Here is a 902,270-nt window from a genome sequence, read left to right on the forward strand (position 1 = left end):
CTTTATGCGCGGCATTGCTCTCGTTATGATGGTGGTGGCGCATACGGAAGTGATGTCGATATTTAATATTTTCAGCTGGGAGCGTTTTGGTTTGACCACTGGCGCCGAGGGTTTTGTGATCCTGTCGGGCTTTATGTTAGGGATGCTAAATCGTGTCAGATTACAAAAAGCTGTATTACTGACGGTGGGCTGGGGACTTTATCTGCGCGCATGGAAAATATATCAGGTTAATATTATTATTATTGTCTCTTTTCTTTTGCTGAGATATTTTCCGTTTATTAATGCCTTTGAAGTCACTCACTTTACCGATCGTTTTTCCGGGACCAGCTGGTCGCTCTATCCACTCACCCCGCAAATAAAAGAGACGTGGTTTAACATTATCCTCTATCTGCAGATTGGCCCACACCAAACGCAGATCCTCGGTCTCTATATTTTTCTGTTGTTACTCAGCCCGTTGTTTCTGGGAATGCTGCAAAAGGGTCACGTCTACCCCTTACTGGGCGTCTCGCTGCTGATCTACGGCTGCTGGCAACGCTGGCCGGTACGGGTGACGCCCTGCGAATTTGAATTCGCCTTTCCCCTGCTGGCCTGGCAATTTATCTTTGTGCTGGGAATGTGCTGCGGCTGGTACAAAGCGGAACTGATCTCTTTCGCCCGCACGCCACCCGGCAAAGTCGCCGTCGCGGCGCTGGTGTTCATCGCGCTTATCCTTGCGTTTGTCGCCCAGAACCATACCAATCCTTTTATGCCGCCCGCGCTGCTGATGCACGTGATCCCTCCGGCGGAGTTTAACGCCTTTTATCATACCTGGGCGGCGAAAAACGGCCTCGGGCCGGTACGGATCCTCAATGATATCAGTCTGATGGTCACTATTTATCTGTTATTGACCTGGTGTTGGCGTCCCCTGAACTGGCTGGCTGGCTGGTTCCTGATCCCGCTCGGGCAGCGTTCGCTCTACACCTTCATTTTGCATGTTTATATCGTGCTCGCCGTAAGCCAGTTGGTCACCTTCGATCTGTGGCACCAGGCGTGGATAGTGAACACCTTGATCCATGCCGCCGCGCTGGGCGTACTGTGGCTGATGGCCAAATACCGCGTCGCCGCACGCTGGATACCTAACTAAGGAAGGGCAAATGCGGGAGAAGTATATGCTGGCCTGCGCGCTATGGTGCGCCATCGCAGGTGCGGAAGGCGCAGAGAAGAACGACGCACAACCGCTGCGTGATAAAAATGGTGAACCGGTGCAGGCCGGCGTGTTTACCAGCCGCTGGGGACGGCTTTTTTCCGGGAATGATAAGGTTTTTTCGGGCGCGCTGAGCTTTAGTTCCGGCCTGAAAGAGCAGTGGATGACGATTCCTAACAGCTCCGACAGCGCTGAGAAGAAGAAAAAATATAATCAGACATTAAATCTTAGCCTGCAATATTCGCCCTACAGCTTCTGGTTCGCCAACGTGACATCCCGTTTACCGGTGACTGACACCAGCCGCTATACCGCCGATTTTCGCTATAGTTTTGGCTACGACGACTGGCATGCCAATACCGTCAGCCTGGTTTACAGTAACTATGGCGATAACCACTTCTGGACCTCAGGCAGCAAGCGTCACACCTATTTTGAGCAGGGAGCCATCACTCTGGCATATAAATTTTCCCTGCCGAAGCCCATGGAGAATACGCTGCTGATCAACAAAGGCGACGCCATCATGTGCCAGGTGGGCTACAGTTGGGTGCCGCGTTATTACGATCTGGAGAGTGACGATATACGCAAAAACAAAAACGTACTGCTCGGGGGGTGCGGATATACCTTTAAGCAACATTTCTTTATCCGTGCGACGGCGTTCTGGTACCCCGACAGCAGCCAGCAGCAACCGTGGAATGGCGACTACAGCTACAGCTTCGGTTACGCGGGCTATACGCCAGGATCGTTCTCTGTGCAGTATGCCAACTATGCCGGTACCCGCTATCCGGGGCACGACAGCGGCAGCGGCAAGTTTCGTGAAGGCACGATCAGCCTTATCTGGTTCTTGCCGATTTAGGAGGCGCGATGTCGGCACAGCACGTCCTGATTGTTGAAGATTCGCTGGTTTATCGTCGGCTCTTGAGCCGAATGTTGACGCAGTGGGGCTATATCGTCAGTGAGGCGGAAAACGGCGTCGCCGCGCTGGCGATCCTCGAAAACCAGCCCGTCAGCCTGGTGATTAGCGACTGGGAAATGCCGGAGATGAATGGCCTGACGCTGTGCCGGGAAGTTCGCCGTCGCCAGTTTGGTCACTACGTTTATCTGATATTGCTCACCGCTCGCGAAGATCCGGGCGATTTAACGCAAGGGTTTGCGGCAGGGGCCGATGATTTTCTCAGTAAGCCAGTTGAGCAGAGTGAACTGCGGGCGCGACTGCACGCCGGGGCGCGGATCCTCTCCCTTGAAGCCGACCTCGCCGCGCGCAATACGCGGCTAAGTGAAGCGCTGCGGCAGATTGAACAGGATCTGGAGCTGGCGGCGCGCATTCAGCAGTCGGTTCTCCCGGCTCATCAGCTGTGCTATCAGGGTTTTTTCTCCGACTGGATTTTCCTGCCGTCGGCCTGGGTATCGGGGGATATTTTTAATGTTTTCCCGCTGGGGGAGCATCTCGGATTTTACTGCGTGGATGTCTCCGGGCACGGCGTGGGGGCGGCGATGATGTCGCTTGCCGTCGCCCGCCAGTTTCTACATGGCAGGGCGGTTGAGCGTTTTCTTTTCTCTGCTGATAACCAGCCGGCATCACCTGCCGAGGTAGTGCAGATCCTGAATGGTCGTTTTTGTAGCGACGAGGCAGAGATTGTCAGCTATTTCACCCTGATCTATGGCGTCATCGACCTCACAACCGGTGAGGGGAAACTGTGTCAGGCCGGGCATCCCACGCCGTTTATCGTCACCGTTGATGGAAGTGTGCGCTCGGCCGGTAGCGGTGGGGCGCCGGTGGGGTTGATAAACCATCTCTCATGGGCAGATGTCAGTTTCTCGCTGGCGCCAGGAGAGCGGCTTTGCCTGTTCAGCGACGGTATCACCGAATGTGAAAACCGGAGCGGTGAACAGTTTGGCGAAGCGCGTTTACAAGCGTGGCTGCAGGACAGTGTGACGCAGCCGCTGCCCGCGCTGCTGCCGCGGTTTGCCCGGCACTTGATCCACTGGCGCAATGGCGACGCGCAGGAGACCCAGGCGATGGCCGATGATGTTTCACTCTTGATTATTGAACGTACAGGGGACAGTGATGAAAATTGAAACCGAACGGCAGGCCTCGGTGACGATCCTGACGCCGGCGGTGCGTCGGCTGGATGCTTCCGTCGCAGTAGCCTTTAAATCGGCAATCGCCCAGGAGATAGGCGAAGCGCCCGGCGATCTGATTGTTGATTTCAGCGAAATTGATTTTATCGACAGTAGCGGTCTGGGAACCCTGGTTTCTCTGATGAAGATGATGAACGGGAAAGGGGAGATGACGCTGTGCGCGCTGAATCCTGGCATCCGCAATATGTTCACGCTGACCCGTATGGATCGTATTTTCCGCATTTGCGAGGATCGCACCTCGGCACTTGCGCAGTTAAATGAGTGACGTGCCCGTGAACAACATCATGATGTTTCCTGCCGAACTCACCTCGCTTTCACCGCTGGCGGAGTGGCTTGCCCAGCAAATGGCTTCGCTGCCTGTTGCGGACGAGTGGCGTTTTGCGCTCGATCTCGCCGCCTGTGAAACGGCAACGAATATTATTCGCTATGCGCTGCATGAGGATCGGGAAAGTCGTTTTGGTGTGGAATTTAGGGTCGCGGACCGACGGGTGACGCTGCGCTTTACCGACGCGGGGGAAACCTTTCCCGCCGAGCGCCTGGCGCTGGCGCGTGGTGATGAGCATTTCGATGTCGATCCGTTAGCGGAAAGCGGTAGAGGCTTGCGGCTTATTCTGCGTGCGGTGGACTTTTTTGACGTTGAAATGAATGCAGGGAAAAATATTACCACCCTGATAAAAGCGTTGCCTGATCCCCCTGTTAATTATTCAACCGACAAAAACGGCGGTTGAGAAAAAGACGTCATCCGCCTGGCGGATAACAGGCATGCTTTACCCGCGCATACTTATTGTTGTGCCTGCGCAGTAGACTGCGCGCCCAGATGACGAGGGCGGATAGCATCAAATGTCATCATCGCCGATTTGCAGAAAATGCATTTCGCACCAAAGGGATTTTTTTCCGTCACATCAAACTGGGACGTTCTGTACTGGGAGCCATGGCAGCATGGGCATCTAAAATGGATATGTTCAATCATAATGTAAACCTTGTATGGGTAATGTTCTGTTGAAAGACAAAGGTCGTTTTCAGGAAAATTAACGCGGCTATTTTTTGTTAGTGGTAAGCCGGGTTTTGGGTCAGATGGCGGCTTATTTCGTGAGCCGATAGGGGATCTGACAGGGCCTGTTTACAGAAAAAGCAAAATACTAACGGGACTGCTCAAAGGAAGGTGGTATCAGGGATAACGCCTGGAGATGAGAACGCGTACTCAGATAATAACTTTTCGTCTGGTAAATCGACACGACGATTAACGCACGTGCCGCGAATAATAGCAAATATTATTTTAGCCTTCCGGATGCCTGCTGTGTCAGGGGAGCCTTCATCAGCGCCGTCACCCAGTCGATAAATACCTGTACCCGGGCAGAGAGCTGCCGGCTGCTGGGATAGAGCAGGGAGAGCGGGAGCGGCGCAGGGCGAAAATCGGCCAGCACTTCCGTTAACGCGCCCGACGCCAGATCGGCCTCAAGGCGGGGCAAGGGGGCCTGATACAGGCCAAAGCCAAGCCTTGCCGCTTCGGCGCCGACGTCGGCATCGGAGGTCAGCAGCCGACAGGGCAAACTGACCTCGCTCTGGCGGCCATCCTGGGTAAAGCTCAGCGGCAAGGTACGTTGCGTGCGCGATGAAACAAACCCGATCATCACGTGGCCCGTCAGTCCTTCAATCGTATGCGGGGTACCGTACCGGACGAGGTAGGCCGGACTGGCGCAGGTGATTTCCTGCAGCCTCGCGAGCGGCCGGCAAATCATCTCGCTGTCGGGGAGATGGCCGCCGCGAATGACGCAGTCGACCCCTTCGCGAACCAGATCGACGTCGCGCTCGCTTTCGCCGATCTGCAGCGTAATGGCAGGATAGCGGGCGAGAAACTGTGGCAGCGCGGGCAGCAGCAGGGTTCGCGCCAGATTGCCCGCCACGTCCACGCGGATAATACCGGCAATGCTCCCCCCGGCGCTGCGGTTGGCCTCCTCAAGGGCCGCCAGAATAGCCACGCAGCGCTGATAATACAGCGAGCCCTCCGCCGACGGTCGTACGTGCCGGGTGGTGCGCTGCAGCAGCCGCGCCCCGAGACTGGCCTCCAGCGCCTTTATGGCCGCGGTCGCCACCGGCCGGGAAAAACCCAGATCCGCGGCGGCGGCGCTGAACGAACCTCGTTCGACGATGCGCACGAACAGGGTCAGGGTATCCAGTTTATCCATGGCATTGTTCCAGCTGGCAAAACAATCCTGTCGCGCAACGCGGTCTTATCGTCGGCATGCAGAAGCCTATAATCTGCTCATGTTTTCAGCAGAGTAAAAAGGGGGAGACATGAACAATAGCGCAAAAATTGGCCTGGTGACAGGCGGCAGCCGCGGCCTGGGGCGCGCGACCGTTGAAGCGCTGGCTCAGCGCGGCGTGAACGTGGTATTGACCTACAACGCGCATTTTGTCGAGGCGAACGAGGTGGTCGCGCGGGTTGAAGCTCAGGGCTCGCGGGCGATTGCGTTGCCCTTCAGCGCCGGCGAAACCGACACCTTTGACGGATTTGTCAGCGCCTTTCAGGAGGCGCTGGCGGAGCTGGGGGCCGATCGGTTTCATTGCCTGGTCAATAATGCCGGCAATGCCAGCGGCATGGGTTTTCTTAACGCCACGGAAGCGGAATTCGATGCGCTGTATCGTATCCACGTGAAGGGCGTTTTTTTCCTCAGCCAAAAACTATTGCCGCTGCTGGCCGATGGCGGACGGATAGTGAATGTCTCGTCCGGGCTAACTCGTATCGTGATGGCGAACCGGGCGCCCTATGCGATCATGAAGTCCGCGGTGGAAACCCTGACCCGCTATATGGCGTTTGAGCTGGGCAGTCGCGGAATTACGGTGAACTGCGTGGCGCCCGGCGCCATCGCCACCGATTTCAGCGGCGGGGTGGTGCGGGATAACCCGCAGGTCGCTCAGGCGGTGGCGAACATGACGGCGCTGGGTCGACCGGGGGTGCCAGAGGATATCGGGCCGATGATCGCCTCGCTGTTATCCGATGATCATCGCTGGGTGAATGCCCAGCGCATTGAGGTTTCCGGGGGAATGCGCATCTGAAGCGAGGGGACTATCCGGCCAACGTTTTGCTGAGTTGAGTCAGGTTAAGCTGCTGCGGGAACGGCTAATCAAACACCGCCGTGCCGGTGGGAAGGAGAGCACCAGCGCGGCGATGGCCAATTCCCTTCGCCAGAGACAACGCTTTCTCTACAGGCCGTTATTCCGCCAGCAGGGCGGCGAATTTCGCCAGCCACTGCGGGTGAGCCGGCCAGGCAGGGGCGGTAACAAGGTTACCGTCCACATGCGCCTGGTCGATACCAATATCCGCATAGTGCCCACCGCTCAGGCGCACTTCCGGGGCACAGGCGGGATAAGCGCTGCAAGTGCGGCCCTGGAGAATACCAGCGGCGGCCAGCAGCTGTGGGCCATGGCAGACGGCGGCGATAGGTTTACGCGCGGCGTCGAATGCCTGTACCAGTTTAATAACCTCCTCGTTCAGGCGCAGATACTCCGGCGCCCGGCCACCGGGGATCACTAGCGCGTCATAGTCCTCGGCCTTCACCGCGGCAAAATTGGCGTTCAGGGTGAAGCGGTGCCCCGGCTTTTCGCTATAAGTCTGGGCGCCGTCAAAGTCATGGATCGCGGTCATGACATAGTCGCCAGCGGCTTTATCCGGGCAGACGGCATCGACCTGGTGGCCAATCATCTGCAGTGCCTGAAAAGGGACCATCGTTTCGTAATCTTCGGCATAATCGCCGACCAGCATCAGGATCTTCTTGCTCATCATTTTTACTCGTTGTGGGAGAAAGGTGTCTTAGATATAGCCTGGCGATCCGCAGAATGCGACCCCCTCAGGATGCCGAAGACGGTAGCGTGTGCATCTTGCTATCGGGGTCATGTTTTTTCTGGTAACGACAACTTTTGCCGACATCGCCGTGTGGTCAGTCACCCGGGGAAATAGCCTTTTTCAGCTACTGACGGCTGTCTGTGGTGGAAAATATCGCGGGTTCCGCAGGCCTGTGTGCCAGGGCTGTTGACGGTTCAGCGTGAACGAAAACAGGAGAAGTGGCTTAAATGCGTGCTTGATCTGCTAACGATAATATCAATTATCTCATGGCAATATTATTCACGGGAATTGTCGCTATCATATTCATTTAATCTATTTTTTTTATCGCCTTGATGATATGTGATGTGAACATTCATGTGTTCAATGTTAATTGAAGGTGTTGGCTTTGAACTTTATATTTGGCTGTAAATGATTCATTGTCGTTACTAATAAAATAATTTTGTTTGCCTTGTGAATGCATTAAAGAAATATTCTTGTTAAGTTGATCGATAATCTGTTTTTGCTCTATTATCATCCGGTTTTTATCGTCAACTCTTCAATAATTATTCCTTAAGGAAAGGAACTGCTATGGCTGATACGTTCCAGAATGAAGTCCCCAGGGCGCGCATTAATCTCAAATTATCTCTTCATACCGGCGGCGCGCAGAAGAAGGTCGAACTGCCGCTGAAGCTGCTTACCATTGGCGATTTTAGTCATGGTAAGGAAAACCGGCCTTTATCGGAAAGAGAAAAAATCAACGTCAATAAAAATAACTTTAACAGCGTACTTTCGGAATTTAGCCCGGAAGTTAACCTCTCGGTGCCGAATACGCTGGCCGGTAATGGTGAAGAGGAGAATGTCAGACTGCGTTTTACCGACATCAAAGATTTTGAACCGGAGCAGGTTGCCCGGCAAATACCGCAACTCCGCGCCATGCTGGCGATGCGTAATTTATTACGCGATCTCAAATCCAATCTGCTTGATAACGCCACTTTCAGAAAAGAGCTTGAGGCAATCCTGAAAGATCCGGCGCTGTCCCAGGAATTACGCGACGAAATGAGTGCGCTTGCCCCGAAATAATGGCGGGGCAAGTCTGTTAATGGATTAACCGGGAAAATGCTAATGTCTGTTACCACAGAAAACGCCCCTGTTCAGGGGCAAACCACGCTGCAGGAAAATAGGGCGGGCGAGGGCGTTTACGCCTCGCTGTTTGAAAAAATTAATCTCGCCCCGGCGTCTCACCTCGGGGATATCAACGACTTTCTGGACGATGCCGCGCTCTCCGAAGCGCCGGCGGCGGAGCGTCTCACCGCGGCGATGCAGGTGTTTATGGATCGCATCCGTCAGTCCGGTCAGCGGGTGGAAAAGCTCGACAAAACGCTGATTGACCACCATATCGCCGAACTGGATTTCCAGATAAGCCGTCAGCTGGACGCGGTGATGCACCATCAGGAGTTTCAGCAGGTCGAATCCCTGTGGCGCGGCCTCAAACAGCTGGTGGACAACACCGACTATCGGCAGAACGTCAAAACGGAGATCCTGGACGTCGCCAAAGACGATCTGCGCCAGGACTTTGAGGACGCGCCGGAGCTTATCCAGAGCGGACTCTACTGGCACACCTATACCGCGGAGTATGACACCCCCGGCGGCGAGCCGATCGGCTCGGTGATCTCGGCCTATGAGTTCGACGCCAGCCCGCAGGATGTGGCGCTCCTGCGCAATATCTCCCGCGTCTCTGCGGCCGCCCATATGCCGTTTATCGGCGCCGTCGGCCCGGCCTTCTTCCTGAAAGAGACCATGGAAGAGGTGGCTGCTATTAAGGATATCGGCAACTACTTCGATCGCGCGGAATATATCCGCTGGAAATCATTTCGTGAAACCGACGATGCCCGCTACATCGGTCTGGTGATGCCGCGCGTGCTGGGTCGTCTGCCGTACGGTCCGGACACCGTGCCGGTGCGCAGCTTCAACTATGTCGAGCAGGTGAAAGGTCCGGACCACGAAAAGTATCTGTGGACCAGCGCAGCGTTCTCCTTCGCTTCCAATATGGTGAAGAGCTTTGTCAATAACGGCTGGTGCGTGCAGATCCGCGGTCCGCAGGCCGGCGGCGCGGTGAAAGATCTGCCCATCCACCTGTACGATCTGGGCACCGGCAACCAGGTGAAAATTCCTTCCGAGGTGATGATCCCGGAAACGCGGGAGTTTGAGTTCGCCAGCCTGGGCTTTATCCCGCTGTCGTACTACAAAAATCGCGATTACGCCTGCTTCTTCTCGGCCAACTCCGCGCAGAAACCGGCGCTGTACGATACCGCCGACGCCACCGCCAACAGCCGCATCAACGCGCGTCTGCCTTACATCTTCCTGCTGTCGCGCATCGCGCACTACCTGAAGATGATCCAGCGCGAGAATATCGGCACCACCAAGGACCGGCGGCTGCTGGAGCTGGAGCTGAACACCTGGGTGCGGAGCCTGGTGACTGAAATGACCGACCCCGGCGACGAGCTGCAGGCCTCCCATCCGCTGCGCGATGCCAGCGTGGTGGTGGAAGATATTGAGGATAACCCAGGCTTCTTCCGCGTGAAGCTTTACGCGGTGCCGCACTTCCAGGTCGAGGGGATGGACGTCAATCTGTCGCTGGTTAGCCAGATGCCAAAGGCGAAGGCGTAGGTTCGGACGATGATGAAAACGGAACGTCCGTTGTGGGGCCGGGGCATTATGGTGTCGCCCCAGCATTTTCAACAGCAGGCTGCGTATGCAGCCTGGACTGCGGAAGTGATTGCCCGGATAGGTCTTAACCATCCATGGGGAGTGGTTGAGGCGACCTTCGAACCAGAGATGCTTAAACTGGGCCGCCTGCAGGCTCACAGGCTGCAGGTCCGGTTCCAGGATGGCACGATGATTGATACGGACAATGCCGATGCGCTGCCGTCCGCGCTGTCACTGGACGGCGCGGACGGCGAGGCGGTGATCGTGCTGGCGCTGCCCCTGATGCAGGCGAATGGCGGCAACTGCCTGAAGCCGGAGGAGGTGGCCGAAAGGCCGGTGCGCTTCCGGCAGCACTGGCGCGATGTCCGCAACCAGTTCGGGGAAGATACCCGACAGATTGCCGTCATGCAGCCGGAGCTGACCCTCCGTTTCGCCCATCAGGACAACAGCGATTACCTGACCTGTCCGCTTGTTCGCCTGCAGCGGGACTCGCAGGGGGCCTGGCTTATCGACGAGACGTTTCTCCCGCCGCTGCTGCAGATCCAGGGCAGCCGCTGGCTGGCGACGCAGCTTGAACAGCTGCTTACTCAGCTTCGGGCTCGTCTGACGCGCCTGATGGCCATGCGTCGCGAGAGCAATGAACGGATGGCTGATTTTGCCGTGGCCGATGTCTCTCTGTTCTGGTTGCTGAACGCGCTGAACAGCGCCGAGCCGGTGCTGGGGTACTTTCTGCGTTACCAACTGAGCCCGCCGGAACGCCTCTATCCGGAGCTGGCGCGCCTGGCTGGCAGCCTGCTGACCTTTTCGCTCACCCATCAGGCGAATGCCGTCCCGATTTATCAGCATGACCAGCTGAACGCGGTTTTTCCGCCGCTGTTTGATTTACTGAGCGACCTGCTGGAGGCGAGCCTGCCGTCGCGGGTGGTGGCGATTGCCCTGGAGCATGATGCCCGGCTGCACTTCTGGCAGGCGCGCCTGCACGATGCCCGGCTGCGGGAAGGGGCTGATTACTATCTGTCGGTTCGTTCGTCGGTACCGGTCGCCCGATTGCAGGAGCAGTTCCCGCGACAGTGCAAAGTGGGCAGTCCGGATCATGTCAAAGCCATCGTCAACTCCTCGCGGACAGGGGTGCCCCTCACGCCATTGCGTCATGTGCCGGCGGCGATCCCGCTGCGTCTGGAAAATCAGTATTTCAGCCTCGATGTGTCCCACCCTCTGGCGACGGAAATGCTGCAGAGCGGCACCTGTATGTTTTACGTCCCGGGGATGCTCGGTGAGCCTGAACTTGAACTTTTTGCGGTACTACGAACGTGAATGAGCCTAAACGCGGTAACGCCGCGTCCATTGATATTGATGCGCTGCTGCAGAACACCTGGCTACAGGTTATCAGCCTGCGCCACGGCCCGCAGTTCCGCGATGAGGAAGGGTACACGCTATGGCAGCGCTGTATTGCTGATGTCGAGCGCGTGCAACATGAGCTGAAGGCGAGCGGGCTTGATGACGCCAGCTGTCAGCATATTCTCACCGCCCAGTGCGCGCTGCTCGATGAAGCCGTGAAAGGGCGCGGCGTGGAGGATGAGGCCTGCCTGCAGTGGTATGACATTCCGCTGCAGGGGCACTTCCTCGGCACCATGGACGCCGGCGACACCCTGTGCGAGCGGATGCGCGATGTGCTGCGTGAACCGGCGCCCGACCTGGCCGTGGTCACCTGTTTTCAGCGGGTGATGCTGCTGGGTTTTGTTGGCAGCTTTCGCTCCCTCAACGATCCCGAGCGCCTGAAGCTGATCAACGCGCTCAGTGAGCATGTCCCACCTTTTCAATGCCCGTCAACCGCTCCCGTACTGGTAGAGAATCGCGCCGGACTGGGGATAAGCGGCTGGCTGGCCTCCTGGCCCGTGCGAATTGGCCTGAGCGTGATGGTGGTACTCGTCCTGTGGTGGGGGCTGAACCACTGGCTCGATCACCTGCTGCTGACCCTGTTACCGGGGACGGTGAAATGAGCCCCGCGCAGCAGCGTGGGCTGGCGCTGTGGACCAGCCTGCTGAGTGCGCTGGTGTGCCTGCTATTTTTGCCGGTTCCCCGCTGGGGGGCGTGGCTCATTCTGCTGGTCACGCTGGCCCTGATCATCGGGATCTGGCGCATCGCCAGTCGTCGTACCGGGCGTAACGTCGCGTCAATCCTGGACCCTCTCCCGGAGGGCGCTTATCGCCAGCCGGTGGTCCTCGTTTGCGGCGATCTGCCGTTTGTCTGGCCGCAAGCGTCACCGGTGCGGGTCGTCAAACAGGGCTGCTGGATCCGCGTGGAAAAGACGGAGGAACTGCAGCAGGTCGCGCGCCAGGTATTGAGCCAGCGGCCGGAATGGGGGCTTCAGCTGTCGGTGCTGCTCTGCGTCTGCCCGCAGCGGCACGCACAAAGCGATGCGCTGACCAGCGCTCTGCTGGCCCTGCGCTGGCAACTCAGCCAGCTGCGCCAGCAGACGGGGTATGCCGTACCGCTGGCGCTGCAGGGGCAGGTGGGCAGCACGATGAGCCCCATCCTGCTCTGGCAGGCGGCGATGCCGGGTAAAGCGGTGAAAGTCTGGCAGCCCTCCTGCGCCCCCTGTTCCGTACCGGCCTGGGTAAGCGCCGGCGGGGCGGCCGCGCTGGAGCAGCAGGTGCTGATGAACAGCCTGATGGGCTGGTTTGAACAGCACGTCCATGCCGTGTTGACGGAAGAGAATACCGACCTGCCGCCTCTGACCCCAGCGGCCGTGCTGTGGGGCCTCGGGCCCTCGCTGCCTGGAAGTCTGGCGTCGTCGGCCTGGACGACGTGGTTATCCCGACATAGCGGCCTGTCGCGGGTAGCTGGCTGGCAGCCTGGCGAGAGCGACACCGGGGACGCTTCAGCCTTACCGGAATTCATCCTGCCGCAGTTACCGGCGGGACGGGGACTCACGCCACGAGGCAGGGCCTGGCGCGCGGCGCTCGCGATTTTCACCCTCGCGGCTGTCGCCGCGCTGCTCAGCAGTGGCTGGAACAATCGACAACTGCTGCAGCGCGTGGGCGTCGATATTGCCCGTTATGAGCGGATTGCGATGGATGATTATCGGCCAAAAGCCAGCGCTGTCAGGGTGCTGCGTGAAGATGCCGCGCTGCTCGATAGCTGGGCGCGTAACGGCGTCCCGCTGCGCCTGAGTCTGGGCTTGTATCGCGGGGAGCAGATTCGCCTGCCGTTGCTGGAGGCTATTCGCGGTTACGTGCCGCCTCCACCGCCGCCCAGGCCGGTGCAGCGCGTCTCGCCGAACGTCATCCGCCTTGACAGCATGTCGCTATTCGATACCGGGAAATGGGTACTGAAGCCCGGTTCGACAAAGCGGCTGGTCAACTCGCTGATGGACATTAAGGCCAGGCCCGGGTGGCTGATCGTGGTGGCGGGCCACACCGACAGCGTCGGTGAGGAAAAAGCCAACCAGCTATTGTCGCTGAAACGTGCGGAATCGGTCCGCGACTGGATGCGCGATACCGGCGACGTGCCGGACAGCTGCTTTGCCGTTCAGGGCTATGGCGAAAGCCGACCAATTGCAACAAACGATACGCCGGAGGGCCGTGCGCTGAACCGTCGTGTCGAAATCAGTCTGGTGCCGCAGGTAGACGCCTGCCGGTTACCGGACCAACCCTCTGCGTCATCCCAGGATGATGGCGCTTCACTACACAATGGAGAGTAATTCCATGGCAATTCCTGTTTATCTTTGGCTGAAAGACGATGGCGGCGCGGACATTAAAGGGTCTGTCGACGTTCAGGATCGTGAAGGCAGTATCGAAGTGGTGGCCCAGGAGCACAACCTGTACATCCCGACCGATAACAACACCGGCAAACTGACCGGCACGCGTATCCATACGCCGTTCCTGTTCACCAAGGAGATCGACTCCTCCAGCCCCTACCTGTACAAGGCAGTGACCACCGGCCAGACCCTGAAATCCGCTGAGTTCAAGTGGTACAGAATCAACGATGCCGGCCAGGAAGTGGAGTATTTCAATACCAAACTTGAGAACGTCAAGGTGGTGAAAGTGAATCCCCTGATGCACGACATCAAAGACCCCGCCTACGAGAAGCACAACCATCTGGAACAGATTGAGCTGCGCTACGAGAAGATCACCTGGACCTATAAAGACGGCAACATCATTCACTCCGATAGCTGGAACGAACGCGCCACCGCGTAATTGCCCGTCATATTTCGCGCCGCTGGCGCGCAGGCGACGTTCGCTCACTCCGGCCGCATCGTTATCGCTGCGACCGGGGTTTATTGCGGACTATCGCCTGATGCGGGCAGCGTTTCTCTGCCCGCCGTTTTTTGCTGAGTGCCTGAGATGCGGGTTCTCAGCAAAGAAAAACACAATCTGTCTGCCTGACCTTGTGCGCTGTGGGTTCCTGTTCGGGAACAGCGACGGGCGGTAGCGTGTCCGGAACCAATAAGAGAGGATCTCATGGAAAATCCAGCCAGCCTGTTACGCCGTCTTAATCCCTGCTGTGCCCGCGCGATGGAGGGGGCGGCCTCCCTGTGTCAGACCCGGGCGCATGCCGAGATCCTGCCCGAGCACTGGCTGCTTAAGCTGCTGGAACAGGGGGAAGGCGATCTGACGGTGCTGGCGCGGCGCTATGAATGGGATATGGATGCGCTGTGGCAGGATCTGCTGAGCTGGCTGGATAAACAGCCGCGCTCGGTACGTCATCGTCCCCAGCTCTCTGATCCTATCCAGATGTTGATGCAGGAGGCCTGGCTGATTGCCTCGCTCAGCGGCGAAGCGCAGATCCGCAGTGTTCACCTGCTGATGGCGCTGGTTGAAAAACAGAATCTGATCCAGTGCGATGGCCTGTGGCCTCTGTTAACGCTGGGCCAGAGCCAGCTGGATCGCCTGCGCCCCTTGCTGGATGCCCAGTCTGACGAACGTCCGCCAGCGCAGCAGGAAGCGGCGCTGGCGCAGCGCCATGGCGGGGACGTGGAATTTGTGGGGCGTCCTGCGAGCGGTGAACTGAATGCGGATGGGCTCAACCCGGCCCTGCAGAACGCGCTGGACAAATTCACTCTCGACGTCACCGCCAAAGCCAGAGATGGCCAGATTGACCCGGTGTTCGGACGCGACACGGAAATCCGCCAGATGGTGGATATTCTCTCCCGTCGGCGTAAAAACAACCCGATCCTCGTCGGTGAGCCGGGCGTGGGCAAGACCGCGCTGGTGGAAGGCCTGGCGCTGCGCATTGCCGAAGGCAACGTCCCCGACGCGCTGAAGCCGGTGTCGGTGCGCACCCTCGACCTCGGTCTGCTGCAGGCCGGCGCCGGGGTCAAAGGCGAGTTCGAGCAGCGGCTGAAAAATATCATTGAGGCGGTACAGCAGTCGCCTTCGCCGGTGCTGCTGTTTATCGACGAGGCGCACACGATCATCGGCGCGGGTAATCAGGCGGGCGGCGCGGATGCCGCCAACCTGCTGAAGCCGGCGCTGGCCCGGGGCGAGCTGCGGACCATCGCCGCCACCACCTGGTCTGAATACAAGCAGTACTTCGAGCGCGACGCCGCGCTGGAGCGCCGCTTTCAGATGGTCAAGGTGGATGAGCCGGACGACGACACCGCCTGCCTGATGCTGCGCGGCCTGAAGTCCCGCTATGCCGACCACCACGGCGTGCATATCACGGATGATGCGGTGCGCGCCGCCGTGACGCTGTCACGACGCTATCTCACCGGCCGCCAGCTGCCGGACAAGGCAGTGGATTTACTCGACACCGCTTCCGCCCGCCTGCGTATGAGTCTCGATACCGTGCCTGAGCCGCTGACCCGCATGAAGGCACAGCTCACCGCGCTGGCGATGGAGAAACAGGCGCTGCTGGAAGATATTGCGCTGGGCAACAGCGCCCGCGGCGAACGGCTGGCGGCCATTGAGCAGGAGGAGATCCGCCTTATTCTGGCGCTGGATACCCTTGAAACTCAGTATGGTCAGGAGCTGCAGCTGACGGAGGCGCTGCTGGCCTGTCGCCGCGATATCTCCCGCCAGGCGGAAATTAACGACCTGCAAAACGCGCTTATTGCCGTCCAGCAGGGCAATCCGCTGCTCGGGCTGGACGTCGACGTCCGCACCGTGGCGACGGTGATTGCCGACTGGACCGGCGTGCCGCTCTCCTCGCTAATGAAAGATGAGCAGACGGAGCTGCTGAGTCTGGAAGAGAGTCTCGGCAAACGGGTGGTTGGCCAGGAGGCGGCCCTGAGCGCTATTGCCCGGCGCCTGCGCGCCGCGAAAACCGGCCTGACGCCGGAGAACGGTCCGCAGGGGGTGTTCCTGCTGGTCGGGCCGAGCGGCACCGGCAAAACGGAAACGGCGCTCGCCCTGGCCGAGGCGCTGTTCGGCGGCGAGAAAGCGCTGATCACCATCAATCTCTCCGAGTACCAGGAGCCGCACACCGTCAGCCAGCTGAAGGGTTCTCCGCCGGGCTACGTCGGCTACGGCCAGGGCGGGATCCTGACCGAGGCGGTGCGCAAACGCCCCTACAGCGTGGTGCTGCTCGATGAGGTGGAGAAGGCCCATCGCGATGTGATGAACCTGTTCTACCAGGTCTTCGACCGGGGGGTAATGCGCGACGGCGAGGGGCGTGAAATCGACTTTCGCAACACCGTGATCCTGATGACCGCCAACCTCGGAAGCGACCTCCTGATGCAGTTGCTGGATGAACAGCCGGAGGCCAGTGAATCAGACCTGCACGAGCTGCTGCGCCCGGTGCTGCGCGGCCACTTCCAGCCGGCGCTGCTGGCCCGCTTCCAGACGGTGATTTACCGTCCGCTGCCGGCGGTTGCGCTGCGCGCCATTGTCGGGATCAAGCTCGGTCAGGTGAGTCAGCGTCTGGCTTGCCATTACGGAATCACCACCACCCTCAGCGAGAGCCTGTTCGACGTGCTGACCGAGGCCTGCCTGCTACCGGACACCGGCGCCCGCAACGTCGACAGTCTGCTGAATCAGCAGATCCTGCCGGCGCTGAGTCAGCAGCTATTGAGCCATATGGCGGCGGGGCAGAAACCGCGCCAGGTGACGCTGGGGTATCACGAAGAGGAAGGCGTCGTGATGGCGTTTGACGAGGGGACAATATCCGATGAGTAGCGTGAAATCGTTGTTGTTCAGCCACAACCACCACCTGCTTTCGGTGAAGGGATGTGAAGCCGGGCTTGATGTGCTGGCGTTTGAGGGCGATGAAGCCCTGAGCCAGCCGTTCCGCTACCGTATCGAATTCACCAGCGCAGACCATGCCATCAGCAAAGAGATGATGCTGATGAAGGCAGCCTCCCTGACGCTGCAGGCGCCGGTGGCTCAGGGCTTCGGCATCAATGTTCAGCAACCCGTGCGGGTGATCCAGGGCGTGGTGACGGGGTTTGAACGGCTCAGTACCTCCAGGGATGAAACGCACTACGCGCTGACGCTCCAGCCGCGCCTGGCGCTGCTTAACCGCTCGCACCAGAACGCCATTTACCAGGACCAGTCCGTTCCGCAGATTGTGGAAAAAATCCTCCGCGAGCGCCACGGCCTGCGCGGTCAGGATTTTCTGTTCTCGCTGACAAAAACGTATCCGCGCCGCGAGCAGGTGATGCAGTACGGCGAGGATGACCTGCGCTTTATCACCCGGCTGCTGGGTGAGGTGGGGATCTGGTTTCGCTTTTCCGCCGACACGCGGCTGCACATCGACGTCGTTGAGTTCTGCGACAGTCAGCAGGGCTATGAGAAGGGACTGACGTTGCCTTCGGTCCCGCCGTCAGGGCAGCAGTCGGCCGGGGTGGACGCGGTGTGGGAGATGGCATGCCGCCACCGCGTCGTGGAGCAGCAGGTCAGTACCCGCGACTACAACTACCGCGAGGCGACGGCGGACATGAACGCGCAGGTGGATGTCACCCGCGGGGAGACCACCACCTTTGGTGAGGCTTACCACTGGGGAGATAACTACCTGACGGCGGGGAATGCCCATGACCGGCATCCGGCGCCGGAGTCCGGGGCGTTTTACGCCCGGCTTCGGCATGAGCGTTATCTGAACGGCCAGACCCGGATGCAGGCCACCACCAGCTGCCCGACGCTCTGCCCGGGGCAGGTGCTGAAGGTCACCGGCGGAGAGGAGGTGGCCGGGGAGTTTGCTGATGGCGTGCTCGTCACGGCGATGCACAGCCACGCCCGGCGCGATGCCGACTTTGCGGTGGAGTTTGCCGGCATACCGGACAGCCCGGACGTCGGCTACCGGCCTGAGCCCGGCGCGCGTCCGGTGATGGCCGGGACGCTGCCGGCCCGCGTGACCAGCACCCGGGAAAACGACACCTACGGGCATATCGACAAACACGGACGCTACCGGGTGAATATGCTGTTTGACCGGGCGCGCTGGGAAACCGGGTTCGAGAGTCTGTGGGTCCGTCAGTCGCGACCGTATGCCGGAGACACTTACGGCCTGCACCTGCCGCTGCTGGCGGGGACGGAGGTGGCGATTGGCTTTGAGGATGGTAACCCCGACCGGCCGTATATCGCGGGCGTCCTCCACGACTCGGCGCACGGCGACCATGTCACCATCCGCAATGACAAACGTAACGTCCTGCGCACCCCGGCCAACAACAAAATCCGCCTCGACGACGAGCGCGGGAAAGAGCATATCAAGGTGTCGACGGAGTATGGCGGCAAGAGCCAGCTGAACCTCGGCCATCTCGTGGATGCTGAAAAGCAGCCGCGCGGGGACGGTTTTGAGCTCAGAACCGACAGCTGGGGCGCTATCCGGGCACAGAAGGGTATTTTTATCAGCGCGGACGGACAGGCGCAGGCCCGGGGGCAGGTGCTGGCGATGGAGCCGGCCCTTGCCCGGCTTTCAGCGGCATTACTGGAGATGGAATCCCTTGCCGCCAGCGCACTTCAGGCTCAGGCCCTGGCTGCTGATGTCAGTCGTCAGCAAAAACTCCTGAAGCAGAAAATTGAACAACTGCATGGGGAGGTGATCCTTGGCAGTGCGCCGAAAGGAATTGCCCTGGTGAGCGGTGAAGATATGCAGTTTTCGGCCAGCGATAATCTGACTCTTACTGCAGGTAAACAACTCGATATTGGTGCACATAAGGACTTTACCATGGCGGTAGGTAAGCAACTGAGTCTGTATAGTCGTGGAGGTGTCAAACTATTCAGCTCGCAAAATGATATTGATATTCAGGCTCAGGGAGGGAATATCACTACTTGGTCGACGGAGGATACGCATATTTCAAGTGGCAGAAAAATGGTCATTACAGCACAGGATGAACTGACGCTGATATGCGGTGGCGGCTATATCAAAATCACTGGTGGGAGTGTTGAAATTGGCGGATCGGGCAAACTGCTGATTAAAAATTCGGGGATAAAGAAAGCAGGCGCTGGCAGTATGCAGGGTGTTATGAGGTCGTTTGAACCCTCAACATTTGATGAAAAATTTATAATCAGAAATGCGCTGACTAAAGAACCACTGCCAGGGAGAGCGTACAAAATTACCATGCCAGATGGTTCAGTTGTTTCTGGTGTAACAGATGATTCTGGAGCAACGTCACTCAATTCATCTGATGTTATCGACAATATGAACATAAGCTTGGTTAAGGCGAAATAAGATGAGATGGAGTCAATCAGACCGGAAAGTACTTACAATTATAGCTATTGTCGGTTTGCTACTGTATGTCATTTATAAAGGCTTACAGTTCCTGTCAGGGGTCAGTATGGGGGCCAGTTTTGGCGTAGGGCTGGGAGGTATGAGCGGTTCTCAGAAGGTGGAGGAATCACGAAAAGTTGAAACTGATGCTCCGCCTCAGGTTCTTTATCGCATAGATAAATATCGATACCTGACACTGGAGAACTACATATCTTGTGATAAGGGGGGGCAGGTTTATTACAATGATACTCAGAGGGAAATAAAAACTCAATTGGGATGGGAACACGAATTTTATGATTTCTCGTATCGCCGTGGTAATTATTTTGCGGCTTATAAAGGAACTGTTATTAATGGCGCGAATAATGGTTATCTGGCGTTCCCTGGTGCATCAACTAGACAGTATTGCGGTAGCGGAAGATCAGCGCAAGGGTGTCCGGTTTTTTTCTTTTTTTCAGCGGATTATGGTAGAACCTTTATATATAAAATTGTAGCGGCGGAATACAGCACACCTGAACGCTTTAGTAAGCTCAAAGTGGTAGTGGCTAATGATGGGGTTTATTTAAGAGATGAGTCTCAAAAAGAGAGTGTGTATTCTCACCCTATAGGTCTTCGCGATCTTTATTCAGTCAATAAATTAAGGTTTTCTGATGGGGCTTTAATAAGTATTTATGATGACTGGCAAAATGAAATTGCCGAGTTAGTGAAGGAGGAGTTGATAAGAAAAAAAATACCTTACGCAAATGAGTATGGGCCAGATTTTCGCATACTTGACTATATTAGAACCTTAACGCCACCGAAAACACGTCATGAAAGTAATTTAATGGTAGATAAATTATCAGAAATTCGAATGGAAATTGAAGATAAAATCTATGGTAGTAGAGTTAAATTCCCTGAAATTTCAACACAAAGTATTGATTCTAAATATACATGTAATAGAAATGTTGGGGCTAAAACCATCACGTATACGTTTGTCACAAGTGGAAAAAAGGAAGTGGTAAAAAATGAGCAATAAAACTGAGCCTATCCGTGAACTTGAATGTAAGTTTGATGATAATGGGAGTCCGTCCTGGGACTCCTTTCCTTCTCATAAAAACTGCCAGGTCAGAGGTGGGTGTGACTTACCACCTCATTTGCCTGGTATTATTATACTTGTACACGGTGTTAACTCGACAGGAGAGTGGTTTTCAGTTGCGGAGAAAAAACTTTGTGAAGGTCTGAATAAAAGACTTGGGTTAACCGGAACATCACATGAACTGGAAACCAATAAATATCTTTTTGACGATAAAATAGATGCTATGCCTCTAATGTCCAGGGATTTACCTGATGTTAATATAAATAAATCTCCCGTAATTCGTTTTTACTGGGGGTATGCTTCGTCTAAAGGTAATGAAGATAGATACATCATACCTTTAGCTAATGAGAAAGGTGTTGATTATCATCAACTAAAAAGGGAAAATATACCCTATGCCAATATTATGGCACAGGGTCCATTTTTCTGGGGCGGCGGGCCATTCCAGAACGGTACAAACAATTTGCATTCTTTATGGAGTGAAAAAGGGTTCAAAGAGAGAGTCGGTGGAGTCAAAGTTCAGTGGCTTAATGAGGATAAGGATCGCCTGTTAACCAATGCGCCACCGCGAAAATACTATGCCCATGCAGCCAAACGCCTTGCAGACATGGTTGACAGTATCCGTAATAAATATCCTAAAGATACAGTCACTATTATTTCTCACAGCCAGGGTACAATGATTGCAATGGCAGCGGTAGCGATAGCTAAGAACGCACCTGATGCATTATTTTTACTTAACTCACCCTACGCATTGGATCACAACGACCTTAATGGCGCGTCACTTCCGGTAGATGAGTGTATTTCGCCAGAAGGCCGGCAGAATACGCTATCTGCCATCATTGACAAGGTGGCCTGCAGAAGAAATCATTTGTCATCTCTTGGCTATGAAGGGCTTTGTGTCGGACAGACGGCAGATAAAAAGAACTGGCGACCTGATGTTGCACTTGTTGGGGAAAATGGAGATGGTCTTGCTGAGCGAGATAATCACGGGCGCACTTACATCTACTTCTGCCCTCATGATCGTGTTATGGGGTCACGCCCGCTACGCTCAATTGGCTGGCAGGGATTACCTAATGATTCACAGGGGCAGCCCCATCCACTGCTGAAAAAGCATCAGGGATATTTATTTCAGCGTATGCTGGCGCGCAGTACTCCATGTGGCGAAACTCCTAATCCCGTTACACCGTTTGCAAAATTGCCGGATGGAAAACCATTCTGGGACGACAAAGGCGATAAATATCAAAGCAGTAGTTTCACCTATCCCGACCCTCCGGAATGGCAAACAGTTTTTATTAATGCGGAAATGGTGCCTGAACCTATAGAGGCTGCAAAATTAGCTGATTTTGACGAATCACGCGTTGGAGCGGAGCATGACGATAGAGAGATAGATGGCTGGGGTGAAATTAACCCGGACAAAAAAAGTAAAAACGACAATACCTATGACAACTATATCAATCTTTACCCCAATCAGGATATTGTGACTGGTTTTAAAAATACGGGTACTGAATCCGAACCAAGAATGGTTCCCGTAACACGTAAGGAGACATTTGAAGAAAAGGATCTTCGCCTGAGGACCTATGTTTCTCAGCCCACGGATCACAGCACTCTGCCAATGCGTGCTGATTTTATGTCTAAGGTGGTCGCATATGACTTACCCATTGGATACTGTGATGCAACCTGGGATAAAGAATTTATGGCTGATTTACGGCGAAAAGCTGACTGGACGCAGGGGGAGGATCCGTATCTCTTCACTGGAATACCTGACAATGTGCCTGAGCCTGATATAATTAGTCGTGAAACTGTTACTGATAAATTTAATAAGGAGAAATATAAATTACCCATGTACAGGTCTGTCAATAAGGCATAAATAAGTGTTAATAAACCATTCGGTTTAATATACGTGATGAATATCAAAATATATATTCAAGGTCTTAATTTTAACCAAAGGAATGGCAAGTGGGTAAATATATCGTTGTAATAGGGGATGCTACTTCACATGATGGTAGAGTAACTTCAGCCTCGTCCAGTTTTGAAATATCGGGAAAAAATGTCGCCCTCCTGAACGATACTGTATCCTGCCCGTATCATGGTACAAATAACATCATTGAGTGTGATTTTTCTGCCTATGAAGAAAACGGCCGTGGAGTTGTTATCCATCATTGTAAAACACAGTGCGGAGCTGTGGTTATTGCCAGTTTACAGGATATGGAGATCGGATAATGGGATGGTCTCTACCGGTTATTCCAAAGAAAAACAGCGCCCAACAGTGGTCGCCTTGGTTATGCCTCTTGATTGTTTTATTAGGTTTTGTTCTGTCGCTAATTATTGCAGTGTTGGACTCTCCGGAAAATAGATTTCTTTCTTTTAGTAGCGGTTATTGGCTGCCAATGATACTACAAACTACTATCGGATGTTTTACTGTAGTCACCTTCTACACGTTCTGGTGGGAGGTTCAAGCTTTTGCTGTATGGCGTTGGAATTCCTGGAGACATAATACGAATCTTCTGTGGTTCAGAAGAGCACACAAGCACCACTTTGTAAGCTTCCATTGTATAATACCAGCCAACTCTCAATTGCTCCCTAAAATCGCTGGTGTATCGTCGGAAAGCATTGATGAAAAACCGCCGCTGACACTGCTTCCTGGCGAGCCACTAACGCCGGGTATTTCGCGTTTTGAACAACTATGTCGATTACTGTTTGTCAGTATGCCACAGAGGCTTCTTGATAAGCATTCGGGTAATTTAACGGTGATGTTACTTACCTCCTCTAGCGAAAAAGAAGCGGAACAGCGGGCATTTCGACGACTCTGGGATAGCGAAAAACTCTCTGGTTTACCTTATACATTGGTGCTCCCGAAAGAGTTCGCCTTTAAAGACTGGAACCAGTGTGTATCTACTACATGCGGCAACATTCTGGTGCTGGCGATGCATTATCGGCAGCCTAATGAGTCATTACCAGAGTTTGCAAGCGTTTTACTGCTTAAACCATCATCTTTAGTTAAGCAAGGTGAATATAATTTTATCCCCAAAATTTTCCATGCAATGCCCCTTCGTGGTGATGCCATGGAGAATGAATTAATTGAGTGGCGTGATATGGGGCAACAACCATCAGATCAAAGATATTTAGTCTGGCATAGTGGATTAAACATTACGGTCCGACAAGAATTGGGTAGAGTTTTAAATACACTACCATTACCACTGATTGATAATATCGGAGTTGGGGGAGTAATTGATTTTGACAAGGAATTTGGCGTTTATAAAAGGCTTGCTGGATGGTTGATGATTGCGTCAGCTTGCGAAATGACACGTTATGGCCCAGCAACACATTTACTTTTGTGCGAAAATGAAAATGAGGGTTGGGCTGTGACAATAGGAAAGAGTTGTCCGGTGATTTCTCCCCAATTAAGAGAATTTTATTTATCCCCATTTCCTGCTGGAACAGTTATGATGGCGTTGTTGTTTAGTGTTAGTATTTTCGGTTTGATAGCAAATTGCTCACCCTCGATTGCATTTTCCTGGTCTGGCATGGTGATATTTTCATTTCTTCTTGTAGTATCTTTTTCTTTTATAGTCATTCTTACGCGCAATGTAATTTCAAAACTGCTGTATCCTCGTTTTGTTAAGGCTGTCAGAGAGCCCAAAAAGGAAAGGTTGGAATGAGAAAAAATATACGATTGGTAGGTTTTGGTCTCCTGATTTTGGTTATCTTACTCCTGATTGTTTTATTAATTTCTCAGATAAATAAAATCCCTGCCATTATTGAGGGATATTCCACCTGGTTAAAGATAGGCGCGATTATAGGAATATCTTGCATTTCCTGCGTAACAGCTCAGTTCGTCTTATTTGAGAGGCATATTGAAACACCATTTACCCCTGATGATGAGAACTATGTCAACGAGATGTATTATGCGACGGCAGAGAACAACAATGAATTAAAAAAATATCTTCAGCACCGCTATAGTTTCTTTTGGCGCCGCAAAGTCCGCCTGATTTTAGTCACCGGGGACGATACAGCAATCGAACAACTGGTGCCTGGTCTGCGTCAGCAGCGCTGGCTGGAGGGCCAGCGTACCGTTCTGATTTACGGCGGCAGTCTGCTCTGCGAACCCGATCGCCAACAATACGCCGCGCTGCGCAAGCTGCGCCGCGGCCGTCCTCTGGACGGGATTGTGCGGGTAATGCCGTCGTCTCTCACCCTGACGCCGCAGATAAGCGAGAGCGACCTGCGCGGGCTGGAAAAAATCAGCGAACTGCTGCGCTATGCCGCCCCGGTCTGGCTGTGGAAACTGTGCGATAGTGAGTGGCCGCAGGCTGACCGCGCGGTGCAGGCGGTAGGGGTTAGCTTCCCGTTACGCGCTACCGAGGACGATGTCGCCCGTCAGCTTGCGCAGATGCTGCCCATGCTGCGGGAGCAGGGGATGCACCAGATCTCAGCAGATACCCGCCACGACTTCCTGCTGCGTCTGGGGCAGCAGCTTATCGACGGGGAGATCGCGCAATGGCGCTGGCAGCTGGCGCCGTGGCTGACCGCCTCGCGGCAGCGGTTTGCACTGCGTGGCCTGATGTTTAGCCTGCCAGAGCCTCGCGCCAAGGACCCTTATCAGGAGGCTGATACCTCGCCTGCGGGCCAGCCTCATCTCCTGACTTTGCCCGCGACCTGGCAGGGGATCGTCGATGACTGCCGCCGTTTACGCGGGCATCACGTGGGAATGGCATGGGAGCGGGGCCTGGCGTGCGGTCTGCTGGCCATCCTCGGCCTGTGGGCGGCGGGACTGCTGCTCTCCTTTGCCCTCAATTACAGTCAGATTGCTTCGGTAGCGGGAAAAGCCCGCGACCTGGTGGCCCACCCCTCCGTTTCTGACTATCAACTGACGGCCCTTCATGCCCTGCGCAACGAAGCCGGCCGTCTCGTGCACGATGGGCAGAAGGGAGCTCCCTGGTATCGGCGCTTTGGTCTGGACCATCATCAGCAACTATTAGACGCCGTCCTGCCCTGGTACGGTGTGGCAAATCATCGCCTGATACGTGACCCGGCCAATGCCGCGTTGCAGCAGGCGCTCAGCGCGCTGGTCAACTCCGCCCCCAATAGCGACCAACGAGCCCAGCTGGCGAAACCAGGCTATGACCAGCTGAAAGCCTGGCTGATGATGGCTCGTCCGGATAAAGCCGATGGCGCATTTTTCGCGCAGACCATGAAAACGGTCCAGCCGACGCGAATGGGGATCTCGAGCGGGCTGTGGCAAAGTCTGGCGCCGGATTTGTGGGCCTTTTATCTCTCCCTGCTGCCCGAGCGGCCAGAGTGGAAGATAACTCCGGATGCGCAACGGGTGAGTCAGAGCCGTCAGGTTCTGTTGCAGCAGCTAGGTCGCCGCAATGCCGAAAGCACCTTATATGAAAACATGCTTAAATCCGTGCGTCGTAATTTTGCCGATGTGTCGCTGGAAGACATGACCAGTGGCACCGACGCGCGCCGCCTGTTTACCACCGATGAAGTGGTCCCGGGGATGTTTACCCGCCAGGCATGGGAAGGCGGCATTCAGCAGGCCATTGATAAGGCAGCCAGCTCGCGCCGGGAGGAAATCGACTGGGTGCTGAGCGATTCGCGCAAAACGGTGTCGACAGACCTGTCGCCGGAGGCGCTGAAAGCGCGTCTGACCCGACGCTACTTCACCGATTTCGCCGGCAGCTGGCTGAATTTTCTCAACAGTCTGCGACTTAATCCGGCGACCAATATCGCCGATGTTACCGACCAGCTCACGCTGATTAGCGATGTCCGCCAGTCGCCGCTGATTGCCCTGATGAATACCCTTGCCTGGCAGGGGCAGGCGGGGCAACAAAGGGAGGGGCTGTCGGACAGCCTTATTAAATCGGCCAAAGATCTGGTGGGCGGGAAAGACAAGCTGGTCATCGACCAGTCGGCAGCCGGCCCGCAGGGGCCTCTGGATGACACGTTCGGCCCACTGCTCCAGCTAATGGGGAAAAACACGGGTAGCAACGTCATGTCGGCCGATAGCACCCTGAGCCTGCAAACCTATTTGACCCGTATCACCCGCGTGCGCCTGCGCCTGCAGCAGGTTGCGAATGCCTCCGATCCGCAGGAGATGATGCAGACCCTGGCGCAGACCGTCTTCCAGGGGAAAAGCGTCGACCTGACCGACACGCAACAATATGGCAGCCTGATTTCGGCAAGCCTTGGCGAAGAGTGGAGTGGCTTCGGTAACACTCTGTTTGTGCAGCCGCTAACTCAGGCCTGGGAAACCGTGCTTCTGCCGTCGGCGGCCAGTCTGAATGACAAATGGCGCCGATCGGTGGTCGCCAACTGGCACACCGCCTTTGACGGACGCTTTCCGTTTGCCGCCAGCAAAAGCGATGCCTCCCTGCCGATGCTGGCTGAGTTTGTGCGCAAAGACAGCGGGCGGATCGAACGTTTTCTCACGACGGAGCTGAACGGTGTCTTGCATAAAGAAGGCAGTCAATGGGTGCCGGATAAGGTCAACAGCCACGGCCTGGTCTTTAATCCGGCCTTTCTGCGCGCCATCAACCAGCTAAGCCAGCTGTCTGACATTCTTTTCACCGACGGAAGCCAGGGGATCAGCTTTGAGTTACAGGCCAGGCCTGCCCCGGAGGTTGTCGAGACACAGTTGACGATAGACGGCCAAAAGCTGCGCTATTTCAATCAGATGGCCGACTGGCAGACTTTCCGCTGGCCGGGGGAGACGTATAAACCCGGCACTCTGCTGACCTGGACCAGCGTCAATGCGGGCACGCGCCTGTTCGGTGACTACAGCGGTACCTGGGGCTTTATTCGCTGGCTGGAGCAGGGTAAACGCCAGCAACTCGAACGCAGCCAGTGGATGATGAGCTTCACCGCTCCGGATGGCCGCACCCTGCAGTGGGTATTGCGCTCCCAGCTTGGGAGCGGCCCGCTGGTGCTTCTGGCGCTGCGCGGATTGACCCTGCCGGATCAGATTTTCACTGTCGATGCGGCTGAGAGCGCACAGGCCCTGACGACGGGGGTAGGGAATAGTGACATGGATGAGATGGAATTATGAGTATTTTACAAAATCTGGTTGCCGCCAGTCAGTTGGATGAAAGCGTACTGCGCCAGCAGGCCCGGTCACGCCAGGCGCAGTGGCAGTCCTGGCTTGCGCCAATCAGTGATAGCCAGCCCACCGGGAGCGATCCGGGCTATGACGATGATTTTCAGCGTATCCGCGAGGAGGTCAATAAGATCTCCGGTGTCGATACCGAACTGATTTGCCAGCTGGCAGAAAAACTGCTGACTCAGACCTGCAAGGATCTGCGCGTGATCACCTTTTACGTGTGGGCGCGTCTGCAGCGGGATGGCGAAACCGGTCTGGCGGAGGGCGTTACGCTGCTGGCGGCAATGCTTGAGCGGTTTGGGGCTATGCTCCATCCCCAGCGTGAACGTAGCTGTAAATCGGCGCTGGAATGGCTTGGCAGTCGCCGGATGTCGGACAGTCTGTCTCTTTATCCGGAAGTCGACATGACCACTATGCAGGTCATTATCGGGGCGTTATTGCTGGCGGAAGCCACTTTTTCCGGCTTGGCTGAAGCATCTCGCCCCGATCTTTCCGGGCTATATCAGATACTGGAGAACCGCCTGGTGCAAAGCGGCGGAGCCCACAGTCTGGTGCCGCAGACCAGCCGCGAAGAACACGATCTGCTACCCCAACATGCAGACACCGCGCCGGTAATGCATACCGTCACGTCAGGTCGTGATTTGCTCGATCAGGCTAAGGTGTTGGCGAAATATCTGCGTGAGTGTCCCGGCGGATGGCTGGCAGGTCATCATCTGATGAAGAGTGTGCGTTGGGATACGTTAACGGAGTTACCGCCGCTGGATGCCACGGGCCGGACCCGGCTATTGCCTCCCAAGCCTGAGAGTAAAGCCCATCTTAAGCGGTTGTATTTACAGAAAAGCTGGTCGGAACTGCTGGAGCATACGGACACGCTGTTGGCGCAAGGCGTCAACCATCTGTGGCTGGATGTGCAGTGGTACGCCTGGCAGGCGCTGCTGAAACTGGATGCTGACAGTGTACGGGCCGATATCCTGTGCCGGGATATGAAAGGGCTACTGGCTCGTCTGCCGGGGCTGGAAACCCTGGCGTTTAACGATGGTACGCCATTCGCCGATGAAGTAACGCTCAACTGGCTTAACGAGCGTGTTCTGGATGAGATGGCCGGATGGCAAGATGAGCCGGTAATGGCGGCGACCAGCGCTGATGAGGTGCTGTCGCTGGAGCCAGAAGTGCTCACCCGCGCGGACGATGAAGGTATTGAGTCGGCGCTGAACTGGTTACAGGCGCAGCCGGGCTATACCACCAGCCGCAATCGGTGGCTGATGCGCTTACTGATGGCGCGGGTCAGCGAGCAGTACGGAAAAAATGAAATGGCGCTACATCTGCTGGCGGAACTCGACAGCCATGCCCGGGAAATGACGCTCGAACAATGGAAGCCGGAGCTTATCTTTGAGGTCAAAGCCCGCCGACTCCGGCTGCTCAGAGGCAAGGCCGGGCGCAGTGAGGCAGAAAAAAATCGCTTGCTGCCAGAAATGGAGTCATTGCTTGCCGGGCTCATCGCTCTGGATCCCGCTCGCGCTGCGGTGCTGTGCGCATAATTCACGCATCATTCACATTGCACTCCCTGCACTTGCTGTTCTCTGCATATCTGAAAGCTATTACTCATTCTGGTGATTTATGGACGATTTAACCCTGCGTTATTACGACGCTGAAATGCGCTACTTGCTGGAAGCGGGTGAAGAGTTTGCCCGTGCTCATCCTGAGCAGGCGGCAATGCTCAATCTCGACAAAGCGGGCGCCCGCGACCCCTTTGTCGAGCGCCTGTTTGAAGGTTTTGCCTTCCTGATGGGCCGCATGCGCGAGAAACTCGATGACGATCGTGGAGTTCACCCCCGACTGGCCGGAAATGAAAGAGCCGATGACGATGGCCAAAGGCTTTGAAGTGCTTTCCCGGCCGATCGGTGAAAAGGGCACGCGCTGCCGGTACACCACCACCAAAGCGATCGCTCTGCAGCCGTTATCTCTTGAGCACGCCCGGCTGGCCACCGATACGGATGGCCGGTCGGTGATCACGCTGCGCTTTAACTGCAGCCAGCTGACGGACTGGAGCCGGGTCGATCTCAGTCATATCCCGCTCTACTGCAACGCCGATGCGCCGCTGGCCTGCGCCATGCACGAGGCCTTTACCCTCAATGTGGCCCGGATGTGGCTGCGCATGTCCGATGAGGTGGACAGAAGGCCGCTGGACGGGTATTTCAGCGCGCTGGGATTTGGCGAGGAGGACAGCCTCTGGCCTGAAGATGGCCGCAGTTTTCGCGGTTACCAGCTGCTGCTGGAGTATTTTACCTTCCGCGAAAAGTTCATGTTCATCGATCTGCGCGGGCTGGAGACGGTGGCTTTTCCGGCCGGACTGGCGTGGTTTGAAATCGACGTCGTGCTGGCGGAACGCTGGGAACATGACTTCCGCTTCAGCGAAAAGCAGCTGCGCCTGCACTGCGTGCCAGTGATCAACCTGTTTCCGCTGGAGTCCGATCCGCTGACCATCAATTCCCTGCAGACCGAATACCCGCTGCGCCCGATGCGCGTGCAGGACGGCCACACCGAAATTTACACCGTCGATTCCGTGATCTCCTCGCACCAGCAGGTTTACGCGCCGTTCTCAAGTTTTCGCCACAAAGGCGGCATGATGCGTCATGACGCGGCGGACTATTACTATCATACCCGGGTGCGCCGTGGCCCCTCCGGGCTGTACAACACCTGGCTTATCGTCGGCGGAGAAGCCTTTGATAATCATACCGTACCGGAAGACGAAAGCCTGTCGCTGACCCTCACCGGAACTAACGGCCAGCTGCCGCGTCGCGCGCTGCAGAGCACCGTGCTTGATACGGTGATGAAAACCACTTCCGCCAGCGTCGCAGTGCGTAACCTCTGCGCACCAACGCTGCCGTGCTATCCCCCCGCCCAGGACCGTTTTCACTGGCGGGTGCTGAGCCATCTGGGCAGCAGTTTTCTTTCCCTGATGGACAACGCTGAAGTCCTGCGCGGCACCCTGGCGCTGTATGAATGGACCGACAGCGAGATGAATCGTCGGCGTCTGGAAGCCATCCTCGACGTGAAGCACTGCGCAACAGAGCGCTTTGCGCAGGGCCATCTGGTGCGCGGCGTGCAGATCGAAGTCACCCTCGACAGTCACGGCTTTGCCGGACGAGGCGACATATGCCTGTTTGGCGAGATGCTTAGCCGCTTCTTTGCGCTCTACACCGACATCTACTTGTTCAACCGCCTGATTATCATTCTGCAACCAACCGGAGAACGACTGGAATGGGAAGAGAAGCACAGCCGACGCATTCCCGGCTGAACCCACGGCTGGAAGCCGACCTGCCGCGGATCAATTTTTACCGCTTCTGCCAGCTTCTGGAAAAGCGGCGTCCCGGCCAACCGCAGATGGGAGAGACCAGCCATTCGGCAGACGATCCGGTGCGTTTTTACCCGCATCCGGGGATGGGATTTCCCGCCAGCGAACTGAAAGCCGTGGAATACGATGAGGCTGATGAAAGCAGGCCGCCGGTCATTCGCACCACCTTTATGGGGTTGTACGGTGTCGATTCGCCGCTCCCGACGGCATATCTCGATGATATCGCCCAGCGCAGGGAAGGGCATGAAGCGCTGCAGGGCTTACTGGATATCTTCAGCCACCGGATCATGACGCAGTTTTACCGCATCTGGCGGAAATACTCCTGGCCCGCCACCTTTGAGCCCGGCGGCACCGATCGTCTCTCGCAGTCGCTGCTGGGCCTGGCGGGGCTGGGCATCCCCGGCACGACGCAGCATATCGCCTCGCCGGCGTCGCGCTTTCTGGCGCTAACTGGCGTGCTGCGTCAGCCGGGCAAAACCCAGCAGGGGATCCAGGCGCTGGTCACCCTGCTGGCCCCGGAGACCACCGTCAGGGTGAGCCCGTACAGCCTGCGTCCGGTGGCGATCAGCCAGCCGCTGGGGTTTTACGGCGATGACGACTTCTTCCTGGACGGCAATATGCCGCTGGGTGACGAAGCGATGGATGCCAGCAGCCAGCTCCTCGTCGCCCTCGCCACTGATAACCCCGTGGAGGCGCAGGGCTGGAAGCCTGACGGCCCGCTGTTTCGGGACTTTCTCATCCTGCTGCGGGTATACCTCGGCTGGCGATTCCGGGCCAACATCACCCTGACCGCGCCGACCCGACTGCTGGCTGTCCCGCCGCTGGGGGACGAGCCGTTCTGGCTCGGTATGAATGGCGTGCTGGGTGTGGGGGAGGGCGAGTGTCAGGACGATATTCCTCAGACCTTTACCACCGAGCTGGGTACCTATACGGGCCTGCAGCCTGCCACCTTTCTACAAGGAAACCGACGTGTTACGTACAAGTTTGACTAAAACCGCCTGCCTGCTGCCCCTGCTTGCGCTTTGTCTGAGCGGGTGCGGGCTCACCCAGCGTGTCTCGGAGGGGACCAAAACCGCCTTCAACGCCGTTTTTTATAAGCAAATTAATACGCTGCATCTGGACTTTACCGCGCGCGAAGCGCTCAACACCGATGCCAGAGAGAATCACTCGCTCTCTGAACCGGTTGTGGTGCGCATCTATCAGCTTAAAGATCGCCAGACCTTTGACCGGCTGGTTTACCAGCAACTGCTGGAGGAGGGGGATATTCTGCTCGCCGCCGATCTCCTCGCCAGTCGCGATGTGGTGATCAGTCCCGGAGGGGATGCCAGTCTGAATATGCCGCTGGAAGCAGAGGCGACGTTCGTGGCGGTTGTCGGCCTGTTCCGCCATCCGGACACCGAAAGAAATACCTGGAAGCAGGTGCTGGGGCGTGAGGAATTGGACCCGGACAAGCCGCGCATTTTCACCGCCGAACGCAACCAGTTACGGCTCAGGCCTGAAGCGGCGAAGTAACGTCGAAAACAAACATTTGTGGCGGGGCTATCGCGCCAGTTCGCCCTCAATCTTCGTAACCAGCGAACGGGCGATAACCATCTTCATCCAGCCCACCGGCTTCATCACAGCACAGGGAGATAACGTGACAGCGAGGGAACGTTTTTTTAAGAAACTGCAGCAACAGCAAAATCCGCAGCGGACAGCGGCCCTCGACGGCTCGGCCGCCGCGGATATCGCCAGGTTTCGTCAGCAGATGGCGGCGCTGGCTCAGCAGATAAGTCAGTGGTTTGATGGAACCGGTATTGAGGTGGTGATTTCGACCCGCCACCTCCACGATCTGAGTACCCTTGGCTACAGCCTCAACAGCGGCATCTGCCGCTACGATATCCCGGCCATTCGTCTGCAAAACGGCGAGCGCAGCGTCAATATCGTGCCGCAGCAGCTGTTGGATGGCGTGGAAAAGGGGATCGTGACGCTGAGTCTCGAGACACCCGGCGGTACGGGCTCCCGGGAGGTGTTTTATCTTAGCCTGGCCCCGGAGGATGGCTGGATGATCCGCAAGGCGCACCAGTCCCCGCAAGCGCGGCTTATGCTTACCGAAGATCGCTTTTTTATGGCGGTCGACAGCCTGGCCTGACAATCCCTGACAGGCGATGACGTTCCCGCGGCGGCGGTGCAAAGCGCGCATCGCCGCCCGGGGATATCAGGCGCCAAACGCGCCGTCGATGGTGTGCATGGCGCCCGTGACAAATGACGCCTCCGGACCGGCCAGCCACGCCACCATTCCCGCCACCTCTTCCGGGCGGCCATGGCGCTTAATGGCCATAAAGCTGTGCATCAGCTCTTTCATCGGACCGTTCTCCGGGTTGGCGTCGGTATCAACAGGGCCGGGCTGGACGACGTTGACCGTGATGCCGCGCGGGCCAAAATCCCGCGCCAGGCCACGCGCCAGCCCCTGCAGGGCCGATTTGCTGACCGCATAGGCCGCCATTCCCGGCACCGGCATGCGATCGCCATTGACTGAACCGATGACAATAATGCGCCCGCCTTCCGGCATGCGGCGCGCCGCTTCCACGGAGGCATGGTAGGGGGCATGAATATTGATGCGGAACAGGCGATCGATGGCATCGCTGTCCTGCTCGAGGGCATCGCCGAAAATGGCGATCCCGGCATTGACCACTAACACGTCCAGCGGGCCGCTGTCGCGGACCAGGCTTATCACCGCATCACGATCGGCGCTATCCGCCTGCACCGCCGTGCTGCCGGTCTCCGCCGCCAGCCGCTCGGCCGCTTCCGGCGAACCGGAATAGCTAAACACCACCGATGCGCCATCGGCGACAAAACGCCTGACAATCGCCGCGCCAATTCCCCGACTCCCGCCTAAAACCAGCACTGATTTGTTGTGAAATGCTGTCATATCCCGTACCTCATGATATTGTAGTGACGATTACAATATGCTGCGGCAAAACAGGCTGTCAAGGATTAATATAGTGACCACTACAAAATCAGGGCGTACTCCGGGACGTCCTCGCCAGTTTGATGCGGAACAGGCCATTGAAACGGCGCAACGCCTCTTTCACGCGCGAGGCTATGACGCGGTGAGCGTGGCCGATCTGACCCAGGCTTTCGGTATCAATCCCCCGAGTTTTTATGCCGCTTTCGGCAGCAAGCTCGGGCTGTATACCCGCGTCCTGCAGCGCTACAGCCAGACCGGGGCCATTCCCATCGACGCCCTGCTGCGAGACGACCAGCCGGTGGCGGCGTCGCTCATCGCCGTGCTGCAGGAGGCGGCTCGCCGCTATGTGGCCGATCCGGCCGCCGCCGGCTGTCTGGTGCTGGAGGGGGTACATTGCCAGGATGCCGACGCCCGAGGGGCGGCTGGCGAATGGCATGCTGCGGCGAGGGCCAAAATCCAGCAGTATATCGCCCGCCATCGCCCGCAGGACGCGCTGCGGGTGACTGACTATATGGATACGCTGATGCTTGGCCTGTCGGCGAAAGCGCGGGAGGGGGATAGCCTGCCGCGTCTTCTGGAGACCGTGCGGCTGGCAGGCCTGGCGCTGGAGCACATCCTGCCAGCCTGAGTCGTCAGATGGTTTGTCCGCCCGACACCTCGATCCGCTGGGCGGTCACCCAGCGGTTATCGTCGCGCAGCAGGCTGGCGATCATTGGCCCAATATCCTCAGGAACGCCCACCCGTCCCAGCGCCGTCATGGCGGCAAACTGCGCGTTAACCCCCGCGTCGTCCCGCACCAGCCCGCCGCCAAAATCGGTGGCGATAGCCCCGGGGGCGATGGTATTGACGGTGATGCCGCGTCCGCCCAGCTCGCGGGCCATGTACACGCTCAGCATCTCCACGGCCGCTTTGGCCGCAGCGTAAGCGGAGAAGCCAGGATAGGAGACGCGGGTCAGCCCGGAGGAGAAGTTAACGATCCGTCCGCCGTCTGCCAGCAGCGGCAGCAGGGTTTGTACGAGGAAAAATACCCCCTTAACGTGGACGTTAAACAGCCCGTCGAACTGCGCTTCGCGCGTTTCGGCCAGCGGGGTGAATTCGCCGTGCCCTGCGTTATTGATCAGGTGGTCGAAAGTGGCCCGCCCCCAGACGCTGGCCAGCGCGCTGCCGAGGCTGTCGGCGAAGGCCGGGAAGCTGGCGGTTTGCGCCATATCCAGTGGCAGGGCGATGGCCTTGCGCCCCAGGGCGCGGATGTCGGCGACCACCTCTTCCGCCTGTTCGAGATTGCCGCGGCAGGTGACGATGACATCCCCACCCTGGCGGGCGATATCCAGTGCAGTCTGACGGCCAAGGCCGCGGTTGGCGCCGGTAATAAGTGCAATCTTAGTCATGTTCGGTCCTCTCTGGTATGTTGAGGCTCTACAATAGGGGCCGCGCGTCAGGCCGGGTTGCCCAATCCTTGTTATTTTTTGCCCATTTCTCTCCGTTCACTCCCTTTTCCCGGGAAATAGCGCATACTCAGGCTTTAAAACTTGCCTGAAAGGATCTTATGCGCGACGCCCTGTTCGATCTCTGCCGCCGGTTTGCCGATGCTCATGTCGATAGCAGTGGGGTGGCGGTTACCCCGGTTCCCGGCATCACCCTGGTGCGGGCCCTGCATCCTGGCGACCTGCAGGCGGCCATCGCCAGGCCGCTGGTGGCCATGCTGCTCCAGGGGCGCAAGAGCGTGACCACCGGCCTGGCGAGCTTTGACTATGGCCCGGGCGAGGCGATGGTGATTGCCGCGGATGTCCCCACCACCAGCCAGATCACCGAGGCCAGTCAGCGTTTTCCCTATTACGCGCTGGTGCTGGAGCTGGACCTGGCTATCCTGCGCGAGCTGCAGGAGGCCGGGCCGTCAGGGCCGGATGAGGCGCCCCGCGTCGGTATCGAACCGATGAATGCCGATGTGACGGACGCCGCTTACCGGCTGGCAAGACTGTTTGATCAACCGGGGGCGCTGGCGGTGCTGGGGGAAGGTCTGCGGCGGGAGCTGCATTACTGGCTGTTGCAGAGTGTCCACGGGCCGGCCATTCGGGCGCTGGGCGCCGTAGACAGCCATTCGGCGCGGATCCGCCGGGCGGTGGCGATGCTGCGCCGGGATTTTATGCAGCCAGTCAGCGTCGACGCCCTGGCCGACGCCGCCGGGATGAGCGTCTCTGTCTTTCACCGTCATTTCCGCGCCATGACCACGCTGTCGCCGCTGCAATTTCAGAAGCAGTTACGCCTGATCCACGCCCGCCGCCTGATGTTGGCGGAAGGGATGAGCATTGCCCAGGCTGCCGGGGAGGTGGGCTATATCAGCGTGTCGCAGTTCACCCGGGAATACGCTCGCCTGTACGGCGCGCCGCCGGGCCGCGATCGTCGACGGGAAAAAATGAGCGCCTGACCTGGCGCGCGGGCAGGCGGCAGCTCATCCCTGAGCCTGACGCCGGTGGTTTAGTCCGCGATTTTCGCCGTGATATGCACTTTGTTGCCCATCCGCGCTTCAGTGATGCGATAGGTAGTCGCGCCCTCGCGGGCGGCCTGCTGGCGGATTTTGCTCTCCGCATGGTCCAGGGTATCGCCGGTGGCGGTGATGGTTCTGGCATTTGCCGCCAGGGGCAGCAGACAACTCAATACGATCAGTGGAATCAACTTGTTCATCGTCATTCTGTCCTGTGAGAGAAAATCAGCGCGCGGTCTGCAGCCAGCCGGCAATGTCCTGGGTCGGCAGCTGGTGGCGGGCATTCCAGGTGTCGCCCATCGGCCACCACACGCCATCCCCCCGGGCGAAGGCGGCGCGATAGCGCAGCATGGCGTCATCCGGGTCTGTCCGCAGCTGCTCCAGCAGGGCGGGCAGGGTGTGGACGGCTTTGCTGAACGTCTGCTGCGTTACGCGCTCCACGGTATCTGCCAGCTGCCGGTAAGAGGTCGTTTCGCCGGCAACAAACACCACCTCGTTGACGATCCGCGGCTGATGCAGATAAATCGCCGTGGTCAGGCGGCCAATATCCGCCGGTGAGGTGACGGTCACCTGGGTATCCCAGCTGCCAAGGGCGTGAAGGGTTCGGTTGGATAAATTCACTACATCGAAGTCTGATTCGAAGAGAAAGCTGGTAAACATCCCGGTGGAGACAATGACCCACTCCGTGGCCCGCTGCGCGCGCAGCAGGGTCCGGACATCGTACTGCTCGTCCCAGACCGGCTGACCGCTGCCTTTGCCGACCACATCGTAATTGACGCCAAACTGCCAGGGAAAATAGCGGGGTACCCCGGCCGCCAGCACCGCGCGGGTAATTTTCAGCTGTGTCCCCGGACCGGCGACAAACCCCATGCAGTTAATCACGGTGGTGAATCCGCGAAACTGATCGGCCAGCGTCTCCATGGCGCTACCGGCGATGTCGACGGCGAGGAAGGTGGCTCCGGCGTCGGCCAGCGCCTGATGGTTTGCCGACCGCAGCTGGCCGGCTTCATCCCTGGCCGCCGGCGAGACGATAACCGAGACCGTGCCCTGGCGCTGGATCACCGCAGGCACCAACGCATCGAGAACGGCGGCGCCCAGTTGTCCTGCTCCCAGCACCAATACCTTTTCCTCATGATTAAGATTATCAGTTTTCATTTTGACTCCTTGCTCAGTTAAGCCTTGTACTGACTGGCTACAGGCTCAGTGTAGGGGGGCGGGCATCATTCGATAAGAACAGGATTTCGGGTTAGACTGTTCGTGATAATGGGATAATAATTGCCGGGGGAGTACGAAATGGACAGACTGGATGCCATGCAGTTGTATGTTGCGGTTGTGGATGCCCACAGCTTCGCCCGTGCGGCGGAGGTGCTCGGGCAGCCGCGCTCCACGGTATCGCGGGTGGTGAAGGAGCTGGAAGCCTGGCTCGGGGCGCAGCTTCTCCAGCGCACCACCCGCAAGCTCAGCGTGACGGCGGAGGGTCGCCGGTATTATGAGGAGTGTAAAAGGCTGCTGGCCGAGATGGCGGCGATGGAAGCCTCCTTTCCCGGGCGCTCGGCTCAGCCCGCCGGGCGATTCAAAGTGGGGATGCCGCAATCCCTTGCCCGCCACTGCATTCTGCCGAGGATCGGCGAGTTTTTGCAGCAGTATCCCGACCTGGAGCTGATCCTCTGCTCAAGCGACAACGTGGAAGATATTATCCAGGAGGGGTATGACTGCGTGATCCGTACCGGGCGGATCGAAGATTCCACCACCCTGGTGGCGCGTCCTCTGGCTCGCTACCGCTGGATGGTCCTCGCCTCGCCGGCCTGGCTCGCGGCCCACGGCCGGCCGCAGAGCATCGACGATCTGCACCACCACCGGGCGGTGGGCTACCTGAACCACCGTACCGGGCGGACCATCGACTGGCTTTTCTCCCTCGATGACGGCGGCTGCGCGATCCGTATGCAGGAGACGCTGGTGGTCGACGATACCGATGCCTACATTCAGGCGGGCATTCAGGGGCTGGGCCTGATCCGCGTCGCCAGCTATCTGGCGCAACCTTATCTGCAGAGCGGGGCGCTGGTCGCCTGTCTGGAGCAGGCCGCTTCTGATCTTCCCTTGTCGCTGGTCTATCCGCAAAACCGCTATCTGCCGCCGGCGGTGCGCGCGTTTTATGACTGGAGCAGGCGCGTTCTGCAACCCCCGCTCAGCGAGGCCTGATCCCGGGGCATCGGCCCGGTTATTGACCGCGCATGGCCTGTTTTAACTTCGCCACCAGCCAGTTCAGCGCCGGATCCTGCACCCGGCGTTTGTGCCGCAAAATGCACAGCGTAAATTCCGGATACGCTACCGGCGGAGCGTCCGCGCGCAGCGCGTACTGCGCCTGCCAGCGCTGCGCCAGCCCCTGCGGGACGGTGGCGAACAGCGGCAGGGTGGTCAGCAGCAGGGGAAAGGTGGAGAAATTCTGCGTGGCAAAGCGCACGCGCCGCGCGAGTCCCTGGCTGGCGAGCTGGCGGTCAATTTCACCGTGGCCGGTTTCGCGATAGGCCACCATCACATGTTCCCAGGCGACAAAGTCGCTCACCGACAGCGGCCCGCGACAGGGGATCTGCTGCGGCGACCACAGGGTGGTGACTCCCATGGTCATCACTGGCTCGCTGACCACCTCCCCGCGGCTCTGTTTGTTGACAGACACCGCGACATCAATGCGCTCCTCCTCCAGCAGCTGGCGAACCTGGAAGGGGTCGGCGGCTATCGACTGCAGTGAGACCCCGGGCGCCTCCTGCATCAGCCCGGGTAACAGCTGGGGCATCAGCCAGTGTTCGCTCCAGTCGCTGAGGCCGATGCGAAAAAGCTGCTGTGCGCGCGCCGGGACGAACTCCCCGGCGCCAAACATCGCTGAATGCAGGTTTTCCATCAGCGGCTGCAGGTCGGTCATCAGCGCTTGCGCCCGCGGCGTCGGCAGCATGCCTCTGGCGCTGCGCACGAACAGCGGGTCGTCAAACATCTCGCGCAGGCGTTTCAGCGCCCCGCTGATAGCCGGCTGGCCAAGATGCAACACCTCTGCGGTGCGGGTGACGCTCGCTTCGCGGTACAGCACCATCAAGACCGTCAACAGATTCAGATCGATACGACTAAAATCATTTTCAATGATTTTCTTCATTATGATAATCAATTTGAATGTGGGTTATCCCGGCAGCATAGTGAATCTCACCCCGATAAATCAACCAGCGCAATGCGCGCGGAGGGTGTGATGCAAACTTACCAGACAGGCGATAGCCTGATTTTCAAAGTGCCGGAGCGCGAGATTACCCTGCAGCCGGCGGCGCTCTATCCACAGGCGTTCCCGGTAGCGGAGGCGGACAACGTTATTCAGTCGATTGCGCTGTCGATCCACAGCTGGGTGGTGCAGACCCCCCACGATCTGATTGTTATCGATACCGCCACCGGCAACGGTCGGGAGCGCGGCGGCAATCCGCTCTATCATCAACTTAACACGCCGTATCTGGAGAATCTCCGCGCCGCGGGAGTGAACCCGGAGGACGTGACCCTGGTGCTACTGACCCACCTGCATACCGACCATGTCGGATGGAATACCGTCTGGCAGGACGATCGCTGGGTGCCGCTGTTCCCCAACGCCCGCTACCTGTGCTCGGCAAAAGAGCTGACGCGGGTGAAAAACAGCGAACGCTACCGGGCGCTGTGGCTCGACAGCCTGCTGCCGGTGATCGAGGCCGGCCAGCTGGAAACCGTCGATGTGGCGGCCCGGCCGCGGGTCGGCGGGCGGATCGACTTTATCCCCACCCCCGGCCACAGTCCGGACCATGCCGCGCTGATCCTCGCCGCTGGAGATGACTACGCCTGTTTCTCCGGCGATCTCCTTCATTCCCCGCTCCAGTTTGCCCATCCGCAGTGGAACTCAGCGTTCTGCGGCGATCCCCGGCAGGCGGAAGCCTCGCGACGGGAGATGATGGCGTGGGGAGCCAGCCATCATGCTCAATGGTTCACCGGGCATTTTGCCGGGTCTTCCTGCGGCTGGCTGGAGGAGGATAAGCAAGGTGACTATCGCTGGCGAGAGGCCGGGCAACAAGCTGCAGATAAGGGGAACAGTGATGAATAATGCGCAAAGCGTGTTGATTTTTGGCGCCACCGGTCAGCAGGGCGGCTCGGTGGCGCGGGCGCTGCTGCACCGCGGCTGGCGGGTTCGGGCGCTGGTCAGGGATCCTTTCTCCGCCGGGGCCGCTGCGCTGGCGGCGCGGGGAGCCGAGCTGGTCGTGGGAACCTTTGAAGACCGGGCGGCAATGCGGTCGGCAATGGCCGGGGTCGACGGCGTCTTCAGCGTCCAGCCCAGTTCGCCGGGAGGGACGGTGACCGATGAGCAGGAGGTACGCTACGGGATAACCATCGCCGATCTCGCCGTCGAGTGCGGGGTGAAGCATCTGGTGTACAGCTCCGGCAGCGCGGCGGGGGAGACGCCCACCGGCGTAGCGCATTATGACACCAAAGCGGAAATTGAACGGCATATCCGCCGCCTGCCGCTGGCGGCGACCATCGTGCGTCCCGCCACCTTTATGGAGCTGTTGGTGATGCCCGGTTTTGGTCTTGATGAAGGTCATTTTCACTTTTTTATGCTGCCGGAGGGGAGGATGCAGGTGCTGGCGGTGGAGGATATCGGCCATCTTGTCGCGGCGGTTTTTGCCGCGCCAGCGCGGTTTGCCGGCAAGACGTTTGAGATCGCCAGCGACAGCGTGACCGGCCGTCAACTGGAGGCGTTATTCTCCGCGGCGGCGGGACGGCCGATCCCCTATTCGCGATTTTCCGATGAGGTGCTGGCCGCCAGCCCTTTTCTGCACAAGCTGACCGGGCTGGTGGACGACGGGCGGCTGGCCGGGCACGCCGACCTCGACGCCATGCGCCAGCTGCACCCGCAGCTGCACACCTTCGCCGGCTGGCTGTCCGGCCCTGGCCGTCCCGCCTTCGAGCGGGCGCTGACCAGCGGGGCCAACTGGGCGTTTAATCGTTAAAGGCGGGCGTACCGGTCACTCTCGAGGCGTGCTGTCTCGTCGGTGGCTGGCCGCCGCTAGGCGGCAGTCAGGATCGCGTCGGCCAGCACCGCTAAAATCCGCTCTGCGCGCGGGGCATGGGAGGGCTGCTCCCGTAGCCAGGCAAGCGCGGCAATCAGATCGAACAGTTCGTCTCCGCTGAGATCTGGCCGTGCCTGCCCGGCCTGCTGCGCGCGGGTCAGCAGCGACGTACCGGCGGCGCGCAGGGCAACGCAGGCGCTGTGCAGGGCGGACTCAGGATCGTCGATGGCGCTCATCAGCGGGGCGATGATCCCGCGATGCTGATGGGTAAACGCCACGCTCTCGGCCAGCCACTCCAGCAGCGCCGCGGCAGGATCGGCGGCGAGCAGAAGCGACTCAGCCCGGGCGGTTAGCGCCGCAAAGCGGCTGCGGAGCAGGGCTTCCAGCAGGCTGTCGCGGTTGGGAAAGTGGCGGTAGAGGGTTCCCATTCCGACGCCCGCCCGGCGGGCGATATCGCGCAGCGAGGCCTCGGCGCCTTGCTCCACAAACACTTCCCGGGCCACGTCGATCAACAGATCATAATTTTTTCTGGCATCAGCTCTCATTGGCGTTCCTTGACAATCGGAGCACTGCTCCATATATTCGGAACAGTGCTCCGTTAAATATAACGCATTTCCATATGAGGAGAAAGCGATGTCGACGCAGATGATGAAGGCCGTTCAACAGCACGCCTTTGGCGGGCCGGAAGTCCTGAGCTATGAGGATGCGCCACTGCCGGTGTTGCAGGCTGGCGAGGTGCTGGTGCAGGTGCACGCGGTGGGCGTGAACCCACCGGACAGCTATCTGCGCGATGGCTATCAACAGCTGCCCCCGGAGTGGCGGCCCGAGGTCCGCTTTCCCTTGATCCTCGGGACCGATCTCTCCGGGGTGGTGGTGGCGCGGGCGGATGACGTCCGGGAGGTGGCGGTCGGCGACGAAGTGTATGCCATGGCGCGATTTCCTGAAGGGGCGGCAGGGGGCAGCCGCGCTTACGCCGAGTACGTTAGCGTACCGGTCAGCGACCTGGCCCGCAAACCCCTAACCCTGAGCCATCAGCAGGCCGCCGCGGTGCCGATGTCGCTCCTCACCGCCTGGCAGTTCATGATCGATCCCGGGCATGAGGTGGCGAATCCGCTGCAGCCGGGGCCGCATCGGCCGGTGCCGCTGGCGGGTAAACGCGTCCTGGTCAACGGCGCGGCGGGCGGCGTTGGTCATTTCGCCGTACAGCTGGCGAAGTGGCAGGGCGCCGAGGTGATTGCCGTCGCCGCGGGCCGCCATGAAGCCTTTTTGCGTCAGCTCGGCGCCGATGCTTTTATCGACTATACGACCACTGCGGTTGAGGAGGCGGTGCGTGACCTGGATCTGGTCATCGATGCCCCGGGCGGGCCGGCCAGCGGCCGTTTTCTGCGTACCCTGCGGCGCGGCGGCGCGCTGTACCCGGTCTTTCCGCTCGGTTTTGCCGGGGCGGAAGAGGCGCGACAGCGCGGAGTGACGGTCTCGACCACCCAGGTACGCTCCAGCGGCGCGCAGCTCGCCCGGCTTGCCGACCTGCTGGACGCCGGGGTCATCCGGGTGGCGATTGACAGCGTTTTCCCCCTTGCGCAGGCGCAGATGGCGCACGAGCGAGCGGTGCAAGGTCGTCTGCAGGGCAAAATTGTGCTGTCGGTGATGGACTCCTCAGCGGAGTAACCCCCGGCGGCCTGGGTTACGTGTTTTCACTTCCCCCGGCGGCGGACTAAAACAGCGCCAGCCGGGCGAGACGGTCCAGCGCGTTGCTCAGCGCGTCGTCGCCTGCCGTGAGGCTGATGCGAATAAACCCTTCACCCCCTTCGCCAAAACCAGTGCCTGGCGCCACCAGAATATGCGCTTCCTGCAGCAGCAGGCGGGCAAACTCCTGCGAACGGTAGCCGGGCGGCACGCCGAGCCAGAGGAAGAAAGTGCCTTGTGCGGCACGCGCCGGCCAGCGCAGCGCAGCCAGTCGACGCAGAACCCACTCCCGACGTTGATGATAGACCGCCGTCAGCTGCGCAATCCGTTCGGCCGGCAGGTTGAGCGCGGCGATCGCCGCATCCTGAATCGCGCCAAACACCGTGCTGTAGCTATGGGTGTGCAGCTTTTTAAACGCCTGGATAATCGAGGCGTTGCCGACCGCGAAGCCGAAGCGCCAGCCGGCCATATTAAAGGTCTTGGAAAAAGTATAGGTTTCCACTCCCCATGCTTTCGCGTTGGGCTGGGAGAAGAGGCTCAGCGGCGCATCGCTGGCCGCGCTGCCGATGGCCGCATAGGCAAAATCATGGAGGATCGGCACCTGGTGACGACGGGCAAATTGCAGAGCGCTGGCGAACAGCGCCGGCGTGGCGAGGGCGCCGGTTGGATTATGCGGGTAGTTAAGCACCACCAGCCCGGCCTTGTCAGCCACCTCCCGGGGGAGGTCGTTAAAATCCGGCAGGAAATGGTTCTCCGCCCTGAGCGGCAGGCCATAAAACGTTGCCTGGGACTGCAGCGCCGCTGAGCGGTAAATCGGATAGCAGGGATCGGTGGAGATCAGATATTGACCGGGGCTGAGCAGCGCCCGCGGGATGCCGCCAATGCCGATATGCGAACCCTGAAACACGGCGACTTCGCTGTGCGGATCGAGTTCCACATCATACTGCCGGCGATAGAACTGGGCGATCGCCTCGCGTACCTGTGGTTTGCCCCAGAACGACGGGTAGCCATGGTTTTCACGACGATGAATGGCGCTCTGCAGCGAGTCAATCACTTCCGGCGGAGTGGGTTGATCCGGACTGCCGCTGGAAAGATCGATCAGCGGTAGCGCTTCGGTGTTGACCTCCGCGGCCAGTTTTTCCAGCAAGCTGAACAGATTCTCTTCCAGCGCGTCCACCAGCGGCGAAGCAGTAAAATCAGGCATAACATTCCCGGTGTAAGTCACGAATAATTAGCCATCTTTAAGGGATTTATTGCGCCTGGCTAAATAACAAAAAACGCTAAGGATTCTTGTTTTTAGGATATGTCGATATAGCAAAAGTTAATGAGGAATTAGCAAAAGGAAATCCGGCGTTCTGGCTTACAACCCACAGTCGGCTGTGATTTAATCGCTCAATATCGCCAACCTTCCAGGAAAATACCTTATGAACAAGTCAGTTGCGCTCGGGATGACTCTCGCCCTGTTGTCGGCCACCTCTTTTTATGCCGCCGCCGACGAACATCTTATTCGCGTCGGCTTTAACCCCGGGCCGTATAAAGAGCAATTTGAGAAAGGCGTCGCGCCCTATTTATTGAGTAAAGGGTATAAAATCGAATATAAGGATTTCAGCGACGGTATTCAGGTGAATGACGCGGTAGCCCGCGGGGATATCGAAGCGAATATTATGCAGCATCCGGTATATCTGAAAGCAATTAATGAGCGGCTGGGGATCGATAACGTGGGCATTGTGCAGGTCCCCACGCCGCCGATGGGGCTGTACGGCGGTAAACTGACCACCCTGGGGACGCCGGCGGCAGGGACCGTCGTGTCGGTACCGAACCAGCCGTCGAACGAATATCGCGCGGTGCTGGTGTTACAGAGTCTGGGCTGGGTGAAGGTCAAACCGGACAGCGACCCCGCCACTTTTTCGCAGCGCAATATCGTTGACAATCCGTACAAAATTGTCCTTAAAGAGATGGATAATGCCCAGCAGGTTCGCGCTCTGCCGGATGTCGACTATGGCCTGATTCAGGGCAATTTCGCCGTCTCCAGCGGTATGTCCCTGACCTCGGCATTAAAGCTGGAGGCAGCCACCAGCCATTTTATTAATGTCGTGACCGTCGCCGGTAAAAATCAGAAGGCGCAGTTTGCCAAAGATATTATCGATGGCTACCACTCTGCCGATTTCAAAAAATATATTCTCAGCCATCCGCAGTATGATGGTTACCTGCTCCCTGATTATTTAAAATGAATAACGCGATGATAGAATTTCGCCACGTCAGTAAAAGCTTTTCCAGGAAAGGACATCCGGTTCTGGCCCTGCAGGATATTAATCTCAGCATTGAGCGAGGCGATATTTTCGGCATTATTGGCTACAGCGGGGCAGGAAAAAGCACCTTATTACGGCTGATTAATCGTCTGGAAACGCCTGGCGAGGGCGAGGTGCTGTTAAACGGCGAGCTGCTACAGGCCTGCAGCGGCCAGCGCCTGCAGGCCATCAAAAAAGATATCGGCATGATCTTTCAGAATTTTAATCTGCTGAATTCGAAAACCGTTTTCCATAACATCGCCATCCCGCTGATTTTACAAGGCCGCGACAAGGCCTTTATCCAGGCGCGGGTGGCGGAACTGCTGGCGTTCGTCGATCTGAGCGACAAAATCCACAGCTACCCTAATGAGCTGTCGGGTGGACAAAAGCAGCGGGTCGGTATTGCCCGGGCGCTGGCCACCAACCCGTCGGTGCTGCTGTGCGATGAAGCCACCTCGGCGCTCGATCCCCACACCACGGTGCAGATCTTACTGCTCTTGCAGGAGATTAATCGCCGCTATGGCATCACCATCGTACTGATCACCCATGAGATGTCGGTGATCCAGAAAATCTGTCACAAGGTGGCGGTGATGCAGGCGGGCCGTATCGTTGAGCAGGGGACGGTTTTCGACCTCTTTGCCCAGCCGCAGCATCCGGTAACGGCCAGTTTCGTGCAGTCGGTGGTGCACGATCGTCTGCCGCAGCGGGTGGCGTCGCTCCTGCAGCGCGATAACGGCGCCCGGGCTATACGCCTCGAATTTATCGGCGCGACGGCGCAGCAGCCGATCATTAACCACCTGATCCGCGAGTATGCTGTCGAGGTGAATATCCTGTTTGCCAGCATGTCTGAAGTTCAGGGCCGGATTCTGGGATTTATGATTGTGCAACTCCTCGGCGAGCCTGACGAAACCGACCGCGCCATCACCCATCTGGCCGATGCAGGAGTGAAAATCACCCATGTTTGATCTTATTGATACCGCCATTACCGGCGATCAGTTTCTGCTGGCGCTGCATGACACGCTGATTATGGTCGCCGTCTCGCTGGGCTTTGGCGCGCTGATCGGCGTACCGTTAGGGATTGTGCTGGTGGTTTGCCGTCCCGGCGGCATCGTGGCCAACCCGGTGGTGCATCAGGCGCTGAATCCGCTGATTAACGTGCTGCGTTCGCTGCCGTTTATCATTTTGCTGATTGTGATCCTGCCCTTTACCCGACTGCTGGTGGGCACCACTATCGGCACCGCGGGGGCCATCGTGCCGCTGATCGTTTTTGTCGCCCCCTACATTGCCCGGCTGGTGGAGAGCTCACTGCTGGAGGTGGATGAGGGGATCCTCGAAGCCGCGGATGCGATGGGCGCGACCCCCCTGCAGACGGTCTGGCATTTTATGCTGCCGGAGGCGGCAGCGTCGCTGATTCTGGCCCTTACCACGGCGACCATCGGCCTGCTTGGTGCGACCGCCATGGCAGGAACGGTGGGCGGCGGCGGAATTGGCGACCTGGCGATCACCTATGGCTATCAGCGCTTCGACGCCTTTGCCACCCTCACCACCGCCCTGGTGCTGATTGTGATTGTCCAGCTCATTCAGACGCTGGGCACCCGCCTGGCTCGCCGACTGCGTCGCGAATAACCGTCGTCCCGCCGCGGGGTAACCGCGGTTCGCGGGACAGCGGCTTAGCGCGTGGAGACCGCGGCAAAGGCATGGGCGACTCGCGCAATATTACCGTGGTTGAGCCCGGCCACGCAGACCCGACCGCTGGCGATCAGGTAAATGCCGTACTCTTCACGCAGGATGTCCACCTGCCGGGTGCTAAAGCCGGTATAACTGAACATGCCGCGCTGGGTCAGCAGATAGGAAAAATCACCCTCCGGCTGGGCGGCCTGCAGGGCCGTCACCAGCGCGACGCGCATGGCGCTGATGCGGGTGCGCATGGCTTCCACTTCTTCCTGCCACAAGGCGTTCAGCGCGGGAGCGTTGAGCACCTGCGATACCACCTGGGCGCCAAACCCCGGCGGGCTGGAGTAGTTGCGCCGCACGGTGGCTTTCAGCTGGCCCAGCACGCGCCCGGCGATATCGGCATTGTCGCAGACCACTGACAGGCCGCCAACCCGCTCGCCATACAGCGAAAATATCTTGGAAAACGAGTTGCTGACCAGCGCCGTCAGCCCGGCGCTGGCGATGGCGCGAATGGCATAGGCATCCTCGTCCAGTCCGCGGCCGAAGCCCTGGTAGGCGATATCAAGGAATGGGATCAGCTCCCTGCCGATCAGCACCTCAATCACGCGATCCCACTGCTCGCGGGTGAGATCGGCCCCCGTCGGGTTATGGCAGCAAGGGTGAAGCAGCACAATGCTGCGCGGCGGCAGTTGCTGGAGGGCGGCGAGCATAGCGGGGAAATTCACCCCGCGGGTGGCGCTGTCGAACCAGGGATAGGTATGTACCTCAAAGCCGGCGCCGGCAAAGATGGCAACGTGGTTCTCCCAGGTTGGATCGCTGACCCAGACCGCGGAGTCGGGGAAGTAGCGCTTGAGGAAATCAGCGCCCACCTTCAGCGCGCCGGAGCCCCCCAGCGTCTGGATGGTGGCGATGCGTCCGGCACGCAACGCCGGATGATTGTCGCCAAACAGCAGGGTCTGGACCGCACGGCGATAGGGCGCCAGCCCCTCCATCGGCAGATAAAGGCTGGCCTTTTGCTGCTGACTCTGCAGCCGGTCAGCGGCCTGACGGACCGCCTCCAGCTGGGGAATAATGGCCTGCTCGTTATAGTACAGCCCGATGCTGAGGTTAACTTTGTCTGCCCGGGGATCCTGTTGAAAGGCTTCCATCAGCGACAGGATAGGATCGCCCGTATAGGCGTCAACGTTCTGGAACACAGTGGTTACTCCTGAAATGACCGTCAAAGGTGAAGCCATTACACCGCGTAGCGTCCGGGACGGTGGTTCATGGCGATAATCGAATTCAAAACTACGGCGCCGAGGATAGAGACCAGCAGCATCGGCAGGCTTACTACCCATAGCGAGGCGGTGACGATGCAGGCGTCAACCACCATCTGGAATTTACCGGCGCGAATGCCGCTTTTGTCCTGCAGATAGAGGGCCAGAATATTAACGCCGCCGAGGCTCGCTTTATGGCGAAACAGCACCACAAAGCCGATGCCGACCATGATGTTGCCGAAGAGGGTGGCGTAATAGGGGTTCAGGCGATCGACATGAATAAAGTAACCGTGCAGGTCAGAGAACAGGGACACCAGTCCGACCGCGCAGAAGGTTTTCAGCGTGAAGGCGGCGCCCATCCGCCGGACGGAGAGCCAATAGAAAGGCAGGTTAATGACGAAGAAGACCACGCCAAACGGCAGGTGGGTGGCATAGTGGATCAGAAAGGCCATACCTGCCGTTCCGCCGGTCAGGGCGCCGGCCTGGCGAAATAAAATAATGCCAAAGGAGATCATCAGCGTGCCGAACAGCAGCGCCAGGGTATCCTCCAGCCAGGTGTGGGTCAGTTTTTCGGGGGAAAGGATATTATCCATAAATAAGCACTATCTTTTCGTTAACAAGGATAAGTCCTTGTTTGCAAAAATCGCACCAGAGGAGGGGGCCGGGCGATCGTTTGCGGAAAAAACAGGCGCTATTCAGCCTAACGTATTGTTATGCCAAAAAGAGAAAATTGCACGACTCATGCGATTTTCTGCGTTACATTGCGCAAACCGTGCAAATTATCACGCTGTGATGCATTGACTAACCCTGCGTTTGCACCAGCGCAGGGCATCATGCCCTGATTCAGCGCAGCGGATCCGGGCCCGGCATCAGCTGGCCATTCTCTTTAAGGCGGTTGAGTATCACCGCGGTTTTCAGGTGGGCGACCCCTTTGTTTTGCGCCAGAATATGGCTGATCAAATGGCTCAGACCGGGCAGGTCCGGGACCGTCACCCGCAGCAGATAATCGGCGTCGCCGGTGGTTTTCCAGGCATCCAGAATGGCGTCCACTTCACTGAGCATCTGGTGAAAGCTCTCCACGCATTGTGGGGTGTGATTCAGCAAGCGCACTTCTATCAGGCCCAGCATTTCCTGCCCGGCAGCATCCGGCGCCAGCCGCGCATGATAGCCGAGGATAAGCTGCGCCTGTTCAAGGGCGATGCGGCGCCGTGAACACTGGGAGGCGGACAGGCCGATGAGATCGCTCAGTTCCTGATTGGTCAAACGGCCATTGGCCTGCAGCAGGGTGAGAATTTTCAAATCATAGTCGTCGATGTTGTACATGGTGGCCACTAATGGAGCGTCAGAGTGATTAACAGCCTAACAGCTTTTTGCCCGCCGTGAAGTCTGACGACAGGGCGGCGACGCCGGCGCACCAAAACGGGTCAGCTTTATGCATGAGGAGGCTATTTTTCTCATGAACTGTGCGATTTCAGGCGGTTTATTGCGCGTTATGTTTGGCCTGGCGGCGCATGGCTTACGCCACAGAGCAGACGGATAAATAATATTTTAATAAAATTCAATATATTGCTCTTGCTCTTATGGCGGGATGCTGCGCCCTGGCCTGAAAGTTGCTATCGCCGAAGGTGACTTTTTTACAGACAGGGGCAGGTCAGAGATGACAACGCAGCAAGAGCATCAGTTAAAACGTGGGTTAAAAAACCGCCACATCCAGTTGATCGCCCTCGGGGGCGCGGTCGGCACCGGACTGTTTTTAGGTATCGCGCAGACGATCCGTATGGCAGGCCCCTCGGTCCTGCTGGGCTACGCCATCGCCGGAGCGATCGCCTTCTTCATCATGCGACAACTTGGCGAGATGGTGGTAGAGGAGCCGGTGGCGGGGTCGTTCAGCCATTTCGCCAACCGCTACTGGGGGCCTTTCGCCGGGTTTATGTCCGGCTGGAATTACTGGGTGTTGTATGTGCTGGTGAGCATGGCGGAGCTGACGGCGGTGGGGATCTATATTCAGTACTGGTGGCCGGAAGTACCCGCCTGGCTGTCGGCGGCGATCTTCTTCGTGGCGATCAACGCCATCAACCTGACGAATGTCAAAGTGTATGGCGAGCTGGAGTTTTGGTTCTCGATTGTCAAAGTGGCCGCCATCATCAGCATGATCGCCTTTGGCAGCTATCTGTTATTTAGCGGCCACGGCGGCCCGGCGGCGACGGTGGCCAACCTGTGGCAGGACGGGGGATTTTTCCCTAACGGTATCACGGGCTTAGTAATGGCGATGGCGGTAATCATGTTCTCCTTCGGCGGGCTTGAGCTGGTGGGGATCACCGCGGCGGAAGCCGACGAACCGCATAAAACCATTCCTAAAGCCACCAACCAGGTGATCTATCGCATTCTGCTGTTTTATGTGGGGTCGCTGGCGGTCCTGCTGTCACTCTATCCCTGGCGTAACGTCGTGGAGGGGGGTAGCCCCTTTGTGCTGATCTTTCATGCCATTGACAGCAATATTGTGGCCAACGCTCTCAATCTGGTGGTGCTCACCGCCGCGCTGTCGGTCTACAACAGCTGTGTGTACTGCAACAGCCGGATGCTGTTCGGCCTGGCTCAGCAGGGCAATGCTCCGCGGGCGCTGCTGCGGGTTAACCGCCGGGGGATCCCGTTGACCGCGCTGGCGGTATCTGCCGTCGCCACGGCGCTTTGCGTGGTGATTAACTATGTGATGCCTGGTAAAGCGTTTGGCCTGCTGATGGCGCTGGTGGTGGCGGCCCTGGTGATTAACTGGGCGATGATCTGCATCACCCATCTCAAGTTTCGTCGCGCTATGCAGCGGGCCGGGAAGGTAACGGCCTTCCAAAGCCTCGGCTATCCCCTGACTAACTGGCTGTGCCTGCTGTTTCTCGCCGGGATCCTCGTGGTGATGTATCTGACTCCCGACATCCGCATCTCCGTCTGCCTGATCCCGGTATGGCTGCTGATCCTCGCCGCAGGCTATCTGCTGCGGAAGAAAAGCGCCCCGGCGCTGGTGGTGATGAAAGAAGGTTAATCGCCAACACCCTGCCGGGCGGCAGGGTGATATTCTCATCGTGAAAATAACGTCAATACTTCTAGTGGATTTTATAATTCCTATAAATGATAACCGGACATGTTAATCTGGGAATAGATGACATGAACATGCTTTTTATTGATCTTGCGTGGCGCTTTGATAATATCCCGACGGCATTCAGGTTTATTTTATAATGCCACCGAATGGAATAGTAAAATACATAATGGAGTATGGGATGAAGCATGTTCATAAACTGGTCTGGATAGGCCTGTTCGTCAATATTATTATCTGTTTTGTCGCGCGAAATTTATTACTCGATGAAGGACAGCTGAACTTTCATCATCGGGCGGACAGCATGTGGTCCTGGCTGGTGCTCGCTCTGTTTATCGCCGTGGTGGTTCAGGCCGTCAGTATTATGTTGTCGGGCCGCTATCCTTATCTGGCCATCGTGCTGGCATTTATTGGCGGTATCGTGATGGTGCCCGCCAGCATGATCTTTCTGGTTGGCTGTATGTTCAGCTTTCAAACGCGGATTAACGCCGGTTTTACCCCGTGGCGGTCAACAACCGGGGCGATGGGCCGCGACGATAATCACCAGCTATTAACCTTTAATGCATCCGGTTTTTATCCGCAGGGGGCGTTGGCGCTCATCGCCGGCATTATTATCTTAATGATTGGCATGGGTATTGGCGGGGTATTTATTGCCGCCGGCATTGTTGCGCTGTGCAATGGCTATCGTCTGCAGAATCGGGTGGTGATTGGCGTGAGCGGCGAGTCGATGATATTTACACCGGGGCTCTATGCCGATACCTACGTTATTCCGTTAGGTGACGTTGTGCTGGCTGAGCGCGGGAATAATGATGCAAAAGTTCGGCTACGGATCCGTTCCAGCGGCAGAAGCTTCACGTTGCGTAAAAAACTGCTCGCCGGCGATAACGTTAATGATGCCTTCGCCGCCATTCTGGCCAAACTGTCCACGGTTTAAGGCCGACGGGGAAGGGAAGCCGCCAGGAGAGAAACACCTGGCGGCGAAAGCGTGGGTTAGCATGCGCGTTCATCGCGCCAGCCTGCACCCACGCCCTACAACACCAGGTTGCATGTTAATCCACGTTGGTAAAATAATCGCGCGCGGCGGTCTCGACGCGTTTCGCATCCAGCCCGGTCTTCTCAGTGATCTGTTCGATAAACGGTTTAAATTTCTCGTCCATCACGTTACCCCCGTCCCAGTGGGCGACGTAAAATTTGCACTGATAGCGATAAAAATGGAGAGTGGTATCTCCTAACGTGTAGTACATGAGCTTCTCCTGTCCATTAATGCGGTCGCCGCGTCCACAGCGTCAGCAACCCTTTTCTCATCACGATCGATCTGCTCTCTATCCTCCTCCCAATTGGCTGAAATTTCCAGCGGTGCTTTGCGCTATAAAGCAGGATAAAAGAGGGTTAGATTGCGGACGAGTAGTGATTTTTTCTGAAATGGAACGGAGGAACCGGTTACCTGCGGGATGCGCAGATAACCGGAGAGCAGGCAGGATTAGCGCAGCGCGTTGCGCTCGTCGTCGGTCAGGTCCAGGGTCTGCACCATGCCGCTTTCTGCAGCGCGCACCGCCGCTTCCAGAACGGCCATTACCGCCAGCGCTTCAACCGGCGGCACCGGATTGGCGATCTGACCGTTCAGCGCGTCGCGGATCTGCATATAGTACTGGCGCTGATCGCCCTGCGGAGTGGCCTGAGAGTGGGTCTGCAGCGAGGCGTCATAGATCACCAGCTTGTCATCATCCTGACCCCAGCCGGCACTTCCCGGCTCCACGCCCGCCAGCAACTGGCTCTCCTGCTGGTCGGCCCGCGCTTTGATCACGCTGCCTTTATCGCCGTGCACGGTGAAGCGCGAGGAGCCGCCCGCGACCAGCATGCTGCAGTGCAGGATCGCTTTATGCGCCGGGTAGTTTAATACCACATGCGCCCAGTCGTTGATCTCCGCGCCGTCGCGCAGGGTGGCGATATTGCCTTGTACCGACTGCGGCAAACCAAACAGCTGCAGCGCCTGGTCGATCAGGTGGGGCCCCAGATCGAACCATAAACCACTGCCCGGGACGTTCTGCTCACGCCAGCGGACGCGGACTTCCGGACGGAAGCGGTCAAAATGCGACTCGAAGTGTTTCACCGTGCCAATGGCGCCCTGCTCAATGACCTGACGGATCCCCAGGTAGTCGCTGTCCCACCGGCGGTTATGGAAGACGGAGAGCAGGCGCTGTCTCTCCTCAGCCAGGGCGATCAGCTCCCGGGCTTCCTGCATATCGAGGGTAAAAGGTTTGTCCACCACCACATGCTTGCCGGCGTTCAGCGCCAGGCGGGCCAGCGGCGCGTGGGTGGCGTTGGGGGAGGCGATGACCACCAGATCGACATCCGGATGCTGAACCGCTGCCTCCGGGAAAGCGATGACCGTGACATCCGGCAGGTCGCGTTTGACTTTCTCTTCATCGCGCGAGGCGACGAACGCCAGATTCAGACCCGGCACTGAACGGATAAGCGGCGCGTGGAAGGTCTTACCGACGAAGCCATAGCCAATCAGGGCGATATTTATTGTGTTGTTACTCATCAGGTTCTCCACGCGGTTAAGCGTCAGCAATGTGTACAGAGAGGGCGGGGTCATCCCCCAGCTCAGCCCAGGGACGATCAAGAAAAAGATGGTGAATATCGCTGAGCCCGGCCACCAGCCACGGCTCGCAATGGTTGACTTTGGTATGGTCTGCCACCAGCCAGTGCTCTGCGCTGGCGGCCAGCATGGCGCGCTTCACGTCAGCATCGGCCTCCTGGCTGGCGCTCAGCCCCAGCCCGGCATGAAGCGCGCAGGCGCCGAGAATGGCGATGTCGGCCCGGTAGCGGGCGACCAGCGACAGCGTAGCGCTGCCGGCGAACAGCCGCTGTTCACTGTCCCACTGGCCGCCAAGCAGGATCAGCTGGATATCGGTACGGTCGCTAAACAGCTGGGCGATATCCAGCGAAGGCGTGATCACGGTCATCGGCCCTTTAAGCTGAGCGGCGACCGCCAGCACCGTGCTTCCGGCGTCGAGAAACAGCGTCGAGCCGAGGGGGATGCGCGCGGCGACCTGGTGACCCAGGCGCTGCTTGGTCTGGGGGAGCAGGGCGTTTCGACCCTGGCGGGTCATCGCCGGGACGTTAAGAGCGATGGCGCCGCCGTGGCTTTTCTGCAGGACACCCTGTTTTTCCAGCTCGCTCAGATCCCGGCGAATGGTATCGGCGGAGACCTGTAGCCCTTCGACCAGTTCGCTGATGCTTAGCTGGCCGTTTTCACTCAGCCTGTCGAGGATGTGTTTTTGTCTGGCGAGCTTATGCATGGCAAGCGACTCCGCAAATTAACGCAATAAACAGCATAATACAGCAATGAGTGGCAAAATAAACCGCAAAAAGACGCATTGAGATCGGCAAAACGGGAAGAACTTGATTTCACTACGCTTTAACGTTAAATGAGGAGTGCAGCGCGACCCGGGGCGAAAGCGCTTTTTAATGAAGCTATTAGCCCTACTTACCGGGCAATAAAAAGCGAAAAAGCGCGCTTTCGCGTACCTTATAGAGAGTGCGCGCAATGTGACAGGTATGGATTAACGGAGGTTGAGTGGACGCGATTAAAGGCTCGGAGTTGCAAATACCGGACGCGATCTTCGCGTGGGTGCTCGACGGGCAGGGGGGCGTGAAGCCGCTCACCGATAACGATATTATCGACAAAGACAAGCCCTGCTGGCTGCATCTGAATTATACCCACAGCGACAGCGCCGACTGGCTGGCGGCCACCCCGTTGCTGCCCAACAACGTGCGTGACGCCCTGGCGGGGGAGAGCACCCGGCCACGGGTGACGCGGATCGGCGACGGGGCGCTGATCACCCTGCGCTGCATTAACGGCAGTACCGATGAGCGTCCCGACCAGCTGGTGGCGATGCGTCTGTATATGGACGAGCGGCTGATCGTCTCCACCCGTCAGCGCAAGGTGCTGGCGCTGGACGATGTGCTGGGTGACCTGAAGGAGGGCAATGGCCCGACGGACGGCGGCAGCTGGCTGGTGGAAGTCTGCGATGCGCTGACCGATCATGCCAGCGAGTTTATCGAACAGCTGCACGACCGCATTATCGACCTGGAAGATGACCTGCTTGACCAACAGGTGCCACCGCGGGGTTTTCTCGCGCTGCTGCGTAAGCAACTGATTGTGATGCGCCGCTATATGGCGCCGCAGCGCGACGTTTACGCCCGACTGGCCAGCGAGCGGCTGCCGTGGATGAGTGACGATCAGCGGCGGCGGATGCAGGATATCGCTGAGCGGCTGGGGCGCGGTCTGGATGAGATCGACAGCTGTATCGCCCGGACGGCGATCATGAGCGACGAGATCGCCCAGATTATGCAGGAGTCGCTGGCGCGGCGGACCTACACGATGTCGTTGATGGCGATGGTGTTTCTGCCCAGCACCTTTTTAACCGGCCTGTTCGGCGTCAACCTTGGCGGGATCCCGGGAAACAGCTGGCATCTGGGGTTTAGCCTCTTCTGCCTGATGTTAGTTGTTGTCATCGGTGGTGTTGCGTGGTGGTTACATCGCAGTAAATGGTTGTAAAGAATCGCCTTTTAGCGGCCGCATTGCCGGGAAAACCCGGCAATGTTTGAGCGAAATCAATAAACCACCTACCCATTCAGGGCAATATCTCTCTCGCAGGTGAATGCAACGTCAAGCGATGGGCGTTGCGCTCCATATTGTCTTACTTCCTTTTTTGAATTACTGCATAGCACAATTGATTCGTACGACGCCGACTTTGTTGAGTCGGCTTTTTTTTTGCGCTCTCCGGACCAGCTTCTACGCTTACTAAGACACCCGACGGTCTTCAGGCCGTTAAGCCTGCGGGTACGCCCGTATTACTCTCCGGGAGGCCTCTATGCATTACGCTTCAGGGCTGACAGCCCAGTCTATCCCCATCTCACCCGAGCCGAACGATCCGGCTCCTTTACCCGACCCACGACCGCGTCCGCAGCCGCAGCCCGATCCGCCGCCTGACGAAGAGCCGATTAAATTGTCGCATCAGGCGCGGAGATCTGCGAGGATACGCGCCTGCAGATTGTCCGTCCTTTAATACGAGAATACATTGTGACCGCTTTTTCTACCCTGACTGTTTTACCTGCCGCCCAATTAGCCAACCTTAATGAGCTGGGTTATCTGTCGATGACCCCGGTTCAGGCCGCCGCCCTGCCGGCGATCCTTGCGGGGAAAGATGTGCGCGTGCAGGCAAAAACCGGCAGCGGAAAAACGGCCGCATTTGGGCTGGGTCTGCTGCAGCATATCGATCCGGCGCGCTTTGAGACCCAGTCGCTGGTGTTGTGTCCGACCCGCGAGCTGGCCGATCAGGTTGCCGGTGAGCTGCGTCGCCTGGCGCGCTGCCTGCCGAACATCAAGATTCTGATGCTCTGCGGCGGGCAGCCCTTTGGCGCCCAGCGAGATTCACTCCAGCACGCCCCGCATATCATCGTCGCCACCCCGGGCCGTCTGCTCGATCATCTGCAGAAGGGGACGGTCTCCCTTGACGCGTTGCAGACCCTGGTGATGGATGAAGCGGACCGCATGCTCGATATGGGCTTCAGCGACGCCATCGACGAGGTGATCCGCTTCGCGCCGGCTGACCGGCAGACCCTGCTGTTTTCCGCCACCTGGCCCGCGGCAATCGCGGCGATCAGCGGCCGGGTACAGCGCAATCCGCAGACAATTGAGATCGACACTGTCGATGCGCTCCCGGCGATTGAGCAGCAGTTCTTTGAAGTTTCCCGCCACGGTAAGATTGCCCTGCTGCAGCGCCTGCTCAGCCAGCATCAACCCGCATCCTGTGTGGTGTTCTGCAACACCAAACGCGATTGCCAGGCGGTCTGCGATGCGCTCAACGCCGCCGGGCAGAGCGCCTTGTCGCTGCACGGTGATCTCGAGCAGCGCGACCGCGATCAGACGCTGGTGCGCTTCGCCAACGGCAGCGTCCGGGTTCTGGTGGCGACCGACGTCGCCGCCCGCGGCCTCGACATCAAATCCCTCGCGCTGGTGGTGAACTTCGAGCTGGCCTGGGATCCGGAGGTGCATGTTCACCGCATCGGCCGTACCGCCCGCGCCGGCGAACAAGGGCTGGCCATCAGCTTCTGTGCGCCGGAAGAGGTGCAGCGCGCCACGATCCTGGCCGACATGCTGCAGCTCTCCCTGAACTGGCTGCCGGCGCCGACGGGCAACACCATCGCACCGCTGACGGCGGAGATGGCCACGCTGTGTATTGACGGCGGTAAAAAGGCGAAAATGCGCCCGGGAGATGTGCTGGGAGCCCTGACCGGGGATATGGGTTTTGACGGTGCCGATATCGGCAAAATTACCGTCCATCCGGCTCATGTCTATGTGGCGATCCGCCAGAATATGGCGCAGAAGGCGTATAAGCAGTTACAAAATGGCAAGATTAAGGGCAAAGCCTGCCGCGTTCGACTGCTGAAGTAAGGGCAGGTTAGTGCGTCTCAGGCGGCTGCCTGAGACGCGTGAGGGTTACTTCACTTCCACCACGTTCAGACGCAGTTCATCGAGACGGGCGTCTTCTTCTTCGGGCTGCCAGCCGGCAGGCTGCAGGGGAATCTCTTCCCGGTCAAACGCCAGATCGCCACCGTCCACCACCTCGGAGCCGTGGGTGATACCTTTAAAGTCAAATAGATTGACATCGCTCAGATGCGAAGGCACCACGTTCTGCATCGCGCTGAACATGGTTTCAATGCGCCCAGGATAACGCTTATCCCAGTCGCGGAGCATATCGGCGATCACCTGACGCTGCAGATTTGGCTGCGAACCGCACAGGTTGCACGGAATAATCGGGAAGCCTTTGGCCTGGGAGAAGCGCTCGATGTCCTTTTCGCGGCAGTACGCCAGCGGGCGGATGACGATGTGTTTGCCGTCGTCGCTCATTAGCTTCGGCGGCATCCCTTTCATTTTGCCGCCGTAGAACATATTCAGGAACAGCGTTTGCAGGATGTCATCGCGATGATGGCCGAGGGCGATCTTGGTCGCCCCGAGCTCGGTGGCGGTACGGTAGAGGATGCCGCGACGCAGGCGAGAGCACAGCGAGCAGGTGGTTTTCCCTTCCGGGATCTTCTCTTTGACGATGCCGTAGGTATTCTCTTCGACAATCTTGTATTCCACGCCCAGCTGCTCAAGATACGCCGGCAGAATATGCTCCGGGAACCCAGGCTGTTTCTGATCGAGGTTCACCGCCACCAGCGAGAAGGAGATGGGCGCGCTTTTCTGCAGATTACGCAGGATCTCCAACATGGTATAGCTGTCCTTGCCGCCAGAAAGACAAACCATAATGCGGTCGCCCTCTTCAATCATATTGAAGTCGGCAATCGCCTCACCGACGTTGCGGCGCAGACGTTTCTGCAGCTTATCGATGTTGTATTTCTCTTTCTTTGTAAGTTCTTGATTTTCTTGCATTGTTAACATTCTCAAAATCTAAAAGGGGCATATAGGGGGCAAAACGTGTTAAAGCCCAAGCCGGGAATTCAACATAGAAACCTGGTCGCCGTTCATTTCTTCTATCCATGTACTATAAACGTCGTACACCATTTGCGCGTTTTCATGCCCCATCTGATTGGCTATAAAAGACGGGTTTGCGCCAGCCGTCAGGAGCCAGCAGGCAAAAGTATGCCGCGTATGGTACGGATTCCTGCGGCGAATGCCAGCGCGTTTTACTGCAGCTTCCCATCTGCTGCCTATGCTGCTGTGCGAGTAGCAGGGTTTTTGCTCGCCTTTCCGTCTCCGTGGCATGAAAACAAATCGCAAATTCTGTTCCTCGCTTGAGCCGTATTCCCTGTGGTGAAACGTGATAGTGGATACCGGATGTCCAGCTGTCAGTTCATGCTGCGCTTTCAGCGCGTCCAGGGCAGGGCCGAGCAATTGTATCGTCCGGTTTCCTGCCGCTGTTTTTGGTGGGCCGAACATGCCGTTTGCTGTCAGATTCCGGCAAACGTGTATCACGCCCTTATCCAGATCGACATCTTCCCATGCCAGAGCCGCCAGCTCACCATGCCGCACACCAGAATAGACGGCGAATTTCCACATGTTCTGGCTTTGGCCTCGTTCGCTTGCCATGAGGGCTGCAAATTCCTCTCTTGTAAGTGGGTCAGGCTTAACCCTTGTTTTACGCAGGCTTTTTACGCTCTCAAATGGTTTATGTTGGATAAAACCCGACATGTACGCAAAATTAAGAATTGAGCACAGTAAAGAAACATAATTGTTGACAGTCGAAACTGTTCTGCCTTTTTTATTTTTACGCTTGTTTTTTGAATAGAAGGTTTCTCCTGTTAGCAATTCGTTTCTACAATTAAGAACGTCACTATATCCAATAGCAGTGAGCATAGTGTTTCCGTTCATGATTTTTATTATTGTATCAACCTGGGATTTTGTTTTCTTTAGAGTATTGGCGCTGATTTCAGTTTCTTTAATTTTAAGCCACAGTTCACACAGTTCATGAAATGTGCTCACCTGTAACGTGGTGTTAATCGCTACTGCCTTTTTGGATGAGGGGAATCGACGCCCGTAATCAAATTCCCCCATGTTTATTTCGCTGGTAATTACCGCTCTTAAGTTACCAGCTTTTTTTATGTTTGCGGGGCTTACAATCCACCCCTTTAACACTTCGCGGCAGCGCTTACCTTTATACATAAACCAGACGCATATTCTGTTACCACGAATCTCCACGCCTGTAGGTAGTGTTGCCATTTACGAATCCCGGATAAATTTATTAATTTCCGGATAGTTGTACCAGGTAGTTCCGCGCAAAGTTTTTTCGCCAGAAGGGGAAACTCTTTTGAAGTGAACGCCTTCTATCCAGGCTCCTTGTCGGTAACTTTCAATCTGCCGGGCTCCAAGGCCAGTTCGTGCCATCAGAGCCTTTTCAACCATCCACTCTTCATTAAAAATGATCTGCGCCATATGAACCTCTCTGGCGACATGCCGAGTATAAGCATGCGCGCCGTAGTGGATTGATAATTCGTTATCAGGCGACTTGCCCGGGGAGGGCTCTCAACCGGCGCATGCCGGTCATAGCCGTGGCCACGTAACTCGCTTTACGGTTCACCACCTCCACCCAGACCTTTACTCCTTCAATCTGCACCGTATACGTCTCTTTCATCTGGCTGCGTCCGTAATCGCCGTAACGTTCTACGTGCTTAGCCAGCGCCGCATCGCACGCCTGGCGGCCCAGCGGTGATTGTTTGCTTCGGTTAATCAGTCGCATATTCACCTCACACAAAAACATCGAACGGATCGCCCGCTGCGCGCGCGTTGTCGTTCGCTTCACGGCGGAGGCCGAGAACATAGCCAACGGGATCCCAACTGGACAGAATTGCGTTGAGCTCCTTCTGGCTGTGCCAGGTTTTCATGCGCTTTTTAAGCGCGGTGGCGCAGGCGCGTACGTTCGCTCGTGTGGGGCCGGCCATCTTCATGCACAAGCACAAAGTCAGTAGCAGATCCGAATATTCGTCGGCGGCCGCGCGTAATGCCGCAGGGTCGATGCTGGCTTCCAGCTCGGGTAATTGATGTTTAAGACTCATGCTGTCAGCTCCTCAATTCGTTTGAACTCAATAACCCAAACCCACGGATTGGAATTCCAGGATTCGTCGCCGTAGATTGACGCCCACAGGCGCGCGAACACATCAGCTACACAGTCGCCACTCTTCATGTCGGCGGTACTGCACCCTTCGCGTATCGCATCGCCGTCACAGATGCTCTTCAGTCGTTCAACCCGCACGTTGGTGATTTCCAGAAGAATGCGGCTGGCCCAGCGCGGCATGTGGATAGATGGTCGCCAGCAGCAATGCAGTTCATCATCTGCATCGTAAAACTCTGGCGCTGGCACTCCATCAGCCTTGTAAACGCAGAATTCGTGCTTCTCAAACGGAGTGGGGTCTTTGCAATAGCTATCCATTAGGTCGTAGTCGAACAGTGGCCCCTGAAACGTCTCTCGCACCCAGATGCGATCACCGACGACACCGAACGGACAATGGATTGCGATGTCTTCAATTTTCGGCAACAACAGTCCGTTAAGAGGTCTGCTTAACCACTTACCGGATAAACTTCCGCTTAATGTTGCCTCTGGCTGCGGCTTGATGATTCGCCGGGTCTGCGTCTTCCTGCCGCTCAGCAGCGCCCGCACCATCTCAGCGTTAAAAATCATTCCGCGTTCAGTAATTTTCGTCATATCGTTACCGGGAGGGCGAGCCCTCCCGCCTCCCTTAGCCCACGTATTCCGGTTTCATGTCGTCCAGGGTGATGCGGAACTGGTCATACAGCTCATCACCAAGATGGCGTTTGGCGGCGGTGAGGGTGCCTTCTGCTTTCGCAAACAGCTCGGAAGCTTCCGGTTCGCCAGGGTTAGGCAGTGAATTAATCGCGGCCTCAATCTTGTTTCGTGCATCAACGAGGTAATAGCGCTTAACTGCCTTGTTTTTCAGTTCGGTATACAGAGCAGTACCCAGCAGCGCTTTCTGTGATTCGATATCTACGCGGATGGCTTTAGCCTGATCAACAGAACTTGCTGAATCAATCCGCTCGCGCAGTTCGTCCGCAACAGAGTCAACCTTGACTGCAGAGCTTTGCGCGCTGGAGGAAACGCCCACGGAGCTTGTAATCTCATCCAGCGTGACTTTTTCTGTCTGCGCCGGGTTGATAACTCTTTCTTCGCGTTCGTCAATTTCATCGGCGGTATATACCCCAAGGATCACATCCGGGCAGTAAAGTCGCGCCCATCGTTTAACCGCGAGATAGGCCAGTTGCTGGCGGGGGTCGCTCGCCCACAGTGTAGAGTTGCGGACTTGTGCCTGCGAAAGCATAAGCACAAGCTCGCGAGGTTCTGATTCTCCTTTGAGCGTTGCCCAGGCGCGGACGCCCACGCCAGCTTCATCATGCAAATCCCAGCCCGGCGCGATGTAGTCGTTACCTTTGCCGCTGGTTTTTTTAATGAAGCGGCCAACGATATTTTCCCATGCACCAAACCATTCAAAATGGATCCGGTCTTTGGTTGGAGCCATGGTGTTAATTACCGCATTCACCAGTTGTGCCTCATAGCCAAGCACACCTGAATTACCAACGATGAAAGTCTTTTGTGCTACAGCGAAAGGATCCATACCCCAGCGTGCTGCCTGCATCACTACAGCCATGCACGCATCTGGTTTCCCACGATAATGCTCAGGCACGAAGTTTCCACTATTGGCCATTACTTCCGAGAGCGTGCGCAGGCGGTTGAACAATTCACCGTTCGTCAGGATAGAAACGTTGTCGATCTTCTGGGTCTGGTTTTCAGTAGTTGCGACTAAATTGGACATTGTTGTTCCCCCTTATGCCTGTACGCGCAGCACTTCGAGACGGCGCACATCAAAATCGTTAAGTTCTTCGGTGTAGTCTTCGGTAATCGGCGCCGGCCATTCGCCAGTGTCGAAACCGTTCGCGATGGCACGCATTGCTTTGCGATATTCCAGCATGCCCAGTTCCAGCAGTTCTTCGGATGCCTCGATAATGGCAATCCAGTGGTAGTTCTCGTCTTTGTTGACGAATATCCAGAAGAACTGTTCAAGGGCTGCGGTTTCGCAGTACATAGCCGCGCTCAGGTGGTAATCGCGCTCGATGATTTCCCGGTGCAGTTTCGCGCGTAGTCCTTCCTGCTTGATGTTCCACATGCTGATGGTTTTCAGGTCCGCACCGATGCGCAGGCCGCACATGTCTATCTCAAGGTCAGGGCGCACGCGAACTTCCAGCCCGGTTTCCTCATCAATGCCGAAATAGCTCACCTCGACGGCACGGCTCGGGTGCGTCAACAACTTGCCAGCGGTCGGGTGATTCAACAGTGCTTTCTGAATGGCCAGTGCCGTAGCCAGCTGCTGGCGGGTAACCAGCACTTTTCCTTCCGGGTTCTCGCGCCATGCATCCAGCAGCTCGTCGGCAAACACGGCATCCGGTTTTACCGATTTCACTGCCTGAATCAGATCCGCCTTAGTACCTGATACTTTCAGCGGCTGCGCCTTCTGTGCTTCCTGAGCAACCATGTCAGGATTAATAAGCGCCAGCTGTTCCAGTAAGGCATCGCGGCTGCCGCTGGTTTTCACCTGGGCGGGCAGGGTAGCGTTGTATTCTTTGATGCAGGCCTTCATTTTGGCTGCGGTAACTTTCTGGCCTTCTTCGACGCGCTGAAATTCAGCAGGTAAGGCCATGTAGTTTTCACCTGTTTGGGTAACGTCATCACCCATCGGAACCGGCTGCGGCTGTATGGCGTTGTGCGCTTCAAGCAGCGCCTTGATATCGTCAGCACTCAACAGCGGCGGAAGCCCTGCGTTGTATTCGTCGATAAACGCGCGGATCGTCGCAGTCGTGGTGAAGGCATCTTCCGGGATTTCCGGCTCGATGCTGAATTCTTTTTCCAGCTGCTCAGGCTGCAGCGCCAGTGCATGCACCAGATTTCCCATATCCAGAACAGGGGAGCGTACCTTCTGGATGGTTTTAGATACGTGGCGCGCCTCGAAATACATCAGCGATACCCGTGCATCTTTAACCATCGTGGAGCTGATACCGTTAGCGGCGTGGTAGATCTCATTTGGCACGCCTTCATATCGACCAGGCTCGAAATACTCCGGCCATGCTGGCGCTGCTTGTTCAGCCTCTTCCTCTTCATCGCTGTGAGCACTCCCGGAAACCTGGCTATTGAGCACTTCGGCGGTAAGATCCGGGCAGCGTTCAGCCAGTATTTTGCTCATGTTCACGGCAGTTGTTTGCGCAGGAGGCTCATCAGCGCCTTCGCCTGCTGATACCGCATTATCATTTTCGTCTTCGACCGGCTGAGCCGTTTCCATCTGCACATTGCTGGTGGTTTCCCCGGAATTAGCTGGATGTAATTTTTCTTCTGCAGCGCGCTGGCGCGCCTGGTCCACGATAGAAAGTGCTGGTGCTGGTGCTGGTGCTGGTGCTGGTGATGTCTGGCTATCCATCAGCCCATCAATCGAAAAAACACCATTGCCCATGTTTGAAACTTCAGGCTGTTTGGGCTTGGTCAGGTCTTCGGTTATCCACTTCGGATCCGTGGGGTCACTGATACCTTCGACATATTCGCCACGTTCGGCGGCCAGAACCTGATTAGCGTCAGGTCGTTTCTTTTGAGCTTCTTTCACAAGTTCGGTGCCAATTACCTGAAAGTCAGTTGGGAGAGTTTCCAGGTCAGGCACAACTTCATCTCCATCGATAGCCTTTTTCACAGCGTCCAGAGTGACGGCGGCAGAAGAAACATGACCAGCTTTTTCAAGCGTCTCAGCAGAAGGGGCGTCATGCTTATGCTCGGTCAGGTTCGCATTGATATAGGTCTGCAGACTTACCGGGAAATGATGAATATCACTGGTGGCGCCACGAATAAGGGCAAAAATGGCTGCGCGGGAATAATCCAGGATGCCAGCGACCTTGCGCAGCGCTGCCGACCATTCCTTGAACGGACTTTCTTTCTTCTGAACGATCTCTTTGGCCCGGCGGTGAATTGATGCCGGGAAATTGTAGATATCGAAATCCATTGGCATTGTGGCCAGGGCTATTTCTACATCGAGCGTATCAAGGGTATGGGTGTAGTCGGGATTGCGATCGGTTTTATTACCGCCGCCAGCATTAGTTCCTGCATCAGTTTTCATAACTGAAGAAATACAGTTACCGGCAGCCCATTCCCTGGTGAGAATGCCGCGGTCAATCGCGTTCGTGGCGAACCACAGCTTTGCAAACTGGATACGCTTGCCGAGCTCATGCCGCTTCCCTTCCGGGAAGACTTTTTTATTGGCACTGGTGAATTTCCAGAGCGCCGGCATATCGTATTTTTTGATTTCAGGGATGTTCTCGGCGGCCAGAATCAGATCCTGGACGGCTGCGTTATCAGTGTCCATTTCAAGAACTGACAGCTCCTGCCGGTGAGGCATGCTGATATGATAAACGTGACGTTCTTCGGCCATGTACTGCGCCAGCAGCTGAGCGCGAAAGGGGAGTTCTGCCACGTTAAAAAGCGCGCTCGAATCGTCCTGGTATTCATCGCTACCGAAAGTTTCCACGGTCTCACCTTGTGCCGCATCGCCAGTAGTATTGGCATCAACCAGCACGCCACTAACGGGCTCAGCGGATTCTCCGGCATCATCGCCGTGATGAACATCAGCAGGCGCCTGTCCTGGCTTCAAAGTCCAGGTGCGGCCATCGTCGCCGAGCTGGTAGCGTTCGCACCATGAGTAATCGAGAACACCCTCTGCCGGCAGGTCGTTGAATACCGGGAAATCGGTGCGAATAGGTTTTTGATAGTCTTTGCCGCGGCCTGTTTCGATCCCAGCGTCTTCCAGATCGACGTCGAGCTGGAGTAGAGCGCGAGCTTCTGATTTATTAGTGCGCCAGATTACGGCATCAGCTTTACCCGATTTTTGAGTCGCTTTTATCAGATAAAAATATTCCATGTGATAGCCTCTATTTTGGATGTAGAATCCCCCGGGCCATTGGTAGCGCCCATTCAGGGTGGTCATTGGTTTTGGTAATTTCCGGTGTAACTTTGGTCGGTGGCACCGGACGTACAGCCCGCTTCGGCGGGTTTACGTTAGCCCTCGTGAGCCATCTGGTCGTGAGAAGCGCAACGTTCTGAGCAATACTCTTTTTCTTTCCGTGCGAGCTGGTTCCCCTGGAGGTACAACAGGGTGCTAACCACTGGTTTTCCATCGATTGCTTTACGGCAGTAACCGCATTTCTTCTGCATTTTTCCCCCTACATTTGCACCGTGAACCCGGCCGGATGCTCGTCCAGTACACCTTTCAGCGGATAACATTCAACTTTCACGTGTTGCTCTTCTGCGGCTGCCTTGCAGTCATTCTCAGTGTCGTAAACGCCGAGCAGGACATCCTGATTACCGCCCGTCAGCATGCTGACGGTGAGAACCAGGGCAAACATCGTGCTCATGAAGGGTCTCCTTTTTGCGCGAGCATGTAGCACACCCGGCGGATGAAAGCTGACAGCGGACTTAAACGAACAGCCTGCTGACGAGCGGGTTTGCGTGCGAAATCAATCATGTAAATAACTCCCTCAGTGCGCAGAAAAGCGCGATCCAGATGAAGAGCCCAATTACTGCCGAAATGACCATGGCTCTGATGCCTTGCTTACTCATTTCAACCTCAGCCATTACGTGGCCAGCGGAACGTTTACCACCTGACAACAATGCGGTTGTTGTCGATGTGAATAACGTTACAAGGTAAATTTGCTTTTTACAAGGAGAAATACAAGAAAATGTTGTTATTGAGGGCGTGCGAAAACGGCTATCCGATATGGATAGCTGCTAATCATATGAATTTAATCGTTAATATCCTTGATGATGCTGAGAACGTCATCCTTTAGGAGGTCGAGTTCTTTTAAAGTAGCTTTTGCGTGGACTATAAGCCTGTTCTTCTCGGCTTCTGGCATCTGGTTAAAGAGAGCTAAAAGGGCTTTCTCTTTGTCATCTAGTTCGTTCCGGCCAGGCGCTACAGGTTCTGTCTGTAATGAATCATTCTCACCATCTTCGTCTGGCGGCATGAAAAACCAATGCTCAGGTTTACCAGTTACAGCTGCAAGTCTTTTAAGGCGCTCACCGCGTGGAGTTGTCTCACCTTTGGCCCATTGTTGAACAGCCTGAGGAGAAACAGTAACTCTCCTGGCAATCTCAGATAGGTTCCAGCCAGTTTGATCCTGGATGAGCTGGAGCCTGCGGACAAAGTTTTCATGCTGTTCTGTTTTCATATTTATCATTTTACAAGCCTTACTTGTAGAAGACATTGCAAGATTGACACAAGAAAAACTTGTTATATCTAATTTCGTGATGTAATGTTTTCTTGTATTTCCAAGGAGGCTTTATGAATACGAATCTAAAAACCATTATCTGCTCAATCATGAGCCAGACCGAGCTGGCTAAACGACTCGGCACAACCCCTCAAACAGTTAGCCTTTGGCTGAATAGCGAGACCCCCGCTCATCGCGTAATTCCAGTTTGTGAGGCTCTCGGATGGAAGGTTACCCCTCATCAGATGCGGGGTGACATTTACCCAAACCCAACTGACGGCCTGCCGAAACAGGAAGGCTGAACATGCAAACATTTCCCTTTCAACAAAATACCGGATTCAACACCGGCGCTCTGATAAAGCGTAATCAACTGAGAGAGGCAGATCACGACGCAATTCGCTCTGCCGTTCGTGCCTGGGCAGCAGCTGAAGGGCAGGACGTTGTGTCGGCCCACATCATCGATGAGTGGCGACAGCAGGGCGGCGAGGAGATCGCGTTTCCTGACGACATCAGCCGTGCCCGTCAGAAGCTTTTTCGCTACCTGGACAACCCTGCCGAGTCTGAGCGCTATCGCGAGTACGTTCGCCTTCTTACCCCGGCAATCATGGCCGTTCTTCCGTTGGAATTCCGCCATCGCCTGATGCCTCAGGACGATATTTTGTCGCGCCTGTCTTCGGCCATGAAGGAATGCGCTGAAGCAAAGCAGGCAGTGATGCTGAACGCGCCGGAGCACCAGAAACTGAAAGAGGTAAGCGAGGGAATAGCTTCGCTATTCAGGCTGATGCCTGAGCAGACAGGAACGCTGATGACACTCGTTAGCTCGATGCTGTGCACGCTGTAGGAGGTGGTATGGGGTGGGGTGATTACGTTCGTAACCAGGTTGAAAAAATACTTCTGAGCGAGGGGTTTTCTGTTCCGGTGGCTCAGGGGGGGGGCAAGGCATGCGGAGGACTTATACAACCGAATGTCACAGGCAACTAAAAAAGGGGCGATTTTCGATGATGCTCTCAGGCATGGCCGCTTATGGGCGGAGAAGCAGACCAGCGCGACTGAACGCCGTGCAGCTAAACGTGCGGTGCGAAAAGGTAGCAAACAGGCTGGGTTGTTCTGAAAGGGTGAAAGCCGCGGTGCAGCAACACCAACGGCTTTCGGGTGAATTAATTGGGTCAATTCACGGGATGAAGTATGTCAAATACCGCTGAAGTTATCAATTTTCCAATCAAAACTGAACTAACGGGAGGTCGCATGGCCGACCTGTCCAACGGCTACACCAGAATCGCCAATGAGATACAGAAACTCAAGCCGCGGCTGCGTATGTCCGGGCGCGAGTGGCAGTGTCTTGAGGCTGTTATCTGGCTTACCTACGGATGGAACAAAAAACAGGATCGGGTGACAAATACCGTCATTTCTGAGTTAACCGGGTTGAGTGATTCTCATGTTTCAGATGCGATAAAGCTACTCGCAGCACGGGGAATTATTTTTAGTCACAAGCATGGTGTGATGAAAACTGTCGGTATAAATACTGAGCTATCTGCCTGGATTTTGGACAAACCGAAAGCGGGAAAACTCTTCCCGAAAACGGGAATTTCCTTCCCGGAATCGGGAAAAACCTTCCCGGAAACGGTAGACACCCAAGACTATAACAAAAACAATATTAAAAGATCTTCGTCTCGGAATTCTGAAGAATCCCGAAACAAGAAAACTCATGAGTTTCTCTCTCGCCATCCTGAGGCTGCTGACGGGATTTACACCCCATCTGGTAAATCCTGGGGAACAGCTGACGACCTCAAAGCCGCGCGATGGATTTTCGATAAAGCCCTCACCGTGAACGCCTCCCTCTCAGAGCCAAACTGGGTTGAATGGGCGAACACCATCCGCCTGATGCGTCTGCAGGACAAGCGCACTCACTATGAAATCTGCGAACTGTTCAAGTGGGCGAATGAGGACGGTTTCTGGCAGGGAAACATCCTCTGCCCCTCAAAACTACGTAAGAAGTGGGACCAACTCACAACTCAACGCCTGCGCAGCCATGGCCCATCAAAAACCACATCAGGCGCCAGTGCGCTGGACAATACCGACTGGATCGACGGGGTACTCGAATGAAATCTATCGCAGAAAGCATGCATAACTTCGATCGGAATAACTTTCAACGTATCGCCGCCGACATGCCTGAAATCCAGGATGCACAGAGCTTTGCACATCAGGCGACAAAGACTGCTGAAGTATTCAACGAACTGTTTCGCCAGCTGCTCGCCGTATTCCCGGCGCTGGCCAACAAATCAGCGGAAGATCTCAACGAGATGCGTCGCCAGTGGCTCCTGGCGTTCAAGGAAAACGGGATCACAGCGATGGAGCAGATTAACGCCGGAATGCGTGTTGCCCGCAAACAGGAAAAACCATTCATGCCATCGCCGGGACAGTTCGTAGCCTGGTGTCGTTCTGAGGAAGTGGTTGCGGCTGGTCTTCCTGATGTTAACGAGCTGATGGAGATGATTTATCGCTACTGCCGAACCCGAGGACTTTACCCTGATGCTGAATCCTATCCGTGGGAACGTAATGAGCATTACTGGCTGGTTACGGGGCTGTATACCGACATGCGCGCAAATGCACTGAGCGATTCCGAACTGCGCCGTAAAGCTTCTGATGAGCTGCTGCGTATGGTTCGTCGCATGAATGCCGGGGAAGTGATTCCCGAGCCGGTTAAACAGATCCCAAAGCTTGGCGGACGTCCGCTGAGCAACGAACAGGGCTTAAACAAAATCGCGGAAATCCGCGCGAAATTCGGTTTAGGCAGAGGGCGGAATCATGGCTAGAGCATTGTCAGCAGTTGAGCGCAGAGAGTACGTCCGCGCAGTGATTCGGATCACCAGGCATCAGGGGCGACTCACGACCGCCGAGGCAATGAAAAAACTGGGGCTGAGCCGCGCTACTGTCCAGCGGTATTTTTCCGAAGCAGAAGCGACTGGAGAGGTTGTCCGGCATGGTCGTTTGGGGCTTTTCCGCGATCAGCGGGCCGTCATCGACTTTGACATGAAGCGTTTTGGCCTGGTGCCGAAAGTTGCTGTTGGGATGAATTTCAGCCTGCTTGGCAGCCCCGTTTTTCAGCGAGTTTTAGATGTTCAGGAGGCTATTCATGGGTAACGAAATCGAGCAAATTGCGCAGCAAAACGAGATGAGCATTGAGTTTGTTACCTGGTTCTTTAACGAGAAGAAAGTGGGGTGCGGGAATGTCTGGTTCATGATGATGGCTGCAATGTGGGAGGGCTGGAAAGGTCGTAGCATCGAAATGGATAAGCTGGCGGCGGAGAATGTGGCGCTGAAGTTGAAAGGTCGCGAATTACTCAACGAAGCATCCAAGGTTTACCAAAAATACAATGCCACTATCGATTTTTATTCCGGCGATTTCATGGATGGGCAAACGCTTCATGAATTTCAGTTTGTGCTTGACGCAGAAACCTCCGCCACCGACGCCTACCTGGCCGGGATTAAGGCTGATGCGATTACCGCTTCTTTGGATGCCTGCTCTGACTATCTTGAAACTGACTGTGCTATGGACAGGCTTGATATCAGCTACGAAGAAGCTGAAAAACGTACGTCAGGAGCGATGGAGTTTCATGATTCGATCGTCGCTATTGCCCAGCAGCTGCGCGAGGGGGCCAAATGATCCCCGACATTAGTTCGTTAATCACTGCTGGCGCGCTGTTTGTCGCCAACCATTCTGGCGGCAAAGACAGCCAGGCGATGCTCATCAATCTGCTTGAGGTCATCCCGCCAAAGCAGCTTGTCGTCGTGCATGCATCGCTTGGCGCGATGGAATGGCCAGGAGCGCTGGAGCTGGCCCAGAAGCAGGCAGAGGCCGCAGGCATACAGTTCATCGTCGCCCGTGCACATAAGACCCTGCTGGAGATGGTAGAGCGTCGATTCGTGAACCGCCCAGAGGTTCCGAGCTGGCCTTCTGCCAGTACCCGGCAGTGCACCAGTGACCTGAAGCGCGGACCTATCCAGCGCGAGGTTAGAGCCTATGCGAAGGCCAACGGGTTCAAGGTCATCGTTAACTGCCTGGGCCTGAGGGCTCAGGAGTCCCCTGGCCGCGCAAAGCGGCAGGCGTTCCGGAAGAACAAGACGGACTCCAACTCAGTTCTGACCTGGTATGAGTGGCTGCCGGTTCATGAGATGAAGGCCGACGAAGTGTTCGCCACCATCCGCGAGACTGGTCAGGAACCGCATTACGCTTACGCGCTGGGCAATGATCGTCTGAGCTGCGTGTTCTGCATCATGGCAAGCCGCAACGATCTGAAGAACGGCGCAACGCATCACCCTGACTTGCTGGAGCAGTATGCGGCACTGGAGGCCCGTACTGGCTACACCATGCACATGAATCGGATCCCGATTAAGGAGCTTGCAGCATGACCAATATCACCGAACTGGCGCAGAGCCTGAAACGTCGAGCAACATCCGCAAATGAGTTTGGCGAAAGCCTGTACGTAAAAGGCGCTGACGTCATCGCGCTGGTAGAGGCGCTGGAGCGTAAGGAAGAGCAGCGCGCTAACTGGTCCCAGATGGCGCAGAAATTGGGGGAAGACTTGGATGCGGCAGAGAAGCGCCTCGCCGAACTTGAAGCGCAAAACGAATATATCCGTAAGCGCTATCAGCAATTGGATCTGCTGATCGGGAAAAATATCCTGGTTATGCAAGCCGCAATCATCGAATGGCAGGCCACTGGCGATGCTAAAAACGGGCTGGCATGGATTTATAACACGCTCTTTGGGCCTGGCGAATTGCCTGATGAAGCTGAGAAAGACGCACAGGCATATTTTGACCGCAAATATGCTCCGCTCGATGAAGAGCTTATGGCGCTTCACAAGTGGTTTTGGGAACAAAGCGAGGCTGAACGAGCCGCCGCTGGCATCAAGGTGGAGGATGAGTGATGGTCATCTCACCAATTTCGCTGAAAGCGGCGCAGGCATTTATCGCACAACACCATCGGCACAATAAACCGCCACGCGGCCACAAATTCAGTATCGGACTGAAAAACGCCGCAGGCGAACTGATTGGCGTTGCGACAGCCGGTCGCCCGGTGGCTCGCCACTTTGACGACGGCCTAACTCTGGAGGTAAATCGCACCTGCACCACCGGCCAGCGTAACGCTAACAGCGCTCTGTATGGCGCAATCTGGCGCGCTGCACGGGCAATGGGATATCACCGCTGCATCACATACACCCAGGCTGACGAATCCGGCGCATCACTGCGTGCTGCTGGTTTCGTGCGCGTCAAAGAGTTACCGGCTCGGCCTGGCTGGGCTGCCTCAAGTGTGTCATTGAAAGGCAAGCGCGACCCGGTTGGTAATGGTGGTGTGCCTCGTGTTCTGTGGGAAATCAGGAGAATGAAATGAATCACACACTGAGCGATTCACAGTTGGAAGAAATGATTAAATCGGCTGTTAATTCATCCGCCCCGCTACCGCCAGACGAAAAATTCTCGCAACTGATTTCAGCGTTGCGAGAGCTACAGGAACGCCGCAAGGCCGACAGCGAGCCGGTGGCAGAAGTGGTTTCAATTTATGGCGACCCCGAAGCCTTTGGGGAGCGAGAGATTAGACCGCTTGTCGGCATTCAGCAAATGCCATACGGGACGAAGCTCTATCGCCACGTGCAGCCAGCGCCGGTAGTGCCGGAAGAAGCCACTCCGGACAGTATCGAGATTCTTGCCAGTGCCAGGCGTCGTGACCACGCTGTATTCCAGTGGAATGAAGACCAACGAAATGCGGCCGCTGATTCCTGGAACGCCTGCCGCGCCGCCATGCTCCAGACAAAGTCGCTAATCAGCATCAATCCCGCGCCAGCTATGGTTTCCTTGCCGAAAAACGCCGAGTCGATGACTGGCAACTCTCCGGTTAACGATGTCACTGCTGGTAAACCTTTTACCATCTTACTACCAGATATCAGTTCAAAAGCATTTTGGAGTGGCGCGGGGAAAAATGAAAATTTTCATCCCGAGACTTACCGCCGCTGGGTGAAGGAAGTAATAGAGCGATACTGCGCCATCGCTCGGATCAATGTGGAGGTGAAATAGTGGACTCTTCACTGGAATATGCCTGCAAACGCCTGCAGGAACTGGAAAGCCTGCTGCTGGTGGATGTGCCTAAAACAGTATGGCCAGCGGAAGTCAGCATGGTCTTCGCTCAGATTGAAAAAGCCGGGACACTCCCGGCGCACCACCAGCGCCGACTGCAGCACCATATCAACCGTATGTGGCTGGAAAAAATGCCGGTACCGTCAATTATCGCCGCGGCAGGTTCGCTGGCCAGCGCTATGGAGAAATACGCGTGAGAGAAATCATCGTAGATAACTTTGCTGGTGGCGGCGGCGCATCGACGGGCATCGAGCTGGCGATTGGGCGTAGTGTGGACATCGCGATAAACCACGACCCGAACGCGGTTGCTATGCATACCACCAATCATCCGGACACGCTGCACTATTGCGAATCGGTTTACGAAGTCAGGCCAAAGGTCGCGACCGCTGGCCGCCCGGTAGCGCTGGCGTGGTTTTCACCAGATTGCCGTCACTTTTCAAAAGCGAAAGGAGCTAAGCCAGTCGAGAAAGCGATCCGTGGACTGGCCTGGGTGGTACTGCGCTGGGGGCTGGATGTTAAACCCCGAGTGATGAAGCTGGAGAACGTTGAAGAATTTAAAACGTGGGGGCCGCTGCTCGCTGGTGAAATGCGTCCAGATCCTGCCCGTGCTGGCGAAACTTTTGAGGCATTCATAGGCATGCTTACCACAGGCATTTCAGCGGATCATCCGGCGCTGGCCGAATGCTGCGAATTTCTGAATATTTCGCTTGATAGTGAGGATGCAGCACGGCTGGTAAAAGGTTTGGGTTACACCGTTGAGTATCGCGAGATGCGCGCATGTGATTATGGTGCGCCGACCATCCGTAAGCGATTCTTCATGGTGATGCGTTGCGATGGGAAGCCGATTGTATGGCCGGAAGCCACTCATGGAGATCCGAAATCACCGGCGGTACTGGCCGGAAAACTGGCGCCGTGGCGCACAGCTGCAGAATGCATCGACTGGTCCATCCCAGCCCCGTCGATTTTTGGCCGCAAAAAGCCGCTGGCGGAAAACACGCTCCGGCGCATTGCCCGGGGAATCCAGCGCTTTGTTATCGAAAGCGCTTCGCCGTTCATCGTGAAGTGCAATCACACAACGACACGCGGGAAATATGACTGTTTCCGGGGGCAGGAACTGGACGAACCGCTGCAGACGATTACGAAAACCCACGGTTTCGCGGTTGCCGTGCCACATCTGACGAAATTCCGCACCGGCGCCACCGGGCAGCCAGTTACCGAGCCGGTACCGACAGTGACCGCCGGCACGTCCAGGCGTCCGGGTGGGAATGGTCATGCGCTGGGGATTGTTGAGGCGGGCCTTGTCCCATTCCTCGCTGGCAACGGTGGCAGCGAATACCAGGCTAAACCGCGCCCGCTTGATAAACCTGCTCACACCATCCTGAAAGAGTCGCGCGCCTGCGTCGTCGCTCCAGTTATCGCCAGGCAGTTCGGCGCCAGTGTCGGGCATAGGGCTGATGAGCCAAGCGCGACGATCACAGCTGGCGGCGGCGGTAAATCGCAACTGGTTGTGCCGACGCTCATTCAAATGGGATACGGAGAGCGGCCCGGTCAGGCGCCTCGCGTCCCCGGACTGGATAAGCCTCTGGGAACCGTTGTTGCTGGTGGCGGGAAACATGCTGTAGTTGGTGCATTCCTGGCAAAACACTACGGAGGGAATTATCAGGGCGCCGGCGTGGGGCTGGATGAGCCCGCGCATTCAGTAACGACTGTCGATCACCACGCCTTAGTTGCTTCTCATCTGGTTAAACTGCGCGGTACTTGCCGTGATGGCCAGGCAACTGACGAGCCGATGCCAACTATCACTGCCGGCGGGCAGCACGTAGGGGAGGTTAAAACGACTCTGGCGGTCGAGGACTATGACGAAGAGCGCGCGCAGCAGGTGCTGGCGTTCCTGCAGCAATACTGCGGGGAGGATAGCACCGGGCTGGTGGATATCGGCGGAGTGACTTACCGCATTGTCGACATCGGCATGCGCATGCTGCAGCCGCATGAACTCTACCGCGCGCAGGGCTTCCCTGAATGGTACATCATCGATCGGGACTATCGCGGCGTGAAGTATTCGAAGGACAAGCAGGTTGCGCGCTGCGGAAACGCCGTGCCGCCGCCGTTCGCTGAGGCGCTGGTCAGGGTCAATTTGCCAGAAATTTGCTCGATTGAAAAAAATGTAGCTTGAAATAAGATGGCTTTATATTCCATAGCATTTGGAGAAGATGTATGAGTTTTACGAGTAAAGAAACCGAAGAGTATGAACATTATGAGTCTTATTACTTTTGTAATATTATCAGAAACGTACTTAACAACCAGAGTGCTTACATGAGAGGTCTTAACGATTACCATGGGGATGGTCGTTCTATTATATTTGAAAAGCCCTTCCCAAAATGGTCTCATTTCCATGATTTCATTGAGTTCATAGTGGATAGTGTGTACGCAGAAAAATTAACTCATGACAACCTTGATGAACAATTAAATGCATTTAAACAATATTCCACTCATTTTTCTGAACCAGTCGATGCAGCAATAGTTTCCTTTGTGAGTTTGAGACGGTATTTTCTTGTATATTTAAGTGATAATGATAAAAATTTGAAGGAAAGTTGCATTTCTGATCTCGAAGATTTCTTATGTTTATTTTATGAAGGGGAATTGTTTGCGAAATATCTGGAGCAAACAATCAAGGAGATCTTTTATATATTGTTTGGGGATCGCTCTGTGCTTAGGTTATACAATGAAATGATCGCTGAGTCACGTGGGCTTGATTTCAATCCAGATGATTTCAATGTTAAAACAACCACTAAGAATGGATACCTCAAAAGATTAACGATTCCTAAATGGGTACAGAAGGCAGTTTACCATAGAGACAAAGGCCGATGTGTTATATGTAAAAAAGACCTTACGGGGTTGGTTAATATATATAATAAATCTAATTACGATCATATTGTACCATTGGCGCGGTTTGGAATTAACGATGTGTCCAATATTCAATTACTTTGTGATACATGTAATCAACAGAAAAAAGCGAATAACAATAATTCTTCTAAGGATTATTTTCCTTGGTACCCGATTTAATGTTTTATTATTAAGGGCAATTGATTTACGGTAACCAATTGCCCATAATACACCTGCCAGCCTGAGCAACTGACATTAATGACCGGCGCCAACTGTGGACACATGGCGCACAAAGTTAAGAACGCTCGGATTAAAGTCTTGTATGCAATAACACTGCTGATTTTAATAATTGTGCAAGTTGTTGTAGTGAACGCGGTATTTATCTGTGTGGGGCTTGGGTTTCTTGAGCTATCCGATGAGGTCCTAAAGATTTTCGCTGGATGCTCGATGCCCCATATCTGTGGTCTTGTCTACTGCGTCGTCAATTCTGTTTTCCGAGCAAAAAAATGAAAAGCCTTCTCTTCGGAGAGGGCTTTTTTATTGCTGATGAAAGTAAAAATCTACGCGGCTCAGGGGGCTCTCGCAGCGGTACATAATCGGACCTGTTTCCCGCGCAGTGTTATGCTCGCTAAAGGCAAGTGGCTTTCACGCTATACAAACCCCGTCCCGCCGCCGTTCGCAGAGACATCAGTGAGGGCAAACTTGCCGGCGACATGTCGGACGCGAGCAGTTGCTTAAACTATAATCCCCCCATACCCTAGGGGGCGGTGCCTAAGCGGAACACACCTACGGTGTTGCATGCAAAATGCGCATTAGTGAATTTTGGACGCAAGGAAAACAGAGTTGGTATCGTTTATGAAAAAATTATTACTTCTGGTTAGTGCTGCTCTTATATCAAACGTGGTGTTTGCTATTGATAATAAAAAAGAAATATCACCTGTGCGTATAAGTTGTCCTGCGCCAGTGATGCCAGTGAAGGCTCAGGCATTGAGAACTGAAGGGAGTGTCGATTATGCGGCGTGGGTTAATGATAAAGGCGAAGTGTACTCAGTAGACATAACGGGCGATGAGGTTTTCTTCAGGGAAACTGAGGTTGCTATTAAAAATTGTAAGTTTGTGCCAGGCCATCCAGGGGTGTATCGGGATACAATAAAATTCAGTCTGGTAAAACCTTGAAGAGTGCGTTTAACGTCAAATCTCCACCATGTGGGTAACTACGCTGCATGCTAAAGGGCTGGTGAGAGCTAACTTACCGGAGATGTGCCTGAAAAAAGACATTGCAGCATGATAAAGCCCGCTTCGGCGGGTTTTATCTTTTATGGCGAAAAATTAATCCAACAGGAGAATGGGGGGGGGCGAAAAGTGAACTTAAGCCCACAAAAGGACAAATCGGAAAAATTATTTGTAATACAATTATACACTCATTAGTTATGAGGTTTTTGTATGAAGATTTACCAGGCTCAACCACATGATGTGGATACTATCCTTCCCCTGTATCTCGGGTACCGTCGTTTCTACGAGGTCGAAGAAAATGCCTCGCAGGCCAGAGATTTTATTCTCAAGCGCCTTCAGCTTAATGAGTCCGTGATTTTTTACGCCGAGGTTGATGGGAAAGCGGTAGGCTTTACGCAGCTCTATCCTTTATTTTGCTCTCTTGAGATGAAACGTATTTGGTTGCTTTATGACCTTTTCGTTGATGAGTCAGCTCGGAAGCATGGTGTTGCACACAAACTAATCTCCCGTGCTGAGCAACTGGCGAAGGAGAGCGATTCGGCATTTATTATGCTCAGTACCGCTACAGATAACATCCGTGCACAGGCGTTGTATGAGCGTAATGGATTTGTGCGAGATACTGAGTTCTTCGTGTATAACAAGTTTCTGAAATAAATGTTAGATGTAGCCATAATAAAGTGGTTAGTTAATGCTTGGCGGGTTAGCTTACTACTTGAGTATGGCGTCAATGCCACTTACTCAGTGGTAGTCGTCTCATCTAAACTGCCAGACTACGCAACTGGAGAGCCTTCTACTTTCTATTTTGCCAACGTTGACAGAGAGAAATGGTAAGGCAGCATGAGAAAACCCGCTTCGGCGGGTTTTTTATTGTGGAAAAACCTCAATCTAAACATAAGCATGGTACTGGCAAAAAGTGCTGCAGAGGGGTTGAACATTTCATGCAACCGGTATACTGTTTATTTATACAGTATATCGAGTGGGGTGATAACATGAAAATCGAAGTAACCATCGACAAAACTAAAAAACTACCTGATGGCGCTATTCCGGCTCTTGAAGTTGAGCTATTGCGTCGACTGAATCAGAACTATGAAGATTGCAAGCTAACCATTCGCCGTGCCGGTTCAGACGGATTGAGCGTTTCCGGGGGTATCGACGACGATAAGGAAATCATTGAGGAGATACTCCGCGAGACCTGGGAAAGCGCAGACGACTGGTTTTATTAGTTTGATTTTGATGGTGGCGGCTCTTATCCCAGAGCATCGCATTCGCGTTACCCTTGATGCTGCTACCCGTTTTCTATGAGTGCGTCTGTATGTCGCTCAGGGGGTAATGTGACAGATGGTATTGAGCCAAATCAGCAGGGGAATGTGTGGGCCACCATTACGGACGGATCCGGACATGTTTTGTGCTCATTTCGATTAGCTTTGAATGACCGAATCCTTTTGACGAATATCGATAACGAAGTATCAGTTAGAAAAATTGCAAAAGATGAACACCTCTGGACAAGAAAATCGTTAGTGGAAGTTATCAAGGAAATGAGCTCTAAAAATTGACTCTTAACAGCTAGCTACATCATACTTGCAGTGCTGGCCTGAACAACCAGCCACCTGACAGTGATGCGCCACCGGAGAACGAGATGGCGCAGCTTCACTTAATAAAACAATCTCAAGGTATCCTGATCCCCGCCACGCAGGAGACCAGAGTTTTCTTGCAATCAAAATGCAAGCTCGGCGCCGTTCTGGAGGCCGACTTTAAGCTTGTCCGCAATCCGGCGTTTCACCGCCGTTACTTTGCTTTACTCAATCTCGGTTTTGAATATTGGGAACCTACCGGCGGGACGATTTCGTCTAATGAGCGCAGGCTTATCACCGGTTACGCCAAATACCTTGCTGCATATGGCGGTAACGAATCAGCCCTGCTTGATGCCGCCGAGCAATACCTCGACCGTATAGCCGAAAAGCGCGCCGGCAGCATCAGCATCTGCAAATCTTTCGACGCCTACCGGGCGTGGGTCATTGTCGAAGCTGGCCACTATGACGCCATACAGCTGCCGGACGGCACGCTGAAAAAACACCCTCGCAGCATTTCTTTCGCCAGCATGGACGAATGCGAATTCCAGGAACTGTACAAAGCCTCGCTGGATGTTCTCTGGCGGTTGATCCTCTCTCGCTCGTTCAACAGCCTGCAGGAAGCTGAGAACGCCGCCAACCAGCTTTTAAGCTTCGCGGGGTGATGCCGATGAAACGCTCATGGTTTCACCATCTCGAATGCACAACGCAGCAGGCCGAAGAATTGGTAGCGAGATATCGTCAGCGGGGCGTAAAGGTCGAACGAAGCTTAAACCCTGACTTTATGACATGGACCGTCAGCGCGCAGTTGGTGGAGGACAAAAATCCGCCGCGGCCAGACTCCCGCTGGCGCAACAGGATGTGGGAGTGATTATGGCGAACCTACGCAAAGAGGCGCGTGGCCGCGAATGTACCGTGCGGATCCCCGGGCACTGCAACGGCAACCCGGAAACCAGTGTTCTGGCGCATTACCGCCTGGCGGGTACCTGCGGAACTGGATGCAAGCCCGATGATACCCAGGCGGCGATCGCCTGCAGTAACTGCCACGACCTGATCGACGGACGGAAGAAAACAACCGATTACACCTATGACGAACTGCGCCTGATGCATGCAGAAGGTGTGCTCAGAACGCTGGCCATATGGAAAAAAGAAGGGCTGGTAAAAGCATGAACATGAAGACAACTGAATGTATCCGCCAGCGCTGGTTACGGTTGAACATCGTCCGCTATCGCGGGTCGTTCCCGGTGGCATATCGCATCCTCAGAAACCAAATCCGCAATCAGAAAGCAGGGGCATAATTGTGAAACTTGAAGCATTACCAAAATTTTTCTCACCAAAATCGATGATGCCCGGTGCAGTACCATGCGGAATAACGTCTGAGACCCTGACGATTACCGATGTCATGGCCGCGTTAGGCCTGGCAGCATCAAAATCAGCGATAGGTATCGAGCTTTACCTTGCAAAAGCCGGTGTTCTGGAACCTGACAACATAATTGCCTTCATTGGCGAACTCGCCATTCAACGCGCCGGCAGGAACCGCCCCCTGCAGGCTATGGAGGAACAGCAGCGCACGGAGTTCTTGCGTGTAATGGCTGGTTACGTGTTCCGGGATTATTCGCTTAGCGCTGCCAGTCTGGTCACATGTAGCAGTTGCGCTGGATCTGGTTTTATTGACGCCGAGGTGTTCACCAACAAAGTGACTTATCCGGACGGAAAGCCCCCGAAATGGGTAAAAGTAACTAAGGGGATCTCGCCATCGGACTGGGAAGAAGTTAAGGCCGTTCGTGAGCAGGTTAGGGTAATCTGCAAAGCATGTAATGGAAAAGGGCAACTCAAAAACGAATGTCGGTGCCGGGGCCGCGGCGAGGTACTGGATAAGAAAAAATCAGAGCTTCAGGGGCTTCCGGTTTTTAAGCAATGCCCTCGCTGTACTGGCCGCGGCTATCCCAGATTAAAAGACACGGAAGTATTCAAGGCTCTTGGAGTGACCGAAACTACCTGGCGAAGAAACTTTAAATTGTTCTTTGATCGTCTGGTGGAGTATTGCCACGTCGAGGAATCCTTCGCAGAAAAGATGCTTGAGAAGGTAACGAGATGACTTTGCAGCAGGCTATTGCAATCGTGGCGGAAATTGGCTAATCTCTTTCCAACGATGGGTTATTACGCCCGTGACGTTACAGACATTCAGACCTCGCCTCGGCGGGGTTTTTGCTTTTCTTGGGGGTGGCTGCAGCTATTGGTAAATCCATGAGGTATTTTTTTTAAATTAACGGCGATCTTACGGAGGTTGGGTTACTCTTTAAGTGGTAGTAACTCTTAGTTACTACATACGGCATAATTTATCTCTGGAGGCTTACAAATGATAACCCCGGATACAGTTCAAGAACCCTCTGACGAAGAAATTGAAGAAGCGACAAAATTGCTCAATGATTTTTTTGAAGAGGCTCAAGAGGCCCAGATACAAGGTAGTTTTGCTGATGCTTGTGCGGTGTTCAGCAAGTATAAGGAAAAACTTGAGGCTGCAGCTAAAATTGCTGCCTTCTTCGGACCTAAAGGTAGGCTTGCTAGTGCAGCGATCCTTGCGTTCATAGGGGTTTGTAGCAGCGTCTGTTCGCTTGCTGGCAAACAGTTACAGGAGGATAGTCCTGCTAAATATTAATTTCCCTAACAGCAATAATTATCTTTTTTATGGTTGTTGTGATTGTTCGTCATTTCAATCGTTAAGGGAATTAGGGCTCGCGATTGCGAGCCCTTTAGACGTTGTTAACTGATTTGTATGGCATTACCTATTTGCTAATTCACTTTTAAATCAGGCATGCCGATAAATGACGAAAGGAGGGGCTGCATTTCTGTATGCCTGCCCCGGATACATTGTTCTCTGAATAAAATCACTAACCCAGTTTTCACCATCATATATGCAGACATGACCATAGGGATGGTTTGGTATAGGCTGGATTACCGCAATGTCTCCAATATCAATACTAACAATTGCGTATTTAAATCCGGCTGCGAATAGAGTACTCCCCATATCTTTAGCATATGGAGTTCTGGGGATGTTGAGACCACCATAGTGAATTGCATTGGTGACATATCTAGCACATAACCCAATACTATGATCCCCAGCTTTGTTTCTGGCATATTGTGCTGCTAAGTGTTTATTCCAAGGCATTTTTTATCCTCATTTATCTCTAAATAAAAAAACCTCATCGAGGGCCGGGAAATCTAAACGCCAATATAATTATTAATGCTTTTTGACGAATGGCTGAGAATATTTATCAGAACCATCTCATGACATGGCTTAATGAGGGCAAGGCTGCTTACTTTCTGCAATCCGGTCAGGGCTCTTGGGTAGAGACGTGCTGCACGACACGTCAAAGCCCGCCGGCAAGAGACCTGAACCAGATTGAAGTTACTCAGCAATATGAAAATTGCATGTCATCATTTGCTTACATCTTATTGACCAGAAAATTAACATGTTGTTAATCTATTCGTGTGGTGAATCCCCCTGTGCGGAGGGGCGACCAGTCACTTACAGTGATCTGTAAATGCAGCGCGGGCCATGTCGGCTGGGACATGCCCACCGGGAGGCACCCGGCACCATATGCAATGCTACTAAGCTATTTGGTAGTGGGGTTGCCGTTTCGGCTTCTCCAGCTATGTTTAAAAGGCAGTAACGGAATAATGATCACTCTCCTGGTAAATCGGTAGCTCGGACTATTAGGTGCGTATCGAACCGTTACAAAATCAGAATGCCTACCTTTCTGCCCGCCCGTTAGAGCGGGCTTTTTTTCGCCTGATCAAGGCACTTCAACTATTCAAAAACATTTAAGGGCTGTGCTATTGCGCGGCCTTTTTCATTTCAGGCTCACGGGTGGCTCCGTTTAAGGCTTTTCGCTAAATCAGCCCGATGGGCCTGAACCTTTTCAAACACACAGCGCCATCCGTCATTAACGGAGGTGAGGCTTATGCGAATGCCCTACAAACAAGATTTCATCGCCGCTCTGCTGGCAGCTAAGGAGCAGGGTATCGGCGCAATACTGGCTTTCATCATGGCGTATTTGCGTGGCCGCTATAACGGTGGCGCCATGGCGAAGACGCTGATCGATGCTGTCATGTGCGCGATGATCGCCTGGTTCGTCCGTGACCTTCTCGACTTCATTGGCCTGAGCAGCAATCTCGCCTACATCGCCAGTGTCTTCATTGGCTATATCGGTACTGACTCGATCGGGAGCTTGATTAAAAAAATCGCAGCCAGAAAGGCAGGAGTTGATGATGCTGGAGATCAATAAACAACGTAAAGCGTTTCTGGACATGCTCGCTTGGTCTGAAGGTACAGACAAAGCGGGGCAGCCGACAAAGAACCGAGGCTATGACGTCATTGTTGGTGGTTCACTCTTTACTGACTACAGCGATCATCCACGCAAGTTGGTTAACCTGCCAAAGCTGGGTATTAAATCCACCGCAGCGGGCCGCTATCAGCTGCTGGCCAAGTGGTGGGATGCATACCGTAAGCAGTTGGGACTGAAAGACTTCTCACCGGCGTCGCAGGACCAGGTGGCCCTGCAGCAAATTAAAGAGCGTGGAGCTTTGCCGCTCATTGACAACGGGCAGCTTCTTCAGGCCATCTACCGTTGCAGCAATATCTGGGCGTCTCTCCCCGGCGCGGGCTACGGCCAGTTTGAGCATAAGGCCAGTAACATCTTCGCAAAATTCAAAGCCGCTGGCGGCGTCGTAGCGGAAGTTAAACAATAAAGCTGAAGGTAACTTATGAACTATCTCATTAATCGGCTGAAAGAGCCGTCAACCTGGCGCGGCATCATCCTGGTCATTGCTGGCGTATTTGGTTATCAGATGCCTCCGGGCATTCAAGAAACGGTCATCGCTGGCGGCGTAGCGCTGGCTGGCGTTGTTGGCGCGGTGATGCCGGACAGCGTTAAGAAGTAAGCAGGCTAGCAACCGGCAGGGCTACAGAAACCCGCTTTCCTTCAGTTTCTTAACCAATAAGTAATTGGTGATTACTCCAAGAGAAACCCCAACAATCCACGGCACAGCTGAATCAAGCATTAGTGAGTTGTTCACGTTAATGCTGGCGGTGATGCAGGCATAGGTATTTGTAAAAGCAAACCATGTAAAAAGTATCTGTTTCATTTGGTTATCTCCACGCTTTCCCTCCCAACAATATCCACCTACGAGCCGGTAAAAGCAAATCAGATACAACCGAAAGGGCTACGAAATGAGTGAAGCAAAACCGCAGGACGGCAGCACTGTAAAAGGCTACCGCACATTAACCGCTAGCGACATTGAGCGGATGAACCGCCTCAAAGGTGTCAGCCGGCATTTTTGCAGTCTGCTCGATACAGAGCGAGAGGTTGCAACGGCTGAAGTTGTCGAGCGTGGTAGTCAGGCCGAAACCGATAGAGCAGAGGCTTTGCGCTGCATGGCTATCGCGCGTACCAAAATGCAGGAAGCCTGTATGTGGGCATGTCGTGCAATAGCAAGGCCTGATAGCGATTGTTGATGCTGTGACATGTCACAACAAGCCCACCGATACGTTGGCTTTTTTTGTCATCCTATTTGATATCATCACCAATAATAACAATCAGGGTGAGATGACAATGAAACAGAAAATTACAGATGCATTTGTTAATTTTACGCATAGCTGGAACGACTTGCTTCACGCTTCCATTGAAAGGAAAATCTCAGACGGTTACGACCTGGCATATCCTAATAAGAATGATTTTGAACACCGCGAGTCCACTACAAAAGCCATGCGAGAGTTTTACTACCAGCGGATGATGAATACGGCCTCGTTGCTGCTCACTGGTGTGTCACTACTGGTGGCATTGTTTGCACTGATCGTTGCGATAGTGGCCATTAAATATTCTTAGGCCCATGGGTCGTACTCGCTGATCACGTTGGGCTGCTTACCGCGGGCAGTAGGAAAGTCTGAGCGTTTCGTCACCCGATATGCGAACGCCAAACGCGTACTGGTTATTAGTGGCGATGATGTGACAGGAACTCAAGGGCACGGGCGCAGAGCACTGCGAGAGTGTGGTTGTGTAATCAGGTCATGGATCTTGCGTATAGACGTTCTCTGCGACACTAGGGTGACTTAGGCCTTCTTACGGGAAGGCGGTAGTTAGTAAGCAGGGATAGTGCCGGTTGACTACCCCTTTTGTGCAGAATTGGGTAAAAGTTAATACTTTTTTTAAAAGTATTTTTATATTTCCTCGTTTCTCGCAAGTATGAAACCAGTGAACCCACTGCAACTAAAAGAAGAACTACAGCTAACGCTATCATCAGTATGGTTGTCATGTGAGTTAACCCTCCTAAGGACCATGGATATTATGGTTCGCATGAGGGGTAGCGTGGGATTTAAGTGAGAGAATTCCTAACTGGAATTTTTTCTTAATTTGAAACCTGATATGAAACTTTATTGTTGGTTTTGTAATAATTCAATATGAAATGATTAATTTTTGTCTGCCAAGATATACAGTTTTCCGAAAGAGGTGTTTTTACTGGTTACATCGGATTGACTATGCACTTATCGCATAGCTAATGTAGATGCGTGGTGAATCCCCCTGTGCGGTGGGGCGACCAGCCAGGTTTTCTCTTTGAGCACACACGCAGGTCTGTTGGCTGGGGCAGACTTACCGGGAGGCACCCGGCACCACAACATACTGCATAACCCCATAAAGGCCTTCAATTACGGTAGGCCTTTTCTCTTCTGGTTGTATCTAATACTGTGGGCAGGTCAGCTGGCTTATGCAGGACAGATTATTTTTTCTTGTTGAATGCCGCTTCTGGTGTGCTTATTTTCTACCTAAAAATGGGTAGGTGTGTTGTGATTAGAAAATGCTATGCAAGAATGTCTGAACCAGCTTCGAATGACAAGCTGACACTGGAAATGCTTGTATCTGACGGCGGGCGTAAGATTTTTATCTGGGATTTTGATAAAGGCGTGGCAATTTTCTCTGAGGGTATAACAGGTAAGCAGTCTAAATACATAGTGCAAGGTGAAAAGCATGCAGGGCATATCAATCTTATCAGAGATAATACGATTGAGCGCACTATTTATGGGGTTAAGGAGCTCACCTGTGGAAATGGTGATTCCGGTAAATCCTCTCCTGTGTTTTGCTCATTGTGCGAGGGGCAGATACTCATAATCGAATGCCAAAAGGCTTTTATAAGAAAACCATTAAGGCTTGATGAACTCACCTTTGAATAGAACTACTTACGATACATTCCTCATATGTTCGAAGGATATAACATCTCTCAGGTATCCTGCTTCTGGATGCAGGGAATGTGTACCGCTGGTGGGCTGGATTCTTGGAGCCTTTGCCCAGCAGTTTCAGGTGATAAAAAACCCCGTGGAGTAAATCCGACAAATTGACGGGGCGCTGCAGAGGCAGCCAATGTCGGAGTTTAGTCAGATTTCGAGGTGTTTTTCTACTGGTTTTGAGAAAAAATGGATGGTCTGACACTACAGGAAGTGGCTCATCCCTGAGCTCACGGGTAGAACAGTAGACTTTGTCATGGCAGAGCAAAGTCATAAATAAGTGTAGAATGTGTTTCTGATTTAACAAGCTTAGCGAGTGTATGCTTCCTAGATTGTACGTCTGTAACTTTCGTAATATTTCTGCCATTTCAAAATTAAGACATTAGGTAAAACCTGAGGAAATTTAGAGGGTAAGAGAAGCTGTAAACAAAAAAATCTCCTCGCGAAGGAAGGTTTTTCACTTTAACGAAATATATTGTTTGCAATGTGGTTTTTTTAGTTCATCATGCATGCTACATTGAGTTCTTATAAAATGAGCTGCTAATTATGACTGAGTGCAAACTTCCACAACTTCCAGAGTATTATCGATATGGTGCTGAACAAATTAACAAGTTGCCTGGGAGTGGGGATGTTTTTCCTCCTACAGGTAGTATAATAAAGTCAGTAAGTTTAAATGAAGGTGTATTTATTTGTGTTCCGGTGCAGCGTTATATACACGGGTTGAATATTTGGGTTGTAGTTGAATCTTCTTGGTAATGATTTTTGTTTGGTAAGAGTGATTTTTCGTTAGTTTGGTGGTTTCTATTTATTATAAATTCGCTGTTGGAATTTAAAATTGGCATCATTGCAATGCTTTCAAACACCGTAGAAGGATTATGATGCTAGTGCAAAATAATATTTATAATAATTCGGAGTCATATGCTATTCTTTTGTTTAGTATATGGCCTGTCCTTATTGTACTTCTTGTCGTGATATCTTGCGCCTTTTACGGTGTATTGATGCATAAAACTGCAATTTGTTGTTTTCTGTCAGCCATGTTCCTTGGTGTCGCAGGCTGGTTTTATGGATGATCACCAATAGCTCTAATATGAGTCGCTTTTTAGTATAAAGTCAGGGTGTCATTACTTTACCTGGCTTGTAGCGTTGGTTCCCTAAAGTTTGACGATAAAAGGCCCTGTTAATACAGGGCCTTTCTGTATGTATTATTTATCAAAGAGGTAAGACATGTCAGAGATCACCGCATCCGAGCAAATCCGCCTGGATATCATCAAGAAAGTGAATTACGACACCGCAGCGGCCAAGCTGGCCATTGACTGGGTAGGCGACAGCTTTCTGAAATCTGAGCTTTTCGCAGACTCCTTTGATCGTGTTTTCACGGAAAGCGAGATTGTGTCGAAGACCCGTAAAGCGATTCAGGAAGCGACCGAAGCGCTGGCGCTGTTTGATACCGGCGCTGAGCAGGTCAGCTAAGGTATTACAGCAGGCATTCATAGAGTGCCTGCGATAATGCCCATCAGACAAATCGTCTGAGCTGACAGTTCAATCAATCACCAATTTCCAGTTATACGGGGTAACTGACATCATTGTCTGTTTATCCCGGTGAATTTTGAAATACTCACTACTCTCATAACGTCTCTGCCTGCCAACACCAGAACGGCAGAGGTCAGTTAGCCGTATAGATGAACCTCTCCCGGGTGGCTCCTGAGAGATTCTTTATACGCTAGCTGGTAGTAACTAAAGGCCGCATATTTTTGCGGCCTTTTTCATCATTTTTGTAAAATGAAAGCCCTCAGGCGATTAACGATGCTCAGGACCATGGAAGTGATCTCCACCATGTCCGCCTCCATGGGGACCAGGGGGAAGGATACATCCTGAAAGTGACAGCGCACCACAGATCACTAAAACAGCAAGCATAATTCTTTTCATAATAACTCCTGAACTAAAGAGCCTTAATTCCAAAACATAAAAGTGAATATTTTATGGAGAATCAGTAATTCCTTTTTCTCCCTCACGTTAAATAGGAATAATCCATGGCAAAACCGGACTGGGGCGAGCTTCAGCAACGGTTCCTGTCCGATCATGCCGCAACCGGCGTATCACCGAAGGATTGGTGTGAAGCGCAGGGACTGAATTACGCTACTGCCCGCCGATACATCAAGAAACCCACTGCGCAAAAACCTGCGCAGAAGAAATTGCGCACTGCGCAAAAGGAAAAGTGCGCAGAAGAGCTGGTGGATGATAGTGGCCTCACCGATCAGCAACGTTTATTTGTCGCAGAATACCTGAAGGACAACAACGCCACGCAGGCCGCCATTCGCGCTGGGTATAGCAAGAAGACTGCTGAACAAATTGGCTATCAGCTGCTTCAGAAAACTTCAGTTGCGCAGGCCATTGCGCAGCAGCAGAAAGCATCCATTGTGCGCACGCTCGGCAGCGCCGATGAAGTGCTTGAGCAGATGTGGCGCCTGGCCACCTTCGACGCCAACCAGCTATCACAGTATCGCCGCGGGAGTTGCCGCTATTGCTGGGGCTTTGGTCATCAGTATCAATGGCGTGATGCTGTTGAGTACGAAGAGAAGCGACTCGAAGCGCTTGAGCGAAAACGTCGCGAGCCCGTTGATGTTGGTGGCTACGGTTACGACCACACCAGCGCACCTAACCCGGAATGCCCTCGCTGTAATGGAGATGGCATCGGCCAGCCTTTCTTCGCCGATACGCGAAAACTGGCGCCTGATGCTGCGCTTGCCTATTCCGGTGTGAAGCTTGGGAAGAATGGCGTGGAGATTACCGCTATTAGCCGCGAGCGAATGTACGAGGCGGTGATGAAACGTCTCGGCCTGACTGATAGCGAGTTCGCCCAGCGTCTGCAGCAGATTGAAATTGAGCGCCGGCAGCTGGAGATCGAAAAATTACGCAAAGAGCTGGCTGCTGATCCGGAGGATGACGAACCAACGCCAGTTGCAATCAATATCAACGTAGTCGATGCGCGAGTGAGGGAAGAGGATGGCGATAGCACCGACGCTTAACATCCCTCAGGCCAAATTCCTTGCGATGCAGTACAAATTTAAGGCCTATGTCGCCGGCTTCGGTTCTGGCAAGACTTGGGTCGGCTGCGGTGGTATCTGCAAAGGGATGTGGGAACACCCCAAAATCAACCAGGGTTACTTTGCGCCAACGTATCCGCAGATCCGTGACATCTTTTATCCCACTGTTGAGGAGGTGGCCCACGACTGGGGGCTGAATGTCAAAATCAACGAGGGAAACAAAGAGGTTCACTTCTACGCCGGGCGCCAGTACCGAGGAACGACGATTTGCCGCTCGATGGAGAAACCGCAAACCATCGTTGGTTTTAAAATCGGTAATGCGCTGATTGATGAGCTGGACGTAATGCCCGCCAAAAAGGCGCAGTTAGCCTGGCGAAAAATCATTGCTCGTATGCGTTACAACGTGGCCGGTCTTCGTAACGGGATCGACGTCACCACGACGCCGGAAGGGTTTAAATTCGTTTATCAGCAGTTCGCAAAGGCTGTACGAGATAAGCCTTCGCTCTCAACGCTCTACGGCCTGGTGCAGGCCTCGACGTTCGACAACGAAAAGAATCTGCCGCCGGACTATATCCCGTCGCTGATGGAGTCATACCCGCCGGAGCTGATCAAGGCTTATCTCCGTGGCCAGTTCACCAACCTGACCAGCGGGACGATTTACCATCAGTTTGACCGTAAGCTAAATAACTGCAGGGAAGAAGAGCAACCCGGTGAGCCGCTGTATATCGGTATGGATTTCAACGTCGGGAAGATGGCCGGGGTTGTTCATGTGTTACGTCTGGGGCTTCCGTTTGCGGTGAATGAAATTGTGAAGGCTTACGACACCCCTGACATGATCCGCATCATCAAAGAACGGTTCTGGCTGTATGACGGCAACGATTATCGCAAGGTGCGGGAAATCTATATTTACCCGGACGCTTCCGGCGATTCCCGCAAATCCAGCAATGCCAGCGCCACGGATATCGCTCAGCTTAAGCAGGCCGGCTTCAATGTGGTTGTTAATGCATCAAACCCGCCAGTGAAAGACCGCATCAACGCGATGAATGCCATGTTCTGCAATGGTAACGGTGAACGTCGCTACAAAGTGAATGTAAAGCGGTGCCCGGTGTACACAGAATCGCTTGAGCAACAGGTTTGGGGCGAAAACGGTGAGCCGGATAAAACGGCGGATAACGATCACCCCAATGATGCCGGTGGGTATTTCATTGTGAAGCAATTCCCGATTATCAAACCGACTGGAAAAGTCACCCAACTGCGGATGTAAAACCATGCCTGATATTTCAACGCCCAACCTCGACTATAACGACATGGTTGAGGCATGGGATATTAATGATGCGCTGATGGGCGGCACGCTGGAAATGCGCCGGCAGGGTAAGAAGTATCTCCCGAAATGGCCGAACGAAGATCCTGAAAGTTATAAGGAGCGTTTGGCTTCGGCAACGTTACTACCTGCCTATGAAGAGGCCATTAAACAAAACATCGGGCGAGTGTTTGCTGAGCCGACGGTATTGAGTGAGGACTCTCCTGAACAAATACGGGAACTATCGCCAGATATTGATATGGAAGGAAACCGGCTCGATGTCTGGGCACAACAATTTTTCAGCATCGGATTTCAGTATGGTCTGGTACATGCGCTGGTGGATTTCCCGAAAATTGACCCGGAGGCAGTAAAAACTAAAGCCGACGAAAAAGCCGCGGGATCCCGCCCGTATGCCACGATGTTAAATCCTCGCCAGGTCATCGGCTGGAAATCGAAAGTGGTTAAAGGGAAAGTGATGCTGACCGATCTGCGTATCAGAGAGGTCATCATTATTGATGGCGACGATTACGGGCAAACGAAAGTTGAGCAAATACGCCATATCATGCCGGGCAAGGTTGAAATTTATCGCCGAAATAAAGGTGATAACGGCGAAAGCCAGTGGCAGATTCACGACGAGTGGGAAACCAGTCGCGATGATATTCCCCTGGTGACGCTTTACACGAAACGCACAGGCTTTATGCGCGGTTCACCGCCACTGCTTAATCTCGCCTTACTGAATATCAAGCACTGGCAGAGTCAGAGTGAACAGGACAACATTCTTCATGTCGCTCGCGTGCCGTTGCTGGTGGCTTACGGTCTGGCTGATGGCGAAACGTTGACGATAGGTTCTTCCTCTGCGACTCGTTTCGATGACCGACAGCGGCAGGGACTGGAATATGTCGAGCATACCGGGGCTGCGATTGAAGCCGGTAAGATTTCCCTTGAGGATCTGGAAAACCAGATGCGTCAGGCCGGCGCAAAACTGCTGCGCGCGGAAAACACATCGACTAAATCCTTAGACCAGACTCACGAAGAGCGGATGCAGGAGAATTCACCTCTCTACACCATGGCAAGCTCGCTTGAGGATGCGCTCGATAATATCCTGCAGATTATGGCGGAATGGCTGGGCGAGAAAGAAGGCGGCAATGTCGATGTACGCACCGAACTGGATGTTTCAGCCCAGACGTTTGATGCCGCAGCTGCAACAGCTGTTCAGTCGCTCCGCCAGGGTGGTGATATACGTCAGGTCGATGCTGTTCGCGTTTTGCAGGCCCTAAAATTTATCGATCCGGATGCGAAGCCCGAAGAGGTAATCGACGAGCTGCGAAATCAGCAGGTCACGCTGGCCGGCGGACTGAGTAACCCGGGTGGTGCAAATGGCAACGGCGAATGACAAGCTTCAGGATGAATCGATAGCGCATGCGATATGGATAGCGCGGTACAGCACCAGTGTTGCACACAGGATGATAAAAATCCTGAATGACAGCGATGCGGAACTGACAGCCAGATTGCTGGTAGCGATGGATAGCCTGGATGCTGACAGCTTTACCGTGTCGCGACTGGAAGCGCTGCTCGTTAGTGTCAGAGCTCTCAATCGCGAGGCTGTGCAGTCAATGTACGCGGGACTATCTGATGAGCTGCAGCAACTCGCTCAGCACGAAGCAGGCTTTCAGCTGAGCCTGTTCCAGTTTGCGATCCCCGATGATGTGCTATCGCTTCACCCGCTGGTGGGCATTTCACCGGATGCCGTTTACGCAACTGCGATGGCACAGCCGTTTCAGGGGCGCCTGCTTTCGGAGTGGGCAGATAACCTTGAAGCTGACAGGATGGCAAGAATTTCCAATACAGTGCGGCAGGGTTTTCTCCTGGGCGATACGCATGAGCAAATCGCCAGAAAGGTCCGTGGTCATGCTAACCGTGGCTATCAGGATGGCGCGCTGCAGATGAGCCGAACCAATGCCGGCAGTATTGCAAAAACGGCTGTGGGGCATCTTGCTTCTACAGCCAGGAAAAGCTTTGCAGATGCGAACGATGACATTTTGAAGGGTAAGCAGTGGTTATCCACTTTGGATAACCGTACATCAAAAGACTGTCGGATTCGCGACCGCCTCAAGTACACACTGGATAACAAGCCGATCGGCCATAAGGTGCCGTATCTGCAGGGACCCGGGAAAATCCATTTCTGCTGTCGCAGCGTCGAAACCTACATCCTGAAATCGTCTGATGAGCTGGGTATTGCTGTTGGGCAAATATCAGATAGCTCACGTGCCAGCATGGACGGGCAGGTGCCTTCGGATACCGATTATCAGGGCTGGTTCTCGCGCCAGTCGTTCACGCGACAGTCCCAGATCGTTGGCGTAACCCGGGCCCGGCTTATTCGTGACGGCGGCATGTCGCCCGATGACTTCTACAACGACAAGGGCGAATGGCTGACTCTGGAGCAACTTCGTAACCTGGATGCTCAGGCGTTCAGTAACGCCAGACTTTAAAGCTTTTTAAGTCTTCAATCAGGCTGCCTCCGGGCGGCCTTTTTTATTGCCGTGATCCGGATGGTGAGCGGTGCAACGGTCGGATGACCACCGAAAAGGTAACCACATGAAACTGAAAACAGTCGAAGTTAACGGCAAAAGCTATGCAGAAGTCGATTCCAGCGGTTTACCCGTCTACGTCCACGATGACGGCCAGGAAGTTGGTTTTGATGCTGTGCAGGCCGTTGGGAAAATCTCTTCTCTGAATGGCGAGGCGAAATCTCATCGTGAAGCCAAAGAAGCCGCTGAAGCCGGTCTGGCTAAGTTTGCCAAAATCGGCGATCCGGCAAAGGCGCTCGAAGCGCTGGAGATGATGACTAAAATCGACCAGAAAAAACTGATCGACGCTGGCGCCGTTGATCAGGTTAAAGCGGATATCACCAAATCATTCCAGGCCCAGCTTGATGAAGCTACTCAGCGTGCGACGACCCTTGAAGGCCAGCTTTATCAGGAAATGATCGGCGGCCGGTTCTCTGGCTCGAAATTCATCGCAGATAAAGTGGCAATCCCGGCAGATATGCTTCAGGCGCGGTTCGGTCAGTCCTTCAAAGTTGAGGACGGCAAAGTCGTTGCCTATGACGGCTCCGGCAACAAAATTTATTCCCGCTCGAAGCCGGGCGAACTGGCGGCATTTGATGAGGCGCTGGAGTTCCTGGTGGAGCAGTACCCACAGAAAGACCACATTCTGAAGGCCAGCGGCAACCAGGGAGGCGGCTCTCGCCAGTCTCAGCATTCACTCGGGCAGAAAACGATGAAACGCGATGCGTTTACCAGGTTGAGCCCGACAGATCAGCAATCAACTCTCAAAGACGGTATCACCATCGTCGATTAATTCTTTGCCAGCCGCCGGATGGCTGCTGGTGCCGGAGCTGGATAGCTCAACCAACCCTATATTTTAATCTCCAAGGAATCTATACACATGGCTAATACGCTTACCGGGTTGATCCCGACTATCTTCACGGCTCTGGATACCGTATCTCGCGAACAGGTCGGTTTTATCCCGGCTGTATCGCGTAATGCTAAAGCTGATGCGGCGGCGAAGGACCAGACTGTTACTGCGCCGGTTGCGCCACCGGCAACCACTGTTGATATTACCCCGGGGGCTACTGCGCCAAATGACGGCGACCAGACGATCGGCACCGTTGATGTCAAAATCACCAAATCCAAAATGGCCCCGGTCAAATGGAACGGTGAGGAACAACTGGCGCTGGGGCCCGCAGGGACATACAACACCATCCTTGCTGATCAGTTTAAGCAGGCTTTTCGCGCGCTGGCTAATGAGATGGATGCAGATCTCGCAGCTCTGTATTTCGCATCCTCCCGTGCTGTTGGTACGGCCGGCACCGCTCCTTTCGGTATTGCAGGCGATTTGTCGGATGCGGCCAATGCGCGCCAGGTTCTCTCTGACAACGGTTCGCCGACAACTGATCTGCAGATGGTTCTCGGTTCTTCGGCTATCGCAAACCTCCGTGGTAAACAGTCTGTTCTGTTCAAAGTAAACGAGTCCGGTACTGATGCGCTTCTGCGCGAAGGTATCGTGGGGCGACTGGAAGGATTCAACATCCACGAATCCGCGCATGTTAAGAAACGCGCTGCATCTCCGGCTGCCGGATACCTGGTGAATGGAGCAAAAGCTGAAGGCGATATTCTGATTGCCATTGATACCGGCACAGGTGCTTTTGCAGCAGGTGACATCGTGACGTTTGACGGGGACAGTAATAAATACCTTGTTGCTGCTGCGACGGCCACAGCAATCACCCTGGCTGCTCCTGGCTTACGTCAGTCACTGGCCGACAACACCGCTATTACCGCTGGTGGCGCCTACACCGCAAACATGGCGTTTGATCGCAATGCATTCCTGCTTGCATCCCGAACCCCGGCAATGCCGCAGGGCGGCGATACTGCGGATGATGTGATGAACGTTACTGACCCGGTATCTGGCATCACTTACCAGGTAGCACTGTACCGCCAGTATCGCCAGGTGCGTTACGAAGTCGGTTTGTCCTGGGGCGTAGCGGCAGTTAAGTCGGCGCACTCAGCGTTGTTGCTGGGCTGATAAACAGGGGCTTCGGCCCCCTTTTTTAGTGGAGGGCTTATGGCCGGATTGACCAAAGAGCAGCGTGCTGAACGTGCTGCAGCAAAACTTGCGGCCACGCAGGTTGATGCCAATGCTCCTGAACAGCAGGAACAGCAGGAACAGCAGGAACAGCAGGAACAGCAGGAACAGCAGGAACAGCAGGAACAGCAGCTGGTGGCGATGATTACCGATTTCCCGGCATTCCCCGGCGGCCCCAATACCGCCAACGTTCACCCTGATGAAGTGGAGAACTGGAAGGCGCACGGCTGGAAAGAAATGGAGTGATGCATGATCACTTACATCACCGTTGAAGATGTCAATTCGATTCTCGGTGCCACCTGGACAGATGAAAGCAAAAAAGCCAAATCTGTGCTGATGGCTAATACCTTGATGAATGGACTTAACCTGAAAATGCCGTGCAATAAGGCAACTCACGAAATCATCATTCCTGACGATGTGAAACAAGCTGGCGCCTATGCGGCGCTAGCGGCCTCGAATGGTGGCCTTTATCAGCAGAAAACCGATTCTGGTGTGTTGCTGAGTAAGACGGTAGATGCCGATGATGTCAGCGTTTCAAAGACCTTCGCGGAACTTGCTACCAACAGCTCGGCATTGCTTGATTCCGATCTGCAGCTGGCGCTTGCAATGCTAAAGCCCTATGGCGTTAGTCAGTCTCAGGTACGGCTGGTAAGGGGGTGATATGCAAAACACTGATGTGCATTATGCCGGTGACGGGCTCGGCCCTCGCGATGTGTTTGTGAATGGAAACCCGATCAATTATGTCGTTTACGCAAACCCGACAAAGGGCGTTGTTGAGTTTGCTCCGCTTCCGCTGAGGGTTAAACGCAACGGCGAAATCTATACCAGGAAACTGCGTGGTAACGTCCTGGTCCTTTTTACTGGCGGATATGTTTCTAACAATATCCCGCTTCAGCGTTTTGGTGAAAAAGGCATAGAGGAGGTAGACCGTGGGTATCCGCGACGAACTCCAAACTGAAGTCGCCGCAGCCTTCGATACAGACCTGCAGGATGCGGTTAACGAATTCGCCGGAAGCTACACCGTTCGAGGTGCCTGGGATCCGGTGACGGAAACCGGCATTGAAACGCAGGTGACTTACTCGGGGCGCGGAGTGCTGGCGCGCTATAAACTGCGCCGTATCGATGGCGTTAACATTCTGCATGGTGATGTGAAGCTAACCTCCCTGGTTAACGAGGTGACTGATACGCCGGCCGTCGGGCATATCATCACCGCACCGGATCCGATTACGGGTGAGCTTCAGCGTTACGAGGTCATCACCGCTTCTGCCGACTCTGCTGGCGCTGCGTACTCCATTCAACTGCGGAGGGTGTGATATGGCTAAGGGCTGGAACATTGACCCGGCGGCATTCGCCGGGCTGGTGGCCGAAGATGTCAAACTACGCCAGCGGACAATCGCCATTCAACTGCTTAATGAAATTGTTCAACGGTCGCCAGTAGGAAACCCGGAGCTGTGGGCCATCAACGCGACCGCGGTTCAGTACAACAAAGCTGTTGGGGAATGGAACGAATCTCTTTATGCCGATCCTGCTAACCTGACCAAAACCGGAAGGCTCAGGAAGAAAGTCCGTGTTAATGACAGCATGGATATCAGGCGACCGGCTGAGTATCGCGCAGGAACCTTCAGGGCTTCGCATTTTGTCAGCATTGGCGAACCCGATCACTCCGTCCCGACCGAACCGGATCCGCGCGGGACAATGACGTTTCTTAATGGCAAAAATATTATTGACCAGGCGCCAGCCTACTCGGTGATATACATCCAGTCGAACCTGTCGTACTCCGTGTCTCTGGAGAATGGTCACTCAACGCAGGCGCCGACAGGCGTCTATGCCGTCTCGTTTAATGGTGTGATTCAGGCCTACAAATGACCCTTACAGAAATCAGAAACGCTGTCATTTCCCGAATGGCGGCACAGACCGCTATTGCCTCTGATGCGGTGGATTATCCAAATGGTCCGGTATTTGACCCCAGCAACCGCGATATCTGGGCCCGCCTCACCAACATTGCAGGACAGGCTGGCGCAACCGAGATCGGGGATGGGCCGGTCGTCCACAGGACGGGCTTACTCATCATTCAGCTGTTTGTTCCGGTCGGCTCCGGGACGTTGCTTATCTCCCGAACGGCCGATCAGCTAACGGAGCTATTTGAGTTCAGGGACGATGGAAAGCTGAGTTATTTCGCTGTTTCTGCTGTGCCGGCTGGTGAGACCGATGGCTGGTTACAGCTCAATCTTCAAATTCCTTATCGCGCTCTGTAGCGCACAAAAAACAGGAGGCTCCTGTGAGCTCAGGTGCAAAAGTAGTAGCCGCGTTTATTCGCGAGACAACGCCAGGAATCACGCCTACAGCAGGGGCGTGGAACCTGCTGCGTCGTTCTTCATTTGGTCTGAAACCAACGCAGAACACCAACGACAATGACGAAATCGCTGGTGACCGCATGGCGCAGGGCGTTTCACGTGGCACAGTGGATGTCGGCGGCGATGTCGGCACACGGTTTCGCTGGAATCAGCATGACGATTTTCTTGCCAGCTGTTTCGGTACTGAATGGGTAAATAACATGCTGACGATGGGTAATGGTCGCATTACGTTCTCCGTGGCGACTTTTGCCAGTGATGTGGGGATTGCCCATATTGCCCGCGGTTGCCAGGTTGGCACCTTCCAGATGGAAATCCCGGCCGATGGTGATATCACTGCAACCATTACGTTTGCAGGGCTGGACTGGGAGACGAAAGGGGACGATACCAGCTATTTCACCACTCCGGTGGATTTAGCGGGGGCGCTGCGTTACTCCTTCAAAGAGGTCACGAACATCCGGCTGAATGGTGTTGATGGCGGGACAGGTTTCTGCGTCGACACTTTTAACATCCAGTTCAACAACAATATGCAGACCCAGCGCTGCATCGGTACCGGTTCGGCATTCGCCGGCGCAAACATTCCGACAACCTTTACCCCGTCAGGTCAAATCACACTGTCATGGTCAAAGGCTGCCTGGGAGGTTTACAAAAAAACGTTCACCGGCGAAACGGTGCCGTTTAGCTTCACGCTGGAGAATGATGAAGGCGCATATACCTTCGATTTCCCGGAAGTGCAGATCTCCGGCGACTGGCCGGATGCGGGGAGCACTGACATTGTTCAGGTTCAGCTGGATATCACCGCGGCCAATACTCCGCCAACTATTACCCGCGTTTATGCCACTACTGGCGGTGATGATTAACATTGGCCCTCTTTGGAGGTTTTTTTATGGAGTTTTTATGCTGATTGTTACCCCGAAAATTGATTTAAATGGCGAGCGCTGGTTTTATCCTTACAAAAAGCCAGAAGGCAGCAAAAAGGAATTCTCGCCGGAAGAAGAGTCGCTGTTCAAACTTCGCCTGCTGGTGGCCAGCAGCGAGAATCCGCAATATCGCTCACGTAACGCGCTGGTGCGCCGCCACATCGATAAGATGGACGCAGGTTATAAGGTGGGGACGACGGATTTTAATCTCGCCAGCGTGGACGATATCGACTCTGTTGATGACCTGCTGATCGATAACGCCGCTCGGTTCCTGCTGAAAGGCTGGGAGGGAGTAGGTCAGTTAGTCGACGGCATAGAGGTTGTTCTCGACTACACCCCAGAACTTGGGGCCGCCATGCTGAAACAGCACCCGGCGCTATACTGGCTGATACTGGCTGAGGCGGCAAACATTGCTCAGGGTAAGGAGCAGCAGACTCAGGAAACCGTAAAAAAGCCATAGAGGCCCAAAAGTGGCTAAAGGATTTCGCCGGCGAGCAGGGCGAGAAAGCAAAGTGGCGCAGGGAGAAGCTAAATCTCCCACCCATTCCAGAGCCTGAAATCGATGCGGTCACTGGGGAGATCCTCAACGCTTACGCTATGATATCGCGCGGCAGGAAGTATGCCGGCATGGCCGGAGTGCCGCTCCCTCTATCCCTGAACGATATTGAGCTTTACCTGGCATCGCGCACCATCCTGATCGACCGCATTGAGTTTGACGCAGTGATACTGGCCCTCGATGATGCATGGAGGGCTGAGTGGGCGAAGGAACAGAAAAGAAACAGCAAGAAGAAATAAGCCTTGGTACAGTCCGGGGCTTTTTTATAACCGCAACAAATCGCATGTCCTGATGTGAGGGCTGCGAAAGTCGCCAGATAGAAAACTTGATGCGAATCTGATTTTCATAATGGCACGGTGAGTTAACGACTATAACAGTGATATAGTGATTTTTTATTCGGCAAAGGGTGCTTGCAAAATATGTCATTAAAATTACTAATATTAACCTCTATTCTTGGCTTAACTGCTTGTGGTTCAAACAAGGCCATAGAAACTTTCAAGGGTACTCCGGGTACTGCAGGGATGGCATATTGCGTACGTGCATTATGGCAGGATGATGCTATTGAGAATAACCATCCGACTGGCACTATACGTATTGTGGAAAACCGTGGAGGTACTGGTAGTTTTTACGTGTTTGATGATAAAGGTGAAGAGTTGGTATCTGCTACAGGAACTTATGGTTTTTGGCCTGGAGAAAAACCTAAAGATATCGACATTACTTTTTATATTCCTAAAGATAAATCGTTAACGGCATTGGGTAAACGCAGACTGGGGTTGAGTAAAAAGTGTGCTGCACTACCTACTAAAGAGCGTGATGACACATTCCTTCCTACTGTGTTATGTACAGATCAGACTGCTTGCAGTTTCAGGAAAAATCTTCCTGAAAATAGTCAAACAACACAATAAATCACTAGTGGGTTTGTATCTGTTTAGTCTGTTATAGATTCCGGTTTTGGAAAAGAAAAAGTTATTTATCACTTAAAACCCGCTTTATCGGCGGGTTTTTTATTGCCCGGAGAAAGGTAAATGGCAGAACAAGAATCACGGCTAGCGATCGTTCTAGATAGCTCCGGGGCAGAGAAGCAGGCTGATAGTCTAACAGTTGCGCTTGATAAAATGACTCAGTCCGGGGATAAGGCTGTGGCCACTATCACCAAAGTTTCCCGCGCTACCGATGAGGAAAAAGAAGCCCTCAATAAATTGCGTGCAGCCATTGATCCGGTTGGTGCTGCAATTGATACCGTGGGACGTCGCTATAGTGAGCTGAAAAAATACTTTGATAAAGGGCTAATTGACGAGGAAGAGTTTCGTTCGCTGTCTAAGATGCTGAATGACACCACTGAGGAACTAAGTGGTGTTGCACAAGCTCAACGAGAAGCAGAGAAGGCCAGCAAACTGGCTGCTGTGCAGCAGGAGGCGCAGGCTGATGCACTCCAGAGAATGCTCGATAAAATCGACCCTCTGGCAGCTGCGCTTCGCAATCTCGAACAACAACAAAGTGAACTGAATACTGCCTTTAAATCGGGTGCAATTAATACTTCCCAATATGATGCATACAGTAAAAAACTGCAGGAGACTCGTCGGGAAGTAACCGGCGAAGCACAAGCCGAGCGCGAAGCTGTAAAAGCACATGATGAGCAGGTAGCTGCCCTGCGTCGTCTTGAAGCCCAAATAGATCCCGTAGGTGAAGCATTCCGCCGCCTGAACGAGCAGCAGCGCCAGCTGGATACAGCTAAAATATCCGGAATGCTGTCGCCTCTGGCTTACGATCGCCTCAACAGCAAACTTGCAGAATCCCGCGATGCCCTGGAGAAAACACAGGCGCAATTGGGTAAAACAAGCCAATCTGCAGCTCAGACTGCCAATGCTATGCGTATGATCCCTGCTCAGATGACCGATATCATTGTCGGTCTTTCTACCGGGCAGTCACCGTTTATGGTTCTCATGCAGCAGGGCGGTCAGCTCAAAGATATGTTCGGCGGCATAGGGCCAGCGATCAAGGGTGTTGGCACATATGTCATGGGGCTGGTTAATCCCTATAGCGTGGCAGCTGCTTCAGTTGGGTTGCTAACTTATGCCGTCTATCAGAACCGACAGGAAATTGATGCTGCGACAAAAATAGCCACAACGTCCCTTGGTGCTAGCGGAGATGCCGCTGAGCGACTTGCACTTAACATGGTTGCTATATCTGATAAGACGGGTCAGACGATCGATGAAGTCGGTAGTATGTTTATAACAACTAATGACGGTGCGAGCGAAGCAATAAATAAGCTAATCGACGTTGGTTTTAGTTATGACGAGGCAAGGACGAAGGTAGCCCAATACAAGGATTCTGCTAATTTCACCGCCTTGAATGCTGATATTGATCAGCATCGACGGGAGATCCTGAAAATAGGTGATTCCTGGACAGCTGCAGCTATTGAGGTCAAAAATTATTACACAGCAGCGGATAAGGGTAGGCAAAACGTAGCGCTTGGTGGCGCAATTGACCCTACGATGAGGTTTATCGGTCAGGCATTAGATCTGCAAACCACGATGAACACACTTACCATTGAAGGTAATAAGGCGGTAAAAAATTCCGTAGACTGGATTGATAAGGAGTATCTGGCGGCAGACAGGGTTGCCGGTGCAGAAGCTCGGTTAAAGGAGGCAAGAGCACAGTCCAGAAAAATTGCTTTCTCAGGAAACAAAGAAGCAATAGATCAGGCCAATGCGCTAATTGCTGTAAGAGAAAAGGAACTTGAGCAGGCTAAGAAAAGCCAAGAGCCTAAGAAGAAAAAGGAAAAAGCCGACACCGAAGATGCTGCCACCCGGCTGCTTGATCAGATAAACCAGCAGACTGCTGCCATGCATTCCCAGTTGGATGCCAGTGACAAGCTTAACAGCGCAACCCAGGTACGGGTTAAGTTCGAACAGCAAATTGCTGACCTCAAGTCTAAAACGCAGCTCACCGCTGACCAGAAGTCGATCCTTTCCCGTTCAGATGAAATCCTCCAGGCATATAAGCAGCAGGAGGCACTGCAAAATTCCGTAAAAACCCTGGACGATTACCGGAAAATGCAGGAACAGGTAAAGACGAAGGATGAGCGGACCAACGATCTGCTTAAAACCCGTCTTGAACTGCTGGAGAAAGCCAAAACAATCGGGCAACTAAAACCCGGTGAATATGAAAAAACACGGGCAGATATTTATCAAAACACCGATATGCAACTGCCCTCGACCGTTCGTAATGTTGTAGGAAACCTGACACCCACAGGAGGGCGACTCTCTGGAACTTTTGAGGGGATGCAGGGGCAAATCAACGAATATGACCAGGCTCAGCAAGAGCTCCAGCGCTGGCTGGCAGCTCAGGAGGAAGCTTATGCGAAGGCTGGCGAAATAACTGCCGAGGGTGAGGCCAGAATGACCTCGATTCGTCAGAGTGCAGCGGATGCAAATCAGGTCATAGAGGCTCAGAAAAACACCATCATATCTGCGGCCACGCAGTCCTTGTTTGATAGTACCGCCGAAATCATGCGAACGGGTTTTGGTGAGCAATCGGCAATCTACAAGGTTGCTTTTGCTGCGAGTAAGGCATTCGCTATCGCGGACTCTATGGTGAAAATCCAGCAGGCTATCGCAAGCGGTGCAGTAAGCGCGCCTTATCCGGCCAACATCATCGCTATGGCCTCAATCGCTGCGCAGACCGCCAGTATCGTCTCAAATATCCAGGCAGTTTCAGGAGTTGGCTTCGCCTCCGGCGGTTACACCGGCCCCGGTGGTAAGTATCAGCCCGCGGGTATTGTTCACAAAGGTGAGTACGTCTTCGACCAGGCGTCAACGAACCGGATCGGCGTTTCTCAGCTTGAGGCACTTCGAAATGGCCAACCGCTTGATGCAACTCTTGGGCGCACAGGGTTTGGTACTGGTGTTCAGAACGTTAACAGCGATAATCGTAGGCAAACAACTGTACACGCGCCGATTAATCAGGAGTTTCATCTCCAGGGTATTACTCCGGAGCAGTTGAGCGCTACACTCAATCAGAACAATCGACAGCTTTCCAGGCAGTTAAAAGGTGAACTCACAAAGGAGGTTACCATGCCACAAGGGGCTTTTGGCAACGCTCTAAAAGGAAACTATACACGACACGGTCCTAGGTAAGCTAAACTGCATTAGCTGAGACTTGATTAGGTAGGTAAGTCTAACAATCTGAGTAGGTGCAAGAAAACACAAGGATCTTATTAATGGAAGCGTTGTTAACATTTACATTTAAAGACTTCATAGCTTTTATGATTCCTCTTTTTATTGGTGGGCTTATCTTCAATAGGAGACGTAAACGTAAGGAGGTCCGAGTGAAGTTTTCATTTCTTTGGCTTGTTTTGATAGTCGGTGGAATTCTTGAAATATGCGATGACATCTACACAACTTATTCCTATAGGCATAATCACTTATATAATAATGATACGCTTACAACCGTGTTTAACTATGATTTTGCAAAAATTGTTTTTTGTGGGGTTTTGATATTTGTTTCGATTGCGCTTCTTCTTCAGGAGTTGTTTTTAAACAAGCAGTCACATTGATGTATATTTCCTGTCGGCACATTGCCTTTTATTATTTTGGTATGGGGCTGTGCCGAAGAAATTTAAGCTCATATTAAAGTTAATAAAATTAATATATTGATAATGCAGCTTTTTTTTGATTTCTTTTGGCTCTTGAAACGAGTTGAGAAATATATCGCCTTGTGTGCTTGAGTCGATTTAATAAGATTTTATCTTCGTTAATATGAACTAAAAAATCAGAGATTTCTTCGATTCCATCGTGCTTTATTCTGAAATGAATACCCTCCTGAGGTTAATGGTGAAATTTTATTCGAGATACTTTACCGGGAGACTGCATGACTGATATCTACTACCCACATGACAGCCTCCCTATGCCATTACAGGAAGGATACGGATTTCAGCTTGTAAGCCCGTTAAAACGAACCCAGTTAACCACCGGTCGCGCGAGGCAAAGGCGAGCTTTTACGTCCACGCCGACGCAGGCCAGCATCACCTGGTTTATGGAAACCGATGCGCAGGGCCTGGCGTTTGAGTCCTGGTTCCGGGATGCATTATCTGACGGGGCTGCATGGTTCATGATGAAGCTGCAGACGCCGGCGGGCATTAAGTTTTACAAATGCCGCTTCACAGATATTTATCAGGGGCCGGTGCTGGTGGCCCCGATTTACTGGAAGTACACGGCAACGCTTGAATTATGGGAACGCCCCCTTGCTCCTGCCCCATGGGGTAATTACCCGGAATGGATCGTCGGCAGCTCACTGCTGGATATTGCGCTGAATAAGGAGTGGCCGAAGCATGACGCAGATTAAACGCCTCTACGCCAGCAGCGGCCCGGAGGTGATCATTGAAACGCTGCAGATCACCGTTGGCTCAGATATTCACTACCTGTGTCAGGGCTACGAGGATATTACGGCGACGACGGAGAACGGCGATACCGTAACGTTTTCAGCCTGTGCGATAGACATTGCGCTGCCGGCGCGCAATCCAGACGGCACGCAGGACCTCAAATTTGCCCTGTGCAATATCGATGGTGTTGTGTCCACGGCGATCCGCAATGCGCTGGTGAACCGCCTTTCGGCATCGCTGACTTACCGGAGTTATATCTCCACTGATTTAGCAGCGCCTGCGGCAGTGCCGTATACGCTGAAAATCAAGTCGGGCTCCTGGACAGCGACAGAGGTGCAGATCACCGCGGGCTATATGAATGTCCTCGATATGGCCTGGCCGCGTTACCGCTACACGCTCCCTGTATTCCCCGGACTGCGTTATATCAGCTAAGGAATCTCAATGTTCAACCCTGATAAATACCGTTCTGTTAAATGGCAGAAGGGCGGTAGAGCCTACCCGCTACTCGACTGTTTCGGCATTGTGAACGAGATACGCCGCGATCTGAATTTACCCGTCTGGCCCGATTTTGCAGGGGTAACCAAAGACGACGGCGGCCTCGACCGGGAAGCGCGCCGGATGATGCTTACCCTTGAGCGCTGCGAACCCTGCGAAGGGGCCGGGGTGGCCTGTTATTCCGGGTCGACTGTCACCCACGTAGGGATCGTGGTCAGTATCGATGGTCTGTTGCATGTGGCGGAATGCAATCCGGGTACGAACGTCACCTTTCTGCCGTTGCCGCGGTTTAAACGCCGATTTGTCAAAGTGGAGTTCTGGCAATGACCATTCGTTTTTACCCGTCCCGGCTTCCCGGTGAACCACTCGAAACGCATGAGCATGGTGTAATCAGTATTCGCAAGTGGCTGGTGGCAAATGTCGAAAACTATACCGACCGGGATGTCCCACCGCTGACCGTTGAGGTTGAGGGGCAGTCAATTTCTCCAGGCGAGTGGACCACCTGTGTGATCCGCCCTGATAGTGATGTCCGCATGTACCCTGTGCCGTTCGGGCTGGAGGCCGCCACCATCGCGTGGATCGGCGTCGGTATCTCCGTTGCCGCTGCAGCCTATTCGCTGTTTATGATGAGCAACATCGATACGGGCGGCTATACCTCATCCACAGGGCGGAGTCTCGACCTGAACCCGGCGCGGGCCAACACCGCAAAACTCGGTGATGCCATTCGTGAGGTGTTTGGCCGGGTGCGGATCTACCCGGATTATGTGGTGCAGCCGGTTACCCGGTTTGATGCCGCCGATCCTACGAAAATGCGCGTCCAGATGCTGCTGTGTCTTGGTGTCGGTGAACTGATTTATACCACTGGCGATATCAGGGTAGGCAGTACGCCAGCTTCAACGCTGCCGGGTTTCAGCAGCACCCATTATCCGCCAGGCGCGGATGTTTCCGGTGATGAGCGCAGTGAAAACTGGGTCAACAGTACGGAGGTCGGAGGGACATCATCCGGCACCGGGCTGGATATGGCCCAGACGTCGCCGGACGCAGACGACATTATCGCAGACAGCATGACCGTATCCGGTTCGAGCGTAACGTTTACCGGGCTGGACACGGATGATGATGACGATAATGACGAGAACGACAACGCGCTGCCGCCCAGATGGGTCACTGGCGCCATGGTCGAACTGAAAGCCCCGGCGAACTACCAGATCACTTCGGCGGCCGGATACAGCGTTATCGCAAGCCCGCTGCTGGCGGAGATCGCGCCGGTAGTAGGTATGCCGGTCACGCTGGGGTTTAACTCTGTCGATTACGATCTGTTTATCGCGTCATATACCCCCGGTCACGCTGCAGTGCCCGGCACCGGGGGGAGTGCGGCAAAAGTCCAGGCCAGTGCGGCCCCGACCACCTACGATTTTTCGACCAGCTCCAGCACGTTCACGATCACCTGGCAGGGGGTTACCTACCCGGTGTCGCTGGTGGCTAACTACGTCTCGATGTCGGGACTGCTGGCGGCCATCACCGAGGGACTCACTGGCTCCGGCCTGGTTGCGCAGGACAACGGCGGCACCGTACTGATAACCGAGTCGGCCAGTCCGTTCGCGGGTGGGGCGATCACGTCCTCTTCGCTGCCTGCAGCTGTTTTCGGTGATGCCCCGGTTTACACCTCCGGCACGGCATCAACCGGCGGCAGCCCGGCGGTAACGGCGAATGTGACGCTTGCCTATAACAGCGCCACGGGAACAGCCTTTTCCGGCATGCCGGAGGGTGTGCAACGGCTTTCACTTGCTCACCGCGGGAATGAGTACCGCATTGTCTCGACCGACGGCACAACGGCGACGGTGGCGCGCCTGGTTAATGGTGCCGTTGATGAGTCATGGCCGGGATTCACCGCCCGGACGATGATCGACTATGAGGCCACTGGTCTTAACGACACGTTGAGCTGGCTGGGGCCGTTCCTGGTTTGCCCTGAAAATGAGACCGTCGATATGTTCGAAGTGAATTTCTCCTTCCCGAACGGCATCTGTGGCTTTGACAGCAAGGGGAAAAAGCGGCTTCGGCATGTTGAGTGGGAGATTCAGTATCGCGTCTACGGTTCCGGATCGGGGTGGGTGAGTCACCAGGGGGAGTACGCGCTGAAAAACGTCAACGGGCTGGGATTCACTGAGCGTATTGCTCTCAGCTCTCCGGGGCTGGTGGAAGTTCGCTGCCGTCGGCGCAATGAGCAGGGCTCAAACAACGCACGAGACAGTATGTACTGGCAGGCACTGCGCGGGCGACTGCTGACGCGCCCTTCATCCTATCCCGGCGTGTCGCTGATGGCGGTGACCGTCGAGACGGGCGGGAAGCTGGCGGCGCAGTCAGACCGTCGCGTTAACGTTGTGGCCACGCGCGCCTATGACTCAGGAACGGCCAGAACCATTTCGGGGGCGCTGCTGCATGTCGGGAACTCGCTGGGGCTGGAAATGGATGTCGACACCATCAATGCGCTGGAGTCTGCGTACTGGACGCCACGGGGAGAGTATTTCGATTTCGCTACCGGCGACAGTATCTCGGCACTGGAAATGCTGCAGAAGATTACCACAGCGGGGAAATCGTATTTTCTGCTGAGTGATGGGCTCGCATCCGTAGGCAGGGAAGGGGTTAAGAACTGGTCGGGGATCATCAGCCCGCATGAAATGACCGAAGAACTGCAGACTAGTTTTACGGCACCGTCTGCTGATGATTACGATGGCGTTGATGTGACATATATCAACGGCATCACCTGGGCAGAGGAGACTGTGAAATGCCGAACACCCGACAATCTCACGCCGGTGAAAATCGAGAACTACAAACTCGATGGGGTACTCAATCAGGACCACGCTTACCAGATAGGTATGCGGCGTCTGATGAAATATTTGCATCAGCGGCTGGGTCATAATACGACGACTGAGCTGGATGCACTGGTATATGAGTACGGTGATCGCATCCTGCTGACAGATGATATTCCGGGTAATAAAACCGTGAGTTGTCTGGTCGTGGATATGGCCACAACGGGTATCGAAACGGTATTTACCGTTTCCGAACAGCTGGACTGGACCTTTGAAAACCCGCGCGCGATTTTGCGCTACCAGGATGGCTCTGCCTCGGGGCTGCTGGAGGCCACTTTCGTCGGGGATTATCAGTTGTCTGTTCCATGGCAAGCCGCTTTCGATGAAATCATGCTGAACGATCCGAGCATTGAACCGCCGCGACTGGTGTTCTGTAGCTCAACGCGGGGTATCTATGACGCCATATTTGAGGAGATAGCGCCGCAGGCAGACGGAACCTGCCAGGTGACTGCAAGACAGTACAGCGACATTTACTACCAGTACGACGACGCCACATACCCCGGCGACGTCGCGTAATACCAAAAAATCCCTTTCAACTTTTCTTTCGCTCAAACCCTCGTTTGGGCGAAGCCTCTTTTTGGAGCAAAAACATGGCCTTTGATCCGCCTCTTGGGAGCAGTTCGCCTGCGGTGCTGCTCGATAACGCCACTCGCCTGGATAATCTGCTGAATAGCCTGGCGCTGGTCTTCCCTGACCGCGCAGGCGAATTGCTTTACACCTGGCGTGGCATCCATCAAAATCTGATCCCGCTCAGCAAGCAATACATGACGTTAGCAGCTGCGCAGGCAGATATCGTGAATATCCCTGAGGGGAGCACCACGTATTACCGCAGCCCGGATGATAGTGCTCTTGCCGTCGAAGTGATCAATAACGGTGGTACACTTGAGGAAACTGGAAGGAAAATGCCTTCAGGTGCGGGGGTTGATGCAAAAGTAAGTGCTTTATATGAATACATAAATGATAAAATTGGCACAATTAATGTTTTGATTAGCGAAATCTCATCACTTCCGCTAACTAAGTTTACCAGTATCACAATACCTGGTGACACTGTAGTCAATGTCGGGAAAGAATCTGTTTTACGCATTAACTCCCTGTCAGCTGCTGAAACTTCTGACGCCCGCAACCAGAAAAACACACTAAAAGTAACCAATCTGCAAAGCGATGTCACAACAGTAATTGCAGAACTACTTCCGGCTGAATACTTTGCTGATAATGTACTTAACTCTCCCTATCACTCTGTCCAGCTGGCAAAATTAAAACCGTCAACAGTTTTGTATGATGCCACTAACTCAGTAGCCAGAGCAATATTTGACAACATTCCACTTGTCAATACTTTTAAGTCAATTACTGCCTACGCTGTGATTGACAAGTCAGGCGGTTTTATTTCCGGTAACACCGGTGCGTATGGCTCAGATGGTAAATATTGCACGCTTTACTCTAACCCTGACGGCTCAACCTCAATCCAGCTAACATTCCCTTATTCTGATATTACGGGGGCAGGGTTTAGCATTACTGATGATGGCATTAAAAATTATTTCTATGCCTCATTTGATGATGTGCATCTTTATTACAGAAGTACCGATGTATCGGTATATAAAACGGCTTACCTTGCCAAATTAAGCGCCGAACCTGCGACAATTTCTGTAAACGATTATCTGACCATTGACGCAGATATTCTTTTTTACAACGGAATTTCCAGGCAGAACACTGACAATAACCCTTTTACCCGTTTTGTTGCTGATGTAGTAAATGACATGGCTACCAACTACAGTGGTCCTGTCGAGTTAAAAGTGAGTTTCCCTGCAGGAATGGTGTTTGGTCACAACTGCATTAAGGTATCTGACGCTGAAGGAAACGTGTTTGATGCGCAATTTTCTGCAGATGATTTCGTTAACCTTCGCTTTCAGTCAACTGAAGGTTATCACCCTGATGGCTCATTCAAAACGGGGGCCGTGTGGATCGTCGATTCCGTATCGGCGGGACAAAAGAAATATTATAACGTGGATGTTTTTGGTTATCGCTATGATGATACGATCTATTCCGAAGGCCTGGAGTACTACGCGCCTTCTGATGCCCTGAAGCGTTATAACATTAAAGTGGGTGATTTGTATTACCGCTTTGGTTTTGCCGGTGGAGCCTATGGCCTCACATCCATTGATGCTGCTAAAAATGATGATATCAACCGTATCAGATGCACGCTGAGCCCGCAGCATCGCTACGTGACTGCAGGTGCTCAGGTTATCGAGTATTTCACCTACAACGTTACGCTGAAGGTCATCAATACCGGCCCGCTTTTTACCGAGATTGAGCGTACAGGCTACAATGCCGCCAGTGCCGTTTATTCGGCAGGCATTATTAAGGCCACCACTCGCTTCCGCATTTTTAAAAACGGAATTGTCGTTGTGAAAAATATGGTGACTGCCCTGGAGGAGATTCCTGTTGGTAAGATGTGTGGGGCAACTATTAGCTCTAATATTATTTATAAAAGCGGGACGACTCCAGCCTATTCCGGTACCGCTGCTGCAGCAATCACAACCGGAAATACAGCCGGTAACGGCAGGTTTTCCTGTGTGCCGACCATTGTAAACGGGGATATTCACAGGGATGGAACCTCTGCGGGCCCAACCAGACCGACAGGCATCACGATGACGAATGCCGCGTCAGAGTTTACGCTGGGCGTAACCACAGGCTGGCAATATTCATCCCTATCGGATTATTCCTTTCTTAACTGGCCGGTTGAGAAAAACTGGACATGGACCATCGAAGCCTGGCTTAATGCCAGTGAAACTGAAACAGACCCGTTAACGCTTGCGAAGAAAGTCTACAATCGGCCTGTAGGTTTTGCGCGTGGCGGGAGGCTTCCTAACTTTGCAGTAAAAGAAGCTGAGAATAAGCTGAGAGTATTGCTTGATGGGGTTGCTGACTTCTGGATGAATGGAGACTCAGCTGGAATAGGCGGTATGGATTCGAATGCCGGGCCGTATGATATTAATACCCCGTGGGGATACCTTGCATATCGTGAACTGCAAAAGCCCTCACCTAATATAGCGGCAGTATGGGCCAGGTTTAAACGGTGCTGGGATGATAACTGGCGAAGCACTAATATCGGAACCCGCTATCTGGAGGGAGTTATTAATGTTGCTGATTTGGTCACTCCGGTACTCAAGCCATGTGTTTCTATATATCGTGCGGCTGAGTTTTTGGGTGACACTGCAAAAATGGCAGCAATGCAGCCTTATATTAAGTCCTGGGCTGACGCGATGGTAACAGCAGTCGCAGCAAAAGGAGGTGTGCCGAACACCTATACGTCATCTTCAGTCAGTGCCGCCGTGAATATTAATATCTACGGCATGCTGCTTGTCGCGCTGGCAATCCACGCCGGGATGGATACTGGCGGAGCTTACCAGTCCTGCTATAACACGGTGATGACGAATCTGACCAATAGTAGCACCGTGGGGCGATATCTTCCCAGTATGCTGGATTCGATGCCAGTCAGCACCTCCCTGGCAAGGAGCCGGTGGTACAACTACGATATGGACCTGGCGCCTGAATACCTCATGATGACTGAGTTACTCGGCGCAACGCCCCTGTTTAGCAACGTCAACTATGGACTTCAGGGGTTGTGCGGTGATGGCAGGCTGCGGGGGATTGATTTCATTATTTCCGAAAGCCGGAGGGGTATCATTTCAACGCCAGTTAGTGTGGCATTGACGATGATGCTGGTCCGACGGGTATCAACCGGAAATGCTCTGCTGGCTTGTGTTCAGGCCTACGAAAAAGATTATCTTACCAATCCGTATTCGTCCGGACGTTTCTATGGTTTCTCCCCACGCCTGGCGTCTGGCATACCAACGACTATCTCAAGTCATAACAAAGTGATGATTGAGATGTTGTCATCTTATTTTGTACACCAGATTGCAAAAGGCAGGGTGTCAGGCGCGTAACTCAAATTGCCCTGAATCCTGAAGCCAAAGAATGCAACACAGACTCATATACAAGCGGAATTAAAGTTATTAATTAGTTTCCCCCGGCCTTATCCGGGGGATTTTATTTTGTACTAACAAGATGCTTTTATGCGAGCAAATCAAACTGAGCAATCATATCCGCGTCACTCAGCGCCGAATCGAACAGTACGGCCTTCTGCAGCCAGCCACCCCAGAAGCCAGAGTTTGACACTGTAGAGCCAGAAACCGAGCTGTTTCTGCCCAGCATGACGTAATCAAATGCCGGACATCCGGTCAGCAGAGTTTCCGGGTTATCAGTCATTCCGGAATAGACCTTGAGAACGCCGTTGTTCAGGGTGATCATCAGCGCATATTCACCGTACTGAGAGAACATTTTTCCGGTGAACGGAATGCCCGCCAGCGTGCTGCCGGCGTTAATGTTATGCGCAGCCAGGGACTGGAACGCATTGGAACTGTCAGCCGCGCCCAGACCGAAACCAACGTATTTCAGCGCCGTGTTATTCAGCAGAGAGAACAGGATATTGCCGCCGGCATTGCCGAGTGCCGCCGGGGTCATTATCCCCTTCATAAACACCGAGAAGTTTGATTTCACGCCCGCAGGAATATCCAGCAGATGGGCGGCGTCTGCCTGACGGTTCGCACTGGCAGTGCCACCGACCGCGCCATCAGGAAAGAACGCGGAGCTGGCGTGATAGGTGTTCTTCTCGATCTGCATCAGGCTGACCTGCATGGTCCGCCCGGTTCCGACGTAGGCGACATCCGGCTCTGCCAGCGGATCGTTAATCAGGCTGTATTTAACCGAGCCGACAGTATTCCCGCTTCCTTTCACACACAACACACACCGGGCGCTGTCATTGAACCCCTGGAAGATGTTGGCCCTGACGGCAAGACGGCCCATTTTGGTTACCTTCTGATTGCGTACGTCAAAGTTAGCGAACGCCTGAGCCCCGGCGCCTAAAACCTGAATCTGCAGGTACTGTGCTGACCCGGCTTTAGCAAACAGGGACACCACGTTATACAGGGTCGGATCAATCGTGCTCTGGTTATCCATGAGCACATGCGCCTCATTCATGGTGCTTTCGGTCAGGGTACTCCACCCGGCAGCTGGCGCGGATACCGTCAGGCCCGACGGCACATAGTTCGCGGCGGTCTGATCGAGCGCACTCAGTGCATAGTTCGTCGCCGAGTTCTCCACCCGCATACCCAGAATCTTTCTGGTCGCCGGATGGCGATCAATACGTGGTGTATTGATGGCAGCATATTCGAGATTCCCGGCGGGACTGATGAAGGATGCCAGCGTGGTACGGGTGAAAGAGAGGGCTGTGGCGTAATTGCGGTTCTTCGAGAAATTCGAATCCGGCTTGCTGACAAAGAGGTTGTTCACCAGGTCGGCATAGTAAACGCCCCCTCGCGGCATTGGAGCCGTCAGCGGCGGCAGGTCAGCGATATCACCCTGATAAATCATATTGGATACGGTTTTTAACGACATAATTACTCCAGTCCTGGGTTGCGGCCGTAGGTGACGTTAGTCAGTGTGCCGGTGAGATTGATGGGGTTGCTGTTGGTATCGGTGTACTGGTTTTCGGCGATGTCGAAATGGCTGATAGTCCCTGAGCCGGTAATCGCTGCAGCGCCATTCTGCGAACGCAGCTTACAGCCATGAATCGAGCCCCGCGTGATATTGCCGTCCAGCTTAAACGCGGTATCGCCGCCATTTCGCAGCATGCGAAGATTCGTGAAGTCGAGGTCGGTAAAGGTGCCGCTGGCAACATTCACCGGATAACGTCCGTTATTTTTGATGTCCATATTGTCAAAGCGAACATCCGCCAGGGTGTTAGCGCCAGCCTCGATTAAAATCGCATCCTGGGCGTTATCGTTGATGTGCATGTCGGAGAATGAATAGCCGCCATCGGCCTGAATTTTGGTCGAGTCATAATGGAGCCCGGTCACCCCGTTACGCTCAGCCTGACAGTTCAGCATCAGCCCGTTCTTACCCGGGCGGGGAGCGATACCGTTGTTAGCCAGCGTCCCTGCGTCAATGCTGATTCCGGTTTTGAGGTTGTCATTGAACTGGCCGTTGACCACCACCAGTCCGGATGCGCCACAGTCGCCGAACCCGTGGCCATTTCCAGTGCTCACAACGTCGGAAACGATTATCTGTCGCGCGACGTATGGCTGACCAGGCCCTGAAAGCCTTTGCTGCTCAAAGAACATCCCAAAATTCTTGCAGTTTTTGGTGATGGCGCGAGAAACAATCAGTGCCTCGTCCTGGATCGCCCCAAGACCGATGCCAATTCCGGAAGCGCCACCGCTGCCGTCAGGGGCGAGCCGGCCACAGTTATCCGCATAGCAGTCCAAAATGAAAGACCGGTCAGGATAATCATTACCGATACCAGTGGCCCCGGTGTCGTGGACGTTACAGCGCAGGAACATACACTGCCGGAAATACTGCAGATACGTACCTTTCGCCCCCACGTCATAAGACGGTGAGTGCTGTTCTGCCCCGTCAATCTCGACATCAATCAGGTTAAAGTTTTCGAGGTAAATTTCCTGCGGCGAACGGTAATAAAACGCCGCATTCGCCAGCATCGGCATAAATACCGCGCCTGGAACGCAGCGGATCGTCACGTTCGGTCTCGCAATCAAATAGGTATGTTGGCGATACACACCAGGGCGAAGAACTATTTCGCCACCATATGGCAACTTGCTCACATAGTTGACAGCGGTCTGCAACTGCAGAGAAATGGATTCACGACCGTTCCAGTCAATACCAAAATCCAGCCAGGCATCAAAAATCGCTTTCGCCTTATATAGCGTGTTAACGCGCTTTTTAAGCGAGTTAAAATGTTTCTCCAGAGATTTTCCACCAAACCCCTTCAGATAATAACTTCCATCCTCATCAGTAAATTCAAGCGCCCGGTTCTGCGCATCCGTCAGGCGGCGAATATGCGGCGCACGGTCGCGCTGGTAGTTCTCCCTGATCCCCTTTATCGACTCCTGAATTGATTTATCAAGACCGGGGATAAACACCTCCCCAAAAGCATCCTGAAAGGAAATCAGACGCCCGTTGAAATCGTACTGGTGCGTTATGTCATGTTCATCGTTATTAACAATTGAAGATTCGATGGCCCTGATTTTTTGTGCAACAGAAAAGGGGCCCAGGCCAGCGATATACAAATCACCCAGTTCATCAATAAAAGCGGGTACGTTTGCATTTTTGTCCGGAAACTCATGCAGGTTAGCAGCGCGGTCTTTATGAATTAGCGCATCCAGCTTTCTGAACTTTTCCTGAACTGAAACCGGACCGAGGCTCGCAATAAAAAGCTCACCAAACTCATCGAGAAGAAGGTAAACATTGCCGTCTTCGTCATATGAGGTTTTGAGGATCTGAACTGTATCGTAGTTAATCTGCCCCCTGATCTGGTCTACCGCCTGCTGAGAAGGCATTTTTCGCCCGGTAGGCTGCAGCGTCCCGCCAACGTTCATGACTTCGATCGCGAGGGCGCTGTCGTCCGGGCTGCGGTAGTACGTGGTCGAGCCCACAGGAATATTCGCGATATCCGCCTGGGCCGCTGCCAGCGTCGCATACTGCTTGCTGAGCGGAATGATGTTCTGCCGTATCTCATTATTTTTCGCCATCATCTGGCGCCAGGTATCGAGCGGTTCGCCTGCGCGGTCGTTAACCGTTCCTGCCGGACCGTTAACCAGTTCGTCAGCGCGCTTGACGTTATCCAGGAATATTTCAGGCGTCGTCGTTCCCAAAGGCGGGTTAAGTTCGGCCATGTTTTTTGCTCCAAAAAGAGGCTTCGCCCAAACGAGGGTTTGAGCGAATGGCCGCGGCTTTTTACAATCAGCTATTTCAAGGAGTTAGATAGTGCTGATTGGCTATGCGAGGGTATCAACCGGGGATCAAAACCTCGATTTACAGAAAAACGCGCTGATACGCGCAGAATGTGAGCTTGTTTTTGAGGATATGGCCAGCGGGAAAAATGCCAGACGGCCGGGATTGAGGCGCGCCTTACGCAGGCTTAAGCCCGGCGACGTGCTAGTGGTCTGGAAACTGGACCGGCTGGGCCGCAGCGTGCGTGATCTGATTACGCTCGTGTCGGAGCTGCAGGCGCGCGGGGTGAATTTCCGTAGTCTTACTGACAGCATCGACACTTCGACACCTGCGGGACGTTTTTTCTTCCATGTCATGAGCGCCCTGGCGGAGATGGAAAGAGAGCTGATTGTCGAGCGTACACGAGCGGGTTTAGCCGCAGCGAGGGAGCAGGGTAGAGTCGGCGGCCGCCGCCGGGTAATGACTGAAGTAGTGGTGGAGCGGTGCCGCAGAATGCTGGAGAACGGCGCTACCCGGCAACAGATCGCAGATGTGATAGGGGTGGGGGTGAAGACGATCTACAAATACTTTCCTGCTGCCGTCCGCGATCAAGGATTCCTGCCCTTCCCGTGATATGTAACATTTGAGATAATAAGTACTTTCAGTTTTGAAAACAGTTTGGTTTGTTCGTGAACGGTAAGAAAACAATAAGTTTTGAACAATTTTTAACTATTAACAGCAATCTTGTTTCCATCTCAGATACATGGGCAGACTTGTGGGCGTTAATTTTTCACACAGGTTTAAGCGCTGGAAGGCTGCTGAGTATTCGATATGATGATATTGATGATGGCTTGATACTGATACGAAAACAGGGTCACCTGAAGGAGCTACGTGTTGAATCAACCCCTCCAGTGGAGGGGATCATTGCTCGTAGAAGAGAACGCTATCCAGAAGATGTTTTTTTATTTCAGAGCCATTCTAACCGTGTGAAGTACCAACGCCGGCCGGTCACTATAATTGCTTTCAACGCCGCTTTACGTCGCGCCGCTAGATCATTACCAGACGTTAACGTAAGCAGTAGTAGCGCGAGAAACATACCGGACTAACCGCCTGTCCAGTCGCGTGTGGCCGATGTGACAGGCGTGGGGGTGAAGACTATTTACAAATATTTGCCGGTACAATACGGCGATAAAAAATCCCCCTGAGCAGGCACACTCAAGGGGAAAATACTACATAACATCATTGCTGTGTGCGTCTTTGCGCTCGTCTATCTTCCAGGAATATGCCTAAAGCTTCCAGATATTTCTGGTCCGAGCTGTTACATCATGGAGTAGGTGCCGATGTGATAGGTTAAGAGCGAAGATGATCTGTAAGTACCTTCCGACGTCGAGGAGCAAGGACCATGAATTTGGGTCTATACCATCCCAATTCATACATTCTTTCTAAGTCTATGAAATATTGAGCAGAGTATTCTGTTTGAAATGAACCATATGGAATAGCCAAAGGCTAAAATGCCCAGCGTAAAAACAACAATCAGCAAGTCCGTCTGTGACATCTTATATCCATTTTGCAGTAGCAGGTTTTGAGAAAAGATAGTTCATAGCTGGCACATAGACAACATAATCACTAAGTGAAACCAATATCAGGGGCTCAAAGGTGACTGGTTTCCCCCTTCTGTGCTCCTGATTGATAGTTGAAACCTCTATTGATCAGATTAGTGAATGAAACTACTGTATATAAAAACAGTATTTTGTGAGCGAGTCTATTATGCAGTTCTACACGCCCGTTGAGTTACGCCAGATCATGCTGCTCCCGTTGTACAGTGACCTTGTGCAGTGCGGCTTTCCTAGTCCAGCGCAGGATTATGTTGAGCAGCGTATCGACCTGAACGAGCTGCTGGTTAACCACCCCAGCGCGACGTATTTTGTCAAAGCTGCCGGTGATAGCATGAAAGATGCGGGCATTGGTGAGGGGGATCTTCTGGTCGTGGATAGTTCAAGGACCGCAGTCCATGGTGATATTGTCATTGCCGCTGTAGATGGGGAATTCACGGTTAAGAAGCTGCAGTTGCAACCGCGGGTTCAGCTTAACCCAATGAATAGCGCGTATTCCCCAATAGTCGTCGGTAGTGAGGATACTCTCGATGTGTTCGGCGTCGTAACTTACATCATCAAATCGGCTGGCTAAGATGTTTGCGCTTTGCGATGTGAACTCCTTTTACGCATCGTGTGAGACGGTGTTTCGTCCTGACCTGAAAGGGCGGCCAGTAGTCGTCCTTTCCAATAACGACGGGTGTGTGATTGCTCGTTCCGCTGAGGCGAAGCCCTTCGTCAAAATGGGGGAGCCGTACTTCAAACAAAAGGACATGTTTCGCCGGCACGGCATTATCGCGTTTAGTAGCAACTATGAGCTCTATGCCGATATGTCCAATCGTGTGATGACCACGCTGGAAGAGCTCTCTCCGCGCTGCGAAATTTACAGTATCGATGAGGCATTTTGCGATCTGACTGGAGTTCGTAACTGTCGCGACCTTACCGACTTCGGCAGGGAAATTCGCGAGACGGTTCTGCGCAGGACGCACCTCACGGTCGGCGTCGGCATAGCCCAGACTAAAACCCTGGCAAAGCTGGCCAATCACGCTGCGAAACAGTGGCAGCGACAGACCGGAGGAGTGGTGGACCTGTCTAATCTGGAAAGGCAGAGGAAGTTGATGGCTTTGCTTCCGGTGGATGAAGTCTGGGGCGTCGGACGCCGCATCAGTAAAAAACTGGAGGCCATGGGGATTAAAACGGTACTGCAACTGGCGGATACCGATATCCGTTTTATCCGGAAGCATTTTAATGTAGTTCTGGAGCGAACCGTGCGGGAGCTGCGCGGAGAGCCATGTCTCGGTCTTGAGGAGTTCGCGCCGGTAAAACAGGAAATCGTCTGCAGCCGCTCGTTTGGCGGCCGTATCACTGAATACCATGAGATGAGACAGGCGATCTGCAGCTACGCCTCACGTGCAGCGGAGAAACTCCGTGGCGAGTATCAATATTGTCGGTTCATCTCAGCGTTCGTTAAAACCAGCCCCTTTGCGCTTAACGAGCCATACTACGGTAACAGCGCATCGGTAAAGCTGTTAACCCCAACGCAAGACAGCAGGGACATAATCACCGCGGCGACAAAATGTCTCGATGTAATCTGGCGAGACGGGCATCGCTACCAGAAAGCAGGAGTAATGCTGGGAGATTTCTACAGCCAGGGCGTAGCGCAACTCAACCTCTTCGACGACAACGCACCGCGGCAGAACAGCGAAAAGTTAATGGAAGTCCTCGACCATCTTAACGCAAAGGATGGCAGGGGGACGCTCTATTTTGCGGGGCAGGGAATCCAGACTGCCTGGCAGATGAAGCGGGAAATGCTTTCGCCACGGTACACGACTAGGTACAGCGATTTAATGCATGTCAGGTGAAATTTATTTTCTTATGCATAGCACTCACTTAATCCCATTGTTAAAATTTTAAATCAGAGGAAACATTACGCTATGGTAGGACATTATATGATTAAATTATATTCTTGCATTAGTTCATCTTATCCTGACAGCCTAGGATATTATTTAACCTGATACTACTTAGAAGGGGGCTGGAACGAGAGAGTCGATAATCTTTATTGGCAAGTTAAGCTGTTTACAGTACACTTTCAGTGAAATTATATCATGTCAACGGCTAATTTGGCGGTATTTATGAATGAAGTATTATCAGACCTCATAGTAGAACTTGAAAGTATAATATCAAAACTAGGCACGATCATTCCTACTAATGATCCATTTAGTATAGTTCATGCTAATTGGACATTTCCTGGCTTAACTAAAAATGATCTAATCAATAAAGCTCGAAATTTAATTTCACTAATTGAATGTATAGAAGATGATATACCTGATGAAAAAATAAGTATCCTCATGGACTACAAAAAAAGGCTCAGGTTTATCTCCGATTCAACTATTCCTAATTTATGGGGGAATGTGGCGGCAGGTGTCCCTCCCTATTTGATGACATTAGATGAGCTTAAGGAAGAACTCAACAAGTTATTTGATAAAAATCATAATGCAGATCTACAAAGAGCAGTGAGAGGGCTTAGAGCTCTTGAGGCAAGATTAAAACAAGTTGAACCAAGAACTGCATCGTTATCTTCTATGGTTGAAAGGATAGAGCAAGCATTCAATACAGCAGAACAACTTCCAGCCGACCTTGAATTACTAACTGAGTCTCGCGAAAAAATTAAAGAGACAATCTCTAAAAGCGACATGAGTGCTAGTAAGATTGAGCTCTTAAAAGAAGAGGGAAATGATATTTTAAATGAGCTCATATTAATGAAAGTTAATGCTGAGGACATTCTAAAGCGTTGCGAAACCGCATATGCTGCGTCAACTAGTGTGGGTCTGGCCGCTGCTTTTAGTGAGCGTTCAGCAGCTCTCAACAAGTCAATGACGTTTTGGATAGGGGGGCTAATTGTAGCTCTTATAACTGCGGCGATTTTCGGAACAATAAACGTTCATGGTCTATTGGTTGCGACTGGCAGTCCTCAACCATCTTCATCTGTTATAACAATACGATTGTTTTTATCTATATTATCTATAGGGGGGCCTGTCTGGTTTGCGTGGTTGGCTACAAAACAGATAGGGCAACGGTTTCGTCTTTCAGAGGACTATGCGTTCAAAGCCTCAATATCCCGTGCATACGAAGGATTTAGAAGTGAAGCTTCTCGTATAGATAAAAATTTAGAGGTTAAACTTTTAGCATCAGCACTTTCGAGATTAGATGAACTACCTCTACGCTTAGTGGAAACTGAAACACATGGAAGCCCATATCATGAATTATTGACGTCAGATACTTTTAAGGAAGCTTTAAAAGTAGTTCCAGGGTTTTCAGATAGAATTAAAAAAATTGCTGAGCAAGCACTAAATGCTGCAAATGATGTTTCAAAAGGAGTATTAAATACTAGCGAAAAAATCGCATCTAATGAAAAAAATGATTCGCCAACGAATACTTAGTGAAGTTATTTAGATATCTCAGTAAATATAAAGTGAACAGTGTGAAGCTGTTCACTTTTAAATGTTATCAAATTATCTATGATAACTCTTATCTTTGAAAAGAATATTGAGTAGAACAACCGTATCAAGTATCGCATGACACTGTGTAGCCAGTGTCCTCTAGGTACGCTGCCGATCGCCGCCATAAAAATGGACTTGCCGTCTTTTCTGTGGATGAAGTAAGGCTCTTTCTTGTCGCCTTCCTTTTTCCATTCAAACCAGTCGTCTGCAAAACAAATTGCTCTCCCGTGTTGCCATAGAGGCTTGAACATTCTGCTTGTCGCCGCGGTTTCTACGCGAGAGTTAATGAGCGCTGGCTTATCCCACCACCCTGGTGCGTAACCCCAGTGAACGGGATCGAGATGCAGTTGCTCCTCACGTTCGCACAGGAGCAAAACTTTAGTCCCAGGTGCCACGTTGTAACGCCCAATTGGCTCAGGATCGTATGCAATGTCGCGCTCGGCCTCTTCAGCCAAATAAGCCAGGTACTCTTCACGGGTTTGGGCTTGTGCAAAACGTCCACACATAGAAACCTCCAGTCAGTAAGGCTAAAAGTATAGACGTTGCGAGTGATGGCCAACTGATGGGTTTTCCTAGGGAAGGCCGTTATCATGAAAGAGTGGTGCGCACCGAAAATTACATGATTAACGCAGGAGATGATGTCATGGGAGGATATTGTCGTAAACATGCACTTTTTCTTTCTGGAAAGCTGCTCGCAAAAGAGGGGCATAGAAGGGGCATCGGATAAGAAAAAGGGGCAAAAAAGGGCATTAAATTCGTAGGCTGGCGTCGGTTGGCGTTGTTCGTATGGGGTAATAACTGACTGTATTAGATGATAAAATTAATAAATTCAGGGGGTTGAAATTATTTGGGAAACTTATCGATGTTGTACTTTTCTTTTTTACTGATTTCTTGGTTTTGCAGCATGTAATAGTGGCTCAATTCATAGTGTGGCATCAGAAGAGCACGCGTTCTGCCAGCCTGGACAACGTGGCGCTGGCGCGTAGCAATTAATGAGGTCTGACAGACAACCGTGGCGTGTATGGTACGGATTCAGGCGCGGAATGTCAGCATCTTTCCGGCACTTTCCGCTGCGGGCAGGCAGGCGGAGGCGGTGTAAGCGGAAATAAAAAGCCCGCCGGGCGGCGGGCTGTGGCGTTAACGCACCACCAGGACTGAGCACTCGGCGTGGCGGACCACCGCGGCGGCGTTGGAGCCCAGCAGATAGGTGGTGATATCTGGCCGGTGCGACGCGATGATCACCAGGTCGGCGGGTAGCGACTTGGCCAGCGCGAGGATCTTATCTTTTGGCGACCCTTCGGCGACGTGAAAATGCATCCGATCTTCCGGGATGGAAAATTGTTTGGCGATCTCTTTAAGCTGCGTTTCCGTTCCTTCGCGCAGCTCATCCATACCCGGCAGTTCGGCGGTGTAAGCCATTCCCAGTGAGGCATAATAGGGCAGGGAAGGGATCACGGAGAGGAAATGGACCTCGGCGTCGTCAATCCGTGCTTCCGATTCAACGTGACTGATAATGCGTTCAGTAAATTCTTTATCAGAGATATCGATAGGGACAAGAATCATTCTGCTCATAAAAACCTCCTGTTTAAGTATCCCCTCACATTGTACGGCATTAGAGCACGTTTTGTATCATGACCGTGGTCACACTTTGACATTAACGTGGCTTGCGTTCGGGGAATTTCCCTTTGATCACGCCGTCATAAAATCGGCCTTTTGACACCACCTGTAAAAAATCGCGGAAAATGCGCGGTGGCACGCCGGTATATTGCAACGGCGGCTGGTGATAAAAATAGATTTCCAGTGTGGCGGAGGCGTCATCGTAGGCGACAGAGATAATTCGGGATGATTTTACCGGGTGATGATGCATGGTGGACGTCCTCGGACAAGCACTGACTGAGCACGACTATATCACTAAATGGACAGCTATTTTAACCAGCGGGATATATTGTTTTGTTTTATCTACTGTACGGCGGGAGGAAGAAGCCCGCCGGAACCGGCGGGCTGGCGCATCAGAACTGGTAAACCAGGCCCAGGGCGACGATGTTGTCGGTAGAGATACCGTTGTCTTTGTAGAAGCTGTCGTTGTCATCCAGCAGGTTGATTTTGTAATCAACGTAGGTAGACATATTACGGTTGAAGTAATAGGTGGCGCCAACGTCCATATATTTGACCAGATCTTTATCGGCGTAGCGGCCGTTATTATAGAGATCTTTGCCTTTGGACTGCAGGTAGGAGATGGCCGGACGCAGGCCGAAGTCGAACTGATACTGCGCGGTGACTTCGAAGTTTTGCGTTTTATTGGCCACGCCGTCATTGCCGTACGGGGTCATATTGCGGGTTTCTGAGTACATGGTCGCCAGGTAGATATCGTTGGCGTCGTACTTCAGGCCGGCGGTCCAGGCTTCGGCTTTATCGCCGCGGGCGTTGGTCTGGGTCATCTGATCGTTGGTACGGTCAGAAGAGGTGTAGGCCGCTGCCGCGCTGATGCCCATGCCGAAGTCATAAGAGGTGGAGAGACCGAAGCCATCGCCATTGTCGAAGCGAACATCGCTGTCGCTGCTGCGGTTATTGGTGCCGACGTTGATATCCTGCGCGTTCTGACCTTCGTTTTTACCCTGATACTGCAGGGCAAAGTTCAGACCCTCCACCAGGCCAAAGAAATCGCTGTTGCGGTAGGTCGCGACGCCGTTGGCGCGGCCTGCCATAAAGTTATCCGCATAGGTGTAGGAGTCGCCGCCGAACTCCGGCAGCATATCGGTCCAGCCTTCGACGTCGTACAGCACGCCGTAGTTACGACCGTAGTCGAAGGAGCCGTAATCGCCGACTTTGATACCCGCGAATGCCAGACGGGTCCACGCCTGATCGCTGGAGCTCTCGGTGTTGTTGGCCTGAACGTTATATTCCCACTGACCATAGCCGGTAAGCATATCGTTGATCTGGGTTTCGCCTTTAAAGCCGAAACGCAAATAAGTTTGATCGCCGTCTTTTTTCGAGTCGCTGGAGAAATAGTGCAGACCGTCTACCTTGCCATAGAGATCTAATTTATTTCCGTCTTTATTATAAATTTCCGCCGCATGGACGGCACCGGCGGCTAATAAAGCCGGAATAACGAGGGCCAGTACTTTTCTTTTCATGAAGAAATTCCTTTAACTGTTTTTATGTTTTAGCTTCCGGGAAGGAAGTGAACTCATGCTAAAGGAGCGGTCTGAGATATGGTAAGACTCAATTGTTACGATATAAGTAAAATCTAAAATAAATAATACCAAAGAAATGGTGATAATTATGCTGAATATATCAGTGGATAATATACAAAATAAAAATTATACATGCCCAGGGTAATCACGTATTATTCGCACGTTATATGCCTTTATTGTCATGCCAATTATTTATTGTTGCCGTCTCATTCTGCGGAATGATTTTGTTTATCGGTAAAACGACAAGCCCGAACAACATGTTCGGGCTTTTTTTATGGCTGCAGGATGGAAAATAACCTTAGCCTTCGCTCGGTGATTTCTCCGCTTTGCCGGCCAGCTGGGCGAGGAAGTCATACCGTTTCTGCAGATCGGCGGCGGCGTCTTTCCACAACTGCTCCGCCACCTCCGGCTGCTGGGCGTTCAGGCGACGGAAGCGTTGCTCGTTGAGCAGCGTCTCGGCCAGCGCGTCGGACGGCGGACGAGAATCCAGCGCCAGCGGCAGTTTGCCTTCGTCAGCGCGACGCGGGTCGAAGCGGTAGAGCGGCCAGAATCCAGTGGCGGTCAGCTGACGCATCTGATCGTGGCTGAGCGCCAGATCGTAGCCGTGCTCTTCGCAAGGACTGTAGGCGATGATCAGCGACGGTCCCGGATAGGCTTCCGCTTCCTGAATCGCTTTCACCGTCTGGTTCAGCTGCGCGCCCAGCGAAATCTGCGCCACATACACATGACCGTACATCATCATGCTGACGCCAAGATCTTTGCGCGCCTTGCGTTTACCGTGTTCGCCAAACTTGGTGACTGCCCCCAGCGGGGTGGCTTTTGACGCCTGGCCGCCGGTGTTGGAGTAACACTGGGTATCCAGCACCAGAATGTTGACGTTTTCCGTCAGGCTCAGCACATGATCCAGACCGCCGAAGCCAATATCGTAGGCCCAGCCGTCGCCACCGATCAGCCAGACGGATTTCTCCACCAGCGCGTCAGCATCGGTCAGCAGCTCTTCAGCGCCGTCCACGCCGGCCAGCGCCTGGCGCAGGGCCGCCACCTGTTCGCGGCGTACTTCCGGCGTCGCCTCGGCATGTAACGCCGCGTTCAACTCTGCCGGCAGTTTGTCGGCAAATTCGCTCAGCAGGCGCATCACGCGCTTACGGTGCTGGTCGACGGTTAAGCGGAAGCCGAGCCCGAATTCAGCGTTATCCTCAAACAGCGAGTTGGCCCATGCCGGGCCGCGGCCGTTGGCGTCGGTCGTATACGGCGTCGAGGGCAGGTTGCCGCCGTAAATGGAGGAGCAGCCGGTAGCATTGGCAATCAACATCCGATCGCCATACAGCTGGGTCAGCAGTTTGATATACGGCGTTTCGCCACAGCCGGAGCAGGCGCCGGAGTATTCAAACAGCGGGCTGATCAGCTGCGAGGTGCGAATATCAATCCGCTCCAGTTTTGTGCGGTCGATTTCCGGCAAGTTGAGGAAGTAATCGTAATTGACCTTCTCCTCTTCCACATGCTCCAGGCGCGACATCATATTGATGGCCTTGATCTCCGGGTTCTGGCGATCTTTCGCCGGGCACACTTCAACGCACAGGTTGCAGCCAGTGCAGTCTTCCGGGGCGACCTGCAGAACGTATTTTTGTCCGCGCATATCGCGGGATTTGACGTCCAGCGAGTGCAGACTGGCAGGGGCGTTCTCCATCTCTTCCGGCGCGACCACTTTGGCGCGGATCGCCGAGTGCGGGCAGGCGGCGACGCAGTGGTTGCACTGCGTACACAGCGCTTCCTTCCAGATGGGGATCTCTTCGGCGATATTGCGTTTCTCCCAGCGCGTGGTGCCCATGGGCCAGGTGCCGTCCGGCGGCAGGGCGGAGACCGGCAGCGCATCGCCGAGGCCGGCCAGCATCGCGGCGGTGACTGTTTTGACGAAATCCGGCGCGGCGTCGGAGACGACCGGCGGGCGGTTCGGACTGCTGGCGTTCACTGGCTGGAGCGGCACTTCCGCCAGCGATTCCCGGGCCAGGGCCAGCGCCTGCCAGTTGCGTTCCACCAGCTCCTGGCCTTTGCTGCTGTAGCTTTTGGCGATCGCCGCCTGCAGTTCCGCCAGCGCGCTGTCGCCCGGCAGGATGCGGGTGAGATGGAAGAACGCCATCTGCATCACGGTATTAATGCGCGCGCCGAGGCTGCACTCGCGGGCGATTTTCGCCGCGTTGACCACGTAAAAACGCGCTTTTTTCTGATTCAGAGTGGCCTGGACTTCCTGCGGCAAGCGAGACCAGACCTCATCGGCGCCGTAAGGCGTGTTAAGCAGGAAAATACCGCCGGGCTTCAGCCGCTCGGCCATCTGGTATTTATCGATAAACTGTAGCTGGTGGCAGCCGACGAAATCAGCCTGCGAAATCAGATACGAAGAACGAATCGGTTTTTCGCTGACGCGCAGATGCGAGACGGTGAGGCCGCCCGCTTTCTTCGAGTCATAGACAAAATAGCCCTGTGAGAACCACGGGGTCGAGTTGCCGATGATTTTGATGTTGTTTTTGGTGGCTGACACGCTGCCATCGCTGCCGAGACCGTAGAACAGGGCCTCGAGCTTGGCCTCTGCTGGCAGGGTATTTTCTCCCAGCGGCAGCGACAGATTGGTCACGTCATCATAGATACCGACGGTAAAGCGTGGCTTCGGCTGAGCGGACTGCAGTTCACTAAATACCGCCAGCACGCATTCCGGGCCGAACTCCTTGGAGGAGAGGCCATAGCGGCCGCCGATGGTGCGCGGCAGCGTCTCGCGCTCGCCGCGGTTAAAGGCTTCCGCCAGGGCGGTCATCACATCGAGATACAGCGGCTCGGCAAGCGCGCCAGGCTCTTTGGTGCGATCGAGCACCGCTACCGCCCGGGCGCTTTCCGGCAGCGCTGCCAGCAGGTGGGCGGCGGAGAATGGGCGATAGAGGCGCACTTTCAGCACGCCGACTTTCTCGCCGCGGCTCAGCAGTTCATCAACCACCTCTTCGCAGGTACCGATGGCCGAACCCATAATGACGATCACGCGCTCTGCCTGCGGGTGGCCGTAAAACTCAAACGGTTTGTACTGACGGCCGGTGGCGGCGGCGAAGTCGTTCATCGCCGTCTCAACATGGTCATAGACCGCGTCGTACCACGGATTGGTGGCCTCCCGGGACTGGAAGTAAGTGTCGGGGTTGGCCGAGGTTCCGCGGATCACCGGGTGTTCCGGATTGAGCGCGCGCTGGCGATGCTCGGCGATTTTATCCTGCGGTAGCAGGGCGCGAATGGTGTCATCCGCCAGCGGGGCGATTTTGTTGATTTCGTGCGAGGTGCGGAAACCATCAAAGAAATGAATAAACGGCACCCGGCTTTGCAGGGTGGCGATATGCGAGATCAGCGCAAAATCCTGCGCCTCCTGGACGCTGCTGGCGCACAGCATGGCGCAACCGGTCTGACGCACGGCCATGACGTCGGAATGATCGCCGAAGATCGATAGCGCGTGGGTGGCGACGGTGCGGGCGGCGACGTGCAGCACAAACGGCATCAGCTGGCCGGCCAGTTTGTACAGCGTGGGGATCATCAGCAGCAGACCCTGCGATGAGGTAAAGGAGGTGGAGAGGGCGCCGGTCTGCAGCGCGCCATGTACGGCGCCAATGGCGCCTGCCTCCGACTGCATTTCGACCACGCGGGGAACATCGCCCCAGACGTTTTTCAGCCCATTGCCGGCCCAGGCGTCGGCCTGTTCCGCCATCGTTGAACTGGGCGTGATCGGGTAGATGGCGATAACTTCACTGGTGCGAAACGCGACGGAAGCGACCGCGCCATTACCATCAATCGTAATCATATGAAGACACCCTTACATTGCGCAAAAGAATGGACACGTGAAACCGCGACGCGCCCTGTAATTATATAAGGGGTAGTTTAGCAAACCGTTGGCGCGGCCATTTTTGCATTTGTGTCCTCAATGCGCCGGCCACCCGTGACCAGATCAATATTTTGCATGGTTCGCGGAGAAAATGGCTTCCTGCCGAGTGTCGAGTCACGTGCGCCCGGCGACCAGGCCGGAGCAGATCAAGCTTTCGGCGAAAATTTGCTAGAAAATGTTAATGAGGCGCATAAATACGTACTTCCCCCCTCGACGCCGCCCGCCACGCTGCCTATTATTCTGGGGTTTGCTTTTTTAAGACGTTTCCGAGGGGAGAGAGAATGCGAGCTGCGATATTAGTTGGTTGTGCGGCGCTGTTGCTGTCGGCGTGCAGTAGTGAACCCGTTCAGCAGGCCACGGCGGCGCACGTCACGCCAGGCATGCGGGCGGCGATGAGCGACGCCGGTCAGGCCAACTGCGCCATGATAGGCGGCTCGTTATCGGTGGCTCGTCAGCTCGATGGTTCGGCGATTGGCATGTGCGCGCTGCCGAACGGCAAACGCTGCAGCGAGCAGGCGCTGGCGGGCGGCAGCTGCGGCTACTAACGGCGGCCCCATCGCGGGGCAGCGTCAGCGGCACCTCAAGGCCGGCTAATGCATCAGGTCGGCGAGCTTATAGACCAGCGTCTGGTCGGCGGTCGCCAGCGTCAACTGGTTTTCCGTCAGATCGACCTGCGCGCCTTCGCGCAACATCTTGCCGATCGTCGCGTCAAGGGTATTAAGCTGGGCATCGTGGCACAGCATCCGGGTCATCGCCAGCGACTTCACCTTCAGCTCGCCGTCCGACACCTTGCCTTCCCCGCTAAAACCGTTGCACATATTGCCCGAAACATACATCTTGCCCGTAATAGCCATCTTCTCGCCGAAGCTCAGCTCCAGCGGCCGGTCGCCGGCGTTGACCGCCTGGCCGTTGACGCTGGTCAGCACGAAGCGATGATGCTGCAGCTGTTCCGCGCCGGTGGACACCTTACTGTTATAGACACAGCCGGACAACAGCATACCTGCCGCCAGTAGCGCCGCCAATTTGTTCATTTTCACTCCAAAACATTCACATTACTAATAAAACCAAGCCAGTGTAACGGTATCGCAGCGGGGATCTGTGGGGATTATCTGAATGTGCTCCCCCCGGGAGAGGAGCACAAAAGGGAAAGGAATCAGACGATGGCGTTCGGGCAGGTTTCGCCGTTTGCGACCTGCTGCAGGTTGCCCAGGGTGGTCTCCGAAATGCTGATCAGCGCCTCAGCGGTGAGGAACGCCTGGTGGCCGGTGAACAGCACGTTGTGGCAGGCGGAGAGGCGGCGGAAAACGTCGTCCTGGATCACATCGTTGGATTTGTCTTCAAAGAACAGATCGCGTTCGTTCTCATAAACATCCAGCCCCAGCGCGCCAATTTTCTGGTGCTTCAGGGCGTCGATGGCCGCCTGGGAGTCGATCAGCGCGCCGCGGCTGGTGTTAATCACCATCACCCCGTCCTTCATCTGGTCAAACGCCTCGCGATTGAGCAGATGGTAGTTTTCGTCGGTCAGCGGGCAGTGCAGGGAGATCACGTCCGACTCCTTGTACAGTGTAGCGAGGTCGACATATTCCACCCCCAGCTCCAGCGCGGCGGCGCTTGGGTACGGGTCGAACGCCAGCAGGCGCATGCCGAAACCTTTGAGGATCCGCAGCATCGCCACGCCAATTTTCCCGGTGCCGATCACCCCGGCGGTTTTACCGTACATGGTGAAACCGGTGAGGCCTTCGAGGGAGAAGTTGGCATCACGGGTACGCTGATAGGCGCGGTGGATGCGACGGTTGAGCGACATCATCATACCGATCGCATGCTCAGCGACGGCTTCCGGCGAGTACGCCGGGACGCGGACCACGCGCAGGCCAAGCTCCTTTGCCGCCTCGAGGTCGACGTTGTTAAATCCGGCGCAGCGCAGAGCGATATACTTCACGCCGTGGGCCTTCAGCTCTTCCAGCACCGGGCGGCTGCCGTCGTCATTGACGAAGATACACACCGCTTCGCAACCGTTGGCGGTTTTGGCGGTCTTCGCTGTCAGCAGGAAGTCGAAGAATTCCAGTTCAAAGCCGTAGGTATCATTCACGTGCTGCAGGTACTTTTTATCGTACTGCTTCGTACTGTAAACCGCGATTTTCATAAGACTTTTCTCCAGTGATTATAACGTCACGGTAGCATATTTAAAATAATCGTACAATTATTAAAAAATAGTTTAAGTGTCAGGTGCTTATGCTAATTCTAGAGCATATCGCGGATTTGCGGAATCTCTTTGAAAGACAAAGTTTTTTCACCACAAACTGAGGCTTAAAGCGCCGGGGGAGAGCAGCAGAAACGGCCACAGCAGACCGGAGCTGACGTTAGCTAGCTGAAACGACCACAGCGGCAGGCCGCTGGCGCCGCTGACCAGGGGCAGGGTGGCGCGCAGGGGAGAGAGGAAGCGACTGAAAAAGACCGCCCACAGCCCGCGGCGCTGAAAAAAGAGTCGGCTGCGGGCCAGCCGCTCGGCGGTGAGCCAGCGTAACTGTGTGAGGCGGTGACGATAGCGAACGCCTAACCACCACGAGAGCCAGAATCCGCCGATGGCGCCGAGGCTGGCGCTGGACCACATTAACAGGAAATGACCGAGACTGGCGGAAGCGAATGTCCCCAACAGCAGCAGGCCGGAGGTGCCCGGGATCGCCAGCGACACCAGCGCGCAGGATTTAGTGAAGGTGAGCAGGAAAACCATTAGTAATACCAATGGATAGTGGCCCTGTGCGCTCTCAAAGAGCGAGATAATTAACGACACGGTCTCTCCCGCAAGCCATTTCTGTCTGGCTGGAGTGTGGCAGGCGCTGCTTAAACAAAAGCTAAATGATGACGGCCGATCGCCGTGCCGCGATACCGGCTGGCAACTATGCTTTAACAGGTCGCAAACTTTCACTCACTGGTCGAACGTGTCACAATGGGCGCCATTCGGCTTTTACTTATGTTGAATCAGGATATTAACTGCCCATGAAGGGTAAATATAAAGCCGCCATCGCGCTGGTGTTAGTGCTGGTGTTATTGCCGCTAACGCTGCTGTTGACGCTGACCCACTGGGTGCCGACGCTGGCGGGCATCTGGCTGCCTGTGGGCACTCGTATCTCGTTGCAGGAGAGCCCGCGTCTGACGCGGTCGGCTCTGCTGATCCCCGACCTGCGCTATCTGGTGGGCGACTGTGAACTCGCCCGGGTGACCGATACCCGCCTTTCGCGTCCCAGCCGCTGGCGGCTGCATATTGGCCAGCTGGACATCAACAGCGCTTGTCTGAGCAAACTGCCGGCCAGCGAGCCCACGCCGGGATCGCCGCGCACCCTCGCCGAATGGCAATCGATGTTGCCCTACAGTTGGTTAACGATTGATAACCTGCGGCTGTCGCCGTGGGAGAAATGGCAGGGGCGGCTGGTGATGTCGTTGACGCCAGCGCAGCAGGACATCGGCTTTGCCGGTAAGGAACTGAGTCTGCAGGCGCGCCTGCGCGGCCAGGCCCTCACCGTCAGCCAGTTCAGCGCCCGGCTGACTGACGATCAGCCGCCGGTGAAGCTGGTGGGAACCTTCCACCTGCCGCTGGTACCGGATGGTCTGCCGGTTGACGGCCAGATGCAGGGCACCTTTGAATTTCCACAAACCGCGGAATGGATCGATGCCGAGCTCGAGTGGCAGCACAATCGCGGCCAGCTGCTGGTGACGCCGCGCGGCGAGGTAGAGCCGATCCTGGACCTGCCGTGGGAGATCACCCCGGAGCGGATCACCATCAGCGACGGCCGCTGGCGCACCCGCTACCAGAACTACCCGCTCAGCGGGCGCCTCGCACTGTCGGTGGGCAACTGGCAGCAGGGGACCGAGCAGATGACCGTCAGCGGTCGCTTAAATGTCCTCACCGAGGGGCATGCCGGCAAAGGCAACGCGGTGCTGAATATCGGTCCGGGCAAGCTAAGCATGGATAACAGCGACATGCCGCTGCGGCTCACCGGCGAGGCCAAGCTGGGGGAGATGATCTTCTACGCGGCGCTGCCGGCGCAGCTCAGCGGGTCGCTGGTCAGCCCGCAGCTGGCGTTTCATCCCGGGGCGCTGCTGCGTTCGCGCGGACGAGTGATCGATGCGCTGAATATTGATGAAATTCGCTGGCCGCTGGCTGGGGTGAAAGTGACCCAGCAGGGCGTCGATGGCCGCCTGCAGGCGATCCTCCGCGCCCATGAGCAGCAGATGGGCGACTTTACGCTGCATCTGGACGGTCAGGCGAGCGATTTTCTGCCTGACAGCGGCCGCTGGCAATGGCGCTACTGGGGTGAGGGACACTTCACCCCGATGCAGGCGCGCTGGGATGTGAAGGGCAGCGGGGAGTGGCGCGACAATGCTATTACCCTGAGCAGCCTCTCCACCGGCTTCGATAAGCTCGAGTACGGCACGATGCGGGTCAGTACGCCGCGTCTGACGCTCGAGCAGCCGATCCGCTGGCTGCGTGATGCCCAGCACCCGCGGTTGACCGGCGCGCTGTCGCTGGACGCGGCCAAAACCACCTTCTCCGGCGGCAGCTATCTCCCGGCGTCAACGCTGAAATTTGCCCTCGACGGCCGGGACCCGACGTGGTTCCAGTTCACCGGCGCCCTGCACGCCGATACCATTGGCCCGGTGCGGCTGACCGGGCGCTGGGATGGCGAACGGCTGCGCGGCCAGGCGTGGTGGCCAAAACAGTCGCTGACGGTGTTCCAGCCGCTGGTGCCACCGGACTGGAAGATGAATCTGCGGGAAGGCAGTCTCTATGCGCAGGTGGCCTTTTCGGCAGCAGCCGGGCAGGGATTTGAGGCGGGCGGCCACGGCGTGCTGAAGGGCGGCAGCGCCTGGATGCCGGACAATCAGATTAACGGCGTCGACTTCGTGCTGCCATTCCGTTTCAGCGACGGCCACTGGCAGCTGGGCACCCGCCGTCCGGTCTCCCTGCGTATTGGCGAAATCGTCAACCAGGTTACCGCGCGCAATCTGACGGCGGACCTGCAGGGCACCTGGCCGTGGAGTGAGGCCAATCCGCTGCAGCTCAGCGACGTCAGCGTCGATCTGTTAGGCGGAAAACTGACCCTGCTGCAGCTGCGCATGCCGCAGCGCGACCCGGCGCTGATCCGTCTGCAACATATCTCCAGCAGCGAACTCACCAGCGCCGTCAAGGTGAAGCAGTTCGCTATGTCCGGGGCGGTGAGCGGCGCGCTGCCGCTGTGGCTGGAAAACAACCAATGGATCATCCACGACGGCTGGCTGCGTAATGACGGGCCGATGACCCTGCGGCTGGATAAAGACACTGCCGATGCGCTGGTGGCGGACAATGTCTCCGCCGGGGCGGCGATTAACTGGCTGCGCTATATGGAGATCTCCCGCTCGTGGACGCGGATTAACCTCGACAATCTGGGCGTATTGACGCTTAAGGCCACCATCAACGGTACCAGCCGGGTGGACGGGAAAAGCAGTACCGTGCATTTAAACTACGCTCATGAAGAGAATATTTTCGACCTGTGGCGCAGTTTACGCTTCGGCGACAATTTACAGGCGTGGCTCGAACAGAATGCCATGCTGCCCGTGCGGCACTGTACGGACGGTAAGACATGTAAGGAACCTAAATGAAGAAGTTGCTAGTGGCCATGGTGGCGCCGATGCTGCTCGCCGGCTGTACGCCGCGTATCGAAATTGCGGCATCGAAAGAGCCCATCACTATTAATATGAATGTCAAAATTGAGCATGAGATCCATATCAAGGTCGATAAGGATGTGGAAAATCTGCTGAAATCCCGCAGCGATCTGTTCTGAGGCGACGATGAGAAAACGACTGTTAAGCGCAGCGCTGGCGCTGACCTTACTCAGCGCGCCCGCGCTGGCGTTGACCCTGAGCGAAGCGCGGCAGCAGGGGCGGGTGGGGGAAACGCTGAACGGCTATCTGGCGCCGCTGCGCCAGGATAAAGAGACCTTAGCGCTGGTGAAGCAGATCAACGCCGCGCGCAGCGAAAGCTACCAGCAGCTGGCGGATGACAACAATCTGCCGGTAGATGAAGTGGCGAAAATGGCCGGGCAGAAGCTGGTGGCCCGCGCTCAGCCCGGGGAGTACGTCCAGGGGCTGAACGGCCAGTGGCGGCGTAAATGATCAGCGGCAGCGCTTGCGGTATTCGCCCGGCGAGACGCCAAAGCGCTGCTTAAAGGCGGTGGAGAAATGGCTGTGGTCGCTGAAGCCCCAGCGGTAGCCGATCCCCGCCAGCTTTTCGTCGTCATGGGCGTTCTGTAGCGCCCGGGCGCACAGATCCAACCGCCGGTTCTTAATATACTGCGCCACCACCAGCCCTTTGTCGGCAAACAGCCGGTACAGGCTGCGTACCGACATCCCCGTCTCGCTGGCCAGCCACTCCGGGCGCAAATGCTCCGACTGAATGGACGCATCGATTAAGGCAATAATCTTTTGAAACTGCTTTTCCCGCCGGGAAGGGGCAGGCTCGCGCTGATGCAGCACCGGGCGCAACAGGCAGGCGATCGCCTCCAGCGCCGCTTCACTCTCGCTGGCGGAGAGCGCCGTGCCGCCCATGCTTTCCAGCAGCAGTCGCTGGCTGAGCTGCACCATTGGCAGGGATTTGTCCAGCCGGCAGGCGGTGGCGATGTCGCCTGTGGGCGCCACCCGCTGGCGCGGCAGCAGCAGGGAGGCCTGACGCGAGGTCTGCTGCCAGACAATCGAGCAGGGGCGGGCGGCGTCGATTAACGTGATATCGCCTGCCGCCAGCGTCACCTGGCGATCGTCCTGTTCGATGATGGCTTCGCCGGCAAGCTGAAATACGGTGTAGAACCAGGCGTCGTTATCGCGTTTTATCTCATTGTGTGTGCGGTAGAGATTAACGCCGGCGGCGGTGACCGTGCTGACCTTGAGGCTGCCGGCGTAGCGGGCGTCAATCTCGCCGTGGAAGCGCCCCTCCAGCGGCCGGGCGGCGAAATGGCCGCAGACCTGATTGATCGTCGCCAGCCAGCGCTGGTACGCCAGCCCTCCCTCTGCCGTGGTCATCATTCGCCCTTCTCCTGTAATAACAATGTTTCCGCATTGTTGCATTTATGCCGCCTCAGGCAAGGCCGCGATGGCGGGTATATGAAAGAACTATTACCTGCGGCACATTTCTGCCAGGGTAAGCCGCGGATTTGCGGCGACTGTCACAGCGGCGCAAACGAATGTCACAGAGAAAAAAGCGCCAGCCGCCAACCGGACATAGACTGAAAGCACTATCCGCGAAGAATAAGGAAAGGGTATGTCCACCTCTCAGATAGCGCTGCTTGCCAGCGTCCAGCAGTTTTTAGACCGTCAGCATGGCCTGTATATCGACGGCGCTCCCTGCGCCGCGCAGAGCGAAAACCGGTTAACCGTCTGGGATCCGGCCACCGGGCAGGCGATTGCCACCACCGCCGACGCCAGCCCGGCGGATGTTGACCGGGCGGTAATGTCCGCCTGGCGCGCTTTTGTCGATCGCCGCTGGGCCGGGCGCACCCCGGCCGACCGTGAACGCATCCTGCTGCGTTTTGCCGACCTGGTGGAGCAGCACGGCGAAGAGCTGGCGCAACTGGAAACCCTTGAGCAGGGCAAATCCATTGCGATCTCTCGCGCCTTTGAGGTCGGCTGCACCCTGAACTGGATGCGCTACACCGCGGGGCTGACCACCAAGATCAGCGGCCGGACGCTGGACGTGTCGATCCCGTTCCCGCAAGGGGCGCGTTACCAGGCGTGGACCAAAAAAGAGCCGGTCGGGGTGGTGGCGGGCATCGTCCCGTGGAATTTCCCGCTGATGATCGGCATGTGGAAGGTCATGCCGGCCCTGGCGGCAGGCTGTTCGATCGTCATCAAACCTTCTGAAACCACCCCGCTGACCCTGCTGCGGGTGGCGGAGCTGGCGACCCTGGCGGGCATACCTGACGGGGTATTCAACGTGGTCACCGGCAGCGGCGCCGGCTGCGGCGCGGCGCTGACCGCCCATCCGCAGGTAGCGAAGGTCAGCTTTACCGGCTCGACGGCGACCGGGAAACAGATCGCCCGCGTGGCCGCCGACCGCCTGACTCGCGTGACGCTGGAGCTGGGCGGCAAGAACCCGGCGATTGTGCTCAAAGATGCCGATCCCCAGTGGGTTATTGAGGGGCTGATGACCGGTAGCTTCCTCAATCAGGGGCAGGTCTGCGCCGCCAGCTCGCGGATCTACATCGAAGCGCCGCTGTTTGACACCCTGGTCAGCGGTTTCGAGCAGGCGGTAAAATCGCTGCAGGTGGGGCCGGGGATGCAGGAGACGGCGCAGATCAACCCGGTGGTCTCCCGGGCCCACTGCGACAAGGTGGCGGCCTACCTCGAAGAGGCTCGCCAGCAGAAGGCAGAGCTCATCAGCGGCAGCGCCGGACCGGATGCGGGGGGGTATTATATTCCGCCGACGCTGGTGGTTAACCCCGACGCCGGGCTGCGCCTCACCCGTGAGGAGGTGTTTGGCCCGGTGGTGAACCTGGTGCGGGTGGCCGACGGCGAGGAGGCGCTGCGTCTGGCCAACGACAGCGATTTTGGCCTGACCGCCAGCGTCTGGACCCGCGATCTAACCCAGGCCCTGAACTACACCGACCGTCTGCAGGCGGGAACGGTATGGGTCAACAGCCATACCCTGATTGACGCCAACCTGCCTTTCGGCGGCATGAAGCAGTCTGGTACCGGCCGCGATTTCGGCCCTGACTGGCTCGACGGCTGGTGCGAAACCAAATCCGTCTGCGTGCGTTACTAGACCGCTGTCGGGGAAAGCGAATGGCTTTTCCCGACGCGCCGCTTGCCGACCTCCGGTCTTTCTCGCTACTGTGGAGGGCAATCTTTGCCCAACCAGGGCGGTGAATCATCAGGAGGTCTTCGGCATGACAGCATTTCCTAAGGTTGCACTTATTGGTCCCGGCGCCATCGGCACGACTATCGCCGCCGCCTTGTTTGAGGTGGGGAGGGCGCCGATGGTCTGCGGGCGTACCGCCCATTCGGCGCTGGTGCTGCGCACTGACGAGGGCGAGATCGTGGTGCCCGGCCCGGTGTACACCGACCCAACGGCGATAGCCGCCCCCTTCGACCTGGTCTTTGTCGCGGTGAAAACCACCCAGACGGAGGCCATCGCCCCCTGGCTGACGGCCCTGTGTTCCGCGGACACCGTGGTGTGCGTGCTGCAAAACGGCGTTGAACAGCGCCAGCAGTTTGCCCCCCTGACCGGCGGCGCGACGGTGTTGCCCTCGGTGGTCTGGTTTCCGGCGCAGCGCGATGCCGATGCCTCTGTCTGGCTGCGCGCCACGCCGCGCCTGACCCTCCCGGATCTGCCGGGGGCAGAGCGAGTGCAGCAGGCGCTGGCGGGGACCCGCTGCGCGGTGGACCTGGCGGCGGATTTTACCACCGTGGCCTGGCGTAAACTGTTGCAGAACGCCGTCGCCGGACTGATGGTGCTGACCGGACGCCGCGCCGGGATGTTTGCCCGGGAAGACATTACTGCCCTCGGACTGGCTTATTTGCGCGAATGTCTGCAGGTGGCGCGGGCGGAAGGGGCCGCCCTGGGCGACAGCGTGCCGGAGGAGATTATCGCCGGCTTTCACCGGGCGCCTGCCGACTTAAGCACCTCTATTCTGATCGATCGTCTGAATGGCCGACCGCTGGAGTGGGATATTCGTAACGGCGTGGTGCAGCGTCGCGGACGTCAGCACGGCATTCCGACACCGCTCAGCGATATCATCGTGCCGCTGCTGGCGGCAGCCAGCGACGGCCCGGGCTGACCCGGGCAGGCGCGGGGGTTAGTCCACCAGGGAGGGATCGAGGTCGATCATTAACTGCTTCATTTCGGCAAAATGCTGCCGCGAGAAATCGGCAATCTTCTCCCAGTCCTGGGCCGTTTTTTCCGCTACCGCGTCTGACAGAACCTTCAGCGGATGGCCGGTGGACCAGGCGGTGATCAGGATCTGACAGGCGCGCTCCAGGGTCCAGATATCATCGAACGCCTCGCCGATGGTCGGGGCGGTCACCAGCACCCCGTGATTCCCCATCAGCAGGCGGCGTTTGTCCGCCAGCAGGCCCGCCAGCCGGGCGCCTTCTGCCGCGTTGTCCGCCATCCCGCCGTACAGCGTATCGACGGCGACCCGGTTAAAATAGCGGGCCGTGTTCTGGTCGATGGGCAGGATCTGCGGCGTCGCCAGACAGGCGAGGCTGGTGGTGTACACCGGGTGCAGATGCAGCACCACCCGCACGTCCGGGAGCCGCTGATGGATCTGCCCGTGAATAGCCCACGCGGTGGCATCGACGTCAGGGCGCGCGGCGCAACGTTCATCATCGGCGTTCAGCACCAGCAGATCGCTGGCGCGGATGCGCGAAAAGTGTTTCCACTTCGGGTTGAGTAAAAACGTTTTCCCGTCAGCGGAGAGCGCGGCGCTGAAATGGTTGGCCACCGCCTCATGCATGCCGAGATGGGCAATGATGCGAAAGGTGGCCGCCAGGTCGATGCGGATCTGCTCTTCATCGGAATCGCGCATGGGCATTACTCCGCTTTCGGCATCAGGGTCTGCAGATCGTCCGCCGTCGGCGCCTGGAAGTGATATTTCTTCAGCAGGGCGGCATATTCCGGCGTCGCGCTGTATTTTTTCAGCGCCTCTTCGAGGGCGGTTTTCACCTCAGTATTGCCTTTTTTAACGCCAAAGCCGTTCAGCACCGGATAGATCAGCGTGTCAGAGGAGATAACCACCCGGTCACCCAGTTTTTCCACCACCCCGCGCGCCACGGCGGCGTCGGTGATCTGCGCATCCACCGCGCGCGACAACAGCGCCTGGGTGGTCTGCGGGTCGGTGGTATAAACGCTCAGCGCAATCGGCTTCAACCCCTTCTTCACGCAGTAGTCGGCGGAAAGCTTCTGCAATTGCGCCAGCCACGAGGTGGCGCCCATCGAGCCGATTTTATGCCCGCAGAAGTCCTCCGGGGTCTTAGGCTGGTAGTCGCCGCCTTTGCGGGCGAGGATCGCTTCCCCACTTTTCAGGTACGGCACCATATCGATCACCTTCAGGCGTTCGGCGGTAATGTACATCGACGAGTTGGTGATATCGAAGCGCCCACCCTGCAGCCCGGGGATCAGGTTGGGGAAGCGGGTATCGATATTCACTGCTTCACGGCCCATAGTCTTCGCCAGACCATCGAGCAGCTCGATGTCAAAACCGGCTGGCTTATTGTTTTCCATGTACTCGTAAGGAAAAAAGGTCATGTCCGAACCGGCGGTGATCTTACCGCTTTGCTGAAAGGCCAGTGCGCTAAAGGATGTCAGAGCAGCCGCTGCGCAGAGCAGCAGGGTCAGCGGGCGTGGTGCGAAAATGCGTGTCATAAAACCTCCGGAGTGTGGGCAAATTACATGCTGGCGCGATCGGCGCCGGCCTGCTGAACAAAAAACGAAGCGCCGCGCGGCTTCTGCGGCAGACGAAGCTGGTTATTGGTGCTGCGCACCAGACCGCTCTCTTCTCCTGCGACCAGTTGGCCGGCATGGCGGCTCGGCAGCGGGTTTTCGCCGTAGGGTAGCGCATCCTCCGCGGCGTAGACGCTGATGAACAGGGTGCGCGGCAGGGCGGTCTCGTTGGGGCTGGAGGCGTGCAGCAGGCGGGTATGCATAAAGCAGACTGAGCCCGCCGGGCCAAAACAGGCCTGCGGCTGCTGGCAGTGCGTCGCCACCACCTCATCATCCACCGCCCCCGTGAAGCGCCCCTCCTGCCAGTGGGACCACAGCGGCCCCTGATGACTGCCCGGCACCACGTTGAGCGGGCCATTCTCTGGGGTCACCTCGCTGACCATCAGCAGGGCGGTGATGATGTCGTCATTGCTGTGTGGGGTGAAAAGGAAATCCTGATGCCATTTCACCTCGGTGGCGGTGTGCGGCAGCTTGGAGTTAATTTTGCTGTGATGAAAGCGGGTGCCGCTGCCGCCGATCAATTGCGCGGCGATGGTCGCCATCCGCGAGTTAAGCGCAGTATGGCGATAGGCCTCGGAGATCTCCGTCGGGGAGGCGACCCGGCGCAGCGACGGATGGTCAGGAGCATGATCGCGCTCGATATCGAAGCGTGGCCGCCCGTCGAGGGTTTCTCCCCACACCGTCGCGTGACCGCGGCTCTCCTCGACCCAGCCGTCGAAATCGCTCTGCAGGGCGGCGATGTCGGCGCTGGAAAGCACCTCTTCGACCACCAGAAAACCCTGCTGATGAAACTGATCAATTTGCCACTGCGCAATCATAGTTTTTCCTCTTCACGTTCCGATAGTTAAGCCAGAGAAACATCTTTGAGAAAGGCCTCGACCCGCGGGTGTTGCCCGCTACGCATCGCCTGCGGCGTGTCATCGCACACCACCCGGCCTTTCTCCATAAACACGATCCGGTCGGACACTTTGAAGGCGAAGTTCATCTCGTGGGTGACGATGACCATGGTGATGCCTTCGTGGGCCAGGGATTCGATAACCTGCAGCACTTCATTCACTTTTTCCGGATCCAGCGCCGAGGTGGGCTCATCGAACAGCATGATCTGCGGACGCATCATCAGGGCGCGGGCGATCGCCACCCGCTGCTGCTGTCCGCCGGAGAGCTGGTGTGGATACTTCCAGGCGTGCTCCAGCATGCCCACTTTGTGCAGCAGTTCGCAGGCGTGCTGGCGGAGCTCCGCGTCACTTGCCAGATGGTGATAGCGCGGGGCCAGCAGCAGATTGCCGAACACGGTCAGATGCGGGAACAGGTTAAAGCTCTGGAACACCATGCCGATGTTCAGGCGATGTTCGGCATTCTCCATAAAGCGCGGCTTCTGCTGCCCCTGACGGTCGAGGTGAATAAAGGGTTGGCCGTTAATCTGAATTTCGCCGTTATCGATCTGCTCAAGACCGTTCAGCAGGCGAATGAGGGTGGTTTTCCCCGAGCCTGACGGACCGATGACCGAGACCACCTCGCCGGGCTGGATCTGCAGGCTCACCGCCCCCAGCACTTCGACGTTGTTGTAGGCCTTATGCAGCTTAGAGGCCTGCAGCGCCGGCTCATGACTCTGGGCGACGCTGCGCGCCATCGCCGGGCGGCGGGCGCTGGCCAGCCGCTGCATCTCGGCATCTACCGGACGAGCGGTATTGCGCTGGGTTACGTCAAGGTAGTTCTCCAGCCGTTTCAGCAGAAAATCGAACACCGTGACGATAAAGATGTAATAAAACGCCACGGCCGTCATCGTCTCCATGACCAGAAAGTTCTGCGAGTAGAGCTGCTGGCCGACCATTAATATTTCGGTCAGGGAGATCACCGACACCAGCGAACTGAGCTTCACGATGGCGATATATTCATTGGCCAGCGCCGGCAGGGCGACGCGCAGCGCCTGGGGGATGATCACCCGCCACTGGATCCCGGCGTAGCGCAACCCCAGGGCCCGCGCGGCTTCGCTCTGCCCGCGAGGGATGGAGAGCAATCCGCCGCGGTGGATCTCGGCGATATAAGCCGCTTCGCTGAGGACCATTGCCAGCAGGCCGGCCCAGAAGGGATCGTTCAGCACCGGGGCGAAGGAGGGCAGCGCCTGCGGCATGTTGTAGACAAAAATCAGCAGGACCAGCAGCGGCATACTGCGAAATAACCAGATATACAGCCGGGCTGGGGTGGATAACCAGCCGCGCGGCGACTGTTTGGCCAGCGCCAGAATAAATCCGAGCACAATACTGCAGCCCCAGGTCAGCAGACTTAATTTAATGACGGTCCAGGTGGCCCACCAAAAATCGGCATCGCTGAGCAGGCTTAACATGTAGTTCCAGTTAAACGTCATGGGCTATTTCACTCGTCATAATTATCAAAAATGAAAGTGGCTCGGCTGTGCCGTAATGGAGCGCCACCGGTATTCATCGTGCGAATACACTATGCTGGCAGGATGCTTTCAGAGGCAATTAGTAAATTTTTGGCCTTTAAGTTTAAAAAAACTATACAGCGATATTAACGATATGGAATTTAAAGTGATTGTTAAGATACTTTGCGTAAACAATTTAAAAACAATGACTGTAATTCAATAACGCTATTTTGCGCAGACAGGTTATTTTGCGCGAAACTGGGGCAGACGCTGCCAGTCTGGCGTGCAGCGTGGCGCATGATGGTGCAATGGTGGAAATAAACCACGCGGGCGTAGAGCAATAATAAATATTGTCGCCCCTTGTCGGGCAATGCGCCGCGCTTTTCCGGGGGTGGCACGCGGATTGCTTGGGACTTAGAGGAAAACTATTCCCCGTGTGCGCCGGACCATATTTTATCAATGGTGATGCTATGAACCGATTTACCCTGAAGCAGCTCAAATATTTCGTCACCGTGGTGGAGACGGAGAGTATCGCCGAGGCCTCCCGCCAGCTGCACATTGCGCAGCCGTCGATTTCGATTGCCATCAAGAATCTGGAGAGCACTTTCGACCAGCAGCTGTTTATTCGCCACCATGCGCAGGGCGTTTCGCTCACCTCCAGCGGTCGGCGGATCTACGATAAAGCGAAAGAGCTGCTGCGCCTGTCCTGGGAGTTCGAACAGAATTCGCGAGCGGATAAAGAGCTGGTTTCTGGCATGATCTCCATCGGTTGCTTCGAATCGGTGGCTCCGCTGTATATGCCGAAGCTGGTGGCCGGGTTTAAGAAATGCTATCCGGAAATCACCCTGCATCTGTACGACGGCGAACAGCATGAGCTGATGCATGGCCTGCACCGCGGCCGCTTCGACCTGGCGCTGGTTTACGATCTGGAGCTCGGCCATTCGATCAATAAAGAGCGGCTCAATGCCCCGCATAAACCCTACGCGCTGCTGCCCGCCGCGCATCCGCTGGCGCAGAAGGCGCAGGTGACGCTGCAGGAGCTGAGCCGCGAGCCGATGATCCTCCTCGATGCGGTCCCCAGTAAAAATTATTTTATCTCCATCTTTAAGGAAAAGGGTTATCACCCGGAAGTGGCTTACAGTTCCCCCTCCATTGAAATGGTGCGCTGTATGGTGGGTCAGGGGTTGGGTTTTTCGGTGCTGGTCACCCGGCCCTGCTGCGATATGACCTACGATGGCGAAAGAGTGGTGCAGCGGGATATTGCCGACGAGATGCCCGCCTCGACCTTAATTATGGCGCATCTCGCGAATAATGAGCCCACGCGGCCGACGCAACTGTTTATGGATTATTGTCGCAGCATCGAATTAACCCCAACTCACGCCTGAAATAACGCCTGTCGATCCGGCAGGCATTATTTTTTGTCGTCACTCAGCCTCGTAAAATTCTATTCAGTCGATCGTTTTATAATATTTTACCAATTCGTCACAGTTAAATAACCTGAAAGCCGTCAATTCCGGCGACGTCGTCGGCAACTGTGCTTGAAGGATAGCGAAATGACTGAACAGATTACCGAGATCGATACCCTGGTGGTGGGCGCGGGGCAGGCGGGCGTCGCCATGAGCGAGCATCTGACCCGGCTGGATATCCCCCACCTGGTGCTGGAAAAGCAGGGTATTGCCCAGGCCTGGCGCAGCGGACGCTGGGATTCGCTGGTCGCCAACGGCCCGGCCTGGCACGATCGGTTCCCGGGCATGGTGTTCCCGGACTGCCCGGCAGACAGCTTTGTCGGCAAAGAGCAGGTGGCAGACTATTTTGCCGCCTATGCCCGCAGCTTCAATGCGCCGATCCGTACCGGGGTGGAGGTTTTCAGCGCCGAACGCCTCGTCGGACGGCCGGGCTTTCGTATCGACACCTCGCAGGGGGTGATTGAAGCGCAGCGGATCGTGGCGGCCACCGGGCCGTTTCAGCGGCCAGTGATCCCGGCCATCGCCCCACAGAGTCAGGCTATTCAGCAGCTCCACTCCGCGCACTATTTTAACCCGCAGCAGCTGCCGGAGGGCGGTGTGCTGGTGATTGGCGCAGGCTCCTCCGGCGTGCAGATTGCCGATGAGCTACAGCGAGCCGGACGCGCGGTGTGGCTGTCGGTGGGAGCGCACGACCGCCCGCCGCGTCGCTATCGTCAGCGCGATTTTTGCTGGTGGCTCGGGGTGCTGGGAATGTGGGATGCCGCGGCCAATGCGCCGGGTAAAGAGCATGTCACTATCGCGGTGAGCGGCGCGCGCGGCGGCCATACCGTCGATTTTCGCCAGCTGGCGCATCAGGGGGTCACGTTAGTGGGGCAGACCCGTGGCTTTGACGGTGACAAAGCACTGTTTCACCACGACCTGGCGGAGAATATCCGCCGCGGCGATGCCTCCTACCTTGCGCTGCTCGACGCCGCGGACGCGTGGGTGGCCCGCAACGGTATGGACCTGCCCGAAGAGCCCTCCGCCCGCGAATTTCTGCCCGATCCGGCCTGCGTTACCGACCCGCTGCTCAGTCTCAATCTGGCTGAGGCCGGGATCGGCACCATCATCTGGGCGACGGGCTACACCACCGACTATCGCTGGCTGAAGGTCAACGCCTTCGATGACGCACAGCGGCCACAGCATCACCGCGGCGTATCGACGGAGCCGGGCGTCTATTTCCTCGGCCTGCCTTGGCTCTCGCGGCGCGGGTCCACCTTTATCTGGGGCGTCTGGCACGATGCCAAATATATTGCCGATCAGATCGCCATTCAGCGCCAGTACCAGCGTTACCAGCCGTCCTGTTAACCGTTTTCCTTAAGGAGTGCTTTGATGCCAACTCATACCCGTATTCGCATGTTTAACACCAAAGAGACCTACCCGAACCAGGCGCTGAACAACGATCTGTGCCAGGCGGTGCGGGCCGGCAATACCGTCTACGTTCGCGGCCAGGTTGGCACCGATTTCGCCGGCAATCTGATTGGCCTCGGCGACCCGCGGGCGCAGGCGGAGCAGGCGATGAAGAATGTTGAACAGTTGCTGAAAGAGGCGGGAAGCGACCTCTCGCATATCGTCAAGACCACCACTTATCTGATCGATCCCCGCTATCGCGAGCCGGTCTATCAGGAGGTGGGCAAATGGTTAAAAGGCGTCTTTCCCATCTCCACCGGGGTGGTGGTGTCGGCCCTCGCGCAGCCGCAGTGGCTGATGGAGATTGACGTTACGGCGGTGATCCCTGACGACTGGCAGGGGGAGGCAGCAGAATGACTCTCTCTATTAGCGCCCGCTGCCCGGAATCAGGTCAGTTGGGCATTGCCATTAGTTCGTCGAGCATGGCCGTGGGATCGCGCTGTCCGTGGCTATTGCCCGGCGTTGGCGCAGTCGCCAGTCAGAACATAACCTTACCGTCGCTGGGGCCGCATATTCTTGGTGCGCTTGAGGCGGGGGCCTCCGTTGAGCAGGCTCTGAACCTGGCCCTGGCGGAGGACCGCTTCCGCGAATATCGCCAGGTCGCGGCGATTGATGCCAACGGTGAAGTGGCGGCGTTCAGCGGAGAACATACTCTCGGGATCGGTGGCACCCTGGCGGGAGATAACTGCGTGGCGGCGGGCAACATGCTGGCCAGTCACGAGGTGATCGCCGCGATGGTGGCCGCCTTCGAGACGGCGAGCGGTGAACTGGCCAGCCGGCTGCTGGCCGGGCTGCGCGCGGGGATTGCCGCCGGGGGCGAGGCCGGCCCGGTCCACTCGGCGGCGGTGAAGGTGGTGGACGATTACCCGTGGCCGGTGGTCGATCTGCGTATTGACTGGGCGGAGACGGATCCGCTGGCGGCCCTTGAGCAACTGTGGCTGGCCTGGGAGCCGCAAATGGACGCCTATATTACCCGGGCGCTCGACCCTCGCGATGCGCCCGCCTATGGCGTCCCCGGCGATGAATAACATCCTCGCCGCGCTGCTGGCTTTTGACACCACCAGCCGCCATTCGAACCTGGCGATGATCGACTGGATCGCCGATTTTCTCGCTGCCCGCGGCGTGGCGTCCCGCCGCTTTTATGACCCGTCGGGCGGTAAGGCCAATCTCTACGCCCGGCTGGGGCCGTCCGGCGGCGGTGGGGTGATGCTCTCGGGCCACACCGACGTGGTCCCGGTGGACGGCCAGGCCTGGAGCGTTCCGCCTTTCAGCCTCACCGAGCGCGATGGCCGCTACTATGGCCGCGGCAGCGCCGATATGAAGGGGTTTCTCGCCTGCGTGCTGGCGGCAGTGGATGACTTTCTGGCGGCGCCGCTGCGCATGCCACTGCATCTAGCCTTCTCCTATGACGAAGAGGTCGGCTGTCTCGGTGTGCGCAGCCTGGTGGATTTTCTGCAGGCCTCGCCGGAGAAACCGGCGCTGTGCCTCATCGGCGAGCCGACAGAGATGCAGCCGGTGTTCGGTCATAAAGGCAAACTGGCCATGCGCTGCTGCATCGAGGGGCAGGCCTGCCATTCGGCCTATGCCCCGCAGGGGGTGAACGCCATCCGCTACGCGGCCAGGCTGATCAACCACCTGGATCGGCTGGGCGTGCGTCTGGCCCGGCAGCAGGACAGCCGCTTTTCGCCGCCCTTCAGCACGCTGCAGGTGGGCACTATTCAGGGTGGGGCCGCGCTGAATATTGTTCCGCAGTCCTGCCGCTTTGATTTTGAGATCCGCTACCTGCCGGGGATGCGTCCCGAAGCGGTCACCGAGGCGCTGGCGGCCTACGCCCGTCGCCAGCTGCTGCCGGAGATGCGCCGGGTAGGCAGCGGGAGCGACATCCAGTTCCAGCTGTTAAGCCACTATCCGCCGCTGCTCAGCGATCCGCAGTCCGACTTCGCCCGCTGGCTGGCGCAGTGGTGCGGCAGCGACCGCTTCTCCACCGTGGCGTTCGGCACCGAAGGAGGGCTGTTCGATGAGATGGGCGTCGCGACCCTGGTCTGCGGACCGGGCAGCATGGCCCAGGGCCATAAGGCCGATGAGTACATCAGCATCGCGCAGACCGAGCGCTGTATGACGATGCTGAGACAGCTTTGCGCGTGGATGCGTGCCGAACCGGCGGAACCGCTCACCTGATCCCTCAACACAGGAACCCAAGCGATGCACAATCAACACTCTCCCCACATCGATCAAGCGACCATCGACCGCTGGCAGGCGGATGGCGCGGTGTTATTAAAAGGCGTCTTTACCCCCTGGGTCGATCGCCTCGCCGAGGGGGTCACGGCGCTGATGGCCAGCCCCAGCGAGTATGGTCATGCGCGCACGGTGATCCCCAAAGATGGTTCGCCGCCTTTTTTTCAGGACTACTGCAACTGGTCGCGGATCCCGGCGTTTAGCGAGTTTGTCTTTCAGTCAGCGGCCGCCGAGATCGCGGCGGCGCTGATGCAGTCGCAGACGGCGAAATTTTTCCATGAACATACGCTGGTCAAACCGGCCGGAGGCAGCACGGTGACTCCCTGGCATCATGACCAGCCTTACTATTGCGTCTCCGGCAGGCAGAACGTCAGCTTCTGGATCCCGCTGGACCCGGTGGCGGAGGCCACCTCGCTGCGCTGCATTCGCGGGTCGCATCGCTGGGAAGAGGAGTTCAGTCCTACCCGTTTCAATGGCACTAAGCTTTACGAGCACACCCGGTTCAGCACCCTGCCGGATATCGACGCCCATGAGGACGAATACGATATCGTCAGCTGGGCGCTGGAGCCGGGGGATGCGGTGGCTTTCCATTTCCGCACCGTCCATGGCGCCCGCGGCAACCCCGGCGCGCGGGCGCGACGGGTCTTCTCCGCCCGCTGGGTGGGGGATGACGCCGCGTTTGCCGATCGCGGCGGCGTGACGTCGCCACCGTTCCCCGAGCTGACCCTGCGGGACGGCGACCCGCTGGATTCCCCGCTGTTCCCCCAGGTTTGGCCGCGGGCGTGAGCCACTGGCGGCGGGATCTGCTATGATCCCGCCTTTCGCTGTCTGGAGCCTGTCGATGTTCAACGACGCCATTGTTTATGATCGCTACGGGCCGCCGGCCGCCGTGCTGACCCTGAAACGCCTGCCGCTGGCGCCGCTGGCGGGCGGACGGGTGCGGGTCAGGATGCGCTATGCCCCGGTGAATCCCTCGGATCTGATCCCCGTGACCGGCGCCTATCGCCACCGCACCCGACTACCGGCCGTCGCCGGCTATGAAGGCCTTGGCGAGGTGGTCGCCGCGCCATACGGCAGCCGGCTGTCCGCGGGCCAGCGGGTGCTGCCTCTGCGCGGGGGCGGCACCTGGCAGCGGTTTATCGATCTGGATGAGACCTGGCTGGTGCCGGTGCCGCCAGCGGTTGACGATCTGCTGGCCGCCCGCGGGTATATCAATCCGCTGACGGCTATGCTGATGCTCAAGCGCTGGCCGGTTGCCGGAAAACACCTTGTGCTGACCGCGGCATCGTCCTCCTGCGCCAGCCTGCTGGGACAGTGGGCGCTGGCGATGGGCGCCCGCTCGGTGAGCGGGATTATTCGCTCGCCGCAGCACCGGGCGCGCCTGGAACAGGCCGGGATCTATCCGATCCTTGATACCGACCGGGCGCTGATGGAGAAGGTCAGCCAGCACAGCGATCTGGTGTTTGACGCGGTGGGCGGCGAACTGGCGAATACGCTGCTGTCGGTGCTGCCCGCGTCGTCGACCCTGATCTCCTATGGGCTGTTATCCGGGCGGCCGCTGACCCAGACGCGCGGTAGCGCGACGGTGCGTAAGTTTCATCTGCGGGAGGCGTTGCCGACACTCAGCGTGGCGGCGTGGCGGGCGGCGTTTGACGAGATTTGGCTGCGCTTGCCAACGACCACCCAGCCGCCGGCCCAGCGCATAGCGTTGAACGACTGGCGGGAGGCGATTGCCGCCGCCGACCAGCCGGGAAGAGGCGGTAAAATCCTGCTCGATTTCACCGCCGGTTAAGATTACTTTTTCTTCTCGCCAAGGGTTGGGGTTTCGTCAAAGAAGTTCCACGGCTTCAGCAGGGCGTGCGCCCATTCGGTCGGCATGATCGGCCACTCTTCGGCGCGCGCGACGTGGGTGGTGCCGGTGGTGATCCACACGACGTCGTCGTGGTTTGTCAGCGACTCATCATCCTGCGCATACTGCCCTAAGCCGGTATCGTGGGCGGAACGGTTAGGGTATTTCCCTTCCGGATAACGCTCTGTCGGGTGGTAGCGCGTCACCCACAGCTGTTTATCCATAAAGCTCAGGCGATGGTAGATCCACTCGTCCGGGGCGAACTTCGCGCCGGTCGCCGCCGGATGCGTGCCGCCGGCGTAAGGGATAATCTGATAAGAGACCGGGTTGCCCATGCGGTTCTCTTTGCTGGTATTGCTCAGCAGGCGAATGGTGCCCGGGTCGAATTTCTGCGCCGCTTTCTGCTCGCTGTCAATGGTGTACTGATTCACCTGCATGGTACTGGTGCGCGGGCCACCGGCGGTGTTGGGCTTCACTTCAGGATCCATCGCCACCAGGGTGTTGTTTTCGCCGTCCACGTCGAGGTCGAGGCGGAAGTTATAGATGTGCTGGTGGGTGGTGCCGACAATATTATGGTCGATCAGCGTCCCGTAGCGGGTATCCTCTTTGGCGCTGGGGTCGTGCATGGTCTTCGCCATCACGCCTTTGACGGCTTCAATCCCGGTGGCGCCTGCGTCGATACCGATGGTGCCGTTGTCGTGGAACACCCAGTCAAAGATATAATCATAGTTCCCGACGGTACTGATCCAGCGTACCACCAGTTCCCGGCGTTCGGTGCTGACGTTGGGCTTGCCCATCTCCAGGTGCTTATATTCCGGCCCGGCATAGCGTTCGAATATGGCGACCGCGCCTGGAATCGTGGTCGGTTTGCCGGTGTAATCGGCGATGGTTTCATCCAGCAGCACCGCATTCGATGGCGCATCTTTACCTCGCACAATCGGCGATGTCAGGGTGCCCATGCCGTAATCGCCGGAGTCGAGGTAGGCTTTGAAATACCAGCCGACGTCCGGGTCGCCGTAGGGGACGATCATCCCACCGAGGGAACCTTCATACATCACCTGGCGTTTTGCGCCGTTATCGTTGTAGGTCACCGTCGAGAGGATTGGCCCGACGCGCGAGTTAAGGCGCAGGTGGAAATCCCAGTTCTGCCAGTGAATGGTATCCCCGGTAATGGTGTAGTTTTTGCCCTCTGGTTCCGTAATATCCAGCGGTTTCACCGCCGGGGCGTTGCGGTCGCGGCCATCATACGGACGGGGTTCCATCGGAACCGGGATCACCGGGCCTTCCTCAATTTTGATAATCTTCTTCGCTTCAAGGTCGACCACCGCCACCAGGTTTTCAATCGGGTGCGCCCAGTAGTTGCCGTCGCCGGTATCGAGATAACTGACCACCTTCAGCAGACGCGCATCCTGTTGCAGGCCATCTTTGCCATCAAAATAGCCAACGGTGAGCGGGGTGGTGACCACTTTGCCTGGATCGGTAATACCGTGCTTTTTCAGCACCTCAGCGAATTCGCTGCTGGCGTTGATGATGTTCTGCACGCTGACAAAATCATCGAGCAGTACCATCCCGTGGGCGCCTTTAACTGGCGTCCAGGAGAGGATTTTTTTGTTTTGCAGATCGACGACGGCTTCAATCACGTGTTTGCCATCCAGCATCACCACATCGGCGGTGCGCGGTGAATCGACCGGCGTACCCTGCAGGGCAAAGGCCCACACCGCCGCTTTATCCGGCTCGTGCAGGGAAATTTCGGTAAAGCGGGTATTGGGCTGGAATTCCGGCGCGGCTTTAACAATGGTCACCGCTTCACTGATTTCCGCCGCCGAGAGCGAGTTTAACGGGTGAGGGCGCTTTTCCACCTGGAAGGTCTGATCGAGACCGGACTGGAACACATCGTTGATAAAGGTATCGGAGACCCAGGCTTTTCCTTCCTTCATCACCACCGGCACCTGCAGGTCAAGGGTTTTACCGTTGACGATCGCGGTTTTGGCGCCGGGCTTCACTTTGACGTAAGCGCCGTCTTTTATCAGGGTAAACATTTGCGCGTAGTCATCCCACTGGACATCGGCGCCGAACGCCTGCAGCGTTTTATCCAGCGGTACCATGTGCGCTTCGCTGCCGTGGGCGAAGACCGGTGATTGCCAGGCGCAAACCACCGCCACGGCCAGCGCCAGCGCGGTTTTACGAGGAGAAAATTTCAAGCCGTTTGCCATTGTGACCTCATCTTATTGTTGTGTTGTCTCTTGCCGCTGCGAATGTCGGCTTTGTCACCCTTAAGCTACCAGCCAGCGGCGCCGGGGCGTTTGTGTGCTTTTGCCAGCTTGTTTGTCAGTTTTGCCAGACGGGCGTAAAAAATGCCTCCGCAGAGGCATTGAGAACGTGCGCCGATTTTTTGCCGGGTGGCGGCTGACGCCTTACCGGGCCTACAGCCCCTACAGATCCAAATCATCGCTGGCGCTGGGGCCGCTGAAACTGCCGGTGCTGGCGGCCTCAAAATCGCTGAGACGTTCCCGGAAGGCCGGGGCAGCCCGCATGGATGCGGGCTGAGGGCCGTGTTTTGCAGGGACGCTGCCTCGGCCCGACCCGCAGCCTGCAGGGAAAAGTCGAAGGCACCACGCAGTGGCGATTTTGCTGGCCGCCCCCTGTGCGCTCCCTGCGCCATGAGTGACATAACGCAGACGATTAATCGGGAGCGCAATGTGCGCTGAAGCCACAGATAACATAAAGGACTTCCCGGGGCGAAACCGTTGCAAACCGATTGCAGGATCAATGGCTCAAGGATCGGCCAACAGAGCGCCAGCGGTCTATTTTCCGCTATTACGCCGGAAAATCCCCTTGCTGGCGCGCCACCAGGGTCAGAATGGAATACAGCGCCACCGCCTGCTGGTGCTGGTTGAAAATCTCCACCGCCCATTCCACCACGCCGGTGGCTTTCTCATCGGCGCTGCGCTGACGTTTGACCGTTTTCCGCTTACAGGTCAGGCGAACCTGAATGGTGTCTCCCGGTTTGACCGGCTCAATAAAGCGCAGGTTTTCCATCCCGTAGTTGGCGATAACCGGCCCGACGCCGGCATCGACGAACAGCCCGGCCGCGGCGGAGATCAGGAAATAACCGTGGACCACCCGCTCGCCGAAAATCGACTCGGCGGCGGCGATTTTGTCCATATGCGCATAGAAATGGTCGCCGCTCAGGCAGGCGAAGTTAACGATATCCGCTTCGGTCAGGGTTCTGCGCGGGGTTAATAAGCTATCGCCAGGCTGGATCTCTTCGAAGTATTTACGGAACGGGTGAATGCGGTCTTCGCTAACCTGCGCGCCACGCACCCACTGCTGGCCGATGGTCGCCAGCATCGTTGGGCTGCCCTGGACCGCGGTACGCTGCATATAGTGTTTCACCGAGCGCAGCCCGCCAAGCTCTTCTCCGCCGCCAGCGCGGCCGGGGCCGCCGTGTACCAGCTGCGGCAGCGGCGAGCCGTGGCCGGTCGACTCTGCCGAGGACTCCTCGTTAAGGATCTGAATTCGGCCATGCGTGCGCGCGGCGCCAAGGATAAACTCGCGCGCCAGCTCGCCGCTGGCGGTGACCAGCGTCCCGGCCAGACTGCCGCCGCCGGCGCGCGCCAGCGTCAGCGCATGCTGGCGGTCACGATACGGCATCAGCGTCGCTACCGGGCCAAAAGCTTCAATGGCGTGGACTGCCGGCGTTTCATCCGGCTGCGGGCAGTACAGCAGGGTCGGCGGGAAGAACGCGCCGTCAGCATTAAGATCTGCCTGTCCGCCGAGCAGCGCTTCGCAGCCGGCGGCGATCAGTTTATTGACGTTATCCTGCACGTCCTGACGCTGCTCGGTGTTGACCAGCGCCCCCATCTTTATGCCCTCCTGCGCCGGGTCGCCGACGGTGATTTTTTGCAACCGGGCGATCAGCGCTTCACGTACCGCATCGATTTGTGCGTGCGGCACGATGATGCGACGGATAGCGGTACATTTTTGCCCGGCTTTCGCCGTCATCTCGCGGACCACTTCCCGAATAAACAGCGCGAATTCCGGTTGCTCTGGCGTGACGTCTTCACCTAATACGCAGCAGTTGAGCGAATCCGCTTCCATGGTAAAGGGAATCGATTTGGCCACCAGGTTAGGGTGGGTCCGTAGCTGCTGGCCGGTGGCGGCTGAGCCGGTAAAGGTCACCACGTCCTGGCTATCGAGATGGTCGAGAAGATCGCCCGCGCCGCCGCAAATCAGGCTGATGGCGCCTTCCGGCACCAGGCCGCTGTCGACAATCGCTTTCACCATCGCCTGGGTAAGCTGGGCGGTAGCGGTGGCCGGTTTAATGATCGCCGGCATGCCGGCAAGCCAGGTCGGCGCCAGTTTTTCCAGCATTCCCCAACAGGGGAAGTTGAAGGCGTTGATATGGACGGCGACGCCTGATTTCGAGGTCAGCACGTGACGCGCGGCAAAACCCCCTTGTTTGGAGAGCGGGATCAGCTCGTCCTCCGGCCACAGGATATCGTCCGGCAATTCGCGACTACCGAGCCCGGCATAGGTGAAAAGGGTGCCGATGCCGCCTTCAATATCCACCCAGCTATCGGCGCGGGTCGCGCCGGTTTGCGCGGAGATGGCGTAGAACTCGTCTTTCTTCTCCAGTAGCCGTTTTGCTACCGCTTTTAACATCGCGCTGCGTTCAATAAAGGTCATGGCTTGCAGAGCTTTACCGCCGCGCTCAATCGCGAAGCGGCGCGCCTGCGCCATATCCAGGCCTTCACTGGTCACCTCCCACAGCGCCGCCCCGGTAATGGCGTGATGGATAGTACGGGCGCGGCCCCGGCCGGTCTGCCAGGCGCCGGATAAGTAACTGGCTAACTGCTGCATCGCAAATCTCCAAATGTGTTACGTGTGATATCTATAAATAGTTCTTTTATGAATCATAAAAATCAAGCCTGTATTTAATAATTTATTAACATTGTGATCGGCGGTCGATGGGGCGTTGCGTTTATACTACTGATTTATCGGCTGTTTACAAAAGGTTTTGCGGTTAGCATCACAAAAATAACAAACAAAATTTGTGGTTTTATTTAACCAATATGTAACCTTCAATAAACAAAATGATTCACATAAATGTTTTTGTTGTGAATATCGGAATCATAAAGGTGATGACGTGACAGAAGAACAACGCTTTGACCAGCGCATCGCGCAGGAAACGGCCATCGAACCGCGGGACTGGATGCCGGATGCCTACCGTAAGACCTTGATTCGGCAGATAGGTCAGCACGCGCACTCGGAAATTGTCGGCATGCTGCCGGAAGGCAACTGGATCACCCGCGCGCCGACGCTGCGCCGTAAAGCGATTCTGTTGGCTAAGGTACAGGATGAGGCCGGACACGGGCTGTATCTCTATAGCGCCGCGGAAACGCTGGGCTGCGCCCGGGAAGACCTGTATCAGAAAATGCTCGACGGGCAGATGAAATATTCCTCCATTTTTAACTACCCGACCCTGAGCTGGGCCGATATCGGCGTGATCGGCTGGCTGGTCGATGGCGCGGCCATCGTCAACCAGGTGGCGCTGTGCCGGACCTCTTACGGCCCCTATGCCCGGGCGATGGTCAAAATCTGCAAAGAAGAGAGTTTTCACCAGCGCCAGGGATTTGAAGCCTGCATGGCGCTGGCGCAGGGCAATGACGCGCAGCGGCAGATGCTGCAGGACGCTATTAACCGCTTCTGGTGGCCGGCGCTGATGATGTTTGGCCCCAACGATGACAACTCGCCGAACAGCGCCCGCAGCATGGCGTGGAAAATCAAACTGCACTCCAACGACGAGCTACGTCAGCGCTTCGTCGATAACACCGTGCCGCAGGTAGAGATCCTCGGTATGACCGTCCCGGACCCGGATTTGCAGTTTGATGAAGCCAGCGGCCACTACCGCTTCGGCGAAATCGACTGGCAGGAATTTAACGAGGTGATTAGCGGCCGTGGGATTTGCAATCACGAGCGGCTGGCCGCCAAGCGTAAGGCCTGGGAAGAGGGCGAATGGGTGCGCGAGGCCGCGCTGGCCCATGCGCAAAAACAGCAGGCCCGCAGCGCGGCATGAGGAGAGACAACATGAGCAAAGTTTACTGGCCGTTATATGAAGTGTTCGTTCGCAGCAAACAGGGGTTATCCCATCGTCACGTCGGCAGTCTGCACGCCGCTGATGATCAAATGGCGCTGGAGAATGCCCGCGATGCTTATACCCGCCGCAGCGAAGGCTGCTCAATTTGGGTGGTGAAGGCCAGCGAAATCGTTGCTTCGCAGCCGGAAGAGCGCGGCGAATTCTTCGACCCGGCGGAAAGCAAAGTCTACCGTCATCCGACTTTCTATACCGTGCCGGATGGCATGGAACATATGTGAGGCGGCGATGAATACCCCTAACCCCGTAGCCACCTACGCCCTGCGGCTTGGCGACAATGGTCTGGTTCTGGCCCAGCGTTTAGGCGCCTGGTGCGGCCATGCTCCCGAGCTCGAGATCGATCTTGCGCTGGCCAACATCGGCCTCGACCTGCTCGGCCAGGCGCGCAATTTTTTAAGCTATGCCGCCGAGCTTAACGGCTGCGGCGACGAAGATACGCTGGCTTTTGGTCGCGATGAGCGCCAGTACAGCAACCTGCTGCTGGTGGAGCAGCCAAACGGCAATTTTGCCGACACCATCGCCCGCCAGTTCTTTATCGATGTCTGGCACGTCGCCCTGTACAGCCAGCTGGTGAACAGCCGCAACGCGCAGCTGGCGGCCATTGCCGCCAAAGGGCTGAAAGAGGTGCGTTACCACCAGCGCTTCAGCCGCGGCTGGCTGGAGCGTCTGGGTAACGGCACCGAGTTATCAAATCGCAAAATGCAGCAGGCGGTCGACAATCTGTGGCGCTTCACCGGCGAACTGTTCCTTGCCGATGAAGTGGATCTCAGCCTGGTTGAGCAGGGCATTGCGGTTGATCCGCGCGAGCTTCAGGCCGAATGGCAAAGCGCGGTACACACGGCGCTGCTCGACTCCGGCTTACAAATCCCGCAGGAAGCGGCCTTCCGCAGCGGCGGCAAACAGGGGCTGCACAGTGAACATCTCGGCCCGCTGCTGGCGGAGATGCAATATCTGCAGCGTTCGCATCCCGGACTGCAGTGGTAAGTGAGGTGACTATGCAACGTCTTGCCGACATCGCTCCTGCAGAGGTTCGCACCATCTGGGGATTATTAAGCGCGATCCCGGATCCGGAAGTGCCGGTACTCACCATCACCGACCTCGGTATGGTACGCAGCGTCGCGCGTCACGGCGACGGGTGGGTGATTGGCTTTACCCCGACCTATTCGGGCTGTCCGGCGACGGAGCATCTGCTGGGCGAGATCCGTACGGTCATGAGCGAGCATGGCTTTCTGCCGGTGCATATCGTCCTGCAGCTGGATCCGCCGTGGACCACCGACTGGATGAGTCAGGAGGCCCGCGAGCGCCTGCGCCAGTACGGAATCAGCCCGCCCCAGGGGCACGCCTGCCATGCGGACATGCCCGCTGAGGTGAGCTGTCCGCGCTGCGGCAGCACCCATACCTCGCTGATTAGCGAATTCGGTTCCACGGCCTGCAAAGCGCTCTATCGCTGCGACAGCTGCCGGGAACCTTTTGATTACTTTAAATGTATTTGAGGTTGCCATGACGACGTTCCATTCGCTTAAGGTGGCGAGAGTCGAGCCGGAAACCCGCGATGCGGTGACCATCACTTTTGCGATCCCGCAAGCCCTGCAGGCGGAGTACTGCTTTCGCCCGGGCCAGCATCTGACGCTAAAAGCCCGTCTGGGCGGCGAAGAACTGCGCCGCTGTTACTCCATTTGTCGCAGCCGCACGCCAGGCGAAATTAGCGTCGCGGTCAAAGCTATCGACGGCGGGCGCTTTTCGCGCTACGCCCAGCACGATATCCAGCAGGGTATGGAGCTGGAAGTGATGGTGCCGCAGGGGCATTTCGGTTATCAACCGCAGGCTGAACGGCAGGGTGAATATCTGGCGATTGCCGCCGGTTCCGGGATCACGCCGATGATGGCGATCATGAGCGCGACGCTGGCGACCGAGCCGCAAAGCCGCTTTACGCTGATCTACGGCAACCGCAGCAGCCATAGCATGATGTTCCGCCAGGCGCTGGCCGATTTAAAAGACCGCTATCCGCAGCGCCTGCAGGTGATACACCTGTTTAGCCAGGAGTCGATGGACAGCGATCTGCTACAGGGGCGCATTGACGGCGACAAACTGCGCCAGCTCGCTGACCATCTGCTGGATTTTAGCCGTTTCGACGAGGCTTTTATCTGCGGCCCGGCGGCGATGATGGATGAGGCGGAAGCGGCGTTACGTGAACTTGGCGTAGCGGAGAAATCGATTCATCTCGAACGCTTTAATACACCAGGCGGCAATGTGAAGCGCGCCGCCGGCGTGCAGGCGGAAGGGCGCACGGTGACCATCCGCCAGGACGGGCGCGATCGGCTTATCGCCCTCAGCGCCGAAGACGACAGCATCCTGGATGCCGCATTGCGTCAGGGCGCCGATCTGCCGTTCGCCTGTAAGGGCGGGGTATGCGCCACCTGTAAATGCAAAGTGCTACGCGGTGAAGTGGCGATGGCCGCCAATTACAGCCTGGAAGCAGATGAGCTGGCGGCGGGATATGTCCTGAGCTGCCAGTCGTTGCCGACCAGCGGCGATGTGGTGGTCGACTTTGACGCGCGGGGGATGGCATGAGTGACCTGCTGATCCACCGTCATGGCCGGGTGCTTCAGTTGACGCTAAACCGCCCGCAGGCCCGCAACGCGCTGAACAATGCCCTCTTAACCCAGATTGCCGAGGCGCTGGAGGTTGCGGCAGTTGATGACAGCGTCGGCGTCTGCGTTATCAGCGGCAACCCGCGTTTTTTCGCCGCCGGGGCTGACCTCAATGAAATGGCGGAAAAAGATCTGCCTGCCACCCTGGATGATATTCGCCCACGGTTGTGGGCACGAATTGATGCTTTCACTAAACCGCTCATCGCTTCGGTCAACGGCTACGCGCTTGGCGCCGGCTGCGAGCTGGCCCTGCTGTGTGACCTGATTGTCGCCGGCGACAACGCCCGTTTTGGCCTGCCGGAAATTACCCTCGGCATTATGCCGGGCGCGGGCGGCACCCAGCGGCTGATCCGCAGCGTTGGCAAGGCGCTGGCCAGCCGGATGGTGCTGAGCGGCGAGAGTATTGACGCCCGCCAGGCGCAGCAGGCCGGGCTGGTCAGCGATATCCATCCGGCGGCGTTAACCGATGAGTATGCCCTGAAACTGGCCGCCACCATCGCCCGCCATTCGCCGCTGGCGCTCCGGGCGGCAAAACAGTCGCTGCGCCTGTCGCAGGAAGTCAGCCTGCAGGCTGGTCTGCAACAGGAGCGTCAGCTGTTTAGCCTGCTGAGCGCCACCGAGGACCGCCGCGAAGGCATCGACGCCTTCTTACAAAAACGTACACCGGACTTTAAAGGACGCTAATCGTGGAAGCTTTCATTCTCAGCGCAGTGGAACAGGGCGTCATGACCATTACCCTCAATCGCCCGGACCGCCTCAACAGTTTTAACGATCTGATGCATCACCAGCTGGCGGAATGTCTGAAGCAGGCCGAGCGCGATGATGGCGTGCGCTGCCTGCTGATCACCGGCGCCGGCCGCGGCTTTTGCGCCGGCCAGGATTTGAACGATCGCAATGTCGACCCCAGCGGCCCACCGCCGGATCTCGGCATGTCGGTAGAACGCTTTTACAACCCGTTAGTGCGCCGTCTGGCGGCGCTGCCGAAGCCGGTTATCTGCGCGGTCAACGGCGTTGCCGCCGGAGCGGGCGCTACCCTGGCGCTGGGCTGCGATATCGTGCTGGCCGCGCGTTCGGCCAAATTTGTGATGGCGTTCAGCAAGCTCGGCCTGGTGCCGGACTGCGGCGGTAGCTGGTTCCTGCCGCGGGTGGCCGGCCGCGCGCGCGCGATGGGGCTGGCGCTGCTGGGCGATAGCCTCAGCGCGGAACAGGCCGCGCAGTGGGGAATGATCTGGCAGCTGGTGGACGATTCAGAACTGGCGGATACCAGTCTGCAGCTGGCGCGCCATCTGGCGGCGCAGCCGACGTTTGGTCTTGGGCTGATTAAAAAGGCGCTGCTGGCTGCTGAAACCAACAGTCTCGATGCGCAGCTGGATCTGGAGCGCGATTATCAGCGCCTGGCCGGACGCAGCGATGATTACCGCGAAGGGGTCAGCGCGTTTCTGGCCAAACGGCCACCACAGTTCAGCGGGAAATAGATGATGACGACATCCTTAGCCAACGTGGCGGTGATCGGCAGCGGCACCATGGGGGCCGGCATCGCCGAAGTGGCTGCCGCCGCCGGACATCCGGTGCTGATTTACGACATCGATCATCAGGCCATTGCCCGGGCGATCGACGGCATTGCCAGGCGTCTCGCCTCACGGGTCGAGCGCGGCAAACTGGCGTCAGAGCAGGCCGACGCGCTGCTGGCGCGCCTGCATCCGGCTCACGATTTAGCCGCGCTTGCCGACGCGGATTTAGTGATTGAAGCGGCCTCTGAACGGCTGGAGGTCAAAACGGCGCTGTTCGCGCAGCTGGCGGAGATCTGCGCGCCGTCAACGTTGTTGACCAGTAACACTTCGTCTATTTCGATTACCGCCATCGCCGCCGGGGTCAAAAACCCGGAGCGGGTGGCCGGGCTGCACTTTTTTAATCCGGCGCCGGTGATGAAGCTGGTCGAGGTGGTCAGCGGCCTGGAGACGTCTGCTGAGGTAGTAGAGCAGCTGTGCCAGTGCGTAAGCGGCTGGGGGAAACAGCCGGTACGCTGCCGCTCAACGCCCGGTTTTATCGTTAACCGCGTAGCGCGTCCGTTCTACGCCGAGGCCTGGCGCGCGCTGGAAGAGCAGGTTGCCGCCCCGGAGGTTATCGATGCCGCTTTGCGTGACGGCGGTGGTTTTCCGATGGGGCCGCTGGCGTTGACTGACCTGATTGGCCAGGACGTCAACTTCGCCGTGACCTGTTCGGTGTTTAACGCCTTCTGGCAGGACCGCCGTTACTTACCGTCGCTCCTCCAGCAAGAGCTGGCGCTGGCCGGGCGGCTGGGTAAAAAGAGCGGTTACGGCGTCTATCGCTGGCCCGCTGAGACACTGCCGGACGCGGCGTTGCCGCCGGTTGCCAATGGCGCTCAATCCGTGATGACGATAGGTGACAGTGTCACTGAGCTGGACGAACTGCTGTTGCTGGAGACCGAAGGTGAGACCGCGCTGGCGCTAAGCGTTAAGCATCACCGCCCGGTGGTGGTGTTTGACCTGTGCGCCAGCGATACGGTGGTGCTGGCCGCAGCGGCGACCAACGCGCCTGCGGCCACTGATAAGGCCGTGCATTACTTCCAACAGCAGGGCAAGAAAGTCCTGCATATTGCCGATTATCCCGGCCTGCTGGTGTGGCGCACGGTGGCGATGCTGATTAACGAAGCGCTGGATGCGCTGCAAAAAGGCGTCGCCAGCCCGCAGGATATCGATACCGCGATGCGCCTTGGCGTCAATTATCCGCACGGCCCGCTGGCATGGGGAGAACGCCTTGGCTGGCGACGGGTGCTGCAACTGCTGGAGAACCTGCAACACCATTATGGCGAGGAGCGCTATCGTCCCTGTTCCCTGTTGCGCCAGAAGGCGCTGATGGAGAAGCACCATGAGCAATGATGCGTGGCGCAACGCGCGCGTGATGTACGAAAAAGATACCTGCGCCAGAAAGATGGGGATCGAACTTATCGAAATGGACGATGGTTTTGCGCAGATGAGCATGACCGTCTCGGCGGACATGCTTAACGGCCATCAAACCTGTCACGGCGGTCAGCTATTTACGCTCGCCGATACCGCTTTCGCTTACGCCTGTAACAGCCAGGGGCTGGCGGCGGTGGCTTCGGCGGCAAATATTGATTTTCTTCGTCCGGCGTTTGCCGGCGACAGGCTGGTCGCCACCGCAAGAGTCAAACAGCAGGGCAAGCTGACCGGCGTCTACGACATCGAAATTGTTAATCAACAGCAAAAGATTGTGGCCCTGTTCCGCGGCAAATCGCACCGTATCGGCGGCACAATCACGGGAGAAGTGTAATGTGCGACGCCTTTATTTGTGACGGGATCCGCACGCCGATTGGCCGCTACGGCGGAGCGCTGGCCGGCGTCCGCGCCGACGATCTGGCGGCGATCCCGCTACGTGAGTTGCTGAGCCGTAACCCCGGGCTCGACCCGGCAGCGATTGATGATGTGATTTTCGGTTGTGCTAACCAGGCCGGTGAAGATAACCGCAACGTAGCGCATATGGCGACGTTGTTGGCAGGTTATCCGCATACCGTGCCGGGCACCACGATTAACCGCTTGTGCGGATCGGGTCTGGATGCAATCGGTTTTGCCGCCAGGGCGATCAAAGCCGGCGATGCCGATCTGTTGATTGCCGGCGGCGTGGAATCGATGTCTCGCGCGCCGTTCGTGATGGGAAAAGCCAGCGCGCCTTATCAGCGTCAGGCGGAACTCTTCGATACCACGATTGGCTGGCGTTTTGTGAACCCGCTCATGGCGCAACACTTCGGAACTGACAGCATGCCGGAAACGGCCGAGAATGTAGCTGAATTGTTAAATATCAGCCGGATCGATCAGGACGCTTTCGCCTGGCGCAGCCAGCAGCGTACGGCGCAGGCCCAGCGTGACGGCATTCTGGCGCAGGAGATCGTGCCGGTGCAGATCATCGGCAAGAAAGGGGCGGTCAGCGCGGTACGCGATGATGAGCATCCCCGCCCGGAAACCACGCTTGAGCAGCTGGCGAAACTGAAAGCGCCGTTCCGCCAGGGCGGCGTCATTACCGCGGGCAATGCTTCCGGCGTCAACGATGGCGCCGCGGCGCTGATCATCGCCAGCGAACAGCAGGCCGCTATCCAGGGGCTCACGCCGCGGGCGCGTATCGTGGCGATGGCGACGGCAGGTGTTGAACCGCGCCTGATGGGGCTGGGGCCGGTACCGGCGGTGCGTAAAGTGCTGGAGCGCGCCGGACTCAATATTAACGATATGGATCTGATTGAGCTGAATGAGGCCTTCGCCGCCCAGGCGCTGGGGGTGCTCAGACAACTCGGCGTGCCGGATGATGCGGCGCATGTGAATCCCAACGGCGGCGCCATCGCGTTAGGCCATCCGCTGGGCATGAGCGGCGCGCGGTTAGCGCTGAGCGCCAGCCTTGAGCTGCAACGCCGGGGTGGGCGCTATGCGCTGTGTACGATGTGTATTGGCGTGGGTCAGGGCATTGCCATGATCCTCGAGCGAGTGTGAGCTAATTTACCTGCGAGTACCCTACAATGATAACTACTACAAAATTAGATCCGATTGAAACCGCATCGCGTGACGAACTGCAGGCCCTGCAAACCCAGCGCCTGAAATGGACGCTGAAGCATGCGTATGACAATGTGCCGATGTATCGCCGCAAATTCGACGCCGCCGGCGTGCACCCTGACGACTTTCGGGAATTAAACGATCTGCAAAAATTCCCCTGTACCACCAAACAAGATCTGCGCGACAACTATCCCTTCGATACCTTCGCGGTGCCGATGGAGCAGGTGGTGCGCATTCACGCCTCTTCCGGCACCACCGGCAAACCGACGGTGGTGGGCTACACGCAGAACGATATTGATAACTGGGCCAATATCGTCGCCCGTTCGCTGCGCGCCGCCGGCGGCACGGCGAAAGATAAAATTCACGTCGCCTACGGCTACGGCCTGTTTACCGGCGGCCTTGGCGCGCACTACGGCGCGGAGCGTTTAGGCGCGACGGTGATCCCAATGTCCGGCGGACAGACCGAAAAACAGGCGCAGCTGATCCGCGATTTTCAGCCGGATATGATCATGGTGACGCCGTCCTACTGCCTGAATCTGATTGAAGAGCTTGAGCGCCAGATGGGCGGTGACGCCCGCGGCTGCTCGTTACGCGTCGGCGTGTTTGGCGCTGAGCCGTGGACGCTGGCGATGCGCGCGGAAATCGAGCGCCGCCTGGGTATCACCGCCCTGGATATTTACGGTCTGTCAGAGGTGATGGGGCCTGGGGTGGCAATGGAGTGCCTGGAAACCGTTGACGGCCCGACCATCTGGGAAGACCACTTCTTCCCGGAAATCGTCAACCCGGACGACGGTACGCCGCTGGAAGATGGCGAGCATGGCGAACTGCTGTTTACCACGTTGACCAAAGAAGCGCTGCCGGTGATCCGCTATCGTACCCGCGATCTGACTCGCTTGCTGCCGGGAACCGCGCGGACCATGCGCCGCATGGATCGCATCAGTGGACGCAGCGACGATATGCTGATTATCCGCGGGGTTAACGTCTTCCCCTCGCAGCTGGAAGAGGAGATCCTCAAGTTTGAACACCTGGCGCCGCACTATCAGTTAGAGGTCAATCGCCGCGGTCATCTTGATTCGCTGGCGGTACGCGTTGAGCTGAAAGAGAGCGGGCTGGCGTTAAGTCATGAACAACGCTGCCAGATTTGCCATCAGTTGCGTCACCGCATTAAGTCGATGGTCGGGATCTCCACCGATATTACTATCGTCAACTGCGGCAGCATTCCTCGCTCTGAAGGGAAAGCCTGTCGGGTATTCGACCTGCGTAAAGCGGTGGTCAGCGGTTAATTCTCTCCCCGGTTACCCGGCTGAGGCCTTTACGCCGTAAGCCGGGAATTTCCTGTGCTATGATTCATAAAGGAAAAATATAACAACAGAATGAATCAGATGAGTAAACTCGACGCCTTTATTCAACAAGCGGTGACGGCGATGCCGATCAGCGGCACGTCATTAATTGCCTCGCTGTATGGCGACGCTTTATTGCAGCGCGGTGGGGAAGTGTGGCTGGGCAGCGTTGCGGCGCTGCTGGAAGGATTAGGCTTCGGCGAGCGCTTTGTCCGCACCGCGCTATTTCGCCTCAATAAAGAAGAGTGGCTTGATGTCATCCGTATCGGCCGGCGTAGCTTCTATCGCCTGAGCGATAAAGGGCTGCGCCTGACCCGGCGCGCGGAGCATAAAATTTATCGCGCCAGTGCCCCGGAATGGGACGGTACCTGGCTGCTGCTGCTTTCGGAAGGCCTGGAGAAAAATGTGCTCGCCGACGTCAAAAAGCAGCTGCTGTGGCAGGGCTTTGGCGCGCTGGCGCCCAGCCTGCTGGCCTCGCCGTCGCAAAAACTGGCCGATGTCCAGTCGCTGCTCCACGAAGCGGGCGTCGCCGAAAACGTCATCTGTTTTGAAGCCCATTCGCCGCTGGCGCTCTCCCGTGCGGCGCTGCGCAGCCGCGTGGAGGAGTGCTGGCATCTCACTGAACAAAACGAGATGTATGAATCTTTCATCTCGCTATTCCGACCGTTACTGCCGCTGCTGCGCGACTGCGACCCGGCCGAGCTGACGCCTGAGCGCTGTTTCCAGATCCAGCTGCTGCTGATCCATTTTTATCGCCGGGTGGTGCTCAAAGATCCGCTGCTGCCGGAAGAGCTGCTGCCGGCGCACTGGGCGGGGCAAACCGCCCGCCAGCTGTGTATCAATATTTATCAACGCGTGAATCCCGGCGCGCTGGCGTTCGTCAGCGAGAAAGGGGAAAGCTCGGTGGGCGAGCTTCCGGCGCCGGGCCCGCTCTATTATCAGCGCTTTGGCGGTTTGCCGGGCGCATAAGGAGGTTGCATGCCGATTTATCAGATTGATGGGCTGACGCCAGTGGTGCCGGAGGAGAGCTACGTCCACCCAACCGCCGTGCTGATTGGCGACGTGATCCTCGGCAAAGGGGTCTATGTTGGACCCAACGCCAGTCTGCGCGGCGATTTTGGTCGCATCGTGGTCAAAGACGGCGCCAATATTCAGGACAACTGCGTCATGCACGGTTTCCCCGGCCAGGATACGGTGGTGGAAGAGGATGGCCACATCGGTCACGGCGCTATTCTGCACGGCTGCGTGATTGGCCGCAACGCGCTGGTGGGCATGAGCGCGGTGATTATCGACGGGGCGGTCATTGGCGAAAACAGCATTGTCGGCGCTTCGGCCTTTGTCAAAGCCAACGCCGAGATGCCCGCCAACCATCTGATTATCGGCAGCCCGGCAAAAGCGATTCGCACCCTGAGCGAACAGGAGCTGGCGTGGAAAAAACAGGGTACCCGTGAATACCAGGTGCTGGTGGAGCGCTGTAAGCAGACGCTGCATCAGGTGGAGCCATTACGGGAAGTGGAAGCAGGGCGTAAGCGACTGGAATTTGATGAAAACCTGCGGCCAAAAACGCAGCGCTAACTTTCCAGGGCAACCCGGAGGGGCTCGGTGGATTAGTGCTCAGCCAGTTCACGAAAGAACGCCGGGTTGGCCTGGATAACCGCCAGTACTTTTGCTGCCAGGCCTGTCGGGTTGCGCCGCCTGGACTCCCAACTTTTGATAGTATCCACGCTGGTACCCAGCGCTTTTGCCATCTCCGCCTGCGAAACATTAAGCTGAGTGCGGATGGCTTTCACATCAGCAACTTCATAGCGCGTCGCTCGGGCTGGGGCCTTGTTGCCGTCTTTGATCTCAACAGCCTCTTCCAGGGACGCTTTAAGTTCGTTGAAGTAACCCATTTCAAACCTCATTTTTTAGTCGCCGGGTCAGTTTCCTGAGTTCGTTTTTTTCCGCTGCGCTCAGGCTCTCTTTGGTGTGCTTGGGGTAGGCTAAGACGAGATAGATGATCTCGCGGGTTGCCAGAAAATAAATCACCCGCACGCCGCCGCTTTTTCCCTGTGAGCCTGTCGCCATTCTTATTTTCCGTAACCCGCCGGTATCCTGGATAAGATCGCCGAAATCCGGATTGCCTATGAGTTGCCTCTGCAGTGCCCTCAGATCTTCATCGCTGGCCAGCTGTTTTATCTGGCGGGTAAATAGCGACGTTTCGATAAATTCAATGGCATGACACACGAAAACGCTCCTTGCTAAGGTACCATGTACACCATCGAGTGTACATAGTACGCACTCCTGTTTTTGACCATGACAACGGTTGCCGTCAGCGACCGGGAGTGAGCCAGATTCGCGCGGCGACAGCCATGGTACAGGCTGGTGGCTTAAGGCGTTGGAATGATGTGTGAATTTACGAGGCGGCTCGTAAAAGGGGGATGGGCGAGGGGAAAAAACACTCCCGCCGGGCGGCGGGAGTGGAAATCTTAGGCTGCAACCACGCTGTCGATGGCCGCTTTGGCATCGGACTGCGCTTTGGCCGCCACTTCCGGGCCGTAAGCGATACCTTCGGCGAACACGAAGTTCACGTCGGTGATGCCGATGAAGCCGAGGAAGGTGGACAGGTACGGGGTGACCAGGTCGGTCGGGGTATCTTTATGGATACCGCCGCGGCTGGTCACGACGACCGCACGTTTACCGGTCACCAGACCTTCCGGCCCTTTCTCGGTGTAGCGGAAGGTGACGCCGGCGCGAGCCACCAGGTCAAAATAGTTTTTCAGCTGCGTCGGGATGTTGAAGTTGTACATCGGCGCAGCGATAACAATCACATCATTGCCTTTCAGTTCGGCGATCAGCTCGTCGGAAAGGGCCAGCGCTTCCTGCTGACGCGGAGTCAGCGGCGCGTCGCTCGGACGCAGGGCGCCAACCAGTTCACCATCCAGAACCGGGATCGGATTAGCGGCCAGGTCACGCACGGTGATCTCGTCGCCCGGGTGTTTTTCCTGCCATTGTTCAACAAAATAGTCGGAAAGCTGACCAGATTGTGAGTACCCTGCCAGAATACTGGATTTCAGAACTAATACTTTGCTCATGGGTGTTTCCTTTTTTAATGTGATTGACGGGTCAATGCCCTGGTGCTTGTTGACACTGTATTCACAATCGCGCCACAGAGATAGCGCAATATATCGAATCCTATGTTCAGATTTTTTGAACAAGGCACGGATGACACAGATGTGGTACTCTAAGGCAATACTTCAAAAGAGATTTTCCCGGCAGAGCTCTGCCCGATAACGCTATGACAGAACAACAAAAAATCACCTTCCCCCAGCTTTATCAACAGCTCGACGGCCTGATGCTGCGCGACAAAACGCGCTTCGCCCGCCGTCTGCACGGTGTGAAGAAGGTTAAAAATCCTGAATCGCAACAGGCCATCCTCCAGGAGATGGCGCAGGAGATAAGCCAGGCAGCCGGTAAAGTCCTGCTGCGCGAAGCGGCGCGTCCGGCCATCACCTATCCTGAAAACCTGCCGGTTAGCCAGAAAAAACAAGAGATTCTCGAGGCGGTGCGCGATCACCAGGTGGTGATCGTCGCCGGAGAGACCGGTTCGGGTAAAACCACCCAGTTGCCAAAAATCTGCATGGAGCTGGGCCGCGGGCTGAAAGGGCTGATCGGCCATACCCAGCCGCGTCGTCTGGCCGCGCGAACCGTCGCCAACCGTATCGCCGAGGAGCTGCAAACGGAGCCGGGCAGTTGCATCGGCTATAAAGTTCGCTTTAGCGATCACGTCAGCGACAACACCATGGTCAAGCTGATGACCGACGGTATTCTGCTGGCGGAGATCCAGCAGGATCGCCTGCTGATGCAGTACGACACCATCATTATCGATGAAGCGCACGAGCGCAGTCTGAACATTGATTTTCTGCTCGGCTATCTGAAAGAGCTCCTGCCGCGCCGCCCGGACCTGAAAATCATCATTACCTCGGCGACCATCGACCCGGAACGTTTCTCAAAGCATTTCAATCATGCGCCCATTATCGAAGTCTCCGGGCGGACTTACCCGGTGGAAGTCCGCTACCGGCCGATAGTGGAAGAGGCGGACGACACCGAGCGCGATCAATTACAGGCGATTTTTGATGCGGTTGACGAACTGGGGCGCGAAGGGCCCGGCGATATTCTGATCTTTATGAGCGGTGAGCGGGAAATTCGCGATACCGCTGATGCGCTGAATAAGCTGGATCTGCGCCATACTGAAGTGCTGCCGCTGTATGCCCGCCTGTCCAACAGCGAGCAGAACCGCGTCTTCCAGCCGCACAGCGGACGACGCATCGTGCTGGCGACCAACGTGGCGGAAACTTCGCTGACCGTGCCGGGCATTAAATACGTTATCGATCCCGGTACTGCGCGTATCAGCCGTTACAGCTACCGCACCAAGGTGCAGCGCCTGCCGATCGAGCCGGTTTCCCAGGCGTCCGCCAACCAGCGTAAGGGCCGCTGCGGCCGCGTTTCGGAAGGGATCTGTATTCGGCTTTATTCGGAAGACGATTTCCTGTCGCGCCCGGAGTTTACTGACCCGGAAATTCTGCGTACCAACCTGGCGTCGGTCATCCTGCAGATGACCGCCCTGGGCTTAGGCGATATCGCCGCCTTCCCGTTTGTCGAAGCGCCGGATAAGCGCAATATCCAGGACGGCGTGCGCCTGCTGGAAGAGCTGGGCGCCATCACCACCGATGAGCAGGCCACCGCCTATAAGCTGACGCCGATGGGCCGCCAGCTCAGCCAACTGCCGGTGGATCCCCGTCTGGCGCGCATGGTGCTGGAGGCGCAGAAGCACGGCTGCGTGCGGGAAGCGATGATCATCACCTCCGCGCTGTCGATTCAGGACCCGCGCGAGCGGCCGATGGACAAACAGCAGGCCTCCGATGAGAAGCACCGCCGCTTCCACGATAAAGAGTCCGATTTCCTCGCCTTCGTCAATCTGTGGAACTACCTTGGCGAGCAGCAGAAGGCACTGTCGTCGAATCAGTTCCGCCGCCAGTGCCGGGTCGATTTTCTTAACTATCTGCGCGTGCGCGAGTGGCAGGACATCTACACCCAGTTGCGCCAGGTGGTGAAAGAGCTCGGCCTGCCGATCAACAGCGAGCCGGCGGAATATCGCGAGATCCATACCGCGTTGCTGACCGGTTTGCTGTCGCACATCGGCATGAAGGATGCCGATAAGCAGGAGTTTACCGGCGCGCGCAACGCCCGCTTCTCCATCTTCCCGGGTTCCGGTTTGTTTAAAAAGCCGCCAAAATGGACGATGGTGGCGGAACTGGTGGAAACCAGCCGGCTGTGGGGGCGCATCGCCGCCCGCATTGAGCCGGAGTGGGTTGAGCCGGTCGCGCAGCACCTGATCAAGCGCTCATACAGCGAACCGCACTGGGAGCGGGCGCAGGGCGCGGTGATGGCGACGGAGAAGGTCACCGTCTACGGCCTGCCGATCGTTGGCGCACGCAAGGTCAACTACAGCCAGATCGACCCGGCGCTGTGCCGCGAACTGTTTATCCGCCACGCGCTGGTGGAGGGCGACTGGCAGACGCGGCATGCCTTCTTCCGGGAAAACCTGAAGCTGCGGGCGGAAATCGAAGAGCTGGAGCATAAATCGCGCCGCCGCGACATCCTGGTGGATGACGAAACCCTGTTCGAGTTCTACGACCAGCGCATTAGCCACGACGTCATCTCCGCCCGTCATTTTGATGCCTGGTGGAAGCAGGCCAGCCGCGAAACGCCAGACTTGCTCAATTTTGAAAAGAGCATGCTGATTAAAGAAGGGGCGGAGCAGGTCAGCAAGCTGGACTACCCGAACTTCTGGCATCAGGGCAACCTCAAGCTGCGGCTTAGCTACCAGTTTGAACCGGGCGCCGATGCCGATGGCGTGACGGTGCATATTCCGCTGCCTCTGCTGAACCAGGTGGAGGAGGCCGGATTTGAGTGGCAGATCCCAGGCCTGCGTCGCGAGCTGATTATCGCGCTGATAAAATCGCTGCCGAAGCCGGTGCGGCGCAATTTCGTCCCGGCCCCTAACTATGCGGAAGCGTTTCTCGGCAGGGCGACGCCGCTTGAGCTGCCGCTGCTTGATTCGCTGGAGCGTGAGCTGCGTAAGATGACCGGCGTGACCATCGACCGCGAGGCCTGGCAGTGGGATCAGGTGCCCGATCACCTCAAAATCACCTTCCGGGTGGTGGATGACAAAAACAAGAAGCTTCAGGAAGGGCGCTCGCTGCAGGCGTTGAAAGACGCGCTGAAGGGCAAAGTTCAGGAGACGCTGTCGGCGGTGGCCGATGACGGCATCGAGCAGAGCGGGCTGCATATCTGGAGCTTTGGTACGCTGGCGGAAAGTTACGAACAGAAACGCGGCAACTATAAGGTGAAAGCCTGGCCGGCGCTGGTGGACGAGCGCGACAGCGTGGCTATCAAGCTGTTTGATAATCCACAGGAACAGCAGCAGGCCATGTGGCGTGGTCTGCGCCGCCTGCTGCTGCTCAACATCCCGTCGCCAATTAAGTATCTGCACGAAAAACTGCCGAACAAAGCCAAGCTTGGGCTCTATTTTAACCCGTACGGTAAAGTGCTGGATCTGATTGACGATTGCATCTCCTGCGGCGTTGATAAGCTTATCGACGAGGCGGGTGGTCCGGTGTGGACGGAAGAGGGCTTCAGTCAATTGCACGATAAAGTGCGAGCCGAGCTCAACGACACGGTGGTGGAGATCGCTAAACAGGTCGAGCAGATCCTCACCGCGGTGTTCAATATCAACAAACGGCTGAAAGGCCGCGTGGATATGACCATGGCGCTGGGGCTGTCGGATATCAAAGCGCAGATGGCGGGTCTGGTGTATCGCGGTTTTGTCACCGGCAACGGTTTCCGCCGTCTTGGCGATACGCTGCGTTATCTGCAGGCGATTGAAAAGCGTCTCGAGAAGATGGCTATCGATCCGCACCGCGATCGCGCACAGATGCTGAAAATTGAGAGCGTGCAGCAGGCGTGGCAGCAGTGGCTGAATAAGCTGCCGCCGAACCGCCGTGAGGACGACGATGTCCGGGAGATCCGCTGGATGATCGAGGAATTGCGGGTGAGCTTCTTCGCCCAGCAATTGGGCACCCCGTATCCCATCTCGGACAAACGCGTCCTGCAGGCGATGGAGCAGATCACGCCGTAATCCCCTCATTCCCCAGCCCGGTGGCGCTGTGCTTGCCGGGCGGGGGCATATACTGAGGCTGATACTCATCAGTACGCCGCACCCGATAATCTTCCCGCCCCGGATGTGGCCCATACCGGTTCTCCCGGACGTAAAATTAACGGATTCTGAAAATCAACCCGGTGGCTTGGGGAACCTGCTTTATTGGCGTATGTTTAGCCTCGCTTTGCCGGATAAACAGGACACGGAGTCTATTTTTACGATGATGGCTATGTACAGACTATTTATGCTGGTGTCGGCCATTCTTGTTATTACGGCGTGTAAGCCTTTCGTTGACGCTTTTTCCTGTGATGAAACACAGCGGGCGATCAACGATGCCAATTTTTTTATTTTGACCTATCTTCCGCCGCTCAATGGTGAGGTGCAGAGCGTAAAAATTGACGGTAGCCAAAATAACGACGCAGGCACGCTGCGTTTTGCCCGGTGCCGCCGGCTGGAAAGTTACGAGCGAGCAAAAACTTTTAATACCGCGAATGACTCCACGATAGTCAGAGATAATGTTCACTGGCGAAATGATAAAGGATGGATGCGGGAATATATCCGACAGACCCGGAGCGCGACGGGAAATATCAGAAAAATGGTCATGCGTGAGCAGTTCTACACCGATAATCTCGGGCGCATTGTACGTTCAGATAATCTACTCGTGTCGCAGCAACCGCCCAAAGCCATGAGCACAACCACCTATCACTATGACGACCGCCACCGGCTGGCGCGTAAAACGGTCAATGGCGGCATGATGGCCATGCTTGTTGTCAATTATCGCTACGCGGAAGGGCATTTAAGCCGCATTGCCGACTCGGATGCGACCACGACGCTGCGTTGGGATGAAAAAGGGCGGTGGTTATCCGAGGAAAGAACCACCACGTATAGTACAAAAAACCAGTCGCGCTGTTTAGGCTGGGACCCCGAGGGGAACTGTACCGGGGAATATGGCGAGCATGAAGGATACGGCGGAAAAAGCGACGCGTCTCTGCACTATCAGTATACGTATTATCCCCAATGATCGTCAGCGGACGAATGCCGCTGGTGACGCGTCCCGGCGCGGGTTTTCTCCCTCTCCCTCGGGGAGAGGGCCGGGATGAGGGCATCAGGCCGCCCGGATCTTACCCATTCACCAGCGCCAGCGTAAACCCATCCCATCCCTTGATGCCCACCGTCTGCAGCGCGGTGGCAGTGAGCCGCGGGTTATCCCCGATCATTTCGATAAACCGACGCACGCCCTGCACGCGCGCATCATCGCTTTGTCCGTTAATCACTTCGCCATCGCGCACCACGTTATCGCCCACGATCAGCGTCCCGGGGTGCGAATAGTGCAGCGCCCACTCCAGATAGCGAGGATTATTAGGTTTATCGGCATCAATAAAGATCAGGTCGAACGGCTGCACATTCGCGAAATTTTCCAGCGTGTTCAGCGCCGGTCCTTCAATGAGTTCAATGCGCTCGTTTAGCCCCGCAAGGCGGATATTCTGGCGCGCCACCCCGGCATGGCCAGGATCGGCCTCGAGGGTAATCAGCTTTCCGTCGGCGGGCAGCGCACGCGCCATCCAGATAGCGCTATAGGCGCCGAGTGTGCCAATTTCCAGGATCCGCCGCGCCTGTGTTATACGCACCAGCAGCGCCAGAAATTGCCCCTGATTGGCCGCAACATCATGTTCAGGTAGCCCGGCGCGTTTGTTGTTTTCCAGTACCTGACTCAGTATGTCATCTTCAGGAATAAGCGAAGAAATCATGAAATTATCGACGGCAGACCACTGTTGTTGCATAGATTGACTCCCTGGTGGTTGTTGCCGGGTAGCGCTGCGCTACACCGGCCTGAATATGGGTTTCTGCGCTCTCCACGGTTGTGGACCGGCGCGCACAGGGTATTCACGCGTTCATCCAGCCGCCTCCCAGCGCCCGGTAAAGATCGATCTGCGCCAGCAGCAGGTTGTTCTTCACCTGCACTACGCTAAGCTGGGTGGAGAACAGCGTTCGCTGGGCATCGAGCACATCCAGATACGAAGAGTAGCCGTTACGGTAGCGATTCTGCGCAATGCGCAATGTTTCCTCCGCCACCGCCACCTGCCCCTGCAGTTCGGTCAGCTGTTCGCCGTAGCGGCTAATGGCGTCAAGGCTGTCATTCACCTCTTTGAACGCGCCGCGCACCGTTTTCTCGTAGCTATAGAGCGCCTGGTTGCGCTGGGCCATGGAGACATCCACCTGGGCATTTAACGCCTGGCGGTTAAGCAGCGGCGCCAGAATACTGCCGCCGACGCTCCACAGCCGCAGCGGGTTGTCCAGCAGGTCCGGCAGTGTACGATCCTGCATGCTGCCGGTAGCGGTGAGGTTGATAGACGGCAGCAGCTGCGCCTGCGACGAGGCCAGGGTGGCATCGGCGGCCACCAGCTGACGCTGAGCCTGTACGATATCCGGGCGGCGGTTGAGTAAGGTGGACGGCAGTTGCGACGGCAGACGCAGCGGAGTGAGCTGGGCGAACTCGCCGCGTTTTACCACGCCGGGGTTATCACCCAGCAGCACGCTGAGCGCATTTTCCTGCTGCGCAATCTGGTGCTGTAGCGGCGGGATCTGCGCCCGCGTTGAGCGCAGCTCCGAATCTGCCTGCATCAGCTCAAGGCGTGAAGTATACCCGGTTTCAAACTGACGCTTCGCCAGGCGCCACGCGTCTTCCCGTGATTTCAGCGTCTGCTGGGTAACCCGCAGCTGCTCATCCAGCGACAGCAGGGTCACGTAGCCGACGGCCACCGAGCTGGCGACGCTTAGATTGGCCGCGGCTGCAGCGGCTTTTTGCGCCTCGAGGCTGGCTCCGGCGGCGCTGGCCGCGCTGCGGTTGGCGCCCCAGATATCAACATCATAGCTGGCGGTCAGGCCGCCTTTGTACAGCGTGCTGTGGATCGGCAGGCCGGTGGCGGCGGACTGCGCGCGGGCGCGGGTACCGCTCAGGCTGGCGTCCAGCGAGGGGAAAAGGCTGCTGTCGGCGGCATAGGCCCGCGCCTGATACTCATTCACCCGCTCCCGGGCGATCAGCACATCGCTGTTATAGCGCAGCGCCCGGTCGACATACTGGTTGAGCGTGCTGTCATGGAAATTACGCCACCAGACGCCTTCCACCGGGCTGGCCGGGCCAACGTCGGCCCGCCAGGCGGCAGGGATGGTCAGGGTCGGCTGCGCGCGCTGCACGTCGGCGGATTGACAGCCGACCAGCGCGAGGATGACGGCAAGGGTGACCGGGCGGATCATGGCTGTTTCTCCGCGCGGGTATCAATGGTCACCTGCACCGACATACCGGGACGCAGGTGTTCGCTGTACTTCTGCCCGTCGTTGACCGTAATGCGCACCGGGATCCGCTGGGCGATCTTGACGAAGTTGCCGGTGGCGTTGTCCGGTGAGATGGCGCTGAATTCCACCCCGGTCGCCGGGGAGATGCTCTGCACCTTGCCATGGAAACGCTCACCGTTAAGCGCGTCGACGGTGAAGGTGACCGGCTGGCCGATACGCACCTCGGCAAGCTGGGTCTCTTTCAGGTTGGCGATCACCCAGTGCTGGGGCGGGACCAGCGAGGTCAGATGGGTTCCGGCGCTGACGTAGGCGCCAAGACGTACCGAGATCTGCCCCAGCTGGCCGCCGGTGGGGGCGATGATCTGCGTATTCTGCAGGTCGATCTGCGCCAGCTCGAGGGCGGCTTTGGCGCTGGCCACGTCGGCTTCCAGCGAATCGCGATTGACGATGGTCGATTCACGGTCCTGGCGCGACATCTCCAGCGCCGCTTTCGCCTGTTCAATATCCGCAGCCCCTTGCGCCGCGCTGGCGCGCGCCGAATCACGCTCGCGGATCGACAGCGAACCATCGGCAGTCAGCTCCTGTACCCGTTTTAAATCGGCCTGGATTTTCAGATTCTGCGCGCGGGCGTTTTGCAGCGCGGCTTCATTTTTGGCGATCGTCGCCTCGGCGCTTTTGCGCTGCTGCAGATTGTTGCGCAGCGCGGCCTCCTTCATCGCCAGGGTAGCCTGGGCCTGATGCACTCGCTGCTTATAGATGCGATCGTCTATCTGGAACAGCACCTCGCCCGGCTGGACAATTGCGAAATCTTTGACGTTGACGGCGGTGATGTAGCCGTTGACCTGCGGGCTGATAAAGGTGGTCTGCCCGCGCACATAGGCGTTATCGGTAAACTGGCTATGCCGGGTGAACGGCGGCAGTTGCCAGGCGTAGAGGATCACTAATACGCCGACGAGGCCTATCGCTGCGGCGGTAAAAATGGAGACCACGCGAATGTTGTTCCGGGTGTTGGCCTGTTGTTTGGCCGCATCCTGCTGACTCATAACGACTCCAGAGATGAAATGATGATAATTATTTGCTGCCGGTGGCGCGTTTTAAGGCGATACGGGCGGTCAGTCGTAAGCGAATTAAGCGCCAGAAAACCCACACTAATGTGCCGGCGGAGATGGCCGCCGTCAGCAGATAGGTGTCATTCCAGGCGAGAATATTGGCCTGCAGCGTCGCGGCGTTTTGCAGCAGGGTGGTGGCCTGAACGTTAAGCAGGGTGCTGTCGCCGATCTGGCTCTGATACATCTGGCTATACTGCTGCAGCCGCTCGACGATCAGCGGGTTCAGGGTGGTGATCTGGTCCGCCAGCTGGCTGGAGTGAAATTTTTCCCGCCAGGTCTGGAAGGTGCCGAGGATCGCCGACCCCAGCAGACCGCCGATGTTCTGGCTCATGCCGAATAGCACCGAGAAGCTGACCAGGTTGCGCGGATCGGCAAACACGCCGCCAATGCCGGCGAGCATCGCCGGGGCCAGAAAGAAGGCGCTGCCGAAGCCGAGTAAAAACTGGCTGAACATTAATTGTTCCGGACGGGTGAGGGCGTTGGACTGGCTGTCGAGCAGCGAGGCTACCATGATCAGCGCCAGGGCGGTGGCGGTCGGCCAGTAGAGCTTCTGCGGGTTGAGCGTCAGACAACTGGCGATGATCCCGCACAGAATGCCGGCGAAAATTGACCATGCGAGGTTAGTCATCTGTTCGTTTTGCAGACCAACGTACTGCAACCAGCCGATGACCCCGGTGTTTTGCTCCGCCAGCACGATGCGGATCAGCAGCATAATCAGGCCGAGGCGTACGATGCTGCCGCTGGAGAGCCACTTGGTATTGAGCAGGGGATTGCTGCGGTTATGCTCAAAGGCGATAGCGGCGACGATCAGCACCACCGCTGCCGCCAGCGACCAGCCGATCCACGGCGCTTCAAACCACCACTCGAGCCGCCCCAGCGACAGCACGGCGCACACCAGCGCCATGCCGGGCGCCAGCAGAAAGAAGGTGATAAAATCCTTCTTCTCGAACACCTTTTTACGATCGCTCGGCGGCAGTTTCAGCGCGATGACGCAGGCCAGCGACACCAGCGCCAGCCCCAGTTCAAAGAAGTAAAGGCCGCGCCATTCATCGATCTGCAGCAGTTCGGTGGAAAAGAGACGCGCCAGCGGAATGGCCAGCGACGAGCCGGTGATGCCGATGGTTAGCCCTTTCAGGCGGTGGCGTGCGGGCCAGGCCTGCACCTGGTAGTAGATCCCCAGCGAGCTGAGCGCTGCGGCCACCATGCCGTGGGCGGCGCGGACCATCATCGCCGAGCTGAGATCGTTGACGAACAGGTGGAAAAAGGTGACCAGCACATAGAGCACCAGAAAGCCTTCGGTAAAGGCGCGCAGCCCAAACTGCTGGCGAAATTTCACCAGCAGCAGGTTGATGGAGACGTTGGTCATGACGTACACCGCCGGCAGCCAGGCGATCTCGGTCGACCAGGCGGCGAAGGTGCCCTGCAGCAGCTGCAGGTTGGCGGTGACCACCGCGTTGCCCAGCGCGCCGGTGAGGCACACCAGCAGGCCGACCACGCCATAGGCGAGACGTTTCTGCGGACTGTGCAGCGGCGTCGAGGGCGAGCCAAGCAGGGCTGGTTTTTCATGCGGCGCCCAGTCATGCGGGGCATAGGGGTTATCCTGGCGACGGGGCATTATTTCTTCTCCACTTCGCGCAGCAGTTTTTCCAGCACCCGCTGAGTTTGCTCCCGCTCCTGCGGGGTAATCGCCGTCAGGATCTCTTCGCGCAGATCGTCCGCCACCGTTTTGACCTGCTCATACAGCGCCATTCCCTGCTCGGTGGCGACCAGCAGCCGCTTACGTTTATCGCTGGCGGTGGTGACACGCTCCACCAGGCCGAGGGCGACCAGCCGGTTGATCAGCGGCACAATGGTCGGACTCTCTACCCCCAGCTCCTGCGCCAGTTCGCTTTGCGACAGCGGCTGTGGCTGGCGGGCAATGGCCGCGACCGCCACCCAACTGGCCTGGCTCAGGCCAAGGTCCTTTAGCCGACGGTTGACCGCCAGCCGCCAGTGATGGGCGGTGAGGTATAAAAGATGGGAGAAGTTAAGCTGTCGATTGTCCATAGGTCGTCTGTCAATATCGTTAGAGCTCTAACGAGTTTATGTCGGGCGACCGCCATAATTCAAGGCGAAGGAAAAAAATTGGTTAACGGTATGTGCGTTTATTGTGGCTAATAGCGATGGGTTAACCCGCGAACCCTCTACTCACTGAGGATGCTCTTATTCTGCGCCATGACCCAGGTGATAAAGGCCCGTAGCGGCACCGGTATATGTTTCCGGCTCGGGTAGTAGACGCAGAAATGGTCGGCAGGATAGTGGTAGTCGGGTAACAAACGGACCAGGCTGCCCGCGCTCAACTGCTGCGTCACCAGCGACTGATAGACAAAGGCGATGCCTAATCCGCTCTCCGCCGCCTGGATCATCGCCGTATCGGAATCAACGACCAGATCGCCTCTGACCGAAACTTCGCTGGGCTCACCGCTGGGGCTAATAAACTCCCAACGGTACTTTTCACCGCTGGGAAAACAGCGGTTGATACAGCGGAAATTGACCAGCGACTGCGGGGTGTCGGGCTCGCCGGCCTCGCGGATATAGGCCGGGCTGGCCACCGGGATCAGCGACAGCTTCTCGCCAAAGGGGATGGCAATCATATCTTTGGGCACATCCTGCGAATAGCGAATACCGGCGTCAAAACCGGACTCAATAATATTGACTTTCCGATCGGTGGTATACAGTTCGAGCGTTACATCGGGATAGGCGGTTTTAAAGGCAATAAAATAGTGTTGAAAAAACAGGTCAAGAACAATACGCGGTAAATTGACTTTCACCACGCCTTCCGGCGTCAGGCGATGATAATTCAGGCTGTCAACCACCCGGCGATAATCATTGACCACCGGCGTCATATTATTAAGAAATTCCTCACCCACGGCAGTTAATGACAAACTGCGCGTCGAGCGATTCAGCAGGCGTACGCCTAACTTTTCTTCCAGATGATTAATAGCGCTGGTGAGGGCCGGTGGTGAAAGATTTAATGCCCTGGCGGCCTGGCGAAAACTGCCATGTTTCACTATGAGTATTAATATTTCAATTTGTTGCAAATCCGGTAAGGTTTTCATTGTTAATTTCCAGCTAACACCGCGTTCGGAATAGATTAATTGTTATCAATGTAAAAGGGAAGTATATATTTAATAACATTCAGCACGTAAGGAAAATAAGGTGAAAACACGTTATCTCGGAAAAGAGAAGTTCCAGGTTTCCGCATTGGGTCTCGGGTGTATGGGAATGAGTTTCGCCTACGGCGGCGCCGAGGAGTCGCAGGCGATTAATACGATTCATGCCGCGGTGGACATGGGCGTGACCTTCCTGGATTCTGCCGAAGTGTATGGTCCTTTCGATAATGAAGTTCTTGTCGGGAAAGCGATAAAAGGTATCCGCGATAAGGTGCAGATTGCCACCAAGTTTGGTTTTCGTATTTTGCCGACCGGCCAGGGACTGGAACGCATGGCCGGCGTCGACAGTCGTCCGGAACATATTCGCGAGTCAGTGGAAGGGTCGCTGAAGCGGCTGAATATCGAGACCATCGATCTGCTCTATCAGCACCGCGTCGATCCGGCGGTGCCGGTGGAAGACGTGGTGGGCACCATGGCCGACCTGGTTAAAGAGGGGAAAATTCGTCATATCGGACTGTCGGAAGTCTCATCCCAGACGCTGCGCCGGGCCTGCAAGGTGCATCCGATTACCGCCGTGCAGACGGAATACTCGCTGTGGACCCGCGAGCCGGAGGCCGGTATTCTCAACGCCTGCCGCGAGCTGGGGGTGGGCTTTGTCCCATACAGCCCGCTGGGGCGCGGCTTCCTGACGGGAAAAATCACCGATCCTGGCGTCTTCGCTGAGGATGATTTCCGCCGTAATCTGCCGCGCTTCCAGGCCGAGACCATGCGCAAAAACCAGCTGCTGCTTGAGCGCCTGCAGCAGGTGGCCACGCGCTATGACGCGACCCTTGCGCAGATTGCCCTGGCCTGGGTCATGAGCAAAGGCGAGGATATTGTGCCTATTCCGGGGGCGAGGAAAATTGCCCATCTGCGCGATAATGCCGGAGCCGCGAATATTACCCTCTCACCTGAGGATATTCTCACCATCGAAGATATTTTCACTCCCGATAACGTCACTGGCTTACGCTATAACCAGGGCGACTTTAACTTAATCGAAAAATAACTCCCTGAATACTATTCTCCCGCCGTCCTGGCGGGAGATGAGGTTACTTATGACTATTGCTGTTTCCCGTTCGGCGGGATTGCCTGCGGCAGTTTATGCGCTTTCCGTGGGCTCATTTGGTATTGGTACCACCGAATTTGTGATTATGGGATTATTACTCGATGTGGCCCATGATTTTCATATATCCATTACGCTTGCCGCCTGGTCTATTACCGCTTATGCCTGTGGGGTGGTGATTGGCGCGCCGCTCCTCACACCGCTATTAAGCCGCTACCCCAAAAAACCGGCGTTGTTATTTCTGATGATCTTATTTTCCATCGGTAATTTAGGTTGTGGTATTGCCGGTAATATGACCATGCTAATTATTTTTCGGGTAATAACCGCCTTAGCCCACGCCTCATTCTTCGGCATCAGTTCGGTTTATGCCGCGGAGCTGGCGCCGTTGGAGAAACGGGCTTCGGCGGTCTCCGCCGTCTTTCTCGGCGCCACCCTGGCCAATATTCTGGGCGTGCCGCTCGGCGCCTGGGTAGGGCAATACCTTGGCTGGCGCTACACCTTCTTTATGGTCACGCTGATTGGCATTCTTTCCGCCCTGGCAGTCATTGCCCTCGTGCCCGGCCGTCAGGCCCAACCGGCGGTGCAGAGTCGGATCCGCGACGAGCTGAAGGTGCTGCGCCATCCGACGGTGCTGCGCAGCCTGCTGATCACCGCGCTCGGGTTTTCCGGCGTCTTCGCCGCCTTTACCTACATTGCGCCCATGCTGAAAACCGTCACCGGGATGAGCGAACATCTCATTCCACCGGTGCTGGTGCTGTTTGGCGTCGGGATGGTCGCCGGGAATCACCTCGGCGGCCGCCTGACCGACGGTGGGGTCCGCCGGGCGCTGCTGCTGACCCTGGCCTTGCTTATCGTCGTCCTGTGCCTCTTTCCGTTCGCCATTCAGACGCTACCCGGCGCCTGCGCGGCGGTGTTTCTGCTGGGGGCGGCGATGTTCTCCACCATTCCGCCGCTGCAGATGCAGGCGCTGGACAGCAGTGAGACCGGCAAAAGCATGGTCTCCTCGTGCAATATCGCCGCCTTTAACCTCGGCAATGCCGCTGGCGCCTGGTTTGGTGGGCTGTTGCTCACCGCCGGCGTCTCCCTCTCGCATATTCCCCTGGCCGGTGCATGCCTGACCGCCAGCGGATTTGTTATCGCTAGTGTGACGTTGTCACCTTTAAAAGGAAGTCAAGCATGAAGTATCGGTATTTAGGTTCCACCGGGCTGTCGGTGTCGGAGCTCTGTTTTGGCGCCATGACGTTTGGTGAAAAAGGGGCCTTTCTCGGCGCGCCGGGACGCAACTGGTCGGAATTCGGCGTGGTGCCTGAGCATACGGCATACGATCTGGTGTACAAAGCGCTGGACGCCGGGATTAACTTTTTTGATACCGCGGACTGTTATAAAAACGGCCAGGGCGAAGAGCTGCTCGGTAACGCGCTGAAGGGGAAACGCCAGCAGGTGATTATCGGCACCAAAGGACGCTGGCAGACCGACCCCAATCCGAACGCGCTGGGGGCGTCGCGCTACCATATTATTAATGCCGTCGACGCCAGCCTGCAGCGGCTGAAAACGGATTATATCGATATCTATCATCTCCACGGGTTCGATCCGCGCACCGCGCTGGAGGATACCCTGCGGACGCTGGATGCGTTGATTCGCGCCGGGAAAATTCGCTACATCGGGGTCTCCAACTACGCGGCCTGGCAGCTGGCGAAGGCGCTGGGGATCTCAGAGCGCCTCGGACTGGAAAAATTCTGCGTCTATCAGGGCTATTACAATATCGCCGCGCGAGAACTGGAGCATGAGATTATCCCGCTCAGCGTCGATCAGAACGTCGGCATCACCGTCTGGAGCCCGCTGGCCGGGGGCTTCCTCACCGGTAAATACCCTCGCAATCAGGCGTTTCCTGAGGGCAGTCGGCTGGCGAACGCCACCCCGTTTGAGTCGGCGCCGATCGCCAATCGCGAACAAGCCTGGCAGACTCTGGAAGTGATGCAGGAGATTGCCCGTCAGCGCAACGCCAGCGTGGCGCAGGTGGCGCTCAACTGGTTGCGTACCCGCCCGGGGATCACATCGCTGGTGATCGGCGCGACCAAACTCGCCCAGCTGGAGGATAACCTGGCGGCACTGAACTGGACGCTGAGCGACGAGGAGGCGGCGATCCTCAACAGCGTGAGCGAAAAAGAGAAGCCTTATCCCTACTGGCATATCTGCAATGTCGCCGGCGATCGCCGTCTGGCCGACGATATCTACCCCTAACTCACCCTGCACCCAGGCAACACGCGTATGCCCCCCTGGGGGCATACAGAGAGGCTCGATCGTGAAAAAAGTACTCATTGTTGGCGCCGGCCCGGTAGGGTTAATCATTGGCTGCTATCTGAATAAGTATGGAATTGATTTTGATATTATTGATAAAAATACACACAGCACCACCTGGTCCAAAGCGCTGAGCGTCAGTCCGGCGACGATTAAAGCCTTCCACGGCTTAGCCCTTGCCGGGGAGCTGACCGCCCAGGGCAAGCAGGTTCCGTCAATTTACGCCTGGTATAAAAACCGCAAGTTTCTGCATATTGATAACCGCCATCTCCCCACCTGCTATCCCTTCCATGTCAGTATCCCGCAGCCGCGGACGGAGAAGATCCTTGAAACGGCGCTGGCCGAGGCCGGTCAACTGGTGAAACGCGGACATCAGCTGGTCTCCTGGCGGCGGGAGGAAGGGCGCTATCACGTCTCTCTGCTCGACGATGCCCGCCGGGCCTGTTCCGCTACCTATGACTATATTATCGGCGCCGACGGCGCGGCCAGCACCGTCCGGGAGCTGGCCGGGATTGGCTTTAGCGGCCATGATTACCCGCTGCATTTTGTAATGGCGGACGTGCAGTTCGCCAGCGCGGCGACGCTCCCGGGAACCTCTTACTATATTGACGAGCTGGGCTTTCTGATCTTTCTGCCCATGCCGGACAATCAGGTCAGGATCGTGATTAAAAGAGCCGGTCGATTACCGTCGCCGCGTCCGGTGCCGGATCTGCAGGAGATCAACGTGGCGCTGGCGCGCTTCTGCCCCGAGGTTCCTCCGGCGCAGGCGCTGACCTGGTCCTCCAGCGCCAACTTCTATAACCGGATCGCCGATGACAATCTGCAGCACAATATCATGCTGGCAGGCGATGCTTTCCATCTGTTCAGTCCGATTGGCGGGCAGGGGATGAATACCGGTATTCAGGATGCGATTAACCTGGCCTGGAAGCTGGCCTTTTACCTGCATGGCGTCGCCAGCGACCGGCTGCTGGCATCCTATCGCACCGAGCGTTTCGCCGCGGTGAGCGGCGTGCTGCACGCCACCGATCACGATACCGGCCTGATCGCCGGTCTGGTGCCGAAAAACCATATCGACGCGGTCTACTTTCCGGAGTTTTGCAATCGTCACTATTATCGCCACCAGCTGCCGCTGCAGTACGCCGGCTTTGCCGCGCCGCAGAGCGCTCACCCGAACGGCCTGATGGGCCACCATGTCCCGTGGTACGTCTTTACCTCGCCGCAGGCGAGGTTTCGCAACAGTTATGACGCCTTCGCCAGCGGTAAGGTCGTGGTCTTTTCCGCGCGCGTCGACTGTCCTCCCTTATCCCGCCTGAAACCTGGCGGCTGGTTTATATTCTGCGCCCTTGACCCGGCGGACGAGGCGTTTCTCGAGGCGCTACAGATTGGCCGCGATGACTATGCGGTGATCAATCCCGATGGCTATGTGGGCTTTACCGGCAGCGAAGCCGGGACATCGCAGTATCTTTCCTCGCTCTACGTAATGGAATAATCATGAATAAAGTGTATATCGTCGCGGCCTGCCGTACGCCGGTGGGGCGTTTTCTTGGCGCCCTGAAAACGGTCTCTGCGGTGGAACTGGCCGCGCTCACCGTCCGCCACAACCTGCAGCAGGCCGGGATTGACCCGGCGTGGATTGACGAAGTGATCTGCGGCTGCGTCCTCGCCGCCGGGCAGGGGATGGGGCCGGCGCGTCAGGTCGCGCTGCGGGCGGGGATCCCGGTGCAAAAACCGGCTTACACCCTGAATATGATCTGCGGTAGCGGCATGAAAAGTATTACCGAAGGGGCGATCCATATCCAGAGCGGTTATGCCGACATGGTCGTCGCTGGCGGGATGGAAAACATGAGCCAGGCGCCGTTTTTGCTGCGGGGAGAGATAAGGGGCGGCGTGAAATTTGGCGCGTTCAGCAGCGAGGATCTGATCCAGAGCGATGGCTTAACCGATCCGCTGTTGCATATTCCGATGGGGGAAACGGCGGAGGCCATCGCCGCGCATGAACAGATCTCGCGCGCAGAACAGGACCAGTACGCGCTGGACAGCCATCAAAAAGCCTCCGCCGCCAGCCGCGCCGGCCATTTTGCCGAGGAGATAGTGCCGGTGACGGTCAGCGGGAAGCGGGGCGTCAGCGTGGTCCGCGAGGATGAGCAGATCCGCCATGACCTTAGCGCCGACCAGCTGGCGGCGCTGAAACCGGCTTTTCGTCGCGACGGGAGCGTCACGGCGGGCAACGCCTCGGGGCTGAACGACGGCGCGGCGTCAGTGATCCTCGCCTCGGCGCGCGCCGTTGCGCAGTACGGCCTGCGGCCGCTGGCTGAGATAGTCGCCTTCGGCGAGGGCGGCGTCGACCCGGCGATGATGGGGCTTGGGCCGCTGCCGGCCATGACGTGCGCCCTGCGCCGCGGGCGGTTTCAGCTCAGCGATATGGCGCGACTGGAAATTAACGAAGCCTTTGCCGCGCAGGTGCTGGGGGTGGTCAAGGGGCTGGCCCGCGAGCATCAGATGACGGCGGAGGAGATAGCCGCCCGCCTGAACGTCAACGGCGGCGCGATTGCCCTCGGGCACCCGCTCGGCAGTTCCGGAACCCGGATTGTCGTGAGCCTTCTGCACGCGCTGCGCCGGGAGAATAAACCGACCGGCCTGGCCTCGCTGTGTATCGGCGGCGGGATGGGTATTGCGTTAATTGTGAAAGCGATCTGAGGAGACAAGCGCCATGGAAAAATTAATTGTGGTGGGTGAGAAATTTACCGATTTTGCCCGGCGGCATCAGAACGTGCTGACCGTCAACGAGTTTGAGCGTTTTGTCTGGAGCGGCGAGCTCGCCGGCGTCGATAAAATCGTCATTGGTCAGGGCGTGCAGCTCGACGACATCTCCCGCACGGTCTGCATTATTCGTCAGCACTATCCGGATAAAATCCGCCAGATCGTCAATCTGCAGGATCTCTATTATCAAAACAACCGCGATCATCAGCGGCTGGTGCATAAACGTAAAAAAGAGAACATCCTCATCACCTCGCCGGAAAAACGCGATGAAGATAGCTATTGCGCGCGTCTGATCCTGCAGGACGCCTCGGAGCTGCTCTGCGACCACCAGACCGGGCAACACATCCAGGGGATGGTGCTGATCGAGGCGGCGCGGCAAACCATCATCGCCACCTCGGAGAAATTTCTGCTGGCGGAGGCGGGCGTGGCGATGGACGAGAAGTACTTCACGCTGAGCTCGCTGCAGGTAGCTTTTTCCAGCTTTGTTTTCCCGCTGCCGGTGACCATTGTGCTGAATGTGGTGTCGCGCAAAAGCTCAGCCCACGGCCGCTTTACCTGCGAGTGTTCGGTCGGTTTTGACCAGACCGGCACCCGCAAAGCGGAAGTCGGCTTTAGCTTCAGCGTCTATGACCTGAACTACATTACTCGTAAGGAGTGTGAGCAGGCGGCGCTCTGCCATCAACATTATCTGGTCAGTATTGAGCAGGGGGACGGGGATGAGCATCGCCTTTTTTGACGTGGATGAAACGCTGATTACCGGCAAAAGTATGTTCCTGTTTCTGCACCGCTATGCCGAGGAATATCCGCTGCAGTGCGGTTTGACGGCCGCGGCGATTGTCCGCCAGCTCCAGGCGCTTAGCAAAGCGGGTCAACCGCGGGAGGCGATCAATCGCTACTACTATTCGCTGTTTCGCCATGAGCCGCGCGCCCAGGTGCGGGCGGTTGCTGAGGCACTGTATCGCGAAGGTGGGTACGGTTTTCACCGTGAGGTGGTGGCGATCCTCCGGCAACATCAGGGGCGCGGGGATGACGTGGTGTTTGTCTCCGGATCGATGACCGACATTCTCTGGCCGGCGATGGCGGCGCTGGGGGTGGAGCATGCCCTGTGTTCAGAGCCGGTGGTGGTTGACGAACACTATACCGGGGAACTCTGGCGGACCGCCATTGGCGAACATAAGGCGTTGCATGCTCAACGCTACGCGCAGGAACGGGGCCAGCCGCTGGCGGCGTGCTATGCCTTTGGGGACCATATCTCGGATCTGCCGCTGCTCGCGCTGGTTGGCAACCCCTGCGCGGTCAATCCGTGCGCGGCGCTGCTGGCGGAGTCGCAGCGTCGGGGATGGCCGGTGCTGTGGTCTAACGGCGGTTGACGGCACGATAGCGAAAAAAAGGGGGCGGCGCTACGCCACCCCCTGATTCACACCCTGACGGGGATCAGCCCGGGTAGATGCCGCGGTCTTTACGCGCCATCAGGATGCGTTCGCAGGCCACGATATAGGCGGCGGTACGCAGCGTACACGCTTTCTCGGCGGCTTTATCGCAGACGTGAATAATGGCGTCGGTCATGATGCGGTCCATCTTGGCGTTGATCTCTTCTTCGCTCCAGAAGAAGCTGGCCATATCCTGCACCCACTCAAAATAGCTGACGGTCACCCCACCGGCGTTACAGATAACGTCCGGCACTACGATCACGCCGCGCTCGGCCAGCACGTCGTCCGCTTCCGGATAGGTTGGGCCGTTGGCCCCTTCCAGCACCAGTTTGCAGGTCAGCTTCTCCGCGCGCTCGCGGGTGATTTGCCCTTCCAGTGCCGCCGGGATCAGAATGTCCATCGGGGTGGTCCAGAAGGCGTCTTTATCGATCTCCTGGGCGCCAGGGAAACCGGCAATCTGCTTTTTCTCCGCCTGCCAGGCGGTGAGGGCGGCCATATCAATCCCGCCTTCGTTATACAGGGTCGCGGTATGATCCTGAATGACCACCACGCGGGCGCCGACGCCGGCGAACAGGCGGGCTGCTTCGCTACCGACGTTACCAAAGCCCTGCAGCGCGACTTTGGCGCCTTCAATTTCGATACCGGCGCGACGAGCCACTTCCCGGCCGGTGACAAATACGCCACGCCCGGTGGCCTTTTCACGGCCGAGGGAGCCGCCGAGGTGGATCGGTTTGCCGGTGACCACGCCGGTAATGGTGGTGCCATGGTTCATGGAGTAGGTGTCCATCATCCATGCCATCACTTTACCGTTGGTGCCGACGTCCGGCGCCGGAATATCTTTCTGCGGCCCGATAATAATGCCGATTTCGCTGGTGTAGCGGCGGGTCAGACGCTCCAGTTCACCTTCTGACAGTGAGAAGGGGTCGACGCGAATGCCGCCTTTGGCCCCGCCGTAAGGAATATTGACCGCGGCGCACTTAATGGTCATCCAGGCAGAAAGTGCCATGACTTCGTTAAGATCGACATCCGGATGGTAGCGAACACCACCTTTACCCGGTCCACGCGACAGATTGTGCTGAACGCGATAGCCCTCGAAGTGGCGGATGGTGCCGTCGTCCATTTGCACAGGAATGTCGACGATCAGCGCACGCTTCGGATGGCGCAGGGTTTCCACCCAGTAGGCAAGATCGCCGAGATAAGGCGCGACACGGTCGATCTGGCGCAGGTAGGTGGTCCATGGAGATGTACTACTTTCAGATGCGTAAGATAACTTTTCCATAAGAGTCCTGTTTCTCAGTGTTATTTATGTCGTGTAAAACCGTGGAATAGCTACAGCAGTAAACTCTGTGCAATGAATGGTATCACCAATTTTATAAAGCGGTATTTGACGGCAATTCCGATTTTTAAATTTTTGTTAGATTTTTTATTTTTTAAGTGAATAACTACGCACGCCAACCACCTACAAGCTGTGCATTTTAATTCACTTTTTATTCACTTAAGTGCATAGAAAAATATTTTTTTCTATGTTTTTCATTATCTTGATGATCTTCAAAAAGTGAATAAATTGCTTCCACCCGTATTGACAATCTTATTGTTCACAGGCCAGCATTAGCCCACACAACAACATGACGTTAACCATGAATTAACAAATACCCGCAAAATAAATAGGGCTTATTTTTCCTGTGGTGAATATTTTTGCCATCACAGCGGGCGCGCTCGTGTCCAAAATAAGCCGAGGGTCAGGGTTAATGTCGATTGTCCAACGCGGCGGGAGCGTTTTCCGTCGTCTTACGTTCCGGAGATGAATGATGTCAGGCACTATGACTCGCGAAGATTTTGACGCTTACCTGGTTCCCTGTTTTGCCCCCGCGCCGTTTATTCCGGTCAGGGCGGCGGGTTCCCGCGTCTGGGACCAGCAGGGGAAAGAGTATATCGATATGGCGGGCGGCATTGCGGTGAATGCCTTAGGCCATGCCCATCCGGCGCTGGCTCAGGCCCTGCAGGATCAACTGGCGAAACTGTGGCATATCGGCAATGGCTATACCAACGAGCCGGTGCTGCAGCTGGCGAAAACCCTCGTGCAGTCGACCTTTGCCGATAAGGTGTTTTTCTGCAACTCCGGCGCCGAAGCCAACGAGGCCGCTCTCAAACTGGCGCGGAAATACGCTCACGATAAGTTTGGCGGTGAAAAAAGCGAAATCATCGCCTTCAACCATGCCTTCCATGGCCGGACGCTGTTCACCGTCTCCGTCGGCGGCCAGCCGAAATATTCCAGCGATTATGCTCCGCTGCCGCAGGGCATTACCCATCTGCCCTATAACGACATCGAGGCGGTCACCGCGGCCATCTCTTCGCGCACCTGTGCGGTGATCGTCGAGCCGATCATCGGCGAAGGCGGCGTGATACCCGCTGACCCGGCGTTCCTCCAGGCGCTGCGCACCCTCTGCGATCGCCATCACGCGACCCTGATATTCGATGAGGTGCAGACCGGGGCGGGCCGTACCGGCCATCTCTACGCCTACCAGCACTACAACGTCGTCCCGGACATCCTCACCAGCGCCAAAGGGCTGGGGGGCGGCTTCCCAATCGGCGCGATGCTGGCGAAAGAGGCCTGGGCGCAGGTCTTCCAGCCGGGCACCCATGGCACCACCTTCGGCGGCAACCCGCTGGCGGCGACCGTCGCTAACGCCGTGCTGGCCCATCTCGATGCGCCGCTGCTGGCGGGCGTTGGCGAGCGCCATGCGCTGATTGTTGACCAGTTGAATGCGATCTCTGCCCGTTACGATGCGTTCAGCGCCGTGCGGGGCACCGGTCTGCTGATCGGCGCTGAGCTGGCGGGGCCGCTGCGCGGCAAGGCCAAAACGTTGACCAACCTGGCGGCGGAAGAGGGGCTGATCGCCCTGATTGCCGGCCCGGACGTGCTGCGCTTCGCGCCGGCGCTCAATATCCCGCTGGCGGATATTGCGGAAGCCTTCGTGCGCCTTGATCGCGCCGTTGCTCGCTTAACCCGCTAACCGGGAGGACGGCCTGTGATGCTATTTCGTCCCGTACGGGAAAACGATCTCGACGACATCGTCCGCCTTGCCGCGCGGGCGGGGGTCGGCATGACCTCCTTACCGCATGATGCCGGGCGCCTGGCCGCCCGGATCCAGCGCAGTATCGAGACCTTCGCCGGCGAACTGCCGCGCGGCCAGCAGGGTTTCCTGTTTGTGCTGGAAGACACCGCGCTGGCGCGGGTGGTGGGGGTGAGCGCCATTGAGGTCGCGGTGGGCCTGGACGAGCCGTTTTACAATTTTCGCATTCAGAAAACGGTTCGCGCCTCGAAAGCGCTGGGAGTCTATAAGCCTCAGGAGCTGCTTAATCTCAGCTATGACCACACCGGGCACAGCGAACTGTGTACGCTGTTTCTCGACCCGGCCTATCAGCGCAACCGCAATGGTCTGCTGCTCTCCAAGGCGCGCTTTTTATTTATCGCCGCCTTCCGCGAGTGGTTTTCCCCGCACCTGTTTGCCGAACTGCGCGGCTGCAGCGATGAGCAGGGGCAGTCGCCGTTCTGGGATGCGCTGGGCCATCACTTCTTCGACATCCCGTTCGCCGATGCCGACCGGCTGACCGGCACCGGCATGAAAACCTTTATTGCCGAACTGATGCCGGCTTACCCGATCTATATATCACTGCTGCCGGAAGCGGCCCGCGAGGTCATCGGTCAGGTGCATCCCAATACCGCCCCGGCGCGGGCGATCCTCGAGAAAGAGGGATTCAGCTGGCGCGGCTCGGTGGATATTTTCGATGCCGGACCGGTGCTGGAGGCGAACACCGATCAGATCCGCGCCGTGCGCGACAGCCAGTGCCTGCCGGCCCAGCAGCTGATGGGCGCCCTGCCGGCGCCGACGCTCGTCGCCAACGGTCAGTTCGACAATTTCCGGGCGCTGCTGGTGGCCCACGAAGAGCAGGTCTCACTGGATGCCGCCGCGCTGGACGCGCTGCAGGTCAGTGAAACCGACCGCGTTTATACGGTAACCCTGAATCCAGAGGAAAACAGATCATGGCGGTAAAAGCACAGTTTATAGCCGGGCAGTGGCAGGCGGGCAGTGGGGCAACGATGAGCAAACTGGCCCCGGAGGATCAGTCGCTGCTGTGGCAGGCGGCCAGCGCGGGTGCCGACGACGTCCAGGCGGCCTGCGCCGCTGCGCGCGCGGCGTTTTACCCCTGGTCGCACCGGCCGCTGGCCGAGCGTATTGCCGTGGTGGAGCGTTTTGCCGCGCTGCTGGAGACACATAAAGAGGCGCTGGCGACCCTGATTTCCCGCGAGACCAGCAAGCCGCGGTGGGAGACCCGCACCGAAGTACAGGCGATGATCGGCAAGGCCGCGATCTCCATCGAGGCCTATCACCAGCGGACGGGCTTTCATGAGTCGACGCTGCCGGACGGAAAAGCACAGCTGCGCCACAAACCGCATGGCGTGATGGCGGTCTTTGGTCCCTACAACTTCCCGGGCCACCTGCCCAACGGGCACATCATTCCGGCACTGATTGCCGGGAATACCATCGTGTTTAAACCCAGCGAGCTGACGCCGGCCACCGCCGAAATGACCGTCCAGCTGTGGCAGCAGGCGGGCGTCCCTGACGGGGTGATCAATCTGCTGCAGGGCGGAAAAACCACTGGCCAGGCGCTACTGGAAAATCGTGATATCGACGGCGTACTGTTCACCGGCAGCGCGGCGGCGGGTTTCCACTTCCATCGCTATTTCGGCGGCCAGCCGGAGAAGATGCTGGCGCTGGAGATGGGCGGCAACAACGCGCTGATCGTCGCCGACGTGGCCGATGTCGATGCGGCGCTGCATGTGATTATCCAGTCGGCGTTTATCTCCGCCGGGCAGCGCTGCACCTGCGCGCGCCGGCTGATCGTGCCGCGCGGCGAGCAGGGGGATGCGCTGCTGCAGCGGCTGGTCGCGGCCAGCGCGCAGATCCGCGCTGGCAAGTGGGATGACCAGCCCGCGCCGTTTATGGGCGGAGTGATTTCTCTCGACGCCGCGCAGAACATGCTGGCGGCGCAGCAAAAACTGGAGGGGCTCGGCGGCAAGGTGCTGCTGCGCATGCGCCAGCCCGACCCGCACTCCACGGTGCTGACGCCGGGGATCGTCGACGTCACCGGTATCGAGGTGCCGGATGAAGAATACTTTGGCCCGCTGCTGACGGTTATCCGTTATGACGATTTCCCGGAGGCCATTCGCCTCGCCAACCAGACCCGCTATGGCCTGGCCGTCGGGCTGATCTCCAGCGATGCGGCGCAGTTTGAACAGCTGGCGGACGAGGCGCGGGCCGGGATCGTCAACTGGAACAAGCCGCTGACCGGCGCCTCGAGTAAAGCGCCGTTTGGCGGGGTGGGCGCCTCCGGCAACCATCGCGCGGCAGCGTGGTACGCCGCTGATTACTGTGCCTGGCCGATGGCCTCTCTGGTCAGCGATACGCTGACGCTCCCGGCGACGGTATCGCCGGGCCTGCCATTCTGATAACGGATCCTGTGAGGACATATGTCTGGTTTTGAAGCAAACTTTGATGGCCTGGTCGGCCCGACGCACCACTACGCCGGACTCTCCGTCGGCAATGAAGCCTCGCAAAATAACCGCGATGGTCTCTCTAACCCTAAAAAGGCGGCGCTGCAGGGGCTGTATAAAATGAAAGCCCTTGCCGATCGCGGATTCGTGCAGGGCATTCTGCCGCCGCAGCCGCGTCCGAATCTACGTCTGCTGCGCGAAGTCGGTTTCCAGGGCAGCGATGAGCAGGTCATCCGGCAGGCGGCCCACGCGGCGCCGCAGCTGCTCTCCGCCTTCAGCTCCGCCTCGTCGATGTGGACCGCCAATGCGGCGACCGTCTCACCGTCGGCGGACAGCGCCGATGGCAAAGTCCATTTCACCGTCGCCAACCTGAACAATAAGCTGCACCGTATGCAGGAGGCGCCCACCACCTCGGCGATCCTGGGCGCCACGTTCGCCGATCCGCGCTACTTCGCCCACCATGCGGCGCTGCCGCAGCATGGCGACCTCGGCGATGAAGGGGCAGCCAACCATAACCGCTTCTGCCGGGAGTATGACCGACAGGGGGTGCAGTTTTTTGTCTACGGTCGACGCGCCAGCGGCGGGATCGCCCCGGTGAAGTATCCGGCGCGGCAGACCCTCGAGGCCAGCGAGGCGGTGGCCCGCCTGCATCAGCTGGATCCGCGCTACACGGTGTTTGCCCAGCAGGCGCCGCAGGCTATCGATCGCGGCGTGTTTCACAACGACGTCATCGCGGTCAGCAATCGCCATGTGCTGTTCCACCATCAGCAGGCGTTTGTCGATCAGGCGACGGTGCTGGCGACGCTACGGGCTAAAAGCGACAGTCTGGATATCCCGTTCACCAGCGTGGAAGTGCCGGACGAGCGGGTGTCGCTCGATGACGCGGTGGCCTCTTACCTGTTCAACAGCCAGCTGCTGAGTAAACCTGACGGCAAGATGCTGATCGTGGTGCCGGAGGAGTGCCGCCAGCGGGAAAACGTCTGGCGCTATCTGAGCGACCTCGCCGCCGACAGCGCATCGCCGATCGATGAAGTGGCGGTCTTTGACCTGCGGGAAAGCATGCGCAACGGCGGCGGCCCGGCCTGTCTGCGGCTGCGGGTAGTGCTCAACGAGGCTGAACGCCAGGCGGTCAACGCCCACAGTCTGATGAACGACGAGCGTTATCAGCAGCTGACGGCATGGGTGGAAAAACACTATCGCGACCGGCTGCACGCCCGCGATCTGGCGGACCCGCAGCTGCTGCGCGAGGTTTATCAGGCGCTGGATGAGCTGACGCAGATCCTGCGCCTGGGCGCGGTCTATGATTTTCAGCGTTAAGGAGCGGCAGATGGAGCACCTGGTTAACGATTTACTGCACTGCCGCCTGCAGGAGTGGAGCTTCCCGGCGGGCATCGAGGCCCGCTGGCTGGGCGAGGGGATCCTGCAGTTGCTGCCGACGGCGCCGTGGCGCCAGGCGACGATCCTCTCCGCGGGCGTGCATGGCAATGAGACCGCGCCGACGGAGCTGCTGCTGCAGTTGACCCACGATCTGAGCCAGGGGCGGCAGCCGCTCACTCAGGCGCTGCTGATCGTCTTTGGTAACCTGCCGGCGATCCGCGCCGCACGCCGCTATCTGCACAACGACCTGAATCGCCTGTTCGGCGGCCGCCATCTGGCGGTCACCCCGGGGAATGAGTCGCGGCGGGCTTTTGCGCTGGAGCAGGCGGTGCAGGCCTTCTATCGCGCCGCCGATGCGGCGGGTCCGGTCAACCGTAGCCATCTCGATATGCATACCGCCATTCGCGGGTCGCTGTATCGCCAGTTTGCGCTGCTCCCGGCCCACGCCGGGGATTTTTCGCCTGGCTTCTACCAGCTGTTGCAGGCCAGCGGGATGGATGCCATCGTGCGGCATACCGAAGCGGGCGGCACCTTCACCCATTTCACCTGCGAAAAGTTCGCCGCGCAAAGCGCCACCCTGGAGCTGGGGAAAGTGATGCCGTTCGGCGCCAACGATCTCAGCCTGTTCGCCGCTACCGACGCGGCGATCCGGGCCTGGATTTCTGACGCGCCGCTACCGCCGCGCGACAAAGCGCCAGTGGACTACTTCCTGGTCGAGGAGAGCATCATCAAGCGCGAGGGGGAATTTACGCTTAATCTCGCGGCCAACGTTGAGAACTTCACCGCGCTCCCGGCGGGATACGAAATCGCTCGCCAGGCGGAGAAACGGTGGGTGGTGCAGGCCCGGGCCCCCTATATCCTCTTTCCCAATGCCGGGGTCGCCACCGGTCAGCGCGCCGGGCTGCTGCTGCGCGCCGCGGCTCTTCGCCTCCCACAACCAGCCTGAGGAAACACCATGACTGAACATCAACATCAGGCGTCTCCTGCCGCCGGAGGTGAGGGCGCGTCACAGCTTAAACGCGGGCTCGGCGCCCGCCACATTCAAATGATTGCCCTCGGGGGCGCCATCGGCACCGGGCTGTTTATGGGGGCGGGGCGCAACATCGCCGTCGCCGGCACCTCGATTCTGGTGATCTATGTGCTGGTCGGGTTCTTTACCTATATGGTGATGCGGGCGATGGGGGAGCTGCTGCTCACCCGCCATGACTACCGCTCGTTTGCCGACTTTGTCGGCGAGTATCTCGGGCCGCAGGCCAGCTTTTACCTCGGCTGGACCTACTGGCTAAGCTGGGTAGTGACCTGCATTGCCGACGTGGTGGTCTGCGGGAGCTATATGCAGTACTGGTTCCCGGAACTGTCGGCATGGATGCCGGCCCTCAGCATGCTGGCGATCCTGTTCCTGCTTAACCTGCTGTCGGTGAAAATGTTTGGCGAGGCGGAGTTCTGGTTCGCCCTGATCAAGGTGATCACCATTATCGCCCTGATCGGCACCGGCGGCTGGATGATTGCCACTGGCTGGACTTCTCCGGACGGCGTGACGGCTTCTCTCAGCCATCTTACCGACCCGACGGCTTTTATGCCTCACGGTATCACCGGTTTTTTCGCCGGCTTCCAGATAGCGATCTTCTCCTTTACCGGCATTGAGCTGCTGGGCACCATGACGGCGGAGACCCGCGATCCGCAGCGCATTTTGCCCAAGGCGATCAATGCTCTGCCGCTGCGGATTATCATCTTCTATCTGCTGTCGATGGTGGTGATTATCGCCGTCGCCTCCTGGCCGGGGGTATCGGCGGAGACCAGTCCGTTCGTGACGCTGTTTGCCAAGGCCGGGCTGCCTGCCGCCGCGGCGGTGATTAACTTCGTGGCGCTGACCTCGGCGATGTCCTCGGCCAACAGCGGCGTCTTCTCCAGCACCCGCATGTTGTACGGCCTGTCGGTGGAGAAGCATGCGCACTGGCAGTTTCGCATCCTGTCGCGCAATACCCGCATCCCGGTGCGTAGCCTGCTGTTCTCCTGCTTCTGCATGCTGATCGGTACGCTGCTGCTATTCCTGGTACCGAATGTGATGACCCTGTTCACCATCGTCTCGACCCTGGCGGCGATTATGGTGGTGTTCAGCTGGGGGATGATCCTCGTGGCCTATCTGGTCTATCGCCGTCAGCGTCCGGACCTGCACGCCGGGTCGATCTTTAAGATGCCTGCCGGGGTGGTGATGAGCTGGGTGAGCCTGCTGTTCTTCGCCTTCGCCATCTTCATCATGATCTTTGACCCGGACACGCTGCTGGCGCTGTTGGCTTCTCCGCTGTGGTTTATTGCCCTGTGGGGCTTCTGGAAGCTGAAGCAGCGGCGTGAGGGGCAGCTGACACTGGATAACCAGAGCGCCTGACACTCGCCGGCCAACCTGGCCGGCTAAGCAGGAGGTGAAGACGTTACGTCTGTTTCTGCCCGGTGGCGGCTGGCGCCTTACCGGGCCTACTGTCTTACTGAGCCTGGGATGAGCGGTTTCCCCCGCGGCGTGATCCCCCTCTGTAGGCCCGCGCAAGCGCAGCGCCGCCGGGCGGGATAGTCGGCACGCTACCTGCCCAGACGGCGGCGGTTAGGCGCTTTCCGCCCGGGAAGGGGCCGCACCCGGCGCGGACTTCATCCGGCTGGCGCAGAAAATTGCCAGCAGCGAAATCACCACCGTTACGCCCAGATAAACGGCCACCGGCCGCCAGTCCCCGTCATATTTTGCCAGCAGACCGGTGGCGATAAGCGGCGCGGTGCCCCCGGCCAGCGCGGCGCCCAGCTGGTAGCCGAGGGTGATCCCGGTATAGCGCACATTGGCGCTGAAAATCTCAGAGCACAAGGTGCCGAGCACCGCAGTTACCGGCGCCCACAGGATGCCGAAGGCAACGACCGTCGCCAGCATGATGCCCCAGCTGGTGCCGGTGTCGAGCAGCAGGAACCACGGAACGATAAACAGCCCCAGCAGCACCACGCTCAGGGTATACATCTTTTGCCGCCCCACCTTATCTGACAGCAGCCCCATCAGCGGGATCATCACGGTGGCCACCAGCGCGCCCAGGGTCACGGATTCCAGCGCCTGCGACTTCTGGTAACTCAGGGTGGTGGTGGCATAGCTGACCACAAAGGTGGAGAAGATATAGAAAGGGGCGGTCTCCACCACTTTCAGACCGGCGGCAATCAGCACTTCCCGCCAGTGGTGCTTGAGCGTTTCGCGCAGCGGGGCCTTCGCCACCTGGCCAGATTTTTTCACCTGCTTAAAGGCGGGCGTTTCGTCGATATCTTTGCGGATCCACAGGCCGAGAAAAACGAGAACGGAGCTGAGCAGGAACGGTATGCGCCAGCCCCAGGCGAGAAACTGCGCCTCGTCAAACAGGGTCATCAGCGAGACGATAAACGTCGCCATCAGCATGCCGATGGTCACGCCGGCCTGGGGAATGCTGCCGAAAAAGCCTTTCCGCTTCTCCGGCGCGTATTCGTAGGCCAGCAGCAGCGCACCGCCCCATTCACCGCCGATACCCATGCCCTGAATAATGCGCAGGGTTATCAGCAGGGCGGGCGCCCAGAGGCCCACCATCTCATAGGTGGGAAGCAGGCCGATCGCCACCGTGGCGCTGCCCATCAGCGACAGGGTCAGCACCAGCGTCTTCTTGCGGCCGATGCGATCGCCGATATGAGCGAAAATGACGCCGCCGATGGGGCGGATAAAAAACGTCAGCGAGAAGGAGAGCCAGGAGAGGATCAGGCCGATGACCGGGTCGACCATCGGAAAGAAGATTTTGTTGAACACCAGCGCGGCGGCGGTGCCATAGAGAAAATAATCGAACCATTCGATGGCGCTGCCTGTCAGGCTCGCGATCAGGACCTTCTTGTTTTTCTGCAGAATGGATGCAGTGTTGTCTTGTGGATTGCTCATTACGAAACGTTCTCCCGCCACGGTAAATAGGTCAGGTGTCACTCTGCGTAAACAGGGTGCAACCTGGTGTGAAAAGGTTGTGTAATTGTTAAGCAACTTAGGGTTGAAGGTTACAATTGGCAAGTTCATCGCTGGCAAACTGGGCGTTATGACGCGGTTTGGACTGGTGTAACCGCGACGCTATTTTTTATTTTCCACTTGATTTTGCTGTTTTTTGTTATTTTCATAGTGAGTTGTTCAGGTGCAACCCGCCTGTTTTTAGATGTTTCTTGTTATTTCAAAATGGTTACAAATCGACGCCGCTTTGCCTCCCGCGAGGCGGCGTTTATGATGGCGAAAGCATCCTCTCCGATCGGCTGAGAGGGAATTAAGGAGACAGAATGGCAGAACAATTTCCCCCGTTGTCGGCGGCGACGCTGGCGGCGGCTAACCAGGTCGGCGCCTGGCTGGCGCAGGACGATCTGGCGACGCTGCCCGCGCTGCCGCAGGTGGACGTGGTGGTGCTGGCCGGCAACGCCGTGATCCCGACCATCGACGCCGCCTGCCGGCTGGCGGCGGAACGGGAAGTCCCGCTGCTGATCAGCGGCGGCGTGGGACATTCTACGAACTATCTCTACGAGGCGGTGCGCCAGGATCCCCGTTACCGTATGTTGCCGGTGGTGGGGCGTCCGGAAGCGCATATTCTGGCCGATATTGCTCATGACTACTGGCACATTCCGCGCTCGCGGCTGGTGGTGGAGGACCAGTCGACCAACTGCGGCGAGAACGCCCGTTTTACCCGGGCCACGCTGGAGAACGGGGGGCTCCCTCATCGTCGCGGGATCGTCATTCAGGACCCCACCATGCAGCGGCGAACCATGGCCACCTTCGCCCGCGTCTGGCAGGGGGCGACGACGCCGCCACAATGGCTGAGCTTTCCCGGCTGCTCGCCGCAGCTGGAGCAGGCCGAGGGTCAGCTGGGGTTCGCGGGCGGCGGGACGGGGCTGTGGCCGGTCGCCCGCTACCTGGGGCTGCTGCTGGGCGAGCTGCCGCGCCTGCAGGATACGCCTGAAGGATACGGTCCGCGGGGGAAAGACTTCATCAGCCACGTCACCTTCCCGCCGGAGATCCTCGATGCCTGGCGACAGCTGCGGGAGGACGGCCAGCTTGCCGGGGCGCTGCAGGCCCGCACCCTCGGCTGAAAACTGCCCGTTTGCGGCAGATTTATCGCAAACGGGCAATTTGTGTTATTGAAATGTAACCTCAACCGGGCATTTTTGGCCCGGTTTTATGAATCAGCTCACAGAACTGCGCCAACGTGCTGCGAAGCCACGGCTTATCCGCCCGATATTTAACAAAAAAATCACTTGTTAAATACAAATGCACTACAGGAGCAGCCATGACAGCACCCGTTCAACACCAAATGTATATTGATGGCCAGTTCGTTTCCGGTCGCGGCGACGGCTGGATCGACGTACTTAACCCGGCGACCGAAGCGCTGCTGTCGCGGATCCCGGACGGGACTGCCGAAGAGGCGCGGCTGGCGATTGACGCGGCTGAGCGCGCCCAGCCCGCCTGGGAAGCGCTGCCGGCCATTGAGCGTGCGGGTTGGTTACGCAAAATTGCCGCTGGTATCCGCCAGCGTGCTGAAGAGATTGCCGGGCTGATCGTGGCTGAAGGCGGCAAGATCCAGCAGCTGGCGGCGGTGGAAGTCGCATTCACTGCGGACTATCTCGACTATATGGCCGAATGGGCGCGCCGTTACGAAGGCGAGATCGTGCAGAGCGATCGCCCTGGAGAGAATATCCTCGTCTTTAAACGCGCGCTGGGGGTGACCACCGGGATCCTGCCGTGGAACTTCCCGTTCTTTCTTATCGCCCGCAAGCTGGCGCCGGCCCTGATCACCGGGAATACCATCGTCATTAAGCCCAGCGAATTTACGCCCAATAATGCCATCGCCTTTGCCGAGATCGTCCATCAGGTTGGGTTGCCGAAAGGGGTCTTTAACCTGGTGCTCGGCCGCGGGGAAACCGTTGGTCAGGAGCTGGCCGGCAATCCAAAGGTGGCGATGGTCAGCATGACCGGTAGTGTGGCGGCAGGAGAGAAAATCATGGCCGCTGCGGCGAAAAATATCACCAAAGTGTGCCTCGAGCTCGGCGGCAAAGCGCCTGCCATTGTGATGGACGATGCGGATCTGGAGCTGGCGGTGAAAGCGGTAGTGGACTCGCGGGTGATTAACACCGGGCAGGTGTGTAACTGCGTCGAGCGGGTCTATGTTCAGCAGGGCATTTACGACCGCTTCGTCAACCGCCTCGGCGAGGCGATGAAGGCCGTGCAGTTTGGCGACCCGGCGGCGCGGGATGACATCGCGATGGGGCCGCTGATCAACGCGGCGGCGCGGGATCAGGTGGCGGGCAAAGTGGAGAAGGCGGTGGCGCAGGGGGCGCGGGTGGCGCTGGGCGGCCAGCCGCTGGAGGGCAAAGGCTATTTTTATCCGCCGACCCTGCTGCTGGATGTGCGCCAGGAGATGGACATTATCCACGAGGAAACCTTCGGGCCGGTGCTGCCGGTGGTGGCGTTTTCGACCCTCGATGAGGCGCTGGCGATGGCCAATGACAGCGACTATGGCCTGACCTCCTCGATCTATACCCGCGATCTGAACGTGGCGATGAAGGCGATTAAGGGACTGAAGTTCGGCGAAACCTATATCAACCGGGAAAACTTTGAGGCGATGCAGGGTTTCCACGCCGGCTGGCGCAAATCGGGGATCGGCGGCGCTGATGGCCGCCATGGGTTGAATGAGTACCTGCAGACCCAGGTGGTCTACCTGCAGGCCTGAGGTACTTAACTCCGAGCCGGCGGGCAGCTCAGGCGGCCCGCCGTTCGCTTAGCGGGCGAATTTCTCCAGCACGCGGATCAGCTGGGTGACGAAGCCGTATTCGTTATCATACCAGGCGACGGTTTTCACCAGCTGTACGCCGCCGGCCTCCACAATCTCCAGCTGGGTGGCATCGTAGATCGAGCCGAAATGGCTGCCGATGATGTCGGAAGAGACAATCTCTTCTTCGGTGTAGCCGAAGGATTCATTGCCTTCAGCCGCCTGCTTCATCGCCTGATTGACCTCATTCGCAGTCACTTTTTTCTCCAGCACCGACACCAGCTCTGTCACCGAACCCGTTTTTGTCGGCACACGCTGGGCATGGCCCTTCAGTTTACCGCTCAGGGCGGGGATCACCAGGCCGATGGCCTTTGCCGCACCTGTGGTGTGCGGGATGACGTTTTCTGCCGCCGCTCTGGAGGCGCGCAGATCTTTGCCGCGCGGCCCGTCCACCAGCGACTGGGTGCCGGTATAAGCATGGATGGTGGTCATGGTGCCCACGGTGATGCCGAAGGCATCCTGGAGGACTTTGGCCATCGGCGCCAGGCAGTTGGTGGTGCAGGAGGCCACGGAGATGATGGTGTCATCCGGGGTCAGGGTGTCATCGTTGACGTTGTAGACGATGGTTTTCATCTCGCCAGCGGGGGCGGAAATCAGCACTTTGCGCGCGCCGGCCTGGAGATGGGCTTGCGATTTCTCGGCCGAGGTGTAAAACCCGGTACACTCCACAATCACCTCTGCGCCTGCCGCCTGCCACGGAATATGCTGCGCCTCTTTTTCGGCATACACCGTAATGGTTTTGCCGTTGACGATCAGCGCATCTTCCGTAAAGTCGACGCTCCACGGAAAGGGGCCGTAGTTTGAATCATGCTTCAACAGGTAGGCCAGCACCTTTGGCGAGGTGAGGTCGTTGATAGCCACCACTTCCAGGCTGCTGTCGACTTCTAATAAACGGCGTAACACCAAACGTCCGATACGACCAAATCCATTAATCCCAAGTTTACTCATGGACATTCTCCGGTTGGTAAAACGACTCGATGTGATAAAACTCCTCCAGGCTTAGTCCTGTCCCCCTGATTGGTCAACTGACAATCTGTGCGGTATGCCAGCGCTTCCGGGCCGGGGAGGAAAAAAGTGGATGTTTTCCCGGCCTTTTTTAGCGCTGACGGCAGGGAATAATTTTTGTTACCGGAGATGAGGGGGCCGCCTGCTGGCGAAGCGGTGAAAAGCGTCTATGCTTAACTATTGAATAGCTTAGTAAAATATTGACGTTAGACGAAGGGAGAGGTTATGGGATTCTGGAGAATCGTTTTCACTATCATTCTGCCGCCGCTGGGCGTACTGCTGGGGAAAGGCTTCGGCTGGGCGTTTATTCTCAACATTATTCTGACCCTGCTGGGCTATATTCCTGGCCTGATCCACGCCTTCTGGGTGCAGACCCGCGACTGAGGGGCGAGCAGATAACCACGCCTCCCCCTGGGACCCGCTCAGGGGGGCATCAGGCTCTCTTTATACAGCAGCGTATTATCCTTCGACCAGTAGTGCCGGGTCTCCTCTTCCAGATCAACGATCCACTTAAACACGCCGGCGCTGGCGAGATCCTTGCAGTACTGTTCAAAGTTGATGGCGCCGGCAAAATGGCGGATGACCGCGGCCGATGTCAGTCGATGGCTGGGGGCGCTGCGCACGCGTAGCAGGCCGCGGGCGCTTTTTATCGAGATCACCTCGTCGTTTGCCATCACGAAATTCATATTACCGGTGGAGACAAAATAGATGTAGTAAGAGACCTGATGCCGGCGGAGTTCACTGGCGAAGGTGGTAAAATCGGCATCCGCGCGAACCTGTTCGAAAAAGTGACCCAGCCTTGCCAGCAGTTCCATTTCAATCCTTGTTGTGTTGTTGCTGCGCATGGTTTCGGCGTCTGTCGGCATAAACCATTCACACGTTTACTTATTCGTATTTTAATAATATAGGCGCGTTATATTAATGGTTATTATGTAACTGGAACACCGTTTCAAGTGTTACAAGCTATTGCAAAGGTTTGCAGGGGATCCTCGAGCCAGGCAGAAGGTGGGATAAGACGGGAAGGGGCGAAATTAGCGCCGGCGAGGTTCGTCGCCGGCGGGGCCATGAGCCGCGGCTATTTCTGGATCAGATAGCGAATGGTTGGGCCATCCTGCTGAATATCCAGCACCGTATAGCCGTGGTTTCTGGCATCGAGGGGAATGTTATTGATCGACTGCGGACAGTCGCTGACTACTTCCAGGATCTCGCCTTTTTGCAGGGAGGGCATCGCCTCCAGAGTGGCCACGGCCGGATAGGGACAGGGTTCGCCGACCATATCCAGGCGATAATCAGGGATGATGTTTTTCATGCGCTCTCCTTCACGGTCCGGACCGCCGTCGACTGGCGGCGGAAAAAATGTCTTTCCCAGGCGATCACCAGCAGCAGGGCGATCAGCAGCAGCAGATAGGTCGCCAGCAGCCCGCCGAAGGGGCCGAAGGCGTTCAGCAGGTTGATTTTCTGCCAGTGGGTGGCGAGCGGAGCGGCGATATCGTCCCAGCACCAGGCGAGCAGCGTTGAGCCAATGACATTGCCCAGCCCAACCCACCAGTAGTGAACCTGGCCCTCCACCGCCCGGTACATCCAGCCGGTTTCACAGCCGCCGGCCAGCACGATGCCAAAGCCAAACAGCAGCCCGCCAATCGCCGCATTGGGACCGGCCCACATAATTTTCGGCGCCATCCCCAATTGCACATAGCTAAAGATACCGATGGCGCTCGCCGCCATGCCGAAGATAATCGCCTTCGCCATCACCGTCCGGCCGGTGATCCACATATCGCGAAAGGCGGAGGTAAAGCAGATCTGCGCGCGCTCAATAAGCAGACCGAAGCCGATGCCGAACAGCATCGCCAGGCCGAGCGCCGGGTGGTCTGCGGCGGTGAGCAGGCCCCAGCCGATCATGGCGAAAAAGATCACCATGCCCAGCCGGAAACGGCGGCGCGCCTGCTGCGGTTTTTGGGTTAACGGCGAGGCGGCGGACACCTTTTGCATTTTTACCGGGATGCGAAAAAGGGGCAGCAGCGTGAAGCGGGCGCCAAACCAGGAGCCGATGGCGGTGGCGATGGCAAACAGCCAGGCGTGCAGGGAGAACTGCGGAATACCGGTGAAAAAAGCCGCCAGATTGCAGCCCATCGCCAGACGAGCGCCGAACCCGGCGATGATGCCGCCTGCCACGGCCTGCACAATGCGGATCCGGCTGCGTGGAAAGCGCAGTTTGACGTTATTGGCCCACAGCGCGGCGGCCAGGCAGCCGCCGAACATGCCGATGATCATCCTGCCATCGATGCGGGTCAGCGGCGTCCCTTCGAGATGAATCAGCTGGTAATAGCCCCACTGTTCGCTGTGGACGCCCAGCAGTTGCAGCAGCTGACCGCCCCAGCGGGTGAATTCGCCGGTCACCGCCCAGAAGGTGCCGGTGATGCCAAAATAGTAGGTAGAGAGGATGCCCGCCGCGATGACCGCCGGGACAGGGGACCAGAACCGGATAAGCCAGGCCTGTTTGAAGGATTGCCATGTCATAAAAATGCCTCTGAACTCAGAAGGTATTAAAGGTCGATGACCGACCGAAGGGAGCAAATAGTACCCGCCTCAGCGCCTGCTTTCTCTGTTTTGGATCAAGGCCCTACGCTTGCGCCACCACGGCAAGCAGCGCCAGCAGTGCGGGCAGCGCCTGAATATAGAGAATTTTGCGGCTGGCGGTCAGCGCGCCGAAAATTCCGGCGGCCAGCACGCAGGCCAGGAAAAAGATAACCACCTGCACCCCCGACGCCCCCAGCCACAGCCCCCACGCCAGGCCGGCGGCCAGAAAACCGTTATACAACCCCTGGTTGGCCGCCAGCACCCGGGTCTCCCGGGCGAAATCGGCGCTGAGGTTAAAGGCCCGGCGCCCGGCGGGGGCTTCCCAGAGAAACATCTCCAGCACCAGGATGGCGAGATGAATAATAGCGACCAGCGCAACGAGGAGAGTGGCTAACACAGCAGTCCTTAATCAATAAGATGAATGTGTCTGCAGTATAGCTGCAAGCGCTAACGAAGCGGGAGCGCCGCTGCTATAGTGCAGATAGGGTCATGTTTTCTGCCGCGACCAGCGTCGGTTATCTGATTGCCCTTCGGTTTAGTTTAGCGGTGCTAGTATGCCGGGTTCTTTTTTACGGGTGTGGCGTAGGTTACTGAATGTTAAATAAATTATGGATTTTGTTATCAGGGCTACTGGTGGTTGCCATGCCGTCGGCGCAGGCCGGGGAATTAAACCTCTATTCGATGAATACCGGCTCCTATGTTTATCATATGACCGGTAACCACGGACAATATAACGAACATTTCAATAACAATTTTTTCTCGGTGGAGCGCAAGTTTTCTCAGGATTCAAAATACAGCGTGCTGGTCGGAACGATGAAAAACAGCTTTGACGATCGCTGTTTGACCCTCGGCGTGCGCCGCGACTGGCTGAAAAACGATACCGGCTGGGTGCTGAAAGGGGTGTATGCCTACACCGGGGAATTTTTCTTTGACGCCTTCAGCCACTGTGGGGATTCTGGCACCTACCGCACCGCAAAAAAAATCACCGGCGTCGGTTTTTCGCCCTACCTCTATCATGGTCTGCAATATAACTTCACCGATTATTTCGGTGTGGAAGGCGGCATTATTGTGCCGGCGATCTTTGTGATGAGTATTCAGTGGAGCTTTCGCTAGCCGCTTTATTATCCGGGAAAAGAGCAGGCCGCCTCAGGTGGCCTGCTACTGATGACCTGGCGGCAGGAATTAATGGAAGCCGAGACGGATCAGATCTAACGGGCAAAAGCGGCCCTCGCAGCCGTCGATTTCAACGCAGTCCGCCCGGCGAAGCTGCTCGGCGGTTTTCCCTTCACCATGGATAGCTTTAATCACGCCTGTTGTGCCGTTACCGGCGATCATTACCATGCTGCCGGTAGCAATAGCGTTACGATTACGGTCATAGGTTTTCATGGTCTCCTCCTCAATAAACCAGGGTAAGCAATGATTAAGCGGCTAAAGTAATACGCTTTTTTGCCTAAAAAAGTTTTGAGGATAATCAAATTTATTTTAATAACCCCAGAGCGAAAAGGGCCAGAAGTCCCCTCTATTCGCGCCGATCGCATCGCCTGCGTGGCGCGCGACACTGACGGCAATATGTCATTCAGGTTACTGTTTTATGACCAGATTATTAACCTTGCCAGCCCGCGGAAAATAGCGAAAGATGGCGCTATTCGGGCATCAACAGTGCCAGTGCGTGTCCTGAGGGAGCCATGAGTCAAGACGTCACCGCGAAGATGTTAAAGCCCGATTTTGATAGTGAAGTTTCCGGTCTGGTGCATGGTTATCTGTTTCATGAACAGCGCCCCCCGCAGCCCATCGCCTCTGGCGAGGTGTGCGCCCGTTATCAGGCGCTCGCCGATGACAAGGCGTTTATCTGGTTACACCTGAATCTCAATCATGCCACCGCCGAAAAATGGTTAACCAGCCACTTTCCGGTGGCGGACTTTTTCTTCGAGGAGATCCGCAGCGGCTCGCACACCACCCGCATTGAGCGACAGGGTGAGAATCTGTTCGCTGTGCTCAACGATGTGCTGTTTCGTCCGCAGGATACCAACGCGGAAACCGCCACGCTGTGGCTCTACTGTAGCCCTAAGCTGGTGGTGACGGCGCGCTTCAAACCGTTGCGGTTTATCGAATGGATGCTGCCGCGTCTGCAGACGCTCAGGGTGAATACCTCTACCGAGCTGCTGGCTTTTCTGCTGGAGGAGCAGGAGGAAGTGCTGGAGCAGGTCGTCCGCCAGGCCAGCCGCCATGTCGACCTTATTGAAGAGCGTCTCCTGAGCAATCACGTGCAGCGCAACCGGGCAGATCTGGCGCGGCTGCGGCGGATGCTTTTACGTTTTCAGCGGCTGCTGGCGCCGGAGCCGGCGGCGATGTTCCGGCTGCTTAACCGGCCGCCGGCGTGGATGGATCGTGCAGTGGTGCAGGCGTTTCGTCAGTTCACCGAAGAGTTTAGCGTGGTGCTCAATGACCTGTCCGGCCTGATCGAGCGCATCAGTCTGCTGCAGGAGGAGATTGGCGCCCGCCAGCTGGAGCAGAGCAACCGCACCCTCTACACCCTGACGGTGATCACGGTCCTCGCGCTGCCGATTAACATCGTCGCTGGCTTCTTCGGCATGAATGTCGGCGGGATCCCGCTGGCGAGTAACCACCACGGGTTTATCCTGCTGGTGGTGATAGTCGCCATCTTTACCCTCGGCGCCGGCTACCTGGCATTCCGCCGGCGCGATGACCTGTAGTTTGCGCGTCGAATCAGCTGAGGCTGCGCAGGGCGGCAATCAGTCCTTCGACACCGCGTTCCAGCTTCTCGAGCGGGCAGCCGACGTTGAGGCGCAGAAAGCCGTTGCCCTCAGGACCATAGGTATAACCCGGCATAATCGCCACCTTCTGTTCGGCGATCAGCGCCTGCTGTAGCGCGTGATCGTCGATGTTCAGGGGGCGCAGGTCGATCCACGCCAGGTAGGTGGCCTCCGGCGGCTGCCAACAGAGCGCGGGGAAGGCATTATTAAGCGTGTCGGCGACATAGCGCATATTCGCCTGCAGATAGTCACGCAAGGCGTCGAGCCAGGGAGCCCCGTCGCGGTAGGCGGCGATATGGGCGACCAGCGCCGGCACGGAGGGAGAAGAGAGCCCGTCGCGGGCCTTCAGCGCCTGCAGGTAGTTGTCGCGCGCGTTCGCCTCAGGGATAAAGCCATAGGCCCCGGTAAAGGCCGGAATATTAAAGCTCTTCGAACCGGAGGTGAACAGCGCCCATGGCCCCTGAGCGACCTCGCTCCACGGGATATGGCGGTGTTCGCCCCAGGTCATGTCCATATGAATTTCGTCGCTAATCACCCTGACGCCATGTTTTTGACACAGGGCCGCCATGGTTTGGAGCTCCTCGCGACGCCAGACTTTCCCCGTTGGGTTGTGCGGGCTGCACAGCAGCAGCAGGGTATTCTTCGGTTCCGCCAGCGCGGATTCCAGGCGGGCCATATCGCAGTGCCACTGATTATCCGTCAGGGTCAATGGCACCGGGGCAATCTCCCGGCGGTTAGCGGTGATGGTCTTATAGAATGCATCGTAGGCAGGGGTATGGACGACGACGCCGTCGCCTTCGCTCGACCACTGGCGGATGGTTTCCGCCACCATGTAGATAACCGACGGCCCGTAGACCACCGTTTGCGGATCGATGACGCTGTTAAACCGGCTGGCGTACCAGTGGGCAATCGCCCCGAGAAACGCCTCGTTCTGCCAGCGACTGTAGCCGAACACCCCGTGGGCCAGCCGCTGGCTGACGGCGTCGAGAATGCAGGGCGCGGTGGCGAAATCCATATCGGAGATGGTGAACGGCAGCAGGTCGGCGGCGCCAAACCGGTCGGCGACATAGTCCCACTGTGTGCACCAGGTACCGTGGCGGTCGATGGGGGTGGCAAAATCAAACATCGGAACTTCCTTAGCGAATGTCCCCCTCCGCGCGGAAGGGGGACCAGTGGGGTCAGGCCTGAACAGTATTCATCAGTACGGCCATTTCATCTTTTACCGACTGCACCTGCGGGCCAATAACCACCTGCAGGTTATGCTGATTGAGCTGAACCACCCCGATGGCGCGATGGGCTTTCAGCGCGGCGGCGTCCACTTTGCTCATATCGTGTACCGACAGACGCAGACGAGTAATGCAGTTATCCAGCGAAACAATGTTCTCGGCGCCGCCGAGCGCTGCCAGAATCGCCGGCACGTTATAGCCGGATTTGCCGATGGTACCGGCGACGGCTTTCTCCACGCTGGCGGCGGTGTCGATATCGCGGCCCGGCGTTTTCAGATTGAAGCGGGTAATGGCGAAGCGGAAGATGGCATAGTAGACCGCGAACCAGATAGCCGCTACCACCGGCACCAGATACCACTTGGTCGCCAGGCCATGCAGGATGCCAAACACCACGAAGTCGATGATATTGCCGTCGGTGTTGCCGATGGTCACCCCGAGCACCGCCATGATGGTAAAGCCGAGACCGGTCAGCAGCGCGTGGATGACATACAGCACCGGCGCGACGAACAGGAACAGGAACTCCAGCGGCTCGGTGGTGCCGCCGACCACGCAGGCGATAACCCCGGAGATCAGCAGGCCTTTAATTTTATGCCGGTTTTCCGGACGGGCGCAGTGGTACATCGCCAGCGCGGCTCCCGGCAGGCCGCCGAGGAAGGCCGGCATTTTACCCTGCGACAGGAAGCGGGTGGCGCTTTCGGAGAAGCCGTGGGTGGTCGGGCAGCTCAGTTGCGCCTGGAAGATGGTCAGCGCGCCGCTGACGCTGTGGCCGCAGACGTCGAGGGTACCGCCGGCTTCAGTGAAGCGGATCAGCGCCACCAGAATGTGGTGCAGGCCAAACGGCAGCAGCAGTCGCTCGCCGGTGCCGAAGATCATCGGGCCAAAATCCCCGGCGCTGTTGATCATCTTCCCGAGGGCGTTGATCCCCATGGCGAAGACTGGCCACACCAGCGGGATCGCCAGCCCGACCAGACCCAGCACCACGGTGGTGATGATCGGCACGAAGCGGGTGCCACCGAAGAAGGCCAGGGCGTCCGGCAGGCGAATGTTATGGAAGCGTTCATGCAGCAGCCAGACGATAATCCCGGCGATAACCGCGCCGAGGATCCCGGTATCGATCGACGGAATACCGATGATGTTCTGGATATTGTTGGCCTTCAGGATCGCGGCGTCGGTGGTGGGCAGAATGCCTTTCGCCGTCAGCCAGAAGTTGACCGCCAGGTTCATGACCGCGTAGCCGACAAAGCCGGCGAAGGCGGCGACGCCTTTGTTCTCCCGCGCCAGCCCCAGTGGGATGGCGATACAGAACATGACCGGCAGGAAGCTGAAGGCAAAGGAGCCGACTTTGCTCATCCAGATAAAGATGGCCTGCAGCAGCGGCATATCCAGCCACGGCAGCAGCGTCAAAACATCGTGACTGCTTAACGAACTGCCGATCCCCAGCATGATCCCACAAAACGAGAGCAACGCTACGGGCAGCATAAAGGTTTTTCCGAGCTGCTGGAAAAACTCCCATAAAGTGATTTTTGGTGCTGTTTTCGCCGTCATAACACGGTTCCTGATTCTCAAGTGGTCGGGAAGAACTAACGCCACGGCAAGATAAAACGTTTTACCAGTTTTTAGTGCGATAAAAATCACATAATCAAGCGATAATAAGGTTTATAAAGATTGCACAATGATAAAACGTTTTATCGACAGGCAAGGGAGTCAGCCAGCACGTTATGGCTATCGCAAAAAAGATCACCATCAATGATGTGGCGCAGGCCGCCGGGGTCTCCGTGAGCACCGTCTCGCTGGTGCTGAGCGGTAAAGGGCGCATCTCCAGCGCCACCGGCGAGCGGGTTAATCAGGCCATCGAACAGCTGGGATTTGTGCGCAACCGCCAGGCCGCCTCGCTGCGTGGCGGGCAGAGCGGGGTGATTGGCCTTATCGTTAGCGATCTGTCAAAGCCGTTTTACGCCGAATTAACCGCCGGCCTCACCGACGCCCTGGAAAGGCAGGGGAAAATGGTGTTCCTCACCCAGGGCGGGCGCAGCGGCGAGAAGATAGACCAGCGGTTTGATACCCTCGCGGCGCAGGGGGTCGACGGGGTGATCATCGCCGGGTCGATCGATCGCGGGAGCGAACTGCGCGAGCGGGCCGCGCAGGCCGGCGTGCCGCTGGTGTTTGCTTCCCGCGCCAGCTACCTTGACGATGTCGATCTGATCCGCCCGGACAACATGCAGGCGGCGCAGCTGGTGACCGAGCATCTTATCCGCCGCGGCCATCAGCGGATCGCCTGGCTTGGCGGGCAGAGCTCCTCGCTGACGCGCGCCGAGCGGGTCGGCGGCTATTGCGCCACCTTGCTGAAATACGGTCTGCCGTTTCACAGCGAATGGGTGCTGGAGTGCGAGTCGAGCCAGAAGCAGGCGGCGGAGGCGATGGCGGGGCTGTTGCGCCAGAATCCGACCATCACCGCGGTGCTGTGCTACAACAACGTGGTGGCCACCGGCGCGTGGTTTGGTTTACTGCGGGCCGGAAGGCAGAGCGGAGAGGATGGCGTCGAGAGCTATTTCGAACAGCGGGTGGCGCTGGCGGCCTTCGCCGACGTGCCGGAGGCGGCGCTGGATGACCTGCCGCTCACCTGGGTAACGACCCCGGCGCGCGAGATGGGGAAAACCCTGGCAGAGTCGATGCTGCGACGGCTGGAGGAAGGCACCGGCGAGGCGCGAAACCAGATTATGCCGCCGCGGCTGGTGACACGGAAGTGAGGGAGACGGCGCGATGGCCGTCTCCTGAGACGATAAGTTACGGCTGCGGGGCGGCGTCGTCCTGCTGAGGAGCGGCGTCATCCTGTTGCGGCTGGCCTTCCTGCGGCGCCGCGTCCGGTTGAGCAGGCGCTTCCAGACCAAACATCGCGGCAAAATCCTCCAGCGGCATTTTCTGTCCGTTCAGCGTCACCTGGCCGTTAGCGTACTGCAGGCTGCTGCTGATGGCGTTATCTTCCATGGTGGTGATGCGGAACATCTGGCCCATCGCCGCCAGGCCTTTGACCTGCTGATCGGCGAGTTTGGCCGCATCGGCTGGCTGGTAACCTTCCAGACCGGCGATTTTGGTCATCAACTCCGTCGCCATATCCACCGGGATCACCACCTTGCCGTCAAGGGACTGCACCACGCGATCCAGACTGTCCGCCAGGGTCTGCGGTGGGGTGGTCACCTGGGCCGGATCCTTCAGCAGAACCGACAGATTCAGGGTACTTTCCCCTTTGGCATTGCGCCAGCTCAGCGGAGAGATGGTCACCGATGGGTTGCCTTTAAGCAGGATCGGCAGCGCATTGAACAGGGTTTCGGTTAACGCCTGCTGGTACAGTTCCGGGTTTTGCGCCAGTTCCGGTTTTGCCAGCAGCGCCTGAGACTGTGCACTGTACTGCTGACTAAACTGGTGCCACGCCTGACCGTCGACATTATCCACTTTCAGCGTCAGTTTGCCGCTGCCCATATCCTGCCCCTGCAGCTTGAGGCTGTTGACGGTGTAGTTCACCTGGCTGTTCACGCCTTTGCCGTCCTGGGTCAGCGTCGAGCCGCCGTCCAGCGCCATCCCGTCAACCAGCGCCAGCTCTTTGCCTTCGACGCTGATGGCCAGTTTATCGAGGGTCATTTTTTGCTGGCCGATACGTTCGTTGAAGCTGGCCAGTTCGGTGGCGCCGTCGGTGGTCAGGTTGACGAAGCGCAGCTGTACCTTCTGATTATATTCGTTGAGCGCATCGATCTGCCCGCTGCCGGCCTGGCCCTTCAGGCTGATGTTTTTGCCGTCGCGGTCGGCGTCGAGCTGGAACTGACCGCCGCTGAAGGTGACTTTCTCATCACCTTTGGCATAGTCGAGGGCATTGAGCACGATCGCCGACTGGCTGTCGCCGCTGTAGGCGATGCGTGTATCGACGGTAAAGGGAGTGTTGCCTTTGGCGATCTCGAACAGCGCCTGGCTGGCATCATTTTTCACCAGCGTGGTGTGGACCGAGGCCATCGCCGGCGCCAGATTAAAGGTTTTTAATGAGGCCAGCGGGAAGGGGCCATGATCGACCACCTCGTCAAGTACCACGCTCTGTCCGGCGGCCAGCCAGCTGTTGGCCTGACCGGCGATCGGCTTAACCACCAGCTGCAGATGGCTGCTGAACAGCCCGCGCCGGTAATCCTGATAGCTCAGCTCCAGACCTGATTCCGGCGCGCTGCTGCGTAGCTGCGCGTTAGCCTGCTGCACCATATCGGCGATCCGGCCTTCCAGCTGTTTGCCGGTGTACCAGGCGCCGCCTGTCCATACCACGCCCAGCGCCACGATGATGCCTGCTGCGACCAGCGATTTTTTCATAGCATTTGTCCATAAATGAAGCCAGGCGGAGAGACCGCCTGGCTGAGTTGTCATCATTCAGTAAGCGCGACCTGAAAGGTCAGTCACTTACTGGAGCTTATTGAACACGCGCGCCACGCGGCCGCGTCCGCTGACCTGCACCGGTGATTCGTTAGCGGCCACGAAAGCCGACTCGCCCGGCTTGAGCGTCAGGCTCTGGTCACCTTTGTGCAGTATGGTTTCGCCGTCGACGCAGAAAATAATCGCCGCGCTCGCCTGAGCCAGATCGCTGGCCTCGGCGGAGAGGTCGTGCAGCGAGAAGGCAAAATCTTCCACCGGGATCGGGAAGTCCAGCTCTGCGCCGTGCTGCTGCGGCTGGGTCAATAGCTCACCCGCCGGTTTGGCTTCGAACTTGACGTTAGCGACCAGCTCAGGAATATCAATGTATTTCGGCGTCAGACCGGCACGCAGTACGTTATCCGAGTTGGCCATCACCTCCAGCGCCACCCCCTGCAGATAGGCATGCGGCGTTTCGGCGAACAGGAACATGGCTTCGCCAGGGTTCAGCTTCACCACGTTCAGCAGCAGCGGCGAGAAGAGGCCGCTGTCGTCCGGATAGAATTCCGCGATCAGGCGGATAGTCTGCCACGGTTCGCCTTGTTCACGGGCCAGTACGTCGCGCAGCACCTGCAGCGCCTTGGCTTTTTCCTCACCCTGCATATTGAGCAGGCTGGCAAACAGCTGGCTCAGATGAGCCGCGTCCGGCTGCTGCAGGAAGGCGCCAATCGCCGGATGCGCGCTAGCCACCGGCTGCAGCAGGGTGACAATCTCGCTGAACTCGCGAAACGCATTCATCGCCAGGAACGGCGTCAGGGCAAAAACCAGCTCCGGCTTGTGGTTTGGATCTTTATAGTTACGCTCGGCGGCGGAGAGCGGGATGCCGGCGGCGTTCTCGCGGGCGAAACCTTCTTCCGAGGCCTGCTTGTTGGGATGGACCTGAATAGAGAGCGGCTGAGCGGCGCACAGCACTTTAAACAGGAACGGCAGCTCACCAAAGCGGGCGGCAACCTTGTCGCCGAGCAGGGCGGTTTTATCCGCGTCAATCACCTCGCGCAGCGAACGCGGCTGGCCGTCGGCCGCCAGGATCTGCGAGCTGCTCTTCGGATGCGCCCCCATCCACAGCTCCGCCATCGGCAGGTTGTCCGGGTTGGCAATGCCATACAGTTCAGTTAAAGCGGTGTGGCTTCCCCATGCGTAGTTCTGTACGGCGTTGATCAGCTTTTGCATTCTCATTCCCTGTATCAATCAAAGTAAAAATTATTGCTCTATTAAACCAGTAAACCGTGGAGAAGCAACTGCTGAAAGAAAAAGTCGTCCCTGTCTCAGTTTTTGTTAAAAAATTGTGTAAGATTGATCGACTCGCTTTTCTACAGGCACATGGAGTCCCTGCCTGAAACATAATCAGCCAAAGCAGTAAGTGAGAGTACAATGTCGAATAAACCGTTTGTTTACCAGGATCCTTTTCCCCTCAAAAAGGATGACACCGAGTATTATCTCCTCAGCAGTGATTACGTCTCCGTCGCCGAATTTGCCGGCCAGGAAGTGCTAAAAGTCGACCCTCAGGCGCTAACCCTTCTGGCGCAGCATGCTTTCCACGACGCCTCCTTTATGCTTCGCCCGGCGCATCAGCAGCAGGTGGCTGATATCCTTAACGACCCGGAAGCCAGCGAAAACGACAAATACGTCGCCCTGCAGTTCCTGCGCAACTCGGATATCGCCGCCAAAGGCATTCTGCCCACCTGCCAGGACACCGGCACCGCGATCATCATGGGTAAAAAAGGCCAGCGCGTGTGGACCGGCGGCGGTGATGAAGCCGCTCTGGCGCAGGGTGTGTACAACACCTATATCCAGGACAACCTGCGCTACTCGCAGAACGCGCCGCTGGATATGTATAAAGAGGTTAACACCGGTACCAACCTGCCGGCGCAGATCGATCTTTATGCTACCGATGGCGATGAGTACAAATTCCTCTGCATCGCCAAGGGCGGCGGTTCGGCGAACAAAACCTATCTGTACCAGGAAACCAAAGCGCTGATCACCCCGGCGAAGCTGAAAAACTATCTGGTTGAGAAGATGCGCACCCTCGGGACCGCCGCTTGTCCGCCGTACCATATCGCCTTTGTGATCGGCGGGACTTCGGCGGAAGCGACGCTGAAAACCGTCAAGCTGGCCTCCACCAAATACTACGATGGCCTGCCGACCGAAGGTAACGAGCATGGCCAGGCGTTCCGCGATGTGCAACTGGAGCAAGAACTGCTGCTGGAAGCGCAGAACCTTGGCCTCGGCGCGCAGTTCGGCGGGAAATACTTCGCCCACGATATCCGCGTGATCCGTCTGCCGCGTCACGGCGCTTCCTGCCCGGTAGGGATGGGCGTCTCCTGTTCCGCCGACCGCAACATCAAAGCCAAAATCAACCGCGACGGCATCTGGATCGAGAAGCTGGAGAGCAATCCGGGGAAATATATCCCTGAGCATCTGCGCCAGGCCGGGGAAGGCGAAGCGGTGAAGGTGAATCTTAACCAGCCGATGAGCGAGATCCTGGCGCTGCTGTCACAGTACCCGGTGTCCACCCGTTTGTCGCTGAGCGGCACTATTATCGTGGCCCGCGATATCGCTCACGCCAAGCTGAAGGAGCTTATCGACAGCGGTGAAGCACTGCCGCAGTACGTCAAAGATCACCCGATCTACTATGCCGGTCCGGCCAAGACACCGGACGGTTACGCCTCCGGCTCTCTGGGACCGACCACCGCAGGGCGCATGGATTCATACGTTGATCTGCTGCAGTCGCACGGCGCGAGCAAGATCATGCTGGCGAAAGGCAACCGCAGCCAGCAGGTCACCGACGCGTGCCACAAACACGGCGGCTTCTACCTCGGCAGTATCGGCGGCCCGGCGGCGGTACTGGCCCAGCAGAGCATCCGTAGCCTCGAGTGCGTGGCGTATCCGGAGCTGGGTATGGAGGCTATCTGGAAAATTGAAGTGGAAGATTTCCCGGCGTTTATCCTCGTCGATGATAAAGGCAATGACTTCTTCCAGCAGATCCAGACGTCGCAGTGCGCCCGCTGCGTGAAGTAACCCAGACCGCCCTTCGGGGCGGCTCTGGCCGATGACAAACCGGTTTTCGTTATTGTGATCGCCTTTCTGCCGGGTGGCGGCTTTCGCCTTACCCGGCCTGCGAAAAACAGCAATATTAAACAGTTAGGCAATTCTCTGTAGGCCCGCGCAAGCGCAGCGCCGCCGGGCAATCCCGACGATTGCATTTTGTCAGCGGTCTGGGCCGCCCTTCGGGCGGCTTTTTTATGTCGCTTCGCGGCACGAACCACCAAAACAACTTATAAATCTGGCCAATACTTAGTCTTTTAAGCAGGTGAGCTTTGTCGCTATGACGCACTTTGAATCCAAGGAGAAAGTAATGACAACGCATCGCAGTGAAAAAGACTCGATGGGCGCCATCGACGTCCCGGCCGATAAGCTCTGGGGCGCCCAGACCCAACGCTCGCTGGAGCATTTCCGCATATCAAGCGAAAAAATGCCCGGGGAGCTGATTTACGCCCTGGCGCTGACCAAGCGGGCGGCGGCGAAGGTTAATCAGGATCTCGGGTTGCTGACGGCGGAGAAAGCCGGGGCGATCGTCGCTGCCGCTGACGAAGTCCTCGCCGGAAAGCACGCGCAGGAGTTCCCGCTGGCTATCTGGCAGACCGGCTCCGGCACCCAAAGCAATATGAATATGAACGAGGTGCTGGCCAACCGCGCCAGTGAACTGCTGGGCGGTGAACGGGGGATGGCGCGAAAAATTCATCCCAATGACGATGTGAATAAGAGCCAGAGCTCAAATGACGTGTTCCCCACCGCCATGCACGTCGCGGCGCTGATTGCCCTGCGGGAAAAAGTGATCCCGTCGCTGCAGGCGCTGCGGGCGACGCTCAATGAAAAAGCGGTAGCCTTCAGGGATATCGTCAAGATCGGCCGCACCCATCTGCAGGACGCCACGCCGCTCACGTTAGGCCAGGAGATCTCCGGCTGGGTGGCGATGCTGGACCATAGCCTGAAGCACATCGAAGCCAGTCAGCCGCATCTTGCCGAGCTGGCGCTGGGCGGGACGGCGGTAGGAACCGGGCTGAATACCCATCCGGAGTATGCCGTGCGGGTGGCGGCAGAGCTGGCGTCGCTCAGCGGACAACCATTTGTCACCGCACCAAACAAATTCGAAGCGTTGGCCACTGTGGATGCCCTGGTCCATGCCCACGGCGCGCTGAAAGGCCTGGCGGCGTCCTTGATGAAAATCGCTAACGATGTCCGCTGGCTGGCCTCCGGCCCCCGCTGCGGCATTGGCGAAATCGCGATCCCGGAAAACGAGCCAGGGTCATCGATTATGCCCGGCAAGGTTAACCCAACCCAGTGCGAAGCCCTGACCATGGTCTGCTGCCAGGTGATGGGCAACGATGTGGCGGTGAATATCGGTGGCGCCTCCGGCAACTTTGAGCTTAACGTCTATCGCCCGATGGTCATCCACAACTTCCTGCAGTCGGTGCGTCTGCTGGCGGACGGCATGGCAAGTTTTAACGAGCACTGTGCGGTGGGTATTGAACCGAATCGCGAGCGGATCAGCCAGCTGCTCAATGAGTCGCTGATGCTGGTCACTGCGCTGAATACCCATATCGGCTACGACAAGGCGGCGGAAATCGCTAAAAAAGCGCACCATGAGGGGCTGACCCTCAAAGCCTCGGCGCTGGCGCTGGGCTACCTGACGGAAGCCGAATTCGACAGCTGGGTGCGCCCTGAGGAGATGGTTGGCAGCCTGGCTACTCGCTAGCCAGCCAGAGGTGCAGGCGCGGGATAAGTAATCTCAGCGACTGCGCCTCCGGTTTGTAGCGGTACTGGACATTGTCGGCGTCATAGTTCAGCAATTCGCCGATATCCGGGACGCTGACCCCCTGGCTGCCGGATATCAGCGCGATCAGCGGGCTGGGGCAGGCGTACTGCACCTGTTTCTGCTCGCTGGCGTACCAGACGCGGGCAATCGGCTGCACTTTCACCGGCCGTTTGATTTTCAGCCGCGCCCGCTGCGGCAGGGCGGCGATGTCCTGATACTCCCTCTCAAGCTTGCTCTGCCACTGCTCACGGGTCCACGGCGGCACCGCCCGCGGTGATTGCAGGCTTTTCCCCAGCATCATCAATACCTGGTCGCGGGTCAGGTTCTTGATCACGTGTTTATTGGCCCAGCCGAAGCGGATGGTGCTCGGGTCGATAAGGGGCGTCAGCGTGCGGTAGGCGCTGAGGGTGATCAAGCCCGGCAGGTGGCGATGCACCCATTCAAAACGGGCAGTGGGGGGCAGGCCAGAATCGACGGTGACGATTTTCTCGAAGGTAGCCTTCAGGGCGTTAATATGCTGAATGCGCGCCAGCAGATCCTGCTGCTCCGCGGCGGTGACCTGCAGGCAGATAGCCCCTGGCAGACGGACGGCGGCCTTGCTGCTGCGGTTTTCCGACTGCTGCTGGATAAACAGATGGCTGTAGTGGCGCAGGGCGAGGGCCAGCGCCGCCTTGCCGCTGTGCTGCACCACCGGTATGTTCGCCAGCGGATCGTGCTCGGCATCCTTACTGACCGCCGGCAGTTCAAATACCCGGGCCGCCAGCAGCCGACAGCTGCTTAATGCCTGCTGGAGCATCTGCAGCTCCAGCTCGATCTGGCGAAAGGTATCATTCAGACGTTCAACAAGATCGTAGCTGGCCATCATTTCACCTTAGTTACAACATACTATTTGATTTTTACAGCATACGCAGCGCGCGGCCGCTGCGCAAGTTTTATTCAGGCAGAGGTAAAATCGGGCAACTGATGATAAACCGGCCAGCTAAAGCAGAAGCGGGCGCCGCCGAGAGGGCTGGCCTCACAGCGCACGTCACCGCCCATCGCCTGGGCAATACTGTGCACAATCGCCAGGCCGAGGCCACAACCTCCTGTCGCCCGATCGCGGCTGGGGTCAAGACGGACAAAGGGCTCAAACACCCGCTCGCGCTCTTCGGGAGCGATTCCCGGGCCGTCATCCTCGACCTGCAGCGACGCGCGCGGACCCTGCAGGGTCAGGCTGACCGCCACCCGCTGGGTGCTGTAGCGCAGGGCGTTATTCACCAGATTATCCAGTACCCGCTCCATCAGCCGCATATCCAGCGCGCCGTAGTTGCCGTGGGTCAGCGTCGCCAGAGCGACCTCGCGCTGCGGGTTGACCATCTGGATATCCTCGACGTGATCGCTGATCCAGGCGGGAAAGTCAGGCGTCGTCAGGCTGAGTTCCGTCTGCGGGCGGTCGAGGCGGGCGTAGGTCAGGAGCTCTTCAATCAGCGCCTCCAGCTGGCCGATATCGCGGTTCAGCGCTTGCGATTCCGCCTCGGTGAGGTTTTCGCTCATCTCCAGACGGTAGCGCAGGCGGACCAGCGGCGTCCTGAGCTCATGGGCGATACCGTCAATCAACTGCTTCTTACTGGCAATGAGGGCGTTAATGTTATCGGCCATTTGGTTAAAGGCCACGCCGAGCCGTTCAAAGCTGGACATGCTGTCAAAATGAATGCGCTCGCTGAAGTGGCCCTCGCCAAAGCGCTGGGCAGCGGTTTCAATGCGCAACATGTCCTGCCAGTGCGGACGCATCCAGATAAACACCGGAAAGGCCAGCGAGATAGCAATAAACGCCATCAGCGCCACGTCCAGCAGGCGCATTTCATGCAGAAAATAGAGATAAGGCACCGGGCCCACCGACAGCACATAATGGCTGCGGGGAATACGCTGAATAAAGGTGTACTGGTCATCCAGCGCGACAATATCGCCGGCGCGCAGGTGCTGCATCGAGCTTTCCGACAGCTTAAATTTGCTGATCGGCTCGATGTGCAGATCGAACGACAGGTTCAGATCCAGCTCTTTGAGCGTCTTGCTCCAGTCGCGCGGCGGAATTTCCCGCAGCTCGCTGCGCATCAGATACAGCGAACTTTTCATCAAATCGTCCAGCGACTGTCGTCCGGCGCGCTCAGCGGTAAATTTATAGACCAGACCGACCAGCATGGTCATTACCAGAAAGCAAACGAAGAGCAAAAGATAGAACTGCACAAACAGCTTTTTCATTAAATCTCACTTAAATCAGAATGTTAATTACCTATCTTTTGCCTTCATGGCGCGGTGTGGTATGTGTCTTTCCGCTAAAGCGGTGATGCAGGAACGAAACCAGACCGCAGTCCAGGGCGTTTGTCACGGCAGAATATACCGCAAAATCACTTCTGCGTTTCACGCCCGGTTTAATGCGCTATCAAAGCAGGGTTCACCCTCACTGACAACATCCCGTACGCATAAATAATGACGGAGCCCTTATAAGCGCAGCAGTCCGCCATCCACCACATACTGGGAACGGACGTTGTTGGCCATGATGGTATCGAACTGCGTTTCGGTGGTATTTTCCACCGTAGAAAAGGCGAACTGCCCGGCGTTCAGCCATAGGCCATCCAGCATGCCAAATGATTCTACAGACTCGGCGAGGGCATGCGCCGCCTCAGGTTTCGCGCCATCGTTCTGAAGAAACCAGGCGCGCTCGGGCAGCAATGTGCGTAACAACGCCAGTTTTTGCTGGTGGCGCCCGGTCAGCATCACTTCGCCCCCTTCATCAATAATGCGCATTGCCCCCGCCAGACCAATACCGCTGCTCGCCCCTGTAATCACAATTTTCTTACCTGAGAACCGTCCCATTGTCTCTCCCGTACCGCGTGAGTGTTGAGTTAACTCACACTAGAACAATGAAAATTTATTGTAAAACGACCATCTTTGGGGGCTCGGCATGTTGCACCTTGCCATCTTTGTGGCGCCGGTATACCCGGTATAGGTCGCGTCATCCGGGATGATATCGGCCGGGAATATCTGAATTAGTGACGTTGTCACAAATTAATTATAACCACCAGACCTGCATTACCCTGGAGCGTCGAGCGGGGTATCGCTACTCGCGAAAGTAGGGAATATCCACCGGATAGAGGGTCGTCAGACTCAGCAGACGACAGCGCACCAGCTTTTCCGTTTTGGCATACCAGTAAGCAAATTCGCCGGTGGTCTGGTGGTAAATCATCTGATCGAGGTTGGCAAACGGGATCACCAGCAGCGGTCCCTGGCGAACGTGGCCGCCTCCCGTTTCAAAGTGATGCTGTCCCCAGGATTGCTGGGTATGTTCATAGCGGTGGAGGATCACCTCGATTTGCCCGCGCTGTGGACAGAGGAGTCGAATATCGGCGTTGTCGAGGGAAAAAGCCCAACCAGAGAGTGAAGTGAAGAGTGAGAGTGCCAAAAGTACAACGTATTTCATCATGCAAAAGTCCTGTGTTTTCAGGCTTTATGCCACTCTGATAACGGTAAGTCCTTGAGCACAATCATATTGAAGGCTTATGTGATGGGGAACTGTACGGCTAAACCTATTGATTTACGCAATATGACAAATTCGCAGCGGGCAGCGGGCGCGAAGAGGGAAACCCGCGCAGTTGCCCTAAGCAGTAAAAGTTGAGGTGGTTACTGTCGGGGAGTGCGCCATAAAACGGGCCCCTCGCAGGGCCGCGGGAGAAGCTTAGTTGTCCCAGGCGTGTGGGGCGAACAGGTAGCCTTTGTTGCGAACGGTCTTAATACGATAGGGCTCCGTGGCGTTGTCGAGCAGTTTTTTGCGCAGGCGGGAGATAGCCACGTCAACGCTGCGATCCATCCCGTCGTAGGTGACGCCGCGTAAATTTTTCAGCAGCGCGTCGCGGTCCATAATTTGCCCGGCGTGGGTGGCCAGCTCCCACAGCAGATCGAAATCGGCCGTCGACAATGCGACGCTTTCTCCGCCAAGCAGCACCTGGCGGTTGACCGGGTCAATGGTCAGCGAACCAAAGGAGATGGTTTTGTGCGGCGTGAGCGTTGCCGGGGTACCGGCGCCGGCGCCCGCCGGAGCGATATGCTGGCGTAAATGCAGACGCAGTCGCGCGAGAAGCACCGCTGGCGGCGTGGTTTTCAGGATATAATCGCTGGCGCCCATCTCCAGGGAGAGGATATGGTTCATGTCGCTGTCGAGTGAGGTCAGCAGGACAATGGGCCCTTGCCATTGCCCGCGCAGATCGCGGCAGAGCGTCATCCCGTCTTTGCCGGGCAGCATAATGTCCAGCAGCACGAGGTCCGGTTTCTCCCGCGCGATCACGTCCTCTGCGCGGTCGCCGCGAGGCTCGACCACCACCTCCATATCATGCTTGCCGAGATAGGCGGCGATCAGCGCCCCAACCTCAGGGTCATCCTCAACAAAAACGATTTTATTCATGTCTATTGCACATCAGTAAAAGAAGTAACATACACTGCGTCTATTTTACCCGCCATTACTCTTTTATAAACAGCGCTATTTCCGCTATGCTGCGCTAACTTGTTGATTCATTGTTAAGGCATAAGGACATGGGGCTGTTAATCAAAGGGCTGCTGGGTGCGCTGGTGGTGGTGCTGATTGGCGTGCTGGCAAAAACGAAAAATTACGCTCTCGCCGGGCTGATCCCGCTATTTCCTACCTTTGCGCTCATCGCCCACTATATCGTCGCCAGCGAGCGCGGTATTGAAGCCCTGCGCGCCACCATCGTGTTCGGCATGTGGTCGATTATTCCCTATTTTGTCTATTTGGTATCGCTGTGGTATTTCACCGGGATCATGCGCCTGCCGTTGGCGCTGGCAGGCGCGGTGGGATGCTGGGGGCTATGCGCCTGGCTGTTAATCCTGGGCTGGAACCACTTTCACTAGCGCAGCGGGCGGCCGCCGTCGACGGCGAAGGACCGGCCGGTGACGTAGCGGCTGGTAAACAGATAGTCGATAAGGTCGCTAATCTCTTTTTCGCCTGGGGCGATTTTCATCAGCGATTTATCCAGCGCCTGCTGACGATAGGCTTCGTCGTCACCCTCATTAAACATAATCAGCGACGGGGCGATGGCGTTGACCTTGATCTCCGGCGCCAGCTTGCGGGCGAAGGAGCGGGTCATATTGTCCAGCGCGGCTTTGCTGGCGGCGTAGGCGATATGTTTATCGCTGCCGCGCTCCACGACGTAATCGGTAATATGGATAATATCACTGGCGGCATGGCCGTGGCCGCGCAGCAGATCCTCCAGCGCGTGGTTGAGCAGATAGGGGGCATGGACGTGGATCTGCATCATGCGGTTGATCACTGTGCTCAGCGCAACCCCCGGCTTCTCCGCCATCCAGTCGCTGGCGTTGTGGATGATGGCGCGCAGGCCGCTGGTGTGCGACTTGACCGCTTTGGCGAAGGTGAGTATGCCGTCATCGCTGCTGAAATCGGCCTGCAGACAGAGGGCGCCCGCGTCGCGCAGGCCGTCGATCGCCGGATAGGGCGTGCGATAGCTGACGACGACCGGCTGGTGTTGCAGCAGGAAATGGTGTGCCAGCGCGAGACCGATGCGGCGGCCTCCTCCTGTGATCAGAATCGGGCGGGGCTGTTGTTCAGCCATGGGTATCTCCTATGCGTTCTGCGGCAGGGCGAGCGCTTACCCCACCAGCATCCACGTTGCCGGCACAGCGGCAACCAGCAATAAACCAATTAGCGCCAATTCGCGGCGTTTGAGCGAACGATCGTGCTGGTGCGTACGTCGAGCGTACAAAAAGACCAGAAGACCCGGAGCGTAAAGTACCACCGACAACAGCAAATGCACAGGTCCCGACGCGTATAATAACCATAAGCCATAAATGCAGGCGCCGATACCCACCGCTTTGTGCAGCGGGCGAGTGGCGATTTTCAACAGAAAGGCGCCGACCAGCAGATAGGGGACGAGGATCATCTCTGAGGCGATGGTCAGCAGGGTGCCGTAGTCCGACCCGGTCAACCAGATCAGCACCAGCGATACCTGAACGCTGATATTGGTCAGCCATAGCGAGGCGGACGGGGCATTGTTGCTGTTCTGGCGGGCAAACAGGCGCGGGAAGGCTTTATGCGTGGCGGCCAGGAAAGGCACTTCCGCAGCCATAATCGTCCAGCTCAGGTAGGCGCCACACACCGACACGATCAGGCCCGCCGCAATCACGATTTCTCCCCACGAACCCATCATGTTGACCATCAGTCCCGCCATCGACGGGTTACGCATACCGGCCAGTTCGCTGCGCGGCACCACGCCCAGCGACAGCAGGGTGACCAGCAGATAGACCGTGAGGGCGGAGAGCACCGCCAGCAGCGTTGCGCGACCGACATCGCGCTTGTGTCGGGCGCGGGCAGAAACCACGACGGCACCTTCCACGCCAATAAACACCCACAGGGTGATCAGCATGGTGTTTTTAACCTGCTCCCACACGGGGATTCCCAGCGCCAGTCCGCGGAAATCGAGGCGGAACGTATCCAGCTGGAAGGCCAGGGCGGCGAGCGCGATAAACGCGCCCAGCGGCAGGAGTTTGGCGAGGGTGGCCACCAGGTTAATCCCCGCCGCCGTCTGCACGCCGCGCAGGACCAGAAAATGGACAACCCACAGCAAAACCGAAGCGCCAGCGATAGACTGCCAGGTGTTGCCATCGCCAAACAGGCGCAGCTCAGGGGTATCGGTGAAGAAACTGAGCGCCGAAAAGACGATGACCAGATAGGAGACGTTGGCGATCACCGCGCAGAGCCAGTATCCCCAGGCGGAACAGAAGCCAATCAGCTCACCGAACCCTTCGCGGGCGTAGGTGAAGATCCCGCCGTCGAGGTCGGGGCGAATGCGGGTTAACAGCAGCATGGCGAAGGCGAGGAACAGGATCCCGACGCCGGTGATGGCCCAGCCGATAAGCAAAGCGGAGGGGCTGGCTACGGCAGCCATATTTTGCGGCAAACTGAATACGCCAGCGCCGAGCATTGAGCTAAGGACCAGGGCGGTCAGGGCGCTCAGGCCCAGTTTCTTTTCCATTGCATTCCCGAGGTGAAAATGGCTGTTCCAGAATATTTATTTTGCGAAATCGCATAAAAATGGAGGATTGCGCTAAGGCGCGGGATTTTACGGAGTGTCCGGGAGCCATGCAATGGCGGGGGATGAAAAAAAATGAAAAGGCGGCATTGCGCCGCCTTTTTAGCCAGCCAGCAGTGATTATTTGTACAAATCAGCGCTGATGGTGATGTTGCCGCCGCGTTCCTGCCACTGACGGGTGATGTGGTAGTACTTCGCCCCTTTCTTCGCCGCGCGTTTCGCCGTCTGATAGGAGATTTCCGTCATGTTGCCGTAGTTGCCGGTGAACTGGATATTATCGAACGGCACCATTTGCGCCGCGGTCACTTTGTTCACTTCTTCCACTTTGGTGCCGTCCGGCAGCGTGACAGTGTAACGCCCGCCTTTGGAAGACTGGGTCTCGAAGAAACGACCGACGCCAGTGCCTGAGCCCACAGCCGCGGTGGTGGCGACGCCCGGGATTTCCACGTTTTTCGCGGCTTCACCGCCTTTGGCCAGCGCCGCGCGACCGGCGTCAGAGTCTGCCGGGATGGCGTCCGGGCTCTGCAGCACGCGTTTTTCAGCATCTTTTTTATAGATATAAGCGGTAATGCGCTGGTTGCCGCCCTGGTTGGCATCCACCTGGCGCACGATAAAGAACGCATAGGCGCCTTTCGCTTTTGCCGCTTTGGTGATGGCATCATTGACTTCCGGCTGGCTGCGATAGAAGCCCTGAACGGTGACAGTGTCGTAAGGCATCAGCGTCACGGCCTGATCTTTCGGCAGTTCTACCACGCCATTGATGATGCGATTTTTCGGCGCATCCGCTTGCGGCGCGTTGTCTTTATAGAGGTCAGCCGTGACGCGCCAGTTGCCGCCATTGCCGTAGTCCGACGTGTCGACAACATAGAATGAGGCCGCGCCGTCTTTGTCGGCTTTACGCGATACCGCCTGTACCGCGTCGCCAATGGCATTAAACCGGCCGGTGACGACAACGCGATCGTAGGGCTTCAGCGCAGCCGCCTGCTCCGGGGTCAACTCGGTCGCTGCATGGGCAGACAACGTGGCGGTTGTCAGGAGAGCAGACGCCAGGAGGGTGTTTTTAAGCTTCATAAAAATAATCCTTTGCCTTGCGCAAACCATATACTGGTGTTGTTGTTGACTGAAAACGTTTGATTATTGCATTTAATCGTTGTGACTGTCTGCGTCATTTTTTGCTTGCCGCCCGAATCGTATACTACGGAAAGATAACATTTTTCGATATGTTGAAAAAACAGCCGCTTGACCAGCAAAAACGATAATCGATACCACTTTTATTAGTTAACGTAATGTTAATACAATGATCTCAATGGCGATAAATGGCGTTTTATCACGCTGGATAAGCGGATTATCAGGCCTGAGTGAGAAATTCAGGTAAATATTGCTGCCCGAAACCATCTGTGCTGACAATAAGCAATAAAATCAAAATTTCTGTTTTATCGCTGTAGATCACAATCGCTATTTTCAGTAGGTTATAAAAAGTTTGTTACTGTTTCATTTTGCAGACAGCGGAATGATGGCGAGGAAGATTTCGCCGTCTTGTCGTTGTTGGTCAGAAAAGTAAACCATCATCAAAAACCGATGGAAGGGAAAACTATGCGTATTGGTGTACCACAAGAGAGGCTAGCCCAGGAGACCCGGGCCGCCGCCACGCCGAAGACCGTTGAGCAATTGCTTAAACTCGGCTTTAGCGTCGCGGTAGAAAGCGGGGCCGGGAAACTGGCCAGCTTTGACGATGCCGCCTTTACCCAGGCAGGGGCTGAGATCGTCGCGGGCAACGAGGTCTGGCAGTCTGACATCATCCTCAAGGTCAATGCTCCAAATGACGATGAAATTGCACTGCTGAATCCGGGAACCACGCTGATAAGTTTTATCTGGCCTGCGCAAAACCCGCAGCTGATGGAAAAACTGGCGGCCCGTAATATCAACGTGATGGCGATGGATTCGGTGCCGCGTATTTCTCGCGCCCAGTCGCTGGATGCGCTCAGTTCAATGGCAAACATTGCCGGCTACCGTGCAATCGTGGAAGCGGCCCATGAATTCGGCCGTTTCTTTACCGGACAGATTACGGCGGCAGGCAAAGTTCCGCCCGCGAAGGTGATGGTCATCGGCGCCGGGGTGGCCGGTCTGGCTGCGATTGGCGCCGCCAACAGCCTGGGCGCTATCGTCCGCGCCTTCGATACCCGTCCGGAAGTGAAGGAGCAGGTGCAGAGTATGGGCGCCGAGTTCCTCGAGCTGGACTTTAAAGAAGAAGCCGGCAGCGGCGACGGCTACGCCAAGGTGATGTCTGAGGCCTTTATTAAGGCCGAAATGGCGCTGTTCGCCGCCCAGGCGAAAGATGTCGATATCATCGTCACCACGGCGTTAATTCCGGGTAAACCGGCACCGAAACTGATCACCCGCGAGATGGTCGACTCCATGAAGTCGGGCAGCGTGGTGGTCGACCTCGCCTCGCAAAATGGCGGCAACTGTGAGTACACCGTGCCCGGCGAAGTGGTCACCACCGCCAACGGCGTGAAAATTATTGGTTACACCGATCTGCCGGGCCGTCTGCCGACCCAGTCTTCCCAGCTCTACGGTACCAACCTGGTTAACCTGCTGAAGCTGCTGTGCAAAGAGAAAGATGGCAACATTGTTATCGATTTCGATGACGTGGTGGTGCGCGGCGTGACCGTAGTGCGCGAAGGCGAAATCACCTGGCCGGCGCCGCCGATTCAGGTCTCCGCTCAGCCGCAGGCTGCAGCGAAAAAAGTGGAAGCGCCGAAAGAAGCGGCAAAACCGGTGTCCCCATGGCGTAAATATGCCCTGATAGCGCTGGCGATTATCCTCTTCGGCTGGCTGGCGAACGTCGCGCCAAAAGAGTTTCTTGGCCATTTCACCGTCTTCGCGCTGGCCTGCGTAGTAGGTTACTACGTGGTATGGAACGTCTCCCATGCGCTGCATACGCCGCTGATGTCGGTGACGAACGCGATTTCGGGCATTATCGTTGTTGGTGCGTTGTTGCAGATAGGCCACGGGGGCTGGGTCAGCTTCCTGAGCTTTATCGCGGTACTGATCGCCAGCATTAATATTTTCGGTGGTTTTACCGTGACTCAGCGCATGCTGAAAATGTTTCGCAAAGGATAAGGGGTAGCACATGTCTGGTGGATTAGTTACAGCTGCATACATTGTTGCCGCAATCCTGTTTATTTTCAGCCTGGCGGGTCTGTCGAAACACGAAACGTCGCAGCAGGGCAACTATTTCGGCATCGCCGGGATGGCTATCGCCCTGATCGCCACGATTCTGGGGCCGGACGCCGGCAACGTCGGTTGGATCATCCTCGCGATGGTGATCGGTGGGGCGATCGGTATTCGTCTGGCGAAAAAGGTCGAGATGACCGAGATGCCGGAGCTGGTGGCTATCCTGCACAGCTTCGTGGGCCTGGCGGCGGTGCTGGTGGGTTTTAACAGCTACCTGCAGCATGAAACCGGGATGGAGCAGATTCTGGTCAATATCCATTTGACCGAAGTGTTCCTCGGCATCTTCATCGGTGCAGTCACCTTCACCGGTTCGGTGGTGGCGTTTGGTAAACTGCGCGGCAAAATTTCCTCGAAGCCGCTGATGCTGCCCAATCGCCATAAGCTGAACCTGGCGGCGCTGGTGGTCTCCTTCGTGCTGATGGTGATTTTTGTTCGCGCCGACAGCACTGGTACCCAGGTCCTGTGCCTGCTGGTGATGACCGCGATCGCGCTGGCCTTCGGCTGGCACCTGGTGGCTTCTATCGGCGGCGCGGATATGCCGGTGGTGGTTTCCATGCTCAACTCCTACTCGGGCTGGGCGGCAGCGGCAGCGGGCTTTATGCTGAGCAATGACCTGCTGATCGTCACCGGCGCGCTGGTGGGTTCTTCCGGTGCCATCCTCTCTTACATTATGTGTAAGGCGATGAACCGCTCCTTTATCAGCGTGATTGCTGGCGGCTTCGGCACCGATGGGTCTTCCAGCGGCGGCGATGAAGAAGTGGGCGAACATCGCGAGATTAGCGCGGAAGAGACAGCGGAGATGCTGAAAAACTCGCAGTCGGTGATCATCACCCCTGGCTACGGTATGGCGGTGGCCCAGGCGCAGTATCCGGTGGCAGAAATTACCGAGAAGCTGCGGGCGCGGGGTATCAAAGTACGCTTTGGTATTCACCCGGTGGCCGGGCGTCTGCCGGGGCATATGAACGTGCTGCTGGCGGAAGCCAAAGTGCCTTACGACATCGTGCTGGAGATGGATGAGATCAACGACGATTTCAGCGATACCGACACCGTGCTGGTGATTGGCGCCAACGACACCGTCAACCCGGCGGCGCAGGACGATCCGAAGAGCCCTATCGCGGGTATGCCAGTGTTGGAAGTCTGGAAAGCGCAGAACGTGGTGGTCTTTAAGCGTTCGATGAACACTGGCTACGCCGGCGTACAGAACCCGCTGTTCTTCAAAGAGAACACCCATATGCTGTTTGGGGATGCGAAAGCCAGCGTCGATGCGATCCTGAAAGCGCTGTAATGTAGCACGCTTGTTTTACAACGTTTGTTTATAAGCCGTCTCCTGTGAGACGGCTTTTTTATATGCGGAGAGATGCCTGGAATTGTTCATAAAATAAGCGGTGAGAGATGATATAATGTCCCGGTTATTACATCAGACAGAGGATATTATGGATACCGAGTTAACCCCAACGCAGATGGCCATCGAATTCTTACGCCGCGACACTACCGTCATGACCCCAGCGCAGTATCTGAAAAAGCTGAAACTGCTGGAGCTGGAGTTTGCTGACCTGATGGCGCTCTCATCGCTGGAGCTGAAAGAAGAGATCGATCTGGCCTGGCGTCTGGGTATCCACTAAGCCATTCTCGCTGGACAGTGACAGGGGCCGCCAGCGGCCCTTTTTTTGTGCCTGACTGGCAGCAAGCAAAAAAATCCCCCGCGAGGCGGGGGAAGATGAGCGGTACGAGAAGAGGGTTAATCGTCGTCGTCGTCGTCCAGTTCCACCGGCGTCTGGTAGGCCTCCGGTTTGAGTACCAGCAGGTCACAGCGCAGATGATCGACCACCTGTTCCGCGGTATTGCCGAGGAACGCCGCTGACAGGCCGGTACGTCCGACCGTTCCCAGCACCACGATCCCCGCCTGCAGATGCTCGGCGAGATCCGGGATCACCTCCTCAGGCAGGCCTTTTTCCACGTGGGTGAATTTCTCATCGATGCCAAACTTCTGCCGCAGCGCTTTCATCGCCAGCAGGTGCTGACCGCGAATGGCGTCGTTGTAGACGCTGGGATCAAAATCCGGAAGCTCAATCGCGATATTGATGGGGGTCACCGGGTAGGCGCCGATGAGATGTACTTCGGTATGGTTGACTTCTTGCGCCAGCGACAGCGTTTCCCGAACCAGCTTTTCGTTCAGGGTGTTGTGATAATTCTCTTCGCTGGCGAGATTGACCGCGACCAGCGCTTTGCCACCTTCCGGCCACGGTTGGTCTTTTACCATCCACACCGGGCAGGGGCACTTACGCAACAGATGCCAGTCGGTGGGTGTGAAGATCACTGCCTCCAGTTTGTCGTGCTGGTGGGCCATCTTCAACAGCAGGTCGTGTTTCTCGCTAATAACTTCCTGAATAATGGCTTCGAAGGGGCGGTTGTGCCACACCACTTTTACGTCGATCGGCACACCCGATTCAATATAGAATTTCGCCTGCTCGCGGATCCAGGCTGTACGTTGGGCAATAACGCCCTGGCGCATCGCCGTTCGTTCGTCCGGCGACAGCAGGGTGGTCATTTCATAAGAAAAATCATAGATCGGCAAAAAGGCTTTGATGCGTCCACCAATCCGTTGGTGCAGGTACACCGCGCGCCTAAGTGCCGGCTGGTCGTCCTGGTTAGGATCGATTACTACCAGCATGCTCTGATACTTCGCCATACAGGGTCTCCTTACAACTGCAGCTACCGTCAGTTACTAAAAAGATAACCTATATGGATGAATTGAAACAGGGGAGGAGCCTGGTCAGATCAACAAATCTTAAAAAATTGCCGATCGTGACCAGGTGGTGCGCAGAGATTAAGCGACGTTGCGCGCCTGACCGGCCAGCTGGGCCAGCAGATCGCTGTTTTCAATAGTGATGTATTTGCCTTTCACTGCCAGCATGCCGCTTTTCTGGAAACGCCCCAGCAGACGGCTGATGGTTTCGACAGTGAGGCCGAGATAGTTACCGATGTCGCCGCGGGTCATGGTCAGGCGGAACTCACGGGGTGAGAAGCCGCGCTGGGCGAAACGACGAGAGAGGTTGTAGATAAACGCCGCCAGGCGCTCTTCGGCATTCTTTTTGGAAAGCAGCAGGATCATATCCTGGTCGCCTTTAATCTCGCCGCTCATCAGGCGCATCATCTGCTGACGCAGATTCGGCATTTTTCCGGAAAGATCGTCAAGGGTTTCGAAGGGGATTTCGCAGACCATCGAGGTTTCCAGCGCCTGCGCAAAGCTCGGGTGCAGACCGGTGCCGATGGCGTCGAAGCCCACCAGATCGCCCGCCAGATGGAAGCCGGTGATCTGCTCATCACCTTGCTCAGTGATGGTGTAGCTTTTGATGGTCCCGGAGCGAATAGCGTACAACGACTTCAGCTCATCACCGGCTTTGAACAAGGTTTGACCTTTCTGGATAGGCTTTTTCCGCTCGATAATATTATCCAGCTGATCAAGCTCATGCTCGTTCAGAGTAAAGGGGATGCAGAGCTGGCTGATACTGCAATCCTGACAATGGATAGCACAACCGCCAGACTGAATGCGTCGAATAATTCGCTTCTCAGGGATCATATGTCTGCTCAGGCCTTAATTGATATTGGTCAATTTTAACATCTTTTTGATCAGCAGGTAAGTCTTCAGACCCGGAAACACGTAATATCAGCAGGGTAAATCAAAACGGATGCATATCTGCTTGATAAGCAATAGATTATTTCGCTATGTTTGATTGTAAAATTACCTGAAGATTCCAGAAAAGGCATTTTCAGTCAAAGTAAAAGATACCCTTCATGGCGCAATAACCACTCTTTTCGCTGCACGCCCCCGGCATAGCCGGTCAGGGTACCGTTACGCCCGATGACCCGATGGCAGGGCACCACGATACTCACCGGATTGGCGCCATTGGCGGCGCCCACCGCGCGCGCGGCGCCGGGGCGTCCGAGCGCCTCGGCCAGTTGGCCATAGTGCATCACCTGGCCGCAGGGGATATCGCGTAACGCCTGCCAGACCTGGCGCTGGAACGGTGTGCCGGCGGTGGCGGTAGCCAGGGTATCGATAATCGCCAGATCGCCGGCGAAATAGTCGTTCAGCTTACTGCTGAGGCCGCCTGGGTTGCGGCAGTCGACGCGCTGATAGCCTTCCCGGCGATAGTGAACGTCGAGCAGGGTTTCCATCCGATCGCGGTGCTCGTCCCACTCGACGGCGCGCAAATTAAACTGTTCGTCGCAAAGTACCCACAGCGGCCCCAGCGGGGTATCCATTTTATCCTGCAGCAAGGTCAACATCGTTTCTGTCATCCACCATCGTACATGAGGGGCACACGATACCACGCGCTGACGACAGTCAACTATACTCCCAAAAGATAAAGCCGCATCACGGGCTGGCGCTCTGCGTAAGCCACAATGATTTATTTTTGGATCGATCCTGGCGGGTTATCGGGCATGGTTTTTGCTACTTTTTAACTGACGATGCCGGTGCTTCACGCGCCCGGTAGGGTGCCGACGCCTCAGCGCGGCGCTATTAATCACTCAGAGGTGGAGCTATGCAATATATACTGACTGGCGTACTGGTATTGATCATCAGCGGCTTAGCGATCCACGGTCTGACCCTGGTGTTTGAAAGGGTGTACAAAGCGCTTTTCTATAAATTAGCCAGTGTGGATCATGCGGCCAGCAAAGTGAAAACGAAGGTGTCGCGTTAAGGCTATACGGCCATCCCTGGCCTGTCAGCAGGTTAAGGAAGATGCGGATAGATGCCCGGGCCGATCGGCAGTCCCACCAGATACCAGCCCACCAGCAACAGCAGCCAGACGGCAAGAAAAATCAGCGGGTAAGGGAGCACCAGCGAGTAGTAGGTGCCGAGGCGGGCATCCGGTCGGTAGCGCTGTAGGAAGCCGAGAAACAGCGGCACAAACGGCGACACCGGCGCCAGCGGCAGCACCGATGAATCGGCGATGCGAAAGAGGATCTGCGCAAAGGCCGGGTGAAAGCCCAGCAGCATAAACATCGGCACGAAGATAGGCGCCAGAATCGACCAGATGGCCGAGCCGCTGGCGATAAACATACACAGAAAAGCCGACAGCAGCGCGAGCCCGACAAACGCCGGGACGCCGTTCATCCCGGCGCTCTCCAGCAGGTCCGTCAGACCGACGGCCATAAACTTGCCCATGTTGCTCCAGTTGAACATCGCCACGAACTGCGCCAGCGGGAAGACCATCACGATAAACCCGGCCATCTCTTTCATCGGCTCAATCATCAGCTGCGGCAGGTCGGCCTGGCGGCGAATTTTGCCGGTGGCGATGCCGTATGCCAGCGACACGACAAAGAAGAAAAAGATAATCAGCGGCACGATGCCTTTGATAAACGGCGAGGGCATCACCGTGTGCTGAACCGGATCGCGAAGAATGCCGTTTTCAGGAACCACCATCAGGGCGATGACCGCCACGAACGCCAGCGTCGCTACCCCGGCGATGCGCAGGCCGAAACGCTCCTCAGTGGTCAGGGTCTGCAGCTTTTCATCGCGGCTGCCTTGCCACTGCCCCAGCCGCGGCTCCACCAGCTTATCGGTGATCAGTCCGCCGACGAGCGTCAGGACGATCACTGAGGTCGCCATAAAGTACCAGTTGTCGATCACGCTGACGTGCAAAGAGGCATCGATGGATTTTGCCGCCTCGGTGCTGATCCCCGAGAGCAGTACGTCGGTGGTGACGATCAGTAAATTGGCGGTAAAGCCGCAGCCCACACCGGCAATCGCCGCCAACAGGCCGGCGACAGGATGCCGACCGACGGCGAGGAACATCAGCGCGCCCAGCGGCGGCATAATTACCAGCGCCGCGTCAGAAGAGATATGGCTGAAGAAGGCGATAAACAGCACCATATAGCTGGCATAGCGGGCGCTGACGTGAGAGGCCATCTTCACCATCAGTGCGGGTAACAGGCCCACCCGCTCGGCGAAGCCGGCGCCCAGCACCAGGGCGAGGATCGCCCCCAGCGGCGCGAAACCGCTGAAGTTTTTAATGACGTTGGGCAAAAACCAGTGCAACCCTTCCACGCTGAGCAGATTTTTGACCACCACCCGTGAACCATCCGTAGGGTTCTGCACCCCGACGTTGAAGGCGGAAAGTATCGCCGTAGCCGCGATCAGCGCCACGATAAGATAGATAAACAGCAAAAACGGGTGCGGGACTTTGTTACCGATCTTCTCTACCCAGCCATAGCGCTTTCCGCCGGGGGAAGACGACGGTATGGATGACATACTCATGGGCGTTCCTCTGTTGTCGTTGTTGTGTTGGGCAGGCCTGCTCCCGTACTGCCGGCGGTTATTATGGTCGGTGCGTGCCGCGATGCCGGTCAGCGTTGGCCAGGAGTAGCCTGTCTTAAGTGGTTATCGTAAAACGGACGGACTCACCTCCGCCGGGATCGGGCAACGATAGGGGCGTTCGGCCAGTACCTGCCTGAGTTCTTGCTGGCTGGCCGCCAGCAGGGCGCTGTCGCTGAATAAACGGATCGCGGTCGCCGCGAGCACTTTCCCCGCCAGCAACATCCCTTTATGGGCGATGGAGGTTCTGCCCTGACTCACCAGCTGCCAGCTGTGCAGCGGGGTTCCCACCGCGAAGCACGGGCTGAAGCACTGAGCCACCGGCGCTTTCCAGCTGACATCGCCGACGTCAGTGGAGCCGGCGAGGACGTTATCCGTGGCCGCCCAGGGCGCCACCTCATCAATCAGCAGCGTGTCGCGGTGGCGACGAGCGAACGTTTTACCTTCCTCGCCACTGGTGCCGGCAATATTGTTCAGGCTGTTGTTAATATCGTTGGCGCTGAGGGTGGCGCGTATCGCCGCGGCAAAAGCGCGCTCCTCGTCGCTCCAGGCGGGGGTACCGTAATGACAGACCGCCTGATACATCGCCGCCTCAAGCGTGCGGTTGGGGAGATAGCTGGAGCAGGCTTTTTCAAAGCGGCAGCTGACCTGGGTCTCGGTCATCAGCGCGGCCCCCTGAGCAATCTTCTCGATGCGGGCGAAGATCTGCTCCGCGTCGGCCATCTCCGGCGCACGGATCAGATACAGCACTTCCGCCTGAGCCTGCACCACGTTTGGCGAGACACCGCCGGTATCGGTAATGGCATAATGGACCCGCGACTTCTCGATGATATGTTCATTGAGGAAGTTGCTGCCGGTGGTCATCAGAGTGACGGCATCCAGCGCGCTCCGGCCCAGGTGCGGCGAATTCGCAGCGTGGGCGGCGGTGCCGGTAAAACGCCATGCCGCCTGAATATTGGCGAGGGTGCGGGTGCTGAACATCCCGGCCCAGGCTTCCGGATGCCAGGTCAGCGCCGCATCGACATCATCAAACAACCCTTCGCGCACCATAAAGGTTTTTCCCGATCCGCCTTCCTCGCCGGGACAACCATAGAAGCGCAGCGTGCCCGCGCCGCCATGCTGTTGCAGCCAGGCTTTGGCGGCGACCGCCGCGGCGAATGCCGCCGTACCGAGCAGATTGTGCCCGCAGCCGTGGCCGTTGGCTCCCGGTGTCGAGGGTGTCGGTTCCGCGCAGTGGGCCTGCTGGCTGAGGCCCGCCAGGGCGTCAAATTCGCCGAGCAGGGCAATCACCGGTTGGCCTTCGCCGACGCTGGCGATAAAGGCATTCGGGATCCCACCCGCATCGCGAGTGAGCTGGAAACCTTCTGCCTCCAGTGCATCCGCCAGGCGTTGGGCGGACCAGTACTCCTCAAAGCGGGTCTCCGGGTGATCCCAGATGTCATCGGCGATGGCGCAGTACGCCTCGCGTCGCGTCTCAATCATCTCGTCCACAAACTGAAAAATGGCTTCCATTACACCCCCCGCTGCCAGGGAAAGTTAAGCGCGATACGCGCCAGAGTTTCTACCGCTAGCGCCATGACGCTCTCGTCGAAGTCAAACTTCTCGTTGTGGTGACCGGCGCTCAGTTCGGTGCCGAAAATCATGTATGAGGCGAGGCCGCCGCGCGCCTGGACCCGGGCCATCATCAGGGTGGCGTCTTCCGAGCCCGCCGGGGCGGCGATACGATCCACCGCCTGTTGCACGCCGGGCACCCCGGCGGCCTGTTCGCGGAGATAGTCCACCCACGCCGGCGACGGTGCGCTGGCGGTCGCCGCGCCCATCATGCGTAGTTCGTAGCGGGCTTCGTACATCGCCGCCGCCCCGGCGACGACGTGCTGCGCCCGCTCGAACACGTACTGGTTAATGGCTTCGCTTTCACCGCGGGTTTCCACTTTTAACAGCGCGGAAGAGGGCACCACGTTGCGCCCGGTGCCCGCCTGCATCACCCCGACGTTGACCCGCGAGGCGCCGGCGCTGTGCGGCGGGATGGCGTGCAGGCCAAGAGCGGCCTGGGCGGCGGCCAGCAGCGCGTTGCGCCCCTCCTCCGGCTTGCCGCCGGCGTGGGCGGCCACGCCGCTGAACTGCACGTCGAATTTAGTGGTGGCCATAAAGTTGTCGCCGCCGCAGACGACGGTACCTACCGGCACACCGGTCCCGATATGGATCGCCGTGAAATAATCCACGTCATCCACCACGCCGGCGGCCACCATCGCCCGGGCGCCGCGGGTGCCCTCTTCAGCGGGCTGGAAAATCAGTTTGATCACCCCGTTGAGCTGCGCGGCATACTGCTTCAGGACATGCGCCAGGCCCAGCCCGATGGCGGTATGGCCATCATGGCCGCAGGCGTGCATCATGCCGGCGTTGCAGGAGGCGAAATGGTCGCGATGAGGGCGGTGGCTGTCGTCGTGCTGTTCATTGAGGTCAAGGGCATCCATATCGACGCGGAAGGCCAGGGTTGGGCCGGGCCGCCCGGTGTCGAGCGTGGCGACCACGCCGGCGAAACCGCCTTCAAACGCCGGCAGCCAGCGTTCCGGCGCGCCCTGTTCGCGGGCGCGCTCGAAAGCCTGGGCCAGGGTATCCTCGTCCGGCAGCCCCATCCGGCTATCGGCATCGATGACATCGCGCCCCAGCGCCAGCTGATAGCCGAGCCCGTCGAGGATCTCCGCCACCTTGCTGGCAGTGCGGAATTCCAGCCAGCCGGATTCCGCGTGCAGGTGAAAATCACGGCGCCATTGGATCATGGCCGGCGCCAGCTGGTGGAGGTATTCATCAAGTTGCGGCATAGCTCATCCTGTCATAAGTAAAAAATGTGACGGCGTTCACGATGTGATAGCTTTTGTTTATCACTTGCGTTTTACAGGCCGTATCCCACTTAACCTGCCATAGCCTGATGGATTACAGTAGATGTAATTTTCTTCTGTCTGATAAATAATGGTTATCACCGAAAGCATGGCATTTCAGATTAAATTTCATCATATCCGCGCCTTCGTCGAAGTGGCCCGGGAAGGGAGTATTCGCGGCGCCAGCCGGGCGCTGGCGGTCTCGCAGCCGGCCCTGACCAAAGCGATTAAAGAGCTGGAGGAGGGGCTTTCCGCCCAGCTGTTCGTGCGCCGCAGTCAGGGGGTGGCGCTGACCGAAAACGGCGAAAGCTTTTACCAACATGCGAGCTTGATCCTTGAGGAACTGCGGGCGGCGCAGGACGAACTGCTGCAGCGCCAGGGCGAGCAGGCCGGGCAAATTAATATTGGCCTTGGCGCCAGCGTCGCCCGGTCGCTGATGCCGTCGGTGATCTGTCGCTTTCATCAGCAGCATCCGCAGGTAAAGGTGCGGATTATGGAGGGCCAGCTGCTGGCGATGATCAATGAGCTGCGCCAGGGAGAGCTGGATTTCACCATCAATACCTATTACCCCGGGCCGTACGACCATGAGTTCAGCTTTGAGAAACTGTTTGAGAAACCGTTCGCGGTGTTCGCCCGTGCAGGACATCCTGCGGCGCAGGCCACCTCGCTGGGGGAGTTGATGGATCACCACTGGACCATGCCGACGCCGCGCGGCAGCTACTTTAAACAGCTGCAGGACCGGCTTAATCAGGCCGGGTTAGCGCCTAAGGTAGATATTGTTTGCGAAACCTTCTCGTCGTGCATTAGCCTGGTGGTGAAAAGTGATTTTCTCAGCATCCTGCCGGTGGAGCTCGGCAACGATCCGCTGATGGCGGACAAGCTGGTGATGATCCCTGTCCGCGACGTCTTGCCGACGGCCACCTATTATCTGATCCAGCGGCGCGATACCCGGCAGACGCCATTAACGGCGTCGTTAATCACGCTGTTTCGCCGCCAAAGCCGACAATTGTTTCCTTAATCGCCCGTCTCGCTCACTTTGCCAGCGAACGCGGCTAAACGCGTTGAGGGGGAAGCGCCGGGCGGCTATAGTAGCTGGCGACAGCCGCTGGAGGAGAGCCCATGAACCTTGATGACAAATCCCTGTTTCTTGACGCCATGGAAGATGTCCAGCCTCTGAAACGTAACAATGACGTGCACTGGCATCCCGGGCGCAACAGCCGGGCCCCGCAGCGCGTCGATACCCTGCAACTGGATAATTTTCTCACCACCGGCTATCTCGATATCGTGCCGCTCGCCACGCCGCTGGAGTTTAAGCGTGAAGGGCTGCAGAGCGGCGTGCTGGATAAGCTGCGGCGGGGGAAATACAGCCAGCAGGCGAGCCTCTCCCTGCTGCGCCAGCCGGTGGAACAGTGCCGACAGATGCTCTTCGCCTTTATGGTGCAGGCGCAGAAAGAGGGGTTACGTAATGTGCTGATCGTTCACGGCAAAGGCCGCGACGACCAGTCCCACGCCAATATTATCCGCAGCTATCTGGCGCGCTGGCTGGAAGAGCTGCCGGAGGTGCAGGCCTTCTGCGCCGCGCTTCCACATCATGGCGGCAGCGGCGCCTGCTATGTCGCGCTGCGTAAATCGGCCGAGGCGAAGCAGGAGACCTGGGAGCAGCACGCCAAGCGCAGTCGTTAGCGCAGAAGCAGCGTCAGCTCGCGGGCGGCTTTTTGCAGCTCCGGCAGCACGCGATCGATCATCTCGCGGGCCGACATCTGGCCCGCATGCACCCCAACGTTCAGCGCCGCCTGGACCTGCCCCTGAGCGTTAAACAGCGGTACCGCGAGGGAGCGCAGGCCCATCTCCAGCTCCTGGTCGTTGAGGGCATACCCCTGCTGATGCACCCGTTTCAGTTCGGCGCGCAGCTTCGCCACCGAATCCACCGTCTGCGGGGTATAGCGGATCATGGTCACCCGAGCCAGCATGTCGTTGAGCTTCTCCTCCGGCTGATGGCTGAGCAGCACCCGGCCCATCGAGGTCGCCCAGGCCGGAAGGCGGCTGCCGATATCCAGGTCGATGGTCATAATCCGCGAGCTGGAGGCGCGGGCGATATACAGAATATCGTCCCCGTCGAGGGTGGCGATGGAGCAGGACTCGTTGAGCATTTCGCTCAGATGTCGCAGCACCGGCTGCGCCGAACGCGCCAGCGGCGTCGAGGCCAGCCAGGCGTGGCCCAGCGCCAGGATCCGCGGTCGCAGCTGGAAATTCTTACCGTCTTCGGCATACACGAACCCCAGCTTGCTCAGGGTATACAGGCAGCGGCGCACCGCCGCGCGCGGAATGCCGGTCTTCTGGCTGATCTGCGAGATAGACAGCAGGGGCCGCTGCGGCGTGAACGCCTGAATCACCTCCAGGCCGCGCGCCAGGGAGGCCATAAAGTTAGGATCGCCCTTAAACGGATCGCCGTCGCCGGTCAGTAAATCGTCTGGATGCTTGTCCATTTCTGTTCCCCATATTTGCCATCGATCACATTCTTTCGCTAAAGATAACCGATGTTCGATTATCGCACCATATTTCGATTATCGCCCTTGACCGACATCGTTAAGCGGGTCACATTTTGTGCGAACAACGAATAAAAGTGCGATTACCGCACATCACTGGAGCGACCTGATGATTGATAAAAGCGTATCGACGCTGAGCGAGGCCATCGCCGGGATCCACGACGGGGCGACTATTATGATCGGCGGCTTTGGTCCCGCCGGCCAGCCGACCTTTCTGATTGACGCCCTGATTGACCAGGGCGCCCGCGACCTGACCATCATTAATAACAACGCCGGCAACGGGGAAGTGGGTCTCGCGGCGCTGCTGAAAGCCGGGCGAGTACGCAAGATGATCTGCTCCTTCCCGCGCCAGGTGGATTCCCAGATTTTCGATGACCTCTATCGCCGCGGCAAAGTGGAGCTGGAGCTGGTGCCGCAGGGTAACCTCGCGGCGCGGATCCAGGCGGCTGGCGCCGGGCTGGGGGCAGTGTTTACCCCCACCGGCTACGGCACACCGCTGGCGGAAGGCAAGGAGACGCGGGAAATCGATGGTCGCCATTACGTACTGGAATATCCGATTAAAGCCGATTTCGCGCTGATTAAGGCCCATCAGGGCGACCGCTGGGGCAACCTGGTCTATCGCAAGGCGGCGCGCAACTTTGGCCCGATCATGGCGACGGCGGCGAAAACCACCATCGTCGAGGTCTCGCAGCTGGTGCCGCTGGGCGACCTCGACCCGGAACACATCATCACCCCCGGCATTTTCGTCCAGCGTGTCTTCTCGCTGGAAAACCTGACTGCCGCACAACGCGCCTGAGGAGCCCGAGATGCAAAAACTGACCCGTGACGAAATGGCCCAGCGCGTGGCCCGCGATATTCCCGAAGGCGCTTACGTCAACCTCGGCATCGGCCTGCCGACCCGCATTGCCAATTACCTGCCCGCCGACAAAGAAGTGTTCCTGCACAGCGAAAACGGCCTGTTGGGGATGGGGCCGAAACCGCAGCCCGGGGAAGAAGATCCCGAGCTGATCAATGCCGGTAAAGAGTATGTCACCCTCCTGCAGGGCGGCTGCTATTTCCACCACGGCGACTCCTTCGCCATGATGCGCGGCGGCCATCTCGATATCTGCGTGCTGGGGGCCTATCAGGTCTCCGCCAGCGGCGACCTCGCCAACTGGAGCACCGGTGCGCCGGATGCGATCCCGGCCGTTGGCGGGGCGATGGATCTGGCCATCGGCGCCCGCCAGGTGTTCGTGATGATGGACCACCTGACCCGTGACGGCGAGTGCAAGCTGGTGGCGCAGTGCAGCTACCCGCTGACCGGCGTCGGCTGCGTCAGCCGGATCTATACCGACCTGGCGGTGATCGACATCACCGACCGCGGCCCGGTGGTACGTGAAATCTTTAACGGTCTCTCTTTTGAAGAGCTGCAGCGCATCACTCCGGTGGCGCTGACCTTTGAACAACTGGCGGAAAGCGCGTAAGGAACCTATGATGAATCAGGCATTTATCTGTGATGCGGTACGTACACCCTTTGGCCGTTTCGGTGGTACCCTGGCGACGATGCGCGCCGACGACCTCGCGGCGCTGCCATTAAAAGCCCTGCTGGAGCGTAACCCGGGACTGGATCCCTCGCGCATTGACGATGTGATCTTTGGCTGCGCCAACCAGGCCGGGGAAGATAACCGCAACGTGGCGCGGATGGCGCTGCTGCTGGCCGGGCTGCCGGAGAGCGTGCCCGGGAGCACCATCAACCGCCTGTGCGGTTCCAGCCTCGATGCGATCGGCGTCGCGGCGCGGGCGATTAAAAGCGGCGAGACGCAGCTGATGATCGCCGGTGGCGTGGAGAGCATGTCCCGCGCGCCGTTTGTGATGGGGAAAGCAGAGAGCGCCTTTAGCCGCAGCATGCAGATGGAGGATACCACCATCGGCTGGCGCTTTATTAACCCGCAGATGAAAGCCCTGTTCGGCGTGCATTCCATGCCGGAGACGGCGGAAAACGTCGCCGATGAGTTTGCCATTTCCCGTGCCGATCAGGACGCGTTCGCCTTACGCAGTCAACTGCGTACCGCCGCGGCGCAGGAGGCGGGGCGTTTCGCCGATGAGCTGATCGCCGTCCAGGTGCCGCAGCGTAAAGGCGAGCCACTGCTGTTTAGCCGCGATGAGCACCCGCGCAGTACCTCGCTGGAGGCGCTGGCTAAACTGCGCGGCGTGGTGCGCGCCGACGGCAGCGTCACCGCCGGTAACGCCTCCGGCGTTAACGATGGCGCCTGTGCGCTGCTGCTGGCCAGCGAGACGGCGCTGGCGGTTCACGATCTTCAACCGCTGGCCCGGGTGGTCGGCGTGGCGACGGCGGGTGTTGCGCCGCGGATCATGGGCTTTGGCCCGGCGCCCGCGGTGCGTAAGGTGCTGGCGCAGACCGGCCTGACATTAGCCCAGATGGATGTCATCGAACTGAATGAAGCCTTCGCCGCTCAGGCGCTGGCGGTGACCCGTGATCTGGGCTTACCGGATGATGCCGCCCACGTGAACCCTAACGGCGGGGCGATCGCGCTGGGCCACCCGCTCGGTGCCTCCGGCGGCCGGCTGGCGATGACCGCGGCTTATCAGCTGAAACGGACCGGCGGCCGCTACGCCCTGTGCACCATGTGCATCGGCGTCGGACAGGGGATCGCCCTGATTATTGAACGTGTTTAAGGAGCCAGAATGAGTTTGTTGACCCCAATGCTGCGCAGCAGTCCGCTGACCGACTGGTTCAGCGACGCGCAGCGGGTGCAGGGCATGCTGGATTTTGAAGCGGCGCTGGCGCAGGCGCAGGCCGTCTGCGGGATGGTGCCGCCGGAAGCGGTCGGGCCGATTGTCGCGGCCTGCCGCCACGAGACCATCGATTTTGCCGCGCTGGGCGAGGCGGCGGTGGGGGCCGGTAACCTGGCGATCCCGCTGGTGAAACAGCTGACGGTACAGGTAAAAGCGCGAGATCCCGAGGCTGCGCGCTACGTCCACTGGGGAGCCACCAGTCAGGACGCCATCGACACCGGACTGGTGCTCCAGCTGCGCGGGGCGCTGGATGCCGCTGAGACCTTGCTTGAGCAGCTGTTGGCTGCCCTGGCTCTCCAGGCGGATCGTTATCGCGATACTGTCATGCCGGGTCGGACCTGGATGCAGCATGCGCTGCCGGTGACCTTTGGCCTGAAGCTGGCGGGCACCCTCGACGCGCTCCTGCGCTGGCAGCAGCGGCTGCGCGAGATGCGTCCGCGGCTGCTGGTGCTGCAGTTTGGCGGCGCCGCGGGCACTCTGGACGCGCTAAAAGAGAAAGGGCCGGCGGTTGGCCAGGCGCTGGCGCAGATCCTCGGTCTGTCGCTGCCGGATACCCCGTGGCACAGCCAGCGCGATCGGCTGCTGGAGGCGGGCGCCTGGTTTGCCGGTGTCTGCGGTACCCTGGGGAAATTCGCTAACGACTTCTCCCTGCTGATGCAGACCGAAGTGGCTGAGGTCGGCGAGCCGGTGGCGGAAGGCCGCGGCGGCTCATCGACGATGCCGCATAAGCGCAATCCGGTGGCCTGCGCGGCGATCCTGACCGCCGCCCAGCGTACGCCGGGGCTGATGGCGACCCTCTACGCCAGCCAGCTCCAGCAGCACGAGCGGGCGCTGGGCGGCTGGCAGGCGGAGTGGGAGACGCTGCCGGATCTGATTACTCTGGTGGGCGGGGCGCTGGCGCAAAGTGAAGCGCTGGTGCGCGATATGCAGGTCTTCCCGCAGAAAATGCGTGCCGATCTCGATATCACCCGCGGGCTGATCATGGCCGAGGCGGTGACCCTGGCGCTGGCGGAATTCATCGGCAAAGCCGAGGCGCATCATCATATCGAGGCGCTGTGCCGTCAGGCGCTGGACCGTCACTCTCCGCTGGTCGATCTGCTCGCGGCTGACCCACAGGTCAGTCAGTATCTCTCTCGTGAACGCTTAACCACGCTGCTGGACCCGGCAACGGCGACCGGCAGCGCCGAACGCTTTGTGCGCCAGGTGCTGGCGCGTTATCAGGAGCAACGTGATGAATCTTGATTATCAACTCGACGGGCCGGAGGGCGCGCCGGTTATCGTCCTCTCCAACTCGCTGGGCACCACCCGGGCGATGTGGCAGCCGCAGATCGAGGCGTTAACCGCCCATTTTCGGGTGCTGCGCTATGACACCCACGGTCACGGTAATACGACGAAAAATGGCAAAGTGACCCTCGCCCAGCTGGGGGAAGATGTGATTGCGCTGCTCGATCACCTGAATATCGACCGCGCCTGGTTCTGCGGGATCTCGATGGGCGGTCTGACCGGCCTGTGGCTGGGACGCTTTGCGCCAGAACGTTTTTATGGTCTGGCCGTTGCCAACACCGCGGCGCGCATTGGCGATCAGGCCAGCTGGCTGTCGCGGGCGCGGGCGGTACGCCAGGAGGGAATGGCGGTGGTGGCCGCCGGGGCGGCGGATCGCTGGTTCACTCATGCGTTTCGCCAGAAGGCGCCGGAGGTGGTGGAGGCGCTATGCCACCAGTTAACCCATACCGACGTCGAAGGCTATGCCGCCTGCTGCGAGGCGCTGGCCGCCGCCGACCTGCGGGGCGAAGTGGGGCAGATCCCGCTGCCGACATTAATTATCGCCGGTGAAAGTGACCCTGTCACTACGGTCAGTGACGCCAGTTTCCTGCAGCAGCAGATCCCCTCTTCCCAGGTGGTGGTGCTGGCGGCATCGCATCTGTCAAACATTGAGGCGCCGAAAAGCTTTACTTCGGCGCTGCTAAGCTTTTTCCAGGGGGAACGCCATGGAGGATAAACAGCGCTATCAGGACGGAATGACGGTACGGCGCAAAGTATTGGGCGACGCCCACGTCGACCGTACCCTGCAGCATCTGACGCCGTTGAATGACGAGTTTCAGGACTTTATCACCCGCTACGCCTGGGGTGAGACCTGGACCCGTCCGGGGCTCGACCACCACACCCGCAGCATGATCACCATTGCCATGCTGATTGCTCTCAATCGCGAGGCGGAGCTGAAGATGCATCTGCGCGCGTCGTTTAACAACGGGGTCACCCGCGATGAGCTGAAAGAGTTGATCATGCACTCTGCGCTGTACTGTGGGCTGCCGGCGGCGAATGCCACGATGCATCTGGCGCAGCAGGTGTTTGACGACATCGACGCCGCGCAGGGTTGAGTCGTCGTCCGAGTCGGATTGCCCGGCAGTCGTTGTAGGCCGGGTAAGGCGCAGCCGCCACCCGGCGAAATAACGGCACAACCGGAAATGTCCCTGTTCGCACTATGTTTGGCAGGGCTACAACTTCTATGTTAATTCCGGGCAGATTGCGCTCCCGGTTGATCTTCTGCGTTATGTCTCTTATGGCGCGGGGAGCGCACAGGGGGCGGCCAGTCGCCGCCGCCCCCTGTACCCCCGGGCTCCGGCCAGCAAAATCGCCACTGCGTGGTGCCTTCGACTTATCCCTGCAGGCTGCCCCGGCCTGCCGGGAACGTCTCAGCGATTTTGAGGCCGCCAGCATCGGCAGTTTCAGTCGCGCAAGTGGGTAAATGAGTGACAGGTCGCACGATCCGTAGGCCGGGCAAGGCGTTAGCCACCGCCCGGCACAAACGCGGCTCTGCGCTGGCTGTTCTTGCTCAGCGGTGAAGCCGCCACCCGGCGGAAATGCCGCTATATTAGCCCTTATTTCTCAGGCTCCTGCGGCGCGACGGCTGGGGCGGCGTACCAGGCCTCCTGCGGCACCACCACCGCCGCCTTGGGCTGCATCACAAAGTTCGGCGACATAATCTGCACGCCGAATTCGTTAAACACATCAATAATACTGCTATGCAACGCGTTGCGGCCATCCGGCAGCTTAGTTGTGGGGAGCAAGCGCACCTGCAGCTCATACGCGGTGTACCAGTCAAGCAACCCCAGCTTGCGAACTATCGGGGCGATTTGTTGATCCACCCCAGGGGTGCGTCTTGCCGCCAGCTCCAGCAGCGCATGCACCTGACGCCACGGCGTATCGTAGCCGATGGTGACGCTGGTGGTGAGATTGAACCCGCCGTCGGTGCTCTCGGCGCTGAGATTAATAATTTTCCCGCTCACCACCACGGCGTTCGGGACGGTGACAATGTAATTCTCACGGGTGAGGATCTTGGTCGCCAGCACGCCAATCTCGCTGACCTGTCCCTCATTGTCGGCGAGGCGGATCCAGTCGCCTTTGCGCAGCGCCCGGGAGTAGATCAGCACCAGGCCGCTCATCGCATGGGTCATCACTCCGGTCGATCCGAGGGTCAGCATCAGGCCGAAGAATACGCTAATGCCTTTGAAGGCGAGGGAGTTGGCGCCGGGAAGGAACGGGTAGGCGGCGGACAGGGCAAACAGCCAGATGACCACCGAGATCAACCGACGGGTGGCGCTGACAGTTTCCGGATGGATGCCCGGCACCTGAATGCGGCCGGCGGCGACCTGGTCGAGAGCCACTTTCACCAGGCGAATGATGAGCCAGGTGATCAGGAAAATCAGTACCACAATCATCAGCCCCGGCAGGGAGGCGACAATCGACAGGGAGAGATCGCGGATCACGCCCAGCGACCAGTCACCCAGCGATTCACTCCACACCCGTGTCCAGGGAAACAGGCTGAAGGCCCAGCTCAGCCAGAGATAACTGGCCAGCATGCCGACGAGAATGACCAGCACAGCATAGAGTCGAACTTCAATATTGCCGAGATAGCGCCGCCAGTGCTGCGGGATGGCGCTGCGTTTTTCAAGGATCCGCAGCAGGAAAAAGCGCCGCACCCGCCGCCAGGCGCGGAAGGCGCCGTAGTAAAACAGCGCCAGCAGCAGCCCTCCGGCCAGCGCTTTGCCGGCGGAAAGCAGCAGATAACGGTTGTTGAACTGTTCCTGCAGGCTGGTGCGCTGGGCCTCCATTCGCGCCAGCACCCGCTGGGCCGCCTGGTCGAGCGTTAAATCATCGCCCTCATCGAGATCCGCCTGGCTCAGCAGCAGCACCGGTTTGCCGTTCATCAGAAACAGCCGGCCCGGCTGACCATAGCGGTTGACCGCAACGACCCGCAGCGGTTGGCGAATATCGTCTTCAGTAAAGGCGCGTAAGGCGCTGCGGGTACGCAGGACGCGCTCTTCGGGCGTGGTCTGGCCGAAAGTAGCCTGCAACATGACGACAGGTTGATGGAAAATCGTGACTGTGCGTGCCTGCTCGCGGGCGGTCGGCTGCTGTCGCGGTTCGGCAGCCAGCGCCGGCTTTAGCACCAGCAGCGCCAGCGCCCAGAGGATCACCACGCTCATCCTGTTCATAGAGGCACCTGAGAAAGAGAATTATTGTTATTTTTCAGCAAACAACGGACGGCTTGTAGTTGAGCATAGCCTGGCGCGAAATGAATTCAAGCTGGCGCGGCGTGGGCATAAAAAAAGCCGTCGCCCAAACGGCGACGGCCTGATATCAGCGTCAGAAGTGAGCGTTAGCCGTGCTGTTGACAGCCGGCACACTGCTTATTCTGGATCTGCTGGAAGAAGTCGTTACCTTTATCATCAACCAGAATAAACGCCGGGAAATCTTCCACTTCGATTTTCCAGATAGCTTCCATCCCCAGTTCCGGATAGGCCACGCACTCGAGGCTCTTAATGCTCTGCTGGGCGAGCACTGCTGCCGGGCCGCCGATGCTGCCGAGGTAGAAGCCGCCGTGTTTATGGCAGGCATCGGTCACCTGCTGGCTGCGGTTGCCTTTCGCCAGCATCACCATGCTCGCGCCGTGCGACTGCAGCAGATCGACATAAGAGTCCATGCGGCCTGCGGTAGTCGGACCGAGGGAGCCGGAGGCATAACCGGTCGGCGTCTTCGCCGGGCCCGCGTAGTAGATCGGGTGATCTTTGACGTACTGCGGCAGCGCCTCGCCGTTATCAATAAGCTCTTTTAGCTTGGCGTGGGCGATGTCGCGGGCCACGATGATGGTGCCGTTGAGGCTCAGGCGGGTGGAGACCGGGTGCGCCGACAGTTGCGCCAGGATTTCGCTCATCGGCTGATTCAGGTTGATGCTGACGACATTGCCTTCACCCTGCTGACGCAGATGTTCAGGGATATATTTCCCCGGATTGCTCTCCAGCTTCTCGATCCAGATGCCGTCGCGGTTGATTTTCGCTTTGATGTTGCGGTCGGCGGAGCAGGAGACGCCCATGCCGATCGGGCAGGAGGCGCCGTGGCGCGGCAGACGGATCACCCGGATATCGTGAGCGAAGTATTTCCCGCCAAACTGCGCGCCGAGGCCGAGGTTCTGCGCTTCCTGCAGCAGTTCCTGCTCCAGCTGGACGTCGCGAAACGCCTGACCGTGCTCGTTGCCTTCGGTCGGCAGGCCGTCGTAGTAGCGTGTGGAGGCCAGCTTCACGGTCTTCAGCGTCGCTTCTGCCGAGGTACCGCCGATCACAAACGCGATGTGGTATGGCGGGCAGGCGGCGGTACCGAGGGTACGCATCTTCTCGACCAGATAGTTTTTCAGCTTCGCCGGAGTGATCAGCGCTTTGGTTTCCTGATAGAGATAGGTTTTATTGGCGGAACCGCCGCCTTTCGCCATGCACAGGAACTTATACTCTTCGCCGTCGACGCTGTAGAGATCGATCTGCGCCGGCAGGTTGGTGCCGGTGTTGACCTCTTTATACATATCCAGCGGCGCGTTCTGCGAGTAACGCAGGTTATCTTCGGTATAGGTGTTGTAAACGCCCTGCGCCAGGGCGGCTTCATCGCCACCGCCGGTCCAGACGCGCTGGCCTTTTTTACCCATGATGATGGCGGTGCCGGTATCCTGACAGGTCGGCAGAATACCTTTGGCGGCGATTTCGGAGTTGCGCAGGAACTGCAGCGCCACGTATTTGTCGTTTTCGCTGGCTTCCGGGTCGAGCAGAATCGAGGCGACCTGCTGCTGATGGGAGACGCGCAGCATAAAGGCGGCGTCGTGGAAGGCCTGCTGGGCGAGCAGGGTCAGCGCCTGCGGCTCTACTTTCAGAACCGGCTGGCCGTCAAATTCGGCGACAGAGACGTGCTCTTTGCTGAGCAGATAGTATTCGGTATCGTCGTGCGCCAGCGGGAACGGATCCTGATAAACAAACGGTTTAGTCGACATAGTCACTTACTCCATAAAGATAAAAACCGCCGGGGTGGTCCCGGCGGTTATGAATCAGAACATCATGGACATCCACGGATAACCAATCAGCAGCAGGGCGGCCAGGAAGATGGCGCCAAAGATGGTGCCGAGGCGCCAGTAGTCTTTGGTCGGCAGGTAGCCGCTGCCGTAGTAGATTGGGCTTGGGCCAGTACCGTACGGGGTGATAATCCCCATCACGCCCAGCGAGGTGACCATCAGCAGGACGAACACTTCCATATTCATACCCGGAATGGTGGCCGCAATAGTCAGCATGGCCGGCAGCAGGGCAGTGGTGTGCGCGGTGGTGCTGGCAAACAGGTAGTGCAGCAGGTAGAACGCCAGCAGCAGGACGATGGTCGCCACGCCCGGGGAGATACCGCCCATCAGCGCGCCGCCCTCTTTACCCAGCCAGGCGATGAAACCGGTGGAGGAGAGGCCGTCGGCCAGCGCCACCAGGGTGGCAAACCAGACAAAGGTGTTCCACGCCGCTTTGTTGTTGGTGATGTCGCTCCAGGAGAGCACGCCGGTCCACAGCATCAGGACGATAACCAGCAGGGCGGCCAGCGCGGGTTCAATCCAGTCGGCGGCGAAGATCCACATCATCAGCGCGAAGCAGACGAACACCAGCAGCAGAATTTCATTGCGCGACAGTTTGCCCAGTTTTTCCAGCTCACGCGCGGCCCACAGCGGCACTTCGTTATTGATTTTCACTTCCGGCGGATAGAACCAGTAAGCCAGCAGCGGCATAGTCAGGATCAGCAGGACACCGAGCGGCAGGAAGGCGATGAACCAGGTCCCCCACGAGATGTTGATGCCGACGATGCTTTTTACCAGCGCCAGAGCCAGCAGGTTCGGTGCCAGCGCCGACAGGAACATCGAGCTGGTGATACAGGCGGCGGTGATCGCCACCCACATCAGGTAGGAACCGATTTTACGCGCGCTCGGGTCGTTTGGTTTTGAACCGTACAGCGGCGGCAGGTTGGCAATAATCGGGTAGATGGTACCGCCGCTGCGCGCGGTGTTAGACGGCGTAAACGGCGCCAGCAACAGGTCAGCGAAGGTGATGGCGTAGCCCAGCGTCAGGCTGCGACGGCCAAGATATTTCACCAGGATCAGCGCCAGGCGGCGGCCAAACTGGGTTTTATCGTAGCCGGCGGCGAACATGAACGCGCCGAAGATAAGCCAGACCGTGGAGTTGCCGAAGCCGCTCACCGCCCATTTAAAGGAGGCGCCGGCCAGCTTGAAGCTCGGGGCGGCCATCTGTTCCGGGCTGAACAACAGCCACTGGCTACAGAGGGCGATCACCACCACGCCGGTGATGCCGATAACGGCGCCAGGCAGCGGTTCAAAAATTAACCCGACGATCACCCCGACGAAGATGGCGAAGTAGTGCCAGGCGTACGGCGGCAGGCCGTCCGGGACCGGAACGAACAATAACAGTACGGCAACGATAATCGGAAGCGCCATCATCAGGAGACGTTTTTTAGTCGCAGTCGTTGGATTGACTGCACCGGCAGGCGGTATGGTTGTCTTTTTCTCTTTCATAATGAGTATCTGCAAGTTGTTGAAAATAGCGTTTACGCCAGCGACATGCTCAGTGATTTCTTTAATTACAAAAGTTACTTTAGTTTTTATTTTTCGTTTCTGAGTATCGTCAGGGCGTTTATTTAACGCGTTTGTCTGGGCGTTAAATTAAATTTGTTGGTTATTTATATATTGCGCTTTCAATGGCCGTTGCAATTGATCGAGATCAAGAAAAGCAGGTGATTTCACTATTTTTTTATTATCAGTATAACCCTATATGATGAGGTGTTAATTTGGCTAAAATATCGATAAATGTTAAAATAAAAATGAGCATTTAATGATGAATTTATAAATTATTTTCGTAAACGCATGAAAATAAATGTTTTTATTGAAATTCCAGATCGTTTTGAATGTTAACATAAGTATCTAAAATGTTATCGTACATTTGTATTATGTAAATGCTATTTATTATTTTAATAATACAATAGAGGTAGCGATGTTATTGTTGGGGTTAAATAGTTTTATAACTAACGTAATTGATTTAGTAACTAAAAAACACGCTATATTATTGGCATGACAACAGGAATTAAAAAACCAAAACCATTAATGATTCCGTCACCCCATTCTGAGTTTTTAATATTTTAAAATCTGGAGCGTAACTTATGACCAGTAACGAACGAATTCTGCAGCCATTTACTTTACCAAATGGTACGGAGCTGAAAAACCGTTTGCTCATGGCGCCGATGACCACCTGCACCGGTTATTTCGATGGGACTGTCACCAGCGAGCTGGTGGAGTACTATCGTGCTCGCGCCGGCAGCATCGGCACCATTATTGTCGAGTGCTGCTTTATTGATGACTACGGCCTGGCCTTCCCGGGCGCGATCGGCATCGATAATGATGAAAAAATTGCCGGCCTGGCGAAAATCGCCGAGGCGATCAAAGCGCAAGGTTCAAAAGCGATTCTGCAGATCTATCACGGCGGACGCATGGTCGACCCGCAGCTGATCGGGGGGCGCCAGCCGGTGGCGCCAAGCGCTATTGCCGCGCCGCGTGAGGGCGCCGCGATGCCGCGGGCGCTGAGCGGAGAAGAAGTGGAAGGGATGATCGCCAAGTTTGGCGACGGCGTCCGTCGCGCCATTCTCGCCGGTTTCGACGGCGTCGAAATTCACGGCGCCAACACCTATCTTATCCAGCAGTTCTATTCGCCGAACTCCAACCAGCGCGACGACGAGTGGGGCGGTAGCCGCGACAATCGCGCTCGTTTCCCGCTGGCGGTCCTCGACATCACCCACAAAATGGCCCGCCAGTACGCTGACGATGCCTTTATCATCGGCTATCGCTTCTCGCCGGAAGAGATGGAGGTCCCGGGGATCCGCTTCGACGACACCATGTATCTGCTGGAAAAGCTGGCCGCCCGCGGTGTCGATTATCTGCACTTCTCGGTGGGCGCGACCCTGCGTCCCTCTATCGTCGATACCAGCGACCCGACGCCGCTGATCGAGAAATACTGCGCGATGCGCTCTGAAACCCTGGCTCAGGTGCCGGTGATGGGCGTCGGCGGGGTGGTTAACGTTGCTGATGCCGAGCTGGGCCTCGATCACGGTTATGACCTGATCGCCGTGGGCCGCGCCTGCATCGCCTATCCGGACTGGGCGGCACGCATCGCCGCCGGTGAAGAGCTGGAGCTGTTTATCGACAGCACCCAGCGCGAGGCGCTGCACATTCCGGAACCGCTGTGGCGCTTCTCGCTGGTGGAAGCGATGATCCGCGACATGAGCATGGGCGACGCTAAATTTAAGCCGGGGATGTTTGTTGAAACCGTTCAGGATGACGCCAATGAACTGGTGATCAACGTTAGCCTCGAAAATGATCATATTGCCGATATTGAACTGGCGGCGAGCCCGGTGCAGACCGTCGAGTTCACCACCAGCTTCGAAGAGATCCGCGAACGTATTCTGACCGCCAACACCCCGCACGTGGACGCCATTTCCGGTGCTACCAGCCAGAGCGAAGCGGTGAAAAAAGCGGTCGCTAAAGCGATGCTGAAATCCAGCAAAGCGCTGGCAGCGGAAGAGGGCGGCAATGACGCCGCGCCGAAAAGTTATGACGTGGTGGTGGTCGGCAGCGGCGGCGCCGGCCTGGCGGCAGCCATTCAGGCTCACGACGAAGGCGCCAGCATCCTGATCGTCGAAAAAATGCCGACCATTGGCGGCAACACCATCAAGGCTTCCGCCGGGATGAACGCCGCGGAAACTCGCTTCCAGCGGGTCAAAGGTATTCAGGACAGTAAAGAGTTGTTCTATCAGGAAACCCTGAAGGGCGGCCACAACAAAAACAACCCGCAGCTGCTGCGTCGCTTCGTGGAGAATGCGCCGCAAGCCATTGAGTGGCTGGCGGACCGCGGCATTATGCTCAACGACATCACCACCACCGGCGGGATGAGCATTGACCGTACCCACCGTCCGCGCGACGGGTCAGCAGTCGGCGGCTATCTGATTAGCGGCCTGGTGCGCAACATCACCAAACGCGGGATCGACGTCCTGCTGGATACCTCGGTGGAAGAGATCCTGATGAGCGGGGATGAGGTGAGCGGTGTACGTCTGGTCAACGACGAAAAAGAAGTCATTGAAGTACAGACCAAAAGCATCGTAGTGGCCACCGGCGGCTTCAGCGCCAACAGCGCGATGGTGGTGAAGTATCGTCCGGACCTCGAAGGCTTCGTCACCACCAACCACAAAGGGGCAACCGGGAGTGGTATCGCGCTGCTGGAACGCATCGGCGCTGGCACCGTGGATATGGGCGAAATTCAGATTCACCCCACCGTCGAACAGCAGACTTCGTACCTGATTTCCGAATCGATTCGCGGCGGCGGCGCTATTCTTGTTAACCAGCAGGGGAACCGCTTCTTTAACGAAATGGAGACCCGCGATAAAGTCTCGGCGGCGATTATCGCCCTGCCGGAACACTATGCGTACATTGTCTTTGACGAGCATGTGCGGGCGAAAAACAAAGCTGCCGATGAGTACATCGCCAAAGGCTTCGTCACCAGCGCCAGCTCGCCACGTGAACTGGCGGAGAAACTGGGGATGGATTACCATGCCTTCCTCGCCACCCTCGAGTGTTACAACGGGGCAGTCGAAAAACAGCATGATGAACAGTTTGGCCGCACAACCGCGCTGCGCGCGCCGATTAACGAAGGCCCGTTCCATGCCATTCGCATCGCCCCCGGGGTGCACCACACCATGGGCGGCGTGACCATTAACACCGATGGCGAAGTGCTGAACGTTGACCAGCAGCCGATCCGCGGCGCCTACGCCGCCGGTGAAGTGGTGGGCGGGATCCACGGCGGCAACCGCATCGGCGGTAACGCGGTCGCGGATATCATCATCTTCGGTACCCTCGCGGGCCACCAGGCGGCGAAACGTGCCAGAGGATAACAGGTAATTGCTGATGCCGGGCTGGTGCTTTTGCCGCCCGGCTTAGAGCCTATCTCATTAGGGCTATTTTGCTTGCCATGTTGAACCTGGGCAGTGCTCGAAATCCTCACGTACTACGTGTACGCTCCGGTTTCTGCGCGCTGTCCGTGTTCAAACTGGCTGCGCCAATTACGCCTACTGGGATAGGTTCTTATCCCTTCTGAAGGAGAGCCCGATGTCCGATAACCGTGTCTATAGCTACTCCGCCGTCCTGATGGGTTCCCCCATTCTGCTCAAACTTTATTCCCACGATGAGGCGCTGGCCTCCCGCGTATTTCAGTTAATTAAACGCTACGAAGATCTGCTTACCGTTAACCGCGCCGAGTCGCAGGTGATGGATATCAACCATGCCGCCGGACGCCATCCGGTCACGGTCAGTCGCCCGGTCTTTCAGCTGATTCAGTGCGCCAAAGCCGCCAGCATGGTGCGCGACAGCGCCTTTAATCTTGCCATCGGCCCGCTGGTGAAGCTGTGGCGAATTGGTTTTCAGGGGCACAGCGTGCCTGACGCGGCTGATATCAGGGCCCGGCTGGCGCTGACCCGCCCACAGGAGGTGGTCCTCGATGAGACTACCTGCAGCGTGTTTCTCCAGCAGCCGGGGATGGAGCTGGATCTTGGGGCGATCGCCAAAGGCTATATCGCTGACCGCGTGCGCGATTATCTCCGTCAGCAGCAGGTGGCGAAGGCGCTGATCAATCTCGGCGGCAATGTGCATACCCTCGGCGAATGGACCATTGGCCTGAAAAAACCGTTTGCCGACGCGCAGGCGCTGATTGGCTCCCTGACGATCAACGGGCAGTCGGTGGTCACTTCCGGAACCTATGAACGTTATTTTGAGCAGGACGGCAAACGCTGGCACCATATTCTCGACCCGCGCAGCGGTTATCCGCTGGATAACGAACTCGACAGCGTGACAGTGATTTCCACGGATTCTTTAGACGGCGATATCTGGACTACGCTGCTGTTCGGCCTCGGCGTAGAGAAGGGCTGCGCAGCACTGCGTCAGCGTGAGGATATCGACGCGATTTTCGTCACCAAAAATCGCGACATCATTCTCTCATCGCCGCAGCGGCTGCGTTTTGCGCCGCTGGACAGCGGCTATCAGGTTATTGACTGTACTGCTTAAGCAAACTGTACTGTTCGGCGACCAGGCGGTAGCGATAGACCGGTCGCCCGGTAGCGCCGTAGTGGATAGTGGTGTAGAGGATATTGATCTGTGCCAGCCAAATCAGATATTTGCGGCACGAGACGCGGGAGATATTTACGGCCGCCGCCAGCTCATCGGTAGAGAATTCAACGTCCGGATGGGCGTCAATCCACTGGCAGAGCGTACGCAGCGTTTGCGCGGTTAGCCCCTTGGGCAGCTTGCGCGCGTCGCTGGCCTCCGGCGCGCCGCCGTGCAGCAGACGGTCGACGTCGGCCTGTTCGTAATACGGCTGGCCGGTCATCAGTTTACGCTTCTCCCGCCAGGTGGTGAGCGCCTCTTCAAAGCGCGGAAACTGGAAAGGTTTGATCAGGTAATCAACCACCCCGTAATGCATCGCGGTTTGCACCGTGGCGGCGTCTGCCGCCGAGGTGATCATGATGACATCGATAGCGCGCCCCGACTCGCGGATGGTCGGCAGTAGATCCAGCCCGCTGTCCTGTTGCATGTAGACATCCAGCAGCACCAGATCGATCTCCCGCTGCTTATCGTTAATCATCTCCTGGGCCTGACTGAGCGTCGAAGCGCTCCCGCTGCAACGAAAGCCGGGAACTCTTGCCACGTACAGGCGATTCAGTTCGGCCACCATCGCATCATCGTCAACAATCAACACATTTATCACGCACGTTTCCTTTTACTATCCCAGGGGAGATGAACAAAAAATTGGGTAAATACGCCGGGTTCCGACTCGACGGCGAGGGTGCCGCCCAGTTCGCGCAGCTGCTGATTGGCGAGAAACAGCCCGACGCCACGATTCTCGCCTTTGGTGGAGAAACCTTTGTTAAAGATAGCGTCGATATTATTTTCCGGGATCCCCGGTCCGTCATCGCTCACTTCACCGCTTAGCCAGCCGTCCTGGTAGTGCAGCAGCAGGCCGATCTCACCCTCCGCCTGGCCGCTCATGGCGTCCAGCGCGTTCTCGATAAGATTGCCCAGCACCGTCACCAGTACCGTGACCTGCTTCTCGTTCGGGCAATCCGGCACCAGGCTCTCTTCCGCCAGCGTCAGCGTAAAGCCGCACTCGGTGGCGCGCTGAATTTTACTTATCAGGAAGCCCGCCACCACCGGGGATTTAATGCGGTGCTGAATGTCGCCGATGTCCGCCTGATAGCGGTGGGCGGTCTGCAGCACGTATTCCTCGAGTTTGCCATAGCTTTTCATATTCAGCAGGCCGAGGATCACGTGCAGTTTATTCATAAATTCATGAGAGGTGGTGCGCAGGGCATCCACATAGCTCATCATGCCATCCAGCCGCTGCAGCAGCTGGCTCACCTCGGTCTTATCGCGGAAGGTACAGATGGCGCCGACCACCGCTTCCTGGCTGCGAATGGGCACCGTATTGCCGATCAGCAACAGGCCATTGCATCCCAGTTCGCGGTCGTACATCGGCTCGCCGCTCTGCAAGACGGTCTGCAGGTCGGCGAGCAGCGGCGTGTGGGCCAGGGTTTTGTCCGGGCCGGAAAAGAGGATCTCCTGCGCCGCCGGGTTGATCAAATTAACTTCGCCGTGGGCATCGACGGCAACGACGCCCTCCTTCAGGGCGTGAAGCATGGCCTGACGCTGTTGAAACTGGGTGGAAATCTCCTGCGGCTCCAGCCCCAGCAGGACGCGCTTCAGACCGCGTACCAGGCTCCAGGTGCCCAGCGCGCAGACCAGCGCGCTGAACAGGATGGTCAACAGTACGTCCCAGCGGCTGTTGGCGATCTGTTCGTCCACTTTACTCAGCGAAATGCCGACCACCACCACGCCAATTTGCTGGCGCTGGTCGTTGAACACCGGGGTGAACACCCGCAGCGCCGGGGCCAGTACGCCGTGGTTAATGGCAACGTTCTCTTTTCCCTGCAGCGTGGGCAGGATATCCCGGCCGATAAACCGCTTACCGATGATAGAGGTATCCGGATGCGAATAGCGAATACCGTGCATATCGGTGACGATAGCGTACAGCAGGTCGTTGCGCCGGGTGATGGCCTGCGCCAGCGGCTGAATGATCTGCTGCTGTGGGGGCGCCTCCAGTCCGCGCTTCACCTGCGGCATATCAGCCATGGTGCGCGCCACCGCCAGCGCGGTCTCTTTCAGACCGTCGCGGGTGGCATTGCTGATCTGCATATACCACAGGGCATAGACCAGCAGGAGCACGGCGCCGATGACGCTGCCGATCATCAAGGATACGGCGGTGCTCAGCTTTAACGGTAAGGCGCGTTGGCGAACGCGAGGCGGCTGCTCTGATGCCTTCATGACGATCCCGGATAGATTCAGTGAAGGCATATTATCGCCGATAGGACGGTTTTCATAAAGCCGTGTAATCAAAGCCAATCGAGGCGGTTTAGCCGATACGTAAACCGTTTCACATGCTCTGCCAGCAATCCTTCTGACTGGTCATGCCGGCGGGCGGCGAAGATGAGACGTAAGACAGGATTGCTCAGATAACCGGCAATCGCCCCCTGACGGGGCGGTCGGGAGGGTAAACTGTGACCCCGACGGCGGTAAAGCACAGAACATTCCACTTATAGTGGCGGCAGAGGTTAAATAGGCCTGATGAATATAAGGATATGCATCAGGCCGCTGATGTCGCCGAGATGCGCTTTTTCTGTTGTAAATGGAGGTTGTTATGAACAGTTCGCTAACCGCTGCAATGCAGGCCCGCCGTCACCCGGATACCACTCACATCGATCGTCTCGCCACGGCCGACATGCTGGCGATGCTGCATCAGGATGATAAGCAGATATCGGAGGCGGTTGGCGCCTGCCTGCCGGACATCGCCCGGCTGATTGATGTCGCCACCGCGACGATGGGCCGGGGAGGGCGCCTGGTCATTATCGGCGCTGGAGCGTCAGGCCGGACGGCCATCGAGGCGGTCAGCGACTATTCGCCGGAAGGCAAACACGCGCTGGTGGGACTGATTGCCGGTGGGCAGACGGCGGCGATGGCCGAGCGGGAAACCGCAGCAAATAATTATGACCTGGGCGCCTTTGAACTGCAGTCGCTGGACTTTTCCAACCACGATATGCTGCTGGCGTTGACCGTCAGCGGCAAGACGCCGTGGGTGTGGGGCGCGATGCGCCACGCCTGGTCGCTGGGGGCCCCTATCGCTGTCGTCACTCAGCAGGCGGCCAGCGAGGCGGCGCAGCTGGCGGATATCATTATTGCCCCACAGACCGGGCCGGAAGCGGTGGCAGGCTTAGCCAATCCGAAGGCTCAACTGGCCCAGCGGCAGATCGTCAACATGCTGACGACCGGGCTCGCCATCCGTGACGGTCGGGTGTACAGCAATCTGCGGGTGGACGTGCAGGCTGACAATTCGCACTGGGCGGAGCGGCAGATAGCGATTGTCATGGCGGCCACCGACTGCACGCGCAGTGAAGCAAAAGCGGCACTGGCCAGCTGCCATCAGCACTGCCGCACCGCGATCCTGATGCTGCTCAGCGGGCTGGATGCCTGGCACGCGCGCGAGCTGCTGACGCAACATCACAATCACCTGCGTCTCGCCCTGCGCGAAGCACAGCGCAGAAGCACGACCACTCCCGCCCATTAACCCCTCAGCCAGGCGCGCGCGATTGTCGTACGCGCCTGGACTTTATTAACTAAAAAAATCTCTCTTTTTTATTTTTCTCAGCAATCAGGCTGAATTTTCGATCTTATTTTTCACCAGGTATCATTTTGATGTCTCGCTTTGCTTTTTTAAGTTAAATAATTATTTGATTAAAAATGCCAGAGTGTAAATGATATTTTAAAATAAAGTAAAAGTGCGTTAATATGCTGCCTCTTATTACCGTGTGCTACGTGATAATTCTATTATGCCTGCAATGAAAAAAACGATTATTTCCTTTACCGCATTAGCGATGTTCGTCAGCGCGGCGACGCATGCTGAAGCGGATACCTCTAAAAAAACCGACTTCCTGCTGATTGGCGGCGGGATCATGAGCGCCTCGCTCGGCACCTGGCTGCAGGCGCTGCAGCCGGACTGGAACCTGACCATGGTGGAGAAACTGGACGGCGTAGCCCTGGAATCTTCCAACGGCTGGAATAACGCCGGTACCGGCCACTCAGCGAATATGGAGCTGAACTATACCCCGGAACGAGCGGACGGGTCGATTGACGTCAGCAAAGCGCTGGATATTAACGAACAGTTTATGATTTCCCGTCAGTTCTGGTCGGCACAGGTGAAACGCGGTATTTTGCACGACCCGCACTCCTTTATTAACTCCACACCGCATATGAGTTTCGTGTGGGGCGATAATGTGGATTACCTGCAAAAACGTTATAACGCGCTGCAGCAGACCACCTTATTCCAGGGAATGAAATTCTCCACCGATCACGCGCAAATTAAACAGTGGGCGCCGCTGGTGATGGAAGGTCGCGATCCGCAGCAGAAAGTGGCCGCCACCTGGACGCCGGTGGGTACCGATGTCAACTACGGCGAAATTACCCGCCAGCTGATCGGCAGCCTGAAGAAAAATAACCACTTCACCCTGCAAACCTCCTCCGAGGTGACCGATTTCAAACGCAATGCTGACAACTCCTGGCACGTGACGATTAAGAACGTGCAGAGCGGGGAAGCGCAGACTATTGACGCCAAATACGTCTTTATCGGCGCCGGCGGCGGCGCGCTGAAGCTGCTGCAGAAAACCGGCATTCCGGAAGCGGATAACTATGCCGGTTTCCCGGTGGGCGGCTCGTTCCTGATGACCGAGAACCCGGCGGTCACCGCGCAGCATCTGGAGAAAGTCTATGGTCAGGCTTCGGTCGGCGCGCCGCCGATGTCGGTGCCGCATCTTGACGCTCGTTATCTCGACGGTAAGCGCGTGGTGCTGTTCGGGCCATTCGCCACCTTCTCGACCAAGTTCCTGAAAAATGGTTCGTTCTTTGACCTGCTCAGCACCACCACCACCGATAACGTGCTGCCGATGACCCACGTCGGTCTCGACAACTTCGATCTGGTGAAATATCTCGTCAGCCAGGTGATGCTCAGTGATGATGACCGTTTTGCTGCGCTGAAAGAGTACTACCCGGACGCGCGTAAAGAAGACTGGAAATTGATCCAGGCCGGCCAGCGCGTGCAGATCATTAAGAAAGACGCAGAGAAGGGCGGCGTTCTGAAGCTGGGTACCGAAGTGGTGGTCGATCAGCAGAAAACGATTTCTGCGCTGCTCGGCGCGTCGCCGGGGGCTTCCACCGCCGCGCCGATCACCCTGAACGTACTCAAGCAGATGTTCCCGCAGCAGTTTAACTCGCCGGAGTGGCAGAGCCGTATTCACGCTATCGTGCCGAGCTACGGTCAGAAGCTGAACGGTAACGTGGCGCTGACCCAGCAGGTATGGGATGACACCGCCGCGGCGCTGCAGCTGACTAAGCCGCCGGTGATCCAGATGCCAGCGGCTGCGCCGACCGCGACCGCCAAACCGGCAGAGCCGCCGCGCGACGCCTCGCCGCAGCATGATATGGCGCTGTAAAAGCACATTCGTGCAGTGAACAAAAGGGAAGACCACGGTCTTCCCTTTTTTACATCCACATTTCCCTGCCGCTATTTATGAATGATGCTCATAACCCTGTTATGATTTCCGGGGATTATCCGTTACCCCGAAACGGCTAAAATAGCCAGTCACTTCACCGCTTTCCTCTCCTTAACGGATACCATAATGACTTCATCGCATCAGCGCGCCACCAGCGGGGCGCTTTTTATTTTGATTTTAAGCGGCCTGATGGCCTTTACTTCGCTCTCCACCGATATCTATCTGCCGGCCATGCCGATGATGGCCGCGCAACTGCACGGTGATGCCGAACTGACGATCACCGGATTTCTGATTGGCTTTGCGCTGGCGCAGCTGGTGTGGGGGCCAATAAGTGACCGGCTGGGGCGTCGCACGCCACTGTTCATCGGCATGGTGCTATTTATTATCGGCTCCGCCGGCTGCGCGCTGTCGACCACCATCGATCAGATTGTCTTCTGGCGCGTGTTTCAGGCGCTTGGCGCCTGCACTGGGCCGATGCTGGCGCGGGCGATGGTTCGCGATCTGTTTGCTCGTACCCGCGCCGCGCAGATGCTCTCGACGCTGACTATCGTGATGGCGATTGCGCCGATTGCCGGGCCGCTGATCGGCGGGCAGATGATTAAATTCACCAGCTGGCACACTATTTTCTGGCTGCTGGTGGTGATTGGCGCTCTGATGTTTATCGCCTTGTGCTGGCTGCCGGAAACTCTGCCGCCAGAGCGTCGGCAGAAAGGATCGCCGCTTAGCGCGTTTCGCAATTACGCCGCGTTGGTAAAAAACCGGACGTTTATGCGTTATACCCTCAGTCTGACTTTCTTTTACGTCGCGGCTTACGCTTTTATCACCGGTTCGCCGGATGTCTATATTCGCTATTACGGCGTTGCGCCGCAGCACTACGGCTGGCTGTTCGCGGTCAATATCGTTGGGGTTATGCTGATGAGCGTGGTCAATCGTCGTCTGGTGCAGCGCCATGCGTTAGGTTCGCTGTTGAAGGCGGCGCTGGCGGTATCGGCGATTGCCGTCGTCGTGCTGGCAGCCGGCGTGCGTCTGCATATCGGCGGCGTGGCGCTGATTGTGGTGAGTATTTTCCTGTTCTTTTCAATGAATGGGGTGATTGCCGCCACCTCAACCGCCGCGGCGCTTGATGAGGCCGGTGAATATGCCGGTTCCGCTTCGGCGCTGATCGGCTCGCTGCAGTATGGCAGCGGCATTATATCTTCGCTGTTGCTGGCATGGCTCCACGACGGTACGCCGTGGACGATGGCGTGGATCATGGCCGCTTTTACGCTCGCCAGCCTGCTTTTGGCGTGGCTCCATCGGCGCGTCGATTAATGAATTGAGTTCATAGAGACAAGTTGATTTCCCGGCTGGCGAGTAAGCGAACCGACAACGCGGAGAATATTGACGATAATTAGCGGTTGCGGTCAAAACGGACGTGAGGGTTATTGTTATACTGCCTTGAATTACTGAAGAAAAACGATAACCAGGAGTGTGGAAGGGCTATGAAAGACGATATCAACCAGGAGATCACCTTCCGCAAGCTGTCGGTCTTTATGATGTTTATGGCGAAGGGCAATATCGCCAGAACCGCCGAAGCCATGAAGCTCAGCAGCGTTAGCGTGCACCGCGCGCTGCATACGCTCGAAGAGGGGGTCGGCTGCCCGCTGTTTGTTCACAAAGGGCGCAACCTGCTGCCGCTGCAGGCGGCGTGGACGCTGCTTGAATACTGCCAGGATGTGATGAGTCTGATGAGCCGTGGGCTTGAGGCGACGCGTAAAGTCGCCGGCGTCGGTCAGGGACGGTTGCGCATCGGTACCCTCTATTCGCTGACGCTGGAAACCGTTCCGCGCATCATTATGGGGATGAAGCTGCGTCGCCCGGAGCTGGAGCTGGATCTGACCATGGGCTCTAACCAGATGCTGCTGGATATGCTGGAGGACGATGCGCTGGATGCTATCTTAATCGCCACCAATGAAGGCGAGTACAATCATTCTGCCTTCGACGTGGTGCCGCTGTTTGAAGACGATATCTTCCTCGCCGCGCCGGCGACGGAACAGCTGGATACCTCGCAGCTCGCCGACTTGCGCGATTACGCCGATCGCAAATTTGTCTCGCTGGCGGAAGGCTTTGCGACTTATGCCGGGTTTCAGGAGGCTTTTCAGGTAGCCGGTTTTGAGCCGGAAATTGTGACCCGGGTAAATGATATCTTTTCGATGATAAGTCTGGTGCAGGCAGGGGTTGGCTTCGCGTTGCTGCCGGGACGCATGAAGAAAGTTTATGAAAACGATGTGCAGCTGTTAAAGCTGGCGGAACCCTATCAGATGCGCCAGCTGATCTCTATCGTCTATTCGCACCATCGCGAGCGCGATGCCGACCTGCTGGCGCTGGCGGCGGAAGGGCGGATGTACGCCCGCAGTATTAATCGCTAAGCCGCTGCGCCAGATGGCGGGCGACGTCTACGCCGCTGCGCTCCAGCGAAATGGTCTCGCCGCGCCAGCCCGCCTGGCGGGTCAGGCAGGTGAGCACCCCGCCGGGCGGCATCTCGATTGCCAGCCTGGCGTCGCGTTCATCGGCGGCGATCATCGCCTCCTGCCAGTGCACGGTGCGCGCCATGTTCATCGCCAGATCGTCAGAGATCCGCTGTGGATCCCACAGCACGCGCGCCGTCGAGCCGCTTAAATAGGCGCGCTGAGGGCGCGTTAAGGTGACGTCGGCAAAGGCTTTTGCCAGCGCTGCGGCGGGTTTATCCAGCAGTGCGCAGTGCGAGGGCACGCTGACCGCCAGCCGCTGGGCTTTACTGGCGCCAGCCCGCAGCGCCAGCTGCGCCACCTCGGCCATCGCCTCATCGCGTCCGGCGATCACGATCTGCGTTTCGGCGTTGAGGTTGGCGAGATAAACCTCGTGGCCCTGCATCAGCGCCTCAACCCGCGGGCGGGTCAGCCCCATAATCGCCGTCAGCCCGTATCCTTCGGGATAAGCCTGCTCCATTAAATCGCCGCGCAGCGCCACCAGCCGCAACGCGCTGGCGAAATCGAGCGCGCCGGCAATCACCGCTGCCGGAAACGCGCCGATAGAGAGGCCGCTGACCATCTGCGGATCCACGCCCTGGCGCTGTAGCTCGCGCGCCCAGGCGACCCCGGCGATCAGCAGACAGAGCTGTACCGCACGGGTGTGTTTTAGCGCGTCGGCGCTATCGAGAGTAGCGACTTCATCCCCCAGCACGGCGCGCGCCTGGGTGAAGATAGCCTCGCGATCGGGGATGGCCGCCAGCATGCCGGGGCGCTGGCCGCCCTGACCGGGAAAAGTAAATAAAATCTTCATCATTCCTCCCTGTGCCACGGCGTCGCGGTTAAGCGTGCGCCATGGGATGTTTTCAGCAGCGCACGGCCATCGCGCAGCCACTCATTAAGGGCGAAGGCGCCGTAGGGCGTTTCTACCTGGGTATCGGCGCGGCACGGCAGTTGGGCCACACGGGCCTGCCACTCGCGCAGCGCCTCGCGATCCAGCGGCTGCGGCGCGCGGATCAGCAGATCCAGATCGCTTGCCGCATGGAGTACCGGGATCTCAGTGGCCAGCGCATAGCCGGTACTGCCGGTGACGCCCCAGCGCCAGGACCAGGGGTGTAAGGTAAGGGCGATAGCCGCCTGAACCGGCGGCTGTGAAACAAAAGGGGAGCCCAGCAGACGCTCGCGCTCCACCAGCATTTCCGGCGTCACGCAGCGCACGATATTGTACGCCTGGACCCAACCGGCGGCGCGCTGCTCGCGCTTCATGCCCCGCACCCCCACCGGGATGCGGGCCTGGTCATCAACGTCGCGTCTCACCACCACCGGCAGCGCGGCTCGCCACTGCTGAGCCACCCACGGCTCGGCAATCGCTTCCAGGGCGCTGGCGTGGTTTAACCAGAGTAAATCGTGGGGACGCGGCGTTGATGACATGGTTTACAGTCCTGAAGTCAAAGAGATAAACAGCGGTAGCGACAGGATACACAGAACCGAGCTTAACAGCAGCACGGCTTCAGCATCAGGAGACTGGACGCCGAAGCGGTTGCCGAAGACCACGCCGAAGAAGCCGGCGGCCAGGGCAATCATCAGGATCGCGGTAATGGCGATAGAGCCGTGCAGACCCAGCAGCATCACCAGACCCCAGGCAATAAACGGCTGCACCAGCAGTTTCACGATGGTGGAAGTGGCGATCAGCGCATTGAGCTGCAGTTTACGTGCCGACAGGATCACCCCGGTGAGGAACAGCGCGGCGGCGGTGGCGGCCAGGCCCAGCGGTTTGATGGAGGCCAGCAGCATTTCCGGCATTTTAATGCCTATAGCGGAAAGCACCACCCCAAGCAGCGGGCCCCAGACGATCGGTTTTTTCACCGAACGCCACATCAGCACCGGCAGCATCGCCAGCGTAGAACCGCTGTTTTCACCTGCGGCGCGGGCTTTTTCACGTTCCAGAATCAGCAGGCAGAACGGGGTCATCAGTACCGAGCCGCAGGCGATAGAGACCGCCACCGACAGCGAGGTTGACGCGCCTTCACCCAGCACGCTGCCGAGGATCGGCAGACCCAACGCGGCATAGTTTGGCAGGGCGACGGTGAGGGTCAGCACCGCGGCATCCTGCGGCGTGCGTTTGAACACGCTGGTGGCGAGGAAGTAGATCGCGGCATAGGTGATCCACATCGCGCCGGTCAGCACCAGCACCAGCGGCGACTGGGCGACGATACCGGCCCACGGCGTTTGTACCGTGGCGCTAAACAGCGTGGCGGGTAAGGCAAAATCCATTACAAAGATATTGAGCAGGGAGACATTTTTATTATCTACCATCCCGGCCTTACCGGCCCAGAAGCCCAGCAGCATAATGACGAAAATCGGGGCAAGAGCATGAATAATCACATAAGTCATAAATCACCTGTAAATAAAATAGAGTACTGGCGCGATTGTTATTTTTTCTAAAAGCCGTCCCTTCCCGGAGCGTGTATTCCGCGCTCCGGGGGACAGCTTCCGGCAGGTTTTCTTCTACTACTTACGTACGAACGTCTTACCAGCTGGCGCGCATGCGATCGCGAACCAGTTGTGAGCTGCGGCGGTTTTCCGCGCCCAGGCGGCACTTCAGTGAGGTATCTTTGCGCGCGTCAGCGATGGCGTCGCGCAGGGTACGGCTGACCAGCGACAGATCGCCTTCGTCTGGCGCATCCGGATTATTAATATCCAGAAGGGCGGAGAGCAGGCCGAGCGTCGCATAGTTGCTGACGTCGTAGGCCATCGGCGGGATTGTCGCCGCCAGTTTCTCCAGCGCCTCCACGGTACGCAGCGTAATGCGCGCTGCCGATTCTTTCCCCATCGCGTGGACCAGCACACCGCTATCGTTAAAGGCGATCAGGCGGTTGGCCTGATAGCCGTGGGCCAGAAACGCCCCGGACATCGCTTTTCCGACAATCAGGCCAATCACCGGGTGGCCGGCAAGACGGGCTTTGGCGTAGGCGCCTGCCGCCCCGGCTAGCGCCTGGTGGATGCCGAAAGCTTCTTCGCGGCGGCCATAGGCCTGGCTTGGGACATCAATTACCGCGACGATCGGCCGTTTGACAGGCTGGTCGGCGTCAGCGGCGATGGTTTCATTGACCACTTTCGCCAGCGTCCAGCCTTCCAGCAAGCCGACTTCGCCGCCGGCGGCGCGCGGGTAGTGGTTGTTGGCGTCTGGCACCACGGCGATAAAGCGGACGCTTTCGCCATCAATCTGGCCATCTGCGACCTGCACCGAAGGGCACAGACCACTCATCAGCGGCGCGTCGGGCGCCAGTTTATTCAGCCACAGCGCGGCGCGGTTTGGGAACTGACTCATTATTTATCCTCCCGGGCAAAAAGCTGTTTAATCTGCGCGGTATCCGCCTGCTGGCGGGTATCGAACTGGCTCAAGCGACGCAGATAATCGTCATAGTTGTCGCTACGGTGCTGTACCGGTACGCCTTTGGCGATCGCCTCGTTCATTGCGGTTTTAACGGCGTTAACGCCATCGTTAACCAGCGCGTCGACCAGTCCGCTGGCGGCGCGAATTTCACCCCCGGTCATGCTCCAGATAAACGGCCGGTTGCGGGAGTCGTACTCTTCAATGCCGGCTTCCTGCTCGATAACCTGCGGGCCGTTGAGGCCGAGACGGGCTTCACGGGTGACGATAAGGTAGCTGCACAGCGCCGCGGCGATGGACATGCCGCCGAAGCAGCCGACGGTACCGGTAATGATCCCGACGACCGGGGTGTAGCGGCGCAGGTCGACAATCGCGGCATGAATATCGGCGATGGCGGCCAGACCGAGGTTGGCCTCCTGCAGACGTACGCCGCCGGTTTCGAGGCACAGTACCGCCTGGGTCGGGATACCGTTGCGGTTATCTTCCGCCGCCAGCTCCAGTGCGGCGGCCATTTTGGCACCGGAGACTTCACCCATACTGCCGCCCTGGAAGGTGCCTTCGATGGCAATCACCACCGCAGGTTGGCCGTTGATCGTGCCTTTGGCGACCACCATACCGTCGTCGGACTGCGGGACGATTCCCTGTGCGCCGAGCCACGGCGACATAATGCCTTCAAACGGATCCAGCAGTTCGCGGTAGCTGCCGTCGTCCAGCAGGGCGTGGGCGCGTTCGCGAGCGCGCAGTTCGATAAAGCTGCGATCGTTACGCATGAGCGGCCTCCTCAAAGACTTGTTCAATACGAATACGGGCGACGCCCGGCGTGGCGCCGAAGTCGTGGATAATCAACTGCCCGGCGGGCAGACCGTTGCTCAGGTTTAACCTGTCGAACAGCGCCTGCCAGCGCGCCTGGCTGTTATCCACGGAGGTAGTGATCTGTACGTTGAGCGTGGCGCTCTGTGCGGCGGTATAAAGCACTTCCATATCGCCTGAACCTACGACCCCTGCCAATGCTTTGCCGCTGAGGGCGCGGTTGGCAGGAAATGACAATGTAATCTGTTCCATAACATCCTCTGAATGCGTTAGCCGGCAACCCGGTCGAGAAACAGGGTGGCGGCAAGGAGATCGGCCGCGCCACCCGGCGAGGCGTTGTGCGCCAGCATCTGCGCATCAAGGCGCGACAGCGCGGCGCGACCGGCGACGCTGGCGCAACCGCCCGCCGCCAGAACCTCGCGAGCGCCTTGCTGCATAGCGTGCAGGCCGTTCATGCCGGCGCGCGACAGCACGCAGGTATCGCTCAGCGAGGTCATGATGGCCATCAGCGCATCAAGGCGCGCCTGCGGCTCGCTGGCGCCTCGCGCCCGGCTTTGCTGCAGTTGCGGCAGCGCCAGGGTGGTAACATGCGGAAATCCGCGCTGCGCTTCCTCGCGTGCGCCCGGCACCTGCCAGCGGCGGCTGGCGCGCAGACCCTTACTAAAGCTTTTCGGCGCGAAACCGTCAGGCAGGCGGGCGAGGGCGGCGGCGGCGGCGGCGATCGCCTGTGATTGACCCTCTCCACCCAACATCGCCACCGCGCTGACCAGCAGGCCCAGCGCCCAGATGGCGCCGCGGTGGGTGTTAACTCCACCTGTCGCCATCATCATCTGCGCTTCACCTTCGCGACCGAGGCGGCCGACGGTTTCGCGCAGGGCGATATCCGCCGGACGCTGCCAGCTTTGCTGCGCCAGCGCGTGAAAGGTCGGCTGCAGGCTGCGGGCGGAGCGTTCCATGAGTGCCAGCGTCAGGTCCTGATGCGCGCCGTTGCCGCGACTATCGACCAGACCCGGTTTCGGACTCAGGCGGGCTTCGTCAATCAGACACGCGCTGGCGGTATGCGCCAGCCAACTGATGCGGCTTTCTGCGTGCAGGGGGGAGAGATTTTTCATTACCAGCTCCGGAATTTTGCCGGTGGGTTGTACAGTCCGTCGGACCACTCCACCAGGTCGGCGACGCTGCCGGCCGCCAGCAGCGAGCGGGTGGCATCGCTACGGCGAATGCCGATATCTTCCGGGTAGACCACTTTGCCGCTCTGGCGCAGGGCGGCGACGCGTTTGGCGTCCACCCCGAGGCCAATATCGGTGATCCCGGCCACCGCGGCGACCATCGCCCGGCGCTCTTCAAGGCTCTCCGCGCGGTACAGGTAAGCGATACCTTCTTCGGTCAGCACGTGAGTCACGTCATCACCATAAATCATCACCGGCGCCAGCGGCATGCCGGAGGTTTTGGCGACGTCGACCGCGTCGAGCGTTTCAACGAAGGTCGGTTTCACGCCGGCCTGGAAGGTTTCGACCATCTGCACCACCAGTTTTTTCCCGCGCTGCATCGGGTCTGGTTCAGTGATCATATTGAGCCAGGCCGGGGTGGCGTGGCGGCGACCGTGCGGGTCGTGGCCCATGTTCGGCGCGCCACCGAAGCCGGATAGGCGGCCGCGGGTGACGGTGGAGGAGTTAGCCAGGCCATCAACCTGCAGGGTCGAACCGATAAACATATCTACCGCGTACTGACCTGCCAACTGGCAGAAGGCGCGGTTGGAACGCATTGAGCCATCCGGGCCGGTAAAGAAGATATCCGGGCGGGCGCGGATGTACTCTTCCATCCCCAGTTCGCCGCCGAAACAGTGCACGCTCTCCACCCAGCCGCTCTCGATGGCCGGGATTAAGGTCGGATGCGGGTTCAGCGTCCAGTGTTTACAGATTTTGCCTTTCAGTCCGAGCTGTTCGCCATAAGTGGGCAGCAGCAGTTCAATGGCAGCGGTATTAAAGCCGATACCGTGGTTAAGCGACTGCACCTGATGCTCCGCGTAGATGCCTTTGATCGCCATCATCGCCATCAGAATGTGTTCTTGCTTAATCAGGCGCGGGTCGCGGGTGAACAGCGGTTCAATGAAGAACGGTTTGTCGGCGACCACCACGTAATCAATCCACGAGCCGGGAATATCCACGCGCGGCAGATCGCATTCGTCGTCCACCAGTTCGTTGACCTGGGCTATCACAATGCCATCGTGGAAGGCGGCGGCTTCGACCAGCGCCGGGGTATCTTCAGTACTTGGCCCGGTGTACAGGTTGCCTTTGCGGTCGGCTTTATAGCCCGCGATCAGCGCGACGTTTGGCGACAGATCAACGTACAGGCGGGAGTAGAGTTCGATATAGGTGTGGATGGCGCCGATTTCGAGCAGGCCATCTTCCAGCAGCTGCGAAATGCGCAGGCTCTGGGTGCCGGAGAAAGAGAAATCCAGTTTACGGGCAATGCCTTTTTCAAACAGGTCCAGATGCTCGCTGCGCCCGACGCTGGGCATAATCATATGCAGGTCGTGAATTTTTTGCGGATTGACCTCGGCGAGCATGCGGGAGAGGAAATCAGCCTGTTTCTGGTTGTTGCCTTCCAGCACCACCCGATCGCCCGGGGCGAGCAGATTTTCCAGTACGCTGACCAGCTGGTCAGTGGGGATGACTTTGCCGGCGATCTTCGCTTCGGCCAGCCGCCGCTGTTTTTCCGTCCGGCGACGGTTCCAGACCCGCGCCGTCGTTTGTTCAGCATTCATTGTTAACCTCCTGATTCGACAAATCGTTTTGTTTGTCCTGGTGGAAGTTAGTGTGCGATGCGCGGCGCTGCGCATCAATTAAGCACGGCGGCTAATTGTTAGCTTTAGAGTAACGATTGGGTCTTACCGTTTGTGATAGGGATCAATAATACGAAAGGCGTAGTGGTCTAAGGGAAGAGCGCAGGTGAGGAAGCCGGCCGGTACACGGCCGGCCGTGGGAAGGGGTTATTCTTTACTGACATCACTTAATAAGAAAGCAATACTCTGACCGCCGCTGGTCTGCTCGAGGGCAATTTTGGCGATAATCGTCAGTGGCACCGACAGCAGCATGCCGACCGGGCCCAATAGCCAGCCCCAGAAGATCAAGGACAGAAACACTACCAGCGTGGAGAGCCCCAGGCCACGTCCCATCACCCGTGGCTCCAGAATGTTGCCGAACACCAGGTTGACGATCAAGTAGCCGGCCAGGACCACCAGCGCCTCGTACAGCCCGCCAAACACCAGTACCTGCAGGATCGGCGGGATGGCCGCCAGCACGGAGCCAATATTGGGAATATAGTTGAGCGCGAAGGCCAACAGTCCCCACATGAAGGCGAAGCGCACGTCCAGCAGCACTAGCATGCCCCAGACCACCAGGCCGGTCACCAGGCTAATCGCGGTTTTCAGCACCAGATAATGCGACACGCTGTCGATGGCCCGCTGAATGGCGCCCATCCCTTCAACCGGACGGGACATCAGCTGTTGCAGCTTGGCGGGAAGCTGGGGGACCTCCAGCAGCATAAATACCACCGTCAGCAGCAGCAGAAAAATCGAGGACATCGCGTTCGACAGCTGAGTGAGCAGGCTGGTGACCAGCGTCATCACCGCGTTAGGGTCGATGTATTTATTCAGCTCCACCACCGAGACGGTGAACCCCATGCGCTGCAGCCAGGGGGCGATGGTTTGCATCGGCTCGTAGAGATAGTTGCGATATTGCGGTAAGGTGCGCGCCAGCTCGTTAAGCGAGGTCCCCAGCGAGGCCAGCAGCACAATGGCCAGCATGACGATGAGGCCAATCAGCATCGAGATCGCCAGCACGCGCGGGACCCGGCAGCGGACCAGCAGTTGTACCAACGGATTAATGATCACCGCCAGAAAGAGGGCGAGAATAAAGGGGACAATAATGTCCGCCGCAAAGCGAATGCCGGTAAGGATGATCACCAGCATGCCCAGCATGATGACCATCTTTAATCCGTTAAGTGTAATAATGGGTTTAGCCATAGGTCCCGACCTCAATCTTCCTTGCCTATTAACAGGTTGCGTTACATTAGCATAATGACGTTTTTTTGCAGAAAAAACGCATTGAAGCAAAACGGCGGCGTAAAGAATTGCAAATTCTTTGAATTAAATGTAGCACTATGCTACAAATTTATCTGTGTATAACTACTGAGGACAATTTTCATCCGCAACGGACGAGAAGCAACACCGCGGATAATTGTAATTTTATGGACAATCAGTTCAGGATGTATATTTTAAACCACCCCGTAGTCTCTCTCTCTTTTTCCCGTTTTGCCGGCGAGCAGCACTGGCATTCGGCGCTATAGTCACCTTCTCTCTGCCTGAGCTGGCGCCAAGCGCACAGCGAAATCTACGTCAGAAATTTTCCTGTTTACGCCTCGCGTAAACGGTAATGGATTATATTCTCAAGCAGGAGAAGGGATCATGTTTTATTGGATTTTATTAGCTTTAGCTATTGTTGCTGAAATTACCGGCACCTTGTCGATGAAATGGGCGAGCGTGAGCGGTGGTCATACCGGTTTTATTTTAATGCTGGCCATGATTGCTCTGTCATATATTTTTCTTGCCTTTGCGGTTAAAAAAATTGCCCTGGGTGTGGCCTACGCGCTATGGGAAGGGATCGGCATTTTGCTGATTACCGTGTTTAGCGTGCTGTTGTTTGATGAAAGCCTGTCGCCGCTGAAGATCGCCGGCCTGACCACCCTGGTGGTGGGGATCGTCTTAATTAAGTCCGGCACCCAGAAAAAAGCGTCGTCAAAGCAGGAGGTGGCCCATGCAGCAGTTTGAGTGGATCCACGCCGCGTGGCTGGCCGTCGCCATCGTGCTTGAAATCATTGCCAACGTCTTTTTGAAGTTTTCCGATGGCTTCCGCCGCAAAGTCTACGGCATCCTGTCCCTGGCGGCGGTGCTGGGCGCGTTCAGCGCCCTGTCGCAGGCGGTTAAAGGGATCGATCTCTCGGTCGCCTATGCGCTGTGGGGCGGCTTCGGTATCGCGGCGACCATCGCCGCCGGCTGGGTGCTGTTTGGTCAGCGCCTGAATAACAAAGGCTGGGCGGGGCTCATCCTGTTGGTGGCCGGCATGGTGTTAATTAAACTCGCCTGACGTCTCGCCGCCTGCAAAGCCAGGCGGCAAAACAGGTCCTCTGTAGTATGCTTAACTCAAGATCAGCCCCTCGCTGATAGTGTGCCTGGTGACGATGAGGACTGCGCATGTTCACTGCTTTCGGCTGGCGGAAAATTCCTTCCGCCAGGACGTTGTCAATAATGATATTCCTCGCCGGCCTTGGACTCACCGCGTCGGTCATTTCTCTGCTGTATCTCTCACAACACCTGATTGCCAGCAAATCTAATGAAATCGATCAGCAGCGTTCGGTGCTGTCGGTGGAAGGGGCGGTACAGACCTCGGTCAATCGGGTGCTGTCGCTGGTGCTGGACAATGCCATCTGGGATGACGCGGTAACGCAGACCTACGCCCCGTCACTCGATCAGAAATGGCTGTACGATTCCTGGGGATCAGGCTTCAAAATCAATAACCTGTACGATGGCACCTTTGTCCTCGATGAACATTATCGTATCCTGTGGGGCGCCTTTCAGAGCCAGGTGCTGCCCCGGACTGACCTCTCATTTCTAGGGGCTGGGCTGACCAGTCTGATCCACACTCATGCGCAAGCATTGCGTGAGGGAAAAAACGCCTTTGCCGGTATCACGCGCACGGAGGCCGGGATCGCCTTTGTCGGCATCGGCCTGATACGCCCAACGACAGGTCGGCTTCAGGTATTTGATGCGACGCGGCGCTATCTGGTGATAACCCGGCATATCAGCCCCCAACTGCTGGAGCGCCTGGGTGACACCTTTCAGATTCGTCATCTGCATCTCGCCGAGGGTCCTGGCGCCTACCGTATTCCGCTGCGAACGCAGGCGGGTGAGGTGCTGGGATACCTGGCCTGGCAGCCGCGCCTGCCTGGCGCTGAAGCGGCGCAGGCCTCGTCAGGCAGCATGGGACTGATCGCCGGGGTGGCGGCCAGCCTGATCCTGCTGTTTATCCTTTTTAGCAGTTTGGGCATGTATAAGCTGGCGCGCGGGGAGCGTCAGGCGCGGGAGATAGCCATGATTGACTGGCTGAGCCGTCTGCCTAACCGGCGAGCGCTTCTGCTGCGGTTAAGCCAGGTATGCGAGACGGGGAAACACGATATTCAGTGCGTGGTGTTTATCGATCTGGATGGTTTTAAGGACGTCAATGATAACTATGGTCATGATGTCGGCGACGCCCTGATCCGCCATATCGCCAGCGCCCTACAGACGCGGGTACCGACGGGGGCCATGCTGGCGCGGATGGGCGGGGATGAGTTCGCCATGGCGGTGAGCGGCGCAAAGGCGATTGACCGGGCGGCGGCGTTCGCCTGGGCAGCGCTGGAGCTGCTGAAAGCGCCAGTGACGCTCAGCAAACGCAAAATTTATATCGGCGCCAGCATTGGCATCGCCAGCGGCGCCCCGGCGGAATGTTCCAGTACCGAGCTGTTTCGCCGGGCCGACATCGCCATGTACCACGCCAAGAAGAGCGGGAAGGGGCGGACGGCCTGGTATGACGATGCGCTGGATGCTGTGCGGCGTCATCAACTGATGATTGAGAACGGCATCCGCCAGGGGCTGGAGCAGGATGAATTTGAGGTCTGGTATCAGCCGGTGGTCGATGCCGATACCCTGGCGATGACCGGCGTGGAGGCGCTACTGCGCTGGCCGCGACGCCCGCAGGGGGCGCTGGCGCCGGATGCGTTTATTGCCATCGCCGAGAGCAGCGGCCTGATTGATGCCCTCGGGCAGTTCGTTCTGCAACGCGCCTGCAGCGACCTGCAGCCGGTTGACGATCTCCTTTTGTCGGTGAACATCTCGCCAGCGCAATTTCGCGACCCGGCTTTTGAAAACCGGGTGATGAAGACCGTCGCGGCCTGCCGCTTTCCGCCGTCGCGCCTGCAGGTGGAGGTGACGGAGAGCTATGTGCTGGAAAATCCGGAACGTTCGCAGGCGGTGGTGGAGAATCTGAAGGCCCAGGGTATTGCCGTGGCGCTGGACGATTTTGGCACTGGCTACTCAAGTATTGGCTATTTACGCCGCTTTCGCTTTGATAGCCTGAAGATCGACAAATCTCTCGCCGGGCGGGTGGACAGCGATGAACAGGCGGCGGAGATGGTGCGCGGGACGGTGCGCATTGCCCGCGCGCTGGGGATGACGGTCGTGGCGGAGGGGGTTGAGGATCTGCAGCAGCTGACGCTGCTGCGGCGGGCCGGCTGCGACCGGCTTCAGGGGTACTATTTCAGTAAACCGATGCCGATCGCCGATCTGCTGCAGCGGCGTCAGTCGCAGGGGTGATTACTCTCCGGCCAGTGCTTCCAGCTTATCGCGAAAGCCGGTAACCGAAATGGCGCGGTTGTCAGCCCGCCAGCGATCCTGCGGACCGGGAGCGGAGCTTTGCACGGCGATCACTTGCCAGCCGTCCTCCGTTTTCATCAGCAGCGGCGACCCGCTGTCACCAGGCAGCGTATCGCACTGATGCGACAGCACGCTGTTTTGCGCCCAGCCGGTCACGATGCAATCCTGATGGCTGTACAGATTATCCAGATGATCCTCCGGATATCCCGATTGGGTCACTTTACGGTCCGCTGCCTTCAGCGCAGCGGTGAGATCGGCCTTGCTACCCGGGAAGAGTGGGATCGGCGTGATGCCCGAGGGAGCATAGCGCAGTACGATCAGGCCAAAATCTGACGGCGCCGCGGCGGAGGGCACGATCCAGCCATCGCCATCGGCCTTCAGGCGCTTACCTAAGGCCGGATCCACTCGCCCTTCAATGCCGTGAATTTCATATACCCAGCCGCCCTTGCGCGAAATAAAGCGCAGAGCAACCGCTTTGTCCGGTTTGCCGCGCGGAGGCGTCAACAGACAGTGGCCAGCGGTCAGCGCCAGGTGAGGGGAGATAAGCGTCGCTGTGCACAGATTGCCGCTGGCGGTTTCCAGTTGGCCGATCGCATCCCACGGGCTTTCCTCGGGGTGGCTCACCGCTTTTCGGTCATCATGGCCGAAAAACAGCGTCTTAATATCTTTGGCGCTCAGTCCGCTATCATCGGCATGTGCGCCCAGAGGTAACAGATAAAATGAACACAGCAATAACAGAACGTCTCTACGCATATCACTCTCTGGGGAGGCTATGATGTCTATTGACAGTAGCAGGAGATTTAAGTTTTTGAAAGTAAACAATAATTCTAAGCAGGCCAAACCGTTGCCATCAGGCGAGACGGGCTGACGCTGCCGCTGGCAAAACCGTCTGATTTCAAGCGGTTAATACCAGCTGAACGCTGTTGCTATTTCCGCAGAAAGCGACGTCCGACGCAACAAAATTCGTGTATCAGAACGTACTGAACCCGGCGAATAATTCACCAACCGGACATTAAGATTATTCCTGGTTTGCCAGCGATTCGCTGAAAAATAATGCGCTTGCCCGCCAAAACTTCACCAGAATTCGCACTTCTTTACGCCTCTCGTAATTATTTTCAATGCGAAACATTTTCTCACCGAAAACGTTGTTACCGTCACTCCGCCGTTGAGTAAATAGAGAGGTAATACCGGCGATGATAGCCTGAATTCTATTTCCCCGACGTTGGGAGGGTATATGTCTAAAAAAGGTATTCGCGCACTGGTTTATGTTTCCCTGGTCTCAGTTGCTATCTGGGGCGCGACCGGTTATCTGGTGATGGAAGCGGTGCGCGTACTGTGAAGCGTCTGGTCACCACGAGGTGGCCGGCGCGCGCTAGTTTATGACTACAGTGTCTGGCGTCTTCGGGCGCCGGGCATTTTTTGTGCCGCAGGAATTTCAGGGTAATGAGACGCGGGAAGGTGTCGTCAGCGATCGCCGTACGGTATTTATTATTCTGCAAAGCCAGCAGAAGCAGTAAATGAGAGCGTGGCGGAAATGATTAATAGAGGAAAAAGCGGGTAGCAACCACTGCGCAAATGATTAACAGGATCAGGATGAGCTCGAAACGATAGCGCCGCAGCATAGTGCTCTCCAGAAAAAACGGCGCTGAAACAGCGCCGATTATTAAGAAGGTTAGTTCACCGGGAGGAATTATGCTGCCGGCTGTGCAGCAGGTTTAGCGGCCTGGTGTTTAGTGGTTTTGTGGTGTTTTTTTGCAGCCTGCGCTTTCTGTGCTACCGGTTTAGCCGCAGCTTTGTGGTGCTTTTTAGCCGCCTGAGCTTTCTGCGGAGCAGCGGGTTTAGCTTCTACTTTTTTGTGTTTTTTAGCGGCCTGGGCTTTCTGGGCAGCGGCTGGTTTAGCTTCTGCTTTTTTGTGTTTTTTGGCAGCCTGAGCTTTCTGCTCTGCAGCTGGTTTTGCCGCGGCTTTGTGGTGTTTTTTGTGATGGGTGGTCTTGGCAGCAGTGCTGTGGGTAGCAGCCGGTGCCTGAGTGGTGCTTACTGCGTCAGCAGCGAAAGCGGCGGAAGAGAGACCCATAGCAGCGGCAACGACCAGAGCTAATACTTTTTTCATTCTGATATCCTCGAAAAGTTTTCTTAATTTCAACCCCACTGCGGGGCCGGTGAAATCACTATATGCTTGTCTTTTCGAGCTTTCCGTGAGTGTTTGGTATCGGCGTGTAACCGAATGTACAACACGCCTGGCCGTGGGGAGTGGAAGGACGCGCCGGGTAGCCCGGCGCGTACGATCACAGATAGCGGGCGGTAAGGTGTTCGCGGAAGTAGCGGCTGTTGAGATCCTCGCCGGTGGCCTGCTGGATCAGCTGCGAGGTGGAGAAGCGGCTGCCATGCTGCCAGATATTCTGCCGCAGCCAGTCGAACAGGGCGCTGAAATCGCCCTCCGCAATATCGCGGTCTAACGTCGGCAGCGCGCGCCGGGTGGCGGCCATCAGCTGGGCGGCATACATCGCACCCAGCGTATAGGAAGGGAAATAGCCGAATCCGCCGTCGGTCCAGTGAATATCCTGCATGCAGCCGTCCCGGTAGTTGCCGGTGGTCGACAGCCCCAGCCAGTGCTGCATCTTCTCGTCCCACAGCGCCGGGATATCATCTACTTCAATCTCGCCGTCAATCAGCGCGCGTTCAATTTCATAACGCAGGATCACATGCGCCGGGTAGCTGACCTCATCGGCATCGACGCGAATAAAGCCCGGTTTCACCCGCTGATTCCAGGCGACAAAGTTGTCGCTGCTAAAGGCCGGTTGATCGCCAAAACGCTCGCGCACCGCCGGTAACAGACGGTTGAGGAAAGGCTCGCTACGTCCCAGCTGCATTTCAAAAAACAGACTCTGCGACTCGTGGATAGCGGTGGAGCGAGCGAGTCCTACCGGCTGGTCGACCCACGGGCGAGGCAGATTCTGCTCATAGCGGGCGTGGCCGGTTTCGTGGATCACGCCGAACAGGGCGCTGAGCAGGTCGTTTTCGTTGTAGCGGGTGGTGATGCGCACATCCTGGGGGACGCCACCGCAGAACGGGTGAGCGCTGATGTCGAGGCGCCCGCCGTCGAAGTCAAAGCCGAGGATGCGCATGGCCTGCAGGCCCAGCTCGCGCTGAGCGGCAATCGGGAAAGGCCCCTCCGGGGCGAGTAATGTCTGCGTCGCTTGCTTAGCGACCGCTTGCCGCAGCAGGGAAGGCAGCCAGGACTTGAGGTCGGCAAACAGGCTATCCAGCCGGGCGCTGGTCATATCTGGTTCGAAAATATCGAGCAGTGCGTCGTAGCGTGAGCCGCCTCTGGCATCGGCGCGGATCTGCGCTTCCTGACGGCTCAGCCTGACCACCTCGCGAAGATTGTCGGCAAAGCCAGCCCAGTCGTTAGCGGGACGCTGACTGCGCCAGGCATGCTCACAGCGGCTGCCGGCAAGAGATTTTGCTTCCACCAGGCTCTCCGGCAGCAGCGCGGCCTGATCGTACTGACGTTGCATCTCCCGCAGATTGGCCTGCTCGACGTCGTTGAGGTCCTGCTGGCGGGCCTCCTGCAGCCATTGGCCCACTTTTTTATCGGTCAGGATCTGATGCTGCAGCACGCCGAGCTCCGCCAGCGCTTCGCTCCGGGCGGCGCTGCCACCTGGGGGCATCATCGCAAACATATCCCAGCCAGCGATGGCGGAGAGATGCGAAAAGCGCGACAGGCGCTGAAAGGTACGAGTAAGCTGCTGATAAGGCGTATTTTCAGTCATAGTGGCGTTCGGTCCGTGACAGGTGAATGAACAGGTTATCGGTATCCTTCTACACTATCCTGATACGCCCGGCGGGTCGAGCGTTGCGCACAGGGGAAGGGAAAGACACATGGCGGGAGAATAAGCTCACCTCTGTGATCGGTGTGACAGAAAACGGTAACATATCGGTACTAAACTGTGATCGATTACACAGGTCTGGAGGTTCGGGGGTGGTTTATGAATCCGTTCACCTGGCTGTTTATTGCACTGCTGTCCGTTGATGCCGTCAGAGAGTTGATGGGCTTGTCTTCCATTATGGGCATGTGGTGAACCGTGGCCCGCAGGCCACGTCACACGCGACTATTTCAGTCGTTGATGTAAGCAGGTGCCGGTCAACAGCGCGGCAAGGAGCAGCAGCGCGATAAACCCACCGACGCCGTTCCAGCCGTAGTGATGCCAGAATACCCCGCCTAACGTCCCGGCAAGACTTGAACCCAAATAATAGCTGAACAGATACAGCGATGACGCCTGACCGCGGGCGCGGCGGGCGCGTGGGCCAATCCAGCTGCTGGCGACGGAATGCGCGGCGAAGAAGCCAGCGGAAAACAGCAGCATACCGATGAAAATAAGCCACAGGGAAGAAAAGAGCGTCAGCAGCAGGCCGCAGAGCATGACAGCGGTAAAGCCGAGCATCACCGGTCCGCGGCCAAAGCGTACGGTCATGGCCCCTGCCTTCGGTGAACTCCAGGTCCCGGTGAGATAAGCCACCGACAGCAGGCCTACCACCGCCTGGCTTAGCGACCACGGCGACATCATCAGCCGGTAGCCAATATAGTTAAACAGGGTGACAAAAGCGCCCATCAGCAGAAAACCTTCGACGAACAGCAGCGGCAGACCGCGGTCGCGCCAGTGCAGACGAAAGTTGATCAGCAAGTTTTTCGGTCGCAGCGAGGTCGAGCGGAAATGGCGCGACTCGGGCAGAATGCGCCAGAACATGATGGCCGCGGCCAGCGCGAAGCCACTGATCACCGCCAGCGCCACGCGCCAGCCGAAGAAATCGGTAAAGACCCCGGTCAGCAAGCGGCCGCTCATGCCGCCGATGGAGTTGCCGCTGATATATAACCCCATCGAAAAGGCGACGAAACTGGGGTGGATCTCCTCACTCAGATAGGTCATGCCGACCGCCGCCACGCCGCTCAGCGACAGGCCGATCAGGGCACGCATAATGAGGATGCCGTGCCAGCTGGTCATCATGGTCGACAGCAGCGAGCAGCAGGCGGCCAGCAGCAGGGCGGTGACCATCACCGGCTTGCGCCCGATGGCGTCGGATAGCGGGCCGGTAAACAACAGGCCCACCGCCAGCATCGCCGTGGAAATGGAGAGTGAAATACTGCTGCTGGCCGGGGATACGCCGAACTCGTTCGACAGCACCGGCAGGATCGGTTGCACGCAGTAGAGCAGGGCAAAGGTGGCCAGACCGGCGGAGAATAGCGCGAGGGTGACGCGCATAAATTGCGGGGTGCCGCGCTTAATAAACTGATCCGGGCGGGATGCACCAGCGACGCTGACCTCGCCCGCCGGCACGGTGTCAACGGTTGTTGTACGACTCACAGAGAATTCCTTGCGTAGAAGTTGCTGCTTACCAACAGAATGTTGTGACCATTCAGCTCACATTTTTAGGGTATGAAAATGTAAATATTCTGTCTAATATATTAATAATCTCAAATAAGACATTTTAAATATGAATATCGAGTTGCGTCATCTGCGCTATTTTGTCGCCGTCGCGGAGGAATTACATTTTGGCCGGGCCGCAGCGCGACTGAATATTTCTCAACCGCCGTTAAGCCAGCAAATTCAGATCCTCGAGCAGCAGACCGGCGCCCGCCTGTTCGCGCGCACCAATCGCAGCGTCAGTCTGACGGCGGCCGGAAAGCAGTTTCTCGCCGATAGCCGACAAATTCTTGCCCAGGTGGATGACGCGGCCGCCCGCGCTGCGCGTCTGCATCACGGTGAAACCGGCGAACTGCGTATCGGCTTTACCTCCTCGGCCCCCTTTATCAAGGCGGTATCCGATACGTTGTCGATGTTTCGTCAGCGCTACCCGGATGTGCATATTTTGACCCGCGAGACCAACACCCGCGAACAGATTGTGCCACTGAGCGAGGGGGCTCTCGATCTGGGGCTCCTGCGCAATACCCAACTGCCGGACACTCTGGCGTGGGAGCGGGTGCTGCGCGAGCCGTTGCTGGCGATGGTCCCGGCCGACCATCCGCTGGCCCGCCAGCCCTCGGTCAGCCTGGCGACGCTGGCGCGCGAACCCTTCGTCTTTTTCGACCCGCACGTGGGTACCGGCCTGTATGACGATATCCTCGGCTTGCTGCGTCGTTACGGTCATACGCCGGTGATTGCCCAGGAGGTGGGGGAGGCGATGACCATTATTGGTCTGGTGGCCGCCGGACTGGGGGTGTCTATCCTGCCGGCCTCCTTTCAGCGCGTACAGCTCAGTGAAATGCGCTGGCTGCCGATCGACGAACAGGATGCGGTGTCGGAGATGTGGCTGGTGTGGTCGAAACATCATGAACAGGGAGCGCTGGCAAAACGCTTTCGCGAGTCGCTGCTGGCCTGGAAAACCGAGCACAATTGAGGCGAAAAGGGGCTGGAAATGTGCGGTAAATCACAAGGCTAAGTAAAAATTTGACGTTCACCATCGAAGTGCTTCACCATAGCCGAAAGTTTATTTCGAAGCGCGAAAATAAAGGGAGTCAATGGTGGTAGCGGATAGTCAACCAGGCCATATCGATCAAATTAAGCAGACCAATGCGGGCGCCGTGTATCGCCTGATTGATCAGCTCGGCCCGGTATCGCGTATCGACCTCTCCCGATTTGCGCAACTGGCTCCCGCCAGCATCACCAAGATTGTCCGCGAGATGCTGGAAGCGCATCTGGTGCAGGAGACGGAGATCCAGGAGCCCGGCAGCCGTGGCCGCCCGGCGGTGGGGTTGATGGTAGAAACCGAGGCCTGGCACTATCTTGCGGTGCGCATCAGCCGCGGCGAAATCCACCTTTCGCTGCGTGATTTAAGCAGTCAACTGGTGGTGGAGGATCAGCTGGAGCTGGCCCTCACCGACAGCACGCCGTTTCTGACCCGTATTATTGATCATATCGATCGGTTCTTTATTCGCCACCAGAAGAAGCTGGAACGGCTCACCTCCATCGCCATGACGATGCCGGGTATTATTGATACCGAAAATGGCATTATTCATCGCATGCCGTTTTATGAGGATGTCAAAGATGTGCCGCTGGGCGATGTGCTGGCCAACCATACCGGGGTGCCGGTCTACATTCAGCATGACATCAGCGCCTGGACTATGGCGGAATCGTTGTTCGGCGCCTCGCGCGGCGCCCGGGATGTCATTCAGGTGGTCATCGATCATAACGTCGGCGCCGGGGTTATCACCGACGGACGCCTGCTGCATGCTGGCAGCAGCAGCCTGGTGGAGATCGGCCATACTCAGGTCGATCCCTACGGCAAGCGCTGCTACTGCGGCAACCATGGCTGTCTGGAAACCATTGCCAGCGTAGAGAGCGTGCTGGAGCTGGCGCAGATGCGCATGGCCCAGTCGATGAGCTCGCTGCTGCACCAGCGTCCGCTGAGCGTGGAGTGGCTGTGCCAGGCCGCGCTGCAGGGCGATCTGCTGGCCAGAGACATTATCAGCGGCGTGGGTAACCACGTCGGCCGGATTCTGGCGATCATGGTCAATCTGTTTAACCCGCAGAAAATTCTGATTGGCTCGCCGTTTAATCTGGCGGCAGATATCCTTTTTCCGGCAATTTCCAGCTGCATTCGGCAACAATCGCTCCCGGCCTACAGCCAGCATATCGCGGTTGAAAGCACCCAGTTTTCCAATCGTGGCACGATGGCTGGCGCGGCGCTGGTCAAGGATGCGCTTTATAACGGATCCTTACTCATACGACTGTTACAGGGGTAACATTTTTTCATAGTCACACCAAAAATTGCGCTATCTCAAGCCGACCTCTGGCGGCATCACGTAGACTTTGCCCACTGTTGATTATTTCTCTCCCGTATATTTCATCGACAAAACTGTGGGGTTAGTGATGTTTAAGCGTTTCTTTATTACAGGTACAGACACCTCTGTCGGGAAGACAGTGGTTTCCCGTGCGCTGTTGCAGGCACTTGCTGCCAGAGGCAAAAGCGTGGCCGGGTACAAGCCTGTGGCGAAGGGCAGCAAAGAGACGCCAGACGGTTTGCGTAACAAAGACGCGCTGGTGCTGCAGAGCGTCTCCACGCTGGCGTTGCCGTATGAGGCTGTCAATCCCATAGCGTTAAGTGAAGACGAAAGCAGCGTGGCGCACAGCTGCCCGATCAACTACGGTTTGCTGTCGGATGGTTTGCAGCGACTGGCCGGTCAGGTCGATCACGTGGTGGTTGAAGGCACCGGCGGCTGGCGCAGCCTGATGAACGACCTGCGACCGCTCTCCGAATGGGTGGTACAGGAGCAGCTCCCGGTGCTGATGGTGGTGGGGATCCAGGAGGGGTGTATCAACCATGCGCTGCTGACGGCCCAGGCGATCGCCAATGACGGGCTGCCGCTGATCGGCTGGGTGGCCAACCGCATCAACCCCGGTCTCGCGCACTACGCTGAAATCATCGATGTCCTCAGTAAGAAGCTGCCGGCGCCGCTGATTGGCGAGCTGCCGTACCTGCCGCGCGCCGAACAGCGTGAGCTGAGCCGCTACGTCGACTTAGACATGCTCGGCAACGTGATGGCGATAGATCGAATCCCGGCGTAACGTCCGCGACAGCACCGACGCCACCACGCAGGTGATCAGCAGGCCGGGCAGCAGCGCATACTGCCCGGTCATCTCACAAATCATCAGGGTCGACATGATTGGCGCATGGGTGGTGGCAGCCAGAAACGCCGCCATGCCGGTCAGACCGATCATCATAGCCATCTCTTCATTCCCCGGTAGCCATAGCCCGCTGACGCTGGCAAACAGCATGCCCATCGCCAGGCCGACAAACAGCGTGGGGGTAAAGACCCCGCCCGGCGCGCCGGAGCCGCTGCTGGCCAGCACCGCCAGCAGTTTGCACAGGAAAACGCCGGCCAGCAGTACGCCGGACGGCGGCATCTGCAAATAGCTTTGTACCACGCTGTAGCCGTTGCCCCACACCGCCGGGGTGATGAGTGATAAGCCGCCGACAATCAGCCCCCCCAGCGCCAGCTGCCACGGCGGCGTCAGTTTCAGTTTGACGAAGCCGCGATGACTGGAGTCCATCAGCCAGATAAACAGCGGGCCGCACAGCCCGGCCAGCAGGCCAGTCGCCAGCATTAAACCATAGTGCAGCGCGCTGAGGTTCTGCTGCAGGACGACGTGGTACAGCGGCGCGGCGCCGCCGTTGAGAAACTGCGTCAACAGCAGGGCGATCACCGCCGAGATAACGACCGGCCCAAGCGAGGCCAGCATCAGCGTGCCAAAGAGAATTTCAGCAATAAACAGGCTGCCGGCCAGCGGGGCATGATAGGCGCTGGCCATCCCGGCAGCCGCGCCGCAGGCGACCCACAGCTTCCATTCAGTCTGCGGCGTGAAGCGGCGGGCGAACAGCGACGCCGCCAGCGCGGCCAGCAGGATCATGGCGCCTTCCCGGCCAATTGCGCTGCCGGTGACCACGACCAGCAATGACGCCAGCGATTTCACCAGGCTTGCCGGCGTATCGAAGCAACCGTCGCCGGTCTCCAGGGCTTCCATATAATCGGTGGCGGCATGCGGGCGCGCGATGCTGCGTCGCTGCCACAGCCAGAGAAGTGCCCCTGCCGCCAGGCCGCCCAGCGCCGGGGTAATCAGTCGCCGCCACGCCGGCAGCGACTGCGCCGCGTTGACCAGGCTCCCGCTGTCATTGCCAAGAAACAGCGTTTCCAGCACCACCATCGCATGGCGAAACAGCGCCACCGCCAGGGCGGCGAGAAGGCCAATCAGGGTGGCGATCAGCAGGCGGCGAAACATCACCTGCACATCAGGATAGGGATGAAGACGGTGCATCAGTCACGGCGAGGTTCGGAAAACATGGTCTTATTGTGATAGGGAATAACCTTAGATGCAAAAGCGATAAGTGCGGGTGATGGGCTGGGATGCGACGAAATAAAACCGCGCCGGATACCGGCGCGGTGAAGGGTTAACGATAGAGCGCTTTTTCCGCCACGGCGATCGGCAGATTCTCCTGCCACTGCGCCAGCGTTGCCTGCGCCAGCTGACCCAGCGCCTGGTAGAAGGGGTGGGCGGCATGGTCGACAAAGACGCTCAGAAAGCGCCCGGACCACGGCAGCAGGTGCCAGGCCAGCAGCTGGGCAAACAACGCATCCTGCTCCGTCTCGCACAGCCACGCCGCCAGCAGCAGCAGGGTGCCGAAATGATCTTCCGGTTCGTTACGCTCGGCGTCCAGTGCGATGCCGTTCGTGCGCATCCACTCGCGCAGGGCCAGCGTGGAATCGCCAAACAGCACTGACTCTTTATCCAGCCAGACGGATCCCCATGGCGGCGCCGGCAGGGCCCACGGGCCGATAAACAGGCGTTGCCAGGCTTCTGGTAATGACTCTTCCGTCGACGCGGCAAAGGCTGACGCCAGTGGGGCGGTTACCGGGAAGGGCCACTGTTGCTGCCAGCTGCCGTCCTGGAAGGCGGCGACCAGCGGCGCAATGTGCGCGCTATTCGGCGCATAAGAGAACAGCGCGCCCAGGGTGCGGGCGCTTAACGCGACAGCGTCGCGGTTTGGGATCGGCATCATTACTTATTCCTTTCTGCGGCGCGCGCCAGCGCGCCGTCTCATTAACCGGCAACCGCCATACCGACGGTCATATGCAGACCATAAAACAGGCCGCGACCAATACATTCCGCGATCAAGACCAACAGCAGGCCGATCAGCAGCCCCGTAGCGCGCGGCGGTTGGCGGCGGATCAGCGGACACAGCCAGCAGCCAAGACCGAGAGCCAGCAGTATCAGGCGTAACGCCTGGAGTTTGCCGTAATCTGGCAGCAGGGTGGCTGCCTGCTGGACTGAACTGTGAATGGTACTGAGTCCGGCGCTTTGCATGATGATAACGACGGCGCCGATCGCCAGCGCGGCCACGCTGAGTCCGGCAAAAAACCAGCCGTTAAAGTTGACTTTCGCCAGCCGCAGCAGCAGGGCGGCGAACAGCGGCCCGCTGAGGAGCATCGTCAGGAAGAACGCGCTGGTAGTGTAGCCATTGTACCATGTTGGCACGGTATCGATTTGGTAAACCCGGGTCATCGCCAGAACAAACAGCAGCCCCAACAGCATGGCGATCACCAGCCAGACTTTACCCAGCGCCGCCGGCATTTTGCCCAGTACCGCCAGCAGCCACCAGAATCCTCCCACGGCGAAGAACAAGGCGCCGCTGGCGATTTCATTGCTCAGCGCCGAGGCGCCGACGCGGTTCAGCGAGTTAAACGCGCGCAGCGGCGAACCGAGATGCATCACCGAAGCCAGAAAACCAATGCCCATCAGCAGCCAGATAAAAAACATGCTGCGCACCAGCCGTTGCTGCGCTTCGCGCTGGTTTGTCAGCGATAGCCAGCCCAGCCCGCTGACGAGGGTCGCGCCGACCACGCATTGCCCCAGTACCGTAAACAGCACCAGCGGCCATTCATGCCATCCGCTTCCCATCTCACACCTCCTTTGGATTTGCCAGATAACCGGTGGTATCGCCACACGGACGGGCATTGGCGTTAGGTTTGATCACGATACTCGGCCTGGTAAAGTGCGCCGAGGGCAGCGGGGCCACTGCGGCCAGCTGGCCGTGCTTGGCGCGCAGCTCGGCAATCGGCCCGAAATCGAGCGCCCGCAGCGGGCAGGACTCGACACAGATCGGTTTTTTCCCCTCGGCGACGCGCTCGTGACAGCCGTCGCACTTGGTCATGTGGCCTTTGTCGGCGTTGTACTGCGGGGCGCCGTACGGGCAGGCCATATGGCAGTAGCGGCAGCCAATGCACACCGCTTCGTTGACCACCACAAAACCATCGTCGCGCTTGTGCATCGCCCCACTTGGGCAGACCTTGGTGCAGGCCGGATCTTCGCAGTGGTTACAGGCGATGGAGAGGTAGTAGGCGAACACATTCTGCTGCCAGACGCCGTTGTCCTCCTGCCAGTCGCCGCCGGCATACTCATAGATGCGGCGGAAGCTGACCTCCGGGGTGAGATTCTTGTAGTCCTTACAGGCCAGTTCGCAGGTTTTACACCCGGTACAGCGAGCGGAATCGATAAAGAATCCATATTGCGTGCTCATGGTTTACTCCTTAAACCTTTTCGATGTCGACCAGGTTGGTATGCTGTGGATTCCCCTTCGCCAGCGGCGATGGGCGGTGGGTGGTCAGCGTATTCATGCAGGCGCCATGGTCGATCCGGTCTCCGGCCATATTCGCGTCGTGCCAGGCGCCCTGGCCCATCGCCGACACGCCCGGCATGATGCGTGGCGTCACTTTCGCCGGAAGACGGACTTCGCCGCGCTGATTAAAGACGCGCACCATATCGCCGTTTTTAATCCCGCGTTTTTCCGCGTCAAGCGGATTGAGCCACACCTCCTGGCGACAGGCCGCTTGTAATACATCGACGTTGCCGTAGCTGGAGTGGGTGCGCGCTTTATAGTGGAAACCAAACAGCTGCAGCGGATACTGACTGCGCAGCGGATCGTCCCAGCCTTCAAATGTGGAGGCGTAGACCGGCAGCGGGCTGATAACTTCGTCTTTCTCCAGCTGCCAGTGGGCGGCGATCTCGGCGAGACGGCTGGAGTAGATTTCAATTTTGCCGGACGGGGTTTTGAGCGGATGCGCTTCAGGATCGCGGCGGAAGTCGCGATAGGCGACGAAGTGGCCGTTCGGATCTTTACGCTTGTAGATGCCCATCTGTTTCAGGTCGTCGTAGCCAGGTAGCGCCGGGTCTTTCGCCACCATTTTGGCATACAGATGCTGCAGCCACTGCGCCTGCGTGCGCCGCTCGGTAAAACGTTGATGCACGTCGTCGCCGAGCCGTTTCGCCACTTCACTTAAGATCCAGTAAATCGGTTTGCGTTCGAACTTCGCCGAGGTAGCAGGCTGGATAAAAATGAGATAGCCCATATTGCCGGCGTAGTCGTTGGGAATAATATCTTCCTGCTCAACGGTCATCAGATCGGGTAGCAGCAGGTCGGCGTATTTCGCCGACGAGGTCATAAAGTTGTCGATAACCACAATGGTCTCGCACTTGCTTTCGTCCTGCAGGATCTCGTGGGTCTTATTGATGTCGGAGTGCTGGTTGATGATGGTGTTGCCCGCGTAGTTCCACAGGAACTTGATCGGCACATCCAGCTTCTCTTTGCCGCGCACGCCGTCGCGGGTGGCGGTCATCTCCGGGCCTCGAGCGATGGCGTCGGTCCAGGTGAAGCAGGAGATGGCGGTCTTCACCGGATTTTCCAGCACCGGCAGACGTTCGATAGTGATGGTGTAGGTTGATTCGCGGGCGCCGCTGTTGCCGCCGTTGATGCCGACGTTGCCGGTTAAGATCGGCAGCATGGCGATCGCGCGGGCGGAGAGTTCGCCGTTGGCCTGGCGCTGCGGTCCCCAGCCCTGGCAAATATAAGCCGGTTTACTCATGCCGATTTCGCGCGCCAGCTTAATGATGCGATCGGCGGGGATGCCGGTAATACGCGAGGCCCACTGCGGTGTTTTGGCGACGCCGTCGTCACCCTCGCCAAGAATATACGCTTTGTAGTGGCCGTTTGCCGGCGCCCCGACCGGCAGCGTTTTCTCATCGTAGCCAACGCAGTATTTGTCGAGGAATGGCTGGTCGACGAGATCCTCGTTTATCAGCACCCAGGCGATACCGGCGACCAGCGCGGCGTCCGTGCCGGGACGAATAGGGATCCACTCATCTTCCCGACCGGCGGCGGTATCGGTGTAGCGCGGGTCGATAACGATCATCCGCGCGTTAGAGCGCTCGCGAGCCTGCTCCAGATACCAGGTAATGCCGCCGCCGCTCATCCGGGTTTCCGCCGGGTTATTGCCGAACATCACCACCAGCTTGCTGTTTTCAATATCCGAAGTACTGTTGCCGTCGTTGCTGCCGTAGGTATAGGGCATCGCGCAGGCAATCTGTGCGGTGCTGTAGGTACCGTACTGGTTAAGCGAGCCGCCGTAGCAGTTCATCAGCCGCGCTACCGGCGACGCTGAAGGCGACGAACGGGTGATGTTGCCGCCGACGATCCCCGAAGAGTAGTTAATGTACACGGCTTCATTGCCATACTGGGCAACGGTGCTTTTCAGACGGTCAGCGAGGATATCCAGCGCCTCCTGCCAGCTGATGCGTTCAAATTTGCCTTCCCCGCGCTTGCCGACGCGCTTCATGGGATAGTTAAGGCGATCCGGATGATTGATGCGCCGACGAATAGAGCGCCCGCGCAGGCAGGCGCGGACCTGGTGGTCGCCGTAGCGGTCGTCGCCGGTATTATCCGTTTCGACGTAAACCACTTCATCATCCCGCACGTGCAGCCGCAGGGCGCAGCGGCTACCGCAGTTGACCGAACAGGCGCCCCAGACAATGCGGGTGTTGTCGCCAGTAGCCTGTTGTACTGCTGCCGCGGCGCTGCGCAGTGTAAAGGGCAGGGTAAGCCCGCCGGCGGCCAGCGCCAGAGAGCTGAGGGCTGTGGATTTGAGTAGCGCGCGTCGGGAGACGCCGCCGGGGGATTCCTGATTCGACATTGCTCACTCCATGATAGTTATGCTGTGCGGAGAAGGGCCGCCACGTCATTAACAGACGCAGGGGTGAGCGATAATACGTTATGGGTAGCCAGCAGATCTTATCCCTGGTCAATGCAGGGATAAGATCTTTCATTTGAAACCGAAGTGGGCTTACTGAGCGTCGTTTTCGGCGGGACTGTCGCTGTTACGCGTATAGGTGATTTTGAAGGTGTCATTGGCGCAATGACCGACCACCTGAACCCCGGGCTGGTCTGCCTGATCGTTTGGCACAATGGCCAGGCTGAAGGCGGTTTCCGGTACGCCATTGTTGATGATCTTCTGCTGGATGTCGCTTTTGACCCGTTCACAAGAGTCGGGGGCTGCCAGCACGGTCGTGGAGCACAGCAGTAGTGCGGCGCCTGTCCAGAGGGATAGTTTCATCTTACACTCCTTATCGATGTTATCCAGAATTAAGCATAGCAGAACTGGTGTAAACAATTGTATTTGCTAATATGATCTGGTGTACACAAAAGGAATCGCCTGTGAAAAGATTGTATTGGCTGATCCCGGCAGCGCTGCTGCTGACGGCGTGCGACCGCCAAAGCGCCCCGGAAGCCTTCACCCCGGAGATGGCGAGTTTTTCCAATGAGTTTGAGTTCGATCCGCTGCGCGGGCCGGTGAAAGATTTTAGCCAGACGCTATTGGATGAACACGATGTGGTGGTCAAGAAGGTGAGCGCTCAGCTGTCAAAAGAGGGATGTTTCGATCTGCTGACCCTGGAAGATGTGGAGAACAATACCGGCGCCACGCTGCTGCTGGATGCCAACTATTACGTCGATGGGCGCACCCACGAGAAGCGACTGCGCCTGCAGGGCAAGTGTCAGCTGGCAGAGATGCCCGCCACGGGGGTGAGCTGGGAGACGGATGATAACGGTTTTATTATTCGCGCCCGCGGCAAAGAGACCACCGCCACCTACCGCTATGACAGCGATGGCTATCCGCTGGGAAAAACCACCACCGCCAAAGAAGAGCAATTTACCGTCGCCTCCACGCCGTCGAAAGATCCGCGCAAGAAAATGGACTATACCGCCATCAGCACCTTCAACGAACGCACGCTGGGCACGGTACGCCAGACCTGCGACTACGATCGCCACGACAATCCGCTGAGCTGTGAGCTGCAGGTGATTGATGAAAGCGTGCAGCCGCCGCTGACACGCCATTACACCATCAAGAACCGCATTGATTATTACTGAGCCGTCGGCTTCAGCAGGGCCGGTCCTGGGGTTTTGTGTTCGGCCAGATACTGGTGCTGGAACAGACACATGCGAATGGTGTTGCGGTACTCGCCGTTAATGAAAAACTCATGGATGAGTTCACCCTCGACGATAAAGCCAAGCTTGCGGTAAATATGGATCGCTTTTTCATTCTCTTTATCGACAATCAAATACAGCTTATACAGATTAAGAACCGTAAAACCGTAGTCCATGGCCAGCCGCGCCGCGCGAGTGGCAAGGCCTTTTCCCTGGAAGTCCGGTGAGATAATGATCTGGAACTCGGCCCGCCGATGAACATGGTTGATTTCAACCAGCTCTACCAGCCCGGCTTTATCGCCATTGCATTCGATGACAAAGCGACGCTCGCTTTGATCGTGGATATGTTTGTCGTACAGATCGGAGAGCTCAACGAAGGCCTCGTACGGCTCTTCAAACCAGTAGCGCATGACGCTGGCGTTGTTATCGAGCTGGTGGACAAAGCGCAAATCTTCCCGTTCGAGGGGGCGGAGTTTGACGTGTAGCGCGTCGGTCATGGGTAATCCTGTGGTTAAAGCTGAACAGCGCGTTATGAAAGGCGGCGCCCGCAGGCGCCAGCGTTGACAGGAAGCGGATCAGGGATTGATTGCCCGGCCGGTGCGGCGGTCAAGGCAGCGCAGAGTGTTCGGCTCCCAGTAGGCATTGACGTTGGCGCTCTTCTGGCAGTTATCCTGCGCGTCGAAGGCGACATCGGTTTTGTCCCACTCTTTTTCCGCCCGCTTATTGACCTTCTGGCGCAGGCTGCGGGTGTCGTTCCATTGCTCTTTTTCCATCGACGCCTGCTGACGGCTTTGCGCGCTGTCGCCAGATTCAATCACCAGCCGGTCGGTGGCGGCGAAGGAGCTGGAGGTATAGACCACGGCGCTCAACGCCAGAATGGCGGTCAGGCACCAGCGTTTGTTCAGTGTCATGTTCATCACGGTTTCCTTTAAGTGATGGGTTAACCCTCAGGCTAAGTTTACTACAGCTCTTTTGCCGGGCATAGCCGACAAAACAGCGTGGGGCAGAAGCCATTATCGCGTAGAATGGTTCAACGCTTTGTCTCATTTACGAATCTTTTAATGCTCAAAACAACGCTCCTGTTCTTTGCCACCGCCCTGTGCGAAATCATCGGCTGCTATCTGCCGTGGCTATGGTTAAAGCGCGGGGCCACGCCGCTGCTGTTGATCCCCACCGGCCTGGCGCTGGCGCTGTTCGTCTGGCTCCTGACGCTCCATCCTGCCGCCAGCGGGCGGGTCTATGCCGCCTACGGTGGGGTGTACGTCTGTACCGCCTTACTCTGGCTGCGGGTCGTGGATGGCGTCAAGCTCAGCCATTACGACTGGGCCGGGGCGATCATCGCCCTGTGCGGCATGCTGATCATCGTAGCGGGCTGGGGGCGGGCCTGAGCTCGCCTTGTGTGATCGCTGCCACTTTTTTAAACCTTAATTCTTGTATGGTAGTCGACCTGTTGCCTTACTTATCAGACATTCTCTTTTGTTATGACTCTGTAAGGAACAACGATGGCTATCGAGACACTTGCCGCCCGGACGGGGGCGACGCCGCTGCGTATCCGTCGGGTGCAGAAGATCACCCTGACGCTGCTGTTTATCGCCGGTATCGTCAACTTTCTTGACCGCTCTTCGCTGAGCGTCGCCGGGGAGGCGATACGCGCCGACCTGGGACTCAGCGCCACCGAGTTTGGGGTGCTGCTCTCCGCCTTTTCGCTCTCCTACGGCTTCGCACAATTGCCGTCGGGAATATTGCTGGATCGCGTTGGACCGCGCATTGTGCTCGGCGCCGGACTGATTTTCTGGTCCGCAATGCAGGCCCTGACCGGGATGGTCAATTCGTTCTCGCATTTTATTCTGCTGCGCATTGGCCTCGGGATTGGTGAAGCGCCATTTATGCCCGCCGGTGTGAAATCAATCAATGACTGGTATGCGCAAAGAGAGCGCGGTACGGCGGTGGGGATATTTAACTCCTCGACGGTGCTGGGGCAGGCCATTGCGCCACCGGCTCTGGTTATTATGCAACTGGCCTGGGGCTGGCGAACGATGTTTGTGGTGATTGGCTTAGCCGGTATCGTGGTCGGTCTGTGCTGGTATGTGGGCTACCGAAATCGCCGGCACTTCACCCTTCAGGAAGAGGAGCAGCAGTATCTGGCCAGCGAGGAGGTGGCCCGCCCGGCGCTGAAATTTAGCGAATGGCTGGCTCTGTTTAAACGGCGCACCACCTGGGGGATGATTCTGGGCTTTTCCGGTGTGAACTACACCGGCTGGCTGTATATCGCCTGGTTGCCCGGCTATTTGCAGGCACAGCAGGGATTAAGCCTGGCCCGTACCGGCTGGGTGGCGGCGATCCCGTTCCTTGCGGCGGCGGTGGGGATGTGGGTCAATGGCCTGGTGGTCGATGCTCTGGCGCGCAGAGGTTACGATCTGGCGAAAACCCGGAAAACGGCGATCGTGATCGGTCTGGTGCTGTCGGCCCTGGGCACCCTGCTGGTGGTGCAATCCTCCACGCCGACCCAGGCGGTGGCTTTTATCTCCATGGCGCTGTTTTGCGTCCATTTTGCCGGGACGTCGGCCTGGGGGCTGGTGCAGGTATTGGTGGCAGAGCATAAAGTGGCTTCGGTGGCAGCGATCCAGAACTTTGGCAGCTTTGTGTTTGCCTCCTTTGCGCCGATCGTCACCGGGTGGGTGGTGGATACCACTCATTCTTTTAATCTGGCGCTGGTGATCGCCGCCGGCGTGACCTTCACCGGGGCGTTGTGCTACTTCTTTATCGTTAAAACCCGTATCGACTAACTGCCAGACCGGACTCCCGGTTAAGCGACAGGCCCGCAGGGACGCGTGGCTGGTGTGTCATTCGTCGACTTCTTTTATTTCCTCGCGGCGACTGTTTCCCATTCCATCAGCGATGATCTTGTGACGGTTCACTCCCGGCAGCGAACCGGTCATATCTTCTTGTATGGTAGTTGACAGAAATCAAAGATGTTATACCAATTGCGTGCGATGGTTGGGACACAAAGGCATTCTCCTCGAGAGTTCTCCCCGAGAATGGTTGATGAGACACATAACAACGAGAGTCATCATGGAAAACACCCTTTTAACCGCCAACGCCATGCTGCCAGGCTACGATCGCAGCGCGCTGATCCCCCGTATCGTGCACCTTGGTTTTGGCGCATTCCACCGCGCCCATCAGGCGGTATATGCCGATATTCTTGCCAGTGAACATGGCAGCGACTGGGGCTATACCGAAGTCAATCTCATCGGCGGCGAGCAGCAGATCGCCGACCTCCGCCAGCAGGATCGGCTGTACACTGTGGCCGAAATGTCCGCCGACGCCTGGACCGCACGCGTGGTTGGGGTGGTGAAGAAGGCGCTGCACGCCCAGGTTGATGGCCTCGAAGCGGTGCTGGCGGCGATGTGTGAGCCTCAGGTAGCCATTGTCTCCCTGACCATTACCGAGAAAGGTTATTGTCATTCGCCGGCCAGCGGCGAGCTGCAGCTCGATCACCCGCTGATCGTCGCCGATCTGCACAACCCGCACCAGCCAAAATCGGCGCCGGGCGTGGTGGTGGAGGCTCTGGCTCGCCGTCGGGCGGCAGGCTTGCCGGCTTTTACCGTGATGTCCTGCGACAACATGCCGGAAAACGGTCACGTGATGCGCAATGTCGTCTGCGCCTACGCCCGGGCGCTGGACGCGGAGCTGGCGGCCTGGATTGAACAGAACGTCACCTTCCCATCGACCATGGTGGACCGCATTGTCCCAGCCGTTACCGCGGAAACCCTCGATAAAATTGAGCAACTGACCGGCGTGCGCGACCCGGCCGGGGTGGCCTGCGAACCTTTCCGTCAGTGGGTGATTGAGGATAACTTTGTTGCCGGACGTCCGCAGTGGGAAAAAGCGGGAGCGGAACTGGTCGCCGATGTAGTGCCTTTTGAAGAGATGAAGCTGAGGATGCTCAACGGTAGCCACTCGTTCCTGGCGTACCTGGGCTATCTGGCCGGTTATCAGCACATCAACGACTGTATGCAGGATGACAACTACCGCCGCGCGGCGCTGGCGCTGATGCTGGACGAACAGGCGCCGACGCTGAAAGTGCAGGGGGTGGATCTTCCGCGCTATGCCAGTCTGCTAATTGACCGCTACTGCAATCCGGCGCTGAAGCACCGTACCTGGCAGATAGCCATGGACGGCAGCCAGAAGTTGCCGCAGCGCATGCTGGACTCCGTACGCTGGCATCTGGCGCACCAGCAAGATTTCACGCTGCTGGCGCTCGGTGTGGCGGGCTGGATGCGCTATGTCGGCGGCGTTGACGATGCCGGCCAGGCGATTGAGATTTGCGATCCGCTGTTGCCGGTTATCCAACAGGCGGTGGCGGCCAGCGCCGAGGGTGAAGCGCGGGTGAAAGCGCTGCTGGGTATTGAGGCGATCTTCGGCCTGGCGTTGCCGCAGGAGCCCCGTTTCGTCTCGGCGGTGACCCGCGCCTATCTGGCGCTGCAGCGGCTGGGGGCCAAAGCCACTGTCGCCGCGTGGGCTGCCGAGCAATAATCCGCTTCCGGTGTCGGCCTCGTCGTCGACACCGGCTATTTTGTTATCTCTGCCACCTTCCGCTGATATTTCTTTTTTGCTGTCGATCGGTTTTAGCGCGCTGAAAAGATGATCGAACGCAATGTCTATACATAACTCTATATTTCCCTGATTTACTAAAGATAATTAGCTGTTATTTTTCCGAATAATGGCTGGTAATTTACTGCCATAATGGCATAGTTAAGTCATTGAAAAAGAACTTTCTCTGGAAAAGGAGTACGGGCCATGTATAAAAAAATTTTATTGCCTGTTGATGTCTTTGAAATGGATTTAAGCGATAAAGCTGTGCGTCACGCGGAATTCCTCGCCACTGCAGAAAACGGTGAAATCACATTGCTCAACGTTCTGCCGAACAGCAGTCGTTCACTATTACGCGGCTTTACGGCGGATATTCGTAAATTTGAAGCCTATATGAAAGAAGAGTCGGAGAAAAAGATGCGCGAGGTGGCGCGACTGTTCGACATTCCGATGTCGCGGATCCATACCCGGGTGGTCTTTGGTAACGTGCGCGACGAAATTCTGGCTATCAGTAATAACGAAGAGTTCGATGTGATAGTGGTTGGATCCCGCAAACCGGGCATCTCCACCCATCTGCTGGGCTCCAACGCCGAGTCGATTCTGCGCTACGCCAAAACGCCGGTGCTGGTCGTCCGTTAATCCCCTCATGACGACGGCTGCGTCAGCCACGCTGGGCAGCCGTCTGACCATTAATCTTCGCTAAACCAGTCGCGGTTCTCCTGGCGGATCAGTAACACGGACTCGCTGATTTCATGCAGATGGACATTCATTGCCTGCTCTACTGCCTCCGCGTCGCGTTTTTCCAGCGCGGTGAAAATCTCATGGTGCTGACGCAGGAGCATCTCCGGTGAGGTGATATGGTCCAGGCTCATGTAGCGCACGCGGTCGATGGCGGCTTTAATATTTTCCACCGTATCCCACGCCAGCTGACAATCGGCAATGATCGACAGCTTCTGGTGAAACTCATCATCAAGCAGGAAAAAGTCGTTTGATTGTTGTCTGTCGACGGCAATACGCTGCTGATGGAGATTCTGCTCCAGCTGATAAACCTGCTCATCGTTAATCATGCCGGCGGCGCGGCGGACCACCGCGCACTCAATCGCCTGGCGGACAAAGCAACCATTGCGCACCTGCGACAAGGAAATTTTATTGACGTAGCTGCCGCGCTGGGGACGTATCTGGATAAGCCCATTTTCCGCCAGCTTGATGAAGGCCTCGCGCACCGGCTGACGCGACACATCGAAACGCACGGAGACTTCTTTCTCGGACAGCGGTGTGCCAGGCGGGATCAGGCAGTGAACGATATCCCGGCGAAGGATGCGATAAATTTGCTGATTAACGGGTTGCGTCGGATTCAGTTGCGATTCTGCGGCCATTGATGGTTACTTTTTAAGGGATTATGCGCACTATTTTACGCGTTTTTTGCGGTTCCGCCCATACCCGGCCCGCAGGCCGGGTGGCTGACGGTTAGCCCTGACGGTGAACGCTGAGTCCGGCAAAGCTCTGGCTCACCGGCATCATCTCCAGGGTATTGATGTTGACGTGCTTCGGCAGGGTGGCCACCCACCAGACCGCCTCGGTCACATCTTCCGGCGTCAGGGCTTCGGTGTTCTCATAAGTTTTCCCGGCCTTGGCGTCATCACCTTTAAAGCGGACGTTGGAGAACTCGGTGCCTCCCACCAAACCCGGCTCGATGTCGGTGACGCGCACCGCGGTGCCATGCAGGTCGGTGCGTAGATTCAGACTGAACTGACGGACGAAGGCTTTGGTCGCCCCATAGACGTTGCCCCCGGCATAAGGCCAGCTGCCTGCCGTGGAGCCGATGTTAATGATATGCCCGCGATTGCGCTCCACCATACCCGGCAGAACCGCGCGGGTCATGTACACCAGCCCTTTATTATTGGTGTCGATCATATCTTCCCAGTCTTCCACGCTGGCGCGGTGCGCCGGCTCCAGACCCAGCGCCAGACCGGCGTTATTCACCAGGACGTCAATCGCCTGCCACTCGGCGGGCAGATCGGCAATCAGCGTCTCAATGGCGGCGCGGTTACGGACGTCAAGCTGGGCGATATAAAGGTTGTCACCGAGGTCGTCTTTCAGCGTCTTCAGGCGCTCTTCACGACGTCCGGTGGCAATCACTTTATGGCCGTTAGCGACGAAACGGCGAGTAATACTTTCACCAAAACCGGCGGTGGCACCGGTAACCATGATAATCATCTTACTGTTCCTCAACGCTTTTTGTGTTTTCATACCATAGCACGCACAGACGGCGACCGGTAACGGAAATCATTGCGACCCCTTAAGGAGAAGCCTAATCTTACAGGATTAGCCTGTGCAGGAGAGAAAGATGTCTGAACAAAATCCCTTTTTTAGCGTCAGTTTGCTGCCTTACCAGGCACCCCCGTTTGATCTCATCCAGGACTACCACTATCGCCCGGCGTTTGATGAGGGTGTCCGGCAGCAGCGCGCGGAGATCCGCGCGATAATCGACAACCCGGAGCCGGCGAATTTTGCCAACACTCTTGAGGCCCTTGAACAGAGCGGACAGCTGCTGGCGCGAGTGACGCGGGTCTTTTTCGCCATGGCTGGCGCCCACACCAACCCGTTCATTCAGTCTCTGGATGAAGAATTTTCCGCTGAGCTCGCCGAGCTGGGGAATGACATCTGGCTTAACGAGGCCTTATTTCAGCGAGTGAACAGCGTCTATGAGCAGCGTGACGCGCTGGCGTTAGACAGCGAATCTCATCGTCTCCTGACCCTCACCTGGCAACGTTTTGTCCATGCTGGGGCGACGCTGGCGCCAGCGCGGAAGGCGGTGCTACGCACGCTGAACACCGAAGCGGCGACCCTGCAAAGTCAGTTCCAGCAGCGGTTGCTGGGGGCGGCCAAAAACGGTGGACTGGTGGTTGATTACCGACATCAACTGGATGGCCTGGCGGATGAGGAGATAGCGGCGGCCGCCGACGCGGCGCGGGAAAAAGGGCTCAGTGACCGCTGGCTGCTGACGCTGACCAATACCACCCAGCAGCCGCCGCTGCTCTCTTTGCGCGACCGACAGACGCGGGAGAATCTCTTTGCCGCCGGCTGGACGCGCAATCAGCAGGGTGATGAGCATGATACACGTCGCCTGGTGCTGCGACTGGCGGCGATCCGCGCGCAGCAGGCGGAACTGCTGGGCGCGGCCGATTACGCCAGCTGGGCGCTGACCGATCAAATGGCCGCCTCTCCGGCGGAGGCATTAACTTTTATGCGCCGGATCGCGCCGGCTGCGCGGGCGCGGGCTGAACGAGAGCTGGCTGACATCCAGCAGGTGATTGATAACGAGGGCGGGGCGTTTCGCGCCGCAGCATGGGACTGGCTCTATTACAGCGAACAGGTGCGGCGAGCTGCCTTTGCCATTGATGATGCGCAGCTTAAACCCTATTTTGCTCTCGAGCGCGTGCTGCAGGATGGCGTCTTCTGGACGGCCACGCAGCTCTTTGGCCTCCGCTTTGTCGAGCGCTTCGATATCCCCGTCTATCACCCGGATGTTCGGGTCTGGGAGATCTTCTATCACAACGGAGAAGGGATGGCGCTGTTTTACGGTGACTACTACGCACGCGACTCAAAAAGCGGCGGCGCCTGGATGGATGTGTTTGTCGAACAGTCTACCCTGCGGGAGCAGCGACCGGTTATCTACAATGTCTGCAACTACGCCCGGCCGCAGGCAGGGCAGAGCGCGCTGTTGTCGTGGGATGAGGTGATCACTCTGTTCCATGAGTTTGGCCATACCCTGCATGGGCTGTTCGCCAGCCAGCGTTACGCCAGTCTCTCCGGAACCAATACCCCGCGCGATTTTGTCGAATTTCCTTCGCAGATTTTCGAACACTGGGCCAGCCAGCCGCAGGTGTTTGCCCACTACGCGAAGCACTACCAGTCCGGGGAGCCGATGCCGGAGGCGCTACGCGACAATATGTTGCGTGCGGCAACCTTCAATAAAGGGTACGACATGAGCGAGCTGTTGGCTGCTGCGTTGCTCGATATGCGCTGGCATAGCCTGTCGACCTCGGCAATACCGGAGGACGTGGATGGGTTTGAGCAGAAGATATTGCAGGAAGAACACCTGGATCTGGCGGCCGTTCCGCCGCGCTATCGCAGCAGCTATTTCTCCCATATTTTCGGCGGCGGCTATGCGGCAGGCTATTATGCCTATCTGTGGACCCAGATGCTGGCCGACGACGGCTATCAGTGGTTTGTGGAGCAGGGCGGTTTGACCCGTGAGAACGGTCAGCGTTTTCGGGAAGCGATTCTGTCGCGCGGCAATAGCACTGATTTAGCTGAACTTTATCGCCAGTGGCGCGGGCACGATCCACAGATTGAGCCGATGCTGGAAAACCGTGGGCTGAGTGCGTAGGGTCATTTCGGGCTGACACGATAACCGGGCGCGATGCCCGGTTTTTTTACGATTTTTTCGGCAAAACCGCTGCAAAATCTTTCTAAAAATGAATCCTTAAACCAGGGAAAATTTGCAGGAAGATAGAGTCCCATTTTTTCACGTAGCTCAAATTTATAGTGTGATGGACACCCTGTCGGCACTGGGAAGCAGCAGTTCGGTCAAATCGCTGGCCACCTCCATGGCTATAGGCGGGGCGCTGGCCGGATTCGATGAGGTGATGAACGTCAGTGTGTCGCCGGACAAGGCGCGTCTGCCGGCTCTGACAAAGGATTAGGGGTGGAGTAAGGTTGTCCAGCGTGTGGCCGGGCAGTCGGTTATCAGCTCCAGCCTGAACACCGGCATCAATGGCGGCAGCTTTAAGGACAATCTGGTCAATGCGCTGTTATCAAATATTGGTAATCAGGTTCAGGCCGAAGGCGCAGGGCTGATTGGGGACAACGGTGAAGTGTTAGGCGTGGCCGGAAAATCGGTCAGCCATGCGGTCCTTGCTGGCATCAGCGCGGAAATCGGACGAGGTGATGGTAAAGGCGCGGCCGCCGGCGCACTGGCAGCGGAACTGGCCGGGGTCATCATGCAAAGCTCGTTGTTCGAACCCGCAAATCTAAATGAACAAGAGCGCCAGTTGCGGCGTCTGCAGGAAGCGCTAAACGGTAATGAGGCAAAAGAGCAGACGGCCCGTGTTATTGGCGCGCTGACCGGGGCGCTGACCACACATACTCCCGAAAGTGCGTATAGCGGAGCAGACAGCGCGCAAAATGTTTACCGTTACAATATGACGGAGCATATGCTACAACAATATGCTCTGGATAATCAGCGGGATATTCTTGCGGCAGATAAAGGGGACAAGGAAGCAGCCAAACGCGTTCAGGCCCGGCGGGAAGCGGCGATTATCGTGGCTGCTGCCAGCGGTGGAGGTATGGCGCTGACCGCAGGTGGCATGACTCTGGTTGGTGCGGCACCCGAGCTGGTTCTGGCAGCAAGACTGGTTATCGCCGGTTGTAAAACAAATCCTGCGCTCTGCCTGAATCAGGCGGGTATTTATGCGGCAGATATTGTGGCACCAGAGGCCATCATTGGTACAGGCGCTGTAACGACCGGCAGCACATTGATTCTGGGTAAAACCGAAGACAACTTGAAGAAGCTTTCACAGCAGTTGGTGAAGGCCTACGATGAACTGAATATAACAAAAACACTAAATATTCAGCCTGTTGCTGGTTTTATTAAAGGCGAAACAGCAGCCGGAGCTAATCTGTCGACGAAAACGGCAGATTATGTCCGCGATATTCAGAAAACCAATACTGACCAGTTAGTTAAAGTGTTTGATCCAAAACAGAGTAGCGATAAGCTCAATGTGTTCGGGAAGGAGTTTGCGCAGGTGTTGGGTGACGGGGGAGGTAATAAGTACGGAACGACCAAGGTCTTTGCGACAGAGAAACTCTCCGACCGAGATATCATTGATTATGCGCAATCTTTGACGGGGGGAGAGCCATTTAAAGAAGTCACGACTCCTTTAGGTACAGTTTATTTTTCAAAAAAAGATGGTGTAACAATAAGCTTGCGTGACTATTCCGCCAGCGAAGAAAAAACGAATGCTCGCTGGACAATAGAAATTTTAGGTAATAAAGACTTACAAGCCTTACAGGGCAAGGTTAAGAAAAAAGTTGAGATCAAGTTTCGGTGAGGTGTTTATATGTTATATAGCGATGATGAATATAAGATGTTTGCTGAGGAACTGGAAGGATCATCCATAGGTACCGTATGGTCTGCCATGAGGGCGGATAATTTTGGGAAAGAAGAGTTATCATATAAAGAAAAATGTGACTATTTTTTTGAACTTATGGAACGCCTTCTTCGGGAAGGAAAAATAAAATTAGCAAGTCGAGGAAAATATCTGGAAGGAAGTATCGACGAACAAATTTCTTTGTATCGTGAAAACTTTCCCCTAAACCAGGAGGAAATGGAAGAGGATGCTTTTGATAGTTTCTGGTTTCTGACGGAAAAATGCCCTGGCGGCATTGTCTGGATCCATGACAATGGCTATGAAGACTGGACTTGATGCACCGCTAGTCATAACGGCTCTTCGGAGCCGTTATCCTTGATGGTTAGGAATTTGGAAAAACGTTGTAAAAACTCACTGACCATGAACACAGGATCCCGAAACGCAGTGATGGTAAGGTATCGGGGAGTTATGGCGATAAGATACTGTTTTTGCTGTATTTTTAACCAGAGGCTCATTTTTCGGCCGCACTTATCCTGCAGCCTGTGTCAGAAGCCATCGTTGTCTGGCGATCCCGTGGGGCCTTTCCGCCACTAATTCCGTGGCATGCCTGCCGGCCTTTGCGCTGACAAAGCGCAGCCGGTTGCCACATAGGATAACCTCACTAACGCCCTGCTAGCAAATATCGGCAATCAGATAAACGCCGAGGGTGCAGGTCTGATTGGCGACAACGGTGAGATTCTGGGACTGCCTGGCAAACCGCTGAGCCATGCAGTGGTCTCGGGTATCAGTGCAGAAATTAGTCGAGGGGATGGAAAAGAGGCTGCTGCCGGAGCTCTGGCGGCGGAGTTGGCAGCGATCACTCTCGGAGAAATATTCGTTGAACCAGCTACGCGGGATCATCAGATCCAGTCTGCAGGGAGGATTATTGGAGCGATCTCTGGGGCTGCAGTAACAAACTCATCCGATGGTGCAAATAGTGGCGCTAATGCTGCAGAAAACGTGCTTCGATATAATTTTCTGATGCATGATGAGCCCGCCAGGATGGCGAAAAAATTAGCTGACTGTAAAGGAAACGGCGGTTGTGAAGCTGACGTACGCAAGGAAATAACATTATTGTCAGCCAAAAATGAGAAACAGTTTGAAAGCTGCAGGATTACCGGTAATGATGACTGTATTAATGAAATGCTGGCTGGAATATCTGGTGCAAGTGGTTATAGAGAGCTAGGAATTCAGATTGGATTTGACATCGCCGGACAGTATCAACAAATGGGGGAAAATGCCTTTGACAGATTTGATACCTGTGGATGGGCAGCTGGTACGGGGTGCGGATTAAAGTTATGGGGTAAGGAGGCGCTGACTGATGCTGCAATGTGGGTCGCAGGTTGGGGCGCTGGTAAAGTTGTTGCCCCTGCTATCGGGAAATATCTTACTGAAATAGGTATTCTTTCACAAAAAGGTGTTCCATCGTATATAAGAAGTGCGCAGGTTGGTTTAGGTAAACCGGGGGAAGTCGATGTTTATAAGAACCAGATGCGAAACAACACATTTCCGCTTGAACCAAAAAATGGGATTATTGCGGGTTATACTGATAAGAAAGGGGTATACTATGTATCTGATGGAAATCATCACATGGTTGCAGCAGTTGAATACTATAATGAAACGGGTGACCCTAAGTTTATAAATTTATTGATTAAAAATGGGTCGTGGACATATGATGCGAATTACATGGATACTTCTAAACCACTCCCAATAAGAAAATAAAAAATCCCCCTTGAGGCATTCCTCAAGGGGGATTGCAAAAGGATTATTTTATGAAAAAGAAAGATATATACTTAGACATCCTGCAGGGGAGTTTATTACAAATAAGAAGTGTATCAACTCATGGTGCTTTCTTTAAAGCAAGAGATAGGTCTGTATATTATGAGTCTCAGCTTATACATCAGTTTTATTTACTATTGAAGTATGACGACTTTAATGATGCGGACATTCGTTTTTTAAATACACATGCTCGTTGGTACTATGAGGACTGTAGTAAAAAGAAAAGCTTCTTATACGAACATCAACTAAAGAGAATTTCAATGTTATTCTCTTTGGTTCCTGAAAGTATGAGGGGGAAGCTTGAATGGCTCGGGCCTATGATAATTTAAAATAAATTCCTCGCTGCTGTTTAATAGGGGAGGGGGTATACATATGTTTTGGTAACAACCTCTCCCCAAGCGACCGACAAAAAATTGACCACGCGGGAAATAAAATATTCCATGCTAATTCTTTTTATGTAAACTAGCGGTGCTATTTCGCTAACCGTAAATTCTTTTATTAGGTAAGTGTTTTCATTTCATGCGGTTATCAATAATGCGATTGAGGTATTAACTAACCGTGCACAGGTTATTATACCGGAGTAATAATCATCTCGGAATGACTAAGTGTAAATTCATTTCTGACATTATAAACTCGGAATTCATCAACATCACGGACATGATGATAGTTTCTTATTATTCGCAGTAATTTAAATTCTGAGTGCTGTGAAATATTTCTATCAAACTGCTCATGGAATCTGTCCTGTAATGAATGTAAATTATTTAGGAAACTGAATAATGTATTAATATCACTCTCCGGTTTTCCAGAATCTGTTAGTTCCAGACTGCTGTGGCAAAACCGATAAATAAAAAGGTGTGCTCTATCATCGTATACCCTAGTTGAGTTCTGTGATCCATTTTAAAGCATTACTAAAAAGTGTTCTTTCTAAGAAGCAATCCAATACTATCAGTGTACGCCCTGCGATTCGATCCTGCCACCCAAAAATGAAAGCGAGCATATCAGTCTGTTCTCAGTTATTAATAGTGAGAACAGACTGCTAAGGCCGGACCTTCAAACTGATTCTAATTCGGGCTGGAAGGCGAGTTGTGCCTGAGTGATGAATAAAGCTATGTTTGTAATGTCAACTTTAGGCACAGGAAAACACTCATCGTGAACGATGTAACATATTTGTTTAGGTGAGGTTTTGTATCAATTCCGGCCCCTGATTCTTAACATTGCTCACCGCGCGGGAAACCGGGTGCCATTTGAAATGGTCTGCTGGAACCGTACCATCTGCAATTAACTCCTCTGCCTCTTTCCCTCCGATATCCTGCCTCATCCATTCACGAGCTGCTTCCGGCGTCAGAACCAGCGGCCGGCGGTCGTGAATATCGACCAGCCCCTGATCGGCCGCAGCGGTCACAATCAAAAATCCCTCTACATCATCCCCACGCTCGAAAGGAACGCTGCCGATCGCAGCCATGAATATTGGTTGGCCTTCAGCACGATGAATGAAATAGGGCTGCTTCTTGTCGCCCTCACGCTTCCATTCAAACCACCCATCTGAAAAGCAGATCGCCCGGCCATGTTGCCAGAGAGGTTTGAACATTCTGCTGGAGGCCGCCGTTTCGACGCGTGCGTTAATCAGAGGCGGTTTATCCCACCACCCGGGTGCGTAACCCCAGTGAACCGGATCGAGGTGCAGCTGTTCGTCTCGTTCGCTCAGAAGCAAAACTTTAGTCCCTGGCGCCACGTTGTAACGCCCAATCGGCTCAGGGTCGTATGCAATGTCGCGCTCGGCTTCATCCGCCAAGTATGCCAGGTATTCTTCACGGGTTTGGGCTTGTGCAAAACGTCCACACATAGAAACCTCCAGTCAGTAAGACTAAAAGTATAGACGTCGCGTGTGAGTGCTCAATGAATGGGTGATCTTAGTGAATGCCGTTATCATGAAAGTTAGCGGACCACCAGTACCGATCATTCGGCGTGGCGGACCACCGCGGCGACGTTGGAGCCCAGCGGATCGGTGGTAATATCCCGCTTAGTGGTTTGATTATCGAGGTTTTGGAACAAGCTGTAGCACGCCTAGTGCACTTGCCCCAGGGAATGGTACACGAGCTGGTCATTGATGTCAGAGGGCAGCTCTTAACTGATGAAATTCGACGAAAAATCCTTAAAGACATCAGCAGTAAAGCAAATGGAATAATTAAAGCTTCGAATATAAGGTTTATCGAAAAATGAATAAAATTGGTCTCTTAGGTGCTTCAACTATATATGAACTCGGGTCCCCTGATGATGTTGAACTGTTTTTTAACACAGTGTCTGAAACTCTCGAACAGGGGAGTTGGGGTGCAAACTATCCTGTGGTAATGTTAAAACTATATAAAAAAGCTTTGAGTTTTGATGAGATAAAAACAGCAAAGCTAGAAATGGACGAGATACAAGCGCGCCTTGCAAGGCTTCCCCTGCATAACGAGTTCTATTCAATGTTCGGAGTCGATAAGAATAAAACGTCATGGGACACGCAGGCTGCTGATTTGGGATCGTTTTTCAGTACAATTTTCAAAGCATTTAATATCGCCTATGATATGACTCTTTTCCTTCATGATGACTTTGGCGAATTTGTTCCCATGCTACTTGGGAGAACTGAGATACCCTATGCAATAGAAGACAGTAAAAGACCCGTTGAGGAGTTTGAGCGTCTGGCTGACGATGACCTTCCTTTCTGGAAGAGATGATTGATTAGTGTAACCTTTTCCCGCAGTTCGTTGCGGGGAAAGGTTATTTTGTATCATCCTAAAGAATATTTTGATTCTGCTCATGTATGAAATTACGCGAAGACTTCACGCCGGGGGAAACTCCGAAATACATCGTTAACCGAAGTGTCGGCGTTCGAGTGCTAGTTCAGTAATACGTACAGAACACAGCGCGTATGTAACCTGTCGCACTGTACACCACTGTCTCAGCTTCAGACGCGAGTGGAAGCTTCATTGTCAGAGCATTCCTTCAATATCCAGCCTCATCCATATGCTCCGCTTCTTCTGCAAGATAAGCCAGGTACTCTTCACGGGTTTGTGATTGAGCAAAGCGTCCGCACATGGTTACCTCCAGTCAGATGCCAGACTTAAAATTATAGGTCAGAAGAATAGAGTCGTTACCTCATCCTTACAGGACACTATTTGATAGTTATCAGTATGAAAAATGAACTGATAAAGGTGCTGATTAGGCATTATTGAGAGAATGTCTTCCCCAAAACGATCTGTATCTGACTGAATTGTATGAGATTGTATTTATGCTTAAATCAACGGGATTTTCATAATAAAAGGAAGTTAACTTTATGATTTTTATTGGTAAATGCACCCATTGAAAAGGATGCTTCTCCCATATTTTCGGCGGCGGCTATGCGGCAGGCTATTACGCCTATCTGTGGACCCAGATGCTGGCCGACGATGGCTATCAGTGGTTCGTGGAGCAGGGCGGTTTGACCCGTGAGAACGGTCAGCGCTTCCGGGAAGCGATTCTGTCGCGCGGCAATAGCACTGATTTAGCTGAACTTTATCGCCAGTGGCGCGGGCACGATCCACAGATTGAGCCGATGCTGAAAAATCGTGGGTTGAATGCGTAGGGCAATTTCGGGCTGACACGATAACCGGGCGCGATGCCCGGTTATTTCGATTTTTTCTTTCCCAAAACCGCAGCAAAATTCCTCGCCAACATGAATCCTTCAATGCTGAAAAATTGCAGGGTGATAGAGCTCCATTTCTCACGTCACGACATCTTCCACGTTCATCGAGTCAAACCGCGATCGTTGTGATATTGCGCTGTCATCTTATCTGATGCCCGTCAGAAGGGGGGCCAGCACCAGGCGAGGCAGAGTAGATGGCTAAAGAAAACCCCACATCATGCTCGCACTGCGGCGGCGAGATTCAGCGAATAGCAGACATCAGAGAGGGTTTCGATAATGTGGCTGGCTTTTATTGAGTGTCAGTGTCTCAGTCCGTTATAGCTTTCCATTTGCTAACGGACAGCGCATGACTTCCCATACCTAAAAGGGTATGGCTGGGCATCAATATAGTATTGGAAAGGGTGTTATGCCTGTTATTAAGATTGAATCACCCGCCAGACAGGGCGAAGGAATACGCAGACAGAGGTGATCAGTCTATGAGTAATGCAATAACTAAAGTCCAGAATGCCAATGCACGCCGCGGCGGTGATGTATTGTTAGAAGTTCTGGAAAGTGAAGGGGTGGAATATGTGTTTGGTAATCCAGGTACCACCGAACTGCCGTTTATGGATGCGCTGTTAAGAAAACCGTCAATTCAGTACGTGTTAGCTCTGCAGGAAGCGAGTGCAGTCGCCATGGCGGACGGTTATGCGCAGGCAGCAAAAAAACCAGGCTTTCTGAATCTGCATACCGCCGGTGGTTTAGGCCACGGCATGGGAAACCTGTTGAATGCAAAATGCTCACAGACACCACTGGTGGTGACGGCGGGGCAGCAGGATTCACGCCACACGACAACCGACCCATTATTGTTGGGTGATCTGGTCGGTATGGGTAAAACGTTCGCGAAATGGTCACAGGAGGTTACCCACGTTGACCAGCTACCGGTATTAGTTCGTCGGGCCTTCCACGATTCTGACGCTGCACCGAAAGGCTCCGTTTTCCTGTCGCTTCCGATGGATGTGATGGAGGCGATGAGTGCTATCGGCATTGGCGCGCCTTCTACTATCGACCGCAATGCAGTCGCGGGTTCGTTACCTTTGCTGGCGAGTAAGCTGGCGGCATTTACTCCGGGTAAAGTCGCACTGATTGCCGGCGACGAAATCTATCAAAGTGAAGCGGCCAATGAGGTTGTTGCTCTTGCTGAGATGCTTGCCGCTGACGTGTACGGTTCAACATGGCCGAACCGGATCCCCTACCCAACAGCACACCCTCTCTGGCGGGGCAATCTGTCCACGAAAGCGACGGAAATTAACCGAGCATTAAGCCAGTACAATGCTATTTTTGCCCTTGGCGGTAAGTCGCTTATCACTATTCTTTATACCGAAGGTCAGGCAGTGCCGGAGCAGTGCAAAGTGTTCCAGTTATCAGCCGATGCGGGCGACCTGGGACGCACCTACAGTAGTGAACTCTCAGTGGTTGGCGATATTAAATCATCGTTAAAGGTGCTACTTCCTGAACTGGAGAAAGCCACGGCAAACCATCGCCGTGATTATCAACGCCGTTTTGAAAAGGCGATTAATGAGTTTAAATTGAGCAAAGAAAGTCTGCTCGGGCAGGTTCAGGAACAACAATCTGCTACGGTAATTACGCCGCTGGTGGCGGCGTTTGAGGCAGCAAGGGCGATCGGACCAGATGTGGCCATTGTTGACGAGGCGATTGCCACCAGCGGCTCGCTTCGCAAGTCTCTCAACAGTCACCGCGCGGATCAATATGCCTTTTTACGCGGCGGTGGCCTGGGATGGGGGATGCCCGCGGCGGTGGGCTATTCACTCGGTTTGGGAAAAGCGCCTGTGGTGTGTTTTGTGGGAGACGGCGCGGCGATGTACTCCCCTCAGGCTCTCTGGACGGCCGCACACGAAAAACTGCCAGTCACCTTTATTGTCATGAATAACACGGAATATAACGTATTGAAAAACTTCATGCGTTCACAGGCGGATTATACGTCGGCCCAAACAGATCGCTTCATCGCAATGGATTTGGTTAATCCGGCAGTGGATTATCAGGCACTGGGTGCATCGATGGGGCTGGAGACCCGAAAAGTTATCCGTGCCGGCGATATCGGCCCGGCCGTTGAGGCCGCACTGGCGAGTGGCAAGCCTAACGTGATCGAAATCATCATCAGTAAAAGTTAATCGTTAATCCGTCCGGACTGTGCCGCATCCAGTTTATCCCTGATACTGCGGCACAGGTTCACAAAACCCGGTAAAGCCGGATTAGTGTTCTTTGCCGACCACATCAGCATATTCTCCACCATATTCGGATTTTCCAGCTTCCGGTAAACCACACCGCGTAATTGAGCATTCTCCATACTGGCGGGAATAAGCGCGACACCAACACCATGGGCCACAAAATTCATCACAGTCTGCTGCACGGAGGCTTCCAGACCTATTTGCGGACTAAATCCAGCTTTGAGGCACTGATGAAGGATGGAATCATAGAGCATCGGCGCGCTCTCGCGCGGAACCGTGATGAACGGGTCATCACAGAGTGATTCAAGCCTGAAATGCTCGTGTTGAACCTGGGGGTGGTTGGCAGGAAGGGCGGCAATGAGCGGCTCACGCAAGAGCACCAGTGAATGAATCCCCGGCGTGGCCGTCTCGGAGAAGCTGATTGCCGCGTCCAATCTGCCATCCTGTAATGCGGCGTGTAAATCAGAGGGGACCCTCTCCTGAAAATGCAATTCCACGTCGGAACAGGTATTCCTGTGCTGCATCGCAACATGCGGCACAACGCTATAGCTGGCATACATTGTTGCGCCTAATTTCAGAACCCCTTTCTGCCCTGATTCTATTGCCCGTACGTTATTACAGGCCTGCTCCAGCATTGCCAGCATCGCGCGACAGTCCAGCAGAAATTGCTCCCCGGCAAGGGTTAAACTGACCCCTTTTGCGGCCCGGTTAAATAGCTTTGCACCGAGGATAGTTTCCAGCTGGGCTATTTGCCGGCTTAAGGGAGGCTGCGAAATATTAAGTTGACTGGCGGCTTTGCCAATGTTTCCGGTTTCAGCAACAGTGCAAAAGTTAATCAACTGGTTAAGGGTTGGTTTCATAAGCATTCCTGAAGCGGGTTCATACCTTCCAGGGTATCACTTGTTTGCCGCAGAGATGCATATGAAATTAAGCGTTCTGGCGTTCGAGTTGAAGCAGGTGTGTGGCAATTCCCCATCTGATTGCCAGGCATTTCCCATCCCGGAAATCGAACACCGAGTAACTTGCATTAGGGTGAGCGTACCGCGAAAAATTATCAATAGTCCCTTCTTTAAGCACCGCCAGCACGCCCTGGCTGACTTGCCCGTGCGTGACAATACAGATGCGCTGATGTTCTGTGGTTTCTTGTAGGTTGTGTATGAAACCTGTTACTCGTCGGGTTGCTTGTGCTAATGACTCTCCTTGTGGTGGGCAATACTCGGCATCATGTGTGAATAACGCATTCGCATCGTGGGGACGTTGTTGCATGAGTTGTGACGTTAACATACCTTCGAACTGGCCAAAGGCCTGTTCTTTGAGGGTCGGCTCAGCTATCAATGGGCAACGAAAATGGTCAGCCAGGCGCTGTCCCATTTGCCAGGCACGACCAAGCGGAGACGTGTAAACGCAGTCTACCCGGTAATCACTCGCTGCAAACGCGGCAAGTAAAGCTGATGTTTGGCGCTCCCCGCGGGGGGTTAACGCACTGTCACTCTGTCCCTGAATTATTCCTTTTATATTCCACTCTGTTTCCGCGTGTCGAACAAGTATCACTTGCATCATTAAATGGCCATGTATGTTGTTGATTTAAATTCTACCGTTTAGACAAATCCCTTTAATAGCGTGGGATTTTTAGCACTGGACGAAGACAGGTTCTGCCTCCCCGCTTTCCTTGTATCTGACAGCATGTAGTGATGAGATACCGTCTCTGAAATCGAGTTAGCCATCCCATTCCCTTAATCAGTGACGCCTGGTTAGGAATGTGATGCAGACAATCCAAAAAACGCGCCAGGCAATGACCCGAGCCAGCACGCTTGTCAAATGGGATGGCTAGAATGGCAAACAGCGATTGTCTTCAGGACATTTTCGCTTCGACGTTTAACTCAGCATTTATAATATCGCGTATATTGACGAGTGCATTGCGCACCGCGGCGCCTCCTGCATAAAACAGTAATTGCAGGACAACCTCGATGATTTCTTCTCTGGTTGCCCCTGCATTTAGCGCTGCCTGAGCGTGTGCCCTCAATTGTGGAACCGTATGACCCAGAGTGACGCAGGAAGCAATGACAACCATCTCCCGCGTTTTAGCATCCAGCCCCGGGCGTGCAAGGATGCCTCCCATAGCCCATTCGATCGAGATATCAGTAAAATCAGGGCACAAATCGGCCATGTCCTTTCGTAGTTCTTCTCCTGCGCCATTTCCATACAGCTCATTAAACAATCTCATTCCTCGCTCACGGAGCTCTGTATTGGTCATCATTTTTAACCCTCCTGCACTAAGTGAAAACAGATTAAAACCCGCTGGTGAAATTTGATAAACAGCGTTATGTTTTTATCTTTAACAAGCCAGGCTTGATAATAGTGAATAAACTGGAAAGTATGGCGGTGTTTGTCCGCGTCGTGGACAGGGGCAGCTTTAGCGCTGTTGCTGAAGAGATGCGAATCAGCGGAACCATGGTTGGGCTGCATATCAAAGCGTTAGAGGAACATCTCGGCGTTCGCTTACTTAATCGCACAACGCGTCGGCAAAGTCTGACCGATTTTGGTCAGGGTTATTATCAGAGTTGCCGCCGGATATTAGCTGATATTGAAGATAGCGAGTCACAGGCATTTGCTCTTCACCAGAAGCCACGTGGAAAACTGAGAGTAGGTTGCCCAGTCTCCTTTGGTGTCCATGCGCTTTCGCCTGTTACTGCTCAGTTTCTTATTGAATGGACTGATATGGCAGTAGACCTGGTGCTGAGCGATAAATCGATGGATATGGCAGATGAAGGTTTAGATGTCATGATTAAGATTGGTGAGCTCCTGCATGTTAATACACTTGTTGCCCGTCCGATAGCGCCATATCGCTCAGTCATGTGTGCATCTCCGGCCTATATAAAACGGGCAGGGGAACCCATAACACCTGAAGAGTTATGCCATCATCGATGTCTTGGGTTTGCCCATCCCATTGCAGCGAATGAATGGACACTTCAGAGGGAAGGCAAACCTGTCAGAGCTCCGGTAAACATCACGATGACCTGTAACAATGGGGAAGCATTGCGAAGGGCAGCATTGAATGGATTGGGAATTATTATGCAACCCGAGATCCTGTTGGCTGAAGATTTGCAACATGGCCGACTGCTGCCTCTGATGTCTGAATTTCAACCATTAGCTAAGCCAGTGCATATATTGACCTTTGCAAACCGTCAACAGTTACCAAAAATCCGTTTATACGTTGATTTTTTATTGAAAAATTTCAGTGCATCACTCTACGCATTGAACCTTGAATAAATAATGAATTGTACGCGGCTACGGTTGACCGAATGCCGCGTCGGTGGCAGAGAGGCACCATCTGACGTTGATAATACGTAATAATTCGCCTTTGTTCCTGAACACTCCCGAACGTGCGTCCCTTTTTAATCTTGACTTTGCATAAGATTGCTCGGTATGTTTCTCATCGTAGTGTATTATGCCAGATGAAATAAAGCCGTCTATAGCGTGGGTTATATCGTTAAAATGATATATTCGCGCTAATGATTTTTATCCAGGGAAGCAATGAATAAGGAAGTGCGCGAGTGTCTGATTGGAATATTATTGTGCTGTCTCTATTTTCAGCGACGTACCTGCCTTTGTTCTGGTTCGTAGGCATGCGGATAGCCTCTGAGGACATTCTCAGAAAGAGTAAATTTTACGAAGCGGATCCAAATGTTTTAGTCCCTGGATGGGCGAAGACATGCACGACAGTATTCTGTGTTTTGCACTACTGCCTGTTCATCATTCCGCTGACTATGATTGACTGGTTACATGGCTTGGCTGCATTTGGCGCAGGAATTCTGTTGCTTGTGTTTCTCCCTTTATTCAGGAAAAGCTATATGCCTGTTTTTAAAGCACACGCTGTGCGCGTTCACAGGAGAGACCCTTCAACAGGTCGATTATTAATTCGTGTGTTGAAGGCTTAGACTTTTGGTTGAAGATGCTCTGTTTAGCCTTTATTCATATTACGTAAGTCTTCAAGCAAACCAGGTCCGTCCGGTAACCAACCCAGATGAGTCTGGGTAGCTTTGCCTGAAGCACCAAGATCAACATGAGCCAGTGCCGCTATCCAGCTAAAATAGGCTTCAACTTCCTCAGTGCTGATTGAGCGTACAGGTAAACTCAGACTTTCAGCAAGCTGTGCTGCGATGGCATGCATAGGGACGCCTTCTTCCGCCACTGCATGGTAATGTGCACCGGTTTCACCCTTTTCCAGCGCCAGTCGGTAGAGTCTTGCCGCATCCGTGACATGAACAGCGGAAAGCCGATTTTCTCCTTGTCCTACATAAGCCACAAAGCCTTTTTCCCGGGCAATACGAATATGTTCTGCCAGCCGGCCCTGGTGCTCAGTATCATGCACTTGAGACAAACGAACCACGATAATGTTTACCCCTTTGGCCAGCATTGAGTCAGCGGCTTCTTCTGTCGCTGCACGAGGAAATAAGGCGGAGGAGACAGGTTTATCAGTTTCACGAGCAAGTCCATGGATTCTGCTACGGTCTACAAGACCTGTTCCGGAAGAGACCACCAGTGGCCGCTGGCTTCCGGCCAGCGCCTCACCCAATGTTTCGATAACCCTGCGATCAATTTCACTGTTCTCTTTAAGTTTTGAAAAATCATGATTGAAAGCGGTGTGGATAACCCCATCGACGGAGTTCGTGGCATCGCGCAGGCTTTTCAGGTCAGTTAACTCGCCAAATATTGCTGTGGCTCCGGCCGCCTCTAACGTCTTCGCCCCTTTACCAGTGCGTGTCAGGCCGATGACCTCGTGTCCATTGCGCAGAAGTTCTGGTAGAAGATAAGAACCAATGAAGCCTGTCGCGCCGGTTAAAAGTATCTTCATAATTACATTCCTCATCGCCCAATGAGATGATGGTCCTGGACTCTGGATGCGAAAAAATTTTCCAACGGGTCCGAAGGGTGTCTATCGCGCATATAAGTATAGCGTGCAAACGGAATGAGGTTCCGTTTTAATTTGAGAGCCCATTTTTCTATTGGCTAAGAGATGAAGGGTGAAAAAAGTGATTTCTGACGATGGCGGAAAAAGAGGTGCCCGGGCGGATGCCAGACGTAATCATGAGCAGTTGCTGAAAACAGCATCCACTCTGTTCAGAGAAAAGGGCGTCATGGTTCCGATGAAGGATATTGCCAGAGAGGCAGGGATTGGGGTGGGGACGCTGTACCGCCACTTTCCTCATCGTGCTGACCTTATTGCGGCAGTATTTCGCAACGAAGTGGATGAATGTGCGATGGCGGCAGAACGTCTGTGTCAGGAATTTTCTTCCTGCGAAGCACTGGAGCGGTGGATCGCGCTTTATGTCCAGCTCATCGTTACCAAACGAGGTCTTGCCAGCGTACTCCATTCTGGTGAATCGGCTTATGCCGATCTCCCCGCGTATTTTGAAACCCGCCTCGTTTCGTCGCTGGAGAAATTACTACCGCATGTGACAGGGAATATCCGCGATAACACGCTGGCGACTGATACCCTGAGAGGGATAGCCCTGTTATGTGCACCTGCCGCGAAGGGAGATTTATTGCAGACTCAAAGACTGGTTAAGCTGTTTCTCAAAGGTATCCGCGCTGGCGATGATATCCATGGTGATTAGCTGCTGAGATAGCCGGTATGGTTTGCCTTTTATTCATACATCATTCAGTGCACTTCAACATCAAGGCGTTAAGGTTGCGTTAACAAACAGACGCAATACTGATGTGGCCGATTCCCTCATAAAATGGCCAAATAATGAACGAACAACTTCGCAATGCGCTTCCGCATAAAGACACCCCTTTTTTCCGCATGCTGCATATTATTGTCGCCACCCTGATTCTGCTGCAGATCATTAGCTCTAATCTCACCGAAAGTGAGGCGCTTCGCGACGTAACTCTGACCGGAGTCGTGACATGGTTCCATGTTATCTCTGGATTCGCGCTGATGGTTCTTGGTGTAGTGATGCTGGTATGGATGCTTAAACAACGTGGGTTTCGTTACTATTTTGCCTGGTCGTCCCTTGATTTTCGCGGTGTAGTTGAAGACATTAAAATGCTAATGACATTTCGTCTTCCTGAAGCACATGCCGGTGGCATAGCGGCGATGATCCAGGGGCTTGGCGTACTTGCTTTGTTGGCGGTCGCACTCTGTGGAGGGCTCTGGTTTGTACTGGACACCGCGCCAGGGACGTCAACGGCGCTGGCAGAAGCGGTCCTGCATTTGCATAAATTTCTGACGGTGTTCATTGAAACCTATTTCTGGGCACATGGTGCGATGGGATTGCTGCATATCTTCCTCACCTTTCGCAGTCAAAAGAAACATCCCGTTGTTGGATAAGGTTCTGGTCTCTCGCTAATCCCGATGAGGGTGCGTATTAAAAGGAAAAAGGCATGCATCTTGAACGACACAGCATTGAAAGCGTCGGTTGGTTAAGGGCGGCGGTCCTGGGAGCGAATGACGGGATTGTCTCAACCGCCAGCCTGGTGCTCGGCGTGGCGTCTGCAAATACCAGCCCTTCGGGCGTGTTGCTGGCCGGTGTCGCCGGGCTGGTTGCGGGAGCCATGTCGATGGCAACAGGGGAATATGTTTCGGTATCATCCCAGGCGGATACGGAAACCGCCGCGCTTGCCGAGGAAAAAAGTGAGCTGGACGCAGATTATCAGGGAGAGGTTCGGGAGCTGACGTCTCTTTATATCCAACGCGGAGTGGAGCCTGCGCTTGCCCGCCAGGTTGCAGAACAGCTCATGGCCAAAGACGCCCTGGAGGCTCATGCCCGCGAAGAGTTGGGATTAACGGATACTCATTCTGCGCGACCTTTGCAGGCGGCCATTTTTTCGGCCGTGAGTTTTTCAGCCGGGGCGGGGTTACCCTTGATCGTTGCAGTGCTATCGCCAGCAAAACTGACTGTTATCGCGATTTTCCTATCCACTCTCTGTTCACTGGCTGCTCTTGGCTATTTCTCTTCCGTGGTGAGTAACGCACCGCCTGTCAGAGCTATCAGCAGAATTACGTTCTGGAGCACGCTGGCCATGCTTTTTTCGATGGGGATTGGGCGCATAGCCGGGCAGGTACTGCTGTAAAATTGCTAAATTATCAAACACACCTTTAGAGAATGAGCTATTTAATCTAACGTCCATATCGGGGTAGTCTTTAAATATAGCGAAATAACTTGTTATATAAATCTCGCTACAACGATATCTTTCATTGGCAACGTGGACGAAAAAATGGTTTTGATGGCTACTATGTTTCTGTATTCTCTGGCTCTGTCGTTTTCGCCCGGGCCAGTCAATATGGTCATTATCTCTTCAGGTGTTATGCATGGCTTTAGAAAAACATTCGCCTTCGTATCCGGTGCGACTCTGGGTTTCACCCTGTTGCTTATCTTTGTTAGTTTTGGGTTATACACAGTCATTGCCTCGCACCCATCATTTTTTAAATACCTAAATGTTCTCGGCTCGATTTTTATACTGTATCAGGGCTATAAAATTGCCACATCGCAACCTGATTGGTCATTAAAAAAAGGAAATGCACCCGGATTTGTTCAGGGAGTGTTAATGCAATGGTTCAACCCAAAAGCCTGGGCTGCCTGTACCTCTGGAACTACCTTGTTTTCTGAGCCATCAACCAGTCTGCCCCTAATACTATTCATTATTATTTACTTTTTTATCTGTTATATCTCATTATCAATTTGGGCAATATTCGGTGATAAAATGTCAACGTTTCTTCAGGGAAGGGCACAAATGCGTATCTTTAATTTATTGATGGGCGGGTTTTTATGCGTTATCGCATGTTATATGCTCTACCCACAATGATTTTAGCTGTTCAAAGCTTATGTTGTTCCATAGCGTTATAAATGTAATTAATTAGTTTATAGGCGGCGCTGCTGGTTGATATATTGGCGGGCCAAATGGCATAAACTTTTAGCGGTTCTAATGACCAGTCAGGAAGTACTTCATGCATCTCCCCGAGTTTAACATCATTTTCGCAGAGGAAACGGGGAGGTACGGCAAGCCCTATGTTCTGTTTGGCAAGGACATAGGCAGCTTCAATGTTATCAACGCATACCATAGGAGCATACTTAATGACCGCCAGTTCGCCGTTTTTATGCCTGAACTCTCGGATGTTCTCTCTCATTGTTAACCCAATCCACGGCAGGGATCCCAACTCAACGGGATGCTTAATGGGGTGGTGCTGCATGAGCAAGTCCTTAGACGCCACCAGTTGTCGTGGTAGAACAAATAGGTGTCTTGCTTTGAGTGAACTGTCCGGGAGTTCGCCAATACGGAAGGCGACATCAATGCTATCGGCGATGATGTCCTCGCGCAGATCACTATAAGAAATACTCAGGGAAATATCCGGGTTTTCTTTGATAAAATTCGCCAGATGGCGGGTGAATGGACCGTTTAAAAAAACAGCAGGGAGGGAAATGCGCAGCTTGCCGACGGTAGAGATAGAGCGTTGTTTAAATTCAATGACGCCCTTTTCATACAGCTCCAGCATCGATCTGGCGGTCTCCAGCAAACTGATGCCATCCTGGGTTAGAGAAATTTTCCGCGTATTTCTGTACAGCAAGGCGCTATTGAGGTTTTTCTCAAGTCTGGATAAATGTGTGCTTGCTGTTGCGGTCGTCAGGCCTAACGCTGCGGCGCCACCTGAGATAGAACCTCGTTCTACAATTTTGGCAAATACTATCAGGTAGCGGATGTCATCGATCATTTACAGTCCTGTGTTCACTCAGTAATGCTGGGCGTGGAGCCAGCAAAAGCGTTAATCCATCATAGAATTAACATATCCTATTTTCATCATCGGCAGCATAATTTTTCAAATGCTTCTCAACGCTGGCTAACCGGTTTCCCGGTATGGAGATTTGTGCTTCAATGGGCAGGCAGAAATCCTCGAAGCATCATCGGTAATATTCCCCGTCAGGAGGTAAGTTTGCACATTGATACCCATCGTTTGCATCTTCGCCCGGTCATGGCTTCCGATGTCGACGATCTGTACCGAATTTATGGCGATCCCGCGACCAATACCTTCAACCCCGCAGGACCGTACCCGAATATAGACTATGCGGAAGTCGTCCTGCGGCGCTGGCTCGCGCACTGGCAAACGCACGGATTCGGAAATTGGGCAATATCAATGCGCAATACCCCTGAACACATCATTGGCTTTGGTGGCGTCAGTCTACGCAGTTATAACGATGTCACCATTAACAATCTTGGATATCGGTTTTCTACTGAGGCATGGGGAAAAGGCCTGGCCACCGAGTTTGCGATTGGCGCGATGAGATATGGCTTCGAGGTGCTTAAACTTGCGGAGATGTCAGCGGTTGTCCGGGCTAACCATCTGGCTTCGCAGAAAGTTCTCGAGAAAGCCGGGATGAGGTACATTAACGATATTGCTGATGTAAAAGATGCACCGCCGAGCCTGCTTTATTCATTGACGTTAAACGAGTGGTTAAGCCAGATCAGTGGCTGTACATAACGTTTAGGTTAACCCTGGTGACGGGTAATGACGCGGTCGCCTTGGGCGATCTTTCCGGCAAAACCTGCTGGCATGCCCACGAAGATACTCTTAGACATCCGCCCCCAATTTTATGCTGGTATTATGGGAGTAACCGCTGCGCGTCACGCCCGGTTCACCCCGTGCAGCGATGTGATTTTTATTCGCTAAATGCGCGCGTAATAATAAAAATAATTTCTTCAGCTTTATTCATTTTCAGAATTATCGCACAAGGTCTTACCTTAATCTGAAATGGCTGAGGGATAGTTGTTTTTGAAAACTTATACCCCGTATTATTTGATAATCATCTTTATCTCTGAAAAGGTCGTGTATGAGTAATTTTCTGCTATTAGCCCTGGCGGTGGTATTATTGTTAACATCATTATTTTGTGGTCTGTCATATGTTAAAGACAGAAGGAAGCTTAAGATGCGTTTTAACAAAACCCGGCGTTAATGGGTTGCTATTGAGGATAGCGCAAGAGCGATGGCCGAGAATCGCGCCAGCTCTTGCTTAGTATCAATCTGGAATTTTTTCATGATGTTTATTTTGTGTGAAAAAACCGTCTTATGGCTGATGCCCAGCTCTTGCGCTATCTGTTGATTGTTCATTCCCGTTTTTATCGCATCGATAATATAAAGCTGCGATTTGGTCAATGTTAGTCGCGGGCATTTAAGGCAGCGTCTGCTGTCTTTTTCCGCCCCCCCAGCGACGGGTTTACTTAATGCCGTCAGACGGTTTGCAATTTGCTTTTTAATGCTGCTGAGATCGGCGTTGATACTGATAAAACAGGCATCACGCAGACAAAGCGGCAAACGGTCAACCCGTGCACAGCTGTCGCTGGGGACAAAAACAAAGACAGGCGTCTGTTGCGGTATCTTCTTGAAGTACGGGTGACACAGGTAATGTTCACCGGTTTCCATTTCCGTAAAAAGCACATCAGTCTGGCTAATGATGTCAGATGAATATTCGTGAAGGGAAAAGGGCGTACAGATATTTTCTTCGATTGCGATCTCGATCAGTAGCTCGCAAATTCCCCGTTTCAGATAAATATTTTCAGTGTTAATTAAAAAATCAGGCATAGTGATGATGAACGCGAAATGGATTAAGGTTAATAAAATTCTTTGAAGCAAATTTGTTTTGCGAATATGGGCTTAGGATATTTCTAATAACAAACAAAAGCAATAAGTCCAAAATTGGACTTATTGCTGTGCGGATGATATAAGATTTTTAAAATCAGTGGGTTACGTATATGAGTCGCATAGAAGTTGTCGGCAATTTGGCACAAACTGCTTAAATTGCTTATATTGCATGCGTTAATTCTGGTCTCAAATATATTAATCAAAGTAATTTATTCACTGTGTGAATTGCTATTTCAAAAATACGTTGTGCAGGCGCGGATCCTCGATGAGATCGCGCCTGAGCGAAGCCAGGAGTTGTCTTTGACAAAAAGGGAGCGAGGTATTGTCCCGCCGCTGCGGAGGGTGAACAGCAACGGCGTACAAAAGAATCAGTTATCGGGGTTGTTAGAAATGCCTTTCCAGACCATCCCCAGGCCGATCAACATCGACGCGAAGAGGGCGAACAGGGTGGTGGAGATAAAAATGCCGGTCATGGTGGTGCCTCAGAAAGTGCGTATGCAGATCATTAGGCACGGTGTCGGATGAAAGGTTCCTTACCTTGCCGGGTATATTTTCACCAGCGGCGTCCGGTTGACGGCAACAAGGCGAATGCCACGTCGAAGCGCCGCTGTTGGCAAGGTGATCCTGACAGGCAGCCGTGTTGCTAAACGCGCTGTTCAAGTGGAGAATACACAACGGCAAGGGGGGAGCGATTCGGGCGTTGACATCCCTTTGACCAAGTTATATATACATGTCGCTTCTGTTTATTGAATGTTAAACAGCATCAGTTATGGGACTCAGAAGCGCCACTGCCCCCGCCGTCGGGCGGGGGCCACTCTGCCACCCGGCCTGGTTATTTTTTCCTGTGGCGAGTGATAAAAAATTTTATTTTCGCTCTTGAAAAATGCACTGCAGATATTATTTTATATAGCGGACAAGCAATGCTTGCCTTTATGTTGAGCTTTTGAATGGATATTCAGGAGGTTAATTATGGCACTCAAAACCTTGTCAGCACTCCCTGTTTTCGCTGATTCTCTTTTTGCCGATCGTTTCAACCGCATTGACCGTCTTTTCAGCCAGTTAACTGGCGATACGCCGGTGGGCGCCTTGCCGGCCTATGATTTGCAGAAAATAGATGACAGTAATTTCCTGCTCAGCGTCAGCGTGCCCGGCTGGAAAGATGAGGAACTGGAAATAGAGACCGTCGGCGGTAATCTGCATATTACCGGCAAACGTGCAGAAACTGATTCCGGGACCGACGGTAGCCAGCGCTGGATATATAAAGGCATCCGCCGCGCTGATTTCCAGCTGAGTTTCTCGCTTCCTGAACATGCCCAGATTAATCAGGCACAGCTGGATAGTGGGATCTTAAAGGTGACTATCCATCAGGAGATCCCGGAAAGCGAAAAACCGCGCAAAATTGCCATTGAGAGTCACGGCCGGGTGATTGAACACAAGGTCTGATTCGGCGACAGTTCAGAAGAGTATTCGTTAAGGCCCGCGCTGCGGGCCTTTATTTTTCCATCCAAACTGACGCGATCGGTCTACTGCCGACGAGAGAAATCGATATGCTATTCTTTTAACTGGCGCGATGCTGCTGTTATTCCTTTGATATTTTGCGAGGGGTCTGAATGACAGACGAGATGAGTTACGATGCAAAACCGACCTCAGCGCTGACGGCGGAAGTGGCTCAGATGCTGGTTGCGCGGGGCTGGCGGCTAACCACGGCAGAGTCCTGCACCGGGGGCAATCTGGCGGCGGCGCTCTGTGCTCAGGCGGATACCGCGGCGTTTTATGATACCGGCGTCGTCACTTTCAGCGATGAAGCCAAACGAAACGTGCTGCAGGTTCGTGCGGAAACCCTGGCGGTACACAGCGCCGTCAGCGAAGCGTGCGTCCAGGAGATGTCGACCGGTATTCTGGCAATGGCTGACGCCGATATCGCCATTGCCATCAGCGGCTACGCGGGACCGGAGGGCGGGGAAGATGGTACCCCCGCCGGCACGGTATGGTTTGCCTGGAATTTTCGCGGCCAGACTGAAACCAAACGGATGTGCTTTGCCGGCGACTGTGAGACCGTGGTGGCGAAAGCGGTACGATATGCCCTGGCGGCGCTGAGCGAAAAGCTTGCCCACTGGCAATGACGATGCCCGGGTGCGCGTCCTTACAGGTCCGTTGCCTGGCGCGCTACCGGCCAGCAGATCTCCCCGATGCCGTTAAGGCAGGGGCGGGAAAAGAGAAATCCCTGAAACAGGCGAATGCCTACCGACTGCAGCCAGCACCACTCCTCAATGGTTTCGACGCCCTCGGCGACCACGGTGATGCCGAGATCTTCACAGCAGCGCACGACCGAGGCGACAATCGCCTGTTTGGTGCCGCTAATATGAATATCGCGCACCAGTTCCGCATCCACTTTGATTTTATCAGGCTGAAAGCGGGTCAGGAGCGACAGACCGGAGTAACCGGCGCCAAAATCGTCGATGGCCAGCTTCATGCCGGCCACGCGCAGCGCTTTGAGAACTTTGCGGAACTGGTCGAAACAGGAGATAACCTCCGTTTCAGTCACCTCGATCAAGACCTGTTCTGGCCTGAGACCTGCCGCCAGCAGGTTGTCCATCAGCCAGCCTACGGCGTCAGGATGGTTATACAGCGAGCCCGGCAGCAGGTTGACCGCCAGCTGCTGTTTGCCGAGCGGAAGGCGGGCGGCGAGAGAGAAGGCGAACGCTTTGCTCTCAAGGTCGAAACGGTAGCGATCTTCCGCCGCAATGGCGGCAAACATTTCCACGGGTGAGCCGCCGGTTGGGCTGCGGATCAGGGCTTCAAAGGAAGAGACCCGCCTTTTGGCCGGCTCGACGATGGCCTGCAGGGCGAACTGGCAGGGCTGATCCGTCAGGTTGCGCGGCGAGGCATTGCCCACTGTGGGAGTCATCGACCAGCGAGAAGGCTGCAGAGACTCGGGCAGGCAATAGCGCCCGCCGTCGGCGATAAAGGCGCTAATCAGTCTGAACATGCGGTCATTGACCGGCTCAGTTTCACCAAAGGTGCTGAAGCGCAGGATCTCTTCTACCGCAGCATTATTCTCATGATAGCGGAGATCCAGCATCCGCATTCCGACGTCCCGAAAACGGCGATAGGCCGAGTAGTCGCGCATCAGCTCCACCACATCGCGATGTCGTGGGTCGAATTGTATTTTGCTGAATAACGACTCGAGGATCTCCTCATTTCCTTCCAGTACCTGGAAAAACTGCTGACCATTAAACAGCAGAATTCCGGTTATCCCGAGGGGCATATTTTTTCCGCTGGCGCGATGAATAAGGGCGTCAAGATCGGTCAGTGGCCGGGCTGGATCAACCTGGCTGCGGTAAATCAAGGTGGTTAGCATAGTCATTCCGTTCGCTGTAGCAGAGCCCGATGGCCTGTACAGAGCGAAAATAGGGAGGTAGGGCCATACCCTCAAGGAGGAGGCCAGCATTTTCTGACATTCAACCAACCGTGATGTCCGCTACGCGGAACGGGAGATTCACATGGTGATTCCCTCCACTCTACAGGGAATCGGATGTTTAGCTATCTTTTTCTCAATATCGTTGCTAAAAGACAATAACAGGCCATACATTTCTTCTAAAACTCGGGGGCGGAGACTGAACTTAGCGATTAAATAATGGCTGTCAGGAATTATCCTACCACGCTATGACGTGTTCTGGAAAAAAAGAAATGAGCTTGCATGGATAATATGAGGTCAATATTATCTATGCCAATCAAATTCTTTTTATTTTTCGAGGTTGTCATGGGTGATTTGCTTATTGTTTTATGTTTGATTTTTTGCCCCATTATTTCTTTGTGGAGCGGTATTTCCTATATTAAAGAGAGGCGTAAAAGACGTTATGTCTTCCGTTCCAGAAGATAATGAGTTAGCATAATAATATTTTACGAGGTTAACGTCTGGCGAGTATCTGGACAAGATTGTTGAATTGCTGACGACTCTTTAAATGGAACTTATTCATAATGTTCTTTTTATGCGAATGGATCGTTTTGTGACTAATTTTTAGTACAGTGGCAACTTCATGCGGACTCAGGCCAATGCTGAACGCGTAGATGACTTTGGTTTGCGCGTCGCTCAATGACTTACAGGGACAATTTATGCAGCGACGCAGACGATTAAAGGGAGAGCCATGCTGTTCCGTTAAGGGGCGTTGAATTGCATGACCTATCACCTCCTTAAGAAGATGAACGGCGGTGTGCGGGTGTATAAATACCGCATGCTTAAAACAGTTGGGTAAGTGATCGATGACGGTAACCTCTTCATCATTCAGGAAAATAAAAAGTTGATAATTCTCTGTAGCGTGCTGTAAAAGTTCATGGCATAAGTACCATTCTCCCGCCACCATTTCCGTGAATATGACATCGGCTTGTGCAATCGACGCCGGCTTCCATTGCTGAGAAAACTGATAATGCGATCGCTCGCACGCCTGCATCGTTTCATTGACCAGTTCGGTAATCGCGACCCGCAGATAGTGATTTTTTATATTGAACAAAAAATTCGTCATATAACTTCCCTGTTGGGTATTAAAATGATATCAGGATAAATTAAAACATATAATGGTAATGCGCCGAATATTTTTAGACGAGATAATCTAAGGGATGTTTTACACTAATGCAATATTCGCTGGAGAAAGTGGGATAACGGCAGGTGAGCATACGAAAGTTCCTAATAAACAAAACGTTAAACATATGTCTGTTAGGTTTTTCACTGATAATTATTTTTTTATTTTTGCCGTGCATAAAAAGCTTAGTGCTGTCCGCCGCCTGTTGTTAAAATTAGAGGAGGATAAGACTACAGGAAGTATGCGGTATCTATGAAGCAGATGCTCTATTTAAAAATGCTGGCGTGGCTGGAAGATAATATCTACTGTAACCCGTCTATCGATGACCTGGCGCAGTATATGGGGTATTCGCGCCGGTTTGTCTATGAGGTGTTTTATCAGTATGGTCAGTTACCCATCGGGCAGTATATCCGGCTGCGGCGGTTGACCATCGCGGCGGTGAGTCTGCGATTAACACGGCAACCGATCGCCGCCATTGCCTGGCAGTTAAGCTATGACTCGCCGCAGACCTTTTCCCGGGAGTTTAAGAAGCGCTTCTCGCTCTCGCCACGGGAATACCGTTGCGCCGTGCACTGGGACACGGCTTTGCTGTTAAAGAAATTCGACCCGGAGGGTGAGAGCCTGCCTCAGGCCCGTTTCTGTTCACTGCCCGAGAGGGTCTATCGTGGCTCTCCAATGAAGTATGAGCTGCGCCTGTCGGATATGGTATTGCAAAGCACGTCGAAGACGGCTGTCAGACAAAAGGTTGACCGTTTTTTTACCGCCGGCGGTGGCCGTCTCTCTGTGTTATCCGATTATTATGCGGCGAGAAACAATGAGCTTAACGTCGAGGTTAACGCTTTTGTCGGTTGTCATCGGGAGCGAGGGGCGCTGCCCGCGCTAACGACGAACAGCACGTTGACGACAAGGCCTGGGCTGTATGTTGGCGTTGAATTCTATGGCAGTTGGGCGCGTTACGCCCGTTTATCCAGCGATCTGTATATGGAGTTGCTGCCAGCGCTGGGAGCAAGCCGCCGGGAGGGGGTCGACATTGAATGCTTTCTCGAGCGTCATACGGAAGGTGGGCCAGCGGCGGAAAGGCGCTATCGCGTACGCTATTTTATTCCGGTGATGCTGTCTGGTGAGGTGACAGCGCGGTCAGCGCCCGGCTAACTGACAAATGACAAATGACAAATGACAAATAAAGGTGGCCCGGTGGCCACCTTTCACGAATATCACAACACAAACCACAGCAGCCAGGTGATCAGAAAGCCCGTCACCCCCATGATGGTCGTCAATACGGTCCAGGTTTTTAACCCGTCCGGCACTGAGAGCCCGAGATAGCGCGTGACGACCCAGAACCCGGCATCGTTGACGTGCGATAACCCGAGCGAGCCGAAGCAAGTCGCCAGCGTTACCAGCACCAGCTGAATCGGATCCAGCCCGATGACCGCCTGAGACAGCAGACCGGAGGTGGTGAGGATCGCCACGGTGGCCGATCCCTGCGAGGCCCGGAGTACCAGCGAGAGCAGGAAGGCGGCGGGCATCAGCGGCAGATGAATTGTCTCCAGCGCCTCGGCTAAGGCATTGCCGATGCCGGAGGCGACCAGTACGCCGCCAAAGGCGCCGCCGGCGCCGGCGACGAGGATCACGTCCGCCGACGAGGGGATCGCGCTGCCGGTGACTTCGCCCAGCTTTTTCAGGCTCATCCGCCGACGGATGCCCAGCGTCCAGCTGGCCAGGCCCAGGGAGATCAACAGGGCGACCGGTGGAGTACCAATGACGGTCATCAGCTGGCGAACCGCGTTTTCCGGCAGCAGCAGTGCCTGACACAGCGTCCCGGAAACAATCAGCATAATGGGCACCACGATCAGTCCACCGATAACCAGCGCATTCGGCGGCGGCAGACGGGTCTGCTGCGCGTTAACGGAGAGGTCTGGCACTTCAGCTGTTTGCTGCTGTTCCAGCACGTTAATCGACAGATGATAATGGCGCCGATTGATAAACCGGGCGACAAAATAACCCACGATACCAACGACTATCGATACTCCAATCCCCGCCAGCATCAGCCAGCCCACATCGCTATGCAGAATGCCTGCCGCGGCCGCTGCGCCAGGGTGGGTGGGCAGCGCGACGTGCACGGTTAACATCACTCCGGCCATCGGCAGGCCAAACTTCAGCGGCGACACGTGGGCGACTTTGCTGAAGCCGTAAATTAACGGAATGATGATGATAAAGCCGACTTCAAAAAAGACCGGCGTGCCGAGAATAAAAGCCACGATGGTTAAGGCGGCAATGGTCCGTTTTGCACCCAGTACGCCGGTCAACGTTTTCGCCAGCGATTCGGCGCCGCCGGACATTTCAATCAGCACCCCCAGCATTGAGCCCAGAATAATAATGCTGGCGATGTGACCAAGCAGGCCGCCCATGCCTTTTTCAATGGTGGTAATAATTTTATCTGCCGGAATACCGGTGGCGAATGCCACCAGCAGGCTGACGATCAGGAGCGCCACAAAAGGATGCGCTTTCGCTTTGATCACCAACAGGAGCAACAGCACTACGCTGGCTAACGCAATAAGTAACAGCGCCGATGTCGACATAGGTTTGCCTCGGGTATTAACAGGTGTACAGAGAGTTATTTTTTTAGAAAACGGCGTTTATTTTTTCCGGTAGGGCGAGAACCACCCCAGCCCGGAAAGCGTGTCTGCTCGGGGGATATATTCGCAGCCGATCCAGCCGTCATAACCGGTTTTATCCAGTAGCGCATAGAGCCACGGATAGTTTATTTCGCCCTCATCCGGTTCATGACGGTCGGGCAGGGAGGCAATCTGAATATGGCGATACTGGCCGGCATATTCGGTAATGAGATGGCTTAAATTGCCGTCCACCTTCTGCGCGTGAAACAGATCTAACTGCACCGCGACGTTCGGCCTGTCGACCCGTTTCACCATCTCCAGCGTTTGATATTGGCTGTGGTAGAGATAGCCCGGTTTGGTCTGGGGATTCAGCGCTTCGATGAGTATCCGCTTGTCGTGGCGGGCAAAGCACTCCGCCGCGTAGCGCAGATTATCGATAAGCACGGCCTCGCAGGCTGCGCGATCCATCCCCGGCTGTACCACGCCGGCCATGATATGCACCTGCGGGCAATCCAGCTGGCAGGCGTACTCCAGCGCCAGCTGGATCTGCTGGCGGGCCTCGGCGCTTCTGCCTGGCACCGCGGCGAGCCCCCATTCTCCGGCGTTGACGTCGCCAGGTGGGGTATTGAACAGCACCAGCTGCAGCTGGTTTTCCTGCAGGCGCTGTTTAATTTCCCCGGCCTCATACTCATAGGGAAACAGAAACTCCACGGCTTCAAAACCCGCGCGGGCAGCGGCGGCGAACCGGTCCAGGAACGGCAGTTCGGTAAACAGCATGGTTAAATTAGCAGCAAATTTTGGCATGGTTTTATCTCAGTTCATCCACTTCGTCAGTGGTCAGGTAACGGATCTCACGGTTGCCGAGGGTAAATATCAGCCGCGCGGTCTCTTCCAGCTCTTCGGTATTGTTGGTGGCTTCGCGCAGCGATGAGCCGGTGACCACCGGACCGTGGTTGGCCAGTAAAAAGGCGTTATAGCGCGGCGCCAGACCGGCCAGCGCCTGGGCAATACGGTCATCGCCCGGCCGGTAGTAGGGAACCACCGGGACGTCGCCGACACGCATCACCACATAGGGGGTAAAGGGACGAATACAGTTGTGCGGATCGAGCCTCTGCAGGCAGGAGAGCGCGGTCAGATAGTGGCTGTGCAAGTGGACGATCGCCTTGCAGGCCGGGTTGTGCAAATAGACCGCCCGGTGAAAAGTGACCTCTTTCGACGGTTTGTCGCCGGAGAGCCATTCACCTTGCAGCGTCACCACCGACAACCGCTGCGCCTGCAGTTCGCCGAGGCAGGAGCCGGTCGGCGTCGCCAGCAGGTTGCCGTCCGGCAGCAGCAGCGACAGATTGCCGGCGGAGCCGGTGGCATAGCCGCGGCTAAACAACGAGGCGCCAATCTGCACCATTTCATCTCGCAGCTGTTGCTCAGTCATGACGAAACTCCTGCTGGGCACGGGCAAAGAAGTGGATATCGCCGAAGTTACCTGACTTCAGCGCCAGGGAGAGCGGCTGGCGGGTGTCACGCACCCAGGGCACGCCGGGGGAGATGGTCGGCCCAATATGGAACGCCTCGACCCCCAGCGTCTGCGCCACAATGCTCGATGTTTCCCCTCCGGCCACAATAAACCGGGTAAATCCTTTCGCCTTCAGGGCGGCGGCAAGGGCGGCAAACAGCTGTTCCACCCGTTCGCTGCTGGCCTTGTCGCCATACTGCGCCTGGATCCGCTGCAGCGTTTGCGGCTCGGTGGTGGCATAGATCATCGGCGCCAGCGGCGCATCGCGCTGCGCGTCCACCCAGTCAGTCAGCGTCCTGACGTAGCTCTCCAGATCGGTAAAACAGGCGCTTAAGTCGACGGCGCGGGCGGGGGCCTGTTCACGATAGGCCGCCACCTGGCTGTTGGTCATCACCGAGCAGGAGCCCGAGAGCACCACCGCCGGGCCGGCCAGCGGCATGCCCGCCTGAGCGCTTTCACCCCGGGCGCCATGGCGCTGTGCCCAGTCGCGGGCGAGGCCGATGGCGAGACCGGAACCGCCGGAGACCAGCTTCATCTCTCGCAGCGCCACGCCCTGGGTGAGCAAATCCTGTTCACTGAGGGCGTCGAGCACCACATAGCGCACCGCCGGATCGCTGATTCTCGCCAGCGCGGTGGCGACCGCCTCCGGCCCCCGGGCGACAATCGGCCAGGCAATCAGCGCGGCTTTTCCGCGCCCCTGGCGCTCAATTAAGCGGCCCAGGTGCGCATCCTCCATCGGCGTCACCGGATGGTGGCGCATCCCGGACTCATTCAGCAGTTGCTCGCCGACAAACAGATACCCCTGATAGACCGTGCGGCCGTTCACCGGCAACGCCGGGGAAATCACCGTCCGCGTTTCACCCAGCTCGGCCAGCAGAGCATCCAGCACCGGGCCAATGTTGCCCTGCGCGGTGCTGTCGAACGTGGAACAGTACTTGAAGTAGAATTGCTGACAGCCCTGGGCCTGCAGCCAGCGCAGCGCGGCCAGCGACTGGCTGACGGCCATTTCCACCGCGCAGGAGCGGGTTTTCAGGCTGATGACCACCGCCTCGCTGGTCAGCGGAAGATCGCGGGTCGGTACGCCATTAAGTTGCACCGTCGGCATGCCGTTGCGCACGAGAAAGCTGGCGATATCCGTGGCGCCGGTGAAGTCATCGGCAATGACACCAAGCTGCATGTTATCTCTCCTCACTGTTTGTGGCCCGGCAGGGTGATGCCTTTGAAAATCTTGATCACCGCGCTGTCATCTTCCCGGCCGAATCCGGCATTGCTGGCGGAGGTGAACATATTTAGCGCGGTGGTGGCGAGCGGCAGCGGGAAGGTCAGCGCCCGGGCGGTGTCATTCACCAGACCGAGATCTTTGACAAAAATATCGACGGCGGATTTTGGCGAGTAATCGCCATCCAGGACGTGCTGCATGCGATTCTCAAACATCCAGGAATTACCCGCCGCGTGCGTCACCACGTCATACATCGTCTCCAGCGGGATCCCGGCGCGGGCGGCAAGCGCCATCGCTTCGGCGGCAACGGCGATATGCACCCCGGCCAGCAGCTGATGAATAATCTTTACCGTCGAGCCAAGGCCGATGTCGCTGCCGATGCGGTAGACTTTGCCGGCCACGGCGTCCAGTACCGGCGCGAGGCGGGCAAAGGCGGCATCGCTTCCGGAGGCCATCACCGTCATGTCGCCAGCGGCCGCTTTCACTGCGCCGCCCGATACCGGCGCGTCAAGCATCAATAGCTGGTATTCCGCCAGCGCCACGGCTATCGCCTGGGCATCGGCGGAGGCGATGGTGGAGGACACCATCACGACGGTGCCCGGCTTCAGGTGGGCGGCGAGGCCGGTTTCGCCGAACAGGATCCCCCGTACCTGGGCGGCATTGACCACCAATAGCAAGACCGCATCAAGTTCAGCGGCGAAAGGCACCGCGCTGGGTCCCGCGCCTTTGGCGCCCGCCTCCAGTAGTGCGCGACAGTTGTCGGGGTTGATGTCAACGCCCCAGGTGTTCAGGCCCGCCTGCAGGCAGGCGCGGGCGGCGCCCATGCCCATTGAACCCAGTCCAATCACGCAGACGTTAGTGTGTGCAGCCATGATGGTTTCCTTGTGAATATTCGTTAATTAATGTGATTTAATGATAGAATAAAGCGTTATCATGTGAATTTATGTGAGAGCTATCACGAATAACCCACATGAATATAAAAAATTCACAGGCGGAAAGAGGCTGCACAACGGCGATTCTTGCCCTAAAATAGCGTAAAAACAGCAGCAAAGCGCGATAACAACACAGGGTGACGCCAGGTCCGCAGCCCGAGTGGTGACGCCTGGTGTGAAAAAATGGTAAGGGGAGAGCGGTGATTCCAATAGAACGACATCAGCGTATTTTAGCCCTGGTGGAGCAGCGTGGGGCGGTAAGCATTAATGAGCTGACGGAGATCCTCGGCGTGTCCCATATGACCATCCGTCGGGACGTCAGTAAACTGGAGGAACAGGGGCTGCTGGTCAGCGTCTCAGGCGGCGTGCGCGCCGTCAGCCGGCTGGCCACGGAACCCAGTCATCTGGTGAAAAGCACGCTGCAGAGCGAGGAGAAACAGGCGATTGGCGCGCTGGCGGCGAGTCACATCGCCAAAAACAGCTGTATCTATCTCGATGCCGGGACCACTACCCTGGCGCTGGCGCGGGCGATCCTCGACCGGGATGATCTGCAGGTGGTGACCAATGATTTTGAGATAACCCAACTGCTGATCGATGCCAGCCAGTGCGGCGTGATCCACACCGGCGGCACGCTGTGCCGGGAGAATCGCTCCTGCGTGGGCGAATCGGCGGCGCGAACGTTACGCCACCTGGCTATCGATACGGCCTTTATCTCCGCCAGCGGCTGGGACAGCCGCGGTATTTTCACCCCTGATGAGAACAAGGTTACCGTCAAGGAGACCGTCAGCCAGGTCAGCGCGAGAAGCATCCTGCTGTGCGACAGTTCGAAATACAATCAGGTGGCCACCTTTATGGCGTTACCCTTGACCCGGTTCACCACTATTATTACCGATCGGCATCTGTCCGATGCCGCCGCCAGTCATATCGCCCGGCACGCCTGCGAGGTGCTGCGGGCCGGCTAACGCACGGTACCGCCGGGTTAGCGTTGCCAGTGCTCGATCAGCGCTGCGCCGATCCCGGCGATATGTTGATTACGCTCGGCCATACTCGCCGGGGTATCCCGCAGATAGATCACCACAATGCGCTCCGGTTTGCCGTCCGGGCCGAGCAGGGCGACAATGCCGCGCGCACCCCGTTCGCCAGCCCCGGTTTTGTCGGCGATAAACCAGCCCGGCGGCAGCACGGCGCGGATCAGCGGGCCGGCAACCCGATCGTCCACCATCCACTGCAGGAGTTGCTGTTGCGAACGGGCGCTCAGATGCTGCGCGGTCAGTAGTTTGCGCAGCGTGGCGGCCATGCTGGCCGGGGTGGTGGTGTCGCGCGCGTCGCCGGGAAGCGCCTCATTCAGTGCCGTTTCCCAGCGGTCAAGGCGGGTGACGTTGTCACCGATCTGGCGCAGAAAGGCAGTTAATCCCGCGGGGCCGCCGACGGTGGCCAGCAGCAGATTGCCAGCGCTGTTATCGCTCAGGGTGATGGCGGCGGCGCAGAGTTCGCCGATCGTCATCCCGTCGGTAAGGTGTTTTTCGCTGACCGGGGAGTAGTCCACCAGATCCTGCTGGCGGTAGTGGATCCGCCGATCCAGTTGTTCGAGCCCGGCATCCACCCGCGCCAGCACCGCGCCGCACAGCAGCACTTTAAAGGTGCTCACCATGGGAAAGCGTTCATCGGCGCGCCAGGCCGCCAGCGTGCGGCCGCTGGCCAGATCCATTTCCACCATCCCCACGCGGCCCGACAGCTGGCTTTCGCTTTGTTTAATCTGCTCAAGCGGCTGTGGACCGGCGTATACCGCCAGTGGCAGGGTGGCTAACAGGGAGATAACACACAGGCGAACATAACGCATAACCGCAATACTTCCTTGAGTGAGGGCCGATAAAGGCGAGCAAAGGAGCGACAAATAAGAATAACCCGGCGTTTTGCTGATTCACAATTCCTCTTTTTTCCTTCATCATTTGTCATCTTTTATTTCGAATAATCAATATTTAGCCCAGCCTCAGCACGCTATTTTTTGACTCAAGGCCGCGATGAACTATAAGAAAGTACGTAATGCCGCACTCAGGCTGGCGCCGTTTGTTGACGACAATGCCCGCCGGACTCCGCGGTTCGCCAATGATATACGCCATCCCGGGAGGAACTGGTGCACCCGATAATTAAGGTCATGCTGGTGGGAGGTAAGGCCGACGGGCTGTTGGTCAGCGTCGCCGATGACGCGACCGAGGTCTCGGTGACGCCTGCTCAGTACGGTGCCCCATCCGGGCAACCGCTGAGCTATCGTATTGTCAGTCAAACCATTGACGATGAACGCTATTATTTTGGCGTCTTCAGTGAAGCCCATCAGGATAGCGACAAGCTGACGCGGGTGGCGTTGACCCGTGGAATGAAAAAAATGTTCTGTTAAGCCATGCCCGAAAAGGGAGCATGAGAAGGTAACCCTGGCGCCGCTATGCTACTGTGGCAGCCTTCTATTTCCAGGGCAGGACCTATGATGATTCAGTACATCCGTATTCAAAACTTTCGCTCGGTCAGGGATATCGCGCTGGAGCTCGGGCCGCTGAACATTGTCTTCGGCCCCAACGGCTGCGGCAAATCCAATATTTATAACGCCATCCACCTGCTGACCGCCGCCGCTGACGGCAAGCTGTCGGGGTTTATCAGCGAAGAGGGCGGCCTGGAGAATATGATGTGGTCCGGGGAGCGTTCGCCCGTTGATCGTCATCCCCGCCGTCTGCAAATCGCCTGCCGGACCGACAGCTTCGATTATGAGCTGCAGATAGGCTTCCCGGAAAAATTGCCCTATCCGACGCAGTTCATGCTCGATCCCATCGTTAAAGAAGAGAACATCTGGCTGGCCGGCTACTCCCGCCGGCCTTCCTCCCGCGTACTGCAGCGTAAGAATCAGGCGGCGTTTCTCGTCGATGTGACGGGGGAGAAAAGTACGTTCACTGAGAGCATCTATGAAAACGAGTCGGTGTTCGGTCAGCTCGGCGAACCGCATCGTTTTCCCGAAGTGTCGCGGGTGCGGGAGACCCTGCGCCGCTGGCGGTTTTACCATGAATTCGCTATCGGCCGCCATTCGCCGCTGCGTCAGCCGGCCGTGGGATACCGTTCGCCAGTGCTCGACAGCGATGGCCATAATCTGGCGGCCGCCTTTCAGACCATTGTCGAAATTGGCGCGGAAGAGATTTTGCACGAGATCCTCGCCGACGCCTTTCCTGGCTGCCAGTTTTACTGTGAAAACGAGCAGTCACGTTTCGCCCTGAAAATGCGTCGCGAGGGGATCCGCCGCCCGCTGCTGGCGGCGGAGATGTCTGACGGTACGCTGCGCTTTCTATGCCTCGCCGTTGCGCTGCTCAGCCCGCGCCCGCCGGCCTTTCTGGCGATCAATGAACCGGAGAACAGTCTGCATCGCGACATGTTGCCCGCGCTGGCCCGGCTGATTATCGAGGCCTCGCGCTACAGCCAGATCTGGCTGACCAGCCACTCGGCAGAGCTGGCGGAGCTGATTGCCGCCGGGGCGCCTTGTCAGCGCTATGCCCTGGAGAATCGCGGCGGGGAGACGCGGATTGTCGAGTGAGTCCCGTCGTCCCTGACGGGAGCCGGAGTCAGGCGGGGGTCTGCGTCCCCGCTGCTGGCAGCAGATTTTTCCCGCCCCGTAAGGTAAAGAACGAGAGCAGGGTGAAGCTCAGGGTGATACACCCGAGGATCAAATAAGCCTGATGGAAGCCGACGGTGTCGTACATCCGGCCGACCCAGGCGGAAAGCACCACCCCGGAAAGCTGTTTCGACAGGTTAAAGCCGATCAGAAACAGGGTGGCCGAGAGCCGCGGGTTAAAGGCGGAGGAGATATATTTAAAGGTCCCGACCAACAGGAAGGGGATCTCAAACATATGCAGCATCTTGAGGATCACCACCTCCACCGCCGATGAGGCAAAAGACGACCCGAGAATACGCACCGACATGATCATCCCCGCCGTCAGCAGGGCGTTTTTGGCGCCGATGCGGTTAACGATGGCCGGGGCGCAGAACATAATTAGCGCGTTGAGCAGCTCGCCGCCAGTGGTAACAAAGCCAAACACTTCGGTACCACGCTGCGGGCTGGCGAAAAAGCTTTTGAAAAAGTTGGCGAACTGCTGGTCAAACACGTCATAGACGCTGGCGACGCCGATCACATAGACGATAAAGCCCCAGAAGCGCGGCATACGCAGCAGCTCTGCCGCCGTGCGCAGCGAAAAGGCCTGGCGATTGGCGCCCAGCGCTTCGATAACCTCGGCGCTGTTGCTGCTTTCCGGTCGCGACAACCAGAGCAGCAGACCGAGCACCAGCGCAAAACCGGAGGCGATCCAGAAGGTGATGTTGGGATCGATGCCGAACAGCACGCCGGTTATCGAGGCGCACAGCGCCCAGCCGACGCAGCCTGCGACCCGCACTTTGCCATATTCAAAGCGGTTGGCCCGGCTGACGCGCTCGATATAGGCTTCCACCGCCCCGGAGCCGCTGGAGAAAACAATCCCCAGATAGATCCCGCCCGCCAGCGCCCCGGCGATGATATTCATTTGCAGCAGCGGTGAAAAAACGAAAATAAAGAACGGTGCGAACAGAATTAACAGCACCGTAATAGTCCACAGCAGATGTTTGCGCAGGCCGAGCTTATCCGACATCAGGCCAAACACCGGCTGAAAAATAATGGCGAATAACGAAATAGACGAGAAAACGATCCCGGTTTCCGTTTTGGTTAAATGGTTAACGTCCGCCAGCCACACCGGAAAAAACGGAAAGTAGGCCGACATAATGAAATAGTAAAAGAAAAAGAACAGCAGGAAATAGACAAAATTATGCCGTTCTCGTGGCGCCAGTTCAGAGAATTTCATCACCATGATCCCTTGTTATTCTGTTTGTAGGGTGGGGGCTGTCGCCCCCACGGATTAAAGGCAACGCAATGAGACCTCGTACTGCCAGCGCGTTTGGCTCAGGAGCCACTGCGGTAGCACGCTGGGGGTCCAGGAGTCATCGCCGCCCACCCCCATATGCAGGCCGTCGAGGGTGATCCACATGCCGTCTTCGGCCTGCATCTTGTGCCAGTGGTCGGTCTCCATCAGCTGACGGGTACTCCACGGCTGAACGGAGAAGTGGAAATGACCGCTGACGTGCCAGCGTCCCCAGTCCAGCGCCTGGGTATCACAGCGCAGGCCGTTTTCCGTCGGGAAGATGTAGGGCGTCGTCATCGCCGCCAGCGGCTGCTCCCAGCGGGCGAAGCAGGCGCTGCTCCGCCGGTCGGGGTAGTTCTCATGCGGCCCCAGCCCCAGCCAGCTCACCGGCGCCTGCTGATCCGCCACCTGGAAGTGCAGCCCGACCCGCGGCAGCGGCGGCAGGGTTTCTGCCCGTTCGCCGTCCACCGCCAGCCGCAGCGTACCGTCCGCGGTGAAGTGCATGCGCCAGTGGCTGACAATCACTACCTCTTCGCCGCGCAGATAGTGCCAGCGACAGTCGACGAGGGTTTCATTTGCCAGGCGCTGCGCATCGCACTGGACGCAGTGCGCCTCAAGATCGTACAGGCCGGCGCTTTTCCAGCGCTCCACCCAGGCGTTGGGGTCGATACGCTCTACTTCGCTGACCCCGATGTCGTTGTCGAGCGGCGCGCGAATAAACTGGTCACGCAGGGGGGTCAACAGCTGCTCCTGACCGCCAACCGACCAGCGGCTCAGCAGACCCGTCCGGCGATCGATGGTCCAGCATTGCGAACCGGCGCGGATCTGCCAGACCTCGTCGCTGACGATAAGATCCGGAGCGCCGGCAGGCACGGTGGGCGCCGGCAGCGCCAGCGGGGCGGGCAGGGGAAACTGTTGCCAGGCGACGCGGTGTTCCGCTTCTGACCAGGCGGTCGCCCGGGGCTGGGTCACCTCCAGCGTCAGCCACACCGCGCGGGCGCCTTCAGGCAGGATCAGGCTGTCGAGCAGCGTTATCTCGTCGCTGCCCTCAGGGGGCAGCGCAAGGGTCAGGTTGCCGTGATACAGGGTTTCACCGGCCGACTGCACCTGCCAGCGCACCACTTCGTTATCGGTTGGACGGAACAGGTATTCGCTGGTGATGCGCACCCGCAGCGGCGAGGTCGACAGCAGCGTGAACTGAAAATACTGCTGGGCGTGCTTCGCCTCCACCAGCGACGGATGCGGCGTGCGATCGGGAAACACCAGACCATTCATACAGAACTGGCGATCGTTAGGCTTATCGCCAAAGTCGCCGCCATAGGCCCAGCCGACGCTGCCGTCGTCAAAGATTTTGCGGATCGCCTGATCGGCCCAGTCCCAGATAAACCCGCCCTGCAACCGCGGATACTCGCGGAAGGCCTGCCAGTAATCGGCGAAGTTGCCGAGGCTGTTGCCCATCGCGTGGGCATATTCGCAAAGGATCAGCGGCCGCTGCTCGCCGGGCAGGCTGATCCATTTTTTGATCCCCCATTTCGGTACCGCCGGGATCGGCTGGTCGCGTTCGACGCGGGCGTACATCGGACAGATAATATCGGTGGCGGTGGTATCCGCGCCGCCGCCCTCGTACTGCACCGGACGGCTCGGGTCGTTGCGTTTCAGCCAGTGGTACAGCGCTTCCTGGTTGCCGCCGCCGCCGGACTCGTTGCCCAGCGACCAGATGATAATGCACGGATGGTTGCGGTTGCTCTGTACCATCCGGGTGACGCGGGCGCTGAAGGCTGGCAGCCACGCCGGATCGTCGGACAGCCGATTCATCGGCACCATCCCGTGGGTTTCAATATTAGCTTCATCGACCACGTACAGACCGTAGCGGTTGCAGAGTTCATACCAGCGCGGCGCGTTGGGGTAGTGCGAGCAGCGCACGGCGTTAAAGTTGTTCTGCTTCATCAACAGAATGTCCTGCACCATATCCGCCTCGGTGACCACCTGACCGCGCAAATGATGATGCTCATGGCGATTAACGCCGCGGATCAGCAGCGGTTTGCCGTTGAGACGCAGCAGGCCATCGGCAATCTCGATGCGGCGAAAACCGATGTCCCATGCTTCGGCCTCCAGCAGTTCGTCGCCGCGCCACAGGGTGACCACGGCGCGATAACAGTTTGGAGTTTCCGCGCTCCAGTGCGCCGGCGCTGCCACCGCCAGGGAGAAATCGACCCGTTCCGCGTAGTGGCCGCGTTCATCCACCGCCGGGGTGCCTAACGGCTGCCGCCCGGCGGCGACCTGCTCCTCGCCGCGCCACAGGCTAACCCCGACGCTGAGCCCGGCAAGGGCCGCCTCTGTCGCTTCGATAGTCGCCTGGACCTGCAGAGTGCCGTCGCGGTAGAGGGCGTCGAGGGCTGGCGTCAACTGCACGTCGCATAGCCGTTGCTGCGGCTTATTCAGCAGCCACACCGAGCGGAAAATGCCGCTCATCCTCCACATATCCTGGTCTTCCAGCCAGCTGCCGGCGCTCCAGCGCATGACCATCACGCACAGGCGGTTGTCGCCCGGGCGCAGGAAGGGGCTGAGATCGAACGCTGCCGGCAGGCGACTGTCCTGCGAATAGCCGACCCAGACGCCATTGCACCACAGATGAAACGCCGAGTTGACGCCATCGAAAATAATCTGCGTTTGCCCGTTCTCGCGCCATGTGTCCTCAACCGTAAAGTGCAGGGAATAACAGCCGGTCGGGTTATCCTCCGGCACCCGCGGTGGCGTGGTATCGATGGGATAGCGGACGTTGGTGTAGATCGGCGCGTCATAGCCCTCCATCTGCCAGTTGGAAGGCACTGGCGTGCCGCGGCTGTCCGGCAGATCCTGCGTCAGCCACTGTGCATCGACGGCAAACGGGCTGCGGGCGTAAGCGAACTGCCACTCGCCGTCCAGTTGACGACGGCGTGTGGAGGGATGGTTATCCCGGGCGGCAAGCTCATCGCGCCAGCTGGCGAAAGCGGGATGCGCCGGCAGGCGGTTAAGGTGGGTAATGGTCTGGTTCTGCCAGTCTTCACGGGCGAGGACGGCGTGAAAGTCGGGCATATGGCTGTGGCCGGTATCGCTAATTTGCATTTTAATCCCCGGTAAGTCAGAAAATGTCGTTCGCTAAACAGGATGATTAACGTTATCGGGTAATTTGTTTTTTCCAGCAATCACGCTGAAAATGAAATGAACAGACGATCACGAAAGCGGGGGCAAAACGCTGTTTTTTGTCGTGCGTTAAACATAAAATGTTAGCGCACGACATTGTTATCGCTGAGGAGAAAAGATGCCGCGTCGTACCGCAACCCTTGAGGACGTCGCCCGCGCGGCGGGTGTGTCCCAACAGACGGTCTCCCGGGTGCTGAACCGTCCTGAGGTGGTGTCAGCCCGCACCCGGGAGCAGGTGATCCGCGCGATGCAGACGCTGCACTACGTGCCTAACCGCTCGGCGCAGCTGCTTGCCGGCAAGGCGGCGCCCTCCATCGGGCTGATTACCGCCTCGCTGTCGCTGCATGCCCCCTCGCAGATCGCCGCCGCGATAAAAAGCCATGCCAGCCTGCATCAGCTGGAAGTGGCGATAGCGATGCCGGCGCAGGCCGATTTTGTCGCGCTGCAGGCGCGGCTGGATGAGCTGCGCGCCCAGCATATTCGCGGGGTGATCGTCAGTCTGCCCCTGGAGAGCGCCACCGCCGAGCGGCTGGTGCAAGAGAACCCGGATATGGCCTGCCTGTTTCTTGACGTCTCTCCGGAGGCCGATGTCTGCTGCGTGCGCTTCGACCACCGCGACGGCTGCGGAGCCTGCGTACGCCACCTGTGGGAGCTGGGGCATCGCGAATTCGGCCTGCTGGCGGGGCCGGAAAGTTCGGTTTCCGCCCGTCTGCGCCTCGCCAGCTGGCGCGAGGCGCTGCACAGTCTGAATATCGCTCGCTCAACAACGGTGTTCGGCGACTGGAGCGCCGCCAGCGGCTGGCAAAAAACGTTCGAGCTGCTGCATCTGCAGCCGCGGATCAGCGCGATTGTGGTGGCGAACGATCAAATGGCGCTCGGCGTGCTCAGCGCGCTCGCCCAGCTTAATCGCAGCGGTAGCCGGGCGGTATCGGTGACCGGCTATGACGACACCGCCGACAGTCTCTACTTCCAGCCGCCGCTCACCACGGTGGCGCAGGACTTCGATCTGCTGGGCAAGCGGGCGGTGGAGCGGCTGATCGCCCTGATGGCGGCCCCGCAGCTGCGGATCCGCGAGCTGCTGCCGACCCGGCTTATTGTGCGCCAGTCGGCCTGGCCCGCCGCCGTCGCGGAGGATCAGCAGCAGACCCTCGCGCAACTGAAAGCGCTGGTGGAAAAACTTTAGCGCAGGCCGTTGAGGCTTTATTGAGGTTGACTCTGTTAACCTCGTCATCAAACGTAGAGAGGTCAGGATTATCTGTCTGCGAAAAATGCAAAACACAATCTATCCATGCAAGCATTGATTTACCGCCAGTCATATGGCGGTTTTTTTTTGCCGTCGCCCGCCTCTACCGTTTTCTTCCGTTCGCCTTTCCGCCTGGCATATCCTGCCGCGGCATGCTAGATCTTGCTTCCGGGGCTCCATCCGGGAGACGACGGGAGGCAAGGGTATGATGGTGATAGAGGGTAAAGAGGCGATCGCGCGGGTGGACTGGCAGCGGGTGCGAACCATTATCGCCGAGGCCGGATTGAATGAGCGCGATGTTCAGCAACTGGAGCAGGCGTTCCGCCAGAGCACCTTCTGCTGGTTTGGCTATGAGAACGGCCAGCTGATTGCCGTGGCGCGAGCCATCAGCGACTGTACCTGGAGCAGCTATCTGGCGGATGTGGCGATCGTCCCCGAACGTCAGGGGCAGGGTTACGGACAACAGTTGATGCTGGCCATCCGGGAGCAGTTGCTTCCCTTTGGCAAAATTTTTATCTATGCGGTCGCCGATAAAATTACGTTTTATCAGCGCTTTGGTTTTGCCATGCTGACCACCGGCATGGTCTGCGCCAGCGAGGAGGGCATGCAGAAAATGCAGGAGCAGGGCTATATCCGTCGGCCCTGAAAGCAGGCGCTTAGAAACGCCTGGCTTAAACGTGTAAACCAGGCGCAGGCTGTCAGAGGGGGCGTTCGAGCACGAAAAGATACGCTTCCCGCGACCAGAACAGGGCGGTGCGGCGGCGCTCCACCGACATGGTTTTCACTTCCCATCCTTCACGGGTATAGCTGCTGAGAAACTGGCTCATCTTGTCAGGGTCCGCCTTGGCTTCGCCAAAAAACAGGCTGCCCAGCAGCCCCTCTTTATAGATCACTACCCGACACTCTTTCTTCATCATCGACCCTCCTGGCGACCCGTTTACTGTGGCCGTCTATTGTCCGTTGCCGCGACGATTTTGCAATCGGAGAAGTAGCAAACTGTTTCCGGTACTGCAGCGGACTGAGCGCGAAGTGCTGGCGAAAATGGTGACGCAGGGTGCCGGCGCTGGCAAACCCGCAGCGCTCAGCGATCTGATCGATGGACATCGTGCTCTCCGTCAGGTGCTGGCGGGCGCGCAGCAGCCGCTCGTCCAGCAGCCAGCGGGCGGGTGTTTTACCGGTGGCCTCCTCAAAGCGGCGCAGGAAAGTGCGTGGTCCCATGCCGGCGCGCTGGGCGAGGGAAGCGACGGTATGGCTGGCGGCAAGATGCTGGTGCAGATAGTCAAACAGCTGCCCAAGGCGCTGGCTCTCCCGGCTGCGGGCTACCGGGCGCAGGACCTGCTGCGCCTGACCGCCGTCGCGATGGGGAGAGACTACCAGGCGGCGGGCGACGACGTTGGCGGCTTCGCTGCCGAAATCCTCGCGCACCAGATGCAGACAAAGGTCGATCCCCGCCGCGCTGCCGGCGGAAGTCATCAGCAAAGCATCGCCCACGTAAAGGACGTCCTCCACCACCTGGATCTGCGGGAAACGCGACTGCAGCGCCGCGGTGTAGCGCCAGTGGGTCGTTGCCTGGCGGCCATTGAGCAGCCCGGCGGCGGCGAGAACGAACACCCCGGAACAGATGGAAATAATCCGGCATCCGCGGGCGTGGGCGGCAACGAGGGCGGCGCACAGCGCCTCGGGGACCGGGGCGTCGACACCGCGCCAGCCGGGGACCACAATCGTATCCGCCTGGGCGAGAAGTTCAGGCCCGCCGTCAGTCATCAGGCGGATGCCGCCGGTAGCGCACAGCGGCCCTTCATCGACGGCGGCGACGGCAAAGTGGTACCAGTTGTCACCCATTTCCGGGCGCGGCAGGCCGAAGATCTCCACGGCTACGCCAAACTCAAAGGTGCACAGGCCATCGTAGGCGAGGGCGACCACCTGATGACGTGACGGTGTCACAGAAGGGGTTGTCAGGATGTTAGCGTTTTCTGTCATGGTTGTCGGCAGATCAGGGTGATGGGCGTCAGTAAAGTAGTGTTATCACAGACAAGGAGAAGACGCCATGAGTGTAGTAACCCAATTTCCCCCTGCCGCTTCCGCTGAGGCTATCCGTTGGTTCCGCCATAAGCTGCATCTTGAGACCGACTGCGCCGATGTGCACAGCGCCCAGCGTGCCGGCGAGGTCGACTTTGTCCTGCTGCACGTGGTCGGCAGCGAGGAAGCCTTCGCCAGACGTCACTTGCCAGGCGCGCAGCATCTCCCGCACAGCCAGATCACCGCCGAGCGAATGGCCGCCTGGCCGGCGGAGACCCTCTTTGTGGTCTACTGCGCCGGGCCGCACTGCAACGGTGCTGACGTTGCCGCGCTGAAGCTGGCTGAGCTTGGGCGGCCGGTGAAAATGATGCTCGGCGGACTCACCGGCTGGGAAGATGAGGGCTATGCGTTTGTTTCCGGTAAATGAAAATATTTCATGCACCATGAAATATTCTCGTTTGCGACCCACCACTCTGCATGCCAGTATCTGGACATATAGCCATCCAGAAGTCTAAAAATTCAAATAATGAACTATCACGGTGGGCAACTAACGCGCCCACCGCTAAGGAGACAGCATGCAACGTCAACAGGCCCCGTTCCGCGCAGACATCGTCGGCAGTTTTTTGCGCCCGGACAGCATTAAACAGGCGCGTCAGCAGCTGGCTGAGGGGATTATCGACGCCGGTCAGCTACGCGAAATTGAGAATAACGCGATCCGTCATCTGGTTCAGCAGCAATGCGACTGCGGCCTGCATGTGGTCACCGACGGTGAGTTTCGGCGCGCATGGTGGCATTTCGATTTCTTCGATGGCCTGCAGGGCGTTGAACGTTACGATGCCGAGCAGGGGATCCAGTTTAACGGCGTGCAGACCAAAGCGCACGGCGTTCGCGTCACCGGCAAGCTGGCGTTTGGCGACCACCCGATGCTGGAGGACTTCCGCTATCTGAAAAGCATCAGCGGCGACGCGCAGCCGAAGATGACCATTCCCAGCCCGAGCGTGCTGCACTTCCGCGGCGGGCGGAAAGATATTGATGCCACCGTTTACCCGGATCTTAGCGACTACTTCGACGATCTGGCCACCACCTGGCGCGACGCGATCCGCGCGTTTTATGACGCCGGCTGCCGCTATCTGCAGCTGGACGATACTGTGTGGGCCTACCTGTGTTCCGATGCCCAGCGTCAGCAGGTACGCGAGCGCGGCGACGATCCGGATGCGCTGGCGCGCATTTATGCCCGGGTGCTGAACCAGGCGCTGGAAGGTAAGCCGGCCGATCTGACGGTGGGCCTGCACGTCTGTCGGGGTAACTTCCGTTCAACCTGGATCTCGGAAGGCGGTTACGAGCCGGTGGCCGAGGTGCTGTTTGGCGGCGTCAATGTCGATGCCTTCTTCCTTGAGTACGACAACGACCGCTCCGGGGATTTCGCGCCGCTGCGCTTTATTCGTCCTGGCCATCAGCAGGTGGTTCTCGGACTGATCACCACCAAAAATGGCGAGCTGGAGAATCCGCAGGGGGTGAAAGCGCGTCTCGCCGAGGCGGCGCAGTACGTGCCGCTCGAGCAGATCTGCCTGAGTCCGCAGTGCGGTTTCGCCTCTACGGAAGAGGGCAATGCCCTCAGCGAAGACCAGCAGTGGCAAAAAGTCCGTCTGGTGACGTCGATCGCCGCCGACGTCTGGTAATGACTTTCTTAGCGCAGCGTTGCACCGTGATGAGGCAACGCTGCCGTCCCCACCGTCTCCGCCGCCCACCTGTCCCGCATCCTGCTGTTTTCACAACCTGGCACCGTTTTTGCCTTATCACCTCTGGTTAGCTGTTAATTCTTTATTTTTGCGCTACTCAGGAGTGAATCATGCAACGTAGAACGTTATTAAAAGCTTTTGCACTCTCCGCCTCTGTAATGGCTATGGGTCTTTCATTCCAGGCCTATGCCGCCGACACCATCAAAGTCGGGATCATGCATTCGCTCTCGGGAACGATGGCGATTTCCGAAACGCCGCTGAAGGACGTCGCGCTGATGGCCATCGACGACATCAACGCCAAAGGCGGGGTACTGGGCAAGAAGCTGGAGCCGGTGGTGGTCGACCCGGCCTCCAACTGGCCGCTGTTTGCCGAGAAGGCACGCCAGCTGCTGGCCCAGGATAAAGTGGCGGTGGTGTTTGGCTGCTGGACGTCGGTCTCACGTAAATCGGTGCTGCCGGTGTTTGAGGAGCTGAACGGCCTGCTGTTCTACCCGGTGCAGTATGAAGGGGAAGAGATGTCCCCCAACGTCTTCTATACCGGCGCGGCGCCTAACCAGCAGGCTATCCCGGCAGTGGAATACCTGCTAAGTGACGATGGCGGCGGCGCCAAACGTTTCTTCCTGCTGGGGACGGACTACGTCTATCCGCGCACCACCAACAAGATCCTCCGCGCCTTCCTGCATGCCAAAGGGATCCAGGACAAAGATATCGAGGAGGTCTACACCCCGTTCGGCTACAGCGATTACCAGACCATCGTCGCCAATATCAAAAAATTCTCCGCCGGTGGCAAAACGGCAGTGGTCTCCACCATCAATGGCGATTCCAACGTGCCGTTCTACAAAGAGCTGGCTAACCAGGGTCTGAAAGCGACCGATGTGCCGGTGGTGGCCTTCTCGGTGGGGGAAGAGGAGCTGCGCGGCATCGATACCAAACCGCTGGTCGGCAACCTCGCGGCATGGAACTACTTTGAGTCCGTCGATAATCCGACCAACAAAGCCTTCGTCGCCGACTATCGCGCGTACGCCAAAGCGCACAAGCTGCCGAATGCCGATACGGTGGTGACCAACGATCCGATGGAAGCGACCTGGGTGGGTCTGCATATGTGGGCGCAGGCGGTGACCAAAGCGGGCACCACCGATGTCGATAAAGTGCGCGAGGCGATGGCCGGGCAGACCTTCAACGCGCCGTCCGGTTTTACCCTGACCATGGATGCCACTAACCATCATCTGCATAAGCCGGTGATGATCGGTGAAATTGAAGGCAACGGCCAGTTCAACGTGGTCTGGCAGACCGATAAACCCGTTCGCGCGCAGCCGTGGAGTCCGTGGATCCCCGGTAACGATAAGAAACCTGACCATCCGGTGAAAACCGTCAGCCAGTAAGCGCCAGGGCCGGCGGGGCTGGAGCATAGCGCCCGTCGGCCGCTGACCAGAGGAGAACGACATGAACGCATTGCGTCTCATGAATGTGTTGGCGCTACTGCTGATCCTGCTGCCATGGCGGGCGCAGGCCGCGGAGGCGGACGACTTCGTTGCCGCCAGTCGCAGCCAGCAGGCGCAGCTGTTGACCCAGTGGGCGGCAGCGCCGCAGGCGGATCGTCTGCCGCTGCTGCGGGCGTTGACCACCGAGAGCCTGGTGATGGACGACGGAAAACATGCTTTCCGCACCCGACAGGGCGGATTACAGCCATTGGGCGCTGTCGCCGCGCCGCAGGGCGAAACCCGACCGGTCCGTCTGACCAACAGGCTGCGCAATCTGGCTGCCGGCGCGCTGGCCAGCCACCTTATTTTAAGTGACAACGTCACGGAGAGAGCTTCCGCCGCGCGCACGCTTCAGCGGGAAGCGACCCCGGCCATGGCCGCGCTGCTGCAACAGCGGCTGCAGGCAGAAACCGATGAAAATGTGCGGGGCCTGCTGGAGGTGGCGCTGGCGCGCCTGCAGCTCACTCAGCCTGAGGCCAGCGCGCGGCTGGCCGCCGTGACGCTGCTTGGCCATTCCGCGGACCCGGAAACCCAGGCGCTGCTGATCCCCTTTACCGATGCCCAGCATGAGCCGGATGCGGCGGTGCGCGAGGCGGCCAGCGACAGCCTGCAAAAGATCAAACATCGTCTGCTGCTCGGCGATCTGCTGGGCCAGGCCTTTATGGGGCTGTCGCTGGGATCGGTGCTGTTGCTGGCCGCGCTGGGGCTGGCGATCACCTATGGCCTGCTGGGGGTGATTAACATGGCCCACGGTGAGATGTTAATGATCGGCGCCTACAGCTGCTGGCTGGTACAGCAGGCGCTGGCGCAGCTCGCGCCGCAATGGCTGGCCTTTTATCCGCTGGTCGCGCTGCCGGTGGCGTTTCTGGTGACCGCCGGGATCGGCATGGCGCTGGAGCGCACCATTATTCGTCATCTGTATGGTCGGCCGCTGGAAACGCTGCTCGCCACCTGGGGGATCAGCCTGATGCTTATCCAGCTGGTGAGGATGCTGTTTGGCGCGCAGAACGTGGAGGTGGCAAACCCGGCCTGGCTCTCCGGCGGCGTGCAGGTCCTGCCGAACCTGATCCTGCCGTGGAACCGGCTGGCGGTGCTGGCGTTCGTCCTGCTGGTGCTGTGTTTTACCTGGCTCATCCTGAACCGTACCCGTCTGGGGATGAACGTCCGCGCCGTGACGCAGAACCGGGCGATGGCCGCCTGCTGCGGCGTGCCTACCGGGCGGGTGGATATGCTGGCCTTTGGCCTCGGCTCCGGTATTGCCGGGCTGGGCGGCGTGGCGCTGTCGCAGCTTGGCAACGTCGGGCCTGAACTGGGTCAGGGATACATCATCGACTCGTTTCTGGTGGTGGTGCTGGGCGGCGTCGGCCAGCTGGCCGGCAGCGTGGCGGCGGCCTTTGGGCTGGGCATTTTCAACAAAATTCTCGAACCCCAAATGGGCGCGGTGCTGGGCAAAATCCTGATCCTGGTGATGATTATTCTGTTTATTCAGAAACGCCCGCAGGGTCTGTTCGCGCTGAAAGGGAGGGTTATTGACTGATGAGCCAACCAATCACCTTAACGCTGGCGCAGCGCGCGCCGCGGCCTCTGCGCTGGCTGGGGATCCTGCTGGTGCTGGGGCTGCTGAGTATGCCATTCCTGGCGCTGCTGCCGGCCTCGCATCCGCTGGCGGTGCCGAGCTGGCTGCTGACGCTGAGCGGCAAAATCCTCTGCTACGCCATTGTGGCGGTGGCGCTGGATCTGGTCTGGGGCTATGCGGGCATGCTGTCGCTGGGGCACGGGATCTTCTTTGCCCTCGGCGGGTACGCCATGGGGATGTACCTGATGCGCCAGGCGGCGGGCGACGGTCTGCCGGCGTTTATGTCTTTTCTCTCCTGGAGCGAGCTGCCCTGGTTCTGGTGGGGCACGCAGCATTTCGCCTGGGCGATGGCGCTGGTAGTGCTGGTTCCCGGTCTGCTGGCCCTGGTTTTCGGCTGGTTTGCCTTTCGCTCGAAGATCAAAGGGGTCTATTTCTCGATCATGACCCAGGCCCTGACCTATGCCGGTATGCTGCTGTTCTTTCGCAACGAGACCGGGTTTGGCGGCAACAACGGCTTCACCGGTTTTACCACGCTGCTGGGTTTTCCGGTCACCGCCACCGGCACCCGCGCCACCCTGTTTATGGCCACGGTTTTGCTGCTGTTGCTGACCCTGTGGCTGGGCTCGGCGCTGGCGCAGAGTAAGTTTGGCCGGATCCTCACCGCGGTACGTGACGCCGAAAACCGGCTGATGTTCTGCGGGTACGACCCGCGCGGCTTCAAGCTGCTGGTATGGACGCTGTCGGCGGTGCTCTGCGGTCTGGCGGGGGCGTTATATGTCCCGCAGGTCGGGATCATCAACCCCAGCGAAATGTCGCCGACCAACTCCATCGAGGCCGCCATCTGGGTCGCGCTCGGCGGGCGCGGCACCCTGATCGGCCCGGTGCTTGGCGCCGGGCTGGTCAACGGCGCGAAAAGCATTTTCACCGTGGCGATGCCAGAGTACTGGCAGCTGTTTCTGGGCCTCATCTTCATCATCGTGACCCTGTTTTTACCCCGCGGAGTGATGGGCCTGCTGCGTCGAGGAGACCGCTAATGCAACCGGATGAAGGACTGTTTACCCGTCAGCTGCCCGGCGATCGCTTTCGCGAACAAACCGATCCGGTGCTGCAGCTGGAGAATATCAACGTCAGCTTTGACGGTTTCCGGGCGCTGACGGATCTGTCGCTGGCGATAGGCGTCGGCGAACTGCGCTGTGTGATCGGCCCCAACGGGGCGGGCAAGACCACCCTGATGGATGTGATCACCGGCAAGACCCGGCCGCAAAGCGGCAAAGCGCTCTATGACCAGTCGGTGGATCTGACCACTCTTGACCCGGTGGCCATCGCCCGCCAGGGCATCGGGCGCAAGTTTCAGAAGCCGACGGTCTTCGAAGCGCTGACGGTGGCGGAAAATCTCTCCCTGGCGATGAAGGGTGATAAATCGGTGTGGGCCAGCCTGCGCGCCCGGCTGAGCAGCGAACAGGACGATCGGCTGAATGAGGTGCTGCGCCTGCTGCGTCTCGACGGTGAGCGCTACCGCCAGGCCGGTCTGCTGTCCCATGGCCAGAAACAGTTTCTTGAGATCGGCATGCTGCTGGTGCAGGAGCCGCATCTGCTGCTGCTTGATGAGCCGGCGGCCGGCATGACCGATGCGGAAACGGAGTATACGGCGGAGCTGTTTCGTACCCTGGCTGGACAGCACTCCCTGATGGTGGTGGAGCACGACATGGGATTTGTCGAGACCATCGCCGACCGGGTGACGGTCCTGCATCAGGGCCAGGTGCTGGCGGAGGGATCGATGCGGGAGGTGCAGGCCAATGAGCAGGTCATTGAAGTTTATCTGGGACGTTAAGGAGCGCCAATGTTACAGGTGAGTCAGCTACATCAATACTACGGCGGCAGCCATATTTTGCGTGGGGTGGATTTTTCCGCCCGCCAGGGTGAAGTCACCTGCCTGCTGGGGCGCAATGGCGTCGGTAAGACCACCCTGCTGAAATGCCTGATGGGGCTGATCCCGGCGCGCAGCGGTGAGGTACGCTGGCAGGATCAGAACATCACCCATCGCAAACCACACCAGCGGGTGCAGGCCGGGGTCGCCTACGTTCCCCAGGGGCGCGAGATATTTCCGCGCCTGACGGTGGAAGAAAACCTGCTGATGGGGCTGTCGCGCTTTCCCGCCCGCGAAGCGCAGCAGGTGCCGGAGGAGATCTACCAGCTTTTCCCGGTGCTCAAGACCATGAAGCAGCGACGAGGGGGTGACTTATCCGGCGGGCAGCAGCAGCAGCTGGCGATCGGCCGCGCGCTGGCCAGCCGTCCGCAGCTGCTGATCCTCGATGAACCCACCGAGGGGATCCAGCCCTCCGTCATCAAAGAGATTGGCGAGGTGATCCGCCAGCTGGCGAGCCGGGGGGATATGGCGATCCTGCTGGTGGAGCAGTTCTATGATTTTGCCGCCGGGCTGGCGGACCACTACCTGGTGATGTCGCGCGGCGCCATCGTCCAGCAGGGCAAGGGCGGTGATATGGAGCGCGACGGCGTGCGCGCCATGGTGACCATCTGACCAGGCCGGCGGCGTGCGCGCCGCCGGTTTGCGGGCTATTTGCGCAACAGCCGCTGCAGGCGCGCCTGGCGCCAGTTTTTGATCCATTCGCCGAACACGAACAGGCGTAATCCTCTTACCACCAGCAGAGCGCCCCAGATCAGGGCGACCCAGCCGGACCAGTAGTACTGCGGGTTAGTGAAGCGGTTGAGCACCGCCAGCAGCACGCAGACTACCACCGCCACCGACAGCGAACGGAAAAAGCGGCTCTCCTGATGCACCCGCGCTTTGGCTTCCTCTATGCGCAGATCCAGCGAGGTTTCCGGGCCCGGCGCACCCTCCCGCGAGGCTTCGCCGCCGATCTCGGCCACCGTGACCTCAAAGACCGCGGCGAGGGCGCTGAGAGTCTCCAGTCCCGGGCGTTCGCCATTCTCAATGCGCTGGATCGTGCGGACGCTGAGACCCGCCATTTCGGCCAGCTGCTCCTGGGACCAGGCGCGCTGTAGCCGTAATTGTTTGACCTGATTGTTGCTGTTCATATTCGTATGCTCCATGACGTTCTGCGGATGTAAACCTGTGATGGAGTATGGTGAACCGGGCCGCCAGCCACCACGACAGCGACCCGACAACGGCCCGACATCAACCCGACAGCCGCATGCCAGCTGGCGTCAGGCGTTAGCCAGCGGACAATCCGGCTGCCAGGGACGGGCATTCATCCCGCGGAAAATCATCAGCCAGGCGGCGACAATCGCCACGATAAGAATGACAAAAAGCGACCAGTGTGGCAGATGGGTGAGGATCATCCCGGTGAACATCGGGTTGAATGCCGCGCCCAGCCACCCCAGCGACTGGGCGGAGAAGTAGCTGGCCTTCATCCCCGGCGGGGCAATATGGTCAATCAGCATATACTCCCCGGGGGCATAAATCACTTCCCCGAGGGTGAAGATCGCCGCCGAGATCCCCCACGCCCACAGGCTGGCGCCAGAGAACATAAAGCCCACGAGGCCGATAACAAAGCAGACGGTGCCGAAGGTCATCAGCGGGCGAATATTTCTGGCGCTCAGCCGCCGGCCAACCGCGTACTGCAAAGCGACCACCACCGCGGCGTTAACCGGCAGCACCACGGCCACCACTTTCTCGGCGAAGTCACTGCTGGCGACCACCAGCACATACTGCGAGAGACAGGAGGCGAAAGCGCCGCTGACGAAGGAGGCCAGCAGCCCGGAACAGGTAAACCACAGCAGCGCCCGGTCATGCAGCAACACCGAGGGAGACCAGGCGACAGCGCCCGGCTGGGCCACGGCCACCTCCCGCTGGAGAAACAGCTGAATAAACACCAATGGAAAGGCGGCGCAGGCGGCCGCCAGCCAGAACGGCAAATTGATACTGTGCATCACCAGCAGCGTGCCGATGGGCGGCCCGACGGTCCAGCCGATATTGAGGATGGTATAGTTCAGCGAGAAGATACGCGCTTTTTTCTCCGGCGTCAGTCGGTCGGCGAACCAGGCTTTTAGCACGGTGGAAAACACCGAGTAGGCGCAGTTGATCAACGCAAAGAAGATCACCACCAGGATAGCGTTATTGACCAGCGGTATCGCGCTAAATCCCAGAATAAACACCAGCACTGACCACACCATATAGCGCTTTTTGTCGAACTTATCCGCGAGGATGCCAAAGCCCATGCTGAACAGCACGCCGACCACCAGCGCCAGCGACAACGCGTAGCCAATCACATCGACATCCAGCTGATAACGTCGGGTGAGGTAGATAGTCATAAACGGCAGTGTGGCCCCGCGGCCAATAGTTAGCAGTAACGACGATGCCAGCAGCGCGATGGTGGAGCGCCTGAGAGTGGTGATCATGATTTCCTTGCCTGTCATGTTGTTATAATTTTACGTCTTCGATCACAAATAACACGCTCATTACGCCTTGTACAGGTCAGCCCGGTCGCCGGTCGCACTTCCTGGCCTGCCAAAAATAATGATCTATCCTGGCGGCCGCTTTTTGGTTACTTTGATTTTGTTCACAAAAATTCTAATAACGACAGAGGCAGGGTATGACGAGGAAAGATGGACTACTGGCGCTGATGGTAGTGGTGGTGTGGGGGCTTAACTTTGTGGTGATTAAGCTGGGATTACACAATATGCCGCCGCTGATGCTGGCGGGGCTGCGCTTTATGCTGGTCGCCTTCCCGGCGCTGCTGTTTGTATCCCGCCCGGCCATCCCGCTGCGCCTGCTGCTGGGTTATGGCCTGACCATTAGCTTTGGTCAGTTTGCCTTTCTGTTCTGCGCTATTGGCCTGGGTATGCCTGCCGGGCTGGCATCGCTGGTGCTGCAGGCGCAAGCCTTCTTCACCATCATTCTCGGCGCCTTCGTCTTTGGCGAACGTCTGCAGGGCAAGCAACTGGCGGGGATCGCCCTGGCGATCTTTGGCGTGCTGGTGCTGGTGGAGGGCAGCCTTGGCGGGGAGCATGTGCCGCTGGTGGGCTTTATGCTGACCCTGGCGGCGGCGCTCAGCTGGGCCTGCGGTAATATCTTCAACAAGAAAATCATGTCGCATGCCGCCCGGCCGCCCATTATGTCGCTGGTGGTGTGGAGCGCGTTGATCCCGGTGCTGCCGTTTATGCTGGCCTCATGGCTGATTGATGGCCCGCAGACCATGCTGGCGAGCCTGCAACACATCGATCTGCTGACGATACTGTCGCTGCTCTATCTGGCGTTTATCGCCACTATCGTCGGCTATGGTATCTGGGGATCGCTGCTGGGGCGCTATGAAACCTGGCGGGTGGCGCCGCTGTCGCTGCTGGTGCCGGTGGTGGGGATGGCCAGCGCTGCGCTGTTGCTGGGGGAGACGCTGAGCGGACTGCAGCTCACCGGGGCGGTACTGATTATGGCCGGGCTCTATATTAACGTCTTCGGATTACGTCTGGTGCGGCCGGGTATAGCGCGCGGATAAAAAAAAAGCCCCGAAGAAGGGGCTACACAATTATGCGTGTAATGGCATCACAGGTCGTGCTGCTGGTAGTACGGCACGCCCAGTTCGTCGGATTTATCACTGCCAGCCGCCATATGATTGAAATCAAATGGCGAATCGTTATGTTCCGAAGGGATAATCATTGTATCACGCTGGTTTTGACGCACCGGCGTGGTGTTTTGCTCCGCATAGCTGAGGCTGGAGACCAGCGACAGGAGTACGATAGCTGCGGCAGCGAATAGTTTCATGATTTCCTCAATACGTCTTTGATAATACAGGCGATTAACATCAGTTATTTAGCGGATGCAGATAGCGGGATTCGCCAGGTACATTCGTTATGCGATACTTGTGGGGCGGAACATCGAAATAGTTCTTGAACGTTCGCGTCAGGGTCTGCTGCGACTCGAAACCGTAGCGTTCCGCCAGGTACAAAATGGGCTCATTGCTCTGCTTGAGCTTTTGCGCAATCTCCGTCAGCTTGCGGCTGCGGATGTACTGGCCGAGGGAATGGCCGGTCTCTTTCTTAAACATACGTTGCAGGTGCCACTTGGAGTAACCTGAACGCTCAGACACTTTTTCCAGCGACAGGGGCGATTCCAGGTTATCCTCGATCCACGACAAAATACTATGGATAGTGATGGCGTCATTATTACGTCTGGACATCATCTTACCTCTTCTTATTTTACGGCAGGACCTTCTTGAGTAGTTGCTCAAGCGCGACGACTTCGTCCGCCGACAGATTTTTTGTTAACTCCTGGTGTAACTTCTGACCCACAACCTGATGACACTGCTCGCAAAGGGCTGCGCCGTCCGGTGTCAACTGCACCAGCACGCCGCGCTTGTCAGCGGGGTTGGGTAACCGTTCAATCCAGCCTTTGCACGCCAGGCGGTCGAGCATACGCGTCATCGCGCCCGGGTCGACGGAAAGCACGGTTTTCAGCTCAACGGGGGTAATACATACCTCGCAACGAATGGAACAGAGCACGCGAAACTGGGTCGCGGTAATATCCATGGGTGAGAGGTAGTCGTTGAGCAGGCGATCTTTTTTCTGGTTAACCATCTGGATCAAGCGGCCCAACGGGATCATTTCATTAAACAGGTCGCTGGTACTTTTCATGATGGTTGCCCAGGCAAGTAATTAGTTGCAGGTGATACTATTGCCCAGGCAATCATAAGTCAACATTATGAATTGGCCGATGCCACGATTTGCTAAAATAAAAAAATCTGACGTGGGTCACTGTTTGTGGTTTTGCTAACGCTTGTTAATTTTTAGCGGAAGTGGTTTATCAGCAGGCTGGCGGCGAAAGTGTCGAAGCCGGTATACTCACGGAACGAAACAATACTTAAAAAATGAATATTAACGGGACTTTAATTAACTATGTTCGATTTGTTTAAAGCAATAGGGCTTGGCCTGGCGGTGCTTTTACCGCTGGCAAACCCACTCACAACCGTGGCGCTGTTCCTCGGCCTGGCGGGCAATATGAACAACGCCGAGCGGAACAAGCAGGCGTTGATGGCATCGGTGTATGTGTTCGCCATTCTGATGGTGTCGTGGTATGCCGGTCAGGTGGTGATGAATACATTCGGCATATCAATACCTGGGCTGCGTATCGCCGGGGGATTGATTGTGGCCTTTATCGGTTTCCGCATGCTGTTCCCCCAGCAAAAAGCCCACGATTCGATGGAAGCGAAGATCAAATCGGAAGAACTGCAGGATGAACCGACCGCCAATATCGCCTTTGTGCCGCTGGCGATGCCAAGCACCGCCGGTCCGGGAACCATCGCGATGATTATTAGCTCCGCCTCGACCGTTAAGCACGGCGTGGACTTCCCGGAGTGGGTGGTACTGGCGGCGCCGCCGATCATCTTTTTGCTGTTAGGGGTGATTCTGTGGGCTTGTCTGCGCAGTTCCGGCGCGATTATGCGTCTGGTAGGCAAAGGCGGCATCGAGGCCATTTCGCGGCTGATGGGCTTCCTGCTGGTCTGTATGGGCGTGCAGTTTATTATTAATGGCGTGCTGGAGATCATTTCGACCTGGCACCCCTGATCGCCCCGGATGGGATGAGAGACAACAGCCTGCCGGTAGCCATGCCGGCAGGCTTTTTTATCGCGGTAACTCAGGAGTGGTGCGGTTGATGGTCTTCCAGCGATACCGGCCAGCGGCGGAAGATCATCAGAGACCATACCAGCGCGGCCAGCGCCGGGATGGCACCGATGTAGCCGATGGAAGCCATCGACAGATGCAGACTCACCTGGCTGCCCACCAGCGCGCCAGCGCCAATACCAATATTAAAGATGCCCGAGAACAGGGACATGGCGACGTCGGTGGCATCCGGCGCGGAAGCCAGCACTTTTACCTGCATACCGAGGCCGATAATCATGATCGCCACGCCCCAGAAGATACTGAGCAGCATCAGATGATGTGCATTGTCCGAGGCAGGCAGGAGCAACAGCAGGCAGGCCAGCAGCAGGCCGATAGCGATGCTAATCAGCCCGGAAGCGTGCTGGTTGCCGAGCTTACCGAACAGAATGCTGCCGATAATACCGGCCCCGCCGAGGATCAACAGCAGCACGGTAGCAAAGTTGCCGCTCAGGCCCGCCACCGTCTGGACAAAGGGCTCGATATAGCTGTAGGCGGTATAGTGGGCGGTCACCACCACCACGGTCAGAATATAAACGCTGACCAGCGCCGGGCGGCGGAACAGCACCGGCAGGCTTTTCAGCGAGCCAGAATGTTCACTCGGTAGCGTCGGCAGCAGTTTTACCAGACAGGCAAGGGTGGCTAACGCGCCGAGGCCAATCGCCAGGAAGGTCATTCGCCAGCCAAAATACTGGCCGATGATGCGGCCAATCGGAATACCGAACACCATCGCCAGGGCTGTACCGGTGGCGATCAGGCTCAGCGCCTGCGCCCGTTTGCCAGGCGGCGCCATACGGATGGCCAGCGCTGAGGTAATCGACCAGAAAACCGCATGCGCAAAAGCGATGCCAATGCGGCTAATCACCAGGACGTCAAAACTCCACGCAAAAAACGACAGAACGTGGCTGGCAATAAACAGAATAAACAGGCCGATGAGCAGCCGCCGGCGCTCCATTTTGCTGGTCAGCAGCATAAACGGCAGCGACATCAGCGCCACCACCCACGCATAAATGGTGAGCATCATGCCCACCTGGGCGGTTTCCATGCCGAAGCTGCCGGCAATATCGGACAGCAGACCGACAGGGGCGAATTCTGTGGTGTTAAAAATAAACGCGGCGATGGCCAACGTCACGACACGTAGCCACGCTACCTTGCGTGAGACCGTATTCGTAGTCATAAGCTCTGGACGGGTGATTCAAGGGAAGATGTGACGGTGATCTTAAAACGATTACTGGCGAAAAGACAATCATTTTGTGATCTGCATCTCATTTCGCTGCAAGTGGCTGGCCGCGGTTAAGCAATTAATTTTGCTATGGATAGTGTCAGGGGAGCGCTTTTATGTCATGTTGAAGGAAAGTAAAAAAAGTAAGGACAGTGTATGCAGGAAATTCAATTTTATCTGGTCGATGCCTTCAGCGATAAAAACTTTGGCGGTAATGCCGCGGCCGTTTGCCCGCTCAGCGAGTGGTTAGCGGACGATGTATTGCTGAAAATGGCCCAACAGCATAACCAGTCCGAAACGGCGTTTTTCGTCCACACCGACGAAGGCTATGAGCTGCGCTGGTTTACCACGCTGGGCGAGATCAACCTCTGCGGCCACGCCACCCTGGCGACGGCGCATGTTATTTTCGAGTATCTTGACCATCCCTCGGCGACGATTACCTTCAGCACCCGTTTTGTCGGTGAACTGCGGGTGACCCGCAGCGGCGACTGGCTGACGCTCGACTTCCCGGCGTGGACGACCACCCCGGTGGACAACCCGCCGGCGGATCTGCTGGCCGGACTGGGGCTTGAGTCTGCCGTCGAGGTGCGGGAAGGGCGTGATTATCTGGTCGTGCTGGCGGATCGCCAGCAGGTTGAAGCGGTGCAGACCGATATGGCACGTCTGCAGAAGCTCGGCAAAATGATCTGCGTCAGCGCGCCGGATGAGGAGTATGACTTTGTCAGCCGCTTCTTCTGCCCGGGAGAAGGGGTGCCAGAGGATCCGGTGACCGGCTCCGCCCACAGCATGCTGATCCCCTGGTGGGGCGAAAAGCTGGGGAAAACCACCATGATGGCGCGCCAGGTCTCCGCCCGCGGCGGCGACCTGCGCTGCCAGTGGCAGGGCGACAGGGTGCTGATTAGCGGCCAGGCCACCACCTATCTGCGCGGAACGGTTTACCTGCGTTAATCATCGCCACCGCGTCGCCCCGGGGAGCGGTAATCTACTTCCGCTCCCCGGGGCGACATAGCATCAGCCCAGCGATGCGCCGCCACACATCACCAGCTCCTGTCCGGTCATCGCCGATGCGCCCTCGCTCAGCAACCAGCTCACCAGAGAGACCACTTCCTGCGGAGTAATGAGTCGCCCAAGCGGCGGAAGCCGCGGCGGGGAACTTTCTCTGCCTGGCTGATGAAGCATCGGCGTATCGGTTGCCCCGGGAGCCACGACGTTGACCGTCACCCCGGCAGGCGCCAGCTCTGCCGCCCAGCTCCTGGCGAGAGCGACCAGCGCGGCTTTGGTGGCCGCATACTGCGAGCGACCAGCGGCGCCTCGTGACGTACGGCTTCCCAGCAGAACGATCCTCCCGCCTGGCCCCATGGTCGGGGCGAAGTGATTGACCAATGTCTGAGCCGCATCGACGTGTAAACGCCACAGCGACTCGCTGCGCTGAGGGTCCAGATTGCCCAGAGTGGCGGCCGCCATTGAACCCGCGGCGTGAATGATGGCCTGAGGGGGCTCAATCTGCTCCAGCGCCGCCAGCAGCGCGCTGCGTTGGCTGACGTCGACCATCAGATGGCGAAAGTTCGGCTGTGAGAAGGGCGGCAGCGAACGGCTCATGCCGATCACCTGCCAGCCGTCCGCCAGCAACTGCCTCACCACTGCGGCGCCGATCCCGGAGCTGGCCCCGGTTACCATTGCCCGCTTCATCGCGCCTCCAGCATCTCAGCGGGGATTTTGAATACCGCCTTTCTGACCGGCGCTGGCGTCGAAACCGCACACAGCGCCTGGTGCGGTTCGCCGGGGTAAAAGACCGCGAAGTCGCCGGGACGCAGCAGAATAGAGACACTCTCCGGGGCCGGCTGACATATATAGAGGTCGGGCTTAAGCTCATTATCTTCCGGGCGCATCGCGGGAGCCATGCCCGCCTGGATCCGCTCCTCGCCGGCCAGGATGACCTGAATATCCGCCCACTGGCGATGATATTCCGTATGCCGCTCGGCCGCAGGCTGGGTTTGCACCACGCTGAGGGTGCAGAACCACGGCGCACCGTCGGGCTGGAAGCGGCCATTCTCTCTGGCACTGAGGGCAGCCAGCGAACAGGCCTCGCTGCTCAATAGCTGCTTTAACGCCGGCGGCAGACCAGCCTGCTGCAGCGCCTGCAGATTACCGATAATCATGCGCTTTCTCCTTTTACCCACTGTGGCGAGACACGAACATACTTGATCGCCTGGCGATACCAGGTGTAGGCGATATGCAAATTACCGTCTGCTCCCTGTTTGATGCTGGGGTAGGAGAACTCCCGGTTCAGCTTCTGCTCCGAATTATTGGTCATGCAGTAGCCGTCACCCTCATCGAGATTGCGCAGCCACGGCCAGCTTTCACCACCATCGGCTGAAATAGCGACGGTCATCGGCGCGCGTGGTGCGCCCCAGAAGGCGCTTTTCCCGGTCGCTTCCGGCTCCCTACGGCCATCGTCGTCAGCAATTTCATCATACAGCGAGGCGCGGCGTTCCGTGGCGCCGGCGGCGCTCATATTATTGAACACCAGCGCCAGTTCGCCATTGTCCAGGGTGGTCGCCTGAATGGACGAGTTGTTGTTCGGAAGCGTCGTCGGTACCGGCGCAGACCAGCTCTCTCCCTGGTCGCTGGACTGGCTGAACCAGATATGATCCGCCCAGCGGCTGCGGAAGAAGGCTGCCAGTCTGCCGTCCGGAAGCGGAGTGATACTCATATGGACACAACCCAGGCTCTCCGGGACCGCCACGTCACGCCAGCTTTTTCCGCAGTCTGAAGAGATCTTCACCGCGCTGACGTCATTGTTACCCACCCATTTCTCGCCGGGTTCGGTACGGCAGTAAAAGACCGGCAGCAGCCAGTTGCCGTCAGACATAACGCTTATTGGCTGGCGAATAAAGGTACCCGGTTGATCCAGCAGCGTATCGATGGCCCCCCAGCTTCGTCCGCCATCGTGGGAGAGGCGGTAGCGCACAATGGCGGTATCCTGGTTTCCGGCAAATTGCGCTGTCCACAACAGCCACAGCACGTTATCGGGTGCCTGAAATAGCACCGGGTTTTGTTCTGAGCGGTCTGGATCATCAGATAGCTTGACTGCCTCACTCCAGCGGTCACTGCCGGGGGCTAACCGCGATCCCCAGATAGAGATATCGGCTTTTCCCTCCTGGGAGCCGCCAAACCAGACGCACATCAGGCTGCCGTCATCCAGCGGCAGCAGATTGGCGGCATGGTTCTGCGGGCAGGCGCAGGGAAGCATTGCCCATGCGATGTGTTCATCTTGCTGGTGTTGGCGAATGACGCCGTCAAAAGGCGGAATTACGGTCATGTTTTATACTCCACGTTGCTCAACTGGGGCGGGGGATGGTTGTGATTTATTTGGGATCAGGCGGTCAATCACCATGATGATGGCCGGGGTTGCCAGGGCGACATACATGTTATTGATGCCGAACGGGTCGCCGAGTAAATACCAGACGGACGTCACCACACAGGCGCCGATCAGGCCGGCATTCGCGCCCCGAGTGCTTCTGAAGAAGGGGGCATAGAAGGCGATGACCGCCACCACGGTAATGGAGAGGCGAATGGCGCGGGTAAAGAAGGAGAGTTTCAGCACCTCCGGTACCAGCAGCACAAAGATCAGCGGCAGGAAGCCGATAATTAGCGACGCCCAGCGTGTGGCTCTGAACTCCTGGTCCGGCGTTGGGTTGCGCCATGGTACGTAAAAATCCTTCACCACCAGCGAGGCAATGGCCAGGGCTACGGTACTTACGCTGACGAAAATCGATGCCACAAGTGACGTTGTCACCAGACCTGCCAGCCACGGGTTCATGTCCTGCAGAAAGACCGGGAGGGCATACAGGCTGTTGATCTCGGGATGCAGGTATTTCGCCGCGACGCCGATAATGGCGATGGCAAAGGCGACAGGCAGGCAGAAAAAGAAGGCGATCCAGGTGGAGCGTTTCGCTGACCGAACGTCTTTGGTTGAGCTAATGGCCTGAATGACAAACTGGGTGCAAAAAATGGAGCCGATAGTGCCGATGAGCCAGGCGAAGATCGTGCCAGCACCAATGTTGCCATCCCATGTCCAGTAATAATCCGGCATCTTCTCCATCATCGGCGAGAAGCCGCCGGTTTTGGACAGGGCAAAACCCAGAATGATCAGCAGACCGGCGTATTTTAACGCGCTGTGTAACATGGTGACCCAGGCGACGCCCTTCATGCCGCCGAACGCGAAATAAAAGGTACTCACAATGGCGGTAATAAAGGCGGCTACCGGTAAATTCACTTTTAATACGGTGGAGATGGCTGCGGCACCGCTGACGTAGTTGCCCACGTTAACCAGCAGCAGCGCATAAATCATAATCAGGGAGATAATATTTTTGGTACTGTTGCCATATTTTTCAGCGATGGCGCCGGAAATGGTAATTTTTCCGGTGTTATAGATGCGTTTCACCAGGATTAAACCGAACAGCGGAAAGCCGATGGCTGCCCCCAGCACGGACCACGAGGCGGCAATTCCGCTCTCAAAGGCGGCCTGGGCAGTACCGATGGTCGATTTGGCGCCAATATATTCTGACATCAGTAATATACCGACAATAAAGGCCGGCATGGCGCGCGAGCCTTCCATAAAATCCCCGGAATTTTTACTACGAATACGGAATGTCAGCCAGGTGGTAAACAGAATATAGGCAATAACAATGCCGACAATAATAAAGGTATCTTCAGCGGTAAAATGATTCATCTTAGCCTCTCTCTGGGCGTACGAATCCTGGGCACGGCGGTACCCGGTCTGTTTTATTAAAAAAGCGCAGCAAGTATTACGCTAAATAACGAGCGATGATGTCGCGTATCTGCTGCAGCTGTTGGTCACTGAACTGCACCGCGTAGCGGCTGTCGCCCACCTCATGACCCACCAGTTGCAGGGCTTTTTTCACTGCTGCGGGTGAGAACGCCACCTTATACAGATCGGTGCGCAGCCCCGTCACGCGCTCCTGCGCCTGGCGCGATCCGGCGATATCTCCGGCGTGAAACAGCGACCAGATCGCGTTGATTTCAGCGGGGGCGACGTTGGCAAGCCCTGAGATGCAGGCCGAACAGCCGTCGACATACCCCTGATGGATAAGGGAGTCCGGCCCGTTCAGAACGTCGAAACCGTCAATGTCGCGTACCGCGTCAAGAAAACCTTTCAGGCTATCGTAGCTGCCGGCGCTGTCCTTAATGCCGACGATATTCTCGTGTCGGGCCAGCTGGCGTGCCGTCTCCGGAGCAATGGTGTTCCCGGTGCGGGCGGGAATGTTATAAAGAAAAAGCGGGACGCTCAGCGCGTCGGCGATCGCCGTATAGTGGTTAATCAGCTCTTCCTGCTTCAAGGGTACGAACCACGGGGTAATGGCCGATACCGCGTCAACCCCGAGGCGGGCGATCTGCTGGCCCAGCCGGCGAGTCTCACGGGTGGAAATCTCCCCGATATGCGCTACCACCGGCGCGCGTCCGGCGGCTTCTTCCACGCAGGTTCTGGCGACGGCGATCTTCTCCTCCTCATTGAGGACAAAAAACTCGCCATTGGTGCCGCCGCAGAAAATCCCGTTGCCTGCGGCGAGCTGGCGCTGCACCTGCTGGCGTAGCGCTGGCAGGTTAAGGGCTCCCTCGGCGGTAAAAGGGGTGACGATGGCGGTGAGTACGCCGCTAATGGCTCTCCTCATTTTCTTTCTCCTGTTAGGCATGTTCTGGAAACAGCGTTTGATAGATAGCCGCAATCTCTTCGCGGCTGACGCTGCAGGGGGCGTTGTTCATCAGGCGCTTGACGTTTTGCGCCGCTGCGCTGAGAGCAGGGATGCTCTCCCTGGGCACGCCGAGCGCGGCCAGGTTGTCCGGCAGGGGCAGTCGTTTCACCAGCGCCGCCAGCCACGCGACCAGCGCATGGGATTTCTCTTCCTCACTGAGCGTGCGATCTGCGTCGGGGATCAGATCCCAGACCTGAGCGAATTTTGCCACCGCGTAGGGGCGGACCACCCGCATGCAGGGCGCCAGCAGAATGGCGTTAGCCACCCCGTGCGGCAGGTGCCAGGTACCGCCAAGCGGATAGGAGAGCGCATGCACCAGATGGGTGCCGGCATGGTTGATCGCCGCGCCGCCGTACCACGAGGCCCAGAGCATCTCCAGCTTCGCCGTCAGATCCTGCGGCTGATCCACCGAGCGTTCGATATGCCGCACCAGCTTGTGTAAACCGATTAACGCCGCGTTGTCGCTCACCGGATTGGCGACGGTGGAGGTAAAGCACTCCAGCAGATGACACAGGGCATCGATGCCGGTCGACGCCGCGATGCTGGCCGGCATGCTGGTGGTCAGCTCCGGCAGCAGGGCGACATAGTCCGGCAGCAGCACCGGGGAGATGATCCCCACTTTGGTCTGCTGCTCGGGGATCGCCAGAATGGCGTTCGGCGTCGCTTCGGAGCCGGTGCCGGCGGTGGCCGGGATCAACAATGAGCTAATCCGTCGTTGCGGCAACTCGCCTGCCAGCATGGCCGTCAGAGAGGGCGCCTCAGTATGCAGGAGCACCGAGAGCAGTTTCGCCACATCCAGTACGCTCCCCCCGCCGATGCCCACGATCATCTGGGGCTGACTGGCGCCCAGTTGGCTGACAATCTGCGCCACATCGTGATGGCTGGGCTCTGCCGGTACTGTGTCAATGACCTCAACCTGACGCCCTTCGGCCGCCAGCAGGCGATGGATCGCCCGGGTCGCTTCCAGCGCGCCAACGTTCTGGTCGGTCACCAGCAGGATGCGGGTTTTACCTGACAACAGCGGCAGCAGGGCCGTTGAGGCGCCCGCCCCGCTGATGATTGTGCTGTGTATCGTCGCCACGCGTTTCTCCTTGGTAGTAATTGACTGAATTCAATCATTCATGAATCGTGTCACTCGTCTGGTGGGGGAAAGTTATAATTTATACGGCAGTTTAATAACTTGAGCTTGCTCACATTTAATCAAATATGATTGAATATAATCAGTTTCAGATTTTCATCGACCACAAGGCAGAACAATGAACGATGGTAATAACCAGGTGCTGGTGCTGGCAGATGACTTTACGGGAGCCAATGACGCCGGTGTCAGCCTCGCTGAGGCGGGCATGTCGGTGGAAGTGGCCTTCAGCGCCGGGCAACCATCAACCGCCCGGGCGTTAATTCTCAACAGCGACAGCCGGGCAATGAGCGCCGCCGCCGCCGCGGACAAGGTCACCGGTCTGCTGCGCGGCGCGGCAAGATTTGTCCCGCACTGGCAGGTAAAGAAGATCGACTCCACGCTGCGCGGCAACCTTGGCGGCGAACTGGAGGCAATGATGGCGGCGCACGGCTGCCGGCTGGCGGTGGTGGCCCCGGCGTATCCGGCGGCCGGGCGGCATACCCGGGACGGGCGCTGCTATGTGCATGGGGTGGCCCTCGATCAGACCGAATTTGCCAGCGATCCGAAAACGCCCGTGAGCCGGGCGGAAATTAGCGAAATTATCGCCATGCAGAGCCGTCTTCCCTGTCTGACGTTGAACGCTGCCCGGCTTCCGGAGGCATTAGCGACGGCGGGCGAGGAGAAGCGAGTGTTGATTGTCGACGCCTGGGAAGACAGCCATCTGGACCTGGTGATCGACGCCGTTGCGCCCCATGCGCGGGAGACCCTGCTGGTCGGCTCGGCGGGACTTTGCGAGGCGCTGGCGCGCCGCCTGCGCCGCAGCGAGCAGGGGCCGCTACTGGCGCTGGTTGGTTCGATGAGCGAGATGGCGCAGCGCCAGGTCGCTGCGCTGCAGGCTCATTCCCGAGTGAGAAAGATCGAAATAGATGTCGAACAGGCCTTTAGCAGATCGCCGAAGGAGGAAGCCTCGCGGATCGCCGAGGTGCTGCGTGAGGGTCATCACTGCGTGGTGACCACCCGCCCGAATAACGCCGCCCGGCACGGGATTGAAGCCCAGTGTAACGAACGCGGTCTCAGCCGCGCAGCCTACGGGGAGCACATCTGCGCCTGGCTTGCCGACGTCACGGCGCAGGCGGTGGCGCTGTGCCCACCGGGCGCCCTGTACCTCTCTGGCGGCGATGTAGCCATCGCCGTCGCGCACGCGCTCGGCGCCACCGGATTTCAGATCCGTGGGCGGGTGGCGCAGTGTGTGCCTTACGGGCACTTTCTCGGCGGTCGCTGGTCACGGCCGGTGATGACCAAAGCAGGGGGATTCGGCACCGACACTACGCTGTTAAATGTTGTGAATTTTATTGAGGAGAAACTGAGTGTCTAACATGATTGCAGTGACAATGGGCGACCCGGCAGGGATTGGTCCGGAGATTATTATCAAATCCCTCGCCGAAGGGGCGCTGAGCGGCGCGCCGGTGGTGGTGGTGGGCTGCGCGCAGACGCTGCGGCGGATCCTGGCGCTGAATATTACGCCGCGGGCGGAGCTGCGCATCATTGACCATCCCGCCGAGGCGAGTTTTTCCCCAGCGACCATCAACGTTATTGATGAACCGCTCAGCGACCCGCAGGGGCTGCGCCCTGGCGAAGTTCAGGCCCAGGCAGGGGACCTCGCGTTTCGCTGCATCAGGCGGGCGACCGCGCTGGCGCTGGACGGCGCGGTCGCGGCCATCGCGACCGCGCCGCTAAATAAAGAGGCGCTGCATCTCGCCGGGCACGCTTTCCCCGGCCATACCGAACTGCTGGCCCACCTGACGCAGACCACCGATTACGCCATGGTGCTCTATACCGAGAAGCTCAAGGTTATCCATATCACTACTCATATCGCCCTGCGCCAGTTCCTCGATACCCTCAACCAGCCGCGAATCGAGACGGTGATTGGCGTAGCGGATCGGTTTTTGCGCCGGGTCGGCTATCAGCGTCCGCGCATTGCGGTTGCCGGCGTTAACCCGCACGCCGGGGAGAACGGCCTGTTTGGCGATGAAGAGATCCGCATCGTCGCCCCGGCGGTCGCCGCCATGCAGGCGCAGGGGATAGAGGTCACCGGCCCCTGTCCACCGGACACGGTGTTTATGCAGTGTCACGAAGGTATGTACGACATGGTGGTGGCGATGTACCACGATCAGGGGCATATCCCGCTGAAGCTGCTCGGGTTCTATGATGGGGTGAATATCACCGCCGGGCTGCCGTTTATCCGTACCTCAGCGGATCATGGCACCGCGTTTGATATTGCCTGGACAGGTAAAGCGAAGTCTGAGAGCATGGCAACCTCCATTGAGCTCGCCATGCACATCGCGCAGGAATAACATGAAGGGATATAACCGGTTAGAGCAGATTATGGACTTCCTGAAAAGCCATAATCTGGTGACAGTCGACCAGCTGGTGGCGGCGACCAACGCCTCGCCGGCCACCATTCGTCGCGACCTGATCAAACTCGATCAGGAAGGGGTGATCAGCCGTACACATGGCGGGGTGACGCTGAACCGGTTTATTCCTTCCCAGCCGACGACGCTGGAGAAAGCCCAGCGCAGTCCGCTGGAAAAGCAGGCTATCGCCAGCGCGGCGGCCGCGCTGGTGAAGGCCGGCGACGCGATTGTGCTTGACGCCGGCACCACCATGATTGAGCTGGCGCGGCAGATCACCCATCTGCCGCTGCGGGTGATCACCAGCGATTTACATATCGCGCTGTTTTTGTCGGAATTTAAGCAGATAGAAGTGACGATTATCGGTGGGCGCATCGATGACAGCAGCCAGTCGTGCATCGGCGATCACGGCCGCCGCCTGCTGCAGACCATCTGGCCGGACCTTGCCTTCGTCAGTTGCAACGGCTGGGACCTCGAGAAGGGGATCACCGCCCCGACGGAGGAGAAGGCTGCCCTGAAACGTGATCTGATGGCTAATGCCCGGCGGCGCATCCTGCTGGCGGACAGCTCCAAATACGGCGCCTGGTCACTGTTCAATATTGCCCCGCTGGAGTCGTTGACCGATATCGTCACCGACGCCCATCTGCCGGAGGCGACCCGCGAGGCGCTGGTGACCCTTTCCCCACAGCTGATCATTGCTGACTGACTTGCAGGCTGCCGTCAGGGCAGACGGGCGATATTGGCCTTGATCACCGCTATCGACTGACTGAACTTCGCCTGCTCCTCGGCGGCCAGCTGCAGTTCAATAATCTGCTCCACGCCACCCTGGGCCAGCACCGCCGGCACCCCAGCCGCCGCGCCGCTGACCCCGTATTCACCGTCAAGAATGCAGGAGACCGCCAGCGCGCGGTGGCTGCCGGTGAAGATATTGCGGCAGATCTCGGCGATGGTGCCTGCCACGCCATATTCGGTGCAGCCTTTGCCCGCGTAGATCTCAAACCCCAGTTTTCGTACTTTTTCGGCCATTGCCTCGCGGTCGAGCGGCCGGCCGGTACGTTGCTGATAGAGGTCGGCGATCGGCGAGCCATACACCGAAGAGTGTGACCATACCGGAAACTGGGTATCGCCATGCTCGCCGAGGATAAAGGCGTCGATGCTCTGGGCGCCAATATCCAGCTCCTGCGCCAGCAGGCGACGCAGGCGGGTGGTATCCAGCCAGACCCCGGTGCCCAGCACCTGACTGCGCGGCAGGCCAGAGAGCTGCCATACCTGCCAGGTGATGATGTCGCAGGGGTTGGTGGCTACCAGAAAGATGCCGTTAAACCCGTTGGCCATCATCGCCGGCACAATGCTCTTCACAATCTTCGCCGTCGTGGTCAGTTCATCCAGCCGACTCTGACCGGGGCGCAGCGCGCCGCCGGAAACGGTGATCACCGCGATATCGACATCAGCGCAGTCGCTGGCTTCCCGGGTGGAGATGGTCATCATCCCCGGCAGATAGGCCGCGGCATCGCTGAGATCCTGGGCATGGGCCTCGGCACGCTGTTGGTTAAGGTCGACGAGGATCAGCTCCTCGCAAATGCTCTGGTTGAGGAGGGCGTAGGCCGCCGACGCGCCGACATTGCCGGCGCCAATAATCATCACTTTACGGGCTTTGGTGTGCATATTCAGATCTCAAGTACGAACGGCAGGGGATAAAATTACTGTGTTTCAGCGAGTTAGCGCAAGAGGTGGGCAGCAATATAAGTTAATGCTATGGCGGAAACGGGCCGAGGGCGCGCTACAGTGGCGTAAAAAAAGGAGTTCACCTATGTATACCGTTACCGACATCGCCCCCACCGACGCAGAATTTACCGCCCTGATTGCCGCTCTCGACGCCTGGCAGGAGACACTCTATCCGGCAGAGAGCAACCATTTGCTGCACCTCAGCCAGCTGCCGCCGCAGACGGTGATCGCCCTGGTCATCCGCAGCGCGCAGGGCGAGGCCGTTGGCTGCGGGGCTATCGTCCTCAGTGAGGAAGGTTTCGGCGAGATGAAGCGGGTCTATATCGATCCGCAGCACCGCGGACAGCAGCTGGGAGAAAAGCTGCTGGCGGCGCTGGAAGCGAAAGCGCGCCAGCGCGACTGTCATACGCTGCGGCTTGAAACCGGTATCCATCAGCATGCGGCCATCACCCTCTACACGCGCAACGGCTACCAGACCCGCTGCGCGTTTGCGCCGTATCAGCCCGATCCGCTCAGCGTGTTTATGGAGAAACCGCTGTTTGCCGATCTTCGTTCAGCAGCGCTATAAACGCCTCCAGCTGGCGGGTTTTGGCGCCCCGGCGCCACACCAGCCAGGTGGTTAACCAGCGCCACTCTTCGGCCAGCGGCCAGGCGGAAACCTGCTGATGACCGGGCATACTCTCCAGCATACTGCGCGGGATCAACGCCAGGCCCGCGCCGGCGATCACGCAGGCCAGCATCCCATGGTAAGACTCCATCTCGTGGATCCTGCCCGGGGTTGCTCTGTCGGCATGGAACCAGCTCTCAAAATGCCGGCGGTAGGAGCAGTTGGCGCGAAAGGCGTAAACGTTGGCCCCGTTCACTTCGCTGGCGCGGTCGATGGGCGCGTGGCCGTACGGGGCGACGATCATCATCTCTTCCGGGAACACCGGCAGCCCCTCCAGACCCGGATGCACCAGCGGGCCGTCAACGAACGCGGCGCTCAGGGCGCCCTCCAGCACGCCGTCGATCATCGTCCCGGAAGGGCCGGTGGAGAGCGCCAGGTGAATTTTCGGGTAGCGCTGATTAAAGTGGGCCAGGGTGGTGGGGATCCGTACCGCCGCGGTGCTCTCCAGCGAACCAAGAGAAAACAGTCCCTGGGGTTCATCGCCTGCCACCACCATCCGCGCCTCGTCCACCAGGGCGAGGATCTGCTGGCTGTAGCGCAAAAAGCTGTGTCCCGCAGGCGAGAGGCGCAGGCGCTGGTTCTCGCGGATAAACAGCTCTACGCCGAGGTCTGCTTCCAGCTGGCGGATGCGGGTGGTGAGGTTGGACGGCACTCGATGCACTTTCTGCGCCGCCTGGGTAATGCTGCCGGTGGTGGCGACAGCGTTAAACATCTCTAGCTGAGTCAGGTCCATACTATTCTTCTTTTGTGAATGCGTTGCTTAATATTATTCATTTTCAATGAATGGAAAGGTAAGCCAGAATACGGTTACTTCGCAAGCAACGAGAGAGAGAATAACGATGAATTTATCTGCAACGCACGCGGTTTCCGTCAACCCGACTACCGGTGAGGTGGTCTCCTCGCTGCCCTGGGCCAGCGAACGCGAGGTCGATGCGGCTATCGCTCTCGCCGCGGCAGGCTATCGCCAGTGGCGTCAGACGCCGCTCGCCGACCGCGCCGACGCCCTGCGTCGCATCGGGGCTGCGCTGCGCGCCCGCGGGGAAGAGGTGGCCCAGATGATTACCCTCGAGATGGGCAAGCCGATCGCTCAGGCGCGCGGCGAGGTGGCGAAATCGGCCAACCTCTGCGACTGGTACGCCGAGCACGGCCCGGCGATGCTGGCGACGGAAGCCACGCAGGTGGAAAATAATCAGGCGGTGATTGAATATCGTCCGCTGGGCGCCATTCTGGCGGTCATGCCGTGGAACTTCCCGGTCTGGCAGGTGCTGCGCGGCGCGGTGCCGATCCTGCTGGCCGGCAACAGCTACCTGCTGAAGCATGCCCCGAACGTGATGGGCAGCGCCCGCCTGCTGGGCGAGATTTTTGCCGCCGCCGGCCTGCCGGATGGCGTGTTCGGTTGGGTGAACGCCACCAATGACGGCGTTTCGCAGATCATCAATGATGACCGCATCGCGGCGGTGACCGTCACCGGCAGCGTCCGCGCCGGCAAGGCGATTGGCGCCCAGGCGGGGGCGGCGCTGAAGAAATGCGTGCTTGAGCTGGGTGGCTCCGATCCCTTTATCGTGCTCAACGATGCCGACCTGGATGAGGCGGTGAAGGCCGCCGTCACCGGTCGCTATCAGAACAGCGGCCAGGTGTGCGCCGCGTCGAAACGCTTCATCCTCGAAGCCGGTATTGCCGAGGCCTTCACCCGCAAATTCGTCGACGCCGTGGCGGCGCTGAAGATGGGCGACCCGCGCGATGAGCAAAACTACGTCGGGCCGATGGCGCGTTTCGACCTGCTCGATGAACTGCACCAGCAGGTAACGGCGACCCTTGATGAAGGGGCAACTCTGCTGCTGGGCGCAGAAAAAATCGAAGGAGCGGGCAACTACTATGCGCCAACGGTGCTGGGCAATGTCACCGCCGGGATGACCGGTTTTCGTCAGGAGCTGTTTGGTCCGGTAGCAACCCTGACCACCGCTCGCGACGCTGACCATGCGCTGGCCCTCGCCAACGACAGCGAGTTTGGTTTGTCGGCAACGGTATATACCACCGACGAGGCGCAGGCCCAGCGCTTCGCCCGCGAGCTGGAGTGCGGCGGCGTCTTCCTCAACGGCTACTGCGCCAGCGACGCCCGCGTGGCCTTCGGCGGCGTGAAGAAGAGTGGTTTTGGTCGCGAGCTGTCACATTTTGGTCTGCACGAGTTCTGTAATGCGCAGACCGTCTGGAAAGACCGTCGCTAATCAACGTTAGCCCCCTGACGACCGTCGTCCACGTCTGCTATACTCGCCCACCAAATTTCGATGGTGGGCAAGGAGCTGCATGTGGCGGCGGTGATCAATAACGCAATGCTGGAAGCCATTCTGGCAGAAATCAGGCCGCTGATTGGCCGCGGTAAAGTGGCGGATTACATTCCGGCGCTGGCCAGCGTCAGCGGCGATAAGCTTGGCATTGCGATCAGTACGGTAGACGGGCAGCACTTCGCCGCCGGCGATGCGCATGAACGTTTTTCCATCCAGTCTATCTCCAAGGTATTGAGCCTGGTGGTGGCCATGAACCACTATCAGGAAGAGGAGATCTGGCAGCGGGTGGGCAAAGATCCCTCCGGCCAACCCTTTAACTCCCTTTTGCAGCTGGAGATCGAGCAGGGCAAACCGCGAAACCCGTTTATCAACGCCGGGGCGCTGGTGGTCTGCGACATGCTGCAGAGCCGTCTCAGCGCCCCGCGTCAGCGGATGCTGGAGATTGTCCGCCGCCTGAGCGGCGTGGCCGATATCGCCTACGATCCGGTGGTGGCCCGTTCTGAGTTCGAGCATTCGGCGCGCAACGCCGCCATCGCCTGGCTGATGAAATCCTTCGGTAACTTCCATAACGACGTCGCCACCGTGTTGCAGAACTATTTCCACTACTGTTCGCTGGAGATGAGCTGCGTTGAGCTGGCGCGAACCTTCCTGTTCCTCGCCGATCGCGGTATCGCCCCGCACCTGGAGGCACCGGTTATCGCGCCCATTCAGTCCCGTCAGGTGAATGCCCTGATGATGACCAGCGGCATGTACCAGAACGCCGGCGAATTCGCCTGGCGCGTTGGCCTGCCGGCGAAATCGGGCGTCGGCGGCGGAATTGTGGCGATAGTGCCGCAGGAGATGGCGATCGCTGTGTGGAGCCCGGAGCTTGATGACGCCGGGAACTCGCTGGCCGGCGTGGCGCTGCTGGAAAAACTGACTCAGCGGATGGGGAGGTCGGTGTTCTGATGGTTGAGCAGGATCGGTTGTTTGCCCGTCTGGCGCGCTCGACGTTTCGTTCACGCTTTCGACTCGGGGTCAAAGAGCGGCAATACTGTCTAGATAAGGGGCCGGAGATCATCGACCAGCACGCTGCGGATTTTATCCGCCAGCGGCTGGCGCCCGCCGAACCGATGAACGACGGTAAGCAGACGCCGATGCGCGGCCATCCGGTATTTATCGCCCAGCATGCGACCGCCACCTGCTGCCGCGGCTGTCTGGAAAAATGGCACGCCATTCCCCACGGCCGCGCGCTGAGCGAGCAGGAGCAGCGCTATGTGGTGCAGGTGATCCATCACTGGCTGGTGCTGCAGATGAACGGCCCGTCTGTGCGGTAATCTGCATTTGATCGGCGCCGGAGTATGCCTGATAAATATTCTCATGTTATGATAATCCGCTAACTAATTATTAACATAATAATTGCCTGAAACAATTAGACGGATAATTACTGAATGTCTTCACTGTCGATTCGGTCATTTACGCTGTTTCGTGAAGAGCAGCCCGTGCGCGACGCACTGGTATTATTCACGTTAACGCTACTACTGCATTTTCTGGGGGCTATGCTGCGCCTGGTGCAGGAGCTCTCATTCTTCTGGCCGCTCAATGCCGTGATGGCCGGGATCTTTGCGCGCTATGTCTGGCTTAATCGCAGCTATTTTTATGCCGTCTGTTTTGCGGCAATGCTGGTTTATGACGGACTCACTTCGCGCTGGGGGATGGGCTTTGCCTCATTGCTGATTAATTTCTCCAATATTGTCTTTATTGTGGTGCTGGCGCAGCTGGTGCTGTGGGATAAGCGACGCGCCGACTCCATGCCCGGCCCGATTAATGCGCTTAATTTATTCTGTTTTTGCCTGTTTGCCGCCTTATTGTGCGCCGCCGTCGGCGCCCTGGGGTCGGTGGATGTTGAACGCGCCACCTTTATTCCCCAACTGGCAGACTGGTTTAGCGAACAGTTCTCGACAGCGGTGCTGATCCTGCCGTTTATTCTGACCCTGACGTTGCCTTCGGCATTAAGCGGTTTTCGTTTTCGCCAACTGCTGCCCGCGCTGGCGCTGGTGCTGTCGATAGCCCTCGGCGTGGCGGTGGGCGGCGCCGGCAGCATTACCTTCCCGTTGCCGGCCCTGATCTGGTGCGCCGTTCGTTATCCGCTGCCGCTGACCTGCCTGTTAACCTTTCTCACCGGCATCAGCGAGATATTGCTGGTCGCCAACTCGTTAATTCACTTTTCGCCGGATGCGCGAATGCAGCCGTGGCAGCTGTTCTCCACCCGCCTCGGCATTGCCGCTATGCTGATTAGCCCGGTGATTGTCGCTTCCAGTGTCGAAGCGATTAACACGCTGGTGAAACAGCTGGCCCTGCGCGCCGATTTTGATTTTCAGACCCGGGTGTATTCCCGTTCCGGACTGAGCGAGGCGCTGAAGCGTCAGGCGTTGCCCGCCGATAAGCTGCTGACGGTGATGGTGCTGGATATCGATGGCTTCAAACGGGTGAATGATGCTCTGGGCCATGAAGGCGGCGATTGCGTATTGACCCAGTTTGCCCAGCAGGTTCGGCAGCTGGTGGACGAGCAGGGGATGGTTGCCCGCATTGGCGGTGAAGAGTTTGCGGTGGCGGCGGTCGTCGACAGTACCCAGCAGGGCTATTTACTGGCGGAAAAAATCCGCCACGGGGTGGAGTCGCAACCCTTCGGCCTGGGGCAGAATCCAATCCACCTGACCATCAGCATGGGGCTGGAGACGCGCGAGGTGGGGCACGCTCGCATCACGGAGCTGTTTAACCAATTGCTGATGGCGGCAGACGAGGAGATGGTCAAAGCCAAACAGACCGGTCGCAATCGCATCTGTATGCCAGCGCTAACCGAAAGTGCACCATAAGAAAATCCTATACGGAATCCGCTTGTGTTAATTTTTGGTTAAAAACATAGTGATGTGGTCAATTACAGGGAGCTTCCATGACCACATCCTTTTCACTGCGCACGCTGTCGCGTGACGATATTCTGCACCACCTCCCGGCATTAAGCGATATCCTGGCAAGCTGCGTCAACGGCGGCGCCTCGGTAAGTTTTATGCTGCCCTTTAGCGCGCAGACGGCCACCACTTTCTGGCAACAGACCGCCGACAGCGTGGCGGCCGGCGAGCGCATCGTACTGGCGGCCCTCGACGCCAGCGAGCAACCCATCGGTACCGTGCAACTTATTACCCGCCAACCGGAAAACCAGCCCCATCGTGCGGATGTCGCCAAACTTTTGGTTCACCAAAATGCCCGTCGCCAGGGGATTGCCAACGCGCTGATGAGCGAGCTAGAGCATGTTGCCCGACAGGAAGGGAAGACGGTGTTGGTGCTGGACACGGCAGCCGGTAGCGGGGCGGAGCAGTTCTATGTCCGCTGTGGCTGGGAAAAAGTGGGGGAAATCCCGCGCTATGCGCTGATGCCTGACGGAGAGATGACCGCCACCTCACTGTTCTATAAGTTTTTGCCCTGACGGTCGCTATTGCAGAATGCTTTGATCAAAACGGGGTTTCACTGGTAGAAAAACCTGATAACTTATTGGACCAATTACTCAGGTTGTATGACTACTATTAGAGGGAACCCATTGTGAAAACATTAAACCGTCGTGATTTCCCCGGCGCGCAGTACCCTGACCGTATCATCCAGTTTGGTGAAGGCAATTTCCTGCGCGCATTCGTTGACTGGCAGATAGATCTCCTCAACGAGCATACCGACCTGAATGCGGGCATCGTGGTCGTCCGTCCTATTGCGACGGATTTCCCGCCTTCACTGAGCACCCAGGACGGCCTTTACACCACCATTATTCGCGGTCTGAACGAGCAGGGTGAGGCGGTGAGCGACGCGCGCCTGATCCGCTCGGTCAACCGGGAGATCAGCGCTTACGCTGACTTCGACGCTTTTTTACGTCTGGCGCATAACCCGGAGATGCGGTTTGTCTTCTCCAATACCACTGAGGCGGGCATCAGCTACCATGCCGGGGATCGTTTTGACGACGCGCCGCCGGTCAGCTATCCGGCGAAACTGACGCGTCTGCTGTTTGAACGCTACCAGCATTTCGCCGGTGCGGCCGACAAGGGATGGGTGATTATTCCCTGCGAACTGATCGATTATAACGGCGAGGCGCTGCAGGCGCTGGTGCTGCGCTATGCTGCTGAGTGGCAGCTGCCGCAGGCCTTTATCCGCTGGCTGACCTCAGCGAACACCTTCTGTTCAACGCTGGTGGATCGCATCGTAACCGGCTATCCGCGTGATGAAGTGGCGGCCCTTGAGGCACAGACTGGCTATAAAGATGCCTTCCTTGATACCGCCGAGCATTTCTACCTGTTTGTGATCCAGGGGCCTGCCTCGCTGGCGGCCGAGCTGCGTCTCGATAAACTGCCGCTGAATGTGCGCATTGTGGACGATATCAAGCCGTATAAAGAGCGCAAAGTGGCGATCCTCAACGGGGCGCATACCGCGCTGGTGCCGGTGGCCTTCCTGGCCGGGATCGACACCGTGGGTGAGGCGATGAACGATGCGGAGATTTGCGCGTTTGTCGAAAAAGCGATTTATGACGAGATTATTCCGGTGCTGGATCTGCCGCGCGATGAGCTTGAGTCATTTGCCAGCGCCGTGACCGGGCGCTTCCGTAACCCGTATATTAAACATCAGCTGCTCTCGATTGCGCTCAACGGCATGACCAAATACCGCACTCGCATTCTGCCGCAACTGCTGGCAGGGCAGCAAAAGAGTGGGCAACTGCCGCCGCGGCTGACTTTTGCCCTGGCAGCACTGATCGCCTTTTACCGGGGAGAGCGGGAGGGTGAACGCTATCCGGTACAGGATGACGCCGAATGGTTGACGCGATATCAGACGCTGTGGGCCCGGCATCGGGATCGCCAGATGAGCACCCGCGAGCTGGTGACTGCGGTACTCAGCGTAGAGGCTCATTGGGAACAGGACTTGAGCCAGATCCCGGGTCTGGTGGAGCAGGTGACTGCCGACCTCGATGCTATCCTGTCCCGCGGTATGCGCGATGCTGTACAGCCTTTGTGCTGATAGCGGACGTCATTCACCCGGCTGCGGCCGGGTTTTAAAGCTACCTCATTAGTTACAACATACTTTTTATCATAGTTAACAAGCCGGTCTGTTACTCCGCTGCGAAAAAAGCCTTTTAGTGCCAAATCGCCCCTTCAGGGAGAGAATTGCCGCTAAGCCGCTTGAACATATGCCTGTGCAGGAAAATAATGGTTTGAACCCATTTTCCCTGCCAATGTTCGCAGGCTAATTCATTCATCTGTAAGGAAACTCGCATGGTCATCGATATCCGGGCAATACGGCCGCACGACAAAGCCGAATGGCTTAATCTCTGGGAAGGCTATACCCGCTTCTATGGCAGCCCGCAGCCGGAAGAGGTGACCGAATGCACCTGGCAGCGAATGCTGGACATGAACTCCCCGGTGCTGGGCAGGGTGGCTGTGGTCGATGATACGGTGGTGGGGTTCGCCATCTGCATTCTTCACGAGGGAACCTGGGTCACCACGCCAATCTGCTATCTGGAGGATCTGTTTGTCGATCCTGCCTTCCGTGGACAAGGCATTGCCAGAACAATCATTAAGTCGCTGCAAACCGAAGGGGCAGACAAAGGCTGGTCACGGTTGTACTGGCATACGCGCCGTGATAATCCCGCCCGTCATCTGTATGATGAGTTTACCCCGGCTGACGATTATGTGCGCTACAGGATCACGCTTGGGTCCTGAAGCGGTAAGAGGTTGTTAAGCTTTTCCCGCTATAACAGGGGAAACCGGCTCAGGAGAAGCAACGATGGAAAAACGTCTCGACACAGTGGTCAATCTGATTATGTTTCTTTCACTATTGGCTACGGCCTGGGATCTCTCACTGGTGCATCATCTCGCCTGGTAGCAAATAATATAGTGCTGAAACGCGGCGCCTCATGCGGCGCCGCCGGCGTTATTCAATAGCCATCCTCCCTGCGCTAAAACTCCAGTCCTCCTGCTGATTAAACTGGATAACCACCATCACGTCCTGCGGGCTGACCGCCATCTCATCGGCTAACCGCGCACAGAGCCGACGATAAAGCCCCTGTTTCTGCGCCCGGCTGCGCGGTTTACCGGCGAAAATATGAAACAGCACGAAGCGGGCGCTGCGTCCGTCGCTGAGGTAGTTCGGGTCGTAAATGCGCTGCTCGTCGGCGGCCTGCTCGATAAACTGAAATTTATCTGCTGACGGCACGTCGAACTCTGCCACCAGACACTCATGAAAGAGCGCCGACAATTGAGCAAACTCCGTGGGACGCCAGGCCGTGCCAAGCGATATGCGGGTCAGGGGCATGGTGTCTCCTGCTCATTCAGACAGGTCAGGGCGCTGGCCGCCGCCGGCCAGCCGGCATAGAACGCCAGATGGGTGAACAGCTCGACGATTTCGGCCTGGCTCAGGCCATTTTGATAGCCGAGAGCGATATGCCACGGCAGCTGCTGGGTTTTACCCAGCGCCGTCAGGGCTGAAAGGGTGATCAGGCTCCGTTCGCGGGGCGACAGATCGCGGCGTGCCCAGATATCACCAAACAGTACCGTTTCGGTCAGTTCGGCCAGTTTTGGCGCAATGGCGGCCAGGGTGTTGCGATTAACAGCGCTATTTTCCACAGTGACTCCCGTTATTGGGTGTTGAGATGGCAATCACTGTCGCATGCCGGGAAAGAGGTTGAATATCGCAATGTTCAGGATGTTTCATCCTGATAAGCAGGACGATTTTTCGCCCTGTTTTCCATACCCATTACCACGCTTACGAGCTCATTCCGGTTAGACGTCGATTTTTCGCGCCACGATAAACAACCTGGGGAATCGCAGGAGCACCTTTCCGTTACACTGTAACGGATAGTGGGCGGTCAGCAATTCGACATAGCGTGTCAGAAACGCGTTTCTGGACTGCTCGTCCAGGCCGGCCAGATAGGGACGCAATCCGGTCCCCTGCAGCCAGTCGCTTATTGCCTGATGGGAAGAGAGGGGATGAAAATAGGTGGTGCGCCAGATATCAACTTCGCAACCCTGGCGGGTCAGCATATCGTACCAGGCGTCCGGCGGGAGTAAGGGCTGGCGTCCGCGGTCCGGTAATCCTTGTTCGTTGGCGACCTGGCGCATCAGGGTATGCGAGGGTTCCTGCCAGTTATCCGGCATTTGCACGGCCAGCGTCCCGTTGTTTGCCAGCTGCGCCACCAGATGCGGAAACAGCGTCTCATGATCCGCCAGCCACTGCAGAGAGGCGTTCGCATAGATCACGTCTACCGGTTGCGCAGGCCGCCAGCGGGCAATATCGGCGTCGATGAACTCACAGTCTGGTAAGGCCTGTGCCGCCTGAGCCAGCATGGCCGGGGAGTTATCGATACCGGTGATTGCCGCCAGCGGCCAGGCGGCGCGCAGCAGGCGGGTGCTGTTTCCCGGCCCGCAGCCAAGGTCGACGACATTCTCAACCTGCAGATGGGCAATACGCGAGAGCAGGTCGGCCGCGGGGCGGGTACGTTCAGCGTCAAATTGCAAATACAAAGAAGGGTTCCAGTCAGCCATAGCGCGGTCCTGTGTGAGGGAAGACTGGGCAAAGCATAGAACGCCACAGGCCGACTGTCAGCCGCCGAATGTTACCAGCGGTAATCCACTTCGTGACAGTGTCACAAAAAGAATAAACATCAGTGGGGTTTTCGCGTCTGGTCGGTACGCTCAGGGAGGCGGTGGGATGGACAGTCACTGCGCCCGTTGCGGGCGCAGTGACTTATTCGGCGTTCTTGAGCGCTTCAGCGCGGCTGGCGGTGGCGTAAACAAAATCCAGCATCGGTTCGAGATCGGTGTCGTAACCGGCCTGAATGATTTTACCTCGCAGCCATTCAATTTCGCTGGTGATATCGGGCGGGAAGATGTTGTTATCCTGCGCCCGGCGCAGCCATTTCAGCAGAAAGTTATTCTTTCCTCTGATACCGCCCGATTTTTTCGACTTTCCGTGCATCTTCAGCGCGACCAGGACGCAGTAATAGAAATGAACGCGCTGATTAAAACTTTGGTGCATGTCTGTGTTTCCCGCCAGAATCAGGAATTCACCGTGTGGGTCAGTGATTCGGATTGGACTACGGCGCCGGGCTGGATCGTTGTGCGATCTCTGTTGTTCTCCGCTACCGTCCTTGCATCTGTTGTCAGACGCTGAGGAGGATGTTGGCATGGAAGCCGAATCGTCGTCAATTGCCGATTCGTTTTTTGTCCGCGGCGATCCGCGGGCCAGGGCTGACTACGTTCCTGAGACGGCTCGCTGTTGTCGCTGGACGCGTAAAATGAGCAGGAAAGCGAACACCACGACAATCGCCGCCAACAGATATAGCGTGGCGAGGTCGTAGAAGCCGGCGACCCATCCGGCCAGCGGCCCGGTGAGTCCCAGCGCCAGGTCAAGAAACGCCGAGTAGGTGCCGAGGGCGGTCCCCTGGTTTTGCTCTTCCACCTGTTTGACTGCCTCGACCCCTAGCGCCGGGAAGACCAGGGAAAAACCCGAGCCGGTGAGAAAGGCGCCGACGCCAGCCACCCAGGCTGACGGCGCCAGCCAGATCAGCAGCAGGCCGAGACACTCGATCACAAAGCAGACCAGCGAGACCGGGACCCCGCCATAGCGGGTAATGGTATTTCCCAGCACCAGGCGGACGCAGATAAAGCCGACGCTGAACAGGGAGAGGGTAAACGCCGCGCCCTGCCAGCTGTGCGCCGCAAAATAGAGGGTGATGAAGGTGGCGATAACGCCGAAGCCAACGGTACCAAAGGCCAGCCCCAGGCCATAAGGCCAAATTTTTCGTACCACTGCGTGAAAGGGCGCTCTGACACCGGCAGTCACGCTGACATCCTGGCGGGTGCGGGCGAACAGCAGGCCGATGGCGGCCACCACCACCACCACCGTGGCAAATCCGCTAATGCCGAAATAGTGGTTAAGGGTGACCCCCAGCGGCGCCCCGATTGCCATGGCGATATAGGTCGCCACGCCATTCCAGGAGATCACCCGCGAGGTATGGATCGCGCCGACGGTTTTGATCCCCCAGAGCGTGGCGCCGGTCGCGGTAAAGCTCTCGCCGACACCAAGAAACACCCGGCCCGCCAGCAGCGCGGCGATGGCCAGCATCGGCGTCGCCTGCAAAAGCACCGCCAGCAGGGTGAATGCTCCGCTCAGCAGACAGCAGATGATCCCGAGACTGACCACTTTTTTCGGGCCCCAGATATCGGTATAGCGCCCGGCGTGCGGTCGACTGATCAGCGTTGAGATGTATTGCAGGCTGATCACAATCCCGGCGACAAAGGTGCTGTAGCCCAGCTGATAGTGAATGTATCCCGGCAGTACGGCCAGCGGCAGGCCGATGGAGAGATAGCAGATACAGGTGAAGACAACGATCGAAATGATGCGCAAATTGAGTTGCGTGGTGCTGACGGAAGTGCTCATAGGGATAAGTGATTAATACAAGGGATGTTTAGCATAGCGCGCCGCGAGGACGCTGGCGAGTCGCGAGGGCGTTTTATCTGTCACCGATGAAGTCGCCGTCTGTCCGAAGGGGCGCAACGGTCTGTACCGTCGATGATGTTGTGAATGCGCCCGCCATTAATCGGGTTTGCCGCTGGCGCCTGCGTACGGGCATGATGGCGTTATCTTACCGCCGCGTTCAGGAGAGAACATGTCCCACGATTTCGCTGATATTGACGTTTTGTTCATTGCGGGCTTCGGTCCCATCACCCGCAGCACGTCGCAAAGCCGTGACTTCTATTGTCAGGCGTTGGGTTTGCCGCTAAAGCCGATGCCGGGTAACGAGGCGTATCTCCTCAGCGAGCAGGATGCCATCGGCGGGGTGAAACATTTCGCGCTGTGGCCGCTGGCACAGGCGGCGCAGTCCTGTTTTGGTCAGGACCAGTGGCCGGAGACGGAGCCGGTGCCGCAGGCATGGATTGAGTTTGAGGTCCGCGACCTGGCTGCGGCGAAGGCGCGGCTGCAGCAGCAAGGATACCGCCTGCTCGTCGCGGCGCGCGACGAACCGTGGGGACAGACGGTCACCCGATTGCTCAGTCCGGAAGGGCTGCTGGCCGGGCTCACGGTGACGCCGTGGCTGCGGGCGGAAGAGCCATAGCGCCCGCGCCGGACGCGGCGCAGGGCATATAGGGGAGGTTATTGATTCTCCTCTTGATGGGAAGCGCTTCGTACTTCTCCCCAGGCGCGGTTTTGCAACACGGTGCGATAGCCGTCGCGGTCGACGAAAGTGACGCCATTGACCTCCCAGTAAGGGTTAAACGCCGTGACCCGCAGAAACCCGGCGGCGTCCATGGCGGCGCACTGTGCTTGCCATTCCGCCTGCTGTGGGTAATACAGCACCAGCAAATCTTCATCTCCTGGCGAGGGAGTGACGGGATGGTGGCGACAGTGGGTGAATTCCAGATGCCAGCCCGCGTCGGGCGCGCCGAGCATAATCCCGCTGAATCCTTCATGATCGGTAAAGCTGCCGAGTTGTTGAAGCCCCAGCCCGGCGCAATACATGCTGGCGGTGGCGTCCAGTTCACTGACCGGTCTGGCAATACGCATATGGCTGAACAACATAATGGCTCCCGTAAGCAAAAGCTCAAGTTGATACTGTACCGGTAAATCGGCCCGGCGTGTGTTAAGACGTGCCCGGGCGCCATTTTCTCTCTGTCAATACCATAGCGGATTAACGTCCGCCTTGCGCCGACATTCTCTCTTAATCATAATAAAAAAAGAATTATAAAATACTATTGTTCTTAATGTGAGAATCATTGTGAGGTGGTGGATGAATAACAGATCGCGCCAGGCCATATGGCTGGCACTGGCTGGGTCGATAGTACTGATGATCGGCATGGGCTACGGGCGCTTTGCCTTCACCGGCGTGCTGCCGCTGATGCTTAATGAAGGTCTGTTGACCCTGCACCAGGGCAATCTCGCCGCGTCGGCCAATTACGCTGGTTATCTGGTCGGCGCGTTGCTGCTGGCGCGGGTACAGCCTGGGGCCGCCAGCCGACTGAGCATTATCTCCGCCGGGTTGACCATCGCCAGCCTGGCGCTGCTGGCCTGGGTGAGCTCGCCGTGGACCATTATTGCGCTGCGCGCCGTCGCCGGCGCGCTGAGCGCGATAACGCTGATTGCCGGTTCGCTGTGGCTGCTGGAACATATGGGCCATCATCACGGGGCGCCGTTGCTGTATGCCGGGGTGGGGCTGGGGATATTTATCTCTGCGGAGGGGATCGCCCTTGGACATGCCCTGAGCCTCACCAGCCAGCAGATCTGGCTGCTCTGCGCATTATGCGCCGGTCTGCTGCTGGCGCTGGCGATCCGTTGGCTGCTGACTCCGCCGGCTGCACTGGTGAGGGTTTCCCATGTTGAGACCTCCTTGCCTGAGGCCGGGAGCGATACGCGTCGCGCGGCGTGGCGACTATTGATGGTTTACGGCCTGGCGGGCTTCGGCTATATCATCACCGCCACTTATCTGCCGTTGTTTCTGTCTGGTTCGCTGCAGAGCGTTGACCCGGTCCATCTGTGGGCGCTGTTTGGTCTGGCGGCCGCGCCGTCCTGCCTTATCTGGCATAAGCTGGTGCTAAAGTGGGGGTACCGGCAGGCGCTGACCCGCAACCTGATCGTCCAGGCGCTTGGCGTGATCCTTCCAGCCTGCAGCGCTTCACTGCTGTTTTGCGTGCTAAGCGCGCTATTGGTGGGCTTTACCTTTATGGGCACCGTCACCATTGCGCTACCGAAGGCGAAAAGTCTCAGCCATCAGGTGAGCTTCAATATGATTGCCGCGATGACTGCACTGTACGGCGTGGGACAGATTGCCGGGCCGCTTATCGCCGGCGCGCTGTATCAGATCGCGGCTTCATTTAACCCGGCGCTCTATGCTGCGGCGCTGGCGCTGCTGATTGCCGCAGGGCTGGTCTTTACCGAACGCCGGGCTTAGCCAATCGCCACGCTTTGCAGCAGCTTGCGCCACTCGCTCAGAGCGGGGGCGTTCAAGCCGCTGCGCCAGATAAGCTGGGTGGTCGCCTCGCACAGCGGTTCGCTAAGGCAGTTTTCGGGAAGCGTCATCTGCGACAGCACGCTCTGCGGCAGCAGGCAGGCGTAGCGTCCGGAAGCCACGCAGGCGAGCATGCTGTGATAGGAGTTGACCTCATGCACCTCGACGGCCGCCTGCTGCTCCGCCAGCCAGCGTTCGCCCAGCGCGCGGTAGCTGCAGCCGCTGGCGAATGCCGCGAACCGCAGCGCGCCCGGGGTCTGCGGACGGACCAGCATCAGCGTTTCATAAAACACCGGGGTGCATGCCAGCTCGGCGGGACAGGCCGGTTGACCATCGGCCCCAGGCGGCAGGCAGACCAGCGCGGCATCGAGGGCGGCGGTTAACACTCCCTCGGTTAACTGGCGGGTCGGTTGGGTGATGAGGGTGATATCCACCTGCGGGCACCGTTGTTGAAAGCGGGTTAGCAGCGGCGGCAGCCGGCTGGCGGCGGTCGCCTCCATCGCGCCCAGACGCAGACTGCCGCCTGGGGTTGTCGGATGCAGAGCCTGCTTTGCCTCTTCCGCCAGGCTCAGGATCCGCCGGGCATAGCTGAGAAACTGTACGCCTGCCGGGGACAACACCATTTTTTTGTTGCCGCGAACGAAGAGCTCAACGGCAAGCTCCTCTTCCAGCTGCTGAATGCGGGTCGTGATATTGGACTGTGCGCGGCCCAGCCGTTTTGCTGCCTGGGTGACGCTCTGCGTTTCTGCCACCTGAATGAAGATCTCTAGTGTGCTGTGGTTCATATTTTTCTTCTCAATACGATAATGATGTTGATCTTACCATCTTTAAAGGAGATGGTAAGCCTCCGGCACCGCTAATGCATGAGGAAACCATGAGCAACCCGCTGCTTTCGCTTATTGATATTGATTATCCCCTGATTCAGGCCCCGATGGCGGGCGTCTCCACCCCCGCGCTGGCTGCCGCGGTAAGTCATGCCGGCGCGCTGGGCTCGCTGGGGCTGGGTGCTTCAACCGTTGCCCAGGCGGAAGCGATGATAGTCGCCACCCGCCAGCTGACGGACCGTCCGTTCAATGTCAATCTGTTCTGCCATGCGCCGCCCCGGCGCGACGCCCGGCGGGAAGCCGACTGGGCAACAACTTTACGACCCCATTTTGCCCGCTATGGCAGTACGCCACCGGATTCGTTAAGCGAGATCTACCAGACATTTATCGGTCATGCGCCGATGCTGGAGCTGCTTCTCGACCTGTCGCCGGCGGTGGTGAGTTTTCATTTTGGTCTTCCTGAACGTGAGACGATCCAGCGTCTGCGACAGCAGCGGATTGTCACCCTGGCGACGGCAACCTCGCTCCAGGAGGCGCTGCTGATTGAACAGCAGGGGATCGACGTAGTGGTCGCTCAGGGCTATGAGGCGGGCGGGCACCGGGGGATCTTTGCTCCGCAGGAGCCTGATGCCCAACTGAGCACCTTCACCCTGGTGCAACTTCTGCGGCGTCGGCTAACCATCCCGGTGGTAGCCGCCGGGGGCATCATGGACGGGGCGGGGATCACCAGCGTAATGCAGTTGGGGGCGCAGGGCGTTCAGCTCGGTACGGCGTTTTTACTGTGTCCGGAATCGGCCGCCGACGCCGGTTATCGCGCGGCGATCAACAACAGCATTGACGGACGTACGGTGCTGACCTCCGCGATATCCGGGCGTCCGGCACGCTGTCTGGCGAATGCCTTCTGTGCGCTGGGGGAAGCCTGTCCGGCGAGCGCCGTGCCGGATTATCCGCTGGCGTATGATATCGGCAAAGCGCTGGCCGCCGCCGCGAAAGCCCAGGGCGTTCATGAGTATGGCGCCCACTGGGCCGGGCAGGGTGTGGGGTTGATCCGCGAGTGTGACGCCGCCAGTCTGGTTCGTCAGCTGGCGGCAGAGTGCGGCTGGAACTAGTGTCTGACGGTTAGCGACGGTGGGCCAGGCTGCGCACCAGCCGATCGCCGGCCATTTGCACGCCCTGGACCATCGCCACCAGGATCAGCACCGTGCCAAACATGACTTGATTATTAAACCGCTGATAGCCGTAGCGGATGGCGAGGTCGCCGAGTCCACCGCCGCCGATCACACCGGCCATGGAGGAGAAACCAATCAGCATCACGATGGTCAGCGTGATCCCGGCCAGCAGCGTTGGCAGGGCTTCCGGCAGCAGGGATTTAAAAATCACGTGCCAGACGTTACCGCCCATCGACAGAATGGCTTCGATTCTCCCGTAGTCCACCTCGTCGAGCGCGTTTTCCGTCAGACGGGCAAAGAACGGAAAGGCGCCGATGGTCACCGGCACGATGGCGGCGGTGCTGCCCAGCGTGGTGCCGACGATCAGGCGGGTAAAGGGGATCAGGGCGATCAGCAGCACGATAAACGGCAGCGACCTGCCGATGTTGATCACCGCGCCTAACAGCGCGTTCAGTTTCGGCATCGGCGCCAGCCCGTTGGCGCGGGAAATAAATAACAGCACGCCGGTGGGCAGCCCGATCAGCACGGTAAACAGGGCCGCCAGGCCCACCATATAAAGCGTATCCAGCGTGCCGTCGAGTAATAACGGCCACAAATCTTCCCAGCTCATGCTACTCCGCATAATGGCCTCCCCTGAACGCCGTGACGGGTAAGAAAATCTTGTTCAGCCTGCGGGTCGTGCAGCAACGACTGGCGCAGCCGCGACCATGGGGTCACCAGCAGGTCGGCGAGTTTACCGCTCTCGACAATCTCGCCCTGTTCCAGCAGCGCCGCGTGGTCACAAATGGTTTTCACCACCTCCAGCTGGTGCGTAATCAACACGATGGTCAGATTGAGGCGCTGGTTAATATCCGCCAGCAGGGCCAGCACCGAGGCGGTGGTCTCGGGATCCAGCGCACTGGTCGCCTCATCGCACAGCAACACTTCCGGCCGGGCGGCCAGCGCCCGGGCGATGCCGACGCGCTGTTTTTGCCCACCGGAAAGCTGCGACGGGAAGGCGGCGGCCTTTTCGCTGAGATCCACCAGCTCCAGCAGTTCGCGCACCCTGGCCTCGCGAGCGGCCCTCGGCACTCCGGCAATCTCCAGCGGCACCGCGATGTTGTCAGCGACGGTGCGGGCATGCAGCAGATTGAAGTGCTGGAAAATCATCCCGGTGCGCAGGCGATAATCCCGCAGCGCCGCCTTGTTCAACTGGGTAATATCCTGTCCGTTCACCAGAATGCGGCCCGAGGTGGGCCGCTCCAGTAAATTGAGACAGCGGATGAGCGTACTTTTGCCGGCGCCACTGCGCCCGAGAATGCCGTATATTGCCCCTTTCGGTATCTGCAACGCGATATCGTTCAGCGCCGGTCGGCCGGTTCCGGCGTAGGTTTTGCTCAGCCCTTCGATGGTTATCATGACTGAGGGGCCACCGGGATCACCGAGCCGTTGTAGGTTTTACGGATAAACTCCGCCACCTGCGGTGACGTCAGATCTTTCGCCAGCGCCTTAATGCGCGGGTCATTCGCCAGGGCTGGGGTGGTCACCAGAATATTGGCGTACGGATTATGCTCGGCGCTTTCCAGCCCCAGGGCATCTTTCGCTGGCACCAGGCCGGCTTCCAGCGCGTAGTTACCGTTAATCACCGCCAGGTCGACATCGTCGAGGGAACGCGGGATCTGCGGTGATTCAATCTCCAGAATCTTCAGGTGTTTCGGGTTCTCGACAATATCCTTCGGCGTCGCCAGGGTGGTGGCCGGGTCGGTAAATTTGGGATCCAGCTTAATAAGCTTCTGCGCCTGCAGCAGGAACAGCGCCCGGCTCAGGTTAGTGGTGTTATTCGGCACCGCCACGGTGGCGTTTTCCGGCAGTGATGAGAAATCTTTATGCTTATGCGAGTAAATTCCCAGCGGCTCAATATGCACGGTGGCCGCGACGGCAAAGGTTTTACCCAGCGCTTTTTCCTGATCCTTCAGATAGGGAACATGCTGGAAGTAGTTGGCATCCACATCGCCACTGGCCAGCAGTTCATTGGCGTTGACCCCGCTGGTAAGCTCCACCACCTTCAGATCGAGGCTGGGATCGATTTTTTTGATGTAGTTGAGGATCTCCGCGTGGGGAACCGGGTCCGCGGCGACGCGCAGCGCGGCAGCCTGGGCAGACGTCCATGCCAGAGAAAGAGACAGTGCGACCCCTGCCAGTTTAAAAGCGGCATATTTCATGGTGTGTTCCTTTTTAGTTATGGTTAAACGATCAATTGCTCGGCGCGTTCGCGAAACACGTCCTGATAGTAGCGTTCCGCCACGTCCGGATGGGAACGCAGACGGCCCTTGAGATAATTCCAGCCGACATCGCGTAGCAGCGGATTGTGCGGGTCGCTGTCCGGACCTCGCGCTTCACGCGCCAGCTCGGGCGGCAGGGTGTAAACCGGCACCACCGCGTCAAGCTGGGCGCCGAGGAAGAAAGCGATGGAGAGGCGCTGCTGCTGCGCCGGCGGCGACACCACGCGATGGACGGTGGCGCGCAAATACCCGTTGGTCGCCAGCTCCAGCAGTTCGCCAATATTGACCACAAAGCTGCCGGCCAGCGGCACGGCGTCGATCCATTGTCCAGGCGCGACCTCTACCTGCAGTCCTTTCTGTTCGTCCTGCAGCAGGAAGCTGAGGAAACCGGAATCTTTATGGGCGCCGACGCCCTGGCTGCTTTGGGTCTCCTGCTGGCCGGGATAGCGGATCAGTTTGATATGCTCGTTGGGTTTCTCGCCGTAGAGCCGGTCAAAGGCATTTTCCGGGAGCTGCAGGGCTTCGGCAAAAGCGCGCAGCAGGCGGATGCCCACCTGGGTCATCTGCTGTTGCCAGTGAAGTAATGCTGGTTTAAGCGACGGCAGGGCGGCAGGCCACAGATTCGGACCCTGCAGGCGCTGCCAGCGCGGGGCGTCGTCGCTGAGGGTCAGCGCCGGACGTTCGGCGCCGATATCAAACTGCTCTCGCCAGTCAGGCTGGCCGCGCGTCAGCTCTGAGGCCGCGCGGTTATAGCCGCGAAAATGGGGGGAGTGGATCATTGCCACCTGCTGTTTCTGCGCCTCATCGAGAGCAAAAAAGCGTTGAGACTGGCGCTGAACTTCATACTGAAGCGCGTCGTCCACACCGTGGTTGATCAAATAGAAGAAGCCGATGTCGCGGGCGGCGTGACGCAGGTCGGCCAGGAAGGCCGCTTTATTCGCGGGGTCCGCGTAGCGGGCCAGGTCGAGAATCGGCAGGGTGGTCGCGTTCATTGTGTTCTCCGAAAACGGGGTAATAAGTTATGGGTTGATTCAGGTTCAGGGTTCGGGCACAACAGCAGCGCATGGTGATTTCCTCTGTCCGGGGCTGAACACAGCTTGCCTCAAGGCCAAATAAGCAACCAATAACGTTATTTTCTAATTTATGACCGCGCGGGGTTCAGTGCTTTTGCGTTAAATAGATATAGGCGCAAAGCGCGTAATGAAGCCGGTTGCGCCCGTCGGTCAGAGCCAGTAAGGTAGGCGCACTTTTTTAATGCGGAACGGACGTATCGTAATGCACAGCTCGAAAGATCCCCTGCACGGCGTGACGCTGGAAGCGCTGCTCAATGCCCTGGTGGCGCGCTATGGCTGGGCGGAAATGGCCCGCCAGGTCAACATTAACTGCTTTAAAAGCGATCCCAGCATTAAGTCCAGCCTCAAATTTCTCCGCCGGACGCCGTGGGCGCGCAAAGAGGTGGAGGCCATGTATCTCGCCTCCCTTGATGATGACGCGCCGGTGGAGAAAGCGGATCCCTGGGCAAACTGGCAGAAAAAATAACCCTTACCACAGGACACCATCATGCAGAGCTGGAGCAGTAAAGATTTCACCGCCGACCGCGCGTGGGGCGCGCTGGATATCGCCAATTTTTCCGGGACCACCGTGCGTCTGCACTGGACCGACCAACCCTATATCTGGCACATCAACGATGGTCAGGAGGTGTTTGCCGTGATGGATGGTCAGGTGGCGATGCATGTGAAAGTCGACGGCGAGGAGCAGGTCATCATGCTGAACGCCGGCGATATCTTCTACGCCGAAGTGGGATGCGAGCATGTCGCCCATCCGCAGGGGGCGGCGCGTATTCTGGTGATCGAGAAAGAAGGGTCGGTCTGATCCCTCCGGCGGGCGGTTCTTAGCCCGCCGTTTCATCACCGGTTAGACTCAACATACCGCGTTGATATAAATCACTTATCCAGCTTTCGATATATTTAATTCTTGTTTGCCATTCCCTTCACCCCAGCACTATCTTTTGCCGCAGGCGCCTGAACAGGCACAATCGCGGGAGAGATCATGGCAACCTTGCAGTGGGACCACGCAGTACAGTTTGTGAATCAGCCGGAAGCGGCCATTCAGACCTTTGCCGACCAGCAGCTGCGGGCGGTGGCCGGAGGGCGACACCCGGGGTGGGGAACCCGCAATGCGCTGAGCTATTTTGGCCTGACCTATATCGAATTCCTCGCCATTTCCGACCCGGACGAACTGCGCGCCGCGACGGACAGGTTCCTGCTTTCGCGGGATGCCGAGCGGTTGCTGCCGGAGAACGAAGCGCTGTTTCGGGTGGCGCTGCGCAGCGACGACATCGAGGCCACTCATGACCAGTTGCGTCGCAAGGGGTTGGCGGTATCACCGATTGTCGATGGTCAGCGCAACGATCCGCAGGGCAATATCATCCGCTGGCGGATCTTCACCATCGATGGCGACACTGACGGGCTGGTCTATCCATTTGTGCTGCAGTGGGGAGAAGACGATACCACCCGGCTGGCGCGGCTGCGCGCTCAGGAACTGGACGTGCCGCACCCGCTGGGCGACATTGCGCTTGAGCAGGCGGTGTTCGAGGTGGTCAATCCGCAGGCGGTACGCGATCGCTGGCAGGCGCTGCTGGGCTTCCCGCCACAGGGGGAGCAGGGACTGGACGTGGGCGGCCAGTGGTTTACTTTCCGCGAAGGACCCGCTAACCAGCTGACCGAACTGGTGTTTCGCGTCGCCAACCCGGCGCTTAAGGGGCAGCGCTTTCGCGTCGGCAACGGCGTGTATCGCTTTACATAAAAGCTGAATCTAGCGTGCTGTGGCGCGCAGGGCCCCCGGCGGCTGGCCGGTGATGCGTTTGAAGGCCCGGCTGAAGGCCGCCAGCGATTGATACCCGAGGCTGAAGGCGACCGTTTCCAGCGACTGGCCTTCGTGGGTGATGTACTGCACCGCCAGCCGCATACGCAGCTCGGTCAGATAGCGGGCGGGGGTGGTGTCTGTCGCGGCGAGAAAACGCTCCGCGAACAGCGAGCGTGAAAGCCCCGCCTCCCGCGCCAGATCTTCCACTTTCCAGTTGACCCCCGGCCGCTGATGCATGGCATAGATCGCTTTTGCCAGCCGGGGATCGCGCAGGACCTGTACCCAACCGGTGGCGTTGCCACATCCGCACTCTACCCAGCCACGGACAATCAGCGCGGCCACCACGTCCGCCAGCCGGGCGAGGATCCCGGCATAGCCTACCTGGCGGGTGAGGGATTCCCGCTCCATCGCTACCAACAGCGGCTGGATCTCCGGCCAGGTGTTTAGCAGGCTGCTGACCCGCATCACCTCGGGCATGGCCTTCACCAGCGGCTGCATGCCGCCGAGCTCAAAATCCATACAACCGCTGAAAATGACGGCGCGCTCCGGGCAGTCCGGGCGGCCGCCGGCGTTGATACAGCTTACCGTGCTGCACACCGTTTCGCTGGGCAGCTGGGCCACATTGACCACCGTGGCCTGCGGATCAGAAAGCAGGGCGTGCCCGTCGCCGTTGGGAATAAACAGTGCATCGCCGCTCTCGAGGGTGAACTGTTCTCCGCTGGCCATGCGCAGCAGCACCGGCCCGCGGCTGATGAAATGGAACTGGGCTTTACCCGCCACGGCGCTAAAGCCGACGCCGAACGGGCGTGCGGTTTCGATGCGCCGGTAGTTAACGCCGGAGAGGCGCATCCCGCGCAACAGTTCGCTGGTCAGGTCGATGCCAGGCTGGCTCATGGTAATTCCGGACGAATAATCAATAACTGAAGAGTATGCATCATATATCGTCCAAAGGTAAGTCCCTAAGATGACCAGGATGTTAATAAAACTGGAGAGATGTATATGAGTTCCTGCATAGCTGCTGACGCGAGCCTGTCACCCGCCAAACCTGCCTGGCGCGCCGTCTATGCCCTGGCCCTCGGGGTGTTCGGCCTGATCGTGGCCGAGTTTCTGCCCGCCAGCCTGTTAACGCCGATGGCCAGCAGCCTCGGGGTCAGTGAAGGGATGGCCGGACAGGCGGTCACCGCGACGGCGCTGGTGGCGTTAGTCACCGGCCTGCTGATCGCCACCGCCACCCGCAATATCGATCGCCGCTGGGTGCTGATGTTCTTTTCCGTGCTGCAGATAGCCTCCAGCCTGATGGTCGCTTTTGCCGATTCGCTGGCGTTTCTCCTGCTGGGCCGTCTGCTGCTGGGGGTCGCCATCGGCGGCTTCTGGGCGATGTCCACTGCCACGGCGATGCGTCTGGTGCCGGCGGCCCATGTGCCGAAGGCGCTGGCGATCATCTTTTCCGCGGTGTCTGTCGCTACGGTGGTAGCCGCGCCGCTCGGCAGCTATCTTGGCGAGCTGATCGGCTGGCGCAACGTATTTATTCTCTGTGCGATACCCAGCCTGCTGGCGCTGCTCTGGCAACTGTGGGTGCTGCCCTCCATGCGTCCGGAGAGCGTCGGGACCTTCTCCACGCTGTTCAGGGTGCTGCGCCGTCCCGGTATGTTGGGCGGCATGCTGGCGACAATCCTGATTTTTAGCGGCCATTTCGCCTTCTTTACCTACCTGCGGCCGTTCCTTGAGACCGTGGCGCAGGCCAGTGTCGAAGGGGTCTCGCTGATATTGCTCGGCTTCGGTATCGCTAACTTTATCGGCACCTCGGTGGCGAGCTATCTGCTGAGCCGTAGCCTGCGCCTGACCCTGGCGCTGGTGCCGTTGATGATGAGCGTTCTGGCGCTGCTGATGGTGACGTTTGGCCATTTGACCGTGCTGGACGGGCTGCTGGTCGCCCTGTGGGGATTTGCCTTCGGTCTGGTGCCGGTGGCCTGGTCCACCTGGCTTGCCACCACCGTGCCGGATGAAGCAGAAAGCGCGGGCGGTCTGCTGGTCGCCTCTATTCAGCTGGCCATCAGCGCCGGGGCCGCCGGCGGCGGGGCGGTGTTTGATTTGCACGGCGCCAGCGGCGTCTTCACCGGCAGCGGTCTGCTGCTGTTGAGCGCGATGGTGATTGTCTTCGCCGCCGTGCGGGTGAAACCGGTTGCCAGCGCTGACCGGCCGGAGACGGGCCGCTTATCCCGCGAGATCGATAACTAAATTGGCCGACAGGCTGCGGGAGCAGCACAGCGCAATATGCTGCTCTGCGGCCTGTTTTTCCGCCTCCGACTGCACGGTATCCCGGTGGTCGACGGTTCCCTCCCGCACCGGCGTCAGGCAGGCGCCGCAGATCCCCATCTCGCAAGAGAGCGGCACCGCGACGCCATGCTCCTGTAGCACCTGGGCGATGGTTTTGTTCCCCGGGACCGGCCAGCGTTCCCCGGTGGAGGCGAGGGTGATGGTGAAGGTTCCGTCCGCCGCTGACGCTGCCGTCGGGGCGGGCGGATGGAACGCTTCGCTGTGCAATTGCGCCTCCTCCCATCCGGCCGCTCGCGCGGTATCGCGAACCCGGGCCATAAATCCGGGCGGACCGCAGAAGTAGACCCGGGTATCGGCGTCCGGAGCCCCCAGATCCTGCGCCAGCCGCTGGCGCGGACTCTGCCCCTCGTCTGAGCAGTGGATCTGGCAGATTCCACCGGTTAGCTGGCGGGCGATCTCGGTGGCGAAGGCGGCCTCCTGCGCACGGCTAACGTAATAGTGCAGCGTAAAGCTGGCGCCGGACGCCGCCCGGGCGTGGGCCATCGCCAGCAGCGGCGTAATGCCGATCCCGGCGGCGAGAAGCACCACATGGCCGCCCTCGTGCAGCGGAAAGTGGTTGCGCGGGGCAGAGATCATCAGCGGTTGTCCCGGGCGCAGGGTGTCGTGGACATAGCCTGAGCCACCGCGGGACTGCGCCTCGCGGGCGATGCAGAGCAGATAGTGATCCCGTTCGGCCGGGCTGCCGGTCAGGGAGTACTGGCGGATCAGCCCGCAGGGAAGATGGAGATCGATATGGGCGCCGGGTGTCCACGCCGGCAGCGGTTGCCCCTCGGCGCTCACCAGACGAACGGCCAGATTTTTCGCGCCCTGACGCCACAGGCCATCGACCACCACGGGGAATATGTCGCGCATATGACCTCCACTCATACCAGAAAGAAATCGCCAAAACCCATCTTCTTCAGCCCGCGCCGGTAGGCGATGGAGCTACGGTCTGCCGGAATATGCGCCTCAAGGGTCAGATCCAGCGGCAGCCGCTCCGGACGCTGGGTTTCTACCATCAGGCGGTCCTCTTCGAACACTCGCAGGTTGAACGCATGTACGTCTTCCACCGGCACGTGCAGGTCGAAATTGCGGGCAATAGGGGCAAACATCCGCGTCACCCGTGACGACACCGGCGAGGCGGCGTTCATGATCACCAGCCTGGCGTCGGCGGGAAAATGGATGGTCAGCGTAGCGGTGAACGGCAGATGCATTTCAAAGTGACGCAGCCACTGGAATCCTTCCGGCGCGCGGAAATCGGAGCTGGCCGGGTAATTGCCCACCGAGCTCCAGTAGTCGGCAACAAAGCCGAACGGCGTCTCCTGCGGGGTGTAGTCCGGCACCTGCTGGTTGTCCGGATCGGCGAAGGTGTCGGTGTGGATCCACGCGAAGTGGGCGACATCGAGAAAGCCTTCGACCTGGCGGCCGGCAAACCCCTTCACCTCGAAGGCCGGGCAGTTGATTTGCTGAAATCCCGCGTCGTCCCAGTGCGGCATGGTCGGTAACGGCGGCGGATTGTCCGGATCGCAGGCCAGGCAGGTCCAGATCAGCCCGTAGCGCTCCTCCACGGCGAAGCTGGTGAGATGCAGTTTGGCCGGAATGGGTTGCCCCGGGCTGGAGGGGATACGGTTGCAGCGGCCATCCTCACCAAAGCGCAGGCCATGATAGGGGCAGACGATGCCTTCCTCTTCATGAAACCCCAGGGTCAGCGGCACCCCGCGGTGCGGGCAGACGTCGCGGGCGACCACCACCTGGCCTTTAATACGGTAGATAACCAGCTGTTCGTCCAGCAGGGTGGCTTTCACCGGGGCGCCGGTAATATCGCAGGCGCGGGCCACCGGGTGCCAGCAGCGGGCCAGCCGCAGCCAGTCCTCTGGATCAAAGGTGCAATGGGCGGGGGGCGTGGGGGTGATTGTCTTCATGATTTCTCTTCCTGCTCACATCGGTGATTGTTTTATTGTTGTGAGATTATTGTTGTCATATTAGGGTGTTCACATCCATCACCATTAATTCACTCTGCTGTTGCAAAAAAGAGTACAGGGGTGCCATGAGTCCTTTTTCCCGTTTCGCCCACTATTTTATCGCCGTGGCCCGCTGCGGCAGCTTGCGCCGGGCCGCCGAGCAGCTGCATATCTCCGCCTCGGCAATTAACCGCCAGATCCTGCAGGCCGAGGAGGCCTTCGGCACCCCGCTGTTCGAGCGCCTGCCGGAGGGACTGCGGATGACCACCGCCGGTGAACTGCTGTATGACAATCTGCTGCGCTGGCAGAAGGAATTTCGCCAGACCCGACAGAAATTTGATGAGCTGCAGGGGATGAAGCGCGGGAGCGTCAGCGTTGGGATGGTGCAGGCGCTGGCGGAAGGGGGCTTCGCCGCCGCGCTGGCGGAGATCATCGCCAGCTGGCCGTGGCTGGAGCTGGATCTGCAGGTGGCGGACAGCCACACCGTCAGCCAGAAAGTGCGTCAGGCGGACCTGGACGTCGGCCTGATCCTCGATCCGCAGGGGCAGGCCGGACTCAGCGTGCTGGCCTTTGCCGAACTGGAGGTGGGGATTGTGATGCGCCCGGACCACCCCCTGGCGGGGGCGAAAGCGCTGTCATTGGGCGAGCTCAGCCTGGAGCGGCATATCGTGCCCGGCGCGCCGCTGATCGTCCATGAGCGGGTGGCGCTCCTCTATCGCCACCATGACTTTGCGCCGGAGAATACCATCAGCTGCAATGATATCCGGCTCATCAAGTCGCTGGTGCTGCGCGGCAGCGGCGTGACGCTCCTCAGCCTGCTCGACGTGCTGGACGAAGTCCAGCGCGGACAGCTGGCCTTTATCCCGCTGCGCAGTACGCTGCTGCGACCGCTGACCCTGGCGCTGTGTACCGCGCCCTCGCGTCAGCTTTCGCGGCCCGCGCAAATGGCCATTCAGACGCTGAGTGCGGTGATTGAATCCATGGCGACGGTCAGCCCAGCGGCCCGCTGAGGATGGTGTCGCACATGCCGTTGATAATGCGCTCCCCGGTCTCCTCGCGCAGCTCCTGGTACCAGGCTTCGGTGAGCTGCATATCCTTCCCGTGGGTAATATCGCAGCGCTTGCGCGCCTTCAGCACCAGGTCACGAACCCGGTCGCAGCGCTGGGCCTCGTACTCGCGCAGCGCGGCCGCAATATCGTGGGTCTGGCGGAAAACGGCGCCCAGCACCACCGCATCTTCCATCGCCGCGCAGCCTCCCTGGCCAATATCCGGGGTGGTGCTGTGTCCGGCGTCGCCGAGCAGCGCGACGCGGCCGCGCACCAGGCGGCTGAACGGCTCGATATCATGGATTTCAATACGGTTGGTGGTCTGCGGGTCGAGGGTGGCGATAAGCTGCTGCACCGGCGGCGCCCAGCCGGCAAAATAGCGGCTGAGGTCGGCGCGCAGAGTGTCGCGATCCTCCGCCAGACCCGCCGGCAGCGGCACATCAAAGAAAAAATAGAACCGGCCGGCGGAGACCGGCATCAGCGAGACGCGCTTGCCTTCGCCGACAAAGGTGGTCCACTGGTCGCCGGGCGCCAGCGCTTCATCTATTTCCACCAGACCGTTCCAGTTGACGTAGCCGGCGTAGCGGCGCTGCGGGGTAAAGCCCAGCACCCACGGACGCAGTGCGGAATGGCTGCCGTCGGCGGCAATCAGCAGATCGCCGCTGGCGCTGCTGCCATCGGTAAACCACACCGTCACGCCGTCGGCATCTTCCTCACAGCGGGTGACGCGTTTGCCGAACTGCACGCTTTCCCGTCCCCAGAAATCCAGCATTTCCCGCTGCAGCTCTGCCCGGGAGACCGGGCAGGGGCGGCTGCCGGTGCGTTCGATCAGCGGGGCGAGACTGAACTGGGTCATGTTCTCGCCGCTGCGGAAATCACGATACGCCATCCGGCGCAGCGGCCCGCCGAAAGTCTCCATGATGTCACCCATGCCGAGGTGGGCCATGCACTTCACGCCGTTGGGCCACACGGAAATCGCCGCGCCGACCGGTTTGATCTCTTTCACCGCTTCATAGACGTCGCAGTCGATTCCCGACTGTTTGAGCGCCACTGCCGCACTTAAGCCGCCGATGCCGGCGCCAATCACGATTGCTTTCATTTTATTCTCCTTATCCAGATGTCGTGACTGACTCCAGCAATTTACGTACCAGTTCGCCGGAGGGAGGAAAACCGCCTGCTCAAAGCACAGCGATAGCTCACGGCGCACCGCATTGGTGCAATGTGACGTATTGGTTGCCTTTTTATGAATCAAAAGTTTCTTAATATTGCATCAGGAATCTATCGTTTCAGCGTGCTGATTTTCAGCGGTGCGGGGGTATACGTTAACAGAGTAATGTAAGCTAATGATTTTGCAGCATTAATGAAATTTTCTGGTCGCTTTTGTCGTCTCTGGCCTGCTTTGTGCACTAGCCCATGCACTTCTCTTTGCTATGGGATTACACCATGTCTGACGAACATCACAGTGGCTTGCTTTACGGCCTTGAACAGCGGATCCCACCGCTTCCGGCCTTTTTCAGCGCTCTCCAGCATGTGCTGGCGGGCCTGGTGGGGATCATCACGCCGCCGCTGATTATCGGCGCTACCCTCGGGCTTGGCGACTGGCTGCCGTATCTCATCAGTATGTCGCTGCTGGCCTCGGGCATTGGCACCTTTCTGCAGTCCAATCGGGTATGGGGCGTTGGCGCCGGGATGATCTGCATGCAGGGCACCAGCTTCGCCTTCCTCGGCGTGACGGTGGCCGGAGGGATGTGGGTAAAAGCGCAGGGCGGCGGGCCGCAGGATATGATGGCGATGCTGTTTGGCGTTAACTTTGTCGCCGCTCTGGTGCCGGTGATTGTCAGCCGTTTTATTGAGCCGCTGAAAAAAATCTTTACCCCCATTATCACCGGCAGCGTGATTGCGCTGATCGGCATCAGTCTGATCAAAGTCAGCGTCATCAACTGGTGCGGTGGGGAAAAGGCCGAGGATTTCGCCAGCATGAGCAACATCGCGCTCGGGGCGGGCACCCTCGGGGTTATCGTCCTGCTGAGCTGCGCCAAAAACCGCTGGCTGCGTCTCTCCTCGGTGGTGGTGGGCATTGCCGTGGGCTGCGTCGCGGCAGGGCTGAGCGGTCAGTTCCATCTTCACAGCCTGGGCGACACTCTGTTTCGCCTGCCGACGCTGTTTCCGTTCGGCTTTCAGTTTAACAGCGCGATATTTCTGCCGGTCGCCCTGGTGTCGCTGGTTTGTATTCTGGAGGCGGTGGGCGATCTGACGGCCAACTCGCTGATTTCGCAACAGTCTATTGATGATCACGCTTTTCGTAACCGGCTGAAGGGCGGTATCCTGGCGGACGGTGTCAGCTGTATGGTGGCCGCCATGCTCTGTGCTTTTCCGAACACCACCTTCGCGCAGAACAACGGCGTGATCCAGATGACCGGGGTGGCCAGCCGCTATGTCGGACGCTACATTGGCGTGATTCTGATCCTGCTTGGACTGTTTCCCCCGGTGGGCGAACTGCTGCGGCAGATCCCGGCGCCGGTGCTGGGGGGCGCCACGATGGTGATGTTTGGCTGTGTAGTGGCGGCCGGGATCCGGATTATTACCCAGACCCCGCTGAGCCGTCGCGATGTGCTGATTGTGGGGCTGGCGTTTGGTGCTGGCCTTGGCGTGGAGTCAGTGCCGGCGTTTCTCAGCCATTTTCCGCCGATGGTCGGCGATCTGTTCGGTTCGGCGGCCACCAGCGGTGGGCTGGTAGCGATAGCGCTGAACCTTATTCTGCCGCAGGAGCAGGCGGCGACGAAAACGATAAGGAGTCAGGATGATCGCGCTGAGTCAGTTTAACGGCCTGAGTAAAGATGAGGCAGTGGGGCTGCTGGCCCCCTGCGTGGCGATCCCGGCCTGGGGCGAGACGCTGGTGAACTTGCGACCTTTTGCCAGCCGTCATGCGTTACTGCAGACCGCCCGTGAGGCGATGGATTACTGGGGAGAGGACGAGCTGAACGCGGCGCTCAGCGCCCATCCGCGGATCGGTGAAAAGCCGACCGGCGGCCAGGCGCACGCGGCGCTGTCGCGCCAGGAGCAGTCGGCGGTGGACAGCGAGAATGAGCGGCTCGCGCAGGCCCTGCAGGAGGGCAATGCCCGCTACGAGGCCCGTTTTGGCCGGGTGTTTTTAATCCGCGCCAAAGGGCGCAGCGGCGAAGCGATTTTACAGGCGCTGACGCGCCGACTGCAGCATACCGCCGACGAAGAAGTGGCCGAGGCGCTTGCCCAGCTGCGAGAGATTACGATGTTAAGACTGGAAGGAGTGATTGGCGAATGAGTACCCTGAGCACCCATATTCTGGATATTTCCACCGGCAGGCCGGCGGAAGGCGTGACGGTCAGCCTGAGTCGGGAGGGCGAGACGCTGGTGACCCTGGTGACCAACGCCCAGGGGCGTATCGCCACCTTTAGCGCCGCACCGCTGCCGGCGGGGAGCTATTGCTTAACGGCGGAAACCGGGGCGTGGTTTGCCCGCGCCGGGCGGGAGAGCGTCTTTACCCGGGCGCAGATTGATTTTGTTATCGGCGAGGCGGCAGATGACCATTTCCATCTGCCATTTCTCATCGCCCCGGGCGGGTGGTCGACCTATCGCGGCAGCTAAGCCCGGCTGCCCGTTGCCGGGCGGCGCTGCGCTTGTCCGACCTGGATCGTAACGGAGCAGGGAGAGACAGCTCGTAGGCCCGGTAAGGCGCAGCCGCCACCGGGCATGTAAAGGTGTCTCCGGCCACCATCCTTCCTGTTTTATCCCCACTCAAGGATAATCACCCACCTATCCCCTGCAGGGGATAATCTTGACATTATCCCCTGCAGGGTATAAAACCAAGTTTATCCCGATAGGGGGATAAATGATGGTGAGGAACAAGGCGATGAATTCCCCGCAGATATACAGTCCCGTGCAGCTGGCCAATTATCTGAAGCTGCTGCGCCAGCAGAACCACTGGACCCAGGATGCGCTGGCCAGGCGGATCGGTATTAAGCAGGCGACACTGTCCAATTTTGAAAATCACCCCGACAAAACCACCTTAACCACGCTGTTTAAGATCCTCCAGTCGCTAGGGGTGGTGATGACGCTGAACGCCAAAGCCACAGAGACGGCGCCGGCTCCCGATAACAACACGGACCTTGACTGGTAATGGCGACGCTTACCACCTGGATGAACAATGTGCGCGTGGGCACCTTAACCCGCCAGGCTAACGGGGCGCACAGTTTTCGCTATGACGAAGAGTGGCTGCGCAGCCCGCGCGCCAGACCGCTCTCCCTCTCGCTGCCGCTGCAGTATGGCAATATCACCGCCGACGCGGTGTATCACTATTTTGATAATCTGCTGCCCGACAGCCCGCAGGTCCGCGATCGGATCGTCAGGCGCTATCAGGCGCGCTCGAAGCAGCCGTTCGATCTGCTGGCCGAAGTGGGACGGGATAGCGTAGGGGCGGTGACTCTGCTACCGCCGGGGGAAGAGGCGCACCTTGAGGGGTTGCGCTGGCAGACGCTGGACGAGGCGCAGCTCACCGCTTTGCTGACCGCCTACCAGTCGGATATCCCTCTCGGGATGATTACCGGCCAGGATGATTTCCGTATCTCGGTGGCCGGCGCCCAGGAGAAAACGGCGCTGCTGCGGATGGGCGGGCACTGGTGTATTCCGCAGGGCACCACGCCGACCACGCATATCATTAAACTGCCCATCGGCGAGATAAAGCAGCCTAATGCGACGCTGGATCTGCGTGAAAGCGTGGATAACGAGTTTCTGTGCCTGGCGCTGGCCAGGGAACTGGGCCTGGCGGTGCCGGAGGCAGAGATTATCACCACGCCGCGGATCCGCGCGCTGGCGGTGACCCGCTTTGACCGGCGCTGGGCGCAGGAGGGACGGGTGCTACTGCGTCTGCCGCAGGAGGATCTGTGTCAGGCCTTTGGCATCCCGTCGTCGATGAAATATGAATCTGACGGCGGGCCGGGTATTGCGGCAATCATGGCCTTTCTGCTGGGCTCCAGTGAAGCCCTGAAAGATCGCGCAGACTTTATGAAATTCATGGTTTTTCAGTGGCTGGTTGGGGCAACGGACGGGCATGCGAAGAACTTCTCGCTCTTTTTGCTGCCCGGTGGCAGCTACCGTCTAACGCCGTTCTACGACATCATTTCGGCGTTTCCGGTGCTGGGAGGCACGGGACTGCATCTGCGCGACCTGAAGCTGTCGATGGGGCTCAATGCCACAAAAGGGCGGAAAACAGAGATTAACGCTATCTATCCGCGTCATTTTCTGGCAACCGCCAAAGCGGTGAACTTTCCTGGGGAGCAGATGCTGGCGATCCTCCAGGAGTTTGCCGGGCATGTGCCGCAGGCAATCGAAAGCGCTCGCCGGACGCTGCCGGCGGACTTTTCCACCCACGTCTGGCGGGCCATTACGGAAAATATGCTGAAGCTGCACGCCCGCCTGCAGCAAGGGCTGCAGGCGCTATAGCAGAACCGGTTGGCGGTTAGCTTTGCGGTTGCCCCCAGCGGCTGCGCAGATAGTTGACCGCCTGCCGGGTTTGCGGCTGATTGAGGTTATTTTCGCGGAACAGGATCGTGCCCTGGATCTGCGGCAGAGTTTCATTGAGGTCGAGCTGCTTTTTCAGCTCCGGCACGCCGCCATCCACCGTCCAGTCAGGCTCATTTTTGGACGGCTCACCCACTTTGTACAGCGCCACGCCGATATACAGCCGGGTATGCGTCGGCTTAACCACCTCGGCCCACCAGTTGGCCAGCACATCATAGCGCGCGGCATCGCGGGCAAACGGCCAGTAGATCTGCGGCGCGATGTAGTCGAGCAGTCCCTGCTGCACCCAGCTGCGGGTATCGGCATAGGACTCATCATAGGCGGCCGCGCCACGGGTATCGGACCCCGCCGGATCGTGCGAGCGGTTGCGCCACACCCCGGCCGGGCTCACGCCAAACTCGACGTTCGGATTGAGCTTTTTGATAGTAGTGGAAACCTGGGCTATGAGCTGCTGGGTGTTATGCCGGCGCCAGTCGCCCTTCGAGGCGTAACCCTGTCCGTAACGGCGGAAGGTTTCATTGTCGTTAAGCGGGGAAGAGGCGGTTTCGGTGTAGAAATAGTCGTCGAACTGCACGCCGTCAATCGGGTAGTTCTGCACCACTTCAGCGACGATGCTGGTGATCCAGTCCCGTGCTTCGGGAATGCCCGGGTCGAGGACAAAGCGATCGCTGGCGGTGCGGATCCAGTTACGGTGCAGGACGAACACGCTGGCCGGCACCTGCGTGAGGGTGTTATTCAGCTCGGCAACGGTCGACGGTTTGGTGTTAACTGAGACACGATAGGGGTTAAACCATGCGTGAACCTTCATACCGCGCTTGTGCGCTTCATCCAGCATAAACTGCAGCGGATCGTAGCCGGGGTATTCGCCGATTTTGCCGGTCAGCATATCGGACCACGGCAGAATGTCCGACCGCCAGAGCGCCGTGCCGTCGGGTTTCACCTGGAAAAAGACGGTGTTGATACCCAGGCGCTGCAGGTTATCGAGTTTGGCGATCAGCGCCAGCTTCTGCTGCGTGATGCGGCTTTCCGGCGTGCTGGCGATAATCGACCCGACCGGCGGCCAGTCAAGGCGCGACACGGTGGTGAGCCACACGCCGCGTACCGGCTCCCGGTGCGTCTGGCTGGCTTTGACGGCGGTAGTGTTCGGTGCCGTGACAAGGGATTTAGGGGCCTTACTGGTGCAGCTGAACAGCATGCCCACGGCAATGACGGCCGCACCGGCCAGCGCCACTTTGCTGGCTAAGGGGAATCGACGAGAATGGCTGATGATGAACTCCCGTGTAATCAGATCGTCGCGTGTAGCGGCTATTCTCTTACGATTCGTGGGTCAGAGCAATTCCTTCATCCGTCGGTTCGCCATCGCCTAGTCATAATGTAAGGTATAGGTCGCGACGGCCGACACCTGACCGGCGGTGATCCGGGGACGGGTCTGGTAGTAGCGGGCCGTGAGCGGCAGGATAAACCGGCCCGCACTCGCGCTGCCCAGCGTCATCTCATGATTCAGGGAAACCGGCTGGCGATGGTAAAGCAGTTGCACACCGATACCCTGCGCCCGATCGTCCGTGGCGTCATTGCGCAGAACGCCATGCCCCCGGGCGGTGAGGGGCTCCGCGCCGTCAACACGCAGGGAAATAGTCACAGCGCTGTTGCAATCCAGTTGCAGCGCGAAAGGCGTGTCGCCGGTGGTTTTGCCGACGCCGCCGAAGTGGTCAAGCATCGCGGCGGGCAGCTTAATCAGCGCTGGCGTGGCGTCATTCACGGAACATCCCGCGGTGTTGACCCTGCCGCTTAAGTCTAACGCGGCCAGCGGGGTATGCTCTGCCATTAAAAAGTGCTCGCTGTGATACTCAAGCTCGCCCGGTGTCGCCGCGGGACCGGTTTTAATAAGCTCAATCGTCAGGCGGAAATAGCCCAGTTTCCACACCGCATCAGGCAATATGGCCGGATTGTTCACCCGTTGGCTAAACGGCGAGGGCGTCGGCCGGTCAGGAAAACCGCCATAGCCGCCGATAGCGCGCAGCGATACGCGAACGCCAATGCCGACGAGATTGGTTTGATAAACCGTCGGTCGCGTCGCTCCCCCGGACAGCAAACTGTTCAGCTGTAGCGGCGACAGCCCACGCGGGTCGTCCGCACAGCGGATCCACTGTTCGCCGCCGTCGCTAAGGCGATTCCAGGCGAAACTTTTGTGATACAGCGGGGTGCCCGGTCTGGCGTCAGCCGGCACGGTGAGTTGACCTACGTTCAGCCGAAGGGTGGTGGCCTGGCCGCGGACAAACACCGGCGTACAGGCCCATCCGCTGGCGGGGGGTAACAGGGCGAGTAACAGCGTCAGGGTGGCCCGACGCAGGAGAGTTAAAAAGGACATGTTAACGTCTGCTGTAAAATGAGTGGATGGGGTGTCTGCGCCAGCGTCGGGGTGAGATCGTAGCGGGCAGTACAGTGCTGCTGAGGGCCTGGCCCCCATTGTGCATACAGGGTGCCTTTCGGCGCCAGGCCGGCGAGGTACACCTGACCCTCGCTGGCAACGATGCTGCTGGTGTCTTTGGCGCGCACTTCGCTGCCAAAGGGCAGCGGTTGTCCCTGCGACTGCAGCGTAAACAGCGCCTTATAACCAACGTGGGTGTGAAAACGCGCCAGCACCACCGCGTCCTTAGTGGGCACCCGCGTCACGGTGCTGTTAGCCAGATCCACATTCTCCGGTAGCGAGTGGCTGTCGAGGGCGACGTCGTTGCGGTGATAGGCGGTAGCGAAGGGCAGCACGGCGTACCCGTCGCGATTGGTGGCGATGGTTCTCTGGTTGGCGAGGGTCACACCGCCTGCGCCACCGGCGTCAATCAGGACGACAGCGCCATTCATTTCCGGCGTAAAGACCACCCCGTGGCGGTGAATCAGGATACCCCCGCTGGCGCCGTAGTTCAGGCGAGTGGCCTGCGAGTCACGGCTGTAGCCGATATTCAGATCGCCTCTTCCACTGCTGTAGCCGGCCGTCAGGCTGCCGCTGTGCCCGTTTTGCTGATCGAGGGTTTGGCTGACGGCGTAGCTGAGCGCGTGATTATCCAGCATGGTGCCATTGAGACTGACCATCTGACTGTCGGCGCTGTGGCGGGAGGAGGTCAGGGTATAGCCGGCATAGCTCCCCGGTAGCAGGTGGCTCAGCGCTACTGAAAGTGACAATGTCACCACTTTATCGGAGTGCGGCTCGTCATTCTCCTCGTCACCGTCGCTACTGTGCGCATCGCTGTAGCTGAGCGACCACGCGATACCGTGAACCTGGCTGCTGATCCCCATATTGGCGGTACGCTGTGTGGCGCCCCCTGACCAGTAGCTGTCCTGGTCGAGACTCAGATAGAGGGTGATATCGTACGGCAGGCTCTGGCTGGCGGTGATTTGCAGGGTCGTTTTTTTGTTGTCGTTATCCCGCGAGTCGGCGTCGGGATCCGGGCTGGAATACGCCTCGCTCAGCGTGGCATAGCGCTGATGCGAATAACGCCAGCCGGTGAAGGTGAACTGCGTGCCAAGACGATCAAAACCTTTGCTGTACTGGAGCTGCCAGGCCCGGCCATCGATCGGATCCTGCTGGTGCCGGTCGCGGGCGTTTAACAGCTGCAGCGAGAGCGCCCCGGCATCACCCAGCCCCTGTCCCACGCCGAGCGAGAGGTTGTGGTATTGCGCCGCGCTCTGCAGTCCGCCAAACAGTGTCAGGTTGTGGGCGAACCCGCGCATCAGCGACAACTGCATCATCAACGGCCGCTGGCTGGCATCGTCGCTATGATAGCGCCCGGCGACCAGGTTGTATTTCAGGCTGCCTTCGCGTTGCATGCTGGTGACCGATGCATACGGCTGGGTGAAGCGGCGGATTTCGCCATCCGACTCTTTGACGGCAACCTCAAGATTGCCGCTACTGGCGGTGGGATAAAGATCGTCAATCACGAACGCGCCAGGGGTGACGTAGGTTTGATACAGCACGTAGCCATTTTGCCGAACCGTGACCTGGGCGTTGGTTCTGGCTATCCCACGGATGGTCGGGGCAAAACCTTTCTGCGAGTCCGGGAGCATCGCATCACTGGAGGCGAGGGCAATTCCCTGAAACTGTACCGCGTCGAACACATCGCCCGACGTGAAGGTATCCCCGAGCGTCAGTTCACTCCGCCAGCGCGTCAGATCGCGCTCAAGCCAGGCGCCGCTGGTGGTCCAGTGGGGCTTATCGTCGCTGTTGGCGGTCAGGCTGTTGCTGGCGCGCAGGCGCCAGGCGCCGGCGTTCACGCCACTTTTCAACATCAGATAGTTATCGCGCTCAGTGTTGCCCTCGCGGGTACGCTGGCTGGCGCCTGAATAGCGGTAATTGCTCTGAAAGGCGCTGATACCTTCATCCCACAGCGCAGAAGGAACATTATCCCTCGCCTGGCGCGTCATCAGCGCCTGGGGAAGGGTCATTGCCAGCCGCTGATGGGCAAAATCGAAATTGACCGTACTGCCCGGCAACAGCGTGGCGAGTTCGGGACATGAGCGGGAGGTTGCGCCGGACGCCTGGGACAGCACGGCCGGATTAACACCGGCCTGCAGCAGATCTTCCGGCTTAAGGCAGGGCGTCAGCTGCCCGCGGTCATTCTGGCGAAACGTGATGATCTTACGGGCATCCAGGGTGACGCCGTTGACCTGCCAGCTGACCGGATAGTCGCCAGGCGGCTGGCTCGTTTGCTGATTGAAGCGCTGCAGATCCACCGCCGGCAAATGGTCGTTTTTTTCCAGCAGATCCATATTAAAGGTCGCCTGGGCGTGCAAGGGCGCGCTCTGTCCGCCCAGCAGGATGGAGAGGCTGACGACGGTAACGGTATGAGCCGGGCCGTGGCGCATCGCGACATCAGGCTTTTAGTGCGCCGAAACGGGAGCGCTAAACGTCTGCACAGCGCCAAAATCATCCAAAATGCGCCAGCTCACCTGGCGGGTGCAGGCCTCGCCGGGCAGGGCGTACTCTTCACGGCTGTGAGGGGCAATCACGCTGTGCTCAAGCGGTGTTTTCTGGTTCTGGCCCGCGCAGGTGAGCGTGGTGATAGTCACATAATAGGGGGAGGCATTCTCCGCCTGCAGGTGGTTGCCACTGACGTGCCAGCGCAGGTGCTGCGCCGCGTCGAGCGCCGAGCCGGGGAGTCCTGCCGGGCGATAAATGAGCTTAAGTTGATTCTTAATAGCAAATTGCAGAATGTTCTCGCCAGCCGGTGCGGTATTGGCAGGAATCACTTTGATATTCAGGGTGAACAAACTTTCCCGATCGTTTGGCAGTTGCGCCGAGGTTAATAACACGCGCAGATCGTTGCTGTCTCCAGCATCCAGACGGAACAATGGCGGGGTGACGATAAACGGTGATTTATTATTATCAGCCAGATCGTCTACCCAGCTCTGAATAAGTACCGGATCGTGAGGATTGGTGTTTTTTACCGTGATGTCGGCCTCATGACTTTGTTCATTATAAATGACACGCGTGCCGGCAATGGCAACCCCGGCAGCAGACGCCAGGAGCGGACAAAAGAGAAGGCTCAGGAAAAAAGCCATTTTATAACACTGCATAATTGAGGATCCGGTCACGAGGAATGAAAATAAGGGCAGGGGATGCTGCCCTCGGTAAAAGCGGCAATCAGCACATTCTATTCATATACAATATCAATATTGGCTGTGGCATTAATATTGCCGGCGGTGACATCCAGGGAGGAATCGCTCTTCAGATCGGCAATAAAATTAAAGGCAATATCACCGTTTTCGTCGGCTTGCGAAACCGCCGTTTTGCTCTGTTTGTCAAAGGTCAACTGAGTGCCTTCCGTTGAGCCGTCAGGGGAAGAGAAGACTTCAATGCCCACCCCTTTGGCGGTATCCGCGGCATCGGAGAGCGCCAGCACGGCGGCGCTGGTGCCGTTAGCATTGGTGTCCGGGGTACCCTCCAGGCTAATGCTGATATTCTGCGCCAGCGGGCAGCCGGTCAGGTTGATGGTAAACGGTGTTTCTGCGGTTTTCGCTTCATGTGATTTCAGCGCCGACATATCGACGTTGCCAAAATCGACATTCACATCGCCACCGTTGTTGGCGATCTGGCACGACTCGTTAATAATTTTACCGGTGAAATTCAGTGTGCCCGCCGCGCGGGCGGGGGTCACAGTAGCCAGACTGAAGGCCAGCAGTGAACCCACAACCAGCAGGGTGCCTTTTTCTTTCATACTCAAACCTTATTAAATAATCACAAGTTAATTAAATCGTTTAACATTTTTAATGCATGTTTTTTATTTCTGTTCACAAAAAACGGTAAGCATCACTAATGTATACTGCCGTCGGGGGCGGGATTATACGGAGAACGTCGTAAAGGCCCATGGATAAGGTGTGTTAAGCTGTAACAATCTTTATTTTTTGGTGTAAGTATAATCTCATTTAATATTGTAATTGGGTTCTATATACAGAATGTATTATTTCCCGGGGACGCCTGTTTTGGCAAAGTTCTGGCAAAACGTTGCTGTTATTCCCGGCAGTTGACCGGAGAGGGCAGAATAATCGTTTACGCTGCCGCTATTTTGCCGTAGCGTGAAGATCGCGGCAGGAAGCCGCAGGTTGGATGGCACAGAACGATTCTGTGCCGCGCAGTGTCACTCGCTATCAAGGAAGATTGCTATGTCTCAGCTCCGTCTCGCTCTAATATGTCTGTGTCTGGCACCGCTGGCGTCGTCTGCTGCGCTCTCCGGTCAGGTTCATTTTTCGGGACGTGTCATCAATCCGGCCTGTCTTATCGCGCCGCAGCGCAATCGTATCGATGTTTCGTGCCAGCACCGTTCACCGGAACAGGTCGCCTTGACAGACAACCCCCCTCGCTATGCCATGCCGGATGATCGCGGTGAGGTCAGTCTCCACTGGCGAAATGCACAGCACAGTGAAGCGGATGTCATTATTCGCTATCGCTAAGGTAAGAAAAACGCGGTGAAGGGTAAGCGGATGCAGGACGTAAAGGGTAACGCGGTGGGCGGTTTCAGCGCGCGTCAGCAGTGACTACTGGGGTGACGCGCACGTAGAGTACATTTCATGAAAACAATCCTTGCCGTCGTCCGACAGCAGAGTATCGCCTCAGTCGGGTTCCCAGGCGAGGATATCACCGGGCTGACATTCCAGCGCCTCGCAGATGCGGGACAGGGTATCAAAACGGATGCCTTTGACTTTTCCCGACTTGAGCAGCGACAGGTTCTGTTCGGTAATGCCTACAAAGGCCGCCAGCGCCCTGGACGTCATCTTTTTTTCCACCAGCAGTTTGTCCAGATTCACCACCACAGCCATCGTTAAATAAACTCCTTATTCTCTTCTTCCGCACGGATCCCGTGGAGCATGGCGTGAAATGTCACAAACAGCAAGCTTCCTGTCAGAAGCAGCACCCCGTCGCTGAGCAGAAACACCACCTGATAATAAGGCTGCGGCCACCAGGCGAGCAGCGGGATCAGAAAGCGGCACACCGGCAACAGGATCCCCATGCCCACCATGGCCAGAGCGATGTAACGAACGCTGTGCGCCAGGGAGAGGCTGAGCACGCTGCGCTGGCGGACGCTACGGGTTACCTTCATGCCCTGCCAGATAGCGAACGCGAACAGCCCGGCCGGAAGATACAGCAGGGCCAGCAGCAGCAAACGTCTCGCCATCCCCGGCGCCTGGGCCGGGTTGTCGGTTAACGGCACTTCAGCAAAGTGCAGCAGGGTGGAAAGAAAATATCGTTCGCCGGTAAAGAAAATCCACAGCGGCACGATCAGGGCGAGCATAAAAAAGAGGGGCAGTATGCCGCTAATAATAGCCAGACTCAGCCGGGTTCTGGATTGCTTCACAATTTACCTTCCTGATTGATGAGAATAATTAAAGCACCAGCCGCGCCAGGCATGACATAAGGGCCACGGCGAAGACAACGCTCATCGCCCGGACGCCGCGACGACGGCTGGCAAACCACGGACGGGTCCAGACGCGGTAGAGGCTGAGGGTGATGACCGACGACTGGATGGTCCAGGTCAGCATCCGAAACAGGTAGCCCATTTTGCCGAGATTCTGCAGGGTCTGGAAAACCTCGGCGAGAAAAATAACCCCGGTCGCCAGCAAAACATAATTGAGCAGGCGTATTTTTCGCTGCGCCAGCCAGTCGCCGGAAATAAACAGGATCACCGACAACAGCGTTAACAGCGCCCAGAGGATGTCAATTCCGTTCATTACGCGCCTCCTGTTCATCAGGGGTGGCAGCCAGTAAGAGCTTGATGGCAGGTCCGATCACCGGCCAGGCGGTATCGGAGAGGATCACTACCGCGGTCTGTCGCTGTCGGTCGAAGGCCATCATTGCCGCAAAGCCGCCACTCTGCCCGTCATGCCAGACGATCTCCCGTCCGCGGACGCGGGTAGTGAACCAGGCATAACCCACCCGGGAATCGGGATCATCGGTGGCGAACAGGGAGTGCATGCCTTCACTGCCCGCCAGGTTTCCTGCCAGCAGCGCCTGGGCATATTTCGCCATATCGACAATCGTGGCGCGGACGCCGCCGGCGGGGGCGAAGGCGTCCATCACCCATGGCTGCTGAGGGAAACCAGAGGCTGACCAGCCCATGGTAAACGTCGGCGAGGCTGGAGTATTGTGCCGGGCCACTTCCGCGCCCTGCATTCCGGTGGGGGCAAAGACCCGTTGCGCCATCAGTGTGGCAAAATCGCGATGGGACGCCCGCTCCAGCGCCAGTCCGAGCAGGGCAAACCCGGCGTTGGAATAATCAAACCATTTCGTCGGCTGCAGGGTGGCCTGGTTCATCATCGCGATCAGCGCAGGTCGATCGTAGCGCCAGGGATTCTGCCGCCGGGCAATATCGCTCAGAATAGCCAGCCGCTGCCCAACCGACGCGGTGAGCGGTGGCAGTCCTGAACGGTGAGAAACCAGTTGCTCCAGGGTAACATCCCGCACCGGGCTGACAATCTCCGGGACCAGCGCCGACACCGGCGTCTGCGCGGTGACTTCGCCGCGGCGAATAGCCTCCAGCAGCAGGCTGGCGGTCATGGTTTTGCTCAGGCTGGCGATCTCATACTGTGTCGTATACTCGCTCCCCCACAGACCGTAGCGCACCCCCTGAGGCGTAATCAGCGCTGCGGCGACCTGTCCGCGGGCGCCATTAAGCAGGGGCGTTAATATCGAGACCAGCTGTTTATCCCCCGTCGTCCGGGAGCTGGGGGGATGAAAGCCGGGCTGCAGGGCGATCCCCGCCGCCACGATGACGGTAAAAACCAGCACGGCGGCAATGATCTGTCTGTCCCGGCGATAGCGGTTCCAGCGCATGTTTTCTCCTTAACGCGGTACGACATCCAGGTGAGGGAATACCGCTTCTCCCTGGTGTTAAAGTGAGCGCAGGTTAGCCTGGTGTTTATCGTTTTAAAATAAATATTTATCGTTTTATGATTAACTTTATGAGGAGTAAAGCAGACACTCCCGGCGCGGTGTGGAGAACGCGGGGGGCAATAGAGGCCAGGGAATAAAGTGCGCTGACGAAGAGAGGTACTCGCCAGCGAGAAATGTCGGCTATGCCGGGAGAAGAAAACTTAGCGGATCCGCGACTGCTCGTCGTCGCGTAGCGTCAGCACCTCAAATCCGTTGGCGGTGACGGCCACGGTGTGCTCCCATTGCGCGGAGAGTTTTTTATCGCGGGTGACGACAGTCCAGCCATCTTTTTTGGTTTTGATGCGGCTGTCGCCCTGGTTCACCATCGGCTCAATGGTGAACACCATTCCTTCGCGCAACACGGCGCCTTCCCCGGGGCGGCCGTAATGCAGCACCTGCGGTTCCTCATGCATTTCCTGGCCGACGCCGTGACCGCAATATTCTCTGACCACGCTGTAGCCATGGTCCTCGACCCAGCGCTGAATAGCGTGACCAATATCGCCCAGCGTCGCGCCAGGTTTCACCACCTCAATGCCTTTCCACATCGCTTCATAGGTGGTCTTTACCAGCCGGCGGGCCAGCGGGGAGACGTCGCCTATCAGGTACATCTTGCTGGAGTCGGCAATCATGCCCGCTTTCTCCAGGGTGATATCGACGTTAACAATCATCCCGGCGCGCAGATGTTCGGTCGCTTTGGGGATCCCGTGGCACACCACATCGTTAATGGAGGTGTTCAACACATAGGGAAAATCGTATTGCCCCTTGCTGGCCGGGCGGGCATGCAGCTGGTTGACGATAAAATCTTCCACTCGATCGTTAATCGCCATCGTCGTTACGCCGGGAACGATAAAGGTATCCAGCATATCAAACACCGACGCCAGCAGCTGGCCGGCATGGCGCTGACGTGCGAGTTCATCGGCGGTTTTAATGATTATTGATGGCATTGATTACCTCCAGCAGACGGTCAGAGCCGGATTTCAGCATCAGCAGTTTGATCTGCTGGTGGTTAAGCTCGGGGTAGAGCTCGCTCATCATGCCCAGACGGATCCAGTATTCCGCCTGGGCATTGACGGAGCGGGACATAGCTTTGCTGGCATCACGAATATCATCGTGCAATAGATCGGAGATTTTGACGATTCCCATAGAGACAGTCCATATATGATTCGTATATGCATCGTATACAGACCGGCACGGGATGTCATGGGCATTTTGTGTCGTGACCGGGGGGGAGGCGAGAGGCCCACGCAAAAAAGCCCGACCAGCGGGCTTATTTTCAGCATTTTTTTCGGGTTAATCATTCGCGCCATTCACCATGGCGAAAATACCCATTAGATTATCGGTATGCAGAATGAAAATAACATGACGGCGGCGAAGCGCGGCGCATCAATATATTTAATGCAGGTGTTAATTTTGCGTATGAATATTCTCCCGTCAGGCCGGGAATCCGGGGGAGTTACAGCGCGTCAGTGAGTTTATCCACCACCACTTTACCCGCATTATCGAACTGCGTAATGCGAAAGCTGTCGCTCCAGGAGCGGCGGGTGGTGAAACGGTCGAACAGGGATACCCGACCTTTACGCTGACCATCTTTACTCAAAATAACCCATTCAGTCACCGCAGAATAATGCTGGCTATTGTCATGACGGCTCTGTTGTTCAACAAGCTGGTCTTCTTTTTCCACTTTTAAATAATCACGCAACATATTTAACCTCCATAGAAAGTATTATTAACATTACTCCTTTTATTTATTCTTTCAATCAAACTTTTTAATCAATAAAAGTAACTATTAGTGGGCGACCTAAGTGCAAAAATCGTCAGATTGTCATTACCCGGCGCAGTGGATTCCACTACGCTTAACAGAGCTGTCTGGCGCGCTATCTGCGGTTGCCAGGGCCAGAAAGGCGGCAACAAAACGTCTTAACCTTGTATTCATCATGGGCGTTGTTCTGCTATATCTAGTGCGTTTTGCCACGACCGAGCCACAGAGAGCGCTGTACCATGAGTAACGATCACCTGACGGATATCGCCTATCGTCACTTTATTGAAAGTGTTAAAGATTATGCAATATACATGCTGAGCACTGACGGTACGGTCATCAGCTGGAACGAAGGTGCCCGCCGGGCAAAAGGGTACCTGAGCGACGAGATCATCGGTTGCTACTTCGGTCTCTTCTATAGCGAAGCTGAGCAACTCTCCGGTGTACCGGCGAAAAACCTGGAAATCGCCCTGCGTAGCGGGCAGTTCGAAGGGGAAGGCTGGCGTTACCGCAAAGACGGCTCCCGATTCTGGGCGCATGTCATGATCGATACCATCCGCGATGAGCAGAACACCCTGCTGGGTTTTGCCAAAATCACCCGCGATATCAGTGAACAAAAAGCGATTAATGACCGCATCGCATGGATGGCGCGCTACGATGCGCTGACTGGTTTACCTAACCGGGTGGAGTTCTTTGAGCGGGTGGAAAAGCTGATCACCGGTAATGATGCCCGCCGCTTTGCCATTTTCACCATCGATTTAGACAAGTTTAAAGAGATTAATGACCTGCAGGGCCATCTGATTGGTGACCAGCTGCTGCAGCGTGTGGCAGGCGCCGTGCTGAAAACGCTGCAGAAGGAGGAGATGGTCGCGCGCTTTGGCGGCGATGAGTTTGTGGCCGTTAAACCTTTTGCCGATGAGGGTGAAGTGGATGCCTTTGCTGCGCGCCTCTGGCACTGCTTCAGCGGTAAGCAGACGTTTGCCGCGACGGAAGTGGTTCTCTCCGCCAGCATTGGCATCTCGGTCTACCCGGAGGACGGTACGGATATTAACACGGTACTGAGCAATTCCGATCTGGCCATGTATCGGGCAAAGAGCAGTCTCGACCACAAGATTTGCTGGTACGAACGTGAAATGGATGACAAGACGCGGCAGCGCAATATGATGGCCGCCGACATCCGGCGCGGTATTCACGCTGGAGAATTTTCGCTCCACTATCAGGCTATCCGCAACATCAAAGATCGCCGGATCACCGGTTACGAGGCGCTGCTGCGCTGGCAGCATCCGCAGCTGGGGCCGATCCCGCCTGACGTGTTTATTCCCATCGCCGAAGAGAGCGGCGCCATCGTGCCCTTAGGTTACTGGGTGCTCGAGCAGGTGTGTAACGAATCGCTGGAAAAGGGTCTCAACAGAAAAGTTTCGGTCAATATCTCGCCGGTGCAGTTGCGTCACCGCAGCTTTATTGAAAAAGTCCGCGAGATCCTGATGCGTACCGCCTATCCGGTCAGCCTGCTTGAGTTTGAAGTGACGGAGACGGCGTTCATCATCAATAAGCAGCTGGCCTTTAGCGTCCTGCATCATCTGCAAAAAATGGGGATCAGCATCGCACTCGATGACTTCGGTACCGGCTACTCCTCCCTGAGCATGCTGCGCGATTTCCATTTCGACGTGATTAAACTCGACCGAAGTTTTATGCTTGATGTGGAGAGTAATCCCCAGGTCCGCTCATTCGTGCGGGCCATCATTTCGCTGGGAAATTCAATTAATACGCCGCTTATCGCCGAGGGTGTGGAAACCGCCGGGCAACTGCAGATCCTCGAAGAGGAAGGGTGTGACGAGATGCAAGGCTTTCTGTTCGGCGAGCCGGTGGATATTAAACACCTGCCTCCGTCGTCCTGATACGCCCACCGGCTGCGGGTGGGCGCTGCGTCATTACTGATGCGCCAGCGGAGCCTGCCCGGAAAGATGCAGCAGAGCCGACTGCAGCGAGACGTCAAACATCTGACCGTGCGTCATACCAGGGTAGCGCCAGAAAGCCACCGTCAGGCCTTTGTCGGCCAGCTGCTGCTGAGTGTGTCGCAACAGACTCAGGGAAGCCACGTGGCCGGTGGGTTCCCGGGCAGCTTTGCCATCACCTTCCAGCAGATACAGCGATTTCCCGGAGAAGGCGGTGGCGCTTAAGGCTTCGCTGCCCTTCAGAGGAGATTCCTGCGCCTGGCCCAGTGACGGGCTGGCCGAATAATAGAGATGAAACAGCGAGGTCTTCCGCCACGCGTCGAGCACAAACAGCCCGCCGTAGGAGTGGCCCCAGATCGCGCGCTGGTGGGGATCTATTTTCAGGTGAGCTTCCGTTTGCGGCACCATTGTTTCGGTCAGCAACTGACGAAACAGGTCATTACCTCCGGTTTTTCGCGGCGGCAGCGCGGGTTTCCCGACTTGCGGTTTGAAGGCCTTTAGCGGAGGAGTGTAATCCCAGGCCCGGGCGGCGGTATCGAAGGGCAGCGTTGTCTGGTAACCGATAGCGACGATCACCGGCGGGGAGCCGGCGGAGAGCTGCTGCAGAAGGGCGTCGTTAAGCTTATCCATCACCGCGTTACCATCCAGCATATACAGCACAGGATAGCCGGCGGCGGGTGGGGCTTTGTCCGGCACGGCAGTCCACACCCGGTAGTGGCGTTCGCCATCGGCGGAGTCATACTGACGTTGCGTAAAATGATAGTACGCTGACCCTTTATCGGCGATGTTTGGCCCCAGCGGCTGAAGATCCGGTCGGGCGGTGCTACCGCTACTGTAGAAGAGCACGCCAACCGCCAGCGTCAGCAGCCCGCGCGCCCGGATGCTCCCTGAATTCCGCTTCACCTTGTCTAACCCCCTGTATTCTTTGAGCTGTCATTTTGTTGGGCTGACACGGTAACACAGCTTGTTTGATAATGGTTCTCATTTCTTTTGTGCGCTTTGGATCTGCGTGGGATACCGGACGGGGCTGGTGGGGGGGGGCGAAGCGAAAACGCAGGATACATGGCCGCCTGTCGGCGGCCATCAGGACACGGTCAGGGATCGCCGTTGATGCTACGCAACAGCCTTTTTACCAGCGGGATGAGCGCAATAAGCACCAGCGCAATAACCACGATCAGTAACAGCGTCAGCCCTTTATGATGACTGATAAGCACCCACAGCATCGCCAGCGTCATGAGATGATCCTTGCATTAACAGCGTTAACCACCGCCAAGGTGAATGAAATTTAACAGAATGGTGATGACCACCCAGGCCAGCAGCAGAAAGCGTCGTTTATCGCGTCGAGCTTCCAGCGCAGCGAAATAATTAGCGCTGTACCAGGTTGATATAATAATAGCCAGCGTGATGATGACCTGCCAGACCACTTCGCTAAAGCCCGTCACGATGCTTATCGCGCGAAAGCAAAGCACAATCGCGATGCCGTTAAGCGCGTTACACATCAACCATCCCCACAGGCTTGAGGGACGGCTAAAGAAATATCCAAGTCGTAAAACCAATGTCGTATACACCTTGCCAAAATAATCGCGCTGTAAAATGCAGTTTAATGCCCGACGAGGTATTGATATAAATCAAAATTTATGGAATAGCGCAGTAATCACTGGCATGCAGCGATCGCAGCATGGCAATGGAAAGGCGTAGAGAATGGTGGGTAAAAAAAACGAAATCACTTGTTTTTATAGGTGTTTTTTAAAATTTATTGTGGCAGTGAAATATTCTCCATGGCCCATTTAACAATATGACGGTAATTTCCATTGTTATTATTTTATGTGGCTCTATCACCAGCTAAATTAAAACCTATTCACTATTCACCGCTGGCCGCTTGCGGGAGTGGTCTGAAACAGCCGGAGCCAAGGCTCCGGCTGGCGTCATACCTAATGAGGCAAGGCATTATGTTGCAGAATTTTCAGGAAGTCATTTTTGTCTGAAATTAATGACAGCGCGTTAGCGATCAGTTCATCGCTAAATATCGAGGCAATTTCTTTGAGCACATCAATATGCTCTTTTTCTTTCGCGATGACGCCGATGGCAATAAACATCACGTTGCTGCGATCCCAGATAACGCCATCAGGGAACTGAAAGATCTCAATGCCGGTTTTGAGAATGATATCCGTCGCGGATTTCGGCAAATGTGGCAAGGTGATGCCATTCCCCAAAAAAGTGGAAACCTGATGTTCACGCTCCAGCAGAAAGTGAACGCACTCCTGATTCACATATCCTTTGGCTTTACACTCCGCGCCAATCATAGCGATCACTTCCGCTTTATTACTGGCCTTGCAGCCGATATGCAGATTATCCAGCGTGATGTTATCGATCATAGCCAACCTCCCTGGTGAGACGCGTAGATTTTTTACCCTCATGATTCGCTGACAGCTCTTCTTCTAACTGCTCGAGCGATTTATTGGAGGTCTCCGGTAGGGCGAAGACCACGAACAGAATCGCTAAGTAGTTGATGGCTGCGAAGATGAAGAAGACCGGCCCAAGGCCCAGTTTCGCCTGCAGCAGCGGGAACAGGTAGCTGACCACCGCGTTCATGATCCACATGAAAAATACCGAGATCCCCATCGACAGCCCGCGGAATTTCAACGGGAACAGCTCAGCTAATACCACCCACGTAATAAAGCCCATGGAACCCTGCATCACACCGACGAACAGCGCGCCCAGCAGCCAGATGGCTGTGGCTTTCAGATCGCCCACCAGGGTGTAATCGACAGCGGCGATAATCAGGTGCAGCGTGGCCATAATGGCAAAGCCGTAGATAATGATCGTCTTACGTTTGAAACGGTCGACAAGGAACAGCACGCCAATCAGCATACCGCCGACGGAGAAGACACCGTTCAGCACGTTACAGATCAGCGAGGTACGTTCTGAGAAGCCGGCGGCACTCAGAATTTCCGTGCCGTAGTACATAATGACGTTAACCCCAGTAGTTTGCTGCAACGCGGCCCAGGTAATACCGACCAGCAAAATTTTGAGGATCCATGGCGTTTTGAGGATAGTCGTGAAGGTGCCCTGAGCGCTGTACTTATTGCCGGCTTCAATTTTGATCAGGGTGGAGATGTCGTCATACTCCTTCTGCGCGCGTTCCGCCGGGCGGATCTGTTTGAGAATATGCAGCGCTTCCTCGTGGCGATTTTTGCTGATCAGCCAGCGCGGGCTTTCCGGCGCGCGCCACATGCCAACAAACAGGCAGATAGCGGGAATGGCCTGTACCAGCAGCATATAGCGCCAGACGTCCGGCAGATGGCCCCAGATGATGCCAATGATCGCGTTGATGGCAAACGCCGCCAACTGGCCAATGACGATGGCGACTTCATTCAGGCCGGTCAGCTTACCGCGCATCTCGGTAGGCGCCACTTCCGAAATAAAAGTGGGGGCAGTGACCGACGCGCCGCCAACGGCGTAGCCCAGCAGGGCACGAGCAATCAGCAGGGTAGTGATATCGGGGGCTGCGGCGGAAAGCAGGGCGCCGATAAGAAAAATAAAGGAGAGGAAGAGTAAATATTTTCGCCGGCCGAAGAAGTCGGCAAACTTGCCGCCAAACACGCTGCCCAGCGCGGCGCCGATCAGCAGGACGCTCATCACCAGCCCTTCGGTAGTCGGGGTCAGCGCCATATACTGCTTCAGTGAGGAAAAGGCGCCGTTGATAACGCCGGTGTCGTAACCGAAAAGCAGGCCGCCGAAGGTGGCCACTAAGGTGATCTGATGAAGTCGTTTTCTCTGTTGCTGGTTCAGGTTTGTTATAAATGACATGGTAGTCCCTTTATTTTATTGAACGACACAAGATAAAAATACATCTCCCCAGTCAGGATTTATTACGCCTGTGTTGTCGTATCTAACTGAACTAAATGATTTTTCTTCTTTGTGTAATTGCTCAGCACATGGCAGGGTACGCTCAGCAATGGCGGTCAAAGAGGTTTACGGCTTGGTGTTGACATGGATGTAGTCGATATCCGTTCTCCTTTTCGGGTTAGCGGTCTTCAGTGCGTCGGCAGCGCCGACGTCTGCCGGTGGACAGCGCCCTGGTGTGGCACGTTGCTGTCGTTGCGGCGATTTATCGTGATAAGAATATGGCACAAAGAAATGGAATGAGCATGCTACAAGATCACATTATGAAAATTTAATTTCAAATTGGTGTTGCAGAATGGTAAATGCATGAAGCCAATCACAAAGGATGGAGGGAGCATATCCCCATGAAAACCAGGTTAAATTTACAGGCCGGTAATAATGATGTTGTTTTCAGTAGGTTAATGTAAATCAAAGAATACAACGCAGATCACATTTTTACGCCATAATATCCTGGAATAGAATTTATATTTCATTACTGTGATCAGGGTAAAACGAGGATGGCGGCCTTCTGGCAACGGTCTGGAGGGGAAGAAAGCCCGTGGGGGAGGTTATAGGATGAATGTGTGGCCGGCGGGAACGCTGGGTAAAAATGCAGAGAAGGGGGATCCTCTGCATTTTACCCATCACGAAAAAGATCAGTGCAGTGCGGGCCAGTAGCCTTCGTTGGCGACGATCAGTTCATCGAGGATGGCTTTCGCCACCGCGGCGCTGGGCACCGTTTTCGATAGCGTGATGGCCTGCCACAGTTTCTGGTAACTACCCTCAACCCAGGCGTCAACCACCAGCTTTTCGACCGCCACCTGCTGCTCCATCAACCCTTTCTGGAACGACGGGATTTTCCCCATCGCCAGCGGCTCCGGGCCATTGACGCCCACCAGGCAGGGGACTTCCACCATCGCCGTCTCATCAAAGTTGGCGATCGCCCCGTTGTTCTCAACGATCAACAGCATCCGCTCCTGGGTGTTAAAAGCGATGGCGCAGGCGAGGTCGACGATAAAGGTGGCATGGGCCCCGGCATGAAAATGCGCGCCTTCCGCCGTGCCCCGACGGGTAATCTCCCGGGCCATATCGAAGACCTCTTTTTCACGTCCGGCCATCACCTCGTTCGCCCGCGTAAAGTCTGGATCGGCGTGCGCCACCTCATAGTCAGGATAGAGGTAGTATTTCAGATAGGTGTTAGGCAGTGTCGACGGATCGAGGGCAAACACATCCTTCACCTTTTTAAAGGTTTCGATCCAGCTTGGCGCTTTATGCTGAAAATCTTCTTTTGGACTGCTGTATCCCTGTTCCGCCACGTGACGCTTCAGCGCCGGCATCAGATCGTTACCGGCTTTATCGGTGATACGGGTCCACCAGCCGAAATGGTTCAGGCCATAGTAGCGGACGTTCAGCGCCTTGCGCGACGGCAGGCCGAGGATGTCGGCAAACAGCCCCTCGATAGCCACCGGCATATCGCAGATGTTGATGATGCGCGCGTCGGGTCGCAGGCGACGGGTGGCTTCCGCGACGATGGCCGCCGGATTGGAATAGTTGAGCATCCAGGCATTCGGAGCGTATTGCTGCATATAATCGACCAGCTCCAGCACCCCGGCAATGGAGCGCATGCCGTAGGCAATCCCACCCGGACCGCAGGTCTCCTGTCCCGGCACGCCATATTTTAACGGGATCTTTTCATCCTTTTCCCGCATTTCATACAGACCGACGCGAATATGCGCCATCACAAAATCGACGTCAGTGAAGGCCGCCTGCGGATCGGTGGTATAGCTGAACTTCACCTGCGGGAAGCGTTCTGCCACCAGAATAGCGCAGGCGTCGCCGATCGTTTTCTGACGCTGGTGATGGTTGTCGTACAGACGGATCTCCCGCAGGGGAAAGCGCGACATATTTTCCAGCAACATCATCACAATCCCAGGGGTATAAGTACTGCCGCCGCCGGCAATCGTGACCACAAAGTTATCTTTCATTTACCACCTCGTTATTCAGTAACACCCAGACTGGCGTTGACCGCCGTTCGAATTTTGTTAACCCCCAGGCCATAGATCACCTGGACATGGTTGCCTTTAATCAGCACGCTGCTCCCGCCGCTCTCTTTCAACAGCGACTGCTGGATGAGGGCGGGGTCGCGCACATCGACCCGCAGACGGGTAAAACAGTTTTCCACTACGCAGACATTCTCTTTTCCGCCCAGTCCCGCAATCACCAGCGTACCTTTATCGGCAATCTCGCTTGCCTGGCCCGTCTGCTCGGAAGGCTCCGCATCGGCAGCCGCTTCACGGCCCGGGGTGAGCATCCGCAGACGGGTAATACAGAAGGTGCCGACCAGGTACATGGTGGCGGTCTCCAGCAGGCCGAGGGCGACAAATACCGGCCAGCGCGTCACGCTGGCGCCGGCAGGGAGGTTATAGACGACAAAATCGATAAGACCGTTGGTGGCGCAGACCCGCACGTGAAGCAGCCAGGCCAGCATCTGGAAAAAACCGTCCAGCAGGGAGTAGATAAGCCACAGCAGCGGGGCGGTGAAGATAAAGAGAAACTCAAAAGGTTCGGTGATCCCCACCAGAACGGAGGTCACAATTAAGGGGATCAGCGTGACTTTAAGCCGCTGCTTATTCTCCGGTTTCGCCGTACGGTAGAAGGCGAGCGCCATGCCGGCGGTGCCGAAGATCTTCACCATCCCGTAGGTTAAAAACCGGGCGGAATCACTCAGCGCCCCGATGGGATGACGGGCGATTTCGGCAAGGAAAATAGGCTTGGCGCCAATAACCGTTTGACCATCAATCAGCAGCTGTCCGCCGATGGAGGTAAAGACAAACGGCGACCAGATCAGATGATGCAGCCCGGTGGGGATCAGGAACCGGTTGAGAAAACCGTACAGGAAGACCCCGATGGCGCCAAAGGATTTCATAAAGCCGGTCAGCGCCGAAATGCCCAGCTCAACCACCGGCCAGAGATAGACGGTGGCGATAGCAAACAGGCCAACCAGCGGTAGCATCACGATCAGCACCAGCTTACTGTTGCCGTAGATCGACAGCGCGCCGCGAAACTCAATGCCGACCACGCGGTTGTGGACAAAGGCGACGGCGCAGCCAAGGATAATCCCAAGGAACACGCCCATATCAATGACCTGAAAGCCAAAGATAAAGGTTTGTCCACTGCCGTACAGTTGCGCGTTGGTGGCACCGGACGCCAGGCGATGGGTCAGGGTCAGCCAGCTATTGTTCGCCGCCAGATACACCAGCCAGGTCATCGCCGCCACGAAGGCCGCTTCGGCTTTGCGGGTTTTCGCCAGGCCGCTGGCCAGCCCAAGGCAGAACAGAAACCCGAGATGGTTCATCAGCGCCCAGAGCATGCTGGAGACGAATTTCCCCAACAGGTAGAGCGCGCTGCTTTCATCCACCCACAGCCGGTTGGTGGTCATGCTGAACAGGGCGATCAACAGGCCGATAGCCGGCAGATATAGCACCGGCCCGATCATTGCTTTGGAAAAGTCCTGAAGCTTTTTCACGCCAATCATGGTTGTCCTCTCGTCTTCGCAGACCTGATGAATAGGCTTATCAGACTAGGAGCAGACCACCGGGATCCCGAGCAGGAAAAGGGCCATCTGTGATGAAAGTCATATATATTGTTGCTGGACAGATATATAAATATGGCGAGATTTATAGATGAGTTAGTGTTGAAATTTTCGCTGAAATTTAAAAATAATCTTTTATTTACATTAAGTTATTCGCTTATTTGTTTGACGAGCGCCATCTTAGCGAGACATCTAAAAGTGATTTATAAAAAGATTGCCATTGAACTGAGGACCCGCATCAACAGCGACGACTATGCCGTCGGCGATATGCTGCCCAGCGAAAAAGCGCTCGCTGCGGAGCTGCAGGTCTCGGTGATGACGCTGCGCAAAGCGCTGGCGCTACTGGAGGAGGAAAAGCTGATCGCGCGGCGGCACGGCAGTGGAACCTGCATTGTGCGTAAAAGTAACTATCACGGGGGAGAACTGGAGGGCTTTAACTACCAGATGCAGGTGGTAGGCGTCACCAACTACCGTAACAAAGTCATTGAATTCACGCTGCTTGATGCTCCTCCGGCCATCGCCCAGCAGTTAAAGATCCAGCCGGGGGAAAAAGTTTACTACGTCAGGCGGCTGCGGCTGATTGATGAGGTCCCGATCCTCGTGGAAAACAGCTATATTCCATTCGCCACCTTTCCCTGGCTCAGCGTGGGTACCCTCGAGCAGTCTAAATTCAACTATTTCAAAAAAGAGTGTCATATCACCATCATCGAGAGCCACCGCAGCTATACGCCGGTGCTGGCGACCCGCGAGCAGGCCGAGCTGCTGCAGGTAGCGCCAAACAGCCTCCTGCTGCGGGTGCAATCGGTGAGTTATGCGCAAAACCGGGCGATCGTCGATTTCTCAGAGATCTACCAGAACACCAGTAAGTACAACGTGAAGCACATTACCCGCCGCTAGCGGATTCAGGTCAGCCATCCCCTGGCGATCAGCTCCATTCCCAGCACCAGCAGGAACAGCAGAAAGCCCTGACGAAAGCGTCGCGGGCTGAGACGCGAGCGGATCCACTGTCCCAGCCACATGCCGAGTAGCGCGGGCAACAGCGCCAGCCCCGACAGCAGCAGCGAATCAGCATGCCAGCCATCGTGCAGGGAGAGGCCGGCCGCCATCGCCAGGGTGGAGAGGGTAAACGACAACCCCAGAGCCTGCACCAGTTCGTCTCGACGAAAGCCCAGCGTCTGCAGCCAGGGAACGGCCGGAATAACAAATACCCCGGTCGCCCCGGTGATAACGCCGGTCAGACCGCCCATGAGCGGCGACAGCCACTTCTCCACGCGGGCGGAAACCTGCAACGCCGGGCCACAGAGCGCATACCCGGCATAGGCTATCAACACGGTGCCAAGCGCCAGCACTGAGCACCGAGGATTGAGGCTGATCAGCAGTGACGACCCCGCCAGCGTTCCCATAATAATCCCGGTCATCATAAGCCAGAGGCGGCGCACAATCTGCGCCAGCGCGGGGCCAGCCAGCAACTGCCAGAGATTGGTTAACAGCGAGGGAAGTACCAGCAGCGCCGCTGCGGCCTGCGGCGGCATCAGCAGACCAAGCAGGCCCATCGCCACGGTGGGTAATCCCATGCCGGTCACCCCTTTGACCAGTCCGGCGGCGATAAAGATCAGCAGTAAATAAAAGATGTGGAGATCGAACATCATGGCTCACTTTTCAGGGTAGAAAGGGACATTGAAACCACTGGTCGCTAAAGCCACAATGCGGTATGTTGCCCTAAGACTACGGGAAAACCGAAGGGTGGGGAGGGTGTGATGCGGATGGATCTGGCCGATCTGCGACTGTTTATCGCCATCGTGGATAGCGGCAGTATTACCGGTGGGGCCGCCATGGCCCATCTCGCCCTGGCCTCCGCCAGCGAAAGAGTGCGCAAGCTGGAGGCAGAGGTCGGTGTTCCCCTGTTGCAGCGTCATGCTCGCGGCGTGACGCTGACTGAGGCCGGGGAGGTACTGGCGCGCCATGCACGCCCGCTTCTTGCGCAGCAGCAGCGTCTGCGCCAGGCGATGAGCGCCTTCGCCCGCGGTCAGCAGGGGACGCTGCGGCTGTTCGCCAACACCTCGGCGATGTCGGCTTTTCTGCCGGGCAAGCTCGCCGCCTGGATGGCAGCGCATCCGGCGGTGCAGATCGACACCGAAGAGCGCACCAGCGCGGATATCGTCAGCAGCATTCTGGCGGGTGTGGCGCAGGCTGGAGTGGTGTCCGATGCGGTCGACCCCGGGCCGCTGCATCTGGATCCTGTCGCCGATGATCCCCTGGTGCTGATTGTGCCGCCGACTCACCCTCTGGCCGGCGCGAATGAAGTGGCGTTTGCGGCGGTCATCAACGAGCCGCTGGTCGCCCTCTACCAGACCAGCGCACTGCAGCAGCATATTGAACAACATGCCGCCGGGCTCGGCCAGGCGCTAAACGTCCGGGTCCGGATGAGCCATTTTGAAGGGCTTTGCGAGATGGTGGCTCACGGCGCCGGCGGGGCGATCCTGCCCCGCGTCATTGCCGAACGCTACCAGCAGCGCTACCGGTTTGCCGTCATCGCGCTGCAGGATCGCTGGGCACAGCGCCGCCTGTGTCTGTGTTATCAGGATGATGCCCGGCTGACGCCAGCGATGCGCCGTTTGCTGGCGTGGCTCCGACAGCCGTGAGACCATGAGTGACGGTGTCACTTTTTATGGCGGTTATTGCTACTGACATCCGTGTCAGAGATGCGATAGTAGACGTCCGACATTTATTAACACGCGAATCAGGACAGACAAGATGAGTACATTACCAAAGGTCGCGGTGCTGGGACTCGGCGCCATGGGACATGCTTTTGCCAGCAATCTGCTGAAGAAAGGCTTTACCGTCGCAGGCTGGAACCGTTCGCCAGCACGCGGCGAAGATTTACAGGCGCAGGGATTATCCCTGCATACCACGCCGCAGCAGGCGGTCGCTGATGCCGAGGTGATCATCAGTATGCTCGCCGACGGTCAGGCTACCCTCGAGGTACTGGCGCAAATAGCGCCTGCCTGTCAGCCGCAGGCGATCTATTGTCAGATGGGCACCATTGGCCTGCCGGAGACGCAGGAGGCTATCGCCTTGCTACGGGCGCTTCAGCCGGCGATGACCTTCGTCGATGCCCCGGTTTCAGGGACCAAAGCCCCGGCGGAGAAGGCGCAGATCCTGGTGCTCGCCAGCGGAGATCGTGAAAAGTGTGCCGCTGCCGAACAGGTGTTTGCGGCTATCTCCCGCGGGACGCAGTGGTTTGGCGAGGCCGGCAACAGCCAGAAAATGAAGCTGGTCCTCAATGCCTGGCTGATTTCGATGATGCAGGGCATCGCGGAAAGCGCCCAGCTGGCGAAGACGCTGGGCTTTACCCCCGACCAGCTCTGGAGCGCTCTGGAAGGCGGCCCGCTGGCCGCACCGTATGTCAAAGTGAAACTGGATGCCATCGCCAGCGAGCAATTCGCGCCGCAGATGCAACTGGCGCATGCGCTGAAAGATGCCCGGCTGGCGCTATCCCTGGCCGAGCCGCACACCATGCCGGGGCTGGATAACATTGCCGAACTGTGGCAGCAGGCGGCGGACGCGGGATATGCCGGACAGGATTTGTCAGCGGTATATCAGTGGCTGTCGACGTCGGCGAAAGCGTAGTACCGCATCCTCAGGAAAAAGTGGCCGTGGTGGCCACTTATCCAGAGAAGAGTTATTTCCCGGAGAGAGCCGGGCGAGTGTCGATCCCTTCGTCAATGCGCTTGATCATATAGGGAAAGAACGGATTGGAAGACTGACGCATCAGCGAGTCCAGACCCACAACCAGCACCGAACGCTCGCCGCGAGCAGCAAACGTGCCGAGGCTGATCCCATATTGATTCAGCGGATGGGGATAGCGCCCGTACAGCGAATCGCTTAACGGGAAGGGGAGCGCGACATGAGAAAGGGAGTATACGTCCGGCAGATAGCGCATTCCCTGCAGCTTTTCCACTGTGGTGTCTGTTTTCCCGGCAGGTGTTGTGCGGATTTCCATATCGGTACTGGCTGAATTCGCGTTAGTGATGATCGTGGTCTGATAAGCGCGTGGCGGCGCGGGCAGCAACCGCGCCAGCGCGGTGTAAGACGTCCGGCGTAATAATGAATTAAACCTGACGGCATGATTCAAATCGAAGAGGACAATTTCACTGCCATTTTCCGGCAAACGGTTATACAGCGCCGTCACGATCGCCCGCGTACTGACCGTTGAATCCACAACGGACTGAAAGGTCAATACCGGCGGTAAGCTGTTAAGTCTGTGATTTCTCGAGTCAGTCACTATCTGCTTTTGCAGCGCTTTGGTCAGCAGGAAGGACTGCCGGGCGGCGTTCGTCGGGAACGAGTTATATTTGAACGGATTAAACTCGGGCATGATGTTTAACCATGCGGCTTTCGAGAAGGCGGGAAGAAACGCGGGCCAGCCAGCGAGGCCGGAAAAACGCGCGAAGCTGGTAATACCGATCATCGGAGAAATCAGGATCACCCGCTGTGGTTTTGCCAGTTCGGCATTATCCAGCGCGTCCAGCGAATATTTCATTGCCAGCGCGCCGCCGTTGGAAAATCCGACGATATGCAGGGGCACATCATTACCCGTCAGTCGTTTCGCTTCTCTCACCGCAAGGCGCGTGGCGGCAAGCCAGTCCTGCCAGTCCACATCGGTCAGCCCGGCGGGAACCGTCCCATGGCCCGGTAATCTGATACCGATGGCGACATACCCCTGTTGCCGGTAATTTTCAGCGATATGCCGCAGGCTGTAGGGGGTATCTGTCAGACCATGCAGCAACACCACGGCGCCTTTCGGTTTGCCATCCGGCATCATGATATATGACCGATTCCAGTTGGTTGGAAACGAGTCCGGATAGATGGGGCTGTGACTATAGTAACGATTCAGTTCGGTTTGCTGCTCAGCGTCCAGCTTATCGGTAACCTGGCGTTTTACCTCACTGAAGAGCGCATTCTCTTTGTTGATGTAATCGTTCCAGTCAGCATTGTCGATTTCATCCGCGTCCATCTCATGCGGAACCCAGGTATGCCAGAGCTGCAGCTCGGGTCCGCGCTGAATGTCATAAAGGCGTAGTCCCAGAGCGCCAACGATCAACAGCAGCAGGGACAACACGATACGTTTTAACCAGGTTACCCATTTCAACGCGTAGCTTCCTTTCTTAATGACATGTTTTCTGAGTATAAATAAACATGGTCAGGGAGATTTACTTTTTTACGCAGGACGGGGCGTGAAGCGCGCTGAGCGGTTCTATGGCATTGGGTTTAGCGACGCAAGACCAGTGGAGGGATCCATCAATGGCAAAAGGCGCTTACTGGCTGACGGCTTCAGCGGGACAGCGTCGAACATTCGCCCTTTATGTCATCTCTTAATAAACAAAAATTCCAGCGCCGTCCGTCACTGCGCAACTCGGTGATGCTGAGCGGGTGAACGTCGATACGTGCAAATGAGTGAAGTGGGGCGCCGAGAACGTTGAGGATCATGGCACGGATAGTGGAGGCAGACGCAATTACACCGTGTCGGCCTGGAATATCGACGTGTTTTGCCAGCCAACGGCCACAGCGCGCCAGCAACTGAGCACGTGACTCTCCGCCCGGCGGCGGATCGCCCTCCAGCCAGGCCAGGAAAGCGTCGGCGTCTTGCGTCATCACCTCACGTACTGGCCGACCGGCCCAGATGCCGTAGTCGGGTTCCGCCAGCTCCATCACCGGGGTACCCTGTAAAGAGAGCGCTGCGGCAGTTTGTCGGGCGGCGGTCTCCGGGGAGATCCAGACGCGGTGACAACGGGCGACACGGCTTTGTAACTGACGCGCCCGCTGCCATTCCCGCGCCTCCAGAGGGTCATCACAGGGGAAATGTGAACCTCGGGACGCTGCCGTTTTTCCCTGACAAATCAACGTTAGCGACGCTCTCATGATGTGTTAACCGCGGCGGAAGGCTGGGCGCTGCACACCTGTCGCCGGCGTGCGTTCGGCTAAGGCACCGAACGCCACACCGATGACGCTCCAGAGCACCAGGTGCGTGCCGAAGGAGCTGATACGGAAACGCCATAGCAGGTCCGCCGGGAAGTGTTCGGGCACTTCGTTCACTGTCGGCATCAGGGCACAAACCACGAGCATCAGCGCCACCGCGAACAGCGTTGCCCACATCATCGCATTCCCTCTACCGAGGCGCGGTATTAGCTGATGTGATAACCACGCGGCCGCGATGACGATGCCGATGGAAAGCAACATCATGACGAAGTACAGTTCGGTACGATAGCCGATGGTCTCCGGGTTACCGACCGCGGGCGGATTGGGTGGGTATTTCAGACCAGGCATCAGGCTCATGACCAGAAAGCCGACCAGCGCCAGGCCTAACGCTAACAGACGCGGGTTCGATGGTCCGAAGCGCTGATAGCTAAAGGCCCAACTCAGCGCCAGACCGCCGCCCAGCGCTGCGCCGAACAGCACCATGCCGGCCATTAGCCCGATCCCGGACTGGGTTTGACGGCTAAACACCTCTTCTTCACCGCCGTCAGCCGACGCGCTGTGTTGGTGTGAATGAGTGGCCAGACTTTCTTCAATCCCGATAGCGCGATCGACCTGCGGCTCGCCGAAATGGTGTGCAAAAGCAAATGCCACCAGTCCAGCCAGAATGCCTGCTATCATCCCCTTGAATAATAGTTTCCCAATCATGTCCGCCTCCTTAGTGGCAGGGAAAACCCAGCAGATGTCGTGCGTCGTGGAAGAATTCATGCACCTGGGTGCCGGAAAACATCGACGTCGCACCTTGTTCCGCACCGATGAAATAGATCGCTAACAGTGCCAGCAGGGTGGTAAACAGTGCCCAGGGCAACAGCGCCGCGACTGGTATCGGAGTGGCCGGGATGTTGGTGGTAAGGGTGATATCGCTCATGATGTGACTCCGTTGTTAATTTGGCTGATGGAAGATTGTGCCGGGCTCACCGTGACCGGAACGCCGAGTGGAAGCGAGTGGTGGTTATGCGCCGGCGGACAGCTGGCATTGGCCAGGACGATCGGCTGACCATGCGGCGTGTTGATATACGCCAGTCGCCATTCCTGGGTCCGTCGGCCAATGTCATCCGGTGCGGTCAGGTGGAGGGCGGTGATCATGTTCTCCATTGCTGTCGCCCACTGGCGATAGTAGGCATCGTTCACACTTTCGCCGGGTTGCGCCGGAGCCGCCTTGATCGCTTCGCTGAACGTCCGTACCCATTCTGCCCACGGGAACAGCCCCGCCCGGTGCAGATGGACGATCAGGGAGAATGCTTTCGCCTGCCAGGGCTTATCAAAAACCGGCCCCTCCTCGTCGCGGGGTAACCCGACGGCGGCGTAATCATGCTGTGTCGCAATGCTCATGCTTCCTCCAGATAGTCGTCCCACAGATCGATGTACACGTTGTCCGGGCGCGGCGTGCCCCACAGTTCCAGCGCGGTGAAGCTGACGCTGTAGACGTGCTGAGGATGTTCGCCCAGACCGTGCGCCGCGGTGTCCGGCGTGATGAACACGCCATGATCGGTCTCAATACGGCCGATTTTCCCGCGCACGTAACGCGGCAGGCGGGTGTGGGTGGTTGGGTTGATGTTTTTTGCCCGAACCCGGTCTCCGGCCTTAAAGCGGGGAGCAATATCGTGACTGACGCGCGCGGAGGCGCCGGTACTGACAACCATCGCCACGATGTCCTGCGTCAGCACCGGCGTGCCCGGAGCGCAGGGGGCAGGGGTCGAGCCACCCCAGAGTTCATCGGCGGTGATCACCCCTTTTTCCAGCAGCAGCGTTTCAAATGCGTGCAACCAGTGCTCGTAGTAGCTCGCCTCCAGGTAGTGGGCTGGATCCATGCGTTCAATGGCGTGGCGGAATTCATCCACATTGAAATGTCCGCCGACGAACAGCGAGGCGAACAGCGGAAATACCCGGCGCTCCCATTCATGATGGAAATACGGCTCATTTTCCTCGTTGAGGATCGGCCCGAGGCCGTGCATACCGCCCAGATCATGTATCCCGTTCATGGTTTTCTCCTCTTATTATGGCGCGGCGACCAGGCCGGTGCCGATCATGGAATCGCGGGTGACCAGTTCGATCAGCTGCGCTTCGCTCCAGCCGTCGGTACCCGCCGGACGTTCTGGCAGGACCAGATAGCGCAGTTCCGCGCTGCTGTCCCAGACGCGCACCTCTTTACTTTCTGGAATGTTTACCCCGAATTCGGCCAGAACGCCGCGCGGGTCGATAACGATACGCGAACGATAGGGGGCCGATTTGTACCACACCGGTGGCAGACCCAGCACCGGCCAGGGGTAGCAGGAACATAATGTACAGACGGTCACGTTGTGCACGTCCGGCGTGTTCTCCACTACCTGCATGTCTTCACCCTGCACGCCGGAGAAACCCAGCTCGGCGATGGCGGCTGTGGCGTCCGCCAGCAGCCGACGTTTATACTCCGGATCACTCCACGCTTTAGCGACCACCTGCGCGCCGTTACGGGGGCCGACCTTGTGCTCATAAGTGTCAATCAGTTCATCCAGTGCCGCCGGGTCAATCAGTCCTTTCTCCTGTAGCAGGGATTCCAGCGCCCGGACGCGTAGCTCGATGTCCGCCGGCGGTTCAGTATGGTCGTGGTCGTGTTGATGGCTCATTTTATGGTTCCCGATAGTTAAGGGTTAAAACATCCGCCAGTCGCCGGAAGCTTCAAATGCGGCGGCGGCCTGATAAAGGGTGCTTTCGGCGAAGTGGCGTCCTACCAACATCATTCCTACCGGTAAGCCGTCGACCAGCCCACAAGGGAGAGTCATTGCCGGATGGCCGGTAATATCCTGCGGCGCGGTATTGCCGATCATTTCAAATGCGCGGGAGATGTATTCGGTAATGGAGCAGTCAGGTTCCGGTAATGGCTGAGCGACAAGCGGTACAGTGGGCATCACCAGCAGGTCGAAGTCCGCCAGCGCCCGGTCATAGCCCGCACGCGCGCGACGCGCGATATTCTGCGCCTTGGCATAGTAGCGGCCATGGTAGCGTTCCAGCCCGTACTGGCCGACGAACATGCATATCTTCAGCGATGGGGAAAGCGCATCGGCGTTGTCACGCCACTGGGCGTGCTTGTCCAGCAGCGCTACGTCATATTGTCCTTTCCAGTTAAAGCCCATGCCGTTGCCATGCATCATCTGCGCGGTCAGCCCCTCGCAGCCGATAGGGGACCAGAGCGCCCCCGCCAGGCTATGCTCCGGTACCGAAATCTCGCCGACCGTCGCGCCCAATTCCTGCAGACGGGCGACGGCAGCGCGAACTTTCTCCGCGACTCGCGCATCCAGGTTCGGCAACTGAAAACCTTCGGCCATAATGCCGATCTTTAAGCCACGGACTCCCTTACCGAGCGCCTCGGTATAGGCTTCCACTTTGGGAGCATACTGACGTGGGTCCAATCCGTCCGCGCCGGCAATGACCTCAAGGACTAAGGCATTGTCTTTTACGCTGCGGGTCATCGGCCCGGTATGGTCGAAAGTGGCTTCGATCGGCATGATGCCGGTATAAGGCACCAGACCGTGGGTCGGTTTCAGGCCATAGAGGCCACACCATGCGGCGGGAATACGCGCAGAGCCCCCTTGATCGCCACCCATGGCCAAATCGACTTCCCCGGAAGCGACCAAAGCGGCGCTGCCAGAAGATGAGCCACCGGCCGAGTAGCCGTGGCGCAACGGGTTATGCACGGGCGCCGGATCGGAGGTATGGCTGCCTCCCGACAAGCAGAAGTGCTCGCAGGTGGCTTTGCCGAGAATAGTCGCGCCGGCATCCAGCAGTCGGGTGGCAACGGTGGCGTCGTAGAGGGGGACGAAACCTTCCAGCGTCGAGGCGCCGTTCATCATCGGTACGCCAGCCAGCGCGATGTTGTCCTTGAGCACCACGGTGCGGCCGGCCAGTTTACCGGTTGCTGCACCTGTCACCTCGGTCTTGTAATACCAGGCATTAAGCTGGTTTTCGTCGCCTTCAGGACGATAGCCGGCGGCGCGTGGGTAGTGCACCGCGGGGATCTCGTCGGGCAGGGCGTCAATGAGATCATAGGCGTCGAAATTGGCCTGCATCAGCGCCAGATATTCTTCGGCTTGCGCAGGCGTCAATCGTATGTTTAGCCGACTGGCGAGCGCTTGCAGCTGTTCAATGGTAGGACGTTCAATAGCCATGGAGTTCCCTTTGTATGGTGTTTGCCAATGCAACCTGCCTTCAACATAAGCCCGAAATGTCATTACTACATGGTTGTGCAGGTCAGTCATTTGGCTGAGACGGACACCCGCCTGTTGCGCGGATGTCCTTCCTCGGTTAAGACGGTTTATCTGTTTTCGGCCAGTGAATGCCGACGCTTTTCATCCCTTTGGTGACGTCCATGTCAGGGTGCGCGAGTACCACATCCCGGTATGAAGGACTGCCGATGACGGCGGGTTTGAACTGGGTCAGGAATGCGGTAACCTCTTCACGGATATCCTGCGGAACGTTGAAGTTCTCGTAGCATTCATCAATAGCCTCGAATACGGCTTTCCAGTGCACTTCGGTCAGCCCCATTCCGCGGTGCGCGGTCACCATATCTCGTCCCCGGTAGACCGTGTTGCCGCCCCAGTGCTTGCACAGAAAATCGACAAAGTTGATATGCTCTTTCTGGAACGACGATTCGGATACGTGCGCCCAGATATGGCCGATATCGGGATGCTTCATACAGGTCTTCAACACTTCTCCTGCGAAAGCGTAAACGGCGTCATAACCACCGAGACGTTCATAAAGTGTGGGTTTTTGCTGCTGATCGGTCATGATGGATTTCTCCGTTGCGGGTGAGTAGTGAGTCTGGGGATGTCTCTGTGCCGATTCGCATCAGAACAGTTTCATCACGCGCAGGGTGGTATGTAGATCTTCCTTAAAACCGCCATCGACGTTGAGGTCGCGCTGGAGCAGACCCTGTACCTGCACCGTGGGGGTGACGAATTTCGATAATTCCAGCCTGACCTGATCGACGCGCGTCGCCTGTCCGTTCTCGATACCGTCAAGCTGCTGTTTGCCGCCCCAGTATCGGGAATAACCGGCGGCCAGGGTCCAGCTCTTATCGGCGGGCGGCGTCCAGGTCACCCAGCCCTGAAACTGATAGGTGTTGTCCTGCTTGAGTCGACCGGTGCCGATGCCCGAGGCGTCGTCGTTGACGCCATACCACATCACGTCCGTGGAAAGTTGGGTGGCGAAACCGTTACCCAGCTGCTGCACGCCGCCGAGCTGAAGGTCGAACTTCCAGCGATTTTCACCGACGTTTAGCGTGCGTCCGGCGTCGTAGGAGCCCGCGGGGAGGTACAGGTAAGGCACAATGGCAAAGGTTGTGCTGGGGTTGTTGACCAGCCAGACCGGCGCGGCAAGGATGGGATCGCCCAGGCCGCTGGCTGAATCAAGTCGAACGCCGTTTAGTGAGCCATTGTAAAGGCGTCCGTAAGGCAGCAGCACTTGCGGCGCAACCGTAAAGCCACCGACGTCCATGTAGTGAACGTAACGAAAGATGCTGACGAAGGAGTCGAGCCCGGTCTCTTGCTTAAGTTCACCGCCCCCGGTGGGGGTGAAGCTATCTCTCGTCGCGTAGGTGAAATATCCCAGAACGGCATCGGTGCCGGCGGGGGCGGGAATGAGGTCCTGCGAATTGAGATCGACCGCATGGGCCGGGCCGGTTGCCAGCCACAGTGTGCAGGCGGCCAGGCTGGTGCGAAACGTAGCGTTACTGAAAGTCATGACGTTCCCCCTCTTGTCTGATGTCGTGTTATGTCCGGAGCACGGTGTGGCCGGAAGACCTTACGCTTACTGATACTAGGGAGAAATTTGCGGCGTACTTGCTTCAGCAGGACAGTCGTTTGGCTGGAAGGGACATTCGGTTGCGGGCCTGCCCCTCGTCGTGTGATGGTCCGCCATAGTGCAGACGCCGCACGTTTAGGGTGCGGTTCCACGTTTTGTCGTTCCGCTATTCGACGCCCTATATGCCAGCAGAAAAGGGGGGGCGCGGATTTTCAGTGATAGTTCCCGGTAACTTAGCGCCGATCGGCGTAACTGAAAGAGGGTGTATTAGCTCGTTGGCATGATAGTTGCTGTCTGCGGAAACGTTTCTGTCGTTTTGGCGGAATACCCGGCGCGAGGTGAATGATGATGAATAGCATGCAGTCTGCGGGCAGTCTCCACTATTCAACCGTTGGCGTTACCGAGTCGCGCCGCTTCGAGTACTGGAACGACGTAGTGTTACGCCACTGTATTCCAGCCGCCAGCGCCCCTCTGGCTGGGGTCGACTTTGATGCGCGGCTGACGGTACGTGGAGTGGGTCTGGTGGATATGTGTTCACTGTCCGCGCCGCTACACCGCTGGGATCGCACGGCACGTTATTTGCGCCAGGGCCCCGACGACGATCTGTGGTTGGGGTATATGCAGGATGGATACGGTCAGCTTGAACAGGGGGGACGCAAGGCGACGCTGGCAGCGGACAGTCTGGTGCTATACGATGCCGCCCAGACATTCCGCTTCAGTCTTGGCGGGCGCGATAATCATCTGGTGCGGATCCCCCGCCATTTGCTGAGCTGTCATTTACCTGGGGTCGAACACCTCACCGCGATGGTGCTCGACGACCGCCGCCCGGGCGTGATCCCATTGCGCGAAATGCTGCGTCAGGCGGCAGCGATGCCCGCCTGTCTGGACACAGCGGATATCTCCGGCCGCTTCTCCCAGACGTTGCTGGATCTACTGGTACTGAGCCTGGAGTTACAGGACCTGAACAACGTTGGTGTTGAGCGCGATCTGTATTCCCGGATGATGAACTACATCCGGCGGCAACTTGTCGATCCCGATTTGAACATCGAAAGCCTGGCACGGGCGCACCACGTATCCGTTCGCACCGTCACGCGTGCTTTCGCCCGCCATAAAAAAACGCCGATGGCAGTGATTTGGCAGGAGAGGCTGCAGGCGAGCCGAGAGGCTATCGAACGCGGACGAGTCAGTAGCGTGTCCCAGGCGGCGCTGGATTTCGGCTTCTCTGATTTCTCTCATTTCAGCCATGCCTTCCGCAAAGCCTTCGGCATTTCTCCTCGTTCTCTGCTGCCGAAGAAGCAGTAAAATTAGGTCTCCTGTTATCCACACGTTGCGGCAGCAGGTGGATGACACGATGGAGCAAGTTCTTTGTCTTGCAGCGAATAACCTGGCAGACCCCTGAGGCGAGGATACGACGGCACGCTACTCATTTTTCACGAGTCTCGCCTGAAGACGTCATTCTCAGGTGTAACAACAGGCTAAACGATGCCGGTAAAACGGTCAGTGTAACCAGCGTGGCAACCAGTAGTCCCCCGATAATCGCATAGGCCATCGGTCCCCAGAATACCTGATGAGAGATGGGGATCATTCCCAGAATGGCGGCACAGGCAGTCAGGCAGATGGGGCGCGCACGATGCTCTGCGGCCGCAATAATGGCGGCATCGCTTGCCATTCCCTGAGCAAGATTGCTGTCAACCTCGCTAATCAGTATGACGGCGTTACGAATGATCATGCCAGCGAGCGCAATCACGCCAAGAAGAGCGACAAATCCCATTGGTGTTCCGCCAGGCAACATAGCCAGCACGATACCCGGTAAACCAAACGGGGCCATCAGTATAGCCAACGCCATACGGGAATAGTTGCGCAACTGGAGCATCAACAGCAAGAGCATGATGACCAGTGTCACCGGCAGAATCGCATAGACCGAACTATTACCTTTTTCAGACTCAGCAACCGCGCCCCCTTCTTCAATGCTGTAGCCTTCAGGCAGTTCCGCGCGCAACCTGTCTACCGCAGGTCGCAACGCTGCGGATACTGCTTCGGCGCGAAGTCCCGGGGCGAGGTCAGTTTGCACGGTGATGAAAGGCAAACGCTGTCGACGCCAGATAACCGGATCATCCACGCCCCAGACTGGCGTGGCAAAGGCGCTGAGGGGGATTTGTTTACCGTCATTCCCCTGAATAGTCAGCGAAGAGAAGGTGGCAAGGTTAAGACGCTCATTGTCCCTGGCCCGGAGCACCACATCGACAAGGCGGTCATTATCGCGAACCGACGTGACTATACTGCCGGACCAGACGGTATTGAGCATCCGGGCCAGACTTTCTGACGACACGCCCGCAGCCCGGGCTGCGGTCTGATTGACCTTGAGGGTAATGACTCTCTCCGGTTCGCCTGCCGTCTGATTAACCTCGCGAGAGGAGGGGGACCGGCCAATGACATCGCTCAGGCGGTTCGCGATCGACCTGACTTTCAGATAATCTGGCCCACTCACCCGGTATTTTACTGGCCAGCCGACGGGGGGCCCAAGTTCCAGGGGCGATACGCGCGTGATGATGTCGCTAAAGCCCGTAGCCAGTATCCTGTTTAACTGTCGATGAAGACGATCCCGCGCTTTAAGATCTTTAGCCACCACCACCATCTGGGCGATATTTTCATTTGCCAGAAGCACATCCATAGGCAGGTAAAAACGGATCGCTCCCGACCCAACGTATGTCGAAAAGCGCTCAACGTCGCGGTTGCCTGCCAGGGCCTTCTCCAGCTTTTCAGCCGTATTTTGCGTTTCCGACTGCGAGGCATTTGCCGGTAGCGTCAGGCTTACCAGCAATTCTGGCCTGTCGGAGGCGGGGAAAAACTCCCCCTGCATAAAGGTTGTTCCGTAAACGGACAGACCAAGCGCAATGAGAGCAAGACACACGGTGGCGAAGCGGTGACGCAACGCCTTGCGCAGTAGCCACTGGTATCCGCGGGCCATCCGTCCAGGACCTTTCGCCTTCTGTCTGATGTTATCAGATAACAGCCACGTCCCGGTTAACGGTGAAAACAGGATCGCGACAACCCATGAGCACAGCAGGGCGATGAGCACCACGGCAAACAGGGAAAAGCAATATTCACCGGCGCTGGACGCAGCAAATCCCACGGGAATAAACCCGGCAATCATCACAAGGGTGCCCGTCAGCATCGGAAATGCGGTCGTTTTAAAAGCCCGGGTCGCCGCCTGCCGGCGGGAATCCCCGGCTTCCAGACCAGAGACCATGGTTTCCACGGTGATCATGGCGTCATCGACCAGCAGACCCAGCGCGATAATCAATGCGCCGAGAGAAATACGCTGCAGACCTATTCCTGCCAGCATCATTCCCGTAAAGGTCATGGCCAGAACCAGTGGAATGGCCGCAGCCACTACCAGTCCGGCTCGTAAACCCAGCGAGACAAACGAAACGGCCAGGACGATCGCCACGGCTTCGATAAGCACCCGGATAAACCCGCTTACGGCGTCGCTGACCACCGCTGATTGATCGGCAACCTTGACCATCTCAATACCGTGCGGCAGCGTGACGCTGATGGCATGCATTTTTGCATTCAGCGCGGCGCCGAAACGCAGCATATTACCGGTCGGCGCCATCGAGATAGCCAGCCCGATGGCGGGTTTGCCGTTGACCCGGTAAACCGGCTGGGGAGGCTCGGCGTTTTCCCGACTAACGGTGGCAATATCCGTCAGAGGAAGGTAACGATCGTTAATATGCAGCGTGACGGCACGTAAGCTCGCTTCAGAAGTCAGTTCCCCGCTGACCTTTATCGCCATATTTTCCTGTCCGGTGCGGATCATACCTGCCGGGACAACCGCATTTTGTGCTCTGAGGGCATCCGCTACCTGCTGGATGTTCAACCCCATACCTGCCAGACGCGCTGGAGAAAAAGAGAGGACTATCTGTTCCTGCTGCTCACCCAGCAGGCTGGTTTTTCCGATATCCGGTAACGACATGAGTTCCCGGCGGATTGTCTCAACACGGTCCCGGACCTCCCGCAGGGTATAGCCCTCAGGTATAAAGCCATAGATCGTACCGTACGTGTCATCAAACTCGTCGTCGACGGCGGGGCCCTGAACGCCTTCTGGCAAAGAGGGGGCAATATCCTGCATTTTCTTACGTACCTGATACCAGATATCCGGCACCTTTTGCGGCGGGGTATCGTCACGAAGATTGACATGAATAACGGAGCTCCCGGCGCGGGTCTCACTTTCGAGATAATCAAGCCAGGGGGTTTCCTGCAGCTTTTTTTCCAGCGTATCGGTCAGCAGTCGGGTGGTATCCGTTACGGATGCCCCGGGCCATTGCGCAGAAACAACGGCCGTTTTAATCGTAAACGCCGGATCTTCGTTACGTGGCAGGTTCTCATAACAGAACGCGCCCATAGCAATGATCAGCAGCATGAAGAAACTGACCATCTGCTGATGATTTAGCGCCCAGGAGGAGAGGTTAAATTTCTCATTCAATACGGGTTTCATGATTCGCACTCCCCGGCAATCACCGGCTCGCCGGAGCGTAATTTACTCACGCCGGCGGTAATCACCCGGTCGCCTGGTTCAAGGCCGCCGGAGATAATGACCGTGGTGGCGGTATAGTATGCTGGTACCACCACGCGAAGCTGCGCCTGCGACTGTGGGTTAATCACATAAACCGCCGGTTTGTCGTCGACGCGGCTCAGCGCTGAAGCGGGAAGGGCGTATCCATGCGGACCCGTTGCGGGTAACGTGACGGTGACGCTGGCGCCCAGCGCCATTGCCAGCGGTGGGTTTTGCAGGGTAGCCCTGACGCGCCATGTGCGGGTCTGAGGATCGGCCTGCGGGCTAATATCTCTTACCGCGGCGGACGCTTGCACCGACGGGTCGCTGAGGAGGGAAACTCGCAAGCCAGCCTGTTCCTGTGGCGGGATCGCCTCGGGTTTAGCGATATCAAACACCACATCGCGGGCTTCACCGGTCGCCAGCGTCAACACCGACTGACCACCATTGACCACCTGACCCGCAGAGGCGCTTACTTCGGTGATCACGCCGCTTCGCGGCGCAATCAGACGCGTCCAGCCAAGGCTTTCCCGGGCATTACGCAACGCGGACTCGCTGTTTTTTAAACGCGCGCGGGCGACAAGCCAGTCTGCGCGGGCGGTATCGAGCTGCATGCGGGCAATCGCGCCTGTTGGCATTAGCTTTTGCATTCGGTTGACGTTAAGTGCAGCAACCTGAGCAGAGGCTTTGGCTCCTTCATAATCAGCCTGTGCGCCATCGAGCTGATTCTGACTGGTTGTATTTTCAAGCGTGGCCAGCAGTTGCCCTGCATTGACCCGATCGCCAATATCGACGCTACGCGTCACTATCCGGCCGCCGGTACGAAAGCTCAGAATCGTTTCATCGTGCGCATGGATCTCTCCGGTTCTTTCCAGCGCGGGAAGGGTTTGCGCTGAGCCAACAACAACGTAGCGCACCGTTCGCACAGGATCAGTCGTATTACCCTGGTTGTCCCCGCATCCGGGCAGCAGAAAAATCACTACCGAAAGAATGGTCAGGGGGAGAAAGTGCAGCCAGGAAAGGGTGCGCGCCACGTCGTACAAATGGTGCAGACTGTGGCGGAGGGAGAGTAAAAATTCATCTGACATAACGCCGCTCCATAAAGGTGATGGCGTTATTAAATGCGCGCTTAGTCGAGAAAGATTCGACGTTTCGTCAAGGTATTATCAAGAGCGGCTATTTTCCATCTCAGACGACGTCCAGGGTAACAAAAGGGTGACTGCGAGTCCGCCGGTTTTAGGTAACGACGCGCTGATACTGCCACCATGGGCCTGACAAATCGCGCGAGCAATCGACAAACCGAGACCGCTGCCGCCGGAGTGGCGGGCACGCGACTGCTCCTCCCGGCTAAAACGGTTGAACATTTCCGGCAGGAACTGGGAGGATACCCCCGGACCGTCATCGCGAAATTCGAGGCAATATTGCCCGCTGGCGTAGTGCAGCGTGACATCAAGATAACCGCCATCACGCCCGTAACGGAGGGCATTTTCCATAAGAATGGTGAAAACCTGGCCCATACGGAACGTATCGCCTTTGAAGGGACACGCCTGAGAATGATGAAGCCTGATTGTAAAACGATGTGCATCAGCCTGGGGCATGATCCATGTCGCCCGTTCTTTAAGCAGCTCATCCAGACGAAAGGGTTCGTTTTCCAGCACCAAATTCCCGGCATCAGACAGCGAGAGCAGATGAAGTTCATCGGTCAGGCGATTCAGGTGCTGAAGCTGTTTCATTACCATTGCCAGTTGTTCCGGGCTGGCATCAAACACACCATCCAGCATGCCCTGCAAACGTCCGATAGCGGCAGTCAGGGGGGAGCGAAGCTCATGCGCCATGGCCACATGAGAGGTACGTAACTCTTTTTCATAGCGGGCCAGTTTCCCCGTCATGGCATTAAAGTCACTGGCAAAGCTGACCATTTCAGCCGGCGCATTCCTGATGAGCTCAGCCTGGCGGCCAAATTGCCCTTCGGCGACGTCCTTTGCCGCATCACGCAGTCGGCTGAACTGCAGCGCCAGTGGCCTGGCGTATCTCAATCCCATCACCACAATAAAAGGGATCATGACCAGGACCAGTAACGCCACGGTGACCCAGTCCGCCGAGGCGATGGATGGGGTTGAATAACTCAACCCCCACCAGGTATCGACGATTTGATGGAAGCGCGCCGGGTTCGCCTGCGGGTTCTGGCTGAGCGCAAGAAACTCTTGTCGGACCGATGCCGGCATTCTGCCTATGTTCCAGTAATTCTGCACCGCATAACGTAGCCACATACAGGTCGCAATGACAATTACGCTTCCGATGGCCAGCGCTAATATACGTGCGCAAATCCAGCGCCACAGGGAGGAGTAGCGGGTTTTTGTCATGGTTGTCTGAACCTGTAGCCTACGCCGCGAACGTTAACCAGCACGCCGGAAATACCCGCCGCCTCGAGTTTTTTACGCAGGTTATAAATATGGGTATCCACCACGCGCTCCAGGGCTTCACTTTCCGGCAAACAGTTCTCCAGTAAATGCTGGCGGGAAAAAGGACGTGAAGGAGAGCGCATAAGCGTGGTCAGTAGTGAAAATTCGGTTGGGGTCAGATCCAACGTGCGCGGTGTGGTGTCCCCGTCGACAATGCTCGCCACGATGGCCGTAACATTCACTTCAAGCGATTGCCAGCGAAGGATCTCTTCCTTTGTTTCTGTTTGATTGCTGCGGCGCAGTACCGCCTGCACCCGAGCCACAACTTCTCCCGGATGGTAAGGCTTAACAACATAATCATCAGCGCCATAGCGCAAGGCGCCAATACGATCGGGAGTATCTCCCATGGCGGTCACCATGATCACCGGAACATCATTTTTACGGCGCAGGCCAGCCAGGACTTCGGTGCCGTTAAGCCCCGGAAGCATCACATCCAGCAGGATCAGATCGGGTTTCCACCGGTGCGCCATATCCAGCCCGGAAAGACCGTCTCCGGTAATGACGACATCGTAATTTTCACGGCGTAAATAGGCTTCGAGCACGCCAGCCGCATCGGCGTCATCTTCAATAATCAGCACTCTTCTGGACAACATCCATTCACCTTGACCGTTTCTTAACACTATCCCGACGATTCATTGATTTTGCCAAATCATACTGCGCCAACATTTTGTGGCGGCTCCTGCCTCAGGAGAAGCCGGCGTCTGTGAGGAGAACAGTATGATAGCGATAAAAAAAGCCCTGTATATGACCGTACCGCTTTTGACGGCCATGACATCCTGCGTACAAGCAAATGATGACACTTCCTCCGGCACCTTCACCATTGGGCTGGGAGGCCACTGCACTCCGCGATATTCAGGTTCAGACAAGCAGGTATGGCAGGTGGTTCCTGTACTTCAGGGGCGTAACGGCGCATTTTTTATTGATACGCAGAAAGGGGTGGGATATGACCTGCAGAACGCCAGCGGCTGGTACTTCGAACATACGCTGGGATACGATCTGGGAAGGGCGGATAAAAACGCCAGCTGGCGGGCAGGGGCAAATAATCTGAAAGGGATGGGAGACATTGACGCCTCCCTGAACACGGCCCTTGCCGTCGGCTGGCAGGCGCTTTCGTGGCTCAGTGTTGAAGGTAAAGCGACGCTGCCTTTAACGGACAGCCAGGGGGTAAGCTACCAGGCATCCTTGACGTTGCTCCCTGTACAAACTGACCATGACACGGTCGCCTTTCAGACGGCGGCCCTGTTTGGCGACAACCGTTACCTGAATACCTGGTATGGGGTGGATCCGCAGCAGAGCCAGCGCTCAGGTTATAGCCGCTATTCAGCACCGGGGGGATTTTATGGCATAGACAACAGTCTGACCTGGAGTCACCAGTTTGATGCCCACTGGGGCACGCTCCTGAGCGCTGACTATACCTGGCTTGGGGAGCATGCAAATGAGAGCCCGATCGTGTTACGACGTAACGAGGCGGCACTGACAGCTGCTGTCATCTGGACATTTTAGGGCGGAGAAAGCGCGGCGTGCGGTTTGTCGGGTTAGCATTGAGTGGGTCGCCATTGTTTGGCAGAAACGGAACCAGAAGCGAGACATGAGGTTAACGGCGCCGGAAGACCTTGTGCGGTCCTCGTGTCACCGGCGTGCGTTCGGCTAAAGAACCCAACGACGGTCGAGAGCGCCACATGCGTGCTGGAGGAGTTTATGCCAAAACGCCATAGCTGGTCCGCCGGGAGGTTTTCGTATACGTCGTTCACGGTCGGCATCAGAGTCCCCTGAGTGAGAGCGGCACGTGATGGAAGGGGCCATATCCAAACGTGTCAGCAGCCGCTGAATGACAAGATGGTGTTTATGGATTTCATGGGGAAGAGTTGGCGCTATGGGGGGATTACGCGCCCTGATATCATATTTAACATAATATACATTATGCGCACTCATATTATGGTGGCTAAGTTGTAAGGTTTTCTCCTGGATAAGTTACTCGTAGATTCAGCATCGATAGATTCTGATGACGGCTCATGCGGCGGAGTTTTTTGCTTTGGATAAAGTTAACCGACTCAAAGTTATTAGGACGTTATCGTTCGGCGTCTGACTACACTTGATGGCCACACAGCGCCTGAGCATATCTGACAGCCTGTGCCGATGCCTTCTGTCGCGTTACCGTGAATCTGGCCCGCTGGGTATGGCTAGCCGTCGTCGTTGAAAACCCAGCAATAACCAACGACCTGATGGTCTTGCCCGGTACGTACTCAATATTATCCGCTTGAGATATCTGACAGACACTGCCGACGGTTGTTGGAGCGCTATCGTGAACATGGGCCGCTTTCACTTGTTAACCGTCGTCGTAGCCAGCCTGGCAACCGGCAACTGAGAACGTGTACTGCGTACTATCCGCGAACATTACGCTGATTTTGGTCCGACAGTACGCCAGCTGATGACACCGACTGGTTTAGGGAACCCTGGCAAATTACGGCCGCGCGTACATCAATCTCGCCTGCGTCGGGCCTGTACCACAGAGCGCATCCAAATTGATGTCTGCGGGCATCACGGGTTCGAGTGATCGTAATACGCTTATCGCCCTCCTCCATTTGTCAATATGTGTGCTTTCTGTTGACCTAATTTGACAATTGGTGACCAGGCAGTAATTATCATGTTAATTACTGACCAGGCAGCTATCATGAATACCCCAATCGACTCTTCCCATAAAAACCTGCATCTGGGTTTGCTGTTCCATCTGGCAAACCAGTTTAAGGACCTGCTTATCGGCCATTACTTTGCCGACAGCGGCATTACCGCACCGCAATTTAAGGTATTGATTAATATATTTAAAGGTAACACCAGCCCGGCAGAAATCTGCAAGAGCCTGCAGATGGATACCGGGGCAATGAGCCGTATGGTTGCACGTATGGTGAAGAACGACCTGGTCGAGCGCCGCCCGAATCCGCACGACAAGCGCCAGGTGATCCTGGCCCTGACGGCAAAAGGTCAGACGCTGTGCAATACGTTTCAGAATGAAGCACTGAATACCATCCTCGCGGACTTAACGGCGCGTCTGACGCCCGAAGAATCCCGGCAGCTCGCAGATATTCTTATCAAAATGCTGCCCGATGAATTCACGGCCCCCCATCGCTAATTAAGGTCACCGGTTATGTCTATGGAAAATAACGCGCCTCCCTCTGACAAGCGCCCAGGCAAGCGTACAAGAAACTTCGCCATTTTATTACTGATCCTGATCCTCGCGGCAGGAGGCTGTCTGGCCTGGTATCTGCTTTACGCCCGCTATTACGAGAGCACCGACGATGCTTACGTCAACGGAAATCAGGTCACCCTGACACCGCAAATCACCGGTACCGTGACTCAGGTGACCGTGGATGAAGGCGATTATGTCGAAAAAGGCCAGCCCCTGGTTCTGCTGGACCCAAGCGATACCGCCATCGCCCTGCAGCAGGCTGAAGCCAATCTCGCCAGCACAGTGCGTCAGGTGCGTGGCCTCTACAGCACCGCCGACAACTACCGTGCACAAGTAGCTGCCAAAAAAGTAGCCCTGCAAACAGCGAAAAGTGACTATGTGCGCCGGGAAAAAATTGTCAGTTCCGGTGCCATTGCGGTGGAAGATCTGGCGCACTACCGTGATGCCGTGACCAGCGCGCAAAGCGATTTACTGGCTGCCGAGCAAGCGCTCAAAACCAATCAGGCGATGGTTGATGACACCGTGGTGGATAACCATCCTGAAGTCAAAACCGCCGTTGCGACGCTGCGCCAACGCTATCTCGATAACTCCCGCAGCACCATTGTTGCGCCCGTCAGTGGTTACGTCGCTAAACGTGCTGTGCAGCTCGGGATGCGTGTCACCTCCGGCACCACGCTGCTTGCCATCGTGCCGCTGAATGAAGTGTGGGTGGATGCCAACTTTAAAGAGAGCCAAATGCAGGACATGCGCATTGGGCAAAAAGTAGAGCTGAATGCGGATCTCTATGGCGATAACGTGAAATATCACGGCACCATCGAAAGTCTCGGCATTGGTACCGGTAGCGCATTCTCACTGTTGCCAGCCCAGAACGCCAGCGGCAACTGGATCAAAATCGTCCAACGCCTGCCGGTACGCATCAAGCTTGATCCACATGACATGCAGAAGCATCCGCTGCGTGTGGGTCTGTCGATGAACGCTGAGGTGGATATCCGCAATCAAGGTGGTCACCTTCTGCCACAAAAAACCGTCGAACAGCCGCGATTCCGTACCGATGTGTATGAAACGCCAATGGAAGCAGCCGATAAACTGGTGGCGAAAATCCTTCATGACAACACCAGCGCTGTAGCCCAGCGCTAAGAGAGAAGCTATGTCAGAGCCGAAGGCAGCCTTTACGCCCCCCAGCCTGTTCCTGGCGACGCTTGCCCTGTCGCTGGCGACCTTTATGCAGGTGCTGGACTCCACCATCGCCAACGTGGCGCTGCCGACTATCTCCGGCAACCTGGGCGTTAGCGCCGATCAGGGGACATGGGTTATCACCTCTTTTGCGGTGTGTAACGCTATTGCTCTACCGTTGACAGGCTGGTTTACCCGCCGATTCGGGCAGTTGCGGTTGTTTATCGCCTCGGTGATGTTCTTTACCCTGACGTCATTTCTGTGCGGCTTCGCCCACAGCATGACGGAGCTCATCATCTTCCGTGCGTTGCAGGGCTTTTTCGCCGGGCCGATGTTCCCGATGTGTCAGACGCTGTTGCTGGTTATCTTCCCGCCGATGAAACGCAGCATGGCGCTGGCGCTGCTGTCGATGGTGACCGTGGTGGCGCCTATCGTGGGGCCCATCACCGGCGGCTGGCTTACCGATAACTACTCCTGGCCGTGGATCTTCTACATCAACGTGCCGATTGGGATTTTCGCCTCCATCGTGGTCTGGTCGCAGCTGCGCATGCGTGAAGAAACAACGCAGTCATCGCCTGTCGACTATATTGGCATCGCGCTGTTGGTGCTTGGCGTGGGCCTGCTGCAGGTGGTGCTGGATAAGGGCAACGACGAAGACTGGTTCTCTTCTACGCCCATTATCGTGATGTCTATTGTCTCGGCGATCAGCCTGATTTGCTTTGTGATATGGGAGCTGGACGAACGTCACCCGATTGTGAACCTGCGGCTGTTCAAAGACCGCAACTTCGCCATCGGCACGTTGGCGCTGATGCTGGGCTATGCCGCGTTCTTTGCCATCAACATTATTCTGCCGCAGTGGTTGCAGACCCAGATGGGCTACACGGCTATCTGGGCCGGTCTCGCCGCTGCGCCGATGGGCTTCTTACCACTGGTGCTGACGCCAGTCATCGGACGTTACGCCACCAAAGTGGATTTACGAATTTTATGCTCAGTGTCATTCCTGACAATGGGGGCATCCTGTCTGATGCGCGCGCAGTTCAATACTGACGTGGATTTCCGCACCATCGCCAGCGTGCAGATGTTTATGGGGATTGGCGTGGCCTTCTTCTTCATGCCGCTGACCACCATTGTGCTGTCGAATCTGCACGGTAACGAAGTGGCGGAAGGCTCAGGACTGGCCACGTTCTTTCGCGTACTCGGCGGCTCCTTTGCCTCATCGTTAACCACATGGATCTGGCAGCGACGTGAAGTTTTCCACCACGCGAATCTGACCGAGAGCGTGACACAGTACAACCCAGCGGCTATGGATTACGTAAATAAGATGGGTGGCCCGACGCAGCAGCATCTTGCGATGATTGACCAGGTGGTTACCCAGCAGGCCTACATGATGTCGACAATCGACTATTTCTGGGTGCTCGGCTGGGGCTTTATGGCGCTGATTATCATTATCTGGTTCACCCGCCCGCCGTTCGTGAAATCGGGTATGCCAGGCGCCCCCGCAACAGGTCACTAAACTGAAATTCACACAGGCAAACTTCGCTGAACGAGCACTGCGTACGGATGGCTCTATCGAGCGCCGGGCCAGTGGCTCTTCCCTGCCCTATATCACGCAAGACCGCCTGGAATGGGCTCTGGAGATGATAAGAGCGTTGAATAACATTGACCCCATTTCTGATAACGGTGTTTAACGTTTACTGCTCAGTTATATCGCAACGGCGTCTGCCCAACAGCTGATAACAATTGTCGAGTCCACGGGTGGCGTGGCGCCCGAAAAATTTGATCCACACTGCCGCTTTCGACTACCTCGCCGTCTTTCATCACTGCAATACGATGACTCATATGCTGCACCACGCCCAGATCATGAGAGATAAACAGCATTGACAGATGCAAACGGCGTTGCAGCGCTACCAGCAAATCCAACACTTGCGCCTGGGTGGTGACATCCAGCGCCGACACCGGCTCGTCGCAAATCAGAATATCCGGCTCGCAGGCCAGGGCCTGGGCGATGGCGATACGTTGCCGCTGCCCACCGGAAAGCGTGGCCGGACGTCGCGTCAGCAGATCAGGACTTAAACCAACCAGCGCCAGCAACGCCTGCGCACGTGACAACCGGTCCGCGGCTGTGAGCGTCGTATGCAGGCGCAGAGGCTGTTGCAGCAATTGCGCCACGTTATATTGCGGATTAAATGAACCCAGCGGATCCTGCACAATCGTCTGGATACGCGACCGCAACGGCTGCCGCTGACGTTCTGTCAGCCTGCTCCATGGTTGCCCAGCGAGAAGGATCTCGCCCTGTTGCGGTGCCTGCAGCGCCAGCGCCAGTTTGCCTAGCGTGGTCTTCCCGCTACCGGATTCGCCCACAATGCCCAGCGTTTCGCCCTGCGCGACCTCTAACGTCACCTGATTGACGGCCTGCAAGCGACGGCCATCCGGCAGAACATACGCCAGTGATACGTTATCGGCAGCCAGCACGGGTGTGGTGCTGTCAGTACTGATGTTCTCCCGCACTACCGTTTGACCCAGCGGATCGTTTCCTGTTAACCACGTCCCACGCGTACCGGCAGAGGGAATGGCCGCCAGCAGACGGCGGGTATAAGGGTGTTGCGGCGCATGCAGCACCTGTCGCACCTTGCCGCTCTCCACTGCTTTGCCCTGCCGCATCACCACCACACGGTCGGCAATATCCGCCACCACCGATAAATCATGGGTGATCAGCAGCACGCCATGCCCGGCATCCGCCAGGGCCCTGAATACATTCAAAACTTGTTTTTGTACGGTGGCGTCCAGCGCGGTAGTAGGTTCATCGGCAATGAGTAATCGCGGCCCCGCCGCCAGCGCCGACGCGATGAGCGCTCGTTGGCGCAAGCCACCGGAGAGTTCATGTGCGTACTGCGCCATCCGGTTATGCGGATCGGGGATGCCGGTTTGCGTTAACAGCTCCGCCACGCGTTCGCGAACTGCCGCCCCCCGTTCCAGGCGGTGCGTCAACAACGGCTCCGCGACTTCCTGACCAATCCGGCGCAGCGGGTCAAGCGAGGTCAGTGCATCCTGCAAAACAAAACCAATTTCGCGCCCGCGTAGTTGCTGCCAACGGCGGGCATCGCACGCCAGTAAATTCTGCGACAGGCCATCGTGACCCTGCAATATCAGGGACTCGGCGCGAACAGCCGCCCCTGCCCCCGCCAGCCCGACTAGCGTCCGGGCCGTGACGGATTTACCCGAACCGGACTCGCCTACCAAAGCCAGGACTTCACCGGCATGCACGTCAAACGATAAGGCGTTAACCGCCTCAATCAGCCCCTGCGGCGAGGGGAAGCTGACGCTCAGTTGCGCCACCTGTAACAGCGGTTGCTGGAAGGTCTCTGAAGTCATGCGATCCCGCCTTTGGCAATAAGGGTTTGAACACGTCGGCCCAGCAGCGTAATGGCAATCACCGACAGCGCGACAACGCTGGCGGGCAGCAGGCTGACCCATGGGGCGCTATCGAGAAAATTACGTCCCTCAGAGAGCAATGCGCCCCACTCCGCCGTCGGCGGAGTCACCCCAAGTCCAAGGAAACTGAGGGCCGAGGCGGATAATATGGAATATCCTATCCCCACCGTTGCCAGTACCAGCAGCGGGCGCAGCGTATTGGGCACAATATGGCGCAAAATAATCACCATTGGCGGCTCTCCCAACGCCACCGCATGCTGCACATACCCCGATAACCTGACCTGCAACACTTGCGCGCGCACCAGCCTGGCATAGCCAGCAATGCCGGCCAGTCCGACCGCCAGCAGGGTATTCTCTGGCCCACGCCCCAACACCGTGATAGCCAGCAGCGCCAACAGCAAATCGGGGAACGCCAGCATAATGTCCAGTAGCCGTACGAGTAACTGCCGTACCGCCCTGGGCGCAAGACCTGCCAGTGTCCCCAGCACAATACCGCCCGCGCTGGCAATCAGGGTCGCGCCGACCCCAATGCTCAGCGACAGCGAGGTGCCATACACCACGCGGGTAAACACATCACGCCCCAACTGGTCAGTACCGAACCAGTGTCTGAGGTCCGGCGGCTGCAAAATCGCGCTGAAATCCATCTGTTCGGGGGTGTACGGCGTGAATAGCGATGGAAAAAACACCGCCACCACGAGCAGTAGCACCAGTAACAACGGAATGCTGGTACCCGGCGCCAGCCACGGGTTACGATAGCGCCCCCCGTCGCGGCGGGCCACCCGCAGTAAAAGATCACTCATCAGCATGCCCTCGCAGACGTAGACGGGGATCGATCAGTAAATAAAGGGTATCAATCAGCAGGTTAATCACCACAAACAACAGCGCGGAGAACATCACCACCCCCAGCACCAGGGGCATGTCGCGGTTCTCAATCGCACCGAGAGTGATTTGCCCCAGCCCCGCCCGACCAAACACCGTTTCGGTCAGAATTGAGCCGCCTAATACGCTGGCCAGCAGCGTCCCCGTCAGCGTCGACATCGCCAGCGAGGCATGGCGCAACGCATGCCGTAAGCGCAGCGCAGTTTCACTCACCCCACGCGTACGCACGGTCATGGCGAACGGCTGCGAAAGCGCCTCCTCCAGCCCATCACGCAGCACCTGGCTGAGTGTCGCAGCCAGCGGCAGGCTGAGCGTCACCACCGGCAGCACAAGGGCGATCCAGCCATCGTTACCGGTCACCGGAAACCATTGCAGTTTGAAACTGAAGATGCTCAACAACACGATGCCGATCCAGTACACCGGTGTGCTAAGCAGCATCAGCTCCAACCCGGCAAGCAGAGACCGCAGACGCGGATGACGTCCGGCTGTCAGTAATGCGTTAAATACCGCCAGTACCAGCGCCAGCGCCAGGGCGCTGACGGCCAGCGGCACCGTCTCTTTCAACGCTGCGCTAATCACCTGCACAACAGGCTGGCGATACTGGTAACTCACGCCAAGGTTGCCCGTCAGCGCCTCGCCACAGTAGCGCAAATATTGCCACCACAGTGGCTTATCCAGGCCGAACTGGCGGGTCAGCGTCTCGCGAAAACTATCATCCACAACGCTGTTGGCGCTGCCTATCAGTATCGCCACAGGATCGCCGGGGATCAGTTTTACCGCAACAAAGGTCAGCGTTGCCGCGCCCCACAGCACGGCGAAAATGGTCAGCAGGCGCTTGCCTGCTGCCAGCAGCTTAGCGTTGGATCCAGACATCATAGAAATTCGGCTTCGCGTTCGTGGCCCAGCTAATGCCCTGCACCTGTTTGGCTTTCCCTAACTGATATGCCGGGATGTAAATTGGCACCGCCCAGGCCTGATCGATAATCTGGTGCTGGATGGCATAGTAGATGCGTTTACGCTCGGCTTCGCTGGCACCGACAGCGGTTTCCAGTTGGCTATCCAGCGCTTTAACGCGGCTGAAGTTGTTCCCCTTCGGCGGAATATAATTGGAGTGAAAAACGGTACGCAGGATGTCCGGCTCCGGGCGAACAAAATAGTTCGAGATAATGTCGTACTGGTTAGCCGCCGTGCGGCTGCTGAGAATGCCTGAATCCACCGGATCGAGTTTCAGTTCAAAACCGGCTTGTTTTACCTGGTATTGAATTGCCTGGAACAGCGTCACGTCAGCGGCTTCGACATCGTTTGAAGAGTAGGTAAATTGCACAGTAAGGCGTTTACCCTCCTTGACCCGGTAGCCTTCGCTATCGGTTTGCTGCCAGCCGGCTTCATCCAGAAGACGGCGGGCTTTTTGCAGATCAAACCCCCACTGGCTGGCAATGGCCGGATCGTAATCCAGCGTAGCGGGTCCAAGAATATTGTCGGCAGGTTTCAGGATGCCAAAGAACGCGGCTTTAACGGCAGTAGTGCGATCGATGGCGCTCTGGAAGGCCTGCCGCACTTTCAGGTCGCTGAAGATCCCTGTGTCGCTATTCAAATAAAGGACGCGTGGAACGCCAGGGTTTTCCCTGGTGATCACATCCAGCTTCGGGTTATTTTTTACCTGCGCATAATTCACCGGCGGAATGGCATCGATCACCTGTACCTGCCCGCTATTCAGCGCGCCAAGCCGCACCGCTGACTCCGGCAGGTACTTAAATTCGATCTTATCCAGCCATGCCGGGCCTTTATGGGTGGCATAGCCCGGGCCCCAGTTGTAATCGGCGCGCTTGCTGAGTTTACTCCCGCTGCCTTTGACAAACGATTCGAGGATAAAGGGACCAGAACCGACCACGGTATTGCTGGTATTCGCCGTTTTCTGCAGATAAGTCGGTGACTGAATACCGAGATACGGCAAGCTCAGCCCCTGCAGCAGCGGTGCGAAAGGCGTTTTATAGCGGATCACCACGGTGTACTCATCTGGCGTAGTGATCGCGTCAATCGGCCCCAACAACGATTTGGAGTAACTGGAGGTGGTTTTCGGATCGAGTATGCGTTCAAAGTTATATTTTACCGCCGCAGCATCCAGTTTCGTGCCATCACTAAAAGTCACATCCTTGCGAAGATGGAAGGTGTATTCGCGGTTATTGTTTTTAATTTCCCAGCGTTCCGCCAGCCATGGTGTAAAGCTGTTATCTTCCGCCTGGCCGACCAAAGAATCCACCACGTTACGCGTAACCAGAGCGGTGACGGAATAAGCGGTAATAGAGGGGTCAATAATCGGGGTATCGCTGCCCAACGCGACCGTCAGCACACCACCCGCGACAGGTTTATCCTGCGCGTGAGTGGTGAAGCTGGCAGTAAGCGTTAGCGCGGAAAGCAGACTGATGCGCAATAAACTGTTCTGTGAATAAATGCTTCGTTTCATCCCTTTTCCTTGGCCTGGTTTTTGTTAAATATCTGGCAATTAAAGTCCATTGTAGGGGGAGAGCCGCCGTCGAGTAACGATGGATAATTTATATCTATTTCTGAAAATAGCTTTTACTTCAGGGGGAAGAAAAGAAAAAAGAGAACCCCGAGCTACAGGCTCCAAATAAAATAATATAAACTCTCTACCGCCATTATTTCTCTCAAAAGAGTCAGAAGGCAGCCAAATTACCCCTCCGACTTTATTAAGATAAAAATGTGAAATAAGAATCGGCATTAACGGTAATGGTAAGTTTCGCCAACAAGACGCAGAACGTCGAGATATAACCCGTATTCAGGGGCGCCGCGTCCGGCGCCCCCTGCGATTTACCTCGCGGCTACTCCTCGTACGCCGCGTGATGGAAATCAATTTCCCACTGCAGCACCTCGCCGTAAAGCGCCGATAACGCCTGCTTTTCGTCTTCACTCAGCGCCATGGCGCAGCGGTCGAGTTCGTTTTTTAGCCAGAGAGCCTGCTGATAAAATTCGTCCTCCGCGTGCATTTCCACCCAGCGTTGTAAATCAGCATCGCTCTGATAATGTTCGCTCGCCCGTCGGCACCAGCAAGAGTACATCCATTCCGCACCGAACATCAGGGTCACAATCTGCTCATAGCTGCCCTCGCGGGCGGTCCGCAGCATACCGTCGCGAAAGCGCCGTACCCCGGGCAAATCATCCGGGTACTCAGCGGGATCGATCTGCCGCGCTGACAACACCTGTTCAAACCACGCGATCTGTATATCAACCAGGGCATTCAGCACGCCAATCAGCCAGCGCTGTTGTTGAATACCCGGCGCTTTGCTGACCCCGAGGGCAACAATCGCGATTGCCGTCGCGACAAAGTTGCCCTCAAACACCAGATAGCGGTTGAAGACGACTGTCGGCAGACGATCCTGTTCGATATCAGTCACAAACGGGTGCTGCTGCATCGCCTGCCACGCCGGTTGATGTTCGCGCAGCAGGCGTTCGCTAAACGCTTCCATTAAGCTTCCTCCAGCGCGGCCTGCGCGACCGACATAAAATGCTTCACCCGGGCCAGCTCAACATCGTTCCACCAGACGCCATCGACCTTCATTGTACTGGCCACAATGACCCCCTGAGTCCGCCCGAGGATCTGCTTCACGTTAGCCGGTGTCACCCCGGAGCCCACCAGGAGCGGTAGTTCCGTCGCCGCGCGGATCTCGTCAATTTCCGCCATCGTGGCGCTATCGCCCGTACGCTGGCCGGTGGCGATCACCGCGTCAGCCTCGAAGAAATCGACATCGCGCGTCAGTTCCTGAATCGAACGATCGGCGACAATGGCATGGCTACCGTGCTTAACGTGGCTATCGGCAAAAACGCGAATATGTTCAGCGCGCAGCATACTGCGGTAGCGCAGCGCCTTAGCGGCCGCCCCTTCTATAAATCCTTCGTTGGCGATATAGGCGTTGGCCCACTGGTTGACGCGGACGAAATCGGCGCCTCCCGCCAGGGCGATCGCCATTGCCGGGATCGCCGCGTTAGCCAGAACGTTAATGCCCAGCGGCACAGCAAAACGTTCACGAACTTTCTCGGTAATGACCGCCATCAGCGCTGAGGTTTCATGGCCGATATCCTCAGGTTTAGAGAAAGGAATATCGCCATGGTTTTCAATAATCAGACCATGAACACCGCCTGAAATATAATTTTCAGCATCGCGAAGTGCACGTTCAACAATATCAGAGACTGATTTTCCTCGATATTTTGGCGAGCCAGGAAATGGGTCGCAATGAATAACGCCAATAACAGCCTTGCTTCGTGAAAAAATAGCTTGTATTGCGTTCGTTTTTTCTGCTGAGATAGCAACCATCTTATCCATCCTGTTAAGGGAACACTATGCGTGTTTACGTTACTGGTAATATTACCGTAGATGAAACTTGGTCCATTCCGGATATACCGAAAAAAGGAGCCTCCATTCACGGCGTTAAAGTGTCGCAGGATATCGGTGGTAAAGGCGCGAACCAGGCGATTATATTATCCCGCTGCGGAATAGAGACGCGTTTAATTGCCGCCACGGGAAATGACAGCAACGGCGCGTGGATCCGCCAACAGATAAAAAATGAACCACTGACGCTACTACCCGACGGCCATTTCAATCAACATAGCGATACCTCGATTATTTTAAATAGCGCTGATGGCGACAACGCCATCATTACCACTACGGCGGCGGCCGATACATTCAGCCTGGATGAAATTATTCCGCATATGGCGGATGCCGTCGCTGGCGATATTCTGCTACAGCAGGGCAATTTCTCCCTCGATAAAACGCGGGCGCTGTTCCAGTACGCCAGAAGCCGCGGCATGACGACGGTATTCAACCCCTCACCTGTCAATCCTGACTTTTGCCATCTGTGGCCACTCATCGACATCGCTGTGGTCAATGAATCCGAGGCCGAGCTGCTCCAGCCATACGGGGTGAAAACCTTAGTGATTACCCAGGGTGCCGCAGGCGCCTGGCTGGTCCAGGAGGGCCAGCGTCAGTTTTGTCCCGCCGTGCCCGCCGAGGCGCTTGATACTACCGGCGCGGGCGACACGTTCCTTGCCGTCATGTTGGCTTCCGCCCTGCTGCGCGGCGTCGCGCCGGATGCGCTGGCGCTGGCGCACGCCAGTCGCGCTGCCGCCATTACCGTTAGCCGCCGGGGAACGCTCAGCGCGTTTCCCGGCAGCCATGAGCTCGCCGCCCTGTTAACCACGGGCGGCGCGCGCTGACCTACTTAAACAGTGGACGGTATGAATCGACGTTCGCTTTGGTTACCACCGTCGCCGGAACCAGAATGGTTTTCGGCACGGTTTTACCCGACGTGATGCTGTTCAGCGCATTCAGGGCTTCGGCGCCCATCTTTTCCGGGTCCTGCTGCAGTACGGCGGTGACGTAGCCGCCGTCAATACCGGAAATCGCCTTCGCCGTCAGATCCCAGCCAAAGACTTTAATATCTTTCTGCCGCCCCTGGTTTTCTACGGCGGCGATAGCGCCGAGCAGCGCGGGTTCGCCGGTGGCATAAATCGCTGTCAGATCCGGGTTACCGGTGATCAGGTTTTCCGCCGCGGTCATCGCTTTATCCTGCACATTCTGCCCGTCGACCACGTTAGCGATAGTAATCTTCGGATTGCTTTTCAGCGTCTCTTCGAACCCTTTCTGCCGCTGGTTCTGAATGGCCGAATTCAGCGCGCCGACAATACCCAGTCGCGCCTGGCCGCCCATCTCTTTCTGCACGTAGTCCACGAAGTATTGACCAATAATTCTGCCGCCTTCAATATTATCAACGCCGACCTGAGCTGCCTGTGGTCCGGCCGGTAATACGGCATCAATCGCAATCACCGGAATGTTTGCGGCGGCGGCTTCTTTAACCGCTGGCATGATCCCGTTAACGTCGATAGCAGCAACCAGAATGCCTTTAACGCCTTGCTGAATATAGTTTTCTATCGCGTCGTTTTGCGCCACGGGATTATCGTTAGAGTTAAAAATAACTAAATCCTTGCCACTGGCTTTGGCCGCATCCTGTGCGCCTTTATTCATCAGATTAAAGAACAGCGCCTGTTGGTTGATTTGTACCAGCGCATAAGTCGGACCGGCAGCGCTGGCGGCAGAAATAAAACTCATTGATGCCAGCATGGTCGTGGCGACAGCAAGGAAACGCAGTTTTCCGGTGTGAAATAACATCATCAGTATCCTCGTCGGGAATAGTTGATAGCCAGCAGAGTTCCGCGCCGCATGCGAACGCAGAAGGATTATTTTTTGGCGGGCAAATATCGTCTATATCGCCAGAACAATCATTGAACGTTCGGCGGATACCTGCTTAATGTCATCCCGGCAACCGGTCCGTGTCGGTGCGCGACTGGAATAACTTAAACGGGGTTGGGAATGACTTCCCGGATGATGCGGTAAACTGCCTATACAATTCTCTGCTGATTAAAATTTGTCAAGCATTTATTTTTGGTGATTGTTCGCAGAGAAATTGCTGTATCCACCGCGCTTAACTATGTTACAGATAGCCGATTCTGGCAGAAATGGCGCAGGAAATGAGTATAAAACGCGTATTGTTATCCGATGTGGCAAAGCTGGCGGGGCTGTCGAAGGCGACCCTGTCGCGCTATATGAACAACAGTATTGTGCTGCCGCAGGACACCATCGACCGCATCGAAACCGCCATTCGCGAACTGGACTATCGCGGCAATAGCCTGGCACGTCGTCTTAGCAAAGGCGGCAGCGAAACGCTTGGCCTGGTGCTTCCCGATATTACCAACCCCTTCTTTGCCGAACTGGCCGACGCTGCCGAAGAGGCTGCTTCTGCCAGCGGCTACAGCCTGGTGCTGTGTATCACCCGCAACAACCCGGAAAAAGAGTGCCAGTTCATTCGCTGGCTGGATACCTGCCAGGTCGACGGTCTGCTGTTCACCACCAACCGCCCCGATAACGGCCTGCTGCGCAAGGAGGTCCAGCGTCACGAACGCATTGTCCTGCTGGATGAAGATATTCCCGGCAGTAAGGTACCGAAAGTGTTTGCTGATAACGTCCAGGGCGGGCGGATCGCCACCGAAAAACTGATCGCCGCCGGGCATCGCCATATCGCTTTCGTCGGTGGCCCGGACAAGCTGATGAGCGTCCGCGAGCGCTATCAGGGCTTTTGCACCGCGATGGAGCAGGCGGGCCTGAGCTGGCCGCCCGAATGGGTGATGTATGGCGACTACCAGCGCGAGTTTGGCCAGCAGGCGCTGCGGTACCTGTTCAGCCAACCGGTTCGCCCTACCGCCGTCTTCGCCGCCAGCGACTATCTGGTGCTCGGTCTGCTCGACGGCTTGCGCGCCAGCGGGCTCCAGGCGCCGGAAGCGCTTTCGTTAGTCGGCTTCGATGACGCCAACTACGCCGATTTTACCCAGCCGCGGATCTCCACTATCCGTCAGCCTGCCCGCGAACTGGGCCGCACCGCGGTGAACATCATGATGCGCCTGTTAAACGACGATCCGGATATCCCTGCGGAAACCCGCCTGCCGGTTGAATGGATTGGCCGCGACTCGATCAAGATCTGTTAAGCCCGTCCCAAAATGGCGCAAAAGCGCCCGCTTTTGGCGCAAAAAACGATCAATTAACAATTTATTCACTATAATCAGTAAACCGGTTTACCGGATTGTATTCAATTAAGTGTATTGAATACATAAGGTTAAGTTACAGGGCTGCTGTGTGGTTCCTGCCCTGGCACGGATGCTGCAATGTTCTTACTGGCGAACAAATATCTTACATAGCGTTTGTCCTGACTGCCCTGGCGAGTGCTCTATTCCGCAGGTAAACCGGTTTACTAGATTGTAAACCGTGTCGGATAGAGTCCCTCCCGCAGGATGGCGAACATTTTCCCGGCCACAGCGATGGGAGTTATCAGATGCAGCAGCCACAAACTACCCCGCCAAGGGTAGAGATGATCAATATCACCAAGACCTACGGGTCGATACGCTCATTGCGCGGAGTCAACCTTGAGCTGGCCCCGGGCGAAGTGCTGGGCTTAGTGGGCGATAACGGTGCGGGGAAATCCACCCTGACCAAAGTGCTCTCTGGCGCGGTGATCCCCTCCAGCGGCACGATTCGTATCGACGGTGAACAGCAACAGTTTACGAATCCGGCCGATTCGCGCCGTTGCCATATCGAGATGGTCTACCAGGATCTGTCGCTCTGCGACACGGTCGACGTCGCGGGCAATCTGTTTATGGGCCGTGAGCCGATGAAATCGGTCCTCGGCATCCCCTTTCTCGACGAGGCCAAAATGCACGCCGATGCCAGAGAGATGCTTAAAGGGCTCGGGATCTCCATTCCGGATACTCACCTGCTGGTGCGAAATCTCTCCGGCGGCCAGCGCCAGGCTATAGCCATCGCCCGCGCCGCGGCCTTTGACCCGAAAGTGCTGATTATGGATGAACCCACCGCCGCGCTGGCCGTCGCGGAAGTTGAAGCGGTTCTGGAGCTCATTCGCCGCGTTTCCGCTCGCGGGGTGAGCGTGATTCTGATTACCCACCGCCTGCAGGACCTGTTCCTGGTCTGCGACCGGATCATGGTGATGTATGAAGGTACGAACGTCGCCGACAGACGGGTGTCCGACACCAGCCTGAGCGATATCGTTAACCTGATTGTGGGCGAAAAATTCACCGCCCGCTCTGCGGCAGCACATTGAGGTAACAGGATGAGTATCATGAACTTAAGCAGCTCCCGCATGATCCAGCATTCGCTGCCGCGCCGCCTGCTGCATAACCACTCAGGCGTGGTCAGCATCGCGCTCTTTTTCGTCTTCTGCTGCGTGGTGTTTTCGCTGATCACCAGCAACTTTCTCACCGGCACCAACTGGCTCAACATTATCCGTCAGAGCGCCCCGCTGCTGATCGTCGCGACGGCAATGACCCTGGTCATTACCACCGGCGGTATCGATCTGTCGGTGGGCTCCACCCTGGCGCTGGTCGGCGCACTCTCCGCTATCGCCCTGAATAGCTGGAGTCTGCCGTGGCCGGTGGTCCTCCTTGGCGGCCTGCTGCTCGGCGGATTCGTTGGCGCCATCAACGGCTTCTTTATTGCCTATGAAGGCATTCCGGCGTTCATCGTCACGCTCGCCACCCTGGCCGTAGTTCGCGGCATCGCGCTGCTGGTCACCCAGGGCTACTCGATTCCGGTACCGGCTGACAGCCTGTTTACCTTTATCGGACGCGCGTGGGTAGTTGGTATCCCCATGCCCGCGCTGATCGGCATGATGATACTGGTGATCGGGCATGTCGTTCTCAACCATATGCGCTTTGGCCGCTACGTGACCGCTATCGGCGCCAACGCCGAAGGCGCGCGGCGCAGCGGCATTAACACCAAAGCGGTCACCATGAAGGTCTATATCATCAGCGGAATGGCCGCCGCGCTGGCGGGGATGATCATTACCGCACGCCTCGGCAGCGGCTCTTCCAACCAGGGCGAAGGCTTTGAACTGCAGGTCATTGCTGCCGTTGTGCTAGGCAGCACCAGTCTGTTTGGCGGCTTCGGGACTATTATTGGCACGCTGCTGGGCGCGCTGTCGATTGCGGTCATTCAGAACGGGCTGATCCTGTCGCATATTTCGCCGTTTTACACCCAGATAGCCACCGGCACCATTATCCTGCTGGCTATCTGGCTGAACACCCGCATTCTCAACCCGACGCGCTCCGCGGCAAAAGGATAGCTGATGAAAGGATCAATTTTTCGCCATCCCTCCCCGCTGCCGGTTGGCGTCAGCAGCGGTTACGTAATGACTGTGCTTGGCCCGCTGCCGATTAACGAAATGGGCGTTACCCTGATGCATGAGCATATTCTGCTGGATGCCTCCGGCAAATGGGTGCCGCCCTGCTGCTGCAGCGATCGCCATCTTGCCGAAATGCCGGTGAAAATGGAAAACCTTGGCGAACTGTCGCTTAACCCGCTGATGAGCCGCGATAACTGTCAGCTGTTTGATGTCGACGTTGCGATTGACGAGCTGACTAAATTTCGCGCTCTTGGCGGAGAAACGGTGGTCGACCCGACCAATATCGGCATTGGCCGCGATCCGAAAGCGCTGGCGCGCATCGCGCGCCTGACCGGTCTGAACATCATTATGGGTACCGGGCTCTATCTGGAACCTTCGCACCCTGAGTGGGTAAAAATCAGCAGCGTCGAACAGCTGACCGAACGGCTGATTTACGATCTTGGCGGCGCGGAGGAGAAACCGGAGGTGCTCGCAGGACTTATCGGCGAAATCGGTATCTCCAGCCGCTTTACGCCGGATGAGGAGAAATCCCTGCGCGCTGCGGGTCGGGCCAGCGCCGCGACCGGCGTGCCGATCGAGGTCCATCTGCCTGGCTGGGAGCGGCTGGGCCATCGGGTGCTGGATATTCTCGAGCAGGAAGGCGCCGATTTACGCCATACCGTGCTGTGCCATATGAATCCCAGCTTTGCCGATAAGCGCTACCAGCGCGAACTGGCGCAGCGCGGGGCGTTTCTCGAATACGACATGATTGGCATGAGCTATTACTACGCCGACGAGTCGGCGCAGTCGCCCTCCGACGAGGAGAACGCCCGCGCGATCCGCGAGCTGATTGACGACGGCTACATCCAGCAAATTCTGCTGTCGCAGGACGTCTTCCTGAAAACCATGCTCACCCGCTACGGCGGCCACGGTTATGGCTACATACTCAAGCATTTTGTTCCCCGTCTGCGGCGCCACGGCGTCAGCGGCGAACAACTTGAAACCTTAATGATTGGAAACCCCCAGCGGGTCTTTGGCGGATAAAAGGAAACGTCATCATGCAGAAAAAAATCTTACTGGTCGGTGAGTCCTGGACCAGCACGTCAACGCACGTTAAAGGCTTCGACCAGTTTGCCACCGCCACCTGGCACACCGGCGCAACGGACTTTCTGGCCGCGCTCGCCGACAGTCCCTATGCCATTACCTATATGCCCGCCCACGCGGCGGCGACCGACTTTCCGCTGACGCTGGAAGCGCTGCAGGAGTGGGATGCGATTATTCTCTCGGACATTGGCGCCAATACGCTGCTGCTGCATCCGGACACCTGGCTGAAGAGCCGCCGAACCGCCAACCGTTTAACGCTCCTGCATGATTACGTGGCCGGCGGGGGGGCGCTGATGATGATCGGCGGCTATTACAGCTTCCAGGGAATCAACGGCGGCGCGCGCTACCGCCATACCGCGGTGGAGAAAGTGCTGCCGGTACGCTGCCTGGCCTGGGACGATCGCATTGAAACCCCGGAAGGCTGCTATGCCGAAGTGACGGAATCTCACCCCCTGTTTAACGATATTCCGGGCGAATGGCCGTGGCTGCTGGGCTATAACGAAGTTGAAATGCACCCGGAAGGCAAACTGCTGGCGACCGTGGCCGGTACCGGTCATCCGCTGTTGGCTGTTCGCGAATATCAGCAGGGTCGTTCGCTGGTGTGGACCAGCGACATGTCGGCGCACTGGCTGCCGGAAGAGTTTGCCAAATGGCCCGGCTATCGCCAGCTATGGATTAACTGCCTCGACTGGCTGACGGAACGCCGCTGATGACCACGACCCTTGAGCTCGCCCGGCAGCTGCTGGGCTTTAACACCATTAACCCGCCGGGCAGCGAAGCTGACTGCATGCGGTTCTTCGCCGACTGGCTTGACGATAGCGGTTTTGAGGTTTCGCTGTCGTCGTTCGGCGAGGGACGCTGCAATCTTATCGCCAGCCTTCCCGGGGCGAAGAGCGGTAAACCGCTGGCCTTTACCGGACATCTGGATACCGTCCCGCTGGGAAATGCCCGCTGGCAGTACGATCCTTTTGGCTCGCAGATGGAAGACGGGCGTCTTTATGGCCGCGGATCCAGCGATATGAAAGCGGCGATAGCGGCGTTTGCCGTCGCCTGCGTTCATCAGCGGGAAGCGATCCTCGCCGGACGCGGCGCGGTATTGCTGATAACCGGCGGAGAAGAGACCGGCTGCGACGGCGCGAGGGCGCTGATCGCCTCCGCAACGTTGCCGGAGATGGGCGCGCTGATCGTCGGTGAACCCACCGCCAACTATCCGGTTATCGGCCATAAAGGCGCGCTCTGGCTACGCTGCGAAACGCGGGGGAAAACCGCCCACGGCGCGATGCCGGAGCTGGGGATCAATGCTATCTATCTTGCGGCGGATGCGTTGGGTAAGATTCAGCATTTTTCGCCAGGCGCGCCGCATCCGCTAATGAAGCAACCCACCCTCAACGTCGGACGCATAGAAGGCGGACTCAATATTAATTCCGTACCGGACCGCACGCGTTTTGATGTCGATATCCGCAGCGCGCCCAATTTACAGCACGCCACTATCCGGGAGCGCTTGACGACGCTGCTTGGCGAAAGCGTCACCGTCTCCACGCTGGTCGACCTGCCCGCCGTCCTCAGCCGGGAGGATGACGCGTGGATTAAGCAGGTTTACCAACGCTGTCAGCCGCTGCACGCTGAGCCGATTGCGCCGCGCGTGGTGCCCTACTTTACCGACGCCTCGCTGCTGCTGCCTGCATTGGGCGATCCGCCCTGTATTATTCTCGGCCCCGGCGAGCCGTCGATGGCGCATCAAACCGACGAGTACTGCCTGCTCAGCCGACTGGCGGAGGCAGAACAGCTATACGGTGACATTATTCGCGACTGGATGGCATCACCGCCCGCGACGAAAGTAAAAAATGAGTGACACTGTCACTGAAAGCGCGTGCCATGCATTCAGCGTTTGAATAATTTCGCGGAATAACAGAGGATAACCGCCTCGTACACGACGGTATCCCCACCAGCAAGGAGGCTTAGCATGTCCGTGAAAACCAACGCTGTGCTCGTTTGCACCCTCTCTTTACTTCTTTCCGCCTGCTCGGGTGGTGCTTCTGCGCCGGACAGCGCCGAAGACGCTAAAATATCGGCTGAAGTGGATAAGATACTTCGCGATTATCAAACGGGTTCCGATACTTCACCCCAGGCCAATGCCTCACGCTATCTGGCGCGGATCCAGGCGGCTATCTTCGCTAACATAGACCAGCCGGCCTCCTGGCAAGGGCAAAAATGCTCGGTGCGCTTTACGCTACAGCGTGACGGGACAGTGCAGGATCCGACGGTCGAGAGCGGCGATCGGCCATTCTGCGCGCAGGTGATGTCCGCGCTGAAAAAAGCCAACATTCCGCCCGCGCCAGACGAAAAAACCTATCAAACATTCAGTCATGTCGTGCTGGACGTGAAGCCCTGAGCTTGCCCGCAGAAATGGCCCCGGCCATCACCAGGGCCATTTCGAACAAGATAAGCTGACAGCCCTTCTTAACAGACGCTTTTTGGCGATCAGCGAGGAATGATTCAATAGTAACAGGCTGGCGCAAGCCTGTTTTTTTTCCATTCTTCAGGATCGTGGCCGGGTATGAATACCGCATGATATCGCTCGGTAAGCTGACGCAGCTTTCGCACTGACTGAGCGACATCAGTAGCAGACGTCATTAGCCCCGGGAGCGCCTTCTCATGGTAATGATCTAAGGTATAAGCCGCATCAATCGCTAGCGTAAAATTTGTACCACCGGGTAAGCGGATAAGAAAAGATTGATGGCCTGGTGAATGCCCTGGGGTGAAAATACACTGCAGCGTGCCATCACCGTAAAGGTCATAGTGATCATCGGACAACCCGTTCAGAAATAGCCAGTTAAGTTGGGGACGATCGAAATCGCGTCGGCAATAGGCTCCCGAAGTAAACCAGTCAGGGGCAAAGGCATATTCATACTCTTGCCTCTGGACAACATGCGTAGCATGGGGGAAGCGACCAATTGCTCCCGTATGATCAGAGTGCAAATGGGACAGGACCACATAGCGGATATCCTCAGGAGCAATGCCAATCCTCTTAAGTTGTTCCACGCAACCCTGTTCTTCTGACATCACCGGTTTAAACTGCTCTACAGTACTTCCCCAATAACCGCTGGGATCTTTCAATCCTTCGACAGCCAGACCGCCGTCAATCAGCGTAAACCCATCCGGATGGGTCAGCAGAAACCAGGGAACAGGGATCTCATAATGCTCTCCCACGCCCTGATTCATCCGGATATGCTGATATCGACAATGCTGTGTTCCTGACTGGAACATGAAAAGCTTTATCTCTGGCATCATTATTTTCCACTAATAAATCAATTAAATAGATTGAAATTTAGCCTGACTCAGGCCTTGAGTCTGGATTTTTCATCATTTCGTAGGAAAGCAGTAGATGCCTGTCCCCACTTACATTTATCGGTAAAGCCAATATAATTGGTGAATGGATCTCTTCTCAGCAATGCGCATATTTATCAGGGTGGTTGAACGGGGCAGCATGTCGGCTGCAGCCCGCGATCTCGGCATTGGCCAGCCCGCCGTGAGTGAAAGAATAGAAAAACTGGAAGCACATCTTGGGACACGTTTGCTTAGGCGCAACACGCGTAACATGTCTCTAACGCACAGCGGTAACGTGTTTTATGAGCGAAGCAAAACGGCCGTTCAGGCGGCAGAGCATGCTCTTTCTGTGAATGAGGAAAATCAGGGGCTGCAAGGCAAAATCCGTATTGCCGCGCCCTATTCCGCCGGAGAAAGCCTGCTGATGCCTGCATTGTTGCAGCTTCAGAACGAGCATCCGGAGCTGCAGGTCGATGTCATTTTTAACGACCGCGTCATCGATCCCGTCACCGAGGGGGTCGATTTATCACTGAGGTTAGGTGATGTCTCCGAAGGCTTTTTTGTCGCACGTCCGCTTGGCGCCGTGCGCAGAGTGCTAGTGGCCTCTCCGGCTCTGCTGGCGAAAATGGGTCATCCTGACACGCCGGAAGCGCTGACAGATTATCCATTTGCTGCTGTTTCCGGTGTATTCGCCAGTAATCGCATTCAATTGATCGCTTCCGAAGATCAACTCATTAATGTTCCCGTCAATATTCAATTTCAGTCCACGCACTGGCGGAGTGTCCTCTCCTGGTTATTAGCGGGACATGCCATTGGTGTTTTGCAAAGTCCGGTTTGCAGAAAAGAAATGGCAGACGGCGCGCTCATCCCCCTCTTAAGCCACTATCCGATCCCGCCATTTAGTGCCTGGTTGCTCCATCCACCAGCTGGGATGATGTCGTATGAAACGCGAATTTGCGCCTCCCTGCTGGAGGGCTATCTCAGAGATTTGTTGCTTGAGCCGGCCGGCTGAATAGAACAGCGCCTCCCTGGCGCGCTGAAGATGGCCTCTTGTTAATGACTCAATCTCTGATGCATGAAATCAATAAGCGCTCTTGTTTTTGCCGGCAAGTAACGCCGATCTGAATACAGAGCGAACAATTGCAAGGGGGCTGCCGATTGTTCAAATTCAATCTCGATTAACCGCCCATCATCAATATAGGGTTGGCAGGCTTGTTTCGACAGGATGGCAAAACCGACACCTGAGATGGCCGCCCGCCCTGCCATCTCTCCGCTGTTGACCCGATAACGACCGTTAACCTTGATCGTCTCGAATCCGCCCTTTTTATTCACAAACTGCCAGGGAGCGCCTTTAAGCGCATTCACCGTTGTAATACAGGGTAACTCTTCAAATTGCTGTATTCGAGAAGGCGTGCCATAACGCTGGATGACGGAGGGGGCCGCAACGATGGTGCAAGGGATCGTCACCAGATGACGGGCGATGTAGTCACTGTCATCCATCTGACCACGGCTAACAATGACAGCTAAATCCAGATCATCTCGCAGGGATTCATAACCCGACAAATTTGTGACGCAACTTATCTCCAGATCCGGATGCTGACAGGCGAAATCAGCAACAACAGAGCCCAGCAATACAGGACCGATTTCATTGGGAATACAGATACGTAATGGCCCCTTGAATTGCATTTGTCGCAACGTTAATTCGGTTTCAGTTTGCTCAAGTGCTTCCAGTAATGGCTTCGCCCGGGTATAGAGTAGATGCCCCGCCTGTGTGAGTTTCATATGTCGGGTACTGCGCTCAATGAGCTGAAGGTTCAGTTTGTCTTCTAACTGAGAAATGCAACGGCTCACATTTGATGTCGGCATTTCCAGGGCTTTCGATGCCCCGACAAAACTGTCTCTTTCCACCACAGCAATGAAGATTTTCAGCGCATTAAAGTCAAGAACTGGCCGCATCAACTATCCCACATATGATAATAATGAGTGCCATTTTTACCATCTAATCGACAAGTTTGATAGCAGTTAAGCTAGGATATCTTTCATCCACAGGTCGCTTGCTATGCCACTGGTCACCACAACATTTAATCAAAAGACGCTCATTCGGATTGCAATGGTAATCGCTTTTGTCCAGTTTACTAATGCGCTGGAATATATGATGTTCAGCCCTGTTTTTACATTTATGGCTGCAGATTTCGCTGTTCCCGTCACCTTCTCAGGCTATGTATCCGGTATGTACACATCTGGAGCCGTCCTGTCAGGAATTATCGCCTTTTACTGGGTTGACCGTTGCAATAAGAAACGTTTTTTAATTGCCAATATGGTACTGCTAGCCATGGCGACACTGTTGACGACATTGACCACCAGTTTTCCTCTTCTTCTTACATTGCGCTTTTTCGCAGGACTGGTTGGCGGTACGACAATGGGGGTGGGGATCACTATTTTGATAAACCACACGCCGGCTGACTTGCGCGGAAAAATGTTGGCGACGGTGATTGCGTCATTTTCGATGGTCAGCATCGTGGGGATGCCCGCTGTACTATTTTTGTGTACTCATTACGGTTGGCATGTCGCGTTGTGGTTAATCTGTACACTGTGTTGGTTGGCATTGCCACTGATCGTCTCCATCATCCCTCAGGATCCCGTCACTTTCGACACGTCCCACGCGCTGCCCCTCGATGTAGATACTTTACTGTTTGCTTCCGGTAATGCGCTGGTACAGTTTAGTCCAATGCTGATCATTCCTGTCCTGGCGCCATTAATGACGCAGCTGTTGGGGGCTTCTCAAGGTCTGCTGCCCTGGTTGTTCTTCGGCGGGGGCCTGGCGGGGTATCTGTCTACCAGAATGACAGGCGCATTAACCTCTCGTGTTTCTGCTTTGAGTTTGGCGACCGGGTCGACCCTCGTTTTTATCCTGAGCTTACTGATACCCCTGATGGGCTATCCGCATCCAGCGCTATTTATTACGTTATTTCTCGGCGCAGCTTACAGTCGTCTGGTGTCATCGTCGGCGGTGACGATTCAGTTTCCTGATAACAAGCAACGAGCGGGATTCTCTTCATTACAGACATCCATGATGTATCTGATGACGACTGCCGCATTTTTCCTGTCTGCTTTTTTGTTACCCGACCATCGCATGGCGCTACAAAATATGGACATGCTGTTGGCGGTATGTGCAATTACCGCATCAGGAACCCCAATTATTGTCATCGTTTTGCAAAAGAAACTGGCTAAGCGTACGTTCGAGCCCGATCGTTTCACCACTGAGTAGAACAGGGCGCGCCCTGCCCTGGACCTTTAAAACCCAGATGTGGTCGCTAAATTGAGATGAGGGGCGTTATTTAGTACCTGGCGGGAAGCTTATGGATTTTGATGAGTCTTCCCTCCTCCATTTCGATAAAACCACCCGTTTTTAAATCCGCAAGAATACGCATGACACCGCTGCGAGACAGATGGGTTTTCTCGCGGATGTAGAGTTCTGCTGTGACTGCCGCGCGATAACTCTCATCTTCTTCTATGAGATTGAGCAACTGCTGGCGGATCATTTCGTACGCCGTCGGAGCGCCCTGCGGCATCACGTTGTTGTAAAGTCGGCCATACACAAACATCAGTTGCTTTGAGAGCAGTCCCCATAACGATTTTTCTTTAATAATGTCATTAACACGAGCGGTGGAGATCTCGCCAATCAGGCAGGGGTTTATGGTTTTGATATAGTCATCGAAGTAAATATCCGTCAGATTGGCAAGACCAAACACGGCGGGACTGCGTGCAGTGGACAGCATCATATTATCGTTTCGGCGATAAACCGCTACGGTTCCCTCGAGGATCAGGTAACACACCCCCTGGCCGTTCACCTTGAAATCCAGTTGCTCCCCTCTTTCGGTTTTACGTGGTGTGCAATACGGCTGTAAGTGAGTAATCAGCTCTTGCGCGTAGGGTGAACCTTTGTGAGGTCTTTCTGAAGAGGACATAACCGATAACCTTAATATTGACCTGTCTGATTATAGCGTGGCTTCCAGTCGCGGGTATCCTCATCGTCAGTATTTTCGAGGCAAATGGTTGATATCAAGCAGTATACCCCGTTCCATGGTGATGTACTTCCCGGTTCGTAGCTCGGCCAGAATTCGCATAATCCCGCTCCGTGAAAGATAGGTTCGGCTCTTAATATAGGCTGCAGCCGTAATTTTTTGCCGTATCGCATCCGGCTCTTGCATGAGTTCAACAAGCTGAAAGCGGATGATGTCATAAGCTGACATCTGCGAGATTTGTGCGCAATGCTCATACACCCGGGAGGCCGTGTAAATGAGGAGTTTCGAAAAATGCTCCCACAGATCCAGGTGTGCCACGATGTGATTAAAACAATCCAGTGGCACACGAGCGATCTCTGACGTCTCCAGCGCTCTCACATAAAGATGCTCTGAGGAAAACTGACTACTGACGCCCAGAATAAACGGTGCTGATTCAGAATTTAAAACAATGCCATCGCCGCGACGGTGCAGCGCAACGCTACCTTGCAATAGCAAAAAGCACTGCCGGATATCATCTTTATAATAATGCACGACGTCACCTCTGCCGATCACGACTCTTTCTGCTGCTGGCAACACATGTTTTATCAATGTCTCAATGTGCCGGAATGGTTTTAATTCCAGAGCAAGTGATTTGTCATGGTTTTCCGGGGGGGTTAAGCGCGTGTTCATAAGCAGCCTCAATTCCTCAACTGTGATCGCTTTTTGTATCGTCCTGAAGAATTATCTTAAAAATTAAGAATCCACGGAATATTGAGTTGCAGTCTAAAAGTAGACCCGCCCAAAGACGCTCTCTAAGTTATTGATTTTTTAATCCATGAGGTGTCGGTCTAAAAATAGACTGAGCATTAACAATGCCAATAAACAAGCAATAAATGTTGAATATTCGTTAAATGAAAGTCTACAGGTAGACCCAGAAAATAATTGAGTTTAAGAAAATGATTAGATAAATTTTAGCCAGTCAGCAGAACAGTTCAGGGTTTTACCGTAATGAATTATGGCTGCCATGCTGCACAGTAAAATAAAGGCACCGGTATATAAAGAGTGTATACGCTCCTCGGCACCCTATTGCCTGAATACGAGTGGTATACAAAGTTAATAAGGAAACAGAGTAATGAAAAAAAGTCTTATTTTAGTTGCATTGACCGCAACTGCAGCGCTGTCAACATCTCACGCTTTTGCTGCCGCTGGCACCGTAAATTTCGTTGGGAACATTCTGGATACTGCCTGTGAAGTCGATGTGGCATCGCAAAACCAGCAGGTTAACCTCGGTAATTTTTATAAAAGTGAATTTCCGAACAGTGGCACAAAAGCGGCTGCAAAAGATTTTAATATTGTGCTTAAAAACTGTCCAACCACGGTGACTTCAACAAAAGTACGCTTTGATGGCACCCCCGATCTGACCAACCCTAACCTGCTGGCTATTGATACCTCAGCCTCCAGTGCGGCGTCAGGGGTGGCGATTAACCTGATGACTGCCGATAAAGTCGATCTGCCTTTGCACGGTGAGAACAGCTATAACTACGTGCTTAGCAGCACCCAGGACAATACGCTGAAATTCTATGCGCAATATATCTCCACCACGGCATCAGTAACGCCGGGTACGGCCAACTCCGTTGCTAACTTCTCCATTGTATATAACTGATTTTCTGTTCAGAAAACCTGATGGGGTCGATACGGCCCCATGTTTTAGAGGTCTAAAATGAATGTTCTTCGCAGTATCTTGCTCACCACCACGATAATGAGTATTGGCTTATCTTTTGCTCAGGCGGGTGTCGTTATTGGTGGCACGCGCGTCATTTTTGATGGTAATAAAAAAGAAGCTTCTATTAGCATAAACAACCCGGATAACACCCCCTATCTTATCCAGTCATGGATTGAAACGCCGGGTGATGGGGTCGGGAAGGCACCTTTTATTATTACCCCACCGTTATATCGACTGAATAATGGGCAACAAAACGTCGAGCGCATTGTTGCCACCGGCACATTACCTCAGGATAAAGAGAGTCTGTTTTGGCTTAATATAAAAGCTATACCCTCCGCATCTCAAGTTGACAATACGCTGCAAATTGCCATTAAAACCCGAATTAAACTCATCTACCGGCCGGCGACGATGAAAGGCGCCGCCCCTGAAGAACAGGCCGATAAATTACGCTGGCAACGCGTAGGGAATAAAATACAGGTAAACAATCCGACTCAGCATGTCATGAATTTTAATGAAATCTCGCTTGCAGGTAAAAGAGTGCCTGATGTCAGTTATGTATTACCCGGCAGTACGGCGATGTTTGATTTACCCTCCGGCGTAACGGGCGGGCCAGTGACATTCAAAATTATCAATGACTATGGCAGTCCCGGGGCAGAACACAAAGCCAGTCTGTAGGCTGGCGAAAAGACACTGAGTGGGATTTATGATGATGGCAATGGATTATATAAAAGTACGATCTCCACGGTTGGCATTGTTGATAACCATCGCGCTCTTCGGTAATACACAAAATAGCTATAGTCGCGATTTTTTTAACCCAGAGCTGGTTGAACTGGATAATCCAGGGACAGAAAGAGTCGATCTTTCAGGTTTTGAATCTGGTGCGCAAGCCCCCGGGAATTATCATGTTGATGTCGTCCTGGACGATCAGTTAGTCGATACTCGCGATATCATGTTTGTTTTGCTGAAAGAACCTGGCGGTGATGAAAAATTAGTCCACTGTTTATCCATTGAGCAATTAGCAAGCTGGGGAGTCAAGACTGGACTTTTTCCTGCGTTAAAGGGAGAAACCTCCTGTGCGAACCTGTCCGCCATTCCTCAGGCCAGTACAGATTTCCAGTTTGCCATGCAGCGTCTGGTATTGAGCATTCCGCAAGCGGCAATCTCAGCGCAAGCTCGTGGATCGGTGCCACCGGATCGCTGGGATGAAGGGATTAACGCCGCCCTGCTTAACTACAGTCTGAGTGGGGCGAATAACTGGGCCAAAAATAACAACGGCAGCAACAGTGATAGCCAGTATGCCAACCTGCGTCCGGGAGTAAACATCGGCCCCTGGAGGTTAAGAAATTACACCACCTGGTCGCGAGATTCACAGGGCCACGATGCCTGGGACACGGTTTATACCTATGCACAACGTACGATAATCCCGTTAAAGTCGCAGCTCACACTGGGTGACAGTTCTGCCCCGGCAGATGTTTTCGACAGTATGCCTTTCCGGGGAGGACAACTTGCTTCCGATGATGACATGCTGCCCGACTCCCTTAAGGGCTATGCCCCTGTGGTGCGTGGTATCGCCCGGACCAATGCCCAGGTGATCATCCGCCAGAATGGCTATCAGATTTACCAGAGCTTTGTGGCGCCGGGCGCGTTTGAAATTACGGACATGTATCCTACCGGCGGCGCCGGCGATCTTGATGTCACGATTAAAGAGGCTGATGGTAGTGAGCAGCACTTTAGCGTGCCATTTGCCTCACTTCCCGTATTACAGCGTGAAGGCCGAATAAAATATGCGTTAACGGGCGGCCAATATCGTTCGTACAACGGCAGCGTGGATAAGACACCCTTTGGCCAGATGAGCGTTATTCTCGGCTTGCCCTACGGGTTCACGTTTTACGGTGGATTGCAGGAGTCGAGTAAATATCAGTCGCTTGCCGCGGGCGTGGGTAAAAACATGGGTGGCTTTGGCGCTATCTCCAGCGACATCACCCAGGGCTGGTCCACGCCGTACAATATGCCGAAATCCAACGGTCAATCCTGGCGGGCTCGATACAGTAAAAACTTTGCTTCAACAGGCACTAACTTTGCGATTGCCGGCTACCGCTATTCGACCAGCGGCTACTATGGCATGCAGGAGGTCCTTGATTCTTATGGTGACAGTAATGCGCTCCAGGATAGACGCCGAAACCGTGCGGAGCTGACGTTGAGCCAGGGGTTGGGAGATAATCTGGGATCGTTGATGCTGAACGCCTCGCATGAAGATTACTGGAATTCAGGTAAGGCGATGGAATCCTGGAGCGTTGGGTATAACAACTACTGGCACAGTATCAGTTACGGTCTGACATGGACCCTGAGCAGGAATGGTAGTACGGGATCGTACAGCGCTCACCAGAGCGACGGTAAAAACCAGATGCTGGCGCTAAATATCAGCATCCCGCTGGAAAAACTCTTGCCGCAGACATGGGCTAACTATGGCATGAATGCCAGCAAGCATAACGGTACGACACACAGTGTTGGGTTGAATGGCGTTGCGATGCCGAATAATGCGCTTAACTGGAATATTCAACAGGGTTACGGCACTCACGACGTGGCCTATACCGGCAATATAAATGGTGATTATCGAGGCACCTATGGCGAACTGACGGCCGGGTACAGCTATGACAAAAATACCGACCGTCTGAATTATGGGATTCAGGGAGGCGTGGTTGCGCATGCCAATGGCGTGACGTTCTCTCAGCCACTGGGTGAAACCAACGTGCTGATTGCTGCCCCCGGGGCTGCCGGTGTAGGAATCCAGAATATGACCGGCGCGACAACCGATTATCGCGGATACACGCTTGCCTCTAACTTAATGCCTTATCGCAAAAATGATGTGTCATTAATCACTGAAACATTGCCGGCTAACGTTGAGTTAGAACAAACGGTCAAAACCGTGGTCCCGACGCGTGGCGCGATTGTCAGGGCGAACTATCTGGCAAGCGTAGGCGTTCGCATGTTGATGAGCTTGACCCAGCAAAACGGCCAGTCGGTTCCGTTTGGTGCAATTGCCAGCATTGAAGGCGCAGAACACAGCAGCTTTATCGTTGGCGAAAGCGGTCAGGTGTATTTGACGGGCCTGGCTCCCCAGGTCAACCTGACCGTGAAATGGGGAAATCAATCCGCAAACACCTGCAGGGTGCATTACTCGATTAATATGGCGAAGCTGAATAACGATGTGATTATCGATAATGCTGCTTGCCGTTAACGTTGAACTGAATTTTTAAATCAGGTGCATAGATATGCGACTTTTCCGATCTGCATTATTAATGCTGGCTTTGTTGTTTCCCTTGAGTGGCATCTGCTGTAACTATAATTTTATCGGCTCTCCCTATACTGTGGATTATGGCAATATTATCGTTCAGCGCGATGTCCCCGTTGGGCAAGCAATCAGCAATGAGATATATGGCTCCTTAGCACATGCCTATTCCTGCGTTACAACCGGCAATGAAGGGTCAAGCTCAGGGATGAAAAGCGGGGTTTTACCCTATGTCGCGACGTACGGGGCGCGGCGTGTTTATAAAACCAATGTGCCTGGGGTGGGTATTTCTTTTGGCTTTTATATGAATTCCAAAGCAGGTGTATCGACTTATAGCGGCACCGATTATATTGACCGCGGTAACGCTTCATTGTCCAGTTGGTCATCAAACCCTGGAGAGTTAGTTAGCCATGACTATCAGCCGGTTATACAATTCTGGAAGATTGGTAATATTACATCCGGCTCAGTGACGGGGCAACTTGCATCGTTTGTCGCCTTCACAATGCAATATCTCGGCGGAGAACAAGCTCCTGAGATACCTGTAAATGCGGGGGCCGGATCTATTACCCAGGTGGCATGTGCGGTAAAAACATCGAATATTTTATTTGAACTGGGGGACGTCTTGGTTAGTGAATTCGGCTCTGCGGTAGGCACAACGCCCGCTAATGCGCAGAAGACGCAGAATCTCATTCTGGACTGCGATGCCGGAGCCAATATTAACGTCATGCTCACCGGGCCACAAAATCCCGACGTCAGCGATAATACCGTGCTGGCATTAACCGGTCAGGGCAGCGCAGGCGTCGCCCGTGGGGTTGGCGTGCAGCTGGTTTATAACAATACTCCCCTCACCCTTGGCAATAATCTGGTTTTGAAGAGAACCACGGGTGGCCAGGAGATGTTCCCGTTAACAGCACGCTATTATCAGACCAATACAACGGTAACCACCGGCATCGCAAACGCGTCCGCAACGCTGAGCCTTACCTATCAATAAGGGCTGTTAAATGAAAATGAATATACTAGTCTTGCTGATGGCATGCGTAACAGCATTACCTGCGCTGTCGGCAGACAATGTAGATATTAAAGTCACAGGCCGTATTATCGCAGCACCCTGCGTTTTTAACGGTGGAAATTCAAATATGAATATCGATCTTGGTAATATCCAGGCAACAAATATGTTCACACCTGGATCTTCGTCCGATCCGGTTTCTTTTAACCTGCTATTTACCAGCTGTCCGCCGGGTACGCTGAGTGTGACGACCCGTTTTAGCGGAACGCCTGACCCGGAAGCGGGCATGAATTATTACCAAAACAGCGGCACGGCCACCCGCGTGGCGATTGCTATGTCTGATGCCACTACGGGTGTGTTAATGGGCAATGGATCCAGCATCACCCAAAATATTGCCGCAGACAGAACGGCGAAGATGCCGATGAAAGCGATGGTCACTTCTGTGGCAGGAAGACCGACACCAGGTTCCATTCGCGCCGTCGTCGTTTTGACAATGCAGTACAACTGACTGGCCGCTGGCTATAGAGGATCCTATGCGCGCTAGTCGTTTTCCTCTTCAGGGAACTAACCGGGTGATAGTACATACTGCATCTATTACCCACATTCAGGAGAGCTATTATGTTTCGGTATGGTAAATGGTTAATATTGTAATAAAAGAGCCGGATACCCTCTTTCAGCGTGGACTGACCTTTTTATTTAGTGATTTCTTTTCCCAACACAATACCAAAGTTGATTTCAATTTTAACTTTACGTCGGAAAGTGTGAAGGTAGCGGACGTCATTGTGCTGGCATTATGTCCAGGAGAGTGTTTTATTTGCTGTCCTGAACTGCAGGAGCGAAAAAAAGGGATTGTGATTGGCGTTGTTGATGATGATACGCGTGTTACGGCTTTACCTTCTTGTTTTCAGGATATTATCTTTATTTCTCGTCGGGATTCCGTCACGCGGTTACGTACATCATTGCACGGTGCCTGGCTCCGGCTGCAGCAGACAAATACGCGACAGTCATCCATGTCCTGTTGTGATTGCCAGCCCACCAGGCTGTCTCCACAGCAGATCCGCATCATGACCTGTTTATATGAGGGGATGTCGGTCCAGCAAATTGCAGACGAACTCATGATTAGTGAGAAAACGGTCTATGCGCATAAATATATGGTCATGAGAAAATTTAACTTACGCAACGATTATGAGCTAATGCTCCTGCTCAATAAACTGACCAAAAATTGCGCCTGGCCAGGTGGCTTTATAAATATATAACTCAATGATAGCAAAGGTGATAAAAACAACTGATACAGGGGCATACGCCCCTGCGTGACTACCGGCGGCTCATGGCCAGCTTCGCGGCAAATAGCAGAAACAGGCAGCCGGTTGTCCGGTCCATCCATTTCACCACGGCTGGTTTTTTCAGGATGCCGGCGGCATAGCGAGTGGCGGTAATCAGCGTTAATGACCACAGCGTCCCAATCAATACATGGATGGTGACCAGGAGAAAGGTCCAGCTGACGGGTGAATGCCCGGCGGGGATAAACTGGGGCAAAAACGAAACGTAGAAGACGCCCATTTTGGGGTTAAGCACATTTCCCAGCATCCCACGCAGGAACCAGTTACTCGTGGAATCTGATTCGGCCGGGTGGGTGTTAAATTGCTGGCGTGGGCGCAGGAGCAACTGGATGCCCAGCCAGCAAAGGTATCCTGCTCCGCACCATTTCAATAAGGTATAAGCCAACTCAGAAACCGCCAGTAGCGCACCTAAACCAAAGGCCACCAGCGCGCCCCAGATAAAGCATCCAAGATCAATGCCTAACGCGGCATGTAAGGCTTTGCGTCCCCCTTCAGCGGTCGCCGTGCGGAGAATAAGAGCAGTATCAAGACCTGGCGTCAGGGTAAGCAGTGTGGCTGCGAGGGTGTAAGCAAGAAGTGAATCAGTGACGAGCATTTCCTGTCTCCGAAAGAGACAAGGCTACTGAAGCATTCACATTTTTGCAACAACAATGTTCACCCTGCTCCACTTTTACCCAGCCGTCTACCTGACGCAACTCAGCCCATAACTAAGGACCCCTCGGTTATGGGCTGATTTGCAGGACTAGCTCAACGCCATTGATAAAATAATACAGGGGTAAGTTAGCTCACTTTAATATCATCAAGGTCGATATCCTCTTCTTCGTGATCATGAGTAACCATCACATCACGCGGAATATCTTTTTTGATGACAGCATAAACCGTGGCGGTAACAACAATATTCACCAGCAGGGCCATAATGCCAGCCATCGGGTGTGACATGGTGGGGATCATCAGTACCCCACCAAAAGGCACCGTGGCATCCGCACCATACACCATGGTGACTGCGCCACCGCACGCGCCACCGATGGCCGCGGCGGCGATACCGCGGACGATATCGTTCATGACGATCGGGATAGAGCCTTCAACGATATTAACAATCCCCATTGGAACCGCCGATTTTAAGGTTTCCACTTCTTCACTGTTATAGATGTTCTTACGCAGAAGCTTAGCAATGAAGAAAGCCAGGCCGAAACCAATAGGCGTTGCGGTGTTAACTAACTGAAGCGCGGTAATCGGCTCATTTATTCCCTGCGCCTGCAGCGTGAGAACGAAGGCAAAGCATGTCTTATTAAGCGGGCCGCCAAAGTCAACAATACACAGAGCGCCTATCACTGCGCCCAACACAAGATTCGATGACGTGCCCATACTTCTCAGGAAAGATGTCAGCGCTTCCGTAAAGATACCGATAGGCGTACCAATGATATAGACCATAATCAGGCAGCTGATAATGGAGGCAAAAAAGGGCACGATCAACGTTGGCATCAAACCGCGAGCCCAGTCAGGCACCTTGACGTTTTTAATGATCGCCAGCGCGATATAGCCGGCAATGTAGCCACCGATCATCCCGCCGATAAAGCCTGCGCTGATGGTGTTCGCCGCCAGCCCGACGACAAATCCTGGTGCGATGCCCGGCTTGCCAGCAATCGAGCCGGAAATACCCACCGCAATGACCACCGGCAACAGCCCAAGCGCCTTAGCGCCCAGAGTGGCCATCGCCTGCCATAAATCAAATTGCCCCGGCGTTAACGTGTCCTGCACCGTTCCACCAAGCCCCATGCCGATGGCAATAATAAACCCAGCACCACAGACAATGGGGATCAGAAATGAGATAGCGGTCAGCAGATGTCCTTTAGGATTTGCTGCTTGCCATATTTGTTTTAGAGACATAAATTACGCCCTTAAGTATAGAGTCAGCAGGCCGAAATAAAATTATGAATTGACTATTTCACTGAGTTTTTCAATCAGTTTATTGGGGGATTTCACTGCCGTTTCCGTGGCGACTTTGACCACTTTCTTACCCGCAAACCGTTCTTCTCCCGTCACTTTAACATCCGCGGCAAGCAGAACAATATCTGCCATGGCAATCTCATCAGCGGTTAACTGATTCTCAATGCCGATGGTCCCTTGGGTCTCGATTTTAACGTTATGACCGGCTTTTTTGGCGGCTGTTTCAATTTTCTTTTGAGCAATATAGGTGTGTGCAATCCCCACCGTACAGGCGGTAACTCCGACAATATTCATCACGATTCTCCGTTAATTCATTTAATAATGATATAAAAGAATGTTAACAACTACATATTACGCTTCGGTGCTTTCAGTTTCTGAATTGAAAAGCGCAATGATTTTATATGGATCAGATTCAACCAGTAATTTAGCGATAATGTCTTCGTCGGCCAGTGACCCGGACACTTGCGCTAACAGGCGAATATGAGTTGCATTTTGATCCACCAGGCAAACCGCAAATAAAATAATACAGCGAACATCGCTGCCATCCATGGTCTCCCAGGGAATGGTATGTTGCGTGCGTCCGATGGCTAATGCGGTACGGGAAACACCGGAAGATTTGCCATGCGGGATCGCAATATGATTTTCAAAACCGGTAGAGCCTTGCTCCTCACGTAACCAGACATCACGAATAAAGTCCTCCTTATTAGTCACCGCACCATCCTGTACTAGTAAATCGGTGAGTTCTTCTATCACCTCTTCTTTCGTTCTGGCGGTCATATTTAACTTGATGTTTTTAACATTAAGCACTGTCGAAATATCCATAATTCACCCGCATTCATATAGAGTGGTCGTTGAATAACAGAGCAGGCATCGCTGGCGGGATGCAGGTCTTTTAATTTTTTTTAAATATATGCTGTGGTTCGTAAAAAAATTAATTAGGCAGCGACGGTTTCACGCTGGAAAATCTCGATCATTCTGTCCCATGCCTGGCTGACATCCTCATGGAGAGAAAACAGACCCGATGTCCCTACGATAAAGACATCCACACCGGATTCGGCAATCTGGCCAAACGTTTTTGCATTGCAGGAGCCATCAATTTCTGTCAGATAGTGATAGCCATTATTTTTGCGCATACTGATGAGCTTTCTTATCTTGTTCAGCGATTCAGGAATAAACTTTTGTCCGGCATAGCCCGGATCAACTGACATGACCGTCACTTTATCCAACAGGTGCGCATATTCAGCAATACTTTCAGCCGGTGTCGCCGGGTTCAACACCACCCCGCATTGCTTGCCTGCATCCTTGATCTGATTCAGCAGGCGGAAAATTTTGTTATTCGCCGTCTCGGGATGAAAGCTAATGATATCGGCGCCGGCCTCGAGACACATGGGAATAATATCTTCCGGATGGTTCACCATCAGATGGACATCGATGGGAACGGTAGTGATTTTTTTCAGGTTCTCAATAAAAAAGGGAGACAGTGTGATATTGCGGACGTAATTACCATCCATTATATCAACGTGATAAAAATCCGCTTTTTTATTCATTGCCGTGATCTGTTCTTTGAACTGCGTTAAATCCATGCACATCAGTGAGGGTGAAAATTTCGCGCTCATAAACCATCTCCGATAATAAACAGTTAGTTAAACATTGCGATAATATGCCCCAGAACGATGCCGACAACGCCAAAGTCTGCATCGCCAAAGGTTGTAGACCCCAGGCCCATGTCTCCCATCATTGGCAAAAGGATGGCCGGCAGGAACGAAATGAGCAGGCCGTGGGCAAATGCCCCCACCACTGCCCCGCGACGTCCGCCAGTGATATTGCCGTAAACGCCAGCCGTTGCCCCGCAGAAGAAATGAGGAACCAGCCCTGGAACGATGACGCTCAAACCGAACAGCGGGCAGAGAAACATGCTGACCAGGCCCGCGACAAAGCTTGCGAGAAACCCGACGATGACGGCATTGGGAGCAAAGGGAAACACCGTCGGGCAGTCGAGCGCCGGCTTCGCATCTTTCACTAATTTGTCTGCAATACCTTTAAACGCTGGCACAATTTCGGCAATCACCATACGCACACCGGCGAGGATGATATAAACCCCCGCAGCAAAAGTGAGGGACTGAATAATGGCGAAGATAATAAAGTTCTGACCGGCACTCAGTGTCTCCTCGACAAAGGTTTTGCCCGCGACGACCACCAGCACCAGGAACAGAATCATCATGGTGAGAGAGATGGCCACCGACGAGTCGCGAAGAAAATTGAGTGACTTAGGCACTTTAATTTCTTCAATCGAGGGGCTACCTTTCCCGACGACTTTGCCCACCAGCGCGGAAAGCAGATAACCAATAGAGCCAAAATGGCCGAGAGCCAGATCGTCGGTATTGGTAATTTTACGGGTAAACGGCTGCAAGATCGCCGGAGAGATCACCATCATCGCGCCGAGAATCACCGCCCCGATGGCCACCACCCAACCCCCCGACAATCCCCCGACTGACAAGATCACCGCCAGCATCGCTGCCATATAGAGCGTGTGGTGGCCCGTTAAAAAGATGTACTTTAATGGCGTCAGACGCGCCAGGGCGATATTGATCAACATGCCCAACACCATGATTGTGGCGGTTTCCGTGCCATAATTCTTCTGCGCCAGCGCGGCCATCGCGTCGGTGTTAGGGACCACCCCCTGAATATGAAATGAATGTTCAAACAGCTGGCTAAAAATGGTTAATGTATAGGCAATGATACCGGCGCCTGCCGTTAAAATAACAAAGCCCATGATGGTTTTCAGTGTTCCTGAAATAACATCTGAAATTCCTTTTTTTTGCAACAGCAGACCGATCAGAGAAAACAATCCAACCAGAATTGCCGGTGTCCCTAACACATCATAAATAAGGAAATGAAGCATATTAAACTCCACGGTTCAGAAAGCCGTTGCTTAAATGTGTTCTGCTAAAATCTCTTTGATTTTATTGTTGTCGAGTAAATTACTTAATCCAACAACCTTTGCGGAATGACCAACTAAATGTTCGGCAATATCGTTGGCGCTCAGAATAAGGTCCGCCGTTTCGCTTTTCGCTGACGTCAGGTCGGTATGCGCGACTTCAGCCTCTTTATTCATTTCGGCAAGAATTTTTTTGACATTCATTTCAACGATAAAGCTGCTGCCTAAACCATTGCCGCAGACGATGAGTACTTTTTTCATTCTCTTTTCCTTCAGTCAATAACAGCCTGAATTGCCTTAATATCATCGGCTTTTAACAATCGTTCTAGCTTTTGCTGATCGCTAAAGAGTTCTGCCAGTTCACCGATCATCGTGATATGTTCATTCCCGGAACGAGCGCATAGCATAATAATCACGTATACCGGGTCGTTCTCCGTTGAGCCAAATGATATGCCCTCTTTAATATGAAGGAGCGATAATCCATTCCTCAATGCACCTTGTTCAGGGCGGGCATGGGGCATTGCTAATCCCGGGGCTAATAGATAATAAGGCCCAAGTTCTTCATGGCTTTTCAAAATCGCCTCAATATAGTGCTCTGCCATATACCCCTGCGCCAGCAAAGGTTCTGCTGAGAGTCGAACGGCATTTTTCCAGTTATCTATTGAGTTAATGACATTAATTTTATCCGGGGTTAACCAGTCTCTAATCATATGCACTCCCGAGGGGTCCCATGTGCTGAACTATAAACAGCTAAATAAAATGCAACTGTGATACACCTCCCAAAGTTAGCGCTAACAAGCAAAAATGTTAAAAAATGAGTTACCGCTAACACTGGTTATAATGTGCTTTCCCCCTCGCTGTGGTAAGTTATAATGTGTATCAACGATTTACTTTTGTTACTTTTTATTTTTCAAACGGTTGGTGATCCTGGTGAAGAGTCTAGACGCAGACAATAGCCCGAAAGAAAAACGTCGTAAGGGAACTGGGAAGATAACCCTGACCGAAGTGGCTGAGTTTGTCGGCGTGAGCGCCATGACCGTCTCGCGTGCGCTGAGAATGCCTGAAAAAGTCAACCCTGACCTTCGCGACCGTATTGATGCGGCAGTAAGCCAACTCGGCTATGTCCCCAATCTCCAGGCGCGTAATCTGGCGTCGGTCCATTCCGATCTCATTCTGGCCGTCGTCCCCACCTTCTCTTCGCCAGGTTTTTTGCCGGTGTCGGAGGCGTTACAAAAGATCCTGACTGAACGCGGCTATACCATGATGTTTATGGAATCCGGTCATGACGGCCAAAGCGAACAAAAAACGTTTGAAAAAATGCTCGCCTATAACCCGGCAGCGATTATTCAGTTTAATATCGACACCATTGAGAGCTGTACCCAGCTGCTGGCCAACGTAGATGTGCCTATCCTGGAAATTGGCGCGTTAAATACGCAGTCTGTTGGCATGTGCATCGGTGTGGATTACGGTAAGGCTGTGAAACAGATCGTGACCCACCTGGCGGACGCCTCATTAAAAAATATCGCGTTACTGTGTACCCCGGCCAACAATACAATGTTTCGCCAGCTCCTGAGCGGCTGGAATACGGCGATGCTGGCCCTTAACCGTTCTCCGCATCGGGTAGTGACCACTCATTTGCCTTCCACCATTGCCACAGGGGTGAATATTTTCAAGGATATGATGATCACCTGGGGCGATCTGGATGCGCTAATTTGCACATCGGATGAAATGGCGTGTGGATGCATGATGGCCTGCCACAGCGCCGGGATCAAAGTGCCCAATACCGTAGCCATTGCGAGTTTAGGCGGCGGGGTATTATCGACAGTCTGTTCCCCTGCCCTGACAACCGTTGAATTTCCCTGGCATGACATTGGGGTGAAGGCCGGGAAAGCGCTTCTCGACCTGCTCAACGATAAACCTTGTGAAAAGTTTATTGAAATTCCGTCAGTACTCAAAGTCCGGGCCAGTACCGCGGTATAACCGCCATCCGTGGCTTGCTCTATCGGCACCCCCCGCTTATCGCTTCAACTCGTCCTGCCACAGCGGGGATGACGCCAGCTGCTGGCATACCGCGTCGATAAATACCCGGGTCTTGGCGGGAACCAGCGTGCCGGGCGGCATCAGGGCATAAACGCTAACCCGCGCCGCGCTGCGCCAGTCGGGCAGCACGCGGACCAGTTCCCCGCACTGCACCGCCTGATTAACCATCCATCCCGGCAGCAGTGCGATCCCGGTTGCGCGAATGACCGCCGTCAGCAGCGCTTCACTGATATTGGTGGTGAGGGGGCCATCTGGCGTCACCTGGATATGCTCCCGACCATTCTCGAGGATCCAGTAGGGCCAGTCCGGATGGTGGGTAAAGCCGAGGCACCGATGGGCTGCCAGTTGCTCAGGATGAGTCGGTTCACCGTAGCGTTGCAGATAGGCCGGCGAAGCAATCAACTGGCTGCGAAATGCCCCCAGCTCGCGCCCGGTTAAGGTACTGTCCCGCAGGTTTCCCAGGCGGATCACCGCATCAAACCCCTCCGCGACAATATCGACTCGTCGATCGAGAAAATGGGCATCAAGGCGAATATCCGGATACGCCTGCAGGAAATCAGGAAACATCGGGGCAATCAGCTCCCGGCCAAAGGTCACCGGCAGTGAGACCCGCAACGTTCCCTGTGGGGTGGCAGCGAAGTCGCCTACTTCCCGGCTGGCGGCGCTGAGCTCATCCAGCGCCGTGCGGGCGCGCTGCAAAAACCAGGTCCCGGCTTCAGTCAGCGTTACGCTACGGGTGGTACGCACCAGCAACCGGACACCCAGTTTTTTCTCAAGGTGGCTGACCCGGCGGGAAATCACCGACGCATCCCGCTCCAGCCTGAGGCTGGCCCCGATAAAACTCCCTGCCTCAGCCACACAGACAAACGCCATCAGCTCATCAAAATCATCGAACATGATTCCTGCACCCTGCACATTAATCATTTGCAAATAAGGCTGATTATCAGCGATCTGTTGGTCTATTAACATAGCGGCTCTTCAACCTACAGTGAGAGCAGCCTATGAAAACGTTTTTGAGTATTGGGTCCGGTCCTGGGATGGGAATGGCGACGGCCTCACGATTTGCCGGTGAGGGATTCCGGGTAATACTGTCTTCTCGCAATAAAAGCAATGTGGCGGCGCAGGCCGACCAGTTGAGAGCGGCTGGATTTGCCGCGGAAGGCCGCGTGGCGGACGCCAGCGATATCATCAGTATCGCGGAACTCATTCGTGAGGTAGAGGAGGAAACCGGCGGCGTGGATGTGCTGCATTTCAATGCCGCGGCCATGCATGACGGTAATCTGGAGACCCAGTCGGTGGCAGGCTTCATTCAGGATCTCACCACTAATATTGGCGCGGTATATGCTGCCATCAAAGCGGTCTCTCCGCGGATGGCCGCGCGTGGAGAAGGTGCGATCCTGCTGACTGGCGGGATGTTTGCCACACAGCCCCACCCGGAGTATCTGACGCTGAGCGTCGGCAAAGCCGGGCTGCTTAATCTGACGCATGGCCTTTTCCCGGTATTGAAAGCGCAAAATATTCATCTTTCCATCGTGACGGTGGGGGCCTACGTCACGCCGGGTTCCGCCGAAGCCCGGGAGATTGCCGATCTGTTCTGGCAGCAATATCGCCAGCCATCCGCGCAATGGACAGCGGAAGCGTTTTATCCCGCCTCACACCATCAGTAACCCTCCCCGGCCGTCGCCTGGCGTCCGGGAGCCATCGCCCGGACGTGCGGAAGAAACGTCATCCATCGCTTGCTTTCCCTGTCACCTCGGATCAGGATACGACGATATTCATGGAGGCTATGTGATGAAATATTTTATCGGTATGGCGGTGACGTTATTGTTGAGCACGCCGGTGCTGGCGGCGGGCGAGCTTGAGATTAACCAGTCTCCCCTGACGCTGGTGTTGAGCGATCAGAATCAGGCACGGGTCTCTTCCTGTGCCGATTTCATTGCGCTGCGTAAAGCGGGAGAGACCGTCGATGCGCTGCCCGGGCTTTCCGACCCGGATGGCCGTGCGGCGGAAGCGGCGTTATTCTCCTGCTGGCTACAGGCCTACACCATCGATCATACGTTATTCCCCTCTGCTGCGCCGAAACCAACCCTGGCTGAGGTGGTTCAGCACTTTCCTGCCAGTGCGGCGTTTATCGTCAGCGATGACGAAAAGCAGGACGTCGCCAAAAACTATGTGGGGAAAACCATCGCCGACTATACCCCGGACCTGAAAGCCAGGGACGATCGTCTGGAATCAGCAGCCAGCGCCAGCGGTTATGTGCTGGATGAGTATTATGCGTTTACCGATAAGCAAGGGCATCAGCTCAACATTGTCGCTCTGGTGGGCTACGCCATCGGCGGCACGGCAAGCGTGAAAAGCTACTATCGCATCGATGACACGCACGCCCGCGTCTGGAGCATCACCCTGCTCGATGAGAACAGCCCGCTATAAGCGAGGGTTCCCTCTGCGGCGCTACCGCAGAGGATGTTCCGTTTACCTGGTAAGCCACTGACGCCAGCCGCCCCAGGCAGTGATTTCCGTGGCCTCCCCCAGCCCGGCGGCTTCGCAAATAAAGCCCGTCACCCATCGGCCGTCGGCCAGCTCAACCTGTCCCAGCCCCAGCGGCGCGGGAATAGCGGCCAGCAGCGACCCCACCTCGGCGCTGGGTATCTCCCAGACTTCCACCGCTATCGCCGCGCCGTCGCGCTCGTCACGCACCATCGCCGGGCGCTTGCCATCCGCGAGCGCGTACAAACGATAGCGTGGCGCGCTGTGGGTCGCCTGCAGCAACCGACCGCCCCGCGCCAGCAATTGACCGTTTAAGGGCAGACCGGCCAGATGCGCACCGCATACCGCCAGTGCCATCCGGTCATGGCCTGCGGAATGCGCAGGCGGCGGGCTCTCCAGCCGCGCGCCGCCTGCCAGCGGCAGCCGCTCCGCGCGCTGGAAGGCGTCGGCCAGGCTCAGCAAATACTGATCGGTAAACGCCCGGCCAAACAGCGTGACGCCGGAGGGCAATCCGTCAGGCATAAACCCGCACGGCACACTCACCGCCGCATAGTCCAGCAGGTTCATAAAGTTGGTGTAGTAGCCCAGATCGGCGTTGCGGGCGATCGGCTCCGCCGCCAGCTCGTCGAGCGTCACCGGGCGCGGAAAGGTTGGCGTCAGCACGCAGTCCAGCGTATCAAGGATGGCATCGCACTGCGCTTTATACCCCTGCAGCTGATACATCGCCTTAAAGGTCGCCGTCGCGTCGATAGCAGGCGCTTTCGCCAGCACGTCGCGAATCACCGGCAGCACGGCATCCGGCTGCTGCTCAATCAGCGGCCCGGCCACCGCATAGCGTTCAGCAACCCACGGTCCGTCATACAGCAGGCGGGCGGCGGCCAGAAATGGCGCGAAATCGATCGCTACCGGCACGCCGCCGAGCGCCGTCAGCCGCTGCACGGCCTGGGCGAACAGCGCTTCGCTGGCGCGGCAACCGAGGAAGTTCAGCGTCTGCGGAACGCCAAAGCGAAACCCGGCGGACGGCCTGCCAAAGGCCTGCCGGCTGTTCCACTGGGGATTGCGGCGGCTGTAGCTATCCTGCGGATCGGTCCGGGCAACCAGCGCCAGCAGTTGGCTGGCCTCGTCGGCGGTAGCGCTGAAAAAGGTCACACAGTCCAGCGTGCGACAGGCAGGGACGACCCCGGCGGTGGAGATCACCCCTTTCGTCGCTTTCAGCCCCACCAGGTTATTCAGCCCGGCCGGAACGCGACCGCTGCCGGCGGTGTCGGTCCCCAGCGCGAAGCTGGCGACACCCAGGGCTACCGCCAGCGCGGAGCCGGCGCTGGAGCCACCGGAGGGGTAAGCCGGGTGGTACGCGTTGCGGCAACGTCCGTACGGCGAACGGGTTCCGTTCAGGCCGGTGGCAAACTGGTCGAGATTGGTTTTGCCCACCGGCACGGCTCCCAGCGCAATCAGCTGCGCGACAATGGTCGCGCTTTGCGTCGGCCGGTATGCAAACGCCGGGCAGGCAGCGGTCGTGACGATCTCCGCAAGGTCAATATTGTCTTTGATCGCGAACGGCACGCCGTACAGCGGAAGCGTCTCTGGCGAATGGCCTTCCAGCGCCGCGAGAAACGGCGCCTGCTCCGCTTCGCTCAGGAGATGGATAAACAGATTAAATTCGGGATTCAGCGTTTCCGCCCGCTGGCGGATCGCCGCCAACAGCGCCCGCGGGGTGGTGTTGCCGTTACGATAGTTCGCCGCCAGGGTCGCCAGGCGTAAATCAAACGTCTGCTGCATCATGCCTTCTCCTCAATAATCACTGCCACCCGTTGCCCGGCACGCACCGCGCTGCCTGGCTGCACATTGACCTGCTGAACCCTGCCATCGCACGGCGCCAGCAGCGGGATCTCCATTTTCATCGACTCAAGCACCACCAGCACATCACCGGCGCGCACCAGACGACCGGCCTCGGTCTGTACCTGCCACAAATTACCGGATACCGGGCTTTCCACCCCCTGCTCGCCCGGTTGCAGCGGCGCATCGCCCGCTTCTTCTGCGGCGCTCTCCTGACTGTCGAAATGGGCCTGGCCGCTGGCGATCCAGCGATCGCGTTCGGCGTTAAAAGCCCGCTGCTGATGGTCGCGAAACGCGTCAATGCTCTGCGCCTCGCGAGCGAGAAATTGCTGGTATTCCGCCAGCCGCAGCGTGCTGTGTTCGATGCGCAGCGGATAGCGACCGAGCGGGAAATCGCGGCGAATCTCCAGCAGTTCATCGGCCGAAACCGGATAGAAACGCAGCTGATCGAAAAAGCGCAGCAGCCACGGCTTGCCGGCAAAATCGGCCACCTCGTGATAGCGATTCCACATCTGCAGAGTGCGGCCGACAAACTGATAGCCGCCCGGGCCTTCCATGCCGTAGACGCACAGATACGCCCCGCCGATGCCCACCGAGTTTTCCGCCGTCCAGGTTCGCGCCGGGTTGTACTTGGTGGTGACCAGCCGATGGCGCGGATCAAGGGGCGTGGCCACCGGCGCGCCGAGATAGACATCGCCGAGGCCCATCACCAGATAGCTGGCGTCAAACACCGTGTTCCATACGGCCTGCTCATCCGGCAGATCGTTTATCCGGCGAATAAACTCGAGGTTGCTTGGGCACCACGGGGCGTCCGGGCGGACGGTGGTCATATATTTGTCGATCGCCTTGCGGCAGGCCGGATCGTCCCAGGAGAGCGGGAGATGCACGACCCGCGTTGGAACCTGCAGATCATCGCTCATGCAGACCGTGGCCCACTCCCCGCTGACCCACGCCAGCAGGGTCTCCAGCGCCAGCGTTTCCGGCTGGAAATGCAGCTGCAGCGAGCGGATCCCCGGCGTGATATCGATGATCCCCTCCCGGGCTTGCCCCTCAAGGGCCTGCATCAGGGCATGGATACGAAAGCGCAGCACCAGATCCAGCTCCGCCTCACCGGCCTCCAGCAGCAGATGGGTATCGCCGGAGAGGCGCGCCACCAGGCGTTTGTCGGCGTCACCGCAGGTCATCACCACCGGCGAGGTGAGCGGCGCAGGCTGCCAGGCAACGTCCTGCGCCTGCAGGGTCGCCAGCTCCGCGCGACGACCTGCCGCCAGCCGCCGGGCGGTGGGGACGTCCACCGCCACAAAGCGCACTTTATCCCCCGCCTTAAGCTGGCCCAGTAGCCAGAGATCGGCTTCGATAACCGTGACCGGACAGACGAAGCCTCCGAGGCTTGGGCCGTCCGGCCCGAGGATCACCGGCATATCGCCGGTAAAATCCACGGCCCCCACGGCGTAGGGGTTGTCATGAATATTCGACGGATGCAGCCCGGCTTCGCCGCCGCTGTCCCGGGCCCAGACCGGCTTGGGCCCGATCAGGCGCACGCCGGTGCGGCTGGAGTTAAAATGCACTTCCCAGTCGGTGGCAAAAAAGGTCGCCATATACGCCGGGGCAAAGAACTCCGGCGCGCCGTGGGGACCATAAATCACCCGCAGCGTACGGACGTCCGTCAGCGCGGTGCGCAGCCCTGCGGGAAGCGCCGCGCCTTCCCCTGTCTCAACCAAAGGCGCAAGATGCAGCACGTCGCCAGCGCGTAGAGCCCGTCCGCCGTGGCCGCCAAACTGGCCGAGGGTAAAGGTGCTTTTACTGCCCAAATAATCCGGTACCTGAATACCGCCGCGCAGGCAGAGATAGCTTCTGACGCCTGGTCCGTTTATTGCCCCCAGCCTGAGGGTCGCCCCCGCCGGAATAGTGAATACGCAGTTCATGTCCTGCCCGGCGCCATCGAGCGTGACGGTGAGCGGCGCGCCGCAGATCACCGCCTGTACGGCGGTATTAAATTTCAGGGTGGGTCCGCTAAGGGTGATCTCCAGCGCGGCGTCGCCCTCGGCATTGCCCAGCAGACGGTTGCCCAGGCGCAGCGCCCGGTCATCCATCGGGCCCGAAGGCGGGACGCCCACCGCCCAGTACCCCAGACGTCCCGGATAGTCCTGGACGCTGGTCTGGGTGCCAGCGCTCAGAACCTCCACGGTATCGGCCCGGTAGCGCAACTGCTCCAGGCAGCGGGTCCAGGGTTCTCCGGCGGTAAACGGCGCAAAGCCGAGGATCTGCTGCAGGTATAAGCGGTTGGTTTCGACGCCATACAGGCGGGTCTCCGCCAGGGCCTGCGCCAGGCCGGCGATTGCCTCATCGCGGCTGGGGCGCCAGACGATAGCTTTCGCCAGCAGCGGGTCGAAAAACGGCGGCACCTCACACCCGGCCTCCACCCAGCGGTCGATGCGCAGCGTGGCGCCGTCCGCCGGCGGAAACCAGACGTCGGTTAACAGTCCAGGCGAAGGCTGAAACTGGCGGCCAGGATCTTCGGCGTAAATTCGCGCCTGAATGGCATGGCCCCGGGGCTGTAGCCCGGCGCCCAGCTCGCTCAGCGGCGGTAAATCCCCTGCGGCCAGGGCGATCATCCAGCGTACCAGATCCACGCCCCACACCTGCTCCGTCACGCCGTGCTCCACCTGCAGGCGGGTATTGACCTCAAGGAAATAGAAGCGCTGCGCCGCACTGTCGTAGACAAACTCCACCGTGCCGGCGCTACGGTAGTTCACCGCTTTCCCGAGAGCAATGGCCGCGCTACACAGCGCCTGCGCCATCCCATCCGGCAAATTCGGCGCCGGGGTCTCTTCAATCACTTTCTGGTTACGCCGCTGCAGCGAGCAGTCGCGCACGCCGAGGGCGATAACCTCCCCCTCACCGTCGCCGAAGATCTGCACCTCCAGGTGACGGGCGCGTTCGATATATTTTTCGAGAAACACCCCGGCATCGCTGAAGTTGTTTTGCCCCAGCCGCTGCACCGTGGCAAACGCCTCGCTCAGTTCGCGGGCGTCGCGGCAGACGCGCATGCCAATCCCCCCGCCGCCCGCCGTGCTCTTGAGCATCACCGGGTAGCCCACCGCCTCAGCCGCCTGGCAGGCTTCCTCGCTGTCGGCCAGCAGTTCACTGCCCTCCAGCAGCGGCACGCCCTCCGCCTTCGCCAGCGCGCGAGCGGTATGTTTCAGGCCGAAGGTACGCAGCTGTTGCGGGGTCGGGCCAACAAACGCCAGTCCCGCCGCCTCACAGGCTTCGGCGAAGGCGGCGTTTTCCGACAGAAAGCCGTAGCCGGGATGGATGGCGCGGGCGCCGCTCTGCAGCGCGGCGGCAATGATCTTCTCTACCACCAGATAAGTTTGCGCTGCCGGGCCCTCGCCAAGGCTGAGTGCTTCATCCGCTTCGCGGACGTGCAGACTGCTCAGGTCGGCTTCGGCGTAAACGACAACCCCCTTCACCTGCATGGCGCGCAGGGTACGTAAAATGCGGCAGGCTATCGCCCCGCGGTTGGCAATCAGTAAGGTATCAAACATAAGCGGAACTCACAGCGTAGCGGGTCGTCCCGCAACAATTCGTCTTTCCCTGAGGTCGTCCCCGGGGGAACCGGCGCTTAAACGTGGCGCGTCGGCGTGTGATTCAGGCGGTCGGCGCGAACGGCGAACAGCCGAAAGGCCAGCAAACGCCAGCGCTGCCAGCGGGTCAGTTCCATACCAGCACCTCGGCGGGGGTCGGGTTCCAGCCATTGCAGGGATTGTTGAGCTGCGGACAGTTGGAGATCAGCACCATGGCGTTACACTCCGCGCGCAGTTCAACGTATTTTCCTGCCGCCGAGATGCCGTCCGCAAAGGTCAGACCGCCCTCCGGCGTCACCGGCACGTTCATAAAGAAGTTAATGTTGGCGCCGATATCGCGCTTATGCAGGCGGCCATCGTGCAGACAGGCGCAGAGAAAATTGTCCCGGCAGCTGTGCATATAGCGCTTGTCGAGGGCGTAGCGCACGGTGTTGCTCTCCTGGGCGCAAGCGCCGCCGAGGGTATCGTGCCGCCCGCAGGTATCGGCCACGATGGTCATCAGCGGATGGCCGAGGTTGGAATAGAGCACGCTGCCGGCGGTCAGGTAAGCGTTCCCCTGGCGACGCAGCGTGCGCTGCGCATCGTAGCGCTCGCGCGGGTTGTCGGCGTTGTAAAACAGGGTATCAATCGCCTGATTGCCTTCGAGATCAAGCAGGCGCAGGGTTTGCCCTTTTTTAACCTCAAACAGCCAGGGTTCCCCGGCCGGGATCACATGGCGATAGACGGCCTCTTCCGGGCGTCGGTTACTGGTGATAACGGTCATGAACGCCTCCTTACAGGGCAAAAAGTTGGGTATTACGGAACGCGCGCTGATTCTCATCGCGGGTCAGGAGCGCCTGGATGGCCGCGTCCTCATCGTCGGCCTGATACCAGCTCAGCTGTACCGGACGGGGGGCATATTCTGTGGCCGGATCCTGGGGATGCGGCAGCGCGGTGAGCACCAGCAGGACGTCCATCGGGGCAAACAGCTCAACGTAATCCCCGGCGCGACTGTTGCCGGCAACAAACTGGAAACGGCCCTCGTCATCGACGGTGACTTTGCTGAAGAAGTTGACCACCATCAGCAGATCTTCCAGGCCGAGATCCCATTTGCCCATCTCCACCAGCAGGTTATCGACGCCGTTGCGGTAGAAGCCATTACGTAATTCCTGGTAGCGTCCGGCGCCATATTTGTCGTGTGTCTCTTCGGCGTTAAGGACCCCGCCGAACGGGTCGTGCCAGCCGCAGCTGTCGGCGACGATCCCGGCCAGCACCCGGCCCATGTCGGAGTAGAAACAGTGTCCGGCGGTCAGGCGCGCAGTATGCTGGCCCTTGAGGGTATCCGGCAGGTTCAGACGCTCACTTTTCTCATGGGGGTTGAGCATCATCATGCTGACGTTCGCCCCGCCGTCGATATCAGTCAGGCGCAGGATCTGCCCTTTGCGCAAAATCAGCGAGGTATGCGCCCCGCCGGGAAGCCGCTCTTCGCGCAGGCTGGGAGTGGCGTGAAAAAGTACGGTCATCAATTTATCTCCTTAATGCGTAAACGTTGGTGTCGCTACCGGTGGCCAGCTGCGCCATCCGCGCCTCATTGAGCGGAATGTCGTAGGTAATGCGCGCTCCCCAGGCGTTAGGCGCCTGCGGATCAATGCGCACTTTGTCGAACACCAGCAGCCGGGTGCCCAGGTTGAAGCCTTCGGCCAGATCGTGGGTGACCATAAACACCGTCATGCGCGTTTCGCTCCACAGCTGGAGCAGCAGCGCATGCATATCTTTGCGAATGCCGGGATCCAGCGCGCCGAAGGGCTCATCGAGCAGCAGCACCCGCGGCTGCATCACGAACGCCTGGGCGATGGCCAGCCGCTGTTGCATCCCCCCGGACAACTGCGCCGGATATTTATCCAGAGCGTGCCCCAGCCCCACTTTCTCCAGCATGTGCTGGGCCTGTTGCCGGGCCTCGCGTTTTCTGCCGCCAAACAGGCGCCCCAGCAGCGGGGACGCCGGCAGCTCCAGGCCGATGGCGACGTTATCCAGCACGTTGAGATGCGGAAACACCGAATAGCGCTGGAAGACCACGCCGCGGCTGCGATCCGGCTCCGCCGCCAGCGGCTGGCCATCTAGCAGGATGTCGCCACGGGTCGGTTTTTCCTGACCGAGCAGCAGGCGTAAAAAGGTCGATTTACCACAACCGGACGCGCCGACCATCGAGCAAAACTCGCCCTCTTTCACCTGCAGATTGATGCGCTCCAGCACCACGTGATCGCCGTACTCCTGCCAGATGTTTTTGATGTCGATAAAACTCATCCCCGGCCTCCTTCCGCCCACGGGAAACAGGCTTTGTGCAGCTGGCGCAGCGCCAGATCCATCAGCCATGCCAGCAAGGTGATCCAGATGACATAGGGAATAATCACGTCCATCGCCATATAGCGCCGCACCAGGAAAATGCGGTACCCCAGTCCGGCGGTAGCGGAGATGGCCTCGGCGGAGATCAAGAACAGCCATGCTGAGCCCAGCAGCAGGCGCAGAGAGGTGATCAGCCGCGACAGCAGCTGGGGAAGCACCACCCGCAGCACCAGGGTCCAGCTATTGGCGCCGAGGGTCTGCGCCTTAATAAACAGCTCCGCTGGGATCTCCTTCGCCCGCTGCTCCAGGTCGCGCGCCAGCATTGGCGTAATGCCGATGACGATCAGCATCACTTTCGACAGCTCATCGAGGCCGAAGACGATAAACAGCACCGGCAGGATCGCCAGCGGCGGGATCATTGACACCACCGTCAACAGCGGCGACAGCGCCGCGCGGTACATCGGGAAGACGCCGGCGGCGATGCCGATACCGAGGCCGATCAGCGACGAGACGGCCAGGCCCGTCAACAGACGGCTCAGGCTGATCAGCGTATCGACCCACAGCAGATACTCACCGCTGCGTTTGTCCGGGGTGAACGCCATTCGGTCAATGGCTGCCACCATCTGCGACAGGCCTGGCAGCAACTTGTCCTGCGGATTGGCTTCCAGCCGCACCGCCGATCCAATAAACCAGGCGGCGATCAGCACGACAAAAGGCAGCAGCATCAGCGTCAGGCGCATCCCCTTTTGGGGATGACGGTTAATGTGGCGCATGGCGTGGTCTCCCGGCGATAATCATTACAGCTGGCCCGCGGCGGCCAGCTTCAGGTAGCTGTCGTCAAAGCGCAGTTTGCGGTTGGCGGCATCGCCGAGGGTGACATTTCCCGGGAAGGTCATGCCGATAAAGTCCGCGCTCTGCGCCCCTTCACCCAGCAGGCCTTTATCGAACGAGAACTGCGCCACTCGCTGCATCGTTTTCGCCAGATCCGGCGAGGAGATAAACGCCAGGGTGTCGGCAGGGGTCCAAAACAGATGGGTTGTTTTCAGCTGAGCCTGGTAGCCGGCAAGATCGGTGCCGGAGTCGGCGGCCATGGCGCTCAACGCCTGGCTATCCCCGGCCTTCATTTTGGCCATCATTTCAAACCAGGCGCCGGTCAGGGCTTTGCCCAGCGCGGGGTTATCTTTCAGGGTCTGGGTATTCACCACCATCATGTCGATAAGCTCGCCGGGCACCTGCGAGGAGCTAAACACTTCGCTGGTTTGCGGGGTCTTTTTGATAACCGACAGCTGTGGATTCCAGGCCACCGCCGCCCGCACGCCGCTGGTGCCGAAGGCCGAGACGATATCGGCATCGGAGGTATTCACCACCTTGACGTCTTTTTCCTGCAGCCCGGCTTTTTCCAGGCCGCGCACCAGCAGATAGTGGGATACCGACAGCTCCGGGAGATACACCGACATCCCTTTCAGGTCGCTGAGCTTTTTATCCGCCCCTTTCAGGACCACCCCGTCGTTACCGTCGGAGTAGCTGCCGGTGATCAGCGCTGTGCTGTCGACACCGCCCGCCGCCGGGATCGTCAACGCGTCCATGTTGGTCATCGTGCAGCCGTCAAACTGCCCGGCGGTGTACTGGTTGATGGATTCGATGTAATCGTTGAGCTGGACGATATTGATCTTGATGCCGTATTTGCTGGCCCATTTATCAATGATCTTTTCGTTACTGATGGTTCCCCAGGGCATCCAGCCGGCGTAGATAGTCCAGCAGACGTTGAACTCTTTTTTGACGGCGGCAAACGACGGAACGCTGGTCAGCAGCGTCAGCGATAGGACAAGTGAGCGGAGGAGCGGCGATGTTTTCATGGTGGACCTCTGGTTAGCACGAGAAACGGAGCAGCGCGACACCCAACGGTGCTGCTGTCTCCCGGGCTTTTATCCCGCCGTGTAACCTCGCCGAGGTCGCCAGCTCTCGGACCAGACGTTCACCGCGGTGAACCGGAACCCTAGCCAGCTATTGTGTGATCTGAATTGTCTGTTGCGCTGCTTTCTGCCGATGTTCTTGCAAGCGCCATGCCAGGAGCCAGAGGCCGCTCACAGCCGCGTTTCGCCGCCAGCGGACGCATCGATTCCCAAAAATGGGGAGTGATGTTGGGGCATTGCATGGCTTTGGTGCAGGAAAACGCAGAGCGCATGCGCCGACATTCTGTGGATTTGCCACGAACGTTTCCCACGCACTGCGATGACCCATTTGCACCGCCTCAGTGCCGCTCCTTCACCATGTCGCATCCCGTCAGTTACCACCTGATTACATTAACCTGCTGAATATAAATGATTATTTTATATGGCACGTTTAATGCTGTGCGCTTGTATACCGCGATGTGGACAAGATCGTATGCCGTATGGCCACAACACGTCGTCACTCTGCGGTCGCCACCTTCCCCTTTCCGTGAGGCATCCAGGGTGGATGCGTTTCACGGAAGCCTGCTTACTGAAAACGGAGAACAACATGACGACACTCAGCGAACCGTTGGTTACCCCGAAATATGGCAAATGGCGCCAGCTGGTGCTGGGCTTGATCTGTATGGCCGCCATTTCCAGTCCGCAATATGTCTGGACGCTGCTGACAAAACCTCTGGCCGCCAAGCTTGGCGTGGGTTTGCCAGAATTGCAGGTCACCTTCTCGCTGCTGATCATCCTGCAGACCTTCTTTTCCCCTTTTCAGGGGCGGTTAGTGGAAAAGTTTGGCCCACGGCGGCTGATCGCTATTGGCACGGTGATGGCGGGAATGAGCTGGGTGCTTTCCGCGCAGGTGAATGGCCTGGCAACGCTCTGGCTGGTTTATGGCTGCATGGGCGGCCTCGGGACCGGGATCGTCTACATCGGCGTTGTCGGCCTGATGGTCAAATGGTTCCCACAGCAGCGGGGATTTGCCGCCGGCGCGGTGGCGGCGGGCTACGGGATGGGGGCCATCATAACCACCTTCCCCATCTCCCTGTCGCTGACCACTAACGGCTTTGAACACACGATGACGACTTTCGGGATCCTTTTCGCCCTCGTCGGCTTCCTCGCCAGTCAGGGGCTGAAGCTGCCGCCGCCCGCTGTCTCCCAGCCCGTCAGTCAGACGGTGGCGCAGAGCAGCAGATCGTTTACTTCCCGGGAAATGTTGCGCCAGCCGCTGTTCTGGCTGATGTTCGCCATGATGGCGATGATGTCGACTTCTGGGCTGATGGTCACTTCGCAGATGGCGGTGTTCGCCGAGGATTTCGGCATTAGCCAGGCGGTGGTGTTTGGCATGGCGGCGCTGCCGCTGGCGTTAACGATAGACCGCTTTACTAACGGCTTAACCCGGCCGCTGTTTGGCTTTATTTCCGACCGCTTCGGCCGCGAGCAAACCATGTTTATCGCCTTTGCGCTGGAAGGCGTGGCGATGATGCTCTGGCTGGCGTGCCGGGAAGATCCGCTGCTGTTTGTCCTGCTCTCCGGGGTGGTGTTCTTTGGCTGGGGGGAGATCTTCTCTCTCTTCCCGTCGACACTCACCGATACGTTCGGCAGCGAGCATGCCGCCACCAACTATGGCTGGCTGTATATTTCTCAGGGCATCGGGTCAATCTTCGGCGGCCCGCTGGCGGCACTGCTCTATCAGTACACCCACGGCTGGCATGTGGTCTTCAGCTGCGCTATTGGTCTTGATTTTGTCACCGCCGCCCTCGCGCTGTGGGTGCTAAAACCGTGGCGCGCGCGCTTTATCCGCCAGCACAGCTAACTGCAGCGCTGACAGAAGTGACGGCTCGCCCGTCACTTCACGGATATTCGCTGCGCAGCAGCGCGTACAGATACTCATCGCCCCACTCGCCTTTAAAAAAGATATTCTGCCGGTAATGCGCCTCGCGACGAAAGCCCAGCCCTTCAAGGAGTTTGATCGCGCCGGAATTGCGGGTATCAACCACCGCCATCAGCCGGTGATGGGCTAACTGTTCAAAGAGTAAGGCCATCACCGCCCGCATGGCTTCCCGGGCATACCCCTGATGCTGATACACCGGGGAAAAGGTCATCCCCAGCTCGGCCTGTCTGCCCTGATCGAAAAAGTGGATCCCCACATCTCCCGCCAGCGCACCGTTGGCCTGGATCTCTACGGCAAGCTGGAACCAGCTCTCATCCTCAGCAAAGGCCAGCGAACGCTGTTGTTCATAGAAGGCTGTCGCCTCTGTCATGCCGTAGTGGGTCCAGCTCTGAAAGCGGGCCACCTCCGGCAGATTGCGATAATGGCTGAAAGACGGCAGATCTTCCGTTCTGAACCGGCGCAGCAGCAGCCGGGGCGTGGTCAGGGGTAACATCATCTCTTCTCTTCTTCTTAATGAGACAGGCAATCGCGGGGCCATCTTAACCTGCGCAGCCTGACGCTGCCAGGCTCATGGCGGAGCCTCATCCCAGCGATAGATTTTAGTGGTGGCCAGCGCCAGCATGGCGAAATCTTCCGGCGTATCGCCGTAGGCGAAGATCTCCTCGTAATCGGCCAGGGGGTAGCTCGCCAGGATACGCGCCTTTTTCGCCAGGCCGCTGCAGTCTCCGCCTTGATACTTTCCAGTCGCTGCCCCGTTTTGAAATTCAACTTCGCTGCACAGCAGTTCGAGATGGTGCTGCTGGCACCATGGACGAAGATAGACATCCAGCGAGGCTGAGACCACCACCACGGTGTCTCCTCGCGCCTGATGCCAGGCTATACGCTGCATCGCGTTCTCCCGCAGCGTGCGGGGAATAAACACCTGGCTATGATCGTTGCCACGTTGCAGGATCTCAGGCTGCGATTTTCCAGCAAAAGCATAATGAAAGACTTTTTGCCGGATAGCAGAGGCTGAGAGCCAGCCCATTTTCCAGGCGAGAATATGCGGTAACAGACGCAGCTTGCCCCGACGAACGGCTTTCGCATCGAGGGACTGATAAATGAAAGGGGTAAAAGTATCTTCGTGGGTTATCGTGCCATCGAAGTCAAAAAAGGCAATGTTCTTCTTCATCCTTGTAACCTTATTCAAAAACACCGACGCCGCATAAACCGCGGCTGATTTACTTTTTGCCCGTCTGGCGGCAAGATCCGGCATAATGCACCGCTGTCGCAGGACGGCCGTGTCACCGGCAGTCGTGACAGCGAACCATTCGACAGGAAAACGCATGAAGCCAAAACAAGCGGACATTCTCCGCCACGCCAGCGCGCTGTTTAATCGCGAAGGATATCAGTCGCCCAGCATCGAGCGGATTGCTGAACATGCCGGCATCTCCAAAATGACCTTCTACCGCTATTACGCCGATAAAGAGGCGCTCATTCTGGCTATCCTCAAGCAGAAAGAGAGCGAATTTATGCAGGATTTGGCGCAGATCACGGCGGATAAAGCCACCGCGCGGGAAAAGCTGTTTGCCGTGTTCGACTACTACCATCGCTGGTTTACCTGCGACACGTTCCACGGCTGCATGTTTACCCGCGCGCTGTTTGAATATGGCGCGTCATCGCCGGCGATCCGGGAGCAGTGCTCCCGATTCAAGTCGCTTCTCTGGCAGTTCTTCCGCGATATCCTCCTGCAGGTGTTAAAACCGGAACCTGCCGAGCGGGTCGCCATGATGATGGTGATGCTCATCGATGGCGCTATCGCCGCTCAGCAGGCCGAGTCCGTCGAATGCCGGGAGATCCCACCGGGGATCACCGCCTGGAGCGCAGCCAAAGCGCTTATTTACTCAGAAGGCGGAACGCTGTGAGATAATGCGCTGCCGTCCAGCGACTGCAGGGCCGCCAGCAGGCAATCATAGTAATCGTTGCAGGTTTGCAGGCGCAGCGCGGCGCCAAAGTAGACCTCCTCCATCGCCGCCGGATGTTTTTTGCCAATCGGCACAATCACATTGTTCAGCCAGCCGTCCGCATGACCGATATCGACGGTGATATGTTCGGCATAGTAATGCACGTCGCGATCGGAAAGCCCAATCCGCCGGCAGCCCGCCACCAGCTTTTCATACTGCGGTGGGTCGAGCAGCTCGGTCATCGCCATGACCCCCAGCGATTTGTAATAATGCTGACGGTTTACGCCGCCCAGCATAAAGGCGTTATACCCGGCCAGACCCTGCCACTCGTACAAATGGGCAAAATGATTGTCCGGCAACGCGATATTCCGCCGCTTCAGTAAATCCTTATACAGATTGACGTGGGTGATCTCAGTGCTGCCCTGACCTATCTCATCCCACAGATTTTGCGCAATCTCGGCGCGGGTTTCCGGCAGCGAACCGACCAGCCCCATCGCCACAAGATCGAAGAACAGCAGATTCAGCGCGCTGTCGCTTTTGAAGAAATAGTCGATCTGCGCCGCGGAGGCCTCGCTGGCAAGGAAATCGAACAGCGGATGATGAGACGCCGGGTGCTGCTGGCATAAGGCGCGCAGTTCGTCGACGATATTGCCGGCGTTAAGCACCGGTCTCTGGCGGTGGAAACGTTTGCTTTCCGCCCGCAGCCACTCAGACTCAATGTAGTTTCTGATCCCGGAGAGTAGCGGATGAAACTGATTGGCTGCCGCTGGCGAGAGCGGGTCGGCAAGCCAGGACTGATAGAGGATGAACAGCGCATGGTGAGCCCGCTTTTTGGCCTGTGGATCATCAGCGGAGAAGGCGCGGATGCAGGTATTCTCAGTCAGATGCCAGGCTCTGTCGGCCACCAGCGGGTTGGCCGTCAGCTTCAGCGACAGCGCGTTGCTGTGCAGAAGCTGGTCAATTAACTCATCCAGTGTCAGCCTGGCCATCACCGCGGTCTGGTCACTACCAATGACCCCATTTTCTGTGTTACGCATGGATTTGTCCCTGTTAAATGCATGGCAAATATACGGTATAGTACCGTTCGCAACGCGGCAACGAAAATTTAGGAATAACAAATATCATATTGTAAAATAAATACTTTTAATAAATAACAGAAAAGACCACTATAAAAATATTGATATTATAAAATTATTAAAGTTACCATCTGGTACAGTGATAAGCGACGCAAGGAATCAGCATGCCCTATCTGTTACTGACGCTGGCCGCCCTGTTCTGGGGGGGAAATTACGTGGTCGGTCACGTGCTGGTTCAGGGCGTGGATCCGATCCTGATGACCGAAGCGCGATGGGCGTTGACGGCGCTGCTGCTGGGCCTGCTCTACCGCCGGCAGATCGCCGCCAGCCGCCACCTGCTGCGGGAAAATGCGCCGGCGGTGCTGGTGCTAACGCTCTGTGGCCAGGTCAGCTTCCCGCTCACGCTCTATATTGGCCTGCAAACCACCTCCGCCCTCAACGCCGCCATCTATATGTCCGCCACGCCAAGCATGGTGCTGCTGATTAACCGGCTGATTTTCCGTGACCCGGTATCGGCCCGCAACTGGCTGGGGGTCATCTTCAGCACCCTTGGCGTGATGATCCTGTTATTCCAGGGGAACCCACTGCATGCCACCTCGCTGCATACCTTTTCCGTCGGCGATCTGTGGGCCATGGGGTCGGCGCTGAGCTGGGCGCTCTACTGCTCGCTATTATGTCTGAAGGACCGCCGGATCCCGGCGAATGGCTTTGTCGCCGTCAGCTCGCTGCTCGGCGCCCTGATCCTGCTGCCCATCGTCATCTTCTGGCTGATGCGCCACCCGGCGCAGGACTGGGCCGCCTGGCGCGAGCCGTTTTTCCTCAGCGGCCTGGCGTATCTGGTGATTTTCCCGTCGTGGCTGGCCTATCTGTTCTGGAACAAAGGTATCGCCGCGATTGGCGCCACCCGGGGAGAAATTTACACCCATATCATCCCGCTCTCCGGCGGGGTGTTGAGCATCCTCTTCCTGCATACCCAGCCGCATGCCTGGCATCTGTTCAGCGCCCTGTTTATCATGGTGGGGATTGGGATCTGCTCGCTGGAGAAACGCCAGGCGGCGGCAATTCGTCTGCGCGGCTAACCTACGCTGCCGGGCGCCTGACGACGCCCGGCAGCAGAAGTTAACGGCTGGTGGAGAGCGGCTGGCGATGTCCCGCTCCTGCGGGCTGGATCACCCGTCCCTCGCGACCAAAGAAGGTCAGGACGGTAATGACAATCGCCACCGTACCGGCCACCAGGGCCATCGCCAGACCGTAGTTATGCCCATGATGCTGGGCGATTGACGCCTGGAGAGTGGCATTCACCGAAGCCAGCAGATTACCCAGCTGATAGACGAAGCCAGGCAGCACCGCCCGGGTGTTGGCCGGGACCAGTTCATTGAGCCAGGTGGGGATCACTCCCCAGGCCCCCTGCACCATAAACTGCATCAGAAACGCCCCCGCCCCCAGCGCCAGCGAGCCGCTGGCGAAAGCCCACAGTGGAATGACCGGCAGCGCCAGCAGGGCGGCGATCATAATCGCTTTGCGTCGGCCAATCTTCTCCGACAGCGAACCGAAGAACACTCCACCCATAATCGAGGCGATGTTGTAGCAGACCGCGATGATGCTGACCGTTTTAGGCTCGAAGCCGTGCTGGACTTTCAAAAAGACCGGGTAGAGATCCTGCGTCCCGTGGGAGAAAAAGTTGAAGGCCGCCATCAGCACCACCAGGTACAGGCACAGCTTCCAGTGACTACGCAGTACCGGCAGCAGCGCCGTGCTCGCTTTACTTTGCCGGGCCGCCAGCCAAACCGGGGACTCCTCGACGCAGAAATAGATAAACGGCAGCAGCAGCACCGGCGCGGCGCCAATCACAAACATCCCGCGCCAGCCGAGTTGTTCAAACAGCAGGCCGTAGGCGACGGCCGCCAGCAAATAGCCGAAGGGATATCCCGCCTGGAACAGGCCGGACATCAGGCCACGCGAGCGGTCGGGGATCGTCTCCATCGCCAGCGACGAGGCCACGCCCCAGATCCCGCCCATCGCCACGCCATACAGCACCCGCAGCAGAAAAAACAGCAGCAACGACGGCGCGGCGGCGGAGAGCAGCTCAAAGGCGGAGAAGAAGACGATATTCAGCATCAGAATGGGTTTGCGGCCATACTTTTCCGCTGCCCTGCCGAAAATCAGCGCGCCTATCGGCCGCACGGCCAGGGTAAGCAGAATCGCCAGAGTGACCTCTTCAAGGTCGACGTGAAACGAGTGGGCGATATCGCTCAGTAAAAAGACCAACAGAAAGAAATCGAAAGCATCGAGCGTCCAGCTTAAAAAACTGGCAATCGCCGCGTTGCGCTGTCGTGAAGTCCAGCCATGCATCTTGTCATCCCTATCCCGACGGGGTTGCCGGGAGCTTGCGCGGCGTCCGGCAGAGCAAGCTGGTGTCACCGCTTATGTAAATTGTTTGTATAGAAAGTTGCTCTTTTGTTAATTACACCCTTTTTCCGGCCGTCGGCAAGTTTATTAGCCTGCTAATTTGTTTCAAATTGCGTGTAACGGCCCACCGGATCGGCAATTTTCGACCAGAATTAAGGAGAGGCTGGCGACAGTGAACCGCTGTCCATGCCGCATCCGCCCACAGGAAGGGAGAGAATCATGAAGAGAGTTGCCATCGTCGGCGTGGGGCCGACGGGGATTTACACGTTCTATGAACTGGTGAAGCGTGGCGAGCCGCTGGCGATCACCCTGTTTGAAAAAGAGGCGCAGGCCGGGGTGGGTATGCCCTACAGTGACGATAATACGGCGGCGCAAATGCTGGCTAACATCGCCAGCATTGAGATCCCCCCTATCGACCTGACCTATCTGCAATGGCTGCAGCAGCACAGCGACGCCTGGCTGGCGGCGCGCGGCCTCGAGCGGCACACGCTGCATGAGCGCCAGTTCCTGCCGCGAGTGATCCTCGGCGAGTACTATCGCGACCGTTTTCTGTATCTCACTGAGCGGGCCCGGGACGCCGGCTTCATCGTTAGCGTTTGTGAATCCTGTGAAGTGACGGATATTGCCGTCCAGCCCGCCGGGATCGCCATCCACACTGATAGCGCGGCAGAACCGGTTATCGTCGACCTGGTGGCGATTGCCACCGGCCATCTGTGGCCTGAGGAAGAGCGCGCCAGTCGACAGTATTTCCCCAGTCCGTGGACCGGACTGATGGACGCCCGGATCGCGCCCTGCCGGGTCGGGATCCTCGGGACCTCTTTAAGCGCCATTGATGCCGCCATCGCCGTGGTGGCCCAGCATGGTGTTTTCCATACTGAGAACGACAAAACGACCCATTTTACCCTCCATCCTGGCAGCGAGGCGCTGGAGATCACCCTGCTGTCGCGCAATGGGGTGCTCCCGGAAGCCGATTTTTACTGTCCGATCCCATGGGAGCCGCTGGAGATCGCCACCCCTGCCGCCCTTGAGGCTGCCGTCGCGCAGGGCAGTGACGGGCTACTGGATCGGGTATTCGAGCTGGTCGTGCAGGAGCTGGAATATGCCGCCCCGGCCTGGTGCGAGGCGACGGGGCTGCGCCAGCTAACGCCTGACAGCATCGCCGAGGCCTGGTTTGCCGACCGTCTCACCCATGACCCGTTCCAGTGGGCGCAACGCAATCTGCAGGAGGTGGAGCGCAATAAGCGCGAACACCACACGGTGCCCTGGCGCTATGCCATTCTCCGCCTGCACGAGGCGATTGAAAGCGTGGTGCCGGAACTCAACGACGAGGACAGCCGCCGCTTCCGGCGCGGGCTCGCCCGGGTGTTTATCGATAACTATGCCGCCATCCCGCCGGAATCCATTCGCCGGCTGCTGGCCCTGCACCAGGCCGGTATTCTGCGTATTGTGGCGCTCGGCGAGGATTATGACCTGCAGCGCGAGTCTCACCGAACGCTGATTGTCCATCATCAGCAGCGCTGTGAATTCGATGTGTTTATCGATGCCCGCGGGCAACAAGCATTGAAAACCCGGGACCTGCCCTTCCCATCGCTGCGCCAGCAGCTGCTGGCCTGCGGCGACGACATTCCGGACGTCGGCGATGACTACACGCTGCAGGCGCCCGAGACGCTGCGCGGCCGGGTCGCTTTCGGCGCCCTTCCCTGGCTGATGCACGATCGTCCCTTTGTGCAGGGGCTGACGGCCAGCGCCGAAATTGGCAGCGCGATGGCCCGTGCCGTGTCGCAGCAGGCAACGGGCCGCCGGCGCCGCCTGTGGTTTATCGAATAGCGGGCTGCTTAAACGCAATATCCGAATAAAGAAGGGCAAACAGGCGTGCTATAAACAGTGACTGTTCGCCCCCATGCAAGACCCTGTCTAACTTTTACGAGGTACTCATGAGCCATCTTTTTAGCGCGACGCGTATTGGTCAGCTGGCGCTGGATAACCGCATCGTTATTGCCCCCATGTGTCAGTACTCCGCCGACGAGGGTAAAGCCACCTCCTGGCACCGGATCCATCTTGGTCAGCTGGCTTTCTCCGGCGCTGGCCTGTTAATTCTGGAAGCCACGGCGGTAGAACCAGCGGGACGTATCTCGCCGGGGGATCTGGGTTTGTGGGATGATGAAACCGAAAACGCGCTGCGCGCGGTGGTAGAGGATATTCGGGCCTGGTCGCCGATCCGCCTGGGGATCCAGCTGGGGCACGCCGGACGCAAAGCCTCCTGCGCGGCCCCGTGGCAGGGTGGTCATCAGCTGGCCCTTAATGAGGGTGGCTGGCAAACCGTTGCCCCCTCCGCCGTGGCGTTTCACGATGGCGACCGCGCCCCCGCTGAGCTGAGCCATGCCGATATGGCGCGCATCAAAGCGGCGTTTGTCGCCAGCGCGTTGCGCGCCCAGCGTCTGGGCTTTGAGCTAATTGAACTGCACGCCGCCCACGGCTATCTGCTGCACCAGTTTCTCTCGCCGCTCAGCAATCAGCGCCGTGATGAGTACGGCGGTTCTCTGGAAAACCGTCTGCGCTATCCGCTGGAAGTGTTTAACGCGATCCGCGAGGCGGTGGGCAACACCATGGCGGTGGGCGTCAGGCTGTCGGCTACCGACTGGGTCGAAGGCGGCTGGGACTGCGAGCAGTCCATTCAGTTTAGCCAGCAACTGGAAGCGCTGGGCAGCGACTATATTCACGTCTCCAGCGGCGGATTGTCGCCGCAGCAGTCGATCACCGTCGGACCGGGTTATCAGTTGCCATTCGCCCACGACATTCGCCAGCAGGTTGCCATCCCGGTGATTGGCGTGGGGCTGATCACCGATCCGCAGCAGGCGGAAGCGGCGCTGGAGGATGGCGATGCCGACCTGATCGCCCTCGCCCGCGCGGTACTCTACGATCCGCACTGGCCGTGGCACGCTGCGGCCAGCCTCGGCGCCCAGGTTCGCGTCCCTTCGCAGTACCTGCGCTCCGAGCCACACGGCCTGAAAGGCACCCTGCTGCCAAACCGTTGAACCCGCAGCGCGCATAAAAAAGGGGGTATCGTAAGATACCCCTGAGCAGGATGTTATTGCTGTCCACGTGCCGGGCGGCGGCGGCGCCTTGCCCGGCCTACAAAAGGATGATACCCGGTCATTGCGCAGCCAACCCGCTCCCTGCGTAGGCCCGCGCAAGCGCAGCGCCGCCGGGCAATCTATCAGGCTCCGCTCCCTATATTTCCTGGCGCGGGTCAGGCAAACAGCGCAGGTTACTGCTGGGCGGGCGGTGGCGTGGTGTTCTGTTTGTCCGCCGCGATACTGTCCTGGATGGCCTTGGTTTTGCTCGCCGCCTCCGCCGAGAGCTGATTGGCGTCGCCGATGGCATTGTCTTTGATTTGACCCGCCTCTTTGACTATGCGGTCACTTTCCTGCTTTGCGTTCTGCTTCACGGCATCGGCCTGGGCTTTCGCCTGCTGGGCGATGGCATCCGCTTTCTTGTCCGCCTCCGCCTTGATGGCGCTGGCCTGATCCTTCAGGCGGTCGGCCTCGGCGTCAGCCTGGCTTTTCAGCGTATCGATTTGCTTATCCGCATCCTGTTTAATCGCCTGCGCTTTGTCCGCCGCGGCATCCTTCATCTGCTCCGCATTATCTTTGGCCTTATCCAGTTTGTTATCCACTTTCGACGCATCGTCGCAGCCAAACAGGGTCAGACACAGAGCGGAAGCAAGTAGTGTTTTATTCCAGAGTTTCATCAGCATTCCCTTACAGGTTAAGTCGTTATCCAGCTTTGTGATTCATTGCTTAATAGCATTCACATTTTATATATAATCGCTCAGTCGGCAGAGTCAAGCCGACACCGATCGATCCAGGGTCGCTACCAGCCCCTGCAGCCAGTCGGCAAAGACCCGCACCTTATGCGACAGATGCCGGTGCGGATAGAGTAGCGACAACGGTCGACGCGGCGCCGGAAAGTCCGGCAAAATTTCCACCAGTTGCCCGCTGTCGATATAAGGTTGCAAAAAGAAACGCATCCCCTGCAGCATCCCCAGCCCCGCCAGCCCGGCGGCAGTAAAGACTTCAGAGTTGTCCAGCACCAGTTTACCGGGGATGGCGATCTGCCTGATGCCCTCCGGGGTCTGGAATCGCCAGGGCATAATCTGCCGGCTGCTGCTGTTCACCCAGTTCACCGCCAGATGCGACTGCAGGTCCTCCAGCGTCGCGGGCGCCCCATAGCGCGCCAGATAGCCCGGACTGGCGCAGGTGGTTAACGCCACCTCCCCCAGCGAACGCGCCACATAGTCGCCATCCTCAAGATCCCCCACCCGCAGCAGGCAATCCAGACCATCGCGCAGCATATCCCGGCGTACGTCGGAGCTGCTGAGGACAATCTCCACCTCCGGATGGGCCTGATAAAAATCCGGCAGATGCGGGATCACCAGCAGCCGGGCAAAGGCGATCGGCATATCAACGCGCAGCTGACCGCGGATCGGCCGGTCCGGCGCGAACGACTCCAGCAGATCGTCGGCCTGGGAGAGCAACGGTTTGCTGCGACGATAAAACTCTTCCCCCTCCGGCGTAAGATACAGACGCCGGGTGGTGCGCTGCAGCAGCCGGACCCCGCTCTCCTGCTCCAGCTGCTGCAGCGCTTTGGTCACCGCCGGTCGGTGGATCTGCAAATTTTCAGCCGCCTGGGCAAAGCTGCCGGCATCGACGATTTCAATAAAAATTTTAATATTTTCAAACAGATTCATTTGCATGATGGCCCGCCTCACACCTCTTCATCAGTTCACATTATTACTAATTTAATAATAGTGATGAAAGTTTTTGCTCATTTTTTAAAACAATAAAGACGCCTACACTGCCCTCATTGCCGCATCGCTGGGGCGAAGAAATTTATAACTTATTAACATAAAAGGAAAAATATCATGCAACCTAACCGCGTCGCCCGCATTCTGGGTATTGAAAAACCGGTGGTCCAGGGGCCCCTCTCCTGGCTAACCGATGCTCGTCTGGTGGCGGCCGTCGGCAACGCCGGTGGGCTTGGCGTGCTGGGCCCGAACGCCGGACTGACGGCGGCAACCGCCGTTTCCACCCCGGAGGCCACCGCCGAGAAAATGCGCGAAGAGATCCGCAAAACCAAACAGCTGACCGAGAAACCCTTTGGCGTCAACCTGATCCCGACGGCGGAAAATGACATCTGGACGCCGGCGATCCTGCCGGTGATCAAAGAGGAAGGGGTTAAGGTGGTGGTCTACACCGGCTACGGCGATGGTTCGTTAAAACCGGCGCTGTTCGACGAACTGAAAGCCGCCGGGATCACCATTATCTATCGTGACATCAACCCGACGCCGGAGAACAGCCGCCGCGCGGAGCAGGCCGGAGCGGATATTATTGTCGCCACCGGCTTTGACGAAGGCGGCACGCTGCCGGGTACCGCCCTCGGGACCTTCACCATCGTCCCGCTGATCGTTGACGCGGTACAGCGGGTTCCGGTGATGGCCGCCGGAGGGATCACCGACGCCCGGGGCGCGCGCGCCGTCCACGCCCTCGGTGCGGAAGGGGTTTTCGCCGGCTCGGTATTTATCAGCACCATCGAAAGCCGGGTTCCCGACTCGGTGAAAGCGAAAATTGTGGCCGCCAACGGTCTGGATCTGCGCCTGTTCCGTACCCTGCCGGACTACTACCGCGCGCTGCCCGGCAAACTGAGCGACACACTGGTGGCCATGGATCGTGCCGGCGCCTCAAAAGCCGAGCTGGCCCAGGCGATGGGCGGTCTGCGCGGGATGCGGCTGGGCATGCTGGAGGGGAATACTGATGAGGGGTATATCTCGGTGGGCGCGGGGATCGGCAACATCCATGCCATCACCTCTGTCGCCGAGGTGGTCAACCAGCTGGCGGTGTGAAGCCGCCAGCCGGGGCTCGGCAACCGGCGCGATCAGGCGTCGGCCACCTTCTCTACCGCCCGGGAGAAAGCGTCGATAGCCAGTCCGACGTCGGCGGCGGTGACCGACTCCGCCGGGTGATGGCTGACGCCCCCCAGGCAACGCACAAACAGCATGGCCGATGGCCAGCGCTCGGCGATGGCGATGGCGTCATGCCCTGCGCCGCTCGGCAGCGTCAGCGAACGCCCCTGCACCGCCGCTACCGCCTCGCCCAGCACCGCCTGCAGGTGACTGTCGCAGGCGGTGGCGGCGATGCGATAATACTCCTCGGCGGCGAAACGCAGCTGGCGACGCCCGGCAATGGCCTGCGCCTCGCCCAGCAGCTCATCCAGCAGCGCCGTCAGCGGCGCATCCTGCGGGCCGCGAATATCCAGCGTCAACTGCACCTCGCCCGGTATCACGTTCACCGCGCCCGGCGCACAGCGCAGGGTGCCGACCGTCGCCACCAGGTTACCGCCGCGCTGCCGGGTCAGGTTTTCCACCTGCACCATCCATTCCGCCGCCGCGGCGAGGGCGTCCTTGCGGTGGAGCATCGGCACCGTGCCGGCATGGCCAGCTTCGCCGGTAAAGCGGCAGTTCAGCCGTCGAGCGCCGTTAATCGCCTCCACCACGCCGAGCGCCAGCCCCGCCTGCTCCAGGCACGGCCCCTGCTCGATATGCAGCTCCAGATAGGCGGCGATATCCCGCGGGAGACGGGCCGCATCGCCGATCCGCGCCGGATCGAGTCCGGCATTCACCAGCGCCTGGGCGACGCTCACGCCGTCGGTATCGCACTGTGACAGCCAGCTTTCAGGCCAGGTGCCGGTGACGCCGCGGCTGCCGAGCAGGGTGATGCCAAAGCGGGTGCCCTCTTCATCGCCAAAGCCGACGATCTCGATTGCCTTTGCCAGCCGTCGCCCCTGCTGGTGCAGACGCTGGACCACCTCAATCGCCGCCAGCACGCCGAGCATGCCGTCGTAGCGTCCGGCGTTGCGCACGGTGTCAAGATGAGAACCCAGCAGCACCGCCGGCGCCCCCTCCTGTTGTCCTTCATAGCGTCCGCAGATGTTGCCGACGCTGTCCTGCCACACCATCATGCCGGCAGCCTGCATCCACTGGCCCACCAACTGGTTGGCCTGCAGATGCTCGGGCGACAGATAGACCCGGGTCAGGGCATCGGCGGTTTCGCTGAGGGTGGCCAGCCGATCGGCACGCGCCATCACCCGGCTGGCAGCCGCTTCTCTCTCCGCCTGCTGGCGGGCGGTATCACTCATAGGGTGGCCTCGGTGCGGTAGTGATCCCAGGCCGCCTGCATCGCCGCGCCCTGAGTGGTGGTGAACTTGAGGTAGTTCAGGACCGCTTCCAGCGCGCTGAGCGTCTGCATCACGCAGTCTTTACGCGCGTTATAGCCCATGGTGCCAATGCGCCAGACTTTACCGTGCAGCGGACCAAACGAGGTGCCAATTTCAATGCCGAAATCTTCCAGCATCAGTTTGCGTACCTGATCGCCGTTGACCCCGTTGGGGATCACCACCCCCAGCACGTTATTCATTTTGTGCCGCAGGTCGCCAAAGGTCTCGAGCCCCATCGCCTGGATGCCCTTCAGCAGCGCATCGCCGTGCAGTTTGTGGCGGGCGATGCCGTTGTCGAGTCCCTCCTGGAGGATCAGGCGCGCGCACTCCCGGGCGGCAAACAGCGCCGAGGTCGCTTCGGTATGGTGGTTAAGGCGCTCCGGCCCCCAGTAATCCATCACCATGCCGAGATCGAAATAGTTGGAATAGATCATCTCGTCGACGCCGTCGTGATGCGCATCGGTGCGGATCCCCTGCTCAATGCAGCGGCGGCGGCGGATGACCTCTTCCATCCGCGGGCTGAGGGTGATGGGCGACGTGCCGGAAGGACCGCCCAGGCACTTCTGCATCCCGGCGGACACGGCGTCCAGCTGCCAGGCGTCGGTTTCCAGCGGGTTACCGCCGAGCGACGCGGTGGCGTCGGTATAGAACAGCACTTCGTGACGACGGCAAATCTCCCCCAGCTCCGCCAGCGGCTGCAGCATGGTGGTGGATGTATCGCCCTGCACGGTGAGCAGCAGGCGCGGGCGCACGCGCTTGATCGCGTCCTCAACCTGATCCGGCGTAAAGACCTCGCCCCACGGCACCTCGATGGTGTGCACCTCTGCCCGGCAACGACGCGCGATCTCGCACAGCAGATGTCCAAACCGGCCGAACACCGGCACCAACACTTTGTCACCCGGACGGATCGCCGACACCAGAATCGCTTCGATCCCGGCGCGCGAGGTGCCGTCGACCAGCATCGTCCAGCGATTTTCGGTGCGAAACACACCGCGGTAGAGCGCCATGACTTCATTCATGTAGTGGGTCATCGCCGGATCGTACTGGCCAACCAGCTGGCTCGACATGGCGCGCAGCACGCGCGGGTCGGCATTGATCGGCCCCGGCCCCATCAGCAGGCGCTGCGGCGGGTTAATTTGTGAAAACTGAGTGATATCCATCTGCCATTCCTTACGTTAGTTAAGACCGCGCACCGAGGAGATAAACTGTTTCAGTTCGCTGGTCTGCGGATTGGCGAACAGCGTTTTGCTGTCGCCCTGCTCCCAGACGCGTCCCTGATGCATAAACACCACGCGGTCGCCCACTTCGCGGGCAAAGTTCATTTCATGGGTGACGAGGATCAGCGTCATACCTTCCGCCGCCAGTTGCTCCAGCACCTTCAGCACTTCACCCACCAGTTCCGGGTCGAGTGCCGAGGTGATTTCGTCACAGAGTAAAACTTTCGGCGACATGGCCAGCGCCCGGGCAATGGCCACGCGCTGCTGCTGGCCGCCGGAGAGATTGGCCGGATAGTAATCCAGACGGTCGCCAAGACCGACCTTCTCCAGCATCCGCTGCGCCAGCTCCCGGCATTCGGCCTGGGACTTCTTCAGTACCCGCCGCGGAGCCAGCATGACGTTCTCCAGCGCCGTCATGTGCGGGAACAGGTTAAAGTTCTGGAACACCATGCCGATGGAGCGGCTGATCTCCCGGGCCTGTGAATCGCGGTCGGTGATGGTCATGCCCCCGAGCTTGATACTGCCCTCCTGGTAGCCCTCCAGACCATTGATACAGCGCAGCAGGGTGCTTTTACCCGAGCCGCTGCGGCCGATGATCGAGATCACTTCCCCCATGTCGATATCCAGATCGACGCCCTTCAACACATGGTTGTCGCCGTAGTACTTCTGCATCTGATTAATGGTGATGAGAGGCATTGAATTTGTTCTCCAGATAGCGGCTGTAGCGGGACAGCGGATAGCACAGAATGAAATAGCCCAGCGCCACCAGGGCAAACACTTTAAACGGCTGATAAGTGACGTTGGTCAGCATCGTCCCGGCCTTGGTCAGCTCCACAAAGCCGATAATCGATGCCAGCGCCGTGCCTTTGATCACCTGTACGGCAAAGCCCACCGTCGGCGCGATGGCAATGCGCAGTGCCTGCGGCGCCACCACGCGGTACAAGGTCTGGCCGAAGCTCAGCCCGAGACACCGCGAGGCTTCCCACTGGCCTTTGGGCAGCGCGCGAATGCTGCCGAACCAGATATCCAGCAAAAAGGCGCTGGTGTAGAGCGTCAGAGCGACCGAGGCGGCGGTCCACGCCGAGACGTCGATGCCGAACAGCGCCACGCCAAAGAATGCCAGAAACAGCTGCATCAGCAGCGGCGTGCCCTGAAACAGCTCGATGTAGCCGCGGATCAACCGTTTCACCTGGCGTCCGCCGGTGAGGCGCAGCAGCAGTAACGGTAAGGTGACCAGCGCCCCGCCGGTGAACGCGACCAGCGACAGCAGCACCGTCCAGCGACCGGCCAGCAGCAGGTTGCGGATAATGTCCCAGTCAGTAAAAGTGGTCATCAGGCCTGTACCCCCAGCCATTTACGCCCCGCCGCCATCAGCAGCTGGCGCATCGCTATCGATAACGCTAAGTAGATCCCGGTGGTCACCAGATAGACCTCAAAGCTCAAAAATGTCCGCGACTGGATCAGGTTGGCGGCGAAGGTCAGCTCCTCATAGGAGACCTGCGACACCACTGACGAGCCGAGCATCACGATGATGCACTGGCTGACCAGCGCCGGGTAAATCCGCTGCAGCGCCGGGGGCAATACGACGCGAACGAAGGTTTGCGTCCGGCTAAGCCCGAGCACGCGACCGGCTTCCCACTGGCCCTTCGGCGTCACCTGAATACCGGCGCGGACGATCTCGGTGCTATAGGCGCCGAGGTTAACCACCATCGCCAGCAGCGCCGCTTCACCGGCGGTCATCTTCAGTCCAAGGTTCGGTAAACCAAAGACGATAAAAAAGAGCTGCACCACAAACGGCGTGTTGCGGATGATTTCCACATATCCGCCCCATACCCGGCTGAGCATTCCCGGGCGCCCGCTGCGGATCGCCGCCCCGAGGATGCCGATCGCCAGTCCGCCGATCGTCGCCAGCACCGTCAACTGCACCGTCACCCACAGGCCGGCCAGCAGCTCCGGCCAGTGCGGCCAGAGCTCAGAGAAATGAAGTTGCTCCGTCATCCCCAGACCTTACGCGCCGAGGCTGGCAGGCAGTGGCGCTTTCAGCCACTTCTCAGACAGACCGTTGAGGGTGCCGTCCTTAATGCCCTGCTCGATGAGGGTATCCACTTTCGCCTTCAGCGCCGGTTCGTTCTTTTTCAGACCGATAAAGCACGGCGAGTCCTTCAGCATAAAGCTCGGCACCGGCGCTTTGTCGGCGTTCTGCCGGGAGATGGCCGCCACCACCAGATTGCCGGTCGCGACATACTGCACCTGACCGGACAGGTAAGCCGACAGCGTAGTGTTATTATCCTCGTAGCGCTTAATCTGCGCCGCCTGCGGCGCCACGCTGGTCAGTACCATATCTTCCACTGCCCCACGGGTCACACCGATGCTTTTGCCGCTCAGCGCGGCCGCGTCCTTCAGTTCCGCCCCTTTCGGGCCAAACACGCCGAGGAAGAACGGCGCGTAGGCGCGGCTGAAGTCGATCACCTTCTCGCGCTCGGCGTTCTTGCCGAGGCTGGAGATCACCAGGTCCACCTTATCGGTCTGCAGATACGGCACGCGGTTGGCGCTGGTCACCGGGACCAGCTGCAGCTTGAGCTTCATCGATTTCGCCAGATAGCGCGCCATATCGATGTCATACCCCTGCGGCTGCAGGTCGGTGCCCACCGAGCCGAACGGCGGAAAATCCTGAGGCACGGCAATACGAATGACGCCGCGTTTTTCAATATCCTGGAGCTGGTCAGCCTGCGCGGCAGAAACAGACGAAAGGAGACAAGCGGCCCCGGCCAGTGCGATCAACAGTTTCTTCATGATGTTTACCCGTTACGTTAGCATGAAACAAAAGATTCTTTGAATCTGTTTTTGCAACTAATGTGCCAGATACAGACGAGGCGAGAGTTGGCGAGGAATTAAAACAAAAAGTGAGAAAGGACAAGCGTTAACGGGAAAGTGTTCAGCGAGCGGCGGCGCCATCACGTGGTTTTTCTTGCACCATAATAATGCAAAGCACCACGCTGGCGCCCCATTAGCGTTGTTCCAGCTCGTCCAGTTGCTGATAAAGCGTGGCGATATCGTGGATGCGCGGACGACCGCTGTCGAGCGTTTCATGGAGAAAGGCATTGGCCAGCAGATTAATCAGGCTGTTGACCGAGGCATAGCTGTCGTAGGCGGAGACGCTGTCCAGCGGCGCGCAGAGCTGCCAGCGGGAGAGCGGAAACAGGCTGTGGGCCTGCGGCTCGCACATTAACAGGACCGGCACCCCGTCGCGCTGCAGCTGCTGCAGCAGCGGGCGTACTATTCGCGGCCGGCGGCGAAACGCCATCATTACCACCAGATCATCGGCGGTCAGATCGACCAGCTCTTCGCTGAGACTCTGACCCGGCTGGGGCAGCACCAGCACCTGGCCGCGGGCCTGCAGCAGCTGCTGGCGCAAGTGCAGCGCCGCCGGATAGGCGTTACGCATCCCCACCACCACGATGCGGCGCGCGGCCACCATCGCCGTCAGCGCCTCGGCGAACTGGCGGGCGTCAAGGGCGTTGACCCATTGGGTGAGGTTCGCCATCTCCTGCTTATAATGGCGCGCCAGCAGCGTGTTACCCTGCACCGCGTCGCGCTGGTCGGTCAGCGGCATCCCGCTCTGGCGCAGGGTGCGCAGTTCATCGCGCATATCCTTATATTTGTCATAACCGAGGCGTTTGAACAGCCGGCTGACGGTGGCTTTCGACACGCCGCTCAGCTGCGCCAGCTCGGCGCTGTTGTAGCTTATCAGGTCATCAAAGTGGTCAAAGATGAAATCCGCCACCCGCTGCTCCTGCGGCGACAGCGAGGCGTATTGCCCTTTCAGTCGTTCATCGAGTTGTTGCATAGCGCCCCTGTAACTTTCGTTTCATCATCCATCCCTCATCATACTGTATCTGCTATGCCTTACACATAGCGTGCCAGTGGGAAAATTCTGGTCATTGTTTTTATCAATGAAACGAAACGTTCAGAGATGGAACAGCTTTTGCAGTGTTCTGCGGGTGATTCGTTCAGAAAGGATAATTTATGCACAGTAGCAACGTTTCGACCCACGGCATGGCGGTGGCCCCCCATCACCTCGCCAGTCAGAGCGCGCTGGCGATCCTGCGCGAGGGCGGCAGCGCCATTGAAGCGATGGTGGCTGCCGCGGCGGCCATCGCCGTCGTCTATCCCCATATGAATGGCCTCGGCGGCGATGGCTTCTGGCTGATCGTACCGCCTGAGGGAGACCCCATCGCCATTGACGCCAGCGGGGCGGCCGGATCGCTGGCGACCCTCGAGGCCTACGCCGGACAGCAGCATATTCCCCACCGGGGACCGCAGGCCGCGCTGACCGTCGCCGGCACCGTCAGCGGCTGGGACGAGGCGCTGCGTATTTCACGGGACTTAACCGGCCGCGCGCTGCCGGTGGCCCGCCTGCTGGCCGATGCGATCGGCTATGCCGAAGACGGTATTCCGGTCACCGCCTCGCAAGCCCACGCCACCGCCAGCAAACTGGAAGAGTTGCGCCATCAGCCGGGCTTCAGCGAAACCTGGCTGGTATCGGGCGAGGCCCCGCGGCCCGGCAGCCGCTTTCGCCAGCCCGCCCTCGCCGGTACCCTGCGCATGCTGGCCAGCGACGGTCTCGACAGTTTCTATCGCGGGCCGCTGGCCGAGCGTCTCGCGCAGGGTATGGCCGCGCTGGGGATGCCGATCACCCTCGGCGACCTGCAGGCCCACCGCGCCCGGCGTCCGGCGCCGCTGACGCTCCAGCACCAGCAGGGCACGCTGTGGAATCTTGCGCCGCCGACGCAGGGACTGGTGTCGCTGGCGATCCTTGGCATCACCGACCGCCTGAACATGGCCGATGCCGACGACGCGCAAACGGTGCACCGTATTGTCGAAGCCACCAAGCGGGCATTTGCCCTGCGCGATGCGCATATCACCGATCCACGCCATCTGGATGTGGATGTACAGCAGTTGCTCACCCCGGAAGCCCTGCAGCCGCTGGCCGACAGCATCGACGACGCCAGCGCTTCCCCCTGGGGCCGCGGCAAAGGCCCGGGCGATACCGTCTGGATGGGCGTCGTGGATAACAGCGGACTGGCAGTGTCATTTATTCAGAGTATCTATCACGAGTTCGGCAGCGGCGTGGTGCTCCCGGACACCGGGATCGTCTGGCAAAACCGCGGGGCGGCCTTCAGCCTCGATCCGCAGCATCTCCTGGCGCTGGCCCCTGGCAAACAGCCATTCCATACCCTCAACCCTGCCGCCGCCCGCCTGAACGATGGCCGGGTGATGGTCTATGGCTCGATGGGCGGCGACGGTCAGCCGCAAACTCAGGCGGCGCTGTTTACTCGCTATATCCTGCAGGGGGTGCCGTTGCAGGAGAGCATCTCCCGTCCGCGCTGGCTGCTGGGCCGCACCTGGGGCCAGTCCTCCGATTCACTGAAGCTGGAGGGACGCTTTGCCCCCGCCTGTATCGCGCGACTGCGCGAGCTGGGGCACGAAGTGGAAGTGCTGGCTGATTTCAGCGAAGCGATGGGCCACGCCGGCGCCATTGTCCGCCATCCCAACGGCCTGCTTGAAGGGGCGACCGATCCACGCAGCAACGGCGCCGCCGCCGGATACTAAGGAGCAGACCATGACCACACAGCCAGACTGGAGCGAGTATCTGACGCAGATGACTCACCTGTTGGATATGGAGCTGGATGCGCCGCGTCGTGAAGAGCTGGAGCGCCAGTTTGCCCGCATCGCCGCCATGGCGCAGCCGCTGATGGACTATCCCCTCGGGCCGCGCGAGGAGATTGCGGGGGTGTATAAAGCATGACTCTTCATCACTTCACTATCGCCGAGATCCAGCGTGCGCTGCACGAGGGCGAACTCAGCGCCCGGGAGATCGCCCGCCAGACGCTGGACGACATCGCCCGCGCGAATCCGCAGATCAACGCCTGGACCGAGGTCACCGCCCAGCGCATGCTGGCGGAGGCCGACAGCATCGACGCCCTGCGCCGGGAAAAGCGCCCCCTGCCGCCGCTGGCAGGCATTCCCTATGCGGTAAAGAATCTGTTTGATGTCGCCGGGCATACCACCCTCGCCGGGGCGGAACTGCTGAGCGACCGGCCGCCGGCGAACAGCGACAGCTGGGCGGTGCGCCAGCTGCACAGCGCCGGCGCCCTGCTCAGCGGGATGCTCAATATGGACGCCTATGCCTACGGCTTTACCACTGAAAACAGCCACTATGGCGCGACGCGCAATCCGCACGATCTGTCGCGGATCGCCGGCGGTTCGTCCGGCGGTTCGGCCGCGGCGGTGGCGGCCGGGCTGGTCCATTTCAGCCTCGGCAGCGACACCAACGGCTCGATCCGCGTCCCCGCGTCGCTGTGCGGGATCTTTGGCCTGAAACCCACTTTCGGTCGCCTTTCGCGCTCTGGCAGCCATCCGTTTGTCGCCAGTCTGGATCATATTGGTCCTTTTGCCCGCCGGGTGGCCGACCTCGCCGCGGTGTATGACGCCCTGCAGGGGCGCGACCCGGCCGATGACTTTCAGGCTGATAAAGCCAGCGAGCGCACCGGTAATCTGCTGGAACGCGGACTGGAGGGGCTGCGCTGCGCGCGGCTGGGCGGCTATTTCACCACCTGGTGCGATGACGACGCCCGGGCGGCCGTGGATCGGGTCGCCCACGCGCTGGGCGCCGACAGCGAGCTGCAGTTCGCGGATGCCGCGCTGTCCCGCTCGGCGGCCTTTATCATCAGCGCCAGCGAAGGCGGCAATCAGTACCTGACGGATCTTCGCCACTCGCCAGAGCGTTTTGAACCTCACTCCCGCGAGCGGCTGCTTGCCGGAGCGATGATCCCCTCCGCATGGTATCTGCAGGCTCAGCGTTTTCGCCGTCATGCTCGCCAGGCAATGAAATCCCTGTTCAGCCAGGCCGACGTGCTGATCGCCCCGGCCACCCCATGCAGCGCCACGCCGATAGGCGCGGAGGAGATGGTGATTAACGGCCAGCCGCTGCCGGTACGTGCCAGCATGGGAATGCTGACGCAGCCGATCTCCTTCCTCGGTCTGCCGGTGGTGACCGTGCCCCTGCGTACAGCCAGCGGTAAGCCGATTGGCCTGCAGCTGATTGCCGCGCCGTTTAACGAACAAGCCTGTCTTCGCGCCGCGCGGGCGCTGGAAGCGATGGGCATTACCGATGCCCGAGTGGCGGAGAGTGCAGCATGATCAATCTGGATAATGTAGACCGCCCGGCGATCCTCGCCGAGGTGACGGCGGCGTTTTATCAGTATGAAGAGGCGCTGGTCAGCAATAACATCGAGGCGCTGGATGCGCTGTTCTGGCACGACCCGCGCACCGTACGGCTGGGAGCCGGCGAAAATCTGTATGGCATCGAGGCGATCCGCGCCTTTCGCGCCGCCCGCCCCGCCGCCGGTCTGGCCCGCGATCTGCGCCATACCACCATTACTACCTTTGGCGCGGATATGGCGGTGTGCAGCACCGAGTTCACCCGCGAAGGCAGCGCCCGCCTGGGCCGCCAGCAGCAGACCTGGGTACGCTTCCCCTACGGCTGGCGCATTGTCGCCGCCCAGGTCAGTCTGATGGACTGAGTGGCGTATACGGGAGCGGACCGGAGAATAAGGTATCCACCGGCCCGCTTCCGGTCCGGTAACACGCTATTTGGAGTCGAAGACCATGGTGTTCATCAGAGCGGCTGAATCAAAAGATATCCCCTCGCTGAAAACGCTATTTCTGCAGCTGGGCTATCAGACGGAGACGGCGATCTTAGAACAACGCATCACTGCCCCGCAGAGTATGATGAGTGCGCTGGTGGCGGAAACAGAAAACGCCGTGTGTGGCGTAATCGTTATCAATTTTATTTTACCGGTACATGAGAACCGTTTATGGGCATTAATTTCCGCGCTGGTCATCGAGGAATCATCACGTGGATCAGGGATAGGCCACCAACTTCTCCATGCCGCAGAGCGCCTCGCCCGCGATAAACAATGCGCTCAGATCGAACTTTCAAGCAGTGAAAAAAGAATCAGAGCGCATCAATTTTATGAAAATAACGGCTACAAGGAGGTCCGCAAACGCTTCGTTAAACATTTGTCTTAACCGCCTGCGCGCGAGGGCTTTCCCCGGATGACCGTAACTATATTTTGCCCAGCAGGATATTTAACATGCGGCGCAGGGGTTCCGCCGCACCCCACAGTAGCTGATCGCCAACCGTTAACACCGAGTAGACGGGTTCATTATTTAACGACATTTTCTTGTAGCGGCCAATTCCTACCTGCAGCGAACCACTAATAGCAGCCGGGGTCAATTGACTGACACTCTCTTGCTTATTATTGCGGATATAGTTTACCCATGGATGGGAATGGGTGACTAACTCAGCGAATTCCGCTTCGCTGACCTCACGTTTAAGTTTAAGGGTAATGGCAGCGCTGTGGCAGCGGATCACGCCGACCCGAATGCATAAGCCATTGACCGGAATGGTGCCGGGCGCAAGGCCAAGAATTTTATTGGTTTCCGCCTCGCCCTTCCATTCTTCACGGCTGTTTCCATCGCCTAAATCGCTGTCGATCCATGGAATGATGCTTCCCATCAGAGGAACGCCAAAATTCTCCACCGGCATACCCGCGCTGTTAATCAGCTCACTCACTTTATTTACCAATGGCAGTACTGAACCTGATGCCGTCAGTTCATCCGCAGATAAATGCTGACTGATATAAGCGCTTTGCGCGATTAATTCCCGCACCTGTTTGGCGCCCGCTCCGGAGGCAGACTGATAGGTCATCACGCTCATCCATTCGATCAGGTCAGCCTTGATCAGCCCGGCCAGCCCCATCAGGCTCAGCGTAATGGAGCAGTTGCCGCCAACAAACAGTTTCACTCCCGCTTTCACGGCACGATCGATATTATCGCGGTTTACCGGGTCGAGAATAATGCAGGCTTTTTCATCCATCCGCAGCGCCGAAGCGGCGTCAATCCAGTAACCTTGCCAGCCATGGTTAATTAACGCTGGATAGATGGCTTTGGTATACTCCCCGCCCTGACAGGTGATGATGATATCCATTTCGGCGAGGGCGCTAAGGGAATTCGCATCTTTCAGGATGTCGCTTTTACCATTAATAACCGGGCCCACACCGCCCGCACTTGAGGTACTAAAAAAATGCGCTGAAATATCGTCGAAATCATTTTCTTCGATCATTCTTTGCAGTAATACAGAGCCTACCATTCCCCGCCAGCCAACAATACCCACCTGCTTCATTTATTTAACCTTTATAAGTTATGAGAATGTTAATTTGCATTTCACCATACTTTATATCGCATCCCCCAATAAAGGTCATTACCCACCATATCGATTTCTATCATTATTAAAATGTTTCATCCGCCATCAGCGATTTTTATCTCTTATTACGATAAAGCAGGAATAAGGTGGCGGCGGAGACTGTCCCTCTTTTCGGCATTCAAAGGAAGAAACCGCGTAGCGAAACGAGTGCGGCTTCTTCTCTGGGTACCATGAAGAGTAACTTGCATTTTGATAGTGACTATGTCAATTTGCTGGCAAAAGCCACCTGGTTACTGGACAGCCCATGAAAAATGAACCGCTTTGCCACGCTCCCTGCCCCATTGCCCGCAGCCTTGGCCGCATCGGCGACAGCTGGAGCATCATGATCCTGCGTGACGCCTTCGCGGGCTTTACCCGCTTTGACGAGTTCCAGAAAAGCAGCAACGTCGCGCCCAATATTCTGTCGCGCCGCCTGAAGGCGCTGGTCGACGACGGGCTGCTGGAGAAGGTGTGCTACAGCAGCACCCCGCCGCGCTACGAATACCACCTTACGCAACGCGGCCGCGATTTTCGCATGGTGCTGCTGGCGCTGGCGGAATGGGGTAACCGCCACTTCGCCCCCGAAGGCCGTCAGATGCAGCTGGTGGAAACCGCCACCCAGCGACGGGTGGAGCCAGTCATGGTGGATAAAGCGACCGGGGAAGAGATTATTCCGGGTAAATACGCCATGGTGCCGGGCCCCGCCGCCTCGCCGCTGATGAAATATCGTCATGAATATCTGCTGCGCAAACGCGAAGGCGATAGCGGGCAAAAATTCCAGCCTGAACCTTACAGAGATGCCAGCAATGAATCCGACCAGTAAGAAAAATATTCTTGTCCTGGCGGCCCTGGGCGCTGCCGCCCTGGCGGCAGCGAGCTACGGCGCTTACTGGTGGCATACCGGGCGCTTTATGCAGACCACCGATGACGCCTATGTCGGCGGCGACATTAGCGCCATCTCCAGCAAAGTCTCCGGCTATATCCAGCAGCTGGCGGTGCAGGACAATATGGCGGTGAAAAAAGGTGACCTGTTGATCCGCATTGACGACCGCGATTATCGCGCCGCCCTCGCGAAAGCCGCCGGAGAAGTGGCGGCGCAGCAGGCCGCGCTGGCCGATATCCAGGCTACCCGCCAGCTTCAGCAGGCGACCATTGCCGGCTCTGCGGCCTCGTTACTGGCCGCCACGGCGGCAACCGAAAAACTGGCTAACGACAACCGACGCTATAACGCCCTGGCCGCGTCGAGCGCGATTTCCGCACAGATCCGCGATAACGCCTCCGCCGATTATCGCCGGGCGCACGCCGAGCAGGAGAAGGCCAAAGCGGATAAAACCGTGGCCGAACGTCAGCTGGCGGTGCTGGATGCTCGCCAGCAGCAAATCCTGGCTGCCCTGGCGCAGGCCCAGGCTAACCTCGAGATGGCCAGGCTGAACCTCAGCTATACCGACATTCGCGCACCGTTCGATGGGGTGATTGGCAACCGCCGCGCGTGGTCCGGCTCCTTCGTCAGCAGCGGTACGCAGCTGCTCTCCCTGGTACCCGCGCACGGCCTGTGGATTGACGCCAACTTCAAGGAAAACCAGCTGGCGCATATGCGTGCCGGCCAGCCGGTGACCATCGTCGCCGATGTGCTGCCGAACCATACCTTTAAGGGTCATGTCGCCAGCCTGGCGCCGGCGACCGGCTCACGCTTCAGCATTCTGCCGGCGGAGAACGCGACCGGGAATTTCACTAAAATCGTGCAGCGGGTGCCGGTCCGCATTGCGCTGGAAGGTGACGGGGCAAAGCTTGACGTCCTGCGCCCGGGACTGTCGGTGATCGTCACCGTGAACGAAAAGAGCCCTCGATGAGCACCGTTCAGGCGCTGTCCGCCCCGCAGGGTCTGTCGATGCCGACGACGAAGAAGATCTTCGCCTTCGCCAGCATGTGCGTGGGGATGTTTATTGCCCTTATCGACATCCAGATCGTCTCAGCCTCGCTGCGGGATATTGGCGGCGGCCTGTCGGCGGGCGACGATGAAACCGTCTGGGTACAAACCAGCTACCTGATCGCCGAGATCATTATTATCCCGCTTTCCGGCTGGCTGGCCCGGGTCATGTCGACCCGCTGGCTGTTTGCCGCTTCCGCGGCGGGCTTCACGCTGATGAGCCTGCTGTGCGGCTGGGCGTGGAACATCCAGAGTATGATCGCCTTCCGCGCCCTGCAGGGACTGGCGGGCGGGTCGATGATCCCCCTGGTGTTCACCACCGCTTTCGCCTTTTTCCAGGGCAAACAGCGGGTTATTGCCGCGGCGACGATCGGCGGCCTGGCCTCCCTCGCCCCTACGCTGGGTCCAACGGTGGGCGGCTGGATCACCGAAAACTACAACTGGCACTGGCTGTTCTTTATCAACGTGGTTCCGGGGATTTACATCGCGGTGGCAGTGCCGCTGCTGGTAAAAGTAGACAGCGCCGACCCCACTCTGCTGCGCGGCGCCGACTATCTCAGTATTCTGCTGCTGGCCTTGTCCCTCGGCTGCCTGGAATATACCCTCGAAGAAGGTCCGCGCTGGGGCTGGTTTGATGACGCGACCCTGACGACCACCGCCTGGGTCGCCCTGCTCTGCGGCGTGGCCTTTGTTATCCGCACCCTGCGCCATCCGCAGCCGGTGATGGATCTCCGCGCCCTGCAGGATCGAACCTTCAGCCTCGGCTGCTATTTCTCGTTTATGGCCGGCGTCGGCATCTTCGCCACCATCTATTTAACCCCGCTGTATCTGGGGAGCGTGCGCGGTTTCAGTGCGCTGGAGATCGGCCTGGCGGTATTTTCCACCGGTCTGTTCCAGGTCATGTCTATTCCGTTTTATTCGTGGCTCGCCAACCGCGTCGATCTGCGCTGGCTGTTGATGGCCGGGCTGATCGGCTTTGCGGTGTCGATGTACAGCTTTGTTCCGATCACCCACGACTGGGGGGCGGACCAGCTGCTGCTCCCGCAGGCCTTTCGCGGACTGGCGCAGCAGTTTGCCGTCGCGCCAACGGTGACCCTGACGCTGGGCAGCCTGCCGCCCGCGCGCCTGAAGCTGGCCTCCGGGCTGTTTAATCTGATGCGCAACCTCGGGGGCGCCATCGGCATCGCCCTGTGCGGCACGGTGCTTAACGACAGAACCAATCTGCACTACAGCCGCCTGGCGGACCATCTGAATAACGCCAACCTGGCAATGAGCGATTTTGTTCAGCGCAGCGCGGCAAACTTCACCGTCCAGGGGATCTCGCCGGATGCCGCGCAGACGGCGGCGCTGAAAAATCTTTCCGCGCTGGCGCTGCGGGAGGCGCGAACCCAGGCATTTTCCGATGCTTTCTACCTCATCATGATGGGTTTTTTGCTTGCCGCGCTGCTGGTTCCCTTGATGAAAAAGCCGCCGGCACACTAATACTACAGGAGAGTTAACTATGGGCGTTTCCGTTAAACGCATTGTCGTCACCGGGATGGGGATTGTCAGCCCGCTGGGTTGCGGCGTACAGCACGTCTGGCAATCGCTGCTGGCAGGAAAGTCAGGGATCACCCGGCTCAGCGAGCAGCTGGTCGCGGATATTCCCTGCAAAGTGGCCGGCCAGGTGCCGTCCATTGACAGCGATCCGCTGCACGGCTTCGACCCGCTGGCGACCATCCCGGCGAAAGAGCGCAAAAAGATGGATCGCTTTATTGAGTTTGCGCTGGTCGCCGCCCGCGAAGCGCTGGCCCAGGCCGGTTGGTCGCCAGCATCCGAGGCCGAACAGGAACGCACCGCCACGGTGATCGCCACCGGGATCGGCGGGTTCAGCGAGATCGCCAATGCGGTACATACCACCGATGAACGCGGGCCGCGTCGCCTCTCGCCGTTCACTATCCCCTCTTTTCTGGCCAACCTGGCCGCCGGGCATGTGTCTATCGCCCACGGTTTCCGGGGGCCCATCGGCGCACCGGTCACCGCCTGCGCGGCAGGCGCCCAGGCCATCGGCGATGCGGCGCGGATGATCCGCAGCGGCGAGGCGGATATTGCCCTCTGCGGCGGCGCGGAAGCGGCGATTCATCGCGTTAGCCTTGCCGGATTTGCCGCAGCAAGGGCGCTGTCCTGCGCCTCCAGCGACCAGCCGGAAGCCGCTTCCCGCCCCTTTGACCGTGACCGCGATGGTTTTGTGATGGGAGAAGGCGCGGGGCTTATCGTGATCGAATCTCTGGAGCACGCACTGGCGCGCGGCGCCACGCCGCTGGCCGAGTTGGTGGGCTACGGCACCAGCGCAGATGCTTATCACCTGACCGCTGGCCCGGAAGACGGGAACGGCGCACGTCGGGCCATGGAGACCGCTATTCGCCAGGCCGGGGTGACCGTCGACGAGATTGACCATATCAACGCCCACGCCACCTCAACGCAGGTAGGTGATAAAGGTGAGCTGGCGGCGATTAAAACGCTGTTTGGCGCGCATCCGGTCGCCATTACCTCGACGAAATCCGCCACCGGCCATCTGTTAGGCGCGGCCGGCGGGATCGAGGCCATCTTCACCATTCAGGCCCTGCGCGATCAGGTGGTGCCGCCGACGCTGAACCTGCATCACCCCGATGAAGAGGCGGCAGGTCTCAATCTGGTGGCGCTGCAGGCCCGCCCGCAGAAAATGCGTTATGCGCTGTCGAACGGTTTTGGCTTTGGCGGCGTTAACGCCAGCCTGCTGCTGAAACGCTGGGAATAATCGTCAACTCCCCCCGCCGGCACTGGCCGGCGGGGAATTTCCACCCGGACATCCTACTGAGTCACTGATCTCCCTCTTCTGCCACAGCAGACGACGAAGCGCCGCCACGGCGTGGCAGTGACCTTTATCAAGATCTTCGCTATCGGTCATCTTTGCCAGAAAGGTCAGCAACATCATGATGAATTCTTCACGCAATTATGAGGTGGCGCTCATTTTATACGCATGGCGAGTCATATCCTGTGACTAATTCTCAGGAGGTAAAACCATGAAAAAGCTTCTGATATGTTGTTTGTTTGGCAACACCGCCAATTCTCTCGCCAAAAAGATACAGTTACTGGCGGAAAAAAAGGGCCATCCTCTCATTGTCAGCGCAGTGGGCCTGGAAAATTTTGCCAGCGTGGCGCCCGCTTTCGACGGATTTCTCGTTGCGCCGCATATTCAGTATAAGGTCGCGGAGATAAGAGGGATTGTTGGCGACGCTCGTTCTATTGCGGTGATTGAAAGTCTGCCCTATGCCTCACTCGACGCGGAAAAAGTTTTCGCGTTTGTGATGGCGCAGATGCCTGAACTGGAAATCTGACGCCAAAGGCCGCCTCTCTTGTGCGGCCTTCTCTACTCATGTCGCCTTCTACCTGCCCTGTTGAGACGCTTCAGCCCGTAATGCCGCCTGTACAGCAGGACGGGCATTTATTATTTCCATATACGACGATAGCGCTGGCCAGCGATCCAGTGGGATCGCGAAGAATTTGCACCATCCCAGCACCGTGAAGAGGTAGGCATCCGCCACGCTAAAGGACGGGCCAGTCAGATAGGTTTTTTCGCTGAGCGTCGTCTGCAGAAAATCGAAGCGTCGGAATAGCTTGTCTCGAAAAATCGTTTTGACATCTTCCGCCAGCGCGGAGTTAAACAGCGGCGCCGAACCCGCGTGTATTTCACTGGTGATAAAGTTAAGCCATTCCTGCAGGCGCACCCTTTCCCAACTGCCCGCGCGTGGCGCCAGGCCGTATTCGGGTTTACGATCGGCGAGGTACTGCACCATCGCCGGCCCTTCGGTGAGGATCTGCCCATCATCCAACTCAAGCGCAGCAACATACCCTTTCGGGTTAATGGTGAGGAAGTCGCGACCATCAGCGGTGATCTTGCTTCTGTTGTTGACTCTCACCAGTTCAAATTCAAGGTTCAGCTCGCGCAGCACGATGTGCGGTGATAATGAACAGGTATCTGGCGCGTAATAAAGTTTCATCTCGTCTCCGTTAATGTGTAAAGCCGTCGGACAACGTCCTGCACGATCCTCAGCACACTGTATTTAACGCCGATCGCACTGTAAAATTAATGATATAGAAAAGAACTATTAGCTGAGCTACTGATAATCATGATGAATCTTTTACACTGGCGCCTGCTGGTAGCCGTGGCGGATGCCGGCAATATCTCACGTGCTGCCGAGGAGATAGGCATGACCCAGTCCGGCGCCAGCCAGGCCATTGCCCAGCTGGAGGCTTCTCTGGGCTTTCCGGTATTTACCCGTGAGCGACGATACATCGGGATTACCGCCCTGGGTGAGCAGGTGGTGGAACATGCCAGAAACATGCTTTCGCAGCTGAACGTTATCCGCGAACTGGCTGATCGGGGCCGGAACGTCACCCGCGGGCGCATTCGGCTGGCCAGTTTTCCCTCCGTGACGTCTACCTTGTTGCCCGGCCTGCTGCGCGACGTTAAGCGCCTGCATCCGGGTATTGACGTTGTTGTGCTGGAAGGCTCTGACGAAGAAGTCGAAGCGTGGCTTGCCGCAGACACCGTTGAACTTGGGGTGGTCATGAATCCCGTTCCCGGACGTGCAGAGGTGGTACTAGGACAGGATGCATGGGTCGCTGTCCTGCCCGCCAGCCATCGGTTGGCACAGCATGCGAAAGCTGATGGCATAACGCTAAAGGCGCTGGCGGACCAGCCCTTTGTTCTGGCGACGGGCGGCTGTGTCGTGAATGGCAAAAGCCTGATGGAAAAGGCCGGGTTGCAACTCTCTGATATCCGCGTGACGGTTCGCGACTGGATAAGCGCCTGTAAACTGGTCGGCGAAGAGATGGGCGTCGCGCTGGTACCGGAATCCGCCCTGCCGGAGACCTTACGCAACCTGTGCGTGGTGCCAGTGACGCCGGCTATTCATCGTGAGTTTGGGCTGGTTTGTTCGCCATCCGGAACGTCTTCTGATGCCACACAGGCGCTGCTTAATGCGCTACGTAAACAAAGATGAGCGCTCAAGCGTGAATCATCTTATCGGCATGTTAAACGGCTATTTCTGACAAAGCGTGGCCCCTCTGAAGCGCCGTGAGGTCCGCTTTGAGCGAAGAGCGGCCGTCCCATCCAGCGTAAGAACGTAAAAAAACCGCCGTGAGGCGGTTTAGCTTTCTCGTTAGGAGGTTGCGCTTGCGAGTCGCGCTGCAAATCCAATGAAGAACATACCTACCAGCGCGTTTCCAATGGTTGATAATCTACGGTTGCCTTTCAAACGGCTTAGCAGATAAGAGCCGCAGAAAACGAGGAAACCGAAATAAACGAGAGTAATCGCGAACATTACTGCTGCAAGGATGATAAACGCCATCCAGGAATGTTCAGCCTGAACATTGATGAACTGGGCGAAGAAAGAGATATAGAACAGCAGCGTCTTTGGATTCAGTAGAGTAACAAGCATTCCACGCCCGATGATCCCCTTAGCATCAGCTGAAGATTTCTTTTCCTGACTCGTTTCGACAGTTGGCTTAAAGATAGCGCGTATCGTCTGGACACCGAGATAGAAAAGATAGGCAGCACCTGCGTATTTAATGGCGTTAAACAAGGCTGGAATTGAGCTTATGACTGCGGCAAGCCCACACCATGCCAGCAGAACCAGAAGTACGTCACTCATGAGAATGGAAAATATTGCAGCAAAGCCTCGTTTGATCCCGCTCGTAATGCTTGTTTTAATCACGAACATGGTCTCAGGGCCAGGAGCAAGAACTATCAGTGTCGCACCAAGCAGATACGTCCCGAAATTCACGATACCAAAATCAGCAAACATTTTTACTCCAGTTCTCTCGTTTTCATCGAGGCTATTATAACGTAACCAGCGTTAATGAAAACACATCATGGCTGCTTTCTATCTATTCAGCCAATGTCCGCTCCTGGCACGAATCGGACGCTATGAAAAATCATCAAGCTCGATTAAGAAGAGAAGAAGACATTGTTTTTAGGTAAGATGAACGGCTCAACTCATTAGCATGTATATTTAATATCTCAAAGCAACTTTCTTAGGGCGTGTTACCTTTTTCTTTATCATATTGCTCTCTCCTTTACGCCCATTAATAACATAATGCACTTCGCAAAAAATTCTATACTGCGAAAAGAAATGTGAAAGTGCTATATGTAATTCACCTGCCCATGGAAGACGCTCAACTTCCTTATCAAAAAAATGATGTATAAAGCCAGTACTTTCTCTAAGATGAAAAACATTATTTCTAAATATCCTGAGTGAGTTCGAATGTTCTTTCATCAATTTTCCGATGCCATCTGAAATTGGTAATAATTCTTTAAATTCTCCAGGGCGTTCATTATCGAGTAAGAGTCGCATGTTTAAGCTTTTAAATCCTTCGCAGACCACACCTAAAAAACCTAACCATGTAGAAAGATAAATTCCCATATCAAATTTTTCTCTCTCACTCAAATGGCCATTCTTTGTCATTTTTTTGTTGAGCTTATTGTAATTTTTAAACATAAGATCAGCCGTTTCGAAATAATGAATTTGTAATGTTAATACGCGGTCGTGATTGCGACATGGGAGCCTGTCCTCAGGGAAGCGGCAATCTGTATCTATAGCGTAAGTATGTGGGACATTAGCAAAATAATAAAGATCATGATCTGGAAAAATCAGTTCTCCATCATCCAGGGCCTTTTTTAAATGATCAGAGACATCATCAAAATTTCTGAATCCGTAATCTATTAGATTTTCCCCTGCAAAGTTGGTCAACCACCAAGAATTAAACCCTCCTACCTCACCTCGCCCCCCAAAATCAAAATCTACGCTCCCGGAGTTTAGATCTACCCTGCATCCAGCCCCATGTTTATAATATTTGACACCACCATCCAGCTCACCAACATTGGGTATATCAGATTCAATCCACTCATAGCAACTTGATGGCATTTTAATTCCAGACCGATGCATTAGCTTTAAAGCCACCTGGACATTATCTTGAAAGTCAACAATCAAACGATAAAGATTATTATTCATACCACAAGCTCACTTCAAATTATTGAGAAATGGATGCAATACTTCACTCTGAACCAAAAACGCTATTAAGGATAATATCCCTTTTCCCGATAAATTAACACTGGCTATGCTCTTGATATCCGCTTCTGGCACAGAGCGGACAAGCTAACTGAGCCAAAGTTCAGTCATGAGCGAGGTGCGGAAATTTGAGTGTTGCCCGCCCCGGACATCTGAACTTAGCTTTGGCATTACAGTGTAACATCTGAACTGGCTGGGCTTATGTGTTAGCGTTCTCCTGCTGCCGGGGAGTTTTCGCCGTTGCGGCTTTTGACTTACTGCTGGAGTAAATGAAGAACAGCGCGATACCCAGGCAGATAATGGCGCCGATTCGGCTCATCGAGAATGGAATCGACGCATTGCCCAGCCAGCCGAAGTTATCGATCAGCATGCTCATGGTTAACTGGCCAAAAATGACAGCGACCGTAGCCACTGCCGCGCCAATACGCTGGACGGCCAGTACCATAATGACGATATACGGTACGCCAAACATCGCGCCCAGCAGCTGCCATTTAGGCACGTCCATCAACGTCAGGGGGTGTTTGGGTTCGAAGAAGAAGATCAGCAGCCCCGTCACCAGGGCGCCGACAGAAAATGTCAGGAACGCGCTTTTAAATACGCCGACCTTGCTGCCCAGCTGGCCATTGATAGCCGCCTGGATACTCAGCATGGCGCCACCGGCGACGGCGAGCAGAATCATGATAATAGTCATAATGTTACTTTACCCCTGTGCAACCATAACCAGCGCTGCAATGATGAAAATCAGCGCAATGATACGCTTACTGTCAATTTTCCGGCGCGACGTACCGAGCAGACCGAAGTGATCAATAATCAGGCTCTTGAACACCTGGCCTGCCAGGATGCCAATCATAGTCATGGCGATGCCGATTGCCGGCGTTACCACGGTCAGGATGATGACGTAAATCGGCCCAAGCACGCCACCAAGCAGCTGCCACGCTGGTTGCGCAAAGAATGACGGGCTGTTACGCGGGCTGAAAAAAAGCATCAGCAGGAAGGTCAGCGCCGCGCCCACGCCAAATATGCTGAAGGTAGCCCAGAGGTCACCGACCTCCCCACCCAGTGGCCCGAGCAATCCTGCCTCTATGGACAGTCCCATGCCTCCGGCAATGACGATAAAAATCAATATTAGCTGCATAGCAATCAGTCTCCCAAAGTCCAGGCGGAGAAGATTACGACTTAACATGGATGAGAAAAATGCCATAATGAGATAAACACCTGTGCAGGATATGCATTAATGAATGGCCTTGGGAACATCAGTATTCGCGCCCTGCTGATTTTTATAGACGTTTATGAAACGCAGAATTTCTCTGTGGTGGCCCGGCGGGAAGGGATATCGGCCTCTCAGGTATCACGCGTCATCCATCAGATGGAGGATGTGCTCGGGCAGCAGCTTTTTTACCGCAATACCCGGGCTATAATCCCGACGGAAAGCGGCCATCTTTTTATCCGCTATGCGCGAGCGATGACGGGCAGCATGGAAGAGGCGCGGCGGGAACTCAATGAGAGAACGCTTGAGCCTTCCGGAATGGTCCGCATAAACGCACCGGTGTTCTTTGGACAGCGCCATGTCGCACCCGCGTTACCCGGCCTGACGGAGCGATATCCGAAGCTTAGTATTGAGCTTACGCTGACTGATGATTACATCGATCCGCACCGGGAGCCGGCTGACGTGATTTTCCGGATTGGCGTGCTGACGGATTCCGCCTTTCATGCGCGCGTGTTTGGCCAGCAGTTCTATCATCTTGCCGCGTCACCGGATTACATCCGCCGGCACGGCATGCTGGGATCACCCGAAGAGCTCGCGCGACATCAATGCCTGGTCTATCGCGGTTCGTCAGGACCAAACCAATGGCTGCTGCGCAGGCACGGAGAGGAATGGGTGCACTATCCCGTCTCGCCCCTGATGTCATCGAATAATGCGGAAACCCTGCTGATTGCCGCACTCGGGGGGATGGGGATTGTGCTGTTTCCTGACTGGCTGATTGGAGACCGGCTGAAGAGCGGCGAGCTGGTCGGACTGCTGCCGGAACTGGATACATCCATAAAAACAGAGCCACAGCACATCGCGGCAATCTATCCGAATGCCCGCCACCCTCCGCTGAACGTGCGGGCGATTATCGATTACTACCTGGACGCGTTCGGTTCACCGCTTTACTGGCAGTCTGAATAAGACAGGCGACTTTATGGCTCGTCTCGAAGTTAACTTACGTTTCTGGCACAGAGCAAACGCGTTAAATGCGCTTAAGGTCTGTTTTGAGCGAAGAACGGACCACACTATCTAAAGAAAGATAACGCTGATAATGTTGGGACCGCTCATGTTAAAAAAGGTATGCCATTTCTTTTCATTGACGATAACGAAGGGATTTTCATGGTTGAGGTTGAGGAAATAAAAAAGAAGTATCCCGGCGCAGACGCCTGGCAAATGGGTGACAGTCCGGAGCTGGCTAACGAGCTTGCGGAACTGATCAAAAAAGGGATCAAAACGGCCTCTTGCGGATCTTTTGCCTCTTACCAGCATGAAAAATCTGCTCCGAGGATAGGGAGTTATCACATTATTCTTGATGGCCAGAATGTTCCAGTTTGCGTGATCAGACTGATTTCGATGCAGCTGGTTCGTTTTTGTGATGTGACTGAAGCGTTCGCCCGCAAAGAAGGTGAAGGCGATTTAAGCCTTGAATACTGGAAGAAAGAGCATCAGAGATTTTTCAGCTCTGAAGGTCATTTTTCTGAGGATATGGAGTTGATCGCAGAAGAATTTGAAGTGGTTGAGGTGCTGTAAGGCAAGGGCAACGGGTTGACGTTTTATCACTGGCCACTGATAACACTATTCGCTTCTGGCGCGGAGCGGACAAGCTGTCGAGCTAAAGGTCCGCATTGAGCAAGGAGCGGACGTGCCAGCTATAATTGGTAATAAAATGAGAGTAGAACTATTCTGATTTGTTTAAAAAAACATTTTTATATCCAAGGGCAAAATATTTTTATGCTATCTTACATGCTATCTCAATATGCCAGGCTACCTGTGCCTGAAGTTACTCTACGTTCATGGTTAAAACAATGGTTGTCAGAGCAGGAATCGAGGTGTACGGACAGAAGTTTCTCGGCGCGATTTCCCTGGAGAGAAACTGGATTATGTCAGGAATATTTTTTACAACGAAAACTCAAAATTGATGGAAAGCAATTTCTTACTGGCCCCCGTTATCAGGGCGGAAATATTAACAAACCTTTTATTGATATTGTAGGTATGGATTCTGACCTAAATCATACTGCATTAGAACTCATTAGTAAGGAATGGTCACAACTCAGAGCTCAGTATGTCCGCATTCTTGTACCCGGCCAGTCCTTCCCGCAGGGTATTCCCGACCAGTATATATACGCCACGTCTTTTTCTGAACCCCCTGAATTCAATGATAAATCTCTTATTTTGCAAGTGGCGACATACGAAGATTTTGACTGGTGTTGTCAGGCTCTGGGCGATGCCTATAAGCATACATGGCAGACAGTTCGCGAACTGTCTGCAAGCAATTTGGTAGCAGTTGATGACGAAGAATTGTGTGACCATATTTCTGAGAGAGAAGTATATATTATCTATGAAAACGATGTTCGCGCCGGGTTGCTAATATGCCAGAAAGGAAACCTCGCTTTTCTGAGAGGATATCGTATTACTGACAAAATAATACTTCCTGCTTTTCGTGGTCGATCATTGTCAGCCCGAGCGCAACGCCTGCTGTACCGATTATTAACTCATTCCGATTCGGGACTATCTTTGTATATGGGCACAATTATTCCGGAGAATATCCCCTCGATGAAAACTGCAGAAAGAGCGGGACGAACTTGCATCCTAAGTTATCAATTTCTACCCATCTGCAGAACCCACGATTAACATCAACGCTAATTTATCTTCAGCCTACTTCCGCTTTTGGCTCACAGGGGATGTCCAGGGCCCGGGAGTACTCCCCTGGACGCATTAATGGGCAGGATGTGATTGTTGCGCAGGCTATCATATGGCCTGAGGTACAGCAGAATCAGGCTTCGTAGCAATGAGTCGGCTCACAGCGTCCGGAATCCACCCGGTGCCGTAAATCACCGTAAGGTCTGTCATAAGGTAATTTCATCACGCATCGCGACACCTTTTTTCTTCATGCAGGCCTTCTCTTTCACGGTTTGTCAGAACTGTGGACCGCAGTAATCTCCACTCCGTGCTTTAATCAATGAGAGTGTGTCGGGTGCAAATTAAACTACCTTTCTCAACAGCAAAGGCGGGATACCCCTACCCTCGCAGGGTTTCTGCGTCTGGTAATATGCCCATGACAGTCTCAAAGACCGCTTTGAGGGTTTCCCGGTTTAAGGCACAAAATCGCGTGGCGTTGCCCCCAGAATGCAGCGAAAAGCAGCGGTAAAGGCCGCCGGGCATGAGAAACCAAGCTGGTAAGCGACCTGTTTGATTGGAACGCCGTTCGCGAGAAGATCCAACGAAGCGCAAATTCTGGCTCTCTGCTTCCATGTTCTAAAACTAAAGCCTGTATCCTTCATAAACAAGCGGGAAAAGGTCCGTTCCGACATGGCCGACATAAAAGCCAGCTCGCTCAGCGATGCCTCCCAGCGCTGATTGACCAGTAGCGATCTGGCCGCGCTAAATAATCGCTCATCATTCGGCATGGGAAGCGCCATCGTTAAAGGTGGAGCCTCGCTGAGAATTTCCAGAAGCAACAAAGCTATCTTCCGTTGACTCGGTCTGGCGTAGTCCTCACTGAACAGCCCAGCGATAAGCTCTTTGACTAATGGCGTAGCCGTGATCACATGCACCTGTTGACTCTTCGTAAAGCTCGTACATTCTGCAATAAGGCTACTGCTGAAATAGATCGCCCTGAGATCGGTTTGTGAAAGCAGATGGTAACTATGGATATGCAAAGGCGGTAGCCATAATGCCCGCTGAGGAGGGATCACCCAACGGTCACTCTCTGTTTGCACCAACATAACCCCTCTGGTGGCGAAGAGTAGCTGCCCCTCAACATGATGATGGGGAGGATCTACCTCGCCGCGTTGATAGCTTATCGCAGTACTGGACCAGCCTGTGGCTTCATCATGTCTTGGCGCTTTATCTATACTACCTGGCATTTCAGATTTAGCCCCTGCCATTATCATATCGAAACTGGAACCACCCGGAGTAGAGCCTTAGGCAATGGGTGCGTGACTTATCATTCTGATCATCAAAGATATTACAGGAGCTTAACCTCATGCGTGTACACTTTATCGTACATGAAAGTTTTGAAGCCCCGGGCGCATATGAAACCTGGGCAATAAACCAGGGTCATGATGTAACTTACTCACGCGTCTATGCAGGCGATCGGCTACCTGCTGACGCCGAAGGCATCGATTTTCTTATCGTTATGGGCGGTCCGCAAGATCCGAACACCACGCTTGAAGCATGCCCGCACTTTAATGCTAAAGCGGAACAGACGCTGATTGCTTCCGCGGTTAAAACCGGTAAGGCGGTGATCGGTATCTGCCTGGCTTCACAGCTAATCGGTGAAGCGCTGGGCGCGCCCTTCTCTCATAGCCCGGAAAAAGAGATTGGTAAATTCCCGATCACATTGACCGAAGACGGCAGGAAGGATGAGATGTTCTCTCACTTTGGGAAAACACTGGCAGTGGGTCACTGGCATAACGACATGCCAGGTTTGACGCCAGAGGCCAAAATTATTGCTTACAGCGAAGGCTGTCCGCGGCAGATCGTTGCCTATTCAGACCGCGTCTTTGGTTTCCAGTGCCACATGGAGCTCACATTGGACGTTGTAGAACGGTTGATCGCTCATTCTGAGAAAGACCTGAGCCGTGCAGCAGAATATCGTTTCGTTGACACGCCGGAAGCGCTCCGGGCACACGATTACAGTGAAATGAATCAAGTACTTTTTGGCTTTTTGGATAAGCTGGAAGTACGTTACAAAGCAGCGCAAGCATAATGTCATGCTCGGTGAGCTTGCCATCGGGTCCGCTCCTGGCACAGAGCGGACAAGCTACCTGAGTTGAAGGTCTGCTATGAGCGAGGAGCGGACATTGGTACAATGTTGCGATGAATGAGTTTAAGGTTGATGCTTATATTTAGCTTTATATAAAAACATACCATCTTAAAAAAGAGGCCTTTTTTTATATCTTAAACCTAGGTGTTTTTTATAAGGAAGCAGGGCGTTTGTTGTGTTCCCTATAATATGCACCATGGCTTGGTTTGCTATTTTTATATTTAATTCCTCAACAGTATCTTTATCGATATAGTTCACACCTGGAGAAAATTGTTTTGAATTACATATGATGTAGGCTATGCGTGGTGAAATTGGGTAGTAAAAGTCAGCATACTCAGGTGCGATAAAATCTGTCTCTGAGACACATGAATGCACGTTAACGACTGGATGATCTGATGTTATGAAAGGTAGCCCAGAATCGTTTACCAATAATGAATGTATATCTTCATTACGACTTGAATATAAACTCCACCCAACATTCATCCCAAACATGTAGCTTATAAACCACCAAGCATGAACAATCGTGTCGGATACTTTTATTTCAAGATTATTACGACGAGGCTGAGCATGAAACACTGCGTCCCTGAAAGGCTTCGTACGCGTAATTTGATGACCAAAAAACATCATGAATTCAATCATGTGCTGTTTATCATGAAGTATATCAAGCCTTTCATTTGCGAGCGCTTCTAATATCGATAGCGCCTCCAATTCATGAGATGAATGGAGATTCTCCATTAAGTTGCACTTTGTCGCATGAAGAAGTGCCTCCGCTTCCTGATCTTGTTTACCAGAAGCCCTATATATAGCCTCTAATCTTTGCAGTTTAAGGACGTCATCTAGGTAGGAAATGTGTTGAGTATGGAGATGGCTGGGGCTTTTTCGAGAGAGGGCCTTAATTATAGCAACGTTCTCACTAGTAAGCGTTGTTGTTTTATAGAAAAAGTCGTCAGCAGCTATTGCACGTACACTGTCGCAGGCAATCTTTCCAGTCTTTGTTGTGTAGAAAACATTTTTTGTACCATTACCCCAGCGCGTTAGGTAATTCGCCCAAACATAATGGTGTCTCTTCTTAGCTTCAATGCTTTTTCGTAACATGAGAATCTATTCCTTAAGAGGCTATCCTTAAAGCTTCTCTGTTTAAACAAAAATAGTCAATCACGTCATTTGTTGCCAGGCTACGGTCGGTAAAACTTGGCTGCGACATCATAGTTTTTAGAATCATTAAATGTCCGTTCCTGGCACAGAGCGGACATTCCCCTTTGCCGACGTGAAAACCGCTATTGTCTGACCTCATTCTGATCAGCCAGATGTTCTGTCCCGTCACCCTACCGGCGGCCTCTATCTCAGTAAAACCTGAATCAGCTGCACGACGATATACACTCCCGCTACCACCTGTATGATCCGAAACCCCCATCTCAGATAGCGCCATTGATGGCGTTCGCTGGCATCAGCGGCTTCAATGGCGGGATCATAACGTTTTCTTTTCCTGGTTCTGAATGTATCGAATCCCCACAGGATGAGAAGAAAGATGATGATGATTTTTTCAACGATAAGATGGTTCACAAAGAGAGACTCCGGTCTTCTCACGGTTACAGGCAGAATAGATAAACCGCCTGGATGTAGCCACCACTAAATGTAGGGGTACCTGAAGACGCAAGCCAGGCATTCCCGGATTGTCTGTCTTATGACTACGTTAGCGCATAGCAACGCCATAAAAGCGACATTCATTTCCGACACATGCTGCCGGAGTCCCCTTCCCCGACGCATCAGGCTGGGTGATAAAACGATGGCGGCTGCCCGGTCACGCGGCGGAACATGGTGGCGAAAGAGGACGCATTATCGTATCCAAGAGATAATGCCACTTCGTTCACCGGTTTCCCTGCTATCAACCATGCCAGGGCGCTCACCACGCAGGCTCGCTGACGCCAGGCGGAAAATGACAGGCCCAACTGCTTCAGGAAATGCCGGCGAAAGGTACTAGGACTCATAAATAGCGCCCTGGCCCAGCGTGCCGCAGGATCATGGATAGAGGGGTTAAGCAAAAAAGCCTGACAAAGCGCCAGCAGCGCCGGATGCTGCGGCAACGGAATGTCAAATTCGCGGACCGGCATGGCGGCCAGTTCCAGCAACATCAACTGTACCAGCATGCGATCGCGTGGGCTGTCGTACAACGGTGGTAAATCCACAGCCTCAAGCAGTAGCTGGCGCAACAGCGGCGAGACGCTGATCACTTCGCAACGACGGTGTTTAATGAAAGCGGCCACATAATCTGGCTCAATATATAAGCTACGCGTGGTCACCCCCACAAATCTGACGGCGTGCACGGTTTCAGGAGGGATCCAGACAGCATGTTGCGGAGGAACCACCCATTCTCCGTCCTGAGTGGTGACATACATCAGTCCGGTCGCGCCATACAGCAGCTGTGCGCGACGATGCTGGTGCGGTGGCAGTATATACCCTTGCGCATAGTCATTGCCTAACGCCACCACTTCGCGATCGAGCCGATCGACCTCGTCAATTTTTACGTTGCGCACACCTGCCCCCCTCTGACCGATTTACAAAGGTAATTGAGCGCTACGCAAATGGGAAGCCGTACGCGACCGGTATAAGCTGCTCGCTCATTTTCAGGGCGGGAATATTCTCTTGGATGATATCGTTATTATTGCGCTGGCAGGCTTTACGACCGGCATTACCACCGTGCTGTTCGGCTTCGGAGGGGGCTTTGTGGTAGTGCCCTTTGTCTATCAACTGATGCTTCGGCAGCCGGAACTCGCGGGAAACGCCATGCATGTCGCGGTGGCTACCTCAACGGCGGTGATGATATTTAACGCCGGCTGGGTCAGCTATCGAAACTGGCGGGCGGGTAAGCTTGCCGCGCAGACGCTGTTTCCGTTGTTATGGTTTATTGCCATTGGGGCGGTGGTCGGCTCCTGTCTGGCGGGGATATTGAGCGAGAAGATCGTTCGCGCGCTGTTTATTCTCTATATGCTGGCAACCATCAGCGATTGTTTGTTGCGCAAAGGTTTTTTCAGGGGCAGCGCTCGGCGTCGGCTGTCCCTGCCAGTAGTCACTGGCGGCGGTATGGTTATCGGTATGATTGCCGCATTGCTGGGCGTGGGCGGCAGCGTCATGACGGTGCCCCTGCTACGGCGACACGGGTATGAGATGCAGGAGTGCGTTAGCGCATCCAACCCGCTTTCTTTGCCCGTGGCGCTATGCGGGGCTGTGACCTATGCCGTCATTGGCTGGCACAGCATTCCGCTGAGCGGATTTCTGGGGTTTATCAGCCTGAAAATTTTAGGCCTGCTCGTCCTGACCGGCTGGGCCGGGATAGTGTTTAGCCGCCGGGCAATCCCTGCGGTACCTGATGTATGGTATGCACGCATCTATGTGCTGCTGCTGTGCCTGGTACTCCTCGCCATGCTCATTCAATAATCAAAATACATCCTGGTGAACCGGTTCAACAGACGCGACCGGGCGGTACCCTCTCCCTGTGGAGAGGGCCAGATGAGTGGCAGCAAGCTACCCGCGATACGGATGGGTTTCGCGCCAGTGGTCGGCGATCTGCTGCCGGGTGCAGACCCACACCTTGTCGTGCTGCTGGATATAGTCAAGGAAACGCTGCAGCGCGCGGAAACGGCCCGGACGCCCAAGCAGTCGGCAGTGCATCCCCACGGACATCATCTTCGGCGCGGTTTCACCCTCGGCGTACAGCACGTCAAAGCTGTCTTTCAGATAGGTATAAAACTGCTCCGCGGTATTGAACCCCTGAGCGGTGGCGAAGCGCATGTCGTTGGCGTCGAGGGTATAAGGCACGATCAGGTGCGGCCGCTGGCTGCCATCGCTGCAGGCCACTTCGCTCCAGAAAGGTAAATCATCGCCGTAATAATCGCTGTCGTAGTCAAAGCCGCCGTGCTCCACCACCAGCTGGCGGGTGTTAGGGCTGTCGCGGCCGGTATACCAGCCGGTGGGCGGCTTGCCGAACAGGTCGGTCAGCACCTGCACCGCTTTATGCAGATGCTCGCGCTCCTCGGCAATATCCATGTGCTGATAGTGGATCCAGCGCCAGCCGTGGCTGACCACATCGTAATCCGCGGCCTTGATCGCCGCCACAATCTCCGGGTGCCGCGCCAGCGCCATCGCCACGCCGAAGACCGTCAGCGGCAGCCCGCGCTGGCTGAACTCACGATGGATGCGCCAGAACCCAGCCCGGCTGCCGTACTCATAGAGTGAATCCATCGACATATGGCGCGCCGGGTAGCTGGCGGCGCCGATAATATCGGACAGGAACTGTTCCGAACCCGCATCGCCATGCAGGACGTGATTCTCCGCGCCTTCCTCATAGTTGAGGACGAACTGCACCGCGATCCGCGCCCCACCCGGCCAGCGCGCGTGCGGCGGCTGCCCTGCATAACCTCGCAGATCGCGAGGATAGTGCTCCTGGTTCTCTACCATCTCCTGCCCCTTTTAAAATGGATTTAACGACTGAAACTGTCCGCTTAACGCTTTTTTCTCCGGGAACGCTAAGTCCCCGTGCTTGCTGGTCGCCAGGCCCAGCGCGACCAGTGACTCCACCATCTTCACCGCCGCGCTGACGCCATCGATCACTGGCACCCGCAGCTCGCGGGTCAGCTCCTGCGCCAGCGTCGCCATGCCACCGCAGCCAAGGACAATCGCCCCGCTGCCGTCCTCTTTCAGCGCGCGAATGCAGCGCTCACGCACTTTCTCCTGCGCCAGGCCGCTGCCGTCTTCCAGCGCCAGCACCGGCAAATCAATGGCGTGCAGCGCCGCGCAATGTTGATGAAATCCGTACTGGTGCAGCAAATGACGGGCGATGATCAGCGTGCGCGGCAGCGTGGTCACAATGGAGAAACGAGTGGCGACCATCGTCGCCATATGCATCGCGGCTTCCGCAATGCCGATCACCGGCCCCTGGGCCAGCTCCCGCGCCGCCAGCAGCCCCGGGTCGCCGAAGCAGGCGATCACATGCCCATCCACCCCCTGCTCGCGTCCGGCCTTGATCTGCTCCAGCACGCCGACCGCCGCGATGGCTTCGTCAAAGTGGCCCTCAATTGACGGCACCCCGGCGCGGGGACAGACCGCAAGGATCTCGGTACCCGGCGCAGCGACCGCACGCGCGGCGGCGCCTATCGTTTCAGTCATCGCCAGGCTGGTATTGGGGTTGATCACTTGTATACATATGGCAGACATCACGACTCCTTGTGGCCGGCGAACAGCCGGGAAAAATCGGGCAGGCTGACACCATCGCGCTCGAAGCACAGGCTGGCGACAATATGATCAAAATGGTGCATCAGCGCCTCGCTGAGCGGCTGCAGGGCTTTATCCCGTAGCAAACCCACCAGCTGCTGGTGATCGTCGCAACGGCAGCCCTGTCGCCAGGGAGCGCCCCAGGCGGCAATCACTAAAGAGGAGCGCTGGCTGAGGCGGGTCACCATCTCGGTGAGCACCGGGTTGCCGGAGATAGCCTGCAGCTGAATATGAAAGTCAGCGGAGTGGCGGATCGCCGCCGGGCCGTCGTGCGCCTCATGGGCCTGCTGTTCACGCTGAATAATGTTCTCCAGCGCCGCCAGATGCGGCGGCTGGCAGCGCGCGATCACATCCGGCAGATTAGCGACCTCAAGCAGCGCCCGGGTACGAAAGATCGCCTGGGACTCTTCCACGCTCGGGCTGGTGACGTGTGCACCACGTTTGGGCGTTAACGTGACCAGTTGCACAGCGGCGAGTCGTTGCAGCACCTTTCTGATGCCGGTGCGACTCACGGCGAACACCTCCGCCAGCGCCTCTTCCGGCAGTTTGCTGCCCGGCGGCAACTGATGTTCGACGATGGCCGTCATCAGCGCCTGGTAAATGCTTTCGTCCTTGTCCTGCAGCGCTGGCGCGGCCTGGAGACGATGTTCATTATTCATTAACCCACTCCGGTTTCACTTATCGATAGCAGATCGTATACATAAAATTTATTTTTTGTATACAAGATTCATCATTCTGGCCTGGATCCTGCAATAGCCTCAGCAATCCATTTCACAGGGTTTTCATTCAGAGGAGCAGGTTTCATGCCACATTCATCCCACACGCAGCAGAAGAAGACTCACGAGGCGGCCGCCAGCTACAGTCCGCGGCTATGTAATGAGGATCTGGCGCCCACCCGCGACCAGAACTGGAGCTGGTACAATATTTTTTCATTCTGGATGTCGGACGTGCACAGCATGGGCGGCTACGTAGTAGCGGCGAGCTTCTTTACGCTTGGACTGGCCAGCTGGCAGGTTCTGCTCTGCCTGCTGGTCGGCATCTGTATTGTGCAGCTGTGCGCTAACCTGGTGGCGAAGCCGAGCCAGATGGCCGGGGTGCCATACGCCGTTATCTGCCGTCAGGCGTTTGGCGTCTTCGGCGCCAATATCCCGGCGGTGATCCGCGGGCTGATCGCGTTCGCCTGGTACGGTATTCAAACCTATCTGGCGGCGAATGCCCTGATGCTGGTTCTGCTCAAGTTCTGGCCCTCCCTTGCCTCGCTGACCAGCAGCAGCTTTCTCGGGCTGTCAACGCTCGGCTGGCTGTGCTTCGCCACCATGTGGCTGCTGCAGGCGATGGTGTTCTGGCATGGCATGAACGCCATCAAACGCTTTATCGATATCGCCGGTCCGGCAGTTTATGTGGTGATGCTGGCGCTGGCCGGCTGGATTGTATACAAGACCGGTCTGGATGGGATCTCCTTTACCCTCGCCAGCAAATCCCTGAGCGCCGGCGAGCAGACCTGGCAGATGATCACCGCCACGGCGCTGGTGGTCTCCTACTTCTCCGGGCCGCTGCTTAACTTCGGTGACTTTTCCCGCTACGGCAAAAGCATGGGCGAGATCCGCCGCGGTAACCGCTGGGGTCTGCCGTTTAACTTCCTGCTGTTCTCGGTGGTGACCGTGGTGATTGTCTCCGGCACCCAGTCGCTGTTCGGCAAAATGATCACTGACCCGATCGAAACCGTCAGCCGCGTGGGTAACGATCTGGCGGTGGCCATTGGCCTGCTGACCATGATTACCGCCACCATCGGCATTAATATCGTGGCTAACTTCGTCTCTCCGGCCTTCGATTTTTCCAACTGCGCGCCACAGAAAATCAGCTTCCGTACCGGCGGGATGATTGCCGCGGTGGGATCGATACTTCTGACGCCGTGGAATCTGTTTAACTCGCCGGAGCTGATCCACTATACCCTCGACGTACTGGGCGCCTTTATTGGCCCGCTGTTTGGCATTCTGATCGCCGACTTCTACCTGATCAAACGCGGCCGGGTGTCGGTGGACGATCTGTTTGACGATACGCCGAAGGGCAAATACTGGTACCGCAACGGCTTTAACCCGAAAGCGATTGCCGCCCTGCTGCCGTCGGTGGCCCTGGGGCTGATCATCAGCTTTATTCCGGCCCTGCATGAAGTGGCGAACTTTAGCTGGTTTATCGGGGTCTTCCTCGGCGCCACCCTCTACCGCTGGTTGGCCCGCGACGAGCGTGAAGCACAGGCGACCGCAGCCTTTCATTCCGGCGCGGTAGCGCAAAAAGAGTAACCCTCCCCACCTGCCGCGGCGTCTGGCCGCGGCAGGCTGAAAACTGGCACCAATCTTGCTGTTTATCACTATTCCCAGGCGTTAAGAGAAGGCAGGTTCGATGATGGATTACCAGACCGCGGTACGCGGTGCATTTTTTGATATCGCCGGCGTGGCAGAGACCCCGGATGAGGTGGCTGCTCAGGCCCGTTATCTCGATGATGGCCTGTTGTTCTTGCAGGACGGGAAAATTATCGCGCTGCTGCCATGGCAGGAGGGTGAAGCCTTTCTGCATCCGCTGAAGGGCTATGTCGACCAGCGAGGCAAGCTGCTGCTGCCCGGGTTTGTCGATACCCACATTCACTATCCGCAGACTGAAATGATCGGCGCCTTTGGTGAACAGCTGCTGGAGTGGCTCACCACCTACACCTTCCCGGTGGAGAGCCAGTTTGCCGATGCGGATTACGCGCAGGAGATAGCGCAGTTTTTTGTTAACCAGCTGATTAGCCATGGCACCACCACCGCGCTGGTGTTTTGTACCCTGCACCCGGCTTCGGCCGAGGCGCTGTTCAGCGAGGCGCTGCGTCTGAATATGCGGCTGATCGCCGGCAAAGTGATGATGGATCGCCATGTGCCGGATTATCTGTGCGAAACCGCCGGGGAGAGCTACGAGCAGACCCGTGAGTTGATCCTCCGCTGGCATCAGCGCGGGAGGCTGGGCTATGCCATCACCCCGCGCTTTGCCCCTACCTCGACACCGGCGTTGCTGGAGGCCGTGCAGCGCCTGCGGACTGAGTTTCCCGACACCTGGCTGCAGACACATCTCAGTGAAAACCGCGAGGAGATCGCCTGGGTTAAACAGCTGTGGCCTGAGCATGCGCGCTATCTGGATGTCTATCATCACTATCAGCTCACCGGCGAACGCAGCGTATTTGCTCACGGGATCCATCTCGATGATGCCGAGTGGCAGTGCCTGCATGACACCGGGTCCGCCGTCGCCTTCTGTCCGACCTCGAATCTGTTTCTCGGCAGCGGGCTGTTCCGCCTGCCCGCCTGCTGGCAGCACCAGGTGCGGATGGGCATCGGCAGCGACGTCGGGGCCGGCACCACCTTCAGCATGTTGCGGACGCTGGGCGAGGCCTATAAGGTAGGACAACTGCAGAGCTATCGCCTGCGCGCCAGCGAGGCCTTCTATCACGCCACCCTCGGCGGGGCGCGCGCCCTGCGGCTGGAGGATAAAATTGGCAATTTTCAGCCGGGCAAAGAGGCAGATTTTGTGGTGATTGACCCGGCGGTCACCCCGCTGCAGCGTCTGCGCACAGGCCGCTGCCATGACATTTATGAGCAGTTGTTCGTGCTGATGACCCTGGGAGATGAACGCAATATCAGCGAGACGTGGGTGAATGGCGAGCGGGTGTGGTGTCAGGATTGACCCTCACCCTGGCCCTCTCCCAAAGGGAGAGGGAACCGTTCGGTCATCGTTGCGACGCTGGCACGCCTCCAGGCCCCCTCCCGGAGGGCCTGTGAATTGCCTGGCACCAGAATTTAGGTCATCAAAAACTCATTGCCAGGCCTACGCCATAGCCCGTGGTGTTATTGCCGAACATATAGCGCGCCACCAGTCGGGTGCGGGTGATAAAGACCGGGTATTTACTGCTGTCCAGCTCGAGGCCAACCCCCAGGGAGGTCAAACCGGTAAAGCCCAGCGCCCCTCGCTGCTCGCCGAGAAATTCAGTATGCGCCCCCTCCAGCACATAACGCAGCGGGTTGCCCAGCAGCGTCCAGTCGGCTATCGGCGCGCGGCGGCGCAGATACAGGCCGAGATTCTCCGCGCTGGCCTCGCCCTGCACCACCTCGGCGCTACTGCCGAAACTTTGCAGATGCATATAGGAGTAACGCAGTTCGGCATCAATATCCTGGGTGGTAGAGAAGCGTTCGTAATCCAGCATCAGTGCCCCGCCCAGCCCCCAGGCGTTGAACCGACCGCCGTCGAGAAATTGCAGATCGGCGTTGGTTTTTCGCTCAATTGCCCAGCTGCCAATACGCGCATCGCTGGCCAGGGTACCGAGCATCACATTGACGATCGGCCGCAGCACCAGGTTGCCTCCGAGGCTGTCCCGGTGCAGCGAAAAATCCCAACCGACGCCGCCGGTGGTGGTCAGACTGTTCCATTTGGTCGGCACATTCCGCGTCTGTTCGCCATTGCTGACCACAAAGCGCGGGTCGTAGCGGCTGTAACCCATCGTACCTTCAAGGTACAGAGGAAACGACTCGCTGAGGGTTGCCCCGCCGCCAAACTGGGTGATGGCCAGATTATGTTTGTCGTTGCTGCCGGAACCAATGTTGAGATCGCTGGCGGTCACGTCAGGGACGACGGTATAGCTCATCAGAGTCAATACGGCATCGGCACGCTGTTTGATGGCGTGGCCGTTCGCCGCCAGCGTCGCTGGCGCGGAAAGCGAAAGTACCGACAGGAGAACGAAAAGACGCACCATATGTCGTTTGCCACCTCAGCGACAGGCTAACAATATTGCCACCTAAATCAGCAGGCTGGCGTTCACTCAGTATAGTCGGTGAGTCAGCCTGCGCATCCGGCGGGGAGAAAAAGCATCGGGCTGGTCAGGCCGCGCCTCCGCGGCTATGCAGCAGTTCCACATTTTCAAACGGCAGGCGCGAAACCCGGTTGCGCCCACCATTTTTGGCCACATACAGCGCTTTATCGACGCGGGAAAAAAGCTGATCAATCGCTTCCCCGTCATGGTGTTCGGCCACGCCGATGCTCACCGTCACCGACAGCGTCTGATACTCGCTGACCGCCTGGCGGATCCCTTCCGCCAGTATCAGGGCGCGCGCTATCGGCGAATGGGGTAAAAAGAGCAGAAACTCTTCTCCCCCCCAGCGATAAATTTTATCTTCGCGATCCACCGACGTTTCCAGAATGCGGGAGATCACCAGCAGGACTTCATCCCCTTTTTGATGACCGTGAATATCATTAATGCTCTTGAAATGATCGATATCGATTAACAGCAGACAAAAGCCTTGCGCGATAAATGACGGCGCCTCGACGAGGCGATAGAATTCACGGCGATTAAGCAATCCGGTGAGCGGATCGTGGGCGGCAGAGAATTCCAGCTCTTTTTTCAGATGCACTTCCTCGGTGATATCGTGAATAATGCACAACATCAGTCGAATATTATAAAGCACTACGGGCCCGGCATAGGTTTGGACATGGCGCAGCGTACCGTCGGCTAAAATATGCGTAAAATTAAGCGGTTTATGCCCGCCTGGCATATTGGCAATATTATTCATGATGGGGATCACATCCCGACCAAGGGTATTAATTTGCCAGGTATGTTTATTGCGCATTTCCTCATCGGAATAATGATAAAAACGCAGCGCCGCAATATTGGCATCGACAATTCGACCATCCTTACTGGGATCGATCAATAGCATCGGCGCGGTATTGGTCATAAAAAAACGGGCAAAAAAACCATTGTTGCGTCGCTGATAACGGCGGGAGCCGGTATGAATGGATTGATTTTGCGCCAGCAGCTTCACGGCTTCAAACAGCAATAAGGTACCGCTGTCGTCGGTGTCGACCAGGGTGGTTTTACAATATACCGACTGCAGGCCCTTGCCCGTCTGTAACGTCCAGACTTCAAATATCTCGGTCATCGTATCGAGATAGCGAAGATAATGTTGTAACTGCGTTTCAGGACAGGTCGAATAGATACCGTTACGCATCTCCTTCAGCGACATATCGCCGCTCAATGTCCGGGAAGCCGGATTGGCATAGACCACACTTTCAGTAAAAGGATGGACTACCCATATCGGGGTGCTTAATACATCAAAAACAGCCAGTTCTTTTAATAACATACAGGCCCCAAACCGACCAATTCCCGGCGCAGAAGCGACACATAACGATATGCGTCCCTGACGCTGGTATAAAGTGATAACAAAGAAACCGAATAGCCTTAATGACGCGCGTGCGCGGCAAGTATAGTCGGTTCTGCACGCAGCGACGCCCACCCGAGGCGACTTTGCGCGTGGTTTAACCGTCTGGATGCGATAATGTCTTTTTTATTAATTCTATTTCAACAGCATAGCAGCAATACCAGAACTGGTAGTCGCTTTTGATCACAGAGTGTGTCTATCGGTCTTTTCGCCCGTTGGCTGCGTATTGGCTTTGTCCAGGATGCCCGCATTGCGGCTTTTATGCCCAGACTAATCGTGATAGTTTCTATCATAACTCTCATCACAAACGGCCATCATAGTGAAAAAATCCGCTACTAAAATCACGCTTGCCGATATCGCACGTGAAGCCAACGTCGGTATTGCCACCGTCGACCGGGTGCTCAACAAGCGTGCGGCGGTGAAGGAGTCCACGGCATTGAGCGTACTGGAGGCGGCACGACGACTGGGGTTTACCCTCGAGCAACCCCACTATCGTCTGGCGGCGGGTAAAGCGCCGGTCACGGTCAGAATGGGGTTTATTCTGCTGCAGGAGACCCACTCCTTCTACCTGCCGCTGGCCCAGGCGCTGACGCGAGAGGCCGCCCCATGGCTACCGGCGGGCCAGGTGCCGGTGATACTGCATTTTGCCATCGATGCGGTGGAAGCGATGGCTCAGGCCATTCACCGGCTAAGTGATGAGGTGGACGTGTTAGGCCTGGTGGCGCTGGACCATCCGCTGATTCGCCACGCAGTCGCCCGGGCCGCCGCCCGCGGCGTTCGCGTGTTCACCCTGCTTTCGGATCTGTCGGTCCCTCAGCGCAGCGGATATATCGGCCTCGATAATCAAAAAGCCGGGCGCACTGCGGCCTGGTTTATCGAGCGCTTATGCCGCGGGGATGGTGAAATTGGCATTATCATTGGCGACAATCGTTTTACCTGTCAGGAAAGCTGTGAGATCAGCTTCCGCTCCTGCCTGCGTGAACAAGGCATGGGGCAGCAGATCCTGGAGCCGGTTCGCAGCCATGAACGGGCGGATATCGCCAGGAGCGTGACGGAGCAGATGCTGAGTCAGTACCCGGCCCTGCAGGCGATCTATGCCCCCTGCGGCGGCGTCGAAGGCATTGTCGAGGCGCTGCGCGACAGCGGCCGTCAGCAGGCGATCACTCTCGTCTGTCACGGCCCGCTAAACGACAGTGAACTGGCCCTGATCGATGGCACCATCGACATCATGCTTAACCACCGGCTGGATGCGTTTGCCGCCGCCACGCTACGCACCATAACGGACGCGGTTTCGCGCTCGCCGAGCGAGGTGATTTCTCTCCCTCAGCCTTTCGATATCATCACCAAAGAAAATATGTAAACTCCCGGCCCCGCCGCCGCCGGGGCCAGTTAACGGGCAGACCGCGCCCGCCCTCAATTTGATAAAAAACTATCAAAAATCACATCAATTCAAAGCATGATGGCCATCAAAAAATCATCATTCCATCATTGTTGAGAATGAAATATTTATTCAATACTCAACGGCATCCCCTGTGTAAAAAGGAAGCCAACATGACACTCTCAATCGCCAATGCCCCCTGCAGCTGGGGCGTGGATGACCCGAAAAACCCTGACCTTCCCGCCTGGGCTACCGTGCTGAAGGAGGCGGCGCAGGCCGGCTATCGCAGCATTGAGCTTGGGCCCTGGGGCTACCTGCCCACCGACCCGGCCAGCCTGCGAGCGGCGCTGGAGCAGCACCAGTTGTCGCTGGTAGCCGGTACGATCTTTGACGATCTGGTCAGTGAGGCCCATTTCCCCACCCTGGTGGCGCTGACGCATCAGATCTGCCGCAATCTGTCGCAGGTTCCGGCCGCCGAACCCACGCCAGGGCATCCTGTTCAGCCGCCTTACCTGGTAATTATTGATTTCGGCAACCCTGAGCGAGCGCGCTTTGCCGGGCGTAGCGCGCTCGCTCCACGTCTTGATGACAAAGACTGGCAGCGCATGATGGCGCACATTACCGCCCTCAGCACCCTCGCCTGGCAGGAGTACGGTGTGCGGGCGGTTATCCATCCCCACGCCGGGGGCTGCATCGAATTTGCGGATGAAATCGAGCGGCTGGCGAACGATATTCCACACGACGTCGCGGGATTGTGTCTGGATACCGGGCATCTCTACTACGCCGGTATGGATCCGCTCGACTGGCTGGATCGCTATTACGCACGACTCGACTACCTGCACTTCAAGGATGTGGATCCGCAGGTTTACCAGCGCGCCATCGCCGAGGGCATCGACTTTTTCACCGCCTGCGCCGAAGGGGTAATGTGCCCGCTCGGCAGCGGCGCCATTGACTATCCGGCCATCAAAGACTTTCTCGCCCGCCGAGGATATCAGGGCTGGATAACCATTGAACAAGAGCGCGACCCGCGCCATGCCGCAGGCAGCCTGCAGGCGGTCACGGAAAGTCTGCGCTATCTGCGCGACGTGGGATTCTGACAGGAGACGCAACATGATTAACGGTTTAAAACCTCTCGATCGCACCCTGCGCTGGGGCATGGTCGGCGGCGGCGGCAGCAGCCAGATCGGCTATATTCACCGCTCAGCGGCGCTGCGTGATAACACCTTTACGCTGCTGGCCGGCGCCTTTGATATTGATGCCGAACGCGGACGCCAGTTCGGCCAACAGCTGGGGGTGGATCCCGACCGCTGTTACGCCGACTACCAGAGCCTGTTCCGCGGTGAAGCGGAGCGTCCGGACGGCATTCAGGCGGTGTCGATTGCTACACCAAATAACACCCATTATGCCATCTGCCGGGCGGCGCTGGAGGCCGGGCTGCACGTGGTGTGCGAAAAGCCGCTGTGCTTCAGCAGCGAGGAAGCTGACGAACTGGTGGCGCTCAGCCAGCGGCAGCACAAGATCCTCGGGGTGACCTACGGCTATGCCGGCCACCAGCTGATCCTGCAGGCCCGGCAGATGATCGCCGACGGGCTGCTGGGCGACATCCGTATCGTCAATATGCAGTTTGCCCACGGTTTTCACGCCCAGCCCGTGGAGCTGGAAAACGCCAGTACCCGCTGGCGGGTCGATCCTCGCTTTGTCGGCCCCAGCTATGTTCTGGGCGACCTGGCCACTCATCCACTGTTTCTGGTTGAAACCATGGCTCCGCAGCTGAACATCACCCGGCTGATGTGCGCCAGACAAAGCTTCGTCAAAAGCCGCGCGCCGCTGGAAGATAACGCCCTTGTGCTGATGGAGTATGACAACGGCGCCGTTGGCTCGCTGTGGAGCTCCGCCGTTAACTGCGGCTCCATGCACGGACAAAAGGTGCGTATCGTCGGTGAAAAAGCCAGTCTCGAATGGTGGGATGAACAGCCCAACCAGCTGCGCTATGAAATCCAGGGCGAGCCGGTGCGTATCCTCGAGCGCGGCATGGACTATCTCGATCCGCTGGCGCGTCAGGATGACCGCATCGGCGGCGGCCATCCGGAGGGACTGTTTGAGGCATGGTCGAATCTCTATCGCCGTTTCGCCATCGCCATGGATGCCGCCGACCGTCGCGACGAAGCGCTGCTGGCCGACTTCTGGTATCCGGACGCTCGCGCCGGCGCGTTCGGCGTGCGCTGGGTGGAAAACTGCGTACGGTCTGCCGACAACGGCGCCTGCTGGATCGACTTCCGCTAACTCACTGGCTCAGGGCGCTCGCCCTGAGCCTTTATGGCTATTTTTCAATTCGTGCCAGCTGGGTCTTATCCGCCTCACGTGCGCTATCCGCCAGCGCCTGGAACGCGCCGGCGCCATAGTATTGCGCGGGAACCGGCAGCGCCTGCATATCATGCCCTGGGTAGATCTGCAGTTCGCCGAGGTCGCGTAAGCGGAACCCCCCAACCTGCTCCGGCATGGTCAGGCGATACGGCGGCAGGATTTCGAAAGGGACCGGCGTCGGCAGCCGATTTTCCTGCAGATCGTAGTTACGTTTCAGCACCAGAAACTTATCCGGCACCCGCCGGTGACTGTTCCACCAGTCGCCGTCGATCCGCTGAAACATCGCTTCCGTCTCCCCTCTCGTCGCCACCATCAGTCGGGTCAGCGCCTGTTTCAGCGCCGTATCCATGGCCTGGTTATAGTCTTCCAGCGAACCACCGTGGCCGCTGAGGATCACGTTAATCGCCAGCCTGGCGCCGAGTAAATTGGAGTAGAGATCCTCCGGCGAAAAAGCGGAGATCTCCTCAGAAACCCCGGGGACCGACTGGAAGCCATACCACTGGGCAATCTCATGCCATTGGGCAATTTCGAAGGCCAGATGACCCGCCAGCCAGGCGGCCAGCTGATAGCGCTGCCTGACGCCCGCCGGCGGCGTAAAGGCATTCAGCTGAACGCGGCGTACGCCCAGCTCTTCACTGTAGAAGATCCGCCCCGCCTGGCCCAGCGTCGGCGCAATACGATTGAACAGATAGAAGGTGTAGTCCGCCGTATCGCGCACATGGGCGATATCAATAAACCCGCCGCGACGGGTATAGATGAGCCCGTTCTGCTCCTCGCTGAGCCCCAGCAGGTTTTTCACCGCCCCGAACGCGCTATCGTTGTAATGGTGCTTGCCCAGCGTATCCAGGGTCAGCACATTGCCAATCTGGTATACCGGGATCGGGATGCCCACCGCGCGCACGTGCAGGTCGTAACCAAAAGCGCAGCACGGTCGCAGCGACTCCGGCGGCGGCAGCTCACCCAGGGTGGGCACCGGATGGATCGCCGTCACAGCGGGCAGCACCGGATCCTGCGCCAGCGCCGGCAGCGACAGTGCAAACAGCAGCCATAAGGCTTTACGCATCAACAGCCTCTCCACAACAACAAAAGAGCGCGCATCTTACCGGCAGATGGCGCCAGCAGTTTTAGTTAAAAACGGTATTCACCGGAGACAAAGAAGCTATTGCGCTCGTTAAAACCAAATTCAGTCAGCACGTTAAAGTTTTTGGTGACTTCATACTGGGCGCCAATCAGCATATTCCAGGGTGAGGTTAGCTTCTGCTTGACGTCGAATTTCCCCTCGCCGTCTTTATTGACTGCGGCAATCAGGGGCTGAAGCTCTGGCGGCATATGCAGGTCGGCCAGATCGCCTTTAAACTCCTGCTGCACGTCCTGATACATGCTCCCGACCCACAGGCTGAGGTGGGACGGCCCGTCGATCCCCTGAAAACTGAAGCGGTAGCCGACGCGCGGCGAGACGGTGACCGCCGAGATGCTGCCGTCGAGAATATCGAAATCGGTACGGGTGTAGTTAGTGTCTACTAACCCGAACCAGTTGCCGTATCCCCCGGCGAGCGTAAAGCCGGTTCCCCAGGTGGTTCCTTTGAAATCAAGCGTAAAATCAATATTCTGCAGTTTTCCGCTCTGATAAAGCTGGTGAACCGCGCCGGCGATCACCCGATCCAGACCGCGAAACTGCGAAGGATCCGAATCCACGGAGACCTGGGAGACAGACGACCCGCGGGTATGCCCCACCAGCCCGTAAACGTTGAGAAACGGAAAGACCCACATATCGAGGCGCAGGTTTTCGGTTTTGCTCTTCTCGCGGGTGTGCCCGGCATCGATGGCGAACATATCGCTGGGAATGGGATGGTTGCCCAGCTTAAGCCCGGAAAAGGTAATACTGTCGACCATGATATCCTGACGGATATTCATATAGCTCAGGTTGACGCCGTAGGGTAACGGGATCGAATACCCCCGGGCGCGTGCCTCATCTCCCCATATCGGAAAATAGCTGTCGCTCTCGCTCTGCTCCGCGGCCGACGCGCCACAGGCCGCCAACAGCAGCGTTAACACCGTTCCGGATGCTCTCATTGTTATTCTCATGTGTAGTTATAAACCCGAACCGACATTGCAATAGACCGCCTGCTCATGCTCACTGAACGCCACGTCAATCCCGGTACGCAAACCGTACTGCCGTGCAATCAGGTAACGAAAACCGGCCCCCCATGCCACCTCTGACTGTTCCGCTGGCGTGCGCGCCGCGCACCCCGCGCCAACGAATCCCTGCAGGATCCAGCGCGGGGTGAAGGCCCAGGGAGGTTTGCGCCGTGACCACGTCGTCGCCCTGATAGCGGTAGCGCGAAATAGGGACATCAAAGGGTTATCATGGTGGATGAATGACTGATTAATGGCCCGCGACCGCCAGTGCGGACAACAGGAATTTCATGCTTACTCCGGGGCTTTGGGGACGCACGACACGCCTCACGAACAGTATTAACGCGACGGGGTAATGAAAATATAACGTATGAGAATAATGCTCACCAACGCGCAGTCGCCTGTTTTTCGGGTATTTTTAAACGAAAAAGTGCTGGCTATCACAGAAAAATGCCATCGCGATACAGGGCAGCGCGGTGATTGTATTCAAAAGGTGAATATCGTATAACATAGCGCTACCGAGGGGTGTCCCGTGAGGGCTGAGATGGCGCAAGCCGAACCCTTTGAACCTGATCTGGGTCATGCCAGCGAAGGGACGGGTCGGCAATTTTGCCTGCATTACCGCCATTGCCTGTTCACACCCCTGCACGCCCGGATCTCCCCTGAATATCTGGAGGTCCTGTGATAATTCCCGCGTTTAGCCATGGTCTTTATGGCCGTTTACGCCAGCTGGCCGCCGCTGACTGGCAGCACTATGTGGCGCATCCTTTCGTCCAGCAGCTTGCCGAGGGCACCCTGGCGGAAAGCGCATTTCGTCGCTACCTGACCCAGGATTATCTGTTTCTGATCCACTTTGCCCGCAGCTATGCGCTGCTGGTGAGTAAACTGCGCACGCTGCCGGAGATGCGGGCCGCGGCTGCCTCAATGAACGCCATCCTCAACGAACTGCCGCTGCACGTCGGTTACTGCGCTCAGTGGGGCATTAGCGAGCAGGAGATGGCTACCCAGCCTGAAGCGCCGGAAACCATTAACTATACCCGCTACGTGCTGGATATTGGCCACTCGGGTGACGCGCTGGATCTGCTGGTCGCGCTGATGCCCTGCGTGGCCGGTTATGCGGAAATCGGTCTCGGCCTGCTGCAGCATCCCGCCACCCGACTGGACGATAACCCCTACGCCTCGTGGATCCGCAACTATGGCGATGAAGGCTATCTGCACGGCGTCAACGCCGCGCTGGCGCTGCTGGAAACGGTGTGGCAGCAGCGCGGGAGCGAGGCCCGGATCACTGAGCTGAGCGAGATTTTCACCACTGCCACCCGCCTTGAGGCGCAGTTCTGGCAGATGGGCCTCAACGCGACGGCGGAGACCCGGGCGTGACGGCGCCGGGTATCGAGGTCCGTGGCCTGAGCCTGCATTTCGGCGACCGCCGGCTGTTCGACAACCTGTCGTTTACGGTCCCCGGCGGGCAGTGGGTGTCGCTCCTCGGCGCCAGCGGGGCAGGCAAAACCAGCCTGCTGCGGGTGATGGCCGGTCTGGCGCCCGCCACCCGGGGAGAAGTGGTCGCCAGCGATGGGCAACCGATTCAGGGCCGTCTGGCGTGGATGGGGCAGAAAGATCTGCTCTACCCCTGGCTGAGCGTCCGGGACAACGTCGCCCTCGGCGCGCGGCTGCGCGGTGAAAAAGTCGATCGTGCCCGGGTCGCCGCCCTGCTTGAGCAGGTGGAGCTCTCGTCCTGGGCCGACGCCCGGCCGGCAACCCTCTCCGGCGGCATGCGTCAGCGCGCCGCGCTGGCCCGCACCCTGTATGAGGACCGCCCCATCGTGCTGATGGATGAGCCTTTCTCGGCGCTGGATACCCTCACCCGCACGCGCATTCAAACTCTGGCCGCCACCCTGCTGGCTGGTCGCACGGTGGTGCTGATCACCCACGATCCGCAGGAGGCCTGCCGGCTGAGCCACCGCCTGCTGGTCCTCTCGGCGGCAGACGGCGACATCGATGACAGCCATCACCTCGCCGGCACACCTCCGCGCGCGCCGGACGCGCCCGATCTCTTGAACAGCCAGGCCGCCCTGCTGCAGCAACTGATGAGGGCTCATCCATGACCGGACGTCTCTGGCGGGGCAGCATGGTGTTCTGCGGGTTGATGATCCTCTGGGGTCTGGCCAGCCGCAGCGGCATTCCTCACTTTCTTTTACCCTCCCCGATGGCGGTCGCCGAGGCGCTGTGGGTTAATCGCGCCTATCTCGGCTGGCACACGCTTATCACGCTCAGTGAGATCCTGAGCGGCCTGGCGCTGGGCGTGACGCTCGGCGTCACCCTGGCGCTGGGTATGATCCTCTCTCCGCGTCTGCAGCGCTGGCTGATGCCGCTGGTCCTCACCAGTCAGGCGATCCCGGTCTTTGCCCTCGCCCCGCTGCTGGTGCTGTGGCTGGGCTTTGGCATGAGCGCCAAAGTGGCAATGGCCGTGCTGGTGATTTTCTTTCCGGTCACTTCCGCCTTCTTTGATGGCTTGCGACGGGTCAACCAGGAATATCTCGATCTGGCGCGCAGCATGAACGCCTCCTTTGGCGCTCAGCTGCGGCATGTCCGCCTGATGGCTGCCCTGCCTGCGCTGGGCTCGGGCCTGCGGATGGCGGCGGCGGTGGCGCCCATCGGCGCGATTATCGGCGAATGGGTCGGCTCCGCTGAGGGGCTGGGCTACGTCATGCTCAATGCCAATGCGCGGCTGCAAACCGATATCTGCTTCGCCGCGCTGTTTATTTTAGTGCTACTGACCCTCCTGCTGTGGCTGGCGGTAGATACCCTGCTACACCGGCTGATCGACTGGTCACCGGAATAAAGATGAAATAATAAAGGAAAACAGATGAAAAAGTCGCTTTTCGCCGGGGCAACCCTGACGGCCCTGGTCAGCGGCCACTCGCTGGCCAATGAACCGCTGACGCTGGTGCTGGACTGGTACATTAACCCCGACCATGCGCCGATTATGGTGGCCGAGCAGATCGGCGCCTTTAAGGCTCAGGGGCTGGACGTCAAGATTGTCCCTCCCTCCGATCCCGCGCTGCCTCCCCGCATGGTGGCCGCCCGTCAGGCGGATCTGGCCATCACCTACCAGCCGCAGGTGCACTTCTTCGCTGACGAAGGGTTACCGCTGGTGCGCGTCGGGACCCTGATTAACTCGCCGCTGAACACGGTGATCGCTCTCAATAAGCAGATCAAAACTCCGGCAGATCTGCAAGGTAAGAAGGTGGGCTATTCGGTCAGCGGCATTGAGCAGGCCACCCTGTCGACCATGGCGCAACACGCGGGTATCGATCCGGCCAGTATCAAACTGGTTAACGTCAATTTCCAGCTGACCAGCGCCCTGCTGGCGGGCCAGGTGGACGCGGTCATCGGCGGCTACCGTAATATAGAAGCACAGGAGCTGAAGCTGCAGGGCAAAACGCCGGTAGTGATGAACGTCGAAGATTACGGCGTACCGGCCTATGACGAGCTGGTGATTGTCACCCATCGCGACGTGATTCATGAGGCCAAGATCCGTAAATTCCTCACCGCCCTGCAGGCCGGGGTGAGCTATCTCCGCGCCCATCCCCAGGAGAGCTGGGAGGCGTTTGCCGCCGCCCACCCGGAGCTGAAAACCGAACTCAACCACCAGGCGTGGCTGCAAACCGTGCCGCTGTTCGCCACCGATCCGGCGGCGCTGGATAAACCGCGCTACGAAGCTTATGAACAGTTTTTATATAACAATAAGTTGGTGAAAAAAGTCACACCTTTAACAAATTATGCGGTGGAACTGCATTGAGACTTGCTATCGCTGACGGAAGGCATTCCGTCAGCGTTTTAACGCAGCGGCAATAAAAATATAGAGACTTTCTCACTAATAATTACACTTTAAAGGGTTATCGTGACACGCAGTTGATCTATTATAATTCAGCAGGTTACGTTAATTATTGCCCCGGTAAGAATAACGTAAAAATAACGCAATCAATAAAACGTTGAATGCGGATTTAAAAAGCCATATATTGTGCGCGCTTTATGAATGCCAATTCAATTCCTTAGACCAATTATTCAACCAGCGTTCAACCGCAATGCTGGTTGTGGGAGTGATATGATGACGGATAAAGTCCGTATTGATACTTTACGTGCCGATTTATTAGACGCAAACAACGAAACCTTTTTGGCCCGTCAGGCCGAATTCGAATCGAATGTCAGGAGTTACCCGCGTAAGTTACCGCTGGCTATCACTAAAGCTGAAGGCGTGTGGCTGACGGATGCGGATAACAAACAGTACCTGGACTGCCTCGCGGGCGCCGGTACTCTCGCTCTGGGCCACAACCACCCTGATGTATTGCAGAGCATCCAAAGTGTCATTACCAGCGGCTTGCCGTTACATACCCTCGATCTGACTACCCCGTTAAAAGATCGTTTCTCCGAATACCTGCTCTCTTGCCTGCCGGGCGAAGGGAAAGAGTATTGCCTGCAGTTCACCGGTCCTTCCGGCGCTGACGCCGTGGAAGCCGCGCTGAAACTGGCGAAAAAATACACTGGCCGTACGGCGGTGATCAGCTTCTCCGGCGGCTATCACGGGATGACCCATGGCGCGCTGTCCGTCACTGGCAACCTGTCGCCGAAAGCGGCGGTTAACGGCATGATGCCGGAAGTCCAGTTCATGCCTTACCCGCACCTGTATCGTTGCCCGCTGGGCATCGGCGGCGAAGCCGGCGTGAAAGCCCTGACCTACTACTTCGAAAACCTGATCAACGACGTGGAGAGCGGCGTCCGTAAACCGGCGGCGGTGATCCTCGAAGCTGTGCAGGGTGAAGGCGGCGTGAACCCGGCGCCAGTTGAGTGGCTGCAGCGCATCCGCAAAGTGACCGAAGAGCATGGCATTCTGCTGATCGTCGATGAAGTGCAGGCTGGCTTTGCCCGTACCGGTAAATTCTTCGCCTTCGAGCACGCGGGTATCCAGCCGGACATCATCGTGATGTCGAAAGCGGTCGGTGGCGGTCTGCCGCTCGCGGTGCTGGGCATCAAAAAACAGTTCGACGCCTGGGAACCGGGTCACCACACCGGCACCTTCCGCGGCAACCAGCTGGCGATGGCTACCGGTCTGACCACCCTGCGTCACCTGCGCGACAACAAGATTGCCGACAAAGTCGCTGCCCAGGGCGAGTGGCTGAAAGGCAAACTGGCCGAGCTGCAGAAGCGCTACCCGGTCATTGGCCACGTACGCGGTCTTGGTCTGATGATCGGTATCGAAATCGTCAAGCCGAACGAAGCGCAGGATCACATGGGCTGCTACCCGGCTGACGGCGAACTCTCTGCCCTGCTGCAGAAGAAATGCTTCGAAGCGGGCCTGATTCTGGAGCGCGGTGGTCGTCACGGCTGCGTGCTGCGTCTGCTGCCGTCCCTGCTGATCAGCAACGCGGAACTGGATGTGTTCCTCGACAAATTCGAACAGGCCATGCTGGCCGCCGGCGTAAAGCCGGTCTGAGTGGAGTCAGTGACCACCATGTCCACATTGAATCCGATTCTTGCTGGTTCAGCGCAGAGCGTTGAAGCCTATCAGCAGGTTATCGAGCAGACCAGCCAGGCCGTTGTGCAGTGGCTGAAGCAACCTGAGATGTATCAGGGGAAAAGCGTTGACGAGCTGCGTGAGCGTATCTCCCTTGAATTTAACGAACAGGGTTTGGGTAACCAGGCGGCGATTGATCGTGCGATCGAGTACTTCCTGAAAGACAGCCTGTCGGTGCATCACCCGCAGTGCGTGGCGCACCTGCACTGCCCGAGCCTGGTAATTAGCCAGGCGGCGGAAGTGTTGATCAACGCCACCAACCAGAGCATGGACTCCTGGGACCAGAGCCCGTCAGCAACCATCATTGAGATGAAGCTGATCGAATGGCTGCGCGCCCGGGTCGGTTATCCGGCTGGCGACGCCGGCGTCTTCACCAGCGGCGGCACCCAGAGCAACCTGATGGGCCTGATGCTGGCGCGCGACGCCTTCTTCGCCCGTCAGGGGCACTCCATCCAGCAGGATGGGCTGCCGGGGGATATCCGCAAGTACAAAGTATTGTGCTCGGAAAACGCCCACTTCTCGGTGCAGAAGAACATGGCGCTGATGGGCCTCGGCTACCGCTCGGTCACGCTGGTGAAAACCGACGAATTCGCGCGGATGGACGTGTCCGATCTGAAAGCGAAGATTGCGCAAGCGCAGGCTAACGGCGAGCAGATCATGGCGATCGTCGCCACCGCCGGCACCACCGACGCGGGGGCTATCGACCCGCTGCGCGACATCGCCGGTATCGCCGCGGAACATCAGATCTGGCTGCACGTTGACGCAGCCTGGGGCGGCGCGCTGCTGCTGTCTGAGCAGTATCGTGACTACCTTGACGGTCTGGAGCTGGTGGATTCCGTTACCCTGGACTTCCACAAGCAGTTCTTCCAGACCATCAGCTGCGGCGCCTTCCTGCTGAAGGACGCGCGCCATTACGAGCTGATGCGTTATCAGGCGGCCTATCTGAACTCCGAGTTCGATGAAGAACACGGCGTACCGAACCTGGTGTCTAAGTCGCTGCAGACCACCCGTCGCTTCGATGCGCTGAAGCTGTGGATGGGTCTGGAAGCGCTGGGCCAGAAACAGTATGCGGCGATCATCGATCACGGCGTCACGATGGCGAAAAACGTGGCGGAGTACGTGAAGTCGCAGCCGACGCTGGAGCTGGTGATGCAGCCGCAGCTGGCGAGCGTGCTGTTCCGTTCCCGTCCGGCGCAGATGGCGCAGAGCGACGCGGCGGCTATCGCGCTGCTCAACCAGCGCGTCGGCGATGCCCTGCTGGCTTCCGGCCGCGCTAACGTTGGCGTGACCGAGCATAACGGTGTCACCTGCCTGAAGCTGACCCTGCTGAACCCGGTGGTGACGCTGGATGACGTGAAGGTTCTGCTTAACCTGGTGGAACGCACCGCTCAGGAGCTGCTGGCGCAATAACCTGCCCTAGCGGGCGGCGCCTGCCGCCCCGCTGTCAGCCTTACCTGCAATAAGCCGATAATCTCCTTATCGGCTTTTTTATTTCTTTCCGCGCCACTGACGTTCTCTGCTCCCTGGCTTGTCGCTGGGCCCGTTGACGCCTGCCTTTCGCGATGCCACAGTATTATCCCGAGAATAACGACGTTCAGGATAAACATCCTGAAAATGAGGATGATGATGGAGAAACGCTTACCGGGACTGGATCTCGACGCCCTGCGTAGCTTTGTGACCGGCATGGAGTGCGGCAGTTTCGCCCAGGCAGCGCTGCGCCTGTCGCGTTCCACTTCGGCCGTCAGCGCCCAGCTTAAAAAGCTGGAGAGCCAGTGCGGTACGGCGCTGGTGGCCAAACAGGGGCGGCATCTGGTGCTCACCGCGGAAGGCGAAAAGCTGATGAGCTACGCCAGACGACTGCTGGCGCTCAATGATGAAACCCTGCGCGCGCTGCAGGGCGAGCGACTCACCGGCGAGATCCACCTTGGTATGCAGGAAGATTTTGGCGAATCGCTGATGCCGGGGATCCTGGGGCAATTTAAACGGTATCATCCGCAGGTGCGGATAGTCGCCAGGGTGGATCGCAATGGTCCGCTGCGCCAGGCGCTGGCGGAAGAGGTGCTGGATCTGGCGCTGCTGTGGCAAACCGAAGATCAGGGTCCCGGGATGGGCCGCTGCCCGCTGGCGTGGATTGCGCATCCTGACCTGGATATTGGTGCACTGCTGGCCTCCGGCGAGCCGCTGCCGCTGGTGATGTTCGATAGCCCGTGCCTGATGCGCTCCTGCGCTATCGCCTGTCTCGATGCCGCGGGGATCCCCTGGCAGGTGGTATTCGTCAGCCACAGTCTGAACGGCATCTGGGCGGCGGTACAGGCTGGCCTGGGGCTGACGATACGCACCCGTATCGGCATGCCCGGCAACCTGCGCACCGTCGCCGGGCTGCTGCCATCGCCAGGTAGCCTGGCCGTTAACCTGCAACAAACCCCGCGCGAGGGACAGCATTCCGCCGCCGTGGCGCTGCTAGGAGACCTGATGACCGAGGCCCTGCAGGGGTGGGTCGAGATGTGACGGTGTCACGCTACTTCCATTCACCCTCACCCTAACCCTCTCCCTGAAGGGAGAGGGAACCGTCCGGCAGTCACCGGCAATGGCCATTCTGCGCCTCTCCCCGCTTCAATGACCGGTGGCGGCTACGCCTTACCGGGCCTACATCTCCCTGCGCGCTCCTGTAGGCCGGGCAAGCGCAGCGCCGCCCGGCAACAGGCACAAGGGATAAAGGGAACCGTCCGCCAGACGCCTACGCCGCGGGTCAGGCTTTGCTCTCCTGCAGCAGTTGCTGGATCACCTGCTCCTGGCGGGCATAATCCCCTTCGCCGAAGGCGGTATAACGCAACTGTCCGCGAGCGTCGAAAATGTAATGCGCCGGCCAGTACTGATTGCCGAAGGCGTTCCAGATGGCGTACTCATTATCCGCCACCACCGGGTAGGTTATCCGCCAGTCCTTCACCGCCTGGCGCAGCAGCGGCAGCGAACGCTCCCAGGGATATTCCGGGGTATGGACGCCAATCACCACCAGCCCGGCCGCGCGGTATTTGTTCGCCCAGTCGCGCACGTAAGGCAGGGTATGCTGACAGTTGATGCACTCCCGGGTCCAGAAATCCACCAGCACCACTTTGCCCTTCAGACGCTCCGGAGTTAACGCCGGGCTGTTGAGCCACGCGCTGCCTCCCGCCAGGGAGGGCATCGCGCTGCTGGGCTGCGGCGCGGCGATCGGCTGGAGGATGGTCTTTTGCTCCGGCTGCGGCAGACGGGCGGCCAGCCGCTGCTCCAGCGCCTGACTCCAGCCTCCCGCACTTTGCAGATAGCGATCGCCGCCGCTGGCGATCAGTGCCACCGAGGCCAGCATCGCCACCCCCGCCAGCCGGCGCAGCCGTTCGCCGAACGCCAGCCCACGACGCAGACGGGCAATCAATGCTGCACCACACCACCCCAGCAGGAATAACATCAGCGCCCCGCCGCTGCCGTAGGCCAGCAGCAACCCGCCGGTGGTCGCCTGGCCCGGATGCACAAAGCCCAGGCTGAGTATCGCCCCCAGTACCGGCCCGGCGCACGGGGCCCACAGCAGGCCCACCGCCAGCCCGGCCAGCAGCGAACCGATCCAGCCGCGCTGGCGTGAGCTGGCGTTGTTAAGCTGATTTCCCAGCGCCACCAGGGGTGAGGTCAGCCGCTGCGCGACGCGCTGCGAAAGCAGGCTCAGCCCGACCAGGGCGAAGAACGCCAGCGCCAGGCCGCGGCCTGCGAGGGTCAGATTCACCACCCAGCCGCTGGCGACCGTCACCAGCCACGAAACCGCGCCGAACATCAGCGCCATTCCAGCCAGCATAATTGCCAGCTGCCCCCGGCGGCCCCGGACGCTGGCGAACAGCAGCGGGATCACCGGCAGCGTACAGGGGCTCAGCAGAGTTAACATTCCGCCCAAAAATGCAATGAATATCGACATCGCCTTCTCCTCATTATGTCGTCGCTGCCGAGAGTGGCAGCCACGACATTACCGCAAGGCCATGTAAGGCGAATGTGTCGGGAAAGGGGGAGAATTGTCGGCTTAGTTATCCGTCTGCGCCGGAGATACAGCAGGATACAATCCCGCCGCGGCAAGGCGAACGCTGGCGTCCAGGCCGCCCTGTGGGCGGTTGGCCAGGCGCAGTGCGCCGTTCATCTGGCTGACCAGCTGCGCGGCGATCGCCAGCCCCAGACCGGTGCCGCCGGTATCGCGATTGCGCGAGTCCTCCAGGCGATAAAACGGCTGCAGCACCGCCTGTAGCGCGGCCTCCGGGATCCCCGGCCCCTCATCCAGTACATGGAGGGTGACATCCCCGGCGGCGTCGCGGGTCAGAGTTACCGTGACCGTGGTGCCGAATTTCAACCCATTATCGATAAGGTTAGTCATCACCCGGCGCAGGGCCTGCGGTGGGATCCACACCACCCCGGCGGTCTCCTCCGGGCAAAAACGCACCGGCCGGCCGACATCGGCATAATCGCAGACGATGGTGTCGAGAAAGGCGTCAAGGTTCAGCCGCTGGCGCGCCTCCGCCAGTGGCTGCGAGGTGCGGGCGAAGGCGATGCCCTCCCGCACCAGGCGGGTCATATTGTCGAGATCCTGCAGCAGCTTATCGCGTAGTTCCGGCTGGTCGGCCATCTCCACCCGCAGCTTCATTCGGGTGATCGGGGTTTGCAGATCGTGGGAGATAGCGGCGAGGATCCGCGCCCGCTCCTGCAGATGGTCGTGGATGCGCGCCTGCATCGCGTTAAACGCGCGAGCGGCACGGCGGACCTCTTCCGGCCCCTGCTCGGCCATGGTTCCCGCCGTGTCGCTGGCCGGTTCAAGGGCGTCCACTGCGCGGGTAAAACGGGTGATGGGCAGCAACACCTGGCGAACGGCATACCAGGCGCAGGCCAGCAGGAGAACAAACTGAGCGATCAGCACCACCGGCAGCCAGCGGGCGATGGCCGGTAGCTTCGGCCACAGATCGAGAGTCAGCGGGGCGCCGTCGTGGAGGGTAATATGGGCCTGAATATGCTGCCGCGGGCCGGGGATCGTCACAATACTTACCGGGTACTGCGCGCTCAGCGCCTCCTGCAGGGAGCGGGCTGCGTCCCGGGCGCGCCAGCTGTCCGGGTAGTCGCCGCGCTCGCCGGAGCCCAGCAGATAGCGATAATTGCCGCGCGCCAGCTTCGGCAGCCACTGTGGGCGCTCAGCGGCCGGCAGGCGGTCAAGGATAGCCACGCTGGTGGCGACATCGGAAGCCAGATTGCCCAGCATCACGCTGCGAGCGCTGCTCATGCGCTCATAAAACAGCAGCGACAGGGTTAAAGTATTCGCCAGCAGCAGCGCCAGAAACAGCAGCGCCATCAGCCTCGACTGCAGCGAGGCGGGCCAAAACCTCATTCATGCCTCTCGCGGATGGAGACCGGCACCGACAGCACATAGCCTTCGCTGCGCACCGTTTTAATGTAGGCCGGCTCGCGGGCATCCTCCCGTAGCCGCTGGCGCAGTCGGCTCACCAGCAGGTCAATTGACCGCTCAAACAGTTCCGCGTCGCGTCCCTGGGTCAGATTCAGCAGTTGGTCGCGGTTCAATACCCGCTGGGGGTGGTCGAGAAACACCCGCAGCAGCCGATACTCCGCCCCGCTGAGGGCGACGATGGCGCCGCTGTCGTCCAGCAGGTGGCGGGCGGCAGTGTCGAGCAGCCAGTCGCCAAAGGCGATCAGCCTGCCCGCCTCGGTGATCTGCAGATTGGGCGGCAGCGCCCGGATGCGGCGTAAAATGGCTTTGATGCGCGCCAGCAGTTCGCGGGCCACAAAGGGTTTAATCAGATAATCATCAGCCCCCATTTCCAGGCCGAGGATCCGGTCGCTGTCGTCGGTGCGGGCGGTGAGCATCAGCACCGGAATATCCTGCTGCGGGTTGGCGCGCAGCTGGCGGCAGAGCGTTAAGCCGTCCTCGCCCGGCATCATGATATCCAGCACAATCAGGTCAATTTGATGATTTTTGAGCACCGACCACATGGCTTTGCCGTTCGCCGCGCCGCTGGCGCGATATCCCGATTTTTCCAGATAGTCGACAATCAGTTCCCGAATATCGCGGTCGTCATCGACGACCAGGATGTGGTCAATACGCTCCAAAGGGTGCTCCTGCGGCAAAATAAACTCTTCACAAGCATAAGCCGTGTTGCCGGAAGCGCAACGTCGCGCCGCCGGCAAGGTGCGGGTTACAAACGATCGGCGTCCACCACCGCCTGGACAAAGTCTGCCGGGTCCTCCTGCGGCGGATTATGGCCCACCGCCCCCTGCAGATCCCGGTGTTCATATTTTCCGGTAAATTTAGCCCGGTAGCTGGCGGGAGCCGGATGCGGCGCGCCGTTATTCGCCCCTTCAAGGGTGATGGTGGGCACGGTTATCGGCGGTAGCGCCGCCAGCCGTTGTTCATAGCCGGCATACTTCGCTTCCCCCTTCTCCAGCCCCAGGCGCCAGCGGTAGTTGCTGATGGTGATCGCCACGTGGTCCGGGTTATCCAGCGCCCGGGCGGTTCTGGCAAAAGTCGCGTCGCTGAATTGCCACTGCGGCGACGCCTGATGCCAGATAAATTTCGCAAAGTCGTGGGTGTTCTGCCGGTAACCGGCTTCGCCGCGCGGGGTGGCAAAATAGAACTGATACCACCACGACAGCTCCGCCTGCGGCGGCAGCGGTTTTTCGCCAATCTGCTGACTGCTGATCAGATACCCGCTCACCGAGACCAGGGATTTCACACGCTGCGGCCACAGCGCGGCGACGATATCCGCCGTGCGCGCGCCCCAGTCAAAGCCGGCCAGATCCGCCTGCCTGATGTTCAGGGCGTCCATCAGATGGACAATATCGGCCGCCATCGCCGACGGCTGACCGTTACGCGGCGTGCTGGCGGAGAGGAAACGGGTCGTGCCGTAGCCGCGCAGATACGGCACAATGACCCGGTAACCCTTCTGCGCTAAAGCCGGCGCCACCTGAGCATAGCTCTGAATATCGTAGGGCCAGCCGTGCAGCAGGATCACCGGCTGGCCGTCGCGCGGGCCGATATCCACGTAGCCTATATTCAGGTCGCCGGCGCGGATCTGGTGGATCTTGTCGAACGCCCCCGCGTCTTCCGCGGCGCAAACGGCAGCGGACCACAGGGTGGATAACCCCAGCGCCGCGGCGCTGGTATAGCGGATCAGGGATAATCTGTTCATCACTTTCTCACCTTTTATCATCATCAAGAGAGTACGTGACCAGTAAAGCGGAAATTTGTATCTGCCATGTGCCCGACCGGGGCCATTTTTATCTCTTAATGTCAGCGCTGCGCCGCGAGATACAGTGTGATACAGAGTCGAGGTTGGCAATTGTTGCGGGCATGTGAATTTATGCTTGCCCCAGGAGATAAATCCGTTACCGTGGCAGGCATTTTTCACCACTTAAGAACGCAGGAACCCGCTATGGCGATTTTTGATGGTCACAATGACCTGCTGCTGAATCTCTGGCTTCACCATCGTGAGGATCCGGTAAGCGCCTTCTTTGCCGGGATAGAAAACAGCCATCTCGACTATCCGCGTATCCGCCAGGGCGGGCTGGCCGGCGGCCTGTTCGCCCTCTTTGTGCCGCCGCAGGAGTATATCGCCCGCGTGGCGCCGCAGTACGCCAGCGAGGAGTGGGATCCGCTGGCGATCCTCTGGCAGCAGTTGGCTATCCTCAAGGCGATTTGCGCCCATGACGCCAGCCACGCGCGGCTGTGCCTGAGCGCGGCGGATATCGAACGCTGTCGCCAGGATAACGCGCTGGCGATGGTGGCGCACATCGAAGGTGCTGGCGGGTTCGACGCGCAAGGCGAAGATCTGCAGGCCTTTTATCGCGCCGGGGTGCGCAGCATTGGTCCGTTCTGGAACATCGCCAATCGCTTCGGCTGCGGGGTCACCGGCGCCTTTCCCGGCAGCCCGGACAGCGGGCCGGGTCTCACTCGCGAGGGCATTGCGCTCATCGCTCAGGCCAACGCCCTGAAGATGCAGATCGATGTTTCGCACATGAATGAACAGGCCTTTTGGGATACCGCCCACCATTCCACCGCCCCACTGGTGGCCACCCACTCTAATGCCCACGCCCTGTGCCCGCAGCCGCGCAATCTGACCGACCGGCAACTGCGGGCGATCCGCGACAGCGGCGGCGTAGTGGGCGTCAATTTCGGCAATGCTTTCCTGCGCGCCGACGGACGGCGCGACAGCGACACGCCCTTAACCACCATTGTCCGGCATATCGACTATCTTATTAACATAATGGGTGAGGATCATGTGGCTCTCGGCTCGGATTTTGACGGCATCACCCTGCCCGACGAGCTGGGCGATGTGGCCGGCTTACCGCGGCTTATCAATGCCTTGCGGGACAATGGCTATGATCAATTGGTGCTGGATAAGCTGCTGTGGAACAACTGGCTGCGGGTATTAAAAAAGGTTTGGCAACAATAGGTTATATTGTAAACATAAAGTTAATTCCTTACAGATTCCGGGTTGATCTCTCTCCCAGTGAAGCGCAATATGCGGCGGCCGTCACAGATCCAGCATTATCCGTGAGGCCTGTCGTCATTTTTAAGAGGAACACAACATGTGGAAGAAACCTGCTTTTATCGATTTACGTCTCGGTCTGGAAGTGACGCTGTACATTTCTAACCGTTAATCGCCCCGCCCGCCGTTCGCGCGGGCACCTTCATTCATTACCCGGTCCGTCTTCATGTTCATTAAAGTCCTCGGCTCCGCCGCCGGCGGCGGTTTCCCGCAATGGAACTGCAACTGCGCCAACTGTCAGGGTCTGCGCAACGGCACCATTCAGGCCAGCGCCCGCACCCAGTCGTCGATCATCGTCAGCGATAACGGCAAAGAGTGGGTGCTGTGCAATGCCTCGCCGGATATCAGCCAGCAGATTGCCCATACCCCCGAGTTAAATAAACCCGGCGTACTGCGCGGGACGTCTATCGGCGGCATTATTCTCACCGACAGCCAGATAGACCACACCACCGGGTTGCTGAGCCTGCGCGAAGGCTGCCCGCACCAGGTGTGGTGCACGCCGGAGGTTCATGAGGATCTCTCCACCGGCTTCCCGGTGTTTACCATGCTGCGACACTGGAACGGCGGCCTGGTGCATCATCCCATCGCGCCGCAGCAGCCTTTTACCGTTGACGCCTGCCCTGATTTGCAGTTTACCGCCGTGCCTATCGCCAGCAACGCGCCGCCCTATTCGCCGTATCGCGACCGGCCGCTGCCGGGCCATAACGTGGCGCTGTTTATCGAAAACCGCCGCAACGGGCAGACGCTGTTCTATGCCCCGGGGCTGGGTGAGCCGGATGAAGCCCTTCTGCCGTGGCTGCAAAAAGCGGACTGTCTGCTGATCGATGGCACCGTCTGGCAGGATGACGAGCTGCAGGCCGCCGGCGTCGGGCGCAATACCGGTCGCGATATGGGACACCTGGCGCTCAGCGATGAGCACGGGATGATGGCCTTGCTGGCCTCCCTGCCGGCAAAACGCAAAATTCTCATTCATATTAATAACACCAACCCGATCCTTAACGAACAGTCTCCCCAGCGCCAGGCGCTAACGCAACAGGGGATTGAAGTGAGCTGGGACGGGATGGCAATCACCCTTCAGGATACCGCATGCTGATCACCGACACGCTGTCGCCGCAGGCCTTTGAAGAGGCTCTGCGGGCTAAAGGCGCCTTCTACCATATTCACCACCCTTACCACATCGCCATGCATAACGGCGAAGCGACCCGCGAGCAAATTCAGGGTTGGGTGGCGAACCGGTTTTATTACCAGACCACCATTCCGCTGAAAGACGCGGCGATTATGGCTAACTGCCCGGATGCGCAGACCCGGCGCAAATGGGTGCAGCGGATCCTCGACCACGACGGTAGCCACGGCGAAGATGGCGGGATTGAAGCCTGGCTGCGGCTGGGGGAAGCGGTCGGTTTGAGCCGCGACGACCTGCTCAGCGAGCGTCACGTGCTGCCCGGCGTGCGCTTCGCGGTGGATGCCTATCTTAATTTCGCTCGTCGCGCCTGCTGGCAGGAGGCGGCCTGCAGCTCCCTGACCGAGCTGTTCGCCCCACAGATCCATCAGTCGCGCCTCGACAGCTGGCCGCAGCACTATCCGTGGATCAAAGAGGAAGGCTATTTTTACTTCCGCAGTCGTCTGAGCCAGGCTAACCGCGACGTTGAGCATGGTCTGGCGCTGGCGAAGACCTACTGTGACAGCGCTGAAAAACAGAACCGGATGCTGGAGATCCTGCAGTTTAAGCTCGACATCCTGTGGTCGATGCTCGATGCCATGACCATGGCCTACGCTCTGCAGCGCCCGCCCTATCACACGGTCACCGACAAGGCGGCCTGGCACACGACCCGACTGGTGTAATCATGCAAAAAACGTCCATCGTTGCCTTTCGTCGCGGCTACCGACTGCAGTGGGAAGCCGCCCAGGAGAGCCATGTGATCCTCTATCCGGAGGGAATGGCTAAACTCAATGAGACCGCCGCGGCGATCCTCGAGCTGGTCGATGGCCGGCGCGACGTCGCGGCGATTATCGCCATGCTTAACGAACGTTTCCCGGAAGCCGGCGGCGTCGATGACGACGTCGTCGAGTTCCTGCAGATCGCCTGTCAACAGAAGTGGATCACCTGCCGTGAGCCAGAATAAACCCGCCGTCAATCCGCCGCTGTGGCTGCTGGCGGAGCTGACCTACCGCTGCCCGCTGCAGTGTCCCTACTGTTCCAATCCGCTGGACTTCGCCCGGCAGGAAAAGGAGCTGACCACCGAACAATGGATCGAGGTCTTTCGCCAGGCGCGAGCGATGGGCAGCGTACAGCTGGGCTTTTCCGGCGGCGAGCCGCTGACCCGTAAAGATCTGCCGGAGCTGATCCGCGCCGCGCGCGACCTCGGGTTCTATACCAACCTGATCACCTCGGGAATTGGGCTAACCGAGAGCAAACTCGACGCCTTCAGCGAGGCCGGACTGGACCATATCCAGATTAGCTTCCAGGCCAGCGATGAGGTGCTCAACGCCGCTCTTGCCGGCAATAAAAAAGCCTTCCAGCAGAAGCTGGCGATGGCCAGAGCGGTGAAAGCGCGCGACTACCCGATGGTGCTGAACTTCGTCCTCCACCGGCATAACATCGACCAGCTCGATAAAATTATCGAGCTGTGCATTGAGCTGGAAGCCGATGACGTCGAGCTCGCCACCTGCCAGTTTTACGGCTGGGCGTTTCTTAATCGCGAGGGGTTACTGCCGACCCGGGAACAGATCGCCCGCGCCGAGCAGGTGGTCGCCGATTACCGGCAGAAAATGGCCGCCAGCGGTAACCTCACCAACCTGCTATTCGTCACCCCGGACTATTACGAGGAACGCCCGAAAGGCTGTATGGGCGGCTGGGGATCGATTTTCCTCAGCGTCACTCCGGAAGGCACTGCGTTGCCGTGCCACAGCGCGCGCCAGCTGCCGGTGGCGTTCCCGTCGGTGCTGGAGCAGAGTCTGGAATCGATCTGGTATGACTCGTTCGGCTTCAACCGTTATCGCGGGTATGACTGGATGCCGGAGCCATGCCGCTCCTGTGATGAAAAAGAGAAAGACTTCGGCGGCTGCCGCTGTCAGGCCTTTATGCTGACCGGCAGCGCCGATAACGCCGACCCGGTGTGCAGCAAATCCCCACATCATCACAAAATCCTTGAGGCCCGGCGCGAAGCGGCCTGCAGCGACATCAAAGTCAGCCAGCTGCAGTTCCGCAACCGTACCCGCTCGCAGCTTATCTACAAAACCCGGGAACTGTAATGACGCTGGCGACCCGCACCGTCACCCTGCCGGGCGGCCTGCAGGCCACCCTGGTTCATCAGCCGCAGGCCGATCGCGCGGCGGCCCTGGTGCGGGTTGCCGCCGGCAGCCACCACGAACCGTCGCGCTTCCCCGGTCTGGCGCACCTGCTGGAACACCTGCTGTTTTACGGCGGTGAGCGCTACCGCAAAGATGAACGGCTGATGAGCTGGGTGCAGCGCCAGGCAGGGGATGTGAATGCCACCACCCTGGCCCGCCACAGCGCTTTCTTTTTCGAGGTCGCCGCCGAGGGCCTGGCTGACGGAGTCATGCGCCTGCAGGAGATGCTGCAGGCGCCGCTGCTGCTCAGGGACGATATTCAACGCGAAGTCGCGGTTATCGACGCCGAAAACGGCCTGATCCAACAGCATGAGTTGTCGCGACGGGAAGCCGCCGTGCGTCACGCCGCCATCGCGCCCGCTGCGTTTCGCCGCTTTCAGGTCGGCGACGCCGGGTCGCTGGGGGAGGATTTCCTCGCGCTCCAGGCGGCCTTACGCGACTTTCACCATAGCCACTACGTCGCCCGCCGGATGCAACTCTGGCTGCAGGGGCCGCAGTCTCTGGAGGTGCTTGGCGAACTGGCGGCACGTTTCTCCGCCGGGCTTGCCCCGGGCGAGGCTCCGCCGCCGGCGCCGCCGCTCACTCTGGGCGAGCCCCCTCAACTGCAGTTGGCCGTCTCCAGCCAGCCCGCGCTGTGGCGCTGCCCGCTGATCGCCTTAAGTGACAATGTCACGTTACTGCGCGAGTTTTTGCTGGATGAAGCCCCCGGTAGCCTGATGGCCGGCCTGCGCCAGCGCGGGATGGCCGAGGACGTGGCGCTGAACTGGCTGTATCAGGATCAGCACTTCGGCTGGCTGGCGCTGATTTTCGCCAGCGACCGGCCGGAACAGGTCGACCGGCAGATAACCCACTGGTTGCAGGCGCTACAGCAGACGACGCCTGAGCAGCAGCAACACTACTATCAGCTGTCCCGGCGCCGTTTTCAGGCGCTATCGCCTCTCGATCAGCTGCGCCAGCGGGCATTCGGCTTTGCCCCCGGGGCGCCGCCCACCAGGTTCGCCGATTTTTGCGCCGCCCTGCTGGCCGCCCCCACGGTCAGCCTGGTCTGCCAGACGCAGCCCCCCGGAGCAACGGTAGCCACCCAGGGCTTTAGCCTGCCGCTCAGTCGCTGGTCGCCACGTCCGGTCTCTGACCCGGCGCTGGCATTCGCTTTTTATCCGCAGGCCGCTGGCGAGCTCGTGGCCGAAAGCCCGGCGGAAGCCGCGCCACTGCGTCACCTCCCGTCACCGGAAGAGCCGCCGACGCTCCTGCTGCGACCGCCCTTCTACTGCTCGCCCACGCCGGCCGAAGGGCTGGCGCGCAGGGAACAGCTGCGTCCATTGCTTGCCGCCCTGCGCCATGCCGGGGGACACGGCGAGTGGCATCTGTTCGACGGTAGCTGGCAGCTGATCCTGCAGTTGCCTGCGTCCGGCCAACGGCCGGAGGCGATTCTGCAGGCCATCGCGCGGCATCTCGCGCTCCCGGTCGCCCCGCTGCCCCCACCGCCGGAGAGTATTGCGATCCGTCATCTCATGGCCCAGCTCCCCGAACGGCTGGGTACGTCAGCGCACCAGGAAGGTTGGCTGGCGGCCCTGATTGGCGGCAGCGCGAAAGATGCGCAGTGGGTAGCGCGTCAGCTGAGCCGGCTTACCGTCCCGGTTAATCCGCCGATGCCCGCTCCGGCCCCCTGCCGCGGCGGCGTCGAGCGGCTGGCTTATCCCCGGGGCGACACGGCGCTACTGGTCTTTCTTCCGCTGCCGGAAGGCGCTTCGCTGGCGGCCCTGCGGGTGCTGGCGCAGTTCTGCGAGCCGCCGTTTTTCCAGCGCCTGCGGGTGGAGCAGCAGATAGGCTATGTGGTGAGCTGCCGCTATCAGCGCGTTGCCGATCGCGATGGGCTGCTGATGGCGCTCCAGTCCCCGGAACGCCGTCCCGGAGAACTCCTCCGCTGCTGTAAAACCTTTCTGCGCCAGCTGGACCCCATGGATGAGGCGACCTTCAGGTTGTTACAGCAGCGGCTGGCCGCTCAGGCCCGATCCCGGGTAGAGCCGAAGGTGCGCGCCCTGGACGCGCTGCGCCAGGAGTATAACTTGCCGGGGGTGACGCCGCAGGCGGCTGACGCGCTGCGCGTTGAAGAGGTGGTCGCCCTGTGGCGTGAGATGACCCGCCGGCGTCGCCGCTGGCGAGTGCTGTTCACGACAGGGAGTTAATGGCCGGGGGCATCCGGGGTCAGAAAGTCGCTGACGAAGCGGGTGAGGATCGCCGCGGCCTGCGGGCTCTCCTGGACCTCGTCGTGTAACTGTTGTGGGTCGATGCCTTCCGCCTGCAGCACCGCCTCCCGGTAGCGGATCAGCGAGCGGGCAATCGGCGCGGTGAATTCCGGGTGAAACTGCGTGGAGACCGCCTGCGGCCCGTAGCGCACAATCTGGTGGGGATCGTGGGAGGATGCGGCCAGCACGGTAGCCCCCTCCGGCAAACGGGTCACGGTTTGCAAATGGCTCAAATGCGCGGGGAATGTCGCTGGCAGGCCGCTCAGCAGCGGGTCATCGACACCCCACGGCGAAAGCGCAATCGTTTTGCTGCCGCTTTCCCGCCCGGCAGGATGGTAAGCCACCTCACCGCCCAGCGCATGGGCCATCAGTTGATGACCATAGCAGACGCCGAACAGCGGCATGCCGATAGCCACCGCCTGACGGATCCAGTCGGCGGTCCGTTCGCTCCACGCCAGCCGATCGGACACCATTGCCCACGAACCGGTGAGAACCGCCACAGTCTGGCGATCCGGCGCCGGCAGCGGTTCATCTTCAAAGACCCGCACCGCGGTCAGCTGCGCCTGCCACGGCGCCAGCAGCGTACGGAACCAGTGCGGCAGATCGCCATGCTCCTCGCGGATGGCTGCCGGCGGCGTGCCGGTCTGAACCAGCAATAATCGGTTACGTGTCACCCTTCCTCCTCGCTCCGGGTCATGTTCCTGCCATCACTATGCCGCCCGGAAAGCCGCGGGACAAATAACCAATATCTATGAACGATGCGCGTCCGGAATAAGTCCAGCCGCTTACTGGGCATCGGCGCTGTCACGCTGCGGCACGTCAGCCGCCGCGGATGACGCCTGCTGCGGAACAAAGATGTGGTCCAGAATGGCGCGCGCCGTCGGTCCGGCCACCACCCCATCCCCGCCGCCGTTCTCCAGGATCAGCGCCATCGCCACCTTCGGATGCTGATAAGGGGCAAACAGGGTATAGAAGATATGGTCGCGCAGACGCACCGGGATCATTTTGGCGTTATAGGTCTGGTTTTGCTTCAGGCTGAACACCTGCGAGGTGCCGGACTTCGCCGCGATCTGGTACGGCGCGGTATGGAACAGCTTGTAGCCGGTGCCGTTGGGCAGATTCGCCATCCCATACATGCCGTTGCGCACAATGCCCCAGTACGGCGATTTCGGATCGCCCACCTGCGGCAGGTTCGCCGGCTGCTGATAACGTTCCACATGGTTGCCCTGCTTCATCGAATAGAGCAGATGCGGATCCTGCACCTTGCCATTGTTCAGCAGGGTGGTGAGCGCCTTCACCATCTGAATTGGCGTGGCGATCCAATACCCCTGGCCGATGCCGACCGAGATGGTGTCCCCCTGATACCAGGGCTTTTTATGCACCCGCTGTTTCCACTCCCGGCTGGGCAGTACGCCGGCATACTCCTCATTAAGGTCGATGCCGGTGGACTGGCCGTAACCAAACTTGCTCAGCCACTCATGGATCCGATCAATGCCCATCTCGAAAGCGACCTGATAGAAAAAGGTGTCAGCCGACTCTTCGATGGCTTTGGTCACGTTGAGCATCCCGTGGCCGGTCTTCAGCCAGTCGCGGTAGCGGCGTTGCGTGCCCGGCAGCGTCCACGTCGGCGCGCCGAAGAAGGTGGTGTTCGGGGTGATGACCCCTGCGGAGAGCGCCGACAGCGCCATATAGGGCTTCACCGTCGAGGCCGGGGGATACAGCCCCTGGGTGACGCGGTTGATCAGCGGCCGGTCCGGATTATCGAGCAGCGATTTATAGGCCTGATAGCCGATGCCTTTGACGAACGGATTAGGATCGTAGCTGGGGCTGGAGACCATCGCCAGCACGCCGCCATCCCGGGGATCGACCACCACCACCGCCGCGCGCTGCCCCTTCAGCACCGACTCAATATACTGCTGCAGGTGCAGGTCGAGGGTCAGATAGAGGTTTTTCCCGGCCACCGGCGGTACCTCTTTCAGCAGACGCACCACCCGGCCGTGGTTATCGACCTCCACTTCCTGATAGCCAGTGGTGCCGTGGAGTGCTTTTTCGTAATAGCCCTCGATCCCCTGCTTGCCGATATTGTGGTCGGCAGCATAGTTCTCCTCTTCGCCGTCTTTCGCCAGCCGCTGCAGGTCGTTGTCGTTAATTTTCGACACATAGCCCACCACGTGCGCCAGCTCGGCGCCGTACGGGTATTCGCGCTGCTGATAGCTCTCCACCGTCACGCCGGGGAAACGGAATTCGTTAACCGCGAAGCGCGCCACCTCCACGTCGCTGAGGTCGGACTTCAGCGTCACCGCTTTATAGCGGCTGTTGTGGTGCATATCGTCGCGGAAGCTGGCGATGTCATCCGGCGTCAGGTCGACGATCGGCGTCAGGCTTTGCAGCAGCGCGGCCATATCGGGAATTTTGCTCGGGATCACCTGCAGGCGATACAGGGTAATGTTCTGCACCAGCGGAATGCCATTGCGATCGAATATCAGCCCGCGGCTGGGGGCGATGGGCAGCATCTTAATGTCGTTCTGGTTCGATCGGGTCTGGTAGAAATCATGCTGCTCCACCTGCAGATGGTAGAGGTTGGCGATCAGCACGCCAAAGCAGACCACCACCAGCAGAAAAGCAATTGCGGCCCGGCGGATAAACAGCATCTCTTCCGCGGAGTGGTCGCGAATTTCATCTCTCAAAAGGGGCATTAGCGGTACATCACCTGAATCACAAGAAAAGCCAACAGCGTAACGGCCGGGAAGCATAGCCTTATCGCGGCGCCAGCCCTACTGAAAGGTTGCTAATGATCTGGCAGAAATGTTTCAGCATGTTAGAGCGTGGGAAGCCTTTCTGTGCAGGAGAAAGGCATCAGAGTGCGAGGTTAGCCAGCAACGGGGACGGCTGGCATCTGTTTACACGATCAACCCGCTTATTTTCTGGCCTCAAAAGCGATCTTAACCGCCATTCCCGCCAGTACCGTCGCCATCAGCCAGCGTTGAAATTGTTGCCAGCCCGGCCGCCGACTAAGAAATAACGCCACCTGCCCGGCCAGCAAGATAATCATGCCGTTCACCGCCACGCTGATGATCACCTGGGTACAGCCTAATATTAACGACTGACTGAGCACGCTGCCGAGTCCAGGGGTGATAAACTGCGGCAGCAGGGACAGATACAGGATGGCAACTTTGGGGTTCGCCAGGCTGGTGAGGAATCCCATCAGAAACAGCTTACGCCCACTGTCCGCGGGTAAGTCGCGCACCGCAAATATCGGCCGCCCTCCCGGTTTGATCGCCTGCCACGCCAGATAGAGCAAATAAGCGACCCCGCATAAACGCAAGGCATCGTAGGCGTATGGGACCGCGAAAACCAACGCGGTGATGCCGAAAGCGGCACACAACATTTAGAAGAAAAATCCCACGGCCACGCCGGCAAGGGAGATAAAGCCAGCGCGTTTTCCCTGGCAAATCGAACGCGAAGTGAGATACATCATGTTGGGGCCTGGGGTTAACACCAACCCCAGCGCCACCGCGGCAAAGGCCATTAATGAAGCGAATTCAGGCATAACTTATCTCCAGATATCGGTAATGCCCAGGCGCGCGGCGACGTCGACCATGCTCCCCGACAGTATTCTGTCTTCAGCGCCAGTCACATGGTGCCTAAGTATTAGCTTATTCTGTGTCCGCCAACAACCCCCGTACCGAACATTCGTTGCGCTCGCGCAACGGACAGCCCTCATCCTTTTCTCGCAGGAAAATTGTCATATCTCAAACAATTAGCATTCCGGCTCCCTGATTGACGCAGATCGTTTCCTTTGCCGTCTCGTTACGTCTATGGTTAATGGTGAGGTTTATACTAACCGCCAGGTCTCCCTGGTCATATAAGGGGATGTTTACCCTTCGTTGAACGGAATTAGCTATTAAATCTGTAGACTCATTCAAATATCGCTTATTGGTAGCAGTGTATATCGTAATGGCATTCACAAAAGCAAACGGAGCCTGATATGAGCACGTCAAACGACCCATCCAACAACGCATCCGCCGGAAAGTGCCCTTTCCACGCCGAGACGCCAAAACAGAGCGCCGGCAGCGGCACCGGCAACCGCGACTGGTGGCCTAACCAGCTGCGTGTCGATCTGCTGAACCAGCACTCCAGTCGTTCCAACCCGTTGGGTGAGGATTTTAACTACAGGGAAGAGTTTAAAAAGCTCGACTACTCCGCGCTGAAAGCTGACCTCAGAGCGTTGCTGACCGACTCGCAAGAGTGGTGGCCGGCAGACTGGGGTAGCTATATTGGCTTGTTTATTCGCATGGCCTGGCACGGCGCCGGCACCTACCGCACCGTTGACGGTCGCGGCGGCGCAGGCCGTGGGCAGCAGCGCTTTGCGCCGCTGAACTCCTGGCCAGACAACGTCAGTCTCGATAAAGCCCGTCGTCTGCTGTGGCCAGTAAAACAGAAATATGGCCAGAAAATCTCCTGGGCCGACCTTTACATGCTGGCGGGTAACGTCGCTCTGGAAAACGCCGGCTTCCGCACCTTTGGCTTTGGCGCCGGTCGTGAAGATGTCTGGGAACCGGATCTGGACGTCGACTGGGGCGATGAGAAAGAGTGGCTGGCCCACCGTCACCCGGAAAGCCTGGCGAAACAGGCCATCGGCGCCACCGAAATGGGGCTGATCTACGTCAACCCGGAAGGACCGAACGCCAGCGGCGAGCCGCTGTCCGCCGCGGCAGCCATTCGCGCCACCTTCGGCAATATGGCGATGGACGATGAAGAGATTGTCGCCCTGATCGCTGGCGGCCACACGCTGGGCAAAACCCACGGCGCCGCCGAAACCAGCCACGTCGGCGCCGAGCCGGAAGCCGCCCCACTGGAAGCGCAGGGTCTGGGCTGGCACTCCAGCTACGGCAGCGGCGCAGGTGCGGATGCCATCACCTCCGGTCTGGAAGTGGTCTGGACGCAGACGCCCACCCAGTGGAGCAACTACTTCTTCGAGAATCTGTTTAAATATGAATGGGTGCAGACCCGCAGCCCGGCTGGCGCTATCCAGTTCGAAGCCAAAGATGCGCCGGAAATTATCCCGGATCCGTTTAATCCGGGGAAAAAGCGCAAACCGACCATGCTGGTCACCGACCTGACCCTGCGCTTCGACCCGGAGTTTGAAAAGATCTCCCGCCGCTTCCTCAACGATCCGCAGGCCTTTAACGAGGCGTTTGCCCGGGCGTGGTTCAAGCTGACCCACCGTGATATGGGGCCAAAATCCCGTTACCTCGGTCCGGAAGTGCCGAAAGAAGATCTGATTTGGCAGGATCCGCTGCCGGCAGCGACTCACCAGCCGAGCGCTGAGGATATCGCCAGTCTGAAAACCGCCATCGCCGGCGCCGGCCTGTCGGTGAGTGAGCTGGTTTCGGTCGCCTGGGCTTCCGCCTCCACCTTCCGCGGCGGCGATAAGCGCGGCGGCGCTAACGGCGCACGCCTGGCCCTCGCTCCGCAGAAAGACTGGCCGGTCAATGCTATCGCCAGCCGGGTGCTGCCGACTCTGCAGGCGATCCAGCGTGCCTCCGGCAAAGCGTCGTTAGCCGATATCATCGTGCTGGCTGGCGTGGTCGGCGTTGAGCAGGCGGCCGCTGCCGCCGGCGTCAGCGTTAACGTGCCGTTTACCCCAGGCCGCGTCGACGCCCTGCCTGAGCAGACCGACGTCGAGTCGTTTGACCTGCTGCAGCCGCTGGCGGATGGCTTCCGCAACTATCGCCGTATCGCAGGCGGTGTCTCGACGGAAACGCTGCTGATCGATAAAGCCCAGCAGCTCACGCTAACCGCCCCGGAAATGACCGTGCTGGTCGGTGGCTTGCGCGTACTGGGCGCGAACTACGACGGCAGCAAACACGGGGTGTTCACCGACCGCGTCGGCGTGCTCAGCAATGACTTCTTCGTCAACCTGCTGGATATGGCCACCGTCTGGAAAGCGGCCGATGACCACGCGGAGCTGTTTACCGGCAGCGACCGTAAAACCGGCGAGGCGAAGTACAGTGCCACCCGCGTGGATCTGGTGTTTGGCTCCAACTCTGTACTGCGCGCGCTGGCGGAAGTATACGCCTGCGCCGACGGGCAGCAGAAGCTGGTGCATGACTTCGTCGCCGCCTGGACTAAGGTGATGAATCTCGACCGCTTCGACCTGTAATCTCCCCGCCCCGGCACCCGCCGGGGCGTTTTGCTTATACCGCCCGCGGCAACTGTTGCAGGCGACTCCGCGTACGCTGAATATCCTCCAGTTCCACCCCGGCCACCAGCGTCTCCAGATCGCAGCAGGTTACCAGCAGCAGGCGGATCTGCTTTTCATACAGCACATCGATCACGTTGATAAAGCGCTGCTGGGCCGCCGGCCCCACCGTAGCCAGCGGCGGCACCTCATCCAGTAACCAGACCGTATAGCTTTCGCTGAGCGTCAGATAGTCCATCACCGCCGTGGCGGCCTGACAGAGTTGGGCAAAGGTGAAGTGGAGCAGAGTGGATGACGCCGTGGCAGCCAGCAGGGTGCGATAACCTACCGTCAGCGAAACCGGTTCGGCAGGTAACGACGGCAGGTCATACAGCTGACGCTGTTGTGTATTCGGATTAACCCACATCCGCCCGCTGCAGAAGGCATTATCGACGCTCAGATGACGCTGGCGATAATCTTCCTCACCGTTCAGCGCGACGACCGCCAGGTGGGCGCGGATCAGCGCGATCGACGGTAAAAAGCGATCGTGATACAGCGGATTGGGCAGCAGCATCTCCGGCGGATAGTTTGACGTCGCCAACAGCACAATGCCGCGCTGAAAGAGATGCGCCAGTAAGACCTTGATCAGCATCGCGTCGCCAGGGTCGTGAAGATGAAATTCGTCGAAGCACAGCAGGCGACAGCCGGAAGTCATCTGCCTCATCACCGCCTGCAGGTCGGGCGCGCCGGGGGCATTCAGCCTCTGATGTAGCTCGCGGAAGAAGTGATGAAAATGGACCCGCCGCCGGGCGGCGAGCGGCAGGCTGGCAAAAAAGTGGTCGAGGATAAAACTTTTCCCCCGCCCGGTCCGCCCCCAGACGTACAGCCCCTGCGGCGTACCCGCCGCGGACAACAGCTGCTGGCCCAGAGCATCCAGGCGAGCGATCAGCGACAGCTGATCGTCATCGAGCGTCAGACGCGCCCGCGCCGCCTGCTCGGCCATCACACGGGTAAAGCGAAACTCAGTCGCCATCTCTGGCTGATCTGAATACGACGCCATACATCCCTCTTTTAACATTCTTATAACCTCCTGCGAGGAGGCCATTCTAGCCGCTTTCCTGCGGGTTGGCGAATCGCACAACGGGAAATACCGTCCGCGGTGATTTACTTCAATTCTTCGCCTGGCATGCGGCGTAAACTAGCATGAATCTCATTTTTCATGGTGTACCGCGATATCTTGCGCTAAAGATTGCAGCTAACGCGTAGGATTAAAAATATAAAACTATTAACAATCAATTAACATTAGCAGGCAAACCATTCATCCTGAGGAATACAACACCATGTCTACCACCCAGGTTCTCGGCGGCGCGCCTTATGCCTCGCCAGGACAACCGCACGCCAGCTTAACCGGACGCATTGATGCGCTGCCCGCCTCCTTCGGTTTATGGTCGTTTATCACCCTGCTCTCCCTCGGTGGCTTCTTCGAGCTCTACGACCTGTTCCAGACCGGGTATATCAGCGCAGGGCTGCTGGCCGACGGGATTTTCCACACCGGGCAGGCGGGGATATTCGGGATTGCCGATCAGGCGGCTTTTGCCTCCGCCACCTTTATGGGGCTGTTTATTGGCGCCAGTCTGTTGGCGCCGCTGGCGGACAGGCTGGGGCGACGTCTGACGTTTATGGTGGCGCTCGCCTGGTACGGCCTCTTTTCGCTGCTGATGGCGACGCAGAGCAGCGCGGAAGGGGTGATCTTTTTCCGCTTTCTGGTGGGGATCGGCCTCGGTATTGAGCTGGTGACCATTGACACCTATCTCAGCGAATGGATGCCAACCCATCTGCGCAATAAAGCGTTTGCTTTCGCTTTTTTCATCCAGTTCCTGTCGGTTCCGGCGGTGGCGCTGATGTCCTGGATGCTGGTGCCAACCACCCTCTTCGGCCTCAGCGGCTGGCGCTGGGTGATCATCTTTGGCGCGCTGTTCTCGCTGGCGATCTGGTTTATCCGCAAAAAGCTGCCGGAGTCAGCGCGCTGGCTGGAAAGCAAAGGGCGGCATGATGACGCGCATGCGGTGATGAGTGAGATGGAAGCCCGCTGTGGCGTGACGCCGTCGCCGAAGCATGCGCATGCGGCACAGAGCGTCGTCAAACGCGGCACCTTCCGCGAAATCTGGGCGCCGCAGTATCGGCAGCGCACCCTGATGCTGATGGTGATGAACTTCTTCCAGGCGATCGGCTTCTTCGGCTTTGGCAACTGGCTGCCGGCGCTGCTCTCCGGTCAGGGGGCCAGCATCACTCACAGTCTGCTGTACGCCTTCTTTATCACCCTCGCCTATCCGCTGGGCTGCCTGTTCTGTACCCGCTTCGTGCATCGCTTTGAGAACAAATGGCAAATTGTCCTCTCCGCGCTGATGACTGTCATCTTCGGGACCCTGTTCGCCCTGCAAAACAGCCCGATTCTGCTGGTGATCTGCGGGTTTATGATCACCTGGTCCAACGCCTGGCTGACCATCAGCTACCACGCCTACCAGGCCGAGGTCTTCCCGACCCATATTCGCGCCCGCGCCGTCGGCTTCTGCTACTCGTTCAGCCGGCTCTCCACCGCGGTGACCAGCATCCTGATCGGCATTATTCTGCAATACGCCGGCACGCCAGGGGTGATTAGCTTTATCGTCGTCAGTATGCTGATGGTGATGCTGTCGGTAGGGATCTTCGGCCCCAGAACGCGGGGCATTCGACTGGAGAATATCTGAGGTTGTCGCAGGGACTGGCCTCAGCCAAAAATCCCCTGCGCCTCGGCGAAGCATTTTTCCGCCAGGGTTGATACCGGCTCCTGCTGGCGCATAATGAGCGCCAGCTGTGAATCGACCTGGGTTTCGGCGATCGGCAGAATTTCAAGATTATCGCTCAGCGCTTCGAGGCCGTTGTTGAGCGGCATAATCGCGCAGCAGATCCCCGCCTGCACCGCCTGGATAATCTGAAACGTCGAATCGCTTTCAAAAACATACTTCGGCGTTAGCCCTTTAGCCTTAAAGCTGATTTCAATGGATTCCCGGTAGTACATTCCCTTGGTCAGAAAACCGAGGGGCAACGTCGCCAGCGCCTCCCACCCCGGCGTCCCACCGCTGAAGTCGAAATGGCGTTTATCATGCAGGAGCCCCATCCGGGTTTGCGGCAACCGGGCGACCTTAAACAGGCGCTGGTCCAGATGCTGCAGATAGCAAATGCCCAGATCCAACTGGTTACGGCTGACACCATCGATAATCTGCTCCGAGGTCATCGACAGCAGGCTGAACTGCAGCGCCGGGTATTTCTCCGCCAGCGGTTTAATCAGCTGCATCGGGTTCAGGCTCGCCAGCGGCACCATGCCGACCCGCAGCTGACCGACCATCTGCCCGCGGCAGATCGCCGCCTCTGCCGCCAGACCATCATGGGCAGCCAGCACCGCCCGCGCCCAGGCCAGGATCCGCTCACCTTCCGGGGTAAACCCCTCAAAGCGCTGGCCGCGCTGAATAAGCGTCAGGTTCAGCTCCTCTTCCAGATTACGAATGCGCATGGAGAGGGTCGGCTGAGTAATATGGCAGGCCGCCGCCGCCTGGCCAAAATGGCGCGTCTGATCGAGCGCGATCAAATACTTGAGTTGCTTAATATCCATTCTCTTTCCCGTTTGAACCCCGCCGTTCACCCCCGGGGCCGCGCACAGGTTACCAGAATGTTAGTTTCAGTAGCGATAAATTCAAGCGAGGATATCACGAGGTGCTGTGGGGCGCAGGACGGCGCGATGCCGCCCTGCGCCCTGCTTTTTAGCGTACGCCGGCCAGCGGACGGATCTCTTTCGAGCGCAGCGTCAGACGAACGGGAACCGACTTATATGAAGGGGTGCCGCTCTCTTCATCCAGATAGTTCAGCGGCACCAGCACGTTGGCTTCCGGATAATAGGCCCCGACGGTACCGGGCGCGATGCCGTAGGCTACCACCGTGATATCTTCCAGCGTCAGCTCGCTGTCTGGCAGCGCGGTATGAATATCTACCCGATCGCCATGTTCCAGCCCCTGGGCAGCCATGTCCTGTTCATTCATAAACAGCACGTCGCGGCGGCCAAAAACGCCGCGGTAGCGGTCATCCATCGCGTAGATGGTGGTGTTGTACTGATCGTGACTGCGCAGCGTCACCAGGCGCATCACGTCCTCGCCCTCCACCACCACGTTCTCATGCACCCCTTTGAAGACCGAGAACATGGCTTTACCGGTGGCCGTTGGCCAGATGCGCTCGGTCGGCGGTAGCGGCATGCGAAAGCCCCCGGGATGGCGAATGCGTTGGTTATACTCCTCGAACCCCGGAATGGTCTGTTCGATCAGATCGCGAATGCGGTCGTAATCCTCCACCAGATACAGCCAGTCCACTTTGCTGGCCGGCAGAGTGGCCTTCGCCAGACCGGCGACAATCGCCGGCTCCGAGCGCAGCGTCGGCGAGGCGGGCTTAAGCTTGCCTGAGGAAGCATGCACCATCGACATCGAATCCTCGACGGTGATCGACTGCCGGCCGCTGGCCTGCAGGTCAAGCTCGGTGCGGCCCAGACACGGCAGAATAAAGGTCTCTTTCGCCGTCAGCAGGTGCGAGCGGTTGAGCTTGGTGCCGACGTGAACGCTAAGCTCAAGGCCGCGCATCGCCGGGAAGGCGCGTTCGTGATCCGGCATCGCCACAGCGAAGTTGCCCCCGAGGCAAATCAGGGCTTTGGCGTCGCCGGCGATCATGGCCTCCAGGGCCTTCACCGCATCGTGACCATGATGCCGCGGCGGCGTAATCCCCATCACCCGCTGCAGGCTGTCGAGGAAGGCCGCGGAGGGTTTTTCACTGATCCCGACGGTGCGGTTTCCCTGCACGTTTGAGTGGCCGCGCAGCGGACAGATGCCAGCGCCCGGCTTGCCGATGTTGCCGCGCATCAGCAGCAGGTCGGCAATCAGACGGACGTTGGAAGTGCCTTTATTATGCTGGGTAATACCCATGCCGTAGGTGACGATGGTGGCCCTGGATTTGGCGTAAGCCACGGCGACCTGGGTCAGGGATTCGCGCGTCAGGCCGGACTCCTGTTCGATATCCTGCCAGCGGGTGGCATGCAGATCCTCGGCGAAGGCAGAGAATCCCTGGGTATGCTGGGTAATAAACGCGTGGTCGAGCACATTGCCCTGCTCCTCCTCCAGCTGCAGCAGCGCTTTGGCGATCCCTTTCAGCGCCGCCGCGTCACCGCCGGCCCGCACCTGGTAGTAGGTCGAAGCGATCGGCGTCGAGCGCCGGGTCGCCATCTCCATCAAGTTCTGCGGGTCGGCAAAACGCTCCAGCGCCCGCTCACGCAGCGGATTGAAAACGATAATCGGCACGCCGCGGCGGGAAAGCTCATGCAGGGTGCCCATCATCCGTGGGTGGTTGGTGCCCGGATTATGGCCGATGGAGATCACCAGCTCGGTCTGGTCAAAATCGTCGAGGGAGACGGTGCCTTTGCCAATCCCGATCGACTGCGGCAGGCCCACGCTGGTGGATTCGTGGCACATGTTGGAGCAGTCGGGGAAGTTGTTGGTGCCATACTCGCGGGCGTACAGCTGGAACAGCCACGCTGCCTCATTGGACGCCCGGCCAGAGGTATAGAACTCGACCTCATCAGGCTGCAGGCCGCGAAGGATCTCGCCGATGCGAGCGAAGGCCTGCTCCCACGCCACCGGACGCAGGGTATCGCTGGCGCGGTCGTAGACTAAAGGATGGGTTAAGCGGCCGTAGCCTTCCAGTTCAAAATCGCTCTTCGCCAGCAGGGAGGTCACAGTGTTGGCTGCGAGGAACTCGGGCGTCACTCGTTTGGTGGTCGCCTCCCAGGTCACGGCTTTGGCGCCATTTTCGCAAAACTGAAAAGTGGATTTATGCTCTTTATCCGGCCAGGCGCAGCCCGGGCAGTCAAACCCATCCGGCTGGTTAGTTCGCAGCAGCGTGGCGGGCGCTTCGAAAGCATCCATCTGGGTACGCACAGCGATGGCCGTGGCCTTCAGGGCGCCCCACCCGCCTGCCGGGCCATCATAGGGGTGAACACCGGGCACCGCGCGTCTTTTGTTGGTCATCTTTTAACTCCTGCTGCTCTGTTCTGGTCGCCGCAGCCTGAAAAAAGGCATACGACGGCCCCGGGCGACGGGGCGTGGTTAGCACGGCGTCACCTGATTAGGATGCGGTTTCTCAAGGATAGTACGATGGGAAAGCGTAGGTACTGCGTTTGTTAACTGAATAATAACATACACCACAAATCTGTATAATTGATGTTATCTATCAGGTGTTAAATTTAACTTATTTGCAAATTTTCGCGGTTATCGTCGCTGTGCGCTGACGGATAAAAGACCCACGGGAAAGCGATGACCGGGCAGCGGAAACCGCCCGGTGGGTCTGATTCAGGTCAGATTGAAGTAACGGTCCGGACGCAGCGTCTCCGGCAGCGGATGCTGACCGGTCATGTCGAGCAGATTGCGCTCAATGGTATTGCACATGGCGTTCAGCGGCAGATCATTGGCGGCGGTACCGAAAGGATCTTCCAGCTCTTCCGCCAGCGAATCCCACGACAAAAAGGTGTAGGAGATAAACACCGAGACAAACGGCGTCATGTAGTGCAGATCGCCGACCAGCGCGAACGGCAGCAGCGTGCAGAACAGGTACACGGTGCGCTGCAGGATCAGGGTATAGGCGAATGGCACCGGGGTGGTCGCCAGCCTTTCACAACCGCCCAGCACGTGCGCCAGCTCATCGAGTTTGTTGTCCATCAGCCCGTAGGTGATGTCGCTGAGCTTGCCCGCCTCCCGCAGCTGGCCAATTTCGTTGCCGACCAGCAGCAGGATCCGGTTGGTGGGCATTGAGCTGGCGAGGATCTCCGCCACCTTGTCATCCGGCAGCAGCCGCCGCAGGTCAGCCGTCGGATCGGTTTTGCGCAGCTGGTGCTTCAGGCTCCAGCTAAAGGCCACCAGATAGCTGACGATGCGGCGATGGACATCGTGTTCGGCCGGCAGGATATTGCGCAACTGGCGTACCAGCGTACGTTCGGCGATAAGCACCGTCCCCCACAGATTGCGCGCTTCGACGAACCGGCTGTAGCTGGCGCTGTTGCGAAAGCCGAGAAAAATCGCAATCGCAATCCCCAGCAGGCTGAACGGCGCCACCGTTAAGTGGATCCCCAGCTGCTCGTACCATTGATAGCTGATAATGGCGATGATGGACATCAGCACATTAAGCAGCAGACGAAAGATGATTTTCGACAGCACGGAGCCGTGCCAGTCAAATAAGCGAAGAAACCAGTGTTGTTCTGGCCGAATGATCATTGTCTGACTTCCTGAATTACCGCTCTGGTCATTATCTCTGAATAAAGAATAGAGATTATCTATGAACCGATTGGTTTATTTTATCGTTAACTGCGATGGGCAGATCTTCGCCATTATTTAGCGATGGTAATGGCGTTTTTAGTATGGGCCTTTTTTATATTTCAGGCAATCGATGCGCGGGCGCGTTACGTCAGAAATTAAGGCTCAGGAAAAAATAGCCGCTGAGCCAATAAAATTGTCGTCTTACGGCGCCGGGTGCGCCAGGCCGCTTTCACCGGCCCCGCATAGCGCGCTGGCCGCGTCGCTGGGATCAAGATGCACCATTACGTTAAGCACCGGATGCTGCGCCAGGACCCGCTCCCGCGCCTGACGGGCAATCTGATGTCCCTCGGCTACCGACATCTCTCCCGCCACCTCGAGATGGACATCCACCAGCACCAGATCCCCCGCCTTACGGGTTTTCAAATCGTGCAGACCCGCCACGCCCGGCGTGGCCTGCAGCGTGCCGGCGATCGCCCGCTGCGTCTCTTCATCGACCGCGCGGTCCATTAAATCGTGCAGCGCCGTAGCGGCGAAACGATAGCCCATGCGGGTGATTAGCAGTCCCACCGCCAGCGCGGCAAGCGGATCGAACCAGGCGAACCCGGCCAGGTTACCGATAATCCCCAGCGCCACCACCAGAGATGACGCGGCGTCGGAGCGGGCATGCCAGGCGTTGGCGATGAGCAGCGATGAATTCAGCCGCGTGGCGGCCGCCAGCATATAGCGAAACAGCCCCTCCTTAACGACCAGCGCCACCAGCGCCATCCACAGCGCCACGCTGTGCACCGCCGGAATCGTCTGCGGCTGCGCCAGGTGACCTGCCGCGGACCACAGCATGCCGACCCCGACCAGCACCAGGATCGCGCCGAGGATCAGCGAGGCGCCATTCTCGTAGCGCCAGTGTCCATAGTGGTGATCGTGGTCTGAGGGTCGACGGCTCTTTTTATTCGCCACCAGCACCACCCCATCGGCGACCAGATCGGAAAAAGAATGCATTCCATCAGCAATCAACCCCTGGGAGCCAGAGAATATTCCCACCACAACCTGAAACACGGAAAGGAAAATATTGACCACCACGCTAATAAGGGTACTCTTTCGCGCCTGCATCGAACGCTCATGATATTTATTATCATTTTCAAAATTATGTTGTGTCATTATTTCTCTCCCTTTGTGAGCGGGAAGAATAAACTGACAAGCTGAGTTTATGCTTAACAATATAAAAGCCATTGCCTTTCCGTTTAACGATATCGGCGCTGTCGATTATTAATATATTCTGAAAGGGTGGCAGGACAGGTACAACCGCGCGCGGATGGGCTATCTTATGACTGGCCCGGCAGGTCGGGCCACTTTCTCTTCACCACCACAGGAGTCAGCGATGTCAGAGAACACCTCATCCCGGCTGCGTTTTGCCATTAACCTGGGCAACGCGGTCCTGGCCCATCTCGGGGAGACGGGGGAGCCCGCAGGTCTCACCGTCGAGCTTAGCCATCGGCTGGCGACGCGCTGGGGCGTCACCGCCGAGTTCGTCCCCTATCCTGCCGCCGGAAAAGTGGTGGCTGACGCCGGCGGTGATCACTGGGACATTGCGTTTCTGGCCATCGACCCGGCCCGGGAAGCGACCCTGCGTTTTACGCCTCCCTACATCACCATCCAGGGGACCGCGCTGGTGAGAGCCGGTTCGCCCTGCCAGAGCGTGGCCGACATGGATCGCCCGGCAACCACCATTAACGTCGGGCAAAACGCCGCTTACGATCTGTGGTTAACCCGTCATCTGCAGCACGCCAGCCTGAATCGCCTTCCCTCCTCGCAGGAGGCCATCGACGCCTTCCTCGCCGGTGAAGGAGATATGGTCGCCGGTATCCGACAGCCGCTGGAGGCGACAGCCCGTCAGCACGCTGGGGTGCGGGTACTGGCGGATAATTTTACTGAGATCCAGCAGGCCATCTGCGTCGCCCGGGCGGATGTCGCTGGCTTCAACGCGGTGAATGACGCGCTCAGCGAGTGGCGGGCGGATGGCAGCCTGGAGGCACTGATTGCCCGACAGCTGGGCAAGGCGGAGTGACCTTCACTCCACTTGCATCCGGCGCATGGCGCAATGCCAGGCGCCGTTGCGTACCGAGGCACGGAGCACGCGGGCCACGCCATGCACCAGCAGGCGCGTCGTATTCCGCTGCAGCGGCGTGAGCGACAGCCCCAGCATCTCCTGCGCCCATTCCGGCAGCAGATCGATCCCGGCGCGCATCATGACCTGACCCACCGGCTGGCTCAGCCTACCCGGCAGACGAGTAGAGAGCAGCACCTCGGCTACCTCCCGGGTACGTTCGTCACAGCGCAACTGCGGGCGCATCGCCTCGAGATAGTCCGCCACTTCCTGCGGCGTCTGAGGGATGTCCTGGGCCCCCAGCCGACGGGCGATTTCCGCCGACTCGCGGAAATAGTCCTCCTGGCGCTCGGCGCTGACCACTGTCCGCTTGTAGCGCAGGTGGGAGGCCATAAAGCGACTGCACTCGGCGACGTGCACCCAGGTCAACAGCGCCGGATCGCTGGCCTGATAAGGCGTTCCGTCCTTATCCACCCCGCCGATCCGCTGATGGATCCCCTGCACTTTGGCGATGAGCCGCTCGGCGTCGGGGGTAGTGGCAAAGGTGGTGGCGGAAATAAACTGGCTGGTGCGGCGCAGGCGGCCAAAGATGTCCTCACGGAAACGGGAGTGATCCCAGACGCCGGCCAGCGCCAGGGGATGCAGCATCTGCAGCAGCAGCGCGCTGATGCCGCCGCAGAGCATCGAGGTAAAATCGCCGTGTACCTGCCAGATGGCCGACTGCGGACCAAAAAGCCCCGGCTCCCCTTTAGGCTGTTCAAAATCGATCTCTTTTAGCGCCATGCCGGTCAGGCCGAGCACCTGCGCCTCGATCATCCCGCGAATGCCGATCATGATGATGTCCCTTACGTGCAATTAAAGGACAAAAGATACCACTATTGGGCAGCGCAGGGAGAGATATCGGGAAAGGGTGCCCGCTGCGCGCGGGCACGACAGCTCACGGATTCAGCTGGTAGTCGAGAGTGATATTGGCTTTCAGCACCTGCGATACCGGGCAACCGGCCTTCGCTTTCTGAATGATCTCATCGAACGCCGCCGGCGCAACGTCCGGCAGAACAATCTGACTTTGCAGCGCGATGTCGGTTATCGCAAAGCCGCCGTCGGTTTTATTGAGGGTGACCACCGCCGTCGTGTCGATAGACGTTGCGGTATAGCCCTCTTCGCTGAGCATCAGCGACAGGGCCATTGAGAAACAGGCGGCATGCGCGGCGCCAATCAGCTCCTCAGGGTTAGTGCCTTTCACCCCTTCAAAACGGGTGTTAAAGCCGTAGGGCTGCTGGCTCAGCGCCCCGCTCTCTGTCGACACGGTGCCTTTGCCATGTTTCAGATCGCCTTCCCAGTGCGCCAGCCCTTTCTTATGAATCGCCATGTGACTCCTCCTGTGATGATGTCGAACAAAAAGTATAGTGCGTGATGCCGAACCTGCGCCTTTTCTGCGGCCTGGGCATCACTGTGCCCTTAAGGATCTCGTGGTCAGCCTCGCTAACGACCATCGTGTGGCTGATAAGGATCGGTTTTGTCGTCCTTGCTGTCGTCCCGTTTACGCGGCACTTCGCCATGCTCGGCAGGCGCCTCGCGCGCAGGATGTTTTCCGCCCTGCTCACCTTGCGGCTGAGATGTGTTACTCATATCGGCGTTCTCCGATTACTTAGGCGACTGCTTGAGCAGACGATCGACACGCACCACCGGCGGCGTCATTTTGCGATCGAGGCTACCGTTGATGCTGACCAGATCGTCAGGCTCTACGTGCTGTTCGTTAAACGCGGCGGCCGGAATGATGGCAGTGATGGTGCCGCTTTTATCGCGAAACTGATAACGGTCATTGTCCTGGCGGGTGAGCACATTACCGCGCAGTGAAATAGTCGCGCCATCGTGCATGGTTTTCGCCTGCTCAACGGTCATGATCCGGCCATCCTCGACGCCGCGATAGCCGTCATCGAGTTTGTGCGGCGGCGGCGGTGCGGCATCCTGACTAAAACCGCCCTTATCGTCCGCCTGTGCAATACCCACGGCGAGTACACAGGCCATAGCGAGCGCTAATTTTTTCATCATCCCTCCGTCATTTTACCGATGATTAGAATAAAGCCTGGCTGAGGCGATTCATTTTTACAAAGTCAATTGTTCTGATATCGACTAATATAAGAATGTCCTTATCGTTACGCTGTTGCCGAAACGAAACGCGGGGAAAATAATAATGATTAAGAATCAACAGGATTGTCCCATCGTTGACGAGAATGAACGAGCACTACGCTTCGAATATCGATTCCGGCGCTATGGGATAATTGTTCTGAGTCTCATCATTCTTACCGCGCTAAGCGGTCTGTGGTCATCCGGTTATTTCAGTGAAGCGCACCGGGAAAGTGCCGCAGGTGAATTAAGCGTCGATTATCAGCGGTATGCCAGACTGATGAGTGAAACCGAAGTGAATATTCAGATTAAACCCGATGGAGGTAGTGAAAAAATTATCAGCTTCACCGCCCCGTTTTTATCGCGCTACCAGGTCGGTGATATCCGCCCGCAGCCAGATAAAATGTACAGTGCCGAGGGGAAATTATACCTCGTGTATCAGCAAGCGGCCAACCGCTCGCCGATGTCCGTGTGGTTATCCATTACCCCAAAAACAGCCGGCAATATTTCCCTGCAGGCGGCAGTGAACGATCGCGCGCCTGTCACCTGGAACCAGTTTGTCTATCCCTAGGAGTGGCTATGGAAATGGTCCTCAGAGCCGCAGCAATCTATTTTATCCTGTTGATTATTTTTAAGATTGCTGGCAGAAGAACGCTGATGCAGTTAACCAACTTTGATCTAATATTGCTGCTGATAATTAGCGAAGCCACCCAACAGGCGATGCTCAGCACAGACTATTCCGTCACCGGTTCGATGCTCACCATCGTCACTCTGGTGGGTGTTGATATTTTATTCGGCTATATTAAGAAACGCTTCTCGCAGGCGGAAAATTTCATTGATGGCAGCCCGGTTATTGTGGTGGAAAATGGTGCTGTCATCGACGAAAAGATAAAGCTCGTCAATATCTCTGTCGATGATATCCTGCTGGCAGCCAGGCAGCACCATGGGATCTATGAGCTCAAAGCGATCAAATTCGCTATCCTCGAGCGTAACGGCCAGATATCCATTATTCCTGAAAAGGAATAGTCTCAATTTTATTTATCGCGCTCCGGTTGTTTATCACCTGATTCGGGGGCGCGGGTGGCGTCATCCTCTTCTTTTTCAACGCTAAGCATGTTTAATGTCACCATTTTTCCTCCTCGCGGGTTGACAGGGTTCTAACAGATTATAGAACGTCCTCGCCGATGCAGGCACGATCCAGCCAGCATCATCCGGATATGTCGTCTGATTCACACTGCGTATATTCCAGGATATTTCCCACCTCGTCATTGTCATTTGTGAGGAATAATTAACCGATCTGTGCAGTTAATATTGCGCTAGCCAAAAAAAATGAGGTCTCTATGTCTGTGATGGTAATTACCGGGGGAACCGCGGGGGCGGGCAAAGCCACCGCACTGCGTTTCGCTCGCGCAGGATACCACGTGGCGCTGATCGCCCGAGATGAGACGGGTCTGCAGGAAGCCCAGCAGGCCTGCGAACGATTTGGCATTAAAACGCTGGCCATTAGCGCCGACGTCGCCGATGCCGGGGCGCTGCAGCGCGCCGCCGCCGAGGTGGAAGCCGCACTTGGCGCGATAGACGTTTGGATCAACAACGCCATGACCACCGTGCTGGCCCCCTTTCGTCAGATGAGCGAGGAGGAATTTCGCCGGGTGACGGAGGTGACCTATCTCGGCTATGTCAACGGCACCCGTGCGGCGCTGGAGGTGATGGCGCCCCGGGATCGGGGAGTGATTATTCAGGCCGGCTCGGCGCTGGCCTGGCGGTCGATTCCCCTGCAATCGGCCTACTGTGGAGCCAAGGCGGCGATCCGCGGCTTTACCGATGCCGTGCGTACCGAACTGATGCACGAGAAAAGCCACATCCAGTTGACCATGGTCCAGCTGCCGGGGATGAACACCGCCCAGTTTGGCTGGGCGCGGAATAAAATGGATCAGGCCATGCAGCCGGTGCCGCCGGTCTATCAGCCAGAAGTCGCCGCCGAGGCTATCTATAGCGTCATCCAGCGTCCGGTCAACGAACTGTGGGTCGGGAAAAGCACCATCCAGTCGATCCTCGGCCAGGTCTTCTTTCCTCGCCTGCTCGATCGTCTGATGGTGAAAAAGGCGTGGGAGGGACAGTTTACCGGCCAGCCGAAGCCGGCAGAGCATCAGGACGACCTGTTCACGCCGGTACGCGGCAATCACCCCGGACACGGCCCCTTTAACGATGGCGCACGGCGTAAAGCGGTGACCATCAGCGCCGATCTCCCGGGAAAAGTGGCTGCCGGCGTCGGGATAGCGGTGGCGACGATGGCCCTGCGGGCGTTGTTCCGTCGTTCCGGGAAACGTCGTTAATCCAGGCTCCGGCTGAACCAGCGGTACCCATACCCGGAAAGCGCCAGCCGCGCATCTTTCCCGCCGTGTAGCCCATCCTGATAGAGCTTATCTTCCAGAATTGGGCTCCAGTAGCCCTCGGCCAGCGGCGGGAGCAGGACCTCTACCGCCTGCTGGCTGCAGTTCGCCAGCATCAGCACTTCCCGCGATTCGCTGCGATAGCACAGGCCCAGCACCGCAGCAGGTTTCACCGCGAGGATGGCGAAAGCAATGGAGCCCGGCTCGGTATATTCCGCCCGCGCCAGCACCATGTTGCGCACCCGGTTCAGCAGCGATCGGGGGTGGCGCAGCGCTGCTTCGACATTGATCCGCTGGTAACGCCACCGCCCGCTGGCTATCGGTTTTACCGGCAGATCGTCCCGCGCCGCCCGGGAAAAGCCGCCGTTGGGCGCCGCCGACCACTGCATCGGCGTTCTGACCGCGTAGCGCTCCGGTAAGCTCAGATCGTCTCCCATGCCAATCTCGTCGCCATAGCGCATCACCGGCACGCCGGGCAGCGCCAGCAGGATCGCATGGGCCAGCGCCATGCGCCGGGTATCGCCATCCAGCATCGGCGCCAGTCGCCGGCGTACGCCACGCTGGTAAACGGACATGGATTTATCAGGGGCAAAGGTGCGGATAACCTGGCGTTTATTGCGTTCGCCGATCCCCTCGAGATCCAGTTCATCATGGTTACGCAGCCAGTTGACGAAGCAGCACCCGTCCGGCGGGGTCACCATCGCCTGCAGGGCTTTTACCACCGGGGCGGCGCGCTGCTGCGCCAGACTGAGGTAGAGATATTTGTTAAGCCAGAAATTGAGCACCATCTGCAGCCGATCGCTGTGACCGAAGTAATGGCGGTAATCTTCTACCGCAACGTCCACTTCACCCAGCAGTATCGCCTCGGGATTGAGGCGCTGAACGACCTGCCGGAGATGGTTCAGCAGCGGGTAGCCGCGCGCCTCGTCGCCCTTCCCGGCCTGTTTCACCAGATGTGACGCGGCATCGAGGCGAAAACCTGACACGCCCGCCTGCAGCCAGAAGGTGATGATGTTTTCGATTTCAGCGATCACCGGCGGATGAGCAAGATTCAGATCCGGCTCATGACGATAAAACATGTGGCGATAGTATTGCCCGGCCTGTTCGTCCCAGCGCCAGACGCTCTCCTCGACGCCGGGAAACATGGGGGGATCGTCCTTCTCCGGCGGCCTGTCGGCCCAAAGATAGTATGGCCGCCACGGCGACCGGGGATCGCGTCGCGCCGCCTGAAACCACGGGTGCTGGGCGGAAGTGTGCTGGATAACCAGCTCAACAATCACCCGCAGCCCCAGCTCCCGGGCGCGGGCAATCAGCTCAATCACGTCGGCGATGGTGCCAAAGCGCGGATCGGGCTGCAGATGGTCGCTGATATCATAGCCATCATCCTGCAGAGGGGTGAGATAGAAAGGCGTCAGCCAGAGCACCGTCGCCCCGAGGCTGCGAATGTAATGTAGCTTTTGGCGAATACCGGCGAGATCGCCGTAGCCGTCACCGTTAGCGTCATAAAACAGTGAACTATCAACCTGATAAATGACCGCTCTGTGAAACCACTGTTCCCGTTGCATCACTATCACCTTGCTTATTCACCCTGACGGGTGGCCCGTCAATCGCCAGCAGATTCAGCGCGGTTTACGTCCGCCCCTCGCCGTCGGCCGGGGTTTAGCGACAGGCGATACGGTAGCGTGTTCCGCTGAAGGCGCCCTATTCGCCACCGCGTCCACCAGAGCCTGCTGTCTGGCGGTTAATTTCAGAGGAACCTGTTCCTCGACAGCATGGAGCGCGATCGTGTGGCGTTTAACCATAGTTTTTCTCCGGCGGCTTATTTTCCGGCCTCAACGCCAGGCAGATCGGCACGATGCAGAAATTGCCCGACGATCGTCGGCTGATGATGAAGCAGCCAGTCAGCCATGCCTCGCTCCTCCGCCAGCATCGCCTCCAGGGCGTGAATGGCATGGTGGTCGCCCACCCGTTTCGCCGCAGTCAATAAGGCGGTATAGCAGGCGACCTCGAATTGCGCAAAAACATAGGCCGTGATAATGACCTTAATGACCTCATCGCCGGGCAGCATCATCCCAATGGACTGGCCCAACGCGGCGACCCGGCTCATCGCATCCTGCAGCGCGGAGCGGGAAATATGATTACGGGCAATGATATCCTGCAGAGACGATAATTGCCGGCGAGTTTCATAGAGATGTTGTTCAAGACGCGTGCGCAGTGGCGGATAGTTCTCACTCCTTCTGAGTGCGGCGATTAATATCACTTCGGCCTGTTTCTCCATCGCATGTGCATCGCGCAGCCAGTTATGGTAATTTTCAATATCCGTCATAAATACCTCTGATAACCAATCCTTTATTTGGATGTGGGATCTTCATTCTCTTCCGCCGCCTGATCCGCTCGCGCTGCGCTATATCCGGATAAATGCCCAACGATATTCGCATAGATGCTAATAAGAATGACCCACAGGACGCTGTTTTTCCACCAGATTAACGAGGGTATTGCCAGAATGACCCACATCACGGCGGCCACAAGATGGCAACGTTTAATCAATGCCGGTGTCAGTTTCATTTTTATTACCTGCTATGTTATAAATACTTAACCGTTAACCAGCATGTTGCCGATTCATTTACTCTTCGCGTATTGCCGATAAATAAATACGAGTATCCGACCAGATTTATTATTACCAGCCCATATAAACAGAAACCTGCGGACCGGCAGGCCCACAGGTTTTTGTTTCGGCGCCCTTTTTAAAGCGCCTCAGGCTTCAGTCATTAACTGTCACCGGCTTTACGACCACCGCCATGACTGTTCTTACCACCCTTTTTACCGGCTTCGGATGCACGTTCAGGATCATTTTTAAAGTTCCCGCCGCTGTGCTGTCCGCCTTTACGCCCGGCTTCGGATGCTTTTTCACGATCTTCTGCAAAGTTACCTGAACCGCCTCTATGCTCTGCCATAATTTCACCTTTTAGGTTTACTCGATCTCGGTTGGTAAATGGAAAATGACCCTGTTACAAATCATCGCCCTCGATATCTAACACTAGAGGAATGCTCGCAGGAGTCAAATTAACGCCAGGTGTTTATCCACATCAAATAGAAAATAAAAAGAAAATAACGAAGCGGTAATAAAAATAAATACTGCGTAACTCACTTATTCGCCTTAGGTTATCACCATTTTCTATCGTGAAACTTTTCCCCTCGACGCTTTTGTAAAAAAATGAAAATGATAGATGTTATTTATTTTTTTCTTCAGCCAGACATCACCGTCATAAAAATACTCACAATGAAGTAGTTCATCAACCATCCATAGGTGCAAAAAACTATTTTTTCACAATGCACACCCCTTCGCCTTTAAAAAGCATACCGTCATTCAGCCCGCCCGGTAAAATAGCCCCGCACCGCAAATTAAGGATGGAATAATCCTAATTTAACACCACCAATAATAACGCAGCGACATACAACGAAATTCGCCAAGGATCAGCCGGTTAAAGTCAAATAAAGCCCCTATTTTGCCTGTTAAACAAGATAGATGATCCTCTGGCGCTGCCTGGCCTGGGGTGAAGCTGACCTATCCTTAGGTCTGGCCCGTTCTGTCTGAAGGAGATGACTATGCAAGATGAAAAACCGCCAATGAAAAAATTACCCACCTCCATGTTGCCAGAAGAGACGGCTCCCCGTCCGGAGTTCCCGGAGCAAGAACAAACCCCGCCGGGTCTGGATGCGGAGATGGAGCCGTCACCGGACCACGGGGAAACCAGCTACACCGGCACCGGGCGGCTGGCGGGTAAGAAAGCGTTAATTACCGGCGGCGACTCCGGCATTGGCCGCGCGGTGGCGATCGCCTTTGCCCGCGAAGGGGCTGATGTCGCCATAAGCTATCTGCCGGAGGAGCAAGAGGATGCCGATGAAGTCATCGCGCTGATCAAAGCCGAAGGTCGCACGGCAGTGGCCCTGCCGGGGGATATTCGCTCCGAGTCCTTCTGTCAGTCGCTGGTGGCCGACGCGGTGGAACAATTGGGAGGCCTGAGCATCCTGGTCAATAACGCCGGACGTCAGCAATACTGCGAGACGCTCGAGGAGCTCACCACCGAAGACTTTGACGCCACCTTTAAAACTAATGTCTACGCGCCGTTCTGGATCACTCGCGCGGCGCTGCCCCATCTCCAGGCCGGGAGCGCAATCATCAATACCACCTCGGTGCAAGCCTATAAACCCAGCCCGATTCTGCTCGATTATGCTCAGACCAAAGCCTGCCTGGCGATCTTCACCAAATCGCTGGCCAAGCAGGTGGCGAAACGAGGCATTCGCGTCAACGCCGTGGCGCCAGGCCCTTACTGGACGGTGCTGCAATCCAGCGGCGGCCAGCCGGACGAGAAAGTGAAACAGTTCGGCAAAGACACACCGATGGGCCGCCCGGGGCAGCCGGTCGAGATCGCCCCGCTGTACGTCACCCTGGCATCAGACGCCTGCTCCTATACCTCCGGTCAGGTGTGGTGTTCTGACGGCGGGGACGGCGTGGTCTAAATCCGTCGCCTCCGGGCCGATAAGCGGGCCGGCGTTATGCCGGTCCCTCCCCCAACACGATCGCCGCGCAGCCCTGCGTGGCGATTTTTCCTCTCCCGCAGCGTGTTTAGCCGGCTGCATGCTATGATATCCGTCCGCCGCTGTGCGCTGACCCTGAGGACAACTGATGAGTAATGAGATCCCCCTGAAATTTTATGACATCGTGGACGAGTACGAGACCGAAGCGGCCTCCCCGGTTAAAGAGACGGAACGCGATGCGCTGGCGCGCTATTTTCAACTGCTGATTGAGCGGCTGATGAATAACGAAGAGATCGATGAAGAGGCGCAGCAGGAGATGGCCCGCGAAGCGGCCATTGATGAACGCCGAATTGACGATATTGCCAACTTCCTTAATCAATGGGGCAACGAGTAAGTCTCATCGTCAGCTCACCGGCAGGGCCACCGCCCGCCGGTGTTGCCGCTGAATGCAACGCCATGTTCATGCCCCGGCGGCAATCTCCCCCAGACGTCGCTGCAGCGCATCCAGAAACAGCGGTAGCCCATCGGGCTGATAGTCGCGGGAAAGATAGATGCCATAGACGCTCAGCGCCTTCGGCGTCCAGTCAGGGAGCACCACCTCCAGCGCCCCGCTGGCCAACGCGCTCCGCGCCTCCAGTTCGGGGAGCATCGCAATGCCGCACCCGGCGACCGCCGCCTCCAGCAGCAGAGAAGAGATCCCCGCGCTCAGATTGCCGCTCACCGCCACCGACGCCTCCTGCCCCTGCGCATCGCTGAACTGCCAGCGCTGGCCGGCAAAGTGGCTGTATAACAGACAGTTATGCTGTTGCAGATCGTCAAGTGTCGCCAGCGGGCCATGCTGCTGGAGCCAGCGCGGTGCGGCACAGAGGAGCGAACGACACAGCCCGAGGCGGCGAGCGATCGCCCCGGGCTCGGGGTTGTCGGTAATGCGAATGGCCACGTCGATGCGCTCGCCGATCAGGCTGACCGGATGGTTATTGATATCCAGCTCCAGGCGCAACTGCGGATAGCGAGCGAGGAAGTCCGGCAGCAGCGGAGAGATCAGCTGCATTGCCGTGAAGTGCGCGCAGGCGACGCGCAGCGTGCCGCTGGGGTCGGCCCGCTGGCGCTCGCCGGCGATTTCATCGGCGATCCGCGTCAACCCGCGGGTCTTAAGCAACACTTTTTCCCCCGCCGGCGTCAGGGTCAGCCGGCGGGTGGAACGATGGATCAGCCGGGCGCCAGCCCAGTTCTCCATCTGCTCCAGATAGCGACTGACCATCGGACGCGACATCCCCAGCGCCCGCGCCGCGGCGCTGAGACTTCCCAGCTCGCAGATGCGCAGGTATACCTGAGCAGCAATCACCCTGTCCATCATGCCCCCTTCATCTGCACGATTTATGAAACTCAGCATCTCTTATTTCAGGAATTCTATCAAATAGCGAAATCCGTACAATGGAACGCATTCACCTGTTACTGAGAACACATCATGAAATTATCTGCTCTTGCTGTTGCCACCGCCCTGTTCAGCGGTTCGATCTTCGCGGCGCCTCTGACGCTGCAAACCTACAATCCGCAGGAAAAGGGCATCTTTGCCGTTAACTCCACTCTCGTTTCCGGCCCGCACGAAGCAGTGCTGTTTGACGCGCAGTTCAGCGTCAAAGACGGCGAAAAGCTGGTAGACATGATCAAGAAAAACGGCAAGCCGCTCACGCGGATTGTGATCACCTCTGGCGATCCGGATTTCTATTTTGGTCTTGAACCGCTGATGAAAGCCTTCCCGCAGGCGGAAGTGGTCGCCACGCCGGAGGTCGTCAAACATATTGAAGCCACCAAAGCGGCCAAACTGGCGTACTGGGGCCCGCAAATGAAAGATGGCGCGCCGACACAGGTGTACGTTCCGCAGGCGCTGAAGGCCAACAGCTTTACCATCGACGGTGAGAAAGTAACGATCATGCAGCCGCATGACTACGCGGCGTTCGTCTGGATCCGGGCGAACAAAACGATCCTCGGCGGCACAGGCGTGGCGTGGGGCATGCATCTCTGGACCGCCGACACCCAGACATCGGCCAGTCGCCAGCAATGGCGCCACACGCTGGACCAGATGATCGCCCTGCACCCGCAGCGGGTGATCCCTGGTCATTACCTCGGCACCCCGCCGGAGGGAGACAGCGCGGTGCGCTTCACAAAAACGTATCTCCAGCAGTTTGAGCAGGCGCTGAAGACGCATCAGGATTCGGCCGGGGTGATCAAGGCCATGGAGACGCAGTGGCCGGGCCTGGCGGAGACCAGCTCGCTGGAGTTAAGCGCCAAAGTTAATACCGGCGAGATGAAGTGGTGATCCCGGCGGCGCGTGAGGGAGACTGTTCTTAATCTGGCGCGCGAAGGTTGCTATTGCCCTGAAAATGGACCACCCTAGCTGAGGTCGCACAAAAAACGTGCGGCCGACTTTGGGTTACATTTCATCCGGTCACCACCGGGTTTGCCCTTGAAACCAGAACAGGATAAAGGAGTCAGAATGAAATCGAACCATCAGGCACGTCATCTTCTCGGTCTGAACTATAAGCTTTCCCAGCAGAAAAAAGTGGTGCTGGAAGGCGATGAAGAAACCACCCTCAACCACATCCATGCTACCGGCCGCAAACGCCGCGGTGGTTAATTTTCAGTCTGAGTGATGATAAACAACACCGTCCTGTTGCCAGGATGGTGTTTTTTTATGGCAATTGATTGCTTGTTTACCCGCTTGACGACCATCTGCTCTATACTCTGCCCGCTGCTTTCCACCCGCCCTCGCTTATCGCCGCGCCGGGACTGTGGTCATGATCAAGGAGTTAGTGCGATGCAATTTACCCATAAGAAAAACCGTTCCCTGTACATCCCTTACGCGGGTCCCGTTCTGCTTGAATTCCCCCTCCTCAACAAGGGCAGCGCCTTCAGTCTGGAAGAGCGCAGCAATTTCAACCTTCTTGGCCTGCTGCCGGAAGTGGTTGAAACCATCGAAGAGCAAGCGGAACGCGCCTGGATCCAGTATCAGGGATTCAAAACTGAAATCGACAAACACATCTACCTGCGTAACATCCAGGACACCAACGAAACCCTGTTTTATCGCCTGATCGGCAACCATCTCGAAGAGATGATGCCGGTTATCTATACCCCGACGGTGGGCGCCGCCTGCGAACGTTTCTCCGAGATTTACCGTCGCGCCCGCGGCGTCTTCATCTCTTACCAGAATCGCCATAACCTTGACGACATCCTGCAGAACGTCCCGAACCATAACGTGAAAGTGATTGTGGTCACCGATGGCGAGCGTATTCTCGGCCTCGGCGACCAGGGGATCGGCGGGATGGGGATCCCGATCGGCAAGCTGTCGCTGTACACCACCTGCGGCGGCATCAGCCCGGCTTATACCCTGCCCATCGTGCTGGACGTCGGAACAAACAACCAGCAGCTGCTCGACGATCCGCTGTATATGGGCTGGCGCCATCCGCGCATTACCGACGACGAGTATTATCAGTTCGTTGACGACGTGATCCAGGCGATTAAGGCCCGCTGGCCGGACGTTCTGCTGCAGTTTGAAGACTTTGCGCAGAAGAACGCCATGCCGCTGCTCAACCGCTATCGCAATGAAATCTGCTCGTTTAATGACGATATTCAGGGCACCGCGGCGGTCACCGTCGGGACGCTGATCGCCGCCAGCCGCGGCGCCGGTAGCCAGCTCAGCGAGCAGAAAATCGTCTTCCTCGGCGCGGGTTCCGCCGGCTGCGGCATCGCCGAGCAGATTATCGCCCAGATCGTCCGCGAAGGCGTTAGCGAAGAAGAGGCCCGCCAGCGCGTGTTCATGGTTGACCGCTTCGGCCTGTTAACCGACGGCATGCCTAATCTGCTGCCGTTCCAGAACAAGCTGGTGCAGAAGCGTGAGCATCTGCAGGGCTGGGATACCACTAACGATGTGCTGTCCCTGCTGGACGTGGTGCGTAACGTGAAGCCGAACATTCTGATCGGCGTCTCGGGTCAGCCGGGGCTGTTCACGGAAGAGATTATCCGCGAGATGCACAAGCACTGCCCGCGGCCAATCGTGATGCCGCTCTCAAACCCGACCTCACGGGTGGAAGCGACGCCGCAGAATATCCTGAGCTGGACCGATGGCGAGGCGCTGGTCGCCACTGGCAGCCCGTTTGCCCCGGTCACCCTGAAAGGCAAGCAGTACGCCATCGCGCAATGCAATAACTCCTATATCTTCCCGGGGATTGGTCTGGGCGTGATTGCTTCCGGCGCGTCGCGGGTCACCGACGAGATGCTGATGGCCGCCAGTGAAACCCTGGCGAAACACTCGCCGCTGGTGAACAACGGCGAAGGTCCGGTGCTGCCGGAGCTGAAGGATATCCAGACCGTCTCACGGGCAATTGCCTTCGCGGTCGGCAAGGTGGCGCAGGAGCAAGGCGTGGCGGTGAAAACCTCCGCTGAAGCGCTGCTGCAGGCCATTAGCGATAATTTCTGGCTGCCGGAATATCGCAATTATCGCCGCACCTCGATTTAATCACGCTCACCGGGCCGATATATCGGCCCGGTTTTTAATAACGCCAGAATAATATCTCCCACCATAGAAACGCCTTTTTCGCCCATATTCATTCATCGTAAAAATATAAAACGGATAGCATTTGCCGCACGCCCTCCGCTGTGCAAAATAGTTGTTTCTCACCCCCTCACAACGGAATGTGAAATGCTAAAATTAACCCCTGGCGCGAATAAAGCGAATGCGATTCTGATCCGTATTGTCTTGTTTCTTATCGGCGGTATCGCCATCATCACCGGAATGTGCCTCTTCAGCGGTGATATGTGGATGCTCACCCCGCGGGCTGAACAGTATCAGCCCGCCACCGGCGATCTGGTGGATGTCGTCATCTATGAACCGAGTAAATTTTTCTTCGCCCTGCTCTACGTGTTTATTATTACCCTGGTCTGGCTGCTGGCGGTACGTAAAATCCCCTGGCGGCCGATACAGCATCCTATATTACCGCTGATGGTACTGATTGCCGCCGGGATATTTATTTTCCTCCATCCGGAGGTTACCCCCGGACGAGATGCCAGTATTCAGTACGGTAAACACAACATTTCTTACACTGCCATTTTCTGGAGCAAAACGAATTCAGATCGACATGTCATTCAACCCTCTAAATATGAAATTTTTGTTGAAGCGAAAGATCCCCGCTGGCTTATCGACAGAAACAATCTTGGCCGCGCCTGGCGCTGTGAAGTCAAGCGGTATAGCCAGTTTTACACCCTGTCATTCAATGAGGGCTGGTTTCCGGACGGCGATCCGCAGGTCATGGCCCGCCAGTGTACTCAGGTAAGCGATCTGAACGCGCTCAGTGATACGGCAATCATGATTGCCCGCCCGATCGCCACCGTTCCTGTGGAGGCATCGTAAATGAGCCAGCAAAAAAATGGTTCTGCAACCATGTTCTGGCAAACACATAAGCCCTCTGCGCCAACCCGGCATCGTAGACAAAGGCGGCGCAGGTGAAAGCTGGCGGGGGCCCCCTGCCAGTTTTGTCACTGGCGTCGCTAGCCTTTCCCCACTACACTGCCAGCACCCACCCACTGACTGAATAAAAAAGGAGGCCCCCCATGCTGTATTGTGAAATGTTTATTGTTTCACATGCATTAGGCAATTGCGCCAGCTCAAGCGTTATCGGTATCGTGCTGCGATAACTATGGCTTGAGCGAAGACACTTCACGCAATCCCTTCTCTCCGGCTTACCGGGTTATCGTCAGCGAGTTTTGACGAGGCATTTGTATGCCTGTAACTCTTGAGTAAGTTGACTATGAGTACATTACTAACTGCCCATGCGCTCCACGTGGAGACTGCCTTTGGGCCGCTGTTTAACACCCTCTCCTTCACCCTGAAGAAAGGCGACCGTATCGGTCTCATCGGCCATAACGGTTGCGGCAAAAGCACCCTGTTGCAGGTGCTGGACGGCACCCTCGCGCCCACCTCGGGCAGCGTCTCACTCGCCGGTCAGTGTCTGATGGCCCGCGTTGAACAGCATCTGCCGGAGGCGCTGCGTTCGCAGTCGCTGTTGCAGGCAGTACTGGCCCCGTTACCCGCTGATGTACGGGAAGCGCAGCGCTGGCTGGCCGAACGCCTGCTGGCGCAGATGGGCTTTACCCCGGCGGTGATGGAGCAGCAAACCACTACCCTGAGCGGCGGCCAGCACACGCGCCTGCTGCTGGCCCGGGCGCTGATCCGCCAGCCTGACCTGCTGCTGTTGGATGAGCCTGGCAACCACCTCGATCTGCCGACCCTGCTGTGGCTGGAAAGCTTCCTGCAAACCTGGCAGGGGAGCTTCGTACTGGTGTCACACGACAACACCTTACTGGATGCTGTAACTAATGCGAGTTGGATCCTCCGCGACCAGACGCTGCACAGCTTCGCCTTGCCCTGCAGCGCTGCCCGTCAGGCACTGCAGGAGCAGGATGAAAGCGCCGCGCTGCGCCATAAGGCCGAGCAAAAGGAGATCGACCGGGTCAGCGCCAGCGCCCGGCGGTTGGCCACCTGGGGTCGCGTCTATGACAACGAAGACCTCGCCCGCAAAGCCAAACAGATGGAGAAGCAGGTCGCCCGCCTGAAAGACGAGCAAACCGAGCTCAGCGTCGGCCCGCCGTGGCGTCTGTCATTGCAGGGGGACGCCCTGCCGGCCGACCGCCTGCTGGAGATGGACACCCTGCCCGTCGCGCCCGCGCCGGGCCTGCCATCCCTCTTCACCACCGGCGTGGCGCGCCTGCGCAGCGGCGATCGCGTGGCCATCATGGGGCGCAACGGCGGCGGTAAATCGTCCCTGCTGCGCCTGCTGTGGCAGCAGATGAACGACGCATCGCCACTCCCGGGGCTGCGCCTGCATCCCCGGCTGCACCCCGGCTACTATGACCAGACGCTGGAGCAGTTACCGGACGATGCCAGCCTGCTCGACGCGCTGACGCCGTTCGCCCCGTCGGCCGACACCCGTAAACGGGCGCTGATCGCCGCCGGGTTTGGCTGGGCGAGACATAGCCAGAAGGTCAGCACCCTCAGCGGCGGCGAGCGGTCGCGGCTACTGTTTGTTGGCCTCTCGCTGGCGCGCTACAGTCTGCTGCTGCTGGATGAACCCACCAACCATCTTGATATGGAGGGTAAAGCGGCGCTGGCGCAGACGCTGCGCGATTACCCCGGCGGCGTGCTGCTGGTCAGTCATGACCGCCAGCTGATTAGCGAAAGCTGTAACCGCTTCTGGCTGATCGACAACGCCGGGTTAACGGAATGGCACAGCCTGGAGGAGGTCTATGCCCGTCTGCAGGCCGTGGCGCCCGCCCCGGACAGTCGACTCGCTTTGCAGAGTACGTCCGCCGGGGCTGACGATGATGAGGAGGCGCTGCTGGCGCGGCTGATTGACCTGGAGCAATGGCTGGCTGACGATATGGCCCGCAAGCCAAAACATCAAAAGCCATCACTTCAGGCGCAGTGGCGAGAGGAGATTAACCGCCTGCTTAACCAGTTGGCGTAATCTCCAGGTTCCCCCACCGGCTAAGGCGTCACGCCCTTAGCCGGTGTTTCCGGACCGGGTAAATTGCTGCTCGGTCATTACCTTTCCCCACTGCTCTCCCTGCCATTCGCGGGTTAACGTGAAGCCAAAGGATTCATACAGTTTGCGGGCCGCGTCCAGCCCTTTAAAGGTCCACAGCTGCACCGCGCTAAACTGGCGACTATCGCAGAAAGCCATCGCCTCGCTGATGAGCCGCCTGCCAATGCCGGTTCCCCGGCAGGTGTCATCGAGAATAAACCAGCGCAAATGCGCCTCCTGCTGGCCGAGGTCCTCGCCATCGATAGCCAGCGAGCCGACGATTTTGCCTTCGCGGATCGCCAGCCAGATCTGGTTGGCCGGGGAGGAAAGCCGGGTGGCAAATTCCGCTACGCCGCTGGCGACCTTGCCTTCAAAAAAAGCGCCAAAATCATGATGACGGGCGTAATACTCCCCGTGCATCTGGGCTATCCGGCCGATCATCCCCGGCTGGTAGCCGGTCATCAGCGAAATTTGCGGAACCGTATCCGCGAGCGCGCTATCCCGACACTGCGCCAGCGCCCGGGCATAGGCCGCCAGTCCAGTGGCGACAGTGTGCTGCTGCGTCTCATCCAGATGGTCTAACGCCTCCACCACCTGACGGGTACCCCAGGCGTTAATTTTCGCCACCGTATCGTGCCCCTTTGCCGTCAGGGCGAGTGATTTCGCGCGCGCATCCTCCGCGCAAGGACGCTCCTCCAGCTCACCGGCCGCCAGCAGACGAGAGACCATCCGGCTGACGCTTGATTTTTCCAGTCCCAGCAACGTGACCAGCTGCGCGGCCGTCATCTCCCCCCTCATCGATACCTCAAGCAGGGTGTGCACCGCCGAAGGTGAATAATGGGTGGCGGCCAGCGTGGTGCTCATAAAGCCCAGCTCGCGCACCATTAACCGCGAGGCGGTACGAATCTGTTGGATTAAGGGGGTGTCAGGCATGGCAGCGGGTCCAGAAAATGAAATGGTTGTACAATACAACCATCAACTTCATCCTGCGTCAAGATGCAATATGGTGAGATAAGCGTTGCCGTGTGACCTGTGATTTCGCCGGCATAGGGATCATGAAAGCGAATGCCGCGGGCGCCGGACAGCGCCCGCGATGAATATTATTGCGGGTTCTTCGCTTTCCAGGCTTCCCAGGCCGATTTGATCTCCTGCTTCGCAGCGGCGGCATCGTTAAAACCGGCCAGCTCAACCTTTTTACGCCCCTCTGGCAGTTCTTTATAGACCCGGAAGAAGGCCTCCAGCCGCTGCTGCTCGATTTTTGGCAGATCGGTGATGGTCATGATGTCGTCATAGGTTGGGTCAATTTTACTGGCCGGCACGGCGATGATTTTGTCGTCTTTCTCACCGCCGTCTATCATCTTAAGGACACCGATCGGCCGCAGCTTAATCAGTGTACCCGGCGTCATCGGCGCGCGAGTGTAAAACACCACGTCCAGCGGGTCGCCATCTCCGGCCAGCGACTGGGTCAGCGAGCCGTAGTTCGCCGGGTAAGCCACCGGCATCGACTGAAAGCGGTCGGCGATGATAAACCCCGTTTTGGCGTCGGTTTCATACTTAATGATGCCCCCTGCCGGGATCTCGGTGACGGCGTAAAATTCTTCCGGGTTGTTTTCCGGCTGGGGGAATTCCAGTACGTTCTGCGCCTGCGCGGCGGCGGACAGAAACAGACCGGCAGTGAGGATGGTTTTTACCAGATGCATTGTTGTATCACTCTGTTGTTATAAGAAATTGATGCGCAAAACGATAGAGTTGGGTGATGAAGAAAACATGACCATTCAGTGACGCTATTATTACCTACCAAAATTAGAGGTATTGCCTGAATTTTGTGCTACCGCTGTAGCAAAAAACCACATCCTGTACTAAAGCGCCTTGTATTTTTCTCCATCGCGTCTAATCCTTATTGGGTACTATTGCATTAATAAAATTAAACAATCCCCTCACAAGGAGACAGGCATGAAGGCTGCTGTTGTTACCCACGACCATCAGGTTAACGTCACGGAAAAAACGCTGCGCCCGCTGGAATACGGTGAAGCGTTGTTGAAAATGGAATGCTGCGGCGTGTGTCATACGGACCTGCACGTGAAAAACGGCGATTTTGGCGATAAAACCGGCGTCATTCTCGGCCATGAAGGGATCGGGGTGGTGCAAAAAGTCGGACCGGGCGTCACCTCCCTGAAGCCAGGCGATCGCGCCAGCGTAGCGTGGTTCTTCGAAGGCTGCGGCCACTGCGATTACTGTAACAGCGGCAATGAGACGCTGTGCCGCTCGGTGAAAAACGCCGGCTATACCGTCGACGGCGGCATGGCGGAAGAGTGCATCGTCACCGCCAACTACGCGGTAAAAGTCCCGGACGGCCTCGACTCCGCCGCCGCCAGCAGTATCACCTGCGCGGGCGTCACTACCTACAAAGCGGTCAAGGTCTCTCACATCAAACCGGGTCAGTGGATCGCTATCTACGGTCTCGGCGGGCTGGGCAACCTGGCGCTGCAGTATGCGAAGAATGTCTTTAACGCCAAAGTGATCGCTATCGACGTCAACGACGGGCAGCTGGAGCTGGCGGCCTCGATGGGCGCCGATCTGACCATCAACTCCCGTAATGAAGATGCGGCGAAAGTGATTCAGGAAAAAACCGGCGGCGCGCATGCTGCCGTGGTGACCGCGGTGGCCAAAGCGGCCTTTAACTCAGCGGTGGATGCCGTTCGTGCCGGTGGCCGCGTGGTCGCGGTGGGCCTGCCGCCGGAGGCGATGAGCCTCGATATTCCACGTCTGGTGCTCGACGGCATCGAGGTGGTCGGTTCGCTGGTCGGTACTCGTCAGGACCTGGTGGAAGCCTTCCAGTTTGCCGCCGAAGGTAAAGTGGTGCCGAAAGTTACCCTGCGCCCGCTGGAAGATATCAACGCCATCTTTAAAGAGATGGAGCAGGGTCAGATCCGCGGCCGTATGGTTATCGATCTGCGCAGCTAATCACCAACGCCTCTCCCGCCCGGGAGAGGCGCTTGCCTCACGCTTCCCACTCGCGAAGTAAATCCAATTTCCGCAAATGCTTAGCGCAATTCCTTGGTTCCTTTGTTTTTAGCCGCGCCCGATGATGGCAACACAATAGATAACAAAGGAATTCACCATGCATCGTCATTTTCGCCTGCCCGCGCTGGCCGCCCTGTTTCTCTCCGGCGCCTTTTCCGTCTGGGCCGCCGACACGCCGGTTAAAGGCGGCACCTTAATTTATCTGGAGCAGCAACCGCACACCAATCTCTATCCGCCCGCCGGCGGCTTTTATCCGAATGGCGGTATTCTCAATCAGATAACCGACAAGCTCACCTGGCAGAACCCGAAAACGCTGGAGATTGAGCCGTGGATTGCCGAGAGCTGGACCAGCAATGCCGATAAAACCGAGTACACTTTCCACCTGCGCAAAGGGGTCACCTTCTCGGACGGCACGCCGCTTGACGCCGCCGCCGTGGCTAAAAACTTCGACACCTATGGTCTGGGAGATAAAGCCCATCGCCTGCCCGTCTCGGAGGTCATCAATAACTACCAGCGCAGCGAAGTGATCGACCCGCTGACGGTGAAATTTTACTTCAACAAACCGTCGCCGGGCTTCCTGCAGGGAACCGCCACCATCGGCTCCGGTCTGGTATCACTCAGCACCCTGCAGCGCAATTTTGAAGAGCTGGGCGATGCCCGGCATATTATCGGCTCCGGGCCCTTTGTGGTGCAGGATGAAAAGCCAGGCCGCGAGCTGACGCTGGTGGCGCGCAAGGACTATCAGTGGGGGCCGAAAAACAGTGCCCAGCAGGGGCCCGCTAACCTCGACGGCATCACCTATATTGTGACCCCGGAAGACAGCGTGCGCATCGGCGCGCTGCTGGCGGGTCAGGCGGGCTTTATTCGCCAGGTGCAGGCCTACGATGAAAAGCAGGCGACCGATCAGGGATTTAAGGTCTACGCCGCCCCTACCCGCGGGGTCAACGACAGCCTGAGCTTCCGCCCGGATAACTCGCTGGTCGCCGACCTGCGGGTGCGCCAGGCCCTGCTCCATGCCACCAACGCCAAACAGGTGGTGGAGACGCTATTCTCCGCTAACTACCCGCAAGCGACCTCCGTACTGGCCAGCTCCGCCGCCGGCTATGTCAATCTGAGCGATAAACTGACCTTCGACCAGGCCAAAGCCCGACAGTTGCTGGACGACGCCGGCTGGAAGCCCGACGCCGACGGTATTCGCAGTAAAGACGGCCAGCGGCTGGCGCTGACGGTATATGAATCGCTGCCGCAGCCGCAGAATAAGGAAGTGCTGCAGCTGATCGCCCAGCAGTGGCGCCAGGTGGGTGTGGCGTTGACCGTCAAAGCCGGGGATGCCGGTAGCCGTACGCTGGACAATCTTGACCCGCAGAAAACCCCGCTCACCGTCTCAGAAGTGGGCCGCGCCGACCCGGATGTGGTGAAAAGTATGTTCTTCCCCAACAACCGCGATGCGCTGCTGCAGAAAGGCGGCTCCAGCGATAAAGTGCAGCATTTCCGCGATGATAAGCTGAATGACCTGCTGACCGGCATCTCCGCGGCGGTAGAGCCGCAGCAGCGCTTGCAGTTAACCGGTGACGCCCAGCGCTATCTGATCGATAACGCCTATGTGATCCCCATTTTCGAAGAGCCGCAGGTATTCGCCGGCGCGCCGTGGGTCAAAGGCGTCAGCTTCGAGGCCGTCGGTCGTCCGTCGTTCTACGGCGCGTGGCTGGACAAGCACTAAGAGGCCGGGTATGAGCGCTTATCTTCTGCGACGGTTCGGCCAGGGACTGCTGGTCCTGTGGGCGGCATTTACCCTCACCTTTTTCCTGCTGCAGGTGCTGCCGGGAGATGCGGTGCTGATCAAGTTTCAGAACCCGGACCTCGGCCTGAGCCCGGCGCAAATCGCTGACATGCGGCTGGCCTACGGCGCTGACAGCCCGCTGTGGCGCCAGTACCTGCACACGCTGCTGGCGATGCTGCACGGCGACTTCGGCTATTCCCTGCAGGCAGGGCTGGCAGTCAGTAGTCTGATTGCCAGCAACCTGCCGGATACCTTAAGCCTCGCGCTGCCGGCCTTCCTGCTGGCCGTGGCGCTGGCGTTCGCCCTCGCCTTCGCCTCGCGTCTGCCGGGGCTGCGCTGGCTGAGTAACCTCCTGCAGTCGTTGCCGGTGCTGTTTATCTCTCTGCCGACTTTTTGGCTGGGTATCGCCCTGATCCAGCTCTTCTCGTTTCAGTTGCGTTGGATCCCGGTGATCAACCCCGGCCCACTGGAAGGGCTGATTTTACCGGTTATCGCCGTCGCGCTGCCCATTTCGGCACCGCTGGCGCAGATCCTGATGCGCAGCATGGATCAGGTGGCGGTTCAGCCCTTCGTCGCGGTCGCCCGCGCCAAAGGAATGAGCGAAACGGGCGTCCTCTGGCACCATGTGATGGGCAACGCTCTGCTGCCGGCGCTGAATATTGCCGGGCTGCTGCTGGGCGAGCTGATTGCCGGGGCGCTGATCACTGAGACCGTCTTCGGCCGCAGCGGCCTCGGCCAGCTGACCCAGCAGGCGGTCAATAACCAGGATATCGCCGTGCTGCAGGCAGTGGTGATGATCTCCGCCCTCGGTTTCGTCCTGATAAACCTGCTGGTCGACCTGGTTATGCCGCGACTGGATCCCCGACTCCATTTACAGACCGGAGGTGCGAAATGAGCCTGGTCGATTATGCCATCGCGGTTCGCCGCCGCCCGGAATGGCGCAGGGTGCGTCTGCAGCCTGGCTTGTGGCTGGCGTGGGCGGTGATGATCACTGCGCTGTTAATGGCCCTCGCCCCGCAGTGGTTTACCTCCGCTAACCCGCTGGAAGGGATCCCCGGCGCTCAGCGCCTGGCGCCGCAAGCGCACTACTGGCTGGGTACCGACCAGCTGGGGCGCGACCTGTGGACGCGGGTGGTTTACGGCGCGGTACATTCCCTGTCGGCGGCGCTGATCGCCGTCGCCATCGGCCTGGTGGTAGGTACCGCCCTTGGTACGCTCGCCGGGGCGCTGACCGGACGTGTTGAATCCACGATCATGCGCCTGGTCGATGTCCTGCTGGCCATCCCCTCCCTGCTGCTGCAGCTCACGGTAATTATTCTGCTTGGTTTCGGCACGGTGAATGCGGCGGTGGCGGTTGGCGTGGCGGCTATCGCCAGCTTCGCACGCCTGGCGCGGGCGGAGGTCGTGCGCGTGCGCCACAGCGATTACGTCGAGGCGGCCCGGGGCAGCGGCGGCACCTTTTTCGCCGTCTTCTGGCGCCATATTCTGCCCAACTCGCTCACTGCGGCGCTTGCTTTCGCGACGCTGCAGTTCGGACAGGCGATGTTGGCCCTGGCCACCCTCAGCTTCCTCGGCTACGGCACCCCGCCGCCGGTCCCGGAGTGGGGATTATTGATCGCCGAAGGTCGCAACTACCTGTCGACCGCCTGGTGGCTGACCACCTTCCCCGGCCTCGCCGTGGTCGCCGTGGTCCTTGCCGCCAATCGTCTTAGCCGCCAGTGGAGTGGAGTACGCCCATGAACGTTCTGTCCGTTGAAGATCTGCGCATCAGCTACCGCTCGCGGGGCGAATGGCGCGAGGTGGTGCACAACGTGAGTTTTTCCATCCAGCGTGGCGAAATGCTGGCCTTCGTCGGAGAATCCGGCTCGGGGAAAACCACCACCGCGCAGGCCATTATCGGCCTGCTGGCGGATAATGCCCGCCGGGATGCCGGGCGGATTGTCCTCAATGGCGAAGTGATTAGCGACTGGTCGGCAAAACGCCTTAACCGCCTGCGCGGAGTGAGCATCAGCCTGGTCCCGCAGGATCCCGGTAATTCGCTCAATCCGGTAAAAACCATTGGCCAGCAGGTGGAAGAGATCCTGCGGCTGCATCAGTCCCTCTCCGCCGCTGAGCGCCGACAGCAGGTCCTTAACCTGCTCACTAAAGTCGGTCTCAGCCACCCGGAACAGCGTTTTGACCAGTATCCGCATCAGCTGTCTGGTGGGATGAAACAGCGGGTGCTGATCGCCATCGCCATTGCCCTGCAGCCGGATCTGATTATTGCCGACGAGCCCACCAGCGCTCTCGACGTCACGGTGCAGAAGCGCATTCTCGACCTGCTCGATATCCTGCGTCGCGAGTCGGGTACCGCCGTGCTGTTTGTCACCCACGATCTGGCGCTGGCCGCAGAACGCGCCGACCGGATCATGGTGTTTCGTCAGGGAGAGATTCAGGAACAGGGCGCCACCGAGACGATTGTCCAGCGTCCGCAACACCCTTACACCCGCCAGCTGCTCCACGACCTGCAGGATGCGCCGTTGGGGCTGACGGCGGCTCGTCACCGACTGCTGGCCACGCCGGCCATTCGCGTGGAGGGGATCAGCAAACGTTTCTCGCTGGGCAAACAGGCGCTGCAGGCGCTCGACAGCGTCAGTTTTGAGGTCAGACGCGGCACCACCCATGCGCTGGTGGGCGAATCCGGCTCCGGGAAAACTACCCTGGCGCGGATCCTGCTGGGCTTTGAGCGCGCCGATGCCGGACAGGTGACCATCGACGGTATCGACGCCGGGCATCTCAGCCGCGAGGCGCAGCGTCAGCTGCGGCGGAAAATCCAGTTTGTCTACCAGAACCCCTTCGCCTCGCTCGACCCGCGCCAGACGCTGTTTGCGATTATCGAAGAGCCGTTAAAGAACTTTGAGCGCCTCAGCGCGTCGGCGCGTCGCCTGCGCGTGGAGACCGTCGCCGCGCGGGTGGCGCTGGCCCCGGAGCTGCTGTCGCGTACGCCGCGGGAGCTCTCCGGCGGCCAGCGGCAGCGGGTGGCGATTGCCCGGGCGCTGATCCTCGAGCCGGCGATACTGGTCCTTGACGAAGCGACCTCGGCGCTCGACGTCACCGTTCAGGCGCAGATCCTCGCCCTGCTGCAGCAGTTACAGCAGCAGTTGGGTCTGAGCTACCTGTTCATTACCCACGATCTGGCGACGGTCAGGCGGATTGCCGATAGCGTCACGGTACTGCGCGCCGGCCAGGTGGTGGAGCATGGCGACGTTGACCGCCTGTTCGCCACTCCGCAGCAGGCCTACACTCGCGAACTGATCGCCGCCATTCCCCAGGTTTCACCCCGCTTAGCACAGGCCCACACGGAGAACGCATAATGCCTAAACGCCTCGGCTTTTTTACCCGTCTGCTCGATCAGGGCTCCGCGCAAACGCGCTACCGGCTGGCGGCCGAACAGATCCGCCACGCGGAGCGTTTGGGCTTCGACAGCGCATGGATTGCCCAGCACCATTTTCATGAACAGGAAGGCGGCCTGCCATCGCCGCTGGTGTTTCTCGCCCACGTGGCGGCACAGACCGACCGGATCCGTCTCGGCACGGCGATTATCACTCTGCCGATGGAAAATCCGCTGCGCGTCGCCGAAGACGCGGCGGTACTGGATTTACTCACCGACGGACGTCTGGAGGTGGGGTTTGGCTCCGGCGGCACGCCAACGTCATTTCTGCCCTTCGGCCTGACCAGCGAGCAGCGCGGGTCGGTGTTTGCCGACCATCTGCACCTGATCCATAGCGCCTGGCGGGGCGATACCCTGAGCCACCCGGACAACCGTCTCTATCCACCCGCACCGCAGTTGGCGGAGCGTATCTGGATCGCCACCTTCTCGGCGGAGGGCGCCATCCGCGCCGGTCAGGCGGGACACGGGCTGATGCTGTCGCGCACCCAGCCAAGGCCCCCCGGTGAGCCACGTCTGCCGCTGGACGCCATTCAGAACCCGATCATCGACGCCTACCTGGAGGCGCTGCCGGACGGCGTTGCACCGCGGATCCTCGCCTCGCGCACCGCCTTCGTCGCCGACAGTCACGCCCACGCCCTGCAGGTCGCCGAGCCCGGTCTGCGCAAGCAGGCGACACAGCACCGGGCGGCGGGTCATACGATAGAAGGTGACAGTGTCACCGACTATCTGCAACAACTGGATGCCCACGTTGGCGATCCTGAGCATGTTATTGCCTCCCTGGCGCAGGACAGCGTGCTGGCCCGCGCCACCGATATTTCGTTTCAGGTGCACTCGGTGGAGCCTTCGCACCGGGATACGCTGCGTTCCATTGAGCTGATCGCTCAGCATATTGCCCCCCACATCAGATAAGGAGTCACCATGACGCTGAGTCAGGATATTCTGGCCGAACTGGCGGAGATTGCCCCCGGTTCCCCGCTCGACCAAGCGCGCGCCGTACGCGACGCCAGCACCCGTCACGCCCAGGGAAGTTATGAAGTGCTGTTCAGCCAGCAGGACGCTGACTTTCCTCTTGATGAACGCTTCGCGGTGGCCGCGAAGGTGGCGAAACTGCACCAGGCGGACGCGCTGGCGGCGCACTATGCCGGTTTCGGGCTCGCCGATCCAACCACCGATCGTCTGGTCCCGGCGCTGGCCTTTGCCCGCCTGCTCACCTTCACCCCCGTCGAAGCCACCCCCGGCGCGCTGCACACCTTAACCGGCGCGGGCTGGAGCCTGCGGGGCATCGTCACTCTGGCGCAACTGGTGGCCTTTGTCAGCTTCCAGAGCCGACTGCTGCTGGGCCTGCGGGCGCTCAACCATAAACCGATCGTCAGCGCCGATACGCCGCAGGTTGCCGGATACTGGCATACCACACCGCATACCCAGAGCGGCAAAGCGGCCCCGGTTCGCTTCACCCGCGATGAGCTGCACTGGGAACCCTGGCTGGCCGATAAACCGCTGGCGGAATTCAACGCTGAAGAACAGGCGATTCTGGCCAAATATGGCCATAGCGACTCCCCCTACTTTCGCCTGCTGGCGCGCAATCAGCCGGTGCTGGAGCAGCGGCCCCTGACCGATAAAGGCATTTTCTATACCCCCGGGGGATTGCCGCGCGCCGAACGCGAGCTGGCCGCCACGGTGACCAGCAAAATCAACGGCTGTATCTACTGCGCCTCGGTGCATGCCCGTAAAGCGGCGCAACTGGCGAAGGACGAGACCGCTGTCGACACGCTGCTGGCGGTGACGCCGGGGGAGAATTTGAGTGACGGCCAGTCGCCGCGCTGGCAGGCGGAAATCGACGCCGCCGCTGCGCTGTCGGTGACGCCGCCGGGGCTGAATGCCCGCCATCTGGCGGCGCTTGATGAGCAGGGTTTAGATACCCTGGCCCAGCTGGATCTGCTGCAGTCGGCGGCCTTTTTCGCCTGGGCCAACCGGCTGATGCTGACCCTTGGCGAACCCTGGCGTGAGTAAGCGTCGTTAGCAAGCTTGTCGGCGCTGATGGCAGCCATAGACGAGCAAGGCGCTCATCGCCAGAAACGACAGCGTGGCGGCAGGAAGCGCCACGCTGTTCCAGCCAAAGCCCTGGGCAATCATCATCCCGCCGCAGAAGGCGCCGATGGCGCTGCCGAGGTTGAAGGCAATCTGCCCTCCTGCCGCCCCCAGCATCTCGCCGCCTTTGGCGTTCTGCAGCAGCAGGATCTGCAGCGGCGCCGACAGGGCGAATAGTCCCGCGCAGCAGATAAACGCCAGAGTCAGCGAAGCGACTTTATGCTCACCGAAGGCAAAGATCAGCAGCAGCGTCACGGCAATGACCCCGTCGGTTATGGCCGCAATACGCAGCGGGCTGAAGCGTCCGGAAATTTTGCCGCTGAACAGATTACCGACCACCATTCCCAGCCCCGCCAGCATCATAATCAGCATCATCCTGCTTTCGGCAAAGCCGGAGACATTGAGCATAAAGGGCTTAATATAGCTGAACCAGGCAAACACACCGGCGTTGCCAAACATGGTGGCGGCAAAAATCAGCCACGGCGCCGGGGAGGCCAGAAAACGGAACTGCTCGCGCAGCCGGGTGCTGGTGCGATCATAGAGGGTGGGTACCCAGCAGAAAATAGTCATCAATACGGCGACGTTAAACACCGCGATTAGGGCAAAGGTATAGCGCCAGCTGAAGTGATGCCCAAGCCAGGTGCCGCCGGGGACGCCCACCAGATTAGCCACCGTCATCCCACCAATCATCCCCGCCACCGCGGCGGTCACCTTCCCCGGCGGCGCGATTTTCGACAGGATAATCGCGCCGACGCCAAAGAACGCCCCGTGAGGAAAACCGGAAACCAGGCGGCCAAGCGCCAGCATGGCGTAGCTACTGGAGAGAGTAAACAGGGTATTGCCGAGAATACACAGGGCAGCGAGAAACAGCATCACCGATTTCAACGAAAACCGGCTGGAGAGCAGCGCCATGATCGGCGCGCCGATCACCACACCGAAGGCATACCAGGCAATCATATTGCCGGCGGCGGGGATCGAAATCCCGACATCGTGCGCCATATCCGGCAGCACGCCCATAATGCCAAATTCCGCCATGCCGAGTCCGAAGGTGCCCAGCGCCAGTGAAAAAATCGTTTTTTTCATACATCTTATAGGGGTATTGAGAGACGGCCGGCATTATTGACCATCCCGCCCCGACACACCAGCTAAAAACGCCCGACGGCAGTTTCCTCCATACAACGGCCTGATTCGTTCATGCTCGCCGCCCGCACGGCCGGCCATCATCGAGCCAGCGACGGCGTGACGTAGCAAGACCCTCCCCTATTAAAATCAGTGGGCTCAAAGGGATAAACGCCCAATTGATCTCAACTTAACTTGAGGTTGTAAAGTCTCCCCATCATTCACCTCTGGAGAATCATCGATGCAAACTGTTGATGTCGGTTTTACCCATGTCGCCTTTACCGTCCGCTGTCTGGCCAGCAGTATTGATTTTTACACCCGCTATACCGCGATGACCGTCATTCACCAGCGCGAGCCCGGCTTGCCCTCAGCGCGTAAGGTGGCGTGGCTCAGCGATCGCACCCGGCCCTTCGCTCTGGTGCTGGTGCAGAGTGACGATCCGGCCGACACACCGCTGGGCCCGTTCGGCCATCTCGGCGTCGCCTGCGCCACCCAGGCGGAGATCGATGAGAAGGTTGCTCAGGCGCGGCGGGAAGGCGTTTTGCGGCGGGAACCGGAACAGCTGGGCGATCCGGTGGGATACTTCGCCTTCTTTGCCGACCCGGACGGTAACACCCTGGAGCTGTCATGGGGGCAGCGGGTAGGGCTGGAAGTCATTGCGGCGGGGAACGCCAGCTAGCCCGTCCCCTGCACGAATATTTTCCACCGCCTCGCCGGCGAAGGATTACACTTCAAAGGGATACCTCGGCAACACGGAGCATGGCGATGGGTAATAAGAAAAACGGTAATCCGGTCGACGCGGCGGTGAAGACCGCCCCGCTCGACAATAAAGCGTATGAGAAGGCGTTGCGCAAACTCCATGTTGAGCTGGTGAAACTGCAGCGCTGGGTGGTGCATAAAGGGCTGAAGGTGTGCATCGTCTTTGAAGGCCGGGACGGCGCCGGCAAAGGCGGCACCATTAAGGCGATCACCGAGCGCGTCAGCCCGCGTATCTTCCGGGTCGTCGCCTTGCCCTCACCCACCGAGCGTGAGAAAAGCCAGCTCTATTTTCAGCGCTATATCAAGCACCTTCCGGCGGCTGGCGAGATTGTGATTTTCGATCGCAGCTGGTACAACCGCGCCGGCGTCGAACGGGTGATGGGCTTTTGTACGCCGGAGGAGGTGCAGAAGTTTCTCGACGGCGCGCCGATGGTGGAGCGCGGCATGGTCGAATCGGGCATAATTCTGCTCAAGTACTGGCTGGAGGTCTCACCGCAGGAGCAGGAGCGCCGCCTGCGGGATCGCATCGACGATGGTCGTAAAATCTGGAAGCTCTCGCCGATGGACATTAAGTCTTTCAACCGCTGGGATGAATATACCGCCGCCCGCGACGCCATGTTCGCCGCCACCGATACCGCCTGGGCGCCGTGGTTCGTCGCCCGCTCGGAGGATAAAAAGCGCGTACGCCTGAATATCATCACCCATCTGCTGTCGCAGATCCCCTATGAAGCTTTACCGGTGGAGCATGTGACGCTGCCGAAGCGCAAAATTGGCAAAATGAAACAGACCAATTTCCCCTTCCGCTTTATTCCCGAGAAGTTCTGATTATTCTTCGCCGCGCTGGTTAATACCAGCGCCAGGTTTATTACCACAATCATGAATATTTCAGGCTATTACTTTCCTCTGGAAGCGGCCTCGCAAAATAAACATTAAAGTTGCTGCTGGGATTTATTTTTTAGTGAGTAAAGTGAATAATCACAGAACCAACCGCAAGGAGCCGATGATGAAAAGTAATACGCTACGTAAAAGACCCACTGACGTACCCGTCCAGAAGGCGTCAGCACAGCCAGGTAAGGATTTACGAGAAGCAGATAAACAGCGACAGCACAAGGAATTCATTGCCGCAATGAATGAATTTATTGCAAAAGGAGGCACTCTTACTGATGATGAATTTTTCAGGGTACTATGATGCTTGAACAATTCAATGTTTATCGAAATTGTTCTGCTCAGACAAATAAAACCCTGCCGTATTATATGATCGTGCAGAATGATTATTATGCAGACCTGGCCACGAGAGTCATTATTCCTTTAATGCGAACACAACAGTTACCACGCTGGCATCAGCATGTCGTACCAAGGATAAATATAGAATTTGACAGCTTTTTACTTTGTACGCCAATGATCAGTAACTTAAATAATAAACGGATCCAGCCACAGGATTTCGTCTGCAATCTGAGTCATGCGCGCCAGGGCGTTATCGATTCAATCGATACACTTATCACGAACTGCTGACTGTCGGGAACCCGCTCCGACATCTCCGGAGCGGGTTTTGCGCCGTGAAGGCTTACTTCATCCCTTCGCGACTCTCTTTGATCGCTTCCAGGCGTTCGACATCGCGATACCAGCGCGGGTGATGTTTCTTCGCCCAACGGCGGCTCACCTTGCCTTCGATCATGCCTTTAATCGACCCTTTCACCCAGAATGCCATATACATATGGATGAGGATCGCGTGGATCAGGATAATCGCCGACGTCGCATGAATCAGCAGGCTATAGCGAATCACCTGCATCGGGAAATATGCCGCGAAATAGGGCCGCCAGATAATCACCCCGGTCACCAGCAGCACGAAAATCATGCTCATAATGGTCCAGAACATCATCTTCTGCCCGGCGTTATATTTCCCGACGCGCGCGACCTTATGTTCGTTGCCTTTCAGCACCTCCACGATACCTTTCAGCCAGGGGATATCCTGTTTATCTGGAATATTGTGGTGGACAAAACGCACAAACATAAACATCAGCGCGACAAAAATCAGCACTCCAAAGAACGGGTGCAGGATACGCCCCATCTGCGGCGTGCCGAAGGTTTCCGTTAGCCACTGCAGCGTCGGGAAGAAAAACGATATTCCCGACAGTGCCACGAGGAAGAAACAGATAACCACCGTCCAGTGACAGGCACGATCGATAAACGTCGTGCGCATAATCATCTTCGATTTACTCATCATGCTCCTCCTCGTCGTCATCAACTTCCTTGTTCGGCCCGATACCGATGTAGTGGTAGATAAGCCCGGCGAAGGTGGCGATAAAGCCCGCCGCCGCCAGCGGTTTCAGCGCCCCCTTCCACAGACTGATACTGGTATCGATCTGCGGTTCCTTCGGCAGCTTGTGATACAGCTCCGGCTGGTCGGCATGATGCAGGACGTACATCACGTGGGTGCCGCCTACGCCCTGCGGGTTGTAGATCCCGGCGTTGGCATAACCGCGTTTTTTAAGCTTATCCACCCGCTCCTGCGCCACTTCCAGCATCTCTTTTTTCGTGCCGAAGTGGATCGCGCCGGTAGGACAGGTTTTCACGCAGGCCGGTTCCTGACCGACGCTGACCCTATCCACACACAGCGTGCATTTATAAACCCGGTTATCCTCTTTATTGAGGCGCGGAATATTAAACGGACACCCGGCAATGCAGTAGCCGCAACCAATGCAGTTTTCCTGCTGGAAATCGACGATGCCGTTGGCGTACTGAATAATCGCCCCGGCGGAGGGGCAGGCTTTCAGGCAACCCGGCTCCTCGCAGTGCATACAGCCATCCTTGCGGATAAGCCATTCCAGCTTGCCGTTCTGTTCGGTCTCGCTAAAGCGCATTACCGTCCAGGATTTAGCGCTAAGATCCGCCGGATTGTCGTACACGCCGACGCAGTGCCCCACTTCATCGCGAATGTCATTCCACTCGGAACAGGCCACCTGGCAGGCTTTACAGCCTACGCAGGAGGAGACATCGATAAGCTTGGCGACTTCGGCCTTATAGTCCCGCGCGCGTGGCGCGGGAGTTATCGGGTTGGTCGCGGAGCGTTTAATAATGTCTTGTGTTTCCATCGCCATTGAATCGCTCCTTACGCTTTCTCGATGTTGACCAGAAACGCCTTATACTCCGGCGTTTGCGAGTTGGAATCGCCGACGTTAGGCGTCAGGGTGTTGGCGATATAGCCTTTACGGGCCACGCCTTCAAAGCCCCAGTGCAGCGGGATCCCGACGGTTTCGACCTGCTGGCCGTTGACGTTCAACGTGCGCAGTCGGCGGGTCACCACGGCAACCGCGCGAATAAAGCCGCGTTTGCTGCTGACTTTCACCCAGTCGCCGTTGGCGATACCTTTGCTTTTCGCCAGCCCTTCGCTGATTTCGACAAACTGTTCCGGCTGCGCGATGGAATTGAGCAGCGCATGCTTGGTCCAGGTGTGGAAATGCTCGGTCAGACGATAGGTGGTGCCGACATACGGGAACTTATCCTTCTTACCCAGGCGGATGGCGTCCTCTTCATACAGACGCACCACCGGGCTGGAGACCACCTTCGGGTGCAGCGGGTTGGTGCCAAGCGGGGTTTCCATCGGCTCGTAGTGCTCCGGGAACGGCCCTTCCGCCAGTTTATCGAGCGCAAACAGGCGGCCAAGTCCCTCCTGCTGCATGATAAACGGCCCGGTGTTGCTCCCCGGCGGCGCAGTATTGAAGTCCGGAATATCATTTCCGACCCACTTGCTGCCGTTCCACTGGATCAGCATCCGCTTCGCATCCCACGGCTTGCCGTTAATATCAGCCGAAGCGCGGTTATACAGCACCCGACGATTGAGCGGCCACGCCCATGCCCATCCCAGCGTATTGCCCAGGCCCGAAGGATCGGCGTTATCACGATTCGCCATCTGGTTACCCTGCTCGGTCCAGCTGCCGGTATAGATCCAGCACGACGACGCGGTGCTGCCGTCATCGCGCAGCAGCGCGAAGCTATTGAGCAGTTGGCCTTTTTTCGCCAGCAGAGCGCCATTTTGATCGTAGAGATCCGCCAGCGCGTAGCCGTTGTTCTCTTTTGCCACTTCTGCCGATTCCGGGTGATCTGGCTGCTTATAGCGCCAGCTCATTTTCAGCAGCGGTTCCGCGCCCTTCCCGCCTTCGCGACGGTACAGCTCGCGCAGACGATGATAGATCCCAGCCAGGATTTCGCCATCGTTGCGCGCTTCCCCCGGTGCGTCCTGGCCTTTCCAGTGCCACTGCAGCCAGCGACCGGAGTTGGCGATCGAACCATCCTCTTCGGCAAAGCAGGTCGACGGCAGGCGGAAGACTTCGGTCTGAATCGCCGACGGGTCGACATCATTAGACTCGCCGTGGTTCTGCCAGAAGGTCGAGGTTTCGGTCACCAGCGGATCGATAACCACCAGATACCTCAGCTTGCTGAGGCTACGCACCACTTTGTTTTTGTCCGGGAAGGACGCTACCGGGTTGAAGCCCTGACAGATATAGCCAGTGACGTTGCCGTTATCCATCATATTGAAGTACTTGATAACGTCGTAAGCCTGATCCCATTTCGGCAACCAGTTGAAGCCCCAGTCATTCTCTTTCTGCGCCGCCTCGCCGTATAACGATTTCATCAGGCTGACGAAGAATTTCGGGTAGTTGCTCCAGTAGTTCACCTGCCCGGGCAGCGTCGCTTTCGGCGTGTTGGCGCTAAGATAACTTTGCAGATCGGTCTGTTTATCGGATGGCAGCGTCAAATAACCCGGCAGACTGGTCGACAACAGGCCCAAATCGGTCAGCCCCTGAATATTGGAGTGGCCGCGCAGCGCGTTGACGCCGCCGCCGGCCATGCCCATATTGCCGAGCAGCAACTGGATCATCGCCATGGTGCGGATGTTCTGCGCGCCGACGGTGTGCTGCGTCCAGCCCAGGGCATACAGGAAGGTAGTGGTGCGGTCCGCGGCGCTGGTTGACGCCAGCACGTCACACACTTTAAGGAAGTCCGCTTTCGGCGTACCGCAGATATTCTCCACCACTTCCGGCGTGTAGCGGGAAACGTGCTGCCTGAGCAGATTCCACACGCAGCGCGGATGGCTGAGCGTTTCATCGCGTTTGGCGTAGCCGTTTTCATCGAACTGGTAGTTCCAGGACGATTTATCGTACTGACGTTTTTCGGCATCGTAGCCGCTGAACAGGCCCTCTTCGAAGGCAAAATCATCCCGTACCAGCAGGCTGGCATTGGTGTAATGCTTCACGTACTCGGCATTGATCTTATTATTTTCGATCAGGTACAGCAGCACGCCCGACAGGAAGGTAATGTCGGTACCGGAACGAATCGGCGCATAGATATCGGCCACCGACGCGGTACGCGTAAAGCGCGGGTCGACGACGATAAGCGTGGCATCGTTATTGTTTTTCGCTTCCATCGCCCAGCGGAATCCCACCGGATGCGCTTCGGCGGCGTTGCCGCCCATCACCACCACGACGTTAGCGTTTTTGATATCAACCCAGTGGTTGGTCATCGCACCGCGACCAAATGTTGGAGCAAGACTTGCTACCGTTGGTCCGTGTCAGACGCGCGCCTGGTTGTCTACCGCCAGCATGCCGAGCGAACGCACAAATTTTTGCGTCAGCATGCCAGTCTCATTGCTTGCCGCCGAGGCGCACAGCATGCCGGTGGAAAGCCAGCGGTTAACCGTCACGCCCTGCTCGTTCTTTTCAATAAAGTTGGCGTCGCGGTCGGCTTTCATCAGTCTGGCGATGCGGTTAAAAGCGTCATCCCAGGAGATGCGCTGCCATTTATCCGAGCCCGGGGCGCGGTATTGCGGATAACGCAGGCGGTTTTCACTGTGGACATAGTCCAGCAGGCCTGCGCCTTTCGGGCACAGCGCGCCGCGGCTCACCGGATGGTCCGGGTCCCCTTCAATATGGTAAATCGCTTCTTTGGCGTTTTTCGCGCCGTCGCCGAGGCTATACATTAATAGCCCACAGCCCACGGAGCAGTAAGTGCAGGTGTTGCGGATCTCTTTCGCACGCAGCAATTTGAAATTGCGTGCCTGAGCCAGCGCCATTTTAGGGGCAAAGCCCAGGGCGGCGGCTGTGGTTCCGGCCATACCGCCTGCGCAGATCTTAAAGAACTTTCTGCGGCTGACGTCCATTGCATTCCTCCATGCAGGATGTTGATTCATCGCGCGGAGGAAACTAACAGCAATACCTTTGTTTTATTTGCGTCAAATCAAGGTCGAAAACGCTCGCCCCCTTAATAGTCAGCGGCGACGAGTTTGACTAATACCAAAGAGTTAACGCCGGCGGGAAATATCGACCATCGACCGGCAAAAGATGTTATAAATTCCGGCTGCGTTTGCGTCACTATCAGGTTAAATATGCAAAAAAAGAGAGCGACATCAATCGGCTTCGCCGCCATTATCTTATGGAGCACGATGGTCGGATTGATTCGCGGCGTCAGCGAAGGGTTAGGCCCGGTTGGCGGCGCGGCGATGATTTATAGCCTCAGCGGCCTGCTGCTCATTTTTACCGTTGGCTTTCCCAACCTGCACCAGATCCCGCGCCGCTATCTGCTGGCTGGCAGCGTGCTGTTTGTCAGCTATGAAATCTGCCTCGCCCTGTCGCTGGGGTTCGCCGCCACTCGCCAGCAGGCCATTGAAGTGGGGATGGTCAATTACCTGTGGCCCAGCCTGACGATTTTGTTCGCCATTCTCTTTAATGGCCAGAAAAGCAGCTGGCTGGTGATCCCCGGCTTATTGCTGGCGCTGTTCGGCGTGAGCTGGGTACTTGGCGGCGAGCACGGGCTCAACCCCGAGGAAATCATCAATAACGTGGTGTCCAGCCCGCTGAGCTACATTCTGGCATTTGTCGGGGCGTTTATCTGGGCGGCGTACTGCACGGTGACCGCGAAGTACGCCAAAGGTAAAAATGGCATTACCCTCTTTGTCCTGTTAACCGCCCTGACGCTATGGCTGAAATTTCTCGCCAGCGACCAGCCGCCGATGCTGTTTAGCTGGCCGGTAGTCATTAAGCTGATGACGGTCTCTGTGGCGCTGGGGCTGGCCTACGCGGCGTGGAACGTCGGGATCCTGCACGGCAACGTCAGCCTGCTGGCGGCGGCCTCGTACTTCACGCCGGTACTCTCTTCCGCGCTGGCGGCTGTCCTGCTTAGCGCTACACTGTCGTGGTCTTTCTGGCAGGGGGCCGGGATGGTGTGTCTCGGCTCCCTGCTCTGCTGGTACGCCACCCGCCGCTAGCCGAGATCGCCGCCCGCTACCGGTAGCGTCACGCCGGTGATATAGCTGGCCTCATCGCTGGCGAGAAACAGGATCGCATTCGCCTGTTCCGCCAGCGTGCCGTACCGGTGCAGCAGACTGCTCGCTACCGTCTGATCGACCACCTGCTGATACCACGCCGTTTCCTGCTCGCTCGGCTGCTCATCGTTGCGCGGCGTCAGACGTGGCGGCGCCTCCGTCCCGCCAGGCGCGACGGCGTTAATCCGAATACCGCTGCCGCTGTACTCCATGGCAATCGACCGGGTCAGCGCGTTAACGCCGCCTTTCGCCGCCGAATAAGGCACCCGGTTCACCCCCGCCGTCGCCACCGACGAGATATTGACGATGCTGCCTTTCCCCTGCTTCAGCATCCCGGGGAGCGCCGCGCGGCAGCCCCACAAGGTGGGGAACAGCGAGCGGCGGATCTCTTTCTCAATTTGTTCTGGCTGATACTCGGCAAAGGGTCGCGCCCAGATAGTCCCCCCGACGTTATTGATTAACACATCGAGGCGGCCAAAATGCGCGATCCCAGCGGCAAACGCCTGCTCGGTACTCTGCCACTGCTCAAGGTCAGCCTCCAGCGCCAGTACCTGACTTCCGGCCAGGGCTAGTACGGCAGCCAGTTCGTGTACGTAAGGCGAGCGGTCAATCAGCAACAGAGCAGCGCCTTCGGCTGCCGCCTGCTCCGCGGTCTGGCGGCCAATCCCCTGCGCCGCGCCGGTGATAGCGACGACTTTATCGGTAAAACGCATACTGCCTCCTTATGCCGCCGCGCTCTGGCTGGCGATAAATTTCTCATACCAGAAGCCTGCCGGGGAAATTCCTCTGTCGCGCAGCGTCGTGGCGACCGCGTTGACCATCGGCGGCGGCCCGCAAAGATAGATGTCAACGTCGCCGTTATTCAGCATCGCGTCATCGAGATGGTCGGTGACAAAACCGCGCTGCGGGCAGGTACTGTTTTCATCCGCCACCACCGGCAGCCAGCGATATCCCGTCAGTTGTTGGTTAAACGCATCCAGCGCGTCGGTTTTCACCAGATCGCAATCGCGGGTCACGCCGTACAGTAGCGTTACCGGGCGCTGACTGCCCTGTGTCTGCAGGGTATGTAACATGGAGAGCAGCGGCGCCAGCCCGGTGCCGCCCGCCAGCATGAGCAGCGGGCGTTCGCCGCTGCGCAAATAGAAGCTGCCCATGGGGCCGCTGAGGGTCAGGCGATCGCCGGGCCGCGCCTGCTGGGTTAACCACTGGCTCATCATGCCGCCAGGCACGTTACGGATCAGAAAACGCCCTTCGAGAGAACCCGGCAGCGAGCTAAATGAGTAGGCGCGCACATGAGGCGTGCCCGGTACCTGAATGTTAATGTACTGTCCCGGCAGAAAAGCCAGCGGCTCATCCAGCGCGACCACCAGTTCGATGGCGGTATCGGACAGACAATTCACCTGTCGTACCTGCGCCCCGGTGTTGGTCAGCGCGGTTTTGCACTGGGCGGCGGCCACCGGCACGTCGATCACACAGTCGCTGGTCGGGACCATCTGGCAGGTCAGCACCTGGCGGGCCTGCGCTTCGTCGTCGCTTAACGCCTCGTCGAGATAATCCTCCCCCAGATCGTATTCACCGCTGGCGCAGTGGCATTTGCAGGTGCCGCAAACGCCGTCCGAGCAGTCCATCGGCAGATTCACCTTCTGGCGATAGGCGGCATCCAGCACCTTCTCCCCGGCATGGCATTGAATAAAGCGGGTAATGCCGTCCTCAAAATTAAGAGCAATATTGAAGGTCATAAGCGCCTCTTAAATGTGGTAAACGTCAATCACCTGACGGATATAATCGTTATTCAGGCGCACGGTTTTGCGCACGATCTGCGGTCTGCCGTCCTGCTCAATTAGCGTGCAACAGGTAGAGCCGAAATAGGCATCCGTGTGTTGATAGCGGTGGCTCCAGGTGACCCAGTTGTAGCGCACCTCCAGCCCCTCGTCGCTTTCGCCCATCAGTTCAACATTGCTGATGATGTGCGTGGTGCGCGGCTCCGGCGTACTGGCGCCGGAACGTTCGGTTTTAATGCGATAGACGCGATCTTCCAGGCCTTCACGGTTGGGATAATAGATAAGGGAAATCTCTTTTTGCGGGTCGCGCGTCAGCTGGTCATCGTCGCCCCACGCCGGCATCCAGTAGACCACCTGCGGGCTGTAACAACTCAGCCATTCGTCCCACTGACGATCATCCAACAGGCGGGCTTCGTAATAGAGAAACTGGCGAACGTGTTCGAGATTCAACATCAGGCCACCTCCACGCGCTGGGTAATCGACTGGTCGTAACGCTGCTGTTCCTGTTCCAGCGCCGCCAGCATGACCGTTTGCCAGTGATGGTGATGGGCGATGTACAGCGCTTCATCTTCCGATTTCACCCCGCTGAGTCGTGGCGTGAAACCGGCATGTTTGGCGTGTTCATCCGGGCCGTCGACCCAGCGCAGCGCACCGCGGCTCAGATCGCTCCATGGCAGATTTTCGCCGAGATAGCCGCGCTGACAGGCGCTGAACTCTTCCAGATCGTCCGGCGTCCCCATCCCGCTGACGTTAAAGAAATCTTCATACTGGCGGATGCGTAGCGCCCGCGCCTGGTCAGATTCGCCTTTTGGCGCAAAGCACCAGATGGTGACTTCGGTTTTATCCACCGCAATCGGGCGGATCACGCGGATCTGGGTAGAAAACTGATCCATCAGATAGACGTTGGGGTACAGGCACAGGTTGCGGGTTTCATTGACCATCTGGTCGGCGCGCAGTTCGCCAAATTCCGCCTGCAGACGCTCGCGGTGGGCATACACCGGGCGCACTTCCGGGTTCAGCGCCCGGGTCCACAGCAGCATGTGGCCATTGTCAAAACCGTAGCCGCCGCCGACGCTCTTTGACCAGCCGTTGGCGTCAACCGCATGCGTCCCTTCCGCTTCATAGTTGCGGCGCGACATGGTTGAGGCGTAGTTCCAGTGGACCACGCTGACGTGATAGCCATCGGCGCCGTTCTCCGCGCCCAGCTTCCAGTTGCCTTCGTATACATAGCTCGACGAGCCCTTCAGCACTTCCAGCCCGTCCGGCGCCTGATCGACAATCAGATCGATGATTTTGCAGGTTTCGCCGAGATAGGCCTCCAGCGACTGCACGTCGGCGTTGAGGCTACCGAATAAGAAACCGCGGTAAGACTGAAAACGCGGCAGTTTTTGCAGATCGTGAGACCCTTCCTGTTTGAAGGTGTCAGGATAGGCGCCGGTGCTCTCATCTTTGGCTTTTAATAATTTGCCGTTATTGCTGAAGGTCCAGCCATGGAACGGACAGGTAAATGAGTTTTTATTTCCGGTTTTGCGTCGGCATAACATGGCCCCGCGGTGGGCACAGCTATTAATTAATGCATGCAATTCATTCTTTTTATCACGAGTGATAATAACCGGCTGCCGTCCCAGCGTCAGAGTATAATAATCTCCCGGCTCGGCAATCTGGCTTTCATGGGCGAGAAAAACCCAATTACCTTCGAAGATATGTTTCATTTCAAAATCAAATAACTGCTGGTCGGTAAATATAGAGCGGTGGCAACGGTAAATATGATTTTCACGGTCGACAATTAACGCGTTGTTAATTTTGTCTTTGAGCGCTGAGAGCGTTTTTTGCATGAGTTAACTCCTCCTGCAGGATTCAGGATGAAAGAAACAGGGTGAATTTGTCGTTTTCGAGTGCACTGTCTGGCCCGGGCAGCGGCGTGCCCGGGGCCGATAATACCGGTTACTCTTTGGCGCGCAGGCGGGTGCCGCGGTGCTCTTCGTCGGCGTTCAGGGCTTTACACAGGGTGAAATCAAAACAGACCTCGGTGTGCTCTCCCTCAAGATCGCGCTGCGCGATGGTCTCGCGGTCGGTCACTTTTACCGGGTCGGCAATCAGACCGTCGCGGGTAGCAAAGGCAAAATCATCCCACAGATATTTATCGCCGCTGAGGTTAATCTGGCTGGTCAGATGCTTATGGCCCGGGGCGGAGACGAAGAAGTGAATGTGCGCCGGACGGTTGCCGTGGCGGCCTAACTGATCCAGCAACTTCTGCGTCGGACCATCCGGCGGGCAGCCGTAGCCGGACGGCATGATGCTGCGCACGCTGTAGCGGCCATCGGCGCCAGTACGGATCCGGCGACGGAGGTTGTAGTCGCTCTGACTTTGATCGAAAAACGAGTAATTACCGAGGGTATTGGCGTGCCAGATATCAACAATGGCGTTAGCGATCGGCTGGCCCTGATTATCTTTAACCTGACCATGCAGCCACATCACTTCCCCGGCATCTGCGCCATCATCCATCCGGGCGTGGCTGTCGGCCAGCGGCGCATTGGCCACATACAGCGGCCCTTCGATGGTGCGCGGGGTGCCGGTTTCCCGGCGCGCCGCCGCATCAATGGCGTCCTGACGCAGGTCGAGGAAGTGCTCAAGACCCAGCCCGGCCGCCAGCAGCGCCGCTTCCTGACGCCCACCCAGCTCGTGTAGATAGTTCACCGCGTGCCAGAACTCTTCTTCTGTGACGTTATAGTCATCGATCAGCGTGCAGATATTCTCCAGCAAACGGTGGACAATGGCTTTAAAACGTTCATTACCGCCAGGGACATTTAACCCCGCGCCTTCACGTAATAATTTCTGCACGGCTTCTTGTTGTACGAAAGCATTACTCATAATTATTCTCTCTTATCGTTGTAGGATATTTGCCGGGTGTTCCCGGCATGAGGTCAGATGTTATTATTATTAGCTATCGTCTTCACGAACAGATGAGGGATGACGGCACAGCGCCTCGACGCGAATATCCATAAAAGGATACAGCGGCAATCCCATTAAAATTTGATGCAACTCTTCGGCATCTTTTACATCGAAAATACTGACATTGGCGTAAAGACCGGCGACGCGCCAGATATGTCGCCACTTGCCTTCACGTTGTAATTGTTGCGAATAGGCTTTTTCGCGTTGTTTAATTTCATCCGCTTCGGCGGCAGGAAACCCGATCGGAATATTAACGGTCATCTCCACTTTAAATAGCATGATTTTCTCCAGTTATGCCTTACGGGAATAGAAGCGTAGCTTGTCTTCATCCAGCTCCACGCCGAGCCCTGGCGTCTGCGGGAGCGCTACCTGACCATCGGCAAAGGTGAGTGGCACGCTGACAATATCGTCTTTGAGGAGCAGCGGGCCGAACATCTCAGTGCCCCACTGCAGCGGCAGCGTCGACCAGGCGTGCAGCGACGCGACGGTACCGACGGTCCCTTCCAGCATGGTGCCGCCATACAGGCCAACCCCCGCCGCCTGGGCGACGCGGGCCAGCGCCAGCACGCTGTTCGGTCCCCCGGCTTTGGCGATTTTCAGGGCATAAGCGCCGGTAAATCCCTGCTGCGCCAGTTGATAACCCTCGTAGGCGGTCGCGACCGCTTCATCCGCGAGGATCGCGGTTTCAATATGCTGGCTCAGGCGCACCAGTGCAGCATTGTCGTGGGCGCTGACCGGCTGTTCGATAAGATCGACGCCCATCGCCGCCAGCTCGCGGCAGCCTTTCGCGCCGGTGGCGGCGTCCCAGGCCTGGTTAACGTCAACGCGGATGCTGGCGCGATCGCCTAATGCTTCCACAATGGCCCGGGTATGACGCAGGTCGGTGGCTAATTCCCGCGCGCCAATTTTCAACTTGAACGCCTGATGGCGGCGCCCGGCTAACAGTGTTTCCCCTTCGGCGATATCTTTCGCGGTATCGCCGCTGGCTAAGGTCCACAGCACCGGCAACGCCGTTTGCAGCGCCCCGCCGAGCAGCGCCGACACCGGCAGCCCTAAGGCTTTGCCCTGGGCATCCAGCAGCGCGGTTTCAATGGCGGACTTTGCAAAGGTGTTGCCTTTAATGGCGCTGTTCATACGCGCCGTCAGCGCATTCAGGTTATCGGCCGGCTGCCCTTTCAACAGCGGCGTCAGATAATGGGTTATCGCTGACGAGATGGCCTCCGGGCTCTCGACGCCATAGCTCAAACCACCAATGGTGGTGGCTTCGCCGATGCCGCAGATGCCGTCGGAGCGGGTAAGCCGCACGATCACCAGCGTCTGGCAGCCCATGGTGGTCATCGATAACTTGTGTGGCCGGATGGTCGGGACATCCACTATCCAGCTCTCAATACGTTCTACGGTGGCGGTCATTTTCGGTTCCTGATGAGATGTATAACTTTTTGTACCCACATCCATAACGGGGAGGTGTGTGCCATTGACAATAGGGTTCAGCCTGGCGGCTGGTCAACGGCGATAATCGAAATGTTGTGCGATTATCGGCACGTTTGTTAAAAGGCAGTTAATAATGTGATCGCGGTGGTAAAACCGGCACAATTCAGGACGGTGCAGTTTGCGCACGGTATAGTGATGCCCCGTGAGCTTTGCATTGCAACGGAGAGGGAATCAATGCGTGACCATACCCCCACCACCTTGAGCGCCAGGCAGGCCGAGCACGATCCCAACTTTATGCTGTCTCTGGCCCGCGGGCTGGAGGTCCTTAACGCTTTTACTCCCCAGCGCCAGCGGCTGACCATTTCTCAGTTGAGCCAGAAAACCCAAATCTCCCGCGCGGCGGTACGCCGTTGCCTGTATACCCTCGCCGCGCTGGGCATGGTGCACAGTCCGGATGGCCGCAGCTATGAACTGCTGCCCCGGGTGCTGGCCGTCGGCCACGCCTATCTGGCCGGTACGCCGCTGGCCAAGGTGGCGCAGACGGCGCTGGATAGCCTCGGCAAAGCGCTCGGCGAATCCTGCTCAGCGGCGACGCTGGATGGCGATAACGTGCTCTATATCGCCCGCGCGGCAGTCAATAATTTACTGAGCGTCGACCTGGGGCGCGGCAGTCGCCTGCCGGCGTGGGCGACCTCTATGGGACGGGTGTTGTTGAGCGCGCTGTCGGAGGAACAGCTTGAGGTGACACTGTCACGAGCAGCGTTAATCCGCTACACCCCGCACACTCTGTGCGATATGGCCGGGCTACGCGCGGAGATTGCCCGGGTGCGCATGCAGGGCTATGCCCTCGCCGACCGGCAGATTGAGGTGGGGTTGTGTTCGCTGGCGGTGCCCGTGCTGTCACGCCATGGCCAGGTGGTGGCCGCCCTGAATGTCGGGGTCCCCGCCGCGACCATCAGCGCCGCGGCGTTAAAAGAGAAGGCCCTCGCCCCGCTTCGACGCGCGGCGATGGACCTGTCGCTACAGCTATAGCGTTGACTGCGGTTTCGCCACGCTCGCCAGGCTGCGCCAGATGCCGGCCGCCAGCAGCAGAAGCAGTACGCCCGCCGTCGCCAGCACCAGGCTGTGAGCCTGGGTAAAGGCCGCCTTCGCCGCCGCCATCAGCGCCTCAGCCATCCCGGCGGGCAGCGCCTCGGTCAGACTGACCGCCTCGCCGATTGACGACGACGCCTGCTGCGCCATGGACTCACTCAGCCCGGACGGTAGCACAATGGTGGCGCTGTAGCTGCGGGTCAGGATCAGGCCAAACAGCGCAATACCGAGACCGGCGCCCAGCTCATAGGCCATGGTTTCTATGGCCCCGGCCGCCGCCGCTTTCTCCTTCGGCGCCGCCGCCATAATCGCGGAGCTGGAGGCCAGCAGCGCGCTGGCGACGCTGAAGCCCAGCAGCGTCATCAGCCCCCATGCCTGCCACGGTTGTGTGCTGAAATCGGTCAGCGCGAGGCCCAGAAAACTGAAGGCGCTGAGCAACATTCCGCCCGTCGCCACCTGCCGCAGCCCCAGTTTCGACACCAGCATTCCGGCAATCGGGCCGCTGAAGCCGCTGGCAACCATCACCGGCAGCATAAACATCCCCGCCTCAAACGGCGTTTTCTGATGCACAAACTGCAGCTCCTGCGCCATCAGCAGTTCAAAACCGACCAGAGTAATCAGGGCCGTCATCGCCATCATCACCCCGCTTAAAATAATACGATGGGTGAACAGCCGCATATCCACCATCGGGCGGGTCGCCGACAGCTGCTTGCGGATAAACCAGGTGAGCATCGCCGCTCCGCCGATCGCCACCAGTGCGGTGAGCCACAGCGCCAGCTGGCCCTTCAGCGCCGATTTCGCGCTAAACACTAGCATCAGGATCGAGGCAATTAAAATGAGCGCCTGCAGCAGATTGAGCGGTTGTTCGCGGCGCGCGGGCTGACGCGGCACCACTTTCGCGTTAATCGCGATAACCACCAGCACGATCGGTACGTTGATCAGGAATACCGACCCCCAGTAGAAATGCTCCAGCAGCATGCCGCCCACCAGCGGGCCAAAGGCCGCGCCGCCGGAGCCCACCGCCGCCCACAGACCCAGCGCCATATTGCGCTGGCTGGCCTCGGCAAAGGTGCTGCGGATCCCGGCCAGCGTCGCCGGGACGATCATCGCCGCCCCCACCGCCAGCAAAGCGCGTGAAGCAATCAGCGTCAGGGCCGTCGGCGACAGCGCGGCGCACAGCGAGGCGACGCCAAAAATGGCGCTGCCGAGCAGCAGCAGGCGCTTGAAGCCGATTTTATCGCCGAGGGCGCCCATCGGCAGTACCATCCCGGCCATCACTAATGAGTAGATATCAATGATCCACAGCAGCTCATTGCCGCTGCTACCCAGCGCGACGCTGAGCGTCGGCGCGGCCACATGTAACACCGTGGCGTCAATCGCCACCGGAATATAAACCAGCAAAATCGCCATCAGCGTCATCCATTGCCGTGACATAGCTTGTACCTCAATGTTGGAAATTGGACACACGTCCAGGATGGCGATCCTGCCGGAATGTTGAACGCATGTCCAACTTTTTGTTACACTCGGCCAAAGCCAGATGACAGCGGGGTTCTATGCACTATTTACAGCGGGATGCACGACGGGAAGGGATTATGCAGGCCGCCATGCGCCTGGCGCTGCGCGGCGGCTTTGCCGCCATGACCGTGCGACAGATCGCCCGCGAAGCCCAGGTGGCCGCCGGGCAACTACACCACCACTTCGCCTCCATCGGCGAGCTGAAATCGCAGGTTTTCATCCGTCTGATCCGCGAGATGCTCGATATGCCGCTGGTGGCCGAAGACGCCAGCTGGCGCGAGCGGTTATTCTCGATGATCGGCAGCGAAGATGGCCGGCTGGAGCCCTATATCCGCCTGTGGCGCGAAGGCCAGGTGCTGGCCGACAGCGACCCGGACATCAAAGCGGCCTACCTGCTGACGATGACCATGTGGCATGAAGAGACCGTCGCCATCATCGAGCAGGGCCTCGCCTGCGGCGAATTTCATTCGTCTGAACCACCGGCAGATATCGCCTGGCGTTTTATCGCCCTGGTGTGCGGCCTCGACGGGATTTACGCCCTTGGCACCCAGGCCCTGGACGATGCAGCGTTTAGCCGTTATTTGAATAAGATGATTACCATGGAATTGTTTTAGCGGACGCTGCCAGAGCGTGGCAGGGATCCATCGCGGGCACTGACTGCTGGCGGAGGCCATTGACCCCGTTGCGCCGTTAGTTTGCCGGATGGCGGCTACGCCTTATCCGGCCTGCAAAACGCTTCTATCTTCATTCGGTAGCTTTCCCCCAAGCCCGGTCAGCGCAGCGCCACCGGGTATCAGGAAATTTACTTCCCGGCTTCCGGATGGGTATCGAACGCCGCCATTACCGCCGCCAGCGCCGCTTCACTAAAGCCATGTTTAGGATCGTCGACACCCAGCCCGAAGCGGGTCTGCAGCGCTTCATACAGCGCGGAGACATCGGCAAAATCGATCTTCTCCACCACATGGTTATTCTCCCAGTGGGTAAAGTGGAAGTTGGTGAGGGTCATTTTGCCGCCGTCCGGCAGATGACGGCACATCAGCAGATGGTGACGGAAGTGAGACTGTGGCCAGTGCGCCGACCAGAAGTTGCCCATCACATAATCAGACGCATACTGGCGGCCTAAATCGAAATGGTACATCGACTGCCAGTGCTCGTGATGGTTGAACTGCAGCGTCCATTCATCCCCTTCATGCACCAGACGATAGCTGCCATGCGGCGTTTGCTGGGGGATATCGGCCAGCAGTTTGATCGGCGCGGTCAGCGTCTGGCCGCCGAAGCCGACGTCGGCGATCCAGCGCTCGCCCGCCACTTCCACCAGCAATAAACGGTGAGTACGCGGCGGCATCTGCGGCGGATTGGCCAGCACTACGCGGCCAAGCAGGCTGCGGACGTTAAAGCCTATCTCGCGCAGCACGCGCTCAAGGAGACCATTTTGCTCAAAACAATACCCCCCGCGGCGGGCGGCGATCAGCTTCTCTTCCAGCGCCCGATCGTCAAGGTGGATCTCACGCGGCAGCAGGACGTCGAGGTTTTCAAAGGGGATGGCGCTGTTATGCTGCAGATGCAATTCCCGCAGGGTATCAATGGATACATCAGGCTCACCCGTCCAGCCCAGACGGGAAAAATAGGCGCGTAAAAAGGGACTCATCAAGGCCTCCAGCTGTAGGTGTCCGACATTTATAGCCTATTTTTCCGCGCCGACCGTCTTTTTTGTGCGCTTGTCGTTAACCGCGCGTGCTGCGCTGCATCAGCGCCAGCGCCGTCAGCATCAGGACCAGACCGGTCAACAACGTCAGGCTGGCCATCGCCATGCCCTGACCGACGGAACCCTGTTCGAACTGGCGCCAGATAAACACCGCCACGGTTTGCGTACCGGCTGGAGAGAGCAGCAGCGAGGTCACCAGCTCCCGGGAGGCCACCGCGAACACCATCAGCATCGCCGCCAGCAGCGCCGGAAAGACCAGCGGCAGAACAATCAACCGCAGCGCCTGCAGTGGCGACGCCCCGTGCACCCGGGCGGCGGGCTCAAGATTGTGGCCCAGCTGGCGCAGCGCGCTGCCGACATAGCGCACCGGCCAGGGCAACAGCAGGCAGCAATAGGAGAGCAGCAACATCCACAGCGTGTTATAGGGCGAGCGCGGCCAGAAGGGCTGATTCCACAGCAGGATCAAACCGACGCCTACCACCACGCCCGGCAGCGCCGCCGGCATCAGTGACAGCGCGTCCACCATCCCGCGCCCTTTAATCTTCTGCACCATCACCAGCCAGGCGGCCAGCAGGCCCAGCGCGCCGACAATCAGCGCCGAGCCCAGGGCCAGCGACAGGCTGGTGCCGAGGGCCGACAGGGCATCCCCCTGCTGGTCAAACAGCGCCGCGAAGTGACGTAGCGTGACATTCTCAACACTCACGCCCCCTGAGAGCGTGCCCATCACGCTGGTGAGCATCATCGAGGCGGCGGGGACGCCGACCGCCAGGCCGCCGACGGCCGCCATTATCAGCACGGCGGGCAGCGTCATCCAGCCCAGCGATGCCCCGCGGTTTTCTCCCGGCTTGCCGGTGACGCTGGTGACCTCTTTCTCCCCCACCAGCCGCTTTTGCAGCCACCAGGCGAACAACGCCACCGCCATCAACAGCAGCGACAGCAGCGCGGCGCCGGTAAGGTCCACCGGCCAGTCGGCCAGCTTTTTCTCAATACCGACCGTCAGCATCACCACTCCCGCCCGGCTGCCCAGCGCCGCCGGTACACCAAACTCCTCGATAGCGAGGGTAAACGCCAACAGCGTGCCCGCCGCCAGCGCCGGGGAGAGCATCGGCAGTGTCACGTGCCAGAAGGCGCGCCAGGCGCTGGCGCCATGGACGCGGGCGACCACCGCCAGCCGGGTCCCGCTCGCCAGCAGGCTGCGGGAGACGGCAAAGTACACCACCGGGAAAATATTAAAGGTCATCACCAGCACGATACCGCTGCGGCTGAACAGCAGATCGTTCAATTGCCAGCCGGTCAGCTGCTGCAGATAGCCCTGGCTTTGCAGGGCCAGCATCCAGGAGAGCGCCGAGATATAGGGCGGCGTCAGAAAGGGGATCAAAAACAGGAGATCCCACAGTCGGGGCAGCGGCAGCGAAAACATACCGCGCAGGATGCCGAGCGGCAGGCCAATCATTACGCTGACCAGCGCCACGCCGGCGGCGATCCACAGCGTACCGCCGAGCATCGCCGGTAACTGGGGATCGGCCAGCAGCACTGAGACGCCGCCAAAGGCGTCCCCGAGCGAACCGGCGCTAAAATGGGGAAAAATCGCCTGCAGCAGAATAAATACTAACGGCAACGCGACCAGCATCACCAGGGCGGCGAGGGTCGCGCCGGAAAGGAATGTTTGTTTCACAACCGGTTCCTGAAGCTGAGGGGTCCCCCGGCGGCCAGCGCCGGAGGAACAGGAGCAATTACTGAGCGTACAGCTGACTGAAGCGGGCGAGCACGGCGCCCCGTTCGCTGCTGCCTTCGCTGGTGGTGGGCAGCACCTTCAGCGCGTCCAGTAACGGACGTTTGGCCGCCACGTCGCGGCGGGCGGGCATCAGCCAGGCATCGGCAACCCTCGCCTGACCTTCCGGCGACAGAACATAATCGATAAAGGCTTTGGCATCGTCGGCATGCTGGCTGGTTTTGAGGATCATCATCGGGCGCGGGGCAATCACCGTTCCGCTGGCCGGGAAGATCACCTTCAGCGACTCGCCCTGCTGAATATTGCCGTAGGAGACATAATCCACCGCGCCAAACACCGCCGCTTTCGCCCCCTGCATCACCGGCGTCACCGCCTGGGCGTTGGGTCCGCTGACCACCATGCCGTTCTTTTTCAGATCGTCAAACAGTTGCCAGGCCTGGTCGCCCATGCTGTTTTGCAGCCCGATCAGCAAATCCAGCGACGCGCCGGAGAGCGCCGGGTCGGGGGTTGTCACCTTGTCTTTAAACGCCGGCTGGGTGAGATCCCGCCACTCTTTCGGTTCCGGGGTACCGCTTTTACTGTTCCAGACAATGCCCAGGGCGGAGACGCCCTGGGCGATATAGTCCGCCGATTTCAGGTTCGCCGGTACCTGGTCGGCATTGGCGCTCGCAAAAGGCAGCAACCAGCCCCGCTGGTGCAGATCTTCGGCGGTATCCCACGAGGCGGAGATCAGCACATCCGCCTGCGGGTTGGCCTGCTCGGCCTCCAGTCGGGCCATTACTTTGCCGGTGGTGGCCTGGAAAACCGTCACCTTCACCCCGGTCTGTTGTTCAAAACCGCTGGCCAGGCTTTTCGCCAGCGAGCCGGGTCCGGCGGTGTAAACGGTCAGCGCATGGGCGCTGGAGAGCATCATGGCGGAAAGAGCCATCGCGAGTACCACTCCTTTCTTAACGGTCATAACGGTGTTCATGCAACTTCCCCTGAGGTTGGCGTAACGGCGCGGACAGCGGCCACGCGGCCCGCGGATAAATAGACAATCTGGTCAGCTAACAGCTCGGCTTCACGTCGATCATGGGTGACATACACGGCGGTGATGCCGAGCTGTCGCAACAGGCGGCTCATTTCGCCGCACAGCGATTCGCGCAGTTCGCTATCCAGGTTGGAGAGCGGTTCATCAAATAGCAGCACCCGCGGCGCGGCGACGATCGCCCGCGCCAGCGCCACCCGCTGCTGCTGACCGCCAGAAAGACCAGAAGGTTTACGTTCGGCGAAACCGTTGAGGCCTACCCGCGCCAGCGCCTCGCTCACCCGGCGCTCGCGTTCGCTACGGGAGACACCTCGCATGCGCAGCGGAAAGGCGACGTTCTGCGCCACGCTCATATGCGGCCAGAGGGCGTAATCCTGAAAAACCATGCCGATATCGCGCTGCTCCGGGGGCAATCCCCATCCTGCGCGAGCGACCAGCCTGTCGCCAAAGCGGATTTCGCCGCTGACCGGCACGCTCAGCCCGGCCAGCAGACGCAGCAAAGTGCTTTTGCCGCAGCCGGACGGACCCAGTAGCGCCACGATGCGGCCGGGTTCGATATGCAACGAGAAACGGTCAAGAACGGGAGTCTCTGCGAAGGCAAAAGAGACCTCCTGCAGGGTGATAGGGGTCAGCGTGCGCATCATCGCCCTCCCTTTCGGGACAGCGAGACCTGCCCGGCGGCCGACATCCGACGGGGCACGCTCACCTGGGATAACATCAGGGGAGCCAACATATTGTGATCCTCTTTGGGACTTAGTGCTGGCGACTATAGTCAGACGAGATGACGTATTGATTACATTTTCATTGCGGCTTAACGTGTTACCTGCCAACCGACCCATTATTCAAGGAACGCCTATGAGCCGCTTTCGCCACGTTGAACTGCAGTACGCCAGCCGCCTGCTCAACCACGGCCCGACCATTTTGATCACCAGCTACGATGCCCCGTCTGACCGGCGCAACGTCATGGCCGCCGCCTGGTCAATGCCGGTGGAATTCGCCCCGCCGCGGGTGGCTATCGTGGTGGATAAAAGCACCTGGACGCGGGAGATCATCGAGCGCAACGGCACCTTCGGCATTGTGGTTCCCGGCGTCGCCGCCGCCAGCTGGACCTACGCCGTCGGCAGCGTCAGCGGCCGCGATGAGGACAAATTCAATGCCTGGGGGATCCCGGTAGTGACCGGTCCGGAGCTGGGATTGCCGCTGATCGAGGAGAAGTGTCTGGCATGGATGGAGTGCCGACTGCTGCCGGCGACGGCGGCCCAGACCCAGTACGACACCCTGTTCGGGGAGGTGGTGTCTGCCGCTGCCGATGAACGCGCATTCGTCACCGGACGCTGGCAGTTCGACGATGATAAGCTCAATACCCTGCATCATCTTGGCACCGGCAATTTTGTCGCCAGCGGTCGTCATGTGCGGGCAAACTCCCTCGACGAGTAAGCGTGACTTGCCGCAGGCGGCAGGTTTTTCCCCTGCCCAGCCTGCGGCCCCCCTTTTAACCCGGTGGGCGGCGGCGATCGGCGCTGGGGGTCAGGCCAAACACTTTTTTATACAGAGTGGTAAAGTGGTTGCTGTTGGCGAAGCCGCACAGATAAGCCACTTCGGTAATGGACATCTCCGTTTCACGTAATTTGACCCGCGCGGAGACCAGTCGCAGACGTTTCAGATAATTATCCGGCGTTAAGCCCGTGGCCTCTTTAATATGGCGAAACGCCGTGCGGGTGGTGAGATGAAATTGCTCCGCCAGTTGCTGCCAGTTATGTTCTTCGAAACAGTGCTCCTGCAGCCAGGTGAGTAATTTATGCAGTTTATAGCGGGTGCTGCTATATTCGGCTTCCGACTCGGCTGTGAGAATGGTGGTCACCAGCTGGAAAAAGAGAGACTCCCGTTGCGGGGTATTATCCGCCGCCCTCAGCGCCGGGGAAAATATCTTTTCCACCAGTTCCCGACAATAGCTGCGGGTCTCCGGCGCCAGCCAGCCATAGCAGGCGGCACGCTGCGCCGATAATTGCTGCAGCAATCCCTCCATCTGCTGTAAATAGCGAAAGGCCACCGCCGGATTAATTAAGACATTAATCAGCTTCAGCGTCCCCAGTTCATCATAATAGTGGACATCGCCAGGCTGGACGTAAAATACATCGCCCTGCTGGATGTACAGCGGGCGGCCATTAATAACGTGTAATCCATGCCCCTCCTCGACGATCACCAGCTCGGCAAACTCGTGGCCATGCTCCTGGCTATTATCTTCCGGGTCGCTGGCGTACATGCCGAGCTTATCCTGGGGATGGGTGAAATAATACTCAACGGTCAGTGTCATCATTACAGCAAATCCTGAACAGCCTGGTGCGCAGGGGCACGATAATCTATTCCGGCCTTCGCCACGCGCCCGATGTGCGGATTTGTGATCGCCAGCGCCCCCACCTCATTATTCCTGCCATTTTCACTGACGGTTTGGCATTGCCAGAGTGGTGGCGCCGCCAGACGACGGCCTATGCTGCGCCTAACCTAATGGAGAGGACGCAGTATGTCACAGGCAATTCAATACAATTCCAGTGTGGCGATGACCCGCCATCCGCATTTATTACAGCGTGCGGCCGCCCTGACGCCCGCGCTACATCGTCAGCGCCAGGCGCCGCAGGCCATCGTCGAAGCCGTCGCCGATCCGGCGGCGCTGAACGGCTGGCGGGGACACACCGTCTGCACGCCTGAGCAGTTTTATCAGCAGCCGCTTCGCGTCGGCGACAGCATCATCATTGATTTTGGCAGCCATTTTGTTGGCTACCTGCAGTTCAGCTGCCGCAGCGTCGGCAGCCCGCCGGATGCCCCGGCCCATATGCACTTCACCTTCGGCGAAACGCTGAGCGAAGTCTGCGAGCCGTTCAGCGAGTACCAGGGGTGGCTGAGCAGTAGCTGGTTGCAGCAACAGGATCTGTGGCTCGACGTCCTGCCCGCCCGGGTTGACCTGCCGCGTCGCTACTGCCTGCGCTACCTGAAGGTGGAGGTCAAAGCGCTGTCGCGCAAATTTCGTCTGCAGTTCGATGAGATAGCCCTGGAAACCGTTACCTCAGCCGGCAGCCCGCAGCCGGCGGTCATCGCCGATCCGCAGTTGAAAGCCATTGATAGCGTCGCGGTTCGCACCCTGCAAAACTGCATGCAGGAGGTATTTGAGGATGGGCCGAAACGCGACCGTCGGCTGTGGCTCGGCGACCTGCGCCTGCAGGCGTTGGTCAATGACGTGACCTTCGGCCACCACGATCTGGTCCGCCGCTGCCTGTACTTGTTTGCCGGCCATACCCGGGAAGACGGCATGGTCTCCGCCAATGTCTTTGTCCAGCCTGATGTGCGCGCCGATGACACCTTTCTCTTTGATTATTCATTATTTTTTATCGACGTACTTTATAACTACCTGCGAAGCACCGGCGACACGGAAACCGTCGGTGAGCTGTGGCCCACGGCGCGGCGGCAAATCGAGCTGGCGCTGACCCGCTGCGATCCCCACGGTCTGGTGCGCGACAGCGATGACTGGTGGGCATTTATCGACTGGCAGGCAGAGCTGAATAAACAGTCGTCGGCGCAGGGGGTGCTTATCTACTGCCTGCAGCGTGCCCTCTGGCTGGCGCAGCGTGTTGAACCGCAGCGGGTAGCCGACTACACCGCTACGCTCGCGCAGCTGAAAGAGGCCGCCCTCCGCCACCTGTGGGACAGCGAGCGGCAGGTGTTTATCAGCGGCGCCGCGCGCCAGGTCTCATGGGCATCGCAGATCTGGCTGGTACTGGCGGAGGTTGGCACCGCCGGGCAGCGGCAAGCGCTGATGCGCCGCCTGCAGCAACAGCCGCCCGCCATTGCCATGAATACCCCGTACTTGCGCCATCATCACATTGTCGCCCTGCTGCAGTGCGGCCTGCGCGAGGAGGCGGTGGCGGAGATCAAAGCCTACTGGGGGGCGATGGTTGACTACGGCGCCGACACCTTCTGGGAAATTTTCGACCCACAGCATCCTGACTTTTCCCCGTATGGCAGTAAGCTCATTAACAGTTACTGCCATGCGTGGAGCTGTACCCCGGCCTGGTTTATTCGCCAGTACGGACTTTAACAACAACGATAAGCGAGTGATTTATGGCAGAAACAACGTTTACCCTGTGGCGGCAGCGCCTTGGCTATGGCATTGCCGATCTCTCCTGCAACCTTGTGTGGCAGATGATCTCTCTGTATCTGATGTTCTTTTACACCGACGTGATGGGTCTCCCGGCCTATTACGTCGGGCTGATGTTCCTGGTTACCCGGCTGGTGGACGGCGTGGCCGACGTGCTGATGGGGCTGGTAATCGACAATACTGCCACCCGCTGGGGGCGCTGCCGTCCCTGGCTGCTGATCGGCGCCCTGCCTTTTGGTCTGCTGTGTATTCTGGCCTTTTATGTGCCGGATTTCGGCACCACTGGCAAACTGCTGTACGCCTTTATCACCTATCTGTGTCTGTCGTTCCTCTACACCCTGGTGAACATTCCGTTCTGCGCCATGCTGCCGTTTTTAACCAGTGATTCCGCAGAGCGCACCACGCTGTCGGCGGTACGTATTCTGCTGGGATCCCTCGGGGCCACCATCGTCGCCGTGGCCACCCTGCCGCTGGTCGGCATGCTGGGCAAAGGCGACCAGCAGCAGGGGTTCCTCTATACCGCAGTGATTTTTGGCGTACTGGCGGCCTTTTTCCTGCTGGTGAGCTTTCGCAACGTCGAAGAAAAGATCACCCTCACCGGGGAGCGCATGACCCTGAAACGCGCCTGGATTAGCCTGCGCGCCAATCGTCCGTGGTGGATCTTCGCCAGCAATATATTTCTGATGTGGGGGGCATTCTTCTTTCAGACCGGAGCGCTGGTGTACTTCTTCCACTATTACGTCGGGAATACCGAGCTGACGGCGGTTATCGCCGGGATCTCCACCTTCGTTCCCCTGCTCGGCACCCTCACCGTCCCGCTGCTGGCCCGACGCATGAAAAAACGTCATGTCTATCTGGTGGCCAGCGCGGTCAATCTGCTCGGGATGGGGATGATGATGCTGTCTGGCACCTACGCGCTGGGGCTGATCGTCGGGGCGGTGATCCTCTCCCTTGGCGCCGGTCAGCGCACGGCTATCTATTTCTCGATGCAGGCCGACCCGGTGGATTACGGCGTGTGGAAAACCGGCATTAATACCGCGGGTATCCTGACCTCGATAAACGGCTTTCTTGGCAAGGTGGCGATGGCCGGCGCCGGGGCGATCACCGGGGCACTGCTCTCCTCCGGCGGCTATATCGCCAACCAGGCGCAAAGCGACAGCGCCCTGTTGGCCATCAAGGCCTGCTATCTGTACATTCCGGCGCTGTTGATCCTCGCCTCGATGCTGTGGATGGGCCGCTTCTACCGCCTCGACGATCACTATGAGCAGATCCGTGCCGACCTCGATGCCGGACGCGGCGCCTCGCCAGCCCCGGCCCCGACCACCGGAGAATCCCCCGCCATGTAAGGCACCCCGCTGCTTTAACCTCTGGATAAATTAAGGACTTTTATGCGTATATCTGTGATTAGCGCAGCGGTTTGCTGCGCCCTTTTTCCGCTCACCAGCGTCAGCGCCGCCGGGTTGAGCGTCGAACAACGGCTGGCGCAGCTCGAAGCGCGCCTCAATCTCGCCGAACAGCAGGCCAGCGAAGCCAGCCGCCGCGCGCAGCGGGCAGAACAGCAAACCGCCGCCGCCGAACAGCGCGCGGCGGCGGCGGAGCAGCAGGTGCAGGCGCTCAGCCAACAGACCTCGGCTCGCGAACAAAAACAGCAGGCCACCAATCAGCAACTGAGCGAGCAGCTGGCGAAACGCGCCCCGGACGATGGCTTTACCTTTAACGCCTATGCCCGTTCCGGAATGTTAGTCAACAGCCACGGCAAAGGCGCCCGCGGCGGGCCAGGCATCTCCCCGGCCAGTTCGCTCAACGGCGATGCCCACGTTGGTCGTCTCGGCAACGAAAAAGATAATTACGCTGAGCTGAGCTTTGGCAAAAAGCTCACCTTTAACGATGGCTCATGGGCGCGCTTCAAGACCATGCTCGCCGACGGGGCCACCAACCCGGATCCGTGGGTTCAGGACAACGACAGCCACCATCTGAACATTCGTCAGCTGTACGTCGAGATGGGCGACTTCGCCGAGTTCACCGGGCCGTTAAAACGCGCCTCGATCTGGGCCGGCAAGCGCTTCGATCGGGATAACTTCGATATCCACTTTACCGATAGCGACATTATGTTCCTCGGTGGCACCGGCGGCGGGATCAATGATGTCGACTGGGGAAGCGGCCTGCGCGGCGATTATTCGGTGTATGCGCGTAACTTCGGCGACCTTGGCAGCGATAATTACGCGGATAATGACATCCAGAATCTGCTGTTCACCGCCAACCATTTTTACGGCAACTGGCAGCTGATGACCACGGTGATGACCGCCCAGGGTAACGATGACCTGAAAGATAATACCTCGACCACCGGGAGCTATGCCCTGCGCAGCGATAACACCGCCAAAAACGGCTACTACGCGATGCTGGCCCTGCACGACAAACAGCAGTTCTACGGCCTGGCGCCGGGGGTGTCGGAAAGCGCCCTGCAGTACGGCGTCGGGCTGGGCGCCGAAGCGCGTCAGCCGGGGAGCGATGGCGACCTGACCGAGAACGCGGCCTCCCTGCGCTTTGCGTCGTACGGGATCCTGCCGCTGGGGAAAAACTGGCAGCTGGCGCCGTCGGTGATAGCCCAGCACAGCGAAGACCGCTATCGCGACGGCGACCGCTACGACTGGGCGACGTTTAACCTGCGGGTATCGCAAGGGATCTCCGCTCACTTCGCCCTGCTGTATGAGGCCTCGTGGCAGTATATGGATCTCAATCCGAACGGGCGCAGCTATCGCTATAATGACAACGTTTATCAGTATCAGGCGGTCCGCGGTGATTTCTACAAGCTGACCTTCGCCCCCACCTTTAAAGTGGGCGATGTGTTTGATATCAAAGCGCGGCCGGAGATACGTTTCTTTGTCACGTGGATGAACTGGGATAAAGACCTGGATCGTTATGCGATCAACGATGATTTCGGCAGCAAAGGCTTTACCGCTGGCGGGACATGGAACTTCGGCGTGCAGACGGAGATTTGGTTCTGACCGAGCGTCACTGGCGGGCATCATGCCCGCCAGTGGCAATTACATGCTATAACCCGGCTTCTTTATCAGCTGCGCCATCTGCGGGGCGATCTCACTGTCCCACACCGCCTGCCACGCGTCCGGCTCAACCTGAGTCAGCGCGACGCTGACGGCGCTCTCTTTGCTGTTCAGATGGCGGATCAGCACCTCTGTGATGTCGGCGGCCAGCGCGGTTTTTTGTTCGTCAGTCAGTTCACGGGGAAAACATTTAATATCTACATGCGGCATAGCAAAGACTCCTTGTGGTCAGAGCCATAACGCTACCACAGAATGGCCGTTCTGGTTGCCATCGCGTGCGTTAAATCAGCTTGTTACGGCGTAGCGCCGCGGCCAGTTCCGGTCGCTGACAGACCGCCCGGGCGATGGCGGCGAATTTTGGCGCGTGGTCGTCAAACCACGCCTGTCGCGGCCCCCAGCTGTACATCGCCGCGATATAGCAATCCAGCAACGTTACCGACGAGCCCAGCGCCCACGGCCCGGCAGCCAGCTGCTGTTCGAACCAGAGATAGAGATTTTTCCGGTACTGGCGACAATTCTCCACCAGCTGCTCCGCGGCGGCGGGCGCCCAGCGTTCCGGATAATCGGCATAGGTAAAGGTAGGATAGACGTTGGCCACCAGCCAGACCAGCAGACGCTGGAACTGTTGACGCTGCGGCGTCCCCGGCGCGGGGGCCAGATCGGGACGCTGATCGAGGATCATCAGCGCGATGGCGGCGGTTTCGGTCATGATGCTCCCGTCGGCCAGCTGCAGGGTAGGCACCTGGCACAGCGGGTTAATCTGCCGCAGACGCTCGCGCGCCGGACCGGGCTGGTCAAAGCCCTCCACGTCAACCACCTCGTAGGGAATATCGGCCAGGGAGAGCATCAGCTCGCTAATCGTCGAGCCCCATCCCGGCACGCCATAAACGGTAATCATGGTCTGCCTCCAGGGTAAAGCCTAAGTGTAGGCAGAAATTCGCCGCTCACCCACCCGGCACACCATGCCCTGAAAAGGCAGGCCTACGCCGATTCTCGTGCCACCAGCTGAAAGCCGATATCTATAATCACCCCGCTGTCTTCTCCCCCTTCGATGCGGTCAGCCAGCAGCGTAGCGGCCCGTTCACCGATGGCATGACGGTCGACGCTGACGGTAGTGATAGCCGGACGATTGCTGGCGGCGAAATCCAGATCGCCAAAACCGATCACCGCCAGATCCTGCGGTACGCGTAGCCCCCGGCTTTCGGCTTCCATAATCGCCCCCTGGGCGAGGGTGTCTGAGCTGCAGATGATCACATCAAACTCGCTGGCGGCGAGCAGCTCCGCCAGACCGCGCCGCCCCAGCGCCAGCGACGCCGGGAGCGGCACTTCAACCTGAGGCGCATCGTCCAGCCCTTTTTTAGCCAGTCGGGCACAGAGCCCCTGCTTACGCAACATCGCGCGCGCATCGCCCGCCCACAGCAGGCCTGGTCGCTGGTAGCCTTTCTCCAGTACATACTCGCCAATGGTTTCGCCCACTTTTTCATGGGAAAAACCGACCAGCATATCCAGCGGCGTCGGGGTGAGATCCCAGATTTCCACCACCGGCGTGGCGGCGTTAAGAATCGTTTTCTTTAACAGCGGCGCATGCTGGATGCCGGTTAACACCACGCCATCAGGGCGCCGCGAAAGCAAGGTAGAGACCAGCTCGGCCTCGGTCTGCCGGTCATAGCCCGCCACGCACAGCAGCATATGGTAGCCGCGCGCCGCCAGGGTATCGCTCAGCGCCTGGATGGTATCGACAAACATATTGTTATTGATTTGCGGTACCACGACCGCCACCAGCTTGCTGCGCCTGGAGGCGAGGCCGCCGGCCAGCGCATTGGGGATATAGCCCGTCGCCTGCACCGCCAGCATCACTTTCTCTACCGTTTTTGGCCTGACCAGCTGGGGCGTATTCAGCGCCCGACTGACCGTCATCGGCGACAACCCGGCGCTGCGAGCCACATCCTCCAGCGTCGGCGCCCGCGTCGGTTTTTTGCTTTTCACGGCTAAGCCCCTGTGTTAAGTCGTTTCCTGTGGGCATTATTGATGATGCCCCACGCAATTGCCAGCGCCCGCCGCGTCTCCCCTAACAGAATCAACGACCTGCAATATAAAATGTTATCGCTATCATTATGACTTGTCACTTTTCACAAACTGTTTTGGATTGTGACCTGCACAGCAAAGTTTTCGCCTTTATAACGGCCAATTGTGATCGTTTGTACAAATTAAAACCACTAGCGTAGCGTCAAAAGCATTTCACCATTACAAATGATAGCGCAATCATTTTATTATCAAAAAGGACACCACTATGACCTCAAGCGCCAATTCCGAGTCCGTAACCTACGCCAAAGCTTTCGGCGTCAAAACCGCCGCTGAAACCGGTGACCGCATTGACCACGTTAAACTGTCGCTGGCTTTTCTGCCGCTGGCCACCCCCGTCAGCGATGCCAAAGTGCTGACCGGTCGCCAAAAACCGCTGACCGAAGTGGCGATTATCATCGCGGAAATTCACTCCCGGGATGGATTCACCGGCGTCGGCTTTAGCTACTCGAAACGTGCCGGCGGCCAGGGTATTTACGCTCACGCCAAAGAGATAGCCGATAATCTGCTTGGCGAAGATCCGAACGACATCGACAAGATCTACACCAAACTGCTGTGGGCCGGGGCTTCCGTCGGCCGTAGCGGCATGGCGGTACAAGCTATCTCCCCTATCGATATTGCCCTGTGGGATATGAAAGCCAAACGCGCCGGTCTACCGCTGGCCAAACTGCTGGGTTCACATCGTGATTCCGTGCAGTGCTACAACACTTCCGGCGGCTTCCTGCATACCCCCCTGGATCAGGTGTTGAAAAACGTGGCTATCTCCCGTGAAAACGGCATCGGCGGGATTAAACTAAAAGTCGGTCAGCCTAATACTGCCGAGGATATCCGTCGTCTGACGGCGGTGCGCGAAGTGCTGGGTGATGACTTCCCGCTGATGGTCGATGCCAACCAGCAGTGGGATCGCGAAACCGCCATTCGCATGGGGCGCAAAATGGAGCCGTTCAATCTGATCTGGATTGAGGAGCCGCTGGATGCCTATGACGTCGAAGGCCACGCGCAGCTGTCCGCCGCGCTGGATACGCCGATTGCCACCGGCGAGATGCTGACCAGCTTCCGCGAACATGAGCAGTTGATCCTCGGCAACGCCAGCGACTTCGTGCAACCGGATGCCCCGCGCGTCGGTGGGATCTCCCCGTTCCTGAAAATAATGGATCTGGCCGCGAAGCACGGTCGCAAGCTGGCTCCGCACTTTGCCATGGAGGTGCACCTGCATCTCGCCGCCGCCTACCCGCTGGAGCCATGGCTGGAGCACTTCGAGTGGCTGAACCCGCTGTTTAACGAGCAGCTAGAACTGCGCGATGGGCGGATGTGGGTTTCCGAACGCCATGGTCTGGGCTTCACCCTCAGCGAGCAGGCCCGCCGCTGGACCCAGCAAAGCTGCGAGTTTGGAACTCGCCCGTAATGACTTTTCCCGGATGACGGCGTCCACGCCTTATCCGGGCTACCGGTCCGCAGACCACTGAGAACCCGTAGCCCCGGTAAGCGCAGCGTCACCGGGAATAAACCTCTGACCCGCTGTACTCGCAATACACGAAATCCGTCAGCAAGCATCAAAGCGGCCTGAAAGATGACGTGTCTTCACAACCCTGCAAAGGAGTTGAATAACATGCAACAGCAAATAAAACGCAGCAACGTGCGTTACGGTATATTGGTTTTTTTATTTCTCGCGACCGTATTTAATTATGCTGACCGGGCCACCCTGTCCGTTGTCGCGCCGATGATGAGTAAAGAGTTAGGTTTTGACCCTGAAGCAATGGGCCTGGCCTTTTCGGTGTTTGGTATTTCCTACGTCATTATGCAAATCCCCGGCGGCTGGCTGCTGGATAAATATGGTTCGCGGTTGGTCTACGGCTGCGCGCTGATTGGCTGGTCGGTCGTCACTATGTTTCAGGGCACTATTTATCTGTTTGCCAGTCCGCTGGTGGTGCTGGTGATCCTGCGTCTGATGATGGGGGCCATTGAAGCGCCCGCTTTTCCGGCCAACAGTCGCCTGAGCGTCCAGTGGTTCCCCAATAAAGAGCGTGGATTTGTCACCTCGGTCTATCAGGCCGCGCAGTATATTTCGCTGGGCATTATTACGCCGCTGATGACCATCATTCTGCATAATTTAAGCTGGCACTATGTCTTTTATTATATTGGCGCTATCGGGGTGGTGCTGGGAATATTCTGGCTGGTAAAAGTGAAGGATCCTTCACATCATCCTAAAATTAACCCGCAGGAGCTCGATTATATTCGTGAAGGCGGCGGCGTACCGGAATTAGGTAGCCAAAAAACGCCGCAAAAATTAACTCTCGCGCAGATTAAAAGCGTCTGCGTCAATCGCATGATGATCGGGGTTTATATCGGCCAGTTCTGCGTCACATCGATTACCTGGTTCTTCCTCACCTGGTTTCCGACTTACCTCTACCAGGCCAAAGGCATGTCAATCCTCAAGGTCGGGTTTGTCGCCAGTATCCCGGCCATAGCTGGATTTATCGGTGGCCTGCTGGGCGGCGTGTTTTCGGACTGGCTGCTGAAACGCGGTTACAGTCTGACCACCGCTCGTAAGCTCCCGGTGATCTGCGGCATGCTGCTCTCCTGCGTCATTGTCGTCGCCAACTACACCTCCTCGGAAGTGGTGGTAATCGCCGCCATGAGTCTGGCGTTCTTTGCCAAAGGTTTCGGGAACCTCGGCTGGTGCGTGCTGAGCGACACCTCGCCGAAAGAGATGCTCGGTATTGCCGGTGGCGTGTTCAATATGTGCGGCAACCTGGCGAGCATCATTACCCCGCTGGTCATCGGGGTGATCCTCGCCAACACCCACTCGTTTGATTACGCCATCCTCTACGTCGGTTCCATGGGCGTGCTGGGCCTGTTCTCCTATCTGTTTATCGTTGGGCCGCTGGATCGCTTGACGCTCACTCCGCGCACCGTTTGATTGAAGACCCTGGCGAGCATTCGCCTCCGCTGTTTCGCGTCGTACTCCGGCGAAACAGCGGTTTTTTAGTAGGTTATCCCCGGCGGGTTGACCACCGACTGCGCCACCGCCTCGCCCTGCTCTCCCCAGCGCGCCAGCACCTGCTGATATTCACCGCGGGCAATCGCCCCGTCGAGGGCTGCCTGCAGGGCAAAGACCAGGCCGTTGCCTTTTTTGGTGGTTGTCGCCACCCACGCTTTTTTCGGCCCCAGGCCCACCACCCGGGTCTGGCCGTTAAGGGCGGCCTTATAGGCTGCCACCGACTGCGGGCCGAAAAAGATATCCGCTCGCCCGGACTGGATATAGAGGTTGCCGGAGGCATCATCGGTCAGGTAGACCGGCTGGGCCTGCGGCCGTCCGGCGGCACGGTTGTCCTCATTCCAGCCCAGCAGGATCAGCTCCTGATTGGTGCCGGACCCGACGATCACTTTGCGCCCGGCGAGGTCGGCGGGTCCGTTTACCGCGGCGATGTCGCTGGTGGATTTCACCGAGAAGGCCAGGGAGTCCACCCGGTAAGTCGCAAAATCGAACTTCTCTTTGCGCTTCTCGGTTACCGCGATATTGATCAGCGCCACATCGTAGCGGCCGGAGGCGATGCCCAGCGGCCAGTCCTCCCACGCGGTGGGCACCAGCCTGAGTTTCAGGCCAAGGCTTCCGGCCAGCAGGCGGGCCATATCCGGGTCGCTGCCGATCCGCGTGCGGTTGTCGCTGGCCAGCAGCGCCAGCGGCGGCGAATTGAGCGCCGAGATCGCCACCGTCAGCGTCCCCGGCTCGACGAAGCGATAGCCCGGCGGAATTTTCGCTATCGCCTGCGGGTCGCGGGTGACCGGCAATGGCTGCTCATTGGCACGCAGATCCAGCGCCGCGTGAGCGCTCATGGCAAAAGCGCTGAGAACAAGGGTCATTAGCGCTCTGTTCATGACGGCAGTACCCTGGATAAAAACTGTCGGGTACGCGGATGCTGCGGATGGTTGAGCACCTCGTCGCTGCTGCCCTGCTCGACGATCCTGCCGTCGACCATAAACACCACCTGGTCGGCCACCTCGCGGGCAAAGCCTACCTCGTGGGTCACCACCACCAGGGTGGTACCGGAGCGCGCCAGCTTCTTGATGACATCCAGTACCTCGCCCACCAGCTCGGGATCCAGCGCCGAGGTGGGCTCATCAAACAGGATCACCCGCGGGTCCAGTGCCAGCGCCCGGGCAATCGCGATACGCTGCTGCTGCCCGCCGGAGAGATGCCGCGACCAGGCGTCGGCTTTATTGCGCAGTCCGACAACGTCCAGCAGCTCATAGGCGCGGGCAATGGCCTCTTTGCGCGTGACCTGCTTGTGGGCGATCGGCGCCTCAATCAGGTTCTCCAGCACCGTCAGGTGCGGAAACAGGTTAAAGTTCTGGAACACGTAGCCGACGTTGATCCGCTGGCGGAGGATCTCCTTCTCTTTCATCTCATACAGCTTGTCGCCTTTGCGGCGATAACCGATATAGTCGCCATCAATCTGAATAAATCCCTCATCGACACGTTCGAGGTGATTGATGGTGCGCAGCAGCGTGGACTTGCCCGAGCCGGAAGGGCCGAGGATCACCGTCACCGTGCCCGGGGGGATCTCCAGCGACACATCGTCCAGCGCCTTGTGGCGGCCATAGTATTTGCTGACCCCGGTGATAGAGATATGGCCATTATGAGAGCTGGGCATGAACGGCCTCCTGCGGCTGTGGTTGACGTGCGGGTTGATTCAGACGACTGCTGCGGGCGCTGTTTACCGCCGAGCGGCGCTCGCTGCGCGCCAGGGCGCGTTCCACCAGATACTGAATGGCGGAGAGGACGCTGGTGATCGCCAGATACCAGGCGGCGCCAACCATCAACAGCGGGATCACCTCCTGGGTACGGTTGTAGATCATCTGGATGGTGTAGAACAGTTCCGGCATCGCCAGGACGTACACCATCGCCGTTCCCTTGGCCAGACTGATGATCTCATTGAAGCCGGAGGGCAGGATGGTGCGCAGCGCCTGCGGCAGAATAATGCGCAGCGTACGTCGCCAGGCGGGAAGCCCCAGTGCAGCGGCGGCTTCATACTGCCCATGGTCGACCCCTAAAAAGCCGCCGCGAATAATCTCCGCGGTATAGGCGCTCTGCACCAGCGTCAGGCCCACCACCGCCGTGGAGAATTGCCCCAGCACGTTAATGGTCTGATAGCTGGCCCAGGTGACGCCGGTAAAGGGGATCCCCAGCGACAGGGTGTCGTAGAGATAGGAAAAGTTGTACAGAATAATCAGCACCACAATCAGCGGCAGCGAGCGAAACAGCCAGATATAACCCCAGGCGAGGCTGCTGAGCAGCCACGATGAGGATAAGCGGGCCAGCGCCAGCAGGCCGCCGAAGATCACGCTCAGCACCGTGCCGAGCAGGGTCAGGAGCAGGGTTTGTCCCAGCCCCTCGAGGATCACCGGGTCGAAGAACCAGCGGGCGAAGACGCCCCACTCCCAGCGCGGGTTAAAGGCCACCGACTGGATCACCACCGCCAGCACCAGCAGGGCGACCAGGGCCCCGACCACCCGCAGCGGATAGCGCGCCGGCACCACTTTTATTGTTTCAGATGAATGCATCATGCCTCCTCAAGCGCTGTGACTGAAGGCGCTCACCGCCAGCGCTTTAGTGAACCGCAGCCGGCCATCGTACGGCGGCTGACTGTACTCTTCCGGGTCTCGCGTGAGGTCAAACTGCGCCTCATACCCCTGGCTGAGATAGAGCTTTACCGCCTCCGGCTGACGGAAGCCGGTAGTCAGGTAGATATGGCTGTACCCGGCCAGCACCGCCCGCCGCTCCAGCTCCTGGACCACCTTCGCCGCCAGCCCCTGCTGGCGCAGACGGCGGTGCGTCCAGATACGTTTGATCTCCGCGGTGTGGCGATCTTTCGGTTTATAAGCGCCGGTGGCGATAATTTCACCCTCACGCTCAAGGACGATAAACAGCCCCTGCGGCGGCAAATACCACTCAGTCAACTCCACTTCCGCATCGCGGGAAAAATAGTCGCCGTAGCGGGCGGCATATTCGGCAAACAGCCCGCTAATAATCGGCTGCAGCTCCGGTGCGTCCGGAGAAATATCGCGGAATGCTTCGCTCATCGCGCCTCCTGTCAGTCGCCCAGTCCGGGTGGGTTGATTTCTGATTGCGGAATACTCTCCACCCCTTCGCCCCAGCGGTTAAGCACTTTGGCGTAATCGCCGCTGGCGATAGCGCCGTTCAGCGCCGCCTGGACGGCATTCACCAGCCCGCTGTCTTTTTTCAGCGTCACCGCGATATGCGCCGCTTTCGGCCAGCCGCCATCGACGCTGCCCACCAGTTTGGTTTTGCCGGTCAGCGCCGCCTTCCATGCGCCAATCACGTTAGGGCCGAAAAAGGCGTCGGCTCGCCCGGTCTGCAGGGCCAGCGTCTGAGCGGCGTCATCCTTGGTGTAGACCGGGGTAAACGGCTTCAGCCCCTTCTTCACGTTCTCCGCGTTCCACGCCAGCAGGATCGCCTCCTGGTTAGTACCGGAGCCGACGATAATCTTCAGCCCGGCGATGTCCTCCGCCTTGTCAATTTTGTTCAGCGGACTGGTGCTTTTGACGTAGAAGCCCAGCGAGTCTTTACGGTAGGTGGCGAAATCGAACTTCTCTTTGCGCTCTTTGGTGACGGTAATATTGCTGATCGCGGCATCATATTTGCCGGAGGTAACCCCCAGCGGCCAGTCTTCCCATGAAGTAGGAACCACGTTCACTTCCAGTCCAAGGCTCTCCGCCACCAGCCGGGCGATATCCGTCTCGCTGCCGAGCAGGGTTTTGTTGTCATCGGCGAAGACCGTCAGCGGCGGTGAGTTCAGGGCTGCCACCGCGACGGTGAATTTCCCCGGCACCGCCAGATGCAGATCTTTCGGCAACAGCGCAATGGCCTGTGGATTTTTCGCTGTGTGAATCGGCGTTTTGTTGGCCTCCAGGCTCACCCCGGTGCCATTGATCTTGACGTCCTGGGCCCACGACGAGGCGCTAAATGCCAACGCGACGGCCAGCAAGAGTGTTGTTTTCTGCATAGCGTGATTCTCTTTTATTATTTTTGGAATTGATTAGCAGGTAGCGCCAGACCCAGACTTTCCCGCAGGGTGGTGCCCGGATAGTCGCGACGGAACAGGCCGCGCGCCTGTAACAGCGGAACCACCTCATCCACAAAGCGCGGGAAGGTTTCCGGCGTGCCGCCCTGAATAATGAAACCGTCCGCCGCGTGCTGTTCGAACCACAATTGCAGGCCATCGGCGACATCGCTGGCGGTGCCGGTAAAACGCGGACGCGGACTCGCTGCCTCCAGGGCCACCTGGCGCAGGGTTAATCCCCGCTCGCGGGCGTGACGTTTAATCTCGTCGGTGGTGCTGCGGAAGCTGTTTTGTCCGAGGTCGCCAATATCCGGGAACGGTTCATCAAGCGGATACTGCGAAAAATCATGATGTTCGAAATACCGCCCCAGATAATTCAGCGCATCCTCGATGGAAACCAGCGCCGCGATAGTCTGGTACTGACGTTCCGCATCCTCGGCGTCATCCCCGACGATGACGCTGACGCCCTGGAAGATATGCAGTTGGTCCGGGGTGCGCTGATATGCGCTGAGTTGGCTTTTAACATCCTGATAAAATGCCTGCGCCTCGGCCAGCGATTCCTGATGGGTAAAAATGGCATCGGCGTGGCGTGCGGCTAATTTCTTGCCGTCGTCCGACGCGCCGGCCTGGAAAATAATCGGCCGTCCCTGTGGCGTGCGGGCAATATTTAGCGGCCCGGCCACTTTAAAGAAATCGCCATGGTGATCGAGCGTATGCAGTTTATTTTTATCAAAGAACTGGCCAGTCTCCTTATTGCGCACAAAGGCGTCCTCTTCCCATGAATCCCATAAGCCTTTCACAACCTGCAGATATTCATCGGCAATGCGATAGCGCAGCGCATGATCCGGATGCTGGGCCCGGGAGAAGTTTTTCGCCGACCCTTCCAGCGGCGAAGTGACGACATTCCACCCCGCCCGTCCCTGGCTTAAATGGTCAAGGCTGGCGAACTGGCGGGCGGTAGTAAACGGCTCGCTATACGAAGTGGATAAGGTCCCCACCAGTCCCAGACGCCGGGTGACCGCGGCCAGCGCGGAAAGTACCGTTAAAGGTTCGAAGCGATTTAAAAAATGGGGAATCGATTTTTCATTGATATATAACCCGTCGGCGACAAAAATAAAATCCAGCTTCCCCTCTTCCGCTTTTAACGCCGTCTGCGTGACAAAGTTAAAATTAATACTAGCGTCCGCCTGCGCCGCCGGATGACGCCAGGCGGACATATTTCCCGATGCGCCATGTAATATCGTTCCCAGACGCAATTGTCGATTTTCAGACATAGTTACCCCTTCCCCTGTCATCCATTAAATATGTTGTAATGCCTGTTCCGCCAGCTGAGCGAAATAGTGTGCTGCGGGCGCAATAAGCCGTTCGTCCGGATTAAATGCCGGATGGTGCAGACCATATTCGCTGGCGCTGCCGATGCTGACGAACGCCCCGGGAATATGCTGAAGATAGACCGCAAAATCTTCGCCACCGAGATGCAGATCGGCGTGATGGGTGCGGTACCCGGCCTGGGCCGCCACGTCGCTGGCGAAGTCGGCCCAGCGGGCGTCATTGACCAGCGCCGTCGGGCCGGCATACCAGAAGACGTCAATCTGTGCGCCAAAGGCGCTGGCGAAACCGGCCGCGATCTCGCTGACCCGGGCCTTGACCCGCTGCTGCACTTCACTGCTGTGAGTGCGCAGCGTCCCTTCCAGCTCGACGCTCTCCGGCAGCACGTTCCAGGTATTGCCTCCCTGGATCCGCGTCACGCTGAGCACCACCGAGTCGAGGGTGTTCACTTCCCGGCTGGCCACGCTCTGCAGCACCGTCACCAGCTGGCTGGCCAGCAGGATCGCATCCTTTCCTTCATGTGGACGGGCGGCATGCGCCCCCTTCCCGGTCACTTTGAAGACGAAGCGGTCGACGTTGGCGTAGAACGCGCCGCCGCGGGTGGCAAATTCGCCCACCGGCAGGCCGGGCTCATTGTGCATGCCAAAGATCGCCGACACGTCCTCCAGCGCCCCGGCGCGGATCAGGGTTTTCGCGCCGCCAAAATTTTCCTCCGCCGGCTGAAACAGGATCCGCACCCGCCCCGGGAGTTCCGCTTCCCGCTCCTTCAGCAGCAGCGCCGCCCCCAGCATTACGCTGGTGTGAATATCATGGCCGCAGGCATGCATCACCCCTTCATTTTGCGAGCGGTAAGGCAGACCGGTCGCCTCCTCGATGGGCAACGCGTCGATGTCCGCCCGCAGGGCAATCACCTTGTCGCCGCTGCCGACTTCGGCGACCAGCCCGGTTTTCAGATCGAAGGGCAGCAGAGTCAGCCCGCCGCTCTGCAGCCAGTCGCGGATCCGCGCGGTGGTGGCTACCTCCTGCAGGGAGAGCTCCGGGTTCTGGTGCAGCTCGCGCCGCCAGCTAATCAGTTGTTGTTCAAAGGACATTCAGCACCTCCTTGCCGTAGTGAGCCTGCGCCAGCAGGCGCAGGGAGTGCAGGCGCGCTGGCCCGTCGCTAATAGGGGTATCAATGATTAATTCATCCAGCTGATCTTCCGCCTGCAGCGCGTCAAGCCGGGCTTTAACCTGTTCGGGAGTACCGGAGATCAGTGAAGATTCGCGGCGGTGGATGCGTGTCGGCCGGCTGCCAGCCTGGCGGGCAAAGGCGACGGCCTGAGCCTCACTGCCGACGGTCACCCGCTGGCCGTTCTCCAGCTCGACGCCCCACACCTCGACCTGCTGCGCCAGCGCGGCGGCGGTGGCCGGATCGTCAGCCACCACCACCTGCACGGCGACGATCGCCTCACGCGGGCTGAGCTCGCGCCAGCGGTTGATCACCGTGCGGCGTAGCGCGCTGTCGCCATTGAGATGGGCCGCAAACACGAAGTTCCAGTCAAGACGGGCGGCCAGTTCCGCACTCTCCAGGCTGGCGCCGAGCAGAAATCCGTCGGCCCGGCGCGGCGGGATCGGCGTGGCGCGCAGGCTCTCCTCTCCCCCTGGCTCAGTCAGTGACAGCCAGTTATCCAGCTGCGCCAGCTGATCGGCAAAGGTCCCTTTCTCCTCCTGATGCAGGCCCTGCTGCAGGGCGCGGGTGGAGAGCGGCAGGCCGCCAGGCGCCTTGCCCACCCCGAGATCGATGCGACCCGGCGCGAGGGCAGCCAGCAGGTTAAAGTTTTCCGCGACTTTATAGGGGCTGTAGTGCTGGAGCATGACGCCGCCGGACCCAAGACGAATGCGCCGGGTGTGGCCCAGCAGCCAGGCGATAACCAGCTCCGGCGAGGGGCTCGCCAGCTGATCGGTATTGTGGTGTTCGGCGACCCAGAAGCGGTGATAACCCCAGGCTTCGGCGTGTTGCGCCAGCGTTAATGTACGCGCCAGCGCCTGCGCGGCGGTTTCCCCGGCGGCAAGCGGACTTTTATCCAGGATACTGATTCGATAAGACATTTCGCAGGCTCATATGAAAGTACGTGCCTGCATTATTAAAATCTCAGCTAACTATTGAGAAACAATTAATTCACATGTGTACTGCTGAAAATTAGATATGCCCGCCTGGCCGCTGCGCTTCCAGCTCGCGGAGCAGCGCCTCAGCCTGCCGCGGACTGCGCACCCGGACGAAGCGAATATGACGATATTGCGGATCCTGCATGTCGGCCAGATAGCGTCGGCGATTCTGCCGCCAGGTTTTCAGCGTCCAGAGGATAATGGATTCCCGGCTGCAGAACGAACGGCGAAAGCTCTCGCGGTTGCCCGTGCCCGGCCACAGCTCCTGATGCCGCCACGCCCGGCTCGTCGCCCGCCACACCGCCTGGCGCAGCGTGCGCCAGAGGCTATAGTCGACCCAGATCACCAGATCCACCTCGCGCCATTTGACGCTGCGGCTGCGATTGTAATTGCCATCCAGCACCCAGCCCGGCGAGGCCGTAGCGGCGGCAATAGCGGCGAAAAACGCCTCATCCGGCGTGCCCTGCCAGTTCGGCCGCCAGTACAGGCGATCGAGCTCGATCCAGGGTAGTCCCAGCCTGTGCGCCAGGCGCCGGGCCAGAGTGGATTTGCCTGAGCCGCTGGTGCCGACCACGTTGATGTTCATCTCTGTTTCTCCCTGGTAGCCAAACGAATACTTATTTCAATGTTAAATGGCGTATATAGTAGTGATGTTTATCAATGATAAAAGGTGTTTTCAGGATGAACCCCTATGAAGCCCGCTACAGACAACTGTTAGCCAACGGAGCCAGCGCCTGGGCGGGTGATGGTTTTGCCAGGGCAAAGATACAACAAGAAAAAATATTTCATTGGCTGGATGCCCATGGCTATTTACCCGCTCCCGGCGCGCCGGTACTTGAACTGGGATGTGGCAATGGTGCCATGGCAGCCCAGTATCTGGCGGAAAGAGGCTATGCCGTATCAGGTGTTGATGTGTCCGAAACGGCGATCCGCTGGGCGGAAGACCGTTTTCAGCAAGCGGGTCTGGACGCCACATTTTTCGTCGGCAACGTCTGTCATCTTTCTCAATGTGAGGATGCCCAGTTTGCCTTAATCATTGATGGCAGCTGTTTACATTGTCTGCTGGAAGATGAGCGTCGCCGTTTTTTCGCCGAGGCGAGAAGATTGCTGAAACCCGCAGGCCGGCTGGTGATCGGCTCGATGTGCGGGCTTCCTCGTTATGCTGAAGACCTCGCCACTTACGATCCTGTCAAGCATCATCTCCTGAAAGAGGGGCAGCCCTGGCGTACGCTTAAACCCCTCCCGGCTTTACTGAATGAGATACAGCAGGCGCAGTTTAGCGTCCTTGCCACCGATGTTAAGCACAATGCCTGGTGGGATCATGCCACCATCGTTTGTTCGGCAAACGGGCCGTCGGCTGATCCTCAGAAGAGTTAATTTCAGGCTGACCGCGCCACCTGTTATGCAGCGCCAGTGAAGATGGCGCTGCCGCCAACAAAGCAGTCTTTATCCAGCGTCAGGCTGGCGATTTTATGCACCGGGCCACGCATACGGACCTGAAAATCCGCGTCGAAGGTGATGTGCAGCTGACCACCAGGCATGTTGACATCCACCCGATCGTCCACCTTCCCTAACCGGCGCATCGCGCTGGCAGCCGCGCAACTGCTGCTCCCGGAGGCCATCGTGAACCCCGCGCCCCGCTCCCAGATACCAATCTTTAGCGTATGGCGATCGATAACTTCCACGAACTGGACATTGGTGCGTTTGGGGAACAAGGAATGGTTTTCGATTTGCGGCCCTAAACGATGAACCTGCGCCAGGTCGAGCTTATCGACGAGGACAACGCAGTGGGGATTGCCCATGGAGACCAGCACGACGGACAGGGTTTCATCCGCCAGCGGCAAAGGATAATTCACCGCCTCAGGCAAATTCACTAAGGCGGGCAGCGCCGCCGGATTGAAATTCGCCCGCCCCATGTCGACGCTAATCTGATGAACATCGCCATGCACAGTGCAATAGACGTCACCGCCCGCCGTATGTACCAGAAAGGGCTCATGGCCGACGCGACCGATATCAAAAAGATAACGCGCATAGATCCGTAGCCCGTTACCGCTTTTCTCCGCTTCGGAGCCGTCCGGATTGATAATACGCAGTGTGGGATTGATCTGATCGCCGCTGTCGATCAGCAGACCATCCGATCCCACGCCATAGTGGCGATGGCACAGCATTTGAATATGCTCGTTGCTCAACTGTTCGGCAACGTCGCGATGGCATACCAGGTAATCATTACCCAGCCCGTGATATTTATGAAAGTGTAAGGGTGTCATTGTGTGGGTTCGCCTGGCGCTGCAGTTTTTTGGACATCTTACATTACATTCACCGTCTTGATGAATTAAACCCTGCGTTGTTAACCGTGGTGGTCATTCTGCTCCACTGCGTCCGGCTATCAGACTGGCGCCTCCCCTCCGTCGGGCTTACACTCTGCGTACCTGTGAGCGGTATTCATCAATCCGGAAAGATTATGCTAAAAGAGAACGTAAACGATCTGCTCTCCTTTATGGTGGTAGCGCGTGAGCGCAGCTTTACCCGCGCAGCGGCCCAGCTCGGCGTGTCACAGTCGGCGCTCAGCCATGCCATGCGCCATCTCGAAGCGCGTCTAGATGTGCGGCTGCTGACCCGCACCACCCGCAGCGTGGTACCGACCGAGGCGGGTGAGCGACTCATTCAGCGCCTCGGTCCGCATCTGGAGGAGATGGAGCGGGCGCTGACCGCGCTGCGCGATACGCGCGAACGCCCGGCGGGCAACCTGCGCATCACCGCCGGGGAGCATGCCACCAGCACCGTACTCTGGCCGGCGCTAAAGCCATTTATGCTGCAATATCCGGATATTAACATCGAAATCACTGTTGATAATGGCCTCACGGATATCGTGGATGGCCGGTTTGACGCCGGGGTGCGACTCGGCGAACAGGTGGCGAAAGAGATGATTGCCGTGCGCATTGCCCCGGATATGCGGATGGCGGTAGTAGGTTCGCCAGCCTATCTGCAGCAGGCCGGTACGCCGCAGACGCCCTGGGATCTTGCGCAGCATCGCTGCATCAATCTGCGCCTGCCGACACGAGGTGGACTTTACGCCTGGGAGTTTGCCCGCGACGGCCGGGATATCCAGGTGCGGGTGGAGGGGCAAGTGATCCTCAACAGCCTGCCGCAGCGCATCGATGCGGCGGAGGCGGGCCTCGGTCTGGCCTACGTTCCGGATGACTGCGTGGCGGAGGCATTAGCCAGTGGCCGGCTGGTGCAAGTGCTGGCGGACTGGACCCCCACCTTCCCCGGCTACCATCTCTACTACCCCAGTCGACGCCAGCATACCAGCGCTTTCACTCTGTTGCTGGAAACTCTGCGACGCTGATCTCATTGATAAATCTGTCAAATGCTATCGGTAAATGTTTTAGGTGCGTAACTATTACGTTACGTGTAGGATTCAGCGCCATGTCTGAGCTTATCTCCTACGTCAGAATGATGAGAAAGCCAGCATAATGTGCCAGCCGTCATCCACTCCGGCTGCAAACATGGGCATTGACAGGAAACTGATACATCAATGAATACGAAACACGACACTGCAGCGGAGCACCATGCTGCGAAACGCCACTGGCTCAACTCACATGAAGCGGGTTATCACAAAGCGATGGGCAACCGTCAGGTACAGATGATCGCCATCGGCGGCGCTATCGGTACCGGTTTGTTCCTCGGCGCCGGGGCACGTTTACAAATGGCAGGGCCAGCGCTCGCCCTGGTCTATCTGGTCTGCGGCATCTTCTCCTTCTTTATTCTTCGCGCCCTCGGCGAACTGGTTCTCCACCGCCCCTCGAGCGGCAGCTTCGTCTCCTATGCCAGGGAATTCCTCGGTGAAAAGGCCGCTTACGTGGCCGGCTGGATGTACTTCGTTAACTGGGCCATGACCGGGATCGTCGATATCACCGCCGTGGCGCTGTATATGCACTACTGGGGCGCGTTTGGCGATGTGCCACAGTGGGTCTTCGCCCTTGGCGCGCTGGCAATCGTCGGTACCATGAACATGATCGGCGTAAAATGGTTCGCCGAGATGGAATTCTGGTTCGCGCTGGTCAAAGTGCTGGCGATCGTTGCGTTCCTCGTGGTCGGCACCATTTTCCTCGGCTCCGGTAAGCCGCTGGACGGCAATGCCACCGGCTTCCATCTGATCACCGATAACGGCGGCTTCTTCCCTCACGGCCTTCTGCCGGCGCTGGTGCTGGTGCAGGGCGTGGTCTTTGCCTTCGCCTCCATTGAACTGGTGGGCACCGCGGCCGGTGAGTGTAAAGATCCGGAGTCGATGGTACCGAAGGCCATCAACAGCGTGATCTGGCGTATCGGCCTGTTCTACGTCGGTTCGGTGGTGCTGCTGGTGCTGCTCCTGCCGTGGACCGCCTACCAGGCAGGACAGAGCCCGTTCGTCACCTTCTTCTCCAAACTGGGCGTACCGTATATCGGCAGCGTAATGAACATCGTGGTGTTAACCGCCGCCCTCTCCAGCCTCAACTCCGGCCTCTACAGCACCGGACGTATCCTGCGTTCCATGTCGATGGGGGGCTCCGCGCCGAAGTTTATGTCGAAAATGAGCCGTCACCACGTCCCTTACGCCGGGATCCTGGCGACGCTGGCGGTGTATGTGGTGGGGGTGTTCCTCAACTATCTGGTGCCGTCGCAGGTGTTTGAGATCGTGCTTAACGTCGCGTCGCTGGGGATCATTGCTTCCTGGGGCTTTATCGTGGTGTGTCAGATGCGTCTGCGCAAAGCGATCAAGGAAGGAAAAGCGGCGAAGGTGAGCTTCAGAATGCCGGGGGCGCCATTCACCTCCTGGCTGACGCTGCTGTTCCTGTTCAGCGTGCTGGTGCTGATGGCCTTCGATTATCCGAACGGCACTTACACCATTGGCTCAATTCCACTGCTGGCGGTGCTGCTGGTAGCTGGCTGGTTTGGCGTGCGTAAACGCGTGCATGCGATCCACAGTACGGCGCCGACGCTCAGGAAGTAACTGGCAGGACTCCCGGTTTGCCCGCGACGGACAAACCGGGAGGTCAGGATTTAGTTATCCTCAACCAGCTGCGACACGTCGCTACTGTTAATTTCCCGCTTATTACCAGACTCATCGATATAGCTGGTCATCCCCGTTTCTTTATCCAGCTGCGGCTTGCCGTGGGTGACGATCGTCTGACCGCTTTTGGTGGTCATAACGTAGTTGGACGAACAGCCTGCCAGCAGCGCCAGCATCGCACCGGCGCAAATCACCATAAATGGCTTTTTCATTTTATCTCCACTGATTACCACTGCCCGCGCAAGGCGGGAAAGCGTTAAGTGTATAACCATCTGGTTTATCAGGCCAATACGCGTTTGTAACAGAGGGTGAGGTGCCGGGCGGCATGCGGGGCGCGACCTTGACCGATCGTCGTCGCCCCGGGCATCTTACAGCGCGATGCGGATCACGTCGTCCGGCGCGGTGGCCTCTTTCTCACGGCTGGAAGCCTGTTTCACGCTGACATACAGCGTTTTGCCGTCATCAGAGAGCGCCAGGCTGTTGGGGTGAGTCGGCGTTTTAAAGGTCTTCACGATCTTGTAGCGCTTACCGTCGATAACGCTGACTTCCCCGGCCTTACGGTGCGTCACATAGGCTTCATTACGCGTCGGGTTAAACAGCACCGCCAGCGATTCCGGCGCGGCGATTTTCTCCAGCACCTTACCATCGCGGGTATCGACCACCAGCACTTCCGGCTGCTTGCTGTCGGTAATAAAGGCGCGGTGACCGGCGGTATCAAGGCTCAGGTTTAAGTAGAAGTGCGCTTTGCCATCGTCCTGCAATTTCTTGCGCGACACAATGGTATTGCTCTCGCTGTCGATGGTCAGCAGTTCGCCGTCGGCATTGGTGGTATAGAGGCGTTTCGCCTGCGGATCGATCGCCAGACCCGTCGCCATTGCCCCGGTGCCGGTAATAGTGGTTTTCAGCTTCAGGGTCGCGCCATCTACCACCCAAATCACGCTCTCTTTGCCCAGACCGGTAATGTAGACCGTGTTGGTCTGCTCATTGACCGCCAGCTCGCGCGGTTGCAGTGGGCGTACGGTTTCACTGCGCTGACGCTCGTCCAGCACCAGACGCCCTTTCACGGCGCCGGTTTTGGCGTCAATGGCGGTGACGGTGCTGTCGACGGTATTGCCAAACCACAGCGTGCCGGTGGCATGGTTGATAGCAGCGCCGAACGGCTTCAGATCGTTGTGAATAATCTGCGTCACGTCCAGGGTGGTGGGGTCAAGACGATAAACAATACCGCCCTTGTCCAGTGAGCGACTCTGCGACGTGGCGACCCATAACGCGTTCTCCTGCTGGCTGTAGGCCATTTCGTAGGCCCCTTTTCCGACGGCCTTACGCAGCATCTCATCCGCAGCGTGGGCGCTAAAGCTACCTGCCAGCAGCAGAGAGGTGAATAACAGTGAATGGCGCAGACGCGGCGCGGCAAAATGACGTAGTGACATGACGACTCCCTTTGATAAACCAGTATGTGCTGACCCGACATCGCTTCCGGCGGTAAAGTCCTGGCTTTACCCTTATTTTTGAATGCGAATAGTAATCATTATTTATCTCAAAGTGGAGCGCTAATTGTTGTTGTTCGGTAAATTCATCAGCAAGAAGCACTATCCGTTAACCAACGGCGGTTAATAATTTTCAAATGTTTTACAAACGGGGTAACATATCTACATATGTTCCATTTGGTTCGTCTCCCGAGTACTATCGATGAAAATCCTGTCCGTGCGTCACGCCGCCCTGCCGGCGCTGCTGCTACCGCTGATTGCCGCGGCCCAGACCGCTGATGAACAAACCATGGTGGTGACCGCCGCGCCAACCACTGTTTCTGAACTGGATACCCCCGCTGCCGTCAGCGTGGTCAATGGGGATGAAATGCGCCAGGCCGCCCCGCGCGTCAATCTCTCTGAATCACTGGGCGCCGTACCGGGCCTGCAGGTGCAGAACCGGCAAAACTATGCCCAGGATCTGCAACTGTCGATTCGTGGCTTTGGCTCTCGCTCCACCTATGGCGTGCGCGGGCTACGCATCTATGTCGATGGTATTCCGGCGACCATGCCAGACGGCCAGGGGCAGACCTCGAATATCGATATTGGCAGCGTCGACACCATTGAGGTGCTGCGCGGCCCCTTCTCTGCCCTGTACGGTAACTCGTCCGGCGGGGTGATCAACGTCACCAGCCAGACCGGCACCCAGCCGCCCACCGTGGAAGCCAGCAGCTACTATGGCAGCTTCGGTACCTGGCACTACGGGATGAAGGCCACTGGCGCCGTTGGCGACGGCAGCCATGCAGGCGATGTGGATTACACGGTCTCGACCAACCGCTTCACCACTCATGGCTATCGCGATCACAGCGGCGCACGCAAAAATCTGGCGAACGCCCGACTGGGGGTGCGCATCAACGATGTCAGTAAGCTGACGCTGCTGCTGAACAGCGTGGATATCAAAGCCAATGACGCCGGCGGCTTAACCGCCGACGAATGGCGCGATAACCCGCGCCAGTCGCCGCGCGGCGACCAGTATAATACCCGCAAGAATACCCGGCAGACCCAGGCCGGCCTGCGCTACGAGCGCCAGCTGAGCGCCCAGGACGATCTCAGCGTCATGATGTACGCCGGTGAACGTGAAACCACGCAGTTCCAGTCGATCCCGCGCGCGCCGCAGCTGAAACCGAGCCATGCCGGCGGGGTGATCGACCTCACCCGTCACTACCAGGGAATCGATACCCGCCTGACCCATCGCGGAGAGCTGCTGGTGCCCGTCACCCTGACCGCCGGTCTCGATTACGAGAACATGAGCGAGCGCCGTAAAGGGTATGAAAACTTTGTGATGGTCAACGGCGAGCCGCAGTATGGCGAACAGGGTGCGCTGCGCCGTAACGAACGCAACCTGATGTGGAACGTCGACCCCTACCTGCAGACCCAGTGGCAGTTAACGGACAAACTCTCGCTCGATGCCGGGGTTCGCTACAGCTCAGTATGGTTCGACTCGAATGACTACTACATCACCCCAGGCAATGGCGATGACAGCGGTGATGCCAGCTATCACAAGTGGCTGCCCGCAGGCTCGCTGAAGTATGCTCTGACCGACGCGTGGAACGTCTACCTCTCCGCTGGCCGCGGCTTCGAGACGCCGACCATTAACGAACTGTCATACCGCTCCGATAACCAGAGCGGCCTTAATTTCGGCCTGAAGCCCTCCACCAATGACACAGTGGAGATCGGCAGTAAGACGCGGCTCGGCAATGGGCTGCTCACCGCCGCCCTGTTCCAGACCAATACCGATAATGAGATCGTGGTCGACAGCAGCAGCGGCGGGCGCACCAGCTATAAAAACGCCGGCAAGACCCGTCGTCAGGGGATGGAGCTGGGGCTGGATCAGCAGTTTGGCGAGAGCTGGCGTCTGAAGGCGGCCTGGACCTGGCTGGACGCGACCTATCGCACCAACGTCTGCGACGACGCCAGCTGCAACGGCAACCGCATTCCGGGGATCGCGCGCAATATGGGCTACGCCTCCTTTGGCTATCAGCCGGAGCAGGGCTGGTACGCCGGCAGCGATATTCGCTACATGAGCGACATCATGGCCAATGACGAAAACACGGCTAAAGCGCCTTCCTGGACGGTGGTTGGCCTGACGACCGGCTATAAATGGAGCTACGGCAGGATGGACATGGATCTGTTCGGCCGGGTCGACAACCTGTTCGACCGGGAGTACGTCGGGTCCGTTATCGTAAACGAGTCCAACGGGCGCTACTACGAGCCTGCTCCCGGACGCAACTACGGCATCGGCCTGAACCTCGCCTGGCGCTTCGAATAACACGCCCCTTCCCCGCCGGCGGTGATTGGCGGGGAAGGCTTAACGATGTGGCGTTTTCCCCACGGACGCGGGTTAAAGCAGATTTCGCAGGGATAACTCGAAAATGATCTTTTCCGCCTGGCAGGAGAAAGCGATGGCGAGATCGAGTTTAACCTCGTCGCCAGCGGCGGCGATGGTGTAATCGACCTGCGGCGGTTCACTGGCCGGCGCCGCGGCGGCAGCACGTTCGCGCACAGCGGCTACGGTGGATTCCGCTTCTTCGCGGCTCGGGAACATTTTCTCAGCCCGGTAGACGCAGTCCTCGTTATCAATGATCGTCCCGACATCAATGGCGCAGCCTTTGGTGCTGCATTTATCTACTACATCTTTCATCGTAATAACCTCTCGAGTTTTCTTAAGGATAAGAATCCGCTCACCGAAAAGCAAACCATTAATATCCGTAAGGATTAGCAATTTTTCTATTATATCGCGCCGCGGCGGGCGCCAGCTTGCGCCATCGCAAGGTGAGGCAATATGACTGCCGACGATCGCCTGACGATACGCGATGCCATCGCAGCAATCGTGGCCTCCATCACACTATTATGCACACCATCTCGTCTGCCTCGCCTCGCAGCGTTAGTCTGGTCACAGAACAACGCCAACAAGGAGCTGCTATGGCACTGCCGATGATGATTGATTGCGATCCGGGACATGATGACGCGATCGCCCTGGTCCTCGCCCTCGCCTCGCCGGAGCTGGAGGTGAAAGCCGTCACCGCTTCCGCGGGCAACCAGACCCCGGAGAAGACCCTGCGCAACGTGCTGCGTATGCTGACGCTGCTGAACCGGCCGGATATCCCGGTGGCCGGCGGCGCGTGGAAGCCGTTGATGCGCGATCTGATCATCGCCGATAACGTGCACGGCGAGAGCGGACTGGATGGCCCGAGCCTGCCGGAACCAACCTTTGCCCCGCAGAACTGCACCGCCGTCGAGCTGATGGCCAGGGTGCTGCGGGAAAGCCAGGAGCCGGTGACTCTGGTGGCCACCGGGCCGCAGACTAACGTGGCGTTGCTGCTCGCCAGCCACCCGGAGCTGCACGCGAAAATCGCCCGCATCGTGATCATGGGGGGCGCAATGGGGCTGGGCAACTGGCAGCCGGCGGCGGAGTTTAATATTTTCGTCGATCCGCAGGCGGCGGAAATGGTCTTTCAGTCCGGGATCCCGGTGGTGATGGCGGGGCTGGATGTTACGCATCGGGCGCAAATCCTTCCCGCCGATATCGAGCGATTCCGCCAGATTGGCAATCCGGTGTCGACCATTGTCGCCGAGCTGCTCGACTTCTTTATGGCCTACCACAAGGATGAAAAGTGGGGCTTCGACGGCGCGCCGCTGCACGATCCCTGCACCATCGCCTGGCTCCTCAAGCCGGAGATCTTCACCACTATCGAACGCTGGGTCGGCGTGGAAACGGAAGGAAAATATACCCAGGGGATGACGGTGGTCGATTACTACCATCTGACCGGCAATCGGCCCAATACTACCCTGATGCTGGATGTCGACCGTGAAGCCTTTGTCGATCTGCTCGCCCAGCGGTTAACCTTTTACGCCTGACACGCCTCCCATGCCCCTTTTCCCTCACGGGAAAAGGGGCAGAGTAAGTCGGATCCGCCGGACTAGTCGTCGGCCGCGACGCGGATCACCACTTTACCGAAGTTCTCACCTTTCAACAGGCCGATCAGCGCCTGCGGCGCCTGATCCAGACCGTCGATCAGCTGTTCGCGATATTTAATTTTCCCCTCTTGCACCCAGCGCCCCATCTGCTGCTGGAATTCCGCGATCCGATGCCCGTAATCCTGGCCGATAATAAAGCCCTGCATCCGGATGCGCTTCTTGAGGATGGTCGCCATCAGCAGCGGCAGACGATCCGGTCCGTCTGGCAAACCGGTGGCGTTATAGCCGCTTACAAGCCCGCAGACCGGTACCCGCGCTGCGGTATTCAGCAGCGGCAGCACCGCGTCAAAAACCTTGCCGCCGACGTTTTCGTAGTAAACGTCAATGCCCTGCGGGCAGGCCTGGGCCAGCTGTTCGGCAAAATCATCCGCACGATGGTCAAGGCAGACATCAAAGCCTAACGTCTCAACCGCATACCGACACTTCTCCGCGCCTCCAGCGATGCCGACGGTGCGGCAGCCCTTAATTTTGCCGATCTGTCCGACCGTGGCGCCAACCGGCCCGGTCGCCGCAGCGACCACCAGCGTTTCGCCCGCCTTCGGCTGGCCGATGTCCAGCAATCCCATGTAGGCGGTGAAGCCCGGCATCCCCAGAACTCCCAGCGACCATGACGGGTGTTGCGGGTCGTCACCCAGCTTCACCAGTCCGTTGCCGTCGGAGAGTTCATAATCCTGCCAGCCGCTGTAGCCCAGCACCCAGTCGCCGGGTCGATAATCGGCATGATTTGAGCTGACCACGCGACTCACGGTCCCTCCTACCATCACCGCGCCAATGGCCACCGGTGGCGAATAAGAAGGCGCATCGCTCATGCGCCCGCGCATATAGGGGTCGAGCGATAAATAAACGGTACGCAGCAGAACCTGCCCCGGCCCCGGCGTCGGCACCTCGCTCTCTTCCAGGCGGAAATTCTCTGCCGTCGGTTCACCATGGGGGCGGGAAGCCAGTACCCAGCGGCGATGGCGTTGCGGTTGATCTGTCATAGCAAACTCCTCTTGTTAGCAGACTGTACTGAGGCTAGCTGCTTTATGCGCAACGTGCTTTACCATTAAGAGCCGGATGGCGATTGATTAAGGCGAACCACCAGATAGACGCAGGTCTCCGCGGATTCATTGATAAAGCGACAATCGTTGGGCGGACCAAGCTCCAGACAATCCCCCTTCTGCATCTCATGACGGGTAGTCCCTTCGACAAACACCAGCTCGCCCTGCTGCAGCCAGATCAGCTGGCGGGCGAGCGCATAGGAAGAGGCCGGCATGGGCACATCGCTGCCGGGCGGCAGCTCAATCTGCACCAGATCGATCGGCAGATCGCTGCGCGGCGAGACGTGGCGGCGGAGATAGTGGCTTTGCGGGTCGTGCCACACCGGCTGGCTGGCAAAGCGCAGCAGCTTACCCTCCTGCATTTCCGCCCGGGCGATCAGCGTCGACATACTGATGCCGAAGGCGCCGGAAAGACGGCCCAGCATCGAGGCCGTCGGGCTGCTTTCGCCGCGCTCGATTTTATGGATCATCGCCCGCGAGGCGCCAGCCCGTTCGGCGAGGTCGTTCAGCGACCAACCGCGGGACTCACGCTCGATGCGGATGCGCGCACTGATGCGCTGATTGAGGTTGTCTTCTATAGTATTCATAACGTAATACTATAGTGTGCACCCACCCATTACACAACTGCTCGTCGGGCCGCTTGCTTACCGGGTCATCCGTAAAAATTATGCGGAAAACGGATGACAGCGCGATGTTCATTATTGTAATAATATCGTACTACTATAGTGTACAAAAAACTGAGGTTTGCTATGTCCATCCGCCCTGCCACTAAAGACGACTGTGCAGCGATCGCCGAGATCTATAACCACGCCGTCGTGCATACCGCCGCTATCTGGAATGATAAAACCGTGGATACCGACAACCGTATCGCGTGGTTTGAAGCCCGCCAGCTGGCCGGCTTTCCGGTGCTGGTGAACGAGGAAAACGGCGTCATCACCGGCTATTCCTCGTTTGGCGACTGGCGCGCGTTTGACGGTTTCCGCCACACCGTGGAGCATTCGGTGTACGTTCACCCCGATCATCAGGGGAAAGGGCTGGGTCGCAAACTGCTGGTTGCGCTGATCGCCGAAGCGCGTCGGCTGAATAAACATGTGATGGTCGCCGGTATTGAATCGCAGAACCACGCTTCGCTGCATCTGCATGAAACGCTGGGCTTTATCACCACCGGGCAGATGCCGCAGGTAGGAACCAAATTTGGTCGCTGGCTGGATCTCACCTTTATGCAGCTGCAGCTGGATGAGCGTCAGGACCCGGACGGCAAGGCATGAATGCGTCGCTCACCCTCGCCTGTCTGGTTGCCGCCGGCGTTGGTCTCGTGGTGCAGAATACCCTGATGGTGCGCATCACCCAGTCGGCGTCGACGATCCTTATCGCCATGCTGCTCAATTCGCTGGTGGGAATTGTTATTTTCGTGACGATGTTACTGCTGCGCCAGGGCGTCGCCGGCTTTCAGGAGCTGGCCCTGAGCGTGAAGTGGTGGACGCTGATCCCCGGCCTGCTGGGGTCCTTTTTCGTCTTCGCCAGCATCAGCGGCTATCAGACCGTGGGCGCGGCCACCACCATTGCGGTACTGGTCGCCAGCCAGCTGGTTGGCGGGTTGATCATGGATTTAGTTCGCGCCCACGGCGTGCCGGTGCGGGCGCTGATCGGGCCGGTATGCGGCGCGGTGATGCTGGTGGTGGGCGCCTGGCTGGTGGCCAGGCGCCAGTTCTGAGCGCATCTTCAGAGGATCGCGCCGCCTTTCGTCAGCTGCTCGCGGCGCGCGTCCTGCTCTTCCTGATGCTGTCGCCCATGATGGGCGATGGCGGTGCGCAGGCGCTGCTGCTGGGTATAGCGTTCCTCACGACTGAGTTGTGGATCATCGCTCAGGGCGATCAGCAGCTCATTCATATGAGTGATAACGCCCTCGGCAAGGGTGTCATCGACTTTGACGATAACCTCATCCAGATGTGCCATCCGGTTCTCCTTTCGCTTAATTCAGCTTCGCTTTGGAAAAATCGCTCCCCATCATGCTCACGCGGTAGCCGCTGACGTTGCTACGGGTGGCATAGAAGGTCTTGCCGGTCGCCAGGGTGATCCACGGCGCCTGCTGGTAGAAGATCTCTTGCGCCTGTTCATAGAGTTTGGCACGTGCCTGCGGATCGCTCACCAGCAGCGCTTTCTTCACCAGCGCGTCATAGGACTTATCGCACCAGCGAGCGGCGTTGGAGCCGGTCTGGATATTATCACAGCTGAGCAGCGTACCGGCAAAGTTGTCCGGGTCGCCGTTGTCCGACATCCAGCCATACAGGGCGCTGTCGTGCTCCCCTTTGCGCATACCGGCAAGGTATTCGCCCCATTCATAGCTGACAATCTTCGCTTTGACGCCCACTTTAGCCCAGTCGTTTTGGATCATTTCGGCGATCCGCTTCGAGTTCGGGTTGTACGGACGCTGGACCGGCATCGACCACAGGGTTACTTCCGCTCCTTGCTCCAGACCCGCCTGCTTGAGCAGCGCTTTGGCTTTCTGCGGATCGTAATCATAGTCCGGGAGATCTTTCTTATACCCGAGCATCGTCGACGGGATCGGTGATTTCGCCACGCTGCCGGAATCGAGGAATACCGCCTTGACGATCGCCTGCTTGTCGGTGGCATAGTTTAATGCCTGGCGCACCAGCACATTATCAAACGGTTTTTTCTCCGTGTTGAACGCCAGATAGCCGACGTTCAGCGCCTCAACCGCATGCAGCGCCAGATCTTTATTGCCCTTAATCACCGGGAACTGAACCGGCGAAGGCGCAGGAATAATCTGGCACTCGTTGGTCTGCAGTTTCGCCAGACGGGTCTCGACGTTCGGCGTAATGGAGAAGATCAGGTGCTTAGTCGGCACCTCGCCTTCCCAGTAGTGGGGGTTGGCGATATAGCGGATTTGGGAATCCACTTTATACTGCTGCAGGGCATACGGCCCGGTACCGACAGGCCAGTTATCAACATTCTCCGGCGTCCCTTTCTTCAGCATCGCCTCGCCATACTCCGCCGACAGAATAGAGGCGAAGTCCATGCCCCAGTCGGCAAGAAACGCCGCGTTCGGCTCGTTAAGCACGAACTGGACGTGATAGTCATCGACCTTTTTCACCGACTTAATCAACTTATCGAGGCCCACGTCGTGGAAGTACTCATAGTTCCCCTGCGACACTTTGTGATAGGGATGCTGAGGATCCATCTGGCGCAGCACGGAAAACAGGACGTCGTCGGCGTTAAAATCGCGGGTTGGTTTGAAGAATTTGTTGCTGTTGAACTTCACCCCCTGACGCAGAGTAAAGGTCCAGGTTTTGCCATCCTCAGAGACGTGCCACTCGGTGGCCAGCGACGGGATCGGCGTGTTCTTCACCGGGTCAAAGGTGACCAGGCGGTTATACAGCACCTGCGAGCTGGCGACGAACGACGGGCCGGAGCTGGCGATTTGCGGATTAAAGGACTCCGGAGAGGCTTCTGAGCAGTAGACCAGTGTGTCATTGCCTGCGGCCCAGGCGGCGCCGGCCGGCAGCAGTGCGCTCAGCAGCAGCGCCAGCGTGGTTTTCCCTGTAGACATGGTTATAAGTCCTGATTATTGATTATAAGAACCGTAATATCAGCACAGGCGCCCGCCCCCGGCAAATAATCAATGGCTATCACCTTATGCAAATCACGCTGAAATCGCTGGTTTAATCGGCGTAGCGCTGTTTTTTACGCCAGCAAGTGTCGGGATGTTGTGAGCCACACATAATTCCTGCAAAAAAATGTGCGATAACCGCCCTGCTCACGCTCACTGTCAGTAGTGCCCGGTACACTGGGGGAACCGCAGAACAAGAGGTTTCCACCATGACAATCACCTGCAATCTGTACATTGACGGCCAGTGGCACGATGCCGAAGGCCGCCGCACCTTTACCCGACGCCACCCGGCCCACGACGACGTCGCCTCGGTGGCCGCGGCCGCCAGTCTCGCCGACGGCAAACGCTGCGTCGAAGCCGCGGCCAAAGCCTTCCCGCTGTGGCGTGATACCTCTCCGGCGGAACGACGCCGTTTACTGCTCGACGCGGCGGAACATATGCTGTTGCGGGAGGCTAAATTTATCGCCGCCATGGCGGCGGAGACCGGCGCGACCGCGCACTGGGCCGGCTTTAACGTTCATCTGGCGGCCGATATCCTGCGCGAAGCGGCGGCGCTGACCACCCAAATTGAAGGGCAAATTATTCCCTCCAACGTGCCGGGCAACCTGGCGATGGGCGTCCGCCAGGGGGCGGGGGTGGTACTGGGCATGGCGCCGTGGAACGCACCGCTGATTCTGGCTACCCGGGCGCTGGCAACGCCGCTGGCCTGCGGCAACGCAGTGATCCTCAAGGGCGCGGAGCTGTCGCCGGCCACTCAGGGACTGATTATCGACGCCCTTGACGCGGCGGGCTTCCCACCGGGGGTGGTGAACTATCTTACCTGTGCGCCTGAAGATGCGCCGGCGCTGGTGGAATCGCTGATCGCCCACCCGGCGGTGCGGCGCGTTAACTTTACCGGATCCACGCCGGTGGGGCGGATTATCGCCCGCACCTGCGGGCAATATCTTAAACCAGCGGTGCTGGAGCTCGGCGGTAAAGCGCCGCTGCTGGTGCTGGACGATGCTGATATCGAGCAAGCGGCGGCGGGCGCGGTTTTTGGCGCCTTCGCCAACGCCGGCCAGATCTGCATGTCCACCGAGCGCATTATTGTCGACAACGCCGTAGCAGAGGTGTTTATCCCGCTGCTGGCCAGGCGCGCCGCCGCCCTGCCCGCCAGCCTGACGGGGCCGGTGGTTGATATGAACACCATCATCCGCTGCAACGCCTTAATCGACGATGCGTTAGCCAAAGGCGCTCGCCTGCTAACCGGTGGTAAAGCCAGCGATACCCACATGGCGCCGACCTTGCTGGACGGCGTGACCCGCGAGATGCGGCTGTGGAACGAAGAGTCCTTCGGCCCGGTAAAAGCGATTATTCGGGTTAAGAATGAAGAAGAGGCGCTGACGGTGGCCAACGACAGTGAATACGGTCTTTCCGCTGCGGTCTACAGCCGCGACAGCGCCAGAGCGTGGAACGTGGCGCAACGTCTGCAAACGGGCATTTGCCATATCAATGGCCCAACGGTGCATGATGAAGCGCAAATGCCGTTTGGCGGCTGCAAAGCCTCGGGCTATGGCCGCTTTGGGGGGCGGGCCGGCATCGCGGAATTCACCGAACTGCGCTGGATAACACTCCAGACCCAGCCCCGCGAACTCCCTTTCTGAGCCGGTATTCTTTTAACCCTGGCTGGCGATGATCTGCGCCAGCCCTTGCGGATTCTCCCACGCCATCGAGTGCCCCCCGCGGGGCACAATCCCGACCGGGATCCCTTGCGCCTCAGCCAGGTCAATATCGGCATAAGGCAGGGAGAGCTCACCGACGATGAGCCTTTTTTGACAGTGCAGCTGGCAGAGCTGAGTAAACCAGGGGGTATCGCTGCCACGCATCAGGCTGCTGGCGGCCCGCCAGACGGCCCAGGGCGCGCTGTTTTGCAAACAGCCAGCCCATGGCGAGCGCTCCTCAGCCAGCATTCTGGCATAGCCTTCGGCAATAAAGGCCGCCTCTGTCTGCGCCGCAATGCGCCTGCTGTACTCACCGCCGCCGGCAAACAGATTGGGTTCAGAGACCAGCAGCGTGGTCACGCGCTCGCCCAACAGCCTCGCCGCTTCGATGGCGATGCTTCCTCCCATGCTATGACCGAACAGCGCGAAGCGCTGCAGGCGCAGATGGTTAAGTAGCTGCTCCACGACTTGCGCCTGAATATGTATGTTGTAACTAAAGTCGTGCGGTTTATCGCTGTAGCCGAAGCCTGGCAGATCGATGAGTATTTTACGCCGTCCGTTCAGCGCAGGATCGCTGGCGACGCGGGGATAATCGTAGGATGACGCGCAGCCGAGACCGTGGATAAACACCACCGGGAGGCCATCTCCCGGAAGATCGAGCCAACGCAGCGTGGCGCCTGCGACGGAAGAAAAGAAACCGTTCACCTGTATGCCTCCATGATAAAATTACTGGTTTTTTATACAGTAACCTTACCCTTTCCGCCACCCTTTTCTGCCGTCCGGCATCTGGGGTTAAAACAGCGAGACGAGCAGCGCCATCGGGAAGCTGAACGGCCAGGTGGCGCCGATCAACAGGGCCGCCAGCAGGCGGATCACCCGGCTCTCTTTGGTCAAAAACCAGCTAATCACGGCGCATATCACGCCCATAATGGCGTAAAACACCAGCATTTTTTGATATAACGTCATTCTTACTCTTCCTTCCCTGAGGGGCGTTCCATGGTGGGATGATTATCTGCCATGACGTCGTGATTCAGAGATACCTGTATAACAAATTCTGAAACGGGCTGAATATTGAGAATAAAGCCTGATTCGTCTTAATCCGATAGCGCAACCGCAGGCGCCGTACTATACCTTTATGGACTTACTCATTAAGGTGGCGTTATGGATGTCTCCAGCAAAACCGTCATTCTGATTAATGTCTGCGCCGCGTGCGTACTTATCAGCCTGCTGTCCGTGAGATTTGGCTGGTTTTAATGATTTTACTCAGCAACGAAACCTAAAAAAGCAGCCCCCAGGGGCTGCTTTTTTACGCGCGAACACGGGCGATATTATAAAGGTTATAAGCGACAGGTGCTGCCTGGCCTGCCGCAATAACCTTATTAAGCTCCGGGTTATAGTGCGGCAGAAAATTCATCTGTTCGCTATCCCATTCGGCGGCAGCGCAGACGGCCTGCCCCACTCCCGCGTTCTCACAGCCCTGAATGCGTTTTGCCGGGGCGTTACCATAGCTCAGCGTCACAGCGCCGATAGCCAGCAGAATAAAAGCCAAAATTTTCACAACGACATCAACGTTAAAACCTAATATGCGCTAAATGATCGCATGAGCAGCGACGGAAAGTCAAACCCGGGAGCACCCGCAACCCGCCTGCAGCCCGCATTTTGGCCGGACTCACGGAATATTTAATATTCAGAACAAATATCATGCAATAACAGCAAATATTAAATCCTTATTTATAGTCGTGAAATAATTTCGGTTCAGGGCAATTCCATTGGTCTGATAAAGATAATATGTCCCCGTTCTCAGGGGGAAAAGATTGTCGCCGCATTCACCAAAAATGCGATATTCCGCGCAGGGCCTCCATCTTAATACGATAAAAGGCCGCTACAAGCCGTTGTTACATAACCCCTTCATTGTGGATCTCGCGGTTAATCGCCAAAAATAGCGCTAAATGACAACAAATATCATTTGCCTTCCATTCAGATAATACTTACATTCATAACTATTAGTAATGTTTTGGCGCCAGGGCGCTTTTTATATTTCGAGGTGGATATGTCCGGAATCATCACGCTGGTCATCGCGCTGATCCTGCTGGTCGCGGCGGTGTATAATCTTATTTCCTATATTCGTGACCGTCGTAGCGCCAGTTTACCGAGCAAAAAAACCAAGCGCTGAATGGCGGCCAGACGATGCGTTTCCTGATGGTCATTCGGTCTTCATCCCGCGATGCGGCGGGCATAAAAAAGCCCCTGCCAACAGGCAGAGGCCAGTATACGGTCGCGAACCGCGACGCTGTCGCCTCACCCGCCGGGCGCGACGCGCCCAGGGTGACTGGCGGACCCCATCCGGCGCTTATCTCCGGCACTCACATTGGCTTAGCTCTTGAAGGGGCATCAGAATAATCTCATATCCCCCTCGCAGAGTTTTGACAATTTTTGCCATTGTGACTATTAGCGAACTAACACAACCGTCGCGCAATCATCGCCAGCCACTAAAGGGTCAATGCTTTAGCCATGCTTAACCATGACATGGCGGACCACCGTGTAATCCTCAAGGCCATACATCGACATGTCCTTTCCGTAGCCCGACAGTTTCTGGCCGCCGTGCGGCATTTCGCTCACCAGCATAAAGTGGGTGTTGACCCAGGTGCAGCCATACTGCAGCCTGGCACTAAGCCGGTGGGCACGGCCTACATCTTTCGTCCATACTGAGGACGCCAGACCATACTGGGAATCATTCGCCCAGCTCAGGGCCTGCGCTTCATCGCTGAAAGGCGTCACACTGACCACCGGGCCAAACACTTCGCGCTGCACAATGGCGTCTTCCTGCCGGGCGCCGGCAAGCAGCGTCGGCTGGAAGTAATAGCCCGCGCCGTCAGCCCGGCGACCGCCGGTGACCACCTTAATATGCGGTAGTGCCTTTGCGGCTTCCACTGCGGCACTAACCCTTTCAAGATGCGCCAGCGAGCTCAGCGGTCCCAGCTCGGTAGAGGCATCCTCTGGCGCACCCATTTTCAGGCTGGCCACCGCCGCCCCAAGTTTCTCCACCAGTTGGTCGTAAATACCCTGCTGAGCGTAGATCCGGCAGGCAGCCGTGCAGTCCTGGCCGGCGTTATAAAAGCCGAAGGTTCGTACCCCGTCGACTACCGCATCGATATCCGCGTCGTCAAAAACAATGACCGGCGCCTTGCCGCCCAGCTCCATGTGGGTGCGTTTGATCGACGAGGCGGTATGGCTGATGATATGGGCGCCGGTGGCAATCGACCCGGTCAGCGACACCATTCGCACTTTGGCATGCGAGGTCAGCGGGTCGCCTACCGTTTTGCCGCGGCCAAACAGCACGTTGATCACCCCTTCGGGGAAGATATCTTTTGCCAGCTCCGCCAGCTTCAGCGCCGTCAGGGGGGTGATCTCCGAGGGTTTTATCACCACGCAATTGCCTGCCGCCAGCGCCGGGGCCAGCTTCCAGGCCGCCATCATCAGGGGATAATTCCAGGGGGCGATAGAGGCCACCACGCCCACCGGGTCGCGGCGGATCATTGAGGTATGCCCTTCGAGATACTCTCCGGCGGCCATTCCCGGCAGGCAGCGGGCGGCGCCGGCGAAGAAGCGGAAGACGTCCGCAATGGCCGGCATCTCATCGTTAATCACGCAGTGCAACGGCTTGCCACAGTTCAGCGACTCCAGCTGCGCCAGGGTCTCCGCCTGCGCCGCGATAGCGTCCGCCAGCTTCAGCAAGCATTCCGAGCGCGTTTTCGGCGTTGTCTGGCTCCAGGCATCGAACGCCCGATCCGCCGCCTCAACGGCGGCATCGACCTGGGCCGCTGTCGCTTCGGCAATCTCCAGGATCACATCGCCGGTCGCAGGGTTGTATACCGGCACCTTTTCGCCTTCACCTGCCACTAACTTACCGTTTATCAAAAGGTTGTGTTGCATAGCATTATCCTGTTTCATGGTTTTATTTCCCGTTTCCGGCGTCGTTATCGCCGTCGCGGGTGAGCCACCAGGCCCCTAAGATTGGTATCGTCGTTACCAGCATCACCAACAGCGCGACAACGTTGGTGACGGGCACATCGCGCGGCCGCCCCAGCTGATTCAGTAACCACAGCGGCAATGTTCGCTCATGCCCCGCGGTAAAAGTGGTGACGATAATTTCATCAAACGACAGGGCGAAGGCCAGCATTCCCCCCGCCAGCAGCGCCGATCCCAGATTGGGCAACACCACGTAGCGAAAGGTCTGCCAGCCGGTCGCGCCCAGGTCCATCGAGGCTTCCACCAGGCTCCACGAGGTCCGACGAAAGCGGGCAATGACGTTGTTAAAGACCACCACCACACAAAAGGTCGCGTGCCCCACCACAATGGTCAGTAGCCCCGGCTCGAGACCGACGGCTTTAAACGCCGTCAGCAGCGCCAGGCCGGTAATGATCCCCGGCAGGGCGATCGGTAACAGCAGCAGTAGCGATACCGCATTCTTACCAAAAAAAGTGCTGCGCCACAGGGCACCTGCAGCCAGCGTGCCAAGTACTAAGGCAATGGCCGTCGACAGGGCGGCAATTTTAAGTGACAACGTCACGGATTCGAGAATATCGCTACGCCCTGCTGCCTCGCTAAACCAGCGTAGCGTCAGCCCCTGCGGCGGAAAGCTGAAGGCCGCATCCTCCGTATTAAAAGCATAGATGGCAATGATCAGCAGCGGGAAGTGGAGGAACACCACGCCGCCCCAGGTCGCCAGTTGCAGATACCAGGGTGCGCGTTCAGAGTGCATCGAAGGCTCCCAGACGTTTCACGAACGCCAGATAAAGGGCAATCAGCACGATCGGCACGAGGGTGAACGCCGCCGCCATCGGCATATTGCCTATCGCCCCCTGCTGCGAGTAGACCATGTTGCCGATAAAGTACCCCGGCGGCCCGACCAGCTGCGGCACGATAAAGTCGCCCAGCGTCAGCGAGAAGGTGAAAATCGATCCGGCGGCAATACCAGGGATAGCCAGCGGCAGAACCACATAGCGGAAGGTCTGTCGTGGCCCGGCGCCAAGATCGGCCGACGCCTGCAGCAAGGAGCCCGGAATGCGCTCCAGCGCCGCCTGCACCGGCAGGATCATAAACGGCAGCCAGATGTAGACAAACACCAGAAAGCGTCCCAGCCCGGAGGTGGACAAGGTGTTGCCGCCGATCGCCGGGACGGTCAGAAGCGCATTCAGCGCCCCTTCCAGTCCAAGATGGCCCAGAAACCACTGCGCCACACCATCTTTGGCCAGCAGCAGTACCCACGCGTAGGCTTTGACGATATAGCTGGCCCACATCGGCAGCATCACCGCGATATAAAAGAAAGCCTTCATTTTGCCGCTGGTATAGCGAGCCATGTACCAGGCCATCGGCAGCGCCAGCATGGCGCTGGCGAGCGTCACACTCAGGGCCATTACCAGGGTACGGACAATAATGTCGTAATTGGCGGGATTGAACAGCGCCCGCAGGTTGGCCAGCGTAAAGTCGCTGGTCACCGACATGGTGAAGTCGTCAAAGGTATAAATACTCTGCCACAGCAGGGTCAGGAGCGATCCCAGATAGACGATACCAAACCACATCAGCGGCCCGAGCAGCAGTAAAAACAGGCCCAATGCTGGCCGACGCCAGAAGATCCCGGATACGCGCCCGGCCTGCGCAGGAATCATCGCCATGGTCATCTCAGCCTCCGCTTTCCAGCGGGGTCATCGCCGACCGCGACCATGACGCCAGCACCGTTTGCCCCATTCGCGGGGCGCTGGCTGCCGCCGCGCCATCGATATTCGCCTGGCTGACCAGCAGCTTGTCCCCCTCCGCCAGCCTGAGCTCAATCCGCGTCGCCGCCCCCTGATACTGTACCGCCTGCACTACGCCCTGAACCTGAACCTCGCCGCCGCCCTGCAGGCGAACATGCTCCGGACGCAGCGACCAGCTACCCGGCATGCCGCACAATCGCCGGGCCGCCTCGGCTTCAAAAACGTTGGCGGTGCCGACAAAGCCAGCGACAAACGCGGTCTTCGGATGCAGATAGAGATCCTGCGGCGCATCCACCTGTTCGATGCGCCCATTGTTAAACACCGCCACGCGGTCTGACATCGACAACGCTTCGCTCTGGTCGTGGGTCACGAAGATAAAAGTTATCCCCAGCGACTGCTGCAGCTTTTTCAGCTCCACCTGCATCTGCTCGCGCAGCTTCAAATCCAGCGCACCCAGCGGCTCATCGAGCAGCAGCACCCGCGGCTGGTTCACCAGCGCCCGGGCAATAGCGACCCGCTGCCGCTGGCCGCCGGAGAGCTGAGAAGGCTTACGATGATGAGCAAAGCCAAGGGCCACCTTTTCCAGCGCTTCCTGGGCGCGGGCATGGCGCGCTTTCTTCGCCATGCCTTTGACCATCAGGCCGTAGGCGACGTTGTCGAGGATCGACATATGGGGAAACAGCGCATAGTCCTGGAACACCGTATTCACATCCCGCTGCCAGGGCGGCAGTTCGCTGGCCGGCTGACCGAAAATACGGATGGTGCCGCCGGAGAGCTGCTCGAAACCGGCAATCAGCCGCAGGCAGGTGGTTTTACCCGAACCGGAGGGCCCCAGCATCGAGAAAAATTCCCCATCGCGAATGCCTATGCTAACCCCATCTACGGCCCGCACATCGCCGTACAGGCGCGATACATTCTGAAACTCGACCGCGTACGTCATTGTCTGCCTCCCGTCCTTAGCGGCCGCCCATTATCGCAATATAGTCCTGAGTCCATCTGCTGTAGGGTACGTATTTCCCGCCTTCGGCAACCGGCGTTTTCCAGAAATGGATCCGGGTAAACTGGTCATAGCCGTTGGTTTCACAGCCTTTGTCACCGAGCAGCGCGCTGGCTTTACACCCCTCTGGCACCACCGGGAGCGAGCCGAACCACGCCGCCACATCGCCCTGCACCTTCGGCGTGAGCGACCAGTTCATCCATTTGTAGGCGCAGACCGGATGCTTCGCTTCGCTGTGCAACATGGTGGTATCCGCCCAGCCGGTCACCCCCTCCTTCGGAAACACGGTGGCGATGGGCTGGCCTTCAGCCTTCAGGCCGTTGGCCTGATAGGGCCACGAGCTGGAGGCGGCCACCCCTTCGTTTTTGAAGTCGTTCATCTGTACGGTGGCGTCATGCCAGTAGCGATGGATCAGCGGCTGCTGGTCGCGCAGTACTTTCAGCACCGCGTTATACTGGGTTTCGGTCAGTTGATAGGGATCTTCGATCCCCAGCTGCGGCTGGGTGGCTTTGACAAACAGCGCGGCGTCAGCGATATAGATCGGGCCATCATAGGCCTGCACGCGTCCCTGATTGGTTTTGCCGTCCGGCAGGTTCTGTTTAACGAAGACCACGCTCCAGCTGTCCGGCGGCGTCGGGAATACACGGGTGTTGTACATCAGCAGGTTCGGCCCCCACTGATACGGCGTGCCGTAGGCTTTACCGCCGACGTTAAACCATGCTCCTTGCGCAATGCGTGGATCGAGGGTGCGCCAGCCGGCAATCAGCGCGGTATTAATCGGCTGAACGCGTTTGCCCATGATCAGACGCAGCGAGGCATCGCCCGACGCGGTCACCAGATCGTAGCCCCCCTTGGCCATCAGGCTGACCATCTCGTCAGAGGTAGCGGCGGTTTTGACATTAACCTGACACCCGGTCTCTTTTTCAAACTGAGTGACCCAGTCGTACTGCTTGTCTGTCTGGCCGCGTTCGATATACCCCGGCCAGGCAATAATATCGAGCCGCCCTTCCGGTTTATCCAGCGAGGTGAGTGGCTCTGCCGCCTGCACGGTCAAACAGGCCATGCTCAGCACATAAAGGCTGCAACGGGCAAATTTTTTGCTCATCAGGTGTTACTCCTGTCACAAGGTAATTAGCGGCAGCCGTGCCGTAAAAATATCTCCTGAAATAAGGGTAGTCAGCGGATTAACGCCCCCTGGGGAATTTATTCAGGTTGTGACCCGGGACGCATTACGCAAAAATCGCCAACACAAGCAGGACTTTATGGATTATAGACAACGAGTTAGAGAAAAAGGAGGGGTATGCGTATTTCCTATGATGAGCGCCGGTAAAATAATGACCGGCCTCAATAAAAACTCACCCTCGTTTATTTTTCCCGAGAGTTGATGGCGACGGAAAATAGCCTGAGTCGTCAGGTAAGCTGCTCACGAATAAGTTCACCCAACCGCCTCACCCCCTGCTCTTCGCGTTCCCCCCAGCCCCAGGCGGTATTAAAACGGAAAAATGAGGTCCAGCTGGCGGAGGTGGAGAACATTTTTCCTGGGGCAATGCTGATGTGCGAGGCCAGCGCCCGGGCGCTTAGCTCACTGGCGTCGGCCCCTTCCGGCAGCTCAATCCACAGAAAGTAGCCGCTGTCGCTGTGGTGGACGATAACCTCTGGCGGCAGATGGCGCAGCAGCGCCTGCCAGGCCAGCTGTTTACGCTCCGCCAGCTGGCGGCGCAAACGGCGCAGGTGGGCGTCATAGCGCTTGGTGGACAGATAATCCACCAGGGCTAGCTGCATCGGCGAGCTGGTGGAGAGCGTACTCATCAGCTGCAGTTGCTGGATCCGCCGCGCCTGTTTGCCGGCCGCCACCCAGCCGATACGAAACCCGGGCACCAGACATTTTGAAAATGAGCTGCAGTGCAGCGTCATATCCTGATGGTCCCAGTATTTCGCTGGTAACGGTTTCTCGCGACCAAAGTAAAGCTCGCTGTAGACATCATCTTCTATCAGCATCACGTTATAGCGCGCCAGCAGCGCCACCAGCGCCGCTTTTTTTTCGGCGCTAAGGGTGAAGCCGAGCGGGTTTTGTCCGTTAGTCATTAGCCAGCAGGCCTTGACCGGGTAATTTTGCAGGGCCGCTTCCAGCGCCGTCAGGTCAATGCCCTCTTTGACGTCGGTCGCCACCGACAGCGCCTTCAGGCGCAGCCTCTCCAGCGCCTGCAGGGCGCCGTAGAAACAGGGGTTTTCCACCACCACCCAGTCGCCCGGCTCGGTCACCGCCTGCAGACTGAGGTTAAGCGCCTCCAGCGCCCCGGCGGTAATCACGATCTCATCCGGCGAGATGTTCATCCCCTGCAGGGCATAGCGTCGGGCAATGGCGTGCCGCAGCTCGGCATTGCCCGGCGGCAGGTTCTCAATGACGCTCATGGCGGTGGCGGTTTTGCTCACCTGCGCCAGCGAGCGGTTAAGCTGCTGCAGCGGGAAGAGACGCGGGTCCGGAAAGGCCGAGGCAAAGGGCAGCATCGACGCCTGGCGGCTGGCCTGTAGCACCTCAAAGATATAGGTATTGATATCGACAGCTTCATCGCGGGTCACCTGGGCAGGCGGCGCCGGCTGTCTAAGCTTCACCGGCTGAGGGGCGACATAATAACCCGACTGCGGACGGGCGACGATGCGCCCCTGGCTTTCCAGCAGCTGATAGGCATGGCTGACGGTCATAAAGCTCATGCCGCTGCTGATCACCTGCTCGCGCAGCGACGGCAGCCGATCGCCAGGCAACCAGACGCCAAGCGCGATCTGTTCGGTCAGCTGTTGCGCCAGCTGTTGATACTTTTTCATTGCGGCCGTCCCCGTACGATAACCTCCCATTATCATATATCAGTTATAAAAAAATCATAGTTTGCTGTAACTGTTATATCTGCAGCGGCAGTCGCGTCCCGTCACAGCACGGGATAGGTTTAAAATATCACCCCCCAGAATAGTAAGATTAACGCAAACCAGAAGATAATCATCACGCCGAGCGTAATGCACAAACTCTGTAATCCTTTTTCAGACATGGGCATTCCTTTTTATTTATTCCCGAGCGCATACAGTACAAATTACCCACGGAGTCGACAATTTATTATTATTTAATTTACGATTAACCCGCTCAGCGTTTTTACTTATTCTCATACTAATGCGTGAGAATAAATGACGCTAAAACTCGTTGTGCATTATCGCAAGAATTAATACAGCAACGCGTGATATTCGGGATATATTATTCCGGCCAGAAACAGTGCCGTGCCGGCGGCCGAGTCCGCCGATCAACCGCTCCCGGGATAACGGCCAAATCTCCGCTGGTCTGTTGGTTAAGCGACCCACCCCATCGGTATTTATTCGTACCGGCCGATGATTGGGACGCGAGGTGAAAAATCATAACAGAGGCCAACTGTTATGATAAAAAATGGCGCGACTGCCTCTGCCCCCCAGCCACCACCCTGCCTAAAATTGCGCTGAATCAATTTTGTAGTGGAGTCCTGCATGTTCGGTCTTGATGCATTCCATCTTGCGCGAATTCAATTCGCCTTTACGGTCTCATTTCATATTATCTTTCCCGCCATTACTATTGGGCTGGCCAGCTACCTGGCGGTACTCGAAGGTCTGTGGCTAAAAAGCAAAAATCCCACCTGGCGTTCGCTGTACCACTTCTGGTCGAAAATCTTCGCCGTCAACTTCGGCATGGGGGTGGTTTCCGGGCTGGTGATGGCCTATCAGTTCGGCACCAACTGGAGCGGTTTCTCTCAGTTCGCGGGGAGCATTACCGGCCCCCTGCTGACCTATGAAGTCCTGACAGCGTTCTTTCTGGAAGCGGGCTTTCTCGGGGTGATGCTCTTCGGCTGGAACCGCGTAGGGCCGGGGCTGCATTTTTTCGCCACCTGCATGGTGGCGCTGGGCACCATCATCTCGACCTTCTGGATCCTCGCCTCCAACAGCTGGATGCAGACCCCGCAGGGGTTTGAGATCGTTGACGGCCAGGTGGTGCCCGTCGACTGGCTGGCAGTGATCTTTAACCCGTCGTTCCCCTACCGCTTACTGCATATGACAGTAGCGGCGTTTCTCAGTAGCGCGCTGTTTGTCGGCGCCTCGGCGGCCTGGCATCTGCTGCGCGGCAATCAGTCGCCGGCGATCCGTAAGATGTTCTCTATGGCGCTGTGGATGACGCTGCTGGTCGCCCCCGTCCAGGCGCTGATCGGCGATATGCATGGTCTGAATACCCTGAAACACCAGCCGGCGAAAATAGCCGCCATTGAGGGCCACTGGGAAAACCCGCCGGGCGAGGCAACGCCGTTGCTGCTGTTTGGCTGGCCTGATATGGCGCAGGAGCGCACCCGCTACGGGCTTGAGATCCCGGCCCTGGGCAGCCTGATCCTCACCCACAGCCTTGATAAACAGGTGCCGGCCTTGAAGGAGTTCGCTCCTGAGGATCGCCCGAACGCAACCGTGGTGTTCTGGTCGTTTCGCCTGATGGCCGGTCTTGGCATGCTAATGCTCCTGCTCGGCGTACTGGCCCTGTGGCTGCGTCGCGGCGGCCGACTGTACCATTCCCGGCCATTTCTGCGCTTTGCGCTATGGATGGGCCCTTCAGGACTGATTGCTATTCTCGCTGGCTGGGTGACCACCGAAGTGGGCCGTCAGCCATGGGTGGTGTATGGCGTTCAGCGCACTGCTGACGCCGTTTCCGCCCACGGCGATCTGCATATGTCGGTCAGTTTATTGACCTTTATCGTGGTCTACAGCGCCGTCTTCGGCGTCGGCTACAGCTATATGCTGCGCCTGATCCGTAAGGGGCCGCAGGAGGTGCAGCCCGCGACAACCGGTACGCCAGCCCGCCCGCTGTCCGCCGCCACTGAAGGTTATCTGCAGAAGGAGTCCCGCTAATGGGTATCGAATTATCGGTGATCTGGTTCATGATTATCGTCTTTGCCACGCTGATGTACATTGTCATGGATGGCTTTGATCTGGGCATCGGGATGTTGTTCGGCACAGTACGGGGCAGCACCGAGCGCGACGTAATGGTCAACAGCGTCGCCCCGGTGTGGGATGGCAATGAGACCTGGCTGGTACTGGGCGGCGCTGGTCTGTTTGGCGCTTTTCCCCTCGCCTACGCGGTGATAATCGACGCCCTGTCGATCCCCCTGACCCTGATGCTGATCGGCCTGATTTTTCGCGGCGTCGCCTTTGAGTTTCGCTTCCAGGCCACCCCGTCGCACCGGCCCTTCTGGGACCGTGCCTTTTTTGGCGGTTCCTTGCTGGCGACCTTCAGCCAGGGCGTGGTGGTCGGGGCGGTGATCAACGGTTTCACCGTCAGCGGTCGCGCCTTCAGCGGCGGCATGTTTGACTGGCTGACCCCGTTCAGCCTGTTTTGCGGACTCGGGCTGTGCGTGGCCTATGCGCTGCTCGGCGCCACCTGGCTGGTGATGAAAAGCGAAGGCGCGCTGCAGCAGCGGATGCGAAGCGCATCGCGGCAGCTGCTGGTTGCCCTGCTGGCTGTGTTTGCCGTCATCAGCCTGTGGACTCCGCTGGCGCACCCGGCAATTGCCGCCCGCTGGTTCAGCCTGCCGAATCTCTATTTCCTGCTGCCGGTGCCGCTGCTGGTGATCCTCATCAGCGGCTGGCTGTGGCGTACGCTGCATCAGCGCGACCGCCATGTTTCGCCCTTCACGCTGACGCTGGGCCTGGTCTTTCTCGGCTTTAGCGGACTGGGGATCAGCATCTGGCCGCATATTATCCCGCCGGCCATCACGCTGTGGCAGGCTGCCGCTCCCCCGCAAAGCCAGGGCTTTATGCTGGTGGGCGCACTGCTGATTATTCCGGTCATTCTTGGCTACACCTGCTGGAGCTATTACGTGTTCCGCGGCAAAGTTCAGCCCGGGGAGGGATATCACTGATGCATACTGCCTGGCCTAAACGTCTGCTGTGGCTGATCGCGCTCTGGGGAGGCAGCGTACTGACGCTGGCCGCCATCAGCCTGCTGTTTCGCCTGCTGATGACCGCCGCAGGGCTAAAAGTCTGAGTGGGATGCAGAGAAGTCCGAAAAGGGATTTCTCCATCTTATCTTCACTTTTGCCTGATGAAATACGGCGATACATCAGAAGAAAGGATATTGCTATGAAGAAGTTAGCTTTACTGTCCGCCGTGATGACGCTGGGAATATCGTCATGGGCGTTCGCTGCCGACAACCCGCCACCGCCGCCAGAAAAAGGCGCGCAGCATCAGGGTAAACCGCCGGCGAAAAACGGCCAACACGATGGTAAGCAAGCGCAACACAACGGCAAGCAGCCACAACGAGATGGCAAACAGCCGCAGCATGATGGCAAACAGCCGCAGCATGGTGGCAAGCAGCCGCAGCGTGACGGCAAGCAGCCACCAAAAGGCGGCGAGCACAGCGGGAAACCGCTGCCGCCAAAAGCATAACCCCTCAGGCCTGGCCTTCTGCGCCAGGCTTTTTTTCACCTTCTTTCAGCTGACATTGACAAACTCTTGCCCTTCTTTGAGAAGCCGAGAAAAAAACCTGCACAACGCCTGGCATAGTAAGCCCACCCCATTGATTCGCAGAGTAAAGGTATGTTGAGGAGAAGCATGAGCGCGCTGCTGTTGCTGTGCGCGCTGTTTTCAGGACATCTGCTGGCCCACCGCCAGGGGCACGATTACTTTCCGGTGCAGAGCCTCGAACAGCAGCTGCTGCACGAGGCGGACAGCGACGAGCTTCGCAGCCAGTGCGAGGAGGCCGCCGCCGATCTGAACGAGCATCACCGCTGGCAGGATGCCCGCAAACCGCGGGCGCCGCATTGCCCGTAGCGTCGCGCTGGATCAGGCTCCTTTGCGCTTCGGCAGGGTCTTCATCAGCTCATCCGGGCTGACGGAGGCGACGATGCTCCCGGGAAGCGGCATTTTGAGGATGTGGTTTTTAATCTTCCCGACGACATGCATTTCGCACGGGCGACAGTCAAACTTCAGGGTCAGCACTTCATCGCCGTGGATCAGCTGCATCGGCGTGGCTTTCCAGCTCTTGATGGAGCCTTTCGCCTGTTTCGGACAAAGATTAAACGCAAACCGCAGGCAGTGTTTGGTGATCATCACCGGCACATCGCCCTTCTCTTCGTGCGCTTCATAGGCGGCGTCAATCAGCTGCACGCCATAGCGCTGGTAAAAGGCCCGCGCCTTATGGTTATAGACGTTGGCGAGGAAGGAGAGATGGGTCTCCGGATAGACCGGCGGCGGTACGGAGACCGGCTTGCGGGTGCCGCGTTGCCAGGCGTTGAGGCGCGCTTCGTCCAGCATTTCAGCCGTTTCACGACGCAGCTGGTTGAGCAGCCTGTTGGGGACAAACAGTGGCGGCAGGTTGACCTGCACGTCGCGCGGGTAGTAAATGGTCTGCCCCAGTTTTGTGACACCGTCACGCAAATTGGCCAGCGCTTTTTCTGCCTGGTTGGCTTCGGCGAACGCTCCGTCGAGAGTATGGGTCACGCTGACGCCATCTTCACAGGTCATGGTCAGAACCAGCTGTTCCTGCCAGCCGCTCAGCGTAACGTCCACGGCGATGCGGCGTTCGCTGGAGGTCTTCAGCAGCGCCTGCTGCCAGTTGTGATCGAGGTTACGGTTGAGCGCCTGGTGCGGACGCGCTTTATGCAGATCCGCCGGCATCTCGTTCGGCCACACCCGATAGCGATTTTCGCCGGTTTTCTCCACCGTATTGGCACGGAAGCCCACCACTTCACGCTTGATCATCACGTTAAGGCCATCGCCGTTGGTTAACGGTTCGCTCACTTCGACATCAAGATGGTCTTTCCCCACCTTCAAGACTTCGCCCACCGGCAGCCCGATAAATTTCGGCGAATCAAACGCGCCGATATCGCCTTTGCGGGCATTGACGAAGTAGTCGGTACTGCCGCGATGGAAGGTTTTATCGGTAGAGGGAATGAAGAAGTGCTCGGTGCGCCCTGCCGAGGCGCGCGCCAGATCGCCGCGGTCTTCGATAATGGCATCCAGCATTTGACGGTAGTGCGCAGTGATGTTTTTCACATAACTCATGTCTTTGTAACGGCCTTCAATTTTGAAGGAACGTACCCCGGCGTCGATCAGCGCCGCCAGGTTGGCGGTCTGATCGTTGTCCTTCATCGACAGGAGATGTTTTTCATAGGCCACCACCCGTCCCTGATCGTCTTTCAGGGTATACGGCAGGCGGCAAGCCTGCGAGCAGTCGCCCCGGTTGGCGCTACGTCCGGTCTGGGCGTGCGAAATGTTGCACTGCCCGGAATAGGCCACGCACAGCGCGCCATGAATAAAGAATTCAATGGTGGCGTCGGTATGGTCATAAATAGCTTTGATCTGACTGAGATTCAGTTCACGCGCCAGCACGATCTGGCTGAAGCCGGCGTCGGAGAGAAATTTCGCTTTTTCCACGCTGCGGATATCACACTGGGTGCTGGCGTGCAGCTCAATCGGCGGCAGATCCAGCTCCATGCTCCCCATATCCTGCACAATCAGCGCGTCAACGCCCGCCTCATAAAGATCGGTAATCAGCCGCTGCGCCGGCTCCAGCTCATCATCATGCAGAATGGTGTTCAGCGTGACAAAGATTTTGGCGCCATAGCGATGGGCAAAAGGCACCAGACCGGCGATGTCGCTCAGGCTGTTGCTGGCATTGTGACGAGCGCCAAAGTCAGGCCCACCGATATAAACGGCGTCGGCGCCGTGGAGGATCGCTTCGCGAGCGATACCGGCGTCGCGGGCAGGACTAAGAAGTTCAAGACGATGATTGTGCAGGCGCATACGCGTGTTGTTATCCAGTATAAGGGGGTCGAAATGGCGGCTATTGTAGTCAGAACCGGGCACAGACGAAAACCTTTTCCACCGTCGCGCGACGACGAATTTTCATTTTTCAGCAAAGTATTGACGGAAAAGATAGTTCCTTCACATCCTCGCGCAGCGTACTGTCATCTCGTATTCCGGATTTTCCTCGTCACGTTGTGAGTGGTTATCATCAGTCATCTTGTCTGGCCGCGGGTTCGCCCGCGGTTTTTTCTTTTGGATAATGGATAAGAGAATGGAAATGGGCCGCCTGAACGCCGCGGTTACGATACGCATGCGCCTCATCGCCGGCGAAGCGCCGTCCCTCCCCTGGCTGCAGTAAATGCCACTCCCCCTGTAAACAGAGATCCAGGGCGCCGCTAATCACCACCACATGTTCAATCACCCCTTTCTCATGCGGCGTCGATTCGCTCAACGCGCCGGGGGCAAGGGTTATCGAAAAATGGTCAAAGCGCAGCTCCGGGTCCCACGGGAAGACCGGGGTCACCACCATCGCCTGCTGCTGCGGATCAAAAGCGGAAGGCGCTGCGCTGGCGTCCGGAACGATAAACGCCGAAAACGGCACGTTCAGCCCGGTGGCAATCTTCCACAGCGTCGCCACCGTCGGGCTCGATTCATTACGCTCAATCTGCCCCAGCATGGCTTTCGACACCCCCGTCTCTTCTGCCAGACGAGAGAGACTCCAGCCACGCTGCTGGCGCAGGGTTTTGAGCGTTGCCGCCAGATGTTGCGCAATATTCATCCTACCTCCTGACTTGTACAGGCAAGAGTATATCCCCATTTGCCTGATTCTACAGGGCGTTTCTCGGCATATCACCGTGAGAACAGGTGTCTTACGCTCTCCACATCCGCACCTTGTGCGCTATAACGCACAGTGATAGAGTATTCGTATGTTATAACGCACAAGAGAATCCTATGCGCTCGTTTACCCTTCCTCTTCCTACTCTGTTGGCGGGTTTCGTCGCTGTACTGGTGGGCTACGCCAGTTCAGCCGCCATTATCTGGCAGGCTGCTGCGTCTGCTGGCGCTACCCCCGGGCAGATCGCCGGCTGGATGACGGCCCTTGGCCTCGCCATGGGTATCAGCACCCTTGCGCTGAGCGGCTGGCGTAAAGTTCCTGTGCTCACCGCCTGGTCAACGCCGGGCGCCGCGCTGCTGGTCAGCGGTCTACAGGGAGTCACCCTCGCCGAGGCCGTGGGGGTGTTTATCTTTGCCAACGCGCTGATCGTCCTTTGCGGCGTGACGGGCCTGTTTGCCCGGCTGATGAAGATCATTCCCCATTCACTGGCCGCCGCGATGCTGGCCGGGATCCTGCTGCGTTTCGGTTTGCAGGCCTTCGCCGGCTTGCAGGAACATCTGCTGCTGTGCGGCGGCATGCTCGCCGCCTGGCTTCTCTGTAAAGCGCTGTGGCCCCGCTTCGCGGTAGTCGCCGCGCTGGTGGTGGGGGCGCTGATCGCGGCGGCCTCCGGGGACGTCGCCAGGACGGCCGTACCGCTGGCCTTCGCGGCACCGGAGTGGATCGCGCCGCAGTTTACCCCGGCGCTGCTGCTCAGTGTCGGCCTGCCATTTTTCCTCGTCACCATGGCCTCGCAGAACGCCCCCGGGTTCGCCACGCTGCAGGCATCCGGCTACACCGTACCGGTATCGGCACTGCTCGTCGCCTGTGGAGGTCTGGCGTTGTTGCTGGCGCCGTTTGGGGTCTACTCCATCTGCATCGCGGCGATCACCGCTGCGATTTGCCAGAGTCCGGAGGCGCACCCGGATCCGCAACAGCGCTGGCTGGCGGCCATGGCCGCAGGCGGTTTTTATCTGCTGGCGGGTCTGTTCGGCGGGTCGATCACCGCCCTGATGTCGGCTTTACCCGCGGCGTGGATCCAGATGCTGGCCGGCCTGGCGCTGCTCGGCACCATCGGCGGCAGCCTGTTTCAGGCGGTACATCAGGCCAGTGAACGCGATGCGGCAGTACTGACCTTTCTGGTCACCGCCAGCGGCGTGACGCTGGCGGGAATTGGTTCGGCCTTCTGGGGCGTGGTGCTTGGTGGGGTAAGCTATGGCGTGTTATCCGCGCTGCGCCGCCCTTAGCTGGGACGGCGTCAGGCCGGTGGCCGCTTTCACCCGATGGCTGAAATGGCTGGCGGAGCTGAAGCCGCAGACCAGCGCAATCTCCGTTAACGGCAGCGCGCTGTGGCAGAGCAGATTTTGCGCCCTGGCCATTCGCTCCTGCATCACATATTGATGCGGGGCCATATTCAACGACTGGCGGAACATGCGGGCAAAATGGAACTCACTGAGTCCCGCCTGCTGCGCCAGGTCGGCCAGGGTCAGCGGCTGATCGAGGTGGGCATCGATCCAGGCCAGCACGTGACGCTTCACGCCCGGCGCCAGCCCTCCGGTGACCGTCGGCAAACGCCACTGCACGGTGGAGTAGTGCTGGATCAGATGGGTGAGCAGTAAGCTGCTGGCGGCGCTGAGGGTCAACTGGTTCGCCGGCTGTCGCCAGTCATTGGCCAGTAAAAACTGGCGGTACACCGCGGTGATTTTGTCATCGCTGGCGAAGGTTTTTTCCTGCAGGGTGAAGTTTGCCGGGCTACGATCCCACACCTCTTCGCCGACGCGGCGCAGGTGCTCATCGGTACAGTAGAGATGCACAAAAGACAGATCGCCGCGGATATCCCAGACGCTCTCATCGCCTTTCGGCATCAGACAAAAGCGATCCGGGCCGCCGCCATTTTTCCAGCCGTGCGGCGTCTTTTGATAGCTTTCATAGCCATCGGCGACGTACAGGCTCAACGTATGGTGATCGCTGCGCACCGTCACGGTATCGCAATTGTTGTACCAGGCGGCCAGTTGAATTCCGGAATTCAGCTCCACCGTGCCCCGCAGCACCGCGTTCTGTCGCCGTAATGTTTCAAACGTCCCGTAACCCATTGCCTTCACGCATCTGCCCGTAAAAGCTCTAGTCTAGGGAGACTCCGGCGCGGTTTCCAGTCCTCACCGCAGGCGAATGACAAATAAGCGCAAGAATTTGCAAGCCGACAACAAGCGGGTGAAAGCTGCCGGTTGCGACAGGCGGCATACTCCTCCCTTCAACAAGCAGAGGAGAGTCAGGGTGAACGCATTACTTTATGCACTCGTTGTCGTGATCTGGGGGACAACGTGGATTGCGATTTTTTTACAACAAGGGCCGGTGGCGGCGCCGGTATCCATTTTTTGGCGCTTTGCCGTGGCCAGCATCACGATGCTGACGATTCTGCTTGTCACGCGACGGCTACGGCCGCTGGGCGCGAAAGATCACTTTTGCTGCCTGCTGCAGGGCTGCTGCGTCTTCTGCTTTAATTTCTGGTGTTTTTATACCGCCGCGGCCTGGATCAACACCGGTCTGGAATCGGTGATCTTTTCCATGGCCGTACTGTTTAACGCCATTAACAGCTTTCTTTTTTTTCGCCAGCAGCCGCCGGGCCGCTTCTGGGCCGCCGCCGCGCTGGGCCTCGCCGGTATCGTCACCCTGTTCTGGGATGACCTGCTGGCCAATGGGCTAAACGCCTCGCTGCTGTGGGGGATCGGTCTGAGCGCCCTGGGCACCTACGGCTTTTCACTGGGCAATATGTTCAGCATTCGCCACCAGCGGCGAGGGCTGGAAACCCTCACCACCAACAGTTGGGCGATGCTCTACGGGACGCTGGTGATGGGCGCGATCGCCCTGCTACGTGGCGATAATTTTATGCCGGAGTGGACCGTCAGCTACCTCGGCGCCCTGCTTTACCTGGCGCTGTTCGGTTCGGTCATTGCCTTTGGGGCCTATTTCACTCTGGTGGGGCGCATTGGCGCCAGCAAAGCCGCCTACAGTACGCTGCTGTTTCCGCTGGTCGCATTATCCATTTCCACCGTCTATGAAGGGTATATCTGGCACAGCAACGCCGTGATCGGGCTGGCGCTGATCCTGTTGGGTAACCTGGTAATGTTTGCCAAACCGGAACAGCTGCTGCTGCGCCGAAGGCTGGCCTGAGGAGACAGAAGAGAAACAGCGCCGTCGTCAGACGGCGCTGGCACGATTAACGCTGAGAGGGATCGAATTTGACGGCGTCGACCGCCATATCATCGATCACCTGCTTCAGGGTATCGACGGTCAGTGGCGTATTCTCATTCGCCAGGGTTTTGCCTTCCCCTTTACGAACGACCTTGATGACCGGCTTATTGGTGCTGGCGTCAATGACCTCCGCCTCAAAGTACAGATCGGTGTCCATGGTACGATGGCCGGTGGCGGCCTGGGTGCCGGCGACAATCATAGCGACCGGGATCACTTCATAGAACTGCAGCCCCTCTTTGCTGGAATCCACCCCGGTGATCGCCCCGCGGAAGATGAGGCTGCGCTTGCCGGCGGTAGTGGCCAGCGGTTTACGCTCGGAAATAGCCTGTTTCAGCTCTTTGTTGGTGTAGTTAAGAATATCCTGCAGCGCCTTTTCCCCTACCTGGGTGGTCGGCTTCGGTACCGGATAGTAGGTCACCGGGTGATAAACGATATTGTCATAGTTGGCTGGATTGAAGTTCGGATCGATCCAGCGCAGCTCCGGCTTGCCGGAGGCAGAGGTCGTTTCTTTCAAACTGGAATAATCTTTTAAGAAGCCCGAATACTGATTCGGTTGCGCCACTTTCGCCGCACAGCCGGTCAACGCCAATATTCCCGCCAGAGCGGCGACTTTCAGTAAAACGCGAGTACGCATAGAGAGATCCCTGTAAATGCAGTTTTTTTTCGGCAGACGTTATAGCAAATAGGACCCACTAGTTTTGTGACAAAAAAAGGGCTTCGTCAAGGAAGATTTATAAATATTGATAGGATGAACATTACGTTATTAAATAATCACTTAAAAAGCGTATTGCGCGGTTTTCCAGGCTCATTTTCGCCGCAACGGATCTCTGTCTTGCCCACGCTTTGGCGGGGAATGCGGCGCGGGCCATGCTCAGCTTCCCACGCCGCCGCGTCTCAGGCAGGCTTGCGCGCCAACAGGGTGGCGAAGCGCAGTTTGATGCGATTGCCGTTGGCGTCGGTGCGATGCAGCTCGCCGACGTCCTCATTGTATTTCAGCAGCTCCCAGCCCTGGTAATAATCACGAAGCTCATCGGGTTTAAAGGCAAACGGGAAGCCGACGGTGCAGGGATAATCTTCGGTATCCATTGCCGCCACAATCAGGTTATAGCCGCCGGCGGCGGTGCAGCGCTGCATATTGGCGATCAGGCCCGGGATGGTGTCAGGCTCCAGGAACATCATCACCACGGTGGAGAGGATCAGGTCATACTCCCCATCAAAGGTCAGGCTATTGAGGTTGGTTACCGCGGTGCGGAGATTTTCCAGCGCCTCGGCAGCGCGAATACTTTCCAGATTATTGATGCTCATCGGATTTTTATCCCACGCCGTCACCGTGAATCCGTTCGCCGCCAGATAAAGGCTGTTACGCCCGTTGCCACAGCCCAGATCCAGCGCCCGCCCCGGCGGCACCACTGTCGCAGCATGCAGCACCTCGGAATGGGTGCGTGTCAGGCCATATTTTTCACTAAAATAATCCGCGTCACGCGTTGTCATGATCCTTCCTTCTTATTCAGGAGTGTTTCCCGGTCGACCTGTACCAGCAGTTTCCCGCTCACCAACAGCAAAATTGTGCGCAGTAACAGCAGGCCGACAACCAGATTGCTAAAAATAAACAGCGGCATTGCCAGATGGTGAAAAAAGCCGTCCGCCCTGGCCTGGCCGAGATGCAGGCCGGTAGTGGCCAGCGCGGAAATACCGAACGAGAAGCTCCAGAAGGAAGCATTGAACGGCTGGCGAAGATACCAGGGCATCAGGCGCAGCATGAACAGTAGCTGCAGCAGGCCGTAACCAAACAGCAGCTTCGCGAAGGTATCCGCTTCCCCACCGTTGACGCTGAGCCAGGCGCTGCAGGCCACCAGCGCAGGCGCCAGCTGGATCCCCAGCGAGGTGCGCAGCGGCGTCGGCAGCTCGCCCGCGCTGCGCAGACGCTGGAGGATCGCCGGCTCGAGGCTCAACCAGGAGAAGACCCCGGCGCCGAGGAACACCAGCCCGGCGTCGGTAAATCCCAGCGCGCCGCAGGCCATCGCGCTAATGAAATTATTGGCCACCGTGGGCAGATAGAGCCCCGGCGTGGTGGCCTCGTGAGGATGCGTCCCCCGCCACAAGCCGCCACTTTGCCAGGCGGCATAGGCAAGCTGCAGCGCCACCCCCGGCACAAACAATCCCAGCGCCAGCGGTCGCCACCAGGGCACCAGCCCGATCGCCACCAGCAGCGTGGTGGCCGGAAACAGGCTGACAAAGCTGCTGCTGACCGGATGACGCATCTCCCGTAGCACGCTCGCCGGAAAGCGAATTGCCCGGCTGATAAACGCCATGCTGAGCAGAGCCCACATCGCGATCGCCAGCATCACCAGACCATCGCCGATGCTGCGGCTAACCGGCCAGAGCGTGCTGGCGTAGCGCCAGGCGAAGCCCATTCCGATGGTGCCGAGCACCATACCAAAATAGCCTGCCGGCAGGTTCAGCGCCTGCCGCGGCGTTTGCTTGCTCTTCATTTTGTTGATGATATCAATTTAATTTGAAGTTGCATTTTAAAGGAACCTTATCCCGCGCGCTACGGCGATCTTTGCTATGTTTATGTTAACCATAAGTAATGAGGATCGGGAATGCGTAAATACCGTCTCAGCGAACAGACCCGGCAGTATTGTTACCAGGAAGAGGCTGGCAAACAGAGCGTCACCCTGCGCCAGATAGTGGCGCTTATCGATTTCGCTGACGTCAAAGCAGGCAGCGAAGGCGGTTGGGTGGACGCGGAAAGCGCTCTCAGCCAACAGGGAGAGTGCTGGATCTACGATGCCAACAGCGTGGTTTTCGCCGGGGCAAGTATCCGCGACGACGCTCGCTTAACCGGGCCCTGCGTGGTCAGCCACGAGGCCGCCATCGGCGGACGGGCATGCATTCATGCCTCGCACATTAGCCATCACGCGCAGATAAGTGACAACGTCACGATTAATCATAGTCTGGTGCGCGGTTACTGTCGCCTCGCCGACGAGGCGCGTCTCCTGCCCCACTGCCAGGTGATTGCCGCCCGCGGGCTGACCGCCGATCGCGACAAAGTCCTGCAGATTTATCAGCGAGCCACCGTTAGCGCCTCGCGTATTCTTCATCAGGCGCAAATCTACGGCGATGCCTTTGTCGAGCACGCTTTTGTCGAACATCGGGCAGAAGTGTTCGACCAGGCAAGACTGGAGGGGAACGAAGAAAACGACGTCTGGGTGTGCGATAACGCCCGGGTTTATGGTCATGCGCGACTGATCGCCGGTCGCGGAGAGGATGCCATTCCCACCGTGCGCTACAGTTCGCAGGTGGCGGAGAATGCGGTGATTGAAGGCAACTGCCTGTTAAAGCACCGGGCGATGGTCGGGGGCGAGGCGCAGCTGCGCGGTGGTCCGATTCTGCTCGACGACGATGTGCTGATCCAGGGGCGGACAGTCATCATCGGCGATGTGATCGTTGAGCACCAGGTCTCCATCAATGACGAGGTGCAGATTGCCGCACAGGAGGGAGAGGCCATTCATCTGCGCGGCCCGAAAACGCTTGACGGCCAGCAGCACATCACCCGCACGCCGCTGTTAGGCGCCCTCTAGCGCCTCGTCGCGGTCAATAATGCGCGAATAGATATTCTGATCGTCATAGCTGCCGTTCAGATACTCGGCCTGCCTGAGGCAACCTTCAAGAACGAACCCATTGCGCAACGCCACCTGGTTACTGCGGGTATTGGCCACCCGGCATTTGATCACAAACCGGCGCACCAGCCCGCTGCGGGCATAATGGTGGATAAAGGCCTGCAGGGAGCGGGAAAGCAGCCCCTGCCCCTGGTGATCTTCATCGATCCAGTAACCGATATAGGCTGTTTTGTTCTGCGGCTCGATCTGGTTGAACGACAGAACGCCAACGAGTCGATGGTCGAGAAACAGCAAAAACATTTTGGCGTAATCCCGCTGATGCAGAATCACGTTACCCTGCACATGGCGACGGGTCTCCTCTTCGCTGTTCACTTCGGCGGGCCAGTTGAGCGATTGCTGCAGCCAGTGGCGGTTTTTCACCACCAGCTGGTGCAGATCGCTGACGTAGCGCTCATCAATCGCGATAAGCGTCAGCGCGTCGGTCACCGGGATCGACTCAGGTACTGCGGGAATGTCTGTAGTCATGGGGCTCTCTACTGGCCCGCAGGCGTTGCCTGCGGGCTGCGGCTGTCACGGGATTATTTCATGATCCGGTCGTCAACGTAGTTACGTTTATCCGGCGCCGGCGGGAAGTACTGATAGAGCCAGGTTTCGCTGATGGCTTCACCCTGACAGCGCAGGAACAGGCGCATCTCCACCGGGTCGGTCGAGTCGGAGGTCGGATACCAGTCGAAGAGGATCCGGTAGCCATCGAACGGCTCGACGTAGAGGATCTCAATCTGCTTCGCTTCCCCGCTGGAGAGGGTGATCACCGGTTCAATACCGCGCGGCGCGGCGGCCTTCAGATCGCCGCCGACAAAGTCGATGGCAAAACGACGCGCCCACTTATCCGGATAGTGCTCGCCCGGCGCCCAGCCTTCCGGGAAGCCCCCCATCCCGGTGCGGGTGGCGAGCACACGCGCCAGCGGGGTGCTCACCGGCGGCTGCGCGCTCCAGTAGAGACGGTAGCGGAAGTCCAGTTCGTCGCCCGCCTTCACCGCTTTTTCCGGCTGCCAGAAGCAGACGATATTATCCAGCGTTTCGCCGGTGGTCGGGATCTCCATCAGGCTGACCGCCCCTTTCCCCCACTGGTTACGCGGCTCAACCCACAGGCTGGGGCGCTTGTTATACCAGCCCATCACGTCCTGGTAATGGGAGAAATCGCGGTCCAGCTGCAGCAGACCGAAGCCGCGCGGGTTCTTGTCCTGGAAGGCGTTGAACTGCAGCTTCTGCGGGTTATTCAGCGGCCGGCAGACCCATTCGCCGTTCCCCAGCCACATCGACAGCCGATCGGAGTCGTGGATCTGCGGGTGGATGGTATCGCACATCCGGCGCTCGTTGTTGCCGCAGCTGAACATACTGGTCATCGGCGCGATACCCAGCTGTTTGATGTCCTTGCGGGCATAAAGGTGATTTTCCACGTCCATGATGACCTGGGTATCCTGGCAATGGATGGTGAACTTGTAGGCCCCGGTGATGCTCGGGCTATCCAGCAGCGCGTAAACGGTAAAGACCGTGGCGTCCCCTTTAACCGTTTCGAACCAGAAGGAGGTGAAATCAGGGAACTCTTCCGGGGTATCGGTAAAGGTGTCTACCGCCAGCCCACGAGCCGACAAGCCGTACTGGTAGGTGCTGTCTACCGCGCGGAAATAACTGGCGCCAAGGAACGCCACGATATCGCGGCGGGCCAGCTCCGGCGCTTTAAACACCCGGAATCCGGCGAAGCCGAGGTCGGACTGCCCTTCCAGCTGGCGGGTGTCGACCCCGGCGTCATTGTACTTAAACAGCTCAGGGCGGAAATGGATCTCGCGCGCCTGCTGAGTGGCGGCGTCAAGAGAGAACATCCGCACGCGGCGACGGAACCCCATCCCGACGTGGAAAAACTGGATGTCCAGTTTGCGTTCTTCGATGTTGTTCCATAGCGAGTGGTTGGCGTCATACTGGATGCTGTTATAAGCCTGCGGAGTCAGATTGGCCAGCGTCGGCGGCAGATCGCGCGGGGCGCCGCCCCATGGCTGGCGCGCCAGATCGTGGGCCATCGCCTGCAGCACGGTGTAATCGAAACGACGCGTTTGCCCGTCGGCAATACCCGCGTCTTCGGCAAAAGCGGCCTGACTGAATAAGGAAGCGACTCCTGACGTCCCGCATACGGCGGCAACAGCCATGGAAGATTTAAGAAAACGTCTGCGGTTCATGCCTGAGAAAGCGTCCTTCTGCACGGGTGAATTGATTCGCAACGCGTCATCACGCTGCGTGATAAATTCCGCCCACTCTAGACAAAAACGATTAATAATCCAATTGTTGCCCGCAGAAAAAAGGTAAAAAAGCCCTGTCTACCGGAACAACCCGTTTTTTTACTTTTCCTTCGACGTGCAGCCGGGGAAAGAACAGACTGCCGGCCGCTTTTTCGCCTGACCATTGAGCGGATAGCTTTTTCTCGCTGCGGTATATTCATCACACCTATGCCCCGCCGCCCTGCGTTTTCTTTAGGCACAATTGGCGCAAATTTCCGCCACATCCGGTGCTAACTTTTCACCGATAACCGCTATATTTCTTCATGTTAGCGGCCAACACGGGAGAGCCGTTCGGGCTGTCCCGCCACGCTCTCCAGGGAATTCATTCAGGAGTCATGCCATGCAAGTGAAAGCAGCCGTCACGCTGGGCTACCAGCAACCTTTCGTCATCAAGGATGTCGACGTCTCCCCTCCGGGGAAGGATGAGATATTAGTGAAAATTGTCGCCACCGGGGTCTGTCATACCGACGCGGTGATGCGTGATAACCCGGGAGTGGTGCCTATGCCAGCCATCCTCGGCCATGAAGGCGCCGGGATCGTCGCCAGCGTCGGGGAGGCGGTCAGCGGTATCAGAGTCGGAGACCACGTGGTGCTCAGCTATGCCGCCTGCCACCATTGCGAAAATTGTTTAAGCAACCACCCTTCAGCTTGCGAAGATTTTAATACGCTTAATTTTGGCGGCCGACGCGAGGATGGCACCACCCCCTATCGGCTGGGCGATCAGGATCTGTCCCTGTTCTTTGGCCAGTCGTCCTTCAGCCAGTATGTGGTCACCCGCGCCAGCAACGCCGTGGTGGTCGACCCGGAGGTCGATCTCACCCTGCTCGGCCCGCTGGGCTGCGGCATCCAGACCGGCAGCGGGACGGTGCTCAACCGCCTGAAACCGGTGATTGGGGAATCCATTGTGGTGTTTGGCTGCGGCGCCGTGGGGCTCAGCGCCATCATGGCGGCGAAATTAACCGGCTGTTCGCAGATCATCGCTGTCGATATTCATGCCAGTCGCCTCGCCCTGGCGGGCGAACTGGGCGCCACCCATCAGATCAATGGCAAGGAACAGGATGCCGTGGCCCTGATCAAACAGATCACCGGCAAAGGCGCTCACTACGCGGTGGAAACCACCGGCGTATCGGCCATCGTGCTGCAGGCCGTACACGCGGTGAAACCATTAGGTACGGTGGCCATCGTCGGCTTTACCGGGGATATCACCTTTAACGTGCAGAACGATCTGATGGCGGAGGGCAAGTCGCTGGTCGGGGTGATTGAAGGCGATGCCGTCCCAGCGCTGTTTATTCCGCTGCTGGTGCAGCAGTACAAGCAGGGGAAATTCCCCATCGATAAGCTTATCGTTCGCTATCCGCTGGCCGATATTAATCAGGCCTTCGCCGATTCGGCGTCTGGTAAGGTGATAAAGCCCGTGGTTGTGATGTGAGTGAATGCCGCCACCAACCGGTGGCGGCAGTTGCTCAGCCGCACCTCAGCGCATTTACTCCAGCGTCACGTGATGCTTCATCACCCGGCGAAACAGCGCCAGCCGGGCGCGCATAAAGCGATTTTCCACTTTAAAGCCGGCACGCTTATGCAGGCCAATGCGCAACAGACGATCCCGTCCGCGCAGGCACGCTGGCCAGCGCACCGCGCCGGCAAGCGCCTGGTCGCCGCTGGCGACGCGGGCAAACTGGGCCCAATAGTCAGCCACCTGAGCGGCGAAGGCCAGATCCGCTTCGCTGGCATACTGACACACCGGGTCGGTCAACCGCAGGTTATCAAACACGTAGGGCACCTCGTTGCCATGCCAGGCGCCGTGCGGATAGGTGTCATGCTCCGCCTCCGCAACATAATCAAACCAGTAGCGCCAGCACGGCTGCCCCACGCGCTGCTGCGCCTGCATCACCACATAACCGAGGGTGGTGAAGGCCATGTCGCGGCACACTTCCCGCCCCAGCGCCTCATCGCCCTTCACGCCGGGATAAAGGAGTTTGATCAGCCCCAGTCCCAGGCGGCGCTCACGGCGCAGCTTCTGGATCTGCCCGGCGATATCGACGCCAAACACGGCCATCACGCTGGCTTCATCGCTGTTGGAGCCGATCATCACCGGCATTGGATGCTGGCGCCCGGCAAAAAAGGTCTCCAGCATCGGCTGCGGCAGCACCGCGTCGCCGACGATGGGGGCCGGCCCTGTGTTCAGCGGCGCGGTGAGCGACCAGAAGGCCTCCGCCGGGATCGCCCGCAATTCCTCAGCGCTGGCTCGCGGTAAGGCAAAGTGTTCCGCCAGCAGGCGGCCTTTCTCCAGCGCCTTCTCTCGCGGCAGGTCGGGTAACGTATACCCGCTCTGAATAATCGCTTTATGGAACAACCCTTTCGCTTTCGGCGAGGCCATCAGCGACAGCACGCTGCGCGCCCCGGCGGATTCGCCAAACAGCGTGACGTTGGCGGCATCCCCGCCGAAGGCGTGGATATTCTCCTGAACCCACTGCAGGGCGGCAATCTGATCGAGCAGCGCGAAATTATAGAGACGTTCGCCCGCCTCTTCTTCCAGCGCCGGATGGGCGAAAAAGCCGAGATGGCCCAACCGGTAGTTGACCGTCACCACCACCACATCGCGGCTGGCTAACGCTTTGCCATCGTAAGGCGGCAGGCTGCCGGCGCCGATGGTAAACCCGCCGCCGTGCAGCCAGACCATCACCGGCAGCGGCTGCGCAGCAGCAGCAGGTGCCCAGATATTGAGATATAAGCAGTCTTCGCTGAAAGCGCCGGGATCGCCGCCGCCGAGCTCACGGCAGTAGTCAATGTCCTGCCAGCTGGCGGCGGAAAAGGCGTCGGCCTGGCGGACGCCCTGCCAGCGGGCAGGAGGCTGCGGCGCGCGCCAGCGCAGCGGGCCCACAGGCGGCGCGGCATACGGAATGCCGCGCCAGATATGGATCCCCTGCTCTGTGCTCCCGGATACGGTTCCCTGGCGGGTTTTCGCCAACGGTTTCGACGGATGTTGCATAACCTGCTCCCTGTAAGGCTGATGCCAGCAGGGTACTGATTTTACAGCAGACCGCAACGTCGTTTGCTGCGCTCCTCCGCCTGTCGGTACAGGGCAAACTCATCCTCCACCGGGCAGCCCAGCGCCGTCTCAAAGGCTTCGCGGCTGGCATTTCCGTGGCTGCGCGCCTGCGTTTCGTTGCCCAGATTAGACTGAAAAATGCCCGCCGCGCTGACCGGTAAAAAATCTTCATAAATAATCGGCTGGGCGACCACCCACCCGCGCTCAATCAGCGGCTGCGGATCGTCCCCCGGGCGAAACGCCTGGCGATGCGCCTCGCCGGCGGGCGTCAGGCGGTAGCGAAACCAGGCCAACCCCTGCTGACGGAGCAGAAATTCGCTGTCGGGGAATTCGCGGAATACCTCCTGCAGATGCAGCTGATGGCTGAGATTGTCCTTTCCTGTCCCTGCCGCCTGCAGCAGTCGGTCGTACAGTGCGCGTCCTTTTGGCGTTAGCGCAATGCCGCGTTGCTCAATTTCGCCAAAGCGGGCGCTGTGGGTGCCTTTATGCTCACCGGCGAACATCACCGGCTCCTCAAGCGCCTTAAAGCTGGTCTGCCGCAGGAGGATCGGGACCTCCCGGCGCGGTGGCCCTTCAATCAGCGCTTTGGGTTCAATACCACACTCGGGCATCAGGGCCTGGGCGCGGTCAATATCCAGCGTCCGCGGCGTGAGGTGATTGATATGGCATCCCGGAAAGCAGACCACATCGGCAATCAGGCGGTGCTCGCGATGCAGAGCATGGTAGGTCTCCTCATCGACGGTGGCATGCCGGTGCCAGCGGAAGGTCTCCAGCGCCTCCTGCACAAACTCGCGCGCGTCGGCAGAGGTGAATTCGCCCTCAGCTTCATACTGCGCAATCAGCGCCAGACAGCGGGGGGTAAAGATTTTGCGCCGGGCAAGGATGGCCTCGGCCCGCTCGCGCAGGGCGCGATTTTCAATCAGCTCCAGGCGCAGCAGCGAGGTGAAAACCCGAAACGGATTGCGCGCCAGCGCGGCATCGTCGATGGGACGAAAGGCCGTGGAATGGACCGGCACGCCGGCCTGCGAGAGATCGTAATAGCTGACGGGATACATCCCCATGATGGCAAACATGCGACGCAGCGTCGCCAGTTCCTCCGCTGTGCCCACGCGGATTGCGCCGTGGCGCTCCACGTTTAAGCGCGCCAGCTCGTCGGCATTGGCCAGTTGTTCATGCAGCTGCGGATTATTTTCCAGTACCGCGAGATTGACGTCAGCCACCAGCTCCAGCAGCGTCCCGTATTGCGGAACTTCCTGCTGGTACATAGCCGACATGGCCTGCGAAAACTGCTCCCGAATCTCATCAGCCGTGATGGTGTTCGCCATGATGTGTTACCTCCAGTGAATACTTCCTGGAGTGTAGGAAAGCTGCCTCCTGGCGGGGGGAAGAATTTACAAACTGTGATGGCGATAACCTGCTTCCGCTAGCAGTCATTGCACAAAACATAACCCACGGTTATGAAAAACACCCGGTAATTTCACTTTAAATTAACAATACATTTACACACACTGTTTCTGGCGACATTACAACAACATGCCCCTCTACCGTCTACACGGAGTACCCGATGAACGATAAATGGTCCCCGCGCGAGGTTATCCATCGCGATTACAGTAGCCACCCGCCCGCTTACGCGCCGGGCTATAAAACCAGCGTCCTGCGCTCACCGAAGAATGCCCTGATCTCCCTGCAGAACTCATTGTCAGAGATCACCGGGCCGGTCTTTAGCCGTGACGATCTGGGCCCTCTGGATAACGATCTTATCCTTAATTACGCCAAAGAAGGCCTGCCGATTGGCGAGCGGATCATTGTCCACGGTTACGTGCGCGATGGTTTTGGCCGACCGATGAAAAACACCCTGGTGGAAGTCTGGCAGGCCAATGCCGGCGGCCGCTACCGACATAAAAAAGATCAGTATCTGGCCCCGATTGACCCGAACTTCGGCGGCTGCGGCCGGGTGCTGACCGATGAAAACGGCTATTACTGTTTTCGCACTATCAAGCCCGGCCCCTACCCGTGGCGTAACCAGGCCAGCGACTGGCGTCCGGCGCATATTCATTTCTCGCTCTCGGGTGAAGCCTGGGCGCAGCGCCTGATCACTCAGATGTATTTCGAAGGCGATCCGCTGATCAAACAGTGTCCGATCGTCCGAACCATTAATAATGACGACGCCGTGCGCACGCTGATCGCCGAGCTGGACATGCACGCCGCCGTACCGCTGGATTGTCTGGCCTACCGCTTTGACCTTGTTCTGCGCGGCCATCGCGCCACGCTGTTTGAAAATCGCACTCAGGGGGCCGCCCGATGAAAGAGTATCTGCCTGAAACCGCCTCGCAGACGGCGGGACCCTATGTTCATATCGGTCTGGCGCCTGACGCCGCGGGCTTTCATATTTTTGAGAAAAACTTTGGCCCGGTCCTCACCACCGCGGATACCACCGGGGAGCGGATCACCATTGAAGGCCGGGTTATCGACGGCTCCGGAACACCGGTCCGTGATGTGCTGCTGGAGATCTGGCAGGCCAACGCCGCAGGACGCTATAACCATCCTGACGACCGTCAGCAGCAGAAAGCCGTCGACCCGGGCTTCCGCGGCTGGGGGCGTACCTGCTCTGATTTCACCTCCGGCGTCTGGCGCTTTGACACCATTAAGCCGGGCCCGGTTGTCGGCCGCGATGGCCGCCTGATGGCGCCGCACGTCAACCTGTGGGTGGTCGCCCGGGGGATCAACATCGGCCTGAACACACGGATGTATTTCGCCGATGAACATGAGGCCAACGCCAGCGACCCGGTGCTGAATCTGATCGAGTGGGAAGTGAGACGCAAAACCTTAATCGCCGAACGCGAGGTTCGTGGTTCGGAAGTGGTCTATCGCTTCGATATTTATCTGCAGGGCGAAAACGAAACCGTCTTTTTCGATATCTAGCGGCCACGCCGATAAACGCCTTCCCCTCGTCCTGCGGGGGGAAGGCGTTTTAAACCGTGGGGAAAGATCTTGTAATGTAATCAGGTCAAATGTTAATAATATTTTGCTATCTGGTTATCAAATTTAAACAAGGCCGCTTGTCTCTTTCACCGCTGTGTTTTTAACATCATCTACTATGGAAAAAAATGGTCTCTTCAGTCAGCGCATTCGCTTGCGCCATCTACACACCTTCGTGGCCGTCGCTCAACAGGGAACGCTGGGGCGCGCGGCTGAAACTTTAAATCTGAGCCAGCCTGCACTCTCGAAAACGCTTAACGAGCTTGAACAGCTAACCGGTACCCGGCTGTTCGAGCGGGGCCGCCTGGGGGCGCAACTCACCCTGGTCGGCGAACAGTTTCTGACTCATGCCGTTAAGGTACTTGATGCCCTTAACTCAGCGGGTCAGGCGCTGAACCGTAAAGAGGGGCTGAATAACGACATTGTGCGTATCGGCGCGCTGCCTACCGCCGCGCTGGGGATCCTGCCAACGGTGATCGGCCAGTTCCATAAGCAGCAAAAAGACATCACGCTGCAGGTCGCCACCATGAACAACACCATGCTGCTGGCGGGGTTAAAATCCGGGGAGATCGATATCGGTATCGGACGCATGTCCGACCCGGATCTGATGAGTGGACTCAACTATGAACTGCTGTTCCTCGAATCCCTGAAACTGGTGGTTCGCCCGGGACACCCCCTGCTTCAGGAGACCGTGACCCTGAGCCGGGTAATGGAGTGGCCCGTCGTCGTTTCGCCGAAGGGCACCGTACCGCGGCAAAACGCCGAAACGCTGCTCCAGAGCCAGGGCTGTAAAATGCCCGCCGGCTGTATCGAGACCCTCTCGGCTTCGCTGTCACGCCAGCTGACGGTCGATTTTGACTATGTGTGGTTCGTACCTTCCGGAGCGGTGAAAGACGATCTTCGCCGGGGTGTGCTGAGCGCCCTGCCGATTGCCACCCAGGGCGCCGGAGAGCCCATCGGCATTCTGACCCGCGTCGATGCGACGCTTACGCCAGGTACGCAAACCTTGCTCAGCGCCATCCGCAAGTCAATGCCTGCCTGACCCCGCTTTCTCCCCGGTAGCCCTGCCGGGGAGCCTACGTACGTCGATGTGGTGCGACGGACGGCGCAACACATTTAGCAAAATAATCATTTAGTGCGAAATCATTCATTAACAATTGCGTAAATTTCTTTAACAGATCTATCATATCGCGATTTCACCAAATGGTTCATTTGAAATCACATCAAGCAATAAACCTGCGTTTATGAAGGTACAAACCTCTTCATTCAAAAATAAAACAGAAAACACCTGTTTCATTTGGTTCACGATGAAGTGGCGGGAGTGGTTAAGGAGATTACATGGCAACTGGCAACGCGCCGCGCGGATTCCCCCGGATCCTGCAGTGGCTTCTCGCCGGACTGATGCTCATCATCGGTCTGGCTGTGGGTATTCTTGGGGCAAAACTGGCCCTCGTCGGCGGTACACTGTACTTCGCGCTGATGGGCGTGGTCATGGTCATCGCGGCGGTGTTGATTTTCCGCAACCGCCGCGGCGGTATTCTGTTATACGCCGTGGCGTTTATCGCCTCGGTGATCTGGGCGATTAGTGACGCTGGCTGGAGCTACTGGCCGCTCTTCTCGCGCCTGTTTGCGCTCGGCGTCCTGGCCTTCCTTGCCGCCCTGGTCTGGCCTTTCCTCGCCAGCCCACCGGCAAAAAAAGGCCCGGCATATGGCGTCGCCGCCGTTCTCGCCGTGGCGCTGGCGGTGAGCTTTGGCTGGATGTTCAAATCCGAACCACTGGTTAGCGCCACTGAAGCGGTGCCAGTGAAGCCCGTCGCGCCGGGCGAACAGCAGAAAAACTGGGCGCACTGGGGTAATACCACCCACGGCGACCGTTTCGCCGCGCTGGACCAAATCAACAAACAGAACGTCAACCAGCTGCAGGTGGCCTGGGTGGCGCATACTGGCGATATCCCGCAGAGCAATGGCTCCGGGGCGGAAGATCAAAACACCCCGCTGCAGATTGGCGATACTCTCTACGTCTGCACCCCTTACAGCAAAGTGCTGGCGCTGGATGTGGACAGCGGAAAAGAGAAATGGCGCTATGACTCCAAATCCTCTTCGCCCAACTGGCAGCGCTGCCGCGGCTTAGGCTATTACGAAGATAGCCAGGCGCAAACCGCGCCAGCGTCAGGCACGCAGCCTGCCGCCTGTTCCCGTCGTCTGTTCCTGCCGACGATCGACGCCCGCCTGATCGCCATTGATGCCGATACCGGCAAACTGTGCGAAAGCTTCGGCGATGGCGGTATTGTCGACCTCAGCGTCGGCATGGGTGAAGTGAAAGCGGGCTACTATCAGCAGACCTCCACCCCGCTGGTAGCGGGCAATGTGGTAGTGGTGGGCGGCCGCGTCGCGGATAACTACTCCACCGGCGAACCGCCGGGCGTGGTCCGCGCGTTTGACGTCCACACCGGCAAACTGGCGTGGGCGTGGGATCCCGGCAATCCAGCGCTGACCGGTGTTCCGCCGGAAGGCCAGACCTATACGCGCGGTACGCCAAACGTCTGGTCGGCGATGTCCTACGACGCGAAGCTGAATCTGATCTATCTGCCAACCGGCAACGCCACGCCAGATTTCTTTGGCGGCGAGCGTACCGCGCTGGACGATAAATACAGCTCCTCTATCGTGGCTGTGGATGCCACCACCGGCCAGGTGCGCTGGCACTTCCAGATCACGCACCACGATCTGTGGGACTTTGACCTGCCGTCTCAGCCGCTGCTGTACGACCTGCCTGACGGCAAGGGCGGTACCACCCCGGTGCTGGTGCAGACCAGCAAGCAGGGCATGATCTTTATGCTCAACCGCGAGACCGGCGAGCCGGTGGCCAAAGTGGAAGAGCGTCCGGTACCGGCGGGCAACGTCAAAGGTGAACGCTACTCTCCGACGCAACCTTACTCGGTAGGGATGCCGATGATCGGCAACCAGACGTTGACCGAATCCGATATGTGGGGGGCGACACCGATCGACCTGCTGCTGTGCCGTATTCAGTTCAAAGAGATGCGCCATCAGGGCGTCTTTACCCCGCCAGGTGAAGACCGTTCCCTGCAGTTCCCGGGCTCGCTCGGCGGCATGAACTGGGGCAGCGTTTCGGTGGATCCGAACAACAGCCTGATGTTCGTCAACGATATGCGTCTGGGTCTCGCCAACTATATGGTGCCGCGCGCGAAGGTGGCGAAAGACGCCAGCGGGATCGAGATGGGCATCGTGCCGATGGAAGGTACGCCGTTTGGCGCCATGCGCGAACGTTTCCTGTCGCCGCTGGGCATTCCGTGCCAGAAACCGCCGTTCGGCACCATGTCCGCGGTGGATCTGAAAACCGGGAAACTGGTGTGGCAGGTACCGGTTGGCACCGTAGAAGATACCGGGCCGCTGGGGATCCGGATGCACATGCCCATTCCGATCGGCATGCCGACCCTTGGCGCGTCGCTGTCGACGCAGTCCGGACTGCTGTTCTTCGCCGGTACCCAGGATTTCTACCTGCGCGCCTTTGATACCGCGAACGGGAAAGAGATCTGGAAATCGCGTCTGCCGGTCGGTAGCCAGTCGGGCCCGATGACCTACGTCTCACCGAAAACCGGTAAGCAGTACATTATTATCAATGCTGGCGGCGCCCGTCAGTCACCGGAACGCGGCGATTACATTATCGCCTACGCGCTCCCGGATCATCACTGATCGACCTAAGCAAAAGGGCCCATCCGGGCCCTTTTTTTATCGGTGACGATACGCCATCAGCGTTAGCGATTACTGGTCGCCAAAGTGGATCACGGTGCGAATCGATTTGCCTTCATGCATCAGATCAAAGGCCTCGTTAATCTGCTCCAGCGGCAGGCGATGGGTAATAAACGGGTCGAGGCGAATTTTACCGGCCATGGCGTCCTCCACCATTCCCGGCAGCTGACTGCGCCCTTTCACGCCGCCGAAGGCGGAACCGCGCCACACGCGGCCGGTCACCAGCTGGAACGGACGGGTCTTGATCTCCTGGCCCGCACCGGCTACGCCGATGATCACGCTCTCACCCCAGCCTTTATGGCAGCACTCCAGCGCCGCGCGCATCACGTTGACATTGCCGATGCACTCGAAGCTGAAATCCACCCCGCCGTCGGTCAGTTCGACAATCACATCCTGAATCGGCTTATCGTAGTCGTTCGGGTTGATAAAGTCGGTTGCGCCCATCTCTTTTGCCAGGGTGAACTTATCCGGGTTGGTATCGACCGCCAGAATCCGTCCGGCCTGCGCCTGCACCGCGCCCTGGATCACCGCGAGACCAATGCCGCCCAGACCAAAGACCGCGACGCTATCCCCGGGCTTGACCTTCGCCGTGTTGTGCACTGCGCCGATACCGGTGGTGACACCGCAGCCCAGCAGGCACACTTTATCCAGCGGCGCCTGCGGATTGACTTTCGCCAGCGAGATCTCGGCGCAAACCGTATATTCGCTGAAGGTGCTGGTGCCCATATAGTGATAAATCGGTTCGCCGTTATAGGAGAAACGGGTGGTGCCGTCCGGCATCAACCCTTTGCCCTGGGTGGCGCGCACCGCCTGACAGAGATTGGTTTTACCCGACTTACAGAACTTGCACTCGCCGCATTCGGCGGTATACAGCGGGATCACGTGGTCGCCCGGCTTAAGGCTGGTGACGCCCTCGCCCACTTCCACGACAATCCCGCCGCCTTCATGGCCCAGTACCGCCGGGAAAACACCCTCTGGATCGTCGCCGGAGAGGGTAAAGGCATCGGTGTGACACACGCCGGTGTGGGTGATTTTCACCAGAACTTCGCCTTTCTTCGGCGGCGCGACGTCAATCTCAACGATTTTTAACGGCTGGCCAGGACCAAAGGCAACTGCTGCGCGTGATTTCATAACTGTCTCTTCCTCGTCGTGATGTTATTTTAAATAGGATCGTAGCAAATGACCGACCTCTGCCATTCTCGCGGCCCGCTGGTCCGGGGTGGTCTCGCCGCTAACCAGCTCGTCCTGCAGGTGGATCTCCACCATTTCGCCCATCAGGCCATTTGCCGCACCGCGAATCGAGGCAATCTGCTGCAGGATTGTCATGCAGGGTTCGCCGGACTCCAGCGCGCGCTCGAGGGCCTCGACCTGGCCGCGGATGCGGCGTACGCGACTGAGCGCCCGTTTTTTATCTTCAGGTGAATGTGGCACGATTACGCCTCCGTATCATATAGGGGGGTATACTATATTTTATTACCCATAAAGGCAAAAAAAACCCCGTCGCGGGACGGGGTCAGGCAAAAAGGGTAACGATCATTTAGCGCTTACGAGGCATCATCCGCAGCAGGGTATTATCTTTCCACCAGTAATGATGGACCAGCGCGGCAAGGGCATGCAGGCCAATGACGAAGTACCCGGCGTTGGCTAACCATTCATGGATCGCCTTCAGGGTATCCACCCGCTCAAAATCGCTCTGTGGGGCATACGGCATGGTCAGGCCAAAGGCGTACCAGGGATTTCCGCGCCAGTACATCATCACCATCCCGATCAGCGGCAAGGCAATAAATAGCAGATAGATAACCAGATGGCCGAGATGAGCAAAACCGGTCATCATCGGCGACGGTTTCGGCACGATCGGCGGCGCTGGCGACTTCAGCCGCACCAGCAAACGCGCCACCATCAGCGCGCAGATGGTGATCCCGCAGGAGACATGAATCATATTAATCAGCGGCCGGTCACTACGGGGAAAAAATCCACGTAGCTCCATTGCCGCATAAGCCACCACCACCAGCAAAAAGACCAACCAGTGAATACCGATCTGCAGGCCCGAATATTTATCGCGCATGGAATTTCCTTAATGGAAAGAGTGATATCGCCAACATAGCGGCCTTCTCTTAAATTTTCATTAACCTTTACGTTGAATTAACAATTGATTACCGCATTGCGCCGATCCGCTCCCGACCCGGGAAGGCGCAGCATGCCTCGACGTGCTGAAGTGAACGGGCAACCGGCAGTCGGTACGCTATTACAAAATTAAACAGTTTTGTCACCTGCCACCGCCCTGTCCTTCTCTATAGTAGAGAGCATCTGTCGAGCCACGTTGCGCATGGAGATGAAAATGAAGAAAATCGGCTTACCGCTATTGTTGCTGGCCTCGCTGGCCGGCCCGGCTTTTGCCGCGGATTGCCAGCCTAACGGCATTGGCGGATCATTTTGCATAAACGATGATGGCACCACCACCGACACGGTACCGAATGAAGTGAATGGTATGGATACTTACTCAAACAATGGCGGGTATACCAGCTCCCTGCCCGATCAGTCGGGGGCCGATGAAGCGCTGGAAGGCTCGACGATGTCGACGCAACAGGATATGGTCGCCAGCAGCGGCCAGGGCGATAGCGCACTGGCTGGCCGCGACTGGCATGCACCGTCCAATCTCAATGATGGCGCCGCCACCTCCAGCATGAGTCTGCTGGATAAACCCTGAGATCGGATGCTAAGCGAGGCTCCAGCCTGCGGCGCCGATAGCGACGGCGAACAGCAGGCAGGCCAGCGCCGTTTTGCGTAACAGCATGGTATAGAATGAAATCGCAACGCCAATAAAGACCACAATCAGAATCGGCCACATGCTTAATAGCAGCAGCAGAAAACCCTCAATATTGTTATGGATTACGCTCTCCACATCCGCATCCTTGCCTCATCGTCGATAAAGTAAGCAGAATTTAATATGTAACATGAATACATTCAAATAAAATATAAATGCAAATGATTATGCACAGCATTCTGCGGCGGACGGTGGCTCGCCTGTCGCGGCGTCCTGGGGGGGCCATCAGGAGCCGCCACGAAAAGAGACGTCAGGATGGTTCCAGGACCACTTAGTGGTACGCTCGTACTCTTGCTGGGATCGCGCTCCCCTTCAGACCTTCATTCGCCGCTGATATCCGACACTACGCGCCGGCGATGGCAGTCGCCTGGTTGCAGTTTATCCCCCTGAGCGGAACGCACATCCAGATACTGAAGCGGCTGACCGTGTTCGTTATCCAGCAGGACAGAATAGGTTTCCCCCTGATCAAACATATAACGCTCTCCCCATTGCCGCATCGCCACAACAATGGGAAACACAGAGCGCCCCTTTTCAGTTAGGACGTATTCCTTGTAGGCGCTGCCATCCGATGCCGGTAAAATCTCGAAAATACCGATATCGACCAGGTGCTTCAGCCGCGAGGCAAGGATATTTTTGGCCAGCCCTAGATTCTTTTGAAACTCGCTGAAGCGCCGCACATCGTCAAAGGCCTCGCGAATAATCATCAGGCACCAGCGTTCTCCAATTGATTCCAGCGTTCTTGCCACCGGACATTCACTGGTTCTGAGTGATTCCTGTTTCGCCATCTGCGTGCTCTCCGTCTATCAGTCTGCTGTTGCCAGCTTAATCTCCCCTCGTAGCAGTTGCAAAAGAAAACCACTATGGCTAGTTTTATAGGCACACTAGTTTTAAAAAGCAACCAGAGTGCAGGCCTCTTATGAAATGCAAGGCAAGTTTGTGTACCGAGCACGAGATCCCGACCGCGTCAGCCCCTGTCACGATGCTGACCGCGGGGATAACGGCGCTGTTTTCATTGACCTGCGCGCTGGCGGTAGCCAACGTTTATTCAGCTCAGCCTTTACTCGACTCGATGGCGGTCAGCCTGAAGGTGTCGCCCGGTATGATTGGCAGCGTCGTCACGACAACGCAGGCGGGCTATGCCATTGGTTTGCTGTTCCTGGTTCCGCTCGGGGACGGGTTGAACCGTAAATACGTGGTGTTGACTCAGCTGTTGCTGTCAGTGGCGGCGTTAGTCGTGGCAGGGTTATCCCCTAATATCGCGATCCTGCTGGGTGCCATGCTGATCGTCGGGCTGATGGCCGTGGTGGTGCAGTTGATGGTGGCGTGGGTGGCGATACTGGCGACGCCGCAGAAACGAGGCCAGGCGGTAGGTACCCTGACCAGCGGCATTGTTTCAGGCATTCTGTTATCTCGTTTTATATCAGGGGCGATCGCTGATATCGCCGGCTGGCGAGCCGTTTATCTCACGGCTGCCTGTCTGATGTTGTTGATTGCCGGCGTCGTCTGGAAAGTCATGCCTTCGCCCCCGCCGCAGCCGCAAAAGCCCACTTATCTATCCTTACTGAAGTCAGTTTTTCAGCTGTATCTTACTGAACCGCAACTGAGAAAGCGCGGGATCCTGGCGCTGCTGATCTTCGCCGCTTTCAGCATGCTGTGGACGACCATGGTCATGCCGCTCACCGCTCTTTCCCTGTCGCACACCCAGACAGGGATGTTTGGCTTAGCCGGCATCGCTGGCGTGCTGGCCGCCTCAAGGGCGGGCAGATGGGCTGACCAGGGATGGGCGCAGCGCACGACCGGCCTGGCGCTGGCGCTGCTGGCGCTCTCCTGGCTGCCTATCGCCTGTGCCGAAACTTCTCTGCTCTGGCTGATAGCGGGCGTTATCGCACTGGACTTTGCGGTGCAGGCCGTTCATGTCACCAACCAGAGTCTGATTATTGCCGCCAGGCCTGCAGCGGCAAGCCGCCTGGTTGGGGCTTACATGTGTTTTTATTCGCTGGGCAGCGCGGCAGGCGCTATCGTCGCCACCCAGCTCTATTCTCACTGGGGATGGCAGGCGGTCTGCCTTGCCGGCGCCGCGGTCAGCGCCTGTGCTTTTCTGGTCTGGTCAGGATCGCGTCAATCATGAACGTCGTGCTCGCTGTAAAATGGCGCAGCGAAAAAGAGCGGAAAAGTGACCAGAGAAGCCCCAGCTGTTTGTATCGAATGGATTTTTTCAATGCTTTTAAACAGTTATGTACATGTTGTATAATGACGTGCACTTTAACTAAAAAAAGAGTGCGACCATGATTGATTCTTCATTGCCATTAACCGACATTCACCGCCACCTTGACGGTAACATCCGGGCCCAAACCATCCTCGATCTTGGCCGCGAGTTTAATATTGCCCTTCCCGCTTCCACCCTCGACACGCTGCGTCCCCACGTCCAGGTCACCAGCCTTGAGCCCGATCTGGTCAGTTTTCTTGCCAAGCTCGACTGGGGGGTAAAAGTCCTTGCCTCACTGGAAGCCTGCCGTCGCGTGGCATACGAGAACGTCGAAGACGCCGCGCGCAATGGCCTGCACTACGTTGAGCTGCGCTTCTCTCCCCGCTATATGGCGATGACCCACCAGCTTCCTGTCGACGGCGTAGTAGAGGCAGTGATCGCGGGCGTACGTGAAGGCAGCCGCGATTTTCAGGTCGACGCCCGCCTGATCGGCATTCTGAGCCGCACCTTCGGTGAAGCGGCCTGTCAGGAAGAGCTGGCGGCGCTGCTCGCTCACCGCGAGGGCATCACCGCGCTGGATCTGGCCGGTGATGAGCTGGGCTTCCCGGGCACGCTGTTCCTCAACCATTTTAATCAGGCCCGCGACGCTGGCTGGCATATTACCGTCCACGCTGGCGAAGCGGCCGGACCGGAAAGTATCTGGCAGGCCATCCGCGAGCTGGGCGCGGAGCGCATCGGTCATGGGGTCAAAGCGGTAGAGGATCCGGCCCTGATGGACTACCTGGCCAAACATCAGATCGGCATTGAATCATGCCTGACCTCGAATGTGCAAACCAGCACCGTGGCTTCGCTGGCCCAGCATCCGCTGAAGCAGTTCCTTGAGCACGGCGTGCTTGCGAGCCTCAACACTGACGATCCGGCGGTGCAGGGCGTCGATATCATTCACGAGTACACCGTGGCGGCGCCGGCGGCGGGCCTGAGCAGGGAGCTGATCCGTCAGGCACAGATCAACGGTCTGACCCAGGCGTTTCTGAGCGAACAGGAAAAAGCCGCTCTCATTCAGCGGGTGGCGAAAGGTTGATCACCGGCCCGGCGGCAGCGCTGCCGGGCTCCCCCTCACACCAGGCTGAGCGTGGCGCGATGTCTGGCTGACTCGATACCCAGCTCAATCAACGTCATGATCTGAATCGCCTCGCTGGCCGGGACCGGGTTTTCTCCCTCCCCGTTAAGCGCGTCGCGAATGGCGGCATAGTAGGCGGGATAGTTGCCCGGCAGCGTCAGCCATGTCTCCTCGCTTCGTTCGTCGCCTTCGGCGCGGGTCAGAGTACCGTCGCGCATATCATACCCCCAGTCCTCCTGCGGCAGTCGTTCACCGTTTTTTAGCCGTTCCTCCTGAGGATCAAGGCCGAACTTAATATAGCTGGCCCGCGAGCCGTGGACGATAAAGCGCGCGCTCTCCGCCGCAGCGAGCAATGTGCCATGCAGCACCACCCGCCGCTGGGGATAGGCCAGCACGGCATGAAAATAGTCGGTGGATTGCGCGCCGGGGCGAAGTTGAGCGAGATCGACTGTGATACTCACCGGCAGGCCAAAGAGCACCACCGCTTGATCGAGCAGATGTGGCCCCAGATCGTACCAAATACCACTTCCGGGACCACCCTGCTCACGCCAGCGCTGACGCACCTGGGGGCGGAAGCGATCGAAATGCGACTCAAAGTAACACACTTCCCCCAGCTGACCTTCGTTAATTAACGCCCTGACGGTTAAGAAGTCACTGTCCCAGCGGCGGTTATGAAACACCGACAGCACCCGGCCGCAATGCTTCGCCAGACTCTCCAGCTCGCGTGCTTGTGACAGTGTCACGGTAAAGGGTTTATCCACCACCACATGTTTGCCCGCTTCCAGCGCCGCTTTCGCCAGCGGAAAGTGGGTATCGTTCGGGGTGGCGATGACCACCAGCTCAATATCAGGATCGTTGAGCAAGTCCTTTGCCGCACTCACCACCCTGACCCCCGGCCAGTCGGCATGGACTTTGCCGGCCTCGCTGCTGGAGACCCTCGTCAGCGCCATGCCCGGCGTGCCGCCGATCAGCGGCGCGTGAAACGTTTTGCTGGCGTAACCGTAGCCTATCAGCCCTACCCGGATCGCGTCACTCATGTTACCGCCTCACTTATTCAGCTAATGTCAATATCGCGTAGATGAGAATAATCTTACAAACAATGAGCAAAATTTATCATTTGATTCACAGCTGTTTTCCCGCATGCGTGCAAAATCAGACAGATACCCCTTGTGATCTGCTGACCATGGAGTAACATTTCCCACTGTGTTCAAAGGATACTGAAGTGTTATGACGACTGTTTTTACCCGTATTGTAGAACTTATTGGCTGGATTGTTTTTGGGATTTCCGCACTGCTTTTGGTTATCGCCCACCATATTGATAACTACCAGTCGCCACCGCCAGCGGATGTGGTGCAGACAAAGTAGCGCCGCCGTGAAACAGTGACCCGCCTCGCAACTGTGCAACCGGTTTCAGAAACCGGTTGCACAGCTATCCTTGCTTTGATTACACTCCCTCTATCATCAGACTGGGAGCTTTTTCATGGCCGCTTTTCCGCACAATTTTTTATGGGGTGCCGCTACCGCAGCGTATCAGGTTGAAGGTGGGCACGACGCAGACGGTAAAGGACCGTCAATCTGGGACATCTACTCTCACCTGCCGGGTACCACCTTTGAAGGCACCACCGGCGATGTCGCGGTCGATCACTATCACCGTTTTCGCGAAGACGTTGCGTTAATGGCCGAAATGGGCCTGCAAAGTTATCGATTCTCTATCTCCTGGCCCCGGTTGCTGCCCGCCGGGCGCGGCGAAGTGAATGAAGCCGGCGTACAGTTTTACAGCGATCTGATCGACGAACTGCTGGCGCACAATATTGAGCCGATGATCACCCTCTATCACTGGGACCTGCCGCAGGCCCTGCAGGATGAGGGTGGCTGGGAAGCACGCACTACCGCCGAGGCCTTCGCCGAGTACGCCCGCCTGTGCTATGCGCGCTTTGGTTCACGGGTGAAGCTGTGGGCGACCTTTAACGAAACCATCGTGTTCATTGGTCACGGCTACATTAATGGTCTGCATCCCCCGGCGGTGCGCGATCCGGCGCGTGCCATTCAGGCCTGTCATCACGTGTTTATCGCCCATGCGCTGGCGGTCAAGGCATTCCGCGAGATGAACGTGGCGGGCGAGATTGGCTTCGTCAATGTGCTACAGCCGCATACTCCGCTCACCGACAGTGAGGCGGACAAAAAAGCCACCGAACTGGCTGACGCCATCCACACCCACTGGCTTTACGACCCGGTACTGAAAGGCACCTATCCTGCCGCCCTGCTGGCGCAGACCCAGGCTCTGTGGGGGGTACCGCGCTTTGCCCCGGACGATGACACACTACTGCGCGAGAATCGCTGTGACTTTATCGGGCTGAATTACTATCGCCGGGAAACGGTGTCCGCCCAGCCGCCCAACATCCCCACCGGTGGCGAACCTGGCGTGGAGGGGTTGTTCTATTTCGTGCGTAATCCGCAGAGCACCTATACCGAATGGGGATGGGAAATCTGGCCGCAGGGGCTGACGGACGGCATTATGATGATCAAGGAACGCTATGGCGATATCCCGATCTATATCACCGAAAATGGCCTGGGAGCGAAAGACCCGATAATTGCCGGAGAAGTGGTCGACGATCCGCGAATCGACTACCTGAGCAGCCATATTGGCGCCCTGGAAAAGGCGCTGGCGCTGGGGGCGGATGTGCGCGGCTATTATCCCTGGTCGTTTATCGATCTACTGAGCTGGCTCAACGGGTATCAAAAGCAGTACGGCTTTGTCTATGTCGATCACCAGCAAAATCTGGCACGCAAACGAAAGAAGAGTTTTTATTGGTACAAATCTGTTATTGCCAGTCACGGCGAACAGCGTTAATCTTCTCTTGCGGGCGCCATTCGGCGCCCGGTCTGGTTTTAGAATATTCTTAAACTTCTCCCTGCTCTTCAAGGTCGGCTCTCGCCCCTTGTCATGGGTTTATATAACCTGAATCATTCCACCCGGCCCCATTCAGAAGGCGCCGTTGGTTGAGAGTAGGTTTAGTGAATGCTGATAATATTCAACATAATTATTCCGATTATAAAATGGATACGAAAATGACCGTTCTGGACTATTTATTAAAATTCCGCAAAATCAGTTCGCTCGAAAGTCTTGAAAAACTATTTGATCACCTTAACTACTCCCTGACCGACACCGAAGAGATCGTGAATATGTATCGTGCGGCCGACCACCGCCGGGCAGAGCTGGTCTCCGGTGGTAAATTGTTCGATGTGGGCCAGGTGCCTAAATCCGTTTGGCGATTCGTGCAGTAAGGCTGTCATCCTTCACGCCAGTTGCTTATACTTCCCGGCCTGATTTTCATTACTGGCGTTGAATAGGGGAGTAACATGACGTCTCAATCTGCAGAACGCATTGGCGGATGGCTGCTGGCACCGCTGGCCTGGTTGCTGGTGGCGCTGCTGAGCGCCTCCTTATCGCTGCTGTTTTTTGCTAATGCTCTCATGTCGACGCAGACGTATGCCCTGCTCCGCGCCATGAGCACCGGACATCTGGCGCTGTGGCTCGCTTCGCTGCTGTTTGCCGTCGCCATGTGGTATTACACGCTCTGGCTGACCATCGCGTTCTTTAAGCGGCGCTCGCTGGTTCCTAAGCACTATATTATCTGGCTGCTCATCACCCTGCTGCTGGCGATAAAGGCATTTGCCTTCTCTCCCGTCTCGGATGTCCTTGCTTTGCGCCAGCTGCTGTTTCCACTCTTGGCTGCCGCGCTCCTGGCGCCCTATTTTCGCCGTTCCCAGCGGGTAAAACGGACCTTTGTTCATCCGTAATAACCCCACACTTAACCTGTTGTCGCCGGTATCGTTTTATTCGATAATAAGCGGCTTTTTTTCGTTTCAGGTCGCATGATGGCTGATTATTTACTGCTCTTTATTGGTACAGTCCTGGTCAATAACTTCGTTCTGGTGAAGTTTCTTGGTCTGTGCCCGTTTATGGGGGTTTCCAAAAAGCTGGAAACCGCAATGGGGATGGGGCTTGCCACCACCTTCGTGATGACGCTGGCCTCTATTTGCGCCTGGCTGATTGATACCTGGATCCTTATCCCCTTAAATCTGGTCTATTTACGCACGCTGGCCTTTATTCTGGTCATCGCCGTGGTGGTTCAGTTCACTGAAATGGTCGTGCGTAAAACCAGCCCGGCGCTCTATCGCCTGCTGGGTATTTTTCTGCCGCTGATCACCACCAACTGTGCCGTACTCGGGGTGGCGCTGCTGAATATTAATCTGGGGCACAATTTCCTGCAGTCCGCGCTGTACGGCTTTGCCGCCGCCGTCGGTTTCTCGCTGGTGATGGTGCTGTTCGCGGCGATCCGCGAACGCCTGGTGGTGGCCGATGTGCCCGCGCCGTTTCGCGGTAATGCCATCGCATTGATTACCGCCGGTTTAATGTCTCTGGCCTTTATGGGCTTTAGTGGTTTGGTGAAGTTGTAATGAGCGCAGTCTGGATAGCCGTGATCGCCATCAGCCTGTTAGGGCTGATTTTCGGCTTAATACTGGGGTATGCCTCCCGCCGTTTCGCGGTGCAGGACGACCCGGTGGTGGAAAAAATTGATGAACTGTTGCCGCAGAGCCAGTGCGGGCAGTGCGGCTACCCCGGCTGTCGTCCCTATGCGGAAGCTGTTGGTGCCCAGGGTGAAAAAATTAACCGCTGTGCGCCGGGTGGCGAAGCCGTAATGTTAAAAATCGCCGCCTTACTGAACGTCGACCCGCAGCCGGTCGATGGCGATGAACAGGAGGCGGAGCCAGTTCGTATGCTCGCGGTAATCGACGAGCCGAACTGCATTGGCTGCACCAAATGCATCCAGGCGTGTCCGGTGGATGCGATTGTCGGGGCAACCCGCGCCATGCATACCGTGATGAACGACCTGTGCACCGGTTGTAATCTGTGCGTTGCCCCCTGCCCGACCCAGTGCATTTCGCTCGTTCCGGTGGCGACCACCCCGGAAACCTGGAAATGGGATCTCCATGCGATCCCGGTGCGCAATATTCCTGTGGAACAACATGTTTAAGTTATTTTCCGCTTTCCGAAAAGATAAAGTCTGGGATTTTAACGGCGGTATTCATCCGCCCGAAATGAAAACCCAGTCTAACGGTACCCCACTGCGCCAGGTGTCCCTGCCGCAGCGCCTTATCATTCCGCTCAAGCAGCATATTGGCGCCGAAGGCGAACTGTGCGTCAAGGTGGGCGATCGGGTGCTGCGCGGCCAGCCGTTGACCCGCGGATGGGGAAGAATGCTGCCCGTACACGCCCCGACCTCCGGTACCGTTACCGCCATCGCCCCGCACACCACCGCTCATCCTTCGGGGCTGGCGGAGATGAGCGTGATCATTGACGCCGACGGCGAAGACCGCTGGATTGAGCGCGATGGCTGGAGTGATTATCAGGTCCGTACGCGCGAAGCGCTTATCGAACGCATTCATCAGTTTGGCGTCGCGGGCCTCGGCGGCGCCGGTTTCCCCACCGGCAGCAAACTGCGCGGCGGCGGCGATAAAATTAAGACGCTGATTATTAACGCCGCCGAATGCGAACCCTATATCACGGCGGACGACCGCCTGATGCAGGACTGCGCCGCGCAGATTGTCGACGGGATCCGCATCCTCGCGCATATTCTGCAGCCTGACGAAGTACTGATCGGCATTGAAGACAATAAACCGCAGGCCATTTCGATGCTGCGGGCGGTGCTCTGCGACGCCCATGGCATCTCGCTGCGCGTGATCCCCACTAAATACCCCTCCGGTGGGGCCAAGCAGCTTACCCAAATTCTCACCGGCAAGCAGGTGCCTCATGGCGGTCGTTCGTCGGATATTGGCGTGCTGATGCAGAACGTGGGGACGGCCTATGCGATAAAACGCGCGGTGATTGACGGCGAGCCGTTAACGGAGCGCGTGGTCACCCTGACCGGCGAGGCGGTCTCGCGGCCGGGCAACGTCTGGGCGCGCCTTGGTACCCCGGTACGCCATCTGCTTAACGACGCCGGCTTCTGCGCCAGCGCCGAGCCAATGGTGATCATGGGCGGCCCGCTGATGGGCTTTACCCTGCCGGGGCTGGATGTCCCGGTGGTGAAGATCACCAACTGTCTGCTGGCGCCTTCCTCCAGCGAGATGGGCGAGCCGCAGGAAGAGAAAGGCTGCATTCGCTGTAGCGCCTGCGCCGACGCCTGTCCGGCCGATCTGCTGCCGCAGCAGCTGTACTGGTTCAGCAAAGGCCAGCAGCACGATAAAGCCACCGCGCACAATCTGGCGGACTGCATAGAATGCGGCGCCTGCGCGTGGGTTTGCCCAAGCAATATTCCGCTGGTGCAGTACTTCCGTCAGGAGAAAGCGGAGATCAGCGCGATTCGCCAGGAAGAGCAGCGCGCCGCAGAAGCTAAAGCGCGATTCGAAGCCCGACAGGCGCGCCTGGAGCGTGAAAAAGCCGCCCGCGCCGAACGACATAAAAAAGCTGCCGTTCAGCCTGCCGCCAAAGATCAGGATGCGATTAACGCCGCCCTCGCCCGGGTACGCGATAAACAGCGTGATGCGGCGCAACCGATCGTGATTCAGTCTGGCGCCAAACCGGATAACAGCGAGGCGATTGCCGCCCGCGAAGCGCGGAAGGCCGAAGCCCGGACACGCAAGGCACAGCAGCAGGCCGCGTCGGTGGAAACCCTGTCGACCGACGCAGCAGATCCACGCAAGGCGGCGGTGGAAGCCGCTATCGCCCGCGCCAAAGCGCGTAAAGCCGAACAGCAGGCCGCGCCGGTGGAAGCCCCGGTAGCCGAGCCGGTCGACCCGCGTAAAGCCGCGGTGGAAGCCGCTATCGCCCGTGCCAAAGCGCGCAAAGCCGAACAGCAGGCCGCGCCGGTGGAAGCCCCGGTAGCCGAGCCGGTCGACCCGCGTAAAGCCGCGGTGGAAGCCGCCATCGCCCGCGCCAAAGCGCGTAAAGCCGAACAGCAGGCTGCGCCGGTGGAAGCCCCGGTAGCCGAGCCGGTCGACCCGCGTAAAGCCGCGGTGGAAGCCGCCATCGCCCGCGCCAAAGCGCGCAAAGCCGAACAACAGGCCGCACAACCGGATCTCGCGTCAGCCGCAGCCAATGACGACCCACGCAAAGCGGCCGTCGCCGCGGCTATCGCCCGCGTTCAGGCGCGTAAAGCAACACAGCAGGCAGTTAACGAGGAATAAATGGTTTTCAGAATCGCAAGCTCCCCCTATACCCATAACCAGCGGCAGACCTCGCGTATTATGCTGCTGGTGCTGCTCGCCGCCGTGCCTGGCATTGTGGTCCAGACCTGGTTTTTCGGCTGGGGTACCGTACTGCAGATTGTCCTCGCCGCATTGACGGCCTGGGCAACGGAAGCCGCTATTCTCAAACTGCGCAAACAGCATATTGTGGCGACCCTGAAGGACAACTCCGCCCTGCTCACTGGCCTGTTGCTGGCGGTGAGTATTCCGCCGCTGGCCCCCTGGTGGATGGTTGTGCTCGGCACTGCCTTTGCCGTGGTGATCGCCAAGCAGCTGTACGGTGGATTAGGCCATAACCCCTTCAACCCGGCGATGATCGGCTACGTCGTGCTGTTGATTTCATTCCCGGTACAGATGACCTCCTGGCTGCCTTCATATGAAATTGCCGCCCAGCTTCCGGCGTTCAGCGATGTGCTGCAGATGATCTTTACCGGGCATACCGCCGCCGGGGGCGACATGGCCAGCCTGCGACTGGGTATCGACGGCATCAGCCAGGCCACCCCGCTGGATACCTTTAAAACCTCTCTGCATGCCGGGCATAGCGTCCAGCAGGTGCTGCAATTGCCGGTTTACGGTGGCGTACTGGCGGGCCTCGGCTGGCAGTGGGTGAATATCGCCTGGCTGGCGGGCGGTCTGTTCCTGCTGTGGCAGAAAGCGATCCGCTGGCATATTCCGGTCAGCTTTCTCCTTAGCCTTGGGCTGTGTGCCACCCTCGGCTGGTTATTCTCGCCGCAAAGCCTGGCGTCGCCGCAGATGCATTTGTTCTCTGGCGCCACCATGCTCGGTGCTTTCTTTATTCTGACCGACCCGGTGACGGCTTCAACAACCAACCGCGGCCGCCTGATCTTCGGCGCCCTCGCCGGCCTGCTGGTGTGGCTTATTCGCTGCTTCGGCGGTTACCCGGATGGCGTGGCATTTGCCGTTCTGCTGGCGAATATTACCGTGCCGCTGATCGATTATTACACGCGCCCGCGCGTGTACGGCCACCGTTGAGAGAGCGATGATGTTAAAAACGATGCGAAAACACGGCGTCACGCTGGCGCTGTTTGCCGCCGGTTCCACCGGACTGACGGCGGCGATCAATGAACTGACGAAAAGCACTATCGATCAGCAGGCGGCCCTGCAGCAGAAAGCGTTATTTGATCAGGTCTTACCCGCCGACCGCTATAATAACGATCTGCTCAAGAGCTGCTATCTGGTCAGCGCCCCGGCGCTGGGCAAAGGCCAGCATAAAGTGTGGATAGCCAAAAATAACGACCAGCCGATCGGCGCGGTGATGGAAGCCACCGCGCCAGATGGCTATTCCGGGGCAATACAGCTGTTGGTTGCTGCCGATTTTAGCGGCACGGTCCTCGGCACCCGCGTGACCGAGCATCATGAAACGCCGGGCCTGGGCGATAAAATCGAGCTTCGCCTGTCGGACTGGATCACCCATTTTGCCGGGAAAGTCATCCACGGTCAGGGCGACAGCCATTGGGCGGTCAAAAAAGATGGCGGCGATTTTGACCAGTTCACCGGCGCCACCATCACCCCCCGGGCGGTGGTCAATGCCGTTAAGCGCGCAGGCCTGTATGCACAAACGCTGCCTGCGCAACTTCCTGAATTCACCGCCTGTGGAGAATGACCATGAGCGAAGTTAAAGACGTCATCGTCCAGGGCCTGTGGAAAAATAACTCCGCCCTGGTTCAGCTGTTAGGGATGTGCCCTCTGCTGGCGGTCACCTCGACCGCCACCAACGCCCTCGGGCTGGGTCTGGCGACCACCCTGGTGCTAACCTTAACCAACCTGACCATCTCCAGCCTGCGCCGCTGGACGCCGGCGGAGATCCGGATCCCCATCTACGTGATGATCATCGCCTCGGTGGTGAGCGTCGTGCAGATGCTGATCAACGCCTATGCCTTCGGCCTCTATCAGTCGCTGGGGATTTTCATCCCGCTTATTGTGACCAACTGCATCGTGGTCGGCCGCGCCGAAGCCTTTGCCGCCAAAAAAGGGCCGGCGCTGTCGGCACTGGATGGCTTTTCTATCGGCATGGGCGCCACCTGCGCGATGTTTGTGTTGGGCTCCCTGCGCGAGATCCTTGGCAATGGCACCCTGTTTGACGGCGCCGACAGCCTGCTTGGTAGTTGGGCAAAGGTGCTGCGCATCGAGGTTTTCCATACGGATACCCCCTTCCTGCTGGCTATGCTGCCGCCAGGCGCCTTTATTGGCCTCGGCATGATGCTGGCGGTAAAATACCTCATCGATGAACGTAGCAAGCAGCGGAAGGCGCAAGCGGCCCGGGCCGTTTCTGTCGCCCCGTCTGACGTGACAGGGAAAGCGTAACATGAACAAAGCCAAACGCCTGGCGATCCTCACCAGGCTGCGGGAAAACGATCCCCATCCCACTACCGAACTGCATTTCAGTTCGCCGTTCGAGTTGCTGATTGCCGTTCTGCTTTCTGCGCAGGCCACCGATGTCAGCGTCAACAAAGCGACAGCCAAACTCTATCCGGTGGCCAATACGCCCGCAGCGATGCTGGCGCTGGGGGTGGATGGGGTGAAATCGTATATCAAGACTATCGGCCTGTTTAACAGCAAAGCGGAAAACGTCATCAAAACCTGCCGCATCCTGCTCGAGCAGCACAACGGCGAGGTGCCGGAAGACAGAGCGGCGCTGGAGGCGCTGCCCGGCGTGGGCCGTAAAACCGCCAACGTGGTACTAAACACCGCCTTTGGCTGGCCGACCATCGCCGTGGACACGCACATCTTCCGCGTCTGCAATCGGACGCAATTCGCCCCTGGCAAGAATGTTGAGCAGGTGGAAGAGAAGCTTCTGAAGGTGGTCCCCGCCGAGTTTAAGGTCGACTGTCATCACTGGTTGATCCTGCATGGACGTTATACCTGCATTGCCCGCAAGCCGCGCTGCGGCTCCTGCCTGATTGAAGACCTCTGCGAATTTAAAGAGAAAGTCTACGCCTGATCCCTTCTTCTGAGCCATAACTTAACCCTGAGTTATGGCTCGAATTTGTGTATTTAACCCGCCGTTACCACCAGAAAATGTCTCTTATGATGGGTAATAATCCGGCTATATAACGAACAATCAGTGCTTTCATTTTTTCTCGATGCAAAATTTCTATACATTTGTGATCGAGATCATGCTCGCAACTTTATGTTGATTACATGTTGTGAAAATGAAAACAAATGTCAGGCAATACAACGATTGAGCAAAGATTACCAGGATAATAGACCATTAATTTTTAGGATAATGGACCATATCACTACCAATGAGGTCAATCAGTAGAATATATCGCCTTTTTAACGAAATCAGACTGATGAAAAAGATAAAAATAGCAATCATAACGAAACGGTGAAATTTAACTCTGGATAACATTCATATGTCCGGAGCATTATGCCACCCACATTATGTGTAACAGTTTATTACAAAGGCCTTGCCTGACGCGCCAGGATAGTGAACATTACCTGCCGTTTTCCCTCCCAAAATAACTATAAAGGCGGCGGTCCAACGAGATTGCGCCCCGAACACCCCCCAGTAAATATGGGATGTAAAAAAAGAGGTATATGTGTCTACTGCAAACAATAAACCAGCAGAAAGCGTGAGTCTGAACGCTTTCAAACAACCACGCGCGTTCTATCTCATTTTCTCGATCGAGTTATGGGAGCGTTTTGGTTATTACGGCCTGCAAGGGATCATGGCCGTTTACCTGGTAAAACAGCTGGGTATGTCGGAAGCGGATTCCATTACTCTGTTCTCCTCCTTTAGCGCGCTGGTCTATGGTCTGGTTGCTATTGGCGGCTGGCTGGGCGATAAAGTGCTGGGCACCAAACGTGTCATCATGCTGGGCGCTATCGTGCTGGCCATCGGCTATGCGCTGGTGGCCTGGTCCGGCCATGATGCTGCCATCGTCTATATGGGTATGGCGACCATCGCCGTCGGTAACGGTCTGTTCAAAGCCAACCCGTCATCCCTGCTTTCTACCTGCTATGACAAAAACGATCCCCGTCTGGACGGTGCATTCACCATGTACTACATGTCCATCAACATCGGTTCGTTCTTCTCGATGCTGGCAACCCCATGGCTGGCCGCTCGCTTCGGCTGGAGCGTGGCGTTTGCCCTCAGCGTGGTGGGGATGGTGATCACGATTATTAACTTTGCCTTCTGCCAGAAATGGGTAAAACAGTACGGTTCGAAACCGGACTTTGCCCCGGTACACATGGGCAAACTGCTGGCGACCATCGCTGGCGTGGTGGTGCTGGTCGCCATCGCCACCTGGCTGCTGCACAATCAGGGCATCGCACGTATGGTGCTGGGCGTCGTCGCACTGGGTATCGTCGTGATTTTCGCCAAAGAAACCATCGGTCTGAAAGGTGCCGCGCGTCGTAAAATGATCGTCGCCTTCCTGCTGATGGTAGAAGCGATTGTCTTCTTCGTGCTGTACAGCCAGATGCCAACCTCTCTGAACTTCTTCGCGATTCGTAACGTTGAGCACTCGATCCTCGGTATCGCCTTCGAACCGGAACAGTATCAGGCGCTGAACCCGTTCTGGATCATGATTGGTAGCCCTATTCTGGCAGCCATTTATAACAAGATGGGCGACCGCCTGCCGATGCCGCACAAGTTCGCTATCGGCATGGTACTGTGCTCCGGCGCGTTCCTCGTCCTGCCTTTAGGGGCGAAGTTCGCCAGCGACGCCGGCATCGTCTCGGTTAACTGGCTCATTCTGAGCTACGCGCTGCAGTCTATTGGTGAGCTGATGATTTCCGGCCTCGGCCTGGCGATGGTCGCGCAGCTGGTTCCGCAGCGTCTGATGGGCTTCATTATGGGCAGCTGGTTCCTCACTACCGCCGGCGCGGCGATCATCGCCGGGAAAATCGCCAACCTGATGGCGGTGCCGGAAAACGTCACCGATCCGCTGGTGTCGCTGGAAGTGTACGGCCACGTGTTCCTGCAGATTGGTATCGTCACCGCGGTTATCGCCGCCCTGATGCTGCTCACGGCGCCGAAGCTGAACCGTATGACTCAGGACGACAGCGCAGACCTGAAAGCACGCGAAACCGCGGCAGCCTGACGCCGCAGGGAAAACCAATTATTTTTAAGCCGCTAACGTTAGGTTAGCGGCTTTTTTTTTACCCCTGGCGGGACTAACATACAGAAAACTGCAGCCACGAGGAGTTACGCATGAAACTGTTCTACAAACCCGGCGCCTGTTCCCTGGCCTCGCATATCGCCCTGCGCGAAAGCGGCCTGGATTTCACGTTGCAGAGCGTGGACCTGGCCAAAAAACGGCTGGAAAACGGGGATGATTATCTGCTGATCAACCCGAAAGGTCAGGTGCCGGCGTTGCTGCTGGATGATGACATCCTGCTCACTGAGGGCGTGGCTATTATGCAGTACATCGCCGATCAGGTGCCGGACCGCCATCTGCTGGCGCCAGTGGGCTCCATTGCCCGCTACCAGACCCTGGAGTGGCTGAATTACGTGGCCACCGAGCTGCATAAAGGCTTTACCCCGCTGTTCCGCCCGGATACCCCGGAAGACTATAAGCCTGTCGCGCGGGCGTTGCTCGAGAAGAAACTGCAGTATGTTGATACGTCGCTGGAAGATAAACAGTGGCTGACCGGCCATCGCTTTACTATCGCCGATGGCTATCTGTTCACCGTGCTGCGCTGGGGCTATGGCATAAAACTGGATATGGCTGCCTATGGTCATATCGACAGCTGGATGGCGCAGGTGGCAGCGCGTCCGGCGGTGGCGGCCGCACTGGCGGCTGAAGGCTTAAAATAAGGCCTGAACCTGCCCGGCGGACCGTCGGGCAGGCCCGGGGAGTTACAGCCGGGTGGCGCTGAAGCAGTGCTCCGGTACGGCAATGCGATCCTGCGCCGCCACCACCTGCAGTTCATACTCTTGCATGTTTTTGGTGGTGAGCATGATCTCGTACACCGCGGCGGTAACGTGCTCAAGCGCATCGCGCAGGCTGGCACCCTGCAGCAGTTTCACCAGCAGCAGTCCACTGGTCACATCGCCGACGCCAACCGGCTGACGCAGGCCAAAATCCACCAGCGGCCGACTGATATGCCAGGCTTCTTCGGCCGTCACCAGCAGCATCTCAAAACGATCCATGCTCAGACCGGCGCGGGAAAGATGTTTAACCAACACCACCTCCGGCCCCTGGGCAATCAGCTCCCGCGCAGCAGCTACCGCTTCGCTGACGCTGGCGACCGGATGACCGCACAGGATCTCCAGTTCAACCAGATTCGGCGCAATAATATCGCTGGCCGGCAGCGCATAGCGCACGTGGAATTCCGCCACGCCGGGCGCGACGATACACCCTTTCTCCGGATGGCCCATCACCGGGTCACAAAAGTACTTCGCCGCCGGATTGGCCGCTTTCACCTGACGCACGATACCGAGGATATGCTCGCCCTGTTCAGCGGAACCGAGGTAGCCGCTCAGAACCGCATCGCAGGTCTGCAGCTTGTCGATGTCGGCAATGCCCTGGACGATCTCCGTCAGGTGTGAAGGCGGCATCACGCAACCGGTCCATTTACCGTATTGCGTATGGTTGGAGAACTGAACGGTATTCAGGGGCCAGACATTGGCGCCCAGACGGCGCATCGGAAACTCGGCGGCACTGTTGCCGGCGTGGCCAAACACAACGTGAGACTGAATGGCGAGGATGTTCTTCATTTTCTTACCACAACCCTAAAAAGAAAAAGGGCGTGGTTTCCCACGCCCTGGTTTTATTTTTTATTTCCAGCAGACCAGGCAGTAATTCTTTTTACCGCGACGCAGTAAGGTGTAGCGGCCGAACAGACGGTCGCTGTCGCTGAATACATATTCCGGGTCGGCCTGTTTTTCACCGTTGATGGTCACCGCGTTCGAGGCAACGGTTTTACGCGCCTGACCGCGGGACGGCTGCAGCTCGGAATCCACCAGCGCCTGCAGGAGATCGGCGCCTTTTTCCATTTCGATCATCGGCACGCCATCCTGCGCCAGCTGTTCGAAATCTGCTTCGCTCAGGTCGCTCAGATTACCGTTGAACAGGCTTTCGGTAATGCGCTTCGCCGCTTCCAGGCCTTCTTCGCCGTGGACCAGGCGCGTCACCTGCTCTGCCAGCACGTACTGGGCGCGCGGCGCTTTACCGCTGTTTTTGTCTTCTTCTTCCAGAGCATTGATCTCCGCCATGTCCATAAAGGTGAAGAACTTGAGGAAACGATAGACATCAGCATCCGCGGTGTTGATCCAGAACTGGTAGAATTTGTACGGACTGGTTTTCTTCGGATCCAGCCACACGGCGCCGCCTTCGGTTTTACCGAATTTGGTGCCATCTGCTTTGGTGATCAGCGGAACCGTCAGGCCAAACACCTGGTTCTGGTGCAGGCGACGGGTCAGATCGATACCGGAGGTGATGTTGCCCCACTGGTCGGAGCCGCCGATCTGCAGCGCTACGCCGTGCAGCTTGTTCAGGCAGGCAAAGTCGTACCCTTGCAGCAGGTTGTAGGAGAACTCGGTAAAGGAGATACCCTGATCGTCACGATTCAGACGCTGCTTCACCGCTTCTTTGTTGATCATCTGGTTAACAGAGAAGTGTTTGCCGATATCGCGCAGGAAGGTCAGCACGTTCATGCTGCCAAACCAGTCATAGTTGTTCGCCGCGATCGCCGAGTTGTCGCCACAGTCAAAATCAAGGAACGGGGCCACCTGTTTGCGGATTTTATCCACCCACTCCTGCACGGTATCCTCGGTATTTAGCTTACGCTCAGCGGCTTTAAAGCTTGGGTCGCCAATCAGACCGGTTGCGCCGCCCACCAGCGCTACAGGTTTATGACCTGCCTGCTGGAAGCGTTTCAGGCATAACAATGGAACAAGATGCCCCAAATGCAAGCTGTCAGCGGTAGGATCGAAGCCGCAATAGAGCGCGATCGGGCCTTGCGCCAGTCGCTCTGCTAACGCTTCCTCGTCCGTCACCTGGGCTACCAGCCCCCGCTCTTGCAATTGTTTAATCAAGTTACTGCTTGCCATCAAATTCTCCATGTATAAACGACTGCACCTCTGCCGGTACACGACTTTTCGCCAGATGCGAAAAGTACATAGAATAAAGCGCCGGCCCTTTCAGCGCCAGCGCTTCGATAACTAATTTCGGCGTTTACGGTGCCAGGCGGTCTATTTTCCAGGCGCCATTATCACGCTGGTATAAAAAGCGGTCATGCAGCCGATGTTCGCCCCCCTGCCAGAACTCCATCTGCTCGACGCTGACGCGGAATCCGCCCCAGAAACTCGGCAGCGGCACTTCCCCCTGCTGGAATTTCTGCTTCAGCTCGAGGAATTTGCTCTCCAGGATCCCGCGGGCGGAAATGCGACTGGACTGCTGGGAGACCCAGGCGCCGATTTGGCTATCGCGCGGACGGCTGTGGAAATATTTGACCACCTCCAGCGTCGACAAGCGCTCCGCTTTGCCGATCACCATCACCTGGCGCTCCAGCATATGCCACGGAAACAGCAGGCTCACCTGGGGATTTTTTTCAATCTGATGGGCTTTGCGGCTGCCAAGGTTGGTATAAAACACCAGCCCTTTTTCATCGTAATGCTTCAGCAGCACAATACGCTGGTAAGGTTGGCCGCGCTCATCAACGGTAGCAACCACCATCGCGGTCGGGTCTGCGAGTTTCGCGTCACAGGCCTGACGCAGCCAGCGTTCAAACAGCGGCAGGGGTTCAGCAGGAAGATCGTGGCGACGCAAACCGCCACGGGTATATTCACGGCGCAAGTGCGCGATTTGCTGGAGTTCGTCGTTATCAGACATGGCCATTGAGGATGTAGTCATAAGGTGGCGTTATTGTGCGCCCCCCCGACAGAAATCTCAACGTTTGGCCGTCTGCAGCTGACAGTTATCGAGGATGATGCGATCGCGTTTATAGACGGTAGCGGTATCGCCCTTCGACCAGAAGACGTAGACGCCGTCGGTGTAGCGCGCCCCCGAAGCCGACAGCCCCTCAGCCAGGTTCAGTTGCTGATTATCATAGATAAAACTCACCTGTTGGCGGGTATTATTGCGATGGACCGTTAACGGTTTCTGGTCGCATTGATACTCCAGCGTGTCCGTCTGCATCCGCTCGACAAACTGGTTGTAGTAGCTACAGCCCGCCAGCATAAAAGGTACAACTGCGATAAGAATTTTTTTCATTCGTTTGCCTTCGACTTTCCCGGTCACGGAGGGCACTCCGCCCTCCGCTTAACTTGTCCAGTTTACCGGTCGCGCCGTGTTTAAGATTTCAGTTAACTCCGATTCTGCGGCGGGTTAGCCGGGAAAATGGCGCCCAGCACCGTGGCTTCGCTGGCGCCGGTCACTGAGGGAAGATTACCCGGCAGCCCAGCCAGCGTGCGCCAGGCCAGCCAGGCAAAGGCCAGCGCCTCCATATCATCGCCGCTGATCCCCGCCTCATCGGTGGTGGAGACTTCGGTTCCCGGCAGCAGTGCCGCCAGGCGCGCCATTAACAAGGGGTTACGCGCGCCGCCGCCGCACACTAACAAACGCTCGCAGCCGCCGCTTAACAATACCTGCTCACTGATGGTCACAGCGGTTAATTCCGCCAGCGTGGCCTGCACATCCTGTCCACGCAGTCCCGAATAACGGGCCAGATGTTTTTCCAGCCAACCGTAATTGAAATATTCACGACCGGTGCTTTTCGGCGCCGGTAAAGCAAACCACGGATCGCTCAGCATGTCCTGCAGCAGCGGCAGCATCACTTTACCTTCGCTGGCCCACTGGGCATCCTTATCATACGGTTTACCCTGCTGACGCCAGATCCAGGCGTCCAGCAACATATTTCCCGGCCCGGTATCATAGCCGCGCACCGGCTGCCCCGGCACCAGCAGCGACACGTTGGCGATGCCACCGATATTCAGCACCATCCGCCGTTCAATGGGATGCGCCAGCAGCGCATGATGAAATGCCGGGACCAACGGCGCCCCCTGCCCGCCAAGCGCCATATCGCGCCGGCGAAAATCCCCCACCACCGTGACTCCGGTATGCGCGGCGATCTGGTTGTTGTCGCCGATTTGCAGCGTGTGCGGCGCGTCGCCTTGCGGTTCATGCCATACGGTCTGTCCATGGCAGCCGATAGCGATAACGTCGGTGGGCTTGAGATTTTCCTGGCGCATCAGCGCCAGTACGGCATCGGCAAACAGCCGCCCCAGACGAGTGTCCAGACGCCCCAGTTGTGAGAGGGTCAACGACTGGCCCTGGCAAATCGCGAGGATCTCTTCTTTTATTGGGTGTGGTATGGGCCAGGTGAGACTGGCCTGCTGCGCCACGATGTTTTCGTTGATGGCGGCCAATACGACATCGATACCATCAAGGCTGGTACCGGACATAACGCCAATAAAGCGACCCGATCTCATACGTTTTTCCTTCATTCCATGACCCTCGTATACGCCTCACTCCACCATAAAGCGCCCGCTAATGCTATGTTGTTATAATACTTTTTAACAATAGAGCGACATTTCAGAGAACACCGTAAAGAACCGGCGTTTAGTTTAGGTTGAAGCATCATTAATTATTATTTTTTGTATAGTCAGGGCGGAAGCTATGCCCGCCGGCGACTAAATGCCATATAATTAACCGTATGGACGTTCAATTGAACACCTTCGGTGAACAGGAGATTCATAAATGATTTTACGTGTTTTGGCTGTATCGATGATTGGTTTTACGCTCGCAGGCTGCGTGAGCAGCAGCGGCCTGTCCGGCGACGTTTATTCCGCATCTGAAGCCAAACAGGTGCAGAGCGTAACTTACGGTACGATTGTGCATACGCGCGCCGTGCAGATCCAGAGCGGCGACGACAGCAATGCCATCGGCGCCATTGGCGGTGCAGTGCTCGGCGGGTTCCTCGGCAACACCATCGGCGGCGGTACCGGACGCTCTCTTGCCACCGCGGCTGGCGCTGTCGCGGGCGGCGTCGCAGGCCAGGGCGTTCAGGGTGCAATGAACAAAACCCAGGGCGTAGAACTGGAAATCCGTAAGGATGATGGCAACACCATTCTGGTGGTGCAGAAACAGGGCAGCACGCCGTTCTCTGTGGGTCAGCGCGTCGCCATTGCCGGCAGCGGCAGCCAGGTCACCGTTTCTCCTCGATAACACCCCTTGCGATGCGGCCCGTTGCGCCGCATCGTATTTTTCAGCCGCGGTTATTCCACCGTAATAGATTCGTATTAGCAATCAGATATATTATATTCAAGTAGTTCATCAATCATTGCGCCTGCGCAATATCTTATCTCACCGCCCCCACTACTCTCAGATTGTCATAATACTTTGTCGACTGAACGTCGCTGTTGCTTTTCTCTCTGGGATCTTGCCTATGCTCAAACATGTCAATCATGTTGCTAAACGTTTTATTATATATGTTTTTATTTGCTTACTGGCCGGGTTCGGCATTGCCGGAGTGACCGCTTTTTTTCATACCAGTTTCAGCACTACCTCATCAATATTATTTCCTCTACTGACCAGCTTTCTGATGGTCTTTCATATTACTATTGCCTGTTTTATGGGCATGAAATACTGGAGCAACAAGCGCCGCCTGTACCTTACACCTGTTGCTTTCGGCTTTGCCTGTTCAGCGCTGCTGATGCTGGGCACCCTCAGCAGCTATCCGGACTGGCTTACCTGCAGCACGACCCCGGTCATTAATCAAAATGACGCCGTTATCTATTATTTCTTTCGCAATATAATGATGGCTGTATTATTCATGTCATCTATTGTTTTGTATTACTTCCGCCAGCGCATCATGCACTCGCTGAAAGCACACGTGATTACATTCGCGGCATGTATAGTTTTTACATTAACAATTATTTTTTTATCGTGGATGTACTCCAGCCACTCGCCGTGGCTGAGCGTCAATTTTATCGACAATCTTAGCCATACCTTCACGCCGCTGTGGCAAAGTATTATCGGCTGGCTGCTGATGGCTATCTGGTTTATCACGCTTATTTTATTAATTAGCCTGAGTAAACTACGCAATATTTTCTGGTTTAGCGGCGCTTTTTTTTGCAGCGCTTATCTTTACACCCTCTTCCAGCTAGTCTCCACCGCCGGGGAACTCGATCAGACCTGGTACCAGGCGCGTTTTTTCGAAACGCTTTGTACCCTGTTCCTGATTCTGGTGCTGCTGGTCGACGTCTTTATGCTCTACCGTGAGTCTAACCATAAGTATGTCAACTCGTACCAGAACTCGATTCGCGACCCGTTGACCCGGCTTTATAACCGCAGCTTCTTCTACGACACCCTGAACCAGCAGCTGGCGAAGGTAAACCCCCAGCATCCGCTGTCAGTGATTATCAGTGACCTCGATCATTTCAAACGCATCAATGATAACTATGGCCACGTCGCCGGCGACAAGGTGATCCAGTTTGCCGCCTCGGTACTGGAGAACCATTCGCGCGCGGATGACGCTGCTGCCCGCATTGGCGGTGAGGAGTTTGCCCTGCTGCTGGTCAACACCGCCGAGAAAGACGCCCTGGCGATCGCCGAGCGTATCCGCCTGGCCGTCAACGCTGAGCAACACCCTCTGCCGGAGCGAATGACCATCAGTATGGGGTTGTATACGACGCGCGATAGAAGCGTGAGCGCAGAAACGTGCGTCGAGCGCGCAGATGCGGCCATGTATGAAGCGAAAAACAGCGGGCGTAATCGGGTGGTGGTCTGGCGTCACCCTGGCGACTAAAAAAAACGGCCCGGGGCAACCCGGGCCGCTAAAAAATTAATCTTTTGCCTGGAGATCGAGGATATTTTGTTCAAGTTTACGAATTAAGTGGAGCAACGTTTCCACTTCCTGCTTTGACACCCCCGACAGGATTTCATCGCGGGTCTTGCCTATCACCTCTTCCATCTCATTGATCAACGGTTCAGCTTTTTCAGTGAGCTTGATGCGTTTGGCCCGCCGGTCGCTTGAACAGGTCTGGCGAGAAATAAGCCCTTTCTCCTCCAGCTGATCGAGCGTGCGCACCAGCGACGGCTGTTCAATGCCGATGGCTTTCGCCAGCTGGATCTGCGACTGCTCAGGCGGCAGCTGGTGGATGTTATGCAGCGTGACCCAGTGAGTCTGCGTTAACTCCAGAGGTTTCAGGCGATGGTCGATTAGCGCGCGCCAAACGCGGACTAAACGTGCCAGATCAGAACCAAGTGGCGATTCCAATTTCATCTCCTTATAATTAGCTTGCTAAGTTATTATACTGATTTTAGAATAGTGTGCAGCATTTGAATTATCAAAACAAATGAATTACTTGATTCAACAAAAACCAAAACAATGATTTACACTGTTATAGCGTAGCACGCTCTGAGGTTACCCCTGTAATGGCAAAGGATTTTTGCTTGTGAAACTGAGTCTTAACACATCCGGATTGCCGCTGCAGGACCTGGTGTTCGGCGCGTCCGTCTATTTCCCTCCGCTGTTCAAAGCCGTCTTATTAGGTTTTTTTATCTGGTTGTTTTTACATCGTCAGCTGCGTGACTGGATGTATGCCGGCGACATCTGGCATCCCCTGCTGATGGATCTCTCCCTGTTCGCGCTCTCGGTCTGTCTGGCCCTGGTGTTACTGATTGCCTGGTGATCTCCTTGCTATGAAAAAACTAAAATATCTGTCAACGCTGTTGGTTGCGGCCATCGCCCTGATCGCCGCATGGCTGTTATGGAATTTCTACACCCAGTCCCCCTGGACCCGCGACGGCAAAGTGCGTGCAGAGCAGGTCGGGATCACCCCTCAGGTCTCCGGTAGCATTCTGCAGTTGAACGTGACGGACAACCAACGGGTCAACGCCGGGGATGTTCTGTTCACTATCGACGACACCCCCTACCGTATCGCCGTGCTGAACGCCCAGGCGCAGCAGGCGAAAGCGCAAGCCGAGGTAGCGAAAGCGCAGGCTGAGCAAACGAAGGCCGCCAGCGAGGCTCGTCGTCGTCGCAACCTGTCGCAGAATGCGATCTCGGCTGAAGATCTTGAGAACGTCAACACCGCGCTGAATACGGCCACCACCAACCTGGCGGCCGCCAGAGCGGGACTGGGCGTCAGCGAAGCGATGCTGAAACATGCGCAATGGCAGTTAAGCCAAACAACGGTCAAAGCGCCAGTGGACGGCTGGGTGACCAACCTCTCCACCCGCGTCGGCGATTACGCCACTACCGGCCACCCGGTCTTTGCTCTGGTAGACAGCCACTCGTTTTACGTGCTGGGCTACTTTGAAGAGACCAAACTGCGTCATATCCGCATCGGCGATCCGGCGCAGATTATTCTCTACAGTAATCAGCAGACGCTGCACGGGCATGTCGCCAGCATCGGCCGGGCAATTGTCGATCAGAGCGTGGAACAGGGAACCGGGCTGGTGGCCAACATCAAACCGAATATCCCCTGGGTACGCCTCGCGCAGCGCGTTCCGGTGCGGATTGCCTTTAATGAGCTACCGGCGGACGTCACTCTGGTCTCCGGCACCACCTGCACTGTCTCGATCGGCGGGCAGCAATGAATCTGCAGGCCCTGTCGTGGCGCACACTGCCCTGGGTTAAAGCCACCCGTCCACAGTGGCGATACGCGTTGCGTAACGGCATCGCTATGTGTCTCGCGTTAAGCATCGCCTACGCGCTGGATCTCGATGAGCCGTACTGGGCGATGACCTCCGCGGCAGTGGTCAGCTTTCCCACCGTCGGCGGCGTGATCAGTAAAAGCTTTGGCCGCATCGCCGGCAGCCTGCTCGGCGCCTGCGCCGCCCTGCTGCTGGCGGGCCATACGCTGAACGATCCCTGGCTGTTTCTGTTCAGTATTTCCGGCTGGCTGGCGCTGTGCACCTGGGCCTGCGCGCTGTTCACCAACAACGTGGCCTACGCCTTTCAGCTTGCCGGCTATACCTGCGCCATCATCGCGTTTCCGGTGATTAACATCAGCGACAGCTACGAACTTTGGGTGATCGCTCAGTCGCGCGTCTGCGAAGTCATCGTTGGGATCCTCTGCGGCGGACTCATGATGATGATCCTGCCCAGCACCTCCGACGGCAGCAACCTGCTGACGGCCCTGAAAACCATGCACGCCCGGCTGCTGGAGCACGCCAGCCTGCTGTGGGTGCCGGAGACGACGGATGCCATCCGCACCGCTCACGAAAGCGTGATTGGTCAGATCCTCACCATGAACCTGCTGCGCATCCAGGCCTTCTGGAGTCACTACCGCTTCCGTCGGCAGAATCCCCTGCTGAACTACCTGCTGCATCAGCAGCTCCGAATGACCAGCGTCATTTCCAGTCTGCGACGTATGTTGCTGAACTGGCCGGACGCGCCGGCGAACACTCGTCAGGTGCTGGAGTCGCTGCTTGCTGAACTCGCTGCTCCCCATGCTGACAGCTATCATGTCGCCCGCATTCTGGCGCCTCTGGCGCCGCCGCCGGAGGCCGATTACCGTCATATCGCCTTTTGGGCGCGACTGCGCTATTTCTGTCGCATTTATCTGGAAAGCAGTCGCTGGATCCGCCGGGTAGAGAATGCGTCGGCGATCGCCGAGTTCAACGTACCTTCGGCGCCAGCCCTGGCCCGCCACACCGACCAGGCAGAGGCCTTGCTCAATGGCATCCGTACTTTTTGCGCGCTGGTGGCGATTGGCGCATGGGGGATCAGCACCCAGTGGACCAGCTGCGCGGCTGCCCTGACCCTGGCCTCCATCTGCTGCGTGCTCTATTCGGTCTCGGCTTCGCCGTTTCGATCGCTGACGCTGCTGATGCAGACCCTGGTGCTGCTGTCGCTGTTCAGTTTTGTGGTGAAGTTCGGCCTGATGGTGCAGATAACCGACCTGTGGCAGTTTCTGCTATTTCTGTTCCCGCTGCTGACCACCATGCAGTTGCTCAAGCTACAGTGGCCCAAATATGCCGGCCTGTGGGGACAGCTTATCGTGTTTATGGGCTCGTTTATCTCCGTCACCAATCCGCCGGTGTACGACTATGCGGCTTTTTTCAATGATAACTTAAGCAAGATTGTCGGCGTGGGCTTTGCCTGGCTGGCTTTTGCGGTGCTCAGCCCGGGCTCAGACGCCCGTAAAGGACGGCGCCATATCAGAGCGTTACGGCGTCACTTTGTCGATCAGCTCAGCCGCCATCCCCAGCACAGCGAACATGAATTTGAATCGCTGGTGTACCACCATGTCAGCCAGCTCAGTCAGAGTAAAGATGCCCTGGCACGGCGCTGGCTACTACGTTGGGGGGTGGTGTTGCTCAACTGCTCGCACGTCGTCTGGCAGCTTCGGGAATGGGAAACCCGCTCCGATCCCCTCGCCCAGGTGCGCGACCTGTGCATCAATTTGCTGCGCGATGTGATGAGCGAGCGCGGCGTGCAGCAGCGCCCGCTGGCCTCCACCCTGCAGGAGCTGCTGCGGATCTGCGACGTCCTGAACCACCATCATCAGCCAGCGGCCCGGGAGCTGGCCGCCGCAATCTGGCGACTGTATTGCGCCCTGTCACAGCTGGAACAGGCCCCGATCGCCGGCACGATTGGCGAAAAGACTACTTAATCACCCCGCAGGCAAACCGCTCGCCGCCGCCGCCCAGCGGCTGCGGGTTGTCGGCCATATTATCGCCGCCCACGTGGACCATCAGCGCTTTCCCCTTCACCTCATTCAGCGTTTTCAGACGTGGGGCAATAATTGGCTGGTCGGCCACGCCCGCGTCGTTGACCACCAGCAGAGGCAGATCGCCAAGATGCCCGGTGCCCAGCGGCCCTTCGTGTTTCCCGGTATGTTGCGGGTCATAATGTCCGCCCGCCGCCCCGGCGGCCACCGCTTTGCCCTCTTTCATCGCCGGCTGGCAGCTGCCTTCGGCATGAATATGAAAGCCGTGCTTGCCCGGCGGCAATGCCCGCAGTTCGGGGGCGAACTCGAGGCCGCGGTCGGTTTCGGTGATTTTTACACTGCCGATGGACTGCCCGACGCCCTGGGGGGTCACGAGATTAAGTTGAACATCTTCACTGACGGCCTGTGCGCCAGCGCAAAATGCGAGGGATAAGATCGCGAGAATACATCGTTGCATAACACCTCCGGATGGCTGTCTCCCTGTTAAGTGTAAACCAGGAACGCCTTTCCGGAGGCGAAATGCCCGTTACGGTACGTCGTAACCGAGCGCGGCTTTGCGGATACGGAACCACTGCTGACGGGTCATGCTAAGTTTTTCGGCCACGATCGCTGAACGCACTCGTTCGATTTTGCCCGAGCCGATAATCGGCAGCGGCTGCGAGGGCAGACGCAATATCCAGGCGTAGACCACCTGCTCGATGCTGTCGGCATTGAGCTCATGCGCTACCTGCGCCAGCTCATCGCGCAGCGGCTGGAAGCCCTCTTCATTGAACAGGCGTCCGCCGCCAAGGCAGGACCACGCCATCGGACGAATACGCAGCTGCTGCAGCTGATCGAGCGTGCCGTCGAGCAACAGCGGCTGATGCACCGGCGAGATTTCGACCTGATTGGTGGCCAGGGTAAACGGCAGGCGCGACTGCAGAAGAGTGAACTGGGCTGGGGTAAAGTTAGATACGCCAAAGTGGCGCACTTTTCCGCTGTGATGCAGCGCGAGGAACGCCTCAGCCACTTCATCGGCATTCATTAGCGGATCCGGCCGATGGATCAGCAGCAGATCGAGATGGTCCGTCGCCAGATTACGCAGCGATTGCTCAGCGCTCAGCACGATGTGGTCGCGGTCGGTGATATAGTGGCCGATGGTGTTTTCAGCCCGCGCCCGGGTGGCGATGCCGCATTTGCTGACAATTTCCATGCGATTACGCAGATGCGGCGCCAGCTTCAGCGCTTCGCCAAAGGCAGCCTCACACTGATAATCGCCATAGATATCGGCGTGATCGACAGTGGTTACGCCTAAATCGAGATGCTGTTCAATAAAGCTGACCAGCTCGCCTGGCGACATTTTCCAGTCCATCAGACGCCAGTAGCCCATCACAAAACGCGAAAATTCCGGCCCCTGGGGAGCCATAGCAATACGCTGAACCATAACCGCTTCCTCAATAAAAAAGTGTACTGAGTATACGTACTTTTTGGTTTAAAACAGTGAGGGTTGCTGCGGTTCTTCCGCCGGTTCCGGCTTGTTCGCGCGTATTTTGCGCAGCAGCCGTTGGCGGCAGAGACGCAACACCTCCTGTTTCTGCGCATCGCTCATCGTTTGCCAGTTAAAACGTTCCTCACGGCTGCGGAAACAGCCGCGACAGTAGCCGCGCTCGTCGGTCTGACATATTCCCCGGCACGGGCTCTGCACCGGGAAAAACTCTAACTGCTCTGCCACCACACGTCTCCTGTCCCCTCGTCTCCTTTCATTGAAGACGTTTCCCCGCGCCGACGCAAATTTTGTTCACTACGTGCTGCGCCAGCTAACATTTTTCCGCCGACGCTTGCATTAGACCAATCGGTCTACTACAGTGTGCTCCATGAACAGACACAGCGAATGCGATACCCGAGAACATATCCTGGTCACCGGCGAGCAGCTCTGCATGCATCGCGGTTTTACCGGAATGGGCTTGAGCGAACTTCTGAAGACGGCGGAAGTGCCTAAGGGCTCTTTCTACCATTACTTTCGCTCTAAAGAAGCCTTCGGCGTCGCGCTGCTCGAACATCACTACACCGGATATCTGCAGCGCCTGGTCGACCACTTCGATCATGGCGACGGCAACTATCGTGACCGCCTGCTGGCTTATTATCAGCACACGCTGAATCAGTTCTGCCAGCAGGGGATTATTAGCGGCTGTCTTACCGTCAAGTTGTCGGCAGAGGTTTGCGACCTGTCGGAAGATATGCGTACCGCCATGGACCATGGTGCCAGTCAGATTATCGCCCTGCTGGGCGACGCGCTGGAGAAAGGACGTCAGGAAGGCAGTCTGGCGTTTGACGGCGAGGCCATGACCCTGTCGCAGGTGCTGTATTCCCTGTGGCTCGGGGCCAACCTGCAGGCCAAAATTACGCGTAGCGCAAGGCCGCTGGAAAGCGCCCTTGCCCACGCCAAACAGATTATTGCGGCGCCTGCGGTATAACAGGCGTTTTTATTTCATCAGTTACTAGACGACCGGTCTACTCAGGAGTCACTATGTCGGAAGCAAAATTATTCAGCCCGTTGAAAGTCGGTGCGGTCACCGTCCCTAATCGCGTATTTATGGCGCCGTTGACGCGTCTGCGCAGCATCGAGCCGGGCGATATCCCTACCCCGCTGATGGGCGAATACTACCGCCAGCGCGCCAGCTCCGGCCTGATCATCACCGAAGCGACGCAGATTTCTGCCCAGGCCAAAGGCTATGCCGGCGCGCCGGGCCTGCACAGCCCGGAGCAGATTGCCGCCTGGCAGAAAATCACCGCCGGTGTTCATGCGGAAAATGGCCGTATCGCCGTCCAGCTGTGGCACACCGGGCGTATTTCCCATAGCAGCCTGCAACCTGGCGGCGGCGCGCCGGTAGCGCCTTCCGCGCTGAGCGCCGGTACTCGCACCTCCCTGCGCGATGAAAACGGCCATGCTATTCGCGCCGACACCTCGATGCCGCGTGCCCTGGAAACCGAAGAGATCCCGGGGATCGTCGACGATTTCCGTCAGGCGGTCGGCAATGCCCGTGACGCTGGCTTCGATCTGGTTGAGTTGCACTCGGCCCACGGCTATCTGCTGCACCAGTTCCTCTCGCCGTCGGCGAACCAGCGTACCGATCAGTACGGCGGCAGCGTGGAGAACCGCGCCCGTCTGGTACTGGAAGTGGTCGACGCAGTGAGCAAAGAGTGGAGCGCTGACCGGATCGGCATCCGCGTGTCGCCGATTGGCAGCTTCCAGAATGTGGATAATGGCCCGAACGAAGAAGAAGACGCGCTGTATCTGATTAGCGAACTGGCGAAACGCGGTATCGCCTATCTGCACATGTCCGAGCCGGACTGGGCGGGCGGCAAGCCGTACAGCGAAGCCTTCCGTCAGAAAGTTCGCGACCGCTTCCCGGGCGTGATCATTGGCGCTGGCGCCTACACGGTAGAAAAAGCTAACGATCTTATCAATAAAGGGCTCATTGATGCTGTGGCCTTTGGCCGCGATTACATCGCCAACCCGGATCTGGTGGCCCGTCTGCAGAAAAAAGCGGCGCTCAACCCCCAGCGCCCGGAAACTTTCTATGGCGGCGGCGCGGAAGGCTACACCGACTACCCTACGCTGTAATCCCTCCATTGATAGCGGCGACGTATCGCCGCTATACTCAAGGTTCTGATCTATCAAATAAACTGCATAGGGGACATTATGCGCTTACTCCACACCATGCTGCGCGTTGGCGACCTGCAACGTTCTATCGACTTCTATACCAACGTGTTGGGCATGAAGCTGCTGCGCACCAGCGAAAACCCGGAGTACAAGTACTCCCTCGCCTTTGTCGGCTACGGCGAAGAGAGCGAAACCGCGGTGATCGAACTGACCTACAACTGGGGCGTGGACAGCTATGAGCTGGGCACCGCCTACGGCCATATCGCGCTGAGCGTCGACAACGCCGCCGAAGCCTGCGAACGGATCCGCCAGAACGGGGGCAACGTCACCCGTGAAGCCGGCCCGGTAAAAGGCGGCACCACCGTCATCGCCTTCGTGGAAGATCCGGACGGTTACAAAATCGAGCTCATTGAAGAGAAAGATGCCGGCAAAGGTCTGGGCAACTAACGCTTCCCGAGCCAGGCCTCTTTAATGCCATGGCTCGCCCGGGCGCTGCGGCGCCCGTTGTTTTCACCCCTGCCTGCTGCAAGCCGCGGCAAAATTTGCCATAATGCGCGCTACTTTTTTCCAGCTAAGAGAATCTGATGTCCGAGAATGCTCAACTGAATGGTCTGTGCGACCGTTTCCGCGGTTTTTATCCGGTGGTGATTGATGTTGAAACCGCAGGATTTAATGCCAAAACCGACGCCCTGCTGGAGATCGCCGCCATTACGTTGAAGATGGATGAGCAAGGCTGGCTGATGCCCGATGAAACGCTGCATTTCCATGTTGAACCTTTCGAGGGCGCCAATCTGCAGCCCGAAGCGCTGGCCTTTAACGGAATTAACCCGCACGACCCGGAGCGCGGCGCCGTCAGCGAATACGATGCCCTGCATGCCATCTTCAAAATGGTACGCAAAGGGATGAAAGAGAGCGACTGCAGCCGGGCCATCATGGTGGCGCACAATGCCACCTTTGACCACAGCTTCACCATGACCGCCGCCGAACGCGCGGGGCTAAAACGCAACCCGTTCCATCCGTTTGTTACCTTCGACACCGCCGCGCTGAGCGGGCTGGCGCTGGGCCAGACGGTGCTGTCCAAAGCCTGTATCGCCGCGGGTATGGCGTTCGATGGCGCGCAGGCCCACTCCGCCCTGTACGATACCGAGCAGACGGCGCAGCTGTTTTGTGAGATTGTGAACCGCTGGAAGCGTCTGGGCGGCTGGCCGCTGCCCGTGGCCACCCCGGAGTAATAAAAAAAGCGACTTCCTGGAAGTCGCTTTTTTACGGATGGCGGGAATTACTCCGCTTTCGGCTCGTCGGTGTGGTACTTCGCCGCCGTCTCTTTGATCAGCTGCTGCAGTTCACCGCGCTGGTACATTTCGATGACGATATCGCAGCCGCCCACCAGTTCACCGTCTACCCACAGCTGCGGGAAAGTCGGCCAGTTGGCGTATTTAGGCAGCTCGGCGCGGATATCCGGGTTCTGCAGGATATCAACGTAAGCAAAACGTTCGCCACAGGCGGACAGCGCCTGAACGGCCTGGGCAGAGAAACCGCAGCTTGGCAGCTTCGGCGACCCTTTCATGTACAACAGGATCGGGTTTTCAGCGATTTGGCGTTGGATCTTTTCTAAAGTCGAGCTCATTGTCGTGCTTCCTTAAACTTCTTTCTACGGCAGTAACTTGTCATTGTAGCGTCCTGTAGGCAGGACGGATAATAACATTTTTTTCACTATTCATATTTTATCTTCTGTTGCGCGAAGTTGCCTTAAAAATATCATTTTGCCGTCGCAGGCGGGCGCTCATTGCGCATTTTCTGTGCGAGACGGTCAATGTCTGACGCGTTTTCTTGCAATCGTTAACCAATCGACATTTTTGATACAAAAGAATATTAACTTTCCGGGTTTTTATGCTTTAGAATCATTCCGGTTTGTCATTCATCGTCAGGCATTTGTACATGTCTGTAATTAATCAGGGGATTGCTCAGTGGCGCGGCTAAACAAAATCGCGATATCGCTCTGTGCATTACTGTTCACATCTATCTCATTCACGCCACTGGCTCAGGCGTCAGGGCATACGCACGCCTCCGCTTCGCCAAAGGCGTTGCCCGCGAAAAGTGGCTCAGAGCGCAAGAAAAAAGCTACCAGTCAAAAAAGTAAAACCACCGCTAAAACCACCAGTAAAAAGTCCTCGAGCACCCGACTCCCTTCCCGCACTACCGCAGCAAGCCAAACCGCACTTCATCGTCAGGCCGCCGGCGCGACGAAAAAATGCGTGCTGCGTAAAGGTTATAAAAAGCAGTGCGCGAAAACGGTCGCCGCCAGCGCCGAGCCGACCCTGGCGCTGAACAGCGTCAAAAGCAAATGCGTGGTGCGTAAGGGCTATAAAAAACGCTGTAAACCTGAGGCCAGCGATGCGAATTTAACGATCGCTGACGCCCATAAAGTCCGGGTGCAGAAAGCGCAAAGTACCGCCATGAACAAATTGATGGGCCAGTTGGGTAAACCCTATCGCTGGGGCGGCACCTCGCCACGTACCGGTTTTGACTGCAGCGGACTGGTTTATTACGCCTATAAGGACCTGGTCAAAATTCACATCCCGCGTACGGCTAATGAAATGTACCACCTGCGCGATGCGCGTCCGGTGGATCGTGATGAACTGCAGAGCGGCGATTTGGTCTTCTTCCGCACCCGCGGACGCGGTACTGCCGACCACGTTGGCGTCTACGTCGGCAACGGGAAATTTATTCAATCACCACGCACAGGTCGTGATATACAAATCACCTCCCTGAGCGAGGATTACTGGGTTCGCCATTATGTTGGCGCTCGTCGCGTCATGACGCCGAAAACCATTCGCTGATCCTGGTCTGCCGCTACGGCGGCAGACCGCCTCACCTGCGCGTCTTTCCCTTCTACCGTCAAAGGATACTGCATATTCATCTCCTTGCCCGGCGCTTCCCGACGATAGCGGGTGGGCGACATACCAAAGTGACGGTGAAAGGTCCGGCAGAAAGCGGCCTGTCCGTCGTATCCCAGGCACTGAGAAATACTCTGTATCGACGCTTGCGTCTGCGTTAAATAGATTGTCGCAATGGTCATTTTTCGCCGACTGACGTAGTTCGCCAGCGTGCAGCCGGTCACCATGGCGAACTGCCGCTGGAAATACCAGTGCGAATAACCGGACTTTTTCGCAATCGTGCTGACCGGCAGGGTGTCTAAAATATGGGCTTCGATCCAGTCAACGATCCCCTGTACAACCGGGATCATCTTCGGGCTCACCACCTCACCTGTTTTTGCCATCGTAGCCATCCTGTGGGAAATTCATGTCGGCGGTCATATTTGTCATACAAATAGTAAAATAGACAATGAATTATTGGCATAGCGGCGATTGCCTGGGCGCATATTTTAATTAAACCATTAATTTTAAAGACATATCACCCTCAACCATGATGCGCGGCTGCGATCGTCAGAGAAAAAGCAGAAGACGTTAAACCTTCCCTGCGAGAGTCGGAAAAGCGCAGACGGCGTCTCCTTATACATTTTTGCAACATCTGCGAGCGGTTTGACGCCTCGCCCTGTAGAAAACGGTTAAGCCTTCATCAGTTGCGCCTGCGGCAATAGCCTTTATCGTTGTAAGGCTTTTCACTGCTTGCGGCAAATGTTAACATTCTCAATACAATAACAGCCCGTGACGCGACAGCGCCGGGTGGCCAGAACACGATTCTGATGAAAACCTCATCTTGTCAATGTGAGAAAAACAAAAAGTTATAAGGAGAGTAGCAATGTCGTTTGAATTACCTGCATTACCATATGCAAAAGACGCCCTGGCGCCGCACATTTCCGCAGAAACCCTGGAATATCACTACGGTAAACACCACCAGGCGTATGTCACTAACCTCAACAACCTGATCAAAGGCACTGCGTTCGAAGGCAAATCTCTCGAAGAGATCGTCCGCACTTCTGAAGGCGGCGTATTCAACAACGCAGCCCAGGTCTGGAACCACACCTTCTACTGGAACTGCCTGGCGCCGAACGCCGGCGGCGAACCGGAAGGCGAGTTAGCGGCCGCGATTGCCAAATCCTTCGGCAGCTTTGCGGATTTTAAAGCCAAATTTACCGATGCCGCAGCGAAAAACTTCGGCGCGGGCTGGACCTGGCTGGTCAAAAATGCCGACGGCAGCCTGGCTATCGTCTCCACCAGCAACGCCGGTACCCCGCTGACCACCGACGCGAAGCCGCTGCTGACCGTTGACGTCTGGGAACACGCCTACTACATCGACTACCGCAATGCCCGTCCAAGCTACCTGGACCATTTCTGGGCGCTGGTTAACTGGAAGTTTGTTGCGGCCAACCTGGCGGCATAAACGACAAACCGCAGCAGGGTCTCCCCGGCTGCGGTTTTTTTTAGCCCTTCCCTACACTCGCGTTACTGGCGGGCAAAGGCCTCTTCCGGCTGCGCTCGTCCGCTGAACCAGACCAGCAGCAGCGCCAGACCGGCGATAATCGCCCCCATCACCGGCACAAACGCATAGCCCAGTCCGCCAGAGATCACCGCCCCACCGGCGGCGGCGCCCAGCGCGTTGCCGAGGTTGAACGCGCCGATATTCACCGAAGAAGAGAGCCCCGGCGCTTCATGCGCCACGCGCATGACCCGCATCTGCAGCGGCGGAACCACCGCAAAGGTGGCTGCGCCCCATACAATCATGCTGATGGCCGCTCCGGCCTGGGATTGCGCCAGCAGCGGGATCGCCAGCATGATCGCCATCAGCAGCAGCAGAAAGCCTTTCAGCGTGCCAGAGACCGACCGGTCGGCGAATTTGCCGCCCAGATAGTTGCCCAGCGAAAAACCAACGCCAATCAGCACCAGCATCGCGGTAATAAACAGCGATGAAGCGTGGGTCAGCGTATTGAGCACTGGCGAGATATAGGTATACAGCGTAAACATTGCCCCGGCACCGAGCACGGTAGTCAGCAAGGCGAAGAGTACCTGCGGGCGTAGCAGGACTGAAAGCTCTTTTTTGACATCCGGGCGCTCACCGGCGCTGCCCTTCGGCAGAGAGAACCACAGACTGACCATCGCCAGCAGGCCTAACCCCGCTGTGGCCAGGAAGGACATCCGCCAGCCGATGGTTTCGCCAAGCCAGGTCGCCGCCGGTACACCGCCGATGTTGGCGATGGTGAGCCCCATAAACATCGTGGCTACCGCGCTGGCCTGCTTATGCTTTGGCACGACGCTGGCTGCGACCACTGACCCCAGGCCAAAGAAAGCACCGTGGTTGAGGCTGGTAATAATGCGCGACAGCAGCAAGGTGGTGTAATCCGGCGCAATGGATGACAACAGGTTGCCGACGGTGAAGATCCCCATCAGAAAAATCAGCGCATTGCGCCGCGCGCGATGGGACAACAGCAGGGTCATCAACGGCGCGCCGACCATGACGCCGATGGCATACGCACTGATCAGCATTCCCGCCACTGGGATTGAGACGTCCACACCTTTCGCAATCACCGGCAGCAATCCCATTGGGGAGAACTCGGTGGTACCGATGCCAAAGGCGCCGATCGCCAGCGCAAGTAAAGGAAAGTTGATTTTCATTCAATGACTCCATCAGACCGTCAGAGAGGACGGCGTAACATCAGAAGTCAAAAGCATGACATCAATCACAAAAAAACAAAAGTGAACGAAATGACAAAAGATTTTTGCAGAATTGATAATAATGGCGGGATACGGGGAGGAGGCCGCGCTCCTCCCTCACTGGAACATTAGTGCAGTATGGCGGTCAGGCTGAAAGCGACGATCACGCCGAGGGCAATAACCGTGGTGATCAGCGAAAACTTTAAATTGGTATCCATCATTTTTCCCTCTTGTTATCCCCACACCAAAAGTGAGCTTGCTCATTTTTGCACAAAAAATCGCAAAAATCTTCCGGGATTTAGGGCGATGCACATTTTTGCTCTTCCACTTTGCCCCAAGATCGGACAAAATCCCACGCTAATTTAAAAGCGTATCGGCCATTGACCCCTTCCTGTCGTTCTGTGTCGTTTTCCCGACGTGATGCAATGTTGAAAATTGTATTCAGGGTGTGTGTAGGCAAACGTTTACGTATCGATGATCAGGCGATCAGGTCAAGGCATGGAGTGAGATGTAATGGCAACTATTAAAGATGTAGCGAAGCGCGCAAACGTTTCCACTACAACTGTATCACATGTAATTAACAAAACCCGTTTCGTTGCCGAAGAGACGCGCAATGCGGTGTGGGCGGCGATCAAAGAGCTGCACTACTCGCCGAGCGCCGTGGCCCGCAGCCTGAAAGTCAATCATACAAAATCGATTGGTCTGCTGGCGACCAGTAGCGAAGCCGCCTATTTTGCTGAAATTATTGAGTCTGTTGAAAAGAGCTGCTTCCAGAAGGGCTACACCCTGATCCTCGGCAACGCATGGAACGATCCGGAAAAACAGCGCGCCTATTTGTCGATGATGGCGCAGAAGCGTGTCGACGGTCTGCTGGTGATGTGTTCCGAATATCCGGATTCGGTATTGAGCATGCTGGAAGAGTATCGCCATATCCCGATGGTGGTGATGGACTGGGGCGAAGCAAAAGCCGACTTCACCGATGCGGTGATCGATAACGCCTTCCAGGGCGGCTATATCGCCGGACGCTACCTGATTGAACGTGGCCATCGTGAAATCGGCGTGATCCCGGGTCCGCTGGAGCGCAACACCGGCGCAGGCCGCCTGGCCGGCTTTATGCAGGCGATGAAAGAGGCGCATATCAGCGTGCCGGAAAACTGGATTGTGCAGGGCGACTTCGAGCCGGAGTCCGGCTACCGCGCTATGCAGCAGATCTTAAGCCAGCAGCACCGTCCGACGGCGGTGTTCTGCGGCGGCGATATCATGGCGATGGGCGCTATCTGCGCGGCGGATGAAATGGGGCTGCGGGTGCCGCAGGACATTTCGCTGATCGGTTATGATAATGTGCGTAACGCCCGCTATTTCAGCCCGGCGTTAACCACTATTCATCAGCCGAAAGATTCCCTGGGCGAAGCCGCATTTAACATGCTGTTGGATCGTATCGTTAATAAGCGTGAAGAGTCGCAGTCTATCGAAGTGCATCCTCGTCTGGTCGAACGCCGCTCCGTGGCGGATGGCCCGTTTGTCGATTATCGTCGGTAAGGCATCTGGCGGGCGCGGATCACTCCGGCGCCCGCAGCCATTCCCGATTCAGCGTGTCGCTGTCCCCCAGATAGTCGAGCATCCAGTTCAGCGCCGGTGAGGCATCACTCTGCTGCCAGGTCAGACAGCAGGCGGCATCCGGGAACGGATTCTCCAGCGCCAGCGCGGTCCACTCGCCGCGATCTACCCATGGTCGGGCGAAATGGCTCGGCACCATGCCGACGCAGAGGCCCGCCGACAGACAGGTGGCCGACGATTCCCAGTCGGGGACCACCACCCTCTTCTGGTTATCCAGCAGCCAGGTTGTTCGTTTGGGCAGTGAACGTGACGTATCCTCCCGCACCAGCGACGGCCAGTTACGCAGGACATCATCGCTCAGGGGTCCCTCCATCTTCGCCAGCGGGTGATCGCTCGCCACCACGCAGTCCCAGCTCAGCATCCCCATATCGCGAAACGCATAGCGGCCCCCGACCGGAATAGATCGCGTTGCGCCAATCGCCAGTTCTACACGGCCGTCGGCCAGCGCATCCCATACGCCGTTGAACACTTCCTGGAAAACGATGAGCTCGACGTCGGGAAAATGGCGATAGAAATCGACGATCATCTGGCGCATCCGCGCCGGTTTCACAATATCATCCACCGCGATCGACAGCTGCCCGCGCCAGCCGTTGGCGATTTGCTGGCACTGCTGGCGGGTGATCTGCATTTTTTTGATAACAGAGCGCCCTTCCTGTAAGAACCAGACCCCTGCGGGCGTCAGCTCCACATCACGATGGCGGCGCTCAAACAAGGGAACGGCCAGCCACTCTTCAAGCTGACGCACGGTATAGCTGATGGCGGAGGGCACCCGGTGCAGCTCCTGCGCGGCCGCGCTGAAGCTGCCGTTGCGGGCTACGGCATCAACCACTTCCAGAGAGTATTCAGACCACATTTTCTGCCTGCAAAATTTTTGAATGCATGTGACAAATATTAGCGTTTCACAAGCCACAATGCACTCCCTACACTCTGCGGCATCGTACCTGTACTCCAAAAATGAGAACGTTATGTCACAACCTGGGAAAGGATTTTTAGTCTGGCTGGCCGGCCTGAGCGTGCTGGGCTTTCTGGCCACCGATATGTACCTGCCGGCGTTTGCCGCCATGCAGCAGGATCTCAATACCTCCGCTGCCTCCATCAGCGCCAGCCTGAGCCTGTTCCTCGCCGGCTTCGCGCTGGGGCAGCTGTTCTGGGGGCCGCTGTCGGACCGCTATGGGCGCAAACCGGTGCTGTTGAGCGGCCTGGCAATTTTCGCGGCCGGCTGTCTGGGGATGCTGTGGGTGCACAACGCTACCCTGATGCTGGCGCTGCGCTTTTTGCAGGCGATTGGCGTCTGTGCCGCGGCCGTTACCTGGCAGGCGATGGTCACCGATTACTATCCTGCCCAGCGCACGAACCGCATCTTCGCCACCATTATGCCGCTGGTAGGACTGTCGCCAGCGCTGGCCCCGCTGCTGGGTAGCTGGCTACTGGTGCACTTCGAGTGGCAAGCCATCTTCGCCACCCTGTTTGCCATTACTCTGCTGCTGATGCTGCCTGCCCTGCGCCTGAAGGCAGCCGCAAAGTCGGTAGCAGTGACACAGCAGAAGATCACCTTTCTCGCGCTGCTGCGCTCCCGGGAATACAGCGGCAACGTCCTAATCTACGCCGCCTGCTCCGCCAGCTTCTTCGCCTGGCTTACCGGTTCACCTTTTATCCTGCACGAAATGGGCTATGGCCCAACCGCTATCGGCCTGAGCTATATCCCACAGACCATCGCCTTTCTGGTGGGCGGCTATGGTTGTCGCGCACTGCTACAAAAATGGTCAGGACAACAGATGCTGCCGTGGCTGCTGGTGGTCTTCGCCGTCAGCGTTGCCGCCACCTGGCTGGTCGGCCTGCAAACGCATGCCTCGCTGGTGGCGTTAATGATCCCGTTCTGCATGATGGCGGTGGTCAACGGCGGGATCTATCCCATTGTGGTCGCCCAGGCGCTGAAACCCTTCCCGCAGGCAACGGGCCGCGCGGCGGCGCTGCAGAATACGCTGCAGCTGGGATTGTGCTTCCTGACCAGTTTGCTGGTATCGGCGCTGATCGCCACGCCGCTGCTGACCACCACCAGCGTGATGCTGGTCTCGATTGGCTTAGCCGGAATCGGCTATCGCCTGCAGCAAACGCCGGAGCTGACCCCCCACTCTTCCCACGCGTAACGCCCATCGCCGTTGCCCGGACCAGTCGTTAGCATGCTAAGAAAATTTTATTGAAAGCCAGTACTTAGCGTCCTATACTGGATCCGGGTTCACATAAATAGAAAATAGTTAAATATTAACGGATGCAGGATGCCTCCGTTTCACCATGGAAGGCCTTTCGGCAAGGGTTATCTCCCTTCCTCTGTTCTACGTCGGATAGCGACTTCACGGATTATCCGTGAGATTTCTCACAAAGCCAAAAAAGCGTCTACGCTGTTTTAAGGTTCTGATCACTTGGGCGTGATGGAGAAGCTATGAGTTCATCGTGTATAGAAGAAGTAAGTGTACCAAATGATGACTGGTACCGGATTGCAGCTGAATTATTGGGCCGTGCGGGAATAGAAATCAATGGCTCCGCGCCGTCAGACCTGCGAATTAAAAACCCTCTTTTCTTTAAACGTGTCCTGCAGGAGGGGTCGCTGGGGTTAGGCGAAAGCTATATGGACGGCTGGTGGGACTGCGAGCGTCTGGATATATTCTTCCACAAAGTGCTTCGCGCCGGACTGGAAAAACAGCTCCCTCACCATTTCAAAGATACACTCCGCATCGCAGGCGCTCGCCTGTTCAATCTGCAAAGTAAAAAACGCGCCTGGATTGTTGGCAAAGAGCATTACGATCTCGGCAACGATCTCTTCAGCCGAATGCTTGACCCCTACATGCAGTATTCCTGCGGATACTGGAAAGAGGCGCAAACCCTCGAAGCGGCGCAGCAGGCTAAACTGGACCTCATCTGTCGTAAGCTGGAGCTTGAGCCGGGGATGCGGGTACTGGACATCGGCTGTGGATGGGGCGGGCTCGCCGAGTATATGGCGCGAAATTACCAGGTCAGCGTTGTCGGCGTGACCATCTCCGCCGAGCAGCAAAAGATGGCCCAGGCGCGCTGCGCTGATCTTGACGTGGAGATTCGGCTCCAGGACTATCGCGATCTGCACGACAGCTTTGACCGTATCGTCTCCGTCGGTATGTTCGAGCACGTGGGACCGAAAAATTACGCCACCTACTTTGAGGTCGCGGATCGTAATTTGAAACCCAACGGCCGTTTCTTACTGCACACCATCGGTTCCAAAGTCACCGACCATAACGTCGACCCGTGGATCGATAAATATATCTTCCCCAACGGCTGTCTGCCGTCGGTTCGGCAGATCGCCGATGCCAGCGAGAAGCACTTTGTGATGGAAGACTGGCATAACTTCGGCGCCGATTATGACACCACCCTGATGGCCTGGTATGAGCGTTTTCTCGCCAGCTGGCCGGAAATTGCCGATAACTATTCTGAACGTTTCAAACGGATGTTCAGCTATTATCTGAACGCCTGCGCCGGCGCCTTCCGCGCCCGTGACATTCAGCTCTGGCAGGTAGTGTTCTCGCGCGGCATTGAACATGGGCTACGCATCGCCCGCTAACAAAATCTCCCCCGCTCACCGGCGGGGGATTTTTTTCAGGCTTCATTCACCTTAGACGCAACGTCTTTCGCGGCCAGCACGCGTTCAACCGTATCGACAACCGCCTGAGTTTGCGGGTCAATCTCAATATTGACGCGGTCACCCAGCTTTTTCGCGCCCAGCGTGGTCCGCTGCAGCGTTTCCGGGATAAGATGCACGCAGAAGCGGGTTGCCGTCACCTCGCCCACCGTCAGGCTAATGCCATCAATACCGATGAAACCTTTATAAAGGATATATTTCATCAGCGTCGGATCCTGCACTTTAAACCAGATCTGACGGTTATTTTCGGAAGTGAGGATCTTCACGATTTCCGCGGTGGTCATAATATGGCCGGACATCAGATGCCCACCGATTTCATCACTGAATTTCGCCGCCCGCTCGACGTTCACTTCATCCCCGATCTGAATATCGCCGAGGTTGGTAATCCGCAGCGTCTCTTTCATCAGATCGAAGCTGATGTGCGCGCCGTTTATTTCGGTCACCGTCAGGCAACAGCCGTTATTGGCTACCGAGGCGCCGGTTTCCAGCCCCTCCAGCATATGCGCCGGTAGCTCCACCACATGGGTGCGAAAATTAGGTTTATCATCAATGGAGACCACTTTCGCGGTTCCCTGAACAATACCAGTAAACATGTTAGGCTCCTGTTGAAAATCATGACGGTATCATTACCGTTTTCGCTATCGGGAACAATAACAGGAGGGCAAAGCGGTTGCCAGCGCGCTTCGTGCCTCGACTCTTTTTTCACTGGCTTAATGGCTAATCCTCGCTACAATAGACTGGAAATTCCTCATTTTTATCCCCTTGCTGCCAGTTACGGCGGCTTTTTTAGTCTCAAAATAACAACAAAATAAAGGTGTTCACGTGCAGAAGTATTTCGTTGAAGCGCGTCAGTTATTAGCTCTGGCTATACCCGTCATCCTTGCGCAGGTGGCGCAGACAGCGATGGGTTTTGTCGATACCGTGATGGCGGGTGGCTACAGCGCCACGGATATGGCCGCCGTGGCCATCGGGACCTCCATCTGGCTGCCGGCGATCCTCTTTGGACACGGGCTGCTGCTGGCGCTGACCCCGGTGGTGGCGCAGCTTAACGGCTCCGGACGGCGGGATCGCATCGCACAGCAGGTGCGTCAGGGCTTCTGGCTGGCCGGCTTTGTCTCGGTGCTGATTATGGTCGTGCTGTGGAACGCCGGCTATATCATCAGCTCCATGCATAATATCGACCCGCTGTTGGCTGAGAAGGCGGTTGGCTATCTGCGCGCGCTGCTGTGGGGCGCGCCGGGCTATCTGTTCTTCCAGGTTGCCCGTAATCAGTGTGAAGGGCTGGCGAAAACCAAACCCGGGATGGTCATGGGCTTTATCGGCTTACTGGTCAACATTCCGGTGAACTATATCTTTATCTATGGTCATTTCGGCATGCCCGAGCTGGGCGGTGTCGGCTGTGGCGTAGCGACTGCTTCGGTTTACTGGGTGATGTTCGCCAGCATGCTGTGGTGGGTGCGTCGGGCGCGTTCGATGCGGGATATCCGCTGCGCCGAGCGCTTCAGCCGCCCCGATGTCGCCGTCCTGTTACGGCTGGTGCAGCTGGGGCTGCCCATTGCTCTGGCGCTGTTCTTTGAAGTCACGCTGTTTGCCGTCGTCGCGCTGCTGGTCTCCCCGCTGGGGATCATTGACGTCGCCGGTCACCAGATCGCGCTTAACTTCAGCTCATTGATGTTCGTTCTGCCGCTATCGCTGGCGGCGGCGGTCACCATTCGCGTCGGCTTCCGTCTCGGACAAGGTTCAACGATCGATGCCCAGGTTTCGGCCCGCACCGGCGTGGGCGTGGGCGTCTGTCTGGCGGTATTTACCGCTATCTTTACCGTGCTGATGCGTGAACAGATTGCCCTGCTGTATAACGATAATCCCGAGGTGGTGCTGCTGGCCTCACACCTGATGCTGCTGGCGGCTATCTATCAGATCTCCGACTCCATCCAGGTGATCGGCAGCGGCATTCTGCGCGGCTATAAAGATACCCGGTCTATCTTTTTTATTACCTTTACCGCGTACTGGGTGCTGGGTTTGCCGAGCGGCTATCTGCTGGCGTTGACCGATATGGTTGTGCCACGCATGGGGCCCGCCGGTTTCTGGTGTGGATTTATCATCGGCCTGACCTCCGCCGCCATCATGATGATGCTGCGGATGCGTTTTCTACAGCGCCAGCCCTCCAGCATCATCTTACAGCGCGCCGCGCGCTAGTCCCTGCAAAGCCCGCCCCTCCGGCGGGCTTTTTCGTTCTCCGGCATTGCGACCACGTTGTACATTCCGTTACTCCCCGACACCAAAGACTCACTGATGGCACTCCCCGAGACGCATATAGTGTGGTCAACAGCCCCGCAGTGGGGTTACTCAAGAAACCAATTCGAGGATTTCAGAATGAAAAAAGTATTAGCTCTGGTTGTTGCCGCTGCTATGGGTCTGTCATCAGTTGCTTTCGCTGCCGATGCCGCAAGCGCCACCCCGGCCGCAGCTGCCAGCCATACCACCGTTCACCATAAGAAACATCACAAAGCGGCCGCGAAACCGGCAGCCGAGCAGAAAGCCCAGGCGGCGAAGAAACACCACAAAGCCGCTGCAAAACCGGCTGCTGAGCAAAAAGCCCAGGCGGCGAAGAAACACCATAAAGCCGCTGCGAAACCGGCAGTCGCGCAGAAAGCCCAGGCGGCGAAGAAACACCATAAAGCCGCTGCGAAACCGGCAGTCGCGCAGAAAGCGCAGGCTGCGAAGAAACACCACAAAGCTGCTGCGAAACCGGCAGTCGCGCAGAAAGCGCAGGCTGCAAAGAAACATCATAAAGCGGCACACCACGCAGCTAAACCGGCGGTTAAACCGGCGGCATAATGGTCAGGGCGTTAAGGTGATAAACCGGCGCTGAACAGCGCCGGTTTTTTTTCAGGAGGACATCATGCTGCAACGCTATCGCTTCGAATTGCTGCTGTTACTGCTCATCGTCTGCGCGCTGTTTACCCTGCGCTTGATGTTTAAATAGCGGGCTGCTGAACCCATTTACGGGCCGGCGGCGTATAGTCGCGAAAACCGGCGATAATCTCGTCTGCCGAGGTAGCAAACGGCAGCATCTCCGCGTAGCGCGGGTGCATAAATCCTTCCCGTACCATGTTGTCGACCATCGCCTGAAGCGGATCGTAATAACCCTTGATATTCAGGAACGCGCACGGTTTCTCATGGATCCCCAGTTGCGCCCAGGTCCATTGTTCGAAAATCTCTTCGAGCGTCCCCGCCCCGCCCGGCAGGGCAATAAAGCCATCCGCCAGCGCCGCCATTTTGGTTTTCCGCTCGTGCATATCCTCGACCACATGCAGCTCCGTCAAGCCGCGGTGGGCAATTTCCCGTTCCACCAGGCCGCGCGGCATCACGCCGATCACCACGCCACCGGCCTCCAGCGCCGCATCGGCGACCGCCCCCATCAGACCGACTTTACCGCCGCCATAGACAAGCGCCAGCCCCTGCTGCGCCAGCGTACGTCCGACCAGACGGGCGGTGTCGAGATACAGCGGATGTTCGCCAGCTGAAGAACCGCAAAAAATACCAATCGATTTCATCTTCGTTATGACTCCTTCTCTTCTGGTGGCCGATAATTTAACACAACGGCAACCGTACCGCGCAGAGTTAGACGGGCAGAAAAAAGCGAGTCATGACGCTCGCTGGCGAAGAAATATCCTTGTGGTTCAGTAAAATATATCCGGAATGGGTAAAAGTTCCGCAATCGCATGCAATGTGCAAGAAAAGTGACGTTTACCTCTTGCCACATCCTCTCCCTGCCGCTAATATGCGTCCCCGTTGTCACCACAACATTGCGTTCGTAGCTCAGTTGGTTAGAGCACCACCTTGACATGGTGGGGGTCGTTGGTTCGAGTCCAATCGAACGCACCATAATGCGTTTATAGCTCAGTTGGTTAGAGCACCACCTTGACATGGTGGGGGTCGTTGGTTCGAGTCCAATTAAACGCACCATAATGCGTCTGTAGCTCAGTTGGTTAGAGCACCACCTTGACATGGTGGGGGTCGATGGTTCGAGTCCATTCAGACGCACCAATCAGTTATCCTTCTGTAATTTCTGTGTTTTATCACCTGCCCCCCGATGGTATTGCTGACTTAAAATGTTGTGTATTGGCAAAGATTTTTCCTTGCATATTCCACACTCGTGCAGGGGAAGCCAACCCTTTTAAGTACATTTTTGAGCACATCGAAATGGCGCTTTAGTCCACGAACGACGGGAAAAGTATCATTGCAGCAAGGCATTTTTTCCCGGCGGAAAACATTTCAGGCTTCAAAAATTCAGGCGTTGACGTTACAGAATACTGCAGACAAAACTAAGGTGACGACTATGCCATTACCGACACGGCCATTCGTAACGCTGCGATTCATCCTCAAAACTACTCTCTGACCGACATGGAAGGCCTCTCCCTGTTTGTCAGCAAATCAGGAAGCAAAAATGGCACTTTCACTACTATCATAACGGAAAACAATGCCGCATGAGTTTCGGCCTCTAACCTGAAATTTCACTCAGTGTGGCCCGAATTTTACGTCATGAAGCCCGTTCACAAATTGCACTGGGTCTCGTCCCTCAGATTCAGACAAAATTAACGCTGGCAAAACGACACTTCAAGTATTTGAAAGGGCACCCATCACACTCATATTTTTACTCCACAGTCATGAGCATCAAAAATCGATCAACAGACCACGCCGTTTAATTTTTAATGATAATCATTCCATTCATCATAAATATATGCATATGAAAATCGATATATCAGATACCCCACCAGGAATTCCACAACTGAAAGTAAACCCCAGAGAAATTTATATTCATTTACTGAGAAAAAAAGAACCAGCCAGCCAGCGCGATACCTGAAGTACCTAATCCCATACCTGCTCCCCTGATAACACGGGAAAGTATGATGAGTAATGTTCGTTTTATATTCATAATCCACCAAAGAAATATTCCATAATGGAAACTATTCCCTGGCGTAAAAAAGTGAGCGCGGTACAGCAGGGATGAAACCATGCCACAGTAGAATAAAGAAAGTCCAGCCCCGACTGGGCCAGACTAACTTTTTAAGATTAACGCCCGAATTACATTGAGAAATTACATATAAAAGACCTGAGCCATTGATGATGTCGTAATATGGCGGGCGGTTCGCACATATCCAGAATAAGCGGCGAAAACGCACCATGAAAGACATTGGTATCCTGATTTACATCAGTAAGCGCCGCCTGACCGTTATTTCGTATAACCCGCTAATATTATCCAGTCGATACTGACAGGGATAATATTCCCCTGGCCATAAAGCGCAGCGGCAGCTTGCGCACCTACCGTCTGACAGACAAAACCCGCATATTGTCTTCAGACACGGCGAAGACTGGCCTGCGCCATCGCCAGGGCATCTTCCCCTGCCGGCAGCCGCGAAGGGGCCTGAGGATCGTTCACCATCCGCCAGACGGCCTGAGCCACATCGACAGCCTGCGTCACGCTGGCGTTATCCTGCATGCTGTCGAGGATCTGCTGGCCGAGCGCCGCATAGCTCTCCGGGAGCTGGCCCATCGTTCGACGAGCGTTTTCCCCGAAGCGGGTCTGCGGGGCGCGTCCCGGCAGGATCAACCCGACGCGAATATTAAAAGCACGGAGCTCCAGCGCCAGCGACTCCGTGAAGGCATTCACCGCCGCCTTACTCGCGGTGTATACCGCCAGCAGGGGCATCGGTTGCAGGGTGACCGCCGAGGTAATGTTAACGATGGTCCCGCTTCGGCGCGCTCTGAACCGGGGGATCACCGCCTGGGTCATGGCAATCGTTCCCAGGGTATTGGTGGCAAACAGGTCTGCTATCGCCTCGCGCGACGCGCCCTCCAGGGCATTAAGCATCCCCACCCCGGCGTTGTTAACCAGCACATCAATCTCTCCGGCTTCGGCAATGGCCTCGGCGATACTCTGCGCCGAAGTGACGTCAAGACGCACCAGCCGCAGACGGTCGCTGGCGGGCAACACACCTTCCTGCGGAGCGCGCATCGTGGCAATAACCTTCCAGCCTTGCTCGAGAAAATAACGCGCCGTCTCCAGGCCAAAACCCGATGAACAGCCGGTGATCATTATCGTTTGCATATCTCTGTCTCCGAATGGCTTCTTCCTTTTGATCATAGACAGGCCGTGTCGGACGATATAGGGTCAATAATCCATCATTCTTTAGCAGGAGTCCGGAAATGAGCGATCCGTTGGCGGAGGTTATTGCCATGCTAAATCTCAGAGCGGTGCTGACCAAAACCGTTGAGGTGGCGGGAGACTGGCGAGTGATACGCTCGGACCAGGGGTTGTCATTTTATGGCGTCGTGCTGGAAGGCGGCTGTCGGCTGGAAATAGACCAGCATGAGCCGCAGATCCTGCGCGCCGGGGATTTTATTCTGATCCCGGCGGCGTACCGCTTCGCGCTAACCAGCCTGACCCCGCCCCCTTCACCGGCGCTGGAGACCATCCCGGTGCAACTGGCGGAGGGACACTTTCGGCTGGGAGCCCTCGACAAGCCTGCGCAGATGCAGGCGCTGATTGGCCACTGCGCTTCCGGTTCAACGAACGCCAGCCTGCTGGCCTCGCTGTTGCCAGCCTTTGTGGTGGTCCGCAATCAACCGCGGCTGGCCACCTTTGTCGGGCTGCTGAAAGAGGAAGCGCAGGCGGATCGCGCGGGCAAATCTTTCGTTCTGGCGCGGATGGTTGAGCTACTTTTTATCGAGGCCATCCGTTCCTCCGGCACGCTCGCGACCCCCGGTCTGATGCGCGGGCTGAGCGACCCGCGGGTCGCCCAGGCAATCCGCCTGCTGCATCAGGCCCCCGCCAGACGCTGGACGGTCAACGCCCTGGCCGCCGACTGTGCGCTGTCTCGCTCGACGTTATTTGAACGCTTTACCGACCTGACCGGGATGACCCCGATGGGCTATCTGTTAGGCTGGCGAATGACCCTGGCCATGCAGTGGCTGAGCCAGACGGGCATCAGCATTGCGGATATCGCCGAGCGCATCGGCTATGGCTCGGCTAGCGCGTTCAGCGTAGCTTTTACCCGTTATACCGGGATATCGCCGGGGAAATATGCCCGCCAGCGGGCGACGCAGCCTCCCCCCGGGCCAGCCCTGACTTAACCGGCTGCAATCTCCGTCTGCAGCCAGCGCTCAAACACTTGCAGCGCCAGCTCCCCCTCCCCGCCACCGGGTTTGATCAGGCAGAAGCGCTTAGCCAGCGTCGGGGAGCCCGGCCACGGGGCAACCAGCGTCCCGGCGCGCAGCTCGCTTTCCACATACATCTTCGGCACCAGCGCCACGCCCTGCTGGCTCAGTACCGCGGCGATGGCCATCTCATGCAGATCGTAGCGCGGCCCCTGCGCCGGATTATCCAGCGCCAACCCGCATTCCCGGGCATAGAGCAGCCAGGCGTCAGGGTTCTGCCGCCGGTGAATGCGCGGCAATCGGTTCAGTTGCCCGGGGAGACCGTCATTCGTCAGCAACGCCGCATGACAGACCGGCAGCAGATACTCCTCGAACAAAAACGTCACATCCATGCCAGTCCACGCCGGGTGATCAAAATGGATGGCGGCATCAAAACCGCTGCCCGGGAGGATGAAGGGATCGCTGCGGGCGGCAATATTGACCACGATATGCGGATGCTGCGCTGCAAAGCGTCCAAGCCGGGGGATTAACCAGCGGCTGGCAAAGGTGGGGAGCACGGCGATCTCCAGACTATGTCCATCGGAGGGCATCCCGCTGACATCGTGGGTATCCCGCTCCAGACGGGCAAGGATCTCGCGTACCTGGCGGGCATAGCGGGCGCCAGCCGGATTGAGCCGCACCCGGCTCCCCGTCCTGTCGAAGAGTTTACTGTCGAGGAGCGCTTCCAGACGGGCAATCTGCCGGCTGATGGCCCCTTCCGTTAACGCGAGTTCCGCCGCCGCGCGGGCAAAGTTGCCGTGACGGGCAGCGGCCTCAAAAGCCAGTAGCGCAGCGCTGCTGGGGATTTTACGACGCATAGCCAATGCTCCTTGTGCAGGCTCACCGAAAGTCAGTGACAGAATATCACTGACTATTGAATTAACATCGTTTTTCAGCGCCATTTTTAGCCGATAGGATGATGAAAATTCACTAAAGCGCTTTGCGCGCTCAATCATCTGTCCAGCGAGGTCACTATGCTCTATGTCGTCGAATGCGCCTACACCGATCCCCAAAGCGAAACAGCGTGGAATACCTTTTACAATCAGGAAAAACTGCCGGCGCTGGTCTCTGTGCCCGGTTTTTACGCCTCTCAGCGCTTCCGCGCCCTCAGCGAGGAGTGCCCCCGCTACCTGGCGCTGCACGATATCCACGATGCTACCGTCATCGACAGCGACGCCTACCGCCGCAACGGTGGCGGCCATTTTGCCCGCTGGCAATCGGCGATCACCGACTGGCACCGCCACCTCTATGTTGCAGATAGCGGCGTGCGGGAGGTCCGGTCTGATGAGGTGCTCCTGCTGAGCGATACGCCTCAGACGCTACCCATCTCCCCGGCAATCGTCCTGCTGCCTGGCGGCCTGGCGACGCAACAAACCCGGTATGCCGCCATCGTCCCGCGTGACGACCTGCATCACCTGGCCACGGCTGCCGCCGTCTTTATCTATCAACCCATCACCGCCCGGTTACGTAACCCGGCGCAACGCGCGTGAGGTCGCCATGACACCAGCTCCCTTTTATACGTTGACCGCAGGCGATCTGACGGTGACCGCCGTCAGTGATGGTCAGATGTCGGCGCCACTGTCCTTACTCTCGGGTATCACGCCTGAGGAGGCGGAGCGCCTGCAGCGGAACGCCGGGTTAGCCTCACCGGAGGCCATTGCGATCGGCGCCTATCTTATCCGCGGACGCGGGCACACCGTACTGGTGGATACCGGCACCGGGGGAGTCAATGGCGTCGGCGGTGCGCTTATCGCCAATCTGGCGCTGCTCGGCGTACGCCCTGAGGAGATTGACACCATCCTCCTCACCCACGCGCACCCGGATCACATCGGCGGGTTGCTGACGGCAACCGGCGCCCCGGCGTATCCCAACGCCACGGTGTTCCTGCCTTCGCGGGAACGCGCTTACTGGCTGGCGGCATCCACACTGGACAACGCCAGCGATCGCGGCCGGCGCAACGTGCTGCTCGTCCACCGCGTACTGGCAATCTGCGCGGCGCAAATTCGCGAAGTTGATGGTGAGGAGACGGTCGCCGGGATCCACCCGTGCCCTCTGCCCGGCCATACGCCCGGCCATACCGGGTATCGTCTCGAGGCGGGCGATACCTCGCTGCTCATCTGGGGGGATATTGTCCATTTCCCGACCATTCAGACCACCCGGCCGTCGGTGTCGGTCGCCTTCGACGTCGATCCTGAACAGGCCCGACAAACCCGGGAATGTCTGCTGCGCCAGGCCGCCAGCGAACAATGGCTGATCGCCGGCATGCATCTTGGTCTGCCCGGCTTTGCCAGGGTGGTGGAGACGCCTTCTGGTTATCTGTTGCAGTCGGTGTAAAGGTCGCAGAGGTAAGCCCTGCTTGTCCGCAGGAACAAGCAGGGCTTTATGTCAGGGGGTTGGGCAGGCCGCTAACTGCGGCTTTTCCAGGCTTTTTTGCTTTTGCAGCTGGCTTTGGTGGCGACCCACGGGTGGCGTAGCTGAGTCAACTGAAGATCCTGGGAGGCCGGGCTGGCCGACCAGCGTTTGTTACACAGAGGCTTACGAGTTGCAATGACCATAAAACGCTCCTGAAAAGTAATGAACAATTCCCTGGGTAGTTCCATAAGTTCAGAATCAGCTTATCATCGCGTAACGGAAGTTATTTCAATCTTTGTTTTACTATGTAAATGGTTAAAGCCTCCTGAAATGAGCAAAATTGATCTAGATCAATATAAGTGCATTTAGTTTTTCCTGACACCTATATATTCAACCGCTTACCAGCGGCTGACGTTTGTTTAAGACTTTTCCTATACCATACAATCCTGCAGAGCAATAATCATTTATCAGATTTTTATTCTACTTATGTATACAAACATGGTTATTTGTTTTGATTATTCTAACAAATAAAATTCACTTGGTCAGTCAGCAGCAGGCAGGTACTCTGCACCGGCAATAACTGGATTTGTCAGGGAGTGGTGGATGACTAAGGGCTATAAACTGCTTGGCTATAAGTTAGCAGATAATATTTTCTACTGCCTGCATCATCGGGAAATTATCGCGCTGCGAGGGACGCGAACGCAAGTTCAGCTACGCAGTACCATGGCCTGTTTACTGGAATATCTGTTGGCGCATGGCAGAGAACGGGTGGTCAGCGATGAAGAGTTGATGATTAACGTCTGGGAAAAAAATAACCTTCGCCCGTCTGCGCAGCGATTATGGCAGGTTATTCAGACGTTAAAATCCCGTCTTAGCCAGGCAGGCGTTGAAAGCGCATTAATTATTCGGGTCAAGTGCGCCGGGTATTATATTAACAATGCTGTCGTAGCCGAAATTTACTCATTCAAACCACCGGGCATGATGAATTATATTAATGCCTCGCCTGCTGATATGAATAAACTTCTGGTACGCAGCTAATCCCCTCTCCGCGCCGTTTACATCGCTTGTAACAGGGTTTATCCGTTGAATATTTTAATTCACAGCAATAATCTTTTTTTTAATATCGGCCTCGCCCAATGTTTCAGAGATATTCAGGAGACCCTGCCCGGGCTGAACATTATTCATTCGCTGCCACTCAGCCATTTTCCCGATCCGGCTGGGCTGGATGTGATTATTTTATCGCTGGAAAACTTTCACGATTATCAGGCCGCCGCTGAATTAGCCCTGCGTTATCAGAGTCTGGTGGTCGGCTTTACCTCGGCCGGCAACGTGAGGCGCGGACGCGCCTTTTTCGCGGATACCCTCCTGTGGGTTAGCCAGCGGGAAAGCGTTCCGGAGGTTGGCCGCCTTTTGCGCAGGCTGGCCGATCGTCGCTGGCCTCTGGTGCCGCGTCATCAGCGTCAGAGTACCTCTTCCCGTCAACGAGCGCCCCTCAACCTTCTGGAAAGGCGGATAATCGCCGCCACCATGAAGGGACAGTCGGTGAATCAACTGGCGGCCACGTTGGGGATCAATCGCAAGCGAGTCTATAACGGACTGGAACGGATTAAGGTTAATTTTCACCTGGTCAGCCATGCTCATTTTCATCATTTTATGATCTCCGGGCCAACGTTTAACCCGCTCTCACCCGACCTTGCCAGTTATACGCCATGGGCAAAGCCTGCCCGACAGCGGCAGGCCGCGTTGCACACGGCGGAAAAACATTCATATTATTTGAACAAGATTCGCAAATTGTTTTGATTTTAGCCTGCAACATTCAAGCGTATTCTTTACCACATCAGGGCGAAAAGCCCTTTATCAGACACCAGATTAAGGAATACGACCATGAAATCCATCAAAACTTTCGTTGCAGTTGCGGCACTGTCTCTGTTCTCTTCTGTCAGCTTCGCCCAGAGCGTCAGCGCTACCGCCTCGACCCTGGACCGGGCTGAAGCAAAAATCGCCGCCCAGGCCGCGGAACAGGGTGCATCCTATAAAATCACCAGCGCCCAGTTTAATAATCGCGTCCACATGACGGCTGAACTGAGCAAATAAGCCTTTTAGCCGTTAGCGATAAATACAGCGCCGTTTTTAACGGCGCTGTATTTTTTTCCGCCTTTCCCTTTTCAGCGTTTTGCCGACAGGCATGCTGTGGCGCTCGCTCCATTCCCGACCAATACTGACTGTATCCTCCAGAAAAGAGAGCCTGATGATGAAAGCCTGGACAGTCAAAAAACCCGGTTCGCTTGAGAACCTGCAGCTTGTCGATCTTGCTGACCCCGGGGCGCCCGCTGCAGGAGAGATCCGGGTGGAGCTGCACGCCACCTCGCTGAACTACCATGATTTGCTGGTCGCAACGGGGGTAATTCCCACCGCCGATCGGCGGATCCTGATGGCGGATGGCGCCGGCGTGGTGGAAGCGGTTGGCGCCGGAGTGAACGAATTTCAGCCGGGTGACCGGGTGGTCGCTGGCTTTTTCCCGCAGTGGCTGGATGGCCACCCCGGTCCGCTGGTGAGCGACTTCAGTCAGACCCCGGGCGATGGCGCGGAGGGGTTCGCCTGCCAGTATGTCGTCAGGCCGGCCAGCCATTTTACCCATGCGCCTGAGGGGTGGAGTTTCAGGGAGGCGGCAACCATCACCACCTCCGGTCTTACCGCCTGGCGCGCGCTGGTCGTCGAAGGACGGTTAAAAGCAGGCGATACGGTGCTGACGCTTGGTACCGGCGGCGTGTCGATAACCGCCCTGCAGCTGGCGAAAAGTATGGGCGCGCAGGTGATCGTCACCTCGTCGTCAGATGAAAAACTCGCCCGCGCTCGCGCCCTGGGGGCCGATCATCTCATCAATTACCGCACCACCCCGGCATGGGGCGCCGCGGTGCAGGATATCACCGGCCATCGCGGGGCCGATCTCATTCTGGAGCTGGGCGGTCCGGGCACCCTGGGGCAGTCGTTCGAGGCGGTCAGTGTTGGCGGACACATCGCCCTGATCGGCGTCCTGACCGGCTTCGAGGGCCATGTCCCCACCCATCTGCTGATGAGTAAACAGGCCCGACTGCAGGGGCTGGTGGTAGGTAATAGACGGCAACAACAGGACTACGTCAACGCCCTGAACCTGCAGGCGTCGCGGCCGGTTATCGATAAAGTGTTTGATTTTACAGCCTTACCGGATGCCTTTCGCTATCTGCAAAGCGGCGCCCATTTTGGCAAAATTTGCGTGGAGTGGTGAGGGGATGAACAGGGCCTCCGTGCCCTGAGAACGGCTTTATTCGAAGAAGACGTCCGGATTTTCCGACAGCGAAACAAAGGATTTCGTGTTTTTATCCAGCGCCTGAATGTCGCCGCTTTCAATGTCGTAGAACCAGCCGTGCAGGCGCAGGGTATGGTCGCGCAGACCGACCGCCACCGACGGATGGGTTTTGATGTTGTTCAACTGAGCGATGACGTTTTCCTGCACCATGCCGTTGACCTTATCGGTTTCGCTGGCCCAGGTTTTCTTTTCCACCACTGCTTTCGCGGCATCAGCATAGCGCAGCCAGTGGGACACCGCCGGCATCGGCTCAAGGCACTGGCAGGTGGCGATCGCTTTCATCGCGCCGCAGTTGGAGTGGCCGCAGATCACGATATCCGTCACGCCCAGCGCAACGACGGCATATTCGATGGTAGCAGAAACGCCACCTGGCTCCGGCCCGAAAGACGGCACGATATTCCCGGCGTTACGAATGACAAAGAGCTGTCCCGGCTCCTGCTGGGTTACCAGTTCAGGCACCAGACGGCTGTCTGAACAGGAGATGAAAAGCGCTTTGGGATTCTGGCTGGAGGCCAGGCTACGGAAGAGCTCTTTACGCTGGGGGAAGATCTCTTTCTGGAAGTTGAGGAAGCCCTCAATGATATGTTGCATAGCAGTGTCTCTTCTCTGTAGTTATTACGGTATGACAAAGATCACAGTTATTCAGTTTACCATTGATGACAAGAATGGGAATCGTTATTCAAACAGTTGCGCAGAAAACGCGCGCCGCCACCGCCCGCGCCGCCCTGCCTTATCCACACCTTTTTGACGTGATTTCCTGAACCAGTTTGCTACTCTGTCTACCCCAACCGTTCACAGGTTACCGACCGCCTGCCGGCGGCGGACATCACAGGAGTCGCTATGTTCTTATCCAGCCTGATGGCCATTGCCGCGGTGCTGATCATGGGCGTGATCAGTCCCGGCCCAAGCTTTATCTTTGTCGCGCGCAATGCCGTCGCTCGCTCGCGCGTGCACGGTCTGGTGACCGCCCTCGGTACTGGCGCCGGCGCCGCCATTTTTTCCATTATGGCGATGCTGGGCCTGCAGAAGGTGCTCACCGCGGTGCCGGAGCTGTTCATTGGCCTGAAAGTAGCGGGCGGGCTCTACCTGTTATGGCTGGGTTATAAGATTTTCCGCGGGTCGGCGCAGCCGATGGACTTTTCCGCCAGCGGCATGGCTGGCAACCATTCGCTGCTGAAGACCTTCCGTGATGGGTTGTATACCCAGCTGAGCAATCCCAAAACCGCGCTGGTGTTCGCCTCAATTTTTACCGCTCTGCTGCCAGCGCAGATCCCCACCGCGTTTTACTACATCGTGCCGCTGATGAGCTTTCTGATTGACGTCAGCTGGTATTCGCTGGTGGCGCTGGTGCTGTCTGCCGATCGACCGCGGCGCGTCTACCTGCGGCTGAAGCGGCGGATCGACATCGCCACCGCGACGGTGCTGGGGGCGCTGGGCCTGCGGCTTATCGCCACCTCCCTCACCCGCTAACGGGTTACACGGTATGGATGCGAATATCGTGCTGCTGAAAGGCAACGCGATATTCGCGACTGATGTTCTCTTCCACCACCAGCACATCGATATCGCTGCTCGCGGCCACCACAAACCGTGCCACTGCCGGAATTTTATCCGAGGTCAGGCCGACGATAATTTCGCTGCACTGCTTAATCACCGCTTTCTTGAACTCGCAGTCGGCGTAGTCAAAACCGGTCAGGCCCGACTCTGGCGCCATGGCGCAGCCGCCGATAAAACCCTGGTCGAATAACATGCCCTGCACCTGAGCCACCGCCGCGGCGCCGACGCAGCCGCCGCTCGCCCGCTGCACCTGGCCGCCGAGGATCACCACGTCATACAACGGTTTTTTCACCAGTACCGCGGCGATCTCCGGGGAGTTCGTTACCACCGTCAGCGCCAGCTCAGCGGGTAGCGCCTCGGCCATCGCCAGATTGGTGGTCCCGGTATCGACGAAAATCGTGCCGCCGGGCTTCACCAGCCTGGCACACTGTTGCGCGATCCTGAGTTTTGTTGCTCGATTTTTATCTTTCCGTTCACTGTAGTCCCCGGCTTCCGGCAGGCTCAGCACCGCCCCGCCATACACCTTTTTACAGAACCCTTCGCGACTGAGTTCATGCAGATCGCGGCGGATGGTATGCTCCGACACCTGAAGCCGCGCCGCCAGCTCCGCGCACACCACTCTGCCATTTTCCTGCAGGATCTGGCAAATCAACGCTTGTCGCTGTTGGGGAAAAGCAGCATAATCGAGCACGAAAACTCCTTAAATTATCAAAAACGAGCAACAGCAAGCATGATCGTCTGCGCTGCTTTGATTGTCAATGTTCCTGCCCGGAGGTTTACCATGAAAATTGCCCATTTCGCCCTGTGGACCCAACAGCTCGACGTCCAGGCCCGCTTCTGGGTGGAGTTCTTTGCCGCCAGCATCAATGAAAAATACCTCAGCCAGACCAACCCCGGCTTTGCCTCCTATTTTGTCACCATCGACGACGAGGTGGTGATCGAGCTGATGACCAAGCCTGGCCTGCAGCCGGCCAGCGCGGATAATAACCATACCGGCTGGGCGCATCTGGCCCTCTCGGTAGGCGGGGCGGAACAGGTCGATGCCCTCGCCCAACGCGCCGAGGATGCGGGGATACTGGTTTCGCCGCCGCGTACCACCGGCGACGGCTATTATGAGGCGGTGATCGCCGATCCCGATGGCAACCTGATTGAAATCGTCGCATAGTCAGCAGACCGCCAGTATTCAGGAGGCATTCATGGCACGTTACCGAATTATCGACACCGCGACCTGGCCCCGCCGGGACCATTTCACCTTTTACCGACAATTTGCCAACCCCAGCTTTAACCTCTGTGTCCCGATAGCGGCGCAGCGCCTGTACGAATGTGCGAAGGACCGTCGGGTCTCGTTTTTTCAGCTCGCGCTCTATGCGCTGCTGCGCGCGGCAAACGGAGTACCGCAGCTACGGCAGCGCGTGCGCAATGATGAGGTGATTGAATATGACAGCCTGGCGGTAATGACGCCGGTGATGACCGTCGAGGAAGGATTCCGCCAGGTATGGTGCGACAACGCCCCCGAGTTCACCACCTTCAGCGATGCGGCAACGCCGAAGATCGTCGCGGCAAGAGAGACAACGCCGGCGCCGCTCATCGTCGATGGCGAGCATTTTATCTGCGCCAGTTGTCTGCCGTGGCTCCACTTCACCTCGATGACCCATGCGGAATATGCCGTAGGCGCGGCGGTGCCCGCGCTTACCTGGGGGAAACTACAGAACGGCGTGATCCCGGTGGCCGGGCGGTTTAACCATGCCTTCGTCGACGGTCTCCACGCCAGCCGCTTTTTTGCTCTCGTGGAAGAGGGATTTAGCGACCCCGAGCGGCTCTGGCAACCGTTAACCGAGACCGCACCCTCACTGCTCGCCCCTGCGGCAAAGAAACGCTGAGGCCCTCGCCACGCTCACCGCCTGACTTCCTTCGGTCCGGCGGTCGCTTTCCTCTCCTGTTGCCTTTGCAACAGCCGGCGCAAAACGGCGCTGCATTTGCAGCAGTCCGCTCCATCAGCTGACATAGCCAACCCGCTTCCTATCACGACTGCGCCTTCCTCTCTCACTGGCACGTGTTTTGCTTACCCACACATATAACCCACAGGCATTATGAATTATTTATTTATCTAATTTGTGCATAAGCTATTCACTGAATAAGAGAGAAGATGATGTCAGCCAGTTCACCCGCACAGCCTTACACCCAGTCCACGCCGCAGGCGCATATTATTGCCAGCGATGCGGAAGCCCTCGCCATCGCCCATGAGATCGCCGCCGTGCTCAAACCCGGCGCCGCCGAGCGCGACCGCACGGGCATTGTCCCGGCGGAGATCGTCAACACCTATTCCAACAGCGGACTGTGGGGCATCACGGTGCCGCGCCGCTTTGGCGGCGCCGAGGTCTCGGCCGCGACCCTCGCGCAGGTTATCGCCATTCTCTCTGCGGCGGATCCGTCGTTAGGCCAGATCCCCCAGAACCACTACTGCCTGCTGGAGGATATTCGTCTGCAGGGCAGCGACGACCAGCAGGCGTTCTTTTTCGCCCAGGTATTACAGGGCTATCGCTTCGCCAATGCCCTGTCGGAAACCGGGGGGAAAACGGTCCTTGATATTCGTACCCGTATCGAGGAAGGTGCAGACGGTCTGCGGATCAATGGTCGTAAAGGCTACTGCACCGGCTCGCTGTACGCCCACTGGATTGGCATTCTGGCGCTGGACGCCGACGATCGCGCCCAGCTCGCTTTCGTCCCCCAGAACAGCCCGGGGCTGACGGTGGTCAATGACTGGGCGTGCCTCGGTCAGCGCACCACCGCCAGCGGCACCGTGCTGGCCGATAATCTTCCGGTTAATCCTTTCCACCTTTTCCCAACCTGGAAGTCCTACGCCAGCCCGACTCTTGCCGGCCCCTTCGCCCAGTTGACCACCGCGGCAATAGATGCCGGGATCGCCCGCGCGGCGCTGGACGATACCGTGGCGTTTGTGCGCCACAGCGCCCGGCCGTGGATCGACGCCGGTGTGGCGCGGGCGAGCGACGATCCGCTGACTATCTACCATATCGGTCAACTGGACAGCCGCCTTGCGGCAGCCGACGCGCTGCTGGAGCGGGCGGGACGGGTGCTCGACCGCTATAAAAATGACCTCAGCGAGGAGCATGTCGCCGAGGCGTCGCTGGCCGTCGCCCGCGCCAAAATCTGGACCACCGAAGTGGCGCTGGAGTCCGCCAGCCGCCTGTTCGAGCTGGGGGGCACTCGCGCCACCGGTGAGTCGCTCAACCTCGACCGCCACTGGCGCAATGCCCGGGTGCACACCCTGCACGACCCGGTTCGCTGGAAGTATCAGCTGCTTGGCAACTGGGTGCTGAACGGCATTCGCCCGCAACGACATGACTGGAACTGATATGACGAGTCTGCTGGCGTTTTTCGCGGAAATCGACTGGAACGATGTGGCCCAGGCCGCCCTCGATACCCTTACCATGCTGGCCTGGTCGCTGGGATGGACCGTACTGCTGGGGCTTCCGCTGGGGATTGTGCTCTATCTCACCGGTGAGCCGCGTTTGCTGTACGCCCCGCGCCTTTACCGCCTGCTGTCATTGTGCGTCAACGTACTGCGATCCCTGCCGTTCATCATTTTGCTCATCGTGATGATCCCGGTGACCACGTTGCTGACCGGCACCTCGCTGGGGGTGGAAGGAACCATTCCGCCGCTGGTCGCCGGCTGCGCCCCGTTCTTCGCCCGGCTGGTGGAAACCGCCCTGCGCGAAGTGGAGCACGGCCTGGTGGAGGCCAGCTGGTCGATGGGCGGCAGCACCTGGCAGCTTATCTGGCACACGCTGCTGCCGGAGTCGCGGGCCGGGCTGATCGCCGCCGTGACCGTGACGGCCATTTTGCTGGTCGACTACACCTCGATGGCGGGGGTGATCGGCGGCGGCGGGCTGGGCGATCTGGCCATTCGTTTTGGTTATCAGCGCTTTCAGACTGACGTGATGGTGGTCACCGTCCTGATGCTGATTGCGCTGGTACAGCTTCTGCAAATGAGCGGCGACCGCCTGGTGCGCTACGTCAGCCGCAAATAACTTACCCTTCTCTGCTCAGGAAACCCTTATCATGAAAAAATCCATTATTGCCGCCGGACTGCTGGCCCTCTTCTCCACCGCAGCGCTGGCTAACGAGACGCTGATTGTCGGCGCCACGCCGGTGCCGCATGCGGAAATCCTTGAATTTGTGAAGCCGGTGCTGGCAAAGGAAGGCGTCGATTTACAGGTCAAGGTGTTTAACGATTTTATTCAGCCTAACCAGCAGCTGGCGGAGAAACACCTCGACGCCAACTACTACCAGTACCGGCCATTCCTCGATAACTACAACCAGACCCGCCACACCAACCTTGTACCGGTGGTGGGAGTGCATATCGAGCCCTTCGGCGCCTACTCCAGCAAATACACGACCCTCGCCGCGGTGCCTGACGGCGCCACGATCGCCATCCCTAACGATCCGGTGAACACCGGCCGCGCGCTGGTGATGTTAAGCAACGCCGGGCTGATTACCCTCAAGGATCCGCACAACCCGCAATCGGCAACCAAGGACATTACCAGCAACCCGCATCACTTTAAGATCCGCGAACTGGAGGGCGCCATGCTGGCGCGCGCGGTGAAGCAGGTCGACCTGGCCTTTATCTTTGCCAACTATGCGCTGGAGGCTGGTATCGACACCGATAAAGCGTTGCTGGTGGAAAAAGGCAGCGATCTGTACGTCGAATATCTGGTGGCGCGCCCGGACAACATTCAGGACCCGGGCATTCAGAAGCTGGCGCAGGCGCTGCATTCGGACGCGGTTCGTCAGTTCATTCTTACGCGTTATCAGGGCAAAATTTTACCTGGATTCTAATCACCGCGGGCAGCGGCGTCAGCCGCTGCCCGGGCTAACGGAGCGCATCATCGTGACGCATATCCCCGCCCCACCGACCCACATTGAGTTTGCTGGTATCAGCAAAGCCTATCCTAACGGCGTGCAGGCGCTACAGGACATTGACCTGACCATCCGTCAGGGCGAAATTTTCGGCATCATCGGCCGCAGCGGCGCCGGAAAATCCACCCTGCTGCGCCTGTTTAATCGTCTGGAAAATGCCGACAGCGGCGAGATGTTCATCCACGGCGAGTCAACCGTGCGCTACTCCACGCGCCAGCTGCGCGATCTGCGTCGGCGGGTGGCGATGATTTTTCAGCACTTTAACCTGATGGCCACCAAAACCGTGGCGCAGAACATCGCCTTGCCGCTGAAGATGGCTGGCGTCCCGGCCGGCGAACGCCAGCGTCGGGTCAGCGAGATGCTTGAGCTGGTGGGCCTCAGCGCGCTGCGCGACAGCTACCCGGCCCGCCTCTCCGGTGGCCAGAAACAGCGGACCGGCATCGCCCGGGCGCTGGTCACTCAGCCGGAAATTCTGCTGTGCGATGAGGCAACCTCGGCGCTGGATCCGGAAAACACCCTGTCGGTGCTAACCCTGCTCAAGGAGATTAACCAGCGCCTGGGCCTGACAATCGTGCTGATCACCCACGAAATGGAGGTCATTCGCACCCTCTGCGATCGGGTCAGCGTGCTTGAGGGCGGGCGCATTGTCGAACAGGGCGATGTCTGGCGCGTGTTTGGCAACCCGCAGCACCCGGTGACGCGCGCCATGCTCGGCCTGCAGCACCCCGATCGCCCGGAGGCCGGGCCAGCGCTGCGCGACGGCGAGCAGATCGTGACCTTACGTTTTGACGGCAGCAGCGGTCGCGAACCCAATCTGCAGCATATCGCCAGCCTGCTGGGAGGCGACGCCCGACTGCTGTACAGCAACTGCGAGCGCATTCAGGGCCGGGTGATCGGCCAGCTGCAGGTCCGGCTGAGCGGGCCGCTGGCCGCCAGCGCGCTGGCGCAGGATGGCTGGGTCGCAGACAGCATTCTGACCCACCATCATCAGACAGCGGAAACCACTGCTTCTTAGCCATCGAATGGGATTATATTCCCGATCCTTTGCTAAGGATAATTAGTTATAAATCATAGCGTTTCAGTGTTAGACAGGGCGAAGTGCGCCTCTTATCTTTCGTCATGAATTGTAAATAACCACGCAATTATTTGATGAGGTAGCACTTTTGTCCAGATTACAACAAGGATTAAAAACCCGAAAAACCCGCTTCGCCCTGGCGCTAAAAGTGGCCCTGCTCGGCGGCGTGGTAGCATTTTCTTCTGTTGCCCATGCGGAAGGGATCCTGAAAGAAGGCATCACCCCGGCCACCGACGCCAGCCAGATCCCGGCCAGCGCCAAACTGCGGAAAGACACGGTGGTGGCCGGGATCTCCGAGCCGCAGGGGATCTTTAACCCCTACTTTTTCGTCAACGGCTGGGATGAGAACGTGACTAACGTCATTTTTTCACGCCTGATCGACTGGGACAGTCAGGGTAAACTGGTCCCGGGACTGGCGGAGAGCTGGACGGTCAGCCCGGACAGTAAAGTCTATACCATCAAATTGCGCCCTGGCCTGACCTTCAGCGATGGTTCACCGCTGACGGCGGAAGATGTCGCCTTTACCCTGACGGTCCTGCTCGACCCCAAATATGATGGCGATACCGACATCACCCTGGCCAATATCGCCGGCGGCGCGGACTACAAAGCCGGCAAGGCTGACAGCGTCAGCGGCCTGAAGGTCATCGACCCGCTCACCCTGCAGGTGACTACCACGCAGCCAGGCGCCACCACGCTGGCCAAAATTGGCGGGCCGGTGCTGTCGAAAGCCTGGTACGGCAAAGGATATCAGAGGGGAAATCTCGACTATCTGCGTTCACTGCACGGCAAGCCGCTGGGCAACGGCCCTTACGTGTACGACAAATACATTCCCGGTCAGGAAATACGCTTCCATGCCAATAGCCATTTTTACCGCGGAACGCCGCCAACACCGCGCTTTATCTACCGCGTGACCAATCCGTCGACCAACTTCCAGCTGTTCCAGACCGGGGAGACCGACTATGACGCCTTTACCTCACGCCCCGACGATATTGAGCAGCTGAAAATGCTCGGCTTCGCCAACATTAATCTTTACGGCTCCAGCGACTACAGCCAGGTGGAGTTCAACGTGCATCGCCCGGCGCTGCAGGATAAGCGCGTGCGCCAGGCGCTGATTTACGGTCTGGATCGGCAGAAGCTGATCGACGTGGTCTATCAGGGGTACGGCAAAGTCGCCATCGAGCCGATCGCCCCGATCTCCTGGGCCTTTAACGCTGAAGGCGTCAACCCTTACCCTTACGATCCGGCACAGGCCAAAAAGCTGCTGGATGAGGCCGGCTGGAAACCTGGCGCCGACGGTATCCGCGCCAAAGACGGCCAGCGCCTGGAGCTGACCCTGCTGGTGAGCAAGAAGGTGCTCAACGACGCTCTGATCCCCATCGCCAAGGAGAACTGGCGGCAGATTGGCGTACTGCTGAAGCCGCAGGTGGTGGATTTCAATGCCCTGATGGCGCAGCGTAAAGCCGGAAATTACGATCTGGCCTCCTTTAGCACCAGCACCCTCAACGACCCGCACGATGGGGTATGGGATTTTTACAGCAGCGAAGCTAAAGAGTCCGGCTACCATAACGCGGAAGTCGATAAGCTGATTAACGCCGGCAACGCGGTGCTCGACATTGAACAGCGCAAGCCGATCTACCACCAGCTGTATAAAGTGCTGGCCGACGATCCGCCGGTGATCCTGCTTGGCTATCGCAACATTCTTTCCGCCAGCAGCGCCCGCGTCAGCGGCTTTAAGCCGGATATCTACAACGGCCTGACCGGCAGCCTGCCGGATGTAAAAATCGTCAAGTAAATCCCCCTGGCCGCCGGGTTAACCGGCGGCTGATGTGAGACCATCATGAAAAATTTCATCCTGAGGCGCTTGCTGCAAACGCTGCCGATGCTGCTGCTGGCCTCCTTCATTATTTTTATGCTGTTTGCCAAAACCCCCGGCGACTTTATCGATGGCAATGTCACCCTGACCGCCGCCCGCGCCGCAGAGCTGAAGGCGATTTACGGCCTCGACCAGCCGCTGTTCACCCGCTACCTCCACTGGCTGGGACAGCTGCTGCGCGGTGATTTAGGCTTTTCACTGCAGTATCAGATCCCGGTCAGCCAGTTGCTCAACCAGTACATCTGGAACTCTTTTCTGCTGGCCAGCGTCGCGCTGGTCTTTTACTGGGGCATTGGCCTGGCGGTCGGCGTGGTTTCTGCCCTGCGACCCGGCTCCTGGTTTGATCATCTGGTGAGCGTCGCGGTGTTTGCCGCCATGTCGTTCCCCACCTTTTTCCTCTGCCTGCTGCTGATTAAATGGTTCGCCGTCGATCTCCACTGGCTACCGGTAGGCGGGATGACCAATACCGGCAGCGACGAGAGCGGCTGGCAGTATGTGCTGCAAGTGGCCGCCCACCTGGCGCTGCCGGTGCTGGCGCTGGTGATGCTGCAGGCGGGCAGCCTGACGCGCTATGTGCGCGCCAGTATGCTCGACGTGGTGAAAATGGATTTTATCCGTACCGCTCGCGCCAAGGGATTGCAGGAGCGCACGGTGATCCTCAAGCATGCCCTGCGCAACGCCCTGCTGCCGATTATCACCCTGCTGGGCTTCGAGCTGCCGGGGCTGTTCTCCGGGGCGATCATTACCGAAAAGGTGTTCAACTGGCCGGGGGCAGGCCACATCCATATCGACTCGCTGGCCGCCCGCGACTATCCGGTGCTGATGGGGTTTACCCTGTTTCTGGCGGTGCTGACGATCGTCGGGAATTTGCTCGCCGACGTGCTGTACGCCTGGGCCGATCCGCGTATTCGGGTGAGGTCATGATGATCCTGTCTTACTTTGCTTCCCGTCGCCGCCAGCGGCAGGCGGCTATCCCGGCGCTGGCGCATATTCCCCCCTCTCCCTGGCGCCAGGGGTGGCGACAGCTGCGCCGTAACCGGCTGGCCATGTTCTGCCTGATCCTGCTGGCGGTGATGGCGGTATGGTGCGTGCTGGGGCCCGTCTGGTCGCCATGGAGAGATGATGCCACCGATGCCCTGAGCATCAACCAGCCGCCCGGGGCGGAACACTGGCTCGGGACCGATTTTCTTGGTCGCGATGTCTACACCCGCCTGCTGCTGGCCGGGCGCATCTCGCTGATTATCGGCCTGCTGACCATGGTGATGTCGGTGTGCCTCGGCTACCTGCTCGGCGCCCTCTCGGGTTATGTCGGCGGGTTAACCGACAAATTGATCATGCGGGTGGCCGACCTGGTGATGACTATCCCCGGGTTACCGCTGTTGATCGTCGCCGGGGCGATGCTTTCTGAGCTCGATTTTTCCCCGGACTCGCGCATTTATATGGTGGTGGTGATGCTCAGCCTGCTGGAGTGGCCCCGACTGGCGCGGCTGGTGCGCGGACAATGTCTCTCCCTGCGCGAACGCGATTTTATGCTGGCCACCCAGGTGCTGGGCCTGTCGGCGCGTCGCCGGCTGTTTGGCCACCTGCTGCCGAATACCATTCCGATTCTGGTGGTGATGGCGACCATGGCCGTCGCCAACGCCATTCTCAGTGAATCCGCGCTGAGCTATCTCGGCCTCGGCGTGGTACCGCCGACGCCGTCATGGGGCAATATGATGGATGCTGCCAATAGCCTGATCGATTTCCAGCGCCGCCCCTGGCTGTGGATGCCGCCGGGCATCGCCATCTTTATCACCGTGATCGCCATCAACGTGCTGGGCGACGGCCTGCGCGACGCCATGGATCCCAATATGAAACCGAGGCTGAAATGACCACGCCGTTAGTCTCCTTTAATCATCTCTCCGTCTCTTTCGCCGGCGAACGCACCCGCGTGCGCGCGGTGCAGGAGGTCTCTTTCACCATTCAGGCCGGACAAACCGTTGGCGTGGTGGGCGAATCCGGCTGCGGCAAAAGCGTCACCGCCATGGCGCTGATGGGTCTCCTGCCACCGCAGGCGGCGCGCATCGACGGCGGCGAGATCCGCTTCGCGGACCGCGATCTGCTGCGGCTGAAAGCCAGACAGATGGCCGACCTGCGCGGCCACCAACTGGCCATGATCTTTCAGGAACCGATGTCGGCCCTGAACCCGGTGTTGACCATCGGGGAGCAGCTGTGCGAACCGCTGATCCGCCACCTCGGCGCCACGCCGAAAGCCGCCTGGCAGCAGGCCATCCAGCTGTTAAGCGAGGTCGGCCTGGCGCGCGGCGACAGCCTGATGACCCGCTATCCTCACCAGCTTTCCGGCGGCATGCTGCAGCGGGTAATGATCGCCATGGCGCTAAGCTGTCAGCCCAAACTGCTGATTGCCGACGAACCGACCACCGCGCTGGACGTCACCGTGCAGGCGCAAATCCTGCGCCTGCTGCGCGACCGGGCGCGGGCCAGCCAGATGGCGATGATGCTGATTACCCACGATCTTGGAGTGATCGCGCAGATGGCCGAGCAGGTAGTGGTGATGTATGCCGGACGGATCGTGGAACAGGGCGCCACCGCAGAGGTGCTACGGCATCCGCAACATCCTTACACGCGTGGGCTGATCGCCTCCCGCCCGGTGCCGGGTGAGCGGCGTCGGCGGCTGTACTCTATTCCCGGCCAGGTGCCGGATCTGGCCGCTCTGCCGGCGGGCTGCGCCTTTGCCGGGCGCTGCGAGCGGGCGACGGCGCGCTGTCGGGAGGCGATTCCGCCGCTGCTCGGTGAGCGCCAGCGGGCCGCCTGCTTTTACAGCGAATTTGCGGAGGCGACAGCATGAGCGAACACTATGTTATTGAAGTGGATGGATTGAAAAAATATTTTCCGCTGCACGACGGCCTGTTTGGCCAGCAGACCGGCGAGCTTCGCGCGGTGGACGGCGTCAGCTTTAACATCCGTCCGGGCACCATTTTTGGCCTGGTGGGCGAGTCCGGCAGTGGTAAAACCACCGTCGGCCGGACCCTGCTTGGCCTGTATGAGAAGAGTGCTGGCAGCGTGAAATTTCACGGTCAGGAGCTGGCCGACCTGACCGCGCCTGCCCTGCGCGCCATCCGGCCCAGAATGCAGCTGGTGTTTCAGGACCCCTATAGCTCGCTGAACCCGCGGCTTCGTGTTGGCGACGCGATTGGCGAGGCCATGCTGCAGCACAAGCTGTGCACCCGCGATGAGCTGTATGACCGGGTGATCGCCGTGATGAAGATCTGTGGCCTGGCGCCGGAGCACTATGCCCGCTTCCCGCATCAGTTCTCCGGCGGCCAGCGCCAGCGGATCGGTATTGCCCGGGCGCTGATCCTCAATCCGGATTTTATCGTCGCCGATGAGCCCATCTCGGCCCTTGATGTGTCGATTCAGGCGCAGATCATCAATTTGTTTTCCGACCTGCGCGACGAGCGCGGCGTCACGTTCCTGTTTATCTCCCATGACCTCGGGGTGGTGGAACATTTATGTGATGATGTGGCGGTGATGTATCTGGGACAGCTGGTGGAAAGCGCCAGCCGCGATGCGCTGTTCAGCCGCCCCCTCCATCCCTATACCCGCGCCCTGCTGGCCGCGGTGCCCACCCTCGATCCGCACAGTGAACCGCAGGCGCTGGTGCAAGGTGAGATCCCGGATCCGGCCAATCCGCCCCCCGGCTGCCGCTTTTCATCCCGCTGCCCGCAGGTCAGCGAGCGGTGCAGGAGAGAAGCTCCGGCGCTGCGCGAGGTGGCCCCGGGCCATCGGGTCGCCTGCCATGGGGTCGCGTCCTGAGCACAGTCGATGGGGTTATTTATTTCTAAACAACCGTCCGATTGTGCACGGCAGCGCCAGGATTTACTATCCGCCCCGTCTTGTGAGACGCGTTATGAATGAAGCGTAATATTTTTGTTCATTTTTGCCCGATGGCTTCGGGCATTTTTTTCTCTACGCCCGGGAGCGATCCTGTCGGCAACACATTTAGCGGGGCGCGGTCGCCCGTCTGTCAAAACGCAGCAATGGAATTGCCTGTCCGCGCCCCGCTATCCCTTTCCCTTTATCTTTCCCGCCGGTGATTAAAAACCGGCAAAAAATAAGAAATGATGAGATTGCCAGGGGTATAGCTTTCTCTTATGTTTTAAGCGTGCACTCCCCATTAAGGAAACAACATCATGCTTAAGCGTCGCACTCTTAAAACAGCACTGGCGGCGGTTATTTCTCTTGCCGTCATGGCCGCGCCGGCGTATGCCAACCCGGGTAATGGCAACGGTAATGGCGGTGGTAATCACGGGAACAGTGGTAACCATGGCAATAGCGGCAATCATGGCAATAATGGCGACCATGGTAATAAAGGCCAGAATAAAGGTCAGTCTGCTGACGAGCATGGCAACCGCAAAAACTACGGTAAACCCGACCACGTCGACAGCGATATTAGCTTCTCACGGGCGCGCTCCCTTGCCGTGAACTACGGTCTGGTCGGCTATCAGGCGCTGCCTCCGGGTATCGCCAAAAATGTTGCCCGCGGCAAACCGCTCCCTCCGGGTATCGCGAAAAAGACCCTGCCGGCTTCCATGATTAACGACCTGCCCTATTATCCAGGCTATGAATGGCGCGCGGTCGGCGATGACCTGGTGCTGGTCGCCCTGAGCACTGCCATCGTGACCGCCGTGATTAACGGTGTGTTTGACTAAATCACCAGCTTATTGAAAAGCCTCGCCCCGGCGAGGCTTTTTTGTGCCTGGCGCTGGAGAATGACAACTCACTGGCATAATCGCTAAGATAATGGCTCAACCAACCCGGGACAGACTATGGACAAAGACACAGTAGTGACGCTGTTGAAATACAAGCGCTGGATTGACCTTGCCACCTTACAGGCGATCCGCGCAATTGACGGTACGGTATATGGCGAAAAACGTCACCTGACCATCAGGCTGATGAACCATATCCATGTCGTTGACATGATTTTCCGGGCGAACCTGCGCGGCAGGCCGCACGGTTACACCGCGCTGAATACCCCCGAGACGCCAACCGTTGATGCGCTGGAAACGGCCATGACCGCTTGTACGGACGAATACATTCAGTACGTCAGCGCCATGACCCCCGCCGATTTCCACGAACGTATCGCCTTCAAATTTGTCGACGGCGGTGACGGCAATATGACCGCGATGGAGATGCTGAACCACATGCTCTTTCACGGCGCCTATCACCGTGGGGCGGTGGGCTGGATGATTGGCGAATGCGGCGGTGTGCCGCCGAAAGAGGTGCTGACGGTTTTCCTGCGCGACCATCATTCCTGAGGATGCGAAACCATCAGCCGTGAATCGCGCGGAGGATCAGCAGAAGTTCTGCCTGATGACGAGTATGGGTTTTCCGGTACAGGGCGCTGAGGTGGGTTCTGATGGTGGCGATGGATACGCCCAGATGTAAGGCGCATTCATCCGGGGTCATGCCCCGCACCAGCAGCTCCGCCACCGCATTCTCGGCGGGCTTGACGTTAAACAGCTCCATCAAGGCGCTGCCGGTGAGAAACGGCTCGGGAATAATCACGCAGGCGACCCCGGCAAGACGGGCTGCCGGGATCACGAGGATCGGTTTCGGCTGACGCCCGGCGGTATAGCACAGCCCTGCCTTCGGCGGCTCTGCCGTCCGGGTGGCCTGCTCGATGGCGCGTTTGAGTTTTTTACTGTCGGTATTGAGGCACAGCGTATCGCCCCCGCTATACCAGGAGAGGCGGGCGTTGGCGCGCAGATAGCGTTCGGCATGCGCGCTGGCGTAGAGAATTTTACCGCCATGATCCACCAGCCATACCGGGTAGATCCCGTTGTCCATCACCGCGCTCTGGTATTTTATGGTGTCCCGCAGCTGTTCAAAGCGGGCGTGAAGCTGGCAGGCGGTTTTTAACGCCGGGATCAGGCGCCTGAACAGTTCAAACTGCACCGGCTGCGGATAAGCCGCCGTATTGGCCGTCATCAGTGACAGATAGGTGGCATAGCCATTGATGGTGCACAGCTTGACGCTGGTGAGATTATTCAGGTCGTTGGGGTGATGAAATTCATTGTAATAGACGCTGCCGGCAATAAACTTATCGCCCAAATACTCGCGGTCCCGATATATTTGCCCGACCGGTAACGCGGTCAATATTTTTTCGGCGGGATCGATAGCCAGAAATACATCGCGATAGGCGGCAAAGACTTTTTCCTCGAGCAGGAATGAATCGGTCAACAGATGGGCGTTGCCTTTATCGTAAAACAGAAATGCCGCGTACTGATGGCCGGTCAGTAACGCCAGTTTCTGCAATGCCGATTTCCACAAATCGGGATCCAGGGTGGCCGTCAGCACCGTTTCCAGGATCTCAATGTAAATCAGTTCCGGATCAATCGCCATACCGCCACCTGTGAGTCACTGTTTCCGCGGCCGGGGCGGCGCATGTGGCCGCTCTAATCAGCATAGTTCCGCCAGTGAAACAATGACAGTTCCGGTTCGCTGAGCAGCCCGGGAAGCGTGACGCCACCGCGCTATCAAGGGGTTCAGGATCCACTGTCGCGGGTTTGGATAGCGCCCGCCTTCCGGCATAGCGTCCGCCAGACCATCAGGGCGCACACCAGGGTGACGACCGCCAGCCCGCTAAACAGTAGCGTATAAGCAGAGTCATAGCTCTCGCGCAGCGCCCGGAGGGAAAAGTCAGGCAAAAGCGCAGCCGCCTGCGGCATATTGCCGGCCCCCAGCCAGCCTGCGGCGCGCTCAATCACCTCAGGCGCATACCCGTGAACGCGACTCTGCAGGGTCAGGGTATTGCTTGCCGTTAATACCGCGGAGACTATCGCCAGGGCGATCCCCTCGCCGGCAACGCGAACGGTGTTGAACAGGCCTGCCGCCATACCGGCTTTCGCCACCGGCACAGCGGAAATCGCCAGGCCGTCCATCAGCCCCCAGGGAAACGCCGCCCCTGCTCCACAGAGGATCAGCGCCAGCACCAGCTGCGGGAGATGGTGGCTGTGAAAAGCGTTCCCCAGCAACAGCAACCCGATGGAGGCCATCATCAGTCCCGCCGTGGACACGTGCCCCGGTGAAAACCAGCGGGTGAGCAGGGCCGCAACGGATGGGAAAACCAGCATCGGCGTGGTCAGCGCCATCAGATACAGTGCGCTCTGCGACTCACTCATCCCCTCTCCGCCCATAAAATGCAGTGGAACAATAATCAGCAGGACAACGTAGCAACAGCAGGTGGCGACAGGCAGCAACAGTACGCCGACAAAACGCGGATGGCGCAGCAGGGAGATGTCCAGCACCGGGTTGTTCACCCTCCGGCAGCGTACGACAAACGCCACGAACAGCCCCCCCGACGCGATGAGCAAGGCCAGCGTGGTCAGGGATAAAAAACCGCGGGCCGGAATGACCATAAGCGATGCAGTAAACAGCATCAGGGCCAGCGTAAACAGGAGTAAGCCGAGGTTGTCGGGTGTCCGCGGCTCGCTTTTTTCTGCCGCAGGCAGATACGCCAGACCGATAAGCAGAACTATCGCCGAGAGCAGCGCAAACAGGGCGTATACGCCGCGCCAACCCACCGCGTCGGTCATGAAGCCGATCAGCAGCGGGCCAAACGCCAGGCCGGCGCCGAACACCGTGCCCAGGATGCTGAATGCCCGGGTCCGCTGAGCGCCATCATACAGCTGGGCCAGCGCCGCACTGCCGCTGGCTAAAATCATCGCCGCGGCCAGGCCCTGCAGAGCCCTCAACACGCCTGACAGGAAGAGATTGTGCGTCAGGCAAAACAGCAGGCTGCTCAGGCAAAACAGCGCGGCGCCGGCGATAAAAATACGTTTTCTGTCGATGGCATCCGCCGTCACCCCTGCGGCCAGCAAAAAGCTGCCGAAAGTCAGCATAAAGCCATTGGTCAGCCACGACAGCGCAGCGGGAGAGCCGCCCAGCGACTGCTGTATCGCGGGGGTGGTCATGACGCCCCCGGTAAAACTTAACGGCAGCAGCAAGGCCGCCATAAAGACAGAAAGCGCGGCCAGGGCGCTGGCGTATCGGGAAGGTGTTCTGGCGGTGAGTAACATCGGGCGGCCCTCATCAGTCGGCAAGAAATGAATAAACTGTCGCCATCCTATTGCGGATGTTAATGCCGATAAATAGACTGAAAATATCTTCTTAAGAGACATAAGGTTTATAATCAATGGACAGCCTCACCTCGCTGACGTCCTTTGTCCGCACCGCCGAAACGCTAAGCTTTGTTCAGGCCGCCAGGCTGCTGGGCATATCTGCCTCGGCGGTGGGTAAGAATGTCGCCCGGCTTGAGCATAAACTGGGGGTCCGGCTGTTCAACCGCAGCACCAGAAACGTCAGCCTGACGGCGGAGGGGGCCGCGTTTCTGACCCGCTGCCAGAGTATCCTGGAGCAGATCCAGGAGGCCGAGTCAGAGCTGACCAGCAGTCTCTCACAGCCCACCGGCAAACTGAGGATTTCACTGCCCGTCATTGGCTACCGCCTGCTGCTCCCCGCCTTCACCGCCTTTACCCATCTTTATCCGCAGGTTGAACTGGATCTCGACTTTAGTGACCGGCTGGTCAATCTGATCGATGAAGGATTCGATGTCGCTATCCGCAGCGGTGAATTAGCGGACTCCCGGTTGATCGCCAGAAAGCTGGGTGGCTTTCGTTTTGTGCTCTGCGCCAGTCCGGCCTATCTGGCGGAATACGGCGTCCCCGGCTCGCCAGCGGAATTAGCGGCGCACAAGTGCATTTTTTTCCGCTTCCCCTCGACGGGGCTGATCCAGCCCTGGGAACTGCGCGATATGCGGCTGACGGGAGATTTCAGGGCCACGGCCGTGATGACGGTCAATAACATTGAGGCCGCCATTCGCTTAAGCGCGGCGGGGATGGGCATCGCTTATGTGCCTGATTTTGTCGTGCGCGAGGCCATGGATGAGGGACAACTGCAGGAGGTGTTACCCGGCTGTTGCGTCAAGGATGGGCATTTCTCCGTCCTGTGGCCCGCCAGCCGCTACCTGTCACCGAGAATACGCTGTTTTATCGATTTTATGGCTGCGGCAGAGATACCTTTGTCACCCGCATCGGCGCCCCCTATCCCTTGTGTCTAACAATTTGTGGTGATTAGCTACCCCCACTGAAGCAGAGTGTGCCGCCCCCTTCCCCTAAGGTCAGAAAAGTCTGCACCGCTGAATCTTGATTTGCAGCACATGGCCCTCCGCTTCACCTTTCACACCAGCACATCTGGGTGAACGGTTACCTGAGTTGAAGGTCCGCTGCGAGTGAGGAGCGGACATCCACAATTCTCCTCGCAATTAACGGAAGCATATTACATCACGATGAATTCTTTAGTGTGGAACAGGTTTGACTGTGGGTCCAACTCTATGCAAGAGACTTCCTTGCTGCGATAACATCCATTTTTCTCAATGATGATCTAAAGCAGGTTTACGTGGAGAAAATCCTGCAATTAACAGAAACTTGATATAACTCTACAAATAAGAATTCTTGATAATTGCTCTGCAATAAAAGCTTGAAGCCATAAAGTAAGAGCATAAAGTACTAATGCTGCAGATGTTAGGTGGTAAGCACTGAAATTAGATGTTTTAAGTGGGGGAGAGACATGGAGTTGACGAAGGAGTCTGCATATCAAGCGATTGCAGAGTTTTTTACTGAGAAGCCGTTTGTTTTATTTGGTACAGGAACTTCATGTGCACTTGATCTAAATTTTGGGATGCCAGCCCTAGAACGTCACCTCCGAGCCGAGCTGACCAGTGGTATGACAGATACTCAGGCACAACAATGGAAGCAAGTTGTCTCCGTTCTCGATGAGGGTAGCCATGATTTTGAATCCGCTATGGACTTCATCAAGGATGAGACTCTGACCACTCGAATAGTCGAACTAACTGCAAGCTTTGTTGCGTATCATGATAACGTTCACGCCCACCAAATCATTTCAGGGTTACGCGATTGGCCTGCTGGATCACTACTGAAAAAGCTCGTTGAGACTCTGCCACAGGCCGATAAGCAACTTCACGTCGCAACCCCCAATTACGATTTATTAGCTGAGTACGCCTTTGTTCGACACAAGATTCCGTATATTACAGGATTTTATGGAGGATTCCTTCAGCGTTATGACTGGAATGAAGCAAAAAAAACAGTTCAATCTATACATAAAGGTTTAGGTAAGCCGAGACAATCAACAAGAATCGTTGAATGCAAACATGTCCGACTACACAAACCACATGGGTCATTAAATACATTTGAATGGGAAGCTCACCTTATTGAGTGTAATAGTTGGATTCTCAACAAACCTGAAGGCGTCGTACGGGCGATGATCACTCCGGGTACAGCCAAATATCAGCGATTACATAAAGATAGAGCACAGTTAGCTGAATATGACAACGCAGTTGGGAACCATACTTGTTTTCTGTTCTTAGGATTTGGCTTTAACGATTCACAACTGGTAAATAACGTATTTAGACAAAAACTTGAACAAGATCAGTGCCGTGCGTTGGTGATCACGAGGGATTCAAACCCAAGGATCGAGGAATGGTTAGATAAATGCCCAAATATGTGGCTTATCTGCAAACAGACAACTTCAGATAAAAGTAGAATCTACAATTCAAAGTTTGAAAACTGGCTGCATGTAGATGACAAGGAATTATGGCGTTTTGACGCTTTCACTAACGAGTTCTTAGGTGGGTAATATGGCTCTTTTTACTTTTAATGATGACAGCTACATACTTGGTAATATTCGTGAAGTAGACACAAGAAAAGTAACTATTCTGGTAAACAGTGACAAGGACCTGCGTAAGGCCAGAGTTGGGCAGCTTGTAACAGTGCAACTAAGCGGAGCAACAGAATGTTGGCTCATTGGCATGATTGATAAGGTAATCAAAGCAGTAGTTGCTCAGACTCTTACTCTAGAGGTGCAAGAAGATGATGCTGACGAGATAGACGCTTTTGAAGATAGCGTAGTCAACACAGTCAAGATTACGTTAATGGGTGGGGCTAAATGGGATGCCATCGATCAAAAATATAAGTTTTCGAGATCTCTAGACCACGTTCCTGAAATCGACACGACCTGTTACATTCTTAAAGATGCCCATCTAGAAGAATTCATGCGTGTAATTTCTGAATGTGGCAATGGACAGAACTCGCTTGAATTAGGTTCTTACAAACTCAATGAAAATGCACGCGCTTATGTTGATGGAAATAAATTATTTCAGCGACATGCTGCTCTACTTGGTAGCACAGGTTCAGGTAAATCGTGGACGGTTGCATCAATTCTTGAAAGAAGTTCACGACTACCATCTTCAAACCTCGTGGTATTCGATTTGCACGGTGAATATAAAGAACTTTCCTATGCAAAACAATTGAGAATACCAGGGCCGGATGAGGTTGATGTAGAGGATGATTCTCTACTATTCCTACCCTATTGGTTGCTCAATTCAGAAGAGATTCAGTCATTATTCGTTGATCGAAGTGAATTCAGTGCACACAACCAAGTTGTGGTTGTTCAAGATGCAATTACCGAGCAAAAGAAAGATTTCCTTCAAACGAATGGTAGAACCGACCTACTGCAGTCTTTTACACTCGACAGTCCAATTCCATATTCTCTGAGTAATGTCATCGGGAAGCTAAAATATTTAAACGAAGAGAAGGTCGATGGCTCAAGAGGTCCTAAAAATGGCCCTTTCAACGGCGAATTCTCTAGGCTGCTAGTTCGTATGGCAAGCCGCTTAAACGACCGACGCTATGGTTTCCTCTTTAATAGTCCTGATAAATACAACCTATATGATTCGTTGAGCATGATCGCTGAAAAACTGATGGAGTATGGTGAGCAAAAACAAAGCATAAAAGTAATCGACTTTTCAGAGGTTCCGGCCGATATATTGCCAGTAATAATCGGGTTGGTTGCACGTATCATCTATCAGGTTCAATTCTGGACTGATCCGAAGAGTCGTAGACCAGTTGCCTTTGTCTGTGATGAGGCGCATCTATACTTACCAAGAAAAGAAGGTAACCCAGTTGAACGAAGAGCGGTTGAAGCATTTGAAAAAATTGCTAAAGAAGGACGTAAATATGGCGTTGCATTGATGATTGTAAGCCAAAGACCTTCAGATGTAAGTGCCACGATTCTCAGCCAGTGTAACAACATCATTTCTTTGCGTTTAACGAATGCAGATGACCAAACGACAGTGCGTAAATTACTACCCGAAAGCTTGGAAAGCCTTTTAGAGGCACTCCCTATCATGGATGTTGGAGAAGCTATGGTTGTCGGTGATTCAGTGCTCCTACCAAGTAGAATTAAAATTGATCCTCCAACACAAAAGCCGTTAAGTGCAACAATAGATTTTTGGTCTCGTTGGCAGGAAAACGTTACCAATACAGACTTTGCACTGGCAGTAGAAAACATGCGTCGACAAAATAGAACAAGGTTATAACCGGAAATAGCCCCGCGGACGAGGGGCTTTCACAGGCTAGGTTTGTTTAAGTCCGTCTTTGGATGGAGTCGTACATTCAGAGCAATTTGAATAACATAAAACTCTGACAGCTCTTTTGTTAATTAATTAATTATACGGTCAGCAGTTTAGTGCAATATTTGAAGGCTGCTATCAGCGAGAAGCGGATGTTCATAACATCCGCTTGAAGTCCATTTCTAACATTTACATAGTATTCCGAATGATAAATTAAATCTGTGGTGATTCAACTTTTAAATTTTTACCATTTTATTTACCATGGATTAACGAGGGAGTGTCAGTAAAAAGTTATCGGCAATTTCGAAAAGGCAGTCAGTTGGATCTTCCCCACGTTCCTTCATATGAAGCATTTCACATACTTTTTCATCGTTTATTATGAGCATAAGTTTACCTTGTTCTCGCATAGCTCTTTGAGTCATAGCTATTGCATGTGCCTCTGCTCCTGTCCTTGTCATAATAATTGCCATACGCCTGAGTCCTTTTTCCAAAAGATATTTTTCCGTGGTGAGTATCTGGCCTTGCTTTATTTTCCCTGCATAGTTTTTAAACTCAAAAAGAACATAACGGCTATCAAGGTGTTCAATAACAAACTTCCAAAATTCAGTAGTGGGTCTAATACGACATACATAATCATAACGGTTCAGACCGTCATCGGTTCTTTTTTGTGAATGCCAGCCATGGAGGTCATTAGGAAAAAGATACCTAAGGATTTCCTCACATTTTTTTTCATATTGATGCCAAGATGCTTTCCCTTTTTTTATACTCTGTAGTTCAAGGCAAAGTTCTGTGCCTTGATTTTTATGTCTTTCAATTCGGTTACTCTTATGAAGAGCCTTATCCCTAATGATAAAGTTACTCTCTTTACGAGAAAGGTGCGTTGTTAGAGCTTCATTTAGATTGACTTCTAATAGTGCATCCAATGACTCCGCTAGTTCAGGATGAGAACTGCACCAAATTCTTAAGTCAGCCTGGTCTACAAAAGTAATACTAAATTTATTTTCAAGAACCTCTCGCAACTCAGGTGTGAGAAAGCAAGAAACGACTAACATCCCTTTGTTTACACCTGCAGCTATGCCATTACTCGAAATGCGAGTTGCAGCTGCATCAATAAGTGAAGGCTGAGCTCGCGCTGTACGGTAGAACTTAACTTCAATAGCCCATCTTTCTTGTCCAAAATCAGCAAGCAGATCAAATCCATTGTCCCCTCTGCAACTATTTCTTTTTATCTGAAAGTTGTTTACTTTCAGAATGCGACAAACGAGCTCTTCGAATAACTGCCATGTTGGTTTTAATTTGTTCATTTTTAATAACTTCATCTAGATATCAGGGATTAATATAAACATATACCTTAATATTTATTAATGTTTCATATGGAGCTGTATTGTAAATGCAAAAAAAAATATCCTTATCATAAGCTTTCCTAATTTGCAATGCAGCACTACACCCTATTTATTATTACATGATTTATCAAGCCAAAAAAGCTAAGCAAGGCATTAATCATTCCCTCACCATTTCCTCCGGCATATCTTGAAACCCCACCCATTTTATAGAAAACCATCATTCTGTTTGGGTAAACTTATCGTATTAACATTATTGATTTTTAGCAATAACAGAGTCTAATTTGTTAGTGCCGAGATCACATTATTATTTGCTCATAACTATAAAATGTCTGCTCTTGGCACAGAGCAGACGTTAACACCTACAGCATCGGGAAGCTTCTGAATGCCGCGTCAGCGGCATGGAGGTGCCAGATGAGGTTACATGTGTCTGTGGAGTCACATGGCGCCGAAAGCCCGGTGTAGCCGGTTACCGAGCTATAAATTCGGTCCCCCTGCCCTGGTTAGCCTTAACCCACTAACAGCAATAAAGAAGTTAAGGTAATCCCTTTAACCCCGGTGAGCTGGCTTTACGGCGTTTACGACGTAAAGGACGTGATTTTCAGGGCCTTAACCAAGGTAGCTTGCTGCTGACGCTTAGGGGGATGTTCTTCAGATATTTCAGTGACACCAGGCAACTTAACACGGTAGCTGAAAAGCTCAGCGCCGGATATCCTGCCGCCCGGCCAGCGAAAGCCGGCGGCAGGTATACCATTCAAGAGCGCATCTTACCCTTTGGCGAAATTCGCCTGGATCCGCTGCTGCAGATAATCCTCGGCGCTGATGGGCGGGTACTTTCTCTGCGGCCCGAGGATCTCGACATCTTTATTGGCCTGGCAGAAAAACGCCAGGCTGTAGCGCGGCCCCTGATATTCGTGGGGCAGCGGATTTTTCACCCGGTGGAAGTTAGACGGCAGCTGGTCGTCGCTCCAGCGCATCAGCATATCGCCGATATTGCAGGTGATCACCTCCTCCCGCGGTTCAATGCTGGTCCACTGCTGGCTTTCGCGGTCTTTACCGGGACAAACCTGCAGGCCGCCCTGGCCGGGGCGCTGGAACAGCAGCGTCAGACAGTCAAAATCGGTGTGCGCGCCGGCCCGCCACATCCCCTGCTGCGACTGCTCGGTCGCATAGTAATGCAGCATGCGCAAGGTGCTCTGGTAGGTGTCTCGCTGCGGATCGTGCGCGGTGGTGAAAAACGATTCCGGAAAACCGAGCTTCAAAGCAAAGCAGGAGAGGATCTTCATCCCCAGCTGCCAGCACTGCGATTCAAACCCGAGCATCGTCTGCTTGAATGCTGGCAACTCCCGATCGCTGGGCCAGCGCCCGGCCATCAGCGGCCGGGTGATCTGATACGACTCTTTTTGATCCGGCGTGCGGGTCGATGGCCGAACCTGCGCTTTGCTTTCCCAGCCGGCGTTGCCGGCCAGCGGATACTGGCGCTTCACCTCGTCGGGCAGGTCGAAAAACGCCTCGGTCATGCTGAACGCCTGGCGGATATCCGCCAGCGGAATACCGTGGTGGCTGACCTGGAAGAAGCCAATCTCCACCGCCGCCTCCCACAGTTGTTCGGCAATGTCATTTTTTCTTTCGGCAAAGTTCGACAGGTCGATACAACGCACTTCGCGGGCGAAGGTCTCTTCGCCCTGGGCGCCCATCAGCGCCTCTTTTTCCAGTTCCTGTAAGGCGTAGCGTTGATTCTGAGTGGTTGCGTTCATCGTCATTATCCTGTTATCAGTTAAACAGCGGCGCGCTGTTGGAGGGTACGGACGGCCGCCAGCGCGTCGTGGCGCATCGCGTCAAGGTCGAGACCGGGAATGGCGTCGTCTTCCACGATGGGGCGGCCATTGAGCAGCAGCGCCTTCAGCGCGGCGCGCCCACCGCAGGCCACCGGCCCAATGGCCATATCATGCAGGCCGAAGTAGCGCGGATCGTCCAGCCGGTAAATAGCGAGGTCCGCCTTCATCCCAACCTGCAGGGTGCCGGTCTGCGCTAAGCCAAGGATCTGCGCGCCGCCGGCGCTGCCCCAGCGCACCACATCCTCCACCGTGGCCGCATCGGCCCCACCCTCGAAGGTGCCCCCGGCGTAGCGCGGCTGCGCCAGCATCCCCTTGCGCGCGCGTTGCAGCAGCCATGCGGCATGGGCTTCGCTTTGCATATCCGCCGCTTCATTCGAGGCAGCGCCGTCCACCCCCAGCGAGACCGGGACCCCGGCCTGCTCCAGCGCCAGCAGATCGGCGATACCGCTGCCCAGCCGGCCGTTGCTTTGCGGGCAGTGGGCGATGCCGGTTCCGGTGCGGCCCAGCAGGGCAATCTCCTCCGGCAGCAGCTTCACCAGATGGGCAAACCACACGTCATTTCCCAGCCAGTCGTGCTCCGCGCAGAACTGCACCGGCGTCATGGCGAATTTCTGCCGCGCGGCGTCGAGATAATCGACGGTTTCCGATAAATGGCTGTGCAACCGGATCCCCAGCTGGCGGGCCAGCTTCGCCATCTCCCGCAGCTGGGCGCCCGGCGCGGAGTGCAGGACGGTAGTGGGCGCCATCACCACCCGGCGCAGAGAATCGGGCCGGGGGTCGTGATAGCGGCTGACCAGCCGTTCGATATCCGCCATATAGCCGTCGAAGGTTTCCGGACGCAGCGCCACAGGCAGATCCTGTTCCACCGCCCGACCCTGGGTCGCCCCACCCCGGCACAGAACGATGCGCATCCCCAGCGCTTCCCCTTCGCTGAAGACAATCTCCGAGGTATCGAAAGGCATATCCGGCCAGTACAGGTAGTTGTGATCCGCCACGCTGGCGCAGCCCGAGCGCAGAAGCTCCACCAGGCCGATGCGCACCGCCAGACGAAAGGTATGTTCATCGAAAGCCGCGCGAAAGCGGTACGGCGTGGCGCTCAGCCAGGCCGTCAGGCTCTGGTTCAGCCCCTGCGGCTCGCCCTTCAGCAGCGACTGAAAAAGATGGTGGTGCGTGTTCACCCATGCCGGATAGATCACGCAGTCGCGGGCATCGATCTGTCGCTCTTCCGGCAGCGGCGTCAGGCTGCCGATGGCGGCAATCTTGCCGTCGCGGATGCGAATATCCGGCCCGGCCAGCCGCGCCGCCTCTCCGGGCAGACCGCTGAGGATGGCATGGGCATTTTTAATCATTAATGACATGGCGTCGCTCCTCAGGGTTTAACCTGCATGGCCTGAACAAATTCGGTGGTGTAGGCCTGTTTCCAGTCGGTGGCCGCCGCCAGCAGACCGGCGCTGACCATAAAGTCGCGGGTCTTCTGCCAGCGCGCGTCGGTCATCGTCCCCCAGCCCTGGCTGGCGGCATCCCCGCCGTCGATCAGATGATGCTCACGGATCTGGGTCACGCCCCAGGCGAGCAGATCGTCGGTCATTTTCGGGTTGTCCTGCTTAATCAACGCATTTCCCGGCGCCGGATTGTTGAGGTAACTCACCCAACCCTCCATTGAGGCGCGCACAAATTTCGCCATCGCCGCTTTCCGCTCGGCGATGGTATCCGGGCGGGCGATAAGGATGCCGCCGTAGGGGGGATAGCCGTGTTCGGAAAAGAGGAAGAAGTTCGCCTTCACCCCGGCCTTCTGCACCTGGAACACCTCGGAGCTGACATAGGCCTGCTGGGCGACAGCGTCATCGACGACAAAGGGTTGAATATTGAAGGTATAGGGGCGAACCTGAGCGTCGCTCAGCTGATATTGCGCCTTCAGCCACGGCCACCACGTCGCCTGACCGGAGCTGGAGACCAGAAGCGTTTTGTCTTTCAGCCCCTGCAGGGAGGTGACATCGGCATGGGTCAGCAGCCCCTGGGGATCGTACTGAAAGGGCGCGGCAATGGCTTGCGCCTGGAAGCCGCGCTGAATGCCTTCCAGCAGTTGCAGATCGTAGCCGATGATCACATCGGCCCGCTTCGACAACAGCAACTGCATGCCGTTGACCTGGGGTCCGCCGGAGCGGATCTCGACGTCGAGACCATATTTTTTGTACAGCCCAGTGGCCTGGGCCTGATAATAACCCCCCTGCTCAGCCTGAGCGTACCAGGAGGTCAGCAGAACGATTTTCTCCTCGGCCTGAACGGCCAGCGAGACACCGCCGAGAGCCATCAGGCCCAGCCAGCGAAAGCCCCGGGGAAGGCGTGCACGACTTTTCATTATCCCTCTCCTCTTCATGCCGGGAGAGGGGCGAGCAAACCACGGCTCAGCCTCCCATCCCGGTCAACATTGAACCGCGACATGGTGACTGAGCAATGTCCCGTATGGATAACCCGTACTGACCGCTTCTACTCACACTCAGCTATACAAAAACAATGCCAGATTTGATTGTCCCGCGAGCAGCCGCGATAAATCGCCTGCGCCGCCGCCCACGGGCATGCAACCTTTGATTCATGCACACAAAAAACGCACCATTATGGTGCACTAATGAATGATTTTAGTGCCTGCCCGGTCTCACAGCTGACTGAAGAGCATCTCCAGCTGGTTCAACATCATCGAGGCGGCGAGGGAAAGCTGGCGGGCGGGCGAGACGCACAGCGCCAGCGTGAAAGGCTTAAGCTGCGGATCGGTTAGCGGTACAAACGCCAGCTGGCCGGACTCGATCTCATCGAGAATATCCAGCCGGCACAGGATGCCGATGCCCATCTGCTCTTTGATCAGGGTGCGGATCATGTGAATGTTATTCGACACCGCCACCTCCTTCACCTCGTTGCCGCTGATATTCACCAGCGCCTCCACCGGCTCGCTGATCATCAACGGGGCGGACGGCAGGATAAACGGGTAGTCGATGCACTGACTAAAGCGCACGGCGCTGCGGCTGGCCAGCGGATGGCCGGTCGGCACCACGATACCCATATTCATCTCGGCAAACGCCCGCACCTGCAGTTCGCGGGAGGTCTGGGGATTGAGCATGATGCCGAAATCCGCCTCGCCGGAGATCAACGCCTGCTGAATGTGGATATTGTTGATGGTGGTCAATGTAAAAGAGATGTTGGGATAATGTTTATGCACCTCTTTGAGCATCGTCGAAAAAAAATGCCGGTTAATGGCATCGATGGTAGCGATGCGCACATGCCCCCGCCGCAACCCGCGCAGGTCATCCAGCTGCTCGCAGACCCGGGTAAAGTCCTTTTTCCAGTTATTGGCCGCGTGCAGGAGCAGCTCCCCGGCGGCGGTCAGCCGCAGCCCGGTGGGATGGCGCTCGAAGAGCGGCATCGCCAGCTCCTGTTCCACGCGCAAAATCTGACGGTCGATGGAAGACGCCGACACATGCAACGCCTCTGACGCTTTACGAAACGATCCCTGACGGGCCACTTCGGTGAAATAGAGCAGAAATCGGGAGAAGGCAAACATAGTTTGGGTGCTCTCTTTTTTGCAACGGGTTGTGCGAATCAAAGCTCTGGACGCAACAGTTTTATCACAATACCGTAGCATTCATAGCGGAGAAACGATCGTTTCACCCATTTTCTTGCACGCCGGACAGTTTACCGCGAAGAGGAGTTATCTCTTCGCCGACCCTGGCCGCCCTGCAGACAGCGGAATGAGGGAGAGTAAACGGTAATGCACAGCCACGATCTTATTTCGGTCTCGGTCGGGGAAATACGCCCCAATGGAGAGGGAAATCTATCATTAATATTGCAGGCGGCGGCTGGGGAAATATTACCGGTCTACTCTGCCGGGGCGCATATCGATATTATTATTCCCGGCGTTGGCCCCCGGCAGTATTCCCTGTGCGGCACGCCTGACCGCAGTAATACTTATGAAATTTGCGTCAGGCTGACTGACACCTCCACCGGCGGCTCACGCTATTTGCACCAGCAGGTGAAATCCGGCGATCGGCTCGCCATTTCGCCTCCGCGCAACCATTTTCCCCTGCCGGAGGCCGGGCGCTACCTGCTGTTTGCCGGCGGTATCGGCATCACGCCTTTGCTGGCGATGGCTGAAGCGATTGCCGCCAGAAAGGGGGCGCTGGAGCTGCATTATTATGTCGCCAGCTCGCGCCAGACGGCCTTCTCCCCGCGCCTGACCCAGCTGGCTGCGGGCGGCACGGTGGCGATCAACTGTAGCGAGGAAGGCGCGTCGTTTCGCCAGCGGATCCCCGCCTGCTTAACCACACCCGATCCTGATACCGCAGTGGTCGCCTGCGGCCCGGAGGGTTTTATTCAGCGACTGCAGTCGGTCATGGAGGAATATCGCTGGTCGCCGTCGCAATTCGTCTTCGAGCGTTTTACTCCCGCGGCGGAAAATAATACTGCGGCGAAAAATGCGTTTTATATTGAACTGGCCTCCAGCGGGCTGCGCCTGCAGGTCGCCGCGGATCAAACCATTGCTCAGGTATTACAGCACGCCGGCGTGGAAGTGATGCTCTCCTGCGAACAGGGAATGTGCGGGTCGTGTATTACCGGGGTCCTCGACGGGATCCCCGAACACCGGGACAGCGTGCTGACGGCGGAAGAGAAAGCTGGCAACGACCAGATCACGCTCTGCTGTTCGCGGGCGAAATCGCCGGTTCTGGTTTTGGATCTGTGAGGAGACTGACGATGACCTTCCCCTCCTCTTCCGCACCGCTCGCCGGTATCAGCCGCGCCCGACTCCCGGCCTGGGCGCTGCCCGACGGCTGGCCGACGCAGGCCAACGGTGAACCGCAGCTGGCGGACCTGGCCTTTCGCGATGGACGGATCGCCGCATTGACCCCGACCGACCAGCCGGCTCCCGGCCTGTGGGACCTGGCGGGGGCGTTGACGCTCCCCGGCCTGGTGGAACCCCATGCCCATCTGGACAAAACCTTTACCATTGAACGCTGCCGTCCGGCGCAGGCCGGGCTGCTGGCGGCGATCCACGCCATGCACGAGGATCGCCAGCACTGGACCAGGGCGGATATTCAACGTCGGGCGTCCGCCGCGCTGGCCCGGGCGGCAGCAAATGGTGTGACCTATTTGCGTAGCCATATCGACTGGTTTACCGCCGACGCACCGGACGCCTGGCAGGAGATCGCCCGCCTCGATACCGTCGGCATCACCCTGGAGCGGGTGGCGCTGGTCCCGCTGACCCTGTTTCGCGATCCGGCGGACGCCGGGGCCATTGCCCGAACGGTCGCCACCAGCGGGGAGGGCTGCCTGCTGGGCGGCTTCATCCACTCCTCCAACTGGGACGCCGCCGCCATGGCAAACCTGCTGGATAGCGCGGCCCGCTGGGATCTGGATCTGGATTTGCATATTGATGAGGAGCTCAGCGAGGTGTCTCAGGGGCTGACCTGGCTGGCGGACCATCTCTCCCGCCACCCTTTTCCCGGGCATATCTGCTGCAGCCACGGCTGCGCGCTGGCCGCCGGCAGCGACGAACAGGCGGTGCCGATCCTGCGCCAGCTGGCGGTGCACGGCGTCACGCTTATCGCTCTGCCGATGACCAACCTGCTGCTGCAGGATGCGACGTTCGGCCGCACGCCGCGCCAGCGGGGGATCACCCTGCTGCACGAGGCGCAGGCCGCCGGCGTGGCCACCCTGCTCGGCTGCGACAACGTACAGGATGCCTTCTGCCCGGCGGGGAGCTATGACCCGCTGGACACCCTGGCCTGCGGCCTGTTCAGCGCCCAGCTCAGCGACCTGTTCGACCGGCAGTCGCGGCTGATCTGCGATCGCGCGGCGCTAACCGGTTCGCCGGCAGACGCGGCGCCCTTTGCCATCGGCGCGGCGGCCAGCGTGGTGATTTTCCCGGGTAGCGACCGTTTTACCTGGCCTTTAAACAGCGCCGCCCGTCTGGTGGTTAACCACGGCAGGTTAACCCACCGGCGCGTGTGGCAAGAGGAGATGGCACATGAGTCTTGAAGCAGGCGCGGGGGCGCCGCTGGCGCGGTATGCCGCCTGGCGCAGAGCCGGCGATTTTATCTTTCTCTCCGGCATTATTCCGGTCAATCCCCTGACCGGCACCATCGTCAACGGCTTTCAGGATGTGCCTGAGCCGGTGCGGGAGCTGCTGGGGGCGACCGGCGAATTTTCAACCGATGCGAAACAGGGCCCGATCCTCGCCCAGAGCTGGTACGTCCTGGAAAGCATCCGCCACACCGTGGCGTCCGCAGGAGGGCAGATGAGCGACGTTATCAAGCTGGTGCAGTACTTTCGCAACCTTGACCATTTTCCCTATTACAGCCGGGTCAGAAAGCTGTTTTATCCCGACCAGCCGCCCGTTTCCACCGTGGTCCAGGTCAGCGAAATGCTGCCCGACGCCACGGTATTGATTGAAGTTGAAGCGACCGTCTGGTTACCCCAGCCAATTCACTCCGAGGCACCGCGATGATTAACGGTTACATTCCTGCAGCGCGCTTTCTCCCTTTCCTGAGCTGGACGGACGTGGCCGCCCTGCCGGATAAAAGCAATACGGTTATCGTCCTCCCCACCGGGGCGATCGAACAGCACGGCCCGCATCTGCCCTGCTCGGTGGACAGCGTGATATCTTCCGGCGTGGCGGGCCATGCCCTCGCCCGGCTGCCGGCGGCGATCCCGGCCTACGCCATCCCGCCGATCGTCTACGGTAAGTCCGAGGAGCATCTGCATTTTCCCGGCACCCTGACCCTCAGCGGCGATACGCTGCTGCATACCCTGCTGGAGATCGCCGAATCCCTCTATCGGGCCGGTTTTCGCAAGCTGCTGATGATCAACGGCCACGGCGGCCAGCCGCAGATCCTGCAAATCGCCTGCCGGGAAATGCGCCTGCGCCACGGGGATTTCATCGCCATCCCGCACGATGTGTTCAACGTACCCAACTGCGAAAAACAGTTTCTCAGCCCGCATGAACAGCGGATGGCGATGCACGCCGGACATAGCGAAACGGCGCTGATGCTGGCGCTGGCCCCGGAGTGCGTTCATATGGAGCGGGCGGTCGCCAACTTCCCGCCGGAATTCCCCTGCCCGACCCTGTCGAAAGGCCGCCCGGCGGCGGCGTGGGCGTCCTATGACTTTGGCCCCAGCGGGGTGATTGGCGACCCGACCCCGGCGACGCGGGAGCAAGGCGAAGGGCTTCTCGACTCCCTCGCCGCCAGCTGGGCGCAAGCGATCATCGAGATCCACCGCATGGCCTGGGTCGAACGTCACGAACCGACCTGGGGCAAACAGCACTGGCACGGCTTTGTGCAGTCCCTACCCCCCTCTTTCGCTGCTGAATCCAAGGAGCCATGATGAATACCAGACCGACGCTCGTTTTTACCCTGCTGACCGTGGCCGCCCTCGCGACCTCAGCCTCCTGCTTCGCGGCGGAGAAGTTTACGTTTCTCACCAACTGGTATGCCCAGGCCGAGCACGGCGGGTTTTACCAGGCCCAGGCCACCGGGCTGTATCAGCACGCCGGTCTCGATGTCGAGATTAAAATGGGCGGCCCGCAGATCAACGTCATGCAGTTGATGGCTGCCGGTCAGGCCGATTGTACCCTTGGCGACAACGGTCAGGCGCTGGAGACCTGGCAGGCCGGGGTGCATGCGGTGACCGTCGCTACCGTGTTCCAGCACTCGCCGACGGTGTTTATCACTCATAACAAAGTGGAGAACCCGGCGGAGCTTAAAGACAAAACCTTCCTGCTCGCTACCGAGGCCTATACCTCTTTCTGGCCGTGGGCGAAGAGCGAGCTGGGTCTGGCTGGCAGCAAAGTGCGCCCCTATACCTTTAACGTTCAGCCGTTCCTCGCCGATAAAAACCTGGTGCAGCAGGGCTACGTGACCTCCGAGCCGTTCTCCGTCGCCAAAGGCGGGCAGCCGTTCTATGTCTATCCGCTCAGCGACTGGGGATATCCGCCCTACGGCAACTCGATTATCTGTATGGCCGACACCATCCGCAAACGTCCGGCGGCGGTGGCAGCCTTCGTCAAAGCCTCCATGGAGGGCTGGAAAAGCTACCTGCAGGATCCCACCCCCGGCAACAGTCTGATCGCTAAAGCAAATCCGCAAATGAGCGCCGAGCAGATCGCCTTTGGTATTGCCCAGATGAAGCAGTACCAGCTGGTGACCGGCGGCGATGCCAAGACCGGCGGCATCGGCATCATCACCGAGCCGCGGCTGAAGAAAACCTGGGACATGCTGGTGAAAAACAAGCTGATCGACGCCAGCAAGGTGCCGTTTGAGCAGACTTACACCCTGGAGATGGTCAAAGACGCCGGAGTGATGCCATGAATACCGCCCCGAAACTGACCGTGATGAGCGACACCCGCTTTACGCCCGCCTCTGCCACCCCGGCCATCGAGGTGCTGTCGGCGGAGAAGATCTACAGCAACGGTACCCGGGCGCTGCTGCCCGTTAACCTGACCATCAATCAGGGGGAGTTTATTACCCTGCTCGGCCCGTCCGGCTGCGGGAAGAGTACGCTGCTGAAGATGGTCGCCGGCCTGGTGGAGCCCAGCGACGGCAAGCTGATGCTGTGGCGGCGCGATAGCCGGGAGAAAGCCCAGCATCCGCTCTCGTTCGTCTTCCAGGAAGCCACCCTGATGCCGTGGAGCAGCGTGCGCAATAACGTCAGGCTGCCGCTGGATCTGGCCGGCGTGCCGCGCGCGGAAGGTAATACCCGGGTGAGTGAAGTCCTTGAACTGGTGGGGCTGGGCAAATTCGCCGACGTCCTGCCGCGCGAACTCTCCGGCGGCATGCAAATGCGCGTCTCCATCGCCCGCGGCCTGGTCACCCGGCCAAAGCTGCTGCTGATGGATGAGCCCTTCGGCGCGCTCGATGAAATTACGCGTAACAAACTCGACAGCGACCTGTTGCGTCTCTGGCAGGAGCAGAACCTGACGGTGGTGTTCGTCACCCACTCGATCCACGAAGCGGTGTTTCTCTCACAGCGGGTGATCATGATGGCGGCCCGTCCCGGACGGGTGGTCGAAGATATCGCCATCCGGGAGCCGTTCCCGCGCAGCGAGGCGTTCCGCGTCAGTCCGGCCTTTTCCCTGTATGCCCGTCAGCTGCAGGACAGTCTGTTGCAGGCCAGCCAGTCCGGTATGGAGTCATAATATGAAAAACACAACCTCAACGCCGTGGGTCCAGCATCCGCGTTTTCTCAAAATTCTCTATCCGACCCTCGTCGCGGTGGCGGTGGTGCTCCTGTGGCAGGGCGCGGTGAGCTATTTTCGCATCCCGGCCTTTCTGGTGCCGTCGCCGCTGGTGATGCTGGAAAGCCTGTGGACGCATCTCACGCCGCTGCTGCTGGCGCTGCTGTTCACCCTCAAGATCACCCTGATCTCGTTTCTGCTGTCGATTGTCATTGGCGCCGCGGTGGCGTTTATCCTGGTGCAGAACCGCTTTGTGGAAACCGCCCTGTTTCCCTACATCGTGTTTTTGCAGGTGACGCCGATTGTCGCCATCGCCCCACTGATCATCATCTGGGTGAAGGATGCCACGCTCTCGCTGGTGGTATGCGCCACCCTGATGGCGGTGTTTCCCATCATCTCCAATACCACTCAGGGACTGCGCAGCGTCTCCCCCGGCCTGCTGAGCTATTTTCGCCTCAATCACGCCAGCCGCTGGCAAACGCTGGTGCGGCTGCGTATCCCCTCGGCGCTGCCCTATTTCTTCGGCGCGCTGCGTATTTCCAGTGGGCTGTCGCTGATTGGCGCGGTGGTGGCGGAGTTTGTCGCCGGGACCGGCGGGACCAATACCGGTCTGGCCTATCAGATCCTGCAGGCTGGCTACCAGCTGGATATCCCGCTGATGTTTGCCGCGCTGCTGCTGATCTCTCTCGCCGGGATCGCGCTGTTTGGCGTGATGTCCTGGGTTTCGCGCCGGGCGCTCAGCGCCTGGCATGAAAGCGAAGCCGTGCAATCTCATTAATATTTTGCTGACGAACAGGAAGAAAAATGATGACTGATGAGCAGCGTCAACACGCGGTCGCGGCGATCCAGCAGGCACTCCCAACGCTGGAGTGGACCTTACAGCCGGCGAAGATCAAACGGCTTTCCCGCGATTTTCACTGGTTCAGTCCGGTACTCACTGAGCAACTGGCGGGGAAACAGGCGGACGCGGTGGTTCGCCCACGCGACGAAGAGGAGCTGCGCCAGCTGGTCGCCGCATGCGCGCAGCACCAGCTGCCGCTGACGCTGCGCGGCAGCGCCACCGGCAACTATGGCCAACTGGTCCCCCTCGAAGGCGGGCTGCTGGTCGATATGACCGGACTCAACCAGATCGTCGCCCTCGGCAACGGCACGGTGCGCGCCCAGGCCGGCATTCGTCTGGCAGACATCGAAACCGCCGCCCGCCCAACGGGATGGGAGCTGCGCTGCATGCCGTCGACCTACCGACTGGCGAGCCTGGGCGGCCTCTACGGCGGCGGGTTCGGCGGCATCGGCTCCATCAACTATGGGCCGCTGGCGGCGCCCGGCAATGTGCTCAGCGTCAAAGTGATGACCGTCGAGCCGGTCCCCCGCGTGCTGACCGTCCCGGCTCCCGAAGCGCTGCTGCTGCATCACGCCTACGGCACCAACGGCATCATTCTGGAGGTTGAGCTGGCGCTGGCGCCCGTGCACCAGTGGATAGAGCGCCTGGACGTGTTTGACGATTTCGCTGATGCGCTGAACTATGCCAACGCCTGCGTCCGCTCGCCGGGGCTGGTAAAACGTCAGGTCGCGCTGCTGGCCACGCCGATTGCCGATTATTTTAGCCACCTCAACGATCGTTATCGCACCGGGCAGCATGCGGTTATCAGCCTGATCGCCGAGGAGAGCGAAGGACTCTGCGCCAGCCTGTTACAGCGCCATCGCGGGAGCAACGCCATCCGTCAGGCCAGCGACGAGGCCCGGACGCAAAACGCCTCGTTAATGGAATACTGCTGGAACCATACCACCCTGCATGCGCTCAAGGTGGACAATACGCTGACTTATCTCCAGACGGCGTTTGATCCGCTGCGCTATCCGCAGCAAATTTTACAGATGGAGCAGCACTTCGCCGGGGAGGTGATTTCCCATATTGAATTCCTGCGTGATATCGAGGGCAATCTCACCGCCAGCGGTCTGCAGCTGGTGCGCTATACCACGCCCGCGCGGCTCAACGCCATCATGCAGATATTTCGCGACAACGACGTCAAAATTAACAACCCCCACGTGCTGCAGGTTGAGGACGGCAAACAGGGCGTGATTCGCCCCGACGTCGTGGCGGTGAAACAGTCTCTCGACCCGGCGGGATTGCTTAACCCCGGCAAGCTGCGCGGCTGGGCGCTGCGCGACCAGCTGGAGCTGGACAGCAACCCGCTGGCACTGGCCACCCGCGAAACCCCCACGACCTGATCTCCCCATTCCGGGGCGCGCTAACCGGTCGCTGGCCCGCTTCTCTTCCTCCTGCCCGCGCGGCGAGTTTTTTTACGCCACTCATTCATATGAATGAGTGGCGTCTCTGTTTCCTCCGTTATACTCATCAAAAAAGCGACGATAAATTTATTATCGTGGGTTAATTCCGCGGATAGATATGCTTGTTCTGACCATTATTTTTTATCGGGCTCACTAAAAATCACTGGTGAATATGATGAAGAAAATCACACACAGCGCAGTCATTTTTTTATTTGCATTACCTCCACCACTATTTTTATTGGTGGAAAATGTTTTTCATCATGATTAATAAAAAACAAATAAACATGAAAAACTTATAAATTACAGCTCAGTCATGACGTATTCAAAGGCATTATGTCTTTTGCACATAATGAACTTTTATAGTCATTAATAGTGTTTATGTTTGGCGATTAGAGAATACAGGAAAAATGTAGCCACCACCGTTATTTTTTACTCATATTGATCTCGCGACAACAAGCATTGGCATCCCGCCCATCAATTAATCTGGCTTGCGATAACGGAGGTGAATGATAACTAAAACCTATAGCATTGAAAAACATAATCATTATTTGCGTTAATTCAGGATGCCTCATTATGACGTCCTGCCAATAACGGCCCCACATCGATGAGGTGACTATGGCTAATCAATCAGAAATAAACTGGGCAAGGATTTGTAAACTCCCACTGCAAATTGTGATGATGGGTATATCGATATTTATCGTTGCCAAGCTTTTTACTTATCTCGGTTTACACCCCATTTCCTGGCCCTCGAAAGAGACTGGCAGCGGGTTCAAGGCCTTTATTGCCCTCATCGTTTTCTTAGTCGGCACTGGTATGGTGTCTTTTCTCTGGTGGCTATCTTCTCGCTATTTTAGGCTGCTGGGGTGCGCCGGGGAAAATATCGATAAGGTGGCGCAACTCAAAGACCTGCCCATGGGGCTGCCTGAAGGCACAGTCCGGGCCGTTTTAGCGCTGATCGTGGCCGTTGTAGGCCTGCCTCTGTTGCTATTCAGTTCTCAACTGAGCGCCTCCCCGGAGATTGCCGGGTATCTCAATGGCATTATTACCGGCGTTTTTGGCTATTACTTTGGCACCAGGGCGGCAGCTTCAACGGCTACGACAAATAATATCGTCGCCAGTGCACAGCAAGCGGCGCAAGAGCAAACCAGGCAAGCGGAAAGAGCGCAAAATGATGCCGACCAGAAAATGGAGCTTGCCGAAAAAATACAAAGTACGGCGGATGTCGATTCTCTGCTCGACAAAACGCAACGGCAGTTAGCCTTAGCGAAGGCATTACTGGCAATGCTCCCACAGACTAACTCATTACCTACTGGACTGGGAGATGTTCTACCCGGAGACCTGAACAATACTATTACTCGCGCAGAGAGCATTATTAATGCCTTGCGTAATCTCAGCAAGAAAGATGTCACGCCCGATCAACTAGACGAACTCAATCAAGTCGTCAATATCCTGACCGGCGCCACTTCACCATTGAGTGTCCTTTTAAGCAAAGCGGCACCCTTAGTGGCACCGGCCATGCCGGCATTAGGCCCCATCGCGGGGATCGTGATGCTGCTGGGTGTCGGCGCTAAACTGGGTTCCGATCAGTTCAAGCGCTGGCGCGCTCGCGTACTGGCAGCCCCGCTGGCCCAAGGGCTGGTTGAAAGCGGGACACTCACCCTCCCCCTGACCCGTGCCGCCCTGGAGAACGCCCCAGCAGCCATCCCCTTTTTTGCCGCACGGCCACCGGCAGAGGTGGATAGCGTCCTGGCGAATGTGCTGGCAGCCGACGATCCTGTGTCTGTGCTCAATGAGGCCTATGGGCCCAACGGAAACGTCGCTGCTGACATCGTCCATGACGGCGAGGAAGCCACATCTATCGTTACCGCACTGCAGCAATCTCTCCTCGCACTCTATGGCAAGGGTGACATTACGGAAGAGATCGCCAGCAAAGTGCGCGCAAGCCTGACATCCCCGGCGTCTCAAGCCTTGTGCGCCGCCAGCGCAGCGTTGAACAATTTGAGTGCTACGGACATCAATCAACTTATCAATCTGGTCTCTGGTGTTTCAAGCATGGTCGCCAATCCCGCAGACAGCAGGGCTGCATTCGACCTGCTGATCATGCTTGTCGATGCTGCACGCCGGGCGAACGTCGACTTTGTCCAGGCCATTGCGGATCTCAAGTTATGAAGCTGATGCAACGTTACATCAACCTGGCCAGCTTGCTATGCCTGCTGACTGCCTGTGCCACCATGCAACTGGCCCACATGAAACAGTTGCAAAACAACGGGCAGTACGACGCAATCATTGCGGAAACACCAGCGACGTCCTGCAACGATCCCTCTCAGAGTAGCGAAGTCTGTCGGCAGTTCTACGCAATTCGGGGCCATGCCTACCTCAAACTCGCGATGAATGAGTCTCAGGCGGGGGCTCGCTGTCCAATGCCGACCCCATCGGCCCGGGCCAATATGGACAATGCGGTAAACGATTATGCGCTTGCATCTTCTGCCGCCGCCAGAGGCAGCGAAGATGAGACACATCTGATAGAAAACCAGGTCCTTGCTTTGACCTGCTCAGCCCCCTTTAAGCAACCCACTGAGGCGGTGGCAATGACACGTGAAGCCGTGGCAAAACTGGACCAGTTACCGCCGAATCCATCCCACGCGCTTACCACCAGTAATGCATTCCTCAGTCTGGCTCAGCGTACCGACCTGCCTCAGGCCGAGCGCTGCCAGGCAGCTCGTGATGCCCGAATACGCGCCCTGGGCGGTCTGAAGGGGCAACCGCCAGCCACGGGCGAGATAGCAATACGTCTCCAGCAGACCGTCAATGCCGCTGCCATCGGTGGCCCAGGTCTTCCCTCCACCTGTGTATAAGGTTGATACCATGAGCGAACCACGTGACCTGTTTTATTGTTTTCCGCTGATGCGGGGTGAAGATGTACGTGCCGTACAAAAGGCGCTGACCACGCTCGGAGTGCAACCCCCTTGTGGAACTTCGGACGGTATTTTTGGCAATGCCACTCGGCTTTCAGTTGAAGCCTTCCAGCGTAGCGTACGCGATTTAATTGTCGATGGCGTCGTGGGCAGGTTGACCCACGATGCGTTATTCGGCAAGGCAATAGCGGCGTTTCCTGAGCCGAAAACCGGGATAGCACCGGCTCAGTGGTCCCCCCCGGACGTCTCTTCGTTGATACGCTCAACGGCTTCAAAACCGCCTATCCGTCGTGACCAGGCCCTTCAGTGCCGTGACTGGTTAATGCAACACTTTGGTTCCGAGATAGAGAAGGCCGTATCTGGCACCCCTTTCGATGCATTGCTGATTTGCGCTATCGCCGCCAAGGAAACCGCCCCGATATGGCTCAACTGGATAAATCAGATGAGTGCCGACGAAATTGTTGCCCGCTGTGTTTTTGATGCCAGCGGTGATGCCCCAGGCACCAGCCGTAACGCGTTTCCTGCAAATACCGCCATTTTTCGTAAGAAGTATGGCGATCAGGTCACCGCTGAGTTTATCGATGAGGCAAACCGTACCAGAGCGATCAGAAAGATGGGGCCGAAGGATTGGGTCTATAAAGGTTACGGAATATTCCAGTACGACTTGCAGCACATTTTGACAGATCCCAGCTTTTTCCTGAACAAGCAATGGCGAGATTTCCCAAGTTGTCTGGCGCGGGTGATGAGTGAATTAAAACTCAAACACCAGTCCGCCGGTGGGGATTTACGCGAGACGATCCGCCGCTATAACGGCAAGGGCGAACGGGCACAAATCTATGCAGAACATGTCCTTATTATGTACGACTGGATGAAGAAAAACTCGTAGCAGCTATCTCTATATTCACGATTACACCAACCAATATGACGAGGATAAGACCATGCCTAATGGTAACGACTTGATAGAAAAAGCAAGAAGTCAGCTTAATGTCAAAGAGCAGCCGCTTAACAGCAATTCTGGCCCGATGGTAGATACCTATCTCAAAGCGGCGGGCAGCGCACCCGGCTCGCCATGGTGTATGGCTTTTGTCTACTGGTGTAGCTGGCAGGCTGGCATTCCCGGCCTGCCTAAAACTGCCAGCGTAGAGAAATTCTATCAAGAGTCATTAGCACTCGGGAAAATAATAGCCATTTCTGACATTGCCGTTGGCGATATTGTTTTAAGAGTTGATTATCCCGTCCAGGCTAATGGTCAAAAGCCAGGAGATCATGCCGGCATTTACACAGGTATAGTTGATGGAGTGCCACAATATATCTCGGGGAATACGGTCTCCAGCAAGGATTCAAAAAATGATGGAACCAGTTCCTATGTCGACGAACATCAAATGAAGCATTTTAATTACGCCGCCCGATTTTGGTGATGAGGTTATTCAGTGGGAGATATTTAGCACGCTTTGAAAAATAAAGACATTGCCACCCATCCGGCCAGGGCCTGCTCAGGCACTGGCCTCCCTCCCCAATCCCCCATCTGTCCACGTTTCTCTTAGCCCAACGCCGACCTTATCCTGCGCCGGACAGTCCCGCCATATGGACGATAAGCCCCACCGCGGCGGCGGCGGCCAGTACCCAGGTCAGCTTCCACTTATAACGAAACAGCAGCCCGGCGGCGCCCAGGGCAATGGCCGCAGACCACGGGTCGAAACCGGATGGTCCCCAGACGCTATGCCAGATAAAAAACAGCGCCAGATTCAGGATAACGCCCACCACCGCGGCAGTGATGGCGGTCAACGGCGCGGTAAATCCCACCTTATTATGGGTCGTTTCAATAAACGGCCCGCCGGCGAGAATAAAGATAAACGAGGGTAAAAAAGTAAACCATGTCACCAGGCACGCCGCCGCGATGCCCCCCAGCAGCACATCATCGACGCCCAACACCGCTTTGGTGTAGCCGCCGACAAATCCGACAAAGGTTACCACCATGATCAACGGTCCGGGGGTCGATTCCCCAAGAGCGAGGCCGTCCATCATCTGCCCTGCCGTCAGCCAGCCATAGTGGGTCACCGCCCCCTGGTAAACATAAGGTAGGACGGCATATGCCCCGCCAAAGGTCATCAGCGCGGCTTTGGTAAAGAACCAGCTCATCTGGGTCAGCGGATGCGCCCAGCCCAGCATTAGCGTCAGGGCGGCCATCGGCACCAGCCACAGCAGCATCCCGGCGATCAGCACCTGAGAGGTGCGCCGCCAGCTGAAAATGGCATGGGCCGGGATCGGCGTCGTGTCATCAATGATGGCGGCTCCGCCAGGGTGACTCTGCGCACGGTGGGCGTCCGCTTTGCCGAATATCGTCGGCGCCAGCCGTCCGCCGATAAAACCCGCCAGTGCCGCGGCGAGGACGATCAGCGGAAAAGGAACGTTCAACGCAAAAATAGCGACAAAAGCAGCGGCAGCGATGGCCCAGTAGGCGCCATTTTTCAGCGCCCGCGAGCCGATGCGGTGCGCCGCCTGCAATACTATCGCCGCTACGGCGGGTTTGATGCCATAAAAGATCCCCGCCACCACGGCGACATCCCCCCAGACGAGGTAGATCCACGCCAGGGCGATGAGTAACACCAGCGAGGGCAAAATAAACAGCACCCCGGCGATGACGCCTCCCCAGGTTTTATGCATCAGCCAGCCGATATAGGTCGCCAGCTGCTGGGCCTCCGGGCCGGGCAGGACCATACAAAAATTGAGCGCATGCAGGAATCGCCCTTCCGATATCCAGCGTCGGTTATCCACCAGCTCCTGGTGCATCATGGCGATCTGCCCGGCAGGCCCGCCGAAGCTGATGAAGCCAAGCTTGAGCCAAAAGCGAAATGCCTGCCAGAAGGAGACGGAAGCGACGACGGAAGGACTGTCACTCTGCGGAAGAACGACCGTTTTGCTCATGATTGCCAGACCTCATTTCACAGGACCTCAGTAAGCCGTCGAACAGCGAGCAAGCTGCCGCCAGCAGTTGGTCATCGTCCGTAATGGTTTCCCGCAGCCCTGCAAGAATGCTTTCTACCCCCGCCGCCTCCGGGGTCGGTACCCCACCGACGTCCAGGAAGTGGATCAACCGTCCCAGACTGTCGGGGATCACCGCGTCCAGCACAAAACGCCGGACCAGTACTTCGAAGGTCACCAGCGTGCCGACATGGCTGAATGGCGCGCCGTCAAAATCAAAACCGACCGCTGTCGCCGGACAGTCCTCAGGCGCGGCCAGCCACAGGAATAGCGCCTCGTCGTCAATAAAGCGCCGGATAAGCCAGGCGCTGGCCAGACGATCGACCCACGGGCGTCGGCGGGTGGCCCACAGCCGGCCGCGAAAGGCGCCTCTGTCCAGCAGGCTCAGTTCGCCCGCCACCGACTGCGGCTCGTTCGGCGATAGCCGCTGATTAATGACCTGCTCGATAGTGGCCAGTCGCTCAGCGGCTTGCTCCCGGGCGGCCCCCGGAAAGAAATCAATGGCCTCGATCCGCCGGTAGTCACGCTGAATTTTACGCAGTTGTTTGAGCTGAGCCGCCAGTTCGTCGTTGGATAACGTCCCCTGCAGCGCCTGCAGATCCTGCAACAGCGCGTCGTACTGTTCACGACGATCGAATAGCGGCCTGAGCGCCTCTTCTTCCGCCGCCTCAATCGTGAAAACATACCCGGTCCCCCCTTCCGCGCGGATCGCCTGGCAGGTGCTGAGGAAAGTGTCATAGCCCTGGCGCACGTCAGGCAGCAGATAGACCCCATCGCGCAGGACCGCTGCCCCGCTCTGCTTCAGGGTTCGCCAGACACGCATGCGCAGCGTGGCTTGAGACGTTGTCAGGTTAAGGATCAAGAGATGCATTGTCATGTTGTAGAGATTACTACAGCATGTAGCGTCTGTGACGTTTTTACGTGCGCGGGGTTAGATGAATTTCAGCAATGCATAGCTAAAAAAGCAAAAGACGGCCTGCGCAGCGGCAGGCCAGGCGCTAAGCGCGGGGTGGGGATAAGGGGCGCAGCAGCAGGGTCAACAACGCCACCGCAACCGGGACCAGGGAGCCCCACAGCACGGCGTTCCAGCCGAAGGCGTTGAGCAGAACCCCGGACGAAAACGACCCCACGATCATCACGCCGAAGACCAGAAAATCGTTGAGCGACTGAACCTGGGTCTTCTCTTCCGGGCGGTGGAAATCGATGATTTTCGCCGAGGCGCCGGTGAAGCCAAAGTTCCAGCCGATGCCGAGCAAAATCAGCGACAGCCAGTAATGATACACGCCGAGACCGCTCAGGCCGACCGCCACCGACGCGGCGGTGATCAGCAATCCCGCCGCCGCCATTCGCACTGCGCCGAAGCGCTGGATCAGCCGGCCGGTGAAAAATCCCGGGCCGTACATCGCCATCACATGCCACTGGATCCCAAGGTTGGCTGCCTGCTGGGAAAGACCGTGCATATGCATGGAGAGCGGCGCGGCGGTCATCAGAAAATTCATCACCATATAGGCCACCGCGCCGCTGAATACCGTGGTGGCAAAACCCGGCTGGCGGACAATCTCGCGCAGCGGCCGCCCTCCGCGCACGCTGGCCGCGGTGGGCTCCGCCGGCGTCACGCCTTTTAACAGTATGGCGGCGAGTAATGCAACCAGTGCCTGAGCGAGGAAGGTGACGGCGAAGGTATGTGCCGGCCAGAGGTGCATGGTGCCGGTGACCAGCATCGGGCCAATGATCCCGGCGGCCACACCGCCGCCCATCACCAGCGACAGCGCGCGAGCCCGGCGCGCCGGGGCGACGCCGTCGGTGGCGGCAAAACGAAAACTGAGCGCCACGGCGGCATAGGCGCCGCCGAGCATCGCGGCGAGACAAAACAGCAGAAAAGAATTCAGCACTACCGCCAGGGCGGCCGCCAGTCCGGTCACCATCCCGGCGCCGGTGCCGAGCCTGAACGCCGCTTTGCGGCCCCGCGTTCGCGCCAGCGCGCCGAAAGGCAGAATGGAGGCCGCCATCCCCAGCACAAACAGGGTGATCGGCAGCGTGGCCAGCGACGGGCTGGGGGCAATCGCGTTACCCACTATCGCGCCGGTAGCGTAGAAGACCACCGAGTTGGCGCCGGCCAGCGCCTGAGCGGCAGCCAGGCGAAGGATATTTTTGTTCTGCACCGCCAGCGGCAGCATGTGTTCTGTAGACATCCGTTGTTTTCACCGGTTTGAGAGTGGCGCCAGGCTGGCCGTCTGGCATCGCGCCCTGTTTGTTGGGTTCCCTGACCGTTACCTTAGCCGCAAAATACGCTTTTGCACCATAGCGAATCGCAATATTACCCGGCGATCTGGCCCCTCTTCTGCGTCAGATCGCCGGGCCGGGCTTCGCCGCCCGTTTTATTCCGGGGATCCGTCGCGCCGCGCGGCGGCAAATTTCGCCGCGATCATTGCGGCCGTCGGCTGGACGCCGCCCAGACTCCACTGCTCCGGGTCATGTTCGTCAATGCGGATCCAGACGGACTGACGGAACTGCGGATCGCCCTGCCCCTCAATCTCCACCAGCAGATCGGTCATCCGTCGCAGCAGCTCACTTTTCTGTTCCGCGGTCATGATCCCTTTAATGGTTTGCACGTTAACAAATGGCACGCTATTCTCCTTAGCATCTAGGTCTAAAATTCAAACTCAGAGTAGAAGGTCAATCTCGCGATGTCAAAAAATAAATCACTGCCCTACCTCGACCCGGCGCTGTGCGGCCTGGCGGAAGGGGCGAAAATCCTCGGCGACCGCTGGGTGCTGTTGATCCTCCGCGAGGCGTTTTACGGCGTGACGCGCTTTGAAACGATGCTGTCGCACACCCATATTACCCGCCAGACGCTCACCACCCGGTTAAAAACCATGACCGAAACGGGATTGCTCAGCAAAGTGCCCTACCGGGAAGCCGGCTCCCGCGAACGGTATGAATATGTTCTGACTGATAAAAGCCGTAGCCTGGCGCTGGTGCTGTTCGCCCTGATGGAATGGGGCCATCAGCACGTGCTGCACAGCGCGCCGCATATAGCATTGGTGGACAGCGCCAGCGGCGAGGCTGTCCATCCGGGGTTTATTACTGCCAGCGGCACCGTGGCGAGCCCCGCCGCCCTGCAGATCGTCAAGGCAGACGAACGCTAATAGCGCCGCTACAGAACTTTCGTACGCCTCTGGCGAAAGCCGCCGCAAGCGGGTATGTTGCATAGCCACGGTACCCGACGAGCGCGGGACATTTTTGTTTCATCGAACGGTGCGATAAAGGATGAAGGTATCCGGTGACCATTCCGACGCGCAGATCGCGCATGCTAAAGGTAGAAAATGTCGCTTCGTTCTCTGCGGGCTTTATGTCTGACCAGCTTTTTTATTGCCGACGTGCGCGACGGCCTCGGCCCGTTTCTGGGGATCTTTCTCACCCAGCGTCACTGGCAGGCGGAGGACATTGGCCTGCTGATGTCCGTCGGCGGTATCGCCGGCCTGCTGGCGACCCTGCCCGCCGGCTTCATCACCGACAGCTCGCGGCATAAGCGCTTGCTGCTGGCCGGGGTCTGCCTGGTGATCACCCTCACCACCCTGCTGCTCTGGTTTAGTCAGAAGACCAGCGTGGTCGCCCTCTCGCAAGTCGCCAGCGGCATCTGCGCGGCCTTTGTCGGACCGCTGATCGCCGGGATTACCCTCGGTCTTGCCAGACAGCGCGGCTTTAGCGCCCAGATGGGGAAAAACGAAGCCTTCAACCACGCGGGGAATTTTTTCACCGCGCTAATGGCCGGGGCTATCGCCTGGTACTGGGGCATCGGCGGCATTTTCATTCTGATGGCCTGTACCACGCTGCTTACCCTGGTCGCCCTGCTGGCGATCCGCGGCGGCGATATCGACGATGACGCCGCCCGCGGCATCGAAGCGGCATCCACGCCCTCCCTGCCGGGGTTTGCCATCCTGTTCCGCCATACGCCGCTGCTGATCGCCGGCGTAACCCTGATGCTGTTCCATCTCGCCAATGCCGCACTGTTGCCGATGCTGAGCATGCGGATCGCCGCCGCGCCGGGACACCTCAATCCCGGACTGTTTGCCGCCGCCACGGTGATTATTTCGCAGGTGGTGATGATCCCGGTGGCCATCCGGATCGCCGGCAGCATCGACAAATACGGTTACTGGCGATGCATCCTGCTGGCGCTGCTGATCATGCCCATCCGGGCGGCGCTGGCGGCGTCCAGCGACGCCCCGGCGATGATGGTCCCGGTGCAAATTCTTGATGGCCTGGCGGCAGGGATTTTGGGGGTGGCGGTGCCCAGCTTTATCGTCTCGCTGCTGCGCGGCAGCGGGCACGTTAACGCTGGACAGAGCGTGGTGATGCTGATGCAGGGCGCCGGGGCGGCAATGAGTCCGGCGTTAACCGGGTCTATCGCCGGGCTCTACTCCTATGCCACCGCCTTCGGCGTGCTGAGCGTTATCGCGATTGTCGCCCTGATGGTATGGTGGCGCAGCGCTCCGCTGCTCACCGTCTCCGCGTCACCGCCAATCGGCGAGAGCGGGCAGTAACCTACGGCACAGCGACCTGGGGAGAGAGGAAATCGCCAGCCGGGTAGCAGCCCCCTGCAGCCCGGCTGGCGTATGAGAGGCGTTAATTCACCCGTGCTTGCAACGTAATGTGCTGCAGGGCGTTCGCCATATCTATCTGAATCAACTCCTTGACACCTTCGCGCTTAATAAACTGGCTCCGGTGCTTACTTTTCACCTCTTCAATACTTTTTTTGATCTCTTGCGCCGGCAATTTATACCAGCCGCGAGCCTGTTTCTCACCGCCCATTTCCAGCCACAGCGATGAATAACTGGCTTTCACCAAATCGCTTTTCACGTGGAAATCGGAATCGATCGCGTAGACGGTGGTGATGCTGAAATAACGCAGGAAACCATACAGCACGCTCATGATGATATTTTTCGGCCGCGCGCCATGCAGCTCTTTAGTCAGCACCTTCACTTCGTCATTGGTGATATCTTTCCCGCCCTGGATGCCGCCAATATAGGCGCGGCCATCGTCGGTACAGGAAAAACAGACGCTATAGACGCGCCGGTCGCCGAGAAACAGCTGCAGCATCAGCTCGCCCTCCTCCTGAAACGGCGACGCCAACAGTTTAACGTCAAGATTATCGCCATTTTTCAAAGGAATAGAGAACATCGCGCGACCAAAATCCGCCACATTGTACAGCTGCGGCAGGACATCAGGGTGAAACGTTTTCTCAATAAAATTCAGTGAACCGTGGGCAATATCCAGCTTGCGTCGTTTTGACAGCCGTTTATTGAGATACGCTTTAAACGGTTTATCCTCAAAAGGCACCAGCCCTTTGGTCACGGCGGTCAACCGCGCACACTGATATTTTGCACAAAGTTCTTGATATTCTCTGTATTTACCTCCTGCGAGCGAGAGCTCTCTGCATTTTCGTAAAACTTTTTTATAGTTTATTTTGACCTGACCGATCACTTTATTATGTTTACGCCATTCTTTGATGGCGCCTGCAACAGTATGTTCCATTGATTAAGATCCATAGATTCATCCATAATCGCGGCCATATTAACATAAAAGCTTTTCGTCAACGCTTAATTACTCCTTCGTTGTCCTTTCATTTAATATATACACAGGAAATCATTCTGTATGGTGATTAATAAAGCCAACTCCCGCCTGTCAACGGTTATTTATGGTAGGGAAAGCCTGCCGCCCCGCGACTTAACGCTCTGTGCGTTCGGCGCGCAGAGCGGCTACATCCGCTGGCGGTTTTGCCCTATACTTGACGCTGATTAAAAACCAGCGACGATAGGTAACTTATGGAAATTGATCTCGACAACCTGGTCTTCAACGGCCTGGATGAAGCGGAAGAACGCAACGCGGAGCGTCTGGAAGAAGCGGACAAAAAAGCGCAGGCGATCGTTGCCGATGACGATTGCGGCGACGCCTGCAAAATCTGATAGTCAAACCGGCCAGCAGGCCGGTTTTTTTTACCCCTCCCGCCTGCTCAGGCCGGCAAGAAGCCTTTCAGCGTATCCAGCAGCGCCTGCGCCGCCTTCGACAGCGGCATATGCCCGGCATGGATCGCGCCGACGCACTTCTCAATCGGCGGATCGCTGAGCGGGATGCAGACGGCCCCCAGGGACGTCATCTGCGTTTTACACAGCGCCGGTACCGCGCTGCCCCCCAGGCCGCTGGCCACCATTCTCCCCACCGTCACCAGCTGGTGACTCTCCAGCGCTACGTCCAGCTGGCGACCGCTGCGCGCCAGCGCCTCCTCCAGCATCAGGCGTACCGCCGAGGGACGCTGCAGGGTAATAAAATCGAGGGTCAACAGCTCCTGCCAGGTGAGCTGCTTTTTCTTCGCCAGCGGGGATTGCCGGGGAACGATCGCCACGAAGCGGTCCACCGCCAGCGGGGTAAACAGCAGGTTGTGGGTGGGCGATGGCTCGAAGGCAATACCCATCTCCACTCGCCCCTCGCGCACCATCTCGATCACCTGCTCATTAATCACATCATGCACCGTGACGTTCACGCCGGCATAGCGGTCGCGAAAGGCCTTCAGCGCCTCCGGCAGGACGTTGGCCGCAAACGACGGCATCGCGGCCACCGAAATTTTACCCCGTTGCAGGGTAAAGCTCTGACGCATGGCCTCCTCGACGTTATCCCAGTCGGCCAGCAGCTGACGGGCCATCGGCAGAAAGAGTTCCCCCTCCTGGGTAAGGGTCACTTTGCGGGTGCTGCGCTGCAGCAGCGCGCCGCCCAGCGCCTCCTCTAACCCTTTGATGGTCAAACTGAGGGCTGGCTGCGACAAATTGAGCCTTTCGCTGGCGTGGGCGAAATTCAGAGTGTGAGCTACCGCTAAAAACGCGCGTAACTGTTTGACACTCATTCTCATTTTTCTTCCTGTTAACTAATTGAAAAAAATTAGTTAACAGGAAATTAATTAAAATTCCAAATGAGTGGGTCACAAATTCAAAATTATCAAATCAGTCTCCAGCGCCAATGATAAGGCTATCGCAAGGCAGGAGAGACAAGATGGCAGGACTGGATAAACGCGTCGCCAGCTATGAAGCGGCGCTGGAAGGGTTAACGGACGGCATGACGCTGCTCGCCGGCGGTTTCGGCCTGTGCGGCATTCCCGAGAATTTGATCGCCGAGGTGCAGCGTCGCCAGGTGCAGGGGCTGACGGTGGTCTCCAATAACTGCGGCGTCGACGGCTTCGGTCTCGGTATGCTGCTGGAGTCACGCCAGATCAGCAAGGTGGTGGCCTCTTACGTCGGGGAGAACGCGCTGTTTGAACAGCTGGTGCTGAGCGGCGTGCTGGCGGTTGAGCTCACTCCTCAGGGAACGCTGGCCGAAAAAATTCGCGCCGGCGGCGCCGGGATCCCCGGTTTTTACACCGCCACCGGGTATGGCACCCCGGTCGCCGAAGGCAAAGAGGTTCGCCAGTTCGACGGCAGGCACTACATCCTTGAAGAGGCGATCCGCGGCGATTTCGCGCTGGTCAAAGGCTGGAAAGCCGACTGGTACGGCAATGTGGTATATCGCCATACCGCGCAGAATTTCAACCCGCTGATGGCCACCGCCGGGCGTATTACGGTGGTGGAGGTGGAAGAGATTGTACCGCCGGGCGAACTGCCGCCCTCCGCCATCCACACCCCGGGGATCTATGTCGACCGGCTGATCGTCGGGCAATTCGAAAAACGTATTGAACAGCGCACCCTGCGCGCCGGAGGGAAGTGAGATGCTGACCCGTGAACAAATGGCGATGCGCGTCGCCCTGGAGCTGCGCGACGGCGACTACGTCAACCTCGGGATCGGTATCCCGACGCTGGTGGCCAATTACATTCCCGCCGGTATTGAGGTGATGCTCCAGTCGGAGAACGGCCTGCTGGGGATGGGCGAATTTCCAGACGAAGCCACGATCGACGCCGACATGATTAACGCCGGCAAGCAGACCGTCACCGCGCAAACCGGGGCGGCCATCTTCGACTCCGCTCAGTCGTTCGCCATGATCCGCGGCGGCCACGTTGACCTGACCGTTCTTGGCGCCTTTGAGGTCGACGTCGCGGGCAACATCGCCTCATGGATGATCCCTGGAAAAATGGTCAAGGGGATGGGCGGCGCCATGGACCTGGTAGCCGGCGCGCAGAACATCATCGTGGTGATGACCCACGCCTCAAAAAACGGCGAATCCAAACTGCTGCCGCAGTGCACCCTGCCGCTCACTGGCGTGGGCTGTATTCGCCGGGTGCTCACCGATCTGGCCCTGCTGGACATTGTCGACGGCGCGTTTGTCCTGCGCGAAGTGGCCCCGGGAGTGAGCCCCGACGAGGTGATGCGTAAAACGGCGGGACGACTGATCGTGGCCGACGATGTGCGCGAAATGCGCTTCAGCTAAGGAGAGACCATGACCGATATTGCCATTGTTGCTGCAGTACGCACCCCGGTCGGCAGCTTTCGCGGCGCCTTCGCCCCTCTTTCCGCCGTCGACCTCGGCGCCGCGGTGGTACGCAGCCTGCTTGAACGCGGCCAGTTGCCCGCCGCGGCGGTGGACGAACTGATTTTCGGCCAGGTGCTCACCGCCGGCTGCGGGCAGAACCCGGCGCGCCAGACCGCGCTGCGGGCCGGCCTGCCGGTGGACACCCCGGCGGTGACCGTCAATCTGGTGTGCGGCTCCGGGCTGAAAGCGGTTCAGCAGGCGATGCAGGCGATCCGCTGCGGCGACGCCGAGATCGTCATCGCCGGCGGCCAGGAGAGCATGAGCAATGCCCCCTATCTGATGCACGGCGCCCGCGACGGCCTGCGTTTCGGCCACGCCAGCCTGCAGGACAGCATGATTCTGGACGGCCTGTGGGACGCCTTTAACGACTACCACATGGGCATTACCGCCGAGAATCTGGCTGATGCCTTCGACATCAGCCGTGAGCGCCAGGATGCCTTTGCCACCGGGTCCCAGCGCAAAGCGGCGGCCGCCATCGCCGCCGGACGCTTTCGCGAGGAGATCGTCCCGGTCAGCGTCCCGCAGGGCAAAAAGCCGCCGCGTGTCGTGACTGACGACGAGCAACCGCGCCCGGAGACCAGCGAGCAGCAGCTGGCCCAGCTGCGCCCGGCGTTTCGTCCCGCTGACGGCAGCGTCACTGCCGGAAACGCCTCGTCGCTGAACGACGGCGCCGCGGCGGTCCTGCTGATGCGCGTCGATAAAGCGCACGAGCTCGGGCTACCGGTGCTGGCGCGCATTGTCAGCTCAGCGGTCGCCGGGGTCGACCCATCGGTGATGGGCATCGGCCCGGTGAGCGCCTGCCGTAAAGCGCTGCAGCGCGCCGGCTGGACGCTGGACGAGGTGGATCTTATCGAAGCTAACGAGGCTTTTGCCGTCCAGGCGCTGGCCGTCGGTCAGCTGCTTGAGTGGGATAGCGAGAAGGTCAACGTCAACGGCGGCGCCATCGCCCTTGGCCATCCCATCGGCGCCTCCGGCTGCCGGATCCTCGTCAGCCTGGTGCATGAGATGCAGCGCCGGGGCGCCAGCAAAGGGCTGGCAACCCTGTGCGTCGGCGGCGGCCAGGGCATCGCCATGACTCTACAACGTTAACAGGAGCCACTATGTTTACACCACGCCTGGCGGTACTCGGCGCGGGACTGATGGGCGTCGGCATCGCCTGCCATTTCGCCCGTCACGGTCACGTCGTCCGCCTGTATGACACCGATCCGCAGCGTCTCGCCGAGGTTCCGGCGGTGGCCAGCGCCATCCTGCGCGAGCTGGAGGCGAGCGGCCAGCAGGATCCCGCCGACCGCGACGCTGTGCTGGCCCGTCTGATCCCCACCCCGGCGCTGAATGCCCTGGCCGATGCCACGCTGCTGATAGAAGCGATCCCCGAGCGGCTGGCACTGAAGCACGCCCTGTATGCCGAACTGGAAACGCTGATCGCCGACGAGGCGATTATCGCCAGCAACACCAGCGGCCTGCCGCCGGACTCGCTGGCGCAGGGCATGCGCCACCCTGAACGGCTGCTGATCGCCCACTTCTGGCATCCGCCGCACCTGATCCCGCTGGTGGAAGTGGTGCCCGGGAGCGCCACACTGCCCCATCTGGCGCGCCAGGTGAGCGACTTTTGCGCCGCCTGCGCGCTGGAAGCGGTGGTGCTCAATCGCGCCGCGCCGGGCTTTGTCGGCAACCGGCTGCAGTTCGCCCTGCTGCGCGAAGCGCTGCATATCATCCACAGCGGCATTGCCTCTGCCGAGGTAGTGGACCAGGTGATGCGCGCCTCGCTGGGCCGCCGCTATGCGATGGTCGGCCCGCTGGAGGCAGCGGACATGACCGGGCTGGCGACGGTCCAGGATATCTGCCAGCACCTGCTGCCGGAGCTGGCCAGCGGGAGCGAGATGATGTCGCTGGTGGCGGAGAAGGTGGCGCGAGGCGACACCGGCGCCCGCAGTGGACAAGGCTTTTACCGCTGGGATGAGGCGCGGCAACAGCGCATCCAGTCGCGCCGGGAACATCAGCTTCGCTACGCCCTGAAGCCCTAGTATCGCGTTCTGTACCCCTACAATAACAATGAGAGTGAGACGTCGTGATGAGTGTGATAATTGCCCTGGCCGCACTGGCGTTACTGATGCTGGCGGCCTACCGTGGATACAGCGTGATCCTCTTTGCGCCGATCGCCGCCCTCGGCGCGGTGCTGGTCACCGACCCGGGCGCGGTCGGCCCGGCCTTTACCGGCCTGTTTATGGAAAAAATGGTCGGCTTTGTGAAGCTCTATTTCCCGGTGTTTCTGCTGGGCGCCGTGTTCGGCAAGCTGATTGAGCTGTCGGGATTCTCGCGGTCGATTGTCGCCGCCGCCATCCGCATCCTCGGACGCCGCCACGCGATCCCGGTGATCGTGCTGGTGTGCGCCCTGCTGACCTACGGCGGGGTGTCGCTGTTTGTGGTGGCTTTTGCCGTCTACCCCTTCGCCGCCGAACTGTTTCGCCAGAGCGGGATCCCCAAACGGCTGATCCCGGCCACCGTCGCCCTCGGGGCATTCTCGTTTACCATGGACGCCCTGCCCGGCACGCCGCAGATCCAGAATATTATCCCCACCAGTTTCTTCGGCACCAACGCCTGGGCGGCCCCCTGGCTGGGGCTTATCGGCTCGCTGTTCATTATCATCTTCGGTTTGCTGTGGCTGGAGCGTCAGCGCCGCAAAGCGCAGGCCCGCGGCGAAGGCTATGGGACCGACCTGCAAAATGAGCCGGAGACCCCGGATGACATCGATCTGCCGCATCCGCTGATCGCTATCGCCCCGTTGCTGTTAGTGGGGGTGCTGAATCTGCTGTTTACCCACTGGATCCCGCAGTGGTACGGCGCCAGCCATGAGCTCACCCTGCCGGGTCTGGCAAAGCCTGTCGTCACCGAAGTAGGGAAAATCACCGCTATCTGGGCGGTGCAGGCGGCGCTGCTCTCCGGCATTGTGCTGGTGCTGGTCTGCGGCTATCGCAATATCCGCGGCCGGCTGGCGGAGGGGAGCCGAACGGCGGTGGGCGGGGCTATTCTCGCGGCGATGAACACCGCCTCTGAGTACGGATTCGGCGCAGTTATCGCCGCCCTGCCGGGTTTCCTGGTGCTGTCGAAAGCCCTCGCGGCCATTCCCAATCCGCTGTTAAACGAGGCGATCAGCGTCACGGTGCTGGCCGGGATCACCGGCTCGGCCTCCGGGGGGATGAGCATCGCGCTGGCGGCGATGTCCGAGACCTTTGTCGCCGCCGCCCACGCCGCCAATATTCCGCTCGAGGTCCTGCACCGTGTCGCCGCCATGGCCAGCGGCGGCATGGACACCCTACCGCATAACGGGGCGGTGATCACTCTGCTGGCGATCACCGGCCTGAGCCATCGCCAGGCCTACGGCGGCATTTTCGCCATCACGGTGATCAAAAGCCTCGCGGTACTGTTTGTCATTGTCACGTTCTATGTGACCGGCATTGTCTGATACCCGATTGAAGGAGTAATAAAATGAATTTGCACGGTAAAACAGCGCTGGTCACCGGCTCCACCAGCGGCATCGGTTTAGGGATCGCCAAAGTGCTGGCTCAGGCGGGCGCGCAGGTGATCCTCAATGGCTTCGGCGACAGCAGCCACGCCCGGGCTGAAGTCGCCGCGCTGGGTAAGATCCCCGGCTATCACGACGCCGACCTGCGCGACGTCGAGCAGATCGAGGCGATGATGCACTATGCCGAAAGCACCTTCGGCGGCGTCGATATCGTGATCAATAACGCCGGCATCCAGCACGTCGCCCCGGTGGAGCAGTTCCCGGTGGACAAATGGAACGACATCATCGCGATCAATCTCTCCAGCGTCTTCCACACCACCCGCCTGGCGCTGCCGGGCATGCGCCAGCGCAACTGGGGGCGCATCATCAACATAGCCTCAGTGCATGGCCTGGTGGCGTCGAAAGAGAAATCGGCCTACGTCGCCGCCAAGCACGCGGTGGTCGGCCTGACCAAAACCGTGGCCCTGGAAACCGCGCGCAGCGGCATCACCTGCAACGCCATCTGCCCGGGCTGGGTGCTGACCCCGCTGGTGCAGCAGCAGATCGATAAGCGCATCGCCGAGGGGGTCGACCCGGAGCAGGCCAGCGCCCAGCTGCTGGCGGAAAAACAGCCCTCCGGGGAGTTTGTCACCCCGCAGCAACTGGGCGAAATGGCGCTGTTTCTGTGCAGCGACGCCGCCGCCCAGGTGCGCGGCGCCGCATGGAACATGGATGGCGGCTGGGTGGCGCAGTAAGCCGCTGGCGCCGCGAAGATCAGAACATCGCCAGAAAGCGCTTCACCGTGCGTGAGCGCTCGAAGCGCCGCCAGGCGATGGCGATATCGGTCTTCAGCGGCGCCCCACTGAGCGGGTGATAGCTGACGTTCGGCTGTTGAATGCAGGTCATCGACTGCGGAACCAGCGCGAAGCCGAACCCGGCATTGACCATGCTCAGCGACGACGAAATCTGCGACGACTGCCAGGCACGCTCCATGTCGATCCCGGCGCGCAGGCAGCTGTTGTACACCAGCTCATACAGCCCGGGGGCCACCTCCCGCGGGAAGAGGATCGGCGCCACGTCGCACAGCTGTTCCAGGGCCAGGGTCGGCTGCGTCGCCAGCGGGTTATCGCGCGGCAGCGCGATGACCATCGGCTCCTCATCAATAATCCGCAGATTAAAGGCTTTACTGCTCTCGCACGGCAGACGGACGAAGGCGATATCCAGCTCGGCCTCGCTCAGGGCGGTCATCAGATTGGCCATATTGTCTTCCATCTGGTGCAGGGTCACCCCGGGGTGGTCGAGCTGAAAACGGTGCAGCAACGTGAAGATTTGCGGATGGAAAGCATCAGAACTGGTAATGCCTAGCGACAGGCTGCCGTTCATCCCGCGCGCAATGCCCTTGGCCTTCTCCAGCGCCGCATCGCTCATGGCGAGGATCTGGCGGGCATCCTCATAGAACGACTCTCCCGCTTCCGTCAGCTCCACCCCGCGGGTTAAACGCCGAAACAGCGGGGTCCCCACCTCTCGTTCAAGTCGCTGAATTTGCTGACTTAACGGAGGTTGTGAAATACCCAGCTCCTTGGCGGCCTGGGTGAAGTGCCGCGTCCTGGCGACGGCGACAAAATAACGAAGATAACGAAGTTCCATATCGAAAACGTCTCAAACCAGCATGGTTTCTATATTGGAACTGTGAGCTGAATCGGGTCAACATTTATTTAACCTTTCTTATATTTGTTGAACGAGGAAGTGGTATATGAATCACTCTGCTGAATGCACCTGCGAAGAGAGTCTGTGCGAAACCCTACGGGCGTTTTCCGCGCAGCATCCCGAGAGCGTGCTCTATCAGACATCGCTAATGAGCGCCCTGCTGAGCGGGGTTTACGAAGGCAGCACCACCATCGCGGACCTGCTGAAACACGGCGATTTCGGCCTCGGTACCTTTAATGAACTGGACGGGGAGCTGATCGCCTTCAGCAGTCAGGTCTATCAGCTGCGCGCCGACGGCAGCGCGCGCAAAGCCCAGCCGGAGCAGAAAACGCCGTTCGCGGTGATGACCTGGTTCCAGCCGCAGTACCGGAAAACCTTTGACCATCCGGTGAGCCGCCAGCAACTGCACGACGTTATTGACCAGCAAATTCCCTCTGACAACCTGTTCTGCGCCCTGCGCATCGACGGCCATTTCCGCCATGCCCATACCCGCACCGTGCCGCGCCAGACGCCACCGTACCGGGCGATGACCGACGTCCTCGACGATCAGCCGGTGTTCCGCTTTAACCAGCGCGAAGGGGTGCTGGTCGGCTTCCGTACCCCGCAGCATATGCAGGGGATCAATGTCGCCGGGTATCACGAGCACTTTATTACCGATGACCGCAAAGGCGGCGGTCACCTGCTGGATTACCAGCTCGATCACGGGGTGCTGACCTTCGGCGAAATTCACAAGCTGATGATCGACCTGCCCGCCGACAGCGCGTTCCTGCAGGCCAATCTGCATCCCGATAATCTCGATGCCGCCATTCGTTCCGTAGAAAGTTAAGGGGTTCACATGGACAAACAGTATCCGGTACGCCAGTGGGCGCACGGCGCCGATCTCGTCGTCAGCCAGCTGGAAGCGCAAGGCGTACGTCAGATCTTCGGTATCCCCGGCGCCAAAATCGACAAGGTGTTCGACTCACTGCTGGATTCCTCGATTCGCATTATTCCGGTACGCCACGAAGCCAACGCCGCGTTTATGGCCGCCGCGGTCGGACGCATTACCGGCAAAGCGGGCGTGGCGCTGGTCACCTCCGGTCCGGGTTGTTCCAACCTGATCACCGGCATGGCCACCGCGAACAGCGAAGGCGACCCGGTGGTGGCCCTGGGCGGCGCGGTGAAACGCGCCGATAAGGCGAAGCAGGTCCATCAGAGTATGGATACGGTGGCGATGTTCAGCCCGGTCACCAAATACGCCGTCGAGGTGACGGCGCCGGATGCGCTGGCGGAAGTGGTCTCCAACGCCTTCCGTGCCGCCGAGCAGGGCCGCCCGGGCAGCGCGTTCGTCAGCCTGCCGCAGGATGTGGTCGATGGCCCGGTCAGCGGTAAAGTACTGCCGGCCAGCCGGGCTCCGCAGATGGGCGCCGCGCCGGATGACGCCATCGACCAGGTGGCGAAGCTTATCGCTCAGGCGAAGAACCCGATCTTCCTGCTCGGCCTGATGGCCAGCCAGCCGGAAAACAGCGCGGCGCTGCGCCGTTTGCTGGAGGCCAGCCATATTCCGGTCACCAGCACCTATCAGGCCGCCGGGGCGGTGAATCAGGATAACTTCTCTCGCTTCGCCGGTCGGGTCGGGCTGTTTAACAACCAGGCCGGGGACCGTCTGCTGCAGCTCGCCGACCTGGTGATCTGCATCGGTTATAGCCCGGTGGAATATGAACCGGCGATGTGGAACAGCGGCAACGCGACGCTGGTGCATATCGACGTGCTGCCCGCTTATGAAGAGCGCAACTACACCCCGGATGTCGAGCTGGTGGGCGATATCGCCGGCACCCTCAACAAGCTGGCGCAAAATATCGATCACCGGCTGGTGCTCTCCCCGCAGGCGGCGGAGATCCTCCGCGACCGCCAGCACCAGCGCGAGCTGCTGGACCGCCGCGGCGCGCAGCTGAATCAGTTTGCCCTGCATCCGCTGCGCATCGTTCGCGCCATGCAGGATATCGTCAACAGCGACGTCACGCTGACCGTGGACATGGGCAGCTTCCATATCTGGATCGCCCGCTACCTGTACAGCTTCCGCGCCCGTCAGGTGATGATCTCCAACGGCCAGCAGACCATGGGCGTCGCCCTGCCCTGGGCCATCGGCGCCTGGCTGGTCAATCCTGAGCGCAAAGTGGTCTCCGTCTCCGGCGACGGCGGCTTCCTGCAGTCGAGCATGGAGCTGGAGACCGCCGTCCGCCTGAAAGCCAACGTGCTGCACCTGATCTGGGTCGATAACGGCTACAACATGGTGGCCATCCAGGAAGAGAAAAAATACCAGCGCCTGTCCGGCGTCGAGTTCGGGCCGATGGATTTTAAAGCCTATGCCGAGTCCTTCGGCGCCAAAGGGTTTGCCGTGGAAAGCGCCGAGGCGCTGGAGCCGACCCTGCGGGCCGCGATGGACGTCGACGGCCCGGCGGTGGTGGCCATCCCGGTGGATTATCGCGATAACCCGCTGCTGATGGGCCAACTGCATCTGAGTCAGATTCTGTAAGTCATCACAATAAGGAAAGGAAAATGAAAAAAGTCGCACTTGTTACCGGCGCCGGCCAGGGGATTGGTAAAGCTATCGCCCTTCGTCTGGTGAAGGATGGATTTGCCGTGGCCATTGCCGATTATAACGACGCCACCGCCAAAGCGGTCGCCTCCGAAATCAACCAGGCCGGCGGACACGCCGTGGCGGTGAAAGTGGATGTCTCCGACCGCGATCAGGTATTTGCCGCCGTTGAACAGGCGCGCAAAACGCTGGGCGGCTTCGACGTCATCGTCAATAACGCCGGCGTAGCGCCGTCCACGCCGATCGAGTCCATTACCCCGGAGATTGTCGACAAAGTCTACAACATCAACGTCAAAGGGGTGATCTGGGGCATCCAGGCGGCGGTCGAGGCCTTTAAGAAAGAGGGGCACGGCGGGAAAATCATCAACGCCTGTTCCCAGGCCGGCCACGTCGGCAACCCGGAGCTGGCGGTGTATAGCTCCAGTAAATTCGCGGTACGCGGCTTAACCCAGACCGCCGCTCGCGACCTCGCGCCGCTGGGCATCACGGTCAACGGCTACTGCCCGGGGATTGTCAAAACGCCAATGTGGGCCGAAATTGACCGCCAGGTGTCCGAAGCCGCCGGTAAACCGCTGGGCTACGGTACCGCCGAGTTCGCCAAACGCATCACTCTCGGTCGTCTGTCCGAGCCGGAAGATGTCGCCGCCTGCGTCTCCTATCTTGCCAGCCCGGATTCTGATTACATGACCGGTCAGTCATTGCTGATCGACGGCGGGATGGTATTTAACTAATAAAAAAATAAGCTCTGACATGGCTTGCCCCTGCTTTCGCGCAGGGGCTTTTTTTTGGTTTGTAAGTGTAAGCATCCCGGGGAAACGAAGCATCAATATTTGAGGGCTTCTGGCACGACGTGGGCTATAGCAGGCTGAGATTGCTTTTCCAGCTCACGCACCCGAGGGATCACTTCCCTTCCGAAGAACTCGACTTCCTCCTGGAAATGCAGGAATGCCAGCAGCAGCAGATTGACGCCTGACTGTTTGAGCGCAATGATGCGCTCTGCAATCTGCTGCGGCGTGCCAATCAGGTTGGTTTTAAAGCCGTCGTTGTATTGCACCAAATCTTCAAAGCTGGATTTGGCCCAGTTGCCCTCGCCCTCCGGCGATGCGCTGCCGGCGTTTTTCACTTCGTGCTGGAACCCTTTCACCGCGTCCGGATTGGCGTTATCAATAATTTCCCGCAGCACCGCCTGCGCCTCTTTTTCGCTTTCACGCGCAATAACGAAGCCGTTAACCCCGATCTTCACCTGATGCTGGTTTTGTGCCGCCTTACGCCGGATGTCATCCACCTGTGCTTTGATGCCTTCAGGCGTGTTGCCGTTGGTGAAATACCAGTCGGAAACGCGCGCGGCCATGTCCCGCGCGGCACGCGAACTACCACCCTGGAAAATTTCCGGCAGCGGCGCCAGCGGCTTGGGCTTGAGGGAATAATCACGAAAGCGATAGAAATCGCCGGCAAAGGTAAAGCTGTCTTCGCGCCAGATGCCCTGCAGGCAACGGATAAACTCTTCTGAACGCAGGTAACGCTCTTCATGGTCCAGCCAGGGTTCGCCGATAGCTTTAAACTCACCACGGAACCAGCCGCTGACGATATTGACCGCGATGCGCGGGCCGTACAGATGACTGATAGTGGCGATTTGTTTTGCTGCCAGAGTGGGGTTCCAGGGGCCGGGAAGCAAGGCGGCGATCACTTTCAGATTTTCAGTTGATGCGAGTAGCGCCTGCGAAAAAGAGACCGACTCATGTTGGTTGTCGGCACCATAGCCGGCCGTAAAACGGATCTGCGTAAGCGCATAGTCAAAACCGGCACGTTCAGCAATTTGCGCCAGCTTACGGTTGTAGTCGATATCCCAACTGGTACGCTGCGGGATATTACTGATCACTAACCCGCCCGACACGTTCGGCACCCAATAGGCGAACTGCAGCGGATGATTACCTGGCTCTGAAATGGACATAGGGCACTCCCGTCATTGATGAATTTATCTGTCCGCCTTACAACGCGTCGCAGGCGAGTTGCTGTAGCCGCGAATTACCATCTTTCTATATAACGATTTTTGCCTTTCGAAAATAAAAAGACAGCTTTTGGTTATAAAGGTGTTTGCAGAATGCATGCCAAAACAGGAGGCGAAATAATTTTTTTAAAAACAGCTAATTATAAAAAAAGAAAGGAACTTATCTGCTGCATTTGCAACATGCCTGGTTACGCATATGTTGCAAATGCAACTTATACAACTTGCCGGAAGATAAATTTATCCTGACATTAATTTGGATAACAGCAGGTCTGATTACGGATGCTGTCGTTTCTGACAAGCATGAAATAAGCAACTACGACGGCAATTTCATTAACCCCGCAGTGGTTTCGTCGGCTGAGACCAGCTAAAGTCGAAAGGTCAAAAATACAGCCTTAACGTACAATATTTTTTGATATCCAAACTGCCCCCTTAACGGTACGTCTGTCTTCGACGGACTTCAGAACGGCAATGATCTGGTGTTCGATGAATCGGGCTTTACGCATGGTGATCTCCTCAGAGGACATAATCAGTATGTCGGAAGATCCCTAAACGTGAATGGTTCGTTTTACCGGGATGCTTACATGCCCCCGCGTCAAATTTCGATGTCTGGCGGTTCTTCACCGAATATTTCAATCCATTCTGACTGCCAAGTACTGCTCAGTGAAAACTTCCTGAACTTAGGATGTAAATCCGTTCTAATCAGCAACCATTTCTGTTTGATTAGAGAGTTAGAACGCAGCGCGCGTGAAACATTATTTGTATATTTTTTATTGTCATCATTTACTATGTGGTCGTTAATTGTTTCTGTAATCTGAGTGCCAATGCTGGTCTCAAAACCAAGATAAGCTCGTATCACCAAGGCGACAAAGATGAGAGGAATATACTCACTTCCGCAGGACATAACATTTTCAAGAGATAATGGCTTGAATGAAGGTGGGATATCTATCTCTTCATCGGATACGCTGTTTTTTTCAATTCCATCGCCGAAATCGAAGGAGAAATTACCGTGATCGATTTTCTCACGGTTAGCGTTAAACTCGTCGTTGTTACCTATGTTACGACTGAACGATGCCACCAGTCGATTTATACTTTTTTCCGTTAAGAGTACGTCTGTTTGAGTTCTCAGCAATGATAAAGTTAGCTTTTCTCTTAAATACTCTGATGACAGATATTTTGATATTATAACTGGTATCTGACTATCTTCGACCAGATCAATAATCTCATGATTGGTGTTAATACTCTTATCATTGTAAATCGCATTAATCAGTCTGGTGAGTTCTTGTTTTGCTTCGTTATATGGTTTTTTTTCATGGAAAGGCAAATAAAGAGAAGTTAAAGACAGGTAAATTGATGTATGGCAGATATCAAGTATCAAACAAGTTCCTAAAGGCGATATCCGAAATGTATGGACCGAGCTAACTGTGTACTCTATGTTGAAGTCGCTGTCAGAGGGTAGTTCAATGCATTCAATAATCCTTTCTTTAACCGAACTCTCAATTGCTTTGCTAATCCAGTCTTTTTTATAACCGTAAAGTGATGCGAAACGGATTATCCTTTCAAGGCTAATTCCTTTTGCAATTTCGCCGGGAGAAACTGCATCATTCAAAAAGTAGAGTATTCTTAACTTCAGGAAGTAGCACTGGTTTACGTTCTGATAGGGCAGGTAAACATTCGGTATATATGCTTTTTCCGTGTGATCGGGATGGTAGGTGAGCGTGGAGATAACATCCTTTTTACGCCATGCTGACTTGTTTCCCAATTGGTAGTGTACGTGTTTAATCAATTGATAAAAATTTCTGATATTATGCCATGATACGGAGGATAATATTTCCAGAATGGGCATACTCTCATTCGACAGTTGAAGATTTTTCCTCAACACATCAGCGTAGAAATTCATTTTACCCAAAAAATCTTGAAGCTGATATTTTTTTCTCCAGTCTCTAATCCTAAAGTCTTCATTCAGACATTCTTTAATATACTTTATCCTAGTGGAAATTAGTTTGTTAAAGTCCGGTGATTTGAGATGAATGATCTTGTCTTCTGGCCTAACGTCCAGAAAGCCTTTATCTTTATTCTTAAAAAAGGTGAACTCCCTGAGTGTGATGATGACTGTTGCTCCCGATGCTTGGGTTATTAGATGAGATAAAGCATAAATTTCCTCTTGAAACGATTCAGAAGCTCGGTCGACATTATCAATCACAATAATAACAGATTTATTTTCCTTGACACGTTTCTGGAATATTTTTAAAACCAGACTCTGCCGGTTGGCGCTTTCCTTCTCCAGTAGTTCAGCTTCTTTGACCATAAACATTTCTGGATTTTTGGAAAAAATATCCTTGTAGGGGCCATTTTTTAACACTTTAATTTCATGCGCAAATGTGATGCGTAGTTCATCTAATGTAAACTCGTTTTCATACTCGTTTTTTATCTTGTCATGCAGATAATTGAATACGATGTTTTTCACATCAATGCTATGTTTTGATACATCATTTATCAAATCTATGATGATTGGGGTTGCATATATGTTCTTGTGCTGTCTTGCTTCAACTAAACATTTAGTCACCAGAGTGGTCTTTCCACATCCAACGGCACCAGTAATGATGATAACTTTACCCGTATGATGCTCTAGAATGAAGTCTTTACCTTCAGAGGGTGAGAGGTCTAACGCATCATTCGGAAGAAAACTGGGTTTTGAATCTTTTAACGCTCTTTTTATTTCTCCTTTAAACTGATCCAACTTAGAGTCACTGACAAAACAGTGCTCCAGCATTTTTCGCTGATTTTTTTCTGTTATCTGGGAGAAAAAGTTTTCATAAAAATCATCGATCCATTGATTGTCTTTGTTACTATCCCAAATGAAATCATGAACATGATCTTTGAGCATGTAACAGACTTCTGACGGTATATGATTCAATTCTGAGAGATAGCTGTCCAGATTATTCTTTTCTGTGCTCTCTCTAGAGATCAGATTATACATGAGATCAAACGAAAACTCATCTCCAAAGATATTCCCAAAATAAACGCCTTTCATCGAGTCAGTTGTCTTACCTGCTTTTGGCAGCATTGGGCAAACAAACCACTCTGCACCATTTGTGATTAATGCATATTGAACCGCTTTTTCTACACAATATCTTTGTGCCTGATCGAGCACCTCGGAAATTTTCTTATTGAATGCTTTTTTAAGATAGGCGACAGTGTATTCATTCAAAGTTAAGCTGTTTTTGGGGAGCCCGAAGGTCACGCCGATTTTTTTGGCTTCAACCACAAGGCGAGGTGTTCTTTCCGTACTAAGTATATAATCGGCATACCCCGCTGTTCTGCAATACGCTTCCGGCGTAAATTCTTCTTTATTCCAACCCAGTATATTTAGGATCTCATCTATCACTAGTAAGCGGCATTCAGCTTCATTTGCTTCAAAAAGAGTATCTTTCCGAGCAATATACCGTTCCTGAACTTCCTTGAATTTTTCGAAAGCCTTTTCTCTGCTCATATTTAGCCCCAATAAGAGTATTGAAAATTTCTGATCTGTGACACTTATCTCAATGTTCATGCTCTGCTATTTGCTTTATAACCTGTTATCGCATCTTTCTGAGACAACTGAAATAGGGATGACGTCATTTTTTATGAGTAATCCTGCTTTCATGGCAAATCACGGCTGACATACTTCCCTTTGGTTAGTACAGACCATTTTAGAAAGTTCCGCTACTGGCACAGAGCAGACCGTCCAGTTGAGTTTAAGATCCAGTCTGAGCGAGAAGCGGAGATGCGAGAATGCCTCGAGGGGGGGTTATCCATATCATTAACACCCGTTTTTTACACGCAGCGGACAGACTGCGTAGCCATCATGCCTGCCGTAAGTGAAAATGGAACAGGTGAGTTTGAATCATACCTGACGGAGATATCACTCAAATGGCACCGATATTAATTAACGGGAAACCCTGCCAGTCATATAACATAAGTAATTAACAAGAAAAAAATCAGATATCCTTGCCAGGTGGGCAGGACCGGCCAATGATTTCAGCCAGGAAATCCATCACCACGACAGCAGAGCGATCGCGCTTAATTTCAGGGTAGGCAACCAGCCAAATGTTCCTCACGGGCGAAGGCAGATTTTCCGGCAGCCTTACCAGTTCGCTGTCATTATCACCCATAAAGCAGGGTAAAGTAACGATGCCCAATCCTTTCCGGGCTGCCTGTTGCTGCGCCATCAGATCGCTTGCCCGAAAGATAACTCGTCGCCCGTTCAGCAGTGATTCCAGCCATTGCTGCTGCGTGACATGTGCAAGCGTGCTGTCATAAGCAATAAATACCCAATCTTCTTGCGGAATTTCTTGCCAGAACTGAGAAGCATAAAGACCAAAGCGCATGGTACCTATACGCCTTGTCATCAGGTCTGGATCGTCAGGCCTTTCCAGGCGAACCGCAATGTCAGCCTCACTTTTATTCAGAAGAACATGGTGCGAAACGCCGGATAATGACAACGTGATACCCGGATGTTTCCGGGTGAATCCTGCTATAGCAGGCGCAATGAGGTGTGCTGCAACGGCAGGTGACGCGCTGATATTTATAGGCACGGCCGGTTCGGCACACAATGACCTCGCCTGGATTCGAATACGGTCTGCAATACGGTACATTTCGTCAGCGCCGGAGGCGATAATCCGCCCATGCCCGGTAAGCGTGGTACGGCGTGGCAAACGCTCTGTGAGCCTCAGGCCCAGAGAACTTTCAAGGGCCGCAATCCGGCGGCCCACAGTGGCATGGTCTACGCCAAGTTCCCTGGCTGCGGCCGACAGGGAACCACACCGGGCAAGGGCGAAAAAAAAATGTAAATCCTGCCAGTCCATATCTCACCTCTTGTGCATTTTTACACATGTATGGTGCTTTTATACCTGTATTCTTCCTGTAATAAACTCATTTATAGTTTTCTCACTTTATAAGTGAGGAAAAAATAATGTCGTTAGCAATGATTATTAGCCAGCCGGGTGGACCTGAGGTTCTTAAAGCGGTGGAAAGAGAGCTAGTCAGTCCCGGTCCCGATGAAGTCAGTATCAGACACGAAATAATCGGCGTGAATTTTGTTGACATCTATTTTCGCTCAGGGCTCTACCCTCAGCCCTATCCCCAGGCGGTGCCTGGTTTTGAAGGGGCCGGAGTCGTCACAGCAACGGGCAGTAACGTCAGGTCCTTTGCAGCAGGAGACCGCGTTGCCTATACGGGAAATCCGATGGGCGCTTATGCTGAATGTCGCAATATACCTGCCAGCCGCCTTATCAGGATCCCGGATGGTGTGGACACTCGTACAGCCGGTAGTACGATGCTTCGGGGCCTTACCGCGCATATGTTACTCAACAAAGTAAGGGAAGTCAGGGCTGGCGACTGGATACTGGTTCATTCTGCTGCCGGAGGGCTGGGGCAAATAGTGACCCGCTGGGCAACGATGAAAGGTGCCAGGGTTATCGGTACAACGGGTTCACAGGAAAAAGTAGCAACGGCCCGCCTTGCTGGTGCGAGTGAAGTTTTGCTCCATACCGACGCTGCATGGCCGGACAAAGTCCGCGACATCACGGAAGGGTATGGTGTACATCTGGCCATCGACGGTATCGGAGGAACAATGCTCTCCAGAACGCTCGGCGTGGTCCGCCCTTTTGGCATTGTCGCCAGTCTTGGACAGCCTGCCGGCCCCATACCTCCCGTGCGGGTGGAAGAACTGGGATTTGCCCGATCTATAGCACTGATGCGACCAAGTTCACTCGCCTATTCAGATGATGCTGCGCTATACAGGAAAGGGGCTACTGACCTTATGTCAGCGCTGTCGGCAGGACTTGAAAATCACATTGGCGCTGAATTTACCCTTACCGACGCAGCAGAAGCACACCGGGTTCTGGAGGCGGGTCATACAACAGGAAGCGTTATTCTCACGGTTCAGGCTTAAGGCTCGGACGTGAATGAAACAAGCGACGCAGGCATCTTTAAAGGAATGCCGTATCAGTGACGTGACGACCCGGCTGGATTTATATCCCTTAAGGACAATCGTTCACCCCTTGTCGTCTCCTTCAGGTACTGCCAGGGAGATATGCAAGAAATTAGATAAAGGGGATGAGTCTGCTAAATCACTAACGTTCATACAATGTCCGCTCCCGGCACTCAGGCATTGCTTAATGCACGACGTAAACGATCGCCATGTTAAACGGCTATTTCTGACAAAGCGCGGCCCCTCTGAAGCGCCGTGAGGTCCGCTCTGAACGAAGAGCGGATCTTCAGTGCAAAAGAACAGCAAGGCCCGCCTTTGTGATTAATACTGCCTTATCTACAACTGCTGAGTTACCCAGCTACCATTTTCAGCGAAAAATACCGTCGCATCGGCTCCATTTACCAGGGATATTTGAGGAGGCATGTGACCAATATCAACATCATAGAGTACGGGCACGGTAATATTCTCAAAAGCGGCTTTAAGGGCATCCAGATAATTATGTTTAGTCGGGTCGCTTACGTCGGGTGCAGCACTTCTGCCGATAAGAACACCATTTAAGTAATCAAACCAACCCTGTAATCGTAAGCTAAATAATGCGCGTGTTAATTCACAGGGAGCCATTTCCACATTTTCAAAATAGAGGATTATTCCTTGAGGGCTATTGCTCGCCTTGAACAAGGGCACATTCCCGAATGGTGTACCTGCTAACCTGGATATTATCTCGAGGCAGCCGCCGATCAGTTTCCCGCTAAATGTCAGAGAAGATGTAACACCATCAAGGCGTTTCCACTGTGTTTTTTGGGTCAGATTGAAACCTCCGTCTGACGCTGTTCCCCATTGATTTTCATCCGCTTGAAATGCTGTTGAAGAGTACTGTTTGATTACAGTTCCCCGATTCGATTCCAGAATTTCCCATACGGCCTGAGTGGTGGCATCTAACTTTTGAGCGCCAAGATCCATGAGGTTCGGCCCATGCAAAGTAGCCCAGCCCGATATCGTCGTCAGTGGGAAATGAAGTGTACTAAGATCTGAAAAGCCCACAAACCATTTTGGTTTAGACCGGGACAACAGATCAAAATCAATCAAATCAAGTAATTCCATCGCCAGATCACCGCCCCAAGGTGGCATAACAGCTTTTATATCTGGGTCAGTAAGATAAGACATTAATTCTTCAACGCGAGAAAATTTAGTGGCGCTTTTATTTTTGTGCTGCGAGCGTAAGCAGCGTCCTTCGCGGACCTGGTAACCTCTTTTCTTTAGGTTTTTTATGGCGAGTTCCAGTCTGGGATGCAGATGTTCAGGTACGCCAGAAGAGGGAGCGGTTACACCAATAACATCTCCTGGAGCCAGCCTGGGTGGAAAGAGGACACTCATGGATAAATCCTTTTCAGAACATATAGAATTCCATAATCCATAATTAAAGCCAGGATGTAAAATTAACAGGCGAACACTCCGCTTGTTTTTTCTATGAGCCTTTAAAAGGTCTGCTCATGGCACCCAAGGGACTTTACCGGCGTAGATGATGCGTCAGGCAACTAATCCTCAAAAGTGCTTACTGCTTATTCGCGGGACCGCCGGCTGATTTGGGTTGGATCATGACGACTACTCTTTTAGCTATTCCCGGTTTCCCCTTTTCAAAGCGCCATTTACTCATCATTTTCTCGATGATTTTATGTTCAAACTCCGGAGTCGTTGTCGATTCCAGTATCTTAACATTCTGAACTCTGCCATCTGAATCAACATCATACTGAATCCGCAGAGCATTCGGCAGGAGGTTTCCGTTCTTATCATGAGTGGTAATTGCTGTGTTTGCAGAGGAAATGCTGCCTGAAGGTGTGCTGGCGCTGGCCGGTATACCGGCGCAGAGTGCCAGGAACAATGGCAGAATCAGGGTGAATAGTCTGATAGCTTGCATAAATCGTCCGAATTCCAAAATTAACCATGAATCTTCACGTTACCAACGGCGCGAGTGACAGGCTACCAGATGAAATGATCAGTGAATACCGCGTCTTCAGCGGCAATCCCTTTGACCTCCTTACCAGGCGCTTCGTACCACATCCATTCCCGGGGTCGTTTCGCTATCAGGACTAGTGGGAGCTGAGCGAGTGTATCAATGATTCCTTTTGCCAGCTGTCAGCTCGTCAGGGAACATGACCGAGCTAACACCCTTAAGTGATGAGAGACGACCATGGAGTTCGTCCGTAAAGGTAAAATGCGTCGTGCCCGGATTATCAGAGATACACACTGGTACAGACAGGTGCCGGGTAACGGCCTCGAAGCGTGAGAAGACTTCGTCGTCACGGAGTGACTGGTAGCTGACCGCCGGGAGTAACAGGACATTCGCGCCAGCTGCCTGGGCATCATCAGCCAGATGTAGAATGGCGTCGATACGGACCGATCCCACACAGACCATAACCGGGATGTCCCCGGCATGCTGTTTTGCCAGAGTGGCTACGCGCTTGCGCTGCTCCCGGGTCAGATAGGCGTAGCGTGCGGTTGACCCCAGGATGCCCATAGAATCAACCCGAGCATCTGTACGGCGGGAAAGCATATGGCTGAACCCCTTTTCATCCACGCCGCTGGCGGCTATTGGGGTTAATGGAAACGCCGATAACCGCTAAACATACCTGTTTCTCCTGAAGGATATTACTGCTGTTGTTCTTCGATGAGAGCAACGTCAAACCACAGGCCGGGCATCATTTTTTCCAGGCCGTCGGTCAGCATCTTCCCGGCTTCGTGCAGTTTTTCCAGCGGCATCTGCGGCAGGCTTTCCAGAATGAACCACATTTGCTGAGCGTCCACGCCCAGACGGGTTCTGATCCCCTGTCGCCAGTTCCAGCGGCGGCAGGTCACGCCGGTGTCATCACACCAGATAACCTCTCCTTGTGAAGGATATTCAACGGCCGTTTCACCCTCTTTGACGGTATCAAAAGGCTCTGTTCCGTTTGCCACAGCCAGACGTGGTGAACCCTGATAGGCAGAGATATTCTCCCCACCAACCGGTACGGCGTAGCGGAGACTCACGGCGTTATAAAGATCAACGATGGGATCGAGCGCGGGCATCGTTCCGTCACGTAATACGCGCTTACGTAACGCATCAGCTGAGCAAGGGGTGCGTTTAGGTTTAGCACCAAACTTTTGAAAAACGTCGGCCCAGGCTGCCAGATGAGATCCCGCCCATTCCGGTTCGCCGGCCACAACGGCTTCACAGGCTTCCCGCAGCGCGATTTCTCCAGCGTCGGGATGAAGCACTGGCGCAGCTTTTACGCAGATACTGAGTGCCCGAAAACCTGGGGCAATACGATAAATTTCAGGAGCAATTGACGGAGAGACGGTTAACACGTGATAATCCTTTAATGACTAATTTATTCCATGATAATGACCGATGACCAAAAAAGTCAATTTAATGACCGATGCAAATGCTATCGTCAACACGGTGAATGAAGCCGTATCTCAGCGAATTAAACAGTATCGTAAGCAAAAGAAAATCTCCCTCGATGAACTCTCCCGTCGAGCCGGCGTCAGCAAGGGAGCGCTGGTTGAGATAGAAGGATGCCGGGCCAATCCCAGCATTGCTCTGTTATGCCGCCTGGCTACCGCGATGGGGGTTTCGGTGGCTGATTTTGTGGATGTCAGTTCCAAACCGACTGTGCATCTCATTGCTGAAGATGAGATCCCAGAATTGTGGGAAGGTGAAAAAGGCGGGAGAGCAAGACTGCTCGCAGGGTCGGGTGGGCCTGATATGACCGAGCTCTGGATGTGGGAAATGCAGCCGGGGGAAAAGTTTGCTTCACCGGGCCACACGGAAGGAACGCTTGAACTGTTTTATGTTCAGTCGGGCACGCTCACATTGGGGGTAAAGGACCATTTGTATCGGGTAAAAACCGGCTGTTCGGCAACGGCCAGAACGGACGTTCCTCATTTCTACGAAAACCAGGGGGAGAGCCCGCTGGTATTTATCATGACAGTACATGAGAAAACATCCTGAGTGGTTGCCCGGTATGCCTGTAGGGCTTGTCTCATCAAAGCAAGTTTGCAAGGAGTCGTTTAGTGGATAATCAGCATCTGCGTTTTACCCAAGGCCAGTTTACTGTCACAACCGATCCCGCCTTTTTTCAGCAGGAAGCCATTCACGATTACCTCTCGCAATCGTCCTGGGCGCCTGGCATTGATGCTGAAACGGTCAGAATATCAATCCAGAACAGCCTTTGTTTTGCGCTTCTGGATGGAACAAGACAAATCGGCTTCGCCCGTCTGGTCACCGACTATGCCACTTTTGGTTATTTGTGCGACGTCTACGTGCTGAACGAGTATCAGAAAAGTGGTCTTGGTCGTTGGCTGATTGAATGCTGTCACGCCCATCCCGTGATGTCACGCCTGCGACGGATAATGCTGGTAACCTCTAGCGCGCCCTGGCTCTACCAGAAGCTGGGGTATAACCCATTGAACCAACCTGATTTTGTCTGGCAAATCAATCGACCCGATATTTATCGTAAACCCGGGCAAAAGTAAGACTATTTTTTGAGAGTAATGATAAATGTTAATCCGTAGGGCCCGTCCCTCTGATGCAGAAGAGCTTGCCATTTTAGCCGAACGCACCTTTAGAAAAACGCTTGAGGCGGGTAATACTCAGAAGGATATGGAGCTTCACTGCCAGGCAAGTTATTCAACAGATACTCAGTTGCAAGAAATCCTCAGAGAAGACTGGATTACATTAGTCTGCGAATACGAAAGCAAACTGATAGGGTATGCCCAACTGAGGTGGGAAGCATTTCCTCCCTGTGTAAATAGCATTCACGCCGGGGAAATCCTGTGTCTGTATATCGATGAACCTTATCATGGCAAAGGTTTTGCACAAGCGCTGATACACAAGTGCTTTGCTGAATTTGCGGCACAGGGATCGGATATTGTCTGGTTAGGTGTCTGGGAACATAACCCAAGGGCAATCTCTTTTTACCGTAAGCTTGGGTTTACCGAGGTGGGTGAACATATCTTCCAGGTTGGGACAGATCCCCAGAGAGATATCATTATGAAACGCTCAACGGGTGTTAGCTGAACAAACATTACGACGTCCGCTCTGGCACACAGCAGGCGTGATCGACACCAGGAGATGTCACGCGCTAGCGGCTAAGCGTAGCGCCGGCTCGGAAAATCCCGGATGGCGGCGCGTGGCGCCTTATCCGGGCTACGCGGTTGTGCCACTCTTGTGCCGTTATTTTGCCGGGTGGCGGCTGCGCCTGACCCGGCCTACAAAAACAGGGCCGCCCGTACTCTTCTGGTGGCATGCCCCTGGCCCGCGCCTGCGCAGCGCCGCCGGGCTGTTACTGCGCCTGCTGCTGCGCTTGCGCCAGCTGGCGGACGATCGCCTCGCGCCGCGCATCCCCTTCCGGCAGCCGGGCCAGTAACGCCTGCAAGGCTGCCACGGCTTCGGGGTAATCTTCATTACGCACCGCGCTCAGGGCCAGCATCTCCAGCACCGGCAGGCTGTTCGGCTGCCGCTGATGCAGGTCACGCAGCAGCAACTCGCCCATCCGAACCTGACCGTTATCCCCCGCCCGCACCAGCGCGCTGGCGTAATCGAAAGCCGCCGCAGGGTCATCCGCCGCCAGATCATGCGCCCGGCCAAAGGCGCCGATCGCCGTCTCGCCATCGTTCAACAACAGGCCAAGACGCCCAAGCAGCTGCCAGCCGGCGAGGTCGTTCGGCGTAGTCTGCAGGTGGCTGCGCAGGCCAAGCCGCAGCTCCGCCAGCTCATCCATACGCAGCTGCGCCGCCGTCGGGTCCTTAACCTGCTGCAACAGCGCAGGATAATGCCGTTCAGCCTGCTGCCAGAGCAGCACCTGGCCAATATCGCTGGTTTTCAGATACAGGCCCAGACTCAGAACCACCAGCAGCAGCGCGCCCGGAAGCAGCGCCCAGCGGCTTAGCGGCCGTTCGCCAGGCTGTGCCTGGGGCGGAATATCCGTCAGCAGCGTGCGCTGCAGCTCGACGACCAGCGCCGGGTTGTCCTCGCCGCGCTCCTGCGCCAGCTCCTGCAGACGCGACTGGTACAGGACGCGGTTGAGGGCATCGCGGTCCACCGCCCCTTTGCCCGGCCACGGGTAATAAAGCAGCCCCAGCGCGCCAGCCAGCAGCAGCGCGACGATAACCACCAACAGGCTCATCGTTCTTTTCCTTCTTTCAATAATGCCGCCAGACGCTGGCGCTCTTCGGCGCTGAGCGCCGCGTCAGGAATGTCGCGACGACGCGCGCGGGCGATAATCACCCCCGCGCCCGCCAGCACGAACAGCCCCGGCCCCAGCCACAGCAGCACCGTGCCCGCGGTCAGGGGCGGCTCGTAGCTGACAAAATGACCGTAGCGGGCCACCATATAGTCAACGATCTGCCCTTTCGTTTTCCCCTGCTGCATCAGCTCGTACACCTTCTGCCGCATATCAGCGGCAATCATCGCATTTGAGTCGGCGATGCTGTTGTTCTGGCATTTCGGGCAGCGCAGCTGGGAGGTGATCTCGCGGAAGGCCTGCTCCTGGGCCTCATCCTTAAACTGCCAGGTGTCGATGGCGGCCCACGCCTGGCCGGTCAGCATCAGCGCCAGCAGGATGACCATTGCACATCTCATCAGCCCGCCCTCCGGTTGTATTGATCCCACAGCGGCTGGAGCTCCTCGCGCCACACCCGTTCGTTCAGGTCGCCGGCGTGCCGCCAGCGGATGATGCCCTGACCGTCGATGAGAAACGTCTCCGGCGCGCCATAGACCCCGAGATCCAGGCCAAGCATGCCGTTGCCATCGTACAGGCTCAGCATGTACGGGTTCCCCAGGCGCTGCAGCCAGCTCATCGCCTTCTGCCGATCGTCTTTGTAGTTCATCCCCACCACCCGCACGCCCTGCTGCGCCAGGCCGTTGAGAAACTGATGCTCGGCGCGACAGGTTGGACACCAGGTGGCCCAGACGTTAAGCAGCAGCGGCTTGCCGTCAATCAGCGTGCGCCGGTCCCGCGTCTGGCCGGGGGTATTCAGCGCTTCAAGGCGAAATTCCGGCAGCGGTTTGCCAATCAGCGCCGACTCGAGGGTCGTCGGGTCATCGCCATCGGCGTTGCGCATCAGTTGCCAGAACAGCGCAGCGGCCAGTGCCAGAAACAGCACCAGCGGGATAAACAGTAGCTTCCGGTTCATGAGGCCTCCTGCAGCTTCTTACGCATCCGGTAGCGCGGGTCGAGCATGCAGCACAGACCGCCGAGGGCCATCAGTACCCCGCCGTACCAGATCCAGCGAACGAACGGTTTATAGTACAGACGCACCGCCCAGCTGCCGTCGCTCAGCTCTTCCCCCAGCGCGGCGTACAGATCGCGGGTCAGCCCGCCGCTGATCGCCGCCTCGGTCATCATCATCCGGCTGGCGGTGTAAAAGCGCTTCTCGGCATACAGCGTCGCTTCCGGGCGGCCGTTGCGGGTCACGGCAATAATGCCTTCGCCGCCGGTCCAGTTGGGGCCGACGATATTGCGCACGCCATTAAACACAAAGTGATAGCGGTGGATATCGATACTGTCGCCGGGGCTCATCCGTACATCGCGTTCCACGCTGTAGTTCTGGCTGAAGGTGATGCCGATAACGGTCACCGCCACGCCGACGTGGCCGAGCACCATCCCCCACTGGCTGCGGGTCAGAGTGCGCAGGCCGCGCCAGAAGCCGTGGCGATGGGTGGCCCGTTCGTGAACCTCCATCAGGGCGAAGATCAGCACCCACAGGGCCATCATCAGGCCGATGACCGCCATGGCGGTGATACGGTCCTGCAGCAGCCACGGCAGCGCCAGAGAAAGTGACAACGTCACAACCAGGGCGATAATTAGGCGCTTAATCTGCCTGGCGACGTCATCGCGCCGCCAGCGGATGAGCGGTCCCAGCCCCAGCAGCAGCGCAAACGGCGCCATCAGGGCGGTGAACATGGTATTGAAGAACGGCTCGCCAATGGAGATGCTGCCGAGGCCCAGCTCTTTATGCACCAGCGGCAGCAGCGTTCCGAGGAGCACCACCAGCATCGCGGCCATCAGCAAGATATTGTTGCCAAGCAGGAACGACTCGCGCGACCACAGCGTATGTTCCACCCGCGCCCGCACCCGGCCGCCCTTCAGGGCGTACAGCAGCAGCGATCCGCCGATGGCGACAATCAGCAGTACCAGAATAAACAGCCCGCGCGACGGATCCGAGGCGAAGGCATGCACTGAGACCAGCACCCCGGAGCGCACCAGGAAGGTGCCCAGAAGACACAGGGAGAAGGCGGCGATGGCCAGCAGCACCGTCCAGGCGCGGAAGCTGCCGCGCTTCTCGGTCACCGCCAGGGAGTGTAGCAGCGCGGTCCCCACCAGCCACGGCATAAACGAGGCGTTTTCCACCGGGTCCCAGAACCACCAGCCGCCCCAGCCCAGTTCGTAATAGGCCCACGCCGAGCCCAGCACGATGCCGAGGGTGAGGAACATCCATGCCGCCTGGGTCCAGGGACGCGACCAGCGCGCCCAGGCAGTATCCAGCCGCCCCGCCAGCAGCGAGGCGATGGCGAAGGCGAAAGCCACCGAGAAGCCGACGTAACCCATATAGAGGATCGGCGGATGGAAAATCATGCCGATATCCTGCAGCAGCGGATTGAGGTCGCGGCCATCAATGGGATACTGCGGCAGGCCGCGGCTGAACGGATTGGAGGTGAAGAGGATAAACAGCAGGAACCCAAAGGCGATCATCCCCATCACCGCCAGCACCCGGGCGACGGCGTCGAGCGGCATCCGGCGGCTGAAGATGGCGACGGCGAAGGTCCAGACGCTGAGCAGCAGAACCCACAGCAGCAGCGAGCCCTCGTGCGCCCCCCAGGTCGCCGCCACCCGATACCACACCGGCAGCGCGCTGTTGGAGTTTTCCGCCACGTAGCGGACGGTAAAGTCATTGACCACAAAGGCGTGCACCAGCAGCAGGAAGGCGCCGCCGATACAGGCGAACAGCCCGCAGGCCAGCGGCCGGGCCAGGGCCATCAGCCGCCGATCCTGCCGCGCCGCGCCCCACAGGGGATAGATGCTCAGGAGCAGCGCCAGCCCCGCCGCCAGACACAGTAAAAAGTTGCCCAGCTCCGGCATCATGGCTGCGCCCTCGTTTTCTCCGGCGTCATGGCGTTTTTCACCTCCGGCGGCGTGTAATTTTCATCATGCTTAGCCAGTACCTGCTGGGCGGTGATATGCCGCTCGCCGTCCAGCACGCCCTGGGCCACCACGCCCTGCCCTTCACGAAACAGGTCCGGCAGAATGCCCTTATAGCTGACGTCCACGACCCCGCGGGCGTCATACAGCTTAAAGCGCACGTCGAGGGTTTGCGGGTCGCGCTGCAGGGAGCCCGGCTGAACGTAGCCCCCCACCCGCAGCCGCTGCCCGGTATGGGGCAGCGCCCGGGTTTCCGTTTTGCCGTAGATAATTTCCCCCGGGGTGTAGAACAGATCGATATTGCTGCTAAGGGCGTACAGCGTCAGGCTGACGGTCAGCCCGAGGCCGGCGAGCACCGCCAGCACGATATACAGCCGGGTTTTACGACGCGCTTGCATCCGCGGCCTCCTTGTCGTGTTCGCGGGCGGCAGCGATCCGCCGCTCGCGCGCCTGCTGGCGTCGTACCTCATGGAACAGCGCCCGCCGCGCCCACAGAGTGTGCACCGTCAGCAAGCCAAAGGCGGCGACCCCCACGGCCACCGCCAGCCAGACGTACACGGCATAGCCGCCCATATTCAGGAAGGCGGCGAAAGACGAAAAAGCGGGGCTCATCGGGCAGCTCCTTTATTCACCAGCGCCACCACCCACGGTCGACGGCGCTCCAGCTGCAGGATCAGGTTACGCAGGCGCATCAGGGTCAGCGTGACCGACAGCATGAGGAAGGCAAAGATGCAGATCCGCAGCGGCAGACGCATGCTTGGGTCGATGGTTTGCTGCAGGTTGGTCGAGCCCTGGTGCAGGGTGTTCCACCAGTAGACCGAGTAATGAATGATGGGCAGATTGACCACCCCGACCAGGACGAGGATCCCCGCCGCGCGCCCGGCCAGCCGCCGGTCGTCAAAGGCGTGCCACAGGGCGATGACTCCGGCGTAAAGAAACAGCAGCACCAGCTCTGAGGTCAGGCGGGCGTCCCAGATCCACCAGGTTCCCCACATCGGCTTACCCCATGCCGCGCCGCTGACCAGCGCCACCAGGGTGCAGACCGCCCCTACCGGCGCCAGGGCGGCGATCGCCAGGTCGGCCATTTTGATCTGCCAGACCACCCCGACGAAGGCCGCGACGGCCATCGCCAGGTACAGCCCCATCGACCACATCGCCGCCGGGACGTGAAGGTACATGATCCGATAGCTTTCCCCCTGCTGATAGTCCGCGGGGGCGAAGCCAAAGCCCCACCCCAGGCCGATGACCAGCAACAGCGCGCTCAACGCCGCCAGCCAGGGGATCCAGCATCCGCACAGACGGTACAGCCGCTCGGGGATCGCCAGTTGATGTAACGCTTTCCACATAGACGCTTACTCACACGGTTATGATGGCCGCGCCCGCAGGCGCAGCGAATTATTGCACGGTCAGCCGCAGCGCGGCGGCGGTGGCGAACGGGCACAGGGTGGCGCTGGCGGTTAAGAACGCCGCCAGCATCGCCAGATAGCCGCTGACCGGGAGCCCAGCGGCCGCCGCCTGGCAGGCCGCGGTGGCGAAAATCAGCAGCGGCACCGCCAGCGGCAGCACCAGCAGGCTCAGCAGGACGCCGCCGCGCTTCAGGCCGACCGTCAGGCCAACCCCCACCGCGCCGAGAAAACTGAGCGTCGGGGTGCCGAGCAGCAAGGTCAGCGCCAGCACGCCGGCATCGTGCAGACTCATCCCCAGCAGCAGCGCCGCCAGCGGCGAGACGATCAGCAGCGGCAGGCCGCTCATCATCCAGTGGGCGACCACCTTCACCAGCACCACCGCCGCCAGCGGCGTCGGCAGGAGCAACAGCTGCTCCAGAGAACCGTCCTGCCAGTCGTCGCGAAACAACCGATCCATCACCAGCAGCGCCGCCAGCAGCGCGGCGACCCACACCACGCCCGGCGCAATCTGCGCCAGCAGCTGCGGCGCAGCGCCGACGCCGAACGGAAACAGGGTGATGACGATCAGAAAGAACCAGAGCGGATTGAGGATCTCCGCCCCGCTGCGCCAGGCCAGGCGCAGTTCCCGGGCCAACAGCGCTCGCATCATTGCCCGCCTCCCGCGTCGCCGCCGAGGCGCAGGGTGCGCAACGGACAGCGCAGCGGCCGCAGCGGCTGATGAGTCGTGAGGATCGCGCTTCCCCCCTGCCGGGCGTGCTGCTCCAGGCGGCGGGTCAGGGTTTCCATCGCCGTGGCGTCGAGCGCGGTGAACGGCTCATCGAGGATCCACAGCGGCGCGTCGGTTAACCACAGGCGGGTCAGCGCCACCCGGCGCTGCTGCCCGGCGGAGAGCTGGCTCAAGGGGAGGTCTTCATAGCCCGCCAGGCCGACGGCGGCGAGGGCGCTTTCCCGCTGCTGAAGGCGGCTGGATGGAAAGAAGAAACGCAGGTTTTCATCGGCGGTCAGCGCCGCGTTGACGCCGGGTTTATGGCCCAGCCACAGCAGCTGACGATGAAATGACTCCCGGACCTTCGCCAGCGGCTGCCCCTGCCAGCTCACCACCCCGCTTTCCGGGCGCGCCAGGCCGCAAAGGATCCGCAGCAGCGAGGTTTTCCCCGCGCCGTTATCACCGGCGACCTGCAGCAGCTCGCCGGCAGCGAGGGACAGCGTCAGCGCCGCAAATAGCGGTCGATCGTCAACGATGCAGGTCAGTCGCTCTGCATGCAGCATGAAGGCAAACTCCTTGATTCAGACAGTATTTTACGTCGTGGCTAAGTATGGGTTGCGCCGCGCGGGCGACGCAACCCTGACGATTACTGTCCGGCCCCCGGCAGCTTCGAGATATCGGCGTTGCCTAACGCCTTCTCATCGTGCGCTGCGGTCTCCTTACGCACCTTCGCCACATCGCTGGCGCTGACCGCCGGCGCATTGTTGCCCCAACTGGTGCGGATGAAGTTGACCACATCCGCCACCTGCTGGTCGTCCAGACGCCAGCCGAACGACGGCATGGTCAGGTTGGAGACCGCATCTTTCACCGCCGGCGTGGTGCTCCCGGTCAGAACGATATGGATAAGCGAAGTGGCATCTTCGGTCTGTACCACCGGGTTGCCCTTCAGCGACGGGAAGGCGCGTTTATAGCCCGCGCCGTCGGTGCGGTGGCAGGCGGCGCAGTTATCAACGTACAGCGCGGCGCCGGTTTTACTGTCGTTACCCTTCCACAGATCTTTCGCCACGCTGTCTTCCACCGGGGCTGGGGTCTGTTTGCCGCCGCGCGGCGGGAGCGACTTCAGATAGCGGGCGATGGCGGTGATGTCGTCATCAGAAAGATACTGCAGACTGTGCTCCACCACATCGCTCATGCCGCCGAAGACCACCGATTTATCGTTGCGTCCGGTTTTCAGGAACTCGGCCAGCTCAGCCTCGCTCCAGGTCCCCAGACCGTCGCGGTTTTCGCCGCGCAGGCTGGAGGCGACCCAGCCGTCAATCGGCGCATTGCTGCCCGCCAGGTAATCATCGCCTTCGCTTTCGCTGAGCGCTTTTTCCTGCATCGTCAGACTGCGCGGGGTATGGCAGGCGCCGCAGTGGCCCAGGCCTTCCACCAGATAGCGGCCGCGCTCCAGCACCTGGTCAACCTGCGGGTTGGCGACAAAGTCGCTCGGCGTCGGGGCGAAGATGCCGCGCCAGAACGCCAGCGGCCAGCGCATCGACAGCGGCCACGGGATGTCGGTGTCCTTGTTGGCGGCATTTACCGGTTCCACGCCATGCATAAAGTAGGCGTACATGGCGCGCATGTCAGCTTCACTGATCCGCGCGAACGAGGGATACGGCATCGCCGGATAGAGCGTGGAACCGTCTTTCCGCACGCCCTTGCGCACCGCGTCGTCGAACTCTTCGAAGGTGTACCCGCCGATGCCGTGTTCTTTATCCGGCGTGATATTGGTGGAGTAGATGGTGCCGATCGGCGTCTCCATCGGCAGACCGCCGGCGAAAGGTTTCCCCGTTTTGCCGTTGGTGTGGCAGGCGACACAGTCCCCCGCCCGCGCCAGATACTCCCCCTGCTTAATCAGATTGCTGTCCGCAGGCGCCTCTTCGGCAAAAGCCGCGCAGCTCAATGCCCCAAGCACCAGGGCCGATAACCATTGCATTTTCATCATCTGCCTTCCTTTATGCCTGCACCAGGGGTCCCGGATTTTTCAGATACTGCTCGCGGATCGCCTTCGCTGACCAGTAGGCCAGCGCGGCCACCGTGCCGGTTGGGTTGTAGCCCAGCCCCTGCGGGAACGCGGAGGCGCCGATGACGAAGACATTATGCACGTCCCAGCTTTGCAGATAACGGTTAACGGCGCTGGTTTTCGGATCTTCCCCCATCACCGCCCCGCCGTTCATATGGGTGGTCTGGTAGGTGGTGGTATCAAAGTGGCTGTTGGCGTTTTTCGGGCTGCCGAGGATATATTTCGGCTTCATCGCTTTGGCGATCGGCGCCATCTTATCGAACATAAACTGCGCCATCTTGATGTCGTTTTCCTGCCAGTCGAAGGTCATGCGCAGCAGCGGCTGGCCGAAGACGTTTTTGTAGTTCGGATCAAGATCGAGGTAGTTCTGCCGATAGGACTGGTGCGCGCCGTGGGCATCCATCGACAGGTGATGGGTGTAGGTATCGGCAACCGCCGCTTTCCACTTGCTGCCCCACGCCGGGGTGCCCGGCGGTACCGGGAAACCGGAGATGGGCTTGGTCCCGGCCTGGTTGACCCAGAATGGCGAACCGCCCACAAAGCCCGCCGCGCCGTGGTCGAAGTTGTCGGCGTTGAAGTCGTCGACCCCGACGCCGTTGCCGCCCGCGCCGATAAACGGGTTGGTATAGGTGTCTTTGTCGAAAATGGCCTTGATGGTGGTCATGTTCTGGTAGGCGAAGTTACGCCCCACCACCCCTTCGCCGGTCTCCGGATTGTACGGTTTGCCGATCCCGGAGAGCAGCATCAGGTGCACGTTGTGGAACTGGAAGGCGCCGATAATCACCAGGTCCGCCGGCTGTTCCATTTCGCGCCCCTGGCCGTCGACGTAGGTCACGCCGGTGGCGCGGGATTTGTCGTCGGTCAGGTTGACCTTCAGCACGTTGGCGTTGGTCCGCAGCTCAAAGCGTTTTTCCTGGCGCAGCGCCGGCAGGATGTTCACGTTCGGCGAGGCTTTGGAGTACATGTAGCAGGCGTAGCCGCTGCAGAAACCGCAGAAGTTGCACGGGCCCATCTGCGCGCCGTAGGGGTTGGTATAGGAGTCGGAAGTGTTGGCCGACGGCAGGTTATAGGGGTGATACCCCACTTCCAGTGCCGCTTTTTCAAACAGCTGCGCCGACCAGGTGTTTTTCTGCGCCGGCAGCGGGAAGTCGTCTGAGCGGTCCGGGGCGAAGGCGTTGCCGCCGCGGCCTTTGCCGACCACCTTGCCTTTGATCGACCAGGCGGTCCCGGAGGTGCCGAACACTTTTTCCGCTTTATCGAAGAAGGGTTCCAGCTCGTCGTAGGTGACGCCAAAATCCTGGATGATCATATCCTGGGGAATGAAGTTTTTGCCGTAGCGTTCTTCATAGTGGCTGCGCATCCGCAGTTCGATGGGATCGACGCGGAAATGGACGCCGGACCAGTGCAGCCCGGCACCGCCCACGCCGGTACCCGGCAGGAAGGCCGCCAGCTGGCGATACGGCACCGCCTGCTGGCTGGTGTTATGCCGGATGGTGACAGTGCTTTTCGACAGATCCTGGAACAGCTTGCGGCGGATGTTGTAGGTCAGCTCATCAATCACCTGCGGATAGGCGCCATCCGGCCAGGTGTCGCGCATCGGGCCGCGCTCCAGCGCGACGACGTTGAGCCCGGCTTCGGTCAGCTCTTTGGCCATGATTGCCCCAACCCAGCCGAAGCCGACGATCGCGACATCGGTTTTTTTCAATACGGTGGCCATAATTACGCCCTCTCCCCATTAATTGATACCGGCGGGAAGGGGTAGCGTTCGCCCCGTTCAACCCAGTCCATAAAGTCGGCGCGCGCGCCGGGAAAATTAATCAGCGTCCAGCCGACCATGCCTTTATTGCCGCCATGGATCGGGTCGCTGAAGAACCCTTCGCGGGTGTTCTGTAGCAGATAGGTGAAGAACAGCGAGGCCGGCAGCTGTTTGAACTCGGCTTTGCCGGATTCCCACAGGCCGAGCGCCTCGTCCTGCTGCTCGCTGCTCAGTTCAGCGAAGGTTTTATGATATTTGTCCTGGCACCACGCCTCGGCATCAGCGATCCCGAGGTTATAGATCTGTTTAGGCACCAGCGGCAGCTGATAACCCATCTCTTTCGGCACGTCGGGGTTGAAGGGCCCCTGCATATACCAGATGGAGCCGGTGGCGTAGGGGGTATTGAGCTGGCGGTCGATAAACTCCGGGACGCCGGCCTCTTTGGCGCCGGGACCGAGTTCATCCGCCGGGATTAAGCGAGCGACGGCGGCGTTGATAAACGCCCACTCACGATCGTTGAAGAACTGCGGCTTCCAGTCGCTGGCCGCCGCCGTGTTCCCGGAAGCAGGCTCAGACGCGGGGGCCGCCTGCGCGGTCGCGCTGGTGGCCACGCCAATGGCCCCTGCTCCCGCGCCGCCGATCACCACCGTCGGGATCAGCGCCATCGATTTCACCAGGAAATCACGCCTGGAATTGTTGGTTTTCTCGCTCGACATCATCACATTCCTGTCATTGAAAATTACTGTTTTTGTCGCAGACAAACCCAGTGAATGTCGTGCTGGAACCGATACCATTGCGCTTTCAAACCGCTTAGCGTCTGGCCCGGCCCGGCAAGTCGGATAAAACATCGCCAGAGGCGATATCATTTATAGGGTTATCGTTTGGATAGTAGACGATTCTCAACGAAACGCGGGAAATCGGAGAGAAATTCACCGGAATGTCATCGTGAGAAGGGTGCTGCCATAACCTTGAGGCGGTAAACCAGCGGCATTCACACCGCGCTGAGCTTACCCATGCGCCATAAAAGAGTGACTTGTATCACAAATGTTATTTTTTGTTTATGGTACATGGCAGATTAAACGTCTGTAAATACTCGTATTAGGAATAATTAAACATTTTGAGCTGTTAAAAAAGTTAATAACCGTTGTTAACTATTTTGCATCTATTTCCCGGCTAACGCGTTCAGCTGGCGATCCCCATCCACAGGAGAAGAGTAGATATGTTCGATCATGTGAAGTTCGGCGCTAGCGACTATGCCGCCAGCAAAGCGTTCTTTTTACAGGCCCTGGCCCCGCTTGGCGTAACGCTGGTTGGCGAAGGCGAGCCGACCTACGGCGCAGAGCTGGCCGGCAGCGGCGATGTCTCTCTATGCCTCTATCAAAGTGCGGAAAAACCGGCGCCGCTGCACATTGCCTTTCGCGCCGACAGCCGCGAGCAGGTCGATGCCTTCTGGCAGGCGGCGCTGGCCGCCGGAGGAAAGGACAACGGCGCGCCGGGGGTACGGCCAAACTACCACGCCAGTTACTACGCCGCCTTTGTGATTGCGCCAGACGGGCACAATATTGAAGCCGTGTGCCATCTGGCGTCTTAACGGGCGGTTACCGCTGCGGAAAAATCCACACATCCTCCGCCGGGAGCGTCAGATGGCAGTGTTCGGCATCGCGCAGCGCCGTTCCGTAGGCGCGCAGCGGAAAGTCGTCGCCTTCGGTACGGAACAGGTACTCCCAGCGGTCGCCGAGGTACATGCTGGTCAGCAGCGGGAGCTGGAGGCTATTATCCTGCGCTGCGCCGTCGAGACGCAGGCGCTCGACGCGGATCACCGCCGTCGCCGGCTGGCCAACGCTGACCCCCTCGCCCGCTCGACCCCACAGCGTCCAGCTGGCGCCTTCAACCCTCGCACGACCGTTTTCCAGCGCCGTCACCTTACCGTGCAGACGGTTATTGCTGCCCATAAACTCGGCGGCGAACAGCGTCGCCGGGCTGCCGTACATCTCCTGCGGCGTCCCCTGCTGCTCAATGACGCCATTGTTCAGCAGCAGAATACGATCGGAGATGGCCATTGCTTCATTCTGATCGTGGGTGACCATCAGCGCCGACAGGCCCAGCTTGATGATCAGCTCGCGCAGAAACACCCGCGCCTCTTCGCGCAGTTTGGCGTCAAGGTTGGAGAGCGGTTCATCCAGCAGGATCACCGGCGGGTTGTAGACCAGCGCCCGGCCGATGGCCACCCGCTGCTGCTGGCCACCGGAGAGCTGGTGCGGATGGCGGTTGCCGAGGTGCCCCAGCCCCAGCTGATCCAGTACGCGCTGCACCCGCTCTTTTATCTCCCCCGCAGCCACTTTACGCAGCTTCAGCGGATAGGCCACGTTGTCGAACACCGTTTTGTGCGGCCACAGGGCATAGGACTGAAAGACCAGGCCCAGGTTACGCTCTTCGGCCGGGATCTCGCTGCGCGGCGTGCCGTCGTACACCGTGCGGTTGCCGATGGCGATCCGTCCGCTCGTCGGTTTTTCCAGCCCGGCCACCGCCCGCAGTAGCGTGGTTTTGCCGCTTCCCGAAGGCCCCAGCAGCGACACCACCTCTCCCCGGCCAAGCGTCATGGACACCCCCTTCAGCACCGGGTTGTCGCCATAGGTGAGATGCAGATTTTCTACCGATAACTCAATCATGTAATTTCACTCCAAAGCGCAGGGCGATACCAAGGCCAATCACCACCAGCAGAATATTGATAAAGGAGAGCGCCGCGACGATATCGATGGCCCCCGCCGCCCACAGCGACACCAGCATCGAGCCGATGGTTTCGGTACCCGGCGACAGCAGATAGACGCCGGTGGAATACTCACGCTCAAAGATAAGGAACATCAGCAGCCAGGAGCCAATCAGCCCATAGCGCGACAGCGGGACAGTCACGTGGCGGGTGATCTGCCCCCGGGAAGCGCCGGTGCTGCGCGCCGCCTCCTCCAGCTCCGGGCCCACCTGCAGCAGCGTCGAAGAGATGAGCCGCAGGCCGTAAGCCATCCATACCACGGTGTAGGCCAGCCAGACGCTGAAGATAGTGTTGCGCAGGGCACGCAGTTGCACGATAAGGTGTTCGCGCAGCCAGTCGGCCACCGGCAGCGCCGAGAGCCAGCCGTGCTTCAGCGACTGATCGAGCCACATCGGCACAAACAGGAACACCCACAGGAAGGCCAGCCCGGCCAGCAGCCCCGGCACCGCACGCGGGACCAGCACGCTGTAGTCGAGAAAGCGGGTGACGTTGTCCGCTTTGCGGTGCATGGCGATGCCGACAAACAGATAGCAGATCACCGCCAGCGCGCCGCCGACGATGCCGATAGCCATCGAGTTGACGATTGCCCGCAGCAGGTTGGGCTGCTGCCAGATATTGTGGAACGTCGCCAGCGACAGCTCATCCCACAGCGACACCCCGACGCCCCAGTTGGAGATAAAGGCGCGCAGCGCCACGCCGAGCAGCGGCACGCCGATGGTCACCGTCAGCCAGGCCACCACCACCGCCCCGGCCACCCAGCGCCATTTGCCCAGCGGCAGCGCCCGCGCCTGCGACGCCTTGCCCTTCATGGTGACAAAGCGGTTGGCGGTGCGCATCAGTCGCCGCTGGAGCATCACCAGCGGGATGGTAATGCAGATCAGCACCACCGCCACCGCCGCCATCAGATGGTAGGAGGGGGTGCCGAGCTTGTTGGTCAGCTTATAAAGATAGGTCGCCAGCACCATGTTGCCCTCGGGGTCGCCCAGCACCAGCATCAGACCGAAAACCTCCAGACCGAGGAAGAAGAGCAGCACGCAGGCGTAAAGGATGGATGGCCGCACCATCGGCAGACTCACCGAGGTCATCACCTGCAGCGGGGTAGCGCCGACGGTGCGCGCCGCCTCTTCCACGTCGGAACCGACGCTGCGCAGCGCCGAAGAGATATAGAGATAGGCGTGCGGAACGTGGGTTAAGCCGGCGATGACCACAATGCTGAACATCGAGTAGATGTTCCACGGCACAAAGCCGATCAGCTGCTGCGCCCACTGGGAAAAGAAGCCTACCGGCCCGGCGGCCACCACGTAGCCAAAGCCCAGCACCATCGGCGAGACGAAGATCGGCACCAGGATCAGCGGCTCAATGATCCGCCGGCCGGGTAAATCGGTGCGCACCATCAGAAACGCCAAAATACCGCCCAGCGGAATGGCAATAATCACCAGGCCAAAGGCCAGAATAAAACCTGACCTTAATGCCAGATAAAAATCCGGGTCGGTAAAAATAAAGGCGAACGCTTCCAGACTCCACGATTTGGAGCGGGAAAAGAATGGCGCGGAGAGAAAACTCTGCACCACAATAAATAACAGCGGGACATAAATCACCAGCGCCGTGATGCACACCACCACGCCGCGCGGCAGCCCCTGCCACTTTCTGCGTAATACATTCATGGTTCATCCCTTTGGTCAGGAGAAAAAACCCGCCGGGTGTGAATAAGGGGCATCGGCGATGCCCCGAAGGAGGATTATTTCGCGGCGGCGCTGCGCCATTGTTTAATAAACTGCAGACGTTTTTGCGGCTGTAAATAATCGAGCAGCGTTTCGTTGACCGGGATCGGTTTTAACGCTTTGCCCAACAGCGCGGTCATACCATCGATATCATTTTTACCTTCAATATCGCGACGAATAGAGGGAATATCCGCCTGGCTGGCGAGGATCTGCTGGCCTTTTTCCGACAAGACATAGTCGAGCCACAATTTCGCCGCATTGGGATGTTCGCTCTCCTGGCTAATAAACGAAACGCGGGAGAGCACCAGCACGTAATCTTTCGGATAGGCGATGCCTAAAGAGGGATCGTTTTTCGCCCGTGCTTCGGCATAGGAGCCAAGGATGTTATAGCCGATCAGGTTTTCGCCAGAGGAGACGCGCTCCATCATCGTGCCGGTGGAAGACTGCACTGTCAGACCGCCTTTAGCGATATTCGCCAGGTCGGCAAAATAGTTCGCGTCGGCCTGGCTGTCCTGCACCGCCAGCATAAAGCCGAGGCCCGATTTTTCGATATCGTAGGTGGTGACTTTGCCTTTAAATTTATCGGCCTGGCTGGCGATCAGTTTTGCCAGCGCGGTATGCGAATCCGGAACCTCATTCTGCGGGATCAGCCGTTTGTTATAGATAAACACCACCGGCTCGTAGGTGGTGCCATAGGCTTTCTGCTGCCAGACCGCCCAGTCGGGTAATTGCTTCACCTCCGGCGAGGCATATTGTTCCGCGTATTCGGTAGCTAATTTCAGCGCGGTATCCATCGACGAGCTCCACACCACGTCCCCGCTGCCGCCCCCGGCGGACTGCTCGCTGATATAACGGTTATACAGCTCGGTGCTGTTCATGTCGTTATATTCGACTTTTACGCCCGGATATTGCGCTTCAAATCCTTTAATTAACGGCCCGGCCGCTTTGGTATCGGTGGTGGAATAAATAACCACCTTGCCCTCTTTTACGGCGGCATCCACCGTTTTTTGATAATCCGCGGGATAGCCCGCAGGCACCTCCGCCCAGGCGGCACAGGCGAAAACGGCCGTCAGTGAAACCACTAAACCACTTATTTTCTTATACATGATACCAACCTTTAATCATCAATTAATAAACACAAATTTAACATATAGTGGTATCAGCTCCCCTTGCAACGCCGGGGATGGCTTTTTTCTGGCTTTTGTGACACTGGCAGAATTTAAAAATGTGGTGTTTATGGCGTTAATTAAAACGCGATCCCGGCCCCGTTTTTTATCGCCTGTCGCCTGACGCAGACACAGACGCAGTGACATTCCGCCGGGAGATGCCGCCCTTGACCTTCTGCGCCTGGCGGCGCAGCATAAAACGGCAAACATAACAAAATAACAACAGACTACAGGAGAGAATCAGTGCCTACAGGACACCGCTTTCTGGCGACGGATCTGCATCAGTTTGTCGTCTCACTGTTTACCCATCTCGGCAGTACCTCAGGGGAAGCCACCCTCGTCGCAGACCATCTGATCGCCGCCAATCTTGCCGGGCATGACTCCCACGGCGTCGGGATGATCCCAAGCTACGTGAAATCCCACGCCGGTGGTTTTCTGCAGCTCAACCGCCACGCCACGGTGACCAAAGACGCCGGCGCCGTGGTCACCCTCGACGGCAACGCCGGCTTCGGCCAGGTGGTCGCCCACGAAGCGATGCAGTTAGGCATTGAAAAGGCGAAGCAGCATGGTATGGCGGCAATCGCCCTGCGCAATGCGCATCACGTCGGGCGCATCGGCTACTGGGCCGAGCAGTGCGCCGCCGCCGGGCTGATCTCCATCCACTTCGTCAGCGTGATTGGCGACCCGATGGTCGCCCCGTTCCGCGGGAAGGACAGCCGCTTCGGCACTAACCCGCTGTGCGTGGTGTTTCCCCGCGCGGGCCATCCGCCGCTGCTGCTGGACTACGCCACCAGCGCCATCGCCTTTGGTAAAACCCGCGTCGCCTGGCATAAAGGCGAAGCCGTGGCCCCCGGCTGCCTGATCGACGCCGCGGGCCGACCCACCACCGACCCGGCGGTGATGCAGACCTCGCCGCTGGGCGCCCTGCTCACCTTCGCCCAGCACAAAGGCTATGCCCTGGCGACGCTGTGCGAAGTGCTCGGCGGCGCGCTCTCCGGGGGGCAAACCACCCATCAGGAGAGCCTGCAGACCAGCGTCGACGCCATCTTTAACTGCATGACCACGGTGATCCTGCGCCCGGACGCGTTCGATGCCCCGGACAGCCAGGCGCAGACGGAGGCCTTTATCGCATGGTGCAAGCAGTCGCCGCACGATGCCGATGCCCCGGTGCTGGCGCCCGGCGAATGGGAGGCCGCCAACCGCGAAGCGCGGCTGGCGCAGGGGATCCCGCTGGATGCCGGCAGCTGGCAGGCTATCTGCGCCGCCGCGCGCGACGTCGGCCTGAGCGAATCGCACTTCGACCGGTGCCGCCCTCTCGCCTAGCCACGTTTACCCCCGCAGAGCGTCTGACGTCGGCGCTCTGCGTCATCGTCATTAGTGACGAGGTCACGTTCCCGTCATCGCACCATTTTAATTTTCACATGTAAATCAACAAATTAAATTCTGGCACAAGACCTGCATAGCGCAGCAGGCCTGCGTCTGCATCACGACCAGGCGTTACCGCGATCGTTGCCCGTCGGGCCCGGCGCGACAGCGATCCTCTGTTCACTGTTAACAGGTCTGTTACTGATGAAAAAAATCACGAGCGTGTGCCCCTACTGCGGGGCGGGTTGCAAACTTAAACTGGTTGTCGACAACAATAAAATCATTCGCGCGGAAGCCGCCGACGGCGTCACCAACCAGAACCAGCTGTGTCTGAAAGGCTACTACGGCTGGGATTTTCTTAACGATACGCAGCTCCTGACGCCCCGTCTCAAACAACCGATGATCCGCTACCAGAAAGGCGGCGCCTTCACGCCGGTCAGCTGGCAGGAGGCGATTCGCTATACCGCCAGCAAGCTCAGGGAGATCAAAGAGAAGCATGGCCCGCGCGCCATCATGACCACCGGCTCCTCGCGCGGCACCGGCAACGAAACCAACTATGTGATGCAAAAGTTCGCCCGCGCGGTGCTCAACACCAATAACGTCGACTGCTGCGCCCGCGTCTGCCACGGCCCCTCTGTCGCCGGGCTGCAGCAGGCGCTGGGCAACGGGGCGATGAGCAACTCGATCAGCGACATCGAAAACTCGAAATGCCTGCTGGTCTTTGGCTACAACTGCGCCGACTCCCATCCAATCGTCGCCCGCCGGGTGATCAAAGCCCGGGAAAACGGCGCCAAAATCATCGTCTGCGATCCGCGGCGCATTGAAACCGCGCGCATTGCCGACCGTCATCTGCAGCTCAACAACGGCAGCAACATGGCGCTGGTGAATGCCTTCGGCTATGTACTGCTGGAGGAGGAGCTGTACAACAAAGCCTATGTCGAACGCTATACCGAAGGGCTGGATGCTTACCGCGAAGCGGTGAAGGATTATGCCCCGGAAGCGGTGGAAGCGATTGTCGGGGTCAGCGCGCAGGCGATCCGAGAGGCGATGCGCATCTTCGCCGCCGCCCCTTCCGCCACTATTATGTGGGGCATGGGCGTCACCCAGTTTGGCCAGGCGGTGGACGTGGTGCGCGGTCTGGCAAGCCTGGCGCTGCTCACCGGCAACCTGGGGCGGGCGAACGTCGGCGTGGGGCCGGTCCGCGGGCAAAACAACGTGCAGGGCGCCTGCGATATGGGCGTGCTGCCGAACCTGTTCCCGGGTTATCAGGAGGTCACCGACCCCGCCGTGCGGGAGAAATTCGCCGCCGCCTGGGGTGTCGACCCGGCGCTGATGGATGACCAGGTCGGCACCCGCATCACCGAGGTGCCGCATAAAGCGCTGACTGGCGAGATCAAAGCCTACTACATCATGGGTGAAGATCCGCTGCAGACTGAAGCCGACCTCGGCCTGGTGCGCAAAGGCATCGAGGCGCTGGACTTTGTGGTGGTGCAGGACATCTTCATGACCAAAACGGCGGAAATTGCCGATGTCCTGCTGCCGGCCACCTCCTGGGGCGAGCACGGCGGCGTATTCACCTGCGCCGACCGTGGGTTCCAGCGGTTTGAACAGGCGATCCCTCCGGCGGGGAATGTGAAGCGCGACTGGGAGATCATTAGCCTGCTGGCCAGCGAAATGGGTTATCCGATGCACTATGAGAACAACCAGCAGATCTGGGACGAGATGCGCGAACTCTGCCCGCTGTTCTACGGCGTGACCTGGGAGAAAATGGGCGATATGGGCCATGTCCAGTGGCCATGCCCGACCCTCGACCACCCCGGCACGCCGTGGCTGTATAAAGACAACCGCTTCGATACCCCATCGGGCAAAGGACAGCTGTTCGCCACCGCCTGGCGCGCGCCGGCGGAGCGCCCGGATGACGAGTGGCCGCTGGTGCTCTGCACCGTGCGGGAGGTGGGGCATTACTCCTGCCGCTCAATGACCGGCAACTGTGCCGCGCTGCAGTCGCTGGCCGACGAGCCGGGACGGGTGCAGATGAATCCGTTGGATGCGCAACGACTGGGGATCGCTGACAAACAGCTGGTGTGGGTCAGCTCCCGGCGCGGGAAGGTGATCACCCGCGCCGACCTCAGCGATCGCATCAATCCGGGGGCGGTCTATATGACCTATCAGTGGTGGGTGGGCGCCTGCAATGAGCTGACCCAGGATAACCTCGATCCGATCTCCAAAACACCGGAAACCAAATACTGTGCGGTGAAAGTGGAAGCGATAGCCGACCAGCAATGGGCGGAGCGCTACGCCTGGACGGCCTACAGCGATATGAAGGCGCGACTGAAAGCCGCCGCCGACGTCTGACCTCAGGGAGCGCGCCGCGCTCCCTCTGCCGCTGCCGGTGGGTTACGCCGCCGGCAGCTGTTTCTCCACCAGCGCCACCCACATGGCCACCCCGGGACTAATCAGCGCATCATTAAAGTCATAGCTGGCGTTATGCAGCGGCTTCGACGGGGTTTCGCCGTCGGTGCCTATCCAGAAATAGGCTCCCGGACAGGCCTCCAGCATGCAGGCAAAATCTTCGGAGGCCATCGACGGCGCCTGGTTCCAGCGCACCGCTTCCGCACCGAGGGTGGCGACGGCCACCTCGCGCACCTGCTGCGCCTGCAGCGCATGGTTTTTGGTCACCGGATAGCCCGGGAACCAGCTAATCTCACCCTGCACATCGGACACCTGCGGCTGGGTCGCCACATAGCTTTCGATAAGCTCGCGCACGCGGGCGCGAACGCGATTGCTCAGGCAGCGGAAGGTACCGCGCAGCACCACGGTGTCCGGCAGGACGTTGATCGCCTCGCCGCCGTTTATCTGGGTGATACTGACCACCGCGGAATCCTGCGGCGACAGGCGGCGGGAAGGAATGGTCTGCAGCGCCATAATCAGCTGCGCCGCCGCGACGATCGGATCGGCCCCGCTCTCCGGCATCGCCGCATGACAGCTCTTTCCGCGCAGGGTGATCTCGAAGGCGTCCAGCGAGGCCATCATTGCGCCATCGCTGAGCGCCACTTCGCCAAGGGGGATCCCCGGCCAGTTATGCAGCGCGTAGATGGCGTCCATCGGGAAGCGCTCGAACAACCCCTCTTCCACCATTTTGCGCGCGCCGCCGAGGTTCTCTTCCGCCGGCTGGAAGACAAAGTGGACGGTGCCGCTGAACTGGCGGGTCTGCGCCAGATGGGCGGCCGCCGCCAGCAGCATCGCGGTGTGTCCATCGTGGCCGCAGGCGTGCATCACCCCGGGACGGCGCGAGCGATAGCTGACGCTCCCCAGCTCGGTGATCGGCAGGGCGTCCATATCGGCGCGCAGGCCGATGACCGGCCCGGGACCGTTTTCCAGCGTCGCCACGACGCCGGTGCCGGCCAGCCCGCGGTGTACCTGCAGCCCAAACGAGGCCAGCAGCTCTGCAACGCGGCGCGAGGTCTCCTGCTCCTGATATCCGAGCTCGGGCGCGGCGTGAAATTCACGTCGCCAGCCAACGGCTTCGGCGATCAGTGACGGCGATACGGCCATGTATTACTCCTTTCCTGCATAGCGTAATGCTGAATAATCGGTCATGCGTCGCGTTTTTTCCCCGTCGCTCACTGGCGTCGGGTCGCTGCCGCTCCCTCCGTTATATCCTGTCGTTAACACGCTGACAACGTCACGAAATGCGGCGGCGGCGCGGCGTACAGCCCTGTCGCCGCCCGGCGGTCCTTTTTTGGTAGTGATTTCAACGGTGACAACGGCCAGGCGATTAATTATTATGCAACTCAGGACGGCAATTTGCCGAAGGATCCACTACTGACCTCTCCGTCATCGGAAATAAAATGTTTAACCCAGACCAGAATCGTCTTGCCCCCACGCTGGCGATGATCATGGCCGCGTCGCTCGTGGGATTTATCACCGGCTATACGGTGCCGTTAATCAGTCTTGAGCTGGCGCAGCAGCAGATCGCGCCGCTGTACGTCGGCCTGCTGGCCGCCCTGCCGCCCGCCGGCATGATGATCTCCTCTTTCCTCTCTCCTGCGCTGTGCCGGCGCGTTGAAATGGGCGTGCTGCTGAGCGGCAGTCTGATCCTGCTGGCGCTGGCGACCATCGCCTCATGCATGACCACCGATATGACGCTGCTTTTGCTGCCGCGCCTGCTGACCGGCCTGGCCTCCGGGGTCATTATCGTGCTGGGCGAAAGCTGGATCACCGGCGGCGCGGCGGGCAGCCAGCGCGCCACCCTCACCGGCATCTACGCCTCGGCCTTTACCGGCTGCCAGCTGGCCGGGCCGTTACTGATCTCCGTCGGCCCCGCCTGGCAGGCCTCGGCGCTGATGGCGATCGTCGCGGTCACCGCCGTCTGCCTGCTGATGCTGCGCCATCTGCCCACTGGCACCCGCGAAAGCCTTGGGGAGCGCGCCAGCTGGCGCAGCCTCGGCGCTTTCCTGCCGGTACTTGCCTCCGGGGTCTTCTGCTTCGCCTTCTTTGACGCCAGCATCCTTGCCCTGCTGCCGCTGTACGGCATGGACAAAGGGCTGAATGAAGGGATGGCGGTGCTGCTGGTCACCGTGGTGCTCACCGGGGATGCGATGTTCCAGACCCCGCTCGGCTGGCTGGCTGACCGGGTCGGCATTCGCCGCGTGCATCTGTCCTGCGCGGTAGTCTTCAGCCTGTCGCTGCTGGCCCTGCCGCTGATGCTCGGCTCGCGCATTCAGCTGATGGCCATTTGCCTGCTGCTGGGCGCCGCCGCGGGCGCGCTTTATACCCTGTCGCTGGTGCGGGCGGGGAAAACCTTCAATGGGCAGAAGCTGATTATGATTAACGCCCTGTTCGGCTTTTTCTGGTCCGCCGGCAGCGTCGCCGGGCCGGTAGTCAGCGGCATGCTGATCGGCATCACCGGCTACGATGGCCTGATCGTCACCCTGGTGGCCAGCGGCGTGCTGTTCCTGTTGATTCAATGTCTATGCAAAAACGAGAAAACCCTGCTTGCCAGTGAGCAGGAAGAGGAGATGGACGAGGCGACGGAGTCCGCACGGTAGTTTTGAGGGGCTGGCCTGGCGCCAGCCAGCCCGCTCGCCAGCAACCAGGCTGAGGTTTTACGCCATCAAACCTGCTCCAGGAGGACATCATGTTTTCATACATCATGCTTGGAACCAATGACCTGCCACGCGCCATCAAATTCTATGACCCGTTAATGGCGCTGCTGGGACACGTCAAAGCCGGCCGTAACGAACAGGGGGCGTCCTGGGGCACCTTCAACGGCAATCACACCTGCGGGCTGTGCGTGGGCGTTCCTTTTGACCAGCAGCCTGCCGGGGTGGGTAATGGAACGATGGTGGCGCTTAACGCCCGCTCCGTCGAGCATATTGCGGAACTGCATGCCCTCGCCCTGCAACTCGGCGGACGTGACGAAGGCGCTCCCGGTCACCGGCCGCAGTATGGCGACGCTTTTCACAGCGCCTACTTCCGCGATCCCGACGGCAATAAGCTGGCGTTTGTTTATTATGCGTCTGCAGATTGAATGGCTGCAGCGGAGGTGACTTTTTCAGGCGGAGATAAGGGAGTCAGGACGGCCAACTTCGCCGTCCTTATTTCACCGAAAATGGAATAGCCAGCAGCTCAAGCACGGCGGATTTTCTGAGCCGTCGGGTTAGCTACGGTGCCGCTTAAGCACAATTCGGCGTCGCGCATACAGCGTTTCCGCCGCCAGCTGAAAATGATATTCCATCGCCTTCAGCTTTTTCGTCTTGAGCTGTTTTAGTGGAATACCCTCGATATGCCCTGTCGCGACCAACCACCGGATTTCAGCCGTACTCAGCTTGAGCTGTTTTTTCAGTATTGATAGCAGGCTGATGCGAAATGGCTGACTGACTCTGACGCGCACCGTTATCCGCTGACATGCCATCAACGTAACCGACCATTGCTCGTGAATACGAAAATCAGGTTGCCCCGACGGCTCGGCGCGGTTGCGCTTCAGCGTCGCGAGGTCAGCGGCATAATAGTGAACCATGGCTGCATCGTTCTGCCTCAGGCGCTGAAGCAGTTCACGGTTTATCTTGCTGACGTGCAGCCTGGAAAACAGGGCGATATTCCAGGTGTAATCGCAGCGCGTGCATTTATAGATGCTCCAGATATCCAGCAGCTTCTTTTGCGAATTCACCCGGATGGCGCCGGAAGGCGCGAAGTCGCGTTTTACATTGCAGGCGGGGCAGCGTTTGGCAATGTGCTGATACCCCACGGGCGTGACCGTCCATGTAACTGTCATAACGTACCTTTTTTAACCCATACGAAACCGAGTCCGTTATTAACGGACCATGATTTTTGGCGTATGAAAAATAGTTAATCGCTATTTTTCAGTGGGTTAAAAAAAGATTTCCAACGTTATTTTCCTGGAGAAGTCCTCATCGGCACCCTGAGATTAACAAAGGGGTTATCGCGGGATATATGAGCCCAGTCAATGTTTGCGCGGATGATTAAAAGCTTCGTCAATACACCCAGAATGCTCAGCGGGCTGGCCTGGCGCCAGCCCGCTCGGTTTACAGCACCTTGCTGAGGAACGCGGCGGTGCGTGGGTTGCTCGGCGCGCTAAAGATCTGCCCCGGCTTGCCCTCTTCCTGAATCACGCCCTGGTCGATGAAGATCACCCTGTCGGCTACTTCACGGGCAAAGCCCATTTCGTGAGTCACGATCACCATGGTCATCCCCTCGCTGGCGAGGTTTTTCATCACCTCCAGCACGTCGCCCACCAGCTCCGGATCCAGCGCCGACGTGGGCTCATCGAACAGCATAATCGACGGCTTCATCGCCAGCGCACGGGCGATGGCTACCCGCTGCTGCTGGCCGCCGGACAGGCTCGAGGGCCAGGCGTCGCGCTTATCGCTTAAGCCCACTTTCGCCAGCAAGGCGTCCGCCAGGTCGATCGCTTGCTGGCGCGGCATATTACGCAGATTCATCGGCGCCATAATCAGGTTTTCCAGCACCGTCATATGCGGGAACAGGTTAAAGCGCTGGAACACCATGCCGACGCTTTCGCGCATCTTGTTGAGGTCGGTGGTCCGGTCGTGGGCGGCAAAGCCGTTAACCACCACCTCGCCTTCGCTGACCGTCTCCAGGGCATTCATGCAGCGCAGGAAGGTACTTTTTCCCGAGCCGGACGGGCCGATGATGCACACCACTTCCTGCGGTTTAATTTCGCAGCTAATGCCGCGCAGCACGTGGCTGTCGCCGAAGCGCTTATGTAAGTTATTAATGTGAATCACTTTTGCCAAACCTCTTTTCCAGACGGTTAACCAGCTGCGCCAGCAGGAAGGTGATCACCCAGTAGACCAGGGAGATGGTCAGGTAGGGTTCCCAGTAGGTGGCGTAGGCGCCGGAGACGGTGCGCGCGGCGTAGGCCAGATCGGCCAGGCCAATCGCCGAAGCCAGCGACGAGTCTTTAACAATGGCAATGGCGTTATTGCCCAGCGGCGGCAGAATGCGGCGAAACGCCTGCGGCAGGATCACCTTGCGCATGGTTTTCCACCACGGCATGCCCAGCGCGCGGGAGGCCTCCATCTGCCCTTTGTCGATCGACTGGATGCCGGCGCGGAAAATCTCCGACACATAGGCTCCGGCGTTAAGGGTGATCGCCACGATGCAGGAGAGGAACGCCCCGTAGCTGGCGCGCAGCTCGCGGGCAAAGTCAGCGCTCATCAGGCCGCCGGTTACCAGCAGGCCGTCGCGCGGGTTGATAAACAGCGGCACCAGCGCAAAGTGCACCACCATAATCTGCACAAACAGCGGCGTACCGCGGAAGGCGCTAACGTAAAAACGCACCGGAAACTGCACCAGGTAGCGGAGAATATATTTCCACGGCCCGTGCTCGGCCTTCGCCATCCGCCCGAGACCGAGAGTTAACCCCCACAGCGTCCCGAGGATCACGCAGATAATGGTACATTTAATTGTCATCAGGGCGCCGTCCACAAACAGCGGGCCGTACTCCTCGATGATCTCCCAACGGAATCCCGTCATAGTCCTTCCCTAAAAAATACGGCTATCGCCTGGGCGATAGCCGTGGTCACTGAAAAAGGTGGATTATTGCGCTGGCAGCGTCGGCACGTTGTCGTCGAACCAGGTTTTATAGATTTTGGCGTAAGTCCCGTCAGCAACAATCTTTTGCAGCCCGGCGTTGATCTTGCCCAGCAGTTCGCTGTTGCCTTTCGCCACCGCAATACCGAAATACTGACGCTCAAATTTGGCATCCGGCACCAGCTTGAACTGCTTCTCCGGGTGCTGTTTGATGTAGTACTTCACCACCCCGACGTCGCCAACCGCGGCGCTGACGCCGTCCTCAAACAGCTCCTGAAGCATCAGCGGGGTATTGTCGAAACGCTTGATCGCGGTGCTGTTTTTGCCCAGCACCTCAGAAACCACGATATCGCCGGTGCTGGAGTTCACCACCCCGACCTTCTCGTTTTTCAGGGCCGCCAGCGAATCCACCTTCGAGTCCTGGGCGACGACGATAGACTGCTCGGCCGGGAAGTACGGCGCGGAGAAATCGACCATCTGTTTGCGTTTATCGGTGATGGTGATCCCGGAGATGATGATATCGCGGTCGCCGGTGTTCAGCGTGGCGAAGATGCCTTCCCATGGGGTATTGACCAGCTTGACGTCAAAGCCTTCGGCTTTAGCGATGGCTTTGATGATGTCGATGTCGAAACCTTCCAGCTGTTTCTGGCTGTTTTCAAATTCAAACGGCCGGTAGGTGCCGCCGGAGCCAACGGTATAGGTTTCCGCAGCCGCCTGTCCGGCTGCCGTCAGCGCGGCCATCATGAAACACGCCTTGAGCAAATTCTTGACCATGAGATTTCCTTTTTATGCATTTATTTTGCATAAAAATACACACACTGACTTTTATATGCAACCGGAAACCTTCCCGCTGGTGAATTATCTCTTCAACTGCCCCGTTTACCGCCGGATTTACCGATGGCCCTGTGCAGGTCGTTGATTCGTTTCAGGGATTTCACCGTTTTTTGTGGCGTGGTGGAGGCCACCGACAGGACAATCATCTCCAGGCAGACCAGCACCGTGCCGTGCAGCGGCATCCGGCTGCTGTCCCCGCCGCGCGGGACGTCGATCACCACCTGCGCCTCCTGGCTGAAGCGCGAGTCCACCGCCTGGGTCAGCAGGATCGTCGGGATACCCAGCCGCTTCGCCTCGCGCAGGGTGGTCATCCCTTCGCGATGGGGGGATTTTTGCCCCATCATGATCAGCACATCGCCGCGCTGCAGGCCGATAAGCTGCTCGGCGAGGCTAAAGCCCGTGCGGTTCAGCACATACGCCGGCAGGCCAATGCGGCTGAACAGCCGGGCGGTGTACTCGGCGAGGATCCCCGAGGCGCCGATGCCGAAGATCCCTACCTGGCGCGCGTCGCTGAGCAATGCCACCGCCTGGGCCACCGCCGCGCGGTTGTCGGCCCGCGACAGGACCTCGCAGACCCGCTGATGGCCTTCAAGCACAAAATCAATACTGGAGTTGACGTCGCTGGAGAGCGCCGTGACCGTCGAGCGCATCTTTTCCGCCGAGGTGACCGAGGTGCCGAACCAGCGCTCCATGGTCTGCTTAAGCTCGCGCAGCCCGGCGAAACCCAGCGCCTGGATGGCGCGTACCACCGTGGCGTCGGAGGTCTGGGTCGCCGTGGCGATCTCCATCGCCGTATGCTCCAGCACCACCTCGCGGTTGTCGTTGATATAGCTGACCACGGCCCGCAGCCGGGGGGAAAGCTGGTGCGCCCGGGCGCGATAGCGTTCGCCGAACAGATCGACTTTGCCCTTCTCTTTTTTTACCGCGCTTTTCATTTGGCCTCCGCCGGGATGGGCCTGCCGGCAATATGCGACTGCACCTGGGCCACCATCAGAGACAGCGCGGCGTAGGAGTTAGAGATCACCTCTTCCCGTGGCAGCAAAATATAGTGCCCGGTGCGGCAGGCACGCAAAAAGTCACACCAGCCGGGCATCACGCCTTCCATCGCCTGCAGCTCATCCTGCGGCTTACCGCCGGTATCCGACCGCCAGGTGGCGAAGACAAAATCGGCGTCCAGCTCCGGCAACTGTTCAGCGCTGACGTCAATGCGCTGACCGTCGGGGATCCGCTCAATCAGCGGCGGAAAGCGGAACCCGGCGTCGCGCAGCACCCGGCCCAGCGCATGATACGAATGATGCACCGTGACCTTGCCGTTGTTCGCCTGGATCACGGAGACGCTGTACTGCGGTGGGTTGACCATCGCTTTCAGCTGTTTGATTTGTTCCTGATAGCGGCGCTCAAGGATCGCCAGCCGCGACTGGGTGCCGGTCAGCTGCGCCAGCTTGCGGTAAATCTCCGGGGCGCTACCCTGCAGATGGTCGATGCTCACCGTCGGGGCAATCTTCTCCAGCTGCTCTACCGACACGTGGCGGCTGGGCTCGGTGATAATCAGATCCGGCTTTGCGGCGGCTACCGCTTCCAGATCGATATCGGCGGTGCCAATAAAGCGGATATCGCTGTTGTCGAAATCGACACCGGTAAGCTGGGCGCTGGCGCGCAGATAGTGGCTGCCGTCCGGGCGCGTCCGGCCGTGGCTGGCGATCGGCGGCACCCCGAGCTCAATCAACGGAATGGTAATATCGAGATCGTGCATCGAAACAATGCGTTGCGGATGCAGCGGGACGGTGACCGTGCGGCCTAAATCATCGGTGAAAGTTTGAGTTTGTGGGGCGGCGGCGCTGACGGCCCCCGTCAGCAACAGCAGCAATGAGACGAACCAACGCATACTACCTTCCTGGTTAAAGGGCATCACGGCGACGCCAGAGCAAGACAACAAAGAATGGGCAGCCCACCAGGGCAATGACAATCCCCGCCGGGATCTGCAGCGGGGCAAACGCCAGCCGGCCAAGGGTATCGGTTACCAGCACCAGCAAGGCGCCAATCAGCGCGCTGCCGCACAGCAGCGATACCTGGCCGCCGCGCAGCACAAAACGCGCCATATGCGGCGCCATCAGGCCCACAAATCCCAGGCTGCCGACGCAGGAGACGCTGGCCGAGGTCAGCAGCACCGGCGCGAAAAAGCGCAGCATCGTCACCTGCTGCAGACGTACGCCGAGGCCGATGGCGGTCCGGTCGCCCAGCAGCGCCACGTCCGCCGCCCGGGCGGTACAGAACAGGATGATGGCCCCGGGCAGCGCCCAGCAAAAGGCCACCGCCAGCAGCGGCCATGTGGCGGCCTGCAGGCTGCCCGCCAGCCAGATCATCGCCGTCTGCACGTCGCGAACGTCGGCGGTGGTCATAAAGATGCCGACCGCTGCCGCCAGGGTCCAGGAGACGCCGATGCCAATTAAAATAAAGCGTGGCCGCGAACAGTCGCGCGCCAGCGTCAGGACCAGCAGGGCCACCGCCACGCCGCCGACCATCCCCGCCAGCGGCCGCCAGACCAGGCCTACCGCCGGGAAAAACAGCACCAGCGCCAGCACCACGATGTTGGCCCCCTCTTTGACGCCAATCAGCCCCGGGTCGGCCAGCCCGTTACGGGTGATGCTCTGCATCGCCGCGCCGGCCATCCCCAGCATGGCCCCGCACAGCAGCGCCATCAGGATCCGCGGCAGGCGGATATCAAACAGAATAAAGCGCGGCTGCTCGCCCATATCCTGCGGCGCCAGCAGGGCCCGCGCCAGCGTCGACGCGGGCAACGGAAAGCTGCCGCGGCTGAGGCTGTACAGCCCGAGCGCCAGCAGCATCAGCATCATGATGGCGGCAATGTTGAGCGCCGCCGGGCGCAGCAGCAGCTGGCGGGAGGCGATAACCAGCGGCCGAAAACCGGCCCGGTGAACGGCGCGCGTCATTTAAAAAACCTCGCGGCGATAAAGATAAACAGCGGCGCGCCCACCAGGGCGGTCATCGCCCCGGTCGCCAGCTCCTGCGGCGCGATCAGCGTCCGGGCGGCGATGTCCGCCAGCACCAGCACCAGCGCCCCCACCGGCGCCGCCAGGGGCAGCGCCAGACGGATATCTTCCGTCACCAGACGGCGCACCACGTGCGGCACCACCAGCCCGACAAAGCCGATCGGCCCGGCCACCGCCACCGCCGCGCCGCACAGCAGCGCAATCGCCAGCAGACCCAGCAGCCTCGTCTGGACGAGATTAATGCCAAGGCCCAGCGCCACCTTATCCCCCAGCGCCAGCACATTAAGCCGTGGGGCAATGAGCAGCGCGACGCCAAGGCCGATCAGCGCCGGAACCAGCGCCGTCTGCAGCGTGCTCCAGTTCAGTCCGGCCAGGTCGCCGGCCAGCCAGGTACGCATCGCCAGCAGCGTCTGTTCATCGAGGATCAATATCGCCGCCGTCACCGCCGACGCAAACGCTGACAGCGCCACTCCGCACAACGTGATGCGCAGCGGCGTCGCCCCGCCGCGCCCGGCAGAGGCCAGCGCCATCACGCCACCGAACAGCAGCCCCGCGCCGCAGGCGGCGGTCAGCGGGCGCCCGGCGGGAAAAGCGCCGAGAGACAGGCCCAGCGCCGAGGTCGCCACTACCGCCAGCGAGGCGCCGGCGTTAAGGCCGAGAATATGCGGCTCGCCAAGTGGGTTACGGATCACCGTCTGCAGCAGCAGCCCGGCGACGCCGAGCGCCGCGCCGGTCAGCAGCGCTGCCGCCAGCCGCACCAGGCGCAGATCGACGATGATTCGCTGGTCGAAGTTGCGCGGATTGTACTCCAGCAGCGCCTGCAGCACCGTCTGTGGGGCTATCCAGCGGGCGCCTAAGCCAAGATGCACCAGCGAGGCGGCGATAAGCAGTAGCGTTAGCAGCAAGAGCGCCAGTCGGGGGCGGGCATGACGCCGCGCGGCGTACAGAACGGCGGCGCTCATGCGTCAACGGCCTGGCGGGCGCGAAACGGCATAAAGAACGGTTTGCCGGTTTGCGGGTTAATCGACATCTGCACGTCAACGTCAAACACGCGTTTAATCAGCTCAGGGCTACAGACATCGTTGTCGCTAATCATGCCGGCGATGCGCCCCTGTTTGAGGAATACCAGCAGATCGGCGTAGTTCACGGCAAAGTTGAGGTCATGGAGCACCGTCACCACCGTGCGGCCATGTTCGCGGGTGAGAGTCTGGAGCAGCTCGAGGATATCGACCTGATAGCGCAGATCGAGCCAGGTGGTCGGCTCATCGAGCAGAATGGTGGCCGTTTGCTGGGCCAGCGCCATGGCGATCCAGCAGCGCTGACGCTGGCCGCCGGAGAGGCTGTCCACCGGCAGATGGGCGAATTCGGCGGTACCGGTTAAGCGCAGCGCCTCCTCCACCGCCAGCTCATCGGCCTCGGACCACTGGCGCATCAGCCCTTGCCATGGGTAGCGCCCGCGCGAGACCAGCTCGAAAACCGTTAACCCTTCCGGGGTCAGCGGCGATTGCGGGAGGATGCCCAGCTGGCGCGAGACGGCTTTCGTCGGCATCTGGTGAATGGCTTGCCCGTCCAGACGCACGCAGCCGCCGAGCGGTTTCAGCATTCTGGCGATGGTCGAGAGCAGCGTGGATTTACCGGAGCCGTTCGCCCCGGCCAGCACCGTCATTTTGCCGGTGGGAATGGTCAGGTTGATATCGTCAACGATCAGGGTCTGGCCGTATCCGGCCGACAGGGCATCCAGTACGATCCCCTGCTCTGCAGGTTTCACCCGCTGTGGCATAACTCGCTCCTGCGCCGCAGCGTTCCAGCCATCGCTGAACAGTCTGCAGTCAAACAAAAATAAATCTCATTCTCTTTTGATCATGACGGGGATAGATGTAGTAGTCAATACTCGCCATCGTCATCCGTCCGTCGCGAGCACTACAGCGAGACTGCGCAACAGTAAAACCAATAAAATCATTTAATATCAATAAAATAACAACAAACCACCTCATTGAAAAGACGTGATAACCCCGCCATTTCCCACCGCCAATTTTTTATCTTACATAACATTTACTACTACATCCCTTCATGATTGAATGATTCTCAATTACACATCTGAAGGCGCGTTCAGACGCTAAACAGAGTGCTTTTATTATTCAGGGCAATGATTTTATTGGCTTAATCTGACCGCAAAGGCAGATTCGTTCACGAGAAACAGATAATGACTCAACCCCATGTCGCCTGCAGAGCGTTGCAAGGGCGCGCGCTTTTTTCGCTTCTTTTTTTAGCCTCACCGGGATTAATGGCCGCCGACAATAGCGCGGCGAAAAGTAATAACGACGCGGAAGAGACCATCACCGTGGTGGCCGACGGCGCGCAGCAGAGCGCCACCAGCGGCTATCAGCCACTCAGCTCCGCCACCGCGACGCTGACCTCGATGCCGCTGCTGGATATTCCGCAGGTGGTTAATACCGTCAGCGATCGGGTTCTCGAAGATCAGCACGCCACCTCACTCGATGAGGCGCTGTATAACGTCGCTAACGTGGTGCAGACCAACACCCTCGGCGGTACCCAGGACGCCTTTACCCGCCGCGGCTTCGGCGCCAACCGCGACGGCTCGATCATGACCAACGGTCTGCGCACCGTGCTGCCACGCAGTTTTAACGCCGCCACCGAACGGGTGGAAGTCCTGAAGGGGCCAGCTTCGACGCTGTACGGTATCCTCGACCCCGGCGGGCTGATCAACGTCATCACCAAACGGCCTGAGCGGCAGTTCTCCGGTTCGGTTTCCGCGACGTCCACCAGCTTTGGCGGCGGTACCGGCAGCTTCGACGTCACCGGCCCCATCGAAGGCACGAATCTGGCGTACCGGCTGATTGGGGAATACCAGAATGAGGATTACTGGCGCAATTTTGGTAAAAACAAAAGCAGCTTTATCGCCCCTTCCCTGACCTGGTTTGGTGAACGGGCGACGGTGACCGCGTCCTATTCGCACCGCGACTACAGCGCGCCTTTTGACCGCGGCACTATTTTCGATCTGAATACCGGCCATGCGGTGAACGTCGATCGCAAAACCCGCTTCGATGAAGCGTTTAATATTACCGATGGCTATTCCGATCTCGCTCAGCTTAACGCCGAGTATCGCCTTAACGACGCCTGGACCGCGCGCTTCGACTACAGCTACAGCCAGGATAATTACAACGATAACCAGGCGCGGGTGGTGGCCTATGATTCGGCGACCGGCAACCTCACCCGCCGGGTCGACGGTACCCACGGTTCAACGCAGAAGATGCACTCCACCCGCGCCGACCTGCAGGGCAACGTGGTGGTAGGCGGTTTTTATAACGAACTGCTGACCGGCGTCGCCTATGAGAATTACGATCTGTTGCGCACCGATATGCTGCGCTGCAAGAACGTGAAAGGCTTTAACATCTATCATCCGGTCTACGGCACCCTCGACACCTGTAATACCGTCTCCGCCTCCGACAGCGATCAGCGTATCCAGCAGGAGAGCTATGCCGCATACGTGCAGGACGCGCTGTACCTGACTGACAACTGGATCGCGGTCGCTGGCGTGCGCTACCAGTACTACACCCAGTACGCCGGTAAAGGCCGACCGTTTAACGTCAATACCGACAGCCGCGATGAGAAATGGACGCCGAAAGCCGGCCTGGTCTACAAGGTGACGCCGAACGTCTCCCTGTTCGCCAACGTCGCCCAATCGTTTATGCCACAGTCATCGATCGCCAGCTATATCGGCGAACTGCCGCCGGAAGAGTCCACCTCTTACGAAGTGGGCGCCAAATTCGACCTGTTAAACGGCATTACCGCCAATATCGCGCTGTTTGATATTCATAAGCGTAACGTGCTGTACACCGAGAGCATTGGTGATGAGACGGTGGCCAAAACGGCGGGCAAGGTGCGTTCCCAGGGCGTGGAAGTGGATCTGGCGGGGTCCATCACCGATAACCTCAGCGTGATCGCCAGCTACGGCTACACCGACGCCAAAGTGCTGGAAGATCCGGATTACGCCGGGAAACCGCTGCCAAACGTACCAAAACATACCGGTTCGCTGTTCCTGACCTATGACATTCATAACGTCTATAACAGCAACACCCTGACCGTCGGCGGCGGCGGCCATGCGGTCAGCAAGCGCTCCGGCACCAACGGCGCGGATTATTATCTGCAGGGCTATGCGGTGGCGGATGTGTTCGCCGCCTATAAGATGAAGCTGCAGTATCCGGTGACGCTGCAGGTGAATGTGAAGAACCTGTTTGATAAGACCTATTACACCTCCTCGATCGGCACCAATAACCTCGGCAACCAGATTGGCGACCCGCGCGAAGTGCAGTTCACGGTGAAGATGGATTTTTAAGCCGGACCATGGCGTCGCGCCGGATGTTCATTGCCGGGCGGCGCTGCGCTTGCGCCGGCCTACAACTGCATAGCCTGGGGTCCTTCCCCTTCCTGTCGAGTTCGTAGGCCCGGTAAGGCGCAGCCGCCACCGGGCAAAAATGTGGCGCCTGGCGCCGGATGTTCATTGCCGGGCGGCGCTGCGCTTGCGCCGGCCTACAACTGCATAGCCTGGGGTCCTTCCCCTTCCTGTCGAGTTCGCAGGCCCGGTAAGGCGCAGCCGCCACCGGGCAAAAATGTGGCGCCTGGCGCCGGATGCCCATTGCCGGGCGGCGCTGCGCTTGCACCGGCCTACAACTGCATAGCTTGGGGCCCTTCCCCTTCCTGTCGAGTTCGCAGGCCCGGTAAGGCGCAGCCGCCACCGGGCAATGCGTTCAGCTTACCAGTCCTCCTCCTGGCCGAGGATGCGCAATATATCCTGACGATGCTGCAGCAGCTGCGGGTTATCGCGATGACGGGGAAAATCCAGCGGCAACGCGAACTCAGCGATAATCCGCCCTGGACGCGGCGACATCACCAGTACCCGCTCGCACAGCAGCAGCGCCTCTTCGATATCGTGGGTCACCAGCAGGCTGGTATACCCCTGCTGCTGCCAGAGGGCGATCAGCTCCCGCTGCATGCTGATGCGAGTCAGGGAATCCAGCTTACCCAACGGCTCGTCGAGCAGCAGCAGGCGCGGTTCGTTCAACAAGGCGCGCGCCAGCGCCGCACGCTGCGCCATCCCCCCGGACAGCTGCCGCGGCCACGCCTCGCTGAAGGCCTGCAGCCCGATGCGGTCAATCAGCGCGTCGGCCTTCGCCTCCAGCCCCTTTTTGCCCTGTGCCTGCGGGCCCAGCAGCACGTTCTGCCGTACCGTCAGCCATGGGTAGAGCGTCGGATCCTGAAACACAAGGATCCGCTCCGGCCCCGGGGCGCCGGGCGCCGCGCCGTCGATCTGCATCTGTCCGCTCTGCGGCGCTTCCAGCCCCGCCAGCAGCCGCAGCAGGGTTGATTTACCGCAGCCGGAAGGGCCCAGCAGCGCCACGCTTTCCCCCGGGCGCAGCTGCAGACTGATATTCTCCAGCACCGGTACCGTCTGTTTGCCAAGTGTAAACGCATGATGAAGATGGCTGATGGATACCGCCGCGCCGCGCGCTATCGCCGGCGAATCTGGCGTCGCTGTTACCATTGCATTCCTCCTCGCTGCCAGCTCAGCAGCCGGTCACGCAGCATAAATAATCCGCTTATCAGGCCGGAGCATAACAACGCCATCACCAGCAGCGCGGCGTACATATTCGGATAGGCCGCCCAGCCCTGGGCCCACTGGAGGTAAAAGCCGATCCCTGACTTCACCCCGACCATTTCGGCGACAATCAGCACCGAAAACGACGCGCCGAGCCCCATAAACAGGCCGACAAAGACGTTCGGCAGCGCGGCGGGGATCGCCACCCGCAGGATCAGGAAACGCTGGCTGGCGCCGAGGGTCCGCGCCACGTCGTACCACGCCTTATCAATGCCCATCACTCCGGACCAGGTCAGCACCGTGACCGGGAACCAGGTGCTCAGCGCGATCAAAAACACGCTGGCGCCGAAGCTCGAGGGAAAAATAAACAGGCACAGCGGCAGCAGCGCGGTGGACGGCACCGGGCCCAGCAGACGTAACACCGGATGCACCCAGTAGCCAATCCGTTGCGACCAGCCGATGGCCAGACCGGTGATGAACCCGCTGCTGGTGCCCAGCAGCACGCCGAGCCCCAGCAGCCCCAGCGAGTGCAGCAGGCTGTCGAGCAGGCGCGGCCAGTCGTCGTGCAGTACTTCGATCAGCGCCTGCGGCGGCGCGAAAAACGGCACCGGCAGCACGGCGCTCTTGGCGGTCAGCCCTTCCCAGACAGCAAACAGCACCGGCAACAGCGCCAGCCACTTGCCGGCATGCCGCACACGCGCGCCGCGCGCTCGCCAGTAGCGATAGCTCAGCGCCAGCAGCAGTAATCCACTGCCGAGGGTGAATTGCGCCAGCGCCCACCCTTCGCTAAACGGCCAGCGCCGCCCGGCATCGGGCCAGGTCAGAGTAAACAGACCGCCCAGCAGCCACAGCGCGGCGGCCAGCAGCCCTTCTCCCCACAGCGGCGCGCGGCCGGTGGGGCGCGCCAGAGCCTGCTCAGGCGAATACGTTGGCATAGATACTCTCCGCGAACTGATGGGGATCGGTACCCGGCTTGATCACCTGCACCCGCTGCAGGTCGACCGCGTACTGCGTCAGCTCTTTCACGAATGCTTCGCCCACCGCATGATGGCCGTGGCCCTGCCCGTGCAGGATGCCGCTCACCTCCGCTTCACTGGTGTTCAGGGCATGGGCGAGGAAGGATTGCGCCACGCTTTCCGGATGCGCTGCGGCATAGCTGTGCGCCTCAAGGATCGCCTGAGTGAGCGCGGCGGCCGCCGGTTTATGGTCCCGCGCCAGACTCCCGCTCACCCCCAGCACGCAGCAGCTGAGGTTGGCATAATCCCCGGTCATATTGCTGGCGATCAGCTGATACTTGCCGGTCTCCAGCAGACGATAGCTGAATGGCTCGCTGCCGCTGATGGCGGCGATTTCGCGCTTGTCCAGCGCCACGCTGAGCAGATCCGCCGGGTAGACTTTCCACTGCACGTCGCTGATCGGGTCGATACCGTGGCGCTTAAGCAGAATGGCGAAGAAGTTTTTATCCGGCCCGGCCATGTCGGTGACGCCGATGGTTTGTCCCTTCAGGCTCTCGAGGCCGCCGAACGGCGAGTCTTTGGCCGTCAGCAGGTTCAGACAGCCGCCGTGGGTCCCGGCGGTGAGCTTGACGTCAAAGCCCTGCTCCAGCGCCTTCAGCCAGCGCAGCGCCATCCCCACCCCAGCGTCGGCCTTACCGGTGGCGATCGCCTCCAGCAGCACATCAGTGGAGTTGCCGAAGTTAACAAACTCAACGTCGAGGTTATATTTACTGAAAATCTTCTGCTGCTCGGCGACGGCGACCGGCGCGAGGCATACCGCGCTTTTATTGATCGCCAGCTTGATCTTGTAGGGCTCTGGCAGGCGCAGCGCCGGATGGGCATCGCCGCTGGCCATGTCCGCCATATCGTGAGCCCACAGCGGCAGAGAGACCCCGGCCAGCGCCAGGCCGCCGCTGAGCTGTAAAAAACGGCGGCGGGAAAAAGTGTTTCTGGTCATGGTGTCACCTCGGCGGCGGGCACGCTAAAGCTGGGGTCAAAGGTCGGCTTCACGTCCAGCCGGGTGCGGATCAGGCCGTTGGCGAGATAAAAGTCCGCCGTTGCCTGCTGCTGGGTCACCGTTTCCTCTGCCAGCGGCTGCCACTGCGACTGGCGGTTGGCAAACTGCGCGCGGGCGATCTCCGCCGGGAAGCGGATGATCTCCCCCAGCGTTTTGCCGTAGCTGTCGAGATTGGCGTAGGCCCAGCGCTCGGCGCCGGCCAGGCGCTGGAGATAATCCTGCAGCGCGGCGCGTTTTTGCGGATCGTTAAGCGCGGAATCCGTTGCCGCGAGGAAGGTATTCCCCGGCAGCAGCCCTTTGCCGCTCACCAGAATCTGCCCCTCGTTGGTCTTCACCATCTGGGTGGTGTAGGGCTCCCAGGTCGCCCAGGCGTCTACCGAACCGTTAAGCAGCGCCACTTTGGCGTCCACCGGGCCGAGGAACACCCACTGCACCTCCTTCGGTGAAATCCCCGCCTGCTCCAGCGCTTTCAGCGCCACGAAATGACCAATCGACCCTTTACCGGTGGCGATGCGTTTGCCTTTTAAATCGGCGCCGCTTTTTAACGTGCTGCCGGGGGAAACCAGCACCGCGGTCCCCGCCGGGTTGCTTTTATCCACGGCAATGGCCTTGACCGGCGCACCGTTGGCCAGAGCAAACAGCAACGGCGCATCGCCGATGATCCCCGCGTCCACGGCGCCCGCGTTGAGGGCTTCCGCCAGCGGCGCGGCGGCCGGGAACTCGGCCCACTTAATGTCGTAAGGGAGATTTTGCAGGGCGTTGGCCGCCTCCAGCTGCGAACGCATGCCGCCTTTTTGATCGGCGATCCGCAGGGTGATCCGCTCCTGCGCTGTCGCGTAGCCGCCCAGCGCCAGCAGCATCAGCGCTGCCGCCACCCGGCCTGAAAATGATAGACGCATCGTGATTATCCTTGTGATTGAAAGACGAAGTTGCCGGCTGCCAGCCAGGCGCTGTCGCTCTGTGGGGTATGTACCCGTCCGCAGAGCACGTTGCGGTAGTGGCGTTCCAGCGGGTTCTGTCGGCTCAGGCCATGATTGCCGGTCAGCTCGAGCGCAATATTCACCGCCTGAATGGCGTTGTCGGTGATGGTGACTTTCGCCAGATTGGCCTCGATAGCGGAAAAGCGCAGCGCGGCGGCCTGCTCCAGCAGGCTGCGGTTGACCAGCAGCAGCCCGGCGATCTGCCCGACTTTCTCCTGCACCCGTGGCAGACGAGAGAGCGGATGACCGAGACCGGCGGGTACCCGTCCCGCCAGCCACCTCACCAGCCAGTCGTGAGCGGCGTGGGCAATGCTGTCATAGATCGCCGCCAGCAGCGCCGTCTGCCGGTTGGCGAACAGGCGAAACGGTTCGGCCTCCGCGGCGGGTGGCGCATCGGCCGGCCAGACATCCACCGCGTGCTCTGCCGCCACCCGCACGTGGTTAAAAATAACTTCATGGCTGCCGGTGGCCCGCATCCCGGCGTGATCCCAGCTTTTCACCACGCTGATACCCGGGCTGTCGCCAGCCACCAGCCAGGTGCCCACCAGCGGCGGGTTATCATCGCTTCTGGCCCACACCGCCAGCCAGCGCAGCCCTTCAATGCCGGTGGTATAAATTTTATGGCCGCTGATGTCCCAGCCCTCCGCGCGACGGGTCGCCACGGTGTCCGGCAGGCCGCCCCGCGCCGGGGATCCCAGCTCCGGCTCGACGCGCAGGCTGTTGATCAGGCCACCGTGTTCGACAGCATCGTGAAAAACCTGCTGGCGCAGCGGCGCGTGCCAGGCGTCATTTTCCGCCAGCCGCAAATGGTGCAGATACTGCATGCAGACAATCAGCGCTGTCGCCGGCTCTCCCCAGGCGATGGCGGCGATGACCTGCTGCAGCTGGGCCAGAGTGGCGCCCGCGCCGCCGCAGGATGACGGCACGGCGAGACTTAACCAGCCCCCCGCGCGCAGATGGTCGATATTACGCTGGGGAAAGTCGCCGCTGGCATCAAGGCTGGCCGCCTGCTCCGCCATCTGCTGGCGGAGCGCCGTCAGCTGCCGGGCCCAGTCGTCGCGCTCAGGATGGATCACGATGCGCGCTCCGCCACCGCACGCCGGGCAGCTTTTTCCCGGGCGATCGGCAGCAGCGCCCGGCCATAGTCGGCCGCGTCGTTCAGCGGATCGAAGCCGCGGATCAGGAAGTTACGCACGCCGAGGTCGTAGTAATCGAGCAGCGCATCCGCCACCTGCTCCGGGGTGCCCACCAGGGCGGTGGAGTTATGTCCGCCGCCCACCAGTTGGGCGATGCCGGTCCACAGACGTTTGTCCACCACCCTGCCCTGCGCCGCGGTGGCCCGCAGCCGCTGGGCGCCGATGCTGTCCGGTTTGGCTTTGAAACCCCCTCCGCGCTGTGCCGCCTGCTCGGTGGCGACGTGAAGGATATGCTCGGCTTTCTCCCAGGCTTCGGCTTCGCTGTCGGCGATAATCGGCCGGAACGAGACGCTGAAGCCGATATCACGCTGGTGTTTCGCCGCTTCGGCGCGCACGCGCTGGATGGTCTCTCCGGTTTGCGCCAGCGACTCGCCCCACAGGGCGAAGACGTCGGCATGTTTGCCGGCGACGGCGATGGCCGCTTCCGACGAGCCGCCGAAGTAGATGGGAAGATGCGGTTTTTGCAGCGGGCGAATGGCGGACCAGGCCTGCTCGGCCTGATAAAAATCGTTGTGAATATCCACCGGCTGCTCGCTGGTCCACACCTGGCGCACGGTGTCGAGGAAGGCGTCGGTGCGGGCGTAGCGCTGGTCGTGGTCGAGATAATCGCCATCCCGGCGCTGCTCGGCATCGTTGCCGCCGCTGATGATATGCACCGCCAGCCGGCCCCCCAACAGGTGCTCAAGGGTGGCGAATTTGCGCGCGGCGAGGGTTGGCGAAACAAAACCGGGGCGATGAGCCAGCAGGTAATGGATTTTCTGCGTCGACAGCCCCGCCAGGGCCGTCACCAGAAAGCCGTCGGGTTGATCGGACCAGTGGCCGACCAGCAGACGATCAAACCCGGCGGCTTCATGGGTTTGCGCAAAGCGAACGATATAGTCGCGGTCAAAGATCGGCCCCACCGGGGCAATCGTTTCGGAAGAGAGGCGGTGGCCAATCATGCCGAGAAACTGAATGCTCATGAACAACTCCTTGCGTCAGGGTAATGGAGTGGCCGCGACAGCGGCGCTGGTCATTACCCTATACAGAGTGTGTTAATGAGCAAAATGCATTTTTATCATATCTTAATATGCTGAATTAGCATTAAACAAAAATGCATAGTGCTTTCAGTCGGATACTGTCAGCTGCTGCACCACTTTGCTGGCGAAAAAGGTCAGCGGCGGCTGCAGGTTTGCCAGATACTGGGCGTGGATCAGCCACAGTGAGACCGCAGGCTGAAAATCGCTGAGATTGAGGACCGCGATCTCGTCCCGCCACGGGCTGCAGGCCAGCGCCGCCCGCGGCACCAGACCCAGCCCCTGTCCCTGCGCCACCAGCGCTATCTGCAGCTGCGCGCCCGCGCTTTCGACATTGAGCTTCAACCGCAATCCCTGACTCTGCAGCTCGCGAATGAGCCCGGCGCGCAGGCCACAACCGTCGGGGTTAAGGATCCAGCCCTGTTCGGCGCACTCCCGCAGGGATGACGCGCGCAAATTCAAACGCCGGCTGACGATCGGCACCACCTCCAGGGGACACAGCAGGCGCCCGCTATAGCCCTCGGCGAAGCTTTGCTGGGCCGGCCCCATCGCCAGCATGCCGTCCAGCTCGCCGTTTTCCAGCCGACGCTGCAGCTGTCCGCTCCAGCCGCAGGTGATCTGCGGCGACAGTCCGGGAAACTGCTGGCTCAGCGCTGACAGCGCCGCCGGCAGGGCAATCTCGCTGAGACTCTGCGGCACACCGAGACGCAGCGCGCCGCGCGGCTCGCCTTGCGGATCCAACAGGCTGTAGAGTTTTTTCGTCTCACGCTTAATGCTCAGACACTGCTCGTACACCCGGTGTCCGGCGGCGGTCAGGGTCAGCGGGCGGGTCTGGCGCTCCAACAGCGTCACGTTCAGCTCCTGTTCCAGACGCTGAAGACGCCGGGTGATGGCCGACTGGGTGATCCCCAGATATTCCGCGGCCTGATTGAGGGAGGAAAACTGCACCGTGGCCAGCAAAGCGTCAATATCGTCAATGCGCATAGGATCCTTATGTGAAATTTGCATATTAATATATGCGTAAATTGCATTTAAATAATATTAACGCCTCTGTTAGCGTTTTGACCAGTCCCTCTCACAGGAACCGCACATGACTGCACCACGACTGGAAAAATTACGCCATTTCATTCATGAGGTAGACCGCCTGCACCGTGAGCACCACCAGACCGCCCCGCTGCTTGACGCCGTGGCGCAGCGACTGGCGGCGCTGGTGCGTTACGACGACTGGCTGCCGGAAGAGTACACCCTGCCGCATCCGCACCATTACCAGCAGTATCTGCTGCATGCCGACTCCGGGGAGCGCTTCTCGATTGTCAGCTTCGTCTGGGGACCGGGGCAAGCGACGCCGATCCATGACCACCGGGTGTGGGGGGCCATTGGTATGCTGCGCGGCGCGGAGGAAAACCAGCGCTACCAGCTGGATGCCGATGGCATACCGCGCGCGCTGGGCGCCGCCACGCTTCTGGAAGCAGGCCAGGTGGAGAAAGTCTGCGCTGACGATGGCGATATTCATCGCGTCAGCAATGCGCTGGCGGATCGCGTCTCCATCAGCATTCACATCTACGGCGGCAATATCGGCGCGGTGAAGCGCGCCGTGTATACCCCGGAAGGGCAGCAGAAACCGTTTATCTCCGGCTACTCTAACCGCCATTTACCCAATATCTGGGATTTGTCCCGCGAACATCAAGGATAACCACTATGTCCACCTACGCTTATCGCCAGGCCGCCGGGATCCGCCAGGCGCTGCTCGACCGTCGTGAACTGGCGCTAATCGACGTCCGTGAAGAGGCCGATTTCGCCACCGCTCATCCGCTGTTTGCCGTCAATCTGCCGCTCAGCAAACTGGAGCTGGAGGTCCGCCGGCGGATACCGCGCTTCACCACCCCGCTCACCGTCTACGACAACGGCGAAGGTCTGGCGGAGATCGCCGTCGAACGGCTGCGGGCCTGGGGCTATCAGGATGTGGCCCTGCTGACAGAGGGGCTCGCCGGCTGGCGCCGCAGCGGCGGCGAGCTGTTTCAGGATGTCAACTCCGCCAGCAAAGCCTTTGGTGAACTGGTGGAAAGCGTGCGTCACACGCCGTCGCTCAGCGCCCAGGAGGTTCAGGCGCTCATCGACAGCCGGCAGGAGGTGGTGATCGTCGACGCCCGGCGCTTCGATGAGTACCAGACCATGAGCATCCCCGGCAGCATCAGCGTGCCCGGCGGCGAGCTGGCCCTGCGGGTGGAGAGCCTGACGCCCTCCCCGCAGACGCCGGTTATCGTCAACTGCGCCGGACGCACCCGCAGCATCATCGGCACCCAGTCGCTGATCAACGCCGGCGTGCCAAACCCGGTCCATGCCCTGCGCAATGGCACTATCGGCTGGACGCTGGCCGGCCAGACGCTGGCGCACCAGCAGCAGCGGCAATACGATCCCTCCGCCCGCGCCTCCGGCGTCCGGGCCGCTGAGGTGGCGCATCTTGCCGAACGGGCCGGGGTGGCGGTCATCGATGAGGCCACGCTGCAACGCTGGCTGCAGCAGAGCGACCGCACTACCTTCCTGTTTGATGTCCGCAGCCCCGAGGAGTACGCGGCGGGTCACTATCCCGGCAGCCTGAGCGCGCCAGGCGGCCAGCTGGTGCAGGAGACCGATCACTTCGCCAGCGTACGAGGGGCGCGAATTGTGCTGCTGGATGACGATGGCATCCGGGCGGCGATAACCGGCTCGTGGCTGGCGCAGATGGGCTGGGAGACGGCGCGGCTGAGCGCGCTGTCGGCCAGCCAGTTGAGCGAACGCGGGGTGCCGGCCGCCGAGGTGCCGCCCGGCCCGCAGGCGGAGGAGATAAGCCCGGCGCAGCTGGCGCAACAGCTGGACGAACCCGGTACGGTGGTGCTCGATTTCACCACCAGCGCCAACTTTGTCGCTCGCCATATCCCCGGCGCGTGGTGGCTGACGCGCTCGCAGCTGCGCCAGGCCCTGGATGTGATCCCTCCCGCACAGCGATACGTGGTGACCTGCGGCAGCAGTCTGCTGGCCCGCTACGCGGTGCCGGAGGTGGCGGCCTTGACCGGTAAACCGGTGCAGCTGCTTACCGGCGGGACGCTGGCGTGGATCGCCGCCGGTCTGCCGCTGGCGCATGGCGATAGCGGCCTCGCCGTCGAGCGCCGTGACCGCTATCGTCGTCCGTACGAAGGAACCGATAATTCCGCCGAGGCCATGCAGGCCTATCTGGAGTGGGAGTATGGCCTGGTGGATCAGCTGGCCCGCGACGGCACCCACGGTTTTCGGGTGCTCTAGCGCGAGCGCGCCTCAGGCCTCGCGCAGGATCCACGAATACTGAAAGCTCTTCGGCGCCGGAAAATGGGTCCGGCGTCGGTAGGAGCCCAGCGACTGCGGGGTGCAGTAGGTGCAACTCCCCAGCCATTCAACGCTCGCCGGCGACACTCCCGCCTCTGCGAAGATCGCTTCGGCAAAGGCGCGCAGATCAAACCACAGATTATCGCTGCCGCGTGCGGCGGCTTTGAGCGCATCGCTGACCGGGCCCGAACGGGAATGAAACAGCCGCTGGCGATGGCGGGCCACCCGATCACCGCCGGGCTGGTCCAGCAGTTGCTGATAAAATCCGGCGGAGACTTCGTAACAGCAAGGGTGAATATGCGGCCCCACGGCGATGACCAGATCGGCCAATGCCACCCCCTGCTGGCGAAAACAGGCCAGACTGTTGTCGACAATGCCGCTGACCAGCCCCTGCCAGCCGGCATGCACGCTGCAGACGAAGCGACCGTCGCGCGAGGCGATCAGCATCGGCAGACAGTCGGCGGTCACCACCCCCACCTTTTGCCCGGCTACCGCGGTAAACACCGCGTCGGCGTGCGGGCGCGTCGGCAGCGGCTGCTGATAATGATGAACCTCATTACCATGCACCAGCTTCACCGGAGCCAGCTCGGCATAGGGAAAGGCGGCGGTTTCGTGGACATCGAGAAAAGCGTGGCGGATGCCAGGGATAGCATTGAGCAAACGGGAGGTGTAAGCCATAGGGACGATAAGCGTCAGGGAATGATGTCTTACCATAGGCCAGGTGACGCGGACAGGCAAGGCGGCGGCCCGGCATTTTTTTGCCAGACCGCCGGATGCGTTTCAGACCATGGCCGCGCGCTGCTGGCGATGCATCAGCCAGAACACCGCCACGCCGGCCAGCACAATGCCGGGCGCCGAGGCCGCCATCACCCCGACGGTGCCGGTGCCGAGGGCCAGCATCTTGCCGGCCAGCAGCGGGCCGCTCATCGCCCCGAGACGGCCCACCGCCACGGCGGTGCCGACCCCGGTGGCGCGGATCGCTGCGGGGTAAAAAAGCGGCGCCAGGGCATAGAGTACGCTCTGGCCGCCGGTGGCGAACAGCCCGGCGACAAACCCCGCCAGCAGCATTCCGTTTAGCGACGACGCGCTGCCCAGCGCCAGCAGGGAAGCCAGAATCCCGCTGTAGATCAGGAGCGACATCCGCAGCGGGGTGAGCTTATCCATTAGCGCTCCCAGCAGCAGCGTGCCGCAGGCGGCGCCGATCTGCAGAGAGAACATCACCCCCGCCGCCTGGCTGGCGCGGAATCCCTGGCCCACCAGCAGCATCGGGAGCCAGTTGATCAGCATATAGACCACCAGCAGGGTGAAAAAATAACCCAGCCACAACAGCAGGGTGGCGGCGGCATGCCCTGGGGCAAACAGGGTGCGCAGCGGCACGCTGGCCTCCGCGCGCTGAAACGCCTGCGACTCCGGTAGCCAGCGCATCAGCAGCGGGATCAGCAGTAACGGGACCACGCCGCCAATCCAGAAAATAGTCTGCCAGGCCACGGCGAGACCGGAAAAGCCCAGCGCTGCCGCCAGCGCGGCGCCAATGGGTACGCCGCAGTACATCAGGCTTACCGCCCGGCCGCGGAAGCGTGAGCCAGCGGCTTCCGAGGTTAAGGCGATCAGGTTCGGCAATGCCGCCCCGAGCCCGACGCCGGTGAGCAGGCGCGCCAGCAGCAGCGTCGGGAAGCTCCATGCCACCGCAGTGGCCAGCGAGAACAGGCCAAACAGCAGCACCGACCCCAGCAGAATGCGCTTGCGCCCGTGGCGGTCCGCCAGCATGCCGCCCACCAGCGCGCCGGGCAGCAGGCCGAGGATCCCGGCGCTGAAGATCCAGCCCATCTGCATTTTATCCAGCGCAAAGGCCTGCGCCATGCCGACGGCGGCGATCCCCGCCGCCTGCAGATCCAGCCCTTCCATCAGGGCCACCATAAAACAGAGCCCGATGGTAACCACCAGGCGCGAGGGGTTTGCAGTCGTTATCTTGGTCATAGGGTACCTTGGCGATAGCCGAACAAACGGAGCAGGTGACTGGCGGCTGATGCTTTGTCAGCCGCACGTTTTTCGTTATTTATTGCGGTTAAGCAGATCCAGTGCGACGTCGACGATCATATCTTCCTGGCCGCCGACCATCCGCCGCTTGCCCAGCTCGACGAGAATATCCACCGCGCTGAGGCCATAGCGCTCGGCCGCCGCTTCGCTGTGGCGCAGGAAGCTGGAGTAGACCCCGGCGTAGCCCAGCGCCAGCGTTTCGCGGTCGACACGCACCGGGCGGTCCTGCAACGGCCGCACCAGCTCATCGGCCGCGTTCATCAGGGCGTAGAGTTCGGTGCCATGCTGCCAGCCGAGCTTGTCGGCGGCGGCAATAAATACCTCCAGCGGCGCATTGCCCGCCCCCGCCCCCATCCCGGCCAGGCTGGCGTCAATGCGATCGCACCCCTCTTCCACCGCGACGATCGAGTTCGCCACCCCGAGGCTCAGGTTATGGTGGGCATGCATCCCGGTGGCGGTCTCCGGCTTCAGCACCGCCTTCAGGGCACGGAAACGGTCGCGAATGTCGTTCATGTTCATCGCCCCGCCGGAATCCACCACATAGATACAGGTCGCGCCATAAGATTCCATCTTCAGCGCCTGCTGCGCCAGTGCCTGCGGGGAGATCATATGGCTCATCATCAGAAAACCGACGGTGTCCATTCCCAGCTCGCGGGCAAAGGCAATATGTTGCGCCGCGACGTCCGCTTCGCTGCAGTGGGTGGCGACCCGCACCACCCGCGCTCCGGCCTGATACGCCGCTTTCAGATCGTGCAGCGTGCCGATGCCCGGCAGCAGCAAGGTGGCGATTTTCGCCTGGCTGACCGCCTCCGCCGCCGCTTCAATCCACGCGATGTCGCTGTGAGCGCCAAAGCCGTAGTTGAAGCTGGATCCCTGCAGGCCATCGCCATGGGCCACTTCGATGGAGTCGACCCCAGCCTTATCCAGCGCGCCGGCGATCTGCTGCACCTGCGCCAGGGAATACTGGTGACGAATGGCGTGCATGCCATCGCGCAGCGTCACGTCCGAGATATAAAGTTTTTTACCGTTCATGCTGTCGCTCCCGCCGCGCTGTGCATTGCCCCGGCCATTTGCTCCGCCGTCGCCAGCGCCGCCGAGGTCATAATATCGAGGTTGCCCGCGTACGCTGGCAGATAGTGCGCCGCCCCTTCCACTTCGAGGTAAACTGCGGTTTTCAGGCCGGAAAAACAGCCGACGCCGGGCAGGTTGACCGGCTTATCCTCGGGGATAACCTCAAACTGCACCTGCTGCTTCAGCCGGTAGCCTGGGACGTAAGCCTGCACTGCCGCCGCCATTTCGGCGATCGAGGCGGCAATCGCCTCCTGCGACGCCAGCTCACTCAGGACGTAGACGGTATCGCGCATCATCAGCGGCGGCTCCGCCGGGTTCAGTACAATAATCGCTTTGCCCTTGCCCGCGCCGCCGACTTTTTCAATCGCCTGCGAGGTGGTTTCGGTAAATTCGTCAATATTGGCCCGCGTGCCCGGTCCGGCGGATTGGCTGGCGATCGAGGCCACGATCTCCGCGTAATGCACCTTCGCCACTCGCGAGACCGCGGCGACCATTGGGATGGTCGCCTGCCCGCCGCAGGTCACCATATTGACGTTGCCCTGATGGAGATTGGCCGCGAGGTTGACCACCGGTACGCAGTACGGGCCAATCGCCGCCGGCGTCAGGTCGATGACGCGGATCCCCGGCTTCGCTTCGCGCAGCGCGGCATCGTTTTTGATGTGCGCCCCGGCGCTGGTGGCGTCAAAAACAAAATCGATGTCGGCAAATTCCGCCATCTGCATCAGGCCGCCCACCCCTTCGTGGGTGGTCGCGACGCCCATGCGCCGGGCGCGGGCCAGGCCATCCGACTGCGGGTCGATGCCGACCATCACCGCCATCTCCAGATGCTGGCCGTGGCGCAGGATTTTAATCATTAAATCGGTGCCGATATTCCCGGAGCCGATAATGGCGACTTTACGTTTACGCATCACGATGTCCTTCTCCGGCGGCGACGAAGCGTGCCGCAACTGAGCCAATACCTTCGATATGGGCGACAAAGCTGTCCCCCTCGTTAATCGCCACCATCGGGCCTAACGCCCCGGTCAGCACGATATCCCCCGCCCGCAGCGGTTCGCCGAGACTCGCCAGCTTGCGCGCCAGCCAGACTGCGGCGTTCAGCGGATGCCCCAGGCACTCGCTGCCGCGGCCGCTGGAGACCAGCTCCTGGTTGCGGGTCATGTGCATGGCGCACTGCTTCAGATCCAGTCCTGCCGGGCGCTGCGCCGGGCCGCCAATGACGTACAGGCCACAGGAGGCGTTATCGGCGACGGTGTCGACAAAGCCGATTGACCAGTCGCGAATGCGGCTGCCCACCACCTCCAGCGCCGGCAGCACCCATTCGATGGCGTTATACAGTTCATCAAAAGTGGTATCGGCATGCGGCAGATCCTGCTTCAGCACCAGGGCGATCTCGGCCTCCACTTTGGGCTGCAGCACGCGACCAAACGGTACCTCGGCGTTGTCGCCGTAGCACATGTCGGCAAACAGAGTGCCGAAATCCGGCTGGTTGACCCCCAGCTGCTGCTGCACTTTGGGATGGGTCAGGCCCACCTTGCGGCCCACTACCCGCCGGCCATGGGCCACGTGGTGCTGGACGTTCAGACGCTGGATGGCATAGGCGGCGTCGGCATTGTCGACGCCGAGGATATCACGCAGCGGGGCGATCGCCTGGCCGGTCTGTTCCGCGTCGCGCAGCTGCCGGGCCAGCGCGTCAAGAGAAAAAGTCATCATTTACTCCTTAAGCCCGTGCGAGGAAATTGAGCACCAGCTGATTAAAACTGTCGGCATGTTCCCACTGCGCCCAGTGGCCGCAGTCGCGGTAAATATGCAGTTCCGAACCGGCGATCCCGGCGAGCAGGCGCAACCCGGCATCCATCGGCACGAAGCGGTCATTGCGTCCCCAGACGATCAGGGTTGGCGCGGTGATTTCGCCCAGCCGCGGGCCAAAGTCAGGAAACTGCTTCGGGTTGGCTTCGAGGCTTTTGACGAAGTTGTCCAGATGGTCGCGGCGCGACAGCATATTGTTGAGACGCGCCTCGAACAGCGCCTCGGTGAGGTCGCGGGTGTCGAAGACGAAGATGCTCATCATCTTTTTGAGGTTTTCAATGGTCGGCTCGCGGTACAGGGCATTCAGCAGCTTGATGCCCTCCGTCGGCATCGGCGTGAACAGGCTCATGCCGCCGGTCCCCCCACCCATTAGCACCAGCTTCGCCACCCGCTCCGGCCAGCTCAGGGTGAAGGCCACCGCGCTATGGCCGCCCATCGAGTTGCCCAGCAGATGGACTTTATCGATCCCCAGCTGATCGACCACGCTTTTCAGAATGCGGGCGTTGAGGTCCGAACGTGAGCCGCTGTTGACGATAGCATCGCTTTTGCCCCACCCCGGACAGTCGAGGAGCAGCACGCGATAGCCCGCCTCGACCAGCGGGTCAATGTTACGGCTGAAGTTGGCCCAGCCGGTGGCCCCCGGCCCGGAGCCGTGCAGCATGACCACGGTCTCTTTCCCGTCGCCGCAGTCATTGATATGGATGCGCAGCGTGCGGCCCTCCTCGTCGACATTGAGGAATCGGCTGGTGGCGGCTTCGGTTTGCGGTTGATAGCTCATGTTAGTCTCCCGGTTAATCAAATCTCGGTGGTGGCGCTCAGCGAGCCGAACCCGGCGATCCACTCGGGGATCGGCCGGTAATAGCGGCCCTCACTGCGCCAGCGGCCAAAAGCGGATAGCGCGGCAAAAGCGGCCACCCAGGTCTTAATTTCGTGCGTCGATTTCCCGGCCATCGCCGACAGCTCGTCGTTGCCGATCGCATCCAGCTCCGCCAGCCGCCCCTGCTCCAGCAGGCTCATAAAGCGGTTGTCCCAGACCGGGTTGAGGGGATGGAGCGAGTGCGGGTCTTCGGTAAACCGTCTGGCGGCGTTGATCACCCGCTGCTGGCGCCGTTCGCGTTCGTCCGGCGGCAGCTGTTTTCCGCCGCCGAGCAGGCGATCGCGGAGATGGGCGTCGGCCTTCGCCAGCTCCGGCACCGGCGGCTGGTGCGAGAGTCCGCCCGAGCCGAGGATCAGCACCCGCTTATTGAGGGTATTGAGAAAGCGGCCCATCGCCTCGCCCAGCAGCCGGGTACGTTGAAAACCCGGCAGCGGCGCGGCGACGCCGTTAATAAACACCGGCAGCACCGGCACACGGTCCAGGCCACCCAGCAGAAACTCCAGCGGCTGGGCGAAGCCATGGTCCACCTGCATGTTGTACGACACCGCCAGGTCGATACCGCTGTTGATGACCGCGTGGGCGCAGGCTTCCGCCAGCTCGGTCGGCACCGGCAGGTCGCCGGCGGCGCTGGCGAAGTCGCCAATGGCGGTGGCGCCGACGCCGAGGCAGAACGGCGGCATCACGTCATAGAAAAAACCGTTGTAGTGATCGGGAGCGAAGAGCACCACCAGCTCGGGCTCGAAAGCGGCGATCCGCCGCCGGGCGTCAGCAATCACCCCGTTCACTTCATCAAGGACCGCCTGCTCCGGGTCCACGAATCCCACCAACGGAGTGTGGGAGAGACAGTGCAAATAGGCATCCATATCAGGCCACCTTCTCTTCAGTGCGGGCGGTATCCCCGGTTGCGAGGGTCATTTTTTCCGCCAGGGCGGTCAGCTGTGCGCCGAGGGTCTGCGGGATGGCGAGAGCGGCGACAAAGCGGTCCGGTCTGACCACGGCAATGGCGGTGTTATGCTGAGCAAACCAGCTCTTCAGGCGATTTTGCGTATCGCCTACCCGCAGCGTGCCGGGGGCGTTATCCTGCTCGCGATGGATCTGCACCTCCGGCACCACCTGGATAAAGCGCACGCCAATCGCGCGCCAGCGGGCGATCTGCCCGGCTTCGAGCCCCCACTGCGGGTTGCAGCCCCAGCCGATAATGGCGAAATTCGCGCCGATAACCTCGTCGAGCAGCACGCTCTCGCCGCTCTCCAGCGTCACCTGCGGTTGAATAAACATTTTGCCCACCGGCGAGGTTTTGCCGGCGCCGTCGGTCAGCAGCGCCCCCTCGCGGTACTGCGGCATCGGCTTAAAGCGCATTTCGAGGAAGTAGCGCTTCACCGGCGGCAGGTAGTTCAGCAGCCAGGAGAGACCGTCGCGCACGGCCCCCTGCCAGCGCTTCGGCGGCGCCAGCACGTTGCCGGCGGTGACCGACAGATCAATCATCGCTTTCGCGTGGTCGCGGCGCTCCTGCTGGTAGCTGTCGAGCAGCGCCTCTCCCGCTTTACCGTTGACCACCAGCGCCAGCTTCCACGCCAGGTTGAAGGCGTCGCGCATGCCGCTGTTGTATCCCTGCCCCTGCCAGACCGGCATGATGTGCGCCGCGTCGCCGGCCAGCAGCACCCGGTCAATGCGAAAGCGCTCGGCAAGGCGGGCATTATGGGTGTAGACCCGCTGGCGGATCAGCTCGACGCGGTCCGGGTCCGGCAGCACTTTGCTCAGCAGACGACGCATATTGTGCGGCTCGCTGAGCTGGGCTTCGGTTTCTCCGGGCATCACCATAAATTCAAAGCGGCGCACGCCATGGGGCAGCGCGGCGGAAACGTAGGGTCGCACCGGGTCGCAGCACAGGTAAACGTGCGGGGTGGCCAGCGGGTCGTTAGCGATATCGATGACGATCCACTGATTCGGCGCGGTCTTACCTTCGAAGGGGATGTTCAGCGTACGACGAATAAAGCTGGCGCCGCCGTCGCAGGCCACCAGCCAGTCCGCGCGCACCGTCTCCCGCTCGCCGTCCGGTCCTTTAAGATTTAACGTGACACCGTCACCGTTCTGGCTAAAGGCTTCTACTTCGCGGGAGAAGAGGCAGCGGACCTGCGGGAAACGCTGCAGGCCGTTATACATCACCGCATCGACCTGCGGCTGAATGAAGGCGTTGCGCCGCGACCAGCCAAACTCATCGGTCATCGGCTGGATATCGGCAAAGCAGCGCCCCTTCGGGGTCAGAAAGCGCATGGCGTGCCACGGCGTGGTGTGCGGCAGCACGTCATTCACCAGCCCTACCGCCTGCATCGCCCGCAGGGATTCATCGTCAATGCCGATGGCCCGCGGGTAATCGATCAGTGTGTCGAGCTTTTCCACCAGCAGCACGCTGATGCCCATCTGGCCAAGGTAGTTGGCCATCATCAGGCCAACCGGACCGGCGCCGGCGATGGCGACCTGAGCGGTATGCTGCACGGCGGGTTGAATATCGGGTGTAGATGTTGTCATTTTCAGCGACCTCACGACTCGGAAACTGCCCGGCTGACAGGCAATTTGTTAATCATGTGTAAACGTATTTTTATAATGGGCTGAGTATAGGGCGGGGGTTTTCGGCTACAATCAAAACATCGCCGAATGTGCACCAGGTGCACAACGCTGTTTATAAAGCATTTTAAGGAAGGATTTATGCGTGACGATGGGTCCACTGAGTACAAAACGGTGCGTGGGTTAAGCCGGGGTTTATTGTTATTAAAATTGTTAAATAAATTCGACGGCGGCGCGACGCCGGGCCTGCTGGCGGAGTTTAGCGGCCTGCATCGCACCACCGTGCGCCGGCTGCTGGAGACGCTGCAGGAGGAGGGTTTTGTCCGCCGCAGCCGCTCCGACGACAGCTTCCGTTTGACCATTAACGTCCGCCAGCTGAGCGATGGATTTCGTGACGAACATTGGATTTCTGCCCTCGCCACACCGCTGCTCGGCGAGCTGCTGCGCGAGGTACAGTGGCCCACGGATATCACCACCCTCGACGTCGACGCCATGGTGGTGCGCGAGACTACCCACCGCTTCAGCCGACTGTCGTTTCACCGCGCGATGGTCGGACGGCGGCTGCCGCTGTTGCTCACCGCCTCCGGGCTGACGTGGCTGGCCTTTGCCCCCGACGCGGAACGCGACGCCATCGTCAGCATGCTGGCCGCCCGTCCGGAAGCTGAGTATCAGCTGGCCCGCGAACCGGAACGGCTGGCGGCGATCCTCGCCCGCACCCGCCAGAACGGCTACGGTGAAAACTTCCGCGGCTGGCGGCAGGAGGAGAAAATCGCCTCCATCGCCGTGCCGGTCTGCAGCCAGCAGCGGGTTATCGGCTGCCTGAATCTGGTCTATATCGCCAGCGCGATGACCATTGAGCAGGCGGCGCAGAAGCATCTTTCCGCCCTGCAGAGGGTGGCGAGTCAGATAGAGGCCCGCATGGAAGAGGAAGAAGTGTGGTACGAAATGCCTTAATCGTGATGAGGGTAAATGCGATCACCCATTGCGCCCAGCCTCGTTATATACTTTAATACATAACGAATTTTTCACGCCATTCGGGCCACACCATGTCAAAACACCCCTTACTGCTGGGCCTGACGCTGCTCAGCGCCAGCCTGTTCACCGGCCAGGCCTTCGCCGACCGCACCGTCACCGACCAGCTGGGTCGCCAGGTCACGCTCCCCGACCACATCACCCGCGTCGTGGTTCTGCAACATCAGACGCTCAACCTGCTGGTGCAACTGCATGCCGCAGAGGATATAGTCGGCGTCTTAAGCAGCTGGCAGAAACAGCTCGGGCCGCAGTTCGCCCGCTTTATGCCTGAGATCGGGCAACTGGCGACCCCGGGCGATCTCACCCAGGTCAATATTGAAAGCCTGCTGGCGCTGCGTCCGCAGGTGGTTTTTGTCGCCAACTATGCGCCGCCGGCGATGATCGCGCAGATCCAACAGGCCGGGATCCCGGTGGTGGCCATCTCGCTGCGCCAGGACGCCGCCGGGGAAAAAAATAAAATGAACCCCACCATGGCTGACGAAGAGCAGGCCTATAACGCCGGGCTGGTGGAGGGGATCCGCCTTATCGGCGAGGTCGTCGAGCGCCAGCCCGAGGCCGAGGCGCTGATTCACTACACCTTTGCGGCGCGCAAAAAAGCCAATGCGCCGGTGGCCGATATTCCCCAGAACCAGCGGGTGCGGGTGTATATGGCCAACCCCGATCTGAATACCTACGGCGCCGGTAAATACACCGGGCTGATGATGGCGCACGCCGGGGCGCTGAACGTGGCGGCCGCCAGCGTAAAAGGCGCCCGTCAGGTGTCGCTGGAGCAGGTACTGGAGTGGAACCCGCAGGTGATCTTCGTCCAGGACCGTTATCCGCAGGTGGTCAAACAGATAGAGAACGATCCGCAGTGGCAGGCGATCGATGCGGTGAAACACCACCGCGTGTGGCTGATGCCGGAGTACGCCAAAGCCTGGGGTTACCCGATGCCGGAGGCCCTGGCGCTGGGCGAGCTATGGATGGCGAAAAAACTCTATCCTTCGCGCTACCAGAGCATCGATGTGGACAGTAAAGCCAGGGATTACTATCAGCGTTTTTACCGCGTGGCGTGGACGCCAGATGCGCGCTAACCACCATCCCTGGCGGTTGCAGGGTAGCCTGGCGCTGGCGACGCTGGCGATCGCGGTCGCCTCGCTCTGTTTCGGCCAGTACCCGTTAAGCCTGCGCGCCGTTGGCCACACCCTGGTCCATTTGCCGCCAGGTGAAGGGGTGATCGGGCAGATCGTCTGGTCGGTTCGCCTGCCGCGCGTGGTCATGGCTCTGCTGGCCGGGGGCGCGCTGGGGCTGTGCGGCGCCACCTTGCAGGGCGTGTTCCAGAACCCGCTGGTGGACCCGCACATCATCGGGGTGACCGCCGGCTCCGCCTTCGGCGGCACGCTGGCGATCCTGTTGGGCGTCGGCGGTCTGCTGATGATGGCCTCGACCTTTTTCTTCGGCCTCATCGCGCTGGGGCTGATTTACGCCCTCGCCGCCCTGCAGGGGCGGGACAGCACGCTGGGGCTGATTCTGTCCGGGATCATTCTCAGCGGCTTCTTCGCCGCGCTGGTCAGCCTGATGCAGTACCTCGCCGATAGCGAAGAGACGTTACCGAACATTGTTTTCTGGCTGCTCGGCAGCTTCGCGACCGCCAGCTGGCATAAGGTTCTGCTTATGTCCCTGCCCATGGCGCTAGCCGCCGGGGTGCTGTGGAAGCTGCGCTGGCGTATCAACCTGCTGGCGCTGGAGGAACGCGATGCCCGCAGTCTTGGCGTTCCGGTGGCCGCGCTGCGTCGCGGCGTGCTGGTGTGCTGTGCAGTGCTGGTGGCAGCCCAGGTGGCGGTCAGCGGCAGCATCGCCTGGATGGGGCTGGTGGTCCCGCACCTCGCCCGCCTGCTGGTGGGCGCTGACCATCGTCGCCTGCTGCCCACCGCCTTCTGGCTTGGCGCCGCCCTGATGCTGGTGGTAGACGATCTGGCGCGCACGCTGACCCAGGCGGAAATCCCGATCGGGATCATCACTGCCCTGCTCGGGGCGCCGCTGTTTACCTTTTTACTGGGGCAATCCCGGCGCCGGAGTACCGCCCGATGAACAGCTCATTATCGCTGGAAGCGCTACGCTACGGCCACCGTCAGCCGCTCTTCGCCCCGCTCACGCTGACCTGCCGGCCCGGTGAGATCTGGGCGGTGCTGGGCGCCAATGGCCGGGGAAAAAGTACCCTGCTGGACACCCTGACCGGCGTGTTGCCGCCGCTGGGCGGCCAGGTGCAGTGCGAGGGGGGCGTCGCCCTGGTCCCGCAGTCGTTTCGTCCCGCTTTTCGCTGGCGCGTGAGCGATGTGGTGCTGATGGGCCGCGCCCGTCATGTGGATCTCTTTGCCCAGCCGGGCGAGGAGGATGCCCGGCGGGTTGAGAACGCGCTGGCGCAGCTGGGGATTGCCGCCCTGGCCGGGGATGACTTCGGCGCCCTCTCCGGCGGCCAGCAGCAGCTGGTGCTGATTGCCCGCGCGCTGGTCAGCGCCAGCCAGAATATCCTGCTGGATGAGCCCTGCTCGGCGCTGGACCTCAGTAACCAGCAGGTGGTATTGCAGCTGATCGGCGACCTCGCTTACCGCCAGGCACGCACCGTCCTGTTCACCACCCATGATCCAAACCATGCGCTGCAGGTGGCCAGCCATACGCTGCTGCTTCTGCCGGAGGGCCAGTGGCTGGCAGGCGAGACCGCCGACGTGCTGAGCGAAACGCACCTCCGGCAAGCGTACGGCCTGCCGGTACGTCTGATCTACCATCCAGCGTCCGCGTCCCCTCTGCTGGCGCCGGGGTTTACTCTGCGTCGCTGAACGGCATAAAACCCGCCTGCCGGAGATACCTCTGGCCAACGTCGCCGAGGATAAAGCGATACAGGGCCAGCGCGGCGGGATCCGCCCTGAGACGCGCCAGCTGGTAATCGCAGCGAATATTCCACGGCGCCGGGATGGTCAGGGTACGCAGATCGTCGCAGGCGGCCAGCGCGGGGCCATAGTGCGCGTAGCCGATAAACAGATCCGCCAGATTCTGGCGAATAAGCCACGCGCCGGCTATCTCGCCCGGCGGCACGCTCAGTGAGTCTCTACCGCCGACCCGCGGCTGCGCCCGCCCGGCTATCGCGTTGCCCAACCCAGGATAGTGCGCCTCAATTCGGGCAAACAGTTGCCAGGTATAATCTCCCGACGGATCGCATCCCGGCGTGGAGGTCGCCAGCTGCAGGCGGGGCGTGCTGAGCAGCGCCAGCCAGTCCAGGCCATCGTTGTCCGGCGACCGCCGGGCGGTCAGCATCAGCTGGTTGCCGGCAAATCCCTGGCATTCCTGCGCCAGACCGGCCTGCAGCAGCGCCTGCGGGTGCGCCGCGTTGGCGGACGCAAAAACCGCGCACGGCGCCCCGGCCTCGATCCGCTCGCGCAGCAGGCCGGCAGGGCCAAACTGCGCATCGACCGCCAGGCCAGTGTGCTGCTGAAAGTGCGCCACCAGCGGCAGGAAAGCGCTTCTCAGGCTTCCCGCCGCCAGCAGCGTGAGAGGAGTGGACATCATAGAGAGTCGCTATAAACCGGATAACATAACGCTATATTACCCGGTTTGCCGTCGCGTCAGTAGCGAATTTCCGCCAGCGCGCGCAGCTGCTCGGGGGTGGCTACCGGCAGGTCGAAAAAGCGCAGATAAGCGGGGATCATTTCAAACAACATGTCGGTCCCGCGCTGGATATGGCACTGTCGCGCCTGAGCGGCCCTCAGCAGCGGGGTGTACTCCTGGGTCATCACCACCTCCCCCACCCAGGTGCCTGGCACCAGACGGTCAACGTCCAGCGGCAGCGGATCGCTGGCCTTCATCCCCAGCGGGGTGGCATTGACCACCAGCTCGTGTCCGACAGGATCGTGCTGCATCAGGGTGATATCGAGCAGCGGATAGTGCTGATGCAGCCGTCCGGCGAGGGCGTGCGCCACCTCGGGCCGGGTATCGTACAGGGTCAGGGCGCTGACTCCCGCCGCGGCGAGGGAGGCGGCGATAGCCGACCCCACCCCGCCGCTGCCGACCACCAGCGCCCGCGTCCCCTGCGGATTAAACCCTTTACGACGCAGGCCCAGCACAAAGCCGTCGCCATCGAACATATCCCCGCTCAGGTTACCGTCGGCCTCGCGACGGATGGCGTTGCAGGCGCCGGCGATGGCCGCCGTCGGGCTCAGGCGCTGGACCAGATCGCAGGTGGCGATTTTATGCGGCATCGTCACCAGCGCGCCGATGATGTTGGTCATCGTAAACAGCGGCGGAATAAACGCGGCGTAGTCCTCCGGCCTGACCCCCATCGGCACCACCTTCACGTCCACCTGCTGGTCGACGAACCACGGGTTATAGATCATCGGCGCCTTAAAACTGGCGGTCGGATAGCCAAGGTGCGCTATCAGCCGCGTATTTCCACTAATCACCATGCCTTGCTCCTTTGCTTACTGCGATAACTCGATACGTTTGACGTCGCCGAGGATAAACAGATAGGCCACCACGCCCAGCAGCGCGGCGCCGCCGATGTAGATCAACGCGTAGAAGAAATTGCCGAACCCGGCAACGATAAAGCCGATCACCAGCGGGGTGAGGATCCCCGCGAGGTTGGCGCAGAAGTTAAACAGGCCGCCGGTCAGGCCGCCTAGCCCCTTCGGGGCAATATCGGAGATCAGCGTCCAGCCAAGCCCCACCATTCCCTGACCAAAAAAGGCAAACGACATCACCAGGATCACCGCCAGGTCGCTCTGCAGCCAGTTGGCGGTGATAATGCAGCTGGCCATCAGCAGACCGGCGACGATCGGCAGCTTACGGCCAAGGTTGGCCGACCCGGTGGCCTTGAGCAGTTTGTCGGAGATCCAGCCGCCAAACATCACCCCGCCCGCGGCGGCGACAAACGGCAGGATGGAGAAGAAGCCCACCTTCAGCCAGGGCATATGCCGCTCGGTGGCCAGCCAGGTCGGGAACCAGGTGAGAAAGAACACCAGCACGGTATTGCCGGCAAACTGGCCGATGCTGGCGCCGATGATCTGCCGTTTGCTCAGCAGTTGGCGGACCAGCGGCCAGCTGAATGCCACCTGCTGGTCCGTCGGGGCGCTCAGGCCGCCGCCGTTTTCGATATGCTCGCGCTCCTGCTGGCTGAGGCGCGGATCTTCATGCGGTTCGCGGTAGCAGCGCCACCACACCAGGGCAAACAGAATACCGACCGCGCCGACGCTAACGAACAGCACCCGCCAGCCAAAGCCGTCCATGATCCAGAACAGCAGCGGCGCAAAGCAGGCCAGCCCGAGGTATTCCCCTACCGTGTACACCGCTGTGGCTTTCGCCCGCTCATGCTGCGGGAACCAGGCGCTGACCACCCGGCTGTTGACCGGAAAGCACGGCGCTTCGCTAATGCCGAGTCCGAAGCGGAACAGCAACAGTGTTTTCAGCCCCACCGCCATGCCGTGGAACAGGGTAAACAGCGACCATAGGGTCAGCGACAGAAAATAGGTCACTTTGTTGCCAAAGCGGTCAAGGAACAGCCCGCCGGGGATCTGCGCCAGGGCATAGGTCCAGGCGAAGGCGGAAAAAAGGATACCCATGATCGCCGGGTCGATCCCCAGCTCACCGGTGAGCTTTGGGGCGGCGATCCCCAGCACGGTGCGATCGAGGTAGTTGATCATGGTACCAATGGCCAACAGCGCAAGGATGCCGATGCGCCGCCGGGAGCGGCGCACGGTGACGGCAGGCTGGGCGGCAGCCGTCGGGTTAGGGCTATATGAGCTCATAGTCAGTTCCTGTCTCGGGTACAGAGGATGTTGTTATTGTGTTTAAAGCATAATGAACCATTTGATTCGGGCTAACAATACTGCATCGCCGCCAGACGGACGGCGGCATTCGCCGCGCCATAGAGCGCGTAACCGGCCCGTCGTTCGGTTAACTCAAAGAAAAAGCGCCCGGCGGTAAAGGGGCGGGTATAAAGATGCAGGAAGGCCCCGCCCTGCGGATCGCGGTCGTAGAGGAGCTGCCGCCGCTGCAGTTGCCCAACGTCCAGCTCGCCGCCGAAGCGCGCCAGCAGATCGTCATAATAATTGGCCGGGATCGGCAGCGCATGGCGGGCAACGTCGGCAAGCTGGTCGCAGGTGGCCGGCAGATCGCGGCAGGCAAAGGCCGCATGCTGCAGCCCTGCCCCCTGGTAGCAGGCGACCGAGCGGGCAATCTGCGTCGCCCGGCTCTGCGAAATATTCAGCGCCAGACGGATATCGCCCTGCGGGCTGCGCACCGCCAGACTGCGCACCAGTCCATACGGGTCCGGCAGCGTCTGCTCATGCTCAAGGGTAAAACCAAACACCGTGCGGAAGAACATCACCCAGTTGTCGCGGCTGTCGGCCTCCATCCCCAGCGCCAGATGGTCGATACCGAGATAATCCTCGCGCACCGTCAGTCCGTCGCGCAGATGAAAATCGCGCTCATAGATCCCTTCCCCGGCCTCGATGAGATAGATAAGGCTACCGTCCGGGGCGCAGATCGCCGGGATCGGCGTTTCGTTCGGCCCGGCATCGCCCTGCCAGGTGGCATACCCCAGCGCCCGGGCGCGGGCCACAATCGGCGCACTGCGATCGACCCGCAGCGCCATGGCGCACAGCGATACGCCGTGGCGTTGATAGAAATGATCGGCCCAGCTGTGGGGCTGATGGTTGATGACGATCCGCGCCCCGCCGTTGCGCCACAGCGTCACCTGTTTGGAGCGGTGGCTTCCCTCGTGCTGAAAACCCAGCGCCTGCAGATGCTGCCCCAGGCGCTGCGCCTCGGCGGCGCTGGCGGCAAACTCGATAAACTCCAGCCCGTGATAGACCGGCAGCGGCGGCGGTGAAAACAGATCGGCATCGCACGTCGGGAGCCGACGGCGGGTTTGCTCCTCCAGCCACAGCAGCGAACGATAACCATCTTTGGCCGTCGCGCCGTTCGGCGAGGCGCGAAAACCGTCATTAAAGATCTCCAGCGACCAGGGGCCGCGATAGCCGCAGCGGGTGACCTGCTCGGCAAACGGCTCCAGCGGCAGCTCGCCCTGCCCGGGGAAGCAGCGGAAATGGCGACTCCATTCCAGGAGATCCATTTTCATGTACGGCGCATCGGCGAGCTGAACAAAGGTGATTTTCTCCACCGGCACCGACGGTAGCGCGTCCAGCGTGTCGCCGCGAGCCAGAATATGGAAGCTGTCGAGCACCAGGCCCAGCGCCGGGCTGTCCACCCGCCGTACCCGCTCCCAGGCCTGCTGCCAGCGGTTCACATGGGTTCCCCAGGCCAGCGCCTCATAGCCGATGGTGATCCCCTCTTCTTCCGCCAGCGTGGCCAGCGCCCGCAGATCCGCGACCTGCAATTCGCTATCCGCCGAGCAGTCCGGCTGCACATTGCTGCACAGCAGCAGCGTGTCGCAGCCCAGCTCGTGCATCAGGGCAAACTTGCGCCGAGCGCGGGCTATATTCGCCGCAAACTGCGCCCGGCTGGCGCCTTCAAAATCGCGAAAGGGTTGAAAAAGCGTGATTTTTAACCCTAAATCGGCGGCAAGCTGGCGGATTTCCGCCGGCGTCCCCGTATAATAGAGCAGATCGTTCTCGAAAATTTCCACACCCTGATAGCCCGCCGCCGCAATAGCGTGCAGCTTCTCAGGCAGGGTGCCGGAAATCGAAACGGTGGCGATAGAGCGCAGCATAAGGTCCTCGGGTCAACAACTGACGTGAGCCTTGAATATGTATCATTTGGTTCATTTGCGCCATACTAGGTTGCTAAATTGTGATCATTATGTGTATTTTTTGTCACCCAAGAAAAAGGAGTTGCCATGACCGTCGTTGCTCATGATGAAGCACAATCCCTGAAGGCGCGGATTTTCAGCGCCGCTATCGCTGTTTTTGCTGAACACGGGCTGTCAGGCGCCCGCATGGAGCAGATCGCCACCGAGGCGCAGACCACCAAGCGCATGGTGGTTTACTACTTCAAAAGCAAAGAGCAGCTCTATCAGGAGGTGCTGCAGTATGTGTATGCGCGGATCCGCGAAACCGAGCAGCAGCTGGGGCTGGAGAATGTGCCACCGGTGGAGGCGCTGGTGCGGCTGGTGCGCTGGAGCGTGCGTTATCACGCCACCCACGCGGACTATATGCGGGTGATTTGCATGGAGAATATGCAGCGCGGCAAGTGGTTACAAACCTCGGGTGAACTGAAACCGCTGAATCGTACCGCCCTGTCGATTCTGGAAGACATTTTACAGCGCGGCCAGCAGCAAGGTGTCTTTCAGGCGGGGCTCGAAGCACGCGATGTGCACCGGTTAATCAGCAGCTTCAGCTTTTATCAGGTGTCGAACTTCTACACCTTCAGCAGCCTGTACCTTGACGATCCGTTGCCCGCCATCGACGACGAAGCGATGGTGGCCCACCACTGTGACATTGCCGTCCGGGCGGTGATCCGCTTCGTGATTTCCTGACCCGCCGGCGAAAGACGTTAATGCCCGGAAAGGGCGTGAATGACTTTCTCCATGGCCTCCACGGTGAGCGCCGAACGCTGAATTTTGGCGTTCGCCAGCGAGGTGCGCAGTACGCCGGCAATGACAATGTGTTTCGGCTCCTGGCCCAGGTCTCGCATTTCCAGCACCACTTTACCCACCACGCGGCACATTTCCTGGTACAGCTCGTCGTCTTTGGCTTTATTTCCCATCTGGTTTTGCTCGCACTTTATTATTATCAATCAATTCATTATTGATAGATTTTTTCCGCAACGCAAATTATCCCCGGCGGAATAGGCCAATGGCGCGTTTTACTGGTTCATCACGCGAGAAAAAGCGCCTTCCGCTGCCCCTTTGCCTGCCCGGTGATGAAAAAATGTGTTGCGTACTTTTATGCATAACGTGCCGGTTTTGTTACGCGTTTTGTCCATAATTTGAAACGAGGTTTTTATTTTCCTTTTTGATTTCGGCAGCGTATAATGCGCTTCGATTCTTTCTTGAATGGTTTCAGCGCATTGGACTGCATGATAAAACGCATAACACCTTGCCACATTTCATGGGCTGAACCGCCAGCACACATTCTTCTGCACGCTCCGGGGTTGTCACCTATCCTTAGGGCGTGGCTTAGCAACTTTCGTAATACAGGTTTGGCTCCCCGGCAGTGCGCCCGCGGAGCGAGAATTCCATATCCTTCACAACTTAAAGACTAAAACTGTCATGAAAAAGACCAAAATTGTTTGCACCATCGGTCCGAAAACCGAATCTGAAGAGATGCTGACCAAAATGCTGGAAGCCGGCATGAACGTGATGCGTCTGAACTTCTCCCACGGTGACTATGCGGAACACGGTCAGCGCATCCAGAACCTGCGCAATGTGATGAGCAAAACCGGTAAGAAAGCCGCTATTCTGCTGGACACCAAAGGCCCGGAAATTCGTACCATCAAGCTGGAAGGCGGCAACGACGTCTCATTGAAAGCAGGCCAGACCTTCACCTTCACCACCGATAAATCCGTCGTCGGCAACAACGAAATCGTTGCAGTGACCTACGAAGGCTTCACGTCTGACCTCACCGTCGGCAACACCGTTCTGGTGGACGATGGCCTGATCGGCATGGAAGTGACGGCTATCGAAGGTAACAAAGTTATCTGTAAAGTGCTGAACAACGGCGACCTTGGCGAGAACAAAGGCGTAAACCTGCCGGGCGTCTCCATCGCCCTGCCGGCGCTGGCTGAGAAAGACAAACAGGATCTGATCTTCGGTTGCGAGCAGGGCGTGGACTTTGTCGCGGCCTCCTTCATCCGTAAACGTTCCGACGTCGTCGAGATCCGTGAGCACCTGAAAGCCCACGGCGGCGAAAACATCCAGATCATCTCCAAAATCGAAAACCAGGAAGGCCTGAACAACTTCGACGAAATCCTCGAAGCTTCTGACGGCATCATGGTTGCTCGTGGCGACATGGGCGTTGAGATCCCGGTTGAAGAAGTTATCTTCGCCCAGAAAATGATCATCGAAAAATGTATCCGCGCGCGCAAAGTGGTTATCACCGCGACTCAGATGCTGGACTCCATGATCAAGAACCCGCGTCCGACCCGCGCTGAAGCCGGCGACGTGGCCAACGCCATCCTCGACGGTACCGATGCAGTGATGCTGTCCGGCGAATCCGCGAAAGGTAAATACCCGCTGGAAGCCGTCACCATCATGGCCACCATCTGCGAACGTACTGACCGCGTGATGACCAGCCGTCTGGACTTCAATAACGACAATCGTAAACTGCGCATCACCGAAGCGGTGTGCCGCGGCGCGGTAGAAACCGCTGAGAAACTGGAAGCGCCGCTGATCGTTGTCGCCACCCAGGGCGGTAAATCCGCACGCGCTGTGCGTAAATACTTCCCGGACGCCACCATCCTGGCCCTGACCACCAACGAAACCACCGCTCGCCAGCTGGTGCTGAGCAAAGGCGTTGTGCCGCAGCTGGTGGAAGAGATCGCCTCTACCGATGACTTCTATCATCTGGGCAAAGATCTGGCGCTAAAAAGCGGGCTCGCGCGTAAAGGCGACGTGGTGGTGATGGTTTCCGGCGCATTAGTGCCGAGCGGTACCACTAATACGGCTTCCGTACACGTGCTGTAATAATTTACAGGTTAATTGGTTTTTTTTAATAAAGCGCCTCTCGGGGCGCTTTTTTTTATTCATTGATTAGCTCTTCCTATTAAAAATGCAAATCGGAATTTACTATTTAATAAGAGATTATCTAAGATGAATCCGATGGAAGCGCGCTGTTTTCACTCGCCTTTTTCAGCGATTTTGTCCAATTCGATGCTTCTTTGAGCGAACGATCAAAAATAAGTGCGTTCAGGTAAAAAAAATATTCTCATCCCAAAAAACTTTGTGTAATACTTGTAACGCTACATGGAGATTAACTCAATCTAGAGGGTATTAATAATGAATCGTACTAAACTGGTACTGGGCGCGGTAATCCTGGGTTCTACTCTGCTGGCTGGTTGCTCCAGCAATGCTAAAATCGATCAGCTGTCTTCTGACGTTCAGACTCTGAACGCTAAAGTTGACCAGCTGAGCAACGACGTGAACGCAATCCGTTCCGACGTTCAGGCTGCTAAAGACGACGCAGCTCGCGCTAACCAGCGTCTGGACAACCAGGCTCACTCTTACCGTAAGTAAGAGTTCTGGTAATAAAAATGGCGCACTCTGTGCGCCATTTTTTTTGCCCTCAGCATGAGGGCTACTGGGTAAGCAGGCTGTTGTCTGACGGCGTGTTCTGCGCCGACAGCGTAGCTGGCGCACTCCCCGTCCCCGTGGACACCACCACCGGATATCCCGCCCTTCTCGACATCGCTTTTTTCAGCTGTGCATCATCGACCGCTTTATCCTCTGCGAAGGCGTGAAACGCCGCAGGCAGCGTGTAGGCGATGGTCCGGGTGTTTTCCCCTTCCGTCTGCGAAAGCGGCCTGTGGACCTCGACATAGCGTTTACCATCCGGTTCGACGGCAAACTTCACCGGCTGATTGATAATCCGTACCGGCGTCCCGGTTTTCACCTGGTTGAACAGCGCTTTGATGTCATCGGCGTTCATTCGCATACAGCCTGAGCTGACGCGTAAACCGACGCTGTCCGGCGCGTTGGTGCCATGAATCAGATATTCGCCGTTGCCATAGGCCAGACGCAGCGCGTAGCGCCCCAGCGGATTGTACGGCCCGGCCGGGACCACCGCTGGTAACGTCACCCCTTTCTCCAGCGAACGCGCCCGAATGCCCGCGGTGGGCGTCCAGGTCGGGTTGGGGATCTTCTGCCCGATGCGGGTGGTCATCTCAGGCGTTTCCAGCCCTAACTGGCCGATACCCAGCGGATAGACCTGCACCTGATTCTCTCCCGGCGGGAAGTAATACAGCCGCAGTTCCGCAAGGTTGACGACAATCCCCTCTCGCGGTACGTCGGGGAGCAGCATCTGGGAGGGGATCAGGACCTGAGTACCAGGCTTCGGCTGCACCGGCGCGATGGTATCGTTGGCTTCGAGGATCAGCATCGCCGCGGTATCGAAATGGCGGGCGATCGCCTGCAGGTTGCGGTCTCCCTCCTGTACGGTCCAGTACTGGTTCTGGCCAATCAGCCGGCTGTTGGCGGGAGGAAGCGGGTAGTCGACGGCCCAGGCGGCCGAGGAGACGCCAAGCGCGCTGAGAAGGGCTAAGGTGATCATCGTTTTGCGTTTCATACTGAGATTCCTTCTTTCGCTGATAAAACGCCAGGAGACTGAACGGCGGCAGGAGCAGAACCCCTACCGGACGTAACAGAATGAAATCTACCTGTTTATTCTAGCTAATATTTGCGGCTTTCGCGCGGATCGCACGGATCATGGCTTCAAGCCCTTGCGAGCGGGAAGGCGTCAGGTGTTGGGTGAGCGCCATTTTTTCAAACCACGGGCGCACATCGAACTCGATGATATCCTGGGCGGTCATCCGATCATAAAGGATAAACACCACCGCAATCAGCCCTTTGACGATCGCCGCATCGCTGTCACCGCGCAGGGTGATAACGCCGGAGGGGTCCTGCGCCATCACAATCCACACCTGGCTTTGGCAGCCCTGAATAATGTTCTGCACGCTATGTTCTTCCGGGCTTAGCGGCGCCAGCCGCTGGCCCAGCTCAATGATATAGAGATACTTCTCTTCCCAGTTGGCGCAACGGCTAAAATTGCGCAACAGTTTGTCTTTGTCTGGTAGTGCCGCCATCGTCACGTCCTTTACCCTAATAATTTGTGGATCCGCTGCAGGCCGGCCACCAGGCGGTCCACCTCTTCCGTGGTATTGTACATCGCCAGCGAGGCCCGACACATAGCCGGTACCTGATACCGGGCCATCAGCGGCATGGCGCAGTGGTGCCCGGTTCGCACCGCGATACCGTAGTTGTCGAGGAAGCTGCCGACGTCATAGGCGTGATGCTGGCCGAGGTTAAAAGCGATCACCCCTTTGCGCTGCGCCGGCCCGTAGAGGATCAGATCCGGCACGGCGCGCAGAGCCTCCAGCGCATAGCGCATCAGGGTCTGCTCGTACTCCGCGATCTGCGTCAGCCCCAGTTGGCTGACGTAGGTCAGCGCCGCGCCGAGGCCAATGATCCCCCCGGTATTCGGCGTACCGGCCTCAAAGCGCCACGGCGCCCGGTTCCAGGTGGTGCCTTCCGTCAGGCTGACGGTGGCGATCATCGACCCGCCGCCTTCCCATGGCGCCATCGCCTGCAGTAGCTCGGAACGGCCATAGAGCACGCCGATCCCGGTCGGGCCATACAGCTTGTGTCCGGAGAAAACGTAGAAATCGCACCCCAGCGCCTGCACATCTACCGGGTGGTGCATCACCGCCTGAGCGCCATCCACCAGCACTTTCGCGCCATGCTGATGCGCAAGGGCAATCAGCGCCGCCAGCGGGTTTTCCGTCCCCAGCACGTTGGAGACCTCGGTTATCGCCAGCAGGCGGGTGCGCGGGTCAAACAGTCCCGGGACAACATCCAGTTGCAGGGTGCCGTCCGGGTTCAGGGGGATCACCCGCAGCTCAGCCCCGACGCGGGCGCACAGCATCTGCCACGGCACAATGTTGGCGTGGTGCTCCATTTCGCTGATGATGATGTTATCCCCGGCGCCGACGTTGGCGTTTCCCCAGCTGTTGGCCACCAGGTTGATACCCTCGGTGGTGCCGCGGACGAACACCACTTCCTCCGCCGACCCGGCGTTAAGGAAGGTGGCCGCCTGCTGACGCACGGCTTCCATCCGCGCGGTGGCTTCCGCGCTGAGGGTATGGATGCCGCGGTGCACCGCCGCGTAGCCGTGGCGATAGAATTCCGCTTCGGCGCCGATCACCGCCTCCGGCTTCTGGGCACTGGCGGCGCTGTCGAGATAGGCCAGTGGCTGACCGTTGACCTCCCGGTTCAGTACCGGAAAATCGGCGCGAACCCGTTCTACTGAAAATGTCATACTGTGCCTCCCGGCAAACGCTGTCCAATCCGCGCCAGCACCTGCTCTCTGAGCGCATCGCTGCGGATAGCCTCGGTGAGCTCGGCGGCGAAGGCGTAGAGGATCATCTGCTGCGCCGCCTGCTGTTCGATACCGCGCGAGCGCAGATAGAACAGCTGTTCTTCATCAATGCGCCCGACGGTCGCCCCGTGGCTGCATTTCACGTCATCGGCGTAAATCTCCAGCTGCGGTTTGGTGTCGACCTCCGCCAGCCGCCCAAGCAGCAGATTGTTATTGGTCATCTGGCCGTCGGTTTTCAGCGCGTGCGGCGCGACGTTGATCAGCCCGTTAAACACCGCCCGGCCCTTATCGCTGACGATGGTTTTGTGCAGCTGGCGGCTGTTGCAGTAGCCAACCTGATGGTCGAGCCAGGTGCGGCTGTCGCAGACCTCATTTTTCACCGGCATCGCCAGCGAATTGAGGCGCAGGTTGCTGTTTTCACCGCCCAGGCGGGTGCTGGTGTGATGACGCAGCACCTGGCCGCCGAGCAGGAAACTGCTGCTGAAGGCCGAGGCGTCGCGGCCCAGCAGCAGGTCGTTATGGGCGAAGTGGTAGCTGAGCGCGTTCTCAAACGCCAGCTTGATATGCTGGAGGTGCGCGTTATCGGCCACCGTCATGGTCAGTCGCCCGCCGGTGAAGTGCGGCTGCTCATTGAGGCTCAGGTAATGTTCGACCACAGTCGCCTCCGCCCCGCTTTCCAGCGCCAGGTGATGGCGATAATGGGCGGTATTCAGCGCATCGCCGGCCAGACCGCGGGTGATATGCATCAGCAGCAGCGGCTTATCCAGGCGGCGGTTGCGCGGTACGCGAAGGCGGGTCACCGTCTGCGCCAGGCTTTCGGTCAGATGGAGAAACA

Annotated in this window: 882 protein-coding genes, 3 tRNA genes, 19 pseudogenes and 3 riboswitches (2 of these 907 running past the window's edge); of the genes and pseudogenes, 469 read left to right on the top strand and 435 right to left on the bottom strand. The window is 57.8% G+C overall.

Translation table 11 applies throughout. The features are described from left to right. The 5 genes in view from opgC to SPE70_RS10815 are tightly spaced (at most 10 nt apart) and all read left to right on the top strand, a layout consistent with a single transcriptional unit that may run on beyond the window. Nucleotides 1-1,123, top strand: the 3' portion of a protein-coding gene (opgC, locus tag SPE70_RS10795) for an OpgC domain-containing protein (protein ID WP_136047421.1). Its footprint begins 95 nt before the window's first position; 1,123 of the gene's 1,218 nt are visible here — the last part of the coding sequence; its start codon lies off the left edge, out of view; its stop codon occupies nt 1,121-1,123. Nucleotides 1,124-1,133: 10 nt separating this feature from the next. Then, nucleotides 1,134-2,033, top strand: a complete 900-nt coding sequence (locus tag SPE70_RS10800) for a hypothetical protein (protein ID WP_048329926.1) — start codon at nt 1,134-1,136, stop codon at nt 2,031-2,033. An 8-nt stretch (nt 2,034-2,041) separates the two neighbouring features. Then, nucleotides 2,042-3,256, top strand: a complete 1,215-nt coding sequence (locus SPE70_RS10805; protein ID WP_008805202.1) for a PP2C family protein-serine/threonine phosphatase — start codon at nt 2,042-2,044, stop codon at nt 3,254-3,256. Next, nucleotides 3,246-3,584, top strand: coding sequence for an STAS domain-containing protein (locus SPE70_RS10810; RefSeq protein WP_012541991.1), 339 nt, complete (start codon nt 3,246-3,248; stop codon nt 3,582-3,584). The genes SPE70_RS10805 and SPE70_RS10810 overlap by 11 nt, the downstream gene beginning before the upstream one ends. Beyond that, complete coding sequence (locus SPE70_RS10815) at nt 3,577-4,047, top strand: ATP-binding protein (protein ID WP_032700986.1); 471 nt, start codon at nt 3,577-3,579, stop codon at nt 4,045-4,047. The genes SPE70_RS10810 and SPE70_RS10815 overlap by 8 nt, the downstream gene beginning before the upstream one ends. Before the next feature lie 53 nt (nt 4,048-4,100). Here the strand turns inward: SPE70_RS10815 and SPE70_RS10820 are convergent, their stop codons facing one another. Together SPE70_RS10820 and SPE70_RS10825 are read right to left on the bottom strand one after the other, a co-directional pair. Then, nucleotides 4,101-4,289 (bottom strand): cold shock small protein YmcF, encoded by a 189-nt coding sequence (locus SPE70_RS10820; RefSeq protein WP_008805199.1) that lies wholly within the window; start codon nt 4,287-4,289, stop codon nt 4,101-4,103. 301 nt (nt 4,290-4,590) lie between these two features. Further along, nucleotides 4,591-5,505, bottom strand: a complete 915-nt coding sequence (locus SPE70_RS10825) for a LysR family transcriptional regulator (protein ID WP_064170157.1) — start codon at nt 5,503-5,505, stop codon at nt 4,591-4,593. Between the two features lie 109 nt (nt 5,506-5,614). On the opposite strand from SPE70_RS10825, the gene SPE70_RS10830 reads away from it, so the two are divergent. Beyond that, nucleotides 5,615-6,376 (top strand): SDR family NAD(P)-dependent oxidoreductase, encoded by a 762-nt coding sequence (locus tag SPE70_RS10830; protein WP_324726592.1) that lies wholly within the window; start codon nt 5,615-5,617, stop codon nt 6,374-6,376. Nucleotides 6,377-6,533: 157 nt separating this feature from the next. Here SPE70_RS10830 and SPE70_RS10835 read toward each other — a convergent pair whose 3' ends face one another. After that, a complete protein-coding gene (locus SPE70_RS10835) occupies nt 6,534-7,100 on the bottom strand; it encodes a DJ-1/PfpI family protein (RefSeq protein ID WP_008805196.1) in 567 nt (188 codons plus the stop codon). A 630-nt stretch (nt 7,101-7,730) separates the two neighbouring features. Between SPE70_RS10835 and tssB the strand changes: the two genes are divergently transcribed. The 18 genes and pseudogenes from tssB to SPE70_RS10925 all read left to right on the top strand — a co-directional run bounded on the left by tssB (nt 7,731) and on the right by SPE70_RS10925 (nt 33,150). Next, entirely contained in the window at nt 7,731-8,222 is a 492-nt protein-coding gene (gene tssB, locus SPE70_RS10840; RefSeq protein WP_004176434.1) for a type VI secretion system contractile sheath small subunit, read from the top strand. 42 nt (nt 8,223-8,264) lie between these two features. Next, nucleotides 8,265-9,809, top strand: coding sequence for a type VI secretion system contractile sheath large subunit (gene tssC, locus SPE70_RS10845; protein WP_012541984.1), 1,545 nt, complete (start codon nt 8,265-8,267; stop codon nt 9,807-9,809). Nucleotides 9,810-9,818: 9 nt separating this feature from the next. Beyond that, nucleotides 9,819-11,162: a type VI secretion system baseplate subunit TssK gene (tssK, locus tag SPE70_RS10850; protein WP_163594390.1), complete on the top strand. Its 1,344-nt coding sequence runs from the start codon at nt 9,819-9,821 to the stop codon at nt 11,160-11,162. After that, nucleotides 11,159-11,848, top strand: a complete 690-nt coding sequence (gene tssL / locus SPE70_RS10855; RefSeq protein WP_063106111.1) for a type VI secretion system protein TssL, short form — start codon at nt 11,159-11,161, stop codon at nt 11,846-11,848. Before tssK ends, tssL begins: the two co-directional genes overlap by 4 nt. Further along, nucleotides 11,845-13,551: an OmpA family protein gene (locus tag SPE70_RS10860; RefSeq protein WP_063106112.1), complete on the top strand. Its 1,707-nt coding sequence runs from the start codon at nt 11,845-11,847 to the stop codon at nt 13,549-13,551. The genes tssL and SPE70_RS10860 overlap by 4 nt, the downstream gene beginning before the upstream one ends. A gap of 4 nt (nt 13,552-13,555) precedes the next feature. Continuing rightward, nucleotides 13,556-14,047: a type VI secretion system effector Hcp gene (gene hcp / locus SPE70_RS10865; protein ID WP_023340018.1), complete on the top strand. Its 492-nt coding sequence runs from the start codon at nt 13,556-13,558 to the stop codon at nt 14,045-14,047. Between the two features lie 264 nt (nt 14,048-14,311). After that, the gene (gene tssH, locus SPE70_RS10870) at nt 14,312-16,966 is read left to right on the top strand and encodes a type VI secretion system ATPase TssH (RefSeq protein ID WP_064170155.1); all 2,655 of its coding nucleotides are present in this window, start codon (nt 14,312-14,314) and stop codon (nt 16,964-16,966) included. Nucleotide 16,967: 1 nt separating this feature from the next. Next, nucleotides 16,968-19,454, top strand: coding sequence for a type VI secretion system Vgr family protein (locus SPE70_RS10875; protein ID WP_168443355.1), 2,487 nt, complete (start codon nt 16,968-16,970; stop codon nt 19,452-19,454). A gap of 1 nt (nt 19,455) precedes the next feature. Next, on the top strand, nt 19,456-20,505 hold the full coding sequence (locus SPE70_RS10880; protein ID WP_064170153.1) for a T6SS immunity protein Tli3 family protein: 1,050 nt from the start codon (nt 19,456-19,458) through the stop codon (nt 20,503-20,505). Further along, complete coding sequence (locus tag SPE70_RS10885; protein WP_032735391.1) at nt 20,495-22,429, top strand: T6SS effector phospholipase Tle3 domain-containing protein; 1,935 nt, start codon at nt 20,495-20,497, stop codon at nt 22,427-22,429. The genes SPE70_RS10880 and SPE70_RS10885 overlap by 11 nt, the downstream gene beginning before the upstream one ends. A gap of 89 nt (nt 22,430-22,518) precedes the next feature. Continuing rightward, nucleotides 22,519-22,782, top strand: coding sequence for a PAAR domain-containing protein (locus SPE70_RS10890; RefSeq protein ID WP_074158377.1), 264 nt, complete (start codon nt 22,519-22,521; stop codon nt 22,780-22,782). Further along, nucleotides 22,782-24,221, top strand: a complete 1,440-nt coding sequence (locus SPE70_RS10895; protein WP_071582734.1) for a hypothetical protein — start codon at nt 22,782-22,784, stop codon at nt 24,219-24,221. The genes SPE70_RS10890 and SPE70_RS10895 overlap by 1 nt, the downstream gene beginning before the upstream one ends. Then, nucleotides 24,218-27,613, top strand: a complete 3,396-nt coding sequence (locus tag SPE70_RS10900) for an ImcF-related family protein (RefSeq protein ID WP_086512234.1) — start codon at nt 24,218-24,220, stop codon at nt 27,611-27,613. Before SPE70_RS10895 ends, SPE70_RS10900 begins: the two co-directional genes overlap by 4 nt. Further along, nucleotides 27,610-29,202, top strand: a complete 1,593-nt coding sequence (gene tssA, locus SPE70_RS10905; RefSeq protein ID WP_064170150.1) for a type VI secretion system protein TssA — start codon at nt 27,610-27,612, stop codon at nt 29,200-29,202. Before SPE70_RS10900 ends, tssA begins: the two co-directional genes overlap by 4 nt. Nucleotides 29,203-29,281: 79 nt before the next feature. Continuing rightward, a pseudogene (gene tssF, locus SPE70_RS10910) lies at nt 29,282-30,962 on the top strand (type VI secretion system baseplate subunit TssF). Beyond that, nucleotides 30,926-32,011, top strand: coding sequence for a type VI secretion system baseplate subunit TssG (gene tssG / locus SPE70_RS10915; RefSeq protein ID WP_324726597.1), 1,086 nt, complete (start codon nt 30,926-30,928; stop codon nt 32,009-32,011). Before tssF ends, tssG begins: the two are co-directional and overlap by 37 nt. Next, on the top strand, nt 31,989-32,531 hold the full coding sequence (gene tssJ, locus SPE70_RS10920; protein ID WP_064170148.1) for a type VI secretion system lipoprotein TssJ: 543 nt from the start codon (nt 31,989-31,991) through the stop codon (nt 32,529-32,531). The genes tssG and tssJ overlap by 23 nt, the downstream gene beginning before the upstream one ends. A gap of 124 nt (nt 32,532-32,655) precedes the next feature. Further along, complete coding sequence (locus SPE70_RS10925; RefSeq protein ID WP_022066354.1) at nt 32,656-33,150, top strand: hypothetical protein; 495 nt, start codon at nt 32,656-32,658, stop codon at nt 33,148-33,150. A gap of 66 nt (nt 33,151-33,216) precedes the next feature. Here SPE70_RS10925 and bdcA read toward each other — a convergent pair whose 3' ends face one another. Further along, a complete protein-coding gene (bdcA, locus tag SPE70_RS10930; RefSeq protein WP_008805173.1) occupies nt 33,217-33,930 on the bottom strand; it encodes an SDR family oxidoreductase in 714 nt (237 codons plus the stop codon). Between the two features lie 73 nt (nt 33,931-34,003). On the opposite strand from bdcA, the gene SPE70_RS10935 reads away from it, so the two are divergent. Further along, complete coding sequence (locus SPE70_RS10935; protein WP_008805172.1) at nt 34,004-34,597, top strand: TetR/AcrR family transcriptional regulator; 594 nt, start codon at nt 34,004-34,006, stop codon at nt 34,595-34,597. Between the two features lie 4 nt (nt 34,598-34,601). On the opposite strand, the gene SPE70_RS10940 is transcribed toward SPE70_RS10935, so the two are convergent. Continuing rightward, a complete protein-coding gene (locus tag SPE70_RS10940) occupies nt 34,602-35,357 on the bottom strand; it encodes an SDR family NAD(P)-dependent oxidoreductase (RefSeq protein WP_064170147.1) in 756 nt (251 codons plus the stop codon). A 158-nt stretch (nt 35,358-35,515) separates the two neighbouring features. Here SPE70_RS10940 and SPE70_RS10945 point away from each other — a divergent pair, with 158 nt between their 5' ends. Beyond that, entirely contained in the window at nt 35,516-36,394 is an 879-nt protein-coding gene (locus SPE70_RS10945; RefSeq protein ID WP_004151595.1) for an AraC family transcriptional regulator, read from the top strand. Between the two features lie 50 nt (nt 36,395-36,444). Here SPE70_RS10945 and SPE70_RS10950 read toward each other — a convergent pair whose 3' ends face one another. Together SPE70_RS10950 and SPE70_RS10955 are read right to left on the bottom strand one after the other, a co-directional pair. Next, nucleotides 36,445-36,651: a YdgH/BhsA/McbA family protein gene (locus tag SPE70_RS10950; protein WP_004179576.1), complete on the bottom strand. Its 207-nt coding sequence runs from the start codon at nt 36,649-36,651 to the stop codon at nt 36,445-36,447. A 25-nt stretch (nt 36,652-36,676) separates the two neighbouring features. Continuing rightward, on the bottom strand, nt 36,677-37,606 hold the full coding sequence (locus SPE70_RS10955) for an aromatic alcohol reductase (protein ID WP_064170146.1): 930 nt from the start codon (nt 37,604-37,606) through the stop codon (nt 36,677-36,679). A gap of 138 nt (nt 37,607-37,744) precedes the next feature. Here SPE70_RS10955 and SPE70_RS10960 point away from each other — a divergent pair, with 138 nt between their 5' ends. After that, the gene (locus SPE70_RS10960) at nt 37,745-38,650 is read left to right on the top strand and encodes a LysR family transcriptional regulator (RefSeq protein WP_064170145.1); all 906 of its coding nucleotides are present in this window, start codon (nt 37,745-37,747) and stop codon (nt 38,648-38,650) included. A 19-nt stretch (nt 38,651-38,669) separates the two neighbouring features. Here the strand turns inward: SPE70_RS10960 and SPE70_RS10965 are convergent, their stop codons facing one another. Beyond that, nucleotides 38,670-39,593, bottom strand: coding sequence for a LysR family transcriptional regulator (locus tag SPE70_RS10965; protein ID WP_032732882.1), 924 nt, complete (start codon nt 39,591-39,593; stop codon nt 38,670-38,672). Between the two features lie 87 nt (nt 39,594-39,680). On the opposite strand from SPE70_RS10965, the gene SPE70_RS10970 reads away from it, so the two are divergent. Next, nucleotides 39,681-40,550, top strand: a complete 870-nt coding sequence (locus SPE70_RS10970; protein WP_162550423.1) for an MBL fold metallo-hydrolase — start codon at nt 39,681-39,683, stop codon at nt 40,548-40,550. Beyond that, complete coding sequence (locus SPE70_RS10975; RefSeq protein WP_064170143.1) at nt 40,543-41,454, top strand: NmrA/HSCARG family protein; 912 nt, start codon at nt 40,543-40,545, stop codon at nt 41,452-41,454. The genes SPE70_RS10970 and SPE70_RS10975 overlap by 8 nt, the downstream gene beginning before the upstream one ends. A gap of 56 nt (nt 41,455-41,510) precedes the next feature. Here the strand turns inward: SPE70_RS10975 and SPE70_RS10980 are convergent, their stop codons facing one another. Next, on the bottom strand, nt 41,511-42,059 hold the full coding sequence (locus SPE70_RS10980) for a TetR/AcrR family transcriptional regulator (protein ID WP_016160883.1): 549 nt from the start codon (nt 42,057-42,059) through the stop codon (nt 41,511-41,513). Nucleotides 42,060-42,147: 88 nt separating this feature from the next. Here SPE70_RS10980 and SPE70_RS10985 point away from each other — a divergent pair, with 88 nt between their 5' ends. Continuing rightward, nucleotides 42,148-43,182 (top strand): NADP-dependent oxidoreductase, encoded by a 1,035-nt coding sequence (locus SPE70_RS10985; protein WP_136047420.1) that lies wholly within the window; start codon nt 42,148-42,150, stop codon nt 43,180-43,182. Nucleotides 43,183-43,228: 46 nt separating this feature from the next. On the opposite strand, the gene SPE70_RS10990 is transcribed toward SPE70_RS10985, so the two are convergent. Further along, on the bottom strand, nt 43,229-44,404 hold the full coding sequence (locus SPE70_RS10990; protein WP_012968383.1) for an aminotransferase class I/II-fold pyridoxal phosphate-dependent enzyme: 1,176 nt from the start codon (nt 44,402-44,404) through the stop codon (nt 43,229-43,231). Nucleotides 44,405-44,624: 220 nt separating this feature from the next. Here SPE70_RS10990 and SPE70_RS10995 point away from each other — a divergent pair, with 220 nt between their 5' ends. Genes SPE70_RS10995 through SPE70_RS11005 form a run of 3 tightly spaced genes read left to right on the top strand, consistent with a single transcriptional unit; the run spans nt 44,625 to nt 47,114 of the window. Beyond that, the gene (locus SPE70_RS10995; protein ID WP_012968382.1) at nt 44,625-45,431 is read left to right on the top strand and encodes a MetQ/NlpA family ABC transporter substrate-binding protein; all 807 of its coding nucleotides are present in this window, start codon (nt 44,625-44,627) and stop codon (nt 45,429-45,431) included. An 8-nt stretch (nt 45,432-45,439) separates the two neighbouring features. Then, nucleotides 45,440-46,453 carry a methionine ABC transporter ATP-binding protein gene (locus tag SPE70_RS11000; protein WP_060875970.1) on the top strand — a complete coding sequence of 338 codons (1,014 nt, stop codon included), beginning with the start codon at nt 45,440-45,442 and terminating at the stop codon, nt 46,451-46,453. Beyond that, nucleotides 46,446-47,114 (top strand): methionine ABC transporter permease, encoded by a 669-nt coding sequence (locus SPE70_RS11005; RefSeq protein WP_004892563.1) that lies wholly within the window; start codon nt 46,446-46,448, stop codon nt 47,112-47,114. The genes SPE70_RS11000 and SPE70_RS11005 overlap by 8 nt, the downstream gene beginning before the upstream one ends. A gap of 44 nt (nt 47,115-47,158) precedes the next feature. Here the strand turns inward: SPE70_RS11005 and SPE70_RS11010 are convergent, their stop codons facing one another. From SPE70_RS11010 to SPE70_RS11020, 3 genes are all read right to left on the bottom strand, one after another. Beyond that, a complete protein-coding gene (locus tag SPE70_RS11010) occupies nt 47,159-48,358 on the bottom strand; it encodes an amino acid aminotransferase (protein WP_038422428.1) in 1,200 nt (399 codons plus the stop codon). Nucleotides 48,359-48,396: 38 nt separating this feature from the next. After that, on the bottom strand, nt 48,397-49,011 hold the full coding sequence (locus SPE70_RS11015; RefSeq protein ID WP_023322497.1) for a YitT family protein: 615 nt from the start codon (nt 49,009-49,011) through the stop codon (nt 48,397-48,399). 250 nt (nt 49,012-49,261) lie between these two features. Next, nucleotides 49,262-49,741 carry an Lrp/AsnC family transcriptional regulator gene (locus SPE70_RS11020; protein ID WP_008805158.1) on the bottom strand — a complete coding sequence of 160 codons (480 nt, stop codon included), beginning with the start codon at nt 49,739-49,741 and terminating at the stop codon, nt 49,262-49,264. Between the two features lie 334 nt (nt 49,742-50,075). Here SPE70_RS11020 and SPE70_RS11025 point away from each other — a divergent pair, with 334 nt between their 5' ends. After that, complete coding sequence (locus SPE70_RS11025; protein ID WP_016160889.1) at nt 50,076-51,452, top strand: amino acid permease; 1,377 nt, start codon at nt 50,076-50,078, stop codon at nt 51,450-51,452. Between the two features lie 235 nt (nt 51,453-51,687). Beyond that, nucleotides 51,688-52,437 carry a hypothetical protein gene (locus SPE70_RS11030; RefSeq protein ID WP_008805156.1) on the top strand — a complete coding sequence of 250 codons (750 nt, stop codon included), beginning with the start codon at nt 51,688-51,690 and terminating at the stop codon, nt 52,435-52,437. A 115-nt stretch (nt 52,438-52,552) separates the two neighbouring features. On the opposite strand, the gene SPE70_RS11035 is transcribed toward SPE70_RS11030, so the two are convergent. The 3 genes from SPE70_RS11035 to SPE70_RS11045 form a co-directional block, all read right to left on the bottom strand. Next, nucleotides 52,553-52,747 carry a hypothetical protein gene (locus tag SPE70_RS11035; protein ID WP_008805155.1) on the bottom strand — a complete coding sequence of 65 codons (195 nt, stop codon included), beginning with the start codon at nt 52,745-52,747 and terminating at the stop codon, nt 52,553-52,555. A 236-nt stretch (nt 52,748-52,983) separates the two neighbouring features. After that, on the bottom strand, nt 52,984-54,102 hold the full coding sequence (locus tag SPE70_RS11040; protein WP_048293454.1) for an oxidoreductase: 1,119 nt from the start codon (nt 54,100-54,102) through the stop codon (nt 52,984-52,986). After that, nucleotides 54,065-54,808: a DeoR/GlpR family DNA-binding transcription regulator gene (locus SPE70_RS11045; RefSeq protein WP_022066061.1), complete on the bottom strand. Its 744-nt coding sequence runs from the start codon at nt 54,806-54,808 to the stop codon at nt 54,065-54,067. The genes SPE70_RS11040 and SPE70_RS11045 overlap by 38 nt, the downstream gene beginning before the upstream one ends. Before the next feature lie 278 nt (nt 54,809-55,086). Between SPE70_RS11045 and zntB the strand changes: the two genes are divergently transcribed. The 3 genes from zntB to dbpA all read left to right on the top strand — a co-directional run bounded on the left by zntB (nt 55,087) and on the right by dbpA (nt 57,969). Next, nucleotides 55,087-56,070, top strand: a complete 984-nt coding sequence (zntB, locus tag SPE70_RS11050; protein ID WP_008805152.1) for a zinc transporter ZntB — start codon at nt 55,087-55,089, stop codon at nt 56,068-56,070. A 334-nt stretch (nt 56,071-56,404) separates the two neighbouring features. Next, nucleotides 56,405-56,581 carry a proline-rich small protein YnaL gene (locus SPE70_RS11055; protein ID WP_369707647.1) on the top strand — a complete coding sequence of 59 codons (177 nt, stop codon included), beginning with the start codon at nt 56,405-56,407 and terminating at the stop codon, nt 56,579-56,581. Nucleotides 56,582-56,595: 14 nt separating this feature from the next. Continuing rightward, nucleotides 56,596-57,969: an ATP-dependent RNA helicase DbpA gene (gene dbpA / locus SPE70_RS11060; protein WP_064170140.1), complete on the top strand. Its 1,374-nt coding sequence runs from the start codon at nt 56,596-56,598 to the stop codon at nt 57,967-57,969. 45 nt (nt 57,970-58,014) lie between these two features. Here dbpA and ttcA read toward each other — a convergent pair whose 3' ends face one another. From ttcA to SPE70_RS11120, 11 genes are all read right to left on the bottom strand, one after another. Then, nucleotides 58,015-58,950: a tRNA 2-thiocytidine(32) synthetase TtcA gene (gene ttcA / locus SPE70_RS11065; RefSeq protein WP_004203988.1), complete on the bottom strand. Its 936-nt coding sequence runs from the start codon at nt 58,948-58,950 to the stop codon at nt 58,015-58,017. Nucleotides 58,951-58,998: 48 nt separating this feature from the next. After that, nucleotides 58,999-60,237, bottom strand: coding sequence for a tyrosine-type recombinase/integrase (locus SPE70_RS11070; protein WP_004179592.1), 1,239 nt, complete (start codon nt 60,235-60,237; stop codon nt 58,999-59,001). After that, a complete protein-coding gene (gene xisR, locus SPE70_RS11075) occupies nt 60,238-60,450 on the bottom strand; it encodes an excisionase family protein (protein ID WP_004179593.1) in 213 nt (70 codons plus the stop codon). It lies immediately after the preceding gene. A gap of 64 nt (nt 60,451-60,514) precedes the next feature. Continuing rightward, nucleotides 60,515-60,754: a DUF4060 family protein gene (locus SPE70_RS11080; RefSeq protein ID WP_004179594.1), complete on the bottom strand. Its 240-nt coding sequence runs from the start codon at nt 60,752-60,754 to the stop codon at nt 60,515-60,517. Between the two features lie 7 nt (nt 60,755-60,761). Continuing rightward, entirely contained in the window at nt 60,762-61,070 is a 309-nt protein-coding gene (locus tag SPE70_RS11085; protein ID WP_284223779.1) for a DUF7740 domain-containing protein, read from the bottom strand. Beyond that, nucleotides 61,067-61,717 carry an ASCH domain-containing protein gene (locus SPE70_RS11090; protein WP_032455373.1) on the bottom strand — a complete coding sequence of 217 codons (651 nt, stop codon included), beginning with the start codon at nt 61,715-61,717 and terminating at the stop codon, nt 61,067-61,069. The genes SPE70_RS11085 and SPE70_RS11090 overlap by 4 nt, the downstream gene beginning before the upstream one ends. A 34-nt stretch (nt 61,718-61,751) precedes the next feature. After that, complete coding sequence (locus tag SPE70_RS11095; RefSeq protein ID WP_004179597.1) at nt 61,752-62,840, bottom strand: RecT family recombinase; 1,089 nt, start codon at nt 62,838-62,840, stop codon at nt 61,752-61,754. A gap of 12 nt (nt 62,841-62,852) precedes the next feature. Beyond that, the gene (locus tag SPE70_RS11100; RefSeq protein ID WP_324726605.1) at nt 62,853-65,975 is read right to left on the bottom strand and encodes a RecE family exodeoxyribonuclease; all 3,123 of its coding nucleotides are present in this window, start codon (nt 65,973-65,975) and stop codon (nt 62,853-62,855) included. Between the two features lie 137 nt (nt 65,976-66,112). Further along, entirely contained in the window at nt 66,113-66,268 is a 156-nt protein-coding gene (locus SPE70_RS11105) for a YdaE family protein (protein ID WP_102217372.1), read from the bottom strand. Nucleotides 66,269-66,276: 8 nt separating this feature from the next. Further along, nucleotides 66,277-66,468, bottom strand: a complete 192-nt coding sequence (locus tag SPE70_RS11110) for a YdfD/YebW family protein (RefSeq protein WP_064142430.1) — start codon at nt 66,466-66,468, stop codon at nt 66,277-66,279. Nucleotides 66,469-66,855: 387 nt separating this feature from the next. Then, nucleotides 66,856-67,290, bottom strand: a complete 435-nt coding sequence (locus SPE70_RS11120) for a helix-turn-helix domain-containing protein (protein WP_077263625.1) — start codon at nt 67,288-67,290, stop codon at nt 66,856-66,858. A gap of 104 nt (nt 67,291-67,394) precedes the next feature. Between SPE70_RS11120 and SPE70_RS11125 the strand changes: the two genes are divergently transcribed. From SPE70_RS11125 to SPE70_RS11235, 23 genes are all read left to right on the top strand, one after another. Then, on the top strand, nt 67,395-67,622 hold the full coding sequence (locus SPE70_RS11125) for a transcriptional regulator (RefSeq protein ID WP_023320775.1): 228 nt from the start codon (nt 67,395-67,397) through the stop codon (nt 67,620-67,622). Between the two features lie 2 nt (nt 67,623-67,624). After that, a complete protein-coding gene (locus SPE70_RS11130; RefSeq protein ID WP_072122545.1) occupies nt 67,625-68,161 on the top strand; it encodes a toxin YdaT domain-containing protein in 537 nt (178 codons plus the stop codon). A gap of 344 nt (nt 68,162-68,505) precedes the next feature. After that, a complete protein-coding gene (locus SPE70_RS11135) occupies nt 68,506-69,423 on the top strand; it encodes a replication protein (RefSeq protein ID WP_165787459.1) in 918 nt (305 codons plus the stop codon). Continuing rightward, complete coding sequence (locus tag SPE70_RS11140; protein ID WP_102217373.1) at nt 69,420-70,133, top strand: replication protein P; 714 nt, start codon at nt 69,420-69,422, stop codon at nt 70,131-70,133. The genes SPE70_RS11135 and SPE70_RS11140 overlap by 4 nt, the downstream gene beginning before the upstream one ends. Continuing rightward, nucleotides 70,126-70,461 (top strand): DUF977 family protein, encoded by a 336-nt coding sequence (locus SPE70_RS11145; protein WP_064278854.1) that lies wholly within the window; start codon nt 70,126-70,128, stop codon nt 70,459-70,461. Before SPE70_RS11140 ends, SPE70_RS11145 begins: the two co-directional genes overlap by 8 nt. Next, a complete protein-coding gene (locus SPE70_RS11150; RefSeq protein WP_180961441.1) occupies nt 70,454-70,984 on the top strand; it encodes a hypothetical protein in 531 nt (176 codons plus the stop codon). Before SPE70_RS11145 ends, SPE70_RS11150 begins: the two co-directional genes overlap by 8 nt. Further along, nucleotides 70,981-71,730, top strand: coding sequence for a phosphoadenosine phosphosulfate reductase domain-containing protein (locus tag SPE70_RS11155; protein ID WP_064278853.1), 750 nt, complete (start codon nt 70,981-70,983; stop codon nt 71,728-71,730). The genes SPE70_RS11150 and SPE70_RS11155 overlap by 4 nt, the downstream gene beginning before the upstream one ends. Further along, complete coding sequence (locus tag SPE70_RS11160) at nt 71,727-72,248, top strand: hypothetical protein (RefSeq protein WP_064278852.1); 522 nt, start codon at nt 71,727-71,729, stop codon at nt 72,246-72,248. The genes SPE70_RS11155 and SPE70_RS11160 overlap by 4 nt, the downstream gene beginning before the upstream one ends. Continuing rightward, nucleotides 72,248-72,712, top strand: coding sequence for an XF1762 family protein (locus tag SPE70_RS11165; RefSeq protein WP_064278851.1), 465 nt, complete (start codon nt 72,248-72,250; stop codon nt 72,710-72,712). The genes SPE70_RS11160 and SPE70_RS11165 overlap by 1 nt, the downstream gene beginning before the upstream one ends. After that, on the top strand, nt 72,709-73,392 hold the full coding sequence (locus SPE70_RS11170; RefSeq protein ID WP_308410475.1) for a hypothetical protein: 684 nt from the start codon (nt 72,709-72,711) through the stop codon (nt 73,390-73,392). The genes SPE70_RS11165 and SPE70_RS11170 overlap by 4 nt, the downstream gene beginning before the upstream one ends. Further along, nucleotides 73,392-73,649, top strand: a complete 258-nt coding sequence (locus SPE70_RS11175) for a hypothetical protein (RefSeq protein WP_064278850.1) — start codon at nt 73,392-73,394, stop codon at nt 73,647-73,649. The genes SPE70_RS11170 and SPE70_RS11175 overlap by 1 nt, the downstream gene beginning before the upstream one ends. Next, the gene (locus SPE70_RS11180) at nt 73,646-75,625 is read left to right on the top strand and encodes a DNA cytosine methyltransferase (protein WP_070612438.1); all 1,980 of its coding nucleotides are present in this window, start codon (nt 73,646-73,648) and stop codon (nt 75,623-75,625) included. Before SPE70_RS11175 ends, SPE70_RS11180 begins: the two co-directional genes overlap by 4 nt. Nucleotides 75,626-75,666: 41 nt before the next feature. Beyond that, entirely contained in the window at nt 75,667-76,515 is an 849-nt protein-coding gene (locus SPE70_RS11185; protein ID WP_102217374.1) for an HNH endonuclease, read from the top strand. Between the two features lie 675 nt (nt 76,516-77,190). Then, on the top strand, nt 77,191-77,511 hold the full coding sequence (locus SPE70_RS11190) for an energy transducer TonB (protein ID WP_070612443.1): 321 nt from the start codon (nt 77,191-77,193) through the stop codon (nt 77,509-77,511). Nucleotides 77,512-77,778: 267 nt separating this feature from the next. Further along, nucleotides 77,779-78,222: a GNAT family N-acetyltransferase gene (locus SPE70_RS11195; RefSeq protein WP_004179624.1), complete on the top strand. Its 444-nt coding sequence runs from the start codon at nt 77,779-77,781 to the stop codon at nt 78,220-78,222. Between the two features lie 335 nt (nt 78,223-78,557). Then, nucleotides 78,558-78,791, top strand: coding sequence for a DinI family protein (locus tag SPE70_RS11200; RefSeq protein ID WP_049073906.1), 234 nt, complete (start codon nt 78,558-78,560; stop codon nt 78,789-78,791). A 108-nt stretch (nt 78,792-78,899) separates the two neighbouring features. After that, nucleotides 78,900-79,121 (top strand): hypothetical protein, encoded by a 222-nt coding sequence (locus SPE70_RS11205; RefSeq protein ID WP_072122537.1) that lies wholly within the window; start codon nt 78,900-78,902, stop codon nt 79,119-79,121. Nucleotides 79,122-79,204: 83 nt separating this feature from the next. Then, complete coding sequence (locus SPE70_RS11210) at nt 79,205-79,801, top strand: DUF1367 family protein (RefSeq protein WP_324726609.1); 597 nt, start codon at nt 79,205-79,207, stop codon at nt 79,799-79,801. Next, complete coding sequence (locus SPE70_RS11215) at nt 79,801-80,007, top strand: hypothetical protein (protein WP_114268427.1); 207 nt, start codon at nt 79,801-79,803, stop codon at nt 80,005-80,007. The genes SPE70_RS11210 and SPE70_RS11215 overlap by 1 nt, the downstream gene beginning before the upstream one ends. A gap of 2 nt (nt 80,008-80,009) precedes the next feature. Then, a complete protein-coding gene (locus SPE70_RS11220) occupies nt 80,010-80,306 on the top strand; it encodes a DUF1364 domain-containing protein (RefSeq protein WP_186925260.1) in 297 nt (98 codons plus the stop codon). 2 nt (nt 80,307-80,308) lie between these two features. After that, nucleotides 80,309-80,434, top strand: a complete 126-nt coding sequence (locus tag SPE70_RS11225; RefSeq protein ID WP_375294025.1) for a YlcG family protein — start codon at nt 80,309-80,311, stop codon at nt 80,432-80,434. A gap of 2 nt (nt 80,435-80,436) precedes the next feature. Continuing rightward, nucleotides 80,437-81,234 carry an antitermination protein gene (locus SPE70_RS11230; protein WP_114670075.1) on the top strand — a complete coding sequence of 266 codons (798 nt, stop codon included), beginning with the start codon at nt 80,437-80,439 and terminating at the stop codon, nt 81,232-81,234. Between the two features lie 261 nt (nt 81,235-81,495). Further along, nucleotides 81,496-81,795, top strand: a complete 300-nt coding sequence (locus SPE70_RS11235) for a hypothetical protein (RefSeq protein WP_114670074.1) — start codon at nt 81,496-81,498, stop codon at nt 81,793-81,795. 150 nt (nt 81,796-81,945) lie between these two features. On the opposite strand, the gene SPE70_RS11240 is transcribed toward SPE70_RS11235, so the two are convergent. Continuing rightward, complete coding sequence (locus SPE70_RS11240) at nt 81,946-82,305, bottom strand: CHAP domain-containing protein (protein WP_114670073.1); 360 nt, start codon at nt 82,303-82,305, stop codon at nt 81,946-81,948. A gap of 796 nt (nt 82,306-83,101) precedes the next feature. Between SPE70_RS11240 and SPE70_RS11245 the strand changes: the two genes are divergently transcribed. The 3 genes from SPE70_RS11245 to SPE70_RS11255 are packed head-to-tail and all read left to right on the top strand — an operon-like array spanning nt 83,102 to nt 84,080. After that, nucleotides 83,102-83,425, top strand: coding sequence for a phage holin, lambda family (locus SPE70_RS11245; RefSeq protein WP_032430487.1), 324 nt, complete (start codon nt 83,102-83,104; stop codon nt 83,423-83,425). Continuing rightward, on the top strand, nt 83,409-83,888 hold the full coding sequence (locus SPE70_RS11250; RefSeq protein WP_324726698.1) for a glycoside hydrolase family 24 protein: 480 nt from the start codon (nt 83,409-83,411) through the stop codon (nt 83,886-83,888). Before SPE70_RS11245 ends, SPE70_RS11250 begins: the two co-directional genes overlap by 17 nt. A gap of 15 nt (nt 83,889-83,903) precedes the next feature. Then, a complete protein-coding gene (locus tag SPE70_RS11255) occupies nt 83,904-84,080 on the top strand; it encodes a hypothetical protein (RefSeq protein WP_012967894.1) in 177 nt (58 codons plus the stop codon). 21 nt (nt 84,081-84,101) lie between these two features. Here SPE70_RS11255 and SPE70_RS11260 read toward each other — a convergent pair whose 3' ends face one another. Beyond that, nucleotides 84,102-84,284: a hypothetical protein gene (locus tag SPE70_RS11260; protein WP_064142410.1), complete on the bottom strand. Its 183-nt coding sequence runs from the start codon at nt 84,282-84,284 to the stop codon at nt 84,102-84,104. An 85-nt stretch (nt 84,285-84,369) separates the two neighbouring features. On the opposite strand from SPE70_RS11260, the gene SPE70_RS11265 reads away from it, so the two are divergent. Together SPE70_RS11265 and SPE70_RS11270 are read left to right on the top strand one after the other, a co-directional pair. Beyond that, nucleotides 84,370-84,654, top strand: coding sequence for an Acb2/Tad1 domain-containing protein (locus SPE70_RS11265; RefSeq protein WP_110244764.1), 285 nt, complete (start codon nt 84,370-84,372; stop codon nt 84,652-84,654). Between the two features lie 97 nt (nt 84,655-84,751). Next, entirely contained in the window at nt 84,752-85,024 is a 273-nt protein-coding gene (locus SPE70_RS11270) for a hypothetical protein (RefSeq protein ID WP_070612454.1), read from the top strand. Between the two features lie 214 nt (nt 85,025-85,238). Here the strand turns inward: SPE70_RS11270 and SPE70_RS26415 are convergent, their stop codons facing one another. Beyond that, nucleotides 85,239-85,451, bottom strand: a complete 213-nt coding sequence (locus tag SPE70_RS26415) for a small membrane protein (RefSeq protein ID WP_420715778.1) — start codon at nt 85,449-85,451, stop codon at nt 85,239-85,241. Between the two features lie 553 nt (nt 85,452-86,004). On the opposite strand from SPE70_RS26415, the gene SPE70_RS11275 reads away from it, so the two are divergent. From SPE70_RS11275 to SPE70_RS26420, 25 genes and pseudogenes are all read left to right on the top strand, one after another. After that, nucleotides 86,005-86,364 carry a hypothetical protein gene (locus SPE70_RS11275; protein ID WP_324726612.1) on the top strand — a complete coding sequence of 120 codons (360 nt, stop codon included), beginning with the start codon at nt 86,005-86,007 and terminating at the stop codon, nt 86,362-86,364. 1,275 nt (nt 86,365-87,639) lie between these two features. Beyond that, a complete protein-coding gene (locus tag SPE70_RS11280; protein WP_016160813.1) occupies nt 87,640-87,885 on the top strand; it encodes a DUF2560 family protein in 246 nt (81 codons plus the stop codon). Between the two features lie 560 nt (nt 87,886-88,445). Continuing rightward, nucleotides 88,446-89,441: a terminase small subunit gene (locus tag SPE70_RS11285; RefSeq protein ID WP_226324958.1), complete on the top strand. Its 996-nt coding sequence runs from the start codon at nt 88,446-88,448 to the stop codon at nt 89,439-89,441. Beyond that, nucleotides 89,419-90,723 carry a terminase large subunit domain-containing protein gene (locus SPE70_RS11290; protein WP_012967901.1) on the top strand — a complete coding sequence of 435 codons (1,305 nt, stop codon included), beginning with the start codon at nt 89,419-89,421 and terminating at the stop codon, nt 90,721-90,723. The genes SPE70_RS11285 and SPE70_RS11290 overlap by 23 nt, the downstream gene beginning before the upstream one ends. A 4-nt stretch (nt 90,724-90,727) precedes the next feature. Further along, nucleotides 90,728-92,152: a DUF4055 domain-containing protein gene (locus SPE70_RS11295; RefSeq protein WP_040182772.1), complete on the top strand. Its 1,425-nt coding sequence runs from the start codon at nt 90,728-90,730 to the stop codon at nt 92,150-92,152. Beyond that, entirely contained in the window at nt 92,136-93,248 is a 1,113-nt protein-coding gene (locus tag SPE70_RS11300; RefSeq protein ID WP_324726616.1) for a phage minor head protein, read from the top strand. The genes SPE70_RS11295 and SPE70_RS11300 overlap by 17 nt, the downstream gene beginning before the upstream one ends. Before the next feature lie 106 nt (nt 93,249-93,354). Next, on the top strand, nt 93,355-94,119 hold the full coding sequence (locus SPE70_RS11305; protein WP_324726618.1) for a DUF6651 domain-containing protein: 765 nt from the start codon (nt 93,355-93,357) through the stop codon (nt 94,117-94,119). Nucleotides 94,120-94,206: 87 nt separating this feature from the next. Continuing rightward, nucleotides 94,207-95,343, top strand: a complete 1,137-nt coding sequence (locus SPE70_RS11310; RefSeq protein WP_040230376.1) for a P22 phage major capsid protein family protein — start codon at nt 94,207-94,209, stop codon at nt 95,341-95,343. A gap of 39 nt (nt 95,344-95,382) precedes the next feature. Further along, nucleotides 95,383-95,649 carry a hypothetical protein gene (locus tag SPE70_RS11315; RefSeq protein WP_065801381.1) on the top strand — a complete coding sequence of 89 codons (267 nt, stop codon included), beginning with the start codon at nt 95,383-95,385 and terminating at the stop codon, nt 95,647-95,649. A 3-nt stretch (nt 95,650-95,652) separates the two neighbouring features. Next, nucleotides 95,653-96,063 carry a protein singed gene (locus tag SPE70_RS11320; protein WP_324726620.1) on the top strand — a complete coding sequence of 137 codons (411 nt, stop codon included), beginning with the start codon at nt 95,653-95,655 and terminating at the stop codon, nt 96,061-96,063. A gap of 1 nt (nt 96,064) precedes the next feature. Beyond that, nucleotides 96,065-96,361 (top strand): hypothetical protein, encoded by a 297-nt coding sequence (locus SPE70_RS11325; RefSeq protein ID WP_324726622.1) that lies wholly within the window; start codon nt 96,065-96,067, stop codon nt 96,359-96,361. Beyond that, nucleotides 96,333-96,716, top strand: coding sequence for a glutamate 5-kinase (locus tag SPE70_RS11330; protein ID WP_324726624.1), 384 nt, complete (start codon nt 96,333-96,335; stop codon nt 96,714-96,716). The genes SPE70_RS11325 and SPE70_RS11330 overlap by 29 nt, the downstream gene beginning before the upstream one ends. 1 nt (nt 96,717) lies before the next feature. Beyond that, on the top strand, nt 96,718-97,269 hold the full coding sequence (locus SPE70_RS11335) for a hypothetical protein (RefSeq protein WP_324726626.1): 552 nt from the start codon (nt 96,718-96,720) through the stop codon (nt 97,267-97,269). Next, nucleotides 97,266-97,658, top strand: a complete 393-nt coding sequence (locus SPE70_RS11340; RefSeq protein WP_012967910.1) for a phage tail terminator-like protein — start codon at nt 97,266-97,268, stop codon at nt 97,656-97,658. Before SPE70_RS11335 ends, SPE70_RS11340 begins: the two co-directional genes overlap by 4 nt. 23 nt (nt 97,659-97,681) lie before the next feature. Next, nucleotides 97,682-98,614 carry a phage tail tube protein gene (locus SPE70_RS11345; RefSeq protein WP_324726629.1) on the top strand — a complete coding sequence of 311 codons (933 nt, stop codon included), beginning with the start codon at nt 97,682-97,684 and terminating at the stop codon, nt 98,612-98,614. A 37-nt stretch (nt 98,615-98,651) separates the two neighbouring features. Further along, on the top strand, nt 98,652-99,134 hold the full coding sequence (locus tag SPE70_RS11350; protein WP_071582778.1) for a hypothetical protein: 483 nt from the start codon (nt 98,652-98,654) through the stop codon (nt 99,132-99,134). A 167-nt stretch (nt 99,135-99,301) separates the two neighbouring features. Next, nucleotides 99,302-99,469 carry a hypothetical protein gene (locus SPE70_RS11355; RefSeq protein WP_077271641.1) on the top strand — a complete coding sequence of 56 codons (168 nt, stop codon included), beginning with the start codon at nt 99,302-99,304 and terminating at the stop codon, nt 99,467-99,469. A 180-nt stretch (nt 99,470-99,649) separates the two neighbouring features. Then, on the top strand, nt 99,650-100,135 hold the full coding sequence (locus SPE70_RS11360; protein ID WP_136047390.1) for a hypothetical protein: 486 nt from the start codon (nt 99,650-99,652) through the stop codon (nt 100,133-100,135). Between the two features lie 120 nt (nt 100,136-100,255). After that, nucleotides 100,256-103,369, top strand: a complete 3,114-nt coding sequence (locus tag SPE70_RS11365) for a phage tail length tape measure family protein (RefSeq protein ID WP_324726632.1) — start codon at nt 100,256-100,258, stop codon at nt 103,367-103,369. An 83-nt stretch (nt 103,370-103,452) separates the two neighbouring features. Further along, on the top strand, nt 103,453-103,788 hold the full coding sequence (locus tag SPE70_RS11370) for a hypothetical protein (protein ID WP_122490318.1): 336 nt from the start codon (nt 103,453-103,455) through the stop codon (nt 103,786-103,788). Nucleotides 103,789-104,102: 314 nt separating this feature from the next. After that, nucleotides 104,103-104,576 (top strand): hypothetical protein, encoded by a 474-nt coding sequence (locus SPE70_RS11375; RefSeq protein WP_136047388.1) that lies wholly within the window; start codon nt 104,103-104,105, stop codon nt 104,574-104,576. After that, nucleotides 104,563-105,045: a DUF1833 family protein gene (locus SPE70_RS11380; RefSeq protein WP_324726633.1), complete on the top strand. Its 483-nt coding sequence runs from the start codon at nt 104,563-104,565 to the stop codon at nt 105,043-105,045. Before SPE70_RS11375 ends, SPE70_RS11380 begins: the two co-directional genes overlap by 14 nt. 9 nt (nt 105,046-105,054) lie before the next feature. Continuing rightward, nucleotides 105,055-105,435, top strand: coding sequence for a hypothetical protein (locus SPE70_RS11385; protein WP_023322461.1), 381 nt, complete (start codon nt 105,055-105,057; stop codon nt 105,433-105,435). After that, complete coding sequence (locus SPE70_RS11390; protein ID WP_168443353.1) at nt 105,432-108,491, top strand: host specificity factor TipJ family phage tail protein; 3,060 nt, start codon at nt 105,432-105,434, stop codon at nt 108,489-108,491. Before SPE70_RS11385 ends, SPE70_RS11390 begins: the two co-directional genes overlap by 4 nt. A gap of 74 nt (nt 108,492-108,565) precedes the next feature. Continuing rightward, nucleotides 108,566-108,943, top strand: a pseudogene (locus SPE70_RS26420) (flagellar biosynthesis protein); the annotation flags it as partial. Nucleotides 108,944-112,046: 3,103 nt separating this feature from the next. Here SPE70_RS26420 and SPE70_RS11400 read toward each other — a convergent pair. After that, nucleotides 112,047-113,429 (bottom strand): hypothetical protein, encoded by a 1,383-nt coding sequence (locus tag SPE70_RS11400; protein WP_324726637.1) that lies wholly within the window; start codon nt 113,427-113,429, stop codon nt 112,047-112,049. 2 nt (nt 113,430-113,431) lie between these two features. Beyond that, a complete protein-coding gene (locus SPE70_RS11405) occupies nt 113,432-115,723 on the bottom strand; it encodes a right-handed parallel beta-helix repeat-containing protein (protein ID WP_324726639.1) in 2,292 nt (763 codons plus the stop codon). 91 nt (nt 115,724-115,814) lie between these two features. Between SPE70_RS11405 and SPE70_RS11410 the strand changes: the two genes are divergently transcribed. The 5 genes from SPE70_RS11410 to SPE70_RS11430 all read left to right on the top strand — a co-directional run bounded on the left by SPE70_RS11410 (nt 115,815) and on the right by SPE70_RS11430 (nt 120,792). Then, on the top strand, nt 115,815-116,393 hold the full coding sequence (locus tag SPE70_RS11410) for a recombinase family protein (RefSeq protein WP_324726641.1): 579 nt from the start codon (nt 115,815-115,817) through the stop codon (nt 116,391-116,393). A gap of 50 nt (nt 116,394-116,443) precedes the next feature. After that, nucleotides 116,444-116,866, top strand: coding sequence for a site-specific integrase (locus SPE70_RS11415; RefSeq protein ID WP_004892499.1), 423 nt, complete (start codon nt 116,444-116,446; stop codon nt 116,864-116,866). A 661-nt stretch (nt 116,867-117,527) separates the two neighbouring features. After that, nucleotides 117,528-117,947: a translesion error-prone DNA polymerase V autoproteolytic subunit gene (locus SPE70_RS11420; RefSeq protein WP_040219432.1), complete on the top strand. Its 420-nt coding sequence runs from the start codon at nt 117,528-117,530 to the stop codon at nt 117,945-117,947. Between the two features lies 1 nt (nt 117,948). After that, nucleotides 117,949-119,214, top strand: coding sequence for a Y-family DNA polymerase (locus SPE70_RS11425; RefSeq protein WP_324726643.1), 1,266 nt, complete (start codon nt 117,949-117,951; stop codon nt 119,212-119,214). Between the two features lie 270 nt (nt 119,215-119,484). Further along, entirely contained in the window at nt 119,485-120,792 is a 1,308-nt protein-coding gene (locus SPE70_RS11430; protein ID WP_324726644.1) for a hypothetical protein, read from the top strand. 161 nt (nt 120,793-120,953) lie between these two features. On the opposite strand, the pseudogene SPE70_RS11435 reads toward SPE70_RS11430, so the two are convergent. The 5 genes and pseudogenes from SPE70_RS11435 to nifJ form a co-directional block, all read right to left on the bottom strand. Further along, nucleotides 120,954-121,358: pseudogene (locus tag SPE70_RS11435) on the bottom strand (SOS response-associated peptidase family protein); the annotation flags it as partial. A gap of 631 nt (nt 121,359-121,989) precedes the next feature. Further along, a complete protein-coding gene (gene uspF, locus SPE70_RS11440; protein WP_008805149.1) occupies nt 121,990-122,424 on the bottom strand; it encodes a universal stress protein UspF in 435 nt (144 codons plus the stop codon). An 82-nt stretch (nt 122,425-122,506) separates the two neighbouring features. After that, complete coding sequence (locus SPE70_RS11445; protein ID WP_008805148.1) at nt 122,507-122,719, bottom strand: KTSC domain-containing protein; 213 nt, start codon at nt 122,717-122,719, stop codon at nt 122,507-122,509. Between the two features lie 142 nt (nt 122,720-122,861). Beyond that, a complete protein-coding gene (ompK37, locus tag SPE70_RS11450; protein WP_022066059.1) occupies nt 122,862-123,986 on the bottom strand; it encodes a porin OmpK37 in 1,125 nt (374 codons plus the stop codon). Nucleotides 123,987-124,344: 358 nt separating this feature from the next. Continuing rightward, nucleotides 124,345-127,872 (bottom strand): pyruvate:ferredoxin (flavodoxin) oxidoreductase, encoded by a 3,528-nt coding sequence (gene nifJ / locus SPE70_RS11455; RefSeq protein ID WP_110196357.1) that lies wholly within the window; start codon nt 127,870-127,872, stop codon nt 124,345-124,347. Nucleotides 127,873-128,234: 362 nt separating this feature from the next. Between nifJ and SPE70_RS11460 the strand changes: the two genes are divergently transcribed. After that, on the top strand, nt 128,235-128,498 hold the full coding sequence (locus SPE70_RS11460; protein WP_008805145.1) for a putative hemolysin: 264 nt from the start codon (nt 128,235-128,237) through the stop codon (nt 128,496-128,498). A 45-nt stretch (nt 128,499-128,543) separates the two neighbouring features. Here SPE70_RS11460 and hslJ read toward each other — a convergent pair whose 3' ends face one another. From hslJ to SPE70_RS11475, 3 genes are all read right to left on the bottom strand, one after another. After that, nucleotides 128,544-128,984 carry a heat shock protein HslJ gene (hslJ, locus tag SPE70_RS11465; RefSeq protein ID WP_008805144.1) on the bottom strand — a complete coding sequence of 147 codons (441 nt, stop codon included), beginning with the start codon at nt 128,982-128,984 and terminating at the stop codon, nt 128,544-128,546. Nucleotides 128,985-129,106: 122 nt separating this feature from the next. Beyond that, the gene (locus tag SPE70_RS11470; RefSeq protein ID WP_008805143.1) at nt 129,107-130,096 is read right to left on the bottom strand and encodes a 2-hydroxyacid dehydrogenase; all 990 of its coding nucleotides are present in this window, start codon (nt 130,094-130,096) and stop codon (nt 129,107-129,109) included. Between the two features lie 147 nt (nt 130,097-130,243). Further along, nucleotides 130,244-130,744 (bottom strand): DedA family protein, encoded by a 501-nt coding sequence (locus SPE70_RS11475; protein ID WP_008805142.1) that lies wholly within the window; start codon nt 130,742-130,744, stop codon nt 130,244-130,246. A 206-nt stretch (nt 130,745-130,950) separates the two neighbouring features. Between SPE70_RS11475 and SPE70_RS11480 the strand changes: the two genes are divergently transcribed. The 3 genes from SPE70_RS11480 to SPE70_RS11490 are packed head-to-tail and all read left to right on the top strand — an operon-like array spanning nt 130,951 to nt 134,103. After that, the gene (locus SPE70_RS11480) at nt 130,951-133,590 is read left to right on the top strand and encodes a YdbH family protein (protein WP_063105650.1); all 2,640 of its coding nucleotides are present in this window, start codon (nt 130,951-130,953) and stop codon (nt 133,588-133,590) included. Then, on the top strand, nt 133,587-133,772 hold the full coding sequence (locus SPE70_RS11485) for a YnbE family lipoprotein (RefSeq protein WP_016160896.1): 186 nt from the start codon (nt 133,587-133,589) through the stop codon (nt 133,770-133,772). Before SPE70_RS11480 ends, SPE70_RS11485 begins: the two co-directional genes overlap by 4 nt. A 7-nt stretch (nt 133,773-133,779) precedes the next feature. Then, nucleotides 133,780-134,103 (top strand): YdbL family probable chaperone protein, encoded by a 324-nt coding sequence (locus SPE70_RS11490; protein ID WP_012541948.1) that lies wholly within the window; start codon nt 133,780-133,782, stop codon nt 134,101-134,103. Here the strand turns inward: SPE70_RS11490 and feaR are convergent, their stop codons facing one another. Further along, a complete protein-coding gene (feaR, locus tag SPE70_RS11495) occupies nt 134,104-135,006 on the bottom strand; it encodes a transcriptional regulator FeaR (RefSeq protein ID WP_023322506.1) in 903 nt (300 codons plus the stop codon). It lies immediately after the preceding gene. Between the two features lie 235 nt (nt 135,007-135,241). Between feaR and SPE70_RS11500 the strand changes: the two genes are divergently transcribed. After that, entirely contained in the window at nt 135,242-136,741 is a 1,500-nt protein-coding gene (locus tag SPE70_RS11500) for an aldehyde dehydrogenase family protein (protein WP_012541945.1), read from the top strand. A gap of 124 nt (nt 136,742-136,865) precedes the next feature. Further along, nucleotides 136,866-137,756 (top strand): oxidoreductase, encoded by an 891-nt coding sequence (locus SPE70_RS11505; protein ID WP_063105649.1) that lies wholly within the window; start codon nt 136,866-136,868, stop codon nt 137,754-137,756. An 18-nt stretch (nt 137,757-137,774) separates the two neighbouring features. On the opposite strand, the gene SPE70_RS11510 is transcribed toward SPE70_RS11505, so the two are convergent. Genes SPE70_RS11510 through SPE70_RS11525 form a run of 4 tightly spaced genes read right to left on the bottom strand, consistent with a single transcriptional unit; the run spans nt 137,775 to nt 141,785 of the window. After that, on the bottom strand, nt 137,775-138,506 hold the full coding sequence (locus SPE70_RS11510) for a class II aldolase and adducin N-terminal domain-containing protein (protein ID WP_008805136.1): 732 nt from the start codon (nt 138,504-138,506) through the stop codon (nt 137,775-137,777). Nucleotides 138,507-138,511: 5 nt separating this feature from the next. Further along, entirely contained in the window at nt 138,512-139,342 is an 831-nt protein-coding gene (locus SPE70_RS11515) for an ABC transporter substrate-binding protein (RefSeq protein WP_008805135.1), read from the bottom strand. Nucleotides 139,343-139,365: 23 nt separating this feature from the next. Further along, nucleotides 139,366-140,238, bottom strand: coding sequence for a phytanoyl-CoA dioxygenase family protein (locus SPE70_RS11520; RefSeq protein WP_004224469.1), 873 nt, complete (start codon nt 140,236-140,238; stop codon nt 139,366-139,368). A gap of 26 nt (nt 140,239-140,264) precedes the next feature. Further along, nucleotides 140,265-141,785 (bottom strand): amino acid ABC transporter permease/ATP-binding protein, encoded by a 1,521-nt coding sequence (locus SPE70_RS11525; RefSeq protein ID WP_004224471.1) that lies wholly within the window; start codon nt 141,783-141,785, stop codon nt 140,265-140,267. 488 nt (nt 141,786-142,273) lie between these two features. Here SPE70_RS11525 and SPE70_RS11530 point away from each other — a divergent pair, with 488 nt between their 5' ends. The 7 genes from SPE70_RS11530 to SPE70_RS11560 all read left to right on the top strand — a co-directional run bounded on the left by SPE70_RS11530 (nt 142,274) and on the right by SPE70_RS11560 (nt 148,745). Then, the gene (locus SPE70_RS11530; RefSeq protein WP_004190428.1) at nt 142,274-143,188 is read left to right on the top strand and encodes a LysR substrate-binding domain-containing protein; all 915 of its coding nucleotides are present in this window, start codon (nt 142,274-142,276) and stop codon (nt 143,186-143,188) included. Between the two features lie 168 nt (nt 143,189-143,356). Next, nucleotides 143,357-144,616 (top strand): flavin-containing monooxygenase, encoded by a 1,260-nt coding sequence (locus SPE70_RS11535; protein WP_022065437.1) that lies wholly within the window; start codon nt 143,357-143,359, stop codon nt 144,614-144,616. Between the two features lie 24 nt (nt 144,617-144,640). After that, nucleotides 144,641-145,075: a RidA family protein gene (locus SPE70_RS11540; RefSeq protein ID WP_004190423.1), complete on the top strand. Its 435-nt coding sequence runs from the start codon at nt 144,641-144,643 to the stop codon at nt 145,073-145,075. Next, entirely contained in the window at nt 145,072-145,746 is a 675-nt protein-coding gene (locus tag SPE70_RS11545; protein ID WP_008805132.1) for a DUF1028 domain-containing protein, read from the top strand. Before SPE70_RS11540 ends, SPE70_RS11545 begins: the two co-directional genes overlap by 4 nt. Continuing rightward, complete coding sequence (gene argE, locus SPE70_RS11550; RefSeq protein WP_012968370.1) at nt 145,724-146,896, top strand: acetylornithine deacetylase; 1,173 nt, start codon at nt 145,724-145,726, stop codon at nt 146,894-146,896. The genes SPE70_RS11545 and argE overlap by 23 nt, the downstream gene beginning before the upstream one ends. Before the next feature lie 24 nt (nt 146,897-146,920). Further along, nucleotides 146,921-147,739, top strand: coding sequence for a phytanoyl-CoA dioxygenase family protein (locus SPE70_RS11555; protein ID WP_012541938.1), 819 nt, complete (start codon nt 146,921-146,923; stop codon nt 147,737-147,739). Nucleotides 147,740-147,761: 22 nt separating this feature from the next. Further along, nucleotides 147,762-148,745, top strand: a complete 984-nt coding sequence (locus SPE70_RS11560; protein ID WP_162499974.1) for a zinc-dependent alcohol dehydrogenase family protein — start codon at nt 147,762-147,764, stop codon at nt 148,743-148,745. 2 nt (nt 148,746-148,747) lie between these two features. Here the strand turns inward: SPE70_RS11560 and tynA are convergent, their stop codons facing one another. Together tynA and paaZ are read right to left on the bottom strand one after the other, a co-directional pair. Further along, the gene (gene tynA / locus SPE70_RS11565; RefSeq protein WP_324726645.1) at nt 148,748-151,015 is read right to left on the bottom strand and encodes a primary-amine oxidase; all 2,268 of its coding nucleotides are present in this window, start codon (nt 151,013-151,015) and stop codon (nt 148,748-148,750) included. Between the two features lie 604 nt (nt 151,016-151,619). Beyond that, a complete protein-coding gene (paaZ, locus tag SPE70_RS11570) occupies nt 151,620-153,665 on the bottom strand; it encodes a phenylacetic acid degradation bifunctional protein PaaZ (protein ID WP_063105647.1) in 2,046 nt (681 codons plus the stop codon). Nucleotides 153,666-153,951: 286 nt separating this feature from the next. On the opposite strand from paaZ, the gene paaA reads away from it, so the two are divergent. The 13 genes from paaA to paaY all read left to right on the top strand — a co-directional run bounded on the left by paaA (nt 153,952) and on the right by paaY (nt 165,102). Then, the gene (gene paaA, locus SPE70_RS11575; RefSeq protein ID WP_015366333.1) at nt 153,952-154,881 is read left to right on the top strand and encodes a 1,2-phenylacetyl-CoA epoxidase subunit PaaA; all 930 of its coding nucleotides are present in this window, start codon (nt 153,952-153,954) and stop codon (nt 154,879-154,881) included. An 11-nt stretch (nt 154,882-154,892) separates the two neighbouring features. After that, entirely contained in the window at nt 154,893-155,180 is a 288-nt protein-coding gene (gene paaB, locus SPE70_RS11580; RefSeq protein WP_004224492.1) for a 1,2-phenylacetyl-CoA epoxidase subunit PaaB, read from the top strand. A 7-nt stretch (nt 155,181-155,187) separates the two neighbouring features. Next, entirely contained in the window at nt 155,188-155,943 is a 756-nt protein-coding gene (gene paaC / locus SPE70_RS11585) for a 1,2-phenylacetyl-CoA epoxidase subunit PaaC (protein WP_136047376.1), read from the top strand. 11 nt (nt 155,944-155,954) lie between these two features. Beyond that, nucleotides 155,955-156,452 carry a 1,2-phenylacetyl-CoA epoxidase subunit PaaD gene (paaD, locus tag SPE70_RS11590; protein WP_042948403.1) on the top strand — a complete coding sequence of 166 codons (498 nt, stop codon included), beginning with the start codon at nt 155,955-155,957 and terminating at the stop codon, nt 156,450-156,452. Nucleotides 156,453-156,459: 7 nt separating this feature from the next. Beyond that, nucleotides 156,460-157,530 carry a 1,2-phenylacetyl-CoA epoxidase subunit PaaE gene (gene paaE, locus SPE70_RS11595; protein WP_008805122.1) on the top strand — a complete coding sequence of 357 codons (1,071 nt, stop codon included), beginning with the start codon at nt 156,460-156,462 and terminating at the stop codon, nt 157,528-157,530. Further along, a complete protein-coding gene (gene paaF / locus SPE70_RS11600; RefSeq protein WP_072123181.1) occupies nt 157,527-158,294 on the top strand; it encodes a 2,3-dehydroadipyl-CoA hydratase PaaF in 768 nt (255 codons plus the stop codon). Before paaE ends, paaF begins: the two co-directional genes overlap by 4 nt. A 2-nt stretch (nt 158,295-158,296) precedes the next feature. Further along, nucleotides 158,297-159,085, top strand: coding sequence for a 2-(1,2-epoxy-1,2-dihydrophenyl)acetyl-CoA isomerase PaaG (gene paaG, locus SPE70_RS11605; RefSeq protein WP_074386014.1), 789 nt, complete (start codon nt 158,297-158,299; stop codon nt 159,083-159,085). Beyond that, nucleotides 159,086-160,510, top strand: coding sequence for a 3-hydroxyacyl-CoA dehydrogenase PaaH (gene paaH / locus SPE70_RS11610; RefSeq protein WP_168443351.1), 1,425 nt, complete (start codon nt 159,086-159,088; stop codon nt 160,508-160,510). It begins immediately after the preceding gene. Further along, a complete protein-coding gene (paaI, locus tag SPE70_RS11615) occupies nt 160,500-160,922 on the top strand; it encodes a hydroxyphenylacetyl-CoA thioesterase PaaI (protein ID WP_016160912.1) in 423 nt (140 codons plus the stop codon). The genes paaH and paaI overlap by 11 nt, the downstream gene beginning before the upstream one ends. Then, complete coding sequence (gene pcaF / locus SPE70_RS11620) at nt 160,922-162,127, top strand: 3-oxoadipyl-CoA thiolase (protein ID WP_136047375.1); 1,206 nt, start codon at nt 160,922-160,924, stop codon at nt 162,125-162,127. The genes paaI and pcaF (SPE70_RS11620) overlap by 1 nt, the downstream gene beginning before the upstream one ends. Nucleotides 162,128-162,153: 26 nt before the next feature. Next, the gene (gene paaK, locus SPE70_RS11625; RefSeq protein ID WP_008805116.1) at nt 162,154-163,470 is read left to right on the top strand and encodes a phenylacetate--CoA ligase PaaK; all 1,317 of its coding nucleotides are present in this window, start codon (nt 162,154-162,156) and stop codon (nt 163,468-163,470) included. A gap of 99 nt (nt 163,471-163,569) precedes the next feature. Beyond that, nucleotides 163,570-164,496: a phenylacetic acid degradation operon negative regulatory protein PaaX gene (gene paaX, locus SPE70_RS11630; protein WP_008805115.1), complete on the top strand. Its 927-nt coding sequence runs from the start codon at nt 163,570-163,572 to the stop codon at nt 164,494-164,496. Nucleotides 164,497-164,505: 9 nt separating this feature from the next. Further along, on the top strand, nt 164,506-165,102 hold the full coding sequence (paaY, locus tag SPE70_RS11635; protein WP_008805114.1) for a phenylacetic acid degradation protein PaaY: 597 nt from the start codon (nt 164,506-164,508) through the stop codon (nt 165,100-165,102). Between the two features lie 32 nt (nt 165,103-165,134). Here paaY and nadS read toward each other — a convergent pair whose 3' ends face one another. The 3 genes from nadS to azoR form a co-directional block, all read right to left on the bottom strand. Then, the gene (gene nadS, locus SPE70_RS11640; RefSeq protein WP_012541926.1) at nt 165,135-165,419 is read right to left on the bottom strand and encodes a NadS family protein; all 285 of its coding nucleotides are present in this window, start codon (nt 165,417-165,419) and stop codon (nt 165,135-165,137) included. 1 nt (nt 165,420) lies between these two features. Beyond that, nucleotides 165,421-165,753, bottom strand: a complete 333-nt coding sequence (locus tag SPE70_RS11645) for a type II toxin-antitoxin system RelE/ParE family toxin (RefSeq protein ID WP_008805112.1) — start codon at nt 165,751-165,753, stop codon at nt 165,421-165,423. Nucleotides 165,754-165,995: 242 nt separating this feature from the next. Next, entirely contained in the window at nt 165,996-166,601 is a 606-nt protein-coding gene (gene azoR, locus SPE70_RS11650) for an FMN-dependent NADH-azoreductase (protein WP_002902889.1), read from the bottom strand. A gap of 260 nt (nt 166,602-166,861) precedes the next feature. On the opposite strand from azoR, the gene hrpA reads away from it, so the two are divergent. Both hrpA and SPE70_RS11660 read left to right on the top strand, forming a co-directional pair. Beyond that, nucleotides 166,862-170,707, top strand: coding sequence for an ATP-dependent RNA helicase HrpA (gene hrpA, locus SPE70_RS11655; protein ID WP_230138769.1), 3,846 nt, complete (start codon nt 166,862-166,864; stop codon nt 170,705-170,707). 241 nt (nt 170,708-170,948) lie between these two features. Then, on the top strand, nt 170,949-171,749 hold the full coding sequence (locus SPE70_RS11660; protein ID WP_226544850.1) for a hypothetical protein: 801 nt from the start codon (nt 170,949-170,951) through the stop codon (nt 171,747-171,749). A gap of 100 nt (nt 171,750-171,849) precedes the next feature. Here the strand turns inward: SPE70_RS11660 and SPE70_RS11665 are convergent, their stop codons facing one another. The 6 genes and pseudogenes from SPE70_RS11665 to SPE70_RS11690 all read right to left on the bottom strand — a co-directional run bounded on the left by SPE70_RS11665 (nt 171,850) and on the right by SPE70_RS11690 (nt 178,229). After that, nucleotides 171,850-172,509: an O-methyltransferase gene (locus SPE70_RS11665; protein ID WP_016160918.1), complete on the bottom strand. Its 660-nt coding sequence runs from the start codon at nt 172,507-172,509 to the stop codon at nt 171,850-171,852. Between the two features lie 103 nt (nt 172,510-172,612). Beyond that, nucleotides 172,613-173,983, bottom strand: coding sequence for an efflux transporter outer membrane subunit (locus SPE70_RS11670; RefSeq protein WP_136047374.1), 1,371 nt, complete (start codon nt 173,981-173,983; stop codon nt 172,613-172,615). Further along, nucleotides 173,980-175,065, bottom strand: coding sequence for an HlyD family secretion protein (locus SPE70_RS11675; protein WP_008805107.1), 1,086 nt, complete (start codon nt 175,063-175,065; stop codon nt 173,980-173,982). The genes SPE70_RS11670 and SPE70_RS11675 overlap by 4 nt, the downstream gene beginning before the upstream one ends. Before the next feature lie 28 nt (nt 175,066-175,093). Beyond that, nucleotides 175,094-176,746 (bottom strand): annotated as a pseudogene (locus SPE70_RS11680) (MFS transporter). Further along, nucleotides 176,746-177,177, bottom strand: coding sequence for a MarR family winged helix-turn-helix transcriptional regulator (locus tag SPE70_RS11685; RefSeq protein ID WP_008805105.1), 432 nt, complete (start codon nt 177,175-177,177; stop codon nt 176,746-176,748). Before SPE70_RS11685 ends, SPE70_RS11680 begins: the two are co-directional and overlap by 1 nt. Before the next feature lie 137 nt (nt 177,178-177,314). Continuing rightward, a complete protein-coding gene (locus tag SPE70_RS11690) occupies nt 177,315-178,229 on the bottom strand; it encodes a LysR family transcriptional regulator (protein WP_008805104.1) in 915 nt (304 codons plus the stop codon). A 100-nt stretch (nt 178,230-178,329) separates the two neighbouring features. On the opposite strand from SPE70_RS11690, the gene SPE70_RS11695 reads away from it, so the two are divergent. From SPE70_RS11695 to SPE70_RS11725, 7 genes are all read left to right on the top strand, one after another. Further along, nucleotides 178,330-179,328, top strand: a complete 999-nt coding sequence (locus SPE70_RS11695) for an aldo/keto reductase (protein ID WP_012541920.1) — start codon at nt 178,330-178,332, stop codon at nt 179,326-179,328. A 49-nt stretch (nt 179,329-179,377) separates the two neighbouring features. Continuing rightward, nucleotides 179,378-180,565, top strand: a complete 1,188-nt coding sequence (locus tag SPE70_RS11700; protein ID WP_039103267.1) for an MFS transporter — start codon at nt 179,378-179,380, stop codon at nt 180,563-180,565. After that, a complete protein-coding gene (locus SPE70_RS11705) occupies nt 180,562-181,626 on the top strand; it encodes an aldo/keto reductase (protein WP_008805101.1) in 1,065 nt (354 codons plus the stop codon). Before SPE70_RS11700 ends, SPE70_RS11705 begins: the two co-directional genes overlap by 4 nt. A 61-nt stretch (nt 181,627-181,687) precedes the next feature. Next, nucleotides 181,688-183,172: an FAD-dependent oxidoreductase gene (locus tag SPE70_RS11710; protein ID WP_044649993.1), complete on the top strand. Its 1,485-nt coding sequence runs from the start codon at nt 181,688-181,690 to the stop codon at nt 183,170-183,172. Between the two features lie 2 nt (nt 183,173-183,174). Further along, nucleotides 183,175-184,380, top strand: a complete 1,206-nt coding sequence (locus SPE70_RS11715) for an acetyl-CoA C-acyltransferase (RefSeq protein WP_131024176.1) — start codon at nt 183,175-183,177, stop codon at nt 184,378-184,380. Between the two features lie 13 nt (nt 184,381-184,393). After that, entirely contained in the window at nt 184,394-185,179 is a 786-nt protein-coding gene (locus SPE70_RS11720) for an AfsA-related hotdog domain-containing protein (protein ID WP_012541915.1), read from the top strand. After that, the gene (locus SPE70_RS11725) at nt 185,160-185,813 is read left to right on the top strand and encodes an HAD family hydrolase (protein ID WP_012968352.1); all 654 of its coding nucleotides are present in this window, start codon (nt 185,160-185,162) and stop codon (nt 185,811-185,813) included. Before SPE70_RS11720 ends, SPE70_RS11725 begins: the two co-directional genes overlap by 20 nt. A 64-nt stretch (nt 185,814-185,877) precedes the next feature. On the opposite strand, the gene SPE70_RS11730 is transcribed toward SPE70_RS11725, so the two are convergent. Further along, nucleotides 185,878-187,152 carry a Glu/Leu/Phe/Val family dehydrogenase gene (locus SPE70_RS11730; protein ID WP_008805096.1) on the bottom strand — a complete coding sequence of 425 codons (1,275 nt, stop codon included), beginning with the start codon at nt 187,150-187,152 and terminating at the stop codon, nt 185,878-185,880. Between the two features lie 212 nt (nt 187,153-187,364). Further along, a pseudogene (locus SPE70_RS11735) lies at nt 187,365-187,512 on the bottom strand (hypothetical protein). 169 nt (nt 187,513-187,681) lie between these two features. Between SPE70_RS11735 and SPE70_RS11740 the strand changes: the two are divergent. The 6 genes from SPE70_RS11740 to SPE70_RS11765 are packed head-to-tail and all read left to right on the top strand — an operon-like array spanning nt 187,682 to nt 195,193. Further along, entirely contained in the window at nt 187,682-188,887 is a 1,206-nt protein-coding gene (locus tag SPE70_RS11740; protein WP_012968351.1) for a bifunctional succinylornithine transaminase/acetylornithine transaminase, read from the top strand. Nucleotides 188,888-188,905: 18 nt separating this feature from the next. Beyond that, nucleotides 188,906-189,928, top strand: a complete 1,023-nt coding sequence (gene astA, locus SPE70_RS11745) for an arginine N-succinyltransferase (RefSeq protein WP_162678306.1) — start codon at nt 188,906-188,908, stop codon at nt 189,926-189,928. Then, nucleotides 189,919-191,385, top strand: coding sequence for a succinylglutamate-semialdehyde dehydrogenase (astD, locus tag SPE70_RS11750; RefSeq protein WP_136047373.1), 1,467 nt, complete (start codon nt 189,919-189,921; stop codon nt 191,383-191,385). Before astA ends, astD begins: the two co-directional genes overlap by 10 nt. 21 nt (nt 191,386-191,406) lie before the next feature. Beyond that, nucleotides 191,407-192,747: an N-succinylarginine dihydrolase gene (astB, locus tag SPE70_RS11755; protein ID WP_004148240.1), complete on the top strand. Its 1,341-nt coding sequence runs from the start codon at nt 191,407-191,409 to the stop codon at nt 192,745-192,747. Between the two features lie 10 nt (nt 192,748-192,757). Next, nucleotides 192,758-193,753: a succinylglutamate desuccinylase gene (gene astE / locus SPE70_RS11760; protein WP_008805092.1), complete on the top strand. Its 996-nt coding sequence runs from the start codon at nt 192,758-192,760 to the stop codon at nt 193,751-193,753. A gap of 9 nt (nt 193,754-193,762) precedes the next feature. Then, nucleotides 193,763-195,193 (top strand): amino acid permease, encoded by a 1,431-nt coding sequence (locus tag SPE70_RS11765; protein ID WP_008805091.1) that lies wholly within the window; start codon nt 193,763-193,765, stop codon nt 195,191-195,193. Nucleotides 195,194-195,403: 210 nt separating this feature from the next. Here SPE70_RS11765 and SPE70_RS11770 read toward each other — a convergent pair whose 3' ends face one another. Beyond that, nucleotides 195,404-196,729, bottom strand: a complete 1,326-nt coding sequence (locus SPE70_RS11770) for an MFS transporter (RefSeq protein WP_032732914.1) — start codon at nt 196,727-196,729, stop codon at nt 195,404-195,406. 380 nt (nt 196,730-197,109) lie between these two features. Between SPE70_RS11770 and SPE70_RS11775 the strand changes: the two genes are divergently transcribed. After that, nucleotides 197,110-197,910: a YdcF family protein gene (locus SPE70_RS11775; RefSeq protein WP_064170129.1), complete on the top strand. Its 801-nt coding sequence runs from the start codon at nt 197,110-197,112 to the stop codon at nt 197,908-197,910. 61 nt (nt 197,911-197,971) lie between these two features. On the opposite strand, the gene SPE70_RS11780 is transcribed toward SPE70_RS11775, so the two are convergent. After that, the gene (locus SPE70_RS11780; protein WP_055323486.1) at nt 197,972-198,109 is read right to left on the bottom strand and encodes a hypothetical protein; all 138 of its coding nucleotides are present in this window, start codon (nt 198,107-198,109) and stop codon (nt 197,972-197,974) included. Here SPE70_RS11780 and aldA point away from each other — a divergent pair. Further along, nucleotides 198,108-199,547, top strand: a complete 1,440-nt coding sequence (gene aldA / locus SPE70_RS11785) for an aldehyde dehydrogenase (RefSeq protein ID WP_012541907.1) — start codon at nt 198,108-198,110, stop codon at nt 199,545-199,547. The two genes, SPE70_RS11780 and aldA, sit on opposite strands and share 2 nt — an antisense overlap. 48 nt (nt 199,548-199,595) lie before the next feature. On the opposite strand, the gene gap is transcribed toward aldA, so the two are convergent. Further along, nucleotides 199,596-200,594, bottom strand: a complete 999-nt coding sequence (gap, locus tag SPE70_RS11790; protein WP_324726648.1) for a type I glyceraldehyde-3-phosphate dehydrogenase — start codon at nt 200,592-200,594, stop codon at nt 199,596-199,598. Nucleotides 200,595-200,876: 282 nt separating this feature from the next. Here gap and SPE70_RS11795 point away from each other — a divergent pair, with 282 nt between their 5' ends. After that, nucleotides 200,877-201,035 (top strand): YqaE/Pmp3 family membrane protein, encoded by a 159-nt coding sequence (locus SPE70_RS11795; RefSeq protein ID WP_002903230.1) that lies wholly within the window; start codon nt 200,877-200,879, stop codon nt 201,033-201,035. A 38-nt stretch (nt 201,036-201,073) separates the two neighbouring features. Here the strand turns inward: SPE70_RS11795 and SPE70_RS11800 are convergent, their stop codons facing one another. The 4 genes from SPE70_RS11800 to SPE70_RS11815 form a co-directional block, all read right to left on the bottom strand. After that, the gene (locus tag SPE70_RS11800; RefSeq protein WP_008805086.1) at nt 201,074-201,466 is read right to left on the bottom strand and encodes a DUF1398 domain-containing protein; all 393 of its coding nucleotides are present in this window, start codon (nt 201,464-201,466) and stop codon (nt 201,074-201,076) included. A 260-nt stretch (nt 201,467-201,726) separates the two neighbouring features. Further along, the gene (yedF, locus tag SPE70_RS11805; protein WP_002903233.1) at nt 201,727-201,960 is read right to left on the bottom strand and encodes a sulfurtransferase-like selenium metabolism protein YedF; all 234 of its coding nucleotides are present in this window, start codon (nt 201,958-201,960) and stop codon (nt 201,727-201,729) included. Further along, nucleotides 201,957-203,168: a selenium metabolism membrane protein YedE/FdhT gene (yedE, locus tag SPE70_RS11810; RefSeq protein WP_012541906.1), complete on the bottom strand. Its 1,212-nt coding sequence runs from the start codon at nt 203,166-203,168 to the stop codon at nt 201,957-201,959. The genes yedF and yedE overlap by 4 nt, the downstream gene beginning before the upstream one ends. Nucleotides 203,169-203,271: 103 nt before the next feature. Next, nucleotides 203,272-203,625 carry a DUF1304 domain-containing protein gene (locus SPE70_RS11815; protein ID WP_012968344.1) on the bottom strand — a complete coding sequence of 118 codons (354 nt, stop codon included), beginning with the start codon at nt 203,623-203,625 and terminating at the stop codon, nt 203,272-203,274. A gap of 236 nt (nt 203,626-203,861) precedes the next feature. Between SPE70_RS11815 and SPE70_RS11820 the strand changes: the two genes are divergently transcribed. Further along, nucleotides 203,862-204,341 (top strand): hypothetical protein, encoded by a 480-nt coding sequence (locus tag SPE70_RS11820; protein ID WP_162493319.1) that lies wholly within the window; start codon nt 203,862-203,864, stop codon nt 204,339-204,341. Between the two features lie 69 nt (nt 204,342-204,410). Here SPE70_RS11820 and ydfZ read toward each other — a convergent pair whose 3' ends face one another. After that, nucleotides 204,411-204,614 (bottom strand): putative selenium delivery protein YdfZ, encoded by a 204-nt coding sequence (gene ydfZ / locus SPE70_RS11825; RefSeq protein WP_004151566.1) that lies wholly within the window; start codon nt 204,612-204,614, stop codon nt 204,411-204,413. Nucleotides 204,615-204,913: 299 nt separating this feature from the next. On the opposite strand from ydfZ, the gene SPE70_RS11830 reads away from it, so the two are divergent. Next, nucleotides 204,914-205,942, top strand: a complete 1,029-nt coding sequence (locus SPE70_RS11830) for a CorA family divalent cation transporter (protein WP_064170128.1) — start codon at nt 204,914-204,916, stop codon at nt 205,940-205,942. A gap of 13 nt (nt 205,943-205,955) precedes the next feature. Here SPE70_RS11830 and SPE70_RS11835 read toward each other — a convergent pair whose 3' ends face one another. Together SPE70_RS11835 and malX are read right to left on the bottom strand one after the other, a co-directional pair. Further along, nucleotides 205,956-207,128, bottom strand: a complete 1,173-nt coding sequence (locus SPE70_RS11835) for a MalY/PatB family protein (RefSeq protein ID WP_064170127.1) — start codon at nt 207,126-207,128, stop codon at nt 205,956-205,958. Nucleotides 207,129-207,180: 52 nt separating this feature from the next. After that, nucleotides 207,181-208,773, bottom strand: a complete 1,593-nt coding sequence (gene malX, locus SPE70_RS11840; protein ID WP_012541901.1) for a maltose/glucose-specific PTS transporter subunit IIBC — start codon at nt 208,771-208,773, stop codon at nt 207,181-207,183. A 173-nt stretch (nt 208,774-208,946) separates the two neighbouring features. Here malX and SPE70_RS11845 point away from each other — a divergent pair, with 173 nt between their 5' ends. Then, on the top strand, nt 208,947-209,975 hold the full coding sequence (locus SPE70_RS11845) for a Mal regulon transcriptional regulator MalI (protein ID WP_008805079.1): 1,029 nt from the start codon (nt 208,947-208,949) through the stop codon (nt 209,973-209,975). Nucleotides 209,976-210,012: 37 nt separating this feature from the next. On the opposite strand, the gene SPE70_RS11850 is transcribed toward SPE70_RS11845, so the two are convergent. After that, nucleotides 210,013-211,572, bottom strand: a complete 1,560-nt coding sequence (locus SPE70_RS11850) for a YdgA family protein (RefSeq protein ID WP_064170126.1) — start codon at nt 211,570-211,572, stop codon at nt 210,013-210,015. An 87-nt stretch (nt 211,573-211,659) separates the two neighbouring features. Continuing rightward, nucleotides 211,660-212,838, bottom strand: coding sequence for a mannose-6-phosphate isomerase (gene manA / locus SPE70_RS11855; protein WP_064170125.1), 1,179 nt, complete (start codon nt 212,836-212,838; stop codon nt 211,660-211,662). A 201-nt stretch (nt 212,839-213,039) separates the two neighbouring features. On the opposite strand from manA, the gene fumA (SPE70_RS11860) reads away from it, so the two are divergent. Then, nucleotides 213,040-214,686, top strand: a complete 1,647-nt coding sequence (fumA, locus tag SPE70_RS11860) for a class I fumarate hydratase FumA (RefSeq protein WP_023340069.1) — start codon at nt 213,040-213,042, stop codon at nt 214,684-214,686. Nucleotides 214,687-215,023: 337 nt separating this feature from the next. Next, on the top strand, nt 215,024-216,424 hold the full coding sequence (fumC, locus tag SPE70_RS11865; RefSeq protein WP_012541897.1) for a class II fumarate hydratase: 1,401 nt from the start codon (nt 215,024-215,026) through the stop codon (nt 216,422-216,424). Here the strand turns inward: fumC and tus are convergent. The 5 genes from tus to rstA all read right to left on the bottom strand — a co-directional run bounded on the left by tus (nt 216,414) and on the right by rstA (nt 220,919). Next, the gene (gene tus, locus SPE70_RS11870) at nt 216,414-217,346 is read right to left on the bottom strand and encodes a DNA replication terminus site-binding protein (RefSeq protein ID WP_064170124.1); all 933 of its coding nucleotides are present in this window, start codon (nt 217,344-217,346) and stop codon (nt 216,414-216,416) included. The two genes, fumC and tus, sit on opposite strands and share 11 nt — an antisense overlap. 74 nt (nt 217,347-217,420) lie before the next feature. Beyond that, nucleotides 217,421-218,722 carry a two-component system sensor histidine kinase RstB gene (rstB, locus tag SPE70_RS11875; protein ID WP_039103296.1) on the bottom strand — a complete coding sequence of 434 codons (1,302 nt, stop codon included), beginning with the start codon at nt 218,720-218,722 and terminating at the stop codon, nt 217,421-217,423. A 240-nt stretch (nt 218,723-218,962) separates the two neighbouring features. Beyond that, entirely contained in the window at nt 218,963-219,337 is a 375-nt protein-coding gene (locus tag SPE70_RS11880) for an SDR family NAD(P)-dependent oxidoreductase (RefSeq protein WP_074188463.1), read from the bottom strand. 244 nt (nt 219,338-219,581) lie between these two features. Beyond that, the gene (locus SPE70_RS11885) at nt 219,582-219,944 is read right to left on the bottom strand and encodes a hypothetical protein (protein WP_008805071.1); all 363 of its coding nucleotides are present in this window, start codon (nt 219,942-219,944) and stop codon (nt 219,582-219,584) included. 252 nt (nt 219,945-220,196) lie between these two features. Further along, nucleotides 220,197-220,919, bottom strand: a complete 723-nt coding sequence (gene rstA, locus SPE70_RS11890; RefSeq protein ID WP_023322533.1) for a two-component system response regulator RstA — start codon at nt 220,917-220,919, stop codon at nt 220,197-220,199. Between the two features lie 128 nt (nt 220,920-221,047). On the opposite strand from rstA, the gene SPE70_RS11895 reads away from it, so the two are divergent. Further along, nucleotides 221,048-221,383 carry a GlpM family protein gene (locus SPE70_RS11895; RefSeq protein WP_008805069.1) on the top strand — a complete coding sequence of 112 codons (336 nt, stop codon included), beginning with the start codon at nt 221,048-221,050 and terminating at the stop codon, nt 221,381-221,383. Here SPE70_RS11895 and folM read toward each other — a convergent pair. The 3 genes from folM to ydgH all read right to left on the bottom strand — a co-directional run bounded on the left by folM (nt 221,380) and on the right by ydgH (nt 224,649). Further along, complete coding sequence (folM, locus tag SPE70_RS11900) at nt 221,380-222,102, bottom strand: dihydromonapterin reductase (protein ID WP_324726649.1); 723 nt, start codon at nt 222,100-222,102, stop codon at nt 221,380-221,382. The genes SPE70_RS11895 and folM overlap by 4 nt on opposite strands. Before the next feature lie 36 nt (nt 222,103-222,138). Next, nucleotides 222,139-223,521 (bottom strand): amino acid permease, encoded by a 1,383-nt coding sequence (locus SPE70_RS11905; protein ID WP_012541893.1) that lies wholly within the window; start codon nt 223,519-223,521, stop codon nt 222,139-222,141. A gap of 177 nt (nt 223,522-223,698) precedes the next feature. Beyond that, the gene (gene ydgH, locus SPE70_RS11910) at nt 223,699-224,649 is read right to left on the bottom strand and encodes a DUF1471 family protein YdgH (RefSeq protein ID WP_008805066.1); all 951 of its coding nucleotides are present in this window, start codon (nt 224,647-224,649) and stop codon (nt 223,699-223,701) included. Between the two features lie 522 nt (nt 224,650-225,171). On the opposite strand from ydgH, the gene pntA reads away from it, so the two are divergent. The 3 genes from pntA to SPE70_RS11930 all read left to right on the top strand — a co-directional run bounded on the left by pntA (nt 225,172) and on the right by SPE70_RS11930 (nt 228,437). Then, entirely contained in the window at nt 225,172-226,701 is a 1,530-nt protein-coding gene (pntA, locus tag SPE70_RS11920; RefSeq protein WP_022065678.1) for a Re/Si-specific NAD(P)(+) transhydrogenase subunit alpha, read from the top strand. 10 nt (nt 226,702-226,711) lie between these two features. Further along, on the top strand, nt 226,712-228,100 hold the full coding sequence (gene pntB, locus SPE70_RS11925) for a Re/Si-specific NAD(P)(+) transhydrogenase subunit beta (RefSeq protein WP_012541888.1): 1,389 nt from the start codon (nt 226,712-226,714) through the stop codon (nt 228,098-228,100). 148 nt (nt 228,101-228,248) lie between these two features. Then, on the top strand, nt 228,249-228,437 hold the full coding sequence (locus tag SPE70_RS11930) for a YdiH family protein (RefSeq protein ID WP_004887037.1): 189 nt from the start codon (nt 228,249-228,251) through the stop codon (nt 228,435-228,437). A 116-nt stretch (nt 228,438-228,553) separates the two neighbouring features. Here the strand turns inward: SPE70_RS11930 and uspE are convergent, their stop codons facing one another. The 3 genes from uspE to ogt all read right to left on the bottom strand — a co-directional run bounded on the left by uspE (nt 228,554) and on the right by ogt (nt 231,105). After that, nucleotides 228,554-229,504, bottom strand: coding sequence for a universal stress protein UspE (gene uspE / locus SPE70_RS11935; RefSeq protein ID WP_008805063.1), 951 nt, complete (start codon nt 229,502-229,504; stop codon nt 228,554-228,556). A 138-nt stretch (nt 229,505-229,642) separates the two neighbouring features. After that, nucleotides 229,643-230,395 carry a fumarate/nitrate reduction transcriptional regulator Fnr gene (gene fnr / locus SPE70_RS11940; protein WP_002903394.1) on the bottom strand — a complete coding sequence of 251 codons (753 nt, stop codon included), beginning with the start codon at nt 230,393-230,395 and terminating at the stop codon, nt 229,643-229,645. Between the two features lie 194 nt (nt 230,396-230,589). Then, nucleotides 230,590-231,105, bottom strand: a complete 516-nt coding sequence (gene ogt, locus SPE70_RS11945) for a methylated-DNA--[protein]-cysteine S-methyltransferase (RefSeq protein ID WP_012541887.1) — start codon at nt 231,103-231,105, stop codon at nt 230,590-230,592. Nucleotides 231,106-231,362: 257 nt separating this feature from the next. Here ogt and SPE70_RS11950 point away from each other — a divergent pair, with 257 nt between their 5' ends. Continuing rightward, nucleotides 231,363-231,521 carry a hypothetical protein gene (locus SPE70_RS11950; RefSeq protein WP_012541886.1) on the top strand — a complete coding sequence of 53 codons (159 nt, stop codon included), beginning with the start codon at nt 231,363-231,365 and terminating at the stop codon, nt 231,519-231,521. Between the two features lie 32 nt (nt 231,522-231,553). On the opposite strand, the gene abgT is transcribed toward SPE70_RS11950, so the two are convergent. The 3 genes from abgT to SPE70_RS11965 form a co-directional block, all read right to left on the bottom strand. After that, entirely contained in the window at nt 231,554-233,080 is a 1,527-nt protein-coding gene (gene abgT / locus SPE70_RS11955; RefSeq protein WP_064170122.1) for a p-aminobenzoyl-glutamate transporter, read from the bottom strand. A gap of 123 nt (nt 233,081-233,203) precedes the next feature. Continuing rightward, nucleotides 233,204-234,649: a M20 family metallopeptidase gene (locus tag SPE70_RS11960; RefSeq protein ID WP_064170121.1), complete on the bottom strand. Its 1,446-nt coding sequence runs from the start codon at nt 234,647-234,649 to the stop codon at nt 233,204-233,206. Next, nucleotides 234,649-235,959 carry a M20 family metallo-hydrolase gene (locus tag SPE70_RS11965; RefSeq protein WP_064170120.1) on the bottom strand — a complete coding sequence of 437 codons (1,311 nt, stop codon included), beginning with the start codon at nt 235,957-235,959 and terminating at the stop codon, nt 234,649-234,651. Before SPE70_RS11965 ends, SPE70_RS11960 begins: the two co-directional genes overlap by 1 nt. Nucleotides 235,960-236,125: 166 nt before the next feature. Between SPE70_RS11965 and SPE70_RS11970 the strand changes: the two genes are divergently transcribed. Beyond that, on the top strand, nt 236,126-237,034 hold the full coding sequence (locus SPE70_RS11970) for a LysR family transcriptional regulator (protein ID WP_008805057.1): 909 nt from the start codon (nt 236,126-236,128) through the stop codon (nt 237,032-237,034). Between the two features lie 101 nt (nt 237,035-237,135). Continuing rightward, nucleotides 237,136-237,699, top strand: coding sequence for a DNA endonuclease SmrA (gene smrA, locus SPE70_RS11975; protein WP_064143855.1), 564 nt, complete (start codon nt 237,136-237,138; stop codon nt 237,697-237,699). On the opposite strand, the gene SPE70_RS11980 is transcribed toward smrA, so the two are convergent. Then, entirely contained in the window at nt 237,696-238,502 is an 807-nt protein-coding gene (locus SPE70_RS11980) for an IclR family transcriptional regulator domain-containing protein (RefSeq protein ID WP_008805055.1), read from the bottom strand. The two genes, smrA and SPE70_RS11980, sit on opposite strands and share 4 nt — an antisense overlap. Before the next feature lie 169 nt (nt 238,503-238,671). Between SPE70_RS11980 and SPE70_RS11985 the strand changes: the two genes are divergently transcribed. From SPE70_RS11985 to pcaC, 6 genes are read left to right on the top strand one after another with little or no spacing between them, the layout of a single operon-like run. Next, complete coding sequence (locus tag SPE70_RS11985; RefSeq protein ID WP_008805054.1) at nt 238,672-239,358, top strand: 3-oxoacid CoA-transferase subunit A; 687 nt, start codon at nt 238,672-238,674, stop codon at nt 239,356-239,358. A 10-nt stretch (nt 239,359-239,368) separates the two neighbouring features. Then, nucleotides 239,369-240,025: a 3-oxoacid CoA-transferase subunit B gene (locus SPE70_RS11990; protein WP_012541879.1), complete on the top strand. Its 657-nt coding sequence runs from the start codon at nt 239,369-239,371 to the stop codon at nt 240,023-240,025. A gap of 10 nt (nt 240,026-240,035) precedes the next feature. Then, nucleotides 240,036-241,238, top strand: coding sequence for a 3-oxoadipyl-CoA thiolase (pcaF, locus tag SPE70_RS11995; protein WP_064170119.1), 1,203 nt, complete (start codon nt 240,036-240,038; stop codon nt 241,236-241,238). Between the two features lie 9 nt (nt 241,239-241,247). Then, entirely contained in the window at nt 241,248-242,600 is a 1,353-nt protein-coding gene (locus SPE70_RS12000) for a 3-carboxy-cis,cis-muconate cycloisomerase (protein WP_136047371.1), read from the top strand. Further along, on the top strand, nt 242,590-243,357 hold the full coding sequence (gene pcaD, locus SPE70_RS12005) for a 3-oxoadipate enol-lactonase (protein WP_016160947.1): 768 nt from the start codon (nt 242,590-242,592) through the stop codon (nt 243,355-243,357). The genes SPE70_RS12000 and pcaD overlap by 11 nt, the downstream gene beginning before the upstream one ends. Beyond that, nucleotides 243,347-243,736: a 4-carboxymuconolactone decarboxylase gene (gene pcaC / locus SPE70_RS12010; RefSeq protein ID WP_008805049.1), complete on the top strand. Its 390-nt coding sequence runs from the start codon at nt 243,347-243,349 to the stop codon at nt 243,734-243,736. The genes pcaD and pcaC overlap by 11 nt, the downstream gene beginning before the upstream one ends. Nucleotides 243,737-244,237: 501 nt before the next feature. Here pcaC and SPE70_RS12015 read toward each other — a convergent pair. The 3 genes from SPE70_RS12015 to SPE70_RS12025 form a co-directional block, all read right to left on the bottom strand. Beyond that, nucleotides 244,238-245,854, bottom strand: a complete 1,617-nt coding sequence (locus SPE70_RS12015; protein WP_064170117.1) for a mechanosensitive ion channel family protein — start codon at nt 245,852-245,854, stop codon at nt 244,238-244,240. A gap of 164 nt (nt 245,855-246,018) precedes the next feature. Then, on the bottom strand, nt 246,019-247,671 hold the full coding sequence (gene fumA / locus SPE70_RS12020; RefSeq protein ID WP_008805047.1) for a class I fumarate hydratase FumA: 1,653 nt from the start codon (nt 247,669-247,671) through the stop codon (nt 246,019-246,021). Nucleotides 247,672-247,725: 54 nt separating this feature from the next. Next, the gene (locus SPE70_RS12025) at nt 247,726-249,237 is read right to left on the bottom strand and encodes an anion permease (protein WP_012968326.1); all 1,512 of its coding nucleotides are present in this window, start codon (nt 249,235-249,237) and stop codon (nt 247,726-247,728) included. 641 nt (nt 249,238-249,878) lie between these two features. Here SPE70_RS12025 and SPE70_RS12030 point away from each other — a divergent pair. Beyond that, nucleotides 249,879-252,656 (top strand): flavocytochrome c, encoded by a 2,778-nt coding sequence (locus SPE70_RS12030; RefSeq protein ID WP_064170116.1) that lies wholly within the window; start codon nt 249,879-249,881, stop codon nt 252,654-252,656. A 214-nt stretch (nt 252,657-252,870) separates the two neighbouring features. After that, entirely contained in the window at nt 252,871-253,821 is a 951-nt protein-coding gene (locus tag SPE70_RS12035; protein ID WP_012968325.1) for an FAD:protein FMN transferase, read from the top strand. Here the strand turns inward: SPE70_RS12035 and dcuR are convergent. Then, nucleotides 253,802-254,521 (bottom strand): two-component system response regulator DcuR, encoded by a 720-nt coding sequence (dcuR, locus tag SPE70_RS12040; protein WP_008805043.1) that lies wholly within the window; start codon nt 254,519-254,521, stop codon nt 253,802-253,804. The two genes, SPE70_RS12035 and dcuR, sit on opposite strands and share 20 nt — an antisense overlap. Next, nucleotides 254,518-256,134 (bottom strand): sensor histidine kinase, encoded by a 1,617-nt coding sequence (locus SPE70_RS12045; protein WP_023297543.1) that lies wholly within the window; start codon nt 256,132-256,134, stop codon nt 254,518-254,520. The genes dcuR and SPE70_RS12045 overlap by 4 nt, the downstream gene beginning before the upstream one ends. Before the next feature lie 373 nt (nt 256,135-256,507). Here SPE70_RS12045 and SPE70_RS12050 point away from each other — a divergent pair, with 373 nt between their 5' ends. From SPE70_RS12050 to SPE70_RS12065, 4 genes are all read left to right on the top strand, one after another. Then, complete coding sequence (locus SPE70_RS12050) at nt 256,508-257,431, top strand: N-acetylmuramic acid 6-phosphate etherase (RefSeq protein ID WP_064170114.1); 924 nt, start codon at nt 256,508-256,510, stop codon at nt 257,429-257,431. Between the two features lie 307 nt (nt 257,432-257,738). Next, nucleotides 257,739-259,349: a malate dehydrogenase (quinone) gene (gene mqo / locus SPE70_RS12055; RefSeq protein ID WP_229531661.1), complete on the top strand. Its 1,611-nt coding sequence runs from the start codon at nt 257,739-257,741 to the stop codon at nt 259,347-259,349. Between the two features lie 186 nt (nt 259,350-259,535). Beyond that, complete coding sequence (locus SPE70_RS12060) at nt 259,536-260,720, top strand: multidrug effflux MFS transporter (protein ID WP_032732935.1); 1,185 nt, start codon at nt 259,536-259,538, stop codon at nt 260,718-260,720. Between the two features lie 170 nt (nt 260,721-260,890). Then, complete coding sequence (locus SPE70_RS12065) at nt 260,891-261,817, top strand: LysR family transcriptional regulator (protein WP_032735501.1); 927 nt, start codon at nt 260,891-260,893, stop codon at nt 261,815-261,817. Here SPE70_RS12065 and mdcH read toward each other — a convergent pair. The 9 genes from mdcH to SPE70_RS12110 form a co-directional block, all read right to left on the bottom strand. Then, nucleotides 261,807-262,709, bottom strand: a complete 903-nt coding sequence (mdcH, locus tag SPE70_RS12070; RefSeq protein ID WP_042948611.1) for a malonate decarboxylase subunit epsilon — start codon at nt 262,707-262,709, stop codon at nt 261,807-261,809. The two genes, SPE70_RS12065 and mdcH, sit on opposite strands and share 11 nt — an antisense overlap. Beyond that, on the bottom strand, nt 262,709-263,326 hold the full coding sequence (locus SPE70_RS12075) for a malonate decarboxylase holo-ACP synthase (protein ID WP_064170113.1): 618 nt from the start codon (nt 263,324-263,326) through the stop codon (nt 262,709-262,711). The genes mdcH and SPE70_RS12075 overlap by 1 nt, the downstream gene beginning before the upstream one ends. A gap of 3 nt (nt 263,327-263,329) precedes the next feature. Continuing rightward, the gene (locus SPE70_RS12080; RefSeq protein WP_012541868.1) at nt 263,330-264,289 is read right to left on the bottom strand and encodes an AEC family transporter; all 960 of its coding nucleotides are present in this window, start codon (nt 264,287-264,289) and stop codon (nt 263,330-263,332) included. Between the two features lie 136 nt (nt 264,290-264,425). Further along, nucleotides 264,426-265,226, bottom strand: a complete 801-nt coding sequence (gene mdcE, locus SPE70_RS12085; RefSeq protein ID WP_012968318.1) for a biotin-independent malonate decarboxylase subunit gamma — start codon at nt 265,224-265,226, stop codon at nt 264,426-264,428. After that, nucleotides 265,226-266,059 carry a biotin-independent malonate decarboxylase subunit beta gene (locus tag SPE70_RS12090; protein WP_008805034.1) on the bottom strand — a complete coding sequence of 278 codons (834 nt, stop codon included), beginning with the start codon at nt 266,057-266,059 and terminating at the stop codon, nt 265,226-265,228. Before SPE70_RS12090 ends, mdcE begins: the two co-directional genes overlap by 1 nt. Next, nucleotides 266,052-266,351 carry a malonate decarboxylase acyl carrier protein gene (gene mdcC, locus SPE70_RS12095; RefSeq protein WP_048271688.1) on the bottom strand — a complete coding sequence of 100 codons (300 nt, stop codon included), beginning with the start codon at nt 266,349-266,351 and terminating at the stop codon, nt 266,052-266,054. The genes SPE70_RS12090 and mdcC overlap by 8 nt, the downstream gene beginning before the upstream one ends. Nucleotides 266,352-266,368: 17 nt before the next feature. Continuing rightward, entirely contained in the window at nt 266,369-267,211 is an 843-nt protein-coding gene (locus SPE70_RS12100) for a triphosphoribosyl-dephospho-CoA synthase (protein WP_048964078.1), read from the bottom strand. Beyond that, nucleotides 267,211-268,866, bottom strand: a complete 1,656-nt coding sequence (gene mdcA, locus SPE70_RS12105) for a malonate decarboxylase subunit alpha (protein ID WP_022065717.1) — start codon at nt 268,864-268,866, stop codon at nt 267,211-267,213. Before mdcA ends, SPE70_RS12100 begins: the two co-directional genes overlap by 1 nt. A gap of 225 nt (nt 268,867-269,091) precedes the next feature. Beyond that, nucleotides 269,092-270,126 carry an AI-2E family transporter gene (locus SPE70_RS12110; protein ID WP_008805030.1) on the bottom strand — a complete coding sequence of 345 codons (1,035 nt, stop codon included), beginning with the start codon at nt 270,124-270,126 and terminating at the stop codon, nt 269,092-269,094. A 441-nt stretch (nt 270,127-270,567) separates the two neighbouring features. Between SPE70_RS12110 and kpnE the strand changes: the two genes are divergently transcribed. From kpnE to SPE70_RS12130, 3 genes are all read left to right on the top strand, one after another. Further along, the gene (gene kpnE, locus SPE70_RS12115; protein WP_008805029.1) at nt 270,568-270,930 is read left to right on the top strand and encodes a multidrug efflux SMR transporter subunit KpnE; all 363 of its coding nucleotides are present in this window, start codon (nt 270,568-270,570) and stop codon (nt 270,928-270,930) included. Further along, complete coding sequence (gene kpnF / locus SPE70_RS12120) at nt 270,917-271,246, top strand: multidrug efflux SMR transporter subunit KpnF (protein ID WP_008805028.1); 330 nt, start codon at nt 270,917-270,919, stop codon at nt 271,244-271,246. Before kpnE ends, kpnF begins: the two co-directional genes overlap by 14 nt. Nucleotides 271,247-271,353: 107 nt before the next feature. Then, complete coding sequence (locus SPE70_RS12130; protein WP_136047367.1) at nt 271,354-273,510, top strand: putative bifunctional diguanylate cyclase/phosphodiesterase; 2,157 nt, start codon at nt 271,354-271,356, stop codon at nt 273,508-273,510. On the opposite strand, the gene SPE70_RS12135 is transcribed toward SPE70_RS12130, so the two are convergent. Next, nucleotides 273,511-274,323: a trypsin-like serine peptidase gene (locus tag SPE70_RS12135; protein ID WP_032754288.1), complete on the bottom strand. Its 813-nt coding sequence runs from the start codon at nt 274,321-274,323 to the stop codon at nt 273,511-273,513. A gap of 626 nt (nt 274,324-274,949) precedes the next feature. Here SPE70_RS12135 and SPE70_RS12140 point away from each other — a divergent pair. Further along, on the top strand, nt 274,950-275,087 hold the full coding sequence (locus SPE70_RS12140; protein WP_153690771.1) for a hypothetical protein: 138 nt from the start codon (nt 274,950-274,952) through the stop codon (nt 275,085-275,087). A 173-nt stretch (nt 275,088-275,260) separates the two neighbouring features. On the opposite strand, the gene asr (SPE70_RS12145) is transcribed toward SPE70_RS12140, so the two are convergent. After that, entirely contained in the window at nt 275,261-275,680 is a 420-nt protein-coding gene (gene asr, locus SPE70_RS12145; RefSeq protein WP_043875352.1) for an acid resistance repetitive basic protein Asr, read from the bottom strand. Nucleotides 275,681-275,855: 175 nt separating this feature from the next. Beyond that, nucleotides 275,856-277,343: a carboxypeptidase M32 gene (locus SPE70_RS12150; RefSeq protein ID WP_136047366.1), complete on the bottom strand. Its 1,488-nt coding sequence runs from the start codon at nt 277,341-277,343 to the stop codon at nt 275,856-275,858. 216 nt (nt 277,344-277,559) lie between these two features. On the opposite strand from SPE70_RS12150, the gene SPE70_RS12155 reads away from it, so the two are divergent. Continuing rightward, on the top strand, nt 277,560-277,652 hold the full coding sequence (locus SPE70_RS12155) for a KPN_01571 family protein (protein WP_004206050.1): 93 nt from the start codon (nt 277,560-277,562) through the stop codon (nt 277,650-277,652). Between the two features lie 30 nt (nt 277,653-277,682). Here the strand turns inward: SPE70_RS12155 and SPE70_RS12160 are convergent, their stop codons facing one another. Continuing rightward, nucleotides 277,683-278,933: an MFS transporter gene (locus SPE70_RS12160; protein WP_008805023.1), complete on the bottom strand. Its 1,251-nt coding sequence runs from the start codon at nt 278,931-278,933 to the stop codon at nt 277,683-277,685. Between the two features lie 130 nt (nt 278,934-279,063). Here SPE70_RS12160 and SPE70_RS12165 point away from each other — a divergent pair, with 130 nt between their 5' ends. From SPE70_RS12165 to bioD, 3 genes are all read left to right on the top strand, one after another. Beyond that, entirely contained in the window at nt 279,064-279,966 is a 903-nt protein-coding gene (locus tag SPE70_RS12165; RefSeq protein ID WP_136047365.1) for a LysR family transcriptional regulator, read from the top strand. Nucleotides 279,967-280,090: 124 nt separating this feature from the next. Further along, on the top strand, nt 280,091-281,311 hold the full coding sequence (gene mlc / locus SPE70_RS12170; protein ID WP_032691385.1) for a sugar metabolism global transcriptional regulator Mlc: 1,221 nt from the start codon (nt 280,091-280,093) through the stop codon (nt 281,309-281,311). A 127-nt stretch (nt 281,312-281,438) separates the two neighbouring features. Beyond that, a complete protein-coding gene (gene bioD, locus SPE70_RS12175; RefSeq protein WP_012541855.1) occupies nt 281,439-282,134 on the top strand; it encodes a dethiobiotin synthase in 696 nt (231 codons plus the stop codon). Here the strand turns inward: bioD and clcB are convergent. The 6 genes from clcB to SPE70_RS12205 all read right to left on the bottom strand — a co-directional run bounded on the left by clcB (nt 282,087) and on the right by SPE70_RS12205 (nt 288,508). Next, nucleotides 282,087-283,382 (bottom strand): voltage-gated ClC-type chloride channel ClcB, encoded by a 1,296-nt coding sequence (clcB, locus tag SPE70_RS12180; protein WP_087653177.1) that lies wholly within the window; start codon nt 283,380-283,382, stop codon nt 282,087-282,089. The two genes, bioD and clcB, sit on opposite strands and share 48 nt — an antisense overlap. A gap of 133 nt (nt 283,383-283,515) precedes the next feature. Next, complete coding sequence (gene dmsD, locus SPE70_RS12185) at nt 283,516-284,124, bottom strand: Tat proofreading chaperone DmsD (RefSeq protein ID WP_008805018.1); 609 nt, start codon at nt 284,122-284,124, stop codon at nt 283,516-283,518. Between the two features lie 41 nt (nt 284,125-284,165). Continuing rightward, nucleotides 284,166-285,023: a DmsC/YnfH family molybdoenzyme membrane anchor subunit gene (locus tag SPE70_RS12190; RefSeq protein WP_023340086.1), complete on the bottom strand. Its 858-nt coding sequence runs from the start codon at nt 285,021-285,023 to the stop codon at nt 284,166-284,168. Between the two features lies 1 nt (nt 285,024). Beyond that, the gene (locus tag SPE70_RS12195; protein ID WP_008805016.1) at nt 285,025-285,642 is read right to left on the bottom strand and encodes a DMSO/selenate family reductase complex B subunit; all 618 of its coding nucleotides are present in this window, start codon (nt 285,640-285,642) and stop codon (nt 285,025-285,027) included. A 10-nt stretch (nt 285,643-285,652) separates the two neighbouring features. Next, complete coding sequence (ynfE, locus tag SPE70_RS12200) at nt 285,653-288,088, bottom strand: selenate/tellurate reductase subunit YnfE (protein WP_012968307.1); 2,436 nt, start codon at nt 288,086-288,088, stop codon at nt 285,653-285,655. Nucleotides 288,089-288,238: 150 nt separating this feature from the next. Next, a complete protein-coding gene (locus SPE70_RS12205; RefSeq protein WP_008805014.1) occupies nt 288,239-288,508 on the bottom strand; it encodes a DUF1161 domain-containing protein in 270 nt (89 codons plus the stop codon). A gap of 101 nt (nt 288,509-288,609) precedes the next feature. On the opposite strand from SPE70_RS12205, the gene SPE70_RS12210 reads away from it, so the two are divergent. Beyond that, a complete protein-coding gene (locus SPE70_RS12210) occupies nt 288,610-289,320 on the top strand; it encodes a YnfC family lipoprotein (protein ID WP_008805013.1) in 711 nt (236 codons plus the stop codon). Here SPE70_RS12210 and speG read toward each other — a convergent pair. Continuing rightward, nucleotides 289,314-289,874: a spermidine N1-acetyltransferase gene (speG, locus tag SPE70_RS12215; protein ID WP_008805012.1), complete on the bottom strand. Its 561-nt coding sequence runs from the start codon at nt 289,872-289,874 to the stop codon at nt 289,314-289,316. The genes SPE70_RS12210 and speG overlap by 7 nt on opposite strands. A gap of 78 nt (nt 289,875-289,952) precedes the next feature. Further along, nucleotides 289,953-290,294, bottom strand: coding sequence for a DUF1283 family protein (locus SPE70_RS12220; RefSeq protein ID WP_004206035.1), 342 nt, complete (start codon nt 290,292-290,294; stop codon nt 289,953-289,955). 108 nt (nt 290,295-290,402) lie between these two features. On the opposite strand from SPE70_RS12220, the gene SPE70_RS12225 reads away from it, so the two are divergent. From SPE70_RS12225 to SPE70_RS12240, 4 genes are all read left to right on the top strand, one after another. Next, the gene (locus SPE70_RS12225) at nt 290,403-290,765 is read left to right on the top strand and encodes a YnfA family protein (protein WP_162493261.1); all 363 of its coding nucleotides are present in this window, start codon (nt 290,403-290,405) and stop codon (nt 290,763-290,765) included. 114 nt (nt 290,766-290,879) lie between these two features. Continuing rightward, nucleotides 290,880-292,163 carry an MFS transporter gene (locus tag SPE70_RS12230; RefSeq protein WP_023322553.1) on the top strand — a complete coding sequence of 428 codons (1,284 nt, stop codon included), beginning with the start codon at nt 290,880-290,882 and terminating at the stop codon, nt 292,161-292,163. A 286-nt stretch (nt 292,164-292,449) separates the two neighbouring features. Further along, entirely contained in the window at nt 292,450-293,913 is a 1,464-nt protein-coding gene (locus SPE70_RS12235; protein ID WP_109848873.1) for a mannitol dehydrogenase family protein, read from the top strand. 264 nt (nt 293,914-294,177) lie between these two features. Beyond that, nucleotides 294,178-294,609 (top strand): universal stress protein, encoded by a 432-nt coding sequence (locus SPE70_RS12240; RefSeq protein WP_008805007.1) that lies wholly within the window; start codon nt 294,178-294,180, stop codon nt 294,607-294,609. 50 nt (nt 294,610-294,659) lie between these two features. Here SPE70_RS12240 and SPE70_RS12245 read toward each other — a convergent pair whose 3' ends face one another. Together SPE70_RS12245 and ydfG are read right to left on the bottom strand one after the other, a co-directional pair. Beyond that, a complete protein-coding gene (locus tag SPE70_RS12245) occupies nt 294,660-295,346 on the bottom strand; it encodes a GntR family transcriptional regulator (RefSeq protein WP_008805006.1) in 687 nt (228 codons plus the stop codon). 91 nt (nt 295,347-295,437) lie between these two features. Continuing rightward, nucleotides 295,438-296,187: a bifunctional NADP-dependent 3-hydroxy acid dehydrogenase/3-hydroxypropionate dehydrogenase YdfG gene (gene ydfG / locus SPE70_RS12250; RefSeq protein ID WP_008805005.1), complete on the bottom strand. Its 750-nt coding sequence runs from the start codon at nt 296,185-296,187 to the stop codon at nt 295,438-295,440. 130 nt (nt 296,188-296,317) lie between these two features. On the opposite strand from ydfG, the gene dcp reads away from it, so the two are divergent. The 5 genes and pseudogenes from dcp (at nt 296,318) to SPE70_RS12275 (ending at nt 302,272) form a co-directional block, all read left to right on the top strand. Further along, nucleotides 296,318-298,363 (top strand): peptidyl-dipeptidase Dcp, encoded by a 2,046-nt coding sequence (dcp, locus tag SPE70_RS12255; RefSeq protein ID WP_136047361.1) that lies wholly within the window; start codon nt 296,318-296,320, stop codon nt 298,361-298,363. 169 nt (nt 298,364-298,532) lie between these two features. Beyond that, a pseudogene (locus tag SPE70_RS12260) lies at nt 298,533-300,086 on the top strand (DUF637 domain-containing protein); the annotation flags it as partial. A gap of 9 nt (nt 300,087-300,095) precedes the next feature. Beyond that, a complete protein-coding gene (locus tag SPE70_RS12265) occupies nt 300,096-300,461 on the top strand; it encodes a DUF596 domain-containing protein (protein WP_022065614.1) in 366 nt (121 codons plus the stop codon). A 357-nt stretch (nt 300,462-300,818) separates the two neighbouring features. After that, a complete protein-coding gene (locus SPE70_RS12270) occupies nt 300,819-301,886 on the top strand; it encodes a DUF637 domain-containing protein (protein ID WP_420715782.1) in 1,068 nt (355 codons plus the stop codon). A gap of 50 nt (nt 301,887-301,936) precedes the next feature. After that, on the top strand, nt 301,937-302,272 hold the full coding sequence (locus tag SPE70_RS12275; RefSeq protein ID WP_038422717.1) for a hypothetical protein: 336 nt from the start codon (nt 301,937-301,939) through the stop codon (nt 302,270-302,272). Nucleotides 302,273-303,114: 842 nt separating this feature from the next. Here SPE70_RS12275 and SPE70_RS12280 read toward each other — a convergent pair. Then, nucleotides 303,115-303,786: an SOS response-associated peptidase gene (locus SPE70_RS12280; RefSeq protein ID WP_022065611.1), complete on the bottom strand. Its 672-nt coding sequence runs from the start codon at nt 303,784-303,786 to the stop codon at nt 303,115-303,117. A 373-nt stretch (nt 303,787-304,159) separates the two neighbouring features. On the opposite strand from SPE70_RS12280, the gene SPE70_RS12285 reads away from it, so the two are divergent. The 3 genes and pseudogenes from SPE70_RS12285 to SPE70_RS12295 all read left to right on the top strand — a co-directional run bounded on the left by SPE70_RS12285 (nt 304,160) and on the right by SPE70_RS12295 (nt 307,778). Then, a complete protein-coding gene (locus tag SPE70_RS12285) occupies nt 304,160-304,660 on the top strand; it encodes an Imm70 family immunity protein (protein WP_022065610.1) in 501 nt (166 codons plus the stop codon). A 638-nt stretch (nt 304,661-305,298) separates the two neighbouring features. Further along, a pseudogene (locus tag SPE70_RS12290) lies at nt 305,299-305,547 on the top strand (M3 family metallopeptidase); the annotation flags it as partial. Between the two features lie 536 nt (nt 305,548-306,083). Beyond that, nucleotides 306,084-307,778, top strand: coding sequence for a thiamine pyrophosphate-binding protein (locus SPE70_RS12295; protein ID WP_064170071.1), 1,695 nt, complete (start codon nt 306,084-306,086; stop codon nt 307,776-307,778). Here the strand turns inward: SPE70_RS12295 and SPE70_RS12300 are convergent. The 3 genes from SPE70_RS12300 to SPE70_RS12310 all read right to left on the bottom strand — a co-directional run bounded on the left by SPE70_RS12300 (nt 307,775) and on the right by SPE70_RS12310 (nt 310,092). Next, nucleotides 307,775-308,695 carry a LysR family transcriptional regulator gene (locus SPE70_RS12300; RefSeq protein ID WP_016160973.1) on the bottom strand — a complete coding sequence of 307 codons (921 nt, stop codon included), beginning with the start codon at nt 308,693-308,695 and terminating at the stop codon, nt 307,775-307,777. The two genes, SPE70_RS12295 and SPE70_RS12300, sit on opposite strands and share 4 nt — an antisense overlap. 67 nt (nt 308,696-308,762) lie before the next feature. Continuing rightward, the gene (locus SPE70_RS12305; RefSeq protein ID WP_324726659.1) at nt 308,763-309,395 is read right to left on the bottom strand and encodes a histidine phosphatase family protein; all 633 of its coding nucleotides are present in this window, start codon (nt 309,393-309,395) and stop codon (nt 308,763-308,765) included. A gap of 292 nt (nt 309,396-309,687) precedes the next feature. Then, on the bottom strand, nt 309,688-310,092 hold the full coding sequence (locus SPE70_RS12310) for a carboxymuconolactone decarboxylase family protein (protein WP_064170209.1): 405 nt from the start codon (nt 310,090-310,092) through the stop codon (nt 309,688-309,690). Nucleotides 310,093-310,193: 101 nt separating this feature from the next. On the opposite strand from SPE70_RS12310, the gene SPE70_RS12315 reads away from it, so the two are divergent. Both SPE70_RS12315 and SPE70_RS12320 read left to right on the top strand, forming a co-directional pair. Continuing rightward, nucleotides 310,194-311,105, top strand: coding sequence for a LysR family transcriptional regulator (locus tag SPE70_RS12315; RefSeq protein WP_016160975.1), 912 nt, complete (start codon nt 310,194-310,196; stop codon nt 311,103-311,105). Between the two features lie 284 nt (nt 311,106-311,389). Beyond that, nucleotides 311,390-311,773: a hypothetical protein gene (locus SPE70_RS12320; protein WP_041165364.1), complete on the top strand. Its 384-nt coding sequence runs from the start codon at nt 311,390-311,392 to the stop codon at nt 311,771-311,773. A 23-nt stretch (nt 311,774-311,796) separates the two neighbouring features. On the opposite strand, the gene SPE70_RS12325 is transcribed toward SPE70_RS12320, so the two are convergent. Then, complete coding sequence (locus SPE70_RS12325; protein WP_048293462.1) at nt 311,797-312,690, bottom strand: SDR family oxidoreductase; 894 nt, start codon at nt 312,688-312,690, stop codon at nt 311,797-311,799. Nucleotides 312,691-312,859: 169 nt separating this feature from the next. On the opposite strand from SPE70_RS12325, the gene SPE70_RS12330 reads away from it, so the two are divergent. From SPE70_RS12330 to SPE70_RS12345, 4 genes are all read left to right on the top strand, one after another. Next, on the top strand, nt 312,860-313,453 hold the full coding sequence (locus SPE70_RS12330) for a TetR/AcrR family transcriptional regulator (RefSeq protein ID WP_032754335.1): 594 nt from the start codon (nt 312,860-312,862) through the stop codon (nt 313,451-313,453). A gap of 134 nt (nt 313,454-313,587) precedes the next feature. Beyond that, complete coding sequence (locus SPE70_RS12335) at nt 313,588-314,169, top strand: cytochrome b/b6 domain-containing protein (protein ID WP_008804998.1); 582 nt, start codon at nt 313,588-313,590, stop codon at nt 314,167-314,169. A gap of 53 nt (nt 314,170-314,222) precedes the next feature. Next, nucleotides 314,223-314,912, top strand: a complete 690-nt coding sequence (locus tag SPE70_RS12340; protein ID WP_012541806.1) for a VIT1/CCC1 transporter family protein — start codon at nt 314,223-314,225, stop codon at nt 314,910-314,912. 144 nt (nt 314,913-315,056) lie between these two features. Beyond that, nucleotides 315,057-315,644: a LysE family translocator gene (locus SPE70_RS12345; RefSeq protein WP_012968292.1), complete on the top strand. Its 588-nt coding sequence runs from the start codon at nt 315,057-315,059 to the stop codon at nt 315,642-315,644. 10 nt (nt 315,645-315,654) lie between these two features. Here SPE70_RS12345 and SPE70_RS12350 read toward each other — a convergent pair whose 3' ends face one another. Next, nucleotides 315,655-316,548 carry a LysR family transcriptional regulator gene (locus SPE70_RS12350; RefSeq protein WP_012968291.1) on the bottom strand — a complete coding sequence of 298 codons (894 nt, stop codon included), beginning with the start codon at nt 316,546-316,548 and terminating at the stop codon, nt 315,655-315,657. Between the two features lie 219 nt (nt 316,549-316,767). Between SPE70_RS12350 and SPE70_RS12355 the strand changes: the two genes are divergently transcribed. After that, nucleotides 316,768-317,313 carry a GNAT family N-acetyltransferase gene (locus SPE70_RS12355; RefSeq protein WP_012968290.1) on the top strand — a complete coding sequence of 182 codons (546 nt, stop codon included), beginning with the start codon at nt 316,768-316,770 and terminating at the stop codon, nt 317,311-317,313. Between the two features lie 349 nt (nt 317,314-317,662). After that, a complete protein-coding gene (locus tag SPE70_RS26425) occupies nt 317,663-317,785 on the top strand; it encodes a small membrane protein (RefSeq protein WP_012541799.1) in 123 nt (40 codons plus the stop codon). Here the strand turns inward: SPE70_RS26425 and SPE70_RS12360 are convergent. Next, a complete protein-coding gene (locus tag SPE70_RS12360; RefSeq protein WP_012968289.1) occupies nt 317,782-318,411 on the bottom strand; it encodes a helix-turn-helix transcriptional regulator in 630 nt (209 codons plus the stop codon). The genes SPE70_RS26425 and SPE70_RS12360 overlap by 4 nt on opposite strands. A gap of 428 nt (nt 318,412-318,839) precedes the next feature. Then, on the bottom strand, nt 318,840-318,935 hold the full coding sequence (locus tag SPE70_RS12365; protein ID WP_272482055.1) for a YnaM/YnfT family protein: 96 nt from the start codon (nt 318,933-318,935) through the stop codon (nt 318,840-318,842). Between SPE70_RS12365 and SPE70_RS12370 the strand changes: the two genes are divergently transcribed. From SPE70_RS12370 to SPE70_RS12380, 3 genes are all read left to right on the top strand, one after another. Continuing rightward, the gene (locus tag SPE70_RS12370; protein ID WP_224459612.1) at nt 318,895-318,996 is read left to right on the top strand and encodes a hypothetical protein; all 102 of its coding nucleotides are present in this window, start codon (nt 318,895-318,897) and stop codon (nt 318,994-318,996) included. The two genes, SPE70_RS12365 and SPE70_RS12370, sit on opposite strands and share 41 nt — an antisense overlap. 444 nt (nt 318,997-319,440) lie before the next feature. Beyond that, complete coding sequence (locus tag SPE70_RS12375; RefSeq protein WP_012968287.1) at nt 319,441-319,914, top strand: Hsp20 family protein; 474 nt, start codon at nt 319,441-319,443, stop codon at nt 319,912-319,914. A 167-nt stretch (nt 319,915-320,081) separates the two neighbouring features. After that, entirely contained in the window at nt 320,082-320,594 is a 513-nt protein-coding gene (locus tag SPE70_RS12380; protein WP_012968286.1) for a 2-oxo-tetronate isomerase, read from the top strand. 20 nt (nt 320,595-320,614) lie between these two features. Here SPE70_RS12380 and SPE70_RS12385 read toward each other — a convergent pair whose 3' ends face one another. Further along, a complete protein-coding gene (locus SPE70_RS12385) occupies nt 320,615-321,832 on the bottom strand; it encodes a diguanylate phosphodiesterase (protein WP_008804990.1) in 1,218 nt (405 codons plus the stop codon). Nucleotides 321,833-322,234: 402 nt separating this feature from the next. Between SPE70_RS12385 and SPE70_RS12390 the strand changes: the two genes are divergently transcribed. Further along, nucleotides 322,235-322,354 carry a small membrane protein gene (locus SPE70_RS12390; protein WP_137036724.1) on the top strand — a complete coding sequence of 40 codons (120 nt, stop codon included), beginning with the start codon at nt 322,235-322,237 and terminating at the stop codon, nt 322,352-322,354. Nucleotides 322,355-322,382: 28 nt separating this feature from the next. On the opposite strand, the gene kbvR is transcribed toward SPE70_RS12390, so the two are convergent. After that, on the bottom strand, nt 322,383-322,994 hold the full coding sequence (gene kbvR, locus SPE70_RS12395) for a LuxR family transcriptional regulator KbvR (RefSeq protein ID WP_022065601.1): 612 nt from the start codon (nt 322,992-322,994) through the stop codon (nt 322,383-322,385). Between the two features lie 309 nt (nt 322,995-323,303). On the opposite strand from kbvR, the gene SPE70_RS12400 reads away from it, so the two are divergent. Beyond that, complete coding sequence (locus SPE70_RS12400; protein WP_324726665.1) at nt 323,304-324,203, top strand: helix-turn-helix domain-containing protein; 900 nt, start codon at nt 323,304-323,306, stop codon at nt 324,201-324,203. A gap of 62 nt (nt 324,204-324,265) precedes the next feature. Here the strand turns inward: SPE70_RS12400 and SPE70_RS12405 are convergent, their stop codons facing one another. The 5 genes from SPE70_RS12405 to ltnD are packed head-to-tail and all read right to left on the bottom strand — an operon-like array spanning nt 324,266 to nt 329,267. Beyond that, on the bottom strand, nt 324,266-325,630 hold the full coding sequence (locus SPE70_RS12405; RefSeq protein ID WP_008804987.1) for a GntP family transporter: 1,365 nt from the start codon (nt 325,628-325,630) through the stop codon (nt 324,266-324,268). 57 nt (nt 325,631-325,687) lie between these two features. Then, complete coding sequence (locus tag SPE70_RS12410) at nt 325,688-326,470, bottom strand: HPr family phosphocarrier protein (RefSeq protein WP_022065599.1); 783 nt, start codon at nt 326,468-326,470, stop codon at nt 325,688-325,690. A gap of 4 nt (nt 326,471-326,474) precedes the next feature. Then, a complete protein-coding gene (locus tag SPE70_RS12415) occupies nt 326,475-327,095 on the bottom strand; it encodes a 3-oxo-tetronate 4-phosphate decarboxylase (protein WP_063105611.1) in 621 nt (206 codons plus the stop codon). Then, entirely contained in the window at nt 327,088-328,353 is a 1,266-nt protein-coding gene (gene otnK, locus SPE70_RS12420) for a 3-oxo-tetronate kinase (RefSeq protein ID WP_063105610.1), read from the bottom strand. Before otnK ends, SPE70_RS12415 begins: the two co-directional genes overlap by 8 nt. An 11-nt stretch (nt 328,354-328,364) precedes the next feature. After that, entirely contained in the window at nt 328,365-329,267 is a 903-nt protein-coding gene (gene ltnD, locus SPE70_RS12425; RefSeq protein ID WP_063105609.1) for an L-threonate dehydrogenase, read from the bottom strand. 260 nt (nt 329,268-329,527) lie between these two features. Between ltnD and SPE70_RS12430 the strand changes: the two genes are divergently transcribed. Further along, nucleotides 329,528-330,289: a DeoR/GlpR family DNA-binding transcription regulator gene (locus tag SPE70_RS12430; protein ID WP_008804982.1), complete on the top strand. Its 762-nt coding sequence runs from the start codon at nt 329,528-329,530 to the stop codon at nt 330,287-330,289. A gap of 17 nt (nt 330,290-330,306) precedes the next feature. Here SPE70_RS12430 and SPE70_RS12435 read toward each other — a convergent pair whose 3' ends face one another. After that, nucleotides 330,307-331,167 carry a class A beta-lactamase LEN-16 gene (locus SPE70_RS12435; RefSeq protein ID WP_023297577.1) on the bottom strand — a complete coding sequence of 287 codons (861 nt, stop codon included), beginning with the start codon at nt 331,165-331,167 and terminating at the stop codon, nt 330,307-330,309. A 294-nt stretch (nt 331,168-331,461) separates the two neighbouring features. Between SPE70_RS12435 and SPE70_RS12440 the strand changes: the two genes are divergently transcribed. Both SPE70_RS12440 and SPE70_RS12445 read left to right on the top strand, forming a co-directional pair. Next, nucleotides 331,462-331,722: a hypothetical protein gene (locus SPE70_RS12440; RefSeq protein WP_008804980.1), complete on the top strand. Its 261-nt coding sequence runs from the start codon at nt 331,462-331,464 to the stop codon at nt 331,720-331,722. Nucleotides 331,723-331,809: 87 nt separating this feature from the next. Then, nucleotides 331,810-332,898 carry an AAA family ATPase gene (locus SPE70_RS12445; protein ID WP_023322574.1) on the top strand — a complete coding sequence of 363 codons (1,089 nt, stop codon included), beginning with the start codon at nt 331,810-331,812 and terminating at the stop codon, nt 332,896-332,898. A 28-nt stretch (nt 332,899-332,926) separates the two neighbouring features. Here the strand turns inward: SPE70_RS12445 and SPE70_RS12450 are convergent, their stop codons facing one another. Together SPE70_RS12450 and SPE70_RS12455 are read right to left on the bottom strand one after the other, a co-directional pair. Then, nucleotides 332,927-334,192, bottom strand: a complete 1,266-nt coding sequence (locus tag SPE70_RS12450; protein WP_008804978.1) for an MFS transporter — start codon at nt 334,190-334,192, stop codon at nt 332,927-332,929. 54 nt (nt 334,193-334,246) lie between these two features. Beyond that, nucleotides 334,247-337,354: a beta-galactosidase gene (locus SPE70_RS12455; protein ID WP_063105608.1), complete on the bottom strand. Its 3,108-nt coding sequence runs from the start codon at nt 337,352-337,354 to the stop codon at nt 334,247-334,249. 196 nt (nt 337,355-337,550) lie between these two features. Between SPE70_RS12455 and SPE70_RS12460 the strand changes: the two genes are divergently transcribed. Beyond that, nucleotides 337,551-338,615, top strand: coding sequence for a LacI family DNA-binding transcriptional regulator (locus SPE70_RS12460; protein ID WP_008804976.1), 1,065 nt, complete (start codon nt 337,551-337,553; stop codon nt 338,613-338,615). 7 nt (nt 338,616-338,622) lie between these two features. Here the strand turns inward: SPE70_RS12460 and SPE70_RS12465 are convergent. Beyond that, a pseudogene (locus tag SPE70_RS12465) lies at nt 338,623-338,816 on the bottom strand (hypothetical protein); the annotation flags it as partial. A gap of 64 nt (nt 338,817-338,880) precedes the next feature. On the opposite strand from SPE70_RS12465, the gene SPE70_RS12470 reads away from it, so the two are divergent. Further along, complete coding sequence (locus tag SPE70_RS12470) at nt 338,881-339,321, top strand: GNAT family N-acetyltransferase (protein WP_016160986.1); 441 nt, start codon at nt 338,881-338,883, stop codon at nt 339,319-339,321. A 52-nt stretch (nt 339,322-339,373) separates the two neighbouring features. Here SPE70_RS12470 and SPE70_RS12475 read toward each other — a convergent pair whose 3' ends face one another. Together SPE70_RS12475 and ftrA are read right to left on the bottom strand one after the other, a co-directional pair. Continuing rightward, a complete protein-coding gene (locus SPE70_RS12475) occupies nt 339,374-339,589 on the bottom strand; it encodes a DUF4177 domain-containing protein (protein ID WP_004205985.1) in 216 nt (71 codons plus the stop codon). Continuing rightward, on the bottom strand, nt 339,558-340,655 hold the full coding sequence (gene ftrA / locus SPE70_RS12480) for a transcriptional regulator FtrA (protein WP_032730305.1): 1,098 nt from the start codon (nt 340,653-340,655) through the stop codon (nt 339,558-339,560). The genes SPE70_RS12475 and ftrA overlap by 32 nt, the downstream gene beginning before the upstream one ends. A 67-nt stretch (nt 340,656-340,722) precedes the next feature. On the opposite strand from ftrA, the gene SPE70_RS12485 reads away from it, so the two are divergent. The 7 genes from SPE70_RS12485 to urtE all read left to right on the top strand — a co-directional run bounded on the left by SPE70_RS12485 (nt 340,723) and on the right by urtE (nt 348,029). Then, entirely contained in the window at nt 340,723-341,121 is a 399-nt protein-coding gene (locus tag SPE70_RS12485) for a rhodanese-like domain-containing protein (protein ID WP_012541783.1), read from the top strand. Between the two features lie 148 nt (nt 341,122-341,269). Beyond that, nucleotides 341,270-342,373, top strand: a complete 1,104-nt coding sequence (locus SPE70_RS12490; RefSeq protein WP_012541782.1) for a cobalamin-independent methionine synthase II family protein — start codon at nt 341,270-341,272, stop codon at nt 342,371-342,373. A 170-nt stretch (nt 342,374-342,543) separates the two neighbouring features. Continuing rightward, the gene (urtA, locus tag SPE70_RS12495) at nt 342,544-343,815 is read left to right on the top strand and encodes an urea ABC transporter substrate-binding protein (RefSeq protein WP_008804971.1); all 1,272 of its coding nucleotides are present in this window, start codon (nt 342,544-342,546) and stop codon (nt 343,813-343,815) included. Nucleotides 343,816-343,876: 61 nt separating this feature from the next. Next, nucleotides 343,877-345,451 (top strand): urea ABC transporter permease subunit UrtB, encoded by a 1,575-nt coding sequence (gene urtB, locus SPE70_RS12500; protein ID WP_042947791.1) that lies wholly within the window; start codon nt 343,877-343,879, stop codon nt 345,449-345,451. Then, complete coding sequence (urtC, locus tag SPE70_RS12505; protein ID WP_008804969.1) at nt 345,451-346,524, top strand: urea ABC transporter permease subunit UrtC; 1,074 nt, start codon at nt 345,451-345,453, stop codon at nt 346,522-346,524. The genes urtB and urtC overlap by 1 nt, the downstream gene beginning before the upstream one ends. Beyond that, entirely contained in the window at nt 346,524-347,321 is a 798-nt protein-coding gene (gene urtD, locus SPE70_RS12510) for an urea ABC transporter ATP-binding protein UrtD (protein WP_064170212.1), read from the top strand. The genes urtC and urtD overlap by 1 nt, the downstream gene beginning before the upstream one ends. A 9-nt stretch (nt 347,322-347,330) precedes the next feature. Then, the gene (urtE, locus tag SPE70_RS12515; protein WP_016160988.1) at nt 347,331-348,029 is read left to right on the top strand and encodes an urea ABC transporter ATP-binding subunit UrtE; all 699 of its coding nucleotides are present in this window, start codon (nt 347,331-347,333) and stop codon (nt 348,027-348,029) included. A 35-nt stretch (nt 348,030-348,064) separates the two neighbouring features. Here urtE and SPE70_RS12520 read toward each other — a convergent pair whose 3' ends face one another. Continuing rightward, the gene (locus SPE70_RS12520) at nt 348,065-348,547 is read right to left on the bottom strand and encodes a helix-turn-helix domain-containing protein (protein ID WP_064170213.1); all 483 of its coding nucleotides are present in this window, start codon (nt 348,545-348,547) and stop codon (nt 348,065-348,067) included. Between the two features lie 129 nt (nt 348,548-348,676). After that, nucleotides 348,677-349,870: an efflux MFS transporter YdeE gene (gene ydeE / locus SPE70_RS12525; RefSeq protein WP_012541778.1), complete on the bottom strand. Its 1,194-nt coding sequence runs from the start codon at nt 349,868-349,870 to the stop codon at nt 348,677-348,679. Between the two features lie 194 nt (nt 349,871-350,064). Here ydeE and eamA point away from each other — a divergent pair, with 194 nt between their 5' ends. Further along, on the top strand, nt 350,065-350,964 hold the full coding sequence (gene eamA / locus SPE70_RS12530; protein ID WP_064170214.1) for an O-acetylserine/cysteine exporter: 900 nt from the start codon (nt 350,065-350,067) through the stop codon (nt 350,962-350,964). 47 nt (nt 350,965-351,011) lie between these two features. Here eamA and marB read toward each other — a convergent pair whose 3' ends face one another. From marB to marR, 3 genes are read right to left on the bottom strand one after another with little or no spacing between them, the layout of a single operon-like run. Next, on the bottom strand, nt 351,012-351,230 hold the full coding sequence (marB, locus tag SPE70_RS12535) for a multiple antibiotic resistance protein MarB (RefSeq protein ID WP_008804964.1): 219 nt from the start codon (nt 351,228-351,230) through the stop codon (nt 351,012-351,014). A gap of 40 nt (nt 351,231-351,270) precedes the next feature. Then, entirely contained in the window at nt 351,271-351,645 is a 375-nt protein-coding gene (marA, locus tag SPE70_RS12540; RefSeq protein ID WP_002904397.1) for an MDR efflux pump AcrAB transcriptional activator MarA, read from the bottom strand. Nucleotides 351,646-351,664: 19 nt separating this feature from the next. Further along, nucleotides 351,665-352,099 (bottom strand): multiple antibiotic resistance transcriptional regulator MarR, encoded by a 435-nt coding sequence (gene marR, locus SPE70_RS12545; protein WP_008804963.1) that lies wholly within the window; start codon nt 352,097-352,099, stop codon nt 351,665-351,667. Nucleotides 352,100-352,360: 261 nt separating this feature from the next. On the opposite strand from marR, the gene SPE70_RS12555 reads away from it, so the two are divergent. Continuing rightward, nucleotides 352,361-353,029 carry a MarC family NAAT transporter gene (locus tag SPE70_RS12555; protein WP_002904403.1) on the top strand — a complete coding sequence of 223 codons (669 nt, stop codon included), beginning with the start codon at nt 352,361-352,363 and terminating at the stop codon, nt 353,027-353,029. Between the two features lie 70 nt (nt 353,030-353,099). Here SPE70_RS12555 and SPE70_RS12560 read toward each other — a convergent pair whose 3' ends face one another. Next, nucleotides 353,100-354,299: a sugar transporter gene (locus SPE70_RS12560; RefSeq protein ID WP_008804962.1), complete on the bottom strand. Its 1,200-nt coding sequence runs from the start codon at nt 354,297-354,299 to the stop codon at nt 353,100-353,102. Between the two features lie 201 nt (nt 354,300-354,500). Here SPE70_RS12560 and SPE70_RS12565 point away from each other — a divergent pair, with 201 nt between their 5' ends. After that, nucleotides 354,501-355,292: a PhzF family phenazine biosynthesis protein gene (locus SPE70_RS12565; RefSeq protein ID WP_012968269.1), complete on the top strand. Its 792-nt coding sequence runs from the start codon at nt 354,501-354,503 to the stop codon at nt 355,290-355,292. A 63-nt stretch (nt 355,293-355,355) separates the two neighbouring features. Here SPE70_RS12565 and SPE70_RS12570 read toward each other — a convergent pair whose 3' ends face one another. From SPE70_RS12570 to SPE70_RS12595, 6 genes are all read right to left on the bottom strand, one after another. Next, the gene (locus tag SPE70_RS12570) at nt 355,356-356,033 is read right to left on the bottom strand and encodes an SDR family NAD(P)-dependent oxidoreductase (RefSeq protein ID WP_004183978.1); all 678 of its coding nucleotides are present in this window, start codon (nt 356,031-356,033) and stop codon (nt 355,356-355,358) included. After that, on the bottom strand, nt 356,030-356,503 hold the full coding sequence (locus SPE70_RS12575) for a NanQ anomerase/TabA/YiaL family protein (RefSeq protein WP_008804960.1): 474 nt from the start codon (nt 356,501-356,503) through the stop codon (nt 356,030-356,032). Before SPE70_RS12575 ends, SPE70_RS12570 begins: the two co-directional genes overlap by 4 nt. Then, nucleotides 356,500-357,666 (bottom strand): sialidase family protein, encoded by a 1,167-nt coding sequence (locus SPE70_RS12580; RefSeq protein WP_016160991.1) that lies wholly within the window; start codon nt 357,664-357,666, stop codon nt 356,500-356,502. The genes SPE70_RS12575 and SPE70_RS12580 overlap by 4 nt, the downstream gene beginning before the upstream one ends. A gap of 3 nt (nt 357,667-357,669) precedes the next feature. Beyond that, nucleotides 357,670-359,079 carry a sodium:solute symporter family protein gene (locus SPE70_RS12585; protein WP_064170215.1) on the bottom strand — a complete coding sequence of 470 codons (1,410 nt, stop codon included), beginning with the start codon at nt 359,077-359,079 and terminating at the stop codon, nt 357,670-357,672. A gap of 76 nt (nt 359,080-359,155) precedes the next feature. After that, nucleotides 359,156-360,040 carry a dihydrodipicolinate synthase family protein gene (locus SPE70_RS12590; protein ID WP_136047358.1) on the bottom strand — a complete coding sequence of 295 codons (885 nt, stop codon included), beginning with the start codon at nt 360,038-360,040 and terminating at the stop codon, nt 359,156-359,158. A gap of 13 nt (nt 360,041-360,053) precedes the next feature. Further along, the gene (locus tag SPE70_RS12595; RefSeq protein ID WP_012968267.1) at nt 360,054-361,202 is read right to left on the bottom strand and encodes an iron-containing alcohol dehydrogenase; all 1,149 of its coding nucleotides are present in this window, start codon (nt 361,200-361,202) and stop codon (nt 360,054-360,056) included. Nucleotides 361,203-361,377: 175 nt separating this feature from the next. Between SPE70_RS12595 and dtnK the strand changes: the two genes are divergently transcribed. The 3 genes from dtnK to SPE70_RS12610 are packed head-to-tail and all read left to right on the top strand — an operon-like array spanning nt 361,378 to nt 364,355. After that, nucleotides 361,378-362,613 carry a D-threonate kinase gene (gene dtnK / locus SPE70_RS12600; protein ID WP_040968497.1) on the top strand — a complete coding sequence of 412 codons (1,236 nt, stop codon included), beginning with the start codon at nt 361,378-361,380 and terminating at the stop codon, nt 362,611-362,613. Next, nucleotides 362,606-363,592: a D-threonate 4-phosphate dehydrogenase gene (locus tag SPE70_RS12605; RefSeq protein ID WP_012541770.1), complete on the top strand. Its 987-nt coding sequence runs from the start codon at nt 362,606-362,608 to the stop codon at nt 363,590-363,592. The genes dtnK and SPE70_RS12605 overlap by 8 nt, the downstream gene beginning before the upstream one ends. A gap of 1 nt (nt 363,593) precedes the next feature. Further along, nucleotides 363,594-364,355 (top strand): DeoR/GlpR family DNA-binding transcription regulator, encoded by a 762-nt coding sequence (locus SPE70_RS12610; RefSeq protein ID WP_012968265.1) that lies wholly within the window; start codon nt 363,594-363,596, stop codon nt 364,353-364,355. 14 nt (nt 364,356-364,369) lie between these two features. On the opposite strand, the gene SPE70_RS12615 is transcribed toward SPE70_RS12610, so the two are convergent. Then, a complete protein-coding gene (locus SPE70_RS12615; RefSeq protein ID WP_040968498.1) occupies nt 364,370-365,314 on the bottom strand; it encodes an L-lactate dehydrogenase in 945 nt (314 codons plus the stop codon). 145 nt (nt 365,315-365,459) lie between these two features. On the opposite strand from SPE70_RS12615, the gene SPE70_RS12620 reads away from it, so the two are divergent. Further along, entirely contained in the window at nt 365,460-365,942 is a 483-nt protein-coding gene (locus tag SPE70_RS12620) for a GNAT family N-acetyltransferase (protein ID WP_064170216.1), read from the top strand. On the opposite strand, the gene ptrR is transcribed toward SPE70_RS12620, so the two are convergent. Continuing rightward, nucleotides 365,896-366,774, bottom strand: a complete 879-nt coding sequence (gene ptrR / locus SPE70_RS12625) for a putrescine utilization regulator PtrR (RefSeq protein ID WP_008804951.1) — start codon at nt 366,772-366,774, stop codon at nt 365,896-365,898. The genes SPE70_RS12620 and ptrR overlap by 47 nt on opposite strands. Nucleotides 366,775-366,880: 106 nt before the next feature. On the opposite strand from ptrR, the gene sad reads away from it, so the two are divergent. From sad to SPE70_RS12660, 7 genes are all read left to right on the top strand, one after another. Next, complete coding sequence (gene sad / locus SPE70_RS12630; RefSeq protein ID WP_022065781.1) at nt 366,881-368,266, top strand: succinate-semialdehyde dehydrogenase; 1,386 nt, start codon at nt 366,881-366,883, stop codon at nt 368,264-368,266. A 60-nt stretch (nt 368,267-368,326) separates the two neighbouring features. After that, complete coding sequence (gene glsB, locus SPE70_RS12635) at nt 368,327-369,274, top strand: glutaminase B (protein ID WP_022065782.1); 948 nt, start codon at nt 368,327-368,329, stop codon at nt 369,272-369,274. Next, a complete protein-coding gene (locus SPE70_RS12640; RefSeq protein WP_008804948.1) occupies nt 369,274-369,642 on the top strand; it encodes a DUF4186 domain-containing protein in 369 nt (122 codons plus the stop codon). Before glsB ends, SPE70_RS12640 begins: the two co-directional genes overlap by 1 nt. Nucleotides 369,643-369,756: 114 nt before the next feature. After that, nucleotides 369,757-371,181 carry a GGDEF domain-containing protein gene (locus tag SPE70_RS12645; protein ID WP_008804947.1) on the top strand — a complete coding sequence of 475 codons (1,425 nt, stop codon included), beginning with the start codon at nt 369,757-369,759 and terminating at the stop codon, nt 371,179-371,181. Nucleotides 371,182-371,258: 77 nt separating this feature from the next. Beyond that, a complete protein-coding gene (locus SPE70_RS12650) occupies nt 371,259-371,789 on the top strand; it encodes a GNAT family N-acetyltransferase (RefSeq protein ID WP_063105604.1) in 531 nt (176 codons plus the stop codon). Between the two features lie 113 nt (nt 371,790-371,902). Further along, on the top strand, nt 371,903-373,354 hold the full coding sequence (locus SPE70_RS12655; protein ID WP_008804945.1) for a tagaturonate reductase: 1,452 nt from the start codon (nt 371,903-371,905) through the stop codon (nt 373,352-373,354). Between the two features lie 254 nt (nt 373,355-373,608). Further along, the gene (locus SPE70_RS12660; protein ID WP_063105603.1) at nt 373,609-374,055 is read left to right on the top strand and encodes a GNAT family N-acetyltransferase; all 447 of its coding nucleotides are present in this window, start codon (nt 373,609-373,611) and stop codon (nt 374,053-374,055) included. 211 nt (nt 374,056-374,266) lie between these two features. Here SPE70_RS12660 and SPE70_RS12665 read toward each other — a convergent pair whose 3' ends face one another. The 5 genes from SPE70_RS12665 to SPE70_RS12685 all read right to left on the bottom strand — a co-directional run bounded on the left by SPE70_RS12665 (nt 374,267) and on the right by SPE70_RS12685 (nt 377,773). After that, a complete protein-coding gene (locus SPE70_RS12665) occupies nt 374,267-374,647 on the bottom strand; it encodes a tautomerase family protein (RefSeq protein ID WP_016160999.1) in 381 nt (126 codons plus the stop codon). Then, the gene (locus SPE70_RS12670; protein ID WP_008804942.1) at nt 374,638-374,958 is read right to left on the bottom strand and encodes a carboxymuconolactone decarboxylase family protein; all 321 of its coding nucleotides are present in this window, start codon (nt 374,956-374,958) and stop codon (nt 374,638-374,640) included. Before SPE70_RS12670 ends, SPE70_RS12665 begins: the two co-directional genes overlap by 10 nt. Nucleotides 374,959-375,114: 156 nt before the next feature. After that, a complete protein-coding gene (gene tam, locus SPE70_RS12675; protein WP_063105602.1) occupies nt 375,115-375,876 on the bottom strand; it encodes a trans-aconitate 2-methyltransferase in 762 nt (253 codons plus the stop codon). A gap of 202 nt (nt 375,877-376,078) precedes the next feature. Continuing rightward, on the bottom strand, nt 376,079-376,369 hold the full coding sequence (locus tag SPE70_RS12680) for a hypothetical protein (protein WP_008804940.1): 291 nt from the start codon (nt 376,367-376,369) through the stop codon (nt 376,079-376,081). Nucleotides 376,370-376,585: 216 nt separating this feature from the next. Continuing rightward, entirely contained in the window at nt 376,586-377,773 is a 1,188-nt protein-coding gene (locus tag SPE70_RS12685) for an MFS transporter (protein WP_064170217.1), read from the bottom strand. A 229-nt stretch (nt 377,774-378,002) separates the two neighbouring features. Here SPE70_RS12685 and SPE70_RS12690 point away from each other — a divergent pair, with 229 nt between their 5' ends. Further along, a complete protein-coding gene (locus SPE70_RS12690; RefSeq protein WP_064170218.1) occupies nt 378,003-378,449 on the top strand; it encodes a VOC family protein in 447 nt (148 codons plus the stop codon). Nucleotides 378,450-378,487: 38 nt separating this feature from the next. Here SPE70_RS12690 and SPE70_RS12695 read toward each other — a convergent pair whose 3' ends face one another. After that, the gene (locus tag SPE70_RS12695) at nt 378,488-378,913 is read right to left on the bottom strand and encodes a VOC family protein (protein ID WP_044613000.1); all 426 of its coding nucleotides are present in this window, start codon (nt 378,911-378,913) and stop codon (nt 378,488-378,490) included. 208 nt (nt 378,914-379,121) lie between these two features. On the opposite strand from SPE70_RS12695, the gene SPE70_RS12700 reads away from it, so the two are divergent. After that, on the top strand, nt 379,122-380,279 hold the full coding sequence (locus SPE70_RS12700; RefSeq protein WP_008804936.1) for a YbfB/YjiJ family MFS transporter: 1,158 nt from the start codon (nt 379,122-379,124) through the stop codon (nt 380,277-380,279). Here the strand turns inward: SPE70_RS12700 and SPE70_RS12705 are convergent. After that, nucleotides 380,276-381,121 carry a LysR substrate-binding domain-containing protein gene (locus SPE70_RS12705; RefSeq protein ID WP_136047355.1) on the bottom strand — a complete coding sequence of 282 codons (846 nt, stop codon included), beginning with the start codon at nt 381,119-381,121 and terminating at the stop codon, nt 380,276-380,278. The two genes, SPE70_RS12700 and SPE70_RS12705, sit on opposite strands and share 4 nt — an antisense overlap. 89 nt (nt 381,122-381,210) lie before the next feature. Here SPE70_RS12705 and SPE70_RS12710 point away from each other — a divergent pair, with 89 nt between their 5' ends. Continuing rightward, nucleotides 381,211-382,269, top strand: coding sequence for an NAD(P)H-dependent flavin oxidoreductase (locus SPE70_RS12710; protein WP_012968253.1), 1,059 nt, complete (start codon nt 381,211-381,213; stop codon nt 382,267-382,269). Between the two features lie 10 nt (nt 382,270-382,279). Here SPE70_RS12710 and SPE70_RS12715 read toward each other — a convergent pair whose 3' ends face one another. The 4 genes from SPE70_RS12715 to SPE70_RS12730 are packed head-to-tail and all read right to left on the bottom strand — an operon-like array spanning nt 382,280 to nt 385,582. Beyond that, complete coding sequence (locus SPE70_RS12715; RefSeq protein ID WP_168443350.1) at nt 382,280-382,939, bottom strand: methionine ABC transporter permease; 660 nt, start codon at nt 382,937-382,939, stop codon at nt 382,280-382,282. Further along, nucleotides 382,936-383,727 carry a methionine ABC transporter ATP-binding protein gene (locus tag SPE70_RS12720; protein WP_008804932.1) on the bottom strand — a complete coding sequence of 264 codons (792 nt, stop codon included), beginning with the start codon at nt 383,725-383,727 and terminating at the stop codon, nt 382,936-382,938. Before SPE70_RS12720 ends, SPE70_RS12715 begins: the two co-directional genes overlap by 4 nt. Next, complete coding sequence (locus SPE70_RS12725; protein WP_002904638.1) at nt 383,724-384,530, bottom strand: MetQ/NlpA family ABC transporter substrate-binding protein; 807 nt, start codon at nt 384,528-384,530, stop codon at nt 383,724-383,726. The genes SPE70_RS12720 and SPE70_RS12725 overlap by 4 nt, the downstream gene beginning before the upstream one ends. A 23-nt stretch (nt 384,531-384,553) precedes the next feature. Continuing rightward, nucleotides 384,554-385,582 (bottom strand): isopenicillin N synthase family dioxygenase, encoded by a 1,029-nt coding sequence (locus tag SPE70_RS12730; RefSeq protein WP_064170221.1) that lies wholly within the window; start codon nt 385,580-385,582, stop codon nt 384,554-384,556. Between the two features lie 283 nt (nt 385,583-385,865). Here SPE70_RS12730 and SPE70_RS12735 point away from each other — a divergent pair, with 283 nt between their 5' ends. The 3 genes from SPE70_RS12735 to SPE70_RS12745 all read left to right on the top strand — a co-directional run bounded on the left by SPE70_RS12735 (nt 385,866) and on the right by SPE70_RS12745 (nt 387,395). After that, nucleotides 385,866-386,129: a VF530 family protein gene (locus SPE70_RS12735; RefSeq protein WP_002904643.1), complete on the top strand. Its 264-nt coding sequence runs from the start codon at nt 385,866-385,868 to the stop codon at nt 386,127-386,129. Between the two features lie 21 nt (nt 386,130-386,150). Beyond that, nucleotides 386,151-386,462: a cupin domain-containing protein gene (locus SPE70_RS12740; RefSeq protein WP_004205936.1), complete on the top strand. Its 312-nt coding sequence runs from the start codon at nt 386,151-386,153 to the stop codon at nt 386,460-386,462. A 177-nt stretch (nt 386,463-386,639) separates the two neighbouring features. Further along, the gene (locus tag SPE70_RS12745; protein WP_023297599.1) at nt 386,640-387,395 is read left to right on the top strand and encodes a VOC family protein; all 756 of its coding nucleotides are present in this window, start codon (nt 386,640-386,642) and stop codon (nt 387,393-387,395) included. 9 nt (nt 387,396-387,404) lie between these two features. Here SPE70_RS12745 and SPE70_RS12750 read toward each other — a convergent pair whose 3' ends face one another. Continuing rightward, complete coding sequence (locus tag SPE70_RS12750) at nt 387,405-388,349, bottom strand: AraC family transcriptional regulator (RefSeq protein ID WP_022066160.1); 945 nt, start codon at nt 388,347-388,349, stop codon at nt 387,405-387,407. 105 nt (nt 388,350-388,454) lie between these two features. Between SPE70_RS12750 and SPE70_RS12755 the strand changes: the two genes are divergently transcribed. Further along, a complete protein-coding gene (locus SPE70_RS12755) occupies nt 388,455-389,693 on the top strand; it encodes an MFS transporter (protein WP_064170222.1) in 1,239 nt (412 codons plus the stop codon). On the opposite strand, the gene hpxE is transcribed toward SPE70_RS12755, so the two are convergent. Further along, nucleotides 389,670-390,644 carry a molybdenum cofactor-independent xanthine hydroxylase subunit HpxE gene (gene hpxE / locus SPE70_RS12760; RefSeq protein ID WP_023297601.1) on the bottom strand — a complete coding sequence of 325 codons (975 nt, stop codon included), beginning with the start codon at nt 390,642-390,644 and terminating at the stop codon, nt 389,670-389,672. The genes SPE70_RS12755 and hpxE overlap by 24 nt on opposite strands. An 11-nt stretch (nt 390,645-390,655) precedes the next feature. Continuing rightward, nucleotides 390,656-391,693 carry a molybdenum cofactor-independent xanthine hydroxylase subunit HpxD gene (hpxD, locus tag SPE70_RS12765; protein WP_004148366.1) on the bottom strand — a complete coding sequence of 346 codons (1,038 nt, stop codon included), beginning with the start codon at nt 391,691-391,693 and terminating at the stop codon, nt 390,656-390,658. A 125-nt stretch (nt 391,694-391,818) separates the two neighbouring features. Here hpxD and hpxR point away from each other — a divergent pair, with 125 nt between their 5' ends. Next, entirely contained in the window at nt 391,819-392,742 is a 924-nt protein-coding gene (hpxR, locus tag SPE70_RS12770; protein ID WP_008804925.1) for a LysR family hpxDE operon transcriptional regulator HpxR, read from the top strand. Here hpxR and hpxO read toward each other — a convergent pair. Further along, entirely contained in the window at nt 392,723-393,877 is a 1,155-nt protein-coding gene (gene hpxO / locus SPE70_RS12775) for an FAD-dependent urate hydroxylase HpxO (protein WP_008804924.1), read from the bottom strand. The genes hpxR and hpxO overlap by 20 nt on opposite strands. Nucleotides 393,878-394,221: 344 nt before the next feature. Between hpxO and SPE70_RS12780 the strand changes: the two genes are divergently transcribed. The 5 genes from SPE70_RS12780 (at nt 394,222) to SPE70_RS12800 (ending at nt 398,256) form a co-directional block, all read left to right on the top strand. Next, on the top strand, nt 394,222-395,601 hold the full coding sequence (locus SPE70_RS12780) for a nucleobase:cation symporter-2 family protein (RefSeq protein ID WP_012968246.1): 1,380 nt from the start codon (nt 394,222-394,224) through the stop codon (nt 395,599-395,601). Beyond that, nucleotides 395,579-396,079, top strand: coding sequence for a 2-oxo-4-hydroxy-4-carboxy-5-ureidoimidazoline decarboxylase (gene uraD / locus SPE70_RS12785; protein WP_064170224.1), 501 nt, complete (start codon nt 395,579-395,581; stop codon nt 396,077-396,079). Before SPE70_RS12780 ends, uraD begins: the two co-directional genes overlap by 23 nt. Then, entirely contained in the window at nt 396,076-396,402 is a 327-nt protein-coding gene (uraH, locus tag SPE70_RS12790; protein ID WP_008804921.1) for a hydroxyisourate hydrolase, read from the top strand. Before uraD ends, uraH begins: the two co-directional genes overlap by 4 nt. Nucleotides 396,403-396,667: 265 nt before the next feature. Further along, nucleotides 396,668-396,934, top strand: coding sequence for a type II toxin-antitoxin system antitoxin HipB (gene hipB, locus SPE70_RS12795; RefSeq protein WP_008804920.1), 267 nt, complete (start codon nt 396,668-396,670; stop codon nt 396,932-396,934). Further along, nucleotides 396,934-398,256 (top strand): type II toxin-antitoxin system HipA family toxin, encoded by a 1,323-nt coding sequence (locus SPE70_RS12800; protein WP_008804919.1) that lies wholly within the window; start codon nt 396,934-396,936, stop codon nt 398,254-398,256. Before hipB ends, SPE70_RS12800 begins: the two co-directional genes overlap by 1 nt. A 16-nt stretch (nt 398,257-398,272) precedes the next feature. Here the strand turns inward: SPE70_RS12800 and SPE70_RS12805 are convergent, their stop codons facing one another. The 5 genes from SPE70_RS12805 to SPE70_RS12825 form a co-directional block, all read right to left on the bottom strand. After that, nucleotides 398,273-399,565, bottom strand: a complete 1,293-nt coding sequence (locus tag SPE70_RS12805) for a glycoside hydrolase family 10-like protein (protein ID WP_016161010.1) — start codon at nt 399,563-399,565, stop codon at nt 398,273-398,275. 132 nt (nt 399,566-399,697) lie between these two features. Continuing rightward, entirely contained in the window at nt 399,698-400,702 is a 1,005-nt protein-coding gene (locus SPE70_RS12810; protein ID WP_063105598.1) for a fimbrial protein, read from the bottom strand. Further along, nucleotides 400,690-403,191, bottom strand: a complete 2,502-nt coding sequence (locus tag SPE70_RS12815; RefSeq protein ID WP_050887168.1) for a fimbria/pilus outer membrane usher protein — start codon at nt 403,189-403,191, stop codon at nt 400,690-400,692. The genes SPE70_RS12810 and SPE70_RS12815 overlap by 13 nt, the downstream gene beginning before the upstream one ends. Before the next feature lie 15 nt (nt 403,192-403,206). Further along, nucleotides 403,207-403,902, bottom strand: coding sequence for a fimbrial biogenesis chaperone (locus SPE70_RS12820; RefSeq protein ID WP_008804915.1), 696 nt, complete (start codon nt 403,900-403,902; stop codon nt 403,207-403,209). A 77-nt stretch (nt 403,903-403,979) separates the two neighbouring features. Continuing rightward, nucleotides 403,980-404,543, bottom strand: a complete 564-nt coding sequence (locus tag SPE70_RS12825) for a fimbrial protein (RefSeq protein WP_012968240.1) — start codon at nt 404,541-404,543, stop codon at nt 403,980-403,982. Between the two features lie 445 nt (nt 404,544-404,988). Here SPE70_RS12825 and SPE70_RS12830 point away from each other — a divergent pair, with 445 nt between their 5' ends. After that, nucleotides 404,989-405,276: a type 1 fimbrial protein gene (locus tag SPE70_RS12830; RefSeq protein WP_064170226.1), complete on the top strand. Its 288-nt coding sequence runs from the start codon at nt 404,989-404,991 to the stop codon at nt 405,274-405,276. Nucleotides 405,277-405,435: 159 nt separating this feature from the next. Here the strand turns inward: SPE70_RS12830 and SPE70_RS12835 are convergent, their stop codons facing one another. The 7 genes from SPE70_RS12835 to SPE70_RS12865 form a co-directional block, all read right to left on the bottom strand. Further along, on the bottom strand, nt 405,436-405,642 hold the full coding sequence (locus SPE70_RS12835; RefSeq protein ID WP_004205917.1) for a helix-turn-helix domain-containing protein: 207 nt from the start codon (nt 405,640-405,642) through the stop codon (nt 405,436-405,438). Nucleotides 405,643-405,644: 2 nt separating this feature from the next. Next, entirely contained in the window at nt 405,645-406,178 is a 534-nt protein-coding gene (locus tag SPE70_RS12840) for a DUF2975 domain-containing protein (protein ID WP_004205916.1), read from the bottom strand. 28 nt (nt 406,179-406,206) lie between these two features. Continuing rightward, nucleotides 406,207-406,551 (bottom strand): hypothetical protein, encoded by a 345-nt coding sequence (locus SPE70_RS12845; protein WP_064170227.1) that lies wholly within the window; start codon nt 406,549-406,551, stop codon nt 406,207-406,209. Further along, complete coding sequence (locus tag SPE70_RS12850; protein WP_064170228.1) at nt 406,538-407,653, bottom strand: serine hydrolase domain-containing protein; 1,116 nt, start codon at nt 407,651-407,653, stop codon at nt 406,538-406,540. Before SPE70_RS12850 ends, SPE70_RS12845 begins: the two co-directional genes overlap by 14 nt. Nucleotides 407,654-407,913: 260 nt before the next feature. Further along, nucleotides 407,914-408,696, bottom strand: coding sequence for a type I methionyl aminopeptidase (gene map, locus SPE70_RS12855; protein ID WP_008804909.1), 783 nt, complete (start codon nt 408,694-408,696; stop codon nt 407,914-407,916). After that, nucleotides 408,677-408,895, bottom strand: coding sequence for a ParD-like family protein (locus SPE70_RS12860; protein WP_002904808.1), 219 nt, complete (start codon nt 408,893-408,895; stop codon nt 408,677-408,679). The genes map and SPE70_RS12860 overlap by 20 nt, the downstream gene beginning before the upstream one ends. A gap of 310 nt (nt 408,896-409,205) precedes the next feature. After that, on the bottom strand, nt 409,206-409,454 hold the full coding sequence (locus tag SPE70_RS12865; RefSeq protein ID WP_008804908.1) for a hypothetical protein: 249 nt from the start codon (nt 409,452-409,454) through the stop codon (nt 409,206-409,208). A 296-nt stretch (nt 409,455-409,750) separates the two neighbouring features. Between SPE70_RS12865 and SPE70_RS12870 the strand changes: the two genes are divergently transcribed. Beyond that, nucleotides 409,751-411,406 carry a putative bifunctional diguanylate cyclase/phosphodiesterase gene (locus SPE70_RS12870; RefSeq protein ID WP_008804907.1) on the top strand — a complete coding sequence of 552 codons (1,656 nt, stop codon included), beginning with the start codon at nt 409,751-409,753 and terminating at the stop codon, nt 411,404-411,406. Nucleotides 411,407-411,439: 33 nt separating this feature from the next. Here the strand turns inward: SPE70_RS12870 and SPE70_RS12875 are convergent, their stop codons facing one another. The 7 genes from SPE70_RS12875 to SPE70_RS12905 all read right to left on the bottom strand — a co-directional run bounded on the left by SPE70_RS12875 (nt 411,440) and on the right by SPE70_RS12905 (nt 418,883). Further along, complete coding sequence (locus SPE70_RS12875; RefSeq protein WP_046619759.1) at nt 411,440-412,366, bottom strand: alpha/beta hydrolase; 927 nt, start codon at nt 412,364-412,366, stop codon at nt 411,440-411,442. A 191-nt stretch (nt 412,367-412,557) separates the two neighbouring features. Then, entirely contained in the window at nt 412,558-412,698 is a 141-nt protein-coding gene (locus SPE70_RS12880; protein WP_012541739.1) for a hypothetical protein, read from the bottom strand. A gap of 24 nt (nt 412,699-412,722) precedes the next feature. Then, on the bottom strand, nt 412,723-412,962 hold the full coding sequence (locus tag SPE70_RS12885) for a hypothetical protein (RefSeq protein ID WP_008804905.1): 240 nt from the start codon (nt 412,960-412,962) through the stop codon (nt 412,723-412,725). Nucleotides 412,963-413,394: 432 nt separating this feature from the next. Continuing rightward, the gene (locus tag SPE70_RS12890; RefSeq protein ID WP_008804904.1) at nt 413,395-413,838 is read right to left on the bottom strand and encodes a PTS sugar transporter subunit IIA; all 444 of its coding nucleotides are present in this window, start codon (nt 413,836-413,838) and stop codon (nt 413,395-413,397) included. Further along, complete coding sequence (locus SPE70_RS12895; protein ID WP_064170229.1) at nt 413,828-415,273, bottom strand: sugar porter family MFS transporter; 1,446 nt, start codon at nt 415,271-415,273, stop codon at nt 413,828-413,830. The genes SPE70_RS12890 and SPE70_RS12895 overlap by 11 nt, the downstream gene beginning before the upstream one ends. 731 nt (nt 415,274-416,004) lie before the next feature. Next, nucleotides 416,005-417,333, bottom strand: coding sequence for a 6-phospho-alpha-glucosidase (locus tag SPE70_RS12900; RefSeq protein ID WP_008804902.1), 1,329 nt, complete (start codon nt 417,331-417,333; stop codon nt 416,005-416,007). Nucleotides 417,334-417,344: 11 nt separating this feature from the next. Next, on the bottom strand, nt 417,345-418,883 hold the full coding sequence (locus SPE70_RS12905) for a PTS transporter subunit EIIC (protein ID WP_008804901.1): 1,539 nt from the start codon (nt 418,881-418,883) through the stop codon (nt 417,345-417,347). 255 nt (nt 418,884-419,138) lie between these two features. On the opposite strand from SPE70_RS12905, the gene SPE70_RS12910 reads away from it, so the two are divergent. Then, a complete protein-coding gene (locus SPE70_RS12910; protein WP_324726677.1) occupies nt 419,139-419,837 on the top strand; it encodes a GntR family transcriptional regulator in 699 nt (232 codons plus the stop codon). Nucleotides 419,838-419,842: 5 nt separating this feature from the next. Here SPE70_RS12910 and SPE70_RS12915 read toward each other — a convergent pair whose 3' ends face one another. Beyond that, the gene (locus SPE70_RS12915; RefSeq protein ID WP_064170345.1) at nt 419,843-420,586 is read right to left on the bottom strand and encodes a sulfite exporter TauE/SafE family protein; all 744 of its coding nucleotides are present in this window, start codon (nt 420,584-420,586) and stop codon (nt 419,843-419,845) included. 111 nt (nt 420,587-420,697) lie between these two features. On the opposite strand from SPE70_RS12915, the gene SPE70_RS12920 reads away from it, so the two are divergent. Both SPE70_RS12920 and SPE70_RS12925 read left to right on the top strand, forming a co-directional pair. Continuing rightward, nucleotides 420,698-421,582, top strand: coding sequence for a LysR family transcriptional regulator (locus SPE70_RS12920; RefSeq protein ID WP_012541733.1), 885 nt, complete (start codon nt 420,698-420,700; stop codon nt 421,580-421,582). Between the two features lie 112 nt (nt 421,583-421,694). Beyond that, on the top strand, nt 421,695-422,570 hold the full coding sequence (locus tag SPE70_RS12925) for an NAD(P)-dependent oxidoreductase (protein WP_008804897.1): 876 nt from the start codon (nt 421,695-421,697) through the stop codon (nt 422,568-422,570). Between the two features lie 52 nt (nt 422,571-422,622). Here the strand turns inward: SPE70_RS12925 and SPE70_RS12930 are convergent, their stop codons facing one another. The 10 genes from SPE70_RS12930 to SPE70_RS12975 all read right to left on the bottom strand — a co-directional run bounded on the left by SPE70_RS12930 (nt 422,623) and on the right by SPE70_RS12975 (nt 430,694). Then, nucleotides 422,623-424,092 (bottom strand): alpha/beta hydrolase, encoded by a 1,470-nt coding sequence (locus SPE70_RS12930; protein WP_012968232.1) that lies wholly within the window; start codon nt 424,090-424,092, stop codon nt 422,623-422,625. 182 nt (nt 424,093-424,274) lie between these two features. After that, a complete protein-coding gene (locus SPE70_RS12935; RefSeq protein ID WP_064170230.1) occupies nt 424,275-424,862 on the bottom strand; it encodes a histidine phosphatase family protein in 588 nt (195 codons plus the stop codon). Between the two features lie 6 nt (nt 424,863-424,868). Then, nucleotides 424,869-425,624 (bottom strand): CbtA family protein, encoded by a 756-nt coding sequence (locus tag SPE70_RS12940; protein WP_008804894.1) that lies wholly within the window; start codon nt 425,622-425,624, stop codon nt 424,869-424,871. A 10-nt stretch (nt 425,625-425,634) separates the two neighbouring features. Continuing rightward, the gene (locus SPE70_RS12945) at nt 425,635-425,844 is read right to left on the bottom strand and encodes a CbtB domain-containing protein (RefSeq protein ID WP_064170231.1); all 210 of its coding nucleotides are present in this window, start codon (nt 425,842-425,844) and stop codon (nt 425,635-425,637) included. After that, the gene (locus SPE70_RS12950; RefSeq protein ID WP_023322614.1) at nt 425,841-426,308 is read right to left on the bottom strand and encodes a nitrile hydratase accessory protein; all 468 of its coding nucleotides are present in this window, start codon (nt 426,306-426,308) and stop codon (nt 425,841-425,843) included. Before SPE70_RS12950 ends, SPE70_RS12945 begins: the two co-directional genes overlap by 4 nt. Beyond that, nucleotides 426,305-426,958: a nitrile hydratase subunit beta gene (gene nthB, locus SPE70_RS12955; protein ID WP_012541728.1), complete on the bottom strand. Its 654-nt coding sequence runs from the start codon at nt 426,956-426,958 to the stop codon at nt 426,305-426,307. The genes SPE70_RS12950 and nthB overlap by 4 nt, the downstream gene beginning before the upstream one ends. Before the next feature lie 15 nt (nt 426,959-426,973). Next, a complete protein-coding gene (gene nthA / locus SPE70_RS12960) occupies nt 426,974-427,582 on the bottom strand; it encodes a nitrile hydratase subunit alpha (protein WP_008804890.1) in 609 nt (202 codons plus the stop codon). Nucleotides 427,583-427,606: 24 nt separating this feature from the next. After that, nucleotides 427,607-429,121, bottom strand: coding sequence for an amidase (locus SPE70_RS12965; protein ID WP_023297616.1), 1,515 nt, complete (start codon nt 429,119-429,121; stop codon nt 427,607-427,609). A gap of 136 nt (nt 429,122-429,257) precedes the next feature. Beyond that, nucleotides 429,258-429,740 (bottom strand): group I truncated hemoglobin, encoded by a 483-nt coding sequence (locus tag SPE70_RS12970; protein WP_008804888.1) that lies wholly within the window; start codon nt 429,738-429,740, stop codon nt 429,258-429,260. Between the two features lie 60 nt (nt 429,741-429,800). Continuing rightward, a complete protein-coding gene (locus SPE70_RS12975; RefSeq protein ID WP_064170232.1) occupies nt 429,801-430,694 on the bottom strand; it encodes a transporter in 894 nt (297 codons plus the stop codon). Between the two features lie 408 nt (nt 430,695-431,102). Between SPE70_RS12975 and SPE70_RS12980 the strand changes: the two genes are divergently transcribed. After that, nucleotides 431,103-432,056 (top strand): AraC family transcriptional regulator, encoded by a 954-nt coding sequence (locus tag SPE70_RS12980; RefSeq protein WP_044643250.1) that lies wholly within the window; start codon nt 431,103-431,105, stop codon nt 432,054-432,056. Nucleotides 432,057-432,177: 121 nt separating this feature from the next. Here the strand turns inward: SPE70_RS12980 and SPE70_RS12985 are convergent, their stop codons facing one another. The 4 genes from SPE70_RS12985 to SPE70_RS13000 all read right to left on the bottom strand — a co-directional run bounded on the left by SPE70_RS12985 (nt 432,178) and on the right by SPE70_RS13000 (nt 438,364). Beyond that, on the bottom strand, nt 432,178-435,252 hold the full coding sequence (locus SPE70_RS12985; RefSeq protein WP_064170233.1) for an efflux RND transporter permease subunit: 3,075 nt from the start codon (nt 435,250-435,252) through the stop codon (nt 432,178-432,180). Further along, complete coding sequence (locus SPE70_RS12990; RefSeq protein WP_064170234.1) at nt 435,249-436,397, bottom strand: efflux RND transporter periplasmic adaptor subunit; 1,149 nt, start codon at nt 436,395-436,397, stop codon at nt 435,249-435,251. Before SPE70_RS12990 ends, SPE70_RS12985 begins: the two co-directional genes overlap by 4 nt. Before the next feature lie 78 nt (nt 436,398-436,475). Beyond that, nucleotides 436,476-437,672, bottom strand: coding sequence for a sensor histidine kinase (locus SPE70_RS12995; protein ID WP_047666567.1), 1,197 nt, complete (start codon nt 437,670-437,672; stop codon nt 436,476-436,478). Then, nucleotides 437,669-438,364, bottom strand: a complete 696-nt coding sequence (locus SPE70_RS13000) for a response regulator (RefSeq protein ID WP_022064721.1) — start codon at nt 438,362-438,364, stop codon at nt 437,669-437,671. Before SPE70_RS13000 ends, SPE70_RS12995 begins: the two co-directional genes overlap by 4 nt. 124 nt (nt 438,365-438,488) lie before the next feature. Here SPE70_RS13000 and SPE70_RS13005 point away from each other — a divergent pair, with 124 nt between their 5' ends. The 5 genes and pseudogenes from SPE70_RS13005 to SPE70_RS13020 all read left to right on the top strand — a co-directional run bounded on the left by SPE70_RS13005 (nt 438,489) and on the right by SPE70_RS13020 (nt 443,641). Further along, nucleotides 438,489-439,274 (top strand): MipA/OmpV family protein, encoded by a 786-nt coding sequence (locus SPE70_RS13005; protein WP_064170235.1) that lies wholly within the window; start codon nt 438,489-438,491, stop codon nt 439,272-439,274. A 499-nt stretch (nt 439,275-439,773) separates the two neighbouring features. Further along, a pseudogene (locus tag SPE70_RS26430) lies at nt 439,774-440,037 on the top strand (ISNCY family transposase); the annotation flags it as partial. 405 nt (nt 440,038-440,442) lie between these two features. Next, a complete protein-coding gene (locus SPE70_RS13010; RefSeq protein ID WP_008804876.1) occupies nt 440,443-440,898 on the top strand; it encodes a MarR family winged helix-turn-helix transcriptional regulator in 456 nt (151 codons plus the stop codon). A 15-nt stretch (nt 440,899-440,913) separates the two neighbouring features. Further along, nucleotides 440,914-442,092, top strand: coding sequence for an efflux RND transporter periplasmic adaptor subunit (locus SPE70_RS13015; protein WP_177330479.1), 1,179 nt, complete (start codon nt 440,914-440,916; stop codon nt 442,090-442,092). 10 nt (nt 442,093-442,102) lie between these two features. Beyond that, nucleotides 442,103-443,641 carry a DHA2 family efflux MFS transporter permease subunit gene (locus tag SPE70_RS13020; RefSeq protein ID WP_008804874.1) on the top strand — a complete coding sequence of 513 codons (1,539 nt, stop codon included), beginning with the start codon at nt 442,103-442,105 and terminating at the stop codon, nt 443,639-443,641. Nucleotides 443,642-443,826: 185 nt separating this feature from the next. Here the strand turns inward: SPE70_RS13020 and SPE70_RS13025 are convergent, their stop codons facing one another. The 6 genes from SPE70_RS13025 to SPE70_RS13050 all read right to left on the bottom strand — a co-directional run bounded on the left by SPE70_RS13025 (nt 443,827) and on the right by SPE70_RS13050 (nt 450,769). Continuing rightward, nucleotides 443,827-445,500, bottom strand: coding sequence for a dipeptide ABC transporter ATP-binding protein (locus SPE70_RS13025; RefSeq protein ID WP_064170236.1), 1,674 nt, complete (start codon nt 445,498-445,500; stop codon nt 443,827-443,829). Continuing rightward, complete coding sequence (locus tag SPE70_RS13030) at nt 445,497-446,360, bottom strand: ABC transporter permease (protein WP_012968221.1); 864 nt, start codon at nt 446,358-446,360, stop codon at nt 445,497-445,499. Before SPE70_RS13030 ends, SPE70_RS13025 begins: the two co-directional genes overlap by 4 nt. After that, nucleotides 446,353-447,315 (bottom strand): ABC transporter permease, encoded by a 963-nt coding sequence (locus SPE70_RS13035; RefSeq protein ID WP_064170237.1) that lies wholly within the window; start codon nt 447,313-447,315, stop codon nt 446,353-446,355. Before SPE70_RS13035 ends, SPE70_RS13030 begins: the two co-directional genes overlap by 8 nt. After that, complete coding sequence (locus SPE70_RS13040) at nt 447,293-448,903, bottom strand: ABC transporter substrate-binding protein (RefSeq protein WP_016161042.1); 1,611 nt, start codon at nt 448,901-448,903, stop codon at nt 447,293-447,295. The genes SPE70_RS13035 and SPE70_RS13040 overlap by 23 nt, the downstream gene beginning before the upstream one ends. A gap of 376 nt (nt 448,904-449,279) precedes the next feature. After that, nucleotides 449,280-449,924, bottom strand: a complete 645-nt coding sequence (locus SPE70_RS13045) for a TenA family protein (protein WP_064170238.1) — start codon at nt 449,922-449,924, stop codon at nt 449,280-449,282. Next, nucleotides 449,924-450,769, bottom strand: coding sequence for a BtpA/SgcQ family protein (locus SPE70_RS13050; protein WP_004176161.1), 846 nt, complete (start codon nt 450,767-450,769; stop codon nt 449,924-449,926). The genes SPE70_RS13045 and SPE70_RS13050 overlap by 1 nt, the downstream gene beginning before the upstream one ends. Nucleotides 450,770-450,795: 26 nt before the next feature. Between SPE70_RS13050 and SPE70_RS13055 the strand changes: the two genes are divergently transcribed. Further along, on the top strand, nt 450,796-451,668 hold the full coding sequence (locus SPE70_RS13055; protein WP_032456053.1) for a PfkB family carbohydrate kinase: 873 nt from the start codon (nt 450,796-450,798) through the stop codon (nt 451,666-451,668). A gap of 1 nt (nt 451,669) precedes the next feature. On the opposite strand, the gene SPE70_RS13060 is transcribed toward SPE70_RS13055, so the two are convergent. Then, nucleotides 451,670-452,623: an ABC transporter substrate-binding protein gene (locus SPE70_RS13060; protein ID WP_004176159.1), complete on the bottom strand. Its 954-nt coding sequence runs from the start codon at nt 452,621-452,623 to the stop codon at nt 451,670-451,672. 344 nt (nt 452,624-452,967) lie between these two features. Between SPE70_RS13060 and SPE70_RS13065 the strand changes: the two genes are divergently transcribed. The 7 genes from SPE70_RS13065 (at nt 452,968) to tolA (ending at nt 459,672) form a co-directional block, all read left to right on the top strand. Beyond that, on the top strand, nt 452,968-453,990 hold the full coding sequence (locus SPE70_RS13065) for a LacI family DNA-binding transcriptional regulator (RefSeq protein ID WP_004190069.1): 1,023 nt from the start codon (nt 452,968-452,970) through the stop codon (nt 453,988-453,990). A gap of 380 nt (nt 453,991-454,370) precedes the next feature. Next, complete coding sequence (locus SPE70_RS13070; RefSeq protein WP_074186512.1) at nt 454,371-455,117, top strand: ATP-binding cassette domain-containing protein; 747 nt, start codon at nt 454,371-454,373, stop codon at nt 455,115-455,117. 18 nt (nt 455,118-455,135) lie between these two features. Beyond that, nucleotides 455,136-456,137 carry an ABC transporter permease gene (locus tag SPE70_RS13075; protein WP_165455207.1) on the top strand — a complete coding sequence of 334 codons (1,002 nt, stop codon included), beginning with the start codon at nt 455,136-455,138 and terminating at the stop codon, nt 456,135-456,137. A 3-nt stretch (nt 456,138-456,140) separates the two neighbouring features. Next, nucleotides 456,141-457,220, top strand: coding sequence for a phosphotriesterase family protein (locus SPE70_RS13080; RefSeq protein ID WP_012541711.1), 1,080 nt, complete (start codon nt 456,141-456,143; stop codon nt 457,218-457,220). A 14-nt stretch (nt 457,221-457,234) separates the two neighbouring features. Further along, on the top strand, nt 457,235-457,990 hold the full coding sequence (locus SPE70_RS13085; RefSeq protein ID WP_008804865.1) for a glutamine amidotransferase: 756 nt from the start codon (nt 457,235-457,237) through the stop codon (nt 457,988-457,990). Next, nucleotides 457,990-459,132, top strand: a complete 1,143-nt coding sequence (locus SPE70_RS13090) for a M20 family metallopeptidase (protein ID WP_064170239.1) — start codon at nt 457,990-457,992, stop codon at nt 459,130-459,132. The genes SPE70_RS13085 and SPE70_RS13090 overlap by 1 nt, the downstream gene beginning before the upstream one ends. Before the next feature lie 111 nt (nt 459,133-459,243). Further along, complete coding sequence (gene tolA / locus SPE70_RS13095) at nt 459,244-459,672, top strand: cell envelope integrity protein TolA (RefSeq protein WP_008804864.1); 429 nt, start codon at nt 459,244-459,246, stop codon at nt 459,670-459,672. 104 nt (nt 459,673-459,776) lie between these two features. On the opposite strand, the gene ahlK is transcribed toward tolA, so the two are convergent. Next, on the bottom strand, nt 459,777-460,571 hold the full coding sequence (gene ahlK, locus SPE70_RS13100) for an N-acyl homoserine lactonase AhlK (protein WP_004224867.1): 795 nt from the start codon (nt 460,569-460,571) through the stop codon (nt 459,777-459,779). Between the two features lie 160 nt (nt 460,572-460,731). Here ahlK and SPE70_RS13105 point away from each other — a divergent pair, with 160 nt between their 5' ends. Beyond that, a complete protein-coding gene (locus SPE70_RS13105; protein ID WP_043875263.1) occupies nt 460,732-461,619 on the top strand; it encodes a LysR family transcriptional regulator in 888 nt (295 codons plus the stop codon). A 41-nt stretch (nt 461,620-461,660) separates the two neighbouring features. Here SPE70_RS13105 and SPE70_RS13110 read toward each other — a convergent pair whose 3' ends face one another. Beyond that, on the bottom strand, nt 461,661-462,563 hold the full coding sequence (locus SPE70_RS13110) for a LysR family transcriptional regulator (RefSeq protein WP_004190055.1): 903 nt from the start codon (nt 462,561-462,563) through the stop codon (nt 461,661-461,663). Between the two features lie 103 nt (nt 462,564-462,666). Between SPE70_RS13110 and SPE70_RS13115 the strand changes: the two genes are divergently transcribed. Then, a complete protein-coding gene (locus tag SPE70_RS13115) occupies nt 462,667-463,875 on the top strand; it encodes an MFS transporter (protein ID WP_040968512.1) in 1,209 nt (402 codons plus the stop codon). Nucleotides 463,876-463,945: 70 nt separating this feature from the next. Here SPE70_RS13115 and SPE70_RS13120 read toward each other — a convergent pair whose 3' ends face one another. Both SPE70_RS13120 and SPE70_RS13125 read right to left on the bottom strand, forming a co-directional pair. Beyond that, a complete protein-coding gene (locus SPE70_RS13120) occupies nt 463,946-464,575 on the bottom strand; it encodes a helix-turn-helix domain-containing protein (RefSeq protein ID WP_004891914.1) in 630 nt (209 codons plus the stop codon). Nucleotides 464,576-464,641: 66 nt separating this feature from the next. After that, a complete protein-coding gene (locus SPE70_RS13125; protein WP_050887150.1) occupies nt 464,642-465,301 on the bottom strand; it encodes a winged helix-turn-helix transcriptional regulator in 660 nt (219 codons plus the stop codon). A gap of 442 nt (nt 465,302-465,743) precedes the next feature. Between SPE70_RS13125 and SPE70_RS13130 the strand changes: the two genes are divergently transcribed. The 6 genes from SPE70_RS13130 (at nt 465,744) to SPE70_RS13155 (ending at nt 471,885) form a co-directional block, all read left to right on the top strand. After that, nucleotides 465,744-466,274 (top strand): fimbrial protein, encoded by a 531-nt coding sequence (locus tag SPE70_RS13130; protein WP_008804859.1) that lies wholly within the window; start codon nt 465,744-465,746, stop codon nt 466,272-466,274. A gap of 57 nt (nt 466,275-466,331) precedes the next feature. Continuing rightward, nucleotides 466,332-467,009, top strand: a complete 678-nt coding sequence (locus SPE70_RS13135) for a fimbrial biogenesis chaperone (protein ID WP_012968212.1) — start codon at nt 466,332-466,334, stop codon at nt 467,007-467,009. 28 nt (nt 467,010-467,037) lie between these two features. Then, a complete protein-coding gene (locus SPE70_RS13140; protein ID WP_136047353.1) occupies nt 467,038-469,572 on the top strand; it encodes a fimbria/pilus outer membrane usher protein in 2,535 nt (844 codons plus the stop codon). A 34-nt stretch (nt 469,573-469,606) separates the two neighbouring features. Next, complete coding sequence (locus SPE70_RS13145) at nt 469,607-470,614, top strand: fimbrial protein (protein WP_012968210.1); 1,008 nt, start codon at nt 469,607-469,609, stop codon at nt 470,612-470,614. 10 nt (nt 470,615-470,624) lie between these two features. Next, a complete protein-coding gene (locus SPE70_RS13150) occupies nt 470,625-471,137 on the top strand; it encodes a fimbrial protein (protein ID WP_012968209.1) in 513 nt (170 codons plus the stop codon). Nucleotides 471,138-471,264: 127 nt separating this feature from the next. Next, the gene (locus SPE70_RS13155) at nt 471,265-471,885 is read left to right on the top strand and encodes a helix-turn-helix transcriptional regulator (protein WP_063105573.1); all 621 of its coding nucleotides are present in this window, start codon (nt 471,265-471,267) and stop codon (nt 471,883-471,885) included. A gap of 58 nt (nt 471,886-471,943) precedes the next feature. Here SPE70_RS13155 and SPE70_RS13160 read toward each other — a convergent pair whose 3' ends face one another. The 8 genes from SPE70_RS13160 to SPE70_RS13195 all read right to left on the bottom strand — a co-directional run bounded on the left by SPE70_RS13160 (nt 471,944) and on the right by SPE70_RS13195 (nt 477,564). After that, on the bottom strand, nt 471,944-472,564 hold the full coding sequence (locus SPE70_RS13160; RefSeq protein WP_016161052.1) for a LysE family translocator: 621 nt from the start codon (nt 472,562-472,564) through the stop codon (nt 471,944-471,946). A gap of 185 nt (nt 472,565-472,749) precedes the next feature. Next, entirely contained in the window at nt 472,750-473,856 is a 1,107-nt protein-coding gene (locus tag SPE70_RS13165; protein ID WP_038422559.1) for a PTS fructose transporter subunit IIC, read from the bottom strand. A gap of 42 nt (nt 473,857-473,898) precedes the next feature. After that, nucleotides 473,899-474,210, bottom strand: coding sequence for a PTS fructose transporter subunit IIB (locus SPE70_RS13170; RefSeq protein WP_004179922.1), 312 nt, complete (start codon nt 474,208-474,210; stop codon nt 473,899-473,901). 57 nt (nt 474,211-474,267) lie between these two features. Next, a complete protein-coding gene (locus SPE70_RS13175; protein ID WP_012968206.1) occupies nt 474,268-474,738 on the bottom strand; it encodes a PTS sugar transporter subunit IIA in 471 nt (156 codons plus the stop codon). 113 nt (nt 474,739-474,851) lie between these two features. After that, complete coding sequence (gene alsE, locus SPE70_RS13180; protein ID WP_012968205.1) at nt 474,852-475,532, bottom strand: D-allulose 6-phosphate 3-epimerase; 681 nt, start codon at nt 475,530-475,532, stop codon at nt 474,852-474,854. A 23-nt stretch (nt 475,533-475,555) separates the two neighbouring features. Next, the gene (locus tag SPE70_RS13185; protein WP_012968204.1) at nt 475,556-476,818 is read right to left on the bottom strand and encodes a PTS ascorbate transporter subunit IIC; all 1,263 of its coding nucleotides are present in this window, start codon (nt 476,816-476,818) and stop codon (nt 475,556-475,558) included. A 30-nt stretch (nt 476,819-476,848) separates the two neighbouring features. Further along, entirely contained in the window at nt 476,849-477,115 is a 267-nt protein-coding gene (locus SPE70_RS13190) for a PTS sugar transporter subunit IIB (protein ID WP_012968203.1), read from the bottom strand. An 11-nt stretch (nt 477,116-477,126) separates the two neighbouring features. Further along, entirely contained in the window at nt 477,127-477,564 is a 438-nt protein-coding gene (locus SPE70_RS13195; RefSeq protein WP_023322630.1) for a PTS sugar transporter subunit IIA, read from the bottom strand. Between the two features lie 217 nt (nt 477,565-477,781). Here SPE70_RS13195 and SPE70_RS13200 point away from each other — a divergent pair, with 217 nt between their 5' ends. Beyond that, a complete protein-coding gene (locus SPE70_RS13200) occupies nt 477,782-478,834 on the top strand; it encodes a LacI family DNA-binding transcriptional regulator (protein WP_032730998.1) in 1,053 nt (350 codons plus the stop codon). A 36-nt stretch (nt 478,835-478,870) separates the two neighbouring features. Here the strand turns inward: SPE70_RS13200 and SPE70_RS13205 are convergent, their stop codons facing one another. Next, entirely contained in the window at nt 478,871-479,791 is a 921-nt protein-coding gene (locus tag SPE70_RS13205; protein ID WP_063105572.1) for a LysR family transcriptional regulator, read from the bottom strand. A 104-nt stretch (nt 479,792-479,895) separates the two neighbouring features. Here SPE70_RS13205 and SPE70_RS13210 point away from each other — a divergent pair, with 104 nt between their 5' ends. Both SPE70_RS13210 and SPE70_RS13215 read left to right on the top strand, forming a co-directional pair. Next, nucleotides 479,896-480,561: an SDR family NAD(P)-dependent oxidoreductase gene (locus SPE70_RS13210; RefSeq protein ID WP_063105571.1), complete on the top strand. Its 666-nt coding sequence runs from the start codon at nt 479,896-479,898 to the stop codon at nt 480,559-480,561. A 124-nt stretch (nt 480,562-480,685) separates the two neighbouring features. Then, nucleotides 480,686-481,324 (top strand): hypothetical protein, encoded by a 639-nt coding sequence (locus SPE70_RS13215; protein ID WP_032740621.1) that lies wholly within the window; start codon nt 480,686-480,688, stop codon nt 481,322-481,324. Nucleotides 481,325-481,366: 42 nt separating this feature from the next. Here SPE70_RS13215 and atzF read toward each other — a convergent pair whose 3' ends face one another. The 7 genes from atzF to SPE70_RS13250 all read right to left on the bottom strand — a co-directional run bounded on the left by atzF (nt 481,367) and on the right by SPE70_RS13250 (nt 490,982). Then, the gene (atzF, locus tag SPE70_RS13220) at nt 481,367-483,163 is read right to left on the bottom strand and encodes an allophanate hydrolase (protein WP_047666580.1); all 1,797 of its coding nucleotides are present in this window, start codon (nt 483,161-483,163) and stop codon (nt 481,367-481,369) included. Next, nucleotides 483,160-486,765, bottom strand: a complete 3,606-nt coding sequence (gene uca, locus SPE70_RS13225; RefSeq protein WP_064170241.1) for an urea carboxylase — start codon at nt 486,763-486,765, stop codon at nt 483,160-483,162. The genes atzF and uca overlap by 4 nt, the downstream gene beginning before the upstream one ends. 166 nt (nt 486,766-486,931) lie before the next feature. Beyond that, a complete protein-coding gene (locus tag SPE70_RS13230; protein WP_008804848.1) occupies nt 486,932-487,567 on the bottom strand; it encodes an urea amidolyase associated protein UAAP2 in 636 nt (211 codons plus the stop codon). A gap of 10 nt (nt 487,568-487,577) precedes the next feature. Next, nucleotides 487,578-488,306, bottom strand: coding sequence for an urea amidolyase associated protein UAAP1 (locus tag SPE70_RS13235; protein WP_008804847.1), 729 nt, complete (start codon nt 488,304-488,306; stop codon nt 487,578-487,580). 4 nt (nt 488,307-488,310) lie between these two features. Then, on the bottom strand, nt 488,311-489,087 hold the full coding sequence (locus tag SPE70_RS13240; RefSeq protein ID WP_012541697.1) for an ABC transporter ATP-binding protein: 777 nt from the start codon (nt 489,085-489,087) through the stop codon (nt 488,311-488,313). After that, nucleotides 489,084-489,899, bottom strand: coding sequence for an ABC transporter permease (locus SPE70_RS13245; protein WP_064170242.1), 816 nt, complete (start codon nt 489,897-489,899; stop codon nt 489,084-489,086). Before SPE70_RS13245 ends, SPE70_RS13240 begins: the two co-directional genes overlap by 4 nt. A gap of 24 nt (nt 489,900-489,923) precedes the next feature. Then, entirely contained in the window at nt 489,924-490,982 is a 1,059-nt protein-coding gene (locus SPE70_RS13250) for a putative urea ABC transporter substrate-binding protein (RefSeq protein ID WP_008804844.1), read from the bottom strand. Nucleotides 490,983-491,038: 56 nt separating this feature from the next. Then, nucleotides 491,039-491,137, bottom strand: a riboswitch (guanidine-I (ykkC/yxkD leader). Nucleotides 491,138-491,583: 446 nt separating this feature from the next. Here SPE70_RS13250 and oxlT point away from each other — a divergent pair. Then, nucleotides 491,584-492,882 (top strand): oxalate/formate MFS antiporter, encoded by a 1,299-nt coding sequence (gene oxlT, locus SPE70_RS13255; RefSeq protein WP_064170243.1) that lies wholly within the window; start codon nt 491,584-491,586, stop codon nt 492,880-492,882. A 37-nt stretch (nt 492,883-492,919) separates the two neighbouring features. Here oxlT and SPE70_RS13260 read toward each other — a convergent pair whose 3' ends face one another. Next, complete coding sequence (locus SPE70_RS13260; RefSeq protein ID WP_008804842.1) at nt 492,920-493,498, bottom strand: GNAT family N-acetyltransferase; 579 nt, start codon at nt 493,496-493,498, stop codon at nt 492,920-492,922. Nucleotides 493,499-493,528: 30 nt separating this feature from the next. Then, a complete protein-coding gene (locus tag SPE70_RS13265) occupies nt 493,529-494,131 on the bottom strand; it encodes an HAD-IB family hydrolase (RefSeq protein ID WP_032735635.1) in 603 nt (200 codons plus the stop codon). A gap of 154 nt (nt 494,132-494,285) precedes the next feature. Here SPE70_RS13265 and SPE70_RS13270 point away from each other — a divergent pair, with 154 nt between their 5' ends. Next, on the top strand, nt 494,286-494,864 hold the full coding sequence (locus SPE70_RS13270) for a TetR/AcrR family transcriptional regulator (protein WP_012968189.1): 579 nt from the start codon (nt 494,286-494,288) through the stop codon (nt 494,862-494,864). Here SPE70_RS13270 and SPE70_RS13275 read toward each other — a convergent pair. Further along, entirely contained in the window at nt 494,840-495,940 is a 1,101-nt protein-coding gene (locus SPE70_RS13275) for an iron-containing redox enzyme family protein (protein WP_064170244.1), read from the bottom strand. The genes SPE70_RS13270 and SPE70_RS13275 overlap by 25 nt on opposite strands. A 203-nt stretch (nt 495,941-496,143) precedes the next feature. Here SPE70_RS13275 and SPE70_RS13280 point away from each other — a divergent pair, with 203 nt between their 5' ends. Next, nucleotides 496,144-497,058, top strand: a complete 915-nt coding sequence (locus tag SPE70_RS13280) for a DMT family transporter (RefSeq protein ID WP_064170245.1) — start codon at nt 496,144-496,146, stop codon at nt 497,056-497,058. A gap of 40 nt (nt 497,059-497,098) precedes the next feature. Here SPE70_RS13280 and SPE70_RS13285 read toward each other — a convergent pair whose 3' ends face one another. Continuing rightward, on the bottom strand, nt 497,099-498,331 hold the full coding sequence (locus SPE70_RS13285; RefSeq protein WP_012541690.1) for an MFS transporter: 1,233 nt from the start codon (nt 498,329-498,331) through the stop codon (nt 497,099-497,101). A 276-nt stretch (nt 498,332-498,607) separates the two neighbouring features. Between SPE70_RS13285 and SPE70_RS13290 the strand changes: the two genes are divergently transcribed. Both SPE70_RS13290 and SPE70_RS13295 read left to right on the top strand, forming a co-directional pair. Then, nucleotides 498,608-500,215: an FAD-NAD(P)-binding protein gene (locus tag SPE70_RS13290; protein WP_023340169.1), complete on the top strand. Its 1,608-nt coding sequence runs from the start codon at nt 498,608-498,610 to the stop codon at nt 500,213-500,215. A 107-nt stretch (nt 500,216-500,322) separates the two neighbouring features. Continuing rightward, nucleotides 500,323-501,423, top strand: a complete 1,101-nt coding sequence (locus SPE70_RS13295) for an NADH:flavin oxidoreductase/NADH oxidase (RefSeq protein WP_044613767.1) — start codon at nt 500,323-500,325, stop codon at nt 501,421-501,423. 233 nt (nt 501,424-501,656) lie between these two features. Here the strand turns inward: SPE70_RS13295 and SPE70_RS13300 are convergent, their stop codons facing one another. Together SPE70_RS13300 and SPE70_RS13305 are read right to left on the bottom strand one after the other, a co-directional pair. Then, the gene (locus tag SPE70_RS13300) at nt 501,657-502,145 is read right to left on the bottom strand and encodes a hypothetical protein (protein ID WP_025712450.1); all 489 of its coding nucleotides are present in this window, start codon (nt 502,143-502,145) and stop codon (nt 501,657-501,659) included. A gap of 87 nt (nt 502,146-502,232) precedes the next feature. Further along, complete coding sequence (locus SPE70_RS13305) at nt 502,233-503,138, bottom strand: LysR family transcriptional regulator (protein WP_162493318.1); 906 nt, start codon at nt 503,136-503,138, stop codon at nt 502,233-502,235. A gap of 174 nt (nt 503,139-503,312) precedes the next feature. Between SPE70_RS13305 and SPE70_RS13310 the strand changes: the two genes are divergently transcribed. Continuing rightward, complete coding sequence (locus SPE70_RS13310) at nt 503,313-504,290, top strand: NAD(P)H-dependent flavin oxidoreductase (RefSeq protein ID WP_002905232.1); 978 nt, start codon at nt 503,313-503,315, stop codon at nt 504,288-504,290. A 32-nt stretch (nt 504,291-504,322) separates the two neighbouring features. On the opposite strand, the gene hpxK is transcribed toward SPE70_RS13310, so the two are convergent. The 7 genes from hpxK to hpxU all read right to left on the bottom strand — a co-directional run bounded on the left by hpxK (nt 504,323) and on the right by hpxU (nt 510,724). After that, on the bottom strand, nt 504,323-505,582 hold the full coding sequence (hpxK, locus tag SPE70_RS13315) for an allantoate amidohydrolase (protein WP_023297648.1): 1,260 nt from the start codon (nt 505,580-505,582) through the stop codon (nt 504,323-504,325). Next, a complete protein-coding gene (locus SPE70_RS13320) occupies nt 505,579-506,820 on the bottom strand; it encodes a pyridoxal-phosphate-dependent aminotransferase family protein (RefSeq protein ID WP_008804831.1) in 1,242 nt (413 codons plus the stop codon). The genes hpxK and SPE70_RS13320 overlap by 4 nt, the downstream gene beginning before the upstream one ends. Before the next feature lie 15 nt (nt 506,821-506,835). Further along, a complete protein-coding gene (locus tag SPE70_RS13325) occupies nt 506,836-507,573 on the bottom strand; it encodes an amino acid ABC transporter ATP-binding protein (protein ID WP_008804830.1) in 738 nt (245 codons plus the stop codon). Beyond that, the gene (locus SPE70_RS13330) at nt 507,554-508,210 is read right to left on the bottom strand and encodes an amino acid ABC transporter permease (RefSeq protein WP_004179948.1); all 657 of its coding nucleotides are present in this window, start codon (nt 508,208-508,210) and stop codon (nt 507,554-507,556) included. Before SPE70_RS13330 ends, SPE70_RS13325 begins: the two co-directional genes overlap by 20 nt. Continuing rightward, nucleotides 508,210-508,875, bottom strand: a complete 666-nt coding sequence (locus SPE70_RS13335; protein WP_004176117.1) for an amino acid ABC transporter permease — start codon at nt 508,873-508,875, stop codon at nt 508,210-508,212. The genes SPE70_RS13330 and SPE70_RS13335 overlap by 1 nt, the downstream gene beginning before the upstream one ends. Nucleotides 508,876-508,884: 9 nt before the next feature. After that, nucleotides 508,885-509,670 (bottom strand): transporter substrate-binding domain-containing protein, encoded by a 786-nt coding sequence (locus SPE70_RS13340; RefSeq protein WP_004143665.1) that lies wholly within the window; start codon nt 509,668-509,670, stop codon nt 508,885-508,887. A gap of 214 nt (nt 509,671-509,884) precedes the next feature. After that, nucleotides 509,885-510,724: a MurR/RpiR family transcriptional regulator HpxU gene (gene hpxU / locus SPE70_RS13345; protein WP_008804829.1), complete on the bottom strand. Its 840-nt coding sequence runs from the start codon at nt 510,722-510,724 to the stop codon at nt 509,885-509,887. A gap of 179 nt (nt 510,725-510,903) precedes the next feature. Between hpxU and hpxW the strand changes: the two genes are divergently transcribed. From hpxW to SPE70_RS13370, 5 genes are all read left to right on the top strand, one after another. Next, nucleotides 510,904-512,490 (top strand): oxamate amidohydrolase, encoded by a 1,587-nt coding sequence (gene hpxW, locus SPE70_RS13350; protein ID WP_012541682.1) that lies wholly within the window; start codon nt 510,904-510,906, stop codon nt 512,488-512,490. Between the two features lie 10 nt (nt 512,491-512,500). Beyond that, nucleotides 512,501-512,686: an oxalurate catabolism protein HpxX gene (gene hpxX / locus SPE70_RS13355; RefSeq protein ID WP_004179955.1), complete on the top strand. Its 186-nt coding sequence runs from the start codon at nt 512,501-512,503 to the stop codon at nt 512,684-512,686. After that, entirely contained in the window at nt 512,683-514,080 is a 1,398-nt protein-coding gene (locus SPE70_RS13360; RefSeq protein ID WP_064170247.1) for an AtzE family amidohydrolase, read from the top strand. Before hpxX ends, SPE70_RS13360 begins: the two co-directional genes overlap by 4 nt. Continuing rightward, the gene (gene hpxZ, locus SPE70_RS13365; protein ID WP_002905421.1) at nt 514,077-514,463 is read left to right on the top strand and encodes an oxalurate catabolism protein HpxZ; all 387 of its coding nucleotides are present in this window, start codon (nt 514,077-514,079) and stop codon (nt 514,461-514,463) included. The genes SPE70_RS13360 and hpxZ overlap by 4 nt, the downstream gene beginning before the upstream one ends. 85 nt (nt 514,464-514,548) lie before the next feature. Then, a complete protein-coding gene (locus SPE70_RS13370; protein ID WP_064170248.1) occupies nt 514,549-514,971 on the top strand; it encodes a GNAT family N-acetyltransferase in 423 nt (140 codons plus the stop codon). A gap of 37 nt (nt 514,972-515,008) precedes the next feature. On the opposite strand, the gene asd is transcribed toward SPE70_RS13370, so the two are convergent. Further along, nucleotides 515,009-516,127, bottom strand: coding sequence for an aspartate-semialdehyde dehydrogenase (gene asd, locus SPE70_RS13375; protein WP_135774329.1), 1,119 nt, complete (start codon nt 516,125-516,127; stop codon nt 515,009-515,011). A gap of 197 nt (nt 516,128-516,324) precedes the next feature. Between asd and SPE70_RS13380 the strand changes: the two genes are divergently transcribed. The 6 genes from SPE70_RS13380 to SPE70_RS13405 all read left to right on the top strand — a co-directional run bounded on the left by SPE70_RS13380 (nt 516,325) and on the right by SPE70_RS13405 (nt 521,470). Then, a complete protein-coding gene (locus tag SPE70_RS13380) occupies nt 516,325-516,456 on the top strand; it encodes a hypothetical protein (protein ID WP_162493317.1) in 132 nt (43 codons plus the stop codon). Next, nucleotides 516,453-517,010 carry a winged helix-turn-helix transcriptional regulator gene (locus SPE70_RS13385; RefSeq protein WP_012541677.1) on the top strand — a complete coding sequence of 186 codons (558 nt, stop codon included), beginning with the start codon at nt 516,453-516,455 and terminating at the stop codon, nt 517,008-517,010. The genes SPE70_RS13380 and SPE70_RS13385 overlap by 4 nt, the downstream gene beginning before the upstream one ends. Continuing rightward, nucleotides 516,994-518,037 (top strand): HlyD family secretion protein, encoded by a 1,044-nt coding sequence (locus SPE70_RS13390; RefSeq protein ID WP_004179962.1) that lies wholly within the window; start codon nt 516,994-516,996, stop codon nt 518,035-518,037. Before SPE70_RS13385 ends, SPE70_RS13390 begins: the two co-directional genes overlap by 17 nt. Then, entirely contained in the window at nt 518,034-519,596 is a 1,563-nt protein-coding gene (locus SPE70_RS13395; protein WP_064170249.1) for a DHA2 family efflux MFS transporter permease subunit, read from the top strand. Before SPE70_RS13390 ends, SPE70_RS13395 begins: the two co-directional genes overlap by 4 nt. 19 nt (nt 519,597-519,615) lie before the next feature. Next, the gene (gene fabF, locus SPE70_RS13400; RefSeq protein WP_060875781.1) at nt 519,616-520,890 is read left to right on the top strand and encodes a beta-ketoacyl-ACP synthase II; all 1,275 of its coding nucleotides are present in this window, start codon (nt 519,616-519,618) and stop codon (nt 520,888-520,890) included. A 265-nt stretch (nt 520,891-521,155) separates the two neighbouring features. Further along, a complete protein-coding gene (locus tag SPE70_RS13405) occupies nt 521,156-521,470 on the top strand; it encodes a PTS sugar transporter subunit IIB (protein ID WP_032754430.1) in 315 nt (104 codons plus the stop codon). Nucleotides 521,471-521,518: 48 nt separating this feature from the next. Here SPE70_RS13405 and gstA (SPE70_RS13410) read toward each other — a convergent pair whose 3' ends face one another. After that, complete coding sequence (gene gstA, locus SPE70_RS13410) at nt 521,519-522,133, bottom strand: glutathione transferase GstA (protein ID WP_008804819.1); 615 nt, start codon at nt 522,131-522,133, stop codon at nt 521,519-521,521. 129 nt (nt 522,134-522,262) lie between these two features. Between gstA (SPE70_RS13410) and SPE70_RS13415 the strand changes: the two genes are divergently transcribed. Next, nucleotides 522,263-523,138: a LysR family transcriptional regulator gene (locus tag SPE70_RS13415; protein WP_064160396.1), complete on the top strand. Its 876-nt coding sequence runs from the start codon at nt 522,263-522,265 to the stop codon at nt 523,136-523,138. 159 nt (nt 523,139-523,297) lie between these two features. On the opposite strand, the gene leuE is transcribed toward SPE70_RS13415, so the two are convergent. The 4 genes from leuE to SPE70_RS13435 all read right to left on the bottom strand — a co-directional run bounded on the left by leuE (nt 523,298) and on the right by SPE70_RS13435 (nt 526,340). Next, the gene (gene leuE / locus SPE70_RS13420) at nt 523,298-523,942 is read right to left on the bottom strand and encodes a leucine efflux protein LeuE (RefSeq protein ID WP_016161082.1); all 645 of its coding nucleotides are present in this window, start codon (nt 523,940-523,942) and stop codon (nt 523,298-523,300) included. Between the two features lie 207 nt (nt 523,943-524,149). Beyond that, complete coding sequence (locus SPE70_RS13425; RefSeq protein ID WP_074188475.1) at nt 524,150-525,148, bottom strand: DUF6896 domain-containing protein; 999 nt, start codon at nt 525,146-525,148, stop codon at nt 524,150-524,152. A 256-nt stretch (nt 525,149-525,404) separates the two neighbouring features. Next, nucleotides 525,405-525,896 (bottom strand): DMT family transporter, encoded by a 492-nt coding sequence (locus tag SPE70_RS13430; RefSeq protein ID WP_032733068.1) that lies wholly within the window; start codon nt 525,894-525,896, stop codon nt 525,405-525,407. A 9-nt stretch (nt 525,897-525,905) separates the two neighbouring features. Continuing rightward, nucleotides 525,906-526,340 carry a DMT family transporter gene (locus SPE70_RS13435; protein ID WP_004151877.1) on the bottom strand — a complete coding sequence of 145 codons (435 nt, stop codon included), beginning with the start codon at nt 526,338-526,340 and terminating at the stop codon, nt 525,906-525,908. Nucleotides 526,341-526,439: 99 nt separating this feature from the next. On the opposite strand from SPE70_RS13435, the gene SPE70_RS13440 reads away from it, so the two are divergent. From SPE70_RS13440 to SPE70_RS13450, 3 genes are all read left to right on the top strand, one after another. After that, nucleotides 526,440-527,375, top strand: coding sequence for a LysR family transcriptional regulator (locus SPE70_RS13440; RefSeq protein ID WP_008804812.1), 936 nt, complete (start codon nt 526,440-526,442; stop codon nt 527,373-527,375). A 252-nt stretch (nt 527,376-527,627) separates the two neighbouring features. Continuing rightward, complete coding sequence (locus SPE70_RS13445; RefSeq protein ID WP_162494447.1) at nt 527,628-527,984, top strand: ASCH domain-containing protein; 357 nt, start codon at nt 527,628-527,630, stop codon at nt 527,982-527,984. A 201-nt stretch (nt 527,985-528,185) separates the two neighbouring features. Then, nucleotides 528,186-529,085, top strand: coding sequence for a hypothetical protein (locus tag SPE70_RS13450; RefSeq protein ID WP_074188476.1), 900 nt, complete (start codon nt 528,186-528,188; stop codon nt 529,083-529,085). 461 nt (nt 529,086-529,546) lie between these two features. Here the strand turns inward: SPE70_RS13450 and SPE70_RS13455 are convergent, their stop codons facing one another. Then, entirely contained in the window at nt 529,547-530,347 is an 801-nt protein-coding gene (locus SPE70_RS13455) for an AraC family transcriptional regulator (protein WP_171991887.1), read from the bottom strand. 92 nt (nt 530,348-530,439) lie between these two features. Between SPE70_RS13455 and SPE70_RS13460 the strand changes: the two genes are divergently transcribed. Further along, nucleotides 530,440-531,165, top strand: a complete 726-nt coding sequence (locus tag SPE70_RS13460; protein WP_064170252.1) for a type 1 glutamine amidotransferase — start codon at nt 530,440-530,442, stop codon at nt 531,163-531,165. Nucleotides 531,166-531,330: 165 nt separating this feature from the next. Here the strand turns inward: SPE70_RS13460 and SPE70_RS13465 are convergent, their stop codons facing one another. The 3 genes from SPE70_RS13465 to SPE70_RS13475 all read right to left on the bottom strand — a co-directional run bounded on the left by SPE70_RS13465 (nt 531,331) and on the right by SPE70_RS13475 (nt 533,756). Next, entirely contained in the window at nt 531,331-532,317 is a 987-nt protein-coding gene (locus SPE70_RS13465; protein WP_032735663.1) for a DUF4238 domain-containing protein, read from the bottom strand. A gap of 243 nt (nt 532,318-532,560) precedes the next feature. Further along, nucleotides 532,561-532,785: a hypothetical protein gene (locus SPE70_RS13470; RefSeq protein ID WP_004199962.1), complete on the bottom strand. Its 225-nt coding sequence runs from the start codon at nt 532,783-532,785 to the stop codon at nt 532,561-532,563. A gap of 203 nt (nt 532,786-532,988) precedes the next feature. Continuing rightward, nucleotides 532,989-533,756, bottom strand: a complete 768-nt coding sequence (locus SPE70_RS13475; protein ID WP_064165768.1) for an AraC family transcriptional regulator — start codon at nt 533,754-533,756, stop codon at nt 532,989-532,991. 109 nt (nt 533,757-533,865) lie between these two features. On the opposite strand from SPE70_RS13475, the gene SPE70_RS13480 reads away from it, so the two are divergent. Next, a complete protein-coding gene (locus tag SPE70_RS13480; RefSeq protein WP_064170253.1) occupies nt 533,866-534,657 on the top strand; it encodes a sulfite exporter TauE/SafE family protein in 792 nt (263 codons plus the stop codon). 87 nt (nt 534,658-534,744) lie between these two features. Here SPE70_RS13480 and puuE read toward each other — a convergent pair whose 3' ends face one another. From puuE to SPE70_RS13495, 3 genes and pseudogenes are all read right to left on the bottom strand, one after another. After that, nucleotides 534,745-535,677 (bottom strand): allantoinase PuuE, encoded by a 933-nt coding sequence (gene puuE, locus SPE70_RS13485; RefSeq protein ID WP_032733074.1) that lies wholly within the window; start codon nt 535,675-535,677, stop codon nt 534,745-534,747. Continuing rightward, nucleotides 535,562-536,433: pseudogene (gene hpxA, locus SPE70_RS13490) on the bottom strand (allantoin racemase). Before hpxA ends, puuE begins: the two are co-directional and overlap by 116 nt. Beyond that, on the bottom strand, nt 536,433-537,149 hold the full coding sequence (locus tag SPE70_RS13495) for a GntR family transcriptional regulator (protein WP_002905523.1): 717 nt from the start codon (nt 537,147-537,149) through the stop codon (nt 536,433-536,435). Before SPE70_RS13495 ends, hpxA begins: the two are co-directional and overlap by 1 nt. A gap of 144 nt (nt 537,150-537,293) precedes the next feature. Between SPE70_RS13495 and SPE70_RS13500 the strand changes: the two genes are divergently transcribed. Continuing rightward, a complete protein-coding gene (locus SPE70_RS13500; protein ID WP_044650037.1) occupies nt 537,294-538,790 on the top strand; it encodes an NCS1 family nucleobase:cation symporter-1 in 1,497 nt (498 codons plus the stop codon). A gap of 100 nt (nt 538,791-538,890) precedes the next feature. Beyond that, entirely contained in the window at nt 538,891-540,201 is a 1,311-nt protein-coding gene (guaD, locus tag SPE70_RS13505) for a guanine deaminase (RefSeq protein WP_040968538.1), read from the top strand. Between the two features lie 121 nt (nt 540,202-540,322). Here guaD and SPE70_RS13510 read toward each other — a convergent pair whose 3' ends face one another. Together SPE70_RS13510 and SPE70_RS13515 are read right to left on the bottom strand one after the other, a co-directional pair. Next, complete coding sequence (locus SPE70_RS13510; RefSeq protein ID WP_049153035.1) at nt 540,323-541,264, bottom strand: hypothetical protein; 942 nt, start codon at nt 541,262-541,264, stop codon at nt 540,323-540,325. A 124-nt stretch (nt 541,265-541,388) separates the two neighbouring features. Next, nucleotides 541,389-542,645 (bottom strand): sensor domain-containing diguanylate cyclase, encoded by a 1,257-nt coding sequence (locus tag SPE70_RS13515; protein WP_012541652.1) that lies wholly within the window; start codon nt 542,643-542,645, stop codon nt 541,389-541,391. A gap of 397 nt (nt 542,646-543,042) precedes the next feature. Between SPE70_RS13515 and SPE70_RS13520 the strand changes: the two genes are divergently transcribed. The 3 genes from SPE70_RS13520 (at nt 543,043) to SPE70_RS13530 (ending at nt 546,384) form a co-directional block, all read left to right on the top strand. After that, the gene (locus SPE70_RS13520) at nt 543,043-544,083 is read left to right on the top strand and encodes a LacI family DNA-binding transcriptional regulator (RefSeq protein ID WP_064170950.1); all 1,041 of its coding nucleotides are present in this window, start codon (nt 543,043-543,045) and stop codon (nt 544,081-544,083) included. A 191-nt stretch (nt 544,084-544,274) separates the two neighbouring features. After that, entirely contained in the window at nt 544,275-545,198 is a 924-nt protein-coding gene (locus SPE70_RS13525; protein WP_032735679.1) for a TIM barrel protein, read from the top strand. A gap of 13 nt (nt 545,199-545,211) precedes the next feature. After that, on the top strand, nt 545,212-546,384 hold the full coding sequence (locus SPE70_RS13530; protein ID WP_136047348.1) for a Gfo/Idh/MocA family protein: 1,173 nt from the start codon (nt 545,212-545,214) through the stop codon (nt 546,382-546,384). A gap of 37 nt (nt 546,385-546,421) precedes the next feature. Here SPE70_RS13530 and SPE70_RS13535 read toward each other — a convergent pair whose 3' ends face one another. The 3 genes and pseudogenes from SPE70_RS13535 to SPE70_RS13545 all read right to left on the bottom strand — a co-directional run. After that, on the bottom strand, nt 546,422-547,528 hold the full coding sequence (locus SPE70_RS13535) for a DUF4056 domain-containing protein (RefSeq protein WP_136047347.1): 1,107 nt from the start codon (nt 547,526-547,528) through the stop codon (nt 546,422-546,424). A gap of 65 nt (nt 547,529-547,593) precedes the next feature. Further along, nucleotides 547,594-548,538, bottom strand: coding sequence for a porin family protein (locus SPE70_RS13540; RefSeq protein ID WP_012968151.1), 945 nt, complete (start codon nt 548,536-548,538; stop codon nt 547,594-547,596). Nucleotides 548,539-548,556: 18 nt separating this feature from the next. Beyond that, nucleotides 548,557-548,812, bottom strand: a pseudogene (locus SPE70_RS13545) (glyceraldehyde-3-phosphate dehydrogenase); the annotation flags it as partial. 300 nt (nt 548,813-549,112) lie between these two features. Then, a riboswitch (TPP riboswitch) is annotated at nt 549,113-549,214 on the top strand. 68 nt (nt 549,215-549,282) lie between these two features. On the opposite strand from SPE70_RS13545, the gene tenA reads away from it, so the two are divergent. From tenA to SPE70_RS13580, 7 genes are all read left to right on the top strand, one after another. After that, on the top strand, nt 549,283-549,978 hold the full coding sequence (tenA, locus tag SPE70_RS13550) for a thiaminase II (RefSeq protein ID WP_012968150.1): 696 nt from the start codon (nt 549,283-549,285) through the stop codon (nt 549,976-549,978). Next, the gene (locus tag SPE70_RS13555; protein ID WP_022065969.1) at nt 549,975-550,703 is read left to right on the top strand and encodes an ABC transporter ATP-binding protein; all 729 of its coding nucleotides are present in this window, start codon (nt 549,975-549,977) and stop codon (nt 550,701-550,703) included. Before tenA ends, SPE70_RS13555 begins: the two co-directional genes overlap by 4 nt. Then, nucleotides 550,700-551,440 (top strand): ABC transporter permease, encoded by a 741-nt coding sequence (locus SPE70_RS13560; RefSeq protein WP_008804790.1) that lies wholly within the window; start codon nt 550,700-550,702, stop codon nt 551,438-551,440. Before SPE70_RS13555 ends, SPE70_RS13560 begins: the two co-directional genes overlap by 4 nt. Before the next feature lie 24 nt (nt 551,441-551,464). Continuing rightward, nucleotides 551,465-552,400 carry an ABC transporter substrate-binding protein gene (locus SPE70_RS13565; protein WP_064170255.1) on the top strand — a complete coding sequence of 312 codons (936 nt, stop codon included), beginning with the start codon at nt 551,465-551,467 and terminating at the stop codon, nt 552,398-552,400. Between the two features lie 306 nt (nt 552,401-552,706). Next, nucleotides 552,707-554,092: a diaminobutyrate--2-oxoglutarate transaminase gene (locus SPE70_RS13570; RefSeq protein WP_074188477.1), complete on the top strand. Its 1,386-nt coding sequence runs from the start codon at nt 552,707-552,709 to the stop codon at nt 554,090-554,092. 9 nt (nt 554,093-554,101) lie between these two features. After that, entirely contained in the window at nt 554,102-555,583 is a 1,482-nt protein-coding gene (locus SPE70_RS13575; protein WP_162493254.1) for a pyridoxal phosphate-dependent decarboxylase family protein, read from the top strand. Between the two features lie 204 nt (nt 555,584-555,787). Continuing rightward, nucleotides 555,788-556,681 carry a LysR substrate-binding domain-containing protein gene (locus SPE70_RS13580; protein WP_064170256.1) on the top strand — a complete coding sequence of 298 codons (894 nt, stop codon included), beginning with the start codon at nt 555,788-555,790 and terminating at the stop codon, nt 556,679-556,681. Nucleotides 556,682-556,922: 241 nt separating this feature from the next. On the opposite strand, the gene SPE70_RS13585 is transcribed toward SPE70_RS13580, so the two are convergent. From SPE70_RS13585 to SPE70_RS13600, 4 genes are all read right to left on the bottom strand, one after another. Next, a complete protein-coding gene (locus SPE70_RS13585; protein WP_064170257.1) occupies nt 556,923-558,113 on the bottom strand; it encodes a cytochrome c biogenesis protein DipZ in 1,191 nt (396 codons plus the stop codon). A 102-nt stretch (nt 558,114-558,215) separates the two neighbouring features. Continuing rightward, nucleotides 558,216-559,559, bottom strand: a complete 1,344-nt coding sequence (locus SPE70_RS13590; RefSeq protein WP_040968545.1) for a sensor histidine kinase — start codon at nt 559,557-559,559, stop codon at nt 558,216-558,218. Further along, nucleotides 559,556-560,296 (bottom strand): response regulator, encoded by a 741-nt coding sequence (locus SPE70_RS13595; RefSeq protein ID WP_064170258.1) that lies wholly within the window; start codon nt 560,294-560,296, stop codon nt 559,556-559,558. The genes SPE70_RS13590 and SPE70_RS13595 overlap by 4 nt, the downstream gene beginning before the upstream one ends. 86 nt (nt 560,297-560,382) lie before the next feature. Next, complete coding sequence (locus SPE70_RS13600) at nt 560,383-561,375, bottom strand: alpha/beta fold hydrolase (RefSeq protein ID WP_064160409.1); 993 nt, start codon at nt 561,373-561,375, stop codon at nt 560,383-560,385. A gap of 243 nt (nt 561,376-561,618) precedes the next feature. Here SPE70_RS13600 and SPE70_RS13605 point away from each other — a divergent pair, with 243 nt between their 5' ends. The 7 genes from SPE70_RS13605 to pqqF all read left to right on the top strand — a co-directional run bounded on the left by SPE70_RS13605 (nt 561,619) and on the right by pqqF (nt 568,271). Then, nucleotides 561,619-562,638 (top strand): dipeptidase, encoded by a 1,020-nt coding sequence (locus SPE70_RS13605; RefSeq protein ID WP_064170259.1) that lies wholly within the window; start codon nt 561,619-561,621, stop codon nt 562,636-562,638. A 136-nt stretch (nt 562,639-562,774) separates the two neighbouring features. Then, nucleotides 562,775-562,846: a pyrroloquinoline quinone precursor peptide PqqA gene (pqqA, locus tag SPE70_RS13610; protein ID WP_002905689.1), complete on the top strand. Its 72-nt coding sequence runs from the start codon at nt 562,775-562,777 to the stop codon at nt 562,844-562,846. 54 nt (nt 562,847-562,900) lie between these two features. Then, entirely contained in the window at nt 562,901-563,827 is a 927-nt protein-coding gene (gene pqqB / locus SPE70_RS13615; protein WP_008804781.1) for a pyrroloquinoline quinone biosynthesis protein PqqB, read from the top strand. After that, nucleotides 563,821-564,576 carry a pyrroloquinoline-quinone synthase PqqC gene (gene pqqC / locus SPE70_RS13620; protein ID WP_008804780.1) on the top strand — a complete coding sequence of 252 codons (756 nt, stop codon included), beginning with the start codon at nt 563,821-563,823 and terminating at the stop codon, nt 564,574-564,576. The genes pqqB and pqqC overlap by 7 nt, the downstream gene beginning before the upstream one ends. Before the next feature lie 2 nt (nt 564,577-564,578). Further along, nucleotides 564,579-564,857: a pyrroloquinoline quinone biosynthesis peptide chaperone PqqD gene (gene pqqD / locus SPE70_RS13625; protein ID WP_008804779.1), complete on the top strand. Its 279-nt coding sequence runs from the start codon at nt 564,579-564,581 to the stop codon at nt 564,855-564,857. Then, nucleotides 564,844-565,986, top strand: a complete 1,143-nt coding sequence (pqqE, locus tag SPE70_RS13630; RefSeq protein WP_008804778.1) for a pyrroloquinoline quinone biosynthesis protein PqqE — start codon at nt 564,844-564,846, stop codon at nt 565,984-565,986. The genes pqqD and pqqE overlap by 14 nt, the downstream gene beginning before the upstream one ends. Further along, entirely contained in the window at nt 565,986-568,271 is a 2,286-nt protein-coding gene (gene pqqF, locus SPE70_RS13635; protein ID WP_136047345.1) for a pyrroloquinoline quinone biosynthesis protein PqqF, read from the top strand. Before pqqE ends, pqqF begins: the two co-directional genes overlap by 1 nt. On the opposite strand, the gene SPE70_RS13640 is transcribed toward pqqF, so the two are convergent. The 3 genes and pseudogenes from SPE70_RS13640 to SPE70_RS13650 all read right to left on the bottom strand — a co-directional run bounded on the left by SPE70_RS13640 (nt 568,268) and on the right by SPE70_RS13650 (nt 571,881). After that, nucleotides 568,268-569,005: a glutamine amidotransferase gene (locus SPE70_RS13640; protein WP_008804776.1), complete on the bottom strand. Its 738-nt coding sequence runs from the start codon at nt 569,003-569,005 to the stop codon at nt 568,268-568,270. The genes pqqF and SPE70_RS13640 overlap by 4 nt on opposite strands. 111 nt (nt 569,006-569,116) lie before the next feature. Beyond that, nucleotides 569,117-571,027, bottom strand: coding sequence for a penicillin-binding protein 2 (gene mrdA, locus SPE70_RS13645; protein WP_016161111.1), 1,911 nt, complete (start codon nt 571,025-571,027; stop codon nt 569,117-569,119). A 221-nt stretch (nt 571,028-571,248) separates the two neighbouring features. Then, a pseudogene (locus SPE70_RS13650) lies at nt 571,249-571,881 on the bottom strand (LysE family translocator). A 17-nt stretch (nt 571,882-571,898) separates the two neighbouring features. Then, a riboswitch (ZMP/ZTP riboswitch) is annotated at nt 571,899-571,978 on the bottom strand. A 341-nt stretch (nt 571,979-572,319) separates the two neighbouring features. Between SPE70_RS13650 and katG the strand changes: the two are divergent. Beyond that, nucleotides 572,320-574,497 carry a catalase/peroxidase HPI gene (gene katG / locus SPE70_RS13655; RefSeq protein WP_023297670.1) on the top strand — a complete coding sequence of 726 codons (2,178 nt, stop codon included), beginning with the start codon at nt 572,320-572,322 and terminating at the stop codon, nt 574,495-574,497. Between the two features lie 34 nt (nt 574,498-574,531). Here katG and zapE read toward each other — a convergent pair whose 3' ends face one another. Next, nucleotides 574,532-575,593: a cell division protein ZapE gene (gene zapE, locus SPE70_RS13660; protein ID WP_407045600.1), complete on the bottom strand. Its 1,062-nt coding sequence runs from the start codon at nt 575,591-575,593 to the stop codon at nt 574,532-574,534. Nucleotides 575,594-575,855: 262 nt separating this feature from the next. On the opposite strand from zapE, the gene SPE70_RS13665 reads away from it, so the two are divergent. Beyond that, nucleotides 575,856-577,262, top strand: a complete 1,407-nt coding sequence (locus tag SPE70_RS13665; RefSeq protein WP_008804772.1) for an MFS transporter — start codon at nt 575,856-575,858, stop codon at nt 577,260-577,262. 20 nt (nt 577,263-577,282) lie between these two features. On the opposite strand, the gene SPE70_RS13670 is transcribed toward SPE70_RS13665, so the two are convergent. From SPE70_RS13670 to SPE70_RS13685, 4 genes are all read right to left on the bottom strand, one after another. Next, nucleotides 577,283-578,164, bottom strand: a complete 882-nt coding sequence (locus SPE70_RS13670; protein WP_008804771.1) for a LysR family transcriptional regulator — start codon at nt 578,162-578,164, stop codon at nt 577,283-577,285. Nucleotides 578,165-578,312: 148 nt separating this feature from the next. Next, entirely contained in the window at nt 578,313-580,613 is a 2,301-nt protein-coding gene (locus SPE70_RS13675; RefSeq protein WP_064170261.1) for an FdhF/YdeP family oxidoreductase, read from the bottom strand. A 321-nt stretch (nt 580,614-580,934) separates the two neighbouring features. Beyond that, on the bottom strand, nt 580,935-581,852 hold the full coding sequence (locus tag SPE70_RS13680) for a bestrophin family protein (RefSeq protein ID WP_012968132.1): 918 nt from the start codon (nt 581,850-581,852) through the stop codon (nt 580,935-580,937). A 243-nt stretch (nt 581,853-582,095) separates the two neighbouring features. Next, nucleotides 582,096-583,049 carry a cation diffusion facilitator family transporter gene (locus tag SPE70_RS13685; protein WP_064170262.1) on the bottom strand — a complete coding sequence of 318 codons (954 nt, stop codon included), beginning with the start codon at nt 583,047-583,049 and terminating at the stop codon, nt 582,096-582,098. A 220-nt stretch (nt 583,050-583,269) separates the two neighbouring features. On the opposite strand from SPE70_RS13685, the gene SPE70_RS13690 reads away from it, so the two are divergent. Then, nucleotides 583,270-583,956, top strand: coding sequence for an ABC transporter substrate-binding protein (locus tag SPE70_RS13690; RefSeq protein WP_008804767.1), 687 nt, complete (start codon nt 583,270-583,272; stop codon nt 583,954-583,956). Between the two features lie 3 nt (nt 583,957-583,959). Here the strand turns inward: SPE70_RS13690 and SPE70_RS13695 are convergent, their stop codons facing one another. The 4 genes from SPE70_RS13695 to SPE70_RS13710 form a co-directional block, all read right to left on the bottom strand. After that, the gene (locus SPE70_RS13695; RefSeq protein WP_012968130.1) at nt 583,960-584,829 is read right to left on the bottom strand and encodes an oxygenase MpaB family protein; all 870 of its coding nucleotides are present in this window, start codon (nt 584,827-584,829) and stop codon (nt 583,960-583,962) included. Between the two features lie 103 nt (nt 584,830-584,932). Beyond that, nucleotides 584,933-585,364: an OsmC family protein gene (locus tag SPE70_RS13700; protein WP_008804765.1), complete on the bottom strand. Its 432-nt coding sequence runs from the start codon at nt 585,362-585,364 to the stop codon at nt 584,933-584,935. A 113-nt stretch (nt 585,365-585,477) separates the two neighbouring features. After that, nucleotides 585,478-585,624, bottom strand: a complete 147-nt coding sequence (locus tag SPE70_RS13705) for a hypothetical protein (RefSeq protein WP_012541624.1) — start codon at nt 585,622-585,624, stop codon at nt 585,478-585,480. A gap of 15 nt (nt 585,625-585,639) precedes the next feature. Continuing rightward, the gene (locus SPE70_RS13710; RefSeq protein WP_008804764.1) at nt 585,640-586,044 is read right to left on the bottom strand and encodes a YdeI family stress tolerance OB fold protein; all 405 of its coding nucleotides are present in this window, start codon (nt 586,042-586,044) and stop codon (nt 585,640-585,642) included. Between the two features lie 145 nt (nt 586,045-586,189). On the opposite strand from SPE70_RS13710, the gene SPE70_RS13715 reads away from it, so the two are divergent. The 3 genes from SPE70_RS13715 to SPE70_RS13725 all read left to right on the top strand — a co-directional run bounded on the left by SPE70_RS13715 (nt 586,190) and on the right by SPE70_RS13725 (nt 588,458). Continuing rightward, a complete protein-coding gene (locus tag SPE70_RS13715; RefSeq protein WP_008804763.1) occupies nt 586,190-586,693 on the top strand; it encodes a hypothetical protein in 504 nt (167 codons plus the stop codon). 8 nt (nt 586,694-586,701) lie between these two features. After that, the gene (locus tag SPE70_RS13720) at nt 586,702-587,148 is read left to right on the top strand and encodes a DUF421 domain-containing protein (RefSeq protein WP_008804762.1); all 447 of its coding nucleotides are present in this window, start codon (nt 586,702-586,704) and stop codon (nt 587,146-587,148) included. A 314-nt stretch (nt 587,149-587,462) separates the two neighbouring features. After that, nucleotides 587,463-588,458, top strand: coding sequence for an SDR family oxidoreductase (locus tag SPE70_RS13725; RefSeq protein ID WP_064170263.1), 996 nt, complete (start codon nt 587,463-587,465; stop codon nt 588,456-588,458). Here the strand turns inward: SPE70_RS13725 and SPE70_RS13730 are convergent. The 5 genes from SPE70_RS13730 to SPE70_RS13750 form a co-directional block, all read right to left on the bottom strand. Beyond that, entirely contained in the window at nt 588,455-590,080 is a 1,626-nt protein-coding gene (locus tag SPE70_RS13730) for an alpha-amylase family protein (protein WP_032735706.1), read from the bottom strand. The genes SPE70_RS13725 and SPE70_RS13730 overlap by 4 nt on opposite strands. 54 nt (nt 590,081-590,134) lie before the next feature. Further along, entirely contained in the window at nt 590,135-590,317 is a 183-nt protein-coding gene (locus SPE70_RS13735; protein ID WP_012968126.1) for a hypothetical protein, read from the bottom strand. Between the two features lie 17 nt (nt 590,318-590,334). Then, entirely contained in the window at nt 590,335-590,841 is a 507-nt protein-coding gene (locus SPE70_RS13740; protein ID WP_064170265.1) for a ferritin-like domain-containing protein, read from the bottom strand. Nucleotides 590,842-590,864: 23 nt separating this feature from the next. Further along, complete coding sequence (locus SPE70_RS13745) at nt 590,865-591,080, bottom strand: hypothetical protein (protein ID WP_008804758.1); 216 nt, start codon at nt 591,078-591,080, stop codon at nt 590,865-590,867. A 203-nt stretch (nt 591,081-591,283) separates the two neighbouring features. Then, nucleotides 591,284-591,469 (bottom strand): con-10 family general stress protein, encoded by a 186-nt coding sequence (locus SPE70_RS13750; RefSeq protein WP_008804757.1) that lies wholly within the window; start codon nt 591,467-591,469, stop codon nt 591,284-591,286. Nucleotides 591,470-592,121: 652 nt separating this feature from the next. Here SPE70_RS13750 and SPE70_RS13755 point away from each other — a divergent pair. Together SPE70_RS13755 and SPE70_RS13760 are read left to right on the top strand one after the other, a co-directional pair. Continuing rightward, entirely contained in the window at nt 592,122-593,036 is a 915-nt protein-coding gene (locus SPE70_RS13755; RefSeq protein ID WP_008804756.1) for an SDR family oxidoreductase, read from the top strand. 166 nt (nt 593,037-593,202) lie between these two features. Then, nucleotides 593,203-593,448, top strand: a complete 246-nt coding sequence (locus tag SPE70_RS13760) for a DUF2543 family protein (RefSeq protein WP_008804755.1) — start codon at nt 593,203-593,205, stop codon at nt 593,446-593,448. Nucleotides 593,449-593,514: 66 nt separating this feature from the next. Here the strand turns inward: SPE70_RS13760 and SPE70_RS13765 are convergent, their stop codons facing one another. Beyond that, nucleotides 593,515-594,408 carry a LysR family transcriptional regulator gene (locus SPE70_RS13765; RefSeq protein WP_012968123.1) on the bottom strand — a complete coding sequence of 298 codons (894 nt, stop codon included), beginning with the start codon at nt 594,406-594,408 and terminating at the stop codon, nt 593,515-593,517. Between the two features lie 114 nt (nt 594,409-594,522). On the opposite strand from SPE70_RS13765, the gene SPE70_RS13770 reads away from it, so the two are divergent. Next, nucleotides 594,523-595,374 carry a Vmh family MBL fold metallo-hydrolase gene (locus SPE70_RS13770; RefSeq protein WP_008804753.1) on the top strand — a complete coding sequence of 284 codons (852 nt, stop codon included), beginning with the start codon at nt 594,523-594,525 and terminating at the stop codon, nt 595,372-595,374. A 177-nt stretch (nt 595,375-595,551) separates the two neighbouring features. Beyond that, complete coding sequence (sra, locus tag SPE70_RS13775) at nt 595,552-595,692, top strand: stationary-phase-induced ribosome-associated protein (protein ID WP_012541615.1); 141 nt, start codon at nt 595,552-595,554, stop codon at nt 595,690-595,692. Here sra and SPE70_RS13780 read toward each other — a convergent pair. Next, on the bottom strand, nt 595,689-595,817 hold the full coding sequence (locus SPE70_RS13780; RefSeq protein ID WP_046619973.1) for a hypothetical protein: 129 nt from the start codon (nt 595,815-595,817) through the stop codon (nt 595,689-595,691). The two genes, sra and SPE70_RS13780, sit on opposite strands and share 4 nt — an antisense overlap. 55 nt (nt 595,818-595,872) lie before the next feature. Here SPE70_RS13780 and SPE70_RS13785 point away from each other — a divergent pair, with 55 nt between their 5' ends. The 3 genes from SPE70_RS13785 to SPE70_RS13795 all read left to right on the top strand — a co-directional run bounded on the left by SPE70_RS13785 (nt 595,873) and on the right by SPE70_RS13795 (nt 600,574). Continuing rightward, nucleotides 595,873-597,570, top strand: a complete 1,698-nt coding sequence (locus SPE70_RS13785; protein WP_008804752.1) for an NAD-dependent malic enzyme — start codon at nt 595,873-595,875, stop codon at nt 597,568-597,570. 183 nt (nt 597,571-597,753) lie between these two features. Beyond that, entirely contained in the window at nt 597,754-598,461 is a 708-nt protein-coding gene (locus SPE70_RS13790; RefSeq protein ID WP_032754479.1) for a hypothetical protein, read from the top strand. A 397-nt stretch (nt 598,462-598,858) separates the two neighbouring features. After that, nucleotides 598,859-600,574, top strand: coding sequence for an ABC-F family ATP-binding cassette domain-containing protein (locus tag SPE70_RS13795; protein WP_046619977.1), 1,716 nt, complete (start codon nt 598,859-598,861; stop codon nt 600,572-600,574). Nucleotides 600,575-600,610: 36 nt separating this feature from the next. On the opposite strand, the gene SPE70_RS26435 is transcribed toward SPE70_RS13795, so the two are convergent. Both SPE70_RS26435 and SPE70_RS13815 read right to left on the bottom strand, forming a co-directional pair. Next, complete coding sequence (locus SPE70_RS26435; RefSeq protein WP_046619980.1) at nt 600,611-601,564, bottom strand: helix-turn-helix domain-containing GNAT family N-acetyltransferase; 954 nt, start codon at nt 601,562-601,564, stop codon at nt 600,611-600,613. Between the two features lie 167 nt (nt 601,565-601,731). Beyond that, complete coding sequence (locus SPE70_RS13815; RefSeq protein WP_032733099.1) at nt 601,732-602,331, bottom strand: inorganic diphosphatase; 600 nt, start codon at nt 602,329-602,331, stop codon at nt 601,732-601,734. Between the two features lie 253 nt (nt 602,332-602,584). Here SPE70_RS13815 and adhP point away from each other — a divergent pair, with 253 nt between their 5' ends. The 7 genes from adhP (at nt 602,585) to SPE70_RS13850 (ending at nt 610,875) form a co-directional block, all read left to right on the top strand. Next, a complete protein-coding gene (gene adhP, locus SPE70_RS13820) occupies nt 602,585-603,595 on the top strand; it encodes an alcohol dehydrogenase AdhP (protein ID WP_002906221.1) in 1,011 nt (336 codons plus the stop codon). A gap of 157 nt (nt 603,596-603,752) precedes the next feature. Then, the gene (locus SPE70_RS13825) at nt 603,753-605,375 is read left to right on the top strand and encodes a TIGR04028 family ABC transporter substrate-binding protein (protein WP_008804746.1); all 1,623 of its coding nucleotides are present in this window, start codon (nt 603,753-603,755) and stop codon (nt 605,373-605,375) included. Between the two features lie 10 nt (nt 605,376-605,385). Continuing rightward, complete coding sequence (locus tag SPE70_RS13830) at nt 605,386-606,330, top strand: ABC transporter permease (protein ID WP_008804745.1); 945 nt, start codon at nt 605,386-605,388, stop codon at nt 606,328-606,330. Beyond that, nucleotides 606,327-607,175, top strand: coding sequence for an ABC transporter permease (locus SPE70_RS13835; RefSeq protein WP_064170268.1), 849 nt, complete (start codon nt 606,327-606,329; stop codon nt 607,173-607,175). The genes SPE70_RS13830 and SPE70_RS13835 overlap by 4 nt, the downstream gene beginning before the upstream one ends. Continuing rightward, on the top strand, nt 607,172-608,788 hold the full coding sequence (locus SPE70_RS13840) for a dipeptide ABC transporter ATP-binding protein (protein WP_032730463.1): 1,617 nt from the start codon (nt 607,172-607,174) through the stop codon (nt 608,786-608,788). Before SPE70_RS13835 ends, SPE70_RS13840 begins: the two co-directional genes overlap by 4 nt. Beyond that, nucleotides 608,788-609,774, top strand: coding sequence for a putative FMN-dependent luciferase-like monooxygenase (locus tag SPE70_RS13845; RefSeq protein WP_044613735.1), 987 nt, complete (start codon nt 608,788-608,790; stop codon nt 609,772-609,774). Before SPE70_RS13840 ends, SPE70_RS13845 begins: the two co-directional genes overlap by 1 nt. A gap of 9 nt (nt 609,775-609,783) precedes the next feature. Then, on the top strand, nt 609,784-610,875 hold the full coding sequence (locus SPE70_RS13850) for an alkylhydroperoxidase domain protein (protein ID WP_324726339.1): 1,092 nt from the start codon (nt 609,784-609,786) through the stop codon (nt 610,873-610,875). A 6-nt stretch (nt 610,876-610,881) separates the two neighbouring features. On the opposite strand, the gene araJ is transcribed toward SPE70_RS13850, so the two are convergent. Beyond that, the gene (araJ, locus tag SPE70_RS13855; RefSeq protein WP_012968113.1) at nt 610,882-612,036 is read right to left on the bottom strand and encodes an MFS transporter AraJ; all 1,155 of its coding nucleotides are present in this window, start codon (nt 612,034-612,036) and stop codon (nt 610,882-610,884) included. Between the two features lie 277 nt (nt 612,037-612,313). Between araJ and SPE70_RS13860 the strand changes: the two genes are divergently transcribed. From SPE70_RS13860 to SPE70_RS13875, 4 genes are all read left to right on the top strand, one after another. Next, nucleotides 612,314-612,751: a VOC family protein gene (locus SPE70_RS13860; protein WP_012968112.1), complete on the top strand. Its 438-nt coding sequence runs from the start codon at nt 612,314-612,316 to the stop codon at nt 612,749-612,751. 86 nt (nt 612,752-612,837) lie between these two features. Then, entirely contained in the window at nt 612,838-613,656 is an 819-nt protein-coding gene (gene ppk2, locus SPE70_RS13865; protein WP_012541603.1) for a polyphosphate kinase 2, read from the top strand. Nucleotides 613,657-613,834: 178 nt separating this feature from the next. Next, nucleotides 613,835-614,020 (top strand): hypothetical protein, encoded by a 186-nt coding sequence (locus SPE70_RS13870; protein ID WP_025711567.1) that lies wholly within the window; start codon nt 613,835-613,837, stop codon nt 614,018-614,020. Continuing rightward, on the top strand, nt 614,017-614,343 hold the full coding sequence (locus SPE70_RS13875) for a CcdB family protein (RefSeq protein ID WP_023322693.1): 327 nt from the start codon (nt 614,017-614,019) through the stop codon (nt 614,341-614,343). Before SPE70_RS13870 ends, SPE70_RS13875 begins: the two co-directional genes overlap by 4 nt. A 52-nt stretch (nt 614,344-614,395) precedes the next feature. Here the strand turns inward: SPE70_RS13875 and fdnI are convergent, their stop codons facing one another. From fdnI to fdnG, 3 genes are read right to left on the bottom strand one after another with little or no spacing between them, the layout of a single operon-like run. Continuing rightward, on the bottom strand, nt 614,396-615,052 hold the full coding sequence (fdnI, locus tag SPE70_RS13880; protein ID WP_064142255.1) for a formate dehydrogenase-N subunit gamma: 657 nt from the start codon (nt 615,050-615,052) through the stop codon (nt 614,396-614,398). Continuing rightward, nucleotides 615,045-615,929, bottom strand: a complete 885-nt coding sequence (gene fdxH / locus SPE70_RS13885; protein WP_023297691.1) for a formate dehydrogenase subunit beta — start codon at nt 615,927-615,929, stop codon at nt 615,045-615,047. Before fdxH ends, fdnI begins: the two co-directional genes overlap by 8 nt. Before the next feature lie 11 nt (nt 615,930-615,940). Further along, a complete protein-coding gene (fdnG, locus tag SPE70_RS13890) occupies nt 615,941-618,988 on the bottom strand; it encodes a formate dehydrogenase-N subunit alpha (RefSeq protein ID WP_089503792.1) in 3,048 nt (1,015 codons plus the stop codon). Nucleotides 618,989-619,213: 225 nt separating this feature from the next. Here fdnG and yddG point away from each other — a divergent pair, with 225 nt between their 5' ends. Then, nucleotides 619,214-620,092 (top strand): aromatic amino acid DMT transporter YddG, encoded by an 879-nt coding sequence (gene yddG / locus SPE70_RS13895; protein ID WP_023322697.1) that lies wholly within the window; start codon nt 619,214-619,216, stop codon nt 620,090-620,092. Here the strand turns inward: yddG and SPE70_RS13900 are convergent. The 7 genes from SPE70_RS13900 to SPE70_RS13930 form a co-directional block, all read right to left on the bottom strand. Beyond that, entirely contained in the window at nt 620,089-620,862 is a 774-nt protein-coding gene (locus SPE70_RS13900) for a 1,6-dihydroxycyclohexa-2,4-diene-1-carboxylate dehydrogenase (RefSeq protein WP_023322698.1), read from the bottom strand. The genes yddG and SPE70_RS13900 overlap by 4 nt on opposite strands. Nucleotides 620,863-620,871: 9 nt before the next feature. Beyond that, nucleotides 620,872-621,888 carry a benzoate 1,2-dioxygenase electron transfer component BenC gene (benC, locus tag SPE70_RS13905; RefSeq protein WP_008804732.1) on the bottom strand — a complete coding sequence of 339 codons (1,017 nt, stop codon included), beginning with the start codon at nt 621,886-621,888 and terminating at the stop codon, nt 620,872-620,874. 9 nt (nt 621,889-621,897) lie between these two features. Beyond that, the gene (gene benB / locus SPE70_RS13910) at nt 621,898-622,383 is read right to left on the bottom strand and encodes a benzoate 1,2-dioxygenase small subunit (RefSeq protein WP_008804731.1); all 486 of its coding nucleotides are present in this window, start codon (nt 622,381-622,383) and stop codon (nt 621,898-621,900) included. Continuing rightward, complete coding sequence (locus tag SPE70_RS13915; RefSeq protein ID WP_064170270.1) at nt 622,383-623,765, bottom strand: Rieske 2Fe-2S domain-containing protein; 1,383 nt, start codon at nt 623,763-623,765, stop codon at nt 622,383-622,385. Before SPE70_RS13915 ends, benB begins: the two co-directional genes overlap by 1 nt. A gap of 109 nt (nt 623,766-623,874) precedes the next feature. Continuing rightward, on the bottom strand, nt 623,875-624,801 hold the full coding sequence (gene catA / locus SPE70_RS13920; RefSeq protein WP_032730479.1) for a catechol 1,2-dioxygenase: 927 nt from the start codon (nt 624,799-624,801) through the stop codon (nt 623,875-623,877). 69 nt (nt 624,802-624,870) lie between these two features. Beyond that, nucleotides 624,871-625,161, bottom strand: a complete 291-nt coding sequence (catC, locus tag SPE70_RS13925; protein ID WP_022065934.1) for a muconolactone Delta-isomerase — start codon at nt 625,159-625,161, stop codon at nt 624,871-624,873. Between the two features lie 12 nt (nt 625,162-625,173). Beyond that, nucleotides 625,174-626,337 (bottom strand): muconate cycloisomerase family protein, encoded by a 1,164-nt coding sequence (locus SPE70_RS13930; RefSeq protein ID WP_164481333.1) that lies wholly within the window; start codon nt 626,335-626,337, stop codon nt 625,174-625,176. Between the two features lie 171 nt (nt 626,338-626,508). Between SPE70_RS13930 and SPE70_RS13935 the strand changes: the two genes are divergently transcribed. After that, a complete protein-coding gene (locus tag SPE70_RS13935) occupies nt 626,509-627,345 on the top strand; it encodes an IclR family transcriptional regulator domain-containing protein (protein WP_168443346.1) in 837 nt (278 codons plus the stop codon). Here the strand turns inward: SPE70_RS13935 and kmrA are convergent. After that, nucleotides 627,340-628,839, bottom strand: a complete 1,500-nt coding sequence (gene kmrA, locus SPE70_RS13940) for an efflux MFS transporter KmrA (protein WP_060875749.1) — start codon at nt 628,837-628,839, stop codon at nt 627,340-627,342. The two genes, SPE70_RS13935 and kmrA, sit on opposite strands and share 6 nt — an antisense overlap. Nucleotides 628,840-628,958: 119 nt before the next feature. On the opposite strand from kmrA, the gene SPE70_RS13945 reads away from it, so the two are divergent. Beyond that, nucleotides 628,959-629,534 (top strand): TetR family transcriptional regulator, encoded by a 576-nt coding sequence (locus SPE70_RS13945; RefSeq protein ID WP_064170272.1) that lies wholly within the window; start codon nt 628,959-628,961, stop codon nt 629,532-629,534. Nucleotides 629,535-629,722: 188 nt separating this feature from the next. Here SPE70_RS13945 and nhoA read toward each other — a convergent pair whose 3' ends face one another. The 4 genes from nhoA to SPE70_RS13965 form a co-directional block, all read right to left on the bottom strand. Next, the gene (gene nhoA, locus SPE70_RS13950; protein WP_016161153.1) at nt 629,723-630,568 is read right to left on the bottom strand and encodes an N-hydroxyarylamine O-acetyltransferase; all 846 of its coding nucleotides are present in this window, start codon (nt 630,566-630,568) and stop codon (nt 629,723-629,725) included. Between the two features lie 76 nt (nt 630,569-630,644). Next, on the bottom strand, nt 630,645-632,300 hold the full coding sequence (locus tag SPE70_RS13955; RefSeq protein ID WP_064170273.1) for an ABC transporter permease: 1,656 nt from the start codon (nt 632,298-632,300) through the stop codon (nt 630,645-630,647). Between the two features lie 58 nt (nt 632,301-632,358). Next, nucleotides 632,359-633,327: an ABC transporter substrate-binding protein gene (locus tag SPE70_RS13960; RefSeq protein WP_008804721.1), complete on the bottom strand. Its 969-nt coding sequence runs from the start codon at nt 633,325-633,327 to the stop codon at nt 632,359-632,361. After that, complete coding sequence (locus SPE70_RS13965) at nt 633,324-634,028, bottom strand: ABC transporter ATP-binding protein (protein ID WP_008804720.1); 705 nt, start codon at nt 634,026-634,028, stop codon at nt 633,324-633,326. The genes SPE70_RS13960 and SPE70_RS13965 overlap by 4 nt, the downstream gene beginning before the upstream one ends. A gap of 211 nt (nt 634,029-634,239) precedes the next feature. On the opposite strand from SPE70_RS13965, the gene SPE70_RS13970 reads away from it, so the two are divergent. Then, nucleotides 634,240-634,821 carry a flavin reductase family protein gene (locus tag SPE70_RS13970; protein WP_004151228.1) on the top strand — a complete coding sequence of 194 codons (582 nt, stop codon included), beginning with the start codon at nt 634,240-634,242 and terminating at the stop codon, nt 634,819-634,821. A gap of 55 nt (nt 634,822-634,876) precedes the next feature. Here SPE70_RS13970 and SPE70_RS13975 read toward each other — a convergent pair whose 3' ends face one another. After that, a complete protein-coding gene (locus SPE70_RS13975) occupies nt 634,877-635,701 on the bottom strand; it encodes a helix-turn-helix domain-containing protein (protein ID WP_008804719.1) in 825 nt (274 codons plus the stop codon). Nucleotides 635,702-635,905: 204 nt separating this feature from the next. On the opposite strand from SPE70_RS13975, the gene SPE70_RS13980 reads away from it, so the two are divergent. Genes SPE70_RS13980 through SPE70_RS13990 form a run of 3 tightly spaced genes read left to right on the top strand, consistent with a single transcriptional unit; the run spans nt 635,906 to nt 640,539 of the window. After that, on the top strand, nt 635,906-637,474 hold the full coding sequence (locus tag SPE70_RS13980; RefSeq protein ID WP_064170274.1) for an alpha-L-rhamnosidase-related protein: 1,569 nt from the start codon (nt 635,906-635,908) through the stop codon (nt 637,472-637,474). Nucleotides 637,475-637,497: 23 nt separating this feature from the next. Next, the gene (locus SPE70_RS13985) at nt 637,498-638,880 is read left to right on the top strand and encodes an MFS transporter (protein ID WP_032735757.1); all 1,383 of its coding nucleotides are present in this window, start codon (nt 637,498-637,500) and stop codon (nt 638,878-638,880) included. 42 nt (nt 638,881-638,922) lie between these two features. Beyond that, a complete protein-coding gene (locus tag SPE70_RS13990) occupies nt 638,923-640,539 on the top strand; it encodes a carbohydrate porin (RefSeq protein ID WP_049009741.1) in 1,617 nt (538 codons plus the stop codon). 39 nt (nt 640,540-640,578) lie between these two features. On the opposite strand, the gene pptA is transcribed toward SPE70_RS13990, so the two are convergent. From pptA to SPE70_RS14005, 3 genes are all read right to left on the bottom strand, one after another. Beyond that, nucleotides 640,579-640,806, bottom strand: a complete 228-nt coding sequence (pptA, locus tag SPE70_RS13995) for a tautomerase PptA (protein WP_002906690.1) — start codon at nt 640,804-640,806, stop codon at nt 640,579-640,581. Between the two features lie 70 nt (nt 640,807-640,876). Then, nucleotides 640,877-641,494, bottom strand: a complete 618-nt coding sequence (locus tag SPE70_RS14000; RefSeq protein WP_012968089.1) for a glutathione S-transferase family protein — start codon at nt 641,492-641,494, stop codon at nt 640,877-640,879. Nucleotides 641,495-641,577: 83 nt separating this feature from the next. Continuing rightward, nucleotides 641,578-642,582 (bottom strand): LacI family DNA-binding transcriptional regulator, encoded by a 1,005-nt coding sequence (locus SPE70_RS14005; RefSeq protein ID WP_043875203.1) that lies wholly within the window; start codon nt 642,580-642,582, stop codon nt 641,578-641,580. Nucleotides 642,583-642,886: 304 nt separating this feature from the next. On the opposite strand from SPE70_RS14005, the gene SPE70_RS14010 reads away from it, so the two are divergent. Together SPE70_RS14010 and SPE70_RS14015 are read left to right on the top strand one after the other, a co-directional pair. Beyond that, on the top strand, nt 642,887-644,083 hold the full coding sequence (locus SPE70_RS14010) for an L-talarate/galactarate dehydratase (protein WP_064170276.1): 1,197 nt from the start codon (nt 642,887-642,889) through the stop codon (nt 644,081-644,083). A gap of 204 nt (nt 644,084-644,287) precedes the next feature. Then, nucleotides 644,288-645,598: an MFS transporter gene (locus SPE70_RS14015; protein WP_032421387.1), complete on the top strand. Its 1,311-nt coding sequence runs from the start codon at nt 644,288-644,290 to the stop codon at nt 645,596-645,598. 65 nt (nt 645,599-645,663) lie between these two features. On the opposite strand, the gene SPE70_RS14020 is transcribed toward SPE70_RS14015, so the two are convergent. The 8 genes and pseudogenes from SPE70_RS14020 to SPE70_RS14055 form a co-directional block, all read right to left on the bottom strand. Further along, entirely contained in the window at nt 645,664-646,515 is an 852-nt protein-coding gene (locus tag SPE70_RS14020) for a transporter substrate-binding domain-containing protein (protein WP_168443349.1), read from the bottom strand. Between the two features lie 38 nt (nt 646,516-646,553). Beyond that, complete coding sequence (locus SPE70_RS14025) at nt 646,554-647,333, bottom strand: amino acid ABC transporter ATP-binding protein (RefSeq protein WP_008804710.1); 780 nt, start codon at nt 647,331-647,333, stop codon at nt 646,554-646,556. Further along, nucleotides 647,317-648,243, bottom strand: a complete 927-nt coding sequence (locus SPE70_RS14030; protein WP_008804709.1) for an amino acid ABC transporter permease — start codon at nt 648,241-648,243, stop codon at nt 647,317-647,319. Before SPE70_RS14030 ends, SPE70_RS14025 begins: the two co-directional genes overlap by 17 nt. Before the next feature lie 9 nt (nt 648,244-648,252). After that, complete coding sequence (locus SPE70_RS14035; protein ID WP_008804708.1) at nt 648,253-648,762, bottom strand: GNAT family N-acetyltransferase; 510 nt, start codon at nt 648,760-648,762, stop codon at nt 648,253-648,255. An 11-nt stretch (nt 648,763-648,773) separates the two neighbouring features. Continuing rightward, a pseudogene (locus tag SPE70_RS14040) lies at nt 648,774-651,037 on the bottom strand (NtaA/DmoA family FMN-dependent monooxygenase). A 24-nt stretch (nt 651,038-651,061) separates the two neighbouring features. After that, entirely contained in the window at nt 651,062-652,183 is a 1,122-nt protein-coding gene (locus SPE70_RS14045) for a M20 peptidase aminoacylase family protein (RefSeq protein WP_012968083.1), read from the bottom strand. Beyond that, nucleotides 652,173-653,180, bottom strand: a complete 1,008-nt coding sequence (locus SPE70_RS14050; RefSeq protein ID WP_012541571.1) for an MsnO8 family LLM class oxidoreductase — start codon at nt 653,178-653,180, stop codon at nt 652,173-652,175. Before SPE70_RS14050 ends, SPE70_RS14045 begins: the two co-directional genes overlap by 11 nt. A gap of 91 nt (nt 653,181-653,271) precedes the next feature. Beyond that, nucleotides 653,272-653,823, bottom strand: coding sequence for a P-loop NTPase family protein (locus SPE70_RS14055; RefSeq protein ID WP_022065415.1), 552 nt, complete (start codon nt 653,821-653,823; stop codon nt 653,272-653,274). Nucleotides 653,824-653,918: 95 nt separating this feature from the next. On the opposite strand from SPE70_RS14055, the gene SPE70_RS14060 reads away from it, so the two are divergent. Continuing rightward, nucleotides 653,919-654,614: a class I SAM-dependent methyltransferase gene (locus SPE70_RS14060; protein WP_023297716.1), complete on the top strand. Its 696-nt coding sequence runs from the start codon at nt 653,919-653,921 to the stop codon at nt 654,612-654,614. A 23-nt stretch (nt 654,615-654,637) separates the two neighbouring features. Here the strand turns inward: SPE70_RS14060 and dapF are convergent, their stop codons facing one another. Beyond that, nucleotides 654,638-655,504 (bottom strand): diaminopimelate epimerase, encoded by an 867-nt coding sequence (gene dapF, locus SPE70_RS14065; RefSeq protein ID WP_008804701.1) that lies wholly within the window; start codon nt 655,502-655,504, stop codon nt 654,638-654,640. A 194-nt stretch (nt 655,505-655,698) separates the two neighbouring features. Here dapF and SPE70_RS14070 point away from each other — a divergent pair, with 194 nt between their 5' ends. Further along, nucleotides 655,699-656,586 (top strand): LysR family transcriptional regulator, encoded by an 888-nt coding sequence (locus SPE70_RS14070; RefSeq protein ID WP_008804700.1) that lies wholly within the window; start codon nt 655,699-655,701, stop codon nt 656,584-656,586. 189 nt (nt 656,587-656,775) lie between these two features. Further along, nucleotides 656,776-658,230 (top strand): L-asparagine permease, encoded by a 1,455-nt coding sequence (ansP, locus tag SPE70_RS14075; protein WP_008804699.1) that lies wholly within the window; start codon nt 656,776-656,778, stop codon nt 658,228-658,230. Between the two features lie 50 nt (nt 658,231-658,280). On the opposite strand, the gene SPE70_RS14080 is transcribed toward ansP, so the two are convergent. Both SPE70_RS14080 and SPE70_RS14085 read right to left on the bottom strand, forming a co-directional pair. Then, the gene (locus tag SPE70_RS14080) at nt 658,281-658,502 is read right to left on the bottom strand and encodes a YgdI/YgdR family lipoprotein (RefSeq protein ID WP_002906779.1); all 222 of its coding nucleotides are present in this window, start codon (nt 658,500-658,502) and stop codon (nt 658,281-658,283) included. Between the two features lie 156 nt (nt 658,503-658,658). After that, entirely contained in the window at nt 658,659-659,720 is a 1,062-nt protein-coding gene (locus SPE70_RS14085; RefSeq protein ID WP_008804698.1) for a 7-bladed beta-propeller protein YncE, read from the bottom strand. Between the two features lie 259 nt (nt 659,721-659,979). On the opposite strand from SPE70_RS14085, the gene pqqU reads away from it, so the two are divergent. Continuing rightward, nucleotides 659,980-662,085, top strand: a complete 2,106-nt coding sequence (gene pqqU, locus SPE70_RS14090; protein ID WP_324726340.1) for a TonB-dependent receptor PqqU — start codon at nt 659,980-659,982, stop codon at nt 662,083-662,085. 72 nt (nt 662,086-662,157) lie between these two features. Here the strand turns inward: pqqU and SPE70_RS14095 are convergent, their stop codons facing one another. Beyond that, nucleotides 662,158-662,457 carry a DUF406 domain-containing protein gene (locus SPE70_RS14095; protein ID WP_008804696.1) on the bottom strand — a complete coding sequence of 100 codons (300 nt, stop codon included), beginning with the start codon at nt 662,455-662,457 and terminating at the stop codon, nt 662,158-662,160. Nucleotides 662,458-662,546: 89 nt separating this feature from the next. Further along, nucleotides 662,547-662,777, bottom strand: coding sequence for a hypothetical protein (locus SPE70_RS14100; protein ID WP_074188483.1), 231 nt, complete (start codon nt 662,775-662,777; stop codon nt 662,547-662,549). Between SPE70_RS14100 and rihA the strand changes: the two genes are divergently transcribed. Beyond that, complete coding sequence (rihA, locus tag SPE70_RS14105) at nt 662,739-663,674, top strand: pyrimidine-specific ribonucleoside hydrolase RihA (RefSeq protein WP_016161173.1); 936 nt, start codon at nt 662,739-662,741, stop codon at nt 663,672-663,674. The two genes, SPE70_RS14100 and rihA, sit on opposite strands and share 39 nt — an antisense overlap. Before the next feature lie 62 nt (nt 663,675-663,736). Here rihA and SPE70_RS14110 read toward each other — a convergent pair whose 3' ends face one another. Continuing rightward, nucleotides 663,737-664,774 carry an NADP-dependent oxidoreductase gene (locus tag SPE70_RS14110; protein ID WP_064170282.1) on the bottom strand — a complete coding sequence of 346 codons (1,038 nt, stop codon included), beginning with the start codon at nt 664,772-664,774 and terminating at the stop codon, nt 663,737-663,739. A gap of 65 nt (nt 664,775-664,839) precedes the next feature. Beyond that, nucleotides 664,840-665,421 carry a helix-turn-helix domain-containing protein gene (locus tag SPE70_RS14115; protein ID WP_008804693.1) on the bottom strand — a complete coding sequence of 194 codons (582 nt, stop codon included), beginning with the start codon at nt 665,419-665,421 and terminating at the stop codon, nt 664,840-664,842. Nucleotides 665,422-665,583: 162 nt separating this feature from the next. Between SPE70_RS14115 and SPE70_RS14120 the strand changes: the two genes are divergently transcribed. Together SPE70_RS14120 and SPE70_RS14125 are read left to right on the top strand one after the other, a co-directional pair. Continuing rightward, nucleotides 665,584-666,102, top strand: a complete 519-nt coding sequence (locus SPE70_RS14120; protein ID WP_064170283.1) for a GNAT family N-acetyltransferase — start codon at nt 665,584-665,586, stop codon at nt 666,100-666,102. Then, the gene (locus tag SPE70_RS14125; protein WP_008804691.1) at nt 666,099-666,548 is read left to right on the top strand and encodes a DMT family transporter; all 450 of its coding nucleotides are present in this window, start codon (nt 666,099-666,101) and stop codon (nt 666,546-666,548) included. The genes SPE70_RS14120 and SPE70_RS14125 overlap by 4 nt, the downstream gene beginning before the upstream one ends. 8 nt (nt 666,549-666,556) lie before the next feature. Here the strand turns inward: SPE70_RS14125 and SPE70_RS14130 are convergent, their stop codons facing one another. After that, nucleotides 666,557-666,790 (bottom strand): YdcY family protein, encoded by a 234-nt coding sequence (locus SPE70_RS14130; protein WP_008804690.1) that lies wholly within the window; start codon nt 666,788-666,790, stop codon nt 666,557-666,559. Between the two features lie 16 nt (nt 666,791-666,806). Then, nucleotides 666,807-668,405: an ABC transporter substrate-binding protein gene (locus SPE70_RS14135; RefSeq protein ID WP_022064846.1), complete on the bottom strand. Its 1,599-nt coding sequence runs from the start codon at nt 668,403-668,405 to the stop codon at nt 666,807-666,809. A 269-nt stretch (nt 668,406-668,674) separates the two neighbouring features. On the opposite strand from SPE70_RS14135, the gene SPE70_RS14140 reads away from it, so the two are divergent. Beyond that, entirely contained in the window at nt 668,675-670,108 is a 1,434-nt protein-coding gene (locus SPE70_RS14140) for an aldehyde dehydrogenase (protein WP_039103649.1), read from the top strand. Nucleotides 670,109-670,120: 12 nt separating this feature from the next. Here SPE70_RS14140 and SPE70_RS14145 read toward each other — a convergent pair whose 3' ends face one another. Further along, nucleotides 670,121-670,870, bottom strand: a complete 750-nt coding sequence (locus SPE70_RS14145) for an alpha/beta fold hydrolase (RefSeq protein WP_023297723.1) — start codon at nt 670,868-670,870, stop codon at nt 670,121-670,123. An 87-nt stretch (nt 670,871-670,957) separates the two neighbouring features. After that, the gene (locus SPE70_RS14150; RefSeq protein WP_008804686.1) at nt 670,958-671,131 is read right to left on the bottom strand and encodes a GhoT/OrtT family toxin; all 174 of its coding nucleotides are present in this window, start codon (nt 671,129-671,131) and stop codon (nt 670,958-670,960) included. Between the two features lie 195 nt (nt 671,132-671,326). On the opposite strand from SPE70_RS14150, the gene yncL reads away from it, so the two are divergent. Further along, the gene (gene yncL, locus SPE70_RS14155) at nt 671,327-671,419 is read left to right on the top strand and encodes a stress response membrane protein YncL (protein ID WP_012968073.1); all 93 of its coding nucleotides are present in this window, start codon (nt 671,327-671,329) and stop codon (nt 671,417-671,419) included. A gap of 52 nt (nt 671,420-671,471) precedes the next feature. Here yncL and SPE70_RS14160 read toward each other — a convergent pair whose 3' ends face one another. Beyond that, nucleotides 671,472-671,723 (bottom strand): hypothetical protein, encoded by a 252-nt coding sequence (locus SPE70_RS14160; protein ID WP_008804685.1) that lies wholly within the window; start codon nt 671,721-671,723, stop codon nt 671,472-671,474. 492 nt (nt 671,724-672,215) lie between these two features. Between SPE70_RS14160 and SPE70_RS14165 the strand changes: the two genes are divergently transcribed. Continuing rightward, entirely contained in the window at nt 672,216-672,338 is a 123-nt protein-coding gene (locus tag SPE70_RS14165) for a small membrane protein (RefSeq protein ID WP_004175940.1), read from the top strand. A 332-nt stretch (nt 672,339-672,670) separates the two neighbouring features. Here SPE70_RS14165 and patD read toward each other — a convergent pair whose 3' ends face one another. The 6 genes from patD to SPE70_RS14195 all read right to left on the bottom strand — a co-directional run bounded on the left by patD (nt 672,671) and on the right by SPE70_RS14195 (nt 679,741). Further along, nucleotides 672,671-674,098 (bottom strand): aminobutyraldehyde dehydrogenase, encoded by a 1,428-nt coding sequence (gene patD / locus SPE70_RS14170; RefSeq protein ID WP_012541560.1) that lies wholly within the window; start codon nt 674,096-674,098, stop codon nt 672,671-672,673. A gap of 22 nt (nt 674,099-674,120) precedes the next feature. After that, the gene (locus SPE70_RS14175; RefSeq protein ID WP_008804683.1) at nt 674,121-674,927 is read right to left on the bottom strand and encodes an ABC transporter permease; all 807 of its coding nucleotides are present in this window, start codon (nt 674,925-674,927) and stop codon (nt 674,121-674,123) included. Beyond that, nucleotides 674,917-675,846, bottom strand: a complete 930-nt coding sequence (locus SPE70_RS14180; RefSeq protein ID WP_012541559.1) for an ABC transporter permease — start codon at nt 675,844-675,846, stop codon at nt 674,917-674,919. The genes SPE70_RS14175 and SPE70_RS14180 overlap by 11 nt, the downstream gene beginning before the upstream one ends. 1 nt (nt 675,847) lies before the next feature. Then, nucleotides 675,848-676,861, bottom strand: a complete 1,014-nt coding sequence (locus SPE70_RS14185; protein ID WP_008804681.1) for an ABC transporter ATP-binding protein — start codon at nt 676,859-676,861, stop codon at nt 675,848-675,850. A 16-nt stretch (nt 676,862-676,877) separates the two neighbouring features. Continuing rightward, nucleotides 676,878-678,023, bottom strand: a complete 1,146-nt coding sequence (ydcS, locus tag SPE70_RS14190; protein WP_008804680.1) for a putative ABC transporter substrate-binding protein YdcS — start codon at nt 678,021-678,023, stop codon at nt 676,878-676,880. 305 nt (nt 678,024-678,328) lie between these two features. Beyond that, nucleotides 678,329-679,741, bottom strand: a complete 1,413-nt coding sequence (locus SPE70_RS14195; protein ID WP_008804679.1) for an aminotransferase-like domain-containing protein — start codon at nt 679,739-679,741, stop codon at nt 678,329-678,331. A 681-nt stretch (nt 679,742-680,422) separates the two neighbouring features. Between SPE70_RS14195 and SPE70_RS14200 the strand changes: the two genes are divergently transcribed. From SPE70_RS14200 to SPE70_RS14220, 5 genes are all read left to right on the top strand, one after another. After that, nucleotides 680,423-681,820 carry a cytochrome ubiquinol oxidase subunit I gene (locus tag SPE70_RS14200; protein ID WP_008804678.1) on the top strand — a complete coding sequence of 466 codons (1,398 nt, stop codon included), beginning with the start codon at nt 680,423-680,425 and terminating at the stop codon, nt 681,818-681,820. Continuing rightward, complete coding sequence (gene cydB / locus SPE70_RS14205) at nt 681,820-682,830, top strand: cytochrome d ubiquinol oxidase subunit II (protein WP_064165806.1); 1,011 nt, start codon at nt 681,820-681,822, stop codon at nt 682,828-682,830. Before SPE70_RS14200 ends, cydB begins: the two co-directional genes overlap by 1 nt. Then, nucleotides 682,830-682,955, top strand: coding sequence for a DUF2474 domain-containing protein (locus SPE70_RS14210; RefSeq protein WP_002907461.1), 126 nt, complete (start codon nt 682,830-682,832; stop codon nt 682,953-682,955). The genes cydB and SPE70_RS14210 overlap by 1 nt, the downstream gene beginning before the upstream one ends. A 95-nt stretch (nt 682,956-683,050) precedes the next feature. Next, nucleotides 683,051-683,356, top strand: coding sequence for a hypothetical protein (locus SPE70_RS14215; RefSeq protein WP_046881369.1), 306 nt, complete (start codon nt 683,051-683,053; stop codon nt 683,354-683,356). A gap of 150 nt (nt 683,357-683,506) precedes the next feature. Continuing rightward, a complete protein-coding gene (locus SPE70_RS14220; protein WP_012541554.1) occupies nt 683,507-683,740 on the top strand; it encodes a DUF2554 family protein in 234 nt (77 codons plus the stop codon). A gap of 12 nt (nt 683,741-683,752) precedes the next feature. On the opposite strand, the gene SPE70_RS14225 is transcribed toward SPE70_RS14220, so the two are convergent. Then, complete coding sequence (locus SPE70_RS14225) at nt 683,753-685,714, bottom strand: peptidase U32 family protein (RefSeq protein ID WP_324726341.1); 1,962 nt, start codon at nt 685,712-685,714, stop codon at nt 683,753-683,755. Nucleotides 685,715-685,747: 33 nt separating this feature from the next. Here SPE70_RS14225 and SPE70_RS14230 point away from each other — a divergent pair, with 33 nt between their 5' ends. Continuing rightward, nucleotides 685,748-685,915, top strand: coding sequence for a hypothetical protein (locus SPE70_RS14230; RefSeq protein ID WP_012541552.1), 168 nt, complete (start codon nt 685,748-685,750; stop codon nt 685,913-685,915). A 10-nt stretch (nt 685,916-685,925) separates the two neighbouring features. Here SPE70_RS14230 and SPE70_RS14235 read toward each other — a convergent pair whose 3' ends face one another. Then, on the bottom strand, nt 685,926-686,495 hold the full coding sequence (locus tag SPE70_RS14235) for a helix-turn-helix domain-containing protein (protein WP_008804673.1): 570 nt from the start codon (nt 686,493-686,495) through the stop codon (nt 685,926-685,928). A 173-nt stretch (nt 686,496-686,668) separates the two neighbouring features. Between SPE70_RS14235 and SPE70_RS14240 the strand changes: the two genes are divergently transcribed. Next, the gene (locus tag SPE70_RS14240) at nt 686,669-687,835 is read left to right on the top strand and encodes a benzoate/H(+) symporter BenE family transporter (RefSeq protein ID WP_012541551.1); all 1,167 of its coding nucleotides are present in this window, start codon (nt 686,669-686,671) and stop codon (nt 687,833-687,835) included. On the opposite strand, the gene SPE70_RS14245 is transcribed toward SPE70_RS14240, so the two are convergent. Continuing rightward, nucleotides 687,812-688,681: a helix-turn-helix domain-containing protein gene (locus SPE70_RS14245; RefSeq protein WP_064170285.1), complete on the bottom strand. Its 870-nt coding sequence runs from the start codon at nt 688,679-688,681 to the stop codon at nt 687,812-687,814. The two genes, SPE70_RS14240 and SPE70_RS14245, sit on opposite strands and share 24 nt — an antisense overlap. A 181-nt stretch (nt 688,682-688,862) precedes the next feature. On the opposite strand from SPE70_RS14245, the gene SPE70_RS14250 reads away from it, so the two are divergent. Continuing rightward, nucleotides 688,863-689,759, top strand: a complete 897-nt coding sequence (locus tag SPE70_RS14250; protein ID WP_012968061.1) for a DMT family transporter — start codon at nt 688,863-688,865, stop codon at nt 689,757-689,759. 46 nt (nt 689,760-689,805) lie between these two features. On the opposite strand, the gene SPE70_RS14255 is transcribed toward SPE70_RS14250, so the two are convergent. The 3 genes from SPE70_RS14255 to tehA form a co-directional block, all read right to left on the bottom strand. Next, nucleotides 689,806-690,474, bottom strand: coding sequence for a DUF3313 domain-containing protein (locus SPE70_RS14255; RefSeq protein WP_004143788.1), 669 nt, complete (start codon nt 690,472-690,474; stop codon nt 689,806-689,808). 260 nt (nt 690,475-690,734) lie between these two features. Beyond that, the gene (tehB, locus tag SPE70_RS14260; protein ID WP_022065561.1) at nt 690,735-691,331 is read right to left on the bottom strand and encodes a tellurite resistance methyltransferase TehB; all 597 of its coding nucleotides are present in this window, start codon (nt 691,329-691,331) and stop codon (nt 690,735-690,737) included. Next, the gene (gene tehA / locus SPE70_RS14265; protein WP_008804667.1) at nt 691,328-692,332 is read right to left on the bottom strand and encodes a dicarboxylate transporter/tellurite-resistance protein TehA; all 1,005 of its coding nucleotides are present in this window, start codon (nt 692,330-692,332) and stop codon (nt 691,328-691,330) included. Before tehA ends, tehB begins: the two co-directional genes overlap by 4 nt. A gap of 111 nt (nt 692,333-692,443) precedes the next feature. Here tehA and ydcK point away from each other — a divergent pair, with 111 nt between their 5' ends. Then, on the top strand, nt 692,444-693,424 hold the full coding sequence (gene ydcK / locus SPE70_RS14270; protein ID WP_008804666.1) for a YdcK family protein: 981 nt from the start codon (nt 692,444-692,446) through the stop codon (nt 693,422-693,424). On the opposite strand, the gene rimL is transcribed toward ydcK, so the two are convergent. Both rimL and SPE70_RS14280 read right to left on the bottom strand, forming a co-directional pair. Further along, complete coding sequence (rimL, locus tag SPE70_RS14275; RefSeq protein ID WP_022065559.1) at nt 693,410-693,988, bottom strand: 50S ribosomal protein L7/L12-serine acetyltransferase; 579 nt, start codon at nt 693,986-693,988, stop codon at nt 693,410-693,412. The genes ydcK and rimL overlap by 15 nt on opposite strands. Nucleotides 693,989-694,041: 53 nt before the next feature. Then, on the bottom strand, nt 694,042-695,697 hold the full coding sequence (locus SPE70_RS14280; RefSeq protein ID WP_012541545.1) for a glucan biosynthesis protein D: 1,656 nt from the start codon (nt 695,695-695,697) through the stop codon (nt 694,042-694,044). Nucleotides 695,698-696,136: 439 nt separating this feature from the next. On the opposite strand from SPE70_RS14280, the gene SPE70_RS14285 reads away from it, so the two are divergent. Then, on the top strand, nt 696,137-697,225 hold the full coding sequence (locus SPE70_RS14285) for an NAD(P)-dependent alcohol dehydrogenase (RefSeq protein WP_012541544.1): 1,089 nt from the start codon (nt 696,137-696,139) through the stop codon (nt 697,223-697,225). 54 nt (nt 697,226-697,279) lie between these two features. Here the strand turns inward: SPE70_RS14285 and SPE70_RS14290 are convergent, their stop codons facing one another. Beyond that, nucleotides 697,280-698,785, bottom strand: a complete 1,506-nt coding sequence (locus SPE70_RS14290) for a carboxylesterase/lipase family protein (protein WP_044649999.1) — start codon at nt 698,783-698,785, stop codon at nt 697,280-697,282. 41 nt (nt 698,786-698,826) lie between these two features. Beyond that, complete coding sequence (locus tag SPE70_RS14295) at nt 698,827-700,170, bottom strand: 2-oxoadipate dioxygenase/decarboxylase HglS (RefSeq protein WP_008804661.1); 1,344 nt, start codon at nt 700,168-700,170, stop codon at nt 698,827-698,829. Nucleotides 700,171-700,409: 239 nt separating this feature from the next. Between SPE70_RS14295 and pcaH the strand changes: the two genes are divergently transcribed. From pcaH to SPE70_RS14315, 4 genes are all read left to right on the top strand, one after another. Further along, on the top strand, nt 700,410-701,150 hold the full coding sequence (gene pcaH / locus SPE70_RS14300) for a protocatechuate 3,4-dioxygenase subunit beta (protein WP_008804660.1): 741 nt from the start codon (nt 700,410-700,412) through the stop codon (nt 701,148-701,150). Then, complete coding sequence (pcaG, locus tag SPE70_RS14305; RefSeq protein WP_008804659.1) at nt 701,147-701,767, top strand: protocatechuate 3,4-dioxygenase subunit alpha; 621 nt, start codon at nt 701,147-701,149, stop codon at nt 701,765-701,767. The genes pcaH and pcaG overlap by 4 nt, the downstream gene beginning before the upstream one ends. A 175-nt stretch (nt 701,768-701,942) precedes the next feature. Then, on the top strand, nt 701,943-702,866 hold the full coding sequence (locus SPE70_RS14310) for a LysR substrate-binding domain-containing protein (protein ID WP_012541541.1): 924 nt from the start codon (nt 701,943-701,945) through the stop codon (nt 702,864-702,866). 296 nt (nt 702,867-703,162) lie between these two features. Then, entirely contained in the window at nt 703,163-705,535 is a 2,373-nt protein-coding gene (locus SPE70_RS14315) for a membrane-bound PQQ-dependent dehydrogenase, glucose/quinate/shikimate family (protein WP_324726342.1), read from the top strand. Nucleotides 705,536-705,604: 69 nt separating this feature from the next. Here the strand turns inward: SPE70_RS14315 and SPE70_RS14320 are convergent, their stop codons facing one another. From SPE70_RS14320 to cybB, 3 genes are all read right to left on the bottom strand, one after another. Further along, entirely contained in the window at nt 705,605-706,723 is a 1,119-nt protein-coding gene (locus SPE70_RS14320) for an S-(hydroxymethyl)glutathione dehydrogenase/class III alcohol dehydrogenase (protein ID WP_008804656.1), read from the bottom strand. A gap of 24 nt (nt 706,724-706,747) precedes the next feature. Further along, complete coding sequence (locus SPE70_RS14325; RefSeq protein WP_004101746.1) at nt 706,748-707,023, bottom strand: metal/formaldehyde-sensitive transcriptional repressor; 276 nt, start codon at nt 707,021-707,023, stop codon at nt 706,748-706,750. A 106-nt stretch (nt 707,024-707,129) separates the two neighbouring features. Beyond that, on the bottom strand, nt 707,130-707,657 hold the full coding sequence (gene cybB, locus SPE70_RS14330; RefSeq protein ID WP_008804655.1) for a cytochrome b561: 528 nt from the start codon (nt 707,655-707,657) through the stop codon (nt 707,130-707,132). A gap of 273 nt (nt 707,658-707,930) precedes the next feature. Here cybB and SPE70_RS14335 point away from each other — a divergent pair, with 273 nt between their 5' ends. After that, nucleotides 707,931-708,299 (top strand): hypothetical protein, encoded by a 369-nt coding sequence (locus tag SPE70_RS14335; RefSeq protein WP_064170287.1) that lies wholly within the window; start codon nt 707,931-707,933, stop codon nt 708,297-708,299. 9 nt (nt 708,300-708,308) lie between these two features. On the opposite strand, the gene SPE70_RS14340 is transcribed toward SPE70_RS14335, so the two are convergent. Beyond that, nucleotides 708,309-708,494, bottom strand: a complete 186-nt coding sequence (locus SPE70_RS14340) for a hypothetical protein (protein WP_008804653.1) — start codon at nt 708,492-708,494, stop codon at nt 708,309-708,311. A 242-nt stretch (nt 708,495-708,736) separates the two neighbouring features. Then, a complete protein-coding gene (locus SPE70_RS14345) occupies nt 708,737-709,120 on the bottom strand; it encodes a winged helix-turn-helix transcriptional regulator (protein ID WP_228961007.1) in 384 nt (127 codons plus the stop codon). Between the two features lie 275 nt (nt 709,121-709,395). Here SPE70_RS14345 and SPE70_RS14350 point away from each other — a divergent pair, with 275 nt between their 5' ends. After that, nucleotides 709,396-710,544, top strand: coding sequence for an MFS transporter (locus SPE70_RS14350; RefSeq protein WP_163590720.1), 1,149 nt, complete (start codon nt 709,396-709,398; stop codon nt 710,542-710,544). Nucleotides 710,545-710,701: 157 nt separating this feature from the next. Then, nucleotides 710,702-711,703, top strand: coding sequence for an adenosine deaminase (add, locus tag SPE70_RS14355; RefSeq protein ID WP_064170290.1), 1,002 nt, complete (start codon nt 710,702-710,704; stop codon nt 711,701-711,703). Between the two features lie 35 nt (nt 711,704-711,738). On the opposite strand, the gene SPE70_RS14360 is transcribed toward add, so the two are convergent. Further along, on the bottom strand, nt 711,739-712,779 hold the full coding sequence (locus SPE70_RS14360) for an oxidoreductase (protein ID WP_032735785.1): 1,041 nt from the start codon (nt 712,777-712,779) through the stop codon (nt 711,739-711,741). A gap of 190 nt (nt 712,780-712,969) precedes the next feature. On the opposite strand from SPE70_RS14360, the gene blr reads away from it, so the two are divergent. The 13 genes from blr (at nt 712,970) to gstA (SPE70_RS14425) (ending at nt 724,778) form a co-directional block, all read left to right on the top strand. Next, complete coding sequence (gene blr / locus SPE70_RS14365; RefSeq protein ID WP_012541534.1) at nt 712,970-713,107, top strand: division septum protein Blr; 138 nt, start codon at nt 712,970-712,972, stop codon at nt 713,105-713,107. Nucleotides 713,108-713,222: 115 nt separating this feature from the next. Then, complete coding sequence (locus tag SPE70_RS14370; RefSeq protein ID WP_008804648.1) at nt 713,223-714,593, top strand: GH1 family beta-glucosidase; 1,371 nt, start codon at nt 713,223-713,225, stop codon at nt 714,591-714,593. 218 nt (nt 714,594-714,811) lie between these two features. Then, nucleotides 714,812-715,027 (top strand): transcription modulator YdgT, encoded by a 216-nt coding sequence (gene ydgT / locus SPE70_RS14375; protein WP_004202843.1) that lies wholly within the window; start codon nt 714,812-714,814, stop codon nt 715,025-715,027. A 75-nt stretch (nt 715,028-715,102) separates the two neighbouring features. Continuing rightward, the gene (locus SPE70_RS14380; protein WP_008804647.1) at nt 715,103-715,543 is read left to right on the top strand and encodes a DUF2569 domain-containing protein; all 441 of its coding nucleotides are present in this window, start codon (nt 715,103-715,105) and stop codon (nt 715,541-715,543) included. A gap of 78 nt (nt 715,544-715,621) precedes the next feature. Next, entirely contained in the window at nt 715,622-716,203 is a 582-nt protein-coding gene (gene rsxA, locus SPE70_RS14385) for an electron transport complex subunit RsxA (RefSeq protein WP_002907658.1), read from the top strand. Beyond that, the gene (gene rsxB / locus SPE70_RS14390; protein WP_008804646.1) at nt 716,203-716,781 is read left to right on the top strand and encodes an electron transport complex subunit RsxB; all 579 of its coding nucleotides are present in this window, start codon (nt 716,203-716,205) and stop codon (nt 716,779-716,781) included. The genes rsxA and rsxB overlap by 1 nt, the downstream gene beginning before the upstream one ends. Then, nucleotides 716,774-718,933: an electron transport complex subunit RsxC gene (rsxC, locus tag SPE70_RS14395; protein ID WP_136047343.1), complete on the top strand. Its 2,160-nt coding sequence runs from the start codon at nt 716,774-716,776 to the stop codon at nt 718,931-718,933. Before rsxB ends, rsxC begins: the two co-directional genes overlap by 8 nt. Then, on the top strand, nt 718,934-719,986 hold the full coding sequence (gene rsxD / locus SPE70_RS14400) for an electron transport complex subunit RsxD (RefSeq protein WP_064165813.1): 1,053 nt from the start codon (nt 718,934-718,936) through the stop codon (nt 719,984-719,986). 10 nt (nt 719,987-719,996) lie between these two features. Continuing rightward, a complete protein-coding gene (rsxG, locus tag SPE70_RS14405) occupies nt 719,997-720,617 on the top strand; it encodes an electron transport complex subunit RsxG (RefSeq protein WP_032691405.1) in 621 nt (206 codons plus the stop codon). Nucleotides 720,618-720,619: 2 nt separating this feature from the next. Then, complete coding sequence (locus tag SPE70_RS14410; RefSeq protein WP_008804642.1) at nt 720,620-721,318, top strand: electron transport complex subunit E; 699 nt, start codon at nt 720,620-720,622, stop codon at nt 721,316-721,318. 1 nt (nt 721,319) lies between these two features. Beyond that, a complete protein-coding gene (gene nth / locus SPE70_RS14415) occupies nt 721,320-721,955 on the top strand; it encodes an endonuclease III (protein ID WP_008804641.1) in 636 nt (211 codons plus the stop codon). Nucleotides 721,956-722,556: 601 nt separating this feature from the next. Next, on the top strand, nt 722,557-724,062 hold the full coding sequence (gene dtpA, locus SPE70_RS14420; RefSeq protein WP_008804640.1) for a dipeptide/tripeptide permease DtpA: 1,506 nt from the start codon (nt 722,557-722,559) through the stop codon (nt 724,060-724,062). Between the two features lie 110 nt (nt 724,063-724,172). Continuing rightward, nucleotides 724,173-724,778 (top strand): glutathione transferase GstA, encoded by a 606-nt coding sequence (gene gstA, locus SPE70_RS14425; RefSeq protein ID WP_008804639.1) that lies wholly within the window; start codon nt 724,173-724,175, stop codon nt 724,776-724,778. A gap of 42 nt (nt 724,779-724,820) precedes the next feature. Here gstA (SPE70_RS14425) and pdxY read toward each other — a convergent pair whose 3' ends face one another. The 5 genes from pdxY to anmK form a co-directional block, all read right to left on the bottom strand. After that, the gene (gene pdxY, locus SPE70_RS14430; RefSeq protein ID WP_008804638.1) at nt 724,821-725,681 is read right to left on the bottom strand and encodes a pyridoxal kinase PdxY; all 861 of its coding nucleotides are present in this window, start codon (nt 725,679-725,681) and stop codon (nt 724,821-724,823) included. Nucleotides 725,682-725,741: 60 nt separating this feature from the next. Next, entirely contained in the window at nt 725,742-727,016 is a 1,275-nt protein-coding gene (tyrS, locus tag SPE70_RS14435) for a tyrosine--tRNA ligase (protein ID WP_012968045.1), read from the bottom strand. A gap of 124 nt (nt 727,017-727,140) precedes the next feature. After that, nucleotides 727,141-727,797 carry a pyridoxamine 5'-phosphate oxidase gene (gene pdxH, locus SPE70_RS14440; RefSeq protein ID WP_032731006.1) on the bottom strand — a complete coding sequence of 219 codons (657 nt, stop codon included), beginning with the start codon at nt 727,795-727,797 and terminating at the stop codon, nt 727,141-727,143. Nucleotides 727,798-727,854: 57 nt separating this feature from the next. Then, nucleotides 727,855-728,178: a C-type lysozyme inhibitor gene (gene mliC, locus SPE70_RS14445; protein WP_032691200.1), complete on the bottom strand. Its 324-nt coding sequence runs from the start codon at nt 728,176-728,178 to the stop codon at nt 727,855-727,857. Between the two features lie 92 nt (nt 728,179-728,270). Continuing rightward, entirely contained in the window at nt 728,271-729,395 is a 1,125-nt protein-coding gene (anmK, locus tag SPE70_RS14450; protein WP_012968043.1) for an anhydro-N-acetylmuramic acid kinase, read from the bottom strand. Between the two features lie 268 nt (nt 729,396-729,663). Here anmK and slyB point away from each other — a divergent pair, with 268 nt between their 5' ends. Together slyB and SPE70_RS14460 are read left to right on the top strand one after the other, a co-directional pair. Next, the gene (gene slyB / locus SPE70_RS14455) at nt 729,664-730,131 is read left to right on the top strand and encodes an outer membrane lipoprotein SlyB (RefSeq protein WP_008804633.1); all 468 of its coding nucleotides are present in this window, start codon (nt 729,664-729,666) and stop codon (nt 730,129-730,131) included. A gap of 220 nt (nt 730,132-730,351) precedes the next feature. Beyond that, entirely contained in the window at nt 730,352-731,713 is a 1,362-nt protein-coding gene (locus tag SPE70_RS14460; protein WP_048964845.1) for a sensor domain-containing diguanylate cyclase, read from the top strand. Nucleotides 731,714-731,749: 36 nt separating this feature from the next. Here SPE70_RS14460 and slyA read toward each other — a convergent pair whose 3' ends face one another. Next, the gene (gene slyA, locus SPE70_RS14465; RefSeq protein ID WP_008804631.1) at nt 731,750-732,190 is read right to left on the bottom strand and encodes a transcriptional regulator SlyA; all 441 of its coding nucleotides are present in this window, start codon (nt 732,188-732,190) and stop codon (nt 731,750-731,752) included. A gap of 172 nt (nt 732,191-732,362) precedes the next feature. Here slyA and SPE70_RS14470 point away from each other — a divergent pair, with 172 nt between their 5' ends. From SPE70_RS14470 to SPE70_RS14480, 3 genes are read left to right on the top strand one after another with little or no spacing between them, the layout of a single operon-like run. After that, entirely contained in the window at nt 732,363-732,599 is a 237-nt protein-coding gene (locus tag SPE70_RS14470; protein ID WP_004143834.1) for a DUF1656 domain-containing protein, read from the top strand. A 10-nt stretch (nt 732,600-732,609) separates the two neighbouring features. Continuing rightward, nucleotides 732,610-733,509, top strand: a complete 900-nt coding sequence (locus SPE70_RS14475; protein ID WP_064170292.1) for an efflux RND transporter periplasmic adaptor subunit — start codon at nt 732,610-732,612, stop codon at nt 733,507-733,509. Further along, a complete protein-coding gene (locus SPE70_RS14480) occupies nt 733,506-735,530 on the top strand; it encodes an FUSC family protein (protein ID WP_012968040.1) in 2,025 nt (674 codons plus the stop codon). Before SPE70_RS14475 ends, SPE70_RS14480 begins: the two co-directional genes overlap by 4 nt. On the opposite strand, the gene sodC is transcribed toward SPE70_RS14480, so the two are convergent. From sodC to SPE70_RS14495, 3 genes are all read right to left on the bottom strand, one after another. Further along, nucleotides 735,523-736,044, bottom strand: coding sequence for a superoxide dismutase [Cu-Zn] SodC (gene sodC / locus SPE70_RS14485; protein ID WP_012541520.1), 522 nt, complete (start codon nt 736,042-736,044; stop codon nt 735,523-735,525). The two genes, SPE70_RS14480 and sodC, sit on opposite strands and share 8 nt — an antisense overlap. A 69-nt stretch (nt 736,045-736,113) precedes the next feature. After that, on the bottom strand, nt 736,114-737,010 hold the full coding sequence (locus tag SPE70_RS14490; protein WP_008804627.1) for an aldo/keto reductase: 897 nt from the start codon (nt 737,008-737,010) through the stop codon (nt 736,114-736,116). 48 nt (nt 737,011-737,058) lie between these two features. Beyond that, a complete protein-coding gene (locus tag SPE70_RS14495; protein WP_008804626.1) occupies nt 737,059-737,301 on the bottom strand; it encodes a DUF1289 domain-containing protein in 243 nt (80 codons plus the stop codon). A gap of 139 nt (nt 737,302-737,440) precedes the next feature. Here SPE70_RS14495 and SPE70_RS14500 point away from each other — a divergent pair, with 139 nt between their 5' ends. The 4 genes from SPE70_RS14500 (at nt 737,441) to rnt (ending at nt 740,462) form a co-directional block, all read left to right on the top strand. After that, on the top strand, nt 737,441-738,040 hold the full coding sequence (locus SPE70_RS14500; protein ID WP_008804625.1) for a TetR/AcrR family transcriptional regulator: 600 nt from the start codon (nt 737,441-737,443) through the stop codon (nt 738,038-738,040). Between the two features lie 53 nt (nt 738,041-738,093). Then, nucleotides 738,094-739,191, top strand: a complete 1,098-nt coding sequence (locus SPE70_RS14505) for an alkene reductase (protein WP_012968038.1) — start codon at nt 738,094-738,096, stop codon at nt 739,189-739,191. A 78-nt stretch (nt 739,192-739,269) separates the two neighbouring features. Beyond that, the gene (gene gloA / locus SPE70_RS14510) at nt 739,270-739,677 is read left to right on the top strand and encodes a lactoylglutathione lyase (RefSeq protein WP_002907764.1); all 408 of its coding nucleotides are present in this window, start codon (nt 739,270-739,272) and stop codon (nt 739,675-739,677) included. Between the two features lie 137 nt (nt 739,678-739,814). After that, nucleotides 739,815-740,462 carry a ribonuclease T gene (rnt, locus tag SPE70_RS14515; RefSeq protein WP_008804623.1) on the top strand — a complete coding sequence of 216 codons (648 nt, stop codon included), beginning with the start codon at nt 739,815-739,817 and terminating at the stop codon, nt 740,460-740,462. Nucleotides 740,463-740,509: 47 nt separating this feature from the next. Here rnt and SPE70_RS14520 read toward each other — a convergent pair whose 3' ends face one another. Beyond that, nucleotides 740,510-740,857, bottom strand: a complete 348-nt coding sequence (locus SPE70_RS14520) for a Grx4 family monothiol glutaredoxin (protein WP_002907768.1) — start codon at nt 740,855-740,857, stop codon at nt 740,510-740,512. 340 nt (nt 740,858-741,197) lie between these two features. Between SPE70_RS14520 and SPE70_RS14525 the strand changes: the two genes are divergently transcribed. Further along, a complete protein-coding gene (locus SPE70_RS14525) occupies nt 741,198-742,070 on the top strand; it encodes a C40 family peptidase (RefSeq protein WP_012968037.1) in 873 nt (290 codons plus the stop codon). Here the strand turns inward: SPE70_RS14525 and SPE70_RS14530 are convergent. Then, the gene (locus tag SPE70_RS14530; protein ID WP_008804621.1) at nt 742,025-742,510 is read right to left on the bottom strand and encodes a helix-turn-helix domain-containing protein; all 486 of its coding nucleotides are present in this window, start codon (nt 742,508-742,510) and stop codon (nt 742,025-742,027) included. The genes SPE70_RS14525 and SPE70_RS14530 overlap by 46 nt on opposite strands. A gap of 482 nt (nt 742,511-742,992) precedes the next feature. Between SPE70_RS14530 and sodB the strand changes: the two genes are divergently transcribed. Next, nucleotides 742,993-743,574, top strand: coding sequence for a superoxide dismutase [Fe] (sodB, locus tag SPE70_RS14535; protein ID WP_002907771.1), 582 nt, complete (start codon nt 742,993-742,995; stop codon nt 743,572-743,574). A 62-nt stretch (nt 743,575-743,636) separates the two neighbouring features. Here sodB and SPE70_RS14540 read toward each other — a convergent pair whose 3' ends face one another. Both SPE70_RS14540 and SPE70_RS14545 read right to left on the bottom strand, forming a co-directional pair. After that, entirely contained in the window at nt 743,637-744,803 is a 1,167-nt protein-coding gene (locus tag SPE70_RS14540) for an MFS transporter (protein ID WP_064170293.1), read from the bottom strand. Between the two features lie 167 nt (nt 744,804-744,970). Beyond that, nucleotides 744,971-745,063: a cytochrome bd-I oxidase subunit CydH gene (locus tag SPE70_RS14545; RefSeq protein WP_012968036.1), complete on the bottom strand. Its 93-nt coding sequence runs from the start codon at nt 745,061-745,063 to the stop codon at nt 744,971-744,973. A 292-nt stretch (nt 745,064-745,355) separates the two neighbouring features. On the opposite strand from SPE70_RS14545, the gene purR reads away from it, so the two are divergent. Further along, nucleotides 745,356-746,381: an HTH-type transcriptional repressor PurR gene (gene purR, locus SPE70_RS14550; RefSeq protein WP_004202888.1), complete on the top strand. Its 1,026-nt coding sequence runs from the start codon at nt 745,356-745,358 to the stop codon at nt 746,379-746,381. A 19-nt stretch (nt 746,382-746,400) separates the two neighbouring features. On the opposite strand, the gene punR is transcribed toward purR, so the two are convergent. Beyond that, nucleotides 746,401-747,312, bottom strand: a complete 912-nt coding sequence (gene punR, locus SPE70_RS14555; RefSeq protein WP_008804618.1) for a DNA-binding transcriptional activator PunR — start codon at nt 747,310-747,312, stop codon at nt 746,401-746,403. A 112-nt stretch (nt 747,313-747,424) separates the two neighbouring features. Here punR and punC point away from each other — a divergent pair, with 112 nt between their 5' ends. Both punC and cfa read left to right on the top strand, forming a co-directional pair. Beyond that, complete coding sequence (gene punC, locus SPE70_RS14560; protein ID WP_012541514.1) at nt 747,425-748,606, top strand: purine nucleoside transporter PunC; 1,182 nt, start codon at nt 747,425-747,427, stop codon at nt 748,604-748,606. Nucleotides 748,607-748,899: 293 nt separating this feature from the next. Continuing rightward, nucleotides 748,900-750,048 carry a cyclopropane fatty acyl phospholipid synthase gene (cfa, locus tag SPE70_RS14565; protein ID WP_008804616.1) on the top strand — a complete coding sequence of 383 codons (1,149 nt, stop codon included), beginning with the start codon at nt 748,900-748,902 and terminating at the stop codon, nt 750,046-750,048. Nucleotides 750,049-750,083: 35 nt separating this feature from the next. On the opposite strand, the gene SPE70_RS14570 is transcribed toward cfa, so the two are convergent. Continuing rightward, nucleotides 750,084-750,719, bottom strand: coding sequence for a riboflavin synthase (locus SPE70_RS14570; RefSeq protein WP_012541513.1), 636 nt, complete (start codon nt 750,717-750,719; stop codon nt 750,084-750,086). Between the two features lie 229 nt (nt 750,720-750,948). Between SPE70_RS14570 and mdtK the strand changes: the two genes are divergently transcribed. Then, nucleotides 750,949-752,322, top strand: a complete 1,374-nt coding sequence (mdtK, locus tag SPE70_RS14575; RefSeq protein ID WP_012541512.1) for an MdtK family multidrug efflux MATE transporter — start codon at nt 750,949-750,951, stop codon at nt 752,320-752,322. Between the two features lie 177 nt (nt 752,323-752,499). Then, entirely contained in the window at nt 752,500-752,964 is a 465-nt protein-coding gene (asr, locus tag SPE70_RS14580; protein WP_046882409.1) for an acid resistance repetitive basic protein Asr, read from the top strand. A 140-nt stretch (nt 752,965-753,104) separates the two neighbouring features. On the opposite strand, the gene SPE70_RS14585 is transcribed toward asr (SPE70_RS14580), so the two are convergent. Next, nucleotides 753,105-753,683, bottom strand: a complete 579-nt coding sequence (locus SPE70_RS14585; protein WP_008804612.1) for an LOG family protein — start codon at nt 753,681-753,683, stop codon at nt 753,105-753,107. Nucleotides 753,684-753,937: 254 nt separating this feature from the next. Here SPE70_RS14585 and SPE70_RS14590 point away from each other — a divergent pair. The 3 genes from SPE70_RS14590 to SPE70_RS14600 all read left to right on the top strand — a co-directional run bounded on the left by SPE70_RS14590 (nt 753,938) and on the right by SPE70_RS14600 (nt 754,176). Then, nucleotides 753,938-754,014: transfer RNA gene (locus SPE70_RS14590), tRNA-Val, on the top strand. A 4-nt stretch (nt 754,015-754,018) separates the two neighbouring features. After that, a tRNA-Val gene (locus SPE70_RS14595) sits at nt 754,019-754,095 on the top strand. A 4-nt stretch (nt 754,096-754,099) separates the two neighbouring features. Then, a tRNA-Val gene (locus tag SPE70_RS14600) sits at nt 754,100-754,176 on the top strand. A gap of 1,309 nt (nt 754,177-755,485) precedes the next feature. Here the strand turns inward: SPE70_RS14600 and SPE70_RS14605 are convergent. Continuing rightward, nucleotides 755,486-756,238 (bottom strand): SDR family oxidoreductase, encoded by a 753-nt coding sequence (locus tag SPE70_RS14605; RefSeq protein ID WP_012968033.1) that lies wholly within the window; start codon nt 756,236-756,238, stop codon nt 755,486-755,488. 98 nt (nt 756,239-756,336) lie between these two features. On the opposite strand from SPE70_RS14605, the gene SPE70_RS14610 reads away from it, so the two are divergent. Further along, nucleotides 756,337-757,263 (top strand): AraC family transcriptional regulator, encoded by a 927-nt coding sequence (locus SPE70_RS14610; RefSeq protein WP_324726343.1) that lies wholly within the window; start codon nt 756,337-756,339, stop codon nt 757,261-757,263. Here the strand turns inward: SPE70_RS14610 and SPE70_RS14615 are convergent. Further along, nucleotides 757,260-758,144, bottom strand: coding sequence for a LysR substrate-binding domain-containing protein (locus SPE70_RS14615; protein ID WP_022066447.1), 885 nt, complete (start codon nt 758,142-758,144; stop codon nt 757,260-757,262). The genes SPE70_RS14610 and SPE70_RS14615 overlap by 4 nt on opposite strands. Before the next feature lie 156 nt (nt 758,145-758,300). Here SPE70_RS14615 and SPE70_RS14620 point away from each other — a divergent pair, with 156 nt between their 5' ends. After that, a complete protein-coding gene (locus SPE70_RS14620; protein ID WP_008804604.1) occupies nt 758,301-758,816 on the top strand; it encodes a DUF4286 family protein in 516 nt (171 codons plus the stop codon). A 7-nt stretch (nt 758,817-758,823) separates the two neighbouring features. Next, the gene (locus SPE70_RS14625) at nt 758,824-759,660 is read left to right on the top strand and encodes an MBL fold metallo-hydrolase (RefSeq protein WP_064170295.1); all 837 of its coding nucleotides are present in this window, start codon (nt 758,824-758,826) and stop codon (nt 759,658-759,660) included. A gap of 71 nt (nt 759,661-759,731) precedes the next feature. Here the strand turns inward: SPE70_RS14625 and SPE70_RS14630 are convergent, their stop codons facing one another. Next, nucleotides 759,732-759,881: a hypothetical protein gene (locus SPE70_RS14630; RefSeq protein ID WP_012541503.1), complete on the bottom strand. Its 150-nt coding sequence runs from the start codon at nt 759,879-759,881 to the stop codon at nt 759,732-759,734. Between the two features lie 400 nt (nt 759,882-760,281). On the opposite strand from SPE70_RS14630, the gene SPE70_RS14635 reads away from it, so the two are divergent. From SPE70_RS14635 to SPE70_RS14650, 4 genes are all read left to right on the top strand, one after another. Then, entirely contained in the window at nt 760,282-760,716 is a 435-nt protein-coding gene (locus SPE70_RS14635) for a winged helix-turn-helix domain-containing protein (protein WP_012968028.1), read from the top strand. 45 nt (nt 760,717-760,761) lie between these two features. Then, nucleotides 760,762-761,478 carry a hypothetical protein gene (locus SPE70_RS14640; protein WP_022066444.1) on the top strand — a complete coding sequence of 239 codons (717 nt, stop codon included), beginning with the start codon at nt 760,762-760,764 and terminating at the stop codon, nt 761,476-761,478. 84 nt (nt 761,479-761,562) lie between these two features. After that, entirely contained in the window at nt 761,563-761,772 is a 210-nt protein-coding gene (locus SPE70_RS14645) for a YdgH/BhsA/McbA-like domain containing protein (protein WP_004202908.1), read from the top strand. Nucleotides 761,773-761,926: 154 nt separating this feature from the next. Next, nucleotides 761,927-762,943, top strand: a complete 1,017-nt coding sequence (locus SPE70_RS14650; RefSeq protein WP_205468305.1) for a zinc-dependent alcohol dehydrogenase family protein — start codon at nt 761,927-761,929, stop codon at nt 762,941-762,943. Between the two features lie 36 nt (nt 762,944-762,979). Here the strand turns inward: SPE70_RS14650 and SPE70_RS14655 are convergent, their stop codons facing one another. Further along, entirely contained in the window at nt 762,980-763,615 is a 636-nt protein-coding gene (locus SPE70_RS14655; protein WP_008804599.1) for a carbonic anhydrase, read from the bottom strand. A gap of 249 nt (nt 763,616-763,864) precedes the next feature. Here SPE70_RS14655 and SPE70_RS14660 point away from each other — a divergent pair, with 249 nt between their 5' ends. Further along, nucleotides 763,865-764,494, top strand: a complete 630-nt coding sequence (locus tag SPE70_RS14660; RefSeq protein WP_008804598.1) for a LysE family translocator — start codon at nt 763,865-763,867, stop codon at nt 764,492-764,494. 4 nt (nt 764,495-764,498) lie between these two features. On the opposite strand, the gene SPE70_RS14665 is transcribed toward SPE70_RS14660, so the two are convergent. After that, nucleotides 764,499-765,269 carry a DeoR/GlpR family DNA-binding transcription regulator gene (locus SPE70_RS14665; RefSeq protein ID WP_039103693.1) on the bottom strand — a complete coding sequence of 257 codons (771 nt, stop codon included), beginning with the start codon at nt 765,267-765,269 and terminating at the stop codon, nt 764,499-764,501. 90 nt (nt 765,270-765,359) lie between these two features. Here SPE70_RS14665 and SPE70_RS14670 point away from each other — a divergent pair, with 90 nt between their 5' ends. The 13 genes from SPE70_RS14670 (at nt 765,360) to SPE70_RS14730 (ending at nt 777,782) form a co-directional block, all read left to right on the top strand. Next, nucleotides 765,360-765,743, top strand: coding sequence for a VOC family protein (locus SPE70_RS14670; protein WP_012541498.1), 384 nt, complete (start codon nt 765,360-765,362; stop codon nt 765,741-765,743). Nucleotides 765,744-765,774: 31 nt separating this feature from the next. Continuing rightward, the gene (locus tag SPE70_RS14675) at nt 765,775-766,458 is read left to right on the top strand and encodes a CatA-like O-acetyltransferase, family 1 (protein ID WP_012541497.1); all 684 of its coding nucleotides are present in this window, start codon (nt 765,775-765,777) and stop codon (nt 766,456-766,458) included. A 266-nt stretch (nt 766,459-766,724) separates the two neighbouring features. Further along, a complete protein-coding gene (locus SPE70_RS14680) occupies nt 766,725-767,951 on the top strand; it encodes an SfnB family sulfur acquisition oxidoreductase (RefSeq protein WP_012968024.1) in 1,227 nt (408 codons plus the stop codon). Nucleotide 767,952: 1 nt separating this feature from the next. Beyond that, nucleotides 767,953-768,627: a methionine ABC transporter permease gene (locus SPE70_RS14685; protein ID WP_008804593.1), complete on the top strand. Its 675-nt coding sequence runs from the start codon at nt 767,953-767,955 to the stop codon at nt 768,625-768,627. Nucleotides 768,628-768,658: 31 nt separating this feature from the next. Further along, nucleotides 768,659-769,435: a MetQ/NlpA family ABC transporter substrate-binding protein gene (locus tag SPE70_RS14690; protein ID WP_008804592.1), complete on the top strand. Its 777-nt coding sequence runs from the start codon at nt 768,659-768,661 to the stop codon at nt 769,433-769,435. Between the two features lie 52 nt (nt 769,436-769,487). Beyond that, on the top strand, nt 769,488-770,531 hold the full coding sequence (locus SPE70_RS14695; RefSeq protein ID WP_032733145.1) for a methionine ABC transporter ATP-binding protein: 1,044 nt from the start codon (nt 769,488-769,490) through the stop codon (nt 770,529-770,531). 148 nt (nt 770,532-770,679) lie between these two features. After that, entirely contained in the window at nt 770,680-772,383 is a 1,704-nt protein-coding gene (locus tag SPE70_RS14700) for an ABC transporter substrate-binding protein (RefSeq protein WP_008804590.1), read from the top strand. A gap of 45 nt (nt 772,384-772,428) precedes the next feature. Continuing rightward, nucleotides 772,429-773,388 (top strand): ABC transporter permease, encoded by a 960-nt coding sequence (locus SPE70_RS14705; RefSeq protein WP_012968022.1) that lies wholly within the window; start codon nt 772,429-772,431, stop codon nt 773,386-773,388. Next, entirely contained in the window at nt 773,385-774,335 is a 951-nt protein-coding gene (gene opp4C, locus SPE70_RS14710) for an oligopeptide ABC transporter permease (RefSeq protein ID WP_012541495.1), read from the top strand. Before SPE70_RS14705 ends, opp4C begins: the two co-directional genes overlap by 4 nt. Further along, complete coding sequence (locus SPE70_RS14715) at nt 774,332-775,312, top strand: ABC transporter ATP-binding protein (RefSeq protein WP_008804587.1); 981 nt, start codon at nt 774,332-774,334, stop codon at nt 775,310-775,312. Before opp4C ends, SPE70_RS14715 begins: the two co-directional genes overlap by 4 nt. Beyond that, nucleotides 775,309-776,280, top strand: coding sequence for an ABC transporter ATP-binding protein (locus tag SPE70_RS14720; protein WP_064170296.1), 972 nt, complete (start codon nt 775,309-775,311; stop codon nt 776,278-776,280). The genes SPE70_RS14715 and SPE70_RS14720 overlap by 4 nt, the downstream gene beginning before the upstream one ends. Nucleotides 776,281-776,657: 377 nt before the next feature. Continuing rightward, nucleotides 776,658-777,176 (top strand): anti-virulence regulator CigR family protein, encoded by a 519-nt coding sequence (locus tag SPE70_RS14725; RefSeq protein WP_008804585.1) that lies wholly within the window; start codon nt 776,658-776,660, stop codon nt 777,174-777,176. Nucleotides 777,177-777,293: 117 nt separating this feature from the next. Further along, nucleotides 777,294-777,782 carry a DinB family protein gene (locus SPE70_RS14730; RefSeq protein WP_012968019.1) on the top strand — a complete coding sequence of 163 codons (489 nt, stop codon included), beginning with the start codon at nt 777,294-777,296 and terminating at the stop codon, nt 777,780-777,782. A 36-nt stretch (nt 777,783-777,818) separates the two neighbouring features. Here the strand turns inward: SPE70_RS14730 and SPE70_RS14735 are convergent. The 3 genes and pseudogenes from SPE70_RS14735 to SPE70_RS14745 form a co-directional block, all read right to left on the bottom strand. Then, nucleotides 777,819-778,074, bottom strand: a pseudogene (locus SPE70_RS14735) (transcriptional regulator). 681 nt (nt 778,075-778,755) lie between these two features. After that, nucleotides 778,756-778,869 (bottom strand): annotated as a pseudogene (locus SPE70_RS14740) (LuxR family transcriptional regulator); the annotation flags it as partial. Between the two features lie 143 nt (nt 778,870-779,012). Then, nucleotides 779,013-780,545, bottom strand: coding sequence for an MFS transporter (locus tag SPE70_RS14745; RefSeq protein WP_131023641.1), 1,533 nt, complete (start codon nt 780,543-780,545; stop codon nt 779,013-779,015). Between the two features lie 116 nt (nt 780,546-780,661). On the opposite strand from SPE70_RS14745, the pseudogene SPE70_RS14750 reads away from it, so the two are divergent. The 3 genes and pseudogenes from SPE70_RS14750 to SPE70_RS14760 all read left to right on the top strand — a co-directional run bounded on the left by SPE70_RS14750 (nt 780,662) and on the right by SPE70_RS14760 (nt 784,921). Next, a pseudogene (locus tag SPE70_RS14750) lies at nt 780,662-781,598 on the top strand (LysR family transcriptional regulator). A 496-nt stretch (nt 781,599-782,094) separates the two neighbouring features. After that, nucleotides 782,095-783,180, top strand: a complete 1,086-nt coding sequence (locus SPE70_RS14755) for an SIR2 family protein (RefSeq protein WP_064170300.1) — start codon at nt 782,095-782,097, stop codon at nt 783,178-783,180. A 1-nt stretch (nt 783,181) separates the two neighbouring features. After that, nucleotides 783,182-784,921: an ATP-binding protein gene (locus SPE70_RS14760; protein WP_038422666.1), complete on the top strand. Its 1,740-nt coding sequence runs from the start codon at nt 783,182-783,184 to the stop codon at nt 784,919-784,921. Between the two features lie 299 nt (nt 784,922-785,220). Here the strand turns inward: SPE70_RS14760 and SPE70_RS14765 are convergent, their stop codons facing one another. From SPE70_RS14765 to SPE70_RS14785, 5 genes are all read right to left on the bottom strand, one after another. Further along, entirely contained in the window at nt 785,221-786,273 is a 1,053-nt protein-coding gene (locus tag SPE70_RS14765; protein WP_064170301.1) for a restriction endonuclease, read from the bottom strand. A 788-nt stretch (nt 786,274-787,061) separates the two neighbouring features. Then, the gene (locus tag SPE70_RS14770) at nt 787,062-788,051 is read right to left on the bottom strand and encodes an isopenicillin N synthase family dioxygenase (RefSeq protein WP_023340290.1); all 990 of its coding nucleotides are present in this window, start codon (nt 788,049-788,051) and stop codon (nt 787,062-787,064) included. Nucleotides 788,052-788,071: 20 nt separating this feature from the next. After that, nucleotides 788,072-789,490 (bottom strand): amidohydrolase family protein, encoded by a 1,419-nt coding sequence (locus SPE70_RS14775; protein ID WP_064170302.1) that lies wholly within the window; start codon nt 789,488-789,490, stop codon nt 788,072-788,074. A gap of 11 nt (nt 789,491-789,501) precedes the next feature. After that, on the bottom strand, nt 789,502-790,491 hold the full coding sequence (locus SPE70_RS14780; protein ID WP_042947495.1) for an ABC transporter substrate-binding protein: 990 nt from the start codon (nt 790,489-790,491) through the stop codon (nt 789,502-789,504). Nucleotides 790,492-790,785: 294 nt separating this feature from the next. After that, nucleotides 790,786-791,685 carry a LysR family transcriptional regulator gene (locus SPE70_RS14785; RefSeq protein WP_004202952.1) on the bottom strand — a complete coding sequence of 300 codons (900 nt, stop codon included), beginning with the start codon at nt 791,683-791,685 and terminating at the stop codon, nt 790,786-790,788. 207 nt (nt 791,686-791,892) lie between these two features. Between SPE70_RS14785 and SPE70_RS14790 the strand changes: the two genes are divergently transcribed. The 12 genes from SPE70_RS14790 to SPE70_RS14845 all read left to right on the top strand — a co-directional run bounded on the left by SPE70_RS14790 (nt 791,893) and on the right by SPE70_RS14845 (nt 803,971). After that, a complete protein-coding gene (locus tag SPE70_RS14790) occupies nt 791,893-792,861 on the top strand; it encodes a PDR/VanB family oxidoreductase (protein ID WP_064170303.1) in 969 nt (322 codons plus the stop codon). 11 nt (nt 792,862-792,872) lie between these two features. After that, on the top strand, nt 792,873-794,156 hold the full coding sequence (locus SPE70_RS14795) for an amidohydrolase family protein (RefSeq protein WP_064170304.1): 1,284 nt from the start codon (nt 792,873-792,875) through the stop codon (nt 794,154-794,156). Further along, the gene (locus tag SPE70_RS14800; RefSeq protein WP_008804570.1) at nt 794,146-794,625 is read left to right on the top strand and encodes a RidA family protein; all 480 of its coding nucleotides are present in this window, start codon (nt 794,146-794,148) and stop codon (nt 794,623-794,625) included. The genes SPE70_RS14795 and SPE70_RS14800 overlap by 11 nt, the downstream gene beginning before the upstream one ends. Continuing rightward, nucleotides 794,622-795,503 (top strand): creatininase family protein, encoded by an 882-nt coding sequence (locus SPE70_RS14805; protein ID WP_016161231.1) that lies wholly within the window; start codon nt 794,622-794,624, stop codon nt 795,501-795,503. The genes SPE70_RS14800 and SPE70_RS14805 overlap by 4 nt, the downstream gene beginning before the upstream one ends. Next, nucleotides 795,503-796,486, top strand: coding sequence for an ABC transporter substrate-binding protein (locus SPE70_RS14810; protein ID WP_016161232.1), 984 nt, complete (start codon nt 795,503-795,505; stop codon nt 796,484-796,486). The genes SPE70_RS14805 and SPE70_RS14810 overlap by 1 nt, the downstream gene beginning before the upstream one ends. Continuing rightward, nucleotides 796,483-797,313, top strand: a complete 831-nt coding sequence (locus SPE70_RS14815; RefSeq protein WP_004175785.1) for an ABC transporter ATP-binding protein — start codon at nt 796,483-796,485, stop codon at nt 797,311-797,313. Before SPE70_RS14810 ends, SPE70_RS14815 begins: the two co-directional genes overlap by 4 nt. 1 nt (nt 797,314) lies before the next feature. Next, entirely contained in the window at nt 797,315-798,130 is an 816-nt protein-coding gene (locus SPE70_RS14820; protein ID WP_004175779.1) for an ABC transporter permease, read from the top strand. 26 nt (nt 798,131-798,156) lie between these two features. Then, on the top strand, nt 798,157-799,578 hold the full coding sequence (locus SPE70_RS14825; protein ID WP_032733161.1) for an FAD-binding oxidoreductase: 1,422 nt from the start codon (nt 798,157-798,159) through the stop codon (nt 799,576-799,578). Between the two features lie 675 nt (nt 799,579-800,253). Then, nucleotides 800,254-801,807, top strand: coding sequence for a hypothetical protein (locus tag SPE70_RS14830; RefSeq protein WP_064170305.1), 1,554 nt, complete (start codon nt 800,254-800,256; stop codon nt 801,805-801,807). Next, nucleotides 801,804-802,493: a hypothetical protein gene (locus SPE70_RS14835; protein ID WP_063105507.1), complete on the top strand. Its 690-nt coding sequence runs from the start codon at nt 801,804-801,806 to the stop codon at nt 802,491-802,493. Before SPE70_RS14830 ends, SPE70_RS14835 begins: the two co-directional genes overlap by 4 nt. Nucleotides 802,494-802,503: 10 nt before the next feature. Beyond that, nucleotides 802,504-803,439, top strand: coding sequence for a peptidoglycan-binding domain-containing protein (locus SPE70_RS14840; protein WP_064170306.1), 936 nt, complete (start codon nt 802,504-802,506; stop codon nt 803,437-803,439). A 52-nt stretch (nt 803,440-803,491) separates the two neighbouring features. Beyond that, nucleotides 803,492-803,971, top strand: coding sequence for a C40 family peptidase (locus tag SPE70_RS14845; RefSeq protein ID WP_022064997.1), 480 nt, complete (start codon nt 803,492-803,494; stop codon nt 803,969-803,971). Nucleotides 803,972-804,110: 139 nt separating this feature from the next. Here the strand turns inward: SPE70_RS14845 and chrA are convergent, their stop codons facing one another. The 4 genes from chrA to SPE70_RS14865 form a co-directional block, all read right to left on the bottom strand. Continuing rightward, a complete protein-coding gene (chrA, locus tag SPE70_RS14850; RefSeq protein ID WP_101855739.1) occupies nt 804,111-805,478 on the bottom strand; it encodes a chromate efflux transporter in 1,368 nt (455 codons plus the stop codon). Continuing rightward, a complete protein-coding gene (locus SPE70_RS14855; protein WP_077267433.1) occupies nt 805,447-806,406 on the bottom strand; it encodes a chromate resistance protein ChrB domain-containing protein in 960 nt (319 codons plus the stop codon). Before SPE70_RS14855 ends, chrA begins: the two co-directional genes overlap by 32 nt. 127 nt (nt 806,407-806,533) lie before the next feature. Further along, complete coding sequence (locus SPE70_RS14860; RefSeq protein ID WP_226544862.1) at nt 806,534-807,727, bottom strand: MFS transporter; 1,194 nt, start codon at nt 807,725-807,727, stop codon at nt 806,534-806,536. Nucleotides 807,728-807,913: 186 nt separating this feature from the next. Next, entirely contained in the window at nt 807,914-808,162 is a 249-nt protein-coding gene (locus SPE70_RS14865; RefSeq protein ID WP_004175772.1) for a tautomerase family protein, read from the bottom strand. A 60-nt stretch (nt 808,163-808,222) separates the two neighbouring features. Between SPE70_RS14865 and SPE70_RS14870 the strand changes: the two genes are divergently transcribed. Beyond that, a complete protein-coding gene (locus tag SPE70_RS14870) occupies nt 808,223-808,684 on the top strand; it encodes a winged helix-turn-helix transcriptional regulator (protein WP_009307678.1) in 462 nt (153 codons plus the stop codon). A gap of 177 nt (nt 808,685-808,861) precedes the next feature. Further along, nucleotides 808,862-810,079 carry an MFS transporter gene (locus SPE70_RS14875; protein ID WP_064170309.1) on the top strand — a complete coding sequence of 406 codons (1,218 nt, stop codon included), beginning with the start codon at nt 808,862-808,864 and terminating at the stop codon, nt 810,077-810,079. Nucleotides 810,080-810,161: 82 nt separating this feature from the next. On the opposite strand, the gene SPE70_RS14880 is transcribed toward SPE70_RS14875, so the two are convergent. Further along, nucleotides 810,162-811,070, bottom strand: coding sequence for a DUF535 family protein (locus tag SPE70_RS14880; RefSeq protein WP_012967984.1), 909 nt, complete (start codon nt 811,068-811,070; stop codon nt 810,162-810,164). A 290-nt stretch (nt 811,071-811,360) separates the two neighbouring features. Here SPE70_RS14880 and SPE70_RS14885 point away from each other — a divergent pair, with 290 nt between their 5' ends. Continuing rightward, nucleotides 811,361-811,501 (top strand): hypothetical protein, encoded by a 141-nt coding sequence (locus SPE70_RS14885; protein WP_012967982.1) that lies wholly within the window; start codon nt 811,361-811,363, stop codon nt 811,499-811,501. Between the two features lie 47 nt (nt 811,502-811,548). Here the strand turns inward: SPE70_RS14885 and SPE70_RS14890 are convergent, their stop codons facing one another. Beyond that, a complete protein-coding gene (locus SPE70_RS14890; RefSeq protein WP_012967981.1) occupies nt 811,549-812,439 on the bottom strand; it encodes a LysR family transcriptional regulator in 891 nt (296 codons plus the stop codon). 140 nt (nt 812,440-812,579) lie between these two features. On the opposite strand from SPE70_RS14890, the gene SPE70_RS14895 reads away from it, so the two are divergent. Genes SPE70_RS14895 through SPE70_RS14920 form a run of 6 tightly spaced genes read left to right on the top strand, consistent with a single transcriptional unit; the run spans nt 812,580 to nt 818,304 of the window. Then, entirely contained in the window at nt 812,580-813,287 is a 708-nt protein-coding gene (locus SPE70_RS14895) for a CoA transferase subunit A (protein ID WP_064170310.1), read from the top strand. Between the two features lies 1 nt (nt 813,288). Next, nucleotides 813,289-813,945, top strand: a complete 657-nt coding sequence (locus SPE70_RS14900) for a CoA transferase subunit B (RefSeq protein WP_064170311.1) — start codon at nt 813,289-813,291, stop codon at nt 813,943-813,945. Nucleotides 813,946-813,954: 9 nt separating this feature from the next. Next, nucleotides 813,955-815,136, top strand: a complete 1,182-nt coding sequence (locus SPE70_RS14905; RefSeq protein ID WP_064170312.1) for an acetyl-CoA C-acetyltransferase — start codon at nt 813,955-813,957, stop codon at nt 815,134-815,136. Between the two features lie 11 nt (nt 815,137-815,147). Further along, complete coding sequence (locus tag SPE70_RS14910; RefSeq protein ID WP_064170313.1) at nt 815,148-816,071, top strand: 3-hydroxyacyl-CoA dehydrogenase family protein; 924 nt, start codon at nt 815,148-815,150, stop codon at nt 816,069-816,071. A 44-nt stretch (nt 816,072-816,115) separates the two neighbouring features. Beyond that, complete coding sequence (locus SPE70_RS14915) at nt 816,116-817,510, top strand: GntP family permease (protein ID WP_196531753.1); 1,395 nt, start codon at nt 816,116-816,118, stop codon at nt 817,508-817,510. 23 nt (nt 817,511-817,533) lie between these two features. Next, nucleotides 817,534-818,304 carry a 3-hydroxybutyrate dehydrogenase gene (locus SPE70_RS14920; RefSeq protein ID WP_064170314.1) on the top strand — a complete coding sequence of 257 codons (771 nt, stop codon included), beginning with the start codon at nt 817,534-817,536 and terminating at the stop codon, nt 818,302-818,304. A gap of 19 nt (nt 818,305-818,323) precedes the next feature. Here the strand turns inward: SPE70_RS14920 and SPE70_RS14925 are convergent, their stop codons facing one another. Further along, nucleotides 818,324-819,196 carry a LysR family transcriptional regulator gene (locus tag SPE70_RS14925; RefSeq protein WP_008804549.1) on the bottom strand — a complete coding sequence of 291 codons (873 nt, stop codon included), beginning with the start codon at nt 819,194-819,196 and terminating at the stop codon, nt 818,324-818,326. A gap of 106 nt (nt 819,197-819,302) precedes the next feature. On the opposite strand from SPE70_RS14925, the gene budA reads away from it, so the two are divergent. The 3 genes from budA to SPE70_RS14940 are packed head-to-tail and all read left to right on the top strand — an operon-like array spanning nt 819,303 to nt 822,565. Further along, complete coding sequence (gene budA / locus SPE70_RS14930) at nt 819,303-820,082, top strand: acetolactate decarboxylase (RefSeq protein ID WP_008804548.1); 780 nt, start codon at nt 819,303-819,305, stop codon at nt 820,080-820,082. A 9-nt stretch (nt 820,083-820,091) separates the two neighbouring features. Next, complete coding sequence (alsS, locus tag SPE70_RS14935) at nt 820,092-821,771, top strand: acetolactate synthase AlsS (RefSeq protein WP_023297780.1); 1,680 nt, start codon at nt 820,092-820,094, stop codon at nt 821,769-821,771. A gap of 23 nt (nt 821,772-821,794) precedes the next feature. Next, on the top strand, nt 821,795-822,565 hold the full coding sequence (locus SPE70_RS14940) for a (S)-acetoin forming diacetyl reductase (RefSeq protein ID WP_008804546.1): 771 nt from the start codon (nt 821,795-821,797) through the stop codon (nt 822,563-822,565). Nucleotides 822,566-822,657: 92 nt separating this feature from the next. Here the strand turns inward: SPE70_RS14940 and sfnG are convergent, their stop codons facing one another. The 3 genes from sfnG to SPE70_RS14955 form a co-directional block, all read right to left on the bottom strand. Then, nucleotides 822,658-823,785, bottom strand: a complete 1,128-nt coding sequence (sfnG, locus tag SPE70_RS14945; RefSeq protein WP_012541461.1) for a dimethylsulfone monooxygenase SfnG — start codon at nt 823,783-823,785, stop codon at nt 822,658-822,660. A gap of 649 nt (nt 823,786-824,434) precedes the next feature. Further along, nucleotides 824,435-827,332 carry an AAA family ATPase gene (locus SPE70_RS14950; RefSeq protein ID WP_168443343.1) on the bottom strand — a complete coding sequence of 966 codons (2,898 nt, stop codon included), beginning with the start codon at nt 827,330-827,332 and terminating at the stop codon, nt 824,435-824,437. Between the two features lie 487 nt (nt 827,333-827,819). Continuing rightward, nucleotides 827,820-828,686, bottom strand: coding sequence for a LysR family transcriptional regulator (locus SPE70_RS14955; RefSeq protein ID WP_012541460.1), 867 nt, complete (start codon nt 828,684-828,686; stop codon nt 827,820-827,822). 107 nt (nt 828,687-828,793) lie between these two features. Between SPE70_RS14955 and SPE70_RS14960 the strand changes: the two genes are divergently transcribed. After that, the gene (locus SPE70_RS14960) at nt 828,794-829,774 is read left to right on the top strand and encodes a quinone oxidoreductase family protein (protein ID WP_063105501.1); all 981 of its coding nucleotides are present in this window, start codon (nt 828,794-828,796) and stop codon (nt 829,772-829,774) included. Nucleotides 829,775-830,149: 375 nt separating this feature from the next. Here the strand turns inward: SPE70_RS14960 and SPE70_RS14965 are convergent, their stop codons facing one another. From SPE70_RS14965 to SPE70_RS14980, 4 genes and pseudogenes are all read right to left on the bottom strand, one after another. Continuing rightward, entirely contained in the window at nt 830,150-831,187 is a 1,038-nt protein-coding gene (locus tag SPE70_RS14965) for a S66 family peptidase (protein WP_064170317.1), read from the bottom strand. 178 nt (nt 831,188-831,365) lie between these two features. Further along, nucleotides 831,366-831,728, bottom strand: a complete 363-nt coding sequence (locus SPE70_RS14970) for a TonB family protein (RefSeq protein ID WP_023318491.1) — start codon at nt 831,726-831,728, stop codon at nt 831,366-831,368. 228 nt (nt 831,729-831,956) lie between these two features. Next, nucleotides 831,957-832,403: pseudogene (locus SPE70_RS14975) on the bottom strand (dihydrodipicolinate synthase family protein); the annotation flags it as partial. Nucleotides 832,404-832,459: 56 nt separating this feature from the next. Beyond that, complete coding sequence (locus tag SPE70_RS14980; protein WP_064170318.1) at nt 832,460-833,155, bottom strand: B3/B4 domain-containing protein; 696 nt, start codon at nt 833,153-833,155, stop codon at nt 832,460-832,462. Nucleotides 833,156-833,198: 43 nt separating this feature from the next. Between SPE70_RS14980 and SPE70_RS14985 the strand changes: the two genes are divergently transcribed. From SPE70_RS14985 to SPE70_RS14995, 3 genes are all read left to right on the top strand, one after another. Beyond that, nucleotides 833,199-833,801: a helix-turn-helix domain-containing protein gene (locus tag SPE70_RS14985; protein ID WP_004175741.1), complete on the top strand. Its 603-nt coding sequence runs from the start codon at nt 833,199-833,201 to the stop codon at nt 833,799-833,801. Between the two features lie 62 nt (nt 833,802-833,863). Further along, nucleotides 833,864-834,325: a GNAT family N-acetyltransferase gene (locus tag SPE70_RS14990; protein ID WP_023322784.1), complete on the top strand. Its 462-nt coding sequence runs from the start codon at nt 833,864-833,866 to the stop codon at nt 834,323-834,325. Nucleotides 834,326-834,350: 25 nt separating this feature from the next. After that, nucleotides 834,351-834,869 (top strand): GNAT family N-acetyltransferase, encoded by a 519-nt coding sequence (locus tag SPE70_RS14995; protein WP_064170319.1) that lies wholly within the window; start codon nt 834,351-834,353, stop codon nt 834,867-834,869. Between the two features lie 265 nt (nt 834,870-835,134). Here the strand turns inward: SPE70_RS14995 and ccmI are convergent, their stop codons facing one another. From ccmI to SPE70_RS15055, 12 genes are all read right to left on the bottom strand, one after another. Further along, nucleotides 835,135-835,977, bottom strand: coding sequence for a c-type cytochrome biogenesis protein CcmI (gene ccmI / locus SPE70_RS15000; protein ID WP_136047337.1), 843 nt, complete (start codon nt 835,975-835,977; stop codon nt 835,135-835,137). Further along, on the bottom strand, nt 835,974-836,420 hold the full coding sequence (locus SPE70_RS15005; RefSeq protein WP_014599186.1) for a cytochrome c-type biogenesis protein: 447 nt from the start codon (nt 836,418-836,420) through the stop codon (nt 835,974-835,976). Before SPE70_RS15005 ends, ccmI begins: the two co-directional genes overlap by 4 nt. Nucleotides 836,421-836,431: 11 nt before the next feature. Continuing rightward, nucleotides 836,432-836,986: a DsbE family thiol:disulfide interchange protein gene (locus SPE70_RS15010; RefSeq protein ID WP_324726344.1), complete on the bottom strand. Its 555-nt coding sequence runs from the start codon at nt 836,984-836,986 to the stop codon at nt 836,432-836,434. Next, nucleotides 836,983-838,935, bottom strand: a complete 1,953-nt coding sequence (locus SPE70_RS15015) for a heme lyase CcmF/NrfE family subunit (RefSeq protein WP_064170321.1) — start codon at nt 838,933-838,935, stop codon at nt 836,983-836,985. Before SPE70_RS15015 ends, SPE70_RS15010 begins: the two co-directional genes overlap by 4 nt. After that, on the bottom strand, nt 838,932-839,390 hold the full coding sequence (ccmE, locus tag SPE70_RS15020; RefSeq protein ID WP_046882375.1) for a cytochrome c maturation protein CcmE: 459 nt from the start codon (nt 839,388-839,390) through the stop codon (nt 838,932-838,934). Before ccmE ends, SPE70_RS15015 begins: the two co-directional genes overlap by 4 nt. Further along, a complete protein-coding gene (gene ccmD / locus SPE70_RS15025) occupies nt 839,374-839,604 on the bottom strand; it encodes a heme exporter protein CcmD (protein WP_064170322.1) in 231 nt (76 codons plus the stop codon). Before ccmD ends, ccmE begins: the two co-directional genes overlap by 17 nt. Next, on the bottom strand, nt 839,601-840,338 hold the full coding sequence (locus SPE70_RS15030) for a heme ABC transporter permease (RefSeq protein ID WP_008804529.1): 738 nt from the start codon (nt 840,336-840,338) through the stop codon (nt 839,601-839,603). The genes ccmD and SPE70_RS15030 overlap by 4 nt, the downstream gene beginning before the upstream one ends. Before the next feature lie 49 nt (nt 840,339-840,387). After that, nucleotides 840,388-841,047, bottom strand: coding sequence for a heme exporter protein CcmB (gene ccmB / locus SPE70_RS15035; protein WP_012541449.1), 660 nt, complete (start codon nt 841,045-841,047; stop codon nt 840,388-840,390). Continuing rightward, nucleotides 841,044-841,667 (bottom strand): cytochrome c biogenesis heme-transporting ATPase CcmA, encoded by a 624-nt coding sequence (ccmA, locus tag SPE70_RS15040; protein ID WP_012541448.1) that lies wholly within the window; start codon nt 841,665-841,667, stop codon nt 841,044-841,046. The genes ccmB and ccmA overlap by 4 nt, the downstream gene beginning before the upstream one ends. Nucleotides 841,668-841,750: 83 nt before the next feature. Further along, nucleotides 841,751-843,091, bottom strand: coding sequence for a c-type cytochrome (locus SPE70_RS15045; protein WP_168443341.1), 1,341 nt, complete (start codon nt 843,089-843,091; stop codon nt 841,751-841,753). Between the two features lie 10 nt (nt 843,092-843,101). Continuing rightward, nucleotides 843,102-844,886, bottom strand: coding sequence for a GMC family oxidoreductase (locus SPE70_RS15050; RefSeq protein WP_002908285.1), 1,785 nt, complete (start codon nt 844,884-844,886; stop codon nt 843,102-843,104). Nucleotides 844,887-844,888: 2 nt separating this feature from the next. Further along, entirely contained in the window at nt 844,889-845,644 is a 756-nt protein-coding gene (locus SPE70_RS15055) for a gluconate 2-dehydrogenase subunit 3 family protein (protein ID WP_004175724.1), read from the bottom strand. Nucleotides 845,645-846,144: 500 nt separating this feature from the next. On the opposite strand from SPE70_RS15055, the gene SPE70_RS15060 reads away from it, so the two are divergent. Continuing rightward, entirely contained in the window at nt 846,145-846,516 is a 372-nt protein-coding gene (locus tag SPE70_RS15060; RefSeq protein ID WP_064142188.1) for a VOC family protein, read from the top strand. A 7-nt stretch (nt 846,517-846,523) separates the two neighbouring features. Here the strand turns inward: SPE70_RS15060 and SPE70_RS15065 are convergent, their stop codons facing one another. The 3 genes from SPE70_RS15065 to SPE70_RS15075 all read right to left on the bottom strand — a co-directional run bounded on the left by SPE70_RS15065 (nt 846,524) and on the right by SPE70_RS15075 (nt 850,519). Continuing rightward, nucleotides 846,524-847,594 (bottom strand): ABC transporter ATP-binding protein, encoded by a 1,071-nt coding sequence (locus SPE70_RS15065; protein WP_008804521.1) that lies wholly within the window; start codon nt 847,592-847,594, stop codon nt 846,524-846,526. Beyond that, complete coding sequence (locus SPE70_RS15070; RefSeq protein WP_008804520.1) at nt 847,587-849,356, bottom strand: ABC transporter permease; 1,770 nt, start codon at nt 849,354-849,356, stop codon at nt 847,587-847,589. The genes SPE70_RS15065 and SPE70_RS15070 overlap by 8 nt, the downstream gene beginning before the upstream one ends. A gap of 74 nt (nt 849,357-849,430) precedes the next feature. Beyond that, the gene (locus tag SPE70_RS15075) at nt 849,431-850,519 is read right to left on the bottom strand and encodes an ABC transporter substrate-binding protein (RefSeq protein ID WP_324726345.1); all 1,089 of its coding nucleotides are present in this window, start codon (nt 850,517-850,519) and stop codon (nt 849,431-849,433) included. A 303-nt stretch (nt 850,520-850,822) separates the two neighbouring features. Between SPE70_RS15075 and SPE70_RS15080 the strand changes: the two genes are divergently transcribed. Both SPE70_RS15080 and fdhF read left to right on the top strand, forming a co-directional pair. Continuing rightward, the gene (locus SPE70_RS15080) at nt 850,823-851,902 is read left to right on the top strand and encodes a malate/lactate/ureidoglycolate dehydrogenase (RefSeq protein WP_012967958.1); all 1,080 of its coding nucleotides are present in this window, start codon (nt 850,823-850,825) and stop codon (nt 851,900-851,902) included. Nucleotides 851,903-852,148: 246 nt separating this feature from the next. Next, nucleotides 852,149-854,299, top strand: coding sequence for a formate dehydrogenase subunit alpha (gene fdhF, locus SPE70_RS15085; RefSeq protein WP_012967957.1), 2,151 nt, complete (start codon nt 852,149-852,151; stop codon nt 854,297-854,299). Between the two features lie 42 nt (nt 854,300-854,341). Here the strand turns inward: fdhF and SPE70_RS15090 are convergent, their stop codons facing one another. Beyond that, complete coding sequence (locus SPE70_RS15090) at nt 854,342-855,499, bottom strand: M20 aminoacylase family protein (RefSeq protein ID WP_008804517.1); 1,158 nt, start codon at nt 855,497-855,499, stop codon at nt 854,342-854,344. A gap of 296 nt (nt 855,500-855,795) precedes the next feature. Here SPE70_RS15090 and SPE70_RS15095 point away from each other — a divergent pair, with 296 nt between their 5' ends. After that, nucleotides 855,796-856,995 (top strand): MFS transporter, encoded by a 1,200-nt coding sequence (locus SPE70_RS15095; protein WP_012541437.1) that lies wholly within the window; start codon nt 855,796-855,798, stop codon nt 856,993-856,995. A gap of 89 nt (nt 856,996-857,084) precedes the next feature. Further along, the gene (locus tag SPE70_RS15100; protein ID WP_032733186.1) at nt 857,085-857,477 is read left to right on the top strand and encodes a VOC family protein; all 393 of its coding nucleotides are present in this window, start codon (nt 857,085-857,087) and stop codon (nt 857,475-857,477) included. Nucleotides 857,478-857,606: 129 nt separating this feature from the next. Here SPE70_RS15100 and SPE70_RS15105 read toward each other — a convergent pair whose 3' ends face one another. From SPE70_RS15105 to SPE70_RS15145, 9 genes and pseudogenes are all read right to left on the bottom strand, one after another. Continuing rightward, nucleotides 857,607-858,194: a DUF1062 domain-containing protein gene (locus SPE70_RS15105; protein ID WP_162822791.1), complete on the bottom strand. Its 588-nt coding sequence runs from the start codon at nt 858,192-858,194 to the stop codon at nt 857,607-857,609. 298 nt (nt 858,195-858,492) lie between these two features. Continuing rightward, entirely contained in the window at nt 858,493-859,215 is a 723-nt protein-coding gene (locus SPE70_RS15110) for an amino acid ABC transporter ATP-binding protein (RefSeq protein ID WP_064170351.1), read from the bottom strand. Further along, the gene (locus SPE70_RS15115) at nt 859,202-859,966 is read right to left on the bottom strand and encodes an amino acid ABC transporter permease (RefSeq protein ID WP_008804505.1); all 765 of its coding nucleotides are present in this window, start codon (nt 859,964-859,966) and stop codon (nt 859,202-859,204) included. Before SPE70_RS15115 ends, SPE70_RS15110 begins: the two co-directional genes overlap by 14 nt. Nucleotides 859,967-860,029: 63 nt before the next feature. Continuing rightward, complete coding sequence (locus SPE70_RS15120; protein ID WP_004203029.1) at nt 860,030-860,797, bottom strand: basic amino acid ABC transporter substrate-binding protein; 768 nt, start codon at nt 860,795-860,797, stop codon at nt 860,030-860,032. A 92-nt stretch (nt 860,798-860,889) separates the two neighbouring features. Further along, a pseudogene (locus tag SPE70_RS15125) lies at nt 860,890-861,823 on the bottom strand (MurR/RpiR family transcriptional regulator). Beyond that, nucleotides 861,789-862,766 (bottom strand): iron-siderophore ABC transporter substrate-binding protein, encoded by a 978-nt coding sequence (locus tag SPE70_RS15130; protein ID WP_163594491.1) that lies wholly within the window; start codon nt 862,764-862,766, stop codon nt 861,789-861,791. The pseudogene SPE70_RS15125 and the gene SPE70_RS15130 overlap by 35 nt, the downstream one beginning before the upstream one ends. Then, a complete protein-coding gene (locus SPE70_RS15135) occupies nt 862,756-863,808 on the bottom strand; it encodes a FecCD family ABC transporter permease (RefSeq protein ID WP_072123059.1) in 1,053 nt (350 codons plus the stop codon). The genes SPE70_RS15130 and SPE70_RS15135 overlap by 11 nt, the downstream gene beginning before the upstream one ends. Then, nucleotides 863,805-864,830 (bottom strand): FecCD family ABC transporter permease, encoded by a 1,026-nt coding sequence (locus tag SPE70_RS15140; RefSeq protein WP_064170327.1) that lies wholly within the window; start codon nt 864,828-864,830, stop codon nt 863,805-863,807. The genes SPE70_RS15135 and SPE70_RS15140 overlap by 4 nt, the downstream gene beginning before the upstream one ends. After that, entirely contained in the window at nt 864,827-865,648 is an 822-nt protein-coding gene (locus SPE70_RS15145; protein ID WP_022066098.1) for an ABC transporter ATP-binding protein, read from the bottom strand. The genes SPE70_RS15140 and SPE70_RS15145 overlap by 4 nt, the downstream gene beginning before the upstream one ends. Nucleotides 865,649-866,152: 504 nt before the next feature. Between SPE70_RS15145 and SPE70_RS15150 the strand changes: the two genes are divergently transcribed. Then, nucleotides 866,153-868,225 carry a TonB-dependent siderophore receptor gene (locus SPE70_RS15150; protein ID WP_072123058.1) on the top strand — a complete coding sequence of 691 codons (2,073 nt, stop codon included), beginning with the start codon at nt 866,153-866,155 and terminating at the stop codon, nt 868,223-868,225. 417 nt (nt 868,226-868,642) lie between these two features. Here the strand turns inward: SPE70_RS15150 and SPE70_RS15155 are convergent, their stop codons facing one another. From SPE70_RS15155 to SPE70_RS15185, 7 genes and pseudogenes are all read right to left on the bottom strand, one after another. After that, complete coding sequence (locus tag SPE70_RS15155; protein ID WP_012541422.1) at nt 868,643-869,431, bottom strand: ABC transporter ATP-binding protein; 789 nt, start codon at nt 869,429-869,431, stop codon at nt 868,643-868,645. Beyond that, nucleotides 869,425-870,420, bottom strand: coding sequence for an ABC transporter permease (locus tag SPE70_RS15160; protein ID WP_012541421.1), 996 nt, complete (start codon nt 870,418-870,420; stop codon nt 869,425-869,427). The genes SPE70_RS15155 and SPE70_RS15160 overlap by 7 nt, the downstream gene beginning before the upstream one ends. Continuing rightward, entirely contained in the window at nt 870,401-871,438 is a 1,038-nt protein-coding gene (locus tag SPE70_RS15165) for an ABC transporter substrate-binding protein (protein WP_032733194.1), read from the bottom strand. Before SPE70_RS15165 ends, SPE70_RS15160 begins: the two co-directional genes overlap by 20 nt. Continuing rightward, the gene (locus tag SPE70_RS15170) at nt 871,435-872,397 is read right to left on the bottom strand and encodes an ABC transporter substrate-binding protein (RefSeq protein WP_008804495.1); all 963 of its coding nucleotides are present in this window, start codon (nt 872,395-872,397) and stop codon (nt 871,435-871,437) included. The genes SPE70_RS15165 and SPE70_RS15170 overlap by 4 nt, the downstream gene beginning before the upstream one ends. 5 nt (nt 872,398-872,402) lie before the next feature. Then, entirely contained in the window at nt 872,403-873,554 is a 1,152-nt protein-coding gene (locus SPE70_RS15175) for an acyl-CoA dehydrogenase family protein (RefSeq protein ID WP_023322821.1), read from the bottom strand. After that, nucleotides 873,541-874,636: pseudogene (locus SPE70_RS15180) on the bottom strand (LLM class flavin-dependent oxidoreductase). The gene SPE70_RS15175 and the pseudogene SPE70_RS15180 overlap by 14 nt, the downstream one beginning before the upstream one ends. Before the next feature lie 144 nt (nt 874,637-874,780). Continuing rightward, nucleotides 874,781-875,674: a LysR family transcriptional regulator gene (locus SPE70_RS15185; RefSeq protein ID WP_032733195.1), complete on the bottom strand. Its 894-nt coding sequence runs from the start codon at nt 875,672-875,674 to the stop codon at nt 874,781-874,783. A 106-nt stretch (nt 875,675-875,780) separates the two neighbouring features. On the opposite strand from SPE70_RS15185, the gene SPE70_RS15190 reads away from it, so the two are divergent. Then, entirely contained in the window at nt 875,781-876,383 is a 603-nt protein-coding gene (locus SPE70_RS15190) for a cysteine dioxygenase family protein (RefSeq protein WP_064170329.1), read from the top strand. Between the two features lie 5 nt (nt 876,384-876,388). Next, nucleotides 876,389-877,969, top strand: coding sequence for a rhodanese homology domain-containing protein (locus tag SPE70_RS15195; RefSeq protein WP_064170330.1), 1,581 nt, complete (start codon nt 876,389-876,391; stop codon nt 877,967-877,969). Between the two features lie 12 nt (nt 877,970-877,981). On the opposite strand, the gene SPE70_RS15200 is transcribed toward SPE70_RS15195, so the two are convergent. From SPE70_RS15200 to SPE70_RS15235, 8 genes are all read right to left on the bottom strand, one after another. Beyond that, nucleotides 877,982-878,707 carry a purine nucleoside phosphorylase YfiH/LACC1 family protein gene (locus SPE70_RS15200; RefSeq protein ID WP_016161281.1) on the bottom strand — a complete coding sequence of 242 codons (726 nt, stop codon included), beginning with the start codon at nt 878,705-878,707 and terminating at the stop codon, nt 877,982-877,984. Nucleotides 878,708-878,809: 102 nt separating this feature from the next. Then, a complete protein-coding gene (gene mhpT, locus SPE70_RS15205) occupies nt 878,810-880,006 on the bottom strand; it encodes a 3-(3-hydroxy-phenyl)propionate transporter MhpT (protein ID WP_064170331.1) in 1,197 nt (398 codons plus the stop codon). A 75-nt stretch (nt 880,007-880,081) separates the two neighbouring features. Beyond that, nucleotides 880,082-881,098: a 4-hydroxy-2-oxovalerate aldolase gene (gene mhpE, locus SPE70_RS15210; RefSeq protein ID WP_064170332.1), complete on the bottom strand. Its 1,017-nt coding sequence runs from the start codon at nt 881,096-881,098 to the stop codon at nt 880,082-880,084. Next, nucleotides 881,095-882,045: an acetaldehyde dehydrogenase gene (mhpF, locus tag SPE70_RS15215; protein ID WP_023297812.1), complete on the bottom strand. Its 951-nt coding sequence runs from the start codon at nt 882,043-882,045 to the stop codon at nt 881,095-881,097. Before mhpF ends, mhpE begins: the two co-directional genes overlap by 4 nt. After that, nucleotides 882,038-882,844 carry a 2-keto-4-pentenoate hydratase gene (mhpD, locus tag SPE70_RS15220; protein ID WP_012967940.1) on the bottom strand — a complete coding sequence of 269 codons (807 nt, stop codon included), beginning with the start codon at nt 882,842-882,844 and terminating at the stop codon, nt 882,038-882,040. The genes mhpF and mhpD overlap by 8 nt, the downstream gene beginning before the upstream one ends. Nucleotides 882,845-882,854: 10 nt before the next feature. Beyond that, complete coding sequence (gene mhpC / locus SPE70_RS15225; RefSeq protein WP_023297813.1) at nt 882,855-883,721, bottom strand: 2-hydroxy-6-oxonona-2,4-dienedioate hydrolase; 867 nt, start codon at nt 883,719-883,721, stop codon at nt 882,855-882,857. A 17-nt stretch (nt 883,722-883,738) separates the two neighbouring features. After that, complete coding sequence (gene mhpB / locus SPE70_RS15230; protein WP_064170333.1) at nt 883,739-884,683, bottom strand: 2,3-dihydroxyphenylpropionate/2,3-dihydroxicinnamic acid 1,2-dioxygenase; 945 nt, start codon at nt 884,681-884,683, stop codon at nt 883,739-883,741. 1 nt (nt 884,684) lies between these two features. Further along, nucleotides 884,685-886,349, bottom strand: coding sequence for a bifunctional 3-(3-hydroxy-phenyl)propionate/3-hydroxycinnamic acid hydroxylase (locus SPE70_RS15235; RefSeq protein ID WP_064170334.1), 1,665 nt, complete (start codon nt 886,347-886,349; stop codon nt 884,685-884,687). Between the two features lie 177 nt (nt 886,350-886,526). On the opposite strand from SPE70_RS15235, the gene SPE70_RS15240 reads away from it, so the two are divergent. The 4 genes from SPE70_RS15240 to SPE70_RS15255 all read left to right on the top strand — a co-directional run bounded on the left by SPE70_RS15240 (nt 886,527) and on the right by SPE70_RS15255 (nt 890,233). Next, nucleotides 886,527-887,339, top strand: a complete 813-nt coding sequence (locus SPE70_RS15240; RefSeq protein WP_023340341.1) for a DNA-binding transcriptional regulator — start codon at nt 886,527-886,529, stop codon at nt 887,337-887,339. 92 nt (nt 887,340-887,431) lie between these two features. Beyond that, nucleotides 887,432-888,490: an ABC transporter substrate-binding protein gene (locus SPE70_RS15245; RefSeq protein WP_032754661.1), complete on the top strand. Its 1,059-nt coding sequence runs from the start codon at nt 887,432-887,434 to the stop codon at nt 888,488-888,490. Beyond that, the gene (locus SPE70_RS15250; RefSeq protein WP_064170335.1) at nt 888,480-889,487 is read left to right on the top strand and encodes a FecCD family ABC transporter permease; all 1,008 of its coding nucleotides are present in this window, start codon (nt 888,480-888,482) and stop codon (nt 889,485-889,487) included. Before SPE70_RS15245 ends, SPE70_RS15250 begins: the two co-directional genes overlap by 11 nt. Further along, nucleotides 889,484-890,233 (top strand): ABC transporter ATP-binding protein, encoded by a 750-nt coding sequence (locus SPE70_RS15255; protein ID WP_047666655.1) that lies wholly within the window; start codon nt 889,484-889,486, stop codon nt 890,231-890,233. Before SPE70_RS15250 ends, SPE70_RS15255 begins: the two co-directional genes overlap by 4 nt. Here SPE70_RS15255 and SPE70_RS15260 read toward each other — a convergent pair. The 4 genes from SPE70_RS15260 to SPE70_RS15275 all read right to left on the bottom strand — a co-directional run bounded on the left by SPE70_RS15260 (nt 890,217) and on the right by SPE70_RS15275 (nt 895,116). After that, entirely contained in the window at nt 890,217-890,960 is a 744-nt protein-coding gene (locus SPE70_RS15260; RefSeq protein ID WP_064170336.1) for a substrate-binding domain-containing protein, read from the bottom strand. The two genes, SPE70_RS15255 and SPE70_RS15260, sit on opposite strands and share 17 nt — an antisense overlap. A gap of 56 nt (nt 890,961-891,016) precedes the next feature. Beyond that, the gene (locus SPE70_RS15265) at nt 891,017-891,853 is read right to left on the bottom strand and encodes a shikimate dehydrogenase family protein (protein ID WP_064170337.1); all 837 of its coding nucleotides are present in this window, start codon (nt 891,851-891,853) and stop codon (nt 891,017-891,019) included. Nucleotides 891,854-891,868: 15 nt separating this feature from the next. After that, nucleotides 891,869-893,191 (bottom strand): MFS transporter, encoded by a 1,323-nt coding sequence (locus SPE70_RS15270; protein ID WP_064170338.1) that lies wholly within the window; start codon nt 893,189-893,191, stop codon nt 891,869-891,871. Between the two features lie 71 nt (nt 893,192-893,262). Then, nucleotides 893,263-895,116 (bottom strand): bifunctional sugar phosphate isomerase/epimerase/4-hydroxyphenylpyruvate dioxygenase family protein, encoded by a 1,854-nt coding sequence (locus SPE70_RS15275; RefSeq protein WP_012967932.1) that lies wholly within the window; start codon nt 895,114-895,116, stop codon nt 893,263-893,265. A gap of 126 nt (nt 895,117-895,242) precedes the next feature. Here SPE70_RS15275 and SPE70_RS15280 point away from each other — a divergent pair, with 126 nt between their 5' ends. Continuing rightward, entirely contained in the window at nt 895,243-895,881 is a 639-nt protein-coding gene (locus SPE70_RS15280; RefSeq protein ID WP_008804472.1) for a TetR/AcrR family transcriptional regulator, read from the top strand. Nucleotides 895,882-895,898: 17 nt separating this feature from the next. On the opposite strand, the gene fumD is transcribed toward SPE70_RS15280, so the two are convergent. After that, on the bottom strand, nt 895,899-896,111 hold the full coding sequence (fumD, locus tag SPE70_RS15285) for a fumarate hydratase FumD (protein ID WP_012541399.1): 213 nt from the start codon (nt 896,109-896,111) through the stop codon (nt 895,899-895,901). A 236-nt stretch (nt 896,112-896,347) separates the two neighbouring features. Beyond that, the gene (locus tag SPE70_RS15290) at nt 896,348-896,479 is read right to left on the bottom strand and encodes a hypothetical protein (RefSeq protein WP_004217210.1); all 132 of its coding nucleotides are present in this window, start codon (nt 896,477-896,479) and stop codon (nt 896,348-896,350) included. On the opposite strand from SPE70_RS15290, the gene SPE70_RS26440 reads away from it, so the two are divergent. The 3 genes from SPE70_RS26440 to SPE70_RS15300 all read left to right on the top strand — a co-directional run bounded on the left by SPE70_RS26440 (nt 896,424) and on the right by SPE70_RS15300 (nt 898,578). Beyond that, entirely contained in the window at nt 896,424-896,609 is a 186-nt protein-coding gene (locus SPE70_RS26440) for a protein YnhH (RefSeq protein WP_418268519.1), read from the top strand. The genes SPE70_RS15290 and SPE70_RS26440 overlap by 56 nt on opposite strands. 7 nt (nt 896,610-896,616) lie before the next feature. Continuing rightward, the gene (pykF, locus tag SPE70_RS15295; protein WP_012541397.1) at nt 896,617-898,029 is read left to right on the top strand and encodes a pyruvate kinase PykF; all 1,413 of its coding nucleotides are present in this window, start codon (nt 896,617-896,619) and stop codon (nt 898,027-898,029) included. A 312-nt stretch (nt 898,030-898,341) separates the two neighbouring features. Next, nucleotides 898,342-898,578: a major outer membrane lipoprotein gene (locus SPE70_RS15300; RefSeq protein WP_007374746.1), complete on the top strand. Its 237-nt coding sequence runs from the start codon at nt 898,342-898,344 to the stop codon at nt 898,576-898,578. A gap of 61 nt (nt 898,579-898,639) precedes the next feature. Here SPE70_RS15300 and ldtE read toward each other — a convergent pair whose 3' ends face one another. From ldtE to sufD, 4 genes are all read right to left on the bottom strand, one after another. Next, nucleotides 898,640-899,626, bottom strand: coding sequence for a L,D-transpeptidase LdtE (gene ldtE / locus SPE70_RS15305; RefSeq protein WP_008804469.1), 987 nt, complete (start codon nt 899,624-899,626; stop codon nt 898,640-898,642). A gap of 100 nt (nt 899,627-899,726) precedes the next feature. Beyond that, nucleotides 899,727-900,143, bottom strand: coding sequence for a cysteine desulfuration protein SufE (sufE, locus tag SPE70_RS15310; protein ID WP_008804468.1), 417 nt, complete (start codon nt 900,141-900,143; stop codon nt 899,727-899,729). Between the two features lie 11 nt (nt 900,144-900,154). Continuing rightward, nucleotides 900,155-901,375, bottom strand: a complete 1,221-nt coding sequence (sufS, locus tag SPE70_RS15315; protein ID WP_008804467.1) for a cysteine desulfurase SufS — start codon at nt 901,373-901,375, stop codon at nt 900,155-900,157. Further along, on the bottom strand, nt 901,372-902,270 hold the 3' portion of the coding sequence (gene sufD / locus SPE70_RS15320) for a Fe-S cluster assembly protein SufD (RefSeq protein WP_012541393.1). 376 nt of this gene lie beyond the right edge of the window; the window shows 899 of its 1,275 coding nt (coding positions 377-1,275); its start codon lies off the right edge, out of view; its stop codon occupies nt 901,372-901,374. The genes sufS and sufD overlap by 4 nt, the downstream gene beginning before the upstream one ends.

The organism is Klebsiella sp. ZJOU C1, assembly GCF_035620215.1.
Lineage (GTDB): Bacteria > Pseudomonadota > Gammaproteobacteria > Enterobacterales > Enterobacteriaceae > Klebsiella > Klebsiella variicola.

Bases quoted from the DNA above. Each gene is read 5' to 3' on its own strand.
- pqqC (WP_008804780.1), top strand. From the start codon at position 563,821: ATGCTGATCACCGACACGCTGTCGCCGCAGGCCTTTGAAGAGGCTCTG.
- SPE70_RS12575 (WP_008804960.1), bottom strand. From the start codon at position 356,503: ATGATTATCGGTAATCTGCAGGCGCTGCAGCAGGCTGGTCTGCCGCCG.
- paaF (WP_072123181.1), top strand. From the start codon at position 157,527: ATGAGTGACCTGCTGATCCACCGTCATGGCCGGGTGCTTCAGTTGACG.
- paaE (WP_008805122.1), top strand. From the start codon at position 156,460: ATGACGACGTTCCATTCGCTTAAGGTGGCGAGAGTCGAGCCGGAAACC.
- SPE70_RS13500 (WP_044650037.1), top strand. From the start codon at position 537,294: ATGCCACATTCATCCCACACGCAGCAGAAGAAGACTCACGAGGCGGCC.
- SPE70_RS14490 (WP_008804627.1), bottom strand. From the start codon at position 737,010: ATGGTTCAGCGTATTGCTATGGCTCCCCAGGGGCCGGAATTTTCGCGT.
- SPE70_RS14660 (WP_008804598.1), top strand. From the start codon at position 763,865: ATGTTCTTATCCAGCCTGATGGCCATTGCCGCGGTGCTGATCATGGGC.
- paaK (WP_008805116.1), top strand. From the start codon at position 162,154: ATGATAACTACTACAAAATTAGATCCGATTGAAACCGCATCGCGTGAC.
- SPE70_RS14955 (WP_012541460.1), bottom strand. From the start codon at position 828,686: ATGGACTGGCAGGATTTACATTTTTTTTTCGCCCTTGCCCGGTGTGGT.
- SPE70_RS15015 (WP_064170321.1), bottom strand. From the start codon at position 838,935: ATGATGCCGGAGCTGGGCAACTTTTTACTGTGTCTGGCGGCGGGGCTG.
- SPE70_RS11525 (WP_004224471.1), bottom strand. From the start codon at position 141,785: ATGACGTTTAACTGGAACTACATGTTAAGCCTGCTCAGCGATGCCGAT.
- SPE70_RS13025 (WP_064170236.1), bottom strand. From the start codon at position 445,500: ATGACTTCAGAGACCTTCCAGCAACCGCTGTTACAGGTGGCGCAACTG.
- SPE70_RS14785 (WP_004202952.1), bottom strand. From the start codon at position 791,685: ATGTTTGCCTTCTCCCGATTTCTGCTCTATTTCACCGAAGTGGCCCGT.
- SPE70_RS14025 (WP_008804710.1), bottom strand. From the start codon at position 647,333: ATGCCCAGCTCTCATAATGGCCATATCTCTATCACCGGGGTCAGCAAA.
- SPE70_RS10830 (WP_324726592.1), top strand. From the start codon at position 5,615: ATGAACAATAGCGCAAAAATTGGCCTGGTGACAGGCGGCAGCCGCGGC.
- SPE70_RS14315 (WP_324726342.1), top strand. From the start codon at position 703,163: ATGGCAACTGGCAACGCGCCGCGCGGATTCCCCCGGATCCTGCAGTGG.
- SPE70_RS13695 (WP_012968130.1), bottom strand. From the start codon at position 584,829: ATGATCGGCATTCGCGGGATGATCGAGGCGCAGGTGCTCGGCCTGACC.
- SPE70_RS12585 (WP_064170215.1), bottom strand. From the start codon at position 359,079: ATGAATCATTTTACCGCTGAAGATACCTTTATTATTGTCGGCATTGTT.
- SPE70_RS13835 (WP_064170268.1), top strand. From the start codon at position 606,327: ATGAGCCTGGTCGATTATGCCATCGCGGTTCGCCGCCGCCCGGAATGG.
- SPE70_RS13075 (WP_165455207.1), top strand. From the start codon at position 455,136: ATGAACTTAAGCAGCTCCCGCATGATCCAGCATTCGCTGCCGCGCCGC.
- SPE70_RS14720 (WP_064170296.1), top strand. From the start codon at position 775,309: ATGAGCGAACACTATGTTATTGAAGTGGATGGATTGAAAAAATATTTT.
- ftrA (WP_032730305.1), bottom strand. From the start codon at position 340,655: ATGACAGAAAACGCTAACATCCTGACAACCCCTTCTGTGACACCGTCA.
- SPE70_RS12940 (WP_008804894.1), bottom strand. From the start codon at position 425,624: ATGATTGGGAAACTATTATTCAAGGGGATGATAGCAGGCATTCTGGCT.
- SPE70_RS14350 (WP_163590720.1), top strand. From the start codon at position 709,396: ATGCTGACCGCGGGGATAACGGCGCTGTTTTCATTGACCTGCGCGCTG.
- SPE70_RS13600 (WP_064160409.1), bottom strand. From the start codon at position 561,375: ATGAACAGATTATCCCTGATCCGCTATACCAGCGCCGCGGCGCTGGGG.
- SPE70_RS13605 (WP_064170259.1), top strand. From the start codon at position 561,619: ATGGCGATTTTTGATGGTCACAATGACCTGCTGCTGAATCTCTGGCTT.
- kmrA (WP_060875749.1), bottom strand. From the start codon at position 628,839: ATGTCACGGCAATGGATGACGCTGATGGCGATTTTGCTGGTTTATATT.
- SPE70_RS13990 (WP_049009741.1), top strand. From the start codon at position 638,923: ATGCGTATATCTGTGATTAGCGCAGCGGTTTGCTGCGCCCTTTTTCCG.
- SPE70_RS14680 (WP_012968024.1), top strand. From the start codon at position 766,725: ATGATGTCAGCCAGTTCACCCGCACAGCCTTACACCCAGTCCACGCCG.
- SPE70_RS15200 (WP_016161281.1), bottom strand. From the start codon at position 878,707: ATGGCTTACACCTCCCGTTTGCTCAATGCTATCCCTGGCATCCGCCAC.
- paaZ (WP_063105647.1), bottom strand. From the start codon at position 153,665: ATGCAGCAGTTAGCCAGTTACTTATCCGGCGCCTGGCAGACCGGCCGG.
- rstB (WP_039103296.1), bottom strand. From the start codon at position 218,722: ATGAAAAAGCTGTTTGTGCAGTTCTATCTTTTGCTCTTCGTTTGCTTT.
- SPE70_RS12620 (WP_064170216.1), top strand. From the start codon at position 365,460: ATGTATACCGTTACCGACATCGCCCCCACCGACGCAGAATTTACCGCC.
- ydgH (WP_008805066.1), bottom strand. From the start codon at position 224,649: ATGAAGCTTAAAAACACCCTCCTGGCGTCTGCTCTCCTGACAACCGCC.
- SPE70_RS11830 (WP_064170128.1), top strand. From the start codon at position 204,914: ATGAGTCAAGACGTCACCGCGAAGATGTTAAAGCCCGATTTTGATAGT.
- SPE70_RS12835 (WP_004205917.1), bottom strand. From the start codon at position 405,642: ATGGCTGTGGTGGTGAATCTGGACAAACTGCTGGTGGAAAAAAAGATG.
- SPE70_RS15260 (WP_064170336.1), bottom strand. From the start codon at position 890,960: ATGATGTCCACTCCTCTCACGCTGCTGGCGGCGGGAAGCCTGAGAAGC.
- tssA (WP_064170150.1), top strand. From the start codon at position 27,610: ATGAGTATTTTACAAAATCTGGTTGCCGCCAGTCAGTTGGATGAAAGC.
- SPE70_RS14185 (WP_008804681.1), bottom strand. From the start codon at position 676,861: ATGACGTACGCGGTCGAGTTTCAGAATGTATCGCGCCTGTACGGCGAT.
- SPE70_RS13275 (WP_064170244.1), bottom strand. From the start codon at position 495,940: ATGCGTAACACAGAAAATGGGGTCATTGGTAGTGACCAGACCGCGGTG.
- SPE70_RS11005 (WP_004892563.1), top strand. From the start codon at position 46,446: ATGTTTGATCTTATTGATACCGCCATTACCGGCGATCAGTTTCTGCTG.
- pcaD (WP_016160947.1), top strand. From the start codon at position 242,590: ATGAATCTTGATTATCAACTCGACGGGCCGGAGGGCGCGCCGGTTATC.
- SPE70_RS15070 (WP_008804520.1), bottom strand. From the start codon at position 849,356: ATGAATGTATTACGCAGAAAGTGGCAGGGGCTGCCGCGCGGCGTGGTG.
- SPE70_RS11325 (WP_324726622.1), top strand. From the start codon at position 96,065: ATGCAAAACACTGATGTGCATTATGCCGGTGACGGGCTCGGCCCTCGC.
- SPE70_RS13080 (WP_012541711.1), top strand. From the start codon at position 456,141: ATGAAAGGATCAATTTTTCGCCATCCCTCCCCGCTGCCGGTTGGCGTC.
- SPE70_RS13325 (WP_008804830.1), bottom strand. From the start codon at position 507,573: ATGCCTCTCATCACCATTAATCAGATGCAGAAGTACTACGGCGACAAC.
- SPE70_RS13140 (WP_136047353.1), top strand. From the start codon at position 467,038: ATGATGATGGCAATGGATTATATAAAAGTACGATCTCCACGGTTGGCA.
- pdxY (WP_008804638.1), bottom strand. From the start codon at position 725,681: ATGAAGAACATCCTCGCCATTCAGTCTCACGTTGTGTTTGGCCACGCC.
- SPE70_RS14890 (WP_012967981.1), bottom strand. From the start codon at position 812,439: ATGAGAATGAGTGTCAAACAGTTACGCGCGTTTTTAGCGGTAGCTCAC.
- SPE70_RS14290 (WP_044649999.1), bottom strand. From the start codon at position 698,785: ATGCAACATCCGTCGAAACCGTTGGCGAAAACCCGCCAGGGAACCGTA.
- SPE70_RS15115 (WP_008804505.1), bottom strand. From the start codon at position 859,966: ATGACGGGATTCCGTTGGGAGATCATCGAGGAGTACGGCCCGCTGTTT.
- SPE70_RS12570 (WP_004183978.1), bottom strand. From the start codon at position 356,033: ATGAAGCGGGCAATGGTAACCGGGGCCAGCTCCGGGATCGGCGCCGCA.
- SPE70_RS12640 (WP_008804948.1), top strand. From the start codon at position 369,274: ATGGTTGAGCAGGATCGGTTGTTTGCCCGTCTGGCGCGCTCGACGTTT.
- argE (WP_012968370.1), top strand. From the start codon at position 145,724: ATGGCGTCCCCGGCGATGAATAACATCCTCGCCGCGCTGCTGGCTTTT.
- SPE70_RS14620 (WP_008804604.1), top strand. From the start codon at position 758,301: ATGCTCTATGTCGTCGAATGCGCCTACACCGATCCCCAAAGCGAAACA.
- urtC (WP_008804969.1), top strand. From the start codon at position 345,451: ATGAGCCAACCAATCACCTTAACGCTGGCGCAGCGCGCGCCGCGGCCT.
- SPE70_RS11260 (WP_064142410.1), bottom strand. From the start codon at position 84,284: ATGAAACAGATACTTTTTACATGGTTTGCTTTTACAAATACCTATGCC.
- SPE70_RS13815 (WP_032733099.1), bottom strand. From the start codon at position 602,331: ATGCATCTGGTAAAAACCATCCTCACTGCCGGTCTGTTTCTGTCCGCC.
- cybB (WP_008804655.1), bottom strand. From the start codon at position 707,657: ATGCGCGATAAATATTCGGGCCTGCAGATCGGTATTCACTGGTTGGTC.
- SPE70_RS12925 (WP_008804897.1), top strand. From the start codon at position 421,695: ATGAGTACATTACCAAAGGTCGCGGTGCTGGGACTCGGCGCCATGGGA.
- SPE70_RS12165 (WP_136047365.1), top strand. From the start codon at position 279,064: ATGAATATCGAGTTGCGTCATCTGCGCTATTTTGTCGCCGTCGCGGAG.
- urtD (WP_064170212.1), top strand. From the start codon at position 346,524: ATGCAACCGGATGAAGGACTGTTTACCCGTCAGCTGCCCGGCGATCGC.
- SPE70_RS13070 (WP_074186512.1), top strand. From the start codon at position 454,371: ATGATCAATATCACCAAGACCTACGGGTCGATACGCTCATTGCGCGGA.
- SPE70_RS14240 (WP_012541551.1), top strand. From the start codon at position 686,669: ATGCGCTCGTTTACCCTTCCTCTTCCTACTCTGTTGGCGGGTTTCGTC.
- SPE70_RS14900 (WP_064170311.1), top strand. From the start codon at position 813,289: ATGCTGACCCGTGAACAAATGGCGATGCGCGTCGCCCTGGAGCTGCGC.
- SPE70_RS12660 (WP_063105603.1), top strand. From the start codon at position 373,609: ATGGTCATCGATATCCGGGCAATACGGCCGCACGACAAAGCCGAATGG.
- SPE70_RS15170 (WP_008804495.1), bottom strand. From the start codon at position 872,397: ATGCGTCTATCATTTTCAGGCCGGGTGGCGGCAGCGCTGATGCTGCTG.
- SPE70_RS13265 (WP_032735635.1), bottom strand. From the start codon at position 494,131: ATGAAGAAGAACATTGCCTTTTTTGACTTCGATGGCACGATAACCCAC.
- SPE70_RS11305 (WP_324726618.1), top strand. From the start codon at position 93,355: ATGAAACTGAAAACAGTCGAAGTTAACGGCAAAAGCTATGCAGAAGTC.
- SPE70_RS14630 (WP_012541503.1), bottom strand. From the start codon at position 759,881: ATGGTCATTGCAACTCGTAAGCCTCTGTGTAACAAACGCTGGTCGGCC.
- mhpE (WP_064170332.1), bottom strand. From the start codon at position 881,098: ATGAACGGTAAAAAACTTTATATCTCGGACGTGACGCTGCGCGATGGC.
- SPE70_RS14960 (WP_063105501.1), top strand. From the start codon at position 828,794: ATGTCGTTAGCAATGATTATTAGCCAGCCGGGTGGACCTGAGGTTCTT.
- SPE70_RS13790 (WP_032754479.1), top strand. From the start codon at position 597,754: ATGCTAAAATTAACCCCTGGCGCGAATAAAGCGAATGCGATTCTGATC.
- SPE70_RS13975 (WP_008804719.1), bottom strand. From the start codon at position 635,701: ATGATGACACTGACCGTTGAGTATTATTTCACCCATCCCCAGGATAAG.
- SPE70_RS13440 (WP_008804812.1), top strand. From the start codon at position 526,440: ATGAATGGCCTTGGGAACATCAGTATTCGCGCCCTGCTGATTTTTATA.
- SPE70_RS13535 (WP_136047347.1), bottom strand. From the start codon at position 547,528: ATGCGTAAAGCCTTATGGCTGCTGTTTGCACTGTCGCTGCCGGCGCTG.
- fdxH (WP_023297691.1), bottom strand. From the start codon at position 615,929: ATGGCGATGGAAACACAAGACATTATTAAACGCTCCGCGACCAACCCG.
- SPE70_RS13010 (WP_008804876.1), top strand. From the start codon at position 440,443: ATGAATACCCCAATCGACTCTTCCCATAAAAACCTGCATCTGGGTTTG.
- SPE70_RS14010 (WP_064170276.1), top strand. From the start codon at position 642,887: ATGACCTCAAGCGCCAATTCCGAGTCCGTAACCTACGCCAAAGCTTTC.
- SPE70_RS14070 (WP_008804700.1), top strand. From the start codon at position 655,699: ATGCTAAAAGAGAACGTAAACGATCTGCTCTCCTTTATGGTGGTAGCG.
- SPE70_RS11420 (WP_040219432.1), top strand. From the start codon at position 117,528: ATGCAGTTCTACACGCCCGTTGAGTTACGCCAGATCATGCTGCTCCCG.
- SPE70_RS14015 (WP_032421387.1), top strand. From the start codon at position 644,288: ATGCAACAGCAAATAAAACGCAGCAACGTGCGTTACGGTATATTGGTT.
- SPE70_RS13685 (WP_064170262.1), bottom strand. From the start codon at position 583,049: ATGACACAACATAATTTTGAAAATGATAATAAATATCATGAGCGTTCG.
- SPE70_RS13385 (WP_012541677.1), top strand. From the start codon at position 516,453: ATGAAAAATGAACCGCTTTGCCACGCTCCCTGCCCCATTGCCCGCAGC.
- atzF (WP_047666580.1), bottom strand. From the start codon at position 483,163: ATGATGCAGCAGACGTTTGATTTACGCCTGGCGACCCTGGCGGCGAAC.
- kpnF (WP_008805028.1), top strand. From the start codon at position 270,917: ATGCAGCAGTTTGAGTGGATCCACGCCGCGTGGCTGGCCGTCGCCATC.
- SPE70_RS14905 (WP_064170312.1), top strand. From the start codon at position 813,955: ATGACCGATATTGCCATTGTTGCTGCAGTACGCACCCCGGTCGGCAGC.
- SPE70_RS13170 (WP_004179922.1), bottom strand. From the start codon at position 474,210: ATGAATATTGTCGGAGTTACCGCCTGTACGGTGGGGATTGCACACACC.
- marB (WP_008804964.1), bottom strand. From the start codon at position 351,230: ATGAAACTATTCGCTGCCGCAGCTATCGTACTCCTGTCGCTGGTCTCC.
- SPE70_RS13065 (WP_004190069.1), top strand. From the start codon at position 452,968: ATGGCGCAGGAAATGAGTATAAAACGCGTATTGTTATCCGATGTGGCA.
- ccmA (WP_012541448.1), bottom strand. From the start codon at position 841,667: ATGCTGCATGCAGAGCGACTGACCTGCATCGTTGACGATCGACCGCTA.
- SPE70_RS14705 (WP_012968022.1), top strand. From the start codon at position 772,429: ATGAAAAATTTCATCCTGAGGCGCTTGCTGCAAACGCTGCCGATGCTG.
- SPE70_RS11360 (WP_136047390.1), top strand. From the start codon at position 99,650: ATGTCATTAAAATTACTAATATTAACCTCTATTCTTGGCTTAACTGCT.
- pqqD (WP_008804779.1), top strand. From the start codon at position 564,579: ATGCAAAAAACGTCCATCGTTGCCTTTCGTCGCGGCTACCGACTGCAG.
- SPE70_RS13590 (WP_040968545.1), bottom strand. From the start codon at position 559,559: ATGAGGTTTTGGCCCGCCTCGCTGCAGTCGAGGCTGATGGCGCTGCTG.
- SPE70_RS12900 (WP_008804902.1), bottom strand. From the start codon at position 417,333: ATGAAAGATAACTTTGTGGTCACGATTGCCGGCGGCGGCAGTACTTAT.
- SPE70_RS12110 (WP_008805030.1), bottom strand. From the start codon at position 270,126: ATGGCTAAACCCATTATTACACTTAACGGATTAAAGATGGTCATCATG.
- SPE70_RS14775 (WP_064170302.1), bottom strand. From the start codon at position 789,490: ATGTCATTAATGATTAAAAATGCCCATGCCATCCTCAGCGGTCTGCCC.
- SPE70_RS13285 (WP_012541690.1), bottom strand. From the start codon at position 498,331: ATGCATGGCTGGACTTCACGACAGCGCAACGCGGCGATTGCCAGTTTT.
- sodC (WP_012541520.1), bottom strand. From the start codon at position 736,044: ATGCAACGATGTATTCTCGCGATCTTATCCCTCGCATTTTGCGCTGGC.
- SPE70_RS11980 (WP_008805055.1), bottom strand. From the start codon at position 238,502: ATGGACAAGCATCCAGACGATTTACTGACCGGCGACGGCGATCCGTTT.
- rsxG (WP_032691405.1), top strand. From the start codon at position 719,997: ATGTTAAAAACGATGCGAAAACACGGCGTCACGCTGGCGCTGTTTGCC.
- SPE70_RS12915 (WP_064170345.1), bottom strand. From the start codon at position 420,586: ATGTTCGATCTCCACATCTTTTATTTACTGCTGATCTTTATCGCCGCC.
- SPE70_RS13360 (WP_064170247.1), top strand. From the start codon at position 512,683: ATGACTCTTCATCACTTCACTATCGCCGAGATCCAGCGTGCGCTGCAC.
- SPE70_RS10895 (WP_071582734.1), top strand. From the start codon at position 22,782: ATGGGATGGTCTCTACCGGTTATTCCAAAGAAAAACAGCGCCCAACAG.
- SPE70_RS14460 (WP_048964845.1), top strand. From the start codon at position 730,352: ATGCTCAAACATGTCAATCATGTTGCTAAACGTTTTATTATATATGTT.
- SPE70_RS14505 (WP_012968038.1), top strand. From the start codon at position 738,094: ATGTCGGAAGCAAAATTATTCAGCCCGTTGAAAGTCGGTGCGGTCACC.
- SPE70_RS11220 (WP_186925260.1), top strand. From the start codon at position 80,010: ATGGCGAACCTACGCAAAGAGGCGCGTGGCCGCGAATGTACCGTGCGG.
- SPE70_RS13120 (WP_004891914.1), bottom strand. From the start codon at position 464,575: ATGTCCTCTTCAGAAAGACCTCACAAAGGTTCACCCTACGCGCAAGAG.
- SPE70_RS12820 (WP_008804915.1), bottom strand. From the start codon at position 403,902: ATGCAGTGTTATAAAATGGCTTTTTTCCTGAGCCTTCTCTTTTGTCCG.
- tehA (WP_008804667.1), bottom strand. From the start codon at position 692,332: ATGAAGAGCAAGCAAACGCCGCGGCAGGCGCTGAACCTGCCGGCAGGC.
- tssK (WP_163594390.1), top strand. From the start codon at position 9,819: ATGATGAAAACGGAACGTCCGTTGTGGGGCCGGGGCATTATGGTGTCG.
- SPE70_RS11845 (WP_008805079.1), top strand. From the start codon at position 208,947: ATGGCTATCGCAAAAAAGATCACCATCAATGATGTGGCGCAGGCCGCC.
- SPE70_RS12800 (WP_008804919.1), top strand. From the start codon at position 396,934: ATGGCGACGCTTACCACCTGGATGAACAATGTGCGCGTGGGCACCTTA.
- SPE70_RS13160 (WP_016161052.1), bottom strand. From the start codon at position 472,564: ATGCTCGTCACTGATTCACTTCTTGCTTACACCCTCGCAGCCACACTG.
- puuE (WP_032733074.1), bottom strand. From the start codon at position 535,677: ATGGTAGAGAACCAGGAGCACTATCCTCGCGATCTGCGAGGTTATGCA.
- SPE70_RS11100 (WP_324726605.1), bottom strand. From the start codon at position 65,975: ATGGAATATTTTTATCTGATAAAAGCGACTCAAAAATCGGGTAAAGCT.
- SPE70_RS11405 (WP_324726639.1), bottom strand. From the start codon at position 115,723: ATGGCCGAACTTAACCCGCCTTTGGGAACGACGACGCCTGAAATATTC.
- SPE70_RS11080 (WP_004179594.1), bottom strand. From the start codon at position 60,754: ATGCGACTGATTAACCGAAGCAAACAATCACCGCTGGGCCGCCAGGCG.
- SPE70_RS13580 (WP_064170256.1), top strand. From the start codon at position 555,788: ATGAGGATGATGATGGAGAAACGCTTACCGGGACTGGATCTCGACGCC.
- SPE70_RS14530 (WP_008804621.1), bottom strand. From the start codon at position 742,510: ATGGCAAAAACAGGTGAGGTGGTGAGCCCGAAGATGATCCCGGTTGTA.
- SPE70_RS14845 (WP_022064997.1), top strand. From the start codon at position 803,492: ATGCCTAATGGTAACGACTTGATAGAAAAAGCAAGAAGTCAGCTTAAT.
- SPE70_RS11170 (WP_308410475.1), top strand. From the start codon at position 72,709: ATGAATCACACACTGAGCGATTCACAGTTGGAAGAAATGATTAAATCG.
- SPE70_RS13945 (WP_064170272.1), top strand. From the start codon at position 628,959: ATGCACTATTTACAGCGGGATGCACGACGGGAAGGGATTATGCAGGCC.
- SPE70_RS12045 (WP_023297543.1), bottom strand. From the start codon at position 256,134: ATGAAGGCATCAGAGCAGCCGCCTCGCGTTCGCCAACGCGCCTTACCG.
- SPE70_RS15130 (WP_163594491.1), bottom strand. From the start codon at position 862,766: ATGCCCTTTAACCAGGAAGGTAGTATGCGTTGGTTCGTCTCATTGCTG.
- SPE70_RS13330 (WP_004179948.1), bottom strand. From the start codon at position 508,210: ATGACCACTTTTACTGACTGGGACATTATCCGCAACCTGCTGCTGGCC.
- SPE70_RS14220 (WP_012541554.1), top strand. From the start codon at position 683,507: ATGTTGAGGAGAAGCATGAGCGCGCTGCTGTTGCTGTGCGCGCTGTTT.
- rstA (WP_023322533.1), bottom strand. From the start codon at position 220,919: ATGAATAAAATCGTTTTTGTTGAGGATGACCCTGAGGTTGGGGCGCTG.
- hpxU (WP_008804829.1), bottom strand. From the start codon at position 510,724: ATGCAACAACTCGATGAACGACTGAAAGGGCAATACGCCTCGCTGTCG.
- SPE70_RS11310 (WP_040230376.1), top strand. From the start codon at position 94,207: ATGGCTAATACGCTTACCGGGTTGATCCCGACTATCTTCACGGCTCTG.
- uraH (WP_008804921.1), top strand. From the start codon at position 396,076: ATGAGTACCCTGAGCACCCATATTCTGGATATTTCCACCGGCAGGCCG.
- SPE70_RS14585 (WP_008804612.1), bottom strand. From the start codon at position 753,683: ATGAAATCGATTGGTATTTTTTGCGGTTCTTCAGCTGGCGAACATCCG.
- SPE70_RS13045 (WP_064170238.1), bottom strand. From the start codon at position 449,924: ATGGAAGCGTTTAGCGAACGCCTGCTGCGCGAACATCAACCGGCGTGG.
- SPE70_RS15065 (WP_008804521.1), bottom strand. From the start codon at position 847,594: ATGATTGAGTTATCGGTAGAAAATCTGCATCTCACCTATGGCGACAAC.
- SPE70_RS14195 (WP_008804679.1), bottom strand. From the start codon at position 679,741: ATGAAAAAGTATCAACAGCTGGCGCAACAGCTGACCGAACAGATCGCG.
- SPE70_RS14230 (WP_012541552.1), top strand. From the start codon at position 685,748: ATGGCGGCTATTGTAGTCAGAACCGGGCACAGACGAAAACCTTTTCCA.
- SPE70_RS14860 (WP_226544862.1), bottom strand. From the start codon at position 807,727: ATGTCTACAGAACACATGCTGCCGCTGGCGGTGCAGAACAAAAATATC.
- marR (WP_008804963.1), bottom strand. From the start codon at position 352,099: ATGAAAAGTACCAGCGACCTGTTTAATGAAATGATCCCGTTGGGCCGC.
- SPE70_RS12950 (WP_023322614.1), bottom strand. From the start codon at position 426,308: ATGAGCATTGCGACACAGCATGATTACGCCGCCGTCGGGTTACCCCGC.
- cfa (WP_008804616.1), top strand. From the start codon at position 748,900: ATGAGTTCATCGTGTATAGAAGAAGTAAGTGTACCAAATGATGACTGG.
- SPE70_RS12710 (WP_012968253.1), top strand. From the start codon at position 381,211: ATGAGCAACCCGCTGCTTTCGCTTATTGATATTGATTATCCCCTGATT.
- asd (WP_135774329.1), bottom strand. From the start codon at position 516,127: ATGAAGCAGGTGGGTATTGTTGGCTGGCGGGGAATGGTAGGCTCTGTA.
- SPE70_RS11015 (WP_023322497.1), bottom strand. From the start codon at position 49,011: ATGGATAATATCCTTTCCCCCGAAAAACTGACCCACACCTGGCTGGAG.
- SPE70_RS12075 (WP_064170113.1), bottom strand. From the start codon at position 263,326: ATGTCATCAACGCCGCGTCCCCACGATTTACTCTGGTTAAACCACGCC.
- rihA (WP_016161173.1), top strand. From the start codon at position 662,739: ATGGCACTGCCGATGATGATTGATTGCGATCCGGGACATGATGACGCG.
- kpnE (WP_008805029.1), top strand. From the start codon at position 270,568: ATGTTTTATTGGATTTTATTAGCTTTAGCTATTGTTGCTGAAATTACC.
- SPE70_RS12560 (WP_008804962.1), bottom strand. From the start codon at position 354,299: ATGACTACGAATACGGTCTCACGCAAGGTAGCGTGGCTACGTGTCGTG.
- SPE70_RS13510 (WP_049153035.1), bottom strand. From the start codon at position 541,264: ATGGTGCGTCTTTTCGTTCTCCTGTCGGTACTTTCGCTTTCCGCGCCA.
- SPE70_RS14255 (WP_004143788.1), bottom strand. From the start codon at position 690,474: ATGCGTACTCGCGTTTTACTGAAAGTCGCCGCTCTGGCGGGAATATTG.
- SPE70_RS12240 (WP_008805007.1), top strand. From the start codon at position 294,178: ATGTATAAAAAAATTTTATTGCCTGTTGATGTCTTTGAAATGGATTTA.
- araJ (WP_012968113.1), bottom strand. From the start codon at position 612,036: ATGAAAAAAACGATTTTTTCACTGGCGCTGGGCACCTTCGGACTCGGC.
- yddG (WP_023322697.1), top strand. From the start codon at position 619,214: ATGCAAAAAAAGAGAGCGACATCAATCGGCTTCGCCGCCATTATCTTA.
- SPE70_RS12280 (WP_022065611.1), bottom strand. From the start codon at position 303,786: ATGTGTGGACGTTTTGCACAAGCCCAAACCCGTGAAGAATACCTGGCA.
- SPE70_RS11090 (WP_032455373.1), bottom strand. From the start codon at position 61,717: ATGACGAAAATTACTGAACGCGGAATGATTTTTAACGCTGAGATGGTG.
- mdcH (WP_042948611.1), bottom strand. From the start codon at position 262,709: ATGAAGATTTTATTTACTTTTCCCGGTCAGGGCGGCCAGCGCCCCGGC.
- SPE70_RS13840 (WP_032730463.1), top strand. From the start codon at position 607,172: ATGAACGTTCTGTCCGTTGAAGATCTGCGCATCAGCTACCGCTCGCGG.
- SPE70_RS11270 (WP_070612454.1), top strand. From the start codon at position 84,752: ATGAAACAGAAAATTACAGATGCATTTGTTAATTTTACGCATAGCTGG.
- nadS (WP_012541926.1), bottom strand. From the start codon at position 165,419: ATGGGTTACTTCAACGAACTTAAAGCGTCCCTGGAAGAGGCTGTTGAG.
- SPE70_RS11020 (WP_008805158.1), bottom strand. From the start codon at position 49,741: ATGTACAACATCGACGACTATGATTTGAAAATTCTCACCCTGCTGCAG.
- SPE70_RS15290 (WP_004217210.1), bottom strand. From the start codon at position 896,479: ATGTGTGCTGGCGGTTCAGCCCATGAAATGTGGCAAGGTGTTATGCGT.
- SPE70_RS14940 (WP_008804546.1), top strand. From the start codon at position 821,795: ATGAAAAAAGTCGCACTTGTTACCGGCGCCGGCCAGGGGATTGGTAAA.
- SPE70_RS14895 (WP_064170310.1), top strand. From the start codon at position 812,580: ATGGCAGGACTGGATAAACGCGTCGCCAGCTATGAAGCGGCGCTGGAA.
- SPE70_RS26440 (WP_418268519.1), top strand. From the start codon at position 896,424: ATGATAAAACGCATAACACCTTGCCACATTTCATGGGCTGAACCGCCA.
- ydgT (WP_004202843.1), top strand. From the start codon at position 714,812: ATGACCGTTCTGGACTATTTATTAAAATTCCGCAAAATCAGTTCGCTC.
- SPE70_RS11530 (WP_004190428.1), top strand. From the start codon at position 142,274: ATGAACCGATTTACCCTGAAGCAGCTCAAATATTTCGTCACCGTGGTG.
- SPE70_RS14520 (WP_002907768.1), bottom strand. From the start codon at position 740,857: ATGAGCTCGACTTTAGAAAAGATCCAACGCCAAATCGCTGAAAACCCG.
- SPE70_RS11660 (WP_226544850.1), top strand. From the start codon at position 170,949: ATGATGGCTATGTACAGACTATTTATGCTGGTGTCGGCCATTCTTGTT.
- SPE70_RS13425 (WP_074188475.1), bottom strand. From the start codon at position 525,148: ATGAATAATAATCTTTATCGTTTGATTGTTGACTTTCAAGATAATGTC.
- SPE70_RS11470 (WP_008805143.1), bottom strand. From the start codon at position 130,096: ATGAAAATCGCGGTTTACAGTACGAAGCAGTACGATAAAAAGTACCTG.
- ompK37 (WP_022066059.1), bottom strand. From the start codon at position 123,986: ATGAAAAGAAAAGTACTGGCCCTCGTTATTCCGGCTTTATTAGCCGCC.
- SPE70_RS11135 (WP_165787459.1), top strand. From the start codon at position 68,506: ATGTCAAATACCGCTGAAGTTATCAATTTTCCAATCAAAACTGAACTA.
- SPE70_RS12680 (WP_008804940.1), bottom strand. From the start codon at position 376,369: ATGCACCAAAGTTTTAATCAGCGCGTTCATTTCTATTACTGCGTCCTG.
- SPE70_RS13340 (WP_004143665.1), bottom strand. From the start codon at position 509,670: ATGAAGAAACTGTTGATCGCACTGGCCGGGGCCGCTTGTCTCCTTTCG.
- SPE70_RS12860 (WP_002904808.1), bottom strand. From the start codon at position 408,895: ATGGGAATCGTCAAAATCTCCGATCTATTGCACGATGATATTCGTGAT.
- pcaF (WP_136047375.1), top strand. From the start codon at position 160,922: ATGTGCGACGCCTTTATTTGTGACGGGATCCGCACGCCGATTGGCCGC.
- SPE70_RS13795 (WP_046619977.1), top strand. From the start codon at position 598,859: ATGAGTACATTACTAACTGCCCATGCGCTCCACGTGGAGACTGCCTTT.
- SPE70_RS14770 (WP_023340290.1), bottom strand. From the start codon at position 788,051: ATGAACGCAACCACTCAGAATCAACGCTACGCCTTACAGGAACTGGAA.
- SPE70_RS11195 (WP_004179624.1), top strand. From the start codon at position 77,779: ATGAAGATTTACCAGGCTCAACCACATGATGTGGATACTATCCTTCCC.
- eamA (WP_064170214.1), top strand. From the start codon at position 350,065: ATGACGAGGAAAGATGGACTACTGGCGCTGATGGTAGTGGTGGTGTGG.
- SPE70_RS12830 (WP_064170226.1), top strand. From the start codon at position 404,989: ATGTCTCAGCTCCGTCTCGCTCTAATATGTCTGTGTCTGGCACCGCTG.
- SPE70_RS11705 (WP_008805101.1), top strand. From the start codon at position 180,562: ATGAAGTATCGGTATTTAGGTTCCACCGGGCTGTCGGTGTCGGAGCTC.
- mhpT (WP_064170331.1), bottom strand. From the start codon at position 880,006: ATGACCAAGATAACGACTGCAAACCCCTCGCGCCTGGTGGTTACCATC.
- SPE70_RS13090 (WP_064170239.1), top strand. From the start codon at position 457,990: ATGACCACGACCCTTGAGCTCGCCCGGCAGCTGCTGGGCTTTAACACC.
- SPE70_RS14810 (WP_016161232.1), top strand. From the start codon at position 795,503: ATGAATACCAGACCGACGCTCGTTTTTACCCTGCTGACCGTGGCCGCC.
- ynfE (WP_012968307.1), bottom strand. From the start codon at position 288,088: ATGTCGAATCAGGAATCCCCCGGCGGCGTCTCCCGACGCGCGCTACTC.
- SPE70_RS11295 (WP_040182772.1), top strand. From the start codon at position 90,728: ATGCCTGATATTTCAACGCCCAACCTCGACTATAACGACATGGTTGAG.
- SPE70_RS15235 (WP_064170334.1), bottom strand. From the start codon at position 886,349: ATGACAACATCTACACCCGATATTCAACCCGCCGTGCAGCATACCGCT.
- folM (WP_324726649.1), bottom strand. From the start codon at position 222,102: ATGGCTGAACAACAGCCCCGCCCGATTCTGATCACAGGAGGAGGCCGC.
- SPE70_RS14825 (WP_032733161.1), top strand. From the start codon at position 798,157: ATGATGACTGATGAGCAGCGTCAACACGCGGTCGCGGCGATCCAGCAG.
- SPE70_RS15030 (WP_008804529.1), bottom strand. From the start codon at position 840,338: ATGTGGAAAGCGTTACATCAACTGGCGATCCCCGAGCGGCTGTACCGT.
- SPE70_RS12035 (WP_012968325.1), top strand. From the start codon at position 252,871: ATGTCCGATAACCGTGTCTATAGCTACTCCGCCGTCCTGATGGGTTCC.
- SPE70_RS26415 (WP_420715778.1), bottom strand. From the start codon at position 85,451: ATGACAACCATACTGATGATAGCGTTAGCTGTAGTTCTTCTTTTAGTT.
- SPE70_RS12285 (WP_022065610.1), top strand. From the start codon at position 304,160: ATGAATAAAATTGGTCTCTTAGGTGCTTCAACTATATATGAACTCGGG.
- SPE70_RS11535 (WP_022065437.1), top strand. From the start codon at position 143,357: ATGACTGAACAGATTACCGAGATCGATACCCTGGTGGTGGGCGCGGGG.
- SPE70_RS15300 (WP_007374746.1), top strand. From the start codon at position 898,342: ATGAATCGTACTAAACTGGTACTGGGCGCGGTAATCCTGGGTTCTACT.
- SPE70_RS14820 (WP_004175779.1), top strand. From the start codon at position 797,315: ATGAAAAACACAACCTCAACGCCGTGGGTCCAGCATCCGCGTTTTCTC.
- SPE70_RS10945 (WP_004151595.1), top strand. From the start codon at position 35,516: ATGCGCGACGCCCTGTTCGATCTCTGCCGCCGGTTTGCCGATGCTCAT.
- SPE70_RS12880 (WP_012541739.1), bottom strand. From the start codon at position 412,698: ATGACGCTGGCGATGCTGTGGGTGCTTATCAGTCATCATAAAGGGCTG.
- SPE70_RS12975 (WP_064170232.1), bottom strand. From the start codon at position 430,694: ATGACTTTCAGTAACGCTACGTTTCGCACCAGCCTGGCCGCCTGCACA.
- SPE70_RS15275 (WP_012967932.1), bottom strand. From the start codon at position 895,116: ATGCTGCGCTCTATCGCCACCGTTTCGATTTCCGGCACCCTGCCTGAG.
- add (WP_064170290.1), top strand. From the start codon at position 710,702: ATGATTGATTCTTCATTGCCATTAACCGACATTCACCGCCACCTTGAC.
- SPE70_RS10960 (WP_064170145.1), top strand. From the start codon at position 37,745: ATGGACAGACTGGATGCCATGCAGTTGTATGTTGCGGTTGTGGATGCC.
- pqqU (WP_324726340.1), top strand. From the start codon at position 659,980: ATGAAAATCCTGTCCGTGCGTCACGCCGCCCTGCCGGCGCTGCTGCTA.
- tyrS (WP_012968045.1), bottom strand. From the start codon at position 727,016: ATGGCAAGCAGTAACTTGATTAAACAATTGCAAGAGCGGGGGCTGGTA.
- SPE70_RS13040 (WP_016161042.1), bottom strand. From the start codon at position 448,903: ATGAAACGAAGCATTTATTCACAGAACAGTTTATTGCGCATCAGTCTG.
- SPE70_RS15010 (WP_324726344.1), bottom strand. From the start codon at position 836,986: ATGAACCGGAAGCTACTGTTTATCCCGCTGGTGCTGTTTCTGGCACTG.
- SPE70_RS14780 (WP_042947495.1), bottom strand. From the start codon at position 790,491: ATGAAAAGTCGTGCACGCCTTCCCCGGGGCTTTCGCTGGCTGGGCCTG.
- SPE70_RS13585 (WP_064170257.1), bottom strand. From the start codon at position 558,113: ATGTCGATATTCATTGCATTTTTGGGCGGAATGTTAACTCTGCTGAGC.
- sra (WP_012541615.1), top strand. From the start codon at position 595,552: ATGAAATCGAACCATCAGGCACGTCATCTTCTCGGTCTGAACTATAAG.
- SPE70_RS12995 (WP_047666567.1), bottom strand. From the start codon at position 437,672: ATGACAAAAACCCGCTACTCCTCCCTGTGGCGCTGGATTTGCGCACGT.
- SPE70_RS13845 (WP_044613735.1), top strand. From the start codon at position 608,788: ATGCCTAAACGCCTCGGCTTTTTTACCCGTCTGCTCGATCAGGGCTCC.
- SPE70_RS11070 (WP_004179592.1), bottom strand. From the start codon at position 60,237: ATGGCAACACTACCTACAGGCGTGGAGATTCGTGGTAACAGAATATGC.
- paaY (WP_008805114.1), top strand. From the start codon at position 164,506: ATGCCGATTTATCAGATTGATGGGCTGACGCCAGTGGTGCCGGAGGAG.
- SPE70_RS13935 (WP_168443346.1), top strand. From the start codon at position 626,509: ATGCCCCGTGAGCTTTGCATTGCAACGGAGAGGGAATCAATGCGTGAC.
- SPE70_RS13740 (WP_064170265.1), bottom strand. From the start codon at position 590,841: ATGACGGATATTGAAAATTACCATAACTGGCTGCGCGATGCACATGCG.
- SPE70_RS11970 (WP_008805057.1), top strand. From the start codon at position 236,126: ATGGCATTTCAGATTAAATTTCATCATATCCGCGCCTTCGTCGAAGTG.
- SPE70_RS14875 (WP_064170309.1), top strand. From the start codon at position 808,862: ATGTCGCTTCGTTCTCTGCGGGCTTTATGTCTGACCAGCTTTTTTATT.
- pykF (WP_012541397.1), top strand. From the start codon at position 896,617: ATGAAAAAGACCAAAATTGTTTGCACCATCGGTCCGAAAACCGAATCT.
- SPE70_RS12690 (WP_064170218.1), top strand. From the start codon at position 378,003: ATGTCCCACGATTTCGCTGATATTGACGTTTTGTTCATTGCGGGCTTC.
- SPE70_RS12410 (WP_022065599.1), bottom strand. From the start codon at position 326,470: ATGCCAAAATTTGCTGCTAATTTAACCATGCTGTTTACCGAACTGCCG.
- SPE70_RS12700 (WP_008804936.1), top strand. From the start codon at position 379,122: ATGAATAACAGATCGCGCCAGGCCATATGGCTGGCACTGGCTGGGTCG.
- feaR (WP_023322506.1), bottom strand. From the start codon at position 135,006: ATGATGACCACGGCAGAGGGAGGGCTGGCGTACCAGCGCTGGCTGGCG.
- SPE70_RS12920 (WP_012541733.1), top strand. From the start codon at position 420,698: ATGCGGATGGATCTGGCCGATCTGCGACTGTTTATCGCCATCGTGGAT.
- SPE70_RS11315 (WP_065801381.1), top strand. From the start codon at position 95,383: ATGGCCGGATTGACCAAAGAGCAGCGTGCTGAACGTGCTGCAGCAAAA.
- urtE (WP_016160988.1), top strand. From the start codon at position 347,331: ATGTTACAGGTGAGTCAGCTACATCAATACTACGGCGGCAGCCATATT.
- SPE70_RS14235 (WP_008804673.1), bottom strand. From the start codon at position 686,495: ATGAATATTGCGCAACATCTGGCGGCAACGCTCAAAACCCTGCGCCAG.
- astD (WP_136047373.1), top strand. From the start codon at position 189,919: ATGGCGGTAAAAGCACAGTTTATAGCCGGGCAGTGGCAGGCGGGCAGT.
- SPE70_RS10860 (WP_063106112.1), top strand. From the start codon at position 11,845: ATGAGCCCCGCGCAGCAGCGTGGGCTGGCGCTGTGGACCAGCCTGCTG.
- SPE70_RS11765 (WP_008805091.1), top strand. From the start codon at position 193,763: ATGACTGAACATCAACATCAGGCGTCTCCTGCCGCCGGAGGTGAGGGC.
- SPE70_RS13310 (WP_002905232.1), top strand. From the start codon at position 503,313: ATGCAACCTAACCGCGTCGCCCGCATTCTGGGTATTGAAAAACCGGTG.
- SPE70_RS11930 (WP_004887037.1), top strand. From the start codon at position 228,249: ATGGATACCGAGTTAACCCCAACGCAGATGGCCATCGAATTCTTACGC.
- ccmD (WP_064170322.1), bottom strand. From the start codon at position 839,604: ATGAGCCCCGCTTTTTCGTCTTTCGCCGCCTTCCTGAATATGGGCGGC.
- SPE70_RS13850 (WP_324726339.1), top strand. From the start codon at position 609,784: ATGACGCTGAGTCAGGATATTCTGGCCGAACTGGCGGAGATTGCCCCC.
- SPE70_RS14985 (WP_004175741.1), top strand. From the start codon at position 833,199: ATGACCAAAAAAGTCAATTTAATGACCGATGCAAATGCTATCGTCAAC.
- SPE70_RS15255 (WP_047666655.1), top strand. From the start codon at position 889,484: ATGAACAGCTCATTATCGCTGGAAGCGCTACGCTACGGCCACCGTCAG.
- SPE70_RS13235 (WP_008804847.1), bottom strand. From the start codon at position 488,306: ATGACCGTACTTTTTCACGCCACTCCCAGCCTGCGCGAAGAGCGGCTT.
- SPE70_RS13900 (WP_023322698.1), bottom strand. From the start codon at position 620,862: ATGCGTTTTACCGATAAAGTCGTCGCTATCACCGGCGCGGCGCAGGGG.
- mhpD (WP_012967940.1), bottom strand. From the start codon at position 882,844: ATGACTTTTTCTCTTGACGCGCTGGCCCGGCAGCTGCGCGACGCGGAA.
- SPE70_RS14855 (WP_077267433.1), bottom strand. From the start codon at position 806,406: ATGCATCTCTTGATCCTTAACCTGACAACGTCTCAAGCCACGCTGCGC.
- urtA (WP_008804971.1), top strand. From the start codon at position 342,544: ATGCAACGTAGAACGTTATTAAAAGCTTTTGCACTCTCCGCCTCTGTA.
- SPE70_RS13735 (WP_012968126.1), bottom strand. From the start codon at position 590,317: ATGGTTAAACGCCACACGATCGCGCTCCATGCTGTCGAGGAACAGGTT.
- SPE70_RS10900 (WP_086512234.1), top strand. From the start codon at position 24,218: ATGAGAAAAAATATACGATTGGTAGGTTTTGGTCTCCTGATTTTGGTT.
- SPE70_RS14830 (WP_064170305.1), top strand. From the start codon at position 800,254: ATGGCTAATCAATCAGAAATAAACTGGGCAAGGATTTGTAAACTCCCA.
- tus (WP_064170124.1), bottom strand. From the start codon at position 217,346: ATGGCCAGCTACGATCTTGTTGAACGTCTGAATGATACCTTTCGCCAG.
- SPE70_RS11505 (WP_063105649.1), top strand. From the start codon at position 136,866: ATGACAGCATTTCCTAAGGTTGCACTTATTGGTCCCGGCGCCATCGGC.
- SPE70_RS11835 (WP_064170127.1), bottom strand. From the start codon at position 207,128: ATGTTTGATTTTGCCACCCCCATCGACCGCCACGGTACCTGGTGCACA.
- SPE70_RS13020 (WP_008804874.1), top strand. From the start codon at position 442,103: ATGTCAGAGCCGAAGGCAGCCTTTACGCCCCCCAGCCTGTTCCTGGCG.
- astB (WP_004148240.1), top strand. From the start codon at position 191,407: ATGTCTGGTTTTGAAGCAAACTTTGATGGCCTGGTCGGCCCGACGCAC.
- SPE70_RS13960 (WP_008804721.1), bottom strand. From the start codon at position 633,327: ATGAACACCGTTATGACCGTTAAGAAAGGAGTGGTACTCGCGATGGCT.
- SPE70_RS13465 (WP_032735663.1), bottom strand. From the start codon at position 532,317: ATGTTACGAAAAAGCATTGAAGCTAAGAAGAGACACCATTATGTTTGG.
- SPE70_RS11105 (WP_102217372.1), bottom strand. From the start codon at position 66,268: ATGCAGAAGAAATGCGGTTACTGCCGTAAAGCAATCGATGGAAAACCA.
- SPE70_RS14335 (WP_064170287.1), top strand. From the start codon at position 707,931: ATGAAGAAAATCGGCTTACCGCTATTGTTGCTGGCCTCGCTGGCCGGC.
- SPE70_RS14180 (WP_012541559.1), bottom strand. From the start codon at position 675,846: ATGACCATGGCGATGATTCCTGCGCAGGCCGGGCGCGTATCCGGGATC.
- SPE70_RS12060 (WP_032732935.1), top strand. From the start codon at position 259,536: ATGACTTCATCGCATCAGCGCGCCACCAGCGGGGCGCTTTTTATTTTG.
- SPE70_RS14635 (WP_012968028.1), top strand. From the start codon at position 760,282: ATGACTAAGGGCTATAAACTGCTTGGCTATAAGTTAGCAGATAATATT.
- SPE70_RS15100 (WP_032733186.1), top strand. From the start codon at position 857,085: ATGTTTTCATACATCATGCTTGGAACCAATGACCTGCCACGCGCCATC.
- dcp (WP_136047361.1), top strand. From the start codon at position 296,318: ATGTCTGAACAAAATCCCTTTTTTAGCGTCAGTTTGCTGCCTTACCAG.
- SPE70_RS11520 (WP_004224469.1), bottom strand. From the start codon at position 140,238: ATGATTGCGCAGTGGCAAATTGATCAGTTTCATCAGCAGGGTTTTCTG.
- SPE70_RS13055 (WP_032456053.1), top strand. From the start codon at position 450,796: ATGCGTGTTTACGTTACTGGTAATATTACCGTAGATGAAACTTGGTCC.
- SPE70_RS13770 (WP_008804753.1), top strand. From the start codon at position 594,523: ATGAAATTATCTGCTCTTGCTGTTGCCACCGCCCTGTTCAGCGGTTCG.
- bdcA (WP_008805173.1), bottom strand. From the start codon at position 33,930: ATGACAGCATTTCACAACAAATCAGTGCTGGTTTTAGGCGGGAGTCGG.
- SPE70_RS13765 (WP_012968123.1), bottom strand. From the start codon at position 594,408: ATGGACAGGGTGATTGCTGCTCAGGTATACCTGCGCATCTGCGAGCTG.
- SPE70_RS12050 (WP_064170114.1), top strand. From the start codon at position 256,508: ATGAACAGTTCGCTAACCGCTGCAATGCAGGCCCGCCGTCACCCGGAT.
- SPE70_RS13435 (WP_004151877.1), bottom strand. From the start codon at position 526,340: ATGCAGCTAATATTGATTTTTATCGTCATTGCCGGAGGCATGGGACTG.
- SPE70_RS13115 (WP_040968512.1), top strand. From the start codon at position 462,667: ATGCCACTGGTCACCACAACATTTAATCAAAAGACGCTCATTCGGATT.
- slyB (WP_008804633.1), top strand. From the start codon at position 729,664: ATGATTTTACGTGTTTTGGCTGTATCGATGATTGGTTTTACGCTCGCA.
- SPE70_RS14605 (WP_012968033.1), bottom strand. From the start codon at position 756,238: ATGCAAACGATAATGATCACCGGCTGTTCATCGGGTTTTGGCCTGGAG.
- SPE70_RS13110 (WP_004190055.1), bottom strand. From the start codon at position 462,563: ATGCGGCCAGTTCTTGACTTTAATGCGCTGAAAATCTTCATTGCTGTG.
- SPE70_RS11380 (WP_324726633.1), top strand. From the start codon at position 104,563: ATGACGCAGATTAAACGCCTCTACGCCAGCAGCGGCCCGGAGGTGATC.
- SPE70_RS12265 (WP_022065614.1), top strand. From the start codon at position 300,096: ATGTTATATAGCGATGATGAATATAAGATGTTTGCTGAGGAACTGGAA.
- SPE70_RS13495 (WP_002905523.1), bottom strand. From the start codon at position 537,149: ATGAATAATGAACATCGTCTCCAGGCCGCGCCAGCGCTGCAGGACAAG.
- SPE70_RS11500 (WP_012541945.1), top strand. From the start codon at position 135,242: ATGTCCACCTCTCAGATAGCGCTGCTTGCCAGCGTCCAGCAGTTTTTA.
- SPE70_RS15155 (WP_012541422.1), bottom strand. From the start codon at position 869,431: ATGGTAACAGCGACGCCAGATTCGCCGGCGATAGCGCGCGGCGCGGCG.
- SPE70_RS11190 (WP_070612443.1), top strand. From the start codon at position 77,191: ATGAAAAAATTATTACTTCTGGTTAGTGCTGCTCTTATATCAAACGTG.
- SPE70_RS11675 (WP_008805107.1), bottom strand. From the start codon at position 175,065: ATGAGTCAGCAGGATGCGGCCAAACAACAGGCCAACACCCGGAACAAC.
- fabF (WP_060875781.1), top strand. From the start codon at position 519,616: ATGGGCGTTTCCGTTAAACGCATTGTCGTCACCGGGATGGGGATTGTC.
- SPE70_RS14965 (WP_064170317.1), bottom strand. From the start codon at position 831,187: ATGAGTGTCCTCTTTCCACCCAGGCTGGCTCCAGGAGATGTTATTGGT.
- SPE70_RS12065 (WP_032735501.1), top strand. From the start codon at position 260,891: ATGAAAGACGATATCAACCAGGAGATCACCTTCCGCAAGCTGTCGGTC.
- SPE70_RS12485 (WP_012541783.1), top strand. From the start codon at position 340,723: ATGAGTGTAGTAACCCAATTTCCCCCTGCCGCTTCCGCTGAGGCTATC.
- SPE70_RS12300 (WP_016160973.1), bottom strand. From the start codon at position 308,695: ATGAAACCAACCCTTAACCAGTTGATTAACTTTTGCACTGTTGCTGAA.
- SPE70_RS14210 (WP_002907461.1), top strand. From the start codon at position 682,830: ATGCATACTGCCTGGCCTAAACGTCTGCTGTGGCTGATCGCGCTCTGG.
- SPE70_RS13530 (WP_136047348.1), top strand. From the start codon at position 545,212: ATGATTAACGGTTTAAAACCTCTCGATCGCACCCTGCGCTGGGGCATG.
- SPE70_RS11515 (WP_008805135.1), bottom strand. From the start codon at position 139,342: ATGACACGCATTTTCGCACCACGCCCGCTGACCCTGCTGCTCTGCGCA.
- SPE70_RS12705 (WP_136047355.1), bottom strand. From the start codon at position 381,121: ATGAACCACAGCACACTAGAGATCTTCATTCAGGTGGCAGAAACGCAG.
- sodB (WP_002907771.1), top strand. From the start codon at position 742,993: ATGTCGTTTGAATTACCTGCATTACCATATGCAAAAGACGCCCTGGCG.
- nifJ (WP_110196357.1), bottom strand. From the start codon at position 127,872: ATGATTACGATTGATGGTAATGGCGCGGTCGCTTCCGTCGCGTTTCGC.
- nhoA (WP_016161153.1), bottom strand. From the start codon at position 630,568: ATGAGTCCCTTTTTACGCGCCTATTTTTCCCGTCTGGGCTGGACGGGT.
- oxlT (WP_064170243.1), top strand. From the start codon at position 491,584: ATGCGTTTCACGGAAGCCTGCTTACTGAAAACGGAGAACAACATGACG.
- SPE70_RS11355 (WP_077271641.1), top strand. From the start codon at position 99,302: ATGGCCGGAGTGCCGCTCCCTCTATCCCTGAACGATATTGAGCTTTAC.
- SPE70_RS13675 (WP_064170261.1), bottom strand. From the start codon at position 580,613: ATGACCAACAAAAGACGCGCGGTGCCCGGTGTTCACCCCTATGATGGC.
- tehB (WP_022065561.1), bottom strand. From the start codon at position 691,331: ATGACAACGCGTGACGCGGATTATTTTAGTGAAAAATATGGCCTGACA.
- SPE70_RS11430 (WP_324726644.1), top strand. From the start codon at position 119,485: ATGAATGAAGTATTATCAGACCTCATAGTAGAACTTGAAAGTATAATA.
- SPE70_RS13215 (WP_032740621.1), top strand. From the start codon at position 480,686: ATGAAATATTTTATCGGTATGGCGGTGACGTTATTGTTGAGCACGCCG.
- SPE70_RS14120 (WP_064170283.1), top strand. From the start codon at position 665,584: ATGTCCATCCGCCCTGCCACTAAAGACGACTGTGCAGCGATCGCCGAG.
- SPE70_RS13305 (WP_162493318.1), bottom strand. From the start codon at position 503,138: ATGAATCTGTTTGAAAATATTAAAATTTTTATTGAAATCGTCGATGCC.
- SPE70_RS12445 (WP_023322574.1), top strand. From the start codon at position 331,810: ATGATTCAGTACATCCGTATTCAAAACTTTCGCTCGGTCAGGGATATC.
- SPE70_RS13985 (WP_032735757.1), top strand. From the start codon at position 637,498: ATGGCAGAAACAACGTTTACCCTGTGGCGGCAGCGCCTTGGCTATGGC.
- pcaG (WP_008804659.1), top strand. From the start codon at position 701,147: ATGAAAGAGTATCTGCCTGAAACCGCCTCGCAGACGGCGGGACCCTAT.
- SPE70_RS14135 (WP_022064846.1), bottom strand. From the start codon at position 668,405: ATGTCTACAGGGAAAACCACGCTGGCGCTGCTGCTGAGCGCACTGCTG.
- pqqB (WP_008804781.1), top strand. From the start codon at position 562,901: ATGTTCATTAAAGTCCTCGGCTCCGCCGCCGGCGGCGGTTTCCCGCAA.
- SPE70_RS13050 (WP_004176161.1), bottom strand. From the start codon at position 450,769: ATGGTTGCTATCTCAGCAGAAAAAACGAACGCAATACAAGCTATTTTT.
- SPE70_RS11795 (WP_002903230.1), top strand. From the start codon at position 200,877: ATGGGATTCTGGAGAATCGTTTTCACTATCATTCTGCCGCCGCTGGGC.
- SPE70_RS14140 (WP_039103649.1), top strand. From the start codon at position 668,675: ATGACAATCACCTGCAATCTGTACATTGACGGCCAGTGGCACGATGCC.
- SPE70_RS11335 (WP_324726626.1), top strand. From the start codon at position 96,718: ATGGCTAAGGGCTGGAACATTGACCCGGCGGCATTCGCCGGGCTGGTG.
- SPE70_RS14345 (WP_228961007.1), bottom strand. From the start codon at position 709,120: ATGATTATTCGCGAGGCCTTTGACGATGTGCGGCGCTTCAGCGAGTTT.
- SPE70_RS13705 (WP_012541624.1), bottom strand. From the start codon at position 585,624: ATGAGTAACACATCTCAGCCGCAAGGTGAGCAGGGCGGAAAACATCCT.
- SPE70_RS13860 (WP_012968112.1), top strand. From the start codon at position 612,314: ATGCAAACTGTTGATGTCGGTTTTACCCATGTCGCCTTTACCGTCCGC.
- tssB (WP_004176434.1), top strand. From the start codon at position 7,731: ATGGCTGATACGTTCCAGAATGAAGTCCCCAGGGCGCGCATTAATCTC.
- SPE70_RS14755 (WP_064170300.1), top strand. From the start codon at position 782,095: ATGGAGTTGACGAAGGAGTCTGCATATCAAGCGATTGCAGAGTTTTTT.
- SPE70_RS10820 (WP_008805199.1), bottom strand. From the start codon at position 4,289: ATGATTGAACATATCCATTTTAGATGCCCATGCTGCCATGGCTCCCAG.
- SPE70_RS12590 (WP_136047358.1), bottom strand. From the start codon at position 360,040: ATGAGGAGAGCCATTAGCGGCGTACTCACCGCCATCGTCACCCCTTTT.
- SPE70_RS12090 (WP_008805034.1), bottom strand. From the start codon at position 266,059: ATGCGTAACGATCGCAGCTTTATCGAACTGCGCGCTCGCGAACGCGCC.
- SPE70_RS12435 (WP_023297577.1), bottom strand. From the start codon at position 331,167: ATGCGTTATGTTCGCCTGTGTGTTATCTCCCTGTTAGCCACCCTGCCA.
- ahlK (WP_004224867.1), bottom strand. From the start codon at position 460,571: ATGATGCCAGAGATAAAGCTTTTCATGTTCCAGTCAGGAACACAGCAT.
- ogt (WP_012541887.1), bottom strand. From the start codon at position 231,105: ATGTTGACCTTGCTGCAGGATAAAATGGATACCCCGCTGGGGCCGCTG.
- SPE70_RS11210 (WP_324726609.1), top strand. From the start codon at position 79,205: ATGGCGCAGCTTCACTTAATAAAACAATCTCAAGGTATCCTGATCCCC.
- ttcA (WP_004203988.1), bottom strand. From the start codon at position 58,950: ATGCAAGAAAATCAAGAACTTACAAAGAAAGAGAAATACAACATCGAT.
- SPE70_RS12520 (WP_064170213.1), bottom strand. From the start codon at position 348,547: ATGAACAGCAACAATCAGGTCAAACAATTACGGCTACAGCGCGCCTGG.
- gloA (WP_002907764.1), top strand. From the start codon at position 739,270: ATGCGCTTACTCCACACCATGCTGCGCGTTGGCGACCTGCAACGTTCT.
- SPE70_RS10950 (WP_004179576.1), bottom strand. From the start codon at position 36,651: ATGAACAAGTTGATTCCACTGATCGTATTGAGTTGTCTGCTGCCCCTG.
- fumD (WP_012541399.1), bottom strand. From the start codon at position 896,111: ATGGGAAATAAAGCCAAAGACGACGAGCTGTACCAGGAAATGTGCCGC.
- SPE70_RS10975 (WP_064170143.1), top strand. From the start codon at position 40,543: ATGAATAATGCGCAAAGCGTGTTGATTTTTGGCGCCACCGGTCAGCAG.
- SPE70_RS15265 (WP_064170337.1), bottom strand. From the start codon at position 891,853: ATGGTGATTAGTGGAAATACGCGGCTGATAGCGCACCTTGGCTATCCG.
- SPE70_RS11950 (WP_012541886.1), top strand. From the start codon at position 231,363: ATGCAATATATACTGACTGGCGTACTGGTATTGATCATCAGCGGCTTA.
- SPE70_RS13210 (WP_063105571.1), top strand. From the start codon at position 479,896: ATGAAAACGTTTTTGAGTATTGGGTCCGGTCCTGGGATGGGAATGGCG.
- SPE70_RS13445 (WP_162494447.1), top strand. From the start codon at position 527,628: ATGGGTGACAGTCCGGAGCTGGCTAACGAGCTTGCGGAACTGATCAAA.
- budA (WP_008804548.1), top strand. From the start codon at position 819,303: ATGAATCACTCTGCTGAATGCACCTGCGAAGAGAGTCTGTGCGAAACC.
- SPE70_RS14835 (WP_063105507.1), top strand. From the start codon at position 801,804: ATGAAGCTGATGCAACGTTACATCAACCTGGCCAGCTTGCTATGCCTG.
- SPE70_RS11300 (WP_324726616.1), top strand. From the start codon at position 92,136: ATGGCAACGGCGAATGACAAGCTTCAGGATGAATCGATAGCGCATGCG.
- SPE70_RS11800 (WP_008805086.1), bottom strand. From the start codon at position 201,466: ATGGAACTGCTGGCAAGGCTGGGTCACTTTTTCGAACAGGTTCGCGCG.
- SPE70_RS14000 (WP_012968089.1), bottom strand. From the start codon at position 641,494: ATGATTACCGTTTATGGCGTGCCGGGATGGGGCTCGACGATTAGCGAG.
- SPE70_RS13570 (WP_074188477.1), top strand. From the start codon at position 552,707: ATGATGACGGATAAAGTCCGTATTGATACTTTACGTGCCGATTTATTA.
- SPE70_RS10955 (WP_064170146.1), bottom strand. From the start codon at position 37,606: ATGAAAACTGATAATCTTAATCATGAGGAAAAGGTATTGGTGCTGGGA.
- SPE70_RS11235 (WP_114670074.1), top strand. From the start codon at position 81,496: ATGATAACCCCGGATACAGTTCAAGAACCCTCTGACGAAGAAATTGAA.
- SPE70_RS14790 (WP_064170303.1), top strand. From the start codon at position 791,893: ATGCACAGCCACGATCTTATTTCGGTCTCGGTCGGGGAAATACGCCCC.
- SPE70_RS12985 (WP_064170233.1), bottom strand. From the start codon at position 435,252: ATGAAACCCGTATTGAATGAGAAATTTAACCTCTCCTCCTGGGCGCTA.
- SPE70_RS13205 (WP_063105572.1), bottom strand. From the start codon at position 479,791: ATGTTCGATGATTTTGATGAGCTGATGGCGTTTGTCTGTGTGGCTGAG.
- SPE70_RS12730 (WP_064170221.1), bottom strand. From the start codon at position 385,582: ATGAACGCGACCACCCTGCCGATTCTCGACCTGGCCCGCTACGCGGAC.
- SPE70_RS14995 (WP_064170319.1), top strand. From the start codon at position 834,351: ATGTTAATCCGTAGGGCCCGTCCCTCTGATGCAGAAGAGCTTGCCATT.
- SPE70_RS10980 (WP_016160883.1), bottom strand. From the start codon at position 42,059: ATGAGAGCTGATGCCAGAAAAAATTATGATCTGTTGATCGACGTGGCC.
- SPE70_RS14130 (WP_008804690.1), bottom strand. From the start codon at position 666,790: ATGGCACATCTGGATGAGGTTATCGTCAAAGTCGATGACACCCTTGCC.
- SPE70_RS11110 (WP_064142430.1), bottom strand. From the start codon at position 66,468: ATGAGCACGATGTTTGCCCTGGTTCTCACCGTCAGCATGCTGACGGGC.
- dmsD (WP_008805018.1), bottom strand. From the start codon at position 284,124: ATGATGCCGATCCCAAACCGCGACGCTGTCGCGTTAAGCGCCCGCACC.
- SPE70_RS15240 (WP_023340341.1), top strand. From the start codon at position 886,527: ATGCGTGACGATGGGTCCACTGAGTACAAAACGGTGCGTGGGTTAAGC.
- SPE70_RS14020 (WP_168443349.1), bottom strand. From the start codon at position 646,515: ATGAGCGCTCACGCGGCGCTGGATCTGCGTGCCAATGAGCAGCCATTG.
- SPE70_RS12990 (WP_064170234.1), bottom strand. From the start codon at position 436,397: ATGTCAGATGAATTTTTACTCTCCCTCCGCCACAGTCTGCACCATTTG.
- SPE70_RS13455 (WP_171991887.1), bottom strand. From the start codon at position 530,347: ATGATAATGGCAGGGGCTAAATCTGAAATGCCAGGTAGTATAGATAAA.
- fnr (WP_002903394.1), bottom strand. From the start codon at position 230,395: ATGATCCCTGAGAAGCGAATTATTCGACGCATTCAGTCTGGCGGTTGT.
- hrpA (WP_230138769.1), top strand. From the start codon at position 166,862: ATGCTGCGCGACAAAACGCGCTTCGCCCGCCGTCTGCACGGTGTGAAG.
- SPE70_RS13165 (WP_038422559.1), bottom strand. From the start codon at position 473,856: ATGTCTCTAAAACAAATATGGCAAGCAGCAAATCCTAAAGGACATCTG.
- marA (WP_002904397.1), bottom strand. From the start codon at position 351,645: ATGTCCAGACGTAATAATGACGCCATCACTATCCATAGTATTTTGTCG.
- SPE70_RS13725 (WP_064170263.1), top strand. From the start codon at position 587,463: ATGTCTGTGATGGTAATTACCGGGGGAACCGCGGGGGCGGGCAAAGCC.
- SPE70_RS12225 (WP_162493261.1), top strand. From the start codon at position 290,403: ATGGTTCAACGCTTTGTCTCATTTACGAATCTTTTAATGCTCAAAACA.
- SPE70_RS11140 (WP_102217373.1), top strand. From the start codon at position 69,420: ATGAAATCTATCGCAGAAAGCATGCATAACTTCGATCGGAATAACTTT.
- SPE70_RS14370 (WP_008804648.1), top strand. From the start codon at position 713,223: ATGGCCGCTTTTCCGCACAATTTTTTATGGGGTGCCGCTACCGCAGCG.
- SPE70_RS13760 (WP_008804755.1), top strand. From the start codon at position 593,203: ATGAGTAATGAGATCCCCCTGAAATTTTATGACATCGTGGACGAGTAC.
- SPE70_RS15095 (WP_012541437.1), top strand. From the start codon at position 855,796: ATGTTTAACCCAGACCAGAATCGTCTTGCCCCCACGCTGGCGATGATC.
- SPE70_RS13415 (WP_064160396.1), top strand. From the start codon at position 522,263: ATGATGAATCTTTTACACTGGCGCCTGCTGGTAGCCGTGGCGGATGCC.
- pntA (WP_022065678.1), top strand. From the start codon at position 225,172: ATGCGTATTGGTGTACCACAAGAGAGGCTAGCCCAGGAGACCCGGGCC.
- SPE70_RS12230 (WP_023322553.1), top strand. From the start codon at position 290,880: ATGGCTATCGAGACACTTGCCGCCCGGACGGGGGCGACGCCGCTGCGT.
- SPE70_RS12380 (WP_012968286.1), top strand. From the start codon at position 320,082: ATGACAGACGAGATGAGTTACGATGCAAAACCGACCTCAGCGCTGACG.
- SPE70_RS11385 (WP_023322461.1), top strand. From the start codon at position 105,055: ATGTTCAACCCTGATAAATACCGTTCTGTTAAATGGCAGAAGGGCGGT.
- SPE70_RS13185 (WP_012968204.1), bottom strand. From the start codon at position 476,818: ATGCTTCATTTCCTTATTTATGATGTGTTAGGGACACCGGCAATTCTG.
- fumA (WP_008805047.1), bottom strand. From the start codon at position 247,671: ATGTCGACTAAACCGTTTGTTTATCAGGATCCGTTCCCGCTGGCGCAC.
- SPE70_RS13700 (WP_008804765.1), bottom strand. From the start codon at position 585,364: ATGGCGATTCATAAGAAAGGGCTGGCGCACTGGGAAGGCGATCTGAAA.
- SPE70_RS14200 (WP_008804678.1), top strand. From the start codon at position 680,423: ATGTTCGGTCTTGATGCATTCCATCTTGCGCGAATTCAATTCGCCTTT.
- blr (WP_012541534.1), top strand. From the start codon at position 712,970: ATGACGACTGTTTTTACCCGTATTGTAGAACTTATTGGCTGGATTGTT.
- guaD (WP_040968538.1), top strand. From the start codon at position 538,891: ATGATGGATTACCAGACCGCGGTACGCGGTGCATTTTTTGATATCGCC.
- SPE70_RS14050 (WP_012541571.1), bottom strand. From the start codon at position 653,180: ATGTCTTATCGAATCAGTATCCTGGATAAAAGTCCGCTTGCCGCCGGG.
- SPE70_RS14795 (WP_064170304.1), top strand. From the start codon at position 792,873: ATGACCTTCCCCTCCTCTTCCGCACCGCTCGCCGGTATCAGCCGCGCC.
- SPE70_RS10885 (WP_032735391.1), top strand. From the start codon at position 20,495: ATGAGCAATAAAACTGAGCCTATCCGTGAACTTGAATGTAAGTTTGAT.
- SPE70_RS13825 (WP_008804746.1), top strand. From the start codon at position 603,753: ATGCATCGTCATTTTCGCCTGCCCGCGCTGGCCGCCCTGTTTCTCTCC.
- SPE70_RS11490 (WP_012541948.1), top strand. From the start codon at position 133,780: ATGAGAAAACGACTGTTAAGCGCAGCGCTGGCGCTGACCTTACTCAGC.
- purR (WP_004202888.1), top strand. From the start codon at position 745,356: ATGGCAACTATTAAAGATGTAGCGAAGCGCGCAAACGTTTCCACTACA.
- SPE70_RS14245 (WP_064170285.1), bottom strand. From the start codon at position 688,681: ATGGGTTACGGGACGTTTGAAACATTACGGCGACAGAACGCGGTGCTG.
- SPE70_RS11200 (WP_049073906.1), top strand. From the start codon at position 78,558: ATGAAAATCGAAGTAACCATCGACAAAACTAAAAAACTACCTGATGGC.
- yncL (WP_012968073.1), top strand. From the start codon at position 671,327: ATGGATGTCTCCAGCAAAACCGTCATTCTGATTAATGTCTGCGCCGCG.
- SPE70_RS12695 (WP_044613000.1), bottom strand. From the start codon at position 378,913: ATGTTGTTCAGCCATATGCGTATTGCCAGACCGGTCAGTGAACTGGAC.
- paaI (WP_016160912.1), top strand. From the start codon at position 160,500: ATGAGCAATGATGCGTGGCGCAACGCGCGCGTGATGTACGAAAAAGAT.
- SPE70_RS11485 (WP_016160896.1), top strand. From the start codon at position 133,587: ATGAAGAAGTTGCTAGTGGCCATGGTGGCGCCGATGCTGCTCGCCGGC.
- SPE70_RS13785 (WP_008804752.1), top strand. From the start codon at position 595,873: ATGCAATTTACCCATAAGAAAAACCGTTCCCTGTACATCCCTTACGCG.
- SPE70_RS13175 (WP_012968206.1), bottom strand. From the start codon at position 474,738: ATGGATATTTCGACAGTGCTTAATGTTAAAAACATCAAGTTAAATATG.
- SPE70_RS11740 (WP_012968351.1), top strand. From the start codon at position 187,682: ATGTCAGGCACTATGACTCGCGAAGATTTTGACGCTTACCTGGTTCCC.
- SPE70_RS13460 (WP_064170252.1), top strand. From the start codon at position 530,440: ATGCGTGTACACTTTATCGTACATGAAAGTTTTGAAGCCCCGGGCGCA.
- SPE70_RS13875 (WP_023322693.1), top strand. From the start codon at position 614,017: ATGATGCTTGAACAATTCAATGTTTATCGAAATTGTTCTGCTCAGACA.
- SPE70_RS15075 (WP_324726345.1), bottom strand. From the start codon at position 850,519: ATGTATAAGAAAATAAGTGGTTTAGTGGTTTCACTGACGGCCGTTTTC.
- SPE70_RS13965 (WP_008804720.1), bottom strand. From the start codon at position 634,028: ATGATGCGCACGCTGACCCCTATCACCCTGCAGGAGGTCTCTTTTGCC.
- alsE (WP_012968205.1), bottom strand. From the start codon at position 475,532: ATGAGCGCGAAATTTTCACCCTCACTGATGTGCATGGATTTAACGCAG.
- SPE70_RS15140 (WP_064170327.1), bottom strand. From the start codon at position 864,830: ATGAGCGCCGCCGTTCTGTACGCCGCGCGGCGTCATGCCCGCCCCCGA.
- SPE70_RS14725 (WP_008804585.1), top strand. From the start codon at position 776,658: ATGCTTAAGCGTCGCACTCTTAAAACAGCACTGGCGGCGGTTATTTCT.
- SPE70_RS12735 (WP_002904643.1), top strand. From the start codon at position 385,866: ATGCACAGCTCGAAAGATCCCCTGCACGGCGTGACGCTGGAAGCGCTG.
- SPE70_RS12195 (WP_008805016.1), bottom strand. From the start codon at position 285,642: ATGAGCACGCAATATGGATTCTTTATCGATTCCGCTCGCTGTACCGGG.
- SPE70_RS12745 (WP_023297599.1), top strand. From the start codon at position 386,640: ATGGCAACCTTGCAGTGGGACCACGCAGTACAGTTTGTGAATCAGCCG.
- SPE70_RS14295 (WP_008804661.1), bottom strand. From the start codon at position 700,170: ATGGCGAACACCATCACGGCTGATGAGATTCGGGAGCAGTTTTCGCAG.
- SPE70_RS12245 (WP_008805006.1), bottom strand. From the start codon at position 295,346: ATGGCCGCAGAATCGCAACTGAATCCGACGCAACCCGTTAATCAGCAA.
- opp4C (WP_012541495.1), top strand. From the start codon at position 773,385: ATGATGATCCTGTCTTACTTTGCTTCCCGTCGCCGCCAGCGGCAGGCG.
- SPE70_RS12155 (WP_004206050.1), top strand. From the start codon at position 277,560: ATGAATCCGTTCACCTGGCTGTTTATTGCACTGCTGTCCGTTGATGCC.
- SPE70_RS10835 (WP_008805196.1), bottom strand. From the start codon at position 7,100: ATGAGCAAGAAGATCCTGATGCTGGTCGGCGATTATGCCGAAGATTAC.
- SPE70_RS11000 (WP_060875970.1), top strand. From the start codon at position 45,440: ATGATAGAATTTCGCCACGTCAGTAAAAGCTTTTCCAGGAAAGGACAT.
- map (WP_008804909.1), bottom strand. From the start codon at position 408,696: ATGCCATCAATAATCATTAAAACCGCCGATGAACTCGCACGTCAGCGC.
- SPE70_RS12645 (WP_008804947.1), top strand. From the start codon at position 369,757: ATGTCTTCACTGTCGATTCGGTCATTTACGCTGTTTCGTGAAGAGCAG.
- xisR (WP_004179593.1), bottom strand. From the start codon at position 60,450: ATGGCGCAGATCATTTTTAATGAAGAGTGGATGGTTGAAAAGGCTCTG.
- SPE70_RS12275 (WP_038422717.1), top strand. From the start codon at position 301,937: ATGAAAAAGAAAGATATATACTTAGACATCCTGCAGGGGAGTTTATTA.
- nthB (WP_012541728.1), bottom strand. From the start codon at position 426,958: ATGAACGGGATACATGATCTGGGCGGTATGCACGGCCTCGGGCCGATC.
- SPE70_RS11730 (WP_008805096.1), bottom strand. From the start codon at position 187,152: ATGGAAAAGTTATCTTACGCATCTGAAAGTAGTACATCTCCATGGACC.
- SPE70_RS12470 (WP_016160986.1), top strand. From the start codon at position 338,881: ATGATGGTGATAGAGGGTAAAGAGGCGATCGCGCGGGTGGACTGGCAG.
- SPE70_RS11510 (WP_008805136.1), bottom strand. From the start codon at position 138,506: ATGCGCGATTCCGATGAAGAGCAGATCCGCATCGACCTGGCGGCCACC.
- SPE70_RS13405 (WP_032754430.1), top strand. From the start codon at position 521,156: ATGAAAAAGCTTCTGATATGTTGTTTGTTTGGCAACACCGCCAATTCT.
- mhpB (WP_064170333.1), bottom strand. From the start codon at position 884,683: ATGGATGCCTATTTGCACTGTCTCTCCCACACTCCGTTGGTGGGATTC.
- SPE70_RS10965 (WP_032732882.1), bottom strand. From the start codon at position 39,593: ATGAAGAAAATCATTGAAAATGATTTTAGTCGTATCGATCTGAATCTG.
- SPE70_RS11320 (WP_324726620.1), top strand. From the start codon at position 95,653: ATGATCACTTACATCACCGTTGAAGATGTCAATTCGATTCTCGGTGCC.
- SPE70_RS11265 (WP_110244764.1), top strand. From the start codon at position 84,370: ATGAGTGAAGCAAAACCGCAGGACGGCAGCACTGTAAAAGGCTACCGC.
- ppk2 (WP_012541603.1), top strand. From the start codon at position 612,838: ATGGGTAATAAGAAAAACGGTAATCCGGTCGACGCGGCGGTGAAGACC.
- SPE70_RS12135 (WP_032754288.1), bottom strand. From the start codon at position 274,323: ATGCGTAGAGACGTTCTGTTATTGCTGTGTTCATTTTATCTGTTACCT.
- SPE70_RS14670 (WP_012541498.1), top strand. From the start codon at position 765,360: ATGAAAATTGCCCATTTCGCCCTGTGGACCCAACAGCTCGACGTCCAG.
- SPE70_RS11290 (WP_012967901.1), top strand. From the start codon at position 89,419: ATGGCGATAGCACCGACGCTTAACATCCCTCAGGCCAAATTCCTTGCG.
- SPE70_RS14320 (WP_008804656.1), bottom strand. From the start codon at position 706,723: ATGAAATCACGCGCAGCAGTTGCCTTTGGTCCTGGCCAGCCGTTAAAA.
- fdnI (WP_064142255.1), bottom strand. From the start codon at position 615,052: ATGAGTAAATCGAAGATGATTATGCGCACGACGTTTATCGATCGTGCC.
- punC (WP_012541514.1), top strand. From the start codon at position 747,425: ATGTCACAACCTGGGAAAGGATTTTTAGTCTGGCTGGCCGGCCTGAGC.
- SPE70_RS13000 (WP_022064721.1), bottom strand. From the start codon at position 438,364: ATGTTGTCCAGAAGAGTGCTGATTATTGAAGATGACGCCGATGCGGCT.
- SPE70_RS11905 (WP_012541893.1), bottom strand. From the start codon at position 223,521: ATGGAAAAGAAACTGGGCCTGAGCGCCCTGACCGCCCTGGTCCTTAGC.
- SPE70_RS12400 (WP_324726665.1), top strand. From the start codon at position 323,304: ATGAAGCAGATGCTCTATTTAAAAATGCTGGCGTGGCTGGAAGATAAT.
- SPE70_RS14500 (WP_008804625.1), top strand. From the start codon at position 737,441: ATGAACAGACACAGCGAATGCGATACCCGAGAACATATCCTGGTCACC.
- catA (WP_032730479.1), bottom strand. From the start codon at position 624,801: ATGAGTAATGCTTTCGTACAACAAGAAGCCGTGCAGAAATTATTACGT.
- SPE70_RS13335 (WP_004176117.1), bottom strand. From the start codon at position 508,875: ATGACGGAGCAACTTCATTTCTCTGAGCTCTGGCCGCACTGGCCGGAG.
- hpxZ (WP_002905421.1), top strand. From the start codon at position 514,077: ATGATCAATCTGGATAATGTAGACCGCCCGGCGATCCTCGCCGAGGTG.
- SPE70_RS14035 (WP_008804708.1), bottom strand. From the start codon at position 648,762: ATGAGCGAAGCATTCCGCGATATTTCTCCGGACGCACCGGAGCTGCAG.
- SPE70_RS13750 (WP_008804757.1), bottom strand. From the start codon at position 591,469: ATGGCAGAGCATAGAGGCGGTTCAGGTAACTTTGCAGAAGATCGTGAA.
- SPE70_RS12475 (WP_004205985.1), bottom strand. From the start codon at position 339,589: ATGAAGAAAGAGTGTCGGGTAGTGATCTATAAAGAGGGGCTGCTGGGC.
- SPE70_RS11690 (WP_008805104.1), bottom strand. From the start codon at position 178,229: ATGAAAACCTTACCGGATTTGCAACAAATTGAAATATTAATACTCATA.
- uspE (WP_008805063.1), bottom strand. From the start codon at position 229,504: ATGGCGAAGTATCAGAGCATGCTGGTAGTAATCGATCCTAACCAGGAC.
- SPE70_RS13450 (WP_074188476.1), top strand. From the start codon at position 528,186: ATGCTATCTTACATGCTATCTCAATATGCCAGGCTACCTGTGCCTGAA.
- SPE70_RS12350 (WP_012968291.1), bottom strand. From the start codon at position 316,548: ATGATCGATGACATCCGCTACCTGATAGTATTTGCCAAAATTGTAGAA.
- hpxX (WP_004179955.1), top strand. From the start codon at position 512,501: ATGACCACACAGCCAGACTGGAGCGAGTATCTGACGCAGATGACTCAC.
- SPE70_RS13390 (WP_004179962.1), top strand. From the start codon at position 516,994: ATGAATCCGACCAGTAAGAAAAATATTCTTGTCCTGGCGGCCCTGGGC.
- mqo (WP_229531661.1), top strand. From the start codon at position 257,739: ATGTTCGTCAGCGCGGCGACGCATGCTGAAGCGGATACCTCTAAAAAA.
- SPE70_RS13370 (WP_064170248.1), top strand. From the start codon at position 514,549: ATGGTGTTCATCAGAGCGGCTGAATCAAAAGATATCCCCTCGCTGAAA.
- SPE70_RS15160 (WP_012541421.1), bottom strand. From the start codon at position 870,420: ATGCCAACGTATTCGCCTGAGCAGGCTCTGGCGCGCCCCACCGGCCGC.
- fdhF (WP_012967957.1), top strand. From the start codon at position 852,149: ATGAAAAAAATCACGAGCGTGTGCCCCTACTGCGGGGCGGGTTGCAAA.
- SPE70_RS13430 (WP_032733068.1), bottom strand. From the start codon at position 525,896: ATGACTATTATCATGATTCTGCTCGCCGTCGCCGGTGGCGCCATGCTG.
- dapF (WP_008804701.1), bottom strand. From the start codon at position 655,504: ATGACACCCTTACACTTTCATAAATATCACGGGCTGGGTAATGATTAC.
- SPE70_RS11240 (WP_114670073.1), bottom strand. From the start codon at position 82,305: ATGCCTTGGAATAAACACTTAGCAGCACAATATGCCAGAAACAAAGCT.
- malX (WP_012541901.1), bottom strand. From the start codon at position 208,773: ATGACGGCGAAAACAGCACCAAAAATCACTTTATGGGAGTTTTTCCAG.
- SPE70_RS12340 (WP_012541806.1), top strand. From the start codon at position 314,223: ATGCATCTTGAACGACACAGCATTGAAAGCGTCGGTTGGTTAAGGGCG.
- SPE70_RS12235 (WP_109848873.1), top strand. From the start codon at position 292,450: ATGGAAAACACCCTTTTAACCGCCAACGCCATGCTGCCAGGCTACGAT.
- SPE70_RS26425 (WP_012541799.1), top strand. From the start codon at position 317,663: ATGAGTAATTTTCTGCTATTAGCCCTGGCGGTGGTATTATTGTTAACA.
- SPE70_RS11850 (WP_064170126.1), bottom strand. From the start codon at position 211,572: ATGAAAAAATCGCTGGTCGCAGCAGGCATCATCGTGGCGCTGGGCGTG.
- SPE70_RS26435 (WP_046619980.1), bottom strand. From the start codon at position 601,564: ATGCCTGACACCCCCTTAATCCAACAGATTCGTACCGCCTCGCGGTTA.
- SPE70_RS11165 (WP_064278851.1), top strand. From the start codon at position 72,248: ATGGTCATCTCACCAATTTCGCTGAAAGCGGCGCAGGCATTTATCGCA.
- SPE70_RS10990 (WP_012968383.1), bottom strand. From the start codon at position 44,404: ATGCCTGATTTTACTGCTTCGCCGCTGGTGGACGCGCTGGAAGAGAAT.
- ldtE (WP_008804469.1), bottom strand. From the start codon at position 899,626: ATGAAACGCAAAACGATGATCACCTTAGCCCTTCTCAGCGCGCTTGGC.
- SPE70_RS14655 (WP_008804599.1), bottom strand. From the start codon at position 763,615: ATGCAACATATCATTGAGGGCTTCCTCAACTTCCAGAAAGAGATCTTC.
- mdcC (WP_048271688.1), bottom strand. From the start codon at position 266,351: ATGGAACAGATTACATTGTCATTTCCTGCCAACCGCGCCCTCAGCGGC.
- SPE70_RS14110 (WP_064170282.1), bottom strand. From the start codon at position 664,774: ATGACAGATCAACCGCAACGCCATCGCCGCTGGGTACTGGCTTCCCGC.
- SPE70_RS11225 (WP_375294025.1), top strand. From the start codon at position 80,309: ATGAAGACAACTGAATGTATCCGCCAGCGCTGGTTACGGTTGAACATC.
- SPE70_RS11045 (WP_022066061.1), bottom strand. From the start codon at position 54,808: ATGCATAAGCTCGCCAGACAAAAACACATCCTCGACAGGCTGAGTGAA.
- SPE70_RS13515 (WP_012541652.1), bottom strand. From the start codon at position 542,645: ATGTTATTAAAAGAACTGGCTGTTTTTGATGTATTAAGCACCCCGATA.
- azoR (WP_002902889.1), bottom strand. From the start codon at position 166,601: ATGAGCAAAGTATTAGTTCTGAAATCCAGTATTCTGGCAGGGTACTCA.
- SPE70_RS11700 (WP_039103267.1), top strand. From the start codon at position 179,378: ATGACTATTGCTGTTTCCCGTTCGGCGGGATTGCCTGCGGCAGTTTAT.
- smrA (WP_064143855.1), top strand. From the start codon at position 237,136: ATGAACCTTGATGACAAATCCCTGTTTCTTGACGCCATGGAAGATGTC.
- SPE70_RS12390 (WP_137036724.1), top strand. From the start codon at position 322,235: ATGGGTGATTTGCTTATTGTTTTATGTTTGATTTTTTGCCCCATTATT.
- SPE70_RS15250 (WP_064170335.1), top strand. From the start codon at position 888,480: ATGCGCGCTAACCACCATCCCTGGCGGTTGCAGGGTAGCCTGGCGCTG.
- SPE70_RS14950 (WP_168443343.1), bottom strand. From the start codon at position 827,332: ATGAGCAGAGAAAAGGCTTTCGAAAAATTCAAGGAAGTTCAGGAACGG.
- SPE70_RS13155 (WP_063105573.1), top strand. From the start codon at position 471,265: ATGGTTAATATTGTAATAAAAGAGCCGGATACCCTCTTTCAGCGTGGA.
- SPE70_RS11715 (WP_131024176.1), top strand. From the start codon at position 183,175: ATGAATAAAGTGTATATCGTCGCGGCCTGCCGTACGCCGGTGGGGCGT.
- yedE (WP_012541906.1), bottom strand. From the start codon at position 203,168: ATGACATGGCAATCCTTCAAACAGGCCTGGCTTATCCGGTTCTGGTCC.
- SPE70_RS13720 (WP_008804762.1), top strand. From the start codon at position 586,702: ATGGAAATGGTCCTCAGAGCCGCAGCAATCTATTTTATCCTGTTGATT.
- hpxE (WP_023297601.1), bottom strand. From the start codon at position 390,644: ATGCGCGACATATTCCCCGTGGTGGTCGATGGCCTGTGGCGTCAGGGC.
- SPE70_RS14165 (WP_004175940.1), top strand. From the start codon at position 672,216: ATGTCCGGAATCATCACGCTGGTCATCGCGCTGATCCTGCTGGTCGCG.
- ltnD (WP_063105609.1), bottom strand. From the start codon at position 329,267: ATGGCTGCACACACTAACGTCTGCGTGATTGGACTGGGTTCAATGGGC.
- tam (WP_063105602.1), bottom strand. From the start codon at position 375,876: ATGGCTGACTGGAACCCTTCTTTGTATTTGCAATTTGACGCTGAACGT.
- SPE70_RS11555 (WP_012541938.1), top strand. From the start codon at position 146,921: ATGCACAATCAACACTCTCCCCACATCGATCAAGCGACCATCGACCGC.
- SPE70_RS11340 (WP_012967910.1), top strand. From the start codon at position 97,266: ATGACCCTTACAGAAATCAGAAACGCTGTCATTTCCCGAATGGCGGCA.
- SPE70_RS13690 (WP_008804767.1), top strand. From the start codon at position 583,270: ATGTCAGAGAACACCTCATCCCGGCTGCGTTTTGCCATTAACCTGGGC.
- SPE70_RS13085 (WP_008804865.1), top strand. From the start codon at position 457,235: ATGCAGAAAAAAATCTTACTGGTCGGTGAGTCCTGGACCAGCACGTCA.
- SPE70_RS12025 (WP_012968326.1), bottom strand. From the start codon at position 249,237: ATGAAAGAGAAAAAGACAACCATACCGCCTGCCGGTGCAGTCAATCCA.
- SPE70_RS14650 (WP_205468305.1), top strand. From the start codon at position 761,927: ATGATGAAAGCCTGGACAGTCAAAAAACCCGGTTCGCTTGAGAACCTG.
- SPE70_RS11725 (WP_012968352.1), top strand. From the start codon at position 185,160: ATGAGCATCGCCTTTTTTGACGTGGATGAAACGCTGATTACCGGCAAA.
- SPE70_RS11390 (WP_168443353.1), top strand. From the start codon at position 105,432: ATGACCATTCGTTTTTACCCGTCCCGGCTTCCCGGTGAACCACTCGAA.
- SPE70_RS11350 (WP_071582778.1), top strand. From the start codon at position 98,652: ATGCTGATTGTTACCCCGAAAATTGATTTAAATGGCGAGCGCTGGTTT.
- SPE70_RS12865 (WP_008804908.1), bottom strand. From the start codon at position 409,454: ATGTTGCGTGATTATTTAAAAGTGGAAAAAGAAGACCAGCTTGTTGAA.
- rsxC (WP_136047343.1), top strand. From the start codon at position 716,774: ATGTTTAAGTTATTTTCCGCTTTCCGAAAAGATAAAGTCTGGGATTTT.
- benB (WP_008804731.1), bottom strand. From the start codon at position 622,383: ATGTTGAATCTCGAACACGTTCGCCAGTTTCTCTATTACGAAGCCCGC.
- SPE70_RS11480 (WP_063105650.1), top strand. From the start codon at position 130,951: ATGAAGGGTAAATATAAAGCCGCCATCGCGCTGGTGTTAGTGCTGGTG.
- nth (WP_008804641.1), top strand. From the start codon at position 721,320: ATGAACAAAGCCAAACGCCTGGCGATCCTCACCAGGCTGCGGGAAAAC.
- SPE70_RS11215 (WP_114268427.1), top strand. From the start codon at position 79,801: ATGCCGATGAAACGCTCATGGTTTCACCATCTCGAATGCACAACGCAG.
- SPE70_RS11285 (WP_226324958.1), top strand. From the start codon at position 88,446: ATGGCAAAACCGGACTGGGGCGAGCTTCAGCAACGGTTCCTGTCCGAT.
- SPE70_RS14765 (WP_064170301.1), bottom strand. From the start codon at position 786,273: ATGAAGTTATTAAAAATGAACAAATTAAAACCAACATGGCAGTTATTC.
- SPE70_RS11185 (WP_102217374.1), top strand. From the start codon at position 75,667: ATGAGTTTTACGAGTAAAGAAACCGAAGAGTATGAACATTATGAGTCT.
- SPE70_RS11160 (WP_064278852.1), top strand. From the start codon at position 71,727: ATGACCAATATCACCGAACTGGCGCAGAGCCTGAAACGTCGAGCAACA.
- SPE70_RS12610 (WP_012968265.1), top strand. From the start codon at position 363,594: ATGAAGGGATATAACCGGTTAGAGCAGATTATGGACTTCCTGAAAAGC.
- SPE70_RS11720 (WP_012541915.1), top strand. From the start codon at position 184,394: ATGGAAAAATTAATTGTGGTGGGTGAGAAATTTACCGATTTTGCCCGG.
- SPE70_RS15120 (WP_004203029.1), bottom strand. From the start codon at position 860,797: ATGGTCAAGAATTTGCTCAAGGCGTGTTTCATGATGGCCGCGCTGACG.
- clcB (WP_087653177.1), bottom strand. From the start codon at position 283,382: ATGCACCGTCTTCATCCCTATCCTGATGTGCAGGTGATGTTTCGCCGC.
- paaD (WP_042948403.1), top strand. From the start codon at position 155,955: ATGCAACGTCTTGCCGACATCGCTCCTGCAGAGGTTCGCACCATCTGG.
- SPE70_RS14570 (WP_012541513.1), bottom strand. From the start codon at position 750,719: ATGTTTACTGGTATTGTTCAGGGAACCGCGAAAGTGGTCTCCATTGAT.
- SPE70_RS10880 (WP_064170153.1), top strand. From the start codon at position 19,456: ATGAGATGGAGTCAATCAGACCGGAAAGTACTTACAATTATAGCTATT.
- SPE70_RS11665 (WP_016160918.1), bottom strand. From the start codon at position 172,509: ATGCAACAACAGTGGTCTGCCGTCGATAATTTCATGATTTCTTCGCTT.
- SPE70_RS14920 (WP_064170314.1), top strand. From the start codon at position 817,534: ATGAATTTGCACGGTAAAACAGCGCTGGTCACCGGCTCCACCAGCGGC.
- ydcS (WP_008804680.1), bottom strand. From the start codon at position 678,023: ATGAGCAAAAAATTTGCCCGTTGCAGCCTTTATGTGCTGAGCATGGCC.
- SPE70_RS13280 (WP_064170245.1), top strand. From the start codon at position 496,144: ATGCCCTATCTGTTACTGACGCTGGCCGCCCTGTTCTGGGGGGGAAAT.
- SPE70_RS14645 (WP_004202908.1), top strand. From the start codon at position 761,563: ATGAAATCCATCAAAACTTTCGTTGCAGTTGCGGCACTGTCTCTGTTC.
- SPE70_RS11990 (WP_012541879.1), top strand. From the start codon at position 239,369: ATGCAAAAACTGACCCGTGACGAAATGGCCCAGCGCGTGGCCCGCGAT.
- SPE70_RS13135 (WP_012968212.1), top strand. From the start codon at position 466,332: ATGAATGTTCTTCGCAGTATCTTGCTCACCACCACGATAATGAGTATT.
- SPE70_RS13755 (WP_008804756.1), top strand. From the start codon at position 592,122: ATGCAAGATGAAAAACCGCCAATGAAAAAATTACCCACCTCCATGTTG.
- zapE (WP_407045600.1), bottom strand. From the start codon at position 575,593: ATGTTAAAAGAGGGATGTATGGCGTCGTATTCAGATCAGCCAGAGATG.
- SPE70_RS14380 (WP_008804647.1), top strand. From the start codon at position 715,103: ATGACGTCTCAATCTGCAGAACGCATTGGCGGATGGCTGCTGGCACCG.
- tssG (WP_324726597.1), top strand. From the start codon at position 30,926: ATGGGAAGAGAAGCACAGCCGACGCATTCCCGGCTGAACCCACGGCTG.
- SPE70_RS14225 (WP_324726341.1), bottom strand. From the start codon at position 685,714: ATGCGCCTGCACAATCATCGTCTTGAACTTCTTAGTCCTGCCCGCGAC.
- SPE70_RS15190 (WP_064170329.1), top strand. From the start codon at position 875,781: ATGACTGCACCACGACTGGAAAAATTACGCCATTTCATTCATGAGGTA.
- pcaF (WP_064170119.1), top strand. From the start codon at position 240,036: ATGAATCAGGCATTTATCTGTGATGCGGTACGTACACCCTTTGGCCGT.
- SPE70_RS13195 (WP_023322630.1), bottom strand. From the start codon at position 477,564: ATGATTAGAGACTGGTTAACCCCGGATAAAATTAATGTCATTAACTCA.
- SPE70_RS12580 (WP_016160991.1), bottom strand. From the start codon at position 357,666: ATGACCGTAATTCCGCCTTTTGACGGCGTCATTCGCCAACACCAGCAA.
- hpxO (WP_008804924.1), bottom strand. From the start codon at position 393,877: ATGAAAGCAATCGTGATTGGCGCCGGCATCGGCGGCTTAAGTGCGGCA.
- rnt (WP_008804623.1), top strand. From the start codon at position 739,815: ATGTCCGAGAATGCTCAACTGAATGGTCTGTGCGACCGTTTCCGCGGT.
- SPE70_RS14060 (WP_023297716.1), top strand. From the start codon at position 653,919: ATGAACCCCTATGAAGCCCGCTACAGACAACTGTTAGCCAACGGAGCC.
- SPE70_RS15165 (WP_032733194.1), bottom strand. From the start codon at position 871,438: ATGACCAGAAACACTTTTTCCCGCCGCCGTTTTTTACAGCTCAGCGGC.
- bioD (WP_012541855.1), top strand. From the start codon at position 281,439: ATGTTTAAGCGTTTCTTTATTACAGGTACAGACACCTCTGTCGGGAAG.
- kbvR (WP_022065601.1), bottom strand. From the start codon at position 322,994: ATGACGAATTTTTTGTTCAATATAAAAAATCACTATCTGCGGGTCGCG.
- SPE70_RS11035 (WP_008805155.1), bottom strand. From the start codon at position 52,747: ATGTACTACACGTTAGGAGATACCACTCTCCATTTTTATCGCTATCAG.
- SPE70_RS13540 (WP_012968151.1), bottom strand. From the start codon at position 548,538: ATGAGAGCATCCGGAACGGTGTTAACGCTGCTGTTGGCGGCCTGTGGC.
- hpxW (WP_012541682.1), top strand. From the start codon at position 510,904: ATGCACAGTAGCAACGTTTCGACCCACGGCATGGCGGTGGCCCCCCAT.
- SPE70_RS11120 (WP_077263625.1), bottom strand. From the start codon at position 67,290: ATGATAAATATGAAAACAGAACAGCATGAAAACTTTGTCCGCAGGCTC.
- SPE70_RS12555 (WP_002904403.1), top strand. From the start codon at position 352,361: ATGTTCGATTTGTTTAAAGCAATAGGGCTTGGCCTGGCGGTGCTTTTA.
- otnK (WP_063105610.1), bottom strand. From the start codon at position 328,353: ATGCAGCTTGGTGTCATTGCCGATGACTTCACCGGCGCCACGGATATC.
- SPE70_RS12740 (WP_004205936.1), top strand. From the start codon at position 386,151: ATGCAGAGCTGGAGCAGTAAAGATTTCACCGCCGACCGCGCGTGGGGC.
- SPE70_RS11985 (WP_008805054.1), top strand. From the start codon at position 238,672: ATGATTGATAAAAGCGTATCGACGCTGAGCGAGGCCATCGCCGGGATC.
- pptA (WP_002906690.1), bottom strand. From the start codon at position 640,806: ATGCCGCATGTAGATATTAAATGTTTTCCCCGTGAACTGACTGACGAA.
- tssC (WP_012541984.1), top strand. From the start codon at position 8,265: ATGTCTGTTACCACAGAAAACGCCCCTGTTCAGGGGCAAACCACGCTG.
- sad (WP_022065781.1), top strand. From the start codon at position 366,881: ATGAATTTATCTGCAACGCACGCGGTTTCCGTCAACCCGACTACCGGT.
- SPE70_RS12815 (WP_050887168.1), bottom strand. From the start codon at position 403,191: ATGCGCCACGGCCCGGCTCATACCGTTACCGTCGTCAGCCTCTCCATC.
- SPE70_RS14285 (WP_012541544.1), top strand. From the start codon at position 696,137: ATGCAAGTGAAAGCAGCCGTCACGCTGGGCTACCAGCAACCTTTCGTC.
- SPE70_RS14805 (WP_016161231.1), top strand. From the start codon at position 794,622: ATGATTAACGGTTACATTCCTGCAGCGCGCTTTCTCCCTTTCCTGAGC.
- SPE70_RS14625 (WP_064170295.1), top strand. From the start codon at position 758,824: ATGACACCAGCTCCCTTTTATACGTTGACCGCAGGCGATCTGACGGTG.
- SPE70_RS12325 (WP_048293462.1), bottom strand. From the start codon at position 312,690: ATGAAGATACTTTTAACCGGCGCGACAGGCTTCATTGGTTCTTATCTT.
- astE (WP_008805092.1), top strand. From the start codon at position 192,758: ATGGAGCACCTGGTTAACGATTTACTGCACTGCCGCCTGCAGGAGTGG.
- hslJ (WP_008805144.1), bottom strand. From the start codon at position 128,984: ATGAACAAATTGGCGGCGCTACTGGCGGCAGGTATGCTGTTGTCCGGC.
- mhpC (WP_023297813.1), bottom strand. From the start codon at position 883,721: ATGAGCTATCAACCGCAAACCGAAGCCGCCACCAGCCGATTCCTCAAT.
- mdcE (WP_012968318.1), bottom strand. From the start codon at position 265,226: ATGAGTCAGTTCCCAAACCGCGCCGCGCTGTGGCTGAATAAACTGGCG.
- SPE70_RS13395 (WP_064170249.1), top strand. From the start codon at position 518,034: ATGAGCACCGTTCAGGCGCTGTCCGCCCCGCAGGGTCTGTCGATGCCG.
- SPE70_RS12905 (WP_008804901.1), bottom strand. From the start codon at position 418,883: ATGATTGGCGTGAAAAAGCTTCAGGACTTTTCCAAAGCAATGATCGGG.
- SPE70_RS14925 (WP_008804549.1), bottom strand. From the start codon at position 819,196: ATGGAACTTCGTTATCTTCGTTATTTTGTCGCCGTCGCCAGGACGCGG.
- SPE70_RS10940 (WP_064170147.1), bottom strand. From the start codon at position 35,357: ATGACTAAGATTGCACTTATTACCGGCGCCAACCGCGGCCTTGGCCGT.
- SPE70_RS12000 (WP_136047371.1), top strand. From the start codon at position 241,248: ATGAGTTTGTTGACCCCAATGCTGCGCAGCAGTCCGCTGACCGACTGG.
- ptrR (WP_008804951.1), bottom strand. From the start codon at position 366,774: ATGGACCTGACTCAGCTAGAGATGTTTAACGCTGTCGCCACCACCGGC.
- SPE70_RS11685 (WP_008805105.1), bottom strand. From the start codon at position 177,177: ATGGACAATCGACAGCTTAACTTCTCCCATCTTTTATACCTCACCGCC.
- uraD (WP_064170224.1), top strand. From the start codon at position 395,579: ATGATCGCGCTGAGTCAGTTTAACGGCCTGAGTAAAGATGAGGCAGTG.
- SPE70_RS13565 (WP_064170255.1), top strand. From the start codon at position 551,465: ATGAAAAAGTCGCTTTTCGCCGGGGCAACCCTGACGGCCCTGGTCAGC.
- SPE70_RS13105 (WP_043875263.1), top strand. From the start codon at position 460,732: ATGCGCATATTTATCAGGGTGGTTGAACGGGGCAGCATGTCGGCTGCA.
- SPE70_RS13930 (WP_164481333.1), bottom strand. From the start codon at position 626,337: ATGGATGTGGGTACAAAAAGTTATACATCTCATCAGGAACCGAAAATG.
- SPE70_RS12810 (WP_063105598.1), bottom strand. From the start codon at position 400,702: ATGTCCTTTTTAACTCTCCTGCGTCGGGCCACCCTGACGCTGTTACTC.
- gap (WP_324726648.1), bottom strand. From the start codon at position 200,594: ATGAGTAAACTTGGGATTAATGGATTTGGTCGTATCGGACGTTTGGTG.
- SPE70_RS15060 (WP_064142188.1), top strand. From the start codon at position 846,145: ATGTTCGATCATGTGAAGTTCGGCGCTAGCGACTATGCCGCCAGCAAA.
- SPE70_RS11670 (WP_136047374.1), bottom strand. From the start codon at position 173,983: ATGATCCGCCCGGTCACCCTTGCCGTCATCCTCGCGCTGGTCGGCTGT.
- rsxB (WP_008804646.1), top strand. From the start codon at position 716,203: ATGAGCGCAGTCTGGATAGCCGTGATCGCCATCAGCCTGTTAGGGCTG.
- SPE70_RS12870 (WP_008804907.1), top strand. From the start codon at position 409,751: ATGAGTAACGATCACCTGACGGATATCGCCTATCGTCACTTTATTGAA.
- punR (WP_008804618.1), bottom strand. From the start codon at position 747,312: ATGTGGTCTGAATACTCTCTGGAAGTGGTTGATGCCGTAGCCCGCAAC.
- SPE70_RS14880 (WP_012967984.1), bottom strand. From the start codon at position 811,070: ATGGAACATACTGTTGCAGGCGCCATCAAAGAATGGCGTAAACATAAT.
- pdxH (WP_032731006.1), bottom strand. From the start codon at position 727,797: ATGTCTGATAACGACGAACTCCAGCAAATCGCGCACTTGCGCCGTGAA.
- SPE70_RS11460 (WP_008805145.1), top strand. From the start codon at position 128,235: ATGCGAGCTGCGATATTAGTTGGTTGTGCGGCGCTGTTGCTGTCGGCG.
- paaB (WP_004224492.1), top strand. From the start codon at position 154,893: ATGAGCAAAGTTTACTGGCCGTTATATGAAGTGTTCGTTCGCAGCAAA.
- tolA (WP_008804864.1), top strand. From the start codon at position 459,244: ATGTCCGTGAAAACCAACGCTGTGCTCGTTTGCACCCTCTCTTTACTT.
- patD (WP_012541560.1), bottom strand. From the start codon at position 674,098: ATGCAACACAACCTTTTGATAAACGGTAAGTTAGTGGCAGGTGAAGGC.
- SPE70_RS14730 (WP_012968019.1), top strand. From the start codon at position 777,294: ATGGACAAAGACACAGTAGTGACGCTGTTGAAATACAAGCGCTGGATT.
- SPE70_RS12295 (WP_064170071.1), top strand. From the start codon at position 306,084: ATGAGTAATGCAATAACTAAAGTCCAGAATGCCAATGCACGCCGCGGC.
- rsxA (WP_002907658.1), top strand. From the start codon at position 715,622: ATGGCTGATTATTTACTGCTCTTTATTGGTACAGTCCTGGTCAATAAC.
- mliC (WP_032691200.1), bottom strand. From the start codon at position 728,178: ATGAAAAAAATTCTTATCGCAGTTGTACCTTTTATGCTGGCGGGCTGT.
- SPE70_RS13970 (WP_004151228.1), top strand. From the start codon at position 634,240: ATGAGCCGCTTTCGCCACGTTGAACTGCAGTACGCCAGCCGCCTGCTC.
- SPE70_RS13005 (WP_064170235.1), top strand. From the start codon at position 438,489: ATGATAGCGATAAAAAAAGCCCTGTATATGACCGTACCGCTTTTGACG.
- SPE70_RS15185 (WP_032733195.1), bottom strand. From the start codon at position 875,674: ATGCGCATTGACGATATTGACGCTTTGCTGGCCACGGTGCAGTTTTCC.
- ydfG (WP_008805005.1), bottom strand. From the start codon at position 296,187: ATGATTATCATGGTTACCGGTGCCACCGCCGGTTTTGGTGAAAGTATT.
- ydcK (WP_008804666.1), top strand. From the start codon at position 692,444: ATGCGTAAATACCGTCTCAGCGAACAGACCCGGCAGTATTGTTACCAG.
- glsB (WP_022065782.1), top strand. From the start codon at position 368,327: ATGGTGGGCAAGGAGCTGCATGTGGCGGCGGTGATCAATAACGCAATG.
- SPE70_RS13295 (WP_044613767.1), top strand. From the start codon at position 500,323: ATGAGCCATCTTTTTAGCGCGACGCGTATTGGTCAGCTGGCGCTGGAT.
- SPE70_RS15050 (WP_002908285.1), bottom strand. From the start codon at position 844,886: ATGGCCACCGTATTGAAAAAAACCGATGTCGCGATCGTCGGCTTCGGC.
- SPE70_RS12650 (WP_063105604.1), top strand. From the start codon at position 371,259: ATGACCACATCCTTTTCACTGCGCACGCTGTCGCGTGACGATATTCTG.
- SPE70_RS11130 (WP_072122545.1), top strand. From the start codon at position 67,625: ATGCAAACATTTCCCTTTCAACAAAATACCGGATTCAACACCGGCGCT.
- SPE70_RS11375 (WP_136047388.1), top strand. From the start codon at position 104,103: ATGACTGATATCTACTACCCACATGACAGCCTCCCTATGCCATTACAG.
- cydB (WP_064165806.1), top strand. From the start codon at position 681,820: ATGGGTATCGAATTATCGGTGATCTGGTTCATGATTATCGTCTTTGCC.
- SPE70_RS11770 (WP_032732914.1), bottom strand. From the start codon at position 196,729: ATGAGCAATCCACAAGACAACACTGCATCCATTCTGCAGAAAAACAAG.
- sufS (WP_008804467.1), bottom strand. From the start codon at position 901,375: ATGACATTTTCAGTAGAACGGGTTCGCGCCGATTTTCCGGTACTGAAC.
- SPE70_RS14125 (WP_008804691.1), top strand. From the start codon at position 666,099: ATGAATGCGTCGCTCACCCTCGCCTGTCTGGTTGCCGCCGGCGTTGGT.
- SPE70_RS13745 (WP_008804758.1), bottom strand. From the start codon at position 591,080: ATGAAACTGACACCGGCATTGATTAAACGTTGCCATCTTGTGGCCGCC.
- SPE70_RS14095 (WP_008804696.1), bottom strand. From the start codon at position 662,457: ATGAAAGATGTAGTAGATAAATGCAGCACCAAAGGCTGCGCCATTGAT.
- SPE70_RS11085 (WP_284223779.1), bottom strand. From the start codon at position 61,070: ATGAGTCTTAAACATCAATTACCCGAGCTGGAAGCCAGCATCGACCCT.
- SPE70_RS11250 (WP_324726698.1), top strand. From the start codon at position 83,409: ATGCTGGAGATCAATAAACAACGTAAAGCGTTTCTGGACATGCTCGCT.
- SPE70_RS11275 (WP_324726612.1), top strand. From the start codon at position 86,005: ATGTCTGAACCAGCTTCGAATGACAAGCTGACACTGGAAATGCTTGTA.
- SPE70_RS12615 (WP_040968498.1), bottom strand. From the start codon at position 365,314: ATGCACACCAAAGCCCGTAAAGTGATGATTATTGGCGCCGGCAATGTC.
- SPE70_RS13035 (WP_064170237.1), bottom strand. From the start codon at position 447,315: ATGATGTCTGGATCCAACGCTAAGCTGCTGGCAGCAGGCAAGCGCCTG.
- SPE70_RS14055 (WP_022065415.1), bottom strand. From the start codon at position 653,823: ATGAACATCAACGTGGTCGGCACCAGCGGCTCAGGCAAATCCACTCTG.
- SPE70_RS14685 (WP_008804593.1), top strand. From the start codon at position 767,953: ATGACGAGTCTGCTGGCGTTTTTCGCGGAAATCGACTGGAACGATGTG.
- ccmB (WP_012541449.1), bottom strand. From the start codon at position 841,047: ATGATGCGAGCGCTGTTGGCCCGGGAACTGCGCCTGGCCTGGCGCAGC.
- sufE (WP_008804468.1), bottom strand. From the start codon at position 900,143: ATGGCGGCACTACCAGACAAAGACAAACTGTTGCGCAATTTTAGCCGT.
- SPE70_RS12490 (WP_012541782.1), top strand. From the start codon at position 341,270: ATGCAACGTCAACAGGCCCCGTTCCGCGCAGACATCGTCGGCAGTTTT.
- SPE70_RS11540 (WP_004190423.1), top strand. From the start codon at position 144,641: ATGCCAACTCATACCCGTATTCGCATGTTTAACACCAAAGAGACCTAC.
- SPE70_RS15005 (WP_014599186.1), bottom strand. From the start codon at position 836,420: ATGGTCATCCTGCTGGCGCTGATGCTGACCGGCCAGGCGTGGGCCGCC.
- yedF (WP_002903233.1), bottom strand. From the start codon at position 201,960: ATGAAAAACATCATCCCTGATTATCGCCTGGATATGGTCGGCGAACCC.
- SPE70_RS11370 (WP_122490318.1), top strand. From the start codon at position 103,453: ATGGAAGCGTTGTTAACATTTACATTTAAAGACTTCATAGCTTTTATG.
- SPE70_RS11880 (WP_074188463.1), bottom strand. From the start codon at position 219,337: ATGGGACGGTTCTCAGGTAAGAAAATTGTGATTACAGGGGCGAGCAGC.
- fumA (WP_023340069.1), top strand. From the start codon at position 213,040: ATGTCGAATAAACCGTTTGTTTACCAGGATCCTTTTCCCCTCAAAAAG.
- SPE70_RS12140 (WP_153690771.1), top strand. From the start codon at position 274,950: ATGACTACAGTGTCTGGCGTCTTCGGGCGCCGGGCATTTTTTGTGCCG.
- SPE70_RS11965 (WP_064170120.1), bottom strand. From the start codon at position 235,959: ATGCCGCAACTTGATGAATACCTCCACCAGCTGGCGCCGGCCATGATC.
- adhP (WP_002906221.1), top strand. From the start codon at position 602,585: ATGAAGGCTGCTGTTGTTACCCACGACCATCAGGTTAACGTCACGGAA.
- SPE70_RS12720 (WP_008804932.1), bottom strand. From the start codon at position 383,727: ATGATAACCATCGAAGGGCTGAGCAAAACCTACGCCGGAACCGGCCGA.
- SPE70_RS14870 (WP_009307678.1), top strand. From the start codon at position 808,223: ATGTCAAAAAATAAATCACTGCCCTACCTCGACCCGGCGCTGTGCGGC.
- SPE70_RS12825 (WP_012968240.1), bottom strand. From the start codon at position 404,543: ATGAAAGAAAAAGGCACCCTGCTGGTTGTGGGTTCACTGCTGGCCTTC.
- SPE70_RS14840 (WP_064170306.1), top strand. From the start codon at position 802,504: ATGAGCGAACCACGTGACCTGTTTTATTGTTTTCCGCTGATGCGGGGT.
- SPE70_RS11560 (WP_162499974.1), top strand. From the start codon at position 147,762: ATGATCCCGCCTTTCGCTGTCTGGAGCCTGTCGATGTTCAACGACGCC.
- SPE70_RS14280 (WP_012541545.1), bottom strand. From the start codon at position 695,697: ATGAACCGCAGACGTTTTCTTAAATCTTCCATGGCTGTTGCCGCCGTA.
- ydfZ (WP_004151566.1), bottom strand. From the start codon at position 204,614: ATGAAAACCTATGACCGTAATCGTAACGCTATTGCTACCGGCAGCATG.
- SPE70_RS13560 (WP_008804790.1), top strand. From the start codon at position 550,700: ATGACCGGACGTCTCTGGCGGGGCAGCATGGTGTTCTGCGGGTTGATG.
- SPE70_RS11095 (WP_004179597.1), bottom strand. From the start codon at position 62,840: ATGTCCAATTTAGTCGCAACTACTGAAAACCAGACCCAGAAGATCGAC.
- SPE70_RS15270 (WP_064170338.1), bottom strand. From the start codon at position 893,191: ATGAGCTCATATAGCCCTAACCCGACGGCTGCCGCCCAGCCTGCCGTC.
- hpxR (WP_008804925.1), top strand. From the start codon at position 391,819: ATGAGTCCTTTTTCCCGTTTCGCCCACTATTTTATCGCCGTGGCCCGC.
- SPE70_RS13710 (WP_008804764.1), bottom strand. From the start codon at position 586,044: ATGAAAAAATTAGCGCTCGCTATGGCCTGTGTACTCGCCGTGGGTATT.
- SPE70_RS13030 (WP_012968221.1), bottom strand. From the start codon at position 446,360: ATGAGTGATCTTTTACTGCGGGTGGCCCGCCGCGACGGGGGGCGCTAT.
- SPE70_RS14150 (WP_008804686.1), bottom strand. From the start codon at position 671,131: ATGACGTTATATCAAAAAATGCTGGTGTTTTACGCCATTATGGGCGTG.
- sfnG (WP_012541461.1), bottom strand. From the start codon at position 823,785: ATGTCCATTTCAGAGCCAGGTAATCATCCGCTGCAGTTCGCCTATTGG.
- SPE70_RS12190 (WP_023340086.1), bottom strand. From the start codon at position 285,023: ATGGGAAGCGGATGGCATGAATGGCCGCTGGTGCTGTTTACGGTACTG.
- SPE70_RS14360 (WP_032735785.1), bottom strand. From the start codon at position 712,779: ATGAGTGACGCGATCCGGGTAGGGCTGATAGGCTACGGTTACGCCAGC.
- SPE70_RS10810 (WP_012541991.1), top strand. From the start codon at position 3,246: ATGAAAATTGAAACCGAACGGCAGGCCTCGGTGACGATCCTGACGCCG.
- SPE70_RS13980 (WP_064170274.1), top strand. From the start codon at position 635,906: ATGTCACAGGCAATTCAATACAATTCCAGTGTGGCGATGACCCGCCAT.
- SPE70_RS12665 (WP_016160999.1), bottom strand. From the start codon at position 374,647: ATGCCCCTGACCCGCATATCGCTTGGCACGGCCTGGCGTCCCACGGAG.
- SPE70_RS14690 (WP_008804592.1), top strand. From the start codon at position 768,659: ATGAAAAAATCCATTATTGCCGCCGGACTGCTGGCCCTCTTCTCCACC.
- astA (WP_162678306.1), top strand. From the start codon at position 188,906: ATGCTATTTCGTCCCGTACGGGAAAACGATCTCGACGACATCGTCCGC.
- SPE70_RS13015 (WP_177330479.1), top strand. From the start codon at position 440,914: ATGTCTATGGAAAATAACGCGCCTCCCTCTGACAAGCGCCCAGGCAAG.
- SPE70_RS13130 (WP_008804859.1), top strand. From the start codon at position 465,744: ATGAAAAAAAGTCTTATTTTAGTTGCATTGACCGCAACTGCAGCGCTG.
- alsS (WP_023297780.1), top strand. From the start codon at position 820,092: ATGGACAAACAGTATCCGGTACGCCAGTGGGCGCACGGCGCCGATCTC.
- SPE70_RS11365 (WP_324726632.1), top strand. From the start codon at position 100,256: ATGGCAGAACAAGAATCACGGCTAGCGATCGTTCTAGATAGCTCCGGG.
- SPE70_RS11125 (WP_023320775.1), top strand. From the start codon at position 67,395: ATGAATACGAATCTAAAAACCATTATCTGCTCAATCATGAGCCAGACC.
- SPE70_RS11255 (WP_012967894.1), top strand. From the start codon at position 83,904: ATGAACTATCTCATTAATCGGCTGAAAGAGCCGTCAACCTGGCGCGGC.
- SPE70_RS13240 (WP_012541697.1), bottom strand. From the start codon at position 489,087: ATGAGTTTTATCGACATCAAAAACATCTGGCAGGAGTACGGCGATCAC.
- SPE70_RS13680 (WP_012968132.1), bottom strand. From the start codon at position 581,852: ATGATCATTCGGCCAGAACAACACTGGTTTCTTCGCTTATTTGACTGG.
- SPE70_RS12415 (WP_063105611.1), bottom strand. From the start codon at position 327,095: ATGACTGAGCAACAGCTGCGAGATGAAATGGTGCAGATTGGCGCCTCG.
- slyA (WP_008804631.1), bottom strand. From the start codon at position 732,190: ATGAAATTGGAATCGCCACTTGGTTCTGATCTGGCACGTTTAGTCCGC.
- SPE70_RS14800 (WP_008804570.1), top strand. From the start codon at position 794,146: ATGAGTCTTGAAGCAGGCGCGGGGGCGCCGCTGGCGCGGTATGCCGCC.
- anmK (WP_012968043.1), bottom strand. From the start codon at position 729,395: ATGAGATCGGGTCGCTTTATTGGCGTTATGTCCGGTACCAGCCTTGAT.
- SPE70_RS14115 (WP_008804693.1), bottom strand. From the start codon at position 665,421: ATGAATACTATAGAAGACAACCTCAATCAGCGCATCAGTGCGCGCATC.
- manA (WP_064170125.1), bottom strand. From the start codon at position 212,838: ATGCAAAAGCTGATCAACGCCGTACAGAACTACGCATGGGGAAGCCAC.
- SPE70_RS12360 (WP_012968289.1), bottom strand. From the start codon at position 318,411: ATGCCTGATTTTTTAATTAACACTGAAAATATTTATCTGAAACGGGGA.
- SPE70_RS11445 (WP_008805148.1), bottom strand. From the start codon at position 122,719: ATGCATCATCACCCGGTAAAATCATCCCGAATTATCTCTGTCGCCTAC.
- SPE70_RS14545 (WP_012968036.1), bottom strand. From the start codon at position 745,063: ATGATGGATACCAATTTAAAGTTTTCGCTGATCACCACGGTTATTGCC.
- SPE70_RS10825 (WP_064170157.1), bottom strand. From the start codon at position 5,505: ATGGATAAACTGGATACCCTGACCCTGTTCGTGCGCATCGTCGAACGA.
- SPE70_RS13260 (WP_008804842.1), bottom strand. From the start codon at position 493,498: ATGGCCCCGCGATTGCCTGTCTCATTAAGAAGAAGAGAAGAGATGATG.
- SPE70_RS13245 (WP_064170242.1), bottom strand. From the start codon at position 489,899: ATGCGCCACATTAACCGTCATCCCCAAAAGGGGATGCGCCTGACGCTG.
- ccmI (WP_136047337.1), bottom strand. From the start codon at position 835,977: ATGAGCCTGTTGGTGGTTATCGTCGCGCTGCTGCTGGCTGGCGCGCTG.
- SPE70_RS12100 (WP_048964078.1), bottom strand. From the start codon at position 267,211: ATGAAAAATCTCTCCCCCCTGCACGCAGAAAGCCGCATCAGTTGGCTG.
- SPE70_RS14715 (WP_008804587.1), top strand. From the start codon at position 774,332: ATGACCACGCCGTTAGTCTCCTTTAATCATCTCTCCGTCTCTTTCGCC.
- benC (WP_008804732.1), bottom strand. From the start codon at position 621,888: ATGACCTTCAATATTGCTCTTAATTTTGAGGACGGCATTACCCGCTTT.
- SPE70_RS12780 (WP_012968246.1), top strand. From the start codon at position 394,222: ATGTCTGACGAACATCACAGTGGCTTGCTTTACGGCCTTGAACAGCGG.
- SPE70_RS14745 (WP_131023641.1), bottom strand. From the start codon at position 780,545: ATGTTACTCACCGCCAGAACACCTTCCCGATACGCCAGCGCCCTGGCC.
- SPE70_RS11425 (WP_324726643.1), top strand. From the start codon at position 117,949: ATGTTTGCGCTTTGCGATGTGAACTCCTTTTACGCATCGTGTGAGACG.
- SPE70_RS13145 (WP_012968210.1), top strand. From the start codon at position 469,607: ATGCGACTTTTCCGATCTGCATTATTAATGCTGGCTTTGTTGTTTCCC.
- SPE70_RS11960 (WP_064170121.1), bottom strand. From the start codon at position 234,649: ATGGAAGCCATTTTTCAGTTTGTGGACGAGATGATTGAGACGCGACGC.
- abgT (WP_064170122.1), bottom strand. From the start codon at position 233,080: ATGAGTATGTCATCCATACCGTCGTCTTCCCCCGGCGGAAAGCGCTAT.
- SPE70_RS15135 (WP_072123059.1), bottom strand. From the start codon at position 863,808: ATGACGCGCGCCGTTCACCGGGCCGGTTTTCGGCCGCTGGTTATCGCC.
- SPE70_RS12715 (WP_168443350.1), bottom strand. From the start codon at position 382,939: ATGAGCTGGGAAGATTTGTGGCCGTTATTACTCGACGGCACGCTGGAT.
- SPE70_RS11545 (WP_008805132.1), top strand. From the start codon at position 145,072: ATGACTCTCTCTATTAGCGCCCGCTGCCCGGAATCAGGTCAGTTGGGC.
- dtnK (WP_040968497.1), top strand. From the start codon at position 361,378: ATGAACGATGGTAATAACCAGGTGCTGGTGCTGGCAGATGACTTTACG.
- paaX (WP_008805115.1), top strand. From the start codon at position 163,570: ATGAGTAAACTCGACGCCTTTATTCAACAAGCGGTGACGGCGATGCCG.
- SPE70_RS11150 (WP_180961441.1), top strand. From the start codon at position 70,454: ATGGGTAACGAAATCGAGCAAATTGCGCAGCAAAACGAGATGAGCATT.
- rsxD (WP_064165813.1), top strand. From the start codon at position 718,934: ATGGTTTTCAGAATCGCAAGCTCCCCCTATACCCATAACCAGCGGCAG.
- SPE70_RS14910 (WP_064170313.1), top strand. From the start codon at position 815,148: ATGTTTACACCACGCCTGGCGGTACTCGGCGCGGGACTGATGGGCGTC.
- SPE70_RS11155 (WP_064278853.1), top strand. From the start codon at position 70,981: ATGATCCCCGACATTAGTTCGTTAATCACTGCTGGCGCGCTGTTTGTC.
- katG (WP_023297670.1), top strand. From the start codon at position 572,320: ATGAGCACGTCAAACGACCCATCCAACAACGCATCCGCCGGAAAGTGC.
- SPE70_RS14410 (WP_008804642.1), top strand. From the start codon at position 720,620: ATGAGCGAAGTTAAAGACGTCATCGTCCAGGGCCTGTGGAAAAATAAC.
- SPE70_RS12565 (WP_012968269.1), top strand. From the start codon at position 354,501: ATGCAGGAAATTCAATTTTATCTGGTCGATGCCTTCAGCGATAAAAAC.
- SPE70_RS11145 (WP_064278854.1), top strand. From the start codon at position 70,126: ATGGCTAGAGCATTGTCAGCAGTTGAGCGCAGAGAGTACGTCCGCGCA.
- SPE70_RS12980 (WP_044643250.1), top strand. From the start codon at position 431,103: ATGAATAGCATGCAGTCTGCGGGCAGTCTCCACTATTCAACCGTTGGC.
- SPE70_RS12935 (WP_064170230.1), bottom strand. From the start codon at position 424,862: ATGAGAGCGTCGCTAACGTTGATTTGTCAGGGAAAAACGGCAGCGTCC.
- hcp (WP_023340018.1), top strand. From the start codon at position 13,556: ATGGCAATTCCTGTTTATCTTTGGCTGAAAGACGATGGCGGCGCGGAC.
- SPE70_RS10995 (WP_012968382.1), top strand. From the start codon at position 44,625: ATGAACAAGTCAGTTGCGCTCGGGATGACTCTCGCCCTGTTGTCGGCC.
- hpxK (WP_023297648.1), bottom strand. From the start codon at position 505,582: ATGAGTGATACCGCCCGCCAGCAGGCGGAGAGAGAAGCGGCTGCCAGC.
- gstA (WP_008804819.1), bottom strand. From the start codon at position 522,133: ATGAAACTTTATTACGCGCCAGATACCTGTTCATTATCACCGCACATC.
- SPE70_RS13320 (WP_008804831.1), bottom strand. From the start codon at position 506,820: ATGGATATCACTCAGTTTTCACAAATTAACCCGCCGCAGCGCCTGCTG.
- SPE70_RS12455 (WP_063105608.1), bottom strand. From the start codon at position 337,354: ATGCAAATTAGCGATACCGGCCACAGCCATATGCCCGACTTTCACGCC.
- SPE70_RS14100 (WP_074188483.1), bottom strand. From the start codon at position 662,777: ATGTCCCGGATCGCAATCAATCATCATCGGCAGTGCCATAGCAGCTCC.
- SPE70_RS12895 (WP_064170229.1), bottom strand. From the start codon at position 415,273: ATGTCATTTATAACAAACCTGAACCAGCAACAGAGAAAACGACTTCAT.
- SPE70_RS10800 (WP_048329926.1), top strand. From the start codon at position 1,134: ATGCGGGAGAAGTATATGCTGGCCTGCGCGCTATGGTGCGCCATCGCA.
- SPE70_RS14480 (WP_012968040.1), top strand. From the start codon at position 733,506: ATGAATCTGCAGGCCCTGTCGTGGCGCACACTGCCCTGGGTTAAAGCC.
- SPE70_RS11245 (WP_032430487.1), top strand. From the start codon at position 83,102: ATGCGAATGCCCTACAAACAAGATTTCATCGCCGCTCTGCTGGCAGCT.
- SPE70_RS15055 (WP_004175724.1), bottom strand. From the start codon at position 845,644: ATGATGTCGAGCGAGAAAACCAACAATTCCAGGCGTGATTTCCTGGTG.
- SPE70_RS13250 (WP_008804844.1), bottom strand. From the start codon at position 490,982: ATGAAAACATCGCCGCTCCTCCGCTCACTTGTCCTATCGCTGACGCTG.
- SPE70_RS13730 (WP_032735706.1), bottom strand. From the start codon at position 590,080: ATGCAACGGGAACAGTGGTTTCACAGAGCGGTCATTTATCAGGTTGAT.
- mhpF (WP_023297812.1), bottom strand. From the start codon at position 882,045: ATGCGTAAACGTAAAGTCGCCATTATCGGCTCCGGGAATATCGGCACC.
- SPE70_RS15090 (WP_008804517.1), bottom strand. From the start codon at position 855,499: ATGGCCGTATCGCCGTCACTGATCGCCGAAGCCGTTGGCTGGCGACGT.
- uca (WP_064170241.1), bottom strand. From the start codon at position 486,765: ATGTTTGATACCTTACTGATTGCCAACCGCGGGGCGATAGCCTGCCGC.
- SPE70_RS13830 (WP_008804745.1), top strand. From the start codon at position 605,386: ATGAGCGCTTATCTTCTGCGACGGTTCGGCCAGGGACTGCTGGTCCTG.
- SPE70_RS12845 (WP_064170227.1), bottom strand. From the start codon at position 406,551: ATGAACGGAATTGACATCCTCTGGGCGCTGTTAACGCTGTTGTCGGTG.
- SPE70_RS10985 (WP_136047420.1), top strand. From the start codon at position 42,148: ATGTCGACGCAGATGATGAAGGCCGTTCAACAGCACGCCTTTGGCGGG.
- SPE70_RS14085 (WP_008804698.1), bottom strand. From the start codon at position 659,720: ATGTCACTACGTCATTTTGCCGCGCCGCGTCTGCGCCATTCACTGTTA.
- SPE70_RS12890 (WP_008804904.1), bottom strand. From the start codon at position 413,838: ATGATCGATAACATCACGCTGGATAATCTGCATATCGGCTGCAAGGCC.
- SPE70_RS12385 (WP_008804990.1), bottom strand. From the start codon at position 321,832: ATGCTAACCACCTTGATTTACCGCAGCCAGGTTGATCCAGCCCGGCCA.
- pcaH (WP_008804660.1), top strand. From the start codon at position 700,410: ATGAACGATAAATGGTCCCCGCGCGAGGTTATCCATCGCGATTACAGT.
- SPE70_RS11400 (WP_324726637.1), bottom strand. From the start codon at position 113,429: ATGTCGTTAAAAACCGTATCCAATATGATTTATCAGGGTGATATCGCT.
- SPE70_RS14215 (WP_046881369.1), top strand. From the start codon at position 683,051: ATGAAGAAGTTAGCTTTACTGTCCGCCGTGATGACGCTGGGAATATCG.
- asr (WP_046882409.1), top strand. From the start codon at position 752,500: ATGAAAAAAGTATTAGCTCTGGTTGTTGCCGCTGCTATGGGTCTGTCA.
- SPE70_RS11040 (WP_048293454.1), bottom strand. From the start codon at position 54,102: ATGACCCCGCCCTCTCTGTACACATTGCTGACGCTTAACCGCGTGGAG.
- nthA (WP_008804890.1), bottom strand. From the start codon at position 427,582: ATGAGCCATCAACACGACCACGACCATACTGAACCGCCGGCGGACATC.
- SPE70_RS12205 (WP_008805014.1), bottom strand. From the start codon at position 288,508: ATGAAACTATCCCTCTGGACAGGCGCCGCACTACTGCTGTGCTCCACG.
- SPE70_RS15245 (WP_032754661.1), top strand. From the start codon at position 887,432: ATGTCAAAACACCCCTTACTGCTGGGCCTGACGCTGCTCAGCGCCAGC.
- SPE70_RS13870 (WP_025711567.1), top strand. From the start codon at position 613,835: ATGAAAAGTAATACGCTACGTAAAAGACCCACTGACGTACCCGTCCAG.
- SPE70_RS13125 (WP_050887150.1), bottom strand. From the start codon at position 465,301: ATGAACACGCGCTTAACCCCCCCGGAAAACCATGACAAATCACTTGCT.
- SPE70_RS13670 (WP_008804771.1), bottom strand. From the start codon at position 578,164: ATGGATATTAAGCAACTCAAGTATTTGATCGCGCTCGATCAGACGCGC.
- rimL (WP_022065559.1), bottom strand. From the start codon at position 693,988: ATGACTACAGACATTCCCGCAGTACCTGAGTCGATCCCGGTGACCGAC.
- SPE70_RS13915 (WP_064170270.1), bottom strand. From the start codon at position 623,765: ATGCAAAAAACGCTCTCAGCGCTCAAAGACAAAATTAACAACGCGTTA.
- gstA (WP_008804639.1), top strand. From the start codon at position 724,173: ATGAAACTGTTCTACAAACCCGGCGCCTGTTCCCTGGCCTCGCATATC.
- pqqF (WP_136047345.1), top strand. From the start codon at position 565,986: ATGACGCTGGCGACCCGCACCGTCACCCTGCCGGGCGGCCTGCAGGCC.
- SPE70_RS15280 (WP_008804472.1), top strand. From the start codon at position 895,243: ATGACCGTCGTTGCTCATGATGAAGCACAATCCCTGAAGGCGCGGATT.
- SPE70_RS14970 (WP_023318491.1), bottom strand. From the start codon at position 831,728: ATGCAAGCTATCAGACTATTCACCCTGATTCTGCCATTGTTCCTGGCA.
- tynA (WP_324726645.1), bottom strand. From the start codon at position 151,015: ATGGCAAACGGCTTGAAATTTTCTCCTCGTAAAACCGCGCTGGCGCTG.
- urtB (WP_042947791.1), top strand. From the start codon at position 343,877: ATGAACGCATTGCGTCTCATGAATGTGTTGGCGCTACTGCTGATCCTG.
- SPE70_RS14885 (WP_012967982.1), top strand. From the start codon at position 811,361: ATGGAAATTGATCTCGACAACCTGGTCTTCAACGGCCTGGATGAAGCG.
- SPE70_RS14610 (WP_324726343.1), top strand. From the start codon at position 756,337: ATGAGCGATCCGTTGGCGGAGGTTATTGCCATGCTAAATCTCAGAGCG.
- SPE70_RS14540 (WP_064170293.1), bottom strand. From the start codon at position 744,803: ATGAAAATCAACTTTCCTTTACTTGCGCTGGCGATCGGCGCCTTTGGC.
- SPE70_RS11025 (WP_016160889.1), top strand. From the start codon at position 50,076: ATGACAACGCAGCAAGAGCATCAGTTAAAACGTGGGTTAAAAAACCGC.
- SPE70_RS13060 (WP_004176159.1), bottom strand. From the start codon at position 452,623: ATGATGTTATTTCACACCGGAAAACTGCGTTTCCTTGCTGTCGCCACG.
- SPE70_RS12850 (WP_064170228.1), bottom strand. From the start codon at position 407,653: ATGCGCTGGAACCGCTATCGCCGGGACAGACAGATCATTGCCGCCGTG.
- ansP (WP_008804699.1), top strand. From the start codon at position 656,776: ATGAATACGAAACACGACACTGCAGCGGAGCACCATGCTGCGAAACGC.
- catC (WP_022065934.1), bottom strand. From the start codon at position 625,161: ATGCTATTTAAAGTGGAGATGACCGTTAATATTCCGATCGGGTTTCCT.
- SPE70_RS10815 (WP_032700986.1), top strand. From the start codon at position 3,577: ATGAGTGACGTGCCCGTGAACAACATCATGATGTTTCCTGCCGAACTC.
- SPE70_RS14045 (WP_012968083.1), bottom strand. From the start codon at position 652,183: ATGTCCTTTGAACAACAACTGATTAGCTGGCGGCGCGAGCTGCACCAG.
- SPE70_RS12965 (WP_023297616.1), bottom strand. From the start codon at position 429,121: ATGGCTATTGAACGTCCTACCATTGAACAGCTGCAAGCGCTCGCCAGT.
- SPE70_RS15045 (WP_168443341.1), bottom strand. From the start codon at position 843,091: ATGATGAAAATGCAATGGTTATCGGCCCTGGTGCTTGGGGCATTGAGC.
- SPE70_RS13525 (WP_032735679.1), top strand. From the start codon at position 544,275: ATGACACTCTCAATCGCCAATGCCCCCTGCAGCTGGGGCGTGGATGAC.
- SPE70_RS13300 (WP_025712450.1), bottom strand. From the start codon at position 502,145: ATGCTGATGAAACTCTGGAATAAAACACTACTTGCTTCCGCTCTGTGT.
- SPE70_RS12750 (WP_022066160.1), bottom strand. From the start codon at position 388,349: ATGAGCCAGCCTGGCATCGACCTGACCAGCGAACTGTTGCGCGGGATG.
- leuE (WP_016161082.1), bottom strand. From the start codon at position 523,942: ATGTTTGCTGATTTTGGTATCGTGAATTTCGGGACGTATCTGCTTGGT.
- asr (WP_043875352.1), bottom strand. From the start codon at position 275,680: ATGAAAAAAGTATTAGCTCTGGTCGTTGCCGCTGCTATGGGTCTCTCT.
- SPE70_RS11780 (WP_055323486.1), bottom strand. From the start codon at position 198,109: ATGGCTGCTCCTGTAGTGCATTTGTATTTAACAAGTGATTTTTTTGTT.
- SPE70_RS12080 (WP_012541868.1), bottom strand. From the start codon at position 264,289: ATGACTTATGTGATTATTCATGCTCTTGCCCCGATTTTCGTCATTATG.
- hipB (WP_008804920.1), top strand. From the start codon at position 396,668: ATGAATTCCCCGCAGATATACAGTCCCGTGCAGCTGGCCAATTATCTG.
- SPE70_RS14815 (WP_004175785.1), top strand. From the start codon at position 796,483: ATGAATACCGCCCCGAAACTGACCGTGATGAGCGACACCCGCTTTACG.
- SPE70_RS13230 (WP_008804848.1), bottom strand. From the start codon at position 487,567: ATGACCGTTATCACCAGTAACCGACGCCCGGAAGAGGCCGTCTATCGC.
- SPE70_RS12335 (WP_008804998.1), top strand. From the start codon at position 313,588: ATGAACGAACAACTTCGCAATGCGCTTCCGCATAAAGACACCCCTTTT.
- paaH (WP_168443351.1), top strand. From the start codon at position 159,086: ATGATGACGACATCCTTAGCCAACGTGGCGGTGATCGGCAGCGGCACC.
- SPE70_RS12450 (WP_008804978.1), bottom strand. From the start codon at position 334,192: ATGAAATTCTCTGAACTGGCGCCACGAGAACGGCATAATTTTGTCTAT.
- SPE70_RS14760 (WP_038422666.1), top strand. From the start codon at position 783,182: ATGGCTCTTTTTACTTTTAATGATGACAGCTACATACTTGGTAATATT.
- SPE70_RS11895 (WP_008805069.1), top strand. From the start codon at position 221,048: ATGGGGCTGTTAATCAAAGGGCTGCTGGGTGCGCTGGTGGTGGTGCTG.
- chrA (WP_101855739.1), bottom strand. From the start codon at position 805,478: ATGAGCAAAACGGTCGTTCTTCCGCAGAGTGACAGTCCTTCCGTCGTC.
- SPE70_RS12345 (WP_012968292.1), top strand. From the start codon at position 315,057: ATGGTTTTGATGGCTACTATGTTTCTGTATTCTCTGGCTCTGTCGTTT.
- SPE70_RS11280 (WP_016160813.1), top strand. From the start codon at position 87,640: ATGTCAGAGATCACCGCATCCGAGCAAATCCGCCTGGATATCATCAAG.
- SPE70_RS13270 (WP_012968189.1), top strand. From the start codon at position 494,286: ATGAAGCCAAAACAAGCGGACATTCTCCGCCACGCCAGCGCGCTGTTT.
- SPE70_RS15150 (WP_072123058.1), top strand. From the start codon at position 866,153: ATGGCCGCCGACAATAGCGCGGCGAAAAGTAATAACGACGCGGAAGAG.
- speG (WP_008805012.1), bottom strand. From the start codon at position 289,874: ATGACCGACGCGCTACACGTCAAACTCCGCCCCCTCGAACGGGAAGAT.
- SPE70_RS13150 (WP_012968209.1), top strand. From the start codon at position 470,625: ATGAAAATGAATATACTAGTCTTGCTGATGGCATGCGTAACAGCATTA.
- SPE70_RS12305 (WP_324726659.1), bottom strand. From the start codon at position 309,395: ATGATGCAAGTGATACTTGTTCGACACGCGGAAACAGAGTGGAATATA.
- SPE70_RS12015 (WP_064170117.1), bottom strand. From the start codon at position 245,854: ATGAACAGGATGAGCGTGGTGATCCTCTGGGCGCTGGCGCTGCTGGTG.
- SPE70_RS12030 (WP_064170116.1), top strand. From the start codon at position 249,879: ATGACCAGTAACGAACGAATTCTGCAGCCATTTACTTTACCAAATGGT.
- pntB (WP_012541888.1), top strand. From the start codon at position 226,712: ATGTCTGGTGGATTAGTTACAGCTGCATACATTGTTGCCGCAATCCTG.
- SPE70_RS14175 (WP_008804683.1), bottom strand. From the start codon at position 674,927: ATGCACTCTGAACGCGCACCCTGGTATCTGCAACTGGCGACCTGGGGC.
- SPE70_RS14080 (WP_002906779.1), bottom strand. From the start codon at position 658,502: ATGAAAAAGCCATTTATGGTGATTTGCGCCGGTGCGATGCTGGCGCTG.
- SPE70_RS15145 (WP_022066098.1), bottom strand. From the start codon at position 865,648: ATGCCACAGCGGGTGAAACCTGCAGAGCAGGGGATCGTACTGGATGCC.
- SPE70_RS13715 (WP_008804763.1), top strand. From the start codon at position 586,190: ATGATTAAGAATCAACAGGATTGTCCCATCGTTGACGAGAATGAACGA.
- uspF (WP_008805149.1), bottom strand. From the start codon at position 122,424: ATGAGCAGAATGATTCTTGTCCCTATCGATATCTCTGATAAAGAATTT.
- SPE70_RS11885 (WP_008805071.1), bottom strand. From the start codon at position 219,944: ATGATGAAATACGTTGTACTTTTGGCACTCTCACTCTTCACTTCACTC.
- SPE70_RS12220 (WP_004206035.1), bottom strand. From the start codon at position 290,294: ATGAACATGACACTGAACAAACGCTGGTGCCTGACCGCCATTCTGGCG.
- paaC (WP_136047376.1), top strand. From the start codon at position 155,188: ATGAATACCCCTAACCCCGTAGCCACCTACGCCCTGCGGCTTGGCGAC.
- fumC (WP_012541897.1), top strand. From the start codon at position 215,024: ATGACAACGCATCGCAGTGAAAAAGACTCGATGGGCGCCATCGACGTC.
- SPE70_RS11030 (WP_008805156.1), top strand. From the start codon at position 51,688: ATGAAGCATGTTCATAAACTGGTCTGGATAGGCCTGTTCGTCAATATT.
- SPE70_RS12460 (WP_008804976.1), top strand. From the start codon at position 337,551: ATGCCGCGTCGTACCGCAACCCTTGAGGACGTCGCCCGCGCGGCGGGT.
- SPE70_RS12405 (WP_008804987.1), bottom strand. From the start codon at position 325,630: ATGTCGACATCGGCGCTGTTACTTATTGCGTTAGCCAGCGTAGTGCTG.
- SPE70_RS12755 (WP_064170222.1), top strand. From the start codon at position 388,455: ATGAGTTCCTGCATAGCTGCTGACGCGAGCCTGTCACCCGCCAAACCT.
- aldA (WP_012541907.1), top strand. From the start codon at position 198,108: ATGACAGCACCCGTTCAACACCAAATGTATATTGATGGCCAGTTCGTT.
- tssH (WP_064170155.1), top strand. From the start codon at position 14,312: ATGGAAAATCCAGCCAGCCTGTTACGCCGTCTTAATCCCTGCTGTGCC.
- SPE70_RS12725 (WP_002904638.1), bottom strand. From the start codon at position 384,530: ATGAAATATGCCGCTTTTAAACTGGCAGGGGTCGCACTGTCTCTTTCT.
- SPE70_RS14675 (WP_012541497.1), top strand. From the start codon at position 765,775: ATGGCACGTTACCGAATTATCGACACCGCGACCTGGCCCCGCCGGGAC.
- SPE70_RS13290 (WP_023340169.1), top strand. From the start codon at position 498,608: ATGAAGAGAGTTGCCATCGTCGGCGTGGGGCCGACGGGGATTTACACG.
- SPE70_RS14475 (WP_064170292.1), top strand. From the start codon at position 732,610: ATGAAAAAACTAAAATATCTGTCAACGCTGTTGGTTGCGGCCATCGCC.
- SPE70_RS12885 (WP_008804905.1), bottom strand. From the start codon at position 412,962: ATGTGTAACGCGCTTAACGGCATCGCGATTGTGCTTTGCTTTCGCGCG.
- SPE70_RS12150 (WP_136047366.1), bottom strand. From the start codon at position 277,343: ATGACTGAAAATACGCCTTATCAGCAGCTTACTCGTACCTTTCAGCGC.
- pcaC (WP_008805049.1), top strand. From the start codon at position 243,347: ATGGAGGATAAACAGCGCTATCAGGACGGAATGACGGTACGGCGCAAA.
- mdcA (WP_022065717.1), bottom strand. From the start codon at position 268,866: ATGAATGCTGAACAAACGACGGCGCGGGTCTGGAACCGTCGCCGGACG.
- SPE70_RS12945 (WP_064170231.1), bottom strand. From the start codon at position 425,844: ATGAGCGATATCACCCTTACCACCAACATCCCGGCCACTCCGATACCA.
- mrdA (WP_016161111.1), bottom strand. From the start codon at position 571,027: ATGCCCCTTTTGAGAGATGAAATTCGCGACCACTCCGCGGAAGAGATG.
- SPE70_RS12310 (WP_064170209.1), bottom strand. From the start codon at position 310,092: ATGATGACCAATACAGAGCTCCGTGAGCGAGGAATGAGATTGTTTAAT.
- hpxD (WP_004148366.1), bottom strand. From the start codon at position 391,693: ATGAAGACAATCACCCCCACGCCCCCCGCCCATTGCACCTTTGATCCA.
- SPE70_RS12375 (WP_012968287.1), top strand. From the start codon at position 319,441: ATGGCACTCAAAACCTTGTCAGCACTCCCTGTTTTCGCTGATTCTCTT.
- SPE70_RS12970 (WP_008804888.1), bottom strand. From the start codon at position 429,740: ATGACCGATCAGCAGCAAAAACCCACACTTTATGAACGTCTCGGTGGT.
- SPE70_RS13190 (WP_012968203.1), bottom strand. From the start codon at position 477,115: ATGAAAAAAGTACTCATCGTCTGCGGCAATGGTTTAGGCAGCAGCTTT.
- SPE70_RS14615 (WP_022066447.1), bottom strand. From the start codon at position 758,144: ATGCGTCGTAAAATCCCCAGCAGCGCTGCGCTACTGGCTTTTGAGGCC.
- SPE70_RS12685 (WP_064170217.1), bottom strand. From the start codon at position 377,773: ATGAGCACTTCCGTCAGCACCACGCAACTCAATTTGCGCATCATTTCG.
- SPE70_RS13665 (WP_008804772.1), top strand. From the start codon at position 575,856: ATGTCTACCACCCAGGTTCTCGGCGGCGCGCCTTATGCCTCGCCAGGA.
- ccmE (WP_046882375.1), bottom strand. From the start codon at position 839,390: ATGCAAGCGCGTCGTAAAACCCGGCTGTATATCGTGCTGGCGGTGCTC.
- SPE70_RS12130 (WP_136047367.1), top strand. From the start codon at position 271,354: ATGTTCACTGCTTTCGGCTGGCGGAAAATTCCTTCCGCCAGGACGTTG.
- SPE70_RS14030 (WP_008804709.1), bottom strand. From the start codon at position 648,243: ATGCATTCATCTGAAACAATAAAAGTGGTGCCGGCGCGCTATCCGCTG.
- SPE70_RS10805 (WP_008805202.1), top strand. From the start codon at position 2,042: ATGTCGGCACAGCACGTCCTGATTGTTGAAGATTCGCTGGTTTATCGT.
- SPE70_RS11775 (WP_064170129.1), top strand. From the start codon at position 197,110: ATGGCAGAACAATTTCCCCCGTTGTCGGCGGCGACGCTGGCGGCGGCT.
- ydeE (WP_012541778.1), bottom strand. From the start codon at position 349,870: ATGATCACCACTCTCAGGCGCTCCACCATCGCGCTGCTGGCATCGTCG.
- SPE70_RS15195 (WP_064170330.1), top strand. From the start codon at position 876,389: ATGTCCACCTACGCTTATCGCCAGGCCGCCGGGATCCGCCAGGCGCTG.
- SPE70_RS14310 (WP_012541541.1), top strand. From the start codon at position 701,943: ATGGAAAAAAATGGTCTCTTCAGTCAGCGCATTCGCTTGCGCCATCTA.